This window comes from Bacillus sp. FSL L8-0358, from assembly GCF_038593095.1.
GTDB classification, from domain to species: Bacteria; Bacillota; Bacilli; order Bacillales; family Bacillaceae; genus Bacillus; species Bacillus subtilis.
Window position 1 is genome coordinate 1,491,712 of record NZ_CP151962.1, and the last position, 922,746, is coordinate 2,414,457.

General features: G+C 43.2%; 868 protein-coding genes, 1 tRNA gene, 2 other RNA genes, 27 pseudogenes, 6 riboswitches and 1 other annotated feature (2 of these 905 cut by a window edge). Of the genes and pseudogenes, 459 read left to right on the forward strand and 439 right to left on the reverse strand.

The genetic code is table 11. The annotated features are described in order from the left end of the window. The 10 genes from NYE49_RS07825 to lepB (NYE49_RS07870) all read left to right on the forward strand — a co-directional run. Nucleotides 1–998, forward strand: the 3' portion of a protein-coding gene (locus NYE49_RS07825) for an ABC transporter ATP-binding protein (RefSeq protein ID WP_047182553.1). 760 nt of this gene lie to the left of the window's left edge; 998 of the gene's 1,758 nt are visible here — the last part of the coding sequence; its start codon lies beyond the left edge, outside the window; the stop codon is at nt 996–998. An 11-nt stretch (nt 999–1,009) separates the two neighbouring features. Next, nucleotides 1,010–2,824 carry an ABC transporter ATP-binding protein gene (locus NYE49_RS07830; protein ID WP_174616619.1) on the forward strand — a complete coding sequence of 605 codons (1,815 nt, stop codon included), beginning with the start codon at nt 1,010–1,012 and terminating at the stop codon, nt 2,822–2,824. Nucleotides 2,825–2,933: 109 nt separating this feature from the next. After that, nucleotides 2,934–3,629: a toxin SDP protection protein YknW gene (yknW, locus tag NYE49_RS07835; RefSeq protein ID WP_047182555.1), complete on the forward strand. Its 696-nt coding sequence runs from the start codon at nt 2,934–2,936 to the stop codon at nt 3,627–3,629. A gap of 4 nt (nt 3,630–3,633) precedes the next feature. Further along, nucleotides 3,634–4,767, forward strand: coding sequence for an efflux RND transporter periplasmic adaptor subunit (locus NYE49_RS07840; protein WP_047182556.1), 1,134 nt, complete (start codon nt 3,634–3,636; stop codon nt 4,765–4,767). Continuing rightward, a complete protein-coding gene (gene yknY, locus NYE49_RS07845) occupies nt 4,768–5,460 on the forward strand; it encodes an ABC transporter ATP-binding protein YknY (protein ID WP_003232356.1) in 693 nt (230 codons plus the stop codon). Next, nucleotides 5,457–6,650: a sporulation-delaying-protein transporter subunit SkiZ gene (skiZ, locus tag NYE49_RS07850; RefSeq protein WP_174616618.1), complete on the forward strand. Its 1,194-nt coding sequence runs from the start codon at nt 5,457–5,459 to the stop codon at nt 6,648–6,650. Before yknY ends, skiZ begins: the two co-directional genes overlap by 4 nt. 279 nt (nt 6,651–6,929) lie before the next feature. Next, the gene (locus NYE49_RS07855; RefSeq protein ID WP_014476685.1) at nt 6,930–7,685 is read left to right on the forward strand and encodes a DeoR/GlpR family DNA-binding transcription regulator; all 756 of its coding nucleotides are present in this window, start codon (nt 6,930–6,932) and stop codon (nt 7,683–7,685) included. After that, entirely contained in the window at nt 7,682–8,593 is a 912-nt protein-coding gene (pfkB, locus tag NYE49_RS07860; RefSeq protein WP_032725621.1) for a 1-phosphofructokinase, read from the forward strand. The genes NYE49_RS07855 and pfkB overlap by 4 nt, the downstream gene beginning before the upstream one ends. A gap of 14 nt (nt 8,594–8,607) precedes the next feature. Continuing rightward, complete coding sequence (locus tag NYE49_RS07865) at nt 8,608–10,512, forward strand: PTS fructose transporter subunit IIABC (protein WP_015383554.1); 1,905 nt, start codon at nt 8,608–8,610, stop codon at nt 10,510–10,512. Between the two features lie 144 nt (nt 10,513–10,656). Next, complete coding sequence (gene lepB / locus NYE49_RS07870) at nt 10,657–11,238, forward strand: signal peptidase I (RefSeq protein ID WP_003232348.1); 582 nt, start codon at nt 10,657–10,659, stop codon at nt 11,236–11,238. Between the two features lie 33 nt (nt 11,239–11,271). On the opposite strand, the gene NYE49_RS07875 is transcribed toward lepB (NYE49_RS07870), so the two are convergent. Further along, nucleotides 11,272–11,541, reverse strand: coding sequence for a hypothetical protein (locus NYE49_RS07875; protein ID WP_003232345.1), 270 nt, complete (start codon nt 11,539–11,541; stop codon nt 11,272–11,274). Between the two features lie 180 nt (nt 11,542–11,721). Here NYE49_RS07875 and NYE49_RS07880 point away from each other — a divergent pair, with 180 nt between their 5' ends. Beyond that, on the forward strand, nt 11,722–13,344 hold the full coding sequence (locus tag NYE49_RS07880) for an ATP-binding cassette domain-containing protein (protein WP_003232344.1): 1,623 nt from the start codon (nt 11,722–11,724) through the stop codon (nt 13,342–13,344). 57 nt (nt 13,345–13,401) lie between these two features. Continuing rightward, nucleotides 13,402–14,313 carry a ketopantoate reductase family protein gene (locus NYE49_RS07885; protein WP_047182558.1) on the forward strand — a complete coding sequence of 304 codons (912 nt, stop codon included), beginning with the start codon at nt 13,402–13,404 and terminating at the stop codon, nt 14,311–14,313. 33 nt (nt 14,314–14,346) lie between these two features. On the opposite strand, the gene NYE49_RS07890 is transcribed toward NYE49_RS07885, so the two are convergent. The 3 genes from NYE49_RS07890 to mreBH form a co-directional block, all read right to left on the reverse strand. Continuing rightward, the gene (locus NYE49_RS07890) at nt 14,347–15,579 is read right to left on the reverse strand and encodes an aminopeptidase (RefSeq protein WP_015383558.1); all 1,233 of its coding nucleotides are present in this window, start codon (nt 15,577–15,579) and stop codon (nt 14,347–14,349) included. 109 nt (nt 15,580–15,688) lie between these two features. Next, nucleotides 15,689–15,823 carry a protein YkpC gene (locus tag NYE49_RS07895; protein WP_003238865.1) on the reverse strand — a complete coding sequence of 45 codons (135 nt, stop codon included), beginning with the start codon at nt 15,821–15,823 and terminating at the stop codon, nt 15,689–15,691. A 100-nt stretch (nt 15,824–15,923) separates the two neighbouring features. Then, the gene (gene mreBH, locus NYE49_RS07900; protein ID WP_003245743.1) at nt 15,924–16,931 is read right to left on the reverse strand and encodes a cell shape-determining protein MreBH; all 1,008 of its coding nucleotides are present in this window, start codon (nt 16,929–16,931) and stop codon (nt 15,924–15,926) included. Nucleotides 16,932–17,214: 283 nt separating this feature from the next. On the opposite strand from mreBH, the gene abhA reads away from it, so the two are divergent. The 5 genes from abhA (at nt 17,215) to ade (ending at nt 22,429) form a co-directional block, all read left to right on the forward strand. Beyond that, the gene (gene abhA / locus NYE49_RS07905; protein ID WP_003244728.1) at nt 17,215–17,493 is read left to right on the forward strand and encodes a transcriptional regulator AbhA; all 279 of its coding nucleotides are present in this window, start codon (nt 17,215–17,217) and stop codon (nt 17,491–17,493) included. 189 nt (nt 17,494–17,682) lie between these two features. Then, nucleotides 17,683–18,969 (forward strand): two-component sensor histidine kinase KinC, encoded by a 1,287-nt coding sequence (kinC, locus tag NYE49_RS07910; RefSeq protein WP_024572114.1) that lies wholly within the window; start codon nt 17,683–17,685, stop codon nt 18,967–18,969. Between the two features lie 15 nt (nt 18,970–18,984). Continuing rightward, nucleotides 18,985–19,812 (forward strand): gamma-glutamylcyclotransferase, encoded by an 828-nt coding sequence (locus NYE49_RS07915; protein WP_047182559.1) that lies wholly within the window; start codon nt 18,985–18,987, stop codon nt 19,810–19,812. A gap of 62 nt (nt 19,813–19,874) precedes the next feature. Next, on the forward strand, nt 19,875–20,540 hold the full coding sequence (ktrC, locus tag NYE49_RS07920; protein ID WP_003222311.1) for a Ktr system potassium transporter KtrC: 666 nt from the start codon (nt 19,875–19,877) through the stop codon (nt 20,538–20,540). Nucleotides 20,541–20,695: 155 nt separating this feature from the next. Then, nucleotides 20,696–22,429 carry an adenine deaminase gene (ade, locus tag NYE49_RS07925; RefSeq protein WP_047182560.1) on the forward strand — a complete coding sequence of 578 codons (1,734 nt, stop codon included), beginning with the start codon at nt 20,696–20,698 and terminating at the stop codon, nt 22,427–22,429. A 33-nt stretch (nt 22,430–22,462) separates the two neighbouring features. Here ade and rnjA read toward each other — a convergent pair whose 3' ends face one another. Further along, nucleotides 22,463–24,130, reverse strand: a complete 1,668-nt coding sequence (gene rnjA / locus NYE49_RS07930) for a ribonuclease J1 (RefSeq protein WP_003245660.1) — start codon at nt 24,128–24,130, stop codon at nt 22,463–22,465. 5 nt (nt 24,131–24,135) lie between these two features. Next, a complete protein-coding gene (gene rnpZA / locus NYE49_RS07935) occupies nt 24,136–24,345 on the reverse strand; it encodes an RNA polymerase subunit omega 1 (RefSeq protein WP_003222303.1) in 210 nt (69 codons plus the stop codon). 385 nt (nt 24,346–24,730) lie between these two features. On the opposite strand from rnpZA, the gene NYE49_RS07940 reads away from it, so the two are divergent. Continuing rightward, the gene (locus NYE49_RS07940) at nt 24,731–25,504 is read left to right on the forward strand and encodes a Cof-type HAD-IIB family hydrolase (protein WP_015483182.1); all 774 of its coding nucleotides are present in this window, start codon (nt 24,731–24,733) and stop codon (nt 25,502–25,504) included. A 34-nt stretch (nt 25,505–25,538) separates the two neighbouring features. Here the strand turns inward: NYE49_RS07940 and def (NYE49_RS07945) are convergent, their stop codons facing one another. Together def (NYE49_RS07945) and NYE49_RS07950 are read right to left on the reverse strand one after the other, a co-directional pair. Beyond that, nucleotides 25,539–26,093: a peptide deformylase gene (gene def / locus NYE49_RS07945; RefSeq protein WP_342410987.1), complete on the reverse strand. Its 555-nt coding sequence runs from the start codon at nt 26,091–26,093 to the stop codon at nt 25,539–25,541. A gap of 109 nt (nt 26,094–26,202) precedes the next feature. After that, entirely contained in the window at nt 26,203–26,361 is a 159-nt protein-coding gene (locus NYE49_RS07950; RefSeq protein WP_003232317.1) for a YjcZ family sporulation protein, read from the reverse strand. A 213-nt stretch (nt 26,362–26,574) separates the two neighbouring features. Here NYE49_RS07950 and NYE49_RS07955 point away from each other — a divergent pair, with 213 nt between their 5' ends. The 5 genes from NYE49_RS07955 to lpdA (NYE49_RS07975) all read left to right on the forward strand — a co-directional run bounded on the left by NYE49_RS07955 (nt 26,575) and on the right by lpdA (NYE49_RS07975) (nt 32,626). Continuing rightward, nucleotides 26,575–27,246: a YkyA family protein gene (locus NYE49_RS07955; RefSeq protein ID WP_014476698.1), complete on the forward strand. Its 672-nt coding sequence runs from the start codon at nt 26,575–26,577 to the stop codon at nt 27,244–27,246. A gap of 423 nt (nt 27,247–27,669) precedes the next feature. Then, complete coding sequence (pdhA, locus tag NYE49_RS07960) at nt 27,670–28,785, forward strand: pyruvate dehydrogenase (acetyl-transferring) E1 component subunit alpha (RefSeq protein WP_003222294.1); 1,116 nt, start codon at nt 27,670–27,672, stop codon at nt 28,783–28,785. Nucleotides 28,786–28,788: 3 nt separating this feature from the next. Further along, nucleotides 28,789–29,766: a pyruvate dehydrogenase complex E1 component subunit beta gene (gene pdhB, locus NYE49_RS07965; RefSeq protein WP_014113660.1), complete on the forward strand. Its 978-nt coding sequence runs from the start codon at nt 28,789–28,791 to the stop codon at nt 29,764–29,766. 114 nt (nt 29,767–29,880) lie between these two features. Continuing rightward, nucleotides 29,881–31,209, forward strand: a complete 1,329-nt coding sequence (gene pdhC / locus NYE49_RS07970; RefSeq protein ID WP_003232311.1) for a pyruvate dehydrogenase complex dihydrolipoyllysine-residue acetyltransferase — start codon at nt 29,881–29,883, stop codon at nt 31,207–31,209. 4 nt (nt 31,210–31,213) lie between these two features. Next, complete coding sequence (gene lpdA / locus NYE49_RS07975; protein WP_003232309.1) at nt 31,214–32,626, forward strand: dihydrolipoyl dehydrogenase; 1,413 nt, start codon at nt 31,214–31,216, stop codon at nt 32,624–32,626. Nucleotides 32,627–32,670: 44 nt separating this feature from the next. On the opposite strand, the gene slp is transcribed toward lpdA (NYE49_RS07975), so the two are convergent. Further along, on the reverse strand, nt 32,671–33,045 hold the full coding sequence (slp, locus tag NYE49_RS07980; protein ID WP_003245672.1) for a peptidoglycan-associated lipoprotein Slp: 375 nt from the start codon (nt 33,043–33,045) through the stop codon (nt 32,671–32,673). A 417-nt stretch (nt 33,046–33,462) separates the two neighbouring features. On the opposite strand from slp, the gene NYE49_RS07985 reads away from it, so the two are divergent. Further along, nucleotides 33,463–33,582 carry a GapA-binding peptide SR1P gene (locus NYE49_RS07985; RefSeq protein ID WP_015383564.1) on the forward strand — a complete coding sequence of 40 codons (120 nt, stop codon included), beginning with the start codon at nt 33,463–33,465 and terminating at the stop codon, nt 33,580–33,582. Between the two features lie 60 nt (nt 33,583–33,642). On the opposite strand, the gene speA is transcribed toward NYE49_RS07985, so the two are convergent. Further along, the gene (gene speA, locus NYE49_RS07990) at nt 33,643–35,115 is read right to left on the reverse strand and encodes an arginine decarboxylase (RefSeq protein WP_014479695.1); all 1,473 of its coding nucleotides are present in this window, start codon (nt 35,113–35,115) and stop codon (nt 33,643–33,645) included. A 184-nt stretch (nt 35,116–35,299) separates the two neighbouring features. On the opposite strand from speA, the gene NYE49_RS07995 reads away from it, so the two are divergent. Beyond that, nucleotides 35,300–35,566: a UPF0223 family protein gene (locus NYE49_RS07995; RefSeq protein ID WP_047182561.1), complete on the forward strand. Its 267-nt coding sequence runs from the start codon at nt 35,300–35,302 to the stop codon at nt 35,564–35,566. A gap of 31 nt (nt 35,567–35,597) precedes the next feature. Here the strand turns inward: NYE49_RS07995 and NYE49_RS08000 are convergent, their stop codons facing one another. After that, a complete protein-coding gene (locus NYE49_RS08000) occupies nt 35,598–36,236 on the reverse strand; it encodes a YktB family protein (protein ID WP_174616617.1) in 639 nt (212 codons plus the stop codon). Between the two features lie 239 nt (nt 36,237–36,475). On the opposite strand from NYE49_RS08000, the gene NYE49_RS08005 reads away from it, so the two are divergent. The 3 genes from NYE49_RS08005 (at nt 36,476) to NYE49_RS08015 (ending at nt 38,055) form a co-directional block, all read left to right on the forward strand. Continuing rightward, nucleotides 36,476–36,664, forward strand: coding sequence for a hypothetical protein (locus NYE49_RS08005; protein WP_009967148.1), 189 nt, complete (start codon nt 36,476–36,478; stop codon nt 36,662–36,664). A gap of 139 nt (nt 36,665–36,803) precedes the next feature. After that, nucleotides 36,804–37,601: an inositol-1-monophosphatase gene (gene suhB / locus NYE49_RS08010; protein WP_014476703.1), complete on the forward strand. Its 798-nt coding sequence runs from the start codon at nt 36,804–36,806 to the stop codon at nt 37,599–37,601. A 25-nt stretch (nt 37,602–37,626) separates the two neighbouring features. Further along, nucleotides 37,627–38,055: a GNAT family N-acetyltransferase gene (locus tag NYE49_RS08015; protein WP_080030727.1), complete on the forward strand. Its 429-nt coding sequence runs from the start codon at nt 37,627–37,629 to the stop codon at nt 38,053–38,055. Between the two features lie 77 nt (nt 38,056–38,132). On the opposite strand, the gene NYE49_RS08020 is transcribed toward NYE49_RS08015, so the two are convergent. Together NYE49_RS08020 and nprE are read right to left on the reverse strand one after the other, a co-directional pair. Further along, nucleotides 38,133–39,047 (reverse strand): class I SAM-dependent methyltransferase, encoded by a 915-nt coding sequence (locus NYE49_RS08020; protein ID WP_047182563.1) that lies wholly within the window; start codon nt 39,045–39,047, stop codon nt 38,133–38,135. A 349-nt stretch (nt 39,048–39,396) separates the two neighbouring features. After that, nucleotides 39,397–40,962: a neutral metalloprotease NprE gene (gene nprE / locus NYE49_RS08025; protein ID WP_015383569.1), complete on the reverse strand. Its 1,566-nt coding sequence runs from the start codon at nt 40,960–40,962 to the stop codon at nt 39,397–39,399. Between the two features lie 284 nt (nt 40,963–41,246). Between nprE and NYE49_RS08030 the strand changes: the two genes are divergently transcribed. From NYE49_RS08030 to sigQ, 4 genes are read left to right on the forward strand one after another with little or no spacing between them, the layout of a single operon-like run. After that, nucleotides 41,247–43,187, forward strand: coding sequence for a hypothetical protein (locus tag NYE49_RS08030; protein ID WP_080344192.1), 1,941 nt, complete (start codon nt 41,247–41,249; stop codon nt 43,185–43,187). Next, nucleotides 43,177–43,446: a hypothetical protein gene (locus NYE49_RS08035; RefSeq protein WP_003232287.1), complete on the forward strand. Its 270-nt coding sequence runs from the start codon at nt 43,177–43,179 to the stop codon at nt 43,444–43,446. Before NYE49_RS08030 ends, NYE49_RS08035 begins: the two co-directional genes overlap by 11 nt. Beyond that, on the forward strand, nt 43,446–43,967 hold the full coding sequence (gene ylaC, locus NYE49_RS08040) for an RNA polymerase sigma factor YlaC (RefSeq protein ID WP_015252163.1): 522 nt from the start codon (nt 43,446–43,448) through the stop codon (nt 43,965–43,967). The genes NYE49_RS08035 and ylaC overlap by 1 nt, the downstream gene beginning before the upstream one ends. Then, nucleotides 43,964–44,257 carry an anti-SigP sigma factor SigQ gene (sigQ, locus tag NYE49_RS08045; protein ID WP_047182565.1) on the forward strand — a complete coding sequence of 98 codons (294 nt, stop codon included), beginning with the start codon at nt 43,964–43,966 and terminating at the stop codon, nt 44,255–44,257. Before ylaC ends, sigQ begins: the two co-directional genes overlap by 4 nt. 39 nt (nt 44,258–44,296) lie before the next feature. On the opposite strand, the gene NYE49_RS08050 is transcribed toward sigQ, so the two are convergent. Both NYE49_RS08050 and NYE49_RS08055 read right to left on the reverse strand, forming a co-directional pair. Next, nucleotides 44,297–44,908 carry a hypothetical protein gene (locus NYE49_RS08050; protein ID WP_047182566.1) on the reverse strand — a complete coding sequence of 204 codons (612 nt, stop codon included), beginning with the start codon at nt 44,906–44,908 and terminating at the stop codon, nt 44,297–44,299. 272 nt (nt 44,909–45,180) lie between these two features. After that, entirely contained in the window at nt 45,181–45,369 is a 189-nt protein-coding gene (locus tag NYE49_RS08055) for a YlaF family protein (protein WP_047182567.1), read from the reverse strand. A 112-nt stretch (nt 45,370–45,481) separates the two neighbouring features. Here NYE49_RS08055 and typA point away from each other — a divergent pair, with 112 nt between their 5' ends. Both typA and NYE49_RS08065 read left to right on the forward strand, forming a co-directional pair. Beyond that, nucleotides 45,482–47,320 (forward strand): translational GTPase TypA, encoded by a 1,839-nt coding sequence (typA, locus tag NYE49_RS08060; protein WP_003232278.1) that lies wholly within the window; start codon nt 45,482–45,484, stop codon nt 47,318–47,320. 56 nt (nt 47,321–47,376) lie between these two features. Further along, complete coding sequence (locus tag NYE49_RS08065) at nt 47,377–47,694, forward strand: YlaH-like family protein (protein WP_003232274.1); 318 nt, start codon at nt 47,377–47,379, stop codon at nt 47,692–47,694. A gap of 55 nt (nt 47,695–47,749) precedes the next feature. On the opposite strand, the gene NYE49_RS08070 is transcribed toward NYE49_RS08065, so the two are convergent. Both NYE49_RS08070 and NYE49_RS08075 read right to left on the reverse strand, forming a co-directional pair. Beyond that, nucleotides 47,750–47,959 carry a YlaI family protein gene (locus NYE49_RS08070; RefSeq protein WP_003232271.1) on the reverse strand — a complete coding sequence of 70 codons (210 nt, stop codon included), beginning with the start codon at nt 47,957–47,959 and terminating at the stop codon, nt 47,750–47,752. An 82-nt stretch (nt 47,960–48,041) separates the two neighbouring features. After that, entirely contained in the window at nt 48,042–48,671 is a 630-nt protein-coding gene (locus NYE49_RS08075) for a YhcN/YlaJ family sporulation lipoprotein (RefSeq protein WP_003232269.1), read from the reverse strand. A 154-nt stretch (nt 48,672–48,825) separates the two neighbouring features. Here NYE49_RS08075 and NYE49_RS08080 point away from each other — a divergent pair, with 154 nt between their 5' ends. Then, nucleotides 48,826–50,154 carry a PhoH family protein gene (locus NYE49_RS08080; RefSeq protein ID WP_003245272.1) on the forward strand — a complete coding sequence of 443 codons (1,329 nt, stop codon included), beginning with the start codon at nt 48,826–48,828 and terminating at the stop codon, nt 50,152–50,154. A gap of 2 nt (nt 50,155–50,156) precedes the next feature. Here the strand turns inward: NYE49_RS08080 and NYE49_RS08085 are convergent, their stop codons facing one another. Then, nucleotides 50,157–50,642 carry a hypothetical protein gene (locus tag NYE49_RS08085; protein WP_015383578.1) on the reverse strand — a complete coding sequence of 162 codons (486 nt, stop codon included), beginning with the start codon at nt 50,640–50,642 and terminating at the stop codon, nt 50,157–50,159. A 102-nt stretch (nt 50,643–50,744) separates the two neighbouring features. Here NYE49_RS08085 and glsA point away from each other — a divergent pair, with 102 nt between their 5' ends. The 4 genes from glsA (at nt 50,745) to pyc (ending at nt 56,992) form a co-directional block, all read left to right on the forward strand. After that, complete coding sequence (glsA, locus tag NYE49_RS08090) at nt 50,745–51,674, forward strand: glutaminase A (RefSeq protein ID WP_003245206.1); 930 nt, start codon at nt 50,745–50,747, stop codon at nt 51,672–51,674. A 97-nt stretch (nt 51,675–51,771) separates the two neighbouring features. After that, nucleotides 51,772–52,053: a YlaN family protein gene (locus NYE49_RS08095; RefSeq protein ID WP_003245286.1), complete on the forward strand. Its 282-nt coding sequence runs from the start codon at nt 51,772–51,774 to the stop codon at nt 52,051–52,053. 206 nt (nt 52,054–52,259) lie between these two features. Beyond that, nucleotides 52,260–53,471 carry a cell division protein FtsW gene (gene ftsW, locus NYE49_RS08100; protein WP_047182568.1) on the forward strand — a complete coding sequence of 404 codons (1,212 nt, stop codon included), beginning with the start codon at nt 52,260–52,262 and terminating at the stop codon, nt 53,469–53,471. Nucleotides 53,472–53,545: 74 nt separating this feature from the next. After that, nucleotides 53,546–56,992, forward strand: a complete 3,447-nt coding sequence (pyc, locus tag NYE49_RS08105) for a pyruvate carboxylase (protein WP_047182569.1) — start codon at nt 53,546–53,548, stop codon at nt 56,990–56,992. A gap of 413 nt (nt 56,993–57,405) precedes the next feature. Here the strand turns inward: pyc and ctaA are convergent, their stop codons facing one another. Next, nucleotides 57,406–58,326 carry a heme A synthase CtaA gene (gene ctaA, locus NYE49_RS08110; RefSeq protein WP_015483190.1) on the reverse strand — a complete coding sequence of 307 codons (921 nt, stop codon included), beginning with the start codon at nt 58,324–58,326 and terminating at the stop codon, nt 57,406–57,408. 354 nt (nt 58,327–58,680) lie between these two features. Between ctaA and cyoE the strand changes: the two genes are divergently transcribed. From cyoE to ctaG, 6 genes are all read left to right on the forward strand, one after another. Beyond that, nucleotides 58,681–59,598 (forward strand): heme o synthase, encoded by a 918-nt coding sequence (cyoE, locus tag NYE49_RS08115; protein WP_047182570.1) that lies wholly within the window; start codon nt 58,681–58,683, stop codon nt 59,596–59,598. Nucleotides 59,599–59,837: 239 nt separating this feature from the next. Next, nucleotides 59,838–60,908 (forward strand): cytochrome c oxidase subunit II, encoded by a 1,071-nt coding sequence (coxB, locus tag NYE49_RS08120; RefSeq protein WP_014663859.1) that lies wholly within the window; start codon nt 59,838–59,840, stop codon nt 60,906–60,908. A 32-nt stretch (nt 60,909–60,940) separates the two neighbouring features. Continuing rightward, nucleotides 60,941–62,809: a cytochrome c oxidase subunit I gene (ctaD, locus tag NYE49_RS08125; protein ID WP_342410988.1), complete on the forward strand. Its 1,869-nt coding sequence runs from the start codon at nt 60,941–60,943 to the stop codon at nt 62,807–62,809. Next, nucleotides 62,809–63,432 (forward strand): cytochrome c oxidase subunit III, encoded by a 624-nt coding sequence (ctaE, locus tag NYE49_RS08130; protein WP_003232244.1) that lies wholly within the window; start codon nt 62,809–62,811, stop codon nt 63,430–63,432. The genes ctaD and ctaE overlap by 1 nt, the downstream gene beginning before the upstream one ends. Before the next feature lie 2 nt (nt 63,433–63,434). After that, complete coding sequence (ctaF, locus tag NYE49_RS08135; RefSeq protein WP_003232242.1) at nt 63,435–63,767, forward strand: cytochrome c oxidase subunit IVB; 333 nt, start codon at nt 63,435–63,437, stop codon at nt 63,765–63,767. Nucleotides 63,768–63,794: 27 nt separating this feature from the next. After that, on the forward strand, nt 63,795–64,688 hold the full coding sequence (ctaG, locus tag NYE49_RS08140; protein ID WP_033883825.1) for a cytochrome c oxidase assembly factor CtaG: 894 nt from the start codon (nt 63,795–63,797) through the stop codon (nt 64,686–64,688). A 31-nt stretch (nt 64,689–64,719) separates the two neighbouring features. Here ctaG and NYE49_RS08145 read toward each other — a convergent pair whose 3' ends face one another. After that, on the reverse strand, nt 64,720–65,082 hold the full coding sequence (locus NYE49_RS08145) for a YugN family protein (protein ID WP_003232238.1): 363 nt from the start codon (nt 65,080–65,082) through the stop codon (nt 64,720–64,722). Nucleotides 65,083–65,221: 139 nt separating this feature from the next. On the opposite strand from NYE49_RS08145, the gene NYE49_RS08150 reads away from it, so the two are divergent. The 8 genes from NYE49_RS08150 to coaD all read left to right on the forward strand — a co-directional run bounded on the left by NYE49_RS08150 (nt 65,222) and on the right by coaD (nt 69,936). Further along, nucleotides 65,222–65,668 carry a CBS domain-containing protein gene (locus NYE49_RS08150; protein ID WP_003221362.1) on the forward strand — a complete coding sequence of 149 codons (447 nt, stop codon included), beginning with the start codon at nt 65,222–65,224 and terminating at the stop codon, nt 65,666–65,668. Between the two features lie 83 nt (nt 65,669–65,751). After that, nucleotides 65,752–66,792 carry a CAP domain-containing protein gene (locus NYE49_RS08155; RefSeq protein WP_047182571.1) on the forward strand — a complete coding sequence of 347 codons (1,041 nt, stop codon included), beginning with the start codon at nt 65,752–65,754 and terminating at the stop codon, nt 66,790–66,792. A 231-nt stretch (nt 66,793–67,023) separates the two neighbouring features. After that, nucleotides 67,024–67,422, forward strand: coding sequence for a YlbD family protein (locus NYE49_RS08160; RefSeq protein ID WP_003232233.1), 399 nt, complete (start codon nt 67,024–67,026; stop codon nt 67,420–67,422). A 15-nt stretch (nt 67,423–67,437) separates the two neighbouring features. Beyond that, complete coding sequence (locus NYE49_RS08165) at nt 67,438–67,677, forward strand: YlbE-like family protein (protein WP_003232231.1); 240 nt, start codon at nt 67,438–67,440, stop codon at nt 67,675–67,677. A gap of 115 nt (nt 67,678–67,792) precedes the next feature. Beyond that, nucleotides 67,793–68,242, forward strand: coding sequence for a regulatory iron-sulfur-containing complex subunit RicF (ricF, locus tag NYE49_RS08170; protein WP_003221370.1), 450 nt, complete (start codon nt 67,793–67,795; stop codon nt 68,240–68,242). Between the two features lie 54 nt (nt 68,243–68,296). Then, nucleotides 68,297–68,569, forward strand: a complete 273-nt coding sequence (locus NYE49_RS08175) for a YlbG family protein (RefSeq protein ID WP_009967171.1) — start codon at nt 68,297–68,299, stop codon at nt 68,567–68,569. 322 nt (nt 68,570–68,891) lie between these two features. Beyond that, nucleotides 68,892–69,446: a 16S rRNA (guanine(966)-N(2))-methyltransferase RsmD gene (gene rsmD, locus NYE49_RS08180; RefSeq protein WP_047182572.1), complete on the forward strand. Its 555-nt coding sequence runs from the start codon at nt 68,892–68,894 to the stop codon at nt 69,444–69,446. Nucleotides 69,447–69,450: 4 nt separating this feature from the next. Beyond that, nucleotides 69,451–69,936, forward strand: coding sequence for a pantetheine-phosphate adenylyltransferase (coaD, locus tag NYE49_RS08185; protein WP_003245283.1), 486 nt, complete (start codon nt 69,451–69,453; stop codon nt 69,934–69,936). A 10-nt stretch (nt 69,937–69,946) separates the two neighbouring features. On the opposite strand, the gene spoVV is transcribed toward coaD, so the two are convergent. Next, a complete protein-coding gene (gene spoVV / locus NYE49_RS08190; RefSeq protein WP_014479716.1) occupies nt 69,947–71,173 on the reverse strand; it encodes a dipicolinic acid transporter SpoVV in 1,227 nt (408 codons plus the stop codon). Between the two features lie 180 nt (nt 71,174–71,353). On the opposite strand from spoVV, the gene NYE49_RS08195 reads away from it, so the two are divergent. Further along, entirely contained in the window at nt 71,354–72,136 is a 783-nt protein-coding gene (locus NYE49_RS08195) for a patatin family protein (protein WP_047182573.1), read from the forward strand. Between the two features lies 1 nt (nt 72,137). Further along, the gene (gene ddcP / locus NYE49_RS08200; protein ID WP_014476730.1) at nt 72,138–73,163 is read left to right on the forward strand and encodes a protease DdcP; all 1,026 of its coding nucleotides are present in this window, start codon (nt 72,138–72,140) and stop codon (nt 73,161–73,163) included. A 16-nt stretch (nt 73,164–73,179) separates the two neighbouring features. Here the strand turns inward: ddcP and NYE49_RS08205 are convergent, their stop codons facing one another. Then, nucleotides 73,180–74,427: a nucleotidyltransferase gene (locus tag NYE49_RS08205; RefSeq protein WP_047182574.1), complete on the reverse strand. Its 1,248-nt coding sequence runs from the start codon at nt 74,425–74,427 to the stop codon at nt 73,180–73,182. Next, nucleotides 74,424–74,609 (reverse strand): hypothetical protein, encoded by a 186-nt coding sequence (locus tag NYE49_RS08210; RefSeq protein ID WP_003232215.1) that lies wholly within the window; start codon nt 74,607–74,609, stop codon nt 74,424–74,426. Before NYE49_RS08210 ends, NYE49_RS08205 begins: the two co-directional genes overlap by 4 nt. 27 nt (nt 74,610–74,636) lie before the next feature. Here NYE49_RS08210 and NYE49_RS08215 point away from each other — a divergent pair, with 27 nt between their 5' ends. From NYE49_RS08215 to gerR, 3 genes are all read left to right on the forward strand, one after another. Further along, nucleotides 74,637–75,155 (forward strand): DUF177 domain-containing protein, encoded by a 519-nt coding sequence (locus NYE49_RS08215; protein WP_014479718.1) that lies wholly within the window; start codon nt 74,637–74,639, stop codon nt 75,153–75,155. Nucleotides 75,156–75,176: 21 nt separating this feature from the next. Beyond that, a complete protein-coding gene (gene rpmF, locus NYE49_RS08220) occupies nt 75,177–75,356 on the forward strand; it encodes a 50S ribosomal protein L32 (RefSeq protein ID WP_003154457.1) in 180 nt (59 codons plus the stop codon). 145 nt (nt 75,357–75,501) lie between these two features. Continuing rightward, a complete protein-coding gene (gene gerR, locus NYE49_RS08225; RefSeq protein WP_015383592.1) occupies nt 75,502–76,083 on the forward strand; it encodes a sporulation specific transcriptional regulator GerR in 582 nt (193 codons plus the stop codon). A gap of 56 nt (nt 76,084–76,139) precedes the next feature. Here the strand turns inward: gerR and NYE49_RS08230 are convergent, their stop codons facing one another. Next, on the reverse strand, nt 76,140–76,622 hold the full coding sequence (locus NYE49_RS08230) for an N-acetyltransferase (RefSeq protein ID WP_047182575.1): 483 nt from the start codon (nt 76,620–76,622) through the stop codon (nt 76,140–76,142). Between the two features lie 159 nt (nt 76,623–76,781). Here NYE49_RS08230 and NYE49_RS08235 point away from each other — a divergent pair, with 159 nt between their 5' ends. From NYE49_RS08235 to sirC, 53 genes are all read left to right on the forward strand, one after another. Next, nucleotides 76,782–77,678: a 2-dehydropantoate 2-reductase gene (locus NYE49_RS08235; RefSeq protein ID WP_047182576.1), complete on the forward strand. Its 897-nt coding sequence runs from the start codon at nt 76,782–76,784 to the stop codon at nt 77,676–77,678. Nucleotides 77,679–77,748: 70 nt separating this feature from the next. Further along, nucleotides 77,749–79,368 (forward strand): bacillithiol biosynthesis cysteine-adding enzyme BshC, encoded by a 1,620-nt coding sequence (bshC, locus tag NYE49_RS08240; RefSeq protein WP_047182577.1) that lies wholly within the window; start codon nt 77,749–77,751, stop codon nt 79,366–79,368. A gap of 125 nt (nt 79,369–79,493) precedes the next feature. Then, on the forward strand, nt 79,494–79,925 hold the full coding sequence (gene mraZ / locus NYE49_RS08245) for a division/cell wall cluster transcriptional repressor MraZ (protein ID WP_003221402.1): 432 nt from the start codon (nt 79,494–79,496) through the stop codon (nt 79,923–79,925). A gap of 69 nt (nt 79,926–79,994) precedes the next feature. Then, nucleotides 79,995–80,930 carry a 16S rRNA (cytosine(1402)-N(4))-methyltransferase RsmH gene (gene rsmH / locus NYE49_RS08250; RefSeq protein WP_014479723.1) on the forward strand — a complete coding sequence of 312 codons (936 nt, stop codon included), beginning with the start codon at nt 79,995–79,997 and terminating at the stop codon, nt 80,928–80,930. Nucleotides 80,931–80,969: 39 nt separating this feature from the next. Beyond that, entirely contained in the window at nt 80,970–81,323 is a 354-nt protein-coding gene (ftsL, locus tag NYE49_RS08255; RefSeq protein ID WP_003232200.1) for a cell division protein FtsL, read from the forward strand. Continuing rightward, nucleotides 81,320–83,473, forward strand: a complete 2,154-nt coding sequence (pbpB, locus tag NYE49_RS08260) for a penicillin-binding protein 2B (RefSeq protein ID WP_080344193.1) — start codon at nt 81,320–81,322, stop codon at nt 83,471–83,473. The genes ftsL and pbpB overlap by 4 nt, the downstream gene beginning before the upstream one ends. 116 nt (nt 83,474–83,589) lie before the next feature. Then, nucleotides 83,590–85,530 (forward strand): stage V sporulation protein D, encoded by a 1,941-nt coding sequence (locus NYE49_RS08265; RefSeq protein WP_015483201.1) that lies wholly within the window; start codon nt 83,590–83,592, stop codon nt 85,528–85,530. 175 nt (nt 85,531–85,705) lie between these two features. Further along, entirely contained in the window at nt 85,706–87,190 is a 1,485-nt protein-coding gene (locus tag NYE49_RS08270; RefSeq protein WP_015483202.1) for a UDP-N-acetylmuramoyl-L-alanyl-D-glutamate--2,6-diaminopimelate ligase, read from the forward strand. Nucleotides 87,191–87,301: 111 nt separating this feature from the next. Next, nucleotides 87,302–88,276 (forward strand): phospho-N-acetylmuramoyl-pentapeptide-transferase, encoded by a 975-nt coding sequence (mraY, locus tag NYE49_RS08275; protein WP_003232192.1) that lies wholly within the window; start codon nt 87,302–87,304, stop codon nt 88,274–88,276. After that, complete coding sequence (murD, locus tag NYE49_RS08280; protein ID WP_015383601.1) at nt 88,277–89,632, forward strand: UDP-N-acetylmuramoyl-L-alanine--D-glutamate ligase; 1,356 nt, start codon at nt 88,277–88,279, stop codon at nt 89,630–89,632. It abuts the gene before it with no gap. 60 nt (nt 89,633–89,692) lie between these two features. Next, nucleotides 89,693–90,793 carry a stage V sporulation protein E gene (spoVE, locus tag NYE49_RS08285; protein ID WP_003244810.1) on the forward strand — a complete coding sequence of 367 codons (1,101 nt, stop codon included), beginning with the start codon at nt 89,693–89,695 and terminating at the stop codon, nt 90,791–90,793. 120 nt (nt 90,794–90,913) lie between these two features. Continuing rightward, nucleotides 90,914–92,005 (forward strand): undecaprenyldiphospho-muramoylpentapeptide beta-N-acetylglucosaminyltransferase, encoded by a 1,092-nt coding sequence (murG, locus tag NYE49_RS08290; RefSeq protein WP_047182579.1) that lies wholly within the window; start codon nt 90,914–90,916, stop codon nt 92,003–92,005. Nucleotides 92,006–92,036: 31 nt separating this feature from the next. After that, on the forward strand, nt 92,037–92,948 hold the full coding sequence (gene murB / locus NYE49_RS08295) for a UDP-N-acetylmuramate dehydrogenase (protein ID WP_003232182.1): 912 nt from the start codon (nt 92,037–92,039) through the stop codon (nt 92,946–92,948). Nucleotides 92,949–93,077: 129 nt separating this feature from the next. Further along, nucleotides 93,078–93,869 (forward strand): cell division protein DivIB, encoded by a 792-nt coding sequence (gene divIB, locus NYE49_RS08300; protein WP_003232178.1) that lies wholly within the window; start codon nt 93,078–93,080, stop codon nt 93,867–93,869. Continuing rightward, the gene (locus NYE49_RS08305; protein ID WP_015483203.1) at nt 93,866–94,561 is read left to right on the forward strand and encodes a DUF881 domain-containing protein; all 696 of its coding nucleotides are present in this window, start codon (nt 93,866–93,868) and stop codon (nt 94,559–94,561) included. The genes divIB and NYE49_RS08305 overlap by 4 nt, the downstream gene beginning before the upstream one ends. A gap of 22 nt (nt 94,562–94,583) precedes the next feature. After that, nucleotides 94,584–95,291 (forward strand): DUF881 domain-containing protein, encoded by a 708-nt coding sequence (locus NYE49_RS08310; RefSeq protein WP_009967184.1) that lies wholly within the window; start codon nt 94,584–94,586, stop codon nt 95,289–95,291. 17 nt (nt 95,292–95,308) lie between these two features. Then, complete coding sequence (locus NYE49_RS08315) at nt 95,309–95,674, forward strand: small basic family protein (RefSeq protein WP_003238683.1); 366 nt, start codon at nt 95,309–95,311, stop codon at nt 95,672–95,674. A gap of 173 nt (nt 95,675–95,847) precedes the next feature. Next, the gene (gene ftsA / locus NYE49_RS08320; protein WP_047182581.1) at nt 95,848–97,170 is read left to right on the forward strand and encodes a cell division protein FtsA; all 1,323 of its coding nucleotides are present in this window, start codon (nt 95,848–95,850) and stop codon (nt 97,168–97,170) included. A 35-nt stretch (nt 97,171–97,205) separates the two neighbouring features. After that, nucleotides 97,206–98,354 (forward strand): cell division protein FtsZ, encoded by a 1,149-nt coding sequence (gene ftsZ / locus NYE49_RS08325; protein WP_003232167.1) that lies wholly within the window; start codon nt 97,206–97,208, stop codon nt 98,352–98,354. Nucleotides 98,355–98,656: 302 nt separating this feature from the next. Continuing rightward, a complete protein-coding gene (locus NYE49_RS08330; protein WP_342410990.1) occupies nt 98,657–102,958 on the forward strand; it encodes a bacillopeptidase F in 4,302 nt (1,433 codons plus the stop codon). Nucleotides 102,959–103,152: 194 nt separating this feature from the next. Continuing rightward, nucleotides 103,153–104,082 (forward strand): sigma-E processing peptidase SpoIIGA, encoded by a 930-nt coding sequence (gene spoIIGA, locus NYE49_RS08335; RefSeq protein ID WP_014479729.1) that lies wholly within the window; start codon nt 103,153–103,155, stop codon nt 104,080–104,082. A 62-nt stretch (nt 104,083–104,144) separates the two neighbouring features. Continuing rightward, nucleotides 104,145–104,864 carry an RNA polymerase sporulation sigma factor SigE gene (gene sigE / locus NYE49_RS08340; protein WP_174616616.1) on the forward strand — a complete coding sequence of 240 codons (720 nt, stop codon included), beginning with the start codon at nt 104,145–104,147 and terminating at the stop codon, nt 104,862–104,864. Nucleotides 104,865–105,003: 139 nt separating this feature from the next. After that, nucleotides 105,004–105,786, forward strand: a complete 783-nt coding sequence (gene sigG, locus NYE49_RS08345; RefSeq protein ID WP_009967190.1) for an RNA polymerase sporulation sigma factor SigG — start codon at nt 105,004–105,006, stop codon at nt 105,784–105,786. A gap of 147 nt (nt 105,787–105,933) precedes the next feature. Then, on the forward strand, nt 105,934–106,728 hold the full coding sequence (locus NYE49_RS08350) for an ABC transporter ATP-binding protein (RefSeq protein WP_014479731.1): 795 nt from the start codon (nt 105,934–105,936) through the stop codon (nt 106,726–106,728). Nucleotides 106,729–106,740: 12 nt separating this feature from the next. Next, nucleotides 106,741–106,842: riboswitch (TPP riboswitch) on the forward strand. 87 nt (nt 106,843–106,929) lie between these two features. Then, nucleotides 106,930–108,210: an N-formyl-4-amino-5-aminomethyl-2-methylpyrimidine deformylase gene (ylmB, locus tag NYE49_RS08355; RefSeq protein ID WP_047183559.1), complete on the forward strand. Its 1,281-nt coding sequence runs from the start codon at nt 106,930–106,932 to the stop codon at nt 108,208–108,210. Nucleotides 108,211–108,292: 82 nt separating this feature from the next. Further along, nucleotides 108,293–108,538: a YlmC/YmxH family sporulation protein gene (locus tag NYE49_RS08360; protein ID WP_003232153.1), complete on the forward strand. Its 246-nt coding sequence runs from the start codon at nt 108,293–108,295 to the stop codon at nt 108,536–108,538. A gap of 162 nt (nt 108,539–108,700) precedes the next feature. After that, nucleotides 108,701–109,537 (forward strand): peptidoglycan editing factor PgeF, encoded by an 837-nt coding sequence (gene pgeF, locus NYE49_RS08365; protein WP_015483207.1) that lies wholly within the window; start codon nt 108,701–108,703, stop codon nt 109,535–109,537. A gap of 6 nt (nt 109,538–109,543) precedes the next feature. Continuing rightward, nucleotides 109,544–110,236 (forward strand): YggS family pyridoxal phosphate-dependent enzyme, encoded by a 693-nt coding sequence (locus NYE49_RS08370; RefSeq protein WP_014479734.1) that lies wholly within the window; start codon nt 109,544–109,546, stop codon nt 110,234–110,236. Continuing rightward, nucleotides 110,233–110,688, forward strand: coding sequence for a cell division protein SepF (gene sepF / locus NYE49_RS08375; RefSeq protein ID WP_015483208.1), 456 nt, complete (start codon nt 110,233–110,235; stop codon nt 110,686–110,688). Before NYE49_RS08370 ends, sepF begins: the two co-directional genes overlap by 4 nt. Nucleotides 110,689–110,694: 6 nt before the next feature. Continuing rightward, nucleotides 110,695–110,967 (forward strand): YggT family protein, encoded by a 273-nt coding sequence (locus NYE49_RS08380; protein WP_014479736.1) that lies wholly within the window; start codon nt 110,695–110,697, stop codon nt 110,965–110,967. A 60-nt stretch (nt 110,968–111,027) separates the two neighbouring features. Further along, on the forward strand, nt 111,028–111,801 hold the full coding sequence (locus tag NYE49_RS08385; protein WP_047182583.1) for an RNA-binding protein: 774 nt from the start codon (nt 111,028–111,030) through the stop codon (nt 111,799–111,801). A gap of 93 nt (nt 111,802–111,894) precedes the next feature. Then, the gene (gene divIVA, locus NYE49_RS08390; RefSeq protein ID WP_003221468.1) at nt 111,895–112,389 is read left to right on the forward strand and encodes a septum site-determining protein DivIVA; all 495 of its coding nucleotides are present in this window, start codon (nt 111,895–111,897) and stop codon (nt 112,387–112,389) included. 62 nt (nt 112,390–112,451) lie between these two features. Then, nucleotides 112,452–112,678: a binding site (T-box leader), on the forward strand. Between the two features lie 52 nt (nt 112,679–112,730). Then, nucleotides 112,731–115,496, forward strand: coding sequence for an isoleucine--tRNA ligase (gene ileS, locus NYE49_RS08395; RefSeq protein ID WP_047182584.1), 2,766 nt, complete (start codon nt 112,731–112,733; stop codon nt 115,494–115,496). 143 nt (nt 115,497–115,639) lie between these two features. After that, nucleotides 115,640–116,014 carry a sporulation-related RNA polymerase-binding protein YlyA gene (ylyA, locus tag NYE49_RS08400; RefSeq protein WP_014479740.1) on the forward strand — a complete coding sequence of 125 codons (375 nt, stop codon included), beginning with the start codon at nt 115,640–115,642 and terminating at the stop codon, nt 116,012–116,014. A gap of 102 nt (nt 116,015–116,116) precedes the next feature. Then, entirely contained in the window at nt 116,117–116,581 is a 465-nt protein-coding gene (gene lspA, locus NYE49_RS08405) for a signal peptidase II (RefSeq protein ID WP_003245047.1), read from the forward strand. A 1-nt stretch (nt 116,582) separates the two neighbouring features. Further along, complete coding sequence (locus NYE49_RS08410; protein ID WP_047182585.1) at nt 116,583–117,494, forward strand: RluA family pseudouridine synthase; 912 nt, start codon at nt 116,583–116,585, stop codon at nt 117,492–117,494. A gap of 182 nt (nt 117,495–117,676) precedes the next feature. Continuing rightward, nucleotides 117,677–118,222, forward strand: coding sequence for a bifunctional pyrimidine operon transcriptional regulator/uracil phosphoribosyltransferase (pyrR, locus tag NYE49_RS08415; protein WP_003232127.1), 546 nt, complete (start codon nt 117,677–117,679; stop codon nt 118,220–118,222). A 174-nt stretch (nt 118,223–118,396) separates the two neighbouring features. Then, nucleotides 118,397–119,704 (forward strand): uracil permease PyrP, encoded by a 1,308-nt coding sequence (gene pyrP, locus NYE49_RS08420; RefSeq protein WP_015483210.1) that lies wholly within the window; start codon nt 118,397–118,399, stop codon nt 119,702–119,704. 144 nt (nt 119,705–119,848) lie between these two features. Next, nucleotides 119,849–120,763, forward strand: coding sequence for an aspartate carbamoyltransferase catalytic subunit (locus NYE49_RS08425; RefSeq protein WP_038428929.1), 915 nt, complete (start codon nt 119,849–119,851; stop codon nt 120,761–120,763). After that, nucleotides 120,747–122,033 carry a dihydroorotase gene (locus tag NYE49_RS08430; protein WP_003232117.1) on the forward strand — a complete coding sequence of 429 codons (1,287 nt, stop codon included), beginning with the start codon at nt 120,747–120,749 and terminating at the stop codon, nt 122,031–122,033. The genes NYE49_RS08425 and NYE49_RS08430 overlap by 17 nt, the downstream gene beginning before the upstream one ends. Continuing rightward, nucleotides 122,030–123,124, forward strand: coding sequence for a carbamoyl phosphate synthase small subunit (locus NYE49_RS08435; RefSeq protein ID WP_047182586.1), 1,095 nt, complete (start codon nt 122,030–122,032; stop codon nt 123,122–123,124). The genes NYE49_RS08430 and NYE49_RS08435 overlap by 4 nt, the downstream gene beginning before the upstream one ends. Beyond that, on the forward strand, nt 123,109–126,324 hold the full coding sequence (gene carB, locus NYE49_RS08440; protein WP_015252124.1) for a carbamoyl-phosphate synthase (glutamine-hydrolyzing) large subunit: 3,216 nt from the start codon (nt 123,109–123,111) through the stop codon (nt 126,322–126,324). The genes NYE49_RS08435 and carB overlap by 16 nt, the downstream gene beginning before the upstream one ends. Continuing rightward, nucleotides 126,321–127,091: a dihydroorotate oxidase B electron transfer subunit gene (pyrK, locus tag NYE49_RS08445; RefSeq protein ID WP_017694839.1), complete on the forward strand. Its 771-nt coding sequence runs from the start codon at nt 126,321–126,323 to the stop codon at nt 127,089–127,091. The genes carB and pyrK overlap by 4 nt, the downstream gene beginning before the upstream one ends. Beyond that, complete coding sequence (locus NYE49_RS08450) at nt 127,091–128,026, forward strand: dihydroorotate dehydrogenase (protein WP_047182587.1); 936 nt, start codon at nt 127,091–127,093, stop codon at nt 128,024–128,026. The genes pyrK and NYE49_RS08450 overlap by 1 nt, the downstream gene beginning before the upstream one ends. Continuing rightward, on the forward strand, nt 127,995–128,714 hold the full coding sequence (pyrF, locus tag NYE49_RS08455; RefSeq protein WP_047182588.1) for an orotidine-5'-phosphate decarboxylase: 720 nt from the start codon (nt 127,995–127,997) through the stop codon (nt 128,712–128,714). Before NYE49_RS08450 ends, pyrF begins: the two co-directional genes overlap by 32 nt. Next, complete coding sequence (gene pyrE / locus NYE49_RS08460; protein WP_038828200.1) at nt 128,711–129,343, forward strand: orotate phosphoribosyltransferase; 633 nt, start codon at nt 128,711–128,713, stop codon at nt 129,341–129,343. The genes pyrF and pyrE overlap by 4 nt, the downstream gene beginning before the upstream one ends. 144 nt (nt 129,344–129,487) lie before the next feature. Continuing rightward, nucleotides 129,488–129,593: riboswitch (SAM riboswitch) on the forward strand. A gap of 164 nt (nt 129,594–129,757) precedes the next feature. After that, complete coding sequence (locus NYE49_RS08465; RefSeq protein WP_003221498.1) at nt 129,758–130,459, forward strand: phosphoadenylyl-sulfate reductase; 702 nt, start codon at nt 129,758–129,760, stop codon at nt 130,457–130,459. Between the two features lie 11 nt (nt 130,460–130,470). Then, nucleotides 130,471–131,535, forward strand: coding sequence for a sulfate permease (gene cysP, locus NYE49_RS08470; RefSeq protein ID WP_047182589.1), 1,065 nt, complete (start codon nt 130,471–130,473; stop codon nt 131,533–131,535). Nucleotides 131,536–131,583: 48 nt separating this feature from the next. Continuing rightward, the gene (sat, locus tag NYE49_RS08475; RefSeq protein WP_003245745.1) at nt 131,584–132,732 is read left to right on the forward strand and encodes a sulfate adenylyltransferase; all 1,149 of its coding nucleotides are present in this window, start codon (nt 131,584–131,586) and stop codon (nt 132,730–132,732) included. Between the two features lie 12 nt (nt 132,733–132,744). Further along, nucleotides 132,745–133,338 carry an adenylyl-sulfate kinase gene (gene cysC / locus NYE49_RS08480; RefSeq protein WP_015252120.1) on the forward strand — a complete coding sequence of 198 codons (594 nt, stop codon included), beginning with the start codon at nt 132,745–132,747 and terminating at the stop codon, nt 133,336–133,338. Between the two features lie 98 nt (nt 133,339–133,436). Then, nucleotides 133,437–134,210 carry a uroporphyrinogen-III C-methyltransferase gene (gene cobA / locus NYE49_RS08485; protein WP_047182590.1) on the forward strand — a complete coding sequence of 258 codons (774 nt, stop codon included), beginning with the start codon at nt 133,437–133,439 and terminating at the stop codon, nt 134,208–134,210. A 2-nt stretch (nt 134,211–134,212) separates the two neighbouring features. After that, nucleotides 134,213–134,998, forward strand: a complete 786-nt coding sequence (sirB, locus tag NYE49_RS08490; protein WP_047182591.1) for a sirohydrochlorin chelatase — start codon at nt 134,213–134,215, stop codon at nt 134,996–134,998. Then, nucleotides 134,979–135,467: a precorrin-2 dehydrogenase gene (gene sirC / locus NYE49_RS08495; protein ID WP_021479316.1), complete on the forward strand. Its 489-nt coding sequence runs from the start codon at nt 134,979–134,981 to the stop codon at nt 135,465–135,467. The genes sirB and sirC overlap by 20 nt, the downstream gene beginning before the upstream one ends. 39 nt (nt 135,468–135,506) lie before the next feature. Here the strand turns inward: sirC and rqcH are convergent, their stop codons facing one another. Beyond that, a complete protein-coding gene (gene rqcH / locus NYE49_RS08500) occupies nt 135,507–137,219 on the reverse strand; it encodes a tRNA modification protein RqcH (protein WP_174616635.1) in 1,713 nt (570 codons plus the stop codon). A gap of 120 nt (nt 137,220–137,339) precedes the next feature. On the opposite strand from rqcH, the gene NYE49_RS08505 reads away from it, so the two are divergent. The 17 genes from NYE49_RS08505 to spoVM all read left to right on the forward strand — a co-directional run bounded on the left by NYE49_RS08505 (nt 137,340) and on the right by spoVM (nt 154,902). Next, a complete protein-coding gene (locus NYE49_RS08505) occupies nt 137,340–140,012 on the forward strand; it encodes a calcium-translocating P-type ATPase, SERCA-type (protein ID WP_047182593.1) in 2,673 nt (890 codons plus the stop codon). Between the two features lie 82 nt (nt 140,013–140,094). Continuing rightward, nucleotides 140,095–140,970, forward strand: a complete 876-nt coding sequence (locus NYE49_RS08510; protein ID WP_009967215.1) for a YicC/YloC family endoribonuclease — start codon at nt 140,095–140,097, stop codon at nt 140,968–140,970. A 76-nt stretch (nt 140,971–141,046) separates the two neighbouring features. Beyond that, complete coding sequence (gene remA / locus NYE49_RS08515) at nt 141,047–141,316, forward strand: extracellular matrix/biofilm regulator RemA (protein WP_003154355.1); 270 nt, start codon at nt 141,047–141,049, stop codon at nt 141,314–141,316. A 7-nt stretch (nt 141,317–141,323) separates the two neighbouring features. Further along, nucleotides 141,324–141,938 (forward strand): guanylate kinase, encoded by a 615-nt coding sequence (gene gmk / locus NYE49_RS08520; RefSeq protein ID WP_003232083.1) that lies wholly within the window; start codon nt 141,324–141,326, stop codon nt 141,936–141,938. A 3-nt stretch (nt 141,939–141,941) separates the two neighbouring features. Beyond that, a complete protein-coding gene (gene rpoZ / locus NYE49_RS08525; protein WP_003221520.1) occupies nt 141,942–142,145 on the forward strand; it encodes a DNA-directed RNA polymerase subunit omega in 204 nt (67 codons plus the stop codon). 80 nt (nt 142,146–142,225) lie between these two features. Beyond that, nucleotides 142,226–143,446, forward strand: a complete 1,221-nt coding sequence (gene coaBC, locus NYE49_RS08530; protein ID WP_047182594.1) for a bifunctional phosphopantothenoylcysteine decarboxylase/phosphopantothenate--cysteine ligase CoaBC — start codon at nt 142,226–142,228, stop codon at nt 143,444–143,446. Then, the gene (priA, locus tag NYE49_RS08535) at nt 143,443–145,860 is read left to right on the forward strand and encodes a primosomal protein N' (RefSeq protein ID WP_342410991.1); all 2,418 of its coding nucleotides are present in this window, start codon (nt 143,443–143,445) and stop codon (nt 145,858–145,860) included. Before coaBC ends, priA begins: the two co-directional genes overlap by 4 nt. Before the next feature lie 26 nt (nt 145,861–145,886). Next, nucleotides 145,887–146,369: a peptide deformylase gene (def, locus tag NYE49_RS08540; RefSeq protein ID WP_342410992.1), complete on the forward strand. Its 483-nt coding sequence runs from the start codon at nt 145,887–145,889 to the stop codon at nt 146,367–146,369. A gap of 4 nt (nt 146,370–146,373) precedes the next feature. Beyond that, a complete protein-coding gene (fmt, locus tag NYE49_RS08545) occupies nt 146,374–147,327 on the forward strand; it encodes a methionyl-tRNA formyltransferase (RefSeq protein WP_047182596.1) in 954 nt (317 codons plus the stop codon). Then, nucleotides 147,314–148,657: a 16S rRNA (cytosine(967)-C(5))-methyltransferase RsmB gene (gene rsmB, locus NYE49_RS08550; protein ID WP_047182597.1), complete on the forward strand. Its 1,344-nt coding sequence runs from the start codon at nt 147,314–147,316 to the stop codon at nt 148,655–148,657. Before fmt ends, rsmB begins: the two co-directional genes overlap by 14 nt. Before the next feature lie 3 nt (nt 148,658–148,660). Then, nucleotides 148,661–149,752: a 23S rRNA (adenine(2503)-C(2))-methyltransferase RlmN gene (rlmN, locus tag NYE49_RS08555; RefSeq protein WP_014476780.1), complete on the forward strand. Its 1,092-nt coding sequence runs from the start codon at nt 148,661–148,663 to the stop codon at nt 149,750–149,752. Between the two features lie 6 nt (nt 149,753–149,758). Continuing rightward, the gene (gene prpC / locus NYE49_RS08560) at nt 149,759–150,523 is read left to right on the forward strand and encodes a protein-serine/threonine phosphatase PrpC (RefSeq protein ID WP_047182598.1); all 765 of its coding nucleotides are present in this window, start codon (nt 149,759–149,761) and stop codon (nt 150,521–150,523) included. Further along, nucleotides 150,517–152,463 (forward strand): serine/threonine protein kinase PrkC, encoded by a 1,947-nt coding sequence (gene prkC / locus NYE49_RS08565; RefSeq protein ID WP_047182599.1) that lies wholly within the window; start codon nt 150,517–150,519, stop codon nt 152,461–152,463. The genes prpC and prkC overlap by 7 nt, the downstream gene beginning before the upstream one ends. 14 nt (nt 152,464–152,477) lie before the next feature. Next, complete coding sequence (gene rsgA / locus NYE49_RS08570; protein ID WP_047182600.1) at nt 152,478–153,374, forward strand: ribosome small subunit-dependent GTPase A; 897 nt, start codon at nt 152,478–152,480, stop codon at nt 153,372–153,374. 4 nt (nt 153,375–153,378) lie between these two features. Further along, complete coding sequence (gene rpe / locus NYE49_RS08575; protein WP_015383636.1) at nt 153,379–154,032, forward strand: ribulose-phosphate 3-epimerase; 654 nt, start codon at nt 153,379–153,381, stop codon at nt 154,030–154,032. Between the two features lie 72 nt (nt 154,033–154,104). After that, nucleotides 154,105–154,749 carry a thiamine diphosphokinase gene (locus NYE49_RS08580; RefSeq protein ID WP_047182601.1) on the forward strand — a complete coding sequence of 215 codons (645 nt, stop codon included), beginning with the start codon at nt 154,105–154,107 and terminating at the stop codon, nt 154,747–154,749. Between the two features lie 72 nt (nt 154,750–154,821). Next, on the forward strand, nt 154,822–154,902 hold the full coding sequence (spoVM, locus tag NYE49_RS08585; RefSeq protein ID WP_003221545.1) for a stage V sporulation protein SpoVM: 81 nt from the start codon (nt 154,822–154,824) through the stop codon (nt 154,900–154,902). 72 nt (nt 154,903–154,974) lie between these two features. On the opposite strand, the gene rpmB is transcribed toward spoVM, so the two are convergent. After that, on the reverse strand, nt 154,975–155,163 hold the full coding sequence (gene rpmB, locus NYE49_RS08590; RefSeq protein ID WP_003221548.1) for a 50S ribosomal protein L28: 189 nt from the start codon (nt 155,161–155,163) through the stop codon (nt 154,975–154,977). 276 nt (nt 155,164–155,439) lie between these two features. On the opposite strand from rpmB, the gene NYE49_RS08595 reads away from it, so the two are divergent. The 13 genes from NYE49_RS08595 (at nt 155,440) to ftsY (ending at nt 170,504) form a co-directional block, all read left to right on the forward strand. Continuing rightward, a complete protein-coding gene (locus NYE49_RS08595; RefSeq protein WP_003232054.1) occupies nt 155,440–155,802 on the forward strand; it encodes an Asp23/Gls24 family envelope stress response protein in 363 nt (120 codons plus the stop codon). 15 nt (nt 155,803–155,817) lie between these two features. After that, nucleotides 155,818–157,479: a DAK2 domain-containing protein gene (locus NYE49_RS08600; protein ID WP_042975756.1), complete on the forward strand. Its 1,662-nt coding sequence runs from the start codon at nt 155,818–155,820 to the stop codon at nt 157,477–157,479. Between the two features lie 138 nt (nt 157,480–157,617). After that, a complete protein-coding gene (sdaAB, locus tag NYE49_RS08605; RefSeq protein WP_003232050.1) occupies nt 157,618–158,280 on the forward strand; it encodes an L-serine ammonia-lyase, iron-sulfur-dependent subunit beta in 663 nt (220 codons plus the stop codon). Nucleotides 158,281–158,304: 24 nt separating this feature from the next. After that, the gene (gene sdaAA, locus NYE49_RS08610) at nt 158,305–159,207 is read left to right on the forward strand and encodes an L-serine ammonia-lyase, iron-sulfur-dependent, subunit alpha (protein ID WP_003232049.1); all 903 of its coding nucleotides are present in this window, start codon (nt 158,305–158,307) and stop codon (nt 159,205–159,207) included. Beyond that, entirely contained in the window at nt 159,185–161,233 is a 2,049-nt protein-coding gene (gene recG, locus NYE49_RS08615) for an ATP-dependent DNA helicase RecG (RefSeq protein WP_047182602.1), read from the forward strand. Before sdaAA ends, recG begins: the two co-directional genes overlap by 23 nt. A gap of 108 nt (nt 161,234–161,341) precedes the next feature. Further along, on the forward strand, nt 161,342–161,908 hold the full coding sequence (fapR, locus tag NYE49_RS08620) for a transcription factor FapR (RefSeq protein WP_003232044.1): 567 nt from the start codon (nt 161,342–161,344) through the stop codon (nt 161,906–161,908). Nucleotides 161,909–161,921: 13 nt separating this feature from the next. Beyond that, a complete protein-coding gene (plsX, locus tag NYE49_RS08625) occupies nt 161,922–162,923 on the forward strand; it encodes a phosphate acyltransferase PlsX (protein WP_047182603.1) in 1,002 nt (333 codons plus the stop codon). A gap of 18 nt (nt 162,924–162,941) precedes the next feature. Further along, a complete protein-coding gene (fabD, locus tag NYE49_RS08630) occupies nt 162,942–163,895 on the forward strand; it encodes an ACP S-malonyltransferase (protein ID WP_015383644.1) in 954 nt (317 codons plus the stop codon). Continuing rightward, complete coding sequence (gene fabG / locus NYE49_RS08635) at nt 163,888–164,628, forward strand: 3-oxoacyl-[acyl-carrier-protein] reductase (RefSeq protein WP_015383645.1); 741 nt, start codon at nt 163,888–163,890, stop codon at nt 164,626–164,628. Before fabD (NYE49_RS08630) ends, fabG begins: the two co-directional genes overlap by 8 nt. 83 nt (nt 164,629–164,711) lie before the next feature. Beyond that, nucleotides 164,712–164,945: an acyl carrier protein gene (acpP, locus tag NYE49_RS08640; RefSeq protein ID WP_003154310.1), complete on the forward strand. Its 234-nt coding sequence runs from the start codon at nt 164,712–164,714 to the stop codon at nt 164,943–164,945. A 139-nt stretch (nt 164,946–165,084) separates the two neighbouring features. Beyond that, nucleotides 165,085–165,834: a ribonuclease III gene (rncS, locus tag NYE49_RS08645; protein ID WP_047182604.1), complete on the forward strand. Its 750-nt coding sequence runs from the start codon at nt 165,085–165,087 to the stop codon at nt 165,832–165,834. A 100-nt stretch (nt 165,835–165,934) separates the two neighbouring features. Next, a complete protein-coding gene (gene smc / locus NYE49_RS08650; protein WP_047182605.1) occupies nt 165,935–169,495 on the forward strand; it encodes a chromosome segregation protein SMC in 3,561 nt (1,186 codons plus the stop codon). Between the two features lie 19 nt (nt 169,496–169,514). Next, nucleotides 169,515–170,504, forward strand: coding sequence for a signal recognition particle-docking protein FtsY (gene ftsY, locus NYE49_RS08655; protein WP_047182606.1), 990 nt, complete (start codon nt 169,515–169,517; stop codon nt 170,502–170,504). A gap of 35 nt (nt 170,505–170,539) precedes the next feature. Here ftsY and NYE49_RS08660 read toward each other — a convergent pair. Next, nucleotides 170,540–171,021 (reverse strand): annotated as a pseudogene (locus NYE49_RS08660) (Ig-like domain-containing protein). 177 nt (nt 171,022–171,198) lie between these two features. Here NYE49_RS08660 and NYE49_RS08665 point away from each other — a divergent pair. The 108 genes from NYE49_RS08665 (at nt 171,199) to mutL (ending at nt 279,582) form a co-directional block, all read left to right on the forward strand. Then, complete coding sequence (locus tag NYE49_RS08665) at nt 171,199–171,531, forward strand: putative DNA-binding protein (RefSeq protein ID WP_003238590.1); 333 nt, start codon at nt 171,199–171,201, stop codon at nt 171,529–171,531. A gap of 13 nt (nt 171,532–171,544) precedes the next feature. Then, entirely contained in the window at nt 171,545–172,885 is a 1,341-nt protein-coding gene (gene ffh / locus NYE49_RS08670; RefSeq protein ID WP_014113771.1) for a signal recognition particle protein, read from the forward strand. Between the two features lie 105 nt (nt 172,886–172,990). Further along, the gene (gene rpsP / locus NYE49_RS08675) at nt 172,991–173,263 is read left to right on the forward strand and encodes a 30S ribosomal protein S16 (RefSeq protein ID WP_003220815.1); all 273 of its coding nucleotides are present in this window, start codon (nt 172,991–172,993) and stop codon (nt 173,261–173,263) included. After that, the gene (locus NYE49_RS08680) at nt 173,263–173,508 is read left to right on the forward strand and encodes a KH domain-containing protein (RefSeq protein ID WP_014476792.1); all 246 of its coding nucleotides are present in this window, start codon (nt 173,263–173,265) and stop codon (nt 173,506–173,508) included. Before rpsP ends, NYE49_RS08680 begins: the two co-directional genes overlap by 1 nt. Nucleotides 173,509–173,629: 121 nt before the next feature. Continuing rightward, a complete protein-coding gene (locus NYE49_RS08685) occupies nt 173,630–174,016 on the forward strand; it encodes a YlqD family protein (protein WP_015383649.1) in 387 nt (128 codons plus the stop codon). Between the two features lie 4 nt (nt 174,017–174,020). Beyond that, nucleotides 174,021–174,545 (forward strand): ribosome maturation factor RimM, encoded by a 525-nt coding sequence (rimM, locus tag NYE49_RS08690; RefSeq protein ID WP_003232013.1) that lies wholly within the window; start codon nt 174,021–174,023, stop codon nt 174,543–174,545. Next, the gene (gene trmD / locus NYE49_RS08695; RefSeq protein WP_003232011.1) at nt 174,542–175,273 is read left to right on the forward strand and encodes a tRNA (guanosine(37)-N1)-methyltransferase TrmD; all 732 of its coding nucleotides are present in this window, start codon (nt 174,542–174,544) and stop codon (nt 175,271–175,273) included. The genes rimM and trmD overlap by 4 nt, the downstream gene beginning before the upstream one ends. A 139-nt stretch (nt 175,274–175,412) precedes the next feature. Then, nucleotides 175,413–175,760: a 50S ribosomal protein L19 gene (rplS, locus tag NYE49_RS08700; protein WP_003220825.1), complete on the forward strand. Its 348-nt coding sequence runs from the start codon at nt 175,413–175,415 to the stop codon at nt 175,758–175,760. 142 nt (nt 175,761–175,902) lie between these two features. Next, nucleotides 175,903–176,751: a ribosome biogenesis GTPase YlqF gene (gene ylqF, locus NYE49_RS08705; RefSeq protein WP_021479300.1), complete on the forward strand. Its 849-nt coding sequence runs from the start codon at nt 175,903–175,905 to the stop codon at nt 176,749–176,751. A gap of 70 nt (nt 176,752–176,821) precedes the next feature. Beyond that, nucleotides 176,822–177,589, forward strand: coding sequence for a ribonuclease HII (gene rnhB, locus NYE49_RS08710; protein WP_003245658.1), 768 nt, complete (start codon nt 176,822–176,824; stop codon nt 177,587–177,589). A 31-nt stretch (nt 177,590–177,620) separates the two neighbouring features. Continuing rightward, nucleotides 177,621–179,351, forward strand: coding sequence for a hypothetical protein (locus NYE49_RS08715; RefSeq protein WP_047182607.1), 1,731 nt, complete (start codon nt 177,621–177,623; stop codon nt 179,349–179,351). Next, entirely contained in the window at nt 179,348–179,629 is a 282-nt protein-coding gene (locus NYE49_RS08720; protein WP_047182608.1) for a FlhB-like flagellar biosynthesis protein, read from the forward strand. The genes NYE49_RS08715 and NYE49_RS08720 overlap by 4 nt, the downstream gene beginning before the upstream one ends. A 172-nt stretch (nt 179,630–179,801) precedes the next feature. Next, nucleotides 179,802–180,959: an ADP-forming succinate--CoA ligase subunit beta gene (gene sucC / locus NYE49_RS08725; protein ID WP_014663957.1), complete on the forward strand. Its 1,158-nt coding sequence runs from the start codon at nt 179,802–179,804 to the stop codon at nt 180,957–180,959. Nucleotides 180,960–180,987: 28 nt separating this feature from the next. Beyond that, entirely contained in the window at nt 180,988–181,890 is a 903-nt protein-coding gene (gene sucD / locus NYE49_RS08730; RefSeq protein ID WP_047182609.1) for a succinate--CoA ligase subunit alpha, read from the forward strand. A 60-nt stretch (nt 181,891–181,950) separates the two neighbouring features. Next, complete coding sequence (gene dprA, locus NYE49_RS08735) at nt 181,951–182,844, forward strand: DNA-processing protein DprA (protein ID WP_047182610.1); 894 nt, start codon at nt 181,951–181,953, stop codon at nt 182,842–182,844. 187 nt (nt 182,845–183,031) lie between these two features. Further along, nucleotides 183,032–185,107: a type I DNA topoisomerase gene (gene topA, locus NYE49_RS08740; RefSeq protein WP_003245599.1), complete on the forward strand. Its 2,076-nt coding sequence runs from the start codon at nt 183,032–183,034 to the stop codon at nt 185,105–185,107. A gap of 75 nt (nt 185,108–185,182) precedes the next feature. Continuing rightward, entirely contained in the window at nt 185,183–186,490 is a 1,308-nt protein-coding gene (gene trmFO / locus NYE49_RS08745) for an FADH(2)-oxidizing methylenetetrahydrofolate--tRNA-(uracil(54)-C(5))-methyltransferase TrmFO (RefSeq protein ID WP_003244725.1), read from the forward strand. Between the two features lie 67 nt (nt 186,491–186,557). Further along, nucleotides 186,558–187,472: a tyrosine recombinase XerC gene (gene xerC / locus NYE49_RS08750; RefSeq protein WP_003231988.1), complete on the forward strand. Its 915-nt coding sequence runs from the start codon at nt 186,558–186,560 to the stop codon at nt 187,470–187,472. A 12-nt stretch (nt 187,473–187,484) separates the two neighbouring features. Further along, entirely contained in the window at nt 187,485–188,030 is a 546-nt protein-coding gene (clpQ, locus tag NYE49_RS08755) for an ATP-dependent protease subunit ClpQ (protein WP_003238555.1), read from the forward strand. A gap of 7 nt (nt 188,031–188,037) precedes the next feature. After that, nucleotides 188,038–189,450 carry an HslU--HslV peptidase ATPase subunit gene (gene hslU, locus NYE49_RS08760; protein ID WP_255220399.1) on the forward strand — a complete coding sequence of 471 codons (1,413 nt, stop codon included), beginning with the start codon at nt 188,038–188,040 and terminating at the stop codon, nt 189,448–189,450. A gap of 39 nt (nt 189,451–189,489) precedes the next feature. After that, nucleotides 189,490–190,269, forward strand: coding sequence for a GTP-sensing pleiotropic transcriptional regulator CodY (codY, locus tag NYE49_RS08765; protein ID WP_003220850.1), 780 nt, complete (start codon nt 189,490–189,492; stop codon nt 190,267–190,269). A 379-nt stretch (nt 190,270–190,648) separates the two neighbouring features. Then, on the forward strand, nt 190,649–191,038 hold the full coding sequence (gene flgB, locus NYE49_RS08770) for a flagellar basal body rod protein FlgB (protein WP_003245656.1): 390 nt from the start codon (nt 190,649–190,651) through the stop codon (nt 191,036–191,038). Then, entirely contained in the window at nt 191,038–191,490 is a 453-nt protein-coding gene (gene flgC / locus NYE49_RS08775; RefSeq protein ID WP_014479779.1) for a flagellar basal body rod protein FlgC, read from the forward strand. The genes flgB and flgC overlap by 1 nt, the downstream gene beginning before the upstream one ends. Before the next feature lie 10 nt (nt 191,491–191,500). Beyond that, entirely contained in the window at nt 191,501–191,821 is a 321-nt protein-coding gene (gene fliE / locus NYE49_RS08780; protein ID WP_003238544.1) for a flagellar hook-basal body complex protein FliE, read from the forward strand. Nucleotides 191,822–191,866: 45 nt separating this feature from the next. Beyond that, the gene (fliF, locus tag NYE49_RS08785) at nt 191,867–193,477 is read left to right on the forward strand and encodes a flagellar basal-body MS-ring/collar protein FliF (protein WP_015483223.1); all 1,611 of its coding nucleotides are present in this window, start codon (nt 191,867–191,869) and stop codon (nt 193,475–193,477) included. A gap of 12 nt (nt 193,478–193,489) precedes the next feature. Next, a complete protein-coding gene (gene fliG / locus NYE49_RS08790; RefSeq protein ID WP_003231981.1) occupies nt 193,490–194,506 on the forward strand; it encodes a flagellar motor switch protein FliG in 1,017 nt (338 codons plus the stop codon). Further along, entirely contained in the window at nt 194,499–195,251 is a 753-nt protein-coding gene (gene fliH, locus NYE49_RS08795; RefSeq protein ID WP_024572494.1) for a flagellar assembly protein FliH, read from the forward strand. Before fliG ends, fliH begins: the two co-directional genes overlap by 8 nt. Then, nucleotides 195,248–196,564, forward strand: coding sequence for a flagellar protein export ATPase FliI (gene fliI, locus NYE49_RS08800; RefSeq protein ID WP_047182611.1), 1,317 nt, complete (start codon nt 195,248–195,250; stop codon nt 196,562–196,564). Before fliH ends, fliI begins: the two co-directional genes overlap by 4 nt. 2 nt (nt 196,565–196,566) lie before the next feature. Next, on the forward strand, nt 196,567–197,010 hold the full coding sequence (fliJ, locus tag NYE49_RS08805) for a flagellar export protein FliJ (RefSeq protein ID WP_047182612.1): 444 nt from the start codon (nt 196,567–196,569) through the stop codon (nt 197,008–197,010). Between the two features lie 11 nt (nt 197,011–197,021). After that, nucleotides 197,022–197,636 (forward strand): MotE family protein, encoded by a 615-nt coding sequence (locus tag NYE49_RS08810; protein ID WP_015483226.1) that lies wholly within the window; start codon nt 197,022–197,024, stop codon nt 197,634–197,636. A 12-nt stretch (nt 197,637–197,648) separates the two neighbouring features. Continuing rightward, on the forward strand, nt 197,649–199,112 hold the full coding sequence (locus tag NYE49_RS08815) for a flagellar hook-length control protein FliK (protein ID WP_174616638.1): 1,464 nt from the start codon (nt 197,649–197,651) through the stop codon (nt 199,110–199,112). Then, complete coding sequence (flgD, locus tag NYE49_RS08820; protein ID WP_015383663.1) at nt 199,109–199,531, forward strand: flagellar hook assembly protein FlgD; 423 nt, start codon at nt 199,109–199,111, stop codon at nt 199,529–199,531. Before NYE49_RS08815 ends, flgD begins: the two co-directional genes overlap by 4 nt. A gap of 21 nt (nt 199,532–199,552) precedes the next feature. Next, nucleotides 199,553–200,347, forward strand: coding sequence for a flagellar basal body rod protein FlgG (gene flgG, locus NYE49_RS08825; RefSeq protein WP_015383664.1), 795 nt, complete (start codon nt 199,553–199,555; stop codon nt 200,345–200,347). A gap of 39 nt (nt 200,348–200,386) precedes the next feature. Further along, nucleotides 200,387–200,602: a swarming motility protein SwrD gene (gene swrD / locus NYE49_RS08830; protein WP_015383665.1), complete on the forward strand. Its 216-nt coding sequence runs from the start codon at nt 200,387–200,389 to the stop codon at nt 200,600–200,602. Next, on the forward strand, nt 200,599–201,021 hold the full coding sequence (gene fliL / locus NYE49_RS08835; RefSeq protein WP_003231964.1) for a flagellar basal body-associated protein FliL: 423 nt from the start codon (nt 200,599–200,601) through the stop codon (nt 201,019–201,021). Before swrD ends, fliL begins: the two co-directional genes overlap by 4 nt. Nucleotides 201,022–201,054: 33 nt before the next feature. Continuing rightward, entirely contained in the window at nt 201,055–202,053 is a 999-nt protein-coding gene (fliM, locus tag NYE49_RS08840; RefSeq protein WP_003220879.1) for a flagellar motor switch protein FliM, read from the forward strand. Beyond that, nucleotides 202,043–203,179: a flagellar motor switch phosphatase FliY gene (fliY, locus tag NYE49_RS08845; RefSeq protein WP_014479788.1), complete on the forward strand. Its 1,137-nt coding sequence runs from the start codon at nt 202,043–202,045 to the stop codon at nt 203,177–203,179. Before fliM ends, fliY begins: the two co-directional genes overlap by 11 nt. A gap of 25 nt (nt 203,180–203,204) precedes the next feature. Further along, nucleotides 203,205–203,567 carry a chemotaxis protein CheY gene (gene cheY, locus NYE49_RS08850; protein ID WP_014476812.1) on the forward strand — a complete coding sequence of 121 codons (363 nt, stop codon included), beginning with the start codon at nt 203,205–203,207 and terminating at the stop codon, nt 203,565–203,567. Between the two features lie 14 nt (nt 203,568–203,581). Beyond that, nucleotides 203,582–204,241, forward strand: coding sequence for a flagella biosynthesis regulatory protein FliZ (gene fliZ / locus NYE49_RS08855; RefSeq protein WP_014479789.1), 660 nt, complete (start codon nt 203,582–203,584; stop codon nt 204,239–204,241). Further along, complete coding sequence (gene fliP, locus NYE49_RS08860) at nt 204,234–204,899, forward strand: flagellar type III secretion system pore protein FliP (protein ID WP_003245692.1); 666 nt, start codon at nt 204,234–204,236, stop codon at nt 204,897–204,899. Before fliZ ends, fliP begins: the two co-directional genes overlap by 8 nt. A 14-nt stretch (nt 204,900–204,913) precedes the next feature. Continuing rightward, nucleotides 204,914–205,183 carry a flagellar biosynthesis protein FliQ gene (gene fliQ, locus NYE49_RS08865; protein ID WP_003220888.1) on the forward strand — a complete coding sequence of 90 codons (270 nt, stop codon included), beginning with the start codon at nt 204,914–204,916 and terminating at the stop codon, nt 205,181–205,183. A gap of 7 nt (nt 205,184–205,190) precedes the next feature. Then, the gene (fliR, locus tag NYE49_RS08870; protein ID WP_003245510.1) at nt 205,191–205,970 is read left to right on the forward strand and encodes a flagellar biosynthetic protein FliR; all 780 of its coding nucleotides are present in this window, start codon (nt 205,191–205,193) and stop codon (nt 205,968–205,970) included. Beyond that, on the forward strand, nt 205,970–207,052 hold the full coding sequence (flhB, locus tag NYE49_RS08875; protein ID WP_015483227.1) for a flagellar biosynthesis protein FlhB: 1,083 nt from the start codon (nt 205,970–205,972) through the stop codon (nt 207,050–207,052). The genes fliR and flhB overlap by 1 nt, the downstream gene beginning before the upstream one ends. Before the next feature lie 32 nt (nt 207,053–207,084). Further along, nucleotides 207,085–209,118: a flagellar biosynthesis protein FlhA gene (flhA, locus tag NYE49_RS08880; protein ID WP_003231947.1), complete on the forward strand. Its 2,034-nt coding sequence runs from the start codon at nt 207,085–207,087 to the stop codon at nt 209,116–209,118. Then, nucleotides 209,118–210,218, forward strand: coding sequence for a flagellar biosynthesis protein FlhF (flhF, locus tag NYE49_RS08885; protein WP_003231945.1), 1,101 nt, complete (start codon nt 209,118–209,120; stop codon nt 210,216–210,218). The genes flhA and flhF overlap by 1 nt, the downstream gene beginning before the upstream one ends. After that, on the forward strand, nt 210,209–211,105 hold the full coding sequence (gene flhG / locus NYE49_RS08890) for a flagellum location/number ATPase FlhG (RefSeq protein ID WP_080030667.1): 897 nt from the start codon (nt 210,209–210,211) through the stop codon (nt 211,103–211,105). The genes flhF and flhG overlap by 10 nt, the downstream gene beginning before the upstream one ends. 1 nt (nt 211,106) lies before the next feature. Beyond that, entirely contained in the window at nt 211,107–212,180 is a 1,074-nt protein-coding gene (gene cheB, locus NYE49_RS08895; protein ID WP_047182613.1) for a protein-glutamate O-methylesterase CheB, read from the forward strand. 5 nt (nt 212,181–212,185) lie between these two features. After that, nucleotides 212,186–214,204 (forward strand): chemotaxis protein CheA, encoded by a 2,019-nt coding sequence (gene cheA, locus NYE49_RS08900; RefSeq protein WP_015483230.1) that lies wholly within the window; start codon nt 212,186–212,188, stop codon nt 214,202–214,204. Between the two features lie 21 nt (nt 214,205–214,225). Further along, nucleotides 214,226–214,696 carry a chemotaxis protein CheW gene (gene cheW / locus NYE49_RS08905; protein ID WP_047182614.1) on the forward strand — a complete coding sequence of 157 codons (471 nt, stop codon included), beginning with the start codon at nt 214,226–214,228 and terminating at the stop codon, nt 214,694–214,696. 18 nt (nt 214,697–214,714) lie between these two features. Continuing rightward, a complete protein-coding gene (gene cheC, locus NYE49_RS08910; RefSeq protein ID WP_003231935.1) occupies nt 214,715–215,344 on the forward strand; it encodes a CheY-P phosphatase CheC in 630 nt (209 codons plus the stop codon). Continuing rightward, entirely contained in the window at nt 215,341–215,841 is a 501-nt protein-coding gene (gene cheD / locus NYE49_RS08915) for a chemoreceptor glutamine deamidase CheD (RefSeq protein ID WP_014476818.1), read from the forward strand. Before cheC ends, cheD begins: the two co-directional genes overlap by 4 nt. Before the next feature lie 22 nt (nt 215,842–215,863). After that, nucleotides 215,864–216,628 carry an RNA polymerase sigma-28 factor SigD gene (gene sigD / locus NYE49_RS08920; protein ID WP_003220911.1) on the forward strand — a complete coding sequence of 255 codons (765 nt, stop codon included), beginning with the start codon at nt 215,864–215,866 and terminating at the stop codon, nt 216,626–216,628. Between the two features lie 28 nt (nt 216,629–216,656). Then, nucleotides 216,657–217,160, forward strand: a complete 504-nt coding sequence (gene swrB, locus NYE49_RS08925) for a swarming motility protein SwrB (RefSeq protein WP_014476819.1) — start codon at nt 216,657–216,659, stop codon at nt 217,158–217,160. Nucleotides 217,161–217,303: 143 nt separating this feature from the next. Beyond that, nucleotides 217,304–218,044: a 30S ribosomal protein S2 gene (gene rpsB, locus NYE49_RS08930; protein ID WP_003220918.1), complete on the forward strand. Its 741-nt coding sequence runs from the start codon at nt 217,304–217,306 to the stop codon at nt 218,042–218,044. Nucleotides 218,045–218,145: 101 nt separating this feature from the next. Continuing rightward, nucleotides 218,146–219,027, forward strand: a complete 882-nt coding sequence (gene tsf, locus NYE49_RS08935) for a translation elongation factor Ts (RefSeq protein ID WP_047182615.1) — start codon at nt 218,146–218,148, stop codon at nt 219,025–219,027. Nucleotides 219,028–219,172: 145 nt separating this feature from the next. Further along, nucleotides 219,173–219,895: a UMP kinase gene (pyrH, locus tag NYE49_RS08940; RefSeq protein WP_003220923.1), complete on the forward strand. Its 723-nt coding sequence runs from the start codon at nt 219,173–219,175 to the stop codon at nt 219,893–219,895. 1 nt (nt 219,896) lies between these two features. Further along, on the forward strand, nt 219,897–220,454 hold the full coding sequence (frr, locus tag NYE49_RS08945; protein ID WP_003231927.1) for a ribosome recycling factor: 558 nt from the start codon (nt 219,897–219,899) through the stop codon (nt 220,452–220,454). 130 nt (nt 220,455–220,584) lie between these two features. Then, entirely contained in the window at nt 220,585–221,367 is a 783-nt protein-coding gene (locus tag NYE49_RS08950) for an isoprenyl transferase (protein WP_015383676.1), read from the forward strand. 3 nt (nt 221,368–221,370) lie between these two features. After that, nucleotides 221,371–222,180 carry a phosphatidate cytidylyltransferase gene (gene cdsA / locus NYE49_RS08955; protein ID WP_003231924.1) on the forward strand — a complete coding sequence of 270 codons (810 nt, stop codon included), beginning with the start codon at nt 221,371–221,373 and terminating at the stop codon, nt 222,178–222,180. A gap of 61 nt (nt 222,181–222,241) precedes the next feature. Further along, nucleotides 222,242–223,393, forward strand: coding sequence for a 1-deoxy-D-xylulose-5-phosphate reductoisomerase (gene dxr, locus NYE49_RS08960; protein ID WP_003245155.1), 1,152 nt, complete (start codon nt 222,242–222,244; stop codon nt 223,391–223,393). A gap of 6 nt (nt 223,394–223,399) precedes the next feature. Next, a complete protein-coding gene (rseP, locus tag NYE49_RS08965; RefSeq protein WP_010886508.1) occupies nt 223,400–224,668 on the forward strand; it encodes an RIP metalloprotease RseP in 1,269 nt (422 codons plus the stop codon). A gap of 32 nt (nt 224,669–224,700) precedes the next feature. Continuing rightward, nucleotides 224,701–226,395, forward strand: a complete 1,695-nt coding sequence (proS, locus tag NYE49_RS08970) for a proline--tRNA ligase (RefSeq protein ID WP_003231918.1) — start codon at nt 224,701–224,703, stop codon at nt 226,393–226,395. 108 nt (nt 226,396–226,503) lie between these two features. Beyond that, on the forward strand, nt 226,504–230,817 hold the full coding sequence (locus tag NYE49_RS08975) for a PolC-type DNA polymerase III (protein ID WP_047182616.1): 4,314 nt from the start codon (nt 226,504–226,506) through the stop codon (nt 230,815–230,817). Between the two features lie 329 nt (nt 230,818–231,146). Continuing rightward, nucleotides 231,147–231,617, forward strand: coding sequence for a ribosome maturation factor RimP (gene rimP / locus NYE49_RS08980; RefSeq protein ID WP_003231915.1), 471 nt, complete (start codon nt 231,147–231,149; stop codon nt 231,615–231,617). Nucleotides 231,618–231,651: 34 nt separating this feature from the next. Further along, nucleotides 231,652–232,767: a transcription termination factor NusA gene (nusA, locus tag NYE49_RS08985; RefSeq protein ID WP_003231912.1), complete on the forward strand. Its 1,116-nt coding sequence runs from the start codon at nt 231,652–231,654 to the stop codon at nt 232,765–232,767. A 13-nt stretch (nt 232,768–232,780) separates the two neighbouring features. After that, nucleotides 232,781–233,056 carry a glucose-induced regulator RulR gene (rulR, locus tag NYE49_RS08990; protein ID WP_009967250.1) on the forward strand — a complete coding sequence of 92 codons (276 nt, stop codon included), beginning with the start codon at nt 232,781–232,783 and terminating at the stop codon, nt 233,054–233,056. 1 nt (nt 233,057) lies between these two features. Beyond that, nucleotides 233,058–233,360, forward strand: a complete 303-nt coding sequence (locus NYE49_RS08995; protein ID WP_003220946.1) for a YlxQ family RNA-binding protein — start codon at nt 233,058–233,060, stop codon at nt 233,358–233,360. 19 nt (nt 233,361–233,379) lie between these two features. Continuing rightward, nucleotides 233,380–235,527: a translation initiation factor IF-2 gene (gene infB, locus NYE49_RS09000; protein ID WP_047182617.1), complete on the forward strand. Its 2,148-nt coding sequence runs from the start codon at nt 233,380–233,382 to the stop codon at nt 235,525–235,527. Then, complete coding sequence (locus NYE49_RS09005) at nt 235,524–235,802, forward strand: DUF503 domain-containing protein (protein WP_003231905.1); 279 nt, start codon at nt 235,524–235,526, stop codon at nt 235,800–235,802. Before infB ends, NYE49_RS09005 begins: the two co-directional genes overlap by 4 nt. 16 nt (nt 235,803–235,818) lie before the next feature. Next, nucleotides 235,819–236,172, forward strand: a complete 354-nt coding sequence (gene rbfA, locus NYE49_RS09010; RefSeq protein WP_009967251.1) for a 30S ribosome-binding factor RbfA — start codon at nt 235,819–235,821, stop codon at nt 236,170–236,172. 81 nt (nt 236,173–236,253) lie between these two features. Further along, nucleotides 236,254–237,183: a tRNA pseudouridine(55) synthase TruB gene (gene truB / locus NYE49_RS09015; RefSeq protein WP_047182618.1), complete on the forward strand. Its 930-nt coding sequence runs from the start codon at nt 236,254–236,256 to the stop codon at nt 237,181–237,183. Nucleotides 237,184–237,201: 18 nt separating this feature from the next. Continuing rightward, on the forward strand, nt 237,202–238,152 hold the full coding sequence (gene ribF, locus NYE49_RS09020; protein ID WP_047182619.1) for a bifunctional riboflavin kinase/FAD synthetase: 951 nt from the start codon (nt 237,202–237,204) through the stop codon (nt 238,150–238,152). A 156-nt stretch (nt 238,153–238,308) separates the two neighbouring features. Continuing rightward, nucleotides 238,309–238,578, forward strand: coding sequence for a 30S ribosomal protein S15 (gene rpsO, locus NYE49_RS09025; protein WP_003220957.1), 270 nt, complete (start codon nt 238,309–238,311; stop codon nt 238,576–238,578). Between the two features lie 172 nt (nt 238,579–238,750). After that, complete coding sequence (pnp, locus tag NYE49_RS09030) at nt 238,751–240,868, forward strand: polyribonucleotide nucleotidyltransferase (protein ID WP_047182620.1); 2,118 nt, start codon at nt 238,751–238,753, stop codon at nt 240,866–240,868. Nucleotides 240,869–240,985: 117 nt separating this feature from the next. Continuing rightward, entirely contained in the window at nt 240,986–241,945 is a 960-nt protein-coding gene (locus NYE49_RS09035; RefSeq protein ID WP_015383683.1) for a polysaccharide deacetylase family protein, read from the forward strand. A 39-nt stretch (nt 241,946–241,984) separates the two neighbouring features. Continuing rightward, the gene (locus tag NYE49_RS09040) at nt 241,985–243,214 is read left to right on the forward strand and encodes a pitrilysin family protein (RefSeq protein WP_003245717.1); all 1,230 of its coding nucleotides are present in this window, start codon (nt 241,985–241,987) and stop codon (nt 243,212–243,214) included. Nucleotides 243,215–243,291: 77 nt separating this feature from the next. After that, nucleotides 243,292–243,549: a YlmC/YmxH family sporulation protein gene (locus NYE49_RS09045; protein ID WP_003231890.1), complete on the forward strand. Its 258-nt coding sequence runs from the start codon at nt 243,292–243,294 to the stop codon at nt 243,547–243,549. Between the two features lie 185 nt (nt 243,550–243,734). Continuing rightward, nucleotides 243,735–244,628, forward strand: coding sequence for a dipicolinic acid synthetase subunit A (gene dpaA / locus NYE49_RS09050; RefSeq protein ID WP_003231888.1), 894 nt, complete (start codon nt 243,735–243,737; stop codon nt 244,626–244,628). Between the two features lie 2 nt (nt 244,629–244,630). After that, nucleotides 244,631–245,233, forward strand: a complete 603-nt coding sequence (gene dpaB / locus NYE49_RS09055; protein ID WP_003231884.1) for a dipicolinate synthase subunit B — start codon at nt 244,631–244,633, stop codon at nt 245,231–245,233. 125 nt (nt 245,234–245,358) lie between these two features. After that, nucleotides 245,359–246,399 (forward strand): aspartate-semialdehyde dehydrogenase, encoded by a 1,041-nt coding sequence (asd, locus tag NYE49_RS09060; RefSeq protein WP_003244674.1) that lies wholly within the window; start codon nt 245,359–245,361, stop codon nt 246,397–246,399. A 91-nt stretch (nt 246,400–246,490) separates the two neighbouring features. Next, on the forward strand, nt 246,491–247,705 hold the full coding sequence (dapG, locus tag NYE49_RS09065; protein ID WP_047182621.1) for an aspartate kinase: 1,215 nt from the start codon (nt 246,491–246,493) through the stop codon (nt 247,703–247,705). Between the two features lie 30 nt (nt 247,706–247,735). After that, nucleotides 247,736–248,608, forward strand: coding sequence for a 4-hydroxy-tetrahydrodipicolinate synthase (gene dapA, locus NYE49_RS09070; RefSeq protein WP_014476832.1), 873 nt, complete (start codon nt 247,736–247,738; stop codon nt 248,606–248,608). A 177-nt stretch (nt 248,609–248,785) separates the two neighbouring features. Next, nucleotides 248,786–250,453, forward strand: coding sequence for a ribonuclease J2 (rnjB, locus tag NYE49_RS09075; RefSeq protein ID WP_003231875.1), 1,668 nt, complete (start codon nt 248,786–248,788; stop codon nt 250,451–250,453). A gap of 115 nt (nt 250,454–250,568) precedes the next feature. Then, a complete protein-coding gene (gene tepA / locus NYE49_RS09080) occupies nt 250,569–251,306 on the forward strand; it encodes a translocation-enhancing protein TepA (RefSeq protein WP_003245712.1) in 738 nt (245 codons plus the stop codon). Beyond that, nucleotides 251,303–251,515, forward strand: coding sequence for a TepA modulator TepJ (tepJ, locus tag NYE49_RS09085; protein WP_047182622.1), 213 nt, complete (start codon nt 251,303–251,305; stop codon nt 251,513–251,515). Before tepA ends, tepJ begins: the two co-directional genes overlap by 4 nt. Nucleotides 251,516–251,645: 130 nt before the next feature. Beyond that, complete coding sequence (gene spoIIIE / locus NYE49_RS09090) at nt 251,646–254,009, forward strand: DNA translocase SpoIIIE (protein WP_342410994.1); 2,364 nt, start codon at nt 251,646–251,648, stop codon at nt 254,007–254,009. A 143-nt stretch (nt 254,010–254,152) separates the two neighbouring features. Continuing rightward, the gene (locus tag NYE49_RS09095; protein WP_003245732.1) at nt 254,153–254,878 is read left to right on the forward strand and encodes a GntR family transcriptional regulator; all 726 of its coding nucleotides are present in this window, start codon (nt 254,153–254,155) and stop codon (nt 254,876–254,878) included. Nucleotides 254,879–255,016: 138 nt separating this feature from the next. Beyond that, nucleotides 255,017–256,228, forward strand: coding sequence for a bacillibactin exporter BcbE (bcbE, locus tag NYE49_RS09100; RefSeq protein ID WP_080109055.1), 1,212 nt, complete (start codon nt 255,017–255,019; stop codon nt 256,226–256,228). A gap of 167 nt (nt 256,229–256,395) precedes the next feature. Then, nucleotides 256,396–257,676, forward strand: coding sequence for a pitrilysin family protein (locus NYE49_RS09105; RefSeq protein ID WP_015383689.1), 1,281 nt, complete (start codon nt 256,396–256,398; stop codon nt 257,674–257,676). Next, complete coding sequence (locus NYE49_RS09110; RefSeq protein ID WP_015383690.1) at nt 257,673–258,959, forward strand: pitrilysin family protein; 1,287 nt, start codon at nt 257,673–257,675, stop codon at nt 258,957–258,959. Before NYE49_RS09105 ends, NYE49_RS09110 begins: the two co-directional genes overlap by 4 nt. Nucleotides 258,960–259,013: 54 nt before the next feature. After that, on the forward strand, nt 259,014–259,742 hold the full coding sequence (efpI, locus tag NYE49_RS09115; RefSeq protein ID WP_015483236.1) for an EF-P-5 aminopentanone reductase: 729 nt from the start codon (nt 259,014–259,016) through the stop codon (nt 259,740–259,742). A gap of 80 nt (nt 259,743–259,822) precedes the next feature. Next, entirely contained in the window at nt 259,823–260,080 is a 258-nt protein-coding gene (locus NYE49_RS09120) for a DUF3243 domain-containing protein (protein ID WP_003245199.1), read from the forward strand. Between the two features lie 129 nt (nt 260,081–260,209). Beyond that, complete coding sequence (locus NYE49_RS09125) at nt 260,210–261,001, forward strand: YmfK family protein (protein ID WP_003220998.1); 792 nt, start codon at nt 260,210–260,212, stop codon at nt 260,999–261,001. A gap of 66 nt (nt 261,002–261,067) precedes the next feature. Then, the gene (rodZ, locus tag NYE49_RS09130) at nt 261,068–261,934 is read left to right on the forward strand and encodes a cell shape determination protein RodZ (protein ID WP_010886511.1); all 867 of its coding nucleotides are present in this window, start codon (nt 261,068–261,070) and stop codon (nt 261,932–261,934) included. A gap of 50 nt (nt 261,935–261,984) precedes the next feature. Then, nucleotides 261,985–262,566, forward strand: a complete 582-nt coding sequence (gene pgsA / locus NYE49_RS09135; protein WP_047182624.1) for a CDP-diacylglycerol--glycerol-3-phosphate 3-phosphatidyltransferase — start codon at nt 261,985–261,987, stop codon at nt 262,564–262,566. 17 nt (nt 262,567–262,583) lie between these two features. Continuing rightward, entirely contained in the window at nt 262,584–263,834 is a 1,251-nt protein-coding gene (locus NYE49_RS09140; protein ID WP_003231847.1) for a competence/damage-inducible protein A, read from the forward strand. 172 nt (nt 263,835–264,006) lie between these two features. After that, entirely contained in the window at nt 264,007–265,053 is a 1,047-nt protein-coding gene (gene recA, locus NYE49_RS09145; RefSeq protein WP_003245789.1) for a recombinase RecA, read from the forward strand. A gap of 167 nt (nt 265,054–265,220) precedes the next feature. Continuing rightward, entirely contained in the window at nt 265,221–266,396 is a 1,176-nt protein-coding gene (locus tag NYE49_RS09150; RefSeq protein WP_047182625.1) for a serine hydrolase domain-containing protein, read from the forward strand. Between the two features lie 275 nt (nt 266,397–266,671). Beyond that, entirely contained in the window at nt 266,672–268,234 is a 1,563-nt protein-coding gene (rny, locus tag NYE49_RS09155) for a ribonuclease Y (RefSeq protein WP_003221010.1), read from the forward strand. A 68-nt stretch (nt 268,235–268,302) separates the two neighbouring features. Next, complete coding sequence (gene ymdB, locus NYE49_RS09160; protein WP_003245138.1) at nt 268,303–269,097, forward strand: 2',3'-cyclic-nucleotide 2'-phosphodiesterase; 795 nt, start codon at nt 268,303–268,305, stop codon at nt 269,095–269,097. A gap of 199 nt (nt 269,098–269,296) precedes the next feature. Then, on the forward strand, nt 269,297–269,557 hold the full coding sequence (gene spoVS, locus NYE49_RS09165; protein ID WP_003154135.1) for a stage V sporulation protein SpoVS: 261 nt from the start codon (nt 269,297–269,299) through the stop codon (nt 269,555–269,557). 265 nt (nt 269,558–269,822) lie between these two features. Then, nucleotides 269,823–270,866 (forward strand): L-threonine 3-dehydrogenase, encoded by a 1,044-nt coding sequence (gene tdh / locus NYE49_RS09170; protein WP_015483237.1) that lies wholly within the window; start codon nt 269,823–269,825, stop codon nt 270,864–270,866. A gap of 12 nt (nt 270,867–270,878) precedes the next feature. Then, nucleotides 270,879–272,057: a glycine C-acetyltransferase gene (locus NYE49_RS09175; protein ID WP_047182626.1), complete on the forward strand. Its 1,179-nt coding sequence runs from the start codon at nt 270,879–270,881 to the stop codon at nt 272,055–272,057. Between the two features lie 147 nt (nt 272,058–272,204). Continuing rightward, entirely contained in the window at nt 272,205–273,734 is a 1,530-nt protein-coding gene (gene miaB, locus NYE49_RS09180) for a tRNA (N6-isopentenyl adenosine(37)-C2)-methylthiotransferase MiaB (RefSeq protein WP_015483238.1), read from the forward strand. A gap of 1 nt (nt 273,735) precedes the next feature. Continuing rightward, nucleotides 273,736–274,167: a regulatory iron-sulfur-containing complex subunit RicA gene (ricA, locus tag NYE49_RS09185; protein ID WP_003231834.1), complete on the forward strand. Its 432-nt coding sequence runs from the start codon at nt 273,736–273,738 to the stop codon at nt 274,165–274,167. A gap of 261 nt (nt 274,168–274,428) precedes the next feature. Further along, entirely contained in the window at nt 274,429–274,974 is a 546-nt protein-coding gene (cotE, locus tag NYE49_RS09190) for an outer spore coat protein CotE (protein WP_003231833.1), read from the forward strand. A gap of 132 nt (nt 274,975–275,106) precedes the next feature. Continuing rightward, on the forward strand, nt 275,107–277,683 hold the full coding sequence (gene mutS, locus NYE49_RS09195; protein WP_015483239.1) for a DNA mismatch repair protein MutS: 2,577 nt from the start codon (nt 275,107–275,109) through the stop codon (nt 277,681–277,683). 15 nt (nt 277,684–277,698) lie between these two features. Then, nucleotides 277,699–279,582, forward strand: coding sequence for a DNA mismatch repair endonuclease MutL (mutL, locus tag NYE49_RS09200; protein ID WP_015483240.1), 1,884 nt, complete (start codon nt 277,699–277,701; stop codon nt 279,580–279,582). Between the two features lie 399 nt (nt 279,583–279,981). Here the strand turns inward: mutL and NYE49_RS09205 are convergent, their stop codons facing one another. Beyond that, nucleotides 279,982–280,437: a regulatory YrvL family protein gene (locus NYE49_RS09205; RefSeq protein ID WP_015483241.1), complete on the reverse strand. Its 456-nt coding sequence runs from the start codon at nt 280,435–280,437 to the stop codon at nt 279,982–279,984. A gap of 155 nt (nt 280,438–280,592) precedes the next feature. Continuing rightward, nucleotides 280,593–281,150 (reverse strand): hypothetical protein, encoded by a 558-nt coding sequence (locus NYE49_RS09210; RefSeq protein ID WP_047182628.1) that lies wholly within the window; start codon nt 281,148–281,150, stop codon nt 280,593–280,595. A gap of 120 nt (nt 281,151–281,270) precedes the next feature. Here NYE49_RS09210 and NYE49_RS09215 point away from each other — a divergent pair, with 120 nt between their 5' ends. The 16 genes from NYE49_RS09215 to NYE49_RS09290 all read left to right on the forward strand — a co-directional run bounded on the left by NYE49_RS09215 (nt 281,271) and on the right by NYE49_RS09290 (nt 357,863). Then, nucleotides 281,271–281,888, forward strand: a complete 618-nt coding sequence (locus NYE49_RS09215) for a TetR/AcrR family transcriptional regulator (protein WP_015383700.1) — start codon at nt 281,271–281,273, stop codon at nt 281,886–281,888. A gap of 189 nt (nt 281,889–282,077) precedes the next feature. Further along, nucleotides 282,078–282,755, forward strand: a complete 678-nt coding sequence (locus NYE49_RS09220; RefSeq protein ID WP_003231824.1) for an MBL fold metallo-hydrolase — start codon at nt 282,078–282,080, stop codon at nt 282,753–282,755. A 109-nt stretch (nt 282,756–282,864) separates the two neighbouring features. Continuing rightward, complete coding sequence (locus NYE49_RS09225) at nt 282,865–283,131, forward strand: hypothetical protein (protein WP_120363368.1); 267 nt, start codon at nt 282,865–282,867, stop codon at nt 283,129–283,131. Beyond that, nucleotides 283,128–283,994 (forward strand): ACP S-malonyltransferase, encoded by an 867-nt coding sequence (gene fabD, locus NYE49_RS09230; protein WP_047182629.1) that lies wholly within the window; start codon nt 283,128–283,130, stop codon nt 283,992–283,994. The genes NYE49_RS09225 and fabD (NYE49_RS09230) overlap by 4 nt, the downstream gene beginning before the upstream one ends. Nucleotides 283,995–284,498: 504 nt before the next feature. Next, a complete protein-coding gene (locus tag NYE49_RS09235) occupies nt 284,499–285,473 on the forward strand; it encodes an acyltransferase domain-containing protein (protein ID WP_047182630.1) in 975 nt (324 codons plus the stop codon). Continuing rightward, entirely contained in the window at nt 285,470–287,773 is a 2,304-nt protein-coding gene (gene fabD / locus NYE49_RS09240; protein ID WP_047182631.1) for an ACP S-malonyltransferase, read from the forward strand. The genes NYE49_RS09235 and fabD (NYE49_RS09240) overlap by 4 nt, the downstream gene beginning before the upstream one ends. Nucleotides 287,774–287,834: 61 nt before the next feature. Beyond that, nucleotides 287,835–288,083 carry an acyl carrier protein gene (locus NYE49_RS09245; RefSeq protein WP_003231809.1) on the forward strand — a complete coding sequence of 83 codons (249 nt, stop codon included), beginning with the start codon at nt 287,835–287,837 and terminating at the stop codon, nt 288,081–288,083. Further along, a complete protein-coding gene (gene pksF, locus NYE49_RS09250) occupies nt 288,061–289,308 on the forward strand; it encodes a polyketide biosynthesis malonyl-ACP decarboxylase PksF (RefSeq protein ID WP_015483245.1) in 1,248 nt (415 codons plus the stop codon). Before NYE49_RS09245 ends, pksF begins: the two co-directional genes overlap by 23 nt. Further along, nucleotides 289,309–290,571, forward strand: a complete 1,263-nt coding sequence (gene pksG, locus NYE49_RS09255) for a polyketide biosynthesis 3-hydroxy-3-methylglutaryl-ACP synthase PksG (RefSeq protein ID WP_015383707.1) — start codon at nt 289,309–289,311, stop codon at nt 290,569–290,571. It begins immediately after the preceding gene. Further along, nucleotides 290,559–291,338: an enoyl-CoA hydratase/isomerase gene (locus tag NYE49_RS09260; protein ID WP_015383708.1), complete on the forward strand. Its 780-nt coding sequence runs from the start codon at nt 290,559–290,561 to the stop codon at nt 291,336–291,338. The genes pksG and NYE49_RS09260 overlap by 13 nt, the downstream gene beginning before the upstream one ends. A gap of 39 nt (nt 291,339–291,377) precedes the next feature. Then, nucleotides 291,378–292,127: a polyketide synthase gene (locus tag NYE49_RS09265; RefSeq protein ID WP_015383709.1), complete on the forward strand. Its 750-nt coding sequence runs from the start codon at nt 291,378–291,380 to the stop codon at nt 292,125–292,127. Between the two features lie 44 nt (nt 292,128–292,171). Continuing rightward, on the forward strand, nt 292,172–307,303 hold the full coding sequence (gene pksJ / locus NYE49_RS09270; protein WP_047182632.1) for a polyketide synthase PksJ: 15,132 nt from the start codon (nt 292,172–292,174) through the stop codon (nt 307,301–307,303). Beyond that, nucleotides 307,287–320,897, forward strand: a complete 13,611-nt coding sequence (gene pksL / locus NYE49_RS09275; protein ID WP_174616642.1) for a polyketide synthase PksL — start codon at nt 307,287–307,289, stop codon at nt 320,895–320,897. The genes pksJ and pksL overlap by 17 nt, the downstream gene beginning before the upstream one ends. A gap of 15 nt (nt 320,898–320,912) precedes the next feature. Beyond that, nucleotides 320,913–333,680, forward strand: a complete 12,768-nt coding sequence (gene pksM / locus NYE49_RS09280; RefSeq protein WP_342410995.1) for a polyketide synthase PksM — start codon at nt 320,913–320,915, stop codon at nt 333,678–333,680. Nucleotides 333,681–333,747: 67 nt separating this feature from the next. Beyond that, a complete protein-coding gene (locus NYE49_RS09285; protein WP_342411020.1) occupies nt 333,748–350,217 on the forward strand; it encodes an amino acid adenylation domain-containing protein in 16,470 nt (5,489 codons plus the stop codon). Nucleotides 350,218–350,231: 14 nt separating this feature from the next. Beyond that, on the forward strand, nt 350,232–357,863 hold the full coding sequence (locus NYE49_RS09290; protein ID WP_342410996.1) for a beta-ketoacyl synthase N-terminal-like domain-containing protein: 7,632 nt from the start codon (nt 350,232–350,234) through the stop codon (nt 357,861–357,863). 44 nt (nt 357,864–357,907) lie between these two features. Here the strand turns inward: NYE49_RS09290 and NYE49_RS09295 are convergent, their stop codons facing one another. The 4 genes from NYE49_RS09295 to aprX all read right to left on the reverse strand — a co-directional run bounded on the left by NYE49_RS09295 (nt 357,908) and on the right by aprX (nt 362,055). Continuing rightward, nucleotides 357,908–359,125, reverse strand: coding sequence for a cytochrome P450 (locus tag NYE49_RS09295; RefSeq protein ID WP_342410997.1), 1,218 nt, complete (start codon nt 359,123–359,125; stop codon nt 357,908–357,910). A gap of 230 nt (nt 359,126–359,355) precedes the next feature. After that, nucleotides 359,356–359,712 carry a hypothetical protein gene (locus NYE49_RS09300; RefSeq protein WP_015383717.1) on the reverse strand — a complete coding sequence of 119 codons (357 nt, stop codon included), beginning with the start codon at nt 359,710–359,712 and terminating at the stop codon, nt 359,356–359,358. Between the two features lie 78 nt (nt 359,713–359,790). Further along, nucleotides 359,791–360,615 (reverse strand): hypothetical protein, encoded by an 825-nt coding sequence (locus NYE49_RS09305; RefSeq protein WP_327846391.1) that lies wholly within the window; start codon nt 360,613–360,615, stop codon nt 359,791–359,793. Nucleotides 360,616–360,726: 111 nt separating this feature from the next. Continuing rightward, nucleotides 360,727–362,055 (reverse strand): serine protease AprX, encoded by a 1,329-nt coding sequence (gene aprX / locus NYE49_RS09310; protein ID WP_042975826.1) that lies wholly within the window; start codon nt 362,053–362,055, stop codon nt 360,727–360,729. A 224-nt stretch (nt 362,056–362,279) separates the two neighbouring features. Between aprX and NYE49_RS09315 the strand changes: the two are divergent. The 3 genes and pseudogenes from NYE49_RS09315 to NYE49_RS09325 all read left to right on the forward strand — a co-directional run bounded on the left by NYE49_RS09315 (nt 362,280) and on the right by NYE49_RS09325 (nt 364,020). Further along, nucleotides 362,280–362,511: pseudogene (locus NYE49_RS09315) on the forward strand (hypothetical protein). A 279-nt stretch (nt 362,512–362,790) separates the two neighbouring features. Continuing rightward, complete coding sequence (locus tag NYE49_RS09320; RefSeq protein ID WP_003245758.1) at nt 362,791–363,498, forward strand: poly-gamma-glutamate hydrolase family protein; 708 nt, start codon at nt 362,791–362,793, stop codon at nt 363,496–363,498. Between the two features lie 69 nt (nt 363,499–363,567). Further along, nucleotides 363,568–364,020, forward strand: a complete 453-nt coding sequence (locus NYE49_RS09325) for an OsmC family protein (RefSeq protein WP_342410998.1) — start codon at nt 363,568–363,570, stop codon at nt 364,018–364,020. A gap of 13 nt (nt 364,021–364,033) precedes the next feature. Here NYE49_RS09325 and ebrB read toward each other — a convergent pair whose 3' ends face one another. The 3 genes from ebrB to NYE49_RS09340 form a co-directional block, all read right to left on the reverse strand. Further along, entirely contained in the window at nt 364,034–364,387 is a 354-nt protein-coding gene (ebrB, locus tag NYE49_RS09330) for a multidrug efflux SMR transporter subunit EbrB (protein WP_014476870.1), read from the reverse strand. 13 nt (nt 364,388–364,400) lie between these two features. Further along, nucleotides 364,401–364,718, reverse strand: a complete 318-nt coding sequence (gene ebrA / locus NYE49_RS09335) for a multidrug efflux SMR transporter subunit EbrA (RefSeq protein ID WP_015483253.1) — start codon at nt 364,716–364,718, stop codon at nt 364,401–364,403. A 135-nt stretch (nt 364,719–364,853) separates the two neighbouring features. Further along, on the reverse strand, nt 364,854–365,135 hold the full coding sequence (locus NYE49_RS09340; protein ID WP_014664059.1) for a hypothetical protein: 282 nt from the start codon (nt 365,133–365,135) through the stop codon (nt 364,854–364,856). Nucleotides 365,136–365,223: 88 nt separating this feature from the next. On the opposite strand from NYE49_RS09340, the gene NYE49_RS09345 reads away from it, so the two are divergent. The 9 genes from NYE49_RS09345 to NYE49_RS09385 all read left to right on the forward strand — a co-directional run bounded on the left by NYE49_RS09345 (nt 365,224) and on the right by NYE49_RS09385 (nt 372,094). Further along, nucleotides 365,224–365,637 carry a YmaF family protein gene (locus NYE49_RS09345; RefSeq protein WP_003231769.1) on the forward strand — a complete coding sequence of 138 codons (414 nt, stop codon included), beginning with the start codon at nt 365,224–365,226 and terminating at the stop codon, nt 365,635–365,637. Between the two features lie 99 nt (nt 365,638–365,736). Then, nucleotides 365,737–366,681, forward strand: coding sequence for a tRNA (adenosine(37)-N6)-dimethylallyltransferase MiaA (miaA, locus tag NYE49_RS09350; RefSeq protein WP_342410999.1), 945 nt, complete (start codon nt 365,737–365,739; stop codon nt 366,679–366,681). 39 nt (nt 366,682–366,720) lie between these two features. Beyond that, the gene (hfq, locus tag NYE49_RS09355) at nt 366,721–366,942 is read left to right on the forward strand and encodes an RNA chaperone Hfq (RefSeq protein ID WP_003221097.1); all 222 of its coding nucleotides are present in this window, start codon (nt 366,721–366,723) and stop codon (nt 366,940–366,942) included. A 192-nt stretch (nt 366,943–367,134) separates the two neighbouring features. Next, nucleotides 367,135–367,407, forward strand: a complete 273-nt coding sequence (locus NYE49_RS09360; protein WP_014479841.1) for a YmzC family protein — start codon at nt 367,135–367,137, stop codon at nt 367,405–367,407. Between the two features lie 81 nt (nt 367,408–367,488). After that, complete coding sequence (locus NYE49_RS09365; protein ID WP_003245262.1) at nt 367,489–367,719, forward strand: hypothetical protein; 231 nt, start codon at nt 367,489–367,491, stop codon at nt 367,717–367,719. Between the two features lie 243 nt (nt 367,720–367,962). Further along, nucleotides 367,963–368,355 (forward strand): class Ib ribonucleoside-diphosphate reductase assembly flavoprotein NrdI, encoded by a 393-nt coding sequence (nrdI, locus tag NYE49_RS09370; RefSeq protein WP_003231758.1) that lies wholly within the window; start codon nt 367,963–367,965, stop codon nt 368,353–368,355. Next, nucleotides 368,315–370,417, forward strand: a complete 2,103-nt coding sequence (gene nrdE, locus NYE49_RS09375; protein ID WP_014476877.1) for a class 1b ribonucleoside-diphosphate reductase subunit alpha — start codon at nt 368,315–368,317, stop codon at nt 370,415–370,417. The genes nrdI and nrdE overlap by 41 nt, the downstream gene beginning before the upstream one ends. A 17-nt stretch (nt 370,418–370,434) precedes the next feature. Beyond that, a complete protein-coding gene (nrdF, locus tag NYE49_RS09380; protein ID WP_003231754.1) occupies nt 370,435–371,424 on the forward strand; it encodes a class 1b ribonucleoside-diphosphate reductase subunit beta in 990 nt (329 codons plus the stop codon). Between the two features lie 49 nt (nt 371,425–371,473). After that, the gene (locus NYE49_RS09385) at nt 371,474–372,094 is read left to right on the forward strand and encodes a hypothetical protein (RefSeq protein WP_003245105.1); all 621 of its coding nucleotides are present in this window, start codon (nt 371,474–371,476) and stop codon (nt 372,092–372,094) included. Between the two features lie 63 nt (nt 372,095–372,157). Here the strand turns inward: NYE49_RS09385 and cwlC are convergent, their stop codons facing one another. Further along, nucleotides 372,158–372,925 (reverse strand): sporulation-specific N-acetylmuramoyl-L-alanine amidase, encoded by a 768-nt coding sequence (gene cwlC, locus NYE49_RS09390; protein WP_342411000.1) that lies wholly within the window; start codon nt 372,923–372,925, stop codon nt 372,158–372,160. A 626-nt stretch (nt 372,926–373,551) separates the two neighbouring features. Between cwlC and spoVK the strand changes: the two genes are divergently transcribed. The 6 genes from spoVK to NYE49_RS09420 all read left to right on the forward strand — a co-directional run bounded on the left by spoVK (nt 373,552) and on the right by NYE49_RS09420 (nt 379,956). Beyond that, entirely contained in the window at nt 373,552–374,520 is a 969-nt protein-coding gene (gene spoVK, locus NYE49_RS09395) for a stage V sporulation protein K (protein WP_003231746.1), read from the forward strand. Nucleotides 374,521–374,652: 132 nt separating this feature from the next. After that, on the forward strand, nt 374,653–375,915 hold the full coding sequence (gene hflX / locus NYE49_RS09400; protein WP_342411001.1) for a GTPase HflX: 1,263 nt from the start codon (nt 374,653–374,655) through the stop codon (nt 375,913–375,915). A gap of 17 nt (nt 375,916–375,932) precedes the next feature. Further along, nucleotides 375,933–377,198 (forward strand): aminotransferase class I/II-fold pyridoxal phosphate-dependent enzyme, encoded by a 1,266-nt coding sequence (locus NYE49_RS09405; protein WP_342411002.1) that lies wholly within the window; start codon nt 375,933–375,935, stop codon nt 377,196–377,198. A 109-nt stretch (nt 377,199–377,307) separates the two neighbouring features. Next, complete coding sequence (gene glnR / locus NYE49_RS09410; RefSeq protein ID WP_014476884.1) at nt 377,308–377,715, forward strand: transcriptional repressor GlnR; 408 nt, start codon at nt 377,308–377,310, stop codon at nt 377,713–377,715. Nucleotides 377,716–377,773: 58 nt separating this feature from the next. Further along, a complete protein-coding gene (gene glnA / locus NYE49_RS09415) occupies nt 377,774–379,108 on the forward strand; it encodes a type I glutamate--ammonia ligase (protein ID WP_003231737.1) in 1,335 nt (444 codons plus the stop codon). A gap of 377 nt (nt 379,109–379,485) precedes the next feature. Further along, a complete protein-coding gene (locus NYE49_RS09420; RefSeq protein WP_187954196.1) occupies nt 379,486–379,956 on the forward strand; it encodes a putative metallopeptidase in 471 nt (156 codons plus the stop codon). A 27-nt stretch (nt 379,957–379,983) separates the two neighbouring features. Here NYE49_RS09420 and NYE49_RS09425 read toward each other — a convergent pair whose 3' ends face one another. Continuing rightward, the gene (locus NYE49_RS09425) at nt 379,984–380,724 is read right to left on the reverse strand and encodes a hypothetical protein (protein ID WP_342411004.1); all 741 of its coding nucleotides are present in this window, start codon (nt 380,722–380,724) and stop codon (nt 379,984–379,986) included. A gap of 231 nt (nt 380,725–380,955) precedes the next feature. On the opposite strand from NYE49_RS09425, the gene NYE49_RS09430 reads away from it, so the two are divergent. The 9 genes and pseudogenes from NYE49_RS09430 to NYE49_RS09470 all read left to right on the forward strand — a co-directional run bounded on the left by NYE49_RS09430 (nt 380,956) and on the right by NYE49_RS09470 (nt 387,177). Beyond that, nucleotides 380,956–381,369 carry an ArpU family phage packaging/lysis transcriptional regulator gene (locus NYE49_RS09430; RefSeq protein ID WP_187954195.1) on the forward strand — a complete coding sequence of 138 codons (414 nt, stop codon included), beginning with the start codon at nt 380,956–380,958 and terminating at the stop codon, nt 381,367–381,369. Between the two features lie 473 nt (nt 381,370–381,842). Then, nucleotides 381,843–382,733 carry a hypothetical protein gene (locus NYE49_RS09435; RefSeq protein WP_342411005.1) on the forward strand — a complete coding sequence of 297 codons (891 nt, stop codon included), beginning with the start codon at nt 381,843–381,845 and terminating at the stop codon, nt 382,731–382,733. A gap of 215 nt (nt 382,734–382,948) precedes the next feature. After that, nucleotides 382,949–383,491 carry a hypothetical protein gene (locus NYE49_RS09440; protein ID WP_124059886.1) on the forward strand — a complete coding sequence of 181 codons (543 nt, stop codon included), beginning with the start codon at nt 382,949–382,951 and terminating at the stop codon, nt 383,489–383,491. A gap of 136 nt (nt 383,492–383,627) precedes the next feature. Beyond that, nucleotides 383,628–384,272, forward strand: coding sequence for a hypothetical protein (locus NYE49_RS09445; protein ID WP_124059887.1), 645 nt, complete (start codon nt 383,628–383,630; stop codon nt 384,270–384,272). A 173-nt stretch (nt 384,273–384,445) separates the two neighbouring features. Next, nucleotides 384,446–384,811 (forward strand): HNH endonuclease, encoded by a 366-nt coding sequence (locus tag NYE49_RS09450; protein ID WP_141950046.1) that lies wholly within the window; start codon nt 384,446–384,448, stop codon nt 384,809–384,811. Between the two features lie 227 nt (nt 384,812–385,038). Beyond that, nucleotides 385,039–385,554: a phage terminase small subunit P27 family gene (locus tag NYE49_RS09455; RefSeq protein WP_187954194.1), complete on the forward strand. Its 516-nt coding sequence runs from the start codon at nt 385,039–385,041 to the stop codon at nt 385,552–385,554. Further along, nucleotides 385,551–385,763, forward strand: a pseudogene (locus NYE49_RS09460) (terminase large subunit); the annotation flags it as partial. The gene NYE49_RS09455 and the pseudogene NYE49_RS09460, both read left to right, overlap by 4 nt. Before the next feature lie 10 nt (nt 385,764–385,773). Further along, nucleotides 385,774–385,981 (forward strand): annotated as a pseudogene (locus NYE49_RS09465) (peptidoglycan-binding domain-containing protein); the annotation flags it as partial. Between the two features lie 341 nt (nt 385,982–386,322). Then, nucleotides 386,323–387,177 (forward strand): hypothetical protein, encoded by an 855-nt coding sequence (locus tag NYE49_RS09470; protein ID WP_187954193.1) that lies wholly within the window; start codon nt 386,323–386,325, stop codon nt 387,175–387,177. Nucleotides 387,178–387,220: 43 nt separating this feature from the next. Here NYE49_RS09470 and NYE49_RS09475 read toward each other — a convergent pair. Then, nucleotides 387,221–387,411, reverse strand: a pseudogene (locus NYE49_RS09475) (hypothetical protein). Between the two features lie 926 nt (nt 387,412–388,337). On the opposite strand from NYE49_RS09475, the gene NYE49_RS09480 reads away from it, so the two are divergent. The 4 genes and pseudogenes from NYE49_RS09480 to NYE49_RS09495 all read left to right on the forward strand — a co-directional run bounded on the left by NYE49_RS09480 (nt 388,338) and on the right by NYE49_RS09495 (nt 398,979). Then, nucleotides 388,338–388,631: a hypothetical protein gene (locus tag NYE49_RS09480; RefSeq protein ID WP_160243761.1), complete on the forward strand. Its 294-nt coding sequence runs from the start codon at nt 388,338–388,340 to the stop codon at nt 388,629–388,631. A gap of 226 nt (nt 388,632–388,857) precedes the next feature. After that, nucleotides 388,858–389,346 (forward strand): hypothetical protein, encoded by a 489-nt coding sequence (locus tag NYE49_RS09485; RefSeq protein WP_133953841.1) that lies wholly within the window; start codon nt 388,858–388,860, stop codon nt 389,344–389,346. Nucleotides 389,347–389,370: 24 nt separating this feature from the next. Then, nucleotides 389,371–389,660 (forward strand): annotated as a pseudogene (locus tag NYE49_RS09490) (T7SS effector LXG polymorphic toxin); the annotation flags it as partial. A gap of 721 nt (nt 389,661–390,381) precedes the next feature. Next, nucleotides 390,382–398,979, forward strand: a complete 8,598-nt coding sequence (locus NYE49_RS09495) for an NTTRR-F1 domain (protein ID WP_342411006.1) — start codon at nt 390,382–390,384, stop codon at nt 398,977–398,979. Between the two features lie 45 nt (nt 398,980–399,024). On the opposite strand, the gene NYE49_RS09500 is transcribed toward NYE49_RS09495, so the two are convergent. The 4 genes from NYE49_RS09500 to NYE49_RS09515 are packed head-to-tail and all read right to left on the reverse strand — an operon-like array spanning nt 399,025 to nt 402,863. Continuing rightward, nucleotides 399,025–399,693 (reverse strand): glycosyltransferase family protein, encoded by a 669-nt coding sequence (locus tag NYE49_RS09500; RefSeq protein WP_342411007.1) that lies wholly within the window; start codon nt 399,691–399,693, stop codon nt 399,025–399,027. Beyond that, nucleotides 399,690–400,397, reverse strand: a complete 708-nt coding sequence (locus tag NYE49_RS09505) for a class I SAM-dependent methyltransferase (RefSeq protein ID WP_342411008.1) — start codon at nt 400,395–400,397, stop codon at nt 399,690–399,692. The genes NYE49_RS09500 and NYE49_RS09505 overlap by 4 nt, the downstream gene beginning before the upstream one ends. Then, complete coding sequence (locus NYE49_RS09510) at nt 400,384–401,490, reverse strand: glycosyltransferase (protein WP_342411009.1); 1,107 nt, start codon at nt 401,488–401,490, stop codon at nt 400,384–400,386. The genes NYE49_RS09505 and NYE49_RS09510 overlap by 14 nt, the downstream gene beginning before the upstream one ends. Then, nucleotides 401,487–402,863, reverse strand: a complete 1,377-nt coding sequence (locus tag NYE49_RS09515; protein WP_327846564.1) for a glycosyltransferase — start codon at nt 402,861–402,863, stop codon at nt 401,487–401,489. The genes NYE49_RS09510 and NYE49_RS09515 overlap by 4 nt, the downstream gene beginning before the upstream one ends. Nucleotides 402,864–403,529: 666 nt before the next feature. Between NYE49_RS09515 and NYE49_RS09520 the strand changes: the two genes are divergently transcribed. After that, nucleotides 403,530–403,685 carry a hypothetical protein gene (locus tag NYE49_RS09520; protein WP_327846563.1) on the forward strand — a complete coding sequence of 52 codons (156 nt, stop codon included), beginning with the start codon at nt 403,530–403,532 and terminating at the stop codon, nt 403,683–403,685. A gap of 128 nt (nt 403,686–403,813) precedes the next feature. Here NYE49_RS09520 and NYE49_RS09525 read toward each other — a convergent pair whose 3' ends face one another. Continuing rightward, nucleotides 403,814–403,993 carry an aspartate phosphatase gene (locus tag NYE49_RS09525; RefSeq protein ID WP_160243757.1) on the reverse strand — a complete coding sequence of 60 codons (180 nt, stop codon included), beginning with the start codon at nt 403,991–403,993 and terminating at the stop codon, nt 403,814–403,816. Further along, entirely contained in the window at nt 403,983–405,119 is a 1,137-nt protein-coding gene (locus NYE49_RS09530; protein WP_327846562.1) for a Rap family tetratricopeptide repeat protein, read from the reverse strand. The genes NYE49_RS09525 and NYE49_RS09530 overlap by 11 nt, the downstream gene beginning before the upstream one ends. A gap of 256 nt (nt 405,120–405,375) precedes the next feature. On the opposite strand from NYE49_RS09530, the gene NYE49_RS09535 reads away from it, so the two are divergent. From NYE49_RS09535 to xynB, 8 genes and pseudogenes are all read left to right on the forward strand, one after another. Further along, nucleotides 405,376–405,912: a GNAT family protein gene (locus NYE49_RS09535; RefSeq protein ID WP_335451664.1), complete on the forward strand. Its 537-nt coding sequence runs from the start codon at nt 405,376–405,378 to the stop codon at nt 405,910–405,912. A 78-nt stretch (nt 405,913–405,990) separates the two neighbouring features. Further along, nucleotides 405,991–406,893, forward strand: coding sequence for a CPBP family intramembrane glutamic endopeptidase (locus tag NYE49_RS09540; RefSeq protein WP_342411010.1), 903 nt, complete (start codon nt 405,991–405,993; stop codon nt 406,891–406,893). Between the two features lie 63 nt (nt 406,894–406,956). Continuing rightward, nucleotides 406,957–407,247: pseudogene (locus NYE49_RS09545) on the forward strand (hypothetical protein). A gap of 42 nt (nt 407,248–407,289) precedes the next feature. Next, complete coding sequence (locus NYE49_RS09550; RefSeq protein WP_342411011.1) at nt 407,290–407,565, forward strand: hypothetical protein; 276 nt, start codon at nt 407,290–407,292, stop codon at nt 407,563–407,565. A 24-nt stretch (nt 407,566–407,589) separates the two neighbouring features. Beyond that, a pseudogene (locus NYE49_RS09555) lies at nt 407,590–407,986 on the forward strand (UPF0715 family protein). A gap of 338 nt (nt 407,987–408,324) precedes the next feature. Continuing rightward, on the forward strand, nt 408,325–408,636 hold the full coding sequence (locus NYE49_RS09560; protein WP_342411012.1) for a hypothetical protein: 312 nt from the start codon (nt 408,325–408,327) through the stop codon (nt 408,634–408,636). 565 nt (nt 408,637–409,201) lie between these two features. Next, a complete protein-coding gene (locus NYE49_RS09565) occupies nt 409,202–410,593 on the forward strand; it encodes an MFS transporter (protein WP_342411013.1) in 1,392 nt (463 codons plus the stop codon). Between the two features lie 30 nt (nt 410,594–410,623). After that, nucleotides 410,624–412,225 carry a xylan 1,4-beta-xylosidase gene (xynB, locus tag NYE49_RS09570; protein ID WP_342411014.1) on the forward strand — a complete coding sequence of 534 codons (1,602 nt, stop codon included), beginning with the start codon at nt 410,624–410,626 and terminating at the stop codon, nt 412,223–412,225. A gap of 136 nt (nt 412,226–412,361) precedes the next feature. Here xynB and NYE49_RS09575 read toward each other — a convergent pair whose 3' ends face one another. Next, nucleotides 412,362–413,516: a xylose repressor gene (locus NYE49_RS09575; RefSeq protein WP_153529763.1), complete on the reverse strand. Its 1,155-nt coding sequence runs from the start codon at nt 413,514–413,516 to the stop codon at nt 412,362–412,364. A 247-nt stretch (nt 413,517–413,763) separates the two neighbouring features. On the opposite strand from NYE49_RS09575, the gene xylA reads away from it, so the two are divergent. The 3 genes and pseudogenes from xylA to NYE49_RS09590 form a co-directional block, all read left to right on the forward strand. After that, nucleotides 413,764–415,101, forward strand: a complete 1,338-nt coding sequence (gene xylA, locus NYE49_RS09580) for a xylose isomerase (protein ID WP_342411015.1) — start codon at nt 413,764–413,766, stop codon at nt 415,099–415,101. Between the two features lie 150 nt (nt 415,102–415,251). Next, complete coding sequence (xylB, locus tag NYE49_RS09585) at nt 415,252–416,751, forward strand: xylulokinase (protein WP_342411016.1); 1,500 nt, start codon at nt 415,252–415,254, stop codon at nt 416,749–416,751. 104 nt (nt 416,752–416,855) lie between these two features. Next, nucleotides 416,856–417,021: pseudogene (locus NYE49_RS09590) on the forward strand (glycoside hydrolase family 11 protein); the annotation flags it as partial. Between the two features lie 207 nt (nt 417,022–417,228). Here the strand turns inward: NYE49_RS09590 and yncB are convergent. Further along, nucleotides 417,229–417,864: an endonuclease YncB gene (yncB, locus tag NYE49_RS09595; RefSeq protein WP_342411017.1), complete on the reverse strand. Its 636-nt coding sequence runs from the start codon at nt 417,862–417,864 to the stop codon at nt 417,229–417,231. A 413-nt stretch (nt 417,865–418,277) separates the two neighbouring features. On the opposite strand from yncB, the gene NYE49_RS09600 reads away from it, so the two are divergent. Then, nucleotides 418,278–419,693, forward strand: coding sequence for a sugar porter family MFS transporter (locus tag NYE49_RS09600; protein ID WP_047182659.1), 1,416 nt, complete (start codon nt 418,278–418,280; stop codon nt 419,691–419,693). A 101-nt stretch (nt 419,694–419,794) separates the two neighbouring features. On the opposite strand, the gene alr is transcribed toward NYE49_RS09600, so the two are convergent. Both alr and NYE49_RS09610 read right to left on the reverse strand, forming a co-directional pair. Then, complete coding sequence (alr, locus tag NYE49_RS09605; protein ID WP_047182660.1) at nt 419,795–420,979, reverse strand: alanine racemase; 1,185 nt, start codon at nt 420,977–420,979, stop codon at nt 419,795–419,797. Between the two features lie 411 nt (nt 420,980–421,390). Then, nucleotides 421,391–421,819: a hypothetical protein gene (locus tag NYE49_RS09610; protein WP_047182661.1), complete on the reverse strand. Its 429-nt coding sequence runs from the start codon at nt 421,817–421,819 to the stop codon at nt 421,391–421,393. 438 nt (nt 421,820–422,257) lie between these two features. On the opposite strand from NYE49_RS09610, the gene NYE49_RS09615 reads away from it, so the two are divergent. Then, nucleotides 422,258–422,719, forward strand: a complete 462-nt coding sequence (locus tag NYE49_RS09615) for a DUF2691 family protein (RefSeq protein ID WP_047182662.1) — start codon at nt 422,258–422,260, stop codon at nt 422,717–422,719. Between the two features lie 29 nt (nt 422,720–422,748). Then, a complete protein-coding gene (gene dutA / locus NYE49_RS09620; protein ID WP_003245820.1) occupies nt 422,749–423,183 on the forward strand; it encodes a dUTP diphosphatase DutA in 435 nt (144 codons plus the stop codon). Nucleotides 423,184–423,917: 734 nt separating this feature from the next. Here dutA and NYE49_RS09625 read toward each other — a convergent pair. Next, nucleotides 423,918–424,217: pseudogene (locus NYE49_RS09625) on the reverse strand (hypothetical protein); the annotation flags it as partial. Nucleotides 424,218–424,622: 405 nt separating this feature from the next. On the opposite strand from NYE49_RS09625, the gene NYE49_RS09630 reads away from it, so the two are divergent. From NYE49_RS09630 to NYE49_RS09640, 3 genes are all read left to right on the forward strand, one after another. Then, on the forward strand, nt 424,623–424,787 hold the full coding sequence (locus tag NYE49_RS09630; protein ID WP_144052037.1) for a hypothetical protein: 165 nt from the start codon (nt 424,623–424,625) through the stop codon (nt 424,785–424,787). Nucleotides 424,788–425,061: 274 nt separating this feature from the next. After that, complete coding sequence (locus NYE49_RS09635; RefSeq protein WP_047182664.1) at nt 425,062–425,901, forward strand: thymidylate synthase; 840 nt, start codon at nt 425,062–425,064, stop codon at nt 425,899–425,901. Nucleotides 425,902–426,811: 910 nt separating this feature from the next. Continuing rightward, complete coding sequence (locus tag NYE49_RS09640) at nt 426,812–427,396, forward strand: hypothetical protein (RefSeq protein ID WP_047182666.1); 585 nt, start codon at nt 426,812–426,814, stop codon at nt 427,394–427,396. A gap of 29 nt (nt 427,397–427,425) precedes the next feature. On the opposite strand, the pseudogene NYE49_RS09645 reads toward NYE49_RS09640, so the two are convergent. The 5 genes and pseudogenes from NYE49_RS09645 to tatAC form a co-directional block, all read right to left on the reverse strand. Next, a pseudogene (locus tag NYE49_RS09645) lies at nt 427,426–427,617 on the reverse strand (hypothetical protein); the annotation flags it as partial. Between the two features lie 466 nt (nt 427,618–428,083). Then, nucleotides 428,084–428,806 (reverse strand): YrpD family protein, encoded by a 723-nt coding sequence (locus NYE49_RS09650; protein WP_144413659.1) that lies wholly within the window; start codon nt 428,804–428,806, stop codon nt 428,084–428,086. Nucleotides 428,807–428,966: 160 nt separating this feature from the next. After that, nucleotides 428,967–429,323, reverse strand: coding sequence for a YoqO family protein (locus NYE49_RS09655; RefSeq protein ID WP_047182668.1), 357 nt, complete (start codon nt 429,321–429,323; stop codon nt 428,967–428,969). A 244-nt stretch (nt 429,324–429,567) separates the two neighbouring features. Then, a complete protein-coding gene (locus NYE49_RS09660) occupies nt 429,568–429,792 on the reverse strand; it encodes a hypothetical protein (RefSeq protein ID WP_015483277.1) in 225 nt (74 codons plus the stop codon). A gap of 175 nt (nt 429,793–429,967) precedes the next feature. Beyond that, complete coding sequence (gene tatAC, locus NYE49_RS09665) at nt 429,968–430,156, reverse strand: twin-arginine translocase TatAC (RefSeq protein WP_003231634.1); 189 nt, start codon at nt 430,154–430,156, stop codon at nt 429,968–429,970. 78 nt (nt 430,157–430,234) lie between these two features. Here tatAC and NYE49_RS09670 point away from each other — a divergent pair. Further along, nucleotides 430,235–430,394: pseudogene (locus NYE49_RS09670) on the forward strand (hypothetical protein). Between the two features lie 15 nt (nt 430,395–430,409). Beyond that, a complete protein-coding gene (locus NYE49_RS09675) occupies nt 430,410–430,808 on the forward strand; it encodes a hypothetical protein (RefSeq protein WP_047182670.1) in 399 nt (132 codons plus the stop codon). A gap of 62 nt (nt 430,809–430,870) precedes the next feature. Here the strand turns inward: NYE49_RS09675 and NYE49_RS09680 are convergent, their stop codons facing one another. Next, a complete protein-coding gene (locus tag NYE49_RS09680) occupies nt 430,871–431,305 on the reverse strand; it encodes an SRPBCC domain-containing protein (protein ID WP_047182671.1) in 435 nt (144 codons plus the stop codon). Between the two features lie 149 nt (nt 431,306–431,454). On the opposite strand from NYE49_RS09680, the gene NYE49_RS09685 reads away from it, so the two are divergent. The 10 genes from NYE49_RS09685 to pghL all read left to right on the forward strand — a co-directional run bounded on the left by NYE49_RS09685 (nt 431,455) and on the right by pghL (nt 440,581). After that, nucleotides 431,455–431,577 carry a hypothetical protein gene (locus tag NYE49_RS09685; RefSeq protein WP_284675384.1) on the forward strand — a complete coding sequence of 41 codons (123 nt, stop codon included), beginning with the start codon at nt 431,455–431,457 and terminating at the stop codon, nt 431,575–431,577. Between the two features lie 37 nt (nt 431,578–431,614). Continuing rightward, on the forward strand, nt 431,615–431,803 hold the full coding sequence (locus tag NYE49_RS09690) for a hypothetical protein (protein WP_015383754.1): 189 nt from the start codon (nt 431,615–431,617) through the stop codon (nt 431,801–431,803). Between the two features lie 294 nt (nt 431,804–432,097). Next, entirely contained in the window at nt 432,098–433,660 is a 1,563-nt protein-coding gene (locus NYE49_RS09695; RefSeq protein ID WP_015383755.1) for a spore germination protein, read from the forward strand. 29 nt (nt 433,661–433,689) lie between these two features. After that, nucleotides 433,690–434,781, forward strand: a complete 1,092-nt coding sequence (locus NYE49_RS09700) for a spore germination protein (RefSeq protein WP_047182672.1) — start codon at nt 433,690–433,692, stop codon at nt 434,779–434,781. Further along, nucleotides 434,771–435,985, forward strand: a complete 1,215-nt coding sequence (locus tag NYE49_RS09705) for a Ger(x)C family spore germination protein (RefSeq protein WP_015483281.1) — start codon at nt 434,771–434,773, stop codon at nt 435,983–435,985. The genes NYE49_RS09700 and NYE49_RS09705 overlap by 11 nt, the downstream gene beginning before the upstream one ends. A gap of 146 nt (nt 435,986–436,131) precedes the next feature. Continuing rightward, entirely contained in the window at nt 436,132–436,938 is an 807-nt protein-coding gene (locus tag NYE49_RS09710; RefSeq protein WP_047182673.1) for a hypothetical protein, read from the forward strand. Nucleotides 436,939–436,942: 4 nt separating this feature from the next. After that, nucleotides 436,943–437,560, forward strand: a complete 618-nt coding sequence (locus NYE49_RS09715) for a DUF4166 domain-containing protein (protein WP_047182674.1) — start codon at nt 436,943–436,945, stop codon at nt 437,558–437,560. Further along, on the forward strand, nt 437,557–439,197 hold the full coding sequence (locus NYE49_RS09720; protein ID WP_015383759.1) for a YndJ family protein: 1,641 nt from the start codon (nt 437,557–437,559) through the stop codon (nt 439,195–439,197). Before NYE49_RS09715 ends, NYE49_RS09720 begins: the two co-directional genes overlap by 4 nt. 86 nt (nt 439,198–439,283) lie before the next feature. Further along, complete coding sequence (locus NYE49_RS09725; protein WP_174616646.1) at nt 439,284–439,598, forward strand: hypothetical protein; 315 nt, start codon at nt 439,284–439,286, stop codon at nt 439,596–439,598. 224 nt (nt 439,599–439,822) lie between these two features. After that, nucleotides 439,823–440,581 (forward strand): gamma-polyglutamate hydrolase PghL, encoded by a 759-nt coding sequence (pghL, locus tag NYE49_RS09730; protein WP_047182675.1) that lies wholly within the window; start codon nt 439,823–439,825, stop codon nt 440,579–440,581. A gap of 26 nt (nt 440,582–440,607) precedes the next feature. On the opposite strand, the gene NYE49_RS09735 is transcribed toward pghL, so the two are convergent. After that, complete coding sequence (locus NYE49_RS09735; protein WP_015483284.1) at nt 440,608–441,057, reverse strand: YndM family protein; 450 nt, start codon at nt 441,055–441,057, stop codon at nt 440,608–440,610. Nucleotides 441,058–441,262: 205 nt separating this feature from the next. On the opposite strand from NYE49_RS09735, the gene fosB reads away from it, so the two are divergent. Both fosB and NYE49_RS09745 read left to right on the forward strand, forming a co-directional pair. Continuing rightward, entirely contained in the window at nt 441,263–441,697 is a 435-nt protein-coding gene (gene fosB, locus NYE49_RS09740; protein ID WP_015383763.1) for a metallothiol transferase FosB, read from the forward strand. Continuing rightward, a pseudogene (locus NYE49_RS09745) lies at nt 441,606–441,882 on the forward strand (hypothetical protein). The gene fosB and the pseudogene NYE49_RS09745 overlap by 92 nt, the downstream one beginning before the upstream one ends. A gap of 352 nt (nt 441,883–442,234) precedes the next feature. Here the strand turns inward: NYE49_RS09745 and lexA are convergent. After that, the gene (gene lexA, locus NYE49_RS09750; RefSeq protein WP_003238209.1) at nt 442,235–442,852 is read right to left on the reverse strand and encodes a transcriptional repressor LexA; all 618 of its coding nucleotides are present in this window, start codon (nt 442,850–442,852) and stop codon (nt 442,235–442,237) included. Nucleotides 442,853–443,001: 149 nt separating this feature from the next. Between lexA and yneA the strand changes: the two genes are divergently transcribed. From yneA to NYE49_RS09780, 6 genes are all read left to right on the forward strand, one after another. Then, on the forward strand, nt 443,002–443,319 hold the full coding sequence (yneA, locus tag NYE49_RS09755; protein ID WP_003231598.1) for a cell division suppressor protein YneA: 318 nt from the start codon (nt 443,002–443,004) through the stop codon (nt 443,317–443,319). A gap of 18 nt (nt 443,320–443,337) precedes the next feature. Beyond that, entirely contained in the window at nt 443,338–443,991 is a 654-nt protein-coding gene (locus NYE49_RS09760; protein ID WP_015383764.1) for a recombinase family protein, read from the forward strand. A 63-nt stretch (nt 443,992–444,054) separates the two neighbouring features. Continuing rightward, the gene (locus NYE49_RS09765; protein ID WP_003231595.1) at nt 444,055–444,288 is read left to right on the forward strand and encodes a DUF896 domain-containing protein; all 234 of its coding nucleotides are present in this window, start codon (nt 444,055–444,057) and stop codon (nt 444,286–444,288) included. Between the two features lie 168 nt (nt 444,289–444,456). Next, entirely contained in the window at nt 444,457–446,460 is a 2,004-nt protein-coding gene (gene tkt, locus NYE49_RS09770) for a transketolase (RefSeq protein ID WP_014476936.1), read from the forward strand. A gap of 152 nt (nt 446,461–446,612) precedes the next feature. Beyond that, nucleotides 446,613–447,059: a sporulation inhibitor of replication protein SirA gene (sirA, locus tag NYE49_RS09775; RefSeq protein ID WP_003231591.1), complete on the forward strand. Its 447-nt coding sequence runs from the start codon at nt 446,613–446,615 to the stop codon at nt 447,057–447,059. An 85-nt stretch (nt 447,060–447,144) separates the two neighbouring features. Beyond that, nucleotides 447,145–447,363 carry a YneF family protein gene (locus NYE49_RS09780; RefSeq protein WP_003221221.1) on the forward strand — a complete coding sequence of 73 codons (219 nt, stop codon included), beginning with the start codon at nt 447,145–447,147 and terminating at the stop codon, nt 447,361–447,363. A gap of 73 nt (nt 447,364–447,436) precedes the next feature. Here NYE49_RS09780 and ynzD read toward each other — a convergent pair whose 3' ends face one another. Next, on the reverse strand, nt 447,437–447,610 hold the full coding sequence (gene ynzD, locus NYE49_RS09785) for an aspartyl-phosphate phosphatase YnzD (RefSeq protein WP_010886518.1): 174 nt from the start codon (nt 447,608–447,610) through the stop codon (nt 447,437–447,439). A 219-nt stretch (nt 447,611–447,829) separates the two neighbouring features. On the opposite strand from ynzD, the gene ccdA reads away from it, so the two are divergent. The 3 genes from ccdA to NYE49_RS09800 all read left to right on the forward strand — a co-directional run bounded on the left by ccdA (nt 447,830) and on the right by NYE49_RS09800 (nt 449,558). Next, the gene (gene ccdA / locus NYE49_RS09790; RefSeq protein ID WP_015383767.1) at nt 447,830–448,537 is read left to right on the forward strand and encodes a cytochrome c-type biogenesis protein CcdA; all 708 of its coding nucleotides are present in this window, start codon (nt 447,830–447,832) and stop codon (nt 448,535–448,537) included. Between the two features lie 88 nt (nt 448,538–448,625). Beyond that, nucleotides 448,626–448,988, forward strand: a complete 363-nt coding sequence (locus tag NYE49_RS09795; RefSeq protein WP_003245707.1) for a response regulator — start codon at nt 448,626–448,628, stop codon at nt 448,986–448,988. 78 nt (nt 448,989–449,066) lie between these two features. After that, nucleotides 449,067–449,558, forward strand: coding sequence for a CcdC family protein (locus tag NYE49_RS09800; protein WP_072174017.1), 492 nt, complete (start codon nt 449,067–449,069; stop codon nt 449,556–449,558). 30 nt (nt 449,559–449,588) lie between these two features. On the opposite strand, the gene yneK is transcribed toward NYE49_RS09800, so the two are convergent. The 4 genes from yneK to sspO form a co-directional block, all read right to left on the reverse strand. Next, nucleotides 449,589–450,017: a DynA interaction protein YneK gene (gene yneK / locus NYE49_RS09805; RefSeq protein ID WP_047182676.1), complete on the reverse strand. Its 429-nt coding sequence runs from the start codon at nt 450,015–450,017 to the stop codon at nt 449,589–449,591. 233 nt (nt 450,018–450,250) lie between these two features. Beyond that, a complete protein-coding gene (gene cotM, locus NYE49_RS09810) occupies nt 450,251–450,643 on the reverse strand; it encodes an outer spore coat protein CotM (RefSeq protein ID WP_015251997.1) in 393 nt (130 codons plus the stop codon). Nucleotides 450,644–450,723: 80 nt separating this feature from the next. After that, entirely contained in the window at nt 450,724–450,870 is a 147-nt protein-coding gene (locus NYE49_RS09815; RefSeq protein WP_003221237.1) for a small acid-soluble spore protein P, read from the reverse strand. A gap of 31 nt (nt 450,871–450,901) precedes the next feature. Further along, nucleotides 450,902–451,048, reverse strand: coding sequence for an acid-soluble spore protein SspO (gene sspO, locus NYE49_RS09820; RefSeq protein ID WP_003244839.1), 147 nt, complete (start codon nt 451,046–451,048; stop codon nt 450,902–450,904). Nucleotides 451,049–451,275: 227 nt separating this feature from the next. Here sspO and acnA point away from each other — a divergent pair, with 227 nt between their 5' ends. The 7 genes from acnA (at nt 451,276) to NYE49_RS09855 (ending at nt 456,110) form a co-directional block, all read left to right on the forward strand. After that, nucleotides 451,276–454,005 carry an aconitate hydratase AcnA gene (gene acnA / locus NYE49_RS09825; RefSeq protein WP_015383771.1) on the forward strand — a complete coding sequence of 910 codons (2,730 nt, stop codon included), beginning with the start codon at nt 451,276–451,278 and terminating at the stop codon, nt 454,003–454,005. A 71-nt stretch (nt 454,006–454,076) separates the two neighbouring features. Beyond that, nucleotides 454,077–454,589 (forward strand): redoxin domain-containing protein, encoded by a 513-nt coding sequence (locus tag NYE49_RS09830; RefSeq protein ID WP_029726674.1) that lies wholly within the window; start codon nt 454,077–454,079, stop codon nt 454,587–454,589. Between the two features lie 80 nt (nt 454,590–454,669). Continuing rightward, the gene (locus tag NYE49_RS09835) at nt 454,670–454,795 is read left to right on the forward strand and encodes an FbpB family small basic protein (RefSeq protein ID WP_003244964.1); all 126 of its coding nucleotides are present in this window, start codon (nt 454,670–454,672) and stop codon (nt 454,793–454,795) included. A gap of 64 nt (nt 454,796–454,859) precedes the next feature. Beyond that, on the forward strand, nt 454,860–455,006 hold the full coding sequence (gene sspN, locus NYE49_RS09840) for an acid-soluble spore protein SspN (RefSeq protein WP_003231569.1): 147 nt from the start codon (nt 454,860–454,862) through the stop codon (nt 455,004–455,006). Nucleotides 455,007–455,042: 36 nt separating this feature from the next. Beyond that, complete coding sequence (gene tlp / locus NYE49_RS09845; protein WP_047182677.1) at nt 455,043–455,294, forward strand: small acid-soluble spore protein Tlp; 252 nt, start codon at nt 455,043–455,045, stop codon at nt 455,292–455,294. Nucleotides 455,295–455,378: 84 nt separating this feature from the next. Continuing rightward, a complete protein-coding gene (locus NYE49_RS09850; RefSeq protein WP_017696516.1) occupies nt 455,379–455,795 on the forward strand; it encodes a YbgC/FadM family acyl-CoA thioesterase in 417 nt (138 codons plus the stop codon). Nucleotides 455,796–455,810: 15 nt separating this feature from the next. Next, nucleotides 455,811–456,110, forward strand: coding sequence for a hypothetical protein (locus NYE49_RS09855; protein ID WP_015383773.1), 300 nt, complete (start codon nt 455,811–455,813; stop codon nt 456,108–456,110). A gap of 29 nt (nt 456,111–456,139) precedes the next feature. Here NYE49_RS09855 and NYE49_RS09860 read toward each other — a convergent pair whose 3' ends face one another. Together NYE49_RS09860 and plsY are read right to left on the reverse strand one after the other, a co-directional pair. After that, on the reverse strand, nt 456,140–456,427 hold the full coding sequence (locus tag NYE49_RS09860; protein ID WP_047182678.1) for a HesB/YadR/YfhF family protein: 288 nt from the start codon (nt 456,425–456,427) through the stop codon (nt 456,140–456,142). Between the two features lie 87 nt (nt 456,428–456,514). Then, on the reverse strand, nt 456,515–457,096 hold the full coding sequence (plsY, locus tag NYE49_RS09865) for a glycerol-3-phosphate 1-O-acyltransferase PlsY (RefSeq protein ID WP_003231560.1): 582 nt from the start codon (nt 457,094–457,096) through the stop codon (nt 456,515–456,517). A 169-nt stretch (nt 457,097–457,265) separates the two neighbouring features. Between plsY and NYE49_RS09870 the strand changes: the two genes are divergently transcribed. From NYE49_RS09870 to parC, 3 genes are all read left to right on the forward strand, one after another. Then, nucleotides 457,266–457,673: a CoA-binding protein gene (locus tag NYE49_RS09870; protein ID WP_047182679.1), complete on the forward strand. Its 408-nt coding sequence runs from the start codon at nt 457,266–457,268 to the stop codon at nt 457,671–457,673. A gap of 399 nt (nt 457,674–458,072) precedes the next feature. Then, nucleotides 458,073–460,040 (forward strand): DNA topoisomerase IV subunit B, encoded by a 1,968-nt coding sequence (parE, locus tag NYE49_RS09875; protein ID WP_014479944.1) that lies wholly within the window; start codon nt 458,073–458,075, stop codon nt 460,038–460,040. A gap of 3 nt (nt 460,041–460,043) precedes the next feature. Next, the gene (gene parC / locus NYE49_RS09880; RefSeq protein WP_047182680.1) at nt 460,044–462,464 is read left to right on the forward strand and encodes a DNA topoisomerase IV subunit A; all 2,421 of its coding nucleotides are present in this window, start codon (nt 460,044–460,046) and stop codon (nt 462,462–462,464) included. A gap of 46 nt (nt 462,465–462,510) precedes the next feature. Here parC and NYE49_RS09885 read toward each other — a convergent pair whose 3' ends face one another. Beyond that, nucleotides 462,511–462,636 (reverse strand): hypothetical protein, encoded by a 126-nt coding sequence (locus tag NYE49_RS09885; RefSeq protein WP_003231548.1) that lies wholly within the window; start codon nt 462,634–462,636, stop codon nt 462,511–462,513. A 25-nt stretch (nt 462,637–462,661) separates the two neighbouring features. Next, nucleotides 462,662–463,015, reverse strand: a complete 354-nt coding sequence (locus NYE49_RS09890; RefSeq protein ID WP_003245190.1) for a hypothetical protein — start codon at nt 463,013–463,015, stop codon at nt 462,662–462,664. A 510-nt stretch (nt 463,016–463,525) separates the two neighbouring features. Between NYE49_RS09890 and NYE49_RS09895 the strand changes: the two genes are divergently transcribed. The 3 genes from NYE49_RS09895 to NYE49_RS09905 all read left to right on the forward strand — a co-directional run bounded on the left by NYE49_RS09895 (nt 463,526) and on the right by NYE49_RS09905 (nt 467,055). Then, on the forward strand, nt 463,526–464,923 hold the full coding sequence (locus NYE49_RS09895) for an alanine/glycine:cation symporter family protein (RefSeq protein ID WP_015383775.1): 1,398 nt from the start codon (nt 463,526–463,528) through the stop codon (nt 464,921–464,923). Nucleotides 464,924–465,225: 302 nt separating this feature from the next. Next, entirely contained in the window at nt 465,226–466,725 is a 1,500-nt protein-coding gene (eglS, locus tag NYE49_RS09900; protein ID WP_047182681.1) for an endo-1,4-beta-glucanase EglS, read from the forward strand. A 66-nt stretch (nt 466,726–466,791) separates the two neighbouring features. Next, nucleotides 466,792–467,055: a YnfE family protein gene (locus tag NYE49_RS09905; protein WP_003231535.1), complete on the forward strand. Its 264-nt coding sequence runs from the start codon at nt 466,792–466,794 to the stop codon at nt 467,053–467,055. A gap of 94 nt (nt 467,056–467,149) precedes the next feature. Here NYE49_RS09905 and NYE49_RS09910 read toward each other — a convergent pair. The 4 genes and pseudogenes from NYE49_RS09910 to xynD all read right to left on the reverse strand — a co-directional run. After that, nucleotides 467,150–467,373, reverse strand: a pseudogene (locus NYE49_RS09910) (recombinase family protein); the annotation flags it as partial. Nucleotides 467,374–467,522: 149 nt separating this feature from the next. Further along, a complete protein-coding gene (locus tag NYE49_RS09915) occupies nt 467,523–468,659 on the reverse strand; it encodes a choline esterase (RefSeq protein WP_047182682.1) in 1,137 nt (378 codons plus the stop codon). Nucleotides 468,660–468,918: 259 nt separating this feature from the next. Beyond that, nucleotides 468,919–470,187, reverse strand: coding sequence for a glucuronoarabinoxylan endo-1,4-beta-xylanase XynC (gene xynC, locus NYE49_RS09920; protein WP_029317861.1), 1,269 nt, complete (start codon nt 470,185–470,187; stop codon nt 468,919–468,921). Between the two features lie 119 nt (nt 470,188–470,306). Beyond that, nucleotides 470,307–471,848 carry an alpha-L-arabinofuranosidase gene (gene xynD, locus NYE49_RS09925; RefSeq protein ID WP_047182683.1) on the reverse strand — a complete coding sequence of 514 codons (1,542 nt, stop codon included), beginning with the start codon at nt 471,846–471,848 and terminating at the stop codon, nt 470,307–470,309. Nucleotides 471,849–472,440: 592 nt separating this feature from the next. Between xynD and NYE49_RS09930 the strand changes: the two genes are divergently transcribed. From NYE49_RS09930 to NYE49_RS09940, 3 genes are all read left to right on the forward strand, one after another. Next, nucleotides 472,441–472,887 (forward strand): GtrA family protein, encoded by a 447-nt coding sequence (locus tag NYE49_RS09930; RefSeq protein WP_003231531.1) that lies wholly within the window; start codon nt 472,441–472,443, stop codon nt 472,885–472,887. 6 nt (nt 472,888–472,893) lie between these two features. Continuing rightward, nucleotides 472,894–473,787 (forward strand): UTP--glucose-1-phosphate uridylyltransferase GalU, encoded by an 894-nt coding sequence (gene galU, locus NYE49_RS09935; protein ID WP_038827847.1) that lies wholly within the window; start codon nt 472,894–472,896, stop codon nt 473,785–473,787. 72 nt (nt 473,788–473,859) lie between these two features. After that, nucleotides 473,860–474,456 (forward strand): DedA family protein, encoded by a 597-nt coding sequence (locus tag NYE49_RS09940; protein WP_003231529.1) that lies wholly within the window; start codon nt 473,860–473,862, stop codon nt 474,454–474,456. A gap of 47 nt (nt 474,457–474,503) precedes the next feature. Here the strand turns inward: NYE49_RS09940 and nrnB are convergent, their stop codons facing one another. From nrnB to NYE49_RS10050, 22 genes and pseudogenes are all read right to left on the reverse strand, one after another. Further along, on the reverse strand, nt 474,504–475,703 hold the full coding sequence (gene nrnB, locus NYE49_RS09945) for an oligoribonuclease NrnB (RefSeq protein ID WP_015383782.1): 1,200 nt from the start codon (nt 475,701–475,703) through the stop codon (nt 474,504–474,506). A gap of 169 nt (nt 475,704–475,872) precedes the next feature. Next, nucleotides 475,873–477,408: an acyl-CoA carboxylase subunit beta gene (locus NYE49_RS09950; RefSeq protein WP_080344200.1), complete on the reverse strand. Its 1,536-nt coding sequence runs from the start codon at nt 477,406–477,408 to the stop codon at nt 475,873–475,875. 10 nt (nt 477,409–477,418) lie between these two features. After that, a complete protein-coding gene (locus NYE49_RS09955) occupies nt 477,419–478,201 on the reverse strand; it encodes an enoyl-CoA hydratase (RefSeq protein ID WP_047182685.1) in 783 nt (260 codons plus the stop codon). Nucleotides 478,202–478,221: 20 nt separating this feature from the next. After that, on the reverse strand, nt 478,222–479,121 hold the full coding sequence (gene ldeG / locus NYE49_RS09960) for a hydroxymethylglutaryl-CoA lyase (RefSeq protein WP_015383785.1): 900 nt from the start codon (nt 479,119–479,121) through the stop codon (nt 478,222–478,224). A 14-nt stretch (nt 479,122–479,135) separates the two neighbouring features. Continuing rightward, nucleotides 479,136–479,357: an acetyl-CoA carboxylase biotin carboxyl carrier protein subunit gene (locus NYE49_RS09965; protein ID WP_014476962.1), complete on the reverse strand. Its 222-nt coding sequence runs from the start codon at nt 479,355–479,357 to the stop codon at nt 479,136–479,138. Nucleotides 479,358–479,371: 14 nt separating this feature from the next. Further along, nucleotides 479,372–480,706, reverse strand: a complete 1,335-nt coding sequence (locus NYE49_RS09970) for an acetyl-CoA carboxylase biotin carboxylase subunit (protein WP_015383787.1) — start codon at nt 480,704–480,706, stop codon at nt 479,372–479,374. 9 nt (nt 480,707–480,715) lie between these two features. Then, nucleotides 480,716–482,365: an AMP-binding protein gene (locus NYE49_RS09975; protein ID WP_047182686.1), complete on the reverse strand. Its 1,650-nt coding sequence runs from the start codon at nt 482,363–482,365 to the stop codon at nt 480,716–480,718. Nucleotides 482,366–482,409: 44 nt separating this feature from the next. Then, nucleotides 482,410–483,552 (reverse strand): acyl-CoA dehydrogenase, encoded by a 1,143-nt coding sequence (locus tag NYE49_RS09980; protein ID WP_047182687.1) that lies wholly within the window; start codon nt 483,550–483,552, stop codon nt 482,410–482,412. A gap of 51 nt (nt 483,553–483,603) precedes the next feature. Beyond that, nucleotides 483,604–483,906, reverse strand: coding sequence for a DUF5367 family protein (locus tag NYE49_RS09985; protein WP_047183561.1), 303 nt, complete (start codon nt 483,904–483,906; stop codon nt 483,604–483,606). Beyond that, a pseudogene (locus NYE49_RS09990) lies at nt 483,896–483,967 on the reverse strand (hypothetical protein); the annotation flags it as partial. The pseudogene NYE49_RS09990 and the gene NYE49_RS09985, both read right to left, overlap by 11 nt. Before the next feature lie 44 nt (nt 483,968–484,011). Further along, nucleotides 484,012–484,134 (reverse strand): hypothetical protein, encoded by a 123-nt coding sequence (locus tag NYE49_RS09995; protein WP_284675385.1) that lies wholly within the window; start codon nt 484,132–484,134, stop codon nt 484,012–484,014. A gap of 341 nt (nt 484,135–484,475) precedes the next feature. Then, nucleotides 484,476–484,580, reverse strand: a pseudogene (locus NYE49_RS10000) (alanine acetyltransferase); the annotation flags it as partial. A gap of 107 nt (nt 484,581–484,687) precedes the next feature. Next, nucleotides 484,688–486,220 (reverse strand): glycoside hydrolase family 10 protein, encoded by a 1,533-nt coding sequence (locus tag NYE49_RS10005; protein WP_174616644.1) that lies wholly within the window; start codon nt 486,218–486,220, stop codon nt 484,688–484,690. A 135-nt stretch (nt 486,221–486,355) separates the two neighbouring features. Beyond that, nucleotides 486,356–486,748 carry a DUF1360 domain-containing protein gene (locus tag NYE49_RS10010; RefSeq protein WP_014479963.1) on the reverse strand — a complete coding sequence of 131 codons (393 nt, stop codon included), beginning with the start codon at nt 486,746–486,748 and terminating at the stop codon, nt 486,356–486,358. Between the two features lie 107 nt (nt 486,749–486,855). Continuing rightward, nucleotides 486,856–490,695: a plipastatin non-ribosomal peptide synthetase PpsE gene (gene ppsE, locus NYE49_RS10015; protein WP_080344201.1), complete on the reverse strand. Its 3,840-nt coding sequence runs from the start codon at nt 490,693–490,695 to the stop codon at nt 486,856–486,858. A 7-nt stretch (nt 490,696–490,702) separates the two neighbouring features. Next, nucleotides 490,703–501,514: a plipastatin non-ribosomal peptide synthetase PpsD gene (gene ppsD, locus NYE49_RS10020; protein WP_052771593.1), complete on the reverse strand. Its 10,812-nt coding sequence runs from the start codon at nt 501,512–501,514 to the stop codon at nt 490,703–490,705. A 25-nt stretch (nt 501,515–501,539) separates the two neighbouring features. Continuing rightward, nucleotides 501,540–509,207, reverse strand: a complete 7,668-nt coding sequence (ppsC, locus tag NYE49_RS10025; protein WP_047182691.1) for a plipastatin non-ribosomal peptide synthetase PpsC — start codon at nt 509,205–509,207, stop codon at nt 501,540–501,542. A 17-nt stretch (nt 509,208–509,224) separates the two neighbouring features. After that, nucleotides 509,225–516,907, reverse strand: a complete 7,683-nt coding sequence (gene ppsB / locus NYE49_RS10030) for a plipastatin non-ribosomal peptide synthetase PpsB (RefSeq protein WP_047182692.1) — start codon at nt 516,905–516,907, stop codon at nt 509,225–509,227. Nucleotides 516,908–516,931: 24 nt separating this feature from the next. Next, nucleotides 516,932–524,617 carry a plipastatin non-ribosomal peptide synthetase PpsA gene (ppsA, locus tag NYE49_RS10035; RefSeq protein ID WP_047182693.1) on the reverse strand — a complete coding sequence of 2,562 codons (7,686 nt, stop codon included), beginning with the start codon at nt 524,615–524,617 and terminating at the stop codon, nt 516,932–516,934. A gap of 381 nt (nt 524,618–524,998) precedes the next feature. Continuing rightward, nucleotides 524,999–526,474 carry a D-alanyl-D-alanine carboxypeptidase/D-alanyl-D-alanine-endopeptidase gene (gene dacB / locus NYE49_RS10040; protein ID WP_047182694.1) on the reverse strand — a complete coding sequence of 492 codons (1,476 nt, stop codon included), beginning with the start codon at nt 526,472–526,474 and terminating at the stop codon, nt 524,999–525,001. 33 nt (nt 526,475–526,507) lie between these two features. Beyond that, nucleotides 526,508–527,485: an aldose 1-epimerase gene (gene galM / locus NYE49_RS10045; protein WP_047182695.1), complete on the reverse strand. Its 978-nt coding sequence runs from the start codon at nt 527,483–527,485 to the stop codon at nt 526,508–526,510. 133 nt (nt 527,486–527,618) lie between these two features. Continuing rightward, nucleotides 527,619–529,010 carry an MATE family efflux transporter gene (locus NYE49_RS10050; protein WP_004399508.1) on the reverse strand — a complete coding sequence of 464 codons (1,392 nt, stop codon included), beginning with the start codon at nt 529,008–529,010 and terminating at the stop codon, nt 527,619–527,621. A gap of 285 nt (nt 529,011–529,295) precedes the next feature. Between NYE49_RS10050 and iseA the strand changes: the two genes are divergently transcribed. Beyond that, nucleotides 529,296–529,841: a DL-endopeptidase inhibitor IseA gene (gene iseA / locus NYE49_RS10055; protein WP_014479968.1), complete on the forward strand. Its 546-nt coding sequence runs from the start codon at nt 529,296–529,298 to the stop codon at nt 529,839–529,841. 89 nt (nt 529,842–529,930) lie between these two features. Here iseA and NYE49_RS10060 read toward each other — a convergent pair. The 3 genes from NYE49_RS10060 to NYE49_RS10070 all read right to left on the reverse strand — a co-directional run bounded on the left by NYE49_RS10060 (nt 529,931) and on the right by NYE49_RS10070 (nt 531,149). Further along, a tRNA-Arg gene (locus NYE49_RS10060) sits at nt 529,931–530,003 on the reverse strand. Nucleotides 530,004–530,055: 52 nt separating this feature from the next. Continuing rightward, the gene (locus NYE49_RS10065) at nt 530,056–530,601 is read right to left on the reverse strand and encodes a site-specific integrase (RefSeq protein WP_003231473.1); all 546 of its coding nucleotides are present in this window, start codon (nt 530,599–530,601) and stop codon (nt 530,056–530,058) included. A gap of 317 nt (nt 530,602–530,918) precedes the next feature. After that, nucleotides 530,919–531,149: an excisionase family DNA-binding protein gene (locus NYE49_RS10070; RefSeq protein WP_047182696.1), complete on the reverse strand. Its 231-nt coding sequence runs from the start codon at nt 531,147–531,149 to the stop codon at nt 530,919–530,921. A 184-nt stretch (nt 531,150–531,333) separates the two neighbouring features. Between NYE49_RS10070 and ggt the strand changes: the two genes are divergently transcribed. Beyond that, entirely contained in the window at nt 531,334–533,097 is a 1,764-nt protein-coding gene (gene ggt / locus NYE49_RS10075) for a gamma-glutamyltransferase (RefSeq protein WP_047182697.1), read from the forward strand. Between the two features lie 163 nt (nt 533,098–533,260). Here ggt and yofA read toward each other — a convergent pair whose 3' ends face one another. After that, the gene (gene yofA, locus NYE49_RS10080; RefSeq protein WP_047182698.1) at nt 533,261–534,118 is read right to left on the reverse strand and encodes a LysR family transcriptional regulator YofA; all 858 of its coding nucleotides are present in this window, start codon (nt 534,116–534,118) and stop codon (nt 533,261–533,263) included. A gap of 128 nt (nt 534,119–534,246) precedes the next feature. Between yofA and NYE49_RS10085 the strand changes: the two are divergent. After that, nucleotides 534,247–535,235: pseudogene (locus NYE49_RS10085) on the forward strand (zinc-binding dehydrogenase). A gap of 57 nt (nt 535,236–535,292) precedes the next feature. Here the strand turns inward: NYE49_RS10085 and gltD are convergent. Beyond that, nucleotides 535,293–536,774: a glutamate synthase small subunit gene (gene gltD, locus NYE49_RS10090; protein ID WP_047182700.1), complete on the reverse strand. Its 1,482-nt coding sequence runs from the start codon at nt 536,772–536,774 to the stop codon at nt 535,293–535,295. A 16-nt stretch (nt 536,775–536,790) separates the two neighbouring features. After that, nucleotides 536,791–541,353 carry a glutamate synthase large subunit gene (gene gltB / locus NYE49_RS10095; protein WP_047182701.1) on the reverse strand — a complete coding sequence of 1,521 codons (4,563 nt, stop codon included), beginning with the start codon at nt 541,351–541,353 and terminating at the stop codon, nt 536,791–536,793. A gap of 146 nt (nt 541,354–541,499) precedes the next feature. On the opposite strand from gltB, the gene gltC reads away from it, so the two are divergent. Beyond that, complete coding sequence (gltC, locus tag NYE49_RS10100; RefSeq protein ID WP_004399246.1) at nt 541,500–542,402, forward strand: glutamate biosynthesis transcriptional regulator GltC; 903 nt, start codon at nt 541,500–541,502, stop codon at nt 542,400–542,402. Between the two features lie 50 nt (nt 542,403–542,452). On the opposite strand, the gene proB is transcribed toward gltC, so the two are convergent. The 4 genes from proB to NYE49_RS10120 all read right to left on the reverse strand — a co-directional run bounded on the left by proB (nt 542,453) and on the right by NYE49_RS10120 (nt 545,989). Further along, the gene (gene proB, locus NYE49_RS10105) at nt 542,453–543,568 is read right to left on the reverse strand and encodes a glutamate 5-kinase (protein WP_047182702.1); all 1,116 of its coding nucleotides are present in this window, start codon (nt 543,566–543,568) and stop codon (nt 542,453–542,455) included. Further along, nucleotides 543,565–544,458, reverse strand: a complete 894-nt coding sequence (gene proC / locus NYE49_RS10110; RefSeq protein ID WP_080344271.1) for a pyrroline-5-carboxylate reductase — start codon at nt 544,456–544,458, stop codon at nt 543,565–543,567. Before proC (NYE49_RS10110) ends, proB begins: the two co-directional genes overlap by 4 nt. Nucleotides 544,459–544,605: 147 nt before the next feature. Beyond that, nucleotides 544,606–544,974: a replication termination protein gene (gene rtp / locus NYE49_RS10115; RefSeq protein WP_003220337.1), complete on the reverse strand. Its 369-nt coding sequence runs from the start codon at nt 544,972–544,974 to the stop codon at nt 544,606–544,608. A gap of 298 nt (nt 544,975–545,272) precedes the next feature. Then, nucleotides 545,273–545,989 (reverse strand): 3-ketoacyl-ACP reductase, encoded by a 717-nt coding sequence (locus tag NYE49_RS10120; RefSeq protein ID WP_047182704.1) that lies wholly within the window; start codon nt 545,987–545,989, stop codon nt 545,273–545,275. Between the two features lie 150 nt (nt 545,990–546,139). Between NYE49_RS10120 and NYE49_RS10125 the strand changes: the two genes are divergently transcribed. The 3 genes from NYE49_RS10125 (at nt 546,140) to NYE49_RS10135 (ending at nt 547,862) form a co-directional block, all read left to right on the forward strand. Next, nucleotides 546,140–546,448 (forward strand): DUF948 domain-containing protein, encoded by a 309-nt coding sequence (locus tag NYE49_RS10125; protein WP_015483303.1) that lies wholly within the window; start codon nt 546,140–546,142, stop codon nt 546,446–546,448. A gap of 66 nt (nt 546,449–546,514) precedes the next feature. After that, nucleotides 546,515–547,285, forward strand: a complete 771-nt coding sequence (locus NYE49_RS10130; protein ID WP_047182705.1) for a hypothetical protein — start codon at nt 546,515–546,517, stop codon at nt 547,283–547,285. Nucleotides 547,286–547,328: 43 nt separating this feature from the next. After that, complete coding sequence (locus NYE49_RS10135; RefSeq protein WP_047182706.1) at nt 547,329–547,862, forward strand: GNAT family protein; 534 nt, start codon at nt 547,329–547,331, stop codon at nt 547,860–547,862. A 78-nt stretch (nt 547,863–547,940) separates the two neighbouring features. Here the strand turns inward: NYE49_RS10135 and NYE49_RS10140 are convergent, their stop codons facing one another. From NYE49_RS10140 to NYE49_RS10150, 3 genes are all read right to left on the reverse strand, one after another. Continuing rightward, entirely contained in the window at nt 547,941–549,185 is a 1,245-nt protein-coding gene (locus NYE49_RS10140; RefSeq protein ID WP_047182707.1) for an MFS transporter, read from the reverse strand. Between the two features lie 97 nt (nt 549,186–549,282). Then, nucleotides 549,283–550,746, reverse strand: coding sequence for an FGGY-family carbohydrate kinase (locus NYE49_RS10145; protein WP_174616704.1), 1,464 nt, complete (start codon nt 550,744–550,746; stop codon nt 549,283–549,285). 17 nt (nt 550,747–550,763) lie between these two features. Next, complete coding sequence (locus NYE49_RS10150; RefSeq protein WP_174616705.1) at nt 550,764–551,798, reverse strand: 2-hydroxyacid dehydrogenase; 1,035 nt, start codon at nt 551,796–551,798, stop codon at nt 550,764–550,766. 82 nt (nt 551,799–551,880) lie between these two features. Then, nucleotides 551,881–551,972, reverse strand: a riboswitch (SAM riboswitch). A 148-nt stretch (nt 551,973–552,120) separates the two neighbouring features. On the opposite strand from NYE49_RS10150, the gene NYE49_RS10155 reads away from it, so the two are divergent. After that, nucleotides 552,121–554,163, forward strand: coding sequence for a molybdopterin oxidoreductase family protein (locus tag NYE49_RS10155; protein WP_174616706.1), 2,043 nt, complete (start codon nt 552,121–552,123; stop codon nt 554,161–554,163). A gap of 66 nt (nt 554,164–554,229) precedes the next feature. Next, nucleotides 554,230–554,523 (forward strand): hypothetical protein, encoded by a 294-nt coding sequence (locus tag NYE49_RS10160; RefSeq protein ID WP_047182709.1) that lies wholly within the window; start codon nt 554,230–554,232, stop codon nt 554,521–554,523. 396 nt (nt 554,524–554,919) lie between these two features. On the opposite strand, the gene NYE49_RS10165 is transcribed toward NYE49_RS10160, so the two are convergent. After that, a complete protein-coding gene (locus NYE49_RS10165; protein WP_047182710.1) occupies nt 554,920–555,324 on the reverse strand; it encodes a UPF0715 family protein in 405 nt (134 codons plus the stop codon). Nucleotides 555,325–555,585: 261 nt separating this feature from the next. On the opposite strand from NYE49_RS10165, the gene NYE49_RS10170 reads away from it, so the two are divergent. Then, nucleotides 555,586–555,708: a hypothetical protein gene (locus tag NYE49_RS10170; protein WP_015483307.1), complete on the forward strand. Its 123-nt coding sequence runs from the start codon at nt 555,586–555,588 to the stop codon at nt 555,706–555,708. Between the two features lie 43 nt (nt 555,709–555,751). Continuing rightward, nucleotides 555,752–556,045 carry a YozQ family protein gene (locus NYE49_RS10175; RefSeq protein ID WP_014477001.1) on the forward strand — a complete coding sequence of 98 codons (294 nt, stop codon included), beginning with the start codon at nt 555,752–555,754 and terminating at the stop codon, nt 556,043–556,045. A gap of 112 nt (nt 556,046–556,157) precedes the next feature. Here NYE49_RS10175 and NYE49_RS10180 read toward each other — a convergent pair whose 3' ends face one another. Beyond that, a complete protein-coding gene (locus tag NYE49_RS10180) occupies nt 556,158–557,843 on the reverse strand; it encodes a methyl-accepting chemotaxis protein (protein ID WP_047182711.1) in 1,686 nt (561 codons plus the stop codon). A 330-nt stretch (nt 557,844–558,173) separates the two neighbouring features. Between NYE49_RS10180 and hpaB the strand changes: the two genes are divergently transcribed. Further along, entirely contained in the window at nt 558,174–559,625 is a 1,452-nt protein-coding gene (hpaB, locus tag NYE49_RS10185) for a 4-hydroxyphenylacetate 3-monooxygenase, oxygenase component (RefSeq protein ID WP_174616707.1), read from the forward strand. Between the two features lie 36 nt (nt 559,626–559,661). Here the strand turns inward: hpaB and exlX are convergent, their stop codons facing one another. Both exlX and NYE49_RS10195 read right to left on the reverse strand, forming a co-directional pair. Continuing rightward, on the reverse strand, nt 559,662–560,360 hold the full coding sequence (gene exlX, locus NYE49_RS10190) for an expansin ExlX (protein ID WP_015383820.1): 699 nt from the start codon (nt 560,358–560,360) through the stop codon (nt 559,662–559,664). Between the two features lie 269 nt (nt 560,361–560,629). Beyond that, nucleotides 560,630–561,307, reverse strand: coding sequence for a YoaK family protein (locus NYE49_RS10195; protein ID WP_015483310.1), 678 nt, complete (start codon nt 561,305–561,307; stop codon nt 560,630–560,632). Between the two features lie 172 nt (nt 561,308–561,479). Between NYE49_RS10195 and NYE49_RS10200 the strand changes: the two genes are divergently transcribed. Both NYE49_RS10200 and NYE49_RS10205 read left to right on the forward strand, forming a co-directional pair. Next, nucleotides 561,480–562,517, forward strand: coding sequence for a polysaccharide lyase family 1 protein (locus NYE49_RS10200; protein ID WP_047183563.1), 1,038 nt, complete (start codon nt 561,480–561,482; stop codon nt 562,515–562,517). Between the two features lie 257 nt (nt 562,518–562,774). After that, the gene (locus tag NYE49_RS10205; RefSeq protein ID WP_047182713.1) at nt 562,775–563,458 is read left to right on the forward strand and encodes an SOS response-associated peptidase; all 684 of its coding nucleotides are present in this window, start codon (nt 562,775–562,777) and stop codon (nt 563,456–563,458) included. Between the two features lie 336 nt (nt 563,459–563,794). Here the strand turns inward: NYE49_RS10205 and NYE49_RS10210 are convergent, their stop codons facing one another. From NYE49_RS10210 to NYE49_RS10245, 8 genes and pseudogenes are all read right to left on the reverse strand, one after another. Further along, a complete protein-coding gene (locus NYE49_RS10210; protein ID WP_047182714.1) occupies nt 563,795–564,100 on the reverse strand; it encodes a hypothetical protein in 306 nt (101 codons plus the stop codon). Between the two features lie 226 nt (nt 564,101–564,326). Then, nucleotides 564,327–565,505: an oxalate decarboxylase gene (gene oxdD / locus NYE49_RS10215; protein WP_041518236.1), complete on the reverse strand. Its 1,179-nt coding sequence runs from the start codon at nt 565,503–565,505 to the stop codon at nt 564,327–564,329. Nucleotides 565,506–565,627: 122 nt separating this feature from the next. After that, a complete protein-coding gene (locus NYE49_RS10220; RefSeq protein WP_047183564.1) occupies nt 565,628–566,116 on the reverse strand; it encodes a YdhH/YoaO family protein in 489 nt (162 codons plus the stop codon). A gap of 24 nt (nt 566,117–566,140) precedes the next feature. After that, a complete protein-coding gene (locus NYE49_RS10225) occupies nt 566,141–566,296 on the reverse strand; it encodes a hypothetical protein (protein ID WP_144052040.1) in 156 nt (51 codons plus the stop codon). Nucleotides 566,297–566,335: 39 nt separating this feature from the next. Continuing rightward, a pseudogene (locus tag NYE49_RS10230) lies at nt 566,336–566,491 on the reverse strand (YoaP domain-containing protein); the annotation flags it as partial. Next, nucleotides 566,486–566,718: pseudogene (locus NYE49_RS10235) on the reverse strand (hypothetical protein); the annotation flags it as partial. The pseudogenes NYE49_RS10235 and NYE49_RS10230, both read right to left, overlap by 6 nt. Nucleotides 566,719–566,822: 104 nt before the next feature. After that, nucleotides 566,823–567,320, reverse strand: coding sequence for a hypothetical protein (locus NYE49_RS10240; RefSeq protein ID WP_047182715.1), 498 nt, complete (start codon nt 567,318–567,320; stop codon nt 566,823–566,825). A gap of 101 nt (nt 567,321–567,421) precedes the next feature. Further along, on the reverse strand, nt 567,422–568,333 hold the full coding sequence (locus NYE49_RS10245; RefSeq protein WP_047182716.1) for a VanW family protein: 912 nt from the start codon (nt 568,331–568,333) through the stop codon (nt 567,422–567,424). A 347-nt stretch (nt 568,334–568,680) separates the two neighbouring features. Here NYE49_RS10245 and NYE49_RS10250 point away from each other — a divergent pair, with 347 nt between their 5' ends. The 3 genes and pseudogenes from NYE49_RS10250 to NYE49_RS10260 all read left to right on the forward strand — a co-directional run bounded on the left by NYE49_RS10250 (nt 568,681) and on the right by NYE49_RS10260 (nt 570,326). Continuing rightward, nucleotides 568,681–569,163 carry a DUF2975 domain-containing protein gene (locus tag NYE49_RS10250; protein WP_047182717.1) on the forward strand — a complete coding sequence of 161 codons (483 nt, stop codon included), beginning with the start codon at nt 568,681–568,683 and terminating at the stop codon, nt 569,161–569,163. Nucleotides 569,164–569,172: 9 nt separating this feature from the next. Next, nucleotides 569,173–569,426 (forward strand): annotated as a pseudogene (locus NYE49_RS10255) (helix-turn-helix transcriptional regulator). A gap of 105 nt (nt 569,427–569,531) precedes the next feature. Next, nucleotides 569,532–570,326 (forward strand): DUF817 domain-containing protein, encoded by a 795-nt coding sequence (locus NYE49_RS10260; protein ID WP_015483316.1) that lies wholly within the window; start codon nt 569,532–569,534, stop codon nt 570,324–570,326. 117 nt (nt 570,327–570,443) lie between these two features. On the opposite strand, the gene NYE49_RS10265 is transcribed toward NYE49_RS10260, so the two are convergent. After that, nucleotides 570,444–571,316 carry a LysR family transcriptional regulator gene (locus NYE49_RS10265; RefSeq protein WP_015383831.1) on the reverse strand — a complete coding sequence of 291 codons (873 nt, stop codon included), beginning with the start codon at nt 571,314–571,316 and terminating at the stop codon, nt 570,444–570,446. A 100-nt stretch (nt 571,317–571,416) separates the two neighbouring features. On the opposite strand from NYE49_RS10265, the gene NYE49_RS10270 reads away from it, so the two are divergent. Next, nucleotides 571,417–572,295, forward strand: a complete 879-nt coding sequence (locus tag NYE49_RS10270; RefSeq protein WP_047182718.1) for a DMT family transporter — start codon at nt 571,417–571,419, stop codon at nt 572,293–572,295. Between the two features lie 173 nt (nt 572,296–572,468). On the opposite strand, the gene NYE49_RS10275 is transcribed toward NYE49_RS10270, so the two are convergent. Continuing rightward, nucleotides 572,469–572,900 carry a hypothetical protein gene (locus NYE49_RS10275; RefSeq protein ID WP_042975982.1) on the reverse strand — a complete coding sequence of 144 codons (432 nt, stop codon included), beginning with the start codon at nt 572,898–572,900 and terminating at the stop codon, nt 572,469–572,471. A 383-nt stretch (nt 572,901–573,283) separates the two neighbouring features. Between NYE49_RS10275 and bla the strand changes: the two genes are divergently transcribed. Then, entirely contained in the window at nt 573,284–574,204 is a 921-nt protein-coding gene (bla, locus tag NYE49_RS10280) for a class A beta-lactamase (RefSeq protein ID WP_015383835.1), read from the forward strand. Nucleotides 574,205–574,442: 238 nt separating this feature from the next. Here bla and NYE49_RS10285 read toward each other — a convergent pair. Beyond that, nucleotides 574,443–574,814 (reverse strand): annotated as a pseudogene (locus NYE49_RS10285) (DUF3221 domain-containing protein). Then, nucleotides 574,747–575,109 carry a hypothetical protein gene (locus tag NYE49_RS10290; protein WP_174616708.1) on the reverse strand — a complete coding sequence of 121 codons (363 nt, stop codon included), beginning with the start codon at nt 575,107–575,109 and terminating at the stop codon, nt 574,747–574,749. The pseudogene NYE49_RS10285 and the gene NYE49_RS10290 overlap by 68 nt, the downstream one beginning before the upstream one ends. An 83-nt stretch (nt 575,110–575,192) precedes the next feature. On the opposite strand from NYE49_RS10290, the gene NYE49_RS10295 reads away from it, so the two are divergent. Continuing rightward, nucleotides 575,193–575,456 carry a hypothetical protein gene (locus tag NYE49_RS10295; RefSeq protein ID WP_015483321.1) on the forward strand — a complete coding sequence of 88 codons (264 nt, stop codon included), beginning with the start codon at nt 575,193–575,195 and terminating at the stop codon, nt 575,454–575,456. Nucleotides 575,457–575,832: 376 nt separating this feature from the next. On the opposite strand, the gene ppsA (NYE49_RS10300) is transcribed toward NYE49_RS10295, so the two are convergent. Together ppsA (NYE49_RS10300) and xynA are read right to left on the reverse strand one after the other, a co-directional pair. Next, nucleotides 575,833–578,433, reverse strand: a complete 2,601-nt coding sequence (gene ppsA, locus NYE49_RS10300) for a phosphoenolpyruvate synthase (protein ID WP_047182719.1) — start codon at nt 578,431–578,433, stop codon at nt 575,833–575,835. A gap of 668 nt (nt 578,434–579,101) precedes the next feature. Next, nucleotides 579,102–579,743: an endo-1,4-beta-xylanase XynA gene (xynA, locus tag NYE49_RS10305; protein ID WP_038829967.1), complete on the reverse strand. Its 642-nt coding sequence runs from the start codon at nt 579,741–579,743 to the stop codon at nt 579,102–579,104. Nucleotides 579,744–580,045: 302 nt separating this feature from the next. On the opposite strand from xynA, the pseudogene NYE49_RS10310 reads away from it, so the two are divergent. Beyond that, nucleotides 580,046–580,311: pseudogene (locus NYE49_RS10310) on the forward strand (ATP-dependent DNA ligase); the annotation flags it as partial. A gap of 64 nt (nt 580,312–580,375) precedes the next feature. Here NYE49_RS10310 and NYE49_RS10315 read toward each other — a convergent pair. Beyond that, nucleotides 580,376–580,587: pseudogene (locus tag NYE49_RS10315) on the reverse strand (UV damage repair protein UvrX); the annotation flags it as partial. After that, a pseudogene (locus NYE49_RS10320) lies at nt 580,580–580,866 on the reverse strand (YolD-like family protein). The pseudogenes NYE49_RS10315 and NYE49_RS10320, both read right to left, overlap by 8 nt. A gap of 196 nt (nt 580,867–581,062) precedes the next feature. Between NYE49_RS10320 and NYE49_RS10325 the strand changes: the two are divergent. After that, on the forward strand, nt 581,063–581,398 hold the full coding sequence (locus NYE49_RS10325) for a bacteriophage protein (RefSeq protein ID WP_015383839.1): 336 nt from the start codon (nt 581,063–581,065) through the stop codon (nt 581,396–581,398). A gap of 40 nt (nt 581,399–581,438) precedes the next feature. Here the strand turns inward: NYE49_RS10325 and NYE49_RS10330 are convergent, their stop codons facing one another. Further along, the gene (locus NYE49_RS10330) at nt 581,439–581,798 is read right to left on the reverse strand and encodes a hypothetical protein (RefSeq protein WP_047182720.1); all 360 of its coding nucleotides are present in this window, start codon (nt 581,796–581,798) and stop codon (nt 581,439–581,441) included. Between the two features lie 212 nt (nt 581,799–582,010). Continuing rightward, nucleotides 582,011–582,373: a hypothetical protein gene (locus NYE49_RS10335; RefSeq protein ID WP_047182721.1), complete on the reverse strand. Its 363-nt coding sequence runs from the start codon at nt 582,371–582,373 to the stop codon at nt 582,011–582,013. Nucleotides 582,374–582,673: 300 nt separating this feature from the next. On the opposite strand from NYE49_RS10335, the gene NYE49_RS10340 reads away from it, so the two are divergent. Next, the gene (locus tag NYE49_RS10340; protein WP_261630907.1) at nt 582,674–582,739 is read left to right on the forward strand and encodes a putative holin-like toxin; all 66 of its coding nucleotides are present in this window, start codon (nt 582,674–582,676) and stop codon (nt 582,737–582,739) included. A gap of 282 nt (nt 582,740–583,021) precedes the next feature. Here NYE49_RS10340 and yobK read toward each other — a convergent pair whose 3' ends face one another. The 3 genes from yobK to NYE49_RS10355 form a co-directional block, all read right to left on the reverse strand. Further along, a complete protein-coding gene (yobK, locus tag NYE49_RS10345; RefSeq protein WP_015383841.1) occupies nt 583,022–583,480 on the reverse strand; it encodes a type VII secretion system immunity protein YobK in 459 nt (152 codons plus the stop codon). 9 nt (nt 583,481–583,489) lie between these two features. Further along, nucleotides 583,490–585,292, reverse strand: a complete 1,803-nt coding sequence (gene yobL, locus NYE49_RS10350; protein ID WP_342410140.1) for an LXG family T7SS effector ribonuclease toxin YobL — start codon at nt 585,290–585,292, stop codon at nt 583,490–583,492. Between the two features lie 98 nt (nt 585,293–585,390). Next, nucleotides 585,391–585,948 carry an SMI1/KNR4 family protein gene (locus NYE49_RS10355; protein ID WP_340035143.1) on the reverse strand — a complete coding sequence of 186 codons (558 nt, stop codon included), beginning with the start codon at nt 585,946–585,948 and terminating at the stop codon, nt 585,391–585,393. Between the two features lie 127 nt (nt 585,949–586,075). Here NYE49_RS10355 and NYE49_RS10360 point away from each other — a divergent pair, with 127 nt between their 5' ends. Beyond that, nucleotides 586,076–587,512, forward strand: a complete 1,437-nt coding sequence (locus NYE49_RS10360; RefSeq protein WP_340034306.1) for a flavin monoamine oxidase family protein — start codon at nt 586,076–586,078, stop codon at nt 587,510–587,512. A gap of 249 nt (nt 587,513–587,761) precedes the next feature. Here NYE49_RS10360 and csaA read toward each other — a convergent pair whose 3' ends face one another. The 7 genes from csaA to NYE49_RS10395 form a co-directional block, all read right to left on the reverse strand. Next, nucleotides 587,762–588,094: a chaperone CsaA gene (gene csaA, locus NYE49_RS10365; RefSeq protein ID WP_340034308.1), complete on the reverse strand. Its 333-nt coding sequence runs from the start codon at nt 588,092–588,094 to the stop codon at nt 587,762–587,764. A gap of 64 nt (nt 588,095–588,158) precedes the next feature. Next, on the reverse strand, nt 588,159–588,884 hold the full coding sequence (locus tag NYE49_RS10370) for a helix-turn-helix domain-containing protein (RefSeq protein ID WP_340034310.1): 726 nt from the start codon (nt 588,882–588,884) through the stop codon (nt 588,159–588,161). A gap of 14 nt (nt 588,885–588,898) precedes the next feature. Beyond that, nucleotides 588,899–589,642 (reverse strand): GNAT family N-acetyltransferase, encoded by a 744-nt coding sequence (locus NYE49_RS10375; protein WP_340034311.1) that lies wholly within the window; start codon nt 589,640–589,642, stop codon nt 588,899–588,901. A 77-nt stretch (nt 589,643–589,719) separates the two neighbouring features. After that, on the reverse strand, nt 589,720–590,295 hold the full coding sequence (locus NYE49_RS10380) for a WHG domain-containing protein (RefSeq protein WP_340034312.1): 576 nt from the start codon (nt 590,293–590,295) through the stop codon (nt 589,720–589,722). Between the two features lie 5 nt (nt 590,296–590,300). Further along, the gene (locus NYE49_RS10385; protein ID WP_340034313.1) at nt 590,301–591,002 is read right to left on the reverse strand and encodes an MBL fold metallo-hydrolase; all 702 of its coding nucleotides are present in this window, start codon (nt 591,000–591,002) and stop codon (nt 590,301–590,303) included. Nucleotides 591,003–591,078: 76 nt separating this feature from the next. After that, a complete protein-coding gene (locus NYE49_RS10390) occupies nt 591,079–591,561 on the reverse strand; it encodes a GyrI-like domain-containing protein (protein WP_014480008.1) in 483 nt (160 codons plus the stop codon). Nucleotides 591,562–591,614: 53 nt separating this feature from the next. After that, the gene (locus NYE49_RS10395; RefSeq protein WP_340034314.1) at nt 591,615–592,556 is read right to left on the reverse strand and encodes a YafY family protein; all 942 of its coding nucleotides are present in this window, start codon (nt 592,554–592,556) and stop codon (nt 591,615–591,617) included. Between the two features lie 205 nt (nt 592,557–592,761). Here NYE49_RS10395 and csk22 point away from each other — a divergent pair, with 205 nt between their 5' ends. Beyond that, nucleotides 592,762–593,307 carry a mother cell-specific sporulation protein Csk22 gene (csk22, locus tag NYE49_RS10400; protein WP_326209383.1) on the forward strand — a complete coding sequence of 182 codons (546 nt, stop codon included), beginning with the start codon at nt 592,762–592,764 and terminating at the stop codon, nt 593,305–593,307. Between the two features lie 26 nt (nt 593,308–593,333). Here the strand turns inward: csk22 and czrA are convergent, their stop codons facing one another. After that, nucleotides 593,334–593,657, reverse strand: a complete 324-nt coding sequence (czrA, locus tag NYE49_RS10405; RefSeq protein ID WP_003231284.1) for a Zn(II)-responsive metalloregulatory transcriptional repressor CzrA — start codon at nt 593,655–593,657, stop codon at nt 593,334–593,336. A 192-nt stretch (nt 593,658–593,849) separates the two neighbouring features. On the opposite strand from czrA, the gene NYE49_RS10410 reads away from it, so the two are divergent. Next, a complete protein-coding gene (locus tag NYE49_RS10410; RefSeq protein ID WP_003231283.1) occupies nt 593,850–594,527 on the forward strand; it encodes a lysozyme family protein in 678 nt (225 codons plus the stop codon). 89 nt (nt 594,528–594,616) lie between these two features. Here NYE49_RS10410 and NYE49_RS10415 read toward each other — a convergent pair whose 3' ends face one another. Both NYE49_RS10415 and NYE49_RS10420 read right to left on the reverse strand, forming a co-directional pair. Continuing rightward, nucleotides 594,617–595,153, reverse strand: coding sequence for a DUF420 domain-containing protein (locus tag NYE49_RS10415; RefSeq protein WP_003231280.1), 537 nt, complete (start codon nt 595,151–595,153; stop codon nt 594,617–594,619). 136 nt (nt 595,154–595,289) lie between these two features. Then, nucleotides 595,290–596,072 (reverse strand): VLRF1 family aeRF1-type release factor, encoded by a 783-nt coding sequence (locus NYE49_RS10420; protein WP_342410167.1) that lies wholly within the window; start codon nt 596,070–596,072, stop codon nt 595,290–595,292. A 170-nt stretch (nt 596,073–596,242) separates the two neighbouring features. Here NYE49_RS10420 and NYE49_RS10425 point away from each other — a divergent pair, with 170 nt between their 5' ends. The 5 genes from NYE49_RS10425 (at nt 596,243) to desR (ending at nt 600,851) form a co-directional block, all read left to right on the forward strand. Next, nucleotides 596,243–596,740, forward strand: a complete 498-nt coding sequence (locus tag NYE49_RS10425) for an N-acetyltransferase (RefSeq protein WP_015483332.1) — start codon at nt 596,243–596,245, stop codon at nt 596,738–596,740. Between the two features lie 63 nt (nt 596,741–596,803). Continuing rightward, the gene (locus tag NYE49_RS10430) at nt 596,804–597,781 is read left to right on the forward strand and encodes an LD-carboxypeptidase (RefSeq protein WP_047182731.1); all 978 of its coding nucleotides are present in this window, start codon (nt 596,804–596,806) and stop codon (nt 597,779–597,781) included. 161 nt (nt 597,782–597,942) lie between these two features. Then, the gene (desE, locus tag NYE49_RS10435) at nt 597,943–599,001 is read left to right on the forward strand and encodes a fatty acid desaturase DesE (RefSeq protein WP_015383856.1); all 1,059 of its coding nucleotides are present in this window, start codon (nt 597,943–597,945) and stop codon (nt 598,999–599,001) included. 119 nt (nt 599,002–599,120) lie between these two features. Next, nucleotides 599,121–600,233: a two-component sensor histidine kinase DesK gene (gene desK / locus NYE49_RS10440; RefSeq protein ID WP_047182732.1), complete on the forward strand. Its 1,113-nt coding sequence runs from the start codon at nt 599,121–599,123 to the stop codon at nt 600,231–600,233. A gap of 18 nt (nt 600,234–600,251) precedes the next feature. Continuing rightward, nucleotides 600,252–600,851 (forward strand): two-component system response regulator DesR, encoded by a 600-nt coding sequence (gene desR / locus NYE49_RS10445; RefSeq protein ID WP_004399356.1) that lies wholly within the window; start codon nt 600,252–600,254, stop codon nt 600,849–600,851. Between the two features lie 607 nt (nt 600,852–601,458). Here the strand turns inward: desR and NYE49_RS10450 are convergent. From NYE49_RS10450 to NYE49_RS10475, 6 genes are all read right to left on the reverse strand, one after another. After that, on the reverse strand, nt 601,459–602,322 hold the full coding sequence (locus NYE49_RS10450) for a LysM peptidoglycan-binding domain-containing protein (protein ID WP_340034325.1): 864 nt from the start codon (nt 602,320–602,322) through the stop codon (nt 601,459–601,461). A gap of 247 nt (nt 602,323–602,569) precedes the next feature. Beyond that, nucleotides 602,570–604,345, reverse strand: coding sequence for a DNA helicase RecQ (gene recQ, locus NYE49_RS10455; protein ID WP_342410169.1), 1,776 nt, complete (start codon nt 604,343–604,345; stop codon nt 602,570–602,572). A gap of 142 nt (nt 604,346–604,487) precedes the next feature. Next, a non-coding RNA gene (gene ssrS / locus NYE49_RS10460) (6S RNA) lies at nt 604,488–604,674 on the reverse strand. 236 nt (nt 604,675–604,910) lie between these two features. Next, entirely contained in the window at nt 604,911–605,537 is a 627-nt protein-coding gene (azoJ, locus tag NYE49_RS10465) for an FMN-dependent NADH-azoreductase AzoJ (RefSeq protein WP_003231260.1), read from the reverse strand. Between the two features lie 150 nt (nt 605,538–605,687). Further along, the gene (locus tag NYE49_RS10470; RefSeq protein ID WP_014477068.1) at nt 605,688–606,179 is read right to left on the reverse strand and encodes a TraR/DksA family transcriptional regulator; all 492 of its coding nucleotides are present in this window, start codon (nt 606,177–606,179) and stop codon (nt 605,688–605,690) included. Nucleotides 606,180–606,253: 74 nt separating this feature from the next. Continuing rightward, a complete protein-coding gene (locus tag NYE49_RS10475; protein ID WP_123373202.1) occupies nt 606,254–606,586 on the reverse strand; it encodes a hypothetical protein in 333 nt (110 codons plus the stop codon). Nucleotides 606,587–606,663: 77 nt separating this feature from the next. Between NYE49_RS10475 and NYE49_RS10480 the strand changes: the two genes are divergently transcribed. Continuing rightward, nucleotides 606,664–606,891, forward strand: a complete 228-nt coding sequence (locus tag NYE49_RS10480) for a hypothetical protein (protein ID WP_014480021.1) — start codon at nt 606,664–606,666, stop codon at nt 606,889–606,891. Here NYE49_RS10480 and yocM read toward each other — a convergent pair. Next, on the reverse strand, nt 606,878–607,354 hold the full coding sequence (yocM, locus tag NYE49_RS10485; protein WP_003231255.1) for a salt stress-responsive protein YocM: 477 nt from the start codon (nt 607,352–607,354) through the stop codon (nt 606,878–606,880). The genes NYE49_RS10480 and yocM overlap by 14 nt on opposite strands. Before the next feature lie 66 nt (nt 607,355–607,420). Between yocM and NYE49_RS10490 the strand changes: the two genes are divergently transcribed. After that, complete coding sequence (locus NYE49_RS10490; RefSeq protein WP_004399338.1) at nt 607,421–607,684, forward strand: hypothetical protein; 264 nt, start codon at nt 607,421–607,423, stop codon at nt 607,682–607,684. A gap of 4 nt (nt 607,685–607,688) precedes the next feature. Further along, entirely contained in the window at nt 607,689–607,922 is a 234-nt protein-coding gene (locus tag NYE49_RS10495) for a hypothetical protein (protein WP_003231251.1), read from the forward strand. An 86-nt stretch (nt 607,923–608,008) separates the two neighbouring features. On the opposite strand, the gene NYE49_RS10500 is transcribed toward NYE49_RS10495, so the two are convergent. Further along, nucleotides 608,009–608,353 (reverse strand): PH domain-containing protein, encoded by a 345-nt coding sequence (locus NYE49_RS10500; protein WP_003220141.1) that lies wholly within the window; start codon nt 608,351–608,353, stop codon nt 608,009–608,011. Nucleotides 608,354–608,709: 356 nt separating this feature from the next. Continuing rightward, nucleotides 608,710–608,913, reverse strand: coding sequence for a DUF6501 family protein (locus NYE49_RS10505; protein WP_003231245.1), 204 nt, complete (start codon nt 608,911–608,913; stop codon nt 608,710–608,712). A 229-nt stretch (nt 608,914–609,142) separates the two neighbouring features. Between NYE49_RS10505 and dhaS the strand changes: the two genes are divergently transcribed. From dhaS to NYE49_RS10520, 3 genes are all read left to right on the forward strand, one after another. Further along, complete coding sequence (gene dhaS, locus NYE49_RS10510) at nt 609,143–610,630, forward strand: aldehyde dehydrogenase DhaS (protein ID WP_015714095.1); 1,488 nt, start codon at nt 609,143–609,145, stop codon at nt 610,628–610,630. Between the two features lie 100 nt (nt 610,631–610,730). After that, nucleotides 610,731–612,629 (forward strand): sporulenol synthase, encoded by a 1,899-nt coding sequence (gene sqhC / locus NYE49_RS10515; protein ID WP_342410174.1) that lies wholly within the window; start codon nt 610,731–610,733, stop codon nt 612,627–612,629. After that, nucleotides 612,619–613,464 (forward strand): superoxide dismutase, encoded by an 846-nt coding sequence (locus tag NYE49_RS10520; RefSeq protein WP_015251901.1) that lies wholly within the window; start codon nt 612,619–612,621, stop codon nt 613,462–613,464. The genes sqhC and NYE49_RS10520 overlap by 11 nt, the downstream gene beginning before the upstream one ends. A gap of 32 nt (nt 613,465–613,496) precedes the next feature. Here the strand turns inward: NYE49_RS10520 and NYE49_RS10525 are convergent, their stop codons facing one another. Continuing rightward, a complete protein-coding gene (locus NYE49_RS10525; RefSeq protein WP_014480024.1) occupies nt 613,497–614,834 on the reverse strand; it encodes a sodium-dependent transporter in 1,338 nt (445 codons plus the stop codon). A 218-nt stretch (nt 614,835–615,052) separates the two neighbouring features. On the opposite strand from NYE49_RS10525, the gene NYE49_RS10530 reads away from it, so the two are divergent. Together NYE49_RS10530 and NYE49_RS10535 are read left to right on the forward strand one after the other, a co-directional pair. After that, nucleotides 615,053–615,274: a hypothetical protein gene (locus NYE49_RS10530; RefSeq protein WP_342410175.1), complete on the forward strand. Its 222-nt coding sequence runs from the start codon at nt 615,053–615,055 to the stop codon at nt 615,272–615,274. Then, a pseudogene (locus NYE49_RS10535) lies at nt 615,233–616,017 on the forward strand (bile acid:sodium symporter); the annotation flags it as partial. The gene NYE49_RS10530 and the pseudogene NYE49_RS10535, both read left to right, overlap by 42 nt. Nucleotides 616,018–616,066: 49 nt before the next feature. On the opposite strand, the gene odhB reads toward NYE49_RS10535, so the two are convergent. The 8 genes from odhB to cdaS form a co-directional block, all read right to left on the reverse strand. Further along, the gene (gene odhB / locus NYE49_RS10540; RefSeq protein ID WP_047182738.1) at nt 616,067–617,317 is read right to left on the reverse strand and encodes a 2-oxoglutarate dehydrogenase complex dihydrolipoyllysine-residue succinyltransferase; all 1,251 of its coding nucleotides are present in this window, start codon (nt 617,315–617,317) and stop codon (nt 616,067–616,069) included. 15 nt (nt 617,318–617,332) lie between these two features. Continuing rightward, nucleotides 617,333–620,167, reverse strand: a complete 2,835-nt coding sequence (sucA, locus tag NYE49_RS10545) for a 2-oxoglutarate dehydrogenase E1 component (RefSeq protein WP_047182739.1) — start codon at nt 620,165–620,167, stop codon at nt 617,333–617,335. A gap of 228 nt (nt 620,168–620,395) precedes the next feature. Continuing rightward, a complete protein-coding gene (locus NYE49_RS10550) occupies nt 620,396–622,312 on the reverse strand; it encodes a nitric oxide reductase activation protein NorD (protein WP_047182740.1) in 1,917 nt (638 codons plus the stop codon). Nucleotides 622,313–622,322: 10 nt separating this feature from the next. After that, complete coding sequence (locus NYE49_RS10555; protein WP_080344203.1) at nt 622,323–623,237, reverse strand: MoxR family ATPase; 915 nt, start codon at nt 623,235–623,237, stop codon at nt 622,323–622,325. Between the two features lie 63 nt (nt 623,238–623,300). Further along, nucleotides 623,301–623,891: a superoxide dismutase family protein gene (locus tag NYE49_RS10560; protein WP_015251895.1), complete on the reverse strand. Its 591-nt coding sequence runs from the start codon at nt 623,889–623,891 to the stop codon at nt 623,301–623,303. Between the two features lie 92 nt (nt 623,892–623,983). Further along, nucleotides 623,984–625,228: a D-gamma-glutamyl-meso-diaminopimelic acid endopeptidase CwlS gene (cwlS, locus tag NYE49_RS10565; RefSeq protein WP_004399265.1), complete on the reverse strand. Its 1,245-nt coding sequence runs from the start codon at nt 625,226–625,228 to the stop codon at nt 623,984–623,986. A 380-nt stretch (nt 625,229–625,608) separates the two neighbouring features. After that, nucleotides 625,609–626,826 (reverse strand): macrolide family glycosyltransferase, encoded by a 1,218-nt coding sequence (locus tag NYE49_RS10570; protein ID WP_047182742.1) that lies wholly within the window; start codon nt 626,824–626,826, stop codon nt 625,609–625,611. A 236-nt stretch (nt 626,827–627,062) separates the two neighbouring features. Next, entirely contained in the window at nt 627,063–627,686 is a 624-nt protein-coding gene (gene cdaS, locus NYE49_RS10575) for a cyclic di-AMP synthase CdaS (RefSeq protein WP_080030734.1), read from the reverse strand. A 265-nt stretch (nt 627,687–627,951) separates the two neighbouring features. Here cdaS and NYE49_RS10580 point away from each other — a divergent pair, with 265 nt between their 5' ends. After that, a complete protein-coding gene (locus NYE49_RS10580) occupies nt 627,952–629,310 on the forward strand; it encodes an MATE family efflux transporter (protein ID WP_047182743.1) in 1,359 nt (452 codons plus the stop codon). A gap of 15 nt (nt 629,311–629,325) precedes the next feature. After that, nucleotides 629,326–630,172, forward strand: a pseudogene (rsbRC, locus tag NYE49_RS10585) (RsbT co-antagonist RsbRC). A 25-nt stretch (nt 630,173–630,197) separates the two neighbouring features. Here the strand turns inward: rsbRC and bshB2 are convergent. From bshB2 to rarD, 4 genes are all read right to left on the reverse strand, one after another. Beyond that, entirely contained in the window at nt 630,198–630,863 is a 666-nt protein-coding gene (gene bshB2 / locus NYE49_RS10590) for a bacillithiol biosynthesis deacetylase BshB2 (protein ID WP_003231215.1), read from the reverse strand. A gap of 18 nt (nt 630,864–630,881) precedes the next feature. Then, nucleotides 630,882–631,232, reverse strand: a complete 351-nt coding sequence (locus NYE49_RS10595) for a YojF family protein (protein WP_003231213.1) — start codon at nt 631,230–631,232, stop codon at nt 630,882–630,884. Further along, nucleotides 631,229–631,507, reverse strand: a complete 279-nt coding sequence (locus NYE49_RS10600) for a hypothetical protein (protein WP_047182744.1) — start codon at nt 631,505–631,507, stop codon at nt 631,229–631,231. The genes NYE49_RS10595 and NYE49_RS10600 overlap by 4 nt, the downstream gene beginning before the upstream one ends. Nucleotides 631,508–631,582: 75 nt before the next feature. Then, the gene (gene rarD / locus NYE49_RS10605) at nt 631,583–632,479 is read right to left on the reverse strand and encodes an EamA family transporter RarD (RefSeq protein ID WP_047182745.1); all 897 of its coding nucleotides are present in this window, start codon (nt 632,477–632,479) and stop codon (nt 631,583–631,585) included. Nucleotides 632,480–632,577: 98 nt separating this feature from the next. On the opposite strand from rarD, the gene gerT reads away from it, so the two are divergent. Then, nucleotides 632,578–633,051 carry a spore germination protein GerT gene (gerT, locus tag NYE49_RS10610; protein ID WP_047182746.1) on the forward strand — a complete coding sequence of 158 codons (474 nt, stop codon included), beginning with the start codon at nt 632,578–632,580 and terminating at the stop codon, nt 633,049–633,051. Nucleotides 633,052–633,084: 33 nt separating this feature from the next. Here gerT and NYE49_RS10615 read toward each other — a convergent pair whose 3' ends face one another. After that, complete coding sequence (locus NYE49_RS10615) at nt 633,085–633,321, reverse strand: hypothetical protein (protein WP_047182747.1); 237 nt, start codon at nt 633,319–633,321, stop codon at nt 633,085–633,087. 84 nt (nt 633,322–633,405) lie between these two features. Then, nucleotides 633,406–634,740 carry a gluconate:H+ symporter gene (locus tag NYE49_RS10620; RefSeq protein WP_047182748.1) on the reverse strand — a complete coding sequence of 445 codons (1,335 nt, stop codon included), beginning with the start codon at nt 634,738–634,740 and terminating at the stop codon, nt 633,406–633,408. A 364-nt stretch (nt 634,741–635,104) separates the two neighbouring features. Between NYE49_RS10620 and NYE49_RS10625 the strand changes: the two genes are divergently transcribed. After that, the gene (locus NYE49_RS10625) at nt 635,105–635,494 is read left to right on the forward strand and encodes a tautomerase family protein (protein WP_014477090.1); all 390 of its coding nucleotides are present in this window, start codon (nt 635,105–635,107) and stop codon (nt 635,492–635,494) included. A gap of 394 nt (nt 635,495–635,888) precedes the next feature. Here NYE49_RS10625 and yodB read toward each other — a convergent pair whose 3' ends face one another. Further along, on the reverse strand, nt 635,889–636,227 hold the full coding sequence (gene yodB / locus NYE49_RS10630) for a transcriptional regulator YodB (RefSeq protein ID WP_004399427.1): 339 nt from the start codon (nt 636,225–636,227) through the stop codon (nt 635,889–635,891). Between the two features lie 129 nt (nt 636,228–636,356). On the opposite strand from yodB, the gene NYE49_RS10635 reads away from it, so the two are divergent. After that, complete coding sequence (locus NYE49_RS10635) at nt 636,357–636,965, forward strand: nitroreductase family protein (protein WP_047182749.1); 609 nt, start codon at nt 636,357–636,359, stop codon at nt 636,963–636,965. Between the two features lie 43 nt (nt 636,966–637,008). Here the strand turns inward: NYE49_RS10635 and NYE49_RS10640 are convergent, their stop codons facing one another. Both NYE49_RS10640 and NYE49_RS10645 read right to left on the reverse strand, forming a co-directional pair. Beyond that, nucleotides 637,009–637,611 (reverse strand): alpha/beta hydrolase, encoded by a 603-nt coding sequence (locus tag NYE49_RS10640; protein WP_047182750.1) that lies wholly within the window; start codon nt 637,609–637,611, stop codon nt 637,009–637,011. Nucleotides 637,612–637,626: 15 nt separating this feature from the next. Beyond that, nucleotides 637,627–638,538, reverse strand: a complete 912-nt coding sequence (locus tag NYE49_RS10645) for a ring-cleaving dioxygenase (RefSeq protein WP_047182751.1) — start codon at nt 638,536–638,538, stop codon at nt 637,627–637,629. A 183-nt stretch (nt 638,539–638,721) separates the two neighbouring features. Here NYE49_RS10645 and NYE49_RS10650 point away from each other — a divergent pair, with 183 nt between their 5' ends. Beyond that, a complete protein-coding gene (locus NYE49_RS10650) occupies nt 638,722–638,922 on the forward strand; it encodes a DUF3311 domain-containing protein (protein ID WP_014114107.1) in 201 nt (66 codons plus the stop codon). Further along, nucleotides 638,922–640,412 carry a sodium:solute symporter gene (locus NYE49_RS10655; protein ID WP_047182752.1) on the forward strand — a complete coding sequence of 497 codons (1,491 nt, stop codon included), beginning with the start codon at nt 638,922–638,924 and terminating at the stop codon, nt 640,410–640,412. Before NYE49_RS10650 ends, NYE49_RS10655 begins: the two co-directional genes overlap by 1 nt. Nucleotides 640,413–640,445: 33 nt before the next feature. On the opposite strand, the gene ctpA is transcribed toward NYE49_RS10655, so the two are convergent. Then, nucleotides 640,446–641,846: a carboxy-terminal processing protease CtpA gene (ctpA, locus tag NYE49_RS10660; RefSeq protein WP_047182753.1), complete on the reverse strand. Its 1,401-nt coding sequence runs from the start codon at nt 641,844–641,846 to the stop codon at nt 640,446–640,448. A 152-nt stretch (nt 641,847–641,998) separates the two neighbouring features. Here ctpA and NYE49_RS10665 point away from each other — a divergent pair, with 152 nt between their 5' ends. Next, a complete protein-coding gene (locus tag NYE49_RS10665; RefSeq protein WP_015483344.1) occupies nt 641,999–642,700 on the forward strand; it encodes a class I SAM-dependent methyltransferase in 702 nt (233 codons plus the stop codon). 87 nt (nt 642,701–642,787) lie between these two features. Then, the gene (locus NYE49_RS10670) at nt 642,788–643,039 is read left to right on the forward strand and encodes a hypothetical protein (protein ID WP_014477099.1); all 252 of its coding nucleotides are present in this window, start codon (nt 642,788–642,790) and stop codon (nt 643,037–643,039) included. Between the two features lie 70 nt (nt 643,040–643,109). Here the strand turns inward: NYE49_RS10670 and ldcB are convergent, their stop codons facing one another. Together ldcB and deoD are read right to left on the reverse strand one after the other, a co-directional pair. After that, on the reverse strand, nt 643,110–643,931 hold the full coding sequence (ldcB, locus tag NYE49_RS10675) for an LD-carboxypeptidase LdcB (protein ID WP_046340243.1): 822 nt from the start codon (nt 643,929–643,931) through the stop codon (nt 643,110–643,112). Between the two features lie 82 nt (nt 643,932–644,013). Next, nucleotides 644,014–644,715 carry a purine-nucleoside phosphorylase gene (gene deoD, locus NYE49_RS10680; RefSeq protein WP_047182754.1) on the reverse strand — a complete coding sequence of 234 codons (702 nt, stop codon included), beginning with the start codon at nt 644,713–644,715 and terminating at the stop codon, nt 644,014–644,016. Nucleotides 644,716–644,916: 201 nt separating this feature from the next. Here deoD and NYE49_RS10685 point away from each other — a divergent pair, with 201 nt between their 5' ends. Next, nucleotides 644,917–645,042 (forward strand): hypothetical protein, encoded by a 126-nt coding sequence (locus NYE49_RS10685; protein WP_003231174.1) that lies wholly within the window; start codon nt 644,917–644,919, stop codon nt 645,040–645,042. Nucleotides 645,043–645,081: 39 nt separating this feature from the next. On the opposite strand, the gene yodL is transcribed toward NYE49_RS10685, so the two are convergent. From yodL to NYE49_RS10700, 3 genes are all read right to left on the reverse strand, one after another. Next, complete coding sequence (gene yodL / locus NYE49_RS10690; protein ID WP_004399431.1) at nt 645,082–645,396, reverse strand: shape determination protein YodL; 315 nt, start codon at nt 645,394–645,396, stop codon at nt 645,082–645,084. Nucleotides 645,397–645,456: 60 nt separating this feature from the next. Continuing rightward, nucleotides 645,457–646,068: a phosphatidylglycerophosphatase PgpB gene (pgpB, locus tag NYE49_RS10695; protein ID WP_015483346.1), complete on the reverse strand. Its 612-nt coding sequence runs from the start codon at nt 646,066–646,068 to the stop codon at nt 645,457–645,459. 77 nt (nt 646,069–646,145) lie between these two features. After that, nucleotides 646,146–646,322, reverse strand: a complete 177-nt coding sequence (locus NYE49_RS10700) for a YozD family protein (RefSeq protein WP_003231166.1) — start codon at nt 646,320–646,322, stop codon at nt 646,146–646,148. A gap of 118 nt (nt 646,323–646,440) precedes the next feature. On the opposite strand from NYE49_RS10700, the gene NYE49_RS10705 reads away from it, so the two are divergent. Then, nucleotides 646,441–646,584 carry a hypothetical protein gene (locus NYE49_RS10705; protein WP_003231164.1) on the forward strand — a complete coding sequence of 48 codons (144 nt, stop codon included), beginning with the start codon at nt 646,441–646,443 and terminating at the stop codon, nt 646,582–646,584. Here NYE49_RS10705 and NYE49_RS10710 read toward each other — a convergent pair. The 14 genes from NYE49_RS10710 to cgeC form a co-directional block, all read right to left on the reverse strand. Next, complete coding sequence (locus tag NYE49_RS10710) at nt 646,581–647,261, reverse strand: hypothetical protein (RefSeq protein WP_014480050.1); 681 nt, start codon at nt 647,259–647,261, stop codon at nt 646,581–646,583. The genes NYE49_RS10705 and NYE49_RS10710 overlap by 4 nt on opposite strands. A 150-nt stretch (nt 647,262–647,411) precedes the next feature. Then, entirely contained in the window at nt 647,412–647,636 is a 225-nt protein-coding gene (locus NYE49_RS10715; protein WP_003231160.1) for a YozE family protein, read from the reverse strand. Between the two features lie 86 nt (nt 647,637–647,722). Further along, entirely contained in the window at nt 647,723–648,001 is a 279-nt protein-coding gene (locus tag NYE49_RS10720) for a YokU family protein (protein WP_047182755.1), read from the reverse strand. Further along, nucleotides 647,998–649,413 (reverse strand): lysine 2,3-aminomutase, encoded by a 1,416-nt coding sequence (gene ablA, locus NYE49_RS10725; protein ID WP_004399420.1) that lies wholly within the window; start codon nt 649,411–649,413, stop codon nt 647,998–648,000. Before ablA ends, NYE49_RS10720 begins: the two co-directional genes overlap by 4 nt. A gap of 28 nt (nt 649,414–649,441) precedes the next feature. Beyond that, the gene (gene ablB, locus NYE49_RS10730) at nt 649,442–650,269 is read right to left on the reverse strand and encodes a putative beta-lysine N-acetyltransferase (RefSeq protein ID WP_342410202.1); all 828 of its coding nucleotides are present in this window, start codon (nt 650,267–650,269) and stop codon (nt 649,442–649,444) included. Beyond that, nucleotides 650,247–651,557 (reverse strand): peptidase, encoded by a 1,311-nt coding sequence (locus NYE49_RS10735; protein ID WP_080009818.1) that lies wholly within the window; start codon nt 651,555–651,557, stop codon nt 650,247–650,249. Before NYE49_RS10735 ends, ablB begins: the two co-directional genes overlap by 23 nt. Before the next feature lie 8 nt (nt 651,558–651,565). Further along, nucleotides 651,566–652,219 (reverse strand): 3-oxoacid CoA-transferase subunit B, encoded by a 654-nt coding sequence (locus NYE49_RS10740; protein ID WP_015383895.1) that lies wholly within the window; start codon nt 652,217–652,219, stop codon nt 651,566–651,568. Next, complete coding sequence (locus NYE49_RS10745; protein WP_024572731.1) at nt 652,204–652,893, reverse strand: CoA transferase subunit A; 690 nt, start codon at nt 652,891–652,893, stop codon at nt 652,204–652,206. The genes NYE49_RS10740 and NYE49_RS10745 overlap by 16 nt, the downstream gene beginning before the upstream one ends. 6 nt (nt 652,894–652,899) lie before the next feature. Then, nucleotides 652,900–654,234, reverse strand: a complete 1,335-nt coding sequence (locus NYE49_RS10750; RefSeq protein WP_123373181.1) for an aspartate aminotransferase family protein — start codon at nt 654,232–654,234, stop codon at nt 652,900–652,902. Next, on the reverse strand, nt 654,215–654,370 hold the full coding sequence (locus tag NYE49_RS10755; RefSeq protein ID WP_015714119.1) for a hypothetical protein: 156 nt from the start codon (nt 654,368–654,370) through the stop codon (nt 654,215–654,217). Before NYE49_RS10755 ends, NYE49_RS10750 begins: the two co-directional genes overlap by 20 nt. Then, a complete protein-coding gene (gene yoyG, locus NYE49_RS10760; RefSeq protein WP_003218179.1) occupies nt 654,364–654,477 on the reverse strand; it encodes a YhzE/YjcZ family sporulation protein YoyG in 114 nt (37 codons plus the stop codon). Before yoyG ends, NYE49_RS10755 begins: the two co-directional genes overlap by 7 nt. Nucleotides 654,478–654,556: 79 nt before the next feature. Further along, nucleotides 654,557–655,336, reverse strand: a complete 780-nt coding sequence (gene cgeE / locus NYE49_RS10765; protein ID WP_033884744.1) for a spore maturation N-acetyltransferase CgeE — start codon at nt 655,334–655,336, stop codon at nt 654,557–654,559. 28 nt (nt 655,337–655,364) lie between these two features. Beyond that, nucleotides 655,365–656,645, reverse strand: a complete 1,281-nt coding sequence (cgeD, locus tag NYE49_RS10770) for a spore maturation glycosyltransferase CgeD (RefSeq protein ID WP_342410216.1) — start codon at nt 656,643–656,645, stop codon at nt 655,365–655,367. A gap of 64 nt (nt 656,646–656,709) precedes the next feature. Next, entirely contained in the window at nt 656,710–657,015 is a 306-nt protein-coding gene (gene cgeC, locus NYE49_RS10775) for a spore maturation protein CgeC (protein ID WP_014477111.1), read from the reverse strand. A gap of 204 nt (nt 657,016–657,219) precedes the next feature. On the opposite strand from cgeC, the gene cgeA reads away from it, so the two are divergent. After that, the gene (gene cgeA, locus NYE49_RS10780; RefSeq protein ID WP_017697128.1) at nt 657,220–657,621 is read left to right on the forward strand and encodes a spore crust protein CgeA; all 402 of its coding nucleotides are present in this window, start codon (nt 657,220–657,222) and stop codon (nt 657,619–657,621) included. Nucleotides 657,622–657,627: 6 nt separating this feature from the next. After that, nucleotides 657,628–658,581 (forward strand): spore maturation protein CgeB, encoded by a 954-nt coding sequence (gene cgeB / locus NYE49_RS10785; RefSeq protein ID WP_342410217.1) that lies wholly within the window; start codon nt 657,628–657,630, stop codon nt 658,579–658,581. A 70-nt stretch (nt 658,582–658,651) separates the two neighbouring features. On the opposite strand, the gene NYE49_RS10790 is transcribed toward cgeB, so the two are convergent. Beyond that, nucleotides 658,652–659,800 (reverse strand): phytase, encoded by a 1,149-nt coding sequence (locus NYE49_RS10790; protein ID WP_342410218.1) that lies wholly within the window; start codon nt 659,798–659,800, stop codon nt 658,652–658,654. 368 nt (nt 659,801–660,168) lie between these two features. Between NYE49_RS10790 and NYE49_RS10795 the strand changes: the two genes are divergently transcribed. Beyond that, on the forward strand, nt 660,169–661,194 hold the full coding sequence (locus tag NYE49_RS10795) for a nucleoside-diphosphate sugar epimerase/dehydratase (protein WP_014477115.1): 1,026 nt from the start codon (nt 660,169–660,171) through the stop codon (nt 661,192–661,194). A 43-nt stretch (nt 661,195–661,237) separates the two neighbouring features. On the opposite strand, the gene msrB is transcribed toward NYE49_RS10795, so the two are convergent. Both msrB and msrA read right to left on the reverse strand, forming a co-directional pair. Further along, nucleotides 661,238–661,672: a peptide-methionine (R)-S-oxide reductase MsrB gene (msrB, locus tag NYE49_RS10800; protein WP_014480061.1), complete on the reverse strand. Its 435-nt coding sequence runs from the start codon at nt 661,670–661,672 to the stop codon at nt 661,238–661,240. Then, complete coding sequence (msrA, locus tag NYE49_RS10805) at nt 661,673–662,206, reverse strand: peptide-methionine (S)-S-oxide reductase MsrA (RefSeq protein WP_014477117.1); 534 nt, start codon at nt 662,204–662,206, stop codon at nt 661,673–661,675. Between the two features lie 131 nt (nt 662,207–662,337). Here msrA and NYE49_RS10810 point away from each other — a divergent pair, with 131 nt between their 5' ends. Next, nucleotides 662,338–662,763: a MarR family transcriptional regulator gene (locus tag NYE49_RS10810; RefSeq protein WP_004398634.1), complete on the forward strand. Its 426-nt coding sequence runs from the start codon at nt 662,338–662,340 to the stop codon at nt 662,761–662,763. A 49-nt stretch (nt 662,764–662,812) separates the two neighbouring features. On the opposite strand, the gene NYE49_RS10815 is transcribed toward NYE49_RS10810, so the two are convergent. From NYE49_RS10815 to ilvA, 7 genes are all read right to left on the reverse strand, one after another. Further along, nucleotides 662,813–664,150, reverse strand: a complete 1,338-nt coding sequence (locus NYE49_RS10815) for an MATE family efflux transporter (RefSeq protein ID WP_047182764.1) — start codon at nt 664,148–664,150, stop codon at nt 662,813–662,815. Nucleotides 664,151–664,221: 71 nt separating this feature from the next. Continuing rightward, nucleotides 664,222–664,416 carry a protein YpmT gene (gene ypmT / locus NYE49_RS10820; RefSeq protein WP_003230808.1) on the reverse strand — a complete coding sequence of 65 codons (195 nt, stop codon included), beginning with the start codon at nt 664,414–664,416 and terminating at the stop codon, nt 664,222–664,224. A 12-nt stretch (nt 664,417–664,428) separates the two neighbouring features. Continuing rightward, a complete protein-coding gene (locus tag NYE49_RS10825; protein ID WP_015251867.1) occupies nt 664,429–664,992 on the reverse strand; it encodes a YpmS family protein in 564 nt (187 codons plus the stop codon). Between the two features lie 9 nt (nt 664,993–665,001). Further along, nucleotides 665,002–665,769 carry an SGNH/GDSL hydrolase family protein gene (locus NYE49_RS10830; RefSeq protein WP_015383905.1) on the reverse strand — a complete coding sequence of 256 codons (768 nt, stop codon included), beginning with the start codon at nt 665,767–665,769 and terminating at the stop codon, nt 665,002–665,004. A 77-nt stretch (nt 665,770–665,846) separates the two neighbouring features. After that, complete coding sequence (scuA, locus tag NYE49_RS10835; protein ID WP_047182765.1) at nt 665,847–666,428, reverse strand: cytochrome c oxidase assembly accessory protein ScuA; 582 nt, start codon at nt 666,426–666,428, stop codon at nt 665,847–665,849. Nucleotides 666,429–666,575: 147 nt separating this feature from the next. Beyond that, nucleotides 666,576–666,827 (reverse strand): DUF2535 family protein, encoded by a 252-nt coding sequence (locus NYE49_RS10840; protein WP_047182767.1) that lies wholly within the window; start codon nt 666,825–666,827, stop codon nt 666,576–666,578. Between the two features lie 84 nt (nt 666,828–666,911). Continuing rightward, nucleotides 666,912–668,180, reverse strand: a complete 1,269-nt coding sequence (gene ilvA / locus NYE49_RS10845; protein WP_047182768.1) for a threonine ammonia-lyase IlvA — start codon at nt 668,178–668,180, stop codon at nt 666,912–666,914. A gap of 248 nt (nt 668,181–668,428) precedes the next feature. On the opposite strand from ilvA, the gene NYE49_RS10850 reads away from it, so the two are divergent. Together NYE49_RS10850 and NYE49_RS10855 are read left to right on the forward strand one after the other, a co-directional pair. Then, entirely contained in the window at nt 668,429–669,424 is a 996-nt protein-coding gene (locus tag NYE49_RS10850) for a sigma-54-dependent transcriptional regulator (protein WP_047182769.1), read from the forward strand. 20 nt (nt 669,425–669,444) lie between these two features. Beyond that, nucleotides 669,445–670,086: a hemolysin III family protein gene (locus tag NYE49_RS10855; protein WP_047182770.1), complete on the forward strand. Its 642-nt coding sequence runs from the start codon at nt 669,445–669,447 to the stop codon at nt 670,084–670,086. 39 nt (nt 670,087–670,125) lie between these two features. Here the strand turns inward: NYE49_RS10855 and NYE49_RS10860 are convergent, their stop codons facing one another. The 11 genes from NYE49_RS10860 to NYE49_RS10910 form a co-directional block, all read right to left on the reverse strand. Continuing rightward, nucleotides 670,126–670,746 carry a hypothetical protein gene (locus NYE49_RS10860; RefSeq protein WP_015483352.1) on the reverse strand — a complete coding sequence of 207 codons (621 nt, stop codon included), beginning with the start codon at nt 670,744–670,746 and terminating at the stop codon, nt 670,126–670,128. Continuing rightward, a complete protein-coding gene (gene dfrA / locus NYE49_RS10865; protein WP_015383909.1) occupies nt 670,747–671,253 on the reverse strand; it encodes a dihydrofolate reductase DfrA in 507 nt (168 codons plus the stop codon). Continuing rightward, a complete protein-coding gene (locus NYE49_RS10870; protein WP_047182771.1) occupies nt 671,250–672,044 on the reverse strand; it encodes a thymidylate synthase in 795 nt (264 codons plus the stop codon). Before NYE49_RS10870 ends, dfrA begins: the two co-directional genes overlap by 4 nt. A gap of 83 nt (nt 672,045–672,127) precedes the next feature. Further along, nucleotides 672,128–672,661: a phosphatidylglycerophosphatase A gene (locus NYE49_RS10875; protein WP_003230797.1), complete on the reverse strand. Its 534-nt coding sequence runs from the start codon at nt 672,659–672,661 to the stop codon at nt 672,128–672,130. Between the two features lie 17 nt (nt 672,662–672,678). Continuing rightward, nucleotides 672,679–673,290: a YpjP family protein gene (locus NYE49_RS10880; RefSeq protein WP_009967559.1), complete on the reverse strand. Its 612-nt coding sequence runs from the start codon at nt 673,288–673,290 to the stop codon at nt 672,679–672,681. A 259-nt stretch (nt 673,291–673,549) separates the two neighbouring features. Next, nucleotides 673,550–674,323 carry a class I SAM-dependent methyltransferase gene (locus NYE49_RS10885; protein ID WP_047182772.1) on the reverse strand — a complete coding sequence of 258 codons (774 nt, stop codon included), beginning with the start codon at nt 674,321–674,323 and terminating at the stop codon, nt 673,550–673,552. A gap of 41 nt (nt 674,324–674,364) precedes the next feature. Beyond that, complete coding sequence (gene brxA, locus NYE49_RS10890; protein WP_003230794.1) at nt 674,365–674,799, reverse strand: bacilliredoxin BrxA; 435 nt, start codon at nt 674,797–674,799, stop codon at nt 674,365–674,367. Nucleotides 674,800–674,905: 106 nt separating this feature from the next. Further along, nucleotides 674,906–676,582, reverse strand: coding sequence for a dihydroxy-acid dehydratase (gene ilvD / locus NYE49_RS10895; protein WP_015483355.1), 1,677 nt, complete (start codon nt 676,580–676,582; stop codon nt 674,906–674,908). Between the two features lie 288 nt (nt 676,583–676,870). Beyond that, a complete protein-coding gene (locus NYE49_RS10900) occupies nt 676,871–678,004 on the reverse strand; it encodes a conserved virulence factor C family protein (RefSeq protein ID WP_042976329.1) in 1,134 nt (377 codons plus the stop codon). Nucleotides 678,005–678,063: 59 nt separating this feature from the next. After that, nucleotides 678,064–678,681, reverse strand: coding sequence for an Mn(2+)-dependent (deoxy)ribonucleoside pyrophosphohydrolase (hdhQ, locus tag NYE49_RS10905; RefSeq protein WP_015383915.1), 618 nt, complete (start codon nt 678,679–678,681; stop codon nt 678,064–678,066). Nucleotides 678,682–678,696: 15 nt separating this feature from the next. Further along, a complete protein-coding gene (locus NYE49_RS10910; RefSeq protein ID WP_015383916.1) occupies nt 678,697–679,179 on the reverse strand; it encodes a glutathione peroxidase in 483 nt (160 codons plus the stop codon). A 341-nt stretch (nt 679,180–679,520) separates the two neighbouring features. Here NYE49_RS10910 and metA point away from each other — a divergent pair, with 341 nt between their 5' ends. From metA to cspD, 4 genes are all read left to right on the forward strand, one after another. After that, the gene (metA, locus tag NYE49_RS10915; protein WP_047182773.1) at nt 679,521–680,426 is read left to right on the forward strand and encodes a homoserine O-succinyltransferase; all 906 of its coding nucleotides are present in this window, start codon (nt 679,521–679,523) and stop codon (nt 680,424–680,426) included. 229 nt (nt 680,427–680,655) lie between these two features. Further along, on the forward strand, nt 680,656–681,804 hold the full coding sequence (locus NYE49_RS10920) for a diglucosyl diacylglycerol synthase (protein ID WP_015483359.1): 1,149 nt from the start codon (nt 680,656–680,658) through the stop codon (nt 681,802–681,804). Nucleotides 681,805–681,884: 80 nt separating this feature from the next. Next, nucleotides 681,885–682,031, forward strand: coding sequence for a hypothetical protein (locus NYE49_RS10925; protein ID WP_144052042.1), 147 nt, complete (start codon nt 681,885–681,887; stop codon nt 682,029–682,031). Between the two features lie 15 nt (nt 682,032–682,046). After that, nucleotides 682,047–682,247 (forward strand): cold-shock protein CspD, encoded by a 201-nt coding sequence (gene cspD, locus NYE49_RS10930; RefSeq protein WP_003230776.1) that lies wholly within the window; start codon nt 682,047–682,049, stop codon nt 682,245–682,247. A gap of 51 nt (nt 682,248–682,298) precedes the next feature. Here cspD and degR read toward each other — a convergent pair whose 3' ends face one another. Continuing rightward, entirely contained in the window at nt 682,299–682,481 is a 183-nt protein-coding gene (gene degR / locus NYE49_RS10935; RefSeq protein WP_003230774.1) for a transcriptional regulator DegR, read from the reverse strand. Nucleotides 682,482–682,636: 155 nt separating this feature from the next. On the opposite strand from degR, the gene NYE49_RS10940 reads away from it, so the two are divergent. Next, nucleotides 682,637–682,906, forward strand: coding sequence for a DUF2564 family protein (locus tag NYE49_RS10940; RefSeq protein ID WP_015483360.1), 270 nt, complete (start codon nt 682,637–682,639; stop codon nt 682,904–682,906). Nucleotides 682,907–682,933: 27 nt separating this feature from the next. Here the strand turns inward: NYE49_RS10940 and NYE49_RS10945 are convergent, their stop codons facing one another. Both NYE49_RS10945 and NYE49_RS10950 read right to left on the reverse strand, forming a co-directional pair. Continuing rightward, nucleotides 682,934–683,116 (reverse strand): zinc-finger domain-containing protein, encoded by a 183-nt coding sequence (locus NYE49_RS10945; protein WP_047182774.1) that lies wholly within the window; start codon nt 683,114–683,116, stop codon nt 682,934–682,936. Then, on the reverse strand, nt 683,109–683,789 hold the full coding sequence (locus tag NYE49_RS10950; protein ID WP_047182775.1) for a ribonuclease H family protein: 681 nt from the start codon (nt 683,787–683,789) through the stop codon (nt 683,109–683,111). Before NYE49_RS10950 ends, NYE49_RS10945 begins: the two co-directional genes overlap by 8 nt. Nucleotides 683,790–683,871: 82 nt before the next feature. On the opposite strand from NYE49_RS10950, the gene NYE49_RS10955 reads away from it, so the two are divergent. Genes NYE49_RS10955 through sspL form a run of 3 tightly spaced genes read left to right on the forward strand, consistent with a single transcriptional unit; the run spans nt 683,872 to nt 685,129 of the window. Further along, entirely contained in the window at nt 683,872–684,561 is a 690-nt protein-coding gene (locus NYE49_RS10955) for a queuosine precursor transporter (protein WP_047182776.1), read from the forward strand. Next, complete coding sequence (locus NYE49_RS10960; RefSeq protein WP_047182777.1) at nt 684,561–684,959, forward strand: reverse transcriptase-like protein; 399 nt, start codon at nt 684,561–684,563, stop codon at nt 684,957–684,959. The genes NYE49_RS10955 and NYE49_RS10960 overlap by 1 nt, the downstream gene beginning before the upstream one ends. Nucleotides 684,960–685,000: 41 nt before the next feature. After that, a complete protein-coding gene (sspL, locus tag NYE49_RS10965) occupies nt 685,001–685,129 on the forward strand; it encodes a small, acid-soluble spore protein L (protein WP_003218255.1) in 129 nt (42 codons plus the stop codon). A 7-nt stretch (nt 685,130–685,136) separates the two neighbouring features. Here the strand turns inward: sspL and exnP are convergent, their stop codons facing one another. The 14 genes from exnP to kdgR form a co-directional block, all read right to left on the reverse strand. Then, complete coding sequence (gene exnP, locus NYE49_RS10970) at nt 685,137–686,027, reverse strand: 5'-3' exonuclease ExnP (protein WP_015383924.1); 891 nt, start codon at nt 686,025–686,027, stop codon at nt 685,137–685,139. A 100-nt stretch (nt 686,028–686,127) separates the two neighbouring features. Then, a complete protein-coding gene (locus NYE49_RS10975; protein WP_003230761.1) occupies nt 686,128–686,274 on the reverse strand; it encodes a hypothetical protein in 147 nt (48 codons plus the stop codon). A gap of 74 nt (nt 686,275–686,348) precedes the next feature. Further along, nucleotides 686,349–686,606 (reverse strand): YpbS family protein, encoded by a 258-nt coding sequence (locus NYE49_RS10980; RefSeq protein ID WP_047182778.1) that lies wholly within the window; start codon nt 686,604–686,606, stop codon nt 686,349–686,351. 64 nt (nt 686,607–686,670) lie between these two features. Further along, a complete protein-coding gene (gene dynA / locus NYE49_RS10985; protein WP_342410223.1) occupies nt 686,671–690,252 on the reverse strand; it encodes a dynamin GTPase in 3,582 nt (1,193 codons plus the stop codon). A 175-nt stretch (nt 690,253–690,427) separates the two neighbouring features. Further along, nucleotides 690,428–690,517, reverse strand: coding sequence for a Fur-regulated basic protein FbpC (gene fbpC / locus NYE49_RS10990; protein ID WP_100069434.1), 90 nt, complete (start codon nt 690,515–690,517; stop codon nt 690,428–690,430). Between the two features lie 70 nt (nt 690,518–690,587). Continuing rightward, on the reverse strand, nt 690,588–691,094 hold the full coding sequence (gene bpsB / locus NYE49_RS10995; RefSeq protein WP_004398552.1) for an alkylpyrone methyltransferase: 507 nt from the start codon (nt 691,092–691,094) through the stop codon (nt 690,588–690,590). Between the two features lie 3 nt (nt 691,095–691,097). Beyond that, nucleotides 691,098–692,195 (reverse strand): type III polyketide synthase BpsA, encoded by a 1,098-nt coding sequence (gene bpsA, locus NYE49_RS11000; protein WP_047182780.1) that lies wholly within the window; start codon nt 692,193–692,195, stop codon nt 691,098–691,100. A 71-nt stretch (nt 692,196–692,266) separates the two neighbouring features. Then, the gene (gene pbuX / locus NYE49_RS11005) at nt 692,267–693,583 is read right to left on the reverse strand and encodes a xanthine permease PbuX (protein WP_021481516.1); all 1,317 of its coding nucleotides are present in this window, start codon (nt 693,581–693,583) and stop codon (nt 692,267–692,269) included. Next, nucleotides 693,580–694,164 (reverse strand): xanthine phosphoribosyltransferase, encoded by a 585-nt coding sequence (xpt, locus tag NYE49_RS11010; protein ID WP_032726019.1) that lies wholly within the window; start codon nt 694,162–694,164, stop codon nt 693,580–693,582. The genes pbuX and xpt overlap by 4 nt, the downstream gene beginning before the upstream one ends. Nucleotides 694,165–694,254: 90 nt before the next feature. After that, nucleotides 694,255–694,354: riboswitch (purine riboswitch) on the reverse strand. A gap of 141 nt (nt 694,355–694,495) precedes the next feature. Beyond that, entirely contained in the window at nt 694,496–696,001 is a 1,506-nt protein-coding gene (ypwA, locus tag NYE49_RS11015) for a carboxypeptidase (RefSeq protein ID WP_047182781.1), read from the reverse strand. 111 nt (nt 696,002–696,112) lie between these two features. Further along, entirely contained in the window at nt 696,113–697,105 is a 993-nt protein-coding gene (gene kdgT / locus NYE49_RS11020) for a 2-keto-3-deoxygluconate transporter (protein WP_047182782.1), read from the reverse strand. A gap of 44 nt (nt 697,106–697,149) precedes the next feature. Further along, on the reverse strand, nt 697,150–697,740 hold the full coding sequence (eda, locus tag NYE49_RS11025; protein WP_015383933.1) for a bifunctional 4-hydroxy-2-oxoglutarate aldolase/2-dehydro-3-deoxy-phosphogluconate aldolase: 591 nt from the start codon (nt 697,738–697,740) through the stop codon (nt 697,150–697,152). 1 nt (nt 697,741) lies between these two features. Next, nucleotides 697,742–698,716 carry a 2-dehydro-3-deoxygluconokinase gene (kdgK, locus tag NYE49_RS11030; protein ID WP_047182783.1) on the reverse strand — a complete coding sequence of 325 codons (975 nt, stop codon included), beginning with the start codon at nt 698,714–698,716 and terminating at the stop codon, nt 697,742–697,744. A gap of 37 nt (nt 698,717–698,753) precedes the next feature. Continuing rightward, nucleotides 698,754–699,773 carry a pectin utilization transcriptional regulator KdgR gene (gene kdgR, locus NYE49_RS11035; RefSeq protein WP_047182784.1) on the reverse strand — a complete coding sequence of 340 codons (1,020 nt, stop codon included), beginning with the start codon at nt 699,771–699,773 and terminating at the stop codon, nt 698,754–698,756. A gap of 221 nt (nt 699,774–699,994) precedes the next feature. Here kdgR and kduI point away from each other — a divergent pair, with 221 nt between their 5' ends. Continuing rightward, nucleotides 699,995–700,822 (forward strand): 5-dehydro-4-deoxy-D-glucuronate isomerase, encoded by an 828-nt coding sequence (gene kduI, locus NYE49_RS11040; RefSeq protein WP_047182785.1) that lies wholly within the window; start codon nt 699,995–699,997, stop codon nt 700,820–700,822. A 1-nt stretch (nt 700,823) separates the two neighbouring features. After that, nucleotides 700,824–701,588 (forward strand): 2-dehydro-3-deoxy-D-gluconate 5-dehydrogenase KduD, encoded by a 765-nt coding sequence (gene kduD, locus NYE49_RS11045; protein WP_047182786.1) that lies wholly within the window; start codon nt 700,824–700,826, stop codon nt 701,586–701,588. A 41-nt stretch (nt 701,589–701,629) separates the two neighbouring features. Here kduD and NYE49_RS11050 read toward each other — a convergent pair whose 3' ends face one another. Then, nucleotides 701,630–703,555 carry an ATP-dependent DNA helicase gene (locus NYE49_RS11050; protein WP_014477152.1) on the reverse strand — a complete coding sequence of 642 codons (1,926 nt, stop codon included), beginning with the start codon at nt 703,553–703,555 and terminating at the stop codon, nt 701,630–701,632. Nucleotides 703,556–703,657: 102 nt separating this feature from the next. After that, on the reverse strand, nt 703,658–703,849 hold the full coding sequence (locus tag NYE49_RS11055; RefSeq protein WP_003246090.1) for a hypothetical protein: 192 nt from the start codon (nt 703,847–703,849) through the stop codon (nt 703,658–703,660). A gap of 163 nt (nt 703,850–704,012) precedes the next feature. Here NYE49_RS11055 and NYE49_RS11060 point away from each other — a divergent pair, with 163 nt between their 5' ends. Further along, nucleotides 704,013–704,165: a YpzG family protein gene (locus NYE49_RS11060; protein WP_010327933.1), complete on the forward strand. Its 153-nt coding sequence runs from the start codon at nt 704,013–704,015 to the stop codon at nt 704,163–704,165. A gap of 52 nt (nt 704,166–704,217) precedes the next feature. Here the strand turns inward: NYE49_RS11060 and NYE49_RS11065 are convergent, their stop codons facing one another. The 9 genes from NYE49_RS11065 to NYE49_RS11105 all read right to left on the reverse strand — a co-directional run bounded on the left by NYE49_RS11065 (nt 704,218) and on the right by NYE49_RS11105 (nt 711,583). Further along, nucleotides 704,218–705,375, reverse strand: coding sequence for a class I SAM-dependent RNA methyltransferase (locus NYE49_RS11065; protein ID WP_015483366.1), 1,158 nt, complete (start codon nt 705,373–705,375; stop codon nt 704,218–704,220). A gap of 100 nt (nt 705,376–705,475) precedes the next feature. Next, an RNA gene (gene rnpB, locus NYE49_RS11070) (RNase P RNA component class B) lies at nt 705,476–705,856 on the reverse strand. A 65-nt stretch (nt 705,857–705,921) separates the two neighbouring features. Beyond that, nucleotides 705,922–706,218 (reverse strand): cell division regulator GpsB, encoded by a 297-nt coding sequence (gene gpsB / locus NYE49_RS11075; RefSeq protein WP_003225629.1) that lies wholly within the window; start codon nt 706,216–706,218, stop codon nt 705,922–705,924. A gap of 75 nt (nt 706,219–706,293) precedes the next feature. Further along, complete coding sequence (locus NYE49_RS11080; RefSeq protein WP_342411021.1) at nt 706,294–706,839, reverse strand: DUF1273 domain-containing protein; 546 nt, start codon at nt 706,837–706,839, stop codon at nt 706,294–706,296. 88 nt (nt 706,840–706,927) lie between these two features. After that, the gene (cotD, locus tag NYE49_RS11085) at nt 706,928–707,155 is read right to left on the reverse strand and encodes a spore coat protein CotD (RefSeq protein WP_010886551.1); all 228 of its coding nucleotides are present in this window, start codon (nt 707,153–707,155) and stop codon (nt 706,928–706,930) included. An 83-nt stretch (nt 707,156–707,238) separates the two neighbouring features. After that, entirely contained in the window at nt 707,239–707,367 is a 129-nt protein-coding gene (locus NYE49_RS11090) for a hypothetical protein (protein WP_003230707.1), read from the reverse strand. 100 nt (nt 707,368–707,467) lie between these two features. Beyond that, entirely contained in the window at nt 707,468–708,709 is a 1,242-nt protein-coding gene (gene mrfB / locus NYE49_RS11095) for a metal-dependent exonucleaseMrfB (RefSeq protein ID WP_342410224.1), read from the reverse strand. Between the two features lie 15 nt (nt 708,710–708,724). After that, nucleotides 708,725–710,974 (reverse strand): ATP-dependent helicase MrfA, encoded by a 2,250-nt coding sequence (mrfA, locus tag NYE49_RS11100; protein WP_342410225.1) that lies wholly within the window; start codon nt 710,972–710,974, stop codon nt 708,725–708,727. A 102-nt stretch (nt 710,975–711,076) separates the two neighbouring features. Next, nucleotides 711,077–711,583 (reverse strand): PTS glucose transporter subunit IIA, encoded by a 507-nt coding sequence (locus NYE49_RS11105; RefSeq protein WP_015483368.1) that lies wholly within the window; start codon nt 711,581–711,583, stop codon nt 711,077–711,079. Between the two features lie 137 nt (nt 711,584–711,720). Here NYE49_RS11105 and NYE49_RS11110 point away from each other — a divergent pair, with 137 nt between their 5' ends. Further along, nucleotides 711,721–712,140: an Hsp20/alpha crystallin family protein gene (locus tag NYE49_RS11110; RefSeq protein ID WP_015714150.1), complete on the forward strand. Its 420-nt coding sequence runs from the start codon at nt 711,721–711,723 to the stop codon at nt 712,138–712,140. 20 nt (nt 712,141–712,160) lie between these two features. Here NYE49_RS11110 and NYE49_RS11115 read toward each other — a convergent pair whose 3' ends face one another. Further along, nucleotides 712,161–712,538 carry a YppG family protein gene (locus NYE49_RS11115; RefSeq protein WP_342410226.1) on the reverse strand — a complete coding sequence of 126 codons (378 nt, stop codon included), beginning with the start codon at nt 712,536–712,538 and terminating at the stop codon, nt 712,161–712,163. Between the two features lie 187 nt (nt 712,539–712,725). On the opposite strand from NYE49_RS11115, the gene NYE49_RS11120 reads away from it, so the two are divergent. Then, on the forward strand, nt 712,726–712,914 hold the full coding sequence (locus tag NYE49_RS11120; protein WP_003230690.1) for a YppF family protein: 189 nt from the start codon (nt 712,726–712,728) through the stop codon (nt 712,912–712,914). 38 nt (nt 712,915–712,952) lie between these two features. On the opposite strand, the gene NYE49_RS11125 is transcribed toward NYE49_RS11120, so the two are convergent. Together NYE49_RS11125 and NYE49_RS11130 are read right to left on the reverse strand one after the other, a co-directional pair. Further along, the gene (locus NYE49_RS11125; RefSeq protein WP_021481525.1) at nt 712,953–713,324 is read right to left on the reverse strand and encodes a YppE family protein; all 372 of its coding nucleotides are present in this window, start codon (nt 713,322–713,324) and stop codon (nt 712,953–712,955) included. 45 nt (nt 713,325–713,369) lie between these two features. Next, nucleotides 713,370–713,615 (reverse strand): YppD family protein, encoded by a 246-nt coding sequence (locus tag NYE49_RS11130; protein ID WP_342410227.1) that lies wholly within the window; start codon nt 713,613–713,615, stop codon nt 713,370–713,372. A 198-nt stretch (nt 713,616–713,813) separates the two neighbouring features. Between NYE49_RS11130 and sspM the strand changes: the two genes are divergently transcribed. Then, complete coding sequence (gene sspM / locus NYE49_RS11135) at nt 713,814–713,918, forward strand: acid-soluble spore protein SspM (protein WP_003225606.1); 105 nt, start codon at nt 713,814–713,816, stop codon at nt 713,916–713,918. A 24-nt stretch (nt 713,919–713,942) separates the two neighbouring features. Here the strand turns inward: sspM and NYE49_RS11140 are convergent, their stop codons facing one another. Continuing rightward, a complete protein-coding gene (locus NYE49_RS11140; RefSeq protein ID WP_015383945.1) occupies nt 713,943–714,905 on the reverse strand; it encodes a DUF2515 domain-containing protein in 963 nt (320 codons plus the stop codon). Nucleotides 714,906–714,945: 40 nt separating this feature from the next. Here NYE49_RS11140 and recU point away from each other — a divergent pair, with 40 nt between their 5' ends. Both recU and NYE49_RS11150 read left to right on the forward strand, forming a co-directional pair. Next, entirely contained in the window at nt 714,946–715,566 is a 621-nt protein-coding gene (gene recU, locus NYE49_RS11145; RefSeq protein WP_004399067.1) for a Holliday junction resolvase RecU, read from the forward strand. Nucleotides 715,567–715,587: 21 nt separating this feature from the next. Then, nucleotides 715,588–718,347: a PBP1A family penicillin-binding protein gene (locus tag NYE49_RS11150; protein WP_047182791.1), complete on the forward strand. Its 2,760-nt coding sequence runs from the start codon at nt 715,588–715,590 to the stop codon at nt 718,345–718,347. Between the two features lie 75 nt (nt 718,348–718,422). Here NYE49_RS11150 and NYE49_RS11155 read toward each other — a convergent pair whose 3' ends face one another. The 18 genes from NYE49_RS11155 to NYE49_RS11240 form a co-directional block, all read right to left on the reverse strand. After that, nucleotides 718,423–718,917: a YpoC family protein gene (locus NYE49_RS11155; protein WP_047182792.1), complete on the reverse strand. Its 495-nt coding sequence runs from the start codon at nt 718,915–718,917 to the stop codon at nt 718,423–718,425. Further along, nucleotides 718,914–719,573 carry an endonuclease III gene (gene nth, locus NYE49_RS11160; protein WP_015483371.1) on the reverse strand — a complete coding sequence of 220 codons (660 nt, stop codon included), beginning with the start codon at nt 719,571–719,573 and terminating at the stop codon, nt 718,914–718,916. The genes NYE49_RS11155 and nth overlap by 4 nt, the downstream gene beginning before the upstream one ends. 18 nt (nt 719,574–719,591) lie before the next feature. After that, entirely contained in the window at nt 719,592–720,290 is a 699-nt protein-coding gene (dnaD, locus tag NYE49_RS11165; protein WP_004398499.1) for a DNA replication protein DnaD, read from the reverse strand. A gap of 91 nt (nt 720,291–720,381) precedes the next feature. Next, nucleotides 720,382–721,674, reverse strand: coding sequence for an asparagine--tRNA ligase (asnS, locus tag NYE49_RS11170; RefSeq protein WP_004398777.1), 1,293 nt, complete (start codon nt 721,672–721,674; stop codon nt 720,382–720,384). Nucleotides 721,675–721,817: 143 nt separating this feature from the next. Beyond that, complete coding sequence (gene aspB, locus NYE49_RS11175; protein WP_047182793.1) at nt 721,818–722,999, reverse strand: aspartate transaminase AspB; 1,182 nt, start codon at nt 722,997–722,999, stop codon at nt 721,818–721,820. 22 nt (nt 723,000–723,021) lie between these two features. Then, nucleotides 723,022–723,507, reverse strand: a complete 486-nt coding sequence (tseB, locus tag NYE49_RS11180) for a cell wall elongation/penicillin-binding protein regulator TseB (protein WP_015383951.1) — start codon at nt 723,505–723,507, stop codon at nt 723,022–723,024. Between the two features lie 8 nt (nt 723,508–723,515). Continuing rightward, nucleotides 723,516–723,686, reverse strand: a complete 171-nt coding sequence (locus NYE49_RS11185; RefSeq protein WP_003225588.1) for a YpmA family protein — start codon at nt 723,684–723,686, stop codon at nt 723,516–723,518. 142 nt (nt 723,687–723,828) lie between these two features. Further along, nucleotides 723,829–726,624: an ATP-dependent DNA helicase DinG gene (gene dinG, locus NYE49_RS11190; RefSeq protein ID WP_174616716.1), complete on the reverse strand. Its 2,796-nt coding sequence runs from the start codon at nt 726,622–726,624 to the stop codon at nt 723,829–723,831. 125 nt (nt 726,625–726,749) lie between these two features. Beyond that, nucleotides 726,750–727,133 carry an aspartate 1-decarboxylase gene (gene panD, locus NYE49_RS11195; protein ID WP_003225586.1) on the reverse strand — a complete coding sequence of 128 codons (384 nt, stop codon included), beginning with the start codon at nt 727,131–727,133 and terminating at the stop codon, nt 726,750–726,752. Nucleotide 727,134: 1 nt separating this feature from the next. Then, nucleotides 727,135–727,995 (reverse strand): pantoate--beta-alanine ligase, encoded by an 861-nt coding sequence (gene panC / locus NYE49_RS11200; RefSeq protein ID WP_047182795.1) that lies wholly within the window; start codon nt 727,993–727,995, stop codon nt 727,135–727,137. Nucleotide 727,996: 1 nt separating this feature from the next. Next, nucleotides 727,997–728,830, reverse strand: coding sequence for a 3-methyl-2-oxobutanoate hydroxymethyltransferase (gene panB, locus NYE49_RS11205; RefSeq protein WP_047182796.1), 834 nt, complete (start codon nt 728,828–728,830; stop codon nt 727,997–727,999). Between the two features lie 245 nt (nt 728,831–729,075). Then, entirely contained in the window at nt 729,076–730,053 is a 978-nt protein-coding gene (locus tag NYE49_RS11210) for a bifunctional biotin--[acetyl-CoA-carboxylase] synthetase/biotin operon repressor (RefSeq protein ID WP_046340246.1), read from the reverse strand. Continuing rightward, nucleotides 730,038–731,231: a CCA tRNA nucleotidyltransferase gene (locus NYE49_RS11215; RefSeq protein WP_047182797.1), complete on the reverse strand. Its 1,194-nt coding sequence runs from the start codon at nt 731,229–731,231 to the stop codon at nt 730,038–730,040. Before NYE49_RS11215 ends, NYE49_RS11210 begins: the two co-directional genes overlap by 16 nt. 4 nt (nt 731,232–731,235) lie before the next feature. Then, a complete protein-coding gene (bshA, locus tag NYE49_RS11220; protein ID WP_047182798.1) occupies nt 731,236–732,369 on the reverse strand; it encodes an N-acetyl-alpha-D-glucosaminyl L-malate synthase BshA in 1,134 nt (377 codons plus the stop codon). Further along, nucleotides 732,366–733,076 carry a bacillithiol biosynthesis deacetylase BshB1 gene (gene bshB1 / locus NYE49_RS11225; RefSeq protein ID WP_047182799.1) on the reverse strand — a complete coding sequence of 237 codons (711 nt, stop codon included), beginning with the start codon at nt 733,074–733,076 and terminating at the stop codon, nt 732,366–732,368. The genes bshA and bshB1 overlap by 4 nt, the downstream gene beginning before the upstream one ends. After that, nucleotides 733,069–733,482, reverse strand: coding sequence for a methylglyoxal synthase (gene mgsA, locus NYE49_RS11230; protein WP_014477171.1), 414 nt, complete (start codon nt 733,480–733,482; stop codon nt 733,069–733,071). Before mgsA ends, bshB1 begins: the two co-directional genes overlap by 8 nt. Before the next feature lie 15 nt (nt 733,483–733,497). Next, a complete protein-coding gene (dapB, locus tag NYE49_RS11235) occupies nt 733,498–734,301 on the reverse strand; it encodes a 4-hydroxy-tetrahydrodipicolinate reductase (protein WP_047182800.1) in 804 nt (267 codons plus the stop codon). 11 nt (nt 734,302–734,312) lie between these two features. Then, a complete protein-coding gene (locus tag NYE49_RS11240; protein WP_004398044.1) occupies nt 734,313–734,648 on the reverse strand; it encodes a nucleotide pyrophosphohydrolase in 336 nt (111 codons plus the stop codon). 139 nt (nt 734,649–734,787) lie between these two features. Between NYE49_RS11240 and NYE49_RS11245 the strand changes: the two genes are divergently transcribed. Continuing rightward, complete coding sequence (locus NYE49_RS11245; protein WP_047182801.1) at nt 734,788–735,660, forward strand: YitT family protein; 873 nt, start codon at nt 734,788–734,790, stop codon at nt 735,658–735,660. Nucleotides 735,661–735,701: 41 nt separating this feature from the next. Here the strand turns inward: NYE49_RS11245 and ypjB are convergent, their stop codons facing one another. The 36 genes from ypjB to NYE49_RS11425 all read right to left on the reverse strand — a co-directional run bounded on the left by ypjB (nt 735,702) and on the right by NYE49_RS11425 (nt 767,513). Then, nucleotides 735,702–736,496, reverse strand: coding sequence for a sporulation protein YpjB (gene ypjB, locus NYE49_RS11250; protein ID WP_003230633.1), 795 nt, complete (start codon nt 736,494–736,496; stop codon nt 735,702–735,704). A gap of 68 nt (nt 736,497–736,564) precedes the next feature. Next, a complete protein-coding gene (locus NYE49_RS11255; protein WP_047182802.1) occupies nt 736,565–737,158 on the reverse strand; it encodes a DUF1405 domain-containing protein in 594 nt (197 codons plus the stop codon). A 110-nt stretch (nt 737,159–737,268) separates the two neighbouring features. Beyond that, a complete protein-coding gene (locus NYE49_RS11260; protein WP_047182803.1) occupies nt 737,269–738,036 on the reverse strand; it encodes a menaquinol-cytochrome c reductase cytochrome b/c subunit in 768 nt (255 codons plus the stop codon). A 34-nt stretch (nt 738,037–738,070) separates the two neighbouring features. Beyond that, entirely contained in the window at nt 738,071–738,745 is a 675-nt protein-coding gene (qcrB, locus tag NYE49_RS11265; RefSeq protein ID WP_003225560.1) for a menaquinol-cytochrome c reductase cytochrome b subunit, read from the reverse strand. A gap of 1 nt (nt 738,746) precedes the next feature. Further along, a complete protein-coding gene (locus tag NYE49_RS11270) occupies nt 738,747–739,250 on the reverse strand; it encodes a ubiquinol-cytochrome c reductase iron-sulfur subunit (protein WP_003230627.1) in 504 nt (167 codons plus the stop codon). A 142-nt stretch (nt 739,251–739,392) separates the two neighbouring features. After that, nucleotides 739,393–739,839, reverse strand: a complete 447-nt coding sequence (locus NYE49_RS11275; RefSeq protein WP_015383963.1) for a YpiF family protein — start codon at nt 739,837–739,839, stop codon at nt 739,393–739,395. Nucleotides 739,840–739,893: 54 nt separating this feature from the next. Continuing rightward, complete coding sequence (locus NYE49_RS11280) at nt 739,894–740,433, reverse strand: ReoY family proteolytic degradation factor (RefSeq protein WP_004399171.1); 540 nt, start codon at nt 740,431–740,433, stop codon at nt 739,894–739,896. Nucleotides 740,434–740,504: 71 nt separating this feature from the next. Then, nucleotides 740,505–741,776: a tetratricopeptide repeat protein gene (locus NYE49_RS11285; protein ID WP_047182804.1), complete on the reverse strand. Its 1,272-nt coding sequence runs from the start codon at nt 741,774–741,776 to the stop codon at nt 740,505–740,507. Between the two features lie 334 nt (nt 741,777–742,110). Continuing rightward, complete coding sequence (gene aroA, locus NYE49_RS11290) at nt 742,111–743,397, reverse strand: 3-phosphoshikimate 1-carboxyvinyltransferase (protein ID WP_047183566.1); 1,287 nt, start codon at nt 743,395–743,397, stop codon at nt 742,111–742,113. A gap of 10 nt (nt 743,398–743,407) precedes the next feature. Beyond that, a complete protein-coding gene (locus tag NYE49_RS11295; protein WP_014480118.1) occupies nt 743,408–744,523 on the reverse strand; it encodes a prephenate dehydrogenase in 1,116 nt (371 codons plus the stop codon). 48 nt (nt 744,524–744,571) lie between these two features. Beyond that, on the reverse strand, nt 744,572–745,654 hold the full coding sequence (gene hisC, locus NYE49_RS11300) for a histidinol-phosphate transaminase (RefSeq protein WP_342410230.1): 1,083 nt from the start codon (nt 745,652–745,654) through the stop codon (nt 744,572–744,574). Between the two features lie 10 nt (nt 745,655–745,664). Continuing rightward, nucleotides 745,665–746,468: a tryptophan synthase subunit alpha gene (gene trpA, locus NYE49_RS11305; RefSeq protein ID WP_032726040.1), complete on the reverse strand. Its 804-nt coding sequence runs from the start codon at nt 746,466–746,468 to the stop codon at nt 745,665–745,667. Then, entirely contained in the window at nt 746,461–747,663 is a 1,203-nt protein-coding gene (gene trpB / locus NYE49_RS11310; RefSeq protein ID WP_015383968.1) for a tryptophan synthase subunit beta, read from the reverse strand. The genes trpA and trpB overlap by 8 nt, the downstream gene beginning before the upstream one ends. Then, a complete protein-coding gene (locus tag NYE49_RS11315) occupies nt 747,644–748,291 on the reverse strand; it encodes a phosphoribosylanthranilate isomerase (protein WP_047182806.1) in 648 nt (215 codons plus the stop codon). The genes trpB and NYE49_RS11315 overlap by 20 nt, the downstream gene beginning before the upstream one ends. A 4-nt stretch (nt 748,292–748,295) precedes the next feature. Then, nucleotides 748,296–749,048, reverse strand: a complete 753-nt coding sequence (trpC, locus tag NYE49_RS11320; protein WP_047182807.1) for an indole-3-glycerol phosphate synthase TrpC — start codon at nt 749,046–749,048, stop codon at nt 748,296–748,298. Then, nucleotides 749,041–750,057 (reverse strand): anthranilate phosphoribosyltransferase, encoded by a 1,017-nt coding sequence (gene trpD / locus NYE49_RS11325; protein ID WP_015483379.1) that lies wholly within the window; start codon nt 750,055–750,057, stop codon nt 749,041–749,043. The genes trpC and trpD overlap by 8 nt, the downstream gene beginning before the upstream one ends. Next, a complete protein-coding gene (gene trpE / locus NYE49_RS11330; protein WP_047182808.1) occupies nt 750,029–751,576 on the reverse strand; it encodes an anthranilate synthase component I in 1,548 nt (515 codons plus the stop codon). The genes trpD and trpE overlap by 29 nt, the downstream gene beginning before the upstream one ends. 216 nt (nt 751,577–751,792) lie before the next feature. Beyond that, complete coding sequence (aroH, locus tag NYE49_RS11335) at nt 751,793–752,176, reverse strand: chorismate mutase (RefSeq protein ID WP_004398675.1); 384 nt, start codon at nt 752,174–752,176, stop codon at nt 751,793–751,795. Then, nucleotides 752,173–753,261, reverse strand: coding sequence for a 3-dehydroquinate synthase (aroB, locus tag NYE49_RS11340; RefSeq protein ID WP_047182809.1), 1,089 nt, complete (start codon nt 753,259–753,261; stop codon nt 752,173–752,175). Before aroB ends, aroH begins: the two co-directional genes overlap by 4 nt. Then, the gene (gene aroC, locus NYE49_RS11345) at nt 753,261–754,433 is read right to left on the reverse strand and encodes a chorismate synthase (RefSeq protein WP_015483382.1); all 1,173 of its coding nucleotides are present in this window, start codon (nt 754,431–754,433) and stop codon (nt 753,261–753,263) included. The genes aroB and aroC overlap by 1 nt, the downstream gene beginning before the upstream one ends. Nucleotides 754,434–754,507: 74 nt before the next feature. Then, a complete protein-coding gene (cheR, locus tag NYE49_RS11350; RefSeq protein ID WP_047182810.1) occupies nt 754,508–755,278 on the reverse strand; it encodes a protein-glutamate O-methyltransferase CheR in 771 nt (256 codons plus the stop codon). A 236-nt stretch (nt 755,279–755,514) separates the two neighbouring features. After that, the gene (gene ndk / locus NYE49_RS11355) at nt 755,515–755,964 is read right to left on the reverse strand and encodes a nucleoside-diphosphate kinase (protein WP_010886554.1); all 450 of its coding nucleotides are present in this window, start codon (nt 755,962–755,964) and stop codon (nt 755,515–755,517) included. A 115-nt stretch (nt 755,965–756,079) separates the two neighbouring features. Next, entirely contained in the window at nt 756,080–757,042 is a 963-nt protein-coding gene (hepT, locus tag NYE49_RS11360; protein ID WP_047183567.1) for a heptaprenyl diphosphate synthase component II, read from the reverse strand. Between the two features lie 25 nt (nt 757,043–757,067). Further along, the gene (gene menG, locus NYE49_RS11365; protein ID WP_003230580.1) at nt 757,068–757,769 is read right to left on the reverse strand and encodes a demethylmenaquinone methyltransferase; all 702 of its coding nucleotides are present in this window, start codon (nt 757,767–757,769) and stop codon (nt 757,068–757,070) included. 6 nt (nt 757,770–757,775) lie between these two features. Further along, nucleotides 757,776–758,531, reverse strand: a complete 756-nt coding sequence (gene hepS, locus NYE49_RS11370; RefSeq protein ID WP_015483384.1) for a heptaprenyl diphosphate synthase component 1 — start codon at nt 758,529–758,531, stop codon at nt 757,776–757,778. Nucleotides 758,532–758,694: 163 nt separating this feature from the next. After that, entirely contained in the window at nt 758,695–758,922 is a 228-nt protein-coding gene (gene mtrB, locus NYE49_RS11375) for a trp RNA-binding attenuation protein MtrB (RefSeq protein WP_003230576.1), read from the reverse strand. A 21-nt stretch (nt 758,923–758,943) separates the two neighbouring features. Next, entirely contained in the window at nt 758,944–759,516 is a 573-nt protein-coding gene (gene folE, locus NYE49_RS11380) for a GTP cyclohydrolase I FolE (RefSeq protein ID WP_003225516.1), read from the reverse strand. A gap of 187 nt (nt 759,517–759,703) precedes the next feature. Further along, on the reverse strand, nt 759,704–759,982 hold the full coding sequence (hbs, locus tag NYE49_RS11385) for a non-specific DNA-binding protein Hbs (RefSeq protein WP_003153447.1): 279 nt from the start codon (nt 759,980–759,982) through the stop codon (nt 759,704–759,706). A 373-nt stretch (nt 759,983–760,355) separates the two neighbouring features. Next, nucleotides 760,356–761,834 carry a stage IV sporulation protein A gene (gene spoIVA / locus NYE49_RS11390; protein WP_014480131.1) on the reverse strand — a complete coding sequence of 493 codons (1,479 nt, stop codon included), beginning with the start codon at nt 761,832–761,834 and terminating at the stop codon, nt 760,356–760,358. 180 nt (nt 761,835–762,014) lie between these two features. Further along, nucleotides 762,015–762,749 (reverse strand): hypothetical protein, encoded by a 735-nt coding sequence (locus NYE49_RS11395; protein WP_047182811.1) that lies wholly within the window; start codon nt 762,747–762,749, stop codon nt 762,015–762,017. Nucleotides 762,750–762,770: 21 nt separating this feature from the next. Then, nucleotides 762,771–762,974, reverse strand: coding sequence for a DUF2768 domain-containing protein (locus tag NYE49_RS11400; RefSeq protein ID WP_004399143.1), 204 nt, complete (start codon nt 762,972–762,974; stop codon nt 762,771–762,773). 339 nt (nt 762,975–763,313) lie between these two features. Then, the gene (locus NYE49_RS11405) at nt 763,314–764,351 is read right to left on the reverse strand and encodes an NAD(P)H-dependent glycerol-3-phosphate dehydrogenase (RefSeq protein ID WP_047182812.1); all 1,038 of its coding nucleotides are present in this window, start codon (nt 764,349–764,351) and stop codon (nt 763,314–763,316) included. Between the two features lie 17 nt (nt 764,352–764,368). After that, nucleotides 764,369–765,679, reverse strand: coding sequence for a ribosome-associated GTPase EngA (gene engA, locus NYE49_RS11410; protein ID WP_021481550.1), 1,311 nt, complete (start codon nt 765,677–765,679; stop codon nt 764,369–764,371). A 153-nt stretch (nt 765,680–765,832) separates the two neighbouring features. Beyond that, complete coding sequence (locus tag NYE49_RS11415) at nt 765,833–766,027, reverse strand: hypothetical protein (protein ID WP_003230563.1); 195 nt, start codon at nt 766,025–766,027, stop codon at nt 765,833–765,835. Further along, nucleotides 766,024–766,917, reverse strand: coding sequence for a YIEGIA family protein (locus NYE49_RS11420; RefSeq protein ID WP_003230562.1), 894 nt, complete (start codon nt 766,915–766,917; stop codon nt 766,024–766,026). Before NYE49_RS11420 ends, NYE49_RS11415 begins: the two co-directional genes overlap by 4 nt. Continuing rightward, nucleotides 766,914–767,513: a hypothetical protein gene (locus NYE49_RS11425; RefSeq protein ID WP_015383981.1), complete on the reverse strand. Its 600-nt coding sequence runs from the start codon at nt 767,511–767,513 to the stop codon at nt 766,914–766,916. Before NYE49_RS11425 ends, NYE49_RS11420 begins: the two co-directional genes overlap by 4 nt. Before the next feature lie 77 nt (nt 767,514–767,590). Here NYE49_RS11425 and NYE49_RS11430 point away from each other — a divergent pair, with 77 nt between their 5' ends. Then, nucleotides 767,591–767,722 (forward strand): YpzI family protein, encoded by a 132-nt coding sequence (locus NYE49_RS11430; protein ID WP_003225499.1) that lies wholly within the window; start codon nt 767,591–767,593, stop codon nt 767,720–767,722. A 42-nt stretch (nt 767,723–767,764) separates the two neighbouring features. Here NYE49_RS11430 and fni read toward each other — a convergent pair whose 3' ends face one another. From fni to NYE49_RS11515, 17 genes are all read right to left on the reverse strand, one after another. Further along, nucleotides 767,765–768,814: a type 2 isopentenyl-diphosphate Delta-isomerase gene (fni, locus tag NYE49_RS11435; RefSeq protein WP_015483385.1), complete on the reverse strand. Its 1,050-nt coding sequence runs from the start codon at nt 768,812–768,814 to the stop codon at nt 767,765–767,767. Nucleotides 768,815–768,826: 12 nt separating this feature from the next. Continuing rightward, nucleotides 768,827–769,975, reverse strand: coding sequence for a 30S ribosomal protein S1 (rpsA, locus tag NYE49_RS11440; RefSeq protein ID WP_015383983.1), 1,149 nt, complete (start codon nt 769,973–769,975; stop codon nt 768,827–768,829). A 232-nt stretch (nt 769,976–770,207) separates the two neighbouring features. After that, entirely contained in the window at nt 770,208–770,882 is a 675-nt protein-coding gene (cmk, locus tag NYE49_RS11445; protein ID WP_015383984.1) for a (d)CMP kinase, read from the reverse strand. A 78-nt stretch (nt 770,883–770,960) separates the two neighbouring features. Then, nucleotides 770,961–771,137, reverse strand: a complete 177-nt coding sequence (locus NYE49_RS11450) for a YpfB family protein (protein ID WP_003230553.1) — start codon at nt 771,135–771,137, stop codon at nt 770,961–770,963. Nucleotides 771,138–771,181: 44 nt separating this feature from the next. After that, nucleotides 771,182–771,835, reverse strand: a complete 654-nt coding sequence (gene dgrA / locus NYE49_RS11455) for a cyclic di-GMP receptor DgrA (protein WP_047182813.1) — start codon at nt 771,833–771,835, stop codon at nt 771,182–771,184. 94 nt (nt 771,836–771,929) lie between these two features. Beyond that, nucleotides 771,930–773,282: a germination protein YpeB gene (ypeB, locus tag NYE49_RS11460; RefSeq protein WP_015383986.1), complete on the reverse strand. Its 1,353-nt coding sequence runs from the start codon at nt 773,280–773,282 to the stop codon at nt 771,930–771,932. A gap of 34 nt (nt 773,283–773,316) precedes the next feature. Beyond that, entirely contained in the window at nt 773,317–774,234 is a 918-nt protein-coding gene (gene sleB, locus NYE49_RS11465) for a spore cortex-lytic enzyme (protein WP_015483386.1), read from the reverse strand. Nucleotides 774,235–774,372: 138 nt separating this feature from the next. Next, nucleotides 774,373–775,029 carry a glutamic-type intramembrane protease PrsW gene (gene prsW / locus NYE49_RS11470; protein ID WP_014480144.1) on the reverse strand — a complete coding sequence of 219 codons (657 nt, stop codon included), beginning with the start codon at nt 775,027–775,029 and terminating at the stop codon, nt 774,373–774,375. Nucleotides 775,030–775,148: 119 nt separating this feature from the next. Next, nucleotides 775,149–776,123: a YpdA family putative bacillithiol disulfide reductase gene (locus NYE49_RS11475; RefSeq protein WP_047182814.1), complete on the reverse strand. Its 975-nt coding sequence runs from the start codon at nt 776,121–776,123 to the stop codon at nt 775,149–775,151. A 108-nt stretch (nt 776,124–776,231) separates the two neighbouring features. Beyond that, a complete protein-coding gene (gudB, locus tag NYE49_RS11480) occupies nt 776,232–777,506 on the reverse strand; it encodes an NAD-specific glutamate dehydrogenase (protein ID WP_003230536.1) in 1,275 nt (424 codons plus the stop codon). A gap of 155 nt (nt 777,507–777,661) precedes the next feature. Beyond that, nucleotides 777,662–778,246 carry a genetic competence negative regulator gene (locus NYE49_RS11485; RefSeq protein WP_003230533.1) on the reverse strand — a complete coding sequence of 195 codons (585 nt, stop codon included), beginning with the start codon at nt 778,244–778,246 and terminating at the stop codon, nt 777,662–777,664. Nucleotides 778,247–778,404: 158 nt separating this feature from the next. After that, on the reverse strand, nt 778,405–779,184 hold the full coding sequence (locus tag NYE49_RS11490; RefSeq protein WP_047182815.1) for a metallophosphoesterase: 780 nt from the start codon (nt 779,182–779,184) through the stop codon (nt 778,405–778,407). An 85-nt stretch (nt 779,185–779,269) separates the two neighbouring features. Beyond that, entirely contained in the window at nt 779,270–779,713 is a 444-nt protein-coding gene (locus NYE49_RS11495; RefSeq protein WP_003230531.1) for a YpbF family protein, read from the reverse strand. Nucleotides 779,714–779,775: 62 nt separating this feature from the next. After that, complete coding sequence (locus NYE49_RS11500) at nt 779,776–780,510, reverse strand: LysM peptidoglycan-binding domain-containing protein (RefSeq protein WP_047182816.1); 735 nt, start codon at nt 780,508–780,510, stop codon at nt 779,776–779,778. Further along, entirely contained in the window at nt 780,461–781,063 is a 603-nt protein-coding gene (locus NYE49_RS11505; RefSeq protein WP_047182817.1) for a CPBP family intramembrane glutamic endopeptidase, read from the reverse strand. The genes NYE49_RS11500 and NYE49_RS11505 overlap by 50 nt, the downstream gene beginning before the upstream one ends. 26 nt (nt 781,064–781,089) lie before the next feature. Then, entirely contained in the window at nt 781,090–782,580 is a 1,491-nt protein-coding gene (locus tag NYE49_RS11510) for an ATP-dependent DNA helicase RecQ (protein ID WP_047182818.1), read from the reverse strand. Then, the gene (locus tag NYE49_RS11515) at nt 782,573–783,631 is read right to left on the reverse strand and encodes a helix-turn-helix domain-containing protein (RefSeq protein WP_015483390.1); all 1,059 of its coding nucleotides are present in this window, start codon (nt 783,629–783,631) and stop codon (nt 782,573–782,575) included. The genes NYE49_RS11510 and NYE49_RS11515 overlap by 8 nt, the downstream gene beginning before the upstream one ends. Nucleotides 783,632–783,896: 265 nt before the next feature. Between NYE49_RS11515 and NYE49_RS11520 the strand changes: the two genes are divergently transcribed. Further along, the gene (locus NYE49_RS11520) at nt 783,897–784,145 is read left to right on the forward strand and encodes a ferredoxin (RefSeq protein ID WP_003225461.1); all 249 of its coding nucleotides are present in this window, start codon (nt 783,897–783,899) and stop codon (nt 784,143–784,145) included. A 39-nt stretch (nt 784,146–784,184) separates the two neighbouring features. Here the strand turns inward: NYE49_RS11520 and fmnP are convergent, their stop codons facing one another. Further along, nucleotides 784,185–784,757, reverse strand: coding sequence for a riboflavin transporter FmnP (gene fmnP, locus NYE49_RS11525; protein WP_004399159.1), 573 nt, complete (start codon nt 784,755–784,757; stop codon nt 784,185–784,187). 153 nt (nt 784,758–784,910) lie between these two features. Beyond that, a riboswitch (FMN riboswitch) is annotated at nt 784,911–785,045 on the reverse strand. A gap of 208 nt (nt 785,046–785,253) precedes the next feature. On the opposite strand from fmnP, the gene serA reads away from it, so the two are divergent. Continuing rightward, entirely contained in the window at nt 785,254–786,831 is a 1,578-nt protein-coding gene (gene serA, locus NYE49_RS11530; RefSeq protein ID WP_004398713.1) for a phosphoglycerate dehydrogenase, read from the forward strand. A gap of 42 nt (nt 786,832–786,873) precedes the next feature. On the opposite strand, the gene aroD is transcribed toward serA, so the two are convergent. The 15 genes from aroD to scpA all read right to left on the reverse strand — a co-directional run bounded on the left by aroD (nt 786,874) and on the right by scpA (nt 800,754). Further along, entirely contained in the window at nt 786,874–787,641 is a 768-nt protein-coding gene (aroD, locus tag NYE49_RS11535) for a type I 3-dehydroquinate dehydratase (RefSeq protein ID WP_047182820.1), read from the reverse strand. Between the two features lie 111 nt (nt 787,642–787,752). Beyond that, the gene (rsiX, locus tag NYE49_RS11540; protein WP_047182821.1) at nt 787,753–788,859 is read right to left on the reverse strand and encodes an anti-sigma-X factor RsiX; all 1,107 of its coding nucleotides are present in this window, start codon (nt 788,857–788,859) and stop codon (nt 787,753–787,755) included. Beyond that, a complete protein-coding gene (sigX, locus tag NYE49_RS11545) occupies nt 788,795–789,379 on the reverse strand; it encodes an RNA polymerase sigma factor SigX (protein ID WP_003230521.1) in 585 nt (194 codons plus the stop codon). The genes rsiX and sigX overlap by 65 nt, the downstream gene beginning before the upstream one ends. A gap of 203 nt (nt 789,380–789,582) precedes the next feature. Then, nucleotides 789,583–791,352: a sensor histidine kinase ResE gene (gene resE / locus NYE49_RS11550; RefSeq protein ID WP_021481567.1), complete on the reverse strand. Its 1,770-nt coding sequence runs from the start codon at nt 791,350–791,352 to the stop codon at nt 789,583–789,585. Then, nucleotides 791,349–792,071, reverse strand: a complete 723-nt coding sequence (resD, locus tag NYE49_RS11555; RefSeq protein WP_003246107.1) for a DNA-binding response regulator ResD — start codon at nt 792,069–792,071, stop codon at nt 791,349–791,351. The genes resE and resD overlap by 4 nt, the downstream gene beginning before the upstream one ends. Nucleotides 792,072–792,151: 80 nt before the next feature. Next, on the reverse strand, nt 792,152–793,327 hold the full coding sequence (gene resC / locus NYE49_RS11560) for a cytochrome c biogenesis protein ResC (protein WP_047182822.1): 1,176 nt from the start codon (nt 793,325–793,327) through the stop codon (nt 792,152–792,154). Nucleotides 793,328–793,346: 19 nt separating this feature from the next. Beyond that, nucleotides 793,347–794,975 carry a cytochrome c biogenesis protein ResB gene (gene resB, locus NYE49_RS11565; protein ID WP_047182823.1) on the reverse strand — a complete coding sequence of 543 codons (1,629 nt, stop codon included), beginning with the start codon at nt 794,973–794,975 and terminating at the stop codon, nt 793,347–793,349. Further along, nucleotides 794,972–795,511 carry a thiol-disulfide oxidoreductase ResA gene (resA, locus tag NYE49_RS11570; protein WP_003230513.1) on the reverse strand — a complete coding sequence of 180 codons (540 nt, stop codon included), beginning with the start codon at nt 795,509–795,511 and terminating at the stop codon, nt 794,972–794,974. Before resA ends, resB begins: the two co-directional genes overlap by 4 nt. Before the next feature lie 94 nt (nt 795,512–795,605). Then, on the reverse strand, nt 795,606–796,340 hold the full coding sequence (gene rluB / locus NYE49_RS11575; protein WP_004398815.1) for a 23S rRNA pseudouridine(2605) synthase RluB: 735 nt from the start codon (nt 796,338–796,340) through the stop codon (nt 795,606–795,608). Nucleotides 796,341–796,431: 91 nt separating this feature from the next. Then, nucleotides 796,432–796,968: a spore maturation protein SpmB gene (gene spmB / locus NYE49_RS11580; protein WP_003223896.1), complete on the reverse strand. Its 537-nt coding sequence runs from the start codon at nt 796,966–796,968 to the stop codon at nt 796,432–796,434. A gap of 4 nt (nt 796,969–796,972) precedes the next feature. Continuing rightward, complete coding sequence (gene spmA / locus NYE49_RS11585; RefSeq protein ID WP_004398980.1) at nt 796,973–797,563, reverse strand: spore maturation protein SpmA; 591 nt, start codon at nt 797,561–797,563, stop codon at nt 796,973–796,975. Further along, complete coding sequence (gene dacB, locus NYE49_RS11590) at nt 797,551–798,699, reverse strand: D-alanyl-D-alanine carboxypeptidase DacB (RefSeq protein WP_014480157.1); 1,149 nt, start codon at nt 798,697–798,699, stop codon at nt 797,551–797,553. Before dacB (NYE49_RS11590) ends, spmA begins: the two co-directional genes overlap by 13 nt. A gap of 122 nt (nt 798,700–798,821) precedes the next feature. Beyond that, nucleotides 798,822–799,361, reverse strand: a complete 540-nt coding sequence (locus NYE49_RS11595) for a YpuI family protein (RefSeq protein ID WP_014477219.1) — start codon at nt 799,359–799,361, stop codon at nt 798,822–798,824. A gap of 54 nt (nt 799,362–799,415) precedes the next feature. Next, entirely contained in the window at nt 799,416–800,009 is a 594-nt protein-coding gene (gene scpB / locus NYE49_RS11600; protein ID WP_003223904.1) for an SMC-Scp complex subunit ScpB, read from the reverse strand. Then, entirely contained in the window at nt 799,999–800,754 is a 756-nt protein-coding gene (gene scpA, locus NYE49_RS11605; RefSeq protein ID WP_003246108.1) for a segregation/condensation protein A, read from the reverse strand. Before scpA ends, scpB begins: the two co-directional genes overlap by 11 nt. Nucleotides 800,755–801,034: 280 nt before the next feature. Here scpA and NYE49_RS11610 point away from each other — a divergent pair, with 280 nt between their 5' ends. Next, entirely contained in the window at nt 801,035–801,559 is a 525-nt protein-coding gene (locus tag NYE49_RS11610; RefSeq protein WP_047182824.1) for a DUF309 domain-containing protein, read from the forward strand. A 13-nt stretch (nt 801,560–801,572) separates the two neighbouring features. Here NYE49_RS11610 and ribT read toward each other — a convergent pair whose 3' ends face one another. From ribT to lepB (NYE49_RS11645), 7 genes are all read right to left on the reverse strand, one after another. Continuing rightward, the gene (gene ribT / locus NYE49_RS11615) at nt 801,573–801,947 is read right to left on the reverse strand and encodes a GNAT family N-acetyltransferase RibT (protein WP_003223910.1); all 375 of its coding nucleotides are present in this window, start codon (nt 801,945–801,947) and stop codon (nt 801,573–801,575) included. A 112-nt stretch (nt 801,948–802,059) separates the two neighbouring features. After that, on the reverse strand, nt 802,060–802,524 hold the full coding sequence (ribH, locus tag NYE49_RS11620) for a 6,7-dimethyl-8-ribityllumazine synthase (RefSeq protein ID WP_003223915.1): 465 nt from the start codon (nt 802,522–802,524) through the stop codon (nt 802,060–802,062). 32 nt (nt 802,525–802,556) lie between these two features. Next, nucleotides 802,557–803,753, reverse strand: a complete 1,197-nt coding sequence (locus NYE49_RS11625) for a bifunctional 3,4-dihydroxy-2-butanone-4-phosphate synthase/GTP cyclohydrolase II (RefSeq protein WP_047182825.1) — start codon at nt 803,751–803,753, stop codon at nt 802,557–802,559. A gap of 14 nt (nt 803,754–803,767) precedes the next feature. Next, entirely contained in the window at nt 803,768–804,415 is a 648-nt protein-coding gene (gene ribE / locus NYE49_RS11630; protein WP_015483397.1) for a riboflavin synthase subunit alpha, read from the reverse strand. 10 nt (nt 804,416–804,425) lie between these two features. Next, the gene (gene ribD / locus NYE49_RS11635) at nt 804,426–805,511 is read right to left on the reverse strand and encodes a bifunctional diaminohydroxyphosphoribosylaminopyrimidine deaminase/5-amino-6-(5-phosphoribosylamino)uracil reductase RibD (RefSeq protein WP_047182826.1); all 1,086 of its coding nucleotides are present in this window, start codon (nt 805,509–805,511) and stop codon (nt 804,426–804,428) included. 130 nt (nt 805,512–805,641) lie between these two features. Then, nucleotides 805,642–805,786, reverse strand: a riboswitch (FMN riboswitch). Between the two features lie 120 nt (nt 805,787–805,906). Then, entirely contained in the window at nt 805,907–806,251 is a 345-nt protein-coding gene (locus NYE49_RS11640) for a hypothetical protein (protein WP_003230488.1), read from the reverse strand. A gap of 234 nt (nt 806,252–806,485) precedes the next feature. Further along, nucleotides 806,486–807,040, reverse strand: a complete 555-nt coding sequence (lepB, locus tag NYE49_RS11645) for a signal peptidase I (RefSeq protein WP_003246166.1) — start codon at nt 807,038–807,040, stop codon at nt 806,486–806,488. A gap of 211 nt (nt 807,041–807,251) precedes the next feature. Here lepB (NYE49_RS11645) and NYE49_RS11650 point away from each other — a divergent pair, with 211 nt between their 5' ends. Then, nucleotides 807,252–807,437, forward strand: a complete 186-nt coding sequence (locus tag NYE49_RS11650; protein WP_080344206.1) for a hypothetical protein — start codon at nt 807,252–807,254, stop codon at nt 807,435–807,437. On the opposite strand, the gene NYE49_RS11655 is transcribed toward NYE49_RS11650, so the two are convergent. Then, complete coding sequence (locus NYE49_RS11655) at nt 807,434–807,640, reverse strand: zinc ribbon domain-containing protein (protein WP_003230483.1); 207 nt, start codon at nt 807,638–807,640, stop codon at nt 807,434–807,436. The two genes, NYE49_RS11650 and NYE49_RS11655, sit on opposite strands and share 4 nt — an antisense overlap. Before the next feature lie 193 nt (nt 807,641–807,833). Then, nucleotides 807,834–808,301, reverse strand: a complete 468-nt coding sequence (locus NYE49_RS11660) for a hypothetical protein (RefSeq protein WP_250540411.1) — start codon at nt 808,299–808,301, stop codon at nt 807,834–807,836. Nucleotides 808,302–808,847: 546 nt separating this feature from the next. Here NYE49_RS11660 and NYE49_RS11665 point away from each other — a divergent pair. Together NYE49_RS11665 and NYE49_RS11670 are read left to right on the forward strand one after the other, a co-directional pair. After that, nucleotides 808,848–808,994, forward strand: a complete 147-nt coding sequence (locus NYE49_RS11665) for a DUF1259 domain-containing protein (RefSeq protein ID WP_100506331.1) — start codon at nt 808,848–808,850, stop codon at nt 808,992–808,994. Nucleotides 808,995–809,155: 161 nt separating this feature from the next. After that, nucleotides 809,156–809,368 carry a spore germination protein gene (locus tag NYE49_RS11670; protein WP_003230479.1) on the forward strand — a complete coding sequence of 71 codons (213 nt, stop codon included), beginning with the start codon at nt 809,156–809,158 and terminating at the stop codon, nt 809,366–809,368. Between the two features lie 141 nt (nt 809,369–809,509). Here NYE49_RS11670 and NYE49_RS11675 read toward each other — a convergent pair whose 3' ends face one another. Next, nucleotides 809,510–809,941, reverse strand: a complete 432-nt coding sequence (locus NYE49_RS11675) for a peptidylprolyl isomerase (RefSeq protein WP_003223931.1) — start codon at nt 809,939–809,941, stop codon at nt 809,510–809,512. A 255-nt stretch (nt 809,942–810,196) separates the two neighbouring features. Between NYE49_RS11675 and NYE49_RS11680 the strand changes: the two genes are divergently transcribed. After that, nucleotides 810,197–811,069, forward strand: a complete 873-nt coding sequence (locus tag NYE49_RS11680; protein ID WP_014480169.1) for a DUF1002 domain-containing protein — start codon at nt 810,197–810,199, stop codon at nt 811,067–811,069. A 29-nt stretch (nt 811,070–811,098) separates the two neighbouring features. On the opposite strand, the gene lysA is transcribed toward NYE49_RS11680, so the two are convergent. From lysA to NYE49_RS11775, 19 genes are all read right to left on the reverse strand, one after another. Next, complete coding sequence (gene lysA, locus NYE49_RS11685; protein WP_004398851.1) at nt 811,099–812,418, reverse strand: diaminopimelate decarboxylase; 1,320 nt, start codon at nt 812,416–812,418, stop codon at nt 811,099–811,101. Between the two features lie 105 nt (nt 812,419–812,523). Further along, the gene (gene spoVAF, locus NYE49_RS11690; RefSeq protein WP_047182828.1) at nt 812,524–814,005 is read right to left on the reverse strand and encodes a spore germination protein SpoVAF; all 1,482 of its coding nucleotides are present in this window, start codon (nt 814,003–814,005) and stop codon (nt 812,524–812,526) included. Next, complete coding sequence (spoVAEA, locus tag NYE49_RS11695; protein ID WP_003230469.1) at nt 813,956–814,567, reverse strand: stage V sporulation protein SpoVABEA; 612 nt, start codon at nt 814,565–814,567, stop codon at nt 813,956–813,958. The genes spoVAF and spoVAEA overlap by 50 nt, the downstream gene beginning before the upstream one ends. 7 nt (nt 814,568–814,574) lie before the next feature. After that, a complete protein-coding gene (gene spoVAE / locus NYE49_RS11700; RefSeq protein WP_003230467.1) occupies nt 814,575–814,925 on the reverse strand; it encodes a stage V sporulation protein AE in 351 nt (116 codons plus the stop codon). 1 nt (nt 814,926) lies between these two features. Then, nucleotides 814,927–815,943, reverse strand: coding sequence for a stage V sporulation protein AD (spoVAD, locus tag NYE49_RS11705; protein WP_003230465.1), 1,017 nt, complete (start codon nt 815,941–815,943; stop codon nt 814,927–814,929). Nucleotides 815,944–815,955: 12 nt separating this feature from the next. After that, a complete protein-coding gene (gene spoVAC / locus NYE49_RS11710) occupies nt 815,956–816,408 on the reverse strand; it encodes a stage V sporulation protein AC (protein WP_003223947.1) in 453 nt (150 codons plus the stop codon). Nucleotides 816,409–816,420: 12 nt separating this feature from the next. After that, nucleotides 816,421–816,846 (reverse strand): stage V sporulation protein SpoVAB, encoded by a 426-nt coding sequence (gene spoVAB / locus NYE49_RS11715; RefSeq protein ID WP_003230463.1) that lies wholly within the window; start codon nt 816,844–816,846, stop codon nt 816,421–816,423. After that, entirely contained in the window at nt 816,836–817,456 is a 621-nt protein-coding gene (spoVAA, locus tag NYE49_RS11720) for a stage V sporulation protein SpoVAA (RefSeq protein ID WP_015714205.1), read from the reverse strand. Before spoVAA ends, spoVAB begins: the two co-directional genes overlap by 11 nt. A gap of 126 nt (nt 817,457–817,582) precedes the next feature. Further along, nucleotides 817,583–818,350 (reverse strand): RNA polymerase sporulation sigma factor SigF, encoded by a 768-nt coding sequence (sigF, locus tag NYE49_RS11725; RefSeq protein WP_003230458.1) that lies wholly within the window; start codon nt 818,348–818,350, stop codon nt 817,583–817,585. 11 nt (nt 818,351–818,361) lie between these two features. Further along, nucleotides 818,362–818,802: an anti-sigma F factor gene (gene spoIIAB / locus NYE49_RS11730; protein ID WP_014477237.1), complete on the reverse strand. Its 441-nt coding sequence runs from the start codon at nt 818,800–818,802 to the stop codon at nt 818,362–818,364. Further along, a complete protein-coding gene (spoIIAA, locus tag NYE49_RS11735; protein ID WP_004398633.1) occupies nt 818,799–819,152 on the reverse strand; it encodes an anti-sigma F factor antagonist in 354 nt (117 codons plus the stop codon). The genes spoIIAB and spoIIAA overlap by 4 nt, the downstream gene beginning before the upstream one ends. 95 nt (nt 819,153–819,247) lie before the next feature. Continuing rightward, a complete protein-coding gene (gene dacF, locus NYE49_RS11740; RefSeq protein WP_047182831.1) occupies nt 819,248–820,417 on the reverse strand; it encodes a D-alanyl-D-alanine carboxypeptidase DacF in 1,170 nt (389 codons plus the stop codon). Between the two features lie 154 nt (nt 820,418–820,571). Then, the gene (locus NYE49_RS11745) at nt 820,572–821,387 is read right to left on the reverse strand and encodes a purine nucleoside phosphorylase I, inosine and guanosine-specific (RefSeq protein ID WP_003230447.1); all 816 of its coding nucleotides are present in this window, start codon (nt 821,385–821,387) and stop codon (nt 820,572–820,574) included. A gap of 12 nt (nt 821,388–821,399) precedes the next feature. Then, nucleotides 821,400–822,584, reverse strand: a complete 1,185-nt coding sequence (gene deoB / locus NYE49_RS11750) for a phosphopentomutase (RefSeq protein WP_047182832.1) — start codon at nt 822,582–822,584, stop codon at nt 821,400–821,402. A gap of 161 nt (nt 822,585–822,745) precedes the next feature. Next, on the reverse strand, nt 822,746–823,636 hold the full coding sequence (gene xerD / locus NYE49_RS11755) for a site-specific tyrosine recombinase XerD (protein WP_047182833.1): 891 nt from the start codon (nt 823,634–823,636) through the stop codon (nt 822,746–822,748). A gap of 7 nt (nt 823,637–823,643) precedes the next feature. Beyond that, nucleotides 823,644–823,871: a YqzK family protein gene (locus NYE49_RS11760; RefSeq protein ID WP_003230440.1), complete on the reverse strand. Its 228-nt coding sequence runs from the start codon at nt 823,869–823,871 to the stop codon at nt 823,644–823,646. A 123-nt stretch (nt 823,872–823,994) separates the two neighbouring features. Then, nucleotides 823,995–824,444, reverse strand: coding sequence for a ferric iron uptake transcriptional regulator (gene fur / locus NYE49_RS11765; protein WP_003223972.1), 450 nt, complete (start codon nt 824,442–824,444; stop codon nt 823,995–823,997). Nucleotides 824,445–824,556: 112 nt separating this feature from the next. Continuing rightward, nucleotides 824,557–825,201, reverse strand: coding sequence for a stage II sporulation protein M (spoIIM, locus tag NYE49_RS11770; RefSeq protein WP_004398593.1), 645 nt, complete (start codon nt 825,199–825,201; stop codon nt 824,557–824,559). Nucleotides 825,202–825,301: 100 nt separating this feature from the next. Then, nucleotides 825,302–825,517, reverse strand: coding sequence for a hypothetical protein (locus NYE49_RS11775; RefSeq protein WP_015384016.1), 216 nt, complete (start codon nt 825,515–825,517; stop codon nt 825,302–825,304). A 158-nt stretch (nt 825,518–825,675) separates the two neighbouring features. Between NYE49_RS11775 and NYE49_RS11780 the strand changes: the two are divergent. Beyond that, nucleotides 825,676–826,994, forward strand: a pseudogene (locus NYE49_RS11780) (IS1182 family transposase). Nucleotides 826,995–827,132: 138 nt separating this feature from the next. Here the strand turns inward: NYE49_RS11780 and NYE49_RS11785 are convergent. The 4 genes from NYE49_RS11785 to ansA form a co-directional block, all read right to left on the reverse strand. After that, nucleotides 827,133–828,452 carry a malic enzyme-like NAD(P)-binding protein gene (locus NYE49_RS11785; protein WP_015384017.1) on the reverse strand — a complete coding sequence of 440 codons (1,320 nt, stop codon included), beginning with the start codon at nt 828,450–828,452 and terminating at the stop codon, nt 827,133–827,135. A 17-nt stretch (nt 828,453–828,469) separates the two neighbouring features. Then, nucleotides 828,470–829,876, reverse strand: a complete 1,407-nt coding sequence (mleN, locus tag NYE49_RS11790; RefSeq protein ID WP_014480178.1) for a malate-H+/Na+-lactate antiporter MleN — start codon at nt 829,874–829,876, stop codon at nt 828,470–828,472. A 140-nt stretch (nt 829,877–830,016) separates the two neighbouring features. Next, a complete protein-coding gene (gene aspA / locus NYE49_RS11795; RefSeq protein WP_047182834.1) occupies nt 830,017–831,444 on the reverse strand; it encodes an aspartate ammonia-lyase in 1,428 nt (475 codons plus the stop codon). Between the two features lie 44 nt (nt 831,445–831,488). Next, nucleotides 831,489–832,478, reverse strand: a complete 990-nt coding sequence (ansA, locus tag NYE49_RS11800; RefSeq protein WP_015384018.1) for an asparaginase — start codon at nt 832,476–832,478, stop codon at nt 831,489–831,491. Nucleotides 832,479–832,659: 181 nt separating this feature from the next. On the opposite strand from ansA, the gene ansR reads away from it, so the two are divergent. Continuing rightward, nucleotides 832,660–833,010, forward strand: coding sequence for an HTH-type transcriptional regulator AnsR (gene ansR, locus NYE49_RS11805; protein ID WP_004399024.1), 351 nt, complete (start codon nt 832,660–832,662; stop codon nt 833,008–833,010). Nucleotides 833,011–833,018: 8 nt separating this feature from the next. Here the strand turns inward: ansR and NYE49_RS11810 are convergent, their stop codons facing one another. Together NYE49_RS11810 and nudF are read right to left on the reverse strand one after the other, a co-directional pair. Further along, on the reverse strand, nt 833,019–834,182 hold the full coding sequence (locus NYE49_RS11810) for a TIGR00375 family protein (RefSeq protein WP_047182835.1): 1,164 nt from the start codon (nt 834,180–834,182) through the stop codon (nt 833,019–833,021). Beyond that, on the reverse strand, nt 834,179–834,736 hold the full coding sequence (gene nudF, locus NYE49_RS11815; RefSeq protein ID WP_047182836.1) for an ADP-ribose pyrophosphatase: 558 nt from the start codon (nt 834,734–834,736) through the stop codon (nt 834,179–834,181). The genes NYE49_RS11810 and nudF overlap by 4 nt, the downstream gene beginning before the upstream one ends. Before the next feature lie 74 nt (nt 834,737–834,810). Between nudF and mciZ the strand changes: the two genes are divergently transcribed. Both mciZ and NYE49_RS11825 read left to right on the forward strand, forming a co-directional pair. Next, nucleotides 834,811–834,933: a Z-ring formation inhibitor MciZ gene (mciZ, locus tag NYE49_RS11820; protein ID WP_003230420.1), complete on the forward strand. Its 123-nt coding sequence runs from the start codon at nt 834,811–834,813 to the stop codon at nt 834,931–834,933. A 62-nt stretch (nt 834,934–834,995) separates the two neighbouring features. Further along, a complete protein-coding gene (locus NYE49_RS11825; RefSeq protein WP_047182837.1) occupies nt 834,996–835,916 on the forward strand; it encodes an aldo/keto reductase in 921 nt (306 codons plus the stop codon). A 31-nt stretch (nt 835,917–835,947) separates the two neighbouring features. Here the strand turns inward: NYE49_RS11825 and NYE49_RS11830 are convergent, their stop codons facing one another. After that, entirely contained in the window at nt 835,948–836,172 is a 225-nt protein-coding gene (locus NYE49_RS11830) for a YqkE family protein (protein WP_003230416.1), read from the reverse strand. Nucleotides 836,173–836,331: 159 nt separating this feature from the next. Between NYE49_RS11830 and NYE49_RS11835 the strand changes: the two genes are divergently transcribed. After that, nucleotides 836,332–837,249 carry an alpha/beta hydrolase gene (locus NYE49_RS11835; protein ID WP_047182838.1) on the forward strand — a complete coding sequence of 306 codons (918 nt, stop codon included), beginning with the start codon at nt 836,332–836,334 and terminating at the stop codon, nt 837,247–837,249. Nucleotides 837,250–837,288: 39 nt separating this feature from the next. Here NYE49_RS11835 and NYE49_RS11840 read toward each other — a convergent pair whose 3' ends face one another. From NYE49_RS11840 to NYE49_RS11870, 7 genes are all read right to left on the reverse strand, one after another. After that, entirely contained in the window at nt 837,289–837,528 is a 240-nt protein-coding gene (locus tag NYE49_RS11840; RefSeq protein WP_003230411.1) for a YqkC family protein, read from the reverse strand. Nucleotides 837,529–837,540: 12 nt separating this feature from the next. Beyond that, complete coding sequence (locus NYE49_RS11845; protein ID WP_003226552.1) at nt 837,541–837,864, reverse strand: iron-sulfur cluster biosynthesis family protein; 324 nt, start codon at nt 837,862–837,864, stop codon at nt 837,541–837,543. Next, a complete protein-coding gene (locus NYE49_RS11850) occupies nt 837,861–838,892 on the reverse strand; it encodes a GNAT family N-acetyltransferase (RefSeq protein WP_047182839.1) in 1,032 nt (343 codons plus the stop codon). Before NYE49_RS11850 ends, NYE49_RS11845 begins: the two co-directional genes overlap by 4 nt. Further along, the gene (locus tag NYE49_RS11855; RefSeq protein WP_047182840.1) at nt 838,889–839,230 is read right to left on the reverse strand and encodes an antibiotic biosynthesis monooxygenase; all 342 of its coding nucleotides are present in this window, start codon (nt 839,228–839,230) and stop codon (nt 838,889–838,891) included. The genes NYE49_RS11850 and NYE49_RS11855 overlap by 4 nt, the downstream gene beginning before the upstream one ends. A 9-nt stretch (nt 839,231–839,239) precedes the next feature. Continuing rightward, nucleotides 839,240–839,710, reverse strand: coding sequence for a GNAT family N-acetyltransferase (locus tag NYE49_RS11860; protein WP_015384025.1), 471 nt, complete (start codon nt 839,708–839,710; stop codon nt 839,240–839,242). Between the two features lie 184 nt (nt 839,711–839,894). Further along, complete coding sequence (locus NYE49_RS11865) at nt 839,895–840,233, reverse strand: YolD-like family protein (RefSeq protein ID WP_003230403.1); 339 nt, start codon at nt 840,231–840,233, stop codon at nt 839,895–839,897. Continuing rightward, nucleotides 840,230–841,468: a DNA polymerase IV gene (locus NYE49_RS11870; RefSeq protein ID WP_080030675.1), complete on the reverse strand. Its 1,239-nt coding sequence runs from the start codon at nt 841,466–841,468 to the stop codon at nt 840,230–840,232. The genes NYE49_RS11865 and NYE49_RS11870 overlap by 4 nt, the downstream gene beginning before the upstream one ends. Nucleotides 841,469–841,633: 165 nt before the next feature. Between NYE49_RS11870 and NYE49_RS11875 the strand changes: the two genes are divergently transcribed. The 3 genes from NYE49_RS11875 to NYE49_RS11885 all read left to right on the forward strand — a co-directional run bounded on the left by NYE49_RS11875 (nt 841,634) and on the right by NYE49_RS11885 (nt 843,812). After that, entirely contained in the window at nt 841,634–841,840 is a 207-nt protein-coding gene (locus tag NYE49_RS11875) for a YqzH family protein (protein WP_047182841.1), read from the forward strand. 534 nt (nt 841,841–842,374) lie between these two features. After that, nucleotides 842,375–843,628: an MFS transporter gene (locus tag NYE49_RS11880; protein ID WP_015384029.1), complete on the forward strand. Its 1,254-nt coding sequence runs from the start codon at nt 842,375–842,377 to the stop codon at nt 843,626–843,628. Nucleotides 843,629–843,653: 25 nt separating this feature from the next. Continuing rightward, entirely contained in the window at nt 843,654–843,812 is a 159-nt protein-coding gene (locus tag NYE49_RS11885) for a hypothetical protein (RefSeq protein WP_014477259.1), read from the forward strand. Here NYE49_RS11885 and NYE49_RS11890 read toward each other — a convergent pair. From NYE49_RS11890 to NYE49_RS11910, 5 genes are all read right to left on the reverse strand, one after another. Further along, nucleotides 843,809–844,195 carry a VOC family protein gene (locus tag NYE49_RS11890; protein ID WP_080344208.1) on the reverse strand — a complete coding sequence of 129 codons (387 nt, stop codon included), beginning with the start codon at nt 844,193–844,195 and terminating at the stop codon, nt 843,809–843,811. The two genes, NYE49_RS11885 and NYE49_RS11890, sit on opposite strands and share 4 nt — an antisense overlap. A 4-nt stretch (nt 844,196–844,199) precedes the next feature. Beyond that, nucleotides 844,200–845,159 carry a type I pantothenate kinase gene (coaA, locus tag NYE49_RS11895; RefSeq protein WP_003245966.1) on the reverse strand — a complete coding sequence of 320 codons (960 nt, stop codon included), beginning with the start codon at nt 845,157–845,159 and terminating at the stop codon, nt 844,200–844,202. Between the two features lie 71 nt (nt 845,160–845,230). Next, a complete protein-coding gene (gene dsdA, locus NYE49_RS11900) occupies nt 845,231–846,577 on the reverse strand; it encodes a D-serine ammonia-lyase (protein WP_047182843.1) in 1,347 nt (448 codons plus the stop codon). Between the two features lie 75 nt (nt 846,578–846,652). Further along, nucleotides 846,653–847,432, reverse strand: a complete 780-nt coding sequence (locus NYE49_RS11905; protein ID WP_015483409.1) for an SDR family oxidoreductase — start codon at nt 847,430–847,432, stop codon at nt 846,653–846,655. 5 nt (nt 847,433–847,437) lie between these two features. Beyond that, a complete protein-coding gene (locus tag NYE49_RS11910) occupies nt 847,438–848,397 on the reverse strand; it encodes an MBL fold metallo-hydrolase (RefSeq protein WP_047182844.1) in 960 nt (319 codons plus the stop codon). Between the two features lie 403 nt (nt 848,398–848,800). Between NYE49_RS11910 and proC (NYE49_RS11915) the strand changes: the two genes are divergently transcribed. Beyond that, the gene (gene proC, locus NYE49_RS11915) at nt 848,801–849,637 is read left to right on the forward strand and encodes a pyrroline-5-carboxylate reductase (RefSeq protein ID WP_014477264.1); all 837 of its coding nucleotides are present in this window, start codon (nt 848,801–848,803) and stop codon (nt 849,635–849,637) included. Between the two features lie 39 nt (nt 849,638–849,676). On the opposite strand, the gene NYE49_RS11920 is transcribed toward proC (NYE49_RS11915), so the two are convergent. Continuing rightward, entirely contained in the window at nt 849,677–851,320 is a 1,644-nt protein-coding gene (locus tag NYE49_RS11920; protein ID WP_047182845.1) for a M20/M25/M40 family metallo-hydrolase, read from the reverse strand. Nucleotides 851,321–851,491: 171 nt separating this feature from the next. On the opposite strand from NYE49_RS11920, the gene namA reads away from it, so the two are divergent. Both namA and NYE49_RS11930 read left to right on the forward strand, forming a co-directional pair. Further along, entirely contained in the window at nt 851,492–852,508 is a 1,017-nt protein-coding gene (gene namA / locus NYE49_RS11925) for an NADPH dehydrogenase NamA (RefSeq protein WP_003230377.1), read from the forward strand. A gap of 109 nt (nt 852,509–852,617) precedes the next feature. Further along, nucleotides 852,618–853,379 carry an alpha/beta hydrolase gene (locus NYE49_RS11930; RefSeq protein WP_014477266.1) on the forward strand — a complete coding sequence of 254 codons (762 nt, stop codon included), beginning with the start codon at nt 852,618–852,620 and terminating at the stop codon, nt 853,377–853,379. 43 nt (nt 853,380–853,422) lie between these two features. On the opposite strand, the gene rpmG is transcribed toward NYE49_RS11930, so the two are convergent. Then, nucleotides 853,423–853,572 (reverse strand): 50S ribosomal protein L33, encoded by a 150-nt coding sequence (rpmG, locus tag NYE49_RS11935; protein WP_003226511.1) that lies wholly within the window; start codon nt 853,570–853,572, stop codon nt 853,423–853,425. An 81-nt stretch (nt 853,573–853,653) separates the two neighbouring features. Further along, nucleotides 853,654–854,577: a ribonuclease Z gene (gene rnz / locus NYE49_RS11940; RefSeq protein WP_047182846.1), complete on the reverse strand. Its 924-nt coding sequence runs from the start codon at nt 854,575–854,577 to the stop codon at nt 853,654–853,656. Between the two features lie 226 nt (nt 854,578–854,803). Between rnz and zwf the strand changes: the two genes are divergently transcribed. Further along, the gene (gene zwf / locus NYE49_RS11945; RefSeq protein ID WP_047182847.1) at nt 854,804–856,273 is read left to right on the forward strand and encodes a glucose-6-phosphate dehydrogenase; all 1,470 of its coding nucleotides are present in this window, start codon (nt 854,804–854,806) and stop codon (nt 856,271–856,273) included. 121 nt (nt 856,274–856,394) lie between these two features. Here zwf and gndA read toward each other — a convergent pair whose 3' ends face one another. Next, nucleotides 856,395–857,804 (reverse strand): NADP-dependent phosphogluconate dehydrogenase, encoded by a 1,410-nt coding sequence (gndA, locus tag NYE49_RS11950; RefSeq protein WP_003230365.1) that lies wholly within the window; start codon nt 857,802–857,804, stop codon nt 856,395–856,397. Between the two features lie 109 nt (nt 857,805–857,913). Then, nucleotides 857,914–859,158, reverse strand: coding sequence for a DNA polymerase IV (locus NYE49_RS11955; protein ID WP_015483410.1), 1,245 nt, complete (start codon nt 859,156–859,158; stop codon nt 857,914–857,916). A gap of 72 nt (nt 859,159–859,230) precedes the next feature. Here NYE49_RS11955 and mifM point away from each other — a divergent pair, with 72 nt between their 5' ends. From mifM to NYE49_RS11970, 3 genes are all read left to right on the forward strand, one after another. Continuing rightward, on the forward strand, nt 859,231–859,518 hold the full coding sequence (gene mifM, locus NYE49_RS11960; RefSeq protein WP_080030738.1) for a membrane protein insertion/folding monitor MifM: 288 nt from the start codon (nt 859,231–859,233) through the stop codon (nt 859,516–859,518). 29 nt (nt 859,519–859,547) lie between these two features. Beyond that, nucleotides 859,548–860,375, forward strand: coding sequence for a membrane protein insertase YidC (locus tag NYE49_RS11965; protein WP_015384041.1), 828 nt, complete (start codon nt 859,548–859,550; stop codon nt 860,373–860,375). Nucleotides 860,376–860,557: 182 nt separating this feature from the next. Next, a complete protein-coding gene (locus NYE49_RS11970) occupies nt 860,558–861,289 on the forward strand; it encodes a DUF2071 domain-containing protein (protein ID WP_047182848.1) in 732 nt (243 codons plus the stop codon). Nucleotides 861,290–861,328: 39 nt separating this feature from the next. Here the strand turns inward: NYE49_RS11970 and NYE49_RS11975 are convergent, their stop codons facing one another. Genes NYE49_RS11975 through mce form a run of 3 tightly spaced genes read right to left on the reverse strand, consistent with a single transcriptional unit; the run spans nt 861,329 to nt 864,400 of the window. Next, nucleotides 861,329–862,444 carry a tripeptidase T gene (locus NYE49_RS11975; RefSeq protein ID WP_044445375.1) on the reverse strand — a complete coding sequence of 372 codons (1,116 nt, stop codon included), beginning with the start codon at nt 862,442–862,444 and terminating at the stop codon, nt 861,329–861,331. A 17-nt stretch (nt 862,445–862,461) separates the two neighbouring features. Continuing rightward, nucleotides 862,462–863,985 (reverse strand): acyl-CoA carboxylase subunit beta, encoded by a 1,524-nt coding sequence (locus NYE49_RS11980; protein ID WP_080030739.1) that lies wholly within the window; start codon nt 863,983–863,985, stop codon nt 862,462–862,464. Beyond that, the gene (gene mce, locus NYE49_RS11985; protein ID WP_047182849.1) at nt 863,978–864,400 is read right to left on the reverse strand and encodes a methylmalonyl-CoA epimerase; all 423 of its coding nucleotides are present in this window, start codon (nt 864,398–864,400) and stop codon (nt 863,978–863,980) included. The genes NYE49_RS11980 and mce overlap by 8 nt, the downstream gene beginning before the upstream one ends. An 89-nt stretch (nt 864,401–864,489) precedes the next feature. Between mce and prli42 the strand changes: the two genes are divergently transcribed. Continuing rightward, nucleotides 864,490–864,582 (forward strand): stressosome-associated protein Prli42, encoded by a 93-nt coding sequence (prli42, locus tag NYE49_RS11990; RefSeq protein ID WP_003226489.1) that lies wholly within the window; start codon nt 864,490–864,492, stop codon nt 864,580–864,582. 19 nt (nt 864,583–864,601) lie between these two features. On the opposite strand, the gene NYE49_RS11995 is transcribed toward prli42, so the two are convergent. The 6 genes from NYE49_RS11995 to brxB all read right to left on the reverse strand — a co-directional run bounded on the left by NYE49_RS11995 (nt 864,602) and on the right by brxB (nt 869,151). Then, the gene (locus NYE49_RS11995) at nt 864,602–865,132 is read right to left on the reverse strand and encodes a L,D-transpeptidase (RefSeq protein WP_047182850.1); all 531 of its coding nucleotides are present in this window, start codon (nt 865,130–865,132) and stop codon (nt 864,602–864,604) included. Between the two features lie 51 nt (nt 865,133–865,183). Beyond that, on the reverse strand, nt 865,184–866,152 hold the full coding sequence (locus tag NYE49_RS12000; RefSeq protein WP_047182851.1) for an aromatic acid exporter family protein: 969 nt from the start codon (nt 866,150–866,152) through the stop codon (nt 865,184–865,186). 70 nt (nt 866,153–866,222) lie between these two features. Next, nucleotides 866,223–866,945 (reverse strand): arginine ABC transporter ATP-binding protein ArtR, encoded by a 723-nt coding sequence (artR, locus tag NYE49_RS12005; RefSeq protein ID WP_004398740.1) that lies wholly within the window; start codon nt 866,943–866,945, stop codon nt 866,223–866,225. Continuing rightward, a complete protein-coding gene (gene artQ, locus NYE49_RS12010) occupies nt 866,938–867,597 on the reverse strand; it encodes an arginine ABC transporter permease ArtQ (protein ID WP_003230340.1) in 660 nt (219 codons plus the stop codon). Before artQ ends, artR begins: the two co-directional genes overlap by 8 nt. Before the next feature lie 80 nt (nt 867,598–867,677). Then, nucleotides 867,678–868,445 (reverse strand): arginine ABC transporter substrate-binding protein ArtP, encoded by a 768-nt coding sequence (artP, locus tag NYE49_RS12015; RefSeq protein ID WP_003230337.1) that lies wholly within the window; start codon nt 868,443–868,445, stop codon nt 867,678–867,680. A gap of 268 nt (nt 868,446–868,713) precedes the next feature. Continuing rightward, entirely contained in the window at nt 868,714–869,151 is a 438-nt protein-coding gene (gene brxB, locus NYE49_RS12020; protein ID WP_003226477.1) for a bacilliredoxin BrxB, read from the reverse strand. A 160-nt stretch (nt 869,152–869,311) separates the two neighbouring features. Between brxB and NYE49_RS12025 the strand changes: the two genes are divergently transcribed. The 3 genes from NYE49_RS12025 to bmrR all read left to right on the forward strand — a co-directional run bounded on the left by NYE49_RS12025 (nt 869,312) and on the right by bmrR (nt 872,384). Further along, a complete protein-coding gene (locus NYE49_RS12025; RefSeq protein ID WP_029317938.1) occupies nt 869,312–870,205 on the forward strand; it encodes a diacylglycerol kinase family lipid kinase in 894 nt (297 codons plus the stop codon). Nucleotides 870,206–870,305: 100 nt separating this feature from the next. Then, nucleotides 870,306–871,475 (forward strand): multidrug efflux MFS transporter Bmr, encoded by a 1,170-nt coding sequence (gene bmr / locus NYE49_RS12030; protein ID WP_342410251.1) that lies wholly within the window; start codon nt 870,306–870,308, stop codon nt 871,473–871,475. A 72-nt stretch (nt 871,476–871,547) separates the two neighbouring features. Then, the gene (bmrR, locus tag NYE49_RS12035) at nt 871,548–872,384 is read left to right on the forward strand and encodes a multidrug efflux transcriptional regulator BmrR (RefSeq protein WP_174616718.1); all 837 of its coding nucleotides are present in this window, start codon (nt 871,548–871,550) and stop codon (nt 872,382–872,384) included. Between the two features lie 61 nt (nt 872,385–872,445). Here the strand turns inward: bmrR and bfmBB are convergent, their stop codons facing one another. The 8 genes from bfmBB to NYE49_RS12075 all read right to left on the reverse strand — a co-directional run bounded on the left by bfmBB (nt 872,446) and on the right by NYE49_RS12075 (nt 882,517). Beyond that, complete coding sequence (gene bfmBB / locus NYE49_RS12040) at nt 872,446–873,720, reverse strand: branched-chain alpha-keto dehydrogenase complex dihydrolipoyllysine-residue (2-methylpropanoyl)transferase (protein WP_174616719.1); 1,275 nt, start codon at nt 873,718–873,720, stop codon at nt 872,446–872,448. 22 nt (nt 873,721–873,742) lie between these two features. Then, a complete protein-coding gene (bfmBAB, locus tag NYE49_RS12045; RefSeq protein WP_004398638.1) occupies nt 873,743–874,726 on the reverse strand; it encodes a 3-methyl-2-oxobutanoate dehydrogenase subunit beta in 984 nt (327 codons plus the stop codon). Between the two features lie 13 nt (nt 874,727–874,739). Next, nucleotides 874,740–875,732, reverse strand: coding sequence for a 3-methyl-2-oxobutanoate dehydrogenase subunit alpha (gene bfmBAA / locus NYE49_RS12050; protein ID WP_004398565.1), 993 nt, complete (start codon nt 875,730–875,732; stop codon nt 874,740–874,742). A gap of 21 nt (nt 875,733–875,753) precedes the next feature. Next, nucleotides 875,754–877,178, reverse strand: coding sequence for a dihydrolipoyl dehydrogenase (lpdA, locus tag NYE49_RS12055; RefSeq protein WP_015384052.1), 1,425 nt, complete (start codon nt 877,176–877,178; stop codon nt 875,754–875,756). A gap of 20 nt (nt 877,179–877,198) precedes the next feature. Continuing rightward, complete coding sequence (gene buk, locus NYE49_RS12060) at nt 877,199–878,290, reverse strand: butyrate kinase (RefSeq protein WP_047182852.1); 1,092 nt, start codon at nt 878,288–878,290, stop codon at nt 877,199–877,201. Nucleotides 878,291–878,308: 18 nt separating this feature from the next. Continuing rightward, nucleotides 878,309–879,403, reverse strand: coding sequence for a branched-chain amino acid dehydrogenase (gene bcd, locus NYE49_RS12065; RefSeq protein ID WP_003230309.1), 1,095 nt, complete (start codon nt 879,401–879,403; stop codon nt 878,309–878,311). An 11-nt stretch (nt 879,404–879,414) separates the two neighbouring features. Further along, nucleotides 879,415–880,314, reverse strand: a complete 900-nt coding sequence (gene yqiS / locus NYE49_RS12070) for a phosphate butyryltransferase (protein WP_047182853.1) — start codon at nt 880,312–880,314, stop codon at nt 879,415–879,417. 124 nt (nt 880,315–880,438) lie between these two features. Further along, nucleotides 880,439–882,517: a sigma-54-dependent Fis family transcriptional regulator gene (locus NYE49_RS12075; protein WP_047182854.1), complete on the reverse strand. Its 2,079-nt coding sequence runs from the start codon at nt 882,515–882,517 to the stop codon at nt 880,439–880,441. A 152-nt stretch (nt 882,518–882,669) separates the two neighbouring features. Here NYE49_RS12075 and NYE49_RS12080 point away from each other — a divergent pair, with 152 nt between their 5' ends. After that, the gene (locus NYE49_RS12080) at nt 882,670–882,906 is read left to right on the forward strand and encodes a DUF2627 domain-containing protein (protein ID WP_003230304.1); all 237 of its coding nucleotides are present in this window, start codon (nt 882,670–882,672) and stop codon (nt 882,904–882,906) included. A gap of 41 nt (nt 882,907–882,947) precedes the next feature. Here the strand turns inward: NYE49_RS12080 and prpB are convergent, their stop codons facing one another. From prpB to NYE49_RS12125, 9 genes are all read right to left on the reverse strand, one after another. Next, nucleotides 882,948–883,853, reverse strand: coding sequence for a methylisocitrate lyase (gene prpB, locus NYE49_RS12085; protein WP_015384056.1), 906 nt, complete (start codon nt 883,851–883,853; stop codon nt 882,948–882,950). Between the two features lie 16 nt (nt 883,854–883,869). Next, entirely contained in the window at nt 883,870–885,288 is a 1,419-nt protein-coding gene (locus tag NYE49_RS12090) for a bifunctional 2-methylcitrate dehydratase/aconitate hydratase (RefSeq protein WP_080344209.1), read from the reverse strand. A 14-nt stretch (nt 885,289–885,302) separates the two neighbouring features. Next, nucleotides 885,303–886,421 (reverse strand): citrate synthase, encoded by a 1,119-nt coding sequence (mmgD, locus tag NYE49_RS12095; protein WP_047182856.1) that lies wholly within the window; start codon nt 886,419–886,421, stop codon nt 885,303–885,305. A 33-nt stretch (nt 886,422–886,454) separates the two neighbouring features. Then, entirely contained in the window at nt 886,455–887,594 is a 1,140-nt protein-coding gene (locus NYE49_RS12100; protein WP_047182857.1) for an acyl-CoA dehydrogenase, read from the reverse strand. Between the two features lie 27 nt (nt 887,595–887,621). Beyond that, nucleotides 887,622–888,485 carry a 3-hydroxybutyryl-CoA dehydrogenase gene (locus NYE49_RS12105; RefSeq protein WP_015384060.1) on the reverse strand — a complete coding sequence of 288 codons (864 nt, stop codon included), beginning with the start codon at nt 888,483–888,485 and terminating at the stop codon, nt 887,622–887,624. 24 nt (nt 888,486–888,509) lie between these two features. Beyond that, nucleotides 888,510–889,691 (reverse strand): acetyl-CoA C-acetyltransferase, encoded by a 1,182-nt coding sequence (locus NYE49_RS12110; RefSeq protein WP_047182858.1) that lies wholly within the window; start codon nt 889,689–889,691, stop codon nt 888,510–888,512. Between the two features lie 127 nt (nt 889,692–889,818). Beyond that, complete coding sequence (locus NYE49_RS12115; RefSeq protein ID WP_047182859.1) at nt 889,819–890,550, reverse strand: glycerophosphodiester phosphodiesterase; 732 nt, start codon at nt 890,548–890,550, stop codon at nt 889,819–889,821. Nucleotides 890,551–890,622: 72 nt separating this feature from the next. Further along, entirely contained in the window at nt 890,623–891,243 is a 621-nt protein-coding gene (locus tag NYE49_RS12120; protein WP_080344210.1) for an N-acetylmuramoyl-L-alanine amidase, read from the reverse strand. A gap of 19 nt (nt 891,244–891,262) precedes the next feature. Beyond that, complete coding sequence (locus tag NYE49_RS12125; protein ID WP_014480225.1) at nt 891,263–891,559, reverse strand: hypothetical protein; 297 nt, start codon at nt 891,557–891,559, stop codon at nt 891,263–891,265. Between the two features lie 307 nt (nt 891,560–891,866). Here NYE49_RS12125 and NYE49_RS12130 point away from each other — a divergent pair, with 307 nt between their 5' ends. Then, a complete protein-coding gene (locus NYE49_RS12130; protein ID WP_015384065.1) occupies nt 891,867–892,019 on the forward strand; it encodes a hypothetical protein in 153 nt (50 codons plus the stop codon). A 72-nt stretch (nt 892,020–892,091) separates the two neighbouring features. Continuing rightward, nucleotides 892,092–893,210 (forward strand): NADH-dependent flavin oxidoreductase, encoded by a 1,119-nt coding sequence (locus tag NYE49_RS12135; RefSeq protein ID WP_017696437.1) that lies wholly within the window; start codon nt 892,092–892,094, stop codon nt 893,208–893,210. A gap of 464 nt (nt 893,211–893,674) precedes the next feature. Here the strand turns inward: NYE49_RS12135 and spo0A are convergent, their stop codons facing one another. From spo0A to NYE49_RS12270, 27 genes are all read right to left on the reverse strand, one after another. Next, a complete protein-coding gene (gene spo0A, locus NYE49_RS12140) occupies nt 893,675–894,478 on the reverse strand; it encodes a sporulation transcription factor Spo0A (protein WP_003226427.1) in 804 nt (267 codons plus the stop codon). Between the two features lie 275 nt (nt 894,479–894,753). After that, nucleotides 894,754–896,034, reverse strand: coding sequence for a SpoIVB peptidase (spoIVB, locus tag NYE49_RS12145; protein WP_004398697.1), 1,281 nt, complete (start codon nt 896,032–896,034; stop codon nt 894,754–894,756). A 174-nt stretch (nt 896,035–896,208) separates the two neighbouring features. Beyond that, complete coding sequence (gene recN / locus NYE49_RS12150; protein ID WP_047182861.1) at nt 896,209–897,939, reverse strand: DNA repair protein RecN; 1,731 nt, start codon at nt 897,937–897,939, stop codon at nt 896,209–896,211. 36 nt (nt 897,940–897,975) lie between these two features. After that, nucleotides 897,976–898,425 carry an arginine repressor ArgR gene (argR, locus tag NYE49_RS12155; protein ID WP_015384067.1) on the reverse strand — a complete coding sequence of 150 codons (450 nt, stop codon included), beginning with the start codon at nt 898,423–898,425 and terminating at the stop codon, nt 897,976–897,978. A 97-nt stretch (nt 898,426–898,522) separates the two neighbouring features. Beyond that, nucleotides 898,523–899,368 carry a TlyA family RNA methyltransferase gene (locus tag NYE49_RS12160; RefSeq protein WP_015384068.1) on the reverse strand — a complete coding sequence of 282 codons (846 nt, stop codon included), beginning with the start codon at nt 899,366–899,368 and terminating at the stop codon, nt 898,523–898,525. Next, entirely contained in the window at nt 899,365–901,266 is a 1,902-nt protein-coding gene (gene dxs, locus NYE49_RS12165) for a 1-deoxy-D-xylulose-5-phosphate synthase (RefSeq protein ID WP_003245985.1), read from the reverse strand. Before dxs ends, NYE49_RS12160 begins: the two co-directional genes overlap by 4 nt. Nucleotides 901,267–901,440: 174 nt before the next feature. Further along, the gene (locus NYE49_RS12170) at nt 901,441–902,331 is read right to left on the reverse strand and encodes a polyprenyl synthetase family protein (RefSeq protein ID WP_015483424.1); all 891 of its coding nucleotides are present in this window, start codon (nt 902,329–902,331) and stop codon (nt 901,441–901,443) included. Beyond that, on the reverse strand, nt 902,321–902,575 hold the full coding sequence (locus tag NYE49_RS12175; protein WP_003226409.1) for an exodeoxyribonuclease VII small subunit: 255 nt from the start codon (nt 902,573–902,575) through the stop codon (nt 902,321–902,323). The genes NYE49_RS12170 and NYE49_RS12175 overlap by 11 nt, the downstream gene beginning before the upstream one ends. Continuing rightward, nucleotides 902,572–903,918: an exodeoxyribonuclease VII large subunit gene (gene xseA / locus NYE49_RS12180; RefSeq protein WP_015251733.1), complete on the reverse strand. Its 1,347-nt coding sequence runs from the start codon at nt 903,916–903,918 to the stop codon at nt 902,572–902,574. The genes NYE49_RS12175 and xseA overlap by 4 nt, the downstream gene beginning before the upstream one ends. Before the next feature lie 137 nt (nt 903,919–904,055). After that, a complete protein-coding gene (gene folD, locus NYE49_RS12185; protein ID WP_015384072.1) occupies nt 904,056–904,907 on the reverse strand; it encodes a bifunctional methylenetetrahydrofolate dehydrogenase/methenyltetrahydrofolate cyclohydrolase FolD in 852 nt (283 codons plus the stop codon). Nucleotides 904,908–904,918: 11 nt separating this feature from the next. After that, entirely contained in the window at nt 904,919–905,314 is a 396-nt protein-coding gene (gene nusB / locus NYE49_RS12190) for a transcription antitermination factor NusB (RefSeq protein ID WP_003230256.1), read from the reverse strand. A gap of 263 nt (nt 905,315–905,577) precedes the next feature. After that, nucleotides 905,578–905,985: a fatty acid biosynthesis protein YqhY gene (gene yqhY, locus NYE49_RS12195; protein ID WP_014480235.1), complete on the reverse strand. Its 408-nt coding sequence runs from the start codon at nt 905,983–905,985 to the stop codon at nt 905,578–905,580. 20 nt (nt 905,986–906,005) lie between these two features. Beyond that, the gene (gene accC / locus NYE49_RS12200; protein ID WP_003230253.1) at nt 906,006–907,358 is read right to left on the reverse strand and encodes an acetyl-CoA carboxylase biotin carboxylase subunit; all 1,353 of its coding nucleotides are present in this window, start codon (nt 907,356–907,358) and stop codon (nt 906,006–906,008) included. A gap of 11 nt (nt 907,359–907,369) precedes the next feature. Then, entirely contained in the window at nt 907,370–907,849 is a 480-nt protein-coding gene (accB, locus tag NYE49_RS12205; protein WP_047182862.1) for an acetyl-CoA carboxylase biotin carboxyl carrier protein, read from the reverse strand. A gap of 156 nt (nt 907,850–908,005) precedes the next feature. After that, complete coding sequence (gene spoIIIAH / locus NYE49_RS12210; protein ID WP_003230250.1) at nt 908,006–908,662, reverse strand: stage III sporulation ratchet engulfment protein SpoIIIAH; 657 nt, start codon at nt 908,660–908,662, stop codon at nt 908,006–908,008. Further along, complete coding sequence (gene spoIIIAG, locus NYE49_RS12215; protein ID WP_014477307.1) at nt 908,663–909,352, reverse strand: stage III sporulation protein AG; 690 nt, start codon at nt 909,350–909,352, stop codon at nt 908,663–908,665. It lies immediately after the preceding gene. Next, nucleotides 909,345–909,965, reverse strand: a complete 621-nt coding sequence (gene spoIIIAF / locus NYE49_RS12220; RefSeq protein ID WP_047182863.1) for a stage III sporulation protein AF — start codon at nt 909,963–909,965, stop codon at nt 909,345–909,347. Before spoIIIAF ends, spoIIIAG begins: the two co-directional genes overlap by 8 nt. A 13-nt stretch (nt 909,966–909,978) precedes the next feature. Next, nucleotides 909,979–911,178, reverse strand: coding sequence for a stage III sporulation protein AE (gene spoIIIAE, locus NYE49_RS12225; protein ID WP_047182864.1), 1,200 nt, complete (start codon nt 911,176–911,178; stop codon nt 909,979–909,981). A gap of 18 nt (nt 911,179–911,196) precedes the next feature. Beyond that, nucleotides 911,197–911,598, reverse strand: a complete 402-nt coding sequence (spoIIIAD, locus tag NYE49_RS12230) for a stage III sporulation protein AD (RefSeq protein WP_003230228.1) — start codon at nt 911,596–911,598, stop codon at nt 911,197–911,199. A gap of 6 nt (nt 911,599–911,604) precedes the next feature. Then, entirely contained in the window at nt 911,605–911,811 is a 207-nt protein-coding gene (gene spoIIIAC, locus NYE49_RS12235) for a stage III sporulation protein AC (protein WP_003153142.1), read from the reverse strand. 22 nt (nt 911,812–911,833) lie between these two features. Beyond that, the gene (gene spoIIIAB / locus NYE49_RS12240; RefSeq protein WP_014477309.1) at nt 911,834–912,349 is read right to left on the reverse strand and encodes a stage III sporulation protein SpoIIIAB; all 516 of its coding nucleotides are present in this window, start codon (nt 912,347–912,349) and stop codon (nt 911,834–911,836) included. Next, a complete protein-coding gene (gene spoIIIAA, locus NYE49_RS12245) occupies nt 912,343–913,266 on the reverse strand; it encodes a stage III sporulation protein AA (protein ID WP_003230226.1) in 924 nt (307 codons plus the stop codon). Before spoIIIAA ends, spoIIIAB begins: the two co-directional genes overlap by 7 nt. Before the next feature lie 75 nt (nt 913,267–913,341). After that, on the reverse strand, nt 913,342–913,623 hold the full coding sequence (locus tag NYE49_RS12250) for a YqhV family protein (RefSeq protein WP_004398639.1): 282 nt from the start codon (nt 913,621–913,623) through the stop codon (nt 913,342–913,344). Nucleotides 913,624–913,766: 143 nt separating this feature from the next. Then, the gene (gene efp / locus NYE49_RS12255) at nt 913,767–914,324 is read right to left on the reverse strand and encodes an elongation factor P (protein WP_003226377.1); all 558 of its coding nucleotides are present in this window, start codon (nt 914,322–914,324) and stop codon (nt 913,767–913,769) included. A 24-nt stretch (nt 914,325–914,348) separates the two neighbouring features. Then, nucleotides 914,349–915,410 (reverse strand): aminopeptidase PapA, encoded by a 1,062-nt coding sequence (gene papA, locus NYE49_RS12260; RefSeq protein ID WP_015384074.1) that lies wholly within the window; start codon nt 915,408–915,410, stop codon nt 914,349–914,351. Further along, complete coding sequence (gene aroQ, locus NYE49_RS12265; RefSeq protein WP_047182865.1) at nt 915,407–915,853, reverse strand: type II 3-dehydroquinate dehydratase; 447 nt, start codon at nt 915,851–915,853, stop codon at nt 915,407–915,409. Before aroQ ends, papA begins: the two co-directional genes overlap by 4 nt. Nucleotides 915,854–915,939: 86 nt before the next feature. After that, nucleotides 915,940–916,476 (reverse strand): YqhR family membrane protein, encoded by a 537-nt coding sequence (locus NYE49_RS12270; RefSeq protein WP_080344211.1) that lies wholly within the window; start codon nt 916,474–916,476, stop codon nt 915,940–915,942. A 226-nt stretch (nt 916,477–916,702) separates the two neighbouring features. Between NYE49_RS12270 and NYE49_RS12275 the strand changes: the two genes are divergently transcribed. Both NYE49_RS12275 and NYE49_RS12280 read left to right on the forward strand, forming a co-directional pair. Then, the gene (locus tag NYE49_RS12275) at nt 916,703–917,659 is read left to right on the forward strand and encodes a DUF1385 domain-containing protein (protein ID WP_015384077.1); all 957 of its coding nucleotides are present in this window, start codon (nt 916,703–916,705) and stop codon (nt 917,657–917,659) included. Nucleotides 917,660–917,698: 39 nt separating this feature from the next. Beyond that, nucleotides 917,699–918,094, forward strand: a complete 396-nt coding sequence (locus NYE49_RS12280; protein ID WP_003226367.1) for an SA1362 family protein — start codon at nt 917,699–917,701, stop codon at nt 918,092–918,094. On the opposite strand, the gene NYE49_RS12285 is transcribed toward NYE49_RS12280, so the two are convergent. From NYE49_RS12285 to lipM, 3 genes are all read right to left on the reverse strand, one after another. Beyond that, nucleotides 918,091–918,966: a patatin-like phospholipase family protein gene (locus NYE49_RS12285; protein ID WP_003230220.1), complete on the reverse strand. Its 876-nt coding sequence runs from the start codon at nt 918,964–918,966 to the stop codon at nt 918,091–918,093. The two genes, NYE49_RS12280 and NYE49_RS12285, sit on opposite strands and share 4 nt — an antisense overlap. 125 nt (nt 918,967–919,091) lie before the next feature. After that, nucleotides 919,092–919,520: a transcriptional regulator MntR gene (gene mntR, locus NYE49_RS12290; RefSeq protein ID WP_003236923.1), complete on the reverse strand. Its 429-nt coding sequence runs from the start codon at nt 919,518–919,520 to the stop codon at nt 919,092–919,094. Nucleotides 919,521–919,619: 99 nt separating this feature from the next. Further along, complete coding sequence (gene lipM, locus NYE49_RS12295) at nt 919,620–920,456, reverse strand: octanoyltransferase LipM (RefSeq protein WP_047182867.1); 837 nt, start codon at nt 920,454–920,456, stop codon at nt 919,620–919,622. Nucleotides 920,457–920,646: 190 nt separating this feature from the next. On the opposite strand from lipM, the gene NYE49_RS12300 reads away from it, so the two are divergent. Further along, on the forward strand, nt 920,647–921,027 hold the full coding sequence (locus NYE49_RS12300; protein WP_004398485.1) for a rhodanese-like domain-containing protein: 381 nt from the start codon (nt 920,647–920,649) through the stop codon (nt 921,025–921,027). Nucleotides 921,028–921,061: 34 nt separating this feature from the next. On the opposite strand, the gene gcvPB is transcribed toward NYE49_RS12300, so the two are convergent. Both gcvPB and gcvPA read right to left on the reverse strand, forming a co-directional pair. Next, nucleotides 921,062–922,528: an aminomethyl-transferring glycine dehydrogenase subunit GcvPB gene (gene gcvPB, locus NYE49_RS12305; protein ID WP_047182868.1), complete on the reverse strand. Its 1,467-nt coding sequence runs from the start codon at nt 922,526–922,528 to the stop codon at nt 921,062–921,064. Then, a protein-coding gene (gcvPA, locus tag NYE49_RS12310; RefSeq protein WP_029317920.1) for an aminomethyl-transferring glycine dehydrogenase subunit GcvPA crosses the window boundary here: on the reverse strand, nt 922,521–922,746 show its end. 1,121 nt of this gene lie beyond the right edge of the window; 226 of the gene's 1,347 nt are visible here — the last part of the coding sequence; its start codon lies beyond the right edge, outside the window; it ends in the stop codon at nt 922,521–922,523. Before gcvPA ends, gcvPB begins: the two co-directional genes overlap by 8 nt.

The window sequence follows — 922,746 nt, forward strand, 5'->3', positions numbered from 1 at the left end:
TTGTAGCTCTCCTCTCATACGGCGGTTACTTGGTTATGCAAAAACAGCTCAATCCCGGCGAGCTTGTTGCTTTCTTCAGCCTTGTCAATTATATGATGTGGCCGATTATGAACTTAGGTTTTGTCATCAATATGTTCTCTCAAGCAAAAGCGTCAGGGGAACGCCTGCTCGACATTCTGGAAAAAGAAGAAGACATTACAGATCATCCTCATGCTTTGCATAAACAAAAATTAACCGGAGATGTCCATTTCAAAAATGTTTCTCTTGCATACGGGAAAGAACAAACAAACGCGCTGTGCAATGTAAGCTTTGAGGCAAACAGCGGGAAGGTAATCGGACTGTTGGGCCCGACAGGTTCAGGCAAAAGTTCAGTGACACAGCTTCTCACCAGATTTTACAGTCCTGTTAGCGGAATGATTACCATTGATCACAAACCCATCACAGATTATTCGTTAAAAACCCTTCGCTCCAATATCGGGGTCGTACTTCAAGAATCCTTCCTGTTTTCATCTACGATCAGATCAAATATTTCGTATGGGCGGCCGGATGCCTCAATGGAAGACGTCATCGAAGCGGCAAAAAGGGCACAGGCTCATAACTTTATTATGGAGCTTCCTGATGGGTATGACACCATGCTGGGAGAGAGGGGAATGGGGCTTTCCGGCGGACAGAAACAGCGTATTGCCATTGCGAGAGCCATCTGCTTGAACCCGAGCATTTTAATATTGGATGATGCCACAAGTGCAGTAGATATGCAAACGGAGCACAACATACAGCTTGCCTTAAAAGAAGTCATGAAAAACCGCACAACCTTTATCGTCGCACACCGCATTTCTTCACTGAAACACGCCGATGAAATTCTCGTTTTTAATAAAGGACGCATTCGTGAAAGGGGAACACATCATGAGCTTCTTGAAAAAGGCGGCTACTATAAAAAGATTTACGATTTGCAATACCGTGATGTCAAAATGATTAATGAGCCGCATGAGGTCGGATAGGGAGGGGCCAAATGAAACAAGCGAAAAAACAGGGGATTTTAGAGCGTTTCTATTACTCTTCAGATGAAATCATTGAAAAGCCGTTTAACTGGGCTCAAATGTGGCGGCTGCTGAGCTATGTCAAACCATATCGAAAAACAATTTTGCCGCTTTCTTTTCTCACCGTATTGATTGGCACTGCTGTGAAGCTTTTGATCCCCATTCTGATCGGCGTTTATGTTCTTGATCAAGCGATTACAGGGAGAAACTCGGAGCTGCTGATTCAGCTCATTTTTATTATTAGCGGTTTATATGTCCTCAATTACGCCGCCAATGTGTTAAGAATCAGGTGGATGAATCAGCTTGGCCAGCATGTCATTTACGATTTGCGACAGCATTTATTTACCCATGTGCAGCGCTTATCCCATCGATTTTTTGATCAGCGGTCGGCGGGATCGATCTTAGTCAGGATCATGAATGATATTAACTCTCTTCAGGAGCTCTTTACAAGCGGAGTCATCAATTTGTTGACCGACTTGCTGCTTCTGGCCGGCGTGATTATCATTTTGTTTACGCTGAGTCCTGAGCTGACTATAGCCATCATGGTGACATTGCCGATTATGTTTTTTATTTCAACAAGTCTCAGAAAAAAAATACGCCGATCCTGGCAAACGGTACGGCTAAAGCAATCGAAGCTCAACTCTCATCTAAACGAAAGCATTCAGGGCATCCGGGTCACACAGGCATTTACGCAGGAAGAAGAAAACATGGCGTATTTTGACGGTGTCAATCAGGAGAACTACGAATCATGGCGGGAAGCAACTAGAAAAAATGCCATGTTCCGTCCGCTGGTAGAAATGACGAATGCGATTGGGACGGCTGTCTTGATTTGGTATGGAGCCACACTCATCATGAATGAAACCATTACGATTGGCGTCTTCGTTTCTTTTGCTTTCTATCTGGGGATGTTTTGGGAACCTATTTCGAGACTGGGTCAGGTCTATAATCAGCTGTTAATGGGGATGGCATCATCAGAACGGATTTTTGAGTTTCTGGACGAACAGCCAAATGTCAAGGAGAAGCCGAATGCCATTCATAATGAAAAGATAAATGGGGAGATCAGTTTTGAAGAGGTTGAATTTTCGTATGATGAAAAACGAAAAGCCCTTCACGCCGTTTCTTTCTCTATTCCGGCGGGCTCGACGCTTGCGCTTGTCGGGCATACAGGGAGCGGGAAGACGACGATTGCGAATTTAATCAGCCGTTTTTATGATGCGACCGGAGGCACCATTAAAATAGACGGTATACCGATTAAGGATCTTTCCCTTGCCAGTCTGCGCTCTCAAATCAGCATTGTCCTGCAAGATACATTTATTTTCTCTGGGACCATCATGGAAAATATTCGTTTTGGAAGGCCAAATGCTTCGGATGAAGAGGTGATGAAAGCGTCCCAAGCGGTCGGAGCGGATGAGTTTATTTCCGATTTAGCGGAAGGATACGCAACAGAGGTAGAGGAAAGGGGCAGCGTACTGTCTGCCGGTCAGCGTCAGCTCATTTCATTTGCAAGAGCATTGCTCGCCGATCCGGCTATTATCATCCTTGACGAAGCAACGGCAAGCATTGATACAGAGACAGAAGTAAAAATTCAGCAAGCGTTAAAAACGCTTCTGAAAGGGCGTACAGCAGTGATGATCGCTCACAGATTGTCTACGATCCGCGACGCCGACCGCATCATTGTTCTTGATCACGGCAGGAAAATAGAAGAAGGGAACCATGATCAGCTGATCGCTAAAGGAGGCATTTATGCCGGGCTTGTGAAAGCGCAATACAGCACAGCGATAGAATAATATGAAAAGCCTTCAATATTGAAGACTTTTGGAAATTTATTAGAAAAACATGAAACTTTTTGATATCCTTCCCGTACTATTTGTTAGATATTCTCAAGGAGGTTTTGAAATGGAAACGAATGTAGAAAAAAACAGCGGAACGGCGACTGAAAAGCCTTCACTTTTAGGAGTAATCACAAGTCCGTCCGTTCAATTTGAAAGAATAAGAGAAAGGCCGGCTGTATGGGGACCGCTTTTGATTGTTGCAGCAATTATCATCGTCGGTGCCGTGCTGCAATCACTCGGTACGGATTATAGTGAGCTTTTGAAAAGCCAGGATACGCAAGGGCTATCTGCTGAACAAATGGAAACTGTCGCAACAATAACCAAATTTGGCGGAATGGCAGGCGCTATTATCGGCGGTATCGCAGCATTATTTATTGCCCCTCTTATTTATTGGCTCTGTGTAAAAATATCAGGCGGAGTTACGACATATAAAAAAATGCTTTCTCTCGGTCTGTTTGTCTCTTTAATTAGCAGTCTCGGATTATTGGTTAATGGAATCGTTGCTTTTACGACTGACGTGAATCCTCTTTACAGCACGACGTCACTGGCAGGGATTATCCCATCTGACGGGGCTCTCGCCAGTGTGTTAAATACCTTTGAAATTTTCAGCATCTGGAGTTTTGTATTATTAGCAATCGGACTTCACAAAACGGGAGGCATCTCAAAAAAAGCCGGGTGGATTTCAGCAATCATTCTATTCGGAATTTTAGTTGTATTTTCGCTTTTTTCAGGTTTAATCAATTCTGTGGCGGGTGCATAAGCTCATGAAAAAAGTCTGGATCGGAATTGGAATCGCAGTTATAGTCGCTCTTTTTGTTGGAATCAATATATACCGGTCTGCCGCTCCGACAAGCGGCAGCGCCGGCAAGGAGATACAGACGGGGAGCGTTGAAGAGAATGAAATCTCATCAACGGTTATGGTTCCTGGCACGCTAAAATTTTCAAATGAACAGTATGTCTTTTATGAAGCGGATAAAGGGACATTAGAAGATATTAAAGTAAAGGAAGGCGATAAAGTTAAAAAGGGCACGCTTTTAGTCACCTATACAAATGAGCAGCTGAGCCTGGAAAAAGAACAGAACCAGTTAACGTCTGAATCCAATCGGCTTCAAATTGACCAAATTCAAGAAAAGTTAAAAGCCTTAGATAGCAAAGAAAGAGAACTGGAAAAACAGGTAGGAAAGAAAGAAGCAGAAAAACAAATCGAATCTGAACGGACAGAGCTTCAAATGCAGAAAAAAACAGCGGAGATCGAATTAAAACAAACCGAGCTTCAGCGACAGTCACTTGCCAACCGGGTATCAGATCTTGAAGTGAAAAGCGAAATTGAAGGCACCGTTATTTCTGTCAACCAAGAAGCAGCATCCAAAAAGTCAGATATTCAAGAGCCTGTCATACATATCGGCAACCCAAAAGACCTTGTCGTCTCAGGGAAATTGTCTGAATACGATACATTGAAAGTCAAAAAAGGCCAGAAGGTCACACTCACTTCAGATGTAATACAGGGTAAAACATGGAAAGGCACGGTTTCCGCAGTCGGGCTTGTTCCGGATCAGCAGGAGAGCGCTGCGGCACAAGGAACAGAACAGGCGGTCCAATACCCGCTTCAAGTGAAAATAAAAGGAAATCTTCCAGAAGGAAAGCCAGGCTTTAAATTTATTATGAATATTGAAACAGATAAACGGAAAGTAAATACGCTTCCTTCAAAGGCAGTCAAAAAAGAAGATGACCAATTTTATGTGTATACAGTAAAAGACGGAAAAGCAAAGCGAGTTGATGTCAAAATCGGCGAAGTGACAGATGACCTGACAGAAATTAAAGAGGGGCTTTCCCAAGATGATCAAGTCATTTTGAATCCATCTGATCAGGTGACTGACGGAATGGAAGTGAAATCTTAAATGATTCAGCTTTCTAATGTGCGAAAAAGCTACCAGATCGGAAAGGAAACGTTTGATGTTCTCCATTCTATTGATTTGGACATTCATCAAGGTGAATATGTCTCGATTATGGGGCCGTCAGGATCAGGAAAATCGACGATCATGAATATTATCGGCTGTCTTGATCGGCCGACTTCCGGTACATATCAATTGGACGGCGAAGACATTTCTTCATATAAAGATAAAGAACTGGCGGCAGTCCGTAACCGGTCCATCGGTTTTGTATTTCAGCAATTTCAGCTTCTTCCGCGGCTGAACGCAAAAAAAAATGTCGAGCTGCCGATGATTTACTCCGGGATAGGCAAAAAAGAACGTCAAGAGCGGGCTGAGAGAGCATTGGAAAAGGTCGGGTTAGCCGATCGAATGCTCCACATGCCCAACGAGCTGTCGGGCGGGCAGAAGCAGCGGGTGGCGATTGCGAGGGCGATCGTGAATGAGCCGAAATTGATTTTAGCTGATGAACCGACCGGCGCGCTGGATACGAAAACAAGCGAGGCGATTATGGATCAGTTTACAGCATTAAATGCCGAGGGAACGACAATCGTTCTGGTTACTCACGAGCCTGAAGTAGCAGATTGCACGAATCGGATCGTCATGGTGCGTGACGGAAACATTGTTCCTGCCAGCTCTGGACAAAGGAGTGTGGGAGAATGAGCCTGTTAGAAAACATCAGAATGGCTCTAAGCTCTGTCCTTGCCCATAAAATGCGTTCGATCTTAACGATGCTCGGCATTATCATTGGTGTAGGCTCTGTCATTGTTGTCGTTGCGGTAGGACAGGGCGGCGAGCAAATGCTGAAGCAGTCGATCAGCGGCCCAGGAAATACTGTGGAGCTGTACTATATGCCTAGCGACGAGGAGCTTGCAAGCAACCCGAACGCCGCAGCTGAATCTACGTTTACAGAAAACGATATTAAAGGTTTAAAAGGAATAGAAGGCATTAAACAAGTCGTTGCTTCGACTTCTGAAAGTATGAAAGCGCGTTATCACGAAGAAGAAACCGATGCTACGGTTAACGGAATAAATGATGGATACATGACTGTCAATTCTTTAGAAATCGAAAGCGGCAGAACATTTACCGACAATGACTTTCTCGCGGGGAATAGAGCCGGAATCATCTCTCAAAAGATGGCTGAAGAACTGTTCGATAAAACCTCCCCTTTAGGTGAAGTTGTCTGGATAAACGGACAGCCCGTTGAAATTATCGGCGTGCTGAAAAAAGAAACAGGCTTGCTTTCTTTCGATTTAAGTGAAATGTATGTGCCATTTAATATGATGAAATCCTCTTTTGGCACAAGTGATTTCAGTAACGTATCATTGCAGGTCGAATCAGCAGATGACATAAAATCGGCAGGAAAAGAAGCGGCACAGCTGGTAAATGACAATCATGGCACAGAGGATTCATATCAAGTGATGAACATGGAAGAGATTGCGGCCGGAATTGGCAAGGTAACGGCAATTATGACGACGATTATCGGCTCAATTGCAGGTATTTCCCTTTTGGTCGGCGGAATCGGTGTCATGAATATTATGCTCGTATCAGTCACAGAACGGACACGGGAAATTGGAATCAGAAAATCCCTCGGTGCGACGAGGGGACAGATTCTGACTCAGTTTTTAATTGAGTCAGTCGTATTGACGCTGATTGGCGGTCTGGTCGGGATTGGTATTGGATACGGAGGGGCGGCGCTTGTTTCAGCCATTGCGGGCTGGCCGTCACTCATATCCTGGCAGGTTGTATGCGGGGGCGTGCTGTTCAGTATGCTCATTGGTGTTATTTTCGGCATGCTTCCTGCAAATAAAGCCGCAAAGCTTGATCCCATTGAAGCGCTGCGTTATGAGTAGCCTCATGCAACATGCATGAGGTTTTTTTATGTATAGTGATTTCTACTATGAATATAAAAGACTTTTTTCATTAAAATAAGAAGAAAATGTCATACAATTGTCCTTATTTTTGTCGAATTTACAGTTTACAAACCCTATAGACATACGTTAATATGGAGAAACGTGAAAGATTTTGATAGTTATTGAATGAATTTGAATGATTTTAGTTGCCTAAACCGAAAATAGCGTTTACAATGAAATTGTATTCAAAATGAATACGTTTTCATTAGGAGGTGAAGCATGCTAACTCCTGAACGGCATCAATTGATTATTGATCAAATAGAAAAGCATGATGTGGTAAAGATTCAAGAGCTTATAAATCTGACTAATGCTTCTGAATCAACAATCAGAAGAGATTTATCGACACTTGAAGAACGCGGTTTTTTAAAGCGCGTTCATGGTGGAGCGGCCAAGCTTTCCGATATCAGACTTGAACCCGATATGCTTGAAAAATCATCCAAAAACCTTCACGATAAACTGAAGATTGCTGAAAAAGCAGCTTCTCTTTTAGAAGAAGGGGATTGCATTTACCTTGATGCAGGCACGACGACATTGCACATGATTGATTTTATGGATAAAACCAAAGATATTGTCGTTGTCACAAACGGGGTAATGCATATCGATGCATTAATAAGGAAAGAAATTTCTTTTTATCTGCTTGGAGGATACGTAAAGCACAGAACGGGCGCGATTATTGGAGGCGCTTCATTGATTGCTATGGACCAGTACAGATTTGACAAGAGTTTTCTGGGGACAAACGGTGTCCATACAGAGGCTGGATTCACAACGCCGGACCCTGATGAGGCCCTTTTAAAACAGAAAGCGATCAAACAGGCAAAACACGCTTACGTCTTAGCAGACCCTTCGAAGTTCGGAGAAATTTCATTTTCGGCATTCGCCGGAATAGGCGACGCAACAATCATTACGACTGACGCTGAAGAGCTTACATTCGATAATTACCAAGAAAAAACTGTCGTAAAGGTAGTGAAACCATGATTTACACTGTAACACTTAATCCATCTGTCGATTATATTGTTCACGTTGAAGATTTTACTGTAGGAGGCCTGAACCGTTCTTCGTATGATACCAAGTATCCAGGGGGCAAAGGCATCAACGTATCGAGACTGCTGAAAAGACATCATGTGGCGTCTAAAGCGCTCGGATTCGTCGGCGGATTTACCGGAGAATATATCAAAACATTTTTACGGGAAGAAAACCTGGAAACAGCTTTTTCTGAAGTAAAAGGGGATACCCGTATCAATGTAAAGCTGAAAACTGGTGATGAAACTGAAATTAACGGGCAGGGACCGACAATTTCGGATGAAGATTTCAAAGCCTTTTTAGAACAGTTCCAATCTTTGCAAGAGGGAGATATCGTCGTTCTTGCAGGAAGCATTCCATCTTCACTCCCTCACGATACTTATGAAAAAATCGCAGAGGCCTGCAAACAGCAGAACGCACGAGTTGTTCTGGATATCTCAGGCGAGGCTCTTTTGAAAGCAACAGAAATGAAACCATTTTTGATGAAGCCAAATCATCATGAGCTTGGAGAAATGTTCGGCACGACCATTACATCTGTTGAGGAAGCCGTTCCTTATGGGAAAAAGCTTGTAGAACAAGGCGCTGAACATGTAATCGTATCAATGGCCGGAGACGGAGCGCTTCTGTTTACGAACGAAGCTGTTTATTTTGCTAACGTGCCAAAGGGGAAATTGGTAAACTCAGTCGGAGCAGGGGATTCCGTTGTTGCAGGTTTCCTTGCCGGAATTTCCAAACAGCTGCCGCTTGAAGAAGCATTCCGCTTAGGAGTTACTTCAGGCAGTGCTACCGCGTTCTCTGAAGAACTTGGAACAGAAGAATTTGTCCAGCAGCTTCTTCCTGAAGTTAAGGTCACACGTTTATAGAGGAGGAAACACAAGTGAAAATAACTGAGCTTTTAACGAAGCATACGATAAAGCTTAATATTGAGAGCAAAGAAAAAGAAAATGTTATTGACGAAATGGTCACTGTTCTTGATAAGGCTGGAAAGTTAAATGACCGGCAAGCCTATAAAGAAGCCATTTTAAATCGCGAAAGCCAAAGCTCCACGGGTATCGGTGAAGGAATCGCTATCCCCCATGCGAAAACGGCAAGCGTTATCAACCCGGCGATCGCGTTCGGACGTTCAAAAGACGGCGTCGATTATGAATCATTAGACGGCCAGCCGGCTCACTTAGTGTTCATGATCGCGGCGACTGAAGGCGCAAACAACACTCACCTTGAAGCATTGTCAAGACTTTCAACGCTGTTAATGCGTGAAGAAATCCGTAAGCAGCTCCTTGAAGCTGAGTCTGAAGATGCCATCATCGACATTATTAATCAGCACGATAAAGATGATGACGAAGAGGAAGAAGAAGAAGCGGCACCAGCACCTGCTGGAAAAGGAAAAATTTTAGCGGTTACTGCATGTCCGACAGGTATTGCCCATACATTCATGGCTGCGGATGCCCTTAAAGAAAAAGCGAAAGAGCTTGGTGTGGACATTAAGGTCGAAACAAATGGGTCAAGCGGCATTAAGCACAAGCTCACTGCCCAAGAAATCGAAGATGCACCTGCAATCATTGTCGCAGCGGACAAGCAGGTTGAAATGGAACGTTTTAAAGGCAAGCGCGTACTTCAAGTTCCTGTAACGGCGGGTATCAGACGTCCGCAAGAGCTTATCGAAAAAGCGATGAATCAAGATGCGCCGATTTATCAAGGCAGCGGCGGCGGTTCGGCAGCTTCAAACGATGATGAAGAAGCGAAAGGCAAGTCTGGAAGCGGTATCGGAAACGCGTTTTATAAGCACCTGATGAGCGGTGTCAGCAACATGCTTCCGTTCGTAGTCGGCGGCGGTATTCTCGTTGCGATTTCATTCTTCTGGGGAATTCACTCTGCAGATCCGAATGATCCTAGCTACAACACGTTTGCAGCAGCATTAAACTTTATCGGCGGCGACAATGCATTAAAACTGATTGTTGCAGTTCTGGCCGGTTTCATTGCAATGAGTATTGCAGATCGTCCTGGTTTTGCGCCTGGTATGGTAGGCGGATTTATGGCAACTCAAGCGAATGCTGGATTCTTAGGCGGCTTAATTGCCGGATTCCTTGCCGGTTATGTCGTGATTTTACTGAAAAAAGTATTTACGTTTATCCCTCAGTCACTTGATGGATTAAAACCTGTTTTGATTTACCCGCTGTTCGGTATTTTTATCACTGGCGTATTAATGCAATTTGTCGTCAATACACCTGTAGCGGCATTTATGAATTTCTTAACAAATTGGCTTGAAAGCCTTGGTACTGGAAACCTTGTGTTAATGGGTATTATCTTGGGCGGCATGATGGCGATCGATATGGGCGGCCCGCTTAATAAAGCAGCCTTTACGTTCGGTATCGCCATGATCGATGCAGGCAACTATGCACCTCATGCAGCAATCATGGCCGGCGGTATGGTTCCTCCGCTTGGTATCGCACTTGCAACAACCATTTTCCGAAACAAATTCACTCAGCGTGACCGTGAAGCCGGTATTACATGCTATTTCATGGGAGCTGCTTTCGTAACAGAGGGAGCAATCCCATTTGCTGCGGCTGATCCGCTTCGCGTCATACCAGCTGCTGTAGTCGGTGCAGCTGTTGCCGGCGGATTAACTGAATTCTTCCGTGTAACGCTTCCGGCGCCTCATGGAGGAGTATTCGTAGCTTTCATTACAAACCATCCGATGCTTTACCTTTTAAGTATCGTGATCGGTGCTGTCGTGATGGCAATTATCCTCGGTATCGTCAAAAAACCTGTTACAGAAAAATAAGAAAAAAAGCGTCCTTGGTTCGAAAGGACGCTTTTTCTTATCCGGCCGGCAGGGAGCGCGGTTAAGTTATGTATTTTATTCTTTTTTATGATAAAGTAAAAGAAGAGAAACAACTGACATAGCAATTGTCTAGGAGGAAACACTTTGACCGAGGAAAAAAATACGAATACTGAGAAAACGGCGAAGAAAAAAACCAATACGTACCTGGAATGGGGTAAAGCGATTGTCATCGCTGTTCTGCTGGCTCTCCTGATCCGTCACTTTTTGTTTGAACCGTATTTAGTTGAAGGTTCATCTATGTATCCCACATTACATGACGGAGAAAGGCTGTTTGTGAATAAAACAGTCAACTATATCGGCGAGCTGAAGCGCGGAGATATCGTTATTATCAACGGTGAAACTTCTAAAATCCATTATGTAAAAAGATTGATCGGAAAGCCTGGAGAAACCGTTCAAATGAAGGATGACACGCTTTATATAAACGGTAAAAAAGTAGCCGAGCCTTACTTGTCTAAAAACAAGAAGGAAGCAGAAAAACTTGGTGTCAGTCTGACAGGAGACTTTGGACCGGTTAAGGTTCCGAAAGGCAAATACTTTGTCATGGGAGATAACCGGCTGAATTCTATGGACAGCCGGAACGGGCTGGGACTGATCGCGGAAGATCGAATTGTCGGCACATCGAAGTTTGTCTTTTTCCCGTTTAACGAAATGCGTCAAACAAAATAAAAACGCCTTGCTGGCCTAGGACAGCAGGCGTTTTTATTTTGAAAAAGAAGCGACCAATGCAATGCATAAAACCGTGATGAACACTGAACCGATAATAGCTAGCACACTGAAGAAAAGGTGAACCTGTTTGTTCTCTTTTCCGCGCTTTTCTAAAAGCCGTTTAGAAAAAATGTGCGAAAATATGTAAATAAGGGCTATGCCTATATATAAGCCGATATCTTTGGCGGTAAAGCCTGTTACGGCAAGGTAGAAGCCCGTAAAAAAGATCAATAAGCAATATTCAGTAAGTGTTAAAAGCCTCAACGTGTTCCTCCATGAGAGTGTGTAATTTTCCGAGCGGATGCATTCTCTCTCTTTAATTGTAACACAGCTGGCTGGTTTGGGTGTATAAGTGTTTTCTCTCTGTTTTATCAGGGAATCATTTCTCTTGCCCTGCATTCATGGTATACTTTTATTGATGATAGACATGATGGAGGATAATAAATGATTGCTGTAAATAATGTAAGCTTGCGGTTTGCGGATCGCAAGTTATTTGAAGATGTTAATATTAAATTTACCCCAGGCAACTGCTATGGGTTAATTGGTGCAAACGGTGCCGGTAAATCAACGTTTCTAAAGGTGCTGTCAGGCGAAATCGAGCCTCAGACAGGCGACGTGCATATGAGTCCTGGCGAGCGTCTTGCCGTCTTGAAGCAGAACCATTTTGAGTACGAAGAGTATGAAGTGCTGAAAGTGGTCATTATGGGCCACAAACGCCTGTATGAAGTCATGCAGGAGAAAGACGCTATTTACATGAAGCCTGATTTCTCAGATGAGGATGGGATTCGTGCTGCTGAGCTAGAAGGTGAATTCGCGGAACTGAACGGTTGGGAAGCGGAAAGTGAAGCTGCGATCCTGTTAAAAGGCCTTGGTATCTCAGAAGATCTACACACAAAAAAGATGGCAGACCTCGGCGGTTCGGAGAAGGTAAAAGTTCTCTTGGCACAGGCATTATTCGGCAAGCCGGATGTTCTGCTGCTCGATGAGCCAACGAACCACCTGGACCTTCAGGCAATCCAGTGGCTTGAAGAGTTTCTAATTAACTTTGAAAACACAGTTATTGTCGTGTCCCATGACCGTCACTTCTTAAATAAAGTATGTACGCATATTGCCGACCTTGATTTTAACAAAATTCAAATCTATGTCGGAAACTATGATTTCTGGTACGAGTCAAGCCAGCTGGCGTTAAAGCTTTCTCAAGAAGCGAACAAGAAAAAAGAAGAGCAGATTAAACAGCTTCAAGAGTTTGTCGCTAGATTCAGCGCCAATGCGTCTAAATCTAAGCAGGCTACATCAAGAAAGAAACTTCTCGAAAAAATCACGCTGGATGATATTAAACCGTCTTCCCGCCGCTATCCTTATGTTAACTTCACGCCGGAACGGGAAATCGGAAATGATGTTCTTCGCGTGGAAGGCTTAACAAAAACAATCGATGGCGTAAAGGTGCTTGACAATGTCAGCTTTATTATGAATCGAGAAGATAAAATTGCTTTCACTGGCCGAAACGAACTTGCTGTGACTACGCTGTTTAAAATCATTTCCGGGGAAATGGAAGCTGACAGCGGAACGTTTAAATGGGGTGTTACCACATCTCAAGCGTATTTTCCAAAAGACAACAGCGAATATTTCGAAGGCAGTGATCTGAACCTTGTAGACTGGCTTCGCCAATATTCTCCGCACGACCAAAGTGAGAGCTTTTTACGCGGTTTCTTAGGACGCATGCTGTTCTCTGGAGAGGAAGTCCACAAAAAAGCAAACGTACTCTCCGGGGGAGAAAAGGTCCGCTGTATGCTGTCGAAAGCGATGCTTTCTGGCGCCAATATTTTAATTTTGGATGAGCCGACCAACCATTTAGACCTAGAATCCATTACAGCGCTCAATAACGGCTTAATCAGCTTTAAAGGCGCTATGCTGTTTACTTCCCATGACCATCAGTTTGTGCAGACCATTGCCAACAGAATTATAGAAATTACACCTAACGGCATCGTCGATAAGCAAATGAGCTATGACGAGTTCCTTGAAAATGCTGATGTGCAGAAAAAATTGACTGAACTATACGCGGAATAAAAAAAGCAGAGATTTCTCTGCTTTTTTTGATACCTAAATATGAAAGGAGATCACAACATGAAATTTTTGGTTGTCGGAGCAGGTGGAGTAGGCGGGTATATTGGCGCACGGCTTTCGGAGAAAGGAAATGATGTGACATTTCTTGTGCGCCAAAAAAGAGCTGAGCAGCTGAAAGAAACCGGGCTTGTCATCCATAGTGAAAAAGGGAATGTATCATTTCAGCCCGAACTAATCAGTGCAGGAGAAACAGGGCAATTTGATGTCGTTATCATTGCTTCTAAAGCATACTCGCTTGGTCAAGTGATAGACGATGTCAAACCATTTATCCATCAGGAATCTGTCATGATCCCTTTCTTAAATGGGTACCGCCACTATGAGCAGCTATTTGCGGCATTTTCAAAAGAACAGGTGCTGGGCGGCCTGTGTTTTATAGAAAGTGCTTTAGACAACAAAGGAGAAATTCATCATACGAGCGCATCGCATCGTTTTGTATTTGGAGAATGGAACGGCGAGCGTACGGAGCGAATAAGAGCGCTTGAAGAGGCATTTTCAGGTGTGAAGGCTGAAGTCATCATTAGCGGGCATATCGAGAAGGACATTTGGAAAAAGTATCTCTTTATTGCAGCGCAAGCGGGGATCACAACGTTATTTCAACGACCGCTTGGCCCAATCCTCGCCACAGAAGCCGGACGTCACACGGCCCAAACTCTTATTGGGGAAATTTGCGCTGTTTTACGAAAAGAAGGTGTTCCGGCTGATCCGGATCTTGAGGAAGAGAGCTTTCGTACGATGACCAGCATGTCTTACCATATGAAGTCCTCCATGCTTCGGGATATGGAAAACGGCCAAACGACAGAAGGCGACCACCTGCATGGATTTTTGCTTGAAAAAGCTAAACGTTTATCTCTGGCTGCACCAGTATTAGAAACCGTTTATGCGAATCTGCAAATGTATGAAGCAGTAAAATAAAAAAAGGAGGCGGAAAAGCCTCCTTTTATTTACTTAAAAAGCCCAATTTCCGTTTCTGAAGATAGGCTCTCTTTTCCCGTCTGCCGTAATTCCGTCAATATTCATATCCTTAGAACCGATCATAAAGTCCACGTGTGTAATGCTTTCATTTAGGCCTTCTTTAACAAGCTCTTCACGAGACATCTGCTTTCCACCTTCAATATTAAAGGCATAGGCGCTTCCGATCGCCAAATGATTTGACGCGTTTTCATCAAACAGCGTGTTATAGAAAAGAATGTTTGATTGTGATATAGGCGAATCGTAAGGAACAAGTGCCACTTCACCTAAATAGTGAGAACCTTCATCTGTTTCCACCAGTTCTTTTAAAATATCCTCACCTTTTTCAGCTTTAATGTCGACTATACGGCCATTTTCAAACGTCAGGGTGAAATTTTCAATAATATTTCCGCCGTAGCTTAATGGTTTTGTGCTTGATACCACTCCGTCAACCCCGTCTTTTTGCGGCAGCGTGAACACTTCTTCTGTCGGCATATTGGCCATAAACTCATGGCCGCTTTCATTCACGCTTCCCGCACCTGCCCAAACATGCTTCCTAGGCAGCTTAATTGTTAAATCAGTTCCTTCAGCTTGATAATGTAAGGCAGCGTAATGTCTCTCGTTCAAATGGTCAACTTTTTCATGAAGATTTTGGTCATGATTGATCCACGCCTGAACCGGGTTGTCTTCATTTACGCGCGTCGCTTTAAAAATTTCTTCCCACAGAAGGTGGATCGCTTCCTCCTCTGATTTGCCAGGAAACACCTTGTGAGCCCAGCCTGCTGAAGCCGCACCTACGACAGTCCAGCTGACTTTGTCTGATTGAATATATTGTCTGTATGTATGTAATGCTTTGCCTGCTGCTTTTTGGAATGCCGCAATTCGTTTGGAATCTATACCTTTTAGCAAGTCTGGGTTTGAAGACACAACAGAAATGAAAGCAGCTCCATTTTTGGCAAGCTCTTCTCTGCCTTTTGCTTCCCATTCAGGATATTCTTCAAATGCTTCAAACGGCGCTAGTTCGTATTTTAATTTGGCGACTTCGTCATCCTGCCAATTCACGGTGACGTTTTTTGCGCCCTTTTCATATGCGTGTTTTACAATTAAACGGACAAAATCCCGGACGTCTGTTGAAGCATTTACGACTACATACTGGCCTTTTTGGACATTAACGCCGACTTCTACCGCCAGCTGTGCATATATATTTAATTTCTGTGAAAATGAATCCATGAATCATTCCTCCAAGCTTTTTTCTCATCATATCAAATATGATCCTATAAAGGAAAGAAGGAGCCCAAAGTGAAAAACCCAAAACGACACGTCTTGGGTTTATTCAATATTATGGATGATTCAGTTTTACAGTGCCGCCTGCAGGCGAATGGGGCATATTTGCCAAAGAAATGCTCATGCCTCCAAGAATAATTCCGCTTAAAATGGCTGCGATCGCTACTCTTCTTCCTAAATCTCTTAGCATCTGTTTCCTCCTTAACGTTTCTCCATTTCCCACAATATGAAGGAAGTGAGGAAAAAAGAAGCAAGAAATTTGCCGCGTGTGAGAATTTTGCGGGTAAAGACTATTTAATTGCCTTTTGCAGCTTATCAATCACTTCTAAAGAACGGCCTGTGCCGATTGCTACAGATTCAAGCGGGTTTTGCGCCACGTGTACAGGCACGACAATCTCTTCTGTGAGCCATTCTTTAATTCCATTAAGGAGCGCGCCGCCGCCTGTTAAAATAACGCCGCGATCAACAATATCTCCGCTCAATTCAGGCGGACAGTCCTCAAGTGTCGCTCTGATGGCTTCAAGAATATGCAGGAGGGATTCACGCATTGCATCTTGAATTTCGTTGGATTGAAGCATAATGGTTTTTGGAAGACCTGTCACGAGGTCGCGTCCCCGAATTTCCATTGCCTCTGGTATATGTTCAATCAGAGCATGGCCAATTTCCATTTTTACCTGCTCAGCTGTGCGTTCGCCGATCAGCAAATTGTATTTTTTACGGACGAAAGAAACGATATCCTCATCAAGCTGGTCTCCGCCGATCCTGATAGAATGGCAGGAAACAACGCCGCCGAAGGAAATAATAGCGACCTCTGTCGTCCCTCCGCCGATATCTACTACCACATTGGCAACCGGCTCATCAACCGGTAAATCCGCTCCGATGGCGGCTGCGACTGGCTCTTCGATTAAATGAACGTTTTTCGCGCCGCAATTTTTCACCGCGTCACTGATGGCGCGGCGTTCTACTGCTGTTGAGCCTGATGGTGTGCAAACGACTACGTTCGGTTTTCTGAACGACATGCCGATGCTTTTTGCGGCTTTTTTCATAATGTGCTTTAACAGATCAGTTGTCATATCATAGTCTGCGATCACGCCATCTTTCATCGGTCTGACAGCGACAATTTTTCCCGGTGTTTTACCGATCATGTTTTTCGCGTCAGCTCCGATTGCAAGCACTGCTTTTGTCGTCGTATCCACTGCGACAACAGATGGTTCATTTAGGATAATCCCTTTATTTTTGCTGTAAACAAGTATATTAGCTGTTCCTAAGTCAATCCCGATTTCAGTTGATTGAAACATGTTTTCACCCAATCTCTATCCTAATTTAATATGATTCTACATTTAAAGTTTCTCAGAAATACTGCGATTTTTGGGGGTGTGCGTCGGTAAAGAAATGTTTTTGTAAAAAATCAAGGAACTGTGTAACAGAAGTAATACATTTTTCGGTTTTATGGAAAAAATATCTTGTAATTCTTATAGAAAGCGGGAAACTTTTTCAAAGTTTCATTCGTCTACGATATATTGAGGTACATCCTTAAAACATTACATGAGAAAAGAAACATTTAAAGGAAGAAGGGTTTTTATGAAATCAATAGGTGTTGTGAGAAAAGTAGATGAATTAGGCCGCATTGTCATGCCGATTGAGTTGAGACGGGCATTGGATATTGCCATAAAAGACAGCATTGAGTTTTTTGTTGACGGAGATAAAATTATCTTGAAAAAGTACAAACCTCATGGCGTTTGTTTAATGACTGGAGAAATCACTTCAGAAAATAAAGAATACGGCAACGGTAAAATTACGCTAAGCCCTGAGGGTGCACAGCTGCTTCTCGAAGAAATTCAAGCCGCTTTAAAAGAATAAAATCATGCTAAAAAAGGCGGAGCGATATCATCTCCGCCTTTTTTGCGTGCCAATTTTTGATTACCGCCGCCTAAGATAAGACATCAAGATATTTGGTAATGAATGATTTGGGATACTTTACATATTTTACTCAATTATTTGTCGAAGAATGGTACAATAAGTAGAGAAACACAAGCGGCAGGTGGTCATATGAGAAAATATCAAGCTCGTATCATTTCCATCATTTTGGCAATGATTTTTATAATGTTTTGGGATTATTTATTTTATTATATAGGCAAAAATCCGATTAATTGGCCTGTTGATATTGTGTATACTGCAGTCACGCTGGTAAGTGTCTGGATGCTGGCTTATTATATTGATGAGAAACAGCAGCTGGTTAAGAAAATGAAGGATAACGAATGGAAGTATAAACAGCTTTCTGAAGAAAAAAACCGCATCATGGATAATTTGCAGGAAATCGTATTTCAAACGAATGCAAAAGGCGAAATTACATATTTAAACCAAGCGTGGGCATCAATAACCGGCTTTTCAATCAGTGAATGTATGGGAACAATGTATAACGATTACTTCATAAAAGAAAAGCATGTAGCCGACCACATTAACACCCAAATCCAAAACAAAGCGTCTTCTGGCATGTTTACGGCAAAATACGTGACAAAAAACGGCACGATTTTTTGGGGAGAAGTTCATTATAAACTTTACTATGATCGGGATGACCAATTTACAGGCAGCCTGGGTACAATGTCAGATATCACTGAGCGGAAAGAGGCTGAAGATGAGCTCATTGAGATTAATGAACGGCTGGCGAGGGAATCCCAGAAACTATCAATCACAAGTGAACTTGCCGCAGGTATTGCTCATGAGGTCAGAAACCCTTTAACATCTGTCAGCGGTTTCCTCCAGATTATGAAAACACAATATCCGGACAGAAAAGACTATTTTGACATCATCTTTTCAGAGATTAAAAGAATCGATTTAGTGCTCAGCGAGCTGCTGCTGCTTGCAAAACCGCAGGCAATCACATTTAAAACACACCAGCTTAATGAGATCTTGAAACAAGTCACGACATTGCTTGATACCAATGCAATTCTGTCCAATATCGTCATAGAGAAAAATTTCAAAGAGACAGATGGCTGTATGATTAATGGAGACGAAAATCAGCTGAAGCAGGTCTTTATCAACATCATTAAAAACGGAATTGAGGCAATGCCAAAGGGCGGTGTCGTAACCATTTCAACTGCTAAAACCGCCTCTCATGCAGTGATAAGCGTAAAGGATGAAGGAAACGGCATGCCGCAGGAAAAGCTGAAGCAGATTGGCAAACCTTTTTATTCAACAAAAGAAAAGGGCACTGGACTGGGACTTCCCATTTGTTTGAGAATCCTGAAGGAACATGACGGGGAATTGAAAATCGAAAGTGAAGCTGGAAAAGGCAGCGTCTTTCAAGTGGTTTTGCCTTTAAAATCAGACAGCTGAGAGGAGAAAAATAAAGTGAGCTCGCTTCTGTTTGTATACGGGACATTAAGAAAGCATGAAAAAAACCATCATTTGCTGGCACAATCGGCATGTATCAATGAGCAGGCGAGAACAAAGGGAAGTTTGTTTGCTGCAAAAGAGGGGCCCACAGCTGTTTTAAATGGTGAAGGCTATATATACGGCGAAGTATATGAAGCAGATGAATTGTGTATACATAAGCTCGATCAATTTTTTCAAGGATATCATAAACAAACGGTGTTTGTAGTAACGGATGTCGGGATTAAAAATGCACTTATTTATTTTATGAACAAAGAAGGGTGTGCCGGTTTTACGAAAATAAGCAGCGGCGACTGGAAAGAACATCAGATGATCAGCAAATCGAAAAATCCCATTTATTATTTTGCCTATGGATCATGCATGGATAATGCCCGCTTTCAAAAAGCGGGAGTCGATCACTATTTTCAAGATCCAGTAGGAAGAGCTGTTTTAAAAGGATACACAACCCGCTTCACGCTAAAAAGGGATGACGGTTCAAGAGCGGACATGTTGGAAGACGGAGGAACAACAGAAGGCGTTTTATACCGTATTCCTTATTCTGCTCTCTCCTATCTATATAAAAGGGAGGGCGTCGAATCTCTTACGTATCGGCCGGCATTTGTAGACGTTGAAGCTGGCGGTAGGCACTATAAAGACTGCTTAACCTTTCTCGTCCTCCAAAAAGAAGCGGAAATTGCCCCGCCTCAGCACTATCAGATTGAAATCGAACGCGGAGCGGAGCTGTATTTGTCGCCTGAGTTTACTGAAAAGCTCAAGCGGCATATGAATTCGCTGCCAAAAGGATAACACTGTAACAAAAGAATATGATAAAATTTGATCAATATCATGTCATATAAAGGAGCACCACGATGAAAAAAGAATTTGCGGTAATTGGGCTGGGCCGTTTTGGTGGCAGTATTTGCAAAGCATTAAGCGAAGAAGGCGTCGAGGTTATGGCAATGGATATCGATGAAGATAAAGTTAACGAGTATGCCAAGATTGCATCTCACGCAGTTATCGGTGATTCGACAGACGAATCTGTCCTGAAAAATTTAGGCCTGCGAAATTTTGACCACGTTATTGTAGCAATCGGGGAAAATATTCAAGCGAGTATTTTAACGACACTCATTCTGAAAGAACTTGGCGTCCATACGATTACAGTTAAAGCGCAGAACGATTATCACGAAAAAGTGCTGTCTAAAATTGGCGCGGATCACATCGTCCACCCGGAACGCGATATGGCAAAACGAATTGCGCATAATATCGTGTCCAACAATGTACTTGACTATTTGGAGCTGTCTGAAGAGCATAGTCTTGTTGAAATCGTAGCCAACAGCCGTCTGGCTGGAAATACACTTCTCGATTTAGATATTCGCGCAAAATACGGTATTAACATCGTAGCCATAAAAAGGGGCAAGGAAGTCATCGTATCACCGCTTGCAACCGAAGTCATCCACCAAGAAGATATACTCATTGTTATTGGATCAGTTACAGATATCTCCCGTTTCGAAAAAAGAGTTCTTCATACTAAATAGCAGTCAAATAAGCCGTCCTCAAAGGGCGGTTTTTCGTATTATCAGAATATAACAACTTTAATGAACTGAGCGCCAATTTCTTAAAATTTCATTGACTAAGCACAGGCGTTCCGATAGCATATTGTACCATATAATAAAAAAGAGGAGGGGCCTATTTGAATAAAGAAGCGCTAGTCAATAGGCTGAATGCTTCAGCCAAAAGACAAAAAGCTGATATCGTCATTAAGAACGGAAAAATCATGGACGTATATAATCAAGAATGGATATATGAAGATATTGCGATTACAGATGGAGTTATTGTAGGCCTCGGTGAGTATGAAGGCGAAAATACCATTGATGCAGAGGGACAAATGATTGTTCCGGGTTTTATTGATGGACATGTACATATTGAGTCATCAATGGTTACACCGATTGAGTTCGCTAAAGCAGTGTTGCCTCATGGCGTGACGACGGTTGTTACAGATCCTCATGAGATCGCGAATGTGTCTGGTGAAAAAGGGATTGTGTTTATGCTTAAACAAGCTCGGCATACACCGCTGAATATCCATTTTATGCTTCCTTCCAGTGTGCCTGCCGCAAGTTTTGAGCGATCAGGCGCAATTCTCAAAGCTGCCGATCTCAAGCCTTTTTATGAAGAAGAAGAAGTATTAGGGCTGGCTGAGGTTATGGATTATGTGTCGGTTCATCAGGCTGAAGAAGACATGGTTCAGAAACTGCTCGATGCCCGTGTTGCAGGAAAAAGGATAGACGGTCATTTAGCTGGTTTATCAACAGACCTCATTAACATTTACAGAACCGCATTTGTCTTAAATGACCATGAAGTAACATCGAAGGAAGAAGCCCTTGATCGTATCAGAAGGGGCATGTATGTCATGATGCGTGAAGGATCAGTCGCCAAAAACACGCTCAATGTGCTGCCGGCGGTAAATGAAAAGAACGCACGCCGGTTCTTTTTCTGTACGGATGATAAGCATGTGGATGATTTATTGTCAGAGGGAAGTGTAAACCATCAGGTAAAAATGGCGATTCAAGCCGGACTTAATCCGTTTTTAGCCTATCAGCTAGGAAGCCTCAATGCAGCCGAATGCTATGGATTAGATACAAAGGGAGCGATTGCCCCGGGTTTTGACGCTGATTTGCTCTTTGTATCTGATCTGGAAAATGTCACTGTCACAATGACGATGGTAAAAGGGCAGACTGTTGCTGAAGACAGCAAAGCGGTCTATCAGGATCATGCTTCAACTGCAGCACCAGATCAGGCACTGCTTGATTCTGTTAAGCTTGCTGCTCCTCTTAACAAACAGGATTTTCATATGCCAATCAATTCAGAGCAGCAGATCAATGCCATTCAAATCATACCAAATCAGCTTGAAACACGATTAGTACAAGTTCCGGCTCCTGATGCCCGCGAATTTGAGCCTGACACTGAGTTTGATTTGTTAAAGATTGCAGTTGTCGAGCGGCATAAAGGATTAAAAGAAACCGGACTTGGTGTTGTGAAAGGTTTTGGATTCAAGAGCGGAGCGATTGCCACAACCATTTCACACGACTCCCATAATATTATTGCCGTCGGAACGAATGATGAGGATATCGCGGCGGCAGTTAATAAGCTGCAGGAAATTGGCGGAGGATTAACGATTATAAAAAATGGGGAAGAGCTCCATTCAGTACCGCTACCGATTGCAGGGTTATTATCCGACCAATCTGCAGAGCAAGTGAATCAAAGCTTGCTGACGCTGCATGATAAATTGCCGTTAATCGGTTTCACAGGCGGATTTAATCCATTTTTGACATTGTCGTTTTTAGCGTTGCCTGTCATTCCTGATATTAAAATGACGACTAAGGGATTATTCGATGTAAAATCATTTCAACACATATCACTGCAATAAAAAGAGGCACTCCCTTAGGGAGTGCCTCTTTTTTTAAACCTCCATAATGATCGGCAGGATCATTGGACGGCGCTTTGTTTTTTCGTACAAGAAAGGCGCAAGAGTGTCTGTAATCTCGTTTTTGATTTCAGACCATTGAGTCGTTTTTCGTTCCATTACTTTTTGTAAGTGATTTGAAATGAGCTCTTGAGCGTCGTTGATCAAGTCGCCAGATTCTCTCATGTACACAAATCCTCTGGAAATCAAATCTGGACCAGCTGAAATCTTGAAGTCGTCCATGTCAATGCTGACAACAACGATGACAAGTCCTTCTTCAGAGAGAATTCTGCGATCACGAAGTACGATATTGCCAATATCACCGATACCGCTTCCGTCAATGTACACTGAACCGGACGGGATTTTTCCTGCAACTGAAGCCTCATCGCCTTTAAGCGCTAATACTTCACCATTATCCATGATAAAGCAGTTTTCCTCTGGGATGCCACAATCTGTTGCAAGCTTGACATGCATCTTTTGCATTCTGTACTCACCGTGAATCGGCATGAAGAATTTAGGCTTGATTAAACGAAGCATCAGCTTCTGTTCTTCCTGTCCGCCGTGACCGGATGTATGGATATCGTTAAGAGGGCCGTGAATAACCTCAGCACCCGCACGATACAGCTGGTTGATTGTTCGACTCACGCTGATTGTGTTGCCTGGAATAGGGGATGAAGAAAATACGACTGTATCCCCAGGATTGATTGAAATTTGGCGGTGTGTGCCGTTTGCAATTCTTGATAACGCCGCCATTGGTTCCCCTTGGCTTCCTGTACATAAAATTGTTACTTTATTAGCAGGCATACGATTGATTTCGTTATGCTCAATAAACGTATTTTTAGGACAGTTAATATAACCGAGTGTCTGTCCAATTTCGATAGCCGATTCCATACTGCGTCCAAATACGGCAACTTTTCTTCCATTTTGTACAGCAGCTTCAATTACCTGCTGCAAGCGGTGAATATTCGACGCAAATGTAGCGAAGATAATTCGGCCGTCCACCTTGCGGAAAATGTCATGAATGCTTTCTCCTACACGGCGCTCAGACATGGTAAACTCCGGATTTTCACTGTTTGTGCTGTCTGAAAGAAGGCACAAAACGCCTTCTTTACCGATTTCGGCCATTTTCGTTAAGTTTGCCGGCTCGCCGACTGGAGTAAAGTCGAATTTGAAATCCCCAGTATGTACGATGTTTCCGGGCGGCGTTTTTACAACAATGCCGTAGGAATCCGGAATACTGTGTGTTGTTCTGAAGAATGACACAGCCGTTTTGCGGAACTTTACAATATCATCCTCGCCGATAATGTTCAGTTTCGTCTGTCTCAATAAACCATGCTCTTCAAGTTTATTCCGAAGTAAGCCGATCGCGAGTTTTCCGCCGTATACAGGAATATTCACTTGTCTGAGCAGGTATGGAATACCGCCGATGTGGTCTTCGTGCCCGTGGGTGATAAAAAGCCCTTTAATTTTATCTTCGTTTTTGACTAAATACGTATAATCAGGGATGACGTAGTCAATTCCGAGCAGTTCGTCCTCGGGAAACTTGATCCCCGCATCAATCAGCACAATTTCATCCTGGAATTGCACCGCGTACGTATTTTTACCGATTTCGCCCAAACCTCCGAGGGCGAAAACAGCAGTCTGATCATTTTTTACAAATTTCATACCGCTCATAACTCCAATACTTTAAAATTTTCGCTCTGTTGTTCATATTCTAAGAATGCACCATCAACAGGTGTAATAAACTCAATATTAAATTTCTTTTCTTTCAGCTTTGTTCTGACGTCACGCTCAGATACGCCTTCAATATAAAGTGAATCTGTCTTTTCCCGAACAGGTACTTCGTCAGCCTTCTCTTGATAAAATACCTTATAAATCATTCCAAATCTCTCCTTAAATGCCGTATGTTAGACTCGCTCATTCTATTATATTCGAAAACGGAATATAAGGAAAGCCTTGAGCAAAATAAGGATCTCTCAAAAAGTGAAAGATCCCTTGTCAGGCAATTGCTTTCTTGCGGAGCATTCCGTTCCATTGTCTTCTGAGTTTTTTTCTTAATTTACGCAGCATTAGCCAGTTCCTCCTTTATTAAAATATTTGTCCCAGAGTTCTTTTATAAAAATAGTATACGGAGATTGAGGAAGACTTTTCGTGGTTATTAATGGAATTTAATATGATTTTTGAACGAAATTGTTTGCTGAATGACAATCTTTTTGTATGATGAGGGTGGGAATTGCAGACCAAGACGATAAAGGGGAAGTTGCGATGGATTCTAAATTAATCTTTTTTGATATTGACGGCACAATATATGATCATGATAAGAATATACCGGAAAGTACGAGAAAAACCGTGGCGGAGCTCCAGCGCCAAGGGCATCATGTGTTTATTGCCAGCGGCCGGTCTCCATTTTTGGTTAAGCCGATTTTGGAGGAGCTGGGCATCCACTCATTTATTTCCTACAATGGACAGTTTGTTGTCTTTGAAAATCAAGTGATTTATAAAAATCCGCTGTCTGAAGATGCAATTAGGCGATTATTAAAGCAGGCGGATGAAGGCAAGCATCCTGTTGTGTTTATGGCTGAGGACACGATGAAAGCGACTGTTGCGGATCACCCTCATGTTCTCGAGGGAATCGGCAGCCTTAAAACCGATTACCCAGAGACCGATGACCTTTTTTATGAAGGAAAAGAAATTTTTCAGCTTCTTTTATTTTGTCAGGATGAAGAAGAAAAAGCCTATGCCGCTTTTCCTGAGTTTGATCTAGTTCGCTGGCATGAGCTATCGACTGATGTTCTGCCGCACGGAGGTTCTAAGGCAGAAGGAATCAAAAAAGTGATTGAGCGTCTTCCGTTTGATATCGGCGATACATATGCTTTCGGCGACGGATTAAATGATCTGCAAATGATTGAATATGTAGGGACAGGCGTTGCTATGGGAAATGCTGTTCCCGAACTGAAAGAAATCGCGGACTTTGTAACAAAGCCGGTGGACGAGGATGGAATTACATACGCTGTCAAAGAATTGGGCCTTTTAAAATAAAGAAACGGCTGGCATTGTGCCAGCCGTTTTTCTATTAGCGCTCAATTGCGATTGCATTTTCAGGTTCTTTGAAAGGATTTTCCTTATCAATATGATCATAGAACATAACGCCGTTCAAATGATCGATCTCATGCTGAAACACAATAGCCGGAAATCCTTTTAAACGAATATCAATATTTTCGCCTTCTAGTGTTGTTCCTTTTACTCTGATGCGAGCATAGCGGGGAACATAACCGGGAATGGCTTCATCTACAGAGAGGCAGCCCTCGCCGCTTGTTAAGTAGCTTTTTTCAACTGAATGGCTGACGATCTTAGGATTAAACAGAGCATAGCTGTATAATTTACCGGAAGCATCTTCCGCATGAACGGCGATCATTCGTTTTTTGATATTAATTTGAGGAGCTGCGAGCCCTACGCCAGGGCGCAGCTTGTATTTTTCGGCTAATTCCGGATTTTGGCTGTTTTTAACAAATTCGATCATGTCGGCCAGCTGCTGTTTTTCTGCATCAGTTGGAGGCAGCTCAACAGGTTTGGCAGTCTCTCTGAGGGCTGGATGGCCGTCACGTACGATGTTTTCCATAGTAATCAAGAAACTTCACTCCTAAAGCTTAATATGTAAATTATATCGGATTTCTTCACAAAGGTGCAACGAAACGAATGACCAGCCGTATATGGCTGGTCAATTTCATGCTGTGTGGTTAGCAACAGCCTCCGCCTAAATAAGCAGCTCCGACAATGATTAACAGAATGAATAAAACAACGATTAGCGCAAAGGTGCGGCCGTAGCCATATCCGCAGCCACCATATCCGTAACCACCATAACTGCAGCAGCCTCCGCCGTAACCATATCCATACATATTACATAACCTCCTCTTTTAATTACGCCAGAGCCTTTATAAGTAGGCATAGCGTCTAATATAACCTATGTAAAAACAAAAAAATTGTATGGTCATCTGTCCTGATTTTTCACTTTTTTGATTTAATTTCAGTATTGCATTAATACAGCACGACTATTGCCAAATGTCCCCATGGATTCTATAGTAGAAATTGTCAAGATTGGGGGATTTAACGTGAAAGACGCAATAAAACGGCGGCCTGGAATGAAGATCGGAGCTTTTTGTGCCATGGCACTGATATTAACAGGATGCATGGGACAGGACCCGGTTGATTCACTTCATCATTCATTAGAAAAAGCCGCGGAATCGGAAAAGCCGTTTCAAGAAGAACAAAAAACACTCAAAGAATTAGAGGCCAAAGAAAATCAGCTTTACGATAGTGTTATGAAGCTCAATATGGATGATTATAAAAAAATTGTTGCTTTATCTAATAAGGCGCTTGAAAATGTCAGCAAGCGCGAAGAACACCTAAAGCTTGAAAATGACAGCATGAAAAAATCGGAAACAGAATTTGAGGAAGCAAAAACGTCAGCGGAACATATTAAGGAAAAAGACATAAAAGAAAAGGCCGATGCCGCAGCAAACCATATGGAGAAAAGATATACATCATATGGCACTATGTATAAAGAGTATAAAAAAGCGCTTGAGCTTAATAAAAAACTGTATATGCAGCTGAAAGACAAAGACTTGACAAGAGATGATCTGGATCAGCAGATCGATAAAGTCAATGCTTCTTATGAAAAGATCCTTAAATATAGCGGAGAATTTAATGAACAAACCGAAAAATATAATAAAGCCCGGGAAGATTTATATGATGCTGCAGGCTATCGTGTGAAAAAGAGCTGACTCGATCAGCTCTTTTTTTGAATGAAATGCGATTCGGATTTCGTTCAAAATTTTCATTTCTATTGTAGTACAGTGTAGTGAGGTATACTAGTACAGTTTTGGGTGCGGTTGGCATCTGTTTTTTTGTTGAAAATGTAAAGCGAATACATTTATTGAAAATCAGCGATGAAAACGATTGACGGTTCTTCTTTATTTGGTGTAAACTAATCCATGTTAAGCGGTGTTGTATTAGTTTTTTACAACTTCGAAATAATACAGTTCAAAGCAGAGTGTAACTATCCTACATAAAAGGTTTTGGCAAACTGGGGATCGGCTAAAATATAATACGACTTACTGCTGATACTTTAGGGTACCCTAAGTTTGTATGTATAAAAGGAATGCACGTCTAATGACTGTTTAAAAGAAAGGAAGAGGTGACTTAGTATGGCTGCAAAAACGAAAAAAGCTATCGTTGACAGTAAGAAGCAATTTGATGCCATTAAAAAGCAGTTCGAAACGTTCCAAATTTTAAATGAAAAGGGAGAAGTCGTGAATGAAGCGGCGATGCCTGATTTAACTGATGATCAATTAAAAGAGCTAATGCGCCGCATGGTATTTACGCGTGTGCTTGACCAACGCTCTATCTCATTAAACCGTCAAGGACGTCTCGGATTTTACGCTCCTACTGCGGGTCAAGAAGCTTCTCAGATTGCAACGCATTTCGCGCTTGAAAAAGAAGACTTTGTTCTTCCTGGATACCGTGATGTGCCTCAGTTAATTTGGCACGGCCTTCCATTATATCAAGCGTTTCTTTTCTCTCGCGGACATTTCAGAGGAAACCAAATGCCTGATGATGTGAATGCCCTTTCTCCACAAATCATTATCGGTGCTCAATACATTCAAACTGCCGGTGTTGCGCTAGGTCTTAAAAAACGCGGTAAGAAAGCTGTCGCAATCACTTACACTGGTGACGGCGGAGCTTCTCAAGGGGACTTCTACGAAGGAATTAACTTTGCCGGAGCTTATAAAGCACCTGCAATCTTCGTGGTGCAAAACAACCGTTACGCGATTTCAACTCCTGTTGAAAAACAATCTGCAGCTGAAACAATTGCACAAAAAGCTGTAGCAGCCGGTATTGTCGGCGTACAAGTAGACGGAATGGATCCGCTTGCTGTATACGCAGCAACTGCTGAAGCACGCGAGCGCGCAATCAACGGCGAAGGTCCAACACTAATTGAAACACTTACATTCCGTTATGGCCCGCACACAATGGCTGGTGACGATCCTACTAAATATCGTACAAAAGAAATCGAAAATGAGTGGGAACAAAAAGATCCGCTTGTACGTTTCCGTGCGTTCCTTGAAAACAAAGGCTTATGGTCTGAAGAAGAAGAAGCAAAAGTAATTGAGGATGCGAAAGAAGAAATTAAGCAAGCGATCAAAAAAGCTGATGCTGAACCGAAGCAAAAAGTAACTGATTTAATGAAAATCATGTACGAAAAAATGCCTCACAACCTTGAGGAGCAATTTGAAATTTATACACAGAAGGAGTCGAAGTAAGCCATGGCGCAAATGACAATGATTCAAGCAATCACGGATGCGTTACGCACAGAACTGAAAAATGACGAAAATGTCTTAGTTTTCGGAGAAGACGTTGGTGTAAACGGCGGCGTATTCCGTGCGACAGAAGGATTGCAAAAAGAATTCGGTGAAGACCGTGTGTTTGACACGCCACTTGCTGAATCTGGTATCGGCGGTCTTGCCCTTGGTTTAGGCTTAAACGGCTTCCGTCCGGTAATGGAAATCCAATTCTTCGGATTTGTTTATGAAGTAATGGATTCAGTTTCTGGCCAAATGGCTCGTATGCGCTACCGTTCTGGCGGACGCTGGACTTCACCTGTAACAATTCGTTCTCCTTTCGGCGGCGGTGTTCATACTCCTGAACTTCACGCTGACAGCTTAGAAGGTCTTGTTGCACAACAGCCTGGTATCAAAGTTGTTATTCCATCAACTCCTTACGATGCCAAAGGACTTTTAATTTCTGCGATCAGAGACAATGATCCTGTTGTCTTCTTAGAGCACATGAAGCTTTACCGTTCTTTCCGTCAGGAAGTTCCTGAAGAAGAATACACAATTGAGCTTGGAAAAGCTGACGTGAAACGTGAAGGTACTGATCTTTCAATCATCACTTACGGCGCAATGGTTCATGAATCATTAAAAGCTGCTGAGGAGCTTGAAAAAGACGGCATTTCTGCTGAAGTTGTCGACCTTCGTACAGTAAGCCCACTTGATATCGATACAATTATCGCTTCTGTAGAAAAAACAGGACGCGCGATTGTCGTTCAAGAGGCACAAAAACAAGCCGGTATTGCTGCAAACGTAGTAGCAGAAATTAATGACCGTGCGATCCTGAGCTTGGAAGCACCTGTACTTCGCGTTGCAGCGCCAGATACAGTATTTCCTTTCTCTCAAGCGGAGAGCGTATGGCTTCCAAACCATAAAGACGTTCTTGAAACAGCAAGAAAAGTGCTTGAATTTTAATCAAACTGCATAATCGAGAGGGAAGCTGAACGTTTTCCCTCTATTATATATCTGTTTTCAATGCTTACGATGTAAACTTTAAAATTGCTTAATCAAACTAGGAGGTCGAGAACTGTGGCATTTGAATTTAAACTTCCAGATATCGGGGAAGGTATCCACGAAGGCGAAATCGTAAAATGGTTTGTCAAGCCTAACGACGAGGTAGACGAAGATGATGTACTGGCTGAAGTCCAAAATGATAAAGCAGTAGTAGAAATTCCTTCACCTGTTAAAGGAAAAGTATTAGAATTAAAAGTTGAAGAGGGAACGGTTGCAACTGTTGGACAAACGATTATTACGTTTGATGCACCTGGTTACGAAGATCTTCAATTTAAAGGCAGCGATGAGTCTGACGATGCGAAAACTGAAGCACAAGTTCAGTCAACTGCAGAAGCTGGACAAGACGTTGCGAAAGAAGAGCAAGCTCAAGAGCCTGCAAAAGCTACTGGCGCAGGACAGCAGGATCAAGCTGAAGTTGACCCGAACAAACGCGTGATCGCTATGCCTTCCGTACGTAAATATGCTCGTGAAAAAGGTGTAGACATCCGTAAGGTTACTGGTTCAGGCAACAACGGACGTGTTGTAAAAGAAGATATCGACAGCTTTGTAAACGGAGGAGCGCAAGAAGCTGCGCCGCAAGAAACAGCTGCACCACAAGAAACAGCTGCTAAACCGGCTGCTGCACCAGCTCCAGAGGGCGAATTCCCAGAAACACGCGAAAAAATGAGCGGTATCCGTAAAGCAATTGCAAAAGCGATGGTTAACTCTAAACACACTGCTCCTCACGTAACGTTAATGGACGAAGTGGACGTAACAAACCTTGTTGCACATCGTAAACAGTTCAAACAAGTTGCTGCTGATCAAGGAATCAAGCTGACTTACTTGCCTTACGTTGTAAAAGCTCTTACATCTGCACTGAAAAAATTCCCTGTTTTAAACACGTCAATTGACGATAAAACAGATGAAGTCATCCAAAAACATTACTTCAACATCGGTATCGCTGCTGACACTGAAAAAGGCTTGCTTGTACCGGTTGTGAAAAATGCAGATCGTAAATCTGTCTTTGAAATTTCTGATGAGATCAATGGCCTTGCAACAAAAGCTCGTGAAGGCAAGCTTGCTCCAGCTGAAATGAAAGGCGCATCTTGCACAATTACAAACATCGGTTCTGCCGGCGGACAATGGTTCACTCCGGTTATCAACCATCCAGAAGTTGCGATTCTTGGTATCGGACGCATTGCAGAAAAAGCGATTGTTCGTGATGGCGAAATCGTAGCAGCTCCAGTCTTAGCTCTTTCTCTCAGCTTCGACCACCGTATGATCGACGGAGCAACTGCGCAAAATGCATTAAATCACATCAAGCGTTTACTGAACGATCCACAATTAATTTTAATGGAGGCGTAATGTTATGGTAGTAGGAGATTTCCCTATTGAAACAGATACTCTTGTAATTGGTGCGGGACCTGGCGGCTATGTAGCTGCCATCCGCGCTGCACAGCTTGGACAAAAAGTAACAGTCGTTGAAAAAGCAACTCTTGGAGGCGTTTGTCTGAACGTTGGATGTATCCCTTCAAAAGCGCTGATCAATGCAGGTCACCGTTATGAGAATGCAAAACATTCTGATGACATGGGAATCACTGCTGAGAATGTAACAGTTGATTTCACAAAAGTTCAAGAATGGAAAGCTTCTGTTGTCAACAAGCTTACTGGCGGTGTAGCAGGTCTTCTTAAAGGCAACAAAGTAGATGTTGTAAAAGGTGAAGCTTACTTTGTAGACAGCAATTCAGTTCGTGTTATGGATGAGAACTCTGCTCAAACATACACGTTCAAAAACGCAATCATTGCTACTGGATCTCGTCCTATCGAATTGCCAAACTTCAAATATAGTGAGCGTGTCCTGAATTCAACTGGCGCTTTGGCTCTTAAAGAAATTCCTAAAAAGCTCGTTGTTATCGGCGGCGGATACATCGGAACTGAACTTGGAACTGCGTATGCTAACTTCGGTACTGAACTTGTTATTCTTGAAGGCGGAGATGAAATTCTTCCTGGCTTCGAAAAACAAATGAGTTCTCTCGTTACACGCAGACTGAAGAAAAAAGGCAACGTTGAAATCCATACAAACGCGATGGCTAAAGGCGTTGAAGAAAGACCAGACGGCGTAACAGTTACTTTCGAAGTAAAAGGCGAAGAAAAAACGGTTGATGCTGATTACGTATTGATTACAGTAGGACGCCGTCCAAACACTGATGAGCTTGGTCTTGAGCAAGTCGGTATCGAAATGACGGACCGCGGTATCGTGAAAACTGACAAACAGTGCCGCACAAACGTACCTAACATTTATGCAATCGGTGATATCATCGAAGGACCGCCGCTTGCTCATAAAGCATCTTACGAAGGTAAAATCGCTGCAGAAGCTATCGCTGGAGAGCCTGCAGAAATCGATTACCTTGGTATTCCTGCGGTTGTTTTCTCTGAGCCTGAACTTGCATCAGTTGGTTACACTGAAGCACAGGCGAAAGAAGAAGGTCTTGACATTGTTGCTGCTAAATTCCCATTTGCAGCAAACGGCCGCGCGCTTTCTCTTAACGAAACAGACGGCTTCATGAAGCTGATCACTCGTAAAGAGGACGGTCTTGTGATCGGTGCGCAAATCGCCGGAGCAAGTGCTTCTGATATGATTTCTGAATTAAGCTTAGCGATTGAAGGCGGCATGACTGCTGAAGATATCGCGATGACAATTCACGCTCACCCAACATTGGGCGAAATCACAATGGAAGCTGCTGAAGTGGCAATCGGAAGTCCGATTCACATCGTAAAATAATTTTCATATCAAAAACAGCCCTCGCTCAAAGCGGGGCTGTTTTTTTATTTTGACAGCACATGCTGTAATGGTTTAATGATGTCTTCTTTCTTTTTCACACATCCCTCGATTTTCACCACGACATGGCGCTGATCAACAACCATAAGGGTAGGGACAGTTTCAATCTCATCTTCCCAGCCTTCTTTTTTATCATAGACCTTCATTTTATCTATTTGCTCGGGATAATCTTTTTCTAAATCAAGCAGTGCATCGTAATAAGGCGCTTCCTGGTCTATTTGGTTCTCATCAGAAAAAAACAGGATTTGTGTATGATGAATGTTGTCAATCCGGCTTTTTTTCATCGGATTGATGGTGGAAAGCGTACAGCCCGATAAAGCAAATACTATTATCAGCATGGGGAATACCGCGCGATATCGCATCTATCTTCTCCTCTGTATAAACAGTAGTAAACTAGCTTTAGTTTATCACGAGAGGCGGCTTAATCTGCTTCTTGTTACCTAATTGTTATATAATTGAAACCGTTTTTAAAGTGAGATTACATATTATATCAATCGTTTAAAATAGCACCTGGGGTATATTAAATTTTTTGCTGCATTCTTGGATGAAAGTTCAAGAAAACGTGAAATTACATTATGTGCTGTGGCATATATATCGAGTAAAGCTTCTGTATGAATAAGATAGTGTATGAGGGAAAATGGAAAAGAACGGTCTATATGATGATCTAAAATCAAATGTGTTATACAGTTTGTTGTTGACATTTTAAATGTGACATATTAATATAATAACAACAAAAGAAATTAAGCGTTTTCAAATTTCAAAGAAATGGGGAATAAGAGATGGGTACGATTGTTTGCCAAGATTGCAACGAAGCCATTCATTACTTTGAAGATGAGAAAGTGACAACATTATACGGAACATGCTGCGGACAATGTCAATGTCCTGTTGAAGAAGAGTAAAAAAAGCATGCGGCTTAAAGCCGCATGCTTTTTATTTTTTATTGAATTGCTTTTTATTTTTTATTGAATTGCTTTTTGTTCTTTGATGACTCGGATCATATGTAAAGTCGAGTCCTCAGGTCCTTGAACAGGGAGGCCTGCGTCAAGGTTTTTAAAAATGTAGCTGATGTTTTCTTCTGTAATAATTTCTCCTGGAATGAAGATTGGAATACCAGGCGGATATACCATGACAAATTCAGCAATAATCCGTCCGGATGCTTCTTTTAATGGGATGACTTCCGTATTTGCATAGAAAGCATCACGCGGAGTCATTGCCAATAAAGGTATTTCTGGAAGCAGAACCTCAGTTTGCTGATGTGTTACATCTTGTTCTGACATTTGCTGTGCGATCTCAGTTAAAGCCTCTACAAGCCGGTCTGCATCATTTTGGCTGTCACCAGGAGTGAAAATACACAAAATATTGTACAGATCAGAAAGCTCAACCTCAATATTAAAGGATTCACGAAGCCATTTTTCCACGTCATGTCCTGTCAGGCCAAGACTTTTCACAGAGATAATCAATTTTGTCGGATCATAGCTGTAAGCTGCTTTCGACCCAAGAATCTCAGAACCGACACAATAAATGCCTTCAATCTGGTTGAGGCGATCTCTCGTCTGATTGGCAAGCTTTAGTGTTTCCTCAGCAAGCTGGTGGCCTTCTGTTGCAAGGCGTTTTCTGGCAACATCCAAAGAAGCGAGAAGCAAGTAAGAAGTTGACGTAGTTGTCAGCATGCTCAGGATGGATTGCACTCTGTCTTTTGATACAAGGCCCTCTCTCATATTTAAAATCGAACTTTGCGTGAGTGATCCGCCCAGCTTGTGTACACTTGTCGCTGCTATGTCCGCTCCTGCCTGCATAGCCGATAGCGGCAATTCGTCGTGAAAATGAATGTGAACGCCGTGTGCTTCATCCACAAGCACTGGCACATCAAACGAATGAGCGAGTTCTACGATGCTTTTTAAGTCGGCTGCAACACCGAAATATGTCGGGTTGATGACGAGAAGCCCTTTTGCATCCGGATGTTCGGTAAGCGCCCGTTTAGCAGATTCAAGTGTAATGCCGTGGGAGATGCCCAATTCATTGTCAATTTCAGGATGAATAAAAATTGGAACCGCTCCGGAAAATACAATAGCTGTCATAATTGATTTATGAACATTTCTTGGAATAATAATTTTATCGCCAGGTCCGCAAACAGCCATTACCATTGTCATAATGGCGCCGCTTGTTCCTTGAACAGAAAAAAATGTGTGATCCGCGCCAAATGCTTCAGCAGCCAGATCTTGTGCTTGTTTAATAATGCCTTTTGGCGCGTGCAGATCGTCTAATGGTTCAATATTAATCAAATCTATGCTTAACGCGTTTTCACCGATAAATTGTCTGAATTCTGGGTCCATTCCTGCCCCTTTTTTATGGCCGGGAATGTGGAATTGAACAGGCTGTCTGCTTGCATGCTTTTTCAGTCCTGTGTATAAGGGTGTTTCATGTTGCGACAATTGTTTTCCCACCTTTGTAATCATACCTATGCATAATAGTGTGTATTAAAATCAGTTTCTCAACCGTTTTTTAGACGTAAAACAAATGAATTATATTATGAACTTGAAAGAATGTAAAGAACAATTTATGATCAAATGAAGATGCTTTCTCTTAAGGGAAGTAAATCTATAAGGAGTGAAGAAAATGGAGTATCAATATCCGATGAATGAAGATTGGACAACCGAAGAAGCAGTGGATGTGATTGCATTTTTCCAGCAGGTTGAGCTTGCATATGAAAAAGGGGCGGATCGTGAAGAACTGCTTAAAGCTTACCGCCGTTTCAAGGAAATTGTACCGGGGAAGGCCGAGGAAAAAAAGCTATGCGGCGAGTTTGAGGAACAAAGTACATATTCTCCTTATCGCACGGTCAAACAGGCGAAAGAATCTGATCACGCGAAGATTAAAATGTAGGAAAAAGAGCCGGGGATATCCCGGCTCTTTTTTATGCTTGTGATACTTTTTGGGTGAGACGGTACAGAAAAGCCAGCTGCTTAAAGGCATCGTCGATACGCTGAAGGAATTCCTGGTTATTCATATTCAGCACTTCTTCTTTTTGGAGCTGGATGCCGCATAACAGCTCAGCTTTCTTTACAGTCTGCAAACGCTCAAACAGTGTCTTTAGCTGTTCCTTGTCCATTTCAGACTGTTTATGTACTCCCGGTTTTGTGTGATCTGCAGACCAAACGAAGCTGTCAGGGATATTTATCGTAATGGTTTCTTGGTTCACTTCAAGCAATTTGCCGTATTCTTCTTTGATAGGGGATTCATAAATAATCGCGAACCACACAAAGACGTGGCTTTCCCATAAACCAATTTGGAAATGCGGCAGTTTTTTATAGCCTCTTTTGCTGTTTGCGAACGCCACCCAGCTGTCAGCCGGGGGATTGACGGATCTTCTTGCGTGCTTTGCCACATGCGGAAACATTTCATCTCCGGTTAAAGCTGATAAAGTTGGGGCAAAATGTTCGCCTAGAGCTGTAAGCTTCGGACGGACCGTCTCTTTTAATACTTCCATGCGCGCATCTAAGCCTTCTATTGTAAATGTGTTAAAGTCTTCTTCAGTGAAACGCATTTGTGTCATGATTTTCCTCCTTCATGCTAAGTATACATATTTTATCACAGTTCATACGAGCTTCAAAAAGATTGAGCGCGTTTGAAGTAAGGGGAAATGTGGTAATAAACGAATAGGTAAACACACAATTTTCAGAATCATGTTGCGCGTAAATAGAACAATCATACGATATAAGAAGTAATCATTGTTGAATGGCAAAATGGGATGCTTTTTTACAAACAAATGATCTCTGGAAGGGGCGAAAGACAATGAGGCAAGTTGTAAAAGAGGGATTTAAGGAAGAGAAAAACAATCGTGTTGCTGTCTGGAGACTAGAGGTTGATTATGAATTGGCAACCCTATATGAAGCAATGCAGAAAGAAAATGAAGAGCAGATTGAACAAAGCAAAAACAAACTTGAGCGACTTAGAAAAGAATGGATTCGTCTTAACGGGTAAAAAAGCGATAGTGAAAACGAACCGCATGAATGGTTCGTTTTTACGTGAGAAGGGATATTTTTCATTTTCCTTGCTTTTTCATTGCCGTTATCAGTATCCTATAAAATAAAAGGTCTACATAGAAGAGAGGTACGAACGAATGACAAATTGGACGGAAATTGATGAGATTGCAAAGAAATGGATAAGAGAAGCAGGCGCGAGAATTAAACAATCCATGCATGAAAGCCTAACAATTGAAACGAAATCAAATCCGAATGATTTAGTCACCAATATTGACAAAGAAACCGAAAAGTTTTTCATTGATCGAATTCAAGAAACATTTCCGGGACATCGGATACTCGGTGAAGAGGGGCAAGGAGACAAAATCCACTCACTTGAGGGAGTCGTATGGATTATTGATCCGATTGATGGGACGATGAATTTTGTGCACCAGCAAAGAAATTTTGCGATTTCCATTGGGATTTTTGAAAACGGTGAAGGGAAAATCGGTTTAATTTATGATGTGGTGCATGATGAGCTGTATCACGCATTTAGCGGCAGAGGGGCTTATATGAATGAAACGAAGCTGGCTCCTTTAAAAGAAACCGTCATTGAAGAAGCGATTCTTGCCATTAATGCAACATGGGTAACGGAAAACAGAAGAATTGATCAAAGTGTGTTAGCGCCACTTGTGAAAAGAGTCAGAGGCACACGCTCCTACGGTTCTGCCGCTTTAGAGCTGGCAAATGTCGCGGCAGGAAGAATAGATGCTTACATCACGATGCGGCTTGCGCCATGGGACTACGCAGCCGGCTGTGTGCTGTTAAATGAAGTAGGAGGCATCTATACGACCATTGAAGGAGAGCCGTTTACCTTTTTAGAAAACCACAGTGTGCTAGCCGGAAACCCATCTATACATAAAACGATATTTGAAGAGTATCTTCATGCTGGGAAGTAGGCCATTTGAGCAGGATGATCTCAGCTTGTTAGAAAAGCTCGCGGAGGCTCATCCTGTATGGAAAGAGGAGGAGTTTGGAGATAAAGATGCAGAAGACTATATCATCTCCTATTCCATGTACAACGGGTCATGGCTTGTATGGGAAAAAGACGGTCTGCCTGTTGCCGTCAGCTACCATCTCGAGTGGTCTCCTTCAAACGGTAAGCCGTGGCTCGGAACGGTCCTGATTGACCCGGCTGAAGAAAAAAAGGGACATGCGAAGATGATCATTGAACAGATCAGCAAATTGCTTAGAGCCAAACACAAAGCGATGTTTGCGGGAGTTCCCATTGAGCGCAGTGAATGGATACTGTTTTTAAGCCAATGCGGCTTTGAACAGCTGAAAACGGAAAAAGATGAGAAAGGCAAATCATTTATGATCTTGGTGAAGCCTTTAGCAGAAGATTCCATATGATAACGGTAGCTTATTTGCTGCATACGGGTTCAATAAAAAGCCTCTCAAACATTGAGAGGCTTCTGATGATTTGAAAATTATTTTTTTACCGCATGAATATAATGAATCGTTTCAAACGCTGACAAATTGTCTTTTCGATTACTAAAGAAAAGGTCATTAATGTCGTCTGGTGATAGATGTTCATAGATCAGTAAACCAGATGACTCTAACAGATGTTCAATCTCTTGATAAGTGAAACATGATTTCATCGGTTCTCCGCTGGCGGCAGCCATCTTCACCATATGTTCAACTCGATTCGACGTCCCTTTTGCTGTAAAAAGTGTTTCGTCTGCATAATCAAAAACAATAGAGCTTCCAGGCGGGACATGAGAAAATAAATTGCTGATCAAGCTTGCATTTTCTTCCCGTGTTACATAATAAGACACTCCGAGAAGGCTGAAGAATGTTTTTGTGTTCTTAAATCCTTCATCTAAGAGAGGATCATACGAAAACGTATTGGTGAAATCCATAGGAACAAAATGAAGATGATCCGGAATTGTCAGATTTGCATCCTTCAGCTTATTTTTTTTCAATTGCTGTGTAGCCGGATGGTCAACCTCGAAAACCTGTAAGCTGTTTTCTAATTCTGGATGCCGAAAGCAGAAAGTATCCAGCCCCGCTCCAAGAATGACATACTGTTTTGCTCCCAGCATTAATTCGTTGTGCAAGACTTTTTCACAATAAGAAGCACGTGCTAGGGGCGTGGGAGACAGCTGGATTTGTGCAACCCATTTTAATATTTTTTCAGGATCATTTTGAAGACGTTCGGCGATCTCTTTGTTGAAAAACGATATTCCTTGAATCATATTTTTACTGATGTCGATAAACTCTTTTTCGTTAATGAGATCTTTTGCGATAAAATCATCAAAAATAAGTGGTGTGTCATATCGGCTGTGATATGCACGGGCAAAAGCTGAAATTAGAGACGTTAAGCTGGACTCATTTTTCCTCATGAAATGATCCTCCACAAAAAATAAGATTCCCCTGGCCAGGAGAATCTTATTATACATACAAATATATTAATAGTAAATTTTAGCATAAATAAATTTTTTGTCAATGTTTTTGCTCTTAACTGGACGCGCGATCCTTCACATAGCCACGTGACCTGAAGCAGAATTCGTCTATCAATTATGTGGACTGAATCATTAGCTTTTATAAAATGCGTACTTGCGGCTGCATCCCTCTTTTTGCAAATCAGGAGCGGTTTCTGTCTCATGGCAGCATCTTTTCGTCGTTTCTGCTGAGAGAGAAATCAAGATATGTAACAAAAAAAGCCTGAGAAATCTCAGGCTTTTTCTCATATTACAATCCAACAGCATTCCAGGCTGCTTCAACTTTAGCGGCATCAGTTGAGCCGTAGAGGTCACGGGCAGACTGAATGAGAGCTGCCTTGGCATCTTTGAACGTGGAAGAAGGCGTGAGGTACGTTGTTAACGCACGATAATAGATTTGCTGTGATTTAGATACACCAAGTTTTGTGATGGTGTTGTAAGCGGCTTTGTTTGGAATTCCGCTGTTTGTGTGTACACCGCCATAATCGCCCTCATCTGTGTTTGGAAGGTTTCTGTAATTGGCGTAATTGTCAGGCTGGTTGTATTTTGTAGGGTTGGACAGGCTGCGAAGAGCAGGCTGGCTGACCGTAATGTCTTCACCGATGTCCCAGTCTTCTGTATCGTTAAAATACCCGAATACGTCAGAGAAAGACTCGTTTAATGCACCTGGCTGATTTTCATAAATCAAGTTGGCTGTTTCTTGGGTGACGCCATGTGTCATTTCATGCGCTGTCACATCTAATGAGCCGGAAAGCGGAGAGAAGAATGAACCGTCGCCATCACCGTAAATCATCTGGTCTCCTGTCCATGCAGCGTTATTGTATTGAGTGCCGTAGTGAACGGAAGAAACGATTTTACTGCCTTTGTTATCATAGCTGTTTCGTTTAAAGTTTGAATAAAAATAATCGTACACTTTACCGAGGTTATAGTGTGCGTCAACGGCTGCCCGCTGTGATGAAGATGTAAATGTTTTCGTTGTGCTTGAGACAAGCGTGCCCGGAAGGCGGCTTTGTCTGTTTTGCAAATCATATGTGATGATTTGGGTGCCTGTTGGTTTTGAAAGATCTCTTAGAACATATTTTCCGCCTTCATAAGAGATGTTCAAAGGAACAGTTGCGCCCTTTAGAGTTGTTCCGCTTCCAGTGGCGGCGGCATGTTCTACTTTATTTTGCTGTTTTAAAATGCTGCCTGTTTCGGCGTCAACTAAGACTTCCCAGTTTGCAGGTTCAGGCTCGACATAGCGAATCGTCACGTCGTAAGCAAGACGATAGCTGCCGTCTTTTGTTTCTATCGCTTTTAATTCGGCTTTATTGCTGTTTTTGGCCGCTCCGTTAGAAACAGCGTCTGGTGATTTGCCGATAGCTTTGAAAGCGAGTGCCAGCGCTTTTTCAGAAGAGACTTTTTGGCTGTTATCTGTTTTTGCAGCAGATTGATTGTGTAATTCACCATTGACCGCATAGACATTATCGGATTTATCGACGTGAACGATCACTTGCGAATCTTTAATTGGCACTCCGTTAACGACAGGCGCATATCGAAAGTGCTTGTATCCAAGGGCATCAGTCGTGCTTTCAACAAGCTTCAGCCTTTTGGAAGGGTCACCTTTAAAAATGTTGCTGTTCTTTTTCAAAAACTGCTTGACAGCCTTGTCATTTGGTGCAGAGAGTTCTGATTGCGCAATCGCGTTTTTGGAGAGGAAATTTGTTTGATTCTCTTTAAGCTGATGACTTTCAGCAGCCTGAACACCTGGCAGGCTGATTGATAAACTCATAAACGAAGCAGCGACAGCAACAGACAATTTCTTACCTAAACCCACAATAAATCCCCCTTTTTGAAAATACTGAAAACTTTATATTGTTATATTAAACTAGCATTCTGGAATACTCAACAAAAACTAACATAACTAGACAAAATTGATAGTATTGTCCTGTGTTTGTTTTTGTTGAATAATATCAAGATGAGTCAAGTGTCATGTGATGGTTCACTCAAGAGTTATGTTTTTTACATATCAAGGGGAAGATGAGATATTTTTGTTTCATCTTGAAACTTTTTGAAAAGTCCGCTGTCTAACCGAATGAGGCCTTAATAAGAAGTAAAGGATTGTTGTTCGTGTTGGAGTTATTCAGTCATTATGTATTGCATTTCGAACGTTATTTTATATTAAGCAGACAAAGCACCCTGCTGATTCAATGGTCAATTGTTGTTCTGTCGGGCTTATATCTTTTGGCGCATCATCCTAAAATAAACCGGCAGCGCACAATGTTCATGGCGGGTGTTATATTGCGGATTGTGCTGCTGGCGGGAGTGTCTGTTGAACTTATTCACCAGGTGCAATCAACAAACTTCACCAGTGCTTACTTAAGAGAGGACGGAAAAGAACTGCTGCCGCTGCTGCATTTTTTGTTATACGGATATGTGCTGCTGACGGCTTTTCACTATATGTTGATGCCGCGTGATCATGGCGGAAAGGGTAAGTTTTATACGTTCGACCTTGCTGTTGTCAGTTTGCCAATCGTACAAATGATATTCAGTTTCTTTACGTATTGGAAGGAAAATCCGGATGGAGTCGAGCCAATTGCATTCGTGTTTCTGTTTTTCATTATTACTCTTCCTATTGTGTTGAATGTTGTGTTTTTCAAGCTGTATTGGAGAACAAATAAGATTTTACTAGGCTTATTTTATACGCTGATTATCGGACTGCTTGTCTTGCTGCTTGCGCCATATCCCAATCAAATCTCAAAAGATTATGGTGCAGTAATGCCATATACGATTTATTTGGCAATGGCCGGATTTTTGATGAGTTATCATCTGTTCCAAAAGTCAGGAAAGGTTTATGTACGTGTGAATAAGTGGGTGACGATGGCTGTCATGTTGTTTTTTGTTCTGCTGTTAAATCCGATATATAACATAGGAACGGCTGCTTTCGCTGTATCAAAGCCAGCAAATGTCCATGATTCATTCAATTTTGTCGGGGAGCACATTTCATCAGAAAAAGCGGAACAGATACTAAAGTCATTTTTTCCTACGGATGAAACACTTTATTTGCATGATACAAACATGGATGTGCATTATTTCTACTCATTTGAAAGCAAAGGTTATAAAGCTGAGGTAGATGAAGTATCGCAGCTGATTCGTAATTATGAATACTTACAAAAAGCACATGGAAAAAAGCTAACGAATCAGGAGTACAAGCGAAAGTCCATCGCTTTCCTTGAGCGACACGGACGTGTGTTACATAAGGATCATATCGAAACAAAGGTATCTCAAGAAGACGGCCAAACAGTCGTACGTATTTACCTGAAAAATCAACTTCATAAAAAAGATCATGCTGATGATGGCGCGGTATTTTATTGGGAAAAGGAAACCTTAATGGGTTTTAGTGAAGATCCATCGATTTACCAGCTTGACTCTCTATTGCATGTTCATATAACAGAACAAGACATTCAAGACAAAGTGGAACAAATGTTTACAGCGCTGAACATATTGAAACAGCCTTATCAGATCACTGATATTGAAAGCGACAGCCTGCTCGGAAGCATGGTGAGAGTGGAAACAAAAGGTGGAATTGTTTTGGAATTTGAGGGCGAATCCGGTTGTTTACATAGTCTTTCGCTTCCGATGAAAAAGAATATCTCAATGGCTAACAGCCGACTGCAGCATCAGATATTATCGATCTTCGATGCTCGTGGATCAGAAAAGAAGAAAAAAAGCAGTCAGGGTGACATGGTGATGTATACTGATTCTTCTAAAACATATGAGTTTTTTGAAGATCAAGGTCAGCTAAACGTTTATGTATACAGCGATACACCTGATCAGTCATTCCCCTATACGTATCGTAATGGAACATTGGCTTACGAAAAGGTAGCTTCTCTATATCAGGATGTTATTTACAAAAAGCGTATGCGTCCGATTATCGTTCAAAGAGAGGATGAACGGCATTATGCATGGCTGATCATTATTCAGCCGTTTGGTTCAAATCGCCATGATGCCTATGTAGTGGATGGAGAAACACAAGAGGTGAAAAGTCTTTATGAATCATAAAGAAAAAGAGTCTGTTTTTGTAGACTTATACGACCTGTATAAAGAAGGAGAGCTAGAGGATGAATCAATGGAATGGATGAAACAGCATGAATCCCTATTTCAAAAGAATGCGGAAGACTTAAAGAGTAAAACTTGTTTAAAGAGAAGTCCCGGTGCTGAAGAAGAAAGCCAAATCAGATATATGAAAGTATACCTGTCTTCCATGTATATCTGTTTCATTTTATTGGCCATTTGGATGACGGTGTGGTTTTACTTTTAATGAAGCATAGGGATTCCATTGAGGACTTGTATCGGCAGTATTATCAAGAAATTTTAAATTATTTATTCAGAAGGACTCATCATCTTGAAACAGCCAAGGACTTAGCGCAGGACACGTTTGTGAAAGCTCTTAACGGTCTGGCTTCGTTTAGGGGGCATTCTTCCATCAGAACATGGCTCTACACCATTGCGCATCATACCTTTATCAATTGGTACCGCAGGGATGTCAAATACCAATTTACTGAAATTAGCAAAAATGAGGGGTTAACGCAAACAACTTATGAGCAGCCTGAACAGTATCTGTCACGGACGGTGAAAAGCGAAACACTGCGGCAGGAGCTCCTGAAGTTAAAAGATCAGCATCAATCCGTTTTGATTTTAAGAGAATTCCAAGAGCTTTCTTATGAAGAAATCGCTGAGATATTAGGATGGAGTCTTTCTAAGGTGAAAACCACATTGCACCGGGCTAGATTAGAGCTAAAGAAACACATGACGAAAAGTAGAGAGGAGGAGCGGATATGACCTGCTTTCTAGTAAGAGACCTGCTTCCTCTGTATCTTGAAGGTGATTGTAAAAGAGAAACGGAACACGTTATAGAAGAGCATTTAAAAATGTGCAGCAGCTGCAAAGACATGTATGACACGATGGCTGAGCCATTTGAATTGGAAAGCGAACAGGCTGTTGAGGAGGCTTTTCTGCCGGAAGAAGAACTGCGTTTTAAACAGAGGTACTATGGTTTACTGATCATGAAAGCTGCCTGCTGGTTTGGAGCGGCGGTTGCCATGATGCTGATCATCAAACTGCTGATATAAAAAAAGCGCTTGTCCGATTCCGGCAAGCGCTTTTTCACATTAAGCCTGGGGATGAATCATATCGTAAATAGCGGCAAGCTGTTCTTGTGACAGGGCACTGAAGAGTTTTTCATAAACGTCAGCTTGCAGTGGCGTTGCACCTGCTTGTAGCGCTGCGTCTTTATCATAGCTGTACACATCATCTTGTAGCACAATGGCTGCTTGTAGAATGTGAATCTTAAGAGAAACAGCGGAGAAAAATTGTTCAAGTGCAAGTGCTTCTTTTTCTGTGAAGCCAAGTTCAACTGCTTTTTCTGTATCAAATTTGTAATTTCCATCCTCGAGATACACACATTGTGAAACAATGCCGAAAAATTCTGATGTCGATTCCCAGAGTGTAGCAATTACCTGAGCCTCTTCTTTTGTCATTCCTAACTCGACAGCTTTTTCGCTGTCAAAATAATATACACCGTCTTGTTCGTAAATACATTGATTTAATATATCAATGAATGTATTGAGATCTTCGTTAGTGCTCGCCTGATGCTGGAGTTGAACAGCAGTGTTATCAACCAGTGTTTTTGCGCTGGCTGCATCAGGACCGAACGTTAATAGAGCAGCTGAGGTCATTGCGGCAGTCGTTAACATAGCTTTTTTTACAAATGTTTTCTTCATGTTTCTTCTCTCCCTTTTATGAATTGTGCTACAAATTCCATTATAGGGAGTAGTTTCCGGTGGAGGAATAGGCGCTATGGTATTTTATGCGTATCGTTGCCGAACTACTTTTTGAAGGCTGCACGTGTGATTGTTAGAACGATTGTCTATGTATGAAGGCTGTTTTGCATCTTCCTGACTAAGAAACAGGGGAGATAAGGCTTAAAGAAATGAAAAACACCGCTTTCTTTGCGGTGTTTTTTGATTACAATGTCGCCGGCGGGGCAATGCTTTTAATCAAGCAAGCCTTGTTCGCGCATTTTCTTTTTTAATGTAAATCCGCCGCCCATGACAGCGCAAACAAGTACAATGCTGGTGATAATGCCAATAGCGCTTTTTTCAGCGATAAAGACGCCGATCAGCATAATACTGAAAACCGCTGCAAATGCAAATAATAGTAAAAGCCAATTCATTTTTTTCATATTTTCCATCCCCTTTTACGTCTTATATTAAGTTTACTGAAAAACGTGACGCTTTTAAAGAGGATGTGTGATATAATATGAAAGTTATCTAATTTTTTTAGGAGATGAAAAAGTGAAACTTCGAAATGATCTTCGCAACATCGCGATTATTGCCCACGTTGACCATGGGAAAACGACTTTAGTCGATCAGCTTTTACATCAGGCTGGTACGTTCCGTGCCAACGAACAGGTTGCTGAACGCGCAATGGACTCAAATGATCTTGAACGCGAACGCGGCATTACAATTTTGGCGAAAAATACTGCGATTAACTATAAAGATACACGTATCAATATTTTGGACACCCCTGGACACGCAGACTTTGGGGGAGAAGTAGAACGGATTATGAAAATGGTAGACGGCGTAGTGCTTGTCGTTGACGCATATGAAGGCTGTATGCCTCAAACTCGTTTTGTTCTGAAAAAAGCTCTTGAGCAAAACCTGAACCCTGTTGTTGTTGTAAACAAAATTGACCGTGACTTTGCTCGTCCAGAGGAAGTTATCGATGAAGTTCTGGATCTGTTCATTGAGCTTGATGCTAATGAAGAGCAGCTCGAGTTCCCAGTGGTATATGCTTCCGCGATTAATGGAACAGCGAGTCTTGATCCGAAACAACAGGATGAAAACATGGAAGCTTTATATGAAACCATTATTAAGCATGTTCCGGCACCTGTTGATAATGCAGAGGAGCCGCTTCAATTCCAAGTTGCCCTTCTTGACTACAACGACTATGTAGGCCGTATCGGAATCGGACGCGTATTCCGCGGCACAATGAAAGTCGGACAGCAGGTTTCTCTTATGAAGCTTGACGGAACGGCAAAGTCATTCCGTGTTACAAAGATTTTTGGTTTCCAAGGCTTAAAGCGTGTGGAAATTGAAGAAGCAAAAGCGGGAGACCTCGTTGCGGTTTCCGGGATGGAAGATATCAACGTTGGTGAAACGGTATGTCCTGTAGACCATCAAGATCCGCTTCCAGTGCTTCGAATTGATGAGCCGACACTTCAAATGACATTTGTCGTGAATAACAGTCCGTTTGCAGGCCGTGAAGGCAAATATGTAACGGCCCGCAAAATCGAAGAGCGTCTTCAATCACAGCTTCAGACGGATGTGAGCTTGCGTGTTGAGCCAACAGCTTCTCCTGATGCTTGGGTTGTTTCAGGACGCGGTGAGCTGCACTTGTCAATTTTAATTGAAAATATGCGTCGTGAGGGCTATGAGCTTCAAGTGTCAAAACCTGAAGTTATTATCAAAGAAATCGACGGCGTACGCTGTGAGCCTGTTGAACGTGTGCAAATTGATGTTCCTGAAGAGCATACTGGCTCTGTCATGGAATCAATGGGTGCCCGCAAAGGCGAAATGGTTGATATGATCAACAACGGAAACGGCCAAGTCCGTCTCATCTTTACAGTTCCTTCCCGCGGATTGATCGGTTACTCTACAGAATTCCTATCATTAACACGCGGATTCGGTATTTTGAACCATACGTTTGACAGCTACCAGCCGATGCAGGCAGGCCAAGTCGGCGGACGTCGTCAAGGTGTACTTGTGTCAATGGAAAACGGAAAAGCAACATCATACGGTATTCAAGGAATTGAAGACCGCGGTGTCATCTTCGTTGAGCCGGGGACTGAAGTATACGAAGGAATGATCGTTGGAGAGCATAACCGTGACAATGACCTTGTTGTTAACGTCAGCAAAATGAAACAGCAAACAAACGTCCGTTCTGCGACAAAGGATCAGACAACTACAATTAAAAAAGCGCGCATCATGTCTCTTGAGGAGTCTCTAGAGTACTTAAACGAAGATGAATATTGTGAAGTAACGCCTGAATCCATCCGTTTAAGAAAGAAGATCCTCAATAAGAACGAACGTGAAAAAGCAGCTAAAAAGAAAAAAACAGCAGGATTGTCTTAATCTCGTGCAGAATTTGAAAAGATAGAACCCGTACGTTTACAGGGGAGGGAATCTTTTTGAATGACGTAAGCGAACGTCTGTCGTTCTTCGCCGCTCTATATCAAGTAGACCGGCAGCCTGCGGCAGGCATGTGGCTGCTGTACGGCACGATTTTTGTGTTGGCCGTTATTGTATTTAAGCTTGGATTTGCTAAACGGCTTCCTGTATTAAAATCTGCAGTGGTGTATGTATTTTTGGCGTTGGGCTGCACTGTTTTGACTTTTTTAGGGGTGTTTTTGCCCGTGGCAGAAGGATTGGTCGTCGCTGCGCTGATTTTAATCATTTACAAAATCCGGCTGTATCAGTCGAAAAAAGGACAGTCTGCAAAATCATAAAAGACTCAGCTGAAAGCTGAGTCTTTTTTGTGTTCTGTATGGTTAAGCGGCCGCTTTATTTTTTGACTTTTTCTTTTTTCTGCTGTCCCGGGTGAAAAGTAAATTTTCCCGTTTTCAGCCGTTCCTCTGTTTTTTTGGCAATCCGATCGTGGCATTCCTGGCACATATATGTATGGATCGGGCGGTTTCGAAGCCGTTTCGCGATCAGGGTATCATCATCAATTGTTTCAATTTTATCGCAAATAGAACATTTGACCCTCATCATATCACCTCTTTCACTAACATGTATTATACCACGGATCAGAAGCTGTCCAAAATAAGAAAAAGCTAAAGCGCAAGGCTATAGCTTAGTCATTGTTGTTCTTTTTCATATGATGATCAGATTGATCGTTTTGCTCCTTCTCCATTTCCTGTTGCTGTTTTCTATTTAATTGGTCATTTTGCTGCTTTGTTTGCGGTTCGTCTTCATTGTCAATCACATCGTTAGGCACTTCGGGAAGCACTCGGCCGACAATTGCAGCTAATTCATCCAATATACCTGTTACCGGATGGCCCTCGCTGATTTCTCTGCTCATTTCGCGAAGGCGGCTGACCGTATCGGGATCAGCAATGACTACTGCGTTGGCGCCATATCGATCATTCTTTAGCGCCTGGGCTACAGAATATTTAATGGTTTCCACTTTGCTTCTGTCCAAAGTATCATCGACATCAATCCCAACAACAGCATAACCTCCCAGCACAACGGCTGTTGCATCCTTGACGTCGGGGTTTTTTTCAGCAACGCTGACAAGATGCTTGGCAATATCCGTTCTTGTTCCATTGTCTTTTGTTTCTTGAGTTGTGTCCTTTACGTGAATCGGTTTAGTCTCCTGCTGTCTTGTTGATTCTTTTTCAACATTCTGGCCCTGTTTTCCTTGTTGATAGGCACAAGCGGACAGGATAAGTGTCAGCTGTATGATAATGAAAAGAATTCGCACTTGCGGGTTCCCTCCTTGAAATGCTTTCATTAATTTTATTGTTGAATTAACCTTCTATCTTTATGCACAAAAACATATATTTTAGCAGGCATTCACCTTTTTCATCAAAAGAGAAGCAGGAAGAACTTTGACCCTTATATCAGGAGGCTGAGACTTGAGTAAAATTTATGTGTTAGATACGAATGTGTTATTACAGGATCCTAACGCGATATTTTCTTTTGAAGAAAATGAGGTTGTCATCCCTGCTGTCGTTTTAGAAGAGGTTGATTCAAAAAAACGGTATATGGACGAAGTTGGGAGGAATGCAAGGCACGTATCTAAGCTAATCGATGCGCTAAGACAAAAGGGCAGGCTGCATGAGCATGTCCCGCTTGACACCGGCGGCACACTGAGAATTGAACTGAATCATCGTTCGTTTCACCAGCTGCAAGAGATCTTTATTGAAAAGACGAACGATAATCGCATATTAGCCGTTGCGAAAAACTTGAGCCTCGAGGAAGAAACCAAGGAAAATGGCAGGCCGGTTATCCTCGTCAGTAAGGATGTACTGGTCAGGGTTAAAGCCGACGCAATCGGACTGCTTGCTGAAGATTTCTTGAATGACCGGGTTGTGGACAATGATGAAATGTACAGCGGCTATAAAGATTTATATATCAGCCAGCAGCTGTTCAGCTCTTTTTACGGAAAAAATCAAATTTCAGTAAACGATGTGAAACAGCATGCGTTTTATCCGAATCAGTTTGCTTTAATGAAGGATGAGCTAGGAGGGTCCTCCTCGGCAGTCGGAATTGCAGATAAAACCGGAACGGTATTAAAAAGACTCGTATTTGATGATGAACATATATGGGGAATCAGGCCGAAAAATGTACAGCAGACAATGGCATTAGAGCTTTTGCTGCGGGAAGATATTCCGCTTGTCACCCTGATCGGAAAAGCGGGAACCGGAAAAACGCTCTTAGCTTTGGCGGCAGGGCTATTACAGACAGAAGACTTGGGAATATATAAAAAGCTGGTCGTCGCAAGGCCGATTGTTCCTGTTGGCAAGGACATCGGGTATTTGCCAGGCGAAAAAGAGGAAAAGCTAAAGCCTTGGATGCAGCCGATTTTTGACAACTTAGAGTTTCTGTTTAATGCGAAAAAACCAGGGGAGCTTGATGCTATTTTGGCGGGAATTGGCTCAATTCAGGTAGAGGCGCTGACTTATATCAGAGGGAGAAGCATTCCAGATCAATTTATTATCATTGATGAAGCGCAAAATTTGACCAGGCATGAGGTGAAAACTTTGCTGACGAGAGTCGGTGAGGGCAGTAAAATTGTCTTAATGGGTGACCCTGAACAAATTGATCACCCATATTTAGACAGTCTGAACAATGGTTTAGCCTATGTGGTTGAGCGGTTTAAAGGACAACCCATCTCAGGCAGCGTGAAGCTGTTAAAAGGTGAGAGATCAGGTCTCGCCCAGCTCGCAGCTGATTTGCTGTAACATTAAATAATTTCGATCTCTTTTACGTCGGTAATCGGCTGTTTGTGATGAATCGGGTCTTCAAAGTAAATATGCACGGGGCCGCCTTCTTGAATCGGCTTGCCTGCCTCACTGAAATGGACAATACTGTTCAGAGCGGTTTCCAGAGAAACGGCGGCCTTTCCCGAACTTGTGACAAATACACATTGTGTCGCAGAGCTGTTCGGCTCAGCATTTTTCAGGACAGTCCCAAGTCTCATTGCGAAACTGCCGTTCATCAGTTTTTGCTTCTCATATTGCTTTTCCGTCTTTAATGTAGGCGGGGCGATTCGCCCCTCTCTGATGACGCGTTCCGGATCAAGGTCGGATTCATCCCCGGCTGATTGTAAATATGTGTCTTGACTGTCCCCTTTGCGGTCAAACGAAAATTTGCGATCATCAAAAATCCATACGCTTGGATCAATGGTAATTGGATATGTAACATTGCCTTTTACTTGGATAACGCTCATGATATGACCCCCTTCTCTCAAAATTATAAAAGTTTTCGCATGAATTGTCACTTTGTGTACAAATTATGTGTATTGAAATGCTGAGGGAACGAGGGTGTTTGCATGGTATGCCAGCATAATGATGAGCTTGAAGCCTTAGTGAAAAAGGCGAAAAAAGTAACAGACAAGGGGGAGGTAGCCAGCTATATTCCCGCCTTGGCAAAAGCTGATAAACACGACCTGTCAGTGGCGATTTATTATTCCAATAATGTTTGTCTGTCAGCAGGTGACGTAGAAAAAACATTTACGCTTCAAAGTATATCGAAAGTCCTTTCCCTTGCTTTGGTGTTAATGGAATACGGCAAAGATAAGGTCTTCAGTTATGTTGGACAGGAGCCGACCGGTGATCCGTTTAATTCAATTATCAAGCTTGAAACAGTGAATCCGAGCAAGCCGTTAAACCCTATGATTAATGCCGGGGCATTGGTAGTGACAAGTCTGATAAGAGGAAGAACGGTGAAAGAGAGACTTGATTATTTGCTTTCTTTTATCAGAAGGCTGACAAACAACCAAGAGATTACATACTGCCGGGAAGTGGCTGAATCTGAATACAGCACTTCAATGATTAATCGGGCGATGTGTTATTATATGAAGCAGTACGGCATTTTTGAAGATGATGTAGAAGCAGTAATGGATTTATACACGAAGCAATGCGCGATTGAGATGAATAGCTTGGATTTAGCGAAAATCGGATCTGTATTTGCATTGAACGGCAGACATCCAGAGACTGGGGAGCAAGTCATCTCAAAAGATGTCGCTAGAATTTGCAAAACGTTTATGGTGACGTGCGGAATGTACAATGCAAGCGGGGAATTCGCAATTAAGGTCGGAATTCCTGCGAAAAGCGGCGTATCCGGCGGGATTATGGGCATTTCGCCTTACGATTTCGGGATCGGCATATTCGGCCCCGCATTAGACGAAAAAGGGAACAGCATTGCAGGTGTAAAGCTTTTGGAAATAATGTCTGAGATGTACAGGCTGAGTATTTTTTAATTTATGTCATATGCTTAAATCCTCTTGCATTTTCTGTTGATACCCTTTATGATAAATAGAAGAATTAGGTACTCGCCTGGGGAACGGAGGGATACTTTTGGCTTCAGAGATGATAGTTGACCATCGGCAAAAAGCTTTTGAACTCTTAAAAGTGGACGCTGAGAAGATTTTGAAGCTGATCCGAGTACAAATGGATAACTTAACGATGCCTCAATGTCCTCTATATGAAGAGGTTTTAGATACTCAAATGTTCGGGCTTTCGAGGGAAATCGATTTTGCTGTCCGCCTGGGATTGGTTGATGAAAAAGACGGTAAAGACCTTTTATACACATTGGAGCGCGAATTGTCTGCTTTGCATGACGCGTTTACAGCTAAATAAATGATAAAACTCAAACTAATTAACAGTTTGGGTTTTTTTATAACCGCTATTTTTCTCTCATCTCATAAAAGACGGTCTTTTTTTACACATTCCTTCCGAATCGTATAGAGATTCTTCGTCTCGTTTGATAAATTGTAGTAAAATAAAAAAAGATAAATACATATAAACCATAGATAATGGAAGTTAGAAGCAGGGAAGAGGATGTTATGTTAAAAAAAATGCTAAAATCTTATGATTACTCACTGATATTCGCAATCGTATTATTATGCGGATTCGGTTTAGTGATGGTATACAGCTCAAGCATGATTACAGCTGTCTCTCGATACGGAGTAAGCAGTAACTTTTTCTTCATGCGGCAGCTGTTTGCTTTAATTGCAGGTGGCGCTCTATTTATTCTCATGGCGTTGTTTCCTTATAAAGCACTGGCCCATCAAAAGTTTCAGAAGGGGATACTGCTTGTATCTGTTCTTGCGCTTATCTCACTGTTTGTTTTCGGGCATGTTGCCGGAAACGCGCAGAGCTGGTTTAAAATCGGCGGAATGAGTATTCAGCCGGGGGAGTTTGTGAAACTGGTCGTGATTTTATACCTTGCAGCCGTATATGCAAAAAAACAAAGTTATATCGACCATCTGTTAACGGGAGTAGCCCCTCCGGTAGTCATGACGCTTATAATTTGCGGGTTAATTGCCATGCAGCCAGATTTCGGTACAGCCATGATTATAGGGTTAATTGCGACGTGCATGATCTTGTGCTCCGGCTTCAGCGGAAAGACGCTGGTGAGGCTTGTGATACTGGGCGGAATTGTTTTCATTTTAGTCAGCCCGATTATCTATTTGTATCAGGACAAAATTTTAACTGAAGGCCGTTTGGCGCGTTTTGAGAGTCTTGAAGACCCATTTAAGTATGCAAATTCATCAGGTTTGCAAGTGATCAATTCTTATTATGCGATCAGCTCAGGCGGTATTTTCGGCCTGGGGCTCGGTGAAAGTATCCAAAAATACGGATATCTGCCTGAATCACACACTGACTTTATTATGGCTGTCATTGCTGAAGAGCTCGGCATTTTTGGGGTATTGTTTGTGATTTTCTTATTGGGTTTTGTCGTCATAAAAGGTTTTTATATTGCCAGAAAATGCGAGGACCCGTTTGGAAGTCTTCTGGCGATCGGCATTTCAAGCATGATTGCCATCCAGTCGTTTATTAACCTTGGCGGTGTCAGCGGATTAATTCCGATTACAGGGGTTACGCTGCCATTTATCAGTTACGGGGGCTCTTCTTTGGTGCTGCTGCTGGGGAGTATGGGGATATTAGCGAATATCAGCATGTTTGTGAAATATTCAGAGAATAAGAAAAAGAGAGAGCCCTTGGCGCCGAAGGGAATGAAAAAGAAACAGCTCAAAAAAACTGTTTATCAGTAAAAAACAAGTGTGTACAGGGGAAGGATATTCCGCTATGATAGATTATATTCCATTCGGGTAAGGGGGAGAAAAGTTTGTCTCAGCAATCGATACAAAAAGTATTAGTAGCAAACAGGGGAGAAATTGCAATCCGAATATTCCGGGCGTGTACCGAGTTGAATATTCGTACAGTTGCGGTCTATTCAAAAGAAGATTCCGGTTCCTACCATCGGTACAAAGCGGATGAAGCATACTTGGTCGGTGAAGGGAAAAAACCGATTGATGCTTACCTGGACATTGAAGGTATCATTGATATTGCGAAAAGAAACAAAGTCGATGCGATTCATCCGGGATACGGTTTCTTATCTGAAAATATTCACTTTGCGAGACGATGTGAAGAAGAAGGCATCGTATTCATAGGGCCAAAATCCGAGCATCTCGATATGTTTGGTGACAAGGTAAAAGCGCGTGAGCAGGCAGAAAAAGCGGGAATCCCCGTGATTCCCGGAAGCGACGGTCCTGCCGAAACGCTTGAAGCCGTCGAACAATTTGGACAAGCTAACGGTTATCCGATCATCATTAAAGCCTCGCTTGGCGGCGGCGGCCGCGGTATGCGGATTGTCAGATCTGAAAGTGAAGTTAAAGAAGCATATGAGCGTGCTAAATCAGAGGCGAAAGCAGCTTTTGGCAATGATGAAGTTTATGTAGAAAAATTAATTGAGAATCCGAAACATATTGAGGTTCAGGTCATTGGAGACAAGCAGGGAAATGTCGTCCATCTTTTTGAGAGGGATTGCTCCGTTCAAAGACGCCATCAAAAAGTCATTGAAGTGGCGCCGAGTGTCTCGCTGTCACCTGAATTAAGGGACCAAATTTGTGAGGCGGCAGTTGCGCTTGCCAAAAATGTAAACTATATAAATGCGGGGACGGTCGAATTCCTTGTTGCAAACAACGAGTTCTACTTTATTGAAGTAAACCCTCGCGTACAAGTTGAACACACGATAACAGAAATGATTACTGGTGTCGATATTGTTCAAACTCAGATCCTTGTTGCCCAAGGGCACAGCCTTCACAGCAAAAAAGTAAATATTCCTGAGCAAAAGGACATTTTTACAATCGGCTATGCCATTCAGTCACGGGTTACGACTGAAGATCCGCAAAATGATTTCATGCCTGATACAGGAAAAATTATGGCTTACCGCTCAGGCGGCGGTTTTGGTGTCCGTCTTGATACCGGAAACAGCTTCCAGGGCGCCGTGATCACACCATACTATGATTCACTTCTCGTTAAGCTTTCAACTTGGGCTTTAACGTTTGAACAGGCAGCTGCCAAAATGGTGCGAAACCTTCAGGAGTTTAGAATCAGAGGCATAAAAACGAATATTCCGTTCCTTGAGAACGTTGCAAAACATGAGAAGTTCCTGACAGGGCAATATGATACGTCTTTCATTGATACAACGCCTGAATTATTTAATTTCCCTAAACAAAAAGACCGCGGAACGAAAATGCTCACTTACATCGGCAATGTGACAGTAAACGGCTTCCCCGGAATCGGGAAAAAAGAAAAACCGGCGTTTGACAAACCGTTAAGCGTAAAGGTAGACGTTGATCAGCAGCCTGCCAGAGGAACAAAGCAAATTCTCGATGAAAAAGGTGCAGAAGGGCTTGCAAGTTGGGTTAAGGAGCAGAAATCTGTCCTTTTAACTGATACGACATTCAGGGATGCCCACCAATCGTTATTGGCAACTAGAATCAGATCGCATGATTTGAAAAAAGTCGCAAATCCGACGGCTGCGTTATGGCCTGAACTATTCAGTATGGAAATGTGGGGAGGCGCGACCTTTGATGTAGCCTACCGATTCCTGAAAGAAGATCCGTGGAAGCGTTTGGAAGATCTTCGCAAAGAAGTTCCAAATACCTTATTCCAGATGCTGCTTCGCTCATCAAATGCGGTCGGCTATACGAATTATCCGGACAATGTGATTAAAGAATTTGTGAAGCAATCAGCTCAATCCGGTATTGATGTGTTTCGTATTTTCGACAGCTTAAACTGGGTAAAAGGGATGACGTTAGCCATTGATGCCGTTCGGGATACCGGAAAAGTGGCAGAAGCTGCGATTTGTTATACGGGAGATATCCTTGACAAGAACCGGACGAAGTACGATCTTGCTTATTATACATCGATGGCGAAGGAGCTTGAGGCGGCCGGAGCCCATATTCTCGGGATTAAAGATATGGCAGGGCTGTTAAAACCGCAGGCTGCATATGAACTCGTTTCTGCGTTGAAAGAAACGATCGACATTCCGGTTCACCTTCATACGCATGATACGAGCGGAAACGGTATTTATATGTATGCGAAAGCTGTTGAAGCCGGCGTTGATATCATAGACGTGGCGGTCAGCTCAATGGCGGGATTAACGTCACAGCCTAGCGCGAGCGGATTTTATCATGCGATGGAAGGCAACGACCGCCGTCCGGAAATGAATGTCCAAGGCGTTGAATTGCTGTCCCAATATTGGGAGTCGGTACGTAAATATTATAGTGAATTTGAAAGCGGAATGAAGTCTCCGCATACTGAAATTTATGAGCACGAAATGCCAGGGGGTCAATACAGCAACCTGCAGCAGCAAGCCAAGGGAGTAGGCCTTGGCGACCGCTGGAACGAAGTCAAGGAAATGTACAGACGCGTGAACGATATGTTCGGTGACATCGTCAAGGTAACGCCTTCCTCAAAAGTAGTCGGAGATATGGCACTCTACATGGTGCAAAACAATCTGACTGAAAAAGACGTTTACGAAAGAGGCGAATCTTTAGATTTCCCTGATTCTGTCGTGGAGCTTTTCAAAGGAAATATCGGCCAGCCTCATGGCGGATTCCCAGAAAAACTGCAAAAGCTGATCTTAAAAGGGCAGGAGCCGATTACAGTCAGACCGGGCGAACTGCTTGAGCCGGTGTCATTTGAAGCGATCAAACAGGAATTTAAAGAGCAGCATAACTTGGAAATTTCAGATCAGGATGCTGTGGCGTATGCCCTTTATCCTAAAGTCTTCACTGATTATGTGAAAACGGCAGAAAGCTACGGGGACATTTCGGTATTAGATACACCGACATTCTTCTACGGTATGACATTAGGTGAAGAGATAGAAGTTGAAATTGAGCGCGGCAAAACGCTGATCGTTAAGCTGATTTCAATCGGTGAGCCTCAGCCTGACGCCACTCGCGTCGTTTATTTCGAACTGAACGGGCAGCCGCGTGAAGTAGTCATTAAAGATGAAAGCATTAAGTCTTCCGTTAAGGAAAGGCTGAAAGCAGACCGGACAAATCCAAGCCACATCGCAGCTTCCATGCCTGGAACCGTTATTAAGGTATTGGCTGAAGCAGGTACAAAAGTCAATAAAGGTGATCATTTGATGATTAATGAAGCGATGAAAATGGAAACAACGGTTCAGGCGCCTTTCTCAGGAACAATCAAGCAGGTTCATGTGAAAAATGGCGAGCCGATCCAAACGGGAGATCTGCTTCTCGAAATTGAAAAAGCATAAAAAAAACAAGAGTGTATATCAATGATATACACTCTTGTTTTTTATATAGAAAATGTGGAGTGAAACAGATGGTTAGAAGAGATATAAGGGGACTTCAGAGATTATACAGTACTGTCACAAGCCCAAAATAAAAAGAGGCTTATATACCACCAATTTTTTAGATGCTTTGTAGTAGTCCATGCATATTTCTTTAAGTACTATCTGATTTTCCAATGGCCAAAAGGCTTTAATACTTATGTTCGCGGACTATAGATCCATATGAAATTTCTATAATACGATGAGAAAGGGACAGACTGAAGTGAGCCGCTCACTGATCATCAAGTTCAGCGAAGGCTGGCGATTAAAACGCATAAAGTTCCAAAAAACAAGACATTAAAAAGACCAAAGCCGCCTAAGGCTTTGGTCTTGAGTCCTTATGATTGCCTGGATTCATAACGGAAACGAGCAATCAATAATAAGAAGTAGCATAGAACGCCAAACAGACAGGCAATAAAGAACGAGTGGGCAAGTGCAAAGCCCAGAGCCAGTTCAGAGTATACGATCATAATACCGGACAGTGCCTGTAATGTAATGAAAATAAGACATGAGATCCATCCCCAAAAGATCTGTTTTTGATCTTTATAGGAAGTAATAGCATGAACAGCGGCAACAATAATCCATACAAATAACAGTAAGGCTGCTGCTCTGTGGCCCATTTGCACCCATTCATGGAATTGGGTCGGAAGTCCATTGTTCAGCGGGCTGCACAGCGGCACATCAGGACATGCCAGACTTGATTCAGTGTGTCTTACATATGCGCCTGTATACACAACGATATAGGAATATATCAAAATTCCTATCATGTGAAATTGCATCTTTTTGCCGATTTGAAGCGGCTTAACCAGTGTTCTGACTGATTTATCAGCTTCAAATATGAGCAATGTCAAAATAAGCACTGAAGCAAAAGAAATTAATGAGATGCCGAAGTGAAGCGCCATAATCAGCGCGTTCGAACCGAATACGACAGCCAATGCGCCAAGCAATGCCTGAAGAAATAAAAAGATAATTGACATGATCGCGAGAAACGTTGTTTCACGGAAAATCGGCGTGATTTTTCTCCATGACCAAAACGCAAGGCTTAGCACAAGGATAATAGAGATTCCGCTTGCGAATCGGTGGCTCCATTCAATAATTGAAGCCGGATTCAGTTCAGGGAAAAAACGGCCGTGACACAGCGGCCACTGTCTGCCGCATCCTTGGCCGGAACCTGTTTTTGTAACGAGGGCACCCCCGATTAAAACAATTAGCATGACAAATGTCGTCAGAACACCGAGAGCTTTTAATGCTTTATTCATACAATATTCACCTTCTCAACATACTGCTGCAATTTTATATACGTTCCAAGTGTAAGCGAATATGTGTTTTGTGGCAATTCCCAGAGCCTTTTGTTCACAAAAATATAATAGAATGACGGCTTCTGGAAAATGTACACTTGATTATTCATGCCGGGTCTGATAGAAATAAGGTAAACGCAATGACGATTTGGAGATTGCCTTCATCTTTGGTAAAATTCATAAAAAGTTCACAAATAAATTCCTGTTTGTCGTTTAATATTTAATAGGATGTTTTTTTACAAGATGTTATCTTGTATGATAGAGTTGCAGGTTATTTTATTTTCCTGCGTTAGGTTTGTAAGGGAGGTTTACGTTATGGCTAACTCCAGAATCTTAAATGATACAGCTATAGACGGACAAATTGAAGAAACAACGGCATGGAAAGATTTTCTGTCCCTTATTAAAATAGGGATCGTCAATTCTAACCTCATCACGACTTTCACTGGAATGTGGCTTGCACTGCATATTTCCGGTTTAAGTTTTTTAGGCAATATAAACACCGTTCTTCTTACGTTAATCGGGTCTTCACTGATTATTGCGGGCTCCTGCGCGATCAATAACTGGTATGACCGGGACATTGACCATCTTATGGAGCGTACGAAAGTAAGACCGACGGTTACGGGTAAAATTCAGCCGAGTCAGGCGTTATGGTCTGGAATTTTGCTGGTTGCTTTAGGATTGATCATGCTGCTGATGACAACTGTCATGGCTGCTGTTATCGGTTTTATCGGAGTCTTTACGTATGTTGTATTGTACACAATATGGACGAAACGCCGCTATACGATTAACACAGTAGTAGGAAGCGTTTCCGGTGCAGTGCCGCCGCTTATTGGATGGACGGCAGTGGAAGGGAATATCGGTGTCGTAGCATGGGTGTTATTCATGATTTTATTTATTTGGCAGATTCCTCACTTCTTAGCATTGGCTATTAAGAAAACTGAGGATTACAGAGCTGCAAATATTCCGATGCTTCCTGTCGTATACGGATTTGAAGTGACAAAAAGACAAATTATTGTGTGGGTTGCGTGCCTGATGCCGCTTCCGTTTTTCCTTGGTAGTCTGGGTCTTCCAATTGTCATTCTCGGCTTGCTGTTAAATATCGGCTGGCTGATTCTTGGCTTAATGGGATTCCGCTCCAAGAATATCATGAAGTGGGCAACGCAGATGTTCGTTTACTCGCTTAACTACATGACAATCTATTTCGTTGCCATGGTTGTCTTGACGCTTTTCTAAAAAATAGATATGATGCTTGTTTTATCGCTTCAAAATAAACGATGACAACTAGTAAATGCCGCCTTGACCTCTTGTTTAATCAGGCGGCTTTACTTTTATACATAGATGGCATTTTGAGTAAAAAAACTCATAATTTAAGAGAAGAGGAAATGTAAGTGCTTTATTGGTGATAGGTTGGATGGCGATAGATTTCGATCCGCTTTCCGCCTTTGTATTGACCAGAAAAGGGGTTGGGTGAAATGGTAAAGCATTGGCGTCTTATTTTATTATTAGCCTTAGTGCCGCTTCTATTAAGCGGATGTGGAAAACCTTTTTTATCCACGCTCAAGCCTGCTGGCGAGGTGGCTGATAAACAGTATGACCTGACAGTGCTCAGCACATTGATTATGGTGGTTGTTGTTGCAGTAGTATCTGTTATCTTCTTTTATGTGATTGTGAGATTCAGAAGATCACGGGTCGGTGAGAACACGATACCGAAACAGGTAGAGGGGAATAAATTTTTAGAAATCACATGGACCGTGATCCCGATTTTGCTGCTCATTATTCTTGTGATTCCTGTTGTATTATATACGCTGGAGCTAGCGGACACATCACCAATGGATAAAAAAGGCCGCAAAGCTGAGGATGCTCTTGTAGTCAATGTTAGGGCAAATTTATACTGGTGGGAGTTTGAGTACCCTGATTACGGCATTATCACAAGCCAGGAGCTGATTGTGCCGACAGACCAGCGTGTATATTTTAATTTAAAAGCCTCTGATGTAAAACATTCCTTCTGGATTCCTTCAGTTGGAGGAAAACTTGATACGAATACGGATAATGAAAATAAGTTCTTCCTGACATTTGATTCAAAACGAAGCAAAGAGGCAGGAGATATGTTTTTTGGGAAGTGTGCAGAGCTTTGCGGCCCTTCACATGCGCTGATGGATTTTAAGGTGAAGACAATGTCTGCAAAGGAATTTCAGGGCTGGACAAAAGAAATGAAAAACTATAAATCTACAGCAGAGAGCGATTTGGCTAAGCAGGGTGAAGAACTGTTTAAAGAGAAAAACTGCCTGAGCTGCCATGCGGTAGAGCCGAATGATAAGCGTGCAGAAGCCGCTAGAACGGCACCCAACTTGGCGACCTTCGGTGAAAGGACAAAAGTGGCAGGGGTGAAAGAGGCCAACAAAGAAAATGTGAAGGCTTGGCTGAAGGACCCTGACAGCATAAAGCCGGGGAACAAAATGACAGGCACATATCCAAAGCTCTCAGACAGCGAAACAGATGCGCTTTATGAATACTTAAAAGGCTTAAAAGCGGAAAGCAAGTAGGGAAGAAAGGGAGATATTGGGGGAGGTCACATATGTTGAATGCGCTTACAGAAAAGCGGACGCGCGGATCTATGCTTTGGGATTATTTGACGACGGTGGACCATAAAAAAATCGCGATTCTTTATTTAGTGGCAGGGGGATTCTTCTTTCTTGTCGGGGGAATTGAAGCGATGTTTATCAGAATTCAGCTTGCAAAGCCGGAAAATGCGTTTCTCAGTGCTCAAGCGTACAATGAAGTAATGACTATGCACGGAACGACGATGATCTTTCTGGCTGCGATGCCGCTCTTATTTGCCTTGATGAATGCGGTTGTGCCTTTGCAGATCGGGGCTCGGGACGTTTCGTTTCCATTTTTAAACGCGCTTGGTTTTTGGCTCTTCTTTTTCGGGGGCATTTTCTTAAATCTAAGCTGGTTTTTGGGCGGAGCGCCAGATGCGGGCTGGACGTCATATGCCTCACTTTCGCTTCATTCTAAAGGGCACGGCATAGACTTTTTCGTCCTCGGACTCCAAATATCGGGGCTCGGGACGCTGATAGCCGGGATTAACTTTTTGGCCACGATTATCAACATGAGGGCTCCGGGCATGACGTATATGAGGCTGCCTTTGTTTACATGGACGACATTTGTGGCCTCGGCATTGATTTTGTTCGCGTTTCCGCCGCTTACGGTTGGATTGGCTCTCATGATGCTGGATCGACTGTTCGGAACCAATTTCTTTAACCCGGAGCTTGGCGGAAATACGGTCATTTGGGAACATTTATTTTGGATCTTCGGCCACCCGGAGGTTTATATCCTAATTTTGCCTGCATTCGGTATTTTTTCTGAGGTCATCCCTGTGTTCGCCAGAAAGCGTTTGTTTGGCTATTCTTCAATGGTTTTTGCAATCGTGCTCATCGGCTTTCTGGGCTTTATGGTTTGGGTGCACCACATGTTCACGACTGGTCTCGGCCCGATTGCAAATGCGATTTTTGCGGTTGCAACAATGGCTATCGCGATTCCGACCGGGATTAAGATTTTTAACTGGCTGTTGACGATTTGGGGAGGAAATGTGAAGTATACAACCGCTATGCTGTATGCTGTTTCATTTATCCCATCCTTTGTGCTCGGCGGTGTGACGGGAGTCATGCTGGCAGCAGCAGCTGCTGATTATCAGTTCCATGATACGTATTTTGTGGTTGCGCACTTCCACTACGTCATTATTGGCGGTGTTGTATTCGGCCTTTTAGCCGGTGTTCATTTCTGGTGGCCGAAAATGTTCGGTAAAATTCTGCATGAAACGATGGGGAAAATTTCATTTGTATTGTTTTTTATCGGCTTTCACCTCACGTTTTTCATTCAGCATTTTGTCGGCTTAATGGGGATGCCGCGTCGGGTTTATACGTTTTTGCCAGGACAGGGTCTGGAAACCGGCAACTTGATCAGTACAATCGGGGCGTTTTTTATGGCGGCAGCTGTTATTCTTCTGCTGGTCAATGTCATATGGACATCGGTAAAAGGTGAATATGTAGGTGCTGATCCATGGCATGACGGACGTACGCTGGAATGGACCGTTTCTTCACCGCCGCCGCAGTATAACTTTAAACAGCTTCCTTTTGTCAGAGGACTTGATCCGCTTTGGATCGAGAAGCAGGCAGGGCACAAATCAATGACGCCGGCGGAACCGGTTGATGATATTCATATGCCAAACGGCTCAATCCTGCCGCTCATCATTTCTTTCGGTCTTTTTGTCGCAGCGTTCGGGCTGCTGTACAGAAGTGATTACGCTTGGGGTCTGCCGGTGATCTTTATCGGGCTCGGCATCACATTTATTACGATGCTGCTTCGTTCAGTAATTGATGATCACGGTTATCATATTCATAAAGAGGAACTGCCGAACGATGATAAAGGGGTGAAGGCATAATGCAAGTTCAAGAAAAATTCACCGCAGAAACCTTTCCAGCTTCTCCTGAAAAAGTAACCCTGGAAGGGAAAAATAAATTTTTAGGCTTTTGGCTTTTTCTTGGCGGAGAGACTGTTCTGTTTGCGTCTCTCTTCGCCACGTTTCTTGCGCTTCGGAATTCAAATGCCGGTGATCCGCCTACGACGGAAATGTTCGATGTGACACTTGTATTCATTGCCACAATGCTTCTATTAACGAGCAGTTTAACGAGTGTGTACGCGATGTACCACATGAAGAACTTTTCCTTCGGCAAGATGCAGCTTTGGCTGGGAATTACGATTTTATTGGGGGCGGGCTTTTTAGGACTGGAAATCTATGAGTTCAAGCATTACACCCATGAATTTGGCTTTACCATCACAAGCTCTGCCCTTGGTTCTGCGTTTTACACGCTTGTCGGTACACACGGCGCCCACGTGGCATTTGGGCTTATGTGGATCAGCACGCTTATGATCCGCAATGCCAAGAGAGGGCTGAATCTGTATACGGCGCCTAAGTTTTACGTTGCCAGCCTTTATTGGCACTTTATTGATGTCGTGTGGGTCTTCATCTTTACCGTTGTATATTTAATGGGGATGGTGGGATAAACATGGTCGATAAAAAAAGCAGAGGGCATATCAATAGCGACCTTGAATTTAAGAAAAAAAAGCATGCCCGAGAGATGAAATATCAAGTCCTGTCTTTTGGTTTAATGATCGGTCTTACGATTGTTGCATTTCTGACTGTGGCCACGGACGGTGTCGGCAGCTGGTTTACGATTCCTTTCATTATTTTGCTAGCTGCAATTCAAGTCATCTTTCAGCTGTATTATTTCATGCATATGAATCAGAAAGGGCATGAGGCGCCGGCACTGTTTTTGTATTCAGGGGTGTTTGTCGCGTTTATCACTGTGCTTGCGTTTGTGACAATTATATGGTGGTAATTTGAAACAGCCGCCGGAGGTGAAGAAATGAATCAGTTGGAGATATTCGGGTTTCGCGCGATGTGGAGCCCTTATCTTTTTTGTATCCTGTTAGGCATTACGGCGCTTTATCTCTATTTTTACAGGCGAATGTCTTCAAAGCCAAATCGAATAACTGGTAAAGAGATGGTATGCTTTCTGTCGGCGATGCTGTTTTTATATGCAGCCGAGGGAAGCCCGGTTGATCTGCTCGGACATATTATGTTCAGCGCACATATGGTGCAGATGGCCGTCCTGTATTTGGTTGTCCCGCCGCTGTTAATCGCGGGAATTCCTGCATGGCTCTGGGAAAAAATCATTTTCAGGCCTTCAATCAAACCGGTTTTTTCCTTTTTTACAACGCCTTTAATTGCTTTGCTTTTGTTTAACGGCATTTTTTCTTTATATCATGTACCGCTTATATTTGATACTGTCAAAACGGATCCGTTTTACCATACATTAATCACTTGGCTTATCTTTGTGCTTGCGTTCTTCATGTGGTGGCCGCTTGTTCATAAGGTTGAGCGTCTACGGCAGCTCAGCGGCTTGATGAAGCTGGGTTATATTATGGCGGACGGTATGCTGCTCACACCTGCTTGCGCCTTGATCATGTTCAGCGGTGCACCGTTATACGCCACCTATACAGATCCGGCTTTATGGGCTGAGGCAATGAGGCTTTGTGTGCCAGCGGATATGATGGGGCAGGTCCCATTAACAGGGCCAGAGATGTTGAATACACTGCCTTTGTTAGAGGATCAGCAGCTCGGAGCAGTCATGATGAAAATCATTCAGGAAATTGTGTACGGTACTTTTTTGGCCATTATTTTTTTCCAATGGGTGAAGAAAGAAAGGGAAAAGGACGGGCAGGAGGAGCCGCCGTATATTCAGCAGACGATATCATAAAAGGTACAGCGAAATATGCTGTACCTTTTCGTTACATTTGAACTGTTTTTAACATGTTGGCTATGTCCTGAATCAGTGCCTTGCTTTTTGTCACAACCTGTACGGGAAACTCTTCCGTTTCTCCATATTCTACTCCATGAGGGTAGTAATGCTTTCCTAGGAGAGGGGACATTAATTGAATCACGGCGCGCCCGCTTCCGACATCGCCTTCTGCCGCAATGCCTTGTATCCGCAGGTAAAACGTACCCTCAATCGTCGAAAACTTCTTGTCATAGGTGACTCTCTCGTAATCCCATTGACCCGCTCTGATAAGACCTTTGCTTTCCATTAAGTCGTCTAGCCAGCTGAGCTCAGCCTTAACCCCTTCAAGTCCGCTTTCAGTAAACTTCAACACTGACCCCTCCTTATAAAAATTACCTTTCCTGACAATCATAGTATGAAAGCGTTAAACTTTCAATGAATCTTCTTCTTTTGAAAGTATGCAAAAATTAAATTTTGACGACAATAGCACTAGACTAAAGGAGGTTAAACGGATGACAAAAATAAAAGATCTGATGACAGCCGACTTGCAATATTGCACGGTATTAGATAATGTATATGAAGCTGCTGTAAAGATGAAGGACGCAAATGTAGGAGCGATTCCGGTAGTTGATGAGGACGGGGAAACATTGGTCGGCATCGTAACCGACCGCGATCTCGTATTAAGAGGAATCGCCATCAAAAAACCGAACTCGCAAAAAATCACTGACGCGATGACCGAAAAACCTGTCAGTGTGGAGGAAGATGCTTCAGTCGATGAGGTTCTTCATTTGATGGCATCGCATCAGCTCAGAAGGATACCAGTTACAAAAAATAAAAAACTGACTGGAATTGTCACGCTTGGTGATCTTTCTTTATCTGAGCAAACGAATGAACGTGCCGGCAGCGCCTTATCGGATATTTCCGAGGGTGATAATAGAGAAGAAGGCTTTTTTCATTAACACATAAATCTTTGACATGTTAAATAGGCTGTATTGTAATGGGATGTAAACAAGAGATTGTGAATCGCCACGGGGGTGATAGATTGAAAAATATATTGAGAGCAATGGTTATCCTTTTGATCATCTGCGGAACCTATGTTCTGTTTATTCAATATGGATCTGTTCCTGAAAAGAAATCAAATGACAGCGAGCCTCAGGTGTCGAATGAGGAAGCGCAAAGCGGCAAACGAATACATATGCCGACTTCAGGGTTATTGTCCTTCATGGGCAAGCCCGCCGATGAAGTAACGAAAAAGCTTGGGGAACCTGAACGTATTGACCCTTCGGCTTATGATTACGATTGGTGGGTATACAATCAAGGTAAGGATCAATATATCCAAATCGGGGTATTAAACAATAAAGTGGTCACATTATTCGCGGCGGGTAATGATATTAACGCCAAGCCTTTCAAAATTGGAGAATCAACTGGCGAAGTATTCAAGACCACCCAGGTGGCACCATTTGTGAATGTAGAGTATAAAGGAAATTCCTATCGGTTTGAATTTTCTGAAGAAGATATCAATACAAGACCGACTGTAAAGGTAGGAAAGATGTATGTCCAGCTGTATATGGACAAATTTGAGGGGAAGCTATCCAGCATCAGGGCGTTTGATGCGCAAACCTTTGTAAAGCAAAGACCTTATGAGGTAGTGTACCGCGGGGAATTAATTAAACCGAAAGTCGTTTCAGATGAGAAATGGAAAAAGATCCAAACAACGAGCGAAAAGCAAATCCTTGATTTGACGAATGTCATACGCGTTAAACATGGACTTGCGAAGCTTGAGTGGGATCAGCCAACGGCGGAAGTGGCATTTGGACATAGTGAGGATATGAAGGAAAATAATTATTTCTCCCATGTCTCTAAAAAATACGGCTCGCTGAAAGACCGCTTAGAAGAAGGGCATGTTGACTTTCAGCAAGCGGGAGAAAATATCGCATACAATTATGTGGACGGTCCGGCTGCTGTAGAAGGCTGGCTGAATAGCGAAGGCCATCGAAAAGCGCTTCTGAATTCAGATTATACGCATCTTGGTGTCGGAGTAGACCGGAAATATTACACCCAAAATTTTATTAAGCGATGGTAATGAAAGCCGCGGACGAATGGTTCCCGGCTTTTTCTATTTCCATACAAGCTGGTCTGAATGAATGTGCTGATAGCTTACAGATAAGGCCGTTTCCCATCCCTTCAATCAGGCTTTTTCACCAGTGTATAGGGATATCGCTAAAAATTCATTTGGGAATGAATATAGGCGAACACAATGCCCGACAAAACGATACATTGTAGTAGGTAACGATTTTCGGAGGGGGTGAGGATTGTGGCGAATCAACATGCCAATCATTCAATCAATGACTTTAAACAATTCGTCAAGAAGCATCCCAAGCTGATAAAAGAAGTGCGCAAAGAACAAAGAAGCTGGCAGGACGTATATGAAAATTGGGTCCTCTTCGGGGAGAGCGACCCGATTTGGGATCCTTATCGGGAACCGGAAGAAGCTTCTGAAGCTGTGCCTGAAACACCGCAAAAAAATGATTTTGTCTCGAAAATGGTGACAGCGGTGAAAAAGATGGATGTCAATCAAATGAACGAACAAATCAATAAAATGAGCCAGTCGATCTCATCGTTGCAAAGCCTTCTTAATACATTTTCCGGAAGCGGACAGAAGCATTCTCAGCCAGGCTCTGGACAGCATCCTTTTTCTTTTCGAAAGGATTAAAAAAGGGGAGCTCATATGCGCAAAGAGGTTCAGGAATATATTTTAGCAAACGAAGAACGGAAACGATTCATCAGAGAACAGCCGATATGGTACCGCAGGCTTTCAAGAAAACCGGATGATCTGTCCTCCTTTCAGCTTGAAATGATGAATTTTTATGAAAAAACCATTCCGCATCGGGTGAATCAGTTTACGAACGGGATTCAAATGGCGCAAATGATGATGCAAATGTTTCAAGCGATGCGGACAAAAGATTAAAAGGCCCCGAAAAAGGGTCTTTTTTCATGCGGACATAAGGTTTTGTATACGGCTGCGGTTAAGCATTTTCCAATTGGCTGGTTTCATGGTAAACTAACAACTGGAGGTGCATGTTATGTATGCGACGATGGAATCCGTGCGGCTTCAAAGTGAAGCTCAGCAGCTTGCCGAGATGATTCTGCAGTCGGAGACGGCTGAGAACTACCGCAATTGTTACAAGCGTCTCCAGGAAGATGAAGAGGCAGGTCGGATTATTCGTTCTTTTATCAAAATAAAAGAGCAGTATGAGGATGTACAGCGTTTTGGCAAATATCATCCTGACTATAGAGAAATATCCCGGAAAATGAGGGAGATCAAACGTGAGCTGGACCTGAACGATAAGGTGGCTGACTTCAAGAGAGCTGAAAATGAGCTCCAGTCTATTCTTGATGAGGTCAGCGTTGAGATTGGGACAGCTGTTTCGGAGCATGTGAAAGTTCCGACTGGGAACCCTTATTTTGACGGTTTGTCTTCATGCGGAGGCGGCTGCGGTTCAGGTGGAAGCTGCGGATGTAAAGTGTCCTGACGAGACTGGCCGTCTCGTCTTTTACATATAAGAGAAAACAGGCAGGTGATTGTATTGGAGAATAGGCGCCAGGGCATGGTTGTGTATCTGCACTCCCTAAAGCAGAGCAAAATGCTGAGGAAGTTCGGGAATGTGCACTATGTATCAAAACGATTAAAATATGTCGTACTGTACTGTGATATGGACCAAATTGAAAAAACAATGGACAAGATTGCGTCTTACTCATTTGTGAAAAAAGTGGAGCCTTCTTATAAACCGTTTTTAAAATTGGAATTCGAGTCAAAGCTTGATAAGGCAAAAGAATACGATTATAAAATCGGCATATAGCTATAAAAAAATCCCCGCAGGCATCTGCGGGGTCCTTCTATTCCTTAATATGTTAAGGAGAAGGCAAAGGGAGAGGAGAAACCGGAGGAAGAACTTATGGGGAAACGTAAGTCTTCTCCGCGGTTGGCAACAACATCCTCTAGATGCTGTTGCTTATAGTATGGACAAGGATCATGCCGCCTATACACCTGTTTATCAAGATTAGCGTTCATTGTTTGGAAGAATGCTTTATGTTAAGATAGGATTGATTTTTTTCTATGTACATAGCGGCGTCCGGCCGAATAAAGAAACAAAATAGCTTTTAGAAAAAGTGGTGTGGAACATGAGAGTAATTTCTGGATCAAAAAAAGGCCGTTCACTAAAGGCTGTACCCGGAACATCAACAAGACCGACAACCGACAAAGTGAAGGAATCCATTTTCAATATGATCGGCCCTTATTTTGACGGGGGCAGGGGACTTGACTTATTCGCAGGGAGCGGAGGTCTTGGAATCGAAGCGCTTTCACGCGGGTTTGAGCATTGTATATTCGTTGACCGTGATTTTAAAGCGATTCAAACGGTAAAATCTAATTTGAAAACGCTGGAGCTTACAAAACATGCACAGGTATACCGCAATGATGCGGAACGTGCTTTGCACGCTGCTGCTAAAAGAGAAACCGGCTTTCGCGGAATTTTTCTCGATCCGCCGTATAAGGAACAAAAGCTGAACGCGCTTTTAACGATGATTGACGAATATCAAATGCTGGAAGAAGACGGCTTTATCGTCGCTGAGCATGACAGAGAGGTCGAGCTTCCCGAAACCGTAGGAGATCTTGTGATGACAAGAAAAGAAACCTATGGGTTAACAGGTGTGGCGATTTATAAAAAGAGGGGGTAGTGAGGTGGCGAGTATAGCTGTCTGTCCCGGCAGTTTTGATCCGGTGACCTACGGGCATTTGGACATCATCAAACGCGGGGCGCATATTTTTGAACAAGTGTATGTATGTGTGCTGAATAATTCTTCAAAAAAGCCTTTGTTCAGTGTGGAAGAACGGTGTGAGCTTCTGAGAGAAGTGACAAAAGACATTCCGAACATAACAGTTGAAACATCGCAAGGCCTGTTAATTGATTATGCAAAAAGAAAAAATGCGAAAGCGATTTTAAGAGGCTTGAGAGCTGTATCCGATTTTGAATACGAGATGCAGGGGACATCAGTAAACCGTGTGCTTGATGAATCTATTGAGACGTTTTTTATGATGACAAACAATCAATATTCGTTTCTAAGTTCAAGCATCGTAAAAGAAGTGGCGAGATACAACGGCTCGGTATCAGAGTTTGTACCGCCGGAAGTAGAGCTGGCGCTTCAGCAAAAATTCAGACAAGGATGAGGGTTTTGACTCATCCTTTTTTTGTTCCGTTTGTCAGTCTGTAAGAAAAAATGATAATGTACGTAAACAGCGCGCATAGTGTGACAGCAGGTCCGATCTGCACAAGCAGATTCCAGCCGTTTATGAAGGCAGTTGGCATGTCACTGCTGTTAAGAGATTTAAATACATACTGATACGGATCATGCCATGCCGTGTAAAGAGGTTTCCATAAAAGCATGACGAAGACAGCGGCATAAACGCCCTGCAGCAAACGTGCGATAAAGAATGGTTTAAATCTAATGTCGGTTTCCGATAAAATACCTGCCACCTGAGCTTGTACGGAAAAGCCGCTAAACCCGAGAATAAAGCTGACGATAATGGCTTTTTGCAGAAGAGAAACATCTGTCTCGCTGACAAGCTTGCTGCCTAATGTAATTTCAAACATCCCTGATAAAAGCGGAATGTCCAATTGAGTCGGAAGCTGAAACAAAGTCAGTGCTCCTTTTGTGAAAACAGACAAAACATCAGTCAGCTGGACCACTGACAACAGCCGATTGAAGACAGAAAATAAAATAATAAAGCCGCCTACCATAAGAAGCGTTTGAACAGAAGACGTAACGGCGTCGCCTAAAATTTTACCCAAGGGCCGTTTTTCTGCAAGTCTGGCGGTATGAAGAGCGTGTAAAGCATCTTTGACTGAAGGGAAAGGTATCGTTTTCTTTCTTCTGAGTTGCTGCTCTTCCTTGCGGCCATAGGAACGCATTGTTAAACCGACGGCAAGATTCCCCAAATAGTGTGCAGAAGCTAATAAAATGCCTAGTGACGCGTTTTGAAAGAAACCGACGGCAACAGCGCCGAAAATAAAGAGCGGGTTTGAAGAATTGGTAAACGACGCGAGCCGTTCTGCCTCTACTCTTGAAATCTGATTTTCCTGCCGCAGACGGGCAGTGAGTTTTGCGCCCGCTGGGTTTCCTGATGCCATTCCCATAGCAAGAACGAAGCCGCCGACACCCGGCACGCGAAAGATCGGCCGCATAAAAGGCTCAAGCAAAACACCGACAAACCGCACAATGCCAAAGCCGATTAAGAGTTCGGACAGAATGAAAAATGGCAGCAATGACGGAAACACAACCTCCCACCACATAGACAGCCCGGTTTTAGAGGCTTCGAATGAGGCCTGTGGATGTGAGATGACAGTCGCTGTTAAAAAAAGAAAAAACGAGGCAATCAAAAGTGTATTAATCTTCGACAAGTTCATTCTTACCTCCCCGATGCTAAAAATGCCCAATGACATGTATATCATGATAAAATAATGTATGATGTAAAACGGCCAAGCAGTACCTGTCCTCTTGATTCTTTGTACTAATATACGAGCATAGGGGTTCAGTTTAGACCATAGAATTCGGTATACAGGGAATTCAGGCAGGAGGTTAACGCTTTGGCCAAACCTAAAATCGGGTTAGCGTTAGGATCGGGAGGGGCCAGAGGGCTTGCTCATCTCGGTGTGCTTTCCAGTTTACATAAGCACCAAATTGAAGTGGATATGATTGCAGGAAGCAGCATGGGCGCTTTGGTGGGCAGTTTTTATGCCGCCGGACATGACGTGGCAACGATGAAAAAAGTAGCCAAAGCCTTTAAACGAAGGCTTTATGCTGATTATACGGTGCCGAAGCTCGGTTTTTTAAAAGGTGACCGCGTCAGACAGCTTGTGCATGCTTATACATTCGGAAAACCGATTGAAGAGCTCCAAATCCCGCTGGGCATTGTTGCGTGTGATTTACAGACGGGAGAAAAGGTTGTGTTCCGAAAAGGATCAGTGTCAGATGCAGTGAGGGCCAGCATCAGCATACCGGGTATCTTTATTCCGCAGCGGCTGGACGGACGCCTTCTTGTAGACGGCGCGGTCGTCGATCGAATTCCGGTTTCTGTTGTGAAAGACATGGGCGCTGATATTATCATCGCTTCGGATGTTTCCAGGGTTCGAAAAACTGAAACAGCAGTGCATATTTTTGATGTGATTATGCAAAGTATGGATATACTGCAAAATGAATTAGTGCGGCATCAAACAATTGCCGCAGATATCATGATTCGCCCTTCCCTTGAAACATACAGCTCAAGCTCGTTTGCCAATATTGAAGAAATGATATCGGCAGGCGAAGAGGCGACAAACCGAATGGTCAGCAAGATAAGAAAAGAAATAGAGAATTGGGAGGGCTCATAATTTGCTACGTAAAAAACATTTTAGCTGGATGCTCGTCATCCTCATACTGATCGCCGTTTTATCATTTATAAAACTTCCATACTATATTACAAAACCGGGAGAAGCGACAGAGCTTGCTTCATTGATAAAAGTGGAGGGAGGCTACCCGGAAAAAGGAAGCCTGTCCTTAATGACTGTTAAAGTGGGACCGGCTAATCCGTTTACATATGTGTGGGCAAAGATGCACCCTTATTATGAAATTGTTCCTGATGAGAGCATTAAGGAGGAAGGCGAGTCAGATAAGGAGTATATGAAAAGACAGCTCCAAATGATGAAAAGCTCGCAAGAAAATGCGGTTATAGCCGCCTATCAAAAGGCAGGAAAAAAAGTCAGCTATTCCTTTAACGGCATATACGCAAGCTCTGTTGTAGAAAACATGCCGGCAAAAGGGAAAATAGAAGTCGGTGATAAAATCATCAGCGCAGACGGCAAAAACTATCAGTCTGCTGAAAAGCTGATTGATTATATCAGCAGCAAAAAAGCGGGAGATAAAGTCACGTTAAAGATCGAAAGAGAAGAAAAAGAAAAGCGTGTCACCCTTACGTTAAAACAATTTCCTGATGAGCCGGATCGGGCAGGAATCGGAGTTTCGCTTTATACAGACAGAAACGTGAAGGTAGAGCCTGATATTGATTTTGAAATCGAAAATATTGGCGGCCCGTCAGCAGGGTTAATGATGTCCCTTGAAATCTATAATCAGCTGACAAAACCAGACGAAACAAAAGGCTACGATATTGCGGGAACAGGTACGATTGATGTTGACGGAAAAGTAGGCCCGATCGGCGGCATTGATCAAAAAGTCGTCGCCGCAGACAAAGCCGGAAAAGACATTTTCTTCGCGCCAAATCAAAACGGCGCCAGCAATTCCGATTATAAGAACGCAGTAAAAACAGCAAAAGATATTGATTCAGATATGAAGATTGTTCCTGTTGATACCATGCAGGATGCGATTGATTATTTGAATAAGCTGAAAGCGAAAAGCACCTGATTCTCAGGTGCTTTTTCTATACATTTAAAAAGTGTTGTTCATCTTCGTCATATCGAATCGGTGCATGTCCGTATTCCTGCAGGTCAAACTCAGTTCTCAGCGGCTCTTCTATCGGCAGGCTGTAAATCCTGCTTGCTTTTACGTCCAGATCGAGAGCTGGATGGGAGAAAGAGGACAGTTTGCTGACAAGCGGAACAGACAGTGCTTTTTTCTTTTCGGATAAATAAGCCTGTCCTTTTTTCGTCATGCCGAGAAGCCTGATATACGGCACCTTATCGTCGTCAAGCAGCTTTTGCATATCCTGTTTTTTTGTTCTGGTTAAAATGTGTGTATTCATCCGCTGGAGCCTTGTCCACGTATAGCGTTTTGTTTTCAGCAGCTCCATAAATTCCTGATAGGAGCTGGATTTTCTGATCGAACGAAGAATTCTGTGCTCTAAACCTTCCTCCACCTCGTATACTTGTTGTAATTCCTGTGCTGTTACAGTTGAAAGGCTGTATTTTAAGTAAGAAAAGTAGCTCTCAGGTGTATGCCACAATCCGAAAGATTTGCGGTAAGCTGCTAATTCACTTGCAGATGCAGCAGGGAGAAAACGAAAGCAAGCTTCGAGATTCTGGCCAGTCATCGCTTTTCTAATGCTTGTGGCGCTTGCGATATGGTTTTCGCCTTCAGGGAGATCGGCATCATGATAGTTCGAAGAGATGCGTGCCGTAGTATAAGGTTTCATAGGATATCCCCCGGTTAGAATCGAGGTCACATACTGGCATCCCAAAATGTTATTTGGTTTTGACAAGTCAAGTGCACTTTCAGTATGCAAAATGGAGCTGAAGGCGCTAGCCGCCGCTACTGGGTAACTGGCCCCCTTTTTAAGTTCTTCTTTAATTCGGTCATTTAATATATGTTTATGCTCATCAATAAGCTGTGCTGTTTCTAAAAAAGGCTTGATATCCCCATTTTCACTCCCGAAAAACAGCGCCTCACATTCAAGTTCGTTCAGGATGGAAACACTGCCGCGTGCAAAAATGTCTGCTTTTTGCACGGCATAAAGATAAGGCAGCTCAATGACAAGATCAACTCCGCTTTGCAGCGCCATTTTTGTTCGGGCCCATTTTGATACAACAGCGGGTTCCCCGCGCTGTAAAAAATGCCCGCTCATGACCGCGACAGCTGTGTCACATCCGGTTTGCCGCTTTGCTGTTTGGGCATGATAAAGGTGACCGTTATGAAAGGGATTATATTCAACCACCAATCCGACAGCTTTCATATTTTTTCCGCCTTTCTTGCTATGTTTAAAAACGTATGGTACATTTGCAAATGAAAACTCTTACGCCTTATTTTTGTTTTAAGTGTATGCATAGCATATTCCGCTGTCAACGATACTTCAATGGCAGCATTATGCTGTAAAGAAAAAATATTGACAAAAACAATCTTAAAAGCTATAATCATGTTTGTTGCTTTCCTGAGGTGATACAAATGAAATGGACGATTTATCAGCTGCATCAAATGCCAAAACAAAGTTTTGAGTTTGATGAAACAGTTGAGTTAAATGAGCTGACAAAGCTGAATTCTGACATTCGCCGCATTTCTCCCGTCCGGGTGAAGGGCAGAGCGGATATCAAATCCAAACAGGTTTCGTTTGATTTTACAATTTCAGGCGAAATGATTTTGCCATGCTCAAGAACACTCGTTGATGTCCCGTATCCATTTGAAATTTCAACAAAAGAACTGTTTATATTTCATCACACGGATGATATAGAAGATGATGACGTTCATATTGTTGAGGACGATACTATCGACTTAACTCCGATCGTGAAAGAAGAAATTCTTTTAGAAATCCCTATGCAAATCTTTTGTGAATCTGAACAAGAAAAAGGAGCTGCTCCTCAAGAAGGAAAGGATTGGCAAGTCATTTCGGAAGAAGACAAGAAGAATCAAGTTGATCCGAGACTTGCAGCCCTTGAAAAGCTCTTAAAACAAGATGATGAATCTTAACTCTTTAAGGAGGTGGGAATAATGGCTGTACCTTTTAGAAGAACTTCTAAAATGAAGAAAAGATTGCGCCGTACACATTTCAAACTTAATGTACCTGGTATGACAGAATGTCCGTCATGCGGAGAGATGAAGTTGTCTCACCGTGTATGCAAAGCATGCGGATCATACAACGGCAAAGACATAAATGTAAAAAGTAACTAATAAGAAAAGCGCGGGGTGAAAGCCCTGCGCTTTTTCTTTTTCTCTTCCTGTCAGCTTGCGGAAAATTTGTGAGTGCAAATAGTCTATCTAATCTATTACCGGCATATGTATGAGATAAATAAGCTGACATGGAGGGAGATTGAATTTGACCATTACAAGACAAGATGCTTGGACTCAGGATGAGGATTTGCTGCTGGCAGAAGTGGTGCTTCGTCATATTCGAGAGGGAGGAACACAGCTTTCAGCCTTTGAGGAGGTTGGAAGGGCGCTGACCAGAACCGCGGCAGCCTGTGGTTTCAGGTGGAACTCGTATGTGAGAAAACAATACCAGTCAGGTATAGAGCTTGCAAAAAAGCAAAGGAAAGAACTGAGAAAGCAAATCGGCGTTCATTCGGTCAATATGCCGAATTCCATGAAGCAGACTGCCTCGGCATCGTCAGAAGGAAAACGAGATTTGTCCATTCAGGATGTCATTCAATTTCTCGAACAATTCAAAGAAGCACCGTCTGCACAAGAATTTCAGCTTGAAAGGGAAAAATTGAAGGAGCAAATCCAATCGCTGCAAAAAGAGCTTGAGGATTTGCGGAGTGAAAATCAGACATTGCGGAATCAGCTAGAGATGACAGAAGAGGATTACAAGGCACTGATCGATATCATGGATCGGGCCAGAAAAATGGTTGTTTCGAAGGAAGACGGAAGAATGAAAAAAGCGGCTCAAGAAACGTAAAGAAACGCCTGAAATGAACCGGCCCTATAGTAAGAATAGGCCGGTTGTTTTGATTTCTATGCAGACTCTCCCGGTGTCATTTCATGGTCCATATCAGGATGCCAGATGAGCGGGTTTTCCCCTTTGTCCCGCGCCATATCATACTTAACAGTTTTAAAGTTCATTTTGTTCCAAAATTCCGCTGATTTCATTCTCGGATTTGTCCGGATCGGCATTTTGAATGATTTTGCAAATTCAACCAAGGCTCTCCCGTACCCCCTGCTCTGGTAGCCCGGAAGAACCTCAAGCTTCCACAGCTCCAAATAATCCTGGCGGTTGTCAAAATAGGGATTCGATTTGCCGTTAACTTGATACAGACTCATTCGTGCTACAAGTTTATCGCCAAAATAAATCCCGTAAAAAGGCGAGGTGCTGTCATTTTCAATAATATTATCCTGAAGTTCTTCAAGCATTGAAAGCTCCTGAATGCCGTATTCTTTGAATTTCTTGAATTCTTCCAGCGTTTTATAGTTGATAAGCAGACGTTCTACCTTTGTCAAACAAATCTCCCCCTTTGTTGTTTCTACATATATTGTAAACGCTTTATTAAAAAAATCCAAATATTTAAACTTTAATTTTAAGCACATGGGATCTTTGAGAAGTAATTTCTTCTTACTTCTGCTATGATAATACGTAAATGCTAAATTGGGTGTGACATCATGAAAATTGGAATTATCGGCGGGGGATCCGTCGGTCTTTTATGCGCCTATTATTTGTCACTTTATCACAACGTGACTGTTGTGACGAGGCGGCAAGAACAGGCTGCGGCCATTCAGTCTGAAGGAATCCGGCTTTATAAAGGCGGAGAGGAATTCAGGGCTGATTGCAGTGCGGACACGAGTATCAATTCGGACTTTGACCTGCTTGTCGTGACAGTGAAGCAGCATCAGCTTCAATCTGTTTTTTCGTCGCTTGAACGAATCGGGAAGACGAATATATTATTTTTGCAAAACGGCATGGGGCATATCCACGACCTAAAAGACTGGCACGTTGGCCATTCCATTTATGTTGGAATCGTTGAGCACGGAGCTGTAAGAAAATCGGATACAGCTGTTGATCATACAGGCCTAGGTGCGATAAAATGGAGCGCGTTCGATGATGCTGAACCAGACCGGCTGAACATCATGTTTCAGCATAACCATTCGGATTTTCCGATTTATTATGAGACGGATTGGTACCGTCTGCTGACGGGCAAGCTGATTGTAAATGCGTGTATTAATCCTTTAACTGCGTTATTGCAGGTGAAAAATGGAGAACTGCTGACAACGCCAGCTTATCTGGCTTTTATGAAGCTGGTATTTCAGGAGGCATGCCGCATTTTAAAACTTGAAAATGAAGAAAAGGCTTGGGAGCAGGTTCAGGCCGTTTGTGGACAAACGAAAGAGAATCGTTCATCAATGCTGGTTGACGTCATTGGAGGCCGGCAGACGGAAGCTGACGCCATTATCGGATACTTATTGAAGGAAGCAAGTCTTCAAGGTCTTGATGCAGTCCACCTAGAGTTTTTATATGGCAGCATCAAAGCATTGGAGCGAAATACAAACAAAGTCTTTTGAGCTTTTTCGGTAACATGCTATACTCATTTCGGATCACTAACTATTTATTGGAGAAAGGAAGTTCTAGAAGATGCAGCTAACTGAACTTTCCATCAAAAATCAGAATGTGTTTGTACAGCACTATATAGATGGCAAAGAAGAAATGTCTTCTTTTTTTGATTACAGTATTCATCATAAGGACATGTGGCGCGAAAGACTGGAAGACTTATCTTCCCGGTTTTTCGCAAGAGAGGAATTGGCGGCGTACTTAACCTCTTACCATAATAAATTCGGTTCAAGTGCGATGCAGTCTGCTATTGAGAAGCTGAAGGACCCGTCAAGTGCCGCTGTAGTCGGCGGACAGCAGGCAGGACTTTTAACAGGACCGCTTTACACCATACATAAAATCATTTCAATCATTGTTTTGGCAAAGCAACAAGAAAAGGAACTGCAAGTGCCTGTCATACCAATCTTCTGGGTGGCTGGAGAAGACCACGATTTGGATGAGATTAATTTTGTTCACACATCTGAAGAGAATGGGCCTGTGAAAAAAAAGCTGCCTCAGTCTTATTGGAAGAAATCATCAGCAGCGAGTACATCGCTTGATCAGGAAAAGTGTGCCGCGTGGATAGATGATGTTTTTGCCGCTTTTGAAGAAACAGACCATACGAATACACTTCTCGACAATGTGAAACGATGTTTAAGGGAATCTGTTACGTTTACTGACTTCTTTGAACTGCTGATCGCGGATTTGTTCCAAGAAGAGGGCTTAGTTTTATTAAATTCTGGAGATCCGGGGATTAAAAAGCTGGAAACGGCCATGTTCCAAAAGATTCTTCGAGAAAATGATGAACTCGCCCGCGCTGTATCAGATCAGCAGGCCTTCATGCGTCAAGCAGGCTACAAACCGATTATCGAGTCCGGAAAAGAGCAGGCGAATCTGTTTTATGAATACGAAGAAGAACGTTTTTTAATTGAAAAAGATAACGACCGATTTGTCATCAAAGAGCTTGATCTAGGATGGACGATGGATGAACTTCATACACATATGGAAGAACATCCAGAGCGTTTCAGCAACAATGTTGTAACGAGGCCGTTAATGCAGGAATTTCTCATTCCGACTTTAGCATTTATTGCAGGGCCTGGAGAAATCAATTATTGGGGCGAGCTCAAACAGGCATTTGCGGTGATGGGATTCAAAATGCCTCCTGTCATGCCGCGGCTGAACATTACGATACTTGAACGGCATATTGAGAAAAAACTGGCTGAACGGAATATCTCATTACAAGACGCAATTGAACGCGGAACGGAGAATCAAAGAGAGACATACTTTGAGCGCCAGATTCCGGAAGAGTTTACGGCGGTGATGGATCAGGCGAAAAGCCAAATTGAAGCGATACACAAAACGGTCCGGCAGGAGGCGTTAAAGGTTGATCAAAGCTTGGAACCTTTACTCCTGAAAAATGCCGCTTTTATTCAGGATCAGCTTCAATTCTTAGAGCGCACGGTGACGAAGCGAATTGAAGAAAAAGAAGGCTACGTCTTGAAGGATTATGAAAGAATTCAAAATAGCATTAAGCCGCTGCTTGCGCCGCAAGAACGGATTTGGAATATCATGTATTATTTGAACAGGTATGGTCCAAAATTCTTCACGACATTCAAGAATCTGCCATTTTCTTTTCAAAATCAACATCAAGTTGTCAAACTTTGAAATAAAGTTTTAAAGAACCCTGAATAGTTCAGGGTTTTTTTTTATGGGTAAACAGTGTAAAATGAAGTTGTGGAGCGAAGTGGTGAATAGTGGTGAGTTAAGGAGAGAAAGTGGGGCAAGAGATCATGTTTATGGGTGAATATCAGCATACCATCGATGCGAAAGGCCGCATGATCGTACCCGCTAAATTCAGAGAAGGCCTAGGTGAGCAATTTGTGCTGACTAGAGGACTTGACCAATGTCTCTTCGGCTACCCTATGCACGAATGGAAACAAATTGAAGAAAAACTAAAAGCTCTTCCTCTCACAAAGAAAGATGCCCGCGCGTTTACCCGTTTCTTCTTTTCAGGGGCGACTGAATGCGAACTGGACAAGCAAGGCAGGGTAAATATCGCATCATCTCTATTGAATTACGCCAAACTGGAAAAAGAATGTGTTGTTATCGGGGTTTCTAATCGAATTGAATTGTGGAGTAAAGTAATTTGGGAACAATACACAGAAGAGCAAGAAGATTCATTTGCTGAAATTGCTGAAAACATGATTGGGTTTGATATATAATGATTCTTCGTGTATAACACTCTAAAAACAATTTCAATTCATCCTGATAAAAGGTGGGACCAACACAATATGTTTCAACACAAGACAGTACTTCTTCGTGAAACCGTAGACGGACTCAATATTAAACCAGACGGTACATATGTAGACTGCACACTCGGCGGAGCTGGGCATAGTACATACTTATTGCAGCAGTTATCCGAGAAGGGGCGTTTAATCGCTTTTGACCAAGATGATACGGCATTACAGCATGCTAAAGAAGTGTTGTCCGATTATAAAGGACAGCTCATTCTGATTAAAAGCAATTTCAGGTATTTAAAAGAATGTTTGAATGAACAAGGCATTACAGAAGTAGACGGCATTTTATTTGATTTAGGGGTGTCCTCTCCGCAGCTGGATACACCGGAGCGCGGATTCAGTTACCATCATGACGCACCGTTGGACATGAGGATGGACCAGTCGGCTACGCTTTCGGCGAAAGAAGTCGTTAATGAGTGGCGCTATGAGGATCTCGTCCGTATTTTCTTTAAATACGGAGAAGAGAAGTTCAGTAAACAGATCGCCAGAAAAATTGAGGAGGCAAGAATGAAGTCTCCTATTCAAACTACGGGCCAACTGGTCGATCTAATAAAAGACGCGATTCCCGCTCCAGCGAGAAGGAGCGGCGGACATCCCGCTAAACGCGTGTTTCAGGCAATCAGAATTGCCGTAAACGATGAACTTAGGGTGTTTGAAGAAGCTTTGGAGCAGGCAATTGAGGTTCTGAAGCCAGGGGGCAGGGTATCAGTCATTACCTTCCACTCGCTAGAAGACAGAATTTGCAAAACCACTTTTAAAGAAAAGTCGTCGCTTCCGGAACTTCCTCCGGGGCTTCCTGTTATACCGGAAGAGTTTGAACCGGAGCTGAAGCTCATCACACGAAAACCGATTACGGCATCTCAAGAAGAGCTTGAAGAGAACAACCGGGCTCGTTCTGCCAAGCTTCGGATTGCTGAAAAAAGAAAATAACAAAACGCGAACGCAAAATTAAAAGGAGGTCATCAGCCTATGAGCAATTTAGCTTACCAACCAGAGAAACAGCAGCGGCATGCGATCAGTCCTGAGAAAAAAGTGATTGTCAAGAAAAGGGCTTCCATTACTCTCGGAGAAAAAGTGCTTCTTGTCCTCTTTGCTGCGGCGGTGCTCAGCGTATCGCTTTTGATCGTATCGAAGGCGTATGCGGCATATCAAACCAATATTGAGGTGCAAAAGCTTGAGGAGCAAATTTCATCCGAAAATAAGCAAATTGGTGACCTCGAAAAAAGCGTTGCTGATTTAAGCAAACCGCAGCGCATTATGGACATTGCGAAAAAGAACGGCTTGAATTTAAAAGATAAAAAAGTGAAAAACATACAGGAATGATTCAAATGCCAAAAAAGAATAAATTTATGAATAGAGGAGCAGCGATTCTAAGTATTTGTTTCGCTCTCTTTTTCTTTGTCATCCTGGGGAGAATGGCATATATTCAAATAACCGGAAAAGCGAATGGCGAAGTGCTTGCGACAAAAGCGACAGAGCAGCATGAAAAGAAACGGACCATCGAAGCGAGCCGCGGCTCGATTTTAGACCGAAAAGGAAAAGTCATTGCAGAGGACACAGCGACGTATAAACTGATTGCGATTCTCGATAAAAAAATGACCACTGATGTCAAGCATCCTCAGCATGTTGTAAACAAAGAAAAAACGGCGGAAGCATTGTCTAAAGTGATAAACTTGGACAAGGCCGACATCCTTGATATCTTAAATAAGGAGAATGCAAAACAAGTCGAGTTTGGCTCAGCTGGCCGGGATATTACGTATTCACAAAAGCAAAAAATTGAAAAAATGAAACTCCCGGGCATTTCATTTTTGCGGGATACAAAACGCTACTATCCAAATGGTATTTTCGCATCCAATTTAATCGGCTATGCCGAGGTTGATCAAGACACAAATGAAATTTCCGGCGCGATGGGATTAGAAAAAGTGCTGGATAAGTATTTGAAGGAGCGGGACGGCTATGTGACATATGAAAGTGACAAATCCGGCTGGGAGCTCCCGAACAGCAAAAATAAAATTACAGCGCCAAAAAATGGTGACAATGTATATTTAACCATTGACCAGAAAATTCAAACCTTTTTAGAAGACAGCATGACAAAAGTAGCGCAAAAGTATAATCCGAAAAAAATCATGGCCGCAGTTGTCGATCCGAAAACGGGCAAAGTCCTTGCTATGGGACAGCGCCCAAGCTTTGATCCGAACAAGCGCGATGTGACAAACTACTATAATGATTTGATTTCATATGCGTATGAACCCGGATCAACGATGAAGATCTTTACACTCGCTGCTGCGATGCAGGAAAACGTGTTTAATGCGAACGAACAATATAAGTCAGGGACATTTGAAGTTGGCGGAGCACCTGTTAGGGACCATAATGGAGGCGTTGGCTGGGGTCCGACAACATATCATGACGGCGTCCTTAGGTCGTCGAATGTCGCTTTTGCGAAACTGGCGAAAGAAAAGCTGGGATATGACCGCCTCAATCAATATTTGCACAAATTCAATTTTTACCAGAAAACAGGTATTGATTTACCAGGAGAAGTCTCCAGTAAAATCAACTTTAAATATGAATTTGATAAGGCGTCAACTGCATACGGCCAAGCGTCTGCGGTCACACCAATTCAGCAGCTTCAGGCTGCGACGGCAATTGCGAATGACGGTAAAATGATGAAACCTTATGTGATTGACCATATCGTTGACCCAGATAAAGATAAAACTATTTATCAAAATAAGCCGGAATCAGCCGGAACTCCGATTTCTGCAAGCACTGCGAAAAAGGTGCGGGATATATTGGGAGAAGTCGTTACATCGAAGATCGGAACAGGGCAAGCTTATAAAATCGAAGGTTTTGATGTTGCCGGGAAAACAGGTACTGCGCAAATAGCCGGTAAAGGCGGATATTTAGACGGCACAGATAACTATATCTTTTCGTTTATGGGTATGGCACCAAAAGATGATCCTGAGCTTTTAATTTATGTTGCTGTACAGCAGCCGCAGTTAAAAGCAGGACAGAGCAGTTCAGAACCAGTATCTGAAATCTTCAACCCAACAATGAAAAACAGCCTGCACTACCTGAACATTGAACCAACTGAAAAATCTGACTCAGATAAGGAAGAAACAAAAGCGCAGACAATGCCTGATTTAACAGATCAAACGGTAGCTGCTGCTCAAAAGAAAGCAAAAGAGGAGAATCTCACACCAATTGTCATCGGCAGTGAAGTCGCTGTAAAAGAACAGTATCCCAAAGCGGATGAGGAAGTTCTCACCAATCAAAAGGTCTTCCTGAAAACGGGCGGCAAAATCAAAATGCCTGATATGACAGGCTGGTCGAGAAGAGAGGTTCTTCAGTACGGCGAGCTCGCGGGAATTCATATTGAAGTAAACGGGCAAGGCTACGCTGTCAGCCAAAGTGTTAAGAAAGACAAAGAAATCAAAGACAAAACCGTAATCAAGGTTAAGTTTAAAAATCCTGATTAAAAAGAAAGCTTGCGTTATGCAGGCTTTCTTTTTTTATGCCTTCAGAGGAGCATCGTTCTACCTGTCCAATTTCAGGCATAAAATGAAACAAGCCTAAATAAGGAGTGAACGGTCTCTTGCGCGTCTCGAATGTAACGGTTAGAAAACGTTTATTATTTGTTTTGCTTTTTGGCGTGATCGTGTTTCTGATCATTGATACAAGGCTGGGGTATGTTCAGTTTGTGATGGGCGAAAAACTGACTTCGCTGGCGAAAGATTCCTGGAGCCGGAACTTGCCGTTTGAGCCGGAGAGAGGCGAGATTCTGGATCGGAATGGTGTGAAGCTCGCAACAAATAAAAGTGCGCCGACCGTATTCGTCGTGCCGCGCCAAGTTCAGAATCCGATGAAAACGAGCAAGCAGCTTGCGGCGGTGCTCAACATGTCAGAAGAAAAAGTATATAAACATGTGACTAAAAAAGCGTCAATCGAAAAGATCACTCCTGAAGGGAGAAAAATTTCAAATGAGAAGGCGAAGGAAATCAAAGCGCTTGATTTAAAAGGTGTGTATGTTGCGGAGGACAGTATCCGTCATTACCCGTTCGGCAGCTTTTTATCTCATGTGCTTGGATTTGCAGGAATTGACAACCAAGGACTCCTTGGACTGGAAGCCTATTACGACGATGATTTAAAAGGGGAAAAAGGTTCTGTTAAGTTTTATACAGATGCCAAGGGGAAGAAGATGCCTGATGAAGCGGATGACTATACGCCGCCTAAGGATGGGCTTGATATGAAGCTGACGGTTGATTCAAAGGTCCAGACGATAATGGAAAGAGAGCTTGATAACGCTGAGGCCAAATATCATCCGGACGGCATGATTGCCGTAGCCATGAATCCGAAAAACGGAGAAATCTTGGGGATGTCTAGCAGGCCTGACTTCGACCCTGCTGATTACCAATCTGTTGATCCGTCCGTCTACAATCGAAATCTGCCAGTATGGAGCACGTATGAACCGGGATCTACCTTTAAAATTATTACACTTGCAGCAGCCCTTGAAGAGCAAAAAGTAAATTTGAAACGGGATCAATTTTATGATAAAGGGCATGCGGAAGTGGACGGAGCGAGACTGCGCTGCTGGAAAAGAGGCGGGCACGGGCTGCAGACGTATCTGGAAGTTGTGCAGAACTCCTGCAACCCGGGGTTTGTTGAATTAGGCGAGCGCTTAGGAAAGGAAAAGCTTTTCAAATATATCAAAGACTTTGGTTTTGGACAAAAAACGGGGATTGATCTCCAAGGCGAGGGAACAGGCATCTTATTCCCGCTTGAGAGAGTGGGCCCTGTGGAGCAAGCAACTACGGCTTTCGGACAGGGAGTATCCGTCACACCGATTCAGCAGGTTTCAGCAGTATCCGCCGCTGTAAACGGAGGAACGCTCTACACACCTTATATTGCAAAGGAATGGATCGATCCTGTTACGAAGAAAACGGTCAAAAAACAATCACCAATCGCAAAGAAACAAGTCATTTCTGAGGAAACATCCAAACAAATCCGCTATGCTCTAGAAAGCGTCGTCGCAGAAGGAACAGGCCGCAATGCATTTGTAGAAGGATATCGTGTCGGAGGAAAAACGGGAACTGCACAAAAGGTTAAAGATGGAAAATACCTTGAGAACAACCATATTGTATCATTTATCGGTTTCGCGCCAGCTGATGATCCGAGTCTAGTCGTCTACGTTGCGGTGGATAACCCGAAAGGCACGATTCAGTTTGGCGGAACGGTTGCAGCGCCTATTGTCGGAAATATTATGAGAGACAGTCTGCCGGAACTTGGTGTGAAGCCCCGGAAAAATCAAATCGAGAAAAAATACCAATGGAACGACACAAAAACAATAGAAGTTCCGAATGTTGTAGGGATGTCTGTCTCAGATCTTGAGTCACTATTGGTGAATCTCAATGTGGATGCTTCCGGGAAAGGGAGCAAAATCGTTAAACAATCGCCAGCTGCCGGAACGAAAGTAAAAGAAGGCTCAAAGATACGCGTGTATTTGACTGAAGAAGATGAAAAGGAGGCAGCCGATTGATTCGGGCTGCCTATTCTTTTATTGCAGAAAAAATGCTGATATCTTTCAAGATTAGCTGGATGTATCCTTTTATTTACGCTAAAATATGAACTGTATGCTTAAAATCATTACCACATCATTTGATGTGACTTCAATGATAAAAAGAACGAATTAGAATGTTGAGAGGTTTGATACGATGAAACTTACAAAGCTGCTTACATACTTAACAACCGAACCTTCTGTAAACGACTCACAAGACCCTGAAATAACTTCAATTGAGATGGACTCCAGAGAAGTAAAGAAAGGGAGTCTTTTTGTATGTGTAAAAGGGTATACGGTGGATGGCCACGATTTTGCGCAAAAAGCAGTAGAAAACGGCGCAGCGGCTATTGTGGCAGAAAGAGAGGTCGATGTGAATGTTCCTGTTATTATTGTCCGGCAGTCACTTCGCGCGCTCAGCGTTTTGTCTGATGCGTTTTACGGACAGCCGACGAAGAAGCTTCAGCTGATTGGGATAACAGGGACAAACGGCAAAACATCAACGACCCACATGGTCGATGAGATTCTGAAAAAAGCGGGAAAACGCACAGGCTTGATCGGTACAATGTACATGAAAATCGGAGACGAAACACTTCCTGTTAAAAACACGACTCCGGAAAGCGTCACGCTGCAGAAAACGTTTAAGAAAATGAATGACAAGCACGTTGACACTGCAATCATGGAGGTTTCTTCCCACGCTTTGTCTTTAGGACGCGTCCATGGCTGTGATTATGATATTGCCGTGTTTACGAATTTAACACAGGACCATCTGGACTATCATAAAACGATGGATGAGTACCGGCATGCAAAAAGCTTGCTCTTTTCCCAGCTTGGCGGGGCTTTCAACCATGAACATCCAAAGCGTGCCGTCCTGAATGCTGACGATGAGGCGAGCGCTTATTTTGAAAAGGTAACAGCTGCGCATATCTCTACATACGGAATTAAAAACGATGCTGATGTGATGGCGAAGAACATCAGTATCACTGCACAGGGCACAAGCTTTGATCTCGTGACAAACAAAGGCACGAAGCACATCACGATGTCTCTCGTCGGACAATTTAATGTGTATAACGTGCTGGCCGCTGTTGCGACATGTATTGCAGCAGGCATACCGTTTGAAATCATCACTGAGGCTGTTGAAGAATTGCATGGTGTAAGAGGACGTTTTGAATTGGTCAATCAGCAGCAGGAGTTTCCTGTCATTGTAGACTACGCGCACACACCGGACAGCCTTGAAAATGTGCTGGAGACATGCAGAGATATGACGGAAGGAAAGCTATTTGTCGTTGTCGGTTGCGGAGGAGACAGAGATAAGACGAAGCGCCCGAAAATGGCTAAAATTGCTGTGAAGCTGGCTGACGAGCCGATTTTCACGTCAGATAACCCGAGAAGCGAAGATCCTCGCGCGATTTTAAGAGATATGGAAGCCGGAGTAGAGAACGCATACTATCACAGTATTGCAAACCGCGAGCAGGCGATCTTTTTCGCAATTGCCAATGCCAAAAAAGGCGACGTTGTCCTCATTGCCGGAAAAGGACATGAAACCTATCAGCAGATCGGAAATGAAACTTTCGATTTTGATGATGCTGAAGTAGCGGCGAGAGCCATTGTTGAACTCAATAAGAATAAGACGAATTCATAGGAAAGAGATGTTACTGAATAATGGAGCTTGAAAAGATTTTTCATATGGAAAAAAATCATGAATATGATAACTACGTATGTCGTTTGAAAGAAACAGGAGGAGAAAAGGACAATGCTTGAGCAAGTCATTCTGTTTACAATTTTAATGGGGTTTTTAATTAGTGTTCTGCTCTCTCCGATTCTTATTCCGTTTTTAAGAAGATTAAAATTCGGCCAGAGTATTAGAGAAGAAGGACCGAAATCACATCAGAAAAAATCAGGGACACCGACAATGGGCGGGGTCATGATCATACTTTCTATCATAGTGACAACAATTGTGATGACACAGAAGTTCTCAGAAATAAGCCCCGAAATGGTGCTGCTTCTGTTTGTTACGCTAGGCTACGGTTTGCTTGGCTTTTTAGATGATTACATCAAGGTTGTCATGAAGCGCAATCTTGGGTTGACATCAAAGCAAAAGCTGATCGGACAAATTATTATTGCAGTTGTATTTTACGCTGTGTATCATTACTACAATTTTGCGACGGATATTCGCATTCCTGGAACTGACTTATCATTTGATCTTGGCTGGGCTTACTTTATCCTTGTGCTCTTTATGCTTGTCGGCGGATCAAACGCAGTTAACCTGACTGACGGCCTTGACGGGTTATTATCCGGTACTGCGGCGATTGCCTTTGGCGCCTTTGCCATTCTGGCATGGAATCAGTCTCAATATGACGTAGCGATTTTCTCAGTTGCCGTTGTCGGTGCAGTTCTGGGCTTCCTTGTATTTAATGCTCATCCGGCCAAAGTTTTTATGGGAGATACGGGATCGCTTGCATTGGGAGGAGCCATCGTTACCATTGCCATTTTAACGAAATTAGAGATCCTGCTGGTTATCATCGGCGGTGTATTCGTTATCGAGACATTATCCGTTATTTTGCAGGTCATCAGCTTTAAAACGACAGGTAAACGAATCTTTAAAATGAGTCCGCTTCATCACCATTATGAGCTTGTCGGCTGGTCTGAATGGAGAGTAGTCGTGACGTTTTGGGCTGCGGGACTTTTGCTTGCCGTTTTAGGAATTTACATCGAGGTGTGGTTATAAGTGGAAAATGATCAATTTTTACAGAAACAGCATTTTTTAATCCTTGGGCTTGCGAAAAGCGGATATGCGGCGGCCTCCATTCTTCATGAAAAAGGCATTTATGTTGCAGTCAATGATCAAAAGCCTTTTGAAGAAAATGAACCGGCACAAAAGCTTTCTGAAAAAGGAATCGAAGTTGTTTGCGGAGAGCATCCAGTTTCTCTGTTCGATCAGCATCAAATCACGATTCTGATCAAAAACCCGGGAATTCCTTATGAAAATATTATGGTTCAGGAAGCGGAGAAACGAGGCATTCCGGTTTGGACGGAAATTGAGCTCGCTTACTACCTGACCAGCGCCAAGTTTATCGGGATTACCGGATCGAACGGTAAAACGACCACAACAACGCTAATTTACGAAATGCTCAAAGCTGACTCGCAAAAAGCACTGATTGCCGGAAACATCGGCACAGTCGCAAGTGAGGTTGCCTATCATGCTGATGGAGATGAATGGATCGTTACTGAACTGTCTTCGTTTCAGCTGATGGGAACACACGCTTTCAGACCGGAAATCAGCCTGATTTTAAATGTATTTGACGCCCATCTGGATTATCACCATACGCGCGAAAACTATGAAAAAGCGAAACAGAAAGTGTACCTTCATCAGACTGCTTCAGATAAAGCCATTGTCAACCAGGATGATGAAACCGTCGTGCGTCTTGCTGAAGCCGGAAAAGCCGAAATCGTCCCATTTTCAGTCAGCAAAACGCTTGAACAGGGCGCATATGTAAAAGACAGTATGATTATGTTTAACGGCGAAGCCATTCTTCCTCTGGAAGAGGTTGTGCTGCCCGGTGCTCATAACCTGGAGAACATTTTAGCAGCTATTGCAGTTGTGAAAACGGCAGGAGCATCCAATGAGGCGGTTAAAAAGGTGCTGACAAGCTTTACTGGTGTGAAACACCGCCTCCAATATGTCACAACTGTGAATGGCCGCAAATTTTATAACGACAGTAAAGCAACAAACATTCTGGCGACAAGCAAGGCGCTTTCAGCTTTTGATAAGCCGGTCATTCTGCTTGCGGGCGGACTGGATCGCGGAAATGGTTTTGATGACTTGAAACCTTATATGAAGCATGTCAAAGCAGTGCTTACATTTGGCCAGACGGCGCCAAAACTCGAGAAACTCGGCAATGAACTGGGAATACAACATGTCAAACGTGTCGATAATGTTGAACAAGCAGTATCTGCGGCGTTTGCGATCTCAAATGAAGGAGATGTCATCCTGCTGTCACCCGCGTGTGCGAGCTGGGATCAATTCAAAACATTTGAAGAACGCGGTGACATGTTTATAGATGCCGTGCATATGCTTAAGTAAGGGCTTGTCTTGAAGTAAATCGGCAGCCCTAATGACTTTAAGCTTGGGGTGTCGATTGCTTTGACTACTAAAAAAACATCGCCTGATTTGTTATTGGTCATCATTACGTTATTATTATTAACAATCGGATTAATTATGGTGTACAGTGCGAGTGCGGTATGGGCGGATTATAAATTTGACGACTCATTCTTTTTCGCGAAACGGCAGCTTTTGTTTGCGGGAATCGGTGTCATTGCTATGTTTTTTATCATGAATGTTGATTATTGGACTTGGAGGACATGGTCCAAATTGCTGATGGTTATCTGCTTTTTCCTTCTGGTGCTTGTTTTGATACCGGGCGTCGGAATGGTGCGGAATGGTTCAAGAAGCTGGATCGGAGTCGGAGCATTCAGCATACAGCCTTCAGAGTTTATGAAGCTTGCGATGATTGCATTCCTTGCTAAATTTCTCTCTGAAAAACAAAAAAACATCACATCGTTCAGACGGGGGTTCGTCCCCGCACTTGGCATCGTGTTTTCAGCATTTTTGATTATCATGTGCCAGCCTGACCTCGGAACGGGGACAGTTATGGTCGGAACTTGTATTGTCATGATTTTTGTAGCCGGCGCGCGGATCGCCCATTTCGTCTTTCTCGGGCTGATCGGCCTCAGCGGTTTTGTCGGGCTCGTATTATCGGCCCCATATCGAATTAAGCGGATTACCTCATACTTAAATCCATGGGAAGATCCGCTCGGAAGCGGATTTCAGATCATTCAATCGCTTTATGCAGTGGGGCCCGGCGGGTTGTTCGGAATGGGGCTCGGACAAAGCAGACAGAAGTTCTTTTATCTGCCTGAGCCGCAAACAGACTTTATTTTCGCCATCTTGTCAGAGGAGCTGGGCTTTATCGGGGGAACACTTATTTTGCTCCTCTTCAGCGTCCTGCTGTGGAGAGGAATCAGAATTGCGCTTGGTGCGCCTGATCTGTACGGAAGCTTTGTCGCAGTCGGCATTATTTCAATGATTGCCATTCAAGTCATGATCAATATCGGCGTAGTCACGGGCCTGATTCCTGTAACAGGCATCACGCTCCCGTTTTTGAGCTACGGAGGCTCTTCATTGACTCTAATGCTGATGGCAGTTGGTGTGCTGCTGAATGTAAGCCGCTACTCGAGGTATTAACGAATGTATGTCCAAGCTTCCTGTCTAACATGAAGCTTGGAAACAATTGATGCGATAACCCTGTCCAACAAAACAGGGTTATCGTTATGTTATAGAGAAACTTAGACTGGGGGAAAAGAAATGCGAATTGTAATAAGCGGAGGCGGTACAGGGGGACATATTTATCCTGCGCTTGCTTTTATTAAAGAAGTGCAAAGACGTCATCCTAATGTGGAATTTTTATATATTGGAACAGAAAACGGGCTGGAGAAAAAAATTGTTGAGCGGGAGAATATACCGTTTCGTTCAATTGAAATTACAGGATTTAAAAGAAAATTGTCATTTGAAAATGTCAAGACTGTGATGCGTTTTCTGAAGGGCGTCAAAAAGAGTAAATCGTATTTAGCGGAATTTAAGCCCGATGCCGTAATTGGAACGGGCGGTTATGTATGCGGGCCGGTTGTCTATGCCGCTGCGAAAATGGGAATTCCGACTATTGTCCATGAACAAAACAGCCTGCCGGGCATCACGAATAAGTTTCTTTCAAAATATGTTAATAAAGTAGCGATTTGTTTTGAAGAAGCGAAATCACATTTTCCTAGCGAGAAAGTTGTATTTACGGGAAACCCGAGAGCCTCTGAAGTCGTCTCAATAAAGACGGGACGATCAATGGCTGAATTTGGGCTTTCTGAAGACAAAAAAACGGTCTTAATTTTCGGCGGTAGCCGAGGCGCTGCACCGATTAACCGCGCTGTCATTGACATGCAGGATGCGCTGAAAACAAGAGACTATCAAGTGCTGTATATCACCGGTGAAGTTCACTATGAAAAAGTAATGAATGAGCTGAAAAGCAAGGGTGCCGCTGATAATATGGTCACAAAACCGTTTCTTCATCAAATGCCTGAGTATTTAAAGGCCATTGATGTCATTGTGGCCAGAGCCGGTGCGACAACGATTGCCGAAATTACTGCTCTCGGAATCCCAAGTGTTCTGATCCCGAGTCCATATGTGACAGCGAATCACCAGGAGGTCAATGCGAGATCTCTCGGCCAGCATGATGCGGCGATTGTACTGAAAGAAACAGAGCTCAGCGGGGAGAAGCTGATTGAAGCGCTAGACCGGATTGTACTGAATGAGCAAACGTTAAAGGAAATGAGCGAACGAACAAAGTCACTCGGTGTTCCTGACGCGGCTGCCCGTTTATACAGCGTACTCGAGGAATTAAAAAAATAATAGAAAAGCAAATGGAATGCGGAGGTTTACGATGGAGAAAGTGATACAGGAATTAAAAGAACGCGAAGTCGGCAAGGTTCTTGCAAATGAACCGCTCGCGAATCATACAACGATGAAAATCGGCGGACCTGCGGATGTATTGGTCATTCCAAGCAGTGTAGATGCTGTTAAAGACATCATGGACGTGATTAAAAAATATGATGTGAAGTGGACAGTCATCGGTCGCGGATCAAATCTTCTTGTTTTAGATGAAGGAATTAGAGGCGTAGTAATCAAGCTGGGTGCGGGTCTTGACCACTTGGAGCTTGAAGGGGAGCAAGTAACAGTCGGAGGCGGTTATTCAGTGGTCCGCCTTGCTACATCATTGAGCAAAAAAGGCCTGTCCGGTTTGGAATTTGCTGCCGGCATTCCAGGATCAGTCGGCGGAGCGGTTTATATGAATGCCGGCGCTCACGGTTCTGATATGAGCGAGATCCTCGTCAAAGCCCATATTTTATTTGAAGACGGAACGATTGAGTGGCTGACAAATGAGCAGATGGATTTCAGCTACAGGACATCTGTACTGCAAAAGAAACGCCCGGGCGTTTGCCTTGAAGCTGTTTTGCAGCTGGAGCAGAAGGATAAGGAATCAATCGTTCAGCAAATGCAAAGCAATAAAGACTATAGAAAAAATACACAGCCGTATTCAAGCCCTTGTGCGGGAAGCATATTCAGAAATCCGCTTCCGAATCATGCCGGGAACCTTGTAGAAAAAGCAGGCTTGAAAGGATATCAAATCGGCGGTGCAAAGATATCGGAGATGCACGGAAACTTCATCGTCAATGCGGGGGGAGCATCAGCAAAAGATGTGCTTGATCTCATTGACCATGTGAAAAAGACAATCCGTGAAAAATACGAGATTGATATGCACACAGAGGTTGAAATCATCGGCGGAAATCGCTGATTCAAGTTCTGACTGAAGCTGTTCATATGATATACTGTAAGCAAACGACAAACGGCATCATAGTATGCCGTTTGTTTTGGAATAGACAGACTTTTAACAGCTGTTTCATTTGAATGAGGTGAACAGGCAATGAACCCGGGTCAAGACCGAGAAAAAATCGTTAACATTGAAGAGCGGATCCCTAAAATTAAAGAGCAGAGGAAACAAAAGGCAAACCGCCGTCTCATTTCATTTATTATGCTCTTTTTTATTATGGTGCTGATCATTGTGTACCTGCAAACACCAATCAGTAAAGTATCAACAATCTCTGTTACAGGGAATGAAAATGTATCAAAAAAGGAAATTATCGACCTTTCCGATATTAACAGCGGAGATACTGAGTTTTGGAGTTTGGACAAGCAAAAAACAGAAAAGAAGATTCAGCAAAATAAATTAGTGAAAAAAGCGGAGATCAGCAAATCGCTTCCTAATAAAATCAACATTGCAATCGAAGAATATAAAGCGATTGCTTATTTAGAAAAAGACGATGTGTACTATGAAGTGCTTGAAAACGGCTCAGTTCTGCCAAACGAAGTAACGCCGGATGATGCCGGACCGATTTTAGTGAATTGGACAAACGCGAAGAAGCGGTCTCAAATGGCTAAGCAGCTCGATGCGTTGTCAAATTCGTTAAAACAGTCGATTTCAGAGATTTATTATACGCCTGTAAAAATGGATGAAAACCGTATTAAGTTGTACATGAACGACGGTTATGTTGTCACTGCATCTATTAAAACGTTTGCAGACCGAATGAAGACGTATCCTTCTATCATTTCTCAGCTAAGCAGCAATAAAAAAGGAATCATTCATTTAGAAGTTGCCACCTATTTTGAAGAGTTTGGGAAAAACGATAAAGCTGCTAAAAAGGAAGATGAAAATTGAGGGGCAAATCAGCAGTCCTTCTTTCCTTGATTATGCTTATCGCAGGCTTTTTGATTTCATTTTCTTTTCAAATGACAAAAGAAAACAACAAAAGCGCGGCTGAGACGGAAGAGTGGAAAAAAGAATATGCGCTGAGAGATGAACTTCTGAAACAAGAGAAAGAAAATAAGAAGCTTGAAAAAGAATTATATCAAAAGCAAAACAAAGTCCGCCAGGCGGAAAATAAGCTGAAGAAAGAGAAGTCGGAATACTATAATGTCCTCGAAGATACAGAAAAATACAGGATGTATATTGGGGAAGTCGGTGTGCAGGGAGAAGGCGTTGAGGTGACATTGGAAGATGCGTCATACATCCCGGAAGGGGAGAATGTGAATAGTTACATCGTTCACGAAAGCCATATCTTCCAAGTAGTAAACGAACTGTATATCTCAGGAGCGGCAGCTGTCGCCGTTAATGGACAGCGTTTGACGCATGATTCGTATATCAAATGCAATGGTCCTGTGGTAACAGTAGACGGGGTGCAGCATCCCGCTCCGTTTACGGTATCCGCTATTGGAGATCCAGATGTCCTGCTGCCCTCGTTAAATATCGCAGGAGGCCTAATTGATCAGCTGTCAATGGATCATATTTCTGTGTCGGCAGAAAAAGAGAAAAACGTACAAATGAAACCGATTCTGAAAACGAAGGAATGACTGAAAAAGCGGGTGAAATAGATTGAAAATAAAGCGTTCCTTCATAAGCATCAGTGTGCTTATGGTCATCTTCGGCCTGATGATATCTGTTCAGTTTAATTCGTTAAAGCACCCCAAAGTCCGGGATACAAGAGATATGTGGGATATTAGGGAAGAGCTGACATCAGAGCAGAAGAAGCAGGAAAAGCTGCTGGCTGAAATAAACAAATATGACAAACTGCTGAATAGCTATTCGCAAACGAAAGAAATGACAAAAGAAACCGCGCTAAATAATACCTTGCAATCCTTAAAAAAAACAGCCGGCATGACCGATATAACAGGTAGCGGAATTGTCATTACGATTTCCCCGCTTTTTTCTGAAAGCTTAACAGGAGAGCCGATCGAAAATCCGCCTCCGGATTTGCTGAAAAAGCTGATTAATGAACTCAACTCCTACGGTGCAGAGCATATCTCGATTAACGAGCGAAGAGTTGTGAATCATACAGTCATCAGAGATATAAACGGCACTACAAAAATAGACGGATACGCCCTTGACGATTATCCTTTAACAGTAAAAGTGCTTGCCAAAGATCCGGACATGTTACACAGCAGAGTGAAGGGGTCAGGCCTCGAGGATCTTTTTGCATCTGAAAATTTAGCATTAAAAGCCGGTAAATCTGAAAGCAAACTAACATTAAAAGCATATGACAGACCACTGGACGTACAACAGCTGAAACTGCTTAAAGACTGAAAAGGAGGAGAATTGTCATGTGGCTGCCCGTGTTGGGACTGGTGCTCGGAATAGCGATTGGACTAATGACAAACTTAACGATACCGAGTGAATACTCAAACTATTTATCGCTTGCGGTGCTTGCCGCACTTGATACATTAATCGGCGGAATCAGGGCGCATTTACAAGGTACATATGATGAAATGGTATTTGTTTCCGGTTTCTTTTTTAATATTATATTGGCAATAAGTTTAGCTTTTCTGGGAGTCCATCTTGGTGTAGACTTGTATTTAGCAGGTATATTCGCATTTGGAGTCAGATTATTTCAGAATATAGCCGTTATCAGAAGAAATCTACTAACAAAGTGGACTCTTTCTAAAAAAAATAAAAAAAATGTGATATAAAAGAGGATATACATAGGATATAACGAATATTTTCAATAAACATAAAATGTGAAAAGCACATAAAAATATTCTGTTGTTATTTTTTGTTACACACTTGTAAAGCCACATTCATTGTATTGTTGTTCCGCAAATAATAGAATAGAAATGATCGAAATGTGAGGAGGTGCCATAGAATGAACAACAATGAACTTTACGTCAGTCTTGACATCGGTACGTCCAATACAAAAGTGATCGTCGGAGAAATGACAGATGATTCCCTTAATATTATCGGTGTGGGAAATGTACCGTCTGAAGGGTTGAAAAAAGGCTCAATCGTTGATATAGATGAGACCGTTCATTCTATAAGAAAAGCGTTTGACCAAGCTGAAAGAATGGTAGGTTTTCCGCTTAGAAAAGCTATTGTCGGCGTTAATGGAAATTATATCAATATTCAAGATACAAACGGTGTTGTAGCAGTTTCCAGTGAAAATAAAGAAATTCAGGTTGAAGATGTACGCCGTGTCATGGAGGCGGCACAGGTTGTTTCCGTACCGCATGAACAGCTGATTGTCGACGTCATTCCTAAACAGTTTATCGTAGATGGAAGAGATGAAATCACCGACCCGAAAAAAATGCTGGGTGTGCGTTTAGAAGTAGAGGGCACCTTGATCACCGGTTCAAAAACAATCTTACATAACTTACTCCGCTGCGTTGAAAGAGCTGGTATTGAAATAACTGATATTTGCCTTCAGCCGCTGGCAGCCGGTTCTGCTGCATTATCAAAGGACGAGAAAAACCTTGGTGTGGCTCTCATTGATATAGGGGGAGGGTCAACAACCATTGCCGTATTCCAGAACGGACATCTCATTTCTACCCGTGTCATTCCTCTCGGAGGCGAAAATATCACCAAAGATATCTCCATCGGATTGAGAACGTCAACAGAAGAAGCAGAACGCGTGAAAAAGCAATTTGGACATGCCTACTATGACGAAGCCTCGGAAGATGAAATATTTGAGGTAACCGTTATAGGCACCAATCAAAAACAAACATTTACACAGCAAGAAGCAGCAAATATCATTGAAGCGAGAGTAGAAGAAATTCTTGAAATTGTTTCAGAAGAGCTTCGCAGTATGGGAATTACCGATCTGCCGGGAGGCTTCGTGCTGACAGGAGGACAAGCAGCTATGCCGGGTGTCATGTCTTTGGCACAGGATGTGCTGCAAAACAATGTCAGAGTGGCAAGCCCGAATTATATCGGTGTAAGAGATCCTCAATATATGACGGGAGTGGGCCTGATCCAATTCGCCTGCCGGAATGCAAGAATCCAAGGCAGAAAAATAGGCTTTAAGATGCCTGAAGAAGCGATACAGGAAATCGCAGTCTCATCATCTGAGGAACAAGAGCAGCATCATCACCAAAATGAGGTGCAGCAGCGGCCAAAAGGAAAACAAAAAACACAAGCCGAACATAATAAACAGAGCAAAATGAAAAAACTATTAAGCATGTTTTGGGAATAGATAGATAGTCATTCGGCAGATTAGGAGGATTTAGCATGTTGGAGTTCGAAACAAACATAGACGGCTTAGCATCAATTAAAGTAATCGGAGTAGGAGGCGGCGGTAACAACGCCGTTAACCGAATGATTGAAAATGAAGTGCAAGGAGTAGAGTATATCGCGGTAAACACGGACGCTCAAGCTCTTAACCTGTCAAAAGCAGAAGTGAAAATGCAAATCGGCGCAAAGCTGACTAGAGGATTGGGAGCAGGTGCGAATCCAGAAGTCGGGAAAAAAGCCGCTGAAGAAAGCAAAGAGCAGATTGAAGAAGCACTTAAAGGCGCTGACATGGTATTCGTGACAGCTGGTATGGGCGGCGGAACAGGAACAGGTGCCGCACCGGTTATCGCACAAATCGCGAAAGACTTAGGCGCATTAACAGTCGGCGTTGTGACAAGACCGTTTACCTTCGAAGGACGCAAAAGACAGCTTCAGGCTGCAGGCGGAATCTCGGCAATGAAAGAAGCGGTGGATACACTGATCGTGATCCCGAACGACCGTATCCTTGAAATTGTTGATAAAAACACACCGATGCTTGAAGCATTCCGTGAAGCTGATAACGTACTTCGCCAAGGGGTTCAAGGTATTTCTGACTTGATTGCCACACCTGGTCTTATCAACCTTGACTTTGCTGATGTGAAAACAATCATGTCAAACAAAGGATCTGCTTTGATGGGTATCGGTATTGCTACTGGGGAAAATCGCGCGGCAGAGGCAGCAAAAAAAGCAATTTCCAGCCCGCTTCTTGAAGCGGCCATTGACGGTGCGCAAGGCGTCCTCATGAACATCACTGGAGGAACAAACCTCAGCCTATATGAGGTTCAGGAAGCAGCAGACATTGTCGCTTCGGCGTCTGATCAAGACGTAAACATGATTTTCGGTTCTGTTATTAATGAAAATCTAAAAGATGAGATTGTGGTGACAGTGATTGCAACCGGCTTTATCGAACAAGAGAAGGACGTGACGAAGCCTCAGCGTCCAAGCTTAAATCAAAGCATCAAAACACACAATCAAAGTGTTCCGAAGCGTGAGCCAAAACGTGAGGAGCCTCAGCAGCAGAACACAGTAAGCCGTCATACTTCACAGCCGGCTGATGATACGCTTGACATCCCGACATTCTTAAGAAACCGTAATAAACGCGGCTAATGTAAAGGACAAAATCGTTTTCGATTTTGTCCTTTTTTGTTTTTCTCTTCACACTTTCCTTCTTATAAAGTCTTTTTCCCTATTGCTTCCTTCGCTTAGTAACAAAACAGATAATTAGACCTATTTATTTTTGTGACATTTTTATCATTTTCATATATATGGAAATTGAATGACATGAAACGACAATATCTGTAATTCAGATTGTCTACAGTTAATATACAGCGATGTTCTGACAAACCATTCATTATTAAAAGGAGGGACGACACTTTTTTTAAAAAGCATGTTGAAAAAGGGGGATGAAAATGAAGAAAAAAACGAAAAACAGACTCATCAGCTCTGTTTTAAGTACAGTTGTCATCAGTTCACTGCTGTTTCCGGGAGCAGCCGGGGCAAGCAGTAAAGTCACCTCACCTTCTGTTAAAAAGGAGCTTCAATCTGCGGAATCCATTCAAAACAAGATTTCGAGTTCATTAAAGAAAAGCTTTAAAAAGAAAGAAAAAACGACTTTTCTGATTAAATTTAAAGATCAGGCTAACACAGAAAAAGCGGCAAAAGCGGCTGTTAAAAAAGCGAGATCGAAGAAGCTGTCTGCCGCTAAGACGGAATATCAAAAGCGTTCTGCTGTTGTGTCATCTTTAAAAGTCACAGCCGATGAATCCCAGCAAGATGTCCTAAAATACTTGAACACCCAGAAAGATAAAGGAAATGCAGACCAAATTCATTCTTATTATGTGGTGAACGGGATTGCTGTTCATGCCTCAAAAGAGGTTATGGAAAAAGTGGCGCAGTTTCCCGAAGTGGAAAAGGTGCTTCCTAATGAGAAACGGCAGCTTTTTAAGTCATCCTCCCCATTTAATATGAAAAAAGCACAGAAAGCTATTAAAGCAACTGACGGTGTGGAATGGAATGTAGACCAAATCGATGCCCCAAAAGCTTGGGCACTTGGATATGATGGAACTGGCACGGTTGTTGCGTCCATTGATACAGGTGTGGAATGGAATCATCCGGCATTAAAAGAGAAATATCGCGGATATAATCCGGAAAATCCTAATGAGCCTGAAAATGAAATGAACTGGTATGATGCCGTAGCAGGCGAGGCAAGTCCTTATGATGATTTGGCTCATGGAACCCATGTGACAGGCACGATGGTGGGCTCTGAACCTGATGGAACAAATCAAATCGGTGTAGCGCCTGGCGCAAAATGGATTGCTGTTAAAGCGTTCTCTGAAGATGGCGGCACTGATGCTGACATTTTGGAAGCTGGTGAATGGGTTTTAGCACCAAAGGACGCGGAAGGAAATCCCCACCCGGAAATGGCTCCTGATGTTGTCAATAACTCATGGGGAGGGGGCTCTGGACTTGATGAATGGTACAGAGACATGGTCAATGCCTGGCGTGCGGCCGATATTTTCCCTGAGTTTTCAGCGGGGAATACGGATCTCTTTATTCCCGGCGGGCCTGGTTCTATCGCAAATCCGGCAAACTATCCGGAATCGTTTGCAACTGGAGCGACTGATATCAATAAAAAGCTCGCTGACTTTTCTCTTCAAGGGCCATCTCCATACGATGAAATAAAGCCGGAAATATCTGCACCGGGCGTTAATATTCGTTCATCCGTTCCCGGTCAGACATATGAGGATGGATGGGACGGCACATCAATGGCAGGGCCGCATGTATCCGCTGTTGCTGCACTGCTGAAACAGGCGAATGCCTCACTTTCTGTTGATGAGATGGAGGATATATTAACCAGCACGGCTGAACCGCTCACGGATTCAACATTTCCTGATTCACCGAATAACGGATATGGCCATGGTCTGGTGAATGCTTTTGATGCTGTATCCGCTGTTACAGATGGTTTAGGGAAAGCGGAAGGACAAGTTTCTGTAGAGGGGGATGACCAAGAGCCTCCTGTCTATCAGCATGAGAAAGTAACTGAAGCTTATGAAGGTGGCAGCCTGCCATTGACTTTGACAGCTGAAGACAATGTGAGTGTGACATCTGTAAAGCTGTCCTACAAGTTTGATCAAGGTGAATGGACAGAAATAACGGCTAAACGAATCAGCGGTGATCATCTAAAAGGAACGTATCAGGCAGAGATCCCAGACATAAAAGGAACTAAACTAAGCTATAAGTGGATGATTCACGATTTTGGCGGTCATGTCGTTTCGTCTGACGTATACGATGTAACAGTGAAACCAAGCATCACGGTGGGATATAAGCAGGACTTTGAAACTGCACCCGGCGGCTGGGTTGCGAGCGGAACAAATAATAACTGGGAATGGGGAGTTCCGTCAACTGGCCCAAATACAGCAGCATCCGGAGAAAAAGTATATGGAACGAATTTGACAGGAAATTATGCCAACTCAGCAAACATGAACCTTGTTATGCCTCCTGTTAAAGTACCTGATTCAGGAAGTCTGTTCCTTCAGTTTAAAAGCTGGCACAATTTAGAGGATGATTTTGATTACGGCTACGTTTTTGTTTTGCCTGAGGGTGAAAAGAATTGGGAGCAGGCTGGTGTCTATAATGGAAAGACATCAAGCTGGACGGACGAAGAAATTGATTTATCGGCTTATAAAGGTCAAAACATTCAAGTGATGTTTAACCTTCAATCAGATGAAAGTATTAACAAAGAGGGCTGGTACATTGATGATGTAGTGCTTTCTGACAAATCAGCCGGAAAAACAGTCAAAAAGAATAAGCTAGGCGTCGAAAAGCAGTCTGGAAAGCAAAAGAAAAAGCCAGTAAATCCGAAAAAGGCTAAGCCATCTGCAAACACAGCGGTAAAACATCAGAACAAGGCTATACAGCCTCAAGTTTTGCCGCTCAGGGCACAAGTCAGTGTAGTGGAAACAGGAAAATCAACATATTCAGATCAATCCACAGGGCAGTACACGCTGAAGCACAAAGCGGGAGACTATACGCTTATGGCAGAAGCATATGGTTATCAGTCGAAAACACAAAAAGTATCTTTAAAGACGGATCAGACGACACAAGCTAATTTTACGTTAGAAGAGATGAAGAAGGGCACATTAAAAGGCACGGTCATCAATAAAACGACAGGAGAGCCGGTAAAAGGCGCTTCCGTTTATGTTGTAGAGGATGCTGCGGTGGAACCGGCTATGACAAACGACAAAGGCGAATATACGCTTGAAGCCTATGAAGGCGCTTATACGATTAAAGTCGCTGCACCGGGTTATTACAGTGATGAATTTTCCGTTGAGTTAAAAGGTGATGTGACAAAAGAAACTGCATTGAAGCCTTTCGTCGGTTATCCGGGTGAAATTGCATATGATGACGGAACGGCGGAGAATGCCAATTCCTATTTTGCTGCCGGTAACGGATGGGCGGTCAAAATGACGCTCGCTGACGGCAAGGACAAAGGCATGCTTACAGGAGGGCTGTTCAGATTCTGGGATACAGAGTTCCCTGATCCCGGCGGCACAGAGTTTAAGGTTGAGGTATACGATGCTACAGGAAAAGACGGAGCACCGGGCAAGAAAATTGCAGGGCCATTTAACGCGGAAGCTCTTCGCAATGGCGAGTGGACTAAAGTAGATCTCAGTTCAAAAGGGATTATGGTCGAAAGAGACTTTTATCTCGTGTATATCCAGTCGAAACCTGATCCGTATTCACCTGGACTGGCAATGGATGAAACCGGCAAGAATTCCGGCCGCAACTGGCAGTATATAGGTGGACAATGGGAGCCGGGTGACGAAGCAGACGGCAACTATATGATTCGCGCATTAGTTAATTATGAAGCTGCTGTACCTGAGATTACTTCACCGACAGACAAATCATACACAAATAAGGATAGCGTCACTGTAAAAGGAAAAGCTTCTCCTGGCACAACGGTACACATTTATAATAGAGAGAAAGAAGCAGGAGAAACGAAAGCTGCTGCGGATGGCACGTTCCATGCAGGCATCACACTCAACAAGGGTGAAAATGAGCTGACGGCAACTGCATCAACTGACAACGGAACAACGGATGCCTCCAGCCCGATCACGGTCACGCTTGATCAAGAAAAGCCTGAATTAACACTGGACAATCCAAAGGATGGCGAGAAAACAAATAAAGAAACGCTGACTGTCAAAGGGGCTGTATCCGATGACAATCTGAAAGACGTCAAGGTGAATGGCAAAAAAGCAACAATAACTGATGGTTCATACTCAGCCCGTATTCTTTTGGAGAATGGAAGCAATGAAATCAAGGTGATTGCTACAGACTTAGCAGGCAACAAAACGACGAAAAAGGCTGTCATTGATGTCAACTTTGACAAGCCTATCATTTCCGGCCTAATTCCGGGAGAGGATAAAAACTTAAAAGCCGGTGAATCTGTGAAAATCGCTTTCTCAAGTGCTGAGGATTTAGATGCAGCGTTTATCATTCGTATGCCGCTGACAAATGCAAGAGCGAGTGTGCAAAACGCCACCGAACTCCCGTTAAGAGAAATTTCTCCGGGAAGATATGAAGGCTATTGGACAGCCACTTCTTCTATTAAAGCAAAAGGAGCAAAAGTAGAAGTGATCGTACGAGATGATTATGGAAATGAAACAAGAAAAACTGCGAATGGAAAACTTAATATCAACACAGAAAATTAAGTGGAAAAAAGCTGCCGTCATTGGCAGCTTTTTTATATATCCTCTCATTACAATTCCTCGACAAATTAAGCAGATTTCCCTGAAAAATTGTATTTTCCTCTCAACATTAATTGACAGACTTTCCCACAGAGCTTGCTTTATACTTATGAAGCAAGAAGGGGAACAGCGTGAGGCAAGAAAGAAAGGAGTCAGATGTGAAAATCTATTTAGATGTCATTTGGCTGTTAAACTTTTGTTTTGATGCACTTTTGCTTTTGCTCACGGCATTTATTTTAAAACGGCATGTGAAAAAAAGAAGACTGGTAGGCGGAGCGTTCATCGGTTCCAGTATTGTCCTTTTGATGTTTACTCCTTTTTCGCCGATTGTTGAACATCCGGCTGGGAAGCTAGCTTTTTCAGTTGTGATTGTGGTGGTGACATTTGGCTTTAAAAGATTTCGGTTTTTCTTTCAAAATTTGTTTTCCTTTTATTTTGCCACTTTTTTAATGGGGGGAGGAATTATCGGAGCCCATTCTTTGCTGCAGTCAAATTCTATTGTTCAAAACGGTGTCATGATTACCAATCAAACAGGGTTTGGAGACCCGATCAGCTGGTTGTTTATTGTTGCTGGCTTTCCAGCATTATGGTTTTTTTCTAAAAGAAGAATTGAAGATATTGAAACAAAAAACATTCAATATGAGGAACGAGTCAGCGTGCAGGCAGATTTGGGCAGCCAAACACTTCATGTCAGAGGCCTGATTGATTCCGGTAATCAGCTGTACGATCCTCTTACAAAAACGCCGGTAATGATCATTTACATTGATAAACTGGAGCCGATTTTCGGAACAGCCGAAACGATGATCATTCGAAACACAGACCCATTGGAAGCCATCGAACAGCTCGATGATTCCTTTCGCTTTTTAGATAAAATGAGGTTGATTCCATACAGGGGAGTTGGTCAGCAAAACCAATTTTTATTATGCGTTAAACCGGATCACGTAACGATTATGACAAAAGAAGAAATGATTTCTGCAGATAAATGTTTAATCGGCATCAGCACAACAAAGCTGTCGGCAGATGGAGAGTTTGACGCGATTATTCATCCGAAAATGCTTTCGGGCAAGGCTGTCAAACACGTTTCATAATGTTCGCAAATGTCCGTTACTTATCATACTCAAACGGCGTGACATTTAGAAGGGAGAGGAAGATGAAAAAACTGAAATTACGGTTGATGCACCTCTGGTATAAGCTGCTGATGAAACTTGGGCTGAAAAGTGATGAAGTCTATTACATAGGCGGGAGTGAAGCCTTGCCGCCTCCATTATCTAAAGATGAGGAGCAGGTTTTGTTAATGAAGCTCCCAAACGGCGATCAGGCGGCGCGCGCCATTCTAATTGAACGCAATTTGCGTCTGGTCGTATATATCGCCCGTAAATTTGAAAATACGGGAATTAATATAGAGGATTTAATCAGCATCGGTACCATCGGTCTAATCAAAGCTGTGAATACATTCAATCCAGAAAAGAAAATCAAGCTTGCTACCTATGCCTCCCGGTGTATAGAAAATGAAATCCTGATGTATTTAAGAAGAAATAACAAAATCCGTTCAGAGGTTTCCTTTGATGAACCGCTTAATATTGATTGGGACGGCAATGAGCTTTTGCTTTCTGATGTGCTCGGCACTGACGATGACATCATCACTAAAGACATAGAAGCTAACGTCGATAAAAAGCTTTTGAAAAAAGCGCTTGAACAGCTTAATGAGAGAGAAAAGCAAATCATGGAGCTGCGGTTTGGGCTTGTCGGTGAAGAAGAAAAAACCCAAAAGGATGTAGCGGATATGATGGGGATTTCTCAGTCTTATATTTCGCGGCTTGAGAAAAGAATTATAAAAAGGTTGAGAAAAGAGTTCAACAAAATGGTGTAAAAAATTTTATGGTTAGAACCCCTTGATTTTACAGGGATTTCCTGATTTCGACAGTTTTTCGGTCTGAGTGCAGTGCATATTTTTCCCACCCAAGGAGATACTTAACGTTGTACAGCAGCTCCTGTAGGGAGGGAAAAAAGTGTCGAGAAATAAAGTCGAAATCTGCGGGGTGGATACCTCCAAATTACCAGTACTCAAGAATGAAGAGATGAGAAAGCTGTTTAGGCAGCTGCAGGATGAAGGCGATGATTCAGCAAGAGAAAAGCTTGTAAACGGGAACTTGCGTCTTGTCTTAAGTGTCATTCAACGATTTAATAACAGAGGGGAGTATGTTGATGACTTATTTCAAGTCGGCTGCATCGGACTAATGAAATCCATTGATAATTTTGACCTAAGCCACAATGTTAAGTTTTCAACATACGCTGTACCTATGATTATCGGAGAGATCCGCAGGTATTTACGCGATAATAACCCGATCCGTGTATCAAGATCACTCCGGGACATCGCTTACAAGGCGCTTCAGGTAAGAGAGCGGTTAATCAGTGAGACAAGCAAGGAGCCGACTGCAGAAGACATCGCAAAAGTTCTTGAAGTACCGCATGAGGAAATTGTATTTGCGCTTGATGCCATCCAGGATCCGGTTTCTCTATTTGAACCGATCTATAACGACGGAGGAGACCCGATCTATGTGATGGACCAAATCAGTGATGAGCGCAATACAGATTCACAATGGATTGAAGAGCTGGCTTTAAAAGAGGGCATGAGAAGGCTGAACGATAGGGAAAAAATGATTTTGAGAAAGCGGTTCTTCCAAGGGAAAACCCAAATGGAAGTCGCCGAGGAAATCGGAATTTCTCAAGCGCAGGTGTCCAGACTTGAAAAAGCGGCTATCAAACAAATGAATAAAAATATTCATCAATAATGAAAAGCCTTTAAAACCATGTTGTTTTAAAGGCTTTTCTATTGATTACGGATGGTTTACGTTTTGGAAAAAGTAAGGTATCCTAGTTCGTACAGAGTTTTATGAAAATTAAAACAATTATAAAAGGCAATAAAGAGGAGGACCACGATGATTTTGCAGCTTGACAATGTCTCACTAAAACGGAATGGGAAATGGATACTGAGAGATATTCATTGGAAGGTGGAGGAAAAGGAAAATTGGGTGCTTTACGGCCTAAATGGCGCCGGGAAGACAGCGCTGTTAAATATGCTTTGCTCATATTATTTTCCAACATCAGGCGAGATGCAGGTGCTTGGTCATGAATTTGGCAAAACAGAGCTTGGGGAAAAGCTCAGACGTAAAATTGGCCTCGTCTCAGCAGCTCTTCAGCAAAAATTGTATCCGGCAGATTCAGCCTTTGAAATTGCTTTGAGCGGAGCTTACGCTTCGATTGGGTTATATGAAACGCCAAGTAAGGAAACCAGGGAAAAAGCGATTGGTTTGTTAGAGGACTTGGGAGCAATTGAATATGCCGATCGCCGCTATGAAACCCTTTCTCAAGGGGAAAAACAAAGAGCGTTGATTGCTAGAGCACTAATGGCCGATCCGGAGTTGCTGATACTGGATGAACCAGTCACAGGGCTGGATTTTATTGCCCGGGAAAAGTTGTTAGATACGATTACATACATTGCAAACAAAGAAAATGCACCATCTATCCTTTATGTGACTCATCATGCTGAAGAAATTTTGCCTGTCTTTGATAAAGCCCTTTTATTAAAACAGGGAGAGGTCTTTGGATCCGGAGAAATAAAGGAAATGCTTACTGATCAAGTACTTTCCGCTTTTTTTGATACGCCAATCCATGTATTATGGAATCAGGATCGGCCGTTTTTAACAAGAGCTGAGCCGATAACGAATGCCTGACAAACATATATAGATTCATCCTAGGGGTGCTTTGCGAAGCTGAGAGAGACTTTGTCTCAACCCTTTTGACCTGATCTGGATCATGCCAGCGGAGGGAAGCGGTGAAAAGCGGAGTACATCGGACTCCGTTTGTTTTTATTAAGCCGTTTCATCACATTTGAAACGGCTTTTTTGATTTTAAAGAATAGGAGCGGATTTACATTGGATCAACAAATAGACTCTTTGCAAAAAAAAGTGGAAGAACAAAAGGAGGAGCTTATTCAGCTTGCTAAAACACTGATTTCTTATCAAACACCCGCACCGCCTGCAAGAAATACAGAGGGCATTCAGTCATGGATTGCGGGTTTTTTAAATGAATTGGGATTCTCGATCGACAAATGGGATGTGTACCCTGGAGATCCCAATGTTGTAGGGAAGCTAAAGGGAACAGATTCAGCAGATTATTATAGCCTGATTATCAATGGTCATGTAGATGTGGCAGAGGTAAAAGAGGATGAAGAATGGGAGCACAATCCGTTTCATCCAATTGAAAAAAACGGTCTCTTAATCGGGCGAGGCGCTTCCGATATGAAGGGCGGAATGGCTTGTGTGCTGTTTGCTGTCAAATTAATTCGTGAAGCCGGCATTGAGCTTCCCGGTGATCTGATTCTGCAATCGGTTATTGGGGAGGAAGTTGGAGAAGCCGGCACACTTGAATGCTGCAAGAGGGGCTACCACGCTGATTTTGCAATTGTCGCGGATACGAGCGATATGCATATTCAAGGCCAAGGTGGTGTCATTACAGGCTGGATCGAAATCAAAAGCAGTCAAACATTTCATGATGGAACGAGACGGAATATGATTCACGCAGGCGGAGGAACATTCGGAGCAAGCGCAATTGAAAAAATGGCAAAAATCATTGCGGGGCTCGGTGAACTTGAGCGCCACTGGTCCATTATGAAAAGTTATCCCGGTTTTAAACCAGGCACAAATACGATTAACCCGGCAGTTATAGAAGGCGGCAGACATGCGGCTTTTATAGCGGACGAATGCCGGCTGTGGATCACAGTCCATTTTTATCCGAATGAAACCCATGACCAAGTGGCAGCGGAAATAGAAGATTACGTCAATCGGCTGAGTGACAGTGATATTTGGCTTAGGGAAAACCGCCCTGTATTCAAGTGGGGAGGCTCATCCATGATAGAAGACAGAGGAGAAATTTTTCCGGCATTGGAAGTTGACCCTGGCCACCCAGGCGTCTTAGCGTTAACTGCCTCTCATGAGAAAGTGAAACGGGAGTGTCCAATTATTGACGTTTCTCAATCAGTTACAGATGGCGGGTGGCTGTATGATGCCGGTATTCCATGCGTAATATACGGTCCTGGAGATCTGCACAATGCACACTCCGTGAACGAGAAGGTATCGATTGAGCAGCTAGTAGAGTATACAAAAATTATACTCGATTTTATCATCAGCTGGTGCAGCCGGAAAAAAGAACAATGACATGAAAATTTCTTCTTGCTGACAAGGTTCAGCCTGCCCGTTCATATACTTGAACTAAAGGACGGAAAAAGGACGTGATGGAATGATCAGCATTTCAGAATTTCAGGTAAAGGATGTCGTCAATGTCTCAAACGGAAAAAAGCTGGGGAGTATTGGTGATATTGATATCAATGTGACCACTGGAAAAATTCAGGCGATCATACTCGGAGGAAATGGGAAAGTTCTCGGATTTTTTGGAAAAGAAGAGGAATTGGTCATTCCATGGCGAAATATAGTAAAAATCGGGGAAGATGTAATCTTAGTCCGATTAAGTGAACCACATGCATAAACCTGCTTGTCTGCCGCAGATTGGCAAATGCCGGAAGTCTCGATTCTTCCGGCACATTTCACTTAGAAATATGCAAATCGGCGCTCAACGAATGCAGTAAGATGTGGTAAAATAAGTGGGAAATTCCGCTTTTTTAAATGTTTGTCGAAAGGTTGGATCATCATGAATACATATCACCCATTCAGTCTTACCACACCCTCGACACTCATGATACAAGACTGGGCTCAAACGAATCAAAACAACAAAGAGGTCATTGCCGGATTTACGACAAAAAACGGCGGTGTCAGCCAAAAGCCTTTTGAATCGTTAAATACAGGATTGCACGTTCATGACAAAGATGCAGATGTAGTTAAAAATCGTGAATATATTGCCGATATGTTTAATACTGATTTGCAGTCTTGGGTATTCGCTGATCAGACACATGATAATCGCGTTCAGAAAGTGACGCAGAGGGATAGGGGAAAAGGCGCCCGTGAGTATCACACGGCTCTAAAAGCAACGGACGGGCTCTATACAAATGAAAAAAATGTATTTTTAGCATTATGCTTTGCTGATTGTGTGCCTCTTTTCTTTTATGATCCGGTTAAGTCGCTTGTCGGAGTCGCCCATGCCGGGTGGAAAGGCACCGTCAAACAGATTGGCAGAGAAATGGTGAAGCAATGGACTGAGAAGGAAGGTTCAAATCCCTCAGATATTTACGCTGTTATTGGCCCGTCTATCAGCGGTGCATGCTATACGGTAGACGACCGCGTCATGGATGCTGTCCGCGCATTGCCGGTTTCAGCAGACCTTGCCGTTAATCAGACGGCAAAGGCACAATATCAGCTTGATCTGAAAGAGCTGAACCGTCTTATACTGATGGACAGCGGTTTGGCAAGTGAACAAATTTCTGTCAGCGGTTTATGCACGGAAAGCGAGCCGTCTCTTTTCTATTCTCACCGCCGCGATCAGGGGAAAACTGGACGGATGATGTCCTTTATCGGAATGAAGGAGGCATAAAAGATCTTGCGTGTTGTTGATAATTTACGACATATAAACGAACGAATAAACGAAGCATGTAACAGATCGGGCCGCAGCTCCGATGAAGTTACGGTTATTGCAGTCACAAAATATGTATCGCCTGAAAGAGCACAGGAGGCAGTAGATGCTGGCATCACCTGCCTCGGAGAGAATCGGGATGCGGAACTGCTCCGCAAACAGGAATTGATGAAAGGGAATCCGGAATGGCATTTTATCGGCAGTTTGCAATCAAGAAAAGCAAAATCTGTCGTCAATGCGGTTTCCTATATCCATTCCCTAGACCGGCTCTCATTAGCGAAAGAAATTGAAAAACGGGCTGAAGGTACTGTACGATGCTTTGTGCAGGTCAATACCTCTCTTGAGCCTTCTAAACACGGCATGAAAAAAGAAGAAGTCATTCCATTCATACAGGAGCTTTCCGGTTTCGAACATATCCTTGTTGCCGGGCTGATGACAATGGCTCCGCTGACTGATGATCAAGATCAGATCAGAAGCTGTTTCAGGTCGCTGAGAGAACTCCGTGACCAGGTTCAGAAGCTGAACCAGCCGAACGCTCCGTGTACTGAACTGTCGATGGGCATGTCAAATGATTTTGAAATTGCAATTGAAGAAGGAGCTACTTATATTAGAATCGGCTCATCGTTAGTCGGAAATGAAACAGGGGGTGTACAGCAATGAGTATGAAAAATAAACTGAAAAACTTTTTCTCAATGGAAGATGAAGAATACGAATATGAATATATTGAGACAGAGCGGGAATCACATGAGGAGCATGAGCAAAAAGAAAAGCCGCCTTACAACGGGAATAAACCAGCGGGCAAACAGAATGTAGTGAGCTTGCAAAGTGTTCAGAAATCCTCTAAAGTGGTGTTGAGTGAGCCGCGCGTTTATGCGGAGGCGCAGGAAATAGCCGACCATTTGAAGAACCGGCGGGCAGTTGTCGTCAATCTTCAGCGGATACAGCATGACCAGGCGAAGCGGATTGTTGACTTTTTAAGCGGAACCGTTTATGCCATTGGCGGCGATATTCAAAGAATCGGCTCAGATATTTTCCTCTGCACGCCTGACAACGTAGATGTATCAGGCACAATTTCTGAGCTCATATCTGAAGACGAACATCAGAGGTGGTAAAGCGAGATGATCCTTTATCAAGTTTTTTCGGTTTTAAACTTATTAATCACAATATACTCATTTGCCCTGATCATATATATTTTTATGTCATGGGTGCCGAGTACGAGGGAAACAGCAGTTGGGCGTTTTTTGGCTTCGATTTGTGAACCATATCTCGAACCATTCAGAAAAATCATTCCTCCGATTGCAATGCTGGATATTTCACCAATCGTAGCAATACTTGTGCTTCGGTTTGCGACAACCGGCTTGTGGGGGCTTTATCGCATGATTGCGTTTTAATGTGACAGTTTGATAGGGGCTTGGCAGCAGCCAAGCCTCTTTACATAGAAGGGAAAGACGATGAGCGATATATATCAGCACTTCAGAAAAGACGAGCGGGCCTTTATTGATCAGGCGCTCGAATGGAAAAGAATTGTCCAGGAGCAGTACCGGATGAAGCTGACCGACTTTTTAGATCCCCGAGAGCAGGTCATCCTCTCTGCTGTTACGGGACAGGCTGACGTCGGGCTTGCTTTTTCCGGCGGCTATGACAGAGCGGAGCGGAAACGGGCGATTCTGTATCCAGAGTACATTACTCCGGAAGAATCGGATTTTGAATTGCAGGCGTTTAACGTCCGTTATGCTGACAAGTTTGTCTCAGTAGATCATCGTTCTCTGCTTGGTGCATTAATGGGCATAGGATTAAAGCGGCAAAAATTCGGTGACATCGTGTTTTCTGAGACAGCAGTGCAATTGATTGTCTCAGCCGATACCGCTGATTTTGTGGCTGCACAGCTGACCCAAGCAGGCAAAGCGGCGGTCAGCCTAGAGAAAATCGACTTGTCAGACCTTAACATTCCAGCAATTGATGTCGAAATAAGAGATGACACGGTTTCTTCTTTAAGGCTTGACGCCGTCTGCGCCTCTATGAGCAGGCAATCCCGCCAGAAATCACAGACGCTTGTGAAAAACGGCCTCGTGAAAGTGAACTGGAAGGTGGTTGAAGATCCTTCATACATAGTCGCGGAAGGGGACATGCTGTCTATCAGAGGTTTTGGCCGGTGCAGCTTAACAAAAATCGAAGGGAAAACCAAAAAAGACAAATGGAGAGTTACGTTTGAACGACAAAAATAGTCGGTTTTTCAGTTTTTTTCTCCATCTGTGCGAAATTTGTTTTATAATGTGAACTAGATAACCGTACTGAAATGTAAAAATGGAGGTGGCATCATGCCATTAACGCCAAATGATATTCACAACAAGACGTTTACAAAAAGTTTTCGCGGATATGATGAAGATGAAGTAAATGAATTCCTAGCCCAAGTCAGAAAAGATTACGAAATTGTTCTCCGCAAGAAAACTGAGCTTGAAGCGAAAGTCAATGAGCTTGATGAAAGAATCGGACACTTTGCCAATATTGAGGAAACATTGAATAAATCCATTTTAGTTGCTCAAGAAGCGGCTGAAGACGTAAAACGCAATTCTCAAAAAGAGGCAAAGCTGATCGTTCGGGAAGCGGAGAAAAACGCTGATCGCATTATCAACGAATCGTTATCAAAATCAAGAAAAATTGCAATGGAAATTGAAGAGCTGAAAAAACAGTCTAAAGTGTTCAGAACACGTTTCCAAATGCTGATTGAAGCTCAGCTTGATCTTCTGAAAAATGACGATTGGGATCATCTCCTTGAGTATGAAGTCGACGCTGTATTTGAGGAAAAGGAATAAATTCTCTGATTATCTTGACATTTTCTTAGCTTGTCGAATATAATACGTTCATAAATTCAGATGAAAAAACGGTTGAAAGGGACAGTCATGTTTCCTTCAGGCCTTCATAGCGACCCGGAGATGGTGAGAGTCCGGGATGGCCGGAATCATGTAGATCAGCCCTTTAGTTTCCTTGCTGAACTCACAGTAGGTTAGGACGTTCATCACGTTACGATGCTCAAGAGGAAAAAGTGTATGCTTGCTTTTTCTAAAAGGGTGGTACCGCGAGATAAGCTTTCTCGTCCCTTATGGGATGAGAGGGCTTTTTTTATTTTCTGAAAAAATGCAGTGGAGGAATGAAAATGGATTTTAAAGACACGCTCTTAATGCCGAAAACAGATTTCCCGATGCGTGGAAATTTGCCAAACCGCGAGCCTGACATTCAAAAAAAATGGGAGGAAGAGGATATCTACCGTCTTGTTCAGGAACGGACGAAAGACCGCCCGAAATTTGTTTTACACGACGGACCTCCGTATGCAAACGGCGACATCCATATGGGCCATGCACTTAACAAGATTTTGAAAGACTTCATTGTCCGCTATAAATCAATGAGCGGCTACAACGCACCGTATGTGCCGGGCTGGGATACACACGGATTGCCAATTGAAACAGCTCTGACAAAAAACAAAAAGGTCAACCGCAAAGAAATGTCAGTAGCGGAATTCCGCAAACTATGCGAAGAGTACGCTTGGAAGCAAATCGAGGGACAGCGTGAGCAATTCAAACGTCTTGGTGTCCGCGGTGACTGGGAAAACCCATATGTGACATTAAAACCGGAATACGAAGCGCAGCAAATCCGCGTATTTGGTGAAATGGCAAAACGAGGCTATATTTACAAAGGCCTTAAACCGGTTAACTGGTCACCTTCAAGTGAGTCTGCTCTGGCTGAAGCCGAGATCGAATATCAAGATAAACGTTCAGCATCTATTTACGTCGCTTTTGGTGTAAAAGACGGAAAAGGCGTTCTTGAAAACGGCGAGCGCATCATCATTTGGACAACAACGCCTTGGACAATTCCGGCGAACCTCGGAATCTCAGTGCATCCTGATCTTGAGTACAGCGTGATTGCAGTAGCTGAAGACCGCTTTGTCGTAGCAAGTGCCTTAGTCGAAAATGTTGCATCGGCATGCGGATTTGATCAGTATGAAGTGACAAGAACGGTCAAAGGGAAAGACCTTGAGAACATTATCGCTGAACACCCGCTATATGGCAGAGACTCTCTCATTATGCTTGGTGAACATGTAACAACTGATGCCGGAACAGGCTGCGTTCATACAGCGCCAGGACATGGGGAAGATGACTTTATCATCGGCCAAAAATACGGTTTAGATGTGCTTTGCCCGGTCGATGAAAAAGGTGTAATGACAAGCGAAGCTCCTGGCTTTGAAGGCATGTTCTATGATGATGCAAACAAAGCGATCACACAGCAGCTTGATGAAAAAGGCGCACTTGTGAAGCTTGAATTCATTACTCACTCTTATCCGCATGATTGGAGAACAAAAAAACCAACCATTTTCAGAGCGACAGCGCAATGGTTTGCGTCTATTAAAGATTTCAGATCAGACCTGCTGGATGCCATTAAAGAAACCAAATGGGTACCTGAATGGGGCGAGCAGCGTTTGCACAACATGGTTCGGGACCGCGGCGACTGGTGTATTTCCAGACAGCGTGCGTGGGGTGTGCCGATTCCGGTATTTTACGCTGAAAACGGAGAACCGATTATTACAGATGAAACCATTGAACATGTTTCTGAATTGTTCAGACAGCACGGATCAAACATTTGGTTTGAAAAAGAAGCAAAGGATCTTCTTCCGGAAGGCTTTACGCATCCTGGCAGCCCGAACGGCACATTTACAAAAGAACAGGATATCATGGATGTTTGGTTTGATTCAGGCTCTTCACATCAAGCAGTGCTTGAAGAACGTGATGACCTCGTTCGCCCGGCTGATTTATACTTAGAGGGATCTGACCAATATCGCGGCTGGTTTAACTCTTCTCTTTCTACAGCAGTAGCCGTAACAGGGAAAGCGCCGTATAAAGGTGTGCTCAGCCATGGGTTCGCACTGGATGGAGAAGGACGCAAGATGAGTAAATCAATCGGTAACGTTGTTGTTCCGGCTAAAGTCATGAAACAGCTTGGTGCCGACATCTTAAGATTATGGGTATCTTCAGTGGATTATCAGGCGGACGTTCGCGTGTCTGACGCCATTCTAAAGCAGGTTGCGGAAGTATATCGTAAAATCCGCAACACGTTCCGTTTCCTTCACGGCAACCTTTTCGATTTTGATCCAAAAACAAATGCGGTGGCTGTCGAAGATCTTCGTGAAGTGGATCAGTATATGCTGATTAAGCTGAACAAGCTGATTGATAAGGTGAAAAAAGCGTATGATGAGTACGAATTTGCGGTTGTGTATCACAGCATTCATAATTTCTGCACAATCGAATTGAGCTCATTCTACCTTGATTTTGCAAAAGATATTGTCTACATCGAGCATGCGGATCATCCGGATAGACGCAGCATGCAGACAGTATTCTACGAAACGCTTCTTGCATTAGTGAAGCTTTCTGCGCCTATCCTTCCACATACGGCAGACGAATTGTGGTCTCATTTAACATTTGTTGAAGAGCAGAGCGTTCAGCTGACCGATATGCCAGAAACAATCGCGGTTCCAAACAGTGAAGCGACTGAAGAAAAATTTGACCGCTTTATGGCTCTTCGTGATGACGTGTTAAAAGCATTAGAAACTGCGCGAAATGAAAAAATTATCGGTAAATCTTTGGAAGCAAACCTGAAATTGTATCCAAACAAAGAAAACAAGGAGCTCTTAGCTTCCATAAAAGAAAACCTTTCTCAGCTGTTTATTGTGTCTGAACTGACAATCAGCGAAGAAAATGATGCGCCGAACGATGCGCAAAGCTTTGCGACGGGTAAAATCGCTGTCGAGAAAGCGGAAGGCGAAATGTGTGAGAGATCACGTGTGATTTCAAAAGATGTAGGTGCAAATCCGAAATATCCTACACTTTCATTACGCAACGCTGAAATCGTTGAAAAATACTATCAAAAATAATGAAAAGGGCCCGGCGTAAAAGCCGGGCTTTTTTTGTGCCAAGAGTGACATCCTTTAGAACGGCAGGAAAAATCTTATGGGCTTTAGATCATCATTCATAGGCAACAATAAAGGTACTACGTTAAGAGCAGGAGTTGTGAAGAATGAATGATCAACTGACCGCAATTTATACGGAACTTCTTCTGATGAAAGAAGAATTACAGTCGAGATTATTTGAGTATTCTTGCTTTCAGGTTTCTACAAGCCCGCAAGCAGCAATCAATCATAAACAAAAAGCAACTCTGATCTATCATATTAAAGAAGAGCTTCAAGACGTTCTCCTTGCATTGTCCAAAATCGAAAACGGCACATTCGGATACTGTGAAGAAACCGGGGCTCCCATTCCTCTTGCAAAGCTGGCAGTGCTGCCGACTGCCCGAACAGCAAACGATTTTCTTTATTCTGTCCAATTTGAAAAAAAAACGCTTCCGATATGGAAATCAACGGATATCGAATATGGTCAGGCACTGTATGAATAACAGTGTCTGGCCGGTTAATATGCCTGATATTTCTTTACTCCAGTGCTTTTTATTGATAAAATGCATAATGGATTAAAGTAACCGTAAACTGGAGGAACGTTTGTGCTGTATTATATGATTGCACTACTTATTATTGCAGCCGATCAATTGACAAAATGGCTAGTTGTTAAGAACATGGAACTTGGCCAAAGCATTCCGATCATTGATCAGGTATTCTATATCACCTCCCATCGCAATACGGGTGCTGCATGGGGGATATTAGCGGGTCAAATGTGGTTTTTCTACCTCATAACAACCGCTGTTATTATTGGTATTGTTTATTACATACAGCGTTATACAAAGGGACAAAGGCTTCTTGGCGTTGCCCTCGGACTTATGCTTGGCGGTGCCATCGGCAACTTTATCGATCGGGCTGTCAGACAGGAAGTTGTGGATTTTATCCATGTTATTATTGTCAATTACAATTACCCGATATTTAACATCGCGGACTCTTCATTATGTGTCGGCGTAATGCTTTTATTTATACAAATGCTGTTGGACAGCGGGAAAAAGAAAAAGGAGCAATAGCATGAATCAAATTGATATAACCGCTTCAGAAGAACAAAAAAGTGAGCGGATTGATAAATTTTTGGCATCGACTGAGAATGATTGGTCAAGAACCCAGGTTCAGCAATGGGTAAAAGACGGACAGGTTGTCGTGAACGGAAGCGCGGTGAAAGCGAATTATAAAATTCAGCCGGGTGATCAGGTGACCGTCACTGTACCCGAACCGGAAGCGCTCGACGTCCTGGCAGAGCCTATGGATCTGGATATTTATTATGAGGACCAGGATGTGCTGGTCGTCAACAAACCTCGCGGAATGGTTGTTCACCCAGCACCCGGGCATCTTACGGGCACACTTGTAAACGGCCTTATGGCTCATTGCACAGACCTTTCCGGAATAAATGGCGTGATGCGTCCGGGTATTGTTCACAGAATCGATAAGGACACGTCCGGTTTATTAATGGTGGCGAAAAATGATATGGCGCACGAGTCACTTGTAAACCAATTGGTCAACAAAACGGTCACGCGGAAATATACGGCAGTTGTCCACGGGCTTATTTCTCACGATGATGGCACAATTGACGCGCCGATCGGACGAGATAAGAAAGACCGTCAAAGCATGACTGTGACACGTGATGGCAAAAACGCTGTCACTCATTTTCATGTACTAGAGCGTTTTGAGGATTTTACGTTAGTGGAATGCCAGCTTGAAACAGGGAGAACCCATCAAATTCGTGTTCATATGAAATATATCGGATTCCCATTAGCAGGCGATCCGAAATACGGCCCAAGAAAAACAATCGACTTTAATGGCCAAGCGCTTCACGCGGGAGTTTTAGGTTTTGACCATCCACGAACAGGAGAATATGTCGAATTTGAAGCGCCGCTTCCTGAGGATATGGCAGAATTAATCGAAAACCTCAGAAAAAACGGTTGACAGAGGGTTTCTTTTCTGAAATAATAAACGAAGCTGAATAGATTCTTTAAAACAGTCCAGAGAGGCTGAGAAGGATAACGGATTGACGGGATGCGTGTATAGGCGCGCACCTTGTCCTAAAACCCCTCTATGCTCTGGTAGGAGGGGTTTTTTCTTCTATATGAACTGTGAGGTGTCACACATTGAATCAAAAAGCTGTCATTCTCGACGAACAGGCAATCAGACGGGCGCTGACCAGGATTGCTCACGAAATGATCGAACGCAATAAAGGAATGAATAACTGCATCCTTGTCGGCATTAAGACAAGAGGGATTTACCTGGCAAAACGCCTTGCGGAACGCATTGAACAGATTGAGGGAAATCCTGTTACAGTCGGTGAAATTGATATTACTCTTTACAGAGACGATCTTTCTAAAAAAACGAGCAACGATGAACCGCTTGTAAAAGGTGCAGATATTCCGGTAGATATCACAGATCAAAAAGTCATTCTCGTTGATGATGTTCTGTATACCGGAAGAACAGTCAGAGCAGGAATGGATGCGCTTGTTGATGTAGGCAGACCTTCCTCCATTCAGCTTGCAGTGCTTGTGGACAGAGGACACCGGGAGCTGCCGATCCGAGCGGATTATATCGGGAAAAACATCCCGACATCAAAGTCAGAAAAGGTTATGGTTCAGCTTGATGAGGTAGACCAAAACGATCTCGTCGCCATTTATGAAAACGAATAATAGATCACCTTTTTAAGGGCAATCCAGAGAGGTTGCAAAGAGGTGCACAACAAAGGCCCAAAAAAGCATTCGGCAGGTCTTTGTATGCCTCTTTGCGTAAAAAAGCAAAGAGGTTTTTTTATACAGTCATTGAGTCATCCTAAAATGAAAGTCAACAATCAGGGGGAAATCATCATGAGTAAGAAAAAAGTAAATTTAGGGGTCAGGGATGTCCCGACACCTTTCTCTTGGGTTTCATTCAGCCTTCAGCATTTGTTTGCCATGTTTGGCTCAACCATTTTGGTTCCGAAGCTCGTCGGAATGAGTCCTGCTGTGGCGTTGGTGACAAGCGGCATCGGAACACTGGCGTACCTTCTTATTACGAAAGGGCAAATTCCGGCGTATCTCGGTTCATCCTTCGCCTTTATTTCTCCGATCATTCTGGTAAAAGCGACCGGCGGGCCGGGAGCGGCAATGGTTGGAGCGTTTCTTGCAGGGCTGGTGTACGGGCTGATTGCCTTATTGATCAGGCAGCTTGGAACAGGATGGCTGATGAAGATTCTCCCGCCTGTAGTCGTAGGGCCTGTTATTATCGTCATCGGGCTGGGACTGGCAAGCACTGCGGTAAACATGGCGATGTATGCTGATCCGAACGCGAGTGAGTTGGTCTACAGCTTAAAGCACTTTAGTGTCGCAGGAGTTACGCTGGCAATCACGATTATTTGTGCGATTTTCTTACGAGGATTTTTAAGCCTGATTCCGGTTCTGATCGGAATCATCGGCGGATACCTGTTTGCCCTTACTCAAGGGATTGTCAACTTCCAGCCGGTGCTTGACGCGAAATGGTTTGCAGTTCCTGAATTTATCATACCGTTCAAAGATTATTCACCGTCAGTTACACTCGGCATCGCAGCCGCAATGGTTCCTGTCGCATTTGTCACAATGTCAGAGCATATCGGCCACCAAATGGTGCTGAGCAAGGTTGTCGGACAAGATTTCATTAAAAAGCCAGGTCTTCATCGCTCTATTATGGGTGACAGTGTGGCGACAATCCTCGCTTCCCTGATCGGCGGTCCGCCGACAACGACTTACGGAGAAAACATTGGCGTGCTGGCCATCACAAGAGTATTCAGCGTCTTTGTCATCGGAGGAGCGGCAGTGATTGCTTGTTGCTTCGGCTTTATCGGCAAAATTTCAGCGCTGATCAGTTCAGTGCCGTCAGCGGTCATGGGAGGCGTCTCCTTCCTGCTGTTCGGAATCATTGCTTCAAGCGGCCTGCGAATGCTGATTGACAACAAAATTGATTATGAAAACAACAGAAACCTCATTATTACATCAGTTATCCTTGTCATCGGTGTAGGAGGCGCTTTTATCCAAGTGTCTCAAGGCGGATTCCAAGTGTCAGGAATGGCGCTTGCCGCAATTGTCGGTGTCATCTTAAACCTGATTCTTCCGCAGGCGAAGGAAGAGCAGGCAGACACATCTGAACAACATCATATCTAAAACCTTTTAATGAAAGTCCAGAGAGGCTTGGAAGGGTTATGAAGAGAAGGAAGCTTCAATGCTGCCCTCTATTTAACCATACCCCGAGTCTACCTTAGACCGGGGTTTTTTTCAGCCTTAAGTTGAAAAGAGAGGGGAAAGAACATGAAGCATTTAACGACGATGAGTGAACTCAGCACTGAGGAAATCAAAGATTTGCTTCAAACAGCACAAGACCTTAAAAGCGGAAAAACAGACAATCAGCTTACAGGAAAGTTTGCAGCAAACCTGTTTTTCGAACCGAGCACGAGAACGCGGTTCAGCTTTGAGGTCGCAGAAAAAAAGCTGGGCATGAATGTGCTCAACCTTGATGGAACAAGCACAAGCGTGCAAAAAGGCGAAACCTTATATGACACGATCCGGACGCTCGAATCAATCGGTGTGGACGTCTGCGTCATCAGGCACAGTGAGGATGAGTATTATGAAGAGCTTGTCAGCCAGGTGAACATTCCGATTCTGAATGCGGGAGACGGGTGCGGCCAGCATCCAACACAATCACTGCTTGATTTAATGACGATTTATGAAGAGTTCAATACGTTCAAAGGGCTTACCGTCTCCATTCACGGCGACATCAAGCATAGCAGAGTGGCAAGGTCAAATGCGGAAGTGTTGACAAGATTGGGTGCCCGGGTCCTATTTTCCGGCCCTTCGGAATGGCAGGATGAAGAAAATACATTCGGCACGTATGTCTCAATGGATGAAGCAGTTGAGTCTTCCGATGTTGTCATGCTGCTGCGCATTCAAAATGAACGACATCAGTCCGCTGTCAGCCAGGAAGGCTATTTAAACAAATACGGCTTGACCGTAGAACGGGCTGAGCGTATGAAGCGGCATGCGATCATCATGCATCCTGCTCCGGTAAACAGAGGAGTGGAGATTGATGACAGCTTAGTAGAAAGCGAAAAATCAAGAATCTTCAAGCAAATGCAAAATGGCGTATTTATCAGAATGGCAGTGATACAGCGTGCCTTACAAACCAATGTGAAAAGAGGAGAAGCAGCGTATGTCATATCTCATTAAAAACGGCTGGATACTAAACGAAAATGGTGAAAAAACAGAAGCGGATATCCGAGTGACTGGAGAAACCATCACCGCAATCGGCAAGCTTGATGCAACGGATAATGAAACGGTAATTGATGCAAAAGGTTTGCTCGTTTCACCTGGGTTTGTTGATCTCCACGTGCATTTCAGAGAGCCGGGCGGAGAGAAAAAAGAAACTATTGAAACCGGGGCAAAAGCGGCGGCACGCGGCGGCTATACTACAGTAGCAGCAATGCCGAATACGCGGCCGGTTCCTGATACAAAGGAGCAGATGGAATGGGTGCAAAACAGAATTAAAGAAACATCATGCGTCAGAGTTCTTCCATATGCATCCATTACGATCAGACAAATCGGCGATGAAATGACAAACTTTGAAGCATTAAAAGAAGCCGGGGCATTTGCTTTTACAGATGACGGCGTTGGTATACAGACAGCAGGTATGATGTATGAAGCGATGAAACGGGCAGCCGCAATTGACAAAGCGATTGTTGCACATTGCGAGGACAACTCCTTAATTTACGGAGGAAGCGTACATGAGGGGACATTCTCCAAAGCGAACGGGCTAAACGGCATTCCTTCTGTGTGTGAATCGGTTCATATTGCCCGCGATGTGCTGCTGGCTGAGGCGGCAAACTGCCATTATCATGTATGCCATATCAGCACGAAAGAATCTGTCAGAGTTGTACGCGATGCGAAAAAAGCGGGAATCAGAGTGACAGCAGAAGTGTCGCCGCATCATTTGCTGCTTTGTGATGAGGACATCCCGGGGCTGGACACAAACTATAAAATGAATCCTCCGCTCCGCAGCGCAGAAGACAGAGCTGCTTTAATTGAAGGTCTTTTAGACGGAACAATTGATTTTATCGCAACAGACCATGCACCGCATACGGAAGAAGAGAAAAACACAGAAATGAAACTGGCGCCATTCGGAATTGTCGGCTTAGAAACAGCATTCCCGCTTCTTTACACACACTTTGTCAAAAATGGCAGCTGGTCGCTGAAGCAGCTGATTGACTACATGACAATCAAGCCATGCGAAGCGTTCGGTCTCCCATATGGAACATTACAAACGGGGCAAGCTGCGGACATTACGTTAATCGATTTAGAAAAAGAAGCAGTTATAGACAAAGAGACATTTTTATCAAAAGGAAAAAATACACCATTCAACGGCATCAGCTGCACCGGCTGGCCGGTCGCTACAATTGCGGCAGGGAAGCTTGCTTATGAAGAGGGGAGACTTGTCAAATGAAGAGACGATTAGTACTGGAAAACGGAGCGGTATTCGAGGGAGAAGCCTTCGGAAGCTTAGAACACAAAATGGGAGAAGTCGTTTTTAATACTGGGATGACAGGCTATCAGGAAATTTTATCTGATCCTTCTTACTGCGGACAGATCGTAACATTAACATACCCGCTTATCGGAAATTACGGCATTAACCGTGATGATTTTGAATCCATTACCCCTTTTGTCAAAGGGCTGATCATCAAAGAATTATGTGAGCTGCCTTCCAACTGGCGTTCAGCATACACCTTAGACGAGTATTTAAAAATGAAAAATATTCCCGGACTCCAGGGGATTGATACAAGGAAGCTGACAAGAATGATCCGCACGGCAGGCGCGCTAAAAGGAACATTCGCTTCATCTGATGAAGATATCGAAGCAGTGCTGAAAAGACTGAACGAAACGGAATTGCCAAGAAATCAAGTATCCCAAGTATCAGCAAAAACAGCATATCCGAGCCCGGGAAGAGGCAAACGCATCGTCTTGGTTGACTTCGGCATGAAACACGGGATTCTAAGAGAGCTGAACAAACGGAAATGTGACGTCATCGTTGTGCCTTACAACATTACAGCGGAAGAGGTGCTTCAGCTGAAACCGGACGGTATCATGCTTTCTAACGGACCTGGAGACCCAAAGGATGTGCCTGAAGCGATTGAAATGATTAAAGGTGTTCTTGGAAAAGTGCCATTATTCGGAATATGTCTTGGCCACCAATTATTCGCGCTGGCGTGCGGGGCGAATACCGAAAAAATGAAATTCGGCCACAGGGGCTCAAACCACCCGGTAAAAGAGCTGGCTACAGGAAAAGTTGCCTTAACATCTCAAAACCATGGATATACAGTTTCGTCTATCAGTAAAACAGAACTGGAAGTGACGCATATCGCAATTAACGACGATACGATTGAAGGGCTGAAGCATAAAACATTGCCGGCATTTACGGTTCAATATCATCCCGAAGCCTCACCTGGTCCTGAGGATGCCAACCACCTATTTGACAGATTCATCGAAATGATCGAAACAACAGAGAAAGAAGGGGAAGCGGTATGCCAAAACGCGTAGACATTAACAAAATTTTAGTAATCGGATCTGGACCGATCATCATCGGCCAAGCAGCAGAATTCGACTATGCGGGAACACAAGCCTGTCTTGCTTTGAAAGAAGAAGGTTATGAAGTCATCCTTGTCAACTCAAACCCTGCCACGATCATGACAGATACAGAAATGGCTGACCGGGTTTATATCGAACCGCTCACACCTGAATTCCTGACAAGAATCATCAGAAAAGAGCGACCAGATGCCATTCTTCCTACACTCGGAGGCCAAACCGGTTTGAATCTTGCGGTTGAGCTTTCTGAAAGAGGTGTTCTGGCAGAATGCGGCGTCGAAGTGCTTGGCACAAAACTGTCTGCAATTCAGCAAGCTGAAGACCGTGACTTGTTCAGAACATTAATGAATGAACTGAATGAACCGGTGCCTGAAAGTGAGATTATCCACTCCCTTGAAGAAGCAGAAAAATTCGTCAGTCAAATTGGATTCCCTGTCATTGTCCGCCCGGCATATACATTAGGCGGAACAGGCGGAGGCATCTGCTCGAATGAGACAGAGTTAAAAGAAATCGTTGAGAACGGCTTGAAATTAAGCCCGGTACACCAATGTCTGCTTGAAAAAAGCATCGCCGGCTATAAAGAAATCGAGTATGAAGTCATGAGAGACAGCCAGGATCACGCCATTGTCGTTTGTAACATGGAAAACATTGATCCGGTTGGAATCCATACTGGAGACAGTATTGTTGTCGCGCCGAGCCAAACGCTCAGCGATCGCGAATATCAGCTCTTGCGGAATGTATCGTTAAAACTGATTCGCGCGCTTGGAATCGAAGGCGGATGTAACGTGCAGCTCGCTTTAGACCCAGACAGCTTCCAATATTACATTATTGAAGTAAATCCGCGTGTCAGCCGTTCATCTGCCCTTGCATCAAAAGCAACGGGATACCCGATTGCAAAGCTCGCTGCTAAAATTGCAGTCGGCCTTTCATTAGATGAAATGATGAACCCGGTGACAGGAAAAACATACGCAGCATTTGAACCTGCTCTTGACTATGTCGTATCCAAAATTCCGCGCTGGCCGTTTGATAAGTTTGAATCAGCAAACAGAAAGCTTGGCACGCAAATGAAAGCGACAGGTGAGGTCATGGCAATCGGCCGCACGCTTGAAGAGTCATTGCTGAAGGCAGTGCGATCACTGGAAGCGGATGTGTATCATCTTGAATTGAAGGACGCCGCTGACATTTCAGATGAGCTTCTTGAAAAGCGAATTAAAAAGGCCGGTGATGAACGCTTATTCTACTTAGCTGAAGCGTACAGAAGAGGCTACACGGTAGAAGACCTCCATGAATTTTCCGCTATCGATGTTTTCTTCTTGCATAAGCTGTTCGGAATCGTACAGTTTGAAAAAGAATTGAAGGCGAATGCGGGCGATACAGATGTGCTGAGACGGGCAAAAGAACTCGGCTTCTCTGATCAGTACATTAGCCGCGAGTGGAAAATGAAAGAATCCGAGCTTTACAGCTTGAGAAAACAAGCGGGGATTGCACCGGTATTCAAAATGGTAGATACATGTGCGGCGGAATTCGAGTCAGAAACGCCATACTTCTATAGCACATACGAAGAAGAAAATGAATCTGTCGTTACGGATAAGAAAAGTGTGATGGTGCTTGGTTCGGGTCCGATTCGAATCGGTCAGGGTGTCGAGTTCGACTATGCGACGGTTCACTCTGTATGGGCAATTAAACAAGCAGGCTATGAAGCCATTATTGTCAATAACAACCCGGAAACCGTTTCAACAGACTTCAGCATCTCAGACAAGCTGTATTTTGAACCGCTTACGATTGAAGATGTTATGCACATCATTGACCTCGAACAGCCAATGGGCGTTGTCGTACAATTTGGCGGACAAACTGCGATTAACCTTGCTGACGAGCTTTCTGCACGCGGAGTGAAAATCCTTGGAACTTCATTAGAAGATTTAGACCGTGCAGAAGACCGGGATAAATTTGAACAAGCGCTTGGAGAACTTGGTGTTCCGCAGCCGCTTGGCAAAACAGCGACATCAGTTGATCAGGCGGTAAGCATCGCAAGTGATATCGGTTACCCGGTATTGGTACGCCCTTCCTATGTACTTGGCGGCCGGGCGATGGAGATTGTGTATCATGAAGAAGAGCTGCTTCATTACATGAAAAACGCAGTTAAAATCAATCCACAGCACCCTGTATTAATTGATAGATACTTGACTGGAAAAGAAATTGAAGTCGATGCAGTATCGGATGGTGAAACAGTCGTCATTCCGGGAATTATGGAGCACATTGAACGTGCGGGCGTTCACTCCGGAGACTCAATCGCTGTTTATCCGCCTCAGTCTCTCACAGAGGACATTAAGAAAAAAATTGAACAATACACGATCGCATTGGCTAAAGGGCTGAATATTGTCGGTTTGCTCAATATTCAATTCGTCTTGTCGCAAGGCGAGGTGTACGTGCTAGAAGTGAATCCGAGATCAAGCAGAACCGTACCGTTTTTAAGCAAAATTACGGGTATCCCAATGGCAAATCTCGCAACTAAAATCATTCTTGGTCAAAAGCTGGCTGCGTTTGGCTATACAGAGGGCCTTCAGCCTGAACAGCAAGGTGTATTTGTAAAAGCGCCGGTCTTCTCCTTTGCCAAGCTGAGAAGAGTGGACATTACGTTAGGGCCTGAAATGAAATCAACAGGTGAAGTCATGGGGAAAGATTCGACACTTGAAAAGGCGCTCTACAAAGCCTTGATTGCTTCAGGTATTCAAATCCCGAACTACGGTTCCGTGCTTTTAACAGTAGCTGATAAGGACAAAGAAGAAGGGCTTGCCATTGCTAAGCGGTTCCACGCGATCGGCTACAACATTTTAGCGACGGAAGGAACGGCAGGCTACTTGAAAGAAGCTTCCATTCCAGCGAAGGTCGTCGGAAAAATCGGTCAGGATGGCCCGAACCTGCTTGACGTCATCAGAAACGGAGAAGCGCAGTTTGTCATCAATACGCTGACAAAAGGAAAGCAGCCGGCAAGAGACGGTTTTAGAATCAGACGTGAATCAGTAGAAAATGGTGTTGCCTGCCTAACATCTTTAGATACGGCAGAGGCGATATTGCGAGTGCTGGAAAGCATGACATTCCGTGCTGATCAAATGCCGGCAGTCAACACAAATCAGGAGGCGGCAGTCACTATATGAAAAAAGCGTATTTGACAGTATGTTCTAACCAGCAAATTGCAGACCGGGTGTATCAAATGGTTCTGAAAGGGGAGCTTGTCCAAGGGTTTACAACCCCTGGACAGTTCCTTCATCTTAAAGTGAGCGAAGCGGTTACGCCTCTTTTGAGAAGACCAATCAGCATCGCAGACGTCAACTTTGAAAAAAATGAAGTCACCATCATTTATCGGGTAGATGGGGAAGGGACAAGACTCTTGTCACTGAAGCAGCAGGGAGAACTTGTGGATGTCCTCGGGCCTTTGGGAAATGGCTTTCCTGTTAATGAAGTTCAACCCGGAAAGACGGCTTTGCTGGTAGGGGGCGGAGTAGGTGTGCCGCCTCTCCAAGAGCTGTCGAAACGCTTGAATGAAAAAGGGGTAAATGTCATCCACGTTTTAGGATTCCAATCGGCAAAGGATGTTTTTTACGAGGAAGAATGCCGGCAGTACGGAGACACGTATGTGGCAACAGCTGACGGAAGCTACGGGGAAACCGGATTTGTCACAGATGTGATTAAACGGAAAAATCTAGAGTTTGATATCCTCCTCAGCTGCGGGCCGACACCGATGCTCAAGGCGTTAAAACAGGAATATGCCCATAAAGAAGTATATCTGTCCATGGAGGAACGAATGGGCTGCGGAATCGGCGCATGCTTCGCGTGTGTGTGCCATACAAACGAAAGTGAGACATCCTATGTAAAAGTATGTCTCGACGGGCCTGTATTTAAAGCTCAGGAGGTGGCGCTGTAATGCTAGAGGTGAAATTGCCGGGACTTGATTTGAAAAACCCAATCATTCCTGCATCAGGCTGCTTCGGTTTTGGAAAAGAATTTTCACGTTTTTATGATTTGTCTTGTCTTGGAGCCATCATGATTAAGGCTACGACAAAGGAGCCGCGCTTTGGGAATCCGACGCCGCGGGTAGCTGAGACTGGTGCTGGAATGCTCAATGCGATCGGTCTCCAAAATCCGGGGCTGGATAGCGTGTTGCATAATGAGCTGCCGTGGCTTGAGCAGTTTGATACGCCGATCATTGCCAATGTCGCAGGTTCTCAAGTCGAGGATTATGTTGAAGTCGCAGAGCATATCAGCAAAGCGCCTAATGTTCATACTCTTGAATTAAATATTTCCTGCCCGAATGTGAAAACAGGCGGAATCGCTTTTGGCACGAATCCTGAGATGGCTGCCGATTTGACAAAAGCGGTGAAAGAGGTTTCGGATGTACCCGTTTATGTGAAGCTTTCCCCGAACGTGGCTAATATCACAGAAATTGCATTAGCGATCGAGGAAGCGGGAGCGGACGGTCTTACGATGATCAACACACTAATCGGCATGAGACTCGATTTAAAAACTGGCAAACCGATATTAGCGAATAAAACAGGGGGACTTTCAGGCCCTGCTGTGAAGCCGGTTGCCATTCGCATGGTGTATGAAGTCAGCCAGGCGGTCAACATCCCGATTATCGGAATGGGAGGCGTGCAGACGGCTGAAGATGCCCTGGAATTTCTTCTCGCGGGAGCAAGCGCAGTCGCTGTCGGAACAGCAAACTTCGTGAATCCTTTTGCATGTCCAGAGATTATTGAACAGCTCCCATCTGTTTTGCGCCAATACGGCTATCAATCAATTGAAGAATGCATCGGAAGGAGCTGGAATCATGAAAAACAACCTGCCCATCATCGCACTTGATTTTGCATCAGCTGAAGAAACACTTGCGTTCTTAGCGCCTTTTCAGCAAGAACCGTTATTTGTAAAGGTTGGAATGGAGCTTTTTTATCAAGAAGGGCCATCGATCGTGAAACAACTAAAAGAAAGAAACTGCGAGCTGTTTTTAGATCTAAAGCTTCATGACATCCCGACTACTGTAAACAAAGCGATGAAGCGCCTTGCCAGTCTCGGAGTAGATCTCGTCAATGTTCATGCGGCCGGGGGCAAAAAAATGATGCAGGCAGCTCTCGAAGGCTTAGAAGAAGGTACGCCTGCTGGAAAAAAACGTCCGTCACTTATCGCGGTAACCCAGTTGACAAGCACATCTGAACAAATCATGAAAGATGAACTGCTGATCGAAAAATCTCTGATTGATACGGTTGTGCACTACAGCAAACAGGCGGAAGAAAGCGGACTGGATGGAGTGGTCTGCTCTGTTCATGAAGCAAAAGCCATTTACCAAGCGGTGTCGCCTTCATTTCTGACTGTCACTCCGGGGATCAGAATGGCAGAGGACGCTGCGAATGACCAAGTCCGCGTAGCGACGCCTGCCATTGCAAGAGAGAAAGGTTCATCAGCGATTGTAGTAGGACGCTCGATTACAAAAGCGGAAGACCCGGTAAAAGCCTATAAGGCTGTCAGACTTGAATGGGAGGGAATCAAATCTTGAAACAAATCATCGCAAAACATCTTTTAGACATCCAAGCTGTATTTTTACGCCCGAACGAGCCGTTCACATGGGCAAGCGGCATTTTATCACCAATCTACTGTGACAACCGCCTTACGCTATCTTTCCCAGAGGTCAGAAATGATGTCGCCTCAGGCATCAGCAAGCTTGTCAAAGAGCATTTTCCCGAAGCTGAAATGATTGCGGGAACAGCAACCGCGGGTATTCCTCATGCTGCTTTAGCGGCTGACCGTTTGAATTTTCCGATGTGTTATGTGAGGAGCAAGCCGAAGGCGCACGGAAAAGGCAATCAGATTGAGGGAGCTGTGCAAGAAGGGCAAAAAACAGTCGTCATTGAAGACTTAATCTCCACAGGAGGCAGCGTGCTTGAAGCTTGTGCAGCTTTACAAGCGGCCGGCTGTGAAGTGCTTGGTGTCGTCTCAATCTTTACGTACGGACTTCCTAAAGCGGAGGAAGCCTTCGCAAAGGCAGAACTGCCATACTACTCATTAACTGATTATGATACGCTCACAGAGGTCGCGCTTGAAAACGGAAATATTCATTCAGATGATCTAAAAAAGCTGCAAACATGGAAACGAAATCCCGAGTCAAAAGATTGGTTTAAAAAATAAAAAATAAATTCAAATGATGTAAAGAGGCTTCAAAGCCTTGCTGTACTTGAAAACAGGCTGTGAGGCCTGTTTTTTTATTAATCCTATAAAAAAAGTCGGGTTGACTTATGTTAGAATTGTGCTAAAATTTACTACAAATCTAAAAACTTATCAAGAGCGGCTGAGGGACTGGACCTATGAAGCCCGGCAACCTGCATAGTTTGTAAGGTGCTACTTCCAGCAAAATGAATTCCATTTTGAAAGATAAGGGCTGCATGCTGTTCCTGTCTTTCTTTCCGCCGGATTGAAAGTTTTTTATTTTAAGAGGAAAAAAGGCTGTCTGTGATATCAGCAGCCGCGAATCACATTACAATTGGGAAAAGACAACCGGCAGAAAGCTACTGTTTGTTTGTCTCCGAAAGGAGGAAAGAAGAAATGTTAACGTATGATAATTGGGAAGAACCAACGATTACATTTCCGGAAGACGATCCTTATAAAGGAGCGCTGTCAGTTTTAAAATGGGCATACGGCCATTACGGCAATCAACTTGTTTATGCCTGCAGTTTCGGAATTGAGGGAATCGTTCTGATTGACTTAATTTATAAAGTGAAAAAAGACGCAGAGATTGTGTTTCTTGATACAGGACTTCATTTTAAAGAAACCTATGAAACAATTGAACGAGTGAAAGAGCGTTATCCGGGTCTTAATATCATCCTGAAAAAACCAGACCTCACCCTTGAGGAACAAGCCGAAGAACATGGTGACAAACTGTGGGAAAGAGAGCCGAATCAGTGCTGCTATCTTAGAAAGGTCGTTCCTTTAAGAGAGGCGCTTTCAGGACATCCAGCCTGGCTTTCCGGCCTGCGCCGTGATCAAGGGCCAAGCCGTGCCAATACGAATTTCTTAAACAAAGATGAAAAATTCAAGTCAGTAAAAGTTTGCCCGCTTATCCATTGGACTTGGAAAGACATTTGGAGATACACATCCCGGAATGAACTGGACTACAATCCGCTTCATGACCAAGGATATCCAAGTATTGGCTGTGCGCCTTGCACTGCTCCCGCTTTTACAGCAGAGGATTTGCGCTCAGGCAGATGGAATGGTATGGCGAAAACAGAATGCGGACTGCATGAATAAGGAGCTGCAAAATGGAATTAGCCGCTATTTTATTTAGCTTGTTTTTCGCGATGAATATTGGTGCAAGCGGCGCTGCAGCTTCGATGGGGGTTGCTTACGGCTCCGGAGCCATCAAAAAGAAAACCTACGCTTTGATCCTATGCGCAGTCGGTGTCTTTGCCGGGGCGGTCATTGGCGGAGGCGAGGTTGTAAAAACAATCAGCTCCGGCATTATTCCTGAGCAGACGATTACACTGACGATTGTTTGCATCATTATTGGAGCTGCTGCCCTGTCGCTCTTTACTGCTAATCTGCTCGGCATTCCTTTGTCGACAAGTGAAGTAACAGTCGGGGCGGTTGTCGGCGTGGGAGTGGCTTATAAAGTATTGTTTGTGAACAATCTTCTGATCATTGTGTCATTTTGGGTTTTTGTCCCGCTGTTCGCTTTCGGCTTCACCTATTTCGTATCTAAGCTGTTTCGTTATTTTAAGATTGAAGTAAAATCTTCTAAAAAACAAAAAATCCTCGGCATTGTTTTGTTAGTTGCCGGATTTTTCGAAGCATTCTCTGCCGGCATGAATAACGTGGCGAATGCTGTTGGCCCGTTAGTAGCTGCCGGTGTGCTTGATGTCGGAAAAGGAACCTTGTATGGAGGAGCTTTTGTTGCTCTTGGCGCACTGTTATTAGGCCGGCGTGTGCTAGAAACAAACGGGAAGAAAATTACGAGATTCTCCAAAGGGGAAGGCATTCTCTTATCCGGTACAGGAGCAGGACTTGTGATCATCAGTTCTGTATTTGGGATGCCGGTGCCCTTGGCGCAAGTCACGTCATCGTCTATTATCGGAATAGGCATGGCAAAAAACGGTCCGAACGTGTTCCATAAACAAGTTGTTCAAACGATGCTGAAGGTATGGATCGCATCGCCGTTTTTATCTTTATCGATTTCTTATCTGCTTGTATCCTTGTTTTTAAAAGCAGATTATTATTCGATCTTTATCATGGTAAGTGTGCTTTTAGCGGCGGGCGGTGCCGTCAGCCTGACAAAGGCCATTCGTAAAGAGAGACGCTCAGTCCACGAACAAGGCGGGGGAATCTGATCATTAATCTGAGTAATTTTATAAGTTAACTAGGAGGAGATGGATATTATGAGCTTAGCACCACACGGAGGAACATTAGTAAACAGGGTAGATGAATCATATGATGTGAGCGGCATTCAAAAAGAAATTGAACTTGATTTAATTTCTTTCGCGGATTTGGAATTGATCGGTATCGGTGCATACAGCCCGATTGAAGGTTTCTTTAATGAAAAAGATTACGTATCTGTAGTCGAAAACATGCGTCTTTCTTCCGGCGTTGTCTGGTCTCTTCCGATCACGCTTCCGGTCGATGCGCAAAAAGCAGCGGAACTGTCACTTGGTGAAACGGTAAAGTTAACGTATGAAGGAGAAACATACGGCGTTATCCAAATCGAAGACCTGTACGTGCCTGACAAACAAAAAGAAGCTGTCAATGTGTACAAAACAGATGAACAGGAGCATCCTGGTGTTAAAAAGCTGTTCAGCCGCGGCAATACATATGTCGGCGGACCGATTACGTTGATTAAAAAAGCTTCAAAACAGTTCCCTGAATTTACATTTGAACCGTCAGAAACGAGACGCCAGTTTGCGGAAAAAGGCTGGGAAACCATTGTCGGTTTCCAAACAAGAAACCCTGTTCACAGAGCGCATGAATACATTCAAAAAACGGCTCTTGAAACAGTAGACGGCTTGTTCTTGAATCCGTTAGTAGGCGAAACAAAATCTGATGACATTCCAGCTGATGTACGGATGGAAAGCTACCAAGTGCTTCTTGATCATTATTACCCGAAAGATCGCGTTTTCCTTGGTGTCTTTTTAGCGGCGATGCGTTATGCAGGCCCGAGAGAAGCAATTTTCCACGCGCTTGTCAGAAAGAACTACGGCTGCACACATTTCATCGTCGGCCGTGATCATGCAGGTGTAGGTGACTATTACGGAACATACGAAGCACAGGAGCTGTTTGACACATTTAAACCTGAAGAACTCGGGATTACGCCGCTGAAATTCGAGCACAGCTTCTTCTGTAAAAAATGCGGAAATATGGGAACAGCGAAAACATGCCCTCATGGCAGAGAGCATCACGTCATTTTATCAGGCACTAAGGTAAGAGGCATGCTGAGAGACGGTGTGCTGCCGCCTGCTGAATTCAGTCGAAAAGAAGTCGTAGAAGTGTTAATCAAAGGGATGAAGAAAAAAGAAGAAGTAGGCGTATCTTAAGGAGGACTGGCAGTGACAAATCGCGATATTGTATGGCATGAAGCCTCTATCACAAAAGAAGAGTACCAGCAAAAAAACAAGCATAAAAGCTCCATTCTCTGGCTGACAGGGTTAAGCGGCTCAGGCAAATCAACGATTGCCAACGCCGCTGCGAGAGAATTGTTTGAGCAAGGCTATCAAGTGATTGTGCTTGACGGGGATAATATCCGTCACGGCTTAAATAAGGATCTTGGTTTTTCTGATGAAGACCGAAAAGAAAACATCCGCCGAATCGGAGAGGTGGCGAAGCTTTTTGTTCAGCAGGGAACCATTGTGATTACTGCTTTTATCTCTCCTTTCCGCGAGGACAGACAACAGGTTCGCGAGCTTGTGGAAGCGGGCGAATTTAATGAAGTCTACATTAAATGCGACCTTGATATTTGTGAACAAAGAGATCCGAAAGGGCTTTACAAAAAAGCAAGAAACGGCGAGATTCCGTTCTTTACAGGAATTGATTCTCCTTATGAAGAACCGGAAGCTCCAGAGCTCGTTCTTGATTCAGGACAGCATGACCGTGAAGCGTGTAAAAATCAGCTGATCGAGTTTGTTAAACAAAAATTGAGCTGAATATGATCTGCTGCGTTCTTCTCAGGTGCCGGAATGCAAGCGAGAACATCATCACAGCGAATGCTCTGGAAGAACTCGAATAGATCGGGGGAAATACGATGGGGAAAGTATATATTGTAGGAGCGGGTCCCGGTGACCCTGATCTGCTGACAATTAAAGCGCTGAAAGCTATTGAAAAAGCTGATGTCATCTTATATGACAGATTAGTAAATAAAGAGATTTTACAATATGCCAAAGAGCAAGCAGACCTGATCTACTGCGGGAAGCTTCCGGATTTTCATACGTTGAAGCAGGAAACCATCAATCGATTTCTTGTGAAGTATGCGCAAAAAGGGAAAATGGTTGTCAGACTGAAAGGCGGAGACCCTTTTGTGTTCGGCAGAGGAGGGGAAGAAGCGGAATGCCTCTCTGAAAATGGAATTCCGTTTGAAATCATCCCCGGCATTACGTCTGGAATCGCGGCAGCCGCTTATGCCGGGATTCCTGTTACTCATCGGGAGGCGGGCTCTAACGTCGCTTTTGTAACGGGTCATTATAAAAAAGAAGAAGATTTTGAGGAAAAGTGGAAAGCGCTGGCTACAGGAATTGATACACTTGTCATCTATATGGGTATCAAAAACGTGCAGCAGATTGAAAGAAAACTCCTTGAAAACGGCCGGGACGGTTCTACGCCGGCAGCCTTTATTCATTGGGGAACAACGGACAAGCAAAAATCTGTTTTTTGTACAGTTGACACCCTTTCAGAAACGGTGATAAAAGAAAACATTACAAATCCGAGTTTAATTGTCATTGGAAATGTTGTAAATTATCACTATAAGCTGGAATGGTTTGAATCTGAACTGAAAAAACAAGATTTAAGCGAGGCGTTGTAAAAATGAAACAAGCAATTTTATATGTCGGCCACGGCAGTCGGGTCAAAAAAGCGCAGCAAGAAGCCGCAGCCTTTTTGGAAGGATGCAAGGCCCACATCTCTGTGCCAGTACAAGAAATCAGCTTTTTAGAGCTTCAGGAGCCGACAATTGAGACAGGGTTTGAAGCATGTGTGAAGCAAGGCGCCACTCATATCGCAGTGGTGCCTCTGCTTCTTTTAACAGCTGCGCATGCAAAACATGATATTCCGGAAGAAATTGCCCGTGCTGCATCCCGATATCCGTCAGTCCGCATTTCATACGGAAAGCCGATCGGGATTGACGAAGAAGTAGTCAAGGCTGTATATCACAGAATGAAAGACATAGGTGTTCCATATGAAAATGCCAGAGTGGTACTCATCGGAAGGGGAAGTTCAGATCCAGATGTCAAAAGAGACGTAACCGGTATTGCTAATCTTCTTCAGGAAATGATTCCAGTCAAGGAAGTCATTCCGTGCTTTTTGACAGCATGCGGCCCGAATTACAAAGAGGTTTTTTCAGAACTTAAAAAAGATGACGGCATAACAACCTTTATCGTTCCATATTTGCTTTTTACGGGTATGCTGATGAATGAAATCGAACGAGAGGTTCAGAAATTAAAAGCTCATAATCCGAACGTCTACCTCTCTTCCTATATCGGTTTTCATCCTCATGTGAAAAACGCATTTTTGAACCGTGTAAGAGAAACTGCGGCAAATTCTGAGGGACAATTTGATTTTGATGGAGGTTCATATGCTTCCGCTGCACATTAGCCTGGAAAAGAAGAAGGTTGTCATTGCGGGGGGCGGCAGCATCGCTCTCAGAAGGCTGAAAACGGTGATTTCTGAGGGAGCTGATATAACGCTCGTCAGTCCGGATGTTGAACCGGAAATCAAGCAAATGGCAGAAGAGCGACGTATCAAATGGGAAAAACGGACAATTGAAAAAGAAGATTATCTCAATGCTTTCTTAATTATTGCTGCGACGGATAATGCGGCAGTGAACAAAGAAATTGCCCAATCCGCTTCGCCTTTTCAGCTTGTTAATTGTGTCAGTGACGCTGAGCTTGGCAATGTATATATGCCGAAAATCGTAAAAAGAGGGCATGTAACGGTGTCCGTTTCTACTAGCGGAGCCAGTCCAAAGCACACAAAAGAGCTTGCTGAAAACGTGGATAAGCTGATTGACGGCGATTTCGTTGCTGAAGTGAACAGGCTTTATCAGGTGAGAAGAAAGAAATAAGCCAGAGCATACAAATGCTCTGGCTTTTCTTTATGCGGCTCAGCTTTTTTTCAGCTTGATGACCGTATCAGCATCAGGCGTGACAAAGACGGTATGCTGGCTGTCATAGGTGACGAAGCCGGGCTTCGCGCCGTTTGGTTTTTTGACATGCCTGATTTTTGTATAATCTACAGGCACTGAACTTGAATCTTTAGCTTTTGAAAAATAAGCTGCAATTGTCGCGGCTTCCAAGATTGTTTGCTCATCCGGTTCGCTGCTTCTGATCACAACGTGGGAGCCGGGAATGTCCTTCGTGTGAAGCCAGATATCGTCTCTGGCCGCCGCTCTGGTCGTTAAATATTCATTTTGACGATTGTTCTTACCCACTAAAATTGTCAGGCCTGAGGTGGATTCATATGTTTCTAACACCGGATTGTGCGGTTTTTGCTTTTTCTGGCCTTTTTGCTGCTTAGGGCGCAAATATTTGCCCTCAACAAGCTCTTCCCTGATTTCGCTGATATCCCGGGGAGAAGCGGACGAAAGCTGCTGAATCAGCTGATCGAAATATTCGATCTCTTCCTGTGCCAGCCTGATTTGCTCCTCGACAACCGCGACCGAGTTTTTCGCTTTCTGATACTTCGTGAAATAGGCCTGTGCGTTTTCAGAAGGCGTTTTGTTTGGGTTTAAAGGAATCGTGATTGTCGGGCTTTCTTCATCATAATAATTGATGACCTCAGCCTGTTTATCACCTTTTTTCAACATATATAAATTAGCGGTTAAAAGCTCCCCGTAAAGCTGAAATTCCTTCGCGTTTTCCGAATACTCCAGGGTTTTCTCTAATTTTTTGATTTTGTTGGCATTCTTCTTCCGTTCGTTCACAACAAAACGCTCAAGATCCTGAGCCTGCTGTTTGACCCGGTCTCGTTCAGCTTTTCCGAAATAAAAACGGTCGAGCAGTTCGCTTAATGAATCAAAACGGCGCGCTTCGCCCTTTAGATGAGTCAGCTCCAGCAGATAAAAATATTCCTTTCCGTTTACAGTCGTAATGTTGGGAATGAAACGGTGCTCTTTCACTTCGGCAAACAGTGCCAGCAACGCTTTTGGCAGTGTGACTTTGTTGGCAAGGCCTGCTCTGTGAACCGCTTCTTTGGCGAAAAGCGGAGACACGCCTGAAAAGTGGTCGACAATTTGTTTATCAAGCCTTCCTTCTTGAAAGCTGAGGTGACGCAAAATATCATCTTCTGACGCCTCAAGAGGCGATATTTTGTCCTGAGCAGGCGGAAGCTTATAATCTTGGCCGGGCAGTACTGTACGGTAGCTGTTCATTGACGGTGATAAATGCTTAAGTCCGTCGATAATCACATTTTCTGCTGCGTCAGTCAAAATGATATTGCTGTGACGGCCCATAATTTCTACATAAAGCTTTCGTACGGTTTCATCGCCAATTTCGTTTCGGCTTTTGATATGAAAAATCATAATGCGGTCTAAGCCCGCTTGTTCAATTTTCTCAATGAATCCGCCTTCGATATGCTTTCTCAGCAACATGCAAAACATTGGCGGTTCGCTTGGATTTTCATAAGCTTGTGCCGTGATATGCACCCGTGAATAGCTCGGATGTGCCGATAATAATAGTTTTTGGTTTTTTCCCTTGGCACGGATGTGGAAAATCACATCGTGCTTATATGGCTGATGGACTTTTGTAATTCGTCCGCCCATTATTTTCTCGTTAAGTTCGTGTGTCATTCCGTATGTAAACATGCCATCAAACGACATATGCAAACACCCTCTCATTCTTCCTGCATTCGATAATTATAGCATGAAATGGGACGAGTCAGAATAAGCATGCTTATAGAGTGATATCTCTATAAGAGAGCAGGGGAGTGGACGAGCGGAATGAAGTTTCATGAAATGGGACAAACAGATTTACTAGAGGCAACCAATACGTCCATGAAACAAGGATTAACAGAAAAAGAGGTAAAAAAACGCCTTGACAAGCATGGACCAAACGAGCTGCAAGAAGGGAAAAAAACTTCAGCGCTTCTCTTGTTTTTCGCGCAGTTCAAAGATTTTATGGTGCTTGTGCTTCTGGCGGCAACGTTAATCTCAGGATTTCTTGGTGAATATGTAGATGCGGTTGCGATTATTGCGATTGTGTTTGTGAATGGCATACTCGGTTTCTTTCAAGAAAGGCGTGCTGAGCAATCTCTTCAGGCTTTAAAAGAGCTTTCAACACCGCATGTCATGGCACTCAGAGAAGGAAGCTGGACAAAGATTCCTTCTAAGGAACTGGTGCCGGGTGATATTGTGAAATTTACGAGCGGGGACAGAATTGGCGCAGACGTTCGAATTGTTGAAGCAAGAAGCCTTGAAATAGAAGAATCAGCGCTGACCGGGGAATCAATCCCGGTTGTGAAGCATGCTGATAAATTGAAAAAACCGGATGTTTCACTTGGCGATATTACCAATATGGCATTTATGGGTACGATTGTGACCCGCGGCAGCGGTGTCGGGATTGTCGTCGGGACAGGAATGAATACGGCTATGGGGAAAATTGCCGACATGCTTGAATCGGCAGGGACATTGTCAACCCCGCTGCAAAGAAGACTGGAGCAGCTCGGGAAGATTTTGATTGTTGTTGCATTGCTTCTGACCGTACTTGTCGTTGCTGTCGGTGTTATTCAGGGGCATGATCTGTACAGTATGTTTTTAGCAGGTGTCTCATTAGCGGTAGCAGCTATTCCGGAGGGACTGCCGGCGATTGTGACAGTGGCGCTTTCGCTTGGTGTACAGCGGATGATTAAACAAAAATCCATTGTTAGAAAGCTTCCTGCTGTTGAAACGCTTGGGTGTGCGTCTATCATTTGTTCAGATAAAACAGGGACAATGACCCAAAACAAAATGACGGTGACACATGTCTGGTCCGGAGGGAAAACATGGAGAGTGGCAGGGGCCGGCTATGAACCGAAAGGAAGCTTCACACTGAACGAAAAAGAGATCAGTGTCAATGAACATAAGCCGCTTCAGCAGATGCTTCTGTTCGGAGCGCTTTGTAACAACTCCAATATTGAGAAAAGAGACGGCGAATATGTGCTTGACGGAGATCCGACAGAGGGAGCGCTGCTCACCGCGGCAAGAAAAGGCGGTTTTTCAAAGGAGTTTGTTGAATCAAACTACCGGGTGATCGAAGAATTTCCGTTTGATTCTGCACGGAAAATGATGACTGTCATCGTAGAGGATCAAGACAGAAAGCGCTATATCATTACAAAAGGTGCACCGGATGTACTGATGCAGCGATCTTCCCGTATTTATTATGACGGCTCAGCGGCTCTTTTTTCAAATGAAAGAAAAGCAGAAACAGAGGCGGTATTAAGACATTTGGCATCACAGGCGCTCAGAACGATAGCGGTCGCCTACAGGCCGATAAAAGCAGGCGAAACACCGTCAATGGAGCAGGCGGAAAAAGATCTGACCATGCTTGGCCTTTCAGGTATCATTGATCCCCCGCGGCCGGAAGTCAGACAGGCGATAAAAGAATGCCGTGAAGCAGGAATTAAGACCGTTATGATAACAGGTGATCATGTAGAAACCGCTAAAGCGATAGCGAAAGACTTGCGCCTCCTTCCGAAAAGCGGCAAAATCATGGACGGCAAGATGCTGAATGAACTTTCTCAAGAAGAGCTTTCTCATGTGGTGGAGGATGTGTATGTATTTGCCCGCGTTTCCCCTGAACATAAACTAAAAATCGTAAAAGCCTATCAGGAGAACGGGCATATTGTGGCGATGACGGGAGACGGCGTCAATGATGCTCCTGCCATTAAACAAGCTGATATCGGCGTCTCTATGGGCATTACCGGGACAGATGTGGCCAAAGAAGCATCATCTCTTGTTCTCGTAGATGATAATTTTGCGACGATTAAATCAGCGATAAAAGAAGGCAGGAACATCTACGAAAATATCAGGAAGTTTATCAGATACCTGTTGGCGTCTAACGTCGGAGAAATCCTTGTCATGCTGTTTGCGATGCTGCTCGCCCTTCCTTTACCGCTCGTTCCGATTCAGATTTTGTGGGTCAACTTGGTGACGGACGGGTTGCCGGCAATGGCGCTCGGCATGGATCAGCCGGAAGGAGACGTCATGAAGCGCAAGCCCCGTCATCCGAAAGAAGGGGTATTTGCCCGCAAGCTAGGATGGAAGGTCGTTTCCAGAGGATTTTTAATCGGAGTTGCCACTATTTTAGCGTTTATCATTGTGTACCACCGCAATCCGGAAAACTTGGCTTATGCCCAGACGATCGCGTTTGCCACATTGGTGCTCGCTCAGCTTATTCACGTGTTTGACTGCCGCAGCGAAACTTCTGTTTTCTCTAGAAATCCGTTTCAAAACCTGTATTTAATCGGCGCGGTATTGTCATCTATTTTGCTGATGCTTGTAGTAATCTACTATCCGCCGCTTCAGCCGATTTTCCATACTGTAGCCATCACGCCGGGGGACTGGATGCTCGTCATCGGTATGTCCGCCATCCCTACTTTTTTGCTGGCGGGGTCACTTTTAACAAGAAAAAAATAAATTCATATGATATAATCTTAGGGGTAATAGCGTGTCTATTGCCCTTTTATTATGAGAACAGGGAAGAATTGGGTGTTTTAAAATGATACGAAGTATGACAGGCTTCGGCAGTGCAAGCAAAACACAAGACGATCTCTCTGTAAGCGTTGAACTTAAATCTGTGAACTACAGATTTAAAGAAGTGAACGCTCGTTTGCCAAGGCCTTTGCTATATTTTGAAGATAAGCTGAAACAGACCATTCTGCAGCATATTCAGCGCGGAAGAATTGAGCTTTTCGTATCCGTTGACAGCGATATGCTTGTTGAGAAAAGGCTTGAAATTGATTGGCCGCTGCTCGATGAGTTTGTCGCAGCCGCGAGAGATATGAAGAAGCGGTATCAATTGTCTGCAGAGCCCGATGTAATGGATTTCTTTAAGCTTGATCATGTCGTCCAGGTTCATGAAGAACAGACGCAAAATGACAAGCTGGAGGCGTTGATCATCGATGCTGCAGAAGAAGCGGTAAAAGGTCTCTGTGAAATGCGTGAAAAAGAGGGGCTGCTCTTAGCGAAAGACTGCCTGATGCATATTGATCAGCTTGAAGAGCTGGTGAGAGAAACTGAATTGCTGGCTGCAGATGTCGTATCTCGTTATCGGGAACGGCTGTACGCCAGAATCAAAGAATGGACTGAAGACGTATTAGACGAGAGCCGGCTTGTAACAGAATGCGCTATTTTTGCAGACCGCTCTGATATCACTGAAGAGATTACAAGGCTGAAGAGCCACTTCGCCCAGTTTCGTGATATATTAGCTAGTGGCGGAGCTGTCGGGCGCAAACTCGACTTTCTTGTTCAGGAGCTCAATCGGGAAGCAAATACGATCGGCTCAAAAGCAAATGATCATCAGATCACAAAGCTTGTCGTTGAAATGAAAAGTTCTATTGAAAAAATAAAAGAACAAGTGCAAAATATAGAATAGTGACTGTGCGTATTGTTTACAGACGGTCTTACTAGGCTAAACTAGAGACGTCTATCTTACAGGGGGAACGTAGAAGATGACGATTAAACTGATTAATATCGGATTTGGCAATATCATCTCCGCCAATCGGATGATTTCGATTGTCAGCCCGGAGTCTGCGCCAATCAAACGGATGATTCAGGATGCAAGAGACCGCGGAATGCTAATTGACGCTACATACGGACGAAGAACCCGTGCAGTTGTCGTCATGGATAGTGATCACATTATCTTATCTGCCGTCCAGCCTGAGACAGTTGCACACAGACTTTCTGTTAAAGAAGAAATTATGGATGAAGGGCAGGGGTAATTGCCGCATGAAAGAAAGAGGGTTATTAATCGTTCTCTCAGGTCCCTCAGGAGTTGGTAAAGGAACGGTTCGACAAGCGATCTTTTCGCAGGAAGACACAAAATTTGAATATTCGATTTCAGTAACCACAAGAAGTCCAAGAGAGGGCGAAGTGAACGGAGTCGATTATTTTTTCAAAACAAGAGACGAATTCGAACAAATGATTGCGGACAACAAGCTGCTTGAATGGGCAGAGTATGTCGGCAATTATTACGGCACGCCCGTCGATTATGTTGAACAGACGCTTCAAGATGGAAAAGACGTCTTTTTAGAAATTGAAGTTCAAGGGGCTCTTCAAGTGAGAAATGCTTTCCCGGAAGGCCTGTTTATTTTCCTTGCGCCTCCAAGCCTTTCTGAACTGAAAAACAGAATCGTGACACGAGGCACAGAAACAGACGCTCTGATTGAAAATCGAATGAAAGCCGCAAAAGCTGAGATCGAAATGATGGATGCTTATGACTATGTCGTTGAAAACGATAATGTCGAAACGGCTTGCGATAAAATCAAAGCAATCGTTCTTGCTGAACATTTGAAGCGTGAACGCGTTGCACCAAGATATAAGAAAATGCTGGAGGTTGAATAATCAATGTTAGATCCGTCAATTGATTCTTTAATGAATAAATTAGATTCAAAATATACGCTGGTGACTGTTTCTGCGAGACGCGCACGTGAAATGCAAATCAAAAAAGACCAAATGATTGAACATACGATTTCACACAAATATGTAGGCAAAGCTTTAGAAGAAATTGATGCAGGCCTGCTTTCGTTTGAAAAGGAAGACCGCGAATAGTAGCACAAGTAGCAACCTATATCATGTAGGTTGTTATTTTTTTCCGTGCGGTTTTGTAAAGTGCAGAGGGGGAGAATTCATTGCTAAACAATCGAAATGTGTTACTTTGCGTGAGCGGAGGCATCGCAGTTTATAAAGCCTGTGCGTTAACGAGCAAGCTGGTTCAGGCAGGAGCAAATGTCAAAGTGATTATGACTGAATCCGCTTGCCGATTCGTTTCACCGCTGACATTTCAGGCATTGAGCCGCCACGAAGTCTATACAGATACATTTAAAGAACAAAATCCAAGCGTTATTTCTCATATTGATGCCGCAGACTGGGCCGACTTGATTATCGTAGCGCCGGCTACGGCTAATGTGATTGGAAAACTGGCAAACGGCATCGCTGATGATATGCTGACGACAACATTGTTGGCAGCAACGGCTCCCGTTTGGATCGCGCCGGCAATGAACGTTCATATGTATGACCACCCGGCAGTCAAACGAAACATTTCTGTTCTTTATCAGGACGGTTATCGTTTTATTGAGCCAAGTGAGGGCTATTTAGCATGCGGTTACGTAGGAAAAGGCAGATTGGAAGAGCCGGAAAACATCGTAAAGCTGGCCGAAAAACATTTTGCTGAAGAAACATCCGCTCCTTTAGAAGGCAAGCATGTGGTCATTACAGCCGGCCCAACGCGGGAAGCGGTTGATCCTGTCCGGTTTTTTACCAATAAATCGACGGGCAAAATGGGCTACGCATTAGCGGAGGTTGCTGTTCAGCTCGGCGCACGGGTAACCTTAATTTCTGGGCCTGTTTCACTTGATCAGCCTAAAGGCCTTGCTGAGTTTATCCCTGTTCAATCGGCTGCGGATATGCGCGAAGCTGTGCTCTCTGTGTATGACGCAAGCGATATAGTCATTAAAACAGCTGCGGTAGCCGATTTTACGCCGAAAACAGTATTTGACCATAAAATGAAAAAACAAGACGGCGGCATGACCTTAGAACTGAAAAGAACAGTCGATATTTTGAAAGAATTGGGCGAGAAAAAGAAAGAGCAGATGTTGGTCGGATTTGCTGCTGAAACACAAGACATTGAACACTATGCACGTAAAAAGCTCGCCGCTAAAAACCTTGATTTGATTGTGGCAAATGATGTGAAGGCAAATGGGGCCGGTTTTGGTGCTGATACGAATATCGTGACAATCTTTTTCAAAGACGGGCATAAACGCGAACTTCCGATCATGTCTAAGCTCGATGTTTCTTTTGAAATCCTTCAGGAGATCGCAGCCCTCTCAAAACAAACCGGAGAGCGCTCATGAATTTTGCCGAAGTCATCGTTGATGTCAGCACCAAAAATATAGACAGGCCTTTTGATTATAAAATCCCAGACCATCTGAAGGGCATGATCAAAACGGGGATGCGGGTCATTGTTCCGTTTGGCCCCCGTAAGATTCAAGGGTTTGTGACAGCAGTCAAAGAAGCATCTGACCTATCGGGAAAATCTGTCAAGGAAGTAGAGGATTTATTAGATCTTACACCTGTTCTGACAGAGGAGCTTATGGATCTGTCATCATGGCTGTCAGACAAAACGCTGTCTTTTAAAATAACGGCGCTTCAAGCAATGCTGCCTGCCGCCTTAAAGGCGAAATATGAAAAAGAATTAAAAATTGCACACGGCGCCGATCTTCCGCCGCAAGTGGAACGGCTGTTTTCTGAAACAAAGACGCTGCTGTATTCAGATATACCCGATCATGATACGCTGAAACTGATTCAAAGGCATGTTCAAAAAGGGGCCATTGACGTGACGTATAAAGTCGCGCAAAAAACCAATAAAAAAATGGTCAGGCATATTCAGGCAAATGCGAGTAAAGAAGAGCTTGCTAAGCAGGCTGAGGGATTGTCCCGACAAGCAGCAAAACAGCAGGCGATTCTTCACTTTCTCATCTCTGAGCCGGAAGGTGTGAAAATTCCTGCGGCGGAATTGTGCAATAGAACGGACACGAGCTCTGCAACCATCAAAACCCTTATCCAAAAAGGGCTTTTGAAGGAAAGCTATGAAGAGGTTTACAGAGATCCCTATCAGGACAAAATGTTCAAAAAAACAGAGCCCCTGCCGCTGACAGACGAACAGAGGGCTGCCTTCGAGCCTATACGCGAGACATTGGACAGCGATGAGCATAAAGTGTTCCTCCTTCACGGCGTGACAGGAAGCGGAAAAACGGAAATTTATCTGCAATCAATTGAAAAAGTACTGGCGAAAGGAAAAGAAGCCATCGTCCTCGTACCGGAAATATCGCTGACGCCGCAAATGGTCAACCGCTTCAAGGGCCGCTTCGGCTCCCAGGTGGCAGTCATGCACAGCGGTTTATCCACAGGAGAAAAATATGACGAGTGGCGTAAAATCCACCGGAAGGAAGTACGGCTTGTCGTCGGTGCCAGGTCCGCGATTTTTGCTCCGTTTGAAAATCTCGGAATGATAATCATCGATGAAGAGCACGAGTCTTCCTATAAACAGGAAGAAATGCCGCGCTATCATGCGAAAGAGGTGGCAATCAAGCGGGCTGAGCATCACAGCTGCCCGGTTGTACTGGGGAGTGCTACGCCGACATTAGAGTCGTATGCAAGAGCGCAAAAGGGCGTATACGAGCTTCTTTCACTGAAGCACCGTGTTAACCATCGGGTGATGCCTGAGGTTTCGCTTGTCGATATGAGAGAGGAGCTTAGAAACGGCAATCGCTCGATGTTTTCAGTTGAATTGATGGAAAAGCTTGAAGAAACGATTGCCAAGGGTGAGCAGGCGGTGCTGTTTTTAAATAAGAGGGGCTATTCTTCCTTTGTGATGTGCAGGGATTGCGGCTATGTCCCGCAATGCCCGCACTGCGACATTTCCATGACGTATCATCGTTACGGCCAAAGGCTGAAATGCCATTATTGCGGACATGAAGAGCCTGTTCCGCACACTTGTCCTGAATGCGCAAGCGAGCATATCCGCTTTTTCGGAACGGGAACACAGCGAGTGGAGGAAGAGCTGACAAAAGTGCTGCCAAGTGCGAGAGTGATTCGGATGGATGTTGACACGACATCACGGAAAGGCGCCCATGAAAAATTACTGTCAGCTTTCGGAGAAGGAAAAGCGGATATTCTTCTCGGAACGCAAATGATCGCGAAAGGGCTTGATTTTCCGAATGTCACGCTTGTCGGAGTGTTAAGTGCTGATACAACACTTCATATTCCTGATTTCAGATCGGCTGAAAAAACATTTCAGCTGTTAACGCAAGTCAGCGGCCGGGCAGGCAGGCATGAAAAGCCCGGCCATGTCATCATTCAAACGTATACACCGTCTCATTACAGTATCCAGCTGACGAAAACACACGATTATGAAACGTTCTATCAGCATGAAATGGCGCACAGGAGAGAGCAATCCTATCCGCCATACTACTATTTGGCTCTTGTGACTGTTTCTCATGAGGAAGTGGCGAAAGCAGCGGTTACAGCTGAAAAGATTGCTCATTTTTTGAAAGCAAACTGCGGAACTGACACGAAAATTCTCGGACCAAGCGCGTCGCCGATAGCCAGGATCAAAGATAGATATCGCTATCAATGCGTGATAAAATACAAACAGGAAACCCAGTTATCCGCTTTATTGAAGAAGATACTGGAACATTATAAACGCGAAATTGAACAAAAACATGTAATGATTTCAATTGATATGAATCCTTATATGATGATGTAAGATCTCACGTCTTGGAGGGTAACAAATTGGCAGTAAAAAAGGTCGTCACACATCCTGCGGAGGTTTTGGAAACACCTGCGGAAACCGTGACTGTTTTTGATAAAAAGCTAAAAAAACTGCTTGATGATATGTACGACACCATGCTTGAAATGGATGGTGTCGGACTGGCAGCGCCGCAAATCGGCATTTTAAAAAGAGCGGCCGTTGTAGACATCGGGGATGACAGAGGGAGAATTGATCTCGTTAATCCTGAAATTTTAGAAAAAAGCGGCGAGCAAACCGGAATTGAAGGATGCTTGAGCTTTCCTGGCGTCTATGGTGATGTCACACGTGCCGATTATGTCAAAGTGCGTGCGTTTAACCGTCAGGGAAAACGGTTCATTCTGGAAGCGCGAGGCTTTTTAGCAAGAGCCGTGCAGCATGAAATGGACCACTTAGACGGTGTGCTGTTTACATCTAAAATAAGTAAATACTATACAGAAGATGAACTAGCGGATATGGAAGGATGATTTGATGACGAGAATCGTATTTATGGGAACGCCGGATTTTTCAGTTCCTGTTTTAAGAACCCTGATTGAGGACGGATATGAAGTAGTGGGGGTCGTCACACAGCCGGACCGTCCGAAGGGCAGAAAAAAAGTACTGACACCTCCTCCGGTCAAGGAAGAGGCATTGCGCCACGGCATCCCGGTTCTTCAGCCGGAAAAAGTTAGATTGACAGAAGAAATTGAGAAAGTGCTGGCATTAAAGCCTGACCTGATTGTAACGGCGGCATTCGGACAAATTTTGCCTAAAGAGCTTCTCGACAGTCCAAAATACGGCTGCATTAACGTTCACGCATCCCTTTTGCCGGAACTGCGCGGCGGTGCTCCGATCCATTATTCCATTCTGCAGGGAAAGAAGAAAACCGGGGTTACCATTATGTATATGGTAGAAAAATTGGATGCCGGAGACATGATCTCAAAAGTGGAAGTGGATATTGAAGAAACCGACAATGTCGGAACACTGCACGATAAATTAAGCGTTGCTGGCGCGAAGCTATTGTCTGAAACGGTTCCAAACGTCATTGCCGGCAGCATTTCACCTGAAAAGCAGGATGAAGAGAAAGCGACGTACGCGCCTAATATCAAAAGAGAGCAAGAGCTGCTCGACTGGTCCAGAACGGGCGAAGAGCTTTACAACCAGGTCCGCGGCTTAAATCCTTGGCCTGTTGCCTATACGACGCTTAATGGACAAAACTTGAAAGTGTGGGAATCGAAAAAAACACCCGCACCAACAACAGCTGAGCCAGGCACAGTCGTTGCGGTTGAAAAGGAAGGGATTATCGTTGCCACAGGTAACGAGACGGCCCTGTTATTAACCGAACTCCAGCCGGCAGGCAAAAAACGAATGAAAGGCGAAGACTTTGTGCGAGGCGCTCATGTTGAAGCCGGTGATGTGTTAGGAGTAAACAATGAAAAAAACTAGTGTTCGTGACATCGCCCTTGAGGCGCTGATCAAATTAGAACAAAACCAGGCATACAGCAACCTGCTGCTGAAATCGGTCATTAAATCAAATGAACTGAGTGATCAGGACAGAGGGCTTTTGACTGAACTTGTCTATGGTACATTACAAAATAAGATCGCGCTTGATTATATGCTTAAACCGTTTATCAATAAGCCTCAAAAGGTAAAGCCGTGGGTGATTCAGCTTCTTCGCCTATCCTTATATCAAATGGAGTATTTAGAGAAGATTCCAGACAGGGCAGCCATCCATGAAGCGGTTGAGATTGCTAAAATCCGCGGACACAAAGGCATTGCTTCATTTGTCAACGGCGTGCTCCGTTCTATTCAGCGCGAAGGTGTTCCATCCTTTGACGCGATCGAAGATCCTGTACGCCGGCTGGCGACAGAAACAAGCCATCCGGAATGGCTTGTGAAAGAGTGGGCGGATGCGTATGGATTTGAAGCTGCGGAAAAGATTTGCCGCATCCATCTCATTCCGCCGAAGCAGACGCTGCGTGTCAATCAAATGAAAGCAGACAGAGCTGAGCTGCTTGATCAAATGGCTGCTGAGGGAATCGAAGTTGAAAAAGGCGACCTCGCTGAAGATGCTGTGAAGCTCTTAAAGGGAACAATTGCCGGAACTCATTTCTTCCAAAACGGCGAAGTTTCCATCCAGGATGAGAGCTCCATGCTCGTCGCCCGCGCCCTTGATCCTAAGTCAGATGAAACAGTGCTTGACGCGTGTGCGGCGCCTGGCGGAAAGTCGGCTCATATCGCAGAATTAATGAAGAACAAGGGGAGCGTTACGTCGCTTGATCTTCACAAACATAAAGTGAAGCTGATCAAAGAAGCGGCAGACCGGCTTGGCCTGACAATCATTCATGCGGATACAATGGATGCTAGAAAAGCGGGGGAAACGTTTGAAAACGAACAGTTTGACCGAATATTGGTCGATGCCCCGTGCTCAGGTTTCGGTGTTATCAGAAGAAAGCCGGACATGAAATACACGAAAAAGCCTGACGACAGCGCCCGTCTAGCTGAAATCCAGCTGTCGATCTTGAGGGAAATCGCACCATTAGTAAAAAAAGGTGGCACTCTTGTCTACAGTACGTGTACAATGGACCGGACAGAAAATGATGAAGTAATACATGCGTTTATACAAGAACATCCTGATTTTGAACCCGATTTGTCTCTTGAAAAGCGGCTGCCTGAAAAGGTGAGACCCTTTGTTCGGGATGGAAGGCTTCAAATCCTTCCTCATTATTTCGGAACAGATGGTTTCTTTATTTGCAGCATGAGAAAGAAGGGATAAGCAATGGCAGAACTTAATAAAACAAAAGTAAGAAAAGAATTGCGGACAGAGCGTCCGTCTATTTATTCTTTTGAATTAGATGAAATTAAACAATGGCTGACAGACAACGGAGAGAAACCGTTCCGTGCGGCTCAGATCTTTGAATGGCTATATGAAAAACGCGTATCTTCTTTTGAAGAAATGACAAACCTCTCAAAGGATCTGCGTGAGAAATTAAACACTCACTTTGTGTTAACAACGCTGAAAACGGCTGTTAAACAAACCTCTCAAGACGGTACGATGAAGTTTTTGTTTGAGCTTCATGACGGTTATACCATCGAAACCGTTTTAATGAGACACGAGTATGGCAATTCTGTATGTGTAACGACACAAGTCGGCTGCCGTATTGGCTGCACATTTTGCGCGTCAACGCTTGGAGGCTTAAAACGAAACCTTGAAGCGGGAGAAATTGTCGCTCAAGTAGTCAAAGTGCAAAAAGCTCTTGATGAAACGGATGAACGCGTCAGCTCTGTCGTGATCATGGGAATCGGCGAACCTTTTGATAACTTTAACGAAATGCTCGCTTTCTTGAAAATCATTAACCATGACAAGGGCCTGAATATCGGTGCTCGCCATATTACGGTCTCTACGAGTGGAATCATCCCGAAAATTTACGAATTTGCTGATCAGCAAATGCAGATTAACTTTGCAATTTCTCTGCACGCGCCGAACACAGAAATCAGAAGCCGTTTGATGCCGATTAACAGAGCATATAAACTGCCTGATCTAATGGAAGCCGTTAAATATTATATTAATAAAACAGGACGCCGTATCAGCTTTGAATACGGGCTGTTCGGAGGCGTAAACGACCAGGTGGAACACGCCGAAGAGCTTGCCGACTTGCTGGAAGGAGTCAAATGCCACGTGAACTTGATTCCGGTAAACTACGTGCCTGAACGGGACTATGTGCGCACACCGCGTGATCAGATTTTTGCTTTTGAAAAAACGCTGAAATCCCGCGGAGTAAATGTCACAATCCGAAGAGAGCAAGGACATGACATTGACGCAGCCTGCGGTCAGCTTCGCGCGAAGGAGCGTCAAGACGAGACGAGGTGATGAGGGTTGTTAACAGCCTTAAAAACAGATACAGGAAAAATCCGCCAGCATAATGAAGATGATGCGGGGATATTCAAGGGGAAAGATGAATTTGTATTAGCGGTTGTCGCTGATGGCATGGGCGGCCATCTTGCTGGAGATGTTGCGAGCAAGATGGCTGTGAAAGCCATGGGGGAGAAATGGAATGAAGCAGAGACGATTCCAACTGCGCCCTCGGAATGTGAAAAATGGCTCATTGAACAGATTCTTTCGGTAAACAGCAAAATATACGATCACGCTCAAGCCCACGAAGAATGCCAAGGCATGGGTACGACGATTGTATGTGCGCTTTTTACGGGAAAAACGGTTTCTATTGCCCATATCGGAGACAGCAGATGCTATTTGCTTCAGGACGATGATTTCGTTCAAGTGACAGAAGACCATTCGCTTGTAAATGAACTGGTTCGCACTGGAGAGATTTCCAGAGAAGACGCTGAACATCATCCGCGAAAAAATGTGTTGACGAAGGCGCTTGGAACAGACCAGTCAGTCAGCATTGACACCCGTTCCTTTGATATAGAACCCGGAGACAAACTGCTTCTATGTTCTGACGGACTGACGAATAAAGTGGAAGGCACTGAGTTAAAAGACATCCTGCAAAGCGATTCAGCTCCTCAGGAAAAAGTAAACCTGCTTGTGGACAAAGCCAACCAGAATGGCGGGGAAGACAACATTACAGCAGTTTTGCTTGAGCTTGCTTTACATGTTGAAGAGGGTGAAGATCAGTGCTAATCGGCAAGCGGATCAGCGGGCGTTACCAAATTCTCCGCGTTATAGGCGGCGGGGGAATGGCCAACGTGTATTTAGCTGAGGATATCATTCTAGACCGTGAAGTCGCAATTAAAATCCTGCGGTTTGACTATGCAAATGACAATGAATTTATCAGACGTTTCCGCAGAGAAGCCCAATCCGCATCAAGCCTCGATCACCCGAATATTGTCAGCATTTACGATTTGGGCGAGGAAGATGATATTTATTATATTGTCATGGAATACGTTGAAGGCATGACGCTTAAAGAATACATAACAGCAAATGGGCCGCTTCACCCTAAAGAAGCGCTGAACATCATGGAGCAAATTGTCTCAGCCATCGCTCATGCCCATCAAAACCAGATTGTTCACAGAGACATCAAGCCGCATAACATTTTGATTGATCATATGGGAAATATCAAAGTAACGGATTTTGGAATTGCGACGGCACTAAGTTCGACCACAATCACCCATACCAATTCAGTTCTGGGCTCGGTCCATTACTTATCACCTGAACAGGCCCGGGGCGGCTTAGCCACAAAAAAATCGGATATTTATGCGCTTGGAATCGTTCTATTTGAGCTTTTAACCGGCCGTATTCCGTTTGATGGAGAGTCAGCAGTCAGCATCGCCTTGAAGCATCTTCAAGCGGAAACTCCTTCGACAAAAAGGTGGAATCCATCAGTCCCCCAAAGCGTTGAAAACATCATACTCAAGGCAACTGCCAAAGATCCTTTTCATCGCTATGAAACGGCTGAAGACATGGACGCAGACATAAAAACAGCTTTTGATGCCGACAGACTCAATGAAAAGAGATTTACGATTCAAGAAGATGAAGAAATGACAAAAGCGATACCTATCATTAAAGATGAAGAACTCGCTAAAGCTGCTGGCGAAAAAGAAGCTGAAGTGACAAACGCACAAGAAAACAAAACAAAGAAGAACGGCAAAAGAAAAAAGTGGCCGTGGGTTTTGCTCACGATATGCCTCGTTTTTATCACAGCTGGAATTCTTGCGGTCACTGTTTTTCCATCGCTTTTCATGCCTAAGGATGTCAAAATACCTGATGTCTCCGGAATGGAATACGAAAAAGCCGCAGGGCTCTTGGAAAAAGAAGGTTTACAGGTTGATTCCGAGGTGTTGGAAATCTCAGATGAAAAAATTGAAGAGGGCCTGATGGTAAAAACGGACCCTAAAGCGGATACCACAGTCAAAGAAGGCGCCACGGTCACCCTTTATAAGAGCACCGGAAAAGCAAAAACGGAGATCGGTGATGTGACAGGCCAAACGGTCGACCAGGCAAAAAAAGCGTTGAAGGACCAAGGGTTTAAACATGTAACGGTAAATGAAGTGAATGACGAGAAAAATGCGGGCACTGTCATTGACCAAAACCCTTCAGCAGGGACTGAGCTTGTCCCGAGTGAAGATCAAGTCAAACTTACAGTCAGTATCGGACCCGAAGACATTACGCTTAGAGACTTGAAAACCTACAGTAAAGAAGCAGCGTCTGGATATCTGGAAGACAACGGATTGAAGCTTGTAGAAAAAGAAGCATACTCAGATGATGTTCCAGAAGGACAGGTTGTCAAACAAAAACCAGCAGCAGGTACGGCAGTAAAGCCGGGAAACGAAGTTGAAGTGACATTCTCTCTCGGACCAGAGAAAAAACCTGCGAAAACAGTGAAAGAAAAGGTCAAGATCCCCTACGAACCAGAAAATGAAGGGGACGAGCTTCAAGTGCAAATCGCGGTTGACGATGCGGATCACAGCATCTCTGACACTTACGAAGAATTTAAGATAAAAGAGCCGACTGAACGAACGATCGAACTAAAGATTGAACCCGGCCAAAAAGGGTACTATCAAGTAATGGTAAACAATAAAGTTGTCAGCTACAAAACCATTGAGTATCCGAAAGATGAATAACAAGGAGGGAAAATATGCCTGAGGGCAAAATTATTAAGGCGCTAAGCGGCTTTTACTATGTACTGGATGAATCAGAGGATTCAGATAAAGTAATACAATGCAGAGGAAGAGGCATTTTCAGAAAAAACAAAATTACCCCTCTTGTCGGTGATTACGTTGTGTATCAAGCTGAAAATGACAAAGAAGGATATCTAATGGAAATTAAAGAAAGAACCAACGAGCTTATCAGGCCGCCAATTTGCAACGTTGATCAAGCGGTCCTGGTTTTCTCAGCGGTTCAGCCTTCTTTCAACACGGCATTGCTCGACCGCTTCCTGGTTCTCGTTGAGGCCAACGATATTCAGCCGATTATATGCATTACTAAAATGGATCTGATTGAAGATCAAGATACAGAAGAAACGATACAAGCCTATGCAGAAGACTATCGGAATATTGGTTATGACGTATACCTTACCTCCTCTAAGGACCAAGACAGTTTAGCGGACATCATCCCACATTTTCAGGATAAAACAACGGTATTTGCCGGTCAGTCCGGTGTTGGAAAATCCTCGCTTCTCAACGCGATCAGTCCGGAGCTCGGATTGAGAACAAACGAGATTTCCGAGCATTTGGGCCGCGGGAAACACACAACCCGCCACGTGGAGCTGATTCACACGTCCGGAGGCTTGGTTGCAGATACACCGGGATTCAGCTCGCTTGAATTTACAGACATTGAGGAAGAAGAGCTGGGCTATACCTTCCCTGATATCAGAGAAAAAAGCTCTTCATGCAAATTTAGAGGCTGTTTACATCTGAAAGAGCCGAAGTGTGCGGTGAAACAAGCTGTTGAAGACGGGGAATTAAAGCAGTATCGCTATGACCATTATGTTGAATTTATGACGGAGATAAAAGACAGAAAGCCGAGGTATTAGCATAATGATAAAGGTTGCACCATCTATTCTTTCCGCTGATTTTGCCGCTTTAGGCAATGAGATTAAAGATGTAGAAAAAGGCGGAGCCGATTGTATTCATATTGATGTTATGGACGGCCATTTTGTCCCGAATATCACAATCGGTCCGCTGATTGTAGAAGCAGTCCGGCCGGTAACGGATCTGCCGCTCGATGTCCATTTAATGATAGAAGAGCCGGATCGTTATATCCCGGCTTTTGCGAAAGCAGGCGCAGATATCCTGTCTGTGCATGCTGAGGCATGTCCGCACCTGCACCGTACCATCCAGCTCATTAAAGAGCAAGGAGTGAAGGCCGGAGTAGTTCTAAACCCGCATACCCCTGTACAAGTCATCGAGCATGTTTTCGACGATCTCGATCTTGTTCTTTTAATGACGGTGAACCCGGGCTTCGGCGGGCAGAAATTTATTCATTCAGTCCTTCCTAAAATAAAAGAGGTTAAGCGAATGGCGGATGAAAAAGGAAAAAAAGATCTGTTAATTGAAGTAGACGGCGGCGTCAACAAAGAAACCGCTCCGCTCGTCATTGAAGCGGGCGCAAATTTACTCGTTGCCGGTTCAGCTGTTTATGGCCAGTCTGACCGCAAAAAAGCAATTTCTGAAATCAAAGGAAGTAAATAAGCAGCTTTAGAAAAGAGCTGGGCATACAATAGCCTAAGCTCTTTTTCCTGTATGCAGAGAAAGGAATCAGAGATGAAAAAAATTAATATCGTTGCGGGAGGCCCGAAAAATCTCATTCCCGATCTAACCGGCTATACGGATGAACACACGCTTTGGATCGGTGTTGACAAAGGCACCGTCACTCTCTTAGATGCCGGGATCATTCCTGTTGAAGCCTTCGGAGATTTTGACAGCATAACAGAGCAAGAACGCCGGCGAATAGAAAAAGCCGCTCCCGCCCTTCATGTGTATCAAGCAGAAAAAGATCAAACAGATTTAGACCTCGCCCTTGATTGGGCGCTGGAAAAGCAGCCGGATATTATTCAGATTTTCGGCATTACAGGCGGCAGAGCTGATCATTTTTTAGGAAACATTCAGCTTCTGTATAGAGGTGTAAAAACGAACATAAAAATTAGGCTGATAGACAAACAAAATCATATTCAAATGTTCCCTCCTGGTGAATATGATATTGAGAAGGATGAAAATAAGCGATATATCTCCTTCATACCGTTTTCCGAAGACATACATGAGCTGACCCTGACCGGTTTTAAATATCCTCTAAATAATTGTCATATTACGCTCGGTTCAACACTATGTATTAGTAACGAACTCATTCATTCACGAGGTACTTTTTCGTTTGCAAAAGGCATATTAATAATGATAAGAAGCACGGATTAAGCATGTGCTTTCATTCAATTGCTGAAAACAATGAACAAGGCGGTTACGGGACGTTATAGGAGGGGACAAAAAATGAAATTTTACACCATTAAATTGCCGAAGTTTTTAGGAGGAATTGTCCGGGCGATGCTGGGCTCATTTAGAAAAGATTAATGCCCAGGGGTTCAAAGCCCTCTTTCACCACATAAAAACGCCTGCCACATATCGGGGCAGGCGTTCATTTTGTTATACACGCTCAACTTTACCGGATTTCAAAGCTCGAGCAGATACATATACTTTTTTAGGTTTTCCGTTCACAAGGATACGAACCTTTTGAAGATTCGCGCCCCAAGTGCGCTTAGAAGCGTTCATTGCGTGAGAACGGTTATTCCCAGCTGTTGTTTTTTTACCTGTGATAACGCATTTACGTGCCATTTGTTTCCCTCCTCACTTGCACAAAACATCTACTTTTTAACATTCATATAATCTTAGATGCTTTCGATATGGATACTTTAAATAATTTACCACAGCTAAAAAACGTTTGCAACTATTGTTTCATCATCTTTCAAGAAAATTCACTTGACATCTTGCGGAAACAGCAGCGCTATAGTATATGTAGAGGTACGGCCAGCGATTATTGCCTGGTCTTTTCATAATGGAAACCATATAGTAGAATAGCTGTAACTCTATGCATTCGAAGGAGGAACTAGTGTGTCCATTGAATTAAGAACGAAGTACGGACAGATTGATATATCTAATGAAGTCATCGCGATGGTTGCAGGAGGCGCGGCGGTTGACTGTTACGGCATTGTCGGCATGGCCTCTAAAAACCAGATTAAAGACGGACTGACTGAAATCCTTCGGAAAGAGAATTTCAGCAGGGGTGTCCAAGTTCGCCAAGAAGGAGAACAGATACATATCGACATGTATATCATTGTCAGCTACGGCACGAAAATTTCTGAAGTGGCACATAATGTCCAAACAAAAGTAAAGTACACAGTAAATCAAACCATCGGACTGGCAGTGGATTCTGTCAATATTTATGTCCAAGGCGTACGAGTGACAAACCCGTAGTTAGGAGGAGTAGGATTGTCTATCAGAACATTAAACGGCAGAACCTTTGCCGAGATGATTCTTGCGGGAGCGCAGAATCTGTCTCAAAACGCCAGTGCAGTTGATGCACTGAACGTGTTTCCGGTGCCGGACGGTGATACGGGAACAAATATGAACCTGTCGATGACTTCCGGAGCAAGAGAAGTTGAACAAATGGATACGGATGATATCGGGAAGGTGGGCTCCGCGTTATCTAAAGGGCTGCTCATGGGAGCACGCGGAAATTCAGGAGTTATCCTATCCCAATTGTTCCGCGGATTTAGCAAAAGCATTGAAACGAAAAAAGAAATTAATGCACTTGAGTTTGCCGCTGCGCTGCAAGCAGGTGTAGACATGGCGTATAAAGCTGTCATGAAACCTGTAGAGGGCACCATTTTAACAGTTGCAAAAGACGCTGCAAAAAAAGCAATGATCTTAGCAGAAAAAGAAACCGATATCACTGCGCTGATGACTGCAGTGACAGAAGAAGCAGAGGCGTCTTTAAACCGCACCCCTGAATTGCTACCTGTCCTAAAGGAAGTAGGAGTTGTCGATAGCGGGGGCAAAGGCCTGCTCTGTGTGTATGAAGGTTTCCTTGCTTCATTAAAAGGTGAAACTGTACCTCAGAAAGCAGTTCTTCCGTCACTTGACGACATGGTCAGCGCAGAGCATCACAAGAGCGCGCAAAGCATGATGAATACCGAAGATATTGAATTTGGATTCTGTACCGAAGTGATGGTTAGGCTTGATCAGACAAAAAGAGAATTCGACGAAGGCACGTTCAGGCAAGACCTCAGCCAGTTCGGAGATTCTCTGCTTGTGATTGCGGATGAATCGCTGGCGAAGGTTCATATTCATGCTGAAGAGCCGGGAAACGTGTTAAACTACGCCCAGCATTACGGTGAATTGATCAAAATAAAAATAGAAAATATGAGAGAACAGCATACCTCTATCATCAGTCAAGAAAGCAAACCTGCAGACAACGAAACACCGCCGGCAAAACAGCCGTATGGCATTGTGACTGTGGCGATGGGAGAAGGAATTTCAGACCTGTTCAAAAGCATTGGCGCTTCTGTTGTGATCGAAGGCGGCCAGACCATGAACCCAAGCACTGAGGATATTGTTGATGCCGTGAAGTCTGTAAATGCAGATACGGTATTTATCCTGCCTAACAACTCCAACATTATCATGGCTGCTAACCAAGCGGCGAGTGTAGTGGATGAACAGGTTTTTGTCATTCCTGCTAAAACGGTTCCGCAAGGGATGTCAGCCCTGCTGGCTTTTAACCCGGATCAAGAAGCTGAAGCGAACGAGGCCAATATGCTAAGTGCCATTCAGCAAGTAAAAAGCGGACAGGTGACATTCTCAGTCAGAGATACTCATATTGACGGTAAAGATATTAAAAAAGGCGACTTTATGGGCATTCTGAATGGAACGATTATCGGCACTTCTGAAAATCAGCTGTCAGCCGCGAAAATGCTGCTGTCAGAAATGATCGGAGAAGATGATGAAATCGTGACCATTCTATATGGTGAGGATGCGTCTCAGGAAGAAGCTGAGCAGCTTGAAGCGTTTCTCAGTGAAAAGTACGAGGAGATTGAGGTTGAGATCCACAATGGGAAACAGCCTCTGTATTCGTATATAGTTTCTGCAGAATAGAAGGGCAATTTGCCCTTCTATTCTTATGTCTGCTTTTAAGTGCGGCAGCGCTGTAACGCGCCCGCTTGCCATTTTATATCTGATCAATTAGTCTAGAAGCAAAGCGCTAATAAGCTCTGGTTCATAAGGAGGAATAGCATGAAATACAGAAGCGTTTTTGATATTATCGGCCCGGTTATGATCGGTCCGTCCAGCTCTCATACAGCGGGAGCTGCTAGAATCGGGAGAGTGGCCAGAAGTTTATTTGGCAGAGAGCCTGAGCGCATCATTGTATCTTTTTACGGCTCGTTTGCGGAAACGTATAAGGGCCACGGCACAGATGTCGCGATTATCGGCGGATTGCTTGATTTTGATACATTCGATGAACGGATTAAAACCGCTATACAAATTGCAGAAGCTAAAGGAATTGATATAGAGTTTCGGGTAGAAGACGCAGTCCCGGTCCATCCGAACACAGCAAAAATCACCATTTCTGATGAAAAGGGTGAGCTGGAACTGACGGGTATTTCGATTGGCGGAGGAAAGATTGAAATCACAGAATTGAATGGTTTTGAGCTCCGGCTGTCAGGAAATCATCCGGCCATATTAGTTGTTCATAATGACAAATTTGGCACAATTGCCGGTGTTGCCAATGTTCTGGCGAAATTTTCAATCAACGTAGGACATATGGAAGTAGCCCGGAAAGATATCGGCCAGCTTGCGCTGATGACAATAGAGGTCGATCAAAATATTGACGACCATATTCTCGACGAGCTGTCGAAGCTGCCGAATATTATTCAAGTGACAAAGATTGCTGACTAGCGAAAGGGTCAGGAGGAGCCAGTTATGTTTCGTAATGTAAAAGAATTAATTGAGATTACTAAAGAAAAACAAATATTGATCTCTGATGTGATGATAGCTCAAGAGATGGAAGTAACAGAAAAAACAAAAGAGGACATTTTTCAGCAGATGGATCATAACCTGTCTGTTATGGAAGCGGCGGTTCAGAAAGGACTCGAGGGAGTTACGAGCCAAACGGGCTTAACAGGCGGAGATGCCGTTAAATTGCAGGCCTATATTCGATCTGGAAAAAGCCTGTCTGGCCCGCTGATTTTAGATGCTGTATCGAAAGCCGTTGCAACAAATGAAGTAAATGCAGCAATGGGAACCATCTGTGCGACACCGACTGCAGGTTCTGCCGGTGTGGTGCCCGGTACGTTATTTGCTGTAAAAGAAAAGCTGAATCCAACAAGAGAACAAATGATCCGCTTTTTGTTTACAGCCGGGGCTTTCGGATTTGTCGTGGCTAATAACGCAAGTATTTCCGGCGCCGCCGGAGGATGTCAGGCAGAGGTTGGATCAGCTTCAGGCATGGCGGCTGCGGCCATTGTTGAAATGGCAGGAGGAACACCCGAACAAAGCGCGGAGGCCATGGCCATTACATTAAAAAATATGCTAGGCCTCGTGTGCGACCCTGTTGCAGGGCTTGTTGAGGTGCCTTGCGTGAAACGGAATGCGATGGGCGCGTCAAATGCGATGATTGCCGCTGATATGGCATTGGCGGGCATTACAAGTCGTATTCCATGTGATGAGGTTATCGATGCCATGTATAAAATAGGCCAAACGATGCCAACTGCACTTAGAGAAACAGGCCAGGGCGGTTTAGCGGCAACACCGACAGGAAGAGAATTAGAGAAAAAAATTTTCGGAGGAGCGCTAGGTTCACGTGAAACAACATCAGCAAACTAGTATAGCTAACATTAAGGGTATTGGGCCGGAAACAGAAAAAACGTTACACGAACTCGGTATTTATGACATTTCTGATCTTCTGAATTATTTCCCTTATCGCTATGATGACTACGAGCTGAGGGATTTAGAAGAAGTAAAGCATGATGAAAGAGTCACAGTCGAAGGGAAGGTTCATTCAGAGCCTTCTCTTACCTATTACGGAAAAAAACGAAACAGGCTGACATTCAGGCTTCTGGTCGGCCACTATTTAATCACAGCCGTATGTTTTAACCGGCCTTATTTGAAGAAGCAGCTTTCGCTCGGCTCTGTGGTGACGGTTTCAGGTAAATGGGACAAGCACCGCCAAACCATCTCTGTTCAGGAGTTGAAAAACGGGCCGCATCAAGAAGACAAAAGCATTGAACCAGTGTATTCTGTGAAAGAAAATGTTACCGTCAAAATGATGAGGCGCTTTATTCAGCAGGCGCTGACTCAATATGCAGACTCACTTCCTGATCCTCTTCCGGAAAAGCTAAGAAAAAGCTATAAACTGCCTGACTATTATCAGGCGTTAAAAGCAATGCACCAGCCTGAAACAAGGGAAGCATTAAAGCTTGCCAGACGGCGGTTTGTTTATGAAGAATTTTTGTTGTTTCAGTTGAAAATGCAGGCGTTCCGAAAGGCGGAAAGAGAGCAGACACAAGGGATACGGCAGCGTTTTTCAAACGAAGAACTCATGAGATTTATCAAAAGCCTCCCGTTTCCCCTCACAAACGCCCAGTCACGCGTTCTTCGCGAAATAACAGCAGACATGTCTTCTCCATACAGAATGAACCGTCTTCTTCAAGGGGACGTTGGATCAGGAAAAACGGCAGTCGCCGCCATTGCACTGTATGCCGCGATCCTATCCGGATACCAAGGAGCGCTCATGGTGCCGACAGAAATTCTGGCCGAGCAGCATGCTGATTCGCTCGTTTCGCTATTTGAAAAATGGGACGTCAACGTTGCTCTTTTGACAAGCTCTGTTAAAGGGAAGCGGCGAAAAGAACTGCTTGAGCGTCTTGCGGCGGGTGAGATTGATATTCTTGTAGGAACTCACGCTTTAATCCAAGACGAGGTGGAGTTTAAGGCGCTGAGTCTCGTTATTACTGATGAACAGCACAGATTTGGAGTTGAGCAGCGCAAAAAGCTTCGGAACAAAGGGCAGGATCCCGATGTTCTCTTTATGACAGCCACTCCAATCCCAAGAACATTAGCGATCACAGTGTTCGGTGAAATGGATGTATCTGTCATTGATGAGATGCCGGCTGGACGAAAGCGAATTGAAACCTATTGGGTAAAACATGACATGCTGGATCGTATTTTGGCATTTGTCGAAAAAGAATTAAAGCAAGGCAGGCAGGCTTATATCATCTGTCCGCTGATTGAAGAATCAGACAAGCTTGATGTGCAAAACGCCATTGACGTGTACAATATGCTTTCTGATATTTTTCGGGGAAAATGGAATGTCGGCCTTATGCATGGGAAGCTACATTCCGATGAAAAAGACCAGGTCATGAGAGAATTCACCGCAAATCACTGTCAAATTCTCGTATCAACTACTGTTGTTGAGGTTGGCGTGAATGTTCCGAATGCAACGATTATGGTGATTTATGACGCCGACCGTTTCGGACTATCACAGCTTCACCAGCTGCGCGGCCGTGTTGGACGGGGTGAGCATCAATCTTTCTGTATTCTGATGGCTGATCCAAAATCAGAAACAGGGAAAGAACGGATGAGGATCATGTCGGAGACCAATGACGGTTTCGAGCTGTCTGAAAAGGATCTGGAACTGAGAGGTCCCGGTGATTTCTTCGGAAAAAAACAAAGCGGAATGCCGGAATTTAAAGTGGCGGACATGGTTCATGATTACAGAGCGCTTGAAACGGCAAGGCAGGATGCTGCGAATCTTGTGGCTTCTGACGCGTTCTGGAAGGAGCCGGAATACGCTGTGTTAAGAGATGAATTGCTGAAGAGCGGAGTAATGGACGGGGAAAAATTAAGCTGAGTATCAGAAGTTTTTGGTGTTCAGCCAGAAACAATCGTTGCATTCCAATCTATGAAATTATATACTACTATTAGTACCTAGTCTTAATTGTCCGGATGGTGTTTAGATATGAGAAGAAATAAGAGAGAACGCCAGGAATTACTTCAGCAGACGATTCAAGCAACCCCCTTTATTACAGATGAAGAATTAGCGGGTAAATTCGGGGTGAGCATCCAGACGATACGTTTGGACCGCTTAGAGCTTTCCATACCTGAACTGAGAGAAAGAATTAAGAACGTGGCAGAGAAAACACTTGAGGACGAAGTGAAGTCCCTGTCACTTGATGAAGTTATCGGAGAAATTATTGACCTTGAGCTGGATGATCAGGCGATATCCATTTTAGAAATAAAACAGGAGCACGTGTTCAGCCGGAATCAGATTGCGAGAGGACACCATTTATTTGCACAGGCGAATTCTTTGGCCGTTGCAGTCATTGATGACGAGCTGGCGCTGACTGCAAGTGCAGACATCCGCTTTACAAGACAGGTAAAGCAGGGAGAACGTGTCGTAGCAAAAGCGAAAGTGACGGCTGTCGAAAAAGAAAAAGGAAGAACGGTTGTCGAAGTGAACAGCTACGTTGGCGAAGAAATTGTTTTTTCTGGACGCTTTGACATGTATCGTTCAAAACATTCATAAAGGTGGAGCATGCATGAGAATAGCTGTAGATGCAATGGGAGGAGACCACGCTCCCAAAGCTGTTATTGACGGAGTTATAAAAGGTATAGAGGCATTTGATGATCTCCATATCACACTTGTCGGTGACAAAACAACGATAGAATCACATTTAACAACTACATCAGATCGCATCACGGTGCTGCACGCAGATGAAGTGATTGAGCCTACGGATGAACCGGTCCGTGCCGTGCGAAGAAAAAAGAACTCATCTATGGTTCTTATGGCGCAGGAGGTTGTGGAAAACAGAGCTGACGCCTGCATTTCAGCAGGAAATACCGGTGCATTAATGACAGCCGGTCTCTTTATTGTCGGAAGAATTAAAGGAATTGACCGTCCGGCGCTTGCCCCGACACTTCCGACTGTTTCGGGAGATGGATTTCTTCTCCTTGATGTCGGCGCCAATGTCGATGCCAAACCGGAGCACCTCGTTCAATATGCCATCATGGGTTCTGTTTATTCTCAGCAAGTGCGCGGTGTCACTTCACCGAGAGTCGGACTTTTAAATGTCGGAACAGAAGATAAAAAAGGAAACGAACTGACGAAGCAGACGTTTCAAATTTTAAAAGAAACAGCAAACATCAATTTTATTGGAAACGTGGAAGCGCGAGACCTTTTAGATGATGTGGCGGATGTTGTAGTAACAGACGGCTTTACCGGGAATGTTACACTCAAAACGCTGGAAGGCTCTGCGTTGTCTATTTTTAAAATGATGAGAGACGTAATGACGTCTACTTTGACATCAAAGCTTGCAGCAGCTGTGCTGAAGCCAAAATTGAAAGAAATGAAAATGAAAATGGAGTATTCGAATTATGGCGGAGCAAGTCTTTTTGGCTTAAAAGCCCCTGTGATCAAGGCGCACGGCTCTTCAGATTCAAATGCTGTATTCCATGCGATTCGGCAAGCAAGAGAGATGGTCAGCCAAAATGTGGCTGCGCTCATTCAGGAAGAAGTGAAAGAAGAAAAAACAGATGAGTAGTCTGGAGGTTTTTACATCATGAGTAAGATTGCATTTTTATTCCCGGGTCAGGGATCACAATTTATCGGCATGGGGAAAGAGCTTTATGAGCAGGTGCCTGCTGCAAAGCGTCTGTTTGATGAAGCCGATGAAACGTTGGAAACAAAACTCAGCTCGCTTATTTTTGAGGGTGCTGCTGAAGAATTAACACTTACATACAATGCGCAGCCTGCTTTGCTTACGACAAGCATCGCTGTTCTTGAGAAATTTAAAGAATCTGGCATTACACCTGATTTCACAGCAGGACACAGCCTTGGTGAATATTCTGCACTGGTTGCGGCTGGCGCTCTGTCTTTCAAAGATGCTGTTTATACCGTCAGAAAGCGCGGAGAGTTTATGAATGAAGCGGTGCCGGCTGGCGAAGGAGCAATGGCTGCGATTCTCGGCATGGATGCTGAAGCATTAAAGCAAGTAACCGATAAAGTCACAGAGGAAGGCAACCTTGTACAGCTTGCGAATCTCAACTGTCCTGGCCAAATCGTCATTTCCGGAACAGCTAAAGGGGTTGAGCTTGCATCTGAACTGGCAAAAGAGAACGGAGCAAAACGCGCAATTCCGCTTGAAGTAAGCGGTCCGTTCCATTCTGAACTGATGAAACCGGCTGCTGAAAAGCTGAAAGAGGTATTGGACGCCTGTGACATAAAAGACGCTGACGTTCCGGTCATCTCAAATGTTTCTGCTGACGTGATGACTGAAAAAGCAGATATCAAAGAAAAACTTATTGAGCAGCTTTATTCTCCGGTTCGTTTTGAGGAAAGCATTAACAAGCTGATCGCAGAGGGTGTTACGACTTTTATCGAAATCGGTCCCGGAAAAGTGCTTTCAGGCCTTGTGAAAAAAGTAAATAGACGGTTAAAAACAATTGCTGTATCAGATCCGGAAACGATCGAGCTGGCAATTCAAACGCTTAAGGAGGAGAATGATAATGCTTAATGATAAAACGGCTATTGTCACTGGCGCATCCCGCGGAATCGGCCGCTCAATCGCCCTTGATCTGGCAAAAAGCGGAGCAAATGTTGTCGTGAATTACTCCGGCAATGAAGCGAAAGCAAATGAAGTGGTAGATGAAATCAAATCTATGGGCAGAAACGCAATTGCTGTCAAAGCGGATGTATCAAATCCCGAAGATGTACAAAACATGATAAAAGAAACGCTATCAGTTTTTTCTACGATTGACATTCTGGTTAATAATGCCGGGATTACAAGAGACAATCTCATCATGAGAATGAAAGAAGACGAATGGGATGACGTTATTAACATTAACCTGAAGGGTGTTTTCAACTGCACAAAAGCTGTTACAAGACAAATGATGAAACAGCGTTCAGGCCGCATTATTAACGTATCGTCTATCGTCGGCGTCAGCGGAAACCCTGGACAAGCCAACTATGTGGCTGCAAAAGCCGGCGTCATCGGTTTAACCAAGTCTTCTGCTAAAGAGCTCGCCAGCCGAAATATTACGGTAAACGCAATAGCGCCAGGATTTATCTCAACTGATATGACAGATAAACTTGCAAAAGACGTTCAAGACGAAATGCTGAAACAAATTCCGCTCGCGCGCTTTGGTGATCCTAGCGATGTCAGCAGTGTTGTCACATTCCTAGCTTCAGAGGGAGCTCGTTATATGACAGGCCAAACGCTTCATATTGACGGCGGAATGGTGATGTAAGTTTTTTCTCGAAAATTTCATCATAGTTTCTCTAGTTTTTTAAAAACGAATCCACTATAATACTTGAGGGGAGGTGAATTGCTATGGCAGACACATTAGAGCGTGTAACGAAAATCATCGTAGATCGCCTTGGCGTTGATGAAGCAGACGTCAAACTTGAAGCTTCTTTCAAGGAAGACTTAGGTGCTGATTCCCTAGATGTAGTTGAGCTTGTTATGGAACTTGAAGACGAGTTTGATATGGAGATTTCTGACGAAGATGCTGAAAAGATTGCAACAGTCGGCGACGCTGTGAACTACATACAAAACCAGCAATAAGCTGATGCTAAAAGTCCCGCCGAAACGCGGGGCTTTAGCCCTTTATTCGTGCAGTTATTACAGCATGCCGCTTTTACGCGCGCTGTATCCGGTTTAGTCAGAGAAGCGCGGTGAACCTGATGTGCCTATGGAGGTTACTATGTCAAAACACTCACATTATAAAGATAAAAAAAGGTTCTATAAAAAAGTAGAACAATTTAAAGAGTTTCAAGAACGGATTTCGGTTCACTTTCAAAATGAAAAGCTTTTGTATCAAGCATTTACACATTCATCTTATGTGAATGAGCATCGGAAAAAGCCGTATGAAGATAATGAAAGGCTTGAATTTTTAGGTGACGCTGTTTTGGAACTGACGATCTCCAGATTCTTATTTGCCAAATACCCGGCTATGAGTGAAGGAGATTTGACGAAATTGAGAGCCGCAATTGTTTGCGAACCGTCTCTCGTTTCATTGGCTCACGAGCTGTCATTCGGCGATCTTGTCCTGTTGGGTAAAGGCGAGGAAATGACAGGCGGAAGAAAGCGTCCTGCTCTATTGGCGGATGTTTTTGAGGCATTTATCGGAGCCTTGTATCTTGACCAGGGATTAGAGCCGGTCGAAAGTTTCTTAAAAGTTTATGTGTTCCCTAAAATTAACGATGGTGCTTTTTCTCATGTGATGGATTTCAAAAGCCAGCTGCAGGAATACGTGCAGCGGGACGGCAAAGGCTCTCTGGAGTATAAAATCTCCAACGAAAAAGGACCTGCGCACAACCGTGAATTTGAAGCCATCGTATCTCTAAAAGGTGAACCACTCGGAGTCGGAAACGGCCGTTCAAAGAAAGAAGCCGAACAGCACGCTGCTCAGGAAGCTTTAGCTAAATTGCAAAAACACCATACGAAACAATAAAATCCCCCTTATGACTCAGGGGGATTTCAGTATGTATGCCGTCTTATTTCACCAATGTTTATGATAGAATTGAAATACTTATTACATAAGGAGGATCGCTATGTTCCTCAAACGTTTAGACGTTATAGGATTTAAATCATTTGCAGAACGGATTTCCGTAGACTTCGTTAAAGGCGTGACAGCGGTTGTCGGGCCGAACGGAAGCGGAAAAAGCAACATCACGGATGCCATTCGCTGGGTTCTCGGCGAACAATCGGCACGCTCTCTTCGCGGCGGAAAAATGGAGGACATTATTTTTGCCGGGAGTGATTCAAGAAAGCGATTAAATCTAGCTGAAGTTACGCTTACTCTTGATAATGATGATCATTTCTTGCCAATTGACTTCCACGAGGTGAGTGTCACAAGACGTGTGTACAGATCAGGTGAGAGTGAGTTTCTGATTAACAATCAGCCATGTCGGTTAAAAGATATTATTGATTTATTTATGGACTCTGGCCTTGGTAAAGAAGCATTTTCTATTATCAGCCAAGGGAAAGTGGAAGAGATCCTGAGCAGCAAAGCGGAGGATCGCCGCAGTATCTTTGAAGAAGCGGCCGGGGTGCTTAAATATAAAACGAGAAAGAAAAAAGCAGAAAATAAACTGTTTGAGACACAGGATAATCTAAATCGGGTAGAAGATATATTACATGAGCTTGAAGGACAGGTTGAACCTCTTAAAATTCAAGCTTCAATAGCGAAAGACTACCTTGAGAAAAAGAAAGAGCTGGAGCATGTTGAAATTGCGCTGACTGCCTATGATATCGAAGAGCTGCATGGTAAATGGTCGACTCTTAAAGAGAAAGTGCAGATGGCAAAAGAAGAAGAGCTTGCTGAATCGTCTGCTATTTCTGCGAAAGAAGCAAAGATTGAGGATACAAGGGACAAAATACAAGCGCTTGATGAGTCAGTAGATGAGCTCCAGCAAGTTTTACTGGTAACTAGTGAAGAGCTGGAAAAGCTTGAAGGCCGTAAAGAAGTCCTGAAAGAACGAAAGAAAAACGCTGTACAAAACCAAGAACAGCTTGAAGAAGCTATCGTTCAGTTCCAGCAAAAAGAAACGGCTCTGAAAGAAGAGCTATCGAAGCAGGAAGCTGTCTTCGAAACGCTTCAGGCTGAGGTGAAGCAGTTAAGGGCGCAAGTAAAAGAAAAACAGCAGGCTCTCAGTCTTCACAATGAAAATGTCGAAGAGAAAATCGAGCAGCTGAAAAGTGATTATTTTGAGCTGTTAAACAGCCAGGCTTCGATACGCAACGAACTCCAGCTTCTTGATGACCAGATGTCTCAATCCGCTGTCACATTGCAAAGACTTGCGGACAACAATGAAAAGCACCTGCAGGAACGGCGTGATATTTCTGCGCGTAAAGCCGCATGTGAAACGGAATTTGCTCGAATTGAGCAGGAGATTCACAGTCAAGTCGGTGCATATCGTGATATGCAGACAAAATATGAGCAGAAAAAGCGCCAATACGAAAAAAATGAATCCGCTCTGTATCAGGCATACCAATACGTTCAGCAAGCGAGATCAAAAAAGGACATGCTTGAGACGATGCAGGGAGATTTCTCCGGCTTTTATCAAGGTGTTAAAGAAGTGCTGAAAGCGAAAAAGCGCCTTGGTGGAATTCGCGGAGCGGTTCTTGAGCTGATTTCTACAGAACAGAAGTATGAAACGGCCATTGAAATAGCGCTCGGCGCTTCTGCTCAGCATGTCGTGACCGACGATGAACAATCTGCCCGAAAAGCGATTCAATATTTAAAGCAGAATTCCTTCGGCCGGGCGACGTTTCTGCCTCTTTCTGTTATTAGAGACCGCCAGCTTCAAAGCCGTGACGTGGAAACAGCCGCCCGGCATTCATCATTTCTCGGGGTTGCCAGTGAACTTGTCACATTTGATTCTGCGTATCGAAGCGTCATCCAGAATCTTCTTGGAACCGTTCTGATCACAGAGGACTTAAAGGGTGCAAACGAGCTTGCGAAGCTTCTCGGGCACCGGTACCGCATCGTAACCCTTGAGGGAGATGTTGTGAACCCCGGTGGTTCAATGACGGGCGGCGCGGTTAAAAAGAAAAATAACTCCCTCCTTGGAAGAAGCCGGGAGCTAGAAGATGTGACGAAACGGCTCGCTGAAATGGAAGAGAAAACAGCACTGCTTGAACAAGAGGTCAAAACCCTTAAGCAATCCATTCAGGATATGGAGAAAAAACTGGCTGACTTAAGAGAAACCGGGGAAGGCTTAAGGTTAAAGCAGCAGGATGTGAAAGGCCAGCTGTACGAACTTCAAGTTGCCGAGAAAAATATCAATACCCATTTAGAGCTCTATGACCAAGAAAAATCTGCTCTGTCAGAAAGCGATGAAGAGAAAAAAGCGCGCAAACGCAAGCTTGAAGAAGAGCTCTCTGCCGTTTCTGAAAAGATGAAACAGCTTGAAGAGGACATAGACAAACTGACAAAACAAAAACAAACGCAATCCTCAACGAAAGAGTCTCTCTCCAACGAGCTGACTGAGCTGAAGATCGCTGCGGCCAAAAAAGAGCAGGCATGCAAGGGGGAAGAGGACAACCTTGCCAGATTAAAGAAAGAGCTCACTGAAACAGAGATTGCGTTAAAAGAAGCAAAAGAAGACTTAAGCTTCTTAACGTCAGAGATGTCATCTAGCACCAGCGGCGAAGAAAAGCTGGAAGAAGCAGCAAAACATAAATTGAATGACAAAACGAAAACGATCGAACTGATTGCATTAAGGCGCGATCAGCGCATCAAGCTTCAGCATGGGCTTGATACGTATGAGCGTGAGCTGAAAGAAATGAAACGCCTGTATAAACAAAAAACAACGCTCTTAAAAGACGAAGAAGTCAAACTCGGACGGATGGAAGTCGAGCTTGATAATTTACTCCAATACTTACGGGAGGAATACAGCTTGTCCTTTGAGGGGGCAAAAGAGAAATATCAGCTTGAAACTGATCCAGAGGAAGCCAGAAAGCGCGTGAAGCTGATTAAACTCGCAATTGAAGAGCTGGGTACCGTGAACCTCGGAAGCATAGATGAGTTTGAGAGGGTCAACGAACGGTACAAGTTTCTGTCGGAACAAAAAGAAGATTTAACAGAAGCGAAAAATACCTTGTTCCAAGTGATTGAAGAAATGGATGAAGAAATGACGAAGCGCTTTAACGACACATTCGTCCAAATCCGCTCACACTTTGATCAAGTTTTCCGCTCCTTATTCGGCGGAGGGCGAGCTGAACTGAGGCTCACCGATCCTAACGATCTGCTTCATTCAGGAGTCGAGATTATCGCTCAGCCGCCGGGGAAAAAGCTGCAAAACTTAAACCTCCTGTCAGGCGGAGAGCGTGCGCTTACTGCTATAGCGCTCTTATTCTCAATCCTAAAGGTTCGTCCAGTGCCGTTTTGCGTCCTTGACGAAGTAGAGGCTGCGCTCGACGAAGCGAATGTGTTCCGGTTTGCGCAGTATTTAAAAAAATACAGCAGTGATACCCAGTTTATTGTGATTACCCACAGAAAAGGAACGATGGAGGAAGCGGATGTGCTTTATGGCGTAACCATGCAGGAATCCGGTGTTTCCAAGGTAATCTCCGTTAAGCTGGAAGAAACAAAAGAATTCGTTCAGTAACGAGGAAAGAGGTTAAAAGATGAGCTTTTTAAAAAAATTAAAAGAGAAAATCACAAAACAGACAGATTCCGTATCTGAAAAGTTTAAGGATGGCCTTGAAAAAACAAGAAACTCCTTTCAAAACAAAGTGAATGATCTTGTATCCCGTTACCGTAAAGTGGATGAGGATTTCTTTGAAGAGCTTGAAGAGGTTCTTATCAGCGCGGATGTCGGTTTTACAACCGTTATGGAATTAATAGATGAGCTGAAAAAAGAAGTCAAACGCAGAAATATTCAAGATCCAAAGGAAGTCCAGTCAGTGATTTCTGAGAAACTGGTCGAGATTTATAACAGCGGAGATGAGCAAATTTCAGAACTGAACATCCAAGATGGGCGTTTAAACGTAATCCTTCTGGTAGGTGTAAACGGCGTCGGGAAAACAACAACGATCGGAAAGCTTGCTCATAAAATGAAACAAGAAGGAAAATCTGTCGTACTTGCCGCCGGAGACACTTTTAGAGCGGGAGCCATTGAACAGCTGGAAGTATGGGGAGAGCGTACAGGAGTGCCTGTCATTAAGCAGACGGCAGGAAGCGATCCGGCGGCTGTCATCTACGATGCTGTTCATGCTGCGAAAGCAAGAAATGCCGATATATTAATTTGTGATACGGCAGGTCGTCTCCAAAACAAAGTAAATCTCATGAAAGAGCTTGAAAAAGTAAAACGTGTTATCGAAAGAGAAGTTCCTGAAGCTCCGCATGAGGTGCTGCTTGCCCTTGATGCCACGACCGGCCAAAATGCAATGGCTCAGGCAAAAGAGTTCTCTAAAGCAACAAATGTTACCGGCATTGCTTTAACGAAGCTTGACGGTACGGCAAAGGGCGGTATCGTCCTTGCGATTCGCAACGAGCTTCACATCCCGGTTAAACTAGTCGGTTTAGGAGAAAAAGTTGATGATCTTCAGGAATTTGATCCAGAATCCTATGTGTACGGACTCTTTTCAGATTTAGTGGAAAAAGCCGACGATTAAGAAAAAGGCCCCTACATCTTGGGGCCTTTTCTTTTTTATCTTCTTACTTGATAGGCGAAATGATAAAGGCTGTTATCAGTGGATACCAGTCTTGATTCACCTGAAAAAACTCTGAATGGGATGATGTCATAGTAATGAACAGAAACAGATGTGTAATACGTGTAATACCCAGCAGCTGGCCCCAAATACATTGGAACCTCAAATGTTCCGTTTGCATCAGTTGTTCCTGAAGCAGTTTGTGTTGTGTTTCCGACCTTCGTGTCCGCTTCAAATCTTACGGGCGCGTTTGGCACTGGCTGTCCGTTTTGGTCGAGTAATTTGCCGCTTACTGTAATATTGTACTTGACTCGCCAATATTGACCTTGTAATTGATTTTACCGTATACCCCTCCATCTGTGCTGATATTTGTGATTGAGGCCTTATAAGGTGCCTCAGCAGCGTCTGCTTGCTGTGCCGGGAAACCTATTGTAAACAGGGCTGCCAGACATAACATAAACAATAAACCGATTTTTTTCATGAAAATCCTCCTTAAAATAGGGTTCATATACAATATCAGAATAAATTGGATGATATTTAGCGTATTTTGGAAAAAGTTAATCGCCGCTTTGACAAGATAAAAACTTGACAGTGTCAATAAAACCGTGTAAACTAAGTTATCGTAAAGGGATTTGACTTAACAAAGGGGAGAGCTCAAATGTCACTCGAAAAGACAACGAGAATGAATTATCTGTTTGATTTTTATCAGTCGTTGTTGACGTCAAAACAGAAGAGCTATATGTCGCTTTATTATTTGGACGATTTCTCCCTAGGCGAAATAGCCGAAGAATATGAGGTTTCAAGACAAGCTGTTTATGATAACATCAAACGAACAGAAGCGATGCTTGAACAATATGAAGAAAAGCTGCTCCTTTTGAAAAAGTTTCAGGAGCGTAAAGAGATGTTTAATAAGCTGAAGGAGCTTGCTTCCGGTTCAAAAGAAGAGGAAGAAATTACAGCTCTGATTGAAGCGCTTGAGAAATTAGATTAGGAGGCGGCAAACTATGGCATTTGAAGGATTAGCCGACCGACTGCAGCAGACGATTTCTAAAATCCGCGGAAAAGGGAAAGTCAGCGAACAAGATGTAAAAGATATGATGCGTGAGGTTCGTCTTGCGCTGCTTGAGGCTGACGTTAACTTTAAAGTAGTCAAAGATTTTGTCAAAAAAGTAAGTGAACGCGCTGTAGGCCAAGACGTCATGAAAAGTCTGACGCCCGGCCAGCAGGTCATTAAAGTTGTTAAAGAGGAACTGACTGAGCTGATGGGCGGCGAAGAGAGCAAAATCGCCGTCGCAAAAAGGCCGCCGACTGTTATTATGATGGTCGGTCTCCAAGGTGCCGGTAAAACGACAACAAGCGGTAAGCTTGCGAATCTGCTGCGCAAAAAGCATAATCGCAAACCGATGCTGGTTGCTGCCGATATTTACCGCCCAGCCGCAATTAAGCAGCTGGAAACACTCGGCAAACAGCTTGATATGCCTGTTTTCTCTCTTGGCGATCAGGTCAGTCCTGTAGAAATAGCTAAACAGGCTATTGAGAAAGCCAAGGAAGAACATTATGACTATGTCATTTTGGATACGGCAGGCCGCTTGCATATCGACCATGAACTGATGGATGAACTGACCAACGTCAAAGAAATCGCGAATCCGGAAGAAATTTTCCTGGTTGTCGATTCAATGACCGGTCAGGACGCTGTGAATGTTGCCAAAAGCTTTAATGAACAGCTCGGTTTAACCGGTGTTGTGTTAACTAAGCTGGATGGAGACACACGCGGCGGGGCTGCGCTTTCTATTCGCGCTGTCACAAACACGCCAATTAAGTTCGCAGGTTTGGGCGAAAAGCTTGATGCGTTAGAGCCGTTCCATCCTGAACGCATGGCATCAAGGATTCTCGGCATGGGCGACGTGCTGACATTGATTGAAAAAGCACAGGCCAGCGTTGATGAAGACAAAGCCAAAGAGCTGGAACAAAAAATGAGAACGATGAGCTTCACATTGGACGATTTTCTGGAGCAGCTCGGGCAAGTCAGAAACATGGGGCCGCTTGATGAGCTTCTGCAAATGATGCCGGGTGCAGGTAAAATGAAAGGCCTGAAAAACATCCAAGTTGATGAAAAACAGCTGAATCATGTGGAAGCAATCATCAAATCAATGACTGTTCTTGAAAAAGAACAGCCGGATATTATCAATGCCAGCCGGCGGAAGCGGATTGCAAAAGGAAGCGGGACATCCGTACAGGAAGTCAACCGTCTGCTTAAGCAGTTTGATGAAATGAAAAAAATGATGAAGCAGATGACAAACATGTCAAAAGGCAAGAAAAAAGGGTTTAAGCTACCTTTTATGTAATCGGTTATACATGATAAAACCGTTGTTAAGAAAAAACACTTTACAAACACTTTTATCATTGTTAATATACTATCTTGTTGAAATATTTTCGGAGGTGCTAGTAAAATGGCAGTAAAAATTCGTTTAAAACGTATGGGAGCAAAAAAATCTCCTTTCTATCGTATTGTTGTAGCAGATTCTCGTTCACCACGTGACGGCCGTTTCATCGAAACAGTCGGAACTTACAACCCGGTTGCAAAACCAGCGGAAGTAAAAATTGACGAAGAGCTTGCTCTTAAATGGCTTCAAACTGGAGCGAAACCATCTGATACAGTTCGCAACTTGTTCTCTAGTCAAGGAATCATGGAAAAATTCCACAACGCTAAACAAGGCAAGTAATGACTGATCAACACTTGGAAGATTTGATTGTCCACATTGTGACGCCGCTTGTTGATCATCCAGATGACATTCGCGTCATAAGAGAAGAAACCGATCAAAAGATTGCGCTGCGCTTATCTGTCCATAAGTCAGATACCGGTAAAGTTATCGGAAAGCAAGGCCGGACTGCAAAAGCGATTCGAACAGCTGTATTTGCAGCTGGCGCACAGTCTTCTAAGAAAGTTCAATTTGAAATATTTGACTAAAAGGGAGAGGGCCGGCACCTCCCCTTTTTTTACACGCAAAAAAAGGGTAAACTGATAGAAGCTTAGGCAAACTAGAAAAGCCTGGGCGAGTAAAAGTTTTAAAAGCGGGGAGCTTGGTGCGATGCAAATTATTCACCGTGTAGCCGTTATGCAAGTCTTAACCGAGCGCAGTAAAGAAAAGCTTTTAGCTTCTTTTGCCGAGAAGAAACAAATGCTTGAACGAGAATGCAGCCAGCTCTATTTTCAGCTTAGAAAACATGAGAAAGAACAGCAAAACCCTGATATGATTGAACAATTTAAAAAGGCAATAGGAAAGCGAAAAGATGATATAAAAATCATTGATTTTCAAATTGCTCAAGTACATACATTGCCGCTTGGCAGTGAGTTGAAAGAAAAGGAAGTCGATGCGCTGCTGACGATTGAAGCCGGGGATGACTGGCATGAGAAAACAGCAGCGAACACCATCGTCATAAAAGACGGAAAAGTAATTGAAATTCGCCAGAGGTGATCATATGACAAAGCGATGGTTTAATGTAGGCAAAATCGTAAATACCCACGGAATCAAAGGCGAAGTGCGGGTGATTTCAAAAACAGATTTTGCCGAAGAACGATACAAGCCGGGAAACACGCTGTATTTGTTTATGGACGGCCGTAACGAACCAGTGGAGGTAACGGTAAACACACATAGACTGCATAAGCAATTTCATCTCCTGCAGTTTAAAGAAAGACAAAACCTAAATGAAGTAGAAGAGCTGAAAAACGCAATCATTAAAGTTCCTGAAGAAGAATTAGGAGAGCTGAATGAGGGTGAATTTTATTTCCACGAAATTATTGGGTGTGAAGTATTTACTGAAGAAGGCGAACTCATCGGAAAGGTCAAAGAAATTTTGACGCCTGGAGCCAATGATGTTTGGGTCATCGGAAGAAAAGGAAAAAAAGACGCACTCATTCCTTACATTGAATCAGTGGTCAAACATATCGATGTCAGGGAAAAGAAAATTGAGATTGAACTCATGGAAGGGTTAATAGACGAATGAAAATCGACTTTTTGACGCTGTTTCCCGAAATGTTTGAAGGCGTGCTCGGCTCATCAATTCTTCAAAAAGCCCAGGAAAAAGATGCGGTGCAGTTTCAAGTCGTAAATTTCCGAGAGTACTCTGATAACAAGCACAATACTGTTGATGATTATCCTTATGGCGGCGGGGCAGGCATGGTTCTCAAGCCTCAGCCTGTTTTTGACGCGGTCGAGGACCTGACATCAAAGGCAGCCGCTGCTCCGCGTATTATCCTCGTATGCCCGCAAGGTGAGCGCTTTACTCAAAAAAAAGCCGAACAATTAGCAAAGGAAGAACATTTGCTGTTCATTTGCGGCCACTATGAAGGCTATGATGAACGCATTCGCGAGCACTTGGTAACGGATGAAATATCAATTGGCGACTTTGTTCTGACGGGCGGTGAGCTCCCTGCAATGATGATCGCAGACAGTGTAGTCAGACTGCTTCCGGGTGTACTGGGTAAAGAGGCTTCCCATATTGAGGATTCCTTCAGCACCGGACTTTTAGAGCACCCGCATTATACAAGACCGGCAGATTACAAAGGTTTAAAAGTGCCTGAAACACTCTTGTCAGGAAACCATGCAAAAATTGAAGAATGGCGAAATAAAGAATCGATCAGAAGGACCTACCTAAGACGTCCGGATCTGTTGAAAGACTACCCGCTTACAGAGCAGCAAAGAAAGTGGATTTCTGAATGGGAAAAAGAATAGATTTTATTGCATAGGCTATGAAATTGTGATAAGATACTACTTGTGGCTTAAGCGGGCTTATCCGCTGCAAGCTTGAAAACGATGTTCCGCTGTGCCGGTTTTTGTGGCCAAGAGCATCTGTTGGAAGGAGTTGAAAACGATGCAAAAACTAATTGAAGATATCACAAAAGAACAGCTTCGTACTGATCTTCCTGCGTTCCGTCCTGGTGACACTTTACGTGTACACGTTAAAGTTGTTGAGGGTAACCGTGAGCGTATCCAGATCTTTGAAGGTGTTGTGATTAAGCGTCGTGGTGGTGGAATCAGCGAAACGTTCACAGTTCGTAAGATTTCTTACGGTGTTGGCGTTGAACGTACTTTCCCAGTACACACACCAAAAATCGCGAAAATCGAAGTTGTACGTTACGGTAAAGTACGCCGTGCTAAACTTTACTACCTGCGTGAACTTCGCGGAAAAGCGGCTCGTATTAAAGAGATCAGACGATAATGATAACGAACGAAAAGAGCTTGTTACCTGTAACAAGCTCTTTTTTTATACAGAATTTGAAAATGCCGGACAGGCATCGTAAAATACATAAAGGACAACAATGAATCATGCATACTGAAGATAAAGGCGGTGTTCGTGTCACATGACAATTCAATGGTTCCCGGGCCATATGGCAAAAGCAAGAAGGGAAGTAACCGAAAAATTAAAATTAATCGATATCGTATATGAATTGGTAGATGCCAGAATTCCAATGTCATCAAGAAACCCAATGATTGAAGATATTCTAAAAAACAAGCCGCGAATTATGCTGTTAAACAAGGCTGACAAAGCAGATGCGGCAGTTACACAGCAGTGGAAAGAGCACTTTGAGAAGCAGGGGATCCGCTCTCTGTCTATTAATTCTGTAAATGGACAAGGGTTAAATCAAATTGTGCCTGCATCAAAAGAGATCCTCCAAGAAAAATTTGACCGGATGCGTGCGAAAGGTGTGAAGCCGAGAGCGATTCGCGCTTTGATTATCGGCATTCCAAACGTCGGAAAATCAACGCTCATCAACCGGCTTGCAAAGAAAAACATAGCAAAAACGGGAGACAGACCTGGTATTACGACTTCTCAACAGTGGGTCAAAGTTGGGAAAGAATTAGAGCTATTAGATACACCGGGAATTTTGTGGCCTAAATTTGAGGATGAGCTTGTCGGTTTGAGACTGGCAGTCACCGGGGCTATTAAAGACTCGATTATCAATTTGCAGGACGTGGCCGTGTTTGGTCTTCGTTTTCTCGAAGAACATTACCCAGAACGGCTTAAAGAGCGTTATGGCCTTGAGGAGATCCCAGAGGACATTGCCGAGCTGTTTGATGCAATAGGTGAAAAGCGGGGCTGTCTCATGAGCGGTGGGCTCATTAACTACGATAAGACGACTGAAGTCATCATTCGCGATATTCGCACTGAAAAGTTCGGCAGGCTGTCATTTGAACAGCCGACGATGTAAAGGCGCGCAGAAATGCGGGTCTTTATTTTTTCTTGGCTGAACCGATACATACAGTAAGGGAGAAGAGAAAGTGAATACATTAACCGTAAAGGACATTAAAGACCGTTTGCAGGAAGTGAAGGATGCACAAGACCCATTTATTGCCCAATGCGAAAACGACCCGAGAAAAAGCGTTCAAACGCTTGTAGAGCAATGGCTTAAAAAGCAAGCGAAAGAAAAAGCGCTGAAAGAACAATGGGTGAATATGACTTCCTATGAAAGGCTGGCAAGAAACAAAGGATTTCGCTTGATTGCAGGTGTTGACGAGGTCGGCCGGGGGCCATTGGCAGGACCAGTTGTCGCCAGCGCAGTCATCCTTCCAGAGGAATGTGAAATACTTGGGCTGACAGACTCCAAAAAGCTTTCAGAGAAAAAACGCGAGGAATATTACGAGCTTATTATGAAGGAAGCACTGGCGGTCGGGATAGGAATTGTAGAAGCTACTGTGATTGATGAGATCAATATATATGAAGCTTCAAAAATGGCAATGGTGAAAGCGATACAGGATTTGTCGGATACACCTGATTATTTGCTTGTTGACGCAATGACACTTCCGCTCGACACGGCTCAGGCGTCAATTATAAAAGGAGATGCCAAAAGCGTGTCTATTGCGGCAGGTGCGTGTATCGCAAAAGTGACGAGGGACCGAATGATGAGCGCTTATGCCGAAACGTATCCCATGTACGGCTTTGAAAAAAATAAAGGCTATGGGACAAAAGAACATTTGGAAGCTCTTGCTGCATACGGCCCAACTGAATTGCACCGCAAAACTTTCGCTCCTGTTCAATCTTTCAGATAAATCACCATGGACAAGGAGGCACCTTTTTAAAATGAACATACGAAATGATGTGCAAAAGGCGCTGCAGCACCTTTTCGGGCGTACAGCCGTCCCGCAGGAAACATCAAAAGTAAACGAAGCGCTAAACGGGGAGAAGCGTCTCCTCTTAGGAAAAGTGCTTCGTTTACTAGGAGATCAGCATGCCCTGATCCAAGTCGGCAATCAAACTGTTCAGGGAAAACTTGAAACCCAGCTTCGTCCTCAGGCATACTATTGGTTTTCCTACGAAAAAAAAACGGCAGAACAAACAGGCCGTCTTCAGGTCGTTCAAAGCTTTGATCAAAATCCTAAAACCATTCAGGATGCAGCTGGCAAACTTTTAAATGCCATGTCAGTGAAGACGTCAAACGCAGCTCTCATGATGACAGGAGCGATGCTGAAAAGCAAAACACCCGTAACAGAAAATGATATCAAAACAGCTGTCCGCTGGATGGACACGCTGCCTTCGCAAGACACAAAAAAAGCAGTTGAAACGGTTCTCTTCGCTTTAAAGCGTGATCTTCCCATTCACTCCGAGATTTTGAATGGTGTTCATGCTGTGAAATCGCCTGTTCCGTTGCATCAACACGTATCCCAGCTGCTTCGGGCAATCGACCAAAACCCTCAGCAGAGCCAAATGATATCAAAGCTAAAGGAAGCAGTTACGGTGCTTTTAAATAGTGAAATCGATGTCCATGCAGAACGGCTGATTGATAAGCTTATTTCTTTAACCGACAATACGAAAGCACCTTCTCCGGCGAATACAGCTGGAAGCAGGGAGCTTAGCACACCAGCTGGCTCCCCCGGAAAAGCCAGCCTGCCGATTGCAAATCACACAGCAGAACAGAGAAGCATACAAGAAGAGCCTGTTAAAACAGCAGCAGACATTCCAATTAAAGAAGCCCGCCAGCTGCTGGTGAAGCTGACGGAATCTGCTGAAAAAAACAGTCTCCAAATTGTGAAAGAGGCAGCAAATTGGATTAAAGCGGCTGCTTCATCGGGTGATAGTAAGTCACTTGCAGCTTCAGCTGTTTTACAGGCGGCACAAGTCACAGACCAGGAAGCCGAAGTCTTTTTAAAGGCTGTTCAGCAGACAGCACCCCATTTGGCGGATAAGGCAGATGTTCTTTCTTTCTTATCCAAAGTGAAAACGGCAATCGGCGCAAGGGACGAGGTTGCGTTCATTAAAGCGTTTGAACAAGGAAGCGCAGTCACATCTGGCGAAATGCAATCCATCAAGCTGGCTCTTTCTGCTTTAAGAGCATCGCATGAGGTAGCCGAACCAGTCAAACAAGAAGCCGATCAGCTTTTTCATAAATTAAATGGCCAGCTTTTCATACAGCAGGACCATCCGTCATACAGCCAAATTGTAATGTCATTTCCGATGTTTTCGAAGTCAGGGGTTCAGGACATGACTGTTCTGTTTAAAGGAAAGAAGGAAGCAGATGGAAAGCTTGATCCTTCCCATTGCCGCCTTTTGTTTTTGCTGCAGCTTGATACACTAAAAGAAACCGTCGTTGATTGCTTGGTACAGCAAAAAGTCATGACGATTACAATAGAGACTGATTTCGAGCTGCAGGCTGCGATCGATCCGATGGTGCCCGCGCTTAAACAGGGGCTAAAGGAAATGGGGTACAGCCTTTCAGGGGTAAACGCTAAAAAAAGGGTTCACACCGAAGAAAAGGCTTCAATCGATCAATATATAACAAGTATCAGTGATCAGGAAGTGGATGTGAAAATATGAAAGAGCAGACACCGATCAGAAAAGCTGTTGCTCTCCATTATGACGAACAAAAAGACAAGGCGCCGAGAGTGATTGCCACAGGGAAGGGCCATGTAGCTGACAACATTATCAAAGAAGCGAAAAAAGTCGGGGTCCCGATTCAAGAAGATCGGACCCTTGTCGAATTAATGCGCCATTTGACGGTAGATGATCAAATTCCTGAAGCTCTTTATGAAACGGTAGCCGAGATTTTTTCATTCATTTACAAATTGGACGAAAGCGTAAAAAACAAAAAATAGCTAAAATATTCCCCACCCTCCTTTGAAATTTATGTTTTTAATAAAGTAAAAGTTTGAATGTTTAGAAGGATTAAAAGATTTTGCATCGAACTGTAGACAATTCTTCCAGTATTATTATAGAATGAAAGCGCAGTCTATTTTAGTTTTGTTACATAAGTTAGGAGGATGGGAAATGAATATCCATGAGTACCAGGGAAAAGAAGTCCTCAGAAAATATGGGGTATCTGTTCCTGAAGGTAAAGTGGCTTTTACAGCAGAAGAAGCAGTTGAGAGTGCAAAGAGCTTATCCAGCTCGGTTTATGTCGTAAAGGCTCAAATTCATGCTGGCGGTCGAGGCAAAGCTGGTGGGGTAAAAATAGCAAAATCATTAGATGAAGTAAAAGCGTATGCCGAAGAACTATTAGGGAAGACCCTAGTTACACATCAGACGGGTCCGGACGGACAAGTAATAAAACGCTTACTTATTGAAGAAGGCTGCGATATTAAAAAAGAATATTACGTGGGTCTTGTGCTTGACCGCGCCACTTCAAGAATCGTTTTGATGGCTTCTGAAGAAGGCGGAACGGAAATTGAAGAGGTTGCGGAGAAAACACCGGAAAAAATCAAAAAAGCTGTCATTGATCCGGCTGTTGGCCTTCAAGGCTATCAAGCCAGAGAAATTGCATTCGCTATTAATATTCCAAAAGAGCTCGTGGGAAAAGCTGCTAAATTTATGCTTGGACTATATAAAGCGTTTGTTGAGAAAGACTGCTCAATCGCCGAAATCAATCCGCTTGTTGTGACCGGCGACGGAAATGTGATGGCGCTTGATGCAAAATTGAATTTTGACAGCAATGCGTTGTACCGACAAAAGGACATTATGGAATACAGAGATTTGGATGAAGAAGATCCGAAAGAAATTGAAGCGTCCAAATATGATCTAAGCTACATTTCCCTTGATGGAAATATCGGCTGTATGGTAAACGGCGCGGGACTTGCAATGTCCACGATGGATATTATCAAGCATTATGGAGGAGAACCGGCCAACTTCCTTGATGTGGGCGGCGGTGCAACCGCGGAAAAAGTCACGGAAGCATTTAAAATCATTCTTTCTGATCAAAACGTTAAAGGGATTTTTGTCAACATTTTCGGCGGCATTATGAAATGTGATGTCATCGCAGAAGGGGTTGTTGAAGCGACTAGACAAGTTGGTTTGACATTGCCGCTTGTCGTCCGTCTTGAAGGCACAAACGTGGATCTAGGGAAGAAAATCCTTAGTGAATCAGGATTAAACATTACATCTGCGGAATCAATGGCTGACGGCGCGCAGAAAATCGTATCCTTAGTTTAAGAAAGAATGAAAGGCAGGGGACCAAATAATGAGTGTTTTCATTAATAAAGATACAAGAGTTATTGTGCAAGGGATTACAGGTTCTACCGCTTTATTTCATACGAAGCAGATGCTCGAATACGGCACAAATATCGTTGGCGGTGTAACACCTGGAAAAGGCGGAACAGAAGTGGAAGGTGTTCCTGTATTTAATACAGTGGCTGAATCAGTTCAAACGACCGGCGCTAACGCGTCTGTTATATATGTGCCCGCACCGTTTGCAGCTGATGCGATTATGGAAGCGGTAGATGCGGAGCTTGATCTCGTGATTTGTATCACAGAACATATCCCGGTTTTGGATATGGTGAAGGTCAAACGCTTCATGGAAGGCAAGAAAACGAGACTGATAGGGCCGAACTGTCCTGGTGTCATTACGCCTGAAGAATGTAAAATCGGCATTATGCCCGGATACATCCATAAAAAGGGTCATGTAGGCGTTGTATCACGTTCAGGAACATTAACATACGAAGCGGTGCACCAGCTCTCAGAAGCGGGTGTAGGGCAATCTACAGCTGTTGGAATCGGCGGCGACCCTGTAAATGGAACAAACTTTATTGACGTTTTAAAAGCGTTTAACGAAGATCCTGACACACACGCAGTCATCATGATTGGCGAAATCGGCGGTACTGCCGAAGAGGAAGCGGCAGAGTGGGTAAAAGCCAACATGACAAAACCGGTAGTCGGTTTTATCGGCGGTAAAACAGCACCTCCTGGGAAGCGCATGGGGCATGCAGGCGCCATTATTTCCGGTGGAAAAGGGACAGCTGATGAAAAAATCAAAACCCTTAATGCATGCGGAATCGAAGTTGCAGAGACACCTTCTGTCATGGGTGAAACCTTAATTAAGGTGCTGAAAGAGAAGAACTTGTTCGAAACTTGTAAAACGCATTAATAAAAAAGGGACAGCCGTCAAGGCTGTTCCTGCTTTTTCTAACAAAAGGAGGTCAATCTATTGGATCAGGCCGCTGCCTGCTTAACGATTTGCAGAATCAATCAATTATTATCCCCATCCCTTCTATTAAAATGGTGGAAAGCCGATCCGTCTATGTCGCTGACATCACCCGTGTTACAAACGGTTACTCGTGATCAAATAAAAGCAGCTGCATTAAAAAACGAAATAGAACAACTTTATCCAAAGCTCCAGCGTGTACTTACTGCTTATCGTGAGCAAGGCATTAACACCATCCCTATTTCTTCAAAGCAATATCCTTTCTGGCTTAAAAGCATTTATGATCCCCCCGCCGTACTGTTTGCAAAAGGTGATATGACTCTTCTTTCGAAAGGGAGAAAAATTGGAATTGTAGGGACAAGAAATCCAACAGCTTATGGGAAACAAGTTGTCAATCATCTTACAAAAGAGATCTGTCGTAAAGGTTGGGTGATTGTCAGCGGACTGGCGTCTGGGATAGACGGAATGTCCCATGCTGCAAGTATTAAGGCGAAGGGGCGGACAATTGGCGTCATTGCAGGCGGATTTCAACACATTTATCCCCGAGAAAACCTTCAGTTAGCAGATCACATGGCTAAACACCATATCCTGCTGTCAGAGCACCCACCTGAAACTAAACCCCAAAAATGGCATTTCCCTATGAGAAACCGTATTATCAGCGGAATAAGTGAAGGCGTTATTGTCGTTCAGGGCAAAGAAAAAAGCGGTTCGCTGATTACTGCCTATCAAGCATTGGAACAAGGGAGAGAGGTATTTGCCGTACCCGGTTCATTATTTGACCCTTACGCCGGAGGGCCTATAAAACTGATCCAGCAGGGGGCTAAAGCCATATGGTCAGCAGAGGATATTTTCGAGGAACTTCCTGAGAGAAACGTTCAATATACGGAACCCTTTTGAATTATCGTTTGACAAACGGTATTGTAATATTTAATAATAGTGAGGATTTAAAGTTGCATATTGTTTTCTATTTAATTAATGACGTTCATGATAAAGAATGAAATGTTGAAAGCCAAATAAAGACAGCTGCAAAAATAAAATTGAAATATCTTGAAAAGAGAGAGAACACCTCTTGAGGGGGATGAAAATGTCTGATTATCTAGTCATCGTGGAATCGCCCGCTAAGGCGAAAACGATTGAACGTTACTTAGGTAAAAAATATAAAGTAAAAGCATCAATGGGACATGTCCGGGATCTTCCAAAAAGTCAAATGGGAGTTGACATAGAACAGAATTTTGAACCGAAATATATTACCATTCGAGGTAAAGGCCCGGTATTAAAAGAGCTGAAAACGGCTGCGAAAAAAGCCAAAAAAGTGTATCTCGCAGCCGACCCCGACAGAGAAGGGGAAGCGATTGCATGGCATTTGGCACACAGTCTTGATTTAGATCTCAACTCAGACTGCCGTGTGGTGTTTAACGAAATTACAAAAGACGCTATTAAGGAATCGTTTAAGCATCCCCGCATGATCAATATGGATTTAGTGGATGCACAGCAAGCGAGACGTATTTTAGACAGACTTGTCGGATATAAAATCAGTCCAATCTTATGGAAAAAAGTCAAAAAAGGGCTTAGCGCAGGACGCGTGCAATCCGTTGCCCTCCGTTTGATTATTGACCGTGAAAAAGAGATTAACGACTTTAAGCCTGAGGAATATTGGACAATTGACGGTACGTTCTTAAAAGGTCAAGAAACCTTTGAAGCGAGCTTTTTCGGGAAAAACGGCAAAAAACTTCCTTTAAATAGTGAAGCCGATGTAAAAGAGATTCTTTCTCAGCTCAAAGGGAATCAATATACAGTTGAAAAAGTAACCAAAAAGGAACGCAAACGTAATCCTGCTTTGCCTTTTACCACTTCTACCCTGCAGCAGGAAGCGGCTCGCAAGCTCAATTTCAGAGCGAAGAAAACGATGATGATTGCACAGCAATTATATGAAGGAATTGATTTAGGAAGAGAAGGAACGGTTGGTCTGATCACGTATATGAGAACGGATTCAACCCGTATTTCAAATACGGCTGTTGATGAAGCAGCTGCATTTATTGATCAGACTTATGGAAAAGAGTTCCTAGGCGGAAAACGGAAGCCTGCGAAAAAGAATGAAAATGCCCAGGATGCCCACGAAGCAATTCGGCCGACATCAGTTCTTAGAAAACCAAGTGAATTAAAAGCAGTCCTCGGCAGAGACCAAATGAGACTGTATAAATTAATTTGGGAGCGTTTTGTTGCCAGCCAAATGGCACCGGCTGTTCTCGATACAATGAGTGTCGACCTGACAAACAACGGTTTGACATTTCGTGCAAATGGAAGTAAAGTCAAGTTTTCCGGGTTTATGAAGGTGTATGTTGAAGGAAAAGACGATCAAATGGAAGAAAAAGACCGGATGCTGCCTGACTTACAAGAAGGCGACACGGTATTATCAAAAGATATAGAACCTGAGCAGCATTTTACCCAGCCGCCTCCGCGATATACTGAGGCCCGGCTCGTTAAAACCCTTGAAGAACGCGGTATCGGCCGTCCATCCACATATGCTCCGACACTTGATACTATTCAGCGGCGCGGCTACGTGGCATTGGATAATAAACGTTTCGTTCCGACCGAATTAGGTCAGATCGTTCTTGACTTGATCATGGAGTTTTTCCCTGAGATCATTAACGTTGAGTTTACAGCTAAAATGGAGAGAGATCTTGATCATGTTGAAGAAGGAAATACCGAATGGGTCAAGATTATCGATAATTTCTACACCGATTTTGAAAAACGGGTCAAAAAAGCCGAATCGGAAATGAAGGAAGTTGAGATTGAACCAGAGTATGCTGGAGAGGATTGTGAATTGTGCAGTTCTCCAATGGTATATAAAATGGGACGGTACGGTAAATTCTTAGCTTGCTCCAACTTCCCTGACTGCCGGAACACAAAACCGATTGTGAAACAAATCGGTGTGAAGTGCCCGAGCTGCGGAGAAGGAAACATTGTTGAGCGAAAATCGAAAAAGAAACGGGTGTTTTACGGCTGTGACCGTTATCCGGACTGTGAATTCGTATCATGGGACAAACCAATTGAACGAAAATGCCCTAAATGCGGAAAAATGCTCGTCGAGAAAAAACTCAAAAAAGGCATACAAGTCCAATGCGTGGAATGCGATTATAAGGAAGAACCACAGAAGTAGCGGTGAGCAGGGTCTTGCTCACCTTCTTTGTGTGTTAAAAGAAGGCCTTGAATAATAAACTAGGAGATGTGAAAGATGAACCAACAAACAGTGAATGTAATCGGAGCCGGACTCGCAGGAAGTGAAGCGGCATGGCAGCTTGCCAAACGGGGGATTCAAGTCAAATTGTATGAAATGCGGCCAGTTAAACAAACGCCTGCGCACCATACAGATAAATTTGCAGAGCTTGTCTGCAGCAATTCTCTTCGCTCTAATACACTTGCTAACGCTGTCGGTGTATTAAAGGAGGAAATGCGTGCGCTTGATTCAGCCATTATCGCTGCGGCTGACGAATGTTCGGTGCCTGCCGGGGGCGCTCTTGCAGTAGACCGTCATGAATTTGCCGCAAGTGTGACAAATCGGGTGAAAAATCATCCAAACGTAACCGTTATTAATGAAGAAGTGACTGAAATTCCTGAAGGCCCTACTATCATCGCAACGGGTCCGTTAACATCTGAATCGCTGTCCGCCCAGCTGAAGGAGCTGACTGGAGAGGACTATTTATATTTTTATGACGCAGCGGCGCCAATTGTAGAAAAAGACAGCCTTGATATGGATAAAGTGTACCTGAAATCCCGTTATGATAAAGGTGAAGCAGCATATTTGAACTGCCCGATGACAGAAGAAGAGTTTGACCGTTTTCATGAAGCATTAACATCAGCAGAAACAGTGCCGTTAAAAGAATTTGAAAAAGAGATTTTCTTTGAAGGCTGCATGCCGATTGAAGTCATGGCAAAACGGGGTAAGAAAACAATGCTTTTCGGTCCGATGAAACCGGTTGGTCTAGAGCATCCTGTTACAGGAAAACGCCCTTATGCCGTCGTTCAGCTCAGACAGGATGATGCTGCGGGAACACTTTATAATATTGTAGGATTCCAGACTCATTTAAAATGGGGAGACCAAAAGGAAGTTCTCAAGTTGATTCCAGGACTTGAAAATGTAGAAATCGTCAGATATGGCGTGATGCACAGAAACACATTTATTAACTCTCCAAGCCTGTTAAAGCCGACTTATCAATTTAAAAACCGCAGTGACCTGTTCTTTGCAGGCCAAATGACGGGAGTAGAAGGATATGTGGAATCAGCTGCCTCAGGACTTGTAGCAGGCATTAATGCGGCGAAGCTTGTATTGGGAGAAGAGCTTGTTATTTTCCCTCAGGAAACAGCAATTGGCAGTATGGCACATTATATTACAACAACAAACCAGAAGAACTTCCAGCCGATGAATGCAAACTTTGGGCTTTTAAAAGAATTGCCAGTTAAAATTAAAAATAAAAAAGAACGAAATGAACAATACGCGAACCGTGCGATTGAAACAATTCAAACAATTTCGAAAACAATATAGGTATTGATTGCAACCTGAGCGCGATTTGTGATACCATTTAAAAGCCCTTCCTAGGGAGGTTTTAGGCATGGAGAATGTTAAGAATTTCGTAAAGTTATTCGTTGAATATTTACAAATTGAAAAAAATTATTCACAATATACTATTGTGAATTATGTGGATTCAATTGAAGAATTCGAGACTTTCCTGCGCGTTCAAGGTATAAATGGATTTGAAGAAGCTGCATATCAAGATACTAGGATTTTTTTGACAGAAGCCTATGAAAAAGGTTTATCGAGAAGAACAATAAGCAAAAAGATATCTGCATTAAGAAGCTTTTATAAGTTTCTGATGCGGGAAAAGCTTATTGAAGAAAATCCGTTTCAGCTTGTTCATCTGCCAAAACAGGAGAAACGGATACCGAAGTTTCTATATCAAAAAGAGCTTGAGGAGCTGTTTGAAGTTTCAGATATAAGCCAGCCGGCCGGAATGAGGGATCAAGCGCTGTTAGAGCTGCTCTATGCCACCGGAATGAGGGTCAGTGAATGCTGTTCCATAACTATTAACGACGTTGATTTATTTATGGACACTGTGCTTGTTCACGGTAAAGGCAAGAAGCAGCGCTATATCCCCTTTGGGTCTTATGCCCGCGAAGCGTTGAAGGTATACATGAATAGCGGAAGACAGTGCTTGCTGATGAAGGCAAAAGAACCTCATGATCTATTATTCGTAAATCAAAGAGGCGGACCGCTTACAGCCCGTGGCATCAGACATATTTTAAGCGGGCTTGTTCAAAAAGCGTCAAGCACTTTACATATCCATCCGCATATGCTTCGACATACGTTCGCCACGCATCTGTTAAATGAAGGAGCGGATTTGAGAAGCGTTCAAGAACTGCTCGGGCATTCCAATCTGTCTTCTACACAGATATACACGCATGTTTCGAAGGAAATGTTGAGAAACACATATATGTCTCACCATCCAAGAGCATTTAAGAAAAATTAAAGGAGGCCCTTTATGTCATCTTTTCATGCGACCACAATATTTGCCGTACAGCATAAAGGACGAAGCGCTATGTCCGGAGACGGCCAAGTAACATTTGGTCAGGCTGTTGTCATGAAACACACGGCACGGAAAGTGAGAAAACTGTTTAACGGCAAAGTTCTTGCTGGCTTTGCGGGATCTGTTGCAGACGCTTTCACTTTATTCGAAAAGTTTGAAGCTAAGCTTGAAGAATATAACGGCAACTTAAAACGTGCGGCTGTTGAGCTTGCGAAGGAATGGCGCAGCGATAAAGTGCTAAGAAAGCTCGAAGCCATGCTGATTGTTATGAATCAGGATACTTTGCTTCTCGTATCGGGAACAGGCGAGGTGATCGAACCAGATGACGGCATTCTCGCGATTGGATCAGGAGGCAATTACGCTTTGGCAGCGGGAAGAGCATTGAAAAAGCATGCCGGTGAAAGCATGTCCGCAAGTGAGATTGCCAGAGCCGCGTTAGAAACAGCAGGCGAAATTTGTGTTTACACGAACGATCAAATCATACTGGAAGAGCTTGAATAGAAAGGACTTGAGGCGCATGGAAAAAAAACCGTTAACTCCTAGACAGATTGTAGATCGGTTAGACCAATATATTGTCGGTCAGCAAAATGCGAAAAAAGCTGTCGCCGTGGCATTAAGAAACCGCTATAGAAGAAGTCTTCTGGATGAAAAGCTAAAGGACGAGGTCGTTCCGAAAAACATTTTAATGATGGGTCCTACCGGCGTCGGGAAAACTGAAATTGCCAGACGAATTGCCAAGCTTTCAGGTGCGCCATTTATCAAAATTGAAGCTACTAAATTTACCGAAGTCGGCTATGTAGGCAGAGATGTTGAATCAATGGTCAGAGATCTTGTGGAGACTTCTGTTCGGCTTATCAAAGAAGAGAAAATGAATGAAGTAAAGGAACAGGCAGAAGAAAATGCAAACAAACGCATTGTTCGTCTGTTAGTTCCTGGGAAGAAAAAACAATCTGGCGTTAAAAATCCGTTTGAAATGTTTTTTGGAGGCAGCCAGCCGAATGGTGAAGATGAGGCGGAGAGCCAGGAAGAAGCAAACATCGAAGAAAAAAGAAAACGAATGGCGCATCAGCTGGCTTTAGGAGAGCTCGAAGACTACTATGTAACAGTAGAAGTCGAAGAACAGCAGCCTTCTATGTTTGACATGCTGCAGGGCTCGGGTATGGAGCAGATGGGTATGAACATGCAGGATGCGCTGAGCGGATTAATGCCAAAGAAAAAGAAACGGCGCAAAATGACAGTCAGAGAAGCCAGAAAAGTCCTGACGAATGAAGAAGCAAGCAAACTCATCGATATGGATGAAGTCAGCCAGGAAGCTGTTCAGAGAGCAGAAGAGAGCGGGATTATCTTTATCGATGAGATTGATAAAATCGCAAAGAACGGCGGTGCATCTTCTTCTGCCGATGTTTCAAGAGAAGGCGTTCAGCGGGATATCCTGCCGATTGTTGAGGGCTCAACCGTTGTCACAAAATATGGTTCTGTAAAAACAGACCATGTATTATTTATTGCAGCAGGAGCGTTTCATATGGCCAAACCGTCTGATTTGATTCCTGAGCTGCAGGGGCGTTTCCCGATTCGTGTAGAACTGAACAAACTCACGGTAGACGACTTCGTGAGAATTTTGGTTGAGCCGGATAATGCGCTGCTGAAACAATATCAGGCATTATTGCAGACAGAAGGTATATCTCTTGAATTTTCTGACGAAGCTATTCATAAGATTGCTGAAGTTGCTTATCATGTGAACCAGGACACAGATAATATCGGTGCGAGACGCCTTCATACAATACTTGAACGCCTATTAGAAGATTTGTCGTTTGAAGCTCCAGATGTAACGATGGAGAAAATAACGATTACACCACAGTATGTCGAAGAAAAGCTCGGAACGATAGCCAAAAACAAAGATTTAAGTCAATTTATATTGTGAAAAATTTAATATGAGGAATGTTTAGGAGGATTATTTATCATGGCTTTATTACAAAAAACAAGAATTATTAACTCCATGCTGCAAGCTGCGGCAGGGAAACCGGTAAACTTCAAGGAAATGGCGGAGACGCTGCGGGATGTCATTGATTCCAATATTTTCGTTGTAAGCCGCAGAGGGAAACTCCTTGGGTATTCTATTAACCAGCAAATTGAAAATGATCGTATGAAAAAAATGCTTGAGGATCGTCAATTCCCTGAAGAATATACGAAAAATCTGTTTAATGTCCCTGAAACATCTTCTAACTTGGATATTAATAGTGAATATACTGCTTTTCCTGTTGAGAACAGAGACCTGTTCCAAGCTGGTTTAACAACAATTGTGCCGATCATCGGAGGCGGGGAAAGATTAGGAACACTTATTCTTTCACGTTTACAAGATCAATTCAATGACGATGACTTAATTCTAGCTGAATACGGCGCAACAGTTGTCGGAATGGAAATCCTAAGAGAAAAAGCAGAAGAAATTGAAGAGGAAGCAAGAAGCAAAGCTGTCGTACAAATGGCTATCAGCTCGCTTTCTTACAGTGAGCTTGAAGCAATTGAGCACATTTTTGAGGAACTTGACGGAAATGAAGGTCTTCTTGTTGCAAGTAAAATCGCTGACCGTGTCGGCATTACCCGTTCTGTTATTGTGAACGCACTCAGAAAGCTGGAGAGCGCCGGTGTTATCGAGTCTAGATCATTAGGAATGAAAGGTACTTATATCAAGGTGCTAAACAACAAATTCCTAATTGAATTAGAAAATCTAAAATCTCATTAATCACAAAAAGAACCCTTTTTGAGGGTTCTTTTTTTATTTCAAATAAAGGAAATCAATAAGCTTTATTTCCTGGGTTGAAAGTCTTTCTATGTAATAATTTTAATAAATTTTGCATTTTTCTTCAAAAAGTTTCAAAAATGCCGAAAAGAAAGGAGAAAAAACAGAAATTCTGCTATTTTCAGGCTTATATCAAGGCGAGAAATGTAGTTCTAACAATCTAGGACTTTATACCTAGTTACAAAATAGATAATTGTGAGGACATTTTTTTACACGAACTTCATAGACTTTATGCCTGTTATTTCTTACAATAAGCATATAGTTTTACAATTCTCGACAAGGATATTGAGGGTGAAAAAAACTGAAATGGAGGTAAGTGGATTTGAGCTTATTTTCTGGAACGATACAAAATCTTGAAAATGCCTTGAGCAGAGCGGATATTAAGCAAAAAGTCATAACTAATAATATCGCCAATATAGATACACCGAACTATAAGGCGAAAAAAGTCTCTTTCCAAAATTTATTAGATCAAGAATCCTCGCGTCTTGAAGCGATAAAAACAGACTATCGTCATGTTGATTTTTCTGATACTGATTCGAATTATTCAATTGTTGCGAGCGGAGATACATCGTATCAGCAAAACGGAAACAATGTTGATGTTGACAAAGAGATGACAGAATTGGCGCAAAATCAAATCAACTATCAAGCTTTGGTTGAAAGAATGAACGGTAAATTTAATTCGCTGAAGACCGTATTAACAGGAGGAAAATAATGACAGCTTTTCATAGCTTAAATGTTTCAGCATCGGCTTTAACAGCTCAGCGAGTCAGAATGGACGTTGTATCATCTAACTTAGCAAATATGGATACGACAAGAGCTAAGCAGGTGAATGGAGAGTGGGTGCCTTACAGAAGAAAAATGGTCTCCCTTCAGTCAAAAGGTGAATCGTTCTCTTCCATTCTCAATTCTCAAATGAGCGGAAGCGGGAATGCTGGAAACGGTGTGAAGGTTTCAAAAATTACAGAGGATGATTCGGATTTTAATCTTGTCTATGATCCGACAGACCCTGATGCAAACGCTGATGGATATGTACAAAAGCCTAATGTTGATCCATTAAAGGAAATGGTTGATCTTGTCAGCAGCACCAGATCATATGAGGCGAATGTCACGGCGATGAATGCCACAAAGGGAATGCTGATGAAGGCGTTAGAAATCGGAAAGTAGGTGAATGAATGTGATTAATGCAATTTCTCCTTTTCAGGTTCAAAATACTCAAAACACTCAAAATGCAACAAATCAAGTAAACAATAGCCAAAAAACAGATTCTTCAAATCAAACAAGCTTTTCGGAGCTTTTAAAAAACTCTATTAGTTCGTTAAATGAGTCCCAAGTAGCTTCTGACAACATGACTAATGCCTTGGCTGCAGGAAAAGATGTAAATCTTGATGAGGTCATGATCGCTGCTCAAAAAGCTAGCATCTCTCTAACTGCAGCAACAGAGTTCCGCAATAAAGCTGTGGAAGCTTATCAGGAGATTATGAGAATGCAAATGTAGGGGGTCTGACGATTTAGAGAAAGAGTGGAATGACCGGGGGTTAACATGAATCGTACTCTAATGCAAATGAAAAACAAAACGAGTGAGTTTTGGAAAAATAGATCTAAATTACAAAAGATTTTAATGGTTAGTGCTTTAGCGGCAATTATTATTATTGGAATTATTATTAGTGTTTTTGCTTCAAATTCTAAAATGGCGCCGCTGTACAAAGATTTGTCTGCCGAAGAAGCAGGACAAATCAAAGAAGAATTGGATGCAAAAAAAGTGCCAAACGAACTTTCGAATGGCGGTACAGTGATTAGTGTTCCGGAGGATCAGGTTGATTCTTTGAAAGTGCAGATGGCTGCAGAAGGACTTCCTAAAACGGGATCAATTGATTATTCATTTTTTGGACAGAATGCCGGCTTTGGTTTGACAGACAATGAGTTTGATATGGTGAAAGTAAAAGCTACACAGACAGAACTGTCAAACTTGATCAATGAAATGGACGGTATTAAAAGCTCAAAAGTAATGATTAATCTCCCGAAAGACGCGGTGTTTGTCGGTGAAGAGCAATCTGCAGCATCTGCATCAATCGTTTTGCAGATCCAACCGGGTTATACACTTGATCAAAGCCAGATCAACGGATTATATCATCTGGTATCTAAAAGCGTGCCGAACCTAAAAGAAGATAACATCGTCATCATGGATCAAAATTCTACATACTACGACAAATCAGACAGCGATGCAGGGTCCTACGCGGATAGTTATTCTTCTCAGCAAGGAATTAAGTCTCAAGTTGAAAAAGACATTCAAAAACATGTACAGTCACTTCTTGGTACGATGATGGGCCAAGATAAAGTCGTTGTCTCCGTTACAGCAGACATTGATTTCACAAAAGAAAATCGGACAGAAGACATTGTCGAACCTGTGGATAAAGAAAACATGGAAGGCATTGCAGTCAGCGCTGAAAAGGTATCTGAAACATATCAGGGCGACGGTGCAGCCAACGGCGGAACTGCCGGAACCGGTGAGGAAGATGTAACAAATTATAAGGCTGACGGTGAAAATACCGATAGCGGGAACTACGAAAAAAACAGCAACAAAATCAATTACGAGGTTAACCGAATTCATAAAGAAATCGCCGAAAGTCCTTATAAGGTCAGAGATTTAGGGATTCAAGTAATGGTAGAGCCGCCTGATGCCAAAAACACTGCGTCGCTATCAACTGAAAGACAGGATGATATACAAAAAATCCTTTCAACTGTAGTCAGAACATCTTTGGATAAAGATGAAACGCAAAACCAGAATTTATCTGATGCTGATATCAATAATAAGATTGTTGTCTCCGTTCAGCCATTCGACGGAAAAGTCAATTTGGATACAAATACGGAAAATTCCTCAGGTATCCCGCTGTGGGCATATATTGTAGGCGGTGTTTTAATCGCAGCGATCATTGTTCTGATCATTATGCTTATCAGAAAGAAACGGGCGCAAGAGGATGAATTTGAGGAATATGAGTATGAGGTTCCTCAAGAACCAATCAATTTGCCTGATATCAACGAAGAGGAAAATGAAACAGCGGAATCAGTCAGACGAAAACAGCTTGAAAAGATGGCGAAAGACAAGCCGGAAGATTTTGCAAAACTGCTGAGAAGCTGGCTGGCCGAGGATTAGGAGGAATTAGAAATGGCGAGACGTGATCAAGATAAGCTTACAGGAAAACAAAAAGCAGCCATTCTCATGATTTCCTTGGGGTTAGATGTGTCAGCTTCTGTCTATAAGCACTTAACCGATGAAGAAATTGAAAGGCTTACTCTGGAAATATCAGGTGTTCGAAGCGTCGATCATCAAAAAAAGGATGAAATCATAGAAGAATTTCATAATATAGCCATTGCGCAAGATTATATTTCTCAAGGCGGTTTAAGCTATGCAAGACAAGTTCTGGAAAAGGCGCTTGGAGAGGATAAGGCGGAGAACATTCTAAACAGGCTGACTTCTTCTTTGCAGGTTAAACCATTTGATTTTGCCAGAAAAGCGGAGCCTGAACAAATTTTGAATTTTATCCAGCAAGAGCATCCGCAGACGATGGCGTTAATCTTGTCTTATTTAGATCCTGTGCAGGCCGGGCAAATTTTATCCGAGCTGAATCCTGAAGTACAGGCTGAGGTTGCGAGAAGAATCGCGGTCATGGATAGAACGTCTCCAGAAATAATTAATGAGGTAGAACGGATTCTGGAACAAAAATTATCTTCTGCATTTACTCAGGATTATACACAAACAGGCGGAATTGAAGCTGTTGTGGAAGTGTTAAACGGGGTAGACAGAGGGACAGAGAAGACGATCTTGGATTCATTGGAAATTCAGGATCCCGATCTTGCTGAAGAGATTAAAAAGCGGATGTTTGTCTTCGAAGATATTGTCACACTTGATAACCGTGCCATTCAGAGAGTCATTCGCGATGTTGAGAACGACGATTTGCTCCTTTCATTAAAGGTTGCAAGCGAGGAAGTCAAAGAAATTGTATTCAACAATATGTCACAGCGTATGGTTGAAACCTTCAAAGAAGAAATGGAATTTATGGGCCCTGTACGCTTGAAAGATGTGGAAGAAGCTCAATCGAGAATTGTAAGCATCGTCAGAAAGCTTGAAGAAGCCGGTGAAATTGTGATAGCAAGAGGCGGAGGGGATGATATTATTGTCTAATATCATTAAACAAGAATCATCTATTTCTCCACAAAAGGAAAAAAGAAAACTTTCTATACAAGAGGTGCGTATTGATCATTCTCACCTTTTGCAGGCTGAAGAGAACCCGGAGGCGCTTATGGCTCGAGTGAAAGAGGAAGCTGACCGGATTTCTGAGCAGGCAAACAGTCATATAGAAAATATTCGCCGTCAAATTGAACAGGAGAAAAACGATTGGGCGGCTGAAAAACAGAAGCTTATTGAAGAAGCAAAAACCGAGGGCTTTGAACAAGGAGTAGCCTTGGGCAAAGCTGAGGCAATGAAACAGTATGCCGAACTGATCGGCCAAGCGAACAGTATAACTGAAATGTCCAGAAAAGCTGTTGAGGACAAGCTTGAAGACGCAAATGAAGAAATCGTTGAGCTTGCCGTTGCCCTAGCAAAAAAAGTTTGGCAGCAAAAGTCTGATGATAAAGAGGCTTTCCTCCTGCTTGTACAACAGGTTATAAACGAAGTGAAGGAATATGACGATATATCAATTTATGTTGATCCATATTACTATGAGACAATCTTTCAGCAAAAAGATGAAATTCAGCAGCTTCTTTATAAAGAATGCCGGCTTGGCATATATGCTGATGAAAAAGCTCAAAAAGGAACCTGTTATATTGAAACTCCTTTTGGCAGGGTAGATGCGAGTGTTGACACACAATTGATGCAATTGAAAGATAAACTTCTGACAGCGCTGGAAGCGGGTGCAGCTGAATGAAGACACAGAGTCTGATAGATTGTATAGAAATGACAGACTCGTATAAACGGTACGGAAAAGTCAAGCGGGTAATCGGCCTGATGATTGAATCAAAAGGACCTGCAAGCTCAATTGGCGACGTGTGCCTGATTTATGCAAAAGGACAATCTGGGAAAGTCATTAAAGCTGAGGTAGTCGGCTTCCAGGAAGAAAATATTTTGCTTATGCCTTATTTAGAGGCTGCGAGCATTGCACCTGGCAGCATTGTAGAAGCTACTGGGGAATCACTTCGAGTTAAAGTTGGAGCCGGACTGATCGGACAAGTCATCGATGCTTTTGGAGAACCGCTTGACGGAAAACTTCTGCCGAAAGGGCTTTCGCCTGTATCAACGGAGCAATCACCGCCCAACCCGATGAAACGGCCGCCTATCCGTGAAAAGATGGGTGTTGGAGTCAGATCAATTGACAGCTTGCTGACAGTCGGTAAAGGCCAGCGGATTGGAATTTTTGCAGGAAGCGGTGTCGGAAAAAGCACATTAATGGGGATGATCGCCAAGCAGACAGAGGCTGACTTAAACGTCATTGCACTTGTCGGAGAACGCGGACGAGAGGTTCGGGAGTTTATTGAAAAAGATCTGGGGAAAGAGGGGCTGAAACGATCGATTGTAGTCGTTGCCACCTCAGACCAGCCAGCATTAATGAGATTGAAAGCGGCATATACAGCGACTGCAATTGCCGAGTATTTCCGAGATAAAGGCCAAAATGTCATGTTTATGATGGATTCTGTTACAAGGGTGGCAATGGCGCAGCGAGAGATTGGACTGGCTGCAGGAGAGCCTCCTACGACAAAAGGTTATACACCTTCAGTGTTCGCTATTTTACCTCGTTTACTAGAACGAACAGGTGCAAACGAGCATGGAACCATTACGGCATTTTATACAGTGTTGGTAGACGGGGATGACATGAATGAGCCGATTGCCGATACTGTACGCGGAATTTTAGACGGACATATTGTGTTGGACAGGGCGCTTGCCAATAAAGGCCAGTTTCCTGCAGTTAACGTACTAAAAAGCATCAGCAGGGTGATGTCAAACATTTCAACAAAACAGCATCTGGATGCGGCAAATAAATTCCGTGAACTTTTATCAACATATCAAAATTCGGAAGATCTCATTAATATCGGAGCTTATAAAAGAGGATCCTCAAGAGAAATTGATGAAGCGATACAATTTTATCCGCAGCTTATTCAATTTTTAAAGCAGGGAACAGACGAACCGGCTTTATTGGAAGAAAGCATTGCTGCATTAACTAGTTTGACAGGAAATGAGGAATAAACGTGGCTTACCAATTTAGATTCCAAAAGCTGCTGGAACTAAAAGAAAATGAAAAAGACCAATCCTTATCCGAGTATCAGCAATCAGTTTCTGAATTTGAAAACGTTGCTGAAAAATTATATGAGAATATGAGCAAAAAAGAATTGCTAGAACAAAATAAGGAAAAGAAATTAAAAAGCGGCATGAGTGTACAAGAAATGAGGCACTACCAACAATTTGTCTCAAATCTTGATAATACGATCTATCACTATCAAAAGCTTGTCATTATGAAAAGAAATCAAATGAATCAAAAACAAGAAATTTTGACAGAGAAAAACATTGAAGTGAAAAAGTTTGAAAAAATGCGTGAAAAACAGTTTAAAATGTTTGCTCTTGAAGATAAAGCTGCAGAAATTAAAGAAATGGACGATATTTCGATTAAGCAGTTTATGATTCAAGGCCATTAGGAGCGAATGTAATGTCCGGCAAAAAGAAAGAATCAGGTAAGTTCCGTTCGGTTTTGCTTATCATTATCCTCCCGCTGATGTTTCTATTAATCGCAGGGGGGATTGTTCTTTGGGCTGCTGGTATCGATGTCTTAAAGCCGATACAGGATGCTGCGGCAAAAACGCCGGTTCTTAAAGAATTGGTCCCTGAAACCGAAAATAAAAAAGGCGCAGCATCAAGTAAGGATAGCAGTAATACGGCAGCTCTGGAAAAGACCATTAAGGATCAAAAAAGTGAAATCAGTATATTGAATAAAGATTTAGAAACAAGTAAATCAGAAATCGATAGGCTCAATCAAAAGATCCGTTCACTTGAAAAGACGGCTGAGGATCAAAAAAAGTCATCAGAAGATCATACTGAAGGATCAGCAGACTCGAAAGCTTCTTCAAAAAATGACAAAGTGATCAGTGTGTACAAAAGCATGGACAGCGGAAAGGCTGCTAAAATTATTGCCCAATTAAAGGAGCAAGAAGCACTGAAAATATTGAATGGCCTAAGCAAAAAGCAGCTTGCTGACATATTGGCGAAAATGACTCCTGAGCAAGCAGCAACCTATACAGAAAAAATTGCTGCCAGCCAAGAATAGGGGGAATGAAAGGTGAAGCTGCTTGAATTAGCCGGACCTTTGCTGCAAACCACAACGGGTTCTGCCGCTAAAAACATGAAAAGTAGCCAGGGAGTTTTTCAAAACTGGCTTATGTCTGAGGCTGGATTGAAGGAACTCTCAGAACAAGGAAAGGGAACTCCTAATTCCGAAGATCAGCTTTTAGCAGATGCGCTTAAAAAGATCGGTGAATGGCTAAATGCAAGTCCTGAAGACCAAGACAAACAAAATGCGGATCTTTTGCAAACATTAAGCAAACTGACAGAGAAGCAATTGGATGAGAATGCTCTGCAAATGTTGCAAAATCTTTTGCAAGCAGTTGAATCAAAAATGTCAGGCGGGACGGATCATTTGCTCACAGAAACGGAGAAAATCATTTCAGAAGCTAAAACGGCTCTGAGTGCCAATGATTCTGCTTCTGACATTAATGGAGCACTGAAGTCTGATACAGAGCAATCAAATCAGGAAAATGAAGTATCCGAGGCTGCTAAAGAGCTTATCTATATCCAGATGTTCATTAGCCAGCTCGTAGAAGGGAATAAGCTGACTGATCGCGGGAATGGCAATGAAGCTCATGCTATTTACCAAAATGGAGATCAATTCCTTTCTGCATTAGAAAAGAAGGGTGTATCTCAACAACTCATTCAGGATCTTAAACAGCAAATATTCACTAAAGCTGAGTCAAGTTCAAAACTTTACTCGATGACAGCGTCAGAGCTGAAAAGTTTTCAAAGCTTAATGGATCAAATGTCTATGCTTCCTCAAAAAGGGACCAAAGAATGGAGTTTAGCTGAAAGCCAGCTGAAAGCCTTCTTGTTATCGAAATCATCCGAATCATCACAAGACTTTGGGAAGCGTGTTCTCACACCGCTCTCGCAGAGTTCATCCAGCAAAAATGCATCGGATGTTTCTGGAAGTATTCAGCCTGTAGATAGTAAATCAGGACTCCAAATGCTGTTTTCGGGGTATCGGAGCATAGGAGGAGTTCAAACACTTGATCTGCAGCAGATGTCATCTGATATACCAAATGCCGAAACAAAAACGGTGGCTGATCAAGTGATTAATGCGTGGAAGCAGATGAAATATACGCCTTTCGGCAGATCGACGGGAAGTTTCACTATTCGGCTGAACCCTGAACATTTAGGATTTGTCACAATCAAGCTGACAAATGAAAATGGAATGTTTCAGAGTAAAATCATTGCATCTAGTCAATCAGCAAAAGAATTGCTTGAACAGCATCTTCCTCAGCTGAAGCAATCATTGCCGAATATGGCCGTCCAAATTGACCGTTTTACTCTTCCAGTCCAAAGCGGGGATCAGCCGGTATACGGCCAGCTTGCTGATGAACAGAAACAGCAGCAAGAGGGGCAGAGACAGCAAAGGCAGAAAAAGCAATCAAATGATTTTGGCGATCTGCTCGATGAAGTGTCGATGGTTGAAATGGAGGAAGAAGAATGACTTCTATAAGTTCAGAATATAAACTGCCTGAAAAAACGAATACTGTGTCGACGAACAACAGCAGCTTGGGGAAAGATGAGTTTTTAAAAATATTAATGACTCAAGTCCAAAACCAAGATCCGCTCAATCCGGTTGACGATAAAGAATTTATCAGCCAGATGGCAACTTTTTCAAGTTTGGAGCAAATGATGAATCTGAATACGACAATGACTCAATTTGTCGAAAAACAAGATCCGTTTACAACGTATGTTGATTGGATGGGAAAAGAAGTATCTTGGACTGATGGTAAAAGTGCAACAGATAAAACAGGCACAGTAAGCTCTGTTAAACATTTTAAAGGAAATTATTATCTCGTTCTTGATGATGGGACCGAGATCAGTCCTGCGAATGTCATGTCTGTGGGACAATCATCTAAATAAAAACATCTGGGGGAATATATTATGTTACGTTCACTTTATTCTGGAATCAGCGGTATGAAAAACTTTCAAACAAAGCTTGACGTAATCGGTAACAACATTGCCAACGTGAATACAGTAGGATTCAAAAAAAGCCGTGTGACCTTTAAAGATATGGTAAGCCAAACGATTGCCGGCGGTTCTGCGGCTGGTGCAACTATCGGCGGTACGAACTCTAAGCAGATCGGTTTAGGTTCATCTTCTGGCACAATTGATACAATTCATTCAACAAGCGCGACACAAAGCACAGGGCGAACACTTGATTTAGCGATTGACGGCGATGGTTACTTTAGAATTGATACAGGCGACGGAACAGCTTATACAAGAGCAGGAAACTTCTATTTAGATAATACCGGAACACTGGTTACCGGTGATGGCTATCATGTGTTAAATATGACTGGTGGAACAATTAAAATCCCTCTTGATGCACAAAGCTTCAGCATTGGTTCTGATGGAAAGGTCTCAATTGTTGATGCTGACGGGAAAACACAAGACGGGGGACAAATCGGGATTGTTACTTTTGCCAACAGTGACGGTTTGGATAAAATCGGAAGCAACTTATACCGTGAGTCTTTAAACTCTGGGACTGCCAGTGCAGCCAACCAGCCTGGTGATGGCGGTACAGGTTCCCTTAAATCAGGTTTTCTCGAAATGTCTAACGTTGATTTAACTGACGAATTTACTGAAATGATTGTTGCCCAGCGCGGATTCCAATCAAACTCGAAAATTATTACAACATCTGATGAAATCCTTCAAGAACTGGTTAACCTTAAACGTTAAGGAGGGAGGGGAGGCGAGTAATCGCTTCTCCGCTGTTTTATGATTAAAGTAACCCGTTTGAATGGGCAGCCCTTTACACTGAATGCGCTGTTTATTGAACAGATTGAATGCTTTCCGGATACTACAATCACTCTGTCAAATGGTAAGAAGTTTGTAGTAAAAGAAGATGAAGAAGCTGTTCTGGAAAAGATCGCATCTTTCTACCGAAAAATACAAATATTTGCAATGGATCAAGGAATAGAGGAACCGGAATGAAGAAAAAGTTAATGATCATCTTACTAATTATTCTTATCGTAATTGGTGCTCTCGGGGCGGCGGCTTATTTTGTTTTAGGCGGAAAGTCCGAAAAAAGTGAAGCGAAAAAAAGTATTGATGAAATCGTTGCGTCTTCTGTTGATGTAGAAGAGATCACAACAAATTTAAAGTCTGATAACATTATCCGTCTTGCTATTAAACTTGAAACTGATTCTGATAAATCAAAAGAAGAACTTGAGAAACGTGATTTCCAAGTGAAAGACGCTGTTATATCACTGCTGGCTGATACGAATGCTGATCAGATTGAGGGAGACAAGGGAAAAGAAACCTTTAAGAAGGAACTAAAAGATAAAATAAATAGCTACCTCCAAGAAGGAAAAGTAGAAAAAGTGTATATTACCTCCTTTAATCTGCAATAAAGCATAATTTGACAGAATACGGAGGTGAGGAAAATGTCAGGAGAAGTTCTCTCCCAAAATGAAATAGATGCACTGCTTTCTGCAATATCAACTGGTGAAATGGACGCTGAAGAGCTGAAAAAAGAAGAAAAAGAGAAGAAAGTCAAGGTTTATGATTTCAAACGTGCGCTGCGGTTTTCTAAGGATCAGATCCGCAGTTTAACGAGAATTCATGACAATTTTGCAAGACTTCTTACCACTCATTTTTCTGCTCAGCTCAGAACCTATATTCACATATCTGTCAGTTCTGTTGATCAGGTTCCGTATGAGGAATTTATCAGATCGATTCCAAACATGACGATTCTAAATCTATTTGATGTTCATCCGATGGAAGGCAGAATTATGATGGAGGTCAACCCCACGATAGCTTATACGATGATGGATCGAGTCATGGGCGGGATTGGAATCAGTCATAACAAGGTTGACAGTTTGACAGAAATTGAAACAAAAATCATTTCTAATTTATTTGAAAATGCACTGGGTAATTATAAAGAAGCTTGGCAGTCAATTGCTGATATTGAACCGGAAATGACTGAGTTTGAAGTGAATCCGCAATTTGTTCAGATGGTATCTCCTAATGAAACAGTCGTGGTGATCTCGCTCAATACTCAAATTGGTGAAATCAGCGGTGTCATTAATCTCTGTATCCCGCATATCGTACTCGAGCCGCTCATACCGAAGCTTTCAGTCCACTATTGGATGCAATCAGACCGAAATGAGCCAAAGCCTGAGGAAACAAAGTCGCTTGAAAAACGTATCATGACAGCACAAATACCTGTCGTGGCCGAGCTCGGCACATCTGAACTGACGATAGAAGAGTTTTTAAGTTTAGAAGTCGGAGACTGCATAACTTTGGACAAATCAGTCACGGATCCTCTTACTGTATTGGTCGGAGATAAGCCGAAATTTTTAGGACAAGCCGGCCGGGTGAATCGAAAACAGGCAGTGCAAATTTTAGATCACGACATAAGAGGTGAACAAGATGGAGAATAATAGATTATCTCAAGATGAGATTGACGCGCTTCTTAACGGTACTGGCAGCACGCTTGATGAGCCAGAGGTTCCGGAAGTAGATGACTTATCGGAAATGGAGCGTGATGCGATCGGTGAAATCGGTAATATTTCATTCGGCAGTTCTGCGACAGCACTGTCAACGCTTTTAAATCAAAAGGTCGATATTACGACTCCAAGCGTAACGGTCATTCCAAGAAGTAAAATCAGCGATGCGTTTCCTGAACCGTATGTAGCGATTGAAGTGAATTATACGGAGGGCTTCAGCGGAAGCAACCTGTTAGTCGTGGAACAAAGTGACGCGGCGATCATTGCTGACTTAATGATCGGGGGAGACGGAAAAGGTGCGGACCCTTCACTGGGTGAAATCCATCTAAGTGCGGTTCAAGAAGCAATGAACCAAATGATGGGATCGGCTGCCACATCAATGTCTACTGTATTCAGTAAAAAAATTGATATTTCACCTCCTCGGGTTGAATTGTTGGATGTTACTGAAGAAAAGGGTACAGACCGTATTCCTGATGATGAAATGCTGGTGAAAGTTTCTTTCAACTTAAAGGTGGGAGAATTAATAGACTCCAGCATTATGCAGCTTTACCCATTGACATTTGCGAAAGATTTAATTTCAAGCCTTATGAACTCAGAAAGTGCAGAGGAAGAAGAAACGGTGCAGCCTGAAGTTACATACGAACAGCCGAAAGAGCCTGTGACGCCAGAGCCGCGTATTGAACCGAAGCAACAGCAGCAGCCGCCAAAAAGGCAGGGAACAGCAAAAAAAGCAGCGCCAGTTCAGGTTTCACCGGTGGAATTTTCCGCGTTTGATCCAAACGAAGCTGTACAAGCCCCTATTCATAATCTGGATATGCTTTTGGATATCCCGCTTTCGATTACTGTTGAGCTTGGCAGAACGAAGAGAAGCGTAAAAGAGATTTTAGAGCTTTCTGCCGGAAGTATTATCGAGCTTGATAAATTAGCCGGTGAGCCTGTAGATATTTTAGTTAATCAGCGTATCGTTGCCAAAGGCGAGGTCGTTGTCATTGAAGAAAACTTCGGAGTAAGAGTCACTGACATTTTAAGCCAGGCAGAGCGCATTAATAATTTAAAATAACGAAACACAAGGAGAGAGATAGATTATGGCACATAGAATTTTAATTGTAGATGACGCAGCATTTATGCGAATGATGATTAAAGATATTTTAGTTAAAAATGGTTTTGAAGTTGTGGCGGAAGCTGAAAATGGAGCACAAGCGGTAGAGAAATATAAAGAGCATTCACCTGACCTTGTTACTATGGATATCACGATGCCAGAAATGGATGGTATTACAGCATTAAAAGAAATTAAACAAATTGATGCGCAGGCAAGAATCATCATGTGTTCTGCTATGGGACAGCAATCAATGGTTATTGATGCCATTCAGGCCGGCGCTAAGGATTTCATTGTGAAACCTTTCCAAGCTGACCGTGTGCTTGAAGCAATCAACAAAACATTAAGTTAAAGGGTGTACGACTGTTGAAAAAGAGTCAATATTTTATTGTTTTTATTTGTTTTTTCGTTTTATTCAGTGTACATCCGATTGCTGCTGCCGCGGCAGACTCTGATAATTCAACTGTAAACGAATGGTTTCAAAAGAAAGATGAAAAAACTGCAGATCAATCAGAGCAAAAGAAAGAAAAAACAACAAAAACTGCTGATGAGACGGAGGGAGCGGCTGCTCCTTCTGTCTCAGCTTTTGATTTTGTAAAGATGATTTTCGCTTTACTGTTTGTTATCGCGCTGATTTACGGGCTGGTTAAGCTCATGAACAAAAGAAATCGGCTCCTAAAGCCTTTTCAATATGTTGAAAATATTGGCGGCACATCGGTCGGCCAGAACAGATCCATACAATTGATCAAGGTCGGGAAAAGTGTGCTCGTCGTCGGTGTAGGAGAGACGATCCAGCTGCTGAAAGAAATTGAGGATGAAAAAGAGATTGAAGTCATTCTCAGTCAGCATGAAGAGGCAATGTCAAGCAAAATAGAGTGGCAAAAGTTTGTGAAGCCGCTTAAGAGTTCTGAACATCAGCCGCAGCAAAAACTGCCTTCATTTTCAAAAGCATTAAAAGAGCAACTTGAAGAGTTAAAACAAAACCGTTCTGAAGGAAAGAAGAAAGGCCCACGTCATCATGAATGAGTTTATAAATATTTTCAGTTCAAGCGATCCGGAAAACGTAAGTTCAACTGTTAAATTACTATTATTGTTAACTGTATTTTCAGTGGCGCCTGGAATATTGATTCTTATGACTTGTTTTACTCGCATCGTCATTGTTCTGTCATTTGTCAGAACTTCACTTGCGACGCAATCTATGCCCCCAAACCAGGTTCTTATCGGGCTTGCGCTGTTTTTAACATTTTTTATTATGGCTCCTACTTTTTCAGAAATTAATAAAGAAGCGCTGACCCCATTAATGGACAACAAAATCAGCTTGGATGAAGCGTATACGAAAGCTGAGGAACCGATTAAAGAATTTATGAGTAAACACACAAGGCAGAAGGATCTGGCGCTGTTTATGAATTACGCGAAAATGGATAAACCTGAATCATTAAAGGATATTCCGTTAACAACAATGGTTCCGGCTTTTGCCATATCGGAGCTTAAAACAGCATTTCAAATAGGTTTTATGATTTTTATCCCTTTTTTAATTATAGATATGGTAGTGGCGAGCGTCTTGATGTCAATGGGAATGATGATGCTGCCTCCAGTTATGATTTCTCTGCCCTTTAAAATATTACTTTTTGTTTTGGTAGACGGCTGGTATTTAATTGTGAAATCTTTGCTTCAGAGCTTTTAGGGTAGGTGCTAAACGTGAGTTCAGAATTTGTAATTTCTATGGCGGAAAAAGCCGTATACGTAACGCTGATGATCAGCGGGCCATTATTGGCTATTGCTTTACTGGTCGGTTTAATTGTCAGCATATTTCAGGCGACAACTCAAATCCAGGAACAGACTTTGGCGTTTATTCCGAAAATCGTGGCGGTTCTCCTGGCTCTCATTTTTTTTGGTCCGTGGATGCTGTCGACGATTCTTTCATTTACAACAGAGCTGTTTTCTAATTTAAATCGTTTTGCAGGGTAATGTAGAGATGAATTCAATTATTGACTTATTTCCTGCTTTTTTATTGGTTTTTATTAGAATCTCTGCTTTTTTTGTAACAATTCCGCTATTTGGACATCGAAATGTGCCAGCTGTTCATCGCATAGGATTTGCTTTTTTTCTTGCGGTCATTTGTTTCAGCACCATTGATAAACCGCCCTCTTTGGAGATAGATGAGCACTATATGCTCTTGGCGTTTAAAGAAGCTTTGGTCGGCCTATGTCTGGGTTTAATTGCTTATATGATGATTGCCGCAGTGCAGATTGCCGGCTCGTTTATTGATTTTCAAATGGGGTTTTCGATAGCAAACGTTATTGATCCGCAAACCGGTGCACAAAGTCCGTTGATTGGCCAGTTTATCTATACGATGGCACTTTTGTTTATGCTGAGTGTCAATGCCCACCATTTGCTGCTGGACGGTATTTACTACAGCTTTCAGTATATTTCAGTTGATCAGGCATTTCCGAATTTCGGCGATGAAAAGTTTGCCTATTTTATCGCGAAAAGCTTTAATGCAATGTTTATTATCGCTTTTCAAATGTCAGCGCCGGTTGTGGCCAGCTTGTTTCTAGTTGATTTAGCATTAGGTATCGTGGCTCGAACTGTTCCGCAGTTAAATGTATTTGTGGTCGGTCTGCCTTTAAAGATAGCTGTCAGTTTCATCATGCTCATTGTATGTATGTCCGTTATCTTCGTCGTTGTCCGGAATGTTTTCAGTTTAACGATTGAAACGATGCGGAATCTTTTAGCATTGGTCGGTGTTTCTTAATGAAACTTAGAGTTGACCTGCAGTTTTTTGCGGGAGAGAAGACAGAAAAAGCCACTCCGAAAAAACGGAAGGATACGCGAAAAAAAGGGCAAGTAGCCAAAAGCTCGGATGTCAATACCGCCATTTCTTTACTGGTAATATTCCTTTCGCTTATTGCAATTGGTCCGTATATGAGAGACAGGCTGCTGTCATTCATAGAAACATTTTATACCGAATCGCTCACAATGAAGCTCTCAGAATCAAATGTGCATACATTGTTTGTCAGCTTATTAAAGGATATGGGCATGATACTCGCACCGATCTTGCTTGTTGCTCTTGTTGCAGGAGTCGTAAGCAACTATATGCAGGTTGGGTTCTTATTTTCTGCTGAAGTGATACAGCCTAAGCTTGAAAAACTGGATCCGATCAAAGGCTTTAAACGAATATACAGTATGAGGGCGATTGTAGAGCTGATTAAATCAATTTTGAAAATCGTAGTCGTCGGTTTTGCGGCTTTTGCTGTGCTTTGGCTGCATTATGGAGAAATTCTCCGGCTTCCTCTCCTGACACCCGAAGAGGCACTTTCTTTCGTTTCAAAACTCACTTTGTGGATGGGACTAAGCGGTGCAGGTGCATTGTTGATTCTTGCTGGTCTCGACTATTTATATCAGAGATTTGACTATGAGAAAAATATCAAAATGTCAAAACAAGATATAAAAGATGAGTACAAAAAATCTGAAGGAGACCCGATTATCAAGTCTAAAATTAAACAAAGACAGCGGGAAATGGCGATGAGGCGGATGATGCAGGAAGTTCCAAAAGCAGATGTCATTATCACAAACCCGACTCACTATGCGATTGCTCTGAAATATGATGAAGAAAAAATGGACGCTCCTTATATTGTTGCAAAAGGCGTCGATCACCTTGCGTTAAAAATCAGGAAAATTGCTAAAGAGCATGATGTCATGATGGTAGAAAACAGACCGCTTGCCCGTGCGTTATATGATCAGGTAGAAATTGACCAGGCAGTGCCGGAAGAATTTTTTAAAGTTTTAGCAGAAATTCTGGCTTACGTATATAAAACAAAACAAAAAGTATATTGAATTTTTCGATTTAAAAGGAGAGAAAAAACAGCATGTCAACAAGAGATTTATCCGTTTTAATAAGTGTTGTCCTCATTGTGGCGATGCTGGTGATTCCATTTCCTCCATGGCTGTTAAGTATTTTGATCATTATTAATATTTCTCTTGCGTTGATCGTGCTTCTCACCACAATGAATATGCAGGAAGCGCTTCAGTTTTCGATTTTTCCGTCACTGTTGCTGCTTTTGACCCTATTTCGTTTGGGCTTGAACGTCTCAACTACCCGTTCAATTCTTTCACACGGTGAAGGAGGGAAAGTCGTCGAGACTTTCGGAAATTTCGTTGTCGGCGGAAATGTATTAGTTGGACTCGTTGTATTTATCATCCTTATTATTATTCAGTTTATCGTCATTACAAAAGGTGCTGAACGTGTTTCCGAGGTTGCAGCAAGGTTTACGCTGGACGCAATGCCAGGGAAGCAGATGAGTATTGATGCTGATTTAAACGCAGGGATGATTACCGAACAGGAAGCGAAGCATCGCCGCGAAAAAGTGGCAAGAGAAGCAGACTTTTATGGAGCAATGGACGGTGCCAGTAAATTTGTAAAAGGTGACGCCATTGCCGGAATCATCATTGTGATGATCAATATTATTTTCGGAATCGTGATCGGAATGCTTCAGCAGGGCATGTCCATTCAAGAAGCTGCTTCACACTTTACGATGCTGACTGTAGGGGATGGAATTGTTTCGCAAATCCCGGCACTGTTAATTTCTACGGCTACGGGTATTGTGGTCACAAGAGCTGCCTCTGAAGGAAACTTAGGGCATGACATTACAGGCCAGCTGTTTGCGTATCCAAAGCTTTTATACGTCGCAGCAGCTACGATCATGCTTTTAGGTATCTTCACTCCGATCGGCATCCTTCTGACGGGGCCGCTTGCGGGATTGCTTGCTTTTGGCGCATATACACTATCTAAATCAGGTAAGGAAAAAGAAGAAGTGGATGAGATTCTTGAGGAAGAGGCTGAGGTGGACGAGCTTAAAAGCCCTGAAAGTGTTGTTCAGCTTCTGCATATAGATCCGATAGAATTTGAGTTTGGATATGGCCTGATACCGCTTGCTGATGCCAATCAAGGCGGTGATTTATTAGACCGAATTGTTATGATACGCCGTCAGTTGGCTTTGGAACTCGGGCTTGTCATTCCTGTCGTGCGAATCAGAGATAATATAGCGTTGCAGCCTAATGAATACCGATTGAAAATTAAAGGAAACGAAGTAGCAAAAGGCGAGCTGTTGCTTGATCATTATTTAGCGATGTCGCCTACTCCTGAGGACGATCTCATTGAAGGGATTGAAACAGTGGAGCCTTCATTCGGACTGCCGGCTAAATGGATTAGCGAAGCGGTAAAGGATGAAGCCGACATGCTTGGTTATACAGTAGTTGATCCTGCATCAGTCGTTTCAACGCATATTACGGAGAAAATTAAGCAGCATGCCCACGAATTGATCGGAAGGCAGGAGACAAAACAGCTGATCGATCACTTGAAAGAATCGTATCCAGTCCTGGTTGAAGAGGTTACGCCGAATCCATTGTCTGTCGGTGATATTCAGAAAGTGCTTGCTAAGCTTTTAAAAGAGAAAGTTTCAATTCGAAACTTAGTAACGATTTTTGAAACACTTGCTGATTATGGGAAATTAACAACAGATTCTGATCTTTTGACAGAGTATACAAGACAAGCGCTTGCTAAACAAATTACAGCCCAGTTTGCCAAAGAAAATGAAGTGTTGAAGGTTGTTACTTGTTCGGGCCGTGTAGAAAAAGCAATAGCAGACGGTGTGCAGCAGACGGAACACGGGAACTATTTATCACTTGAACCAGATATTTCAGAAAGTATAGTGCGCTCTGTCGCTAAAGAAGCTGAACAGCTCTCATTACGTCAGGAAACCGCGATCCTTCTTTGCTCGCCGCCTGTCAGAATGTATGTGAAGCAGCTTCTGGAACGATACTTCCCTGATCTTCCGGTACTCTCTTATAACGAACTTGAGGCGAATGTTGAGGTACAAAGCATTGGAGTGGTGGATATTTAATGAAAATAAAAAAATTTACTGCTGCTTCAATGCAAGAAGCGGCACTTCTCATCAGAAAAGAGTTAGGTAATGAAGCGGTCATATTAAATTCAAAAAAAATTAAAAAGCGAAAATGGTTTGGCCTCGTCAACAAGCCTGCTGTTGAAGTAATCGCCGTATTGGATCAGGACTTTCTTGAGAAAAAAACGCCTCAGAAGGCAGCTGAACCGAAACAAACATTAAAAACTCCGGTCAGCAGTCCGAAAATAGAGGAGAGAACATATCCCCCTCAAATTCCGGCGCAACAGGAGCTAGGTGATTTTTCAGCATATCAATCTGTACTTCCTGAGCCGCTGCGAAAAGCAGAAAAGCTTTTGCAAGAAACAGGGATCAAAGAGTCTACGAAAACGAACACTCTGAAAAAATTGCTTCGCTTCTCTGTTGAAGCAGGCGGCTTGACTGAAGAAAATGTTGTCGGCAAACTTCAGGAAATACTATGCGATATGCTGCCCTCAGCAGACAAGTGGCAGGAGCCAATTCATTCAAAATATATCGTTCTCTTTGGTTCAACTGGGGCTGGTAAAACAACTACACTGGCTAAACTCGCAGCCATATCTATGCTTGAAAAACATAAAAAAATCGCTTTTATTACAACAGATACGTATCGTATTGCAGCTGTTGAACAGTTGAAAACATACGCTGAACTGCTGCAGGCTCCTCTGGAAGTTTGCTATACAAAAGAAGAATTTCAGCAGGCGAAGGAGTTATTTTCTGAGTATGATCATGTGTTTGTTGATACAGCCGGAAGAAACTTCAAGGACCCGCAATACATTGATGAACTGAAAGAAACGATTCCTTTTGAGAGCAGCATTCAGTCATTTCTTGTTTTATCCGCGACTGCAAAATATGAAGATATGAAGCATATTGTCAAACGGTTTTCATCCGTCCCTGTCAATCAGTATATTTTTACGAAAATAGATGAAACGACTTCCTTAGGTTCTGTATTTAATATACTGGCAGAATCAAAAATAGGTGTCGGGTTTATGACAAACGGACAGAATGTGCCTGAGGATATACAAACTGTATCTCCACTTGGTTTTGTGAGGATGCTGTGCAGATGAACAGATATGACCAAGCAGCAACTTTACGGGCGAAAATGGAAAAACGTGAGCGCGTTCTGCCAATGGTTTATTCACAAAAAGCGAAGACACTTGCTGTCATCAGCGGCAAGGGCGGTGTCGGAAAATCCAATATTACCTTAAATATGGCACTTGCGCTGCAGGATAAAGGTAAGAAGGTGCTGCTCATCGACCTTGATATCGGGATGGGGAACATTGATATATTAATAGGAAATTCATCGTCTGCCACGATAATTGATGTTTTAACCGATCGTAAGCCTTTGCTCCAGTCATTATCCATTGGCCCAAAGGGTTTGCGGTATATATCTGGGGGAACCGGTCTGGATGTGATGTTTCAGCTCGATCAGAGAAAATGGACGTTTTTTGCCAATGAACTTTCTCATGCATTAAGCCAGTTCGATTATGTGCTGTTTGATATGGGAGCGGGCTTATCAAAAGATCAACTGCCTTTTATTTTATCAGCAGAAGATATTTTGATTATAACAACTCCCGAGCCGACGGCCATTATGGACGCATACAGCGCTGTCAAGCACTTGGTTTTGACAGAAAATAAGCTTTCAATGAAGGTGGCTGTCAATCGGTGCCGTGACCAAAAGGAAGGGCTTGACGCTTTTGCCCGCCTCTCCCGTACAATTCATATGTTTTTGGATGTTCAGGTTCAGTTTGCCGGTTCCGTTTCTGACGATGTGATCGTGAGCAAAGCGGTTGTCGAACAGGTTCCTTTTTTCATAAAAAGCCCTCAGGCAAAAGCCAGCCGGTCAGTCCGTATTTTAGCGGACGCCTTGTTTGAAAGAGAAGAAACGAGACACAAAGAAGACAAACAGACATTTATTGAGAAATTATCTTCTTTTTTAATGAGGAGGGCTTAATTTGATTCGTGTGCTTGTAGTTGATGATTCAGCTTTTATGAGAAAAATGATAAGTGATTTTCTGACCGAGGAAAAGCAGATAGAAGTAATCGGAACTGCGAGAAACGGAGAAGAAGCGCTTAAGAAGATTGAATTATTAAAACCGGATGTTATTACTCTTGATGTTGAAATGCCGGTCATGAATGGGACAGATACGCTCCGCAAAATTATTGAGATTTATAACTTGCCGGTCATTATGGTGTCGAGCCAGACCGAGAAAGGTAAAGAATGCACAATTAATTGTTTGGAGATCGGTGCCTTTGACTTTATCACAAAGCCATCAGGCTCAATATCTCTGGATCTATACAAAATTAAAGAACAATTAGTTGAGCGTGTCGTCGCGGCAGGACTTTCCGGCAAGCGGAAACGTCCTGTTTCCCAGACAGTTCGGCCCGAACCTATTGTGCGTGCTGTCGTTAAGCCTGAATTAAGCATACCGAAACCTGGCACGGGCAGACAAATTGTGTGTATCGGCACATCAACAGGCGGTCCACGGGCGTTACAAAAGGTGATACCGAAGCTCCCTAAGGATTTGAACGCACCAGTGGTTGTCGTACAGCACATGCCTGAAGGGTTTACTGCTTCTTTGGCTGATCGGCTGAATCATTTATCTGACATTCAGGTAAAAGAAGCAAAAGATGGTGAAGCAGCTCTTAACGGCTGTGTTTACATAGCACCGGGCGGAAAAAACATATCCGTTATTAAAAACAGCGAAGGACTCCAGATTGTGCTTGATAACCATGACACACCAAGCCGTCATAAACCATCTGCTGATTATTTATTCCGTTCTGTCGGGAAACTGACAGATTATGAAAAAGTAGCGGTTATCATGACCGGAATGGGCAGTGACGGCACTGCTGGGCTAAAGGACATGCTAACAGCCGGCAATGTGAAAGCCATTGCGGAGTCTGAAGAATCTTGTGTCGTATACGGGATGCCAAAAGCTGCTGTTAAAGCGGGTCTCATTCATGAGATTAAACATGTGGAAGATATCGCAGCATCCATCACAAGCTGTGTGAAAAAAGAGAGGGTGTGATTCAAATGGATATGAATCAGTATTTAGATGTCTTTATTGATGAGAGTAAAGAACATTTACAAACATGTAATGAAAAGCTTCTCCTTTTAGAGAAAGACCCGACTGATCTTCAGCTCGTACATGATATATTCAGGGCTGCCCATACATTAAAAGGAATGAGCGCAACGATGGGCTACACGGATTTAGCACATCTAACCCATCTGCTTGAAAACGTGCTGGATGCAATCCGAAACGGAGACATGGCAGTCACCTCAGACTGGCTGGATATTTTGTTTGAAGCTCTGGATCACCTAGAAGCAATGGTTCAGTCTATTATTGATGGCGGGGATGGTAAAAGAGATATCTCAGAAGTGAGTGCCAAGCTTGATGTGAATGGTGCGCACGCTGAATCCGCCGCCTCCGCAGAACCTGCAGAAGCACAGAGTTCAGCATCTGATTGGGAATATGATGAATTTGAACGCACAGTTATACAAGAAGCGGAGGAGCAAGGCTTCAAACGATATGAAATCAAGATTTCTCTGAACGAAAACTGTATGTTAAAAGCAGTTCGTGTCTATATGGTGTTTGAAAAACTAAATGAAGTCGGAGAAGTAGCCAAAACAATTCCAAGTGCTGAAGTGCTTGAAACAGAAGATTTTGGAACTGATTTTCAAGTTTGTTTCTTAACACATCAATCAGCGGAAGACATTGAACAATTAATCAATGGCGTGTCGGAAATTGAGCATGTTGAAGTCATTCAAGGGGCTCCTTTAACATCAGCTGAAAAGCCTGAAGAATCTAAGCAAGAAGATTCACCAGCAGCAGCTGTACCTGCGAAGCAGGAGAAACAAAAACAGCCTGCTAAAAACGATGAACAGGCGAAGCATTCAGCCGGCGGATCTAAAACAATTCGTGTCAACATTGACAGGCTTGATTCTTTAATGAACTTATTTGAAGAGCTTGTCATTGACCGTGGGCGTCTCGAGCAGATTGCGAAAGAGCTTGAGCACAATGAACTGACTGAAACGGTTGAACGAATGACGAGAATTTCCGGAGATTTGCAATCGATTATTCTGAATATGAGGATGGTCCCGGTTGAAACTGTTTTTAACAGATTCCCGAGAATGATTCGCCAGCTTCAGAAAGAGCTGAATAAAAAAATTGAACTCTCGATCATCGGTGCGGAAACTGAACTGGATCGTACAGTAATTGATGAAATCGGAGATCCACTCGTTCACTTGATCAGAAACAGTATTGACCATGGTATCGAGGCGCCGGAAACACGTTTGCAAAAGGGAAAACCGGAATCAGGAAAAGTTGTGCTTAAAGCTTATCACAGCGGCAACCATGTCTTTATCGAAGTAGAGGATGACGGCGCAGGCCTTAATCGCAAAAAAATTCTGGAAAAAGCGCTTGAGCGCGGGGTCATAACGGAAAAAGAAGCTGAAACCTTAGAAGACAACCAAATTTACGAATTGATTTTTGCCCCGGGGTTCTCAACTGCTGACCAAATTTCTGATATTTCCGGCCGCGGTGTAGGACTTGACGTTGTAAAAAACAAACTGGAGTCTCTTGGCGGTTCAGTCAGTGTGAAATCAGCCGAGGGTCAAGGCTCTCTATTCAGCATCCAGCTGCCGCTTACCTTGTCTATTATTTCAGTTCTGCTGATTAAGTTGGAAGAAGAGACATTTGCCATTCCGATTTCTTCAATCATTGAGACAGCAGTTATTGACAGAAAAGACATTTTGCAAACGCATGACCGTGAAGTGATTGACTTTAGAGGGCATATTGTCCCTGTCGTTTATTTAAAAGAAGAGTTTAAAATAGAAGATACAAGAAAAGATGCGGAACAGCTCCATATCATTGTCGTGAAAAAAGGCGACAAACCTACTGCATTTGTGGTGGACTCCTTTATTGGCCAGCAGGAAGTTGTGCTGAAATCACTCGGAGATTATTTAACAAACGTCTTTGCAATTTCCGGAGCTACTATTTTAGGAGACGGAGAAGTAGCGCTCATTATTGATTGTAATGCACTGATTATTTAACCATTCGAGGAGGTGTCTCACATGACTGCAGAAATTAAAACAGGCGAAAAAATGATAGTCTTTATGGTAAATGGCAAAGAATATGCCATTTCCGTCACTCAGGTGAAATCAATTGAAAAATGGCAAAAGCCAACGAGGGTACCTGGCGTCGAACCATATATTTGCGGGGTAATCAATTTACGCGGGGTGGTGACTCCGGTTATTGATTTAAGAAAACGCCTGAATTTGCCAGAGTATGAAATTACCCATGAAACACGAATTATCATTATTGCTTATCGTGATATTGAAGTCGGCTGGATTGTGGATGAAGCGAATGATGTGATTACCGTACACGAAAGTGAAATAGAATCTGCTCCAGAAGGCGTTCAGAAAGATACGGATGTGTCGATCGAACAGATTGTGAAACAAGAGAACAGACTCTTAAATATTATTGATGCGAACGCGGTTTTGGATAAAGAATCATCTCAGTCCGCTGTGCCCGATCAAGCTTAATCTTAAAGGGGTTATGACATGAGTATTTTTAATGGAATCAAAGAAGAGCAGATGGACATTTTGCGGGAAGTCGGCAATATAGGCGCCGGCCACTCCGCCTCTGCAATGGCCCAGCTGTTAAATAGAAAGATAGATATGGAAGTCCCATTTGCAAAGCTGCTGTCTTTTGATGAGCTTGTTGATTTTTTCGGCGGCGCCGATGTCCCGGTTGCCAGCATCTTTTTAAGAATGGAAGGCGATTTAACGGGTTCAATGTTCTTTATAATGCCTTTTTTTCAGGCGGAGCAGTTTATCAGAGAGCTGATTGGAAACCCCGATTTTGACATAGAGGACTTAGGTGAAGACCACATGAGCTCATCCGCTTTGCATGAACTGGGCAATATTTTAGCGGGATCATATTTAACAGCTTTGGCGGATTTGACGAAACTCCAGCTCTATCCAAGTGTTCCTGAAGTCTCATTGGATATGTTCGGAGCTGTGATCAGCGAAGGGCTGATGGAGCTCAGTCAGGTTGGAGAACACGCCATTGTTGTCGACACGTCAATTTTTGACCAAAGCCATCAGCAGGAGCTGAAAGCGCATATGTTTATGCTGCCGGACTATGATTCATTTGAAAAGCTCTTTGTCGCCTTAGGTGCATCATTATGAGTACAACTGAGGCTGTTGTTATAAAGGTTGGGATTGCTGACGTGAAGATCGCCCGCTTCCCGGATACCATCCGGACCTCTGGTTTGGGCTCATGTGTGGGGCTGGTGCTTTATGATAAAGAAAAGCAAACGGCGGGTCTTGTTCATGTCATGCTTCCGGATTCGACGTTATCGAAAACTGCCGAGCTCAACCGGGCTAAGTACGCTGACACCGCCGTAAAGACCACGATTGATATGCTAATAGAAGCGGGATGCCGGAAATTTGCATTAAAAGCAAAGCTGGCCGGCGGATCAGAGATGTTTAAATTTAAATCGACAAATGATTTGATGAAGATCGGACCGAGAAATGTATTAGCGATAAAAGAACAGCTGTCTTTATTTAATATTCCTATTATTAGTGAAGATACGGGCGGCTCAAGCGGCCGGACGATAGAATTTGAACCGAAGTCCTGCATGCTGCATATTCGAACTGTTAAACAAGGTGAAAAAACGATTTAATTAAGGTATTAGGGGGATAACAATGCAATCCTTGAATTATGAAGATCAGGTGCTTTGGACGCGCTGGAAAGAGTGGAAAGATCCTAAAGCCGGTGACGACTTAATGCGCCGTTACATGCCGCTTGTCACATATCATGTAGGCAGAATTTCTGTCGGGCTGCCGAAATCAGTGCATAAAGACGATCTTATGAGCCTTGGTATGCTTGGTTTATATGATGCCCTTGAAAAATTTGACCCCAGCCGGGACTTAAAATTTGATACCTACGCCTCGTTTAGAATTCGCGGCGCAATCATAGACGGGCTTCGTAAAGAAGATTGGCTGCCCAGAACCTCACGCGAAAAAACAAAGAAGGTTGAAGCGGCAATTGAAAAGCTTGAACAGCGGTATCTTCGGAATGTATCGCCCGCGGAAATTGCAGAGGAACTCGGAATGACGGTACAGGATGTCGTGTCAACAATGAATGAAGGTTTTTTTGCAAATCTGCTGTCAATTGATGAAAAGCTCCATGATCAAGATGACGGGGAAAACATTCAAGTCATGATCAGAGATGACAAAAATGTTCCGCCTGAAGAAAAGATTATGAAGGATGAACTGATTGCACAGCTTGCGGAAAAAATTCACGAACTCTCTGAAAAAGAACAGCTGGTTGTCAGTTTGTTCTACAAAGAGGAGTTGACACTGACAGAAATCGGACAAGTATTAAATCTTTCTACGTCCCGCATATCTCAGATCCATTCAAAGGCATTATTTAAATTAAAGAATCTGCTGGAAAAAGTGATACAATAATGAATTTCATGGTTAGCGAGTGAAAAACATGTCAACACTATTATGGCTTTTAAGCTTTACGCTCCACGGCGTTCTTCTGTACGCTGTCATTATCCTGTATACGAGGCTCGCTGCAGTGAAAGAAACAGAAAAACAGCAAAAACAGATACTTGAAGAGACGGAAAACACCTTGGCGGCATTTCTGCTTGAATTAAAAGAAGAAAATGAGAAACTGATAGAAAATAAAGCTTCATCTGCAAGTCAATCAGATGAAGAATCCCAAAAGCCAGGCCTTCAGCCCTCTGAAACATATCAAGAGCGGGATCCAGTCCAAGAGGCAGAGAATCTACCTGAACATATTGAAGGTCTGATTACAGAGGTTGACCGTCGGGAAGAGATCGTAAACAGTGAGGTCCAATCATTTGAAGACCAGGTCATAGAATTATATGAACAGGGATATTCGGCAAGTCAAATTGCCCAGAAAATGAAGAGCGGAAAGACAGAAATCGAGCTATTTTTAAAATTTCGCTCCAAAGGTGTAAAGGATTCTTGATTGTCGGATAAAGCTGTGTTATATTATGTCTTGGTGTTAAATACACACGCTTAACGATTTATGCAGAGGGTGCTGCAGGCGGCAGTTCTGCACAAAAATGACCTAAGCGGAGGAAAAAAACCATTATATTAGGAGGAAATAACATGTCAGTCATTTCTATGAAGCAATTGCTTGAAGCTGGTGTTCACTTCGGTCACCAAACACGCCGTTGGAACCCAAAAATGAAGCGTTACATTTTCACGGAGCGTAACGGAATCTACATCATTGACCTTCAAAAAACAGTCAAAAAAGTAGAGGAAGCTTACAACTTCACTAAAAATCTTGCTGCTGAAGGCGGAAAAATCCTTTTCGTCGGAACAAAAAAACAAGCTCAAGATTCTGTTAAAGAAGAAGCTCAACGCTCTGGCATGTACTATGTCAACCAACGCTGGTTGGGCGGTACATTAACAAACTTTGAAACAATCCAAAAACGTATTAAACGTCTTAAAGACATTGAAAAAATGCAAGAAAACGGTACGTTTGATGTACTTCCTAAAAAAGAAGTCGTTCAATTGAAAAAAGAATTAGAGCGTCTTGAAAAATTCCTAGGCGGAATTAAAGATATGAAGGATCTTCCTGATGCATTATTCATCATCGATCCTCGCAAAGAGCGCATCGCTGTTGCGGAAGCTCGCAAATTAAACATCCCTATCATCGGTATCGTAGATACTAACTGTGATCCAGATGAAATCGATGTTGTTATCCCAGCGAACGATGACGCTATCCGCGCTGTTAAACTTCTAACTTCTAAAATGGCAGATGCAATCTTAGAAGCGAAGCAAGGCGAAGAAGAAGCGGAAGTTGCTGAAGAAACTGCACCAGAAACAGAAACAACAACTGCGTAACCTATTCAAAAGGTGATAAGAGGGACTGCCTTTTATCACCTTTTTTCAAGAAAAATGTGTAATATACATACTCTTGTTTAAACATATAAGGAGGAATACAAATGGCAATTACTGCACAGCAAGTAAAAGAACTGCGTGAAAAAACTGGCGCGGGCATGATGGATTGTAAAAAAGCGTTAACTGAAACTGACGGAGATATGGACAAAGCAATTGACCTTTTAAGAGAAAAAGGGATTGCAAAAGCAGCGAAAAAAGCTGACCGTATCGCAGCAGAAGGTTCTACTCTTATTAAAACTGACGGCAACAAAGGCGTTATCCTAGAAGTAAACTCTGAAACTGATTTCGTTGCGAAAAACGAAGGCTTCAAAGAGCTTCTTAACACTTTAGCTGACCACCTTCTTGCAAACACGCCAGCAGATGTTGAAGAAGCAATGGGTCAAAAAATGGAAAATGGCTCAACTGTTGAAGAGTACATCACAAGCGCAGTTGCTAAAATCGGTGAGAAAATCACTCTTCGCCGCTTTACAGTTCTTACAAAAGACGACAGCTCTGCATTCGGTGCGTACCTTCACATGGGCGGCCGCATCGGTGTATTAACTGTTCTCAACGGTACAAGTGATGAAGAAACTGCGAAAGATATCGCAATGCACGTTGCTGCAGTTAACCCTCGTTACATTTCTCGTGATCAAGTATCTGAAGAAGAAACAAATCATGAGCGTCAAATCTTAACTCAGCAAGCCCTCCAAGAAGGCAAACCTGAAAACATCGTAGCGAAAATGGTTGAAGGCCGTCTGAACAAATTCTTCGAAGAAATTTGTCTATTAGACCAAGCGTTCGTTAAAAACCCAGATGAAAAAGTGAAACAAGTTATTGCAGCGAAAAACGCTACTGTTCAAACTTTTGTCCGCTATGAAGTTGGAGAAGGCATCGAAAAACGTCAAGAAAACTTTGCTGAAGAAGTAATGAACCAAGTGAAAAAATAATGGTGAAAAGATTTCGCGGCTAAGTCGCGTCTTTTCAGGCAGTATAGGGGACACATTTTGTGTTCCCTATTTTTAAAACTATATTTACAAACCTTTTTTTCTCTTGCATAATAGAAAACGGCAATGTTTACACTTGGAGGTTATCATGGAAAAACCAAAATACAAACGTATCGTATTAAAGCTTAGCGGGGAAGCATTGGCAGGAGAACAGGGAAATGGAATTAACCCGACTGTCATTCAATCCATTGCAAAGCAAGTGAAGGAAATCGCTGAGCTTGAAGTCGAAGTGGCTGTTGTAGTAGGCGGCGGCAACTTATGGCGCGGAAAAACAGGAAGTGACCTGGGCATGGACCGCGCGACTGCTGACTATATGGGAATGCTGGCGACAGTAATGAATTCGCTTGCTCTTCAAGACAGCTTGGAAACACTCGGAATCCAGTCCAGAGTGCAAACATCCATTGAAATGAGACAAGTTGCTGAACCGTACATAAGAAGAAAAGCGATACGCCACTTAGAGAAAAAACGTGTCGTTATTTTCGCTGCGGGCACAGGAAACCCATATTTCTCAACTGATACGACAGCTGCACTGCGGGCTGCTGAAATTGAGGCAGACGTTATTTTAATGGCTAAAAATAACGTTGACGGTGTGTATAATGCTGATCCTAGAAAAGATGAATCAGCTGTTAAGTATGAATCACTTTCTTATCTTGACGTTCTTAAAGACGGCCTGGAAGTCATGGATTCAACAGCTTCCTCTTTATGCATGGACAATGACATTCCGCTTATCGTCTTTTCTATTATGGAAGAAGGAAATATCAAACGTGCCGTTATCGGTGAATCAATCGGAACGATCGTGAGGGGGAAATAACGTGTCAAAAGAAGTATTAACTCAAACAAAAGAAAAAATGGAAAAAGCAATTGCTGCTTATCAGCGCGAATTGGCTACTGTACGCGCAGGCCGTGCAAATCCATCATTATTAGATAAAGTAACGGTTGAATATTACGGAGCGCAGACACCTTTAAATCAGTTGTCTTCTATTAACGTGCCTGAAGCTCGTATGCTCGTTATTACGCCATACGACAAAACAGCAATCGGCGATATCGAAAAAGCGATTTTAAAAGCTGATTTAGGTCTTACACCAACAAGTGACGGCAATATGATTCGAATTGCAATTCCGGCACTAACAGAAGAGAGACGGAAAGAATTAGTGAAAGTTGTAAAAAAATATGCTGAAGAAGCAAAAGTAGCTGTTCGTAACGTTCGCCGTGATGCTAACGATGATCTCAAAAAACTTGAGAAAAACGGAGACATTACTGAGGATGAACTGCGTGCTTCCACTGAAGACGTTCAAAAACTGACAGATGAATATGTGTCAAAAATTGACAGTGTCACAAAAGACAAAGAAAAAGAAATCATGGAAGTTTAATGAAAAACTATGTACAATAGATAATAGTGAAAAGACCCTCTCATGTTTACAGGGGGTTTTTTTGTTAATACTGTTGATTACATTGATTATCAGCAGGGAATGTAACCTTTTTGGGTGACGGAGGAATCTCATGCTCAACATACTCAAAAATTGGAAGAATCAGCAAACTGCGGCTTCCAACTTAGAACGTTATACAAAAGAAGACATACTTAAGGGAGAAATTCCCGAACACATCGCCATTATCATGGATGGAAATGGCCGTTGGGCTAAAAAACGCTCTCTTCCCAGAATTGCAGGCCACCATGAAGGGATGAAGGTGGTAAAAAGGACCACGAAGCTCGCAAACGAATTAGGTGTCAAAGTACTGACATTGTATGCATTTTCAACAGAAAACTGGAAAAGACCGAAAATGGAAGTCGATTTTTTAATGAAGCTTCCGGAAGAATTTTTGAATACGTATCTTCCAGAGCTTGTTGAGGAAAATGTACAGGTTCGGATCATTGGGGATGAAACGGCTTTGCCGGCGCACACATTACGTGCAATTGAAAAAGCTGTACAGGACACGGCGCAAAACGACGGAATGATCCTTAATTTTGCTCTTAACTATGGAGGCCGTACTGAAATTGTCAGTGCTGCAAAATCACTCGCGGAAAAAGTGAAGGAAGGCTCTTTGAATATTGAAGACATTGATGAATCGCTTTTTTCTACTTATTTGATGACTGAATCTTTGCAGGATCCTGAACTTTTAATTCGAACGAGCGGCGAGATAAGGCTGAGTAATTTTATGCTATGGCAGGTTGCCTACAGTGAATTTGTCTTTACTGACGTCTTGTGGCCTGACTTTAAAGAAGATCACTTCTTGCAGGCGTTAGGAGAGTATCAGCAGAGAGGCCGGAGGTTTGGCGGAATTTAGAGGATGGTGGACATGAAACAAAGAATTTTGACAGGTGTTCTGGCAGCAATTGTATTTTTATTTTTGGTTATTGTCGGGAAATTGCCGTTCACCATATTAATTTATGCTATGGGCAGTGTGGCGCTTTTTGAACTTTTACGGATGAAAAAGCTGAAGCTGGTTTCACTGCCGGGTTTGATCGGCCTTTTATTATTGTGGATGTTCTTATTGCCAAGCCAGTATTCGTTTTTTGAAGCGGACGGAATTTCCAAAATGGAAATCGCTTTATTTGCGGTACTGCTATTGCTGACTTACACAGTGTTGGTCAAGAACACCTTTACTTTTGATGAAGTCGGGTTTATTACGCTTGCAGCAATTTACATCGGAATGTGTTTTCATTATTTTATCGAAATCAGAAATCTTGACCAATACGGATTAACATACATTTTTTATGCGTGTGTTGTCATTTGGTCCACCGATTCCGGTGCCTATTTTGTCGGTAAATCGCTTGGGAAGCGGAAACTGTGGCCTGAAATCAGTCCGAATAAAACAGTCGAAGGGTTTGCAGGCGGAATTGTCATCGCACTTGTATTGGCGACGATTTTTCAGCTTGTTGCACAACTTCCGATCCCGTATATCTATCTGCTGTTGATCACGCTGTTTTTGTCTGTTTTTGGACAACTGGGAGATTTAGTGGAATCCGCGTTGAAAAGACATTACGATGTAAAGGATTCTGGGAATATTCTTCCCGGGCATGGCGGTATATTAGACCGTTTTGACAGTTTCTTGTTTGTCATGCCTTTCTTGTACTTTCTGCTTGCCCTTTTTTCATAAAAAAGTCTAATATGAATATGAGACTGATCACGCAGCAATAAGAATAGGAGTAGTGGCAACTTTGAAAAATATTTGTCTTTTAGGAGCAACAGGATCAATCGGCGAACAGACTCTTGATGTACTGCGTGCACATCAAGATCAATTTCAGCTGGTATCTATGTCGTTTGGCAGAAATATTGATAAGGCCGTTCCAATGATTGAGGTCTTTCAGCCGAAGTTTGTCTCTGTCGGTGATCTGGATACATATCATAAATTAAAACAAATGTCTTTTTCTTTTGAATGCCAAATTGGGCTGGGAGAAGAAGGACTGATAGAAGCAGCAGTGATGGAGGAGGTTGACATTGTTGTCAACGCTTTGCTTGGAAGCGTCGGTCTTATCCCGACGTTAAAGGCAATTGAACAGAAAAAAACAATTGCGCTTGCAAATAAGGAAACTCTTGTCACTGCAGGGCATATAGTAAAAGAACATGCTAAGAAATATGATGTTCCGCTGCTGCCTGTTGACAGTGAGCATTCAGCCATTTTTCAAGCTCTTCAAGGCGAACAGGCTAAAAACATTGAACGCCTCATCATTACGGCATCCGGCGGAAGTTTTCGGGACAAGACGCGGGAGGAGCTCGAATCAGTAACAGTTGAAGATGCATTAAAACATCCAAACTGGTCAATGGGTGCAAAAATTACAATTGATTCGGCTACAATGATGAATAAGGGATTAGAGGTGATCGAGGCACACTGGCTTTTCGATATACCTTATGAACAAATTGATGTGGTTTTACATAAGGAGAGCATCATCCATTCAATGGTTGAGTTCCATGATAAAAGTGTGATCGCACAGCTCGGAACTCCGGATATGAGAGTCCCCATTCAATATGCGCTCACTTATCCTGACCGATTGCCATTACCAGATGCGAAAAGGCTTGAATTATGGGAAATCGGCAGCCTTCATTTTGAGAAAGCTGATTTTGACAGGTTCCGATGCTTACAATTTGCTTTTGAATCAGGTAAAATAGGAGGAACAATGCCGACAGTGCTAAATGCGGCAAATGAAGTAGCTGTCGCTGCCTTTTTAGCTGGCAAGATACCGTTTTTGGCTATTGAAGACTGTATCGAAAAGGCACTAACCCGCCATCAATTACTGAAAAAACCGAGCCTGGCGGACATTCAAGAAGTGGACAAAGATACCCGGGGATACGTCAATTCAATACTCACATAAGGTGGTATGTTCGTGAATACAGTTATAGCGTTTATCATTATTTTCGGAACGCTCGTTTTCTTCCATGAACTGGGCCATTTATTGCTAGCCCAAAGAGCGGGAATTCTCTGCCGTGAATTTGCGATCGGCTTCGGTCCAAAGATTTTTTCTTTCAAAAAAAATGAAACAGTTTATACGATCAGGCTGCTTCCGGTCGGCGGATTTGTTCGTATGGCCGGCGAAGATCCGGAAATGATTGAGGTGAAACCCGGATACACGGTCGGGCTTCTGTTTAATAAAGAAGATCAAGTTGAGAAAGTCATCATCAATCAAAAGGAAAAATATCCGGATGCTTTAGTCATTGAAGTGGAAACAGCTGATCTAGAGCATGACATGAAGATCACCGGTTATGAACAGGGGAAAGAGGACGAACTTTCCAGCTTTACTGTCAGCGAAACATCCTTTTTTATTGTAGACGGAGAAGAAGTGCAGATTGCGCCGTATAATCGCCAATTTGGTTCCAAACCTGTGTGGCAGCGGATTAAAGCAATTGCTGCAGGGCCGATTATGAACTTTATTTTAGCTTACGTCATTTTAGTGATGCTTGGGCTGATTCAAGGCGTACCGTCAAATGAACCTATGCTCGGGCAGCTGACAGACAATGGACGGGCGGCTGAAGCAGGGCTAAAAGAAGGGGATTATATCCAAAGCATTAACGGAGAGAAAATGAGGTCTTGGACTGACATTGTCTCCGCTGTAAAAGAAAACCCGGAGAAAGAAATGGACGTTGCAGTAAAAAGAGATAACAAAACGCTTCATATTTCAGTGACTCCGGAAGCTGTTAAAGATGAGAACAAAAAAACAATCGGACGTTTCGGTTCCTATGCGCCGACTGAAAAAGGCGTACTCTCAGCGGTTGCTTACGGCGCGACATCAACAGTTGATGTCACCAAAGCGATTTTAACCAATCTGAGCAAATTAGTAACAGGCCAATTTAAACTCGATATGCTGTCAGGTCCTGTCGGCATATATGATATGACAGACCAAGTGGCGAAAACAGGGATCGTGAACTTATTTCAGTTTGCGGCGTTTTTAAGCATTAACCTTGGGATTGTCAACCTGCTTCCGATTCCGGCACTTGACGGAGGAAGACTGTTGTTTCTATTTATTGAAGCGATTCGGGGCAAACCGATTAACAGGGAAAAAGAAGCATTTGTTGTGTTTATCGGAGTAGCTTTTCTAATGCTTCTTATGCTGGTTGTCACATGGAACGATATCCAGCGGCTGTTTTTGTAAACGAAAAGTAAATCAATCAGAGGTGCGAAGAAATGAGACAAAGCTTGACGCTTATTCCTACGCTCCGTGAAGTTCCAGCTGATGCCGAAGCAAAAAGTCATCAGCTTCTTCTGAGAGCAGGATTTATCAGACAGAATACGAGCGGGGTATACAGCTATATGCCTCTTGCGTATAAGGTGATTCAAAACATTCAGCAGATTGTTCGAGAGGAAATGGAGAAAATTGATGCCGTAGAAATGCTTATGCCCGCATTGCAGCAGGCAGAGACATGGCAGGAATCAGGCAGATGGTATACGTATGGTCCCGAACTGATGAGACTAAAAGACCGTCATGGCCGTGAATTTGCTTTAGGGGCAACGCATGAAGAGGTTATCACTTCGCTTGTTCGCGATGAGGTTAAATCTTATAAGCGTCTCCCTCTGACTCTTTATCAAATTCAGTCTAAGTTCAGAGATGAAAAACGTCCTCGCTTCGGTTTGTTAAGAGGCCGCGAATTTATTATGAAGGATGCGTACTCTTTCCATGCATCTGCAGAGAGCCTGGATGAAACGTATCAAAAAATGTACGAGGCCTATTCTAATATTTTTGCCCGCTGCGGCATTAATGTAAGACCTGTTATCGCTGATTCAGGCGCAATGGGAGGAAAGGATACGCACGAATTTATGGCACTTTCTGCGATCGGAGAGGATACGATTGCGTATTCTGATGAATCACAGTACGCGGCTAATATCGAGATGGCTGAAGTTCTTCACCAGGAAGTTCCTTCAGATGAAGAGCCTAAAGCTCTAGAGAAGGTTCATACGCCTAACGTGAAAACAATCGAAGAACTGACTGCGTTCTTGCAGGTTTCGGCTGAAGCGTGCATTAAGTCAGTATTGTTTAAAGCTGATGACCGTTTTGTCTTAGTGCTTGTAAGAGGGGATCATGAAGTTAACGATATTAAAGTGAAAAACTTGCTTCATGCAGAAGTTGTAGAGCTTGCCACACATGAAGAGGTCATTCAGCAGCTCGGAACAGAGCCAGGCTTTGTAGGCCCTGTCGGTATTCATCAGGATGTGGAAGTATATGCCGATCAAGCTGTGAAAGCAATGGTTAATGCTGTTGCCGGGGCAAATGAAGGAGATCATCATTATAAAAATGTCAATGTGAACCGTGACGCGCAAATTAAAGAATTTGCTGATCTTCGTTTTATTAAAGAAGGTGATCCTTCACCAGACGGCAAGGGAACGATCCGTTTTGCGGAGGGAATCGAAGTCGGACAAGTCTTTAAGCTCGGAACACGCTATTCAGAAGCGATGAATGCGACATATTTAGATGAAAACGGACGCGCGCAGCCAATGCTGATGGGCTGTTACGGAATCGGTGTGTCAAGAACGCTTTCTGCTATTGCTGAACAGCATCACGACGAAAAAGGATTAATATGGCCAAAAAGCGTTGCGCCGTACGATCTTCATATTCTTGCATTGAACATGAAAAACGATGGGCAAAGAGAGCTTGCTGAAAAGCTGTATGCCGATTTAAAAGCGGAAGGCTATGAAGTGCTCTATGACGACCGTGCTGAGCGTGCCGGCGTAAAATTCGCTGATTCAGATCTAATCGGCCTTCCAATCCGCATCACTGTCGGAAAACGGGCTGACGAAGGAATTGTCGAAGTGAAAATTCGTCAAACAGGTGAGTCAACTGAGATTTCAGTAGACGAATTATCTGCGTTTATCAGCAAGCAGTAATCACCATAACGATTTATCAAAAAACATGTTAAAATAGAAATAATAGAAGGTACCTCATTGCCTGAGGTACCTTCACTTATGATGTTTTTAGGGAGGGATACTGTCTTAATGGAACAGTTATCAGTAAACAGAAGGCAGTTTCAAATTCTTCTGCAGCAGATTAATATGACAGATGATACCTTCATGACCTACTTTGAACATGGCGAGATTAAAAAGCTGACAATTCACAAAGTTTCTAAGTCTTGGCATTTTCATTTTCAATTTAAATCTTTGCTGCCTTTTCAAATATATGACACATTAACAACGAGGCTGACGCAATCGTTTGCCCACATAGCAAAAGTGACATCTTCAATTGAAGTTCAGGATGCCGAGGTCAGTGAAAGTATTGTTCAAGACTACTGGTCACGCTGCATTGAAGAACTGCAGGGCATTTCGCCGCCGATTATCAGTCTTTTAAACCAGCAAAAACCGAAGCTGAAGGGCAATAAACTGATTGTCAAAACCAAAACGGATACAGAAGCGGCTGCGCTAAAGAATAAATACAGTTCCATGATACAAGCAGGCTACCGTCAATTTGGCTTTCCGGATCTTCAGCTTGATGCTGAAATATTTGTATCCGAGCAGGAAGTTCAAAAGTTTCGGGAGCAAAAGCTTGCAGAAGACCAAGAGCGGGCTATGCAGGCCTTGATTGAAATGGAGAAGAAAGATAAAGAAAGTGATGAAGACCAAGCACCATCTGGTCCTCTTGTTATCGGTTATCAAATTAAAGATAACGAAGAAATCCGGACACTTGACAGCATCATGGACGAAGAACGAAGAATTACGGTCCAAGGTTATGTGTTTGATGTGGAGACGCGCGAGCTGAAGAGCGGGCGCACGCTGTGTATCTTCAAAATTACAGACTATACAAATAGTATTTTGATCAAAATGTTTGCACGTGAAAAAGAAGATGCGGCACTGATGAAGTCGCTGAAAAAAGGAATGTGGGTAAAAGCACGCGGAAGCATTCAAAATGATACATTTGTCAGAGACCTTGTCATGATCGCAAATGACGTAAACGAAATAAAAGCAAAAATCCGTGAAGATTCAGCACCTGAAGGAGAAAAAAGAGTGGAATTGCATCTTCATTCCCCAATGAGCCAAATGGATGCTGTTACGGGTATCGGAAAGCTTGTCGAACAGGCGAAAAAATGGGGACATGAGGCCATCGCTTTGACTGACCATGCTGTCGTTCAATCCTTCCCTGATGCGTATTCTGCGGCCAAAAAGCATGGAATTAAAATGATTTACGGGATGGAAGCGAATCTCGTGGATGATGGCGTGCCAATTGCTTATAATGCCGCACATCGTCTGCTCGAAGAAGAAACATATGTTGTTTTTGACGTTGAGACGACAGGATTGTCTGCTGTATACGATACCATTATTGAGCTGGCTGCAGTAAAAGTAAAAGGCGGAGAAATTATTGATAAATTTGAGGCGTTTGCGAACCCGCATCGTCCGCTTTCCGCCACAATCATAGAGCTGACAGGCATCACTGATGATATGCTACAAGACGCTCCGGATGTCGTAGATGTAATAAGAGATTTCAGAGAATGGATTGGCGATGATATCCTTGTCGCTCATAATGCAAGTTTTGATATGGGATTCTTAAATGTAGCCTATAAAAAGCTTCTTGAAGTCGATAAAGCTAAAAACCCAGTCATTGATACGCTTGAACTTGGACGTTTTCTCTATCCGGAATTTAAAAATCACCGGTTGAACACACTTTGTAAAAAGTTTGATATCGAACTCACACAGCATCACCGTGCGATCTATGATACTGAGGCAACCGCTTATTTGCTTCTGAAAATGCTGAAAGACGCAGCTGAAAAAGGAATTCAGTACCATGATGAGTTGAATGAAAATATGGGTCAGTCCAATGCTTATCAAAGATCAAGACCGTATCATGCAACATTACTTGCCGTGAACAGCACCGGACTTAAAAATTTATTTAAGCTTGTGTCACTTTCTCATATTCATTATTTTTACAGAGTGCCGCGTATTCCGAGATCTCAGCTTGAGAAATACAGGGAAGGGCTTCTGATCGGTTCTGCCTGTGACAGGGGAGAGGTTTTTGAGGGAATGATGCAAAAATCGCCTGAAGAGGTGGAAGATATCGCGTCATTCTATGATTACCTTGAGGTTCAGCCGCCTGAAGTGTATCGTCACTTGCTGGAGCTCGAACTGGTCCGTGATGAAAAAGCGCTGAAAGAAATTATTGCGAATATCACGAAGCTGGGGGAAAAGCTTAATAAACCGGTTGTTGCTACGGGAAATGTTCATTACTTGAATGATGAGGATAAAATCTACAGAAAGATTTTAATATCCTCACAAGGCGGGGCAAATCCGCTGAACAGGCATGAACTGCCGAAAGTGCATTTCAGAACGACAGACGAAATGCTTGAAGCTTTTTCTTTCTTAGGTGAAGAAAAAGCGAAGGAGATCGTAGTCACCAATACCCAAAAGGTTGCTTCTTTAGTTGATGACATCAAGCCGATTAAAGATGATTTATATACGCCGAAAATCGAAGGCGCCGATGAAGAGATCAGAGAAATGAGCTATCAGCGTGCAAGAAGCATTTACGGGGAAGAGTTGCCTGAAATTGTCGAAGCGCGGATTGAAAAAGAGTTAAAGAGTATTATTGGCCACGGATTTGCTGTTATTTACTTGATCTCTCACAAACTTGTAAAACGTTCACTAGATGACGGGTATCTCGTTGGTTCCCGTGGTTCCGTAGGATCTTCATTAGTTGCGACACTTACTGAGATTACTGAGGTAAACCCGCTGCCGCCGCACTATGTTTGTCCTGAGTGCCAGCATTCTGAGTTCTTTAATGACGGTTCTGTCGGTTCCGGTTTTGACCTGCCTGACAAGACATGCCCTCATTGCGGAACGCCTTTGAAAAAAGACGGCCATGATATTCCATTTGAAACGTTCTTAGGATTTAAAGGGGACAAAGTACCTGATATCGATTTGAACTTCTCAGGGGAATATCAGCCGCAAGCACACAATTACACAAAAGTATTGTTCGGAGAAGACAATGTATATCGTGCGGGAACAATAGGCACGGTGGCAGAAAAAACAGCCTACGGTTATGTAAAAGGCTATGCCGGAGACAACAATCTTCATATGCGCGGTGCCGAAATAGATCGGCTCGTGCAGGGATGCACGGGTGTAAAACGTACAACTGGACAGCACCCTGGCGGTATTATCGTAGTTCCGGATTATATGGATATTTATGATTTTTCACCGATCCAGTTCCCGGCAGATGCCACAGGTTCAGAGTGGAAAACGACTCATTTTGATTTCCACTCCATCCATGACAACCTGTTAAAACTTGATATTCTCGGACACGATGACCCGACTGTTATTCGGATGCTTCAAGACTTAAGTGGAATAGATCCGAAAACAATTCCGACGGATGATCCTGAAGTGATGAAGATCTTCCAGGGAACCGAATCACTCGGTGTGACTGAAGAACAGATTGGCTGTAAAACGGGCACTCTTGGAATTCCTGAATTCGGAACCCGATTTGTCCGGCAGATGCTTGAAGATACAAAGCCGACCACTTTTTCTGAGCTCGTTCAGATTTCAGGCTTGTCTCACGGAACTGATGTATGGCTTGGCAATGCACAGGAGCTCATCCACAATAATATTTGTGAGCTGAGTGAGGTTATCGGCTGCCGTGATGACATTATGGTTTATTTAATCTATCAAGGCCTTGAGCCGTCCCTTGCCTTTAAAATCATGGAATTCGTGCGTAAAGGAAAAGGATTAACGCCTGAATGGGAAGAAGAAATGAAAAATAACAATGTCCCAGACTGGTATATTGATTCTTGTAAAAAGATTAAATACATGTTCCCGAAAGCCCACGCCGCGGCATATGTCTTAATGGCAGTCCGCATTGCTTACTTTAAAGTGCATCATGCTCTTTTGTATTATGCGGCTTATTTTACCGTTCGTGCAGATGACTTTGATATTGATACAATGATCAAGGGCTCTACAGCAATCAGAGCGGTAATGGAGGATATAAACGCTAAAGGACTTGACGCTTCACCGAAGGAAAAGAACCTTCTGACTGTTTTAGAATTAGCGCTTGAGATGTGTGAGAGAGGCTATTCATTCCAAAAAGTCGATTTATATCGCTCCAGCGCCACAGAGTTTATTATTGACGGCAACAGTCTTATTCCGCCGTTTAACTCTATTCCAGGGTTAGGGACGAACGCTGCTTTGAACATTGTAAAAGCTCGTGAAGAAGGCGAATTCCTCTCAAAAGAAGATTTGCAAAAGAGAGGGAAAGTATCAAAAACGATTTTAGAGTACTTAGATCGCCATGGCTGTCTGGAGTCACTGCCTGATCAAAACCAATTGTCACTGTTCTAATATGGAAAGCAGAATTTCTCAGAAATTCTGCTTCTATGCATACATAAGCGCAAAAAGTGCCATCGTAATATTAGAGTTTCTGTCACTTGCTTAGGTATGAAGGTAAGCGTATATCCATTTGCAATAAAAATATGGTTATGGTATAGTTTTATTGGAAATGCTAACGATTACCGAGGCAAAGAGTGGGGAAACCCGCTCTTTTGTATTGAACAGGAGAATTTTGTCTCGACATGTTCATCGTTTACTTTTTAGCCCCTGCTCTTTTGAAGCAGGGTTTTTATGCAGAGTGACGAGACGAATATGAGATCGACAGCACAAGGAGGAAGAACATGAGCAAAAAAGTGACTGACACCGTTCAAGAAATGGCTCAGCCAATCGTAGACAGCCTTCAGCTGGAACTCGTTGACATTGAATTTGTCAAAGAGGGCCAAAGCTGGTTCCTTCGCGTGTTTATTGATTCCGATGACGGTGTGGATATTGAGGAATGTGCCAAAGTAAGCGAAGCTTTAAGCGAAAAGCTTGATGAGGCAGACCCAATCAGCCAAAATTACTTTCTTGAAGTCTCATCTCCAGGAGCTGAGCGTCCGCTAAAGAAAAAAGCCGATTTCGAAAAATCACTAGGAAAAAACGTATACATTAAGACGTATGAGCCTATTGACGGCGTAAAAGTGTTTGAAGGTGAACTGGCTGAATTTGATGGACAAACAGTGACAGTTGAGATCACGATCAAAACAAGAAAGAAACGGATCAATATTCCGTATGAAAAGATAGCTAATGCAAGATTAGCTGTTACATTCTAATGAATACAAATGTTTTAAGGGGGGAGACCGTTAAATGAGCAGTGAATTATTAGATGCTCTCACGATTCTTGAAAAAGAAAAAGGCATCAGTAAAGAAATTATCATCGAAGCAATCGAAGCTGCGTTAATTTCTGCTTATAAGCGGAATTTTAATCAAGCGCAAAATGTACGGGTGGATCTAAACCGTGAAACTGGCTCCATCCGTGTATTTGCAAGAAAAGATGTCGTTGACGAAGTATACGACCAGAGATTAGAGATCTCAATTGAAGAGGCACAGGGCATCCATCCGGAATATATGGTCGGCGATGTCGTCGAAATCGAAGTTACACCTAAGGATTTCGGGCGCATAGCTGCTCAAACAGCGAAGCAGGTCGTCACACAGCGTGTGCGCGAAGCTGAGCGCGGTGTGATTTATTCTGAATTCATCGACCGTGAAGAAGACATCATGACAGGGATCGTCCAGCGTCTGGACAATAAATTTATCTACGTGTCTTTAGGCAAAATAGAAGCCTTGCTGCCGGTTAATGAGCAAATGCCGAATGAAAGCTACAAGCCCCATGACCGCATTAAGGTATATATCACAAAAGTAGAAAAAACAACGAAGGGCCCGCAGATTTATGTGTCAAGAACACATCCAGGCCTGTTAAAGCGTTTGTTTGAAATTGAAGTGCCTGAAATTTATGATGGAACTGTCGAGCTAAAATCTGTTGCCAGAGAAGCCGGCGACCGTTCAAAAATTTCTGTTCGCACAGATGATCCTGACGTGGATCCTGTCGGTTCATGCGTAGGGCCTAAAGGCCAGCGTGTGCAAGCAATCGTCAATGAATTAAAAGGTGAAAAAATTGACATTGTCAACTGGTCCAGTGATCCTGTAGAATTTGTCGCGAATGCGCTCAGCCCTTCCAAAGTGCTTGATGTCATTGTTAATGAAGAAGAAAAAGCGACAACTGTTATTGTTCCTGATTACCAGCTGTCTCTGGCAATTGGCAAAAGAGGACAAAACGCACGCTTAGCTGCTAAACTGACAGGCTGGAAGATTGATATTAAGAGCGAAACGGACGCAAGAGAACTTGGAATCTATCCGAGAGAACTTGAAGAAGATGATGAGCCGCTCTTTACGGAGCCTGAAACTGCTGAATCGGATGAATAAGAGGTGACTTTAGGTGAATAAACACAAAAAGATCCCATTACGCAAATGTGTAGTGACTGGTGAAATGAAGCCTAAAAAGGAACTGATCCGAGTTGTACGGTCGAAAGAAGGCGAAATCTCAGTAGACCCGACCGGAAAAAAGAATGGGCGGGGTGCTTATTTAACGCTGGATAAAGAGTGCATCTTAGCAGCAAAAAAGAAAAACACTTTGCAAAATCAATTTCAATCACAAATCGATGACCAGATTTTCGATGAATTGCTGGAACTGGCGGAAAAGGTGAAAAAATAAAATGTCTGGAATGGAATGGTTTCCCTTGCTGGGTCTGGCCAATCGAGCTCGTAAGGTCGTGTCAGGCGAAGACTTGGTAATAAAAGAAATCAGGAATGCGCGTGCAAAGCTTGTCCTGCTTACAGAGGATGCATCATCTAACACAGCAAAAAAAGTAACTGACAAGTGCAATTATTATAAAGTCCCTTATAAAAAAGTCGAGAGTCGCGCGGTTCTTGGACGCTCTATCGGTAAAGAAGCCCGTGTCGTTGTCGCCGTCACTGACCAAGGTTTTGCGAATAAGCTGATCAGCTTGCTCGATTAATATTTTTGGGGGTGAACGAATGGCTAAAATGAGAGTATACGAATATGCAAAAGCGTTAAATGTTTCAAGTAAGGAAATTTTGACCGCACTGAAGAACATGGATTTAGAAGTGAATAATCACATGGCCATGCTTGAAGAAAAGGCCATTAAAAAGCTTGATGCCAAATATAAAAAAGGCGGCGCAGCTGCTAAATCTCAAAAGCCAGCAGAAACGAACAAAAACAAACAGCCACAAGGGGTTAATCAGCAATCAGCTGGAAATCAACCAAATAAAATTCGAGACGGAAAGAAGAATGACGTGCAGAATAATCAATTTAACAAAAACAAGAAGAATAACAACAACAAAAAAAATAAACGCAACAACAACAATAAAAACCAACATCAGCAAAAGCCTGTAAAGCCGAAAAAAGAGCTTCCTGAGAAAATTACATTCTCTGGCACTTTAACAGTTGGCGCACTTGCTGAAGAGCTTGGCAAAGAGCCTTCAGAAATCATTAAAAAGCTGATGCTTCTTGGCGTAATGGCAACCATTAACCAAGAGCTTGATAAAGACACAATCGAACTCATTGCATCAGAATATGGTGTTGAAACAGAAGAGGTCATTGTGCTTGAAGAAACAGAGCTGGAAAAATACGAAGAGCCTGATAATGAAGAGGATCTTGAAATTCGTCCTCCTGTCGTGACAATCATGGGTCACGTTGACCATGGGAAAACAACGCTTCTTGACAGCATCCGTAAAACAAAGGTTGTTGAAGGAGAAGCAGGCGGAATCACTCAGCATATCGGCGCTTATCAAATTGAAGAGAACGGCAAGAAAATCACGTTCTTGGATACACCGGGCCACGCCGCATTTACAACAATGCGTGCACGCGGTGCAGAAGTAACTGATATTACGATTCTTGTCGTAGCTGCCGATGACGGTGTCATGCCGCAAACAGTTGAAGCGATTAACCATGCAAAAGCAGCAGAGGTTCCAATCATCGTAGCTGTGAATAAAATAGATAAAGAATCCGCAAACCCTGACCGTGTGATGCAAGAACTGACGGAATACGGACTTGTCCCTGAAGCTTGGGGCGGAGAAACCATTTTTGTGCCGCTTTCTGCTTTAACTGGAAAAGGCATTGATGAGCTCGTTGAAATGATTTTGCTTGTCAGTGAGGTAGAGGAACTGAAAGCGAATCCGAACCGTCAGGCAAAAGGAACGGTTATTGAAGCTGAACTCGATAAAGGCAGAGGGTCAGTTGCGACGTTGCTCGTACAGACTGGAACACTGCATGTCGGTGATCCGATCGTAGTCGGCAACACATTTGGCCGTGTCCGTGCAATGGTCAACGACATTGGCCGCCGTGTGAAAACTGCCGGCCCGTCAACTCCGGTTGAAATTACCGGTTTGAATGATGTCCCTCAAGCGGGAGACCAATTCCTTGTCTTTAAGGATGAAAAAACAGCTCGTTCTGTCGGTGAAGCCCGTGCTTCGAAACAGCTTGAAGAGCAGCGCAGCGATAAAGCGAAGCTCAGTCTTGATGATTTATTCGAGCAAATTAAGCAAGGTGATGTAAAAGACATCAACCTCATCGTAAAAGCTGACGTTCAAGGATCTGCTGAAGCTTTAACGGCTGCGCTTCAAAAAATTGAAGTAGAAGGCGTTAAAGTGAAAATCATCCATACAGGCGTTGGTGCGATTACTGAATCTGACATTATCTTGGCATCTGCTTCCAATGCAATTGTTATTGGGTTTAATGTGAGACCGGACGGAAATGCTAAGAGTACGGCTGAAGCTGAAAATGTAGATATTCGACTTCACCGTATCATTTACAAAGTAATCGACGAGATTGAAGCTGCCATGAAAGGTATGCTTGATCCTGAATATGAAGAAAAAGTAATTGGTCAAGTAGAAGTACGCCAAACATTCAAAGTATCTAAAATCGGTACAATTGCCGGCGGATATGTTACTGAAGGAACCATTACGCGCGACAGCGGCCTCCGTTTAATTCGTGACGGCGTCGTCATCTTTGAAGGCGAAGTAGATGTTCTGAAACGCTTTAAAGACGATGTGAAAGAAGTTTCACAAGGCTATGAATGTGGTATTACAATTAAGAAATACAATGACATTCGTGAAGGTGACATCCTAGAAGCGTTTGTCATGCAAGAAATTGAAAGAACGTGATCGGATTTGCGGAGTGTGAATGCATCATTTATGATGCAGGATCGCTAAAAGAAAAGCGTGCCGTTCTGAAGCGGGTTTTAACCAGGGTTCAAAACAAGTTCAATGTTTCGATTTCGGAGATTGGCTATCAGGACACCTGGCAAAGAACCAGCTTCGGAATCGCCGCTGTTTCTTCCTCTCGCGTTCAAACAGAAAAAGAACTGCAGCGCGTCCTAGCGTTTATCGATTCTTTTCCTGAAATTGAACGGACGATCACTAGGACAGAGTGGTTTTAACTTAGAGGTGATTGAATTGAGTATGAGAGCAAACCGTGTCGGCGAGCAAATGAAAAAAGAACTCGGTGATATTATCAGCCGCAAGCTGAAAGACCCGAGAATTGGTTTTCTGACAGTAACGGATGTACGTGTATCAGGTGATTTGCAAATTGCAAAGGTGTATATCTCGGTTCTCGGTGACGAGAAAAAACGGGAAGAAGCGCTGAAAGGGCTGGCAAAAGCGAAAGGATTTATCCGATCCGAAATCGGCAGCCGCATCAGACTTCGAAAAACGCCTGAAATTGAATTTGAGTTCGATGAATCAATCGATTACGGAAATCGGATCGAAACACTGATTCACGAATTACATTCAGAGAAACCATCTGAATAAAAAATGAGAGGATAGGCGTATATCGTCTGTCCTCTTTCTTCGTTTAAAAGAAAAAAGCTCAAAAGAAGGAGTGAAAGGCAAATGGTTAACGGAGTTCTCCTTTTACATAAACCTGTTGGCATGACATCGCACGACTGTGTCATGAAGATCCGAAAGCTGTTAAAAACAAAAAAAGTAGGACATACAGGAACGCTCGATCCGGAAGTGTCAGGCGTGCTTCCGATTTGTGTAGGAAGAGCGACAAAAATAGTCGAATACTTAACAGAAAAATCTAAAACGTATGATGCAGAAATAACGCTTGGCTTTTCAACCACAACAGAGGATCAAACCGGAGAAACGGTGGAAACAAAGCCTGTCAATCACGACATTGATAAAGCGGATGTAGAAAAGGTTTTAAACAGTTTAAAGGGGAAACAAGAACAAATTCCGCCCATGTATTCCGCTGTAAAAGTAAACGGCAAAAAATTATACGAATACGCAAGAGCAGGGATTGAAGTAGAACGTCCGAAACGTATGATAACCATTGAAGACATTGCCCTGACGACAGAGATTAAACATCATGGAGAAACTGCAAGCTTCCGGTTTACAGTGACTTGCTCCAAAGGGACCTATGTAAGGACGCTGGCGGTCATGATCGGAGAAAAGCTCGGATATCCGGCTCATATGTCTCATTTAATCCGTACGGCATCCGGAGATTTTTCTCTCGACGAATGCTTTACTTTTGATGAGCTCGAAGCACAGGCCCAATCCGGAACCGTGGAAGAGCATACAGTTCCTATTGAACGTGCGCTCAATCATTTGCCGAAATGGATCATAAGTGATACATTAGCTAAGAAAGTAGAAAATGGGGCTTTGCTTGAGACGCCCGAGCAGTTTTCTGAATTGACAAGTGAAGACCGTATTGCCGTCTTTACTGAATCCGGAACCTGCTTGGCGATCTATTTCCCTCATCCTGCAAAAAAAGGGCTGCTAAAGCCGGCAAAAGTATTGATGCAAAAAAGCGAACAATAGAAAAAAGGTGACCGTTCTGTGAAGACGATACATATGACACATCCTCATCATTTAATAAAAGAGGAGCAGGCAAAATCAGTGATGGCGTTAGGTTATTTTGACGGCGTTCATCTCGGGCATCAAAAGGTAATCGGCACAGCGAAGCAAATAGCCGAAGAAAAAGGCCTGACATTAGCTGTGATGACCTTTCATCCCCATCCTTCTCACGTGTTGGGCAGAGATAAGGAACCAAAGGATCTGATTACACCTCTTGAAGACAAAATAAACCAAATTGAACAATTAGGCACAGAAGTTCTGTATGTCGTTAAATTTAATGAAGTGTTTGCTTCTCTTTCTCCTAAGCAGTTTATAGACCAGTATATTATCGGCCTTAATGTGCAGCATGCAGTGGCAGGCTTTGACTTTACGTACGGCAAATACGGCAAGGGAACAATGGAGACCATGCCGGATGATTTAGACGGAAAAGCTGGGTGCACAATGGTAGAAAAATTGACGGAGCAAGATAAAAAAATCAGTTCTTCGTATATCCGTACCGCGCTTCAAAACGGAGATGTTGAATTGGCGAATGTCTTGCTTGGACAGCCTTATTTTATTAAAGGAATTGTCATTCATGGTGATAAAAGAGGACGGACCATCGGGTTTCCGACAGCAAATGTCGGTTTAAATAACAGCTATATCGTTCCGCCCACAGGTGTATATGCCGTAAAAGCGGAAGTGAACGGCGAAGTTTACAATGGCGTTTGCAATATCGGCTATAAGCCGACGTTTTATGAAAAGCGCCCTGAGCAGCCTTCCATCGAGGTCAATCTGTTTGATTTCGATCAGGAGGTATATGGAGCCGCTATAAAAATCGAATGGTATAAACGGATTCGGAGCGAGCGGAAATTCAATGGCATCAAAGAATTAACTGAGCAAATTGAGAAAGATAAGCAGGAAGCCATCCGTTATTTCAGCAATTTGCGGAAATAACTTGCAACGCACACAAATTTTATTCTAAAATATTTGCATATAGGCGCGATTTTTAGTATGATAGTTTTCGTAGTCTTAAAACCATTGCTTGGCAATCCGAAGTCACCGACGGTTGCTAGGTAACTGGGGCTAAATATGATTTGGAGGTGAAACAGGATGGCAATTACTCAAGAGCGTAAAAACCAACTCATCAATGAGTTCAAAACACACGAATCTGATACTGGATCTCCAGAAGTTCAGATCGCTATCCTAACTGACTCAATTAACAACTTGAACGAGCATTTACGTACTCACAAGAAAGACCACCACTCACGTCGCGGTCTTCTTAAAATGGTAGGTAAGCGTCGTAATCTTCTTACGTATCTGCGTAATAAAGACGTAACTCGTTACCGTGAGTTAATTAACAAACTAGGCTTACGTCGATAATCGTAAAAAGCGGGAGGATTCCCGCTTTTTTATCGTATTAAAGCGAAATTTCTTATAACAAATCATTGAAATCCTTTTACATACTACTTTGACATTGATATGTTCAATTCATTTCGTTCATAATAGGAGTAATTGATTATTTCACACAACGAAGAGAGGAGTTCGTAATTGTATGGGACAAGAAAAACATGTCTTTACCATAGATTGGGCCGGAAGAACGCTAACTGTTGAAACCGGCCAGCTTGCCAAACAGGCAAATGGTGCTGTGATGATCCGCTACGGTGATACAGCAGTACTTAGTACAGCAACCGCTTCAAAAGAACCTAAACCGCTTGATTTCTTCCCTCTTACTGTAAACTATGAAGAAAGATTATATGCGGTAGGGAAAATTCCGGGCGGATTTATTAAAAGAGAAGGACGTCCAAGTGAAAAAGCGGTTCTTGCCAGCCGTTTAATTGATCGTCCGATCCGTCCTTTGTTTGCCGATGGATTCCGTAATGAAGTTCAAGTCATCAGCATTGTCATGAGTGTTGACCAAAACTGCTCTTCAGAAATGGCTGCCATGTTCGGTTCATCTCTTGCACTTTCTGTATCGGATATTCCGTTTGAAGGACCGATTGCAGGGGTTACTGTCGGACGCATTGATGATCAATTTATCATTAACCCGACAGTCGATCAGCTTGAAAAAAGCGACATCAATCTTGTCGTTGCCGGCACGAAAGATGCGATTAACATGGTAGAAGCGGGAGCGGACGAAGTTCCTGAGGAAATCATGCTTGAAGCCATTATGTTTGGCCATGAAGAGATTAAACGCCTGATTGCATTCCAAGAAGAAATTGTTGCAGCAGTCGGCAAAGAGAAATCTGAAATTAAGCTCTTTGAAATTGATGAAGAGCTTAATGAAAAAGTAAAAGCTTTGGCAGAAGAGGATCTGCTGAAAGCCATCCAAGTTCATGAAAAGCATGCCCGTGAAGATGCCATTAACGAAGTGAAGAACGCAGTTGTGGCAAAATTCGAGGATGAAGAACATGATGAAGACACAATCAAGCAAGTGAAGCAGATTTTATCCAAGCTGGTGAAAAATGAAGTTCGCCGCTTGATTACTGAAGAGAAAGTAAGACCGGACGGCCGCAGTGTCGATCAAATCCGCCCGCTCTCTTCAGAGGTTGGCCTCTTGCCAAGAACGCACGGTTCAGGCCTATTTACAAGGGGACAAACTCAGGCCCTCAGCGTATGTACGCTAGGTGCTCTGGGAGATGTGCAAATCCTTGACGGCTTAGGTGTCGAAGAGTCGAAACGTTTTATGCATCATTACAACTTCCCGCAATTCAGCGTTGGGGAAACAGGACCGATGCGAGGACCGGGACGTCGTGAAATCGGACACGGAGCACTGGGTGAGCGTGCGCTTGAGCCAGTTATTCCGTCTGAAAAAGACTTCCCTTATACTGTCCGTCTTGTTTCAGAAGTGCTTGAATCAAACGGTTCTACATCTCAAGCAAGCATTTGCGCAAGCACACTTGCAATGATGGATGCCGGTGTACCGATTAAAGCGCCAGTTGCTGGTATTGCGATGGGTCTTGTCAAATCAGGCGAACATTACACTGTCTTGACTGACATCCAAGGCATGGAAGACGCGCTCGGGGATATGGACTTTAAAGTAGCGGGAACTGAAAAAGGCGTAACGGCCCTGCAAATGGACATTAAAATTGAAGGCCTTTCCAGAGAGATTCTTGAAGAAGCGCTTCAGCAGGCGAAAAAGGGCAGAATGGAAATCCTCAACAGCATGCTTGCAACATTAAGCGAATCAAGAAAAGAGCTTTCTCGATATGCGCCTAAGATCTTAACAATGACCATTAATCCTGATAAAATCCGCGATGTCATCGGACCAAGCGGAAAACAAATCAATAAGATCATCGAAGAAACCGGTGTTAAAATTGATATTGAGCAGGACGGCACAATCTTTATTTCCTCTACAGATGAAAGCGGCAACCAAAAAGCGAAAAAAATCATCGAAGACCTTGTTAGAGAGGTTGAAGTCGGCCAACTTTACCTAGGTAAAGTGAAACGGATTGAAAAATTCGGGGCTTTCGTTGAAATTTTCAGCGGAAAAGACGGTTTGGTGCACATTTCAGAGCTTGCGCTTGAACGCGTAGGGAAAGTTGAAGATGTTGTAAAAATCGGAGACGAGATTCTTGTCAAAGTCACTGAAATTGATAAACAAGGACGAGTGAATTTATCCCGCAAAGCGGTGCTCCGTGAAGAGAAAGAAAAAGAAGAACAACAATCTTAAATGAAAACATAAAAGGAGCCTGGGAGACCCGGCTTCTTTATTTTGAAGCTTTTCAAAAGCAGGCGGGTTCTACCTTGTCCTTCTCCTTCATAATGTGAGGTGAGGGGGGGACAGAACATGTACAAAAAATTTGTACCGTTTGCCGTTTTTTTATTTCTTTTTTTTGTCTCATTTGAGATGATGGAAAATCCGCATGCACTTGATTATATAGGGGCAATGAAAAAAGATACGGTGACTGTCACGGCGTCAAAAGATCCGTTATATGAAGAATTGCTTCAAAAAGCGCCGGAGTATGAAGTTAAGCCCCAGAATGCAAGAATTGATAAAGTGTGGAAAAGCATTCCAGGCTATAATGGATTAAAGGTCAATATTGAACAATCATATAAAAAAATGAAACAGCATGGTGAGTTTCGGGAAAAAGATTTGGTGTACAGTCAAGTAAAACCAAGTGTTCATCTTGAGTCACTTCAGCCTGAGCCTATTTATAAAGGAAATCCTGACAAACCGATGGTGGCTTTTTTAATCAATGTGGCATGGGGAAATGAGTATTTGGAAAAAATGCTTCCTATTCTGCAAAAGCACCAGGTTAAAGCTACGTTCTTTTTAGAAGGCAATTGGGTGAGAAACAATGTACAGCTCGCTAAGAAGATTGCAAAAGACGGACATGAAATCGGAAATCATTCATACAATCATCCGGATATGAGCAAACTGACTACAGGAAGAATTTCCGAGCAGCTCGACAAGACTAATGAACAAATAGAACAAACGATCGGTGTTAAGCCAAAGTGGTTCGCTCCGCCGAGCGGAAGTTTCAGAAAAGCGGTTATCGACATTGCAGCTGAGAAACAGATGGGAACAGTCATGTGGACAGTTGATACAATCGATTGGCAAAAGCCGGCTCCGTCTGTACTTCAGACGAGAGTGTTAAGCAAGATACATAATGGTGCCATGATTTTAATGCATCCGACTGACCCTACGGCGGAAAGTCTTGAAGCGCTGATTACACAGATAAAAGACAAAGGATATGCGCTTGGAACAGTCACTGAACTAATGGATGAAACAAGACTATTGAAGTAACAGATGAAGGCAGCTTGTCTTTGAATAGGAGGAACAAATTTGATTAAACGATATACGTGTCAAAATGGTGTAAGAATTGTGCTGGAAAATAATCCGACAGTCCGTTCTGTTGCGATCGGCGTATGGATCGGCACAGGTTCGAGACATGAAACGCCGGAGATAAACGGAATTTCTCACTTTTTAGAGCACATGTTCTTTAAAGGGACGAGCACAAAATCTGCACGCGAGATAGCAGAATCTTTTGATCGTATTGGCGGACAGGTCAATGCGTTTACTTCAAAGGAATATACCTGCTACTATGCAAAGGTGCTTGACGAGCATGCGAATTACGCGCTGGACGTATTAGCAGATATGTTCTTTCATTCAACGTTTGATGAAAACGAGCTGAAAAAAGAGAAAAATGTAGTATATGAAGAAATTAAAATGTACGAAGATGCGCCGGACGACATTGTACATGATTTATTGAGCAAAGCCACTTACGGCAATCATTCTTTAGGCTACCCAATTCTAGGCACGGAAGAAACGCTTGCTTCCTTTAACGGTGACTCTCTCAGACAATACATGCATGATTATTATACGCCGGACCGAGTGGTGATTTCGGTAGCGGGCAATATATCTGACAGTTTTATCAAAGATGTAGAAAAATGGTTCGGGTCATACGAGGCGAAAGGCAAAGCGACAGGCCTTGAGAAGCCTGAGTTCCACACGGAAAAACTGACGAGAAAAAAAGAAACAGAGCAGGCTCATTTGTGCCTTGGATTTAAAGGCTTAGAGGTTGGCCATGAACGTATTTATGATTTAATCGTCCTCAACAATGTGCTCGGAGGCAGCATGAGCAGCCGGCTGTTCCAAGATGTGCGTGAAGATAAAGGACTTGCTTATTCTGTTTACAGCTATCACAGCTCATATGAGGACAGCGGAATGCTCACTATTTACGGCGGAACGGGTGCAAATCAGCTTCAGCAGCTGTCGGAAACAATTCAAGAAACCCTTGCCACATTAAAACGTGACGGCATTACCTCGAAAGAACTGGAAAACAGCAAAGAGCAAATGAAGGGAAGCTTAATGCTGAGCTTAGAAAGCACAAACAGCAAAATGAGCCGAAACGGAAAAAATGAACTGCTGCTCGGCAAACATAAAACATTAGATGAAATCATCAATGAATTAAACGCCGTGAACTTAGAGCGTGTTAACGGCCTTGCCAGACAATTGTTTACCGAAGACTATGCATTAGCACTTATCAGCCCTTCCGGCAATATGCCGTCTTAAAAAGGAAAGCCTGCCCCATAATGGAGCAGGCATTTTTTAATCCCTTTCATCATACATAGTACAAGGGGGTGACAGACATGCGGCTCAGTGAATTATCAGGAAAGGAAATTGTAGACATCAAAAGAGCTGAACGGCTCGGAGTGCTCGGCCAGACCGATTTGGAAATCAATGAACAGGATGGACAGATTACAGCACTCCTCATTCCCACAGTTAAGTGGTTTGGTTTGAGAAAGCAAGGTCATGACATTCGTGTCCCATGGCACCATATTCAAAAGATCGGTTCAGATATGATTATATTAGATGTACCTGAGGAAATGCCTCCTCGACAAGAGTAAATAGCCCAATTGACTGTGTAGCGGGCTCTAAAGAAAACATCTGAAACATCGGCTGCCTGAGCCGATGTTTTTTTATATGGAAAAAGCGCATCTTTTATATTCACCGGTATTTCCTTTTAATCATAAGATGAAGGGGAGCTTAACAACTAGAGATCCAGTATATACAAAGAAGGTGAACGTTTAGAATGTTAACCGGATTGAAAATTGCAGTTATCGGCGGTGACGCAAGACAGCTCGAAATTATAAGAAAGCTCACTGAACAGCAGGCTGACATCTATCTTGTCGGTTTTGACCAATTGGATCACGGTTTTACCGGGGCAGTAAAATGCAATATTGATGAAATTCCTTTTCAGCAAATAGACAGCATCATTCTTCCAGTATCCGCGACAACAGGAGAAGGTGTCGTATCGACTGTATTTTCGAATGAAGAAGTTGTGTTAAAACAGGACCATCTCGACAGAACGCCTGCACATTGTGTCATTTTCTCAGGAATTTCTAACGCCTATTTAGAAAACATTGCAGCTCAGGCAAAAAGAAAACTTGTTAAACTGTTTGAGCGGGATGACATTGCGATATACAACTCTATTCCGACAGTAGAAGGAACGATCATGCTGGCTATTCAGCACACGGATTATACGATACACGGATCACAGGTGGCCGTTCTCGGTCTGGGGCGCACCGGGATGACGATTGCCCGTACATTTGCCGCGCTCGGGGCGAATGTAAAAGTGGGGGCAAGAAGTTCAGCGCATCTGGCACGTATCACTGAAATGGGGCTCGTTCCTTTTCATACCGATGAGCTGAAAGAGCATGTAAAAGATATAGATATTTGCATTAATACCATACCGAGTATGATTTTAAATCAAACGGTACTTTCTAGCATGACACCAAAAACCTTAATATTGGATCTGGCCTCACGTCCCGGGGGAACGGATTTTAAATATGCCGAGAAACAAGGGATTAAAGCACTTCTTGCTCCCGGGCTTCCAGGGATTGTCGCTCCTAAAACAGCTGGGCAAATCCTTGCAAACGTCTTGAGCAAGCTTTTGGCTGAAATACAAGCTGAGGAGGGGAAATAAGGATGTCGTCATTAAAAGGAAAAAGAATCGGGTTTGGGCTGACCGGGTCACATTGCACATATGAAGCGGTTTTCCCGCAAATTGAGGCGTTGGTCAACGAAGGAGCTGAAGTCCGTCCGGTTGTCACATTTAATGTAAAATCCACAAATACCCGATTTGGAGAGGGAGCAGAATGGGTTAAAAAAATTGAAGACCTGACTGGATATGAGGCCATTGATTCGATTGTAAAGGCAGAACCTCTTGGGCCGAAGCTGCCCCTTGACTGCATGGTCATTGCGCCTTTAACAGGCAATTCAATGAGCAAGCTGGCAAATGCCATGACGGACAGCCCGGTGCTGATGGCGGCAAAAGCGACAATCCGAAACAATCGGCCTGTCGTTCTGGGTATCTCGACAAATGATGCTCTTGGTTTAAACGGAACAAATTTAATGAGGCTCATGTCAACAAAAAATATCTTTTTTATTCCATTCGGGCAAGATGATCCATTTAAAAAACCGAATTCAATGGTAGCCAAAATGGATCTGCTTCCGCAAACGATTGAAAAGGCACTCATGCACCAGCAGCTTCAGCCGATTCTAGTTGAGAATTATCAGGGAAATGACTAAATTTACAGAAAATCTTTCCCAAACTAAAAAATTCGGTCATCACCCGCATATTCTATGGTAAAATAAAACGTAAAATCATAGTCAAATCAATTCAATGAAGCTGATTGGCGGAAGGAGTTTTACAGATGGGAAGAGGTTTACACGTAGCTGTTGTCGGAGCGACAGGGGCTGTGGGACAACAAATGCTTAAAACACTTGAAGACAGAAACTTTGAAATGGACACACTTACATTGCTATCTTCAAAACGCTCTGCGGGGACAAAAGTCACGTTTAAAGGCCAAGAGCTGACTGTTCAGGAAGCTTCTCCTGAGAGCTTTGAAGGGGTAAATATTGCTTTGTTCAGCGCCGGCGGAAGCGTATCACAAGCATTGGCACCAGAAGCTGTAAAACGCGGCGCTATTGTTATAGATAATACGAGCGCGTTCCGCATGGATGAAAATACACCGCTTGTTGTGCCAGAAGTGAATGAGGCAGACTTGCATGAACACAACGGCATTATTGCCAATCCAAACTGCTCTACAATCCAAATGGTTGCGGCACTTGAACCGATCCGCAAAGCATATGGCTTAAACAAGGTCATCGTATCAACTTACCAGGCAGTATCAGGAGCGGGTAATGAAGCTGTAAAAGAGCTTTACAGCCAAACACAGGCGATTTTAAATAAAGAAGAAATAGAGCCTGAGATCATGCCGGTAAAAGGTGACAAAAAACACTATCAAATCGCCTTCAACGCGATTCCGCAAATCGATAAATTCCAAGATAACGGCTATACGTTTGAGGAAATGAAAATGATAAATGAAACGAAAAAAATCATGCACATGCCTGACCTTCAAGTAGCGGCTACATGTGTGAGACTGCCAATCCAAACTGGGCACTCAGAGTCCGTCTACATCGAAATAGACCGTGATGACGCTACAGTTGAAGATATTAAAAATCTATTGAAAGAAGCTCCGGGCGTGACACTTCAGGATGATCCAAGCCAACAGCTTTATCCGATGCCTGCTGATGCTGTCGGCAAAAACGATGTGTTTGTAGGCCGCATCCGCAAAGACTTGGACAGAGCAAACGGTTTTCATTTATGGGTTGTTTCTGATAACCTATTAAAAGGCGCGGCATGGAACTCTGTTCAAATTGCAGAAAGCCTGAAAAAACTAAACCTCGTATAAAAGAGAGAATTTTCTAAAGACGAATAGAAGAGAGTAAGGCGCTATCAGCCTGCTCTCTTCTGTTACGTCCGAATAATTTGGAGTGAAAACAGTGAAGATAATTGTTCAAAAGTTCGGCGGAACATCAGTAAAAGATGATAAAGGCCGCAAACTGGCTTTAGGGCATATTAAAGAAGCAATCAGTGAAGGATATAAGGTTGTCGTTGTCGTTTCAGCGATGGGCCGAAAAGGAGACCCGTATGCAACAGATTCTTTGCTCGGGCTGCTTTACGGCGATCAGTCAGCGATTTCTCCTAGGGAACAGGATTTGCTTTTATCTTGCGGAGAGACTATTTCCTCTGTCGTCTTTACAAGCATGTTGCTTGATAACGGTGTGAAAGCAGCTGCGCTGACAGGGGCTCAGGCTGGCTTTTTAACGAATGATCAGCATACCAATGCGAAAATCATTGAAATGAAACCGGAGCGTTTATTCAGTGTGCTCGCCAATCATGATGCGGTAGTCGTCGCAGGCTTCCAGGGCGCAACTGAAAAGGGTGATACAACTACAATCGGCAGAGGGGGCAGCGATACGTCTGCAGCCGCACTCGGAGCAGCTGTTGATGCGGAATACATCGATATTTTCACCGATGTAGAAGGTGTGATGACTGCTGACCCAAGAGTGGTGGAAAATGCAAAACCGCTTCCTGTTGTGACGTATACGGAAATCTGCAACCTGGCGTATCAGGGGGCCAAGGTCATTCATCCGCGTGCGGTGGAAATCGCAATGCAGGCCAAGGTTCCGATCCGCGTCCGTTCGACTTATTCGAATGATAAAGGTACATTGGTGACATCACATCACTCTTCCAAGGTCGGCAGTGATGTTTTTGAAAGGCTGATTACGGGAATCGCACATGTCAAAGATGTCACGCAGTTCAAAGTGCCTGCGAAAATCGGCCAGTATAATGTTCAGACTGAAGTGTTCAAGGCTATGGCAAACGCTGGAATCAGTGTCGATTTCTTTAACATTACACCTAGTGAAATCGTCTATACGGTAGCCGGAAATAAAACAGAAACAGCTCAGCGTATTTTAATGGATATGGGCTATGATCCAATGGTGACGAGAAACTGCGCGAAGGTATCGGCGGTCGGCGCGGGCATTATGGGTGTTCCCGGTGTTACGTCCAAAATTGTATCGGCTCTTTCAGAAAAAGAAATTCCGATCCTTCAGTCGGCTGACAGCCATACGACGATATGGGTGCTCGTCCATGAAACGGATATGGTTCCTGCTGTAAACGCTTTGCATGAAGTGTTTGAACTTTCGAAGTAAATGTGATTGAATCATGATGAGGTGAATAAAATGAATTTCGGAAATGTGTCTACAGCGATGATTACACCCTTTGACAATAAAGGGAACGTAGACTTTCAAAAACTGTCTACACTGATTGATTACTTGTTGAAAAACGGAACGGATTCTTTAGTAGTAGCGGGAACAACTGGAGAATCTCCGACCCTTTCAACTGAAGAAAAAATTGCGCTTTTTGAATATACGGTAAAAGAAGTAAACGGACGGGTGCCCGTTATCGCTGGTACTGGAAGCAACAACACGAAAGATTCCATTAAGCTGACAAAAAAAGCTGAGGAAGCGGGCGTGGACGCTGTTATGCTTGTTACCCCGTATTACAATAAACCTTCTCAAGAAGGAATGTACCAGCATTTTAAAGCAATTGCGGCAGAGACATCTCTTCCGGTTATGCTCTATAATGTTCCTGGCCGTACGGTTGCTTCTCTTGCTCCTGAAACGACGATCCGTTTGGCGGCGGACATTCCGAATGTGGTTGCGATTAAAGAAGCGAGCGGAGACCTAGAAGCGATTACAAAAATTATTGCTGAAACACCGGAAGACTTCTATGTCTATTCAGGGGATGATGCTCTGACGCTTCCTATTCTTTCAGTTGGAGGAAGAGGAGTTGTATCAGTGGCAAGCCATATTGCAGGCTCTGATATGCAGCAAATGATTAAAAATTATACGAATGGGCAAACAGCTAATGCGGCACTGATCCATCAGAAACTGCTGCCGATTATGAAGGAACTGTTTAAAGCGCCTAATCCTGCTCCAGTCAAAACAGCGCTTCAGCTGAGAGGTCTTGATGTCGGTTCTGTGCGTCTGCCTCTAGTCCCGTTAACTGAGGATGAACGTCTGAGCTTAAGCAGCACGATCAGCGAACTGTAAGAAAATTTCATACAGTGAAACAAACGCGGTCATTCTCACATTCAGCTGAGTTTGACCGTTTCTTTTACATATTGGTTTTCCCTAAACCTTCTGCTTTATCTTGTTTTCTAAATTTACTTTCAGTTATAATAGGAACAAGTGATGATGGACGGGTATGAGACTAGGAGGATATAGATTTTGAAAAAGAAAAATACAGAAAACGTTAGAATTATCGCCCTTGGCGGTGTCGGAGAGATTGGGAAGAACCTTTATGTCATTGAAATTGACTCAGACATATTTGTCGTTGATGCCGGCCTTATGCATCCAGAAAACGAAATGCTCGGTATTGATGTAGTGATTCCTGACATATCATATTTGATTGAACGGGCTGACCGCGTCAAGGCAATCTTTTTAACGCACGGGCACGATGAAAATATCGGCGGCGTTTTTTACTTATTAAACAAGCTGTCCGTTCCAGTGTACGGAACAAAACTGACGCTTGCACTGTTAAGAGAGAAATTAAAACAATACGGACATAACCGAAAAACTGATTTAAGAGAAATTCACTCAAAATCTGTCATTACATTTGAATCAACAAAAGTATCGTTCTTTAGAACGATTCACAGCATTCCTGATTCTGTAGGTGTGAGCTTTAAAACATCACTTGGATCTATTGTATGCACGGGAGACTTCAAATTTGACCAAACACCTGCACTTAATCAGACGTGCGACATTGGCGAGATCGCCAAGATTGGCAATAGCGGCGTGCTCGCTCTGCTTTCTGACAGTGCAAATGCGGAACGGCCGGGTTACACCCCTTCGGAAGCGGCAGTCAGCGGAGAAATTTCGGATGCGCTGTATAATTCACAGAACCGGGTGATTATTGCTGTTTTCGCATCCAATATTAACCGGATTCAGCAAGTCATTCATGCAGCGGCTCAAAATGGCAGAAAGATTGCCGTAGCCGGAAAAAATCTTCAATCTGTCCTGCAGCTGGCGAGAAAGTTAGGATACATTGAAGCAGATGATGAATTGTTTATTTCTGTACAGGATGTCAAAAAATATCCGAAGCGCGAAGTGGCCATTATTACAGCCGGAAGCCAAGGTGAACCATTAGCTGCTTTGACAAGAATGGCAAACAAAGCTCACAAACAGCTGAACATTGAAGAAGGGGATACGGTGGTCATTGCGTCAACTCCGATTCCCGGGCAGGAACTCATTTACTCTAAAACAGTAGATCTTCTTGCGAGAGCCGGTGCACAAGTCATCTTTGCCCAAAAGCGTGTTCATGTATCAGGACACGGCTCACAAGAAGAGTTAAAGCTGATGATCAACCTGCTTAAACCAAAATATTTGATTCCTGTAAACGGCGAATACAGAATGCAAAAAGCTCATTCAAAAATCGCTGAAGAAACCGGCATGAAGCGCAGTGACATCTTCTTAATTGAAAAAGGAGACGTCGTTGAATTCCGCGGCCAAAACGTAAAAATTGGGGATAAAGTTCCTTACGGCAATATTTTAATTGATGGTTTAGGTGTCGGTGATATCGGCAATATCGTATTGAGAGACCGCCGCTTGCTTTCACAGGACGGAATTTTAATCGTTGTCATTACACTTGATAAACAAAAGAAACATCTTGTATCAGGACCAGAAATTATCACTCGCGGCTTTGTTTATGTAAGAGAGTCTGAAGGTCTTATCGTACAGGCTACTGAGCTTGTCCGGTCCATCGTGACAGAAGCGACTGAAACATCAAATGTCGAATGGTCAACGCTGAAGCAGGCAATGCGGGATGCTTTGAACCAATTCCTTTATGAAAAAACGAAACGTAAACCGATGATCATCCCAATTATTATGGAAGTATAATGACTGACTAAAGACCGGAGCTGCTCCGGTCTTTATTTTTTGTCCTTCAAGCCGGGATTGAATGAAGTATCTTTGTTCATAATACAAAGAGAAACTCGGAAAGGATGAAAGCGAGATGGATCATCGTATGGAAAACACAGAAGAAGAGCGTCCTGAAAAAAATGATGCGAAGGACAGCATTATGAATAAAATACAGCAGCTTGGTGAAACGACGCTTCCGCAGCTGCCCCAAGATACAAATATTCATTGTCTGACCATTATCGGACAAATTGAAGGCCATGTTCAGCTTCCTCCGCAAAACAAAACAACAAAATATGAACATGTCATCCCGCAGATTGTGGCAATTGAACAAAATCCCAAAATTGAAGGCTTGCTGATCATATTAAATACTGTCGGAGGAGATGTTGAAGCTGGTCTTGCCATAGCGGAAATGCTTGCATCTTTATCGAAACCGACCGTTTCTATCGTGCTTGGCGGGGGGCATTCCATCGGCGTTCCGATTGCTGTATCCTGTGATTACAGCTATATCGCCGAAACAGCAACGATGACGATTCATCCAGTTAGGCTCACCGGGCTGGTCATCGGGGTGCCGCAAACGTTTGAATACCTGGATAAGATGCAAGAAAGAGTTGTTAAATTTGTGACAAGCCATTCCAATATAACCGAAGAGAAGTTTAAAGAGCTAATGTTTTCAAAAGGAAACTTAACACGCGATATCGGAACAAATGTAGTCGGTAAGGATGCAGTTAAATATGGATTGATCGATCACGCAGGCGGTGTCGGACAGGCAATCAATAAACTGAATGAGCTCATCGATGAAGCAAGGAAAGAAGAAGGACGGATGATTCAATGATTCTTTATACCGTGATGCCGCAGGAAATTGTGTTTGCAGAACAGAACCAAGAGAAAAGCGCACATGAGCAAATTGAATATAAAGGTGTACCGCTTCTAGTCGAAATGAAAGGGAATGAAGCGGAAGTCATTCAAATCATGAGCACCAATCCAATGCATTTTCTGCATCCGGACATTTCACCGGGACAAAAGCTGAAATTAAACGTATAAGAATCCAACCCTTTTTTAAGGGCAAAATATGCTATAATAGGGGAATCCTACAGAAAAAACGCAGCCTGTAAACGGCTGCTTTCTTCATTATGTATGAACTTACATTTTTTAACGCAGTAAGGTGATGAGTGTGGCAAAGAAAAAACGAAAATCAAGAAAAAAACAGGCGAAACAGCTCAATATAAAATTCGAGCTCAACGGATTGCTGTGTATAGCCATTTCAATTATCGCAATCTTGCAGCTGGGGGTAGTCGGGCAAACGTTTATCTATTTGTTCCGCTTTTTTGCTGGAGAGTGGTTTATTTTATGCTTGTTAGGTTTATTGGTGTTAGGAGTCTCACTGTTTTGGAAGAAAAAAACCCCAAGCCTTTTAACGAGACGAAAGGCCGGGTTGTACTGTATCATCGCAAGCATATTGCTGCTTTCTCACGTGCAGCTATTTAAAAATTTGACGCACAAAGGGTCTATTGAGTCTGCAAGCGTGGTGCGCAATACGTGGGAATTGTTTTTAATGGACATGAATGGCAGCTCTGCTTCACCTGATTTAGGCGGAGGGATGATCGGTGCGCTGCTGTTTGCGGCTTCACACTTTTTGTTTGCGTCGACTGGTTCTCAGATCATGGCGATTGTCATGATTTTGATCGGAATGATTTTAGTAACAGGACGCTCGCTGCAAGAAACGCTGAAAAAGTGGATGAGCCCGATTGGACGTTTTATAAAAGAACAATGGTTAGCATTTATTGATGATATGAAATCCTTCAAATCAAATATGCAGTCATCGAAAAAAACGAAAGCGCCGAGCAAAAAACAAAAACCGGCCCGCAAAAAACAGCAAATGGAACCGGAGCCTCCTGATGAAGAGGGGGATTATGAAACAGTATCGTCTCTTATTCATTCAGAGCCGATTATCTCAAGCTTTTCTGATCGTAATGAAGAGGATGAGTCTCCAGTTATAGAAAAGCGCCCCGAACCTGTGTCGAAGCCGCTTCAGGACATCCAACCGGAGACAGGTGATCAGGAAACTGTTTCTGCTCCTCCTATGACCTTTACAGAGCTCGAAAATAAGGATTACGAGATGCCGTCACTGGATTTGCTGGCAGATCCGAAGCATACCGGCCAGCAGGCTGATAAAAAGAATATTTATGAAAATGCCAGAAAGCTTGAACGCACATTCCAAAGCTTTGGCGTAAAGGCGAAAGTCACACAGGTTCATCTCGGACCGGCCGTAACAAAATATGAAGTATATCCTGATGTCGGAGTGAAGGTTAGCAAAATTGTCAATTTAAGCGATGATTTAGCGCTTGCGCTTGCTGCGAAGGATATCAGGATCGAAGCGCCTATACCAGGCAAATCAGCAATCGGAATTGAAGTTCCAAACGCAGAAGTGGCAATGGTTTCGCTGAAGGAAGTGCTGGAGTCTAAATTGAATGACAGACCGGATGCGAAGCTGTTAATTGGACTCGGCCGCAATATTTCAGGTGAAGCTGTATTGGCTGAGTTAAACAAGATGCCCCACCTTTTGGTCGCAGGCGCAACCGGTAGCGGGAAAAGTGTCTGTGTCAACGGCATTATTACAAGTATTTTAATGCGCGCGAAACCGCATGAAGTGAAAATGATGATGATCGATCCTAAAATGGTAGAGCTAAATGTCTACAACGGGATTCCGCATTTGCTTGCTCCGGTTGTAACCGATCCGAAAAAAGCGTCGCAGGCTTTGAAAAAGGTTGTCAATGAAATGGAGCGACGGTACGAATTATTTTCTCATACGGGTACACGAAATATTGAAGGATACAATGATTATATAAAACGCGCCAACAATGAAGAAGGAGCGAAACAGCCAGAGCTGCCCTATATTGTTGTCATTGTGGACGAGCTTGCCGATCTCATGATGGTCGCTTCATCTGATGTGGAAGATTCGATTACGAGATTGTCCCAAATGGCGCGGGCTGCTGGCATCCATCTTATTATTGCGACACAGCGGCCATCGGTGGATGTTATCACAGGGGTGATCAAAGCGAACATTCCGTCACGAATCGCGTTCAGCGTATCTTCACAGACGGATTCAAGGACCATTCTTGACATGGGTGGCGCTGAGAAGCTTCTTGGCCGCGGCGATATGCTGTTTTTACCTGTAGGGGCTAATAAACCTGTCCGTGTGCAGGGAGCATTTTTGTCAGATGACGAAGTGGAGAAGGTCGTCGACCATGTGATTACGCAGCAGAAAGCGCAATATCAAGAAGAAATGATTCCTGAGGAGACAACGGAAACTCATTCCGAGGTTACTGATGAACTTTATGATGAAGCTGTTGAATTAATCGTCGGCATGCAGACGGCATCTGTTTCAATGCTGCAAAGAAGATTCAGAATCGGCTATACGAGAGCGGCGCGCCTGATTGACGCAATGGAAGAACGCGGTGTTGTCGGACCGTATGAAGGCAGCAAACCTAGGGAAGTATTATTATCAAAAGAGAAATATGATGAGCTCTCTTCTTAATGAAGGGAGTTCCGCTTTCTATAGTTGGCAATAATAACATTATGTAAACTGATCACCTTTCTATTTATTTTTTCGACAAAACATGATATAGTTGTCCCAATTGTTCAATAATTTTTATCGAAAGTGGTTTACGGAGGGGAAACATGTCTACAAAAGCTGATAATCGGCACTTGTATTTGAAAGTAATTGAACGAATTAAAGAGGATATAAAAAATGGGATCTACACTGAGAAGGAAAAGCTGCCTTCTGAATTTGAGCTTTCCAAAAAGCTTGGTGTCAGCAGAGCGACGCTAAGAGAAGCCTTGCGGATACTGGAAGAAGAGCATGTGATTATCAGAAGGCATGGTGTAGGCACTTTTGTCCATTCTAAGCCGTTATTTCTTTCGGGCATTGAACAGCTGAACAGTGTAACCAAGATGATAGAACAGGCGAATATGACCCCTGGCACGATTTTTCTATCATCACAAGTGCTTATGCCGTCTGAAGATGATACAAAGAGATTTCATTTGGCAGAAGGGCAAGAACTTTTTTACCTTGAACGAGTCAGGACAGCTGACGGACAGCCGATTGTGTATTGTATAGACAAAATTCCGATGAATATTTTGCCGAATTCTTTTTCTCATCAGCAAGAATCTATGTTTGACCTGCTTGAGAAAAATTCAGGCTCCGTAATCAGCTATGCAGTAACTGATATAGAACCGATCGGCTATCACGATACCATTTCTCCAGTACTTGAATGCGATCCGGAAACAGCTCTTTTGCTGTTAAAACAAACCCATTACGATCAGCACGATAAACCGGTGCTTTATTCTTTAAATTATTTTAGAGCGGATAAATTCAGATTTCATGTTTTGCGTAAACGATTCTAAAAACGGACGCCTGTATGTGTCTGTTTTTTTATTTGCACTGATTCATGTTTCTTTGTACATACTTTCATTCCGGTTAACGCAATATATAAGGGATGACAAGAAAGTGAATGGGTGAAAATGTTGAGAGAGAAAAATGGAATGAAAAATATTATTGCATTGTCTTCCGTCCCGCTTGTGATGACACTCGGGAACTCCATGCTGATTCCTGTTCTTCCGATGATGGAGAAAAAGTTGTCGGTGACTTCATTTCAAGTATCTTTAATCATTACTGTATATTCAGTAGTAGCAATTATTTGCATTCCGATTGCCGGATATTTGTCGGATCGTTTCGGAAGAAAAAAAATATTGCTTCCATGCCTCCTCATTGCAGGATTGGGGGGAGCGGTAGCTGCTTTTGCCTCGACCTATATGAAAAATCCTTATGCTATGATCTTGGCGGGGCGGGTTCTTCAAGGCATCGGTTCTGCAGGTGCAGCTCCTATCGTTATGCCGTTTATCGGCGATTTGTTTCAAGGAGACGATGAAAAGGTCAGCGCCGGCCTTGGCGATATTGAAACCGCTAACACGTCAGGGAAGGTACTGAGTCCCATACTTGGAGCCTTACTGGCTTCTTGGTATTGGTTTGTACCGTTTTGGTTTATTCCGTTTTTCTGTTTGATCAGCTTTTTACTCGTATTGTTTTTGGTGGCTAAGCCTGAAGAAGATGAAGATGCGCCTGCTGTTTCTGAGTTTATTAAGAGTGTGAAGAAAATCTTTAAACAGGATGGTCGCTGGCTTTATACGGTCTTCATTATCGGGTGTGTCATTATGTTTTTGTTATTTGGCGTATTATTTTATTTATCAGATACGCTGGAGAACAAGTATGCCATTGACGGAGTAGCTAAAGGCGGATTACTGGCAATCCCACTTTTGTTTTTGTCAACCAGTTCTTTTATAGCTGGCAAAAAGATCGGTAAAGATAAAGGCCGGATGAAATTTTGCGTTGTTACAGGGATGATTCTGTTAACCCTTTCGTTTATTGCCTTGTGGTGGAACCACAGTTTTTATTTTTTATTTGTCTTTTTAAGCTTTGGCGGGATTGGGATTGGAATGGCTCTTCCTGCTTTAGATGCATTGATAACCGAAGGGATTGAAAGTGAACAATGCGGAACCATTTCCTCCTTCTACAATAGCATGCGCTTTATAGGAGTAGCTCTCGGTCCACCTGTTTTTGCTGCATTAATGTCTAATGCAAACTGGATTATTTTCATACTCTCGGCGTTTTGCAGCATCGTTTCTTTATTTTTAGTGCTCTTTACTGTAGATGCTAAAAAAAGTGAAGAAGAAGAAAAAAACTTAGGGACGGTCTAGCCAGCCGTCTTTTTTTGCGCTTCCTTGCAGTACCTATACAGCATGCGGAGGTTATTGTTTCCTTATAAATCCTACAGTTGCTATAATTACATGAAAGAGTGTTTCTGCGGATGCTGAAAATTGGTCATAATACATACTAATTAAGAAATGAACGAAGGAGGTTCCATATGTCATATGTTAATGAACTCAAATCAAAGCACGGCGGTTTAACCGCACACATTGTAGAAACAGAAAAATTCAAAACCGTCTCGCTTATTTTTAAGATGCTTGCGCCGCTGACAAAGGATCAAGTCACCAAAAGAGCGCTGCTCCCGCATGTGCTTCTTCGCGGAACGAAAAGCCATCCGAAAACCGCAGAATTGCGTTCATACTTGGATGAGCTGTACGGCACGTCAGTATCGGCTGACCTTACGAAAAAAGGAGAGCGGCACGTCATTACGTTCAGGCTTGAAATCCCGAATGAAAAATATTTAAAAGACCAAACGCCGCTACTTGAGAAAGGGCTCCAGCTTCTCGCAGAAATCGTCTTTTCACCTGCTTTGGAGGGAGACGCTTTTCAGTCACAATATGTGGCTCAAGAAAAACGGACGCTTAAGCAAAGAATCCAAGCCGTCTATGATGATAAAATGCGCTATTCGAATTTAAGGCTGATACAGGAAATGTGCAAAAATGAGCCTTACGCGCTTCATGTCAATGGTGAAATCGACGATGTCGATGACATTACGGCAGAGCAATTATACGAAACATACCAAAGCGCTATCCAAAAAGACCAGCTTGATCTATATGTTGTTGGTGATGTGGACAGTAACCAGGTACATTCGGCAATTGATAAGTATTTCAAAACAGAAGAGCGCACTCTTGGCACGATTGAAAACAATCACGCTGATGAAAAAGTGCAGCCAAAAGAAGTAATTGATGAAGAGGATGTTAAGCAAGGAAAGCTGAATATCGGCTACCGCACCAGCATCACTTATACAGATCAGGATTATCCTGCTTTACAAGTGTTTAACGGATTGTTCGGCGGATTCTCTCATTCTAAACTTTTCATTAATGTTCGGGAAAAAGCCAGTCTTGCTTACTACGCGGCTTCGCGTATAGAAAGTTTTAAAGGCTTGTTAATGGTGATGTCAGGCATTGAAGTGAAAAATTTTGAACAGGCTGTTTCGATTATTGCTGAGCAATTCCAAGCAATGAAAAACGGCGATTTCAGTGAGCAGGATATAGCACAGACAAAGGCCGTCATTCGAAATCAAGTGCTGGAAACGATTGATACAGCATACGGTTTATCTGAATTTTTATATCAGCAGGCCGCTGCTCAAGTCGAGATTCCTATCGAAGACTTTCTTGCCAATATTGAGAATGTCACAAAAGAGGATATCATTAAAGCCGGCGAAAAGATTCAGCTTGATACGACTTATTTCTTAAAAGGGACGGAGGGTGCATCTTGATCAAACCAATCGAATATGAACAGCTTCAGGAGACGCTGTATCATGAAAAAATGTCCAACGGCCTTGATGTTTACGTTTTGCCAAAAAAAGGCTTTAACAAGACATATGCGGTCTTTACAACAAAGTACGGCTCGATAGATAACCGGTTTGTCCCTTTAGGTAAAAACGAGATGGTTCACGTGCCGGACGGGATTGCTCACTTTCTTGAGCACAAGCTGTTTGAGAAAGCGGACGGAGACGTTTTTCAAGATTTCAGCAAACAGGGGGCTTCTGCCAATGCGTTTACGTCATTTACAAGAACAGCTTACCTTTTCTCAAGCACATCAAATGTTGAACGCAATTTAGAGACGCTTATCGATTTCGTACAGGACCCATATTTTACTGAAAAAACGGTTGAAAAGGAAAAAGGGATTATTGGGCAGGAGATTAATATGTACGACGATAACCCTGATTGGAGGCTTTACTTCGGGGTCATTGAAAACATGTACAAAGAGCATCCTGTCAGAATTGACATAGCGGGAACAGTGGAAAGCATTTCACATATTACAAAAGACCTTCTTTATGAATGCTATGAAACGTTTTATCACCCGAGTAACATGCTCCTTTTCATTGTCGGACCTGTAGATCCTGAAGCGATTATTTCTCAGGTAAGAGAAAACCAGGGGAAAAAGCCGTATACTGATCAGCCGGAGATCAAACGGGAAGAAGTGAAAGAGCAAGAAGCGGTTTTCAGAAAAGAAAAAGAGATCAAAATGAACGTGCAGGGACCGAAATGCCTTGTCGGGCTGAAATCCAAAAAGCCGTTTAAATTAGGCAAAGAGCTCTTAAAGCATGAACTTTCAATGAACTTATTGCTTGAAGCGCTTTTCGGCAAAAGCTCTGCCCAGTATGAATCACTTTATGAAAAAGGATATATTGACGAAACGTTCAGCTTTGATTTTACTGCTGAATATGGGTTTGGTTTTGCGGCGATCGGCGGAGATACGCCTGAGCCGGATCAATTGGCTGAAGACATTTCAAGCATGCTTTTGCGCGCCGGTGAACTGATTACTGCTGAAAAGATTGAACTTGCCAGAAAGAAAAAGATCGGTACATTCTTAAAAGCGCTGAATTCCCCTGAATACATCGCCAATCAATTTACCCGTTATGCGTTCTTGGATATGAGCCTGTTTGACGTTGTAACGGTACTCGAGCAGATTACCCTCGAGGATGTCCAGAACGTAATACAAGAGGAAATCGCTGCAGACAGACTGACTGTCTGCAAGGTTGTTCCTAAATCATAAACAAAACATCCCTCCAGTGTGAGGGGTGTTTTTCTGCGGAAAGAAGGAAAGAGGATGAACAAAACAGCACTAATCACCGGAGCGAGCGGCGGCATTGGCAAAAGCATCAGCGAAACCCTTGCTGCTAAGGGATACAATCTGTTGCTGCATTACAATACAAATCAATACGCGGCAGCGGAGCTTGCTGAAAAACTAAGTCAGATGTTTGGCGTAAATGCGGAGATATTACAAGCTGATCTGTCCGCGCAAGATGGAGCAGATAAGCTGACAAGTTCAATTGTTCAGCCGATTGATGCGATTGTTTTAAACAGCGGACGAAGCCATTTTGGGCTGATTACGGATGTAGATAACGCAACGGTCCAGGAAATGGTTCAGCTTCATGTAGCGAGTCCGTATATGCTGACGAGAAACCTTCTGCCAGGCATGATTCGGAATAAATCGGGAGCGATTGTGGCTGTCAGCTCGATTTGGGGAGAGACTGGGGCATCCTGTGAAGTGCTGTACAGCATGGCAAAAGGAGCTCAGCATTCGTTTGTAAAAGGATTGGCTAAGGAGCTGGCGCCAAGCGGAATCAGGGTAAACGCCGTAGCGCCGGGCGCAGTTGATACAAATATGATGAATCAATTTACCCCGGCTGAAAAAGAAGAGATCGCTGATGAGATTCCGATCGGCCGGCTGGCCCGGCCGCAAGAAATTGCGGATGCAACAGCTTTTCTCCTGTCTGAAAAAGCGTCATATATCACCGGCCAAATTCTGTCGGTGAATGGCGGCTGGCACTGCTGATCCGAAAATATTCGGTGTATAGTTTCTTTTGCGAAGGATACAATAATCTTGTAACTTCACATGAAATGGAGGAAACAAGCATGTCAGTATTAGAAAACTGGGATAGCTGGAAAAACTTCCTTGGCGACCGTCTGAACTATGCGCAAGATAAAGGTATGAGCCAGGATACGATTACAGATCTTGCGACAGAAATCGGCAGCTACTTGGCTAATGAAGTGGAATCTAAGAACGAGCAGGAAAAAGTGCTGGCAGATCTTTGGAGTGTAGCATCAAAAGATGAACAGCACGCCATTGCCAATATGATGGTTAAGCTTGTTGAAAATAACAGCACTCACTAGGAAGAGAGGGGATTTTTCCTCTCTTTTTTATGTTTTCCTCATCACAGCAACATTCTTCTTTCTAATTAGAGAAAAATGCTTTATGATAAAGGAAGGTAAAATTTTGCCACAATGAAGGGGGTATATCATTTGGCAAAGCTCGAATGGTATTTTGAATATGAAATTCAAGTGAACCGCCCCGGACTGCTCGGGGATATTTCATCTCTTCTTGGGATGCTTTCTATCAACATCGTAACGATAAACGGCGTCGATCTTTCCAGAAGGGGAATGCTCCTCAGGTGCCGCCATATAGATCAAATTAAACGATTAGAATCAATCTTAAAAACGATGGAAACAATTAAAGTAACGAAGCTTAGAGAACCGAGGCTTCGCGACCGTCTTGCCGTACGCCACGGCCGTTATATTCAACGGGATGCCGATGACAAGAAAACGTTCCGCTTTGAACGGGACGAGCTTGGCTTATTAGTCGATTTTATGGCCGAATTGTTCAAAAAAGAAGGCCATAAATTAATCGGAATCAGAGGTATGCCGCGTGTCGGGAAAACGGAATCGATTGTAGCCTCTAGTGTGTGTGCAAGCAAAAGGTGGCTGTTTGTGTCATCAACCTTGCTGAAGCAGACGATAAGAAGCCAGCTGATTGCCGATGAATACAGCACTGAAAATGTTTTTATCGTTGACGGAATTGTGTCAACACGAAGAGGATCGGAACGCCATCTCCAGCTGGTCCGAGAAATCATGCGGCTTCCGGCAACAAAAGTGGTGGAGCATCCGGACATATTCGTTCAAAATACAGAGTATACACTAGATGACTTTGATTATATTATTGAACTGAGAAATGACCCTGATGAGGTTATTACATATGAACATGCCGAGGAACCCCAAATGTTTGATCAATCCGGGTTTTCAAGCTTTGATTTTTAAAATTGGAAGGTGTTTGTTGTGACTGAACTAGGAATCCGGCTCAAAGAAGCCAGAGAGGAAAAAGCAATGTCATTGGATGATCTCCAAGCGGCAACAAAGATTCAAAAAAGGTATTTAACCGCCTTGGAGGAAGGGAACTATGACATTATTCCGGGGAAGTTTTATGTTCGGGCATTCATCAAGCAATATGCAGAAGCCGTTGGGCTTGATGCGGATCAGCTGTTTGAGGAGCATAAAAAAGATATCCCTAATACGTATCATGACGATGTGTCTGAAAAGATCTCCGGCATGAATCTTCAAAAGGAAATGCCAAAGCCAGCATCTAAGGCGCTGGAGCTGCTGCCAACGATACTTGTTATTCTCGGCGTGATTGTCGTGATTGCCATTGTGTACGCGATCATTCAATTTGCCAATCACAAAAACAGTGATGATCATAATGCGGCATCAGAAAAAGCAATTACGCAAAGTGAGAGCAAGTACGAAATCCCTAAAGATTCAACGCTGAAAGAGAATCAAAATAACAGCTCTGAAAAAGAGACAGACACTAAAAAAGAAACGAAAGAAAACGAAGATAAGAAAAAAGAAAATGACAGTGAGAAGCTGGAGATTAAAGCTGCTGGCACTGAAGGATCGTTAACGACTTATGAAGTGTCCGGCGCTGATAAAATCGAGCTGGAACTGAAGGCATCAGACAGCTCCTGGATTCGAGTGCGTGATGAAAACAGCAGCTCTTTAAAAGAAGGAACGCTGAAAAAAGACGAAACCTATAAAAAAGACATAACTGATCAGAAACAAGTTGATATCCGCACCGGATATGCACCTAATCTGAAAATAAAAATCAACGGTAAGGTTCTTTCATATGAACTTGATCCGAAAAAAGTGATGGCACAAACCATAAAGATTGTAAATAAAAAGGAAGAAAAGTCATCTTAAATTATCAGATGACTTTTCTTCACGTCCGAGTATGAAATTGGAGGGGCTTTATGTTTAACTTACCAAATAAAATCACACTAGCTAGAATCGCATTAATCCCAATCTTCATGATTATCATGCTGGCGCCGTTTGACTGGGGCAGGCTCGAAGTTGGAGACGAATCAATCCCGGTCGCACATTTGGCGGGGGCTATTCTATTTATTATTGCATCTACAACAGACTGGGTGGACGGGTATTATGCCCGAAAACTGAATCTCGTAACAAACTTCGGGAAATTTCTTGATCCGCTTGCGGACAAACTGCTCGTATCCGCAGCGTTAATTATCCTTGTTCAATTTGATCTCGCTCCAGCTTGGATGGTCATTCTGATTATCAGCAGGGAGTTTGCCGTGACAGGTTTAAGGCTTGTCTTAGCCGGAACAGGAGAAGTCGTAGCTGCTAACATGCTTGGTAAAATCAAAACCTGGGCACAGATTATTGCGGTATCCGCATTGCTTCTTCATAATCTTCCATTTGAACTTGTGTCATTCCCGTTTGCTGACTTGGCGCTGTGGGTAGCCGTCTTCTTTACTGTCGTCTCAGGCTGGGAATACTTCTCTAAAAACTGGGAAGCGTTAAAAACATCTAACTAAGAAAGAAGGACTTCGTCATGGAATTTCCAAAAAAAGCAGAAATAATTGCAGTCGGTTCAGAGCTGCTGCTTGGCCAAATCGCCAATACAAATGCTCAATTTATCAGCAAACAGCTCGCTGAAATCGGGGTCAACGTATTTTATCATACAGCGGTCGGAGATAACCCGGAGCGGCTGAAGCAGGTCATCCGCATTGCTGAAGAACGCTCTGACTTCATTATTTTTTCAGGAGGTCTTGGACCCACAAAAGATGATCTGACGAAAGAAACGATTGCAAATACGCTGGGACGTCCGCTTGTGTTAAATGATGAGGCATTCCAATCCATTGAGGACTATTTCAAACGAACAAAACGCACGATGTCACCTAATAACCGAAAACAGGCGCTTGTGATCGAAGGCTCTGACGTGCTGGCGAATCACTTTGGAATGGCCCCGGGAATGCTCACAGAGCATGAATCGCGCTATTATATGCTTCTTCCTGGACCGCCGAGCGAATTGCGTCCAATGTTTGAAAACGAGGCAAAACCTCTTCTGCTGAAAAAGATGGGTTCAAATGAAAAAATTGTGTCAACCGTTCTTCGCTTTTTCGGTATCGGTGAATCTCAGCTTGAAGCCGATTTGGAAGATATTATTGATGCGCAAACCAATCCGACAATTGCGCCTTTGGCGGCTGATGGAGAGGTGACGCTGCGTTTGACAGCCAAACACGCCGATGAAAAGGAAACAGAGCGTCTGTTAAAAGAAACAGAGGCCGTTATCTTAGAGCGTGTCGGTGAATTTTTCTATGGTTACGATGATACTTCTCTTGTAAAAGAGCTATCTATAGCGTGTAAGGAAAAAGGCATTACAATTTCTGCGGCAGAAAGCTTTACCGGAGGGCTGTTTTCTGAATGGCTGACGGATCATAGCGGTGCCTCAAAATTATTTGCCGGGGGCGTTGTTTGCTATACAAACGACGTGAAGCAGAATGTGCTTGGTGTCAAGAAGGAAACATTAGATCGTTTTGGGGCGGTCAGCAAGGAGTGCGCATCCGAACTGGCTAAGGGTGTTCAAAAACTCACTGGCAGCGATATCGGCATTAGCTTTACTGGTGTAGCAGGACCTGATGCTCAAGAAGGGCATGAGCCTGGGCATGTGTTTATCGGCATTTCCGCAAATGGTAAAGAAGAGGTTCACGAGTTTCACTTTGCGGGCTCCAGAACGGGGATCAGAAAACGCGGCGCTAAATACGGCTGCCATTTAATCTTAAAGCTTTTAGAGCAAAAATAATATTTTCAGCACATTATCCTCCTAAGAAAACATGATTTCTCTGATACATTATGATATTTTGATAGGAATCACGCCAAGAAAAAATCCGAATATGCGTTCGCTTTTTTCTTGGCAAATCCCTTCAAACAGGGTATAGTATATGTAGTGGTAACATAAAGGAGGAAAAAATAGAATGAGTGATCGTCAGGCAGCCTTAGATATGGCTCTTAAACAAATAGAAAAACAGTTCGGCAAAGGTTCCATTATGAAACTGGGAGAAAAGACAGATACAAGAATTTCTACTGTCCCAAGCGGCTCCCTCGCTCTCGATACAGCACTGGGAATTGGCGGATATCCTCGCGGACGGATTATTGAAGTATACGGTCCTGAAAGCTCAGGTAAAACAACTGTGGCGCTTCATGCGATTGCTGAAGTTCAGCAGCAGGGCGGACAAGCCGCGTTTATCGATGCGGAGCATGCGTTAGATCCGGTATACGCGCAAAAGCTCGGTGTTAACATTGAAGAGCTTTTACTGTCTCAGCCTGACACAGGCGAGCAGGCGCTTGAAATTGCGGAAGCATTGGTTCGAAGCGGGGCAGTTGACATTGTCGTTGTCGACTCTGTAGCCGCTCTCGTTCCGAAAGCGGAAATTGAAGGCGACATGGGAGATTCTCATGTCGGTTTACAAGCACGCTTAATGTCTCAAGCGCTTCGTAAGCTTTCAGGGGCCATTAACAAATCGAAGACAATCGCGATTTTCATTAACCAAATTCGTGAAAAAGTCGGTGTTATGTTCGGGAATCCGGAAACAACTCCTGGCGGCCGTGCGTTGAAATTCTACTCTTCCGTGCGTCTTGAAGTGCGCCGTGCTGAACAGCTGAAACAAGGCAACGACGTAATGGGGAACAAAACGAAAATCAAAGTCGTGAAAAACAAGGTGGCTCCGCCGTTCCGTACAGCCGAGGTTGACATTATGTACGGAGAAGGCATTTCAAAAGAAGGCGAAATCATTGACCTAGGAACTGAACTTGATATCGTGCAAAAAAGCGGTTCATGGTACTCTTATGAAGAAGAGCGTCTTGGCCAAGGCCGTGAAAATGCAAAACAATTCCTGAAAGAAAATAAAGATATCATGCTGATGATCCAGGAGCAAATTCGCGAACATTACGGCTTGGATAATAACGGAGTAGTGCAGCAGCAAGCTGAAGAGACACAAGAAGAACTCGAATTTGAAGAATAAAAATAAAATAAGTTTCAAATGATACAAAAGGCTGAGTGAAAAACTCAGCTTTTTTGTATTTTGCAAAAAAATGATAAAAATATTGCTTTTTTTGACAACTTTTTTAGGGCTTTATTCGTCTAACAAAACGTGTGCAAAATGGAATTTATTTTGGGAGGAAAAAATGAATGACAAGCCCAACCCGCAGAAGAACTGCGAAACGCAGACGGAGAAAACTAAATAAAAGAGGAAAACTGTTGCTTGGTCTTTTAGCAGTGATGGTTTGCATTACGATTTGGAATGCTATTCATCGAAATAGTGAAGAAAACGAGCCATCTCAAGAAATTGCAGCGGTTTCAAATACCGATCAGAAAAAAGAGATCAAAAAGAAAACTGCCAAAAAATCAGAGGAACAAATCAAAACAGTGGATCGAAATCAAAAAATCAGCAATTATTTAGAAGAGATCGGTTTCAGCGGAACAGCCATGATTGTCAGAAATGGAGAAATCGTAACAAATAAAGGTTTTGGCTATGCTGACCGTAAACACTACATTCAAAATAATCCATTGACATCTTTTTATGTCGGTTCATCACAAAAAGCGCTGATTGCAACTGCTATTTTGCAGCTTGAGGAAAAGGGGAAACTTCAGACAAGTGATCCGGTAAGTACGTATTTACCTCATTTTCCCAACGGACAAACGATTACTTTGAAGAATCTGCTTACACATACATCGGGGATAAACGGACATATTGAAGGAAACGGCGCCATTACTCCGGACGATTTAATAAAAGACATAGAACTGCAGGGAATCAAACGTCAGCCGGGCGTATGGGACTACAAGGATTCCAACTATTCTGTTCTTGCTTATATTATTGCTGAAGTAAGCGGTGAGCCCTATGAACAGTACATAAAGAATCATATTTTTAAACCTGCGGGAATGACGCATGCAGGCTTTTACAAAACATATAAAAAAGAACCTTATCCTGCCGTCGGGTATAAGATGGAGGGCAGCAAAACAGTTACACCGTATATACCTGATCTATCCCAGCTGTATGGAGCGGGGGATATTTATATGAGCGCTATAGATATGTACAAATTTGACCAAGCGCTGATAGACGGAAAACTGTATTCGCAAAAAAGCTATGAAAAGATGTTTACGCCAGGGAGCAGCTCCACATACGGCATGGGATTTTATGTTGCTCCCGGCAGCTATTCAAACCATGGTGTTATGCCGGGCTTCAATATCTTGAACAGCTTTAGCAAATCTGGGCAAACCATTGTTATTTTGTTCTCAAACATTCAAAATAATGCTAAATTGGGCCAAGTGAACAATAAAATATACCAGCTTCTAAATCAAGAATGATTGGCGATCTTCTTTTGGATGAATTGCATTCGGCACGTGAAAAGAAGACTGGCCTGCAAACGTTAAGATGGCAAGCTTGACAAGTATTTCCGACACATTTACAATGAAGTTGTAACATTTGTTTTTTTAACATGATTGTTAAACCATTTAAACTTGACAAGGGCGATGAACACACTCATTCCCTGTGAAGGTTCTGTATGTTGAGAAAACTAGACAATGTACATGCCGACACTTTTTAAGCAACAACCAAGTTCATAGCAAGAGGAGGTGAAAGTATGACCCCAATTATGATGGTTCTCATCTCCATTTTGCTGATTCTACTCGGTTTAGTTGTTGGCTACTTTGTTCGTAAAACCATTGCCGAAGCGAAAATTGCGGGCGCACGCGGTGCAGCCGAGCAAATTCTTGAAGATGCGAAGCGTGATGCTGAAGCACTGAAAAAAGAAGCTCTGCTTGAAGCAAAGGATGAAATCCACAAACTTCGAATAGATGCTGAACAGGAAGTTCGTGAAAGACGAAATGAGCTTCAAAAACAAGAAAACCGTTTACTCCAAAAGGAGGAAAACCTTGATCGCAAACATGAGGGAATTGATAAACGGGAAGCGATGTTGGAGAAGAAAGATCATTCTCTGAATGAACGACAACAACATATTGAAGAGATGGAAAGCAAAGTGGATGAGATGATTCGTATGCAGCAGTCTGAGTTGGAACGAATTTCGAGTCTGACTCGTGATGAAGCGAAACAAATCATTCTTGAGCGGGTTGAAAACGAGCTTTCACATGACATCGCCATCATGACAAAAGAAACTGAAAACCGTGCGAAAGAAGAGGCGGATAAGAAAGCGAAAAACATTCTTTCACTCGCCTTACAGCGCTGCGCAGCGGACCACGTTGCCGAAACAACGGTATCAGTTGTCAATCTTCCAAATGATGAGATGAAAGGACGTATCATCGGACGGGAAGGGCGTAACATTCGTACGCTTGAAACGCTGACAGGAATTGACCTGATTATTGATGATACGCCTGAAGCTGTCATTCTTTCCGGATTTGATCCGATCAGACGTGAGACAGCCAGAATTGCTCTTGATAAACTCGTTCAGGATGGCCGTATTCATCCGGCACGGATTGAAGAAATGGTTGAAAAATCTCGCCGCGAGGTCGATGACTATATTCGTGAGATGGGTGAGCAAACGACATTTGAGGTTGGTGTTCACGGCCTCCACCCAGATCTCATCAAGATCCTCGGCCGCTTAAAGTTCCGTACAAGCTACGGTCAAAATGTGCTTAAGCATTCCATGGAAGTCGCATTCTTGGCCGGTCTAATGGCATCGGAGCTTGGTGAAGACGCAAAGCTTGCTAAACGTGCGGGTCTTCTTCACGACATCGGGAAAGCAATTGACCATGAAGTAGAAGGAAGCCACGTTGAAATCGGGGTAGAGCTTGCGACCAAATATAAAGAGCACCCAGTCGTGATTAACAGTATTGCATCACACCACGGGGATGAGGAGCCGACTTCCATTATCGCTGTGCTGGTAGCTGCAGCAGATGCGCTTTCCGCTGCAAGACCTGGCGCAAGAAGTGAGACGCTCGAGAATTATATTCGAAGACTTGAAAAACTCGAAGAAATTTCTGAGTCCTACGAAGGTGTTGAAAAATCATTTGCCATTCAGGCTGGACGCGAAGTGCGTATTATGGTGAAGCCGGATTCAATTAATGATCTTGAGGCTCATCGACTGGCGCGAGATATCCGCAAGCGAATTGAGGACGAGCTCGATTATCCAGGTCATATTAAGGTGACAGTAATCAGAGAGACTCGAGCTGTAGAGTATGCAAAATAAAGTGATGCGCTAAGCATCACTTTATTTTTTTGACGGCAAGGAATTTTCAAGAAGAAAGGATTTACAAAATGAGAATTTTATTTATCGGAGATGTTGTCGGTTCACCGGGCCGTGACATGGTCAAAGAATATGTACCAAAGCTAAAAACAAAATATAAGCCTCACTTTACCATTATTAATGGTGAAAACGCCGCACATGGAAAAGGCCTGACGGAAAAAATTTATCACAGCTTAATCCAGTCCGGCGCAGATGCAATCACAATGGGGAACCACACATGGGACAAAAAAGAAATATTTGATTTTATAGATGACGTTCCGAACTTGGTTCGCCCGGCAAACTTTCCTGAAGGAACACCGGGGAAAGGGATCACATATGTGAAAGCAAACGGCAAAGAACTAGCAGTCATTAATTTGCAGGGACGTACGTTTTTGCCGCCGCTTGATGACCCGTTTTTAAAAGCGGATGAATTGATCGCAGAGGCTGCGAAAAGAACACCGTACATTTTTATCGACTTTCATGCCGAAGCGACAAGTGAAAAGCTCGCACTTGGCTGGTACACGGATGGGAGGGCGTCGGCTGTAGTAGGAACTCATACACACGTGCAAACAGCGGATAACCGCATTTTGCCGAAGGGAACGGCATATATTACTGATGTGGGAATGACTGGCCCGTATGACGGTATACTGGGGATGGACAGAGAGACGATTATTAAGCGATTCAAAACGAACCTTCCAGTCCGGTTTACTGTCGCTGAAGGAAAAACAACGCTCAGCGGAGTTGTGATTGACATTGACGATCAAACGAAAAAAGCCGTGAAAATTGAGCGTATTTTAATCAACGATGATCACATGTTCTTTGAATAGTTGAACATATGGTTATTTTATAAAAATATTAAAAAGAAAAGCAGGAATATAGCAACTCCTTAGTGAATATAGTAAAAATGGAAGGTAGCCCGCTATTTTTGAAAAGCATTGTGGGGATGGCTTTTTGGATAGCAACATCTAATAATGATTGTTCTAATGAACACTCACTTATCCATTGTAAAACTAAGGGGGAGCAGAAATGGAAATCTTAAAAGTTTCAGCAAAATCGAGTCCAAATTCAGTGGCAGGTGCGCTTGCAGGCGTGTTGAGAGAGCGAGGAGCCGCCGAGATTCAAGCGATCGGAGCGGGTGCATTAAACCAGGCTGTAAAAGCTGTGGCGATTGCCAGGGGATTTGTGGCGCCAAGCGGCGTTGATTTGATTTGTATTCCGGCTTTTACAGATATTCAAATCGATGGGGAAGAAAGAACAGCGATTAAATTAATCGTGGAGCCTCGCTAAAAACAAATAAAGCATTCTCAACCTGTTTGCGTAATGCAAACAGGTTGTTTTTCATTTATTGTGATATTTTCTCCCGATAGTATTTTTAGCACATAAATGAGCGAATATACAAAATCAGAAATGAGATAAAACGTTTCAAAAAAAAATTCCGCCCTTTTTTCAAGACAGATACTTTTGTCCTTCTGGAAAAGACAGTACTGTTTACGCTTATTCTATATCATGGTACAATCCGAATATAACAAGAATTTTTCAAGGAGGATTGTACATGCAGAGTGGAAAGATGAAAGCTCTAATGAAAAAGGACGGGGCGTTCGGTGCTGTGCTGACTGAAGTTCCCATTCCTGAGATTGATAAACATGAAGTCCTCATAAAAGTGAAAGCCGCTTCCATATGCGGCACGGATGTCCACATTTATAATTGGGATCAATGGGCACGTCAGAGAATTAAAACACCCTATGTTTTCGGCCATGAGTTCAGCGGCATCGTAGAGGGTGTGGGAGAGAATGTCAGCAGTGTAAAAGTGGGAGAGTATGTGTCTGCGGAAACACACATTGTCTGTGGTGAATGTGTCCCTTGCGTAACAGGAAAATCTCATGTGTGTACCAATACTGCTATAATCGGAGTGGACACGGCAGGCTGTTTTGCGGAGTATGTAAAAGTTCCAGCTGATAACATTTGGAGAAATCCCGCTGATATGGACCCGTCGATTGCTTCCATTCAAGAGCCTTTAGGAAATGCAGTTCATACCGTACTCGAGAGCCAGCCTGCAGGAGGAACGACTGCAGTCATTGGATGCGGACCGATTGGTCTTATGGCTGTTGCGGTTGCAAAAGCAGCAGGAGCTTCTCAGGTGATAGCGATTGATAAGAATGAATACAGGCTGAGGCTTGCAAAACAAATGGGAGCGACTTGTACTGTTTCTATTGAAAAAGAAGACCCGCTCAAAATTGTAAGCGCTTTAACAGGTGGGGAAGGAGCAGATCTTGTTTGTGAGATGTCGGGTCATCCCTCAGCGATTGCCCAAGGTCTTGCGATGGCTGCGAATGGCGGAAGATTTCATATTCTCAGCTTGCCGGAACATCCGGTGACAATTGATTTGACGAATAAAGTGGTATTTAAAGGGCTTACCATCCAAGGAATAACAGGAAGAAAAATGTTTTCAACATGGCGCCAGGTGTCTCAGTTGATCAGTTCAAACGTGATCGATCTTGCACCTGTTATTACCCATCAGTTTCCGTTAGAGGAGTTTGAAAAAGGTTTCGAACTGATGAGAAGCGGCCAGTGCGGAAAAGTAATTTTAATTCCATAAAGGGGGATAAACATGACGAAGGAATTTGAGTTTTTAAAAGCAGAGCTTGATAGAATGAAAGAAAACCATACTTGGCAAGACATAAAACAGCTTGAATCTATGCAGGGCCCATCTGTCACAGTGAATCACCAAAAAGTCATTCAGCTATCTTCTAATAATTACCTCGGTTTCACTTCACATCCTAGACTCATCAACGCCGCACAGGAGGCCGTTCAGCAGTATGGAGCCGGCACCGGATCAGTGAGAACGATTGCCGGTACATTTACAATACATCAAGAGCTTGAGAAAAAGCTGGCAGCCTTTAAAAAAACGGAGGCGGCACTTGTATTCCAATCAGGCTTCACAACAAACCAAGGCGTACTTTCAAGTATTCTTTCAAAAGAGGATATTGTCATCTCAGATGAATTGAACCATGCTTCTATTATTGACGGAATTCGACTGACAAAGGCGGATAAAAAGGTGTATCAGCACGTCAATATGAGTGATTTAGAGCGGGTGCTGAGAAAGTCAATGAATTATAGGATGCGTCTGATTGTGACAGACGGCGTATTTTCCATGGATGGCAACATAGCCCCTCTGCCTGATATTGTAGAGCTCGCTGAGAAATATGACGCATTTGTGATGGTGGATGACGCCCATGCATCCGGAGTACTTGGCGAAAACGGCAGGGGAACGGTGAATCACTTCGGTCTTGACGGCAGAGTTCATATTCAGGTCGGAACATTAAGCAAGGCAATCGGAGTGCTCGGCGGCTACGCTGCAGGTTCAAAGGTGCTGATCGATTATTTACGGCATAAAGGCCGTCCATTTTTATTCAGCACATCTCATCCGCCGGCTGTCACTGCAGCTTGTATGGAAGCGATTGATGTCTTGCTTGAAGAGCCGGAGCATATGGAGCGCTTGTGGGAGAATACTGCCTATTTTAAAGCAATGCTTGTGAAAATGGGTTTGACTCTCACAGAGAGTCAAACGCCGATTCTTCCTATTTTAATAGGTGATGAAGGTGTGGCAAAGCAATTTTCAGATCAGCTCCTTTCTCACGGTGTTTTTGCCCAAAGTATCGTTTTCCCGACTGTAGCAAAGGGAAAAGCCAGAATTCGCACGATTATAACAGCAGAGCACACCAAAGATGAACTGGATCAGGCGCTTGATGTCATCGAAAAGACGGCAAAGGAGCTCCAGCTATTGTAACAAGAGGAAGAGTTTACTCTTCCTCTTTTGATTCCTTATTGATTATTATTCTCAATGAGTGTACAATGATAGGTTGCCGGTTGTGCAGAGCTTCAATAACCTTTATACTGAAGGGTGGAAGTTTGGTTTGAAAGGAGAAAATATGACATGAATGAAAAACAAAAATTAGAGAGCGGACAAGTTAATCCATCGGACAAAAAATCCGAGAAGGATTACAGCAAGTACTTTGAAGCTGTTTACATTCCGCCTTCTTTAAAAGACGCGAAAAAACGAGGCAAGGAAGCCGTTACTTATCATAATGACTTTAAAATTTCTGAACAATTTAAAGGATTGGGAGACGGAAGAAAGTTCTATATCCGTACGTACGGCTGCCAAATGAATGAACACGATACAGAGGTTATGGCAGGGATCTTTATGGCGCTCGGTTACGAAGCGACAAACTCTGTTGACGACGCCAATGTCATTTTGTTAAATACATGTGCAATCCGTGAAAATGCTGAAAACAAGGTGTTTGGTGAGCTCGGGCACTTAAAAGCACTGAAAAAAAACAATCCCGATCTGATTTTAGGCGTGTGCGGCTGTATGTCCCAAGAGGAATCAGTCGTGAACCGTATTTTGAAAAAACATCCGTTTGTCGATATGATTTTCGGAACGCATAACATTCATCGCCTGCCGGAGCTTTTGTCAGAAGCATACCTTTCAAAAGAAATGGTTGTAGAAGTTTGGTCTAAGGAAGGGGACGTTATTGAAAACCTTCCGAAAGTCCGAAATGGAAAAATTAAGGGCTGGGTCAATATCATGTACGGCTGTGACAAATTCTGTACGTATTGCATTGTGCCTTACACACGCGGAAAAGAAAGAAGCCGCCGCCCTGAGGATATCATTCAGGAAGTGAGAAGGCTCGCAAGTGAAGGCTATAAGGAAATTACACTGTTAGGCCAAAACGTAAACGCGTATGGAAAAGACTTTGAAGATATGACGTACGGACTTGGTGATTTGATGGATGAACTGAGAAAAATCGATATCCCGAGAATCCGTTTTACAACGAGTCATCCGCGCGACTTTGACGACCGCCTCATTGAAGTGCTGGCAAAAGGCGGAAATCTGCTTGATCATATTCATCTTCCGGTTCAATCAGGAAGCTCAGAAGTTCTGAAGTTGATGGCCCGCAAATATGACAGAGAGCGTTACATGGAGCTGGTGCGAAAAATTAAGGCAGCGATGCCAAACGCTTCTTTGACGACGGACATTATTGTCGGATTTCCGAACGAAACGGACGAGCAGTTTGAAGAAACGCTTTCTCTATATCGTGAGGTGGAGTTTGACAGCGCTTATACGTTCATTTACTCTCCGCGTGAGGGCACTCCGGCTGCTAAGATGAAAGATAATGTACCGATGCGTGTGAAAAAAGAACGCCTGCAGCGTCTGAACGCACTGGTGAATGAAATTTCTGCTAAAAAAATGAAGGAATACGAAGGCAAGGTTGTCGAAGTATTAGTTGAAGGTGAAAGCAAAAATAACCCTGATATTCTTGCCGGCTATACTGAAAAAAGCAAGCTTGTCAATTTTAAAGGGCCGAAGGAAGCCATCGGCAAAATCGTCCGCGTGAAAATCCAGCAAGCGAAAACATGGTCGCTTGACGGAGAAATGGTAGGAGAAGCAATCGAGGTGAAATAAGATGACGCTCTACTCAAAAAAAGACATTGTGCAGCAGGCACGAAACCTTGCAAAAATGATTTCTGAAACAGAAGAGGTTGATTTTTTCAAACGGGCTGAAGCGCAAATCAATGAGAATGACAAAGTGTCCACAATCGTTAATCAGATTAAAGCCCTGCAAAAGCAGGCTGTCAATCTGAAGCATTATGAAAAGCATGAAGCGCTCAAACAAGTAGAAGCAAAAATTGACGCGCTGCAAGAAGAGCTTGAAGAGATTCCTGTTATCCAGGAATTCAGAGACTCGCAGATGGAAGTAAATGACCTACTGCAGCTCGTTGCACACACCATTTCCAACCAAGTCACAAATGAAATCATCACATCAACCGGAGGCGACCTGCTGAAAGGGGAAACCGGTTCAAAGGTGAAGCATTCAAATAACAGCTGTTCTCTCTAAACACGGTGCCTTTACAGGCCCGTGTTTTTTTATCATTTGTGCGGTTATAAATGAACTAAATAATCTATGTACCAAATGTTCAATTGGTTTTTCTGTGCGCAGCCGCGTGTAAACTTTATCGCACTTATAAGTAAAGTTTCTAGGCACACCTGCATACAATGGAACAGAAACTTTGTATTTTTATATTTTATTTATAAAAATGCACACTAGACAAATGCCCAGCATAAGATAACACGAAGAAGAACAAGGAGGCATGCCGGAATGTCTGAATACAGGGAAATTATTACGAAGGCAGTAGTAGCGAAAGGCCGAAAATTCACCCAATGCACCAACACCATCTCGCCTGAGAAAAAACCGAGCAGCATTTTGGGTGGTTGGATTATTAACCACAAGTATGACGCTGAAAAAATTGGAAAAACGGTAGAAATTGAAGGGTATTATGATATAAACGTATGGTACTCTTACGCGGACAACACAAAGACAGAGGTTGTCACAGAACGGGTAAAATACGTAGATGTCATTAAACTCAGATACAGAGACAATAATTACTTAGATGATGAGCATGAAGTAATTGCCAAAGTGCTTCAGCAGCCAAACTGCCTTGAAGTGACCATTTCGCCGAATGGAAATAAAATCGTTGTGCAGGCAGAAAGAGAATTTTTGGCGGAAGTGGTAGGGGAAACAAAGGTAGTTGTTGAGGTCAATCCTGACTGGGAAGAGGACGACGAGGAAGATTGGGAAGATGAGCTTGATGAAGAGCTTGAAGACATCAACCCGGAGTTTTTAGTGGGAGATCCTGAAGAATAAAAAAGGGACTAGGGGAGACAGTACCCCCAAGTCTCTTTTTTATATTGATATATCATTCTTTTATCACTTTTTGTTTATGTTATAATGAAGGTTGGAAAATAGAAACGTTGATACATAGTGAGGGATTAAACAATGGCCGGTTATACGCCTATGATACAGCAATATTTAAAAATAAAGGCAGAGCACCAGGATGCCTTTTTATTTTTTCGCCTGGGTGATTTTTATGAAATGTTTTTTGAGGACGCCAAAAAAGCGTCACAAGAGCTGGAAATTACGTTAACGAGCAGAGATGGCGGTGCGGCTGAAAAAATACCGATGTGCGGTGTGCCGTATCATTCTGCTTCCGCGTATATCGAACAGCTTATTAAAAAAGGGTACAAAGTGGCAATCTGTGAACAAACGGAAGATCCGAAAGCCGCAAAGGGCGTTGTGAAAAGAGAAGTGGTTCAGCTGATTACGCCTGGAACTGTTATGGACGGCAAAGGCATCCATGAATCGGAAAATAACTTTATCGCATCTGTTTCAGCTTGCTCGAACGGATACGGACTTGCGCTGTCTGATTTAACAACGGGAGAAAATTTGGCTGTTCTGATTGAACGGCTTGAAGACGTCATATCAGAAATTTATTCAGTCGGCGCACGGGAAATCGTGGTTTCAGGAAGCTTGGATGCCGATACAGTGGCACAGCTGAGAGAGCGGTGCGGTGCAACGATTTCAATTGAAGACGGAGAAACAGACGAACACGTAACGATCATTGAGCACTTAAATAATGAAGATATAACAAAAACATTTATGCGCTTATATACGTATTTGAAAAGAACCCAAAAGCGCAGCCTTGATCATCTTCAGCCCGTGCAGGTGTATGAGCTTGAGGAAGCGATGAAAATTGACTTATACTCAAAGCGTAATCTGGAGCTGACCGAAACGATCCGTTCAAAAAATAAAAAAGGCTCCCTTTTGTGGCTGCTGGATGAAACAAAAACGGCAATGGGAGGCCGGCTGCTTAAACAGTGGATTGACCGGCCGCTTATCAGAGTCAATCAAATCGAAGAGCGCCAAGAAATGGTGGAAACATTGATGTCCCATTTCTTTGAACGGGAAGATCTGCGTGAACGTTTAAAAGAAGTATATGACTTAGAACGCCTTGCCGGCCGCGTTGCATTCGGAAATGTCAATGCCCGGGATTTGATTCAGCTGAAGGAATCGTTAAAGCAAGTTCCTGGCATCAAACAGCTGGTTGCTTCACTGGCTCATGACAAGGCCAAAGAACGTGCAGAGCGCATTGACCCTTGCGGGGACGTACTTGAACTGCTGGAAGAAGCGCTGTACGAAAACCCTCCTTTATCGGTAAAAGAAGGGAACCTGATTAAAGATGGTTATAATCAAAAGCTTGATGAATATCGTGATGCAAGCAGAAACGGAAAAGACTGGATTGCCCGCCTGGAACAGCAGGAGCGGGAATACACAGGCATTCGTTCTTTAAAGGTCGGCTTTAATAAAGTTTTCGGTTATTACATTGAAGTGACAAAAGCAAATTTGCACTTGCTTGAGGAAGGGCGTTATGAGCGGAAGCAGACGTTAACCAATGCAGAGCGCTACATTACACCTGAATTAAAAGAAAAAGAAGCGCTCATTTTAGAGGCGGAAAATAACATCTGTGAGCTGGAGTACGAGCTGTTTACCGAGCTGCGCGAGAAAGTGAAGCAGTATATTCCGCGGCTTCAGCAGCTTGCAAAACAGATGAGCGAGCTGGACGCACTGCAATGCTTTGCGACAATCAGTGAAAATCGTCACTACACGAAACCGGAGTTCTCTAAAGATGAAGTCGAAGTGATTGAAGGCAGACACCCGGTTGTTGAAAAAGTCATGGACAGCCAGGAATATGTCCCGAACAACTGTATGATGGGCGATAACAGACAAATGCTTCTCATTACAGGTCCAAACATGTCAGGGAAAAGCACGTATATGAGACAAATCGCGCTCATTTCCATTATGGCGCAAATCGGCTGCTTTGTACCCGCGAAAAAAGCGGTGCTTCCGATTTTTGATCAAATTTTTACACGAATCGGCGCTGCAGATGATTTGATTTCCGGACAAAGTACATTTATGGTAGAAATGCTTGAAGCGAAAAATGCGATTGTCAACGCGACGAAAAACAGCCTCATTCTGTTTGATGAAATCGGGCGGGGAACGTCCACTTATGACGGCATGGCGCTGGCACAGGCGATTATTGAATATGTTCACGATCATATCGGCGCCAAGACGCTGTTCAGCACACACTATCACGAGCTGACCGTTCTTGAGGACAAGCTGCCCCAGCTGAAAAACGTTCATGTTCGCGCTGAAGAATATAACGGAACGGTTGTCTTTCTTCATCAAATTAAAGAAGGTGCCGCTGATAAAAGCTATGGTATCCATGTAGCTCAGCTTGCCGAACTGCCGGGAGATCTGATTGCACGCGCTCAAGATATTTTAAAAGAGCTTGAGCATTCAGGAAACAAACCGGAAGTGCCGATGCAGAAGCCTCAGGTGAAAGAAGAGCCGGCACAGCTGTCCTTTTTTGACGAAGCGGAAAAGCCGGCTGAAACACCAAAGCTTTCAAAAAAAGAAAAGCAAGTGATCGATGCTTTCAAATCACTTAATATACTGGATATGACACCGCTTGAAGCGATGAATGAAATGTACAAGCTGCAAAAGAAATTACATTAAAACGGGGTGATGAATGTGGCAAAAGTCATCCAGCTGTCAGATGAGCTTTCAAATAAAATAGCGGCGGGCGAGGTTGTGGAACGGCCCGCCTCAGTCGTCAAAGAATTGGTGGAAAATGCGATCGACGCTGACAGCACAGTCATTGAAATCGATATTGAGGAAGCAGGACTTGCATCCATTCGGGTTTTGGATAACGGCGAAGGAATGGAGAATGAAGATTGCAAGCGTGCTTTCCGCCGCCACGCAACGAGTAAAATAAAAGATGAAAATGATTTATTCAGGGTGAGAACGCTCGGTTTCAGGGGAGAAGCCCTGCCGAGTATCGCGTCAGTCTCTCATCTGGAGATTACAACAAGCACTGGTGAAGGAGCTGGGACGAAGCTCGTCCTCCAAGGAGGAAACATCATTTCCGAATCGCGTTCCTCAAGCAGGAAGGGAACTGAAATTGTCGTTTCCAACCTGTTTTTTAACACACCGGCCCGTTTGAAATATATGAAAACCGTTCATACAGAGCTTGGAAACATTACAGATGTGGTGAACCGTATTGCTCTGGCGCATCCAGAGGTATCGATCCGCCTGCGCCATCATGGGAAAAACCTGCTTCAAACGAACGGAAACGGAGATGTGCGCCATGTACTGGCAGCGATTTACGGCACGGCTGTCGCCAAAAAAATGCTCCCGCTGCATGTGAGCTCCTTGGATTTTGAAGTAAAGGGATATATCGCCCTCCCAGAGATTACACGGGCGTCGAGAAACTATATGTCGTCTGTGGTCAATGGCCGTTACATTAAAAATTTCCCGCTCGTCAAAGCGGTTCATGAAGGCTATCATACGCTTCTGCCGATCGGACGCCATCCGATTACTTTTATAGAAATTACGATGGACCCGATTTTAGTCGATGTCAACGTGCATCCATCGAAGCTTGAGGTCCGGCTCAGCAAGGAAACAGAGCTTCATGACTTAATACGTGACGGAATTAAAGATGTGTTTAAACAGCAGCAGCTGATTCCGAGTGCCCAGCTCCCGAAAAAATCGGCACCTGTAATCAAAAATGAGCAGCAGTTCATAACCTTTGATGAAAAGCCTGCGGAAAAAAAAGTTCCGGAAAAATCGACTGCGTCATCTTATTCACCAATGAAGCTCAGTTCAGTCGTAAAAGAGCCGCTTGATGCGGAGGAAGAATTGCCTCCTCTCCAATTTGATGCTCCTCCTATCGTTGATCAGGAACAAACCCTTGAGGTGTCCGATGTTTCAGCAGAAGAGCCTGAAACATTTGAGCAGGAATGCCATGAGGAACAGCAGCAGCCAGCGTCTGAGCGGGTTCCGATTATGTACCCGATCGGCCAGATGCACGGGACTTATATATTGGCACAAAACGAAAACGGCCTGTATATTATCGACCAGCACGCCGCCCAAGAACGTATTAAATATGAGTACTTCCGTGAAAAGGTGGGGGAGGTTGAGCCTGAGGTGCAGGATATGATTGTACCGCTGACGTTCCACTACTCCACAAATGAGGCTTTGATTATTGAACAGCACAAACAAGAGCTCGAAAGCGTGGGTGTCTTTTTAGAGTCATTCGGCTCTAACAGTTACATCGTCCGCTGCCACCCGGCCTGGTTTCCAAAGGGAGAAGAAGCAGAGCTCATAGAAGAAATCATTCAGCAGGTGCTCGACTCCAAAAATATAGATATTAAAAAACTCCGCGAGGAAGCGGCGATTATGATGAGCTGCAAAGGCTCCATCAAAGCAAATCGCCACCTCAGAAACGACGAAATCAAAGCGCTTCTGGACGACCTCCGAAGCACATCAGACCCATTTACATGCCCGCACGGCCGCCCGATCATCATACACCATTCCACTTATGAGATGGAAAAGATGTTCAAACGCGTGATGTAGCGGGGGTGGTAAGCATTGATCCATTCTCTGAATGGATCAATGCTTTTTTTGTACTCCTTCGAGTGTCAGATTATAAGAAACGGTTGTAAACGTGTGAGCAGTGTTAACGCATTATACTTCATGGTTCCTCCGTATAACAAAATTTCCATTTACAGTCAATTGGGATTAATGTATATTTTGAGTGAGGAGGTGGAAACATATGGCATGTGGTCCGAAGATCATTATCTTTTTGGATGAACTTGATGATCCGAATGTAAGAATCATTTTAGAATGCAGAATTTAAATTACAACATTGTGTTTTGCTCCCTGTTCGTGTGAACAGGGAGTTTTTTTCGTTTATATAACTGGTGATGTCCAAATATAAGGTGTTATGAATTCTCCATATCTGCCATCGGCATTTTAAGCTGCTTCTCCATTAGGCTGGTCATCAAAAGCAAGTTCAGTGAAAGCCATCACTGCTGATATCACAACAAGCAAGATATCTGGAATATAAATAGACTGCATAAAGTAATCTGCAAAACAGATCGTTATAAGATTGCTGATAAAATACAGTATAAAAGCAAAAAGTGCAGTCTTTTTCAATGAAAGTGATTTTGCCAAAATGATAGAGATAATCTTTGTGAGTGGGTCTATAATTAAACCTGCAGCAAAGCAGGCTAAAATAAATAAAGCTAATGTTTGATTGGAAGCGTATGTGATGCCCAGTATAGAGAATAAGCCTTTCATTCCGAAGAAAAAGCCGCCGAAAATGACTGCAAGCGCAATGGCCGCGATAAAAGTGATAGATACAATTCCGATTAATTTTGATCTCAGGTTAAAATCTTTAGAGTGCTCGTTCTGTTCTTTTTGGTTCAAGTATGACACTCCCTTCACCTGCTTACTCATACAAACAGTTACCCTTGAATCAGCCCAAAATATCTATAAGTCTGTTTTCTAACGAAAATAGTATAGCATATTTTAACAAAACCAAAAAAGGCTCCTTCCACTGGGGAAGGGCCTTTTTCATCATGTTAACTCCTGAGATTCGCCGAAGCTTTCTCTTTTTTTGGCCAAATAAAATAGCTGGCAGTAATGAGAAAGTCAATGCCTATAATGACAGTCCACAGTTTAAGAATGCCGCTCAATGCCTCGGTTCGGGCAGAGTCATTGATAAAATAGATCATCCCTACCAATAGTCCCGCACCAATTAAGTAGGCCAGCACATGTCTTATCCAGCCTTTCGCACCGTGCTTGGCATGATCCATTCCAAAACGTTTCAGCGGTTTTTCGCCTTTTTTTGTCACATAATATTGAAATTTTTCATCTGCCCATTGAATCATTTGTTTTCCATAAGCGATCGATATACCGATGTAAACAGCTGCAATCCCATGGGCTGCGGTCGCTGAGGCTCCGCGGTAAAGGTCCACACCAGTTGCCGCTAACAAGATCAAATCGATAACTGGAGTTAAGGCAAGGAATAGAAGTCCTAATGTATGTCGTTTGAATACGTAACGTACAGCAAGCCCCAAAACAATGACAACCCAAAACGCAATTTCACAGAAAACAATCATCCATGCGATACCGTTCAATCCATTCCCCTCTTTTCAATACAGTTGTATTATTTAAATAATATGTTACCATCTTTGTTTTTGTAACACAACTGTATTATAAAAATTGCCCTCTCATTTTTTTCTTGTTACAATAAAGCTATGCCAAAACAAATTGACCATGAGAAAAGAAGAAAACAAATTGCAGAAGCAACGTGGCGCGTCATTTTAGAACGAGGAATGGAGGGAGCATCAGCCAGAAACATTGCAAAGGAAGCAGGATTGTCATTAGGTGCGCTGCGCCATTATTTCTCTACACAGGATGAATTGCTTGCTTTTGCAATGAAACTTGTCCAAGAAAAGGTGACGGACCGAATTAAGGACATTGCAGTGAGGGATTTGCTCCCTAAGGAAAAAGTGTTGCAAATTTTGCTTGAAATGGTCCCAACGAATGAAGAAACGATTAGAGAGATGGAGGTTTGGTTTGCTTTTACTGCTTACGCCAGACATAAAAAGGATATGTTTGATGCGAATCATGACGGGATTTTCAGCGGCATGCGGAATCTGATCGCCTATTTAGATGAATCCGATTTACTGAAGCAGAATGCTGATAAAGACATTGAAGCTGAGAGACTTTACGCGCTTGTTGACGGCTTGGCTTTACATGCCATGCTTGACCCTGTGCGAGTGAATAAAGACCGAATTAAGCGGGTCATTATGCAGCATGTAGAGTCAATTTGCGTGGAAGATACACGTGAGACACAAAAACGACATCCTTAAGGCACTAGTGCGAAAAGCGATTCTTGTTGGGCATGCGTCCAAAAGAGTCGCTTTTTTATATTCAAAGAACAAGGATCTCTGAAAAAAATGGAAAACAATCATGCTGTTTGGTAAAGTGGAATGAAAGACGGACTGAGGGATGAACACTGGTCCATCGTTTAAGAACTTTACATGATAGGGATGGTATAAATGAATCTTACTTACAAGGTGCATCCAATTAAAACAAGGTATCAGGGCTGGACGAATTATTGCTATATCATTGAAGATATTGTAAGCAGATCTGCAATTGTTGTTGATCCCTCATGGGAATTGAGTAAGATAACCACTACACTTTCTGAACTCGAAGCGGAATTAAAGGCAGTCGCATTGACACACTCTCATTATGATCATGTAAATCTGGTAGACCCGCTGACGAAGATGTTTAACGCTCAAGTTTATATGTCGAAAAAAGAAATTGATTATTATCAATTCCGATGCAGAAATTTAATTAGCCTAGATGATCATCAGACGATCAGCATAGGAAACACAAGAGCACAATGCCTTCTCACACCGGGGCATACAGCCGGCGGAATGTGTTATTTGTTTTCTGAGAGTATTTTTACCGGAGATACGGTGTTTACAGAAGGATGCGGCATATGTGAGGATGATGGCAGCTCTGCGGAAGAGATGTTTGATAGCATTCAAAGAATAAAGTCGGAGGTTTCACCCCATGTACGGGTGTATCCTGGTCACTCATTTGGCAAATCGCCCGGCCATTCGATAAAGGATCTTTATCAGCATAATATTTACTTTCAAATTGATAAGAAAGAATATTTTGTGAAATTTCGCACTCGTAAAAACCAAAAAGGTATTTTTGATTTTAAATAATCCTTCTGAATCTATTATCCTATTTTTCTTCGAATATCTAAATGATTTTTATTTTCGAAAATGATTACATAGAAGGTGTTATTTATTTTGAAAACTCATTTGAAAGAAAATGAAGCGCATTATCATGATATGGCGCCCTATACGTAATCCGGGTCTTTTTTCTTATGTTCTGTTATATCTCCTGATCCTTTATTCCTCAATGGAAAAAAGCAGAAAAACAATCGAGCAAACTGTAGGAAAAATTAACTTGACGGATAATATTTACAGAGGTTACCATCAACATGAACATGCTACTATTTATCCGGTCATCACTATTATTAAATCATACAGAAGTGAAACACATCTACTAATCGGAAGGGTGGCTTTGAGAGAATGATCACATATGTTTTTCCAGGTCAGGGTTCACAAAAACAGGGAATGGGCAGCGGCCTATTCGATGAATTTAAAGAACTGACGGATCAGGCAGATGAGATCTTAGGATATTCAATCAAACGTCTTTGCCTAGAAAATCCTTATTCCAATTTAAACAAAACGCAATTTACTCAGCCGGCGTTATACGTGGTAAACGCACTAAGCTATCTGAAAAAAATCAAGGATGAAGGAGTTAAACCTGACTTTGTCGCCGGGCACAGCTTGGGTGAATACAATGCATTATTTGCAGCTGAAGCCTTTGATTTTGAGACAGGTTTACAGCTTGTCAGAAAAAGAGGCGAACTGATGAGTCTGATAAGCAACGGCGGTATGGCAGCTGTTATGGGACTAAATGAAGAGCAGGTTGCAAAGGCTCTGAAAGAATATCATTTACATGATGTTGATATCGCTAATGTGAATGCCCCATATCAAATTGTAATTTCAGGAAAAAAAGATGAGATTGAAAAAGCCGCATCTCTTTTTGAAGCGATGACTGAAGTTACAATGGTACTCCCCTTAAACGTAAGCGGCGCGTTTCATTCCAGATACATGAATAAGGCAAAAGAAGAATTTGAGGAGTTCCTTCATGCCTTTTATTTTTCGCCTCCGTCTATCCCGGTTATTTCTAATGTGTATGCCAAACCGTATACATACGAATTCATGAAACAGACGCTGGCTGATCAAATTAATCATTCAGTGAAATGGACTGACAGCATAAGATACTTAATGAAAAAAGGCCATATGGAGTTTGAGGAGGTAGGGCCTGGAAATGTTTTAACTGGGTTAATTCATCGCATAAAGAAAGATGCGGAAGCAATGCCACGCTAAAGCATTTGCTCCTATGGCCATGTATCTCATCAATCAGGTCTAAACACAGATTTCCTTTCATTTAAGGTATAAAGTTTTAAAGATTCAATCGTTCGATTGACACTGTTTCTAATTGAATAACTTTATATACTGTTACATAAAGAGGCTGATAAATTAAGTTAGACATTTGAACTATGTCAGCCGGTCTGTCAAACCATCGCTCCCACATCTAGATGGTCCATTTTTTAACCGCACCCACCAATCATAGAGTCGATGTTCTTTGCTGATCCTGTTATCATGTTACATCAATTTTGAGATATCAACATACATCTACGATCACGTCATAAATGAACCGCATCCAGAGCACCAATAGCAATCCTTCCAAGTTGAATCTCCTTTACTTTTTTCATATAAGACTTTTCCATTTATTAATTTCATTTCAATCGCTGCTATGTGCCTTTACAACATACATGGAAATGAGAAATCCAATAGCCGTTATAAATATAAAAAAAGAAGGTTATACACATGAATGAACCGCTTGTTTTTATGTTTTCCGGGCAAGGTTCCCAATACTATCACATGGGGAAAGAACTATTTAAGGAAAATACCGTGTTTCGCCAATCAATGCATGAAATGGATGCCATTGCAGCACGGCGAATCGGCACATCCATTGTTGAAGAAATCTACCATCCAGGTAAACGTGTGTCAGATCCGTTTGACAGTATTCTTTTTTCCCACCCCGCCATTTTTATGATTGAGTATTCCTTATATAAGGTTTTGGAAGACAGGGGAATTTATCCTGATTACGTATTGGGATCAAGTCTGGGAGAATTCGCAGCAGCGGCAGTTTCTGGTGTGTCAGACGCAGAGGATATACTGGATTGCATACTTGAACAGGCTATTATCATCCAGAATTCCTGCGATAAAGGAAAAATGCTGGCCATTCTGGACAAACCGCAATTGCTGAATGATCATCCGCAACTGTTTGGAAATAGTGAACTCATTTCTATCAATTATGATTCGCACTTCGTCATTTCTGGTGAAGAAGATCATATAAGGAAGATTATGGAGGATTTAAAGGAGAAGCAGATTCTTTGCCAGCTGCTTCCTGTGTCCTATGCCTTTCATTCTTCGCTTATTGATCCGGCAGAGAGTGCCTATGCAGAATTTTTAAGATCAAAATCTTTTAAAAAACCGTCAATACCGATTGTATCGAGCTTAACGGGAAGCTGCCTTCACGTAATGGACGAGAATTTCTTTTGGAATGCGGTCAGAAAGCCAATGATGTTTCGTGAAGCGATTCGATATTTGGAAAGCCAGCATACATGCAAGTTTATCGATTTAGGGCCATCCGGCACCTTAGCTGCTTTTGTGAAACAGCTGATTCCGGGTGATTCAGCTGACCGTTGCTGCTCAATCATAACACCATTTCATCAGGAGCTGAAAAATCTGAATACGGTTGAGTATTTCCGTACACCAGAAAGGAAGTTTACAAGATGATTACATATGTCTTTCCAGGGCAAGGCTCCCAGCAAAAGGGGATGGGACAAGGCCTATTTGAACAATATCAGCATTTGACTGATCAAGCAGATCAAATATTGGGCTATTCAATAGAGAAGCTATGTACTGAAAAATCCTATTTGGATGTAAATCATACTGAATACACGCAGCCGGCTTTGTACGTTGTTAATGCACTCAGTTACTTGAAGAGAGTGGAGGAGACCGGCAGAAAACCTGATTTTGCGGCAGGACATAGCTTAGGAGAATACAATGCGCTGATGGCAGCCGGTGCATTTGATTTTGAAACCGGATTAAGGCTCGTCAAAAAAAGAGGAGAATTGATGGGACGAATTACAGGGGGCGGAATGGCTGCTGTGATCGGCCTGAGTAAGGAACAAGTTACAGCCGTTTTAGAAGAGCACTGTCTTCATGACATTGATGTGGCAAATGAAAATACGCCCCGGCAAATTGTGATTTCTGGCCCGAAAAAAGAGATTGAAAAAGCTCGGGCTATTTTTGAAAACACTAAGGATGTAATGCTGTTTCATCCATTAAATGTGAGCGGAGCTTTTCATTCCAGATATATGAATGAAGCCAAACAGGTATTTAAGCAATATATTGACTCATTCCAGTTTGCACCTTTGGCGATCCCGGTTATCTCCAATGTCTACGCAGAGCCATACCATCAAGACAGATTAAAAGATACATTATCTGAACAAATGGACAACACAGTGAAATGGACGGACAGCATTCGTTTCCTGATGGGAAGAGGAGAAATGGAGTTTGAAGAGATTGGGCCTGGAGCTGTTTTAACCGGTCTCATTCATCGGATTAAAAATGAAGCTGAACCATTGACATATATACCGAAAAAGAACCCCGCGATCAGTGCGCATCTAAAGGAGCAACGCAATGTTCAAGCTGGGATTACGGCAGAATCTTTAGGAAGTGCTGAATTTAAACAAGATTATCATCTTACATATGCTTATCTTGCAGGCGGAATGTACCGCGGCATTGCTTCGGAAGAAATGGTAGTAAAGCTGTCAAGAGCGGGAATGATGGGGTTCTTTGGCACAGGAGGTCTGAGCCTGAAAGAGGTTGAAGATGCGATCCATGCTATACAAGGTGAATTAGGGAAAGGACAAGCCTACGGCATCAATCTGGTCCACAATATGAAACATACTGAATCAGAAGAAAAAATGATCGATCTTTTATTGAGGAATCAAGTGAGCATTGTGGAAGCTTCAGCATTTTTAAGTGTCACTCCCGCATTAGTAAGGTACCGCGCAAAAGGAGTGAAACGAAATCAAAATGGTGACGTTATATGCTCAAATCGTCTCATAGCAAAAATATCACGGCCGGAAGTTGCAGAATCATTTCTGAGTCCTGCGCCTGAGAATATGCTGCAAAAGCTTTTAGGAGAAAATAAAATCACTATGAACGAAGCTGAGTTGTTGCGGTGCATTCCGATGGCCGACGATATTTGTGTAGAAGCTGATTCAGGCGGTCATACAGATGGCGGTGTAGCATACAGCCTGATGCCGGCGATGACATCTTTAAGAGATGAAATGATGAAAAAATATCAATACCGGAAAAAAATAAGAGTTGGTGCAGCTGGAGGAATTGGAACACCTGAGGCAGCGATGGCGGCTTTTATGCTAGGAGCTGATTTTATTCTAACAGGCTCAATCAATCAATGTACGGTTGAGGCGGCAACAAGTGATAAAGTAAAGGATTTGCTTCAGCAGATGAATGTACAAGATACAGCCTATGCGCCTGCAGGTGATATGTTTGAATCGGGCAGTAAAGTGCAGGTGCTAAAGAAAGGCGTGTTCTTTCCCGCACGGGCAAACAAGTTATATGAACTGTATCAGCGGTATGGGTCTATACGTGAGCTGGATGCAAAGATGCTGGCCCAGCTTGAGGAGAAATACTTTAAACGCAGTATAGAAGACATATATAAAGATATTGCATTGCATTATCCCGCTGCAGACATTGAGAAGGCTGAACAAAATCCGAAGCATAAAATGGCTTTGATTTTTCGATGGTATTTCAGATACAGCTCAAAATTGGCAATCAGCGGAAGCGAACATTCGAAGGTCGATTATCAAATTCACTGCGGTCCCGCGCTGGGAGCCTTTAATCAATGGGTCAAAGGATCGCAATTAGAAAATTGGCGAAACCGCCATGTGGATGAAATCGGGAAAAAATTAATGACAGAAACGGCAGTATTGCTTCATGAACGGATGCAATCGATGTATCAGCCGTCGCATGAAACAGACAACATAAAAATAAAAGTTTGAATATTATGAAAATATACCTATAAAAATCATTAAAATAATCCCTTGAAGGAGAGAGCGCATTATGGATAAGCAGAGAATCTTTGAAGTACTAATCACCAATATTTGCGAGGTGCTTCCTGAATTAGACGGACACAGATTTGAGCCTGAAGATCAGTTAGTTGAGTTAGGAGCTGACTCTGTAGACAGAGCTGAAATTATCACGATGGTGCTAGAGGATTTATCGTTAAAAATCCCTCGCATTGAGCTATCCGGGGTGAAAAACATCGGTGAATTAGCTGAGGTGCTTTATGACAAAGTGCAATCTGCCTGAGGTGGTGGTGACCGGTGTAGGCGTCACGGCCTCTATCGGTCAAGGGAAAGAGGACTTTGCTTCCTCGCTCTTGTCCGGCAGACATGCCTTTGATGTCATGAAGCGTTCAGGCAGACAAAAAGACAGCCGGTTTATCGGAGCCGAAATTGCGTCATTGTCTTATCCTGACCGACTCTCTAAAAAAATGTTGCGAAAAGCATCATTTTCCAGCCGCGCTGCATTGGTAACTCTCACAGAGGCTTGGGAGGAGGCTGAATTGGACGATTCAGATTCCTCACGTATCGGACTGGTTGTTGGCGGGTCAAATTTTCAGCAGAGAGAAAACTTTGAAGTTTATGAAAGGTATCAAGACCGCTCCGGTTTTATTTCTCCGGCGTATGGCCTGTCTTTCATGGACAGCGATCTTTGCGGGATATGTACAGATCAGTTTGGCATCACGGGATTAGCATATACGGTGGGAGGAGCCTCGGCCAGCGGCCAGTTAGCAGTCATTCATGCAATTCAGCAAGTCCTGTCAGGCGAAGTTGATACTTGCATAGCACTTGGTGCTTTAATGGATCTTTCTTATATGGAATGCGAGGCGCTAAGGGCTTTAGGCGCTATGGGGACGGACAAATATGCTGATGAACCTGAAAAAGCGTGCCGTCCCTTCGATCAAAACAGAGACGGGTTTATCTATGGAGAATCGTGCGGTGCATTGGTAATAGAACGAAAGGAGACGGCTTTACGAAGAGGTCTCAAACCTTATGCAGCATTGTCTGGCTGGTCAATCAAACTGGACGGAAACCGGAATCCTGATCCTTCATTAGAAGGAGAGATTCATGTCATCCAGAAGGCACTGGAGCGTGCCAGGCTTTTACCAGAAGATATTGATTATATTAACCCTCATGGAACAGGCTCTTTTATTGGAGATGAAATAGAATTAAAGGCGCTCCGTGCATGCCGGCTTTCCCATGCTTATATCAATGCAACAAAATCGATAACCGGACACGGGCTTAGTGCGGCGGGCATCGTAGAGATTATTTCTGTTTTGCTGCAAATGAAAAAATCTGCCCTGCATCCGAGCCGGAATTTGGATCATCCAATCGATGATTCTTTTCATTGGGTAAATGAGAAATCGATTTCATACCGCATCAAAAATGCGCTGAGCTTAAGCATGGGGTTTGGCGGAATGAACACCGCGGTTTGTATACAAAACATTGAGAAATGTGGAGGCGAATCATAAATGGTTTCAGCCGGAATAGAAGCGATGAATGTCTTTGGCGGAACGGCATACCTTGATGTCATGGAGCTGGCCAAATACAGACACTTGGATACTGCGAGATTTGAAAACTTATTAATGAAAGAAAAAGCGGTAGCACTGCCTTATGAAGATCCCGTGACCTTCGGAGTCAATGCAGCTAAGCCGATTATTGATGCTTTATCTGAAGCAGAGAAGGACCGGATTGAATTGCTGATCACTTGCTCTGAATCCGGGATCGACTTTGGGAAATCGTTAAGTACATATATCCATGAATATTTAGGTCTCAACCGCAACTGCCGTTTGTTTGAGGTTAAACAGGCGTGTTATTCAGGGACAGCGGGATTTCAGATGGCGGTGAATTTTATATTATCCCAGACCTCTCCGGGTGCCAAAGCACTGGTTATCGCCAGTGATATTTCACGTTTTTTAATCGCTGAGGGCGGAGACGCTTTAAGCGAAGATTGGTCTTATGCGGAACCGAGCGCCGGAGCGGGAGCGGTGGCCGTTTTAGTTGGCGAAAATCCCGAGGTGTTTCAAATAGATCCCGGAGCAAATGGTTATTACGGCTATGAAGTGATGGACACGTGCCGCCCCATTCCCGACAGTGAAGCGGGAGATTCTGATCTGTCTTTAATGTCATATTTGGATTGCTGCGAACAGACTTTTCTGGAATATCAAAAGCGTGTACCGGGTGCCAATTATCAGGACACGTTTCAATATCTTGCTTATCATACGCCCTTTGGCGGGATGGTGAAAGGTGCGCACCGGACAATGATGCGTAAGGTGGCGAAGGTGAAAACATCTGGGATTGAGCCGGATTTTTTAACTCGTGTAAAACCAGGTTTAAACTACTGTCAACGGGTTGGAAATATTATGGGGGCAGCCTTGTTTCTGGCATTGGCCAGCACGATAGACCAAGGGAGATTTGATACGCCTAAACGAATTGGCTGTTTTTCCTACGGATCCGGCTGCTGTTCTGAATTTTACAGCGGAATTACAACTCCGCAAGGCCAGGAGCGTCAGCGAACATTTGGTATTGAGAAGCATTTGGACCGCCGCTATCAGCTCTCCATGGAAGAGTATGAGCTGCTGTTTAAGGGGAGCGGGATGGTGCGGTTTGGGACGCGCAATGTAAAGCTGGACTTTGAGATGATACCGGGCATCATGCAGTCCACTCAAGAGAAACCGCGCTTGTTTTTAGAAGAAATTTCTGAGTTTCATCGGAAGTACAGGTGGATCTCGTGACCTATCAAACGATAAAGGTCCGCTTTCAAGCGTCGGTTTGCTATATTACCTTTCACCGTCCTGAAGCGAATAATACGATTAATGACACGCTGATAGAAGAATGCTTGCAAGTGTTAAACCAATGTGAAACATCAACGGTGACGGTTGTCGTTTTAGAGGGGCTTCCCGAGGTGTTTTGTTTCGGAGCTGATTTTCAAGAAATCTATCAGGAAATGAAAAGGGGCAGAAAACAGGCAAGCTCCCAAGAGCTTCTCTATGATTTGTGGCTGAAATTGCAGACCGGTCCTTACGTCACGATATCTCATGTCAGGGGAAAAGTGAATGCAGGCGGTCTTGGATTCGTATCTGCCACAGATATTGCCATTGCTGATCAGACGGCGTCATTCAGTCTCTCTGAGCTGCTATTCGGCCTGTACCCTGCTTGTGTTTTACCGTTTCTGATCCGCCGTATCGGCTGGCAGAAAGCGCATTATATGACGCTTATGACAAAGCCGATTTCCGTTCAGGAAGCCAGTGAATGGGGGTTAATAGATGCTTTTGATGCTGAAAGTGACGTGCTGCTGAGAAAGCATTTATTGCGTTTGCGGAGGCTGAATAAAAAAGGAATCGCACATTATAAACAGTTTATGAGCTCACTTGATCATCAAGTCAGTCGTGCGAAAGCCACCGCTTTAACTGCAAATCAAAACATGTTTTCTGATCCTCAAAACCAAATGGGAATCATCAGGTATGTTGAAACAGGGCAATTCCCATGGGAGGATCAGTAACCGTTTAAAAATGACAATCAGAACCGTTAGGAGGACATCATGACGCATTCTGTTGTAGAGCTTATCGAAATTGAATCCGCCATTATTCAGGTAAAGATGCAAGATCGCACTCATAAAAACGCGTTTTCACAAGAACTTACAGACGGTTTAATTCAAGCGTTTGAATACATACGGCAGAACCCCAAATACAAAGCGGTTATTTTGACAGGATATGATAATTATTTTGCTTCAGGAGGAACGCAAGAAGGACTGCTTCGAATTCAGCAGGGATTGACCAAGTTCACTGATGACAATCTTTATTCTCTGGCGCTGGATTGTGAGATTCCAGTTATTGCGGCAATGCAGGGCCATGGAATTGGAGGCGGCTTTGTCATGGGGCTCTTTGCTGACATAGTCATTCTGAGCAGAGAAAGCGTGTATACGGCTAATTTTATGAAATACGGATTTACGCCTGGAATGGGCGCTACCTTTATCGTTCCTAAAAAACTGGGTTTCAGCCTGTCCCAGGAAATATTATTGAATGCGGGCAGCTACCGCGGAGCTGATCTTGAAAAAAGAGGGGTTCCTTTTAAGGTGCTGCCCCGTGCAGAAGTGTTAGATTATGCAGTGGAGCTGGCGCAAGAACTGGCGGAAAAGCCGAGAAACTCACTGGTCACACTGAAAGATCATTTGGTTGCCCCGCTTCGCGATCAGCTGCCGCGCGTCATTGAACAGGAATTGATGATGCATGAGAAAACATTTCATCATGAAGAAGTCAAAAGTAGAATCAAAGGTTTATATGGTAATTAACTGAAAATATATATAAATTTTGCAGGTGAAATGGAGGCAGCGTGATGAGAAATAATGATAATATCCGCATATTAGCTAATCCTTCTGTCAGTCATGGGGAGCCTTTACATATATCTGAAAAGCAGCCGGCAACAATACCTGAAGTTTTATACAGAACGGCGGCGGAGCTTGGGGATACAAAGGGAATCATTTATTTGCAGCCGGATGGGACTGAAGTTTACCAATCATACAGACGATTATGGGATGATGGACTGCGCATTGCGAAGGGGCTTCGCCAATCAGGCCTGAAAGCAAAACAAAACGTGATTTTGCAGCTTGGTGACAATTCACAGCTTCTCCCTGCGTTCTGGGGGTGTGTGTTAACAGGGATTGTTCCGGCTCCATTAGCCGTTCCGCCAACGTATGCTGAATCGAGCAGCGGCACCCAAAAGCTGAAAGACGCATGGACGCTTCTTGACAAGCCAGCGGTGATTACGGACCGGGGGATGCACCAGGAAATGCTCGATTGGGCAAAAGAACAAGGGCTTGAAGGGTTCAGGGCAATTGCTGTAGAGGATCTGCTCAGCGCTGAAGCGGACACAGATTGGCATCAATCCAGTCCCGAAGACTTAGCGCTTTTATTGCTGACTTCAGGCAGTACGGGAACGCCCAAAGCAGTTATGCTTAATCATCGTAACATTATGAGCATGGTGAAAGGGATTATTCAAATGCAAGGCTTCACCAGAGAGGATATTACGTTTAACTGGATGCCGTTTGACCATGTCGGAGGGATCGGAATGCTGCATTTGCGGGATGTTTATCTTGGCTGTCAGGAAATTAACGTCTCAAGCGAAACAATCTTAATGGAGCCGTTGAAATGGCTGGATTGGATTGATCATTACCGAGCTTCTGTTACGTGGGCGCCGAATTTTGCGTTTGGTCTGGTCACTGATTTTGCAGAAGAAATAAAAGATAGGAAATGGGATCTGTCTTCAATGCGATACATGCTCAATGGCGGTGAAGCAATGGTAGCCAAGGTAGGGCGCAGAATACTTGAGCTTTTAGAACCACATGGACTGCCTGCTGACGCCATCCGACCTGCATGGGGAATGTCCGAAACTTCATCGGGCGTTATTTTTTCTCATGAATTTACCCGGGCTGGAACAAGTGATGATGATCATTTTGTTGAAATAGGCTCTCCAATCCCCGGCTTCTCTATGAGAATTGTGAATGACCATAATGAATTGGTTGAAGAGGGCGAGATCGGCCGTTTTCAAGTCTCGGGTCTTTCTGTTACTAGCGGTTATTACCAGCGGCCTGATTTGAATGAGAGTGTGTTTACAGAAGACGGCTGGTTTGAAACCGGGGATCTTGGCTTTTTGCGAAACGGGCGCTTAACCATAACAGGCCGTACGAAAGATGCAATTATCATTAACGGCATTAATTATTACAGTCATGCAATTGAGTCTGCAGTTGAAGAATTATCTGAAATTGAAACTTCTTATACTGCTGCCTGCGCTGTCCGTCTGGGCCAGAATTCAACAGATCAGCTGGCTATCTTCTTTGTTACTTCTGCAAAATTAAATGATGAGCAGATGTCTCAGCTTCTTAGAAACATACAATCCCATGTCTCACAGGTGATCGGAGTCACCCCGGAATATTTGCTGCCTGTACAAAAAGAAGAGATTCCAAAAACGGCTATCGGAAAGATCCAGCGCACCCAGCTAAAAACTTCATTTGAAAATGGAGAGTTCGACCACTTGCTACATAAACCCAATCGGATGAACGATGCGGTCCAGGATGAGGATATACAGCAAGCAGACCAGGTGAAAAGAGTAAGGGAAGAAATACAGAAGCATCTGCTCACCTGTTTGACTGAGGAGCTGCACGTTTCCCGCGATTGGGTGGAGCCAAATGCAAATATCCAAAGTCTTGGTGTGAATTCTATCAAGATGATGAAGCTCATTCGATCGATCGAGAAAAACTACCATATCAAACTAACAGCCAGAGAGATACATCAATATCCTACAATTGAATGCTTAGCCAGCTATCTATCAGAACATGAAGACCTCAGCAGCTCGTCTGCTGACAAAAAGGGCACGGACACATATAAAACCGGACCGGAAAGGAGTCAGGCAACTTTTCAGCCTCTTTCTGAGGTTCAAAAAGGATTATGGACATTGCAAAAAATGTCACCTGAAAAAAGTGCATATCACGTACCTCTCTGTTTTAAATTTTCTTCAGGGCTCCACCTTGAAACATTACAGCAGGCTTTCGGCCTTGTATTGAATCAGCACCCAATCTTAAAGCACGTCATCCAAGAGAAAGACGGAGTGCCATTTCTTAAAAATGAGTCAGCGCTTTCAATTGAAATCAAGACAGAAAACATCTCAAGTATGAAAGAGTCTGATATTCCTGCTTTTCTTAGAAAGAAAGTAAAGGAACCGTATGTAAAGGAAAACAGCCCGTTAGTGCGTGTCATGAGCTTTTCCAGATCTGAACAAGAGCATTTTTTATTAGTTGTCATTCACCATTTGATTTTTGACGGAGTTTCGTCTGTCACATTTATACGCAGTCTGTTTGATACCTATCAGCTTCTTTTAAAAGGACAGCAGCCGGAAATAGCTGTTTCTCCTGCCATTTATCATGATTTTGCGGGATGGGAGAAAAACATGCTTGCGGGTAAAGATGGCATGAAGCATCGCACATATTGGCAGAAACAGCTATCGGGAACTTTGCCGAATCTTCAGCTGCCTAAGGTCAGCGCAAGTTCAGTCGATTCTGAGTTTAGAGAGGATACATACACCAGGCGGCTGTCCAGCGGCTTCATGAATCAGGTCAGAACGTTTGCGAAAGAGCATTCTGTAAATGTCACGACGGTATTCTTAAGCTGCTATATGATGCTGCTTGGCCGTTACACCGGCCAAAAGGAACAGATCGTCGGCATGCCGGCCATGGTGAGGCCGGAAGAAAGATTTGATGATGCCATTGGACATTTTCTCAATATGCTCCCGATTCGGAGTGAGCTGAACCCGGCAGACACTTTTTCTAGCTTTATTTCAAAATTGCAATTAACGATATTGGATGGGCTTGATCATGCAGCATATCCTTTTCCAAAAATGGTGAGGGATCTGAATATTCCTCGCAGTCAAGCAGGTTCACCGGTATTTCAAACCGCTTTTTTCTATCAGAATTTTCTTCAATCCGGAAGCTATCAAAGCTTGCTGAACCGCTATGCTGACTTCTTTTCTGTCGATTTCGTTGAGTGTATTCACCAAGAGGGCGAATACGAATTAGTATTTGAACTGTGGGAAACAGAAGAAAAAATGGAGCTGAACATCAAGTACAATACTGGGCTGTTTGATGCGGCTTCTATATCCGCCATGTTCGACCATTTTGTTTATGTAACAGAGCAGGCGATGTTGAATCCTTCTCAGCCTTTAAAAGAGTATTCTTTATTACCTGAGGCAGAGAAGCAGATGATTCTCAAAACATGGAACGCCACAGGAAAAACGTATCCATATATAACTTTTCATGAGTTGTTTGAGCAGCAGGCGAAAAAGACGCCTGATAGAGCGGCTGTCAGCTATGAAGGTCAAACATTGACGTATCGGGAGCTGGATGAAAAAAGCACACAACTGGCCATTTATTTGCAGGCGCATGGAGTGGGTCCTGACCGTCTGGCGGGGATCTATGTGGATCGATCGCTGGACATGCTAGTGGGTTTATTAGCGATCCTCAAGGCTGGGGGAGCGTATGTGCCGCTAGACCCGTCCTATCCGGCTGAACGATTGGAATACATGCTTGAGGACAGTGAAGTTTTCATTACACTGACGACATCGGAATTAGTAAATACGTTGAGTTGGAACGGTGTCACAACAGCTCTTTTAGATCAAGATTGGGATGATATTGCTCAAACAGCCTCTGATCGAAAAGTGCTTACACGCACTGTCACGCCGGAAAACTTGGCGTATGTCATTTATACATCCGGCAGCACAGGAAAGCCAAAAGGTGTCATGATACCGCATAAAGCTTTGACAAACTTTCTCGTTTCGATGGGGGAAACACCAGGTCTTACGGCAGAGGATAAAATGCTTGCTGTCACAACCTACTGTTTTGATATCGCAGCTCTGGAATTATTTTTGCCTTTAATAAAGGGCGCACACTGCTATATTTGTCAAACGGAGCATACAAAAGACGTTGAAAAACTGAAACGGGACATCCGCACGATCAAACCGACAGTGATGCAGGCAACCCCTGCTACGTGGAAGATGCTCTTTTATTCAGGCTGGGAAAATGAAGAGAGCGTGAAAATTTTATGCGGAGGCGAAGCATTGCCTGAGACATTAAAACAATATTTTCTGCATACGGGCAGCGAAGCCTGGAATATGTTCGGGCCAACCGAAACAACTATCTGGTCAGCGGTTCAGCGCATTAACGATGAATGCTCTCATGCCACGATAGGAAGGCCAATCGCCAATACACAAATCTATATTACGGATTCTCAGCTCGCGCCAGTGCCGGCAGGTGTCCCGGGTGAGCTGTGCATTGCAGGAGACGGTGTGGCGAAGGGCTACTACAAAAAGGAAGAATTAACGGATTCGAGATTCATTGACAACCCTTTTGAGCCTGGGTCTAAGCTTTATAGAACGGGAGACATGGCCCGCTGGCTTCCGGGAGGGCGAATTGAATATATAGGCCGCATCGATAATCAAGTAAAAATCCGCGGATTCCGTATTGAACTTGGTGATATTGAAAGCAGGCTTAGTGAGCATCCCGGCATTCTGGAATGCGTTGTGGTCGCAGATATGGATAACCTAGCTGCCTATTATACAGCTAAACATGCAAATGCTTCTCTCACAGCGAGAGAGCTGCGTCATTTTGTGAAAAATACTTTGCCTGCCTATATGGTGCCTTCTTATTTTATTCAGCTTGATCATATGCCGTTAACTCCGAACGGAAAGATAGATAGAAACAGCCTTAAGAATATCAATTTATCAGGGGAGCAGCTAAAGCAAAGGCAGACCTCTCCTAAGAACATTCAGGATACTGTTTTTACCATTTGGCAGGAAGTGCTGAAAACGAGTGACATTGAATGGGATGACGGATTTTTCGATGTGGGCGGGGATTCGCTTCTCGCGGTCACTGTGGCTGATCGCATCAAACATGAACTATCCTGTGAGTTTTCCGTCACAGACCTGTTTGAGTATTCAACGATTAAAAATATCAGCCAGTACATCACTGAACAGCGAATGGGCGATGCAAGTGACCATGTGCCGACAGAACCGCCAGCTCATATAGAAGATCAGTCTACCGAGATGAGTGATCTCCCAGACTATTATGACGATAGTGTGGCGATTATTGGCATATCGTGTGAATTTCCAGGGGCAAAAAATCATGATGAATTTTGGGAGAACCTCAGAGACGGCAAGGAAAGCATTGCGTTTTTCAATAAAGAAGAGCTTCAGCGCTTTGGCATTTCAAAGGAGATAGCGGAGAATGCCAACTATGTCCCGGCTAAAGCTTCAATTGAGGGGAAAGACAGATTTGATCCAAGCTTCTTTCAAATCTCTCCTAAAGACGCTGAATTTATGGACCCTCAGCTTCGGATGCTGCTGACTCATTCATGGAAAGCAATAGAAGATGCCGGTTATGCTGCGAGACAGATTCCGCAAACCAGTGTTTTTATGTCGGCAAGCAATAATTCTTATCGCGCGCTGCTGCCGTCAGATACAACAGAGAGCCTAGAGACGCCGGACGGTTATGTTTCGTGGGTGCTTGCACAGAGCGGGACGATTCCGACAATGATTTCTCATAAGCTCGGGCTGAGAGGGCCAAGCTATTTCGTCCATGCCAACTGCTCATCATCTCTGATTGGATTGCATTCTGCCTATAAGAGCCTGCTGTCGGGTGAATCTGATTATGCTTTAGTTGGCGGTGCAACGCTGCATACCGAGTCAAATATCGGATATGTGCATCAGCCGGGGCTGAACTTTTCGAGTGATGGACATATTAAAGCTTTTGACGCTTCAGCTGACGGAATGATAGGCGGTGAGGGCGTTGCTGTTGTATTGCTGAAAAAAGCAGCTGATGCAGTAAAGGACGGGGATCATATCTATGCCTTGCTGAGAGGCATTGGTGTAAATAACGACGGCGCTGACAAAGTCGGCTTTTATGCTCCAAGCGTTAAAGGCCAGGCTGACGTGGTCCAACAGGTCATGAATCAAACGAAGATACAGCCTGAATCCATCTGCTATGTAGAAGCACACGGAACCGGAACGAAGCTGGGGGACCCGATCGAGCTGGCGGCTTTAACAAACGTTTACAGGCAATATACAAATAAAACGCAATTTTGCGGCATTGGGTCGGTGAAAACCAATATCGGACATTTAGATACAGCCGCCGGTCTTGCGGGCTGCATTAAGGTCGTGATGAGTCTTTATCATCAAGAGCTTGCACCGAGTATCAATTATAAGGAGCCGAATCCAAATACAGACTTAGCCAGCTCTCCTTTTTACGTCGTCGATCAAAAGAAAACGTTAAGCCGTGAGATCAAAACGCACAGGGCTGCACTTAGCTCGTTCGGGCTTGGCGGGACAAATACCCATGCCATTTTTGAACAATTCAAAAGGGATTCAGATAAGGGAAAGATAGACGGAACCTGCATCGTCCCAATCTCGGCGAAAAATAAAGAGAGGCTGCAAGAGTATGCAGAAGACATTCTGGCCTATTTAGAAAGAAGAGGGCTTGAGAACAGCCAGCTGCCTGATTTTGCGTATACCCTTCAGGTGGGGCGCGAAGCGATGGAGCATCGCGTTGTCTTTATTGCCGATCATGTAAATGAGTTAAAACAGAGGCTCACAGATTTTATCAATGGAAATACAGCGATTGAAGGCTGTTTTCAAGGAAGTAAGCACAATGCCAGAGAGGTTTCATGGCTGACGGAGGATGAGGACAGCGCTGAACTCATACGTAAGTGGATGGCCAAAGGAAAAGTAAACAAGCTTGCAGAAATGTGGAGCAAGGGAGCGCATATAGATTGGATGCAGCTTTACAAGGGTGAGCGCCCAAACAGAATGAGTCTGCCGACTTATCCATTTGCAAAGGAACGATACTGGCCGTCGCAGGATGACCGCAAACCGGTGGCGCAGATATCCGGAAATCAGACAGGGATCGGCTCTATTCATCCATTGCTTCATCAGAATACATCTGATTTTTCTGAACAGAAATTCAGTTCGGTTTTCACTGGTGACGAATTTTTCCTGAGAGACCATGTGGTAAGAGGAAAGCCTGTGCTTCCTGGTGTTGCGTACCTTGAAATGGCGTACGCGGCTATAAACCAGGCGGCAGGAAGTGAAATTGGCCAAGATGTCAGAATCAGATTGAATCATACAGTCTGGGTTCAGCCTGTTGTGGTTGACAGACATTCAGCTCAAGTGGATATCAGTCTCTTTCCTGAAGAAGATGGAAAAATCACCTTTGACATTTACAGTACACAGGAAGACGGGGACGACCCTGTTATTCATAGTCAAGGCAGTGCGGAGATGGCATCTGCCGCCGAAACGCCAGTCGCAGATCTCACTGAAATGTCACGCCGCTGCGGCAAAGGAAAGATGTCGCCTGATCAATTTTACGAAGAAGGCAGAAGCAGAGGAATGTTCCATGGTCCGGCCTTTCAAGGAATTAAGAATGTGAATATAGGAAACAGAGAGGTTTTGGCGCAGCTGCAACTTCCAGAAATCGTTTCTGGAACGAATGAACAGTTTGTGCTGCACCCAAGTATCATGGACTCCGCCTTGCAGACAGCAACAATATGCATCATGCAGGAATTGACGGATCAAAAGCTGATTTTGCCATTTGCGCTTGAGGAGCTTGAAGTGATCAAAGGGTGTTCTTCTTCTATGTGGGCTTATGCTCGCTTAAGTGACAGCGATCACTCCGGAGGGGTTGTTCAGAAAGCGGATATTGATGTCATTGACGAGAGTGGAAGCGTATGTGTCAGGATCAAAGGATTCTCAACGAGAGTATTAGAAGGGGAGGTTCATACTTCAAAGCCTTCATCACGGCACGAACGCTTAATGCTTGAACCGGTGTGGGAAAAACAGAATGAAGAACGAGAGGACGAAGATTCTTCGTACACGGAGCATATCATTGTTCTCTTCGAAACTGAACGAAGTGTTACAGACAGCATTGCCTCCCACATGAAAGATGCCCGTGTGATTACTCTGAACGAAGCTGTAGGACATATTGCTGAACGTTATCAATGTTACACGCAGAACATTTTTGAACTCCTGCAAAGCAAGGTCCGTGAGCTTTCTGCAGGCCGTATCATCATTCAAGCGATTGTTCCGCTGGAAAAAGAGAAGCAATTGTTTGTCGGCGTTTCCGGTCTGCTTAAAACAGCAGAAATAGAGTTCAGCAAACTGACTGCTCAGGTCATTGAAATTGAAAAACCTGAAGAGATGATAGACCTTCACCTCAAGCTGAAAGACGACAGCCGGAGACCATTTGACAAACAGATTCGATATGAGGCTGGACACCGTTTTGTGAAAGGCTGGAGGGAAATGGTGCTTCCTTCAGCTGATACGCTTCACATGCCGTGGAGAGACGAGGGTGTTTATCTAATCACAGGCGGAGCAGGAAGCTTAGGCCTTCTGTTTGCAAAGGAAATTGCCAATCGAACTGGCCGGTCTACTATTGTGCTGACGGGACGATCTGTTTTAAGTGAGGATAAGGAAAACGAGCTGGAGGCTCTTCGAAGCATCGGAGCGGAGGTTGTCTATCGAGAGGCTGATGTAAGTGATCAGCATGCGGTTCGTCATCTTTTTGAGGAAATCAAAGAAAGATATGGCACTCTCAATGGAATTATTCACGGTGCAGGCAGCATTAAAGATCACTTCATCATTCATAAAACGAATGAAGAGTTTCAAGAAGTGTTGCAGCCAAAAGTGAGCGGGTTGTTACATGTAGACGAATGCAGCAAGGATTTCCCATTGGACTTTTTCATTTTCTTCTCATCTGTTTCGGGATGTTTAGGAAACGCTGGACAAGCCGATTATGCGGCAGCCAATTCGTTTATGGATGCATTTGCTGAATACCGCCGTTCTCTTGCGGCATCAAAAAAGAGATTCGGCTCCACCATTTCCTTCAATTGGCCGTTATGGGAAGAAGGCGGTATGCAAGTCGGCGCTGAAGATGAAAAGAGAATGCTGAAAACGACGGGAATGGTCCCGATGCCGACAGATAGTGGCTTGAAAGCATTTTATCAAGGGATAGCATCTGATAAGCCGCAAGTTTTTGTGATGGAAGGACAGCTTCAGAAAATGAAACAAAAACTGCTTTCCGCAGGATCGAAAGCCAAGCGGAACGATCAGAGAAAGGCGGATCAGGATCAAGGACAAACTAGAAAATTGGAAGCAGCCTTAATCCAAATGGTTGGCGCAATTTTGAAAGTAAACACTGACGATATCGATGTCAACACAGAGCTGAGTGAGTACGGATTCGACTCAGTTACATTCACTGTCTTTACAAACAAGATCAACGAAGAATTTCAGTTGGAGCTAACGCCGACCATTTTCTTTGAATATGGCAGCGTCCAAAGCCTAGCTGAATATGTAGTTGCTGCGTATCAGGGCGAATGGAATCAAGATGCTACTGCTAAAGGCATAGATGAAAGAACAAACTTAGTGCACAGTTTAAGCAGCCTGGAGGCATCATTAAGCAACATGGTCAGTGCAATTTTAAAAGTAAATAGTGAAGATATTGATGTCAATACAGAGCTGAGTGAATACGGATTTGATTCCGTTACATTTACGGTCTTTACAAACAAGATCAACGAAGAATTTCAGTTGGAGCTAACGCCGACCATTTTCTTTGAATATGGAAGCATCCAAAGCCTGGCTGAATATTTGACCGCTGAACATGAGGACACCCTGGTTCAGGAGCGTGAAAAACCAGAGCGGCAGGAAGAGTTACAGACAATATCCCATGAAGCGCCGAAAATCACATCACGTAGAAAGCGCCGCTTTACTCAGCCTGTTATTGCAAAAGCAGAAAGAAACAAAAAGCAGGCTGACGATTTTGAGCCGGTTGCAATTGTCGGCATCAGCGGCCGATTCCCTGGCGCAATGGATATAGACGAATTTTGGAAAAACCTAGAAGAAGGAAAAGACAGCATCACAGAAGTTCCAAAAGATCGATGGGATTGGCGGGAGCATTATGGAAACCCAGACACTGACGTCAATAAAACCGACATCAAATGGGGCGGGTTTATTGATGGTGTCGCAGAGTTTGATCCGTTGTTTTTTGGTATTTCGCCGCGAGAAGCTGATTATGTAGACCCTCAGCAGCGCTTGTTAATGACATACGTGTGGAAGGCACTGGAAGATGCGGGTTGCTCGCCGCAACGCCTTTCGGGTACAGGGACCGGTATATTTATCGGTACGGGAAACACCGGTTATAAAGATCTATTCCATAGAGCGAATCTTCCAATTGAAGGCCATGCTGCTACAGGTCATATGATTCCTTCGGTAGGCCCGAATAGAATGAGTTATTTTTTAAATATTCATGGTCCGAGCGAACCAGTAGAGACGGCTTGTTCCAGTTCTCTTGTAGCCATTCACCGTGCTGTGACTGCGATGCAAAACGGTGATTGTGAGATGGCGATCGCTGGAGGCGTGAATACGATCTTAACCGAGGAGGCGCATATTAGCTACAGCAAGGCTGGTATGCTCAGCAAAGACGGCAGGTGTAAAACCTTCTCCGCCGATGCGAATGGCTATGTCAGAGGCGAAGGGGTCGGAATGGTCATGTTGAAAAAGCTGGAAGATGCCGAGCGTGACGGAAATCATATTTACGGCGTTATTCGGGGGACAGCGGAAAATCACGGCGGAAGAGCCAATACCCTGACATCGCCTAATCCGAAAGCACAAGCTGATTTGTTGGTGCGTGCATATCGCCAAGCAGGCATAGATCCAAGCACTGTCACATATATCGAAGCACATGGAACAGGGACGGAATTGGGCGATCCGATTGAAATAAATGGGCTGAAAGCCGCGTTTAAGGAACTATCCAATATAAGAGGCGAGAGCCAGCCGGATGTTCCGGATCACCGTTGCGGCATCGGCTCAGTTAAAAGCAATATCGGTCATTTAGAGCTAGCAGCAGGTATTTCCGGTTTGATCAAAGTGCTTTTGCAAATGAAGCATAAAACATTAGTGAAAAGCCTGCATTGCGAGACGCTTAATCCTTATCTTCAGCTGACTGACAGTCCGTTTTACATCGTTCAGGAAAAACAGGAATGGAAGTCTGTCACAGATCGTGACGGAAACGAGCTTCCGCGCCGTGCCGGAATCAGTTCGTTTGGAATTGGCGGAGTAAACGCGCATATTGTGGTTGAAGAATATATGCCAAAAGCCAATTCAGAACACACGGCTACAGAACAGCCAAACGTGATTGTGCTGTCGGCTAAAAATAAAAGCAGGCTGATAGATCGTGCTTCGCAATTGCTTGAGGCGATTCGCAATAAAAAATATACAGATCAGGAGTTGCACCGCATCGCTTACACCCTGCAGGTCGGGCGCGAAGAAATGGATGAGCGTCTGGCGTGTGTTGCGGGGACGATGCAGGAACTTGAAGAGAAACTGCAGGCGTTTGTTGACGGTAAGGAAGAAACAGACGAATTTTTCCGGGGACAGTCTCATCGAAATAAAGAGACCCAGACTATTTTTACAGCAGATGAAGATATGGCGTTGGCACTTGATGCTTGGATCAGAAAAAGAAAATACGCCAAACTTGCTGATTTATGGGTCAAAGGGGTCTCAATCCAGTGGAACACATTATACGGAGAGACCAAACCGCGCCTGATCAGCCTCCCTTCATATCCGTTTGCGAAGGATCACTATTGGGTGCCGGCAAAGGAACATTCAGAAAGAGACAAAAAAGAACTGGTTAATGCGATTGAAGATCGCGCCGCATGCTTTTTGACGAAACAATGGAGTTTGAGTCCAATTGGCTCAGCAGTGCCGGGGACAAGAACTGTTGCCATCCTGAGCAATCAAGAGACAGCAGATTTAGCAGCAGAAGTGTCTTCGTATTTTCCGAATCATCTCTTATTAGATGTGAGCCGGATAGAAAATGATCAGTCAGACATTGATTGGAAAGAGTTTGACGGCCTAGTGGATGTCATCGGATGCGGTAAGGATGATGAGGGCCGGCTGGATTGGATTGAATGGGTGCAAAGACTGGTTGAATTCGGGCATAAAGAGGGGCTCAGGCTGCTTTGTGTGACGAAGGGGCTCGAATCGTTTCAAAACACATCTGTCCGGATGGCTGGCGCCTCACGGGCTGGGTTGTATCGAATGCTCCAATGCGAGTACAGCCATCTTATATCAAGGCATATGGATGCTGAAGAAGTTACTGATCATCGCCGTCTCGCGAAGTTGATCGCTGATGAGTTTTATTCCGATTCTCATGATGCCGAGGTTTGCTACAGAGATGGTTTACGGTATCAAGCTTTTCTAAAAGCTCATCCGGAAACAGGTAAGGCCACGGAACAGAGCGCGGTCTTCCCGAATGATCATGTACTTCTCATTACAGGCGGCACACGCGGCATCGGACTATTATGCGCCCGTCATTTTGCAGATTGCTATGGAGTGAAAAATATGGTGCTGACCGGACGAGAACAGCTTCCTCCGCGAGAGGAGTGGGCTCGTTTTGACACCTCGAACACATCAGTTGCCCAGAAAATCCAGGCAGTGCGGGAGCTGGAAGCGAAGGGTGTACAGGTGGAGATGCTGTCGCTGACGTTATCTGATGATGCTCAGGTTGAGCAAACGCTGCAACATATCAAGCGAACATTAGGACCGATTGGCGGTGTCATTCATTGTGCAGGTCTGACGGATATGGATACGCTGGCATTTATCCGAAAAACTTCAGATGATATCCAGCGGGTGATGGAACCTAAGGTGTCAGGTCTTACAACGTTATATCGCCATGTGTGTAACGAGCCTTTACAGTTTTTTGTCTTATTTTCTTCTGTTTCAGCCATTATTCCGGAGCTTTCGGCGGGACAAGCTGACTATGCGATGGCCAATAGCTATATGGATTATTTTGCAGAAGCACATCAGAAACATGCGCCGATCATCAGTGTTCAGTGGCCGAACTGGAAAGAAACCGGTATGGGTGAAGTGACAAACCAAGCGTATCGGGAAAGCGGCTTGTTGAGCATTACGAATTCAGAAGGCTTACGTTTTCTAGATCAAATTGTATCGAAAATGTTTGGACCGGTTGTTCTCCCTGCAATGGCGAATCAAACAAACTGGGAGCCGGAACTGCTGATGAAGAGGAGGAAACCGCGTGAGGGCGGTTTGCAGGAAGCTGCTTTACAGAGCCCGCCAGCCAGAGACATTGAAGAGGCCGATGAAGTTTCCAAATGTGATGGATTATTATCTGAAACACAGTCCTGGCTTGTTGATCTGTTTACCGAAGAGCTGAGAATAGATCGTGAAGACTTCGAGATTGACGGGGTGTTTCAGGATTATGGCGTGGATTCGATCATTTTGGCACAGGTGCTCCAGCGTATAAACCGCAAATTAGAGGCAGCGCTCGATCCATCGATTCTATATGAATACCCGACAATTCAAAGGTTCGCAGATTGGCTGATCGGTTCTTATTCCGAAAGGCTGTCCGCTTTATTCGGAGGCAGGATATCGGATGCATCAGCACCTTTGGAGAACAAAATAGAGGCGGAGGCATCTGTTCCTGCGAAGGATCGAGCTCTTACACCTCAGATTCAGGCGCCAGCGATTTTGTCACCGGACTCTCATGCAGAAGGTATTGCCGTTGTCGGACTCTCTTGCCGATTCCCTGGGGCAGAGACATTGGAGTCATATTGGTTGTTACTATCCGAGGGGCGTTCGTCAATCGGCCCGATTCCGGCAGAGCGTTGGGGCTGTAAGACGCCATATTATGCCGGCGTGATTGATGGCGTCAGCTATTTTGATCCTGATTTCTTTTTGCTTCACGAAGAAGACGTAAGGGCGATGGATCCGCAAGCACTGCTCGTATTGGAAGAGTGTCTGAAACTCTTGTATCACGCCGGTTATACGCCTGAGGAAATAAAGGGCAAGTCTGTCGGTGTTTATATTGGAGGCAGAAGCCAGCACAAACCTGATGAAGAGAGCCTTGATCATGCCAAGAATCCGATCGTGACAGTCGGCCAAAATTATTTAGCGGCTAATCTTTCACAATTTTTTGATGTCCGCGGCCCGAGTGTTGTAGTTGACACTGCATGCTCGTCAGCTTTGGTCGGCATGAATATGGCCATTCAGGCGCTGCGTGGCGGAGATATTCAATCCGCCATAGTCGGCGGTGTCAGCTTGCTGAGCTCAGATGCCTCTCACAGGCTGTTTGACCGGCGCGGCATTTTAAGCAAGCATTCATCCTTCCATGTGTTTGATGAGCGTGCTGACGGAGTTGTGTTAGGTGAAGGCGTCGGAATGGTCATGCTAAAAACCGTAAAACAGGCACTGGAAGACGGAGATACCATATATGCTGTCGTGAAAGCGGCCTCGGTCAATAACGACGGAAGAACGGCGGGGCCTGCAACACCTAATCTTGAGGCGCAAAAGGAAGTCATGAAAGATGCGCTTTTCAAAAGCGGAAAAAAACCAGAGGACATCAGCTACCTTGAGGCAAACGGGTCAGGTTCAATCGTAACCGATCTCCTTGAGCTAAAAGCGATCCAATCAGTGTACCGTTCTGGGCACTCATCGCCTCTTTCTCTTGGCTCAATCAAGCCGAACATCGGGCATCCGCTATGTGCTGAAGGGATCGCCAGCTTCATTAAGGTTGTGCTGATGCTGAAAGAGCGCCGCTTTGTCCCATTTTTATCAGGTGAAAAAGAGATGGCGCATTTCAATCAACAGAAAGCGAACATCACGTTCAGCCGAGCCCTGGAAAAATGGACAGATTCGCAGCCTACTGCGGCTATTAACTGCTTTGCCGATGGGGGGACGAATGCCCATGTCATCGTAGAGGCGTGGGAAAAAGATGAAAAACACGCCATCAAGCGCAGTCCAATATCGCCTCCTCAATTAAAGAAACGAACGCTTTTGCCAGGCGAGCCAAAGCTGGAAGCGGAGACTTCAAAAATGACTGCGGCAAACATATGGGATACTTATGAGGTGGAGGTCTAACGTGAAAAAGATAACGAAACAACTCACATTATCGTTAAAAAATCCGTTTATTTATCACCATGTGGTTTACGGACAAAATGTCCTGCCGGGATTGGCTTATATCGATATAATCTACCAGATATTCAGAGAACACGGTTTCTCCTGCTCAGAGCTTCAGCTGCGGAATTTATCCATCTATCAGCCATTGACGGCGGAACAGGATGCAGTAATTGTTTTGAATATCCAATGCGCGGAGAAAAAAGAAGGACAGTGGCAAATCACAGCCAAGGGAATTGAAAAACGTGATGGGAAAGAAGCTTCAGAAGAAAAGCTCTATATGAAGGCTGACATGCACGCAGACTCCCCAGCCATATTTGAAGAAACACTGGATCTCAGTCAAATCAAAGCATCTGCACAGAACGTTGTTCAGCTTGATGATGTATATGAACAATGCAGACGTCAGGAATTGGTGCACAGCGAATATATGAAAGCAAGTGGCTGCATCTATGAAGAGGAAGACGGCGTCCTTCTTGAGCTTTCTCTCGGTTCGGAAGCCATGCTTCACGCAGAAGGCTTTATGTTTCACCCGACTCTCATAGACGGGAGCGGGGTGGGTGCCAATCATTTGCTCACATCTTTGCTTAAAGGAGAACAGAGGCTGTATTTGCCTCTGTTCTATGAATCCTTTTCCGCTTCTGCACTTTTGCAGTCGGATTGCATGACGAGAATTAAGCGCTCCTCCGTCCGGCGGGAAAAAGAGCTGATTTATGTAACACTTGAATTTTTTAATGCGTTGGGAGAAAAAGTGGCTGAGTTGAAAAACTTTACAAGCAAATTGGTGCGAGAAGCGGAGCTGATTAGCGGAAAACATCAAGATGCACAGGAGACACAGATGACAAGAGCGGACACTGCTGAGCGTGAGAAACCTGCTGACATGGTATCTTCTCCCGTTAATTCCTACAGCGGGGCTGAACAGTTCGTAAGCCAATTAATCGCAGAGAAAATCAATAAGCCGGTAGAACAAGTTGAAAAACAGGTCGGTTATTACCAAATGGGACTGAATTCATCGGGCTTGCTTGAGGTGGTAGAAACGATCAGTGATAAGATCGGTGAGAGCCTTTCGCCGACTCTTCTGTTTGAGCATACCGCCATAGCGGAGCTGTCAGCGTTTCTTGCCGAGGAATATGCTGAGCATTTTAGTGCCGCTGGTTCCCTTGGCCTTGGCCAGAATGAAAGAGAACGCGTTTCCGACACAATAAACGATCGTAAGACTGTTGAAGCTTCTCATGCTGTACCTATTGAGGCAGCAGGCGACATTGCGATTATCGGCTTGGCGGGCAGGTATCCGAAGGCAGCCAATATTCATGAATTTTGGAACAATCTGAAAGAGGGGAAGGACTGCGTTAGCGAGATTCCTGAGTCGCGCTGGGATTGGCAGCGACTTGAAGGAATCACATCTCCTTCGGGTAAGGACATTTCCAAATGGGGAGGATTTATTGATGATCCCGACTGCTTCGATCCCCAATTTTTCAGAATCACGCCAAGAGAAGCGGAGACAATGGACCCACAAGAGCGGCTGTTTTTAGAAACATGCTGGGAAACGATTGAGGATGCGGGCTATACGCCAAAGACGTTGGCCAAGCCTAAAGGACGAAATAAAAGGCAGCATGTAGGAGTTTTTGCCGGCGTCATGCACAAGGATTATACATTAGTCGGAGCTGAAGAAGCATCAGCAGAAAATGTGTTTCCTCTCTCGCTTAACTATGCGCAAATCGCCAACCGTGTTTCTTACTTTTGTAATTTCCATGGTCCGAGTATGGCTGTCGATACGGTATGTTCATCCTCTTTGACCGCAGTGCACTTGGCGTTGGAAAGCATACGTCACGGTGAGTGCGATGTTGCGTTAGCAGGCGGCGTGAACCTGTCTTTGCACCCGAATAAATATATGACATACGGGGTCTGGGATATGTTTTCCACTGACGGACACTGCCGTACGTTTGGAAAGGATGGAGACGGTTATGTGCCTGCCGAGGGTATAGGCGCGGTTTTATTAAAGCCTTTGCGCCAGGCAGAGGAAGACGGAGATCGCATTTATGCAGTTATTAAAGGAAGTGCTGTGAATCATGTGGGCACTGTAAGCGGCATTTCAGTGCCGAGCCCTGTTTCTCAAGCTGATCTGATTGAGACATGCTTGGAGAAAACGGGAATCGACCCGCGAACGATCAGTTATGTGGAAGCCCATGGAACCGGCACGTCCTTAGGAGATCCGATCGAAATACAGGGATTAGTGAAAGCGTTCCGCCAATATACGCAGGATCGGCAGTTCTGTTCAATCGGTTCTGTAAAGTCGAACATTGGGCACGCCGAATCCGCCGCGGGGATCAGCGGTTTAAGCAAGGTTGCCCTTCAGCTTCACCATCAAAAACTTGTGCCTTCTTTGCATTCGGAAGAACTGAATCCGTACGTTGATTTTGAAAAGTCTCCATTTTATGTACAGCATGAAACAGAAACGTGGAAGCAGCCTGTTATCAAGGAGAATGGGGAAGAGGTCCCTTATCCGCGGCGGGCGGGTATCAGTTCCTTCGGAGCAACTGGTTCAAACGCACATATTATCCTTGAGGAATATATTCCTCAAGCAGCGGAGCAGGACGTTTCTTTGTCCTCAGATTCTGACATATCCGCAGTTATTCCGCTTTCTGCCCGTAATCAAGAACGTCTCCGTGTATATGCAAAACGTCTCTTGGATTTTCTTCATAATGGGATTCAGATTAGAGATTTGGCGTATACATTGCAGGTAGGCCGTGAACCGATGGAAGAACGGGTTTCTTTCTTAGCATACGGAATTCAAGAATTGAGTGACCAATTGAAGGCTTTTATAGAAGGACGAAAAGCCATTCAGCATTGCTGGAAGGGCCGCGTGTCAAGAGGAAGCGAACCATCGCGTCCCGCCGAATCGGTACATAAATTGCTGGAGCAAAGAAAACTCGATCAAATTGCGGAGCAGTGGGCGAACGGATCTGGTGTTGACTGGAAGCTGCTTTACGAGGGAAACAAACCAAAGCGGATCAGCCTGCCGACTTACCCATTTGAGAGGGTGCGTTATTGGGTGCCGAAAGCGGAGAAAAAGACTGATCGTTCAAAACAGGAGCGGCACATCCTGCATCCTCTTCTGCATCAAAATGTGTCCGACATATCAGGTGTCCGCTTCCGTTCAGTGTTTACAGGACGTGAATTTTTCTTGAAGGATCATGTCATAAAGGGCGAACACGTTTTACCTGGCGCAGCTTTATTGGAGATGGTTCGGGCAGCTGTGGAAAGGGCAGCTGCGGATCAGTTCCCGACAGGATTCCGACTCCGGAATATCGTCTGGGTCCGGCCGTTCGCCGTCACGGAACAGCAGAAAGATATAGATGTACGTCTATATCCTGAGGAGAATGGTGAGATTACATTTGAAATCTGCCGGGACCCTGAAAGCGCAGAGGAGTCGCCGATTATATATGGGCAAGGGAGTGCAGTGCTTTGTGAGGCTGGTGAAAATCCTGTTATCAACATTGAAGAACTGAAGGCAAGCTATAATGGCCGGACGCTGTCACCTTTTGATTGCTACGAGGCTTATACAGAAATGGGTATTCATTATGGTGACAGCCACAGAGCGATCGACAGCCTATATGCCGGCGAAAACGGAGTTCTAGTGAAATTGACGATGCCTCCTGTAATCTCTGATACAGAAGACCATTATATTCTGCATCCGAGCATGATAGATTCGGCATTTCAGGCATCTATCGGTTTGAGGCTGGGAGGAGCTACGAGTTTAGAAGACAGAAAGGCAATGCTGCCTTTTGCCATACAGGATGTCCAAATCTTCAAAGGCTGCGAGGCATCTATGTGGGCGCGGATCACATATAGCGAGGGCAGTACAGCTGGGGATCGTATGCAGAAGCTTGATATCGATTTATGCAATGAAGAGGGGCAGGTTTGCGTGCGATTGACGGGCTATTCTGCAAGAGTGTTAGAAACAGATCAAGAAGATCCTTCTGAAGCGACTGACACGCTATTGTTCGAACATATTTGGGAAGAACGTGCTGCAGAGAGGCAAGAGCTCATAGAGTACGACACGCATAAAGTCGTTGTCTGTGATGTTGGAGAACAAATGGAAAGACTCCAAAATCATCTTGACTGTACAGTTCTGCAGCATGATACAGAGACAATTGATGAACGGTTTGAAGGTTATGCCATACAGTTATTTGAAGAAATCAAACAGCTAATGTACTCAAAAACAGGGGGACATACATTCATTCAAGTGGCGGTGCCTGCGTTGGACGAGCCTCAGCTATTAAGCGGCTTAACTGGATTGCTCAAAACGGCTCAACTGGAAAATCCAAAACTGACAGGACAGTTGATCGAAATAGAAACCGGGATGTCAGCTGGTGACCTATTCGAAATATTGGAGGAAAACAGACGCTATCCGCGTGACACGCATATCCGCCACTGGCAAGGGAAGCGATTTGTAAGCAAGTGGAAAGAAGTGTCTGGTGAGCACCTAAGTGCTGACATGCCATGGAAGGATAAAGGCGTGTATCTGATCACAGGCGGTGCAGGCGGTCTTGGATTCATCTTTGCAACTGAAATTGCAAACCAAACGAATGACGCGGTTGTGATCCTGACAGGACGCTCTCCGCTTGATGAAAGGAAGAAGAAGAAGCTTCAAGCCTTACAGAAACTTGGCATCCAAGCGATTTACAGACAAGCTGATCTGGCTGACAAACAAACGGTTGATGCCTTATTAAAAGAAACCCAAAACGTTTACGGAGACTTAGATGGCATCATTCACAGCGCCGGTTTAATAAAAGATAATTTCATTATGAAGAAAAACAAAGAAGAGGTTCAAACCGTTCTTGCTCCAAAGGTAGCAGGACTGATTCACCTTGACGAAGCAACGAAAGATATTCCGCTCGATTTCTTTATCCTTTTTTCCTCAGGTGCCGGAGCAGTAGGAAGCGCGGGACAGGCTGATTACGCAATGGCCAATGCATTTATGAATGCATTCAGCGAATATCGAAATGGCCAAGCAGAGCTGCACAAGCGTTACGGAAAAACTCTTTCAGTGTGCTGGCCGCTGTGGAAAGACGGGGGCATGCAAATTGATGCGGAAACTGCAAGGATGCTGAAAAGAGAAACAGGCATGGTGGCCATGGAAACAGATCGTGGGATTCAGGCGCTATATCATGGCTGGACGTCAGGAAAGCCGCAAGTGTTAGTTGCTTCCGGTGTTACTGATCGGATTCGTGCATTTTTACATGAAACGGGACATGGCAAAGGCCAATCTCACAATATCAAAAAAAGCAGTCTCAATCAGGAGGCAGAAAAAGCAGACATGATCGGGGAAATTGATGAAGAGATACTAAGAGAAAAAGCGGAGAACTATTTTAAACAGGTGCTTTCTTCGGTGATTAAGCTGCCAGCCGGCCAGATTGATGCTGAAGCTCCTCTCGAGGATTACGGGATCGATTCTATCATGATCATGCATGTAACGGGTCAATTAGAAAAAGTATTCGGTTCTTTGTCCAAGACGTTGTTCTTTGAATATCAGGATATTCGCTCATTAACACGGTATTTTATTGATTCCCGCAGAGAAAAACTGCTGGACATCTTGGGAATTGAAACAGGTAAACCTTCTGTTGAAAGAAAATCAGAACCTGAAAAACAAGAAATCCCAGTTACCCCAAGAAAGTCTGGATTTCTTCCTTTGCAAGATAAAGAGCAGAAGCAGTTAAGAGAGAAGGAAACGGAAGAAATCGCGATCATCGGTATCTCAGGTCGCTATCCGCAGGCAGACAACATTGATGAATTGTGGGAAAACCTGAGAGACGGTCGAGACTGTATTACGGAAATTCCTGAAGCCCGCTGGGATCATAGTCTCTATTATGACGAAGATAAAGACAAGCCTGGAAAAACCTACAGCAAGTGGGGAGGCTTCTTGAAGGATGTAGACAAGTTTGACCCGCAGTTTTTCCATATATCGCCGCGTGAGGCAAAATTAATGGACCCGCAAGAGCGTTTATTTTTGCAGTGCGTGTATGAAACGATGGAAGACGCAGGCTATACAAGAGAGCACCTCGGCCGTAAGCGTGATGCTGAGCTTGGCGGAAGCGTCGGTGTTTACGTCGGTGTCATGTACGAAGAATATCAGCTGTACGGGGCACAAGAGCAGGTGCGGGGAAGGTCTCTGGCTTTAACGGGAAATCCATCATCCATCGCGAACCGGGTATCTTATTATTTTGATTTTCACGGACCGAGTATTGCATTAGACACCATGTGTTCTTCTTCTTTAACGGCTATCCACTTGGCCTGCCAAAGCCTGCAGCGCGGAGAGTGTGAGGCGGCATTCGCGGGCGGCGTGAATGTGTCAATCCATCCAAATAAATATTTGATGCTCGGGCAGAACAAATTTATGTCCAGCAAAGGCCGGTGTGAAAGCTTCGGACAGGGCGGAGACGGCTATGTGCCGGGGGAAGGCGTTGGAGCAGTGCTTCTGAAGCCATTGTCTAAAGCAGTTGAAGATGGTGATCACATTTATGGAATCATTAAAGGGACAGCCATCAACCACGGGGGAAAAACAAACGGGTACTCAGTTCCCAATCCGAATGCCCAAGCAGATGTCATCAAAAAGGCGTTTGTGGAAGCGAAGGTTGATCCGCGGACAGTCAGTTACATCGAAGCCCACGGCACGGGAACCTCTCTCGGTGATCCTATTGAAATCACAGGGCTGTCCAAAGTGTTTACGCAAGAAACCGATGACAAACAATTTTGTGCAATAGGGTCAGCCAAATCAAATATCGGGCACTGTGAGAGTGCGGCAGGTATCGCAGGAGTAACGAAGGTATTGCTCCAAATGAAATACAGGCAGCTTGCGCCTTCCCTGCATTCAAACGTGCTGAACCCGAATATTGATTTCCTTAACTCGCCGTTTAAAGTACAGCAAGAGCTAGAAGAGTGGAAGAGGCCGATCATCAGTGTCAATGGCAAAGACATCGAATTACCGAGAATCGCAGGAGTCTCTTCATTTGGTGCCGGGGGTGTGAACGCCCATATTTTAATAGAAGAGTATGCTCCGGAACCTGTGGAGGAACGTTTACCAGGGAGGAAACAGCCGGCTGTCATTGTGCTCTCAGCAAAAAATGAGGAAAGACTTCAGAAACGCGCGGAGCGATTGCTGCATGCCATTCGTGAACAAACATATGTTGAAGCAGATTTACACCGAATTGCCTATACGCTTCAAGTCGGACGGGAAGCGATGAACGAACGGCTGGCGTTCGTTGCGGAATCGATGCGGGAGCTTGAAGAAAAGCTGAATGAATGTATCTCTGGAACAGAAAATCGTGAATATGTCTATCGCGGACAAGTAAAGCGCAACAAGGAAGCCATTGCTGCTTTTGCTGCTGATGAGGATATGTCAAAAACAATTGAGGCATGGCTGCAAAAAGGAAAATATGCGAAGGTTTTAGACCTGTGGGTAAGAGGTTTGCGAATCGACTGGAGCACGCTATATCAGGATCAAAAACCGCGGCGCATCAGTTTACCTGCCTATCCTTTCGCAAGAGATCGCTATTGGATAGACGTACATGCAAAGGCTGAGGAAAAAAGAACGGAGGAGCCATTCGCTCCAGTACAGCCCGTCATTCCAAAGCCGTCTGTAGCCAGAGAAGCCAGCGGCAAGCCTGCCAATATTACGTTACAGCCTTTAATGACCAATCAGGATCGTTTGGAGCGGACAGCACCTCTGGTTCCATCAGATACAGAAACAGAGACGATCACGGCGGAAGCCTTGTGCGATGAACTGACAGCGGGCTTAGCGGAAGTGCTGTACATGGACCAAAACGAGATTGATCCAGACGAAGCATTCATAGATATCGGTATGGACTCGATTACCGGGCTCGAATGGATAAAAGCAATAAATAAACAGTATGGCACATCACTAAATGTCACAAAGGTATATGATTATCCGACAACACGTGATTTCGCTGTTTACTTAGCACATGAGTTAAGCACACAAGCTGGGGAGAAAAAACAAACGGAGACGTACACGCCGATAAGACAAAGAACAGCGGTACCTGCTGCTAAACCGGCTAATATATCTCTGCAGCCGTTAGAACATCATCAGCCAGTGCAAGAGGAGGCTGAAGAAACGATTCAATATGCAGCGGCAGAAATATCTGCATCAAGACAATATACTGTAGCAATTGAAACGCTGCATGAAAAATTGAGGGAAAGCATAGCAGACGTGTTATACATGGAGCCATACGAGGTGGATATTGACGAAGCGTTCATAGATATCGGAATGGACTCGATTACCGGACTCGAATGGATAAAAGCGGTGAACAAGCAATACGGAACGTCTTTTACGGTAACCAGAGTATATGATTATCCAACGATACGTGATTTTGCCGAAATGCTAAAGTCCGAGCTTGGAACTCATCATGATAGAAAGATAGAGCATACTGACTCTTTCGAAGCAGCCCAGCAAAAGCCAGCAGAGCGACCGCTACAGTCTGTTCAACATCCTATAAAGAAAGAACATGAGAAGGAACAAGTCTCTGTTCGTCAAGACCGCCCGGAGGATGCGATAGCGATTGTCGGGATGTCGGGAAGATACTCGGGCGCTCGTAATGTAAGAGAGTACTGGGATAACCTGGTTCATGGGAGAAATGCCATTCGGGACATTCCAACATCACGGTGGGATGTAGACAAATACTATGATCCTGTCCTCAACAAAAAAGGGAAAGTCTACTGCAAATCAATGGGGATGCTTGATGATATTGAACATTTTGATCCGTTGTTTTTTAATATTCCGCCGTCAGAAGCTGAACTGATGGACCCGCAGCATCGAATCTTTTTGCAGGAAGGCTATAAAGCCTTTGAGGACGCTGGGTACAACGCTCGAACTTTAAATGAGAAAAAATGCGGTGTATATCTCGGCATTATGAGCAGTGAATACGGGGTCATGCTGAATCGGCAGGCAAGAGCAAATGCCACGGGGAACAGCTTTGCGATCGCTGCGGCGCGTATTCCGTATTTTCTTAATTTAAAAGGGCCTGCGATTCCTATTGACACCGCTTGTTCATCTTCATTGGTCGGCACACATTTAGCGCGGCAGGCACTTATAAACAAAGAAATTGATATGGCGCTGGTCGGCGGGGTCAGCTTATACCTGACGCCGGAATCTTACATGAGTATGTGTGAGGCCGGCATGCTTTCACCTGATGGACAATGTAAAGCATTTGACAATAGCGCGAATGGTTTTGTGCCCGGCGAGGGTGCGGGTGCGCTGGTTCTAAAAAGGCTGAAAGATGCAGAAGCGGACCGTGACCATATTTATGGCATTATCATTGGCTCGGGTATTAATCAGGACGGGAAAACAAACGGAATCACGGCACCGAGTGCGAAAAGCCAAATGGATCTGGAAAGAGACATATATGAAACATACGGCATACATCCTGAGAGTATCAGTTATGTCGAGATGCACGGCACAGGAACAAAACAAGGCGATCCAATTGAATTAGAAGCTCTGTCCACCGTATTTCAAGAAAAAACAGACAAAAAGCAGTTTTGCGCAATCGGTTCCGTCAAAAGCAATATTGGCCATACATCCGCGGCGGCAGGAGTAGCCGGGGTTCAAAAAGTGTTATTGTGCATGAATCATAAAACACTTGTGCCGACATTGAACTTCACGACACCGAATGAGCATTTTGAATTTGAGCATTCTCCTTTATACGTAAATACGGAGCTTAAGCCTTGGGAAACGGCTGATGGAAAACCGCGGAGAGCATGTGTGAGCTCCTTCGGATATAGCGGAACGAATGCTCATATTGTGATAGAGGAATATCAGCCTGACAAGAGGAACGATCCATTAACAAAGCATCACCGCTCAGCATTATTTGTACTTTCAGCGAAAAAAGAGAAGCAATTGAAGGCCTATGCGGAAGCAATGAAAGATTTCGTAACTTCCAATGAATATATCGATCTGGAGGATATGGCATACACACTTCAGACGGGCCGGGAAGCAATGGATTATCGCATGGCGTTTTTGGCGGATTCGAGAGAAATGCTGATCAAAACTTTAGATGATTATTTGGCTGAAATGCCGAACAGCAGCATATTTGCTGCTCACGTGAAAACGAAAAAGAGCGAAATCAAGCTGTTTGAAACGGATCAAGATGCCAAAGCGTTGCTGCAAACATGGATAGAGAAAAAAAGGCTGGAGAAAGTAGCGGAACTATGGGTGAAAGGGCTGCAGATAGATTGGAACAAGCTTTATCGGGAATACACGCCTCGTCGAATCAGCCTGCCTGCTTATCCGTTCGCGGAAGAGTATTACTGGCTGCCAACTCAAGAAGGTGAACCCAAAACCATTGCTACAGCTCTGCCTCATTCCGAACTGATGCCAAAGCGCTGCTTTCTGCGTAAACAGTGGCAGCCTTGTCCGATTGAACCGGCAGAAATGACGAATCAAACCGTCGCCATTTTGGCAAATAAGGAGACAATGGCATTAGCGGAAGAGCTTTCAACGTATTTCTCGACATACCGTATATTTGACAGTCAAGAGCTGGATCGGGTATCTGCTGCTGACTATGAACACGTTGCTGGAGTAATCGATCTGATCGGGTGCGGAACGAGCCATGAGCATTCTATGGGCTGGATAAACTGGCTCCAAAAGCTGATCGAGCAAGGACGTACAAGCAAGCATCATTTGACGATCTTGGGTGTAACAAAGGGGCTGGAGGCCTACGCAAATGAGGGTGTTCTTTTGTCTGGTGCTTCACGGGCCGGTTTATACCGCATGCTTCAAAGTGAGTACAGCCATCTTACTTCAAGACATGCAGATATGGAGTTCGAAGCCTCTTTTGAGGAGCTGGCCAGACTGATTGCAGTTGAATATTATGCCAAGAGCACAGAATCAGAAGTCTGTTATCGAAACGGACAGCGATATCGCGCATATTTGGCAGAGCAGCCAGCAGAAGCCGCTCTTAGTCATAAGCAAGTATCGTTTTCAACAGACAAAGTCCTGCTTATTACAGGCGGGACAAGAGGTCTCGGCTTGCTGTGTGCGCGGCATTTTGTGAAAACATACGGCGTTAAGCGGCTGGTCCTTATCGGCCGTGAAGAGCTTCCGTCGCGTGACCAGTGGAATTTGGTAAAAATCGCCTCGCTTGCCGAGAAAATAAAAGCCGTTCAAGAGCTAGAAGACATGGGTGCGCAAGTTCAGGTGCTGTCTCTGGATCTCACAGACAGGGTTGCTGTCGAACAGAGCCTGAAGACAATACACGAAACAATGGGGGCGATTGGCGGAGTCATCCATTGTGCCGGGCTGGTGAACAAACAAAACCCGGCTTTTATCAGAAAATCACTAGAAGAGATCGGACAGGTGCTTGAACCGAAAGTCGAAGGTCTGCAAACGTTGTTTGACCTGCTTCAGGATGAACCATTGGCGTTTTTCACCTTGTTTTCATCAGTATCAGCGGCCATCCCTGCACTAGCAGCAGGACAAGCTGATTACGCGATGGCAAATGCTTTTATGGATTATTTTGCGGAGGCTCATCAAGATAAATGTCCCATTGTAAGCATTCAGTGGCCTAACTGGAAGGAGACCGGTTTAGGCGAGGTTCGAAGCAAAGCTTTAGAACAAACTGGATTGATCAGTTTGACAAACGACGAGGGATTACAGCTGCTTGACCAGATTCTATCAGACAGACAGTATGCTGTCGTGCTGCCGGCAGTACCAGATACAAACGTTTGGAAGCCGGATAAGCTAATGCAGTCGTCACTGCCTGTCGAAGCTCTCTCGCATCCTGAGACGAAAGAGAAAACCGGCACTCGCAACCTGTTCCCTGAAACAGTCGACTGGCTGGTAACTCTTTTTTCAGATGAACTGAAAATAGCTGCAAAAGACTTTGAAACGGATGAACCTTTCCAAGAATACGGAATCGACTCGATTATATTGGCCCAGCTGGTACAGCAGATGAACCAACAATTAAATGGAGATATTGATCCGTCAATTTTGTTTGAATACCCGACAATAGAATCCTTTGCACACTGGCTCATTTCGAAATATGACATATCAGCTGTTTTACAGCCATCTGTTCCTGAGAAACAGACACCTCTCAAGCCGCAATCAGCAATGAAACAGAAGCCGGTGCCAGAACAGCGGCCGCAACAGATAAGCCATGAAAAACCGGCACTTCTTGCTGAGGACATCGCTATCATCGGTCTTAGTTGCAGGTTCCCAGGAGCGGAAACCCTAGAGGAATACTGGGAACTAATACGTGATGGACGGTCTGCGATTGCGCCTGTTCCGCCTGAACGATTCGGGAACTCCAGCTCAAATTACGCGGGCCTCATTGATGAAATGAACCGGTTTGATCATGATTTCTTCATGATGTCCGAAAACGATGTCAGAGCGATGGACCCTCAAGCTTTGGCTGTATTAGAGGAAAGCTTGAAGCTGTGGTATCACGCCGGTTATACAGAGAAAGAAGTGAAAGGCATGAGGGCTGGCGTTTATATAGGTGGCCGCAGCCAGCACAAGCCTGATCCGGCCAGTCTTTCAAAAGCAAGAAATCCGATAGTCGCTGGCGGACAAAACTATTTAGCAGCTAACGTCTCACAATTTTTTGACTTGAAGGGACCGAGTATTGTCCTCGATACCGCTTGTTCTTCTGCGCTGGTGGGGCTGAATATGGCCATTCAGGCTCTGCGAAGCGGAGATATTGAGGCAGCGGTTGTAGGCGGCGTCAGTTTGCTTGATGCTGATGCGCATCGAATGTTTCATGAGCGCGGACTTTTATGTGACAAACCTTCATTCCATATTTTTGATAAGCGGGCAGACGGTGTCATTTTAGGAGAAGGCGTGGGCATGGTTCTCGTCAAAACCGTCAGCCAAGCGCTTGAAGACGGAGATTCCATATATGCAGTCATTAAAGCTGCTGCGATTAATAATGATGGAAGAACGGCTGGCCCATCATCTCCGAATCTCGAGGCACAAAAGGACGTCATGCTGTCAGCGCTTGAAAAAAGCGGCAAAAAGACTGAAGAGATCAGCTATCTCGAAGCAAACGGCTCGGGATCGGCAGTAACAGATTTACTTGAATTAAAGGCAATCCAGTCCATTTACCGTTCTGAATCAAAGGCTCCGTTAGGGCTGGGATCGGTGAAACCTAACATCGGCCATCCATTATGTGCAGAGGGGATTGCGAGCCTGATTAAAGTAGCTCTAATGCTGAAGCATAGACAATTGGTTCCGTTCCTGTCAGGTAATGAAAATATGCCGTATTTTGATATAGAAAAAACAGATTTGTATTTCAGCAGATCGCAAGCCGAGTGGAAGGAGACAACGCCGGCTGCGGCAATTAATTGTTTTGCAGATGGCGGAACGAACGCCCATCTCATTATAGAAGCCTGGAATGAATCGGTTGCTCGTCCAATTAGAAGAAAACCTCTGCCTTTGCCGGAATTAAATAGGCAACCCGTTTTAATCAAACCATCAGCTCAAAACGTGCAGGAAAAAGTGCATTCAGACTCAGGGGCTTCTAAAGATATGTTTTGGAAAACTTTCAAATAAGAGAGGAGTGGGAAAATGATAACTGAACAACTGCACATTTCATTAAATAATCCAATCATGTCCAACCACAAGGTATATGGACAAGCGTTATTACCCGGCCTTGCTTATATAGATTTAATCTACCAAGTATTCCAGGAACATGGTTATGCATACCAAGAGCTTGAATTAAAAAACCTGACCATTTTTTACCCTTTGATCGCAGATGAGTCATATGACATTGCCCTGACCATTCACGTGTCTGAAAGAAAGGAAGGGACATGGTCCATCATCATCGACGGACAAAAACAGCATGGAGAATCACTATCTGACAAGAGACAATATGTGACTGCTGACATGCATCGTAAAGAGCAAACTTCTTTTGCCGAATCAATAGACCCTAATCAGTGGAAAAAAACAGCTGATAGGATTCTGAATTTAGATGAAATCTATGAACAATGCCGCTCTCAAGAGTTAGTGCATACCGGCATGATGAAGGCGGAAGGACAGATTTATGAAACCAAAGAGGGTGCTTTAATTGATTTAGCAGTTGGACAGGACGCCCTGCGCCATTCTGAAGCTTTTCTGTTTCATCCGACGCTTATTGACGGCAGCGGCATAGGGTCAAGCTGCCTGCTCTCAGATCAAACGATGTATCTGCCATTGTGTTATGAATCGTTTTCTGCTTCAGAACGATTGCAAAAAGGATGTACAGCACGGATCCTCTCCTCATCTGTGCGCCAAAAGAAAGAACTCACTTATATGACGATTGAATATTTTAATTCAGCAGGACAAAAAGTGGCCGAGCTGAAACAATTTGCAGGCAAGTCTGTACGGAATGGGTCAGCCTTTCATTCCGCAAAAGAAATTCAAGAAGAAAGAGCTGCTGTCTCTCAGAACATCAGTCGGGACTATCCCGCATTTGAAATGTATTTGCGTCAGTTGCTTGCTAAGCAGCTTGAAAGGCCGGCAGAACAAATGGATATCCACGCTGGGTACTATGAGCTAGGCTTGGATTCTCCGTCATTGCTTACCGTGGTTCAGGAAATTGGAGATAAGGTTGGAGCGGATCTTGCTCCGACACTGCTGTTTGAATTTACAACAATTGCAGAACTAGCTGCTCATCTTGCTGATCACTATTCAATTGGAGAGGTGGACGATGCTGTCCGCCAATCTCCTTCACCAATTGATGGTGTTACCTCTTCACCAGAGATCGGGGAGGACATAGCCATTATAGGAATGGCAGGCCGTTATCCTAAGGCAAAAAACATACAGGAATTCTGGGAAAATCTTAAGGCAGGTACCGACTGCATCACGGAGATCCCAAACTCACGCTGGGAATGGAAAGAAAACAATGGACTGGATTCACCTTCGGGCAAGCCATTGTCAAAATGGGGCGGGTTTATCGAGGATGCTGATTGTTTTGATCCTCAATTTTTCAGAATCTCTCCGCGTGAAGCGGAAATGATGGACCCTCAGGAACGGTTATTTTTAGAGACGTGCTGGGAAGCTATTGAAGATGCGGGTTATACACCAGAGACAATTGCTGCACCGCAGGGAGAAAATAAAAGACAGCATGTCGGTGTGTTTGCCGGCGTTATGCATAAGGACTATTCCCTTATAGGAGCTGAAGCTCTATCAGAACACAATCCATTTCCTTTATCGCTGAATTATGCGCAAATCGCCAACAGGGTCTCTTACTATTGTAATTTCCACGGCCCAAGCATGGCGGTGGACACGGTCTGCTCTTCCTCATTAACTGCGGTTCATCTGGCAATAGAGAGCATCCGGAATGGAGAATGCGAGGCCGCGCTTGCCGGAGGCGTCAATTTGTCACTGCATCCGGCTAAATATATCAGCTATGGCAGTGTAGGGATGCACTCAAGTGACGGCTATTGCCATACTTTCGGTAAAGGCGGGGATGGCTACGTATCTGGAGAAGGTGTCGGCACAGTATTGCTAAAACCGATGCGAAAAGCTGAACAGGACGGTGACCGAATCTATGCTGTCATCAAAGGCAGTGCGATAAATCATGTAGGGAAAGTAAGCGGAATTACAGTACCGAGCCCGGTTGCTCAAGCTGATGTTATCGAAGCGTGTCTAGAAAAAACAGGAATTGATCCGCGCACCATCAGCTATGTTGAAGCCCATGGCACTGGCACCTCATTGGGAGATCCGATTGAAATACAGGGGTTAGTAAAAGCTTTCAGCCGCAATACGCAGGACAAGCAATTCTGTTCAATCGGTTCTGTTAAATCGAATATTGGCCATGCTGAAGCTGCAGCCGGCATTAGCGGCTTAACGAAGACTGTCCTGCAGCTGCATCATAAAACCTTGGTGCCGTCATTACATTCAGAAGAGCTGAATCCTTATTTGAAGCTTGATCAAACCCCATTTTTTGTCCAGCATGAAACAAAGGAATGGGAGCTGCCATCTTTTACAGAAAACGGGGTGGACGTCACATATCCCCGCCGCGCCGGTTTAAGTTCGTTTGGCGCTTCAGGATCAAATGCGCATCTTATTTTGGAAGAATATATTCCGGCAGAGAGCCATTCAGAGACGATTTTAACGAAAAATGAAGAAATAGTGATACCTTTGTCTGCGAGAAACAAAGATCGTCTGCAGGCTTACGCTCTTAAACTTCTTGATTTTCTTAGCGAGGACGTCAATCTTTTAGCGTTAGCTTATACCATGCAGGCAGGACGGGTTGAAATGGAGGAGCGTGCGGCCTTCATCGTAAAAGACATAAAAGATTTAACGTCTAAACTTCGGGCGTTTGCCAATGGCGAAGAAGAGATCGAGGGCTGCTGGACGGGACAAGCCAAGGAGAATCAGGAGGCGGCTGGGCCAACTTCGGTAAATGCGCTGAATAACAATTTGATAAGAGACAGTGAAATGATGGAAATGGCGAAAGCATGGGTTCAAGGAAAGCGGGTCACCTGGGACGGCCTATACGGCGATCGCAAGCCGCTTAAAATCAGTGTTCCGACCTATCCGTTTGCAAGGGAGCGCTACTGGATCCCGGTTCCTGAAATGAAAACCAGCACTGTGAATCATATCTTACATCCGCTGGTGCACCGCAATACATCAGACTTTACTGAGCAGCGCTTTAGCTCTGTATTTACAGGCACGGAATTTTTCCTTTCTGATCATGTTGTACAGGGACAGAAGATTTTGCCGGGCGTTGCCTATTTAGAAATGGCAAGAGAAGCAGCGGAAAAAGCTGCAGGCGATCTGGACGGCGAACAAAGAGTGGTGTCGCTTAAAGACATTGTGTGGGTGCGTCCTATCACGATAGAAAGTGAACCAAAAGAAATACATATTGGCCTTTTTCCTGAGGATAACGGGGACATTTCCTTTGACATTTATAGCAGCTCTGAACATAAAGAAGAAGCCCTGATGATACACTGCCAAGGTCGCGCTGTCATTTCAGATGAAACGGACACTTCCATTTTAAACCTTTCATCAATACAGACAGAATGCAGTTTGGACACAGTGACGTCAGAACAATGCTATGCAGCGTTTCGAAAGATTGGGCTTGACTATGGAGAGGGCTATCAAGGGATTGAAAAAGTCTATGTCGGCAAAGATCAATTGCTTGCAAAAATCTCGTTACCCGCTTTTCTAAAAAACGACAGGCAGCATTTTGCGCTCCACCCGAGTTTGATGGATTCCGCGTTCCATGCCACAGTCGGTTTTATCGTTAGCTCAGTCAATGCCGCTGGACAAGCTCAGACGCTGTCTCTTCCATTTGCGTTGCAGGAGGTTGATATTTTCAGCCCATGTCCAGAGAAGATATGGTCTTATATTCGATACAGTTCAGACAGTAAAGCGGAGGACAAAGTCAGAAAGTATGATATTGATTTATGTGATGAGAACGGACACGTTTGTGTGCGAATGAAGGGTGCCTCGATGCGGGCACTTGATGGAGAGCAGCATTCAATGCCGCAACTTTTAACTGATTCTCAGATGACCGGGCATACGATGATGATCCCTGTCTGGGAACCAGTCTCTTCAGATACGAAGGATAATGCTTCGTTTGCTGGTACACGAGTTGTTTTATGCGGTGCTGCTGAAGCTGATCGCGCATTAATAAAGCATCATTATCCGCAAGTTTCCTTTATCGATATCCGGCCTGCAGATGACATTGAGGGAATAGCGGACAAACTGCAAGCGTACGGAAGCATTGACCATGTATTGTGGATTGCCCCGTCACACCGGGGAAGTATAGGTAGTGATGGACAAGGAGAAGCTGTTCTTCACCTATTTAAGCTTGTGAAAGCATGCCTGCAATTAGGCTATGGCGAGAAACAACTTGAATGGTCTCTTGTGACCGTCCAAGCGCAGCCGGTTATGCAACATGAGGCAGTACAACCCGCCCATGCAAGCATTCATGGGCTTGCCGGCACAATGGCAAAGGAATATCCACACTGGAAAATCCGTCTTCTCGATCTTGAAAAAGGCTGTACATGGCCGGTAAATCACATGTTTGCGCTCCCAGCTGACCGCCTTGGCCATGCTTGGGCCTATCGTAATCAGCAATGGCATCAGCAGCAATTGATCCCATATCGGCACTCACTGTCAGGCGACACGCTATATCGGAAAGGCGGAGTCTATGTGGTCATCGGAGGAGCCGGGTATATCGGAGAGGCATGGAGTGAGTACATGATCCGCCGCTACCAGGCGCAAATCGTTTGGATTGGGCGAAGTCAACTTAATGCTGCCATCCAGTCAAAAATAGACCGACTTTCGGCGCTTGGCCCTGAGCCTTTCTACATTGCAGCCGATGCAGCCGATAAGCATTCATTGCAGCAGGCTTATGATCAAGTGAAAAAACGCCATCCTCATATTCACGGGATTGTTCACTCTGCGATGGTTTTATTTGAGCAAAGCCTGGAAAAAATGAAGCCGGAAGAATTCACCGCTGGACTGGCGGCGAAGATCGATGTCAGTATTCGGATGGCCCAAGTGTTCCGCCAGGAGAATGTAGATTTTGTTTTATTCTTCTCTTCGCTTGTAGCCCATATCAAAAATGTGAAGCAAAGCCATTATGCCTCTGGCTGTACATTTGCAGATGCTTTTGCTCACCAGCTTTCTCAGAGCTGGGCATGCCCTGTAAAAGTCATGAACTGGGGATATTGGGGGAATAGTGAAGCGGCTGAGGATGAACATTATGTACAGCTCATGAATCAAATCGGCTTAGGTTTAATTGAGCCTGCGGAGGCTATGAAGGCGCTGGAAGCCCTGCTTTCTGGGCCAGTCAGCCAAACAGCTTTCATTCATACGACAAAGCCTGTAGCAGTCGAAGGCGTGAATCAGAATGAATTCATCACTCTTTATCCAGAGCAACCTTCAGCAGATGCAGAGAGCCTGATGGAGCGTCTGCCGACTACGGGACGATTTCAAAGAGTGACACATGAAGAGCTTGATGATCTTCTTTACAGGCTGTTGTTAGGACAGCTGCAAACGGCCGGGCTGTTTGATGGTTATACATTATCGGTTGAACGTCTTCAACAATATAAGACTCGTGAATTTTATGGAAAATGGATTCGGCAAAGCAGCGAATTTCTCTTGCAGCATGGCTATATTAAGAAAGTTGGAGATTCATTGGTGAGGAAGGACCAAGCAGAGGATATCGAGCTGCTTTGGCAAGAATGGAATGCGAAAAAAGAAAAGTGGCTTAAAGACAGCGAGACAAAGGCGATGGTTGTCTTAGCAGAGGCCATGCTGAAAGCATTACCGGATATTTTGACAGGGAAAGTCCCTGCAACAGATATCATGTTCCCGCATTCCTCGATGGAACTGGTGGAAGGCATTTATAAGCATAACCAAGTGGCAGACTATTTTAATAAAGTGCTTGCCGATACATTATTAGCTTATCTGGATGAACGTCTGAAGCACGACCCTGAGGCATCGATTCGCATTATGGAAATAGGCGCAGGCACAGGCGGCACGAGTGCCGGAATCTTTGAAAAACTGAAACCATATCAAAAGCACATCAATGAATATTGCTATACAGATCTGTCTAAAGCATTTTTGCTGCATGCAGAAAAGGAATATGGGGCGGAAAATCCGTACCTGACATATCAGCTTTTTGATGTGGAAAAACCGATTGACCAGCAGGAATTTGAAGCGGGAGGCTATGATGTCGTCATTGCCGCTAATGTCCTTCACGCAACAAAAAATATCCGTCAAACACTGCGGCATACAAAAGCAGTAATGAAAAACAACGGAATGCTGCTGCTGAATGAAATGGCGGGAAACAGCCTGTTCCCTCACATCACCTTTGGTCTTTTGGAAGGCTGGTGGCTGTATGAAGATCCTGCAGTGCGGATTCCCGGCTGTCCAGGCTTACATCCTGACAGCTGGAAAGCGGCACTTGAAAGCGAAGGCTTTGAATCTGTCTTTTTCCCGGCCGAGGCGGCACATGATCTGAGTCACCAAATCGTCGCAGCCTCAAGCAACGGGCTGGTTCGACGTATGATGAAAAATGTGATCTTGCCGGAGAAGGTTGTTTCACAAGCGTCTAATCAGGAGCCAGCCTACATTCATACCATAGATTCAGAGGAAGCTGGACAATCAAAACATGCTCTCCTAAGAGAAAAAAGCACAGAATATATGAAAAAACTAATCGGGGAAACGTTGAAAATTCCTGCAGGAAAGATTGAGTCATCTGAACCGCTTGAGAAGTACGGTATTGATTCTATCGTTGTTGTCCAGCTGACGAATACATTGCGTAAAGAATTTGACCATGTAAGCAGCACTTTATTTTTCGAGTACCAGACCATTGACGCATTAGTGGAGCATTTCATCAAAACAAAAACAGAAGCGCTGATGAAATTAACAGGTCTTGACCGTCAAGTTCAACAACAGACACCGGCCGAAAGCAGAACCCAATCTTCACAGAAACCTGATCAGGCCGCTAAAAGAACACGGCGCTATCGCAAGCTTGGCTTCAGCGGGGAGAAAGAAACACCGACAAACACTCTTGCAAGCCGTGACGTTGCCATTATCGGCATTTCTGGACGCTATCCTCAGGCGGAAACAGCAGAAGACTTTTGGAACAACCTAAAAGAAGGAAGAAATTGTATTGAGGAAATTCCGAAAGATCGCTGGGATTGGAAAGCTTATTACGATAAAGAAAAAGGAAAAGAAGGATCAATTTATACGAAATGGGGCGGATTTATCAAGGATATGGACAAGTTTGACCCATTATTCTTTCAGATTTCTCCCCTTGAGGCAGAAAGAATGGACCCTCAGGAGCGATTATTTCTGCAAACCGCTTATGCAAGTATTGAAGACGCGGGATACACGCCTGACTCGCTCTGTTCAAGCAGAAAAATCGGCGTCTTTGCCGGAGTCATGAACAAAAATTATCCGACCGGCTACGGCTATTGGTCTATCGCCAACAGAATATCCTATTTACTGAATTTCCAAGGCCCGAGTCTTGCAGTCGATACAGCCTGCTCATCCTCCCTGACAGCGATTCATTTAGCGCTGGAAAGCATCTATAGCGGATCGAGTGATTGTGCCATTGCCGGCGGTGTCAATTTAGTTGTCGACCCGGTTCACTATCAGAATTTATCTGTCATGAATATGCTCTCTGCTAGTGATACATGTAAATCATTCGGCGATGATGCAGATGGATTTGTCGACGGTGAAGGCGTAGGCGCCATTGTGTTAAAGCCGCTGCAGCAAGCAATAGCGGACGGTGACCATATTTACGGTGTGATAAAGGCAAGTGCCATTAATAGCGGAGGAAAAACAAATGGATACACGGTTCCAAATCCTCATGCGCAGGCACAGGTAATTAAAGAAGCAATGGAGCGCGCCGACATTCCTGCCCGAACCATCAGTTATTTAGAGGCGCATGGAACAGGCACTGCATTAGGAGATCCGATTGAGATAGCGGGGTTAACAAAAGCATTTGAGAAAGATACGCAGGAGAAACAGTTTTGTGCGATCGGCTCCAGCAAATCAAATATCGGTCATTGTGAAAGTGCAGCCGGAATTGCAGGGCTGACAAAAATACTTTTTCAGTTTAAATATGGCCAAATTGCACCATCATTGCATGCTCAGCGGTTGAATCCGAACATCGAGTTCAGCCATACGCCATTTGTCGTTCAGCAGCAACTTGGTGAATGGAAACGCCCGGTGATTGGCGGGCAAGAGGTGCCTAGGCGCGCTGGCTTGAGCAGTTTTGGCGCCGGAGGGTCCAATACCCATATCATCCTGGAAGAATATATTCCAAGAACGGGGACGCAAACGCCGAAAGACCATCCTCCAGCGCTGATTGTGCTGTCGGCCAAAAACATGGAACGCTTGCAAGAAAAAGCGAAACAGCTGCTTACAGCCATCAAACAAAAAAGGTACCGCGAAACAGACCTGATCAGGATTGCCTATACCTTGCAAACAGGCCGTGAAGCAATGGAGGAACGGCTGGCCTTTATAGCGGAATCACTAGAGGATCTTGAGAGAAAGCTGAACGATTTTATCGAAAACAAAGCAGACAGCCTGTATCTGGATCGCATCGATGATAACAAAAAAGCGTTAGCAGTCTTATCAGCGGATGAGGATACGGAAAAAATCATAGAAGCATGGATGAGCAAAGGGAAATACACGAAACTGCTGGATCTTTGGGTGAAAGGCTTGTCTTTCGACTGGGGCATGCTGTACGGCACCCAAACGCCTGTCCGGATCAGTCTTCCGGCATATCCATTTGCAAAAGAACGTTACTGGGCACCAGGCGCGGCAAAGGCTCCGGCGTCTATAGAACAGGATCATGATCAGCAAACAGAAGAACCTTTCAAGGTTATGACTTTTCAAGAAGTGTGGAAAGAAGAGCCGGCGACTCTCACATCGAAACGTATCAAAACGCTCATCTGTTTTCTGACTGAAAGAGAAAAGCAAAACGCATTTGCTTCAGCCTTGAAAAACGTTGATCAAGACACCAAGGTCATTTTTATATCACAGGGCGAAGTGTACAGCAAACAGTCTGAATATAGCTACCAGATTGTGCGGCAAGAACCCGTTACTTTTGAAAAGGCCTTCCAGAGCATTAAAGAAGAACTTGGAGAGCCAGATGCAATCCTCTATATGTGGCCTATGGAAGACAAGCGCTGTATAAAGGACCATTCCTGTATTGTTTACCTATTACAAGGTATGTCCGCAGCAAAGTTTCATCCTTCACGGCTGCTGCTGGCAGGATGTTTTGAAGACGGTCTTGACCGAAGCTATCTGGAATCATGGATTGGCTTCGAACGTTCACTCGGGCTTGTCCTCCCGCACACAAAAGTGACTGGAATCTTTCAGCCGGCGGAACAAAGATCGATGGATGATTGGACACGTAAAATATGGGCAGAATTACAGGCTTCAGCTGAACAAACGGTTTTGTATCAGAATCTGAAACGATATGTAAATCACATTGAACAGACAACGATACAGCCGGACGACAGCAAATTGAAGTCTGGCGGTACTTACCTGATTACAGGCGGTGTAGGAGGGCTTGGTTATTTATTTGCCAAGCATTTGGCCAAAAACTATGCCGCAAACTTGATTTTGACAGGGCGGTCGCCTTTTAATGATGAGAAGCAAAAGCAAATAAAAGAATTAAAGGATCTAGGCGGCGAAGCGATGTATGCAGAAGCAGATGTGTCTGATCCTATCGCAATGGGAGACTGCGTAAAAAGAGGGAAAGACCGATTCGGTGCCATCAACGGTGTCATTCATGCAGCCGGAATTGAAAGCGACTCTGCTATTTTTGACAAAAAGATCGAAAGCTTCCAGCGCATCATTGAACCGAAAATCAACGGTACGATAGCGCTTGATGAATGGCTTAAAAATGAAGTCCTTGATTTTATGTGTTATTTTTCTTCTTCTTCTGCAGTTTTGGGGGATTTTGGATGTTGTGATTATGCGATTGGCAACAGGTTTCAGATGGCTTACGCACAATACAGAAATGAGCTGCATAACGGTAAAACGTTTGTCATCAACTGGCCTGTATGGAAGGATGGCGGAATGAAGATCGGTGATGAGGAAACAACGGATATGTACCTAAAATCAAGCGGCCAACGCTTCCTAGAAGCCGAGGAAGGCATCCGTATGTTTGAGCACATCCTAGCTCAGCAGGATGCTCAGCATCTCGTCATAGCCGGTCAGCCCAGCCGTGTCAGCCGATTTTTAGGAATGGCTGAACCAGCTATTCCAGAACCGGCCACTCAAGCCCCTCTAGCACAAGAAAACAAGGATGAGGTAAAAACGTTAAGCGTTGAAAAGCGTTTAGAACACGACTTGAAAGAGCATATTCACACATTGCTTAAGATTTCAAAGGACAAGCTGAATTTGAACAAAAATTGGGCCGACTTCGGATTTGATTCAATCTACTTGGCTAAATTCTCGAATGTGTTATCAAAGCATTTCAACATTGAAGTGACACCGGCTTTATTTTTCGGCTATTCGACTTTACAAGAATTGATCGGCTTTTTCTTAACCGATCATAAAGAGCTGATTGAAGCATTTTACCGGGATGATGCATCAGAGGCGCAAAAGCCCCCTGAAGCTCCAGAACCGGAAACCAGTAAACAAAGCATTCGGCAGGTTCACGATGAGCCTATTGCCATTATCGGCATGAGCGGCAGGTTCCCTCAAGCTGATTCGGTCCATGAGCTGTGGGATAATCTGAAAAACGGTAAATCGTGTATCTCTGACATTCCGGGCGAACGCCGGGACTGGGGGAGAGCTAACAGAGATCCAGAAAAAGCAGTGCCAAGGTGGGGTGCATTTTTGAATGACATAGACCGGTTTGATCCGCTGTTTTTTCAAATATCGCCTAAAGAAGCCGAAAGCATGGATCCGCGCCAGCGCATTTTTCTAGAGGAAGCATGGCACACGTTTGAAGACGCCGGCTATATGGGAGATCGGATAAAAGGAAAATCCTGCGGTGTTTATGTAGGTGTGGAAGAAGGGGAATATGCGCACCTAACCGGAAATTCGGATTACATTAACGGAACACAAAACGCCACATTGTCTGCGAGAATCGCATACGCATTGGATTTAAAAGGGCCTAATATGGCTTTGACAGCAGCATGTTCATCTGGACTGGTGGCGATTCACCAGGCATGTTCAGCTCTGCGTCAGGGGGATTGTGAAATGGCTTTAGCCGGCGGCGTCAGCTTGAATATTTCTCACATGTCTTTTGAGGCGCTGACAAGGGCCGAAATGCTGTCTCCGAACGGACAATGCAAAGTGTTTGACCAAGATGCCAATGGCCTTGTGCCAGGTGAAGCGGTGGCTGCTGTTCTCTTGAAACCATTATCAAAGGCAATTGAAGATAAAGATCATATTTATGGCTGCATCAAGGCCAGCGGCGTGAATTACGATGGCAAAACCAACGGCATTACTGCGCCAAATCCTTTTAGCCAGGCAGAATTGATCGAAAACATTTATGAAAAAAATGAAATCAATCCGCTCGATATTCAATATGTGATGGCGCACAGTACCGGCTCGAATCTTGGTGATCCGCTTGAGGTCCAGGCCTTAACGAGCGTGTTCAGCAAATATACGAAGCAGAAGCAATTCTGTATGATCAGCTCAATTAAACCTTTAATCGGACACACATTTGCAGCGTCAGGAACTGTTGCTTTAATCAGTATGCTGATGGCTATGAAAAACCAGATCATTCCGGCCACTCATCACTGTGAATCGGAAAACCCGTATATTCCGTTTAAAGAAAGCCCATTTGTGCTTTGCAAAGAAAACCGTTCGTGGATCAGGAAAAATCAGAAGCCGAGGATGGGAACGATCAGCACGACTGGAATCAGCGGCACCAATGCACATGCAGTCATTGAAGAATACATTCCGGAAGATCAGCCGCCCACACAGCGGCATCAAGGATCACCGCAGGTCATCGTGCTTTCAGCCCAAAATGACGATCGGCTTCAGGATGCTGCCTGCCGCATGATTGCGTATCTGGAGCAGAATCATAACCTTTCTTTACCTGATGTGGCATATACGCTTCAGGTTGGAAGAAAAGCCATGGAAGCAAGGCTCGCGATCGTTGCAAACAATCAGGAGCAATTGGTGCGAAAATTGAAGGAATATGTGGAAGCAATGAAGAATGGTGGGATATCGGGCCAACAGAGATCCCTTTATACAGGATATACAGAAGGGATATTAGAAGAACAAGATACAGCAGCTCTGCAAGCTCTCGCAAAAGAAAGAAATTTGGAAAACATCGCGGAATGCTGGGTGAAAGGATATCAGATTCCTTGGGAACTCCTTCATGATGGCGATCACGTTCGGATGGTTTCTTTACCTGGTTATCCATTTGCAAGGGAGCGGTATTGGGTTTCGTCAGGCACTCAGCAATCAGAGGCCGTTAAACAGCATTCACAAGATATGAAAACAGAGATTGACGAGCCGAATGGCAAAACCCATATTCAAAAGATCATTGTTCAATTTTTAGCACGAGAATTGGGCATATCTGAGGATCGAATCAATTTCAAAAGAAACTTTTTGGATTATGGGATGGATTCAATTCTTGGCCGAAAATTGATGCGGCATATCGAAAAAACCACGCAGCTGAAGATGGCCGGCCGGGAAATCCTTGAATGTCAGACAGTCCAAGCTCTATCTGACCATTTGGCCTTAAAAGCGGAAAAACAAAATCATAGCGCAGCAGCACATCAAATAAAGGGCACGTATACAGACGAGCAAATCATCGGATTGATGCAAGAGGTGGCGCTAGGGAAATTGGATTTTAAGAGTGTGCAAAACATCATAGAAGGGAGTAAATCGTATGAATCATAAAGAAATTCTCGATGCCTTCAGATCAGGAGAATTAACCATTTCTGAGGTGGAAGAACATCTTACAGGCATGAAGCGGCAGTTGAAAAGCCCGCTTTCAGAAGGGCAAAAAGGGCTGTGGATGCTTCAAAAAATGTCTCCTGGGATGAGTGCATATAACATTCCTTTATGCTTTCGCTTCAGCAAACCAATACATGCAGAGACGTTCAAGAAAGCCCTTCTGTTTGTACAGAGACAATATCCGGTCTTAGCCAGTGTGATTCAAGAAGAGAATGGCATTCCATTTCAATCGGTTCAGTTATCAAAGGATCTTTATTTTGTGGAAGAGGATATATCAGCAATGAAATCAGCAGATATTTTGCCTTTTCTAAAAGAAAAAGCAAAAGAACCTTTCCAGTTGGAAGCTGGTCTGTTATGGCGCACACATCTTTTTCAACGGTTAGAAGAAGAATGCATTGTTCTTATAACAATTCACCATATCATATTTGATGGTGTGTCGATGCTGACATTGATATCGGCGCTATTCGAAGCGTATCAACAATTGCTGAATGGGATTGAGCCCTTGCAGCAGCCATTAACAGCTGATTATTACGATTTTGTCGATTGGGAAAAACGGATGCTGACTGGCAGAGAAGGGGAAGAGCATCTCGCTTACTGGAAAGAACAGTTGTCTGGGAGTCTGCCAGTTCTTGATTTGCCTGCTGACCGTCCGCGGTCTTCAGCACGAAAATTCAAGGGGCAAGCTTATAAAAGCTTGCTCCCCCATCACCTGAGAAATCAAATTAAATCGTTTGCCCGCACCAATCATGTGAATGAATCGGTTGTGTTTCTCTCCATTTACAAAGTACTGCTGCACCATTATACAAAACAAAAGGATATCATTGTCGGCGTTCCGACAATGGGTCGGCAAGAAGACAGATTTGAAACCCTAATCGGTTATTTTATCAATATGATGGCTGTTCGGAGCAAGAATATCGGAGCTCAGCCATTAACAGCATTTATTCGGGAGCTGCAGCTGACAATGGCTGACGGTCTGGATCATGCGGCGTTTCCGTTCCCTGCATTGGTAAGAGAGCTGAATGTAGACCGCTCGGCCACGGATTCTCCGGTTTTTCAAACAGCCTTTCTGTACCAAAACTTTTTTCAGGCAACAGGCTTGCAAAAAGTGCTCGAACCGTATCAAACGCTTGGCATCGAATATATTGAAGACATTCGGCAAGAGGGTGAATTTGAGCTGGCACTCGAAATATATGAGCAACAAAATGAAACAGTGCTTCATCTTCTGTACAACCCTGATTTGTATGAACTGTCCTCCATTGAAAGCATGATGGAGAACTATATGAAGCTCGCGCAGCACATGATGGAGGACCCGTCTTTGCCGCTTGAAGCTTACTCTTTGCAATTAAATCAAGAACAAACTAGTTTGCTGGAACAATGGAATGCGACAGGGACAAACATCGCAAATGACAAGTGTATACATGAGGTGTTTGAGGAAAAAGCGAAACAAACCCCCAATGCGGTTGCTGTGATGTTTGAAGACAGATCACTTACATATAAAGAAGTAGATGAAAAAAGCACATCTGTGGCAGTCTACCTTCAACATCAGGGTGTTGGACCTGAACAGCCCGTTGGCATTTGTGCAGAGCGTTCGTTTGATATGATCATCGGAATTTTAGGAATACTGAAAGCTGGCGGAGCGTATATGCCGTTAGATCCAAGTTTTCCGCAAGAACGATTAGAGTACATGCTCAAAGACAGTCAGGCATCCATTGTCCTCACCCAACCTAACGTTCATGAGAGGATCAGCGGATTAACTGGCAGCCATGTAAAAGCGATCAATATCGAGTTAGCTTGCCGAAACGGTTATACAGACCAGCAAAGCAGCGGTTTAAAGCGGGAAGTAAAACCGGAACACCTCGCTTATATTATTTATACATCGGGAAGCACCGGAGAGCCTAAAGGGGTTATGGTAGAGCATCGGAGCATTATGAATACCCTGAATTTTCTTGAATCTCACTATCCTGTAACGGCTGAGGATGCATATTTATTGAAGACGAACTATGTGTTTGATGTATCGATCTCAGAATTATTCGGATGGTTTATTGGAGACGGCCGTCTAGTGATTCTTCCGCCTAATGGGGAGAAATCACCGCAGCTTTGCATGGATTATATTGAAACATATAAAGTGACTCACATTAATTTTGTGCCGGCCATGCTGCATGTTTTTTTAGAAATGGCGAAAGACAACAAGCGATTCACAGAGGACGGACCGCTGAAGTATATGATGGTTGCAGGTGAAGCCTTCCCTAAAGAATTAGTGAAAAAGGCGGTATCACTCTTTACAAACTGCCGTGTTGAAAATATATACGGACCGACGGAAGCCTCCATTTACGCTGCGTATTTCGGATGCGGAAAAGGAGATATCGCAAGTCACCATACACCGATTGGAAAGCCTGTCTCCAACACGAAAATTTATATTGTGGACCAGCATTTGAAGCCTGTCCCGATCGGAAAGCCTGGTGAGCTTTGCATCGCTGGAGCCGGTTTGGCAAGAGGCTACTTTAAAAAGCCGGAGCTTACGGCTGAAAAATTTATTGATAATCCCTTTGAACCAGGGACGAAGCTATATAAATCGGGTGATTCAGCAAGGTGGCTTCCTGACGGCAACATAGAATACTTGGGACGGATTGACAGCCAAGTCAAAATACGCGGTTTTCGCGTCGAGCTGGGCGCAATAGAAACAAAGCTGAGTGAATTTCCGGGCATTTTAGATCAGGCGGTAGTGGTGAAGCAGCTGGAGGGCCATCAACAGCTCGCTGCTTATTATACAGAGGAAAGCGGACATGCCTCTGCCAATCCAAAAGATTTGCGCCATCATCTAAAATCGAGTCTGCCGGAATATATGATACCTTCACACTTTATCCGCTTAGATGAGCTTCCATTATCGCCCAGCGGAAAAGTGAACCGTAGAGAATTAGAAAAACGTGAGATCGTGTTCAACAGAAGGAAACCAAATCACTTGCAATTAACGGAAATAGAGGATCAGGTGCTGCGCATTTGGGAGGAAACGCTCAAGGTCAGCGGATTTGGGCCGGAAGACGGATTTTTCGATGCGGGCGGCGATTCGCTTCTGGCTGTAGCTGTGGCTGAACGAATCAAAAAAGAATTCGATTGTGAGTTTCATGTTACTGAGCTGTTTGAGTATTCCACGATCCGTGCAATCAGTGAATACATTTTGGAGATGAAAAACTCAGATCTAGCCGGGACACAAAATGAAGATCATCAGGATGTCAAAAAAGATAGAAAACACCTAGAACAGACGATTCCTCCTTATTTTGACGACAGTGTTGCGATTGTGGGGATATCTTGCCAGTTCCCGGGTGCGAAAAATCATCATGACTTCTGGAACCACATCAAAGAAGGGAAAGAAAGCATACGATTCTTTTCTGAAGAAGAGCTTCGCGCAAATGGAGTTCCCGAAGAATTGATACAGCATCCTGACTATGTGCCGGTGCAATCTGTGATCGAAGGGAAAGACTTATTCGATCCCGGTTTCTTTCAAATCTCGCCAAAAGATGCTGAGTATATGGACCCTCAGCTCCGCCTCTTATTGCTGCACTCGTGGAAAGCGATTGAAGATGCAGGATATGTAGCTAAGGAGATTCCGGCAACAAGTGTATATATGTCTGCAAGCAGCAATTCATATAGAACGTTATTGCCGAAGGAGACAACAGAAGGACATGAATCACCGGATGGCTATGTCTCATGGGTTTTAGCCCAAAGCGGAACCATTCCCACAATGATCTCACATAAGCTCGGATTAAAAGGGCCAAGCTATTTTGTTCATTCTAACTGTTCTTCATCACTAGTCGGTTTATATCAAGCATACAAAAGCCTGACATCGGGCGAATCACAATATGCGCTTGTCGGAGGCGCAACATTGCACGCACAATCAGCGATCGGCTACGTGCACCAAAACGGGTTGAATTTTTCAAGCGACGGGCATGTAAAGGCGTTCGATGCTTCGGCGGACGGAATGGCCGGAGGTGAAGGCGTAGCAGTCATCCTGCTGAAAAAAGCTGTGGATGCCGTAAAAGACGGAGACCATATTTATGCCATTATGCGCGGAATAGGCATCAATAATGATGGGGCAGAGAAGGCAGGCTTCTATGCGCCTAGTGTAAAAGGCCAAACAGAAGTGATACAGCATGTATTGGATACAACCAAGATCCATCCTGAAACGGTCAGTTATATTGAAGCACACGGTACGGGAACAAAATTAGGCGATCCTATTGAGATGTCTGCGCTAAATAAAGTGTACAAGCAATACACCGACAAAACACAATTTTGCGGAATTGGTTCAGTGAAAACGAATATCGGCCATTTGGATACAGCTGCGGGGTTAGCCGGATGCATTAAAGTTGCGATGAGTTTATACCATAATGAACTTGCACCGACCATCAATTGTACGGAGCCGAATCCGGATATAAAGTTTGAAAGCTCTCCTTTTTATGTTGTCCGTGAACGAAAATCGTTAGAGAAACACGCAGGTGTCCATCGGGCGGCTCTGAGCTCATTCGGCCTTGGCGGAACTAACGCCCATGCAATATTTGAGCAATATGAAAACATTTCTGATGCAGGTACCGAAAACGAAGGCAATCAGCCTTACATCATTCCTATATCAGCTAAAAATAGTGAACGGCTCCAAGTATACGCGAAGGAAATGCTGTCCTATATCAGTCAAGACGAGCAAAGGCATTTCTCTTTAAGAGATATTGCATATACCTTCCAAGTTGGCCGTGAAGCAATGGATAACAGGATCGTTTTTATAGTGAACGATCTGGAAGAATGGAAACATCAGCTGGAAGCTTTTGTGACTGGAAAGCCGCTCACAGAAGGCTGTATTCAAGGAGAAAAAACGAGAATGACATCCGCTGAACAGCTGCTTGGAAATGCTGAAGCAGATGATATGGCTTCATCGCGGATATCAAAAGAAGAATTGAGAAAGCTTGCCGAGATGTGGGCAAATGGCTTTCACGTTGAATGGCGCAGGCTCTATCCAAATACAAAGCCACGCCGCATCAGCTTGCCGACATACCCTTTTGCCGAAGAACGATACTGGCCTGAAAGCAGCACCGGCGCTATCACAACAATTGAACCATCTCGTTTGCATCCTTTGGTGCACCGTAATACATCGGTTCTGTCAGAGCAGCGTTTCAGCTCCATTTTCACAGGACAAGAGTATTTTATTGCCGAGCATATCATTAAAGGCATGGCGATTTTGCCGGCGGCGGTCACGCTTGAAATGGCAAGAGCCGCTATAGAACAAGGAATTGGCGGATTGGAAGATCATGAAACTGGAATCAGGCTGAAAAATGTCGTGTGGGTTCGCCCGGTTGTAGCAGGAAGTGAGCCGGTTCAGGTAAATATCGGACTTTACGATGAAGATGGCGGACACATTGCTTATCGGATGTATGGTGATCCGGAATCCGCTGATGCAGAACCAGTTGTATATAACCAAGGTAAAGCGGAATTGATTCAGTTAAAGCAAGAAAAAGCACTGGATCTTTCTAAGATCAAGAAACAATGTGATCAAAGCAAAATGGATGCTGCCTCGTTTTATGAAGGGATGATCGGCGCCGATTACGGTCCAGGTTACAAGAGTGTAGAGGCCGTATATAAAGGCGACGGCCAGCTGCTTGCAAAATTATCACTGCCGGAATCTGTTGCACATACGTTGGGCGATTATGTTCTTCATCCAAGTGTAATGGACGGGGCGTTACAGGCGGCTGAATATTTGCAAAATGTCGTCAGAGCGGAACTTTCAGACACTGAAGACTTTAAGGCAGCACTGCCATTTGCCCTGGAGGAACTTGAGGTCTTTGGTCAGTGCGTTTCTGACATGTGGGTTTATGTTCAATTCAACTCGAAAAACAAACCAGGAGATTTGATACAGAAAGTCGATATTCACCTATGTGATGAGCATGGCATGATCTGCGTGCGGCTGAAAGGATTTTCGACGAGAGTGATGGAGGCAGATATACAAACCGAACCATCAAAAATCAACGCTGAAACTTTATTGCTTCAGCCCGTTTGGCAAGAACAAAAGGCTGCTGACAGCTTAGCTGCAAAAAAATATGCAGAGCATCTCGTATTCCTATGTGAATATGGTCATGAGACGAGAAAACAAATTGAAGCAGCTATCGAGGATGTCCATGTATACAGCCTGGAAGCAAGGCCTTCTTCAGTAGATGGGCGTTTCCATTCTTATACAGAACAAGTGTTTAAAAAGGTACAAGAGATCCTTCGCACGAAACCGATAGGCGACATTCTCATTCAGATCGTAACCTCTGCAGAGGGAGAACAGCAATTGTTTTCAGGGTTGACAGGCCTGCTGAAAACAGCTTGTCAGGAAAATGCCAAACTAACCGGCCAAATGATTGAAGTCAGCAGTGAAGAAAGTGGAGAAAGCATCGCTGGCAAACTGTTAGAAAATCAAATGAGCAGCGATTCATATGTCAAATATCAAAACGGGACACGGTATATTGCTGATTGGCGTGAAATCAAACAGGCAAAAGGAGACGCCAGCAAACCGTGGAAAGACAATGGCGTTTATCTCATTACAGGAGGTGCCGGCGGACTAGGTCATATTTTTGCAAAGGAAATTGCGGAACAAACGAAAAATGCGACAGTCATTCTGGCGGGCCGCTCACCTCTTAGCGAAAGCAAAAGCACAAAGCTGAAAGAGCTTCATAGCAAGGGGGCTGACATCACCTACCGGCAAACAGATGTTACCAATAAAATTGAAGTCTATCAGCTCATTGACGACATTCAAAAAAGATATGGCCGTCTGAACGGTATTCTTCATAGTGCCGGAATCATCAAGGACAGCTACATGGTTAATAAACAGGCAAAAGATCTGCACGATGTACTGGCGCCTAAAGTAAAAGGGCTTGTTTATCTAGACGAAGCGAGTAAGGATTTGCCTTTAGACTTCTTTATTCTCTTTTCATCTCTTTCAGGAAGTTTAGGGAGCATTGGTCAGTCTGACTATGCGGCAGCCAATGTATTTATGGATATGTATGCAGGCTATCGAAATAGGCTTGCCGACCTCAGCCAGCGGCATGGGAAGACGCTTTCTGTAAACTGGCCTTTATGGAGAGATGGAGGCATGCAGGTCGATCAAGAAACTGAGAAAAGGTTTGTGCAACTGGCCGGTATTGTTCCTATGAGGGCGGAAAAAGGAATTCAGGCATTATATCAAGTACTTCATTCAGAGGCAAACCAAGTAATGGTGATCGAAGGCGATGTGCAGAAAATAAAACAAAACATGCTGGCCAAAAACGCCTCAGCACCTATGGAAAAGAAGGAAGCAGAACACATGACTGAACAAATAAATAGCATTGATACAGACAGTTTGCTGGATAAAGTAAAGGCGATGTTAAAGCGAGAGATCGCCAAGCTGTTAAAGGTCAAGCTTGAAACGATTGATGATCATGCCGAGATGACGGTGTATGGTTTTGATTCTATCTCCATGACTGAATTCACCAACCATATCAATCGCGCCTATCAGTTAGAGCTGACGCCAACCGTATTTTTTGACCACCCGACGATTCATGCGTTTGGCAAGCATTTGTCAGAAGAATATCAATCGGTATTTGCGAAGACATTTGCTGTGCGCGCTGTATCGGCTCAGATTCAGCCTGCTGCGAAACAGGAACAAGCCGTGCGTGCCAAAGCTAAAAGACGCAGAAAGCAGCAAGTCATGCTGCCAAACGCCATACAGAGTGATGCTGGGCCTGAGCCAATTGCCATTGTGGGCATAAGCGGGATTTTCCCTATGGCGAAAGACGTTGAGGCGTACTGGAACATCTTAAAAGAGGGCAAAGACTGCATGATGGAAATCCCGAAAGATCGCTGGGATTGGCGTGAATATGAAGGTGATCCGGCGAAGGAAGTCAATAAAACGAACGTGAAATGGGGCGGTTTTATTGACGGTATTGCAGATTTTGATCCATTATTCTTTGGCATTTCCCCGCGTGAAGCTGAACAAATGGAACCTCAGCAGCGCTTACTGCTGACTTACGCCTGGAAAGCGATCGAAGATGCAGGATATTCGGCGAAAAGGTTGTCAGGCACAAAGACCGGTGTCTTCATCGGAACGGGAAATACAGGATACAGCTCTCTTCTATCTAAAGCGAACTCGGCAATAGAAGGATCAGCGGCAGCCAATACGAGCCCATCGGTCGGTCCGAACCGGGTCAGTTATTTCCTTAATCTGCACGGGCCGAGCGAACCGATTGATACAGCGTGCTCAAGTTCACTAGTGGCGATCCACCATGCCATCTCTTCAATTGAGGAAGGCACTTGTGACATGGCATTAGCCGGCGGTGTAAATACGATTATCCTTCCTGAGGTGTATATCAGCTTTGATAAGGCGGGAGCACTGAGCAAAGAAGGAAAATGCAAGACATTTTCAAATCAAGCCGATGGTTTTGCACATGGGGAAGGTGCCGGCATACTGTTCCTGAAAAAATTAAAAGCGGCTGAAGAAGCGGGAGACCATATTTACGGAGTCATAAAAGGCAGTGCAATCAATCACGGCGGCCGTGCAGCCTCTTTAACGACTCCCAATCCGAAGGCGCAGGCAGATGTTATTCAGTCGGCATATCAAAAAGCGGGAATCGATCCGAAAACCGTGACCTACATTGAAGCCCACGGAACCGGGACGGAGCTTGGAGACCCGGTTGAAATTAACGGTTTGAAATCAGCTTTTAAAGCATTGGGTGTAAATGAAGGAGACACATCAGCCAATCCTTACTGCGGATTAGGGTCTGTAAAGACAAACATCGGCCACTTATCGCTGGCAGCCGGTGCAGCAGGAGTTATTAAAATATTATTGCAGCTTAAGCATAAAACCTTAGTGAAAAGTCTGCATTGCGAAAACGTGAATCCATACATTCAACTGAAAAACAGTCCGTTCTATATCGTACGGGAAACGGAAGAATGGAAAGCGCTGAAAAATGAACGGGGAGAAGAGCTTCCTCGCCGGGCAGGTGTCAGTTCATTTGGAATCGGCGGGGTAAACGCCCACGTGATTATCGAGGAATATATTCCGGAAGCATCCGATGAGAATATACCATCCATCACGCCGGAACATCCGGGTATCTTCGTTCTATCGGCTAAAAATGAAGCGCGGCTAAAAGAACATGCACAGCAGCTGGCAGATGCGCTTGATAAGCAAACATATAGTGACGTAAATCTCGCCCGAATCGCTTATACACTGCAAGCCGGACGGGATGCGATGGAAGAACGTCTCGGGATTATTTCCGGTTCCATTGAGGATGTACAGCAAAAGTTAAAAGACTTTGCAGCAGGCAAAAGCGGTGTGGAGGATGTATTTAAAGGCAGGATTGATAAAGGCACACTCCAAATGCTGACAGAGGACGAAGAGATTCAAGAAGCCGTCGAGAAATGGATGGAACGGAGAAAGTATGCAAAATTGCTTGAATTATGGGTAAAGGGGCTTGATGTAGACTGGACGAAATTGTATGGCGAGAATCTGCCAAAGCGCATCAGCTTGCCGACGTATCCTTTCGCAAAAGACCGTTATTGGATCTCTGATCATATTGAAAAAAGCGGCAGTATTGATGCAAATCAAGCAGCCTCCCGCCTTGGCGGAAACGTGCTGCATCCATTAATGCATCAAAACACATCGAATCTCTCGGAACAAAGGTTTAGCTCTATTTATACGGGAGAAGAGTTTTTCCTTGCTGATCATGTTGTGAAAGGCCAACGGATTTTGCCTGGGGTGGCTCATCTTGAATTGGCGCGGGTAGCTGTTGAGCAGGCCGCAGAGGTGCAAGGTGTACCGTGCACCATAAAGCTAAAGAATGCAGTTTGGGTGCGGCCTATTGTTGTAGAGGATCAGCCGCAGCAAGTACACATTAGGCTTTTACCGGGAGAAAATGGTGAGATCTCTTATGAAATCTATGGTCATTCAGACGTTACTAGCGAACAGTCAATTGTCTACAGTCAAGGCAGCGCGGTATTGAATCCTGCTGAAAATCTGCCGACGGTTGATTTGCAATCTCTGCGGGAGCAGTGTCAGGAAAGTCATTTCAGCGTAAACGAAGTATACGACACCTATCGAATGATTGGATTTGAATATGGTCCTGCTTATCGCGGAGTGAAAAAAATCTATACAGCTGAACAATTTGTTTTGGCAAAATTGTCATTGCATCCGTCAGCTGCAGATACGCTCAGCCAATACAAAATGCACCCTGGGCTGATGGATTCTGCTTTGCAGGCGTCAAGCATTTTGACAGGCGCCGGGGATAACCAGCTGACACTGCCTTTTGCTATCCAGGAGCTTGAAATCTTCGGAGCATGCTCGTCAGAAATGTGGGTATACGCAAGATACAGCCAAGGCAGCAAGGCAACTGATAAGGTGCAAAAACGCGATATTGATATTTTAGATGAGAGCGGCAACGTTTTCGTACGGATGAAAGGATTATCTTTCAGAGCAGCGGAAGGCGGCTCTGGATCGGCGGAATCTGATCAAACGCTGGCAACCCTGATGTTTGAAGAAAAATGGGTGCCTAAGGATTTTAAAATAGAAAGTCCTGAGCCTCATTACGAACGACACATTGTCATGCTTTGCGACATGAATGACCTCTCAAAAGATCGCATTGAATCAAGAATGACAGGAGCGGAATGCATCGTTTTGGAGTCATTCCGCGAAGGACTTGCAGAGAGGTTCCAAGATTATGCCGAACAAGCGCTTGAGACGGTCCAGGGTCTTCTCAAAAGCAGACCTCAGGGCAATGTTCTGATCCAGCTGCTTACCTCTTCACAAAGAAAGCAGTACTCATTCTCAGGGATATCGGCGCTCCTTAAAACCGCCGGCCTGGAGAATAAAAAACTAATCGGCCAGACGATTGAAATCGATTCACATGAAAATATTGAAAGTGTAATAGAAAAACTGAAAGAGAATAAAAGGCACACAGAAGATCAGCACATCAAATATGAAAAAGGCAAACGGTACATCAATGATCTGGATGAAATGCAAATAGATGATCGGGAAATAAGCCTGCCGTGGAGAGATAAAGGCGTATACCTCATCACGGGCGGCGCGGGAGGACTTGGGTTTATTTTTGCAAAAGAGATTGCTCGTCAATCTGAACAGCCTGTTCTCATTCTGACAGGCAGATCTGAGTTGAATGCGGAGCAGCAGGCGGAGCTTAACGAGCTTCAGCAATTAGGGGCTCGCGCAGAATACAGGCAGGTAGACGTAACACAAACGGAAGCAGCCTTAGAGCTTATCACAAGCATTACGTCTGATTACGGAGACTTGAATGGCGTCATTCACAGCGCAGGGCTGATTAAAGATAACTATCTTATGAGCAAAACCAATCAAGAGCTGACACAAGTTTTAGCTCCTAAGGTGAAAGGGCTTGTGAATGTGGATGAGGCAACCGAGCATCTTGCGTTAGATTTCTTTATCCTCTTTTCTTCAATATCAAGTGTTGCCGGCAGCGCGGGACAGGCGGATTACGCAATGGCTAACGCATTTATGGACAGGTATGCTGCTTATCGAAATGCGCTTGTAACCGCTATGTACAGGCACGGGCAAACGTTGTCGATCAATTGGCCGCTCTGGAAAGAAGGCGGCATGCGCGCGAATAAAGAAATTGAAAACATGACGTTGAAAAACACAGGTGTGACTTCAATGCGGACCGAGACCGGCATTCAAGCGCTGTATAAAGGTTTGGCATTTGGCAAAGACCAAGTCATCGTCATGGAAGGAATCAAAGACATGATGAGGGAAAAGCTGACTCAAAAGACGTCTTCTGATGATGTACCAATGAAAACAGTACAAGTACCGGTGACATCTGAAGCGAGAATGGATCAAGGGAATATGTTTGACCACATTCAAGAAGTTTTAAAGCAAACAATCTCTCAATTGCTCAAAATCAAACCTGAAGAGATTGACCCGGACATGGAGTTTAATCAATATGGATTTGATTCGATTACGTTAACTGAATTCGCAAATACACTGAATGAGAAGTACAAGCTGGATCTTACGCCTACGATCTTCTTTGAGCACGCAACTGTTTATGCATTTGCAGGGTATCTGTCAGAAGAATATCCAAATGCTTTTACAGCTCAAACGCCTGCCAAAGCTGGGGTGCTGATGCAGCCTGTCGAACAGAATATAAAAAATATGACGTTTTCGACTGAAAACCGCTTTGTAAAACCTTCGGTAACACCAATGCAAAAGGAAGCTGATCACAAGCCTGAGCCTATTGCGATTGTGGGGATGAGCGGCGTTTTCCCAAAGGCAAAAGACGTTGAGGAATATTGGAAGAACCTGTCATCGGGCACAGATTGTATTACAGAGGTTCCAAAAGACCGCTGGGATTGGCAGGAGTATTACGGAGACCCTTTGAAAGAAGCGAATAAAACAAACGTCAAATGGGGCGGTTTTATTGATGAAGTAGCTGACTTTGATCCATTGTTCTTCGGCATATCTCCGCTGGAGGCTGAGCAGATGGAGCCTCAGCAGCGCCTGTTAATGACCTATGCGTGGAAGGCGGTAGAAGAAGCGGGACACTCAGCGAGAAGCCTGGCAGGAACCAAAACGGGCATCTTCATCGGGACAGGAAACACAGGGTACAGTTCACTTCTGTCAAATGTAGACATCGAAGGCTCAGCGGCTGCGAATATGAGTCCTTCTGCAGGACCGAATAGAGTCAGTTATTTCCTGAACATTCATGGGCCGAGTGAACCGATCGACACTGCGTGCTCAAGCTCTTTGGTCGCCATTCATCATGCGGTTTGCGCCATTGAAAATGGAAACTGTGAAATGGCGATTGCGGGAGGGGTCAACACGGTCGTAACTCCGCAAGGCCATATCGCCTATGATAAGGCCGGGGCGCTGAGCAAAGAAGGAAGATGCAAAACATTTTCTGACAAAGCCGATGGATTCGCAGTCAGTGAAGGTGCCGGCATTCTCTTTCTGAAAAAGCTGACAGCGGCTGAACGAGACGGTGATCATATTTACGGTGTCATTAAAGGAAGTGCGGTAAACCACGGTGGCCGCGCAAATTCTCTAACGACTCCTAATCCGAAAGCTCAGGCGGATGTCGTAAAAACAGCATATGAAAAAGCGGGAATTGATCCAAGAACCGTAACTTATATTGAAGCGCATGGGACTGGAACCGAGCTGGGCGATCCAGTAGAAATCAACGGCTTAAAAGCGGCATTTAAAGAGCTGTATGAAAAAACGGGGGACCCGGCTGTTCATGGCAGCCATTGCGGACTTGGATCAGCGAAAACAAACATCGGTCACTTATCGCTGGCGGCCGGTGTGGCGGGTGTCATTAAAGTGTTATTGCAGCTCAAGCATAAAACGCTTGTCAAAAGTCTGTACAGTGAAACTGTTAATCCATATATCAGACTGGATGACAGCCCGTTTTATATTGTGCAGGAATCGAGAGAGTGGCAGGCGCTTCGGGATGAAGCCGGCCGAGAGCTGCCGCGCCGCGCAGGCATCAGTTCGTTCGGGATAGGCGGCGTCAATGCCCACGTGGTCATTGAGGAATATATTCCGAAAGAAACAACCCATCCTGCAACAGCACCAGCTGTGACAGCGCAGCACCCGGGCATCTTTATTTTGTCGGCAAAGGATGAAGATCGTCTGAAAGACCAAGCCCGGCAATTAGCAGACTTTATCAGCAAGCGATCTATCACTGCTTGTGACCTCACTGATATTGCTTATACACTCCAAGAGGGGCGTGATGCAATGGAGGAGAGATTAGGGATCATCGCTGTCTCGACTGGGGACTTGCTGGAAAAACTGAACCTCTTTATAGAAGGGGGCACCAATGCGAAGTACATGTACAGAGGCAGAGCAGAAAAAGGTATCGCACAAACATTGAGATCAGATGACGAAGTACAGAAAACGCTCAACAATAGCTGGGAGCCTCACATATATGAAAGACTGCTTGATTTATGGGTAAAAGGCATGGAGATAGGCTGGAGTAAACTGTATGACGGCAAACAGCCGAAACGCATCAGCCTCCCTACCTATCCATTTGCGAAAGAACGCTACTGGATAACGGATACGAAAGAGGAGGCAGCCGCCCATCAAACAGCTTTAAAAACAGTCGAATCAGCAGCTTTGCATCCATTGATACATGTCAACACATCTGATTTGTCAGAGCAGCGTTTCAGCTCGGCCTTTACAGGTGCTGAGTTCTTTTTCGCCGATCATAAGGTGAAGGGGAAACCGGTTATGCCGGGCGTGGCATATCTTGAGATGGTTCATGCTGCCGTTACAAGAGCAGTGAGAAGAACCGAAGATCAACAATCTGTTATTCACATCAAAAATGTTGTGTGGGTGCAGCCGATTGTGGCGGACGGCCAGCCTGTGCAAGTGGATATCAGTCTAAATCCCCAGCAGGACGGCGAGATTGCTTTTAACGTCTATACAGAGGCTGCACACAATGATCGAAAGATACATTGTCAAGGCAGTGCTTCAATCCGCGGGGCAGGAGACATTCCAGTCCAGGATATCAGCGCGCTTCAAGACCAATGCAGTTTAAGCACACTCTCACACGACCAGTGTTATGAATTGTTTAAGGCGATCGGCATTGACTACGGACCTGGTTTTCAAGGGATAGATCGGCTTTACATCGGCCGCAATCAAGCCTTGGCAGAGCTTTCTCTGCCTGCTGGTGTAACTCAGACACTGAATGAATTCGTTCTTCATCCAAGTATGGCCGATTCTGCTTTACAAGCGTCGATCGGGCTAAAGCTGAATTCCGGTGACGAGCAGCTTTCTCTGCCTTTTGCGCTGCAAGAGCTAGAAATATTCAGCCCGTGTACAAATAAAATGTGGGTGTCTGTGACATCTCGTCCTAATGAGGACAAAATACAGAGACTGGATATTGATTTGTGTGATGAACAAGGCCGAGTGTGTGTAAGAATCAAGGGGATTACCTCAAGGCTGCTGGAAGAAGGCATACAACCGCCAGACGGGCCGACATCACTAGGAAACTCCAAAGCAACTCTTAACGGACCGCTTCTTATGGCGCCTATATGGGATCGAGTGCAGCTGAAGAAGAGGATCATTTCGCCTGCTGATGAGCGTGTTGTCATCCTCGGAGGGGATGACAACAGCAGAAAAGCTGTTCAAAGGGAGTTCCCGTTTGCCAAGGAGCTGTACATTGAGCCGAACGCATCAATTCATAGAATTGCAGGCCAGCTTGAAGCACTCGGATCGTTTGACCACATCGTGTGGATGTCTCCTTCTCGTGTGACAGAGTGCGAAGTCGGCGATGAAATGATTGAAGCCCAAGATCAAGGCGTCATTCAAATGTATAGGCTCATTAAGGCAATGCTTTCTTTAGGCTATGGACAGAAGGAGATAAGCTGGACGGTCGTGACAGTGAACACACAATATGTTGATCAGCATGATATTGTCGACCCGGTCGATGCCGGGGTGCACGGCCTGATCGGTTCAATGTCAAAAGAATATCCAAATTGGCAGACAAAGCTGATCGATGTTAAAAAATACGAAGACCTGCCGTTATCTCAACTCCTTTTCTTGCCTGCCGATCAAGAAGGGAATACGTGGGCCTATCGAAACAAGATTTGGCATAAGCTTCGTCTAATTCCAGTACACAACAATCAACCGGTGCACACGAAGTATAAGCACGGAGGTGTTTATGTTGTCATAGGCGGAGCTGGCGGTATTGGTGAGGCGTGGAGTGAATATATGATCAGAACATATCAGGCGCAGATCGTTTGGATTGGCAGAAGGAAAAAGGATGCAGCCATTCAAAGCAAGCTGGACAGACTTGCACGTCTAGGGCCAGCCCCGTATTACATTCAAGCTGATGCGGCTAACCGAGAGGAATTAGAACGAGCGTATGAAACAATGAAACAAACGCATCGAGAAATCAACGGCATCATCCATTCTGCGATTGTCTTACAAGACCGAAGCCTGATGAATATGAGTGAGGAATGTTTCAGAAACGTTCTTGCTGCAAAGGTTGATGTAAGCGTGCGAATGGCCCAAGTTTTCCGGCATGAACCACTGGATTTTGTTTTGTTTTTCTCTTCCGTACAATCGTTTGCAAGAGCTTCCGGACAAAGCAATTACGCTGCGGGCTGCAGTTTTAAGGATGCTTTTGCACAGCGGCTGTCTCACGTATGGCCTTGTACAGTGGCCGTGATGAATTGGAGTTATTGGGGAAGCATTGGTGTTGTTTCATCACCGGATTACCAGAAGAGAATGGCTCAGGCAGGCATAGGCTCAATTGAAGCCCCTGAAGCAATGGAAGCTTTGGAATTGCTGCTCGGGGGACCGCTGAAGCAGCTAGTAATGATGAAAATGGCAAACGAAACGAATGATGAAGCGGAACAGACAGAAGAAACGATTGAAGTGTACCCGGAAACTCACGGCTCCGCCATTCAAAAGCTGCGAAGCTATCACCCGGGTGACAGCACAAAGATTCAACAACTGTTATAGGAGGGGAAGCGCCAATGCTGAACACAGAAGACATTCTCTGTAAAATGCTTTTCGCACAATTACAGTCCATAGGGTTTTTCACAGAAAGTAAATCCCAGCCGGTATTGGAGAATTTCTATGGCAGATGGTTTGAAGAAAGCCAATCGATTTTAGAACGGCATCAATTTCTCAAGCTAACGGAGAACGGATATGTTCCAACACGCTCAATAGGCACCATGAGCGAGCTGTGGAAAGAATGGAATGAACAAAAATCTGACCTGCTTCAAGATCATAATATGAAAGCCATGGTGACATTGGTGGAGACAGCACTTAAAGCCTTGCCGGAGATTCTGACCGGCAAGGCGTCAGCCACCGATATCCTGTTTCCGAATTCATCTATGGATTTAGTAGAAGGGATCTATAAAAACAATCAAGTCGCAGACTATTTTAATGATGTTCTTGCAGATACGTTAACAGCCTATCTGCAAGAACGTCTGAAGCAAGAGCCTGAGGCGAAGATTCGAATATTAGAAATCGGAGCCGGGACCGGTGGGACAAGCGCGGCTGTTTTTCAAAAATTGAAAGCATGGCAGACACATATAAAAGAATATTGTTATACAGATCTGTCTAAAGCTTTTTTAATGCATGCAGAAAATAAGTATGGTCCTGACAATCCATATTTGACATATAAACGATTTAATGTCGAGGAGCCGGCGTCTGAACAGCATATTGATGCGGGAGGCTACGACGCGGTCATCGCGGCAAATGTGCTTCATGCCACAAAAAATATCCGGCAGACATTGCGAAATGCAAAAGCAGTTTTGAAAAAAAACGGGCTGCTCCTTTTAAATGAAATAAGTGATCATAATATATATTCGCATTTGACGTTCGGCCTTTTAGAGGGCTGGTGGCTGTATGAGGATCCTGATCTCCGCATACCGGGCTGTCCGGGCCTGTATCCGGATACTTGGAAAACGGTGCTTGAGAGTGAAGGATTTCGCTATGTTTCCTTTATGGCTGAACAATCGCATCAGCTCGGCCAGCAGATCATTGCCGCTGAAAGTAACGGAGTCGTCCGTCAAAAGAAGAGAACGGAGGCAGAAGAAGATCCAAGCCATATACAAATGAATGCTGAAATCGATCATTCACAGGGAAGCGATTCTCTCATCGAACAAACGGCACAATTTGTGAAGCATACGCTGGCAAAATCAATCAAACTATCACCAGAACGTATTCACGAAGATACGACATTTGAGAAGTATGGAATTGATTCGATTTTGCAGGTGAATTTCATTCGTGAATTAGAAAAAGTGACGGGAGAGCTTCCAAAAACCATTTTATTTGAACATAACAACACAAAAGAACTCGTCGAATATTTAGTAAAGGGGCATGAAAATAAGCTCCGGACAGCATTGTTAAAGGAAAAAACGAAGCCTGCAAAAAATGAAGCTCCACTTCAAACAGAGCGTACAGATCCTAATAAGCCATTTACTTTTCATACACGCCGCTTTGTTACAGAGCAGGAAGTCACGGAAACTCAGCTAGCAAATACCGAACCACCAAAAAAAGAAAAGACAAGTAATTTGCAAGGAATACATTTTAATGATTCTAGTACAGAAGATATCGCAATAATCGGGGTAAGCGGGCGCTATCCGATGTCTAACAGTTTAGAAGAGCTTTGGGGGCATTTAATCGCCGGAGACAATTGTATTACAGAGGCACCGGAATCCAGATGGCGCACATCTTTATTGAAAACATTATCAAAAGATGCAAAAAAGCCGGCAAATAAGAAACGCTATGGCGGATTTTTACAAGATATAGAGGCATTTGACCATCAGCTTTTTGAGGTGGAGCAAAACCGGGTGATGGAAATGACACCTGAACTCCGTTTATGTTTAGAAACCGTCTGGGAAACGTTTGAGGACGGCGGCTATACGCGAACCCGGCTGGATAAATTGCGGGATGATGACGGAGTAGGTGTTTTTATAGGGAATATGTATAACCAGTATTTTTGGAATATCCCATCTTTAGAGCAGGCAGTCCTCAGCTCAAATGGGGGAGACTGGCACATTGCAAATCGCGTTTCCCACTTTTTTAACCTGACCGGACCGAGTATCGCTGTCAGCTCAGCATGCTCTAGTTCATTAAACGCCATACATCTTGCGTGTGAAAGCCTGAAATTGAAAAACTGCTCAATGGCGATTGCTGGAGGCGTCAATTTAACACTCGATCTCTCTAAATATGATTCTTTGGAGCGTGCCAATCTGCTGGGAAGCGGCAATCAAAGCAAAAGTTTTGGCACAGGAAACGGGCTTATTCCCGGGGAAGGCGTCGGAGCTGTCCTGTTAAAACCGCTTTCGAAGGCGATGGAAGATCAGGATCATATTTACGCTGTGATCAAAAGCAGTTTTGCCAACCATAGCGGCGGAAGACAGATGTATACAGCTCCGGACCCGAAGCAGCAAGCAAAGTTAATTGTCAAGTCGATTCAGCAGTCGGGCATTGATCCAGAGACTATCGGCTATATTGAATCGGCGGCAAATGGTTCGGCGCTGGGCGATCCTATTGAAGTAATTGCCTTAACAAACGCGTTTCAACAATATACAAACAAGAAACAGTTTTGTGCAATAGGCTCTGTCAAATCCAATCTGGGGCATTTAGAGGCGGCTTCCGGTATTTCTCAGCTGACAAAAGTGCTGCTGCAGATGAAGAAAGGGACGCTGGTGCCGACAATTAACGCGCTGCCTGTCAATCCAAATATTAAGCTGGAGCACACGGCTTTCTATCTTCAGGAACAAACAAAGCCATGGCATCGCTTGAATGATCCTGAAACTGGAAAACAATTGCCTCGCAGAAGCATGATCAATTCCTTCGGAGCGGGGGGAGCCTATGCCAATCTTATTATAGAAGAATATATGGAGACGGCCCCTGAGAAAGAACATATCGCTCTCCGCCAGCAGGAATTCACTGCCGTTTTTTCAGCCAAAACAAAATGGAGCCTGCTTAGCTATCTAGAAAATATGCAATTGTTTTTAGAGAAGGAAGCTTCTCTGGATATTGAACCCGTTGTACAGGCTTTACACAGGAGAAACCATAATTTAGAGCATAGGGCTGCATTTACAGTGACATCGACTCAAGAGCTGATCGAAAAACTAAAGGTGTTCCGAACATCAAGAGAAAGCTCACTCCAGCAAGGCATCTATACATCATTCGATTTACAGCCATGTGCGGAATCAGCATCTAGGGATAGAGAAATAAACGCAGCAGAGCAATGGGCACAAGGGGCATCGATTGCTTTTAAAGAAGCTGATATAGGGAACCGAACAGGCTGGGTTCATCTGCCTCACTATGCATTTGACCATAATACACCATTTCATTTCGATGTATCGTCTATCAATGAGAAATCGTCAGATGTTGAAGACAATATCAATCAGCCGGTCATTCAAGATCAATTCACTTATGATGAGCCTTACGTTCAAGGACACGTCTTCAACAATGAACGGGTGCTTGTCGGTGCCACATATGGCAGTCTGGCCATTGAAGCATTTTTTAACCTGTTCCCTGAGGAAAACAGCGGCCGTATCAGCAAATTAAGTTATACCAGTCCAATTGTCATCAAACAAGGCGAGACCATTGAACTTCAGGCAAAGCCGCTGCAAAAAGATCAAGTCATAGAACTGCAAATCATGTATCGCGAGCCGTCCTCTGGTTTGTGGAAGCCTGCCGCAATCGGACAATGCAGAATCGGTTCTTTTGAGCCCAAAAAAGTCAATATCGAGAACGTTAAGCATTCATTAACTAAGCTTCATCACATCGATCAGATGTATAAAACCGGAAACGGTCCTGAATGGGGAGAGTTATTTAAGACAATTACTCATCTCTACAGAGATCACAAGTCTATACTGGCAAAAATTCGCCTGCCCCAAAGCGGGCTGGCAAACGGGCACCATTACACTGTAAGCCCATTGATGACAAACAGCGCGTACTTGGCTACCCTCAGTTTCTTAGAGCAGTTTGACATGACAGGCGGCTTCCTGCCGTTTGGAATCAATGATATCCAGTTTACAAAGCAAACGATAAAAGGGGATTGCTGGCTTTTGATTACATTGGTTAAGAATACAGGTGACATGCTGCTGTTTGATGTAGATGTGATCAATGAGTCGTCAGAAACAGTGCTGCACTACTCGGGCTACTCGCTTAAACAGCTTCGTATTTCGAATCAAAGAGGAAATCAAAATAAGGCCATCAAAGCCAGCAATCTGAAAGATCGTATCAGAAGCTATGTAACAGATAAACTGGCAGTATACATGGCCGATCCGTCAAAATTGTCAATTGCAAAAGCGCATATCATGGATTTTGGAATTGATTCTTCTCAATTGGTTGCACTGACAAGGGAGATGGAAGCAGAGACAAAGATCGAATTAAATCCGACTCTGTTTTTTGAATATCCGACTATTCAAGAGTTAATCGACTTTTTTGCGGACAAACATGAAGCATCTTTTGCTCAGCTGTTTGGTGAAGCTCATCAGCAGGAAGAACGCCCAGCTCAAATCGAAAACCAAATGAAACAGATTCCGGCATACGAGACGAACACGGATAAAACAATCGAACACGCGGCAGACGGCATAGCCATTATCGGCATGTCGGGACAGTTTCCGAAAGCAAACAGCGTAACGGAATTTTGGGATAACCTTATCCAAGGAAAGAACTGTGTCTCTGAAGTGCCGAAAGAACGCTGGGACTGGCGCAAATATGCCGCAGCCGATAAGGAAGGGCAATCAAGCCTTCAATGGGGCGGTTTTATAGAAGGAATAGGTGAGTTTGATCCCCTGTTTTTTGGCATATCGCCTAAAGAAGCGGCGAATATGGACCCACAGGAGTTTCTGCTCTTGATACATGCATGGAAGGCGATGGAAGATGCAGGCTTAACAGGGCAGGTTGTATCCAGCCGCCCGACAGGAGTATTTGTCGCAGCCGGCAATACGGATACAGCTGTGGTTCCTTCCCTAATTCCAAACCGTATATCCTATGCACTTGATGTAAAAGGGCCAAGTGAATATTATGAAGCTGCCTGTTCCTCAGCTCTAGTGGCTTTGCACAGAGCTATACAATCCATTCGAAACGGCGAATGTGAGCAAGCCATTGTCGGGGCTGTGAATTTGCTGCTTTCACCAAAAGGCTTTATTGGCTTTGACTCAATGGGCTATTTGAGTGAGAAAGGACAGGCCAAATCCTTTCAATCAGATGCAAATGGCTTTGTCAGAAGTGAAGGAGCAGGAGTTCTCATCATTAAACCATTGCAAAAAGCCATTGAAGATTCTGATCATATTTATTCGGTTATTAAAGGTTCAGGTGTATCGCATGGCGGCAGGGGAATGTCACTTCACGCGCCAAATCCGGCCGGCATGAAGGATGCAATGCTGAAGGCTTATCAAGGAGCGCAGATTGATCCCAAAACGGTGACCTATATAGAAGCGCATGGGATCGCCTCTCCATTGGCAGACGCGATAGAAATAGAGGCGTTAAAGTCAGGCTGCAGTCAGCTCGAATGGGAACTTCCACAGGAAGTACGGGAGGAAGCGCCATGTTATATCAGCAGCTTAAAGCCGAGCATCGGACACGGTGAACTCGTCTCAGGCATGGCTGCTCTTATGAAGGTCAGCATGGCGATGAAGCATCAAACAATACCAGGCATATCCGGATTTTCGTCTTTGAATGACCAGGTGTCATTAAAGGGCACCCGTTTCCGAGTGACTGCCGAGAATCAGCAATGGAGGGATTTAAGTGACGATGCGGGCAAAAAAATTCCGCGCAGAGCGAGTATCAACAGCTATAGCTTTGGAGGCGTAAATGCGCACGTCATTTTAGAAGAATATATTCCTTTACCAAAACCACCGGTTAGTATGAGTGAGAATGGTGCCCACATTGTAGTTCTTTCTGCAAAGAATCAAGACAGGCTAAAAGCAATTGTTCAACAGCAGCTTGACTATGTGAATAAACAACAAGAACTGTCATTACAAGATTATGCTTATACACTCCAAACCGGCCGAGAGGAAATGGAAGACCGCCTGGCGCTCGTCGTCCGCAGTAAAGAAGAACTGGTAATCGGCTTGCAAGCCTGCTTAGCAGAAAAAGGCGATAAGCCGAAGAGTTCTGTACCTGTCTTTAGCGGAAATGCAGAAAATGGCTCGTCAGATCTCGAAGCCTTGCTGGATGGTCCATTAAGAGAAATGGTGATCGAGACTTTGTTGTCTGAAAACAACCTTGAAAAGATCGCGTTTTGCTGGACAAAAGGGGTGCAAATCCCGTGGGAGAAGCTTTATCAAGGAAAAGGTGCCCGCAGAATACCGTTGCCAACCTATCCATTTGAAAAGAGAAGCTGCTGGAACGGTTTTCAAGCAGTAGAGAATACGCCTTCTGTTTCACAGGATGAGCGTATCAACAACAGCAGCGATCATCACATATTAGCAAATGTACTAGGGATGGCTCCGGATGAACTGCAGCCTCATAAGCCATTGCAGCAGTATGGATTTGATTCAATTTCTTGCATACAGTTATTACAGCAATTGCAATCAAAGGTGGACCCTCTCATTGCCTTGACGGAGCTTCAAGCATGCCATACTGTTCAGGACATGATGGACTTGATCGCAAAGAAACAGGAGGATACATCCTTACAAAATGATCAAGCTCGCACGTTTCCGGAATTGATACCGTTAAATGACGGCAAGCGGGGGCGCCCTGTCTTTTGGTTCCATGGCGGAGTAGGAGGAGTTGAAATCTATCAGCAATTTGCACAAAAGAGCCAGCGCCCTTTTTACGGCATTCAAGCCAGAGGATTCATGACTGATTCTGCTCCTTTGCACGGAATTGAACAAATGGCTTCCTATTATATAGAGATCATTCGATCCATACAGCCTGAAGGTCCTTATGATGTAGGCGGATATTCCTTAGGCGGGATGATTGCATATGAAGTCACTCGAAAGCTGCAAAGCCAAGGCCTTGCTGTCAAAAGCATGGTGATGATTGACTCCCCATATCGTTCTGAGACAAAAGAGAATGAGGCATCTATGAAAACGTCAATGCTGCAAACAATTAATACGATGCTGGCATCGATTGCGAAATGGGAAAAGCTTACGGATGTTCTCATCAGCCGTGAAGAGGTGGACATAAGCTTAGAGGATGAAGAATTCCTGTCTGAGTTGATTGACTTGGCAAAAGAACGAGGGCTAAACAAACCAGATAAGCAAATACGTGCGCAGGCTCAGCAAATGATGAAAACACAGCGCGCCTATGATTTGGAGTCGTACACTGTTAAGCCTCTCCCTGATCCTGAGACGGTAAAATGTTATTATTTCCGCAACAAAAGCAGGTCTTTCTTTGGTGATTTAGACACTTATTTCACTTTATCAAATGAAAAAGAACCGTTTGATCAAGCTGCCTATTGGGAGGAATGGGAGCGGCAAATTCCCCATTTCCACCTGGTGGATGTCGATTCAAGCAACCACTTCATGATATTAACCGAACCGAAAGCGTCAACAGCCATGTTAGAATTTTGCGAAAAGCTCTATTCAAACAGGGGAGTAGTGAATGCGAATTTCCTTAAGGCTTTCCGGAAGAAGCATGAAGCGAGGGAAGAAAAAGAAACAGATGAATTGGTGAAGCGCTGAGAAAACACAAACGCCCCCTCTTTTAAAAGGGGGCGTTTTGAATGTTATTTTGAAAGTGAAACAGGGAGACTTTCTAATCCTCTTAAAAAGACATTTTTTCTCCATTGAATGTCATTAGGTGCAACCGCAAGTTCAATATCAGGAAATCTCTTCAGAAGTGCATTAAATGCAATGTGGCCTTCCAGCCTGGCAAGAGGCGCTCCTAAGCAGAAATGAATGCCAAAACCGAAAGAAATATGTCTGTTAGGCGACCGATTTATATTTAATATTTCGGGGTTCTCGAAAAAATTCGGGTCGCGATTGGCAGATCCGATCCCTATAAAAATCATGTCTCCTCTTTTGATCGAATGCCCCTTATATGTAAAGTCTTCGATGGCCCACCGATTTGCCATCATAACGACAGGTGAGGTGTATCGCAGCAATTCTTCAACCGCTGTAGCGATCATTTCAGGATGCTGCTTGAGCTTCTCACATTCCTTCTTGTGCTGCAGCAATGCGAGTGTGCCTGAGCCGAGTAAGTTAACAGTTGTCTCAAGGCCGGCTACAACGAGCAAGAACAGCATCGAATAAAGCTCTTTTTCGCTTAGCTTGCTGCCGTTTTCCTCAGCATGCACAAGTTTGCTGATTAAATCGTCTTTTGGCTTTATTCTTCTGTCATGGATCAGCTTGGCGATATAATCTTTAAATTCACGAAGGGCCTGATTTGTCAGCTCTCTATTACCTTCAGAGGTATCAACCATCGAATTGGTCCAGATTTGAAACTGTGACCGATCTTCTTTTGGGATTCCCATCAATTCAGATATAACAATAAAAGGCAAAGGGGAAGCGAAGGATTTCATAATATCCGCTTTATTTTCTTTTTCCATTTCATCTAAAAGCTGTTCAGCAATTTGTTCAATGCTGCCGCGCAGATTTTCAATGGTTCGGGGAGTAAATGCTTGATGAACAAGTGATCTCAGGCGGGTATGGTCAGGTGTGTCTTTTGCCAGCATATGATCGGATACAAAATCGATATCTTCACTAACGTTGAGCATTTTGATTTGTTCTTGGTCCATCACATTTTTTACGTCTCTTGTAATTCGATTGTCTTTTAAAAAGGCCATACAATCATCGTATCGGGTAATTAACCAGGCCGGATATGTGGCTCCGAACCGTTTTAATTCAAATCGGTGAATGGGCTCTTCCTCTCTAAATCGTCCTAAAACTGAAAAAGGATTGTGATGAAACTCTTTACCATGCGGATGAAACATCAATTTTTCCATTTGCATTCTCCTCGCCTAATAGGGTAAATAGATGGATCAAATTGCTGAACTAGTTTACAAAAAACAGAATGATTTGAAATATAATCCTGTCTCTAAAACTATATATCTATTTTAGGCGTCATTCAATAGGGTGAAGAACGAAAAAAGTGAAAAAACGGCTCGATATAAAGCAGCGCCTTTGAACGAAAGCTCAAAGGCGCTACGCTGTATTATTTTGATGAAAGTGATTGTCAGCTGTGCTGGATATCAATTGTATATACTGCACGATCTGTTATGACCTTCAATCCTTCGTTTTCTTGGTGAATATGTATTTCACCTAATAAAGGAATCTCATAGGCATTTTGCGGAAGCGGTACGTTTCCGTCCTCAGTGAATGTTGTTCCTTCGCCTTCTAAAACAAGCTCTTCTTTCGCAACATAATCATCAGGATGATTCGTACTGCGTATAGCCACTTTTTGAAGGTGGAGAACAATCTGATCCAAGTCTGATATCTCTTCATCATGGGTCAATTCACCTTTTCTAATATCAAGCGTCTGGCCGACTTTTGATTCCAGCCATTGAGAAAGCTGTGTATTCGTGTGTGCCATCAATATTCCTCCTTTTGATCTACACGATACTATTCCCAATTGCTGCATCTTTTACACGGAAAAGAGCCGCCTCACTCTTTATGTATGAAACAATTCGCTGTTGAGAGCCTTGATATAGCGTACGGCAGAACGCTGGACCGCTTCGCCGGCATTTTCTTTGACAACTTTAGAAAAAGCATTGTAAAGCCGGTTGAATTGAAGCGGTTTTACTTTGGCTGCTATTTCTTCAACTTTGGAGGCGGGAAGGGGAATGAGGTTTGGGTAGCTGTACATAAAGCTGACCCAGTTTCGGTCCGCCGCAACCGTAATTATATCTCCGGTCAATAGACAGCCTTTCCCTTCATTGCCCTTGCTCCAATGCAGAACAGCACCGCCTTTAAAATGTCCGCCCAGTCGGTAAAGGTCCAGTCCCGGCTTCATATTGAGCGTTTCCCCTGACCAGAAGTGAATGTGATTGCTTGGCCTTGTCACCCATTCTTTATCATCCTCGTGGATATAGATCGGGGCCTGAAATGCTTCAGCCCACTCAACCTGAGTAGAGTAATAATGCGGATGAGACAAGGCGATGGCTTGAATACCGCCTAATTCGTTGATTTGGTCAATTGTCTTTTGGTCAAGATATGTCATACAATCCCACAGCACATTGAAGCCCTTATGCTGGATAAGATGGGCTGTTTGTCCGATCGCAAACTCTGGTTCAGTTTTGATGCTGTAAAGATGCTCTTCTTCCTTTTTAAGGATGTTTTGAAGGTTTCCTTTCTCAAGCATGTCTTCAAGGGTTGTCCAACTTTGTCCATCGGGATGAATATACTGTCTTTCATCCTCGCAAATCAGACACGAGTTGGGCGGATCTACAGTCTGTGCATGTTGCACACCGCATGTATTGCAGATATAATATGGCACTTTCTTCACTTCCTTCATCTATTTTCCATTATTTTACCTTATTATTATGAATATTCAAATGAAAAAACCGGCAGTTCTGCTGAGAGAGAATTGCCGGCTTTTTGGTGCTTTTTATTGGCCGGGAACGGAATTTTCTGCGTTGACAGCGCCCGCTCCGTAGATATTCGGATCTTCATCTTTCCATTTGTCCGTGCCGTTTTTCAAAAGCTCTTTTACTTCATCAGGGGTAAGATCCGGGTTTTGCTGAAGAATTAAAGCTGCGATTCCTGCGCAAATTGGTGTTGCCATCGAGGTTCCTGACATTGTAAAGTACTGAGACCCTACACGGCTTGACTTTTGGAGCTTATCAATATAAGAATTCGGAGAGCGAAGGGAAATAATATTAACACCCGGCGCTAAAATATCGGGCTTTTCTTTCCCGTATACTGTCGGGCCGCGGCTTGAGAAGGAAGCGACAGTATCATCATCGCTGCTTGCAGTATTGTTATCGTCAAGCGCACCTACTGTAATCACCTTTTCGCTCACGCCCGGGCTTGCAATGGTCTGCGAATCAGGGCCTGAGTTTCCGGCAGCGACACAGACGACAATCCCTGCGTTCCACGCTTCTTCAACCGCTCTGACTAACGGATCTTCCTGTTCATGATCATATCTAAGGGCATCGCCCCCAAGCGACATACTAATAATATCAATCGGTTCATCGGGGTTGTCCTCATTGTATTGAATACACCACTCAACACCCTCTATAATATCTGCTAACGTTCCTGAACCCTGCTTGTTTAATACCTTTACACCGATGAGATTGGCTTCCGGTGCAGGTCCGCGGTATTGACCGGAAGAGGATGCACCGCTGCTTGCGACATCACCTGCACAGTGTGTGCCATGACCATTATCATCGTACGGCTCTGTTTTTTGATTGACCATGTCCGCGAATCCGATAATTCTGCCTTCTAGATCAGGATGCGGGTAGATTCCTGTATCGACAACAGCGACAGTAACACCTTTTCCTGTCAGGGTTTGCCCGTTTCTGACGACTTCCTTCGCATGGCTTGCTTCGGTTGCCGTGTCTAAAAGCGCTTTGACTTCGCGGTTTAAATACACTTTACGGATATTGCTGCATTCAGAGAGAAGGGAATGTAATGCTGAAGGAGTAACCTCCGCGCTGCAGCAGTTGATTTTGTTGAAGCGGCTTTTTAGCTTGCTGCGTTTTTCTTTTTGCAGCACCTCTCCAGCCATTTGAAAGCCGGTCTCGTGACAGCCTTCCTCAAATTCGATAATGACTGACATTTTTTTTCTGTTTTGCAATTTGGTTTCGAAAAATTTATGCAAGAAGCAAGGAGTCCATTTGAAGGGCTTGTAAAGCTGCAATACGGTTTCCCGTAACGGCCAATCTAGCTTGTGAGCATTTGCTCTCACCATTTGTACCATAGAGTACCCAAACATGTATTTTCCTCCTATTATAAGGTTCTCTGTATACTCTATGAACAGATGATAGGTTTTGTAAGTTTGTTTGTCCTCTGTAAGAGACAGACAAGAGTTTGTTTTTCTGAATCTTTCGCATTAGATACGATAGATTCAGAAGTTGAGGAAATCATTGGGGATTGATAAGGAACGTTTGTTCGTATTATAATGTGATCATATCAAACTGGGAAAGGGAGAGCGACCGTATGAATTTCTACTTGCACCGATCATTGGAAAGCCAAATGCCAATCAGCATTATATATGAAGAAAGACGGAACGATTAGTAAAAGAACGATTATTGTAAGACAGAAAAGCAAAACGAAAATCAAAGCATTTTGTTTTTCGAAACAACAGATCAGAACATTTTTATTGGACTCTATCCTCTCCTGTGACTTTGTGAGAACAAATAAGCAAAATCTCTATTCTGCAGGCCGGTAACAGCTGTCCGTCTCAGCAATCGGGCAGCCTGTTACTAAAACCCTCCTTAAACCTATATACATTTATTTGCCAAGTGAGGTTGTTCCTACCTTTTTTGTCTTTCCTCTCAACCTTTTTTCACTCTTATTTGAAATGAACCGCTAATAACCGTGACAATCAATTGATTTTTTGAAACCGGGAACTTTTTCACTGATGATATTGTGTATACAATGGTAAGATAAAACCTATTGGCTAAACCTCATATAATGAACCGCGCCATTCTTATGAAAGGAGTTAAACATGAGAAGATTTTTACTAAATGTCATATTAGTCTTAGCCATTGTCTTGTTCTTGAGATATGTTCATTACTCATTGGAACCTGAACCATCAAATCAGCCAGATACATATTCAAATTTTAGCAGCTTGGCAGAGAATGAGAGCCCAGCCGATTACGATATTTCATATAATGAGAAAAAAGGAAGCAAAGTCTTAATTATGTCTCCGCATGGCGGAAGAATTGAAGGCGGAGTAAGTGAGCTTGTGCGTTATTTCAATAATGAATACTCTACATACCTGTTTGAAGGGTTGAAGTCCCACGATAACCAAACGCTGCACATTACAAGCACCAATTTTGATGAGCCATTGGCAAAAAAGAAAATCAAGGAGCATCAATATGTGGTGGCTTTTCACGGATATAAAGGGGAGAACAAGAATACCCTTGTAGGGGGAACAGACCGAAAGCGGGCGAAAATGATTGTGAGAGCCCTTGAGCGGAGAGGGTTTTCCGCTGAGTTAGCGTCGTCTAAAAGCGGTCTTGCTGGATTGAATGCCGAAAACATTAATAACCAAGGGGAAACGGGGCTAAGTATCCAGCTGGAAATCAGCCGTGAGCAGAGAGAAGCATTTTTTGATGATTTTTATTATAAAAATAGAAAATACACAAAGAATAGTGAATTTTATGCTTATGTCAGTGCGATCAAAGGTGTCCTGGAAAAAGAGTATTCGTAACAAGCAGATCAGCAGACAAAATAAGAGAAAATCAGTAGACTGAAATAGGATAAAAAAGGAGGCAAAACAATGGCAGATCATCATTTTTATTTAAAAGCGAATTGGCCGGGTAACCGCAATGATGTCGGTACGATTGAAAGCGGAAACCTGATCACATCGATTTCCATTCCTAAAGAAATGGATGGCCCGGGAGAAGGGACCAACCCAGATGAAATGCTTCTCGGGGCGGCAGCGACCTGTTACATTATTACACTTGCGGCGATGATGGAGAGAAGCGGGCTGAAAAAAGAAGACTTACAGATGGAGTCAGAAGGCATTGTCGACGTCACAAAAGGAGTCTTTACATACAAAAAGATCATTCACCGTCCCTCTGTCGTGCTTAAACATGATGCTTCACAAGATGACGTCGCATTGGCTCACAAGCTTTGTAAAAAAGCGGAGGCGTCATGCATGATTTCGCGTGCAATTCAAGGAAATGTCGAGCTGCAGCTTGAAGCCTCTGTGAAACTGGGTGGAGAATAAAGAAAACAGACGGTCACTCACAGACCGTCTGTTTTTTATCTTCAGCGTGGGCTTTCGATTGATTTAGCACGACCACGCCTGCAATGACAAGCGTGAGACCGAATACACCTTTTAAACTGATGGTTTCGCCAAAAAGCAAAAACCCGACAATTGCTGTAAGCGCGGTACCAACGCCCGACCATGTTGCATACGCGCTTGATAAGTCAATTGTTTTTAAAGAAAAGCTTAGAAACGTAAAAGCAGAAAGAAATCCGACTATGACTCCGGCAATGGGCCAGGCTTGTGTAAATCCTTCTGAAAGCTTCAGCATCGTGCTCCCAAACACTTCAGATACAATGGCGAGAGCCAAATAAAGCAATCCTCTCATCTTCATCACTCCTTTACTGCCAATTAAGTAACACGACCCCTGATAGTAATAAAAGAATCCCGATAAGCCCTTTGGCATTCAGATCTTCCTTGAACCATTTTACTCCGATCACTGTCGTCAGCACCGTGCCCGCCCCGCTCCAAGTCGCATAGGAGAGGCTCAGGGGAATATGGTTTAAAGTCAGGGACAGCATATAAAAGGCGAGGGAATAGCCAATAACGACCAAAGCACTTGGCTTCCACTTTTTGAAGCCATCAGATACTTTCAGCATGGCTGCTCCTATCGATTCCGAACATATGGCAATCGTGAGGAATATATATCCTATCAACATCATGAATTCTCCTCACTATATTTTTAGATTAGAAAAAAACTTCAGCTAGAAAAATATTAGTGTATGCCTATGTATGAGTCAAGAGATTCATTTTCACACACTTAAAAAGACCCCTTTTTAAGGGGTCTTTTGCGTTTAATAATAATAAGGGAACGGGGCATACGGATAATAGGGGTATCCGCCATACAAATAGGGATTAAATAAAGCGCTTCCTATAAGCCCGCCTGCAAGGCCGCCGATAAACGGTCCTCCAAAAAATCCGAATGGCCGGCCAAAACCAAATCCATAACCAAATCCGGGTCTTCCAAACCCGTAACCGAACCCGAACGGTCTTCCAAACCCAAATGGTCTCCCGAATCCGAACGGTCTTCCAAATATTCTTGTATCTTCAGGGCTGAAATTTTCTAACTCGTTCATGTTTTCTTTCCTCCTGTAATAAAGTGTAGATGATGCAGTGTATTCAGCCTGCCCGGATTTGATTGGGCGAATCGAGGAAAAGGAGGATGTGAACACATTGGGCCTGTATCAGTCTGACTGGTCAAAAGCACCGCCCCACGCACATGCTTATCATGTCAAAACAACGAGAGAACAGGGCCATTATCATCTCATTGAAGGGTTTACTCAGCCGGCAAACGGATCAAATACCGATCAGCATACACATTACTATACAGGGATCACTTCATTTGAAAACGGCCATTTTCATCGGTATTACGGAATCTCAGGGCCGGCGATTCCCTTAGCAGATGGCACACATTATCATGAAATCGAAGAAACGACGTATCTGGCCTATAACGAGCCGATTGAGATCCAGTACGGAGGGGTTGTGTACGATCCAGGAGATGACAGAAGAAAAACGCATCGTCATACCCTGAAAGGAAAGACAAGGGAAATTGTCGGCAATGAGCCGCTCGGCTGGTAGAAGGATGTTTACCGATGCAAAAAAAGGGCAAAATGGATAGGTGGTTGTCCATGTTGAATGCTATAATGGGGGGAGATTTATAAAAGAGAGTGATACATATTGAATAATACGAAGCAACCCGTTGTCATTTTAGTCGGACCGACGGCAGTGGGGAAAACCAATTTAAGTATTCAGCTAGCCAAATCCTTAAACGCGGAAATTATCAGCGGAGATTCAATGCAGATTTATAAAGGGATGGATATTGGAACAGCTAAAATTACCGAACAGGAGATGGAGGGAGTGCCCCACCATCTGATTGACATTTTAGATCCCCAAGACTCTTTCTCTACTGCCGATTATCAAAGCTTAGTAAGAAATAAAATCAGCGAGATTGCAAATAGAGGAAAGCTTCCGATGATTGTCGGCGGTACAGGGCTTTATATACAATCTGTGCTTTACGATTATACATTTACGGAAGAGGCAAATGATCCCGTGTTTCGAGAGAGCATGCAAATGGCTGCTGAGCGGGAAGGCGCTGACTTTCTTCATGCCAAACTTGCTGCAGCAGATCCCGAGGCAGCAGCTGCGATTCATCCGAATAATACAAGAAGAGTCATTCGCGCACTGGAAATTTTACATACGTCCGGAAAAACGATGTCCCAGCATTTGAAGGAACAAAAACGAGAACTTCTGTACAATGCGATGTTAATCGGCCTGACAATGGATAGAGACACACTTTACGAAAGAATTAATCAGCGGGTCGATATGATGATGGAGTCAGGTCTTCTTCCGGAAGTGAAGCGCTTATACGACAAGAACGTGAGAGACTGTCAATCAATACAGGCGATAGGCTATAAAGAGCTGTATGCATATTTTGACGGTTTTGTGACACTTTCCGATGCTGTCGAACAGCTAAAGCAGAACTCGAGGCGGTATGCGAAACGCCAGCTGACGTGGTTTCGCAACAAAATGCAGGTCACATGGTTCGATATGACACCGCCTGTTGATATGGAGCTGAAAAAAAAGGAAATTTTCACACATATAGCAGGAAAACTCGAACTTTAATCGAAACTGTATGATATAGAGAATCAAGGAGGACGAAACATGAAACCGATTAATATTCAGGATCAGTTTTTGAATCAAATCCGGAAAGAAAATACGTATGTCACTGTTTTTTTGCTGAACGGCTTTCAGTTGCGGGGCCAGGTGAAAGGCTTTGATAACTTTACCGTATTGTTGGAATCGGAAGGTAAGCAGCAGCTTATATATAAACATGCGATCTCAACGTTTGCGCCGCAAAAAAACGTCCAGCTTGAACTCGAATAGATCAAAAAATGCCATGTCAAGACATGAAGAAAGGCTGCCGGGGTTCCCGGCGGCCATTTTTAACATGAATCCACTTTTGCTCCAAGCTTTGTGTAAGCTGACCATGCTAAGGCACGGTCTTTTTTTATGAGAACAACATACGGAAGTGAAAATGGTATATTATGTATAAAATGAATTTGGGAGTGATCGACCTTGTTTGAAAGTGAAGCAGAACTGAGACGAATCAGGATTGCACTTGTATGGATAGCTGTTTTTTTACTGTTCGGGGCGTGCGGGAATCAAGATACCATTATTGAAACAGACAGCGGCAATTCAGACTATGAAACGCCTCAGCCCACCTCGTTTCCGCTTGAACATAACCATTTTGGCGTTATGGAGGACGGCTATATCAAAATTTATGAGTATAATGAGTCCCGCAATGAGGTAAAGCTGAAGAAAGAATACGCGGATGATGAACTTGAATAAAATTCACAAGCATTCGAATTTACAAAGCGGATGCCAGCCGCTAAACTAAATACAGACACAGATCAAACAGAGGGTGAAAACATGAAGCATAAAGTGATCGTGAATCATTGGGAAGAAATTTGCGAAGATGATTCTTGCTATGAATACGGAACAAGTATCATTGTGAACGGAAAAGAATTAATCAGAGAAGCGTCAATTATCACTGCTTTGAAGGCGGTTTTAGAAGAGATCGGCGCGGATGTTGAAATAGAAGAAACAGTAGAGAGCGAAAAATGCTGTGATAGCTTAAGAAAAAAAAATCTAGACTACTAAGCAGTTTTTTTTCATGTTATGATATACATCGGCTAAAAAACGACACCCCGAGTAGGACGAGAGATGATTCTCGTTCTGCTCTCTTTTTTGGGCCCTAATGAGTCTGCCCATTTGCCTGATTTGATCAAAATATGAATTTTTCATAAAAACGAATCTATATATTGTGTTTTTGCTAGAGGGTAGTATACTATATATAGTGTTAGTGATGAGAGATTCATATTTTTTGATAGGTCGTGATAAAACGTGGTACAAATCATATTTGATTCGAAAACAGGGAATGTTCAGCGGTTTGTGAATAAAACAGGCTTTCAGCAGATACGCAAGGTGGACGAAATGGACCACGTGGACACTCCGTTTGTTTTGGTCACCTACACGACAAACTTCGGTCAGGTACCGGCATCAACACAATCATTTCTCGAAAAATACGCCCATCTCTTATTAGGAGTCGCTGCGAGCGGCAACAAAGTATGGGGCGATAACTTTGCAAAAAGCGCCGATACCATTTCAAGACAATATCAGGTGCCGATCTTGCACAAATTTGAACTCAGCGGCACATCTAAAGACGTTGAATTGTTTACTCAGGAGGTAGAAAGAGTTGTCACAAAATCAAGTGCCAAAATGGATCCAGTTAAATAACGAAATCATGATCCAAAAAGATGGAAAATTCCAGTTTGATAAGGATAAAGAGGCTGTACATAGCTATTTTGTAGACTATATCAATCAAAACACAGTGTACTTTCACGATTTAAAAGAGAAGCTGGATTATTTGATTGAAAACCAATACTACGAAGAGGAGTTCTTAAGCCTTTATTCTTTTGAAGACATTAAAGAAGTGTTTAAGACAGCTTACGCAAAGAAGTTTCGTTTTCCTTCCTTCATGAGTGCGTTTAAATTTTATAATGACTATGCTTTGAAAACGAATGACAAGAAAAGAATCCTCGAGCGTTATGAGGACCGGATCTCAATTGTTGCGCTGTTCTTCGCAAACGGCGACACTGAGAAAGCAAAGGAATATGTGCACCTGATGATCAATCAGGAATATCAGCCGAGCACACCGACATTTTTGAATGCCGGCAGAAAACGCCGCGGTGAACTTGTGAGCTGCTTCTTGCTGGAAGTTAATGATTCTTTAAATGACATTTCAAGAGCGATCGATATCTCCATGCAGCTTTCTAAACTGGGCGGAGGGGTTTCTCTTAACCTGTCCAAGCTTCGCGCGAAAGGTGAAGCCATTAAAGATGTTGAGAATGCGACAAAAGGCGTTGTAGGCGTCATGAAGCTTCTTGATAACGCGTTCCGTTATGCTGACCAAATGGGACAAAGACAAGGGTCCGGCGCGGCGTATTTAAACATTTTCCACCGCGATATCAATGATTTTCTTGATACGAAAAAGATTTCTGCGGATGAAGATGTGCGTGTCAAAACGCTTTCGATCGGTGTTGTCATTCCGGATAAGTTCGTTGAGCTTGCACGCGAGGACAAAGCGGCTTATGTATTCTACCCGCACACGATTTATAAAGAGTACGGCCAGCACATGGATGAGATGGACATGAACGAAATGTACGACAAGTTTGTCGACAACCCTCGGGTGAAAAAGGAAAAAATCAACCCGCGGAAACTGCTTGAAAAATTGGCGATGCTTCGTTCTGAATCAGGCTATCCATACATCATGTTCCAAGATAACGTGAATAAAGTGCATGCGAATAACCATATTTCGAAGGTCAAATTTTCTAACCTTTGCTCTGAAGTGCTGCAGGCATCTCAAGTTTCTTCATACACAGACTATGATGAAGAAGATGAAATCGGTCTGGATATTTCCTGCAACCTGGGCTCGCTTAACATTCTCAATGTCATGGAGCATAAATCAATCGAAAAGACAGTCAAGCTTGCGACAGACTCTTTAACACACGTGTCTGAAACAACTGACATCCGTAATGCGCCTGCTGTAAGACGGGCAAACAAAGCGATGAAATCAATCGGCCTCGGTGCTATGAACCTTCACGGCTACCTTGCGCAAAACGGCATTGCGTATGAAAGTCCGGAAGCGCGTGACTTTGCAAACACGTTCTTTATGATGGTGAACTTCTACTCCATCCAGCGTTCTGCGGAAATCGCAAAAGAGAAGGGCGAAACGTTTGATCAATATGAAGGCTCAACCTATGCGACAGGTGAATACTTTGACAAATACGTTTCTACTGATTTCTCACCGAAATATGAAAAAATCGCTAATCTGTTTGAAGGTATGCATATCCCGACGACAGAGGACTGGAAAAAGCTAAAAGCATTTGTGGCTGAACACGGTATGTATCACAGCTACAGATTATGCATTGCGCCAACAGGCTCTATCTCATACGTCCAATCAAGTACGGCGTCTGTTATGCCGATTATGGAACGCATTGAAGAACGAACATACGGCAACTCAAAAACGTACTACCCAATGCCTGGGCTTGCATCTAATAACTGGTTCTTCTATAAAGAAGCCTACGATATGGACATGTTCAAGGTTGTGGATATGATCGCCACTATCCAGCAGCACATTGATCAGGGAATCAGCTTTACATTGTTCTTAAAAGACACAATGACGACCCGTGATTTAAACCGAATCGATCTGTATGCACATCATAGAGGAATTAAAACCATTTACTATGCAAGAACGAAAGATACTGGGCAAGACAGCTGCCTTTCTTGTGTTGTTTGATTAAAGGAGAGTTTATAGTGACAAAAATTTATGACGCAGCAAACTGGTCAAAGCATGAAGACGATTTTACCCAAATGTTCTATAACCAAAACGTGAAACAGTTCTGGCTTCCGGAAGAGATTGCTTTAAACGGCGATCTCCTCACATGGAAGTACCTCGGAAAAAATGAGCAGGACACTTATATGAAGGTACTGGCCGGACTTACGCTTCTTGATACAGAGCAGGGGAATACGGGGATGCCGATCGTGGCTGAACACGTAGATGGCCACCAGCGGAAAGCGGTGCTGAACTTTATGGCAATGATGGAGAACGCTGTCCATGCGAAGTCGTACTCTAATATTTTCATGACCCTTGCACCGACTGAAACGATCAATGAAGTATTTGAATGGGTTAAACAAAATAAATATTTGCAGAAAAAAGCGCAAATGATTGTCGGGCTTTACAAAGCCATTCAAAAAGATGATGAAATTTCACTGTTCAAAGCGATGGTTGCTTCCGTCTATCTGGAAAGCTTCCTTTTCTACAGCGGTTTCTATTATCCGTTATATTTCTACGGACAAGGAAAACTGATGCAAAGCGGTGAGATCATTAACCTGATCCTTCGTGACGAAGCGATTCACGGCGTGTATGTCGGTCTCCTTGCTCAGGAAATTTATAATAAACAGACAGAAGAGAAAAAAGCAGAGCTTCGTGAATTTGCGATCGACCTCCTGAATCAGTTATATGAAAATGAGCTTGAGTATACAGAGGACTTGTACGATCAAGTCGGTCTCTCACATGATGTAAAGAAATTCATCCGCTATAATGCGAATAAAGCGCTGATGAACCTTGGATTTGATCCATACTTCGAAGAGGAAGACATTAATCCGATCGTTTTAAACGGATTAAACACAAAAACAAAATCGCATGACTTCTTCTCTATGAAGGGGAATGGTTATAAAAAAGCGACAGTTGAGCCGCTCAAAGATGATGACTTTTATTTTGAAGATGAAAAAGAGCAGATATAATATCTGCTCTTTTCGGCTTGAAGGTTCAAATGAGGAGGACGCAGTACCCATGGGAAAAATGGACGAAATGATTTTAGTTGCCCCGCGCGATGATGTGTTTAAGAAAGAAAGCTTAACCTTCCAGGGCGTGTACAGTGAAGATAGCAGAGTAGCCGAAATCATGGCTCAGATTGAAGCAGCCTATCGTGAAATGAGAAGAGGGGACGCAGAAGAAGATCCGCGTTTCAAGCAGCCGATACCTTATGTCGTCATTAAGCGTGAAGATGAAGTTTTTCTTTACGAGCGGCTGGCTGGCGGCGGTGAATCACGACTGCACAACAAGCTTTCTCTCGGCTTTGGCGGTCATATGAACGCCATCGAAGGGGCAGCTTCATTTGCTGAAGTCTTAAAGCTGAACACAGACCGTGAGCTTGAGGAAGAACTGCAAATAAATGAAGAAGATAAACAGGCGATTGTCACACTGGGATTGATCAATGATGATGAAAACAGTGTTGGCAAAGTGCATATCGGTATTCTTTCTGCGCTTCAATTAAAGCCTGGCGCACAAGTGGAAGTGAAGGAGAAAGAACAAATTGCGGGTAAATGGATGAAAGTTTCTGAATTAAAACAGGATGACATCTACAACCGTCTGGAAACATGGTCACAGTTTGTTGTTGATATTCTTGAATAAAAAAACCCGGTTTCTCGCGATGAGGAGCCGGGTTTTTTTATGAGACGCTCGTCCCCGTCTCGGCTATGATTCTAGGATCACAATAGCGTCAAAGCCGGCATTTTTCGCTCTGGCAGCGAGGGTGTCTGCATTGTCTTTGGATGAAAATGCGCCAATCTGCACTTTGTATAATCCGTCCTTTAAAAGGACAATCGAGTCAAAACCTTTGGCTTCGGCTTTACTTGCGAGCGAGTCGGCATTCGTTTTGACTTTAAATGCGCCGATTTGAACCTTATATAACCCTGAGCTGGACGTTTTTTTTAGGTTGAAGGCTTGCTCCAGCCCGTTTGCATGTCCTCTCGCTAAGCTTTGAATAAAACTGCTCGTTTTCAGCTTATTTGAATCGGCAACGGTATCAATGAAACCGTTCTCGGTCAAGAGGGCAGGCATTGCCGACTCCCTTAGGACGTGGAAGTTCGCTGTTTTTTTGCCGCGATCGGCAAAGTCGACAGCTTGTATCACTTCAGAGTGAATTGTCGATTGATAAGTCGTCGTCGGGGCTCCTACACCTGGATAAATATAGCTTTCAAAACCTGTGCCTCCCCCGGAATTAACGTGAATGGACAAAAAGAAATCTGCTCCCCAGTTATTTGCGGCATTTGTCCTGTCGTTTAAGCTGACATATTGGTCGCTTGTCCGGCTCAGCAGCAAAGAAATGCCTTCATATTCATTAGTTAATATCGTACGTAAGGCTAAAGCGATTTGCAGGGTTAACGTTTTTTCCTGAAGGCCATTACCTGTTGCGCCTGGATCAGACCCGCCATGGCCAGGATCAATAAAAATTTTAACCATTTTTCATCACCTCATTACAGGATATGAAAAAACACGGCTTCTGCTTGTACGATTATCATTCAACTGAAATATGAGGAAATAACCCTTTCACATCCGGAAATTATTTCTCGGGAAAGCGCACAATTCAACATGAAGCGACAACAGATACGGTCCGACATGAAATCTGTGCATGCGCCATATGTTTGTATGTACTATGGGTTCGGTTAACCTGCACTGATTCCTGCTGGTTCATATTAAATCAAGCATTTGAAACGTAAATTGATGAGAAAAGCTCCTTTCATTAAAGACACCACTTTATAAATCGAAAAAAAGAAAAACATTTCAGGTATCTTAGGGCGGGTAATACGCTTTGTACAAAAAACAGCCCGTTGCATGAAAAAAGGATTGGCGAATGGAGAAAATAATGAGAAAGAAGCTCACTATAATACTCTGACAAAATGATTAAAAACAAAATCTCATGGTTTGTCCACCCCATGTCCGTGAATACAATAAGAAATAAAGTATTTCTCGGGAAAGCGCAGGATTCCTTATTGTTCCCGAAAAAAGCAATTGTTTCGACACATGATAGGCGTTTGTCACAATCGGCATCCGCTTGAATATCATATAGAGAGAACAGAGAGGTGAAGATGTTGGAGCGCGCTGTGACTTATAAAAACAACGGACAGATCAACATTATTCTGAACGGGCAAAAGCAGGTGCTGACGAATGCTGAGGCAGAGGCGGAATATCAGGCTGCATTGCAAAAAAACGAAGCAAAGCACGGCATTTTGAAGGAAATCGAAAAAGAGATGAGCGCATTAGTTGGGATGGAGGAAATGAAACGCAACATCAAGGAAATATACGCCTGGATTTTTGTGAACCAAAAACGCGCGGAGCAAGGCTTGAAGGTTGGAAAGCAAGCGCTGCACATGATGTTTAAAGGAAATCCGGGAACGGGAAAAACGACGGTTGCACGGCTCATCGGCAAGCTGTTCTTTGAAATGAATGTCCTGTCAAAAGGCCACTTAATAGAAGCGGAGCGGGCTGACCTGGTCGGGGAGTATATCGGACACACCGCCCAAAAGACGAGAGATTTAATCAAAAAGTCATTAGGTGGCATTTTGTTTATAGACGAAGCCTACTCGCTGGCAAGAGGCGGCGAAAAGGACTTTGGGAAAGAAGCGATCGACACACTTGTAAAGCATATGGAAGACAAACAGCATGAGTTTATTTTGATACTCGCCGGATATTCACGGGAAATGGATCATTTTCTCTCGTTAAATCCCGGACTCCAATCAAGATTTCCCATCTCCATTGATTTTCCGGATTATTCTGTGACCCAGCTCATGGAGATTGCGAAACGAATGATCGATGAAAGGGAATACCAGCTCAGTCAAGAAGCTGAATGGAAATTGAAAGATTACTTAATGACAGTGAAAAGCACGACAAGTCCCATTAAATTCAGCAATGGACGTTTTGTCAGAAATGTGATCGAAAAATCGATCAGAGCACAAGCCATGAGGCTTTTAATGGGAGACCAATACTTAAAAAGCGACTTGATGACCATCAAAAGCCAAGATCTTTCCATTAAAGAAGAAGCATCTGGATCTGCATAGACCTCTCAGTTTTTGAGAGGTCTGTTTTTTGCTCGTATTTCCGCTTTTCAAAGCAATCGATTTGTGGTATACACATGCAGGGTTTGGTATGATAATACTACTGCCCAATATGCAAAAGAAAGGAACATCCATTTGAACGAACAAGAAACGATTCAGGAGAAAGCCATTTTAGTCGGATGTCAGCTGCCGCATATCACGGATGAGCATTTTGAAAATTCTATGGAAGAGCTAGCATCTCTGACGAAAACAGCAGACGGAAAAGTACTGACCAGCGTCACACAAAAACGGAACAGGGCTGACGCCGCTACATATATAGGAAAAGGGAAGGTAGAAGAGCTGAAGGCACTGGTGGAAGAGCTTGAAGCTGATCTCCTCATCTTTAATGATGAACTGTCGCCAAGTCAGCTGAAGTCATTGGCAACAGCAATTGAAGTGAAGATGATTGACCGCACGCAATTGATATTAGATATTTTTGCAAAGCGGGCGAGAACGAGAGAAGGCAAACTTCAAATTGAGCTGGCTCAGCTGCAATATGCACTGCCGCGTCTGACGGGACAAGGGATCAATCTCTCCCGGCAAGGCGGAGGAATTGGGGCAAGAGGTCCCGGGGAAACGAAACTGGAAACCGACCGCCGCCATATCAGAAATCGCATTCATGAAATCAACACACAGCTTTCCACTGTCATTCGCCATAGAAGCCGATACCGTGAAAGAAGAAAGAAAAACGGTGTGCTTCAAATTGCGCTTGTCGGCTATACAAACGCAGGGAAATCAACATGGTTCAACCGCCTGACGAGTGCTGACAGCTATGAAGAAGACCTCCTGTTTGCCACGCTCGACCCGATGACCAGAAAAATGGTCCTGCCAAGCGGCTACAGTGTTCTTCTTTCAGATACAGTAGGATTTATTCAGGATCTTCCGACGACATTGATTGCTGCATTCCGCTCAACGCTTGAGGAAGTAAAAGAAGCGGATTTGATCCTGCATTTAATTGATTCTTCAAATGAGGATTATGTGGGACATGAAAAAACAGTGCTTGGGCTTCTTGAGGAGCTTGAAGCAGATGATATCCCGATGCTGACGGCTTACAATAAACGTGATCAAAAACTGCCTGATTTTATACCGTCCGCCGGAAGGGATCACATTATGGTCAGTGCGAAATTTGAGGACGACGCTGCAGCCTTTAAAGAAGCGATTCAGCGCTATTTGCGCCAAGAACTGTTAACGTCTTTTGAAGCACATGTGCCGGCAAGTGAAGGGAAGCTCCTTTCCAGAATCAAATCGGAAACGATGGTAGACCGCTTCTATTTTAATGAAGAAAATGAACAGTATGACATATCCGGCTATGTCCATGAAGAGCAAAGTATCATCGGTGAATTAAAGAAGTATATGTAGGAAGGAAATATAAAGACATGTTTGACACATTAACACACGGAGAATTATTGAAGAAAACGGCAATGGAAGTGGAAGCGGACATTGCAGGCATTCATAAACAAATAGAAGAAATCAGCGAGCGAAATGAGTGGAGAGTGCTTCAAAGCTATAGAAAACACAAAGTAAGCGACACTCATTTCACGCCGTCTACTGGATATGGCTATGATGATATCGGAAGAGACACGCTTGAAAGCATATATGCGGATGTGTTTGGCGGAGAAGCGGGGCTTGTAAGGCCGCAAATCATTTCAGGCACACATGCCATTTCGATTGCTTTGTTCGGTGTCCTCAGACCGGGGGACGAGCTCCTTTATATCACGGGCAAGCCGTATGATACGCTAGAGGAAATTGTGGGCGTCAGGGGTGGAGAAAACGCTGGATCGTTAAAGGATTTTCAAATCGGCTATAATGCGGTTGATCTGACGAAAGACGGAAAGATAGACTATGATGCAGTCGCCGATGCGATCAATCCGAAGACCAAAGTAATCGGCATTCAGCGCTCAAAAGGATATGCGAATCGCCCTTCTTTCTTAATTAGTGAAATAAAAGAAATGATCCGTTTTGTAAAAGAAATCAATGAAAACCTGATCGTCTTTGTGGACAACTGTTACGGAGAATTTGTGGAAGAGCTTGAGCCTTGCCATGTCGGAGCCGATCTGATGGCGGGTTCTCTCATTAAAAATCCGGGCGGCGGCCTTGCGAAAACAGGCGGCTACCTCGTCGGAAAAGCGAAATGGATTGAAGCTTGCTCATACCGTATGACGTCACCTGGCATCGGCAGAGAAGCAGGGGCATCTCTTTACTCGCTTCAAGAAATGTACCAAGGCTTCTTTTTGGCGCCTCACGTTGTGTCTCAAAGCTTAAAGGGAGCGGTATTTACAGCGAGATTCCTTGAAAAACTCGGCTTCACTTCAAACCCGAAATGGGATGCGAAAAGAACGGATTTAATACAATCCGTTGAGTTTTCAGACAGAGAAAAGATGATTGCTTTTTGCCAGGCTATTCAATATGCATCGCCAATCAATGCTCATGTGACGCCTTATCCAGCCTACATGCCAGGATACGAGGATGATGTCATTATGGCAGCAGGCACGTTTATTCAAGGAGCAAGCATCGAATTATCAGCTGATGGCCCTATCCGCCCGCCGTATGTAGCGTATGTTCAGGGAGGATTAACCTATTCGCATGTGAAGAATGCCATATGCAGTGCAGTGGATTCATTGATGGAAAAGCAATTAATTTAAATTTTTTAAAAATTTCTCTGTATTTGATGTTAAGAATCCTTACATCGTATTGACACAAAATATAACATCACCTATAATGAAACTAAGTTAAGAAAAGGAGGAAATTGAGATGAGTGATAATATTCGCCGCTCAATGCCTTTATTTCCAATAGGAATTGTCATGCAGTTAACTGAGTTATCAGCAAGACAAATTCGATATTATGAGGAAAATGGACTGATATTTCCAGCCAGAAGTGAAGGGAATAGACGATTATTTTCATTTCATGATGTAGATAAACTGTTAGAAATCAAGCACCTGATAGAACAAGGTGTAAACATGGCAGGAATTAAACAGATTCTGGCGAAAGCCGAAGCCGAGCCAGAACAAAAACAAAGCGAGAAGACGAAAAAACCAATGAAACATGATCTGTCCGATGACGAACTGAGACAGCTCCTGAAAAACGAGCTCATGCAAGCCGGCCGTTTTCAAAGAGGGAATACATTCCGTCAAGGCGACATGTCCCGCTTCTTTCATTAATCCGTTAGCAACTGTTTTGCTATATACATTTACCTTTTAAGAGGAGGAATTTTACCAAATGGCAAAGTACACTAGAGAAGATATCGAAAAATTAGTAAAAGAAGAAAACGTGAAGTATATCCGTCTTCAATTTACTGACATTCTTGGAACAATCAAGAATGTTGAGATTCCTGTAAGCCAGCTTGGAAAAGCGCTTGATAATAAAGTCATGTTTGACGGTTCTTCTATTGAGGGATTCGTTCGTATTGAAGAGTCAGACATGTACCTGTATCCAGATCTAAATACATTTGTTATCTTCCCATGGACAGCTGAAAAAGGTAAAGTAGCACGTTTCATCTGTGATATTTACAATCCGGATGGCACACCTTTTGAAGGTGACCCGCGAAACAACTTAAAACGGATTCTGAAAGAAATGGAAGACCTCGGATTCAGTGATTTTAACCTTGGACCTGAGCCAGAATTCTTCTTATTCAAATTGGACGAAAAAGGCGAGCCAACGCTTGAACTAAACGACAAAGGCGGATATTTCGACTTAGCTCCAACGGATTTAGGAGAAAACTGCCGCCGCGATATCGTACTTGAGCTTGAAGAGATGGGCTTTGAAATCGAAGCGTCTCACCACGAAGTAGCACCTGGTCAGCACGAAATCGACTTTAAATATGCTGGAGCAGTCCGCTCTTGTGATGACATCCAAACATTTAAACTAGTTGTCAAAACAATTGCCCGCAAACACGGCCTGCATGCGACATTTATGCCAAAACCATTGTTCGGTGTGAACGGTTCAGGTATGCACTGCAATCTATCACTCTTCAAAAATGGTGTTAACGCATTCTTTGACGAAAACGCAGACCTTCAGTTAAGTGAAACAGCGAAACACTTTATTGCAGGTATCGTGAAGCACGCAACAAGCTTTACAGCAGTAACAAACCCGACAGTAAACTCTTACAAACGTCTTGTTCCTGGCTATGAAGCACCTTGTTATGTAGCATGGAGCGCGCAAAACAGAAGCCCGCTTATCCGTATCCCGGCTTCTCGCGGCATCAGCACACGTGTTGAAGTACGCAGCGTAGACCCAGCTGCAAACCCATACCTTGCACTTAGCGTATTGCTTGCTGCAGGATTAGACGGAATCAAAAACAAACTGGAAGCGCCGGCTCCAATCGACCGCAACATCTATGTGATGAGCAAAGAAGAGCGCATGGAAAACGGAATCGTTGACCTTCCAGCAACACTTGCGGAAGCGCTAGAAGAATTCAAATCAAACGAAGTCATGGTCAAAGCGCTGGGCGAGCACCTATTCGAACACTTCATCGAAGCAAAAGAAATCGAATGGGATATGTTCCGCACACAAGTTCATCCTTGGGAGCGCGAACAGTATATGTCTCAGTATTAATCTCTCAATCCCTTGGCACTAGTGGTGTCAGGGGATTTTTTGATTGGTTAACAATTTTGATAACTTAATATAAATCATAGAGCGCCCACAAAACACCCACAAAAAAACAATAAAAAATTACTCCATAATTGTGGAGATATAATCTTCGTACTTATTCATTGAATCCCTATCAATCTTTTTGCTGATATGTGAGTAAATATCTGACGTAACTTGAATACTTTTATGACCCAGCAGTTCTTCTACATATTTCATTGAAGCACCTGACTCAAGGAGCAAAACAGCATGTGTGTCAACGAAGGGCATGAATCTAGACCAGCTTTATCTAGTATTCGTACAAAAGCATTATAGATCTCTAGAATCGTGAGAAGTACGGCAGCTTGCTAAAAGCGCATCGTCCACATTTAAAAAACGCTAAACAGCAAATAGGTTTTTATCTCCGTGAGGGTAACAGCAAATGGGCAGGAAAGGCGAAAAAATGCACAGCGTTTGAACGACATATGACGGATTACATGCTATTCGTGTTTATCAATAAGGCTGCATGGAAGACGATGCCGGAGGAACAGCGCGCAGCCCTGGTAGATCATGAGCTTTGCCATTTTACTCGAGAAGAATGGGAAGAGCCAGACCCGAAAGACCAAAGTAAATGGGTGACTGTATACGGCGCTGCCACTGATCCAGACAGCTGGGGAATTCGCGAACATGACGTTGAGGAGTTTTCGGAAATCATTGAGCGTCACGGTCTTTGGGAAAAAGGGATTGAATCATTTGCTGCTGCCGTACGGGAGGCTGACTATCAAATGAATATTGATGATGTAAGCAGAGAGCAGCGGTTTCAGAGGGTGAAATGAAAAAAAAGTAAGGAGGTCATTTCTTCCTTACTTTACTGGTGGTAAAAATTTAGTTATATGTTCAATGAATTGAGCTGCGGAATTTCCAACGCCTAATAGTTGAGATAATTCACTAATAAATTTAAAGAAACCTTTAACTTCAGGAGAGTTTGATTCAGGTATGAAAGAATCCGCATTTAAGCATACTGATCCAATTGTTTGTTCAAGGATATCTTCAATACCTTTTGGTCCGGTAATTGCATATTGTGTTAAAGCTTCTCTAATTAAATTTAATTTGTTTATTGCAATAAGTTTGATCTTATCAGGGAGAGTAGAAATACTAAAACTATGCGTTAACTCTTCAATTTCTGAAATGAGGGAATTGATTTCTTCAGAGTCAAGTTCATTTGCCGAAAACTCATTAAGTAGAGATAGAGTTTTACCAATATAATAGAATGCTGTAAGCGTCTCGGCTTTTATATATTTATAAAACTCGCTCATTGTTCCATCTTTTAAATTAACATGATAAACCCCTAATTCAATTTGGTTTAAAAATTCCATATTTTTTTCATCGTTCAAACTTGGATGAGATTCAATAATTGATCTGATTGTTCTCAACGATTCAAAAAGTAATGAAAGTGAAGATAATAATGAAGATGTATCATTTTCATCTACTTCAAATACATTTGCCCAAGTTTCTTTGTAAGAGGCTAAAGAGGAACCACCAGCTTCTTTATATGCTTGTTCAACCAGATTGTGCACACGCAAAATAACATTATCAGTATTCATTTTCAAATCCTCCTTTAATAACCATATTTTATAATACAGAAATTTAACGAGTTGGGGAAGAGTGTTGTGCAGAAAATGATGGATTCAGAAAGAAACTTATGGAAGATAAAACTTAAAAAAACGATGGAACAGAACTAATATGGAGGTAATCATGATATATCTAATTATAGGAATCGTCATTCTTATTGCTCCATTCATCTGGATGGAGATTGCAGAAAGCCGAATACAAAAATGGGAACAAGAAAAATAGAGGAAAGGAGGACGGGTGTGACAGAACAACTTTCATTCCTTCATCCTGTGGATTTGAAGGCAGTCCGTAAAATCGTGATCAAAGAACTCAAAGATTATCGTGCTTTGAAAGTACAGCTTGAGAATAAAAAGGAATCGGTTGACGCTGGCATCAGCCCGTTTCCTTCTATCAGAGATTCTTTCATATTAAATGAATTGAAGGTCAAACAGATGGAAAGGGCGTTAGAAAACAGCCTGGACGATGAAGAACGGATGATCATTGAGAAAAAATACTTAACAGCCAGCCAAATAAAAGACATTCATATCTATATGGAACTCGGCATGAAGAAGGACACCTATTATGAAATAAAACAGCGTGCCATTTTACGTATTACCACAGCACTCGGAATTATCTGAGTGCTTTTTTTATCGACAAATTCCCGATAAAACAGGGGACATTTTAGGGGACAAAAAGGGGGACTATTTATGTTTGAAATCCCGATAAACTTAACCTATCAACGAAATACGATAAATAAAACTTATCGAAATACACGGGAGATGCGTCTTTCCCTTATCAAGACCGAATTCGGATACGGAACAAAGGTGTTGAGGAATGGAGCCAAAACGAGAGGAACATTCTGAGCCTGGATAGCAGCTAGTCTGAGGCGTCCGTATCGGGAGAATAGTATTATCGTGTTTCATTGTGCGATCTTGCTATACTTGGCTTCCTCTCGGAGTATTGTGAGATGCAAATAATAGTTATAGAAAATTGCATATTTTTTGAAAAAAGAGTATTATTTCTCTAGGAGCATAAACCTTTAGTCTTGGAAACCAATAAAAGAAAGTAGGATATTAAAACATGTTTGTTGGGATTAAGAAGAATAAAGATAATGAAAGAACAATTAAATTTTCTAGAGAATCTTGTTATTGAAAAGAAACCAGAAAGAATTATTTTATTTAGTACAAAGTCGGAAAGTTCTTCTAGGTTAATGGAAGATTTTCTAACGGCGCTAAACGCTAATAAACTTAAAACTAAAATTATTAAGTTCGAAGATATAATTAATGATTCATACTATTACATAGACACTCAGAAACATGATTTGGTTGCAATAGACGGCTTCTTAAACAAAATTGATTTAACAGCAGATCAGGAAAAGGCTCTTGACTTGTTTCTCGCCACACATGAAGGGGAACGAATATTTTTTAATTGTCCATTAACACCTAAAGAAATTTTTTCTTTAAAGGGACAGTTAATAAGCGAATCGAGCTTTTCGAGAACTATTTTCGGTAGCCGTCAATTATTTTTAAATGAAATTGATAGAGAAGAATTTCTTAAGATGCTATATCATTTTAGAGAAATAAGTCCAGATTATCGAATTAAACAATCAATAGATTTCTTAGAGAATAAAATAACACCTTACCAAGAATTAGAATTTATATCGAAAGAAAAAATACAGGAGTTATTATCACAGGGCAATGACAGCTATAATACATGTCTAATCCTAACAAAAGAACCACAATTAAAATTGATTCCTTTTGAAAACCTTAAGCAATTTGATATAGCTGTTAGGTTGGAGTCATTTGCAGCTGGTAATGGTTATGTTGGGAAAAAACCTTCAAATGCTAGTGTTAATGAGTATTTTAGAACACTTTTAGAAGGCTATTATACTTTTCTTAAAACAGGTAAAGAACAGTACTTAGATTATTTAGTGTATAGTTCTTTTACAGACTTAGATCTTATTTTAGAAATAAAGAAAGAAATGAAGAAAATTAATTCATAATTAAAAGAAGCACCTATTATTTATGGGTGCTTTTTTATATTCTCTGTAAACTGCTTCCGGTAAATCTCAGGATAGACTATTGGCGGTTAACTGCTTGAGTGCGGTGGCAGTTTAGAAAGAATAAATATGTGACTTAAAGAAAATCGTTCGACAAATTCTGCAAAAAGTTCCTTTGTCACTCTCCTTAGCCGATAATTTTGGTGGGAGGTGATTCGATGATGCTGTTTATGAGAAAACATGCTTATCCACTAACAGTTATTGCTTTAATTTTATGCATAGTGGCGTCATTGATTATTTTTAATACAAGATTAGCACCATTCTCTAACATTCTTTCAGCAATGATTGGAGCATTGCTTGGTAGTATGGGTCCGTATTTTATCGGGCTGCAAAATCAAAAGAATGAATACAAAGGTGCAAAAAGAAGGATTTCTAGATTATTGAAATATACGCATGATGTTTTTAGTAAGGAGAATTTAGAAGAATATTCAAGGTCATCAATAGAATATGTTGCCTTTGGCAAAATAATTTACGATGACCAGTGGACAAGCTATCTGTCTTTTCTAGATAAAGTTGATTTATCACATAATGAAATTCAATTAATTGTAATATGGTTTGATCGTATCTATATATTGGAGAAGAAAAATGAAATAAGTGATGTGATTTATTATAAGGTTTTAGAAGACTTGCACGAAATCTGCGATGATATAGACGCAATAATTAAAAAATTGAACAGCCATATTGAAAGTAGCACTTCGTAACTCGAGGTGCTTTTTTATATTCTCTGTAAACTGTTTCTGGTAAATCGTTCGACAAATTTTGCAAAATGTTTTGTTATTCTTTAATTTCATAGATAATAAGAAAAGATGTTTTTGTGGAACGAAAGGAGATAGTACGTTGTTAGTATCTTTTCTAGATGGAATAAAAAACTTTGGCTTGGTTATACTCTCACTTTGTACGGTGTTATATGCAAGAAAAACGTATCTTGCTACTAATACACCCAGAATTATAGTGAAAAGCACAAAATATTCTTCAACAAGAGATAAAGGGGATTCCTTAGTTTTTCACATTAAGAATTTTGGAAAAGGTATAGCTGTAAAAACTTATCTGATTCTAGAATATAAGGATGGTTCTGAAGTAACTAATTATTTATCGAAACCTGAAGTAACAATTGAAACTGATGAAGAAAGAGAAATTCGATTTAATTTTACTGAAGGTGGAATTTTAGACTTTAAGAACTTAACAGGATTTATTTTCTCACAGGATTTTTCTGGTGGATTTTATTATGTTAAATTGGATTTAAGCCAAAGTTTTAGTAATCAACATCTTAAAGAATTCGATAAATCTGTGCGTCCTATAAATCGTTTTGCTAATCCCTTGAAATTTAGAAAAATGAAAACTTCAATGAAACGTGCAATAGAACAAAGAAATACCTATGTAGATGTGGTGGAAAGAGCACAAGAGAAATTACATTCAGCTGTAAATGATGAACAATTCTTAAAACAATTAGAACAGTTCGAAAAGGATAGCAAAACTATTTAAATAGTTAGTAGTTAAAAGCACCTACAGGTGCTTTTTTATATTGTAAGAAGGTTTATTTGCCTTAAGACACGTGTCAAATTATTGTGACACAAATATTTTGCACTTAAGCAAATAAATGAATATAAAACCATTCAAAGAGCTCAACTCTTTGTTAAAATAAAGGATGAATTTTCATGCCTCCAAGGTCATTAAGAATATGCGCCGCCCCTGGGTGCCCTAGCCTCACCCGTAGCCGATACTGTGACGCACACAAGACACAGCAACAAGAAGAAACCAAACATTACAACAAACATTCAAGAAACAAAACAATAACAAGTTTTTATAAATCAACAGATTGGAAACGAACAAGACAACTTGCTTTGATACGAGACAATTATCTCTGTCAGCATTGTTTGAAAGATCATTGCTTCACACCGGCTGACATGGTGCATCATATTGTGGAAGTAAAAGAAGATTGGGCGAAAAGATTAGACTTGGACAACCTTGTAAGCCTGTGTAATGCCTGTCACAACAAGGTTCATGGCGGTAAGGGCAAGTGACCCTCCCCCCTATCCAAATCTCTGGAAAGGCAACGTTTAGAGAACGGCGCCCCCTCTTCTGCAAACAAACACCGCTTTTCAAAGTTCCGGAAAAACAAAATACCCTCCCGGCGAAATTGCCGAGAGGGCTTGGTACGACTGGTTTTGTTGTTAATTCCATCGTATCACGATTGGTGAAAAAAACAAGCAAAAAATGCGATTTTTTTGATGTGAAATGAGGTGAGAACATGCCGAGGCCTGCAAAATCCGCGACGCTTCAATTGATACAGGGCAACCCAAATAAAAAGAATACGGAAGAGCTGGCCGCCCGGGCTGAGCACGAGAAGAAAATGAAAATGCGATCCGATAATATAAAACCGCCAACGTGGTTGGATAAGGTCGGGAAAAAAGAATTCAAACGGGTTGCTGCTCTATTAACAGAAGTTGAAATCATCACGGAAGCGGACATCAGCATGTTGGCTGCCTATTGTAATGCCTATTCGCAGTATGTATCAATTTCTAAAATTATTGAAGAAGACGGGATCATGGTCCATACGGAAGGAAAAGACGAAGACGGCAGCCCAATAAAGCTTGTTGGTGAAGAGCATCCTTTATTAAAGCGACAAAAGAATTATTTTGATCAAATGAAATCAGCAGCGAATGACTTTGGCCTTACACCGTCTGCTCGGGCAAAAATTGCTATCACTCGTACCCAGGAGGAGTGGGAAAAGACGGCTGCCGAAAAGGAGTTTAAAAACATATGAAGACAATCAAACAGTTTCTCATTGATTACTCGCGCGATGTGATATCGGGTGAGATTGTGGCGTGTGAAAAACACATTTGGGCCTGCGAGCGTTTTTTAAATGATGTGAGTCGGGAAGGCACAAGGGAGTTTCCTTATGTGTTTGATGATGAAAAAGCCCGCCGGTTCCTATACTGGATGGCTCAGTTTAAACATACGAAAGGGCCTTTGCTGGGAGCTCAAAGGGGATGACGTAAGGCAGATTCAAAAAGCGCTGGCTGCGCTTTATTTCTACCTGGATAAAAGGGGCGAAGAATAACGGTATTGATGGCGTGTATGTCCCGAAAACAGCAAATGCAGTCAAACGTTTCCAGCCAGTAAACAGTCTGACTGCTGACGGCATTTATGGTCCGAAAACGAAAGCAAAACTTGAAGCACTACTAAAATAATATAATAATCCTCCCTTGCTAATTGTGACATTACGTATCAAAAATAGCCCTTTAGTAGCTGACTTTTTTTGTTACAATGATGGAAATAGTAAGGGGGGATAATATGGCTTTACTTCGCTTTATAAGTTTGTACGGAATAGCCATCATTATATTGGCGGTCATAGCAAATTTTGCTCCATTTTTGGCGATGCCGTTATACTATATTGCCGTAGCTGCATTAGTCTTTCTGATTGTTTATCTGATATATCATTATACCCGAAAAAACAGTGGGAGGAAAAAGTAAAATTGTAAAGAAATGTATATAAGAGGGCGAGGTGACTGATAAATAGGAGGAGATTATCGTGAAAAAGATATTGCTTTTTTGCCTGACTTTCTCTTTGGTATTTAGTATCTTCGGTGAAGCAGCGAGCGCAGCACCTAAACAAAAGTCACAGCAAGATATTACTGACATTAGAAATTACGTTGAAAAAACAGTTCCTTTGTTGAAGTCTAGCCTAGAAAATCTACCCAAAAACTCTTCTTTGGAAAAAATCGAAAAAGTAATTACGAATCACTACAAAAACAATCCAGCACCTAAAGCATTTAGCAATCCAGACATATCGCTTTATGATGTTTTCCCAGAAATGAAATCAGAACTAGAAAAATTCAACGGTAAAGCTTTCAATATGAACAGCTTTATGGCTGAACAAGAAAAAAGCAAATCCTATGGGGATGTGCTTACTTTTGAAACACAAAACAGTACGGTTAAGGTTTATCTAGGTGATCTGGGGGATATCCAGATACTTGAGCAAAAAACTTTAACTGACTCTCCAGACTCTGATGCAAGCGTCCAAGGCACTACAAAAACAGAAAGGACCACTGGTATTGCTTATGGACTTGGTGGACCGAAGCTCTTCACACTTTGGGCCGAAGGAAGATTTAAATATGACGGCAAAAAAGTTTGGGCTACTTATAAAGATGGCGACTATCAGCGCCACCCGATGGGGACAGCTTTGGCAATCTCTCCTAGGGTATTAGGACAAGACCGGGACGCCAGCCATGGAGGATATGCCTATAGAGAGGTTTATTCACGTATATATGTTGAATCCATTGTAGGTTTTAAATGGGCCGGCATCGTTTTAAACTCAGCTCTTGTTGAGGCGTTTATAGGGTCTACTGCAAAAGGAAGTGTTTACGGAGGCGTTAAGAAAGTGTAAAGGTAATAACCTCGCCCGAAAAGCCCGTCTCATAAGGCGGGCTTTAAATAATCCATAATTTCTTTTCTTTATCCCAAGAAAGAGCACCTTTACGAATTAAGCTTTTTGTTGTCTCACTTATTTCCTGTTCACTTTTCCCGGTCTTTCTTTTTAATTCTGGCAAAGTCGGGTTCTTTCCATATAAACGCATGTTAACGATATGATCCGATATAACTTACGTTCAAAATCATTCATGTTACAAGCCTACTTAATAATTTTTCTCATTAATTTGTTAGTGGCTTTACCAGCAGCACGGCGAGCAATTCTTTTCCCGAGCGTTCCTTTTATTACGGCTTGTACATTACCCAAGATGCGTGCTAAAGTATATAAAAATCCGCGGCTTTGTAAAGACTCAAAATGGTTACTCCCTTATCAAGTTCATACATTAATTATAACAGAAGAGAAAAGCCCATATTGCCAACGGTTTGCCCACACTTTTTTATAAACCATTGCAAACCAGTTCAAATAGACATATAATGATGCCTTGCAAAAAGCCTGACGTAACAGGATTTAGTTATAAATGGGTTGTATTCTAAATCCTAGAGGAACAATTGATCTGATGGTCACTAAAGTTAAGATATATTCTAAGTTTATGACCAAAATCAAGACCAAAATTTGACCGAAAAATATAACTAATCATACATACTGTATTACAATTTTATACGAATGAACTTACTGAAACGCGTGATAAATAAGGGTTTTCATTGTTATACATTATGTATATTATCTAAAGAATCATGTTCCGCACGCAAGTACATCCTTTAGAACGCGAACAGTATATGTCTCAGTATTAATCTTTCAATCCCTTGGCACTATTGGTGTCAAGGGATTTTTTATGTTAATAGGTAATAAATTATGGAGCGGCACTGCTAAAAAGCAGGGTCACTTTTATCTATGTCACTAATAAGTCTATGTACTAAATTTTCAATTAGAAAAATAATTCTATACTTAAGGAAAGCAATACGCATAAATAATTCGACAAATTCTGTGATGATTTCATTGTTCAATACTTCTACCAGCAATAATAAGATGAGTGAAGCAGATGTTTATCATTGACATCATAACCTAATAAATCCATAATTGCGTTGAAATCTAAATCAATTTTCAAAAAGGAGATTTCTATGAAAAAATTGACTATCTTCTCCGGGGGATTAGGAGCGGTTTTTTCTGTACTGGCTCAACTATTTGCGGTTTTGGATGACTCTTACACTTTGGGGAATTTATGGTTTTTAGGTGCTTTGGCGGGAATTATAACCATGCTTGCTTCAATCCAGACAAATAATAAACCAATCTTCAGCATTTTATTAATTTCTAGTTCAGTAATAGGTCTACTTGGAACTGGTCTTGTATACATCATACCAACACTGTTCAATATAATACTAATTTATAAATTTTCAAAAGTAAGCCAATGGTAAAAAAGGTTCTTTTTTTATTTAGCATCCCTTTGACAAGGTCGGTAATGAATCGCAGAATGTTGCAACTGGTCCACACAGCTGGGACTTCCGTGGGCATGATTATCGAACGCCATGTTTCTAGGATACCGGAATTGAAACATTTGCTGAGGCATTCCGTGAAGCTGATCACTAAATGACCATTTTCATAGAGGCACGTCTAAAGAAGCTATCATAGGAGGACAACACTGTGTGGAAAGCTTTAAGTCAATTACTCAAGAAACAGAAAAATCAAAGCCCAAGCGATGAAGATTATATACAGATTCCAGAAAAGGATTTTAATCTAGAATTAAAACAAATGATATTTGAGTTGGAGAGCCAGGGGGAAGTAGTATCGAAAAAGCTGCAGAATAAGTATATAGATGTTTTTGAAGCACAGGGTAAACCAAACCTTAGCATCAAAATTTGTAGAGACATAGATGGAGATGTGCTAAATGATTTTACAGCTGAGAGATGTTTTGAAAAAGAATACCGTTCACAAATAGCAATTAATTACTATCAACCTGCAATAGTCTGTGATGAAGAATTAGACTGTTTGACAATGGATTTGTGGTATTACTACGGTGGATATAAAGGGACGGGTTATGGAACATTATTCGATTTAAATAATAATGACTTAGAAAAAGAAATTGAAGAGACGCTAATATTTTTGCTCAATGACAAACAATTCGAGAAATAAAAAAGAAGGCCGCAAAGAGCTTTCAATCAACTGATGAAGCTAAGAAAAGCGTTTAAGAATTAGCTGACTTGGGTGACAGCGAGTTTTCCGGGAAGGGTGCAGACAACATTAAAGCATTTTATCATGATCATGCCGGCATTACAGATCAATGTATCGATCGGATTGACATGGAAATTGCTTTCTTAAGCATCATTTCTGCAAAACTTGTAGATGAAAAGATGTAAGATACTTACATAGAAGAGTCATTTTTAAAACATGAGCTGGCTAACGATTACACAAAAAAATCAAAATTCATATGTCTGAACAAAAGAAAACGATGAAAGAGTTGAATAAATATCTTAAGAAGATAAAAAAGTGAATTGGTCAAAGGAATTGAAATATTTAAAAGGGCTATTGGGCTCCAAAACGCTTGCAAAAGATTTAAAAATCCAAATGAATGTTTAAGTATTTGTTTTCAGGTTTAGTGATAACTATGTCTATACTTAAAATTATATCCATTTGATAATCCAGAGAGAAAACCTTAATGTCCCGTTTAATAGGGGAAAGAACTATGATATCTCCTAGTCACCAATATATAAGAAATGGGACAAGCAAAGATTTGTTAGGCGCAACTTTAATTAAATAAATAAAATAGCAATCTTGTGATAATAGTAGCTAAGCTGTTGGTACCCTTGCCAGCAGCTTTTATAAAACGTTTTTTTGACTTTGAGTTGCTCTTTCTTAGTCTGATAAAACTTCTTCATTAGCGTCCGCTTCTCAATCTAGGATATGTGAAATCCTCAATCGCATTGCAAATTCCCGAAAAGCTTTTTCTGTCTTTAAATCAAGTCCAAACTTCATTCTCTCGGCCGTCTAAGAAGCTAATTTACTGCTTCTTCTTTTCAGGTTCCATGTACCGGTCTTTACAGTGTCTGGGAGAAAAAGTGATTTGGGGCATTCATCTTTTTTTATTTCAGCTAGCGAAGTGAAAGACCGATGGCATTTTTCCTGCATATAATAGCTGGAACTATTCAAAAAGGCAGGGAATGAAGTTGAGTGAATGATGTGATTGTAAATGGAGGTTTTGAAACAGGCAATCTGACGGGCTGGGCTTCTGCAAATACGTCCGTTATTAATACTTTTGCCCATTCTGGAAGATATTCCGCACAGTTTTTCAGTAACCAGCCGTATGCTTTTTTAGGGCAGATCGTGCCTGTCGTTTCTGGACAATCTCTGATATTCATCGTTTCGCTTGGGAGAATTGGAAACAATTCAAGTCCCAAAGTAACTATACAAATTTTATTTGTTAACAGTGAAGGCGAAGAGATTGAAGGCGGACAGGAAATTATCATTGCTTCCGGAAATTTGCCAAATGTCTCATTTAATACATGGAATGAAATATATAGAACAATTGAAACCCCCGCTGAAGCAGTAAACGCAGTAGTGGTAATAAGTAAAACTACTTTTGGGTCTGTTCTAATTGATGGTGTTTCTTTAATAGAGTCTGCTGGGGGAATTGGACCGACTGGACCAACAGGTGCAACGGGATCAACCGGAGTAACAGGACCAACAGGAGAAACTGGACCAACAGGAGAAACTGGAGCAACTGGAGCAACAGGTGCGACCGGAGTAACAGGAGAAACCGGAGCAACTGGAGCAACTGGAGCAACAGGTGCGACCGGAGTAACAGGAGAAACCGGAGCAACTGGAGCAACAGGTGCGACCGGAGTAACAGGAGAAACCGGAGCAACAGGAGCAACTGGAGCCACCGGAGTAACGGGAGTAACCGGTCCAACAGGACCAACAGGATTGACAGGAGCAACAGGTCCAACGGGAGCAACTGGTGCAACAGGAGAAACTGGCGCAACAGGTCCAACGGGAGACACAGGAGCGACTGGACCAACGGGAGCGACAGGATCCACTGGTGTAACTGGTCCAACAGGATTGACTGGAGCAACAGGACCAACAGGAGAAACCGGAGCAACAGGAGCCACGGGAGCGACTGGACCAACGGGAGTGCCTGGACCAACCGGAGCAACAGGACCAACAGGAGAAACCGGAGCAACTGGAGAAACCGGAGAAACCGGAGCAACAGGACCAACAGGAGAAACCGGAGCAACAGGTCCAACGGGAGTAACCGGATCAACCGGAGCAACTGGAGCAACAGGTGCGACCGGAGTAACAGGAGAAACCGGAGCAACAGGAGCAACTGGAGCAACAGGTGCGACCGGAGTAACAGGAGAAACCGGAGCAACTGGAGCAACTGGAGCAACAGGTGCGACCGGAGTAACAGGAGAAACCGGAGCAACTGGAGCAACAGGTGCGACCGGAGTAACAGGAGAAACCGGAGCAACAGGAGCAACTGGAGCCACCGGAGTAACGGGAGTAACCGGTCCAACAGGACCAACAGGATTGACAGGAGCAACAGGTCCAACGGGAGCAACTGGTGCAACAGGAGAAACTGGCGCAACAGGTCCAACGGGAGACACAGGAGCGACTGGACCAACGGGAGCGACAGGATCCACTGGTGTAACTGGTCCAACAGGATTGACTGGAGCAACAGGACCAACAGGAGAAACCGGAGCAACAGGAGCCACGGGAGCGACTGGACCAACGGGAGTGCCTGGACCAACCGGAGCAACAGGACCAACAGGAGAAACCGGAGCAACTGGAGAAACCGGAGAAACCGGAGCAACAGGACCAACAGGAGAAACCGGAGCAACAGGTCCAACGGGAGTAACCGGATCAACCGGAGCAACTGGAGCAACAGGTGCGACCGGAGTAACAGGAGAAACCGGAGCAACAGGAGCAACTGGAGCAACAGGTGCGACCGGAGTAACAGGAGAAACCGGAGCAACTGGAGCAACTGGAGCAACAGGTGCGACCGGAGTAACAGGAGAAACCGGAGCAACTGGAGCAACAGGTGCGACCGGAGTAACAGGAGAAACCGGAGCAACAGGAGCAACTGGAGCCACCGGAGTAACGGGAGTAACCGGTCCAACAGGACCAACAGGATTGACAGGAGCAACAGGTCCAACGGGAGCAACTGGTGCAACAGGAGAAACTGGCGCAACAGGTCCAACGGGAGACACAGGAGCGACTGGACCAACGGGAGCGACAGGATCCACTGGTGTAACTGGTCCAACAGGATTGACTGGAGCAACAGGACCAACAGGAGAAACCGGAGCAACAGGAGCCACGGGAGCGACTGGACCAACGGGAGTGCCTGGACCAACCGGAGCAACAGGACCAACAGGAGAAACCGGAGCAACAGGTCCAACGGGAGTAACGGGAGTAACCGGTCCAACAGGATCCACCGGAGTAACAGGAGCGACTGGAGTAACAGGAGCAACTGGACCAACGGGAGTAACAGGAGAAACCGGAGCCACCGGACCAACAGGTGCAACAGGATCCACTGGTGTAACTGGTCCAACAGGACCAACAGGAGAAACCGGAGCAACTGGAGAAACCGGAGAAACCGGAGCAACAGGACCAACAGGAGAAACCGGAGCAACAGGTCCAACGGGAGTAACCGGATCAACCGGAGCAACTGGAGCAACAGGTGCGACCGGAGTAACAGGAGAAACCGGAGAAACAGGAGCAACAGGAGCCACCGGAGTAACGGGAGTAACCGGTGCGACTGGAGTAACCGGTCCAACAGGACCAACAGGATTGACAGGAGCAACAGGTCCAACGGGAGCAACTGGTGCAACAGGAGAAACTGGCGCAACAGGTCCAACGGGAGACACAGGAGCGACTGGACCAACGGGAGCGACAGGATCCACTGGTGTAACTGGTCCAACAGGATTGACTGGAGCAACAGGACCAACAGGAGAAACCGGAGCAACAGGAGCCACCGGAGCAACGGGAGTAACCGGTGCGACTGGAGTAACCGGCCCAACAGGGGTAACAGGTGCCACTGGTGCAACCGGGTTAACAGGAGCAACAGGCCCGACAGGATCAACAGGAGTAACCGGAGCAACAGGAGCAACAGGAGCCACCGGAGTAACGGGAGTAACCGGTGCGACTGGAGTAACCGGTCCAACAGGACCAACAGGATTGACAGGAGCAACAGGTCCAACGGGAGCAACTGGTGCAACAGGAGAAACTGGCGCAACAGGTCCAACGGGAGACACAGGAGCGACTGGACCAACGGGAGCGACAGGATCCACTGGTGTAACTGGTCCAACAGGATTGACTGGAGCAACAGGACCAACAGGAGAAACCGGATCAACAGGAGCCACCGGAGCAACGGGAGAAACCGGTGCGACTGGAGTAACCGGCCCAACAGGGGTAACAGGTGCCACTGGTGCAACCGGGTTAACAGGAGCAACAGGCCCGACAGGATCAACAGGAGTAACCGGAGTAACCGGATCAACCGGATCAACCGGATCAACCGGATCAACCGGAGCAACAGGTGCAACAGGAGCAACAGGAGCCACGGGAGTAACCGGATCAACGGGAGTAACTGGAGCGACAGGAGCCACCGGTGCAACAGGATCCACTGGTGTAACTGGTCCAACAGGACCAACAGGATTGACTGGAGCAACAGGACCAACAGGTCCAACGGGAGTAACGGGAGTAACCGGTCCAACAGGAGCCACCGGAGAAACCGGAGCGACTGGAGTAACAGGATCAACCGGATCAACAGGAGCCACGGGAGCAACAGGAGCAACGGGAGTAACAGGAGCCACGGGAGTAACCGGATCAACGGGAGTAACAGGATCAACAGGCCCAACGGGAGAAACAGGTGCAACTGGAGCGACAGGAGCAACAGGATCAACAGGAGTAACAGGAGCCACGGGAGCGACTGGACCAACGGGAGTGCCTGGATCAACAGGTGCAACTGGAGCGACAGGAGCAACAGGATTGACTGGAGCAACAGGACCAACAGGAGAAACTGGAGCAACGGGAGCAACAGGAGTGACTGGCGCAACAGGAGTAACCGGAGCTACTGGAGCAACAGGATCAACTGGAGCAACCGGAGCCACCGGACCAACAGGTGCAACAGGATCCACTGGTGTAACTGGTCCAACAGGACCAACAGGATTGACTGGAGCAACAGGACCAACAGGAGAAACAGGTCCAACGGGAGTAACCGGTCCAACAGGAGCCACCGGAGAAACCGGAGAAACCGGAGCGACTGGAGTAACAGGATCAACCGGATCAACAGGAGCCACGGGAGCAACAGGAGCAACGGGAGTAACAGGAGCCACGGGAGTAACCGGATCAACGGGAGTAACAGGATCAACAGGCCCAACGGGAGAAACAGGTGCAACTGGAGCGACAGGAGCAACAGGAGAAACCGGATCAACGGGAGTAACGGGAGCGACCGGAGCAACAGGAGAAACCGGAGCGACAGGAGCGACCGGAGTAACAGGATCAACAGGAGTAACAGGAGCCACGGGAGCAACTGGACCAACCGGAGCAACAGGACCAACAGGTGCAACAGGACCAACAGGATCAACAGGAGTAACAGGAGCCACGGGAGTAACCGGATCAACGGGAGTAACTGGAGCAACAGGTGCGACCGGAGTAACAGGAGAAACCGGAGCAACTGGATCCACCGGAGCAACAGGAGCGACTGGAGCAACAGGACCAACAGGAGAAACCGGAGCAACAGGAGAAACCGGAGCAACAGGAGCCACCGGAGCAACGGGAGTAACCGGTGCGACTGGAGTAACCGGCCCAACAGGGGTAACAGGTGCCACTGGTGCAACCGGGTTAACAGGAGCAACAGGCCCGACAGGATCAACAGGAGTAACCGGAGTAACCGGATCAACCGGAGCAACCGGAGTAACCGGTCCAACAGGATCAACAGGAGTAACAGGAGCCACGGGAGTAACCGGATCAACGGGAGTAACTGGAGCGACAGGAGCAACAGGAGAAACCGGAGCGACCGGAGTAACAGGATCAACAGGATCAACAGGAGTAACAGGAGCCACGGGAGCGACTGGACCAACGGGAGTGCCTGGACCAACCGGAGCAACAGGTCCAACGGGAGTAACGGGAGTAACCGGTCCAACAGGATCCACCGGAGTAACAGGAGCGACTGGAGTAACAGGAGCAACTGGACCAACGGGAGTAACAGGAGAAACCGGAGCCACCGGACCAACAGGTGCAACAGGATCCACTGGTGTAACTGGTCCAACAGGACCAACAGGAGAAACCGGAGCAACTGGAGAAACCGGAGAAACCGGAGCAACAGGACCAACAGGAGAAACCGGAGCAACAGGTCCAACGGGAGTAACCGGATCAACCGGAGCAACTGGAGCAACAGGTGCGACCGGAGTAACAGGAGAAACCGGAGTAACGGGAGTAACCGGTGCGACTGGAGTAACCGGTCCAACAGGACCAACAGGATTGACAGGAGCAACAGGTCCAACGGGAGCAACTGGTGCAACAGGAGAAACTGGCGCAACAGGTCCAACGGGAGACACAGGAGCGACTGGACCAACGGGAGCGACAGGATCCACTGGTGTAACTGGTCCAACAGGATTGACTGGAGCAACAGGACCAACAGGAGAAACCGGAGCAACAGGAGCCACGGGAGCGACTGGACCAACGGGAGTGCCTGGACCAACCGGAGCAACAGGACCAACAGGAGAAACCGGAGCAACTGGAGAAACCGGAGAAACCGGAGCAACAGGACCAACAGGAGAAACCGGAGCAACAGGTCCAACGGGAGTAACCGGATCAACCGGAGCAACTGGAGCAACAGGTGCGACCGGAGTAACAGGAGAAACCGGAGTAACGGGAGTAACCGGTGCGACTGGAGTAACCGGTCCAACAGGACCAACAGGATTGACAGGAGCAACAGGTCCAACGGGAGCAACTGGTGCAACAGGAGAAACTGGCGCAACAGGTCCAACGGGAGACACAGGAGCGACTGGACCAACGGGAGCGACAGGATCCACTGGTGTAACTGGTCCAACAGGACCAACAGGATTGACTGGAGCAACCGGAGCCACCGGACCAACAGGTGCAACAGGATCCACTGGTGTAACTGGTCCAACAGGACCAACAGGATTGACTGGAGCAACAGGACCAACAGGAGAAACAGGTCCAACGGGAGTAACCGGTCCAACAGGAGCCACCGGAGAAACCGGAGAAACCGGAGCGACTGGAGTAACAGGATCAACCGGATCAACAGGAGCCACGGGAGCAACAGGAGCAACGGGAGCAACAGGAGCAACGGGAGTAACAGGAGCCACGGGAGTAACCGGATCAACGGGAGTAACAGGATCAACAGGCCCAACGGGAGAAACAGGTGCAACTGGAGCGACAGGAGCAACAGGAGAAACCGGATCAACGGGAGTAACGGGAGCGACCGGAGCAACAGGAGAAACCGGAGCGACAGGAGCGACCGGAGTAACAGGATCAACAGGAGTAACAGGAGCCACGGGAGCAACTGGACCAACCGGAGCAACAGGACCAACAGGTGCAACAGGACCAACAGGATCAACAGGAGTAACAGGAGCCACGGGAGTAACCGGATCAACGGGAGTAACTGGAGCAACAGGTGCGACCGGAGTAACAGGAGAAACCGGAGCAACTGGAGCCACCGGAGTAACGGGAGTAACCGGTGCGACTGGAGTAACCGGTCCAACAGGACCAACAGGATTGACAGGAGCAACAGGTCCAACGGGAGCAACTGGTGCAACAGGAGAAACTGGCGCAACAGGTCCAACGGGAGACACAGGAGCGACTGGACCAACGGGAGACACAGGAGCGACTGGACCAACGGGAGACACAGGAGCGACTGGACCAACGGGAGCGACAGGATCCACTGGTGTAACTGGTCCAACAGGATTGACTGGAGCAACAGGACCAACAGGAGAAACCGGATCAACAGGAGCCACCGGAGCAACGGGAGAAACCGGTGCGACTGGAGTAACCGGCCCAACAGGGGTAACAGGTGCCACTGGTGCAACCGGGTTAACAGGAGCAACAGGCCCGACAGGATCAACCGGAGTAACCGGAGTAACCGGATCAACCGGATCAACCGGAGTAACCGGTCCAACAGGATCAACAGGAGTAACAGGAGCCACGGGAGTAACCGGATCAACGGGAGTAACTGGAGCAACAGGTGCGACCGGAGTAACAGGAGAAACCGGAGCAACAGGAGCAACAGGAGCCACCGGAGTAACGGGAGTAACCGGTGCGACTGGAGTAACCGGTCCAACAGGACCAACAGGATTGACAGGAGCAACAGGTCCAACGGGAGCAACTGGTGCAACAGGAGAAACTGGCGCAACAGGTCCAACGGGAGACACAGGAGCGACTGGACCAACGGGAGCGACAGGATCCACTGGTGTAACTGGTCCAACAGGATTGACTGGAGCAACAGGACCAACAGGAGTAACCGGTCCAACAGGAGCCACCGGAGAAACCGGAGAAACCGGAGCGACTGGAGTAACAGGATCAACCGGATCAACAGGAGCCACGGGAGCAACAGGAGCAACGGGAGTAACGGGAGCGACCGGAGCAACAGGAGAAACCGGAGCGACAGGAGCGACCGGAGTAACAGGATCAACAGGAGTAACAGGAGCCACGGGAGCGACTGGACCAACGGGAGTGCCTGGATCAACAGGAGCAACAGGACCAACAGGAGCAACAGGACCAACAGGATCAACAGGAGTAACAGGAGCCACGGGAGTAACCGGATCAACGGGAGTAACTGGAGCAACAGGTGCGACCGGAGTAACAGGAGAAACCGGAGCAACTGGAGCAACTGGAGCCACCGGAGTAACGGGAGTAACCGGTGCGACTGGAGTAACCGGTCCAACAGGACCAACAGGATTGACAGGAGCAACAGGTCCAACGGGAGCAACTGGTGCAACAGGAGAAACTGGCGCAACAGGTCCAACGGGAGACACAGGAGCGACTGGACCAACGGGAGCGACAGGATCCACTGGTGTAACTGGTCCAACAGGATTGACTGGAGCAACAGGACCAACAGGAGAAACCGGATCAACAGGAGCCACCGGAGCAACGGGAGTAACCGGTGCGACTGGAGTAACCGGCCCAACAGGGGTAACAGGTGCCACTGGTGCAACCGGGTTAACAGGAGCAACAGGCCCAACAGGAGAAACCGGAGCAACAGGAGCCACGGGAGCGACTGGACCAACGGGAGTGCCTGGACCAACCGGAGTAACCGGATCAACCGGAGCAACTGGAGCAACAGGTGCGACCGGAGTAACCGGAGCAACTGGACCAACCGGAGCAACAGGAGCAACGGGATCAACAGGTCCAACCTCACAAGTTTTCTTTGACCAAACGGCAACACAGCTGCAATTATATCCTCCATTGAATTCAGAAGTAACAATACTCACATTTACAGTTCCTATAACAAGTGGTCAAAGAGTAAAGATTGACTTATCAGCAGATGTTATTGCGAACACCACAGCGAATTATACGATTAGTGGTTCTACCAGACTAAGGAGAAATGGAACATTGCTAACAGAAGTTCCTTTCTTTAGATCGGGAACAGGCGCAGGGGCACAAAGCTTTGTAATTTCCACGACTTACGTTGATACTGCAACTAGTACGGGTAACAACGCATATACTGTTAGTGTCATTATTACAGCACAGTCAAATGTAACAACAGTTTACGCAGATACTCGGGCAGCAAATGGTGTGAGGTATGTATAAACACAAAACGCATAAGGACTTAGGTCCTTATGCGTTTTCTAACTGTTAGGATAAATATTCATCAATAAACCTTCCAAGATAATAAGAATACTTGTCAGAATCAAACTCATTGCCGCATGCATGTAAGACCCAAGGCTCTTTCTGATGAGGGATGCCCACTATATATCCTTTTTTTCTGAACTCAAAACATTGAGAAGTATCATATAAATGCCATCCGTCAAAAATATCTTTTCGCCATGGAACATCGTACTGAGTCGCAAGTAATAAACCGTCTAATGCTTGAACTGCTTTCACAGTTTCATCAATTTCATCAAACAATAAATAGTTGTACGTGCTGCGGTATTCAATGACTTTTCCGGCTTTTTTAGAAGCCTCCCACCAAATCCCGCTTTGCGGCACTTCTTCACCTCCTATGACGCCTATCATGCCAAGCTGATCATTGTGCTGAAAGACATGGAGAATATCATAAATAAAGGAACGATTGATGATAAATGTGTCCTGATGTAAATACACTTTATATTTTGAGTCAGAGTCCTCCATTGCCGCCTGGTAGCCGGACGCCATACTGTCTGCGTCTCGGATATTGATTAATTTTACCTTCATATGCGGCGGTACAGAAAGAGACTGAATATGTCTTAGACAGAGATCATAAAGGGTATCGTCATTCACACATGTAATGAAGCTAATTGAATTTGCGTTTGTATGCTGATTCATCTTTTCTCTGCCTTTATGACATATTGATAGGCTCTGGCCTCCTCCTCAAGATCTGCATGGTGAATTCCCATGCATGATCTGACATAAGCAAGTTTGCTGATCATTTTTTCATAATAATGAGTCGTAAAAACAATAGGCTCGATTTGGCTGATCTTGTAGCCTGTTTCATGAAACATCTTTTTCATTTCCTCCAAGGTGAAAAAACGGAAGTGTGTTTTATCGAGCAGCCCTGCCTGTATATACGTCCATTTGCCGGACAGCAGACTTTCGAAAATCGAGATATGTCCGATATTCGGGATGCTTGCCAAGATACTCCCTGTTTCTTTTACGTAAGGCTTGATGTTACCTAAAACTGCCCACGGGTCTATTAAGTGCTCCAGAACATCACCGAAGATAATGTGATCAAATGTGTTTTTTTGAAAAGGCAGCTTCAGTGTTTCAATGTCTCCCGTTATTACTTCGTCAATATAATGTGTTGCTTTATCGGCAGCTGGTGGATAAGACTCGATCCCGTAATAGGAGCAATTCGTTTTTTCCTTCACAGCTGCGCCAAACAAGCCTTCAGCACATCCGACTTCAAGAATGGTTTTCGCATGCGGTTCTATCAGATCAAATAGCTGCCAGTTGATGCCTTTGTAATACTCTTTATCTTTTAGCTGATACTCTTTCATAGACTCAGCTAGTGACCTTTTATTGCTTTCCATGCTGTTCACCTCCGGAGCTAGCTTGCTGGTGAAGGATATCTTCAAAATATTTTTTGTTAGCTAGCATTCTTGAATCATGGGGACGGTATTGTAATGCCGATTCATTATGCTGATAGGCAAGCTGATGCTGGCCGAGTTTATCGTAGCAGACGGCTAATTGCAGGTGGGGAAGCCAGGTCGCGCAGGCGCGGTTTTGAAAAGCCAGGTTCTCTGCTCCTTTGTTTTCTATTGCTTTTTCATACCAATAGACCGCACTCTGAAAATCGTTTTTTTCTAAAAAAGAGTATCCCAGCCTGCAGCAGGTTTCTGCTCTAGGCGGTCCATAGACGAGCGTGTGGAGCACCCAGCTTAATTCTTTTTCCTTCAGCCCCAGTGAATGGTAGCAGTCTGCTAATTTATTGCACGCTCTGATATTATCCTCGACCCATCCCTGCTTCGTTTGTAAAAAACGTAAATAGTACTCAATCGCTTGCTCCATTTTTCCGTGATCACACAACTCGTTCGCATAGTAAAATAAATCTCTTGGAGAAAAATCCTTTCCTGACGAGGCCATTTTTTCATAAATTCGGAGGTTGCGATCTGCGTCATGACTAAGTGGCAGGTGAGAAACCGCTGCATCACTGTGGTGAAGTTTCCCATATACTTCTAGGTATTCATGAACCGCGCCGATCCATTTAAAGCTCTTTTCTCGTTTTACGAGCCGGTATCTCCTTAAGCTGGATGTGACGTTATTTTCTTCATCAAAAGCCAAATGGTATTTCATTGAGACCGCGTCTATATCCGGATCAAGCGTTCTTTTTATATCCAATAACAGCTCTTGATCTTTCTTGGTAAACACGTCGTCGGCGTCAAGCCATAAGATATATTCGGATGTCGCCTGCTGAAACGAAAAATTTCGGGCTGCCGCAAAATCGTCAATCCATTTAAAATCAAAGATTCGGTCTGTATAGCGAGCAGCAATGTCTTTCGTCTTGTCAACTGACCCGGTATCCACAATGTTGATCTCATCAGCTATCTCCTGCACAGAATCTAAGCATCGGCCAATAACAGCCTCTTCATTTTTTACAATCATGCATAAACTGATTGAAATCACATCGCCACCTCCGTTTTATTCTGTTTTTTCTTTATGGCATGGACAAACATGTAATCAATATGGGCATGTTTTGACAAGTGATCCAAAGACAAACCAAATTGCCCGGCAAGGAATTGAAGTTCTTGTAAAAAGAGCTGTATGTTTGATTCAGTATCGGAGGAATGGGAGGTGATGGATTTTATGTCATAAAGATATTCAGGAAATAGGGTATTTACGTTGCGAGGTGTGATGAAATGTGTGTACGTCGATGCACCACATAATAAAGAGAAAAATGTATCTGCATAGGCAGTATTTGGTATGCTGCAAATCAGCGAGCCAGAAGGCTTTAGATAAACGGCAAGAGTCTCAATTGTATGTCTGGGATTTTTTGAGCAGTTTAAAAGGTCACCGATCAAAATGACATCGAAAAAGGACTCAGGGTAAGGGAGGTCGCATGTTTCCACATCTGCCGAAATGACTTGTTCGTAATAGGGGCTTGCAATGGTCTGTAATAACTCATCCTTTTCAATCCCATACAATAAACAGGATTGCCGGTTCAAAAGCTCTGTCCCCGCAGCTCCCGTGCCGCAACCGATATGTAAGATAGAGTCGGCTTCCGCTGGCACAAGTGCTGTCAGCTGGGGCTGGGAGTCAAAGAATGTTGTTACATCCACCTTCCATTTATCGATGAAGCGTTGCCGGTTTTCTTCATATAATTGACTGATGCTTAAATCTGGATTGCCTGTAAACGTGGCATGACCGTGATGGTGGACAAACGAATCAAGAGCGATTTTTAGCTGATACCCCGCTTGCAGTACGCGAAGGCTTAAATCATCATCCTCAAATGAACCGCCTACAAAACGTTCATCAAAACCGCCGACTTGATCCAACACCTTCTTTTTGACAAGCAGGCAAAATCCGACCAGTCTCAATACAGCTTTTGACCTGCCTCGCTGCTGCAAACAGTAAAGACGAGAAAAATCTTCAATTTCTTCAACGTTTGTGTAGTTAACGGGAACTTGCTGCGGACCGCTGACATAATTGCTTACAGGCCCGACCATGCCGATTTTATCATCCTGATAAAGCAGCTTGATCATTGGTTCCAGCCATTGATTTGTTACAACAGTATCATTGTTTAAAAAAAGAATATTGTCTCCTGAGGCAACTTCAAGGCCCTGATTACAGGCTTTTGCGAAGCCTTCGTTCGTTTTATTAAAAATCGCCTTAATTGAAGTTATCTGTTTGAGGTAGTCACGTGTACCGTCATGAGAGCCGTTATCTATAACAATTACTTCTATACATTCATTATTCGTATGCTTCCATATGCTCTCCAAGCATTGTTTTGTTAAAGCTAATTGATTATAAGTCAGAACAATAATACTCGTTTTCACCATAACCTCCGCCCTTCGCCATATCATTCGGATACTATATGTATATCGTAATGTTCAGACGGAATGATTCTTTCCTGTAAAAAGGAGAATGCTGCTTAAACGTAAAAATGTGAATGGTTTTTTAAAGAAAAAGTCGATGAATTTGTTTTATATTTAGTTTTCCCTTAATTCTGTATTTAGGGATCAACAAGGTTGGGGAATTCAGGGAAATAGGGATGATAAGTTGCCTTAACCAGTTTGTATGAAAGTCATATTTAATTCTTTCTGTATTAAATGGTGAATTAGGAGTTATATATTTAAAGGAGAATACCGATGAGGGCATTATTTTATTTAATACGTTTATAGCAGGGGAGAAGGACGGAATATCGGTCAGATAGAAATTTTTATATAGGTTTCGTGACTTTAACTAACAATCATTATATTGTTCTTCGGCAAAGGGAACTTAAATCAAACTTTCAAAGTGGAGGTAGAACCAAAGGGGTCAATTATGATTTATCGAATTTTTTTGTAACTGAAACTAGTTGAGTACTACTTTAGAAAGAATCATCGTGTACATATAAACAATGAGACAACAAGGCAATGTTTAGTTTATTCAAAATAAGTCTTAATAATTTAATGAAATGGACATCAATGATGTTTCCAGAACATTTAACGTAGTTTAAATAAGATTTGATTGACGTATCAGAAATTGAAAAACCGTCCTTAGGTGAGCAACATATTGAAGAGATGGATCTTCTAGTCTATGAGGCACTTGAATTTAACAAAGAATTGCTATCGAGACTATTTGAGATGCGTCGTAAATCCACAAATAAAATCTGTTTTTGAGAAATGTTTAATTCTTAAAATGGTTAATCAATTTAAGTGCTTCATTTAAGTCTCTTATAAGCCGGTAAAGCTTACTGGAGGACACAAATCATAAAAATCCCCCCTCAATGAGGGGGAATAATACATATTTAAGAAGTGTGACCTCTACTTGCAACTTCAAATGAGCCTTTCTCAATAAAATACCCAATACTGGCAGTATGTCCTCTGCGTGCTTCTTGGACATCTTTTTGAGTGTTAGTTAAATAAATACTTACAAATCCAATTAAAACAATGGCTAAAATAAAGAAAGATGCATGCTTAAGTTTCATAAAGACAATCCCCTCTCTGAATTTGTTTACGGGCATAAAGCACTTTCTCATAATAAGTAACAGCCACTTTATGGTCTTCTTTTTCATTGTAATACTTCGCTGCATCTGATGCTAAATCCTCCATGTCTGAAAGCATTGATTTTACTTCTAAATAATTTAAAATCGAATTTAATTTTTCTTTGTCGTTATCTACATATAAGGCCTGAATGAATTCAAACATTTTTGCTATAATCTCATCATTTAAATTTTTGGACAAAGACAGACCGTGTGCACACCAAGAAATTCCCTCGGAGTGGTTTTTCATTTTAAATGTGGTTTTTGTCAACATAAGTAAGATGTCTAATAAACGATTTGAGTGCTCATATCCCTTATCCTGGTATACTCTAATGCCCTCCTTAAAGTACTCAGATGCCTTTTCATAAGCTTCCTCAGCAAATGAACATAAACCAAGATTGTACAGAGATGATCCGATTAATCGTGACATATTGATTTCTCTAGATTTGTCTAGGGCATCTTTAAAATGAGGGATCGCTTTTTCAGGGAAGTCCATATCCAAATAGTTCAGACCGATGACAAATGAGCATTGAATAACTCTTACAGTGTAGTTTTCATGTGCTTTATAACTATCGATTGCTTGAACAATGTGATGCATCGACATATGTGTTTGCTTCATATGATAATAAATTTCTGCAATTTTGTAGTGGAATTCTGCTCGTTCAATTTCATCTGCAACAAGTGATAATTTTCTCTCGGCTTGCTTATAGAAGCTTATGGCATTAAGATATTCGTATTGTTCAAATTCATACATTCCCCGGAAAAAATTAAAATAATATTCAAGAATCCCTTTCAAATCAGTTTGGTTACTTTCGATCTTTTCTAATAAGTCTGAAATTTTAGGACGTTCCTCGTTCATTGTTTTGGGTTCAAGGTAATCCAACATCAATTGATGGCGAAAACACATGAGAGAATAGTACAGCAATAAATCTTGATCTTCCTTCATATGCCTTATTTCTTCCTCGACGTCAGCTTTCAATATTTCTGAATCTGGGACACTAAACAATCTTATATATTTATACCACTCATTTATTTTTACTCCGACTTTAGAAGAAGAGATCATTTGCTCCAACACAAGCCCTCCTATATTAAATATGTAATATTTTATCATATTTAAATGAATAAGGAAGATTAATGTTATCTTAAAAAACAAAAAAGCCTCCTGTTAAATTAAGATTGAGAATCATATTCCATTGCTTGTTCACAGTCAGAAATCCTTGAGTTGTTCTAGCAAGAGGCAATATTGTTGAATAAGGATAGTTTTAAAGAGGTTATTGTTGTCTTCCTATTGAAATAAAGATTAAGTATATTAGAGGGGAGTTACTTTAATGCATATCACAACAAAAAGGTTATCGATACGTGAATTTGAATTCAAAGATTGGCAAGCTGTATATGAGTATACATCTGATAGTAATGTAATGAAGTATATACCTGAAGGGGTTTTTACTGAAGAAGATGCAAAGGCATTTGTAAATAAAAACAAAGGTGATAACGCTGAAAAATTTCCTGTCATACTAATAGATGAAGACTTTCTTATAGGCCATATTGTTTTTTATAAGTATTTTGGTGAACATACATATGAAATTGGGTGGGTGTTTAATCCCAATTATCAAAATAAAGGGTATGCTTCTGAGGCAGCCCAAGCTATCTTGGAATATGGATTTAAAGAAATGAACTTACATAGGATTATAGCTACGTGTCAACCTGAGAATATTCCTTCATACCGAGTTATGGAGAAGATCGGAATGAGAAGAGAAGGATTTTTTAAAAAATGTATTCCGAAAGGCAATGAATGGTGGGATGAATATTATTACGCTATTTTAGAGGAAGAGTGGAATTGTAAGAGGGGTAATGCAGGAATTTGAAACCATAACAGCTATAGAACGTATAGTGATAGCAGGGCTTATAGTGCTTAATATGAATGATGTGAGAGGGGTATCCAAATGCAAATTCATCTCACCAAAAGCGGAAAACAAGACAATCATCATAAATGGTTAGGGACTGTCTTGCTCAGTTGGGGAACATTCGTATTTGCTTTGTTTTTTGCTACTTTAGTCGGTTCAATAGCTAGCCAAGCAGGAGCTTCCAAGCTTTTGAAGCAAGGCATCCAAGCAGGTTTAGTCACATTAATAACTGTCCCGTTGCTCTACATTCTTCTTAAACAGATGTCTAGTAGACCCTTTTATTCTATAGGACTGTCTGGGTGGCGGCAAGCCATTCCGAAAGCCATAATAGGAGCAATATATGTGATTGTATTATCCGGGTCTGGTTTCGCTATCGCCCATTTATTAGGCTGGATCAAAGTTACGCAATTCCACTTCTCTGTCCATTTAGTGACAGCATTGCTCTTAAATATGATTATCGCTTTCTTTTATGAAGCTTTTCCAGAGGAATTAACTTTTCGCGGGACGGTGTACTATGCTCTAAATAAGCGTTGGAACTGTTTTATGGCCTTACTCCTACAACCAATCCTGTTTGTGCTTGCACCAATAATTGTAAGTGTTTTGCAATATATAGCTGGAATTGAATCACCTGCTATCACATTAGATTACATCGTTTTATTGTTGACTTTTGGATGCATCCTTCAACTCCTGCGTATTGTAACAGGAAGCTTATGGACGTCTATCGCTTTTCATCTGGCCTTTCTCGAAAATTCTCGGTTCTTCGTCCTGCAGGGGAAGGAGCGCTTTATTACCTATGAAGAAATTGTTCCGGGAACAGGTGCGCTGTTTGTGATCTTTTTTATGTTGCTTACTGTCGGTACTCTACTATTAATACCTGTTGCAATAACTCGCCGAAATACTATTCCATGGCGGAAGAATGAAAAATGCGACCAAGATGTTTAATTTCTAAGTAGAACAGTAGTTTTAAAGTGATTTTAAGGAGGATCTAGACAATGTTGAAGAAGCATTCATGATGAAAGATTAGTAGATTTTGATTCTCAAGGTGGAAACCTTATTAGTGTTTATTTAGTTACTCACTTTGAGTTATCTGATCAATCGTATTCTTTTGGGTATGAAGCATAACTGTTCGTATGCAATGGATATTCTCTAAGCGTTAAAGAGGATTTTGATTTCGATTTCCCATTTAATATACTTGCAATAAAAAGCTACGTACAAGAATTAATAAAAATGTTAGGGATTGATATAACTCTGCCTGAAATGAAAGAAAGAGATTTTGACAAACTTTCTCAAGACTAAATAAAACTACAATTTTAAGGAGAACGGAGACTTGCTTTCAATATGAATATTAGAAAAGCTGCAGCTATTTTTTCAATCACGATTCCAATTATCTCAGCTATCTTAATTATTAATTTTTTTACGGGAGTTATGTCAATTCCGTGGCAAGGAATGCCGGTGTTTTTTCCATTATTACTTTCTCCTATAGGAATCATTTTAGCGTTCGTTTCAATAAAGACAAATAAACGGTGTGCTGTATATGGGATTGTCTTAAATGCAATTATGTTTCCATTTCCTTTTTTCTGGTTTATAGGAGGGACTTTGTTATTTGGAGTTTAAAATTTAAAGAATAGCGGAGGTACCATTTTGTGGTTATATAAACCGTTAGGCAGTTACGCTTATACATTGGTATTTTCAAGCTTATCATATGGTCTAATCTTTGGCTTGTATATGTTTGTTTATTCAGGTTTTATGGCGATCGCATTAATCACAATAGGAATCATAGCATTCTACTCATTTATCACTTACTTATTATTTGCTATTCCTTTGCAAAAATTACTAAGAAGAAGGCCCAGAAAATTCAGTTTGATCAATTTGTTAATTTATGCTGCAGTAGCCTTTTTAGCTGTGTTTTTTTTTCTGGTTTGTTGATTATCCGTCAAATGCTCTTACCGTATTCAGAAGCTTTGGGTATTATATTATGAGCATTATTGCTGCGTTAATTTATTGGTTCTGGGACTCAATATTTCTGCGAATTTAAATTTGATTTAAATAATGTGTTTACACCGTTCACAATAAGTAAAGGCTGCTGAAACAAACAGAGTAAATATTCAGATTGTTTAATTAATCCGAGAACATAAGAAGTGTTATTTTTAATTGGGGGAATTGACTTGAATATTGTAATGTTATAGTTATTTTTGGCGGCCTCTATGCAGGTTACAAAAGGAATAGGAAGAACTTTTAAAAATGATGAAAAGTTAAATACATAAATTTCTTTGTATATGACTGTTTGATACCAAAAGCAAAAAGAGCATTAAACTAAATGCTCTTTTTCATTCCACAACATCGGCATTCACGCATCAAAAGGAGGGGAATACCATGAAAAAATTAGTTTTATTATCCAGCTTTTTCGGAATTGTGATATCAATTATTGGACAATTATTTGGAGTCCTAACAGATTTCTTGATTTCAGGTATTGCACGGCTTATAGGGGTTTTAGCCGGTATCCTAGTATTACTTAACCTGAAGTCAAGAAACACAGAAATGCAGGCATTTATAGTGAGTTTAAGTACTGCTCTGGGAATAATGGGTGCAGGAATTTTATATTTTCCAGCAGCGATTGTCAATGTCTTAATTGGGTTTAAGCTAAACAAAAAGTTAAAAGAAGAAAACACTAAGGAGCAGATCTGAATAGACTGCTTTTGGTTGGAGAACTTGGGGAATGAAGTATACTATGAATTTAAAATTCTATACACTTATTACAACAAATGGAACCGATTTTTTTAGTAATACAAAAGGCTTTTTAGATGAAAGAATTCTTTTAAAGTGGAGATTGTAAAAATGATCTTCAGGGTTTTTAGAGTTTTGCTTACCTGTTTAAACTTTCTGAAAAAGATGTTGAAAAAGTTGAAAGGATTTTATAATATTAAATCAAGTTAGTTTGTTCGATCAACAAACTAATAAGATGAACTTTCATTGTCCACAAGATAAGGTCTTACTGAATATGGATGGAAGGGGGATAAGAGGATCGATTTAATGGAGCTAAACAATATAAGAAACGAAAGAATGAGGCTTTTATCCTTTTCCAGATATATAAGGTATGACGAAAAAAGATGAATTTTCTGCTTGCTGATCACCATATTTTTTTTGCACTGTTTTGAAAGCGCTTTTATAAACGTTTACTGACCGTACATTCGAGAAATTGTTATACCGTTTCACACTGTTCCATATTAAAGGATCGAAAAGGGGAGAAATCATGCTCAGTGAAAATGTAAAGAAGATTAGCATGGTTGAAAAAGTTGGATATGCGTCTGGAGATTTTGCTTGTAATTTAATTTATGCAACAGTGTCTACGTATCTTTTGTTCTTCTATACAGATGTATTTGGTTTATCGGCAGCAGCAGCCGGTACTATGTTTTTAGTGGTTAGAATAATCGACGCTCTCGCTGATCCTTTTATCGGAACAATAGTTGACAGAACGAACAGCAGATTTGGACGCTTTAGACCGTATCTTTTATTCGGAGCTTTTCCATTTGTCATACTGGCAATACTCTGTTTTACAACACCAGACTTTTCGGATATGGGGAAATTAATATATGCCTATATAACCTATGTTGGCTTGTCGCTTACATACACAACGATAAACGTTCCATATGGCGCGTTAACTTCTGCAATGACTAGAAATAATCAAGAAGTTGTTAGTATAACTTCTGTTCGCATGTTATTTGCGAATCTTGGGGGACTTGTCGTTGCATTTTTTGTTCCCTTACTGGCTGCTTATTTAAGCGATACTTCCGGCAACGAGTCTCTTGGCTGGCAATTAACCATGGGTATTTTGGGAATGATAGGCGGGTGCCTTTTAATCTTTTGTTTTAAAAGCACAAATGAGCGGGTCACTCTTCAAAAATCCGAAGAAAAAATTAAATTTACGGATATATTTGAGCAGTTTCGTGTTAATCGTCCACTTGTTGTATTAAGTATTTTCTTTATTATTATTTTTGGAGTGAATTCCATCAGTAATTCGGTTGGCATTTATTACGTAACGTATAACTTAGAAAGAGAGGATTTGGTGAAGTGGTACGGTTTGATAGGAAGTTTGCCCGCTTTGGTCATTTTACCGTTTATTCCAAGGCTTCATCAATTTTTGGGGAAAAAGAAATTACTAAACTATGCATTATTACTGAATATTATCGGCCTCTTAGCTTTACTGTTTGTTCCGCCAAGTAATGTTTACCTCATACTTGGCTGTCGATTAATCGCTGCTGCTGGAAGTCTCACTGCCGGGGGATATATGTGGGCGCTTATTCCTGAAACAATAGAATATGGAGAGTACAGGACTGGGAAAAGAATGGGTGGGCTCATTTACGCTATAATCGGATTTTTCTTTAAGTTTGGTATGGCCTTAGGAGGAGTTGTTCCGGGTCTGGTTCTTGATAAGTTTGGATATGTGGCAAATCAGGCACAAACCCCAGCGGCATTAACAGGGATTTTAATTACAACAACCATTATACCCGTGTTCTTGCTGGTTCTAGCTTTAATTGATATTAATTTCTATAACTTAGATGAGAAAAAATATAAAAACATGATTCGAGAATTAGAGAATAGAGACAAAGTTTATTTGGATCATATTGATGATTTCAAGGCTTAAAAAAGAAAATAAACTGAGGAGGAATTCCATATGAAAATTATCAATCCCGTACTTAAAGGATTCAATCCCGATCCAAGTATTTGTAGGGCAGGAGAGGATTATTATATCGCGGTATCTACATTTGAGTGGTTCCCGGGAGTCCAGATACACCACTCAAAAGATTTAGTAAATTGGCACTTAGTTGCACATCCATTACAGAGAGTTTCACAATTAGACATGAAAGGAAATCCAAATTCAGGTGGGGTTTGGGCACCATGTTTAAGCTATAGTGATGGGAAGTTTTGGCTGATCTATACGGATGTTAAGGTAGTCGATGGCGCATGGAAAGATTGTCACAATTATTTAGTTACTTGTGAAACGATTAATGGTGATTGGAGTGAGCCGATTACATTAAATAGCTCGGGGTTTGATGCTTCTTTGTTCCATGATACGGATGGAAAAAAGTATTTATTAAATATGTTATGGGATCACCGTATTGATCGGCACTCATTTGGAGGAATTGTTATACAGGAATATTCTGATAAAGAGCAAAAATTAATCGGTAAACCAAAAGTTATATTTGAAGGAACTGATAGAAAACTGACAGAAGCTCCGCACCTTTATCATATCGGGAACTATTATTATTTATTAACTGCAGAAGGAGGAACACGGTACGAACATGCTGCTACAATTGCCCGTTCTGCAAATATTGAGGGGCCATATGAAGTTCATCCCGATAATCCAATCTTAACGTCATGGCATGACCCAGGAAATCCATTGCAAAAATGTGGTCATGCATCCATTGTTCAAACACATACAGATGAGTGGTATTTAGCTCATTTAACGGGACGTCCTATTCATCCTGACGATGATTCAATTTTTCAGCAGAGAGGATACTGTCCTTTGGGCAGAGAAACAGCTATTCAAAAACTTTACTGGAAAGATGAATGGCCCTATGTAGTAGGTGGAAAAGAAGGAAGCTTGGAGGTAGATGCACCTTCTATACCCGAAACAATATTTGAAGCAACGTACCCGGAAGTTGATGAATTTGAGGATTTAACATTAAATATAAATTTTCAAACTTTAAGGATTCCATTCACGAATGAATTAGGTTCATTGACTCAAGCGCCAAATCATTTACGATTATTTGGTCATGAATCATTGACCTCGACATTTACTCAGGCATTTGTAGCCAGACGCTGGCAAAGTCTCCATTTTGAAGCCGAAACTGCTGTTGAGTTTTATCCGGAAAATTTTCAACAAGCCGCTGGATTGGTGAATTACTACAATACAGAGAACTGGACGGCTCTTCAAGTCACGCATGATGAAGAACTTGGCCGCATTCTTGAATTAACAATATGTGACAACTTTTCTTTTTCACAGCCATTAAATAATAAAATTGTTATTCCTCGTGAAGTAAAGTATGTATATTTAAAAGTAAATATTGAAAAGGACAAATATTATTATTTCTATTCTTTTAACAAAGAAGATTGGCACAAAATTGACATTGCACTGGAATCGAAAAAATTATCAGATGATTACATCCGTGGGGGAGGATTCTTCACAGGGGCCTTTGTAGGGATGCAATGCCAAGATACCAGTGGTAATCATATTCCGGCCGACTTTAGATATTTTCGTTATAAAGAAAAATAATTTGAACATGAAAAAGGAGATTTCTATTTTAGAACTCCTTTTTCATATGAGAAGGTGCCTATATCAATATTGCTTCAGAAATACTCCTAGAATAAAAAAGCTCATCTTTAAAGATGAGCTGTACATTCCATTAAAATTACATTGTAACCATGTCCAGAAAATGATCAATCACAATGGAGGACATTCCTAATGCCGGTGCATTCTGTCCTAAGGAAGATGGCAATAATTCATAGCTATTGCCTAATTGGGAATAAACCCTTGACGATACTTCACTTCTCATTGAATTTAAAACCATAGGATGCGATTCAATTATGCTATTTCTTAAAATTACGGCTTGTGGGTTGAAAGTATTTAGAATATTGGTAAGGCCTATTCCTAAATAGAATCCAAAATTTTGTAATGCATTTAAGGTTCCGATATCATTCAGATGGGCGAGGTTTATGATATCTTGATAGGACAGTTTTTTCTCTTTGGTCTGAAGAGATTTTAATAAAGCCTTCTCTGAAGCATACAATTCCCAGCATCCTCGGTTTCCGCAACTGCATTTAGGACCATTAAAGTCTATTGTCATATGTCCCATTTCTCCAGAGAAGCCGCTTACTCCTCTATATAAATGATTGTTGATAATAACACCGATCCCTATCCCTGTGCTGATACTTACGTAAATAATGTTATCGTGATTTTTTGCAGCTCCAAATACTTTCTCTCCATATGCGCCAGCATTTGCCTCATTTTCAATAAAAACAGGCACATTGTACTTCTCTTGTATCGAAGATTTTAAGTCAATATCTCTCCAATTGGAGTTCGGAGTGAAAACAATTTTTTGATCTTTATCAATGAGTCCAGGCACGCAAATACCTATACCAATAAGCCCGTACGGAGATTGGGGCATATGCGTAATAAAGTGATGAATCATATCAATCAAAATGTCTTTCGTTATTTCTGGAGAATTGGATTCCAAATGACGGTATTGATCAAGAACGATCGTTCCTTCAAGGTCTGTTAAAATGCCATTGATATAATCCACACCAACATCTATTCCTACGGAGTATCCTGCCTTTTTATTAAAAACAAGCATGACAGGTCTTCTTCCGCCACTTGATTGTCCTTGACCTATTTCAAATACCAGATTTTCTTTCATTAACGTGTTTACCTGTGATGAAACAGTTGATTTATTTAATCCAGTCATTTCAGATAATTTTGCTCTTGAAATAGGTGAATTTTTAAGGATTTCTTTTAATAATAACTTTTGATTTACTTTTTTGACAAAGGTTTGATCAGCGATATCCACTTCATCCACTCCATTTGTTTAATCTTTAAATTAAGTATGAACATAGTACATAGCGAATCTTCCCTTTATTATATCTAATGTGTTCATAAAAAACTAAAAAAATATTGAAAATACTGATGAGGTTATATAAGATGAAAATAAGTTAGTTTGTTTAAACAACAAACTAATAGGTAACTTACAAGATGAAATAAAATGCATTTGTATTTGAATGATCATGTTTTGAATTTATTTTTAAGGGGGAAATTACATGGCTCAATCTCATTCCAGTTCAATCAACTATTTTGGAAGCGCAAACAAAGTGGTTTACGAAGGGAAAGATTCGACTAATCCTTTAGCATTTAAATATTATAATCCTCAAGAAGTAATCGGCGGAAAAACGATGAAAGAACATTTGCGATTTTCTATTGCCTATTGGCATACATTTACCGCTGATGGAACAGACGTTTTTGGAGCAGCTACGATGCAAAGACCATGGGATCACTATAAAGGTATGGATCTAGCGAAGGTGAGAGTAGAAGCAGCATTTGAGATGTTTGAAAAACTAGATGCACCATTTTTTGCTTTTCATGACCGGGATATTGCACCAGAAGGAAGTACGCTAAAAGAGACTAACCAAAATTTAGATATGATCGTGGGCATGATTAAAGATTACATGAGAAATAGCAACGTTAAGCTATTATGGAATACTGCAAACATGTTTACGAATCCCCGTTTCGTCCATGGTGCCGCGACTTCTTGCAATGCAGATGTGTTTGCGTATGCTGCAGCACAAGTGAAAAAAGGGTTAGAAACAGCAAAAGAGCTTGGCGCTGAGAACTATGTATTTTGGGGCGGCCGTGAAGGATATGAAACATTGTTAAATACCGATTTAAAATTTGAGCTTGATAATTTGGCTAGATTTATGCATATGGCAGTGGATTATGCGAAGGAAATCGGGTACACAGGGCAGTTTTTGATTGAGCCAAAACCAAAAGAGCCGACCACCCATCAATACGATACAGATGCAGCAACAACCATTGCCTTTTTGAAGCAATATGGCTTAGACAATCATTTTAAATTAAATCTTGAAGCCAATCATGCCACATTAGCTGGGCATACATTCGAACATGAATTGCGCATGGCAAGAGTACATGGTCTGCTTGGCTCTGTTGACGCAAACCAGGGTCATCCTCTTTTAGGCTGGGACACGGATGAATTTCCGACGGATTTATATTCTACGACATTAGCAATGTACGAAATCCTGCAAAATGGCGGCCTAGGAAGCGGCGGATTAAACTTTGACGCGAAGGTCAGAAGATCTTCTTTTGAGCCTGATGATCTAATATATGCCCATATTGCAGGGATGGATGCATTTGCAAGAGGATTGAAAGTTGCCCACAAATTAATCGAAGATCGTGTGTTTGAAGATGTGATTCAACATCGTTACCGCAGCTTTACTGAAGGGATTGGTCTTGAAATTATAGAAGGAAGAGCTAATTTCCACACACTTGAGCAATATGCGCTAAATCATAAATCAATTAAAAACGAATCTGGAAGACAGGAGCAATTAAAAGCGATATTGAACCAATTCATTTTAGAAGTATAACAGGATAAGCTCCAGATCCTGCTATCAATACCAAGTCACTGAATTACCCGTCATGATTCCTTTCCTATTGCTTGTTGTTATGACGGGTAACTTCTATAATTAGGATTTATTTAGAGTGAATGGTTTTTTAAAAGGGCAAGGAGTGAAAAAATGAAGTATGTCATTGGAATAGATCTTGGAACGAGTGCTGTTAAAACCATTTTAGTTAATCAAAACGGCAAGGTTTGTGCAGAAACGTCCAAAAGGTACCCGCTCATCCAAGAGAAGGCGGGATATAGTGAGCAAAATCCTGAGGACTGGGTGCAGCAAACAATTGAAGCATTGGCTGAATTGGTTTCTATATCCAATGTTCAAGCCAAGGATATTGACGGGATAAGCTATTCGGGACAAATGCATGGATTAGTACTGCTTGACCAAGATCGTCAGGTGTTACGTAATGCAATTCTTTGGAATGATACCAGAACAACGCCTCAATGTATAAGGATGACCGAGAAATTTGGCGATCATCTTCTTGACATCACAAAAAACCGTGTTTTAGAAGGGTTTACATTACCTAAAATGTTATGGGTAAAGGAACATGAACCTGAACTTTTTAAAAAAACTGCTGTTTTTTTGCTTCCGAAAGACTACGTGCGATTCCGTATGACCGGTGCCATTCACACCGAATACTCCGATGCAGCAGGAACTTTACTTTTACATATTACTCGCAAGGAGTGGAGCAATGATATTTGCAATCAAATTGGTATTTCTGCAGATATTTGTCCTCCGCTTGTTGAATCTCATGATTGTGTAGGGTCGCTGCTTCCGCACGTTGCCGCCAAGACCGGGCTATTAGAAAAAACAAAAGTGTACGCTGGGGGAGCAGATAATGCTTGCGGCGCTATTGGAGCAGGTATCCTTTCTTCCGGAAAAACATTATGCAGTATTGGGACGTCAGGGGTCATCCTTTCCTACGAAGAAGAAAAAGAAAGAGACTTTAAAGGCAAAGTCCACTTTTTTAATCATGGAAAAAAGGATTCTTTTTATAAGATGGGCGTCACGCTCGCTGCAGGATACAGCTTGGACTGGTTTAAAAGAACGTTTGCACCAAACGAATCGTTTGAGCAATTATTGCAGGGGGTGGAAGCTATTCCGATAGGAGCTAATGGACTGCTATACACTCCTTATTTGGTTGGTGAAAGAACGCCGCATGCTGATTCTTCTATTCGGGGAAGCTTGATCGGAATGGATGGAGCCCACAATAGAAAGCACTTTTTGAGGGCAATAATGGAAGGTATCACATTCTCTTTACATGAATCAATTGAGCTATTCCGCGAAGCGGGAAAATCAGTTCATACTGTTGTTTCTATTGGTGGGGGAGCTAAAAATGATACGTGGCTGCAAATGCAAGCTGATATTTTCAATACGAGGGTAATTAAGTTAGAAAATGAACAAGGGCCAGCTATGGGGGCTGCAATGCTGGCTGCCTTTGGAAGCGGATGGTTTGAATCCCTTGAAGAATGTGCAGAGCAGTTCATTCGTGAGGCTGCTGCATTTTATCCAAAGGCGCAAAATGTTCAAAAATATAAAACACTATTTGATTTGTATAAGAACATTTACACTCACACAAAGGATCTCAATACAGCTTTGAAGAGCTTTCGAAAAAACTAATGATGTTATTGTCTGGAGATCAACCGAAGAACAATTAATGATCAATCATCATTAAAGGCCTTTGATGACATGGCTGCCTTCTTTTGAAAAGATGGTGAGAATAAGGTATCGCAACCTTTAAACAGTATTGGAGTGTCCAGCAGACAAAACGAACGAGCGGAACCGTATTTTGTCAGCGAACACTTCAAGAAGTGGGAAAGCTTAGGAATGCCAATGGGTAAGATGTATGAAACCGCGCTAACGACGGTAGAGGGATCTCTTGATTTATGATGAAATAGGAAGGATGTTTACAACCCCCTCACATTGACGTGAAGGGGTGTTTTTTATTGTTACTATACAGCGGAAATTTTACAGGCATATTTGCATGATTTTAGCTTGATAAGCAGAATGGAAACTAGACACGCCATCATCTCTTTCTCATTCTTTGGAAACTGCATTCTGCTAGGTTTGCTGCTTTTTTTAACAGACAGTGTTTTTCTATTTCACACAGCCATTAAATCTTCTGTTCGTCACATAACCACTCTTACTCCAAATTGACAGTTTTTCTGATTTTGCTTCTTGCTCATCTAGTCTGAATTGGTCTATGTATTTTGTGTTAGGCTCATATACATATGCTACTCTGGCCAATCCCTCTTTCAATAATGTCTCTTGAACAGATTTGCCGTCAACATAAACGAATGCTAACAGTCTTCCATACTTATCTCTGCGATCGCCTTTATCAAATTCCAGCTGTAGCTTACCGCTGTTGACCAATTCTTTATTTCGTTTCGACGCATCCTCACCGTATGGCTGAACACAAGAATTCGGTTTCTTCGTCTCAGGTGTATCAACGAGCAAGTAGCGAACTGTGTCTTTCTTTCCGTTGTAAATAACCTTAATCGTATCTCCATCTATTGCTCTATCTAATGTAACATTGACCAATTTCTTCTGCTTTTTTGAATGAGGCGTGCCGGCCTTTTGTTCTGTCTGATTATATTCATTAGATTGAGTATCTTGAGAGACTTGCTCCGTCCCATTAGAATCTGAATGGTTTTTGACTGCGTGATTTGATCCGCAAGCTGTCAAAGTAATACTTAAAACGATTGCGATCATACTGATCAAAATCTTCTTCATATTGATTCCCTCTTTATCATTTTCTCTTTTCGCGATTAAACATCATCATTATAACGATAGTGGACATTTTTTGTGAATGGGAAACTTCAAGGGAACTTATAACACTCAAATTGCCAATAGTTAACATCCTAATAAGATGATCAAAACATAACCATCACATAGCGGAAATAAATAATTCTGAAAATAATATTGATTGAAAATGCTTTTGGAATTATGATAATATGAGAAATGACAATAATGTGACAAAAATATTACTACAACATAACAACTAATAGCTTAGGTTTATTCTACTGTCTAAAAATGTAAACGGTTACAAATCCAGAGGCGAAAATCTAAGATAGAGATGACTTTAGTTTTGACTCAATATCCACACTGAAAGAGCTTATTAAGTATTCTTAATAAAGGCAGGGGAAATGGATATGAATGAACATCGAAATCGAAGGTTGAAATTAATAATGATTTCAGCAACTTTTGGAGGGCTTCTCTTTGGATATGACACCGGAGTTATAAATGGAGCTTTACCTTTTATGGCAAGGCCAGATCAGCTTGATTTAACACCGGTTACAGAAGGGCTTGTTACGAGTATTCTTTTATTAGGTGCCGCATTTGGAGCGTTGTTATGCGGAAGATTGGCTGATCGATATGGCCGACGTAAAATGATCCTTAATCTTTCCTTTTTATTTTTCCTGGCATCACTGGGAACAGCGTTAGCACCTAGTGTTTTCATCATGGCGGCCTTTCGTTTTTTACTGGGGCTGGCTGTTGGAGGAGCCTCGGCGATGGTGCCGGCCTTTTTAGCAGAAATGGCACCGCATGAAAAGAGAGGGCGTATGGTAACCCAAAATGAACTAATGATTGTTGGCGGGCAATTTTTAGCATATGTTTTTAATGCGATCCTCGGTGTAACAATGGCAAATACGGGACATGTTTGGAGATACATGCTAGTCATTTGTGCTGTTCCGGCTATCATGTTATTTGCCAGTATGCTTAAGGTCCCAGAAAGCCCCCGATGGCTAATCTCCAAAGGCAAAAAAAGTGAGGCGCTGCGTGTTCTTAAACAAATTCGAGAAGATAAACGTGCAGAAGCTGAATGTAGAGAAATTCAAGAAGCGGTAGAAAAAGATACAACACTAGAAAAGGCATCACTCAAGGACTTTTCTACACCATGGCTGCGCCGTCTTTTATGGATTGGAATCGGTGTTGCCATCGTGAATCAAATTACAGGTGTGAACTCGATTATGTATTATGGCACACAAATCCTTAAAGAATCTGGTTTTGGTACAAAAGCGGCTTTAATCGCTAATATTGGAAATGGGCTGATATCAGTTATTGCAGTTATATTTGGGATTTGGCTGGTCGGAAAAGTGAGACGGCGTCCAATATTATTGATTGGTTTGGCGGGGACGACTACAGCGCTCCTATTGATTGCGATTTTCTCAATTGTGCTTGATAGATCTATGGCACTTCCTTATGTAGTGCTTTCTTTGACCGTTTTATTTCTTGCCTTTATGCAAGGGTGTGTAGGACCTGTGACTTGGCTTGTCATAGCGGAAATATTCCCTCAAAGGTTAAGAGGACTTGGTTCTGGGATAAGTGTTTTTTTCCTTTGGATATTAAACTTTGTGATCGGTTTTGCTTTCCCGATCTTGCTTAGCTCTGTAGGTTTGTCTTTTACATTCTTTATATTTGTGGCTTTAGGTGTATTGGCAATCGGTTTTGTATACAAATTCATGCCGGAAACAAAAGGGCGTACACTTGAAGAATTAGAAGAGCATTTTCGTTCTCGACACGATCTTAATACTCCTGAACAATCAGTTATTGAGGTATAAATATGTTGAAAATCTCTCTTCTTATAGGAGGGATTTTTTTAGTTTCAGAAAAAACAAAATCCCTCAGGTAGAGGGATCTTGATTCAGCATTTTAAGATGTTCTACACGTATAATATTGGAGTTGATACTTTAAAAATCTCGCCATCTCTTATATAAAAACGAGGGATGCGGCGGCTTAATGTAGACACGACTTCATAGTTAATCGTATTGAGCATTTCAGCCACTTCATCAACGGAAATCTCGGCTCCTTTTTGCTTACCGTAAATCACGACTTCTTCTCCTTGTTTACCTTCACCGTTTTCTCCTAAACTGACCATGATCATATCCATTGTTACTCTTCCCGCCACTGGCACTCGTTTTCCGCGATGAAGAACAAACCCGCGATTGGAAAGGGCACGAGAATAGCCGTCAGCATAGCCAATCGGGAGTGTAGCAATGACTTCATTAGGTTCTGCGACGTATGTAGCACCATAGCTAACGGTTCGGGGTTCTGTCCGCATGGTTTTCACATAAGCGATGCGTGCCTTTAAACTTAACGCAGGTTCAAGCTTAACGAGATTTAGTTGTTTAATATAGGCTGAAGGATATAAACCATATAAGCCGATACCTAAACGGATCATATCAGCGCTAAATTCCGGAAATGCGATAGCTGCAGCCGTGTTGCACATATGCACGGTGGGCAGCTCAATCCCCCGTTTTTTTAAAAAGCTGAGAAAACTGATGAATTTTTCGTGCTGCAGCTTTGTGAGTGTTGTGTCCGGTTCATCAGCTGTCGAAAAATGTGTGAAAATCCCTGTCCATCTGAGGAATTTACTTGCCTTTAAGGCTTTCACTACTTCTAAAAGTTCTTCCTTTGTGCGTACACCTAATCGTCCCATGCCGGTATCCACGTTAATATGAATGGCCAGCCGGTTAGCACTCGCTTCTTTTTCCAATATCTTGTTTGCTTCTTTCATCCAATCAACCTGAAATGCTGATAATGTTATATTCCAAGCTGCTGACTTCTTTACACAACTAAGGGATGTAAAACCAAGCACAAGGATAGGTGCTGTAATCCCAGCTTTTCGTAAAACGATTCCTTCTTCCACACTGGCAACAGCGAGCTCACTCGCCCCGTGTTCCAGTGCATGGCGTGCCACTTCTATAGACCCGTGACCATAACCGTTCGCTTTTACGACAGCCATTATTTTGCTCTTATGTGGAATATGACGGCGGATCGCTCGCAAATTCTTTTTAACGGCATCAAGATTGACTTCGATCCAAACTTCTCGGCAAAGCTTTATCATCAACGCTTCCTTCCTTCTTATGGATTATAAATACCACCTATTGCCGCAAGAGCAAATGTTAATTGTTGGATGATTCGATCTTATTTTATTCAACTTTATTTGAATTCATTCAACAGCAAATCCATGTGATACGAGAAGGTGCTTATCAATGTTCGAATAGCAAGTACGGGATACATGAGGCTTGTAAGTGGGGTGTTAATGGGTACGGCGACCGAGGATTACAAAAATGATTATTTGTTTTAGGACATTTTTTTCTAAGGGTAGATGATAACGAGAAATCTAATCAGGAAAAACTTATCGTTCATCAATACAAAGGATACAGGTTAGAATCTGTTGTTTGATGTTTGCAGTATAAAGCACAGAAAAAAGCAAGGAAGTAACAACAATCTTCCTTGCTCCATTGGATTCCTATTAGAGAGCACGTACTTTTGCAAAAGCTTTTATCTTAGCTCCATCATCATTTTGACAGCGAATATAATATGTTCCGGTTTTATAGTGTGATACGTCAAGAGTTAGAGTTACACTTTTGCCAGGTTTAACTGTATAGCCGGAAGCGATTGTTCCACCACCTGGTTTTACAATTTTGAATTCAAATGGATTGCTTCCTGTATTCTCAACAAAAACTCTGATTTCGCCATCTTCACTTCCATAATAATCAAAATAAAATTTTCCGTCACCTCTAAACGTTTCTTCCTCTTCTAGTATAATATCGGATTGTGCTTTTGCAAACGCAGAGACTTTTTTAGGTGTGTGGTCAATTGATGCAGCTGAAGCATAAGTAGAGCTTAATCCTGTAATTGAACTAACTAAAATCGTACCTACCACAATTTTCTTAAACACTTTTCTTCATCTCCTATATAAGAAATAAATTACAAAATTATACATTCGATAAAGAGTTGGAAAGACCTTTGGGAAATCCTATAATTCACAAGAAATACAAAAAGTGTATGTTGATTTCTCGTGAATATTTATGACGGAGTAAACATGTCATAACATGAGGATGATTAAAGCGTAATCAAGTACGGTCTACAGAGATGAGACAAGCAGGACACTTCATATGAAGGCACTGGCTGGGCTAACTTTTCTCGACAAAGACAAGAGAACAAGAGGGCGTCTTTTGTTATGAACATTGAATGAGAAGGGCTGAGGAAATTCTGTAAAAGATAATCGGTTGAAAAGGCAGTCGATTCCTTGTTCCATAAACCTAACGTCAGAGTATATAATTAAACTCGTATTCACAAAAATCGTTTAGAAAATCGTTTAAAGTAAGGGGTATACATGAACAGGGGAGTTAGTTTTCAAATACCGAATGAATATGGAAATTTTCTATGGAGAATACTGCAGCCGGTAGAAATAGCTAATTATAGGTGGCAAACGAGTGGGGAATCTTATTTTGTTGTAGAAGGAGAACTCGTTGATGAGGAGCTTTTTCATGACTACACAGTTGTTGAAGGGGCAGTTTTTGAGCAACAATTAAAACTGAATCAGTACTATACCATTTTCGTTGAACTGAAAGCATTTCCATATGGAAAAATGGTTAATCAAGTCAATACATATGAAGAGTTTGCTGACAGTGATTGCGAACTTGTCCTTTTGATAGCAGATAATAGCTACGTTTCGATTTACTGTAAAAACAAAAAATTCATTGAAAAACTTTACTTCAATGCTTTACAGAATGATTTTGAAGACGTTCAATTTATAACTGATGAAAATGACACAAGAACAAGCCTTACTGTATGATAGTCAATAAAAATTAAAGGAGCTAGTACATGACAATGCAAATTAAAATCAAGTATCTAGATGAAACACAAACAAGAATCAGCAAAATTGAGCAGGGAGACTGGATTGATCTTCGGGCAGCTGAAGATGTAACAATCAAAAAAGATGAATTTAAGCTTGTCCCATTAGGTGTTGCAATGGAGCTGCCTGAAGGTTACGAAGCACATGTCGTCCCTCGTTCAAGTACATATAAGAACTTTGGCGTTATTCAAACAAATTCAATGGGTGTTATCGATGAGTCATATAAGGGTGACAACGATTTCTGGTTCTTTCCTGCTTATGCATTGCGTGATACTGAAATTAAGAAGGGTGATCGTATTTGTCAGTTTAGAATCATGAAGAAAATGCCGGCGGTTGAATTGGTTGAAGTCGAGCATTTGGGAAACGAAGATAGAGGAGGACTTGGTTCAACAGGTACTAAGTAAACAAAATAAATCCTTGGCTGTCTTCATGCTGTGTGATTGATTAATGGAGGTTTCAGCCAAGGTACATATAAATATTATGTATAAAATGAATATTTTAATACGAAGCATTTAATTAAAAACAAATTTTAAAAAGGGAAGTTTTGAAAAAGTGAAATAGTAATAACTAAAGTCGATAAAGAACCTAAAGATGTCAAAGAAACAATTTTTCTGGTGTTTTGCTTTTTTGAAGGTTTACTTAGCTCGTGGATAACTGCCCCCCATAAAAGCATGGATGCTAAAATTATAATACTTATATACATATAGATGCTCCTTTTATTATATTTACAGTTTTTACATTTTTATCGATTTTACCACATTTAGGATTGAGATGTCGATGAAACAAGCATCTCTATAAAGAAATACTTTTATCTAAATTTTTATAAGTAGGGGAAGGCAACTAAAAACTAGTAATGTCACTAATAATAAGCCAAGTTAAATGACGTGTGTTCATTAATAATTGAATTTACAGCAGCCATGAGCACAAAAAAATCTGAGTATCGTCGATAAATATCATAAAAAAGCCCCCGGTATGTCGCCGGGGAATAAATAGACGTTTAAGAGATTTAGTGATGTTTTTTATATGATTCGACAAAATCATAATAATGATCATCGTCATCATGATACTTTTTTTCGTAATGATAATCGTGATCATCGTAATATTTTTTATCATGGTCATAATACTTTTTGTCGTAATCATAATGTTTTTTATCATGGTCATAATACTTTTTGTCGTAATCATAATGTTTTTTATCATGGTCATAATACTTTTTGTCGTAATCATAATGTTTTTTATCATGGTCATAATACTTTTTGTCGTAATCATAATGTTTTTTATCATGGTCATAATACTTTTTGTCGTAATCATAATGTTTTTTATCATGATCATAATACTTTTTGTCGCAATCATAATGCTTCTTATCATTGTCGTAATACTTTTTGTAATATGTTTTTTTCCAAGTGTAATACTCTTCTTTATATTTTTTATAATAACCCAATTAAATTCCTCCTTTATTTTATTCGAATTTAATTTATGAAGTTTAAATGATATGGTATGGTCAAATGAAATAAGAATAGTAAAAAGAGGCTGTTTAAAACACTTTCTGAAAAACAAAACGGATAGCTGTTTATGAAAATAAGAGCGAGAGAGAGCACTCAATCACTGTAAAATAATAGTAAAGTGTATAGAGAAGATTAATATACGTAAAAAGGGACTTTCTCATTGAAGAATATTTGAACGTTATGGTTAAGATTCAAGAGATCTATGATGTGATTTTTAACACTGCTTTCGGAAGGATTTAAAGTTAGACATCAAAAACAAGCAGCAAAACCGGTTAGAAACAGATCATATAAGGAATGAACCGCTGCCAAATATCATAAAAAAGTTGTTAATGATCAAATGAATGAAATTAGAGAGAATTTATTTTAAAGAAAGCCCAATTGCACATGGACAACTGACAATTGATATTGAGGTAAAATACAATGCATTAAATCAGAAAAAGCTATTGGAGGATTTAATGTGTTTAGACAATTTCCAATTTGGTATACACAAACACCTAACTATTTAAATTTTTATGTGCCGCAATATCAAACCATTTCTTATAATCCTCAACAATGTTATCAACGGTGTATGTACCAAACTGGCGGTAACTATGAGCTATGTGACAGACTATGTTATGGGGAAATACAGGTGTAAAAGAGGGGGGATTAACTCCTCTTTAAACACACAGTGAGTGGAATAAGATCCTCACTTTATCTGCGAGTGCTTAGTATTTGCGATAATATTGCATTCGTAATAAATTATGCTTAGCAACTGAAAATGAAAGAAGGATATGAATAGTTATGACGCAATTCGATAAACAATACAATTCAATTATAAAGGATATTATCAATAATGGAATCTCAGACGAAGAGTTTGATGTGAGAACCAAGTGGGACTCAGATGGAACACCGGCACATACTCTAAGTGTAATCAGTAAGCAAATGAGATTCGACAACTCAGAGGTTCCGATTTTAACGACAAAAAAGGTTGCCTGGAAAACAGCCATTAAAGAGTTGCTCTGGATTTGGCAGCTGAAATCTAATGATGTTAATGATTTAAACAAGATGGGCGTACATATTTGGGATCAGTGGAAACAAGAAGACGGCACCATCGGACATGCATATGGATTTCAGCTGGGGAAGAAAAACAGAAGTCTAAATGGAGAAAAAGTGGATCAGGTTGATTATCTTCTTCATCAATTGAAGAACAACCCGTCTTCACGCAGACACATTACAATGCTGTGGAATCCTGATGATTTAGACGCAATGGCCTTAACGCCATGTGTATACGAAACTCAATGGTATGTTAAGCAAGGTAAGCTCCACCTTGAGGTAAGAGCACGGAGCAATGACATGGCGTTGGGGAATCCATTCAATGTATTCCAGTACAATGTGTTGCAGCGCATGATTGCTCAAGTGACTGGTTATGAGCTTGGTGATTATATCTTTAACATTGGGGATTGCCATGTGTATACACGTCATATAGACAATTTGAAAATTCAAATGGAAAGAGAACAGTTTGAAGCACCTGAACTATGGATCAATCCTGAAGTCAAAGATTTTTATGACTTTACCATTGATGATTTCAAGTTAATCAACTATAAACATGGGGACAAGCTTTTATTTGAGGTAGCGGTTTAATGCTGCCTTTTTATTGTGCAGTGAATTAATGGTAGGGGCGGAAGGGGATAATATGTTATTTTTCAGAATATAAGCTGGCATTAGGCTAAATATGAAGAAATTTCTTCTTCATATTTCTATAAACAAATAGTAAACAAAATTGGAGCCCAACGCGAAACAAAAGGATTGTTAGAAGCGTTGGGTTCTCTTAGTACAAGTGAACAACGGATGCGTGGTCTGAAAAATTAAACGAACGATATGAAAAGGCCATTGGTTTTATAAGGTGTTAATTCCTCCTATTAATATCATAAGGCTCAAGAAAATTGTAATGAAAAGAAAAGCCCATACTATAGCTGTAAAAGGATTGTTGAGCCCCATCCTTTCCTTCCAATTTATATTAGTGGATCGATTGGTTTTGTATTTTGCTAACTGGATACATAAGATCACATTAAAAAAAACTGAAATAACAAGAGCTATAACTAAATAAAGGTTCATTTTCATCAACCTTTCTAGATTATTTTTAAAACACTTGAATAGCTTAATTGTAAACCTAATATTAACATATACATATTTCACCTTAAAAGACCAACATCGTGCAATGAATTCAATTACTTTGTGCAGTTCTAGGTTATTTGTTTTTGTTATGAAACTTTTTGGTCCCTGACTAAAATTCAACTTAAAAATGAAAAGATTGAAATTATCCATAACTATAATTAAAGGAAAAGTTTCATATTTTTTAGCACGGGATTGTGTTTCTGCGATGGATTGCCTTAAGATTTGCCAGGGATGAACAAGCACTATGTTAAATAATACTATACCAATGAATTTCTATTAAAAAATTCATAATATTTTAAAATAACCATTTAAATATATTTCTAGAAATTGTATACTTATATGGTACTAAATGAATACATAGAAAGGACTGTTGTCGATGAAAAAAGTTTTTTGTAAGTTAGCCATTAGTTCTATAGCTCTATTTACCCTGTCTCTTCCTAATGGCAATGTATTAGCTGCTGAAAAAGGGGAAGAAAAACCTGTCTCAATTAAAGGCGTTGAGTCACAAGTGCATACTGTATTTGCAAACGAGACAACTGGAGTAACAAGCAACTTAGGAGGAGGGGAGTTTACTGCGCAATTTGTGAATGATTTTCGTAATGTTAAGATGAATGTAAAAACATATAAAAGCTGGTCTAGCTTTAAAAGAGTTTCTGATAATATAGCAACGGGGAGTAAAGGTGGATCTATTACTGCAAACAAAACAGTTACTTTTACAACAACTGTCAGCGGATCTATAAGTGGTTTAGGAATATCGACTGCAGGCTCTGTAGCAAGCTCTAAAGGATACACTCTAAATGTTGGAGCGAATAAAAGAGTCTATATGGCATATAGAGTTAGGTATAATGTAGAAGAAGGATACAACTGTCGTAAGGATATAGTTACTGGTAAATGTGTATCAAAGAAAAAATATGTAGTTAAAAAACCTATGTATGGAGAATATGCACTGAAAAACTATTAATTTTATATAAAAAAGATTAGCTATAAAAGCTAATCTTTTTTATTAAGAAGAAAATATCCTAATTTTGAAACTAGATACAAAGTGAAAGCAATCATTAATGTTCTCGATATAACAATACCATGAATAGCCAAATCATATCCAGCAGGTATCAAAGCTTTTGTATTAAACATAAAATACATTGATACCAGAAGAGCAATAATAACTAAAATAATTCCAAAAAGACCTATTTTTCCGTATTTCATACAAATTCCACCCTATATTAAAATATGATAAATAACCAAAGGAGCTGAAGATTTCGATAATTCACTTTACAATCATCAAGCAATGACCAACATCGAACCTCTGTTAGTGTAATTGTCAACCTAAGCTTCAAGGTAGTTATTTTTGTAATTAAAAAAATAATTGAAAGCCCCATAAATAAGGGGCTTTTAATTTATGTAGTTCTATAGTAATTGAATTAATCATACCAAAGTTATTTCAAAATTTCAACTTTTGCTTATGATTAATTTTATCATCGAAACAAAAATGTCTTAATTCTAACGCTGTTTAAATAAAGTTACACATAAAAAGGGAAGTACTACTGTTCGTAAATCTATATAGGGAGTGGATTCCGACACGGTTTTTTATGGGGATGGAAAATTGATTATAAAACCGCCAGACAATGCTGGCGGCTTTTTGCTGCTTCGTTTATTTATTAACAGAGATCGTAACGTTATTTCCTGCAACTGAAACCTTTGCGAAATCCTGTGTATCTACCACAGGAGTGACGGCTTTATTGTCGATTGTGATGTTGTTAAAAGATGTCGAAAAGGTTGCTTTGATCGCATCACGCTGGCTTTCATACGAAACAGCCGCGGTAGCAAGGGTTTTCCATTTTGAAATCGTGCCGATGTTGGTTCCTTGAATTTCTGTGATAATCCGTCCGGTATAGCCGTCATTGTTCGTTCCCCAAAGGGTCATGCGCGTATTGCCGCTTAAATTTTTATAGATTGTCATTTGGACTGTGCTTCCAGGGCGGAAGCCTTTATTGTATGTGAATTTGTCTTTTCCTTCGATGTACGTTTCTTCATTTTTGGACCCAACCTTCATGAGGGGCTTCCAGACGTTGTATTGTTTGCTGTACTGAAGCCCGATATCGGCTTCAGTTCCGCTTGATGCCCTAAAGCCTGAATAAATATAGGTAGTAGAGACCGAGTCGTTATTTTTGACAGTTTCAGGAAGCGTGATTTTAGCTGTAAAAACGGCGCCCGTACTGTTCAGGTAGGCACGGCCGCCGATTCCGTTAGGCAGCTGGGATGCTGCTTTTGCGACTTGAGCGTCTGCCGCTGGTAAGCCTGGTATACCTGATGAAAGGGTTCCGAAAAGAACTGCTGTTCCTACTGCACCTGCAATCAATACTTTTTTCATCAAAATTCCCCCTTTTGATAGTGGTTTCGCCATTTATTATACCTTATTTTGGAACTGGATTGATGTATATAAATCGACAAAATATTTCATTTTGAGTGAAGTAAGGGACGAACCGCTTCGCCAATCTTAAAGCTATATACCTTTATTAGAGGAAAGAACGAGATCACAATCGTTTTAACCGATTTGAAATTTTCCTCAAAATAAAAGTACAAATGCTTAAAGAAACGATCATTAAAAGAATGCCCGCTATCGTTTCCCAGCCTGTAAAAAAGAGGTGACGTTTCATCAATGTCTGTCCTTGTAAAATGACAAAAGCACAGATTCCGACTAAGAAAAGAAAACAAATACTTAGGATTGCTAACGCTTTACGTGAGTATGTTTTCATTTCATCTTTAAAATACAGCAATACGAAAACAAAGCAGATAACATTGGCTATTGTTCTTATCACCTCAAAGCTTTTCATGACAACTGATATAAATAGACAAAGTAAAATGAGATAAAATACGATGTTTCTATACAAAAAACCTCTCCTTTTATGTATGATCCTCAAAGAGTTTATAAAAGTTTCTTTGTAACTGCAATAAACTGAATGCGCTCACTTACGAACTAACTAAACTATGTACTAAATATTCATTATTCTTTTTTAGATTCAGTCACCAAGGTTTTCATAGAAAGGGAAGCTTCAGAAATATACATATAGTGCACAAACAAAAAAAGACCCGGCAATAGCCGGGGGAAAGTAAAAACGAGGAGATGTTAATCGTTTAGTAGTGTTTTTTATGCTTTTTATACTCTACAACATAATCATAGTCTTTTTTATCGTGATCATAATATTTTTTATCATAGTCATCATATTTTTTGTCGTAATCACAGTCATAATATTTTTTATCATGGTGGTCATAGTATTTTTTATCATATTCGTAATACTTCTTATAATACGTTTTTTTGACCGTATAATACTCTTCTTTGTATTTTTTGTAATAACCCATATATACTCCTCCTTTATTTTTACTACGCTTTATTATACGGCGAGTAGATTTTGCGGCTTGGACAGTTAAAATCATAGAAGGAAAAAAGGGCTGTCCAAATGATAAAAAAAAGACAGATGACACAAAAACAAATCAAAATAAAGAGCCGATTTTTCATCGGCCCAAACGATTTATCCTACATTTGTTTGTCTTCTTTGTTTTCTGAGTCATTTTTTCTGATATCCTGAGTCAGTCCGCTTGTTGCTTGTTTAAATTCTGATAAGGCTTTTCCTGCTGCACGGCCAAGCGCCGGCAGTTTATCAGGCCCAAATACTAAAAAACCCACAAACAAAATAACGAGTATTTTTGTGAAGCTTAATTCCATATCCTTTTCCCCCTGATTGAAGTACAACCTTTTAAACAAATTATAAGAGATAGCAGTACAAATGGGAATGCATTTATTTTGAACATTTTAAAACCAGCACAAAGGCAGATTCATAAAACGGCTGCTGCTGAATATAATGTCCAATGCCACCTGCCTAAGAAGCAGGGAGGCAGGCTGGATCAATTATGTAGCTCTGCCGGAAATGATACAAACGTATCTGCGGCTATCATTGAAATAGAGGAGTGGTGTAGCTATGAGATTCACTAAGGTAGTTGGATTTTTGTCTGTTTTAGGGTTTGCTGCGGTTTTTCCATTAACGGCACAAGCAGAAAAAGCCGGAACTGCGGGGGCTGGAGAGTGGGATAAGTTGGGGACTTACACATATACTTACCCAAGTCCGACGGTATACTCAACCGGAGGAGATTTTAGAGTGTGCCTTTCAGGAAGCACTCCTTTTTCTGTCTCACTGCACTTATATGAGGATGATCCCGGTGACAATCCTGATGATTATGTAGGGGCAAACTATTTTTCACCCGGAGAATGCCACACATTTGACAGTATTGGAAAATTTGTAGATGGGAGCAATAACAAGGCCGAGTTCTTTGTTACCGATTACTCTGGTAAATCTAAAACTGTTACGTTTTATGATTGATGGACTCAAATTGTGAAGTATAACCCTTGGAAAAAAACAAAAAAGAGAGATACCTCTCTTTTTTATTCTTCGACAGCCTTACGAAGCCGTTCATTTACAATGCCAGTCCAGCCGCCATCCATCTTGCCGCGAACGACGGAGCTTTTCTCGTTTGCTTTGCCGATCACTTCAATCGGCTCTTTCCAGCCGCTGTGAATAAGGGTAAACCCTGTCTTTTCCCCCAAGTCTTCTAATTGAAAGGTAACGACCCATCCTTCTGTATCCCATTCAAAAGAAAGTTCAGTTGGAGCTTGAACAGCCAAAACTTTACAAGGGGACGGCCCAAACGGTGATTGTAAGTGAAATTCTTGTCCTTCTTTGAGCTGAAAGTCATTGGGCATAAACCACTTGGCAATGCCTTCTGAAGTAGAGACTGTCTCCCAGACTTTCTGAATGGGAGCCTCCAGGGTAATGCTTTTTGTAATATCCGGTAATGCATTTTCGTTGTTTTGAGCCATTGCTTTTACCTCTTGACATATGATGTTTTTTTCAATTCAATCATATAATAACTAATAAGATCATGTCCACAGCGTGCATTATTTATGCTAGAGCTGCTGTTGAACAGCGTGTCAGTCGCCAGTCTGATCTGTGAATGGGAGAATTCTGCATGCGCGAGAAAGAGAGAGATGTGTATGTTGTCATTTCTTTCATGCTTGTTTGCTCAGCCGCAACTGTTATGTTTGAACTGGAATTCCTGCTCAGCCAATTTATTTTGCGATTTTTGTTTTAATAGTAAATGAGCCATTTTCTAAAACAGGAGGTTTTTTATGCTTGGAAAAATCAAAGCAGCCATTGATAACAGTCCAGGGAAGCCGGCCAGAATTATAGTTAGTGAAAAAGCGTTTCAGCAATTAGAGGAAGAAATGCGCTTTGTTTACGTTTCCAAACCGAAAACGATAATGGGGATTCCTGTGGAAGTTTCAGATCAGGAAGAAAGCTTCAAGCTGGAATTTTAGTTTATCCCAGACTGCTAAAAGGCTCATTTTGTGTTAATTATGCAAAATGGTCAGGTTGATTTCTTTAAAAGCATGATGAAATGTTCATCATGCTTTTTTTATTGAGAAAAAAGACGAACATAAAAAATAGGTATACGGGAAAAATAATCCTATTAGAGAGAGGGGAACTGACAGATGGATAACATGATATCAACACTTACTGACTGGAATGTGTGGTTTCAAGCGTTAGTTGTATTTCTCGTTCCATATGTAATCTATAAAGTGTTTACTTGGATTCATGTATAAGAAGGTGCAATGATGAGGTGGCGGAGCAATCAGTACAAAACACAGAAGCAGCATAAATCAGATTATTCAACAGCTGAAAAGCAGGATCAGGATGTGTTAACTGGTAACATCGGATACGATTTAGAACATGTAAAAAGAAAAATAGGACATAACGGGGACGTTCACTTCCGTGAGCTTGAAATCACTCATTTACATGTGAAAGCGGCATTGATCTTTGTTGAAGGACTGTCTGATCAGGATTTGATTAATAAAGGACTATCAGTGTTAGCCATGAATCAACCTAATCAGGTAAGCGATGAAATTTCTCAATCCGGCAAAGGTATTTTAACTTCGAAACAGATAAAAAATCAAATCGTATCAATCGGTGATGTCATAGAATCAGAGAAAATCAGTGATATCGTGTTGAATGTTTTCATGGGTTCGACAGCGCTTCTCATCGATGGAATACCGCAGGCCTTTCTTCTGGGAACTGTAAAAAAACAAAATCGAAGTATCGAGGAGCCGCTTTCAGAAGCGCTTGTCAGAGGGCCGCGCACAGGCTTTACAGAAGAGTTGAGTACGAATACAGCTCTTTTGAGACAGCAAGGAAAAAATGATCAATTAACATTGCAGAGATTTGAAGTAGGAACACGATTAAAAAAGGATTTAATCATCGCTTATATGAATGACATTGCAGATCCAAAAGTAGTCGAGGAAGTAAGAAAAAGAGTGAGAGGGATTGAGATCGATCATTTGCCGGAGTCAGGCTACGTTGAACAGTTAATTGAGGATAATTACTTGAGCCCGTTCCCGCAAGTACAGAGTACAGAACGTCCTGATCGCGTCATAAGCGGACTAATGGAAGGAAGAGTAGCCATTCTGCTTGACGGCACTCCGTTTGCTTTGATTGTTCCAGTCACTTTCAGCATGATGCTTCAATCGCCTGAAGATTATTATGAACGGTGGTTCCCGAGCTCGCTCATCAGATTGCTGAGGTTCATAGCAGCAATGATAACGTTATTCGCACCCGCTTTATATATATCATTTATTTCTTTTCATCCGGGGTTAATTCCGACCAAGCTGGCGATTTCAATTTCCGGGACGCGCCAAGGTGTTCCGTTCCCATCCCTCATTGAAGCCTTATTTATGGAAGTCGCGATCGAAATTTTAAGAGAAGCGGGGCTTCGTCTGCCAAAACCAATTGGACCCGCAATTGGCATAGTTGGCGGATTAATCATCGGGGAAGCAGCTGTGCAGGCGGGGATTGTCAGTCCAATCATGGTCATTGTTGTTGCGCTCACAGCAATTTCTTCATTTGCCATCCCGCATTATAGCACAGGTATAGCACTTCGGATGCTTCGGTTTGGCGCGATGTTTTGTGCGGCGGTGTTTGGATTGTTTGGAGTCATTATGTATTATCTGCTGCTAAGCAGCCATGTCGTAAAGCTAAAGAGCTTTGGTGTGCCATACGCAAGTCCGGCAGTGCCCTATCACTTAAAAGATTGGAAAGACTTTGTTATCAGAATGCCTCTTTTAGTCATGAAGCGCCGGCCTAAAATGATGAATACAGATAATACAAAACGGGTGAAGTGATGAACTCGACAGGATGGTGATAAAGTCTCATGTTCAGCCCAACCAGTAAAATCACAACCGCTCAGGCAACGATTATCATCATTAATTATATGCTTGCTGCCGGAGTTCTTACGCTCCCTCGGACAGTAACAGAACAAACACAATCTCCTGATGGATGGATTTCAGTTTTATTAGGCGGGGTCCTAGCGGTAATAGCCGGGATGATTATCGTTAAATTAAGCCAGCAGTATCCTAAGGAGACCTTTTATGAATACTCCCGACATATTGTAGGAAAATGGCTCGGGCATCTGATCAGTATTGTTTTTATTACTTATTTTCTGGCACTCGGTGCGTTTGAAGTCAGAGTCATGTCCGAAATCGTGGATTTTTTTCTCCTCGAAGGGACACCGTCTTGGGCCATCATTATGACAGTTCTTTGGATTGGGCTTTATTCAATTACACAAGGCCTAGATCCGATTGCACGGCTTTTTGAAATGATTTTTCCGATTACGGTCATCATCTTTTTAACGATAGCCCTCATGAGTTTAGGCATATTTGAGATCAACAATTTGCGCCCTGTATTAGGTGATGGAATCATGCCGGTTCTTAGAGGTGTAAAGACAACGAACCTTTCATTTACATGTTCAGAAATTATGCTCATTTTAGTAGCATTTATGAAAAAGCCGAAAAATGCGGTGAAAGCGGTTGTGATCGGGACAGGCGTTGTGACCAGTTTTTATATGATTACGCTAATTATGGTCATCGGTGCACTATCAGTTGAGGGAGTTGTGACGAGAACATGGCCGGGGCTTGACCTGATGAGAAGTTTTGAAATACCTGGTTTAATATTTGAACGGTTTGAATCATTCCTGCTTGTGATTTGGATTATGCAGCTTTTTGCTACGTTTATTATCACTTTTTATGCAGCTTCCCTGGGAGTCTCACAAGTTTTTAAAAAGAAACCCCTTTCATGTATGTTTGGGCTGCTTCCTGTTATTTATATCCTCTCTTGCATGCCGAAAAATGAAAATGACGTCTTTATATTGGGCGATACGGTCAGTCATATCGCTTTGTATATATTTGGCGCTTTGCCGATTTTGCTGTTAGTCATTTCGAAATGGAGGAAAAGAGGTGAAAAGTAAACTAAAACGTCAATTGCCTGCTATGGTCATGGTATGTCTGCTGATGATTTGCGTAACAGGATGCTGGAGCAGCCGGGAAATAGAAGATCTGGGTCTCACATTCGCTATCGCAATTGATAAAGGAAAAGAAACGAACACTGAAAAAGAGTTAAAAGAAGAGGGCGGGAGCTATCCGAAAAAAGACAACATTACGCTGACCTATCAATTTGTTAATGAAAAAGCGGCAGGCGCGGGCACTGGCGGGGGAGGCGGTAGCGGACAAGGAGCGCAAAAAGCGTATATTAATATAAGTGAAACAGGGGATTCATTACAGCAGATCGGAAGTGAGGTTGCATTAAGACGGGACCGAGAAGTGTTTAGCCCGCATTTAAAAGTTGTTGTCATGAGTGAAGATGTGCTGCACACATTTCCTATCGACGAAATGCTGGATCAATTTTTTCGTGATAATGAAATCAGGCTGAGCTGTCTTGTTTTATCTGCTAAAGGGGAAGCAAGAGAAGCTCTCCAGCTGAAAGAGAACGGAGAAATTCCGGCATTTCGGCTGATTGGACTAGGTGAAAATGAACATAAGGTTTCCAGAATTCTTCCCCCTGTGACACTCGCGAAACTAATTGGAAAACTGCATTCTGGCAGCAGTTTTTTACTGCAAAATGTGGTCGCGGCGAATGGAGCGATCAAGTATTCCGGAGCAGCTGTAATCAACGGAAAGTCGAAAAAAATGATCGGCACCTTAAATGAATATGAAATTGAGGGGATTACATGGATTAGAGGGGGAGGAAAAGGCGGAGTTGTCAAAAGTCATGATAAAAAGAGCCAACAGACGTTAGCGTACGATATCAATAAAATCAAAAGCAAAATTCATCCAGTCGTAAAAGGGACGGATATTTCATTCCATGTCGATATTGAATCAGAAGGCGATTTGGTTGAAAACTGGAACACAAAAGAGGCATTGGACACCCAGTTTATAGATCGTCTCGAAACGACTATTGAAAACGAGGTAAAGAAAATAGTTGGTCATGTATTAAAAAAAATTCAGCATGATTATAAAGCAGATGTTGCGGGTTTTGATGAATCTTTAAGACTTACATATCCTCACTTATGGAAAAGGGTAAAAAATAACTGGGATGACACCTTCAGTAAAGCCGACATCACATACAGTGTGAACGTCACAATTACTCATTACGGCACGGTTAAAACTCAGTAATGAATCCCAAGGAAGAGAAGGAAACCTCTCTTCTCTTTTTTATGCATTTTTTAGGATAAAGATACTTTTTTTGGAGAGATATACACTTTTCAAATCGACCAATATGCTAATATAGGAATTGCTTGAAATAGAAGGGAGGAGGGGCTGTGAGGCAGAATCCGATTTATGTAGAAATCGAAATGAAATCTGATCTGGATACACTCTGGGAATATACACAAAACCCATCACTGCATAAGGAATGGGATCTCCGGTTTTCAAATATCACGTATTTGAATAGACAGCCATGCGAAAAACAGAAGTTTCTTTACGAAACAAGGGTAGGCTTTGGATTAAAGGTGTCAGGTACTGGAGAAACCGTCGGTGTTTTCAACAAATGTTCATCTGAAAGGTCTTCTTCACTGGCTTTTGGCTCTGATCATCCATTATCTCTGATTCGGCATGGAAGCGGCTACTGGAAGTATATACAGAGAGAAAATGGGAAAATGACGTTTTTAACACAGTACCAATACAAAACAGCCTACGGACTGCCGGGAAGATGGATCGATCGTTTATTATTTCGACCGCTGCTTGGCTGGGCGACTGCCTGGAGCTTTGATGCATTAAGGCTTTGGGTTGAGCAACATAAACATCCGAAGCGCTTCATTCGATCCGCTATCATCTATGTGTTCATGTGTCTGTTTTTCAGCCTGTTTTGGTTCTATCAAGGCTTTGCAGGTGTTGAAACAAGCATATTGGCAGGAACAGCGGAGATAGGCTTAGCTATTTTGTGGCTAATTCCTTTAAAAAGAAAATGGATCATTCATGGTGTCCAGACTTGTATTTTTGCTGGGTTCGCTTGTCTAGGTTCCGAGATATTCATATGGGTTCTGTTGAGTGTGTTTTCTGCGGCAAGCGGCGCTCTTAGCCTGCAGCTTCCCAGTGCCAGGCGCACAAAACGAAAGAGAAAGAAGTGACATTGTGAGTTCGATTTATGAAAAATCAACTATTAACTATCATTTGCTGCATCCCAAGCTGCAGAAACGGTACCAATTAGATGGGTCTCATACATTCAGCGGGACGGGAACGATGTCAGAAATAAGCGGAGGCTCTTTTCTGGTTAGAATGCTGTTAAAGCTTGGTGTTTTTTTCAGATGCTTCTTTTCAGAAAGAGGCAAAGACATCCCATTTACAATACAAAATAGAACTTGTCTTTTGAAATCGCAACATACAGGGATAGAATGGTATCGTACATTTTTCTTTAAAGGCAAAAAACGTTTCTTTGACGCGATAATGATATATGACGAGAAAGAAAATAGAATACTTGATTTCTTCGGCAAACCTCATCTGCTGCTGTCTGTTTTGACGTTCGAGGCATCTCATGACGGCTCTCTTACGATCACATCGGGAAAGCAATGGCTATTGATATGCGGAAAAAGTATCCCGCTGCCGAAATGGCTGACAGGTACATCCGTAGTTTGCGAAACGTTTGATGAAAGAAAGAATTGTTTCACCATTGAAGTGCATGTGCAAAATACAATTCTGGGCACTCTTTTCTTTTATAAAGGAACGTTTCAAGAGGAAGAGAGAGAATCATGAAACGAAATGGCATAGTCAGTGCGCTTTGTTTTATTGGATTTCTTGCAGCGGAAGCACCGGATATTTCAGTGGCAGAGGCACTCGTTTTGTTATCCATTCTATTTTTCGTGCCGGGAATTTTTCCTTTTGTTTTTCGTCAATCTCCGGTTCGTGCTGCTCAGTTTATGGAATATGGGCTAATCCAGTGCTATCCTGTAGCCGCATTCTTTGCGGTGCTGGCTCTAGTGACGGAGGTTGGGGGTTTCGCGCTAATCTGGTGGACGTACACAATTTTTATTGCATTGTATGCGATCCTCCGCCTTTGGGAAACAAAGATACATAGAATCGAAGAGACATCAGTTTTGTTCGGTCTTATTTATTTGGCGGGAGGAGGATTTTGGTTTTTTGCTTATGCTGCCCATTTGCAGATCATGCAATTTGGCCCTCTCATCATTTTGCTGACTGCTGTCCACTTTCACTATTCTGCTTTTCTGATCCCGATCTTCAATGGTTTACTCGGCAGAACCATTAGAAAGCATCGGATGTTGTACAGTTGGATAACATGGGTGATTTTGCTTTCGCCCCTTCTTATCGCGCTGGGCATCACATATTCAAAAACACTTGATGTCATTGCGGTTAGCATTTATATGGCGGCGATTTATCTTCATGCATTTTTGGTGTTCACGGCAGCTTTTCGCACCAAGACGGGGACATTTCTTATTCGGCTTTCTTCCGCTGTTTTAATGATAACGATTGCTTTCTCGATGATTTATTCATTTGGTGTATTTCGGCAAGAAGTTACATTGACCATCAATCAGATGATTTGGATTCACGGTTTTGTCAACGCGTTTGGTGTTATATTGCCCGCTCTTATAGGGTGGAGAATAGAGGATCCGAAGCCTTTTGATGCAGACCGTGTAAAGACATTCAGCCGTATCTACGGAAAAAGAAAGATTGGAGAAGAATTTTTAGCTAATATTCAAGCTGAAAATAACGCTCGGTACAGCGGACTTGTGGATGATATGGGCAGCCTGCGTTCAAAAGATTTTTCACCTGAAAAACTGTCGCCGCTCATTCTTTCGTTTTATGAACAAACCATCGAATACAATATTAAAGCAAAAGTAACATGGAGCACGTGGTTTCGGCCGCTTGCAATTATTTACGAATGGTTCAGCAGAAGAATCGGCCAAATACATCTTTCGACGAACCCTGACTGGTATAGGATGTACAGCAAGATAAAAGGTGTTCATTCGAAAAAAGACGGAAGGGAAAGAGTTCGTGCCTGGATTAGAACAAATGAAAAAAACGAAACCATTTTTACCGCTCTTTATTCAGTGTATCGCTCAAATGGAGAGGGGTATATGAATATTTCTTTACCGCTTCCATTCAGCAGCATGACAGGTATTTTAAAACCATATCATCATCAGGAGAAGCTGGTTTTAACAAGCAGGCGGAGAAAAAGCAGAGCGGGGGATGAGGGGATTTATCTGCAAACAAGAGCGGGAACTTGTCCGCTTCCTTTATCTGAAACCTTTCTGATAGAAGCTGCACATGACAACAAATTAACCGCTGTTCATCATATGTGGCTGTTCGGAATAAAATTTCTAACTGTTCATTACAGCATTACACATATTAACCAGCCTATTGAAAGAACCTAATACAAAGAAGAAGCTTCGTCTGCCAGTTGTAATAGATGAACTGTTTTAAAATTCTGCGCCGCATCAAGACAGGAAAGGAAGGGTTTATGGTGTTTTATATCAGTTTATTTCTGATTCTTTGGCTGGCTGCTGGGTTTGCAGTGGGAATGAAACAAGTGTATGTCGATCAGCTGTTTGATAAAACTGTGATCGAAAGGCTGGAAAAAGAAGCGAATGATCATGGACACGCTGACCGGATGATCAAACAGCGCGTCCTTTATATTGCAGCAGTGACATTAAGCGGGTTTATTTCTGTTTATTATGAAATGAAAACAATCCCGCAAAGGCGAAACATAAGAAAAATTGAAAAAAACATCATGAAATTAAATCAAGCAAAAAAACGAAAAATGAAGAGAAAATAAAAAATGCGCAGGCCAAAGGGCAGGTGCATTTTTGTTTTGTATGGAAATGGGGGAGGTGGTGCCAGCTTACTTTTCATAAATTCAAAAATGAGAAGAACAGCGCCCGGGCTAATGGTATATAATATTGTGAATTTAACAAAAATTTAACAAGGAGGACGAGAGAATTCGTGCTAAAGCCTCAAAGAGACCTACATCCTGTTGATTTGGACTTAGAGGCGGAGTAGATGAAACCGGCCAAAGTATCCCTGCTCCGCCGTTTGCTCCATACCTTGAAGCATGTTGATTGTAACATAGCCAAACGTTTTCCATCAACTATTAAAATTGTAAAATTATTGTTAATTTTTATGGTATTTACTCCGATTTCTTCAATTTATGCTGAAGATGTATATCAGAATTTTGAGGAATTAAAAAACAATGAAGATCCTTCTGATTACGACGTTGTTACGAAAGAAACCGGAAGCCCTGTTCTTGTTTTAGCTATTCACGGAGGAGGTATTGAAGGCGGGACAAGTGAAGTAGCGAGAGAGCTCAGCAAAGAGTACTCGATGTATTTATTTGAAGGCTTAAAATCGGCAGGAAACTCAGTCCTGCACATTACGAGTACACACTTTGATGAACCTCGGGCCCTTAAAATGACGGGAAACCATGAATATGTCATTTCATTACACGGGTACGCAGAAGAAGATCAGCAGATCGAAGTCGGCGGTACAGATCGCGTAAGAGCGGCAGATTTAGTTGAGAAATTGCAGCATGCCGGTTTTCCTGCTGTATTGCTCAATACGGACCATCCGCATGCGGGCGTTAGTCCGAATAACATTGCAAATAAATCAAAAACAGGTTTAAGTATCCAGATAGAAATGAGCACTGGCTTTCGAAAGTCTTTGTTCGGCATCTTTTCTTTAAAAAGCAGAGCTGTTACTCAAAATGAGAGGTTTTATGAGTTTACAGAAGTGATGTTCCGTTTTCTCAAAAATAGCTACTGAAAAATAGGAGGCGATAAGACAGCCTCCTATTCCTTATGTTTCTCATTCGTTTCGGGAAACAACTCGTCTGCGGCTTCCGTTTGATACTGCAACGTGTTATCTCTCGCTGACAGTTCATTTCGGAAATTTTCATCAAGCACATTTTTCAGTAAATACCGATGAAAAAAGTATTCAAAAACAGTAAGACAGGCAGCGGAAAGGAGAGCCGCTCCAAATGGTGAGAAATCGTTTCTTGTTTGGGTTAAAACAAATACCCAAAGAATAACGAATGAAAGGCCAAAGTCAGCCAATGAAGCTGTAATATTGTTTGTTCTGGGTAAGACGAGCATGTCACCAGAAAGATAAGAAACAAAACCTAAGAAAAGTGCAATAAACATCACACTTAAAAAGGATGCGTGATAGACTCTGTCCAAAATCACATATAAAAGGGCGAGAGTGAAAGCAATCTTTGAAGCAAGCGCAATGATATGTTTCATTTGACCACCTAAATTGTTATTTTTTGAAGAAAATTCTTGGGCGTAAACAAGTGATAAATAATGCAATTCAAAACCATTCATAATGTCATGTTACTATTTTAAACAGTCCGTTTTTGTTTACACTGGTATTTTTTTCAGCTGTATGAAACTTTCTTATGAAAAAGTCGTATATGTGGATGATCAGCTTTCAAGGGGGGAATGATTTGTGGAGATAAAAGGAATCAATCACTTGCTATTTTCAGTTTCGCATTTGGATACATCGATTGATTTTTATCAAAAAGTGTTTGGTGCAAAGCTATTGGTAAAGGGAAGAACAACTGCATATTTTGATATGAACGGCATCTGGCTAGCTCTTAATGAAGAACCAGACATCCCGAGAAATGACATTAAGCTTTCTTATACCCATATTGCTTTTACAATTGAAGATCATGAATTTGAGGAGGTGTCAGCTAAATTAAAAAGACAACATGTCAATATTCTGCCTGGCAGAGAACGAGATGAACGCGATCGAAAATCAATTTATTTTACCGACCCTGACGGCCACAAATTTGAATTTCATACCGGAACCCTTCAAGACAGGCTTCGATATTACAAACAAGAAAAAACGCATATGCACTTTTATGATGAAACGGCCTTTTGATATCACAACCATATTTCATATAAGGTTAAATTTAAAGAAGGGTGTTGGTGGAGACTTTATGTTTGGGGAAGGTTTCTACCCGATTTGTTCAACGATGCCATATATTTTGAACTGCACAAGTGATTGGGTGAAGGCGAAATTGAAATACATATTACATTTTATATGAAGAAAGCGAGCTGTTTTAACAGAAACATGAACTAATTAAACTGTGCACTAAATTTTCAGTATATTTCAATTGCCTCGCCCCTTAATAAATATGAAACCGCATCCTTCCACGACCTAAAAAATGAAACGTTTTTAAGAAGATAGCGTCTAATATTCTAAACGTTCATATTTTGATAAAAGTTTCCTGAAGGAAAGAAAATTTCTTGACTTCAACAATCTTTTGGTGGATAATTATGGTGTAAACATGATGTTCTTTTTCCTCCTATTCAGGCTCGCACCCAAAAGTCAGGGCGAGCCTGCTTTTTTTGAACAACAAACCCCCTCTCCGTAAAGGAAGAGGGGGTTATTTCATGCATCTGATAGATCAATAGATTAATGGACGGTTCTGAACACGCCAATCACTTTCCCTAGAATGCTGACATTCTGCAAAATGATAGGTTCCATCGTTGGGTTCTCAGGCTGCAAGCGAATGTGGGTATCCTCTTTATAGAATCGTTTTACAGTTGCTTCATCATCTTCTGTCATCGCAACTACAATTTCCCCATTGTTCGCTGTGTTTTGCTGTTTAACGATGACATAGTCCTTATCGAGAATACCGGCATCTATCATACTGTCTCCCATAATCTCCAGCATAAATACATGCTCGTCTGGAGGAACCATGCGGTCAGGGAGCGGAAAATATTCTTCAATATTTTCTACTGCTGTAATAGGAGATCCCGCCGTGACTTTCCCGATGACCGGTACATTAACGACCTGGCTTTGCGGAATGTCTACTTCTTCATCAAGAATTTCTATTGCTCTTGGTTTTGTCGGATCCCGTCTGATCAGTCCTTTTGTTTCCAAGCGGGCCAAATGGCCGTGGACAGTAGAGCTGGACGCAAGCCCGACAGCCTCTCCGATCTCTCTAACGGAAGGCGGATATCCTTTTGATTTAACCTCTGCTTTAATAAAACGGAGGATATCAAGTTGCCTTTTTGATAGCTTCGTCATTTTTCGCACCTCAAAACGTCGATTTTAAGAAGATTATAGCATGATTTTCCTTACAGTACAAACATAGGTTCGAAAAAACAATTGACAGAAACGTTTGTTCGTATATACTGAAATTATAAAAATGCGAACAAACATTCCTGTTGGAGGTTATGATCATGAGTAAAGAATCTATTATTTTTGTCGGTCTGTTCACAGTGATTTTGAGCGCGGTTATCCTTATGCTGTCATATACAAGCAGCGGCCAGGAGCTTAATCAGTATGTTAAAATAGAAGTCCAGCAAGGCGACACACTTTGGTCAATTGCTGATCAGGTAGCAGATACAAAAAAGATAAACAAAAATGATTTTATTGAATGGGTAGCTGATAAAAATCAACTACAGACATCTGATATCCAGCCGGGTGATGAGTTAGTGATCCCATTGAAAAAGAAGCATCAGGATGCATATGAATTGGCAACTGTAAGATAGAGAGGAAAGAGAGATAAAATGAAAGCACTCATTTATGCCCGTGTAAGCACAAATAAAGAACAGCAGGAAACGTCATTAAAGCGGCAGGAAGAGGAGCTTACGGCCATTGCAGCGGAGAACGGCATGGAAGTGGTCAAAGTGATTTCAGAAAAAGCCAGCGGATATGAAATGGATCGGGATGGTGTGTTTGAGCTGCTTGATGAGATTAAGAACGCTGGAATTGATGTCATTTTGGTTCAAGACGAGACAAGGCTCGGGCGGGGAAACGCAAAAATCGCACTGCTTCATTGTATTTACAGAGAAGGTGTGAAAGTCTATACAACGGCTCACAGAGGTGAACTGGAGTTATCGGAGGCTGACTCAATGGTCTTGGAAATCGTCAGCATTGTGGAAGAGTATCAGCGAAAGATTCACAACATGAAAATCAGACGGGGAATGAAGCGTGCAGTAAAAAACGGTTTTAAACCGCAAAAAAACTTAAAAAACCAACATGAGAACAGTGGAAAAGAAAAAATAGAGGTGCCAATCTCTGAGATCGTCCGCCTAAGAGCGAATAAACTGACGTTTGCTGAAATCGCGGCTACCCTAAGAGGGTTTGGCTATGATGTCTCTAAAGCAACCGTTCACCGGCGTTTTCAGGAATACATAGAGAATGAAGAGACAGCAGAGTGAATCAGTTGTAAAACTTTTTTTGATCTAGTACTATATAGACAAAATGCAATAAAGGAGTTTAACATGATTTCAAACGCGAAAATTGCCAGAATTAATGAGCTTGCTGCCAAAGCTAAAGCTGGCGTTATTACAGAAGAAGAAAAAGCCGAACAGCAAAAGCTCCGTCAAGAGTACTTGAAAGGTTTTCGTTCTTCTATGAAGAACACGTTAAAAAGTGTGAAAATCATTGACCCAGAAGGCAATGATGTAACACCGGAAAAGCTAAAAAGAGAACAAAGAAATAACAAACTTCACTAATATAAGAGGGATACGGCAATATCGTATTCCTCTTTTGCATATACTATAATCAAAACTCTTATGTGACAAAATTCAACAAGTTTCTCTCAAATTTAAGCTGAAACAGTTGAGAAAAAGTCGTCAGACATTTATGATGTAAGGGTACAACACATAAGGAAGGGGATTTTTATGGATACAATTGAAAAGAAATCAGTTGCTACCATTCGCACACTGTCAATAGACGCTATTGAAAAAGCAAATTCTGGACATCCAGGGATGCCGATGGGAGCCGCTCCAATGGCATACACGCTGTGGACAAAATTTATGAACGTAAGTCCGGCAAACCCTGGCTGGTTTAACCGTGACCGTTTTGTTTTATCTGCTGGACACGGGTCAGCACTATTATACAGCATGCTTCATTTAAGCGGGTTTGATCTTAGTATTGAAGATCTTAAGGGATTCCGCCAGTGGGGCAGCAAAACACCTGGACACCCGGAATTCGGACATACTGCCGGTGTTGATGCTACAACAGGTCCGCTTGGCCAAGGAATTGCCATGGCAGTCGGTATGGCAATCGCTGAACGCCATTTAGCGGAAACATACAACCGCGATTCATTTAACGTAGTCGATCATTATACATACAGTATTTGCGGTGATGGTGATTTAATGGAAGGTATTTCTTCTGAAGCCGCTTCACTCGCAGGCCATCTTCAGCTTGGCCGTCTGATCGTACTATACGATTCTAATGACATCTCTCTTGATGGAGACCTCGACCGTTCATTCTCTGAAAACGTGAAACAGCGTTTTGAAGCAATGAATTGGGAAGTTCTTTATGTTGAGGATGGAAACAATATTGAAGAATTAACAGCGGCTATCGAAAAAGCACGCCAAAATGAAAAGAAACCTACATTAATTGAAGTGAAAACGACAATCGGATTCGGTTCACCTAACCGTGCCGGTACATCCGGTGTTCACGGTGCGCCGCTTGGTAAAGAGGAAAGCAAATTAACAAAAGAAGCTTATGCGTGGACATATGAAGAAGACTTCTACGTTCCGTCAGAAGTTTATGAGCATTTCGCTGCAGCTGTTAAAGAATCAGGTGAGAAAAAAGAACAAGAATGGAATGCTCAATTCGCTAAATATAAAGAAGTTTATCCTGAACTTGCTGAACAGCTTGAACTGGCAATCAAAGGAGAGCTTCCGAAGGACTGGGATCAAGAGGTTCCTGTGTATGAAAAAGGAAGTAGCCTGGCATCCCGTGCATCTTCCGGTGAAGTTCTCAACGGACTTGCGAAAAAAATTCCTTTCTTTGTCGGAGGTTCTGCTGACCTAGCGGGATCGAACAAAACGACTATTAAAAATGCCGGTGATTTTACAGCGGTTGATTACTCAGGCAAAAACTTCTGGTTTGGTGTACGTGAATTTGCGATGGGTGCAGCCTTAAACGGTATGGCGCTTCATGGCGGTCTTCGTGTATTCGGCGGAACTTTCTTTGTCTTCTCTGATTACCTGCGTCCTGCGATTCGCCTTGCAGCGTTAATGGGCCTTCCTGTGACATATGTCTTCACACATGACAGTATTGCGGTAGGTGAAGACGGTCCGACGCACGAGCCTGTTGAACAGCTTGCTTCACTCCGTGCAATGCCTAACCTTTCTTTGATCCGTCCAGCAGACGGCAATGAGACAGCAGCAGCATGGAAGCTTGCAGTGCAAAGCACTGACCACCCAACAGCGCTAGTGCTTACACGTCAAAACCTTCCTACCATCGATCAAACAGCTGAAGAAGCATTGGCAGGAGTAGAAAAAGGTGCATATGTCGTTTCTAAATCTAAAAACGAAACACCTGACGCTCTTCTCATCGCCTCCGGATCAGAGGTAGGTCTTGCAATTGAAGCGCAGGCTGAATTGGCAAAAGAAAATATCGATGTTTCTGTTGTCAGCATGCCTTCAATGGACCGTTTTGAGAAACAATCTGATGAATACAAAAACGAAGTCCTTCCTGCAGATGTAAAAAAACGTCTTGCAATTGAAATGGGCTCATCATTTGGATGGGGCAAATACACAGGGCTTGAAGGTGACGTTCTCGGCATAGACCGATTCGGTGCATCTGCTCCAGGTGAAACCATCATTAACGAATACGGCTTCTCAGTTCCAAACGTAGTGAATCGAGTTAAGGCATTAATCAATAAGTAAGCTTTTGAAAGAGGATGAGTCAAATCATCCTCTTTTTCTTGTTTATCCGACAAAAATAGTATTGGCTGTTTAACAGTAATAGACAATTCTTTCTTTTCTTCTTTTGTATAATAGAGAGCAAATGAAATGCTGCTGGAAAAGGGGATGAAAAGATGGAACGTCACTACTATACGTACCTGATCAAAGAGGAATTTGCCAATCACTATTTCGGCCGGGAATCGGTTATGTTTGAGCTGTTTCAAGACTATCATTGGACAAGCCTTGAAAAGCAGCAGTATGAAATGACAGAGAAACAGATTCAATATATTACACAACCAATCCCGATTTTACATATGCATCAGCGGTTAAAAATGAATTTAAACAAGACGGATTACAGGCAGCTGGATTATATTTATAGAATAGCTTTGCCGAAAGCAAAAGGCCACGCGACGTTTATGATGAAAGAGCACATGATAGAAATTGTAGCTTCGGGAGATTACGAGGCAGAAACGATATTCTTTGAAGTGTTAAGAAAAGTAAGCCCTTGCTTTTTAGCAATGGATTTCAATTCGAAGCGTTACGGATGGCTAAATCCGGTGAAAGAAAGAAATTTTGTCTAAAACCGAAGAAAAAGAGATGTAAATGTTGTATAATAGCTTTTGGTTTAGTACACTTTAAACTAGACAACATGAAGGAGGAAATAAAATGACTTTATGGGTTGGCATCCTAGTGGGCGTTGTTGCATTGCTCATAGGTGTTGCACTCGGGTTTTTTATTGCTCGTAAATATATGATGAGCTACCTGAAAAAGAATCCGCCTATTAATGAACAAATGTTACGCATGATGATGATGCAAATGGGAATGAAACCTTCTCAAAAGAAAATCAATCAAATGATGAAAGCCATGAATAATCAAACGAAATAATACGTAAAGATTATGATATAGAGAAACATGGTTATAAAATAAAAAACCCTTATACGGGTTTTTTATTTTGCAATCATTCATCACCCGCTACTGCTCGAAGGCGCTGCTTTTGATATTGTATGAGAAGATGGTCAAGCTCCTGACTGAGCTCTATCGTAATATGAGATGTCATTCCGTTCGCCATGACAATTTGCAGCAGCTCTGCTCTTTTTTTTTCAATTTCTTTTAATAGATGCTCTCTAATCACAGGGATGTATCCTTTCATACATTAGATCTTCAAAGTGAATGTTTATATTATATCCATATTTATACTAATTTTCAAATGAGAAGGAGTATAATGTCTCAATGTCAAATTAAATTATATAAGTTTTTTCTGAAAATAGAAATCCTTCAAGTGAAAGTGTTAAAAAAATGAAATGATTTTGTCATAACTTGAAGGAATGTCAAATCATGAAGGGATGATGACATGGGAGACGTGAATTATTTTTTGACATTCGGAGCGGGGTTTTTATCCTTTATTTCGCCTTGCTGCCTGCCGCTTTACCCAGCTTTTTTGTCATATATTACAGGGGTCAGCATGGACGATGTAAAAACAGAAAAGCTGCTGCTGCAGAAAAGAAGCCTGTTTCATACTTTGTGTTTTTTGCTTGGCTTTTCAGTCATTTTTATTGCTTTAGGCTATGGAACATCTTTTATTGGCAGCCTGTTTAGGGATTATCACGATGCGATTCGGCAAATTGGCGCGTTGCTTATTATTTTGTTCGGTTTCATTACACTAGGTGTGTTCCGGCCTGAGGCTATGATGAAAGAACGGAGAATCCATTTTAAGCATAAACCAAGCGGGTTTTTAGGGTCGGTCTTAATCGGAATGGCATTTGCAGCTGGATGGACACCATGTACCGGTCCGATATTAGGTGCTGTTATCACACTTGCAGGCACCAATCCGGGCTCAGCGGTGCCATACATGATGTTATATGTACTCGGTTTTGCGGTACCGTTTCTTTTATTGTCTTTTTTTATCACAAAGCTGAAGTGGATAAGGAAGAACCAGCTTTTCATTATGAAAGCTGGCGGCGTTTTGATGATTGTGATTGGTGTGCTGTTATTCTTTAATTGGATGAGCCTGATCATTATTTTGCTGTCAGATCTTTTTGGAGGCTTTACTGGTTTTTGACGGTAAATTACTTTCGTACTACTACTAATCCTTTTGTTTTTGGTACAATAAGACTATTATCTGTGGAAATCGATTGTTGGAGGGGAATATGACAAGAGTTTTAGTTGTAGACGACGCCAAGTTCATGAGAGTAAAAATCAGAGAGATCTTGGAAGAGGCAAATTACATAATCGCAGGCGAAGCGGCGGACGGTGAACAAGCAGCGGACCTGTATAAAAAACTGCGCCCGGACCTTGTAACAATGGATATTACAATGCCGGTGAAAAACGGCATTAAAGCGCTTCGTGATATCTTAACCTTTGATCCTAAAGCGAAGGTCATCATGTGCACTGCCATGCGCCAGCAAAGAATTGTAACGGAAGCAATTGAGCTGGGGGCAAAGGATTTTATTGTTAAGCCGTTTGAGGAAACAAAAGTGCTGGAAGCTGTAAGCCGCGTTATGGGACATTAAAGTCATTTCTTTTCAAAATGGTTTTTTTTATTGTTTTGGAGTATAGTATATAGTATCAACACTCCGAGAAACAAAGGAATGATAAGTATGATGATTATAGTTTCATCGATTATTGCTGTGTTAATGGCTGTAGCTGTGATGGTGGTCAGAATAAAGTCCTCTGACAAGCCCGTTTCACCAAAAAAAATCATTCTTCCGCCGATTTTTATGAGTACGGGAGCGTTAATGTTTTTATTTCCGGTATTTTGGGTAACTGGTGCAGAGTTTTTGGAAGCATTCACTTTAGGTGTGATTTTCTCTATTTTTCTAATCAAAACTTCTAAGTTCGAAATTAAAAATAATGAAATTTACATGAAACGCTCTAAAGCATTTGTTTTTATATTAGTCGGTCTTTTGGTGATCAGAATCGTGATGAAATCGATCTTGAGCACATCAATTGATTATGGTGCACTGAGCGGAATGTTTTGGATTCTGGCTTTCGGTATGATTGTGCCTTGGAGAATCGCCATGTATTTATCATATCGAAAACTTCATAACGAGCTGCAGTCAGCTAATATTCAAATGAATTAAAAAACCTTTCCTCTTGTCAGGAAAGGTTTTTTATTTGAGAAGGGTCTGATAAGGTTCCAAATCGATTTTTTTGTCCCGCAGATGCCTTTTTAAGAAGGTATGGTCTCTTTTAGGAGTTGCGAGAATATAGCCTTTGATCATAAGTTGCTGATCAATCTTTGCTACCTTTTCTTTTAATGCAAGCTCACCGATTTTGCCTGCGATTTTGGCTTTTGCTGCATCTCTGAACAGTTCTGGCACCGGCGCAGTCAATTCATCTAGAAACTGTTTGTTTTCATCGTTCCATAAATGTCTGCTGTTTTCAATATAGTAATCCTGCCAATCAAGCTCTGATCTGCCGTCCTCTTTTGGTAAACGTTTTAAAAACTTTCGAAACATGAAAAAACCGCCGATTGATAATAAGACTACCATCATGATCACCCAAAACAGAATAAACAACAAAAACCATCCTTCCAGCATCAATCATTCCCCCTTATTCTAACCATATTGTATACGAAGAGAGATTAGAAGAACACAGTAAAAAAAGAATAGAAAAAAGTGATAGACGTCTAGTCAAAAGAGATAGTAGATCATATTCTATTGTATAGTGAATCTGCTATTTGGCCATGGGAGAGTCACTAGAGGGTATTTGACGATAAATGGACGGAAAAAAAGTCACTTTCATAATAGGGGATGAAAGTGACTTTTTATGTTTAGCTGAGAGGAAATTGAAGAGAAAAAGAAGAGCCATCTTCTGTTTCTTTATTGACGGCGACTGTGAGTATTTGATTTTCGCATTCGGCTTGAATGGTTTTGTCATTAAAATAAAAAGGAAGCATCATTTGTTTTTCAAAAGTCTGTCCTGACGATTTGACAGTTAAGATGAACTCGCATCCAGAAAGGGTAACTGTTACTTGTGTAGGCTGTAAAAAAGTCAGATCCGCTTCTATAATATACTGCTGACTTGTTTCATATAAATCAATAGGCAATGTTTCGTCGTACCAGGCGAAGGGGTCTTCAAAAAATTGCCGAAGCCATTCATCCATACTATCGAAATCATTCGCATCGTTGCGTTTTGAATGGTTCATGGAAGCATTCCTCCACATATCAACCTTGCTTAACATCATATGCGGTGGATTATAAATGGGTGAACGCATAAAAAAACAGACACTAAGGTCTGCTTTTCTTACATATCATGGCTTGAGTTGTGCTTTTGTCTTGTATGGTTTCGGTTCTTTACTTTTTTGCTTCCGCTTAGAGGCTCGGGTTGTCCGGGATTGTGTCCTTTAGGGGCGTTTTTATGCATATCTTTACTTGTATTCTTATTGGTCATAAATTGAGAACCTCCTTAAAAGAGTTCGGTGTTATTGATTGGTTTTTCTTTTTTTGTTATTTTGGCGTTCTGCTTCAGTCAGTACAAGCTGGTCGTTTTCAATATAGCCGGCGCCTTTGCCTTGGCTTTTTGCGTCATTCATTCCGTTAATGACGTGATTCGCTTTTCTTTTGACCATCATTATCACCTCAATCATAATATGGCTCCTTTTACTGTGTTATATGAGAGAGCGTAAACAGTAAAAATTACCGGTACATTTTTCTCATAAGTCGAACTTATTGTATTTAATAAAAACATTGATATTTACTTATGTATGATTTTGTTTTAATATGAAATTGTGAGAAAATTGTGATGGAATGTAATGTTCATCTGAGAATGATCTGATCTGAAGGGGGATTTTGGAGAATGGCAAACGAGCAAAAAACTGCAGCAAAAGACGTTTTCCAAGCGAGAAAAACGTTTACTACAAATGGGAAAACATATCATTACTACTCTTTAAAAGCGTTAGAAGATTCAGGTATAGGAAAGGTTTCGAAGCTTCCTTATTCCATCAAAGTTCTTTTAGAATCAGTATTGCGTCAAGTTGACGGCTTCGTTATCAAAAAAGAACACGTGGAAAATTTGGCAAAATGGGGAACTGCCGAATTAAAGGATATCGACGTTCCGTTCAAACCGTCTCGTGTTATTTTACAAGACTTCACAGGGGTTCCGGCAGTAGTAGATCTGGCTTCACTGCGTAAAGCAATGGCAGCTGTCGGCGGAGATCCTGATAAAATCAACCCTGAAATTCCTGTTGATCTCGTTATCGACCACTCTGTACAGGTAGATAAAGCGGGTACAGAAGATGCATTAGCAGTAAATATGGACTTGGAATTCGAAAGAAATGCAGAGCGCTACAAATTTTTAAGCTGGGCAAAGAAAGCGTTTAACAATTATCAGGCAGTGCCGCCTGCAACAGGTATTGTGCACCAGGTCAACCTTGAGTTCTTGGCAAGTGTTGTCCATGCCATTGAAGAAGACGGCGAGCTTGTAACGTATCCTGATACGCTTGTCGGAACAGACTCACACACAACAATGATTAACGGTATCGGTGTTCTCGGCTGGGGTGTCGGTGGAATTGAAGCTGAAGCAGGAATGCTTGGACAGCCTTCTTACTTCCCAGTTCCAGAGGTAATCGGCGCGAAACTTGTCGGCAAGCTTCCAAACGGAACAACAGCTACTGACTTGGCGTTAAAAGTAACACAAGTGCTGCGCGAAAAAGGCGTTGTCGGTAAATTTGTTGAATTCTTCGGGCCAGGAGTTGCTGAACTGCCGCTCGCAGACCGCGCAACAATTGCGAACATGGCTCCGGAATATGGTGCTACATGCGGATTCTTCCCAGTAGATGAAGAAGCGCTCAACTACATGCGCCTGACAGGCCGTGATCCTGAACATATTGATGTTGTCGAAGCGTACTGCAGAAGCAATGGCTTGTTCTACACTCCTGATGCGGAAGACCCTCAATTTACTGATGTGGTTGAAATTGATCTGTCTCAAATTGAAGCGAACTTATCAGGTCCAAAGCGTCCACAGGATTTAATTCCGCTTTCTGCTATGCAGGAAACGTTTAAAAAGCACTTAGTCAGCCCTGCGGGTAACCAAGGGTTCGGTTTAAACGCTGAGGAAGAAAATAAAGAAATTAAGTTTAAACTCCTTAACGGCGAAGAAACAGTTATGAAAACGGGTGCGATTGCCATTGCTGCTATTACAAGCTGTACGAATACATCTAACCCATATGTTCTGATCGGCGCCGGACTAGTAGCGAAAAAAGCGGTTGAGTTAGGGCTTAAGGTGCCTAATTACGTGAAAACGTCACTTGCACCGGGTTCTAAAGTCGTTACAGGATATCTTGTGAATTCAGGCCTTCTTCCATACATGAAAGAGCTTGGCTTTAACCTCGTTGGGTACGGCTGTACAACATGTATCGGGAACTCAGGTCCGCTTTCACCGGAAATCGAAGAAGCGGTTGCGAAAAATGATCTTCTGATTACGTCTGTCCTTTCCGGAAACCGTAACTTTGAAGGACGTATTCACCCGCTTGTTAAAGGCAACTATCTTGCTTCACCACCGCTTGTTGTGGCATATGCGCTGGCTGGAACGGTAAACATTAACTTGAAAACCGATCCAATCGGTGTGGGTAAAGATGGTCAAAACGTATACTTTAACGATATTTGGCCGTCAACAGACGAAATCAATTCACTTGTTAAGCAAACTGTTACGCCTGAGCTCTTCCGTAAAGAGTATGAAACGGTATTTGATGACAACGAGCGCTGGAACGAGATTGAAACAACAGATGAAGCGTTATATAAATGGGATAATGAGTCAACTTACATCCAAAACCCGCCATTCTTTGAAGAGATGTCTGTTGAACCAGGCAAGGTTGAACCATTAAAAGGTTTGCGTGTTGTCGGTAAATTCGGCGATTCAGTCACAACTGACCATATTTCTCCTGCGGGGGCAATCGGAAAAGATACGCCTGCCGGAAAGTACTTGCAAGAAAAAGGTGTTTCTCCTCGTGACTTTAACTCCTACGGTTCCCGCCGCGGAAACCATGAAGTCATGATGAGAGGAACATTTGCAAACATTCGCATCAAAAACCAAATTGCACCGGGTACAGAGGGCGGATTTACGACGTACTGGCCGACTGGTGAAGTAACATCCATCTATGATGCGTGCATGAAATACAAAGAAGATAAAACTGGTCTTGTCGTATTAGCAGGAAAAGACTATGGTATGGGATCTTCACGTGACTGGGCTGCAAAAGGAACAAACCTTCTCGGCATCAGAACGGTCATTGCAGAGAGCTTTGAAAGAATTCACAGAAGCAACCTTGTATTCATGGGTGTGCTGCCGCTTCAGTTTAAACAAGGTGAAAATGCGGATACACTCGGCTTAACGGGTAAAGAAGTCATCGAGGTAGATGTTGATGAAACAGTTCGTCCTCGTGACCTTGTGACGGTAAGAGCAATCAATGAAGACGGCAATGTAACAACTTTTGAAGCAGTCGTCCGCTTTGATAGTGAAGTTGAAATTGATTACTACCGCCATGGCGGCATCCTTCAAATGGTGCTTCGTGAAAAAATGAAGCAGTCCTGATGAATCAATAGGAAGAGAAGGCATTTCGCTTTCTCTTCTTTTTATGACACAATGTGCTGCGGAGGTGGCATATGCTGAAAAAATGGCTCGCAGGGATTCTGCTTATCATGCTTGCCGGTTATACGGGATGGAATTTATATCAAACATACAGCAAAAAAGAAGTCGGAATTCAAGAGGGGAAACAAGCACCTGATTTTTCTTTGAAAACGCTGTCAGGAGAGAAAAGCTCTTTACAGGATGCAAAAGGCAAAAAAGTGCTGCTCAATTTTTGGGCAACTTGGTGTAAGCCGTGCCGTCAGGAAATGCCGGCGATGGAAAAGCTGCAAAAAGAGTACGCCGACAAACTTGCGGTTGTTGCGGTAAATTTCACTTCAGCTGAGAAAAGTGAGAAACAGGTCCGAGCGTTTGCTGATACGTATGATTTAACATTCCCCATTCTGATTGATAAAAAAGGGATCAATGCTGACTATAACGTGATGTCATATCCAACGACATATATCTTAGATGAAAAAGGTGTTATCCAAGACATACACGTTGGCACCATGACAAAAAAAGAAATGGAACGAAAACTGGATCTTGATTAGATTCAGTTTTTTTTATGCTCAGATATGCTTACAAGTTTTCAGAATTGGAAAAAATAAAAGAATATGCGGAGGTGAGAAGCGTGAAGAAGATGAGAAAACGTTCTTTTCATGAGCTCGTCATGGAAAACAAAAAAGAGCTGATGACCAATACAGAGTATTTAAATCAGCTTGAGGAAAAGCTTGAACAGCGATTTAAGCAAAAATAACCTTTAATTTGTATTCATGTTTACCCCTCCTTTTGAGAAACCTATCTGTTGAGGAGGGATAAACATGGGAAACAACAAGAAAAACGGTCAGCCTCAATATGCTCCAAGCCACTTGGGTACAAAGCCTGTAAAATATAAAGCCAATAAAGGGGAAAAAATGCATGATACTTCAGGTCAGCGGCCGATCATCATGCAGACAAAAGGCGAGTAGCGAAAAATCGAGTTTATTTCTAGGAGGTACATCCGAATGACAAAGAACCAAAATCAATATCAGCAGCCTAATCCTGATGATCGTTCTGACAATGTGGAAAAATTGCAGGATATGGTTCAAAATACAATTGAAAATATAGAAGAAGCAGAAGCATCAATGGAGTTTGCTTCAGGAGAAGATAAACAGCGTATCAAAGAAAAAAATACAAGGCGCGAACAGAGCATTGAAGCGTTTCGTAATGAAATACAGGACGAATCTGCAGCGAGACAAAACGGATACCGTTCTTAAAAAACCAGGGAAACCTGGTTTTTTTCTTTCTGATTTGATTATGGTAAAATGGGGCTAAATTGACGTTAAGGGAGCAGAGTAATCTTGCATGTATCAAAAAAAGAAATAGAAGTGCGTTATGCAGAAACAGATCAAATGGGAATTGTCTATCACGCAAATTATCTTGTGTGGATGGAGGTCGGCAGAACGGCCTTGATTAAGGACTTAGGCTTTTTATATAGTGATATGGAAAAAAGAGGCGTTCTGTCCCCAGTCGTTGATATCAACATTTCCTATAAAAAGCCGCTTCATTACGGAGAAACCGCGGTTGTACATACATGGATAGAGGAATATAACGGCTTTAAAACCGTCTATGGTTATCACATTTATAATCCGGCCGGTGAGCTTTCCATCAAAGCCACCTCATCTCATATTTGTGTGGATAAAGAAAGCTTTAAGCCAATTCAATTCCGCAAAGCTTTTCCTGATTGGCACACAGCATATGAAAAGGCCAAAAAATAGGGAAGTGAACGGGATATGGCGTTTGGTGTGAAACGGGAGGAACTTAACCGGTGGAAACAAGCAGTGAAAAGAGGAGAAATCGCATTTTTAACACATTACTGGCTGGATGACCGATTTCCAGAAGCAAGGACTGTGACAAAAGCCGGCTGTGCAGACATTGATAAGCTGGTTCAGTGGGGAGCGGCGTACGGGTTAAAAAAAGAATGGCTCCATAAGAAAAGTGAATTTCCTCACTTTGATCTATTGGGTGAGACCCAAAAATATATTTTGGAACAAGAAAACCTAACCGATCATCTTATACGATTTCATTTGTAAAAAAGAACGCACATGATGTGCGTTCTTTTTTATTGGTATTCAAAAACCGGTTCATTAGCGTCTTTTGAATAGCTGACGAGAAGGTCGTGGTTATCAAAGTACCATAAATCACTTTCTTCAATAAAGAAGGTAATGCCGTCAGCTTCTGCAGTAACTCCAGCCTCTTGTGGGGCATCTTTCGCTACACCGAGAGAAAAACCCTTTTGAACGTTGCTGCAGCCTCCATAGCGGACGAAAAAGCGAACCTGGTCTCCGCTTTCCAAATCGAGTTCTTCTTTATACCAGTTCAATGCGTCTTCGTTAATTGTCATATTCATAACAGAACACCCCTTTGTTCTTCATTTGAATTTTCTCTATTATAAACGTATTAGGCTATTCTGTGTCAAAAGAGAAGTTTTTTAAGCTTATAGCCATTTTACTTTAGGTTCTGTTTTATTGATAATTCGTTTAATGTTCGCCCGGTGTCTGTATATCACAAAAATAGTCAGCAGGGTAACGACAATCAATAAATACGTATCATGGACAAAGAAACTATATATAACAGTATAGATCCCTGTTAACATCGATGAGAGAGAAACAAATTTAGTCAAGTATAAAAAGATGAAGAATACCGCAACCATCGTGATAAATAACAGGGGTGCGTAAAATAGCAAAACGCCTCCTGATGTCGCCACGGCTTTACCGCCTTTAAATTTGGCGAAGATGGGAAACACGTGGCCTAAAACCGCAAAGACTCCTGCAAGAAGCGGGTGAATATCAACATGCATGAGAAAAGGCAATGCAGTTGCCAGTGTCCCTTTCAAAATATCTCCGGCTATGACGACCGAACCAGCTTTTACACCCAATGTACGGAATGCATTGGTAGCGCCTAAGTTGCCGCTTCCGTGCTCCCGAATATCAATTCCCTTGGCAAGCTTGCCCACAATTAAGCCAGATGGAATGCTGCCTATCAAGTAGGCCAAAATAATCAATAAAGCAATTAACATCTACATTTCTCCTTTTTCAAATTCCCTTCTTTTTATTTTAACATGAGATGTCATGATCTGATGATAAGTTTTTTTGTAAAGTTTGCTTACAAATCCAATCAAACATGCATCATATTTTGATTTCTCCTGTTTTGATCGTGTAAAATAAGTGGAAAAGGAGTGACACACGATGCAAAACCCTTCTAAAGCGGAAATTAAAGAGATTCTTCAAAGAAGCAAACGTATAGCGGTAGTAGGGCTTTCAGACCGTCCGGATAGAACGTCACATATGGTTTCAAAAGCGATGCAGGACGCGGGTTATGAAATTATCCCTGTGAACCCGACAATTGATGAGGCGCTAGGTGTCAAAGCCGTTTCATCTTTAAAAGAGATTGACGGTCCGATTGACATCGTAAATGTATTCCGGCGCTCAGAACAGCTTCCTGGAGTGGCGGAAGAGTTTTTAGAGACAGGTGCGCCAGTCTTTTGGGCACAGCAAGGGCTAGTTAATGAGGAAGCATACCAGATGCTAAAAGAAAAAGGCAGAACGGTTATCATGGATCTGTGCATAAAAGTGGCACACGCTGTAACAAAATAGGTGCAGAACTGCAAAAATCCTTGTAAATTCAAGGATTTTTGCTTTTTAATTTTAAGATATTGTTTGCGTATTACGGTGAAACAGATACAATAAAGCTTGAACAGCTTTTTTTGAATACCTTGTCCAGCTGGGTTTCGGCCGTTCGATTTGCGAAGGTCTGCTGCTTTATATATAATAAACAAACATACGTTCTCATGGTGTGAAAACAGCACTAGCCGATGTTTTGAGAAGAACTGATTCGTTAGCTCTATGTTGCGATTGCAAACATATTGGTTATAATGAGGAGTCCAAGGCAGTACTGGCTCGAGGCGAGGTTTATAAAAAATATCTTATATACAAATGATGTGTAACACTGAAAAAGAGAAAGACAATGTTAGTTTTTGAAAGGGGTTTGTACGTTTGGCTAGAAAACAGCAATTTGATTACAACGAAGATGCCATACAGGTGCTCGAAGGCCTTGAGGCTGTCAGGAAAAGGCCGGGTATGTATATTGGCTCTACTGACGCGCGGGGTTTGCACCACTTGGTTTATGAAATTGTAGATAACTCTGTCGACGAGGTGCTTGCCGGCCATGGAGATCACATAATCGTCAAAATACATAAAGACAATAGTATTTCTGTACAGGATAGAGGTCGCGGCATGCCGACCGGAATGCATAAGCTCGGCAAACCAACCCCTGAAGTGATTTTAACGGTGCTTCATGCCGGAGGAAAATTCGGCCAAGGCGGCTATAAGACAAGCGGCGGGCTCCACGGAGTTGGTGCATCAGTCGTGAATGCTTTATCTGAATGGCTGACGGTTACCATTGAGCGGGACGGTTTTGTCTATCAGCAGCGATTTGAAAATGGAGGAAAACCGGTTACATCTCTCGAAAAGATCGGCAAAACAAAAAAGACGGGAACTCTTACACACTTTAAGCCAGATCCAACGATGTTCAGCACAACCACTTATAATTTTGAAACGCTCTCTGAGCGCTTAAGAGAGTCTGCGTTTTTGTTAAAAGGACTGAAAATTGAGCTGATTGATGAACGCAATGACCAGCATGAGGTCTTTTATTATGAAAACGGTATAGAAGCGTTTGTTGCTTACTTAAATGAAGAAAAAGACGTCTTGTCTGAAGTGGTCTCGTTTGAGGGTGAGCATCATTCTATAGAAGTGGACTTTGCGTTCCAGTTTAACGATGGTTATTCTGAAAATATTTTGTCGTTTGTCAACAATGTCAGAACAAAAGACGGCGGGACGCATGAGTCAGGTGCAAAAACTGCGATGACGCGTGCTTTTAATGAATATGCGCGAAAAGTGGCTTTGCTGAAAGAAAAGGATAAGAACCTTGAAGGCACCGATATAAGGGAAGGGCTTTCAGCCATTATTTCTGTCCGCATTCCTGAGGAGCTTCTTCAATTTGAGGGACAAACAAAAGGAAAGCTCGGTACCAGTGAAGCAAGATCAGCGGTTGATGCGATTGTTTCAGAGCAGCTTGCTTACTTTTTAGAGGAAAATCGGGACACCGCAACGCTTCTTGTCAAAAAAGCAATCAAGGCGAGCCAGGCGCGCGAAGCGGCACGCAAAGCCCGTGAAGAAGCAAGAAGCGGCAAAAAACGAAAAAAATCAGAAGCGACTTTAAGCGGAAAGCTGACGCCTGCGGGTTCAAGAAACCCGGCAAAAAATGAATTGTATCTCGTTGAGGGAGATTCAGCAGGCGGGTCAGCCAAGCAGGGAAGAGACCGCAGATTCCAAGCGGTTCTGCCTTTACGCGGTAAAGTCATTAATACAGAAAAAGCTAAGCTTGCTGATATCTTTAAAAATGAAGAGATCAATACGATCATTCATGCGATCGGCGGGGGAGTCGGAGCAGATTTCTCAATCGATGACATCAACTACGACAAAATCATCATTATGACCGATGCCGATACTGACGGCGCCCATATTCAAGTGCTGCTTCTTACCTTTTTCTATCGCTATATGAAACCGCTCATTGAGCATGGCAAGGTGTTCATTGCATTGCCACCTTTATATAAGGTCAGTAAAGGAAGCGGGAAGAAGGAAATCATTGAATATGCATGGTCTGATGAAGAGATGGGTGATGTCCTGAAAAAAGTCGGCAAAGGCTATACCATTCAACGATATAAGGGTCTTGGAGAGATGAACGCAGACCAGCTGTGGGAAACGACGATGAATCCGGAGTCCCGCACACTTGTTAGGGTCAAAATTGACGATGCGGCACGTGTAGAGAGACGTGTGACGACGTTAATGGGAGACAAAGTAGAGCCGCGCAGAAAGTGGATTGAGAAAAACGTCGCTTTCGGCTTAGATGAAGAAAGCAATATTTTAGAAAATGAAAACTTATCGGTCGCTGAGGAGGTTTAATGATTGTCACAGCCAGAATTATTTCATGATTTACCATTAGAAGAGGTGATCGGCGACCGTTTTGGACGCTACAGTAAATATATTATTCAAGACAGGGCGCTGCCCGATGCGAGAGACGGATTAAAGCCGGTACAGCGCAGAATTCTGTATGCGATGCATACAGATGGAAACACGTTTGATAAAAACTTCAGAAAAGCGGCCAAAACGGTCGGTAACGTCATCGGTAACTATCATCCGCACGGTGACAGCTCGGTTTATGAAGCAATGGTGCGGATGAGCCAGGATTGGAAAGTTCGTAATGTGTTAATCGAAATGCATGGAAACAATGGAAGTATCGACGGAGATCCCCCGGCAGCCATGCGTTATACAGAGGCACGATTATCTCCGATTGCATCTGAGCTTCTTCGGGATATTGACAAAAACACGGTTGAATTTGTGCCGAACTTTGATGACACAAGCAAGGAGCCTGTCGTACTCCCGGCGATGTTTCCTAACCTATTGGTCAACGGATCTACCGGGATTTCAGCAGGATACGCGACCGACATTCCCCCTCATCATCTGGGAGAAGTCATTGATGCTGTCATTAAGCGTATTCAAATGCCATCTTGCTCTGTTGATGAACTCATGGAAGTCATTAAAGGGCCTGATTTTCCGACAGGCGGTATTATTCAGGGCGTTGACGGGATAAGAAAAGCTTACGAAACCGGAAAAGGAAAAATCATTATCCGTGGAAAGGCTGAAATTGAAACAATTAGAGGCGGACGAGAACAAATTGTCATTACTGAAATTCCATTTGAAGTAAATAAAGCAAACCTTGTAAAAAAAATGGACGAGTTCCGTATTGATAAAAAGGTTGAAGGCATCTCAGAGGTTCGTGATGAAACGGATCGAACAGGGCTGAGAGTGGTCATTGAACTGAAAAAAGAAGCTGATGCCAAAGGCATTTTGAATTTCTTATACAAAAACACTGATTTGCAGATCACATATAACTTCAATATGGTGGCTATCCATAACCGCCGTCCGATGCTGATGAGCCTGCCGTCTATTTTGGATGCATATATCGGACACCAAAAGGAAGTTGTCACAAACCGGTCCGTTTACGAGCTTCAAAAAGCAAAAGACAGACATCATATCGTAGAAGGGCTCATGAAAGCTTTGTCTATTTTGGATGAAGTGATTGCAACAATCCGTTCTTCTAGCGATAAACGTGACGCTAAAAACAATTTGATCGCCAAATATGAATTTACAGAGCCTCAGGCTGAAGCCATCGTGTCATTGCAGCTATATCGTTTAACCAATACAGATATCACAGCGCTTAAGGAAGAGGCAGAAGAGCTCGGTAAAAAAATTGAAGAGCTCGAATCTATTCTGAGCAATGATAAAAAACTGCTAAAAGTGATTACAAACAGCTTAAAAGCACTGAAAAAGAAATATGCAGATACAAGACGCTCCGTGATTGAAGAAAAAATTGAAGAAATTAAAATCAATCTCGAAGTCATGGTTGCATCTGAGGATGTATATGTAACCGTTACGAAGGATGGTTACCTAAAACGGACGAGCCAGCGCTCATTTGCCGCTTCCAACGGTCAGGACTTCGGAATGAAAGATACGGACAGGATGCTGCATCAGTTTGAAATGAATACGACGGACGTGCTGCTGCTCTTTACGAACAAAGGAAGCTACATCTATTGTCCTGTTCACCAGCTGCCTGATATCAGATGGAAGGACATGGGTCAGCATTTTTCAAATCTGATCACTATTGACCGTGATGAAACGATTGTAAAGGCCATACCGATAAAAGAATTTGATCCGTCGGCATATCTTCTATTCTTTACGAAAAACGGCATGGTGAAAAAGACAGAGCTCACCCATTATAAAGCACAGCGTTATTCTAAGGCGCTTGTAGCCTTAAATCTGAAGGGTGAAGATGAACTGATTGATGTACATGTAACAAATGGGGAAAGCCAGATCTTTATCGCCACTCACTTAGGGTACGGCCTATGGTTTGGAGAAGACGAAGTGAATGTAGTTGGCGCGCGTGCGGCAGGTGTCAAAGGGATTAACTTAAAAGAGGATGACTTTGTTGTCTCCGGTGAGATTCTTCAGCAATCTGATTCAATTGTCTTGTTCACACAGCGGGGAGCGGTAAAACGCATGAGTCTTTCTGAGTTCGAGAAGACATCCCGCGCAAAACGCGGTGTCGTAATGCTAAGGGAACTGAAAAAGAATCCTCACCGAGTTGTAGCACTATTCGCTTGCGGTCTTGAACAGCGGCTAATGGCAGAAACAGAAAAAGGCGACAGAAGAGAACTGCAGGCAAAAGAGTTGCGGACAAACGACAGATACAGCAATGGCTCTTTCTTTTTTGATGAAGAGGAATCAGGTAAGGTTACAGCTGTTTGGCGCCTTCATACAGAACAATAATAAAAAACCCGCTCATACTATATGAGCGGGTTTCGTTTGTTTTTTATCAGCTTTCATGGTTGGTGAATAGATCTGTTACAGCATGAATGACTTCAATCCCCTGCCATACAAATAAATTCAGCGCTGTGAAAGAAAATAAGCCTAAAATCACCATTCTTAAGATAAACAACATGTTAAACAGCCTCCTCATATTTTCGTTACATAATCGGGTGATGTTGAACATGAAGTTTGCCGAAATAAGACGATTGATAAAATTTGGCCAGTATAAAGCTTTTTTTCCGCTGACGTCTGCGGGAGTATCCCGTACTTTTGCTTTCAGCGGTCAGCAGCAGAACAGCCATTGCCCATAAAGCGGTCAGCGTAAATGCCCCTGTGATGGATTTCTTCTCATCATCAGCATTTTGGCCGGCTTTCATTTCATGCATTTCCTGCTGGTCGGCTACGGCTTTATAATGATGGCCGATATCAAAGGCGTGGGGAATTGAGAACAAATGAAAACTGGCAATCGCCAAGAATAAGATGGATGCTTTCAATATCGTTACTTTTTTCAAATGATCTCCCCCTCCTTTAATATTACTGAATATTTTTATAATAATACCCCAATCCATCCTAAAAGTAAACCTGATTTATTAAATTTAAAAATAAATTTAACCTTGTTAAGTATATATCTTTTTGCTTATTTTTGAAAGAGAAAACTTCTTTTATTAGCGTATGTATACCCGGTTTATGGTGTGAATAAAAACATATTTTAAATGATATGTTTGTTGTTTAGGGTTTATTACTTTATTTATGTGCTAAATCAAAGAGAAAGGCAAGAGAATGGGAAGAAATGATTACATTGTTAATAGGGTACTCTTTTTTAAAAGCCAGCTTGCAAGGAATGTTTTTATTCGTAGGAAAATAATAGAGAAGGGGTCGACAGAGTAACATCTGGCTATGACAATATTCTTCTCGAAAAAACTTCCTAATTCGTCATATTGTGATATAATAAAACTCGTTATGTTAAAAAATCTAACATCAAAATCGAATTCGTGTTGAATTGATGAAAACGGGAGGTAAATATGGAGTCTTTTTTCAATAGTTTAATTAATATTCCAAGTGATTTCATCTGGAATTACCTATTTTATATTTTAATAGGGCTTGGATTATTTTTTACCATACGTTTTGGTTTTATCCAATTCCGTTATTTTATTGAAATGTTCAGAATAGTAGGGGAGAAGCCGGAAGGAAATAAAGGTGTTTCATCTATGCAGGCATTCTTTATTTCGGCCGCATCCCGAGTCGGCACAGGGAATTTGACTGGTGTAGCCTTAGCAATTGCGACAGGCGGACCAGGCGCTGTATTTTGGATGTGGGTAGTGGCTGCAGTAGGCATGGCTTCAAGCTTTGTCGAAAGTACATTAGCGCAGCTTTATAAGGTAAGAGACGGGGAGGATTTCCGCGGAGGGCCGGCCTACTATATTCAAAAGGGTCTTGGTGCCAGATGGCTTGGTATCGTTTTTGCAATCTTAATTACCGTCTCATTCGGCTTGATTTTTAACGCTGTTCAAACAAATACAATTGCTGGAGCATTGGATGGCGCATTCCATGTGAATAAAATAGTTGTAGCCATAGTTCTGGCGGTTTTAACTGCGTTTATCATTTTCGGCGGTTTAAAACGTGTTGTCGCTGTTTCACAGCTAATTGTGCCGGTTATGGCAGGCATTTATATCCTTATCGCTTTATTTGTTGTCATCACGAATATTACAGCTTTCCCTGGCGTTATCGCTACAATTGTTAAAAATGCTTTAGGTTTTGAACAAGTCGTCGGCGGCGGAATAGGCGGCATCATCGTTATCGGTGCGCAGCGCGGGCTTTTTTCAAACGAAGCAGGAATGGGGAGCGCACCAAACGCGGCTGCGACGGCTCATGTATCCCATCCGGCAAAGCAAGGCTTTATTCAAACATTAGGTGTATTTTTCGATACATTTATCATATGTACGTCCACAGCATTTATTATTTTGCTGTACAGTGTAACTCCAAAAGGCGACGGCATCCAAGTAACACAGGCTGCTCTTAACCATCACATTGGAGGCTGGGCGCCGACTTTCATCGCAGTCGCAATGTTCTTGTTTGCATTCAGTTCAGTTGTCGGCAACTATTATTATGGCGAGACAAACATTGAATTTATTAAAACAAGCAAAACATGGCTGAACATTTACCGTATCGCTGTAATTGCTATGGTTGTGTATGGATCTTTATCAGGCTTCCAAATCGTTTGGGATATGGCGGACCTCTTTATGGGTATCATGGCGCTGATCAACTTAATTGTGATTACGCTGCTGTCAAACGTTGCTTACAAAGTGTATAAAGATTACGCGAAACAGCGTAAGCAAGGACTTGATCCTGTGTTTAAAGCGAAAAACATCCCAGGGCTGAAAAACGCTGAAACATGGGAAGATGAGAAACAAGAAGCATAATATAAATATAAAACAAAGCTGCATTCAATAGTTGAATGCAGCTTTTTCATTATTGGAAATAAATTTAATTTTTCGACTCGAATGAAAAATGACGTGTAAAGTCCCTATTCAGTCCAGTTTTCTTTGTTCTATATGTGTCATGTGTGTCTTATTCAATGGAAATAGAGCAAATTGACAGGCTTTTAAACCTCCCAAAAACAAGAAATTAGGTTGATAGACAATCATGAGAAAGATTTTTACAATGAGTTCGTGCTCATAAGAAGTGAAGAGCCAAAATGATGCGAAGGAGGAAAAGATCAGATATGAAACGGTCAATCTCTATTTTTATTACGTGTTTATTGATTACGTTATTGACAATGGGCGGCATGATGGCTTCGCCGGCATCAGCAGCAGGGACAAAAACGCCAGTAGCCAAGAATGGCCAGCTTAGCATAAAAGGTACACAGCTCGTTAACCGAGACGGTAAAGCGGTACAGCTGAAGGGGATCAGTTCACACGGATTGCAATGGTATGGAGAATATGTCAATAAAGACAGCTTAAAATGGCTGAGGGACGATTGGGGTATCACCGTTTTCCGTGCAGCGATGTATACGGCAGATGGCGGTTATATTGACAACCCGTCCGTGAAAAATAAAGTAAAAGAAGCGGTTGAAGCGGCAAAAGAGCTTGGGATATACGTCATCATTGACTGGCATATTTTAAATGACGGTAATCCAAACCAAAATAAAGAGAAGGCAAAAGAATTCTTCAAGGAAATGTCAAGTCTTTACGGAAACACGCCAAACGTCATTTATGAAATTGCAAACGAACCAAACGGTGATGTGAACTGGAAGCGTGATATTAAACCGTATGCGGAAGAAGTGATTTCCGTTATCCGCAAAAATGATCCAGACAACATCATCATTGTCGGAACCGGTACATGGAGCCAGGATGTGAATGATGCTGCCGATGACCAGCTAAAAGATGCAAACGTTATGTACGCACTTCATTTTTATGCCGGCACACATGGCCAATTTTTACGGGATAAAGCAAACTATGCACTCAGCAAAGGAGCACCTATTTTTGTGACAGAATGGGGAACAAGCGACGCGTCTGGAAATGGCGGTGTATTCCTTGATCAATCGAGGGAATGGCTGAAATATCTCGACAGCAAGACCATCAGCTGGGTGAACTGGAATCTTTCTGATAAGCAGGAATCATCCTCAGCTTTAAAGCCGGGGGCATCTAAAACAGGCGGCTGGCGGTTGTCAGATTTATCTGCTTCAGGAACATTCGTTAGAGAAAACATTCTCGGCACCAAAGATTCTACGAGGGACATTCCTGAAACGCCAGCAAAAGATAAACCCACACAGGAAAACGGTATTTCTGTACAATACAGAGCAGGGGATGGGAGTATGAACAGCAACCAAATCCGTCCGCAGCTTCAAATAAAAAATAACGGTAATACCACGGTTGATTTAAAAGATGTCACTGCCCGTTACTGGTATAAAGCGAAAAACAAAGGCCAAAACGTTGACTGTGACTACGCGCAGATTGGATGCGGCAATGTGACATACAAGTTTGTGACGTTGCATAGACCAAAGCAAGGTGCAGATACCTATCTGGAACTTGGATTTAAAAACGGAACGTTGGCACCGGGAGCAAGCACAGGGAATATTCAGCTTCGTCTTCACAATGATGACTGGAGCAATTATGCACAAAGCGGCGATTATTCCTTTTTCAAATCAAATACGTTTAAAACAACGAAAAAAATCACATTATATGATCAAGGAAAACTGATTTGGGGAACAGAACCAAATTAGTTAAGCTTTTTTTGGCGGACATCAGTAACGATGTCCGTTTTTATCATCTAATAGGAGGTTTGCGTTGTGGATGAAATACTGAAACAGTATATGGTGCTGTACAAAAAAATGAGTAATATGATAAATGGTCCGGACTATCCAGGTAAGGAAAAAGACATCCAGCATCAAAAAGATCAGATCGAAGTTTACGAAAAACAGCTGCAGCAAGGATTTTCTACAGATTATGACTATGATGTGTTTGCTGACTCGGTTATCAAATGCGCATATGGCGATATGACGCTGGAAGATTTAGAAGCCGTTTATTATGGATTGACAACACCATTTTTTTGATTTGTCATTCAGCAGTAAAAATTTCAAAATTTCAATTTCTGTCTCACTAACTTAAGTATACTTTTATATTGAGACAGAAATTTATTTATTTCATTTACTTCCTAGAATATATATTATGTAAACTAAAAAGCGGATTCTTTTGATAGTTATTAACTCTTGGCCTTCCACCTATTCTTCCTCTAGCTCTAGCTGATTTAAGCCCAGACAATGTTCGTTCACGAATGGCCCGTTCAAACTCGGCAGAACCGATAACATACCAAACATTGCTTTACCAGCTGCCGTACTTGTATCTAAAATATCTTGTATACTAATAAATTCGCCACAAATAGACAAGAGCTTGTATCACTTAGATACAAGCTCTTTTTGTACTAAAGCCCTCCTTAATTGAATTAACCGCGTGTTCTTATGTGACGTTGGATTCAACGGCTAACTCTTTGATATGCGTTTATCACAGCCTCTCGGTTATGTCACTTGTTGCTGGTCTTCTTGATCAAGTCCACGCCATCGTATGCAAGACTTTCCACACTTGCAGCCTTCTGCAGTAAGTAATGATCAAAAAAGCTTTTCGTATAGTCTGTAACAAGATTTCGCATTTCCATAGCATCACGTTCGCCTCTGAGTTCCTCCTTAACATTGGTAAACACGATGTCACAGTAATCTAAATGCGCAGCACGATCAACAGAGAAATAATAGGTTTCCATGCTATTGTTAGCGCCAATTATCGCATTCATATTATAGTTAGGTTCACAAAACAGTAGCAAGAAGGGTTTCTTAAGGTTGCTGGCGAGAAGACCGAACGCACCGCTATCCAAGCCAATCCCGCAGGCGAACCGTTCGTCGTCCCGGCAAACTATCGCCGTCGTAGGCCCTCCATAAGAATGTCCGACTATGCCCATGCCGATGTCAAGCAACAATCTGCCCTTAAAGATGGAATTCAGCTCTCCAGAGTCCAGTTTGTAAAGATAATCGGCTACATACCTTACATCTTCTGCCTGTAATTCGCTATACTCTGTTAACTTGGCAAGTATCGGCAGTGTAAGCACGTTTTGACACATCTCAATGGCCGTTTCATCATCAGGACGCAGCTCCATCCTACCAGCCAACTCCACCATCTCCGGATCTTCAGAAAACGCCATAATGGCATCCGAAAAATCCTTTGATACATTAAACAGGCGCCCATCTTTACGCTTATACATCGTGCTATTCTGATGGCCGATGCTTACCACTACATATCCCATGCTTGCCAAGTCTGTACAGATCACAGTACCCCATTCTGGAGAACCTCCTCCGCCGCAAACATAGAATAATACCGGATAGCGCTTTTCCTTCCCGGAGAGAGCAAGGTCGTCGTAACACTGGGTCTTGATATCGATAGAGTAAGCATCCTTCAACGCTGTGAGAAGCGGCTGCTCATTCAACATCTCGTAGACTTCAGGAAACATGTACGTTGATATAGTCTTACCTTCGCTACTGTCGGACGGATAGTACACAAACGCCGTCAGTTCTCTTTTTGAGTGATCTGATGCCGTATACTCAAAGTCCATCTGGGTTCGACCGACAGTATAGCAGCCAATTGGTTCTGGAAATGCGTCATAAGTTTTCATTTTCTTGTTCCCCCTTAATTAATAAAAGTGGCGAATGTGAAGTATATACATTGCGCTATGAGCGCTAAAAATTTCAAAAAATTTATAATCTTCAAGCAGAAAATGACGAAAAAAAGCGATTTTCTGATCGGAAAATCGCTTTTTTCAGACTTCGACTTTTTTATTTCCGTGCAGGTTTATTTGATGCACCCTTGGCGGTTATGACTACGGCGTTTAGATCCGTATCCGCTCCAATGCGGTACCGCTTGCCTTGGTGTCCTTAACGATTTACAACAAATGTTGTCACGCTTTGAGCTGGAAGATGGGCCCAAAAATGATTTCCCGATACAGTGAGATTCGTTCCAGGTTGTAGATTGCTGCTGCTGCTCGTGATCCATCTAGATACGTTTGAAGCAGATCCATTCTGCAAAACAAAGTTTTGGTTGACTCCTGTGTTGCTTTTATTGATGGCAACAATAACGACCTTGTTGTCACCTTTATAGGCTGACACGTAAACGTTCGCATTAGGGTTTTTCGTTGCATCAATCCTTACATAGCCGGGACGCACAAACTTTGAGAAATGAGCCATATTGTAGCCGCGTTTGCTGATCGTACCATCTTCTTTCATAGGTCCATATGATCTTCGGATGTACCACCATACATAAGCTTGAAAGTCCCCCTCTACCATCGCATTGTGAATATGTTGTGAAACATCCAATGCCTCGGGCCATCGATCCGCCGAGTTGTTATCACTGTTCGGATAGTATACTTCCGTCATCCAAAGATCCTTCCCCGCTCCTTTTTGTTTGAAAAGAGGATAAGGGAATTGGCTGACCTGAGTGCCGTACAGGTGGGTTCCGAGAATATCCATATTGGCAAGAGCCTGCGGATCGTTCAAAATCGGGTCCGACAAGTTCTTCAAGTATTGAAATGACTCAGGCGCAATGACGCGGGCATTGATCGAGCCGGCGTTTTCTCTCATAAAGCGAAGTATTTCTTGCGGCGTCCACCACGTCCACTCGTGAGCGTAATCAGGCTCGTTTTGTACCGAAATCGCGTAAAGATTCACACCATTATTCTTCATGAAGGTAACAAAATCGTTAAGATGCTGTGCGTATGCTGCGTACTTGTTGTATTTCAGCCGTTTAGCCGATGTGTCACCATTACGATTAAAGGTCTCAACCATATCACTTGGAGGATTCCAAGGAGAAGCAAAAACGATTGCTCCATGTTTGACCGCACTCTTTGCAGTCTCCACCTCTTTATACCAATTATTTCGATTTTCATCTACATGAATTCTTAAGATTGAAAATCCTAACTGGTTCTGTCCATTGCCAAAAGCAGTTTCTCTTTGAGCTGCTGTAAGATCCCCAGCCCAAGCCGGATGATTCATCCCTCCAAAACCGCGAATCACTTGTTTCTCTGCAGATACATTAACTGTTACATCACTTGCTGCCAAAACTTCAGTAGCGCCTGGCCCTAACATGACTGACAGCATAGTGAAACATACTAATAGTACACAAATTGTTTTTTTTATGCGTGGAATCATTTATTTCTCTCCTTCGTCATGTGTCTTTTACGGTATTAAAAAATCTGCATGGCATATCCATAATGGCGGGCTGTTCCGGACTTCACCCGCCTCGTTTTTAAGCGGTCCCATTACGAGTACTATCTTTGCGTAAACTGCCAGTAATCAAAATTAAACAAGTTTCCTGTACCTGTTCCGGTAAATACAAAGAATACTTTGTGCACGCCGGTTGCCCCGCTTATCGCAGTTTCTATTTCTCTCCACGTTTGCGCTCCACCTGTGGAAGGTACATTTAGGGTTCCTACAAGTTGACCGTCTGCACTGTCGAGGCGCACTTCTATTTTCCCGCCTATAGTGGATGCTACATTTGCTTTAAACGTTCTGGCGCCGCCCGCCCCGAAGTCTGCATTTCCTACAGCAATCCAGTCTCCATTTTGAATGCTTGTTACATGCTGATTATTTACTGGCCCGCCGGGTGCTGTCGATTTCTCTGTCAAAATGCGTCCATTCCAGGCAAACGTTTCAGCTTCTACCCGGTTATAAGGATTCAAATTGGAAAGCTGTGTTACACCTGCATAATTTGCTGCTACCTCTTGGATGGATCCATCTGGGTTATGCACCAGCTTATTAATATGGGGAGAACGGTATCCTTTGCCGGCCCCGAACAGAGCGGAACTGACAGTTTGCGCATGGTACACCACATACCACTCGTTTTTAAAATTGAAAACAGCATGATGGTTGTTTCCGCCGCCTCCGAAAAATGCACCCGGATTTTTCAGGAAATGCCCTCTATATGTAAAGGGACCCATGGGATTTGAACTGGTCATGTAGCCGATCTCACCCGGGGGTTTATCGGCCGGGTGCATGCCGCCGAAATTGAAGCAATAGGAGTAATAATATGTTCCGTTATACTTGTGCAATCCCGAATCTTCAAACATGAAAGGCGCATCAATTGTAGATGCACTTCCCTCAACACTCGTCATATCAGGCCCTAATTTTATGACCCTTGCCGTTTTAGGATTGGCCCATTGTGCCTGCGTTGGATTTGAACCGCCAGGAACGCCTCCCCCGGCATACAGGTAACCGGTGCCGTCATCATCTACAAATACTGCCGGATCAAAAAGCCATACAACACCAGACATTCCTGGCGTACTTGGCGTTACGAGCGGTTTTCCGATTGGGTCGGTCCATGGACCAATCGGGCTGTCTGCGGTGAGAACCCCGATACCTCCGCCGCTGTTTGCGAAATAAAGGAAGAATTTATCCTTGCCATTAATTTTTTTAACTGCGATTGACGGTGCCCATGACGCACCTGCCCATTTTGCAATTCCACGGCCTCCATTAGCTCCATTGGCACCTGCTACCGGAATGGCTCCGTGGTCTGTCCAGTTCACCATATCCGCTGAAGATATGACGAATACTCTATTCAAATTGGCAAATGAATTATCTTTAATTGTTCCGTTGCTATTATATTCATAGTCATCACTTGACATATAGATGTAGACTCTTCCGTTATAGGTCAGCGCAACCGGATCCGCTCCCAAATGATGGTCGATAAGCGGGTTTGAATTCCCTATATGTTTTGCAATTGTAGTACCTGTGGCAGCATACGCAGAATTCCCAGATAAGCAGCTCAATAATAAAACTAGAATCCATAAACATACGCTACACTTTTTCCTCATCACTTCACATCCTCCTTTTTCCTTAAAATGGGGGATTTTCTTTTGGAATTTGATGACAACAGGTCATGAAGATCGCACGCATAAGGTAGCCGGAAGCTGTTTAGCAATGTTCCCAGTTCTTGTTCTGAAAGCTCATCTTCATGTGTCTCCATTCTTCGAGGAGATCGCACCACTCCTTCAAAATTGTTCGAAAAAATTTCCCCATTCCTAGTGACCATTGTCCAGAAAATAAAAAGACAGGATTGTTCATGGCCTCCCACTAATCACATTGAACGGAGATTACATCATTATCCAAGATATCCCTTTATCTAACATCCTACATCATTAAAAAAATTGTGTATAGAAACTTTTGGAGGAGTTAGTTTTTCGATTCTACAAAGGAACTGGATACATTTATTCATTGATAAGATGGGGCTAACACTCCGTTTATATTTGTATGTTTTCAGACACAAAAAAACAGCCGTTCAATGCGGCTGTTTTTTTTCAAGACTATAAGAACTATTGAGCGGTATACCCGCTTTTTCATGTTTTGTTCATATTTTATTAAATGTTTATTCAACACTGTCCGCTATAGTAATCCATATCAACAAATATGACTGCCACTCGCATCTTTTATGAAGGGAGGTTCGTTACGCTGAAAGAAAAAATAAAGACATTAGGCCGTTTTTGCACCGTAGGCGTCGGCAATACGCTGATAGATTTTGGTGTCTTCTTTCTTCTTACCGCTTGTCATGTCTCTTATCTGCCGGCGCAGATCTGCTCCTATACTGCAGGTATCGTCAACAGCTATGTGTGGAACCGGAATTGGACGTTTTGTGTGAAACGTAAGGCTGACGGGAAAGAGATCGTGCGTTTTCTCATGATTAATATTGCCGCGTCGGGGATCACCTTTTTGCTGCTTTATTTGTTTCAAAATTGCGGCTGCTCGCTTTTGGTGAGTAAGCTCGCCGCCACTATCGGCGGAATGATGATGAATTTTATCGGAAACCGAATCTGGGTATTTGGAGATTCACTGAAAAACATACAGGATCAGGAGTGAGGATGAATGAGAAAAAAAGTGAGAAAAGCGGTTATTCCCGCAGCGGGTTTAGGAACGAGATTTCTGCCGGCGACAAAGGCGCAGCCTAAAGAAATGCTCCCAATCGTCGACAAACCAGCAATCCAATATATTGTAGAAGAGGCCGCAGAGTCAGGAATTGAAGATATACTGATTATTACAGGGAGAAACAAACGCTCGATTGAAGATCATTTTGATCGGTCGGCCGAATTGGAATTCAATCTCCGGGAAAAAGGCAAGACGGAGACACTTAAGGAAATGCAGCAGATTGCCGATTTGGCCAACATTCATTACATCCGCCAGAAAGAACCGCTCGGATTAGGCCATGCGGTGCTGTGTGCGGAGCATTTTATCGGAGATGAGCCTTTTGCTGTTCTCTTAGGTGATGATATTATGGTGTCTGAAACACCGGCTCTTCGGCAATTAATGGATGTATATGACGTTTATGGCACAGAGGTTGTCGGTGTACAGTCAGTTCTCCCTGAGGATGTCAGCAAATATGGTATTATAAATACATCAGGGTCTCAAGGGCATGTATATGAAGTGAACGATTTAGTGGAAAAGCCTTCTCCTGAAGAAGCACCTTCGGAAATCGCAGTAATGGGACGTTATGTGCTGAATTCTTCGATCTTCTCCGTTTTGAAGACAATTGGCAGAGGCGCGGGCAACGAAATTCAGCTGACAGATGCGCTTCGTGAGGTTTGCCGTAAGGAGCCGATCCATGCCCGGCTGCTGGAAGGAAATCGATATGACATTGGCGATAAGCTAGGCTGTTTTAAAGCGAGCACCGAAATCGGCTTAATGCGTCCCGAAATGAGATCTCAGCTTTTGGCCTATTTAGAAGATGTGATCAAACAGGAAACGAAAGAAATGCTGCGGTAAAAAAATTGTAACCATCTTGCTCGTCAATCAGTCATATAATAGTGAAAAAGATTAGGACAGGTTGTGAAGAATGTGGGCAGTTTGATAAGCGAAATTTTAACATGGCTGACGAACATGGGATATGCGGGTATTGCGATTGGGTTAATGATTGAAATCATTCCGAGTGAGATTGTATTAGCTTATGGCGGCTATATGGTATCGGAGGGCACGATTGGATTTATTGGCGCAATTATTGCGGGTGTTATCGGGGGCACCATTGCCCAGATCTTTATTTACTGGATCGGCCGCTATGGCGGCAGGCCATTTCTGGACAAATACGGGAAGTATTTATTGATTAAAAAGCATCATATCGACATGTCGGAAAACTGGTTTCAGAAATACGGCGCCGGAGTTGTCTTCTCGGCTCGTTTTATACCGGTTGTCAGACATGCCATATCCATTCCGGCAGGTATTGCCAGAATGCCTTTTCTCAAATTTGTGGTACTGACTGTGCTTGCTATCATTCCATGGTCTATTCTGTTTGTTTATTTAGGCATACAGCTAGGAAGCCAGTGGGATGATGTTGAGAATATAGCGGGCACTTATACAACACCGATTATGATATTGGCTGTTGTCGTGATAGCCCTTTATTTTGTGATTAAGAAACGTACAGCCATATTTAAACGATAGCTAGCGGATATGCATAGGGTGACTGACGCTCCCCTATGCATATTTTTTTACTTGCGATGTTGATTTGCCAGCTTCAGATTCTCCGCTAAAAATGCGACAAACACTTCATCCCGCACGAGCGATGCGGCATAATTTCTCTTAATAAACCATTCTGCCTCTTCAAACGCTGCGAATGTTTCGTCTTGGGTTTCTCCGTTAATTTGAATATTCCATTCGTTGTCTAAAGGGAAAAGAAAAAATCTCATTTGTGCGCGATTTTCATATAATGATCCATTCGCAGATCCCTTTAGATTATAGATGTTACGGAAGGCATCCGGCCGTACAGGATCAATGCGGAAAGCTTCAGCTACAAACAACTCGTATACTTCATCGGTTATTGAACAGCCGGACGCTTTTGCATGCCCTCCTCCGCCATATCGGCCGGCGATTTCTGACACATCGATGTAATCATGAATGGTGCGGAGACTGACTCGTTTTGACCCCATGCTCAAAATCGCAATGTAATCGAGGTGCGGGTTATCTTTCCCTAGCCTGTTCCCCAGCTCTGAATGGTACGATTCAGCGTGAACGATGCCTACACAGTGTTCGTGAACAAAGGTTTGTACCATTTCCCTTTTCTTTCTGCGAAGGTAGCGCTCGATTTTTTCGTCTTCTAAATCAAGCAGTTTTTCTTCAAAATCATCGAAGAAAAATTCGTCATGCGTGGAAAGGCGCTGGATCATTTTTGCTTCAAATTCATCGATTGACAGCAAAAAGAAAAGATCATTAAGCCGCTTCGCCTGTTTTTGATCGTACCGCTCCCACTCCCATGTATCGTATTGGCGGACGAGCTCTGTGAATTGATCTAAGGCATTTGTCGGTTTCATGAAGCCATTTTCAACGAGATAGCCATATAACAGCGATGTCGCGGATGTGAGCCTTCCATCATCGTATTCCACCTGGACAAATCCCCATTCATGCTCATTCAAATGAAGGGCTGTTTTATGATGGTCTATGAGCTTCACTTTGCCCCCTGTATGAACGTACTCATTCAATCTCTCTTCGTTTTCTTCATTGACGGCGAGATCGGTGATGAATAACGTGTCCTGTCTGTTGCTCTCCTTCGCTTTTTCTAAAAAGTACTGCACCTGTGCGTTTAAGCCGTTGACAGAGTTATACCGGACCTCTACGTCTTTTCCGAATGCCAATTTTGCTACGATTCCGCACCCTACTCCGTCCAAGTCGTTATGTGAATATAAATGATACATAATGTAGGCCCCTTTTTATGATAAACTGACAATTGCCGCTAGAGGTGCGGCAGCCTTTATTTACTATTCTAAAAAACCAAGCGTTTTATGCAAAGGTAATTAGTTGACATAATGTTGTTATTGTAAATATATAAAGGAGCGCTATTTTTGCGCTCCTAAGTTCTTGCTTTTACACCGGATAAACCGGATGTTTTCGATTGGTAAATGTCATTTCTTTTGTCATGTATGCCTTGAGCCGTTTGGCCAGCTCATCACGCAGCGAATTGGCTGGGATAACAGCATCAATGATCATTTCTGAAGCCAGACGGTAGATATTGATGTCCTCTTTGTATTCCTCCCGTTTGCTGCTGATAAATGCGGCTCTCTCTTCTTCTGGCAGCTCGGCGATTTTTTTAGCGTAGACAGCGTTTACAGCTGCCTCAGGGCCCATGACGGCGATTTGGGCGGTTGGGAGCGCTAGACAGCAATCCGGTTCAAATGCCGGCCCTGCCATTGCATACAACCCCGCCCCGTAAGCTTTTCGGACAATGACAGAGAGTTTTGGAACAGTTGCCTCCGACATCGCAGAAATCATTTTCGCTCCGTGTCTGATAATCCCAGCCTGTTCTACTTTTGTGCCAATCATAAAACCGGGGATATCGGCTAAGAACAGCAATGGGATATGAAAAGCGTCACATAAGGTAATAAACTTAGCCGCTTTGTCTGCTGAATCGTGGAATAAGACGCCTCCTTTTACCTTCGGCTGGTTTGCAACAATGCCGACAGGCTGTCCGTGGATTCGTGCGAGGCCCGTCAATAATTCCGGTGCAAATAAGGCTTTAATCTCAAAAAATGAGTCTTCATCTATGACCCGCTCAATCAGCTCATGCATATCAAAAGGTGCGTTTTGATTTTGCGGAATGACGTCGGCAAGCGGAGTGTCGAAGTGTTTTGGCGGGCGTTTCTCATGAATGGGCGCTTTTTCTTGAAAATTTGCCGGAAAGTAAGACAAATAAGCCCGCGCCAGCTGTATGGCTTCTTCTTCAGTTTCTGCAAGAATATCTCCGCAGCCGGAGATTGAGCAATGCATACGGGCGCCACCCATTTCTTCGAGAGACACTTTTTCGCCAATGACCATTTCCGCCATCCTTGGCGAGCCTAAATACATGGAGGCGTTACCGTCTACCATAACGACGATATCACAGAAGGCCGGAATATAAGCGCCACCTGCTGCAGATGGTCCGAAAAGCAGACAGATTTGCGGAATGCGTCCTGATAATTTGACTTGATTGTAAAAAATTCTTCCTGCACCGCGTCTCCCTGGAAAGACATTGATTTGGTCGGTAATTCGGGCGCCTGCCGAATCGACTAAATAAATGAGCGGACAGTTTAATTTTTCGGCGGTTTCTTGAATTCTGATGATTTTTTCAACTGTTTTTGCTCCCCATGACCCCGCTTTCACTGTTGAATCATTCGCCATGACGCAAACGGTTTGGCCGCCGATTTTGCCGATAGCGGTTACAACTCCATCAGCGGGAAGCCCGTCTGACATACATTCCGCAAAAAAAGCGTCTTCTAGCTCAATGTCATCGTCAAAGAGAAGGGAAAGCCGCTCTCTGACAAAGAGCTTGCCTTTTTCCCGATTGCTTTGATGATACTTTTCCGCTCCGCCTTTTCGAATCCGTTCAGCCCGTTCTGTTCGTTCCTTTTCATAATCCATGAGCATTGCCTCCCTTTTATATTCCCTTGTATACGGCCCGTCTTTTTTCTTGAAAGGCCTGAAGCCCTTCTCTCCTGTCTTTTGTCGGGATGGTTTGTTCATACGCTTTGTGTTCAATCGCAAGGCCTGTAGCGAGATCTGTCTCCAATCCTTTATTGATTGCAAATTTAGCCTGACGGACAGCGACCGGCCCGTTGGCAGAAATGGCTGCGGCCAGTTCCTCTGCTTTTGGCATAAGGTCACAAGGAGCCGTGACATGCTCTACAAGGCCGATTTCTTTTGCTTCGTGTGCGGTCACGCGTCTGCCTGTATAAATTAATTCTTTTGCTTTTCCTCTGCCAATCAGCCGGGGCAGCCTTTGGGTCCCTCCAGCGCCAGGGATAATAGCTAACCCTGTTTCCGGAAGTCCCAGCACAGCTGATTCAGCTGCGATTCGAAGGTCGCATGCCAATGCCAATTCTAGTCCGCCGCCTAATGCGCTTCCATTTATCGCAGCTATGACCGGCTGCGGCAAGGCATCAAGTAAAGCCGCCGTTCTCTGAATGAGAGATACACTTTCCAGAACCTGATCTTCTTTCAGTTTTATCCGTTCCTTCAGGTCTGCCCCTGCACAAAACGCTTTTTCACCGGTGCCTGTGAGGATGACGCAGCGGATGTTTGAGTTGAATTCAATTTCCTGGATAATCATTTGCAGGTTTCTAAGCATTTCCGCTGAAAGAGCATTTGCTGCCTGAGGCCTGTTTAAGGTGATCAACGCAATATGTTCATTTTTAACAGTAAAAAGAATAGAGTCTCCCATTGTATGCGTCCTCCCTTTTATCAAGATGATTTAAACACCTGTAAATTTCTGCTCGGCAGCGGTTTGCCCATTTTTTCTTCAATCCATTTGGCCGCAGATAGCAGTTTTTCGAGCTTTACATTTGTTTTGATATCCATCTGTTCAAGCATGTACACGATATCCTCAGTTGCGGCGTTTCCTGATGAACCTGGCGCATATGGGCATCCCCCAAGCCCGCCTGCCGAGCCGTCGAACACCGTGATGCCCATTTGGAGTGCTGTGACCATGTTGGCCAGAGCTGTTCCTCTCGTATCATGAAAATGCAGGGCAATTTGATTAGCCGGGAATCGTGCCAAAAGAGCTTCAAGTACAGTTTCCACTTGGGCGGGATTAGCCGCTCCAATCGTATCTCCAAGCGACAGTTCAGAAATTCCAAATTCAAATAGAGCTTCTGAAAGGCGAATGACTTGTTCAATGGGGACATCTTTTTCGTACGGACAGCCGAAAACAGTCGAGAGGTAGGCTCTTGTTGTGAGGTTTGCTTTTTGTGCGTCGTTGTTTACCTGTTTGAGTATATGAAGGGATTCAGAAGTGGATTTATTGATGTTTTTTCTGTTGTGCGTCTCGCTGGCGGACATAAAAACGCAAGCCTCGTTAATGCCTCCTTCAAGCGCATTCTCCAGTCCTCTTTGATTCGGGACAAGTGCCGCGTACGTTACCCCTTTTTCACGGTTGATGCCTTTTGCTACGTCGATAGCATCTCGAAGCGCCGGAATCCATTTCGGGTGAACGAAGGATGTGATTTCAATATACGACAGCCCTGTCCGGGAAAGCTGGTTGATCCAGGTTATTTTATCCTCTGTTGCGATCCATACGGGCTCGTTTTGTAAGCCGTCACGCGGGCCGACTTCTTTGATTGTCACTTTTTTAGGATATGACATGGTCTTCCTCCAAATTATTGAGTGGAATCGCTCAGTTCGAGCAGTACGTCTCCTTCATTTACAAAGTCGCCTTCATTTTTTTTGACTTCTTTTACGATTCCGCTTCTATCTGCAACGATCGGGATTTCCATTTTCATCGATTCCAAAATGGCTACCTCCTGGCCCTTTTCGATTTGGTCGCCGGCTTTGACGTGGACTTTCCACAGGTTTCCTGCCATTTGTATGCTAACCGTCATGACAACTGCCTCCTTTATAGGTGTTGTTTCAAAAAGTCAGTCGTGACATCCCCTTCTTTAAATGCCTTTGTTGCCGCAGCCTGTATGAGAAGCGGAAGATTTGTTTTGATTCCCTCTACACGATAGTCGCGAAGCGCTGTCTCTAGTTTTTCAATTGCTTCTGTTCTGGTTTGGCCTTTGACAATCATCTTAGCGATCATCGGGTCATAAAAAGGGGTAACGGTGCTGTCTTTTGCTACCGCACATTCGTGTCTGACTCCTTTTTGGTCAGGAAGTGAAAACGCAGTGATCGTACCTGGTGACGGAAAGAAGGTCTTGGGATCTTCCGCGTATATTCGAACCTCTATCGCATGCCCGTTCCGTTGGATGTCTTTTTGGGAGAATGTGAGTGTATGGCCCGCAGCAATCCGCAGCTGCTGCTCCACTAAGTCCAGGCCTGTTATTTCTTCAGTCACGGGGTGTTCAACTTGCAGTCTCGTATTCATTTCGAGGAAATAAAAATTTTGCTTCTGGTCAACTATAAATTCGATGGTGCCTGCGTTCGTATAGCCGATTGCCTTCGCTGCTTTTACCGCTGTTTGCCCGATCTTCATTCTTAGTTCATCGTCTACAAATGGAGACGGTGCTTCTTCAATGACTTTTTGGTGGCGCCTCTGAACAGAGCAATCACGTTCAAACAGATGTACTGTATGGCCGTGTTGATCGGCCAAAAGCTGAACCTCGATGTGACGCGCATGTTCAATAACTTTTTCTATATACATCGACCCGTCACCGAAAAAATCTGCTGCGCGCTTTTTGTTTCCCTCGTACGCTTTTTTTAATGCTTCTTCATTTTCAACACGCTGCATTCCGATGCCGCCTCCGCCCGCTGAAGCTTTCAGCATGACAGGATAGCCGATTTGACTTGCGGTGCGGCAGGCTGCCTCTATATCTCCGAGGGATTCAGAAACGCCCGGCACCACAGGGACACCTGCAGCCTCCATTGCTTTTCGCGCTTCAATTTTGCTGCCCATCTTTGCGATGATATCAGGGGAAGGTCCGATAAACACGATGTTTTCTTGCTTGCAGCGTTCAGCGAATCGGCTGTTTTCTGATAACAATCCATATCCAGGGTGGATCGCGTCGGCATTTGCTTTTTTCGCCGTGTTTATGATTCTCTCTATATTTAAATAACTTTCACTGACTCTCGATTCCCCGATCAAATAAGCCTCTGTAGCGGCTTTTGTATGGGGCGCGTCCTTGTCTGCTTCTGAATAAACCGCGACCGTTTTAATGCCGAGACGGCTGCATGTTCGGATAATTCTCATTGCAATTTCTCCGCGGTTGGCGATCAGTACTTTTGTAAACATGATTTCACCTCATTGACTTGATGATAGGTTGAACATTTCAATCGTTTTTTCTCGCAGTTTATATTTTTGAATTTTGCCTGAGGCCGTCATCGGATAGTCATCCGTAAAAATAACATAACGCGGAATTTTGTGGCGGGCGATTTTCCCTTTGCAATAGGCTTTAAGCTCATCAGGTGAAACGCTTTTACCGTCTTTCAGTTTAATCCAGGCTGCAGCTTCCTCCCCGAATTTGGCGTCAGGCACACCAACGACCTGTACATCTAAAACAGCGGGATGCCGGTATAAAAATTCTTCAATTTCCCGCGGATAAATGTTCTCGCCGCCTCTGATGAGCATATCTTTTAATCTTCCAGTGATGCGGCAGTACCCGTCTTCATCCATGACAGCAAGATCTCCGGTAAACAGCCATCCGTCATGATTGATTGCTTTTCTGGTCGCTTCTTTGTCTTTATAATAGCCTTTCATGACGTGATAGCCGCGGGTGCACAGTTCTCCCTGCGCGCCTCTTTGAACTTCTTGACATGTCCCGGGTTCTACAATTTTCACTTCAGTATGTGGCAGGGCGCGGCCGGTTGTTTCGACTCTTCTTATGAAGGAATCATTTGCTCTCGTTTGTGTAATGACTGGCGAGGCTTCGGTTTGTCCATAGGCGATCGTAATGTCTTTCATGCCCACCCTTTCAATCACAGCTTTCATCACTTCACTTGGACAAGGAGAGCCGGCCATGATTCCTGTTCGGAGCGTCGATAGATCATATGCATCAAAATCCGGATGATGCAGCTCGGCGATAAACATGGTAGGCACACCATGGAGGGCTGTGCATTTCTCTTTTTCTACCGTTTTAAGGACGGTAACAGGATCAAATTCTTGCACGGGTATCATGGCTGCCCCGACGGATACACATGCCAAAACCCCAAGCACGCATCCAAAGCAGTGAAAAAACGGAACCGGGATGCACATGCGGTCTTGAGAAGTTAAAACCATACATTCAGCGATATTGGCAGCGTTATTGATGACATTAAAATGGGTCAGCATCACGCCTTTTGGAAACCCTGTCGTTCCTGATGTGTATTGCATATTAATCACATCGTCTTTATCCAGGCTGTTCATTCTCTCTTCAAGCTCAGCATCTGTCACTGTTTTCGCCAATATCTCTGTATCGTCCCAATGATACATGCCAGGCAACCGTTTATTGCCAATATAGATCAGCGTTTTTAAAAAGGGATAGCGTTCTGATTTCAGTTGGCCAGGCTTTGCTTCTTGCAGTTCTGGAATTAAACTGCTCACGATGTCTGGATAAGAAGTGCCCCTGTATGAATCCATGATAATAAGCGCGGAGGCATCCGATTGCTTTAACAAGTAGTCCAGCTCGTGTGCTTGATAATTGGTATTGACGGTCACGAGCACGGCTCCGATCTTCGCAGTTGCGAACTGGACGGCAAGCCATTCAGGGATATTAGAAGCCCATATGGCGACGTGGTCTCCTTTTCCAATCCCCATTCGCATGAGCCCTTTAGCGGTTTGACGGCACAGACTGTCAAATTCGGCGTACGTATAGCGGATATTTCGGTCTGGATACACAACAGCGTCTCGATCGGGATACGTATCAGCTGTTTGTTCCAGCAGCCTGCCGATTGTGGAATGGATGAGTTCAGCCATTCATTGCTCCTCCTTTCTTAATGATCGGAAAGCGTTTACATTTTTTATTTTAAAAGCTGTCTGGCGATCACGAGACGCTGAATTTCAGATGTGCCTTCACCGATTTCCATTAATTTTGCGTCCCGCAGCATCCGTTCCACTCCATACTCTTTCATATAACCTGAACCTCCATGGATTTGAATGGCTTGATTGCAAGCTCTTGTCGCCATTTCAGATGCGAATAGCTTGGCGTACGCCGCTTCTTTGGTGAACGGGCGGTTATGGTCTTTCAGCCAGGCGGCTTTTAACACCATTTGCCGTGCCAGATCAATTTCCATCGCCATGTCAGCAAGCTTAAATTGAATCGCTTGAAAGGAAGAAATCGGCTGTCCAAACTGCTTTCGTTCTTTCGCATATGCCAATGATGCGTCAAGGGCCGCTTGGGCAATGCCGACTGCAAGAGCAGCGATGGAGATTCGCCCTCCGTCCAGCGTATATAGAAACTGTTTAAACCCTTTTGTTGGATCGCCAAGTAAGTTGGCCGCAGGCACTCTTACATCCTCAAGCAAAATTTCCGCTGTATTCGAACCGCGGACGCCCATTTTATCGTACGGGCTCGTAATCGTAAGTCCTGGTGTGTCAGTTGGCACGATTAATGCGGAGATGATGTTTTTTCCGTCTTTGTTTTTGCCTGTTACGGCGGTTACAATAACTGTGCGTGCGTAGCTTGCATTAGTGATCCAGCACTTTTCGCCGTTGATTACATACTCGTCACCATTTGAAATCGCTTTTGTTTGAGTGCCTCCTGCATCTGAGCCGGCATTTGGTTCCGTCAGGCCGAATGAACCGAGTGCTGTGCCTGAAGCCAGCGGCGTCAAATGCATCCGTTTTTGTTCTTCTGTTCCGAAGTAGTAAAGAGGGCTTGCGCCTAGCGAGACCGCTGCAGCATAGCTTAATCCAGTACTGCCGCAGGCTTTGCCGACTTCTTCAACCGCTAAGGCGTATGAAATCGTATCACCGCCAGATCCGCCGTATTCTTCTGGAAATGGAATACCCATCAGACCGAGTTCACCCATTTTTTTAAATGTTTGGATCGGGAACTCGCCTGTTTGATCTACATGTTCAGCGTGAGGAGCAATTTCTTTTTTCGCAAAATCTTTTACCATTTCACGCACCATTTGTTGTTCTTTTGTCAGCTCAAAATTCACATCGTTTCCTCCTTCACATCTTTGTAACATCCTATTAGGCGAGTTCTATAATCATTCCCTGACAAGAAAAGTCTGAAAATTAAAACTGAATCCGTAGGCGCATACCATCCATATCGCAAACGCAATAACTTGGCCCTTTGATAAAGCCGGGAGGATGAGGGGATGATTCCAAAGGGAAATCGTATCCATCAATAAACCGACCGCTGATCCCCATATACCTAGCATGATCACCGCGAACTGTGATTGATCGAGTTTTTGATAGAGAAAGAACACAAGGCATAAAACAAGAGCGGTGCCCGCTCCCAAGAGAAGAAAGTTCGGCAAAAAGGCTTCTTCAGCCGGATCAGTCAACACAGCATCTCCGAACAGCCCAAAAAATAATGTGGCAACTAACCAGACTAGAAATGAAAACGTAAGGACAAGTCTTAATTGAGTAAACATGTTCGATCTCCTTTCGTGTTACATCATGTTTTCAGTCAGCTTCACCAGCAACCATTCAAGCTCCTGATAAACATCTTCCGTTGAAAAATCATCAGAGACGAGAGACTGGATGGCAAGCCCGTCAATTAAAGCATTTAGCATGATCCCCCATGTTGTTAAGGAAATACCGCCAATTGGAGATGTTGCCCCACAATTGAGTGAGTTCTTCTGTCAGATATTGATTTTCGGATTGTAACAGATGACTTAGCTGCTCTTTGATCCGTTCATTTTGAAATCCTGTAACGGTCAGCTTCTAAATTAGTTAGTTCAATAATTAACTCTTGCAATTACAATAATATGGAATGGTCAAGAATGCCGTAGATTCCTAAATCGACAACGCCTTTGCCAGACCAATATTGCCCGATGGCGCCAATCATTTTATGTACTATCTTTATGTTATGTTTTGGGATGATCCCGCAGTAATCGAATACTTTGCGATTATCATATATCGAAAACACGTCCTGTACGTGTTTCTCTTCGATTTTATTTAGTACTAGTTTCTCAGATTCCAATAATGGAAAATGTCCAAACACCGCCTCCATATTCATGTGAATCTCACCTTTGTTTTTTTAAAAATTCAGCGGTTCACCATCGTTTCCTGTCTCCAAAATCTCTTTTAAAAAAAGACGACTTAGAAAGCCGTCCTTCTCATTTCTTATTTTGTTGTTCGTTTGGAAGCCTTGCTTTCGTTATGAAGCCGGTCTGCTGAAGTGACATAATACGTATATTTCTTGTTAGGATCTGCCGTGTTATCTAAGAAGGTTTGCTGCTCATGTGTTTTTCTTTGTGTTGCCAGCAATGTTTTCTGCTTTTTCCCTTCGGCTCTGTATATCGCATAATAGGCTGTTTCTTTCGTTTTTTGATTTGATGGGTGATCTTTAATCTGCAGAAGATTGCCGTTTTTGTCTTCGGTGACTTTCGTAAGCTTCGGTTTTTTTGGGGCGGTATTGTCAAGCCAAGGCATTTGCGGAACCAGTGCCGGCTTGCTGTAAAGATCGGCGATAAGCCTGTCTTTGATGCCAAGCGGATTTTTGTTGAGGTCCTTGAGGCTGAAATGCATGCTTCCTTTCACCAGTTCAAGCTGGCGGTTCAAAGTGATTTGCCGCACATATTCCTCAGGGTCGGACCAAGGCGGATCAAAATTGTTATTGATTTTATATGCTGCCTGGCCAATATATAAGTGAACAGGTCTATTTTTGACTTCATTGCTCCACCAATCAGCCAGCACGTCGTAAGCCGCTGCGTTAAAGCCGATACTCCAATAAATTTGCGGAGCAATATAATCGATGTCGCCTTCTTGGATCCAATGTCTTGTGTCTGCATATAGATCGTCATAATTTCTGACGCCTGCTTTTGTATTCGATCCGGTCGGGTCATCTGCGGCGTTTCTCCATACTCCAAAGGGACTGATGCCGAATTTGACATACGGTTTTGCAGCTTTAATTGTTTGGTTGATTTGTTTGACAAGCTGGTTCACATTGTCCCGCCGCCAGTCATCGATATTAGAAAAAGCGTCTTTTCCGTATTGTTCATACTGTGCTTGATCAGGAAATTCCTGTCCTGCTATTTTATAAGGGTAAAAATAATCATCCATATGAACAGCATCGATATCATAATGTTTTACGACTTCTTCAATGCCTTTGACGATAAAATCTCTCGCTTCTGGAATGCCTGGATGATAATACAGCTGGTTTCCGTAGGCGGCAACCCAATCTGGATGTTTTCTTGCCGGGTGACTCTCAGACAATTTATTAAGATCTGTATGATTCATTGTAATACGGTAAGGGTTAAACCACGCGTGAAATTCCAAATTTCGTTTATGGGTTTCTTCAATCATAAATGCAAGAGGATCATAGCCCGGGTCTTTCCCTTGGACACCGGTTAAGTATTCCGACCAAGGCCCGTAAGCTGACGGATAAAAGGCATCAGCCGTCGGTTTAATCTGAACGATAACGGCATTCATTCCCATTATTTGCACATCGTCCAGCAGTTTGCTATACTCCTGTTTTTGCTCTTTCACAGATAACCCTTTTTTGGACGGCCAATCAATATTTAATACGGAAGCAATCCATACGGCTCTCAGCTCCCTGTCAGACTGCGCATTGGCCATAAACGGAACGGAAATGACAAACGTTCCGATGATCAAGCTGACAAGGAAACGGACAATCGACTTTTGGCAAACCTTCATTCTGTTTCTTCTCCCCCATTACATCACTTTCACTATTCGCTATTACGGTATTCCCGGGCTATAAAAGGGTGATTAACAGAATGTCTATCTCACTAAATAAACGAAAAAAGTCCTAAAGCATGTTGTGAACCGCTTTTAGGACTTTTTATCATTAATCATGGTTTGCAGACTTTTTAACACGTCAATAAGTTTTACGCCGACACCGACAGCCGTTTCAAGGATCGCTTGTGCTCCGGCAATAGCTAAAATAAAGATCAGCGGTATTGCAATACGAGGCAAAAAAAGATAGCCAAGTCCGATCAAGATGGCACACCAAACACCGGCACACCAGTAGCAATTGAGCATGTATCCAAAGTTAGAAGCCGGCACGCTTTTTTCATCTACATGCCCGTTTTGATCAACAATCCTTTTCTTTTTCATAAAAGGTTTTCGGATAAATTCTGTGATTTTGTCGAATACAATCAAATGTGTCAGCCTGTAACTGGCTAGAATCAGCATGATAAACGTAAGAAAAGATAGATGATCCATGACAAGCCTCCAAGAAAAAGGATGATGTTATCATTCCCTAGTGTCATCGATCCATTCTTTGATACAAAAAGAAGCGGACAGAGAATGCCTCTGTCCGCGAATCTGTTCTATTGTTTGTGCGGGATTGCTTTATTTGAAGTGATCTTTTCTAAAATGTCAAGGATGATGTCAGCATTCTTTTCAGCATATGTTCCTTCCAGCATGTCTTTATGAGCGCCAAAACCCGTGTACTCGCTGTAGTTTCCACAGGCGCCTTCCCATTTCGTTAAGCCTGTATTCTCGCTGGTTTCGATTTGAATTCCAGCTTCGATGAAATGAATGCTTGCTTTGATGTGCCCTTCATTCAGCAATTGTGCCCAATATTCTTGATAGTTTCTTTTTTTCTTCATCACCTTTTCTCTGACTGCTTCAGGCAGATATGCTGCAGATTCGTCATTCCCGGTATCAATAGGCAAAGGCTGTTCTTTTAGATAAGCGTCCACAATAATGAAGTCGCTGACTTCCAATCCTTTGCGCTCCATAGCCTGTGCCACTTCAAAAGCCAGGTTTCCGCCTGCAGAGTAGCCTAATAAAACGTATGGGCCCTCAGGCTGTATGTCCGTCATGCAATTAACATATTGTTCAATGCGGGTGTCTTGTTCAATAAAGTGAAACCCGTATACGGCTGCCTTCTCATTCAGCAATAAAGCAAGGTCTTTAAAATAAATGCCAAATCCTGATATCGGCGGGAAGCAGAAAAGATTTTGCGCGCCGTGCTGGTTCAGTTTGATCACATGCTGTTCATCTGCCACTGTCAGCTGTTTAGAATAAAGTTTTTCGGCAAGCTGAGCGATTGTCGGATGTTCGAACAAGAAATCAATCGGTATGTCAATGTTCTGCTGATGTTTTAGTGTATGTATGACTTGCAGTGCTTTTAGTGAATGTCCGCCAATAGCAAAGAAGTCATCATCAATACTGATTGTGTTAACACCGAGGACTTGCTTCCAAATGTTCGCCAATTCTTCTTCAACCAAGTTTCTTGGCAATATGATGTTCTGTCGTTTGGCAGGCTTATTTTCTGGAATAGGCAGCGCGCTGCGGTCTATTTTTCCGTTTCCGGTAAGCGGCATCCGCTCCACACGCACCCAGTGCTGCGGGATCATATAGTCTGGAAGCACACGCGCCAAATCGGCGCGAAAATCCGTATCTGTTTTTTTGTGATCACCGACGTAATGAGTGTACAGCTGCGCCTCTCCATCTTTTTCTCTCAATGTCACTGCTGCTTCCTGCACGCCTTCCATTTCTAACAGGCGCGCTTCTATTTCGGCAGGCTCAATTCGTTTTCCGCGGATTTTCATTTGCCTGTCAATTCTGCTGATGTATTCTAAGTTTCCATCAGGCAGCCAGCGCGCCAAATCACCGGTACGGTATATTCTTTCTCCAGACAAGAAAGGATGAGGAGAAAAAACAGCATTTGTCAGGTCATCTCTGTTCAAATAGCCTTTAGCGACCCCATCACCGCCAACACAAAGCTCGCCGGGAACGCCTATTGGCAAAAGACGTCCTTTTGTATCTAAGATGTAAGCGGTGCTATTGCTGATTGGTTTTCCAATCGGAATCGGCCCCGCATAGTCTCTCTTCATTTCAAAAAAGGTTGAAAAAGTCGTGTTTTCCGTAGGCCCGTAAATATTATGAAGCGCGAGATCTGGACAGGCGTGTCTGACGGCATTCATCAGGGCAGGAGAGAGTGCTTCTCCTCCGACATATAACGTATGGAGTCCGCGAAACATGTCAGCTCGTACCTGTGCCAGCTGATTAAAAAGAGCTGTAGTTAAAAATAGCACTGTGATGTCATTTTCAAGCAAATACGCTCCAAACCGATCAGGTGTCAGCATTGTCGATTTATCAATGATATGAAGGCTTGCGCCATTTAAAAGTGACCCGAACATTTCAAAGGTGACGGCGTCAAAGCTGATAGATCCAGTAAGAATAAACCGGTCATCACCGGACGCAGACGTGTAATTGCTGTTTCTGACAAGGGACACGACATTGCGATTCGTGATCATGACCCCTTTCGGCCGGCCTGTTGATCCTGAGGTATACATGATGTATGCAAGATCGTCCGGGCTGGAGGTGATATTGATTGGGATATCGTTCTCTTCTGTCAATGCCTGCGCATCTGAAATGATACATGTCCCTGAGAACACAGCATTTTGCTCCAGCCCCTTTTGAACAATCAACATTTTTGCTTGCGTTTCCTCAAGCATAAAGCTGACTCGTTCAGGAGGAAGCTCCGCATCAAGCGGGAGGTATGCTCCCCCTGCTTTTAAAACGGCAAGCACACTGATCATGAATTCGGGAGAATGTGCAGCCAATATTCCGGCTGTCTCGTTTTGCCGAAATCCCTTTTGAATTAACTCTCTGGCGAGCGAATTAGAGCGTTTATCAAGCTCTTTATACGAAATAGACATATTGCCATACACAAGTGCGGTATGGTCTGGCGTCTTTTCTGCTTGTTCGCGAAATAAATCGATAATTGTATGATTCTTTGGATACTCCGTTTTTGTATTGTTGAACTGTGTGACAATCTGCTCTTTTTCTGTTGCATCAAGAAAAGAAAAATCAGCAATTGGCATATGAGGGTGCTGTGCCGCTGTGCTAAGCGCTTGCGTAAATTGCCTCTTCATACAGCTGATCCAGGCAGCATCGTAAACGAACGCATTATAGCTGAACTTGACGACAAGCTCTTCGCCGGGAGCAACGATAAGATTAAAGTTATATCCTGATTGCTCGGATACTTGAACTTGATCGATTTGCAGCGGTGAATCGGTTTGATCAGCGGAATCGGCGATTTTCTGCTGTAACGGATAGTTTTCAAAGACGATAATGTGATCAATCAGTTCCTGTTTTAATGCGGTGTTTGCCTGAATATCAAATAAAGGCTGGCAGGTAAACGGCTCAGCTTCCAGCATTTCTTTCTGGCATCGTATGAGCAGTTCTTGAAACGTTTCGTCTTGATGTGTTTTAATTCGAATCGGTATGGTATTGATAAACAACCCTATCATTTGCTCCACGCCCGGGATTTCTGACGGTCTTCCTGATACAACTGCGCCAAACACAACGTCGTCTGTGCGGTTATATTGCTGCAGCATCACACCCCAGACCGTTTGAATTAGGGTAGCGAGCGTGACGCCATGTTGTTTGGCAGTCTCTTTCAGCTTGTCTGTCAGTGGTTTATTTAATGAAAATATCAAATCTTCACGGTGATAACCTTCTTTTGTTTCTTTATCAGACACCCGAGGCAGAGGTGATGGGGTGCTGTAGTTTTTTAAATAGGTATCCCAGTAGGCCGCTGCTTTTTCTTTGTCTCGGTTTGTCAGCCAGGAAATATAGGTGCTGTACGGACGGACAGGGTCTAATGAAAGCGGTTTTCCTGCATGAATCGATTGATAAATTTGCATAAATTCCTGCATAACAATACCTAGGCACCATCCGTCCATTAAAATATGATGGTGACTCCAGATACAGACATGTTCATCTTTAGCTGTTTTGAATAGAGAAATCCGCATCAGCATGTCTTTTTGCAGATCAAAGCCTTTTTGCTTGTCCTTCTCTTTAAAGCGTTCAATATACTCATTCTGGTCGTTTGTTGGCAGATGAGAAATGTCTTCGCTGTACAAATGGAATTCACGTTCTGTCATCACGACTTGCCGAGGTCCCGACAAATGCGGGACGTGCGGCAAAAACACGGTTCTGAAAATATCATGGCGGTCGATAATGGCTTGAATGCTGCGCTGGAACCAGTCATAGCTGAGGATTCCTTTAATGGTGAAGAGCGACTGCTCAACATACGCCCCCTCCTCTTTACGGAGGAAGGAATGAAACAGCATCCCCTCCTGCATGTGACTCAGAGGATAAATGTTCTTGATTTTTTTAATGTTATCCATAGTGTCTGCACCTTTCTTCACGGATTCATTAGTGAAAACTGAGCATATCAGCGATCTCTTGCAGCGCGTCCTCGGTCAGTTCTTGATCATCATAATCGCTGATCGTCTTTTCTGTTTCGCTTTTGTTCTGGCAGTGTTCGATCAGCTGTAATAAAAATTGACGGCATGTTTCGCTAAGCTGTTCGATGGTTTTGCGCTGAAAGCGGGCATTGTCATAAGTCATATTGACAGTCAATTTTCCTTCTGCAGCGATTGCGCTGATATCCAGCGACTGTTCACGGTTCCATGTTGTGCTGATATCACCTCCGGAACCCAGCGGAGAGAATGAGAAGGCGTCCTCCTCAGGTACTTCAGCTGTGCGGCCGCTTTCAAATTGACCAAGATAATTGAAGCTGATTTCTGGTGCCCCTATGAAATCGATGTCTTTTTTGCCAGGCGGAGTCAAATATTTAATGACACCGTAGCCGAATCCTTTGTCAGGTACACGTCTCAGTGTATCTTTTGTTGTTTTTAGCACATGAACCATGTATTCTTCCGAGTCTGGCAAGTCTGCGTTCAGTTTAATCAATAACGGATAAATGGCGGTAAACCATCCAACCGTCCGGCTCACATCTATTCCTTCTAATACATCCTCTCGCCCGTGGCCCTCTAATGATAGTTTGAAGGCGGATTGATTGGTCCAATGGCGCAGCGCAAGAATGACAGAAGCGAGCAGCATGTCCTGCGTATCAGTGTTATATGCGCTGTTGGCGTCTTTTAAGAGTGCTGCTGTCTCTATATCGTTTAAGGTAAACGAAATTGTGGACCGTTGTCCCTCGTGTGCTCTAGTTCCATCGATTTGATCAAAAGGCAATGCCTCTGTTTGATACTCTTCGGCTTCGCGCCAATACTTGAGCTGCTTCATTAGCTGCTGGCTTTCAGCGTAGTCAGAGAGCTTTTTCGCGTACGCTTTAAACGAGCTTGTTTTAGGCGGCAGTTTGATATCCTCCCCGCCAGCAGCTTGGCGATACCCTAAAGCCAAATCTTCAAGCAGAACCCGCCATGAGATGCCGTCAACGACGAGGTGATGAGCAGATAAAAATAAGAAATCACCGTCAATTGTGTGGAAAAGACCGGCTTGCAGCAGCGGACCATTCTTCAAATCCATTTTCTGCTGAATATCAAGTACATGGCGTTTGATAATAGGCTCATACGCTCTATTTCCATCAGTGCCGTCCGGAGCTGATAAATCAATCATCTGAAGGCCGTACAACGCGTCGTCCGAATGACTGAGCGGCCGATTATATTGATCCCACTTTCCTTGTTCATTCTGTGTAAACACCATTCGCAGCGCATCATGATGACACGTTATTGCTTTTAACGTTTTTCGCAGTGCGTCTTCTTGTACAGAGGTGCTTCGATGCAGCATTACGGACTGATTAAAATGGTGTTTTTCTTTTATATCTTGAGAAAGAAACCATTTTTGAACAGGCGACCATTGTACGTCTCCCTCAACCGCAGCTTGGCTGGAACTTGTATCTGAATCACGGATATAAGCTGCCAATTCTTGAATGGTCGGATGGCTAAACAAATCTTTCACTGCCATTTGCTTGCCTATCCGGTGAAGCCGCGCAGATACCTGTAACGCTTTGATCGAATCTCCGCCAAGTTCAAAGAACGAATCAGCTGTTCCGATCTTTTCTGCCCCCAGTACTTCTTTCCATATATCTGCCAGTATTTGTTCCATTTTGCTGGCTGGCGGGAGGAATGGACGTTCACCTTCGTGGTTGTATACAGGTTTTGGAAGTGCTCCGCGATCCAGCTTGCCATTTGGTGACAATGGAAGTGAGTCCAGTTTTTCAATAAACGCAGGGTGCATAAACACCGGCAGCTTGTTTTGTAATTCTGAGCGTACAGCACTTGTGCTCAACTCTGGTTTTGTCACCACATAAGCACTTAATTCGGTTTGTCCTGACGCTGTTACATGAGCAACTACTGCGGCGTCTTTTACACCATTTATACACCGGATGACCGATTCAATTTCTTTCGTTTCTACACGGTATCCTCTGATTTTGACTTGATCATCGATTCTTCCGAGATATTCGAGTGTTCCGTCGGCCATCCATCTGGCGGCGTCTCCTGTTCGGTACATTCGTGTTTCGGGTTTAAATGGATTCTGCGTGAATGCTCTCTCTGTCAGTTCTGGAAGATTGACGTACCCTCTTGCAAGCCCTGTTCCTGCTATACAAAGCTCTCCCGCAACACCGATTGGCTGAAGCTGATGATTGCTATTTAAAATCAGCACTTGAGTCCCGTCAATCGGCTGGCCGATGCTTACGTATGCCTGCTTTTCCATATGTCTCATGACGGTAGTCGCCACGCTGTTTTCTGTCGGTCCATATTCGTTGGCGAGTTCGGTATGCGGACATATAGCTAAGCTGCGGTCGATCAATTCGCGGTCAGCCGCTTCTCCCGCCAGTGTGACGACTCTAAGTGTCTTTACATCTTCCGGCTGCACTACGTCCAAAAGCGCTCGATATAAAACAGGCACAATAATCATATGTGTAATCCGTTGACGAGACAGCTGAGCCTTAATGGCCAGAATATCCTTCGCTTCCTCTTCATGAAGCAAAACAGCTTTTGCACCTGACAAAAGCGGTGTAAACATACTAGTTAAAAAGCCGTCAAATGAGAAAGAAAAGAGCTGCAGGATGGTATCTGTCTCGTTGAATGCATAAGCGTTTTGCCGCCACTGAAGAGTGTTGGCAATACCTTTATGCTCGACCATTACCCCTTTTGGACGGCCCGTCGTTCCAGAGGTATAAATGATATAAGCCAAATGATGGGCAGACGACATTTGCGGCAGCGGCGATTTGTCGTCTGCCTCTACGCTTTCTATCGTCAAGATCTCTCCTTCAAAGTCAGCAAGTACTCCCCGATCCGCTTCATTTATTGTCATCAGCAGTTTCGTTCCGCTGTCGCTGAGGATATAGCGTTTCCGTTCTGTCGGGTATTCAGGATCAATGGGAACGTAACAGCCTCCGGCTTTCCACACACCAAGTATGGATGCTATCATACTGAACGAACGATGCATCATGATGCCTACTGGTGTGTCCGGCTTAACACCCCGGCTGCGCAATGCACGTGCGATTCCATTGGACCACTCGTCCAACTCTTGATACGTCAGTGTTTTGTCTCCGCTGACAAGTGCAGAAGCTTTTGGTGTTCGTGCGGCTTGCTGCTCAAACAATTGACTGATTGTTTGAACTCCGTATTGATTCGCTTGCCCGGTGTTAAACTCATTAAGCAGCTGGTGCCGCTCTTCTTGGGTCAGGATGTCGATATGGTTGAGTGTCACCTCCGGGTTTTTACCGATGATGCTAAGTACATTTGTTAAATGCGATGCCCAGCGTTCAATGGTGGTTTTCTCGAACAATGCGGTTGAATATTCAAAAAGGAAATGAATGTTTCCGTCGCCCTCAGATGCCTGTAGTGTCAAATCGAATTTAGAAACGAGATGAGAAACTTGTGCCGGCTTCATTTGCAAATCATGAAGATGCAATGGCTCGTAATCATTATTTTGAACAACTAACATCGCATCAAACACTGGGTTCCGGCTCATATCCCGTGTCAATTCAAGCTTATCGACAAGCTCTTCGAACGGGTAATCCTGATGCTCAAAGGCTTTCAATGCTGTCTCACGCACTTCCTGCAAATACTGTACGAATGGCTTCCCGCCCTCCGGGCGCGTTCGAAGCCCCAGCGTGTTCACAAACATGCCGAGTATCGGCTCAAGATCCTTGTGCGGCCGGCCGGCAATTGGCGAGCCAACGATGATATCTTCCTGTCCGCTTAAGCGTGACAAGAACGCGGTGTAAGCCGCAAGGAGCACCATGTACAGTGTGCTTCCGTTTTCTCGTGCCAGCTTGTGAAGGCCTGATGCAACCTCTTGATCCAGCGTAAATGAGACCTTGTCACCCGCGAAGCTTCGCACCGGCGGGCGGGCATGATCAGCCGGAAGATCCAGCACAGGCAGCTCGCCCTCGAGCTGCTTCAGCCAGTACGCCTCTTGCGTTTTGTACGCGTCTCCTGTTTTGAATCCTTCTTGCCATACGGCATAATCTTTATATTGAATGCGCAGTGCCGGAAGCTTCCGATTATTGTACAGCTCGCCGAATTCCCGAATCAGAATGTTGACGGAAACACCGTCTGAAATGATGTGATGCATATCAACCAGCAACAGGTGCCGCTCATCTGATACCTTTACGATTTGGGCACGGAACAGCGGCGCTTGACTGAGATCAAACGGTTTGATAAATGCGGCTGCGGCCTCCTCTTCGGTTCGTGCGCCGAGAACTGTAGTCTGTAACGTAAACGGCACCTCGTCATGGATGCGCTGCACCGGATCGCCTCCTGCGTCCTGTTCGAAGGAGGTCCGAAGCGACTCGTGGCGCTTGATCAGCTCTTTGAAAGCTCTGTCCATCCTTTCAGGATCCAGCTTCCCTTCGAGCTCTAATACAGCCGGCATATTGTAGCCTGTCCCACCGTCCTCCAGCTGCTGAAGGACATAAATCCGCTTTTGGGCAGAGGAAACCGGATAGGTTTCCTGCTTTTCAGCAGGCTTAATCGCTTCATATGGACTGTCCGTTCCTTCACGGATAACGGTAGCCAGTCCTTCTACTGTCGGATGGGTAAACACATCTTTTAGCGGCACCTGTACATCGAATTCTTTGGCGATCCGTGAGACAAGCGCCGTTGCTTTTAAAGAATGTCCCCCGCGGTCAAAAAAGTTGTCGTGAATCCCGACAGGGCCATTTTTCAGCACGTCCTCCCATAGCTGAGAAAGCTTCATCTCAGTCACGTTTCTCGGCGCCGTGTAGGTCTCCGCATCTGCCGCTCCGTCAGGAGCTGGCAGGGCGTTTCGGTCGAGCTTTCCGCTTGGTGTAACCGGCCACTGTTCCATTTCTATCATATAGGCTGGGACCATGTAGCCCGGCAACAGTCTCTCAAGCTGCGCTCGGACTTCGTTTCTTCCGAGCCCTTCTACATAAGCGCATAATTCCGGCTCCCCGCTGTCTGTCCGTACGGTAACGGCCGCCTCTCTTACACCTTCTATACTTCTTAGTGCCGCTTCAATTTCTCCCGGCTCAATCCGGTAGCCGCGGATTTTCACCTGATCATCCGTGCGGCCGAGGAATTCAACATTCCCGTCAGGGAGCCAGCGCGCCACGTCTCCTGTTTTGTACATGCGTTCCCCCGGATAAAACGGGTCTTCAAGAAAACGCTCCTCCGTTAATGCCGGCCGATTCAAATAACCTCTGGCAACACCCGCTCCGGCAATGTACAGTTCGCCGATACATCCAGCAGGCAGCATCTGCTGATTCTGATTCAGGATATATAATCTGACATGATGAACAGGTTTTCCAATTGGAATCCGTTCAAGTTTTTCATGCGGCGGACAATCAAAGAATGCAACTTCAACGGTTGCTTCCGTTGGCCCATAGGAATTGGTTATTGAAACATTTGGAAGCAACTCGTAAAATCGGGAGACAAGATGGGTCCCCAGCTGTTCTCCCCCAGAAAACACTCGCTTGAGTCTGTTTGTCTTAATCGGTACAGAGCGATATTTTATATGTTCTAAAAATGCATGGAGCATTGAAGGCACAAAATGCATAGCTGTGATCTTTTGTTCTTCTATGGCCTTCACGATCACTTCAGGTTCTTTTTCGCCTCCCTGAGGAAGCAGATAAACAGAAGCTCCGGCATAAGGCCACCAAAACAGCTCCCATATTGAAGCATCGAATGAATAGGATGTTTTGTGCATAATCATATCTGAATGCTTTAGCTGATAGCGGGACTGTAGGGAATTCAAAAAATTCACCGCTGATCGATGTTCAATTTCAACACCCTTAGGCATCCCGGTAGAGCCGGATGTATAGATGACATAGGCTAAAGATTGCGGAAGAACGTTCACATTCGGATTGGACAAACGATGTGCCAGTCCGCTATTTGTCTGATTGAGATAGACAATCTCTCCTGTAAATGCCGGAATATGAAGGCTGGCAGACTGAAGGAGGAGAATGTTTGTACCGCTGTCCTCCAGCAGAAAGCTGATTCGTTCTTCCGGATAATCCGGGTCGATGGGCAGATAAGCGCCGCCAGCTTTAAGAATGCCATAAATGCCAAGCAGCATTTCAGGTGAACGCTTTCCTATAATGGCAACAGTCGTTTCGGGTTTTACCCCCCGTCCAATTAGCTCCCAGGAGATACGGTTAGCCTGTTCGTTCAATTCTTTATAGGTCATCACTCCATCTTCGAAAATAACGGCCGCCTGATCAGGCGTTTTTGCTGCCTGCTGTTCGAGTGCATAGTGGAGAGTTTGATTCATTGAATAGCCCGTCTCCTCAAACGGATGGCATGATTCAATGAAATCTCTCTCTTCTTCTTTTGTTAAGATTGGAATATCATCCAATTCTGTTTCAGGGCTGGCAGCTGTATGTTCCACAAGCGTGGTGAAAAGGCTGGCCCACCTTTGGATGGTTTCTTTCTGAAACAAAGCTGTACTGTATTCAAACTGACAGAAAAGCTCGGAATCATGCTCTGTAACGTATAGGGAAATATCAAATTTTGATATTGGGTGCTCAAAGTCGTTCCACTGAAGCTGTACATCATTCATTTTTAGCTTTTGCTGTTCCATATTCTGAAGGACTAGCGTTGTGTCAAACAAAGGATTCCGGCTCATTTCCCGCTGCACACCGAGTTTGTCCACAAGCTCTTCAAACGGGTAATCCTGATGCTCATACGCTTCGAGTGCCGTCTGTCTGACTTCTTTCAGAAATTCCTCAAATGTCTTATTACCCGCCGGGCGTGTGCGGAGAGCCAATGTATTGACGAACATCCCAAGAACAGCTTCAAGGTCGGCATGGGGCCGTCCGGCGATAGGTGAACCAATCACGATATCATCTTGACCGCTTAACCGAGACAAAAAGGCTGAATACAAAGCGAGAAGCGTCATATAAAGCGTGCTTCTGTTTTTATGGGCGAGCCGCTTTATGCGGGCCGTGATCTCTTTGTCCAATTGAAAGGTTACTTTTCCGCCTATGAATTGCCGTTCTGCCGGACGTCGTTTATCTGTTGGAAGCTCTAGTATAGGAAGGTCCCCGCTAAACTGCTGCTGCCAGTAAGTCTCCTGCTTTTGGTACGAGTCTCCCTTTTTAAATTTCTGCTGCCATACGGCGTAATCTTTATATTGGATCCGCAATGGCTTAAGCTGCCGGTTTGCATAAAGATCGGTAAATTCTCGGATTAGGAGCTGAACGGATACGCCATCTGAAATGATATGGTGCATATCCACCAGCAATACATGCTTCTCGTTTGACACTTCTATAAGGCCTGCTCTAAATAATGGCGCCTGGCTAAGATCAAAGGGACGGACAAATCCCTCGATAGTGGTCTCTTTACTTAACGTAAACGGCACTTCGGTGTGGATACGCTGAACCGGCTCGTCATCAGCTCCGGATACAAAGGAAGTTCGAAGCGGCTCATGCCGATTGATCAGTTCTTTACATACAGCAGACAGTTTGGCGACATCCAGTGCACCTTCCAGTTCTAAGACCGCAGGCATGTTATAGGCGACACCCTCATCAAGCTGTTGAAGCACATAGATTCGTTTTTGGGCCGAAGATACAGGATATGTATCCCTTTTTTCTGCTGGTTCAATTGCTGCATACGGATTTTGTTCTGCCTCTCGAATGATTGAAGCTAATCCTTCAACAGTCGGATGGGCAAAGATGTCCTTAAGCGAAACTTGCACATGGAATTCCTTTGCGATCCGTGACATAAGCACTGTTGCTTTTAACGAGTGGCCGCCATTGTCAAAAAAGTTGTCTTGGATGCCTATATGTCCATTCTTTAGCACATCTTCAAATAGTTGCGAAAGCTTTGCCTCTAACAGATTTCGAGGGGCAGTATATGGGTTTCCGCTGATTGAAGCATCTGGCCCCGGAAGTGCTGCGCGATCTACTTTTCCGTTTGGGGTAAGAGGTATGCTGTCAACCCATATCCATTTCGCCGGAATCATGTATTCTGGGAGCTCACTAGCCATATAACTGCGTAAATCTATTGCATTCAGCTTTTGTACACTGCAATAGTAAGCGCATAATTCATGTTCACCGTTTTGATCTTGCCAGATGAGAATGGCAGCCTCACTAATGTCCGGATGATTCATTAACGTGACTTCGATTTCTTGCGGCTCGATTCGATAACCTCTGATTTTCACTTGATTGTCTGCCCGTCCGATATATTCGATGTTGCCGTCTTCAAGCCGTTTGGCCAAATCACCTGTACGGTACATGATCACACCAGGCCTGAATGGGTCGGATGAAAATTTGTCGCTTGTCAGTTTATCGTGATTGACATATCCTCTGGCAACACTTGCGCCGGAAATATAGAGTTCGCCTGGTACGCCGCATGGCTGAAGCTGTTTTTGATGATTCAAAATATATAGATCAGTACAGCCTATCGGTTTACCGATTGGCGGAAGCTCAGGAATAGGGTCTCCAGGATGAATGGTATACGTAGATACCACATGAGTTTCTGAAGGTCCGTAATGATTGTGCAGGTGTATGCCGCGTTCACGCAATACATCTTGGAAAAGGTCTGAAATCATTAATTGTTCCCCGGCTGCGATCAGGTGTTTGACGCCATCAGGAAACGAGTTCGCTAGTTCACGCTCGCTGAAAATCATTTTGATAAAAGCAGTTGGGAGAAACACAATATTCGTCTGATGCTTGTTTATAAATGCAAACAGCTGAGGCACATCTCTTTTTATGGCTTCTGGCACGATGTGGAGTGTGCCGCCTTTCAGAAGCGCAGAAAATATTTCTTGATAGCAGACGTCAAAGGCAGGTGTCGCAAATTGCAGAACATCTGCTTCAAAGTCAATTCCAGAGTGAGTATATTCGAACTTCAGCAAGTTAGCCATGTTTCGATGCTCAAATTGAACACCCTTTGGTTTACCTGTTGTGCCTGATGTATAAATCATATACAGCAGATCGTCAGCATTGTTGACTGACTTTATGTTACTACCGTCTACTTTGCTTTCGATATCTTCTGGATGAGTGATAATGTAATTGTCTTCTAACGATGAGGAAAGATGCGCTTGTGAAACAACATGCGAACAGCCGCAATCATGCAGAATATAACGGATTCTGTCAGCCGGGTAATGCGGATCAACCGGAACAATGGCGCCGCCTGCCTTTAAGATTCCAAGAACGCCGGTGATAAACGCCGCAGAGCGATCCATCATAATCGCAACGGGTTCCTGTCTCACAACGCCTTTCATTCGTAAATGCCGTGCCAATCTGTTAGCCGATTTATTCAGTTCTTTGTATGTTAACGAGCAGAATTGATCCTTTACAGCATGAGCATCTGGTGTCTTTTCCACCTGTTTTTCAAACATGGCATGGATGGTTTCGTAAACTGGTGTTCGATCTGTGATTTCTCCAATCAGCTGCCGCTTTTCAGTATCTGTCGTGATATCGATTTCTTCAGGTGGAAGATTCGGATTATTTAAGATTTGTGATACAGCATTCAGAAGATGCTCTTTGACAGAAAGCACAAAAGACCGATCGTGCTGCTCCGCATCATAGTTCATTTTGATATGAATTTCTTCCCCTGGCGCCACCATAAGATAAAAGCTGTAGTTGGTTTCATCTGCGACAGTGAAATTATGAATCTGAAAAAGATCAGAAGCATGTTCCTGTTTGTTCAGCATTTGAATCTCTTGCTGCACCGGATAGTTTTCAAATACGAGAATATGATCAATCAGCCCTTGCTTAACAGCTGAGCGGGATTGAATCTCATATAAAGGGTGGTAGCTGTACGCTTCAGCAGCAAGACGGTCTTTTTGCATATCTTTTAGAAGTTGAAGAAATGGCGTTTTTGCTCCCTGCACCCGAACCGGCATCGTATTAATGAAAAGACCTACCATATGTTCAATGCCTTCGATTTCCGCAGGCCTTCCTGAAATGACAGAACCGAATACGGCGTCATCGTTATTATTATATTTTTGTAGCAGAATGCCCCAAATGGTATGAAAAATCGTACTGAGTGTCACTTCTTCTCTTGCAGCAAGCTCTGAAAGTCTGCTGCTTTCTTCCTTAGAGAATGAAAATGTAACGTGTTCCTGCCTGCTTTTTCCCTTTGTTTTTTTCTGCTTCGGGAGCACGGTTTGCTGTTCGTGGCCGGAAAGATAATGCTCCCAATAAGAAACCGCCTGCTCTTTGTCTTGCTCCATCAGCCATTTGATATACTTTCCGTATGGCTGGACCGGCTCCAATGTTATTGGGGATGCATTTACATAAGATGCGTAAATATGCAGAAACTCCTTTAGCACAATGCTGAGGCACCAACCGTCCATCATGATATGATGAAAGGTCCAAATGCAAGAGTACTGGCTCTCTCCTGTTTGAATCAGAGCGATGCGCATGAGCACATCCTTTTGCAAATGAAACCCCCGGTCCCGGTCCTTTTCTTTCCATTGCTCGATAAACTGTGATTGCTCCGCCTCGTTTAAATGAGTAATGTCTTCTTCCAGTACGATGACATTTCGTTCTCTCAGAACAACCTGCTGGGGGGAGGAAACATTTTGGCTGATAAAAATCGTTCTGAAAATATCATGTCTTTCTACAAGAGCGTTGATGCTGTTTTGAAAAAACTGCGGGTTGACTTTCCCTTCTATTGTAAAAGAAGCTTGCTCAACATACGCCTGTGAATCTTTTTGCAGGAGGGAATGGAAAAGCATCCCTTCCTGCATGTAAGACAGCGGATAAATATCCTGAATTGAATTCGCTTTTGTCATGTTCATGTCTCCCTGTCACGATTTTCTACAATTCTTCCACCAAGCTGGATATGCTGTCCAGATCCTCTGCCGTTAATGATTGACTGCTGAAATCGCTCAGTGTCTTTTCAGCTTTCTGTTGACCGGCGCAGTGTTTCATAATGTCCAGCAAAAAGTGTTCAATCCTGTTAATAAGCTGCTCCATTGTGTTTCTATGAAAGCGGGCTGGCGGATAACTAAGATTGAAATGGAGCTTTTTGTCTGCTGCCATTGCGCTCATCTCGATGATTTGCTCACGCTTCCATGTATGAGTGATATCCTTTCCGCTCCCAAGGCTTGATGGGCGGAAGGTGTCCTGTCTTTCGATGTCGTTGAACTGGCCCAAATAGTTAAAGCTGATTTCAGGTGTTTTTGAAAACGTAATGCTTTTATTTTCAGGGTGTGTAAGGTATTTCAGCATACCGTAACCTACCCCTTTGTTTGGTATCCGGCCCAGTGTATCTTTAACGGTTTTTACTGAGGTTCCGAGCTCATCCCTATGATGTTCAAAGCTTATGAGGGCCGGGTACATGGATGTAAACCAGCCGACCGTCCTGCTGATATCTATCTCTGGCAGAATGTGTTCTCTCCCGTGTCCTTCCATAGCGATACGGAGCTTGCTTCCTCCTGTCCATTCACAAATCGCCAAGGATGCTGCGGTTAACAGAATATCTTGTGTATCTGTGCCATAGGCGTGATTGACGTTTTGCAGCAAGACGGCGGTGTCTGCTTCAGTCAGTGAAAAGCTTAATGAGTCCCTTTTGCTGAAGTCGATGTTCACATGATGCGGTATTTCATAGGGCAGTTCTGCGGCTTGCTGTTCTTCTACACTTCGCCAATACGCCTCTTCTCGAATCAGCTTACTGCTTTGGGCATATTCCTGTATGCGTCTTGCGTATTCCTGGTAGGAATCCGTTTTAGGCGGAAGCTGGATCGTCTGGCCTGCAGCAGCTTGTTGATATCCGGCTGACAAATCCTCCAGCAAAATCCGCCATGAGACACCATCAACGACAAGGTGATGGATCGCAAGGAACAAGTAATCTCCGGTCAGTGTTTTAAACAAAGCGGCGTGCAACAATGGTCCTTCCTGCAAATTGATGCTTTGCTGAAGATCTGCAACTTCTTGTTTGATTTGCGTCTCCCAGCCGCTTTCTGACTGTGAAAGATCAGAGGTTCTTAAGCTGTATAGCTGTGACTCATGAATGCCTTGGTTGATTTGAATCCATCGCCTGTCATCGTTGCGATAAACCATCCGAAGCGCATCATGATGCTCCGCCAGTTTTTTCAAGGCTGGTCTAAGGGCGTTTTCAGACAAACGTCCAGAATGGAATAGCATGACAGACTGATTGAAATGGTGTCTTTCTTCAATATCTTGTGAAAAAAACCATTGCTGAACAGGCGTCCAAGGAACGTCTCCCTGAACGGGTCCTTGCTCTATGATTCTCTCTGACTTACGGATAAATGGTGATAAGTCCTTTATCTTTGGATGACGGAATAAATCACTTACCTGCAAGCTTAGCCCATAGCGCCCAAGGCGTGCAGAAACTTGAAGCGCTTTGATTGAATCTCCGCCCAATTCAAAAAATGAATCCTCTATTCCGATCCTCTGGATGCCGAGAACCTCCTGCCAGATCAACACAAGTTGGTCTTCAAGGTCATTTCGAGGTGGAGCGTACGTTTGTTTAGATGTGAAATTTGGTTCAGGAAGTTGTTTTCGGTTCAATTTGCCGTTTGATGTGAGCGGAAGAGTCTCCATTTCAATAATGTACGCCGGGATCATATAGTTTGGCAGCGAACGCGCGAGAAGTGAACGCACTTGTTCAGCATTCGTGCCTGCTTTTACGCTGATATAGCCAAACAGCTCTTTGCTCCCGGTCTGGGCTGTACGTGCTAACACTGCGGCTTCTTTGACCCCGTCTATTTGACGAAGTGCTGATTCGATTTCACCCAGCTCCACCCGATAGCCTCTGACTTTTACTTGATCATCAATACGGCCAATGTATTCAATTGTGCCATCAGGAAGCCAGCGCGCCAGATCACCTGTGCGATACAGTCGATCGCCAGGTGCAAATGGATGTGGGACAAATTTCTCTTTCGTTAAATCAGGACGGCCCAAATATCCTCTGGCGACGCCATCTCCGCCGACACAAAGTTCACCGACAGCTCCGACCGGCTGCAGCACTCCCCATTGATTTAAGATATAAGCGGTGGAATTACCAACCGGCCGCCCGATCGGAATGGAAAGTTCATATGTTTTTTGAATGTGAAGGCATGTCGAAAAAGTTGTATTTTCGGTAGGGCCATATCCATTCCATATAGATACTTCAGGGCAGACATTTCTGATTCGATTGACGTGGCTCGGCGACAAAGCTTCTCCGCCTATAATCAAATGTTTCAGCTGTGAAAATGTTTGTTCATTTTGCTCTGTCAAATGATTGAATAGAGAAGATGTCAGCCAAATCGTTGTGATTCCTTGATGTTCTATGTACCTCTTAAGCTGATGGGAATCGAGAAATGTTTGTTGATCGGACAGATGCAAAGCGGCACCATTTAGCAGCGGTCCGAAAATTTCAAATGACCCAACGTCGAAACCGATTGATGATGTCATCAGAAGGCGGTCTTCAGGTGTAAATGTAATATAATTGCTGTTTTTAACAAGACGAATTACACTTCGCTGCTCAATCATGACGCCCTTTGGTTTACCGGTTGATCCAGAGGTATAAATGATATATGCAAGTGAATGTGACCCTGCTGAAGAATCAACGTTCTTCGTTTCTCCTTGCTTTTGAATATCTTCGATTATGATTTGTTCACATTCAATGTCTAATAGTTGTTTTTCTGTTTTTTCAGATTGAAGGAGTAATGCCGCCCCGCTGTCTGACAGCATATAAGCTATTCGTTCAACAGGCAGATCAGAAGCAATAGGCAGATAGGCTCCCCCGGCTTTCAGAATGCCCAGCATTCCTGCAATGAGTTCTGGTGTTCTGCCTGTCAACAAGGCTACAACACTATCAGGCCCTACGCCCTTAATCTGTAGAACTGAGGCAATTTGATTTGCCCAGCTGTTCAGGTCCTCGTAAGTGAATACTTGGGTGTCGCTGACAATAGCTACAGCATTAGGTGTTTGTTCAGCCTGCATTTCAAAGAGTCTGCTGATGGTTTCATTTCTTGGATAATCTATTTTTGTACGATTGAGCTCGTGGATAAGGTAATGGGTCTCATCCTCATTCAGGATATTTATTGTTCCGAGAGCGGCTTTGTTGTCTTTGATGATGGAGAGTAACATATTGATGAAGTATTGAAGCCACTTTTCTATCGTTTTTTTCTTATATAAGTCAGTACTAAACTCCATTTGGAACGTCAGCAAACCGCGGGGCTGTTCCTGGGCATATAGGGTTAAATCAAATTTGGACGTTTGATGCCCATTGTTTGCTGCAGGTTTGAGACAAAGTTCATCCAGCTCCAACGATTCCTGATCCATGTTTTGAAGAACAAACATTACGTCAAACAGCGGATTCCGGCTCATATCCCGTGTCAATTCAAGCTTATCGACAAGTTCTTCGAACGGGTAATCCTGGTGCTCAAAGGCTTCCAATGCTGTCTCACGCACTTCCTGCAAATACTGTACAAACGGCTTCCCGCCCTCCGGGCGCGTCCGAAGCCCTAGCGTGTTCACAAACATGCCGAGTATCGGCTCAAGATCCTTGTGCGGCCGGCCGGCAATTGGCGAGCCAACGATGATATCTTCCTGTCCGCTTAAGCGTGACAAGAACGCGGTGTAAGCCGCAAGGAGCACCATGTACAGTGTGCTTCCGTTTTCTCGTGCCAGCTTGTGAAGGCCTGATGCAACCTCTTGATCCAGCGTAAATGAGACCTTGTCACCCGCGAAGCTTCGCACCGGCGGGCGGGCATGATCAGCCGGAAGATCCAGCACAGGCAGCTCGCCCTCGAGCTGCTTCAGCCAGTACGCCTCTTGCGTTTTGTACGCGTCTCCTGTTTTGAATCCTTCTTGCCATACGGCATAATCTTTATATTGAATGCGCAGCGCCGGAAGCTTCCGATTATTGTACAGCTCGCCGAATTCCCGAATCAGAATGTTGACGGAAACACCGTCTGAAATGATGTGATGCATATCAACCAGCAACAGGTGCCGCTCATCTGATACCTTTACGATTTGGGCACGGAACAGCGGCGCTTGACTGAGATCAAACGGTTTGATAAATGCGGCTGCGGCCTCCTCTTCGGTTCGTGCGCCGAGAACTGTAGTCTGTAACGTAAACGGCACCTCGTCATGGATGCGCTGCACCGGATCGCCTCCTGCGTCCTGTTCGAAGGCGGTTCGAAGCGACTCGTGGCGCTTGATCAGCTCTTTGAAAGCTCTGTCCATCCTTTCAGGGTTGAGCTTCCCTTCGAGCTCTAACACAGCCGGCATATTGTAGCCTGTCCCTCCGTCCTCCAGCTGCTGAAGGACATAAATCCGCTTTTGGGCAGAGGAAACCGGATAGGTTTCCTGTTTTTCAGCGGGCTTAATCGCTTCATATGGACTGTCCGTTCCTTCACGGATAACGGTAGCCAGTCCTTCTACTGTCGGATGGGCAAACACATCTTTTAGCGGCACCTGTACATCGAATTCTTTGGCGATCCGTGAGACAAGCGCCGTTGCTTTTAAGGAATGTCCCCCGCGGTCAAAAAAGTTGTCGTGAATCCCGACAGGGCCATTTTTCAGCACGTCCTCCCACAGCTGAGAAAGCTTCATCTCAGTCACGTTTCTCGGCGCCGTGTAGGTCTCCGCATCTGCCGCTCCGTCAGGAGCTGGCAGGGCGTTTCGGTCGAGCTTTCCGCTTGGTGTAACCGGCCACTGTTCCATTTCTATCATATAGGCTGGGACCATGTAGCCCGGCAACAGTCTTTCAAGCTGTGCCCGCACTTCGTTTCTTTCGAGCCCTTCTACATAAGCGCATAATTCCGGCTCGCCGCTGTCTGTCCGTACGGTAACGGCCGCCTCTCTTACACCTTCTATGCTTCTTAATGCCGCTTCAATTTCTCCCGGCTCAATCCGGTAGCCGCGGATTTTCACCTGATCATCCGTGCGCCCGAGGAATTCAATATTCCCGTCAGGGAGCCAGCGCGCCACATCCCCGGTTTTGTACATGCGTTCCCCCGGGTAAAACGGGTCTTCAAGAAAACGCTCCTCCGTTAATGCCGGCCGATTCAAATAACCTCTGGCAACACCCGCTCCGGCAATGTACATTTCGCCGGCGACATCAGAAGGCTGTACGGCTAAATGCGGATCTAAAACATACAAACGCGCACCGGGTACGGGCTTCCCAATCGGAATCCGCAAACGATCTCTGTCCTGTTCTGGATCCAATACGTAAAATGCCGCGTCTACCGTTGCTTCTGTCGGCCCGTAACCATGGATTAATGATACCTGCGGCAATACAGAAGCAAAACGGGCTGCCGTACGCGGCGCAAGCGGTTCACCTCCGGCGAATACACGTTTCAGGCTTGTGCTGTCACGCAGCCTTTCGATTTCCGCTTGATCCAGAAAGCTGTTCAGCATAGCCGGAATAAAATGAACCGTTGTAATACGTTCCTGATGAGTGGCTTTTACGATCAATGCGGGGTCTTTTTCCCAGCCAGGTGGAAGCAGATACGCCGAAGCGCCGGAAAGTGTCCACCAAAACAGCTGCCACACAGACGCATCAAAGGAAAAAGAGGTTTTCACCATGACAATGTCATCTTCCGAAAGCGGAAACTGGTGCTGCATGCCGGTCAGAAAGGAAACAGCCTGGCGGTGCTCAACGGCCACTCCTTTCGGCTGCCCGGTAGAGCCTGATGTATAGATGACATAGGCGAGAGATCCGTCGCTAACAGAAGCAGACACATGACGTTTTACTTCTTCACGATTAAGAGATGTCATGTCCACTTCAAGCGTCTCTCCAGAAAAGTTCGGTGCGGAGCATCCCGGCTGCGTCAGCAAGAGTGATGCCCCGCTGTCTTTCAGCATGTAGCTCAGCCGCTCCTTTGGATACGCAGGATCAAGCGGCAAATAGGCCCCTCCTGCCTTCAAGACAGCAAGGACAGCGATCAGCATGTCAGGTGAGCGTTCAGACAGGATCCCGACGATACTTTCGTTTGTGACGCCGCGTGCTGTAAGGTGCGCAGCCAGCCGGCTGGCGTACATGTCAAGCTCAGCGTATGTCAGCGAACCGCCGGAAAAGCGGATAGCCGGCCGCTCCGGTGTGACTGCCGCCTGTCGTTCAAACAGCCCATGCAAGGTTGGGGCTTCAGGTGAAACAGATACTGTCCTGTTATTTTGAGAAACGATTTTCCGTGTTTTGTCCTCATCTAGCAATGTCATCTTTGACACAGGAAGAGATGGATCAGAGATGACGTCAGAGATCATGTGCTGTAAATAATCTTTTATTTCAGACATCATATTTGGTTGATAAGCGCCTGTATGAAAATGAATCCGAACGTACAAAGTACGCCCTGGGATCACTTTGACACTGCATCTATAATTAGTTACCTCTTCCATCTCAAAATCTTTCACGGAGAAATCAAATGATCCAGCTTGATTCAGCTCTTCAATCTCTTGTTGAGTAGGTGTATTTTCAAATACGATAATATGATCGATCAGCTCTTGTTTAAGAGCGCTCTGCGCCTGAATATCATATAAGGGAAAGTAACTATAAGCTTCTGCCTCAGTCATGTCTTTTTGCATTCTGCTGACTAGGTCAGAAAAAGACAGAAAATCACTTTGGACTCGAATAGGAATGGTATTGATAAAAAGTCCGACCATATTTTCCACATCTTTTAGCTCAGAAGGTCTGCCTGATATAACTGATCCGAATACAGCATCGTCGCGGCGATTGAACTTTTGGAGCATGATTCCCCATAAAGCTTGGAAAACAGTGTTAAGTGTCGCACCACATGCTGCAGCGATTTTCTGTAATTCGGAGGTTTCTTTTTCAGGAATGGTAAATGTGATCTGCTGTAATGTCCCGTCCGACATTTGATCTGTTCTTTTTGGCAGAGGCGAAGCTTTTTCGAAATGCTGAAGCCTTTTTTTCCAATACTCAGCTGCTTCTTCACGCTCTTGCTGCATCAGCCATTTAATATACGTCCCGTACGGCTGTACAGGAGGCAAATCAGGAAACTGCCCTTTTCCAAGCGCTTGATAAATATGGAGAAAGTCTTTAATGACGATGCCTAAACACCAGCCATCCATTAAAATATGATGGTGGCTCCAGATACAGACATAATGATCAGGCGCCCATTTTAAAATAGATATTCTCATCAGTACATCCGTTTGGAGATCGAAGCCCCTGGATTTATCCTGCTCTTTGAATGCCTCGGTACAATGTTCTTTATCCCTTTCATTGAGATGGGAAATATCTTCAACATGAACAGGGCAATGACGTTGCTTGAGCACGACTTGACGAGGTTTGGCTACATTTTTATAGATGAATGCTGTTCGAAAGATATCGTACCTGTCAAAAACAGCATCCATGCTTTTCTGGAAACGCTCCAAGTCAAGCTGTCCATTGATCGTAAAAGAAGCCTGTTCAAAATAAGCTCTCGACTGTTCATCATACAATGAGTGAAAAAGCATCCCTTCCTGCATAAATGACAAAGGGTATATATCCTGTATTTCAGGTTGCTGCGGCATCAGTGAATCTCCTCTCCCTATAGTTTGTTGACGGCTCCCATAATCTCACTCAATTCATCAAGCGTTAAGTCTTCATCAGTGAAATCAGATGCGCTCCACTCTCGGTTTTCTTTGCCGGTACAATGGTCAATGATGTTTTCCAGAGTCTGTTTAAAATGCCTGGCAAATGTTTGAATGGTTTCTTCCTCAAATTGATGCCTGTTATAGATGATGTGCATGTTCAGGCACCCAGAAGAAACGGCGCCGCTGATATCCAGTGCATAAGGACGCTCCCAGTTCGGGCTGATCTCATTTCCTGGCTTGATGTCAGACACCTCAAAGCCATTTGATTGAATATCCTGATCAAACTGGCCTAAATAATTAAAGCTGATTTCTGGGCTGTTTTTCTCAGAGCCCCATCTTTTGCTGATATATTTCAGCACGCCGTAGCCCGCGCCTTTATGCGGTATACGGTGCAGCATATCTTTTGTCTGTTTAATAAGGTGGCCCAGCCGCTCTTCTTTGTCCTTATGATCGGAATCTCTCATATCAAGCCACACAGGATAAATGGAGGTGAACCAGCCAACAGTTCTGCTAATATCGATGTCCTCAAAATATGATTCCCTTCCATGGCCCTCCATGCTGATTTTAAATTGGTTATTTCCCGTCCATTTCTGCAAAGCAAGACCTAAAGCTGTCAGAAGGATATCATTCATCTCCGTGCTGTAAGCTTTATGTGCAGCCGTTAATAGTAATTCTGTGTGATGGCGAGATAGCTCAAAATCAATCACTTCTGTATCTTTGAATGTGTTAGATGCAGCGTCATTATCTTTTGGAATAGGCTGGATGTGACGGTTCTCGCACTCATCCCAGTACGCTGCTTCGCGTTGCACCTGGCGGCTTTTAGAGTAGTCAGCTATTCTTTGTGAATACGTTAAATATGAATCTGTTTTTTGCGGCATTTTAATAGATTCTCCTGAGACTGCCTGTTTGTAAGCACCTGAAAAATCCTCGAACAAAATTCGCCAGGAAACCGCATCAACAACTAAGTGATGAATCGTCAGAAATAAATGGTCACCATTCTCGGTTCTAAACAATCCAGCGTGAAGCAAGGGGCCGGTTTCCAAACGAATATGTTCTTGCATCCGGCTGGCTGCTTCCTCAATCGTGTACCGTGCTTCTGTTAGGCTATCCTTTACATCAAACAGTTCAAGTGCATATAGCTCCTCATCTGAAAGATCTATCCCTCTGTTTATCTGCACCTGCCTGCCATCTTCATGCCGGCATACGATTCTCAGTGCATCATGATGAGTCACAAGGCTTTTTAGTACTTTTCTAAGCGCAGCCTCATCAAATCGTTCAGCCCGGTAGATCATAACGGACTGGTTAAAATGATGGCTTTCCAGAGATTGCGAGAAAAACCACTGCTGGATAGGTGTCCAAGTAATCTCGCCTTCGACCGGGCCTTGGTCAATGGCGCGTACGTCTTTTCGAACCCGGGCGGACAGTTCACCAAGAGTCTGATATTCAAACATCTCACGTACTGTCGTTGCAAATCCGCGCTGCTTCAGTCTGGCACAAACCTGCAGCGCTTTAATAGAGTCTCCGCCAAGCTCAAAGAAATTGGCGCCTACACCCAACTCATCCACATTAAGAAGCTCCTCCCAAATTTCAGCCATCACCGTTTCAATCTCATTTCTAGGACTGATATCATCAGCTGTATAAGCGCGTTTTTCAGGTTCTGGCAGGGCTTTCTGATCGAGCTTTCCATTAACAGTCACCGGGATGCTGTCAATTTGTATCATACGGGCAGGCAGCATAAAGTCAGGCAAGGCGTTTTTTAGGTAAGCCCGGATGTCTGATATATTCGCAGTCTGTTGATCTCTTATCACCATATAAGCATATATAGCTGTTTGCCCTTGCTCGTCTGCTCTGGTAATGACAGCCGCCTCTTTAATCATTGGATACTGAAGAAGTGCCGCTTGGATTTCGCCTAACTCAATTCGGTGCCCTCTGACTTTCACCTGCTCATCAATGCGGCCTAAGTATTCCAGCTCGCCATTTGACAGGCGCTTAGCAAGATCTCCTGTTCGGTATAATATGTCTCCCGGAAGATAAGGATTGGATACAAAACGGTCAGCGGTCAGCTCATCTCTGTTGAGATATCCCCGTGCCACACCTTCGCCGCCTATATACAGCTCCCCTGGAACTCCGGTCGGCTGCAGGTTCATATGGGCATCCATCACATGAGCCTGCAGAGTAGAAAGAGGCCGGCCGATATTGCTTTTATTTTTTGCAATGTCGGCAGCGGACAATTTTTTGAATGTTACATGGACCGTTGTTTCTGTAATACCGTACATATTAATCAAATCAGTATGAGGATATTTTTCATTCCAGCTTTGAAGCAATCCGGGCTGTAAGGCTTCGCCGCCAAAAATCACGTAGCGGATGTTTAAATGATCTGTATGATTTTGGTCTTCAAGCATCAAGCCGTAAAAAGCAGTCGGGGTCTGATTGAGTACAGTGACGCGCTCTTTTTTTAACAATAAACGGAATGCATGGGGGTCACGGGCTGTTTCTTTAGAGACCACGATTAATGTACCTCCGTTCAATAGTGCACCGAACATCTCCCATACAGAGAAATCAAAGCAATAAGAATGAAATAACGTCCAGACGTCTTCATGGTTAAATTCAAAAGGCAGGTTTTGATGTTTTAAAAGACTGATCACATTGCGGTGCTCGACAATGACGCCCTTTGGCTGGCCAGTCGTTCCAGATGTGTATATCACGTATGCGGGCTGATCCGTTACTATTTCTTGAATGTTTACATTAGCCGGAATTGAGTCGTTTTCACATTCATCGATATACAAAATATGTCCGGTGTAGTCTGCAGGTTTGTTTTGACCGCGCTCTGTCAGCAGCCGTTTTGCTCCGCTGTCATTGAGCATAAAGCTAATACGCTCCTGAGGATATTCAGGATCAATCGGCAAATAGGCCCCTCCAGCTTTTAAAATCGATAAAATGCCAATGATCATATCAGGTGACCGATCGAGCATCAGACCGACGATATCCCCAGTGCTGACTCCTTGTTTGATCAGCATAGCAGCTGCCCGCTCGGCTTTTTCATTCAGGTCTCGATACGTAAGCTGAGAATGGCCGCACACCACTGCGATATGCTCCGGATGCTGAGCGGCTTGCTTTTCAAATAAGCTTACTATGTTTTCATTTCTGGGATAAGCTGCATACTGCCCCATTTTTTCAAGGAGCAACCTACGCTCTGCAGCAGGAAGCAATTGCATGTCCGAAATTCTCATCTCGGTATCCGCCGTTACCTCTTTGACCAATTCAATAAAACAGGATGCCCACCGCGTAATGGTTTCTTCTTCAAAAAGAGCAGTGCTGTATTCAAAACGGCAGCGTATTCCACTCGGATGCTCCTCAGCGTGTAACGTTAAATCGAATTTAGAAATATCATGTTTAAGAGTGACAGACGAAATCGACAGACCAGGCACTTCGAACCGGAAATCTTCACTGCTTTGAAGCACAAGCATCGCATCGAACAGCGGGTTGCGATTTACCTCTCGATTTGTATCGAGCTTATCTGCCAGCTCCTCAAAAGGATAATCCTGATGCTCGTAAGCGGTCAGAGCCAGGTGGCGAATGTCCTGCAAATAGGAGCTGAACGTTTTGTGGCCCTCGGGCTTGCTGCGCATCGCCAATGTATTGACGAACATCCCGATGACGCGCTCCAGATCAGCGTGCGGTCTTCCGGCAGCAGGCGAACCGACAACAATATCCTCTTGCCCGCTTAGCTTAGATAACAAAATAGAATAGACAGCCAGAAGAATCATATACAATGTTGTTCCCGTTTCAGCCATTAAACGGTGCAGCTCATCAGCCATGTCTTTATCAATGCTGACTTCAATTGTTCCACCGCTGAAATCAGGGAGACGCGGCCTTGTTTTATCAAGCGGTAATTCTAGTGTAGGAAGACTCCCGCCAAGCTGACCGAGCCAGTAGGCCTCCTGTTTTTTGTATAGCTCTTTCGGGTACTTCTCTTGCTGCCAAACAGCAAAATCCTTATAATGCAGGTTTAAAGCTGGCAGCTCCTTTCCGCAATATAAGTCAGTAAATTCTTGGACAAGAGTGCTCATCGAGACACCGTCGGCAATAATATGGTGCATATCGAGCAGCAAAAAGCCGCGGTGATTGCCCATTGTAATGACACATGCTCTAAAAAGCGGACCGGATGATAGATCAAACGGTTTGATAAAGGTCTCGATTGCAGACTCAAGCATTTGTTCTGATTCCATTTCAAGCTCTTTTAGATCAAAAGCTATCTCTGGATAAATGATCTGCACAGGCTCGTCTCTGTCAAGCGCAAAAACAGTCCGTAATGCTTCATGCCGATTCACAAGTTCTGTGAGAACGCTTCTCAACCGCTGGCGATTCAGATTTCCGCGTAATTCAAGTACAGCTGGCATGTTGTAGCCTGTGCTGTCATCTGCCAGCTGATGAAGAGCATATAATCGTTTTTGCGAGAAAGACAGCGGATAGACATCTCTTTGATCCGCAGGTTCAATCTGTGTAAAAGCGTGTTCTTTTAAGCTCATCAATTTGCTCGCCATGCTTTCAACCGTCGGATATGAAAACACCTCACTGAGCGGCAGCTCGACATTAAGCTTTTTATGTATTCTTGATACCAGTGCGGCCGCTTTTAAGGACTGTCCGCCTAACTGAAAGAAATCATCACGAATGCCGATGTGCTGTTTATTCAGCACATCTTCCCAAATATGTGCGAGATCAGCTTCGATTAAGGTTCGGGGCGCCATATATGTGACACTCGTATTGTTTTCTGGTTCAGGAAGCGCAAACCTGTCAAGCTTGCCGCTGGATGTTAATGGCATCCGGCTGATGTTGATAATACTTGCTGGGATCATATAGGACGGCAATGTCCCGGCAAGATGCTGATACAAATCTGGGAGGCTGTTTCCCTTTTCTGGAACGATATAAGCAACAAGCTCCTTTTCCTCAGCAGAAACATCACGGGCCAGTACCGCGGCTTCCTTTACCCCCGGTGCTTGTCGAAGAACTGTTTCAATCTCTCTCAGTTCAATACGGTAACCCCTAATTTTTACTTGATCATCAAAACGTCCAATATATTCAATCGTTCCATCAGGCAAAAAGCGGCCTGTATCACCTGTTCGGTATAAACGCTCCCCTTCAAGGAATGGATGATCAGAGAATGCTTTCTGTGTCAGCTCTGGCTGTTTGTAGTATCCTCTCGCAAGACCCGCGCCGGAAATACACAGTTCACCCGCCGCGCCGATCGGCTGCATTTGATTTCCGTGCAAAACAAATACTTTTGTGTTTCTGATCGGGTGTCCAATCGTGATCCTCTCTTTTTCATTCAGATGCCGCAATATTGTTGTTGCCACACTGTTTTCTGTGGGCCCGTATTCATTTGCCAGTTCTGCAGAAGGACAAATCATTTGACTCAACTCAAGCAGGTCAGGCGTGACCGCTTCACCCGCAAATGTCACAATACGAAGACTTTTTGCATCGTCAGCAGTCATCACTTCCAATAACACCCGGTACAAGGAAGGAACAATGATCATGTGGCTGACCTTATAACGAGCTATTTTTCGCTTAAGGGCCAGCACATCCTTCGCTTCGTCATCTGTTGTCAGCAGTACGCACGCACCAGATAAAAGCGGGGTAAATAAGCTCGTTACACAACCGTCAAACACGTACGAAAACAAATGGAGGGATATATCCTGTTCGGTCATGCCATACTCTTCTCGTCTCCATTGCAATGTATTTGCAATACCGTGATGATCAACTAAAACCCCTTTAGGGCGCCCCGTCGTTCCCGACGTATAGATCAAGTAGGCTAGGTCACCTGGCGGCATATTTGGAGCTTCTGTTTGGTAACTTTCTGTATGTTCTATCGTTATCGTATTTCCTTCATAGGACGGAGGGATCAAGGAAATAAGGTCTTCTTCTATCAGCAATTGAGCCGCTTGACTATCCTTCAGCAGGAAAGAAAGACGTTCTGCTGGAAAATGTGGATCAAGCGGCATATAAGCGCCGCCTGCTTTCCAAATCCCAAGCAGAGCTGCAGGCATTTCCATTGACCGGCCCATCATCACAGCCACGATATCTCCATATCCAACGCCTTTTTCTATCAGGGCGTGCGCAATCTGATTGGCTCTTACATATAATTGGCGATAGGTCCAGCATTCGTCTCCCATTTTCAATGCAGCAGCTTCAGGTGTTTTGTGAGCTTGTTCCTCGAACAATTGGGGTATCGTTTTGTTCACATAAGGACGCTCAGTTTCGTTAAACAATTGGATAATCTGTTGCTCCTCCGGCGGCACGATATTGATGTCACTGACGGCAACATCAGGATTTGTCAAAATGCAATCTAGTGCTTGCTTTAGATGCCCCTGAATCCTCAGCATCTCCTCCCGCTCGTAAACGTCTGCGTTGTAGCTGAATTTGATATAAAATGATTCTCCCGGAACGATAACGATATTAAAGTCGTAATTGGTTTGTTCCGACATTGAAATGTCACTCAGCTTCAGAGCGCCTTCGTCATTTTCACTCTCCACGCTTAATGCCTGATGAAGCTGTACAGGGTAATTTTCAAAAACAAAAATATGATCGATCAACCCTTGCTTCAATGGACTATGGTTTTGAATCTCATAAAGCGGATAATACCCATGCTGTTCAGATGATAAAATATCCTCCTGCACGGCTTTGACCAGCGAAGAAAACGTTATGCCTTCCGCAGATCGGATTCGCACTGGAACAGTATTGATAAACAAGCCGACCATTGATTCAATCCCGTCAATCGCTGACGGGCGTCCCGAAATGACGGAGCCAAAAACGGCATCATCTGCAGCATTATATCGATGGAGCAGCACGCCCCAAATACTCATAAACAGCGTGTTTAATGTCACTCCCCAGTTTTGGGCAGCCTCTGTCAGTTTCTCAACCATATCCGGCGCTAATGAAAAGCTGACCTGGTCGGCTTTATAATCCCCGTCTGCCATGCGGCGCTTTATCCGGGGAATAGAAGCAGTATTGCCGTACTCCTTCAAATATTCGCTCCAGTAGGCAGCAGTCTCTTCTTGATCTTGTTCTCCGAGCCATTCAATATAACGGCTGTACGGCACCGTGCTGCCAAGCTGTACAGGTGAGTTATTTTTGAGCGAATCATACATGCTGAAAAACTCTTTAAGAATAATGCCGAGACACCAGCCATCCATGATGATATGGTGATGTGTCCAGACACATGTATATTGGCTGTCTCCTCTATCAAAAAGAGCAAGACGCATTAAAGGATCTTTTTGCAAATCAAATCCTTTTTCCCGATCCTTAGTCATAAAAGCATCAATCAGCGTCTGCTGTTCTTGATCAGCCTTGCGAGAAATATCTTCTCTATATACTGTCAATTCCCGGTTTGATAAGACTACCTGCTGCGGACCTGTAAGATCTGGTACTTCTTTAATGAAAATCGTTCTGAAAATATCATATCTAGAAACAAGAAGGTTTAAGCTCTTTTGAAACGAGTCGACGCATAGATTCCCTGTGATCGTAAACGAGGTCTGTTCGATATATGCTTTCGAGCTGAAATCCATTAGTGAATGAAACAGCATTCCTTCCTGCATGTGCGATAACGGATAAATATCTTGAATTTGTGCCGATTGTGCCATCAATTCCACACACCTTTTCAAAAGTTAAAGATCTTTCACGAGATCTTCGATGCTAGATAATGCAGACAACGTTAATTCCTTATTGCTGAAATCGCTCAGTGTTTTTTCGCGTGCTTTTTTCTGCGAACAATGCTCAATCGTCTCGATAAGATGCCTGTGAAAACGATCCATAAAGCACTCAATTGAGTGTTTGCTGAACACTTGGGTGTATACCGCTTTTACTTGAAGCCGTCCGTCCGTAATGAGAGCATTGATGTCCAGCTCATACTCTCGTTCTCTCTCACCCGCTATTTCGTAACGGGGCTTGTAATATGATAATTGAAACGTTTCAGCTTCCTTCTCTTTGCTAAATTGACCGAGATAATTAAAGCTGACCTCAGGCTCTTTATGCCGCAGTTCTCCTATGTGTGTTAACAATCCGTATCCAGTTCCTTTATTCGGTACTCTTCTCAGCATATCTTTTGTCGTCTTAATTCGGTATGCGAGCTGATCCTCGAAAGGCTCGGGAATACCCATGTCTAGCAGAATAGGATAAATGGAAGTAAACCATCCAACTGTCCTTGAAATATCAATGTTTGGCACATGCCCTTCTCTACCGTGTCCCTCAGTGCTGATCACGATTTGGTCATGCCCAGCCCATTCAGAAAGCGCCATTCCTAAAGCCGTAAGCAAAAGTTCGTTGGCATCAGTGCCATAGGCTTGCTGGGTTTCAAACAGCAATTTTTCAGTCCAGTCCCCAGATAGTACAAACGCTGCTGCGTCGCTGTTCATTTGGAGTCTGTCCGGCACATTTTCTATGTCCTTAGGAAGAAAAGCAGTGTGAGCGTCTAAAATCGTTTGCCAATACGTTTTCTCTGAAAGCAATTGCTTACTTTCAGCTATTTGGGTAAGACCATTGGCGTAGGCCAAATAAGAATCCGTTTTTGGCGGTAATTGGATTTCTTGCTTTTCTAAAGCCTGCTGATATGCTGCAGCTAAATCCTCAAGCAGAATTCTCCAAGAAACGCCATCTATCACAAGATGATGAAGTGCAATCAGCAAATGATCCCCTTCTGCCGTTTTAAACAAACCTGCTTGCAGCAAAGGCCCTTTTTCTACATTCATTTTGCTTTGAATGACGGTTTCCTCAGCGGCAAGTTTTTCATCAAGGTGAGCCCCTTCTAGCGATGCTTTTATCCAATCTGAAATATAAAGGCCAAACAGTTCATGATCCTTGTGATTGATTCCGCGATTAAACTGAATGACATGGCCGTTTTGGTCACGTTGGAAAATCATGCGAATGGCATCATGATGCTCGGTTATTTTACGCAGCGCTAGATGAAGCGCGTTAGCATTGAATCCTTTTTCACTGAAAAGCATGACGGACTGGTTGTAATGATAGTGAAAAGCATGTACCTGTCCGAAAAATCTTCGCTGAATCGGGGTGAGTTCAGCTTCACCTTCCACAGGTCCCTGGTCCGCTTGAGATGCCAATGGTGTGATATGTCCGCATAGTTCCTGAATCGTTGAATAACGGAATAAGTCGCGTATTGTCATGCTCCAGCCTTCAGCTGCCAGACGTGCTGCCACTTGTAATGCTTTAATTGAGTCTCCGCCAAGCTCAAAAAAGGAATCGTGAATGCCGACTCGTGACATGCTCAGTACATCTTCCCATATATACGCCATCGTTTTTTGTATGTCGTTAACTGGTGCGGTATATGGACGCGATAACACATTATTTGGAGCCGGCAAGGCATTTCTGTCCAGCTTTCCGTTTAGGGTCAGCGGCATGTTTTCTAAAGGAATCAGATGTGCAGGAATCATATACGCTGGCAGCTCCTTTGTTAAAGCAGCACGGAGAGCATTCGTATTGACGTCTGAAGGCACAATATATGCTGCCAAACCAGCCTGTCCATTTTTATCATGCTGAACGGCAACAGCAGCTTCTCTGACAAGCCCCGTTTGAAGCAGAACACTTTCAATTTCTTCTGTTTCAATTCTGTATCCATTTATCTTTACTTGATAATCCATTCGGCCAAGAAGCCGGATCGTTCCGTTTGGAAGCCAGCATGCTCGATCACCGGTTCTGTACAGCCTTTCTCCAGAGACAAATGGATTTTCTGTAAATTTCATTTGCGTTAAGTCAGGTTTATGATGATAGCCTTTCGCAACACCTGCCCCGCCGATGCACAGCTCGCCGGCAACACCGATCGGCTGAATTTGATCAGTCTGGCTGAGTACGTACATGTGTACATTCGGCAGCGGGCTGCCGATTGGTACGTTATCTCCCGTACACTCTCCACCCATACTGGTTTCATAAAAGCTCGAATCAATGGTTGCCTCTGTGACACCATAGCTATTAATAATGCGCATGCTTTGGCCAAAGCGATCTGTCAATGTTTTGAAATCTTGAGCTTTCACCATGTCGGAACCAAGAATCAGTATGTCTAAGTCAGGAAGCTTGAACTGGTTACGGTATACATACTCCATCACCGGGATAATGAGAGCTGGTGTCGACTCCATCACCGTGATTCTCTGAGAGTTCATGATTTTATATATTTCAGCAGGTTCCAGCCGTGTTTCATCTGGGCAAACGATTAGAGTCCCGCCGTTGGACAATGTTCTCGCCAAATCTCCTGAGAAGACATCGAATGAAAAGCTCGCGATTTGAAGCAGTCTGACAGGCTTCCGATCCAGCTCATATATTTGACGCCAAGCAAGAGCAGCATGAGTAAAGTTCCGATAGGTGACAATGACGCCTTTAGGCGCACCCGTCGTTCCTGACGTATAAATGATATATACCGGCTCTTCAGGAGCAGGAGATAAGTTAAGGTTGCAGCTATTTTCTTCATAAGAGCTTTCATCGTCAAGGCAGATGGGAGACATCTCAGATTCAGGCAAGTTTGAAATCAAATGCTTCAACTCCTGCTGTAAAAGAAGAATATCTGCCCCGCTATCACGAAGAATGTATTCAATACGAGCTTTTGGATAATGTGAATCGATCGGGATATACACTCCGCCAGCTTTCATCACTGCCAGCACTCCAACAATTGCATCGATGGACCGCTTGGCTAAAACAGCCACAGTTGGCTTCGGTCCTTTTCTGTTTTGCAATGTTCGTGCCAGACGATTGGCTCTTTCATTTAGAAGTCGATAGCTAATCTCTGTTTCGTTATCAATAACAGCTATATGTTCTGGAATTTCTTCAGCTTTCGCTTCAAATATGCGATGAAAAGGAACATCTTTTTGAGCAAATTCAACTTGAGTTTTGTTAAATTCAAAGACTATTTTTTGTTTTTCTTTATCACTAAGTATGTTTATTTGTGCAAGGCTTGTTTCAGGGGTTGAAAGTGCCGCATGCAGAAATTCGATAAAATGATCAGCCCAGCGTTCAATTGTAGCTTTCAGGAATACTTCTGTACTAAATTCCATTTCGCAGCAAATAGATCCACTTATTTCCGTAGCTATTAATGTGATATCAAATAAAGAAATGTGATGTGCGAAATTGGCAGGCCTGACTTTTATTTCTCTCAGATCTATGTCCTGTTTTTCTACATTTTGAAGGATAAACATCGCATCAAACACTGGGTTCCGGCTCATATCTCGTGTCAATTCAAGCTTATCGACAAGTTCTTCGAACGGGTAATCCTGATGCTCAAAGGCTTCCAATGCTGTCTCACGTACTTCCTGCAAATACTGTACAAACAGCTTCCCGCCCTCCGGGCGCGTCCGAAGCGCCAGCGTGTTCACAAACATGCCGAGTATCGGCTCAAGATCCTTGTGCGGACGGCCGGCGATTGGCGAGCCGACGATGATATCTTCCTGTCCGCTTAAGCGTGACAAGAACGCGGTGTACGCCGCAAGGAGCACCATGTACAGTGTGCTTCCGTTTTCTCGTGCCAGCTTGTGAAGGCCTGATGCAACCTCTTGATCCAGCGTAAATGAGACCTTGTCACCCGCGAAGCTTCGCACCGGCGGGCGGGCATGATCAGCGGGAAGATCCAGCACAGGCAGCTCGCCCTCGAGCTGCTTCAGCCAGTACGCCTCCTGCGTTTTGTACGCGTCTCCTGTTTTGAATCCTTCTTGCCATGCGGCATAATCTTTATATTGAATACGCAGCGCCGGAAGATTCCGGTTGTTGTACAGCTCGCCGAATTCCCGAATCAGAATGTTGACGGAAACACCGTCTGAAATGATGTGATGCATATCAACCAGTAACAGGTGCCGCTCATCTGATACCTTTACGATTTGGGCACGGAACAGCGGCGCTTGGCTGAGATCAAACGGTTTGATAAATGCGGCTGCGGCCTCCTCTTCGGTTCGTGCGCCGAGAACTGTAGTCTGTAACGTAAACGGCACCTCGTCATGGATGCGCTGCACCGGATCGCCTCCTGCGTCCTGTTCGAAGGCGGTCCGAAGCGACTCGTGGCGCTTGATCAGCTCTTTGAAAGCTCTGTCCATCCTTTCAGGGTTGAGCTTCCCTTCGAGCTCTAACACAGCCGGCATATTGTAGCCTGTCCCTCCGTCCTCCAGCTGCTGAAGGACATAAATCCGCTTTTGGGCAGAGGAAACCGGATAGGTTTCCTGTTTTTCAGCGGGCTTAATCGCTTCATATGGACTGTCCGTTCCTTCACGGATAACGGTAGCCAGTCCTTCTACTGTCGGATGGGCAAACACATCTTTTAGCGGCAACTGTACATCGAATTCTTTGGCGATCCGTGAGACAAGCGCCGTTGCTTTTAAGGAATGTCCCCCGCGGTCAAAAAAGTTGTCGTGAATCCCGACAGGGCCATTTTTCAGCACATCCTCCCACAGCTGAGAAAGCTTCATCTCAGTCACGTTTCTCGGCGCCGTGTAGGTCTCCGCATCTGCCGCTCCGCCAGGAGCTGGCAGGGCGTTTCGGTCAAGCTTTCCGCTTGGTGTAACCGGCCACTGTTCCATCTCTATCATATAGGCTGGGACCATGTAGCCCGGCAACAGTCTCTCAAGCTGCGCACGGACTTCGTTTCTTCCGAGCCCTTCTATATAAGCGCATAATTCCGGCTCGCCGCTGTCTGTCCGTACGGTAACGGCTGCCTCCCTTACGCCTTCTATGCTTCTTAGTGCCGCTTCAATTTCTCCGGGCTCAATCCGGTAGCCGCGGATTTTCACCTGATCATCCGTGCGCCCGAGGAATTCAACATTCCCATCAGGGAGCCAGCGCGCCACGTCTCCTGTTTTGTACATGCGTTCCCCCGGGTAAAACGGGTCTTCTAGAAAACGCTCCTCCGTTAATGCCGGCCGATTCAAATAACCTCTGGCAACACCCGCTCCAGCAATATACAGTTCGCCGGCGACACCAGAAGGCTGTACGGCTAAATGCGGATCTAAAACATACAAACGCGCACCAGGTACGGGCTTCCCAATCGGAATCCGCAAACGATCCCTGTCCCGTTCTGGATCCAATACGTAAAATGCCGCGTCTACCGTTGCTTCTGTCGGTCCGTAACCATGGATTAATGATACCTGCGGCAATACAGAAGCAAAACGGGCTGCCGTACGCGGCGCAAGCGGTTCACCTCCGGCGAATACACGCTTTAGGTTTGTCCCGTCACCGAGCGCTAACATTTCCGCTTGATCGAGAAAGCTGTTCAGCATAGCCGGAATAAAATGAGCCGTTGTCACTTTTTCCTGATGAATGGCTTGTATGATCAATGCGGGGTCTTTTTCCCAGCCGGGCGGAAGCAGATACGCCGAAGCACCGGAAAGAGCCCACCAAAACAGCTGCCACACAGACGCATCAAAGGAAAAAGAGGTTTTCACCATGACAATGTCATCTTCCGAAAGCGGAAATTGGTGCTGCATGCCGGTCAGAAAGGAAACAGCCTGGCGGTGCTCAACGGCCACTCCTTTCGGCTGCCCGGTAGAGCCCGATGTATAGATGACATAGGCGAGAGATCCGTCGCTAACAGAAGCAGACACATGACGTTTTACTTCTTCACGATCAAGAGATGTCATGTCAACTTCAAGCGTCTCTCCAGAAAAGCTCGGTGCGGAGCATCCCGGCTGCGTCAGCAAGAGCGATGCCCCGCTGTCTTTCAGCATGTAGCTCAGCCGCTCCTTTGGATACGCAGGATCAAGCGGCAAATACGCCCCTCCGGCCTTCAAGACAGCAAGGACAGCGATCAGCATGTCAGGTGAGCGTTCAGACAGGACACCGACGATACTTTCGTTTGTGACGCCGCGTGCCGCAAGGTGCGCAGCCAGCCGGCTGGCGTACATGTCAAGCTCAGCGTATGTCAGCGAACCGCCTGAAAAGCGAATGGCCAGCCGCTCCGGTGTGAAAGCTGCCTGTCGCTCAAACAGCCCATGCAGGGTGAAAGCTTTAGGCGAAACAACTTCCGTCTTGTTAAACTCACACAACAATTTTTGCTTTTCTCTTGTATTCGTCATATCTAATTCTCTTATAAAGCTGTGCGGATGTTGAAGGGCGTTTTCCAGTATGGTAAGCAGATGAGATTGTATTCGTTTAATATCCTCAAGAGAAAACAAGGTATTTTGATAGTCGAAATTTAATTGAATGGTTCCATTGTCTATCCGTTCTTGTATTTGAACTGAAAGCTCGTTCGCGGTGTATCCGCTGAAATAAAGCGCTGTTTCATAGTCAAAATCATCTGCATTATGCCACTGAAGTGGCTGATACTGCATAGATATACCGATAAGGTTGTGTAAATCCTTCTGTTCATTTCTTAATTCATTTACAAGCAAATTATAAGGAAACCGTTGATGACGCATAACGGAAAGCTGTTCCCTGCCTATTGTGCGGGCAAAGGAAAGAAAATCTGTGTCAGGATCAACCGTTATTCTGATTGGAAGAGAACTAACAAACATGCCGAGCATTTCTTTTTCAGCCTTTGACCCTCTGTTGCCATAGTAGGTGCCAATGGCAAGATCTTTTTTAGAAGTGATTCGGCTGATGCATATGTAAAATGAAGCCATAAATAAGGAAATGATATTGATCTTGTGTTCTTCGCAGAAAATTCGAATCGTTTGCTCTAGATCAGGTGAAAGAATGATGGTGTCTCTGGATGCAGATGTGCTCTGTTTTTGTAAGGACGTTTGGTCGGCTAACGAGTGGTATTCCAACGGGTGCTCAAAGGTTTGCGTCCAAAATAAACGGTCCTTTGCAAACCGCGGAGATTGTAGATATTGACTCTCTTTTTCGATGTAGCTCAAGTAAGAAGGTTCCGGCTGATCAGGTAAAGGATCTTTCTTTTTCATTTTTTGATAAAGATCTATAATTTGATTTCCCATCACGTTTAAAGAGATTCCATCCATTATGATATGATGGAATTTCGCAAATAGCCAAACTTCATGAGAGTCAATTCTAAGGAGGTAAAATTGATAAAGAGGCGAGTTGAACAGTTTAAATGGAATGCTCGCTTGATCCTGAATCCATTGCTCTATTTCTATCATTTCAACATTTGAAAAATCAATTATTCTAAGTGGATAATATTTATATTCAGTAAGGTGCAATCGCGGCTCAAGCTCTTCTCCTTCTAACAGCTGAAATCTAATGGCGTCGTTGCGGGAGATGGAATGATTCAGCGCTCCCTCCAGAGTATCAAGCTCAATATTGCCTTTGAATTTCACACAGGCTGTGAGATTGCAAATGCTGGTATTTGGCTCCAGCAGTTCGGTAAACCACACTCTCCTTTGGGCATGGGTTAAAGAATAAGTATGTTCGCTCAACGGATTCCCTCCAGTTCTCATAATAAGAGGATAAGAAAAAGTAGAAAAAAGCAGAAAAATGACAATAAAAGAAATTATATGACTATATAATCCATATATGCACTATATTAACGGATATTTTTTAAAGTACAATAAAAAACATTAAATTTTTATAACATTTTTTTGAATATAGTATTATTTCTTTATTTTTCGTTTCTTTTTTTATCAAATTTCCGGATATAAAGTGATAAAAGTATTGTTTTGCATAAGGTCTTATACACTACTTTTTAATCGAACTAATTTGCTTTTGTGCATCATTCTTCTAATTGTTGGAAGGTTCGACAAAGCGTTATTACAGACATAAAAAAACCTGTTTTCTCTTGGAAAACAGGTCTGCCGCTATTATTGATTTGCCAAAATGACAGCGATTTGATCCTCAATATCTTTTCCATCCTCTTCATCAATCAATCCATTTAGAAGAATAGAGAAAACAAGTTTTTTTCCGCTCTTTGTTTCCGCGTACCCAGATAGAGAGCTTACCGTACTGAGCGATCCGGTTTTTGCTCTTACTTTTCCTTGTGCAGGAGTGTCTTTCATGCGGTTTCTCAGCGTTCCGCCCACCATTCTGTCAGGATTGCCCGCAACAGGTAAAGAATTTAGATAAGCCGAGAACCAACTCTGATCCTGAATGTCATATAACAGCTGTGAAAGTTGATCTGAGGATACAGCATCAATATGTGAGATTCCTGATCCGTCCCTTAAGACGAGTGATTTAGAATCAACACCAAATTCCGGAAGCGTACTGTTTAACACTTCGAGTCCCTTTTCCCAGCTCCCTTCTCCTTTTTTCACTTTCCCCATCTCTTTTACGAGCACTTCGGCATGTCCGTTATTACTTAATTTCATGAACGGCACAAAAAGTTTCGATAAAGGCATTGAGCGATGAGAGAGCAGCACATCTGAAGAACTAGGTCCTTCACCCGTCTTGATGTCCCCTTTCACAGTAATTCCTTGTTTTTTTAGTGACTGCTTAAATAAATCTAAGGCATATCCGGCAGGCTCCCAGACAGAAATCCACTCCTTTGTCTTGTTTGCGTCAACCGGTACGCTCCCTTCAATTGTAATCGTGTTTGTTCCATGCTCTCTTTCGATTGTGAGGTCTTTCTCTGAACCGGCAGCAGTCGTTTTAGCATCGTTCTTTATCGTTATATAATCGGTTTTCGGAGAGACAGACACGGCAGGCTTTTCCCCTTCTTTTTGATTTGGGGTGACCTCAACAATCACAGTGCCTGCATCATAGTCTTCGTTTGGAGACGCTGTTAGAGCGGAGATTGGCGCGCCATAATATGTGTATTCATCGCTCCAAGGCATATCAGGTGATAATCGCATGTCATCATACCACGTATCATCACCGATCAGATTGCCTTTAATTACTTTTACGCCGGAATGTTTCAATTTCTCAGCCATTTTGTCAAAATCAGATGGTAAAAGTGTCGGATCACCTTTCCCTTTCAAATAAAGGTTACCATTCAGCTTTTTCCCTTTCAGTGTGCCATCCGTCCGGACCTCGGTTGTAAAAGAATAGTTCTCGCCAAGGACAGAAAGTGCCGCGGCCGCTGTCAAGAGCTTTAGAGAAGAGGCAGGTCTCATTCGGGTGTCTCCTGAATGTTCATATAGAACAGCACCTGTTTCCGCAGAGCGAACGGTGATGCCGGCCATTGCGCCTTCGAGGGCAGGATGATCAGCTAAAATCTTATCGATCTGCTCGGAAAGTGCATCTTGTTTTTCAGCGGCAAGCGCATCCTGATGCATATAAGGCACCGAAGCAACGACGAAAAGCAGTAAAACAGCAACATAAAGCTTTATGCTTTTTTTCATTAATTTCCCCGCCTCTCTGCGCTTCATCATTGGCTATTGATGATTCAGTTCAATGGTGATACTGCTTTTAGCTGTCGTTTCTTCTCCCGGCTCCAGCACTTGTAAACCAGTGAGTGACGAAGGTAAATCAAGATTCACTGCGTTTGTCACCCATGTGTAAGGTTCAGGGCATAAATACCCTTGTTTTCCGTCCGCATTGTATACAACCCAATGTTTAAACTGTTCATCTGCCTTATAAATAATGCTGATATGTGCATGCTGATGATAAATGACTGCCTGGTTTTCTCCGCCCCTCTTCTGATAAGAAGATAAAAAGACATCATCCAGCTGCTTGTGGCGCAAATCCATTCCTTCATGCAAAGCTTCTTTATTCGGTACATCCATCAGTTTCCCGGTCGGCAGCAGGCGTTCATCCAACTCCCATTGCTGATCTGCTGTCAGGGAGAATAACGAGCTTTCTGCCGGAAACACAAATGTAGTATGATAACCAATTCCCCAAGGAAACGCTTCCTTTCCTTTGTTCATGACCGTCGCATGTTTAAACAGAGTATTCCCTTTTACCGTGTATGTCATCCGAACGACGGCATGGTGAGGAAATTGCTTATACACATGGGGGAGCTCAGAAAGATCAATTTCTGTTTCAACAATCACTTCTTCATCAGTTTTCTTCGCGGTCACTACGTTCCACTTTTCATGGTAAAGAAACCCATGAAGATGGTTGTGTTTATCCTTCTCGTTGATATCAAAATGATACGTTCTGCCCCGGAAACTGAATGTACCGTCACTTATGCGGTTAGGCGGGAACAGGATTGGAATGCCATACAATGTTGGTGTGTCGTGAAAACTTTCTGCTGTTTCCGGTTCACGCAAAAGCTGGACTTTTGTTGTTTTGTCCACGAGAGAAATGACGTTGCTCCCCCACTCAGGGACAACAATCATTTCTAGATGTTCGTTGCCCGCTTTGATGGCCGGCGTTCCCAAATACGTGATTTTCTCAATAAAGTTTGCCATGTTTACTCAACCTCTCCTTGATTCATTGCTAGTATAAGAATTCAATGTACTGTACCATATTTCCTCCATTTTATATTTTCCCCTATCAAATAAAAAAACACCGTTCAAACTTATGAACGGTGTGATTCGGAGACTATTGGATGAGACGTGTGATTTGTTTCTTTTTCCAGACGAATTGATAATACCCATAAATCAACAGCAAGCTGACGGCAAACGCAGCTGGATAACCAACCCAGACGCCGAGTATTTCAAGCTTTGTATAGTGAGAAAGGACGAAAGCGACAGGCACCTCTACTCCCCAGATTGCAAAAATACTGATGACGGTCGGCCATAAAACCGTTCCGCTTGCCCGCATCGTTGCAGAAATAATTTGGGCATTTCCAAACAGCAAATAGCTCCACAATGTAATCATCAAAAGACGGTGCGCAATGTAAAGCGTCTCTTGCTCGGTTAAAAATAACGATAAAATCTGATGTGAAAAAACATAGATCAGAATAATCAGTACGCCGCCAATGATATAATTCAGCCAAATCCCCACGCGAATGACCTGCTTTAAGCGGTCAAACTCGTTTGCCCCGATCGATTGCGCAGCGAAAATAGAAACCGCAATACCAAGGCTAACGGCCGGCATCTGTACATAGCTGGCCACCTGGTTGACCACTCCGTATGCAGCTGTTGCATTAGAGCCGTAATGATTGACGAATGAAATAACCGCTATCTCTGATAATGAGACAAGAATCATATTGATGCTTGCTGGGACCCCAAGACGCAGCAGGAGAACCAGCAGTTCCTTATCCATTTTCAAATAACGACGCACTGTTTTATCAAATTGCAGCGGGTGTTTTCGTTTTCGTAAATACACCATTAACACGAGAAAAGTCGCAATCGTGGAAATGACAGTTGCATATGCCGAGCCGTATATGCCCAGTTTCGGAAAACCAAACATGCCAAGGATTAAAACAGGCAAAAGCGCGATGTTGATGACCGTGCTCACAATCAGCGTATAAAACGGTGTCTTGGAATCTCCTGTTCCGCGCAAAAAGGTAGTATATGCAAAATATAAAAACATAAACGGCATAGCATAAAATAAAATACGTGCATAGTTAGCGCTGACATGAATGACATTTTCAGGTGTTCCCATTAAACGAAGGATATCCAGGGTGAAAATACTGCCGATAACGGCTAACACAACGCCTAATAAAAATGTAAACGTGAGCGTCGTCCCGACAACAGCCTTTAGCCGTTCCTCATTTTTCGCTCCGTAAGCTTGTCCGATCAGAATCGAACTTCCTGAACCGATCCCAATCGTAAATGAGATTAAAAGAAAAAATAACGGGAAAAAGGATGATACAGCTGCCACTGCATCAACACCAAGCCATCTGCCTACAGCCATCATCCCGACTAGCTGACCGACTGATTGCAGCACATTGCTCAGCAGAAGCGGCACCAAAAAGAGTGACATCGACCGCCAAACTGATGGTTTGCTTTTCTTTTGAGTTACAAGAGGTTCTTGTGATGTTTCCATATTAAAGGACTCCTTTATTTGAAATCGTTTTTAAACATGCCCTCATTTTTTGACAAAAACAGGATATGTAACATGTTATTATTCATCATTGCACATATGAAACCCTTCCCGATTCTTCTAATTTTACACATCTTTTTAGCTTATGAAGAATAAACTAGCAAGTAATGGCGTATTTTTTGTGAGTAAAAGAATAAAAAATAATTTATGCAAAAGTATTGTAATCTACCCGTAATCATTGTAACATTTGTAATATAAGAGAAAGAGATTTTGAAGGAGAGAGCGATAATGAAAAAATGTCTTCTATTTCTAACAACCATTGCACTTATTCTGTCATTAAGCACAAATGCATTTGCGAAAAATACATCAGGCGATTTATCACAAAAACAAGCATTACAGTTGGCATTATCCGCTAGAGAACATTTTTGGAACACCATGAGCGGCCACAATCCGAAGGTGAAAAAAGCAGTTTGCCCATCAGGCACATTCGAGTATCAAAATCTTCAATATGTATACATGTGCAGTGATCTAGGCACTAAAGCAAAAGCGGTGAATTACTTAACTCCTATTTTTACAAAAACAGCAATCGAAAAAGGCTTTAAAGATTATCATTTCACTGTTTCAAAAGGAAAACTTGCTGTTCCAATCGGTGACGGAGACAATCTTTTGAATTGGAAAAAATCAACTGCTAAACTGGTCTCTAAAAAAGGCGGCACAATCACATACGAATTTACCGTCCCTACTTTAGACGGATCCCCTTCTGCAAAACGGAAAGTGACATTCGTGAAAGAAAATAAAAAATGGAAAGTCAATCAATTTGACGCAGTTATATAAGAAAAACGCCCGGTATAAGCGGGCGTTTTTATTTGGTTTGCATAAAGAAAGACAACAGGCAAAAAGTGCCTGTTGTCTTTTGAATATAACGCTCTAGGAGAGATTCGAACTCCCGACCTGCAGTTTAGGAAACTGCTGCACTATCCGCTGTGCTACTAGAGCTTTTGGTATTTATATAGTAGCTCTGATGATCAATATTTTCAAGCGATTTGTATTAAAGCCCTCCAAAAACCTTATATGCGGCTCTTGTCGTATCTTCATCAATACCGATATACCGCATTGTAATTGATGGTGATGAATGATTCAGTATTCTCTGCAGCTCGGCGATGTCTTTCGTTCGCTGATAAAAATGATAGCCAAACGTTTTCCGGAGTGTATGCGTCCCTATCTCCTCAAGTCCGCACGCCGCAGCAGCCTCTCTTAAAATTCTGTAGGCCTGAATGCGGGAAATCGGCTTCCTGGTCCGCACTGATTTAAAAAGATATTCGTTTTCCTTCATGTCTTTCGTATACTCGTATATTTCCTGTTTCAGCGATTCTAAAATAAGAATCTTTCTTTTCTTTTTCGTTTTGCTTTCAGTCGCCCATAAATGATCTTTATTTTGAACGTCCTTCACTTGCAGCGGCAGAATATCAGAAATGCGGAGCGCGCTGTTGATGCCGAAAATAAACAGAAAATAATCCCGCTTATTTTTGTTAAGCAAATACTGTTTGACTTCTTGGATTTTCTCTAGACTGCGAATCGGCTGTACAATATGCATCAAAAAACTCCTTAAAAACCGTTATGTAACGTTTTGAGGTCTATGTTACTATTATAGCTGAAAAACGTTGAATGTCAAAGTGCGGCGGCGTTTATGTAACATAATATACATAGTGTTACATAAGCTTTTAAAAAAGCTTCTTAAAACCTTCACCCTATAAAATAAGCTTTAAAGCCTCTTATAAAGCTTTTAACCTCTTGGATACTTATCCCCCTACTAATCATCAAAAATCCTCTTAAAACGAAATCTGACGCTCCCAATTTTCTGGAGCTTCCACAAAAAAACATACAAAAAAAGACACAATTTCAAATTGTGTCCTAATCCTCATCCTTTACATCAATATCTTCCGGGATTGGTTCATTTAATATTTCCTGCACCAGTGCTTTGTAATTCTCCAGCTGTTCGAGATGCGTGTTGAACTGCTCCTTATAAATCAAAAATTGCTCCCCGTCATGAACGGCTCTGATTTTCCCTTCGAGCACCAAGCTTTTAATATAATCCTCTGAAAGATTTGTATATTCTGCTGTTTCTTCAATCGTTAAATACATATAGCAGTCCCTTCTTAATCCGTATGCTGATTCTAATATAGCACATGGCTCATATCAATATAATCAATTTTGCACAGAAAAACGGCTTTATGTACTATATAATATACCATTTGTCACTTGTGAAAACGCTGTAATTTTTTTACGCTAAGATTGTAACAATACAGCTTCATATAGGAGGGAGAACATGAAAAGAACGTGGAACGTCTGTTTAACAGCTCTGCTTAGTGTTCTGTTAGTCGCTGGAAGTGTCCCTTTTCACGCGGAAGCTAAAAAACCGCCCAAAAGCTACGATGAGTACAAACAAGTAGATGTTGGAAAAGACGGCATGGTTGCGACCGCACATCCTCTTGCTTCTGAAATCGGTGCTGATGTGCTGAAAAAAGGAGGAAATGCTATTGACGCAGCGGTTGCCATTCAATTTGCACTCAATGTAACAGAGCCGATGATGTCAGGCATTGGCGGCGGCGGTTTTATGATGGTGTATGACGGAAAAACGAAGGATACAACGATAATCGACAGCCGTGAGCGTGCTCCAGCAGGCGCAACCCCTGACATGTTTTTGGATGAAAACGGCAAAGCAATTCCCTTCTCTGAACGTGTGACAAAAGGTACTGCCGTTGGTGTTCCAGGCACGCTGAAAGGGTTGGAAGAAGCCTTGGATAAATGGGGAACCCGTTCAATGAAGCAATTAATTACCCCTTCTATTAAACTCGCTGACAAAGGCTTTCCGATTGATTCAGTGTTGGCAGATGCCATTTCTGATTATCAGGAAAAACTTTCACGGACTGCCGCAAAAGATGTATTTTTGCCAAATGGCGAACCGCTTAAAGAAGGAGATACCCTTATTCAAAAGGATTTGGCTAAAACATTTAAGCTTATTCGCTCCAAAGGCACTGACGCTTTTTATAAAGGAAAATTCGCCAAGGCGCTTTCTGACACTGTCCAGGATTTCGGCGGATCAATGACAGAAAAAGATTTAGAAAATTACGACATTACAATTGATGAACCGATTTGGGGAGACTATCAAGGCTATCAAATTGCTACTACTCCTCCTCCAAGCTCCGGCGGTATTTTCTTATTGCAAATGCTGAAAATCCTTGATGATTTTAACCTTTCACAATACGATGTCCGCTCATGGGAAAAATATCAGCTGCTTGCTGAAACGATGCATTTGTCATATGCCGACCGTGCGTCTTACGCAGGTGATCCCGAATTTGTAAATGTTCCTCTCAAAGGCCTGCTTCACCCCGATTATATTAAAGAACGCCAGCAATTAATCAACCTAGATCAAGTGAATAAAAAACCGAAAGCCGGTGACCCTTGGAAATACCAAGAAGGATCAGCAAACTATAAACAAGTTGAACAGCCGAAAGACAAAGTAGAAGGCCAAACAACCCACTTTACAGTTGCTGACCGTTGGGGAAATGTTGTTTCCTATACAACAACAATCGAACAGCTGTTCGGAACGGGTATTATGGTCCCTGATTACGGAGTCATCCTAAACAATGAATTAACGGATTTTGATGCGATACCAGGCGGAGCTAACGAAGTACAGCCAAACAAACGGCCTTTAAGCAGCATGACCCCGACGATTTTATTTAAGGATGACAAGCCTGTCCTCACTGTTGGATCTCCTGGCGGGGCCACGATTATTTCATCCGTTTTGCAAACCATTCTCTACCACATTGAATATGGTATGGAATTAAAAGCAGCTGTTGAAGAGCCGAGAATTTACACAAACAGCATGAGCTCTTACCGTTACGAGGACGGAGTTCCTAAAGATGTCCTCAGCAAGCTAAACGGCATGGGCCACAAATTCGGCACAAGTCCGGTGGAAATCGGAAACGTACAAAGCATATCGATCGACCATGAAAACGGCACCTTTAAAGGCGTAGCTGATTCAAGCAGAAACGGAGCGGCGATCGGCATTAATTTAAAACGCAAATAAAAAGAAAAAACTGTACTCGCTTCAAATGAGTACAGTTTTTTATGCAGATCTTTAATAACAACGGGCATTGCTGATGCTCTGTATCCCTGATTGCAATCCAAAATGACAGAATGATGACTGCTTCTTTGACAAACGTCTTTATTCTGCTAATGCCCGTCTATCTTCATCTTTTCATTTCGTTTATCTCATCAAGAAATGTCTGAAACGCACTCGTAATAAAAAAGTCTTTCCTGTATATAAAGACGATCTCTAAGTCTTGATATGCTGGTGGCAGTTGATGAATCCACACATTTGTACGATGCTCGGAGCAGTCAACAGCGGACTTTGGGAGCAGCGCCGTACCCATCCCGGCGGAAACACCTTTTATAATTGCCTCCAATGTGCCAAACTCTATGATTTTTTGATTGTGTATGCCTGCTTCCTCTAGTAATCTTTTGACCCTGTCACGATGAGAACAGCCAGCCCCAAAAAGGAGCATCGGCTGCTGAAGCATGTCTTCTGCCGTCCCTTCTCGTGATGAAATCAAAACTAATTCATCATGGGAAACATGGAGTTGTCTAACTGCAGCGTGTTCAACCGGCCCATATACAAAAGCGCCATCAACTTTATGATCAAGAACCTGTTGAATCAAATGATGCGTATCAGCTGTGTTCACTGATAAATCCACTTCAGGAAAACGCCTGAGGAAGGATGCTGCATGCTCAGGCAGATGCGTTACCGCCGTCGTTTCCAGTGATCCGATCCGCAAAGGCCCTTTTGGTTGCCTGCTCATTCGGGTCGATTTTTCAGCTTTGTCTAACAGCGATAATACTTGATCTGCATATTGTAAAAGATTTTCTCCTGCAGCAGTCAGCTTCATCCCCCGATTCGTTCGATGAAAAAGCCTGATATTCAAATCTTCCTCAAGCTTATGCACTCTGGCTGTCACATTCGACTGAACATAATTCAGCATTTGGGCTGCTTTCGTTATGCTTCCTTCGCGGGCAACAGCCTGAAAAATCTTTAAATCTCCGCTTTCCACGCGCTCTCACCTGCTTGCTATGATGAAAAGTGATATTAGCTATCATATTTGTTCATTTTACTCGAAGAAAACCGCTATGTAAAATATGTAAAGATATGAAAATACAATTCAATGAGGAGGCAGACAGCATGAAAGCTGTAATTCACAACGGAAAAGCCGGTCTTCTGGGGTTATCAGTTCAGGACGTTCCATCAACAAAGCCTGGATACGGAGAGGTAAAGGTTAGATTAAAATCTGCGGGTCTGAATCATCGTGACTTGTTTCTTATGAAAAACAAATCTGAACAAGATCCTCACGTGATCCTCGGTTCTGACGGCGCGGGTATCATTGAAGAGATTGGTGAAGGCGTGAAAAATGCTACTGTTCAGACAGAAGTAGTCATTTTCCCGACATTGAACTGGGATTTGACAGAGAATGTTCCACCTGTACCTGAGATTCTGGGAGGTCCTTCAGACGGAACACTTGCTGAATATGTGATCATTCCTTCACAAAATGCAATCAAAAAACCTGCTTATTTATCTTGGGAAGAAGCGGGCGTTTTACCTTTATCCGCTTTAACTGCATATCGGGCCTTGTTTACAAAGGGGCAATTAAAAAAAGGCGAGCAACTATTGATACCCGGCATCGGAAGCGGGGTTGCAACCTACGCTTTATTGATGGCTAAAGCGATTGGGGCAACAGTAAGCGTGACCTCCCGCAGTGAGGAGAAAAGAAAAAGGGCGCTGCAATTAGGTGCTGATTACGCATTTGACAGCTACAGCAATTGGGATGAGCAGTTGCAGGGAAAAAAGATAGATGTTGTTCTTGACAGCATAGGACCGCCCTCTTTTCGGAATACTTCCGCCATGTAAAATCAAATGGCCGCATTGTCAGCTTTGGGGCAAGCTCAGGGGATAATCTCAGTTTTCCGGTGCGTTCTCTATTCTTTCCTCAGGTCAATGTTTTGGGAACCTCGATGGGAAGCGGTGAGGAATTTCAAGCTATGCTCGCTTTCATTGACAAACATAAGCTTCGGCCTGTAATTGACCGGATATATCCTTTAGAAAAAGCATGTGAAGCATATAAAAGAATGCAGGAAGGCAGACAGTTTGGAAACATCGGGATCGTAATGGAATAAAAAAAGAAACCGGCCTGGCAGCCAGACCGGTTTCTCTTATATGATAATCCCCTTTATTTACGGAAGAACTGAACTCCCCATCAAATATCGATCCACTTCACGCGCCACTTCACGGCCTTCATTAATCGCCCATACGATTAAGCTTTGGCCTCTTCTTGCATCCCCTGCGGCGAATACACCATCGATATTTGTTTGATAATCCCCATATGCTGCACTGATTTTGTTATTTACTGAATCAACACCGAACTGTTTCAACAGCGGCTGTTCTGTGCCTTCAAAGCCGATAGCGATAAAGACAAGCTGAGCAGGCCATACTTTTTCCGTTCCAGGCAGCTCGCGGAACTCGTATTTTCCATGCTCATTTTTCACTTTTTCCATTTGGATGGTATGAAGTTCTTTCAGCTTTCCGTTTTTATCCGCGACCATTTTTGTCGTTTGAATGGAGTATTCTCTCGGATCTCTTCCGAATTTTGCTTCTGCTTCCTCGTATGCATATTCAAGCGTAAAGACGTGTGGCTGTTCAGGCCACATATTGTCATTCGCGCGGGCTGGCGGAAGTTTCGGGTGTTTGCCGAATTGGTGCACGCTTTTGGCTTTTTGACGCAGAGCAGTAGCCACACAGTCAGCTCCTGTATCTCCGCCTCCGATTACGATGACATCCTTCCCTTTGGCATCAATGAATTGCTTGTCTTTAAAATTAGAATCTAAATAGCTTTTTGTTGCAAGTGTCAGGTAGTCCATCGCGTAATGGACTCCTTTTGAGTCGCGGCCTTCAATTAAGAGGTCCCGCTGTTTTTGAGCGCCTGTGCATAGGATCACAGCATCAAATTGCTCCTTTAGCTCATCAGCTGTAATGTCAACACCGATTTCTGTGTTCGTGACAAAATCAATTCCTTCTTGCGTCAGCAATTTAATTCGGCGTTCTACAATGCCCTTTTCAAGCTTCATGTTTGGAATGCCGTATGTTAAAAGACCGCCCGCTCTGTCTGAGCGCTCAAAAACAGTGACAGAATGCCCTGCTTGATTTAGCTGGTCAGCACTCGCCAGTCCGGCTGGGCCCGACCCGACGATAGCCACTTTTTTGCCTGTTCGTTTTTTTGGAATTCTAGGTTGAATCCAGCCGTTCTCAAATCCTTTATCGATAATGGTCCGCTCGATGTTTTTAATTGATACGGCCGGGTCTGAAATCGCTAAAGTGCATGATCCTTCACAAGGAGCGGGGCATACCCGCCCTGTGAATTCAGGAAAGTTGTTTGTTTTCAACAGACGTTCCAATGCTTCCTTCCATCTGCCCCGGTAGACAAGATCATTCCATTCAGGAATTAAGTTGTAAATCGGACAGCCGGATGTAAATCCGTTAATGTCAGCACCGATCTGGCAAAACGGTGTACCGCAATCCATGCACCGCGCCCCTTGCCGTTTCGATGCTTCTTCTGAAAAAGGAGCAGAATATTCTTTCCAATCCTTTAAGCGAGTGAGAGGGTCCCGCTCCGCAGGTTTTTCTCGTTTGATCTCCATAAATCCAGTTGGTTTCCCCATGTTCCTCTCCCCTTCCTTACTGTACTACCGCTTGTTTTTGTCCCGATGCTGCTGTATTCTGCTTTGGCTTCGTATTGGCCTCAAAAGCGAACATGATGGCTTCTTCATCTGATAAACCTGCAGCTTTTTGCTCTTGGATGCTTGCGAGCATTTGTTTATAGTTTTTCGGAATGACTTTGACGAATTTTTTCACACTGTCTTCCCATTGATCAAGCAGATCTTCTGCTTTTTGGCTGTTTGTATACGCAGTATGTCTTTCAAGCATTGCTTTGATTTGCTGGATTTCTTTCTCATCCTCTAATGATTCAAATAAAATCATCTCAAGGTTGCATTTGCGTTTAAACGCTTTGACATCTTCGGCCAGTACATAAGCGATTCCGCCGGACATACCTGCCGCAAAGTTTTTGCCTACATCACCGAGAACGACAACGCTGCCGCCAGTCATGTATTCACAGCCGTGGTCGCCAATACCTTCTACAACTACGTTCACACCGCTGTTTCGAACGGCAAAGCGTTCACCAGCACGTCCGTTAATATATGCTTCTCCGCTTGTCGCACCGTAAAAAGCCACGTTGCCGATAATGACATTGTCATCCGAAGCAGAGTTGAATCCTTCTGGTGACTTGACGATGATTTTTCCGCCAGAAAGCCCTTTTCCGACGTAATCATTTGAGTCTCCGTCCAAATAAAGCGTCATCCCTTTAGGAACGAAAGCTCCAAAGCTTTGGCCGGCTGATCCGGTAAAGTGCAGCTTGATTGTATCTTCAGGAAGCCCTTCTTCTCCGTAGTACTTTGAGATTTCACTGCCGGTTATCGTTCCGGCTACACGGTTTGTATTGTTGATTTCGATAGAAACTTCCGCTTCTTTTCCAGACTCGATGGCTTCTTGTACGGCCGGGAGAATCGCTGTAATATCAAGTGATTGATCAATTTTATGATTTTGCGGCGATTGGAACGTCCGTACACCTTCAGGCTGATAAAGAAGGGTAGACAAATCAAGCTGGCTTGCTTTCCAATGTCCCTTTGCCCGTTCACTTACATGAAGTGCGTCCGTGCGGCCGATCATTTCATCAAATGTCTTGAATCCTAACGCAGCCATGTACTCACGAACTTCTTCAGCAATGAACATCATATAATTCACAATATGATCAGGATCACCCATGAATTTTTTGCGAAGCTCTGGATTTTGTGTCGCTACTCCGACAGGGCATGTATCCAAATGGCAGGCACGCATCATGACACAGCCGAGTACAACTAACGGAGCCGTTGCGAAACCAAATTCTTCGGCGCCGAGCAAGGCAGCCATCACAACGTCGCGGCCCGTCATGAGCTTTCCGTCTGTTTCTAATACAACACGGTCACGAAGTCCGTTCAGCATTAGTGTTTGATGTGCTTCTGCAAGGCCAAGCTCCCACGGAAGCCCTGTATGTTTAATACTGGTTTTCGGAGAAGCGCCTGTACCTCCGTCATAGCCGCTGATCACAATGACATCTGCAGTCGCTTTGGCAACACCTGCAGCGATTGTTCCTACACCTGCTTTTGACACCAGCTTTACGCTGATTCTTGCGCCACGGTTGGCATTTTTCAAATCGTGGATCAGCTGGGCTAAATCCTCAATCGAATAAATATCGTGATGCGGAGGCGGCGAGATTAATCCGACTCCTGGCGTTGACCCGCGGACATCGGCAACCCATGGATATACCTTGTTGCCAGGAAGCTGCCCGCCTTCACCCGGCTTAGCACCTTGAGCCATTTTAATCTGCAGCTCGTCAGCATTGACGAGGTAATGGCTTTTGACACCAAACCGTCCGGATGCAATTTGTTTGATCGCACTTCTTCTATCATCGCCGTTCTCATCTGGAACAAAGCGTTTGGGATCTTCTCCGCCTTCACCGCTGTTGCTTTTTCCTCCAAGACGGTTCATTGCGATTGCTAAAGCTTCGTGCGCTTCCTTACTCAAGGACCCGAATGACATCGCACCCGTTTTAAAACGTTTGACAATCGATTCAGCGGATTCAACCTCCTCCAACTTCAAAGGCTTGCGGTTTCCGTCAAATGCGAACAAGTTCCGCAAAAATCCGATGCGTTCTTCATCAGCCGCTTTTGTATACTGTTTAAACAGATTGTAATCATTTCTGCGGCACGCCCATTGCAAAGTATGAATCGTTTTCGGATTAAACGCATGATGCTCTCCGCCATTTCTCCATTGGAAGTCACTTCCCGGTTCAAGCGTTTTGCTGTAATCATCCTGATACGCTTCCCGGTGGCGGCGCTGTGCCTCTTCTGCAATTGTTTGTAAATCGATGCCGCCTAGCTGTGATGCAGTACCTGTGAAATAGCGGTCGATCACATCGCGGCTGATTCCTACAGCCTCAAAGATTTGGGCGCCTCTGTAGCTTTGCACAGTTGAAATTCCCATCTTGGACATCACTTTTACGACGCCCTCAGTAATGCTTTTTCCATATTTGCTAACCGCTTCTTCATAGCTGATATCCAAACGGCCTTCATCAATTTCCTGCTTGTAGGTCGCATAAGCGAGATAAGGGTTAATCGCATCTGCGCCATAACCGATTAACGCTGCAAAGTGATGCACTTCACGTGCTTCTCCCGATTCCACAATAATGCTGACCTTCGTACGCAGCCCTTTGCGGATTAAGTGCTGGTGCAGCGCGCTTACTGCCAGAAGCGGCGGAATTGGTGTCAGTCGTTCATTCATCTTTTTGTCTGATAAAATTAACAAACTTACGCCTTGGCTGATGGCTTTCTCTGCCTGTGTGAACATGTCCTTTAATCCGCGTTCAAGATCCTCTGAAAACAGCACATCAATTTTTTGGCTTTTTAAATCAGGATGAACAATCGTTTTCAATGCGTAAAACTGTTCATTGGATAAAACAGGTGTATACAGTTTAATCCGGCGAACATTTCGTTCACTTGGATGAAGAAGATCGCCTTCCGCACCGAGCCAAGTCATTGTTGAAGTGACAAGCTGCTCACGAATCGCGTCGATTGGCGGGTTTGTTACTTGTGCAAACAGCTGTTTAAAGTAGTTAAACAGTGATTGCGCTCGGTCAGAAAGTACAGCAAGCGGCGCGTCATTCCCCATTGAACCAAGGGGATCTTTGCCTTCTTTAATAACAGGAATTAGATATTTTTGGATATCCTCATATGTGTATCCGAATGCCTTCTGGCGAGTAAGAAGATCACTAAATTGTTCTTCCTCTCTTGACTCCGGATCAGGATTTACTTGTACAAGCTCTTCTTCAAGCCATTTTTGGTACGGATACTCAGTTGCAATTTGTGTTTTGACTTCTTCATCGGAGATAATACGGCCTTCTTCCAGGTCGATTAAAAGCATTTTCCCAGGCTCAAGGCGGTTTTTATATAAAACGTTCTCCTGTTCAACTTCAATAACGCCTACTTCAGATGAGAAAATAATATAATCATCTTTTGTGACATAATAACGGGCCGGACGGAGACCATTCCGGTCAAGGATCGCCCCGATTTGTTTACCGTCAGTAAATGAAATAGCTGTCGGTCCGTCCCAAGGCTCCATCAGGGAGCTATGGTACTCGTAGAACGCCCTTTTTTCCTTGGACATATGCGTATTTTCCGTCCAAGGCTCTGGAATGAGCATCATTGCCGTATGTGCCGGTTTGCGTCCAGCCATCACAAAAAACTCAAATGCGTTATCCAAAATGGAAGAGTCACTGCCATCAGCATTGAGAATCGGCAAAATCTTGTTTAAGTCCTCACCGAAGCTTTCAGAAACAAATTGCTGCTCACGTGCTCTCATCCAGTTGATATTTCCGCGAAGGGTGTTAATTTCACCATTGTGAACCAAATAGCGGTTAGGATGCGCTCTTTCCCATGTAGGGAATGTGTTGGTACTGAAGCGTGAATGAACGAGCGCAAAAGCAGAAACGAATGCTTCGTCTTGCAGATCAGAATAAAATGCATCAACCTGTTCAGGTGTTAAAAGGCCTTTGTAAACAATGGTCTGGCTTGAAAGACTGGCAAAATAAAAATCAAGACCTTCCGTTACTCCCCAATTTTCAGCCTGTTTACGAATGACATACAATTTTCGTTCAAAAGATAAATTGTCCTTTAGATCAGAACTTGCGCCGATAAATACCTGGCGGACAAACGGACAGCTTTTTTGCGCCACTGTTCCGATTTTTCCGACATTTACAGGTACAGTTCTCCATCCAAGAACGACTTGGCCTTCTTGTTCAATCAGTGCATTGATTTGCTTTTCAATTTTTTTTCTTTCATCTTCTTTCTGTGAGAAAAAGACCATTCCTACCCCGTAACGTTCTTTTTCTGGCAGATTGATGTCTTTGCACTCTTTTCTAAAGAAAGCATCAGGGATTTGAACCAGTAAGCCGGCTCCGTCTCCTGTATCCGGATCACTGCCTTGCCCTCCTCTATGGTCTAGCTGGCAAAGCATCTTAAGTCCTTGTTTGACAATGTCGTGAGTCTGCTTGCCCTTTAAGTGTGCATATAGGCCGATTCCGCATGCATCATGTTCAAATTCAGGACGGTAGAGACCTTGAGCTTTTGGCATTTGATTGTACGTCATAATTCCTCTCCCCCGATCAATTTCCGATAATACCGGTCATAAAATCTAACAACTCTATAATCATTGTAGGTTTTCAAAACGATATAAACAATATATAATTTAGATCAAAAGAATCTCAAAATGAGATAGATGGATGTGAGACAAACATGGAGCTGCGCCAACTGCGTTATTTTATGGAGGTGGCTGAAAGAGAACACGTTTCAGAAGCCGCTGATCATTTGCATGTGGCCCAATCAGCAATCAGCAGACAAATTGCCAATCTTGAAGAAGAATTAAATGTGACCTTATTTGAGCGTGAAGGGAGAAATATCAAACTCACGCCAATCGGAAAAGAATTTTTGATTCATGTAAAAACGGCGATGAAAGCCATTGATTATGCGAAAGAACAAATTGATGAGTATCTTGACCCGCATCGCGGAACGGTAAAGATCGGCTTTCCTACAAGCCTCGCCAGCCAGCTTTTGCCGACTGTCATTTCAGCGTTTAAAGAAGAATATCCGCACGTCGAATTTTTGTTGCGCCAAGGCTCCTATAAGTTTCTGATTGAAGCTGTCAGAAACCGCGATATTGATCTGGCCTTATTAGGGCCGGTGCCGACGAATTTCTCTGACATAACGGGAAAAATATTATTTACTGAAAAAATTTACGCGCTTGTTCCATTAAATCATCCGCTTGCTAAACAAAAAACGGTTCATTTAATCGATTTGCGCAACGACCAATTTGTATTGTTCCCTGAAGGATTTGTACTTAGAGAGATGGCAATTGATACTTGCAAACAAGCAGGCTTTGCTCCTCTCGTTTCCACGGAGGGTGAGGATTTGGATGCTATCAAAGGGTTAGTGTCCGCAGGAATGGGCGTTACCCTTCTGCCTGAAAGTACTTTTGCTGAAACAACACCTCGTTTTACTGTGAAAATTCCAATTGAGTTCCCTCAGGTAAAACGGACTGTTGGAATCATTAAACCGAAAAATAGAGAGCTTGCGCCTTCTGCGAATGATTTTTATGAGTTTGTCATTCAATTTTTCTCTAAGCTGGAGCAGTATCAATAAAAAAATGAACCCGAGCTTCTATATAGAAGCTTCGGGTTTTTTTCTGCAAATTAATTTACAGGTAAAGAAAAATCCACATGGCAAACAAATGCTTCTTGATCAATTAGAGCTCTGTTTGTCAGTTCCTTCTTCTTTTCCGGTTCTTGAAGCTGTACAGAAGAGTAATTGACGATTCCAAGGCCGATTTCCGTCCCTTTTGAATCCATCAGCCGAACAACTGAACCGCTTTTGAATTTCCCTTTAATCTTCTGTACACCGTCCAGGTATAAACTCGATTGGCCGTTTGTTATTTTTCGTGAACAATCATCTGATAAAAACATTTCACCTTCCGGACCGGAATTAAAAGCGATCCATTTCTCCTTTTGATTCAACGGAAGCGTTCCTTCTGCTTCAAAATAGGTGCCTTCCGCCTGTTCATGAACGGCGTGGTATAAAATATCGCCAGCATCTGCCTGACCTAGGAAACCTTTAATGCCAGACGCCATTACGATTTTAAACGCATCAAGCTTAGAGCGCATGCCGCCGGTGCCAACGATGCTTCCAGTGTCACCTGCGCATGCTTCGATGTCAGGTGTTATTTCACTCACCCGCTGTATCCTTTTCGCTTCTGGATTTGTGCGCGGATTGCCATCATATAATCCGTCGATATCTGATAAAATCACAAGCATATCTGCATCAATCAATCCTGCGACTTTTGCAGCGAGTGTATCATTGTCGCCAAACTTGAGCCGATTGACGGTAACTGTGTCATTTTCGTTTATGATCGGGATGATGCCGCGCTCGAGCAGTACATTCATTGTATTCCTGACATTGTTATATCGATATTCATCAGAAAAATCGCTTCTTGTAATTAAAATTTGGGATGCGACATAGCCGTGTGCCAAAAACAGCTTTGAATAAGCCTCCATCAGCAATCCCTGGCCGACTGAAGCTGATGCTTGTTTTTCTGGAAGCTTCTCGGGCCTTTGGATAAATCCGAGCTTCCGATATCCCGCCGCCACTGCGCCTGAGGAAACCAAAATCACTTCATAACCGGCGTCTTTGAGTTTGACGACCTGGTCGACCAACGCTTCTAATTTTCGAATGCTGATTTCTCCATGGAGGCTTGTTAATGAACTGCTTCCAATCTTCACAACGACTCTTTTCATGCTTGTATCAGGCGTCACTTTATCACTCCTGATAGCGGCGCTGCAGTTTTTTCGATATCTTCGCTGATTTCCTTTGAACGCTTAGCCGCATGCTTTATTGCTTGAGAAATCGCTTCTCCGCCGCCGCTCTTTTTCAAGGCTTGCAGCCCCGCTGCTGTCGTTCCGTTCGTTGACGTGATATTATCTCTTAAGATCTCAGGATGTTCTCCTGTTTCCATGAGCATTTTTGCGGCACCTAAAAGTGTCTGTGCGCCGATGCTTCGAGATAACTGTTTATCGAGGCCCGCTTCCTCGCCTGTCTTTTCAATGAATTCCATTAAATAATAAAAATACGCGGGGCCGCTGCCTGCAATTCCGGTAAATATATCCATTTGATTTTCTTGGATTGTATAGACTTCGCCCATGCATCCGAGCAATGCTTCGGCCAGCTTCTTCAGGTCTTCCGACACATATTTGCCAAGGGCAAGAGCTGTTGCAGAAGCGCCAATCATACTGGAAGTGTTGGGCATCACTCTGACAACCGGCTGTTCATTAAGCAATGATTGTTCAATAAAAGAGGTGGTTATGCCGGCAAGGACCGACAATATTAATTGATGGGGTTGAATACGTGATTTTAGTGATGACAGAGCGTTTTCGGCGTCTTTTGGCTTCATTGCCAAAATGAGCACATCCATGTCTTCAATACATAGTTGGTTCGGCAAGGCGCCTTTGATTCCATATTGAAGTTCAAGTTCAGTTAATCGCTCTGTATTGCTGCGGTTTGTAACGCAGATGTTTTGTTTCGGGATTTTGTTGGCACGAACGATACCTGATATCATTCCTTCCGCCATAGATCCTGCTCCTATAAAGGCTACTTTCTTTTGATCAAAGATCGGTAACATCTCCTTTGTTCGCTTTTTTGTTCGCATTTTCACACGTTTAAAATGTTACCACGTGAGGAAATGATGTCAAGTTTGAAGGCCATTATTGATTTGTATTGTTTCTTTTCGACAAATATGTATAATGAAAAGCAGAAAACACCCGGTTCACACTGCTGCGCCGGGTGTTTGTTTCTATTAAAAATTATCTGAGAGAGCTTTTTCAATCAGTTTTTTACAGCGATCCAGCTCTACCTTCAGCTGTTTTTTATATAGCTTGGCAGCTTCGTAATCTTTAAATTGATAGAGGACGACTTCCTGGAGCTTAGCCCCTTCTTTTTTTACTTTAATTTGTTTTAGTATCCCGTCATCAAGAAGCTCATGCAAAGACCGGTATACTTCTGTATGATTTGGTTTAAAACCAATCTCTTTAAATTCAGACCGAAGTACTTCAAGCAGCTTTAACCCATAGAGTCTCTCTTGCTCTGTCATCGTTATCATATAAAGCTTCAAAAATGCGCGCTGTTTCACTAAAAAGCCTGTTGAACTCCTTTTTTCTTCTTTCATCATATGCACTCCTTCTTCTGTCACTGACAACACTATGTACTAAATATTCAATTTTCTTTTAATGTTTTCCTTCTTTATATTAAAGACTGATAGTCCAATCATTCTATGTTTACTGATTATAGGTGTAGCGGAAAAAATAAATTCCAACTGAACATTTGGTACATAGTTTTCTTAGTTCTATTATAGCCTGCATTCACTGCTATCTTCAATTTAAACGATTGTCAGGTTTACATATCGCATTTTACCGGTACGGATTTCATTCAACTAAAAAAACCTGTCGAAAGACAGGTTTTCATTTTTAAGGATTTGTTGACCATAATCCCGCTGTTTTGATGAAAATACGAGGATCTAATTTCAATTGTGCCACCATGTACTCAGCAAGATCCTCAGGCTGCATCACTTTTTCAGGATTACCGTCTGTTAAGTTCAATTCGATAGACATATCACTAGCAACAGTGCTCGGCGTTAACGCGCTAACTCTGATATTATGTTTTCTCACTTCTTGCATAAGAGACTCTGTTAACCCGAGAACGGCAAATTTAGAAGCGCTGTAAGCACTTGTTACAGCAGCTCCTCTTTGACCCGCTGTAGACGAAATATTAATGATGTCTCCGGCTTTGCGTTCGATCATTTCCGGAAGCACCGCGCGAGTCACATGGTACACACCCATTAGGTTGACTTGAATAATATCTTCCCACTCATCGGCTGACAGATCTAAGAAACCGCCAAATTTGCTGATGCCGGCATTATTAATGAGAATATCGATATCACCAAGCTGTTCCTTCACTTGAGCTACAGCTTGGTTAACCTGATCGGCATCTTTTACATCTGCAGCAGCAAATGCAGCTTTTACACCAAGCGCTTTAACTTCTTCAGCCACTTTTTCTACATTAGCGGAAGTCCGGCCAATTAACCCGATATTCACGCCTTCTTTGGCAAGCGCCAAAGCAGTAGCGCGGCCAATTCCTCTGCCTCCGCCTGTGATTAGTGCAGTTTTATGTTGTAAATTTTGCAATTGAAGCACCCTTTCTTTGTTTACATATGTACGATATCACATTATAAGTACAATACATCCAATACGCAAATCAAACGAACTGTGTAAATATCATTTCTTCTGATTAAAAAAACGGATACAGGGTAATGACATAAGAAAAGGAGTGAACATATGATTATAGTTTATATCAGTCTTGCAGTATTAGCAGTTTCTATTATCTTCTTAGGAGTTACCGTGATTCAAAACAAGAAAAAAATGGACCCTGCACTAAAGGAGCTTTCCTCTGTTACGCAGGCTATGCAAAAACAAATCGAAGGATTAAAAACAGAAACAGAGCTGCTGACGCAAAAACAAAAGAAGATGCAGCAGGATGTCCAAATGAAAAAATCCGCGTTTCAGCAGACCGCAGCTGAAGTAAAAGAAGTTCCTAAAGCTGTTAAAGAGGTGTGGCAGGCTGGCCATTTAAATAGCAGGTCATGATGAATGATATCCCGTTGTTTCGATCAGAATGGACAATGGGATATCATTTTTTGAGGAGGCTTTCGCATGATTGTAAACCACAGTTGCTTAAAGGAGTTCGCAGAAAAACTACATTCTCTTCCCTCTTCACTTACAAAGTCGGATTTACTTATTTCTCCATTCCATCTCCATCAAGAAAATGAACTTGACATCTACTATTCACCTCATAATGAATATATCAATCGGACTGCTACGATTGTGATTGCCGGGATCACGCCGGGTTTTTCCCAGATGAAAACAGCGTACGAAACAGCAGTCGAAAGTCTGCGGCAAGGCCGCACTCTTGAGCAAATGGCGGTAGATACAAAAATAGCAGCGGGTTTCTCCGGGTCGATGAGACATAACCTTATCACCATGCTGGATTTATGCGGGCTGCCGCAAGCTTTTGGCATTCAAAGCGCCGCAAAGCTTTTTGGAGAATTACGACATATGCTCCATACAACTTCCGTTATTAAATATCCTGTCTTTATCCAGCAAAAAAACTATACCGGATACAAACCGGCTATCACTCATTCTCCTATTCTAAGCACTTATGCTTTTGGGCACTTCCCTGCGGAGCTTAACCATGTGACGGGACCAGCTCTTCTCATTCCGTTAGGAAAAGCGGCCGAAACAGTGTGTGAAACATTGATCAGACAGCACAGCCTCCAGAATTTGATTTGCCTTAACGGCTTTCCCCATCCATCAGGCGCGAACGTCCATCGTTTGAAACAATTCAGCAAAAACAAAGAGCAACTAGAAACACAAATTCGTTCCTTTGCTGCATTGGTTGATTTCGCTATAGAAAAGAGGAAATAAAAGGGATATGATAAACAAAAACACAAACGTGGGGAGTGGTTGAATGTTTCCTATATTAGAAACGGATCGGCTTATACTTAGGCAAATCACAGATCAGGACGCGGAAGCCATTTTTGCTTGTTTCTCAAACGATGAGGTGACACGCTATTATGGGCTTGAAAACATGGAATCTATAGAACAGGCTATTTCAATGATTCAAACGTTTGCGGCCCTCTATCAAGAAAAACGCGGTATACGGTGGGGAATTGAAAGACGGGACACTAAAGAACTGATCGGAACAATTGGCTTTCACGCTCTGGCCCAAAAGCATAGGCGCGCGGAAATCGGTTATGAAATCATCCCCGAGCATTGGCGAAACGGATTTGCATCAGAAGTCATTTCAAAGGTCGTATCTTACGGATTTTCTGCCCTTGGACTGACGCGTATTGGCGCAGTTGTATTTACCGCTAATGAAGCATCAAATCGTCTGCTTCTAAAAATGGGTTTTCAAAAAGAAGGCGTTTTAAGACAGTACATGTATCAAAATGGGACTCCATATGATACAAATGTGTACTCTATTGTGAAACCAAGAGAATGACGGCATTCTCTTGGTCTGTGCGCACATCCCTTTTCCTTTGAAAAGATAAAAAACGCCCTCAAACAGGGCGCTTTCTACTTAAGATGCATATTGAGGAGATGTTTCCTCCTTAACTGCTTTTTCCTCAGGTATATGAATACATTTTGTCAAGACCGCACTTGCAAGGTAAAGGGCCGCAAAGATCCAGACCACGCCTTGCGCGCCGACGAGACCGATGAACAGCCAAGCGAGTGCGGGGCCGACAAACGCTGATAAACCTGCAGCCAAATTCAATACAGACATGGCTGCCCCTTTATCTTTTCCTGCCACCGTCGGCACAATTGCACCAATAGGCACATAGCCTGCCAGCAAACCGCCCCAAATAAAGCCGATTACGCTGACAACCGCTAAGCTTCCGCCGGAGAAAACAGGTGCGTAGTATAATAAGAGGGTGAAAATGCCGCAGCCGACTCCGCCGAACCAAATAACAGTATTTTTCCAGCCGAATTTATCGCCGACAATACCAAAGATAAGGTTAAACACAATGTTCCCCAGGAAAATCGTTCCCCAAATTTGCAGCCACACATTGGTTGAAATTCCATGCTGGGCCATGTGCATCGGCAAAAAGACTGGAAAACCGTATGTACCAATGCTGTTGATGATTCTGATGATTCCGCCTGTAAGCACGCGCGGATTTGTAAATAGAATCGTAACCCCTTTTAAAAGCTCCTCGGCTGTTTCTGATCTTTTTCTTTTCTTCTTTTCAAAACGGTCTTTATTGATAAACAATGCAAAAAATGCACCGAGACATACCCAGAAAATAGAGCTCCAAAGCGTATTCAAATAACCGAACGCTTTGATCGCGTAGCTTGAGTACCAAGCGCCGAACACAAACATGCCGAGGCAATATGCAATCCAAAACCAGCCGACAGCAGTGCTCAGTTTGCTTTGCGGTGTTCTGTAAATGACCCATGTCAAGAAAGAATAAGCAAAAAGCGGGTAACCTAACCCTTTTACGAAGTAAGTCACATACATCACTGGCAGGTTCAGCTGTTCAAATCCAAATACGATAAAAGCAGCTGTACCGATCACATAAAACAACAGCCCCATAAACATCGTTCGTTTTGCGCCAAATGCTTCGAGACATACACCCGAAAACCAGGAAGCTATGGCAAGCGCAATTCCATATATACTAAAAATGGAAGCGGACTGCTGAATGGTGAGCCCGTTTTCGATCAAAAAAGGACTGAGCCAGCCTTGTTCAAGGCCATCTCCCATCATAAACAAAACAACCCCTAAAAATCCCCAGGCAAGCCGCTTCGGTATTCCTATTTTATCCAACATATCTGTCTCCTCCTTAGATGCTCATATCAATCAATTACCGTATTACCTTATTAAAGTTGAAAATTAAATGATTCCTCAAAACAGCAGAAATGCCGCCTTAAATTAATACTTTGCTTTCTGAACCTGAAAAAAAGCGCTGTGTTCGCTTCCATTTCTCATATAAAGCCAATTCTGTCTGACAGTCCTTCGGTTCGATCACCCGGACATTTGCTGACATCTCCTCCGTTAATTGAAAGGTTTCATTGCAAATGACTGCAGCTCCAACAACAGATGCCTGATGATATCCCTCTTGGACATAGACCTTTTTTTGAAGAAGGTCCGCGATATATTGAGTGAGCGCTTTGCTTTGGAATCCCCCTCCGCACACCCAAACATAGTCACGTTCAAACGGAGTAACCTCTGTTAAAATGTCAAAGTTCCATTTGATTGAAAATGCGATCTCTTCTAGCGCTGCACGTACAAAATGTGCCCTCTTTAAATGTGCTGACAGCGGGGCATCAAAAAGAAAAGCGCCTCTCGTTAACGCATTCTTTTCAGCCGATAAATAAGAGCCGAGAACCGCTACACATGCATGGTCTTCTTTTGCAAGTGCAGAAATCTCCTCCTCCATTACTTCGTACGTTTCATTCGGATAAAAAATCTGTTTTAATTTTTGATAATTCAAGCCGGTAATTCCCGGATTCGTTTCCACAAGCCAATGCCCTTGATCTGTGTGACAGTTCAGCCAGGTTTTATGTTTTGTGTCGCTATGATTCGCAGTAATTTTGGTTATTGGCGTTGTTGTCCCTGATACAATGACAATGTCCTCAAGTCCAGCTCCGGTGCTTTTGACAGCCAGCTGTGTATCCCCGCCCCCTGCTATAACCTTAGCATTTATTGAAAGGCCTAATTCGGATGCATATTCATTTGCTATCGTTCCAATTGCTGTCCCCGCTCTAACAAGAGGCGGAAGGATAGATGGAGAAAAGCCAAATATATCGCACATCTCTTCTGACCAAGTGTTTTGCTTCACATCAAACAACAGGGTTTCTGTTGCCTGTGATGGTTCATATGTTAATATTCCGCTCAGTTGGTACGTCACCCAATCACTGATGCTTGTAAAGCTTGCAGTCTTTTCCCATAAAGAGGGCTGGCGCTGTTTTAATCCATAAAGCTTGAGCGCAGAAAAAAGTGCGGTTGGCAGGCGGCCTGTGCGGCTGTATATCTCTTCCCGATCGGGAATGCTCGCCTCCCACTCTCGACCGCGATTATCGATGTTCGGCAACCCGAGAAAAGGATTGCCGTTTTGATCGATCAGAACAATTCCCTGTCTTTGGCTCGTCGATGTCAAACCAATGATGTCAATATCATGCGAACGGGATAGCGCACGTTTTGCCAAATTCATCACCTGCTTCCACAGCACCTGAGGAGAAAAATAACGGCTGTCCGGGTAAAGCGTCTCTGTGGAATACACAATGTCCTCCCGTTCAACTGTTAGAACACTGCCAGTTACACTCACGACCGCTACCCTCGCATTGCCTGTGCCAATATCAAAAACGAGATAGCCTTTTTGTTTTTTCATTCTCTTAGCCTCCTTTCTTATCCCCCTGTTTTCAGTTCGTCCTTGTTATACACTGTCGGAATATTAAGAGTTTTCTCACCCTTCCACTTTTTGAGGGCTTTATTCAGTATCGTCACGTGATGATCCTCCACTTCAAATGTTGCTCCAGCGAGATGCGGTGTTGCCAGAACATTAGGCAATGAAATCAATTCATAATCTGATTCCTCTGGAGGTTCATGATAAAAAACGTCTAATATCGCACCTCTGATTTTATGTTCTTTTAATACAGATAAAAGATCTTCACGGTTTACAACAACTGCTCTTGAAGTATTGACGAAAATCGCACTCTGTTTCATCAGATCAAAATACTTCCGATCAATAAGTCCAAGTGTTTCCTCAGTACGAGGCAGATGGACAGAAACGATATCACTGTCTGAATACACCGTTTTAAGAGATACTTTTTCATACAGCGGATGATCGTCTTGAATGTATGGATCGTAATACTTTATTTTACAGTCAAACGCAGTCAGCAGTTTTGCAATCCTTTGACCAACCGCCCCGAACCCAATCATGCCAACCGTTTTTCCTGATAATTCATTTCCTTTAAATTTGACATAAGCCTGTAGGTAATCACTGTCCCACTTTCCATCCTTCAGCCATTGATTCGAGACGCTGGTATGGCGGAGAAAGGTAATCACATTTCCAATAAACATTTCAGCAACGGCTTGTGCATTCCGCCCTGGTGTATAAAAAACAGGTATGCCTCTTTTTGAGGCAGCTGCCACATCCACATTGGAGGGCATTCCCCTGCAAACACCGACAAATGAAAGTTCGGGAACAGAAGCAAATACGCTGTCTGTTACCTGATCAAGCTCAGTAATCAAGCCTGTCGCATTTGTTGCTTTTAGCAGCTGAATGAGTTCATCTTCCCGATATGCCCGGCCTTGTTCCTTCCAAGATTGATAAGCAACTGAGCCAAACAAGTTTTCTAGCTCTTTTCGTCCTTCTTCGTTGTACGGTGCTGTAACCAAAACCGTCATGGTGCAAAACATCCTTTTCATCGTATTTTTCATAAAAAAATCTCTTTCCGAAGATGGAAAGAGATTCATATATAGGCGCGCTCTGTTACAGGCAGACGCCGGTATAAACCTTGCTTTCCTATCTTTCAAGCTGTCGCTTGCTGGAATTGGCACAATAATGTTGCCGAGGTTTCATAGGGCCAGTCCCTCCACCTCTCTGGATAGAAAATGTTGAGTATGTAATTTTCAGAATAAAGAATACGTTTATCATAAAGAAGTCTCATATTGATGTCAATCTCTTTTTTTCAGAATTGACGTTATCATCGGAAATGTTATAATTCTTACAAAATATCTAACTAGAGAGAGGAACTGGGCCATGAAATCTTTTGCCACACAACAAAACGGCATTTTCAAATCCGTTTGCTCGCTGGACTGCCCGGATCAGTGCGGATTGTTAATACATAAAAAAGACGGGAAAATCGTAAAAGTGCAAGGAGACCCTGATCATCCTGTCACAGCTGGAAACATATGCAACAAAGTCCGGAATATGACGGAGCGCATCTATGATGAAAAGCGGCTGACTACACCGCTCAAACGAACAGGTGCGAAAGGCCAAGCGATATTTGAACCGATTTCCTGGGAAGAGGCAATCGATACGATCACCTCCCGCTGGAAACAGCTGATTGATGAAGAGGGAGCTGAAAGCATACTTCCTTACAGCTTTTACGGAAACATGGGGAAATTGACAGCTGAAGGAATGGACCGCCGCTTTTTTTACCGCATGGGGTCAAGCCAGCTTGAACGGACGATTTGCAGCAAAGCGGGATCTGAAGGCTATAAATATACAATGGGCATAAGCGCGGGAATCGATCCTGAGGAAACTATTCATACAAAACTATTTATTTTTTGGGGAATCAATGCGGTCAGCACAAACATGCACCAAATTACGATCGCCCAAAAAGCGCGAAAACAAGGTGCCAAAATTGTCGTGATCGATGTGCATAAAAATCAAACAGGACGTCTCGCAGATTGGTTTATTCCAATAAAGCCGGGAACAGACAGTGCACTTGCTCTTGGCATCATGCACATTTTATTTAAAGAAAACCTTCATGATGAAGCATTTCTTTCCGAGTACACGGTTGGCTATGAAGAGCTCCGTGAACACGTGAAACAATATGATCCTGAAAAGGTATCGACGATCACCGGTGTCAGTACCGAAGATATTTACCGACTGGCAAAAATGTACGGGGAAACCTCCCCTTCTTTTATCAGAATCGGAAACGGACCCCAGCATCACGATAACGGCGGGATGATTGTAAGGACGATTGCCTGTCTTCCGGCGATCACCGGCCAATGGCTGCACACAGGGGGCGGCGCAATTAAGCATAACAGCGGAATTTTAGAATATAACACAAATGCCTTGCAGCGGCCCGACTTATTGCAAGGGCGCACACCGAGGTCGTTTAATATGAATCAGCTTGGCAAGGTGCTTTTGGAAACAGACCCGCCGATTCGCTCTCTTTTTATTTACGGAACAAACCCGGCCGTCGTTGCGCCGGAAGCAAACAAGGTCAGACAGGGCTTGCTGCGGGAAGACTTGTTTACTGTGGTTCATGATTTGTTTTTAACGGAAACGGCTGCATATGCGGACATTGTACTGCCTGCAACATCCGCTTTTGAAAATACTGATTTTTACACCTCCTACTGGCACCATTACATTCAGCTTCAGCAGCCGGTGATCAAGAGATATGGGGAAAGCAAGTCTAACACTGAGGTGTTCCGATTACTGGCTGAAGCCATGGGATTCACAGACCAGGAGCTTAAAGATTCAGATGAAGAATTAATCCGCCAGGCGCTTGACCATCCAGATAATCCGCATTTGGCAGAGATTGATTACGATGCACTTGCTAAGCATTCATTTATGAAAGCGAAACGCGAAAAGCCACTGTTTCCGGGCGAACTTCCAACGCCAAGCGGAAAAATAGAATTATATTCAGAAAAAATGAAACAAGACGGCTTCCCGGCTTTACCGACATATACACCTCTTGTAACCGATAATGAACATCCGTTTATGTATGTTCCGGGGCCAAACCATAATTTCTTAAACTCAACATTTTCCAATAATGAAAAACACATCAAACTTGAAAAGACGCCAAAGCTCTTTATCAACACAAAAGATGCTGAAGAACACGGAATCGTTGATGGGGCACCTGTACGAATTTGGAACAGCCGGGGAGAATGCCAGCTGACCGCTGCAGTTGGAGAACAAGTACTGCCAGGTGTCGTTGTCAGCCAAGGATTATGGGCGGATGAACAAGGAAAAAAACAGCTTGTAAACGCGCTAACCCCAGACCGATTGTCCGATATGGGCGGCGGCGCCACCTTTTTTTCAGGCCGTGTACAGATTGAAAAGGTTTGAAAAATAATGAAACCCGGAGTATGCCAAGCCCGTATAACATAACATCGACATAATGGAGGCATACACATGGACGTTTTTTTAGGAATTGGTATTGCTTTGGCTGGATATTTTATCGGTGAAGGCTTAAAGCAGATGAACCATACAAAAGGTAGTGAACAAAATGATATCTTGCTTATAAAAGAACGGGATATTTACTTTTACATCGAACTTTTTTTAGGAATAACAACGTCTGAAGCAAAACAGTTAGCTGGAGACATGGCAGACCTGCCTTACATCGAAATAAACGGAAAAAAATATGTACAGAAACATATGTTAAAAGATTGGACATTCACATTAGTTGAAAAACATCAGGGTGAATAAAACAAATCTGAGGAGAGCGAGATTCATTGTCACGCTCTCCTCTGTTTAGCTGTATGGATTGACCGCCACCAAAACTTTGTTCTATAAGCGCTGATAAAACGATAAACCACCATCTATGTTCTTTCCTCAAACGGCTCGAGATGCCCGTTCCACAACAATAGTTTTTATATTCCGATGATGTGATGATCTTGATGAACGTATGTATCGTAAAACACTTAGAAAACCTATTCGGTTCGAATGTGTGCTCTCATTATGTCCCCATACTGCGCCTTTATCCGCGGAGGATTTTTTTAAAAAAATATGAAACCTAAAGCTTTTAGATTCACGCAGCAATGTTAGTGCAATACCCTGAATTTTTATTGAACCTCCATATTTCTCCGATTGGTAAAATTCAGCCTATATACCGGAAGCTGTACGTTTATAAAGGATCAGAGAATCCCATAACCAGTAAATCACTGCAGCCGCAATACTTAACATATAATAAAAGTACGATTGCAATGTCCATGCTATTGATGCAGGTTCATTGATAACAAAAAACAGGAAAGCTGCGATAAAAGAAACCACACTGTAAATCAATAGGTACATGACATTGAATGTTCTCGCTTTTTTCTGCAACTTCATTTGAAGCGGAACAGCAAAAAGGCCATACACCACAAAACCGTATAACAAAGCAATTGCTGCCGTAAACAATGCAATTATCATATCGCCATACATAACGAAAGAATAAAACCCTAAAAACAAACCAAATGTAAGGCTGGATAGCCCTAATGTCATTAAATAATATGATGCGCTTTTTTTCATTTTCCCCCCCCTTGTTTGATTTATTCACAGTGCTGTTAGTATAAATTCACAACCTTTGTATTTCTTTTATCGAGATGTCTTCCCCAACAATGCGATGATAAAAAGTTTCAAAAATACGACTTTTTATTAAATAATACGACTGGCATGAAAATGCCTCTCCTGATTGGCCAAAGCGCGAATGAAAAAAGTGCATGAATACCTGATCAACAGACAAAATAAGAAGAGTTGATATTCAACACTTTTCGTAAAGGAGTGAAACCAATGAGTAAAAAGGGAATTCAAAATTCAAGTATTGAACAAATGAGAAATGACCATGAGACTGAAACCGCTTTTAAAGCAGATAATCCTAAAAAACATGGTTCTGAGCCTAAAAGAACGAAATAAGTTCTTACCCGCACTAAAATATCAATAATCTGGAGGAAGAAAAGTGACTCAAAAAAATGGAGCCGACAGACCTGATGATTATAAAAGATTTTCTTCATTAGACAAGGAATATGATTTTCAGCAATCTATAAGCAGCAATACTGAGACAGAAAGTGTAAACACTGAAACACAAACTCATAACAAAGAAAACAAAAATGACACAACAGATGTTGCCGGGAAATACTTTGAGCCCTCAGATTATAAAGGAAGCACGCAATTAGAAAAAGGATTGGCTGAAACTCATGAACAGGTCAGCGATGACTATTTTGAAGGGACGATCGATCAAAATTTGGACTAGCCATACAAACGGAGCTAACTTAAAAGGTCAGTTAGCTCTGTTTGTAGAAACACCACAGTAAAAGTAGCAAACCCCCACCGAATAAGATGGGGGTTGCACGTAAGTAGCCTGTTTAATATTTAAAACGATTAATGACGGTTTGAAGTTCTTCTGCCAACTGAGATAGAGATTCTGCGGCATAGGAGATTTCCCCCATTGAATGAAGCTGTTCCTGTGATGAATTTGCAACCGCTTCTGTATTTGCAGACGTTTCTTTTGTTCCAACGGCCAATGTATGAACTGTGTGCTGAATCACTTCAACGCCTGATGTAAGCTGTTGAGTTGCCGCTGCGACTTCTTGTATTTGAGAAGTGACCTGTTCCACAAGGTTCAGTATTTCATTGAAATTTCCTGTTGCCTCTTGAGAAAGAACAATGCCTGAGCTCACATTTTCTTGAACAACCTTAATATTGTTTACCGTTTCTATCGATTCATTTTGGATGGTCGCTACCACCGATTGGATGTGGTTTGCAGATTTATTTGTTTCATCCGCCAACTTCCGAACTTCTTCTGCCACCACAGCAAATCCTTTTCCTTGCTCTCCGGCTCTGGCCGCCTCGATCGCTGCATTTAGTGCCAACAAATTTGTCTGCTCTGAAATCGTCGTGATAAGCGAAGAGATATCGCTGATTTCTGCTGTGCTCGCTACCAATGTTTGCAATCCATTGCCGGCTGAATCTACAGACTTATCAATGAATTTCATCTGATCTAACATCTTGTTGACGGACTTAGAGCCTATTTCAGCCTTGTCTCTCATCGAAGAAGAAAGATCCGCTATGTTCCCTGTATTTGAAGCGACTGATGATATACTGTCTAATAATTCAGTAATGGATTCCGCACTCTTTTCTGTCATTGAGCTTTGCTTCACATTGCTTTCGGCAGCCATCTGCATGGCTCTTGAAATATGTTCAGATGTTGATTTCGATTCTTCTGCGCTTGCCGATAATTCTTCGGAGGAAGCGGCAACTTGTTCAGATGAGCTGCTGATCTGCTTCACAATTTGAGTTAATGAATGAGTAAAAGAATTAAACGATTGGGCAAGCTGGCCAAATTCATCTTTATTTTTCACAATGACTTTTTTGGTTAAATCAGCGTCGCCGTGTGCAATTTCCTCCAGCTGCTTATTTATACTTCTTAGGGGCACCATTATGGACTTTAACAGCATTATGCTTAAAACAACGCCTAATATAACTGATATCCCGGTGACAATGATGATGAGCCATTGACTCATTTTCCCATTGCCTCGTATTTCATCTTTTAGATCCTCCACCTCTTGATCCAGGCGATCAGACAGCTTATTGACAGCCGGGTCTACGCCTTCTTTTCTTAGTGTTCTTTCTTCTCCAAAATGGATGGTTTCTGCTTTTTTCGGATTTGAAGAGTAGGCTGTTACTACTTGCTGATTCAAAGCTCTATACTGAGTAAAACTTGTCTTAATGTCTTCGATATTTGATTGATATCTCTCTTCATCAATCAAGTCATTAACCCGGTCAAGACTCTTTAAGACATCGTCTGCTTTTTCCTTCATACCCTCGTCGTATTTTTTGTCTCCGGTAATCAAGAAGCCTCTTTCATCATTTGATAACCCGGTCAATTCATATTGGATGTGTTTTATCTCTTTTTGGAATTCCATTTTGTCTTTAAGTTCTTCATTCTTTTTCACAGTAGAAGAAATCATAAATACTGAGGAGCCTCCAATTCCAATAATTGAAACAACTAATATTGATATAATCCCCAGCAATTTTGTTTTCACTTTCATGTGTCGTTTTCCCTTTCCGCACAATGTAATGGCTGAAATAAAATATGTTCAAGCGCGTTTGAATCCAATTCGCTTACGCTCATGTCCATAATATCGACACGTGTTATCAAGTTTTATAGTGCTATTTTCATATGAATAAGCAAATTCTTTACGGCTCTGAATCTTCAGAAAGGCTTCAAGAAAAATTGGCTGTTTTTTGTCGTATAAGTCACTCTTCTCATTTTCTATTAGGCATACAAAAAAGGCTTTTCCCACCTCAAATTGGCTGAACCGGCTGTTTTCTCGAAAATATAATACAATACGCAGCATAATATGAAGGAGCGAACTTTAATGGGGATCATCAATGGTAAAGAATTCATTGACCGATTGAATAAACTAGAAAACGAAATATGGTATGATGGCGAAAAAATAAAGGGTAACATTTCTGAGCATCCTGCATTTAAAGGAATAATCAAAACAAAAAGCTCACTTTATGAATTGCAAACAAAGGATGAGTTAATACATGAAATGACTTATTGCCTTCCTGGAGATGATGATCGAATCGGCATTTCCTATCTCCAGCCTAAAACCAAAAATGATTTAAAAAAAAGAAGGAACATGATTGAACATTGGGCTAGACATACTCACGGAATGATGGGGAGAAGTCCGGATTACATGAATACGGTTATGATGAGCTTTGCTTCGTCAGCGGAGCTTCTCAAAGATAAAGAGAATTGCTTTCCTGAACATATACTAGATATGTATGAACAAGCTGCTAAGCATGACCTTTCCTTTACCCATACATTCATTACTCCGCAAGTGAACCGGTCACAGTCCTATTTTGGGCTAAGTGAAAAACCGATATCTGCTAAAGTCATTGATAGAACCGAAAAAGGTTTAATGATTCATGGCGCACGACTGCTTGCAACACAAGGCGGGCTGACCGATGAAATCTTGGTTTTTTCAGCGCCTAAATTTTTCTTTGAAACAGATGAAGCTTATGCTTTTTCAATCCCTTCTAATACAAAAGGCGTAAAATTCATCACAAGAGAATCATTTGTATTAAGCGACTCTTCCTTTAATCATCCTTTAAGCTCAAGGTATGAAGAAATGGATTCAATTGTGGTTTTTGATCATGTGTTAGTGCCGTGGAATCGTGTGTTTTTTTACGATAATGTGGAAGCAGCTAAAGATTTTATGACAAAAAGCTCTTTTCATGCCTTTACCTTTCACCAGGTTGTCATTAGGCAAATGATAAAAATTGAATTTCTATTAGGTGTTGCACAGCTTCTTGTCGACACCATTAATGTTTCCGAATATCAGCACATCCAAGAAAAGCTCTCAGAAATCATTGTGGGATTGGAAACAATCAAAGCGCTCATTGACAAATCGGAAAATGATGCTCAGTTAGATGAATTCGGCTATATGCGCCCCTGTTTAATTCCTCTTCAAGTCATCAGTACGATCATTCCTAAGCTATATCCTCGATTTACTGAAATCATACAATTAATTGGAGCTAGCGGAATGGTGACACTGCCTACCGAAAATGCATTTGACTCAGAGATACGGGAAGATCTTGACCAATATCTTCAAGCAACCAATACAAATGCTGAAGAACGTGTGAAAATTTTCCGTTTGGCATGGGATTTAACAATGAGTTCATTCGGAACTAGACAAACTCACTACGAAAGATATTTTTTCGGAGATCCTATTCGGATTTCAAACAGGCTGTATACCAGTTATCCAAAGCAGGAGCAGTTGAACATGATTAAAACATTTTTACATGCAGATACAGAACAATGAAAAAACAGCGGGAAAAGATCCGCTGTTTCGTATTTTTTATTCAGGAAACTGAACATGGCCCGGTACTGTATAGGCTTTGGACGTTCCGCTTTCAGGCAGCTTTGGAATGGTGTCTTTCACAACTTTTCCGCGGATGTCAGTCATTTTGACTTTGAGAGAGCCTGTCCCTAAATTTGTACTCACAAAATGGTTATAGTCCATTTTCTCCATGTTGATCCACTTACCATCCTTTTCATATTCCATTTTCATCACAGGATACTTGTGATTTCTGACTTGGATTGCTGCCCACCACCTGCTGCTGCCTTCTTTGATCCGGTACGTGAAATTGCCGGTGATTGGGGCTTTGACAACACGCCATTTAATATTGATTTTTCCGTCTTTCATATTGCCGATTTTACGGAAGGCATTAGGTGACAGATCAAGAGCTCCCCGAGCGCCTTCGGGATAAAGATCAGTAACATATACGGTTGTTTTCCCTTTTGGCCCTTCAACTTCCAAATAAGAGCCGGCAAGTGCCGCTTTTACTCCACCGTAATTGAGATCCGCCGGATTTATTGCAGTAATCTCCATATCGGAAGGAATGGGATCCAGCAGGAAAGCTCCTCCTGAATAACCTGACCCTGTATACGTTGCATAACCTTCATGCAGGTCGTCATATGCTGCCGAAGCTTGCGGGGAAAAACAGAAGATCGTCAACAAAACCATACCAACAAATGCACTCATGATCTTTTTCATATTGGTCCTCCTCAAACCAGACTTCAAATGAGAATCATTATCATTATAAGACTCAATCCATCTGGTTTGAAAGAGGAAATAGATTCATAGATGATTTTAAGGCAAATTCACTATCATTCATATATCAAATGTAGCGTACTTATGAAAAAGGCAATACAAATGAACGAATGTGCACTTCAGCCGAATGTCTTATTTTTCCCTCTCAAAATTCGCATAACAATAACGAAATGAGACAGGCTGTTGGCCTGATAACAGCTATACAGGATAAGCTATTTTTCCCCGCTCAGTTTCCACTTAGCTGTCATCATAATGCCAAATATCAGCACAATCGGAACCCAAATAATGAAGTGATAAAAATCAGGCTCAGCCAGAGCAACAATAATAGCCCCCACACAATATAAAATAATAGCCAGTGCTCTTAACACAGTATCTCTTAAGAAAGTCTTCTTCTGCTTCTTAAAAAACAAACGGCCGGATATATCCTCTAAAAGAGAAGCCAAAGTGCCGGTCAACACAGTTGAAGAAATACCTGCGATCCCCAGTTTTTTTGCTGCTGTAGTTTGAATCCCCATAGAAATGCTCATGAGTATAATTAGAATGTGCACAGGAACAAATGCCCGGTAAAAGGAAAGACAAGCAAAGACAAACAAAATGAATGCTTCAAGTGCGAGGGCTTTTGTCACAGCAGAAGGCCAAAGGGTATTTTCCGCCTTCCCTACCATCAATGTGGCAATGATCACGCCGCATATAAATCCGATTAGCGCAGTCAAGGAATTAAAAACAGTGACCTGAATGGATTTGCCGATAGCTAACCCCAATAATACAATGTTTCCAGTCATATTAGCTGTGAACACATGTCCCAGGCTTAAATACCCGATTACATCCACGATTCCAGCTGTTAAACATAAAAGTGATAGCAAGGTGTTTCGATAAGCTGCTGCAGTCAACGGTGTATCAATCCTTTCTTTTATTTTAATTGTTAGTATGTCTTTTGGCGCAATCTGTATTTTTTAAGTAACCCAACATTAATTAGGAAGATAGAACCTATCATTCCTTTCCATTAACTGTAATAATAATCCCCGCAAGGAAATTATTAAAATTGAAAGGAAGCATATTATGATGAAACGACTTTGTTTATGGTTCACCGTCTTTAGTTTGTTTTTGGTTCTCTTGCCTGGAAAAGCATTAGGTGCAGTCGATTTTCCGAATACCTCAACAAATGGCCTTTTAGGTTTTGCCGGAAATGCCAAAAATGAAAAAGGCATTTCTAAAACGGGCACAACGGGTGGAAAAAACGGGCAGATTGTTTACATTCAAAGCGTAAATGATTTAAAAACCCATCTAGGAGGATCCACTCCGAAAATTTTAGTGCTTCAAAATGATCTTTCCGCATCTGCGAAAACAACAGTTACCATTGGCTCAAATAAAACACTCGTGGGCTCTTACGCGAAAAAAACGCTGAAAAATATTTATTTAACAACTTCATCAGCTTCTGGAAATGTCATTTTTCAAAATTTAACGTTTGAACACAGTCCGCAAATTAACGGAAATAATGATATCCAGCTTTATTTAGATTCCGGTATGAACTATTGGATTGATCACGTCACATTCTCAGGACATAGCTATAGTGCAAGCGGAAGTGATTTGGACAAACTCCTGTATATCGGAAAATCTGCAGATTATATCACGATCAGCAACTCAAAATTTGCGAATCATAAATACGGTTTGATTTTAGGATACCCGGATGATTCTCAGCATCAATATGACGGCTACCCTCACATGACAATCGCCAATAATTATTTTGAGAACTTGTATGTTAGAGGCCCAGGTCTGATGAGATACGGTTACTTTCATGTTAAAAACAATTACAGCAACAATTTTAACCAGGCGATTACAATTGCTACAAAAGCAAAAATATATTCCGAATATAATTACTTTGGGAAAGGCAGTGAAAAAGGCGGCATCCTTGACGACAAGGGCACTGGTTATTTCAAAGACATAGGCAGCTATCCATCACTCAACAAGCAAACCTCTCCGCTGACTTCTTGGAATCCCGGGTCAAACTATAGCTATCGTGTCCAATCGCCGGAATATACAAAGGAATTTGTCACGAAATATGCCGGATCACAAAGTACAACTCTGGTATTTGGCTACTGATATAAAAGAGGCCCTGCGTTAAAAACGCTGTGCCTCTTTTTATACTTATAGGCTATTTTTAAGCGATCCTTGTAACTCCATCAAGATCCAACATCGGTCCAACCAAAAAGCATATGTTTTTTTCCACAATAACTTCTTAAATGGCTTTCTTATTATACCAGTTTATCGCAAGTAAAAAGAAATCATTGTTCTGAACCTGTATTAAATGAACTTTCGTCCCACACACTATTCAAAAACCCCTAAAAAGGATGATGGATATGTGCGGCAGGTTTACTTTGTTCTCTGCATTTGATGATATTATTGACCAGTTTGACATCGATCAATTTTTTCCTAAAGATGAATACCAGCCAAGCTATAATGCCGCACCATCACAAAACATCCTTGCGATCATCAATGATGGATCAAATAATCGCTTAGGCAAGCTTAGATGGGGACTTATTCCACCTTGGGCAAAAGATGAAAAGATCGGTTATAAAATGATCAATGCTCGAGCCGAAACAATTACCGAGAAACCTGCCTTTCGAAGACCGCTTGTCAGCAAACGCTGCATCATACCAGCAGACAGTTTTTATGAATGGAAACGGCTTGATTCCAAAACCAAAATCCCAATGCGGATCAAATTGAAATCATCTGCTCTTTTTGCGTTTGCTGGCTTATATGAAAAGTGGAGCACACATCAAGGAGATCCTCTTTATACCTGCACCATCATAACAACTGAGCCTAATGAGTTCATGAAAGATATACACGACCGAATGCCGGTTATATTGGCCCATGATCATGAAAAGGAGTGGCTTAACCCCAAAAATACAAACCCTGATTATCTGCAAAGTTTGCTGCTGCCTTATGATGCTGATGACATGGAAGCATACCAGGTTTCATCATTAGTAAATTCACCTAAAAATAATTCAGCTGAGCTTCTTGATGCAGAAAATCATATGTAGTGATTGAAATTCTCTAGCAAGAACTTGTCAACTAGCTTTGTTCCTTAGGTGCCAATCCTTCTAGTAATTATGAATATTTAGTACATAGATCAATTAGTTATTTTTAGTATCAGTTTGAAATAATTTTATTATGTAAACTTAAATAAGCAATGTTATCCCTTTCATATAAAATAGTTTACATTTTTATAAAATCGCTTTACTTTTCTATTTTGTCAGCAAAAAAACTGAACCACATTAAACTTATGAAACCTGCCGCACCTGTGATTGCAAATATGATTTAAGCCCATAGAGGTAAATCCATACACTTTCCCTCCTAAGAATTAAATGAAATTTCTTTCATCTTACATGAAGGTCTTCTTTCTTTTGTTTATCCAGTGTAATACTTAATAATATGTTGATGAATGCAGCTGGAAAATATATCAATCCCACTCCCAGAATGCCTAGTATCGTACTTAAACTTACTATGTAATTCTTTGTCATCGTTTGACTGTCAATCAATATTAGAAGTGAAATCAATCCAGCTAAAACACCTATAAACCAAGCATCGCCAACAGAATAAGAATCATCCAGCATCCCTAACCATCGCCCTAATATAGAGCTCCCAATAGCAGTCAAACTGGATAAAAATATGAGTGCTTTCAATCTTGTCCTCCTTTAAAGCCAATCAAACTGGTAGAAATCGGCCATTGAATTTCCATTAGCGGGTGGTTATCATTTCCACATTAACATTTTAAAGCTCATTACAATACGATTCAAGCAGAAAAACCCTACATAACGTATATATAGGGATTTGATAAAATACAGGCCAAAATTCAGCTCTATTTACTTTAAAAAGATATGAAGGGCAGCTGTGTGATCTGTTACGTCTTTACGTACCGGGATATTTCACAACAGGCACTTTCTTCTTACGCAGAGAATCAAGCATGACTGATCCAGCATTCAAGTTGCTTTGCACTAATTCTTTAGGCGTCAATGCCATCCACTGATTGAGTGACACATCTGCATAGCGGTTACTTTTGAACATTTCTAAAAACCATAATGTTTCTGTACCAGTATTTTGTATATAGTGGCCGGCATTAGAAGGCACGTATCCAACGTCGCCTGCTCTATAATCAAATGTGCGGGCAGTCCCATTTCCGATAAATACCGTCATTCGTCCCTGTCCTGTTAGATAATATTGCCACTCATCGCTATTGGGATGCCAATGAAGCTCTCTCATCGCGCCAGGCTCAATCTGAACAAGTGCAGCGGCTATCGTTTTTGAAATTGGGAAGTTAGAAGAATCCACAATTCGTACACTCCCCCCTGGCATTTGAATTGGGGGTTGATTTAACAACTCGTGTTTAAAGGTCATGGGGACTTTTCCATATGGTGACTGAATGTCTTCACTGGCGACTGATCCCGGCACATTCCCTTGGTAGATATAGACTTGCTCAGACGGAAGAGAGTTGAAAGCATTCACTGGGACACCAAAATTTGCAGACAGAACGTCTTTTGGTGTGTGTGCAAGCCAATCTGAAATGGTTAACGTTGAAAACTCAGAAAAGTTTCCATCATCGAATACGAGCAGAAACTCGCAGTGTTCCAATCCCTGTATGGAATGCGGAATTCCTGCTGGGAAGTACCAAAGGTCGCCGGGACCAACATCAGCAATGAAATTTCGTCCGTCTTGGTCAACAGCGGTGATACGTGCCCGTCCCAAAAGCATATAAGCCCACTCCGCTTGCTTATGCCAATGAAGCTCGCGGACGCCTCCCGCAGTTAAGCTCATGTTTACACCTGCAATCGCAGTCGAAATCGGAAGCTGTCTTACGGTGATTTCTCTTGACCAGCCGCCATGATCTAATTTCATAGGAGCGTCTGAGAATGAAAATCTCAAGTTAGGAATCATACCCTCATCTGTAACAGGCGGAACAAGTATATTCGGATTTTGAATATCCCGCATTATATTTCGCGGGCCTGCATCAATAGCTCCAGCTCCATCACTTCGAATAGGCTGCGGCACGTTTCTGTCTTCATGGTTGATTGGTTGTTGTTCCAACAGCATGCACCTCGTTTTAAAAATGAACATGATTTTATTTCAGCCTATGCAGAATCTTAGATTGCTGTGCCTAGGAATCCGCAAATAAAAAAGTGACCACCAATGTGATCACAAATACAGCGAATAAGCTATTTTTTATACCATGGCTTCTTATGTAATTTGATTTCTTCTGTCTGTTTTTTCTGGCCTGTCTTCCACTCCACTTTCACTAATACATCATGTCCTATCACTTCATCTTCAGGCATATAATCAAAGGTGGCGATATGGTCCTCCATGCATCCCCCACCCGGCATTTCATCACCTGTGTACTCTGATAAGTCGTACTCATCTACATTATCATCTTGATACTTTTCGCCATCTACATACAGAGTAATTCTTTCAACAACAGTCCTCTTTTCTTCCTTCTTACTCCCCTGCCAATACAGATTTAGAAAATAATTAGGTCCAATTGAAGTTTTGTCTGATTTTTCAAGGTTAGACATCCACAGTCCGCTTTTCCCGCTGCCCTCATATTTCACTTTGTTTCCTGACACCATTACAAATAATGTGATGATGCAGATGATCAAGAATCCAGCAATGATCAATAGCCATTTCTTAATGTTGTTCTTTTTTCTCATGTTTTTCCCCACTTTCCTAACTCTTTAGTAGGAAAATATGATCAAAATGTTACCGAAAAGAAAATAAAAAAGGGCTAATGATCTAACAGATGGCTGTCTAAACTTTTGACTTAAATTAAAGTGCTCTCTAAAGACAAGATTAAAACGTATAACAGCTCTTAAATGCATTTTTTGTTTCATTGAGTCAAGAACCTTAAAATGGCTTTTTATTATTAAAAATCAAGCTAGTGTATTAAGTAACTTTTCAAATTTATTTATACTCATGATCTCGTGAGTCACAAATCTCCCATCAAAAAAAACGCTAAAAGTTGTCCAAATAGCTGGTGACTTTTGTACCTCTTCTTTCGATGATAACTGAATTGACTGAAATTGAACTCTGAAAATTTCGAAATTAGAGTTTTTTAATAATGAACGGGCTGCACTTGTTTAGGTGTTACTGTCATTATCAGTAAAATGTTAAGTTGAAATGCGCAGTCAGTCACAAAGTCTCTATTCGTATTCAATAAAGACTTTGTGATCATCGACAAACATTTCACTCCCATCGGATAATGTATCCAAAAGGCCTCCTCTGGTTCTTCTCTATAGTCATAAATCACAGTCACTTTGACATTTGACTCAGCTATGATTGGTTTTCCAACAATTATTTTCGTTTTTTCCTCAGGCAAAGTAAGAGATCGAATCATCAAAGCCATTCCATCTTTACTGTCTAATAACCGCCATCTTCAGTGAATTTAAAGGTCTGTTTTAAATTGCGACCTTCTTGCCCCTTCTGTGTCCAAATTATAACAACCTCTAATTCAGAGGCCTTATCTGCCAGCATAAAATGATTGAACTTCAGCGGTGAGCCATCATTTAAACTTTCAGCTAACATTTTAGAATCTTCTTTTGGTTTGTCACAATTTTCATCGAGGCATCCAAAAAGTGAAAATCTTGTGATTGAATCAGGATCATTTCTATACAATTGCACATCCACTGTAGCTGCATTTTCCCCTATATTTTTGACTTCCAAGGAATATACTTGATATTCTCCTTTTTGAGGTCTCGCAAATTCCTTTACATTTTTTGCTTCACTTACTTTTACTGACCACTGGTCTGTTTTTTGTGTAATAGGCAACACCGTAAAAGTCAGAGCATGCGCTTTTGATTGGCAAAACGAAAATCCAACTGCTGTAAAAACAATTACAGAAAATAATACCCTTTTCACTTCATTTATCCCTCCTTCCTTTTCGCTGGCCGCTCCTTAAAGAATTGATTTTGAGCAATCTACAAGCTCTCTTAACCAAAACCTTACCTAAGGTTTTGTCTTTACTGCTCAGCATTTATTTCTTTCGGTATCCGAGATGGAGCTTTGGGGATTTTTCTCAATTTGCTGTTAATCACATCAGAAGAGTATAGTGTAATAATCATCCTTCCCCCATACCTTTTTGCCCGAATTAAGATTGGTTGGTTATATTGGTTTTGGAAGCGAAAGTCAGGGCCTCCCCAGCTTACCGTCGCATCCCGTCCGGGCGGTACATATGGTACACTTCTAGTATGAGAATAGCGCTGAACGATCTGCAGTCCTGCACGATCGACTGCATTAAATAGAGTTGAGGACACCTGACAAATTCCTCCTCCTACACCTTCAGACAACTCCCCTTTTACAATAATGGGTGCACTTTTATATCCTTTGTTCCGAGTTCTCATTCCCACAACTTGGTTAAACGAAAACGTCTCATTAGGGAAAACAACGTGATTGTCGATTGCTTTTGCAGAAAGAGAAATATTGTGTGAACGGCTTTTATTGCTTGAGTTAAAATACGTCACGTACTGACCAAGCTGCTGCGTACTGATGTGAGCTAGCAGCTCGCTGTCAACTTTCGGATAAATGTTCATTTCCGGCACTTCTATCTTGGAGGGACCTTGGCCATAAAAATACGCATAAAACTTTTCCATAAACGCCTGTTGATACAGTTTGTAGCCAACCCTGCCCGGGACGATGCTTCCATGATCGTTAAGGACAGCATTTATCGGCTCCCGGTACACTTTCTGATTAAGCTGTTTGATGAATTTACTGTATTTTTCATAGTCAACCATTGGAGTGCCGGGAAGAGGCATTGTAAATTCTTCACGGTTAACAGTGGCAATCGTCCGTCCTTGCTGTGTGACCGTTAAACTGTCCTGCGGCTCACTCGGCTGAGCCAATAAAAAAAGACCAGTGATCAAAATTTGTATCATAAGTCGGTTTACCTCCCGATTTTAGTATGAACAGCCGCTTATCCTTTGATGTATTTCTTCCCATCGTTTGTTTGAATCTTTACATATTGATAAAAGCCTTCATAAAAGAGCTATAGCTTAATGTTCACACCGATCCCTGAGCTCACTGAGGCACACGGTTCATTCAGTCGGCAAAGTTTAAAATAGTTGAGCATCTCCCAGTGATGAGGGATGCTTTTTTGTCTTGTCAAAAATGAAAGGGGTCCCCTATAACAACAACAAATCAACCCATTTCAATATTTTTTTATTGAGAAACGATAAATTTTTTGTTACATTCAATTAGACAACAAATAAATGAGGTGCTTGTTATGAATCGAATGTCGACAATTTTTTTAAAGATAGCTTTGGTTCTTATTGGAATTCCAATTCTTGCTTTATGCATTTTTTTAGTGCCTAAGATGGCCAACTATTCAGCAGAATTATTTCCAAATATCGCTTATATAAAATATCTCGTTTTCATCTATTTGTATGTAACGGCGATACCTTTTTACTTTGCTCTTTATCAAGCGTTCAAACTTTTAAGCTATATTGACAAAAACAAAGCTTTCTCGGGTTTGTCTGTAAGAGCTTTGAAGAATATAAAATACTGCGCAGTCACTATCAGTATCTTTTACGCAGCAGGCATGCCTGTCTTTTATCTGATGGCCGAGATAGACGACGCCCCCGGTATCATTGTGATCGGATTGGTTATTATTTTTGCTTCAATGGTGATTGCGGTCTTTGCTGCTGTTCTTCAAAAACTGTTAAAAGAAGCGATAGATATAAAATCAGAAAATGACTTAACGGTCTGAGGTGATGACATGGCGATTATTATCAACATTGATGTGATGCTTGCTAAGAGGAAAATGAGCGTAACAGAGCTTTCAGAGAGAGTTGGCATCACCATGGCTAATCTTTCGATATTGAAAAACGGAAAAGCAAAGGCTATTCGATTATCAACTTTAGAAGCGATTTGCAAGGCTTTAGAATGTCAGCCCGGGGATATATTGGAATACCGAAGTGATGAAGACACACAGGATTCGTAAAAAAATATGTAGGATCAACATTAAAATAAAGTGATTGGCGGTGAGCTTATGGACATAAACTTATATCCATCTAGCTGCTATACTAAGCGTCCCTTTCATACACGAAGAACACAACTATGGAGGAGGCATACATCATGAGAGCCATAAAACAATTCGTTCATTTTGGCTGGGAACAAGCCCTTTCATGTTTGTTTCCTGCCGTTATTTTTGCCTCTTTGGCTATTACGCAAATCATCCCACTGCCCTTCTTGCCGCGGTATGACTGGCTGCTCATTATCTGCGTTCTCATGCAATTGTGGATGGTGCGTTCCGGTCTTGAAACACGGGATGAATTAAAAGTGATCACATTATTCCACCTTATTGGGCTTGCTCTGGAACTTTTTAAAGTCCATATGGGCTCCTGGTCTTATCCAGAAGAAGGATACTCCAAAATATTTGGAGTACCTTTGTATAGCGGCTTTATGTACGCAAGTGTAGCCAGTTATTTGTGCCAGGCATGGAGAAGGCTTAAGGTTGAACTGATTAAGTGGCCGCCTTTTTTTGCAGTTGTTCCGCTTGCCGCAGCGATTTATTTGAATTTTTTCACCCACCATTTTTCTATAGACATTCGATGGTGGTTATCTGGGCTTGTCATCATTGTCTTTTGGCAAACATGGGTTACATACGAGGTGAATGGAGCTCGTTACCGTATGCCGCTCGCACTTTCTTTTGTACTTATCGGATTTTTTATATGGATAGCGGAAAATATCGCTACGTTTTTTGGAGCTTGGAAATATCCAAACCAAATCGATACATGGAGTCTCGTACACCTTGGAAAGGTAAGTTCATGGCTCTTGCTAGTGATTGTTAGCTTTCTTATAGTAGCATCATTAAAACAAGTTAAGGAGCAGAGTCCCACAAAGGCTGAGATGGGTGAATCTTTTTCTTAGCGTACAAGGTCCCAAATAGAGTGAAAAGCAACGTTCAAATGGTTGCTTTTTTCTTTTATGTAACTCTGCCGGTGAGTATTCATCTTCTTCAAATTTCATCGCAACACGATAACTGATTCAGATTACAACTGCTTTCAACACTTTGACAAACTCATGCGCCGCCGGCGTTATCTCTTCAAATGAATGTGCGATGACGCCAATATCGCGTGTGACTCTAGGAAAGATGTCCTTTTTAATCAATTGATGCGGGACGGATGAAAGTGTAAAGTTTGAAATGATGCCGATACCCAAGTTATTTTTGACCATATTAATCAAGGTTTCGGCATTTTGCACAGTTAAGTTTTCCTTTAATTCGATGTTGTATTGCGAAAATGCGTTTGACATCGCGATTTCATGACCGCCTTTACAAAAAATGAGGTCATCTTGATATGTTTCAAGGTCGACATGCTTTTCAAGTTTTAATTCGTCACGCTGCGGCGGGATGACGGCCACCATATAGTCGTTACACAATAGCTGATTTTCAAACGGTTCAAATGGAGATGCTGCGATCCCGATATCAACCGTCCGATCTTCAACCCATCCTTTTATTTGGTCAGAGGTTCCTTCGATCAATTCTATGCGGATCAGCGGGTAGTTTGATCTGAATGCCGCAATCGCCTGTGGCATGATATTTGTTGAAACTGCAGGAAATGAACCAATTTTCACCTTCCCGTTTAACAGCTTGTTTTCCCGGTTGGCTACTTGATATATTTTGCTTTCAATTCCCTTCATTTGCCTCGCCAGCAGCAATATTTCTTTTCCGATGTCAGTCAGCATTAAACCATGATGTTTATCCCTGATCAATAATTTGAGCTGCAGTGAGTTCTCCAGGTTTTTTATCGCTTTGCTTACCGCCGGCTGAGAGATGAACAATTCTTTTGCCGCTTCTGTAATATTTAATTTCTCCCCGACTTTTACAAATATGTGAAGATGGTTCATGTTCATAACCATTTGGTTATACCCCCAATAATAAAAATGTATTTCAGTTATACATAAATGTAACATATGATAGAAACCAGCACGATATTTAAACAAGAAAGGCGGCTTCATTATGGTAAAAGTTATGCTGGGAATCATATCTGTCACACTTATTTGGGGTTATACTTGGGTTGCGATGAAAGTAGGAATTCATGACATCCCCCCGCTTTTATTTTCGGGTTTGCGCCTGTTCATCGGAGCAGTTCCTTTATTTCTCATTCTCTTCATCCAAAGAAAAAAGCTTTCAATTAAAAAAGAACATCTCAAAAGCTATATCATCATGAGCCTGTTGATGGGGCTGGGCTACATGGGGATCTTGACGTATGGAATGCAGTTTGTCGATTCAGGGAAAACCTCTGTTTTGGTATATACAATGCCTATATTTGTTACGGTGATCAGCCATTTTACATTAAACGAGAAAATGAATGTGTATAAAACGATGGGACTGGTCTGCGGCCTCTTCGGACTGTTATTTATATTTGGAAAGGAAATGCTCAATATCGATCAAGGCGCTTTATTGGGGGAGCTGTGCGTCCTTGCGGCAGCGCTTAGCTGGGGAATCGCGAATGTGTTCAGCAAGCTACAATTCAAGCATATCGATATTATTCACATGAATGCCTGGCACCTTATGATGGGAGCCGTCATGTTATTGGTGTTTTCCTTTATATTTGAGCCGGTCCCTTCAGCCGAGTGGACATATCAAGCGGTGTGGTCATTGCTGTTTAATGGCTTGCTTTCCACCGGCTTTACCTTTGTCGTATGGTTTTGGGTGCTCAATCAAATCGAAGCGTCAAAAGCATCCATGGCATTAATGTTTGTTCCCGTATTAGCCCTATTCTTTGGATGGCTGCAATTGCACGAACAGATCACCATCAACATTATCCTCGGCGCACTGCTGATATGCTGCGGGATTTTTATGAATACATTTACATTTTCACGACAGAAAGTGTGAATGATATACATTTCCCCTGTCATTTGGGCTTCATGTGACAGGAGACGACTATTATGAGAAAGTCTTCTAGAATCCTGACGACAGCCTATTAAACAATGAAAAAAGCTAGTGTCTGCATGTGAGACATTAGCTTGGCTGGCGTTTAGGCCGGTGAGAATCTAGATTCTTTTTTATTACCATTCTGGCTGATCAAACTGAAAACCGTATAGACCTTTTACTTTAACATCTCCGCAATCTGGATCTTTTGTCAAAATCAAATAATGAGTCTTATAAGGCATCGTCTCAACTCGATCAGTTGCACTCAAATCAAAATGATCCCCTGAGAAGTTTTTTTCACTAACGGTTATTTCATATCCTGACAAAGTCATTCGCATGATTCTTGTGTTAATTGTACATCCTTCAGTATCGAAAATGGTGAATCTGTACCCAAAGTGAGATGTCCAATGGTTTGAATTTAGGTCATCAGACTTCATAAACCATTTTTCATTTTCTGTCATTGTAAAACTCACTTTCTCCTCATCTTTCACGATAACAGCCGAAGCTTCCCCTACATGGATAGTGAAAGCCAAAAGAAATGTAAAAGCTAACATCAACATCTTTTTCAAAAGAGTTCCTCCCGATATCTTTTACTTCAATATATTGGAAGGGTCTGGTCTGATCAAGACAGTCTTCTCCAAATGAATCTTTAGCACCATGAAATGAGCCATAAAGAGAACATTTTTCATCCGAATCTATTTCCTTTTTAAGAGCCAGTGAAGCTTTTATATTAATTTGATATATCATCAAAAGTCTATACGCCCTGTGGGTCGTAACAGCCCTTGTTCTCCCAACTTATTAAAAATATAAGATAAATTGATTCTATGTTTACTAGCGCAAAGGGGTTTGTTACACTAACTGTCATGGGAAACATTTCATTGGAAATATCTCAATTTCATTCCTGCGATGTGAATTAGAAGGTAATACAAAATCATTTGAATGAGGAGGCCTGATGAAGTTGAAAAATAAAGCGTCAATAAAATTCGGAATATGTGTTGGGCTTTTATGTTTAAGCATTACTGGTTTCACACCTTTTTTCAACTCAACACATGCCGAAGCAAAATCCATAGAAGACACAAACATGGCAAGCTGTATAACGAATAAAAAATTTGTTCAACTTGAGAAAAAATTTGATGCCAGGCTTGGTGTTTATGCAATTGATACAGGTTCAAACAAGACAATCGCCTATCGGCCGAATGAACGATTTGCTTACGCATCAACCTATAAAGTTCTAGCCGCAGCTGCTGTCCTGAAGAAAAACTCAATTGAAAAACTTAATGAAGTCATCCACTACAGCAAGGACGATCTTGTTACATATTCTCCAATCACAGAGAAACACCTAGATACAGGCATGAGCCTAAAAGAAATCTCGGAAGCGGCTATCCGTTACAGCGATAATACCGCTGGGAACATCTTGTTGCAACAGCTTGGCGGCCCTAAAGGTTTTGAAAAGTCACTGAAACAGATTGGGGATCATGTAACGAAAGCTAAACGATTTGAGACGGATCTAAACTCTGCGATTCCTGGTGATATTCGTGACACAAGCACCGCAAAAGCACTGGCAACCGATCTTAAAGCTTTCACTTTAGATAACACTCTCACGACTGACAAACGCACGATCTTAACCGATTGGATGCGAGGCAATGCTACTGGTGACGAACTGATTCGGGCAGGCGCTCCAATAGGATGGGAAGTCGGCGATAAATCCGGAGCCGGAAGTTACGGGACACGAAACGACATTGCTATCGTTTGGCCGCCTAACAGAGCTCCTATTGTTTTGGCAATTCTGTCAAACCGCTTTACGAAAAATGCTAATTATGATAATGCTCTTATCGCTGAGGCTGCAAAAGTCGTCCTTAACGATCTCAAATAAAAAATTTGAAGCACAATATTGCGAATTCCTTTATCCTTTTGCCATAAAGGAAAAAAGACATTACTTTTGTAAACCTCGCCGTTCATTTTTAATGAACGGTTTTTTCATATTCTCACTAATACCTCTCTTTCTTTAAGTATCTTAAAACACAATCGTTAACATGAATGGCAAGTTTTCATTTATGAAACCAAGTAAAGTTTGAAACAGACCATCAGAGGTTATCTATACGAGAATTCAATTATTTTTTTTGTAATAATTTATATTGTTGTATCGTTGCACTTGGTGGATTTGACTCTTTTCGTGTATGGAATCACACTTTTATTTTTTCACCTCTTTTGAGATCTTCAGTGTTATCAATCTCACTTAATCCTACAATTATTATGTTATTTTTAAACTTGTTCATAAGTTGTCCTTCAGAAAGATTGTAATCTTCTTTTACTGGAGCTTTTGTATCGGTAATGAGAATTGCCCTTTCATTGTCTTTAAGCACGACATAGCCTACTAGGCTCTGCATCTTTGTTTCTTCTCCGTGTTGTTCATTTTTATTGCAGCCTGCAAGGAAAATAATGAGTATAATGAGCACTATCAAGCTTACTCCGATTTTCGGCATCTTTCTCCCTCCTCTTTAAACTCTTTTTGATCTTTAAAATAAACAACAGGATATCACCCAACCCATCTACTTCTTTTTGCAATTCATAACAGCATACTCCATTCTCCAATTCCTCAACCTTCTTCTTATTCTTTCTCAAATATTTGCATGTGGTAGCCCTCGATATTATCCCCTTACTCATTTTTGCGCTTTCAAATATATTATTGAAGGCCGCTTCTTTCTGGATTCCAGCATAAATATACTTATCCTTACTGTCGTTTACTATTGCAACTTCCATTAAAATCAAAATTTTCACATTTTATGATCCATTATTCACTTCCAAAACAACTTCCAACCGCTACATAATATATGTATTAATTGTAAAGGGAGTTGGTATAATTGAACATGAGGAAAATCTTATTGAGTTCTGCTTTATCCTTTGGCATGCTCATATCCGCGGTTCCCGCATTGGCTGCTGGCACTTCGTCTGAGGTTGCAGTAAAAAGTGATGAGTATGATTATGACACTATATACCGCATTAGTCCTCTGCCAATGGACTTCCAGCCAACAATAGAATACAACGGTTATACTTATACGCTTACACGTCATTATTTTGATTACTCAATCGGGTTTTACACGGCTATTTATACAAAAGTTGTTTAAATTTATAAAGGAGCTTTTTAGCTCCTTTTTCTCTTGTTTTAAACAAGGTATTTCTTTCTATGTGGTCCCCTATCAAATACAATATCAATATTCTCCAGTTCTCTTTGACACGAACAAAATCTAAAGTTTGGTTTTAAATGCTAGTAATAAAAAATTCACTTTAAAGAAGCGCCGCCCGCAAAATGCGGCTTTTGCACACTACTCCAATTTTATATAGAAAAGCCAGACCTCCTCCAAGAGGTTCCAGCTTTTCTTAATATGCTATCGATCTTCGTTAGTTCAACGGGAACTTAATCATTCGGTACAAATGCAGCCTCCCAGCTTCTAGTTAGGGCTGATGGCGGAATATCTGATGGCTCTCTACACACATCAGACATTATAAGACTTCAATGTAGCCTTCTGTACCATGAACGCGAATTCGTTGCCCATCTTTTATCAGCTTGGCAGCATTTTCAACGCCAACAACTGCAGGTAAGCCATATTCACGGGCTATAACAGCTCCATGTGTCATCAGTCCCCCAACTTCGGTGACTAGGCCTTTTATGGATACAAACAATGGTGTCCAGCTTGGATCAGTAAAGGAGGTAACTAATATATCTCCATCTTCTAAATCAGCATCTTCCATGTTTAAAATGACACGCGCTCGCCCCTCTATAACTCCGGAGGAAACAGGTAGACCTACAATCGCTCCGGCTGGGAGATTTTCTCGTTTATACTCACCTGTAACGATTTCACCATCAGACGTGATAACACGTGGTGGAGATAGTTTTTCATATAATGTGTACTCGTCTTTTCGTGTGCTGATGATTTGATAATCCAGTTTATGTGTGCGTACGACTTCGTGAAGTTCTTCAAAAGTGAGATAGTATATATCTTCTTTTTCTTGAATAACACCCGCTTCTACGAGTCGTTCGGCTTCTTTCAGTAAAGCCTGCTTATAAACGAAGTATCGATTAACCATGCCGTATTTTGGATATTCCCTAAACCCGCTGAAATTCCGGATGATATCTATCATTCGTTTTGTTTCTCTGGCTTTTTGTTCACCATCCGGTAATTGCTTCAATCGATCTAATAACTCTTGTTCTTTCTTCAAAGCTTCCTGTCGCCCTTGCTCAAATTTCCGATGGCTGGCATTAGGCCCACTGTTATTGATATTATTAAGAATCATTGGGATAAGTGTAGTTGGTTTTTCGCTCCATCGAGTTCTTGTAATATCAATTTCTCCGGTACATCGCATTCCGTATTTGCTGAGATAATCATAGATCGCGTCTCGGGTTTTGCTTCCGCCATCAAATTTAGCCAGTTCATCCAAAAAGTTATCATCTTTTACATGTTGTAAGTAATCAATTACCTCTGGATAAGGACGAATCACATCTGCGACGTCTAATAGCGCAAGACCCATTTCTGAAGTAATATTATGAGGTACAGATTGAGAAAGCGTATCTGCTGCGTTTTTTTCACCTAACCACTCGTTCATTTTTTCGTTAATCCATAATGAAGCATTCATAGCAGTTCGAATCACAACAGAACTTTCTGGGTTAAATAAAATCTTCTTTAATTCCTGGATATCTTCCAGAATAAAACGAAATAAATCTGATCCTGATTTCATTTGGATGTTTTGTTTTAACTCTTCTATCGATGTTTGACTGCTCTTTATCAAATCTGACACGATTGTCGGATCGTTTTCAACTTGAGCCGGCATATCTGCATTGCCTTTGCTTGGATTTGGTGCTGTTTTATCATTTGGTATCGACTTTATGAAATCTCGTCGCTTTATTATGGTCATAAGTGCGTCTTTTAAGAGCTGATCGTGCTGCCCCATGCCTTTTAAGAAAACTTCTCTGCTGTCAGGGGATGCCAGATGATGTGTGACATCAACAAATAACCTTCCACCGGCTTTACGCATGGGTGCAGCAGTCGTCAACAGAAAAAAAGACAATCCCAGTGGTTTTATGGGATCCGTCATCATTTGTTGATGACCAACAGAAATATAGACGTGATTTTCTTGGTCACTCGCTTCAGGGATGGGGAATAAAGTTGTGATTGGACGACTCTGTACAATATAAAAAGTATCGCGGGCCAAACACCATTCGATATCTTGCGGCTGGCCGAAATGAGCTTCGATCTGTCTTCCAATGCGTGCCAGCTGTAAAATTTGTTCATCAGTCAGTGTTTGAGCCTTTTGCTGATCAGAATCGATCTGCTGTGTTTCTGTTCCGCCTTCTTTTCGTCCGTAGATAGCCAATTTTTTAGTTGCTATTCTCTTATCGATGATTTGCCCATCCTGTACTTTATAACAATCGGCAGATACCAAGCCAGAAACCAGTGCTTCACCAAGTCCAAAACCGGCATCGATGGATAACACCTTTCGGTTGGAGGTAATCGGATCAGCGGTAAATAAAATTCCCGAAGCCTGAGGGAAAACCATCCTTTGAACGATAACGGATAAATAGACTTGGCTGTGGCCAAATCCATTTTGCAGACGGTAAATAACCGCGCGATCCGTAAATAGGGACGCCCAGCATTTACTGATATGCTGCAAGATTGCATCGACGCCGATAATATTTAAATAGGTGTCTTGTTGACCGGCAAAAGAAGCATGTGGTAAATCTTCAGCAGTCGCACTAGAACGCACGGCATAGGCATGTTCCTCGCCAAACTGGGAGAGATAGTGAGCAACTGCTTTCACAACATCGGAAGGAATGTCTACTTCCATAATGATTTGCCGAATCTTCCTGCTGATGTTACCAATTTGATCTCGGTCCTCAACTTTTAGCATGGTCAATTGATCCAACAACACTTGTAACGTTTCGTTTTGTTCGATGGCTTTTTGATATCCTACTGTTGTGACACAAAATCCTTCTGGTACTTGTATACCTTGAATTTTTGATAATTCCCCTAAATGTAACCCTTTTCCTCCAACGAGCGAAAGCTGTGTTTTTTCAATTTCATGTAAACCGAGAACCAAAGAACTCATTCTACATCTCCCCTTCAAAAAAAATATTGACAAGAGCTTCCCAGCAGGATATAATAAAATTATAAGATGGATATCTATAACTTTTTAACTAGAAAGCGCACGTAGTGTGATTATATCACCGTGTCTGTTTTTGTGCAATATAAAAAGAACCTGGGCAATTTCACCAGGTTCTTTTCTTAATTTCCGTAACTAGTCACATTAAAAAACTTGGTTCGAGCTGATTCAATCCTCTAAGGAAATCCTAAAGTTGGGTTCTTTTTGAACTTACTTGCTTTGTTCGTAGAGTCCCCATTCATAAATTGGACTTTTTGTTCTTAACAGTCCCACCTTTAACTAGTATAAAGTTATGAGGATCTGGTTAACTACCAGATATTTTTATTTTGAATATGGCTTATGTTTGATAAAGAAGGGTTATGTAAAGGTATCTGTTGTGAGCAAGCGCTGACTACAAAAAATTGATAGCATTCTCATTTAAATACCGTTCTATTAACCTATAGGGAAAGTTATAAAACCAGATGGAGAATACCCTACCTCCAGCAATTCCAAGGCCGTTCACCTATTAGAAAACAACCTTTAACCATTACTAACGATTTTAATAATCATTGATTATAAAACTTCTCAAGGAACGATCAGCAGCCCGTTAGCTACCCCTGATTAATGATGATCTGTTACCACACTGTTACGTTAGAACTTCCACTACTTTGATATCCTTCTGTCGCCATGACTTGGTAAGCCCAATTACTGCCCAGATTCATTCCATGGCTCTTCCATGCGTTAACATGATTGCTGAAAGTGATTGTAGCGTTGCTTCCGGTTGGTCTCTTCGTTTGGCGAACACTCCAGTACTGCGTAAAAGTAGTGCGATCGCCATCAATGGAAGGTGCGTTATAACGTGTAGTTGTATATATGTCATATGTACCCCCATCACTTTTTACAGTACCTTTATACGTTCCAGTAGGTCTATAAGTACCCCATGAATCCACTACATAATATTCTATGAGCGGTGATCTCGTCCAACCATATAAAGTTAAATATCCATTTCCATTCGGTGCCCAAACTCCGGCATTATAGTTTATCGTCCTAAATGGCGAACCTGTAGTCCAACCTTTACCAACAACGAAATTTCCGGTATTAGACCAATTAACACTGTAATTCCCGCCAGACCCATTGACAGCGTTTACTATACCGCCCCCATCAGTCCAATTTTGCCAGTAGTCTGTGCTAGCTGCAGAGGCGGTTGCCGAAAACAAGCTAATACTCATTAAAGCTGCCGATAATCCAACTAAGATATTCTTTTTAAACTTAAACATATGTTACCTCCTATAATATTTTTTTCCGACTTTGAGGTAGCACTCGTATACATTTAAAACATTTTTAATTACTAACGCCAAAGCTTTTGATCGTCCCCTTCAGTATAATACCACGAATTCATGAGCAAATATTAAAAGTATTTGTAATTTAATTACAAATACCTAGAAACACATTATAAGTGGTCTTCTTCCACCATATCCTGATCCTTTTTTCGCAGGATCACAATTCTTGTTTCTAAATCTGATGGAGCAATATCTGTAATCAATTACCATTCGGTCCATTTCGTACAAAGGAGATATGCATTAGAGATTGTGAAATCATTGTAGCTGACCCAGGTGGTGCTCTTGACTTTGAAGCTGTAATGCAACGTTTCATGTCCAAAAAATCAGTCCATAAGGTAGTTTACTGTGTCTTTGATGTAATTTGATGGGCATTCCAATCGCTAATAAGCCCCTCAGTGAACGCAAAAACATGCTTTTAGATCTCAACCTTGACCATAATAATGTATTTGTTATTGAAGGCCTGCAAGGAAACGAATTAGCTTACTTTAATCTGGCCAAAGAAAAGAAATCAGCTTATGATATTACAGTGGACAATGGTTTTTTGTGAACTGTAAATGGCACTCTTGACCTTCAGGCATCTCAAAAAGTCTCGAGCCTGTTTTTGATTCCAAAATCTTTTTTAAATGCAGGAGACGCAGCTAACACTACACTTCCCTGTCTCTCCGTATTTTCTCCAACAGCAAGATACTATGTTAAAGGAATAAGCCCCATTGCAACAGCCGATACAGAAGCATAAAACACAAAGTATATTCTTAAGTGGAAATTGTGAGTAATCAATCATTGTATGTAACTCCTATGATGTTATTCATGTTGATATATACTGTGTTGTTATGTTGATCTTTAACGTGAAGCTTGTGTTGTTCAAAATTAATGTAATGAACTCTACCGGCGGCATTTTCAAACAAATCCATAGTTTAAAAGTTTGAATTTCAAAAAAATTCAAGTGCTTCAGAAACGAAAACGCCCATCTCTTCAATTTGTTGATCATCTCAATTTTTGATCCATCAATCAAATCTTGTTTAAGCTGTATTAAATGTTCTGGAGCATCATTGATATCCATTGATTGTTCCTCGATCCCTAAACATATTGACTCACTCCTTTATTGATCTAATACTAATAGAACGATCGTTCCCGTTTTAACGCAAATCAGAACAAAGGTTCGATGTATGTTAGATATAAAATATAAAGGTCAATAATGATATACGTAGTATTAATAAAGGAGAGATTCTTATCGACAAGGGAGAGTGAGATGGTGAATGAAGAAGAGGTTAATTGGATTTTTGATTTTAGTTCCTGTTTTGATTATATCGGGTATTACTTTAATCGAATCAAACAAAAAAGCACCTGAAGAAGTTTTAGAAAGTGCTTGGGATGAATTTGGTTTATTTAGTTTTCAAATTGGAATAACAGATCCGGCAATTACAATTGGCATGGATCAAACCAAAAGTGAAGCAAAGCTCCGTGAATATTTAGAACATAATCTGTCAAGAGAAGCAAAGGAAAAATATAAGATCTATATATTTAAAGATGATATTGAAAAGTTGAACAAAGAACATCGAGAGTATCTGAAAGCAAATAACTCTAATAAATAAAATGCCCAGCACTTTTACTAAGCTGGGCTCTATTTCAAATTCAAATTGAATTTTTGTAAGCATTAACTGCTTCGTTTCGCAACAGCATATTATCTTTGTTAACCATGCCTAAGTTGTAAGCTTTTTTGATAATATCTAATACCTGAGAATCTAACGCCGAAAGATTACCGGCTGGATTAAATCTTGATTTCCAATAATCTAAAGAATTATTTAGGTCAAGTGAGCTTTTTTTGTTCTCGGGTTTAACTACTTCATTTTTCTCAAGTTTTTCACAGAATTCACTAAAACCAATGGATTTACTGGGAGCTGAGTTATTTCCCCCGTATCCTTCTGTAGCCAAGCTGCAAAATGCTAAGAATTTCGGATCATAAATAAGATCACTTGAGTTTACATTTACCATCGATAAGCACGATCCTTTCAGAGCTTTTTATAATTGTAGCACCTTTTCCATTTTTACACATGTTAAATATCGACAATCATTCAAATGATTTAATAAGGCTCTGATAAATTTTAATGTTGATAATTACGCAAAAATAAAAGGAAACCATAGTAAATAGGGTTTCCTTCAATCTTGTTTATGTAACGCGCCCAATTCTGGAACAGTTAACTGTCTTATATAAGACGGCTCTCTAAAGATTCGATTGCCAGCTTTAGTGCAGTTAAGCGACGCTCATTTAATGTTTTTTGAGAACTGCCTTCTTTTGCTTTTGCTATTTGTTTTTCAATAGATGGAATGATATCTTGTAGAACTTCTTTATGAGTCAATATGATTTCTTGCTCATAGCAAAAATCTTCACCATTCCAAGTACCTTTTAGGCTTTCTAAACCAATTTTTACAGCGTTCAGTCTCTTTTTGACAAGAGATGTGTTTGAACCTTTTTCTGTCGTGCTTTTATGAGCATTTGAAAGTTTACTAAAAGTTGATTCCAAGGATTTAATGGACAAATCTTGAATTTCTTGGCTAACAATCTTCATATACAATCCTCACTTTTCATTTTGAAAACAACAAATCAACACTTTTTAACAATCCTACTCAATAGCTGAATTAGGACTACGCCTTGAATTTTGCGAGTCGCAAACTACCATATGTGTCTGTCATTTCAAATGTAAATGATGTTAATAGAAATTCTATTAAATGCTGTTGTCAATATATTGTTTGAATTTATAACGTCAAGGGAATTTAGTATAGTATTTCCTGTACATTAAGTTTGCTCACTCAAGGGAGTCTTGCTCATCCCCTATGAAAGAGGGTGAGGCTATGTCAACATCCAGGCAATAATGCTAATGCTTGTATTCGGGTCATTTATAATTGCCCTGTTGACATATATAAATAAAAAATAGACCTCCCTTGAGCCTAAGAACCTGAAGGGATAGGTCTACCAAGAAATCACATCGAGCAAGCCCTTTACTGGGTAGCTTTTGTACAGAGACGGGGTGTTGATAGCACCCTAGTCTTTTTATTTTATGTATTTTTTATACCTTAAAAAGCATAATCCTCATCCTAATTATAACCATATAGAAATGTTATTTGAATACAATTGCTTTATGGATAAAACCATTATTTTATTTGGATTGAGGATGTGCAACTCAAGTGTATCTATTGAGCAATTGCAATATTTTTACTTAATCGTCCCAGTCTTCCTCCTCTTCCCAATCATCTCTCGCTTCCTGAATCTTATTATAAAAAAATTCAATAAAGCTTTCTGCAACAGTATCTTGATAACCAATTACCCTATCCCATTCAACTACTGGGCATTCTCCGTCTTTCATTTTATTCGTATCTAGGCAGTAAGCAAAGTAATCAACATCTTCAATAACCACAAGTCCATCAGTAAGGCCATAGTGTTCTTTATATTCATTAGTTCTATTTACAACTGATGCATGATCAAAGTTGTAGCCTAAAACTAAAACACCGAATAAACCACCAGCACCGTATTTTTCTAAAAACCATTTATAACTGTTGGGGAGATCGCATTGGAGGTTTTCTTCAATGCGACCAATGTTTTCATGACTTGCGCCTTCTGTAAATATAGCATTTTGTTTATTTTCATTAATAAAGTTCTCAACCTTCGAATAAATCATATAGACACCTCAATTCTCATTTTCAAATTGTTTCGCTCTCCACTTCCAATATCTCTTTCTAAAGCTCTCGTATTGTGCTTTTAAAACCTTATCATTTCTAAAACTTTCACCATCAGACTTAAGCTGATGAATGATATCACTATATTTTGTATGTAAGCTGTTCGGGATTTCAAGCATTGGGCCAGGTTCTTCTTGAATCAAGTGATGTAAATTAATCTGTGTACCGTCTTTTGCATAAGGGGCATTCCCGTTTTTCATAAGCTGAAGATTTGTAACACCGAATTCTGTTTTTTGATTAATATCAATATCTTTCATAGTATACACTCTACGGCTTACATCTTTAACTTTCCCCTTCGCCTTTACCTTCCCCTCTATTTCATATGCTTCATACTTTTCTTTATTTAGCCAAGGGGGGCTTATCTTTTGGCCAGTAAACGGTTTTCTTGTTCCATCCGGTATTTTCTTCGTATTAGTCAAAAGTTCATTCTTAAGGCTTTGGCTATCAACCACATTGTATGGCACATTATCGGCTAGAGCAAAGTCGTACTTAGGATTATAAGGCAGCAAATCTGGAATTTTGACGTCCTTAATTTTCTTTCCTGCCTGACTTGCTTTGTTTATTACTTTGCCCGCTGCATCTGCCTTGTTAATGGCTCCTGCACCTTTTGTTCCAAAAACAGCTACAGCCACTGAACCAACAGCGTAGGTTACCCACCTTGATCTAGAATAGGCATCCCCATTCACCATATCTTTTTGATATGACTCTTCTATTGCTGCTGAAATAGCGTCATAGGTTTTCACTGGATGAATAACTGCATTCCCCAGTGCTGAGAGTGTTTCTCCCGGATCGGTGATGAAATCCCATATGCCAGTTACAGTGTCTTTTCCTACATCATATAAGCCTACTCCTACACCTTTTACGATATCCCAGGTGATTTCTCCTGCTCCTTCTAGCTGCTTCGCTTGTTCAATTTGCACTGCAAGTTGCACTTGAGCTGGCTCCAGATTCTCGTACCCTACTTTTTTAGCAATCTCTAAATATTCATCAGGGTCAGATACACCATCATTAAGTTTTTTCTTTAATTCTTTAATTTCACGTTCTTTAGCTTCTTCTTGCTTCACACTTAAGTAAGCTTCAGAATGTTTCTCAATATCGCCTTTTTTCTTATGTATGTCACTTTCTCTATACGCTTTGGCGTTATAGTGAATCGGAGTGGCGTTTTTTCCTTTGCCTGTTGATTCCTGCAGCTTTTTAAAATCTTGCTGAATGAATTGTTCGTTAGGCTCTGTTTCAGCATATTCTGTTTTCAAATTCTCATCAAGCTTGTTTAGCTTATCAATTGTTTTTTCACGTTTGTCATCTGCAGAAGAAAGTTTGTCTTTGAAGTATTCTGTTGAGAATATTTCAAGGGGAAGAATATCATTGATGTCGTTTAAGATGTCTTTCATCGCTTTCTTTTGTTCAGACATAATGGATTTTGATTTTGTATAAGCATTCGCCAGCTCATGTTCTAGGAAGGATTCTTCGATGTAAGCATCAGACATCTTCGCATCTTCAAGTTTTGCAGAAATGCTGCTTAAGAAAGCAATTTTCATGTCAATTAAATCAATCCATTGGTCTGTTACGCCGACATGATCATGATAAAACGCTTTAATGTTGTCAGCACCCTTGCCTGAAAACTCACTGTCATCTAGGTTAGCTACGTTTTGAAAAGCTTTTCTTAGCTTCACCATTTGCGACCTTAGTTCCTTATACTCTTTGGTTCTTTTATCGGTCTCAGAGAGTAATGAATCAGCCTCAAATACCTTCATATTATTCTCCTTCCTAGACTACTCTATGTAAATTTCACCACAGTAATCTATTTGAATAACAGAAAAAGACAGCCAAAATGACTGTCTTATACATCACACTATCTTGTTCTATAATAATTTTCTGCGGTATAGTAGCGCCAATCCCAAAAAGGTTCCCCATTGGCCAATATATACCGGTCTAAAAATATTTCAAAGTTTAAATTTAATGGATTATATTCTAAACCACTTTCAAATATATAGAGATAGTTGGGATCACCTTGGTTCACTTTATCTTTATCGATCATTAAATGGCATTCTTCCAATAAGTAGCCAATTGGAATACCATTGATATCTTCAAACAAATCCTCATATTTTAACTCCTCTTCAATCTCTTCAAGGCTAAATAGCTGAAGTCCTCCACCTATATTCTCCCCATCAGAAAGAATCTCAAAAATTTTCGCACCGTTATGCAGTGTCATGAACTTCTGATAATCCTCTGGAAGGGTAATCTGATGTTTAGCTTCAAAACTTTGAATGTCGTTAAGGGTTGCTTTGTCCTGTGAAAATGTAACAAGGAACTCCATGATATCCCCTTCAGAACAAAACAATTGAATGGCTCCTTTTTCATCTAAAAGACTTTTCAAGCCATTTACCGTCTTATGAACAAAGTTAGTCACATACATCACCCCTTTATTTCCTTTTAACAATAACCTTTCAAATTCCAAAAGATGTGAACAGATCGTGATAGGTGCTCTTTTCAGTGAATATAATGCAATAAATTCTAAAAAGAGGTGCCTCCAAAAAGTGAATTCTCTAATGAATGATGACATGGTAAAGATCATTAGAAATGGCCTTAGCGCATCGCAGCATCCAAAGCACATTCTTATTATAGGAGCTGGATTGTCCGGGCTTGTATCAGCATCTTTGCTGAAAAATGCCGGTCACAGAGTAACGATTCTCGAAGCGAGCGGCAGAGCGGGCGGCCGTGTCTGCACTTTAAGATCTCCCTTTAGTGATGATTTGTATTTCAACGCTGGCCCGATGCGCATACCGAATAACCATTCGTTAACCTTAGAATATATAAAAAAATTCAAATTGCCAACAAATGTATTTCTCAACAGAACCCCTATGGACATCATTTATGCAAATGGAATCAAAACACGTCTCCAAGTTTTTGAACGAGCTCCTGGAATATTGAGATATCCAGTTGCACCAAATGAACAAGGGAAAACGTCTGAAGAGCTGATGCTTTCTTTACTGCAGCCTATTCTAAATTTTATCAATCAAAATCCAGCGAGAAATTGGCGGATCGTCGAAGAACAATACAAAAATCATTCGTTAAGCTCTTTTTTAAACACGTATTTTTCATATGGCGCGATCGATATGATTGGTGTACTTTTGGATATGGAAGCGTATATGGGGATGTCCCTTGTTGAAGTATTGCGGGAATCTATCTTTTTTTCATCGCCCGCTCACTTCTATGAGATAACTGGCGGCATGGATCTGCTGCCTCACGCGTTTCTTCCTCAATTAAAAACAAACATTCTATACCATCAAAAAATGATGAAAATGTCTCAGGGGGAAAATAGTGTTACGATCCATTGTCAGCATCAACAAACGGCAGAATTCACATCATTCACAGCTGATCTCACTATTGTAACCATTCCTTTTTCAACATTGCGATTTGTAAAAATCGAACCATACCATTCATTCTCGTACTATAAACGAAGGGCAATCCGTGAGCTAAACTATATCAGTGCAACAAAAATCGGCATAGAGTTTAAAAGCCGATTTTGGGAAAAAGCCAGGCAGCGCGGCGGCAAATCTATTACTGATCTACCGATTCGTTTTTCGTATTATCCAAGCAGAAATATTGGAGCAAATGGACATGCCGTCATTCTGGCCAGTTATACTTGGGCTGATGAGGCACTGATATGGGACAGTCTTTCAGAAGGAGAGCGAATCCAGTATACTTTACTGAATTTATCTGAAATCTATGGTGATATTGTGTGGTCTGAATTTGTGTCTGGCACTTCTTTTAGCTGGAGCCAGTACCCGTATTCTGCGGGAGGTTTTACAGCTTTCGAACCAGGACAAGAATTAGAGCTGTATCCCTATATTCCTGTCCCTGAGGGCAGAGTTCATTTCGCCGGAGAACACGCCTCACTCACTCATGCGTGGATGCAAGGCGCGATTGAATCTGGAATACGTGTTGCTTATGAGGTCAATCGCTTACCTTAGATCATGCTCACCTTCTGTACTAAAAGATTATTACATTTCATATAATAAGATCTTGATTAGACGGACAAATTCAATCACAAAAACAAAGTAATCCTTGCAATCCTTCGCCCTCCATGCTATATTCATATAGCGATGAGCTGAATTGTGTAAGCCGATGTACATGCCTTTACGGCACACACGAATGTGGCGTGTGGTGCATCGCCTCAATACGCAAAAGACGTTTGCCTTAGGCAAACGTCTTTTTTTGCGTTATCCGATTTTTGTGCCGTTTGGGACAGGCTGATCCGGCTGCAAAAGGACGACGTCGCCCTGGCCGGGTATACCGCCGAGGACCAAGACTTCCGATTTAAATCCGGCGATCCGGCGGGGCGGAAAGTTCACGACTGCTATGACTTGCTTGTTGATGAGATCTTCTGGCTTGTAATGCTTCGTGATTTGTGCGCTCGATTGTTTTATGCCGATTTCAGTCCCAAAATCTATCACAAGCTTGATTGCCGGTACTCTTGCTTCAGGAAATTCTTCAGCTTTTACAATTGTTCCCGTTCTGATATCTAATTTCTCAAAGTCTTCAATAACTGCCATATCAATAACTCCTTTTTCTCCTATTGTAAAGGAGATATTCAAGATTCGTTTAACCAAAGAGCCATCATTTTTTATCTGAATATAAGGTGTTTCGATACAGGCGAGGCGGCATTCCTGTGCTTTTCGTGAACCATCTTGTAAAAGAAGAAAGGTTTTGAAAGCCCAGCGCCTCGCTCACGACGGTAAGGGTTTCATTTCTCTCCATCAGCATTCGTTTTGCTTCCTCAAGGCGAAGGTCAGCAATATAGTTCTGCGGGGACTTCCCTGTCTGTTTTTTAAACCAGCTTGAATAGTAAGCTGGGTGATAATGCTCGATTTCTGCCAGCTTCTTAATCGTCAGCCGCTCAAATAAATGGCTGTGAATGTATGCAATTGAGGCATAGCTATGGGATTGAAGCTTTTCTTTTATGTATTGTACTAGCATATGAAGCGAGTTGGCTGTTCCGGCCTTTGCTTCCTCTGTCAGCAAGTACCTGATCGAAGACCAGAAAGGATCGAGTGCAGCTTCAATTCCCGATCCTGCACGATACTCATCAATTTTCATTGCATGAAGCGGAACATCCAGTACAAGACATTCATTTCTTCCGATAGAACGGAAGCGATGCTCACACTGCGGCGGAATATATATAAAATGGTCCGGATTTAATTTCACCTGGCGCCCCTCAGTCTCAAGATCTATACTCCCTTCAAGCGGAAAAAGAAATTGGCTGTACGCGTGCTTATGTGAATGATAAAGGCGTGTGTATGTCCGTTTTTCGCAAATCATCTCTTGAAGCGAATCCATCAGCAACCCCCTTCCTTTGGTCAGCTTTTAATCCGGTAATGGTGTTCCGATATAGGCGAAAATCCGATTTTTTCATATAAAGAAACTGCCGCCAGATTGTCTTTCATCACTTGTAAAAACATGCGTTCCGCTCCGTTGTTTTTTGCCCATTCAGTCAACACCCTGATCACTTGGGTTCCTGCCCCTTTTCCTCTGTGCTCCTCAGCTGCAACGATATTACTAAGTCCGCCATAACCATCAATGACAGAAACCGTGCCAAGCGCTGTCAGGCTTTCTTTGTCATACATCTTGAAAAAAGTTTTACACGGCGGCATGCGTTCGAAAATGTGTTTGTAACCTTTGTGACGCTCGGGTGAAAACCCTTCTAATTGAATAAATTCATCTATCCAAACAGATGATGGCTCTTGTTCCCACTTGTATGTAAATCGGCTGTTGTCATTTGTTCGGCTCATAATTGACCGGCACAACGCTGTCATCTGGAAGCACTCGTCTACCTTTTCATAACGGCTGTCTGCCAAAGCGTCATCAAGCCCTTTCGGTGATGCGTTGCTAATATGAAAACAAACAGGTAAGCCTAAACTTTGATAAAAAAGTTCGGCCTCTAGCTGAAAATTCCCTTCAGGCATATCCGCAGACGTCCATACGCTATTTGCCCTTTTGGTTACGCCAAAATTCGCTCTGAGAAGCCATTGCCCTATGCTTTTTTGAAAATAAGCCGGCCATGAAGCTGCCGCTAATCGTTCAATCTTGTGAATGTCATCCATTGCATAATGCCTCTCCCCTATGTATACTCCCTTGATATTATACAATATTCAGAAATATAAGACATCCATTTATTTGTTTACATAATATTTTTATTGTTTATTAATAATCCTGACAAAAATGTCCGAATTGAAAATGACAGGCTTTCTAAAATGCCCTCCTCACGTTCAAATGCTTCTTTTGCGATTAAAGCAGTAAAGCCATGCAGCAGGCTTCTGAGCCCCCTTGTCGCATGAATGGCAGTCTTTTCACTTGCATAGCCGTTTTCAATGAGCAGCTTCGTCACAAGACAGACAATTTGGTCAGAGACGATTTCCATCCGTTTGTCCTGAACCTTAAGCAGAGCCGCTTCATAATATCCGGGATTTTCAATTGCAAAATCAACATATGCATGTGCTAAAGAAAGCATCGCGGAATCTCCCTTTCGTTCGGTTACGGAGTCCGCCATTTGATCAAAAAGCTTTGTCAGTCCTCTAACAGCAAGTTCTGCTCTGATCGCTTGCAGCCCGTTGATATGGTTATACAATGACGGGGGGCGCACATTCATTTTTTTAGAAAGTGCCGCAAGTGAGACACCATTTACCCCTTCCTGATCGGCAATCTCCGCTGCAGCGTCTACAATCATTTTTTGGGTCAAACCTATTCTCGGTGACATGCTCATCATCCTTTCTTTGCTTTTTGGATCGCCTGTCTCATCCGCTCTGAAGGTGATCGCAGGAATTTTCCATGTCCGACAGCGAGACAGGAAGGCGCCTTATCTGCGAGCAATTGTGCACTTTTGATGGCCTCCTCCTTATTCCATGTGGCGAAAGCGGGAAAAGGAAACGTCCATTTTATCTGGCCTGATACAGCGATTCCTCCGTGCAACTGAAACGCATCTCCTGCTATTAAAGTGCCGTTTCTTGTATCAAGAAATGACATGCTGCCCGGTGTATGGCCCGGTGTTGGAATGGCAAGCAGGGAACCAATTGTTTCACCGCCCGTCAGCAGTTGGTGAGGCTTTGTTTGTATGTGTTTCGGAATACCTCCTTTTATAGGCGTCTGCGGCTCATCTTGCCGCAAGGATGTGTCACCTTGGAGCAAGAATGAATCCCGTTCCGAGATCATGACCTTTGCATGCGGAAATGTTTGTGCCAATGTATCCAGTGATCCGACATGGTCCCCATGTGCATGAGTCAGTAAAATATGCCGAAGCGGTTTTCCAAGCTGATTCACAGCTTGAATAATCCCTTTATAGCTGCCTGGCAGTGCGGCATCAATAAGGGTGACTTCGTTTTCTTCCTCTACTAAATAGCAATTAACCGGAAACAATGCTGGAAAAAAAGTCAGCTGCCAAACCGTTTGGTACTGAGTCATTCTCAATTTTTTATTCCTCCTAACAAAAACTAATGGCGTTAGTTTTATTATTAACTAACACCATTAGTTTTTCAAGAGTTTATTATTTTTTTATCGCTACATAAATGTTAACTTGTGCTCGCTGTGGCACTGCGGCACTTTGATCATACATCTCAAAGTCACCTGTAAACGTGCGCAGATGCCGCTTATCCCAAGTCCAAATTTCCTTCCACGTTTCAAGCACAATCTCTTCAATAGGGCCGATTCTGGAAGTGAAAACGGCGTAAGCGGAAGCCGGCAAATCAATGTTTTCATATGGTCCCGGAAGAATGTCGTCGTATTCCTGAAACGTTCCGACTGAAAACGTATAAAACCCATTCGTCTCTTGTTCATAATTCGAATATAAGGCAATAATGCTCTTGTCTTTTTCAGCCTGTGATAAAAGAGCGCTCATATCCTGCTTCCAGAATTGATCCCACAGTGCCGGAATCCTCCTTTCTTCCGTCATTTCCAGTGCGTTGCTTGTCCGTTGTGACAGTCCGGCAAATCGTTTCCGGTCTAAGTGTGTTATATGTGAAAAGCCCATACGATCTCCTCCTTTTTTTAAGATTATAGACAAAGAAACCTGACAGCAGTGTGTCAGGTTTCATATATTCTTTGCATGTGATGAATGGTTTCTTTTACTTTATCCCGTATATGAAGAGGCTGCAGAACCTCAATATCCTTTCCGAACTGGAGCAAAAAACCGATCAGCCATTGATCTTCTGGAAGTGAAATCACCGCCTGGCAGGTTTTATCTTCCTCACAACAGTGAAGGACATCATATCCGAACCATTCACCTATGCGCTGACGTGCTGCCGGCTGAACAAGAATAACCAATTCAGTTAAACGGTCCTTTTGGTACCAACTCTTATCCCATGGCAAAGTGTCCAGCTGAATGTCTTTTCTGATAAAGGTCTGATGTAAGATGGCCAGATCTTTCATCCGGTTTAGTTTAAAAAAACGAAAATCATTTCTCACCAAGCAATAAGCGTATAAATACCAGTGCCCCGCCTTGCAAACCAATGTATAAGGTTCAGTTTCACGAAGAAGAGTTTCCCCGCTTGCGCTTGTATATGTAAAAGATATCGTTGACAACCGATCGATGGCGGCGCTGATTTTCTCACGAAGCGTCTTTTGATCCTCGGTATGGCCCCATGCCGTCATGTCAATAAACCATTTTTCTGTTTGGTGCTTAAATGCTTGAGCAGATTGCTCAGGTATAAGGTGTTTGATTTTTTGATAGGCTGTGCTGTGAGAAACGGGTTCATACATAGATGAAACGCTCTGCAAAGCGGAAGCAATTGCAAACAATTCCTCCTCCTTCAGCCACTCTCTTTCAAGCCGGTACGTTTCCATGATGCCAATTCCGCCCCCGGAACCCTGTGAGGTCACAATCGGAATACCAGCCCTATTGATCGTCTCAATATCACGGTAAATTGTTCTGACAGATACTTCAAACAGCTCAGCAAGCTCTGCAGCCTGCACTTGTTTTTTGCTGATCAATAACACAACCATCGCTAACAAACGTTCCAGTTTCATTCTGCGCACCTTTTCTTCTTGTATTTTCCAACAAAACAATCATAACATTTTGATAAAGCTTGGGCATATCTATTATGCGGCGGAATACACCTTGCATATGCTATGAAAACAGGGGTTTCCCCTTCTTTTTTGTGTTCAGTATTTATTTCAGCTACTATTTCCAACCGGATAAGCATACACTTCTCAACGGAGGGGATTTCACATCATGCATCTTACACTTCAGAGCGTTTATCCTGCCATGATCATCATCTTTTTTCTGTATAAAAAAATTAAAAGGTCCATCGGATACCAGCCGCTGAAGCCCTGCTGGCTGTTCACCCGTATCATTCTTTTCTCGCTGTTTGCTTTTGGACTTTCAATCTTCAGCGCCATTCACCCTTTTTTATATGGATATCTCATTTTGGGCATTCTTGGCGGATGGCTCCTTGTCTTTTTCGCTAAGAAAAACATCTCTTTTGAAAAACGCAGAGGAAAGATCTATTTTCGGACTCATATTTGGGTAGAAATGATTCTCTTAACCTTATTCCTGTCAAGATTTCTATATCGAGTGACAGAGCTTTATCTTACCTCACCTGATCTAAACAGCCTTGGATCTTACAGTCAGTCAATCGGAACGGACCCTCTGACAATAGGCGTCTTTTTTCTGATAGCCGTTTATTATATCGGTTTTTCTTCTTTTGTCATCAAGCTCAGCAGAAACGAACTCGAACAGCACGGACACAATAAAGAAAAAGACATCCTTGCCCGCTAGCAGCGAGTTAAGCAAGGATGTCTTTTTCAATCATGCTGTGTATGATGGATCATTTGCTGAAGAACATCTAAAACATGTTCATCCTCCGGAGAGTAATAAATCGATGTTCCTTCTCTGCGCGATTTGACAAGCCGGAGATTTTTTAAAAATCTAAGTTGGTGGGACACGGTGGATTGCAGTAAATTCAGCTTTTCTGCAATTCCGTTTACTGCATGCTCACCCTGGGACAATAAATGGAGAATTCTGATTCGGGTAGGATCAGAAAGCGCTTTGAATGTTTGCGCGACTAGAAACAGCGTCTCCTCGTCAAGATCAGCAGCCGATTGTTCCGTTTCTCTAAATTCAGTCATATGTATCACCTTTCTTTATTCATAGTTTTATCTTATAACAAATGCGCTTGAGTGCAAAACAGCCTGCTTGTGTTCCATTTCAATCTCATAGTTTAAATTTATGTTTCAAATCAGGTTTTTACTTGGTCTGATTTGTCGTTCTATGTCATAATAAAAAGGTCATACTGCTCCAAACATTGAGGGTGAAACACAGTGAAGAAAAAGAGAAAAGGCTGTTTCGCTGCTGCGGGTTTTATGATGATTTTTGTCTTTGTCATCGCCTCTTTTTTATTGGTCCTGCTTTTTTTCAACCGGGATTTAATCAAAAAACTTCCGATCGATACGAAAACGATTGTTTTGGAACGTTTAACCGATTACAAACCCTTGGTGGAAGAAGAGCTTGAAAGCCAAGGACTCTCTAATTATACATCACTCATATTAGGCATGATGTATCAGGAGTCAAAAGGAAAAGGCAATGATCCCATGCAGTCCTCTGAATCTCTGGGGTTAAAACGCAATGAGATAACAGACCCTCAACTCAGTGTTAAACAAGGCATCAAGCAATTTACCCTCATGTACAAGACCGGTAAGGAAAAAGGCGTGGATTTGGATACCATTATTCAAAGCTACAACATGGGGGCAGGTTACATTGATTTTGTAGCTGAACATGGAGGAACGCATACTGAGGAATTGGCAAAACAATACTCCGAGCAGCAAGTCAAAAAAAATCCTGATCTGTATACTTGCGGGGGAAATGCGAAAAATTTCCGCTATCCGTATTGCTACGGTGATTATACGTATGCAGAAAAAGTAAAAGAAAAAACAAAAACTGTTGAAGAATCTTTGCAGGTTGCAACACTTGAAACCATGGAATCCAAGGCTCATGAATAAGAGTCTATCAATTTACTGACAAAAGCCCAAAAATGAATTTGGGCTTTTGTCATGTTTACATGTAAAAAAAGCCATACTGAGTATGGCTTTTAATAATACGGTGAAATCATCAAATATACAATAACGCCTGTAAGGCTTACATACAGCCATAGAGGCATTGTCCATCTCGCAATTTTTTTGTGGCGCTCTACCTGCATGCTGAAGCCTCTGATCAGCGTAAACAGCGCAAGCGGCACAATAATTGCAGAAAGGCAGATATGTGTAATTAAAATAAAGAAATAAATCGGGCGCATAATACCTTCTCCGCCATAGAGCGTGTTTTCCGCAATCGAGTGGTACGTCACATAGCAAATCAAAAATAGTAATGTTGTTGTGAATGCGGCCAAAATAAAGCGTTTGTGAGCTTTGATATTTTTCTGTTTAATCATAATCAGCGCGGCCAATAAGAAGATAAACGTAAAGCTGTTGAATATCGCATTCAGCATTGGCAAAATGTGAATATTCGCATGGCTGAACTGATCTAATTTAGGCATAAAAAACAGCACTGCGATTAAACCGTTAATCAGAACTGTCAGCGTAAGGACAATCCCCGTGTAATTTTTCGGTTTATTTTCTGTTTGGTTCATTTGGTGACCTCTCCTAATTTGTACTGGCTATCCAAATCGTATGCAAATTCAAAGAAGATGTCAACGGTTTCGATTGCTTCGTCAGAAATTAGACACACTTCAAAGGCCGGAGGCTATTAGCCCCGGCCTGTTAGGTTTACGCCTCTTTTATCAAATGTTCAATGACCTTATGTTCATTTTCATTCAGCAGGTTCTTTTGAATTTTCGAATGAATGGGTTTATTCATATGCTGATCCAAGATATCGGCCGTTTCTTTATCCCCGGCAATAACCATTCGTTCCCATCTTTTCGCGGCAGCTTTTTGATCAAGGCTGGCAGCCAGCCGCTTATACAGTCTCGATTGGTTCTCTGTTACATGTTCCCTCATCCGGTTCTCTTCAAATGGTGGCGCTTTGTCTACAGCGGAATGGCTATTCTTCCAAGACTCATTGATCATATCATACTCATAACGCTCCACCGCCTCAATTTTTCCTAAAACAGTTTCAATAATTTTCACTTCATGCTGCTGAGTTAAAATAAACGCCGTACTTGGGTATGCCTGGCGCAAACCCTTCAGCTGATCCAGGACAGCTGTTTCTTCCCAGTAAAATCTTGTATCTACAGGGACTTGAAGCTTAATAGGTTCCCATATGCCGCTGTCGGAAACAAAAAACACGAGACTGCGGGGCATGTCTTTTCCCATTGCATTCAAGTATTGATTCATTTTAGCCCTGATTCCATCCAGACACTTTTCCTCCTCTGGATCACTAGCTGCCAAATACTCTTTTAATCGGCTGAATCCTGACTTTAGGGCAATCTTCCATTCTCCCCCCTGCTGCTCTGGATCTCTCATGTCTGTATTGATATACAGAGAGAGAATTTTATCCGGCGGTTCCAATTGGACATACTGTAATTTGTTAATCAATGAATCAATCGCCATTCCGATTCCTCCTTTTTCACAGGTTAGTTTTCTTTTTCCTCTCTTAAAAACGATCAAACCTGACTTTCCGCTAATTTCTAGTAATAATGGAATTGTTGTTTACAATACGCCTCTCTTCTAATACAATTGGTAACTGTGTTTCTAAGCTGATTTTTGAAAGGAGTTTGATCTTGTTTACTATTAAAGAAAAAAATCGTCAAGAGCTTGAGGAAGAACTAAATGATTTAGAATTTCAAATTTATCGCATGCAGGAGAATATGAAGGATTTATCTAAAGATGCCAAAGTGCTTGGTATTGATCAATCGAAACATGATGAGTGGATGATTGTTTCCTCGATTGATGATGGCCAAACATGCAAAATTATGCTAACTGATTGTAAAACGGCTTACCGAGGAAAAGGCTGTTTTTCACTTGTAGCGTCTTACAAGGACGATGCCATTCATATAGGGGATATAACAGGCCCTCCGAATCACGGGTTTGGCTCCATTTGCATGAAATATTTAAAAGATATTGCAAGAGACCACAATATACCGAAAGTCACCGGAGACATCGCCAAACGGGATTGGAATCATGTAGACCGGCTGATTCACTTTTATGAAAAACATCAATTCAAAGTATGTATCGATCATGATACCCAATCCGGCAGCATTAAGTGGGTTGATTTGTAAAAAAGTCTGGAAGAAAGAGCCCAGATATGCTGTAATGGTATAAAACCATTGATGGAGGGTTTTATGTACGCCTCAAAACTGAAAAAGGGAGACGAAATCCGGATCGTGTCTCCCGCGACCAGCATGTCTATATTATCAAATGAAGCAAAAATCCAAGCAAAAACGGCGTTAGAACGCTTAGGTTATCGGGTAACCATCGCTGAACACGCAAATGAATGTAACGAATTTGATTCATCCTCTATCGAGTCAAGAGTCCATGATCTGCACGATGCCTTTTTTGATCCAGGCGTCAAAGCGATTTTAACGACACTCGGAGGGTTTAATTCAAATCAGCTGCTGCGTTATCTTGATTACGAGAAAATCAAACGGCATCCAAAAATTCTGTGCGGCTATTCCGATATAACCGCTCTTTGCAACGCAATTTATCGAAAAACGGGTCTTGTTACGTATTCAGGCCCCTTCTTTTCAACATTTGCAATGAAAAAAGGACTCGATTATACAGAGGAGTATTTTCTTTCTTGCTGCGCTTCAGACGATCCGTTTGAAATTCACCCCTCAAGTGAGTGGAGCGATGATCGCTGGTTTTTGGATCAAGAAAACAGGCGTTTTTATCCTAATAACGGCCCTGTTGTAATCCAAGAAGGTTATGCGGAAGGCACTTTAATTGGCGGAAACTTATGCACGCTTAATTTGCTGCAGGGAACGGAGTATTTTCCTGAAACAGAACATACTATTTTATTGATTGAAGATGATTATATGTCAGACATCCATATGTTTGACCGCGATCTGCAATCACTCATCCACCTCCCCGCTTTTTCACATGTAAAGGCGATTTTGATCGGCAGATTTCAGAATGCATCAAACGTATCAATGGATCTTGTAAAAGCCATGATCGAAACAAAAAAAGAATTATCCGGCATCCCGATCATCGCAAATATAAATGCCGGACATACCTCGCCAATTGCCACGTTCCCTATAGGAGGAACATGCAGGATTGAAGCTATTTCGGGCACATCACGAATATGGATTGATAAACATTAATCAGCTTGTAAATTTTTTTACAAGCTTTTTTAGCGCAATCGGTTATGCACGCCGCACGAGACATGACAAATGTCATATAGGAGGCATGATGTGTGCTACTACAAAAGACTTCTCTCATTAGCGTATACTGAACCGAGACACACAATGAGAGGATACTTACTATGACTGAACAAACCATTGCACATAAACAAAAACAGCTGACAAAGCAAGTCGCTGCATTTGCTCAGCCTGAAACAAAAAACAGCCTGATTCAGCTTTTAAACACGTTTATCCCATTCTTCGGCCTATGGTTTCTTGCTTATCTCAGCCTCGATGTCTCCTATCTTCTTACGTTAGCATTAACGGTGATTGCCGCAGGTTTTCTGACAAGAATTTTTATCATCTTCCATGACTGCTGCCATCAATCTTTTTTCAAACAAAAACGCTATAACCATATTCTCGGTTTTCTGACAGGTGTCCTGACTTTATTCCCGTATCTTCAATGGCAGCACAGCCATTCGATTCATCATGCGACTAGCAGCAATCTGGATAAACGCGGAACAGGAGACATCTGGATGTTAACAGTAAACGAATATAAAGCTGCATCCAGACGAACAAAGCTTGCATACAGAATTTATAGAAACCCGTTTATCATGTTTATTCTCGGACCGATTTATGTTTTTCTGATCACGAACCGTTTTAACAAAAAAGGCGCAAGACGCAAGGAACGTGTAAACACATACCTTACGAATCTGGCAATTGTCGCGTTGGCTGCCGCTTGCTGTCTGATCTTTGGCTGGCAATCGTTTTTACTGGTGCAAGGCCCGATATTTCTGATTTCAGGTTCAATCGGTGTTTGGCTGTTTTATGTGCAGCATACCTTTGAAGATTCTTATTTTGAAGCGGATGAAAACTGGAGCTACGTTCAGGCTGCTGTTGAAGGCAGTTCATTTTATAAACTCCCGAAACTGCTTCAATGGCTAACAGGCAATATTGGTTACCACCACGTTCATCATTTGAGTCCAAAGGTGCCTAACTATAAGCTTGAAGTTGCTCATGAACATCACGAACCTTTAAAAAACGTACCGACAATCACCTTAAAAACAAGCCTGCAATCACTCGCGTTCCGTCTTTGGGATGAAGATAACAAACAGTTTGTGTCATTTCGGGCTATAAAACATATACCTGTAAGCCTTCCGCCTGATTCACCAGAAAAACAGAAGCTGCGGAAGAACGCCTGATGTTAAAGGAGGTCTTCTAATATACTAGAAGGCTTCCTTTTTATTGTTGGAGGGTGCATTCTGGCTTTCACAATGATAAAGTTACAAGTAAGATGAAAAGCTGAAAATGAGGTAAGATCATGATTAAAAATCATTTTACATTTCAAAAACTAAACGGGATTACGCCCTATATATGGACGATATTTTTCATCCTCCCCTTCTACTTTATATGGAAATCATCATCTACATTTGTTATTATTGTCGGCATCATTTTGACGCTTTTATTTTTTTCGGTATATCGATTTGCTTTTGTCTCAAAAGGCTGGACCATTTATTTGTGGGGATTTTTATTAATTGGCATTTCAACCGCCTCCATTACCCTGTTCAGTTATATTTATTTTGCTTTTTTTATCGCGTATTTTATTGGAAACATTAAGGAACGCGTCCCTTTTCATATTTTATATTATGTCCATTTAATAAGCGCAGCCGTCGCAGCCAATTTCAGTCTCGTATTAAAAAAGGAATTCTTTCTGACACAAATTCCTTTTGTCGTCATTACCCTCATCAGCGCAATTTTATTGCCCTTTAGTATAAGAAGCCGCAAGGAGCGCGAACGGCTTGAAGAAAAGCTCGAGGATGCAAATGAACGGATTGCAGAACTAGTAAAATTAGAAGAACGTCAGCGAATTGCCCGCGATCTCCATGACACGCTTGGGCAAAAGCTTTCTCTTATCGGGTTAAAAAGCGACTTAGCAAGAAAATTGATATACAAAGATCCCGAACAAGCAGCTCGTGAACTGAAAAGTGTTCAGCAAACAGCGCGAACTTCTTTAAATGAAGTAAGAAAAATCGTTTCCTCTATGAAGGGCATCCGGCTCAAGGATGAATTGATCAACATCAAACAAATTCTCGAAGCAGCTGACATTATGTTTATCTATGAAGAAGAGAAATGGCCCGAAAATATCTCATTGCTGAATGAAAACATTTTGAGCATGTGCTTAAAGGAAGCTGTCACAAATGTCGTCAAACACAGCCAGGCTAAAACTTGCCGAGTTGACATTCAGCAGCTCTGGAAGGAAGTTGTGATAACAGTGTCTGACGATGGAACATTCAAAGGAGGAGAAAATTCCTTTTCAAAAGGACATGGCTTACTCGGGATGAGAGAACGGCTTGAGTTTGCAAACGGAAGCCTTCACATCGATGCCGAAAACGGAACCAAGCTTACCATGGCAATTCCTAATAATTCAAAATAAACATAAAGGATGGCTTATATGATTAGTATATTTATTGCAGAAGATCAGCAAATGCTGCTGGGCGCTTTAGGATCACTTCTAAATCTCGAAGACGATATGGAAGTCGTAGGCAAAGGTACAACCGGCCAAGATGCTGTTGATTTTGTCAAAAAACGCCAGCCTGATGTATGTATTATGGACATTGAAATGCCCGGAAAAACAGGGCTTGAAGCTGCTGAGGAGCTAAAAGATACAGGCTGCAAAATTATCATCTTAACCACCTTCGCCAGACCCGGTTACTTTCAGAGAGCTATTAAAGCTGGCGTTAAAGGCTATTTGTTAAAAGACAGTCCGAGTGAAGAGCTGGCCAACGCCATCCGTAGCGTCATGAACGGAAAACGCATCTATGCACCTGAGCTGATGGAGGACTTATACAGCGAAGCTAACCCTCTTACAGATAGAGAAAAAGAAGTGCTTGAACTTGTGGCTGACGGTAAAAACACAAAAGAAATCGCTCAGGAACTCAGCATCAAAAGCGGGACGGTGCGGAATTATATCTCAATGATTCTAGAAAAGCTTGAAGTGAAAAATCGAATTGAAGCCATTACCCGGTCAAAGGAAAAAGGCTGGTTTAAATAAAAAAGGATCTTGGCATCTGCCAGGATCCTTTTTTTAACCTGAAATTCCCGTTTGAGAACCTCGCCGCAACCAGAAGAATTAAACTGATCCATATCCTCGCTCCTATGCCCGCTGAACGATTGCTTGGTTAACAGCCCAATAAAAGACTGGATTGAATGATATCCCTGTTAAAATGGTCGGCCATTGCACATCAGCAGAATTTCAGATATTGATTGTATTGTATTTTCAGCATGACAAAGTTGTGCCACTTCGCTCCCGAAGCTGCCATGCCCTACTGCAAGAGCCTAATAACACAATTAAAAACCGTCTGAAATCAATCCGAATCCGTCAATGGCATCTGCTACATCCAACTGCTTATTATCTGCCAAAAAAGATACAACACCAGCTCGTTTCGCTGATCAAAGATAGTAACAACCAGCTATAAATGTCATGATGCCGAATGTCTCTGTAATACGGAATCAATCTTTTAACCCGAGAGCCCCTGAATCGCACATAAAGAGAAAAACGGGACCACTTTCTTTTATCAGCATATGATATAAACAGCTCTAAGCAGAACAAAAAAAGACACAAGCCAAAAGCTCATGTCTTTTTATCACAATCTATATTATTAGTTTAAGACTTTAACTCTTACAGTTTTGACGCCCCAATTAGAAGCATCACTTTTACTTGGTACAAATACGTCGATTTTATTTCCTTTAATAGCGCCGCCAGTGTCTGCTGCTGTTGCTTCCCCGTAGCCTTCAACATAGACTTTAGAACCTAGCGGAATTACATTAGGATCAACCGCAATAACTTTCGCGTTCGGGTTCTTATTTAAGTCAATGCCTGTAGCTGTAACGCCGGAAATGCCGCCGTCGTTAGCAGTGTAAGCAGTAGCAGTAACTGTTAGTTCTTTTGAAGCTTCTTGATTATTTGTATTTGATTGAACAGCCTTCTCCTCTGTGTTAACAGAAGTTTCTGCCTCAGCCTTTGTTTCTTGTTTAGGTTGCTGTTGTACAGCTTCTTGTTTAGGTTGCTCTTTTTGCACAGCCTCTTGTTTTGGCGCAGCTTGAGGTGCGTTTGTTTGCGCATTCTCAGTAGCTGTGTTTGCTGCTGTTGCCTGACCTTTTACTGAAAGAGTTGATCCAGCATAGATCATGTCAGAGCTTAAGTTATTCCAAACTTTCAGGTTGTTGACTGTCGTGCCGAATTTTTGAGCAATCTTAGAAAGCGTATCTCCCGCTTTAATTGTATATTGCCCAGTCGTGGTTGTTTCTTCTGAAGAAATGGTCAGTTTTTCTCCTGCAATGATTTTATCAGAAGTTAACTTGTTCCATTCTTTTAAGTCCTTTAGGTTCACTCCATTTTTCTGAGAGATTCCCCAGAGCGTATCACCCTTTTGCACCGTAATTTCTTTTGCAGAAGCGTGAGCTCCGAATGCAGTTGTTGAAAGTGCAGCAACTGCCACAAAGGACATAATCGTCTTCTTCATAAGTAAATCCTCCCTTGTTAGCTTTTTATTGGCGGCTAACAGGTGATATCGTAACACACGTAAATGTCAAATCAATAACAAAAAGATATGATTTAGATTACAGTTCCTTTACATGAAGGATTTCTCTCTGATGGAAAGACTTGCTGAACCCTTGATATAATAGGCTTCGCAGGTCTTTTTATTTTGAGGCAAAACAGAGAAAATAAAATGTGTTTTTTATAGAAAAAAAGATTGTTTTTCTGTTTTTTTAGTCTGTCATCCTTGCATAAGCTTGTATTTCTTGTAAAAAAAGCCGGCCGTATTTTGCTCTTTTTTGTTCTCCGACTCCTTTTATAGACAAAAGTTCATCATCATTTACGGGCTGTTTTCCTGACATTTCTTTTAACGTTTGGTCAGAGAAAACAACAAATGGCGGAACACCCTGCTCAGCCGCAATTTCTTTCCGAACCATGCGCAATCGTTCAAATAGCTCGTCATTTTCAGTAATCGCTGCCGCTTTTAACGCTTCTTTTCTCGCTACTGATAATTCTCCTTTCAGCACATTCCTTCCTTTACTGCTGACAAAAAGAGTCGGAAATGTTCCGTCTGACATCCTGATGAAGTCGTCAGAAATAAGAAATTCGATAAAATCACTGATTTCGCCAACGGATTGGTGTTTTAATATCCCGTATGTTGAAAGGTCGGAAAAGCCGTTTTCAAGAACTTTTTTATTTTTGGAGCCGGCAAGCACCTGGGCAACCATCGTCTTGCCAAACCGTTCTTTCATGCGAATGATACAAGATAAGACCATTTGCGCCTCCCGCGTCACGTCATGGGCCGCTCTTGTATCGGTACAGTTTCCGCACTGTCCGCACGCATCAGGCTCCTTTTCTCCGAAATACATAAGGATAAAACGCTGCAGACAATCTTCCGTATGACAGTAGTCGACCATTTGTCTCAGCTTTTTTAAATCCTGCTTTTGTTTCTCTTCATGTTCTGATTGCTCAATTAAGAAGCGCTGCACCATAATATCCTGCGGTGAAAACAGGAGAACACATTCACTGGCAAGACCGTCCCGTCCAGCTCGTCCTGCCTCTTGATAATAGCTTTCCATATCTTTCGGAATTTGTGCATGCAGAACAAATCTAATATTTGATTTATCAATACCCATTCCAAAAGCAGAGGTTGCCACCATCACTTGAAGCTCATCATTAAGAAACCTTTCCTGCTGCTCTTTTCTCTCATCATCAGCCAAACCTCCATGATACCGGCCTGCCCTGACCTGATTTCGTTTCAATCTCTCATATATCCGATCAGCTTCTTTTCTGGTCGCTGTATAGACAATTCCTGCTTCATGCCTGTTGTTTTGCACATATTCGTCTATAAACCGATCTTTATTTTCTCCTTTTACTACTTTAAAGGTTAAATTCTCTCGGGAAAATCCGGTATATACCGTGTTCTCTTTTTGAATATGCAGCTGTTTGCAAATATCATCATGAACCTCGGGTGTGGCTGTTGCTGTTAACGCCATGATGACAGGCTTGTCGTGTAATTCACGGAACAAGATTTCAATATTCCTGTAGCTTGGCCTGAAATCATGGCCCCATTGAGAAATACAGTGCGCCTCGTCTATTGCGACCAAAGGAACATCTATGCCCTGCAAAATCCGGATAAACTCTGTGGACGTTAGTCGCTCTGGTGTAATGTAAAAAAGCTTATAAGCCCCTTCTTTGAGTCCGTTCAGCCTCTCATATATTTTCTGATTGGATTGTGTGCTGTTAATGTAGGCGGCGTTAATCCCCGCTTCTTCTAACGCATCAACTTGATCCTTCATCAAGGAAATCAACGGTGATATGACGATCGTCGTCCCTTCAAACATTAATGCCGGAATTTGATAGCAAATCGATTTGCCGCCTCCCGTCGGCATAATGCAGGCCGTATTTTGCCTCGCTTCCGTCACCAAGCAGATCGCTTCATCTTGGCCGCTCCGAAACTTCTCATAACCAAAATAATGAGCCAGAAGGGATTGGGCTCTATGTAACATAACGTGTAAACCTCGCTTTTCCTTGAATTTCTCCCATCATATCATAAAAAAGCGGCCTTCATTTCCTTTCACACAAAAATGGAATATTCACTATACCAAACCTTTTTAGATAAAATAAAAAGCCATTTCCGAAAAGGAAATGGCTTTCGCTACGTCTTGCCGTATGCAAGTAAGAAAGTTTTAAACCACCACTCCTCAAAGTGGGTGTTTGCAGAAACGTTCCTGTCGTCCTCTGCAATGGAGGCATGACATTCCGGCTTCAATATAAAACTCCCTATTACAGCTTAAAGGTTAAAACTTAATTAACAATACGCACAAAGTAGCTTCTTTAATATAGTACACCATCAGGCGCTTTTAATCAAGAGGCCAAAACAATTGTTTAGAAAAACTTTTTCCAGTGAATAAAACTGTTTTTTCTCCAAAATACGTGACAATTCGACAAACAAAAAATATATTACAATAAAAAAAACAGTCTTTTTCGCTAAAAGCGAATGATTATTTTCTTCTATATTAATGTGTATATACAAAAAGACTCCTATTTGTAACGATAGGAGTCTTGGCTTTATTAGAATTTTGCAGCAAGATCTTTTGCTTCTTGTAAACCTTTTTCAACGATTTCTTGCGCTTGATCAGGTGCTGCGTTATGTCCTTCGATGACAACTGTGTGCAAGTCTTGAACACCCCAGAAACCAAGAACTGTTTTCATGAAGTTTAATGACATTTCAAGTGCAGCCATTGGTCCTTCTGAGTAGACACCGCCGCGAGCGTTAAGAAGCGCAACTTTTTTGCCGCCCATTAAACCGACTGGTCCTTCTTGTGTGTATTTGAATGTAACGCCTGCGCGAGACAGATAATCAACATAAGTATGAAGCACTGCTGGCACTGTGAAGTTCCAAAGCGGGAATGCGAAAACAACTTTGTCAGCTTTTACAAACTGGTTCAGATATTTGTCAGCAATTGCTGCTTGTTTTTTCTCATCTTCTGTCATTTCCATTCCTTGACCTGCTTTAAATGTTCCGTTAATCATATCTCTTCCAAGGTAAGGAAGGTTTTCTTTATGAAGATCTAATTCAACCACTTCATCATTAGGGTTGTTTTCTTTATAAGCAGCTAAGAAAGCTTCGTAAAGTTTAGTTGAAACGCCTTCTTCAGCTGTACGGTCGCTTGATTTTACAAATAAAACTGTAGACATTTGTATTCCTCCCGGTAAACTTTTTATATTTACTTACAAATAGTATGTTACTTTCTTTTTTACGCAAAGTCAATCACTTTATTTTGAATATGAGATTTTTTTTCAAAAAAAAGCAAGTACATCTAATATCGGTGTACTTGCTTGCCATTTTTACTTCGAATCTTGTTCACGATCCAATATTTCATACGTCTGCGAGCTTTTTTGATCAATTGTTTCTTTGTTGGATAAGTCTTTTACTTGTTCATGAAACTCTCTTTCATAAGAAGGAGCATCTGTCTCCAGATCATCCTCCACATCAGCTTGGGCCTCAACTGTCATTCTTGCATAAGGAACAGCTTCAAGTCTTTCGTAAGGAATCTCTTGGCCGGTTTTTTCACACACGCCGTAAGTTCCGTCTTTCATCTTTTGTAATGCACGGTTGACCTCCTCTAACAGCTCCCGGTCAATCTCTCTCACTGTTTGGTCTGTCATCCGGTCTGTGACGAGCGTCCCGTGGTCTGCCATATGGTTGTCAACCCCGTTGGAAAGCTCCCCCACTTCTTCCGTCATTGATTCTGTTTCCTTTTTCTCGCCAGACAATTCTTTTTGCATATCGAGCAATTTATGATAGAGATGCTGTGTTTGTTCTTTTGTCAGTGCCATGTATATCCTCTCCTTTCTATCCTGTTTCCCGTTTTGCCTTCTGTCAAACATGGGAACATCGATGGAAAGATGAGCTACTGCCTTTTTGAACGGATCGTGACCGCTGGCGTCGATGGTGCTTCGGGTTTTCGTTGGCACTTTTTGTTCTTCTCTTCTGGCGGTATATAATAGGTTGCGCCTATATTTAATCTGCCGCTCAGTTCATCAATGGTCAGCTCGCCGAATTCAAGATGATAGTCAATTTTTTCGACATTCAGCGTTTCAATATGTATATAGGTTTCTTCAGACTCCTGTTTGCTGCTTTGTTTTTGTTTCTCAATCACTGAGAGTCTTTCTTCACATTCACGCAGTTTGTCAAGTTCTGGTTTCAAGCAATGCCTGATCAGCGACCGGAACATTTTTTTCATGACATCACGACCCTTTGCATACTCCTCTTTCGTCTACATATATAATGAGGTATATCCCATAGAAAGGAGAGGTTTTCATGCTTCCGACTAACATCAATATTTCTCATCTCAAGACTAACTCGATAGGCACCGGCTCATCCCTTACCTTTGGTTCTGCGGAGTTAAGGAACAGGCGCTCTGCTATCAAAAGAAATAACGGTTTTGGGGAACAAAATGCAGATGTTATTGTTATGGTCATTCCGATTGAATCAATTGATGACCGTGATGGGGCAGATGCACTCAGTATGAAAATCAATCATCAATAACAATGGTTTTCGCTTGACCTTCGTCTTTTTGAATAGTGATGTATAGGATTCCGTCTTTAAAAATGGCATTCATCTTTCCATGAAGATGATCGGAAAGCGGAATTTTCTTTTCAAAACTTCCGTATTTCCCTTCTTTTTGGCGAAAGTCCTGTTCATTAAAATAGGAAAAGCGCTGCCCCTTCACCACTAAATAATCTCCGTACGATAATATGTGAACGTCTTGTTTACGGTAGCCTGGAAGATAAATTAAAAACTGCACTTCCGCAACGGTATCTACAATATCCATGCTCGGAAATGAAGCATCTCCTTTCCCTCGCTGATCTTGCTGCGCAAACGGAAACGGAGATTGGCCATTTGTCATAAAAGGGGTTTTTTGGTCTTCATCAAATACCTGTTTCCAAAAGTCACCGCCGTACATCTGCTGTGCGAATTCCATCCACTGCTTCATCTTTTCGAAATCCATTTGAAGCCCCCTGTCTTAACATACTTTATAACCGCCAGCATACAACTATAGAAAGGAGGTTTGCCTGTGGTTCAACCAACTCCGTATATCAATATTAATATTTTCATGCTGAAAATTAATTCCTTTGAAAATGCTTCAGCGGTTAACGTAGGACAAAATTTATTGGCAGAATGGCAAAATTCTGATAAAAAAAATCAAGGCTACGGACAGAATTTTGGAGATGCGAGCGGATTTATGGGCACGAGAAGCCATGTGGATGACAGAGACCAAATTGATTCTCCGGCCTCTTTTGAAAGTGAAGCGGTTAACTCCTCAATCAAAAGGAAGTGATGAGATGTTCTTTTCTCCCTCCGTCGTGAATGTCGGCGGATTTAAAATCAATACGATGGACCGTGGTTCCTCTTTAACACTCGGTCCGTATCAGCAGGTCGATTACTTTTTATCAGCTAAAATAAATCAAGGGTTTGGAGAAGAAAATGGCGACTTTACTCCTCTTGTCGTACCGATTTCAAATGTATTAGATGCAGATCTCGTTGATTCGAACTCAGCGAAAAACAGTGTGGTGTAATAAGAACAGGGCGCACATGCCCTGTTCTTGTTTTTATATATAAAAAAAAGCCTAACCATTTTTTGAACGGCTGGCTCATCAAATATTCAGCTGCACAAATGCTTTGTCAGCACCGCCTGAACCTCGCTTAAATCGGTGTCTTTCGCAAATTCTAATTCGAACGTTTTGCTTCTTGTCATCAATAAAAGCCCAGTGTCCGGATCAAACATTCCCGCTTCTTGGATGGCAAAGCTTTCAATTGTTTTATATGGAAGAAATACACGAACCTTCTTTTTAGAAAACATTTTATTGTCAAAGAAAATGATCCGCTTATTTGTAAAGCAAATTTGGTCCACTCGGAGCTTATAAATCGATTCTATTCTTTCCCCTTCAACGAGCAAAGCCTCAAGCTTCTTTGCGTCCGTTGATCTGCTAACAGAAAAAATACCCAATGAAGAACCCCTCTTTCTGCATTTATCTATTTGTTTTATCATTCACTACATAAAAATAAGTCCTTTATCCCTATATAAGAATACGACATAGAAGACATTTAAACCATTACGAACAGATTACATTTTTCAAATTTTTGATTTGTTTTTTGGCTTTTAAGCTGTTGTCATCAAGTAATACGCACATATAGAGAAAAAAGTTTCAATATTCAGCAATGTTTTTATAAAAAAGTGGTTTTTAATGATTTTTTTAATTTTGTTTTATATTTCCTGTTTTAACCACAAAAAAACCGCAGCTGAGCTGCGGTTTTATGTATCGACTGTTTTTAACAAAATCTGTCTGATGCTTCAAGGAAGCATTACATCTCTTCGAAGTATTCTTTATAATAGCCGCCGACTTTATTCGTATTGTCGACCACAAAGAGAAACTCCTCTGTTTCATTTTTTACTTCATATTCTTTTCCCGGCGTTAAAACGCGGTTTACGATATATTTTTTTGCGTTTGTCTGCACACACTTTACTTTTTTAATTGTTTCTTTTTCAAGCCAATTTTTATGAATCATGATGAAATCTCCTTTTCTTATCTATAAGCTTATTGTAGCTTTTTTCTTTTGTAAATTGCAATATCGGTTATTCATTGATTTTGCCTTGATTTCTATTATAGAATGTTTGTATACGCTTACGTTTGAAGCAACTATCACAGCTTATTTCTGCTATTCAATCCAGGAATCAATGTGCTATCACCAAGAATCTCAGAACAGACCATAAAAAATGACTGGAGGTTTGTTACGGATGAGTTCTTTAACGATGCAAGTGACGAAAAGGCTGGAGACATTTTTACAGGGAACAAAGAAGCTTTATATTGACGGAAAGTTTGTTCCGAGTGCCTCAGGGGCAACCTTTGACACTCCAAACCCGGCGACCGGCGAAACCTTGATGACGCTGTATGAAGCCCAGGCTGCGGATGTGGACAAAGCGGTTAAAGCTGCCCGGAAAGCCTTTGACCAAGGTGAATGGAGAACAATGTCTCCAGCTTCAAGAAGCAGACTGATGTATAAGCTGGCAGACTTAATGGAAGAGCATAAAACTGAGCTTGCTCAGCTTGAAACACTTGATAATGGGAAACCCATCAATGAAACGACTAATGGAGATATTCCGCTGGCTATTGAGCATATGCGCTATTACGCCGGCTGGTGTACAAAAATAACAGGACAGACGATTCCGGTTTCCGGCGCTTATTTTAATTATACGCGTCATGAGCCTGTCGGTGTCGTCGGCCAGATCATTCCATGGAATTTCCCGCTCCTGATGGCGATGTGGAAAATGGGCGCGGCACTTGCAACAGGCTGTACAATCGTCCTCAAACCGGCTGAACAAACACCGCTTTCAGCTCTTTATTTGGCAGAATTAATTGACCAAGCCGGTTTCCCTGCCGGTGTAATCAACATCATCCCAGGATTCGGTGAAGATGCGGGAGAAGCGCTGACGAACCACGAAGCGGTTGATAAAATTGCCTTTACCGGTTCCACTGAAATCGGAAAGAAAATCATGTCCACCGCAGCGAAAAGCATTAAGCGTGTTACATTGGAGCTGGGCGGAAAATCGCCTAATATTCTTCTGCCGGATGCGAATTTGAAAAAAGCCATCCCGGGCGCTTTAAACGGTGTGATGTTTAACCAGGGCCAAGTCTGCTGTGCGGGCTCACGTGTCTTCATTCATAAAGACCAATATGATGAAGTTGTTGATGAAATGGCATCCTATGCTGAGTCACTCCGCCAAGGAGCGGGACTTCATAAAGATACTCAAATCGGGCCTCTCGTAAGCAAGGAACAGCATGAGCGCGTTCTTTCCTATATTCAAAAAGGAAAAGATGAAGGAGCAAAAGCAGTGACCGGCGGAAGCTGTCCTTTTGAAGCAGGATATTTTGTCGCACCGACTGTGTTTGCGAATGTTGAAGACGAAATGACCATCGCAAAAGAAGAAATTTTCGGACCCGTGCTGACTGCAATTCCGTACGAAACAGTCGATGAAGTTATTGAACGGGCAAACCATTCAGAATATGGGCTTGCAGCCGGACTATGGACAGAGAACGTCAAGCAGGCACACTATATCGCGGACCGACTTCAAGCCGGAACCGTTTGGGTGAACTGCTATAATGTGTTTGACGCGGCGTCTCCATTTGGCGGTTATAAACAGTCAGGACTCGGACGAGAAATGGGATCATATGCCTTGGATAATTACACAGAAGTCAAAAGTGTATGGATAAACCTTGAAGACTAACATGTATGTTTAAAAAACTGCTGCCTGCCAGCAGTTTTTTTCTTTCTGTAATGGCAGTAAAAGACGCTGAATATATATGCTTCTGAAGGAGTTGAGCGTGATGGGCACACTTCAGGAGAAAGTGAGGCGTTTTCAAAAGAAAACCATTACGGAGTTAAGAGACAGGCAGAATACTGATGGTTCATGGACATTTTGCTTTGAAGGACCAATCATGACAAATTCCTTTTTTATTTTGCTCCTTACCTCACTAGATGAAGGCGAAAATGAAAAAGAACTGATATCATCCCTTGCAGCCGGCATTCATGCAAAACAGCAGCCAGACGGCACATTTATCAACTATCCCGATGAAACGCGCGGAAATCTAACGGCTACCGTCCAAGGATATGTCGGGATGCTGGCTTCAGGATGTTTTCACAGATCTGAGCCGCACATGAAGAAAGCTGAACAATTTATCATCTCACATGGCGGTTTGAGACATGTTCATTTTATGACAAAATGGATGCTTGCCGCGAACGGGCTTTATCCTTGGCCTGCTTTGTATTTACCATTATCACTCATGGCGCTCCCCCCAACATTGCCGATTCATTTCTATCAGTTCAGCTCATATGCCCGTATTCATTTTGCTCCTATGGCTGTAACACTCAATCAGCGATTTGTCCTTATTAACCGCAATATTTCATCTCTTCACCATCTCGATCCGCACATGACAAAAAATCCTTTCACTTGGCTTCGGTCTGATGCTTTCGAAGAAAGAGATCTCACGTCTATTTTGTCACATTGGAAACGCGTTTTTCATGCACCATTTGCTTTTCAGCAGCTGGGCCTACAGACAGCTAAAACGTATATGCTGGACCGGATTGAAAAAGATGGAACATTATACAGCTATGCGAGCGCAACCATATATATGGTTTACAGCCTTCTGTCACTTGGTGTGTCACGCTATTCTCCTGTTATCAGGAGGGCGATTACCGGCATTAAATCACTGGTGACTAAATGCAACGGGATTCCTTATCTGGAAAACTCTACTTCAACTGTTTGGGATACAGCTCTAATCAGCTATGCCCTTCAAAAAAATGGTGTGACCGAAAAGGATGGCTCTGTTACAAAAGCAGCCGACTTTTTGCTAGAACGCCAGCATACCAAAACAGCAGATTGGTCTGTCAAAAATCCAAATTCAGTTCCTGGCGGCTGGGGGTTTTCAAACATTAATACAAATAACCCTGACTGTGACGACACTGCAGCCGTTTTAAAGGCGATTCCCCGCAATCATTCTCCTGCAGCATGGGAGCGAGGGGTATCTTGGCTTTTATCGATGCAAAACAATGACGGCGGATTTTCTGCTTTCGAAAAAAACGTGAACCATCCACTGATCCGCCTTCTGCCGCTTGAATCCGCCGAGGACGCTGCAGTTGACCCTTCAACCGCCGACCTCACCGGACGTGTACTGCACTTTTTAGGCGAGAAAGTTGGCTTCACAGAAAAACATCAACATATTCAACGCGCAGTGAAGTGGCTTTTCGAACATCAGGAACAAAATGGGTCTTGGTACGGCAGATGGGGTGTTTGCTACATTTACGGCACTTGGGCTGCTCTTACTGGTATGCATGCATGCGGGGTTGACCGAAAGCATCCCGGTATACAAAAGGCTCTGCGTTGGCTCAAATCTATACAAAATGATGACGGAAGCTGGGGAGAATCCTGCAAAAGCGCCGAAATCAAAACATATGTACCGCTTCATAGAGGAACCATTGTACAAACGGCCTGGGCTTTAGACGCTTTGCTCACATATGAAAATTCCGAACACCCGTCAGTTGTGAAAGGCATGCAATACCTTACCGACAGCAGTTCGCATAGCTCCGATAGCCTCGCGTATCCAGCAGGGATCGGATTGCCGAAGCAATTTTATATTCGCTATCACAGTTATCCATATGTATTTTCTTTGCTGGCTGTCGGAAAGTATTTAGATTCTATTGAAAAGGAGACAGCAAATGAAACGTGAATCTTATCAAACGGAGATGTTCAATTGGTGTGAAGCCCTGAAAGATCAGATTCAAAAGCGAGGACAGCTTGACCAGTTTGAAGATCAAATCGACAAGATGATTGAGGCTCTGGAAGATGACCAAACAACAGAAGAAGATTGGTATAAACAGGCCGCTGCCCTTTATCGGGATATTACAGAATCAGATGATACAAGTGAAAGACGCGCTTATGTTCCTATAGGGAAACACGTGCTGCCAAAACTTCCTTACAAATACTCCGCCTTAGAACCTTATATTTCACGCGATATTATGGTCCTTCATCATACAAAACATCATCAAAGCTATGTCGATGGCCTGAACAAAGCAGAATCAGAGCTTAAAAAAGCGAGAGCAACAAAGAATTATGACTTAATCACTCATTGGGAAAGAGAGCTTGCGTTCCATGGAGCAGGCCATTATTTGCATAGTATTTTTTGGTTTTCTATGCATCCAAACGGAAAACGGCGTCCTACAGGGGCATTGTTCCAAATGATAGACCTTTCATTTGGAAGCTATTCCGCTTTTAAAGAACATTTTACCCAAGCCGCTAAAAAAGTGGAAGGCGTCGGCTGGGCCATTCTGGTCTGGGCACCTCGATCAGGACGGCTGGAGATTTTAACGGCAGAAAAACACCAGCTCTTCAGCCAATGGGATGTAATCCCCCTTTTACCGCTTGACGTATGGGAGCATGCCTACTATTTGCAATACAAAAATGACCGGGCCAGCTATGTCGATCACTGGTGGAATGTCGTGGATTGGCGCGAGGCAGAAAAACGTTTTGAGCAGGCAAAAGAAGTCGTTTGGAAGCTCTATTAAAAAAAGCCCCCTTTCCCCGGGGGCTTCGTGTTTTAAAAAATCCCTACCACATGCAAAAACACGATGATGATGGCAACAGGAGATAGATATCGAATGAGCAGCAGCCAAACCGCAAACCACTTTCGTTTGAGATTGGAACCGCTTTTCAGCTCGTCAAACAAATCCTGTTTCGGTATTTTTAGCGGAACAAAAATCGAAATCAGTAACGCACCTAACGGCATTAAAATATTGCTCACAAGATAGTCAGCCGCATCAAAAATAGACAGATGAAATATAGAGACGTCACTTAAGACACCGTATGATAATGCAGACGGCACACCGACAATAAAAATAGCAATTCCGCCTAACCAAGCGAATCGTTTTCTCTTATTGACATCGCCTTTCGACAGTACTGCGACCAAAATTTCCAGCATTGAAAAAGCAGATGTCAATGCAGCAAATAAAAATAGAAGTAAAAATGCTAATAAAAAGATAATTCCGAACGGCATTTGATTAAACACAGTCGGCAGCACGTTAAATAACAGAACCGGGCCTTGGTCTGGTTTGAGGCCGAATGAAAAGACAGCTGGAAAAATCGCAATTCCGGCCATTACAGCAACAAGCATGTTCATAACAGTTACAGATACAGCGGACTGTACCAGATTTTCCTGTTTCTCTAAATAAGCGCTATACGTTACCATGACAGATACACCGACACTTAATAAGAAAAAGGATTGTCCCATTGCATATAAAATGGTATTGGCATCAATTGCAGTTAAATCAGGCATCAGGAAAAATTTGATTCCTTCCATCGCGCCATCAAGTGTAACCGAACGCACCATTAAAATGATGAATAATAGAAAAAGCGCCGGCATTAATACTTGGCTTGCTTTTTCAATTCCGCTGCTTACCCCTTTTGCAACAACTAAAATTGTTACCACCATAAAGAGCAGCTGGCCTCCTACAGCCAAATAAGGATTTGAAATGGTACTTGCAAATATCGTATCAAAACCAGATGTTTGCGATAAACCGCCAGTGAAGCCTTTTATAATATAAATTAAAATCCATCCGCCGACGACACTGTAGAAAGATAGAAGAATAAAGCACGTCACCATGCCTAAATAACCGATCCAATGCCACTTCGTTCCTGGAGCAAGTGTTTTATAGGACTGAACGGCATCTTTCTGTGTTCTTCTGCCTATGATGAATTCACCTAACAATAAAGGCAGTCCGATTAAAACCGTAAATAAAATAAAAATAAGTAAAAATGCGCCTCCTCCGCTGGTTCCGGCAACATATGGGAATTTCCATATCGCACCAAGCCCGATAGCTGATCCTGCCGCGGCTAAAATAAAGCCGAGCTTCGAAGACCATTGATTTGCTTCCTTCACCGTATCACTCCTATTTGATCTAACCATTATAAAGGTTCATTGTAAGAATATCTTCCTATATAGTCAAGAACATTTTGATTAGTTTACATCATATATCTATAGACATCTGCCAAAAACTAATATTGAATTATTCAGAAAATTATTTATAATAAGAGAATGTTATGAAATTTGTAAGAATTTCTGCTGAAGTTCTTGATAAGTGTGTTAGGAGTGTTTTTATGGACATCATTAGAAAAATAAGTCATTTTGCAGGACAAACCTTTGGCATATGGGTCATTGTTTTTGCAGTGCTGGGATTTTCTTTCCCATCTTTATTTACGTGGATCAGTTCTTATATTACGATTTTTCTCGGCATTATCATGTTTGGGATGGGCCTTACACTGCAAGCCGATGATTTCAAAGAGCTAGTCAGAAAGCCTTGGCAGTTATTATTGGAGTAATAGCTCAGTATACGATCATGCCGCTCGTTGCTTTCGGCCTCGCATTTGGGCTTCATCTTCCAGCTGAAATCGCAGTTGGTGTTATTCTTGTCGGCTGCTGTCCCGGGGGAACTGCATCTAATGTTATGACATTCTTAGCAAAAGGAAATACTGCCCTTTCTGTTGCGGTTACGACAATTTCTACCTTATTGGCACCTGTTGTAACACCGTTGTTGATTATGCTGTTTGCCAAAGAATGGCTTCCTGTCTCACCGGGGTCTTTGTTTATCTCAATCTTACAGGCGGTTTTATTTCCGATCATTGCAGGTTTGATTGTCAAAATGTTTTTCAGAAAACAAGTGGCAAAAGCCGTACATGCCCTTCCGCTTGTTTCTGTCATTGGCATCGTTGCGATTGTCTCAGCTGTCGTCAGCGGCAATCAGGAAAATCTGCTTCAATCGGGGTTGCTCATTTTTTCAGTTGTTATCCTGCATAACGGTATCGGTTATTTACTTGGGTTTCTTTGTGCAAAGCTTTTAAAAATGGATTACCCGTCTCAAAAAGCGATTGCAATCGAAGTCGGCATGCAAAACTCCGGGCTTGGGGCTGCACTTGCCACGGCTCATTTCTCACCGCTATCTGCCGTACCAAGCGCAATATTCAGTGTGTGGCATAACCTTTCAGGTTCTATGCTTGCAACATATTGGTCAAAAAAAGTGAAAAAGAAACAAGCTGGATCCAAAAGCAGCAATCTATCACTTTAAATATGCATCAAAAAAGGTACATCACTTTATCGTGATGTACCCTTTTTTATTATCCTTCTAATAAAAGCTGTTCAGGATCTTCCAGTAAATTTTTGATTGTCACGAGGAAACCAACCGCTTCTTTACCGTCTACAATTCGGTGATCATAAGATAAAGCGATATACATCATCGGACGGTTTTCGAAACGCTCTTCATCAATGGCTACAGGGCGCAGCTGAATCTTATGCATGCCCAGTATACCGACTTGCGGGCTGTTTAAAATTGGAGTTGACATCAATGAACCGAAAGTCCCTCCGTTTGTAATCGTGAAGGAGCCTCCCTGAAGCTCGCTAAGGGTTAATTTATTGTTTCTTGCTTTTTTCGCAAGCTCGCCGATCTCTTTTTCGATTCCTGCAAATGTCAGGCGATCCGCATCCCGCACAACCGGAACGACAAGACCTTCATCAGCAGCAACAGCGATTCCGATATCGTAGAATTTTTTAACGATCAACTCATCGCCTTGAATTTCTGCATTCAACAGCGGATATTTTTTCAATGCAGCCACGACCGCTTTCGTGAAGAAAGACATAAAGCCGAGCTTCACTTCATTTTGCTCAAAGAATTGATCTTTGCGGCGTTTTCTGAGATTCATGACAGCCGTCATGTCCACTTCATTAAATGTGGTCAGCATCGCTGATGTTTGCTGTACCTCTACAAGGCGTTTTGCAATCGTTTGTCTGCGGCGTGACATTTTTTGCACTTCAACAGGTTTGTCAAAGCTTTGCTGTGCTTTTTGAGCCTGAGGCTGCTGCTTTTGCTGAGGAGCCGGTTTTGATGCCGGTTTTTCGTACGCTTCGACATCCTGCTTGCGCACTCTTCCAAGCGGATCTCCAGTTGGAACTTGAGACAGGTCAATTCCTTTTTCTCTCGCCAGCTTACGGGCCGACGGAGAAGCAATCGTTCTTGATTTTGCTTCAGATTGTGCTTCCTCGCTCACCTCTTGTGCAGCTGGTTCAGGTTTCTCTTCTTTTATGCTTTCCTTGCTTTCTGCTTTCTCTGTAGGAGCAGGGGCAGAACTTTCACCCGCGCCTTCTGAAATCGTACCGATAATTTCTCCGACCTGGACGGTATCACCCGAATCTTTCAATACCTCTTGAAGTACACCCGATTCTTCTGCTGTCAATTCAACATTCACTTTATCCGTTTCTAGTTCAAGCAGATATTCACCCTGTTCTACATAGTCACCAGGCTGCTTTAACCATTGGGCTATTGTTCCTTCTGAGATTGATTCTGCTAATTCAGGTACCTTAATTTCCGCCATTTTTTCATTTCCCCCTTAGTTTTTGCGAGTCAAGCTATCAGATACAATACGTTCCTGTTCTTTTTTATGAACTGTCGGATCTCCCTCTGCAGGGCTGGATCGTCTTCTTCGTCCAATATATTGAACGCTTACTCCCTCTGGTGCAATCTCTGTCAAATACGGGCTGATATAACCCCAAGCCCCCATGTTCTGCGGCTCTTCCTGCACCCAAACGATTTCTTTCAGGTTCGGAAGTTTTGCAAATAACTCTTTGACTCCTTTTGCCGGGAATGGATACAGCTGTTCAATTCTCGCAATGTGAAGCCACTCTTTACCGTCTTCTAACTTATTAAAATGATCACTGATGTCTATAGACACTTTACCGCTGGATAATACAAGTCTGGTTACTTTTTCATAGTCATGAGAAAGTCCCGACTGTTCATAAACAGGCTGGAAGCGGCTTTCGCTGAGCTCCTGCACTTCCGACACCGTATTTGGGTTGCGAAGAAGGCTCTTCGGCGTCATAATGACGAGCGGTCTGATTTCTTCACGAAGCAGCATTTTAGCCTGTCTTCTTAAAATATGGAAATACTGTGCCGCGCTTGTCAGGTTGGCAACCGTCCAGTTGTTTTCCGCTGCAAGCTGCAAGAATCGCTCGATTCTTCCGCTTGAGTGCTCAGGCCCCTGTCCCTCGTAACCGTGCGGAAGCAGCATGACTAATCCAGATTTTTGGCCCCATTTCGCGCGTCCGGCAGAAATAAATTGGTCAAAATACACTTGAGCAGCGTTGGCAAAATCTCCGTACTGTGCTTCCCACAAAACAAGCGTTTCCGGTGAATGCACGTTATAGCCGTATTCAAAACCGAGAACCGATCCTTCAGACAGCGGGCTGTTATGAACAGCAAATGATGTGCTGCAGTCAGATAAGTGATGAAGCGGCACAAATTCTTTGCCCGTCTCACTGTCATGAAGCACAAGGTTTCTTTGGGCGAACGTTCCGCGCTCGGAATCCTGTCCTGTTAAACGAATCGGTGTTCCGTCTTTCAAAATTGAAGCAAACGCGAGTGATTCTGCCAAAGACCATTCCACTTTTCTATCATCATCGAACGCCTTGGCGCGTCTTTCTAAAATGCGCTTTAGCTTGCCGAAAACATTAAATGACTTCGGCCAGTTGATCAATTCGCCATTCAGCTTGCGGAGCACATCAAAATCAATCGAAGTGTCCACATCTGGGAAACCGTTTGATACAGGCTCTGGAAGTTCAATTTCACAGGCAGTGTGTTCCTTTTTAGACGGAACTTTCTGATATGCATCCTCAATGCGCTTCGTTACCGATTTTTCGATGTTTTGAACAACTTCCTCGGTAAGCACGCCTTCTTTTACCAGCTTTTCAGCGAAAATTTGTTTGACGGTCGGATGCTTTCTGACAGCATCATACAGCATTGGCTGAGTGGTTGACGGTTCATCCATTTCGTTGTGTCCATAGCGTCTGTACCCGATCAAATCAATCAGAAAATCTTTGTTGAATGTTTTTCGGTATTCGACCGCAAACTTAACAGCTGAAAGACAAGCTTCAGGATCGTCCGCATTCACGTGAACAATCGGAATTTCATAACCCTTGGCCAGGTCACTGGCATATTTTGTCGATCTGGATTCAGCGCTTTCTGTTGTGAATCCGATCATGTTATTGGCGATAATATGAATCGCACCGCCTACTTGATACCCTTTTAAAGAGCTTAAATTCAATGTTTCAGCTACAATTCCTTCCCCAGGGAATGCAGCGTCTCCATGGATTAAAATGGCCAGCGATTTTGTTTCATCTTGGACCGGGTATCCGCTTTGTGTTCGCGTTTCCTGTGCCGCTCTTGTGCTGCCTTCAACAATCGGATTGATAAATTCCAAGTGGCTCGGGTTGTTCGCTAACGTAATGCGCGCTGATTTTGTTTCAGCGTCTTGAAGCTCCCGATTCGCCCCCAAATGGTATTTGACATCCCCTGTCCATCCGTAGCTGATTCCAATTGATCCCTCAGACGGAACAAGATCTTTATTCGGCGCATGCTGGAATTCAGAGAAGATGATTTCATACGGTTTGCCGAGCACATGTGCCAAGACATTCAGGCGTCCCCTGTGCGCCATCCCGATGTTGACACTTGTCGTGCCTGATTTGACAGATTGTGCAATAATGTCATCAAGAACTGGAACAAGAGCGTCCAGACCCTCAATGGAAAAGCGCTTCTGCCCGACGAATGTGCGGTGTAAAAACTGCTCAAAGCCCTCTACTTCAGTCAGTCTTTCCAGCACAGCTGACAGCTTTTCAGCTGAGTTCTTCTGGAACAGCTCGCCAGATTCAATCTTTCTTGTCAGCCACTCGCGCTCTTTGAAGTCATGCACATGGTCAAATTCAAAAGAGATGGTTCTTTTATACGTATTTCGTAAATACTGAATGGCTTCTAAACCGTTCGTAATGTTTTTAGGAGCGTCTTTGCAGATGACTGACGCAGGTATTGCTTTTATTTCCTCTTCTGTTAGCCCGTAATCGGATAATGGAAAAAGTTCGCTCTTTTTCTCATCCTTTCTGAGCGGATTGACGGAAGCGTTCAAATGGCCATAGGTTCGGATATCTTCTGCAAGTCTGACTGCGGATGCGATCTTTTGAATCAGATCGGCTGTAACACGTCCCTTTTCTTTTGTTCCCGAGGCCTCTTTTATATCGCTTGGCGGAGCACCGAGCTCGTCGAACATTTCCTTCAAATCCGGGTCAATGCTGTTCGGATCCTGGGTATACTGATCGTAAAGCTCCAGCGCATAGCCGAGGTTCGGACCGTAAAAATCTTCCCAATTCATTCGTTGTTTCATACTATTTTGAAACATTTGAATATTACCCCCAACTTAAATAATCAAGTGATTGATTCACTATCTTGAAATAACTTTCGAACGCTGTGTCCAAAATTATGTAATAAAAACGCTTCCAACGATATTTTACCACTGTTTGCAATTTGATTCTACCTTGATTGTTCACAAAATAGTAAAAAACCTTTATAAAAAACAAAAAATTTAATCATTCGAAAAAACAAACGCCAAAAAGCATAGGATTAAGGGCTATCCTATGCTTTTATGAAGCAGTTTTTTCAGCAGCGGATACAAAACATCCGGTAGCTGATCAACATCCGGGACAAATATACTGAATTTTCCGTACATATCCTGGATCGTCTTCATTTGCGATTCTTCTATTTCTGAGTTGGAGAGAAAAACATTTATCACTTCTATTCCTCTTTTTCGGGCTTCGATAACCGCCTCACTTGTATCGACGATCCCATTTTGTTCGTAGCCAAATGCGGCCGGCTCTCCATCTGAGAAAACAATTAAAAACTTTTGCGCCTCGCTGCGATGCAGCATTTTTTTCGTCATCTGCCTAATTGCGTACCCGTCACGGTTATCTTCTTCTGGCTCAAGCTGCATAATGGCCGGTCCAGACTCTTGTCTTAATGATGATTGGAAGGGAATAACCGTATTGAAATAGTTTGGCTGGCTTGTTTCGGTTGCATCATTTGTGTCCTCCCAGAAACCGACAATCTGATGCGGAACCGCTACCGATTTCAACGCTTCGTGAAACAGCACGATCCCTCGTTTTGTTTCGTCCATTTTGTCGAACATGCTGGCTGAACAATCGACCAGCAATGTAAAAACTGCGTCGATTTCTGAAGAGGGTTCTTGCTTTTTGTAGAACAGGCGCGGATTTCGCTCAGTGAAGTAACGAAGAAGCTTATTATTCAGTCTCCCGGCATGAAGATCTGTTCTCGGCAATGTTTTTTTATGCTCCAGCGTTTTTTGAATCATTTGTTTCAAACGCTTTTGATACGATTCAATCGTTTTTGCCTGCTGGCTATAAGAAAGCTCTTCTTCACTGGTTGCCGGCTGCGGTTCTTTATAAATTGGAAATGCATATTTATTTTCTTTGCCGTCAGCCATACCCGCTCCGTTCGGCTGGTCTTTTTGGGACTCCAGCGCTTCCAGCTTGGAATAGTCTTTCCGTTTCGTTTGTCTGGCTGATCCTTGAACAGAGCCAAGGGCCTGATCTCCATCGTCACCTTCCCTTGAAGCATCTTTTCCTAAATCTGATTTTGCGCCGTGTTCAATATCAAATTGAAGGAAGCTTTTAGACGGTGCTTCTGTTTCCCGGTGCCATGTCGGCATTTCTTCTTCATGGATATCCTCATCACCGTCTGATTGTTTTGGAAGCGTGATGTCATCACTCAGCTTCGGCGCTTTTTTCTCTTCTTCAAATAACGGCTGTTCTGCAGCTTTTGCGTAGTCAAGCTCAGGCAAAAAGAAGTAGGTGTTCAACATGTCTTTATCGAGCACCTCTTCAAGCCCATCCATGAGGTCCTCAACAATTTTCAGAACCTGCCGTGTCGAATCTGCTTCATACACACGCAAGAGCTGCTGCTCAATAAACGGGCGCATCAGATCGATATCTTCACGCATGGACGGAAGGGTCTCAAGCGGCGATTCCGCTGTGAGCTTGACATAGATCGCGCAAAAGAGCGCATCGGTAAAAATGCTTCGTTCCAAATTTAAGGTCAGCTGAGTTGAGAAATGTTTTCTGTACATGTCTTTTCGCTTCGCAAATACTTGTTTCGTACCCGGGCGCTCACGTTTGATGCATTCTTCGATTCTAATGTCTTCAAGCAGCATAAAGAGCTGCTTGGCAAAACTTTTAAACGTAAGATGGCGATGGATATCATTCAAAAAGTTCGAATACTCATGCAGCGAGCTATATCTTGTTCCGACTGAACGCAGGTAGACGTCGCTTTTCAGACCCGCTTCCATGTCCTCAGCTGCCCTGTCTTTCCAAAAGTGGCTCATATAGATTTTCTTTTCAAATGGATTGTAATAGGACTGAACGCCATACTCCACTTCTACCGCTTCACTCTTGGTGAGTGTTTTGGCCAAATCAGTCAGCATCATAAATAAAAATGAATCAATCGTGCTGTCGTTAAATTTGATAAATTTCATCGCAGCCCCCTCATTCAAACAGAGTTTCTGCAATATTTCGGACGGCCGCTTTTTCCCGATCATCATCAAGCTTTTCTACAATTCCCCGCTCAATGGCACGACGCGGCGGAATATAAGCAGCTAAATCACATGTATCGATTAAAGCTCTGATGGATGCCGCTTCTTCAGACACCTGTCCGTTATTGGTCTGAACGATCAAGTCAGAGGAAAGCGTGATAAATCTGTCAATCAATTTCTCGTCTTTCAAGGCTGACTGAGACATGAGCACTTGTTTCAGCAGCTCGCCTTTAATATAAGGCACATCAATGATGACAAAACGGTTTTTCAACGCTTCATTCAGAGGAACAGTTCCGACATAGCCTTCATTGATGGCTGCAATGACTCCGAAACCGCTTTTAGCCCGTATGACCTCGCCTGTAAACGGATTTGTCATCATTTTTCTGTAATCTAATACACCGTTTAAAATAGGCAGTGTTTCCGGCTTCGCCATATTGATTTCATCTATATAAAGAAAATGGCCTTCCTTCATTGCCTTTGTAACAGGTCCTGAAACAAACTCGATTGTCGCCTGGCCAGATTGATTTTCAATCGTTTTATAACCGACCAATGCCTCAGCGTCCAAGTCGACTGAACAGTTGACGCTGTGCATCGGTTTATGAAAATAGCTGGACAATGTTTCTGCCAGCTTTGTTTTTCCTGAACCTGTAGGCCCTTTCAGCAGGACATTTTTCCCCATGGCTAATGCAATAATGGCGTCAAATAAAATGGCTTCATCCTCCGCCTCATAGCCTGATGTTCCTATAAGCGATTGAAACTCTGGGGAAATAGGCTGCTCTTTATATGATAAAAGCTTTTGTTGTATATCTTCCGGCAATGTTAAGTGCTGTAGTTGAGTTGTCATAGACAGATTCCCTTTCCTATTCATATTCCATTAACGAGTATACTAAAAAAGCCCCTGTATGCTCAATACAAAAGGGCTTGGATGATATTACTGCTTCTCGTTATTTCCCAAAAGGGCTCCGCAGACAATACGCGCACCGGAATTGCCGCTTGGGTTTGTCAGATAATCGTCGGCTTGTTCATGAATAATAAATGCACTTCCGTCCTCATCGAGAATATTTAGTTTACTTCCTTTTTTCAGTGAAGTGTCAGGCGCATTCATAATGACATCTACCTTTCCATCAGCACCGACTTCAAGGTTCGGCAGATCTCCGGCATGATGCCCCATCGGATTGTTGAAGCCGTGTTCTTTGTTCAGTGGATTAAAGGGACCGCCCGCTGATTCAAAATCCGGCCTGACACAAGAACCTTTCTCATAAATATGAAAACCGAGAGAAGCACCTGGACGAAGGCTGTTTGCGGAAATATGAATATCGAGGCCTTCATCATCTGATTCTTTGATCTCTATAAAACCGACTGCTTTCCCTTCACGATTGACCAGTTGGACATGATGACCAAACGCTGACGTTTCAACCACTTTTTTTTCCGGCACCCGGTTAGGAGGGTCTGGAGGTTTTTTTTGTCCGCATCCGGCAACTCCCAGTGCCGTCAGCATCATCAACAGCAAGAGACGGTACATACTGTCTCCCCCTTGTTTTTTCTAACAGTGTGGTCAATCATTGTCTGGTATAAACAAAAAAGCCTATAAAAGGCTTTTTGTCATACTCATTTTTAAAAATAACTTCTTGCGCCCAAGTACCGCTGTTTCCAATACGAATTGCTGAGATTGGAAATGTCGACGCCCGATGAGCTTGCATGAATAAAATCACCGCCGCCTAGATAAATCCCCATGTGAGACGGGCCGGATTTATATGTGGTAAAGAAGACAAAGTCTCCTACTGACGGCTGGCTGACTTTCTGCATGACATTCCAATATCCTGCCGTACTCAATCTTGATATAGATGATACATTATTAATGAGGTAATAAATGAAGCCGCTGCAATCAAAACCGGCAGGCGTGTTTCCGCCCCATCGGTAAGGCACTCCGACATATTTTTTCGCTTCCGTTATCATTCTGTCAATCTTCGAACCTATTTGAATGTTTGACCCTGAGTTATCTTTTGGCTTTGTTGGCTTTGTCGGATTTGAAGGATTAGATTTTGATGCTCCCGAAATAGTCAGAACCTGCCCGATTTGCAGCACATCCGATGATAAATTGTTTTTATCACGGATGCTTTGGACAGTGACTCCGAGCCGATTTGCAATTTTCCACAGCGAATCGCCTGCTTTTACCTTGTACGTCGTTGTTTTTGAGGGATTGGAGTTTGACGGCTTTTTGGAACCGCTGTTTCCGTTCTTAGGTGAACTGCTTCCTTTTATTTTGAGCACTTGTTTAGGATAAAGTGTATCTGATGTTAAGCCATTTAAGGTTTTTAATTCAGCTACAGTCATATTTAAGCTGTTTGCGATTTTCCACAGTGAGTCACCAAGCTTAACCGTATATGTACTTTTTGAAGAACCTGAAGAATTGGAACCGCTGTTTTTCTTTGATCCATTTGATCCGCTTGAACTGCTTGTCCCTTTGATCTTAAGCTTTTGCCCCGGACGAATCAGGTCACTGCTCAGGCTGTTTAAGCTTTTAAGCTCAGAAACACTCATTTTATGATTTTTAGCAATCATCCATAGGGAATCACCATATGCAACTGTGTATGTTGATGTTTTGCTTGAGTTAGATGGGGATGTCGTGCTTTTTTTGCTGCTTTCAGGAACCTTAAGGCTTTGTCCGACATAAAGCACTGTTGATTTCAATTTGTTTTCGGATTTCAGAGCTGATATTGTCGTATCATACTGGCGGGAAAGTTTCCAAAGAGAGTCACCGCTTTTTACTTTTATCGTTTTTGCTTCCGCGGGTGCTGCGGCCATCGACGACCCAACAACTGCAGAAACAGCCAAGCCGGCTACAATCTTCTTTTTCATTCATTCAACCTCCTAAACTGTTTTTTTTGCAAAAACAGCTAGTATTTTGTTTCCAAAAATGGCACACAACTGTTTTATCGTCAATTTTTCAGCAAGTTAAACCCTTTTCAGACATTTGGCAGCATTTTCAGCATCATTCGACCTTTAAACCTTCAAATAAACATCTAACATTTTACATAAGCACGATATGTTTTTCGAAAGTCTAAGGAACTATTTAAGCGAGGGTAAAAATGATGGTTTTCTATTGATGAACGAAGCAGTTTCTCCTCCTTTCTTGTCTATTTTTCTAATCAATTCTCTATCGGCGTGTCAAATCCCTTCCTCTGCATTCTTATGAAATGGCAAAAAGCCTGCTCTTTCGATAAGAACAGGCTTTTACACTATGCATTTGCTGATTGAGTTTTTTGTTTTACAGCTTCAAGAATGCTATCGGCCGCTTTTTTAGAGCCGCCTGCCGCTTTCAGTGATTGTCCAATTTCTTTTGCCTTTTCAGCATACGAACGATTATTCATTACTTCTTGTATCGTCTCTTTCAGAAGGCTTTCAGATAATTCTTCTTTTTTTAACACTTTTCCTGCACCGACTTTTTCCACCTGATCTGCGACAACAAATTGGTCGCCTCCCATCGGAATGACAACGAGCGGGGTTTCAAAATACAAACCTTCACTTGTACTGTTCATTCCGCCGTGGGTCACAAATAAGCTGGCTCTTTTCAATATCTCAAGCTGAGGGACATACGGGCGTACAATGAAATTCTCCGGAATGTCGTTTAACTCACTTGTTTTAATATGCTTGCCGATGGAGAGCACAACTTTACCGTCAAAGTCCTTACACACTTCAAGGCATTGATTAAAAAACTGCTTTTGATTATTAAAAATGGTTCCCATTGAAATAAACAGCACGTTTTCATTGTCAATCTGATCAAATGGGAAATCATTGTTTCCGGCTCTTTCTGTAATGGAAGGACCGACAAATACATATCGCTCGCCAAATTGCTCAGCCAGTGGCTGAAATCCCCTTGATGTAAAGACGATTGTCAAGTCACCATCAGCTAAAAAAACATCAAATGGCTTCTTGATCTCTGCTTGAAAATCAGCATTTAACGTTTCTGCAAGCTGCTGGTATGATTCATAATGAGGCGAATCTTCAAGTGATCCTTTCATGTACGCTCCCATCATTTTCTTCGCAAATTCCTCATTCATCGCAAAGGTTGTACACAATGAAAATCTTGGCAGCTTCAGCATGTTGGCAATGACTTTACCCGCGAGAAGATGGTGATCATATATGACGTAATCATACGATTCATGTTTGACTTCCTCATAAATATGAGTCGCGATATCCTTACAGGCTTTCAAAAAAGCGCAGAGCATTTCTGTGAAATCTCTTTCTTCATCGCCGGTTGCGTTTTTCCCGAAGTAATCTCCCCTGAAATCATGATACTCACGAAACTCTATATCAAGGGCAGTGATTTTTTCTTTATATTCCTTCACTGCGTAGTACGTAATGTTTTCTCCCCGGGATTTCAGCTCCTTCATCACACCGATAGAGGGATTAATATGCCCTTCACCGGGGAAACCGATCATTAATACATTAGCCATGCGGCAGCCACCCTTCCTTTGAAAATTTATGTAATATTCTATACGGTACTATAAATACATAAACAGGTAAAGTATTTCACTTAATTAATATTCATCACACATAACTTTTCTACCAGTTTATATTTCCTGTCTTCAAGACAAAAAGCATTCAGCTTGAAGCGAATGCTTTAATAAAGATACGAATTCAGTCATTTTGTCTCATGATAGGATTCTTAATCAGGCCCTTTTTATTATTTTTACGTTCTTGGTGAAATTAACGGATATAATACACCGTCTTTGGCAAACGACATCTTCCCTGTTTCCTCTGAAACCACGAGCACCAGTGCATCCGTATATCCCGACATACCAAGGGCCGCCCGGTGCCGGGTTCCCAGATGGATATCCACTTCCTTCGTCGTCAAAGGGAGCACATTGGCTGCTGAAACGAGTTTGTTTTCCCTCACTAACAAAGCGCCGTCATGAAGAGGGTTTCCGGGAAAAAAGATGCTTTCAATTAATGAAGAGCTGATCTCGGCGTGTAGGGAGGTGCCTTTTTGAATAAAATGTTCAACCGGGTCTGCTCTTTCAATCACAATTAAAGCTCCATGCTTATGTTCCGATAAGGCTTTAATCGCCTTGGCCAGCTCAATAAATGCCGGCGTAAATTCCTCAATGTATGATTGCAAATAAAAGGAGGATGCAATCCCCTGCATGTCCTGAAAAACGTGCCCCAAATCATCTAATTCACAAAGAAGGCACTGGTCTTTTTCGTGAAGCGTTTTCAAGATTAGAGATGCATCACCTAATATTTGCTCTAAGTACACCTGTATTTTCCCCTTGAACGCATTTTCTGATATCTGCTCATAGCGCATAGCCTTCATCTCCTGTTCAAATTTCCAACTTTTCACGAATGCTTATCTTATTGATGCACATTCTATTGGTAAAGGAGGGATGTAAAGAATGGAAATCGAAAGAATCATTCAGTATATTTGCACCTTTTTAGGCGTGATTTCGCTTTCTTTTATTTATGCCCAAATGTTTAGAAAAACGAAACCGACAAAAAAAGAATAGGCCCGGCGTTCATTGCTTTTTATACATAAAATGTTATAATTTCTCTCGTTATGAAAAAGAAACGGAGATCAATGTATGAAAGAAACTCAAAACGCCCGGGAAAAAATCAAACAGCTCTTGCACATTTTAATACCGATATTCATTACCCAAGCGGGGCTTTCTCTAATGACTTTTCTAGATACGGTGATGTCAGGGAAAGTCAGCCCCGCTGATTTAGCGGGTGTCGCGATTGGCTCAAGCCTTTGGACCCCTGTTTACACAGGACTGGCAGGTATATTAATGGCGGTCACCCCGATTGTCGCTCAGTTATTAGGCGCCGAGAAAAAACAGAAGATCCCCTTTACTGTTTTACAGGCTGTATACGTGGCCGCGCTACTTAGCATCGCCGTTTTAGTGATTGGATATGCTGCAGTTGACCTTATTCTTGGCCGATTGAACCTTGATATTCACGTGCATCAGATTGCTAAACACTTTTTAGGCTTTTTATCACTGGGAATTTTCCCTTTATTTGTTTACACCGTGTTGAGATCATTCATCGACTCATTAGGAAAAACGAAAGTCACCATGATGATTACACTCAGTTCTCTTCCGATCAATTTTGTATTGAATTATGTATTTATCTTCGGGAAGTTCGGAATGCCGGCACTTGGGGGTGTCGGCGCGGGGCTGGCATCCGCGTTAACTTATTGGTGTATCTGCATCATCAGTTTTTTCATTATTCATAAAAACGCACCGTTTTCTGAATACGGGATTTTCCTTACCATGTATAAGTTCTCTTGGAAAGCATGCAAAAATTTGCTCAAAATCGGGCTGCCTATTGGGTTCGCCGTGTTTTTTGAAACGAGCATTTTCGCAGCTGTCACGCTTCTCATGAGCCATTTTCATACAGTGACCATCGCGTCCCACCAGGCAGCCATGAATTTTGCGTCTCTTTTATATATGCTGCCGCTCAGCGTATCCATGGCTTTAACAATTGTTGTCGGGTTTGAAGCTGGTGCAGCCCGTTTTAAGGATGCACGCTCATATAGCTTAATCGGCATCATGATGGCGATCGGCTTTTCTTTGTTCACTGCCGCCTGTATCCTTTTATTCAGAGAGCAAATTGCGGGCATGTACACCTCTGACCCCGATGTGCTCCGGCTGACACAGCACTTTTTAATTTATGCGCTATTTTTTCAGCTTTCCGATGCTGTTGCCGCACCGATCCAGGGAGCACTCAGAGGGTACAAAGATGTGAACTATACGCTTGCGGCCGCTTTTGTCTCTTACTGGGTCATTGGCCTTCCGGTCGGTTATATGGTCGGTACGTTTACAAGCCTCGGTGCATTCGGCTATTGGATTGGATTAATAGCGGGACTCGCCGCCGGAGCAGTTGGGCTGTTTTTCAGGCTGGCAAAACTGCAAAAACGTTATTCGCAAAAACAACACATTTAAAAGAGGTGATCAATCATGGCAAAAAACAAAAAATTATTCGAGTATCTTTCCCAGCATGCGGAAACCATCAGTTCAACATGGTATGAAACAATCGAGGAGACTGATCCCAATTCCATTTATGCCTCAACAGACCCTGTTGTCATTCACAATTTAAAGAGCCAGAATCTTGCCTTTAACTATAAAATAAACCGTATTTTTATAGATGATGAGGACGTATACTTGCCTATACTGAAAGAATGGGCCTTTGAAGTCACACAGGATCAAGAGCATTTAAAAACTCCTATCCACTATATTATTCGGGAGTTTGTCAGAGTGAGAGATTTATATGTTTCCTGTGAAAGAATTTGTCCATCTCAATCAGGATACTGTGAAAAGCGAAGAAGCCGAAGACCTGTATCACGCCCTTATAAAAGCGTTTGATCTTGTGATTCATATTTTTATAGAAGAAATGTACAAAAACACAAGCCTTCAGCTTCAGGCCCAAAAAGATATGATTACTGAATTGAGCGCTCCGGTCATCGTGCTGTTTCACAGCGTCGGACTGCTGCCTTTAATCGGAGATATTGATACAGTCCGCGCCAAGCTGATTATGGAAAACACACTGCATCAATGTGCGAAAAAAAAGGTGACACAACTGTATATTGATTTGTCAGGAGTAGCTGTGATTGATACGATGGTTGCCCATCAGCTGTTCAGTCTGATTGAGGCGCTTCGTTTAATCGGTGTTTCTTCAACTTTGTCTGGAATCCGTCCGGAAATCGCGCAAACAGCGGTTCAGCTAGGTTTGTCTTTCGAAGGTATTTCCTTGAGATCCACTCTCGCTTCAGCAATTGCATCGGACTTAAAATTAAAAAAGGTATAAGGCTTAAGGCCTTACACCTTTTTGATTAATCATTCCATTGATACGTCCAATATATTTCTTCTTCAAACCATGTTGCCATAACAGGTTCATTATTTTTCAATTTCTCTTCAAGCTCTCTGAGCATGCCTTCTGTTTGTGTGCGGTGAGCTCTTAACGCATTCATTTTAATATCAGCTACTTCTTTGATATCAAGTACGACATCAGCTTCGCCGAGAACCTCTTCTCTGTTGCGGGTAATGGCCATGCAGATTGTACGCGGACGGTCTTCTTTCTTTTTGCGATATAATGCACGGATAACCGCTTCCCCGCATGCATCATGGTCAGGGTGCACACCGTGTCCGGGATAAAATGTGACAATTAAACTTGGTTTTACATCATCTATGATCTCTTCCATGATATCAGCTAAATACTCATCGTCTTCAAATTCGAGCGTTTTGTCACGGAGTCCAAGCATACGAAGGTCATTGATATCCATTTCTTTGCAAGCGTTGATGAGCTCTTGTTTTCTTAGCAGCGGCAACGTTTCACGATTCGCGAAAAATGGATCGCCCATATTTCTGCCCATTTCACCTAAAGTGGCGCAGGCATACGTAACGGGAATGTCTTTTTTTCTGTTTAAGGCAATTAGACCTGCCACTCCATATGATTCATCATCAGGGTGAGGCAGGATTACTAGTACATGTTCTTTCATTATTATTCACCCTTTTCTTTAAACTGTGAACGGTTTTTCGCTGATTTGCAGAGAAATAGCCAGTTTACCGCCCGGCAGATGTCCCGCCATTAATAAACGGTTTTCTTCATCTACCGTGTATTCAGTCAAGCCTTCAGCATAAATCCAGCCTTCTTCTGTTTTCAAGCCAACGCGGTAAGGCCCGTTACCTTTGATTTTTGCCTGATGATAAGTGACTTTTGCATTGCGGATATACGCAACAACTGTCATGTTCTTTTCATTTAAATGCGCTGAATAAGAACCTGTGGTGGTTTCTAAATGGATATATACAGGGCGGTCCGCATATCGTTCTAAAGATGCTTGCACATCTTCTTTTATGATCGCTTTCATGATTGCTCCCCTCTTTCTTCTTTTAAATACTCTGCACGTTCTGTATGTAATTTGACCAGCTGATATTTCACAGCCGGTTCGAGCTGTGAATTCACAATGCGCTGAATCGCGGCAAAATATTTTTCCAGCATCGGTTTTCGGAGTCTTGGATGTGTTCGTCTATCCAAGAGCTCAAGATCAATCGCCTCTGCTACCGCTTCTGCGTCATCATGTGCGAGAGATCGGTTATTCCAAAGTGAAGCATAGGCTTTCACTATCTCTTTATCATTGTCCATCGTCTTGCTCCTTTATGTCTTACATACATGAAATGATTATACATAATATATGCATCAGCTGAAAAGCCAAAGGCCTCAATGGCTTTTTGACGCCCGTTTCCACTTCACTTGTGAAAACGTAAACAAGAGCAGCGCAGCCCATATACAGCTGAATGTAAAAGCCTTCGAGCTTGAAAATGGCTCATGGTAAACAAACAGCCCGATCAGCAGGGTAATGGTCGGCGCAATATATTGTAAGATACCGACTTGATACAGCGGCAGCCGTTTCGCTCCTTCCGCAAACAATAAGAGCGGCAAAGCCGTAAACACACCGGCCAAAAAGAGAAGCAGCCACGTCCCTCCGCTTTCTGCACCCGCTGGCTGAACATGTCCGCTGAACAGCAAATACCCCAATGCAATGGGCATAATCATGAATGTTTCCAGCGTTAAGCCGATGGCGCTCGGCATGCTTGTTCTTTTTTTGCTTAACCCGTATAGCCCAAAACTGAATGCCAGCAGAAGCGCAACATAAGGAATGGAGCCGTATTGGAACGCCGAGATGATGACACCGGCTGCCGCAATCGAAACGGCCACTAATTGCAGGCGATTCAGTTTTTCCTTTAAAAATAAAATCCCAAGGAGCACTGATACAAGCGGATTAATGTAATAGCCAAGACTAGCCTCAAGCAAAAAGCCATGGTTGACAGCCCATATGTATACAAACCAGTTGATCGAAATCAGGATAGAGGCAAGAAATAAAGAGAGGATCCCTCCGTTCTTTTTCAGAGAGCGCAGCTCCTGCCATCCTATTTTCCATTGCCGCAAGAAAAAAAGTACGATACACATAAAAACAAAAGACCATATAATACGATGAGCCAAAATATCAAGAGCCGGCAGCTGTTCGAGAAGCTTCCAATAGAGCGGAAACAGGCCCCACATGATAAAGGAAACGGCTGTGTAAATAACGCCTTTTTTTGTTTCTGAATATTGCATTTATATCCCTGCCTTTCTTTAGAGCATCTTATATTATATCACGTGAAAGATCTGGCGGGCATATACTATTTTGTCCGTGAAGAAAGGATGTGAAGACAATGTTTGAGTGGAACAAGTACTTTCCTTTCCACAATCAATTTTCTAAAGAAGCATTAAAAAAAGCTGATCCGAAAGAAGTTGAAACGTATGTCAATCGTGTGATGGAAAGTGTGTTCGGCAGTGATTATGCGGCTCAATTTCCTTTCCGCGATCCTCTCCCTCAAAAAGAACAGCCCGCCAAACCTGATGCAAAACCTGATGTCAAACCTGATATAGATATATTCGAAACAGCAGAACATGTGTTTGTAAAGGTGCCAATCAGCGAAGAATGGCTGGAACAAGTGAGAATCAAACACACATCTCACGAATTATGGTTGGAAAACTTCCCAAGAGCAGATCATCCGAAAAAAGTAAACCTTCCTTGTTTAGTCAAACGCAAAGGAACAAAAGCCGTCTATAAGGATGGCCTTCTGGAAGTCATGTTTCAAAAGCAGCAAGACTACAATATGTCCGAGGTAGAAATCATCCGATAAAAAACGGCCTGCAATCGATGCAGGCCGTTTTTATTAATAGAAGCCGGGATATCCCCCGTATGGCACGCCGGCACCAAAACCGTACGGTCCGCCTCCGTATCCGAAAGGGCCAGGAGGATAGGCATAGGGACGAGAATAGTTAAACAGCGCACTCCCGAGAAAACCGCCTAATAAACCGCCGACTAGAGGAGCGCCAAACAAAAAAGGACTACGCGCCGGATATCCGGCTGGACCTGGGATTCCGCGATAATACGAATGATGAGGGTACATGATTTTTTCCTCCTTTATGTCTGCCTATACGTAAAGTATTCAGCAAGGAAGAAAAACGATTGGGCTACGGACTGTCTATGATTGTTACGTCACAAGCCCTGCCAATAACACACAGCCGAGCCCTGTAACCGAAAGAACTGTTGTAAGCAGCGTCCAGGTTTGAAATGTTTCTTTCATGCTCAAGCCGAAAAATTCCTTTACCATCCAAAATCCTGCATCATTTACATGACACGCAATGACACTGCCGGCTCCTGTTGCAAGCACCATTAACGCGGGGTTTACACTGCCAGCCTCCATAAGCGGAGCTGCCATTCCCGCTGTGGTAAGTGCAGCCACGGTAGCAGAGCCTAGACACAGACGCAGAACCGCGGCGATGGTCCATGCAACGAATAGCGGCGACATGTTTGTTTGACGGAAAAAATCAGCGACATAATCGCCGACCCCGCCGTCAATCAGCACCTGTTTAAACGCTCCTCCCCCTCCTATGATGAGCAGCATCATCGCAATTTTCGAAATTGATTCTGAAATAGATCTGCTAATTTCCTGCATAGATATTTTACGGGCATATCCCATCGTATAGAGTGCAAGCAACAGCGAAATGAGCATTGCCGTTCCCGGAGTGCCGATAAATTCTATAATGTCTTTTCCTTTTGAATGTTCACTCAATAATAAAGAAAAAACTGTTGCCATTGCCATAAAGATAACCGGGAATAAAGACGTGACAGCACTGATCGCAAAGCCCGGTGTTTCATCCAGCTGAAATTCTTTCCTCGGTCCTAACCCCGATAAGTTTCCATGCTTTTGATACGCACCAGGAAACCGTTTCATCGCAAATTTATTAAATAAAGGCCCGGCAATCACAGTTGTCGGAACAGCGATGATGATTCCAAAAAGCAGCACCTGGCCAATATGGGCACCGTATGCAACTGAGATAGCAGTTGGAGCAGGATGCGGGGGCAAAAATCCGTGAGTAACATTTAAGGCGGCGGCCATCGGGATTCCCAGATACAGAAAAGGCATTTTTAATTCTTTAGCAATCGCGTAAACAATCGGTATCAACAGAACAAGACCCACTTCAAAAAACAGCGCAATACCGATGATAAAAGAGGCAACCACAACCGCCGCCTGTATTCGTTCCTTCCCGAATTTGTCAATCAGCGTAATGGCAATCCGGTAGCCGCCCCCAGCATCTGAGACAAGCCTCCCGAGCATCGCGCCAAGTCCAAACACTAAAGCTAAATGCCCCAGCTGCCCGCCAATTCCAGTCTCAATTGAAAGAACAATTTTATTGATATCCATTCCAAGTCCGATGGCTACTAAAAATGAAACGACAATCAGTGAGACAAAGGTATTTAATTTTACTTTAATAATGAGAAATAACAGAATCAGCACTCCGACAGCTACAATTAAAATCGGCATGGTACCCCTCCAAAAGTGTTTTATATGATTCTCGCGACAATGTTTTGGCGCTTTTCATGCCTAGATGAACAGAAAACGCTTTCATTAATAACTAAAAACGTCTTGGTTATATGATTGTTATCTTTTGATCAACTAATATGTTCATACTAATCTCCTAATCAATGACTGTCAATCGTTTTTATGAGCTTGTCTCGATTATCTACCGCCTAACCCAATGATGTATTAGTTATATGTTGATTAACTTTTGGTTATATGTTATGTTTTTTAAGGTTGACTGCCAATCATTATATTTATCCATTGTCAGGAAGCAAATGAGACAATATGAGAACAGACGGATAACAACTTCACAAGAGGAGGAGTACACATGCCATTATTGCGTTTTGATGTAATTGAGGGCCGTGATGAAAAATCGCTGCAATTGTTATTAGATACTGCTCACCAAGCGATGGTTGAAGCGTTTGGTGTTCCGGAAAGAGACCGTTATCAAATTGTCCATCAGCATCCCGCAAACGAGCTTATAATCCAAGATACGGGATTAGGGTTTCAGAGAACCAAGGACCTGGTCATCATTAGCATGACAAGCAAAGCAAGAACCGAAAGCCAAAAGGAAAAATTGTATGCTCTGCTTGCTGAAAGGCTAGAAGAAAAATGCGGAATTTCCCCTGAAGACCTCATGGTATCTATTACTGAGAATGGTGACGCAGACTGGAGTTTCGGTCTCGGTGAGGCGCAATTTTTGAATGGAAAACTATAAGATTTCGTCTCCCCATAAAAAAGAAGAGAGAGCTCCAAAGAAGCTCTCTCTTCTTTTCATAAATGCGGAAGTCATCAGTATAGAAGCATCCAGCAATACGAAAAACCTGGATCTCCTTTTAGATCCGGTTTAAATGCCAATTGGAAGATGAATGGGTTTTGGCGTAAAATAAGATTTTCATAACAAGATAAATCATTATCCTCATTTACAACAGGCTGGATGCTATAACTTATTGATCATTTCCTATTTTATATATCCCCTTCATATGCACATGACACTTTTGCCAATCCGGAAATGTCAGTCTGTCAAATATAAAAAGTCATGTAAACGGGTGTGAACCGTACTTACATGACTCACCATGGAAACAAGAGCGCTTTTTCAGACGCCGCTTTCCTTATTTCTCTTCTTCACACACTGTGTCACCAGGCTCGCAAAATTGATCGGCCCATGCCTGCATCTCTTGAAATACAGCTTGAAGCGCTGTTCCTTTTTCAGTTAGCGTGTAGATGACTTTGACCGGCGTTTCAGGGAGAACCTGCCGTTCGACAATCTCGTTTTGTTCAAGCTCCTTCAAGCGCTCTGCCAACATTTTTTGGCTGATCATCGGTATTGTTTCCGTTATCTCTTTAAACCGTTTCGGCCCATCCATTAGCACATGGATGATCAGACCGTTCCATCGTTTTCCCAGCAATGAAAATGCGGATTCCATTTTAGGGCACATCGTATTTCCCACAAGTCTTCATCCCTTCATCTATTGATTGACATGTATTCAATGATCCATTACAATAATCTTTCAAGTTACATTTAGTAAGCTTCTAACTTTTCTATTATCATACCACGTTTATCCGAAGGAGGAAACACTATGACGAATACTCTGGATGTTTTAAAAGCACGTGCATCTGTAAAGGAATATGATACAAAGGCCCCGATCTCTAAGGAGGAGCTGACTGAGCTATTAGACCTTGCCGCTAAAGCGCCTTCCGCTTGGAACCTTCAGCATTGGCATTTTACAGTATTCCACAGCGATGAATCAAAGGCGGAGCTTCTTCCTGTAGCGTATAATCAAAAACAAATCGTTGAGTCTTCTGCTGTTGTTGCCATTTTAGGCGATTTAAAGGCAAATGAAAACGGTGAAGAAGTTTATGCTGAATTAGCAAGCCAAGGCTATATTACGGATGAAATCAAACAAACATTGCTCGGCCAAATCAACGGTGCTTACCAAAGCGAGCAATTCGCACGTGATTCCGCTTTCTTAAATGCTTCTTTAGCTGCTATGCAGCTTATGATTGCCGCAAAAGCAAAAGGTTATGACACTTGCGCAATCGGCGGATTTAACAAAGAGCAGTTCCAAAAGCAATTTGATATCAGTGAGCGCTATGTTCCGGTTATGCTAATTTCAATCGGCAAAGCAGTGAAGCCTGCGCATCAAAGCAACCGTCTGCCGCTTTCAAAAGTATCAACTTGGCTGTAAGGATATGAAAAACCTTAGTCCGAAATCCGGACTAAGGTTTTTTTTATACAATCGCCTCTTTGTACCATTCACGAGCCTGTTCAGCTTCATGCTGAGTCAGCTGATGGCCCCCGTCCTGCCAGAAAACGGAGGCTAATGCCCCGCTGTCACGTAAATAGCGGTAAAGCTCTTCTGATTCTTCCTTCGTGCAAAGAGGATCGTATTTCCCGGCACCGATAAAAACAGGGAGCCCCGCCATATCAGGCAGCTCGATACCCCGAATCGGAACCATTGGATGATGCAGAATAGCCCCTTTTAACACATCTTTATAATGAAAAAGCAGGCTTGCCGCAATGTTTGCGCCGTTTGAATAACCGACTGCAATCACTCGGTCGCGATTAAACTGATGCGTTTCTGCAGCCTCGTCGATAAAATCTTTCAATTCTCTTGTCCGCACCACAAGATCCTTTTCATCAAAAACTCCTTCACTCAGACGTTTGAAAAATCGCGGCATTCCATTTTCAAGCACCGATCCTCTGACACCAAGCAAATGAGCATCAGGGTCTATAACCCGTCCCAATGAAAGCAGATCGTGTTCATTACCGCCCGTGCCATGCAACAGCAAAAGTACGTTGTCAGATGTTCCTTTTTCATAAATATGCTTCATTATAAATTCCCCCTTTTAAAGTTCAGGTAAAATGTCTGTAATTTGTTGTCTATGTTTCTCCAGCCATTCAGGCAGTTTTAAGGAAGTCCCTAGCTCAGCAAACGTTTCATCTGTCATAAAGCCCGGTTCATCTGTGGCAATTTCAAATAAGATACCGCCTTTCTCCCTGAAATAAACTGATGTAAAGTATACCCTGTCGAGAATTTCTGACGAAGGAAGATGGTTTTCAGCAATAATCGGCAGCCATTTCGCCTGTTCCTTTTTCTTTGTCCGAAACGCTACATGGTGTACCGTACCATATCCTCCGACTCCTCTTTTTTCAGGGTGTAAATGGACATCAATGACACCGCCGACGGCCGCTGAGATTGCCAGTCTGACAATCTGGTCTTCTTCGGCCACTTTGGTATATCCAAAGCTTTCCGTTAACAATTGTATGGTCGCCTGCGGGTCGTAGGAATATAGCAGCACACCTTTCATTCCCGTAATTGCTTCATTTGTTGTGATCCCGTCAGGCGTCCACTCGCTTTTGCCGCTTTTCGCATCCTCCATGATCGCCAGCGGAAGGTCTTCTGTATCATCAAAAATAAGACCTTTTTCACCAAACAACGTTTTTTCCTCTAGGCTCAGCCCGCTTTTCTCAAGACGCTCCTTCCAAAAAGACAGGGAGCCTGAGGGAACTGAAAAGTACACCCGGCCCGCTTGGCCTTTTCCTACCGTTCCCTGTCCGCTTCCTTGGAACGGAAAAAAGGTCATTATTGTACCGGGATCTCCGTTTTGATTCCCAAAGTAAAAATGATACGTTCCGGGATCATCAAAGTTTACTGTTTTTTTAACAAGCCTGAGTCCAAGCGCTTCTGTATAAAATCGCAAGTTTTCTTGCGGATCTCTGGCGAATGCTGTGACATGGTGCAATCCTTCTGTTTTCATTTTCTCACTCCTATTTATCTCGATTTCAAGATATTTATTATTTTAAACCTTTATTCAAAAGGATGCAAACCATGTGTTTTGATTAAATAATTGAAAAAATCATTTTTTTCTAATAATTATCTTGTGATCTTTTCTTACAACTGCTATTATAGTGAGCATTATCATGTTTCAGGAGGAAAGTAAATGGTTAAAAAAGCACTTATTGTTATTCTCATTCTTTTGCCATTCGTTCAGCTTGCGCTTTTGCCGCTTGTGAATCGAATAGAACCGATTATATTCGGCCTGCCGTTTTTCCACTTTTGGCTGCTGTTGTGGATTATTATTACGCCGTTATGCTCATTTGGCATTTATCAGATGCAAAAAAAAGATGGAGGACTTGAATAATGCAAGGGAATCTGACCGCACTTCTCATTACTGCTATTATTGTTTTAACCGTTGTCTGTATCGGCTTTCTCGCCGGAAGAGACAAATCCTCGCGCACTTCTGTGGAAGAATGGTCTGTCGGCGGCAGACGCTTCGGCGGTCTTCTCGTCTGGTTTTTAGTAGGCGCTGACCTTTATACGGCCTATACTTTCTTAGGGTTGACCAGTACTGCTTTTACAGGCGGAAGTGTTGCATTTTTCGCCATTCCTTATTCTGTGTTGGCCTACTTTATCGCCTACTTCTTCTTGCCAAAACTTTGGAAGGTTGCGAAAATTCATAAATTAACAACACTCGCGGATTATGCCCGGGAACGTTTTAACAGTAAGCTTTTGGCAAGCCTCGTTGCCATCGTCGGGGTACTCATGCTTATTCCGTACATATGCCTTCAGCTGAGCGGCATTCAAGACACGCTTCAGGTTGCCGGCACCGGATATATTAATGTAAAATTCGTTGTGATCATTTCATTTATTCTTGTTGCTCTTTACACATTCTTCAGCGGGATTAAAGGGCCTACATATACAGCCATCATTAAGGACATTTTAGTATGGGTCATTATGCTGTTTATGGTGGTGTCCCTCCCTCTCATTCATTTTAACGGCTGGACACCGATGATTGACACGTTAGTGAAGGAAGCGCCTCAAATGCTGACGATACCGGCAGAAGGGCCAAAAGGCATTCCTTGGTTTATCACAGCATCTATTGTTTCCGCTCTGGCACTATTTATGTGGGCACATGCCGCTACAGGTGTTTTCACGGCGAAAAGCGCTGATGCAGTAAGAAAAAACAGCATGTTTTTGCCGCTTTATAATATCGTGTTAATTTTGGTTATTTTTCTTGGCTTTATCGCCTTTCTTGTCCTGCCGGAAGATACAAATCCAAGGCTGGCGCTGCTGCATTTGATTCAAACATCTTACGGCGGCGTGGCACAAGGTTTTGCATATGCCACTATCGCTCTTGCTTCATTAATACCTTGTTCCATTATGGCAATCGGCGCATCGAATTTATTCGCCAACAACCTATACCGGGATTTGATTCATCCGAATGTGTCGCAAAGCAAGCTGACCCTCGTCACACGTTCAATGGTCTTTGTTGTCATCGGTCTTGCGCTGCTGTTTGGAATGCTGTTCCCGACTGCCTTAGTGACACTCCAGCTATTAGGTGTATCCGGTATGGTGCAAATCTTCCCGGCGATCGCTGTCAGCCTGTTCTGGAAAAACCAAACGAAAGAAGCGACAGTTATCGGATTATTAGTCGGCCTAGCGGTTACGTTTATTGTGTATACCACTCAATCCGCACATGGCATTTATGAAGGATTCTGGGGATTGGCCGCCAACATGATCGCTGTGGTGATCCTGAATCCGCTGTTCGTTAAAAACGCGGGATCCAATCCTGTCATTGAAGGTTTATTTGGCAAAAAACAAGACGCTAATCCAAATCAAAAGGGTGCATAAAAAAACCATACGCGGCAGCCGCGTATGGTTTTTTTACATTTCTTTTTTCAGTGTTTCAATTGCCTTTTCCATTTGCGTATCATTATCAGACAGCTTCTTTTGAAGTTCTATCATTAATTTCGTTGTTGTATCGCCAGTCAGTATGCCTGTTTCTTTCAGCTTCTCTTTTTTCTGGAACTGTTTGACGACAGATACAAAGTCCTGGTCATACGTACTGTTAATCTTTACCTTGTAACCAAGTGCTTTGAGCATTTTCTGAGCCACTTTGACGTTTGTGCCTGTATCACCTGATTTGTACGTTTTATCTGCGTCCAAATACGGCAGCTTCGCGTAATCAGGCAGCTCTGCTTTCACTTGAGGCTTGATGCCTTTTTTGTGAATCCATTCGCCGTCAGCAGTCAGCCATTTGGCAACTGTCAGTTTGACGGTAGAGCCATCATCATATTCTTTTGCCGTTTGTACTGTACCTTTGCCGAATGTCGTCTCGCCGATTAACGGTACGTTTGACGATTCATGAAGGGCAGCGGCCATAATTTCGGCTGCGCTTGCTGTACCGTCATTTACTAAAACGACGGTCGGCTTGGTCACTTTCCGTTCTTTTTCGGCCTTCATGACTTCTTTTGAACCGTTTTTGTATTCAACCTGCATGATGTTTTTCCCTTTATCAATGAACAGGTTGCTCATCGTAATCGCCTGTTCCATTAAGCCGCCCGGGTTGCCTCTCAAGTCTAAAATATAGCCTTTGGCGCCTTTTTTCTCTAAACTGTCAATCGCATCTGTCAGCTCTTTAGCTGTTGTTTCAGAGAAAGAAGTGATTTGAATTTCTCCGATGTTGTTGTCTTTCATCTCTGAATAGACAGTCTCTACAGGAATGGTATCGCGCTTAATGGAAAGATCGATATTCCCCACTCCCGCTCTGTTCAGTTCAAGCTTCACCTTTGTGCCCTTTTTGCCTCGGATTAAAGCGACGGCTTCATTTACATTCATGCCTTTTACGCTTTTTCCATTCACCTTAATGATTTGGTCCCTCGGTTTGATACCGGCTTTTTCAGCAGGTGAACCTTTAATTGGGGATACAATAAGGATTTCTCCGTCTTTCTCCTCTACTTGGGCTCCGATTCCTTCAAAAGATGCTGAAATCGTCTCGTCGAATGATTTCGCTTGCTCTTGATCCATATATGTAGAATACGGATCATCCAGTGATTGAATCATTCCTTTAATTGCTCCGTCTACTAATTTGTCATCATCTGTTTTTTGGTAATAATCACTTTTGATTTGCTCATACGCTTTATTTAATTTGTCGAACTTGCTGTCTCCTGTGCTTGCTGATTTTTGGCCCAGGATACTGGAATTGCCCGTAATAAATAAAGTAAGCGCCGAAGCGACAACTGCAGTGATCAGCACAATAAAAAACAGTTTTAATTGCCGTTTCAATTAAACACCACCTTTTTCTTCTTACATTATTATCATGGACGAATTCTTATTCGTCAACTCGGAGCAGAAATGAAAGAGAAACGCCCTTCTTTTGCTTTTCATAAACCTATGTCTTTATACGACATATGATAAGGAAAAAGGAGGATTCGATATTGAGCCGATATTTAGAAATGCTGTCCTTATTCGGTGTCGCAGGGGCGCACCCAGGCGGGCTGGCTTTTTCAAAAGCGGTCTTGCAAAAGGCTGCGCCCTCCCCGGATCAGCCGATTCTTGATGCCGGATGCGGAACAGGGCAAACGGCGGCTTATTTAGGACATTTGCTGTATCCTGTAACAGTCGTTGATAAAGATCCTATTATGCTTGAGAAAGCGAAAAAAAGATTTGCGAATGAAGGGCTTGCCATCCCTGCATATCAGGCGGAGCTGGAACATCTCCCGTTTTCTTCTGAGTCCTTTTCCTGCGTCCTGTCAGAATCGGTCCTCAGTTTTTCACGACTGACATCCTCTCTTCAAGAAATTTCAAGAGTTTTAAAACCCGTCGGGATGCTGATTGGTATCGAAGCTGCTTTAAAAAAACCGATGCCCCCTGCAGAAAAGAAGCAAATGATGGATTTTTACGGATTTACTTGCTTACATGAAGAAAGCGAATGGCATAAACTCCTAAGATCCTATGGCTTTCAAAAAACAGAAGCGATGACACTTCTTCCGGAAGACATGGAATTTGAACCAACCACAGAAATGGATTTATCGCAAACGATTGATCCCATCTATTACGATACGCTTCAAACACATTATCAGCTCATGCAGTTATATAGTGAGTACATGGGTCATTGTATTTTTATCGCGTACAAGTAAAACGGCGTATCGCCCCCTGTTTTCGTCCAACCTTTTTTTCCTATCTATCATATGCTGATAGAAAGTCAGGATAGGAGGGGAACAATATTGGAGAGATATTATCATCTTTGCAAAAACCATCAAGGTAAAGTCGTCAGAATTACAGAGAGAGGCGGGAGAGTTCACGTCGGCAGAATTACCCGTGTAACAAGAGACAGAGTTTTTATAGCTCCGACCGGCGGAGGGCCAAGAGGTTTCGGTTACGGATATTGGGGCGGTTATTGGGGATACGGAGCAGCTTACGGTATTTCCCTCGGTTTAATTACAGGGGTCGCTCTTGCTGGTTTATTCTTCTGGTAAGCATAGAACAAATGCTAGATTCACCAGACACAATAAAGCCCGCTTATCTAGTATAAGCGGGCTTTTCATTTTAAATTTTCTTCACTTTTTCAAAGTACTCTTCAAGCGTTAAATCATTATCTTGGATGACCTTTGCGGCTTTTTTGCCTACATAGCGCAGATGCCATGGCTCATATTCATATTTCGTGATATCTTCTTTATTTTTCGGATAGCGAATGATAAAGCCATATTTATAAGCATTGTCCTGCACCCATTTCCCGTCTGCCGTGCTTCCGAACGCTTCATTTAGCTCAAAGCCATTGCTCCGGCTCGAAATGTCCATCGCAAGGCCTGTTTGATGCTCGCTTTCACCCGGGTAAGCGACCGCTTCCTTTGCCTTCTTTTCCCCTTTTAGGCTTACTTCATTGTCAAAAATGACTTTCTGTCTGTCATACGAACGGTACCCTGAGACAGCTGCCAGTTCATAGCCTTCCTTTTTGGCAGCATCGAACATTGTTTTTAATGCGTCGGCCGCTTCTTTTCTGATGTAACGTTTTTGAATCTTTTCTTCAAAAGAAAACTCTACATCAGGTATGACAAGATCGCTAGGTTCATAGTTTCCGGGCAGTGCATATTGTTTATTGACAAGCGCGAGTACATTTTCTGGATTTTGAATGGTTTCCAGACCATCGACTTTTTTAATATCATTGAAATACTGGCTTTCCAATGAAAACTCACTGTTTTGAGTGTTTGATTTTTTGCTGTCAGCTGTTTTTTGTTCTGTTTGCTTTGTTTCTGCTGTGGTTTTCGTATCCTTTTGAGCATCTCCGTTCGACATGCTGCAGCCGGCTCCGACTATTGCCGTTACACTCAGAGCGGCAGCCAGTGAGAACCATTTACCGGACTTTTTCATATTACATTACCTTCCTTTTATCAATCGTTTCCGCATTCATAAAGAAGAGGCTGCCGGCACCCAGCACGCCTCTTGATATATTTTATTGTGATACGGAATGTAAAGCCACTTCTATCATATCATGAAATGTCGTTTGACGCTCTTCCGCTGTCGTTTCTTCTCCTGTTAATACGTGATCACTCACGGTGAGAATTGACAGGGCTTTTCTTCCGTGCTTCGCTGCTAATGTATACAATGCAGTTGTTTCCATTTCAACGCCAAGCACACCGTATTTTGCAAGTTTTTCAATTTGCGAATCGTCGTTGTAGAACTGGTCAGCTGTAAATACGCTTCCTACAGTCACCGGCACACCTTTATCTTTTGAGGCATCATAGGCATTTTTTAAAAGCTCGAAATCTGCGCAAGGCGCAAAATCAATGCTTCCAAAAGCGACTCTGTTCATTTGTGAATCAGTTGAAGAGGTCATCGCCAAAATGACGTCTCGCACTTTGACATCTTTACGAATAGCGCCGCAAGAACCGACTCTTATTAGATTTTGCACATCGTAGCTTTGAATTAATTCATTCACATAAATTGAAATAGACGGAACGCCCATTCCCGTGCCTTGTACTGAGATTTTTTTACCTTTATATGTACCCGTAAATCCATACATGCCTCTGACTTCATTGTAGCATTCTACATTTTCAAGATACGTTTCTGCAATAAATTTTGCTCTGAGAGGATCTCCCGGCAAAAGCACTGTATCCGCAATTTGTCCTTTTTCAGCACCTATATGTACACTCATCTCATATCCTCCTGTAAATCTAAATTATCATCCAGCCCGTCCATTTTACAACGAATGTCATGATGAAACAAACTTCAGCATTGATTATAAAGGAATATGTCGAAAAAAGAAATGTTCGAGGATCTGTTAGGCACTTCCTCAGAAAAACGGATAATCGGGGTGTTAATTTGAAAACCTAACCGCAGGAAGGAGGGGTGGGACATGGGTAAAAAACATCGCAACCGGATCACCGGCCAAAAAAAGAACAATCATATACCTGAAAAAGATATCATTGCAGCTGAAGAAGCACACGGGAAAGAATATTCTGCTGCCAAACGCAAGCCTTAAAACTGCAGAAAACTGCGGGTTTCCGCAGTTTTCTTTTCATTATGTCGTTTGTACAATCAGACGATTGATTTTCCTCCAGCCGGCGGGAAGCAGTTGATAATATGTTTTCCCTTTTCTGCCTTCATCAATCAAGATCACGTCCCCTGTGGCCATGAATCTTGCATCATAATCACTCGGAACAGTGTCGAATACATTAAACAAAGAGAATGCTCTTTTCAGCACGTCTTGATGATCGCTCCCGTTCAGTTCAGTTCGATAGACGGCTCTGTAGCCCTTTTTTTCGCCAAACCGGGGTGTCTGAAATATTGTCACGTCATAGGAACAAGACTTCTTTTTAAACACGGATAACATCATCAAGATCCCCTCCCTTTTATTTCTTTAACATATTGGCGTTTTTGCTGTGTTTTCCTCTCTCTATTTTTGTCGAAACCGCTTAATCTTTTCGTCAAAACCTTTTACTAGGAAAAACAGAAGCAAGCCGAGGCTAAAGCCTCCTAACACATCTGTCACAAAATGAACCCCCAGATACACTCTGCTTATGCCGACTAAAACAGTAATTACACCGGCTATGATATATACCATTTTTTTATGCTTGGACAAAAACGGGAGATGTTTCACTAAAAAGTAAGCAATAACAGGATAGACACAAGCAGCATTCATGGAATGGCCGCTCGGAAAACTGAAGGATGATTCATGAACCAGCGGTGCAAAATCAGGCCTCACTCTTTCGATCCATTCTTTTAAGACTTTGTTTAACAGCCGATCTGTGCCGAATACTAAGAGCATCAACAGGCCGTCCCATGTTTTTCTGTAGAAAAACAGGCCTGCTCCAATGATGACAATTAGAGGGAGCAGAAAAGAAGAAGCACCAAGATGCGTGATCCCCGTCATGACTTCATTAAGCCATGGCTGACGGATCAAAACAGCTGCCCTGCTTATTGCTTCATCTGCAGATTGAACAGCATTTGTATGAATGGCCGCAGCTAGAATGAGAAAGAAAAGAAACAAACTAACGGGCTTGTACAATTTTAACCACCTCAATTTTTTCAAAAGTCATAGAACATGAATAATAAAACCGGAGCTGACCGCTCCGGTTTTAAGCCTCACTCATCTTCATCCAGCTCTTCATCTATCATACATTTTTCTATCAAATAATCAAAGGTAATATCAGCGATTTCAAACAGCTCATCCTCACTCGGTATGTAGCCCCGTCTTGCAAGCTCTCTGTAAAAAAATTCAGCGATTTCTTCCGTATCAATCACAAGATCTATTTCTTTCATCTCCGTACCGCCTCCTTTTTTATGTTTTATGAAAAAACAGGCTGAATTATACCCGGTGTTCTAAACAATTCTTTCAGTCATATATTGAATAAAAAACGAGCCATGGGAGGCTGACGCTATGATTGCTAAAATGATGGAAGCACTGGACGGAGAAAGATTTGATATCATAATGGAAAAAACGCTCAAAGGAATGACGCGTGTGATGATTTGGGGCTGTCTGCCATATTTTTTATATGTCTTGATCCGTATGTTCACAAACTAACTGAAATGCTCTTTTAAACTTTCCAAAACAAACATCATCATGTCTTTATATTCTTCATCATGAAACATTTCGTACAGAATTTTGTAGTCATTATAAATATCCAGAAGCTCATCAACAATTGACACAGCAAGGATGTGAAGGGTATCTTGATCTTCATCATCGCCTTCAAACTGAAGAAGAGCAGACGATGCGATATCTTCGCCGATCTCATGGCCAGTTTCTCCTACATAATGGACAAACAACAGCTGATGCACAAACTGGTCCATTTCATATTTTCTAAGCACCAGCGTGAGATCCTCTTCCTCCGTTTCAAGCCACTCTCCATCCTTTAAACGGGTCAGCTCATAAATGATATCTTCCCAGCCATCTTCTAAATATCTCCAAATTTCTGTTCTATGGCCGATAATGCGAAAGAGTTCTTTTCCATAATCTTTTACATAAACAACGTCCCCAATAAGGAATTCATACTCAATATCAAGCTTCTCCATGTCGACAATGACACCCTCATAATCTTTATAAAGCTGAATGGATGATTCAAAGTATAAAACTTCGTTATGATTGACTTCATAAAGATAGTGTTTATCAATTTGGTGTACTTTTGTGATGGTGCCGACTGTTCCATACATAATGACGACTACGATATCCCCTACTTGGAATTTCGGTTTATTTTGCTTCATGGTGTCTCCCCCTCGCCGCAACATTTCTCATACGCTATCGTATGCCGGGTGAAGCCAATTCGCATGGGCATGAAAACCAAAGGAAATATCCAATTATGGTATGGGTATGGACATAAAAAAATCCGCAGTGATCTGCGGATGAAACAGCTATTATCTGCCGTGCACTTCAGACTCGTATTGATCCCAAGCTTCATCAAACGTCGCCATCGTGTGAAGGTAATCAGCATTCAGCTCCAAATATGAACTGATTTCATGATAATCGGTTGATGTTTTTGGAAAGCTGTGATCCTCATACGCCTGATTGGCAAATTCACTGATGCTGTCCTTCGGCTTAGGGTGTCTGTATTTCAATAAATAGTGATAAAAGGATTTCATGGGTTTCCCCTCCTGGTGTCTGTCTTTTGTTGTTCTATTATACAGTTCAAGTGTAAAATTACAACAAAAGAATACTGAAACATGACTCAGGAGAAGTCAAAATAGTTGCGTTTCAAAATTCTTTCTGTCTCCATGAGCTGCTGATATGTCAGGCTTTCAGGCAGTTTTTTTGTTTGAATTAAAAGCAGCTGATCCTCAATCTCCTTAACCATGTTTTCCTCTTGATAAGTCATACCGCAGGAAGAACATACCATGGCAGGGGTGTCTGTCAGTTCAATAGCCCTCGTTCCATCAGGGAGCTCCCAGTACACCGTGTTCCTGCCGGGCACCGCTTCAAGCTCGCCGCACCATTCGCATGTTTTCATGAAGAATCCCCTCCGCATTCAGTCTCTTTCTGTTTTTTCTGCTGCGCCAAAAATTTCTTTTCTTTAAGCTGATCTCTTTTCTCACGCCGATCTTTTAATGTTTCATGCTCCGGATTTGCGATGTATGCCTCTCTCCTTTTGATTCTGTCTACATTTTCAGGTGTAAACGAAACTTCTTTGTCAGCAAAAATGGCACTCAGCCCGATCGGCTCCTTTTTGTCAGCGGTTTCAGGGAAAACAGACTCAAAATAGGCGTCTGCCTGATTGGGGATATAATTCTCTGGTTCCGGATATGACGTAATCACACCTTCAAAATTTCTTAAGATCACTTTGTCAGGACTTTGTGACAGTACATAGTTTGGCTGCAGGGCGATTTTACCGCCGCCGCCTGGTGCGTCAACGACAAAGGTAGGAACCGCATAGCCTGAGGTATGACCTCTCAGCCCTTCAATGATCTCCAAACCTTTGGAAACAGGAGCTCTGAAATGCCCGATTCCCTCTGACAGATCACATTGGTAAATATAATAAGGACGGACTCTGATTTTTACCAAGTCATGCATGAGCTTTTTCATAATTGGAACCGAATCATTAATACCTGCTAATACGACAGCCTGATTTCCGACCGGCACTCCCGCGTTCACCAGCTTTTCACATGCCTCAACGGATTCTTCTGTCATTTCGATGCTTGTGTTAAAATGGGTATTCAGCCAGACCGGGTGATATTTTTTCAATATCTCGCACAGATGATCGGTAATGCGCTGCGGAAAGACAACGGGCGCTCTTGTTCCGATTCTGATGACTTCCAGATGCGGAATGCTGCGCAGCTCTTTTAAAATATATTCTAAAATTTGGTCGTTGATGAGCAGCCCATCACCGCCTGAAATTAAACAATCGCGGATTTCGGGTGTTTCCCGGATATAAGCAATTGCAGCATCAAGCTGTTTTTTTGGGACGCCCATTCCGATTTGTCCGGAAAAGCGCCTTCTTGTGCAGTAGCGGCAGTACATGGAACATTGATTCGTGACAAGAAACAGCACACGGTCGGGATAGCGGTGTGTCAGACCGGGTACCGGTGAATCTTCATCCTCATGAAGCGGGTCTTCCAGATCGTATTTTGTTTTGTGCATTTCTTCTGAAAGCGGCACAGACTGCATGCGTACCGGGCATCTCGGATTGTCGGGGTCCATTAAAGAAGCATAGTAAGGTGTAATATTTAAGGGGATCGTTTTGGTAGAAATTCTGACGCCTTCCTCTTCATCCTCGGTCAGATTGATGACTTTCTTTAAATCATCTAACGTTCTTACAGTGTGTGTCAGCTGCCAAAGCCAATCGTTCCATTTCTCTTCCGGAACGTCCTTCCATAACTCGATCTCCTTCCAATGCCGTTTCGGTTTATACCATTTGTTTTTCAAACGAACTCCTCCTCGCGCATATTTTGACTTACAGTTGCTTGCACCAAATATTCATGTTTTCAAGGCCTTCGGCTATAAAGCAATTATTGATCAGCCTTCCGCCATACTGATAACCTGAATGGTACAACACAGCATTCATCCCAAAAGACGAAGCACGGGCGAGAGAAAATACATGAAAGATATCCTTTCCAGCCATTTCTTTTTCTAACGCCTCGATTAAAAAGCTTGTTAACGAATGGCCGCGATATTCCGGCAGCACAGCGCAATCGGTTATTTCTGCATGCCCAAGCTCTGGATTGATTTCTGCGCTTGCTGCGCTGATCAGGCGGCCATGATCAAGCATAATATAATACACCGTATTTGCATTCATCGTCTTTTCAATATAAGCGGGGTCAAATACCGGGGTTGGGTACGTGCGGAATACTTTTTTATACAGCATCGATAGCTGGTACATGTCGTTTGTTTCTGCTTTTCTCATCGTAAAAACGGGTGTACTGTCGTTGCGAAGACGGGGCGCTGTGCGATATATGGCTTCGATGATCTCCTGTTCCTTTGTATAAGAATCTGTTTGTCTCCGGCTTTCTGAAAGGTAACGTACCATGACACAAGCCGAATAGCCGAGATAATAGCCCTTTAGATACCCCTCCGGCGCAAATAATTGTTTGGCAAGGATTGGCTCATCATGCTGCTTCGCATAGACAATGATTTTTTCTGCATTCTCTTCTTTTGCCGCTGCCACGATATCCGGCAGGGCCTTCTCAATGGCTCCGTCATAACGGACCACTCTGATTCGTTTATTAAAGCCGTCATGGTCCAAAACTGCTGTGACACCGCTACTCTTTATTGACTTGAGCATCCGCATCCTCCCCATCTGTATGAAGCCCGCACCAATCCATGACAAAAAGTGCAATAATTTTAGCAGATTCTATCATGGCTTCAACCTCAATGTATTCATTGGCCTGATGAGCCGTTTTTGTTTCCCCCGGCCCGAAAACGATTACTGGTGTATCTCCTGCATGGTACAAAAGCCCTCCATCCGTTCCCCACGGGGAAGCCTCAATAATCGGCTCTGTCTGTTTCATTTTTTGATAGGCTGATTGCAGCACAGAAATTAAAGGGTGATCATCAGGTAAATCATTCGGCAGCCATTGAGCGCCAAACCATTCGACTTGTACGGGATGGCGTTTAAACCATTCGTCATAGTATTCTAAATCCTTCAGCCAGTTTTCCAATTCAAGTTTTACAGCTTCTGGTTTCTCATGGGGAGCAATTCCGCATCTCCCTTCTATGACGACACGGTCTGCAACTGAAGATGGCCAGGCACCGCCTGAGATGGTGCCGATATTCACCGGTACCGGTATTGGGATATTGTCATACAGCGGATCTGAAATTCTCGCATTGCGGACTTTCTCCAGCTCTTGTATCGCTGTGATAACGTGCATGCTTTTTTCAATCGCGCTTACCCCTTCATAGCGTGTGCCCCCATGTGCGGATAATCCCTTCACAGTGATCCGAAACCACATCGAACCCTGCTGCTTAATAAATAGTTTCATATTCGTCGGTTCAGGAATCAGTGCCCCGTCAGCACGATAGCCTCTCATGATGGCGGACAGTGTACCGGCGCCGCCGCACTCTTCATCTACAACACTCTGAAACAATACATCTCCCTTCAGTTTGACATCGCAGGCGTGCAGGGCTTCTAAAGCAAAAAGAAGGGCTGTATTGCCTCCCTTCATATCCGTTGAGCCGCGGCCGTATATTTTACCGTTTTCTTCGACAGCTTGATACGGTTCATACTTCCAATCCTTTACGCTTCCTTCAGGCACAACATCGATATGGCCGTTCAAAATCAGGGACCTGCCTCCGCCGGCTCCCGTTTTTTTAGCCACGATATTCGGGCTCTCATGAAAATCGGATCGGTTAGATTTAAAGTAGGGATGCTGTTTTAATTGCTTTATGCTTGGCTCCCATACATCAATGTCCATATGAAATTGCCGCAGCTTTTCAAGCACAACAGCTTGGGCGTTAAACTCTGACCCCAATGTGCTTTTTTCTCCAATCAGCCTTTTGAGAAGACGTATGGCTTTGGCCGAATGCTGATCAAGCCACCCGATTACTTTTCTTTCAATGTCTTGCATCCTCATTCCCCCTCTTAAGAAAAAGGCATATCTATTTTGATTTCAGCTTCTGTCAGCCTCGTCACCTCATCGATTGTCGAGCCATTCATCAGCTCTTTTAAAATGAAGTGATGGCTATCGACCTCAAGAACCGCTTTTTCGGTAATAATCAAATCTACACAGCCTGCAGCAGTTAATGGCAGCGTGCATCTTTCTGTTAATTTAGGTCTTCCCTTTTGATCTGTATGACTCATGACAACAACCACTTTTTTCGCTTTTTGGGCAAGCTCCATCGCCCCGCCCATACCAGGCACCTTTTTTCCCGGAACAAGCCAATTTGCCAAATCTCCTGATTGGCTCACCTGCAGGGCTCCTAAAATCGTAATGTCAATTTTGCCTTTTCTGATCATCGCAAAAGACATGGTTGTATCAAAATAAGAAGCCCCTTTTACAGCGCGGACAGGATAGCCCGCGGCGTTGCATAAATGCGCATCCTCTTCTCCCTTTTCAGGACTTTCTCCAATGCCAAGGACACCGTTTTCCGCTTGAAACATGACCTGCATGTCAGGCGGCAAAAAGTTCGGTACCAAGGATGGGATACCGATACCGAGATTCACAATCATGCCCTGCTTAATTTCAGTAGCAGCCCGTTTTGCAATCTGTTCTCTTTCTGCTACTCCCAAGCCCATTTCCACTTCACTCCCTCGCTTCGTACAACTCCCTCAACAAAAACCCCCGGTGTGACAATCATTTCTTCAGAAATCTCACCTATCGGAACGATACGCTCAGCTTCGGCAAAGGTTCTCCTGGCGGCCATTGCCATAAGCGGATTCATATTGCGCGCGGTTTTGTCATACGTTAGATTGCCGAATTCATCTGCAATGTAAGCATTGATAAAAGCAAAATCAGCCGTCAGCGCCTCTTCAATCAAGTATCGTTTTCCCGCCACTGTTACGATGTCCTTTTTTTCGCAAACCATTGGATTATCAATGCCCACATCGGTTAAAATACCGCCAAGTCCCGCTCCGCCAGCGCGAATCCGTTCCGCAAGCGTTCCCTGAGGTGAAAATTGAACCTCTAACGTCCCCTCTGTCATCTGTTTTCCGGCTACAGGATTGGAACCGATATGCGAGGCGATCAGGGTTTTGACCCGTTGATTAACAATAAGCGGGCCGATCCCTATATCCGGGAAACCGGCGTCATTGCAAATCACAGTTAAATCCGTTACACCGCTGTCCAATATCGCTTCAATCAATGAAGGAGGCGACCCGACTCCCCCAAAACCGCCAAACATCAGAACCGATCCATCCCGAACATCTGCAATTGCTGTGTCAATGCTGATTGCTTTTTGAAATGGCGCCATTTAATGTCAATCCCTTTTTAAGTTTTTTTCGACCGCTGCAACTGTTTCTGAAAAAATAGAGATAAGCTCTTCCATTTCACCGTCTGAAATGGTAAAAGGAGGAGCAATAATGACAGCATCTCCTTCTCCACTGTCTATTCCAGCTTTGGAAGGATAAACAATCAGCCCGCGTTTTTTCGCCTCGCTGACAATAAGCTGGGTTACCGCCTGCTCTGGCGGGAAGACTTTCTTCGTTTTTTGGTCTGCTACAAATTCAACGCCTAATAGCAGTCCTTTTCCGCGCACATCACCTATAATGCCGCTTTGAGATGCCGCCTCATCAAGCTTTTTCTTCAGCACAGCGCCCTTTTTTTCTGATTGTTTGATCAAGCCGTGCTTTAACACATATCGCAAAACTTCAAGAGCAGCTTTGGCTGAATAGGGGTGTGCACTATATGTGTGACCGCTCATAATCACACCTGACCCTTTTTTTATCGTTTCAATAATAGAATCAGATACGACGGCAGCGGCAATAGGCGCATACCCGGCACCGAGTCCCTTCCCCAGTACAGCAATATCAGGTACGGTGTCCCAATGCTCTGTCGCGAGCATCCTTCCTGTTCTCCCAAGCCCCGTCATCACTTCATCTGCAATAAAAAGCACATCGTGTGTGCGGCATACCTCACTTAATCTCTCATAATATCCCGGGGGCGGAGTAATCGCTGCTCCTGCAGCACCAATAATAGGCTCAGCCACAAAGCCGGCGATGAATTGGCTTCCGATTCTTTTGATCATAGTGTCCAGTTCATCAGTTGCAGTCTGAACAAAGTCTTCTTCTGTCTCGTGATTCAGCCGATAAATATGTGGAACTGAGATAGCTGGATACCGCTCAATGAGATGGGTGAACCGGTATCTCCTTTCATAAAAACCAGACAATGAAAGCGCTCCCAAAGTTATTCCGTGGTAACTGCTCCATCGAGACAAAAAGATGGATTTTTGTGTTTGCTTTTTTTCCTGCCAATACTGAATGGCGATTTTCATAGCTGTTTCTATCGCTTCTGATCCGCTGTTAACAAAAAAAGACCAATTCACATCTCCGGGCAGCTCCTGTGCCAAGAGCGCGGCTAATTGCTCGGCGGGCTCACTCGTAAACTGTGAGCGGTAAGCAAAAGACACCTGATCAAGCTGTTCTTTCAGCTTCTCAGTCACATCACGAACTCCGTGGCCGATATTACATGTCACCGCACCTGACGAGCCGTCGAGATATTTTTTTCCGGTCTGATCATAAACATATGAACCCTTCGCATAACTGACAACCGGATAGGCCGAGCTAAGCTCTGGCTTAATCAAATAACTGCTCATGCTCCCACCTCAAAACCCCTTTTACCATATTGTATGAGTGTCCAAATGGCGGCATGACGTTCCCCGCAAAAACTTTTTCACATAAAAAGAGCCTTCCTAATAGGGAAGGCTCTTTTGGAATTTCAGCATCTAGCAAATAAAAGCGGCTCCAACAATAATTAATAAAATGAACAAGACAACAATTAACACAAATGTATTTGTCCCGCAGCCAAATCCGTAACCGTACCCAGAGTATCCATACATGCTGTTTTCATCCTTTCTTATCACGATATACGGCATTTTATGCGGGCCAAGTCCCAAATGGTTTGTGCAAACGCCTATTTCATGTAAGGAAATAATGAAATACAGTATGTACCCGCTCATATTTTTTAAACGTCAGCTTTTCGTAAAACTGAGTTGCACCGTCAGTGCTTGCAGCCACTAAGTAGGCTGCTTCCATTCCTAGTGATTTGGCAATGGACAGCATTTCTTTCACTAAGATACTGCCGTAGCCCTTCCTTTGAAACTGATCTAAAATTGCCACTTCTTCGATTTTAGCCGTTTTCTCTTGATGATCGATAAACAGCTCGCCGCACCCAATGGGAACTTTCTGTGCCTGGTCGCTGTAACAAACAACAAGAATGATTATACCTGCTTCATAGAAAGGATATTTTCTTTTTAATTTTTGTTCAGCGATTGCTTCTCCAATATAAATGGAATCGTAAATTTTCATAATAGAAGATCCGTCGAAAAGACTTTTTGCCGTCCCCCATGCGGTTAAAGGATGTCCCATCTGCCCCTTCCAGTCACTAAGCTTCATGTCATATAGTAGCTCATCCTCGACGACAAAACCGCTTTTTACAAGCGACTGCTTCAAACCGAGCGGAAAAACATGCTGCGGCGACGCTTTTAAATGGAGATAATTCGCATCAAGCAGCTTTGGTACAGAGGGTAAAAAGTTAAGTAACCGCTCCAATGGAAACGTATCATGGAGCTGAACAAAGTTATGAGAAAAAATTTGCGGAAGCTGAGGATCTCTGTATACGCTGTAATGATCAAACGATGCCGATTCAGACGTTAACAATATATATTGATGTTCCGTTTTTGAATAATGTCCTGTCATGAACGTCTCCTTTTTATGACCTATACCTTTACTCTGTTGCAATATTCAATTTCTTTATAATCTCATCGTACACCGGATAAAACGGCTTTCCAATTGGAAATTGCTGAATATTTCGGAAAGAAGCGGAGATTGGCTTCTGATGTAAAAAAAACTTCCTTGCTACTTGTTCACTAATCGGGTGAAAGACGCCGTTTAGAAACAAAAACGGCTCGCGTTCGATGAAAAACAGACGTCGGCCAGGCGGATTTTTGATCAATTCAGATCGTTTCCACGTAATCGGCGGCCCTTCCGGAAGCGTCTCCATCTCTTCTTTTCCAATTGTCACTATGTCTTTTCTTTGAAATTGATAAAATTGAAACGCATACTGGTCCACAATTCGCCTTTTTTTTCCGGCTTCGATATAAAATATTGCAGGATGGTCAGCTTCCTTTACTAATATATAATTCGGAATGTTTAAAATTTTTCCAGTCCTATATTGGAATAAATATGGGTCTGGAACAGCGACAGTCCGATTTAGATACAAAAAACCCCACTTTTCTCCAACAGGATGCCTTACACCCTGATCAAAAAAACACACATTTTGATCTGAACCTTTTACAAAAGAGCCGTCAATCAAATCGGCGGGCAGAAACCGATATGCATTTTGAAATGAATCGGGGGTTTTATAGGTTGTGTCTAATACTTCATTTATCGGCAGAAATGGGGTAAAGTTGTTGAGTCTCGCCCAAAAAATTGCGTCGCCATGATTCCAATGCTTCATATCATCATCCCAATATCCTCCAAATTTATGGTGGATGAGATTAAGTAACGAACGGCGATGCATAACTGAGCAGTGATCAACTTGAAAAGCGGCCTGATCAAGCACTGCATTGGCATTTCTGTAGAAATGTGAGATTTCCTCTCCCCTTTCGTTTACATGTACAACTTTTTGTTTTGAATAGACCGCCTGCGCTTCAGGCTTATGTGAAAACTCTTGCACCATACGGCTCAGCCGCTCAGGATGATAAACAGTGTCGTCAGTAAGATAGGAAATGTAATCGCCGTCTGCAAATGGGAGCGCACTGTTAATTAATGTGGCATAACGAGCTGTTTTTAATCGATCTGCAGAATGCACGAAACTGTTATGATATTGAATGCGCCGGTCATGGAGATACTTGTGAATCACCGCAGTTGTTTCTGCATTCGAATGATCATCCATGATAAAAAGCTCCCAAAGATCATGCGTTTGCTGTATCACGCTTTCGATCGCTTTTTGCAAATAATCGGGTTTGTTGTAACTTGTTAAAATAATAGACACTTTCTCTCCCATCTATACCGCCTCCCGCCGTCAAACATAAAAACGGCTCCGCAGCAAGCAGAGCCTCTGTCATCTTTTAAAAAGCACCCCAGCTTACAACACTTGAGAGTGAAACATGAGATCTCGTGTTATTTAACGGGTTTTGGAAAATAACCAAATCAGTCAGAACTTCTTTTACGATGACATTTTGAAGTGTATCTCCGTTAATCAAATTGACTTTTGAAACCGGTACGCCCAGCTCTTTTGCAAAAACAAGCTGGCGTCTGAGGTCAGATGGATTTCCTTCAGAAGACGATTGACGTATCAGCAGAATCAGCAAAAGCAAAATAAAATGCAGTTCATCTTGGTTTTCTTCTCGATCCACTTGTTTCTCTAAATCCAAATCATCCCTCTCCCTTATCCTTATCTCTGTTTCACAATATGTGCGACTTCGATTTATGGTATAGGCTATGTCCACTCCATTAAAAAATCAGCATTTTCCTTAAATAGATGAAAAATAGATCAGGTACGGCGTTCGACTCATACCAAATAACAGCCGGAAGAATATGATTAACGTGAGTTCACTATCGAATAGGAGGTGTGTGTAATGAGCTCTGAAAATGCACAGTTAAAAAAGGATTTAATTAAAGCCGTTTTAAGCCCTTTATTTCCAACTGCAACAGAAGGAGGAGAAAACATGGATAGTAATCTTAAAGACTTGCTTGAAGCTGCCATCGATCAAAGAGTAGATGAAAGTGAGACGGTTACGGCAGAATCTCTTTTAGACCCTTCCCTTCCGGCAAGATGGATTTTTGCCAGAGTTACGCCAGGCACGACAATCAGCATTGTAACCGATTCGGGAGACATGATCGGGCCGGTTGTCTTCGTTGCTTTCGATCAGGTTCACGGGATCGTATTTGTAACACAGGAAAGCTCCGTCACTCCAGCAGGCCAAGCTACAACATTAATTGATGTAGACAAAGTAGAAAGCGTTACGTTCTTTTCATAACATCCGATGAAAGTGTTGTATATCCAGTCGGGATACGGAGGAATATATTGTTATTTTGATCGCTGGGCTGAAGAATGTTTTCGGAACACTCATACAGAGTATATGTCTGCAGATACACTTGAAGCAGAATCTTTGGTGAAGATCGAAACGTTTCAGCCGGACTTCGCACTCTTGATGGTTGGAGACCGCGTTCCTCACGACTGGCTGACCTGGTTAAAGGGTAAGGGTATCCCCGTATATGTTTGGCTGACCGAAGACCCATTTTATATGGATATCAGCCTACAGGTAATCAAGCTCGCTGACGCCATATTAACGATTGAACAAAATGCCGTTCTCTATTATCAAGAGCTCGGCTACCAGCACGTCTATTATGTTCCGATACCAGTTAATCATCGGCTGTTTAAAAAAATGGGCACCGAACAATCCTATCATTCAAATCTGTTAATCATCGGCTACCCTTACCCTAATCGGGTTCAGCTTATGAAAGAAGCGGTCCATCTGCCATTCACGGTTCGGGTAATCGGCAAGGAATGGAGAAAATATCTGCCTAAAAAAGTGCTCAAACAGCCGCATATTGATGTCGTCAGCGCATGGGTTCCACCCGAACAGGCCGTTCATTATTATAATGGGGCAGACATCGTAATTAATGCGCATCGTCCCTATCATTTTGCTTTCAACCAAAATACTATGCGCATCAAAAATGCCTGTTTTAATAACCGAACGTTTGATATTGCTGCATGCGAAGCATTTCAATTAACAGATTTACCCGCGGCGTATCCTTTTTCATCCTTTATTTCTTATCACGGCATGAACGACTTTAAGGAAAAAGCCGCTTTCTATATCAACCATCCTGAAGAACGGCAAAAAGCTGCAGCAGCCAATTATAAAGAAACCGTACCCGCATTTACGTTTGATGAGCTTCCTGCAAAACTAAAAGCAATTCATCTGGCACTTTCTTGAAAAATCGTTCATTGCGATGAACGATTTTTTTATTCATAGAAAAAAGCAGCTGCACAAGCTGCTTTCTTTTCTAGCCGTCAGAACGGTCTTTCAGCTTCCTCGGGTTTACCTGTTTATGAAGATCAGGTTTTCCGCCGAGATGCTGTGCAATCTGTTCCCACGACACAATTTTGAAATTTTGATTGACGGCTTGTCCGTTATCGATATTTTCGCCATCCTGCGCCACAAAAATCCCGTACGGATATTTTGGGCCAAGTCCGAAACCGAGAACATCAATACCATCCGTGTCACTAGTACCGTCTATCTTCTCGCCATCTGTAATCTCAAAGTTGGCTACATAGCGATTTTTCCCCTGCCGTTCATACATTGCATAGCTGTTATTTCCTTGACTTGAAGCCATGAGATATCCTTTGCCATTTGGTGCATAATAGACTGTCAGTCCTTCAATATCAGCTGTCAAATGATCTCCTGTCGCACGGTCAACAACCTGCCCCTTTGACCCTCCGCCGGGCTCAGCGTTAAATTTCCAGATGGCCTCATCTTCCTCTGCTATGTATAGGTTCCCATACTCATCATCCGCAACAAGGCCTTCGGTCTGAGAATTCAACTTAAATTCACGCACCTTTTTCCCTGTTACATAACCCTTTCCACCATCAACAATTTCATACTGCTCAAATTCCCCTTGTTTGCCTGTCACTAATGCGTAAAATGCTCCTGTTTTCTGGCTGTGATACAGGCCGAATCCATAAACCTCAGAAATATTGGTGGAAATAGGATGTTTTGGATCTGTAATGCTTTTCAATTTTCCTTTATCCCCGTCTATTGCATATACTTCAATTGTGTTTTTTCCTTCGGACCGGTTGGATGCGGCAGCAATATCAATTTTTTCGCCGTTCAATGGAAAATCATAGCGCAGATCGACATTATTGAGCTTGCCAAACTCATAAGAATGAAGCTGTTTTCCGTCTAAATCATACACGACGAGCCCTGACTTCTTATTTGTCGTAATCAACTTGCTTTTTTCCGGGTGTTTTTCATGAACCCAAATGGCCGGGTCATCTGCTGCGTCATCGCCAGATGCGACCGGATCTGTCTCCGTGTGTGCAGTCACTTTGAAATAATGTTCCTCATTCACATAATGAGCCGACACCGAGGTTGCTGTCAGGCTAAGCAATAAACCCGCGGCAGTGCTTAGCAGCATTGTTTTTGAAACCTTCATTTGGTACCCTCCTCTTTTATCACCATCACTACTATTGTAAAATATATACAGGTGGTTACCGTGAGGAAAATGAACCTTTTTTTATAGGGTTTCTGACTCAAACAACTTTTCCCCAAAGTGGTACGTGAGATGGACTTTGTCAGGTTTGCTTTTGCGGAGCGAAATAAAAATATGTTGAATATTTAGTACATTGTTTATTTAGTTTTGTTGTTCCCTAGTTACGTCCGTTTTTCCATTTTCTATTAAAAAAGAACACTTTGTGACATGATCATTCCCCTAAATTTTGTTTTATTGGTTGCTTTCATTAATTCGATTACAAAGTTGAACATATGATGCATGGTAGAGAAACGAGAGTTGGAGGATAAGCCATGCCTAAACAGCAAACAGCAGAACTAAAACCATTTTTCCATAACAAAACAGTTTTAGTCACTGGCGGAACGGGTTCAATCGGGAGTCAAATTGTCAAACGCCTTTTGCTGCTTACACCTAAACAGGTGATTGTATTCAGCAAAGACGACAGTAAACAGTATGTCATGAGCCAAAAGTATGCGGAGGATAAGCGGCTATTATTTGTACTCGGAGATGTACGCGATCACAGAAGGGTGAATCAGGTGATGAAAGGCGTCGATATCGTCTTTCACGCGGCTGCGCTGAAACAGGTTCCGACATGTGAGGACCATCCATTTGAAGCGATCCAGACCAATCTCATCGGCGGACAAAATGTGGTGGAAGCTGCCCTTTCACACCGAGTGCAGCATGTCATTAATATCAGTACAGATAAAGCTGTATCTCCTGTGAACACAATGGGTGCCACCAAGCTGTTATCTGAAAAGCTGTTTCATCAAGCAAACCGCCACGTCCAAAACAAAGGAACCTTGTTTTGTTCGGTCCGCTTTGGAAATGTTCTCGGTTCCAGAGGTTCGGTCATCCCCATATTATTTGAACAGATGATGGAGGGTGAACCTCTGACCATCACAGACAAAAACATGACCAGATTTTTCATGTCAATAGACGATGCAGCTACATTGACATTGCAATCGGCTGCTATTACAAAAGGCGGAGAAACTTTTATTTTCAAAATGGAATCACTGAAACTTGAAGAACTGATTCATGGGTTTGAAGAATATGCATCGCAGCACGGGCTCCCGCGGCCGGCTGCAGTAGAAGTGGGCAAGCGTCCAGGTGAAAAGCTTCACGAAGAATTAACATCTCCACATGAAATTGAATCACTGTATGAATGGGGCAACCTTTATGCGATCCTTCCAGAGCCGGAAAAACATCCTGACTTTCGCAAAGTCAATCTGCCTGGGTATCAATCAGATCAAGCCCCGCTCATTACGAAAGAAAGAATTGCTCAGATTATTGAAGAATTGCATCAAGAGAAAAAGGCATAAAAACAAGCCTGTCTATCCATTAGGCAGGCCTGTTTTTAACACTTTATTTATTAAAGAGATGCAGATAGCTTTCGTATCCTTCTTCTTTTAGCTTATGCTTCGGAACAAACCGCAGCGCTGCTGAATTTATGCAGTAACGAAGTCCGTTTGGCCCCGGTCCGTCATTAAATACGTGGCCAAGATGAGAATCAGCAGTTCGGCTTCTTACTTCTGTGCGAATCATGCCGTGGCTCGTGTCCAGTTTTTCTTCCACTTCTTCTTCTTCAATCGGCTTTGTAAAGCTTGGCCAGCCGCAGTGGGAATCAAATTTATCTTTGGATGTAAACAATGGCTTGCCTGACACAATGTCTACATACAACCCTTCTTCCTTATGATCCCAATATTCATTTTGAAACGGCGGCTCCGTGCCGTTATTTTGCGTTACTTCATATTGCATACGATTTAATGATTTTATTTTTTCTTCTTTATTGTACGCCATTTATTTAGCCCCCCAATGCTCGCTGATAAATCCCGCTCGTCCGGAACCTGTCCGGTAGCGCTGATAATGTGCTGGATTCTTTTTATAAAAATGCTGATGGTAGCCTTCCGCTTCATAGAAAGGTTCAGCTTTTAAAATGTCCGTTACAATCGGATCTTTAAAGATGCCGCTTTCCGCCAGACGTTGCTTGGAAGCTTCCGCAAGCTCCTTTTGTTTATCATTATGATAAAAAATGGCTGCGCGATAGGAGCTGCCGCGATCAGCAAACTGCCCCCCGGCATCTGTCGGATCGATTTGCTGCCAAAATAATTCAAGCAGTTTTTCATAAGGGAATACATCAGGATTAAACGTGATTTGAACGGCTTCACGATGTCCCGTCGTTTCACTGCACACCTCTTCATACGTAGGGTTTTCAGTATGGCCGCCTGTATACCCGGACACCACTTTTTCAATTCCCGGCTGTTCGTCAAAAGGTTTAACCATACACCAAAAACAGCCTCCTGCAAATGTGGCGATTTCTTTTTTTTCAGACATACTGGTGCCTCCTTTGTTAATACGTGGTATTATTATATTATAGCATGTAAAAATAGAATGAAAATGATTCTGCTTTTCAATAAAATCTATAGGTTTTAAGCAATATGCTTATGTAATGGAGGTTCACAAATTTGAAAGTAAGAACACAGATGATGTACGATATGGAAACTTTACTCCGTAAAGTCTTTAAACAAATACGCAATGAAATCAATGAAATTTTAGATAAAGAGCTGTCGCGGAATGAATTCACCATTCTTCGGATCCTCAGTGAACAAGGGCCTAAAAAAGTCACTGAATTTGCGCCTATTTTAGAGGTATCGGCAAGCCACATTACGGCTGTGACCGATGCGCTGGTAGAAAAGGAATGGATTACGAGAATCAGATCGAAGGAAGACAGACGCATCATCCGCATTCATATCACTGAAGCGGGCGAAAAAGTCCTTCAGCACTTTAACGAGAAAAAAACGGAATATTTCTTTAAACGCTTTGACTGCTACACTGATGCTGAACTTGCCACGTTAATCGAGCTCTTCAGCAAACTTGATAAAAAACGGTAAAAAAAAGCACATACCGATATATAGGTATGTGCTTTTCGCAGTGCTTCACTTATTTTTCAGTAAACAGCTTCATTGCTTTCCAGCGGCCATATTTATAATACAAAAATGCCGCGCAGCTGCTAAATAAAAAACTCATTCCGATTCCAAGCCCGATTCCTTTTTGTCCAAGCCAAGCTGAAAATAGAGCTGTGAAAGGATATCTCAACACCCAAAACGAGATCAAATTTAATACCAGAACCTGCAGCATCGCTCCCGCTGCCCTGACGATTCCGTTCAGCACAAAATTAATCCCAATAAAAGGGTAGAAAAATGCGATCCACTTCAAATATTGTTCACCAAATACGACCGCATCAGGCTCACTGATAAATAACCTAATGAGATATTTACCAAATACCCAAATCATAACCGCAATCACCAGCATGCAGGAAATAACAGCCATCACACCCAGCCTTGCAATTGTTCCCACTCTTTTTTCGTTTCCGATTCCAATATTTTGCCCTGCCATACTGTTGACGGCCGTACCGGCAGCCATTGCTGGAAGCGTGATGATGCTATCAAGCCGCTGCACCGCGCCAAAGCCTGATACCACGTGATCCCCGTATGAGTTGACAACACTCATAATCGCCATCATACCGCCTGTAATCACCATCATCTGCAGACCTGCCGGAATCCCGAGTTTCAAAATCAGCGCGGACTCTTCCCACTTGGGCATTCTCGGAATCGAGAATGGCACAAGCTTGTGTTTGATGACATAAAACAACCCATACAGAAACGCAATGCCCTGTGACAAAATCGTTGAATAAGCTGCTCCCGCTATTCCCATGCGGAACACAGAAATAAAGAGCGGCGCAAGCACTGTATTCAGTACAACAGCAAACGCAATAAACCGGAGAGGTGTCTTGCTGTCGCCCAGCGCACGAAGCACAGTACTGATAAAGTTATAACCAAACAAAAATAAAATGCCGATAAATTGAATCTGTAAATACGCCTCAGCAAGCGGTATCATTGACTCCGGCGTTTTTAGAAGACGCAGCAAAAGCTCTGAGAGAAAAAAACCGGCCGCGCCGAATCCAATGCTTAGGCCTGTTAATAAAACAACAAAAGCGTTAATATACGACGCCATTCCTTTTACATCATCTTTTCCTTTTTGCTGAGATAAAATTGTTAACGTCGCATTGTTAAGGCCCAAAATAAAAGACAGCACGGTCAAAACAATCGTGCTTGATACCGCGGCTGCCCCAAGGGCCTTTGCCCCCAGTAAATTGCCAATCCACAAGCTGTCTATAAATTGAAAGGAAACCTGCAATGCGTTTCCGAGCATAATAGGCATTGAAAACAGTACAAGCTGTTTCAGCACGTTCCCCTGTGTAAAATCGTATGCTTTCATCTTTTCTCCTTGTGTTCTCAAATTTTCTTCGGACCGCACGAAAAAAGAGACGTTGTTTCATGTCTCTTTTTTCATGACTTATCGGTTTTTTTTCGGTCTCGCATACCGAATGTAAACACCATCACACTTAGGAACAAGGCACAATAGGAAACATTCAAATACATTTGATCCATGTCTTCAGCGGCCAGATGATGATAAGCAAGCCAGCCGAAGTACAGGGAAAATGTAAAGGATAATAAACTGAAATACTGGTAAATCCGTTTCATTTTCAGTCACCTCTATTGTTTAGGATGGTAATAGGAAAACTCAATTTCATCTTTTTCTAAATTTATCTTATCCGCTTTGACATACATTCCATTCGTTAAAGGCATTTCTGACAAACGCACTTCAATGCTTTTATCTCCGGGGTGAACATGGACAAATGACGGCAATTCATAAAAGCTGTCCATATAATTTAACACAAAGCTAATTGGTATACTCAATTTCCCTAACGAAAATTTCGTGACATTCAGCTCTACATCACCGTTTTTTTTCACGGTCGGCTCAAAAGCGATAAACGCATCAATAGACGTGGAAAATGCCTTGATTTTCCCTGCGACATGAACATCATCATCAATCTCTACTTTATAATCAAGCTTGTTTGATGCTTTGTCGTTTAAATATGAGTTAACAAACGCAGCTAATGATTCTTTTGTGCTGGTCACTTGAAATCCATACTCGCTCTCAGATGAATCCTTCACCTGAGCCTGTTCCCCCGGGAGCAAAACAAGTGCCACAAACCCGGCGGCGAGGATAAAATTGATTGCAAGCAATATAAAAAACAGTCGCTTCCACTTATTCATGCTGTCACCCTACTCTTTCGGTAATCCTTCTTTTTTAATGGCTTGATAGACGCGCTTTGCGATAAGAGAATAACCCGTACCATTAGGATGAAAATCATCTTCCTCAGAAATTCGGCTGCTGTCACTTTTTTGATTGAACAAATCTTCGATATGAATGATTTTTGCATGTTTATCTTTTTTCAGCTCTTTTTCAGCAATATGGTTCCAATCCGTGACGACACCATTTATTTCATTTAGTTCTGATAATGTAAACGTAAACGGATTGTACATGCTGACATAAATCAGCTCAGCGTGATCATTCAGCTCGCGAATTTCAGAAATGATTTTTTCAAAGCGCTTTTCGTACGGTTTTTCCGCTTCCTGAAACGGTTCAACGGTTAATTGCAGAAAGTTTTGGCGAAGGATTTTCATCAAATCATTACCGCCAATTGTAAAAAAGACATAATCTGCGTCCTTTATGCCTTTTTGAACCTTTTTATCTTTTAGTTTTTCTAATAAATCATCCGAACGGTTCCCTTTTACAGCATAATTTTTCACGTCGACCGTTTTGACTTGTTTATCTGACCGGATAGAATCCGCCACCTTGCCGACATATCCCTTTTCGTCGGGATCTCCGACTCCTTCTGTCAGCGAATCTCCGACAGCCGCTATGACAATGTGTTCTTTTGTTTTCGTTTCATGGGCTTTTTGTTTTCCCTCAGATGATGTACGTATGCTCGTACACGCAGTAAGAAGCAAAATCAAACTGGCCATGATTGAAAAAATGCGCAGCTTCAATCTTGTTGCTCCTTCCCATTCTACTAGTGGAAAGTGTATCATGTTTTAGAAGATTTGCAAATGCCTAGTCTTCTAGCTTACTTGAGTGTACTGGCTGACTTCACATCGGAAATGATATCATCGTACGGTGTATTCTCTACTCCATTGTAATCTTTCAGCACCTTACCGTCCGGACCTACCAAATAAAAAGAAGATTGATGAATCACTTGGTCCTCTCCCTCCGGCTTCTTTACGATCGCTTTAAAGCTCTTAAGTGCAAACTCCTCAATCTCACTCTGGCTGTATCCCGTGAGAAAATCCCAGTTATCAAAAGATAATGGATAATTTGCAGCAAATTTCTTCAGCTGTTTCGGCTTATCGTTTTCTGGGTCAACACTAAATGATATGATGCGGACATCTATATTTTCGGCTTTCAGTTTTTTTTGCAGATCAGTCATATGAGCGGTCATTGGCGGACATATAGTTTCACAATTGGTAAAAATAAAATCCGCCAGCCATACTTCTCCTTTTAAACTCTCTAAAGAAACGTTCTTGCCGTCTTGGTTTTGAAATGTAAAAGGCTCCACCTGGTAATTAAGCGGATTTTTAATCTGCTGTCCTCCGCATGCACACAAAAACAGAAAAATCAGCCCAGCCGTTAACCCCTTGATAACCTTCATGACATCCATCCTTTCCAGCCAGCATAAAAACGCTTTCTAAAACCGACCTTACTGTCCCATGTTTGTATTCGATACTGAGCAAAAAAAATCCTGCATGCCTCCCCATTAACGATTACAAAGGAGGGCATGCAGGTAAAAAACGGCATGTTACGCGTTGTGCTTTAACACCTCTTGATGAAATACAGCCTTATAATCTGCCCACTTCATCCGGCGCTTCATATAATGTCGGAAAGAATACACTTTTGCCCTGCTGTTTGATGAAAACACTTCTTTTAAGTAGAATTGCAAATGGTGATGTAACATAAAGAAATAGTGCTCATCTTCCTTTAATACAGGTATTTCTGTCACTTTCACCTGAATCCCGTCACCGCGTTTGAACTCTAGGCTTTTGAGTAACAAGCTATCAATCCTCTTTTTTGTTTTTCTTCTATTATATATGATGCCAGCCGGTCTGTCTGTCATTTTGCGCGGTTGTGTAAAAAATTAGATCAGCAAATGGAACAAGTCCTCATCCTTGTTCACCTCTACATAATGAAACGGTTTTTTGTTCATCCGTTCAATCAGCGGCCCATAGTCGGCTTTGTTCTGCAGCTCAATGCCGACAAGAGCAGGTCCGTTGCTTTTATTATTTTTCTTCGTATATTCAAACCTTGTAATGTCATCATTCGGCCCGAGGACTTCGTCAAGAAATTCGCGGAGCGCCCCCGCTCTTTGCGGAAAGTTGACGATAAAATAATGCTGAAGACCTTCAAAAATCAAGGAACGCTCCTTCATTTCCTGCATTCTTCCGATATCGTTATTGCCCCCGCTTACCACACACACCACATTTTTTCCTTTAATTTCATTCTTGTACAAATCAAGCGCTGCGACAGAAAGAGCTCCAGCCGGTTCAGCAACAATCGCACATTCGTTATATAATTCAAGAATGGATGTACATACTTTTCCTTCAGGCACAAGGAGAATGTCATCAACGACAGATTCCAGCGTCCGGAAGGTTTCCTCGCCAATTTTTTTAACAGCCGCCCCATCTACAAACTTATCAATTTTATCAAGTGTGACGACATGCCCAGCTTTATTTGATTCAAAATAGGATGCCGCTCCCACCGGCTCAACAGCAATTATCTTTGTATCAGGAGACACGTTTTTCAAATATGTACCTACCCCAGAGAGAAGGCCGCCGCCTCCGACACTTGCAAAAAGAAAATGCGGTTCTGTATCAATGTCGTTTAAAATCTCGACCGCGAGCGTTCCCTGTCCGGCCATCACATCCGGATCATCGAACGGATGGATAAACGTCCGAGATTCCGCCTCACAGCATTCAACAGCGCTTTTATACGCATCGTCAAACGTATCGCCTGTCAAAATAATATCAATAAATCCTTTTCCGAATAGTTCAACTTGAGATACTTTTTGTCTCGGTGTAGTAGACGGCATAAAAATTTTCCCGTGAATGCCAAGATGTTTACACGAAAATGCCACACCTTGAGCGTGGTTTCCGGCACTTGCACACACAACCCCGTTCTCTGTCTGCTCGCTGGAAAGCTGTTTCATTTTATGATAAGCCCCTCTGAGCTTAAAAGATCTGACAACTTGCAAGTCTTCACGTTTTAAATAAATATTGCATTCATATCTCTCAGAAAGTCTGTCATTCCTCTGCAAAGGTGTGTGAATGACAACGTCCTTTACGTTTTGGTGAGCCTTCAAAATGTCTTTCACTTGGATGAGAGAGTTTTCTTTAAGCAACGGTTTCATGTACAGATTCCTTTCTTGTTTTAAATCCCTATTTAATATGCCATTATAACACGAATATTCAAAAAATAAGACAATTATTTTTATTTAATAATTAAAAAAATACAGACTATGCCCACCACATCTTGTGGTAACTTCTGTTCAACCATTATCCTGCAGAGCCAAGAAAAAAGATGATCGTAAAATAAAGGGTGTTTTCAACCAAAAGGCATGATATAATGAAACCAATTAGAACCAAAAGGAGCCAATTGATGAATAGTGCACCAAAACTCAATACATTTCAACATCTAATCGGAGAACATCAAACTTTCCTGGAAGCGAAGCGAATCGCCAAGCAGTTCTCGTTATCAGAGCTTCCTGTCTTAATAACAGGAAAAATCGGAACAGGCAAAAATCACTTCGCACATGCCATACACTTGGAATCTTCGAGAAGCAATGAACCGTTTATAATCGTCAATTGCAGCACCCATTCGGAAGAAACCCTTATTCATGAGCTTTTTGGCCCTAACAGAAACACAGGTGTTTTTCAAAAAGCGGTACGAGGAACCCTTTTTCTTGATGATATATGGTGCATGCCTGCTTCTGTACAAGCTCAGCTGTTAAAAGCGCTTGATTCAGACACGGAGAAACCGCGAATGATCTGTGCTTCTGCAGACCGATCCGTGGAACATACCTTCAGGCAAGACTTATTCTACAGACTGAACATTTTAACGCTCACACTGCCCGAATTATCGGAACGAAAAAGCGATATTCCGCTTTTGACACAGCATTTTCTCTCAAATTCCGATCAGCAAATGTTAATCGATCCCTCCGTTTTTCAGGTGCTTGAGAAGCATACATTTGAAGGCAATGTCAGGGAATTAAAAAACGCTGCAGATTATATGGCGGCAGTATCAAGCGGAGGAACGATTCAGCCATATGACCTGCCGCCATATATTAGAGGCGCGATAGACGGAAAAACGTCGAAGAAAAAAGCGAAGCTGCTGACTTTAATGGAAAAAGCTGAGTTTTTATTTATTTTGGAAACAATAAAAGTATTGAACGAAAAAGGAGAACCTGCCAGCAGACGGATCATTTCTGAACACAGCAAAAATACCCAAACCTCGTTAACTCCTCAGCAGGTCAGAAGCCGTCTCGACTATTTGGAGAAAAAAGATTATGTCACCAAAAGCCGCGGACGCGCAGGCACAAAAATTACCTTTGAGGGCTTGAGCTTTATAGAGACGTTAAAAAATCAAATGATCTAGCGATCGAAAGGAGAATGTACTTGTTTACAATCAAAGAAGAGATCGCCAATGCGATTACACACGGCATCGGTGTCCTCTTATCCATCCCAGCATTAGTGTTTCTAATCATATTTGCGGCTAATTACGGGTCTGCATGGGACATTGTCAGCTTTACAATATTCGGTGTCTCTATGCTGCTGTTATATTTGAGCTCCACCCTGCTTCACAGCATCACACATAAAAAAACGAAGGACATTTTGGAGATTATTGATCATAGCGCGATTTACGTACTCATCGCCGGAACCTACACGCCTTTTTTGCTTGGGCCGCTGAAAGGCACACTCGGCTATACCCTGTTGGTTATCGTATGGTCACTTGCCCTAGGCGGAATCGTTTTTAAAATTTTCTTCGTGAAACGGTTTATCCTATTGTCAACCTTCGTGTATTTAGTCATGGGGTGGCTGATGATTATTGCAGTTAAACCTTTATATGCTTCACTGAGCGGAGCAGGATTCAGCCTCCTTTTTCTCGGCGGCATTTTATACTCTGTCGGAACCATCTTTTACATTTGGAAAAAGATCCCCTTCCATCATGCCATTTGGCACAGCTTTGTATTGGGCGGAAGCGCTGCTATGTTTTTCTGCGTGCTCTTCTATTGTGTAAAGGTGCCGTTCCTTTCGTAACAGTAACAGAAAAGCGCAGTCTTCACGACTGCGCTTTTTTTATGCACGTAATTGTTTTTCATTGGCAGGTATATAAGCTTTTGAAAAGGACAATTCAATGTCTGCCGGTTTTAAGCGTTTAAAAAACGAGCCCTTTTGCATGTTATCTGTTCCTTTCGTTTCCACCATCACCAACGGAAGATGATAGCGGGCCGCAAGCTCTACAGGATCAATAGAACCATCTAGTGAAAGAATCAGGCTTTGTCCCTTTTCCAGCTGTTTTTTCACATCTTCATATACCTTTTCTGAATCACCGTCTGAAATCACATCCATCCGATCCAGCCATTGCCCGATAAAAGGCAAGCGGAACACTTTTGGGTTGGCGATAAAGCCGGCCGGTTCCTCAATATATCCAGCAATTAAGGCCAGTTCAGCCAAACGCAAACGGGGATGCACATACAAAACAGGACCGTGTGGTATTGGCTCTGGCTGATGGATCGTCACAACTGAACCGGAGATGCCGATACAGCCTTCCAAAAACGCCTTTGGCTGTTCGTACACAAGAGTCATCTGTTTTTTGTATGACAGACGGGGATCGAGCATTGTTTGATTAAATAATTGTTTCATATTTTTTAACAGCATATACACAATATAAACCACTAGAAGGCTGTAGCGAACCAATTAAAATCCTCCCGCTTTAGAAGAATTCTTTTTTTCATACATTAGAAATTCGTAATCATACGGGTTTTTTTCGTCTTTGATCCCCTGCTCAGAAGAAACCAGCTTCCAATTGGATTCATCAAATTCAGGGAAGTGACGGTCACCCTCAAACTCGTGATGAATTTTCGTCATATACAGTCTGTCCGCATAAGGGAACAGGTCCGTATAGAGCTGAGCTCCTCCGATCACAAAGCATTCTTCAGGGCCTGAACAAATGTCCAGTACATCCTTTAATGAACTGACAACCGTGCATCCCGGAAATTCTGAAGCCGGCGCTGAGGTAACGACAATATTTTTCCGATTTGGAAGCGGACGTCCGATCGATTCAAATGTTTTCCGGCCCATAATGATTGAATGGCCCGATGTTACTTTCTTAAAGTATGCAAGATCATTGGGCAAATGCCACGGCAAATCATTGTCTTTGCCGATAAGCCTGTTGGCATCCATCGCAAAAATGAATGAAATCATACGCTGACCGCCCCTTTTATATGAGGATGCGGATCATAATCCTTGATGATAAAGTCCTCAAATGCAAAGTTAAAAATAGAATCAACCTTTCTGGCGAAACGAAGCTTCGGAAGCGGTCTAACATCTCTTTCCAGCTGCAAATTGACTTGTTCAATATGATTTTGATAGATATGAACATCACCAAATGTATGGATGAACTCGCCCGGTTCAAGCCCAGTCACATGAGCAATCATCTTGGTTAGCAGGGCATAAGATGCAATATTAAACGGCACACCTAAGAAAACATCGGCAGAGCGCTGATAAAGCTGACAGGACAGCTTGCCGTCAGACACATAGAATTGGAACAGGCAATGGCACGGCGGCAACGCCATTTTATCAATTTCACCAACATTCCAGGCGCTGACGATTAAGCGTCTGGAGTTCGGATTTGTCTTAATATCTTCAATAAGACGGGAAATTTGATCAATGGTTTCTCCATCAGCTCCCCGCCAAGAACGCCATTGGGAGCCATATACAGGTCCAAGTTCACCGTTTTCATCAGCCCACTCATTCCAGATCCGCACTCCGTTTTCCTGCAGATAGCGTACATTCGTATCTCCTTTTAAGAACCACAGCAGTTCATGCGCAATTGATTTAAAGTGGAGTTTTTTAGTGGTGAGCATCGGAAAGCCTTCCCATAAATTATATCTCATTTGATATCCGAAAGTGCTGATTGTTCCGGTCCCTGTCCGGTCTCCCTTTTTCTCACCATGCTCTAAAACATGTCTGCATAAATCCTTATACTGTTTCATTTTTTTCATCCTTTAAAAGTAGTCTTCTAGTAGTGTAACACAATAAAAAATCATTTCTGAACCCAGAAATGATTTTTTTATAGTCAGCTGACGACAGGCTTTTCATCCTGTTCTTTTTCTTCATCTTGCAGATCCTGATGCGTATGTGCAATTCTGCTCGCCGCTGCTGCAGCAAGAGCTGCCACAATATCATCCAAAAAGGTATGAATACCGTCTGGACTTTCATCAAGTTCCTTAATAATTCCAATCTTCTCTTTATCCAAATAACCGAAATTGGTCAAACCGATCGACCCGTACACATTAACGATTGAAAGCGGGATAATTTCATCTATGCCGTAAAGCGGTTCATCCGTTTCAACAAGGTGCTGCAGGGGCTCGGGGAGAAGCTTCTGTTCTGCAAGCTGATCGAGTGCAAGGCCTGTCAAAACAGCATGAATAATTTCACGTTTGTTCAGGACTTTTTCTACATTCTCCATGCAAACACTGAGCGGCAGATTTGGATTGTATTTTTCCTGAAGTTTTTGAACAATCCGCGCAATATCTTCTATCATAACGCCCCGTTTGTTCAGCATATCCTTTGTTATATCGACCATTTCATTCATTGTGTACTTTTTCATGTCTAATGGCATCTCCTTTAGGCACTCATCCAGTTGGGAGGCGTGTTGCGGTCCCAGTAAATGCTCCCAAGCTCATGATGTGATTGAAATCCATCTTCTGCTGTATGATAATGAAAATTAAACCAGTAGCCGTCATGAGGCGGGTGGTCTCTTCGCACATGGAATCTGAGAAGATCTTCTCCAGTTGTCCGATTGTAAACGTTGAAAATTTTTTCCGTTTTGCCCGCTGAAGGCATGCTTGAGATCACAACATCTTGGTACGCCTCATCATCTTGCAATGTCGCTAAATAATCACTAATCACATTTTCGATTTTTGGCAGGATCTCTTTCCGATAGTCATCCTCAATGACCGGAGCGATTCTGCTGCCGAATTTTAAAAAGGACTGATCCTCAGCGCTGTCAAGGAGCTGTTCCTTGTACGATTGAAAAAGCAGTTCAGGATCTCGCCTGTCATCCGACTCATCATCGTACAGGTCATGCTCATCATAAAAAGCGGTGTAATCATTCTGCTCAAGACTGCTCGGCTGTCCGGAAGGCTTGTCCGCCATAAGGGCAGCCGGAGGAGATACGAGCCCGAACGTTACAATGGTAAATAAAACCACAAGGGTCTTTCTCATCCACAATTTCATGACTGCTTATTCCTCTCTATTTTATTGTCATGTTTCTCTTATTTTAGCACATCCAAAACATGCAAGTCATGTACTATATGAAACTGAAATGCAAATTAGGAGATTCGTTGCTATGCACTTTGTGTAAAAACGCTTACAATATTCCATGAAAGGAGGCTTTCCGCATGATTGACGCTCTGTTTGCCACAGTTTCACTCTTAACATTGTTATACTTTGTCGTCATGGAGGTCACCGATTAACAGAAAGCCCGTGATATGAATCACGGGCTTGTTTGAATGACGCCATAATGGAACAGTGCTGTCTTTCTTTTCATGACGTTAAAACCAAACTGTTCAAACCGCGGGCTTTTCCAGTGGTCTTTTAGCACAACGCTTTTTCTGGCGACTCGTACCGCTTCATTGATACATCCTTCGTGCAAAACGGAACCCTCTGCCAAATCACGTAAAGGCGCGATGCCGTCAGAGGTCTCTACAGGTTCATGAAACATTGGATCGAAATAAACCACATCAACAGAGTTGTCAGGAAGCTGCTTGATGTATTCTAAGCAATCACCATTCTTCACCTGGATTCTTCTCATCGCAGCTTGAAGCTCTTCTATACCCGTTTCCCATGAATGCAGCCCCATCCTCACTAAAACAGACACAAGATGGTTTTTTTCAATCCCAACAACAGAACCCGTTTCGCCTACCGCCATACTTGCGATAATGGCATCTGACCCCAGCCCGAGTGTGCAATCTAAAAACGTATCTCCTTCAGATAAGCCGGCAGCCCGAAGCATAGGCTCTTGCTCGCCCCGTAAAAAGCGTTTGGCTCTGAACATCGCTGTATTCGGATGAAAAAAGAATTTGGCACCTTGTTTCGTATACAGCTCAAACCGCTCTTTGCCGACCACAAGCAAATCACGTTCAGCTGACTTCAGCAGGTGTTCAACCGTTTGTTTATTCCGGCCGCAGTATGGCATATTTAGCTCTTTAGAAAGCTGCTTTGCGGTTTTTATGGTGTGTTCAGACGGTCTATAGCTTGTTGTTATCATCTTCTGTACTCCCAAAAAGAAAATGCCCGGAAAACGGGCATTTAGCAGTGCGCATCGAAGGCAGCAGTCAGGTTTTTCATAATTTCTTCCATATCGTGTCCTTCAATTTCATGACGCGGAATAAAATGTACGACTTCTTTGCCTTTCAAAAGAGCCATTGATGGTGAAGAAGGCTCCTGGCCAGTAAAATACTCACGCATTTTCGCAGTAGCTTCTTTATCTTGGCCCGCAAAAACAGTCACCGTATTGTCAGGTGTTTTGTCATTCTGGAGGACTGCCTGCGTAGCCGCAGGACGCGCAAGGCCTGCCGCGCAGCCGCATACAGAGTTAACGACTACAAGAGTTGTGCCCTCTGCCTTTTCCATAAAGTTTTCTACTTCTTCCGCTGTTGTTAACTCTTCAAAACCTGCTCCAGTCAGCTCGCGGCGCATCGGTACGACAAGCTGGCGCATGTATTCTTCATAAGCCATTGACATAAAAAAAGCCCCCTCTAGTATCCTTCATCTGAAGTAAAGGATACTATAGAGAGGGCCGGATTTCAAATGTTCACGCCTTAAAATAAAAGAAAGTGTCCCCAGCTATCTAGATTTTCATAATACCGCCGGTGTTGGCACTTGTCACAAGTTTAGAATAACGTGCCAGGTAGCCGGTTTTCACTTTCGGTTCAAAACCTTTCCAGTTCGCTCTTCGTTTTTCCCACTCTTCTTCTGGCACTTGTACATCCAAGATACGTTTTTCAATATCAACGATAATATGGTCTCCGTTTTCCACAAAGGCAAGCGGCCCGCCCTCAGCTGCCTCAGGTGATACGTGGCCGATTGAGAGGCCACGGGAGGCTCCGGAAAAACGTCCATCCGTAATCAATGCCACTTTTGGTCCGAGTCCCATTCCAACGATTTGGGATGTTGGCGCCAGCATTTCCGGCATGCCAGGTCCGCCTTTTGGCCCTTCGTATCTGATGATGACAACGTCGCCTTCTTTTACTTTTCGGTTGATAATGCCGTCAAGCGCCTCGTCCTGAGAATCGAATACGACAGCCGGCCCTTCGTGTCTTGTAATCCCATTCTGTACGCCGCCTGTTTTAATGATAGCGCCGTCCGGAGCTAGATTACCGAATAAAACAGCAAGGCCACCCTTTTCAGTGAATGGTTGATCCAGCGGATGAATGACGTCATAATCCTTTACTTCATGTCCGGCAATGGTTTCTCCAAGAGTTTTCCCTGTAACAGTCAGCGCATCTAAATGAAGCGCTCCTTCTTTCTTGGAAAGCTCATTCAGAGCCGCTGACACGCCGCCCGCTTCATGAAGATCTTCAATAAACACATCCGATGCAGGCGCCAGCTTGGCCAAGTGCGGCACGCGCTCAGCGACTTCGTTAATGCGTTCTAAAGAGTATTCAACGCCGGCTTCGTTTGCAAGGGCAAGCGTATGAAGAACGGTATTTGTAGAACCTCCGAGCGCCATATCGAGTGCAAACGCGTTATCAATCGCTTTTACTGTAACGATATCACGCGGTTTAATATCTTTGCGAATCGTTTCCATTAATTGCGCAGCCGATTTTCTCACAAACTCTTTGCGTTCCGGAGATGTCGCCAGAATGGTTCCATTACCCGGCAAGGCAAGACCAAGTGCTTCTGACAGACAGTTCATTGAGTTCGCCGTAAACATGCCTGAGCAAGACCCGCACGTTGGGCATCCGAACTGCTCTAGTTCTTGAAGCTCGTTTTCGTTGATTTTCCCTGCTTGGTAGGCGCCTACCCCTTCGAATACTGAGGAAAGGGAGATTTTTCGCCCGTCACTTGTTCTTCCTGCCGCCATCGGTCCGCCGCTGACAAAAATCGTCGGAATGTTGATGCGCATTGCCGCCATAAGCATTCCCGGTGTGATTTTGTCGCAGTTCGGAATACAGACCATTCCGTCAAACCAGTGTGCGGATACAACCGTTTCCACAGAGTCTGCGATAATTTCACGGCTTGGCAGCGAATATCTCATACCGATATGCCCCATTGCGATGCCATCATCTACCCCAATGGTATTAAATTCAAACGGCACGCCCCCTGCTTCTCTGATTGCTTCTTTTACGATTTTCCCAAACTCCTGCAAGTGAACATGACCGGGAACGATATCAATGTATGAATTACACACCGCAATAAACGGCTTGCCGAAATCCTCTTCTTTTACCCCTGCTGCACGAAGCAAACTGCGGTGCGGAGCTCTATCGATTCCTTGTGTGATCATATTACTGCGTAATTCTGCCATGGTGATCCTCCTAAATTCTTTCAATTGTTTGATTGGATTTTATTTTGACAATTTTCAGTTTATTTATGGGCTGTTTTTGCAAATAAGATAAATACAGGCCGCCCTCACCTTGTTTTGTTCTTTCATGTTTTTATATTTATATAGCTTTCTTTCGATTTGAACCCTCCAACTATTAATATTGTTACTTACTATAAATAGTTTTCGGATATTTTTCAACAATATTCGAAATAATTTTTATAAAAAGTGAATTCACATAAAAAAGGTGCATGATCTGCACCTTTTTTATCTTTATTCGCCTTTTTTTCTGCTTTCCGTCATTTGTTTCCAAACAGAACCTTTTGCTTCTTCTCCATGCTCAATACGTTCAAGCGCCATTTTGACTTGAAGGCTGACCTCAAATTCGGGGTCATCTTCGGCAGCGCGCAAAGCTTCAATTGCACTTTCATCGCCGACTTCGTACAGGAACATGGCCGCACGCCAGCGAACAAGCTTGCTGGAGTCGCTTAACGACTTGATCATAGCAGGAATGGCTTGAGGATCGCCGATATCAGACAGGCAGTCTCCGGCCGTTCTTCTGACTGATACAGCTTTGTCCTCAAGTGCTTTATACAATAGAGGAAGAACATCAGGTGTTTCAATCATTCCTAAGTACACAACTGCCTGTCTTCTGATGGACACCTTTGGATCATCCAATGCCTTCTGTAAAACCGGGATATCCTCTTCTTTCGGATCCATCTGTTCCAAGTGTGCATAACGCTTTTTCCAGTCCTCATCATCCAGCATGTCAAGCGTTACTTTATACGCTTTGCGCTGTACAGCTTGTTTTGCTTCGCCCTTTCCTTGAGCGGCTGCTTCAGTCAGTCGTTTCAGCCGTTCATCACTGTATGCCGCCTGAAGCTCTTCTGTCACGTCATGGCCGATTTCATCAAAGTCACCGAATCTGACACCTTGTTCTTTCCAAGCCCGCTCAAACACAACATTGGAAGCTTCAGATCTAAGTTTTAAGATCGCCTGCTGAAAGCGTTCAGGTAAGCCGAAGCGTTCTTCCCGCTCTCCATCGGTTAATTTAACTTGCATAGGAATGCCGCTGAACATCTGCACAAAAACTTTTACCTCTCCAAAAGATTCTTGATCAGAACGATTTTCTTCTGCGCTTTCAGCACTTTCCATCCCAAATGCAGTGCGGACTTGCGGTAAAATGTCTTTCCAGTCGTATCTTGCATTCCGTTCAACAGCAAGAAAATCTGCGACGTGATATACCCCTTTAACTCCATCTATTTTAAGGATTTCCGCTATAACAGGCGGTGCGCCTTCTGCTTGCTCAGGTTTATAGTTATTGCTTTTACCCGCCGGAAGCTCTTCCGTTAAGATGACTTTCATTGTATTCGGGCTTGGTGTAGGTTCAATTGATTTTATCTTCATGATCGTCCTCCTATAGCATATCTGTGACTTATTCTATCATAGTCGCTCCAAGCCTTCTATTACGACGTTTTGGCATCAATCCCGGGTATTTCTTTTTCTAATTGGCGGACAAACTGAAGCATAAAATTGTGTCTTTCTTCTGCCAGTTCCCGTGCAGTGTCTGTATTCATCATATCTTTCAGCCGCAGCAGCTTATGAAAAAAATGAGCGTAGGCGCTTCGATCATCTCCATAAAGGCCATGCCCGTTTGCGCCCGCAAACATGAAAGCTCTCGCAATGCCGACAGCACCAATCGCATCAAGTCTGTCAGCATCCTGTACGGCTTTTCCCTCAATTGAGAGCGGCTCGTTCGCCAGCTTTTCCCTGTCTCGAAAGGACATCCTTGTTATAATATGAATCACTCTGTCTGCATTCTCTTTTCCTACTCCGAAAAAAACGAGCTGATCATATACTTCGCTCACAGAAAGCCTGACCGTGTCAGGCAGCTTCACATCAATTAAATCATGAACCAAAGCCGCCGTTTCAACAATGAACAAATCCGCTTTTTCCTTTTCTCCAATATACGCTGCAAGATCTGCTACTCTTGATACATGATGCCAGTCATGTCCAGAGCTTTCCTTAGTCAGGATAGATTGAACCCATGCCCTGATTTGCTCTTCCTGCTTCAATTCCTTCATAAAAGCACCCTCTTTTTATTGCTCTAATAGCTTCACGATATCGTCTTCCAGCTCTTTCGGATTTGTATTTGGTGAATAACGGCCAACGATTTCTCCATTTCTATCCACTATAAATTTCGTGAAATTCCACTTGATCGCCTTAGTTCCCAGCATCCCTTTCGCATGTTCTGTCAAATACACAAACAGCGGGTGGGCGTTTTTCCCGTTTACATCCACTTTTGAAAACATAGGAAATGTAACACCGTAATTTGTTTCACAAAATTCCTGTATGTCAGCCTCTTCACCAGGCTCTTGGTTCATGAATTGATTGCAGGGGAACCCTAAGATCTCCAGCCCCTCCTGCTGATATGTATCATATAATTCCTGCAGCTGCTTCAATTGGGGAGTAAAACCGCACTTACTTGCTGTATTCACGATCATCAGTACCTTTCCCGCGAAAGGCTGAAGTGTCATGTCTTTCCCTGTGATTGTACGTACCTTCATATGATAAATAGACATGTAAGTCCCTCCTATTCCCTGGTGCTGATTATTTTACCTTTTTTAAATCGCAATTCAAAATGTAAACATCAATTAAGAACTCATAAGAAACTTAACGATATGAGCGTCCGTTCATTATCAATTCATATGGCTCATTTTTTATCTTATCATTCTATAAAACATTACAATTCCCTCTGACATCTTTGAAAATCATTTTACTGTGAAACCAAAAGGCATGTCAGTGCGTTTTATTTAAAGAGTTTTCTGTTGTTTCCCCCTCAACACGTATAGATAGATTGAAAATTGGCGTGAAAATTCCTATAATGAAGAAAATTAAACGGGGAAATAATGGAGGTGGCACGTTGCCTATTAATATACCTACACACCTGCCGGCAAAACAGGTGCTTGAAAGTGAACATATATTTGTAATGGATGAAAGCAGAGCATTTCATCAGGATATCCGGCCGCAAAAAATTATTATATTAAATTTGATGCCGAAAAAAATCCAAACAGAGACTCAGCTTCTCAGATTGCTTGGAAATTCGCCTTTACAGGTTCATTTCACATTTTTAATCCCAAGCACACACACGCCGAAAAATACTGCGAGAGAACACCTTGACGAATTTTACACGACTTTTTCCAATATCCGTCACAAGAGGTTTGACGGCATGATTATCACCGGTGCGCCGATCGAGCATTTGGCGTTTGAAGAGGTTTCATATTGGGAAGAGCTCAAGGAAATTATGGAGTGGAGCAAAACAAATGTCACTTCAACCTTGCATATTTGCTGGGGTGCTCAAGCAGGTTTGTATTACCATTACGGTGTGGAAAAAATTCAAATGCCGAAAAAAATCTTCGGTGTGTTCGAACATACCGTTCTTTCAAAACACGAAAGATTGGTAAGAGGTTTTGACGAGCTATACTACGTGCCGCATTCCCGGCATACAGATATAAATATGGAACAGCTTCAAGCAGTGCCCGAGTTAAACATTCTTACCGCATCAAAGGAAGCCGGGGTTTGCTTAGTTGTGTCTAAAGACGAAAAACAAGTCTTTTTGACAGGGCACCCTGAATATGATACAAATACGCTCCTTCAAGAGTATGAAAGAGATTTGGAACGAAACCTTTCTACTGTCGAGGCACCTAAACATTATTTTGCAAAAGGCAGCAACGAGCCAGTGAATCGCTGGAAAGCGCATGCCACATTATTGTTTATGAATTGGCTGAATTATTACGTTTACCAAGAAACTCCTTATGAATGGGACTAATTTTTCTTTTTTAGTGATACGCTGAGCAAAAAATATGATAAAATACATCTGATTCAGTCTGCGTATAACAAAAATTTAAAATACTGGAATCCAAATCATTTAAAATTAGCTTAACTTTTTCACTGCATTAATAATTCGATTATGTATTTGTGTTATGTTTATGTATAGACAATAACTCCTTACGATGCATGAAGCTTGCTTGTTGTTGATTACATTGAGGTGAATTTACTTGAATACCAATAAAAGAGTATTAATTTTGACTGCAAATTACGGAAATGGACATGTGCAGGTAGCCAAAACACTTTATGAACAATGTGTACGGCTCGGCTTTCAGCATGTAACAGTTTCTAATTTGTACCAAGAGTCAAATCCGATTGTTTCAGAGGTAACTCAATACCTTTATTTAAAAAGCTTCTCAATCGGGAAACAGTTTTATCGTTTGTTTTATTACGGAGTTGACAAAATCTATAATAAACGCAAATTCAATATTTACTTTAAAATGGGTAATAAAAGATTGGGCGAACTTGTCGATGAACATCAGCCCGATATTATTATTAATACATTTCCGATGATCGTCGTGCCTGAATACAGACGCCGAACCGGAAGAGTCATTCCTACCTTCAACGTTATGACTGATTTTTGTCTTCATAAAATTTGGGTTCACGAAAACGTGGATAAATATTATGTGGCGACAGATTACGTGAAGGAAAAACTGCTGGAGATCGGCACTCATCCAAGCAACGTAAAAATCACAGGAATTCCAATCAGGCCGCAATTTGAAGAATCCATGCCGGTTGGCCCGATATATAAAAAGTACAATCTTTCACCAAACAAAAAAGTGCTTCTGATCATGGCAGGTGCTCACGGTGTATTAAAGAACGTAAAAGAGCTGTGCGAAAACCTTGTCAAAGATGACCAAGTGCAAGTGGTTGTCGTGTGCGGGAAAAATACGGCTTTAAAAGAATCTTTGAGTGCGCTTGAGGCGGAAAATGGTGACAAATTAAAAGTTCTGGGCTATGTGGAGCGCATTGATGAGCTATTCCGGATCACAGATTGCATGATTACCAAGCCTGGCGGCATTACTTTGACAGAAGCCACAGCCATCGGTGTGCCTGTCATTCTGTACAAACCCGTGCCTGGCCAGGAAAAAGAAAATGCAAACTTCTTTGAAGACCGCGGAGCTGCCATCGTCGTGAACCGCCATGAAGAGATTCTCGAGTCAGTCACTTCCCTTCTTGCAGATGAAGATACCTTGCATCGCATGAAGAAAAACATTAAGGACCTTCATTTAGCAAACTCCTCTGAAGTGATTTTAGAGGATATCCTGAAGGAATCAGAAATGATGACTGCCAAACAAAAAGCCAAAGCACTATCTTAATGGCGTACTAGAGAGCATACGAAAATCGTGTGCTCTTTTTATTTATATTCAGCCATTAATAAAAGCGGTTACATTTTTTTATGAAACTTGCCCTTCTTTTGAAAAATAAGCCGTTTCACAACTTGACGGGTGCTCCCAGATGGTGTATAGTTGAACCATCATTTAACAATGAATCAACGTTAAATGGTGACAAAATTTTTTTTAGCACACGGGTGCTACAGTACTAGGAGGAATTAAGCAATATGCAAAACGGTAAAGTAAAATGGTTCAACAACGAAAAAGGATTCGGCTTCATTGAAGTTGAAGGCGGAGACGATGTATTTGTTCACTTCACAGCTATCGAAGGAGATGGATACAAATCATTAGAAGAAGGACAAGAAGTTTCTTTTGAAATTGTCGAAGGTAATCGTGGACCTCAAGCTTCTAATGTTGTAAAACTCTAAACTCAATACATGATGATGAGATGACAAATAGAGGAGAGGCATTCGCCTCTCCTATTTGATTTTCATCTGGATTTCAATCGCCAAAATGTTTTGTTTGCACCTCTGTTCAATCTCTTCAACATACTTTTCCATTGACGGTTTTCCTTTTTTCGCGATATCCGCCAGTTCTTCTAAATCACTGTATATTTCTATAAATGTTTTGTGAAGGATCAACTTCAAGTCTTTATCATCCATAGCTGCGTACCCCTTCTCTATCAAGATACCTCAAATAGTAAAACAGTCCTATTTATTCTGGTTCAATAGTTATATCGGCTTATTTTTATTTTCTTTTCTATTTTGGTACATAAATTTCAAAAAAACTCTGCAAAATAATGGCGGAGGTGTTTTTGGTGACTTCAGAATTTCATAATGAGGATCAGACTGGCTTTACGGATAAGCGGCAGCTGGAACTAGCGGTGGAAACAGCGCAGAAAACAACAGGAGCTGCGACGAGAGGCCAAAGCAAAACATTAGTCGACTCTGCATACCAAGTCATTGAGGATGCTAGAGAACTGTCACAATCTGAAGAGCTGGCAGCTCTCGATGATCCTGAATTTGTAAAGCAGCAACAGCAGCTGCTAGATGACAGCGAGCATCAGCTCGATGAATTCAAAGAATAAAAACCGCAGCTTCTGCGGTTTTTATTTTTAGTGATTGGTTAAGACATCTCCGTATTGTTTCAGCTTTTCACCAACCGTACATTTATTGATACAAAATGAATGCGCATAAGTTTTGCCAAATTCTTTGCGAAACTGCTTCTTAATAAAACAGTCCTTGCAATATTCATCGTGCAGTTCTGTCAGTTCTTTAAAGATCATTTTCTTATTCAATTTCGTCATCTCCGTTACGGTCTAATTTCGTGTGGCTTTCTACGAATTGATGGGATAGAATTTTTTTAGCGAGGCCGTCAGCTTCCTGATTGTCTTTTCGTTGTATCGTTTCGTAGGTTGGAGTAAGCTTCAGCGATTCAAGGAGTGCTTCTATTTTGTCGAGCCATTCATTATGAGATGGATCATAACAAGGCCAGCTGCCGTCAAGCTGATTCAGCACAACAAGCGAGTCCCCTTTGATTGTAATTGAATTTCTGCTTGCCCCAAGCTCTCTTACTTCTCTTATTGCTTCATAAAGCGCTGCGTATTCAGCTTCATTATTGGTTTTCAGCCGGAAGCTTTTATTTTTTCTCAAGCGATGCCGGGTTCCTCCCAATGAATAATAGATGACGATCCCGAGACCGGCCAATTCGCTCTCCTTATCGAAACTGCCGTCAAAATAAACAGTAATGTCATCAGGCTCTTGAGCAAGCTCCTCTGTCAGCTTTTCCAATTCCTTCAGCGTCCAGCTGCCGCCTTTCTCGTCTTCGAACTCTAGCTCCTTCATGTATGGAAAACGGCCAAGTTCTCTGGCGAGCATACGTGCCTGCTGTGCTGTCAGCCAGTCTTCGCTAAAAAATGAGACGGATCCCGTTCCTTTTGCTTCTATTTTCAAATGCGGTCTGAGCTTCATTACAATCACCTTACCATTCATTAGTTGCCGGGCTTATGCTATAATCAAACCAATCTTACCCCGGAAAGGAAGCTTTTTCATCTTGTTTAATAATTCGTTTTGGATCTTTTTTGCGATCATTCATTTTATCATTGTTCTTTTATTTTATAAAGGATTTGGCAAAATGGGACTGTTTGTTTGGATCGGTTTTGCGACAGTCTGCGCCAACCTCCAAGTCGTCAAAACAGTCGAACTGTTTGGCTTAACAGCGACACTCGGGAATGTGATGTATGGCACAATCTTTTTTGCGACAGATGTGCTGAATGAAAAATACGGACCAGCTGAAGCCAGAAAAGCGGTATGGCTCGGATTCTCAACGCTCCTGACGCTGACATTTGTCATGCAGGGCGTGCTGCTTTTCGAACCGGCTTCCAGCGACATATCACAACCAGCGCTGGAAACGATCTTCGGATTCCTTCCGCGAGTTGCGTTAGGAAGTCTGCTTGCCTTTATCTTCAGCCAAACGCTGGATGTTTATGTATATTCGGCAATTAGAAGGATATTTCCTTCTGATCGGCTTTTATGGCTCAGAAACGGCGGCAGTACAGCAGTCAGCCAGCTGTTTGATACATTCATATTCACTGCAGTCGCCTTTCTCGGCATTTATCCGGCAGGCGTGTGGCTTCATATTTTTATTTCTACATATTTGATTAAGTTTGCGGTATCTTTGATTTCATTGCCTTATGCATATGCAGCCAAAAAAATGATACCTAAAGATGAAAGGAGTTCATAATGCCTACAGAAATATACATAGACGGAGCAAGCGCTGGTAATCCCGGGCCTTCCGGTATTGGCATTTTTATCAAACATGAGGGAATAGCAGAATCCTTCTCTATTCCAATCGGAGTGCATACAAATCAGGAAGCGGAATTTCTTGCATTAATTGAAGGGATGAAGCTATGTGCAACGCGCGGGTATCAATCGGTTTCCTTTCGAACCGATTCAGATATTGTGGAACGCGCCACTGAGCTTGAAATGGTTAAAAATAAAACGTTTCAACCGTTCGTAGAAGAAATTATCCGATTAAAAGCGGCATTTCCTCTTTTTTTCATCAAATGGATACCGGGCAAGCAAAACCAAAAAGCCGATCTTCTGGCAAAAGAAGCGATTCGGCTGAATGAAAAGAATTAAATCTTGATCATTGGTTCATCCTAATGGCGAGGTGAACTAACATGAAAAAGAAAGATAAAGGCCGGCTGACCGGCGGTGTTACTCCGCAAGGCGACCTGGAAGGCAATACACATAATGACCCTAAAACAGAGCTTGAGGAAAGAGCAAAAAAAAGCAATACAAAACGCTAGAGAAGATCTAAACGATCTCTCTAGCGTTCAGCTTTTCAAGCATACGCTCAATTCCTTTGATTTGGTGGCGGCGAAGCATGTCAGCCGCCTGCTCCATTTGCAAATTAAATAAAGCGTCTTTCAGTGTGCAGGCCAGCGGCACTGAGCAATGAATTTCCGCAAGCTTCCTCGACATCTCCAAATCGCTTAAACCTTGCTGAATTTTTCCCTGCTGTCCTTTTGGAAGAAGAGCAAGATTTTCCAATAAACGGTCAATCGTTTCGTATTCACGAATCAGTTTGTAGGCTGTTTTTTCTCCAATCCCTTTGACTCCGGGATAGTTATCACTGGAATCTCCCATAAGCGCTTTAATATCAATCAAAGCCTTCGGCATTACGCCTGTTTCTTCATAAAAAATCTCTTTTGTATAGACTTTATAATTTCCGATTCCTTTTTGAAGCAAAGCAACGCTTACTTTATCCGTTAACAGCTGAAGTAAATCTCTGTCCCCTGTTACGACCGTAATGTCCGCTTCATTCGCAAATAAATCGGCAAGAGTACCGATACAGTCATCCGCTTCATAGCCGGCAAAGCCAATATTCATGATTCCAAGCTCTGCGGCTGCTTCCTTTGCCAAATCAAACTGCGGAATCAGCTCCACAGGCGGCGCGCTGCGGTTGGCCTTATAATCTTGGAACAAGTCATTTCGGTACGTTTTGCTCCCCATGTCCCAGCAGCAGACGACGTGTGTCGGCTGGAATGTTTCCACAGCTGTAATCAAATGCTTTAAAAAGCCGTTGACGCCGTTCGTCGGCACCCCGCTGTCATTTATCATAAAGTTGCGATGTACGGCCGTGGCAAAAAAGGCCCGGAATAAAAGAGCCATGCCGTCAACCAGCAATAGTTTATTATTATTCATCAAATAACTCCCTTTTCTTTCATTCCTTCTATTTTATCATAAAGCAGCCCAAAAATAAAAAACAGTATCTCTTTAATGAGAGATACTGTTTGGATATTTATCAATCGTTGTGTCTTTTGTTGCTGGCGATCAGTTTTTCAGCTTCGCGTCCTGCGTAAGAGTCAAAATGGGTTTGAAATCCGTTTTTCTTTTTGGCATTGTTATTCGCCTGTGCATTTCTGTTTCCGAGCTTTGTTCTGCCCAACATGAATCCCCCCTTACGTCGGATGCATATAGTATATGCTTCCGGCAGGAGGTTCACTCGCGACAGGATCATCCAGCTTACATGCGGCTTACGTATTCTCTGACCATTTCTTTTGATACAAGCCGTCTTGCCGGGACGATGCCTTTTTTAGCGAGCTGATTCATTTGCTCGGTAATTTCATTAATTGCATCTGTAGTATAAGGCTCATCGTTTTTGCATTTAGCAACAGCTTCTTCAATCGCCAATTCACGCAAATTTTCAAGACGCATAAATGCTTTGATATGCTCGTGCTGTTTTGATGAATGTGCTGAAATTGCTTTATGTACCTCTGACATTAATCGTTCATCTCGCTTTTTTCTATTTAGTCTATCATGACTTGAAATACAAGCCAACTGAATTTTACATTTTTATTGTATTGTCTGAATTTTTCCAGGAGATGCACGCCTGGTACGCCATTTCAATCTCTTTCGCATGTTCCCCTTCCGCATATCCTCTTAAATATGTCTCTTTTTGATCCGTTATTTGCGCGATTGCTTTTTCACCCATATCTTCCTGTAAGCGTCTGAGGTGAGCAGTGTAATGAGAGATCAGGCTTTCTTCTTCATTTTTTATCCATGCCTCTGTGATTTTCGTAAGTTTCATCCGTACAGCTTCGATAAAGGCCGATTTTCCTTTCTGCTCAAAAAACTGCTTCGGTGATTTGACCTCTTTTAGTTCCTGCTCAAAAGCACGTTCTTCTATTTCTGGTTCAACTTCCTTCAACTGTATGCCGTTCGAATGCTGATCACCCGCATAAACGGAAAAATAACCGTCCTCGTTTAATGTTTTTTGAAATTGATCCAGCCATTCTTCATTGATATGCCTTTCGATGAAACCGCTCATGCGAACATCAAGCGTTTTGATTTCCTGAATATATTCAAATTGATATTCATGTAAGGCTGTTGTCATCGCCTTACTGACGTTCTTTTTCCAATCCCCGTTTTGCAGCCCGGGATGAAATGCCGATTTTAATAAATCATTTGCAAAATATGATAATCGCTGTGTAATGTGATATAGCTGCTCTCTTGTATCTTTTTTTACTTTTTCAATGATGGTTTCTGAGTTCCGCCGTTTCTCGATATCGGCCGCTGTCCGCTCAAATGACAGCATAAGGCGCTGTTTCTGCGCTTCCTTCTCTTCTCGGGACTGATGCTGGGATTGGTGAAGCTGAAAAACAGTTTCGCATAGTTTGTCTGCCTCCGAACTGAGCTGCGCTGCTGACGCTTTTTTTACATCCACTTCGATAAACCGGTCTAAGTGTTTTCTTACTTTCGAGAACTTATTGTAAAATGACTCCGGTTTTCCCATCAGTTCCTCCTTACTTGATACGGTAAAGAGCTGCGGCTCATAAACCCCTTCTTTTACAAGCTCTGCGCTGACATAATCGGTCACTGTTTCGAGCTCTGTTTTATCTTTTGCAAGGTCTGAAGCATTAATAATAAAAAACATTTTGTCCATGCTAAGCGATTCTTTCACAAGTCCAAGCTTTCGCAAAAATGAACGGTCTCCTTTTGAAAAAGAGTGCTGATAGTAAGTCATATAAAAAAATGCATCAGCATCTTTGATATATTGGAATGCCAGTTCTGTATGCCGTTTATTCATGCTGCTCGCGCCGGGTGTATCAACGATCGTAATCCCTTTTTCAGTAAGCGGACATTTATAGTAGACCGTTACCTCTTTCACAGCACAGGCCGTTGTTTCCTCTGCTACATACGGCTTTAATTCAGAGAGCGGAATCGTTAATTTCTTCTGTTCCTGTATATACTGCTGATACTTCTCGTATGCAAGCAGAAAATTGCTGATCAATTTCACGTGTTCTTCCTGCAGCCTGTTTTTTTTGACTGCCTTTTCCCACTTCTCTGTGAAGGAACGGCCTGCCGGTTCCTTCGGTATTCCGGTGAGCTGTAAAATTTCAGCCGTTATGTCATCCTCTGTCTTAAACACTACATCCGCTGTTTTGTTTAAATTTCCATTAATTGGCTTTGTGATCTTGTTAATTGTCGCTGTGGTTGGAGTTGGTGAGGATGGCAGCACTCTTTCGCCGACAAGCGCATTGGCAAATGATGATTTCCCCGAGCTGAAGCCTCCAAAAAGAGCGAGTGTAAATTTCCGTTCCTCAAGCCTTTTCACCCTTTCACGAAACGCTGAAGTTTGCTTTAACAACATGCTGCATTCGCCTAAAAGGTCAGACAAAGTGTAAAAGCGTTTGATTTGGTCTTGAAGCGGCATTTCTTGTTCCATTTTGATTTCTGATTTCGGCATCGGCTGCGCCGTCAGCTGGCTTCGGCCTTGTTTCTGCTCTGGAGCCGCCACTCTTGTTTTCTTCGATTTAAACCATTCTGTGTCTATATGCATTGGGCATGCGGACTCTTCTTCCCAAATGGCCCAAAGGCGATCGGTTTTCTCTCGGGCATGATTCTCTAAACGAGCTTGTTCTTGAAGAAAGGCAAGTTTTTCTGATTCTTGGACGAGCCGGTCGTTAATCGTTTGCATGTCTTTGGAAACACGCTCTTTCACCATAGCGGAGAGCACCTTTATGATGTCTGCGGCTTCTCTTTTCGCCTCTTTCCGGATGAGCTCTGCCAAGTCTTTTGTATATTGCAATACATATTCAGAAGAAAAGGCTGCACCATGCTTGACCGCGCGTTCAATGATGCTTATATCAAGCGGTGTGCGATAGGCCTGAATCAGCTTTTCACTTTCAGCGGTATAGACATCAAATGCCTTGGCGAGTTTATGAAGCGTGTCTATTATATGCCAATCCGCTTCGGCCTCTGTTCGTTTTGCCACATCAGAGAAAAAAGCATTCCGCCTTTTATCTCTTTCCTGTGCAGTTTTCGCTTTAGAAAAGAAAAAGCCGGTTTTAAAGGAAGGCTCTTGTGATTCTAAAAATGCAGCCGCCAATTCACGCATTTCAAAAGGCGTCAGGTTGGCGTTTTTTAAAATACGATTGATTTCTTCCTGCATCCTCTTCTCTGCCTCAGTCGTTTGTTTTTCGGCCTCATCCAATTGATCACGCAGCGATTGGACCAGTCCAGTTTGGATATTAAGCTGTTCAGCGAAACTCGGAGCGCCTGTTTCGTCTTTCTTCAGCATTTCCGTATGTTCCTTTAGCAGATTACGGACTTTTTGTTCGGTTAAAGCCTGCATATTGCTTTTTGATTGCTGTTCTATTCTTCTTAACTCTTCTCTCAGGGCCCCCATCTGATTGAACGGGTGGTCCGGTTCTGTTACTGACGTAAAATAGAGCGCTTCCTTTGAAATCCCTTCATTGCAAAGCATCTCCTCTACCTGCGCTTTATAGTCTCCAAATTTCGTCTCCGTCTCATCATGGCGGTCAATTTGATTGACGATAAAATACACATTCGGAATGCTTTCTTTTATTGATCTGAGAAACTTTACATTTTCCTCAGAGTGCACGTGATTATAGTGAACGACGTAAAACAGCGCATCCGCTTGGTGAAGAATAGAAGCAGCCGATAGAAAATGCGCATCATCTGTTGAATCTATCCCTGGAGTATCAATATACGCAACCCCGGAATCGATCTCAGTATATCTGTCAAAAATTTCGACGCTTTCAATCTGTTCCCCGTCTTTACAATATTGCTGCACCTTGTCTTTCTGGTAAGCCCCTTCCAGCTCAGCACACGCTCCGTCTGTTGTATGAAGCCGAACTCGCTTTTCCCCGTTTCTGATCACAACAAGGTTAGCGCTTGTCGGAATCGGGCTTGTCGGCAAAATATTCTCCATTAACAGGCAGTTCAGCAGTGACGATTTCCCCGCTGAATAATGCCCGGTAAACGCGATATAAACCTCTTCATCAGCCGCTTTTTTCATGACCGCAGCCAGTTTAGCAGCCCTTTGTTCATCTTGATTCTCAATAAATTGCTTATAAAGTTCCCCAGTTTTATGCAAAAGCTCTTTTCTGTTTTGATCTGTCATAAGTCTGAACCCCTTTGTGCCGTTTCAATTGTGAACCTTTTTCGAAAGATCTGAATTCATTCCCTTTTCATTTTACACAAGAATAAACCAAATTTCTTTAGGAGAATAGAAAAAAGCCGCCATTACGGCAGCTTCTATAAAAGAAAATCTGCAACTTTTACAAGTTCCAGATTCATCAAACAGATTTATTAGAGATTCCTTTTAATACAAAACCAATTAATACACTATATGTACAAACCGCTCCAAGCAAAAACAGCATTGTCATTTGCTTCACCATCCTGATTGAGAATCTTTTTCAAATCCATTTTAACATGGTTGAGAATGATTTTCAATCGCTATTTTACGCTGTATTCCTGTAATGCTTTGTCTTCTGCGCGAATTCTGACGCTTAACAACACGGCATTGAAAATGGAAAACAGACACATGGTGACGTATGCTTGATAAAGCAGCGGAATCAGCAAAATTTCGAGTATAACAACGGCATAGTTTGGATGTTTCATCCATTTATATGGACCTTTTTTTACAAGCTCTACACCTGGAACAACAAGGATTTTCGTATTCCAATATGCCCCTAAGGAACAAAGCGCCCAATACCGTACGATCTGTACGCTTAAAATCACTGCAGCGATACCGAGCCACCAGCTGGACGGCTGTTTATTCATCAGCAGCACTTCGGCAATTAAGGAAAGGAAAAAAAGGATATGCATCGTAATGATATACGGATAGTGGCTCTCGCCAAATTCAATTGCTCCTTGCTTCTTTACCTTTTGTTCGTTTTGCCTGGCCACTGCCATTTCTGCTGCTCTTTGAACAATGAGAATGGCGATCAACAACCAAAACATGAGTCAGGCCCCCTTTTCCCAGCTGAATAATAGCAACTCTGATGAGAAACCCGGCCCTAATGCGCCAATCATTCCTCGTTCAGCTTCCTTTTTATGTCCGTTCTGCAGATGGTCTTTTATCACATACAAGATTGTGGCTGAAGACATATTTCCGTGCTTTTGCAAAATGGTTTGCGCAGATGAAAGCTTTTCTGACGACAGCCCGAGACTTTTGATGTATGCATCGATCACTTTTTTTCCGCCTGGATGAGCCAAAAAAACACTGATATCATGGAATGACAGCTTATGTTTGTCCAAAAAAATCTGTACATTTGTTTTGAGCCATTTTTCCACCAAGGTCGGAATGTCTCGTGAGAAAATGACTTTGAATCCTTGATCGGTAAAGTCCCAGCCCATGACATCTTCTGATTGTTTCATCAAAACAGATTGGGCGTCCATTATCTTCGGCGCAAGCTTCAGCTTTGACATCCTGCGGTCCGCCTTCTCTCCGCATAATAAAGCTGCGGCAATGCCGTCACCAAAAAGCGAGGTGCCGATCAGATTGCTTTTTGTTTTATCTTCCGGCTGGAATGTCAGGCTGCACAGCTCGGCAGCAATGACAAGCACAAAAGCCTCAGGATACGCTTTGCAATATTCGGCTGCACGCGCAAGTCCGCTGGCTCCTCCTGCACAGCCAAGCCCCCAAATCGGAATCCGCTTCGTATATGGAGAAAACGGAAGTTCATTCATAAGCCGCGCCTCGATACTCGGTGTGGAAAGACCTGTACTGGAGACGAAAAAAACAGCTTCCACTTTCTCATAAGGAATGGCTTCTTGAAAAAATTCCGGATGAGAAAGGCACTCACGAACAGCCTCTCTGCTATGTTTAAGTGTTTCTTCTATGTATATTTGATTTTTTTCTTCAAAGCTGTGCCCCTCTTTATACCATTCAATCGGCTTAACAAACTGTCTCGAATGGATTTGCCCGTTTTTGAAGGAGGATAACAGCCGGTCAATATCCTTAAAAGAATGCTGAAACATATAGCGGGCGAACTCGGCCGCTTTCTCTTGGTTTACATTATACGCAGGAAGACTTGTTCCAATGGATAAAATAAACGCCATGCGATCACCTCTTTGCATACATTGTGCCGCAACAATCTTTTTTATATGCAAAAAACTCCGCCGCGGCGGAGTTAGACTGCTGTTTTTTGTTCAGCGAGGTCAGCTTCTTGTTCTGTTTTTTTGGCTTTAGAAAAAACGTTATATACAATATTTAAGACGACTGCAGTAAAGCTGCCCGCCACAATGCCATTCGTTGTAAGCAGCGTTAAGGCACTCGGAAGCTGTTTGAAAATATCCGGCACAACGGTCACACCGAGCCCCAATCCCACTGAGCAGGCAACAATCAGCAGATTTTCCTGTTTCGCAAAATCAATGCGGCTGAGCATTTTAATTCCGTAAGCGATCACCATTCCAAACATCGCCACCATTGCACCGCCCAAAACAGCGGATGGAATAATGGTCGTGAAAGCAGCGATTTTTGGAAACAGCCCAAATGCCATTAGGATCACACCTGTGACCACAATGACGGCATTTTTTTTGATCCCTGTGAGCTGAACAAGCCCGACATTTTGAGAGAATGCCGTGTAAGGAAAAGCGTTAAAAATACCTCCCAGAAGCACAGCCAGTCCTTCAGCTCGATAGCCTTTAGACAAATCTTTCTCTGTCAAACGGCGGTTTGTCAGGTCACCTAAAGCAAAGTAAACACCAGTTGACTCCACAAGGCTGACAATTGCAACGATGGACATCGTAATGATAGGCGCTGCATGAAAAGACGGCGCGCCGAAGTAAAATGGCTGAATCATTTGAACAACTGCCGCGTCCGAAACATTATCAAATTGAACTTTCCCCATGAAATAAGCGATGAAGGTGCCAATCAAAATACCGATCAAAATCGAGACGGACTTGATAAAGCCTTTTGTAAAACGGTACAGAAGCACAATGATACTCAACACGGTAAAAGCAAGAACAAGGTTGGAGAGATCTCCGAAATCTGCACTTCCTTCTCCGCCGGCCATGTTATTCATGGCAACCGGCATCAGTGTAATACCGATAATCGTAACAACAGAGCCTGTCACGACCGGCGGAAAAAACGATACGAGCTTTCCAAAGAAAAATGAAATAAGAATGACAAGAATGCCTGAAGCGATAATGCTGCCGTAAACTGTTGAAACCCCATATTCAGATCCAATCGCAATCATTGGCGATACAGCTGTAAAGGTACATCCAAGCACTACCGGAAGCCCGATCCCAAAAAATCGGTTGCTCCACACTTGCAGAAGTGTAGCCACACCGCACATAAAAATATCAATTGATACTAAGTAAGTCAGCTGCTCGACGGTCAGTCCCATTGCTTTTCCGACAATCAGAGGAACGACAATGGCGCCGGCATACATGGCGAGAACATGCTGAATCCCTAAAGACAGCGTTTTGCCGAATCCATTTCTCATGAATGAACCTCCTGTACGAAGGACACTTTTCCTTCTTCTAAAGACTGAATTCTTGCCAAAGATTCCACTCGGTAGCCCAGTTTTACAAGTTCTTCTCTTCCCGGCTGAAATGACTTTTCAATAACAATGCCAATTCCCGCGATAGAAGCTCCCGCTTGCTTCACAATCGACACAAGCCCGTGCGCTGCCTGTCCATTTGCCAAAAAATCATCGATAATCAGCACATGATCCTGTTCCGACAGGTGGGTCCCAGACACTGCGATTTGGCTTTCTGTTTGCTTCGTAAAGGAATAAACAGACGCTGTCAGCAAGTTGTCGGTGAGTGTTAACGATTTATGCTTTCTCGCGAAGACAACTGGCACACCCAGCTTCAAGCCCGTCATTACAGCGGGGGCGATACCTGATGATTCGATTGTCACAATTTTGGTAATACCGTCTTTTGCAAACCTGGACGCAAATTCGTCACCAACTCTCTGCATAAGCAGCGGATCAATTTGGTGATTCAAAAAAGAATCCACTTTCAATACCTGATCAGATAATACGACGCCTTCTTCCTCTATTTTCCGTTTCAGTGCTTCCATCCTGTCTTACCTCCGTTATGAGAATAAAAAAAGCATTGCCCGCTCAAATAAAGAGCAAGCAATGCTGATATTACAAAAAACCGTACACGTGCGGTTCCATTGCTCACCCATAGTCGGACATTTACGGTGCCCGGTAGAAACTTGCGTGCCATATCCACGCGATTATATGAGTGTTCCTATTATATTGTAATAAATTATATCAAGATTCTAATCTCTTGCATAGGCTGAAAATAAAAATTCCCGAACTTTATTTTTGTTTTTTTAGATATCATTCGTATTTCAAGGGTATACGATATAAAAGAGCCTGACGACCGCGCCGCCAGGCTTTTGATTATGACAGATAGAGATTTGAATATTTGTTTGATAAATAATCAATTAAATAGCGAACATTCAGCTCTTCTCCTGTTGCATCTTTAATAATGTCTAACGGCTTTTTCCGTTTTCCGTGAATGTGCACCTTTTCCGTCAGCCATTGCTTTATCGGATGGAACTCTCCTCTTTCCAAGAGAGCGTCAAATTCAGGGAGATCCTCAAGCATTTTTTGTTTCAGCTGAGCCGCATACATGTAGCCGAGCGCATAGGATGGGAAGTAGCCGAAATCTCCCCCTGCCCAATGGACGTCCTGTAAAATCCCCTCTGCGTCGGTCTGCGGTGTAATCCCTAAATAATCTTGGTATTTTTGATTCCAAAGCGACGGCAGATCTTCCACAGACACTTCATTGCTGAAAATCGCTTTTTCAATTTCATAACGGATGATGATATGAAGAGGATACGTCAATTCATCCGCTTCAACCCTGATAAATGAAGGTTTTGATTCATTGATTGCCCGGACAAAATCATCCAGGGAGATGTCCTTGAACTGTTCAGGTGATGCTTCTTGAATCTTCTGATAGTACGGTGTCCAAAAATGCTTGTTGCGGCCGATAAAATTCTCGTAAAATAATGATTGCGATTCATGGATTCCCATTGATGCGCCGTCTGACAAATTCGTGCCACTGAGTGCTTCATCAATATTTTGCTCGTATATCGCGTGCCCGCACTCATGAATGGTGCCAAAGATCGCCGTCCGGAAATCTTTTTCATCATATCTCGTCGTGACCCGAACGTCTCCTCGGTTCAGCGTAGTTGCAAACGGATGAACGGTTTCATCAAGTCTTCCGCCATCAAAATCGTAGCCAAGCTCCTGTAAAAAATACAGACTGAGCTCTTTTTGCTTTTCTTTCGGGAACGCTTTTGTAATAAAGCTTGTATCTGGTTTATTTCCGGAAGCTGTCACCTGTTTAACAAGAGGGATAATCGCTTCCTTCAGCTCAGTAAACAGCTGATCAAGCACCTTTACCGTGACGCCGGGCTCAAACAAATCAAGCAATGCATCATAAGGATGCTCTTGATATCCCCAATACGTAATAAAACGTTTATTGAATTCAATCAGCTGTTCTAAATAAGGAGAAAACAAGCTGAAATCAGATTTTCCTTTCGCTTCCTCCCACGCTGTTTCTGCCTTTGAACACAGAATCACGTATTCTTTGTATTCAGCCTCAGGGATTTTCTTATTCTCTTCATACTCTTTTTTCGCCAGTTCCACTGCTTTTTTCGTATCTTCCGACAAGTCATCAAATCGTTCATACAGGACATCGATAAGCTCCTTCATTCGATCTGATGTTTGGATATTGAATATATCTGTTGAAAGCTGGCCGATACTTTCGGCACGATCCTCTGAGCCGTTTTTCGGCGCGCCTGTTCTGGAGTCCCAGTGCATTAACGCAACTGCTTCGCTGTAATGTGAGATTCTTTTTAAAAGATCAAAAAATTCTTTTTCATATGTATGTATCTCCATATCCATTCCCTCCCTATTCTAGCCGTTCCATTACAGGCTAATGGAAGGGGGTATGAAAGTCAAATTGTTTGTATAAAAGGCTGCCGGTATGTTTGGCGGCAGCCTTTTTATTCAGTTGATCGTCATTTGATTTTTTGACGGAGGTGTTCTCCGCTTTTTCTTCTTGATTTTTTTATCTACCCACACTGTTGCCAGCGGGGTTAAGAGCGAGGTGACAATAACACTTGTCGCGATGATTGCAGTTGCCGATTCAGCAACTGGCGCAAATAATGCATTCGCTTCAGCTAATGCGTATGGCACAGCTACAGCCGCCCCCGCCGTAGAAGAAGCGGCCACTCCCGCGACACCATCTCCCCGCGCAATAAAACGATCAAGCAAAAACAAAGAACTGCCCGATAAAATGACGACAGAAACTCCGATAAAAATGCCGAGCAGCCCTGATTGGATCAGCATTCCAAAATTCAAGGTATTGCCGAGCGAAAAGGCGAAAAATGGAATGATCGCCGGCACAACCTTGCTGAATAAGTCTCTGAGATCGTGATCCAGATTTCCAAGTATACATCCAAGTAAAAACGGGATGACTGTCGCTGCCAGCGTTTCCCATGGGAATGCGGCAAGTCCCGTCACACCAAACGTCACCATGGTCATAAAAGGACCAGATTCTGTACTGATAAAGGCGAAAGCGCCCGCATCCTCTTTTCTTCCCATGTGATTCATGAGCGCCAAATACAGTCCGCCGTTCGTTTCATTCATTACCGCGACAATTGCTAAAACAGAAAGGCCTGCAAAAAAGCCGGATTGTATGCCTTCGTCAGGTATAAATTGCGCTGCGATCACGCCGAGCAGCGCCGCAAATCCGACCTTTCCCAATAATAACGTGATTCCTTTTCTTGCGATATAGCCTGAAGAACGAAAATCAATCGTTGCTCCTACGCAAAAGATAAAAACACCCAGTATCGGCAGCGTTCCGGTAATCAAAGCACCCGTAAACCCTCCAAAGAACTCCGCTGTTCCAGGGGCAAACGTGTTGAGCGCCGCTCCAAGAAATAGCGGAATAATCATCATTCCGCCAGGTACCCGTTCAATTGTCGCCTTGATTTTCATATTGTGGATTCTCCCATCCTCCGGTTATGAAAAAACAATTCCACTTACACTTGGAAAACAGCCTGCAAATCCTCTTTTGAACAGCTGCCCAGCTGGCTGCCGACTCCGACGGCGCCAGCTCCGGCTCTAAGCCAATCCGGCACTTCAGACGGATGTATCCCGCCTGTCGGAATAAAGGTCACCTGCGGGAAAGGACCCGCTAAATTTTTCATGAACGGGATGCCAAACACACCGCTTGGGAACAGCTTTAATGTCGTAAAACCGAATGTCAGCGCTTCCATAATTTCGCTCGGAGTCAAGACGCCGGGGATATAATGTGTCTTTACAAAAGATAGATGTTCAGCAAGATCAGCTGAAAAACCCGGACTGACAATAAACTGCGCGCCAGCCTCAGCAGCTTCCCCAGCTTGCTGCGCGGTGATGACCGTGCCCGCGCCAATTAAAATATCTTCCCTATTACGGAAGGATTCGATGATATCTGATGCCCCGGGGGTCGTATACGTCACTTCAACTGCACGAATCCCTTTATCTAATAAACTCTCAATCTGCTGACAGGCCTCCTGCTTATCCTTTGAACGAATGACTGCAATCAGCTTTGCTTCTTTCAGACGGTTTTCAACGACTTTGGACTCCATATTAATAATCCCCTTTCTTTTGGTGAACCGTTCTTTGAGCAGATAAAAAAGAAGCTAATTTCTCCCTGGTCGGCAAACCGTCCATATCCCCCGGTGCTTGCACTTGTAAAGCTCCAATCGCATTTCCCCTTTTCACCGCATCCTTGTACGACAAACCGTCTAGGATACCGCTGATTACACCGACTGCAAATCCGTCTCCGGCGCCGACCGTATCAACCACCCGGTCGACCCGGCAGCCTTCTAGAAATCCTTCACTTGTCCCCGTTTTAAAGTAAGCGCCTTCTTTTCCGAGTTTAATAGCAACAAAGCTGGCACCTTTTTTCAAATAATAGTCGGCAATGCCTTCAGGTGTTTTTTCTCCGGTCAATAGCTCTCCCTCTGCGATACCCGGGAAAAACCAGTCTGCAAGCCCAGCCAGATCATTAATTGTGTGTACCATTGTTGCTTGATCAGGCCAAAGCGAAGGTCTTACATTAGGGTCAAATGAAATGGTCTTCCCTGCGTTTCTCATGTCGTTCATGACATGATACGTGAAGTCTTTCATCTCGGCTGACAAGGCAGGCGGAATACCTGTCACATGCAAATGGCCTGCGCATTGAAAATAATCTCTCGGATATTCAGCTGAAGTTAATGTGCTTGCAGCTGAGTTTTTCCTATAGTAGGTAACTTGCGGGTCGCCTTCTTTCACTTTTGACTTCAGCAGCAGCCCGGTGGGATTTTCGTCCTGCGAGCGGATCACGCGGGACACATCCACTCCCTCTTTTTTAAGTTCCTGTACAATAAACGTTCCGAGCTGATCATTACCGACCTTGCTCATCCATCCCATTCGGAATCCGAGTCTAGCAAGGCCGCAGGCGACATTGCTTTCTGCTCCGGCAAGCCCTTTAGAAAAAGTGGATACTTCATGAAGGCCTCCATACTCATTTGCGTAAAACATGGCCATTGATTCCCCGAATGTCACCGCATCAAGCTTCATCTCTTCCCAACCTCCTCTTAGTTGAGGGCACCTAGGATTAAAGTGACTTTCTCATGATGACTTTTGCCTCTAATTCAATGGTTTGAGGCGCTCCTTTGTCACCTTCAATCCTTTTTAATACACGTTCCATCGCCGTCCTGCCCATATCATGTGACGGCTGGGCGATCGTTGTAATGCCTGGACCGATCAGTTTGTACCACTCCGTATCATCGAATCCTGCAATCCCTATATCTTGAGGGATGCGCAGGCCAAGCTCTTCCATACAGCTGATGATTTTCAGCATAATCAAGCCATTCAAAGCCAGAATCGCTTTTTTTTGCTCCGGCATTTCCTTGTGAAAAGAACGAAGCGCCGCCTTAAGCTGCTCCTTGTCCTTTACGTCAATTTCATGCAATCTAACAAGCCCGTTCACATTTTGAACCAAAGCCATTTCCTGATACACAGCTGCTCTTTCTGCACGAGGGCTGATAGAGGAAATCGGTTCGGTAAACAGCGCGACATCAGTATACCCTTTGCTGTACACCTTCTGAAGAATCTCTTTTGTGATCCATCTGTTGTCAGTCGTTACGGTATCCAGTTTCAGATCCGGCAGTTTCCGGTCAATTAAGATTGTTGGAATTTGCTGTTCAGCAAAAGCGCGGAGTACATCCTTGTTTTCCCCTGTTGCGTTTAAAATCAAGCCCTCAACCGAATGGGCTTCTAGCTTTAAGAGCATTTCCCGCTCTTTTTCAGGACTGTTATCTGTATTGCACACCATAATGCTGTATCCATATTGATCACAAACCTCTTCGACTCCCCTGAAAGCAGCGACTGAAAAAGGATTTGTAATGTCAGCCACAACAAATCCGATTAACTTGCTTTTTTTTATTTTCAAACCTTGTGCCATTTTACTCGGCCGATAATTCAATTCTGCGATTGCCTTTTTAATGTTTTTCACTTTTTCAGGAGAAATCGCGTCAATTTTTCCGTTAATATAGCGGGAAACTGTCGATTTCGAAACTCCTGCACATTCAGCTACATCTTTGATGGTTGTATGGCCTGTTGTTTTCTTTTTCATTCAAGTGCTCCTGTATCTCTTATATTTGAAACCGATTTCAAAACCGTTACAACAAAAGGATACCATAATTTTAGAATTTGGAAAGAGTTTTTTTAATAATGTGTCAATTCATTATTTTTCCGTTGACTCTTTTCACTATTTATCCTAAAATTTTCTTTGAAACCGTTACCAAAATATTTTCATTCAAGTGATGCTGAAATCCTAACCAAGGGGGAAATATAATGGAAAATCGTTATTCTGTACATCCTGAACAAGTAAAACGCTTTACAACAGAGGAGCTTCGCAGTCATTTCTTAATGGATCCTTTATTTACAGAAAACAAACTTACGATGTATTACTCACATGAAGACCGGGTTGTCATCGGCGGAGCGGCTCCAGGGCAAAGTGAACTGAAGCTTGATGCAGGTGATTTTCTAAAAACAGACTTCTTTTTGGAACGGCGTGAAATCGGGATTATTAATGTCGGCGAGCCTGGTGCCGTTAGAGTCGGCGATGATGAATATGTGCTTCAAACAAAGGATTTTCTCTATATCGGAATGGGTAATCAGGATGTATCATTTTCAAGCCTGAACGGTGAAAAAGCGAAGTTTTACTTCGTCTCCGCTTGCGCCCACAAAAGCTATCCGACACAAAAAGCCGCCCTAGCTGAACTGACGCCGGACCGCCTTGGTGATGATGCAGCGTCTAATGTCAGAAGTCTGTACAAAGTCATTCATCAGGATGGCATTAAAAGCTGTCAGCTGATGATGGGAATAACGATGTTAGATCAAAACAACAACTGGAATACCATGCCAGCACACGTTCATGACCGTCGGATGGAGGCTTATCTTTATCTGGATCTTGAAAAGGACTCAAAGGTATTTCATTTCATGGGCCAGCCGGACGAAACACGCCATCTTGTTGTTGGAAATGAGCAGGCTGTCCTTTCTCCCGCTTGGTCTATTCATTCTGGCGCAGGAACATCAAACTATAGCTTTGTGTGGGCGATGGCTGGAGAAAATTACACATTTACGGACATGGATCTCATTCCGATGGATGGGCTGAAATAAGATGGGTTATCTACATGACGCCTTTTCATTAGAAGGAAAAACAGCGCTGGTGACAGGCCCAGGAACAGGGATCGGTCAAGGAATTGCCAAAGCCCTAGCCGGAGCTGGCGCTGATATTATCGGCACATCACATAAAAGCAGCCTGTCTGAAACACAGCAGCTTGTGGAACAGGAAGGCCGGACATTTACATCTTTTACATTGGACATGAGCAAGCCGGAAGCGATAAAGGATTCTGCAGCTGAGCTGTTTGAAAACAGGCAGATCGACATCCTTGTCAATAATGCCGGCATTATTCATCGGGAAAAAGCGGAAGATTTTTCAGAAGAGAACTGGCAGCACGTACTGAATGTCAATCTAAACAGCTTGTTTATTCTGACACAGCTTGCTGGCAGGCACATGCTGAAAAGAGGTCATGGAAAGATTATTAATATTGCCTCTCTCCTGTCTTTTCAAGGCGGGATCCTCGTTCCGGCTTACACCGCGAGCAAACATGCTGTTGCCGGTTTGACAAAATCATTTGCAAATGAGTGGGCAGCGTCTGGTATTCAGGTCAACGCAATCGCCCCAGGCTATATTTCTACTGCGAATACAAAGCCTATTCGGGATGATGAAAAGCGAAATGAGGACATTTTAAAGAGAATTCCTGCCGGTCGCTGGGGCCAAGCGGATGATATCGGGGGGACTGCAGTCTTTTTGGCATCACGTGCTTCAGATTATGTAAATGGACATATTTTAGCAGTTGATGGCGGCTGGCTATCCCGCTGACAAATAAAAAAAGCTGACGAACGATCGTCAGCTTTTTTCCATTACATCATGTGCGGTTCAACAGGCAAGACCTTTTTGACCTCATCAATGATGCGTTCATTTTCTCCGCCAGCGTAAATGTGAATCGAGCCGCTGTCTTGATTCGAGCGAATCAGGCGCCCGATGCCCTGCCGTACACGTAACAACATATATGGCAGATCAACTTCTTCGAACGGATCTTTTTTCGCTCCGTTGCGCTTCGCTGTAAATACAGGATCGTGTGGCGGGAACGGCAATGACCAAATGGTAACATTCTTCAATGCGTCACCGGGAATGTCGAGTCCTTCCCATAAGTGAACTGAACAAAGTACTGTTTCCTCTTCCTCTTGGAATTTCTCTACTAAGCTGCTGATTTCCTCATCACCTTCGAAGAAAATTGGATACGGCAGCTCCCATGCCGCCGACAGCTCTTTAAACTCGTTTAATTCTTCAAAAGAAGGGAAAAGCACCAGCGTTCTTCCTTTGTAACGTTTGATTGTTTCAATCGTTTCAGCCGTTTTTTGTTCAGCGGCCATATCTGTTTTTGCGTATAGATTAATACTCATTTGCTCGTCATAATCATAAGGGGAATCAACAGTTAATGACAAATAATCATGAATCCCAAGACTGTCGGCAATATAATCAAACGAACCGCCTTCTGACAGCGTAGCAGAAGAAAAGATATAAGGAATTTTCTTAGAAAACACTTTTTCGCCAAGTACTTCTGCTACCGTTCTCGGCATCACGACAAAGGTCGATTCTGCTTCCTTTTTCTCCAGCCAGCTGATTGCATCCTTTTGATATAGAGATAATGAATACGCCATTTGTTCAACATATTCTTCCACTACTGACAGCTCGTATTGATCAATCGTATACATTTCAGACTCAAATACAAGTGCCTCACCGATTTTATCAAGTAAACGGCAAAGCTCGTCCGCCGCCTTTTTGACACGCTGGTCATTTTTTATTTCTAAACGGTGTGAACCGGCTACTTCCTTTGATTCTTCAGAAAGAACATAGAAAAATTCGTCGTTTGCAAGAAGCGCATCTTCAATCAATTCTGCAAACTCTTCTCTGATGTCATTTTGCAGTAAACGTTCTAAAAACAATTCAAGAGTAGACTGCTTCACTCTATAGGTTAGCGCTTTTTGCGCAGCAAACTCTAACAAGTGCCCCTCATCAAATACAACTGCACTATGATCAGGCAAGAGCGGCAGCTGGCCCTCTCGTTTGCGTGATTCTTCCGTCCACACATGCTCCATATAAAAATCATGGGAACAAATGATTAAGTCTGTTGACTTGCGGTAGTAATCTCTGGAAAGTGTCAGACCGCATCTGTGTCTCATATCACAAGTCAGACAGTCCTGAAACGAGTCGTAGCTTACGTCAGACCACTCTTCATTCGATAGATTTGCGTACTGCTTACGGTCGCCATACGGATAAAAGCGCTGCATCGCCTGTGACTCGTGGACAAATGACGGTAACGACTCATAAAGATCCAGCCATTTATCATCATCAGAACGCTGCATTGTTTTTTCAAGCTTCTTCAAGCATAAATATTGCTCATGTGATTTTGACAGCCTTGTATCAATTTTCAGATCAAGATGCTCAGCCAGCTTAGAGATATCGCCCTCTTTTTTCACCAGCTGTTCAATTAATGTTTCATCTGCACAAGCGATGATGGCGGGTTTGCCGACATACCTTGCATAGCTGATTGCAAAAAGAAGATAAACCAGCGTTTTCCCCGTTCCCACTCCAGCTTCGGCGAACATGACTTTTTTCTCTTTAAACGCCCGCTCCAGCTGAAAAGCCATAAATACTTGCTCGTCCCGAAGATCAAACCCTTTTTCGGGAAGGATATCGTAAAACACGTCACCAATCCAATTGTTCAATTCTTCATAAAAATTCTTTGTTTTCGTTAAAGAAAAAGGCAAACGTGATGTTGTCACCTAGTTCCAACCCCCAACTATTCGACATTCAGACCACCAATAATATCATTTTCCGCTGATGAATACAATAAAAAAACTTGGCAATGCCAAGTTTTTTGCAGTTTACTTACGATTGATCACATGCGACGATAAAAAAGGATGGTCTGTTGAATAAATATGTTCTACCGCTTTTTCTAAATCAGTTTGCGCATGCGAAATCACAGACGGAGACGAATCAGTCCCGAGCTCCTTCAGCTCGTTTGCTGTTGCGTCAAGCGCCCTTTGAATAAGATTAAAATGTTCGCTGTTCAGCATGAGATCACCTCTGATGGAAATAATCATCATTGTATGCGAACTTTTCATTTTATATACATGCTTTACCGCATGTTATCACCGAAACATGCACAAACTACACTTGATATTCCGTCTCCGGATTATCCGTCTTATCAACAATATTCTATCAGGGAGTGATGTTGACATGAGTTATAGAAACCGATTAGATCAGCATTCTGAACTGTTTCATCACAATTGGACGCGGCCTAAACGTTCTAAGTCTCAAGTAAACGGTCACACTGAAATGTCCCAAACCAACATTATATTGAGAAGCAACGCGAAAGCTCACCGTTGGTAACGATAGAATAGGGCTGAAAGATGAAAGAAGACGCATGCAGAGCGTCTTCTTTTTATGCGTTTTCTGTTTTCTTGCGCTGCGGTCTTACTTTTGACCAATATTGATAATAATCCGTTTTAATAAACCCGTTAAAGAGTTTTCGTTTCTTCGTTGCTTTTCTGCCATATGCTTCCTCAAAGTTTTCATTTGATGTCAGCATATACACAGACCAAGTATCAAGCGGCTCGAACGCCTTCCCCATTTCTTTGTACATCTGCTCAACAGCTTTTTTCTCGCCGAGACGCTCTCCATATGGCGGGTTGCCGACAATTACGCCAAATTCCAGATTTGTGGTAAAGTCTTTGACCTGCATCTGCTTGAACTGGATTAAATCTCCCAGTCCTGCTTCCTCTGCATTTTCTTTTGCGATTTCAACCATGCGGTGGTCTATGTCGCTTGCGAAAATTGTAAGCGGCTGGTCATAATTTGCCTTTTCTTCGACTTCAAGCCGCGCTTTGTTCCACAGATCTTTACCGATCCATTCCCAATCCTCTGATACAAAATCGCGATTGAATCCCGGGGCGATGTTTTGGCCGATTAGCGCCGCTTCTATCGCGATTGTTCCGGAGCCGCAGAAAGGATCAACAAACGGGCGGTCCGGCGTCCAATTGGTTAATTGCACCAAAGCGGCAGCAAGTGTTTCTTTAATCGGCGCACCGCCCTGATCGACACGGTATCCTCGTTTGTGAAGGCCTGTCCCTGATGAGTCCAGTGTAATCAGAGCCTGATCTTTCAATAAAGAAATTTCGACTTTATACTCGGCACCTGTTTCTTCAATCCAATCATTGGCTTTGCCGGACTGCAGCTTGAGCTTTTCGACAATTGCTTTTTTGACGATCCGCTGACAGTCGGGAACGCTTGCAAGTGTTGATTTTACCGATTTTCCGATGACAGGGAATTTCCCGTTTTCAGGTATAAATGAGCGCCAGTTAATCGCTTTCGTTTTTTCAAACAGTTCATCAAATGTTTTCGCTTTAAAAGAAGCAACCTGAACCTTTATGCGGTCGGCTGTTCTAAGCCAAAGGTTCGCACGGCAGATGGCAAGTGCATCACCTTCAAAAATAACTTTCCCGTTATCAACCTTGCATTCGTATCCTAAATCTCGTACTTCCTTTGCGACAACAGCTTCAATGCCCATTGGCGCCGTTGCAATTAGTGTATACTTCTTCATCGTATCACCCTGTCTTTTAAAACTTTTCTCTTTTCAAGATAAAAGCTCTCCTTATACGGGAGAGCTTGTTTTCATCATTTTAAATGTAAGTGGTCTAACGTTCTGTAAGCCATGTTTTGTTCCGTCGTACTGCAAACGGCTCATCACCTCGTACTCAGGCGGCAATCATCTATCTACAGAAAGCATTCTGTCCTTCTCTCCGTTGAATTCCGTTAAGAAGGTTCCCCTACCAAAATTTGGGTTTCTCGCTCGAGGGGTTTACCGCGTTCCACTCTCACCATTTCTAGTGAGACTTCGTCACTGTGGCACTTTCAAGGATACTCAGCCATATCCGAAGACGTAGGCTTTTTTCCTGCCGTCAGCCTCTAAAGACTGCCCTAGCTTATGACTTCGCTAGGCACGAACACTACGGGCATCTCAGCACCGTGCGAGCATGGACTTTCCTCTACAGATTCAAGATCTGCAGCGATTACCCGAACGTTAAGAACATGAATTATTATATAACAACTGATTACAATTTACAAGCGCCATTTTTTTCAAGCGTGATCAATCATAAAGCTTGCTGCCAAAAACGTGTTTTTCTAAGTTAGACAGCCGTTTTAAAATATCAAAGTTTGTTGTGTTAGATTGCACAGGCTGTTTTTTGCTGGCTTCTTCAAGCTGTTTTTTCAGCTGCAGATTTTCCTGCTGCAGTTCTTCAATTTCTTGATGGAAGGTTTCATAATCCTTAATAATCATATCTAAAAATTTGTCAACGTCTTCTTGCTTGTAGCCTCTAACGCCTGTTTTAAATTCTTTTTCCAAAATTTCTTTCGCAGAAAGCTTTACTTTATCAGCAAGCATCTTTTTCACCTCGTATCGTGAATCATCACATATATTTTTTCAGAAATCTGTACGGTTGTCAAATTTCTCTTATTGCTATGAGTAGCTGTCTTCCTCTACTGTCACTCTCAAGTCATCCATTGTAATAAAGTAGATGGGATAGCCATCCTGTTCGTGTCTTTTTTCCGCTGTCCCAAGCATATACTTAGGGGAGCCTTCCTTTTCCGGGTCATATAAAAGCAGAAGCCCGTCGGACTTATCAATGAAGAACTGATTTTTTTGTTTGAATTGAAGCGGGCTTTCATAAGGACGGTGAGTCAGGCTTGCTTCATAGTCTGCCTGAGCCAGAACTGCTTCATACTGTTCCTTATTCGGTTCTTTCCAGTTCTTTTCCTGCTCGTAAAATGGTGTGATGACAGCTACCTTTAAGTCAGGGTATTCTTCCTGCAAATCATATGCAGCTTCTGCCGCCCACAGCTCCGCTCCAAGCTGGCCCGAAATTAAAATCCATTCTAATCCTTCATCCAAAAAAGCAATCAGCCGGTTCTTAATGGCTTTTTTTATGTAATACAGCGCCTTGTCATCCTGCTTAAATATCCCGAGTTCAAACGATTTATAGCCCGTTATTGCCAATACTTTCATCATTTCACCTGCTTTAAAAAATGGGGCTCCCGTGGGCCCCATTTGTTGTGCTGCATTGTTTACACCATCAAGCTGCACGTTTTCCATACTAGTAGTCGCAGCAAGGTTTTCCTGCTTGAAAATGCTGATGCGTAGCCGGGTCAACATTTGAGAAAGTGTGTGGAAAGTAGTGAACGTGCTGAAAATGCTGGTGGTTTACGTTTGTTGTATGCTGTGGGTGAATGTGCGGCACGATAGTCTTCGAAAACGTATGGTGTTCACAGCAATGAGTAGGATGGACAATTGGCGCCATCATATGCGGTCTGCAGTGATGCATGATAAAATCCCCTTTCCATAAACTTTATTACAATACTAAGCTATGAAAAATAAGGGGTACATGTTCTGATGCAAAGACCTATTTTAAAAGTGTGCAATTAAGCTGTCTTTAAAGTTTGAAAACACAAAAGCAATCAAAAATACCACAACAAAGAACAAGTAAAAAACACCCTTATACATACCAACTCTCCCTTTAAAAATAACTAACGTCATTTTACAGGATTCGCCGCTATTCTACAACAAAATCAATGTGAATTCAGCAAAAAAAATTCATGGCGAAACAAGTCGTCTTTTGCGCTTTCCCGGGGAATATTTAAGAGGAATATTTCCTCTTCAGCCGGGCAATTCTCACATGCAGTTTTTCAGTTTCTTTCTCTGATAAGCATGCCGCATCGCTAAGCAATTGCTCTGCTATTTGCAATGCTTTTCCGAATTCTTTTTTCTTATGCTCAAAATATTTCGCGAGTTCTATTACAGCAGCGTATCTGCACTTCTGGTTTTGCGAGCGGGACAGCTTTTCCCAAAGCGGCACTGCTTCTTCCAAGCGGTTTTGTTTTTTGTACAGGAGCGATAAATCCAGCCGTGCACTGTCCTGGTCCTCAAACGATTTGTCTATAAGCCTTTCCAACTGCTTGATCGCTTGGTCCGTTTCTTTATGAGCCATAAACCATTTCGCCATAGCATAGGCTTCACTGTGTTCTTTTGGCGCATGTGATTCTGAAAGGATTTTTTTAGACATATGGATGTACAATGAAATGAGTGATAACACATCCATTTCATTATGATGCAGGACACCTTTTAAAAGATCCGGCTCTTGTGCCTTGATAAAATGAAAGTAAAGCATTGGCGCCAAGTAGCCCGGTGTGTCTTCTAGTCTGCGGATGCCGAGCTCCTCTTTTTCAACCGTGCCAAGAGATACGCGGTCCATTTTGTGTTTCCACAGGCGTCTAGCTCCATGCAAAAGATCAAAGTGGCCAAACTCCGGAAGCTTCGGAAGTCTGTCACGGATCAAGGTGTGCCTTGTTTTCACCTGCGGCCAATCAAAGGCTTTGCCGTTGTAGGTCACAAGTGATGTAATGTCAACCTCGCTTAAAAAGCTTTGGTACAAGGCGACTTCGTTCCCCGGTTTGGGCAAAAGATGCTGTTTGACTGTCACTCGGTCTTCATATACTCTCGCATGCCCAAGCAAAAAAATGGTATTCCCAGCTCCACCCCCAAGACCGGTTGTTTCTGTATCAAAGAAAAAGAGGTTGTTTTTGTTATACCCTTTTGCTGACAACGTATGCGACAGACCGCTTTGATTCCACAGTGTGATCACTTCCTCAAGCTCAGAAAAGCTGTATAACCCATGGCGGTGAGAAAGCGGATATTCCACTTCTCTGATAAGGCAGTATTCATCTTCGAAGATGAAAGGCTTCATGCCAAAAGCCTCCCACTCTTCTAAAAACGGGATGTCATCAAAGTGGTTTTCTTGTTTGCCTGCTTCTATTTTTTGTTCTCCTTCATCGAGCACCATGTGCTTTTTCATCCGCTGGAGTTTCCCTTTTAATGACATATCCGGCCCCCCTCCTTACGACATTTGATCCAACAGCTGCAAAATTCTTTCCTTTGCTTTTATCCCTTCTATTTCCGTACCTATACAAGACGGACAGCCGTCATGACAAGGACAATGTGTAATCAGTTGTTTCGCAGCTTCATTAATGTCTGAAAAACGTTTAAAGACTTCCTCCGCCAAACCGATACCGCCCGGATAATGATCATATAAAAATATGGTTGGCAATCCGGTATGGGCTGCTTTGATTTGAGAAACAACATGAACATCATTTCGATCACACATGATATACACAGGGACAATATGCTGCAGCACATTCGAGATGCCAAGAAGCAGCTGTTCCAGTGTCTTTTCCCCGATGTCTTCATCCGCTGTTTTGATTTCGAGCCAAGCTGCACTTGTATGCAGTTCTTCTTCCGGCAAATGAATAGGTCCAGACCCAATATTTTCAAAAGTGGTCATTTTTATTTTTTTAAAAATGGTCGGCAGGGCATTGACAGTGACGTCTCCGTAGTGCAATGACGTACGGCTTTTTTCTTTCGTTTTATCGATTTCTAATACCTTCAGCTGAACTGCCAGGTTTGCATCCGTATAATATTCGACATCGACTTTTCTGACATACGCCTTTTTATGGTCCCAATCGAGCTTCTCAACTTGATACTGAACGCCTTCATGCAAATAAATTGCTTCATCATGTAAAAGCGTCATCGCACTAAAACGGTCCATTTCACCGATAATCCTTACATTTGCAATATCCGACTGATCAACTATAACGACATTTTCCTGGGAGGCGGAACGCAAACTGATGTTTGAAGCAGGGAACGACTCACTTGCCCAATGGTACCGTTCGCCGTTGCGGTGAAGAACAGCCTCTTCCTCAAGATACTCAAGAATATCACTGACTTCTATGGGTCCAAATTCTTCATCAGCTCTAAAAGGAAGCTCATAAGCCGCACACTTTAAGTGGTCTACTAAAATAATCAAATTCTCCGGATTGATTCTTGCAGATTCCGGCGAACGATTAAAGAAATATTCAGGATGCCGCACAATATATTGGTCAATCGGTGTTGAATTGGCTACCATGATAATCAAAGATTCACCGTGTCTTCTGCCGGCTCGTCCCGCCTGCTGCCAAGCACTTGCAACACTTCCGGGATACCCCGTCATTACACACACTTGCAGCTGGCCGATATCAACACCAAGCTCTAAGGCATTCGTACTTACCACTCCTAAAATGTCGCCTTCTCTCAGGCCTTTTTCGATTTCTCTTCGCTCTTTCGGAAGATAGCCTCCCCGATAGCCTCTGATTGATTTTGTTCCAATCTCTTTTTTCACAAGCTCCTGAATATGGCTTAAAATAATTTCCACCCGAACTCTGCTTCTGGCAAAAACAATGGTCTGCACTTTGTTTTTAAGGAACTCTTTCGCCAGTTCATTCACTTCTGCGGTTGCGCTCCTTCTAATATTCAGCGGTTTGTTCACAATTGGCGGATTGTAAAACACAAAATGCTTGCGTCCGCTCGGTGCGCCGTTGTCATCAACCAGCCGCATCGGTTTGCCTGTCAGCTGCTCTCCCAATTCCTTTGGGTTGGCAATTGTTGCGGAAGTACAAATAAAAACCGGATCACTTCCATAAAACCGGCAGATCCGCTTTAGCCGCCGGATCACATTTGCTACATGGCTGCCGAACACACCTCGATACGTATGAAGCTCATCGATGACGATATACTTAAGGTTTTCAAACAAACTGACCCATTTCGTATGATGCGGTAGAATGGCAGAATGCAGCATATCGGGGTTTGTAATGACAATATGACCTGCTTTTCTCACCTTTTGTCTGATTGCCGGAGACGTATCCCCGTCATATGTAAAGCTTTTAATATCAATGCCCATTTCATCAATAATTTCATTTAACTCGCTCTTTTGGTCTTGTGCCAGCGCTTTAGTCGGAAATAAATATAACGCCCGGTTTGTTTCATCTTGGGCGATGGACTGCAGGACTGGGAGGTTGTAGCATAACGTTTTTCCTGATGCTGTTGGCGTTACGGTAACGATGCTCTCTCCTTTTTGCACATATTGAAAAGCGGAATATTGGTGAGTATATAGTTCATCAATGCCCCTTTTCGAAAGGGCCGCTTTGATTCTCTCGTCTATACTTTCGGGCATAGGCCTTGTTTTTGCTTCCCGAGGCTCAATTTCATGCCAATTCACAACGTTTTCATTTCCTTTTAAATCAGAAATGAGTTCAGTCAGTGATTTCTTTTTCATTCTTTACACCTCTTTGTCAAGTACAGTTTACCGAATATTTGTTTGCATGGCTAGGTGCAAATTTTATACAGTTGAATAAAAAAAGCAAGGCATACGCCCTGCTTATTTCGCTTTTATTGTAAGGAGCTTTGATTCGCCTTTACGAGCAGCCTTTTCGCCTGCCGGTACAATTGATCCTACAGCCTCACCATTCATTATAACGATTGGGATGACTGTGCTGCTCGCTTTTTCTTTTATTAATTCCAAATCACATGTAATCAGCGGGTCACCGACCTTCACTTTATCCCCTTCTTTAATGTGGGCAGTAAATCCTTCTCCGTTCATATTGACTGTCTCCAGCCCGACATGAATTAACAGCTCAATTCCCGAGCGAGTCCGAATGCCAACGGCGTGTTTGGTGTGGAAAATCTGAATGACTTCACCTTCAGCGGGAGAAACGATTTCACCGCTAGAAGGTTCTACCGCTATTCCTTCTCCCATCATTTTCTGTGAAAAAACAGGGTCCGGCACATCTGACAGGTCCATTACTGTACCGTCTGCCGGAGAATAAATAACCTCTTCTGTCACCTTTTCCTGAGTTTTGCCCATTCCGAATAATTTTTTCAGCAATGTATTTTCTCCCTTCTCATTCACTTCAACCGTTATCCCTTCATTCACCACTATTTAACCACACTTTCAATTTTGCTTCAATTTATAACAACATCTGGCATAGACGCATAATCTGGTTAAAAAAGGCGGTGGCGAAATTGGAATTCTATGATGACAAAAAGAACGAACTGCAAAAGAAAGAAGAAATCATAACGGAGGCAATCGACACTCTTTTTCAATCCTCAGCGTTCGGCAACCTTATAAACGGATTTCAGAACCTGATCAACTCGAGTTTAAAGGATGTGCAGACGACCATACATGTCAGAGAAAAAGATACTGGGCTGTATATCGATATTACCATACCGGCGACGTTTCGAGATGGCGAGATCGTCGTTGATGTTAAATCGAGGTATCTCCATGTAACACTCCAAGAAAAACAGAAACACCAAAATGAGGCTACCTTTACAAGCATGACAAGAACAGTTCAGCTGCCTTATGAAGTTCGCCAAGAAGATATGGAAACGTCTTGGAACGAGCAGACAATGACACTTTTCTTTCCAAAAAATAAGCATGAATGAACGATTCATTCATGCTTCTATCATTTAAAAAAGCTGGTAAATCCCTTTATTAAAGATCCGACCTGATTCATTGCACTCATTACTTGACCTGTCGTATCCATCATTTTATTAAAATCAAATTGCCCATTGGCTTTTTTGAACTGCGACATAATGCTTTGAAATTGCGAAGGCTGCTGTTGATTAGGCCTTGGGATAGGATAAGGGTTAGAAAATACAGGCGGCTGCATAGGCATAGGCTGGATCGGAGCATAGGGCTGATAATAATCCTGCTGTCCATAATGCTGCTGAGGCAGTTGTTGCTCTAAATAACCGGGTGCAGCCTGCTGATAATATCCTTGCATTTGCTGAGGATAATAATAGCCCATTTGCCCAGGATAGCTTCGAGAGCTCCTGTTCATTGCGATTCCCCCCTAAACACAACATATTTCTCTTCTATATATGTATGAATGACTTCTATTGTTTGTGTCACAAGTGATGATTAGCATTTGTCAAATTGTGTCGAAAGTTTAAATTTTTTAAAAACAGAAAAAAGTCGAATCATTATGGTACCATATTTTCAATACAGATGAGAGGGGATGCACCATAATGAACGTATCATACTTAAGCAAACGTTTTGCAGAAATGAAGAAATATGAAACAGACTGTATGAATAAACTGATGGACTTTGCCAAGTTCCTCTATATTCAAGGACATCTCAGCATAACTGAGTTTCGTAACAGTATGAAGGTTCTCGAAGCAAATGGAGCAGAAAGCCCGGCATATGAGATGAATTAACGTCCGGCCCCCTATAAAAACGAAAAGAAGACAGCCTTTTACCGGCTGTCTTCTCTTGCAATTTCATCCTTTACTGCGTGCAATGTATAAAGGACTGACTCAGTGATGTCCTTGAATCGTTTTTTATGAATATGATGAACATATGATTGAAGGACCAATTCCAGGAAATTATCTTTTACGGTCTCAATTTGCTCTTTATGCACATATTTTGGCCGGCGGACTTTTATCAATTCAAGAGCACCCTCTGCCCAGCGGGCCGCCAGTTCATCATTCTCTTCAACTGCAGGCTTTATCGTCTCAAAAAAATCATAAGAATGATTACTGTTTTTTCCTTCCTGATACCGATCAGCGCCTTTTTCAGCAACTTCAATCATTTGCTCGGTCATTTCCAGCAATGTTTGTGATAGCAATACCTTTCACCTCAATGCCTATCGTACCAAATTTCACTCACAAATTCAGCCGATGCGGTATACCTTCTCAAACGCATACCTGTGTTCAGGCGATTGATACAGCTCATTTATACAAATATGAAGATCTATGATTTCTTCTTCAAGCATACTTAGGCGATCGTTTTCCGTTTCCTGCATCTCAGCCTCTAATGCATTTACAGAATGATTCAGGCTTTGCTCAGCTCGCGTTAATTCATCTTCTATATCAGAAAGCATACGGAGAATATCTGTCTTGCATACATAACCGGACATTCGTGTACCTCCCTTTCCTTGTCTCTCCCGGTTAACATTCTTTGCTCTCAAGGCTCTTTCCTTCCTCATGACAAAACTAGAAGCAAATCGCCAAACAAACAGGTATTCCACGAAAAGCTGAAGTTTTCGACAAAAACACCCGCAAAAATTGTATGATCCTCCTCCTTAATGCAAACGATACTTGTGAGGAGGTGCCGTATGAAAACAAGACCGAAAAAAGCCGGCCAGCAAAAAAAGACTGAATCAAAGGCAATCGATTCTTTAGATAAAAAATTAGGCGGCCCGAACCGCCCTTCTACGTAAGAAGCAAGGAATTTCCTTGCTTCTTTATTTTTTCAGCCACTGCTCCACCGCGAAAAGCGCATGAAGCTGGCGCTTTTTATGTAAATACCAGTCTGTCAATTCAATCTGCTTCGGCAATTCCTCGCGCCTAAAGAACGTTTTCTTTATCTTTCCATGAAACCAATCTGTTTTCGTTCCGTCTAATGAGTGGATTAACTCAGGGTAGCATGTCCTTAGCATAGGAGATGTTCTTTTTGTAATCCCGATCATCTTTTCCATATCAAAACGTGAACCTGAGTGCGGCACTGTGTGCAAAAAGTGATAAAAAGAGGAGAACAATTCTGGCTTGAACAGCAATTGAGACAGCTGCTTTCCCAGCCTTATCCTTTCCTCCGCCTTTGAAAAGCGTTTCACTGAAATGCCGTAAAGAAACCCATTTGAGGAAGGAAAAATAACGGTGTTAAAATGAAACCAGTCACTTAAATAAAAAGGAATCGTGTCAAAAACATTCTTTTTAAACGAAGGATTTTGTATAATAGGTGTTTGGATAGTGTTTTGTTCATTTATAATGAGGGCATACATTAGCCGCTCCGTATTTCGCTCATGCCAAAAACGGGTCCATTCTTCCGACATAAATTGTGAGACGCCAAACACATGCAGAAGATGAAACAGCGGTTTCCCGACTCTTTTTGACCAGTGGTATAAAAGAAGCTGCGGATAGGCATCCGAAAAAATAAGCCAGTTCGCTCTTTCATAGGCTAAAAAGAACCATTCTTGCTGTCTCTCACGGAGTCCAAGCTGAAACAGACTGCCTTTTAAGTCAGTCATTGACCAGCCGGCATTACGAGAAACGAAAGAAGCCAAAAGCGACCATTTGATTTCCGGATGACGGTCGTAAAATGCTTTATAAGCATTTGTTCTTGAAATGTTATCCGCGTTTTTTATTTTTGTCTGCCGCTCAATCCGGCTCAGAAGCTTTCTGATGGTCTGTTGTTCTTGCACGTTCATTCACTTCCGTCATGATTAGTTTAATAAGGAGGATGAGAAAGTGATTCGGTATCCTAACGGAAAAACATTTCAGCCGAAACATTCGGTTTCATCCCAAAACAGTCAGAAAAGGGCCCCGTCTTACAGTAATCGCGGAATGACCCTCGAAGATGACTTAAACGAAACGAATAAGTATTATCTGACAAACCAAATTGCCGTTATACACAAAAAGCCGACACCTGTTCAAATTGTAAATGTCCATTATCCAAAAAGAAGTGCCGCAGTGATTAAAGAAGCTTACTTTAAACAATCATCGACAACAGACTACAATGGGATTTACAAAGGGCGGTATATTGATTTTGAGGCGAAAGAAACGAAAAACAAGACCTCTTTCCCCCTGCAGAATTTTCATGACCATCAAATCGAGCATATGAAGCAGGTAAAGGCTCAAGACGGTATTTGTTTTGTTATTATATCCGCTTTCGACCAGGTTTATTTTTTGGAAGCCGATAAGCTGTTTTATTTCTGGGACAGAAAAGAAAAAAACGGCAGAAAATCAATTCGAAAAGATGAGTTGGAAGAAACAGCTTATCCGATTTCTCTTGGATACGCACCCAGAATTGATTATATTAGTATTATTGAACAGCTTTATTTTTCGCCATCATCTGGTGCGAAAGGTTGATTAACGAAAGGTTGAGATGTTATGTCAGATCAATTTAACAGCCGTGAAGCTCGACGAAAAGCGAACAGCAAGTCGAGTCCTTCACCGAAAAAAGGCAAGAAACGAAAAAAGGGCGGATTGTTTAAAAAGACCCTTTTCACTTTACTCATTCTGTTTGTTTTAGGCGTAGTCGGCGGTGCTGTTACATTTGCCGTCATGGTTTCTGATGCGCCGTCCCTTGATGAAAGCAAATTGAAGACGCCTTATTCATCAACGATTTATGATAAAAATGGAAAAGAGATCGCCGAAGTCGGCGCCGAAAAACGTACCTACGTCTCGATAGATGAAATTCCCGATGTTGTAAAAGAAGCCTTTATCGCGACAGAAGACGCTCGTTTTTATGAGCACCACGGGATTGACCCTGTCCGTATCGGCGGTGCTTTAGTTGCCAACTTTAAAGACGGCTTCGGGGCTGAAGGCGGAAGTACGATCACCCAGCAGGTCGTCAAAAACTCCCTTCTTTCACATCAGAAGACGTTGAAACGGAAGGTGCAGGAAGTATGGCTTTCGATTCAGCTGGAGCGCAATTACTCTAAAGATGAAATTTTAGAAATGTATTTAAACCGGATTTATTTTTCTCCTAGAGCATACGGTATCGGAAAAGCGGCGGAAGAATTTTTCGGCGTTACAGATTTAAGCAAATTGACTGTCGAACAGGCTGCGACGCTTGCAGGAATGCCGCAAAGCCCGACAGCGTACAATCCCGTTAAAAACCCGGATAAAGCGGAAAAACGACGGAACATCGTACTCAGTCTGATGAAAAAACAAGGATTTATTTCTGATTCTCAATATAACAAAGCGAAAAAAGTGGCAGTGAAAGACGAAGGCGTCGTGTCACAGAAGGAATATGAAAAAGCAAGTACAAACAAATACAGCGCATTTGTTGAAGAGGTTATGAAGGAAATTGATGAAAAATCTGATGTCGATCCATCTGCTGACGGATTAAAGATCTATACGACATTAGATACAAAAGCACAAGATAAACTAGATGAATTAATGGACGGAGACACCGTCGGATTTACTGAAGGCATGCAGGGCGGCGTTACCCTTCTCGATACGAAAACCGGAGAAGTGCGGGCGATTGGCTCCGGAAGAGATTCTACGGTTGGTGGCTATAATTACGCGACCCAAGCCCAGCGACAGCCTGGGTCTACCATTAAACCTATTCTCGACTACGGTCCAGTGATTGAAAATAAAAAATGGTCAACTTACGAGCAAATTGATGACTCAGCTTACACGTATTCAGATGGAACACCTATTCGAGACTTTGACCGTTCCTATAAAGGGGTCATGTCTATGCGTGAAGCCCTCGCCCAATCACGTAACATTCCGGCTCTAAAAGCATTCCAAGCAGTCGGAAAAGATGCAGCAGTTGATTTTGCTAATGGACTGGGGCTCGGATTAAATAAAGAAAAAGTGTATGAATCATATTCTATCGGAGGATTCGGAGAAGGTAATCCCGGTGTCTCTACTCTAACTATGGCTGGAGCATACAGTGCATTCGGAAATAACGGAACATATAACGAACCGCATTTTGTAAAGTCTATTGAATTTAACGATGGCACAAAGCTTGATTTAACACCAAAATCAAAGTCAGCAATGAGCGATTATACTGCGTTTATGATTACAGATATGCTGAAAACAGCTGTTAAAACAGGTACTGGACAGCTTGCACAAGTTCCGGGAGTGGAAGTTGCAGGTAAAACAGGTACAACAAACTTTGATGAAGCGGATATGCAAAAATACAATATCGCACAAGGCGGGGTACCAGATTCTTGGTTTGTAGGATATACACCTCAATATACCGCTGCTGTTTGGACAGGTGTAGATTCTCAAAATAAGATAGGAAAAAAATCTTTAAATAAAACAGAGCAACAGATTGCAAAGCGCATCTTCGCCCAGCTCATCGCCGATGTCGATGACGGAAGTGGATCATTTGAGAAACCTGACAGCGTAGTGGAAGCCTCTGTAGAAAAAGGCTCAAATCCTGCAAAACTGGCAGGGCCAAATACGCCAAGCGATAAGAAGCTCACAGAGTACTTTGTTAAAGGCACAGCTCCTTCTACTGTTTCTAAAACATATGAGAAAGAAGAAAAAGAGGAAACAGCTAAATTGTCTGGTTTAAACGTGAAATACGATAAAGACAATCAATCTTTAACGTTAAGCTGGAATTATGACGGAGATGCGACCTTTGCTGTAAAGCAATCTGTTGACGGCGGCAGCTACTCGGAAATTCAAAACAGCTCTGCAAAAGAGGCAGTCATTTCGGGTGTGCAGCCAGGATCTGTATACAAATTCGAAGTAACAGCCGTCAGTGATGATGGCAAAAGTACAGCTTCCACATCCTATGAGGTGCCAAAAGCTGAAGACGATGAAGATAAAAAAGACCAGCAACAAACGGATGATGAAAAACAAGATGATGAGAAGACTCAGGATGATACACAAACTGATGATTCTCAAAAAGATGACGGTCAGACGGATCAAGATCAGACAGATGATTCAACAAACGATCAAGATAAAAAACAAGACAATACGAACACCAATCCGTCCGACAACAATAACCAAGACCAATCAAACAATAGTAATAACAATAACAGTAATAACAGCAACAATCAGGATACGTCGGATGGTGATTCGAACTCAGATACAAATGACTCAACAGGTACTGACACGAATAAAAATAAAACAGACACATCTAATAAAACACAAACAAACTCATCATCAATTGAAAAAACAAATTAACCAAAAAAGCCGTCACCTTTGGGGTGATGGCTTTTTTGGTACACAATAAAAAACCTCCCGTTTTAACAGGAGGTTTTATCGATTCATCGCATGATACTTATAAAAATGCTTTTTCATTTCGGTAATCAGCTCATCAAGCTGAATAAAGCAATGGTATTGGGTCGGCTTAAGAAGAATAAATTCCACTCGTTCAGCCCAATTAATCGGCTTTGCGGGATATGATTTCTCCCTCAGTTCTTGCCAATCGAGCGATTGCACCGGCTCACCTGCTGTCCAATGTAACGAAGCCAGCAAACACACAATGCCCTTTAACATTTCGTTTTGGTCACATCTCGATTTTCGTGTTTGAAAGACTGGGAGAAGTGATGCTTTGATGTCATCCCACACTTCAAATAAAAGCGGAACGTATTTCCCGCTGTCCTCCCATGGCAAATCGCCTTGTAATTCCGTGCAGAAATCAAAATACACGGGATTGGTCTGCAAGGTTTTCTTCATATCCGAGGAACTCTTCTGGCCAAGACTGCGCAAGTATTGCTCATAGGAAGCCAACACTTCTTTTGCTTGCGTCATCGTTTCACCAGTCCTTTTTTATCCCTCTTCTGCCCTTCTCTGCACAAAGAAAGCAGCGGGCACTCCGCACAGCGCGGAGATTGGGCTTTACAGTGATATCTGCCGAAGAAAATAAGCCGGTGATGCGTAACGGACCAGTCTTCTTTGGGAACCTTGCGCATCAGCGTCTTTTCAACTTCCAGCACCGAGTCCTTCCACCGGCAAATGCCCAATCGTTTGGTGACTCTCTCCACATGGGTATCTACGGCAATGGCCGGCACGCCAAACGCAACGGATACCACTACGTTTGCGGTCTTTCTCCCGACCCCTGGCAGTTTGACAAGCTCATCGCGGTCTCTCGGTACTTCTCCGCCGTAATCTTCAATAATCATTTTACTCAGCTTTTGAATATTTTTCGCTTTATTACGATATAAACCGATTGATTTAATATCCTGCTGAAGCTCTTCCAGCGGAACAGCCAAATAGTCTTCCGGCCGTTTGTATTTTTGGAATAATGTTTTGGTCACTCTGTTTACAAGTGCATCTGTACATTGCGCAGATAAAGCAACAGCCACCACTAATTCAAAAGGATTGGAATGAACCAGTTCACACTCCGCATGAGGAAACATGTCACCTATCTTGTCTAAACAGAATTCAATTTGTTTTAGATTTAACACGATTGTCACCTTTTCACTTTATTGTTCAAGCCAATTGTAAAAAGGAACCTGCCTTTTATACTCTTTTTGCGGTTCATTCTGCTTTGCTTGTACACGCCGGAATTTTTGGCTGTGTATTTTTGCCTGCTCCACAGTTTTAAGCCCGTTTTTCTTCCATTCAAACAAAATGCGGTCAATGTAGCGGAAACTGAGTTTTCCTGATAGTACAGCCTCTTTTAACGCGTGTTTGATCAGTTGTGCATCATGCTGATCTTGGTCCTGCCAGATCGCCAGCGTTTCACACTCCAAAGGCGATAACGGCCTTGCGAACTCTTCCTCAAAAATGGTATAAAGGCTTTTTTGTTCCCCTTCTGCTTTTCTTTCCTGTGTTTGATTCTGTGCAAGCTGAATATACTCGTACAGCTTCCCCCATAAAGGCTGAAGAGAATATTTCTCAAATTTGATGCCGTTTTGATCCTCGCATTCTTCAATAAACAGAAAGCCTTTTTGAATAAACATCCGCAATCTGTTTGTGCATTCTTCAACAGAAATTGACATACCTTCCTGCAGTTGATTCGGTGTAGGAAAATATGATCCTTTTTCTAAATGCATTTTAATTTTTAACAGCAGAATAAGTTCTGTTTCATTAAGCCCAAGCTGTTTATAATGCGTGAGCAGAAGATTGGGAATGGTTGATGTTCCCTGCTCCTGCATATCAATAAATTGCTGTTTTTTCATCGTCACACCTCTTACTGTAAAGGATTGTATTGCCCCTTTACTGTAAAAAGTCTCCCTTACAGGAGACTCTTTTTTGTTTCATTTGAATGTATTACGGATACAGACGGTTTAACAGTCTTGGGAACGGAATCGTTTCACGAACGTGAGGTGCTCCGCTGATCCAAGCTACTGTCCGCTCTAATCCAAGGCCGAAGCCGGAATGAGGAACTGATCCATATTTTCTAAGTTCAGCATACCATTTATATGCGTCAGAATCCAGTCCATGTTCTTTAAGACGCGATTCCAAAAGTTCCATATCGTGAATCCGTTCAGACCCGCCGATGATTTCTCCATAGCCTTCCGGCGCAATCAAGTCAGCGCAAAGCACAACGTCCTCACGGTCAGAAGCCGGCTGCATATAGAACGGTTTTAAGGACGTCGGATAGCGAGTGATGAATACCGGTTTGTCATAGTGTTCAGCAATCGCTGTTTCATGAGGCGCTCCGAAATCATCTCCCCACTCGATATCGTCAAAGCCTTTTTCTTTCAGAAATTCAATCGCTTCATCATACGTGATTCTTGGGAACGGGGCTTTGATTTGCTCAAGTTTTGACGTGTCTCTTCCCAATGTGTTTAATTCAATTTTACAATTTTTAAGAACTGATTGCACGATGAAAGAAACGTAATTTTCCTGTACTTGAAGGTTTTCTTCAAATTCTACAAACGCCATTTCAGGTTCGATCATCCAGAATTCGATTAAGTGACGCTTTGTTTTAGACTTTTCCGCTCTGAATGTCGGTCCGAAAGAGAATACTTTTCCTAAAGCCATTGCCGCAGCTTCCATGTAGAGCTGGCCGCTTTGAGACAGATATGCATCTTCATCAAAGTACTTTGTCGCAAAGAGTTCTGTTGTTCCTTCAGGTGCGCTTCCAGTCAGAATCGGCGGATCCACTTTTACGAAGCCTTCGTTATTAAAGAATTCGTAAGTCGCGCGAATGATTTCATTACGGATTTTCATGATCGCATGCTGGCGCTTTGAACGCAGCCATAAATGTCTGTGATCCATCAAAAATTCCGTTCCGTGTTCTTTTGGTGTAATTGGATAATCGGTCGCTTCGTGAATGACTTCAATATCTGTCACAGCAAGTTCATATCCAAGCGGAGAACGCTCGTCCTCTTTGACAATCCCTTTTATATAGAGCGACGTTTCCTGCGTCACTGATTTAGCTGTTTGGAAAATGCTTTCTTCCACTTCCGCTTTTACTACGACACCCTGAATAAAACCGGTACCGTCCCGAAGCTGTAAAAACGCAATTTTCCCGCTTGAACGCTTATTAGCGACCCAAGCTCCGATCGTTACTTCCTCACCTACGTGCTTGTACACTTGGTTGATTGTTGTTTTCAACATATTTCCCTCCAAAACAAGAAAGACATTCGGAAGCTCAATGCCCCGCGAACTCTTTTATCATCACTTTATTATACCCGCTCTTAACTAACCGGGTCAATGCAGATAAAAAGCGGCTTTTCTGTCAGCCGCTTTTTGATCTGTTAGCTATGTTTTTCTACAAAACGCTTGATTCTTTCAATGGCTTTTTCAAGAAGATCTAACGATGTTGCATAAGAAAGACGGACATTTTCAGGAGAGCCAAATCCGGATCCTGGAACAATCGCAACTTTTTCCTCCTCGAGAAGCGCTTTAACAAATTCATCTACATCTTTGAAACCGCAAGATTGAGCTGCCTCTTTTGCATTCGGGAACAAGTAAAAAGCACCTTCCGGCTTCACACAGCTGAACCCTGGGATTTCTATGAGCTTTGCATAGATCGTATTTAATCTATGTTCAAATGCTTCTCTCATTTCTTCCAATGGCTCAGAAGGCCCGTTATAAGCCGCAATCGCTCCGTATTGTGCGATTGATGTCGGGTTTGACGTGCTGTGGCTTGCAAGGTTCGTCATCGCTTTAATAATGTCTTCAGAGCCTGCCGCATAACCGATTCTCCAGCCTGTCATGCTGTGGGACTTCGATACGCCGTTTATAATGACCGTTTGTTCTTTCAGTCTGTCTGACAGCTGTGCAATGGAAACATGTTTCTTTCCGCCGTATGTAAGTTTTTCATAAATTTCATCTGACACAATCAAGATATCATGTTCAAGGCACACTTCACCGAGTGCAGATAGTTCTTCTTTCGTATACATGACACCAGTCGGGTTGCTTGGAGAGTTAATAACGATTGCTTTTGTTTTTTCCGTAATTGCATTTTTCAGCTGCTCAGGCGAAATTTTGAAGTGATTTTCCTCAAGCCCTTCTACATAAACAGGCTTTCCGCCAGCGAGTTTCACCTGCTCCGGGTAGCTTACCCAGTAAGGCGTTGGAATAATAACTTCATCTTCTTCATCCAAAATCACTTGGAAAAGGGTATACAGAGCATGTTTGGCACCAGTGCAGACAATAATTTGAGACGGTTTGTATTCAATATTCTGGTCGCGTTTAAATTTCTCTGCAATGCTGTTTTTCAGTTCAGCCAAACCACCGGAAGGCGTGTATTTCGTATGGCCCTCGTTCATCGAACGCACAGCGGCATCAATAATATGCTGCGGTGTATTGAAGTCAGGTTCGCCTGCTCCTAAGCCGATGACATCATGGCCTGCGGCTTTCAGTTCTTTCGCTTTCGCTGTGATTGCCAGTGTGGTTGATGGTGTTAATGCGGATACTCTTTTTGCCAGTTTCAACTTGAACTCCCCCTAATTCGTCTTAAGGCGTGATATTTTTGAGAATCTTTCCAGTTGTAAAGTCCACATAACTTAAACTGTATTGCCCTTCTTTGTCTAAGTACGTCACTTCCCAAAGCAGGACGTTTCCTTCTCTTGCCAGATGAACCTCTTTTTGCTTTGAAACCAGCCCTTCATCCTTTATGATTTTCGCCGCTTTGTCTTCAGAGATTCCCTCTTTCGCTTCTTTTGAGAGAATTTTTGCTTTTTTATCAGCAGGAACCCAGACATATATTGCAGTGCCTTTTTTATCCGTTCCCTTTACAACATAATATTTTTCTTTTCCGACAAATGTTTCGACTTGATCAACATTGGCGAGATCGGTTTCTTTTTTAGCTTCAGCAGCTGCTGCTTCATGCCCCTCTTCCTTTTGTGCCATGGCTGATTTATAAATGCTTGCCGAGACAAGAAGTACTGCTAAAAAAATAATACCAAAAATGACGGTAAATATTAATGCTTTTTTTCTCATCTTCTCACCTACGTACGATAAATGGTAAAAACGGCTTGGTTTTTGTTTTCTTCATCCAGCGCAAGGCCGAACATCAGATTGTCTCTTTTCAGTGTACGATTCAATGTGTCCACAATTTTATACAGATCATCAGAATGCTCTACATTAATTGTTGAAAGAATTTCGATTTTACTTTCCATTTTTTCATCCTCCAGTTTGAACAAATATTGTTAGTCATACTCCATTTCAGGACACGCCATACTAGTATCACAGAGCGGGAAATCCGCTTTTAAATAAAACACCATCCTACTCCCACACCGCAAAAGCCGCTTTAAGCGGCTTTTATTCTTTTTCCCCTGCAACATAAGCTTCAAGCTCGCTGTCAGTCATTTCGGATACTGAGGTTGTCGGCAAGGCATCAAGAAACAGCCGGCCGTAACCAGCGGTTTTAATCCGTCTGTCCAATATCATAATCGTTCCTTTGTCTCCCGCAGAACGCAGCAAGCGTCCGATTCCTTGCCTGAAGGTCAGCACAGCTTCCGGTAATGACACTGTTTGAAACGGATTCTTTCCTTTTTTGCGGGCAAGCTCACATTTTGCAGCATGAAGCGGGTGATCAGGGGACCGGAATGGGAGCCTCACGATCATTACTGTTGTCAGCTCATCACCAGGGAAATCAACGCCTTCCCAAAAATGATTTGTTCCGAGCAGGATCGCCTGATTGGATGTTTTAAAAGTCTTCATCAGTTTGCCGGGACTTCCGCCTGTAATCCCTTGTGCCAAGAGCTGAATGCCGGAAGCACTCATGTTATGCTTAAGCTCCTGGTGAACCTTTTTCAGCATATCATGGGATGTAAACAGCACAAGGATTTTAGGCTGTTTTTCCTTTGCCATCAGTTCGATATAACGGGCTGTATCCTGTATAAATTCAGGTTGCCCTGTATCCTGAATTGATTTCATTTCCTTTGGAATCATCACCTGCATACGCTCATCATAAGAAAAGGGTGACTCAATTCTCATTGTCCGCGGGAAAAAGTCACTCAGTCCCAGTCGTTCAATCATAAATTGAAAAGAACCTTCGACTGTAAGGGTTGCAGATGTCAGCACCACACTATTTTTGCGCGCGAAAAACTGATCAGCCAGAAGTTCACCAGGTTCAAGAGGCTGTGCGTAAATGGCCACTGCATTTTTCGCACCCTTTGCATCTATTTCAATCCAAACCGCTTCATCGTCATCAGACCCAAAGAAGAGCTTCTGCAACGTCTGACAGTAATGCTGCAAGCCTTTCATGCTTCTTTGGTATTCATCGGCTAAAAAGACGGTTTTGCTCTTCATACCCTTCAAATGTTTTTCCATCAGGGATGACTGCGCCTCAAAAAGCTGCTGCAAATGTGTCAGCATGGAACAAAGCCTCTCCGCACCATCCGTTAAGATCGACCAGCTTTTATCCTGGCTTTCTTTGTTCACCTTAAACACTAGACGGTTCAAGTCTTCTTTAGGTTTTCTTCGTTTGACAAAAGAATGTACAGAGCTGAAGAAAGCATCACTTTCTGCTTGAACGTGCTGAAGCCACTCTTCCAATTCGAAAAATGAATCAACCGGCAGGCTGTTTCGCTGGAATAGCTGTCTCATCTTTTTTAGAAGTCCCTGCTCCTTCAGAGTGCCGATTCTGCTCAATTTCGTATGCAATTCTATGTACGTGGCTCTTTTCCCTAAATGTTCGCTTGCCGCACGTTCAAAATGGTGTGCTTCATCAATAATAAATGTGCCGCTTTCGGGAAGCCTTTTTTTCTGACTGCCTTCATCGGTCAGCAAAAGGGAGTGATTAGTGATCACCAAATCGGAGCGCATAGCAATCTGTTTGGCCCGCTCGTAAAAACCGATCACATGCTCACTGCGACTTCTTTTATAGGAGTCATCGTCATAAGCCAATCTGTCCCACAGCAATTTTCCGCCTGAAGGCAAATTCAGTTCCGCTACATCTCCTGTATCTGTCTCTGTCAGCCAAACGAGAAGCTGTGCCTTCGTCAGTACGGCATCATAATTATCATCTTCTTCATGAAGCACCTGCTCAAATTTATACAGGCATAAATAATGCGATTGCCCTTTTAAAATCGCCGCTGTTACCGGAAATGGAAACAGATCTTGGACAATCGGCAAATCCTTTGTGAGAATCTGCTGCTGTAAAAGCGTCGAATACGTGCTGATTATGACCGGCTTTTTTGATTTCTTGGCAAAAAGCGCAGCCGGAATAAGATAACCAATCGTTTTTCCGATGCCCGGAGGAGCTTCAATCAGCGCATGCTCACGATTGGCAAACGCATCAGCCACCTCTCTCATCATCATCATTTGGCCGTCTCTTTTTTCATACCCAGGCATTAACTCTGACAGCGCTTTTTCATTTCCCGCTTCCCAGCTTTCGATCTCAAATGAGAAGTTCTCGTCCTCATTTATACGAACATCGATAGCTTCAGGTTCTCTGACAGAAAACGAAGAAAAGCGCGTATAGCCCGGTATCTCGGTATGTCTGTTTTCATTAATGAACATATCCAACAAATGCGTCAGATCACTGATGAAATGCTGCGAAAGCCTTCTTAACTGCTTTAATGTCGGATAAGGAAGCTGCCGCAGCTTTTCAAGGATTTCCAAAAAAATAAGCCCTGTCACTTCAGCATCGCTGTCAGCCCGGTGCGGCTGATCATGCCGCAGCTGAAGCTCCTCGCTTAATTCCGTCAGCTTATACCCTTCAAATCCCGGAAAAACAATGCGTGAGAGCTCGACAGTATCAAGCACTTCACAATCTGGGAGCTGAAAGCCCGCCTTATGTAGCTCATACTTGACAAATCCAAGGTCAAAATGGATATTGTGGGCGACAAAATAAGCGCCGTCAAGCAATTGGAATACTTCTTCAGCAACTGCTTCAAATGGCTGTTCATTCTCTACCATTTGATTAGAGATTCCAGTAAGCTGCTCAATAAAAACAGGGATTGATTTATTTGGATTAATGTATTTTGAAAACCGCTCAGTAATTTGTCCATTTTCGATTACAACCGCTGCGATTTGTATGATTTTATCGCCTTTCTTCGGCGAATTCCCTGTTGTCTCTACATCTATAACAACGAACCGTTGCTTATTCATTAAAATGGACACCTCAATTCTTGCATACGACAAAAGTGTAACACGTTTTGTACGGAAATGGAGCGGCAAAACCGTTTTACTCTCAAAATCTTAAAAGAAAACCCCCGATAAAGGGGGCTTTTCTTCTACAAAATTGTACGGGCTGGTTCGTTCCCCAGCATTTGTTCAATTTTGTTTTGATCATTCAGAACAGCCACTTTCGGCTCGTGGCTTGCCGCTTCTTGATCAGACATCATTTTGTAGGAAATAATAATGACCTTATCTCCTTCCTGCACAAGGCGTGCGGCTGCACCGTTTAAGCATATGACGCCGCTTCCCCGTTTACCAGGAATAATATACGTTTCAAGACGTGCTCCATTATTATTATTCACAATTTGTACTTTTTCATTAGGAAGCATTCCCACAGCATCAATGAGATCTTCATCAATTGTAATGCTTCCCACATAGTTTAGGTTTGCTTCCGTAACAGTTGCCCTGTGAAGTTTGCCGCTCATCATTGTTCGATACATATTATATTCTCTCCATTTCTCGAATATCAATAATGATATTATCTATTAAACGCGCTTTTGAAAAAGCAACTGCAACAGCGAGAATCATCTTTCCAGCAATTTCATTCACAGGCTCGAGTTCCGGATAGGAATAAAGCTCTACATAGTCTATGGTTCCGCTTGTCGTTTCAATGATTTCTTTTGCAGCTTGTATCACCGCTTCAGGATCTCTTTCACCGGCTTGGATAAGTTCTGCACTTGTTTGAAGGGCCCGATACAGCTTAGGCGCTTCTTTTCTTTCCTCAGCAGTTAAGTATACATTGCGAGAGCTTTTGGCTAAGCCGTCTTCCTCTCTGACCGTATCAACAGCAACCAATTCAATATCCATGAAAAAGTCGTTGATTAAGCCATCAACAACAGCTACCTGCTGCGCATCCTTTAAACCGAAATAGGCACGAGTCGGCTTGACTAGATTGAAGAGCTTCGTCAGTACGATCGCGACCCCGTCAAAATGTCCTTCTCTTGAGCGCCCGCATAACACGTCTGTGCGTCTTTCTACATGAATCGTGACATTCTTTTCACCGGGATACATATCATGAGCATCTGGCGTAAAAAGAATATCGACTCCGGCGTTTTCTGCAAGAGCTGCATCCCGCTCAATATCGCGCGGATATGCTTCAAAATCTTCATTAGGGCCGAATTGTGCAGGATTCACAAAAATACTCATAATAACGGCGTCGTTTTCTTGTCTTGCTTTGTCTGCTAAGGTTAAATGCCCCTCATGCAGAAACCCCATCGTCGGAACAAATCCGATTGACTTGCCCTCTGAATGGTATTGTTTTATGGCTTCTTTCAGCTGTGAAATATCAGTAATCTGTCTCATCTTATTTTCCCCCGTACAAGCCGTCAAGCACTGTCTGGTTCATTTGAAAGGAATGCTTTTGTTCAGGGAAAGCACGATGTCTTACATCCTGAACATATCCGCTGATTGCTGTTTCGATGGTTTCATCAATGCGCGTATATTGCTTTACAAATTTAGGTGTTCTCTCAACACCGTGGCCAATAATATCATGATAAACGAGAACTTGTCCGTCTGCTTTCACACCAGCCCCGATTCCAATGACCGGTATGCTTAGCGTCTCGGCAATTTTGGCTGTGAGTTCTGCCGGCACACATTCCAGCACAAGCATCATAGCTCCTGCTTCTTCGCATTTTATACTGTCTTCTATTAATTTTTTGGCGCTTTGTTCGTCTTTGCCCTGTACTTTATAGCCGCCCAGTACGCCGACTGACTGCGGTGTCAAACCTAAGTGACTGACTACTGGAATGCCTCCAAGCGTCAATGCGCGAATGGATTCAAACACGCCTTCTCCGCCCTCAAGCTTCAGTGCGTCAGCTCCGCTTTCCTGAACGATAGCCGCTGCATTTTTCAGCGTTTCTTCCTTGGACAGGTGATAAGACATAAACGGCATATCTGTCACAATAAAGGTATTCGGCGCACCCCTTTTAACGGCTTTTGTATGATGGATCATGTCCGCAACTGTCACACCGACAGTTGAATCAAGGCCGAGGACGACCATTCCAAGTGAATCACCGACTAAAATCATGTCAACTCCCGCTTGTTCAGCAAGTTTAGCTGCCGGATAATCATAAGCGGTCAGCATGACAATCGGTTCTTCAGACTCCTTCATTTTTAGAAAATCCAGTTTTGTTTTCATGTTTTCTCCTCCTCATGTTTAGAGGAGATGATCTGCCGTTTTCTTCTGCAAGCCAAAAAACCTTCCGTTACAACGAGAAGGATTCTTCACTTTCTAAAGTTCGGCGAGTTTCATCCCTCTGTCCCAGTCCTTTTTTGGATCAAGGCAGACTGCTGCAATGTCTATCTATTTTAATAATAGGTGCAGTTCGCAGGCGATACTGCCCAATGGAAGTATACCAAAATCAACGGGCTTGTACCAACACATTAGCCCAATTCGATATCGGCAGAATAGATTTTTTTAATGCCTTCGTTCGTTTCTAAAAGCAGAACGCCTTCATCATTTATACCTAACGCCTTACCGTAAAAGGTTCCGTTTAACGTTCTGGCTCTCATATTAGTGCCAATACCGAGCGCATAGCTTTCCCATAAAAGCTTAATCGGCGTAAATCCGTGCGTCATATAATCCCGGTACCGTTTCTCAAAGCATAGTAAAATATGCTGGATGACGCCGGCCCGATCAATTTTTTCCCCAGCAGCTTGGCTGAGGCTTGTCGCGATGTCCTTCAATTCATCTGGAAAATCATTAGGCTGCTGGTTAACGTTAATGCCGATCCCAATGATCACTGAACGTACGCGGTCTTCTTCAGCCTGCATTTCCGTTAGGATGCCAACTGTTTTTTTTCCGTTAATCAAAATATCATTTGGCCATTTAATATCCGTTTGGATGCCTGCTGCCTCTTCTATTCCCTGCACAACAGCTACTGCAGCAAGCAGAGTCAGCTGCGGTGTTTTTTGGAGCGGAATGTCAGGCCGCAAAATCAGGCTCATCCAAACGCCGTTTCCTTCTTGAGAATGCCATACCCTAGACATTCGGCCCCTTCCGGCTGTTTGTTTGTCAGCCACCACGAGGGTGCCTTCCGGTGCGTTATTATTCGCGAGCTCATGAGCCGTTTTTTGCGTGCTTGAAAGAACGTCATGATAAATAAGATGCTGGCCCATCACTTCCGTTTTTAATCCAAAACGAATTTCGCTTTCACTGAGTTTTCCGGGCTTTTTGATGAGCCGATATCCTTTTCTTCTAACGGCTTCTACTTCATAACCCTCTTTCCGAAGCTCTTCAATATGCTTCCACACAGCAGTTCTTGAACAGCCGAGAGCATCACTGATTTTTTGGCCGGAAATAAATTCATTGCCGGCCTGAGAAAATAATTCAATAAGGTCTTTTCTTAATGTTGACCGCATGTCTTCAGCCACTCCTCTATGTGTTTCTTTTGATTGGAGAGCTTCCCTGTCACAACAGCCTGCTCGATCCGCTGTAATTCTTCCGACACCCATTTTCCGGCCGGCCGGTTTCGAAGCACAAGCAAGTCCTTACCCGTGATATCAAGATCCTTAAGGCTTTTGATCGGCAGGTTTTGATAAGCGTACTGAATGTCCTTCAGTTTCTTTTCATCCAGTTTTTCGTTTTGCCGAAGCTGCGATATTTTGGCCGCTGAGAGCAGTGCTTTTTCCCCAGCTCTGTACATTGTCATTGCGTCAAGGCTCTGGCCAAACGTATCGGCAATGTGAATGGCTTCCTTGATCACTTTTCCCGGGAGCTTCCAGGCTTTCAGGAAAAGGGGCGCGTCTTTCAAAACTATGCCAAGGTTAATTAAAAGAGCAGCCCAAAGCTCCTCACGGGATGTTAAAGAGAAGAATGGAAACTCACTCGTTGAAATCAGGTTTTCTCGTTTATGATAAAAACCAGGAAGCTCTTCATACAATCTCGTTTGAATGAGTGTTTGAAGCGCCTGGCGAGAAGCTCTTCCCTGCAGCAATTTCTCGAACTCTATCGTTTTTCGTTCGACTGAAACATGGGAGAGGAGTGATTTTTCTTTCGCAATGGCTTCTTCTGTTTCCGGTGAAAGCGTAAAGCCAAGCTGGCTCATAAAGCGTACGGCTCTCAGCATACGAAGCGCATCCTCTTGAAATCTATCCTCAGGCTTTCCAACGGTTCGAATCACTTTCTGATCAATATCTTTCTTGCCGCCAAAATAATCAAGCACCTTCCCGTCCGCTGTCATGGCCATCGCATTGATCGTTAAATCTCTGCGTTTTAGATCCTCTTCTAATGATGAGATAAATTGCACTTCTGACGGTCTTCTGAAATCAACATAATCAGATTCAGTCCGGAATGTCGTGACTTCATAGGTTTCATCCTCCCAGAGCACAATAATGGTCCCGTGCTCTTTGCCTACATCAACAGTCCGCTGAAACAGCCGTTCTACTTGATCAGGTGCCGCATCTGTCGCGATATCGACATCTCCGATCGTTCGTTTCATATAGCTGTCACGAACTGCGCCCCCGACAAAATAAGCCTGATGGCCCGCTTCGATTAAGATGCGGAGCACGGGAAGTGCTTTGATAAAAACTTTTTCCATGTGATCACTCCGGTTCTGCTAAATCGGCATAAATCTGTTCATACTGGCTGACAATTTTTTGGGAAGAAAATTCATTTTCAAGCATCTCTATTGCCGCCTTTGTAAAACGATTGCTTAGCTGTTCATCTTCTAAAATGCTCATCGCGCGGGCTGTTGCGTCCGCAACATCACCGACATCCACCAAAAATCCGCTCACATTGTTTTTAATAACCTCAGGGATACCGCCAATATTTGTTCCGATACAAGGCACTCCGCAAGCCATCGCTTCAAGCAGGACAAGGCCAAAGCTTTCTTTTTCAGATAGCAGCAGCTTCAAATCGCTAATAGAATAAAGCTCTTCAACACGGTCTTGATTTCCAAGCATTAAGACTTGGTCTTCCAAGCCATATTTTCTGATAAGCTCGCAGGCTGTCGATTTCTCCGGACCGTCTCCGACTAAAAGCAGCTTCGCTTTCGTTTTGCCAGCGATATTGCGGAACACACGGATGACATCCTGCACGCGTTTAACCTTTCTGAAGTTGGACACATGGATGACGACTTTTTCATCTGGTAAAATTCCATGTTTCTCTTTAATCGCCGCTGTGTTTTTCTTCAGATACACGCGCTCGTCTATAAAGTTATAAATCGTTTCAATTTTTTTCTCCGGTTTAATTAAATCGTACGTTTCAGCCGCAAGCGCTGAGGAGACGGCAGTCACCCTGTCTGATGACTCAATAGCAAAACGGATCAGATCTTTTAGAGACGGATCATAACCTAACACTGTGATATCCGTGCCATGCAAAGTTGTAACAATGCCGATATTGCGTTTCAGCATTTGTTTTGCAAGATAGGCGCAAACGGCATGCGGGAGAGCATAGTGAGCATGGATAATGTCTAAATTCTCCCGTTCCGCCACCTCTGCGATTTTGCTTGCCAATGTCAAATCATACGGAGGATACTTAAAAACAGCATATTGATTAACCTCAACTTCATGAAAATGAATATTGGGATGATATGTATTCAGTCTAAACGGAATGCTTGATGTGATGAAATGGATTTCATGTCCCTTTTCAGCAAGCTGCTTCCCCAGTTCTGTCGCAATGATACCTGAGCCTCCAACGCTCGGATAGCATGTGATTCCTATTTTTAGTTTTCTCATTGTTCGCCCCCAAGCACATCATGATCAAGCATCAGCATCCGTTTGGAAAAGAATCCTTCGGCATACTCCACGCCCGCTTCTTTACCGTAAAGCTTTTCTCTCGCTTCAACGATCTCAATATACCCATTCGTCAGAGGAGTAGAAACGGAATCCTTTGACGGGATAAACTGGCTTTTGTAGGCGTTGAGGCTTTGTTTCTTTGCCTCTATTGTATCCGAGATATCAATGACAAAATCCGGCTGATGAAAACCATTTATCATATAATAGTAAACCTTGCTGACTTTATGCGCCGGAAGGCTTTTTTCGTCTTTATATTTATGGATTCCGGCGGAAAAGATCGCTTCTTCCACCAGTGCAGCCGCATTGCCGTGATCCGGATGGCGATCCTTTTTATACGGCATAAAAACCGCTTTTGGGCGGCAGGTTCTGATGACAGTGACAATCGACCGAATTGCCTGATCACTCATTATTAGGCCGCGGTCTGGAAGCGTTAGCTGAATTCTTTTATCTGCGCCTAATATGCGGGCTGCTTCAGCTGCTTCTTCTTTACGCAAACTGACCGTACCGTTAGAAGAGAGTTCCGCTTCTGTCAAATCGCATATCATTACTTTTTTTTCCTGTTTGACAAACCTCGCTATTGTGCCGCCCATTCCGATCTCGACATCATCACTGTGGGCGCCAAAAGCAAGAACGTCAGCATTATACATTCGGCTCTTCTCCCCGAAGAAGGTCACGGAATTCGAAAACACCTTCATCAAGTGTACGGACGAGAATTTCCGCAGTACCCATATTTGTGGCGAGCGGAATGGAATATACATCACATAACCGGATTAATGCCGAGACATCCGGTTCATGCGGCTGCGCGGTCAGCGGGTCGCGCAAAAAAATGACAAGATCGAGTGCATTGGCAGCGATCAGTGCTCCGATTTGCTGGTCTCCCCCTAAAGGGCCGGATTGAAAACGTTCAATTTGAAGACCTGTCGCCTCTTGAATTTTCAACCCTGTGGTTCCGGTTGCGTATAGATCATGATTCTTTAAAATATCCCGATAGGCAGTCGTAAATTGAACCATATCCTGTTTTTTCTTGTCATGCGCGATCAAAGCAATTTTCATTGTTTATCCCCCCGTCTAATCAATGATATTTTCTAAACCGTACACAAGCTGATCAATCTTCATGACTTGTTCGACTGACAGTTTAACGCCTGACATGAAAGAAGCACGGTTATAAGAATCATGGCGTATCTGGAGCGTTTGGCCATCCATGCCGAACATGACCTCCTGATGCGCGATCAGTCCCGGAAGACGGACGCTGTGCAAGCGAATGCCGTTTTGCTCCGCTCCTCTTGCTCCTGGGAGAATTTCTTTTTCATCCGGATGTCCTTGCTGCTTTTCTTTACGGACTTCTGAAATCATTTCCGCTGTTTTAAGCGCAGTTCCGCTTGGTGCGTCAAGCTTCTGGTCATGATGAAGCTCAATAATCTCAACATCCTCAAAATAGTTGGCCGCCATTTTTGAAAATTTCATCATTAGTATCGCACCGAGCGCAAAATTTGGCGCGATGATGGCTCCGATCCCTTTTTCTTCTGTTAAAGACGTGAGCTCTTTTAAATCAGCTTCTGAGAAGCCGGTTGTTCCGACAACTGGACGGACTCCGTGCTCTAATGCAATTTTTGTATGTACTTTTCCGATTTCGGGCGTTGTTAAATCAATCAAGACATCCGGTTGTGTTTCTGTAAAGCAGGTATGGATATCTGTATAAATGAAAGCATCTGACTCAACAGGCATCACATCAGATAATTTTTGCTGATCGTATGTATGGTCTATGGCCCCGACAAGGTCAAAATGAGGTGTTCGTTCTGCCAATTTAACAGCTTCCTGCCCCATTCTTCCACGCGGTCCCGCAATGACTACTTTAATTGTTTCGTTTGACATCTCGATCTCCTCTACTTTCCTTCTTCTTTTCTGGTCCAGCGATCTTTATCTCTTGTATTAAATTTATGCATGACTCTGTCGTGGGCTTCCTCTAAAGAGATATCAAGAGAGTTGGCTAAACAAACCAATACAAATAGCACATCGCCCATTTCCTCTTCCATGCTTTTATCATCTTCAGTCGCTTTTTTTGGTTTTTCTCCATAACGGTGATTCACTTCTCTGGCAAGCTCGCCCAGTTCTTCAGTCAGCCTCGCCATCATGGCCAGCGGGCTAAAATATCCTTCTTTAAATTGGCCGATGTAACGGTCTACTTCAGCCTGTATGTCTTTCATTGTTTTATCACTCACTGAACGAAACCTCCTATCATCCTCTTACATGTTAGCTAATTCAGATACGTTTGACAAATGTTTAAGCACGTTTGCTGTTTTCTTTTTCATCCACTATAATATAAACGCTATCTAATGGAAGGAAAAGGGGTTTTGTGTGATGCTTGGAGAAATTAGATTAAAAAACATATTTTTTATTTTAATCGGAGCGGCAATTTTTTCATTTGGCTTGGTTCATTTCAATATGCAGAACAATCTGGCTGAGGGCGGTTTTACAGGTATTACACTTTTGCTTTATGCCCTTTTCCACATCAGCCCCTCTATCTCGAACCTGGTGTTGAACATTCCGATTTTTTTTATTGGCTGGCGTTTGCTCGGCAGGACAATGTTTGTTTATACCCTTGTCGGCACTGTAGCCTTGTCTTTGTTCCTCAGCATCTTTCAGCGATATGAAATCCATATGCCCCTTCAGCACGACTTAGCGCTCGCCGCTTTGTTTGCCGGCGTATTCATCGGAGCCGGACTAGGTATTATTTTTAAGTTCGGCGGTACGACAGGCGGTGTTGATATCATCGCACGTTTAGTGAATAAGTATTTTGGGATCCCGATGGGCAGAACGATGTTTGCTTTCGATGCCTGCGTCATCATTTTGTCTTTGCTTACTTATCTCTCCTATAAAGAAGCGATGTATACGCTGGTAGCTGTATTTGTAGCGGCAAGATTAATCGATTTTATTCAGGAAGGCGGATACGCTGCTAAAGGCGCTACGATCATCTCTTCGAAAAACGACCAGATTCAGAAAAAGATTCTTGAAGAAATGGAACGGGGCGTCACCATTTTGAAAGGACAAGGTTCCTACACAAAAGAGGATATAGATGTACTTTATTGTGTGGTGCCGAAAAACGAATTGGTGATGCTGAAAAGCGTGATTAACTCCATTGATCCCCATGCCTTTGTAGCGGTAAGCGATGTTCACGATGTGCTCGGAGAAGGATTTACGCTTGATGAAAATAAAAATCCGCTTCCGCGCTGACATGTAATAGAAAAAAGGCGGCTGACCGCCGCCCCTCATCCTTATTTAGGGTAGTCCCTTTTTTTCAGCTTGTTTTTTTCCGCCTTGTACTTTCTGTAACCGACATAGGTGAGAGCAGTAATGATGATACTGCCGGTTGTAATGATCACCCAGAGTAAAGACGGATCGGCATCATCCTCCTCCACCCTGTCAAACACATTTTTCAGGTCATGCTGAAGAAGGGAAAGCCGTTCAAGCTTCGTGCTCTCTGTCATTTGCTGAAATTCCTCTTGCTCAATAACATCTATATGTTTTCCGACTGTTTCAAGCTGATCCTCTGATACATCGATTGTAAGACTGGGGTAAATCAAGTCATATAAACTGATAAATTCATTCCATTTTTCATGAAAGCTTGTGCTTCCATTCTTTTGGACATCTCGCTTCAGTTCAGTAAAAGCTTCCATAATCGGTTTTTCCAGTGAGCCCCAAAGCGGGTCAGACCGATTGTCAACCGCATCCATCAGCATTCTGAACTGCGCGGCTGCTCTGAGTTTTTGTGTGTCTGATGTATCAGCTTGCTTTAAACTCCGAACCATATCATTATAGCCCAATGTGATTTGACGGATTTGGGCTCCCGTTAGCATGGGGTCTTGCTGTTTTTTCTCAGCGGATTTTAATGTTTTTTCAAAATACTCCAAGACTTGTAGCGCCTCTTCATATTTCGCCTGTCGGGTCATTTGAAAGACTGTATCGGATAAATCATTCAATTCCTCGAGGCTTCCCCGCTCTGCAGCCTTGGCATTTCCATTATAAAAAATAAGTGCAATCAACAAACAGATCGTCAGCTTTCGTTTCATGCAGGTCCCTCCCACTCTCTCTCCTTACAGAATATGAAGAAAGGGACAAGGATAGACCAACATTGTCTTTACATCAGCTCAAGCTTCGTTTGCTTTTTCGAGACCACAAGAAAGTAAGCGAGCGCGATTGAAAAGATGCTTAGCCAAAATGTTCCGTATCCTATTTCAGTCATATAATCAGAAAGCATAGAATACCGCGGCATCATATTAAACAAGTAGTCAATGACATCGTTATGCAGTGTCCAAACTGCAGCAATTGCAAGATGCCAAAATGAAAAACGAAAATACGGACTGTATAATACGCCTTGAACTGCCATTGCAAAATGCGAAGCAATTAGCATGTAGCCCTCCCATGGCAAGTCACCAGTTACTGCAAGCACAAGAAAATTCATAGCTACCGCCCATAGGCCATACTTTACGAGGGTAACTAGCGCAAGCGCCTCAAAGAGCGGAGCATTCCGTTTCATGAGAAAGGCAAGCAGCACAAACAGAAAGAAAAACGTTGCTGTCGGACTGTCCGGAACAAAAATCAGGAAACGGGCCGGTGTCTCCAGAAGCTGCGGCAAGTACCAATAGTAGCCGTAAACCGTTCCCAGAAAATTAATGGCTAAGACAAGAATAAGCATCGGCCGCTGCCCTAATACATATTGAAACCATTTCACATCGAATCAACTCTCAGTCTGTAAAAATAATATGTCCATATAAAAAAGCTGACGCCGGGTCAGCTTTTGATAATAAAAGTATATCCTTCCATTTGACAATTCACAATACGTTATTTTGCGGTTGTTTCAGAAATAAATTTTGCAAGTTCTTCGAGCTGCTTATCATTTCCTTTGAACACACCCGCCGGCATTTTGCCTTTCCCTTCTACAGCGATTTTTTTGATTTCTTCCGGTTTCAGCCCGCTGTCAACCAATGAAGGCCCAGCCGCTCCTCCCTGAAGGTTATCCCCATGGCAAGAAATACAGCCCTGTTCCTTAAAGACCTTATATCCTTCTGCATTGGTGTCAATGTCGGCTTCTTTTGTGATTTTCCCCTGTTCTTCTGCCTTGGCCCAGTCATGAGTAGCAACTGACTGCCACGTCAAAAATACAGCAGCGGAAATGGCCAGAAGCATCATACCGACAGCGATCGGACGCTTCCACGGCCTTCTTTCTGTCCCTCTGTCTAGGAATGGAGCCAAAAGCAGGGCCCCAAAAGCGAGACCTGGCATAATCATGGCGCCGACCACTGTAAAGCTTCCGGCGGCGTATTCATACTTCAACAGCTGGTATAAGAAAAGAAAATACCAATCCGGCAGCGGAATATAACCAGTATCAGTCGGGTCCGCCATTCGCTCCAAAGGCGGCTGATGCACAATCGTCAAAACGAGAAAACCGATGAGAAAGACAGCTCCAACCATCCATTCCTTTAACAAGAAATTTGGCCAGAAAGCCTCTGTTTTACCGGGATACTCCGAATAATCCTTCGGTATATTCGGCTTTTTTTCAGCCGGTATCCTTGAGTCGCCTACAAATTTCATCCCTTTGCCCCGGTGCATGTCATCCCCTCCCTTTTATTCGCAGATCAAGAGTTTAAAGCGGTCCTGAAATCCCCTGCTTCCGGATCATAATAAAATGTGCAGCCATCAGCCCGAACAATGCGGCAGGAAGAAAAAATACATGGATCGCAAAAAACCTAGTCAGCGTTTGGGCGCCTACAATATCCGGATGCCCTGCAAGGAGCGTTTTAACTTGCGTTCCGATCAAAGGCGTGGCTTCGGCGATCTGCAGCCCGACTTTTGTTGCAAACAGAGCCTTCATATCCCAAGGAAGCAAGTAGCCTGTAAAGCCAAGACCGAGCATAACAAAAAAGATCAGCACACCGACAATCCAGTTCAGCTCGCGCGGTTTTTTATACGCGCCTTGGAAAAAGACCCTCAGCGTATGTAAAAACATCATCACAATGACCAGGCTCGCACCCCAGTGGTGCATCCCCCTGACAATCTGGCCGAATGCCACTTCATTTTGCAAATAATATACCGATTCCCAGGCATTTTTGATATCAGGCACATAATACATCGTTAAAAACATTCCAGATAATACTTGGATAACGGTTACAAAAAACGTCAGTCCCCCAAAGCAATACACAAACGCAGAGAAATGATGGGCGGGATTCACATGTTCCGGTACTTCGTGATCGGCAATATCCCTCCACATCGGTGTAATATCAAGCCGCTCGTCTACCCAGTCATAGATTTTGTTCAGCATGTCACCCTTCCCCCTTAGGCTTTGCTTTTCCAAGATACAGGAAGCCGTCTTTTACTTCTTGCTCATAATGATCAAGAGGCGCAAGCGGCGGCGTGCCAGGGACATTGGTGCCGTCCTTTTCATAGAGTCCGTAATGGCATGGACAAAAGAATTTATTCGGGTTTTTAGGATCACTATTCCAGTTCACCGTACACCCTAAATGTTTACAAATTGGCGAAAGTGCTACAATTTCATCCCCGTTTTTGAAGACCCAGGCTGATCTTGACTCTTCTGACTCATACCAGGCATCGACTTGATTAATTTTAAAATCAAAGCGCTGCGGCTCTTTTGTCAACTCATCAACGCTGACAACCTGAACCATATCCTGCTTCCCCGTCGATTTTAATACCGGGTCGAGTGCGAAGCGAACCATAGGCATGAGCATACTAGCCGCCATAAAACCTCCTACGCCTGTGAGCGTGTAATTCAAAAATTGACGTCTGGATATATCATGTTTTCCGCCCATCTCTTCTCCCCCCTCTAGGTCACCCCTGCAAACTGACTAAAATAGAAAATATTGCAATAACTCTAGACACCCTCATAATATATGAATCTCTCAGCAAGGTCAATATAGCCAAAATATTGTTTATAAGGAAATGTAAGTGTTTTTATGGAGTGCTCCATAACTGTAACAAAACGTTCAAAATTTCAGCAGTGCGTTCATCTAATATTTTTCTTTTTAAAGAGTCATTTAAATGCTCTAATGGAACAGACGGTGTAACAATCATTTTGCCTAACGCATCCTCAGCTCTCCAACTTTCGTCAGATGTGAGCAGGACAACATGCGGAAATTCCGTTATCAGCTCTTCCCGCAAATCCTTAAGCCCTTGAACGGTTATTTCATTTCTATCAACATATGTATAAGGAGGAAGTAAATATACCCGTCCCTTTAACTGCCTTTCAAGTTCTTCTGAGAGAAGCTGCGTAAACTCGCCTTTCTCCGCCGCCATTTTAAAATGGTTATTAACCCTTATGCTAATTAATGGAATGACAGCGGTATCAATGTAATCCTTAGCTTGTAAATAGTCCTTGGCATCAGTGATTCTCCACCTCATCGTTCTCCCCCTTTACGGCAACAAGCCTTGCAATTCACTGCAAGGCTGGTCATATTATGTGAGCTGATTTAATTGGCGCGATAATTGTTCAAATGCCTCTTTATCATGACGATCTAACGCGTCGTCAATGTCTTTTAATAATTTTTCTCTTTGGAATGTGGAAATAGCGTGCTCTAAAATCTGTTCCGCCAATCCCTGATCTTTTTTATTCTCAAAAAGGTTTTTCGGAATATGCGGGTTGGACTCCAGCACCGCCGCATATTCAGGTGAGCTGTAAGCCGAACGGAAATTAAGCTGGATAAACAAATCCTGCTGTTTATTTAATCTAATATCATGAAAAGATTTTTCCGCGTCGGTAGTCATGACATTCTCTTTATAGAACCGGAACGGAACTTCTTCAACACAATGTGTTGACATTATAATGCCTCTCGGGCAAAATTCAGCCTGCTCCACAAAATGAACCTTCTCCATGAGAGAATCATGGCTCATTAAGTAGTTCAAGATCCAAACGCACTCTCGGCGCTTTAACTGATAATGGTTTAAAAACCAACGGATAAAATCTTTTTTCTCATTGACAGAAACAGGGGTCTGCATGTAATTCCCTCCTCTATCGTTCGTATAATCTATATACTTATATGTTCCACATGAATGGTTAATATTCCTGCTTATCTAGAAAATTCATCCTCGATTCGCAAAATCGTTTCTTCCAGCTCTTCATTGGCTCCGTCCATTTCAAGAACCTTTTTCAAAAGCGGCAGCGCTTCTTTTTGAAGGCCTTCTTCTAATAGGAAGCTTGCGTATTCATATAAGAAATCTCTATCCTCCCGGTAATGAAGATAGGCAGCCTCAAAGGATTGTTTTGCTTCCTCGTATTGCTCTAATTCAGTATATGCGCTTGCAAGATACCAATTGTATTTCGGATCTTCTTCACCGTAGCTTCGAACCTCTTGAATAAGATCAATGATCTGATCATAATCCTCTTCTTTGTGATACACGGCAAGAAGTGTATGAAGCGCCTCGACAAAGCCCGGATCAAGCGCAAGCGCCTCCTGAAGCAGCTTTTTCCCCTCTTCTGACTTCCCGATTTTTAAGGCCATTTTGGCGGCATAAAGGAAAAGTTCTTTGTTATATTCATCATATCTGATCCCCTCTTTTGCCGTTTTTAATGCCTCTTCATACATTCCTTCAGCTTCATAGCTTTTCGAGAGCGGCATATAAAGTGAAGTATAAGATGGATCAAGCTCCTTTAAATCAGACAGCTGCTTAATAGCTGTTTTCACAAGCCCCGCCTGTAAGGCTGTAAAACCATAGCCGAAAATCGTATTAGGATCAGGATTCTCATCGACAGCTTTCTCGTAACATGGAATGGCATCCTCAAATTCACCTGAGGCGCTTAACGATTCTGCCAGTCTTTGATGGACATTAACGCCTCCGATCTCACTCTGCTCCTCAGCCGTTGTTTTAAAATATTGAACCGCTTTTGCATAGGCTCCCTGTGTAAAGTAAAGTTCTCCCAGTGCAAAATCAATAACCGGTTCATTGTCCAGAATGGACTTTGCCTGTAAAAGCTTTTGTTCACTGACTTCGAATAACCCCTGCATCTGATAAAGATCCGCCATAAGCAGCAAACTTTCCGGATATGATGGATCTGTTTCCGGAATAGTCTCCAGCACAGCGAGGGCTTTTTCTTCTTCGTCAATATCTATTAAAAGTTCAGCGTAGAAATTCGTCAGTTCTGTTTCATTTGGATATAAATCATGTAGATCACTAATCAGTGAAATTGCTTTTTCTACATCGCCCCACTCGTAATAAAGCTGGGCTGCAATGGCTTTATCTTCATCATGCAGCTGTTTTTCAGCCTTCGAGAGCGTGTTGAGGCCTTTTTCTGTTTCACCTGCTTCAACTAATTTTATGGCTTCTTGAATCAATGTATTCAAATCGGACCGGTCCTTTCTTTTCCTATACAACATCAACCATACAAAAAAGCTTTATTTGTTCGGGTTAATCTTATCATAATTCAGACGAATGCCCCCGGCAAATAAGATGCTTCTGTACGGAAGGGAATTATTGAGTCTTATTAGTTTACCAAAAGATCTTGAGATAGAAAATGAAAAAAGGAAGATCGCCCTCTGTACAGTAAAGCAGCTCTTTGACCTGCCGGCTTGTAAGTAAAGCACATCCCCCCTTTTCGTTTTTCTATCCCCTCTATAAGACAAGCTATGTTTTTTCGCCTCGAATTATGATCTGCATAAAAAATCCTGAAGTAAAACTTCAGGATTTTTTCGAAAGCTTATTTAAATGCTCGAAGAAGGTTGGATAAGAAACGTGAATGGCATCCGTATGCTCGATTTCAATCGGCTCCTCCGTTATACAAGCAGCAATACCAAGCATCATTCCGATTCGATGATCTCCGTGGCTGGACACTGCAGCGCCGCCTTTCAACGTTTGTTTGCCATAAACCTTCATTCCATCTGCTGTCGGATCAATTTCAGCACCCAGCTTGCGAATCTCAGAAACAACAGTATCAATACGGTTTGTTTCTTTCACTTTTAGCTCTGCCGCGTCCTTGATAACGGTGGTTCCTTCCGCCTGAGTCGCAAGAAGCGCGATGATAGGGATCTCATCAATTAAACGCGGAATGATATCTCCTCCGATTTCAACTGCTTTTAGAGATGATGTTTCTATAATCAAATCTCCATAAGGCTCTGCACCGCTATCAGCAGATGGTTTGATTTCAAGTTTTGCCCCCATGTTTTGAAGGACGTCAATAATACCTGTCCGAGTCGGATTTAAACCTACGTTTTTCAATACAATTCTGCTGTTTGGAACCATCGCGCCAGCAGCAAGAAAAAATGCGGCTGAAGAAATGTCTCCAGGAACAAAAATATCTGCAGCTGTCAGTTTCTGGCCACCAGCAATGGAAACACTCGTTTGATCTTCAGAAAGCTTAACGCCAAAAGCAGAAAGCATCCGCTCAGTGTGGTCCCGAGATTTATGGGGCTCTGTGACAGTTGTTGTGCCCTCAGCCTGTAATCCGGCCAGCAAAACAGCAGATTTAATTTGCGCGCTTGCAACAGGTGATACATAATCAATTCCTTTTAATGAGGCGCCGCTCACTGACAGCGGTGTAAACTCTCCACCGGCTCTGCCGTCGATTTTAGCCCCCATTTTTTTCAAAGGCTCAGTCACACGCTTCATTGGGCGCTTCGCAATGCTCTCATCTCCGGTTACCGCGCTGTAAAAAGGACGGCCCGCCAATATTCCGAGCATCAGGCGAATCGTTGTACCTGAATTTCCGACATCTAAAAGGCTTTCTGGCTCTTTCAGGGCATCGATTCCTTTTCCGTAAATCACGACATCGCTGCCGCTTTGCTCAATGTGAACACCCATTTTTCTAAAGCAATCAATCGTGCTCAGACAATCTGCTCCCGGCAGAAAGTTTTTAACTGTTGTTGTGCCTGCCGCTAGCGCGCCAAACATAACAGAGCGGTGAGAAATGGATTTATCACCGGGAATATGTATTTCTCCATGTAAGGCCTGCACCTTTTCTCGTTTCATTTTTTCCACCTCAATCAGCATAAAAAGTTTCATATTCCGCCCGGGCTTCAATGCATTGTTCTGCCCTTTTGCGGTCGTCATCAGACTGAAAACTGATCCTTAAAATCCCGTTAATATCTTCTCGTGTTTCGATAATGCGGATATTCGTGATACTGATGCGCTCCGCAGCTAAGATCGCTGTTATCTCGGATATTACACCCGGATGATCGGGTACATCCACGTATAAATCATAAAATGCAGGTATCGCTCCCTTCTGCCGAAGCGGCAGCCCGTCGCGATAATCCTTGGCGGTTTTAAAATAACGAAATAGATTTTCCGCATCTTCTTGTTCTACATATGTACGGATCTTGTCAATTTCACGAATCCACTCATCAAAACGGTCTAAGATTTTATCTTTATTATGTAATAAAATATCCCGCCACATTGCCGGGCTGCTTGATGCAATCCTTGTAATATCTCTGAACCCGCCGGCAGCAAAACGCTTAACAAGCGGATACAGGTTTTCCGAGTGATGGGTTTGGTGAACAAGACTAGCTGCTACAATATGCGGAAAATGACTGATTACACTTGTAACGCCATCATGCTCCTCTGGCGACATTTCCACAAAATGGGCATTCGTCCCCTTCAGCAGGTTTTTTAACTGTTCCACAGCTTGTTTGTCCGTTTTCTGGCCTGGGGTTAAAATATAAAATGCATTTTCAAACAGGAACTCCTTCGCAGCGGCCACTCCTGATTTATGTGAACCCGCCATCGGATGTCCTCCGACAAATTGATAGCGGCTAGGCAGCACTTGATCAGCGTAATCAACCACTTTTTGCTTTGTGCTTCCTACATCCGTAATCAAAAGCTCATGTTCAATTCCTGAATGAGCCAGCTCTTCAAGCATAACCAGTGTTTGTTCGACAGGTGTCGCAATGATTACTGTAGCTGCCTCTTTCGCACCGCTAATAAACGAATCAGCACGATCGTCTATCACACCTAATTTTAATGCCGCTACCGCCTGTTCATCAGAGATGTCGATTCCGATAATCCGTTTGCCGGGATGATTTTTTTTGATGGCTAGGGCAATCGAACCGCCTATCAATCCGAGACCGGCGAGCAATATTGTATCTTTCATTTGATTCATACGTCATCACCTGGTTTATAGACTAAAGAGGTGATATTTGATCACCTCTTATAAAATTTCAGCTAAAATGGCAAGTATTTCTTCATTTTGCTCTTTTGTTCCGATCGTAATCCGGAGTGATGTCGGGAAACCTAATGCATTTCCTGACCGGACGATATAGCCTTTTTCCAGCAGAGCCTGAAACAGTTCATCAGCAGGACGTTTAAAGTCAATTAACACAAAATTTGTCTGTGAAGGGTAGCACTTTAAACCATGAGTTTTCGCAAAATCATAATACTGCTGAAGGCCTGCATTATTTTGCTCGACACAGGAAGCAATAAACGCTTGATCATCAAGTGCGGCAATCGCCGCAGCCTGGCCCAGACGGCTCGTATTAAACGGCTCTCTCGCCGGCTCAATCTGGCGAATCAGGTTCTCGTCAGCAATTCCGTATCCGACTCTGAGCGCTGCCAGACCGTATGCCTTTGAAAATGTGCGCAAAATCATCAAATTGGAATACTTGCTTAAGAGCGGCACGGTTTCTGGGTAATCCTCTGCTGTTACATATTCATAATATGCTTCGTCAAGAACAACAAGGACACGTGAAGGAACGCGCTCCAGAAATGCGAGTAATTCTCCTTCAGATGTATAAGTGCCAGTCGGATTATTCGGGCTGCATATCCAAACGACTTGTGTCTGTTCGTCGATGGCTTCTAACATGGCGTCTAAATCATGTGAGGCGTCGGGACGAAGTGCAATTTCACGTACTTCAGCACCTTCAATAACCGCATTATGTTTATATTGCGGAAAAGTCGGGGCAGCAGTGATCGTATTGGTTTTATTGTTTAGAAATGCCCGGCAGATGATCTGAATGATTTCATCAGAACCGTTGCCGAAAATAAGTGATGTTTCGCTGACATTGAGGTGCTTACTGAGCCTTGTCCGCAAAGCGGCGCTATACCCGTCCGGGTAAAGGGCTAGCTGTTGAATCTCATGATGAAGCGCCTCTTTTGCAGCCTCTGAACAGCCGTAAGGATTCTCGTTTGAAGCAAGCTTCACAACTTTATCCAAGCCATATTCTGAGTTCACTGCTTCAATCGGCTTTCCAGGCTGATAAGGCTTCAGCTGTTTTAAATGTTCTTTGATACGCAAATCAGTCACCTCATTTTAAACTGTACAAGCCGCCAAACGCCATTGCGTAATCCTCAAACTCCTGCAGCGCCTGATTTCTCGTTTCAGCGCTGATGAGCCGGTCCTTTAATTCTTCTATTTTTCTGACGAGCGCACTTCCCACTACGACACCGTCACTAATTTCATTCATCTTTATGACCTGTTCACGGTTTGATATACCGAACCCTACAGCAACCGGAACAGTGCTGAGATTCTTCACTGTCCGAATGAACGGGTACACGGATGAATTGAACTCATTGCGGACACCGGTCACACCCAGAGAAGATACACAGTAGACGAAGCCCTCGGCTTGTTCAATAATGGTTTTCAAACGGCTTTCGCTTGTCGGCGCAACCAAAGAAATATACGTCACCTCATGGCTTTTACATTCCTCTTGAAGGCTGGCGCTTTCTTCTAGTGGCAGATCCGGAACAAGCAGACCGTCAATATGATTTTCCCGCAGTAAAGCGAAAAAGTATTCTTTGTTCAATTGTAACACAGGATTATAATACGTAAAGAGGATAATCGGAATATTCACTCCGTTTTTTTTCATTTCTCCGCCTAATTCGATAGCCTTTACGATATTCATTCCTTGATCAAGTGCCCGCTTTGAAGCCCGCTGGATCACCGGACCGTCTGCAAGCGGGTCAGAGTATGCAACACCAAGCTCCAATGCAGTGGCGCCTGCTTTTTGGAGTGACTTCGCCAGTTCAATCGAAACCTCAGGAACTGGATCGCCCGCCGTAATAAACGGGATAAACAATTTTTCTGATGGTTGAAGATCCAATTTAAACATGGGCTTTCACCTCTTCTTCCAATACCTTCATTAATGTGTTGACATCCTTGTCTCCCCGTCCTGATAAACAGACGAGAATGAGTTGACCGCGATCCATTCCTTTGGCGAGTTTGAATGCTTTCGCTAACGCATGGGCAGATTCGATTGCCGGCAAAATCCCCTCTTTTTCTGACAAAAGCTTTAATGCATCCACCGCTTCTTCATCAGTGATACTGTCATAAGTGACACGGCCGCTCTTATGCAAGTATGCGTGCTCCGGACCGATTCCAGGATAGTCGAGACCGGCTGAAATAGAGTAGGGCTCAATAATTTGCCCGAACTCATCCTGAATGAGATAAGTCAATGAACCGTGAATAACCCCTACGGTTCCTTTCGAAATAGTGGCGGCATGAAGAGGCGTATCAATTCCTTTTCCTGCTGCTTCAGCGCCGATCAGTTCAACATCTTCATTTAAAAATGCCTGAAACATACCCATCGCATTGCTTCCTCCGCCTACACATGCCACTACTTTATCAGGCAGAGTGCCTTCAATACGTTTCAACTGATCCTTCGCTTCCTCTCCGATCATTTTTTGAAATTCACGGACCACTTGCGGATAAGGATGCGGGCCGACAACTGATCCAATCATATAAAAGTGATCCTCACAATGCTGAACCCAATACCGGATCGCCTCATTTGTGGCATCCTTCAATGTTCCGTTTCCGCTTGTTACAGGCACTACCTCCGCTCCAAGAAGCTTCATGCGGAAAACGTTCAGAGACTGGCGGGCAACATCCTCTTCACCCATAAACACAGTACAGGAAAAGCCGAATTTGGCTGCAACTGTTGCAGCGGCAACGCCATGCTGGCCGGCACCGGTTTCAGCAATGATTTTCGTTTTGCCCATTTTTTTAGCAAGCAGCGCTTGACCTAGCGCATTATTGATTTTATGAGAACCTGTATGGTTTAAATCTTCTCGTTTCAAATAGATTTTCGCGCCGCCTAAGTATTCAGTGACTCGATCAGCGTATGTTAATGCAGTCGGCCGTCCGGAATAGTCCTTTAACAGCTTATAATACTCTTCACGAAAAGCGGGATCATCCTTGATTTGTTTAAATGCTGTTTCTATTTCATCTAACGGCTGCATGAGTGTTTCCGGAACAAACTTTCCGCCAAAATCACCGTATCTGCCTATTTCATTCGGATATGGATACATATCGGTTCATCCTTTCTTCTAAAAGCCTCATCAGATTCTGATCTTTTTGTCCGTTTTTTTCAATTCCGCTGGCAAGGTCAATTCCTTCTGGCTGCCATTTCAATAGGCCTGTGATGCTATCCGGATTCACGCCGCCAGCGATAAAGCAGCGTTTACCAATAGCCGCCTGCTGATATTCCGGCACACATTCCCAAGAAAATGCAACACCAGTTCCGCCTCTAGACCCTTTTACAGATGAATCAATCACAAAGCCGTCAACATTATCTTTAAAGCGGGCTATTTCTTGAGTTGTGTTATCCTGATGGTGAAGCGCCTTCCATATTTCACAGCCTGTCAGCTTGCGAAGCGCATCAGCATCCGCCGGTTTTTCATCACCGTGAAGCTGAATGACGTCGAGCTTCAAGCTCTTGGCAATACGTGACATCGTCTCTATTGATTCATTAACAAAAACACCTGCAACCTGTTTTTCGACACGAACTTGGTTCAGCCATTTTTTCACATCTTGCGGAGATACTTTTCGTTTGCTTTCAGCAAAAATAAAGCCTAGGTAATCAGCCTGTGATTCCGCCGCAAGCTGCAAATCCTTTAGTGACCGAATACCGCAATATTTTAATGCCGGTTTCTTCACAACCTCACTCCCCAAACAAAGCATGGATTGCTTTACGCTGAGAAGTTTGTCTCATCAATGATTCACCGATAAGTACAGCTCTTGCCCCATGTTCATTGACAAATGTTAAATGTTCTAAAGAACCGATTCCGCTTTCGCTGACAAGCAAGGATTCTTTCGGAACGAGAGATGCGATTTGTTCTGTCTGCTTTACAGATGTTTCAAACGTTTTTAGGTTTCTATTATTTACGCCGAGAATGTCGGGTGTGAACACTTTCAATATTTGTTCTAGCGTTGATGCATTATGAACCTCCACTAACACGTCCATCCCCTTTTCACCTGCTTCAAGATATAATTCATGAAGGTGTAAGGGATCAAGCACCTCGCCGATTAACAATATGGCATCCGCTCCGACTCTTCTTGATTCCTCTACTTGAAGAGAATCAATAATAAAATCTTTTCTAAGTACAGGGATCGAAACAGCACGCTTTACGTCTGATAAATAGCTGTTTTCCCCTTGAAAAAACGGGGTGTCTGTTAAAACAGAAATCGCATCTGCCTTCGCATCCTCATAGTCTTTTGCAATCTGCACAGGCACAAAATCCTCTTTAATAAGCCCCTTTGACGGCGATGCTTTCTTCACTTCGGCAATCAACCCGATAAACCGATTCGGGCTTGCCAGCGCCTCCTTAAATGAACGTTTCTCGAAAGGCTGCTCTACCGGCAGAACCAGTGTTTTCACTTCTTCTTTCTTTTGTTTGATGATTTTTTCAAGCATAGATCTCTTCCTCTTTCTGCTTTAGTCGTTCAAGCTGCGCGGCAGCGCCTCCGCTTGTAATCGTCTCTAACGCCAGCTCCGTTCCTTCCTTCAGTGAGGCGGTAATTCCCGCCGTGTAAATCGCAGCACCCGCATTAAAGGCCGTAATAGATAAAGCGGAACTGCTGCTTTTATTTTCAAAAATATTCTGAATGAGATAGGCGCTCTCTTTCGGTGACTGCACCTGTAAATCTTCAAGTCTGCCATTTGTGAAACCGAAATCTTCGGGTGAAACGGTATATTCCCGGCGCTCTCCGTCCTTTAATTCAATCACGTCGGTCGGTGCTGTAATTGAAAGCTCATCTAAACCGTCACGGCTTGATACAAACATGACGTGCTTCGGCTGAAACGTCTCCAGTGCGCTTGCCATCAGTCCAGCTTTTTCAACAGAATAGACCCCAATCACCTGACGCTTCGCCTGTAAAGGATTGCTGAGCGGTCCAAGCAGATTAAATACCGTTCTGAAACCTAGCTCTTTTCTAGTACCTGCTACATGTTTCATAGACGAATAGTAAAGCGGCGCAAAAAGAAATCCCATATTGTTTGTTTCAATGCTGCTTTTGACCTTTTCGGGAGTGGTTTGAATAGAAACCTCTAGCTCCTCTAAAACATCAGCGCTTCCGCTTTTAGAAGAGACAGAGCGATTGCCATGCTTAGCGATTTTCGCGCCAGCTGCCGAGGCAACAATTGCCGAGGCCGTTGAGATATTAAAAGTGGAAATACCGTCTCCCCCTGTTCCGCATGTATCAACAATATCAGGAAGTCCATCGACTGTAAGAGCGTGTGCCCGCATTGCCTTCACAAAACCTGTAAGCTCTTCTGGCGTCTCTCCCCGATGAGCAAGAATAGACAATATACCACCCATTTCAGAAGGAGTCATTTCCGCTGCCATCATCATATTCATCAGCGTTTCAGCCTCACCGGCAGTAAGGGTTTTTCCGTCAACGCACAATTGTAGAAATCTGTTCATCAGCTTTATCCTCCTTGCTATGAAACATGTCTTCTGCAATATGAATCGTTTTCAGCAGCGCACCGGCTTTATTACAGCTTTCTTCGTATTCGGCTTCCGGAACAGAATCAGCAACAATGCCAGCACCTGCCTGTATCGATGCAACACCGTTCTTTACACTCATCGTGCGAATCGTTATACAAGAGTCGATATTCCCGTCAAACCCAATGTAGGCAATACACCCTCCATATGTCTCTCTCGGTGTTGGCTCGAGCTCTTGCAAAAGCTGCATGGCACGGATTTTGGGTGCGCCTGTTAAGGTCCCCGCCGGGAAAGCAGAAATCAGTGCATCGACAGGATGAACCCCTTTTTTCAATCGGCCTGTAACCACCGAGATAATGTGCATGACATGTGAAAAGGAAACAATTTTTGTGAACTCCGGCACAGAAACAGAACCATACTCTGCTACTCTGCCGATATCGTTTCGGGCAAGATCAACGAGCATGTAATGCTCCGCTTTTTCTTTTTCATCCTTCATGAGCTCAACCTTCAGTCTCTCATCTTCAGCTTTGTCTGCACCGCGTTTTCTCGTACCGGCAATCGGGTGGATTTCTAAGTGCCCGTCTTGAACGTGTATTAACCGTTCCGGAGAGCTGCCGACTATTTCTCTGTCTTGCAGTTTCATATAATACATATACGGAGAAGGATTGATGATCCTAAGCACTCGGTATAACTCAAAAGCATCTGCTTTTATCGGAACCTCAAATTTTTGTGACAAAACGCCCTGAAAGATATCGCCTGCTTTTATATAGCTTTTGATTTTTTCTACATCAGCCATAAAAGCCGATTTTTCATAATTAGAAGATACCGTCTCAAAGCTGGGCGTCTTGTATGAATCAGCAGAGAGAAACAGCTCTTTTATGTTTTTTTGGTCCATCATTTTTTCAATGAGATTTTGAAGCTCTAGATGATTTTGATGGAAAACATCCATTTTTTCGTTTTCTGTTTCCTCTCCAGTGAGCCTTGCATATTGGATAAAGTGGACGTTTTTGGTTTCATGATCATACGCAATTAATGTCCGGCAAACAAACAGCATACACTTTTCCATGTCTGTTTCTTTTGTATGCGAAGGAACAGAAGGCTCAATCAGCGGGATCATATCATAGCTTAAGTACCCGACAGCTCCGCCGACAAAAGGAATGCCAAGCTGAGGTGTTTTGATTTTGTATGTGGTATTCATCCAGTTCAGCACTTCTTTTAGTTCATTTCCTGTGTAAAGAGATTTGCTGTCCTGATCAGCGGCCGAAAAACGGCCCTGCTCTTCTTTAATTGTGAGAAATGGATGCAGGCCGATAAACGAATATCTGGACCAAGTGGATGTATCGTCCTTGCTTTCAAGAAGATACGTAATCTCCCTGTCAAGCTTCTCTATCATTTGAATGGGTGTCAGTGTATCGACTGTGAAGGTCTCCACAATCGGTATCGTGTGGTGGGACAAGCTGTCCTCTAAAAATGCGGAAATGTTTGATTGGAAATTCATTGCTCTCACTCCTTATGGCAAGGAGAATGAGAAGATGGCATGAGAGGATAAAATACTATATAACAAATAAACCCAAAAGAAAGACTTCTTTTGGGTAGAATAAACATACATGTCTCAGCTCAACTAAACTCATTCTCTGCTACCCTATTCTCTAACTCAACTCATTCTAATCGCTTTATACACACTCTTGTGTATTTCTAAGCTATTCTTATCGTATTACAATTCAGTATTTTTTGTCAATGATAAATCGGGCCTCAATACGACGGCTTTTTCTAAATATACATGTCTGATCTGATCCTGAGGGACATCTGTCTGGACCGTCATCATGACTCTTATGCACTTTTTCAGACCGCCTGTTACGTCCATTTCCTGCATACATGTTACCGGTACATACTGCCATCCTGAAAGCTCGCGAACAGCTTTTGCCGGGAAAACAGCGTGCAAGTCAGGTGTAGCCGAAAGAAGCATTTGAACAACATCTTCCGGTTTTGTATGATTTTCTTCTATGATTTTCTCTAACAGCTGTTTTGTTTTTTGTAAAATTTCTTCTTCAGTATCCCGTTCAACTGTAGTTGCTCCGCGAATTCCGCGAATCATCATGATGTCTCCTCCAATCGCCATTTGTTCAGCCAGCACTCAAGTTCATTTCTGGAAAAGGTATGATCAGCAACTTTCCCTAATTCGTTGAGCACAATAAACTGAATCTTCCCGCCACGGGTTTTCTTATCATTCATCATACGGTCCAAGAGAACCGAAGTTTCCGTCTCTTTTCTGATTTGACTTGGATAACCCAGGCTTTTTAGCCAGCTGACCAAACGTTTTCTGTCCATTTCACAGCCTACAGTCTTTTCGCTTATATATAAAGCAAACTGCATTCCGAGGGCTACGGCATCACCGTGAGTGATCTGCCCGTATCCATATTCCGCCTCAACGGCATGACCGAGCGTATGCCCGAAGTTTAAGTAAGCTCTTATCCCCTCTTCTTTTTCATCCTGCTGAACGACAGACGCTTTAATTGAAATGCCTTTAAAAATCATGTCTTTCAGCTGATCATTGGTGATATCACGCAGTGAGTGGATATTCAGCAGCTCCTCCAGAAACGCTCTGTCATAGATAAAAGCGTGTTTGATCACTTCTGCCATTCCGGACCGAAGCTCTTTTTCAGGCAGAGAACGCAGGAAATCTGTATCATAGAGCACGGCTTTCGGCTGATAAAACGCACCGATTAGATTTTTTCCAAGCGGATGGTTCACGGCTACTTTTCCTCCGACTGCGCTGTCATGCGCCAAGAGCGTCGTAGGCATTTGAATGAAATCAATGCCCCGCATAAAAGTGGCAGCCACAAAACCGGCAAGATCCCCTACAACACCGCCACCGAATGCGATGATGCATGAGGAGCGATCCATATGAAATCGAATCGCTTCACTCTGCAGCTTCGTGTACATATCCATTGATTTCGCCTGCTCTCCGCTCGGCACCGTCACTTTTTTCACAGGCCATTTTTCTTCGAGCAGGTGAAGCATTTCATCACCGTACAGGCGATCCACTTCTTCATCGGTAACAAGCATAATGCGTGTTAATGGCCTGTCTAGCGAGGTTAATAGTTCGCAAGCCTTTTTTCTGATACCTTGTCCGATAAAAACAGGATATGACGAGGAAGCAGTTTGAACATGCAGTGTCTTCATTAAAATTCCCTCGACAGTTTTCTCATATTCTCCACATTTTCTTTAATGCGGTCAATTTGATCTAATCCGAATTGTTCAACGACTGCGTTCGCAATTTCCCAAGCGACAGCCGCTTCAGCGACTACACTTGCCGCAGGAACAGCACAGCTGTCTGAACGTTCAATGCTGGCGGAAAACGGTTCTTTCGTTTCAATATCGACACTTTTCAGCGGTTTATACAAAGTCGGAATCGGCTTCATGACTCCGCGGACAACGATTGGCATCCCTGTCGTCATGCCGCCTTCCAGTCCGCCAAGTCTGTTAGTAGCACGGGTGTATCCTTTTTCCTCGTCCCAAATGATCTCGTCATGGACTTCGCTTCCATTTCGCCCTGCCGCCTCAAATCCGATGCCGAATTCCACACCTTTAAATGCGTTAATTGACAGAACAGCGGCAGCAAGCTTGCTATCCAGCTTGCGGTCATAATGGACATAGCTGCCCACGCCTACCGGCATTCCCTCGACAATGACTTCTACTATTCCGCCGATGGAATCTCCGTTTGCCTTTGCTTCATCAATGGCAGCCATCATTTTTTTGCCTGCCTCTTCATCGTAGCATCTGACAGGAGACTCTTCCGTTACGCGCTGCAGGTCTTCAATTGACGTATATTCTGTTTTTTCAGCTTTAACAGCGCCAATTTGCAACACGTGGCCTGCCACCTTAATGCCAAGCTCAGAAAGAATCTTTTTAGCTACAGCCCCTGCCGCCACTCTGACAGTTGTTTCCCTTGCTGAAGAACGCTCAAGCACATTTCTCATATCACGATGATTATATTTAATTGCACCGTTTAAGTCAGCGTGCCCGGGTCTCGGTCTGGAAATCTGGCGCTTCATTTCCTTTTCTTCATCTTCTGTAATCGGAGCGGCGCCCATGATTTTTGTCCAATGCTTCCAATCGTTATTTTCAACTACGAGAGCAATTGGTGAACCGAGTGTACGTGCATGGCGCACCCCGCTCATAATTTTGGCCTGGTCTTTTTCGATCTGCATGCGGCGGCCGCGGCCGTGTCCTTTTTGGCGTCTGGCAAGCTCAAAATTGATATCTTCCTCCGTTATGTAAAGCCCGGCAGGTACACCCTCAATAATGGTTGTCAGTTGGGGGCCGTGTGATTCTCCGGCTGTTAAATATCTCATGACTTCTTCTCCCTTCATCGCATTAACGCTTTTAAGTAAGACTACTATAACATATTTTTCAGCAAAAAGTCAGTCTATCTTTTTTGATAAAAGAATGTATCGGCTGGGACTAGGCCAAATTTCTCGGGGTTGAAGATTTGCTCGGTGCTGCCGACAAAAAGAACTCCATTCTTCTTCAAGCTATGTGCCATTTTTAAATACAGCTCTTCCTTCGCGCTTTCTGTAAAATAAATAAATACATTGCGGCACACGATTAAATTAAAGTCTTGTTCATAACGATCCGCCAGCAAATTGTGCTTTTTGAATGTAATATTCTTTTTGATTTCCGGTTTCACTTCATAACTTCTATTTGCGTTTTGCGTAAAATAACGATCTTTCACAGAGAGCGGCACTTCCTGTAAAGACCGCTCCTGATAAACGCCTTTTTTCGCTTTTTCCAATGCTTTTTCATCAATATCCGTCGCCAAAATCTGATAGCCCGGAAGACCTTTTTGCTGGTCCAAAAGCATGGCAAGCGTGTATGGCTCCTCCCCCGTTGAGCAGGCGGCACTCCAAATCTTTAAAGGCCTAGAGGTTTTGATTAACGGCAGAATTGCAGTCTCAAGAACTTCCCATCTTTTATAATTACGATAAAATTCTGAAACATTGATCGTCATTCTGTCCAACGTTTCATTTAAGAGAGCTTGATCCTTTTCCAATGCCGCCGCAAAGTCCTTAAAGCTTTGGAACCCCTTTTTCTCATAAAGTGACGTTAGCCTTCTCTTCATTTGTGCTTCTTTATATAGTGTTAAATCGACTCCGGTTAATTGTTTCCATTTCGTTGTAAATACGCTGTATGTATCCATCTCTACTCTCCCAGTCTCGCTGTCTTTTTGTCCTAGTATAGCTTGTTTTATCAGGAAATTGTATTGTTTCAATAAAAAAATCAGCTTTTCAGCTGATTTTAGATCGTTGGGAAAGGCAGAGGTCTGATGCACACTGCCATTCAACCCTTTATTCACTTTAATGTAAACCTTTACAAAACAGATCAAAAACCGGCGGCATTATATGATGCCGGCTCTGTTACTTATTTTCACAATGATTAATAGATCCAGCCTGCCATAAGCTGCTGATATGATACTAATTCTTCATTCTTAAAGAAAATGTTAATCTCGCGTTCTGCACTTTCGAGAGAATCAGAGCCGTGGATGATGTTTTTTCCGACAAACATGCCATAATCCCCACGAATCGTACCAGGTAAAGCTTCTTTAGGGTTTGTTTTCCCGATCAGCTGTCTCGTCACTTCAATGACATTTTCGCCTTCCCACACCATTGCGAATACAGGTCCTGAAGTAATAAACTCAACGAGCTCTCCGAAGAAAGGCTTTCCTTGATGTTCGGCGTAGTGTTTCTCAGCCATTTGTTCAGTCACTCTCATTAACTTGGCGCCAGCTAATTGTAAGCCCTTACGTTCGAATCTAGATAAAATGTCCCCAATGAGCTGACGTTGGACACCGTCTGGTTTCACCATGATAAAAGTCTTTTCCATCATATTCTCCACCCCATCATTATGTATGTATAGGCTTTCACACTGCACACCGAAATCGTAACATCTTTCTGATAATTAATCAATCCGGGGCGGAGAAATTTCTTAATATCTACAAAAATTAAAATTTTCTTTTACCGATATATTTTGCGATGGCTGCAAGAGACGAGCGTGCGCGCCCTCGAGGAAGCGTGTTTAATTTCTGAAAAGCTTTCTCCAGATACATTTCGCTTACTGCCATAGATGCTTCAATTGCATCTGTTTTTTTGATTTCTTCAATGATTGGTTCAAGCTGTTCCTGCGTTGTCTCACTGTTAATCAATTTAAGCTGGTTTTTTAATGCAGGTTTTTTCAGGGCATACAGCACTGGCAATGTGACGTTTCCTTGAAGCAAATCTCCTCCAACGGGTTTACCCAGCTCTTCTTCAGTTGAAGTAAAATCAAGAATATCATCAATAATCTGATAAGACATGCCGACGTAATACCCAAACCAGTACAATGCCTTATGAATCTTCTCATCAGCTCCAGACGCAATGGCACCAAGCTGGCAGCTGACCGCGATCAAGAGAGCCGTTTTTCTTTTGATACGCCGGAGATACGTTCTGAGATTTTGTTCCATGTTGTATTTGTCTTTGATCTGCTCAATTTCCCCTAGACAAACTTCAACGATCGTCTGTGACAAAATCCTATGGGCTTTCGGTTCGTTAATTCTCGTCATCATTTCAAGAGATCCCGCAAGCATATAATCGCCTGTGTACATCGCAATACGATTGTCCCACTTTGCTTTGATTGTCGGTTTTCCTCGGCGAAGCTCCGCATCATCAATGACATCATCATGAACCAAAGATGCCATGTGAATCATTTCCAGAGTGACGGCGACATATTTAATCTTATTAATATCGTAATCGCCAAACATGCCGGAAAGCAGTACGAAAACAGGCCGAATACGTTTCCCTCCGGCCTGCAGCAAGTGAAGACCTGCCTCGCTTAAAAGCGGGTAATCGGAACGTACGGTTTGTTCAAGTTCTCTCTCGATTACATCAATATCGTCATTTAAAAAAGAGTAGGCCATTTTAAATTTCATATCATTCACCCAAACATCTGTGTTTTCATTTCCATCCGATATGCGTGGCAGCGACTCCGCCAGTAAACGAATGATATTTAACATTTTTCAGGCCCGCCTCTTCAAACAGGCCTGCCAGTTCCTTCATTCCAGGGAAGTCTCTGGCTGATTCTTGAAGCCAAGAATATTCTTTATAGCTCTTCGCAAACAGTTTCCCGAAAAACGGCATAATGTACTTAAAGTACATAAAGTAAGCCTGTCTGAATCCGAACATTTCCGGCTGGGACGTTTCCAGACATACCACCTGCCCGCCCGGCTTCACTACACGTCTCATCTCTTTCAGTACAGTCAAGTAATCAGGGACATTGCGGAGTCCGAAGCCAATGGTGACATAATCAAATGTATCATCATCAAAAGGAAGCTCCATCGCATTTCCGTGCAGCAGTTCAATTTGGCTGAATCCGCCGTCTTTTACTTTCTGCTCGCCGACACTCAGCATATTTTCACTGAAATCCAAGCCCTTGATCTCGCCGCTTTTGCCGGCCGCTTTTGCAAGAGCGATCGTCCAGTCAGCCGTTCCGCAGCAGACATCAAGTGCTTTTGCGCCTTCTTTTACATTCATGATGCGCATCGTTTTGTCGCGCCATTTTTTATGCTGCTGAAAACTGATGACAGAGTTCATTTGGTCATAGTTTTTATATATTTTTTCAAATACTCCGTGTACGCGCTGTTCTTTTGAGTCCTGCATAATGGTTTACCCTTCTTCCACTTTCTGATGATAGGTTTGATCTTGGCTGATTGTCTTCAGACGGTTTATTAAAATGTTCTGAATAGGTGAATTTAGAGGCAGAAGTGACTCAATGCTGTTTTTCGCTTTTTTAAAACAATCTTCTAATATCTCTTCTTTTGTTTTTCCCAGCTGTATAAAACTGCCGATCACATCCAGAAATGCATCATTTCCGTTCATAAGCCGCTTAAATACAAAAAAATCACTCGACAGCTTTTTCCAGCGCGGGAGGTTGAAGTGTTCCGCCACACGATGGAATAAAGCTGATTCAACGATGCCGACACTTTCGAAAAAATCGTTTTCGTCCTTGAAAGAACGGTCATATAGACGAATTTTATGTTCGTTGATTTCTTTAATGGCTGTAGCAAGCGTCCGAATCATGTAGATATCCTTCATTTCAGATAGTAAAGAGTAGTACAGCCCGCTGAAATAATCGCCCGCGAGAACAGTCAATTGGCGGTTTTTGTTTTCGTCTCGTTTTATGACTCTAGCTGTCGTCACTTCATCATGGGTATCAAGGGCGCTTTGTACAAGCATCGCTGTTACAATATAATTTTCTCTGTCGTTGTTTTTTATGGCAGCTTCTTCAAATAAAGCATGAAAAAGAAGAAGCTTATCCTCATCAATTTTCGGCGCAGAAATATGCTTCGCTAAATAAGGATGAGACAGCTTTTGTTTTAATTTCGTGTTCAGATTGGCTAAAGTTCCGTAGATGTCTTGCAAAAATATCACCCTTGTCCCCAAATTCACATTTATTTCTTAATCTATGTATGAGTTTTATCTTTTCATTCGCTTACGCAGGTATCATTATAGCATAAAAAAAAGAAATTGGCTGTATCCTCCCGCTGTTTGCGAGCATTTGCTTTTAACAGCGGGGACAGCCAGCTTATTTTTTTTCGCTTTTCATTTCTCCGTACGCGGTTTGAATCAGTGCCTCTCCTCTGACTTTAATGGCAGAAGTATGCTCTGTAAACTGAGCGATGATCACTTCTCCCTTGTCGAGTTTTTCGGAATGGTGAAACTTTGTGTCTGTTCCTCTTGTCAGGCCTATCACATTCACTCCGTCCTCAACGGCTTTAATGACGACAAAATCACTTGAATGCTTTTGGTTCATTTATAGCACCCTCTATCTTTATTAGTCCTGGCGTTTAATATGTTCCAATACTTCTGCACGGGCAGCGGCATCATCTTTAAAAACGCCTCTGACTGCTGAAGTCACAGTTTTCGCACCCGGTTTTCTTACACCGCGCATCGTCATGCACATGTGTTCCGCTTCAACCACTACCATTACGCCATGCGGATCAAGCGTTTCTACGATGCTTTCTGCAATTGTAGAAGTGATGCGTTCCTGAAGCTGCGGGCGCTTTGCAACGGCTTCAACGGCACGTGCCAGTTTGCTGAGTCCTGTGACCTTTCCGCCTCGCGGGATATATGCAACATGTGCTTTTCCATAAAAGGGAACAAGGTGATGCTCACACATAGAATGAAACGCGATATCTTTTACAAGAACAAGCTCCTCATGGTTTTCACCGAAGATAGTCTGGAAATGTTCTTTTGGATCTTCATTCAAGCCGGAGAATACTTCGGCATACATCTTTGCGACTCTTTTCGGAGTATCAAGAAGCCCTTCTCTATTCGGGTCTTCTCCGATCGCTTCTAAAATTTGACGAACAGCTTGTTCGATTTGCTCTTTATTAACTTCTTTCATGTTCTATGTCCTCCACCAATGAATACATTTAATTTCGATTCTAGCACATATGCCCCGCTAAAAGCAAAGTGAATGCCCTGTCAGGAAGCCCATGCTCTTGAAATATGAAAAGCCCCTTAGAAAGGGGCTTTTCTGTGAAGAAATAAAGTGTATGTAAGCTAGATGCATACACGATCTATATTCACAATTATTTTCCGGCAACTGCGTCTTTAAGCGCTTTACCTGGTTTGAAAGCAGGTACTTTGCTTGCTGGAATTTCGATTTCTTCACCTGTTTGAGGGTTGCGTCCTTTACGTGCAGAACGTTCACGCACCTCGAAGTTACCAAAACCGATCAGTTGGATTTTATCACCGTTTTTAAGTGCATCTAAGATCGTATCAAAAACAGAGTCAACTGCTTTTGTAGCGTCTTTTTTAGACAATTCGCTTGCTTCTGCAACCGCATTGATAAGTTCTGTTTTGTTCATGCCTTTCACCTCCTCCCAAAAGGATACATTCAGTTCGTTTATTATCATTTCTTCACAGTTCAGTCTGATTCTAAACCTGTCTCAGAAAAAAATGAGAGCAAGTAAGAGAAAGACAATTAAACGGCTTTTTAAGAAAAACTGCACTCTGAGGAATGTTTGTCCAACAAAGTGAAGAATTTCTGTATGTAGAGTAACACATATAAAAAGCCATATCAAGCATTTTAAAGCGTCAATCCCTTGCTCGTCAAGGATTTAAGGTGATTTACCGAACAAATATTCCTTTTTTTCCTTTTTTCATCCTATTCCTTGATCCTTTTCCATTATTAAGAGCAAAGAAAAAAGACCTCCTATTCTATAAAGAGGTCTACCGGTATTACAGGATGATGGCGATTAAGCCGCCAGAGCCTTCGTTTATGATTCTTTCTAATGTTTCTTTTAATTTATACCGTGCGTTTTCAGGCATTAATGACAGCTTTGCCTGAATCCCTTCTCTCACAATTGAGCTCAACGACCTTCCGAAAATATCGGAATTCCAGATGGAGAGCGGATCATCCTCAAAGTCCTGCATTAAATAGCGTACAAGCTCTTCACTTTGTTTTTCCGTTCCGATAATCGGGGCGAATTCGCTTTCGACATCGACTTTGATCATATGGATCGACGGAGCGACAGCTTTCAGCCTTACACCGAATCGCGAGCCCTGCCTTATAATTTCCGGCTCATCGAGACTCATATCGGCTAAAGCAGGAGCTGCAATGCCGTATCCCGTCTGTTTGACCATTTTTAAGGCATCAGACACTTGATCATATTCTGTTTTCGCATGGGCAAAGTCTTGCATGAGCTCAAGCAGATGGTCTCTTCCTCTGATTTCGACGCCCACAACTTCTTTTAGGATTTGATCATATAGATGATCCGGCGCGTACAAATCAATTTCTGCCACCCCTTGGCCCAGCTCAATTCCGGCTAATCCGGCACTTTCAATGAATTCAAACTCGCTGAATTGGCCGACAACCCTGTCTACGTCCCGGAGCCGTTTAATATCCTTAACCGTTTCCTTCACGGACTCCTGATAGCTTTCACGCAGCCAATGGTTTTCTTTCAGCACCATTACCCAGCTTGGGAGATTGACATTCACTTCAAGCACCGGAAACTCGTAGAGGGCCTCTCTGAGCACATTCAGCACATCTGATTCCCGCATGCTCTCTACACTCATTGCCAATACCGGGATATCATATTTTTCGCTTAAATCCTGGCGCATGGCTTCCGTTTCCGGGTGATACGGCCTGACTGAGTTGATGACCATAATAAAAGGTTTGCCAACCTCTTTCAGCTCTTCAATGACTCTTTCTTCAGCCTCTATATAGTCACTTCTGGCGATATCTCCAATGGTGCCGTCTGTCGTAATGACAACTCCGATGGTCGAGTGTTCTTGAATGACTTTTCGAGTGCCGATTTCAGCAGCCTCATGAAATGGGATCGGTTCTTCGTACCAAGGCGTATTGATCATCCGCGGCCCGTTTTCATCTTCATATCCTTTAGCGCCGGGCACTGTGTAACCTACACAATCTACTAATCTTATATTCACATCGAGTCCGTCTGACACATGAACAGACATCGCCTGATTCGGAACAAATTTAGGCTCTGTAGTCATAATGGTTTTGCCGGCTGCGCTCTGCGGCAGTTCATCCTGCGCTCGGGCCCGGTCTGCTTCGTTACTGATATTCGGGAGCACCACAAGCTCCATAAATTTTTTAATGAACGTGGATTTTCCTGTACGGACAGCACCTACGACTCCTAAGTATATATCGCCTCCTGTTCGTTCAGCGATATCCTTGAAAATATCGACCTTTTCCAAGTGATCCCCTCCCGGACTTCCTATCCTTTTCAATTTTATTAAGCTCTTTCAATCAAACACAGGACACTATATGTGTATGACGTTGTCCTATTTGAATATGACATCTTTAGAAAATTTCTCATCCTCAATCTATTAATATAAAAAAACCTTTCTCCCTATTTGTATGCAAGGGAGAAAGGTTCATTCCTTTTTCATATCATTTTCTAAAAAAACAGGTTCCTGTTTGTCATTTACCGTATATGTTACAGAAAACGCGGGGACAAAGGGGGTTTCCTGCCAAATCATATCCTGGATTTCAGTCCCGGGTTTAAACGTTTTCTTGCTTTTTTTGAGGCAAGAAGCCAGCTCAGTCCGGTAATCGGCATATATTTCTCCGTCTCCGTCAATCATAAGCGGCAAGGAATTCCCTGAGATTGGGCTTGTCACTGTAAGAGAGCTTCCATCCCCAAGCTTCTTCTCATCGAGTGTAAATAAATCATGAGATAGCACATCCTTGTAAGGCGGATATTGATGCTCCTGACGATACATTTGGATGCGCAATTTCACATCGCGAATTTTTTCTGCCATCTTTAAATCAATTAATTTAACAGTCGGATCGTTCTCTACGTCAACAAGCACGTATTGATAGTCTCCCCCGCTTTCAAATGCCGTACTTGGAGGTTCAGCTATGTATCTTGGCGCTAACCGGTTAAAGTCTATCGGATATTTTTGATATAGCGGTGTCGACATATCTTTGGTTTGAATGGGAAGCAGCCCTCCATTTGCCTTTTGAAATTCATCAACAGCAGATTGAACCTGCTTTAGCTGGTCTTGATAAGGAATGGCATGCACACTGCTTTTCCGTTCATTTGGATATAAACATCCGGATAAAAACACGACTGCCGCAAAAATGATTGCGCACTTCAGTTTACCCATACAGCACTTCCTTTTACAGCTTTATTCATTGACAGGGCCGCTAAAAACCACGACAAACACAATAATTCCAGATATGAGCATACACATGTATGCGAATGATGAAATCGCAATCTTCAAAAAACGGTTTTGGCACTTAAAGCGGCTTAAATAGATGGAAGCTACAGCCAGAAACATCAGACCCATGGACCCTAGAGCAAACCACATTTTCATCAATGCCAGATTCAATGACGTGCGCCTCCCCGATATGTATGATGTAAGCGTTATATTATATTTTAATATACAGCGCCGGAAAAGATCAACCAGATTTTCCATCCTTTGATAGAACAAAAAAAACTGAAGCAAAGAGGGGGACCTTCGCTTCAGTCAAATTGACTATATTCACCTGCACGTTTAAGAAACACTCTCTTGGACTTCGATGCTATAGTATGCGACATGGCATACAGATGCATCCTCTATTGCCTAAATCGGCAAAATGTTTCAGGAGATCCCAAGACATTGGGTGTTCTTCTGTTTTTCGGGCTTTCGTTCAATTAAGATATGCGTTTCACCATACGATTGACACTTTTACTTCACTTGATTTTCAAACGTATTTACCAAATCCTCCATCTCGTGGGTTTTCCCTCTCGCCATTAAAGATTCAACAGCGGTTTCCACTTTTTGTCCGTTGAATAGGACCTGATGGAGAGCTTCTGTAATCGGCATTTTAACATCATATTTCTTCGAAAGCTGGTAAGCCGCTTTCGTCGTGCGGACGCCTTCAACTACCATTCCCATCTCTTCAAGAACATCTTCAAGCTTGTACCCTTTTCCGAGCAAATTGCCCGCACGCCAGTTTCTGGAATGAACACTTGTGCACGTCACAATCAGATCGCCTACTCCTGTCAATCCAGAGAACGTCAAGGGATTTCCGCCCATTTTCGTTCCGAGTCTCGCGATTTCGGCAAGTCCGCGTGTAATCAAAGCAGCTTTGGCATTGTCGCCGTACCCTAAACCATCTGTAATTCCTGCAGCAAGGGCAATAATATTCTTTAAAGCCCCTCCGATTTCAACTCCGATAATGTCAGGATTTGTGTACACCCGAAAATTGTGATTAATAAATAGATCCTGCACCTCTTCTGCTGCCCTCATGCTCTTTGAAGATGCAGTAACAGTTGTGGGGTGCCGCAGCCCTACTTCTTCCGCATGACTCGGACCGGAAAGGACAACGATATCTTTTCTGACATCACTCGGGAGCTCAATTTCCATAATTTCAGAAATGCGCAGAAGTGAATCCGGCTCGATACCCTTGCTGACATGAACAAAGACTGTTTTTTTCGTTATAAAAGGGACAGCCTGTCTCAGCACTTCCCGAATTGCTTTTGTTGGAACAGCAACGATAATGAAATCCGCGTCTGAAACAGCTGTCTTCATATCCGTTGTTGCCTCAATAGATTCTGGAAGCTTGACGTTCGGCAAATAATCTTTATTTTCATGCTGATCATTGATTTGATGGATCAGATCTGCACGGTGCCCCCACATGGTTACATCGTGATGATTATCAGCTAACACTAAAGCCAGTGCTGTTCCCCAGCTCCCTGCTCCGAGCATTGTGACTTTTTTCATATTTGCTTCACACCTTTTTATTTTCTAGCTCTTGCAAATATTTTGATTGGTGTCCCCTCAAAACCGAACGCGTCTCTGATTCGGTTTTCTAAAAACCGTTCGTATGAAAAATGCATCAATTCCGGATCGTTTACAAACACAACGAAGCTTGGCGGCTTTACCGACACTTGAGTCGCATAGTAAATCTTCAAACGAGAACCGTTATGAGTCGGTGTCGGATTCATTGCCACAGCGTCCATGATGACATCATTTAAGACGTTTGTTTGAACTCGAAGTGAATGATTTTCACTTGCTTTGATAATCGCAGGCATCAGCGTATGGATCCGTTTTTTCGTTAAGGCAGACATAAATAGGATTGGCGCATAATCCAGAAATTGAAAATGATCGCGAATATTTTCTTCAAATTCTTTCATCGTGCTCTCATCTTTGTCAACAGCATCCCATTTGTTTACGACGATGACGACGGCCTTGCCCGCTTCGTGTGCATAACCGGCGATACGCTTGTCCTGTTCAATAATGCCTTCTTCGCCATCCAGCACAACCGCCACGACTTCTGAGCGGTCAATCGCTTTCAGCGCCCGCAGTACACTATACTTCTCAGTCGTTTCATAGACTTTCCCTTTTTTTCGCATACCTGCAGTATCGACAATGACAAACTCCTGCTGGTTGTAAGTAAATGACGTATCAACAGCATCTCTTGTCGTTCCAGCCACGTTGCTGACAATAACGCGTTCTTCGCCGAGCATTGCGTTCACAAGTGAAGACTTTCCGACATTCGGACGTCCGATCAGACAGAATTGAACAACTTCCTCATTGTATTTCGTTTCTGGAATGTTTTTAAAATGCTCTGCAACGGCATCCAGTAAATCACCCAGTCCGAGTCCGTGTGTTCCCGAAATTGGATACGGCTCGCCAAAGCCTAGCGAATAAAAATCATACATATTCGCTCTCATTTCTGTGTTATCCAGTTTATTAACCGCTAAAACAACAGGCTTTTTTGTGCGGTATAAAATTTTCGCCACTTCTTCATCAGCAGCTGTCACGCCTTCACGGCCGTTCACCATAAAAATAATCACGTCCGCTTCATCCATGGCGATTTCAGCCTGCTGGCGAATCTGCGCTAAGAACGGCTCATCACCGATATCAATACCGCCCGTATCAATCAAATTAAAATCATAATTCAGCCATTCAGCCGAGCTGTATATCCGATCCCTTGTCACGCCAGGGGTATCTTCTACTATTGAAATTCTTTCTCCCGCAATCCGGTTAAAGATTGTGGATTTTCCTACATTTGGTCTCCCGACAATGGCTACGACAGGTTTACCCATAGTACCCTTCCTTTCAATCCAGCCGCTTTCATTTTTACATAAATTTTCAACCGGTTATTAAAATCATTTCATTCACTTTTATGAAAAGAAACCCTTCAGAGGAAGGGCTTAACTCATTTATTATATCAGTTTTTACTGGGATCACAACTATTCTTAAAAATGTTTCACGATCAAATACACGTCATCTCCGATTCTGTGAGCTATTCCATCAAGGATCGCCTCAAGATTTTTAGCGAAAAGCTCCATCTCCTTTTGGTCATTGCAAAAAAAGACAGGTGCTCCCCCTGCAACCCGGTTTCGATTTGTCGTGATTACAGACAAAATCACTTTCGTAAGAGATTCACTCATCCTATCACCTTATCCTGATTTTTGATAAATTCAGTCGGCATTCTAATCGCATTTTCCAGGGTTGGAACATTGCTAATAATTTGAACAGCCGTTTCGGGATGGTGAATTTGCGGGAGAACAAATACTGCCACTCTTCCATCATTTAAATCCCGTTTTGCAATTGGTGTCAAAGATGGCTCTCCTGAATCCCGATAAACCCCGAGCACATTGGAAACATCAAATAAAATGGCCTGACGCTGCCCTAAATTTGCTATCGTCGCTGCTGAATTAAAGTTTTTTGGCGTTAAAATAAAGCCCATGCCATGCTTTAAAATCAGTTCCTGTTTCTCTGGAAGCCCGATATTCATCATATAAATATTATCAACAAACAGTCCCGGACCGTCAAAGCGCGGCTTTATGTACTCGATGTCTACAATATCCTTCAACACACTGCCCGACATAAATTTCATGGCCAGTAAAAAACAAACGACAGCCGCTATGACAGCAGCCCAGATGGATAAAAACACATACGCAGAGGTTGTCAAAAGCGCTGTAAAGATCACAATATAATTTCTGCTTTCAAACGCAATGGCAATCCCCTCAATATATGTGCTTCCTCTTGAGACAAGCTCATACGAATCCATTTGCGTCAATGTGTTCCGCTCCATGTTTCGGACATCTCTAAATTGCGTCGCTGCCAATGTTAAAAATGTGATGGCCGTAAATTCCTCCTGCAAAAGCGCCGGCATAATAATTGCACCTAAACCAGCCGCTATCAACCCCAGTGCGATGTGAATCACTTTCCCATGAACATAGGTCGGATACTGGCGGTAATCCGTTTTCAGCATATAAAGCCTTGTCGCAATTCCGGCAATGACCCCAGCAATAATCGGATAGATGTAATCACTCATGACATTTTGGTAGCTCCTTTGTTTGATCTTTTGCTTTTCTGACCAATCTGGCTTGCGAGGTGTTCGTATTTAGATATGCCAAACAGCAATATCATCCCCGCAGAACACGCATTCAGCCATTGAAAGCCGCCGACAGCCATAGCCCCGGCCAACTTCTGGATCACAAATGAATACACCAGTTCGCCTTGGCACATCCCTAGGACAAATAAGACAAGCTGCTTCTCAAAATTCCTTTCAACAGAAGCTGTTAAAAGCACTATTAATATAACAGCAGCCCACTCAGGTTTTATGATGAACCAAACAGGGTCATATAATGCAAAAAGATAAACAAACGCATACGCGGCAACAAGCGTCAGATAGACCATGATGTAACGAAAACGATACATTCCCAAATACGCGGCATAGACACATCCGCAAACGAAAAACATCATATATGCAGCATTCAGGGAAAAATATAAAACGATGTCATGTATGCTTAGAATAATATTAGTTAAAATAAAGACAGAGACGGCAATTCGTCTTTTCGTCTTTTCAAAAATAAATGTTGTCAAAACCCAAAGAAACCACATTGACCAATAGTAATAAAATTGTTCCATTTTACTTCCTCCATATTCCCAGTATGGAGTTCAAGCGCATTTTTTAAACAATCGATCTCACATTAAGGAGTATGATCATGGGAAAAGACAGGCAAGAGAAAAAACTCAAAGCTTCAGGCAGAGTCGAATCAGACCGCGACCAGTCCATTCACTATGACGGAGCGACAAGCCTTGAACAAAACGGAAGATTCAAAAAGCGAAAATCATAATACAAAAAGCCCAAACCACATATGGTTTTGGGCTTTTATCATTTATCGCACACTATAGCTTGATGTATTGACCCCTCTCTCTGTGAGCCAATGATGGGTTTCACCTTTGATCACAAGGGGCGCCTTTTGTAAATCGGCAATCGTTCTGGCACCCAGCACGGTCATAATCATCTTTAATTCCTCAAGGATCAGCTGAATCTCCTCAAGCAGTCCTTCCTCACCGCTGTCAGTCAGCGCTTTTAAAAAATGCCCTGCCATTCCGGTGCAAGAGGCCCCAAGCGCAATTGCCTTTGCCACGTCAAGTGCATCTTGCAGACCGCCAGAGGCGATCATGGTGCTTGCAGGAAACTCAGAGCGGATTTCCGCCAAACTTGCAGCTGTCGAAATGCCCCACGAGTTAAAAAAGGAGATTTGCCGCTGTCTTCGGAGATTTTCGATTTTCGAGAAATTTGTTCCCCCGTAACCGCCAATGTCAACAGCTGCAGCACCAGCTTCATACAGCTTTCCTGCTGATTCTTTGCTCATACCGAATCCGACTTCTTTCACAATGACTGGTACACTGACCCGGCTGCAAATTTGTTCAATACGTTCCAGTGCGCCGCTAAAGCTTCTGTCTCCTTCAGGCATCACAATTTCCTGAATCACATTGAGGTGGATCTGCAGTGCGTTTGCTCCAATCATCTCAACGGCTTCCTTTGCCTGAGCAGCCGTTGCCTCGCTTCCCAGGTTGGCAAAAATCAGCCCGTTTGGGTTTTCCTTTCGAACAATTTCATAGGAAAGACGCTCTGATGGATCTTTTAATGCTGACATTTGCGATCCCACAGCAAGGGGAATTCCAGCCTGAGAAGCCGCTCGCGCAAGCGATTTATTAATCTCATATGTAAGTTTTCCGCCGCCGCCAGTCATTGCATTGATAAAAATCGGCGAACTGCTTGAAAGTTCGCCGATTTTTGTGGAAATATCTACTTGTTCTAATGCAAGATCGGGCAGACTGACGTGAACAAACGTAATATCATCAAGACCTGTTTCCCGCTTCTGGCCGGTGGACAAGGCATGATTGATGTGTTGTCTTTTTCGTTCTGCTCGAGTCACGTTTATCACCAATTATTTTAGTTTATTCAGCTTATCTCCGATCAGATCTCCAAGCTGGAAGCCAGTGCTTGTTTCTTCCTTCGCTTGATATTGACGGTAATCTTCCTGATCAGCTTTAGGCGTTTCTTCAAGTTCACGCATGCTTAATGAAATGCGCTCCTCATTTTCATTCACATCAAGAACCTTCACTTTTACAGTCTGTCCTTCTTCAAGGACTTCATGCGGCGTGCCGATGTGTTTATTGGAAATTTGAGAAATATGAACGAGACCTTCAACACCTGGAAGGATTTCAACAAAGGCACCGAAGCTTACAAGACGCTGTACAGTTCCTTCAAGCACATCGCCAGGCTTCACTTTTTCGCCGATTTGGCTCCAAGGTCCAGGCAGTGTATCTTTGATTGATAAAGAAATACGTTCATTGTCACGGTCAACCGATAACACTTTCACTTTTACTTCTTGTCCCTCTTCAACAACGTCAGACGGCTTCTCTACATGAGAGTGGGAAAGCTGTGAAATGTGTACAAGTCCGTCGATGCCGCCGATATCAACAAACGCGCCAAAGTCAGTCAGGCGCTGTACTTTGCCATCAAGTACACTTCCAACTTCAAGAGACTGAAGAAATTCTTGTTTTTTATTCGCTTGTTCACTTTCAACAACAGCACGGTGTGAAAGGATCACGCGGTTTTTATCACGGTCAAGCTCTACAACGAGCAGTGACAGTGTTTTTCCTTTATAGTCAGTGAAGTCTTCAACGAAATGTGCTTCAACAAGCGATGCCGGAATAAAACCGCGAACGCCGATATCAACGACAAGGCCGCCTTTCACGACATCTTTCACTTCAGCTTCAAACACTTCTTTTGTTTCAAATTTTTTCTCAAGGTCTTCCCAAGCGCGGTCTGCATCAACAGCACGTTTAGATAAAATCAAAGCATCGTCTTCCACTTTTGTTACTTTCAGGTCAAGCTCGTCGTCTACTTTAACAACATCCGATGCTTTCTCTACATGAAGACTTGATAATTCACTGATTGGAATAATACCGGATTGTTTGACATTGATAATTTCTACATCTACATGTTTGTCTTCTACCTTTGTCACAATCCCTTTAACTACATCTCCAACCTCTGGCACTTGAACATCAATTTGATTCATTTCCTCTGTCATTTGAATAACCTCCTTGGTCCAAACCTACACAGCTTAATTAAAACGGTTTGAAAGCTGAACATATAACATGCCCGCTTTTAGCCGAATATGTATTAAAGAATCATCCAAAAAAGTTTTTTGAATGATCAATAAAAAGTTTTATTAGTATTAACTTCTAATAAAAGGACAGGTTTGTCAAGCAATAACATTCTATCTTCGTTGAAAAATTCAAAAAAAGTGGCATTTGACATCCTCAGCGGGACTTTTGCTCCACAGCCTCGAGGATTTTATCAGCTACCTCTTGAATGGAAAGCGATGTCGTGTCGATTTCAAGAGCATCTTCTGCTTTACGCAGCGGAGATACTTCACGCTCTGAATCAAGCTTGTCTCTTCTTGCAATTTCCTCAATTAATGTTTCGTAGTTGACATCAAAGCCTTTTTTCACATTTTCTTCATAACGGCGTTTCGCTCTCTCTTCAACAGATGCCAAAAGAAAGATCTTTACTTCTGCATTTGGCAGCACATGCGTCCCGATGTCACGACCATCCATGACGACGCCGCCTTTTTCCCCAAGCTGCTGCTGGCGTTTCACCATTTCTTCTCTGACACTTCTATGCTTGGCCGCAATTGAAACTTGGTTGCTGACTTCATCTGTTCTGATCGCCTCAGTTACATCGGTGCCGTTTACAAGCACTTTTTGTCCATCTTTTGTTGTAATCAGCTCAATGTCTGTCCGCTTTAGCAGCTCAGCCAGTTTTTCTTCATTTGTAAGCTCAACGTTTTCCTGTAAAGCCGCGTACGTTATCGCCCGATACATTGCTCCTGTATCAATATATATGTACGATTTTTTCTCAGCCACAATTTTGGCAACGGTGCTTTTCCCCGCAGCTGCCGGGCCGTCAATTGCAATCGATAATTTCTTTTCCATAATTCCTCTCCTTGCTCTTTTCTCCTCTATGGATTGTATCACGAACTTTATGAAAAAGGGTGAAAAATTGATGAATAATTAATGTTTGAAGGTTTCAATCCTATTGTTTTCCTCCATTTTATCCACCCCTTCATATTGAATCACTTTTGATACGTATGGTTCAATATGCTGATAGTGAAAGAGAAATTGGACACCAAGTAAAATGATGGCCTGAATGAACAATAATTTGATCAGCAGCCGTTCAAATGTTTTCATTGGAGCACCTCCATTACAAATAGTATGGAAGTGTTTGCCGATGTTTATTCCATTCGGGCCTTTCTTCTCTTATTTAACTGGCGCCGGATGCAGTATTGAAGCAAAGCCTGCTGGTCACCTGCTGCAATTTCTGAATACTCTAAAGTCATTTTGCGTTTTCCTGACTTGGGGTCATCAAAGATTCGTCTGACAACTGCTTCTGTTTCTATTTGACGTGTGTGCTCCTCTTCAGGAAGACGGATGATCAGGCGCAATGATTCCCCCGATTGAAAAGAAAGGCCATGAGCTAAAACCACGGCGATGCCGCCTGCACTGATGTTATAGGATAGTGTGCGGAACTCTTCTTCATTTCCCGGCTGAATTTGCACATCTAATACCGCATCAGTTCTTACATATTGGCGGCGCTGGATTCTTTTCATTTTTTCACGGGGAGGCACTTCAAGACAGATCATTTGAAGTTTGTCCTTCACTTTACCTTTTATACGGCTTGTAAAGCGATAAGGAACTTCGTCTTTTCCCACAAACTCTACCGTTACTTCCATATCGTTATGTAAAATCACAGTTCGCCCTGTAACTACATCAACAGGATACGCGATCAAAAGTTCATTGTTTTCGATGCTGACCGCCTTGCTTTTTGCCTTTTTCAATTCATTTTCTTCTATATATTCTAAAAGTACATTTTCTCCAATCTCTATCATTGACTTCACTCTTTCGCATTCAATATACTCACGTTTTTATTAAAGCACGTAATGAAAAAAAGGAAAAGACATTTAGTCCTTTCCTCCTGTTTTTTTATAGGTCTTTATATATAGGTTCTGCATTTTTTAGTTTTTCAACCTTTTCTTCCGATCCGTCTTTGGCATTGATATACATTCTGAATGTGTCATTTTCAATTGTTCCAAGCATTTCGTAGCATAACACTTCTTGACCTAGTTCATTTGTAATCAAAGCGAGCCTTGTTTCTCTCACTTGTACATTTTTATTTAATTTAGACTTTGCCTCTGCTTCAGTAATTGCAGGCTTAGGTATGGTTCTTTTTCTGTGAGATGTGAGGAAGTCTCTTGCTGAAAAGCCGACAACCTCACCGTCATCCAAGGCCACTTTTATACGAATTGCCTCCGGGTACATCCGGACTTTATTTTCAACAGGAACATATGAAAATACACCGATTTTATCATATTGGGCGCTTTCATCAATTTCCAAATCATCTGTTTCAAATCCGTTTTTCTTCAAAAATGCAAGCGCTCGGTTCGATCCGTCATTTAAACTGATTTTCTGATCTTTCACTTCTCTGTTTTGGATCAAATATACCGGATGCCCGCCCTTCTTCGTAATATCCATATAAATCACTGCTTTATGGTCTGGATCTTTCATGCTGATGCTATATACATCGCGATTTGTTTTTTTTCCGCTCTTTACCACTTTAATTGAATAATTGTCATCTGGGGCAAAGCGCTCAGCAATTTGTTTTGCTTCCTGTTCGGAAATTTGTTTTCCCTTCAGATGGCTGAAGCCTTTCTCTTCTTTTTTCGTGCTGGTGAAACTCGGGCCAAGATCAGTGCCAGTGGAGAATGCACCAACATTTTTTTCGACTGTTTTAAAGCTGTTGATAATCGTATTATCACTTTGTTTTTCGTCAGAAGCCAGGGCCATTTCTACGTCCATCCAACGAAGGTTTTTGCTCATGACAAGGTGCTGAACATGACGCAATTCATTTTGTATATCTTCGGACTGCTGATATAGCTTATTTAGTGATGTATACTCGTTTTTATCAAGCGGCTTTTGGTCCAAATCTCTGACTGACGTTTTATAGCTGAAATCGCCGATCTTTGATAATAGCTCTTCAGTTTTATTAAACGGCATTAATGTAAGCGGCAGCTGACTGACGCTGTTATGAGCTTCTGATGTAATCCTCCACACATCGATCAATGCAGGCGACAGTGATTTTTGGCTGTTCATGGCAAGTGTTGTTCCGATTTTATCATGAAGCTGATCCACCTGATAGGTAAGCTCATGAAACGCCCGCTGATAGTTATTTTCAGCATGAAGAAGAACTGCGTCTTTTTCCTGGTGTTCTTTGTATCCCCAGTAGCCTGTACCGACTATTGCAATACCAAGCACGGCGATTAAAATTCCTCTGATCATTTATCACACCTCTTTTTATGCTTTCTCATATCTGCTACTCACAGAAAATGTGTTTACCGATTCTTTTAATCTGCGGACGCCCCCAAATCCACGGACTTGTAGCCGTATCCGGATTAAAGTAGTAAAGTGCTTCCTCTGATGGGTCCCAGCCATTGATGGCATCCAGCACTGCTTCTCGTGCCGTTTCATTCGGCTGCATGTAAATTTGTCCGTCGGCTACTGCTGTGAAGGCAAGCGGCTCAAAAATAACCCCCGCTACTGAATTTGGAAATAACGGGCTGTTCAAACGGTTTAAAATGACTGCTGCAATAGCAACCTGCCCCTCGTACGGCTCGCCCCGGGCTTCGCCATAAACCGCTTGAGCAAGCAGCCTGATATCGTTGTTGGAAAATCCACCAGGCATGTTCGCTGCTACCGCATCCTGTTTTCTTGCTTTTGCTGGTGTATTGTTTTGCTGTTTATTCGCATTCGCTTTAGGCTGCTGCGTTGTTTTTTCAGCAGGCTGTTTCTGCCGTGCTTCTGCTTGTTGTCTTGCCTTTTGTGTTGCTGCTTTTGACGGTTTCGTCTGATACTTCAGCGGAATTTTTCCGTAATGCGTGAATGTATTCCCTTTATTGAGCTGTTCCATGACATATTCACGATAGTATTTTGATTTACATATTAAGGTTTGCTTTGTTTTAGCTCCTACAAGGCCGTCAACCTCTTTTAACCCGAATTGATCCTGAAAATTTCGAACTGCCCAGTACGTCCCCCATCCATAAACCCCGTCAATTTTTCCGTTATAATATCCGTTGTATTGAAGACGCGCCTGAAGTTCGACCACATCATCCCCTGTTGCCCCTCTTTGAATGACCTGATTCGAAAAGGCAGAGATCGTTTCAGTATTAATAAACGTCGTTATTGTAAAGGAAAAAAGGATGATACATGCCATAATCGATCCTTTGGACTTCATCTTTTCAAGCCTCCTACTGCAAATTTTTAAGTGTAATCGTATTTTCTGTAACGAGGTTATTTTTATACACTCTTTCCTTGTTATCCCTCAGAACATAAAAACTGCACACAAAAAAGCCGCACGGTTGCTGTGCGGCTTCTATACTTGCATCATATTAACGGAACGGGCTTTTTTCGCTTTACGCAAACCAAACCACCATAAAAATACCATAAATGGAAGCATATAATAAATCCAATTGCTAAGCGCTGTTAGGATAAAATCATATGATCCATGCAAAAGGGATGGGACAACTAAAGAAAGAGTAAGCCACTTTACACGCGCCTTATCAGCGGAAAAACGGGCTTTTCCAAGGTAAAATCCCATTATAACGCCAATCAAGGCATGGCATGAAACAGGCAGCAGCGCCCTGACAAACGCATGCTCCACGCCGTGGCCAATTAAGTAAAGAATATTTTCGAGGGTTGCAAAACCGAGTGATACACTTGTACCGTACACAATCCCGTCATAATGCTCATCAAAGTGGGCGTGCGGGTAAACACTGATCATCAGTATAAACCATTTTAATGATTCCTCCAAAAACCCCGAAGATAAAAAAGAAACGAAAAAACTTCCGCCTCCTACATTCTCTTTTTCAAGTACATACTGGATAAACATTATGGGAAATACAAGAACAACCCCGAGAAAAAACGACCGAAGCACCATATGTACAGGTTCATTATCATACTGATCTTTTAAATAAAAATAACTTAATAACGCGATGCCGGGGGCAATTCCTGCAGAGATGATTGCAAACATCAGGCAACCTCTTTCCTTTATATTCCTACGTCTATCCTACCATGTTGTTTAAAATTTTACATCTGTCTGCACTTAAAAAAACAAAAAGAGCATACGAATGCATCATATGCTCCTTATCTTTAATGGTTTTCTCTTTTGGCGATTTCCGCTGCGATATGCCCCCCGTGAAACCTGCCGTTTTCAATAAATATTTCATTGGCATTATTTCCCGCAGCAATAACCCCGGCAATAAAGACACCTTCAACGTTCGTTTCCATCGTTTCTTCGTTGAAAAATGGACGCCCTGTTTCTTTATCAATTTCAACACCAATTTTTTCAAGAAATTGATGATCGGGATGATAGCCTGTCATGGCAAATACAAAATCATTTTTAATGGTAATGAGTTCTTTCTCTCCGGAGCGAAACACAACTTCATCCTCGGTGATTTTTTCGACACAAGCGCCAAATTCCATACGGATTGTACCGTTTCTGACGAGGGCTTCAAATTCCGGCAGAATCCACGGCTTAATGCTTGGAGAATACTCATTGCCCCTATATAAAACTGTCACACGCGCCCCAGATTTCACGAGTTCAAGGGCGGCGTCCACGCTTGAATTTTTCCCGCCGATGACAACAACATCTTTATCAAAATACGGGTGGCCTTCTTTAAAATAATGAAATACTTTCGGCAAATTCTCACCGGGTACATTCATATAGTTTGGATGATCATAATAGCCTGTAGCGATGATACAATATGGCGTCTTGTAGGTCTCTTTTGACGTCTCAATAACGAATGTATCATTTTCCGTTTTCGTCACTTTATGCACCATTTCAAATGCGTTAACACGTATGTTTTTCCGTTTGACGACTTCCCGGTAATACGATAAAGCCTGAATTCTGACAGGCTTCCTGTTTTCCGTAATAAATGCCACATCTCCGATTTCGAGCTTTTCACTTGAGCTGAAAAAGGTTTGATGCGTCGGATAATTGTAAATACTGTTAACGACATTGCCTTTTTCGATGACGAGGGCATCAATGCCAATTTGTTTTAGGTGAATGGCAGCAGATAGTCCGCAAGGCCCTCCGCCTATAATAATTGCTTTTTCTTGAATCATTTCTGTCAACTCCTGCGATTGGCATTTCACTTCATATTTTCTATTTCCGAATAAAAAAATCTCCTATTTTATCATAGGAGATTTTTTATTTTTATGCAAATCATCAACTTATATCCAGCCTCTAAAACGCGAAGCTTCAGCCATTTTGCGAACGCCGACCATATATGCAGCGAGCCTCATGTCAATTCTTCGGTTGTTAGCCATTTCATAAATATTGTTAAATGATTTGACCATCATTTTTTCTAATTTTTCTTCTACCTCTTCTTCACTCCAGTAGAAGCCTTGGTTATTCTGAACCCATTCAAAATAAGAAACTGTTACGCCACCGGCACTTGCCAGCACGTCTGGTACAAGCAGAATGTCCCGGTCTGAAAGAATTTTTGTTCCTTCAAGCGTTGTTGGTCCGTTCGCTGCTTCAACGACAATCTTAGCCCGGATATTATGGGCATTTTCTTCTGTAATTTGATTTTCAATCGCAGCAGGAACGAGAATATCACAATCCAGCTCCAGCAGCTCTTGGTTGGTAATGGTATCGTTGAAAAGCTTTGTTACGGTACCGAAGCTGTCGCGTCGGTCGAGTAAATAATCGATATCAAGGCCTTCCGGATCATAAAGTCCGCCATACGCATCTGAGATGCCGACAACTTTTGCCCCCGCATCATGCATAAATTTTGCCAAATAGCTTCCCGCGTTTCCGAAGCCTTGGACAACGACACGCGCACCTTTAATATCGATGCCTCTCTTCTTAGCCGCTTCTTTAATACAGATGGTAACACCTTTTGCTGTCGCAGATTCTCTCCCGTGAGATCCGCCAAGCACAAGCGGTTTGCCTGTAATAAATCCAGGCGAATTAAATTCATCAATTCTTGAATACTCATCCATCATCCAAGCCATGATTTGTGAGTTTGTAAATACATCCGGTGCCGGCACGTCTTTTGTCGGGCCGACAATTTGGCTGATCGCTCTGACATACCCTCTGCTCAGACGCTCCAGCTCTCTAAACGACATATCCCTTGGATCACAAACAATTCCGCCTTTACCACCGCCATATGGAAGATCAATTATGCCGCATTTTAAACTCATCCAAATTGAAAGCGCCTTCACCTCTTTTTCTGTTACGTTCGGGTGAAAACGTATCCCGCCTTTCGTTGGACCGACAGAGTCATTGTGCTGCGCACGATATCCTGTGAAAATCTTTACTGAACCGTCGTCCATACGAACAGGTATTTTTACCGTTAATAATCTCATCGGCTCTTTTAACAATTCGTATACCTCTTCGGGATATCCCAATTTTTCCAGAGCCTTATGTATTACGGTTTGGGTTGATTTTAATACATCAAGTTTGTCCTCTTCTGTATGACCGGTGTTTCGATCGGCTGCCATTTGAGTTAACCTCCTAGAATCTTCTGTTTCTCACATGCTCCCTTTCAGAGAATAGTATACACCTTCATATGATCTGTGCATAGAATAAACGTTATGTTTTTCCATGTTTTTTAACGAAAAAAAACTGCTGAAATCAGCAGTTTTCCGTTGCATTCTTATGAAAAATGAGTTTGTATCGTCTCTACGGCATTACCGTCCATAATGAGCTTACCATACTCTTGCAGGCGATAAATCGTTAAAGTTGTTGGATTGCCGTATTCGGCCAGAACCGCCACAACCCCTTCAGCCGTATGTGACCCTAGATCTTCAAGGCTTAAAAAGTACTGCCCGTCATAGTGGTAGACAGTTCCCCCTGTGATACCGATTCGCTGTAAGCTTTCTGAAAGCTGAATGATATCTTCAAAGGAATGGAATTGATATATGATGTCCGCGCTTTCATCAAGCTTGACTTGCATTTCGATGTAATCATCATCATACTCATCGTCTTCTGAATCGGCGTCTTGGTTCTTTGTTACAATCACGACCATCCCTTGTGCTTGGAGAGAATACACTTCCACTGCAATCGGTCCATTCGCTTCAAAGCCGAGCTCTGTATTTGCTTCATTCATCATATCTTTAAATAACTGGTGGACTTTAAATGAGTCCTTCCAGAGGTCTTCTTTTGTCAATCCCCGGTCTGTCAAATCATCGAGGGTTAAAAAGATTTTGATCTTATTATAATTCAGACGCTCAAGCCGCATAACGTTCCCTCCTGCCTCTACTTGCACACAAATCATATAACACATTATATGAGATGATGAGTCATAGGTTCTTAATTGTTATCAGTTTACACTGAGTTCACTAGTAAGACAAGCACAATGCAGTTTTTATTGCCATATGGATTTTTGCTTTTTAGAAGTTATTCTGGCCCGCAAAGAGTCACAATGTGTGTTTCAGGCTCAGCACCTAAACGAAGAGGCACTTTTGTCGTGCCGTAGCCGTTGCTGATCAGATATGCCGCGTTTTTAACAATACCTGTTTTCCCCAGTTCATAAGGGCCAAATTTTCCAAACCTGATCTGGCCTCCATGGGTATGTCCGCTGAATATCACATCAATACCGTCATCTTCATTGATTTGTTCATGAATCTCCGGATTATGGCAAACCAGAATATTCAGCTGGTTTTCATCAAGTTCTTTGATGGCTTCCTCATAATGATCCATCTCCATCCTGATATCATCCACCCCTGCAATCGCAATCGTATGTCCATTGTATGAAAACGGGACTGACTCATTTCTCAGAGTGATGACGCCGTGCGCTTTAAATATGGAATACAGCTTATGCTGCCTGACTTCATAATCATTATTCCCCCACACAAACACGATAGGGACCCCGAAATGTACGAGCCTTTTGATGTTTTCCTCGATTCTCGCACTGGGCACCCCGCCCTCAGCTAAATCACCGCCGATTATAACCAAGTGGGGGGCATGGCTTCGCGCTTTTTCTAAAAGGTCTTGATCGATGAGACGTTTGTGAATGTCTGAAATAAAAAAGATTGTCAGAGGCGGCTTGCCCTTCATCTTTGATAAAGGAAACGTATGTGTCTTCAAATGATTGCCTTTTGCTGTTGCATACATTTTTGCCGTCATTGCCGCTGCCGCAACAGTTAGAACACCGGCAATTTTCACTGATAGCTTCATAAAAACTCTCCATTCTTTTTAGAACTTATCAATAAGACGGACAATAAAAAAAAGACGTTTCTATCGTTTGAGAAAACGCCCCATTTTATTTACTTTCAAAATATAGATTAATGTCATATTTGTGCTTCATCATGTGAAAAACAGACTCTCTCGCCTTCCATTTATCAGGCTGCGGCCAGAGATCAGTGCTTTTCTGAATAATTTCACATCTCAGTTTATGGAAATCAGTCTCGGATTTTTCTTCCTTTTTCTTGAAATAATATGAAGTGCAGTAGGCAAAAGCGGTTGCCAGCATCCAAAATAAATAAAAGGTATGGCTAAGTATTTCTTGAAGTATAAGCTGAGGCTCCGGGCTTTTGATCATGATCATAACACATAATAAGCCTAGGCAGATAAGTGAAGCCCATCGCCATCTGCGGCATTGCGCTGCATAATTTTCGAATTTTTGTTTTCGTTTTACCAGCGCTTGGAGCATCTGTTTGGTCGGCGCGTCTGTAAACTGATCCAGCTGATTCCATAAGGATTCCATACGCTTCACACCTTGTCCATTTTCATTGCTACAATATATGAACGTAAAATAAAAATAATACCCTATTCATCCATTAAGGGGATGTCCAAAACTTGTCCGGTGTAAACATCATTTCCATTCAGATGATTATACGCTCGAATTTTTTCTTCTCCTGTCCGGCTTTTATAATACTTCATGGAAATGCGGTATAGCGTTTCTTTCTTTTGGACGGTGTGCTTGACAACGCGATTCGGCACATTTTGAACTGGCTCAGCCGGCTGCTGTTGCTGTTCTTGCTGTTGTATTGTTGATTGGGAAGAGGAAGCAGCCGCGGCGGTTGCTTCCTCCTTATTTGCCGAGTCTTTTTCCGCTACAGCAGTCTGTTTCTTATCAGCAGCTGTTTTTGCCGGCTCTTTTGGCTTGGAATCTTCTGGCTCTTTTTTTGACTCCTTCTGCAGTGCGGTTTCTTTAGTGTCTGCGGTATCGTTTTTATCCTCTGATTTCGGGACAACCTCATATTTGCTTTGGCTGCTGTCAATAAAAACATCTTCATAATCGTCATGATTATCCGGGTGGCTCTTTAGATAAAATAAGGTGACTAAAACGATAACCGGCACAAATACAAATATTACTGCGAGTACTGTGAATAATGGCGTTTTTGTTTTGCCTTGCTTTTTTTTCTGTTCTCTTTGATTTTTTACAGATTGTCTTGTCGGAAGGCTTTCTCCATCATCGACATAATCGTCCGCCAATGCGGCGTTTTGATCTTCATAAAGATTCTGGGCCTTTCTTCTCTCTACTCTCGACATGTTCGTCATGTTTATCCCTCCTCACATGTTCAAAACGAATCTGACAGGCAAACACGGCATCAATGATAAAATGCGCCGTCATCGGAACAAATAAATTGCCGGTCCATTCATACATCAGACCGAGCAAAAAGCTGATTGCTGCCACCATAATAAATAACAGCCATTTTGACAAATACCGAAAGTGCAGAGCGGCAAAGATAAGGCTGGCCGCCCATAAACCGATATGAGTCTGCAGCACTCCTCTGAATAACATTTCTTCCGCGAAAGCAATCAGAAGCGTTAAAAATATAATATGAGGGATTGACCTCTTACTGAATATTTTTTTATTGATTCCGCCGTCATCATATAAATGAGACGGCAACCATTTCATTACTGCCATATCGGCTAAAATAACAATAACAGCTATAGAAACACCATACCAGATGATTCGCATATCGCGAATGTCCCAGAGCTTTAATACGTCCCGTACATCCTCAAAAAAGAACAGTCCTGCTGCAGCAGCGGCAAAGATGATGAGTAGCTGCGTCAAATATAACTGCTTCAGCATATCACGGTCAGACATATGCTGAATATAATCTTTTTGCTGTTTCAGTTCAGCTCACCTACAGTCTGCAAGCTGAATATCCGGTGCAATTCCGAACTCCAGCTGTCTAATGGCGCCATTTTACTCCGTTCCCCTTTTTGTTCATACAAGGATAAATCAAAACCGCAATGTGAACAGCACGAGAGGTTTCCGTCATCAGGCTCGTATGATTCATCAAAGTAGGTTAACAGTGCCTGCCTTAAACAGCCGTCACGCTGAAGTAAAAATGATACACGGTGCATTTTTTCCAGCTTCAGCTCCATGCGATATGAAATTTCTTTCTTCATCAATTCAACTGATGTTTTTCCCTGCATAAAGAGATGAATCATCATACGGGCCTGTGTCTCTCCGACGCCATACTGAAGTAATACGTCACGAAGCCTTCTCTCATCCCGCTCCTCCGTCTTCTCTAGCACACGGATCACGTCGGCGATTTCTTCAGCTGTGACACTCTCCATCTGGATAATCTGTTCCTGCAATTCAAAATCCCCTGGCGCCCGTAGCAAAATGCTGACACTAGGCTTTCCATCGCGGCCCGCTCTGCCGATTTCCTGCATAAAAGCTTCTGCCGTCTGCGGGAGGTGAAAATGAATCACATATCTGATATCGGGTTTATCGACACCCATTCCAAACGCATTCGTACAACATATCACATCAAGCTGGTTATGAATAAACTGCTGCTGAATTAAAATCCTGTCCCCTGACTCCAAACCGCCATGGTAAAAGTCGGCTCTGCTGCTCGTTTTGCTTTTAATTTCACCCGCTAATTCCTCAGCCCATTTCCGTGTCGGACAATAAACAATTCCCGGACCTTGCAGGTTTTCAACCAGCTGAATGACCCTATCTATTTTTTCGGCAGTATCCGCCGCATTTTCAACCCTCAGTGCGATGTTTGGGCGGTTGACTGAGTTGAGATGGCGTACAGCATGCTGCAGCTCCAGCAGGTTCATGACATCTTGCAGCGTTTCCTTTGTAGCCGTGGCGGTCAATGCCAGAACGGGCGGGTGTCCAAGTTTTTTTCTCAGCTGTCCGAGCTTTGAATAATCAGGCCTGAAGTCGTGTCCCCATTCAGAAATACAATGCGCTTCGTCAATAACAAATAGGCTGATCGGGACGCTTTTCAATTTTTCCAATACATATGGAGACTGTAAAGCTTCAGGAGACAAGTACAAAAATTTATATCGATGAATATGTTCTAAAACAAATTGTCTTTCCTGCCTGTTTAGCATGCTGTTCAAAGCTGCAGCACGCTTTTCCCCCCGGGCTTTCAGCTGCTGCACCTGATCCTCCATTAAAGAAAGCAGCGGAGAAACGATTAATACCATGCCGTCAAGCATATAACCAGGCAGCTGGTAGCAAAGCGATTTCCCTCCCCCAGTCGGGAGCATTGCAATGGTATCCTTCCCGCTGAGTATGCTTTCAATAATGTCCTGCTGCCCTTTTTTAAAGGAAGTAAAACCAAAAAACTGATATAACGTTTGCTGTAATTTAGTCATATTGCTGCACCTGCTTTGTCAATGCCAGTCTGATTTGAAAGTAGCTGAACCGCTGTTCCAGCCCGTCGCGAATTTGTTTGATTTTATTCGTCCGCATCCGTTTGGCAAACTCTGCGATTCGGAGCTGGTCTTCTGCTGATACATAATCATTAATCATAAACGTAGGCTCATGGAGAGAAATCTCGACAATGTGGTCTTCAATCGTCGCTGTTTTCAGCTTTCTGATTTCAGCAATTCGCTGTATCGGAAACCCTTGTTTGACCATCTGCCATGTTTTCCTCGTCGACTCTGTCAGGGCATTATCTAAATGCACATCAGAAAGGAGATCCTTTAACAAAGCATCTTCACACTCCGGAAGAGAATGAATAAAATAATGTACCGAAGCCCAAAACATGATATAGACATACCATTCATCTTCTTTCAGCGTATCAGCAAGCTGCCTGCTCGTATAACCGATCCGATGGTGCGAGGTTAAGGAGTAGACAAAAATTTGAGCTGCTTTGTTTTCAATCTTTTTTAAATGCGCCTCAAGCATGGCAAAAAGGCTTTTTGCCATCTCTATATGATCCGTATGCCGGGACAGGTATTTCTTTACCCAGTGAAGTGTCTTATGATCCTTAGTGACAGGGATATACTGCCTGCTCCCTTGCTGTTTATGGGATAGGACCTGCACAAGCAGCGAAAGCCTTTTCCAAAGCACACCGGCAGCCTGCTGATAATGAGCGCCGTGACAATGAACGGGCCAAGGCCGCTCGCTAAGGGCATGCCTTAAAACTGCTGCGCCGCTGGCTGTCACTTTGTATGTATCAGTTTCAGACATTGGCGAGAGATATGAATGCTTTTCAAGCTTGTCAAGCGACTCAGAAACATCGCTTCTCGAACATTGCGCCGCCATTCCAAAGTATTTTGCAGTCTGAAATAAGCCGGCATCTTGAATGGTTTGTGACGATCTCTTGCCTTTGAATAGGTGAAAAACAGCGCTTCCCGACCGTTCCCCGTTTATTTTGCAAAGGCAATCGAGAACCATAATATCGAAGTAATTTAATGACAACCTATCCACCTACATTCTTCCTTACAAAAATCGTTGATTTGCTCTTTTTATTTTAACAGATTTCAAACAGAAATCGACGTTTAAAGTCATCATTAAGGGGGATGTTATGTAGATAACCCCTTATGTGATAAGCATTCTCAATCATTTTTCTGTTGAAATGTGGCAGCAACATCATTACAATAAGTAAGAGGAATAGGTGTTAAATTGATTAAATATAAAGATTGATCCATTTGTTCCACCAAGAACAATCTGGGAGGTTTTATTCATGGCAAAGTACACAATCGTAGACAAAGATACATGTATTGCATGCGGCGCTTGCGGAGCTGCTGCACCAGACATTTACGATTACGATGATGAAGGCATCGCGTTCGTAACGCTTGATGAAAACAAAGGTGTTGTCGAAGTTCCTGAGGTACTGGAAGAAGATATGATTGACGCATTTGAAGGATGCCCTACTGATTCCATCAAAGTGGCGGATGAGCCATTTGAAGGCGACCCGCTTAAATTTGAATAGAAGTAACTAAAAAAAGCTCCCGAACGGGAGCTTTTTTATTTAATGGATATGTGCACTTCGCTGCTGCTCAATCCATGGCTTAAGCTTGATAAAAATTAGTGAGAATACAACCGTAATTACAATACCTTTTATCATGTTAAACGGCAGGATACCTGCGACGACTGCTGTTTTTAGCGCGCTGTCGGATAATGCCGGTGAATGTAAAAACCACGTGTATGCCGGAAGTATCAGAACATAATTTAAAATACTCATTAAAATGGTCATCGCTGCAGTTCCCAAAAGCAGGCTAACAGCCAAGCCCTTTGCTGAGTTGAGTTTTTTAAATAAGAAAGCAGTCGGCAATATAAAGAGTGTTCCTGCAATAAAATTCGCAACTTGCCCTACAGGAACTCCGGCCATGCTTCCCTGAATGATATACTGAAGAACATTTTTTATCGCTTCTACGGCAATACCCGCCAAAGGTCCGTAAATCAGAATGGCAATAATAGCGGGAACGTCGCTAAAATCGATTTTCAAATAATCCGGAAGACCCGGAAACGGGAAATTTAACAGCATCAAAACAAATGCAATGCTGCTCAGCATGCTGACCACAACTAATTTTTTTACTTTCACTTCATTCTCTCCTTTTCGATCACATCTTACTCGAAAACGGAAAGGTTCTTTTCCAGCCAATAAAAAAACCGCTTCATATATAAAAGCGGGGTTTCGAAAATTAGGCTAGGCAAAGAAACGTTTGAAAAATTCAATTTCAAAACGCTTATGAACCTCCATCTTCTCCCATCCAGACTGTACTGTCGGCTCCGGAATCTCACCGAATCCTGCTGTAAAGACAGCTCGCGGGCTTAGAGCCATTGGCTCATCACCGCCGGTAGGGAATTTCACCCTGCCCCGAAGATTGATCATATGAAATTTAATTACATTATAAACGATAACTGGTTGGCTGTATAGAGAATTGCTTCAAATTATATATATTACCTGCAAGCTGTCAGATCATTGATTTATTAGGCTTTACTTTTATCCTTTACTGCGTCAATACACGTTGACACTCTTTTGAGAATATGTTAAATTATCAGATATTTAGTTTGTCAATTTAGGAGGAAATCTAACGATGTTTCGAGTATTGGTCTCAGACAAAATGAGCAACGACGGTTTACAGCCACTTATTGAATCAGACTTTATTGAAATCGTTCAAAAAAACGTAGCAGATGCAGAAGATGAATTACATACTTTTGATGCTCTTTTGGTGCGAAGTGCGACAAAAGTAACAGAAGACCTTTTCAACAAAATGACTTCTTTAAAAATTGTAGGAAGGGCCGGTGTCGGTGTCGATAATATCGATATTGATGAGGCTACGAAACACGGGGTAATCGTGATCAATGCTCCGAACGGCAACACCATTTCGACAGCTGAGCATACATTTGCAATGATCTCTTCTTTAATGAGACACATTCCGCAGGCTAATATCTCAGTGAAATCCAGAGAGTGGAACCGCACAGCTTACGTCGGTTCAGAGCTTTATGGAAAAACGCTTGGTATTGTAGGATTAGGCCGAATCGGAAGTGAAATTGCACAGCGTGCGAGAGCATTCGGTATGACTGTGCACGTTTTTGATCCGTTCTTAACGGAAGAAAGAGCGAAAAAAATCGGCGTAAACAGCCGTACATTTGAAGAAGTGCTTGAAAGTGCGGATATCATTACCGTTCACACGCCTTTAACAAAAGAAACAAAAGGCTTATTGAATAAAGAAACGATTGCAAAAACGAAAAAAGGCGTTCGCTTAATTAACTGTGCGCGAGGCGGAATTATCGATGAAGCAGCACTTCTCGAAGCTTTGGAAAACGGGCATGTTGCGGGAGCAGCGCTTGACGTTTTCGAAGTTGAACCGCCAGTTGACAACAAACTTGTTGATCACCCATTAGTCATTGCCACTCCTCACTTGGGAGCATCAACGAAAGAAGCACAGCTCAATGTCGCCGCCCAAGTGTCAGAAGAAGTTCTGCAGTTCGCAAAAGGCCTGCCTGTCATGTCAGCTATCAACCTGCCTGCCATGACAAAAGATGAATTTGCTAAAATTAAGCCTTACCATCAAATTGCAGGAAAAATTGGCAGCCTTGTATCACAGTGCATGAAAGAACCAGTACAGGATGTTGCCATTCAATATGAAGGCACAATTGCTAAACTTGAAACATCGTTCATTACAAAAGCCCTTCTGTCAGGCTTTTTAAAACCGCGCGTTGACTCTACTGTTAACGAGGTCAATGCCGGGGGTGTCGCAAAAGAACGCGGCATCAGCTTCAGTGAAAAAATTTCCTCTTCTGAATCTGGATACGATAACTGCATCAGCGTAAAAGTGACAGGAGACCGCAGCACCTTTACTGTAACGGCTACGTATATTCCTCATTTCGGAGAACGAATTGTCGAGATCAATGGATTTAATATTGATTTTTATCCGACAGGTCACTTGGTGTATATCCAGCATCAAGATACAACAGGTGTCATCGGCCGAGTAGGACGTATTCTCGGAGATAATGATATTAACATTGCAACCATGCAGGTTGGCCGTAAGGAAAAAGGCGGAGAAGCCATCATGATGCTTTCCTTTGACAGACATCTGGAAGATAAAATTGTGAAAGAACTAACAAATGTCCCTGATATTGTGTCTGTGAAGCTCATTGATCTGCCATAATCAAAAAAACTCAAGCTATATAGCTTGAGTTTTTTTATTGTTCTATCCCCGTGTGTTTTTATGCAAAATATCTAAGACACTCCTTAGCTCAGAAACAGGTATTTGACCTGGTGCGGACGCCTCTTCTCCAGCTCCAAAAGTACAAGCCGATCCAAAAACCTCACCGCTCAGCCTGCTGATGAGCCCTGTTGCAGCCATTGACATTGTAATAATGGGGCGGTCTGCATATTTTGTTTTCATTGTATACGTCGCATCAAGCAGTGTTAGGAGATCTCCAGTATCATTCGGCATGACAGCCATTTTTGGAATATGCGCGCCTAAGTCCTGCATTTTTCGAAGTCTGGAAAGTATCTCATCTTTTACAGGCGTTTTTTCAAAGTCGTGATTTGACATCACCACATAGACGTTGTTTTCTTCCGCCATCGATACTAACGCTTTTACATTTGCATCACCTGAAAATAATTCGATGTCTATCAGATCGATGTCTTTTGTTTGGATTGCCGATTCCAGCAAAGCAAGATAGGAGCTTTCGTCCATCTCCATGCTCCCGCCCTCTTTGTGGGTTCTGAATGTAAATAGAAATAGCTTGTCTTCTAAAGAATTACGAAGCTTAGAAATGAGCTTTGTGACCGCTTCTCTGTCATTCGCTTTTTCAAATACGTCGACTCTCCATTCAACAATGTCCGGATTCAGTAATTTTACTGCCTCTGCTTCATTCAGAATTTGTTTTTCCGTCTTTCCCATCAGCGGAACGATGATTTTCGGCATTCCTTCCCCGATGGAAACTCCTTTAATTGTTAACACGTTCACTCATCTCAAATCCTTTCAATCGTTACCTTGTTTTATTATACACGTACAACTTTTTTTTGAAAATTTCTATTATATGAATAGCAACTAAAAAAGAGCCTCAAAGGGCTCATTTTAGTTTAAGAAAATCGGATTTGGAGCAGCCGGTACCGGAATTGCATCTGATACGTCATATTTGCCGATTTTTTTCGTTCTGGTTTCCGTAAAGGTCACTTCTGTGAAGCCAAACTCTTTTGCGGTTAAAAGTAGTCCCTCAATCATTAAAATACCGGCAATAGAATCATCAACTTCTGAGTCCTTTGAAAAGCGGATATATAAGTGTTTCTGTTTCTTCGTTACAGATTGGACAGCACCCGCTTGAATAAGAGGTGTCGTATCTTCTTGGCTGCTCGATTCCATTTCCTTAATCGCTTCTTTTACTGTATCAAAAGAATTATTTGACGGAACGAGAAAGTCTTGTCCTTGTTTATTTTGGTACAAGTAGTAGGATCGTTTTGACTGTTTGGGAATCGAAATTTCCGTAAAAGTGCCATATGAGCCAATCCGAACCCCAGTCTCATTTTGATCCGATAAAAATTTGACTTTTTCATAAGGACTCCATTTTAAGGATTCTTTAAGCAATTTTTTTAACAGTGTATCATCTTTTACAGAAAATGCCGTAGCTGGCTGATGGACTCGTATACTTAATTCCTTCTGCTTTGGTTTTTCTTTTATTTCTACTTCATCTATGAAGGATGGAATTGTAATGGCATGATCCAAGATATCCAATTCACCACTTACAGTCAGCATGTCCTGGATCGTTTGGTATGCATTTGTTTTTTGAATGCTGACGGGTATGATTGCGGATGTATCGGCATCAGCAACTGCTACAGTGATGTAATTGTCTTGTTCCTTTTCAGGTACAACAAACGATGTATGATCCAGGGATGATGCAGCTTTTGGGCTGTCTTCTGTCTCAGTTTTTGTTACTGCGTTCTCTTGGGACGCTTCTTTTTGTTGAGGCTGTGCCTGATCAAAGAAATGAGGAGAAATAATGAAGGCGATATAAACCGCAATTGCAGCGGCACACGCGGGGCCAATCCACCTGACAGCGGGCTTATTTTTACGCTTTGCCATCGTCAGCCGCTTGTAAATATCCTGAGGCGAACGATGGTCTTTAACTGCCGGAAGTTGACTTAACAACTCCTTTATCTGTTCTTCGTTCCATTCTGACTTCATCATCCATTAGCTCCTCCCTCAAAAGCTCCATATGTTTCCGAAGTACTTTGAGCCCTCTGTGTTGAGTCGTTTTTACTTTGCTTTCCGAGAAGCGCAGAGCCTTGGCTGTTTCCTGTATTGAATATCCCTGAATAAACCGCAAGATAATCACAGCTCTTTGATCGATTGTACATTGATCAAGCGCAGCATAAATTTCCCGGACATTTTCATGTTGAACCGCAAGTTCGTCCGGTAGCAATTGCTGATCCCTGACATCCTGTGTATCCCAGTCAAATGTACCGAGTATACGCTGTCTGATTGTTTGCTGTTTACGGAACCAGTCTATCGCAACATGGCGTGCGATAGACAAAAGCCATGTTTTTTCACTGCTTCTTCCTTCAAACGTATGATAAGAATTTAATACCCGGATATAAACCTCTTGAAGAAGGTCTTCTGTCTGGTTTTTATCCTTTACCATATAAAATAAAAATTGGTACAAATCTTGATGATATGTATCATATAATAATTGAAAGGTTTCTTCCATTTGAAACCCCTCCGTTCACTTTTTTGTCGTATGAATAGCTTGAAAAGTTACATTACAACTATATTACGAGTAACTGGAATTTGGAAGGGAATTTATATTAACATATCCTTAAATTTTATTAATGTTGGCTATTAAAAAAACACCCGCTCAGTCAGCGGGTGTTTCTTATGGAACAAGATTCTTCGGCAAATTCAGACTCGATTTTACCGTTTTGTCGGAATATAAAAAGTAAATGTTGTTCCTTTATCTATTCGGCTGTGCACAGTAATTGATCCGTTGTGGGCTTCCACGATATTTTTAACGATAGCCAGCCCTAACCCGGTTCCTGCTCTGCCCCTTGTCCGCGCTTTATCTGCCTTATAAAACCGCTCAAAGATAAATGGCAGATCTTCTTCCGGTATGCCGGACCCGGAGTCTTTGATATCAATTTTCAATCCATCCTTCACAGAATGGACTGAAATGGAGACACTGCCACCGGATGAAGTATGCCGCAACGCGTTATCGATCAAATTGGTAAATACCTGCTCCATCTTGTCTTCATCAAACATAAATTCCTCTTCTGTGAGAGAAATGTCATGATGTAAAGCTATATTTTTTTCTTTCGCAACACCGGAAAACTTCCGAATGATCTTTTCTAAAAACTCATTCACATTGATTTTTTCATAATGTAAGCCTGTATGGCCTGATTCCATTCGGGCTAAATCAAGCAAATCATTAACTAAACGGCCCATTCGGAGCGATTCGTCATAAATGATTTGGGCAATTTCTTTCCGGTCTTCTTCAGAGCTTGCAATGTCATCGACAATTGCTTCACTGTATCCCTGAAGCATGGAGATCGGTGTTCTCAGCTCATGACTGACATTTGCGATAAAGTCCTCCCGCAGCTTATCAAGGCGGCGTTCTTCTGTCATGTCACGCAGTACGGCAACCGCTCCTCTGACGTGCGATTCCGCATAAAGCGGCGACATCAAAAGCACCCATGATCTGCCTTGAAGCGTCATCTCAATCATTTGTTCTTTTTCAGTGCTGACAGCGTTTTGAAACAGCTCTTTTGCTTCAGGCGGAAGGTTGTCGCCTTCTTTGATATTCATGTTCTGTTCATAATACCAAGCCTGAAGAAAACGTTCAGCCGGCGGGTTGGTCACAAGAATCGTACCGTCAATATTAATGGTAATAACCCCGTCAGCCATACTGCTCAAAATGTTAGAAAGCTGCTCTTTTTCTTGATTAAGCGCATTGATATGAAAGTTAAGCTGCCGGCCCATTTGATTAAAAGCGGTCGCCAGTTCACCGATTTCATCCTGAGTTAAAATCGGGATTTTTGTATCGAACTTGCCCTTCGCCAAATCCTGCGCGCCTTCTCTCATTTTTCGGAGAGGGTACGTGACCCTGCTTGATAAAAAGAATGCGAAAAATGTGGTCAGCACAATCGCAATTCCAGCGGCAAGAAAAATATAGCGGGTCGTATGTTTTGTTGTATCTTTAACGGCAAGCAAAGACTGGGATAAAAAGACCATGCCTTTCTTTCCGTCTTTTTCATACGGGACACCTACAATCAGGCGTTCATTATCCGTGTCTGTATCGCTCAGTCCCGTCCGTTTGCTTACTTTTTTATGGTCTTTGAGAGCTTTATTTAAGTCTTTGTCATGCTGTATTTGCTCAACCGTAATAGACGACAGGCGATTTTTATCATTCGGAGAATACCAGTGGTTCTTCTCATCCTGGATGATGGCAATGCTTGTTAAGTTATCAGCGAGCTCCCAAGTGATTGACCTTGCCAGTGCCTGGTCCTCGTGATTTTCTAGGATGACAGCAACTTTATTCGCAAGCTGTGTTAAATCATTCTCGGCTTCTTCCACATGGTAGTTTTCAATAAACTCCAGCAAAAGAACCGTTAAAATGAACAATACGATCAAGACGAGTGAAAGGATCGTAAACCACAGCTTGCCTACTACGCTTTTCCAAAATTTCATTCAGCGCCGACCTCGAATTTATAACCTACACCCCATACGGTGACAATTTTTTTCGCAGCTTCCGGAGATACCTTGTTCAGCTTCTCTCTCAAGCGTTTGACGTGAGTGTCCACTGTCCGTAAATCACCAAAAAACTCATATTGCCACACTTCTTTCAGAAGCTTTTCCCGATCATACACCTTGTCAGGCGTTTTCGCTAAGAAATATAGAAGCTCATACTCTTTTGGCGTCAGGCTCACTTCTGTTCCATCAGCTGTTACGCGGTGAGCATCATGGTCTATGGACAGATGTGAAAACACGAGCACATTTTTCGTCGGTGTATTGGCATTGAAATAAGAGGTTTGGGATGCTCTTCTCAAAAGGGCCTTTACACGCAGCACGACTTCTCTCGGGCTGAACGGCTTAACAATATAATCATCTGTTCCCGCTTCAAACCCCTGCACCCGGTTTGCTTCTTCTCCTTTTGCGGTCAGCATGATAATGGGTGTCGCTTTTTTTTCGCGAATTTGCCGGCACACTTCAATTCCATCAGTCCCCGGCATCATCAGATCAAGCAAAATTAAGTCATAATTGGCTTCTAGCCCTTTGGCAATGGCTTCATCACCATTTTCAGCTTCATCTATAGCATAATTTTCACGTTCAAGATACATTCTTAAAAGGCGGCGAATTCTGGCTTCGTCATCAACTACTAATATTTTTGTTTCGTTCGTTTGGTCCATGTTTTCCCCCTGCTTTCCTTCTGTTACTTTCATTTTATCAAATCGTGAGAAAGTTTGAGAACTGTGTCGCTTTCAAAGGACTATGCATAAGAATGAAGTCCGGCAAGCACAAGATTTACGAATATTAAATTAAACATAATAATAGCAAAACCGATTACGGCCAGCCATGCTGACTTCTCACCGTGCCAGCCTCTTGACAGTCTTAAATGCAAGTAAGCGGCATAGAACAAAAATGTGATCAGCGCCCATACTTCCTTAGGGTCCCAGCCCCAAAATCTGGTCCACGCGAGCTGAGCCCAAATCATTGCAAAGATCAGCGCGCCGAGTGTAAAGATCGGAAATCCGATTGATACGGCCCTGTACCCAACCTCATCCACCAGATCAAGATTGACGTTTTTCACCAGCGGATGTAATAGAGCGCTGATTCTTTTTCTGATGATCAGACGGAGAGCCCCATACAACACAAGACCTGCTCCAAATGACCAAATGACAGTGTTCACTTTTCTGCCTGAGAAAAGCGCGGGAAGATCAACAAGCGGTTCCATTCTTCCTTCGGTCAAAAGCTCTCCCTGATGTGGACCGACAAGCGCGGGCATTTCGTACACCATCACGCTTTTTTCTTTACTTTTGTCCACCCAGTTAAACTCCGCTTCATAGCCTGCAAGACGAAATGCTGATGTGATTGCAATAAAGGCGACGGTTGTGACCAGGATAAACATAATCGCTTCAAGCCAGAAGGTCTTTTTGCTTGGCTTTGTCTGGTCTACATGCTTCAAAAGAAAGATGACACCAGCGACAAAGCTGATGGCAAGTATAGCTTGCCCAAGCGCGGCCGTTGTTACATGAATATACAGCCAGTTGCTTTGGAGCGAAGGAATTAAAGGCGAGATATCTGTCGGAAACATGCTGGCGTAGGCAATCAGCAATAAAGCAATTGACAGCGTAAACAGGCCTAATGAAGGCAATCTATAGAGAAAATAAAGAATGATAAACGCCAAAACAAGCATCATACCAAAAGCGGTGGTGAATTCAAACATATTGCTGACCGGCGCATGGCCGCTGGCAGCCCACCTTGTGATGAAATATCCAAGGTGGCAGAAAAAACCGACAATAGAAAGGGTGATTCCAATGGTGGCCCATCTGTTTGGCCTGCCCTTTTTATCTTTATTCCCGCGTATGGCCCCGCCGAAAATCGGGACAGCGATTAAATACACAAGAAAGGCCGCATAAAGAAAATTTCCGCTCAGCTCTGCCATGACATCACTCCCTTTTCGCCTATTTCTGTGTTTTGATTAATTCTTTTTGGTCCGCCGGTTCAGTCAGTCCGGAATCAGCCAATATAAATGCTAAATCCTTCTTCAGGCCAAACCAGTTTTTATTGGTATGCCCCGCTACCATAACTGCGCCGTCCTGTGAGTGCAGCCAAATTCTTCGATGCTGCCAGTACATACCTTGAATGACACCGATCATAAAAATGGCTCCGCCGACAGCAAGCACCCAGAGTGTCAGATCCTTTCTGACTGTAAGTCCAGTAATGTTTTTCGTTTCGACATGGTCAAATTTCAGCTTGTATTTATTATTGCCTGATCCTTCGATGGTTTCTTGGATGGCGACAAAGCTCTTTTCGCCTTTCGGTTTGTCCGGCGTTATGATATTAAAGACAAAAGCCGGATTGTTAGGGATCTTTGTTTTTGTGCTCGGCTCTCCGTCCTGATTAAAATAGAAGTCTGGCAGGTAGCTGGCGATTTCCACCTTGTAACCGTTGCCAAGATCATAGACCGAATCTGGATCCAGAAGGTTGATCTTCAGGCTCCCAAAGGATTTTTTTGTTTTTTTATCAATCAGCTGGAACACCATTTGGTCAAGCTGATTCTCTTTGTAATCCACTTGGTAAACGGAAAAAGAATCAAAACGCAGCGGCTGATTGACACGGATGTCTTCTTCTGTTACTTTTTTCAGCTTCGGCTTCTCGCCATAAACAATTTTTCCTTCTCTCTTGTAGAGTACGGCATCGGTTTGAAAGTTCTTTGCCACTCTACCGTCCCCGACTCTGTCAATGGCATCTGCAAATACCTTTTTTTCCGTTTTGCTGTTATAGGTCTCTACGCTGAATTGATTGTTTTTCAAATAATATTTTCCGTCTGTACCCGGAATTGCTGCGGTTTCGCCTTCTCTGACCCAAAGCGTCTCATCAACGTACATGCCTGGCACAAATCTCAGCATCGCACCAACCAGAAAGATGATCAATCCAATGTGGTTGACATACGGGCCCCAGCGGGAAAAGCGTCCTTTTTCAGCAAGAATGCTGCCCTCTTTTTCTCTGATTCTATAATGTTTTTTCTTTAATAGAGCAACTATCTTTTCTTTCGATTCCCCGTTCAGTACAGTAACCGTTTCACTGAACAAGCGCTGCCTTCTTAAAAAAGCCGGGCTCCTTCTGACGCCTTGGTTTTTTAACGCTCTGTACAACGGAATGACCCGATCAAGGCTGCAAATCACGAGTGAAATGCCGATCGAGGCAATGAGCAGCAAATACCACCAAGAACCATATAAATGATGAAACCCGAGCAAATAATAAAGCTGGCCGAACGTGCCGTACTGCTCCTTGTAATAAGTATCAGCCTGTGCGCCCGGAGGCAGATAGGCTTCCTGGGGAAAAATGGTGCCGAACGCTGATGCGGCAAGGGTTATGACGATAAGCCATATTCCCACCTTAACCGAGGAAAAGAAATTCCAAATTTTGTCGATGATCGTTTTGTTATAGGTTTGCGAACGTCTTGCGCTTCCGTCATATCTCATATCAGCGAGCGGAGGTTGAGTTTCCTGAAGAGCTCTTCCGCACGATTCGCATAAAACGGTTCCGACCGGGTTTATATGTCCGCATTCACATTTGACTTGCTTCATCCCGAAGTCTCTCCGGGTTTTATGAGATTCATATAATCGTGTATCATGCTTTCTGTCATAGTGCCGGTCACCACCTTGACAACTTTTCCTTCGGGATTGATCAAAAAGGTTGTCGGAAGCGGAGATACGTCATAGGCATCAAGCACTTGGCGATCTGTATCCAGAACAACCGGGAAATTGACTCCGTAGGATTTCATAAAATTATGTACTGCTATCTTTGACTCCCCAACATTTACAGCGACAATTTCAACACCTTGGCTTTTAAAATGCTTATATTGGTTTGCCATATAAGGAAATTCTTTTTTGCACGGTTCACACCATGTACCCCAGAAATTCAAAAAAACACCTTTCCCTTTTAAGTCACTGAGCTCGATACGTTTCCCATTCGTATCCTCAAGGACAAAATTCGGTGCGTCGGACCCTTCGGATATACTCTCTTTGCCGGCAAATACAGCGTTGTAAATGGTATAGCCGAGTGCGCAGATTAAAACGAGAAGGATGCCGGTCCGAATGAATAAACGCCTTTTTTTCTTCATTGTCCACTGCCCCCTTCCCCCTATTGCAGATCCATTCAATTATATCATTGCACGTTCATTTCACATTTCTTACTTTTTGAAGGTTATGTGAAATTTAGAAAGCGTTTTTACCGTGATCCGCCAGTGCTCTGAGCCTTTTTACTTCGTGAGGCGTAAGCTCTCTGGCATCGCCCGTGTGCAGGCCTCGCAGGTTTAAAAACGCGTATTCCTCACGCTTCAGCTTGATTACCTCATGTCCGATCGCTTCAAACATGCGGCGCACCTGTCTGTTGCGTCCCTCATGGATCGTCAGCTGAATAATGCTTGTCTGCTTTTTCTTATCCAAAGACAGCAGCTTCGCTTTAGCAGGCGCTGTTTTGCCTTCTTCCAGCCTAATTCCGCGCTCCAGCTTTCTGAGCAGCTCTTTAGGCGGGATTCCTTTCACCTTCGCCACGTATGTTTTGTCTATTTCATACTTAGGGTGCATCAGCTTATTGGCGAATTCGCCATCATTGGTTAAAAGCAAAAGACCGCTCGTATCATAGTCCAGACGCCCAATCGGATATATGCGCTGCGGAATATTTTTAAAAAAGTCCGTCACCACTTTGCGTCCTTTATCATCTTGCGCTGCGGAAATAACGCCTCTTGGTTTATATAAGAGAAAGTAAACCGGCTCTTCGCGTTCAACCTTTAACCCGTTTACCTCAATCTGATCAGAACCGGTGACTTTAACACCTAGCTCTGTTACTACTTTGCCATTCACCTTTACTTTTCCTTCTTTAATCAGCTCTTCTGCCTTTCTGCGCGACGCAACTCCGGCATGAGCAATCACTTTTTGCAGTCTTTCCATGTCTTTCACCTCAAGTATTATCTTACTTTTTTCAACCTTAACAAACAAGCTTTTTCAAATTCCTATGCCAAATCTAAAAAAAACGCCGTTTTCAGGCGCTCCCAAATAATAACGTAACGATGATGATAGATGCAACTACGCCGATTAAATCTGCAAGAAGTCCCACCTTTAATGCATCACCCATTTTTTTAATGCCGACTGCTCCGAAATACACAGTCAGTACGTAAAGCGTTGTATCTGTAGATCCCTGCATGACGGAAGCCAGCCTGCCGATAAAGGAATCGGGCCCGTATACTGCAATTAAATCGGTCGTCATTCCGAGTGCGGCCGTACCGGAGATCGGGCGGATCAGAGCAAGCGGCACTACTTCAGCAGGGATGCCGATAGCGGAGAAAACCGGTTTTAAAAGATCCATTATAAAATCAAGCGCGCCTGATGATCTGAAAACAGTTATAGCGACAAGCATTCCGACTAAATAAGGGATAATGGAAAAGGCGATTTCTATCCCCTCTTTTCCGCCTTCGACAAACGATTCATATGTCGGAACCTTTTTGATCGTTCCATAAAGAAGAATTCCGGCAATAATGATTGGAATCATGGCTAAAGACAGCCAGTTGATGATTTCCATCCGCTCACCTTCCCTTCTTTTTGCGGCGGTAATAAAAATACCGATCAATGATAATGGCACCGATTCCAGAAATAAGCGTTGCCAAAATGCTTGGCCCGACGATATCTGTCGGCGTTTTGGAGGAATAAGCCATTCGGACAGCGATCACCGTTGTCGGGATGAGTGTGATGCAGGACGTATTAACAGCTAAAAAAGTAATCATCGACCGGCTTGCTTCCGATCGGTTTCCGTTCAGCTTTTTCATTTGTTCCATTGCTTTAATGCCAAGCGGAGTTGCTGCATTTCCGAGGCCGAAGAAATTCGCCATAAGATTAGATAAAATATAGCCCATCGCCGGGTGATCCGGCGGTATATCAGGAAACAGTTTAGATATAAAAGGCCTGCACATCCGGCTGAAAATATCCAAAAGCCCTGACTGCTCGGCGATTTTCATTAAGCCAAGCCAGAAAACAAGCACGCTCATCAATCCAAATGAGATCGTAATCGCTTCTTTCGCACCCTTAAACACGGCTTCATTTACATCTTGCAGAGTTCCGTTGCACATCGCAAAAACGAGTCCGATCACGGTTAAACTGACCCAAATTATATTGACCATTTTGCTCCGCCTGCCGCATTCAGAAAGATTGATTTAAACGTTTCAAAAAATTGTTTCTTCGGTTTTTGATGCCGCTCATTTTCATAATAGATCGGCACTTTTGCGATGGTTGCATCGTTGAACATGATCTCCATGTGCCCTACGATGTCAGGGATTTTCGAGGCATCTTTTTCCCATGCTTTTTTCGGCTTGAGCAGTGTGGTATTAATTTTCACATCTTCTTTTTCCTCTTCGGTCAGCAAATAGGTGATATCACGTTTGATAAAAGCCTTCGATTCATAAAATGTGCCTTTCAGCTTTGGAATATCCCCTTTTTTTGCAATTAAATAGGTTTGATAATGCTCAAACACATAGTTAAACATCTTCATATGGTCATCCCAATCATTAGGGTCATTAATGGTGACGGCTATCAGGTCAATGCCGTCCTTTGAAGCCGTAGAGACCAGTGTCCGTTTTGCAAGTTTTGTATAGCCTGTTTTTCCTCCTGTGCTGTACGGATAAAGCATGGTCAGCAGTTTATTTTTGTTTTTCCATACGCTTTCCATTGTTTCCGCTTTGTATATTTTTGTGCCTGAAATCTTTTGATAGTCTTTCAGCTTCATAGCATATTTTGTTAAAATGGCCATGTCATAGGCTGTTGAATAATGATTTTCATGGTCGTCCAATCCGTGCGGGTTTTGAAAACGGGTGTTTTTCATACCAAGCTGCTCGGCTTTTTGATTCATCATATAAACAAACCCATCGAGGCTCCCACCGACATGCTCAGCAATCGCGACAGCGGCATCGTTTCCTGATCTTAGCATCAGGCCATACACAAGATCTTTTAGCTTCACTTTTTGACCTTCTGTTAAATAAATGGCGGAGCCTTCTGTTCTGACAGCATTTGCCGAAACCGTCACCGTTTGATCCATTTTGCCGGATTCGATGGCGAGGACGGCGGTCATAATTTTTGTGATGCTCGCGATCCGCCTTTTTTGATGCTCATCCTTGGCATATAACACTCTGCCTGACGCACCGTCAATAATGATCGCGCTCTTTGCACTGACATCTATAGCAGCATGTGCTGTATTCACATTTACAGTTGCAATAAGAAAAGAAATCATGATCACGAATACTGCTTTTTTGAAAATGCGCATGTTTGCTCACGTCCTTGTGGTGGTTTGTACAAGTTTATGCGCACGTCCATCAGTTATGAATAACAATTATATTTCTGGAAGCAAACATAAAAAAACTCTCCCTGAAAAAGGGAGAGTAAACGTTATCTGATTGGCGCCATGCTTGATCCGGACGCTTCGTAATGAGCCAGCTCTTCCCTCATTTTCAGAAAGGCAGCGCTCAACGGCAATAATAATTGCTCAAGCGACGCAGGAACAGCATGATAAAACTCAATTGCGCTGACCCCTGTATAAGACGCCCGGCTATTTTCACACCACGTGTCTTTTTTCGGCATAAAGAACTCTTCAATGCATTGGTGATACACATTATAAAGTGTTTTTTCCGCTCTGGCTTCCTGAAAAGGCTCCTGCATCAGGAGACGGCGGCACGCTTCTGCGCCTCCTTCACAAAATACTGCCATTCTTCTCAGAGTGCTCAGCACATCACAGCAGTATCCTTTTTCAATAGGCAATTCAGCCTGTAAGGACTCAAGCGTCGTTTGATTTAGGTAATCGTTCACGGTATTGACAACCATTGATAAGAATTCGCCTGTTTTTTGAGTCTGCGCTCGCACAATCGAATGTCCCATTTCGTTTGGTATCTTCCCCTCATGTCTTTGTCTCTCACATTTTGCTTCTTTCATGATAGCTTCTTCCTTATATCTTATGATGATGAAAAAGCGCGATTCATTAAACTTCTATTTTATATCTTCGAAGGTTTGGTTAAAGTTTTCAAAAAATAAATCTGCTTCTTCTTGAAGAACGTCTTCTTCCGCATTTTCAGGCAGCGGCGGAAGCTCGTCCAGCGTTTTCAGACCGAATTGTTCAAGAAAAGTCGGCGTAGTACCGTATAAAATGGCCCGCCCCGGACCATCGGCACGCCCTACTTCACACAATAGCGCCTTCGCGACAAGACTGTGTAAAATCCGCTCTGATTTTACTCCTCTGATTTCTTCAATTTCTGCTCTCGTAATTGGCTGTTTGTATGAAACAATGGCCAGTACTTCTAAAGATGCTTGAGAAAGGCCCTTTGACGGCACTTCAATCAGTTTTTTCAAGTAAGGCGCAAAGTCTTTTTTGGTAGAGAGCATGTACGTATCTGCATACTCAATAAGTTCAATCCCTCGTGTATCTCCGCGGTATTCGTCCGCCACATCCGCCATGATCGTGTTCAGTTCAGGCTCTTCGATTTCAAGCACTGTTAACAGCTGCTTTTTTGTAAGCCCTTCATCGCCTGCCGCATAAAGAAGGGCTTCCACAATAGCTTTCCAATTCACGATATCAAGCCCCATGAATGGATTCACTCCCCGTAATGTAAATATCTGAAAAATTGTGCTCCTGTTCAATGAGGACCAGCTGATTTTTCATCAGCTCGAGAACAGCTAGAAAGGTCACTACTAAATGTTCTTTTTGCTCATATGGAAACAGATCCATAAAGTTGATTCTCGTTCCTCTAGATTTCAAGCTGTGCACGATTTCGTTCATTCTGGCTTCGATTGGTATGTCCTGTCTTGTAATTGTTGTTTCCATCGGCCTGTTAATTTTTTTGCGTTTCAGCACTTTTTGAAAAGCTCCGATCATATCATAGACCGTGACAGAGAGCTTTTGCTCAGACTGTTTTACTTCTTTTGCATATTCACTCAAATCACTCGGCGGTTTCGTGAACGATTTTTGTCTTTCTTCTTCCCGTTCTTTTAAATCCTTCGCCGCATCTTTATATTTTCGATACTCAATCAGCTTTTCAATCAGTTCCTCCCGCGGATCTTCTTCTTCAAGTAATTCATCTTCAAAAAGCTCCTCCTCTTGCTTCGGGAGCAGCATTCTGCTTTTAATGCTGAGCAGCGTGGCAGCCATAACCAAATACTCGCTGGCAATATCGAGCTCAAGCACACGCATCGTATGTACATATAATAAATATTGTTCAGTGATCTTCGCCACAGGTATATCATATATGTCAATTTCAAGACGATTGATTAAATGAAGCAGCAGGTCCAATGGGCCCTCAAACGTATCAATTTTCACTTGATATTCTTCCATCTTCTCACCATTTTCAAGTATCACTCTCATTGCCGGAAAAACTGGCTACCCTATAGTATAAGCCACCAAAAAGCTCTCGTCCAATACTATTTCATTTCCTGTTTTGAACAAGTTGGTACAGAATATTCAAAACACGAGAGGTGTTTGCTCGGAGCGCAGAAGCGGGAGAAAAAGCCTTAGCTTCTGGTTTTCCTTTCTAAGAAGCAATAGAGGCCGAGCGTTCTTTTTTCCTTTTATCCCTTCTATGGTACACTAAAAGCACATTAAAGGAGGAAACACCTTGTATCCGAAAGCTTATATAGATTATCTCGTTGAGTTTCACGCGACACGGGATTATTTTGAATGCCATGAAATATTAGAAGAATTTTGGAAGGAAGATCCGCCAAAGAAACGAAAACGCTATTGGGTGGGCTTTATTCAGCTTGCAGTTGCTTTATATCATCACAGAAGACAGAATACAGCTGGGGCAAAAAGACTGATGGCGAACAGCATCCGGATTCTTCAAGCAGAACACCGGGCAGTCGAAGACTTAGGGCTCGATCATGGCCGTTTGCTCGAACTTATGCAATCGGTTTACGAACAAATCGAAACGGGCTCTGCCTATAAAAGCATTATGCTGCCAATCAAAGATGAAAAACTGGAGGAAGCATGCAGGATCGAATGCAGGAAAAAAAAGTATACATGGGGGCAGCCCAGTGCACTCAGCAACATATTTCTTATCGACAAACACCGTTTACGGGATCGGACTGACGTCATCCGTGAACGTGAAAAAGAAATAGAACGCAGAAAAAAAAGCAGAGACTGATCACAGCCTCTGCTTAATTATTGTATGAAATGTCTTGATCCTGCTGACCTTGACAACGTTCGAAAAAGCTCTGCGTTAATTCATTTGGAACCAGTACTTGCGTTTTGAATAAATGCTTTAAAGCATCCATCATCTGTTTTCCGATTCCTTGATGGCGATGAGAAGGATTCACACTGATATGCCGGATCTCAACCTCAGAATCCTTTTTTTCGACTCCGATTGCTCCGACGATATCCTCGTCCTCTTTCCAAAGAAAGAGCTGGCGGTCTGTATCCGTTTCGTAGTCCTTAATTGTCTGCTGAAGCTGCTTAAGGTCTTTTTCATTCGGCATAAACGAAAGAAGCCCCATCGCAATCTTTTCAAACGATTTTTTATAACGAATTAACATAAAAACCCCTCTATATCCAAAATGTCCAGTCTGCTATTAACGGATACGAATAGGTGATCCGTTTTCTCACATTATATCATTTTCGCCATATTTTTAAACTGTTTTCAGCAAATTATTCAAATGAGCGGTTTAAATTTGCCATTTCAATGGCAGAAACAGCACAATCTACACCTTTGTTGCCCGCTTTTGTGCCGGCACGCTCGATAGCCTGTTCGATGTTTTCAGTTGTTACAATTCCAAAGATGACAGGTACACCAGTAGTATTTGCTGCTTGCGCGATGCCTTTTGCAGCTTCATTGCAGACATAATCGTAATGTGTCGTCGCGCCTCTGATGACAGTGCCCAATGTGATAATAGCATCATATTTTTTTGTTTCCGCCATTTTTTTCGCAGCAAACGGTATTTCAAATGCGCCTGGAACCCAAGCCACATCAATATCATTTGTGTCTACGCCATGTCTGAGCAGCGCATCTTCTGCTCCGCTCAGCAGCTTGCTCGTAATAAAATCATTAAATCTTCCTACTACGATTCCGATTTTAAGACCTGTACCAACTAAATTTCCTTGTATGATATTCATATGATTCCCATCCTTTTTTGTGATATTTGTGATTAGAAATGAAGTAAATGACCTAGCTTGTTCATTTTGGTTTGCAAGTATTTTTTATTGTGTTCTTTCGCCTCCATTTGAAGCGGCACTCTTTCTGAAATACTGAGTCCGTAGCCTTCAAGGCCTGCGATTTTTCGCGGATTATTCGTCAAAAGCTTCATATTCCGGACACCGAGGTCGCGTAAAATTTGTGCTCCGATGCCATAGTTGCGAAGATCCGGCAAGAATCCAAGCGCCTCATTGGCTTCTACGGTGTCATAACCTTGTTCCTGAAGCTTATAAGCTTTTAATTTATTGATTAAACCGATGCCTCGTCCTTCTTGGCGCAAGTAAAGGAGAACTCCACGGCCTTCTGCGGCAATTTGGTTCAGCGCGGCGTGCAGCTGCGGTCCGCAGTCACAGCGATGAGACCCAAACACGTCACCTGTGAGACATTCTGAATGCACCCGGACCAATACCGGTTCTTCTCCGAACGGCACCTCTCCCATCACAAATGCGACATGCTCTTTTCCATCTACCTCATTTGTGTATCCATAAACCTTAAATGTCCCAAAATCAGTAGGCAGCGTAATGTCAACTTCACGCTCGACAAGTGTTGTCAGATTGTAACGGTATTGAATCAAATCCTTAATGGTGATCATTTTTAATTGATGCTTTTTCGCAATTTCAATGAGCTCAGGCACTCTCGCCATCGTTCCGTCTTCATTCATAATTTCACAAATGACGCCGGCTCCTTGGGATCCGCAGGCTTCAGCAAGATCAACAGCAGCTTCTGTATGGCCCGCTCTTTTCAGGACACCTCCTTTTTTCGCAATCAGCGGAAAAATGTGCCCCGGACGCTGAAAATCAGATGGCACGGATTTGCTGTCCAGTAATGCTTGAACGGTAAAAGATCTTTCTTGAGCGCTGATACCTGTTTTCGTTTCACGATGGTCTATGCTTACGGTAAATGCAGTGTGGTGAGAATCTGTATTATGCTCAACCATAGGGTGAAGATCAAGCCTGTCTGCGATTTCCTCACTGAGCGGCGTGCAGATCAGTCCTCTCCCATGTGTCGCCATAAAGTTAATGACTTCCGGCGTTGCATGCTCGGCAAGAGCCACAAAGTCTCCTTCATTTTCTCTGTCTTCATCATCTACAACGATGATGACTTCGCCTTTTTTTAAAGCGTCCAGTGCTTCTGCTATCGGATGAAACATGCAAATCTTCCTCTCTAAAAGCCGTTTTCGCTTAAGAAGGCTTTTGTTATGGTTTGTTGGGTCTTATTTTCATTGGCTTTATGCAAAAATCGATACATATATTTTCCGATCATATCGCATTCGATATTCACTTTAGAGCCGATCGTTTTTTCGGAAAAAATTGTTTCGCTGATGGTGTGCGGGATTAAAGAAATCGTCACAGTATCATCTGTCAGGCCGAATATGGTTAAGCTCACGCCATCCACAGTAATTGATCCCTTTAAAACCAATGTTTTTGTTAATGACGGGTCCATTTTTAAATCATAGTAAACTGCGTTGCTTTTCTCTTCAATTCGTGTGATTTCCGCAGTTCCGTCGACATGGCCTGAGACGAAATGACCTCCGAAACGGCCGTTTGCCGCCATCGCTCTTTCCAGATTTACTTTGCTTCCTTTTGTTAAATCATTCAGAGACGTAGCTTTGACTGTTTCAGGCATAACATCCACTGTGAATTGATTTTTTGTAAAATCAGTGACAGTTAGACAAATGCCGTTCACTGCAATGCTGTCGCCAAGATGAACATCCTCTAAAATCTTTGAGCATTTAATTGTTAAGGCCATTGAATGCCCTGCTTTTTTCATGGATTCGATTGTGCCTGTTTCTTCGATAATTCCTGTAAACATGGTCACCATCCTATTCCTTTGTCGGTTTTGCCGTCAGTTTGATATCACGGCCGATTTGGGTTATATCAGTGAATTGTAATAAGGGGACATCTTTCATTGATTGAAAACCTTCACCGGAGATTAAGCTGGGAGCATGCGTTCCTCCGATTAGTTTAGGGGCAAAATAGAAGATGATTTCTTGAAAACAGCCTTCTTTGACAAAGCTTCCGTGAACAGCTGAACCGCCTTCCACATACACCGACATGATGCTTTCTTCCGCTAGGATCTTCAAAACATCGGGAATTTGAATGCGCTCGGTTTCAAGTGTAAATATGTTCACTCCGAAAGCTGAAAGCCGTTTTTTCTTTTCCTCGTCTGCGCGTGCCGTCGTAAAAATCCATGTCGGCGCTATTTGATCGCAAATCACTTTAGCGTCCTCAGGAATCGAGAGTACGGTATCAAGTATGACCCGAACCGGCTGTTTTGTTACATTCGGCAGTCTGCAGGTTAAGCTCGGATTGTCGGCTTTCACTGTGCCAACTCCGACTAAAATGCATTGGTGTGTTTTCCTGTATTGCTGAGCATCCTGTCTTGCAGCCTCTGACGTGATCCATTTGCTGTCACCCGTGCTGGTAGCTATCTTGCCGTCAAGGCTGGCAGCCGCTTTTAGCGTGACGTACGGAAGGCCGGTCCTCATAAAGTGCAGAAATTTTTCATTCAGCCTCTCCGCCTGGTCTGCCAGGATGCCTTCCCTTACCTCAATGCCGGCTTCTTTCATCATGCTGATCCCTCTTCCAGCCACAAGCGGATTAGGATCTCTCATCGCCACGAACACTCTTTTGATGCCAGAGTTGATAATCAATTCTGCACATGGCGGTGTTTTTCCGTAATGGCTGCACGGTTCGAGTGTAACGTAAATGTCGGCACCCTCTGCATGTGCTCCAGCCATATGGATGGCATGAACTTCTGCATGAGCTTCACCATATTTTAAATGGGCGCCCATTCCGACAATTTGTCCGTCCTTTACGACAACAGCACCGACGAGCGGATTGGATTCGGTCTGTCCTTCGCCCTGCTTCGCAAGATCTAATGCCAGCTTCATATAATACTCTTCCATTTGGTTCCCTCCCTTCTTTTGTTATTTACCGTCAAAAAAAGCCCCGAATTCATAAAAAATTCGGGGCTTTAGGTATTTTACGCAATAGGAAATAACACTATGCATTTTTGAACCATTTGCATAGCGGTTCATCATCCTTCTCCCATCCAGACTTTCACTGTCGGCTTCAGCTTAAACTGAATCCACCGCGTGCTTATGCACACGGGTCACGGGCTCTAAAGCAAATGTGCTTTACTACCGCCGGTCGGGATTTCCACCCTGCCCCGAAGGATACAATCTTTATTCATTTGTCCTTATTGGCTATTATAGCGATCCTTTTTAAAGTACGCAATGAAATAAACTTACAATTTGAGAAAAACAAAACATCACCCTTCGATCTGAAAGGTGATGTTTTGTTAATCATTCACTTTTGCAACCTTGATTAATCCGTCGATCCGCTTTGATTTGCTGAAGTATGCCTTAATCTTGTCACCTTCTTTTATATCAGATAAATCCTGATTTAATTTTTTTCCGTTGAAGATGATTTTCGTTCCGTTTTCTGCTACTCCATGATACTCTGAGCCGTCAATTTTCGTCACTTTATATTCCTGGATGGTGTATTCCTCTTCTTCCGAGGACAAGGTTTGTCCAATTGCTGTCGGAACATCCTTCAGCTCAACATCATTTATGTACATATAACCGCCTGCAAGTAAAAGCAAAAGCACTAACAGAATGGTAATCTTGGTTTTTATTCTTCCCATTTCTAAACCTCCAGCCAATATGAATCTATTCATTCATATGAGTTATTCCTTTTTTTCATGAATAAAAAACCGTAAATTCTCGTAAATTATTAATATAACGATGCATAACGGGAATATGTTTCACATTTCTGCAAAAATTTCTTTTCTATAGATATACGAATTTATGTTCTGTTTTTAGGGGATGACCGTAAAAAAGATATAAAAAAAGCAGCCCCAATGGGAAACTGCTTGATCCTAATTTGTTTTGCGCATTTCGTTAAACGGGTAGAAAACAAACTTTGACGTACCCGCAATTTGTTTTTTCGTGAAGAGGCCAAGTCCGTTACGGCTGTCCATGGAATTCCGACGATTGTCACCCATCACAAAATACTTGTTATCAGGCACTTTAACCGGGCCGAAATCATCGGTCAAATGGTCAAAACCGTCCTGTTTCGCTCTCTTTTTATTAGCCGCCAAATAAGGTTCGTCCACCTTTTTCCCGTTGATATAGAGCTGGTCATTTTTCATCTCAACCGTATCGCCGGGAAGGCCGATAATACGTTTGACATAGTGAACATCATCTCCGTTTAACACGACGATGTCTCCTCTATCAAACTCGCCGATGTATTTGACTGTCATATTAACAAAGACCCTTTCACGGTTGTGAAGTGTAGGATACATAGAGTCACCATCAACGACATACGGTGCAAAAATAAAGTTGCGGATGAGCAAAGCAAGAACGACAGCAATCACAATTGCTTTTGCCCATTCTAATATTGATTTTTTCTTCGAAACATTTTCTGATTTCAACTGATTTCCTCCAATAAACAACGGTCTTCAATTTATGTTATCACGAATCGAAAAAAAATCCCATTAGGACCATTGAAGTGATTTTACAAACTGTTAATCTTCATCTTCTACCCACATCATGCCTATTTTTTTCTTGTCGATCATAACTAGGCCTGAAAATTCAGAAGAAAGAGAGTTCTCATATGCTAAATCTTTAGGTCGTATATAAGGCATGAGGTTACGAACAGTTTGTTCATTTATCTCCCAGTCCATGATATCCATGGCACTTGACAAAACAATTCACATCAAGAAGGTTACTGGAATGTTTGCGGCAACCTATTTCACAGGTGATAATCGCACCCCGTTTTTTGCTTTCATAATATGTTTAAAATCATTCAAGCTCGAAAACATGGATTAGCCTCCAAAAAATAAATCCAATATATTCCCGGCAGTTGAAGACTCTTTATTATAAAACTCTGAATATCCGCAGTTCTTACAGTAAACCACTAGAAATCGGTTATGCTGCACGTCAAACAGCTTTGATAATCCCGTGCCGGTTGTAGCTATTTCTTTTTGTCCGGCTTCAGTACTGCCGCATTTTATACAGCCTTTGTTGTCCATATCGCGATCTCCTTTTCATTACATCACGTTTGTTTGATTTATTTTACTACAAAATACCAATCCCAATGAACCATACTACTTTAAAGTTTGCTTAATTTTGATCACCCGTTCTTTACATTCTAATTGGGTTCGTTTCTCAGCTTGGTAAATCTTCTGGAGAAACGGAAAAGCTCCATGACCAAAACATTTAAACTCAGCTAAACACCGCCGAAGGCGTAACCCGCAGCAACATCACTCGGATACTGCTCATTAACGTACACACGCCCCAGCCCGATGAGGAATAAAACGATAATAAACAAAAAAACGCAACAGTTTGCAGACGCACCTTATGAGAATGACGAACAAAAAGATAAGCACAAAAACCAAAAATGACAAATGCCGTTAACGTCTGTTCGCTCGGGAATGGATATAATACATGACTTTCCAAAGGAGCGTGAACAGGATGAAGGGAATGAAAGAGCCGTCTGATTCCCTCTTCATAAAGCTCTCCACCAATGACTAGGAAAAATAAGAAAGAGAGTTCGATTTTCCGGTCTTGCCCTTTGAATACTGTCCAAAGAAGAGTTAGAACAATAACGGCTAACAGAACACCTCTCGACGCAAAAGCTTTCTGAATTGCAGCTGGGCCCAGTCTATACCCGATCCAATACGACATGCTCACTCCCGCACAGCTCCCCAATCCGGCCGCTAACATGCTTAGTTTCTTGAAACACGAGAACACCGGCATAGCCCATCAGAAACTCTCTAGATTCTGGTAAAGCTAGAAGCTCTAACATTAAGACAATAAAAAGACGGCATATCCATGCTGTTCAAATAACCCCGTCAAAACTTGCACGTGTTTCTCCTTAAACTTTTTTGTTCTTTTATCATTCCCAATCCACTTTTTGTATAATCAGCACAATTTTATCTTCAGTCGTCCGACAACATTGTCTATGGCGGGATCTTCTCTTCCTATACTCGTCACTCATACATTCTTTTTTGACATAGGAGGAGCAACAGCATGAAATGGGAGGAAATAAAAGATACGCAGGGAGTTTGCCAAAATTTTGGGCAGTTCGTTCTGCCACCGAGTCAGGTGTTTGTTTGCCTACCTCATTCCTTGGCCATTCCCCATTTTTCCCGTTTGAGGTTCGCAATGATAAAGTATTTGACTTAGTTTCGTACATGAAGAGGTAAATTCTTTGCTCACCGAACTAGGATACAGCGCATGACGATTACTGCATTGCATAACCACTGGTTATTTAGTGAGCCGTGTGCAATGTATATGCACTTTGAGTCAGCACAGTATGATCCTATTACATTCGCCAGAAAAGCAGCTGCCGCATTCAGAGTAGTTAAAAGAATAGACAGATAGCTAGTCTTCCGGAAGCTTTAAAGGAGGCGCTTTTTTCGAGCATTTTTATAAATCAATGAAAACAGGCATCTCCTAAATATTTTTGCCATTAAGTTTACGCTAATCAACTCTAGCACTAATACATATAAAAAATAGAATGATATGAAAGGAGACTTGATAGTATGATTGATTATCCTATTAATATAAACAACGTTTCCGGGAACAGTGTAATTAACGTAGGCGGCGCTTTTATGATCAGGCCTTTAACTTTGTCCAAATCTGTGTTTGGCTCCGGAGGTTTAAACACAGGAATTGTCTTTGAAAATAACTTTGTAAGCAAGGCTAAAATGATTAATCATCAATTTACTGATCAAAACGTCACCAAAACTTTTTAATGTATTTATTTAGGGATTGAGAAATCTCCTTCCTTAAAAACCCGGTTTACCAACCGCCATCAGCATTCGGCGGTTTTTTATTGAACATTTTTGGCCAATAAAAAAAGCTTCCTCTTTAAGAGGAAGCCTTTTGCCTGCCGATTAGCCTTCTACGCGAACTTCTTTCATGACATCGCCGTTAGACATGTTTTTCGCGAATTCTAATCCGCTTGTTACTTTACCGAATACAGTGTGAACACCGTTCAAATGAGGCTGTGGCTCATGAACGATGAAAAATTGGCTGCCGCCAGTGTCTTTTCCGGCATGTGCCATAGAAAGTGCGCCCGCCTCATGTGTATGCGGGTTTCCTTCTGTTTCACATTTGATTGTGTATCCCGGACCGCCAGTACCAGTTCCGTGCGGGCATCCGCCTTGGCTGACGAAGCCAGGGATCACTCGGTGGAATGTAAGCCCGTCATAAAAGCCTTCGTTCGCAAGCTTTTCAAAGTTTGCAACAGTTCCAGGTGCAGCTTCAGGATAAAGTTCAAATTCAATTTTGTTCCCGTCTTCTAATAAAAAGTAACCTGTTTTCAATTGTATGCCTACTTTCTTTATTTTAATTTTCAAAGGAGATTATGTATGATAGGTTATAGCCTGTCTCTCCTTGTCGCGGCTATTATACCACACCTTTCGGGGGAAAATGAATCTCCCGGCTTTACTAAAAAATAAAAATGAAACCTGAATCTCTTTATCTCCGTCTAACCTAACGGAACTGTATTTTTCATGATTCAGGTCCTCACAAAGCAGCACTACCCAGCTGCTTGTGAAATTGAAGGAGGTCAAACTGCTTTGAAGAAAATTTGGATTGGAATGCTGGCAGCGGCCGTTTTGCTGCTGACGGTTCCGAAGGTCAGTCTCGCGGATGCCGCAGTTGGAGATGTCATTGTAACACTTGGTGCTGATTTGTCAGAATCCGACAAACAAAAAGTGCTTGATGAAATGAATGTCCCTGATAATGCCACAACGGTAACCGTGACCAATAAGGAAGAACATGAATATTTAGGAAAATATATATCGAACGCACAAATCGGATCGAGAGCGATTTCTTCATCCTCAATCACCATTGCCAAAAAAGGCTCCGGATTGAATGTTGAGACCCATAATATCAGCGGCATCACGGATGAAATGTACCTGAATGCACTGATGACAGCCGGTGTTAAAGATGCGAAGGTGTATGTTACAGCACCGTTTGAAGTATCTGGGACTGCGGCTTTAACTGGATTGATTAAGGCGTATGAAGTTTCTTCTGACGAAGCGATCTCGGAGGATGTTAAGCAGGTCGCCAACCAAGAGCTTGTCACGACATCAGAGCTTGGAGACAAAATTGGTAACGAAAATGCGGCAGCCCTGATTGCAAAAATCAAAGAAGAGTTTGCTAAAAACGGGGTGCCTGATAATAAAGCTGACATCGAAAAACAAGTGGATGACGCAGCTTCTGATTTAAACGTCACACTTACTGACAGCCAAAAGAATCAGCTTGTCTCCCTATTCAATAAGATGAAAAACGCTGACATTGACTGGGGACAGGTCAGTGACCAGCTAGATAAAGCGAAAGATAAGATTACGAAATTCATAGAATCAGATGAAGGCAAAAACTTCATCCAGAAAGTCATTGATTTCTTCGTATCTATCTGGAATGCGATTGTATCTATATTCAAATAGGAAAAGCGCCGAAAAATCGGCGCTTTCTTTTATTGCTTTACACCCGTTTTAAATGGCAGATCAAGTTTTACAATATCTTCGTATGTTTCTCGCTTCACGACTAAATGAGCCTCACCGTTTTCGACAAATACAACGGCGGGTCTCGGAATACGGTTATAATTGTTGGCCATGCTGTATCCATAAGCGCCTGTACAAAAAACGGCAAGAAGATCGCCTTCTTTTACTTCCGGCAGGTCAATATCCCAAATCAGCATATCTCCGCTTTCACAGCACTTTCCGGCAATTGATACCGTTTTGTCATGCGCTTCTCCGATCCTGTTGGCTGCCGCAGCTTCATATTTAGCTTGGTAAAGCGCAGGTCGAATATTGTCGTTCATGCCTCCGTCTACAGCCACATATTGGCGGACACCCGGCACTTCTTTTTGAGAGCCAACCGTATAAAGAGTTGTGCCTGCGTCTCCCACGAGAGAACGGCCCGGTTCGATCCAAATTTCCGGGATGTCAAAACCGTAACGGGAAGCATTTTCTTTCACAGCTTCGATAATTTTTTCAACGTATTCAGTGGCATGAAGCGGTTCATCATCTTCCGTATAACGAATGCCGAAACCTCCTCCAAGATTCAACACCTTGGATACAAATGAATATGAATCTCTCCACTCGTCTAGTTTTTTGAAGATTTTTTCCGCCGCTAACACAAAACCGGCCGTATCAAAAATTTGCGAGCCGATATGGCAATGGACACCCAGCAGCTGAATGTGTTCCGATTGTAATACTTGTTCAATGGCCCGTTCAGTTTGTCCGTTATGAAGATCGAAACCAAACTTTGAATCTTCCTGGCCCGTTGTAATGTAGTCATGCGTATGCGCTTCTACTCCGGGCGTGATCCGAAGAAGAACATCGATGGAGTGACCCGTTTCTTTACATAGGTCTTCAAGAAGCGCAATTTCATAGAAATTATCCACCACAATGCAGCCGATGCGGTGCTCAAGCGCCATGCGCAGTTCTTCCCTGCTCTTATTGTTCCCATGAAAGTGGATGCGTTCCGCCGGAAAGCCTGCCGCAACAGCCGTATATAGCTCTCCTCCGGATACGACATCTAAAGAAAGTCCCTCTTCCTCAGCGAGCTGAATCATTGCGACTGATGAGAATGCTTTGCTCGCATATGCCACCTGTGCTTTTAGCCCTGCAGAAATAAACGCCTGCTTAAAGCTTTTAGCACGCTCACGTATTAAAGCCACATCATATACGTAAAGAGGTGTACCATATTTCTCCGCTAAATAGAGAGCATCCACACCTCCGATTTCTAAATGACCATGTTGATTTTGTCTGCTTGTGCCGTGTAAGAACAATGTCATTCCCTCTTTCTCCGCTTATGGATGAAAGGACAGTTTTATGGACTGTCCCTTCATAATTAAGACATACATTATCATACTCTTCAGTCAGTTTCAATGCGATTATGAGTTGGTAGGCTGTCTTAAGCGATTTTTGGGGTGAACGATACTGGGTCTTACTTTTGCGCCAGGTTTCGCTGTGCGGACAAGAACCTGCCACAGCGCCTTTCCGTTAAAAGGAATCAATGGCCATAAGTACGGTGTCTGAAGGGATTTGATGCTTGCCATGGAAATAATTAGCACTGTAAACCCGATGACGAGCCCTTTTATATGAAATAAGGCAACGAGTATCATGAGGACAAGACGGCTCATTTTGTTTGCCAAGCTTAATTCATAACTAGGCGTCGTAAAGGTTCCAATCGCCGCAAGTGAGACGTACAGAATCACCTCAGGAGAAAAAAGGCCGACTTCAATCGCAATCTGCCCGATCAGAACAGCGGCAATTAAACCCATTGCTGTCGATAAAGCCGTCGGGGTGTGAATGGCAGCCATTCTGAGAAACTCGATTCCTAAGTCAGCTAAAAATATCTGCAGGATGATCGGGATATGCGTATCTTTATTTAAACCAATAAATTTCATGTTGTCCGGGAGCAGATCAGGCTGAAGCACAAAGAGAAACCAGATCGGAAGAAATAAAGTAGAAGCAAGAATACCGAAAAATCTTACCCATCTTAAAAAGGTCCCGACTGAAGGCGCCTGCCTATATTCTTCAGCATGCTGCACATGGTGAAATAAAGTCGTCGGGGTAATGATCACACTCGGCGATGTGTCCACTATAATGATAACATGGCCTTCTAGAACATGATTTGCGGCCACATCCGGTCTTTCTGTATAGCGCACGAGCGGAAAAGGATTATAGCTTTGATTAACAATGAATTCCTCGACAGTTTTGTCTGCCATTGTTAATCCATCGACATCAATGGATGCAATTTCTTTTTCTACGATCTCAACCAGATCCGGATCAGCTATATCTTCTATATAACAAATGCTTAAATCCGTCTTTGACCGCTCGCCAACTTTAGTCATCTTGACTCGAAGGCGCTCGTCTCTGATCCGCCTTCTGAGAAGGGCCGTATTGACGACGATATTTTCAACAAATCCGTCTCTGGCTCCTCTGACTACCTTTTCCGTATCAGGTTCTTCCGGGTTTCTGCCCGGATAGCTTCTGACGTCAATTATAAATGCGAAGCCTGCACCTTCAACAATGACAGCGACGAGCCCGGACAGCACTTGGTCGGTGGTTTCATCCAAGGTTTTTACTTTTTCGACCTGGGCGTTAAGCAGCCTGTTTTCGACGATGTCGACCAGCTCATCAGGGTCTTCTTTCCGATTGTTAATGGCAACAAGCTCTCTCATTAAATGAATAATATAGGCTGTATCGCATAATCCATTTAGATAGTAAAGCTGGATCTCTTTATCTAAAATCGTGAGTTTGCGAACACCTACATCATAGCTCGTCCCCATCCCAACACGGTTTTTGAAATACTCTTCATTTTTAGCTGGATTCCGATAAACCCGAATTTTCTCTTCCTTGTGGTCCGGCATGATACCCGCTCCTTTCTAAAATAAACTCGACCGCTTTCATGGTGATTGGCGACCCTTTTGAGATATCGTCTTTTCTGCCCATTTTGCCGATATCCCCGATACCGACAATAAGCGGGAGATCAAGTTTATCAAGGCAATAGACTGTATCTCCACTCATTCTGTGGTCATCAAATTCTCTTTCCCCGACTTTATCGACGCCGTATTCAGTTATTTCTCCATTGCGGTCAATGCTTACATCGACCCTGGTCCATTCAGCCTGATGTGTTTTTGACGCGACCGCAATCACACCGAGCACTTCAATAGACGGATGGGTTGCGACATAGGTTAGAGCGGCTTCTCCCGGACCCTCTCCTTGAAGGCCGGAGTCGTCAAACATGACAAATACAGGATCATACGGTGCTGAGGCGATCAGCTTGACAAGCTCGGCGCCGCTGCGGGTGGAAGGATTCCCTTTTGATTGTGAAATGCATCGACCTCCCACTTTGCTTGCGGCGTATTCAATTGTTTTAGCGGCATAAACATCCCCGTCTGTTACCAGTATGACCTTGCGTTTTGTCGTCATGTCGGCATTATCCTTTCGGTTTGAAAATAACAGCTACGATAAAGGCGAAAAGAATAGCGGCTGAGATACCGGCCGAGGTCAGCTCAAAAATCCCCATGCCGATTCCGATAAATCCGTGTATATGCGCCTGATGCATGGCGCCGTGCAGAAGACTGTGACCAAAGCTGACGATCGGAACGGTGGCGCCTCCTCCGGCAAATTCAATAAATTTATCGTAAATGCCGAAACCATCTAATATTGCACCGATTACAACAAATGATGTCATGACATGAGCTGGCGTCAATTTAAAAATATCCAAGAGCAGCTGGCCGACGATACAAATGGCCCCGCCGCAGACAAAAGCCAAAAGGTAGTCCATGTTAAGATGCACCTCCTGCACGCTCAAATACAACCCCGTGGGCGATAGTCGGGATGGTTTCTTTTTGCTGGATCATCGTCGGGCTTAATAGTGCCCCGGTCGCCACGACAAATACACGGTTTAATTTTCCTTCTCTCAGCTGCTTAAAAATATGAGAGTAGGTGACAACCGCTGAACAAGCACAGCCGCTCCCTCCGGCAAAGACCTGCTGATCCGGAGTGTAAATCAGAAGCCCGCAATCATCATGCTTTGTGCCGACTGGATATCCATCTTCTTTTAAAATGTCTTTTACGATTGGAGAACCGACGCCTGACAGGTCACCTGTCAGGATTAGATCATAGTCATCCGCTGTCCGGTTGAGATCTTTAAAGTGCTGCTTAATCGTATCAGCTGCAGCCGGAGCCATAGCCGATCCCATATCAAAAGGGTCTGTAATTCCTAAATCAGAAACCTTTCCGACAGTCGCACTTGTGATTTGGATATCACCCGGTGTCTGACTGATGACAACTGCACCGCTTCCGGTTACAGTGGAGGTAGCAGTGTCCGGTTTTTGGCCTCCGTATTCTGTCGGATAGCGAAACTGTCTTTCCGCAGTTGCATTGTGACTGCTAGTGGCAGCGAGTGCCCTTTTGGCAAACCCGCCATCAACTAAGGCTGATGCGACAGCCACTGTTTCCATTGATGTTGAACAGGCGCCAAACATACAAAGAAATGGGATTTTCAAGTGTCTTGCCACATAGTTAGCCGTCACGTTTTGGTTCAGCAAGTCGCCTGCCAGCAATAGGTCAATATCATCTTTTGTCAGATTGTTTTTTTGAAGTGCAACATTAACAGCGTCTTCCATCAGCTGCCGTTCCGCCATTTCCCAGCTTTTTTGATTACAATGCATTTCGTCATAGGTTTTATCAAATAAAGAGCCGAGCGGTCCGTCTTTTTCCTTTGGTCCTGCTGCCGTTCCCGCTGAGTTGACAAATATGGGATGTTCAAATACCCAGGTTTGCTTTCCTGTTAATTTCATTTTCTTCTCCTCCTATGACATCAGTTTCTCAAAAGCAAACCGAATCATTCCAACGATGTATGCAGCTACAACTCCGAAAACAATAACATTTCCTGCCAGTTTAAACATATTTGTCGCTACTCCAAGCACTAATCCTTCGCTTTTATATTCAAGAGCCGCGCTTGCCATACTGTTGGCAAAACCTGTGACAGGTACGGCTGAACCTGCGCCTGCGAATTGTCCGATTCTGTCATAGATGCCAAACCCTGTAAGCAGGGCAGAAATTAATATCAGCGTTGCAGCTGTTGGATTCCCCGCAGTTTTTTCATTGAAATCAAAAAAATGGATATAAAAATTTTGCAGACCTTGCCCGATTGCACAAATCAGTCCGCCCACTAAAAAGGCTTTTACACAGTTCCAGACGTAAGGCGGCTTAGGCTGATATGTTTTCACTTTTGATTTGTAATTTTCTTTTATGTTTGTCATCTTGAAACCTCCTTATGAATGGTCAATAAAGTACAGCCAGTGAAATAAAGATCCCGCGATTTTCCCAATCACGATGGCCATTAATAAAATAATTATTTTACTTCTGAGCCCGATTCGTTTCGCCAAAATCGGCAGGACATTTAAAACTTCTGTAAGAGCAGCCGCTAGCATCCCGACGAACAAACCTGCCAGAAGCCCGACCGGCACAGCTATCCATTTTGTTAGATAAAGATGATTCATGTGAAGCGTCTCCCATCCCCCGCAAACCGCGCCAAGAATGACAGCCGCTTCATAAGCCTGAACAAATCTCATTGTTTTGGTGAGCTGCATCAGCCGCGGAATGATTCCCATTACGGTTAAAAAAGCAACGAAACCCGCCCCCACCGTTATGCCTCCGCCGAGCCCTACAAAAATAATGAACAATACACTAACGATCATGCAGATCCTTTATGGTTTCTTGATTCTCATGCATGGCCACATATTGATCGAGATCAAGCTGATAGTTAAACATCTCAACCTCCAGCGGGCTGGGCTCTTCATTTAGGCGCTTTTTAAATATGTGGTTAAAAAACACGATCATCCCCAGTCCCAAACCGATGCTGTATGGGATTTGAAGCAAATATGGATAGTCATTCCTCTCTCCGGTTATGATTTCATATAGTGCGATATGAACATCTCTCATGCTTACATCCTCATGAAAGTTCATGATGGCAAGACACGATCCAATAAACAGAAGCAGCCAGACACCGATAAATAGAACCGTTGATAAATTTCGCTTTCGATACTGAATTTCAACAATGGTTTCTGCTCCGCCTACGGTTTGAACATCAAGTGTCGGATCTTGTAAATGAATGGCTCTGAGGACTTGTATGATATCCAGAATTACGATATTTTTATCTTTTTCGCTCACCTGATAAAGCGGCATAGCCGAAAGTTTCTTTTTCAGCTGAAGCTGCCCTTCTATTTGCGCGGCATCTCCAACGGTAATAATATCCCCTGGATGTGCCAGCACCCGGTGGCGAAGCCGGATAAATATTCGTCGTTCCATCATTGATCACCATCTTTCGGTGGTTATATATGTAGTATGTGGTTCGATTTTGTTCTCATTCATCCGCTCGAAAAGACCATAAATTACCACGCTTTTGCACACAAAAAAGCTAGCCTGCACTGCAGACTAGCCATCCGTATGATCCATTTGAACCTTGATCTGTTTTAATATTTTCTTTTCAAGCCTGGAAACCTGAACCTGAGAGATCCCGAGCCGCTCAGCCACCTCGGACTGTGTCTGGTCTTTATAATATCTGAGATAGACGATTAGTTTTTCCCTTTCCTCCAAATCGCTGATTGCTTCTTTCAGCGCAATTTTGTCAAACCATTTTTCTTCTGAGTTGTCAGCGATTTGATCAAGCAGGGTAATCGGATCTCCGTCATTTTCATAAACGGTTTCGTGAATCGAAGATGGAGCCCTTACCGCCTCTTGGGCCAGTACAACATCCTCAGCTTCAATCTCCAAATGGTCAGCGATCTCCTGCACCGTCGGCACTCTGCCCAGTGTTTTCGAAAGCTCATCCTTCGCCCGCCGGATTTTGTTTCCGAGCTCTTTTAATGACCTTGATACTTTTACGGTTCCGTCATCACGGATAAACCGCTGGATTTCTCCGATAATCATCGGCACTGCATACGTTGAAAAACGCACATCATAGGTTAAATCAAATTTGTCAACAGATTTTAACAGCCCGATGCAGCCGATCTGGAAGAGATCGTCAGGCTCATATCCTCTGTTTAAAAACCGCTGTACGACAGACCAAACAAGACGCATGTTTTTTTCTATGAGGAGGTCTCTTGCCTGCTGGTCGCCATTTTGGCTTTGTTTGATTAATTCCTTTACTTCATGATCCTTCAGCTGAGCGTTTTTGCCGTTTTTCTTAACCTCCACATCCATAACAAATCTCCTTAATTACAAAGCGCTTTGCTTTTTGATAAGTGCTTTGTTAAGCGAATCGTTGTTCCCATTTCAGGCGATGAATCGATACTGACATCATCCATGAAATTTTCCATAATGGTAAAGCCCATTCCAGAGCGCTCAAGCTCAGGCTTAGTCGTAAATAGAGGCTGACGGGCTTCTTCAAGATCTGTAATGCCTAAGCCTTCATCACGAATAGTCATATATACGACATGATCTTCCAGCGTCACTGAAATGTAAACTTTCCCTTCACAGTTCTCTTCATATCCATGGATAATCGCATTTGTGACAGCCTCTGACACGACTGTTTTGATTTCAGTCAGTTCATCCATTGTCGGGTCCAGCTGAGCTATAAATGAAGCAACTGTCACACGGGCGAACGATTCATTCTGACTGAGGGCAGAAAACTCAATGTGCATTTCATTTTTCATGATGCCACCCCCAGTGTCAGGAGCGCCTGCTGTTCAGATTGTTCAAATCGGATAATTTTAAACAGACCCGACATATCAAACAATCGCTTCACCGCAGGAGAGATAGCGCAAACGACCATTTCCCCGCCAATTTGCTTAATTTGCTTGTATCTTCCTAAAATAACGCCAAGCCCCGAGCTGTCCATAAAGGAAAGGTCCTCCAAGTTCAGCACGATATGGCGAATATCATCCTTCTCCAATGATTGAGTCACTTTTTGCTTCAGGGTTTCAGCCGTATGGTGATCGAGTTCGCCTGTTAATCGAATACAAAGCACAGATTCTTTGACATTCATGTCAATTCCAAGGCTCATGCTCATTCCTCCTTGATATGATCGGATAATGAGTGTTTCGATTTCGACGGAATGAATTCCTTCACCGTGACAAAACTAGTGGTCATTCGGCATAATTACTTAAATTTTGTCCAGTCTCCCATCGTCCGCTTCAAGAATGTGATAAACCCGGCTTTCTTCATATCTTCTTTTGCAGCAACAGGACTTTCAGCGAGTACTTCTCCATCCTTTTTCAGAACAAGAGTGCCAAGCTCTTGGCCTTTTTGAATCGGAGCACTAATATTGTCCTTCATCTTGATTTCTTTTTTCACATCGTTCATATCCTCGCCTTTTTTCGTCAATATTGAAATCGGCTCAGATGTAGTGAGTTCGATAAATTTTTGTTTCCCTTTTTTGACCTTTACTTTTGCTACTGTTTCATTTCGTTTATATAAAGGATGCGTTTCATACTGGCTAAAGGCGAAGTCAAGCATTTTTGTCACTTGCGCGTTTCTTTCTTTAGGCGTGCTCGCTCCGAATACAACCGCTATGGCCCGCATGTTTCCTTTTTTAGCCGAAGCAGTCAGACAATATTTCGCTTCGCCTGTATAGCCTGTTTTTACGCCGTCTACACCAGGATAAAATTTGATAAGGCGATTTGTATTCACAAGCCAAAACTTTTTATCTGTATTTTCACGCAGATAATCTTCATACGTGCCGGTAAACTTCGTAATTGATTCGTATTTCAATAATTCCTTAGCCATGATTGCCATGTCATAAGCAGAGCTGTAGTGTCTTTCCTCGGTCAGTCCTGTTGGGTTTTTAAAGGATGTATTTTTCAATCCCAGCTCTTTTGCTTTTTTGTTCATTTTCTTCACAAATTCTTCTTCAGAGCCGGAAATAAATTCAGCCATGGCGACGGAAGCGTCATTTCCCGAAGCGATTGCGATGCCTTTCAGCATTTCTTTGACAGTCATTTCTTCGCCGGGCTCAAGGAATATCTGTGAGCCGCCCATTGACGCCGCATGCTCGCTTGTACGGACCTTATCACTCATTTTGATTTTGCCTTTATCTAAAGCTTCCATAATCAAAAGCATCGTCATAATTTTCGTCATGCTTGCAGGCGCCAGTCTCTCATTGCTGTTCTTGTTGTAAAGCACTTTTCCCGTGTCACGTTCTATCAGCACCGCAGACTTCGCTTCATGAGCAAGCTCCGATGTACGTTTTCCGTCTTGTTTTGCAAATGCAGACGGTGCAAATGTAAGCAGCATTATACCAATCAACAAAGTGGATAAAAGACGTTTCATCTCAAAAGCCCTCCATTTCATAATCCTTTTTATTTTTTCCAAGCGGGATGGTTTTATACGCCACTGATGGAAAATGTTTCGAATTTTGGGCATAAAAAAAGACAGCTGTGTGATATCAGACACAGCTGTCTTTTGGTCCTGCATTGATTCATATTTATTCGTACTGAGCGACGATCGCTTTAACAAGCTTTAAGAATCCAGCTTTTACTTTTTCGGTCACTTCCATAACTTCATCGTGACTTAAAGGCTGATCCAGAATTCCGGCTGCCGCGTTAGAGATGCAGGAAATGCCAAGAACCCGCATTCCCGCATGATTCGCCACAATGACTTCCGGAACAGTAGACATGCCGACAGCATCAGAGCCCATCGTTCTTAAGAAACGGACTTCTGCCGGTGTTTCGTAAGAAGGTCCTGTCACAGCAGTGTACACGCCTTTTTGAATTGGGATATTAAGGTCTTTCGCAATCTTTTCAGCCAGGCTGGATAGATCTTTGTCATAGGCTGAAGACATATCTGGAAATCTGGCGCCGAAATCAGCTTCGTTTGGCCCGATTAACGGGTTTGTTCCCATAAAGTTGATATGATCGGTAATAATCATTAAGTCTCCCGCACGGAATTCAGTGTTGACACCGCCTGCGGCATTTGTCACGATCAACGCTTCCACACCGAGCGCTTTCATCACGCGTACAGGGAATGTGACTTTCTCCATTGAATAGCCTTCATAAAAATGAAAGCGGCCCTGCATTGCAATGACGGAAACTCCTTCAAGAGTGCCAAGCACAAGCTGTCCGGCATGCCCTTCAACAGTAGATACCGGGAATTCAGGTATGTCTTCATATTTCAGCTTGACCGGATTTTCGATTTCGTCCGCCAAAATGCCAAGACCTGAGCCTAAAATAAGGCCGATCTTCGGAGATTCCGGCAGGTTTTGTTTAATAAAAGCGGCTGCGCGTTCAATTCTGTCCTTCAAGAAACAGTCCCCCTATTGTAATAAAGATAAAAAGCTTTTCCCGTATTTCGGTTTATTCGTTTGGAAATTATCAGCGATCGTTGCGCCGATATCAGCAAATGTATCAGCAAGCGGCAGCATTTGCGCTTTCTTATGTTTTTTGCTGTAGGCGAGAATCGGCACATACTCGCGTGTATGGTCAGTCCCATGATGAATCGGATCATTGCCGTGGTCGGCTGTAATAATTAACAGATCGTCTTCTCTCATTTTTTCAAACACTTCCGGAAGCCGTGCATCAAATTCTTCAAGCGCGCGTCCGTAGCCTTCAGGGTCACGGCGGTGTCCGAATAACGCGTCAAAATCAACAAGGTTCGCAAAGCTGAGACCCGTAAAGTCTTCTCCCAGCGTATCGATCACCTTGTCCATTCCGTCCATATTAGAAACCGTTCTGCGTGAAGAAGTAATGCCTTCTCCGTCGTAAATATCAGAGATTTTACCGATTGAAATCACATCTAAGCCGCTGTCTTTCAATTCATTCATGACAGTACGGTCAAACGGCTTCAGCGCATAATCATGGCGGTTTGGCGTCCGTTTGAATTGACCCGGCTCTCCGACGAACGGCCGTGCAATAATGCGGCCAACCATATATTTCGGATCAAGCGTCAGCTCTCTCGCCGTTTCGCAAATGCGATACAGCTCCTCAAGCGGCACAACCTCTTCGTGAGCGGCAATTTGCAGAACAGAGTCAGCAGACGTGTAAACAATTAAAGCCCCTGACTCCATGTGCTCCTGACCAAGCTCATCCAAAATCGCTGTGCCGGAAGCCGGCTTGTTTCCAATAATTTTGCGGCCAGATCTCTTTTCCAGCTCTTGAAGCAATTCATCAGGAAAGCCTTCCGGGAACACTTTAAACGGTTTATCAATGTATAAACCCATAATCTCCCAATGGCCAGTCATCGTATCTTTGCCGTTTGACGCTTCTTGCATTTTTCCATAATAGGCAAGCGGATGTTCTGTTTTTTCTACACCTTTGATATCTTCGATAAGACCAAGGCCGAGCTTTGCCATATTCGGCATATGTAATCCGTTCATATGCTCGGCAATATGACCGAGCGTATGAGCGCCTTCGTCATTAAAGTCAGCGGCATCCGGCGCTTCGCCGATTCCGACTGAGTCCATCACAATTAAAAACACACGATTATATTTGTATGCAGGCATCTTGAAAGCCTCCTTTTTTTCTATACGTCTATTGTATCGCTAAGAGGTCTGACAACTCAAGTATAAACCGTTTTCATTCCCGTTGACAATGTATTTGAAAATAATGAGAAACTTCAATATTTTCTGTCGATCTAAACAAAAAAGCCGCAGCCACCCTGCGGCTATGCTCGCGGATGAAACTGCTTGTACACATCCTTCAGCCTTGTTTTCGTCACATGCGTATAAATTTGCGTCGTGGATATATCCGCATGACCGAGCATTTCCTGCACCGCTCTTAAATCTGCCCCGTTCTCAAGCAGATGCGTCGCAAAGGAATGCCTGAGCGTATGCGGAGTCAGCTCTTTCTTAATGCCGGCTTCCAACGCGATTTTTTTCAGGTTCTTCCAAAATCCCTGGCGGCTGATCTGTTTGCCGTGATGATTTAAAAAGAGGGCGTCAGATACATTGTTCTTTAACAGTTTTCCCCTGGCTTTTGTCATATATTCCTCAATGGCGGAAGCGGCGGCTTCACCAATTGGCACAATCCGTTCTTTTCTTCCTTTGCCAAAGCATCGGATAAACCCCATAGATAAATGAACATCTGCCGTTTTCAACTCAATCATTTCACTGACTCGTATGCCTGTCGCATAAAGCAGCTCCAGCATTGCTTTATCCCGATAGCCGAATGGGCTCGTCAGCTTAGGCGTGTCCAATAATCGCTCGACTTCATTGAGTGCGAGCACCTTTGGAAGCGCCCGTTCCGTCTTTTGTGTTTCGATATGAACGGAAGGGTCCTTATCCGTTGCTTTTTCCCTGAGCAGAAATTGATGAAAAGAGCGAATGGATGCCAAATGCCGCGCCGATGTCTTGCCGGATTTCCCCGAGTCCTTCAAATGCTTTAAGTATTGGATAATATGTATGCGGGTAACGTGATTCCAATCCGTAACATGAAGGGTTTCTGTTAAGTAGAGAGAATAGCTTTTCAAGTCACGTTCATAGGATACGATCGTATTTTGAGAGAGCCCTCTCTCTACCATAACGTAGTGGATGAAATCCTTTATTTGATCTTTCACTCTTGATCTACTCCCCGTTTTGGTAAAAAAAGATCAACCGGTCGAACCATCCGCCTTTTTCATCCTGATCCATTTCAACAACTTTTACAGCGGAGCCTTCCGGTTTATCATACCGATGATAGTTTTCATACTCTTGATTCACCCATATCATAGCATAATAGAACAAAGCGGTAAAACCGGTAAACAGGATGAAAACTTTCAATGCATCGACAGCTGTTTTCAGGAATCTTCCCATGTCCTAATCGATCCTTTCCTATGGTTCCAGTTATATAAACCATATGCCAAATCAGAAAGGTTTTATACATAGAAACAGCAAAAAACCCTTTCCCCATGAGAAAAGGTTCGCGCTCGGCACCGACTATTCAGTTTCTTTTCCGTTACAGCGGTGGCAAATGCCGTGAAACGTCAATCTATGATCTTTAATCTTAAATTTCCAATCACGTTCAATGATTTCTTCCACGTCTTCAAGCAAATCTTCTTCAATTTCATCAACGGCTCCGCACTCCATGCACACCAAGTGGTGATGAAAGTGAGCTGCGCCCTCTTTCCGAAGGTCGTAACGGGACACACCGTCTCCAAAGTTAATTTTATCTACGACTTTTAATTCAGTTAATAATTCAAGCGTACGGTATACTGTAGCGAGACCGATCTCAGGAGATTTCTCTTTTACGAGGAGGTATACATCTTCTGCGCTTAAATGGTCTTCTTCGTTTTCAAGCAGCACTCTTACTGTCGCTTCACGCTGTGGCGTAAGTTTATAGCTGGATGAGTGCAGTTGTTTCTTAATTCGATCAATACGGTTTTCCATGTCTTTCCCTCCTACGCCGCATTCCATGACTCATTATAACAAAATACGCGCAGAGTTCCAACTATAATTATTATAAACTGATAAATAAAACGGTTTTCTTTTAATAATGATTTTAAAAAAGTCTAGATGTAAGCTTTTCCATTAAAACAGGAGATAAGTATGCTTCAAAGAGAGATGAGATCAGCGCTAAAAACAGAATGACCAGCAGCACAAAGGCATACCGCCCGAACCATTGAATTGGCGCGTCATGCAGGCTTCGTTTCACGAACAGCTGTCTGATTAACTTTAAAGAAAACGCAATTGCACATGTGCCCATAATGAGATAAGCCGGAATCAGCAGCACATTTTGCGGCAAAACGGAGACAAATGATAGGAAAAACCCGCTTACTCCCATCTGATTGACTAAAAACCCGACAGTAAAGCCGACGACGATCCCTTTCAGAAAGATCATAATGAAAATAATCGGCATCCCAATGACGGAAATTCCCAGTATCCACATCAGGCCTAAATACTTTGCATTATGAAAGATACTTTGCCCAAACATATCAGCTGAACTTGCCTGTTTTCCATCCGAAAGCTGTCCAAAAAATTGACTTAAGTAGTAGTATAAATCTTCTTTCTGGCTGATGGTCATACTGTTGACAATAATCGCGCCAAAGATGACACCCATGAAAAATAGCACTGACACAAATATATAAAGAGAGAGATGATCTTTGACATGCCTGAGAAACATGTCCTTATAAGAGATTTTTCGCATACCGTTTCCTCCCGCCCGCTCTAGTGATTTGATTTAATAGATTGTATGAAAGAAACAGAAAAACATGCCCTTTTTCAAAAAGAAACGATAGAGACGAATGCTAGGCGGCTTTTTGGGGCACAAAAAAATCCTTATCATCAACTGCTGTATGATCATAAGGATTCTTATGCTTCCGTTTATTCAAAATCTCTTTTTTGCTTTTTGTCATTCTTTCATGTGTGCTAAAAGATGGTGTGCTGCCTCTTGATAATAAGACGTCACGTCCGCCGTTTCTCAATCGATGCTCCCGCTTCTTTTTCGCTTGGCTTTTTGCCATGTGATCACTCCCTTTTTTATTTTCATAGTAATGATAACAAAATTGAGCAATGATAAGAAAAAAACAGCACCTGCTATGACAGGTGCTGTTTTTTCTTAAAATATCCATTCTTCTGTAATAAAATAAAAGAAAGACTTCAAAAGGACGGTGTCTTTCCCATGTTCCACACAAGAAATTCTTCTCAAAACGCAGCCGAATTTGTTCTTCTCGACCAACTTGTCGAAGAGGATCATCTGCTTCGAAAAATCGATAAATACATAGACTTCTCTTTTATCATTGAAAAGGTTAAGCCTTACTACAGTGAAAACAAAGGCCGCCCCTCACTTGATCCGCTGATTTTATTCAAAATGATGTTTATCGGATACCTCTATGGTATCCGTTCAGAAAGACAGCTCGAAAAAGAAATTTACTACAATATGGCGTACAGATGGTTTCTCGGATTGAACATAAACGATCCAGTTCCGCACCACTCCACCATCAGCTGGAACAGACGCACACGTTTTAAAGATACAACCATCTTCCAAGATATTTTTGATGAGATCGTTCTTCAGGCCATCAATCATGACATGGTGGGCGGACGTGTCCTATTCACCGATTCCACTCACCTTAAAGCCAATGCCAACAAGCATAAATACACAAGAAAAACGATTGAACAGGATACACAAAACTATATCAAAGATTTAAATGAAGCCATCCAAGAAGATCGAGAGGAACACGGAAAAAAGCCACTAATAGTCAAAGAGGAGGTGAAAGCTGAAAAAGAGATCCGCCACAGTACAACTGATCCCGAAAGTGGATATCTGTATCGCGAAAACAAACCAGAAGGTTTTTTCTATTTAGATCACCGCACAACTGATATGAAATACAACATTATCACCGATGCCCACGTCACACCGGGAAATGTCCATGATTCTGTGCCTTATCTTGACCGATTAGATCACCAAATCGCACGATTTGGTTTTCAAGTAGAAGCTGTCGCCCTTGATTCCGGATATTTAACAGCTTCTATCTGTAAAGGATTATCTGACCGTCATATTTTTGGCGTCATTGCCCACAGACGATATCACCCTACTAGAGGCTTGTTTCCAAAATGGAAATTTCATTACGACATTGAAAAAGACAGGTACATTTGCCCGAACCAGCAAACACTCACATACTCAACAACTGACCGAAAAGGATACAGGTCATATAAATCACATCCTGAAACATGTTCCTCATGCCCTTTTCTTGAAAACTGCACAAAATCAAAAAAACATCAGAAAGTCATCACCCGGCATGTATGGGAAGACCAAAAAGAAAAGATCAGGCAAAATCGCTTGTCTGTTTCAGGAAAAAACCTCTACAAAAAAAGAAAAGAAAAAATAGAGCGAAGCTTTGCAGGATGAGGGGAAAACGGAATGTGAGCGAACAAGTTCTCCTCACAGCCGCATGCCAGAACATGAAGAAGATTGCCACATACCTAGCCAAGCAAAGCTAGGTATGTGGGAGCTCTTTTTCTGTTATTGAAATCAGCTGAATACCTAAAGAAACAGCACACAACAAAAAAGCTTGTAGAAAAAACATCGTTTTCTCTACAAGCTGAGCACCTGCTACGACAGGTGCTGTTTAGCTACATTTATTTCACTGCTGTAAGAGCTGCATGCTCGACAGCTGCTGCTACCGCATGATGGACTTTTGAATCAAGCGGCTGAGGGACCACATCACCTTGTTTTGTGCAAGCTGCGATAGCCTCTGCTGCTGCTACAAGCATATCATGATTAATTTCCCTGCTTTTTGCATTAAGCGCTCCTCTAAAAATTCCCGGAAAACCGAGTACATTATTGACAGAACGCCCGTCAGCTGCATATGCGGCGCCAGCCTGCAGTGCGGCCTCCGGCTCAATTTCCGGCTTCGGATTCGATAAAGCCAAAATCACTTGACCAGAACGTACAAATGCCGGTTTTATTAAACCCGGAACGCCCGTTGTAGCAATGACAATATCACATGTTTTCATGAGCTCCTCAATACTGGAAACTGCCTGTCCGCCGTATTGTTCGAGACGGTTCATTGCTGACTCTGATTTGTCTGTTCCGTATACAGCATTCACACCATAAGCCATGAACATCCGGCAGATGGCCACGCCTGCTGCGCCAAGGCCGATTTGCCCCACTTTCGCTTCCTTCAGGTCAACCCCCGCACTCCTGCATGCCGAGATGGCAGCTGCCAGCGTCACTACAGCTGTACCATGCTGGTCATCGTGCATAACAGGAATGTTCAGCTCCTCTTTTAGGCGATCCTCGATTTCAAAACAATGCGGCGAACCGATATCCTCAAGAAGGATGCCGCTAAAGCCCGGAGAAATATGTTTTACTGTTTTGATGATTTCTTCAGGATCACTCGTATCAAGCAGTATCGGAATGCCGCTAATACCCGCCAGCTGATCAAACAAAGCAGCCTTTCCTTCCATGACAGGCATGCCAGCCACAGAGCCGATATTTCCAAGGCCTAAAATTGCGGTTCCATCTGTTACAATTGCAACAGAATTGCTGATCGTTGTATAAATAGAAGCTTTTTCAGGTTCTTTTTCGATCAGTCGGCACACGTCTGCAACACCTGGTGTATAGACACGTCCCAACTCTGCCAGTGAACGGATCGGCATTTTGCTTTTCATTTGAATTTTTCCGCCTTCATGTGCGGACAGGACTTCATCAGATACGGTGTGAAGCCTGATCCCTTCTCCGAGTGCCTGTACAGCCGCGATCACTTCCTGAAGCTGTTCTTCATTCTCCACTTGAACGGTAATATTCCGCATTGTGTAATTGGGTCCGACTTTTACCGTCTCCACTTCACCAATATCTCCGCCCAGAAGGCCGATTGCCGTAGCCACCCTTCCAAGATTTCCGGGAACCGAAGGCGTTTCGATCATCAGTGTCCGAATCATGTGTTTCGCTATCATTCAGTGATCCTCCCCTATTAGCCTAGTTTTTCGGCTTTAACTGTATTGTTTTTCGTATACCATATAAATTTTCCTGTATAACCATAGATAATTGCAAGACCTATTGCTACAAAACTGAGCCACATAAACGGCAGATAAGAGAAGGTAGAAACACCTAAAATACCAGCCATGTAAATCCCATTATCAGACCAAGGAACCATCCCCGAAGTCAATGTTCCCCCGACCTCTGAGTTACGTGATAACACTCTTCTGTCCAGATGTAAGCGATCATAGCTGTCTTCCATAATTTTCGGAGTCAAAATAAGGGATACATACATCGCACAGCCGAAGATGTTTGCTAAAAACGCTACGATCAGCGTAGATAATGTGACATTGCCGGCTGAAGTTAATTTCTTTTCAAACGTTGAAACAATGACTTTTAACACGCCGAGTTTCTCAAGCAGACCGCCAAAACCAAGGCCAAAGATAATGACGACAAGAGAATCAAGCATACCGACAATTCCACCGCGGTTTAACAAGCCGTTCAAAAATTCAACATCAGTTTTAATAGAGAAGCCGTTGTACGCAGTTGCAATCGCATGGGCAATATCCATTCCTTGGAAAACAACAGCCCAGATTGCACCGAGTAAAGCGCCAATTACGATAACCGGCATAGATGGCTTTTTCATCGCCAATAAGACTATGACGACAACTGCCGGGATCAGCATCCAAATATGAATGTCAAACGTGTTTTGCAAAGATGATTTTAAGAATTCAACTTTATCAAGATCGATATTTTTCCCGCCGTACATAAATCCAACAACTGTAAAGAGTATAGCTGTAATGACATAAGCAGGTATTGATAAATAAAGCATTGCTCTCACGTGAGCCAATACATCGACTTTTGATAGTGAAGAAGCTAGAACTGTACTGTCAGACAGCGGAGACAGCTTGTCCCCGAAATAAGCACCTGAAAGAATAGCTCCCGCTACAAGAGGAAGCGGAATGCCTAAACCCTCTCCAATTGCGATCATGGCAATGCCGGCAGTTCCGACTGTTCCCCATGACGTTCCTGTTGCCACAGACATAATGGAACAAATAATTAACGTTGCCAGTAAAAAGATACTTGGGTGAATAAATTCCAGTCCGTAATAAATCAAAGTCGGCACAACGCCTCCGGCAATCCATGTTCCGATGAGCGCACCAACTGAAACGAGAATCAGTACGGCTTCAAGGCCATTTGATATCCCATGTACAATCGCATTTTGCAAATCTTTATAAGAATAACCGAGTCTTATACCTAAAAGCATTGCAATAAACCATGAAACAAAAAGCGCCAGCTGTATCGGCAAGTCGAGAAAGACTGTAAACGATAGAACAAGTGCTAAAAATACTCCTAGTACAATAATAATTTCAAATAGTGTTGGCAATCTTACATCCTTCAAAAGAAGTCCCCCTTCATGTAAAAGCTAAAACGCTTTCAATATATAGTGCAACACGTATACTATACTTCCTCATCCCTATGTTGTAAACAGCTTATTCATCCGACTATTCGGAGATGAATAAGCTGCATTTCGCACAAATTTTATTTTTCTAATAGTTCTTTCCCTGCGATACCTGGTTTGGTCATCTCATATGGGTTTAAAATAATATCCAATTCTTCTTCAGTCAGCACATCATGCTGCAGACAAAGATCCCGGACAGATTGCCCTGTCATAATTGCTTCCCGGGCAATTCTGGCTGCCGCTTCATACCCAAGATGCGGATTGACTGCAGTGATCACTCCAGCGCTTTTTTCTACATATTGCTTCAACCGCTTTTCGTTAGCTTCGATGCCTTTTAAGCAATGATCAGTGAACGAACGGAAGCCGTTGTTCATGATGCTGATGGATTGAAGCAAATTAAAGACAAGCACGGGCTCCATGACGTTCAACTCAAGCTGGCCGGCTTCTGAAGCAAGGCAGATTGTATTGTCGTTTCCGATAACCTGGAACGCAATTTGGTTGATCAGCTCCGCCATAACCGGATTGACTTTCCCCGGCATAATAGATGAACCCGGCTGACGTGCAGGCAGAGAAATTTCCGCAAGTCCGGCGCGCGGTCCCGACGCCATTAAGCGCAGGTCGTTTGCGATCTTCGACATGTTCATCATGCAGACTTTTAATGAAGCTGATACCTCTGTATAGGCATCTGTATTTTGTGTCGCATCAACAAGATGATCAGCGCCGACAAGAGGAAGCCCGCTAATATCAGCAAGGTGCTTTACTACCTGTTTGATATATTCAGGATCAGCGTTCAGCCCTGTACCAACAGCAGTTGCGCCCATGTTGACTTCATACAGGTGCTGGCGCGATTGCTTGATTCGTTTGATATCACGCTCGAGAACACGGCTGTAAGCTTCGAATTCCTGGCCAAGACGGATCGGAACCGCATCTTGAAGGTGTGTCCGGCCCATTTTAATAACAGAGTCAAACTCCTGTGCTTTTTGCTTAAACACACTATACATATCTTCCATTGTTTTCAGCAGTTTTTCTAAGAGCTTCAATGTTGAAATATGAATAGCAGTCGGGAACACGTCGTTCGTAGACTGTGACATGTTCACATGTGTGTTTGGACTTAAATGGATATAATCTCCCTTTTTATGTCCCATGATTTCAAGCGCCCGGTTTCCGATAACCTCATTCGCGTTCATGTTCATAGAAGTTCCGGCACCGCCCTGAATCGGATCGACGATAAACTGATCGTGCCACTTGCCTTCCAGAATCTCGTCAGCGGCTTGTACGATAGCTTGGCCAATTCCTTCATACAGCCGTTTCACGTCCATGTTGGCAAGAGCCGCGGCTTTTTTTACAATCGCCAGTGCGTTAATCATTTCCTCATGGATTTTGTATCCTGTGATCGGGAAATTTTCAGAAGCACGGAGCGTCTGAATTCCGTAATAAACATCTGCTTCAATTTGTTTTTCCCCAAGGAAGTCTTTTTCCACGCGATATTCTTTTTGGCCGTTTAACATAATCTTTAACCTTCTTTCTCTTTGCTGGTTATCGTTTTTACATTTTACAGGACAACGTCATCAGCTATCGGCGTTTCCATAATTCTCTTGACGACAGGAAGATCCGAAGACTGACCTAGCGCCCACATCAATTTTGGCACAATTGCTTCTGTGTTCATATTTCTTGATCGGATAATTAAGTCTTGGTTGACTCTGCGGCCAACTTCGTAAATGCTCATGTCTTCGCCTTCTTCAAGACATTGAGTCGTAATGACGACGACAATGCCGCTTTCGATCAGCTCATTCACTTTTGACAAAATGTCCCTGCCTTCAAACGGCACCCCTCCGCTGCCATAACTCTCAATGACAATCCCTTTATACAAGCTTTTAAGGGCATCAAACATTTCGGGCTTTAAGCCTGGATGCAGCTTCAGCAGACATACATCTGTGCATAGTGAAGTGTCAACTGTGAAGGTGTCGTTCTCAGGTTCCGTTACTTGTTTGTTGTATTCGATCCCGTCTTCATTGATAAAAGCGATATATGGGTAATTGATGCTTTCAAATGCGTCGTAGCTTTTCGTTCTTAATTTGATCGCACGCGTTCCCTGAATGACTCTGCCGTCAAATACAACATAAACGCCGCCCACGCCTTCACAGGCAAATCGAATGGCATCTGTAATATTTTTTTTAGCATCGGTTTTTTGGAACGTGATCGGAATCTGCGAGCCGGTGATGACAATCGGCTTTTTGGCATGCTGCAGCATATACGATAGTGCGGCAGATGTATAGGCCATTGTATCTGTACCGTGAGTAATAACAAACCCGTCATAGGCATCATAATTTTCCTTAACGGCTTCCGCTATTTCCACCCAGTATTCAGGCTGCATATTGGTGCTGTCTATATTCATAAGCGACTGAGTTTCCATTGTGTAATCGTTATCAAGTTTTGATACGTAACTTAATAATTCATCAGCCTTGACTCCGGGAGCCAGCCCATTTTCCCCTTCAACTGAAGCAATCGTTCCCCCAGTTGTCAACATCAATAATTTTTTCATACCATGCACCTCTTCACTGTATCTAAAGATGGGTTGCGAGAAGGTATTCGCTTTTCGCATACTTTTAATGCAATTATAGACACGGAAAATAAAATACGCAAGACATTATTATTCAATTCGCGTACACTTCCTAATACCTATATGATATAATCAGCTCAAGGTGAAAAAGGAGCGGAAGTTCATGAATCTAGATCGTTTAACTGAATTGAGAAAAAAGAAAAATTGGTCGCTTCAATATACAGCTGACCTTCTCGGTATCGCAAAAAGCACATATGCCGGCTACGAGTCAGGCTACCGACGGCCTTCACTTGAAGCGCTTGCCATGCTGGCTGACCTCTTTGACACAACCTGCGATGAACTTTTAGGCCGCGAGAAACAAAAGCAGACTGCTCCTCAGGCCATAGAATTGGCCACGTGGAGCAGCCTTGACTTTACCATTTCTGTTGATGGCCAGCCGCTGAGTGAAGATGAAATCATCCAGCTGATTACCTTTATACGCACAAAAAGAAAAGTACAGGAGGAACTGAGTTAATCTTTGGCTCACGGTTTAATTTTACCGTAGGTTCCTCCTCCTCCGGCTTTCAATTCCAGTTTTCCGGATCTCGCTTTTACGATAAGCGCCGCGGTTTTCGGCGGGACAACGCGAGCCAAATCTTCTTCTGCAGCCTCGTGAAGAACAGCCATTTCTGTTCCGAAGGCTTTTTTTAGTTTGTCCAGCGTTTTCGGGCCTACACCCGGAACAAATTGCAGCGGGATCTGATGTACATATCGCGGACGCGGGACGCGAACTTCAAGCTGATCACTCAATTCACGCAATCTTTCGCTGACTCCCTTGGTAAATCTGGCATTTCCGCAATTCGCGCACGCTGTTTCCCCGCTTATAGCAGGCTCTCCGCACGCTTCGCAAGCCGTCTGATAATATTTCCCCAATAACGGGTCCAAGCCGTAATTTGCGATAATTTCCCTGTCATCTTGTCCCTTTAATGCAAGAGCAAATTCAGTAAAATCAGCTGACTGCACATATAGTTCATTATATTCTCTGCCGATTTTCCCCAACGAATGCGCATCAGAATTTGTTAAAAAAGGATACGGATTCAATTCAGAAACGTGTGATGCCATGTCTGTATCACAGCTTAATCCAAGCTCCACCGCGTCTATCATAGATGGATCAAAAACCTCAGTTAAGCTTGATTTAACCCCTTTTCCATATAAGCTTTTATGCGGCGTAAAGATATGGGCGGGGATAAACAGGCCGCCCATTCCCTGCACTTTTTTTTGCAGGTTTAAGCCCGTTTCATAAATCCGCTGCGAGCTTAAATGAATATTTTTCAACCGGGCTGACAGCCAGTTTGAAAACTGTTTCATATCAGCCAGCGTCGGCATAAATACGAGCACATGGATCGGTCCGCTGCAGGCTTCATCATAAATCTCCAGCTCGCTCCCCAATAAAAGAGTCGTGCTGCGATAACGGATTCCTCCCCCGTCAAGCTCGCGATATTTTCCAGATGCAATGCCTTCCTCAAGCTCTAGAATGACTTCCGGAGAATGACAGTCGATAATGCCGAGGAGTTCAATTCCTTTATGTTCACTGGCTTCAACCAAAATTCTGTCCAGCGTTAATGTTTTGGCGCCTGTTATTTTGACAGCCCTTCCTGTAAAGGTCCGGCCGATATGAATGTGCAAATCCGCGTAAATCTTTTTCATTTTTGTGCTTGGAGCGCTTCTTTCAGCTGAAGATACTGAATCGCGTAGGCTGTTTTAGCATCGTATACTTCACGCGATTCAACCAGCTTTAGCGCATCTTCAAGCGTCACCTCCATCACTTCAACAAACTCGTCCTCATCAAGCTCCCGTTTCTCTTCAAGCACAGAAAGCTCCTCAGCAAGAAAAACGTGAACGATTTCATCTGCAAATCCGGGTGATGTATAAAACGCAGTTATTTTTGTCAGTTTTTTTGCTGTATAACCGGTTTCCTCTTCAAGTTCCCGAAGTGCCGTATACTCCGGCTCCTCACCTTTTTCAAGCTTACCGGCCGGAATTTCAACGATCGTCCGCTCAAGCGGCTTACGGAATTGTTTGACCATGATGATTTTCCCTTCATCTGTAACGGCTAGTACCGCTACAGCTCCAGGGTGTTTCACAATTTCACGTTTACTGGCTCTGCCGTTTGGCAGCTCTACATCCTCGACATAAAGATCAATGACTTTACCTGAAAAGATCTGTTCTTTGGCAATTGTTTTTTCTTCTAATGATTTCATTTCTTCATCTCCCGTTCTGTCTCTATATGATGCCCCATACATTTTATCATACTAGAGCAAAAGGGGGCTTCTTCGTGAAAGTGCACCGCATGCCAAAAGGTGTTGTCTTAGTCGGAAAAGCATGGGAAATTCGGGCGAAGTTAAAAGAGTATGGACGCACATTTCAATATGTGAAAGATTGGATCTCAAAGCCATAAAAGTTGAAACTTTAGCTCCTTTATATTACGGTCAATACAAAGCCTAAAAAAGGAGTGTGCACATGAGAAAGCGCAAATTGGGTACATCTGATTTAGACATTAGCGAAGTCGGACTCGGCTGTATGTCTCTTGGAACTGAAAAAAACAAAGCATTGTCCATTCTGGATGAAGCGATCGAGCTTGGCATCAACTATTTGGACACAGCGGATTTGTATGACCGAGGACGCAACGAAGAAATTGTCGGTGATGCGATCCAAAACAGACGCCAGGATATTATTCTGGCAACAAAAGCGGGAAACCGTTGGGATGACGGAAGCGAGGGCTGGTATTGGGATCCTTCAAAAGCTTACATAAAAGAGGCGGTAAAAAAGAGCCTTACACGGCTGAAAACAGATTATATCGACCTTTATCAGCTTCACGGCGGCACGATAGAGGACAACATTGATGAAACGATCGAAGCGTTTGAGGAATTAAAACAAGAAGGTGTCATCCGCTACTACGGCATTTCTTCCATCCGCCCGAATGTGATGAAAGAATATGTAAAAAAATCAAACATCGTCAGCATTATGATGCAATTCAGCCTGTTTGACAGACGCCCTGAGGAATGGCTCCCGCTTTTAGAAGAACATCAAATCAGCATAGTCGCCAGAGGTCCTGTTGCCAAAGGGCTCTTAACTGAAAAACCGCTTGATCAAGCTTCAGACAGCATGAAACAAAACGGGTACTTGTCCTATTCATTCGAGGAACTGACAAATGCCCGCAAGGCAATGGAGGAAGTGGCTCCCGATCTTTCCATGACAGAAAAGTCGCTGCAGTATCTGCTAGCACAGCCGGCTGTCGCCTCAGTGATTACAGGCGCCAGTAAGATTGAGCAGTTACGGGAAAATATTCAGGCAGCAAATGCACGGCGTTTAACCGAAGAGGAAATCAAAGCGCTCCAATCTCATACGAAACAAGACATTTACAAAGCTCATCGCTCATAGCAGAAAAACCAGCACCTGGACGGGTGCTGGTTTATTTATATTGATGCCAATCCATTTGGCTTTCATTTAGGAGTTCTTCAAAGCTCTTATTTTTTTCGATCTCTTTTTTCTTTCTGATCTGTTCTGCTTTTTCTCTTTCCTGCCTCTTTTCATCCTCTTCCTTCAATTGGCTCTTCATCTCCATAAGCTTTGCTTTGATATCGGATTGAAGGCCGTCTTTTAGCTGGTGCTTATCAGCGGATTTTTGTTTTTTCATGCAGACTTCCCCCATGTTTTGTTTTGAAGCCAGTTTATCACGGAGCATATACACTGAACAAGCAGACTCTCTTCTGATCACTTTCTCAGCGGAGCAGTGTTTAGGTATAATGATTTTAAACACGAATTACCTATATTTAGTTGAAAGGTGCTGTGACTTTTGAAGAAAATCCTTTTGGGCATTGGCGCTCTCGTAACAGCTGTCATCGCAATCGGAATTGTTTTTTCAAATATGATTCTATTCATCAAGAAAAAAACGGATGAAGACATTATCAAAAGAGAGACAGACGACGGACATGATGTGTTTGAATCATTTGAACAAATGGAGAAAACCGCTTTTGTGATACCCTCCGCTTACGGGTATGACATAAAAGGATACCATGTCGCACCGCATGACACACCTAACACTATCATCATCTGCCACGGGGTAACCATGAATGTGCTGAATTCTCTTAAGTATATGCATTTATTTCTTGATCTCGGCTGGAATGTGCTCATTTATGACCACCGCCGGCATGGCCAAAGCGGCGGAAAGACGACCAGCTACGGGTTTTACGAAAAGGATGATCTCAATAAGGTTGTCAGCTGGCTCAAAAACAAAACAAATCATCGCGGATTGATCGGAATTCACGGTGAGTCGATGGGAGCTGTGACCGCCCTGCTTTACGCTGGTGCACACTGCAGCGATGGCGCTGATTTTTATATTGCCGATTGTCCGTTCGCATGTTTTGATGAACAGCTTGCCTACCGGCTGAGAGCGGAATACAGGCTCCCGTCTTGGCCCCTGCTCCCTATCGCCGACTTCTTTTTGAAGCTGAGGGGCGGCTATCGCGCACGCGAAGTATCTCCGCTTGCTGTCATTGATAAAATCGAAAAGCCGGTCCTCTTTATTCACAGTAAGGATGATGACTACATTCCTGTTTCTTCAACCGAGCGGCTTTATGAAAAGAAACGCGGGCAGAAAGCGCTGTACATTGCCGAGAACGGTGAACACGCCATGTCATATACCAAAAATCGGGATACGTACCGAAAAACGGTACAGGAGTTTTTAGACAACATGAATGATTCAACAGAATAAAAAAGCGAAAGGCCTCTTCGGCTCTTTCGCTTTTTTATGTTACAGAACGTCGGTAATGCCATCCATATTTTCTCTGATCCATTCAATCGCAAGATCTATCGTTGTAAACTCCTGCGTCTCAAAGGTCATTTCATCCTGCAATAGCCAGACATCTTTCTTGATGGACTCTGCTCCTCCAATTGACCAGTGAAGCAAGGTATAGGGATGGTTTTGATTCAGGAAGGATACCCACGTTTTATTTTGTGCTGTGTTCTTCATTGCCTTCAGCTTTTGTTCCACGTTTCGCGTCTCCTACTTTACTAATATGCTCATTCTGGGGCTGAGCATTTCAGCCGGGCTTTTCAGCGCCAATGTTTTGGCTTTTTCATTGTAATCGATCGTCATTTGATCGTCAAAAAACACTTTTTGCGACGATTGGATATACAGCGGAATGCCGTTCGTTTCCAGCTGCTCGCACTGTCCCGTTAATTCTTCTGCCAGCCAGATTGTCGGGACACCGCTTACCGCGCAGCCGCATCCTTCTGCATCGTAACGAAGCTGGGCTTTTTTCCCCGGGTTGGCATCAAACGCCTGCTGCAGTGCCTGTTTTGCTGCATCTGTCACATGTATGTTCATAAGGTGAAACCCCCGTTTTCATCATTTTCGCTATTGTAGCATACAACACTGCCATTCGCATTGTTTCTGCCTTTTTTCCACCGCTTCGCATTTTCTTCTGCAGTCTTGATCCACTCATCTTTCCCTTGTATGTACTGATTGATGCTGTCAGGATGCTGGGCCGCCAGCCGTTTTTTGAGAACGGCGTATTCCTTCGCTATGTTTGGATGAGCTCTGAGATAATCTCTGAATAACAGATGCCTTTCAATAGCAGGGTTTCCCTGTTCGTACATATGGACATGATGAGTGCGTTTATTTCCGCCCTTTTGGAAATAACGCCTGCCCGCTATGCCGTTCTCACCTTTTGGTATATAGCCGTTAGCCTTCATTTGTTCATCAAATTGGCTCACGGCTTCAATGCTTCTGACTTCAATTAACATATCAATGATTGGCTTCGCTGCCATGTTCGGTATTGATGTGCTTCCGATGTGATGAACAGCGATAATCTCCGGCCCGAACACCAGCTTCAGCCGTTCTTTTTCTTCATCGAAACATTCTGCCCATTTTTCGTTGTAGAGAATGACCTCAACTTTTCTTTTCGGATACAAATGAAAGACCGACAGCAATAGACCCTGCGCTGCTTTGACGGTTTCTGCCTTTTGGAATCCGGCCTGTGTATAGAGTGACACGGCCGGGATATTGTTCTCGGCTGTGACTACTTCGATTTTCTCAGCGTCTTCATTATGATCAATGACAAATTGCAGAAGTGCTCGTCCAATTCCTTTTCTGAAACCGTCAGGATGCACAACAAGCCTGCAAATGGTGAGATGATGCATGTTTTTCTCATATGAAATGACACCGATCAGCTTGCCGTTTTCCCGATATCCCGCAAACCGTTCATGAGATGCTTGAATATCCTTCACCTTCTCTTGTAAAGCGGGAATACCGTCAAAACCGATAATCTCTGTTTCCTTTATGTAGGCGGGGATCTGTACGGCTAAAATCTCATGCGCTATAGCGTCTTCCTTATGCTGGAGAAATTCAATCATTCGTGTTCCTCCTGAAACAGCCGCTGTCTGTCGACTTTTGTGACGCGGACTGCATACGACTTGTACCAAACGCTTTTTCCTTTTTCTTTTGCCGCTTGATGTTCAATGTGATGCCTCCAATGGTTAATTGCGTCCATACTGTCCCAATAGGAAACTGTGATGCCTCTTCCATCCGCTTCACGTACGCTTTCCACGCCTAAAAATCCAGGCTGATCCGCCGCAAGCGATACCATCCGCTCCGCTGTTTCTCCATATCCTGTGTCATTTTCGCTTTTGACAGAAGAAAAAATGACTGCATAGTAAGGAGGCTCAGGTGTTTTTGATAAAAAATCCATCATATTTCCCCCTCATATGTTTTTGACAAACAGTACCCTGTCTTGGCCTGGGCCATCATAGTTTGCAAACACTGAGATGCCATTTACCGTCTTGGTGCCCTTTTCAATATCAAACCCCAATTTTGTGTGATATGCGATTGATACCTTATTCACAGGTGAAGTGACGCACTTTACCCGGGTGCAGCCTCTTTGTTTTACTGTTTCGATAAATACATCATACAATTGTTTCCCAATTTGCATTTTTCTGAAATCTGGATGCACACCGGAAAAATGAATGTACGCCGTTTCAGAATCCGATTGCGATTGAAATCCGATTAAAAATCCCGTCATGCTGTTATGTTCGGATGTAATAAAGCTTGTGTCCTGAAAATGCTCAAAAAATAGTCTCGGCAATTTTTCTTTCAGCTGTCTGCCGCCCCACCATTCATTCAGTACAGACGTTACCATTTCATAATCTGAAGACGTGATTGTTCGAATATCCATTACGATTTGATCTCCCTCCGTCTGGCAAAACGAATGTCAGCTCTTTTTCTCACAATATAAAAATTATATTTTGCCTGGCTGGAATTGTAAATGCCTTCTTTCCTTTATCATACGTTTCCAGACTGCCGAGGGAACAATGTTTCATCATTTTAGCCTATTTCTCCCCCAAGCAGGAGGAGAGACTTTACAGCACAATATCAAGCACTTGATCAAGTCTCAGCTTATAAAGCTGATCCTCGTCTCCTTTTATCCATACTGCTTTTTCAAACTCTTCATACCGGCAGATCTTCCCGGTGCAGCGGACAATCTCACCGTCCTGAAAGCAGCTGACAGTGATATCCTGAGCGAACTCCATCGCGGCGCAAAGCGTTTGATTCATCTCTTCCAGCTTATCGGGGTCAAGGATCGGCTTTTGCAGCTTCTGTTTAAGTCGCTTTCTCTCCAGCAGGCTTTGCTTATGTTCCGGCAGAAACATCCTGCTCCCTTCCCACAGCAGGTTGCCCCTTTTTAAATGATCGTTCATTTATAATGCCCCCCTATTTTAGCCGCACGTTCAAATGCCTGGCCTGCCGCTGTCAGTGACGCCGCCCTGATGATTGCTGTGTCGCCGAATCGATTTTTAATGCCGTCCATCACATAGCCTAGGCTCATTTTCTTTGCATAATCCTGAAATAAATTGAGCTGCCATATGTCATCAGATGAGAGCTGAGACAGATTGACACCGAGACGGCGGACAGGTTTCCCGTCCCAAAATGTAAGAAACAGCCGGCGTACAGCCTCATATACATCCTGCGTAGAATTAGTCGGCTCTGCCAGCTTCACTTGCCGGTTGAAGCCCGTCGGCCAATCAAAATCAGCACCCCGGCAGCTCACTGACACCGTCTGCCCCATGACCCCGGCGTTTCGGCTTCGCCTGCACACTTCTTCACTCAGCTCAAGCAATACGACCTTGATTTCTTTGTCAAAGTGTTCGTAGTCTCTCGGGAGAGTCATTCCATGGCCTATCGCCTTTTGCCCGTCCAGAGACGAAGTTGACACAGGGGAATAGTCGATTCCGTTTGCCGTCATCCACAGCACGTGGCCGTTAATGCCCCATTTCTTTTTTAAAAGATCGAGCGGAAAAGCCGCGAGCCCGCCGATCGTGCTGATGCCCATTCGATTTAAATGATGCTTCATGCGGCTCCCGACGCCAAACATGCTGCCCACCGGGAGCGGCCACATTTCGGTTTTCATATTTTCTTTCGTTAAGGTAAAAATACCGTTCGTATTCTTTTTTGCAAAATTGTCACACGCAATTTTGGCCAGCGCTTTGTTAGGGCCGATTCCGACCCGTGCATAAACGCCGATCTCCCGCATGATTCTGCCCTGAATGCTTTTCGCGATCTCCATCGGCGTCCCAAACAGCTTCTGGCTGCCTGTAATGTCCATGAACTGTTCATCGATAGAATAAGGCTCCACAAGGTCTGTATACTCCTCTAGAATGGCCGTAATTTGCAGTGATACATCAATATACCGTTGCATACGCGGCCGGAGCACAACAGCCTCAGGACACTTTTCCTGCGCCTCCCACAGCCGTGAAGCATTCACCACACCCTTTTGTTTCGCCAGCGGGCAGGCAGCCAATACGACTCCGCCCCTTTTTTCAGGGTCACCCGAAACAATGACGGGCCTATTTTTCAAATGTGGATTTTCCGCTTTCTCTACAGATGCATAAAACGATTGCATGTCAACGAGAAAAATCACTTTTTCTTTCATCATACACACCTCTAAAAAGAACTTATGTTCGTTTTTCATTATATGCGAAAGTATGTTCGTTTTATACTGGTAAATGATTCTTGTCTGACAGAAAATATGATCCAAGGGTTTGAGAGAAGAAAAACATTTAGTAGAATAAAAGCGAAGCATAAGGATAGGAGAGTCATGATGGAGAAATTTATCGAAAAAATGCTGGGACAGGCATTGCGTCAATACGGCAGAAACGTTGCTATAGATCCGTTAAGCCCGTATGAAAAACAAAGCCTGAAAGCGGCTCTACAAGAGAGACGGAATGAAGAACCGGATGAGGATTTGCATGCGCATATAGAAGATATCATTTATGACTATGTCACAAACCAAGGCCTGTTCTCTTAAACGCATGACTGTCAGTTCGTTCAGCCGCTGATGCGGCTTCCCTTTGAAAACACCGCCCGAAACAAATAAACAGTTTCAGGCTTACAGAAAAAAGCAGGATTTTCTCACGCTCCATAGATTCATATGGCCTGGCATAAAATTTCCCTCAATGTTCGCGTAAAACGGAATAAGCTGTCCATGATCACGCGTATACACTTTTTCTAAGAGATGTGCTCTCTTGTTCTGTCATGCGGTCCATCGGTTTTCAGCTTACATCTTGATCTCATAGCCGGTTTCACTGCCGATATGATCTACGTCCTGGCGGCTTAAACTAACACACTCTCACTGACCAATCGCTTTGCTTTTCATCGGACATCCCGTCATTTCCTTCTTCAATTTCAAGATGTAAACTCCGTCAGCCACACGCATCCTCAACGCATAGTATATTGCCATCCATACAATCAGGCATACTACATGTCAAAAACGAAATATTTTGAATGATCTATTGGAGAAGGAAATTTTTTCATATATGATAGACAGGAGAGAATATAATTCATGAAGAAATGGAAAGATATCCACCCGATCAGCTGGACAATTATAATCGGAACCATTTTCGGCAGAATGGCAACATCGATGAGCATTCCTTTTTTAGCGATTTATTTGACAGCCGTCCAAGGCGCATCAGCTTCCTATGCAGGGCTGGTCATTGCCGCGAGCTCATCAGTCGGCATCCTCGCAAGCTTTTACGGCGGATATATCTCAGATAAATTCGGCAGAAAAAACATGATGCTTGTATCGATTTTCGGATGGATGCTGGTATTTGCAGGCTTTGCGGCGGCATCTCATCTCTGGGTGTTTTTTGTAGTTAACGCATTAAACGGTCTTTGCAAATCACTGTTTGAGCCCGCTTCAAAGGCCTTGCTGTCTGATATGACAGAAGAAAAAACGAGACTGCTAGTTTTTAATTTACGCTATGCAGCTATTAATATCGGCGTTGTCTTCGGACCTGTGCTTGGCCTATATTTCGGCTCATCGCAATCGACTACGCCCTTTTTGGTGCCTGCAGTCATTTACGGACTATACGGAATTGTGCTTGCCCTCCAATTTAAAAAACATCCATCCTTATCAGCACCAGCCCAGTCCCGAAATATGAGCGTGCGGGAAGCGTTTATGGTCACGCAAAAGGATTATCTTTTTACCATTGCTTTGGTCGGCATTACGCTATGCACCTTCGGCTACTCACAATTCAGTTCCACATTCCCTCAGTATATGGCACAGAACCCCTTGATCAGCAATGGAACGAAGCTGTATGGGCTGATGCTGACATTAAACGCAATCGTTGTGTTGGCGACGCAATTTCCCATTGTCCATTTTGCAAAACGGTTTTCGCCGCTTTGTTCTCTGATGCTCGGTAATGTGATGGTTAGTATCAGCATGGCCATTTTCACCGTATCGCACGGTGTTCCATCAATTGTGATGATTGTCATCACATTTACAATCGGCGAAGTTCTTTTATTCTCTATGATGGATTTGTATGTAGACCAGATTGCAAAACCAGGATTAAAAGGCACTTATTTCGGGGCAATCGGTTTTTCACAGCTCGGAAACGTCATCGGCCCTTGGATCGGGGGGATCTGTATAGACCTGTTTGGCGCTGACAGGCCGATTTTTATTTTTTCTGTCCTGAGCGGCATTACCCTGCTCGGCCTGCCATTTTTAGCGTTCGCCTATCGGCAAATGAAAATGGAGACCACAAAACACCGTTCCCGTCTGGAAAAGCCGCTTTACATAAAAAACGGAAGAGAATGAATCTCTCCCGCATGAGGTGAAGAACATGAATATAGGTGATGTGATGTTTCAGCTGTTTGTATTTATTATATTTGCCGCTGTCATCTTTGCGGCTGTTACAGGCTTCAAGTATGCGAAAAACCGAAAAGCGCAGCTGGATCGCATTGAGAAAAAGCTGAACAGCCTGTCCGAAGATCACGATTAACAGCTTGGGGCAACGAGCTCTACCTTAATCCGGTCCGGATCCTCACAAAAGACTGCATAATGCCCGTCTCCTCCGGCAAAAGGATGCCTGTCTCGGTACAACACACGATAACCTTTTGCCGTCAATTTTTCAGTCATCTGATCGACTTGAAGCTTGGATTCAGCATGAAATGCGAGATGGTTCAGACCGACTCGGCATCTATGGTATTCCGGCTCTAGAAATGGCTCTTTCGCCTGCACAATCACTAGGTAAAAACGCTCTTTCTTCCAGCTGATGCCTGAGCTCCATTTTTGGTACTCTTTATAGCCAAGTTCTTTTAAGAACCAGCCCCAAAACCGCCTAGACGCCTCCAAATCAGAGACATACAGTTCGATATGATGCAAAATTTCATACCCTCCTTACCAGCACTTCCTCGACCTTATGCCCGTCTCCCTTACGCAAAATGAGATCTGACCTGAATTTAGTCGGCAAAATATTTTCATATAAATTCGGCCGGTTGACACTCTCCCAAATCGAGGCTGCCATCTCGTCAGCCTCCTGATCGGACAAGTCTTTAAATTTATGAAAATATGAATCAGGATTTTGAAAAGCAGTTTCCCGAAGCAGGCGAAAACGCTCTAAATACCAAGTGAAAATCCGGCTTTCCTCCGCATCCACATAAATCGAAAAATCAAAGAAATCGGAAACAAAAATACGCGGGTTTTCCCGGTCATCCTCCAAGGTGGGCGACTGAAGGACATTAATACCTTCAATAATCACAATATCCGCCTGTTCTACAACCTCGAACACACCTTCCTCGCGGTCATAGGTTAGATGGGAATACACCGGGGCCTTTACGCTGTCCTTTCCTGATTTTAAGTCATTCAAAAATTCGAGCAGCGCCTTTACATCATAGCTTTCAGGAAACCCTTTTCTAGACATCATATTTTTCTTTTTCAGCTCGGCAGTAGGAAATAAAAAACCATCTGTCGTGATAAGGCTCACTTTTGGACGGTCAGGCAAACGCGAAAGCAGCTTCTGCAAGATCCGCGCCGTCGTGCTTTTTCCGACTGCGACACTGCCGGCAATGCCGATAATAAACGGAATTTTAGCTGAATGTGGGTGCTTCAGAAAAACATTGACATGCTTATTGCGTTCAGCCGCAGACTTGACATGCAAATGAAGCAAGCGAACAAGCGGAATATAGATCGTTTCCACTTCTTCAACAGATAGATAATCATTCAATCCTTCAACAGCTTTTGCCTCTTCTTCGGATACAGCAATCGACAAATGCCCCCCAAAACCAGACCAAGACTCCCGATTGTGCTGTGTATATAAAGTATGTAAGTTAAGTTCTTTATTTTTCACTGTTTACACCTGACTCTCTGTAGGTTAAAACCCTTACAAAGATTGTAACGGAAAACCTTTTCACTGTCTGCTTATTTTTCATTTCGTTTTTTTAGCAAATCAGCACCGATTCGGTTATACGCAGCCATTTCTTCTTTTGGAACCATGCTTCCTCCCGTTCCCCAGACGACATGTACGGCATGTTCCATCTTATATTTCTGACCATAGCGCCTTCCCTCTTCTGTCGAAAAAAGCTGAACCGGCCCGAACATGCCGGCAAGAGCAGAGGGCTCTAAATATTTATTTTCAGATACAGCCAGCATATGAAGCAAAGTATAAAGCGTATTGTCCTCTACCGTATAACAGCCGCTCAGAAGCGGTTCAATCAGCTTGCCGACAAATCCTGACGGCCTCCCTACGGCAAGTCCGTCAGCAGCCGTCTGATTATCCAGGCCGATATCCTGGACGGAGATCTTCTCGTGAAGTCCTGAATAAAGCCCTAACAGCATACAAGGTGAATGAGTTGGTTCTGCGAAAAACACATGAACATCATCTCCGTATAAAAGCTTCAGCCCAAATGCTACACCGCCCGGTCCTCCGCCGACGCCGCACGGCAGATACACAAACAAAGGCGTCTCAAGACTTGGCTTTATATTCATACAGTCAAGCTGTGTTTTTAATCGGCTTGCAGCAACAGCATATCCTAAGAACAGCTGACGAGAATGTTCATCATCAATAAAATAACAGAATGGATCTTGTTCCGCCTGCCGTCTCCCTTCGTTCACCGCTTCGCTGTAATCTGTTTCGTACTCCATAACAGTGACTCCCTTTTGGCGGAGGAGATCCTTTTTCCACTGCTTAGCATCGGCGGACATATGCACTGTCACGCGAAACCCGAGTGCCGCGCCGATGATGCCGATGCTTAAACCTAGATTTCCTGTCGAACCGACAGCAATCGAATAGCGGGAGAAAAACCCGGTAAACCGCTCTTCCTGTAAGATGCGGTAATCATCGGTTTCCCGAAGCATTCCTTCTTGAAGCGCGAGATTTTCAGCATGCTTTAACACTTCATAAATCCCGCCCCTCGCTTTAATCGATCCTGAAATCGGAAGCTCATGGTCGCACTTTAAAAGCCATCTTCCCGGAAATGGCTGCTGATATGCCGCTTCCAGCTTTTCCTTCATATGCCGAACCTCAAAAAGCGGAGACTCGATGATTCCTTTAGCGCCTTTCGTCTCAGGAAACACCTCGGCAATGTAAGGTGCAAACCGCCGCATTCTTTTTTCCGCTTCCGCTATCTCGGTTGCCCACTCATCTGCACGGGGTAATGGCCCCTCTTTCTTGCCTGAATTTGCCCAGAATACAGGCTCTGCATCAATCAGTTTCTGAATAAACGGATCTTTAAGCAGAGCATGAAGGACTTCTGAATGAACTGACATTCAACAATCTCTCCCTTCCACTATCAAAAACTGCCTCGTGAGAAACAAGCCACTCCACCACAGGCAGTTCCATCATTATTTTTTCATGAGCGCGCGTCCTGCCAGCTTTTCTACAAGAGCTGGAAACAGCTGATACAGCTTAGTGCCGGCATTCATTAAACGCGGAAGATTGATCTCCCGCTTTTTCGTAAAAATTGCAGCTGTAATTTGAGCTGCCACGTCATCAGGATCAAGCATCCAGCGGCCGACATTTTTGGCGTAGTCCCCGCCTTTATCAGCAATGGAAAAAAAGTCCGTCTGAATCGGTCCCGGGTTGACTGTCGTCACATAAATGCCGGTTCCCGAAAGCTCCATCCGCAAAGCGTTTGAGTAACCTAACACGGCATGTTTGGTCGCGGAATACAGGCTAGACTTCGGTGTTGCGATTTTCCCCGCTTGAGAGGCGATATTGATGATATGGCCCTTTTTTTGCTCAAGCATTTGCGGAAGCACCGCTTTTGTACAGGCGATCAGGCCGAAGACATTCACATCAAACATCGCTTTCATGTCATCCAATGTAGAGTCTAAAACCGTTTCAAATATACCGAAGCCCGCATTGTTAATCAGTACATCCACCGAGCCGATCTGATCGCGGACCCGGGCGATATCCTCTAGGCGGCCGACATCCAGAGGAAAAATCTCACACTGTCCGCTCCATTCCTCGGTTATTTTCCTTTTGATTTCTATCAAACGATCCTCGCGTCTAGCCGACAGCAGGACATGGGCTCCTTCAGCCGCGCATAAGTATGCGATTCTTTCACCAAGCCCTCCTGAAGCGCCGGTTATCCAAATCCTTTTTCCCGCTATATGTTTCACCCATTTCACCTCTTCATTGTTTTAAAGTATGCGGTATTTCCTTCCCAATATGACGTGATGGCTTCTTCAGCCTCCAACACATCAAGGTGACCTGCCGTTTCTGACATCGTTAAAAACAATTCCTTTTCATATACAGCAGGAAAAAGCTGCTGACAGACCTGAAAAGCGGTCATCGGCTTTTCATCCAGCATGCGACGCACATCCTCCGTCCTGTTCCTCTGCTTGTCAAAACGCTTCTCAATCAGCGCTTGTACACTGGTGATAGGCTCGCCGTGACCAGGAAATACGATTGTTGGATCAAGTTGAGACAGCCTTCGCAATGACCGCTGATAATCCACTAAAGGCTTTGACCTGACGTCTCCCATTTTCGGCGCTTCCAAAATCGGATTAGACGAGCTGTTGGCCAGCAGTAGATCGCCGCCAAGCATCCTTCCGCTTTTTTCATGGAACAGAACGATATGCGATTCAGCATGTCCAGGCATCTCCAACACAGACCAGCCCTCAAGCCCATCTATGCCCATACCTTCTCTGATTGATTTTGTCAGAGATCTCGTACAGGAAAATGCGTACGCTGATCGAATCAGCTTTTCCGCCTTCCCCGTATCAAATGGAACGCCTAATTCAGGCAGCAGCTTTTGAAAAAAACGTTTTTGCCAATCCATAAAGGCTTGATTTCGGCTGATATAAGGTTCGTTGAATGCATGCCCAATCACTTCGATTTCATCTGAAAAGACATCAAGCAAGCCTGCATGATCAGCATGATGGTGAGTCAGTACAACCTGCTCGATATCTGACATTTTCACATTTACAGCGGCAAGCTGCTCTTGTAAGACTCTGGCAGCCTCTTTTGTATTCGGCCCGGCATCGATAAGTGTCAGTGCATCACCTTTTACGAGGTAAACGATAACATCGCCAACAGCAAACGGCGTCGGGACGCGGATCGCAATTACATCTTCAGTTGTCATCCTTTCGCTCCTTGTCTTCATTCATTATTCATATTTTAGCTTTTTCTCGGTCTTGTGTCATTATTGCAGAATGAGAACAAACCTTTTTGAAAAAGCTATTGACATTAGCTTATCCGCCATTGCATAATGAACAACAAACTAAAACGAGAACCATTGGAACGCTATGACGAGGAATAGTATACAAGGCAATGGCCTAAGAGAGCGATACCCCCGGCTGAAAGGTGTTGCGGCCCGCTTGTTTGTAGAACCTGCCCTCAAGTCGCGGTTAGGAAAACCTAAACGTTTCCCGCGTTACGGGATTTGAGCTGAGCACAATTTGTGCTAATGAGGGTGGTACCGCGAACCTTTTCGTCCTTTACGTGATGAAAAGGTTTTTTGTTGTTCTGATAGAAGGAGGATATCAATGAAAAAGATAGGATTTGTCGGCGCCGGGTCAATGGCAGAAGCAATGATCAACGGCATTTTGCAAAGCGGCATCACAAAACCAGAACATATCTATATTACAAATCGCTCAAATGACGAGCGCCTGATTGAATTAAAGGAAACGTACGGCGTGCGTCCATGCAGAGATAAAAATGAGTTTTTCACTCACACCGATATCATTATCCTCGCTTTCAAACCGAAAGACGCGGCGGAAAGCATCGACAGCATCCGGCCGTATATCAAGGACCAGCTTGTAATTTCAGTACTTGCAGGCCTTACCATTGAAACCATTCAGCATTATTTTGGCAGAAAGCTCGCGGTCATTCGCGTCATGCCTAATACATCAGCGGCAATCAGAAAATCAGCAACCGGATTTTCCGTAAGCACGGAAGCAAGCAAGAATGATATTATTGCCGCAAAAGCTCTATTGGAAACAATCGGTGATGCAACACTGGTTGAGGAGCGGCATCTTGACGCTGTCACTGCAATCGCAGGCAGCGGCCCGGCCTACGTGTATCGTTATATTGAGGCGATGGAAAAAGCGGCACAAAAAGTAGGATTAGATAAAGAAACGGCAAAAGCACTCATTTTGCAGACAATGGCAGGGGCAACAGATATGCTCCTTCAAAGCGGCAAACAGCCGGAAAAGCTGCGTAAAGAAATCACCAGTCCTGGGGGCACTACAGAGGCAGGTCTTCGCGCTTTACAGGACTCCCGCTTTGAAGAAGCAATTATTCACTGTATTGAAGAAACAGCTAAACGGAGCGCAGAAATCAAAGAACAGTTTGCCGGTGCCGCCTTAGAGAGACATTCTTAGATGTAAGACAGAAACAGAAGGCACAGTGCCTTCTGTTTTTTATTTTTCCCGCAACAGCTGGCCGGCAGATTCTGATTGCTTTAATAGCGCGGAGATCGTAAATGAAAGCAAATCGGGAAGCACTTCAAAGGAATAAGGCATATACAATCTTTCCGTCCATTTATGCGGGTCTTTACCAGCCGGACCGACATTTAAAACCGGGACATATAAAGCCTGATTTTTACCGCTTGGCAATGAATATCCTCTGTTAAAGAGCGGCATATTGCTTGTGTATGCATCAACCTCCTGCTTTTCCAGCTGAAGATAACTCAAGTCCGAAAGTCCGGGGAAGTACTGAACCTCCCGTAATGCAATGCCGTATCGCTCAGCCGCATAATGCTTTAACTGATCTGCTGTATTTCTGATCAATTGATCATCCTTTGAAGAAACAGCTGGATAAAGCGGCGGACTATAAAACAGAACGATGAGCGGCGCATCCTCCTTACAAAGCGAAGCAAGCTCAGAAACAATTTTCGTCGAAAAATCCCTGTCTCCAAGCTCCCCCCTGTTAGCAAAGGCATAATTTAGAGCCCGCTCTGTTTCCGAGATCCCCGCACGCTTTTTTGCACGCGAGACCAGCTCATCAAATGTCAAAACAGTGACGTCCCGCTCAATCGGCTGAAATGGCGCAAATTGTTGAAAATCCTGTGTTTTCTTCCGAACGTTCGACATGATTTTCTCCGCCGCCTGTTCTGCTGTTTTAAGCAGCATCTGATGCAGCTCACTAGCTGAGCGTTTCATTGACAGCACATTAAATAATGTGACAGCTGTATGCGGTGTCTGGACTGAATATGCCTCTTTCAAGTCCTTTTGCATTAAGTTTACCGGCGGCGGAGTGACCTCGCCATCAACCTTTTCGCAATAATCAGCATTCAGTTCAAGCAAACGGTTAATCTCAGATACCATTAAATTTGCGTTTAGGCCTGAAAACGGCTCTCCAACATGTGTCTCAATCCCCTTGCAGAAAAAACCCGCAAGCACCTTGCCAATGCTTCCTGTATAAAAATATTGCTGCTGATCGCCGGGAAATTTTTCAAACATCGGTTCGGCATTCAGGCAAGCGGTTAATGTGATATCATGCTTTTTCTCCATTTCCTTCAATGCAGGAATCGCTTCAATCATGCCTCTAGAATTCACTTCCTCGTCCGGAACCGTTATCAACAGCAGATTGCCCTCAAAATGTCCGTTCATTGCCCTCTCCAGCATCGACAGTTGAACACAAAGCCCCGCTTTCATATCCATCGTCCCTCTTCCGAACAGCCAGTCTCCGCTTTCGGCATCTCTTCTCACACGTTCCGGGAGCAGCTCTTTTTTCTCTAAAAAGGAGCTCAAAAGCTCAGCAGGCTTGCAAGCCATATGTTTAAATTCGCCGTAATCTTCTATGTCAACGACATCAAAATGACTCAGCAGAAGCACTGTCTTTTTGACATTCTTCTTTTTGACTAGAGCCGTAAGAAAAGATCTGCCATCGTCCATCGGATGAAGTGTTACATCATCAGGGTGCTTTTGAAAATAGGGCTTGTCCTTCAAAATAAAATAAAGATACTCTGCAAGTGCTGCCTCGCCCTTTGAACCGGTGATGCTTTCGTATTGCACAAGAGAAGTTAAAAGTGCCAGCAATTCGTCCTTCGTCTGCCAATTCATTGATTCCGCCCCTCCTATGAATAAAAATGCTTCTATACTGAAAAATAAACTGATTTCTCGTCTATTATACAGAAATGTTTGACAAAAGCGGTTCTTTTGAGCAGTTTATATGACGGGAAAGAAATGACTTGATATAATCAATCTCTAAAAACCTTACGGGAGGCGAAAGAAATGGCCAGAAAATTATTTACACCTATTACAATTAAAGATATGACGTTAAAAAACCGCATTGTCATGTCGCCAATGTGCATGTATTCTTCTCATGAAAAGGACGGAAAATTAACACCGTTCCACATGGCACATTACATATCGCGCGCAATCGGCCAGGTCGGACTGATTATTGTAGAGGCGTCAGCGGTTAACCCTCAAGGACGAATCACTGACCAAGACTTAGGCATTTGGAGCGACGAGCATATTGAAGGCTTTGCAAAACTGACTGAGCAGGTCAAAGAACAAGGTTCAAAAATCGGCATTCAGCTTGCCCATGCCGGACGTAAAGCTGAGCTTGAAGGAGATATCTTCGCTCCATCGGCGATTGCGTTTGACGAACAATCAGCAACACCTGTAGAAATGTCAGCAGAAAAAGTAAAAGAAACAGTTCAGGAGTTCAAGCAAGCGGCTGCCCGCGCAAAAGAAGCCGGCTTTGATGTGATTGAAATTCATGCGGCGCACGGATATTTAATTCATGAATTTTTGTCTCCGCTTTCCAACCATCGCACAGATGAATACGGCGGCTCACCTGAAAACCGCTATCGTTTCTTGAGAGAGATCATTGATGAAGTCAAACAAGTATGGGACGGTCCTTTATTTGTCCGTGTATCTGCTTCTGACTACACTGATAAAGGCTTAGACATTGCCGATCACATCGGTTTTGCAAAATGGATGAAGGAGCAGGGTGTTGACTTAATTGACTGCAGCTCAGGCGCCCTTGTTCACGCAGACATTAACGTATTCCCTGGCTATCAAGTCAGCTTCGCTGAGAAAATCCGTGAACAGGCGGACATGGCTACTGGTGCCGTCGGCATGATTACAGACGGTTCAATGGCTGAAGAAATTCTGCAAAACGGACGTGCCGACCTCATCTTTATCGGCAGAGAGCTTTTGCGGGATCCATTCTTTGCAAGAACTGCTGCGAAACAGCTCAATACAGAGATTCCGGCCCCTGTTCAATACGAAAGAGGCTGGTAATGCCCATAAGAGATATCCTGTTGAGGATATCTCTTTTTTTATTTTTAGAGAAACGATCGGCTAAGGTTCTCCGTCTCCCTAGTAGAACCAATTAGAGGAGATGACTCCAATGAAATCAGCTTGGATGGAAAAGACATATACAATTGACGGATGTGCGTTTCATACACAGCACCGGAAAGGATCAAGCGGTGTAACGATTGTCTTTGAGGCCGGCTATGGTACTTCTTCTGAGACGTGGAAACCATTAATGGCGGACATTGATGATGAATTTGGCATTTTCACATATGATCGGGCAGGCATAGGAAAAAGCGGGCAAAGCAGAGCTAAACGAACAGCTGATCAACAAGTGAAAGAATTGGAGAGTTTGCTTAAAGCAGCTGATGTAAAACCTCCTTATTTGGCTGTTTCACACTCATACGGAGCTGTCATCACCGGTTTATGGGCCTGCAAAAACAAGTATGATATTATCGGCATGGTCCTTCTTGACCCAGCTTTAGGCGATTGCGCCAGCTTTACCTTTATACCCGAAGAAATGCACAAATCACATACGAGAAAGATGATGCTTGAGGGCACACATGCAGAGTTTTCAAAAAGTCTGCAGGAGCTCAAAAAGCGGCAAGTCCACTTAGGAAACATGCCTCTTCTTGTGTTGTCATCAGGTGAACGGACTGAGAAATTCGCTGCTGAACAGGAGTGGCAAAACTTGCACAGCAGCATATTGTCTCTATCTAACCAAAGCGGCTGGATTCAAGCTAAAAACAGCTCCCACAACATCCATCATGATGAACCTCATATCGTTCACTTGGCTATTTATGACGTATGGTGCGCAGCGTGCCAGCAGGCCGCTCCTCTTTACCAGGCAGTCAATTAACGTAAAAAAAGACCGGGCCGTAAGGGATTCCCGGTCTTTTATATTATTTTGTTTCACGGTGAAGGGTATATTTCTTTAAACGCGGCGAATATTTTTTCAGCTCCAAACGGTCTGGATTGGTGCGTTTATTTTTTGTTGTGATGTAATTTCGGTCTCCCGTTTCAGTGCAGGCTAAAGTAACATTTACTCTCATAATTAACATCTCCTCATAAAGCGTAATGATTACGTTTTATTATACAACGTCATCACAAATTGTCAAATAAGAGCTCCGCCTTCAGCCTCGCGGGACGTTTACCTCTAAGAAATCATATGCCGCCACGCTATTGGGGAAAACGTCAACCGCTTCTTTTTGAAGCTCCAAAGAAGCATCTCCCTGATATCTTGCGCTGATATGGGTTAAAATGAGCTGCTTCGCCCTTGCTTCTTTCGCTGTTACAGCCGCTTGTTCCGTTGTACTGTGATAATAATCATAAGCAAGTTTACGGTCTTCCTTAGCAAAGGTTGCTTCATGAACAAGCACATCACAATCCCTCGCAAGCTCTTTTAGTTTGTCACTTACTCTCGTATCACCGGAGAACACAACAGATCTTCCCTTTTTGGGAGGCTCCAGAAAATCATTCCCATTGATGATTCGTCCGTCTTCAAGCGTTACCGTTTCGCCTTTTTTGATTTTCTGATATACAGGTCCGGGCGGGATGTTCATTTCTTTTAATACATCAGCCTTCAAGGAACCCGGTACGTCTTTTTCCTGCACACGGTACCCGAAAGCTTCTACTCCATGAATAACAGCTACCGCTGTGACAATAAACTGGTCGTCCTCAAACACGATTCCTTCTTCAATTTCTTGTATCGCAAGCGGATATGTCAAATGGGTTCTCGTGACGGCAAGGCTTGTTTCAATAAACGCCTTGATCCCTTTAGGTCCGTACACTGTCAGCTCGTCCTCTCCACCTTGAAAGGAACGGCTCCCCAGAAGCCCCGGAAGTCCGTATACATGATCGCCGTGCATGTGTGTAATAAAGATTTTCTCTATTTTACGAGGTTTAATCGTTGTATGTAAAATTTGATGCTGTGTGGCTTCCCCGCAGTCAAAAAGCCATACCGAACGCCTTTCTTCAAGCAATTTTAATGCCACCGACGTTACATTTCTCGCCTTGGCGGGAATGCCGGCTCCTGTCCCTAAAAAAAGTAATTCCACGTTTCCTTCCTCCTACTAGAACCAGATACCTACAAGAATACAGGATCAAGCGCAAAATGTGAATCTTGCCTCTGAAAAGAACAATCCTTTCGTGCTAGAAACATTTTTTCAGCATTCTGCTTAAAAAAGGGCTTAAATGTTTGCTTTCGTTGAATTTTAGATTTAAAATGAAGGAAATATACGGGGTGTACTAAAATAAAGCTTCGAATAAAGTGAGGTACTTTTAGTGAAAACAAACCAACAACCAAAAGCAGTAATTGTCATATTCGGTGCAACTGGAGATTTAGCAAAACGAAAATTGTATCCGTCTATTCACCGTTTATATCAAAACGGACAAATCGGAGAAGAGTTTGCAGTGGTAGGAGTTGGAAGAAGACCTTGGTCTAATGAGGATCTTCGCCAAACTGTTAAAACATCCATTTCCTCAGCTGCAGATAAGCATATAGATGATTTCACGTCTCATTTTTACTATCACCCGTTTGACGTGACAAACCCTGGCTCTTATCAAGAGCTTAACGTATTGCTTAACCAGCTGGAAGATACATATCAAATTCCTAACAACAGAATGTTCTACTTGGCAATGGCTCCTGAATTCTTCGGAACGATTGCAAAAACATTAAAATCAGAGGGTGTAACAGCTACAACCGGCTGGTCCCGACTTGTCATCGAAAAGCCGTTCGGCCATGATCTGCCAAGCGCACAGGCATTGAATAAAGAAATCCGCGAAGCATTTACGGAAGATCAAATTTACAGAATCGACCATTATCTAGGCAAACAAATGGTTCAGAACATTGAAGTGATTCGATTTGCCAATGCGATTTTCGAACCGCTTTGGACAAACCGCTACATTTCAAACATTCAAATCACATCTAGCGAATCACTAGGCGTTGAAGACCGCGCAAGATATTACGAAAAATCAGGCGCCCTTCGCGACATGGTGCAAAACCATATTATGCAGATGGTTGCCCTTCTTGCAATGGAGCCGCCGATCAAATTGAACACAGAAGAAATCCGCAGCGAAAAAGTGAAGGTGCTAAGAGCACTGCGTCCTATTGCAAAAGATGAAGTGGATGAATACTTTGTGCGCGGACAATATCAAGCCGGTGAAATTGACGGTGTGCCTGTTCCTTCTTATACAGAAGAAGATAATGTCGCTCCTGACTCCAATACAGAAACCTTTGTTGCCGGCAAGCTCTTGATTGACAACTTCAGATGGGCTGGTGTTCCATTCTATATCCGTACCGGAAAACGAATGAAAGAAAAGTCCACAAAAATTGTCGTTCAATTTAAGGACATTCCGATGAACCTGTACTACGGCAATGAAAACAACATGAATCCGAACTTGCTTGTCATTCATATTCAGCCTGACGAAGGCATTACGCTTTACTTAAATGCTAAAAAGCTTGGCGGAGCAGCACACGCGCAGCCAATCAAACTCGATTATTGCAGCAATTGCAATGACGAGTTGAACACCCCTGAAGCATATGAAAAACTTATTCACGACTGTCTTCTTGGCGATGCAACAAACTTTGCACACTGGGATGAAGTTGCCCTTTCTTGGAGCTTTGTCGACTCCATTTCTGAAACATGGGCAGCAAACAAAACCTTATCTCCTAACTACGAATCAGGCTCAATGGGACCAAAAGAATCAGATGATCTTTTGGCGAAAGACGGCTTGCACTGGTGGAATATATAAGTAAGAAAAAAGCCGAAAATGCTCACAAGCATTTTCGGCTTTTTTCAGCTATCACAGAGGTATAGCACTCTCTTTAATAACAAAACCCCCAAAGCTCTAAAGCTTCGGGGGTTTCTATTGATTACTTCATCCATTCAGTATGGAAGATGCCTTCTTTGTCAGTACGCTCATAAGTATGAGCGCCAAAGTAGTCGCGCTGTGCTTGGATTAAGTTTGCAGGCAGTACGGCTGTGCGGTAGCTGTCATAGTAGGCTAATGCGCTTGAGAATGATGGCACCGGCACACCTTGGGCAACTGCAAGTGAAATCACTTGGCGAAGCGCTCCTTGGTAGCTTTCTACAATATTCTTGAAATAGCTGTCAAGAAGCAGGTTGTCAAGCTCAGGCTCGCGATCGTAAGCTTCTTTGATCTTCTGAAGGAATGCCGCGCGAATGATGCAGCCACCGCGGAAGATCATAGCGATTTCACCATATTTCAGGTCCCAGTTGTATTCTTCAGAAGCAGCTTTCATTTGGGCAAATCCTTGCGCGTATGAGCAGATTTTACTCATAAACAACGCTTTTCTGACCGCTTCAATCAGCTCTTCTTTATTTTCTGTAACAGGCTTCACTTCCGGTCCTGAAAGAAGTCCGCTTGCTTTCACACGCTCTTCCTTCATAGCTGAGATAAAGCGTGCGAATACAGATTCAGTAATAATCGGAAGCGGAACGCCTAAGTCAAGTGCGCTTTGGCTTGTCCATTTTCCTGTTCCTTTTTGCCCTGCTTTATCAAGAATCACATCAACAAGCGGTTTGCCTGTCTCTTCGTCTTTTTTTGTGAAGATGTCAGCCGTAATCTCAATCAGGTAGCTGTCAAGCTCGCCTTTATTCCATTCAGCGAAAACTTCATGAAGCTCATCAGCAGAAAGGCCCAGCACCTGTTTCAGAATGAAATATGATTCAGAGATCAGCTGCATATCTCCATATTCAATTCCGTTGTGCACCATTTTTACGTAATGGCCGGCGCCGTCCGGACCGATATATGTCGTACAAGGTTCACCGTCAACTTTTGCAGAAATGGCTTCAAGAATCGGTTTTACAAGCTCATGTGCTTCTTTTTGTCCGCCAGGCATGATAGAAGGTCCTTTAAGCGCTCCTTCTTCTCCGCCGGAAACGCCTGTTCCGATAAAATGAATGCCGCTTTCAGCGAGTTCTTTGTTACGGCGCTGTGTATCTTTATAGTATGTATTACCGCCGTCAATTAAAATATCATCCTTCTCTAGATGAGGAAGAAGAGATTGAATTGTCGCATCTGTTGCAGTTCCCGCTTTAACCATTAATAAGATTTTGCGCGGTGTTTCCAAGGATTGGACAAATTCTTCAATGCTGTATGTGCCAACAACATTTTTTCCTTTTGCCTCCTGTAAAAACTCCTCAGTTTTACTGCTTGATCTGTTGTAAACAGAAACAGAAAATCCCCGGCTTTCGATATTTAAAGCCAGATTTTTACCCATGACCGCAAGTCCGATAACGCCGATTTGTTGTTTTGACATATTCTAACGTCCCTTCTGCAAACGTTTAATCATTTTAAAATTTAAATTAAAATAAAATGATATTTATAATAAAGAAATTACCATACATTCACCCTTTTTTTCAAGCGATTCAGCTTTTCTTTTCATCTTGAAAAAAATCTTTATTAAAGCTTGTTCCCTTTGTTTTGCTCTCCTCTTTTTTTAACGTTGCCCCTTTTCTGATCAGTTTGGTACCGTACTTTTTATTCAGCTTTTCCATCATCTGCTGAATGGGCTCATCCTTCGCATCTTCATTAAAGCTGAACAAATCGAGCTGTTTATAGGCCTGCTCTTTTTCTACTAAATCCGTTCCGGTAATGCCAAGCAGCCTGACAGGATTTTTATTCCAATGTTTAAAAAAGAGGTGCTCCGCTTCTTTCAAAATGTCATTTTTTTGATCAATCGGGTTTCTCAGCGTGGTGCTTCTTGTGATGGTTTTCCAATCCGCATATCTAATCATAATAAAAAGCTTCAAAGCCATGACTTCCTTGCGCTGTAAACGGTCACTCACAGAAGCCGCAAGCTTTCTAAAGATGCCTAACAGCTCTTCTTCATCACTGGAATCATGGGAAAGTGTCGATGAGTTGCCGACGCTTTTAAATTCGTAAATGCGCTCCGGGTCAACCGGCGCATGGTGAATGCCATTTGCTTTATTTTTAAGGCGCGGACCGTTGATGCCAAGCAGGCGCTTCAGCGAGTGTTCATCAGCTGCAGCTAGCTCTCCGATTGTATGGATGCCGAGTCCCTTCAGTTTTTCCGCTGTCTTTTTGCCGACTCCGTGCATCTCTCCAACAGGAAGCGGCCACAGGATATCAGGCACTTGCCTCTTTCTTAAAATCGTAATTCCAAGCGGTTTTTTCATATCAGACGCCATCTTAGCGAGAAATTTATTCGGCGCAATCCCTATGCTTGATGGGAGCAGCAGCTCTTTTTGCAGCCTGCTTTGGATTTCTTTTGCCGTCTCCAGCGCCCGGCTGCTGTATGGTGTATCGGTCATGTCCATATAGCCTTCGTCGATGGAGACAGGCTCCACCAGGTCAGTATATTCACGAAGAATGGTAAACATCGCTCTTGAAGAGCTTCTATATCGGTCAAAATTCGGCGGAAGAACGATAAGTTCAGGGCAATGGCGCTTCGCTTGCCAAACCGGCATCGTTGTTTTGACGCCGCGCGCTCTTGCTTCGTAGCTGCATGTCACCACGATGCCCTTTCGCTCCTTTACGTTTCCGGCAACTGCAACCGGCTTCCCTCGGAGGGCCGGGTCATATGCCATTTCCACCGATGCGTAAAAACTATTCATATCAATATGGAAAATAATTCGGCCCTTTCCCAGCATAAATAAATCTCCTTTTCGTTCATTAGACAACGGCTTGTACATATAGTAAAATGAAGGTATTGAATGGATGTGATGACAATGTTTGTGGAATCGATAAATGACGTTTTATTCTTAGTCGATTTTTTCACAATTATTCTTCCGACTCTGACGGCAATCGGGATTGCATTCCTCTTACGAGAGTGCCGTGCCGGCGAGCAATGGAAATCAAAACGAACAGATGAACATCAGACGGTCTTTCACATTAACCGAACAGACTTTCTTATTATTATATATCATCGCATTACAACTTGGATACGTAAAGTCTTCCGCATGAATTCGCCTGTGAACGATGATGAAGACGCCAGTTCTCTTCTTTTATAAACCGCATTTATAAAAAGGAGGAGAACAAATTGTTAAAAACATATCAAAAACTTTTGGCTATGGGTATCTTTTTGATCGTATTATGCTCGGGCAATGCTGCATTTGCCGCGACTAATCAGGTGGGAGGCCTCAGCAACGTCGGTTTTTTCCACGACTATTTAATCGAACCGTTTTCCGCTCTGCTTAAGGGTGTTGCCGGGCTGTTTCACGGTGAATACGGACTCTCTATTATTCTCGTAACCATTATTGTGCGTATGGTTGTGCTGCCTTTGTTTGTTAATCAGTTCAAAAAACAGCGCGTGTTCCAAGAGAAAATGGCCGTTATTAAACCTCAGGTTGACAGCATTCAGGCCAAATTGAAAAAAACGAAGGACCCTGAAAAACAAAAAGAGCTGCAAATGGAAATGATGAAGCTGTATCAAGAGAACAACATCAATCCGCTTGCTATGGGATGCCTCCCAATGCTGATTCAGTTTCCGATTATGATTGGGCTTTATTACGCGATTCGCTCTACACCTGAAATTGCGTCACACTCGTTTTTATGGTTCAGTTTAGGACAATCTGACATTCTCGTGTCTCTTAGTGCGGGAGCAATGTACTTTATCCAGGCCTATGTCGCTCAAAAACTGAGCGCGAAATATTCCGCTGTCCCGCAAAACCCTGCGGCACAGCAATCCGCAAAGTTGATGGTGTTCATCTTCCCTGTGATGATGACGATTTTCTCGCTTAATGTTCCGGCAGCCCTTCCGCTGTACTGGTTTACAAGCGGACTGTTTTTGACAGTGCAAAACATCGTCCTTCAGATGACGCATCATAAAAGTAAAAAAACAGCCGCTCTTACTGAGCCGGTGAAATAATGAAGCAACCCCGCGCGACAAGCCGGGGTTGTTTTTTTGTTACTTGCAAAGCATACCGCGCCAAACAGTCTTGTTTATCATGGCTGAAGCAGAAAGGGCCATCCTAAAAAACAGCCGTATCGTTTAAAAAGAAGGAAATCGGGAATACCTTTACTCACCTCCAACCGAAAGGAGCATATACGTTGACGGAACACTTTCAGCAAAAAAACATTTCTGTACCTGAAGGAATCTGGATCATGAGACAAACCTGGAATGATGTCTTATTTGCTCACTGGCCTGTTGATGTTTCTATCCTTCGCGCTTTGGTACCGTCCGCTTTAGAATTAGATACATATAACGGGCAAGCTTGGATCAGCATGCTTCCCTTTATGCTCACGAACCTGAGGGCGCGTTTTCTTCCTGCCATTCCCGGTGCGCGTGCATTTCCTGAGCTTAACCTCCGCACCTATGTCACGTATAAAGGCAAGCCCGGCATTTATTTTTTTAGCTTAGATGCCGATCATCGGCTGGCGGTCCTTGGCGCTCGCACATTCTTTCATTTACCTTATTTTTACGCGGATATGAAAGCTGAAAAAAACGGTGACGGCATTGACTATGTCAGCAAGCGGAGAGACGACGGAGAAGCAGCATTCCGCGCCGCATACCGGCCCCTTTCAGCTCCTTTTACAGCGGAAGAGGATTCGCTCGATTATTGGCTGACAGAACGATACAGGCTCTACACCACTTATCGCAATAAACTCTATTACGAAGACATCCATCATCATCCTTGGCTGCTGCAACATGCCGAGGCCGAGTTTTCCGTCAATACGGTGGCTGATGCTCACGGCATTACATTGCCAGAGTCAGACCCCTTGCTTCATTACGCTAAAAAACAGGATGTGTTATTTTGGCCGCTTAGGAAATGGAGTAGTTAAAAAAACCCGATGCGGGAAATCGCACTCGGGTTTTCTTTTTTATTTTGCCGCCTCTTCAATAATGGCAACAACCATTTCTGCCGTTTTAACGAGCTCTTCGATCGGCATTTTTTCATTTTTTGTATGGATTTGCTCATAACCGACAGCAAGATTGACCGTCGGAATGCCATGACCAGCGATTACGTTCGCGTCGCTTCCGCCGCCGCTCGTTTGCAGCTCGCTTGGACGTCCGATTTTAGCAGCCGCTTTTTTCGCGATTTCAACAACTTGGTCGCCGTCTTGATATTTAAAGCCCGGATACATAACCTCAATTTCGACTTCTGCGCGTCCGCCCATATCAGCAGCTGCCTCTTCAAAAGCAGCTTTCATTTTTTGAACCTGAGCTTCCATTTTCTCAGGAACTAAAGAGCGCGCTTCAGCAAGAATATGAACTTCGTCGCACACAATGTTTGTCTGTGTGCCGCCTTCAAACCGGCCGATATTAGCTGTTGTTTCTTCATCGATACGTCCCAATGGCATTTTTGAGATGGCTTTGCTAGCGATTGTAATCGCTGAAATACCTTTTTCAGGTTCAACCCCGGCGTGAGCGGTTTTCCCGAAAATTGCCGCTCTTACCTTCGCCTGTGTCGGCGCGGCCACAATGATATTTCCGACTTTTCCGTCTGAATCAAGAGCATAGCCGTAGGATGCAGTGATCATAGAACGGTCAAGAGCCTTCGCTCCGATCAGACCCGATTCTTCCCCTACTGTGATGATGAATTCAATCGTGCCGTGTTCAATGTTTTCTTCTTTCAGCACCTTAATCGCCTCAAACATTGCAGCCAATCCCGCTTTATCATCAGCGCCTAAAATCGTCGTGCCGTCAGTTTTGACGTAACCGTTCTCTACAACTGGTTTTACGCCGTTTCCGGGTACAACTGTGTCCATATGAGATGTAAAATAGATCGTATCTGTTTGTTTTGTCCCTTTTAGCGTGCAAATCAGATTACCGGCTCCGTGGCCCGTGATATCCATTGTATCGTCTTCTTTAACGTCCACACCTAAATCAGAAAATTTTTGTTTCAGCACTTTGCAGATTTCAGCTTCGTGCTTTGTTTCTGAATCAATTTGGACAAGCTCTAAAAATTCTTCCAGCAGGCGTTTTTCATTCACCATTTGTAAGTCCCTCCATATTAAAGCGGTATGTTACCGTGCTTTTTTTTCGGTCTCTCTTCTGTCTTATGTGCAAGCATATGAAAAGCTTGTATCAGTCTTCCCCTTGATTCTTCCGGCAAAATGATGTCATCGACCATTCCACAAGCGGCCGCTTTGTATGGGCCGGCGTTTTGCTTTTTGTATTCAGCTGTTTTTTCGCGTTTCGTCTTTTGCGGGTCAGCTGAAGCTTTGATTTCCTTTTCATACAAAATCGATGCCGCACCTTCTGGACCCATCACTGCGATTTCAGCATTCGGCCATGCAAACACAAGGTCCGCTCCGATCGCTTTGCTGTTCATGGCCACATAGGCGCCGCCGTACGCTTTTCTAATGATGAGTGTGACTTTTGGGACAGTCGCTTCAGCATAAGCAAACAATAATTTTGCTCCATGCCTGATGATTCCATTGTGCTCTTGCTGAATACCCGGCAGAAACCCTGGGACATCTTCGACAGTCAATAGCGGGATATCAAATGCGTCACAAAAACGGATGAACCTTGCTGCTTTATCAGCAGCGTCAATCGTCAGGCTTCCCGCCAGATGCTTCGGCTGGCTCGCCACGATGCCGATTGCTTTTTCACCCAGCCTTGCAAACCCAATGACAATGTTCTTCGCAAAAAATGGCTGAATCTCAAAAAAAGACTGCGGGTCGGCCAGCTCCCTAATCACCTTCCGAACATCATAAGGCTTTGTCGTATCAGCAGGGACAAGATGGTTTAATAACGGTCTGGACGCCTCTTTCTCTAGCTTCGGCTCTGTTGTCCGGCCATTCAGCGGCAAATAAGACAGCAGTTTTCTCACCCCTGTCAGAACCTCCTTCTCCGTATGCCCGGAAAAGTGGGCGTTTCCGCTGACGGCATTATGTATCCCCGCTCCGCCTAAGCTCTCCGCATCAACCTGTTCCCCTGTCACTTTTTCAATCACCTTCGGGCCGGTAATAAACATCCGGCCGGTCTGTTCAGCCATAAATATAAAATCTGTGAGTGCCGGAGAATATACAGCGCCTCCAGCGCACGGCCCTAAAATAACCGATATTTGCGGAATGACTCCGGAATATAAGACGTTTCGGTAAAATATGTGACCGTATCCATCTAATGATACCACACCCTCTTGAATTCTCGCACCACCTGAGTCATTCAGCCCGATAATCGGCGCCTTATTTTTTGCTGCCAGATCCATCAAAGCGCAGATTTTCCTGGCATGGGTTTCGCCAAGCGCCCCTCCGAACACTGTGAAGTCTTGTGCAAATACATAAACTGAGCGGCCGTCAATTGTGCCGTACCCTGTCACGACCCCATCCCCTAACATGCGCTGTTCTCTTGTTAGCACTTGACTTTCCATGAAGGGATGTAATTCGATAAAGCTGTCCTGATCTAGAAGAAATATGATCCTTTCCCGAGCAGTGAGCTTGCCCTTTTGCCGCTGCTGAGCCAGCTTTTCCTGTCCTCCGCCTTCTTCTGCCTGCTTGCGTTTCGTGTATAAATGATCCATGTGCTCATTCATGTTCATTGTGTTGGTCTCCTTTCGGTTCACAAAGCTCTACAAGAACACCGTTTGTTTCCCGAGGGGAAATAAACGCGATCTTTTTCCCATTTGCCCCCTGTCTTGGATACCTGTCAATCAATCGAACATGCCGGTCAGACAATGCTTGAAGCTGTTCAGATAGGCCGTTGCACAAAAACGCAATATGATGCAGTCCCTGCCCTTTCTTCTCCAAAAATAAACGGACGGGGCTGTCAGCTGTCAACGGCTCTATCAGCTCAAGTTTGACGCTACCAGCTTGAAAAAAAGCAACATTCACCTTTTGCTCTTTAACCGTTTCTTGATGAAGAAATGCAAGCCCCAATACATTTTCATAAAAGCTTCTAGCATCTTTTATCGAAAAAACGGCTATCCCGATATGGTCAAGCCTGTTCATTTGCATCCCTGCTTTCGCTAATAGATATCGCTTGTCCACCCATTCAAAACACGCTAAAATATAGACAGATTGTTTAAGGAGTGAAAATCATGTCTCAAAAACTGATGAAAAGCGTTTTGATCGTGATTTTGGGAGTTTTTATTCTTTCAACTGTACTCTCAGGAATCGTCATGTTTCTATAACGATAAAAAAGCAGGCGCCTTATTCAATGGGAATATCCTGCTTTTTTATCAGAGCTTTATGCTCGATGGCAATCTCCTCAAAAGAGCGGTTATCGTCCGTAATCAGCACTCTCGTTCCTACTGGTATCGTTTGAAACAAATGAACGACCTCATCGTTATGCATACGTATACAGCCGTTAGACACAAATTTTCCTACTGATTCCTCTCGGTTTGTCCCATGAATTCCATAAATCCGCCCGTCCGTTCCTTTCGCGTCAAATCCGATCCATCTGGCCCCAAGCGGGTTGTCAGGAGATCCCCCTTCAATATTTTTCTTTCTGTAGTAAGGATTTTCAGCTTTTACCGTTACCGAAAACTCTCCTTCAGGCGTCAAATCATCTGTTTTTCCAGTCGCCACACTGTACACGCCTTCTACTTTGTTGTCGAGGATAACAGCAAGTTCATTTGTTTGCTTGTTGACAATAACATATGGATCACCCGGCAGCGGATTTTCGCCGAGCGGCCAAATCGGTGAAATCATCATAAAAATCGAACATAAGAAAAAACGCATAAGCTCCTCCTTTTTCATTAGGTTGACCAATGAAGGAAGAGCTCATGCGAATCATCCGAGTGATTTTTGCGCTTTTATTCCTTTAAAATAACTTTTAATCACTAAATATTGTTCCATTTCGCCGAGAAGATGGAAGAGAGCGGCCCTCGCTTCAAATTCCTCTCTAGTCGCCGGAAGCGGCATCTCCTCAAATTCTTTTCTCATGTCAGCAAGTCTTTTCAGAAATTTGTACGCTGTATTCCCAGGGTGTATCGCCTCCCGCAAATCATGAATAAATTCAGCGATCATTTTTCCCTGATCTACCGTAATGGAGATCGATGTCACTTTAGGGAGAAGGCGTTCGATAATTTCAAATTGCTTTTCTCTCATTTTAAAATAATGATAATGCAGATTTTCATAACGCAAAATGTGGTTTTGCACATCTCGATATGCCAGGTTTTTAGCCTCCGTAATGAGCTGGTGCGTTTCCGGAATTTCTTTTCCTGACCAATCTTGCTCACCAGTTAACAAATACCGTTCGATTTCTGCAAAAATGACAGCAAAGTTATCCTCTATCTTTTTACGGTAGGCAATCAGTTTCCGGTCAAGACTAGGCATATACAAGTTCATCAATAGAGCGACGCCGATGCCAACCGTAATCAGCTGAACTTCATTCCAGATGAAAGCAAGCGTAATGCCGCCGGACATGTATAAATGAAGGATAATAACGGAACTGGTGACGATACCCTCGTTAATTTTTAACAAAACCGTTATCGGAATGAATATCAAAAGAAGCGCTCCGATAACAAACGGGTGGTAGCCAATAATCTCGAAAAAGAGATAAGAAAAAACAATTGCCAGACAGCATGCCGCAAAGCGGGCCCATGAGGCCTGAAGCGACCGTTTTTGTGTGATTTGTATGCACAAAATGGTGATGATTCCTGCTGATGCGAAGTTTTGCAAATGCAATAACTGGCTTATATAAATAGCCAAAGCTGTTCCAAGCGCGGTCTTTATTGTGCGGTAACCAATTTTAAACATGTCGGACTCCATTTCTATTTGTTTCTTCAATAAAAAAGAAGAGGCGGCCAGCCTTCTTCTTTTTTATATTCTATAATATTTTCTCTAAAAAGTCCTGCGCTCTTTTGGATTTTGGCGACATAAAAAATTCCTTCGGATTGCCGTCTTCGACAATCATTCCTTGGTCCATAAACAGCACACGGTCTGCCACTTCTTTTGCGAAGCCCATTTCATGTGTGACAATCACCATGGTCATGCCGGTTTCGACCAGCTCTTTCATCACCTGTAGCACTTCTTTGACCATCTCCGGGTCAAGGGCGGAGGTCGGCTCGTCAAACAGCATGATGTCCGGATTCATCGCAAGAGCCCTGGCAATCGCGACACGCTGTTTTTGTCCGCCAGACAAACGGTTTGGATAGTCATTTCGCTTTTCAAACAAACCGACTTTGCGGAGCAGGTCCTCAGCTTTCTCCTGTGCAGCCTGTTTTGATTCTTTTTTTACATTGACAGGCGCGTACATGATGTTTTCGAGAACCGTTTTGTGCGGAAAGAGATGAAAATGCTGAAAAACCATCCCGATGTTTTCCCGGACCTTTAATGTGTTGGTTTTCGGCTTCGTAATCTCTGTGTCTTTTATTGTAATGGTTCCGCCGTTAGGCTTTTCCAACAGGTTTAAACAGCGTAGGAACGTTGATTTGCCTGAGCCTGAAGGACCGATCACGGCAACAACCTCACCCTCAGCGATTGTTGTTGAAATGTTTTTTAATACTTCGTGTTTCCCAAATGATTTTGACAGCTTTTCAACCTTAATCATTGGATTTCAGCTTCCTTTCTACAGCCTTGCCGATAAACGTTAAAATCAGGACAAGCACATAATAAATCAATCCCGCGATAATGAGCGGCTCAAGGTAATTGTAAGTGGCGGCGCCAGCTTGATATGCGCGTCTCATGACATCACCAAGCCCGATGACGGTGACGATCGCCGATTCTTTTGTTAACGTAATTAATTCATTCACAATTGCAGGTGATATATTTTTGAAGGCCTGCGGCAGCAGCAGATCCTTCATCATTTTTCCATACGGGACACCGAGTGCAACAGCAGCTTCTTTTTGCCCTTTATCAATGGCATTGATTCCGGCTCTGATAATTTCCGATACATAAGCGGCGGAATTCAAAGACAATGCGACAACCGCAGCCCAAAACTGGTCAATTTGAAATCCGAGCAGCTGAGGAAGGCCAAAATAGACAATCATAAGCTGCAGCACTAAAGGCGTGCCTCGGAACACTGATGTATAAAAATCAGCGATCCAGATAAACGGGCGGAATGTGCTGATCTTGCATAAGCTTAGCACAATACCGAGTATAAGTCCGATAATAGCAGATACAACAACAATTTTTAATGTAATTGCCAAGCCTTCTAATATAAAAGGAATTTGGGGGATCGTTGCTGAAAAATCCAAATTCATAGCCTTTGTCTCCTTTTCTTACAGGAAAAAAGATTTCCTATTCAATAAAAAGGCTCAACGAAAAAGTTGAGCCGCTTTTTTTACTTCTCGCCAGTGAACCATTTTTTCTTCAATTTCTCAAGCTCTCCGTTATCTTCCATTTCCTTGAGCGCTTTATTGAATTTGTCTGTCAGTTCACTGTCCTTTCTGAAAGCAATTGCTGAACCGGCTTCTTCCGCTTTCGCATCAGGAATCACAAAGCCTTGCAGGTCATCATTTGATTTGAAATACCCTTCTGCAACAATGTCTTCAATAATCGCGGCATCGAAGCGGTCAGATTTGATTTCCTGCACCAAATCAGAAATTCTGTTGCGGTCTTCTGTTTTAAAACCATATTCCGGAGAAAGCTCTTTCCCCTTCTCTTCTTGAATAGAGCCAAGCTGAACGCCAACTGTTTTTCCTTTCAGGTCTTTCAAAGATTGAATGCCGCTGTCTTTTTTGCTGACAATCATATGGTTCGCTGTATAATACACATCTGAAAAATCAACTTGTTTTTTACGCTCAGGCGTTGGTGTCATTCCTGACAAAACGAGATCCACCTGTTTTGATTTAAGCGCTGTAATTAAGCTGTTGAAGTCCATATCCTGCACTTCAATTTCATAGCCTGCCTTTTTTGCCAGAGCTTTTGCCAACTCTACATCAAAACCGACAATATTATCGCCTTCTTTATATTCAAACGGTTTGTAATCCGCCGAAGTACCCATAATTAATTTTTTCTTGCCGCCTTCTGAACCTGAATTGCTTGAGCCGCAAGCAGATAATGCAAAGGTAATGCAGGCAGCTACAAGTAATAAGAGCCATTTTTTCATGATCCATTTCCCCCGTATTCATTACTTTTGGTGTATTTGAATATTTATTCGTTAATTTGTATTTTAAACAGTTTCTTATTTTTATGCAATACTATTTTTAAAAATTATCTTCAAGCTTATCTTTCCAGTGATCTCTTTTTGATATTACTAGATAAAAATAAAATCACTGTACAATCCGATTGAATAATCCTTTAATATTTATTCATATACCCTAGGAAATTTATGCACAAAAAAACCCGGGCTGCTTTGAGCATCCGGGTTGTTCGTCTTATACTTCTTCACAATATTCTTCAAAGGCTTCCTGCAGCTTTGCCACTACGGCCATCGGCTCATGGCCTTCAATTTCATGACGCTCTACCATTTTCATGATCTTTCCGTCTTTCAAAATCGCAAAGGACGGAGAAGATGGCGGATAACCTTCAAAATAGTCACGCGCACGCGCTGTCGCTTCTTTATCCTGTCCGGCAAAAACGGTGACGAGCTGATCAGGTCTTTTATCATAGTGAACGGAATGGTAGGCTGCCGGTCTTGCAATTCCTCCGGCGCATCCGCAAACAGAGTTTACCATGACAAGCGTCGTTCCTTTTTTCGTGAGTGCCTCATCCACCTCTTCAGCTGTTTTCAGCTCGGTGTATCCAGCAGCTGTAATTTCCTGTCTCGCTTGGCGGACAATATCATTCATAAATAAATTAAAGTCCATATTCAATGAAGACCTCTCCTTTTTCATCATCTGTTCTTATGATAGCAAGGAAATGTCCATATCGGCAAATGACTTTGCTTCGCCGTGCACTTTTTTTGCTCTTCGTTTACTGCTTACAGAAAAAGGGGATTATATAACTAGAAGTAAAATAAAGGAGCAGTTGTATATGAGCCACCGGAAAGCGTTACTGATTCATAACGGAAATGCCGGCAACAAAAATATAGAAAAAGCACTTGGTGCTGTGGTGCCGGTTTTATCTCACCATTTAGATGAGGTGATTATTAAGCAGACAAAGAAAAAGGATGATGCGTATCATTTTTGCCAATCCATTGATGATTCTGTCGACACCGTCTTCATTCTCGGCGGCGACGGCACGATCCATCAATGCATAAATGCTATCAGCGCTCTAGAAAGAAAACCCGCTGTCGGAATTTTGCCAGGCGGCACGTGCAACGACTTTTCAAGAGTGCTTGGCATCCCTCAAAATCTTGCAAAGGCTGCGGAAGCACTGATGGCAGGAAAAAAAACCAGCGTAGACGTATGTCAGATGAATGACCGTTATTTTTTGAATTTCTGGGGGATCGGCTTAATTGCAGAAACGTCGAATCAAATCAACGAAACGGAAAAAGCATTATTGGGAAAAATCAGCTATTTTACAAGTGCCTTGCGAACCGTCTCATCCGCTGCATCGTTTCCGATGACATTAAAAATTGATGGAGAAGAAATTAAAGAAGAAGCCGTTATGCTGCTTGTGATGAATGGCCAATACATTGGAACGAATCGAATTCCTCTGCCCGATGCCAGTATTGAAGACGGCTTACTTGATGTTCTCATATGCCGCAATACCAACCTCACCGCGCTGCGGGAGCTGATGAGCATGGAACAGGGTTCAATTGATCGTTTTACCGGAGAGTTGTCCTATGTCCAGGCTTCCCGTATCGAGATTGAAACAGACACTGCCAAAAAGGCGGATATGGATGGAGAAGTTTATACACATACACCCGCAGTCATTCAGGTTCTGCCGCAGCATATCGACATGCTTGTTCCCGCAAATGAATAACTGTCATAAGGCTTTAGAAAGATTTTGCAAATCCGTTGACTCTCCCCTAGGAGGAGGTCTTACAGTATAAGGGATACACACTTGAAAAAGGGGAAGTCATATGGAGAAGAAAAATATTACCTTAACGATATTATTAACCAATTTATTTATTGCTTTTTTGGGGATCGGGCTTGTGATTCCAGTAACGCCGACCATTATGAATGAATTGCATTTATCGGGGACCGCGGTCGGCTATATGGTTGCCTGCTTCGCTATTACACAGCTCATTGTCTCACCAATAGCGGGACGATGGGTTGATCGCTTCGGGCGCAAGATCATGATCGTAATCGGCCTGTTGTTCTTTAGTGTGTCGGAGTTTTTGTTCGGCATTGGAAAAACAGTTGAGATGTTATTTATCTCCCGTATGCTGGGCGGTATCAGCGCAGCCTTCATTATGCCCGGGGTCACGGCTTTTATTGCAGATATCACGACCATTAAAACACGGCCAAAAGCGCTCGGTTATATGTCAGCCGCTATTTCAACAGGATTTATTATCGGCCCCGGCATCGGGGGATTTTTAGCAGAAGTCCATTCCCGGCTGCCTTTTTTCTTTGCGGCAGCTTTTGCACTGTTAGCAGCCATTTTATCAATCCTCACGCTGCGTGAGCCGGAACGAAACCCTGAAAATCAGGAAATAAAAGGACAGAAGACAGGCTTTAAACGAATTTTTGCCCCCATGTATTTCATAGCTTTTCTCATTATCTTAATTTCGTCTTTTGGTTTAGCATCATTTGAATCTTTATTTGCATTATTCGTAGATCATAAATTCGGATTTACGGCCAGCGACATTGCCATTATGATTACAGGAGGAGCGATTGTTGGCGCCATTACGCAAGTCGTCTTATTCGACCGCTTCACAAGATGGTTTGGCGAAATCCATTTAATTCGGTACAGCGTAATTCTCTCGACGAGTCTGGTATTCTTGCTGACAACAGTACATTCATATGTTGCGATTCTGTTGGTGACAGTCACCGTATTTGTCGGATTTGATCTCATGCGGCCTGCGGTAACGACTTACCTGTCAAAGATTGCGGGAAATGAGCAGGGGTTTGCCGGCGGTATGAATTCAATGTTTACAAGTATCGGCAATGTATTCGGGCCAATTATCGGCGGAATGCTGTTCGATATTGATGTAAACTATCCCTTCTACTTTGCAACGGTCACCTTGGCTATAGGGATTGCACTGACCATTGCTTGGAAAGCGCCTGCACATCTTAAAGCCAGCACGTGATAAGAAGCGCATTCTTTGTGTACTGCAAAGAATGCGCTTCTTCTTTATACTGATGATAGAAGGAGTGATGGCATGAAGGAATCGTATTACTCAATTGGGGAAGTTTCAAAACTGGCAAACGTGTCGATTAAAGCGCTCCGTTATTACGATAAAATTGATTTATTTAAACCCGCCTACGTCTACCCGGATACCAGCTACCGCTATTATACAGATTCTCAGCTCATTCATCTGGATTTGATCAAATCATTGAAATATATCGGCACACCTTTAGAGGAAATGAAAAAAGCACAGGACTTAGAGATGGAAGAACTGTTTGCTTTTTATACCGAGCAGGAGAGGCAAATCAGGGAGAAATTAGACTTTTTATCAGCACTGGAGCAAACCATTTCATTGGTGAAAAAGCGGATGAAACGGCAGATGGAATATCCCGCGCTCGGTGAGGTGTTTGTTTTAGATGAAGAAGAAACACGGATTATTCGGACAGAGGCAGAAGGAATCGGGCCTGAAAACGTGCTCAACGCCTCCTACAGCAAATTAAAAAAATTTATCGAGTCAGCAGATGGATTTACGAACAATAGCTACGGCGCTACTTTCTCTTTTCAGCCCTACACCAGCATTGATGAAATGACTTACCGTCATATTTTCACGCCTGTATTGACGAATAAACAGATTTCATCAATTACGCCGGATATGGAAATCACAACGATCCCTAAAGGGAGGTATGCGTGTATCGCGTATAATTTTTCGCCTGAACATTATTTTCTCAACTTACAGAAGCTTATCAAATATATCGCGGACCGCCAATTAACAGTAGTCAGTGATGTATACGAGTTAATCATACCGATTCATTACTCCCCGAAAAAACAAGAAGAATATCGGGTCGAAATGAAAATACGAATCGCTGAATAATACAGCATAGAAAAAGAGCATTTTCTGAAACAAAAATTCAAAAAATGCTCTTTTTTCCTATTTAGTAAACAGATGTCTTCTCGTCAATCGATTCTAAAATTTGTTTCACACGTCCCAGGAATCGTCCGCACACGAGACCGTCAAGCACTCTGTGATCTAAGGACAGACACAGATTAACCATGTCTCTGACAGCAATCATGCCATTCTCCATGACAACCGGGCGTTTGACGATGGATTCTACTTGAAGAATCGCAGCCTGAGGGTAGTTGATAATGCCCATCGACTGAACAGAGCCGAACGAACCTGTGTTGTTGACGGTAAACGTGCCTCCCTGCATGTCATCTGCAGTGAGTTTTCCGTCTCTTACTTTTTTAGCTAGGCCGGTAATGTCTTTCGCAATGCCTTTAATTGTTTTTTCATCAGCGTTTTTAATCACCGGAACAAATAAAGAATCCTCTGTGGCAACTGCAATTGAAATATTGATATCCTTTTTCTGAATAATTTTGTCCCCCGCCCACATGCTATTCATTTGCGGGAATTCTTTTAACGCCTGAGCGACCGCTTTTACAAAAAAGGCGAAGAACGTTAAATTAAAGCCTTCTGTCTTCTTAAAGGAATCTTTTATACTGTTGCGATATGCAACCATATTTGTGACGTCGACTTCCATCATCGTCCAAGCATGCGGAATTTCTGTTTTGCTTCGCTTCATATTGGAAGCAATTGCTTTTCTTACACCTGTGACAGGGATTTCTTTATCACCGGCTGCAGACGCAGGATATGACGTCTCTTCTTTTGGCTCAGGTTTTGATGCAGACTTCGGTGCAGGAGCTGCTGTTTTCGGCTCCTCAGGATTCTGTTCTTGCACGCCGCCTGTTTCAATTAAGCGCTGAATGTCTTTTCGTGTGATGCGCCCGCCGGCACCTGTTCCTGTTACTTGTTCAAGATCAATGCCATGCTCTCCGGCCAAACGGAGTACAGCTGGCGAGTAGCGCTTTTTATTGGGCTGATCAGCTGCTTCGGCACTTTTTGCAGCAGGCGTCTCAGCGGCTTTTGAAGCAGCTGGCTGTTCTTGTTTTTGTTCAGCCGGATTCGCGCCTTCTGTTTCAATTTTGCAAATCACTTCTCCGACTTGCAGGATTTGGCCTTCTTCTCCCACAAGCTCTGTTATCGTACCAGTAAAAGAAGACGGAACCTCTGCATTTACCTTATCTGTCATGACTTCCGCGATTGGATCGTATTTGTTCACTTTATCACCGGGGGCGACAAGCCATTTGCTGATCGTCCCCTCTGTTACGCTTTCTCCAAGCTGCGGCATCGTCATTTGTTCAATTGCCATGATTGTATCCTCCCTTACGTCTTTAAAACTCCGCTAATTCTCTCATCGCCGCTTCCACTTTATCAGGGTTGACCATAAAGTATTTTTCCATTGTCGGCGCATAAGGCATAGCCGGAATATCAGGACCTGCAAGCCGTTTGATCGGCGCGTCTAAGTCGAACAGACAATGCTCGGATATAATTGCGGCTACTTCGCTCATGATGCTGCCTTCTTTTGTATCTTCTGTAACCAAAAGAACCTTTCCAGTTTTGGACGCAGCTTCGATGATGGCTTCTTTATCAAGCGGGTAAACTGTTCTTAAATCCACCACATGCGCTGAAATGCCATCTTTTTCGAGACGTTCTGCAGCTTGTAAGGCGAAGTGGACACACAGGCCGTATGTGATCACTGTGATGTCGTCGCCTTCCCGTTTTACGTCAGCCTTGCCGATTGGCAGGACATAATCATCAGCCGGAACCTCTCCCTTTATCAGACGGTACGCCCGCTTGTGCTCAAAAAACAGCACTGGGTCTTCGTCACGAACTGCGGCTTTTAATAGACCCTTGGCGTCATATGGTGTTGATGGCATGACAATTTTCAGTCCGGGCTGGTTGGCGAAAATTGCTTCGACTGATTGAGAATGATACAGGGCTCCGTGCACGCCTCCGCCGTATGGCGCTCTGACGACAATCGGACAGCTCCAGTCATTGTTGCTGCGGTAGCGGATTTTAGCCGCCTCAGAAATAATTTGGTTGACTGCCGGCATAATGAAATCAGCAAACTGCATTTCAGCAATCGGTCTCATTCCGTACATTGCCGCTCCGATACCGACTCCTGCGATCGCAGATTCAGCAAGCGGCGTATCCATAACGCGCTCTTCCCCAAATTGTTCATAGAGTCCGGCTGTTGCTTTAAACACACCGCCTTTTCTTCCTACATCTTCCCCAAGGACGAAAACGCGAGAATCTCGTTCCATTTCTTCTTTCATCGCCAAATTGATTGCATCAATATATGACATTACTGACATTTGTTCTTCCTCCCTACTTCGCATACACATAATCAAGCGCTGACTCAGGAGCTGCATAAGGGGCGTTCTCCGCTTCATCCGTCGCTTCATTTACGATTGCCATAATTTCATCCAGCATGGTTTGTTCTATCTCATCGGACAGCAGGCCTGTTTCCTTTAAGTAAGCTTGATAAGTAAGCAGGGGATCACTTTTTTTCGCTTCCTCTACTTCTTCACGGCCTCTATAGCTGCTGTCATCGTCATCACTGGAATGTGGTGTAAGGCGGTAAGAAATCGTTTCAATTAATGTCGGGCCTTCTCCTCTGCGCGCCCTTTCGCGTGCTTCTTTAACCGCTTGATAAACTTCCAGCGGATCATTTCCATTCACAGTTACGCCAGGCATCCCATAGCCTATGGCACGGTCGGAAATGTTCTCACATGCGACTTGCTTATCGTAAGGCACTGAGATTGCGTATTTGTTGTTTTCACACATGAAAATAACCGGCAGCTTATGGACAGCGGCAAAGTTCGCCCCTTCATGGAAATCGCCTTGGTTTGAAGACCCTTCCCCGAATGTAACAAAGGCTGCGATATCCTTTTTCTCCATACGTCCCGCAAGCGCAATACCGACTGCGTGCGGCACTTGCGTTGTAACCGGAGATGATCCCGTCACAATGCGGTTTTTCTTTTGTCCGAAATGCCCCGGCATCTGGCGGCCTCCTGAGTTCGGATCTGCTGCTTTTGCAAACCCGGACATCATTAAGTCCTTTGCTGTCATGCCAAACGCGAGCACGACACCCATGTCTCTGTAGTACGGCAATACATAATCCATTTCACGGTCAAGTGCGAAAGCCGCCCCTACCTGTGCTGCTTCCTGCCCTTGACAAGAGATTACAAATGGAATTTTGCCAGAACGGTTTAACAGCCACATTCTTTCATCGATTTTTCTTGCTAACAGCATGGTTCTATACATATCAACGGCTTCCTGATCAGTCAGCCCTAGTGCTTGATGTCGGTTTGTACTCATTCAAGCCCCTCCTTTATGCTTTTAAAAATGAATGGCTTTGCCATCTGCGGCAAGCGCTGCTTCTCCAATTGCTTCAGAAAGCGTTGGATGCGGGTGAATCGTTTGCCCGACCTCCCACGGCGTTGCGTCCAGCACTTTGGCAAGACCCGCTTCAGAAATCATGTCGGTGACATGCGGGCCGATCATATGAACGCCGAGAATATCATCTGTATCTCGGTCCGCCACGATTTTGACAAAACCGTCGCTTTCACCGTATACAAGCGCTTTTCCAATCGCCATAAATGGGAACTTGCCGATTTTGACATTATGCCCGTTCGCCTTTGCTTCGTCTTCGGTTAAGCCGACACTGGCAGCTTCAGGGCTTGAGTAAATGCACTTCGGCACAAGCGTCGGATCAAGCGGATGCGGATTGAGACCTGCAAAATGCTCAACAGCAATAATTCCCTCATGTGAAGCAACGTGAGCTAACTGCAGGCCACCGATTACGTCTCCGATTGCATAAATATGAGATTCCTTCGTTTGGCAGCTTTCATTGACTGAAATCATGCCATTTTCAGTAACAATATCGGTGTTCTCTAGGCCGATGCCTTCGATATTTGCCTGTCTGCCGATGGAAACAAGCATTTTCTCAGCAGAGTAGGTAACGGTTTCTCCGTCTTTTTCCGCTTGTATGCTGATATCGTCTGATGTTTTTGTCATTGTGTCAGGCAGCACTTTTGCCCCTGTTATGAACTGGATGCCTTTTTTCTTAAGAAGACTTTCCATTTCTTTTGAAATCTCTAGATCTTCAGTCGGCAATATGCGATCCGCGTATTCAATAACCGTTACCTTCACACCAAAATCATGAAGCATAGACGCCCATTCGATACCGATAACACCTCCGCCGACGATGATGATTGATTGTGGCAGCTCCTCCATTTGGAGCGCCTCATCTGAAGTCAGTACAGACTTACCGTCCGCTTCAAGACCCGGAAGCATTCTCGGTCTTGATCCTGTTGCAATGATCACTTGTTTCGGGATCAGCATGTCATTTTCTTCGCCATTTCCCCGCTCAACAGAAATTGTTCCCGGCAGCGGAGAGAAGATTGACGGTCCAAGGATACGTCCATATCCGGTGTATACGTCAATTTTTCCTTTTTTCATTAAATGATTTACACCCGCTGCAAGCTTATCAACAACGGCTTGCTTACGCTGCTGCACTTTTTCAAAGTTGAGGGACACGCCAGCCGTTTCCACCCCGAATTGATCGGCTTCACGAGCTGTCCGGTATACCTCTGCGCTTCTAAGCAGCGCTTTACTCGGGATACAGCCTTTATGCAGACATGTTCCCCCGAGTTTTTCCTTTTCCACAACGGCTGTTTTTAAGCCGAGCTGAGCGGCTCTGATGGCCGCAACATAACCGCCGGTACCGCCGCCCAGAATGACTACGTCATACTCAGTTGCCATGGTGACTCACTCCTGTCTGTCTATTCAATACGATATTGTTTGGATTGCTCTTCGCCCTGCAATACTCTGAGCGCCCCTTGGGCAAGAGACTGCAGTTCATTTTCACCCGGATAGACTAAAACGTCTGAAATCCAATCTATGTATGATCTGATAGCAGAAACAAAGCTTTTGCCGTACGCAAGGCCTCCCGTCAGCACAATCGCTTCAACTTCGCCTTTTAACGCCGCGCTGGCTGCCCCGATTTCCTTTGCTACCTGATATGCCATGGCATCATAAATGAAGCGGGCTTTTTCATCGCCCCCTTGAATCATCTGTTCCACTTTTACTGCATCATTTGTACCGAGATAGCCTAAAAGTCCGCCGGTGCCAACAAGCTTTTTCATGATTTCTTCTTTTGTATATTCCCCTGAAAAACATAGATCAACAAGATCTCCCGCAGGCACTGTTCCTGCTCGTTCAGGACTGAATGGTCCCTCGCCGTGTAGGCCGTTATTGACATCTACCACTCGCCCGCGGTCATGGACGCCAATTGTAATACCTCCGCCCATATGGGTAATAATCATTTTCATGTTCTCATATCGTTTGCCAAGGGAGGCTGCCGCTTTACGAGCGACAGCTTTTTGGTTTAACGCATGGAAAATGCTTTTCCGTTCAATTTCAGGCATGCCTGAAACTTTCGCAAGCACTGACATTTCGTCTACGACAACAGGGTCGACGATATACGAAGGGATATTCAGGCCGTCAGCGATTTCCCTCGCGATAATGCCGCCGAGATTAGAAGCATGCTGACCGGCGTAACCGCTTTTCAAGTCCTCAATCATTTCATCATTCACTACGTAGGTCCCGCCTTCAATTGGCCGAAGAAGGCCGCCTCTTGCGCAGACTGCATCAAACTTTGAGATATTGATTCCCTGTTCATGAAGCGTTTCGAGAATATGGTTTTTACGAAATTCATACTGATCAATAATTCGGTCAAATCGCTGCAGCTCTTCTATGTTGTGTCTCAATGTTTTTTCAAAAATGCTTCTTTCGTTATGAAAAACACCGATTTTCGTTGAAGTTGAGCCTGGATTAATTGTGAGAATGCGTTTTTCGTCAAGTAGCACTTTCATAACCTCCAGATCAATTTCTTAACGTCTGCTTAATACACTGTGGCCGTTTTGCAAAAACTGGCTTCTTGAGCGGCGCATGCGTTCAATCCGTTCCTCTGCTAAGCGGTCAGCCGCTAAATATGCAGGAATGCCGTCACGCTGAGAAATTTCAAGTACACGCTCGATATTGCCGTAAATGCCTTCGACTTTTTTCAATGCACGTTCTGCATTATAGCCGTAAAGCTCATCTGCCACGTTGATAACACCGCCCGCGTTAATCACGTAATCCGGTGCATAAACGATGCCCATTTCGTGAATTTGATCACCATGGCGGGTTTCTTTTAATTGGTTGTTAGCCGCACCTGCGATCACTTTCGCCTTCAGCTGTTTAATGGTGTCATCGTTAATAGTCGCACCAAGGGCACACGGCGCATAAATATCGCAGTCTTGTGAATAAATGTCATCAGGATCTACAGCACGGGCGCCAAAATCTTCAACTGCACGCTGTACAGATTGTTTGTTGATATCCGTAACGATTAAGTTTGCTCCTTCTTCATGCAGGTGGCGGCAAAGGTTATAGGCTACGTTCCCAACACCCTGTACAGCAATGGTTTTTCCTTCAAGAGAGTCGGTTCCGAAAGCAGCTTTAGCTGCTGCCTTCATTCCTCTATACACCCCGTACGCTGTGACTGGAGAAGGATTTCCAGAAGAGCCGAAAGCAGGAGAAATCCCTGTAACGTAGTCTGTCTCATCATGAATGATATCCATATCCTCGACCGTTGTGCCCACATCTTCAGCCGTGATGTATCTGCCGTTCAGCCCTTGAATATAGCGGCCAAACGCGCGGAACATTTCCTCATTTTTGTCTTTGCGCGGATCGCCGATAATGACTGTTTTTCCGCCGCCAAGGTTTAAGCCTGCCGCCGCATTCTTATAGGTCATGCCTCTAGCCAATCTGAGCGCATCTTCAATTGCCGCTTCTTCATTTTCATATGTCCACATTCTCGTTCCGCCAAGCGCCGGACCAAGCGTTGTATCATGAATCGCGATAATCGCTTTTAATCCAGATTGTTCATCCTGGCAGAATACCAATTGTTCGTAATCGTATTTCTCCATATATTTAAAAAGTTCCATGTTCGTTCCTCCTAATGTGTGTATTCTTCAGATGCGCATATTGCCAGCGCAATGGAATACAGTTTATTTTCAGCAGAGTCCGCTCTGCTTGTTAAGGCAATCGGTGCTTTTGCTCCTGTAATGACAGCCGCCACGCTGGCCTTGGCAAAATAAATCAGTGATTTATATAAAATATTGCCGGCCTCAATTGTTGGGACGAGAAGGATATCTGCGTTGCCCGCTACGTCTCCCGAAATGTTTTTCTGGGCCGCGGCAATTTGTGAAACTGCGTTATCCAAAGCAAGCGGTCCATCAACAATGCAGCCTTTGATCTGGCCCCTTTTGTACATTTGAGCTAGAGCAGCTGCATTCACGGTCGCTTCCATTTTTGGGTTCACCGTTTCAACCGCTGCCAGAGCAGCTGCTTTTGGCATATTGTTCCCTACTGCATGGGCCACATGAACTGCATTTTGCAAAATCTGCCGAAGCTCTTCCAGCGAAGGGGCAATATTCATTGCCGAATCTGTTACAAACATCAATCTGTCAAAATCCGGTATATCAAACACAGCCACGTGGGAAAGGACACTTGATGACCGAAGCCCCTCCTGTCTGTTCAATACCGCTTTAAGCAAAACAGAAGTCGGCACATTCCCTTTCATTAAAACGTCCGCTGTTTTATGATGTACAGCACGAACCGCTAATTTCGCCGACTCCTCAGGTGTATCGGCATGGACGATTTCCACTTGATGCCCTTGCATGGATGATGTCAGCTCGTTCAGTTTTTTGCTGTCGCCCGTTAACAAGAAACGGGCGGATAGGTGCTCGGCAGCCAGCTTTACAGCCCGGATCACTTCCTCATCCTCAGCATGAGCAACCGCAATAGTCTTGTTTTTGTGTATCGACGCTTTGCCGATTAAATCTTTCAGCTTCATCTGCTACCACCTTTCTTGTTTCGACTCCGCCTTTTATTATGCAAGTTCCGTGCCAGCTCTTAAGGGTGCTGTCATACCAGATATATTGAAACATTCGTGCAGATGTTTGCGTTTATTCTGCAAATTATTGCATGCCTTCATTTGCAAGGCCATATTTATCCATTTTGTAATATAAGTTCCGAATGCTAACACCGAGAGCTTTTGCTGTTTTTGTCCGGTTAAAATGATGCTTTTCAAGCGTTTGCTGGATCAAATGCGCTTCAAATTTTTCTACTGCGACAGACAGCTTTTCCCCTTCAATATCCGGAAAATCAAAACCTGTCCCCTGATCTGTGTCATTTTCTTTTTGCTCAAGTTCAAATATAGGCAAATGATCTTTTTCAATCCATTCCATATGCGGATTGAGAAAAATCATGGCTCGTCCAAGGACATTTTCAAGCTCGCGGACATTCCCAGGCCAATGGTAAGCAGATAAGGCGCGCAAGGCTTGCTGCGAGAGCCCTTTTACATTCCTGCCGTAATCCCGGTTGATCTTTTGGATAAGTCTGACGCTTAGTGCTTCAATGTCCTCCAACCGCTGACGCAAAGGCGGAATGGAGATGGGATAGCGGTTGATCCGGTAATACAGGTCTTCGCGAAACTTTCCATCCGCCATCGCCTTTTCAATATTTACATTTGTTGCCGCGATCACTCTGACGTTGACAGGGATCGCTTTCGTGCCGCCCACTCTGACGATTTCCTTTTCTTGAAGGACGCGTAGTAATTTGGCCTGCATATTTTGTGTCAGCTCACCGATTTCATCTAAGAAAATACTGCCGTTATTTGCTTCTTCAAATAAACCCTTTTTACCGCCGCGCTTCGCTCCTGAAAACGCACCATCCTCATAGCCGAACAATTCTGATTCGAGCAGGTTTTCAGAAAGGGCTGCACAATTCACGCGAATAAATTTATTGTATTTCCGGTCACTTTCGTTATGGATGGCATGGGCGAACAGTTCTTTTCCTGTTCCTGATTCCCCGCGCAGCAAGATGGTTGCCGGTGTTTTCGCACCGAGCTTCGCCTGCTCAAGCGCAACCAGCATTTGCTCGCTTTTGCCGATAATGTCGTCAAACGTGTATTTCGCTTCAAGCGTGCGAATAATTTGTCTGGCGCGGTTAAGCTCCGCTGTCAGCATTTTAATTTCGGAAACATCGTGAATCACGCCGACGCTGCCTTTCAAAATCCCGTCCACAATCACCGGTGCTACATTAACGATGACCTCTTTTTCATTCGGGCCGACCTTCATTCTGACACCGCGGACAGGACGTCTTGTTTCAAGCACCTTTAAATGCATGCTTTCACCTTCGGAAATATCAGTGTTTGCAGGCTTGCCGATGACTTCTTTTTCAGAAAGCCCCGTCATTTTCGTATACGCTTTATTGATTAGCAGGCCGATGCCGTTTTCATCAACGACAGAAATCGCCTCATCGGAGGATTGAATAATCGCCTCCAGCATCGTACGGACCTGCTTTAAGTTGGTCACTTCCTCTGCCAGCTCGACCGCATCAGTGATATCTTTAAACACACAAAGAGCCCCGAGCAGACGTCCGCCTTCATCAATAATCGGCAGTCTTGTGGTCACAATTTGCAAATGATCGCCTAACAGCTGCTTCTGGTTGTATTCAGGCACTCTTGTTTTTAAAATCCGCGGCATCTTAGTGCTCGGAATCACTTCTTTTATTGGGCGCCCAATGACTTCCTCACGTTTTTTTTCGACCATTTTTTCGGCCATATGGTTAAAGAGAATGATTTCTTCATTGATATCAATAAAAATCATTCCATCATGGGTGGAGTTAAAAATTCTGTCATATTTATAGGTTTGCTCTTTTAGCATTTGAATCAGGTGCTGCTTTTCTTCCATCAGCTGAAAAACGATGTATGCCATTTTTCCCGGCATGACAATGGTATCTTCATGCTTTCTTTGAAGGAGCTCGTCAAACACGGCTTGATCGCCGGTGGTATGAATGACGATATCCGGTTTTTGTTGTATGTAAGGTTTCCAATCAGATGATACGGCAATCCCATACTGTTCTGCTTCTTTCAATCCCGGCGCCTCGGGGTCTTTGTCAACTACGGCAATGATATCTATGATGGCTGTTTTAATCAGAATATGTAATAACGCCGTTCCCCTTTTGCCGGCACCTACTATCAGTACCTTTTGCATCCCGATACCCCTTTGTATGAAAAAATTTGCACACCTATTTATTCCGTTGCAATAATTTGCACAACCCTATGTTACCACGTTTTCTTCTCTTGACAAAATATTTTTTCCGCTGGACAATAAAGGAAATGAAAAGATAAAGGGGTTTTCTGAAGATGAGCCGACTTCTTGCGCTTTTAATATTAGTCATCCCCGGGGCTATTTCTGCTTTAGGCATTAAACTGATGAGAGATACACTTTTCGGCCATACAATCAAGCCATTTTCAGCTCTTTGGCTCCAAGGGTTGTCAGGATTCATCTTTTTTGCGATCGGCCTCTATGTGCTGGCCGGGTTCATTTTATACAGAGACAGAAAACGCAATCAAGTCAGCCCGCGATTCAGAAAACGATAGCTGAAAAAAAGCCGGAGAATGCTCCGGCTTTTTTTGTTGCATTATTCGTCAGGCAAAACGGTCTTGGCAATCGTTTTGTCTAACGCTTCATAATCATAATAAGAAATCGTATCGTACAGTTCTTTTCGTGTCTGCATATCTTGAAGTCCTTCTTTTTGTGACCCGTGCTCCTTCATCAAACCAAACATCCGCTCACAAGCTTTTGCCGCCGCCCGAAGCGAGGTGACAGGATATATCACCATGTGAAACCCCATATCTTCGAATTCATCGGCACGATAATACGGCGTTTTCCCAAATTCAGTCATATTCGCAAGGAGCGGAACGGGGATACGCTCAGCAAACTGGCGGAATTCATTCTCCGCCTGTAGCGCTTCCGGGAAAATTGCGTCCGCTCCCGCCTCAATGTAAGCCTCTGAACGTTTTATTGCGGCATCAAGCCCTTCCTGCGCCCTGGCATCAGTACGAGCAACAACAATAAGGGAGGGTGCCGTTTGTTTAATGGCTTTTATTTTTTGCGCCATTTCCTTTATCGGAACTAGCTGTTTGCCATTTAAATGTCCGCATTTTTTTGGGAGCTGCTGGTCTTCTATTTGAACGGCTGCTACCCTGGCTTCAAGCATCTCCCGGGCTGTTCGGGCGGCATTTAAGACACCGCCAAATCCCGTATCGATATCCACAAGCAGAGGCAGATCAGCTGCACGCACAAGATCTTTGGCCCGTTCAGCTATCTCTGCCGATGTGATGATCCCTAAATCAGGCAGCCCCCTGCTGGCTGTATAGGCAGCACCGGACAAATAAATAGCAGAAAAACCGGCTTCTTTCGCAAGCAAAGCGGCCATCCCGTCATGGGCGCCGGGAATTTGAAGAATGTCCGGTGCTGACATCAGCTTGCGGAAACGCCCGGCAAGCTCCTCTTGTGACGATTGCTTATTGACGATCCACGACATGAAACAAATCCCCCTTTTACATGCAGAACATGTCTACGAATTCATTTACGCGCATCGTTTGTAATGTCTCATAGCTGGTACAGCGCTCATAAATGTGTTTGTGCTGTTTATCAGGAAAATGGGTTTTGAGATTGTCAGAAAACTTTTCCAGCAGTTTCGGCACTGCTTCCTCTCTTCGAAAACGATGGCCGAGGGGAAACTCACATTCCACCATTTCCGTGCTCGTTCCGTCTTTAAAATGAACCTGAACGGCATTTGAGATGGAACGTTTATCAGGTTTCAAATAATCCTCGGTATATGTTTTATTTTCAGTCACTTCCATTTTATCACGAAGATTATCTATTCTCGGATCATTCGCTGTTTCAGCTTCATAATGCTGTGCGGTGATATCACCAAAAAGCAAACCGATTGCTGTAATGTATTGGAGGCAGTGATCACGGTCTGCCGGATTGTGGAGCGGGCCTTTTTTATCAATGATTCGGATAGCGGATTCATGCGTTCTGATGACAACTCGGTCAATCTCGTCAATCCGGTTCTTTACCTGCGGGTGAAGAATGACGGCGCACTCCGCCGCTGTCTGGGCGTGAAATTCCGCAGGATAAGACACTTTAAATAACACATTTTCCATGACATAAGCGTCGAGCGGTCGGGCAAGCTTGATCTCTTTCTTATTGAATAAAACGTCTTGGAACCCCCAACCCTGTGCACTCAGGGCTGTCGGATAACCCATTTCCCCTTTTAACGACATCAGCGCCAAATGAACACCTCTGCTCGTTGCATCTCCTGCCGCCCATGATTTACGCGAGCCTGTATTCGGTGAATGGCGGTATGTCCTCAATGCTGCATTGTCAATCCATGCATTCGAAAGCGCATTTTTGATTTCTTCTCTACCGCCGCCCAAAAGCTTTGCCGCAACAGCGGTTGTCGCAACTTTGACAAACAGCACATGGTCAAGGCCAACTCGATTTAAGCTGTTTTCTAACGCCAGCACACCTTGAATCTCGTGCGCTTTGATCATCATCTCAAGTACGTCGCGTACCGTTAACGGCTCTTTTCCTTCAGACAGCCTCACTCTTGATACATAATCAGCAGCGGCAAGGATCCCTCCCAAGTTATCGGATGGATGCCCCCACTCCGCCGCCAGCCACGTATCGTTGTAATCGAGCCAGCGAATCATGCAGCCGATATTAAACGCTGCCCTCACAGGATCGAGAACATATGACGTTCCCGGTACTTTGCTTCCATTCGGCACAGTCGTTCCTGGAACAATCGGGCCAAGCAGCTTTGTGCATTCCGGATACCGTAGCGCCAAGATCCCGCAGCCCAGGGTATCCAGTAATACATGCCCCGCTGTTGTATACGCTTCGGCACTTGTAATCTCTTTTTCAAGCACATAGTCTGTGATTTCTTCGATAACACGATCCGTTTTCGGCATTCTACCAGCTCCTTTCATGATTTTGTTTGATATCGCGGGCCCATGTAACTGACACGGGGGCGGAAGAGCCGATTATTGGCATGCTGTTCGATCACATGAGCGCATAAACCGGACGTTCTCGCGCTGAAAAAGACCGGCGTATATAAAGGAATCGGTATGCCGAGCATCCAATACACCGGGGCAGCATAGTAATCCAAATTCGGGTAAAGCCCTTTTTCCTTCTCCATCAGCCGCTCACCCGCTTCACACATCTCATATAAACGATGGTCACCGGCTTTATCGCATAATTGCTGCAGCGCCTCTTTCATCATGAGTGCTCTCGGGTCCATTTTTTTCATATACACCCGGTGGCCGAAGCCCATGATTTTTTCTTTTCTTTTCAGTTTTGTTTGCAGAAGCTGCTCAAAATCAGATGTCGTTTTTGCCTCCAAAAGCAAATACATTACAGCTTCGTTTGCTCCTCCGTGAAGATTCCCTTTCAGGGAAGCGACAGCCCCAGTCAAAGCCCCATAAAGATCTGAATGTGTAGATGCAATGACCCTGGCCGCAAAGGTTGAATTCGGCATCTCATGCTCACTGTACAGGACGAGCGACCGGTCAAAAATCTGTTCTTCCAATGAAGACGGCAGTTTCCCTGTCATCATGTATAGAAAATTCGCACTGTAGGATAGGGTTTGAAGCGGAAGAATCGGCTCTTTCTTATTAATGATCCTGTAGCTGGCAGCAGTGAGGGCAGGCATTTTCCCAAGAAGCTGATAGGCGCGTTCTTTGTTTGCGGAAGGAGACCGATCATCAATTTGCCGATCATAGCCAGCAAGTGCCGACAGGCCGGTACGCAGACTATCCATTGGATGAGTGTCCTCAGGGAGCAGCTCAAGCAGACGGAGATGATCAGCAGGCAGGCTTGAGGCACTGTTTATTTTATGTTCCAGCGTCTCCATTTCACTTTCTTCTGGCAGCCTGCCCTCCAGCAATAAATGGACAAGCTCCAGATAGCTTTTTGTTTCAGAAAGTTCTATTAAATCATAGCCTCGTATCAAAATCTGGCTGGACTGGGTGTCAAGATAAGAAATATGAGTTTCTGCCGCAATCACACCGTCCAACCCAGGAGAATAATGCTGTTTCTCCTCCATATCCTCAACCTCCGTTTTTGCGTTTTTTGTCTATCAGGTTCCGCCAAGCAAATACTTGGAAATAATCAGTCTTTGAATCTCGTTCGTCCCTTCATAGATTTGCGTCACCTTTGCATCGCGAAGCAGGCGCTCAACCGGATAATCCTTCATATAGCCATATCCCCCATAAATTTGAACGGCGTCTAACGCCGCCTTCACGGCTGCATCGGAAGCAAATTGTTTAGCCATAGACGCTTCTTTTCCACAATTTAGGCCACGGTTATGAAGGTCTGCAGCGTGGTAGACAAGATGTCTTGCCGCCTCAGCCCTAGTCGCCATATCAGCCAGCTTAAATGAAATGGCTTGATTGGCTGCGATCGGTCTTCCAAATTGCACTCGCTGCTTCGCATAATTAACGGCATGCTCAAGAGCCGCCTCTGCAATTCCGAGCGCCTGTGCCGCAATGCCGATCCGGCCGACATTTAAATTCGCCATAGCAATGTGAAAGCCATCCCCCTCTTTGCCAAGCAAATTGGCTTCAGGCACTTCTGCATTATCAAAAATCAGTTCCGTAGTATTGGAGCCATAAAGCCCCAGCTTTCTTTCTTTTTTTCCAACGGTAAAACCGGGTGTGTTTTTTTCAACAATAAAAGCCGAAATCCCGTGCCTGCCTTGATCTGGAGCTGTTAAAGCAAATGTGATATAGATATCAGCTGCTCCGCCATTCGTTATGAATATTTTCGATCCGTTTAATAGATATTTGCCGTTCTTTTTGATTGCTGTTGTGCGAAGGCTCCCGGCATCCGACCCCGAGTGAGGCTCCGTTAGTGCAAATGCGCCCAAATGGTCTCCTGACGCGAGCTTTGGTATATATTTCATCTTCTGTTCTTCGTTTCCGAAATACAGAATCGGATTTGTGCCGACTGAGGTATGAACGGAGAGAATCACGCCGACAGCCGCGCTGATTCTAGAAATCTCATGAATCGCCAAAATATAAGAAACAACGTCCGCCCCGGCACCGCCGTATTGTTCCGGCACCGGTATTCCCATCAGGCCGTATTCGCCCATTTTTTTGATCAGCTGAAAGGGAAATTCGTCCGTTTTCTCCATGATTTCCGCAGCAGGAGCAATTTCTTTTCGTGCAAAATCACGCACCATCTTTCGCATCATGACTTGCTCTTGGGTTACATGCAACTCGGCCACCCCCGGATGGAATAGACTTCAGGAAGTCCTCTCCTCATAGTCATAAAAACCGCGTCCGCTCTTTTTGCCAAGCCAGCCTGCTTTGACATACTTGCGGAGCAGCGGGCAAGGACGGTATTTGGAATCGCCAAGGCCTGAGTGAAGGACTTCCATAATTGATAAACACGTATCCAGTCCGATAAAATCCGCTAATGCAAGCGGCCCCATCGGATGATTCATGCCCAGCTTCATCACTTCGTCTATCGCCTCCGGCTTCGCCACTCCCTCATACACGCAATAGATGGCTTCATTAATCATTGGAAGAAGCACACGGTTGGAAACAAACCCAGGAAAATCATTGACTTCTACCGCTGTTTTCCCCATCTTTTCCGCTAATGCCATAACATCTAAGGCCGTTTCTTCTGATGTAGCCAAGCCGCGAATCACTTCAACCAGCTTCATTACAGGGACGGGATTCATAAAATGCATGCCAATAACCCGTTGAGGCCGGTTTGTTACAGCAGCGATTTCTGTAATAGGCAAGGAAGATGTATTGCTGGCCAAAATCGTATGAGGCGGGCACATGCGATCAAGTGTTTTAAACATCTCAGTTTTTGCCGCCATGTTTTCTGCGATAGCCTCAATCACAATGTCCGCATGCTCTGCCTCCTCAAGCGTTTGAGAAATCGAAATGCGGCTGATTACGCTCTTCACTTCCGTCTCGGTCCTTTTTCCTTTCTCAGCATCACGGGCCAGCTGTTTCTTCAGCCGTTTCAATCCTGCCTCCGCAGCCTCTTTATTCACATCGTACATCCGTACATAAAAGCCCGCGTCGGCAGCTGTTTGAGCAATTCCGCTTCCCATCTGACCTGCGCCAGCTACCATGATTTGTTTGATTTCCATTCAAATCCCCTTTTTCATCATGTTTTAATGAACCTGCACTAAGACGGCGTCTCCCTGTGCTGCCCCGCTGCAAATAGCGGCAACGCCGAGCCCCCCTCCCCGGCGCTTTAATTCATAAACAAGCGTCATGAGAATTCTTGCCCCGCTCGCGCCGATCGGGTGGCCGAGCGCGATCGCACCGCCATTTACATTTACTTTTTCAAGATCGAAACCTACGATTTTTTCACATGTCAAAACAACTGAAGCAAAAGCTTCATTTACTTCAAACAAGTCAATATCTTGGACAGTTAAATCGTTCTTTTTCAGGAGCTTGTTAATGGCAAATCCCGGCGCTGCCGCCAGCTCGTGCGCTGGCATTCCCGTAGTTGAAAAACCAAGAATTGTAGCCAGAGGCCGTTTGCCAAGCTCAGCAGCTTTTTCCTCAGACATCAGCACGAACGCGCCGGCTCCGTCATTGACCCCAGGAGCATTGCCGGCTGTGATAGAACCGTCACTTGCATAAATCGGAGCAAGTTTCGCGAGCTGATCCAGACTTGTGTCACGGCGAATCGCTTCATCTTTATCAACAACGTTTGGTTTTCCTTTTCGACCGATCCAGTTGACGGGAACAATTTCATCCTGAAACTTCCCTTCATCGGCTGCCTTAGCTGCCCTTGCATGACTTCTCAACGCCCATTCGTCCTGCTCTCTTCGTGAGATTGCATATTCCTTGGCAGCTGTATTTCCGTGAACAGCCATGTGCACCTCGTCAAATGCGCACGTTAATCCGTCATACACCATTAAGTCCCTAAGCTCGCCGTCCCCCATCCTTGCTCCCCAGCGCCCGGCGGGAACGGCATACGGAATATTGCTCATGCTTTCCATCCCCCCCGCAACAAGTATGTCCGCATCCTGCGCCCGAATCATTTGATCACATAAAGTGACAGCGCGAAGGCCGGAAGCACAGACTTTATTCAGTGTTTCTGACGGCACACTCCAAGGCATTCCCGCCAGACGGGCAGCTTGACGGGAAGGTATCTGCCCTGAGCCGGCCTGGACAACCATGCCCATGACGTTTCCTTCTACATCATCTCCAGAGACTCCAGCCCGTTGCAGCGCCTCCTTCATCACAATGCCCCCAAGCTCAGCAGCTTTCACCTCTTTCAATACTCCGCCGAATTTGCCAAATGGAGTTCTTGCAGCACTTACAATGACTGTTTTCCTCATGGTTTCACCTCATTCAGAAGATAGACAGCGCTTACAATTTCTAGTTGTCTTCTATGAATGTATGCTTTGAAACGGGCATGAATGAATGAAAAAAGAAGGCTGCGTCAAACAGCCTCCTTCTAAACAACTATTCATTTTTCAGCAATGCCGCAGCCTTTTCTGGAAAGTCGGTAAACATGCCGTCTGCTCCCGCTTCAATGAGACGCTTCATATCTTCCGGACGATTGACTGTATACGGCCTTACCTTAATCGAACTGTTCCTCATTTTCTTCAGCACTTCATCTGTGGCCCCTGGGCTGTTTAGCTTCGGGTGATAGCCGGAAGCCGGAATAGATATGATATATTGATCTGCCTGATAAAGCACATCTGAAGTTAATACTGCCCGTTCGATATGCGGTGCAAGCCGGGCGCATAGCGCCAAGCTGTCATGATTAAAGGTGGATAGGATGACTCTCTCCTCTACATTGAATCGCTTCACTGCCTCCAGCACTTTTTCTTCCATTCCCTCATAGCGGATCACGCTGTTTTTTAATTCAATGTTGATGAGAAAATCCTTTTTTACCGCCCACGAGAGCACATCTTCTAGCAGCGGCACTTTTATATCGCTGTACGCTTGATCGTGACCAGCGGCCGCATTCGCAGTCTTTACCTCATCATAGGTTGTATCCTTCACGAATCCTTTAAGTGATGTCGTGCGGTTAAGTCTTTCATCATGAATCACAACAATGCGTCCGTCTTTCGTCAGCTGTACATCAAGCTCTATCCCATCTGCTCCGGCTTCAATTCCTTTTTCAAATGCAAGCATTGTATTTTCGGGAAATTGACCTGATGCCCCCCGGTGGGCAAAAATCTTTGTCATCGTTTCACCTCAAACCCTAAAGTTTTCTCCATTATACTTATTTTGTCGGCTCCACTCTAGGATTAAGGCAATCTACTGATCATAATAAGAATCAATGCCGTTGACAATCGCATCGGCGGCCTTTTGCTGGTATTCTTCACTTCCCAGCTTGTCCGCATCAGAGCTGTTAGTGATAAACCCAAGCTCCGCCAACACGCTTGGCATTTGTGAATATGTAATGACGTAAAAGTCTGATTCTTTCACGCCCCTGTCTCTCGTTTGTAAGGAAGAAACGAGCTCTGACTGAATATCGGATGCCAGACGCCGGCTGTTCTCCCCTTCATAATCAGATTGAAAATACGTTTCTGTTCCTGAAGCTGAAGCAACCCCAGAATTCACATGAATGCTGACAAAAAGGTCAGCCTGATTGGCACTTGCCTTAGCCACTCTTTCCTCCAAGGTCAGAAAATGATCGTCAGACCGGGATGCAACAGGATTGGCTCCCTCCTCTTTTAGTTTGTCTGTCACATGCTCTGAGACAGCCAAATTAATATCCTTTTCAAAGAGCCCGTTTCCGACCGCTCCACTATCTTCACTGCCGTGTCCGGCATCAATATACACCGTTTTCCCTTCTATCGGCTCTGCTGCCTGTGCACAAGGCGCGAGCGTCAAAGCCAATCTGCACAGCGCCAAGCTCCTCCATAACATTCTCAACTTACTCCCTCCGGTCTTTTTATGACGAGTTCTTTCGCAGCTGAATATCTTCCAGCTGTAAAGTTCCATTATCCTTCTTTGTATATTTCACCAGGACATGTGTCTGATCTGGCAGTGATTCACATTCATCACGTTTATCCTTCGGAACTTGTATCATGGTTTCTTCTCCATTAAGAGAAACCGCAATCGTATGAGGATCAGCCGAGCCAATGTATTTTCCCTCTTCGGTAAACCTTGGCACTGAGTCATCCGCACTTGCAACACTGCACCCCGAAAGAAAGAGCGCAGTAAACAGCAAAAGAACCGTTTGTTTCACATGACCACCTCTTCCTGATGTTTGGCTTTTATCTTTGACCAGAATGGCGAATTTGTAAAGACAACGCGAATGCAGGCGAGCAAGTTCCATGATTTTCAAAAGGGCTATACGACCCGATCATTTCCTGTTGTTAGAAAGATAACGAGCAGATTTGTCTATGAGGATGGCTCTAATTGAGGCGCCAATTAGAAAAAATTAGCGGAAAGAAGCAACTTTTTATTCATTTTAAAAAATTTGAGAATAGGGTGAGCAAATCGTTTGACGGGTGGGTCAGCCAAGCGTAACCTTTTAAAGGATATTTACTTTATTGAAAGAAGTTAAAGCCATGAAAAAATTCGTTCTGCTGCTGGCGGCAGCTGTCATCACATGCTCCATCGGCCACCAAATCAGCGGCGGCTACAAAGGTCCCGAAAAAGAGCGGCGAAAACATCACTCTGCATTCAAGATATTCAGTCGGTAAAGCAGATCAATTGCATTAATTTTTACATATAGGCTAGAATATGTGCGAATCCAAACGAAAGAAGATGATCAAATGAATCCTAAGTATAAGCCACTGTTTGAACCATTTACGTTTAAAAGCGGCGTTACAATCGACAACCGGATCGCGGTAGCACCGATGACTCATTACGCTTCTAATGAAGACGGTACAATATCTGAAGCGGAGCTCGACTACATCATCCCCCGTTCAAAAGAGATGGGAATGGTGATTACAGCCTGCGCAAATGTTACACCGGACGGAAAAGCATTCCCCGGGCAGCCGGCCATCCATGACGATTCCAACATTCCAGGTTTAAAAAAGTTAGCACAAGCCATTCAGGCACAAGGCGCTAAAGCCGTTGTACAAATTCATCACGGCGGTATTGAGTGCCCGTCTGAGCTCGTTCCTCAACAGGATGTTGTGGGGCCAAGTGACGTGTTTGATAACGGCAAACAAATTGCTCGCGCATTAAAAGAAGAAGAAGTGGAAAACATTGTGAAGGCGTTTGGAGAAGCGACAAGACGCGCCATTGAAGCCGGCTTTGACGGTGTCGAAATTCACGGGGCAAACGGCTACTTGATTCAGCAGTTTTATTCTCCGAAAACCAATCAGCGCACGGATCGCTGGGGAGGAAGCGATGAAAAACGATTAGCCTTCCCGCTCGCTATTGTCGATGAAGTGAAAAAAGCCGCTTCAGAACATGCGAAGGGTGCGTTCCTAGTCGGATACCGTCTGTCTCCGGAAGAACCTGAGACACCGGGATTGACAATGACTGAGACTTATACGCTTGTTGATGCTTTAGGGGATAAAGAATTGGATTATCTTCATATCTCACTGATGGACGTGAACTCAAAAGCGCGCCGCGGTGCAGATCCGACTCGCACACGCATGGACTTATTGAATGAACGTGTCGGAAACAAAGTGCCGCTGATCGCCGTCGGTTCCATCCATTCCGCTGATGACGCGCTTGCCGTCATCGAAAACGGTATTCCGCTAGTCGCTATGGGACGCGAAATTCTAGTTGACCCTGACTGGACGGTAAAAGTAAAAGAAGGCCGTGAAAAGCAAATCGAAACAGTGATCAAAGGCACAGATAAAGAAAAATATCATTTGCCTGAACCGCTATGGCAAGCAATTGTGAACACGCCAGGCTGGGTGCCTTATAAAGATTAATATGCAAAGACTGCCGTACCGATTCGGCAGTCTTTTTTCCCTTTATATAAATAGTTTGTGTACACATCTAAACAGCAAAAGAAAGAGCTCCCCACCTACTTCGAAAAGAAAATCTAGGAAAAACCCCTCACGCTTTCTTGCTTTTTTCTTTTTCATTCGTACGTCTCCTTTTTACATTAATACGCCTTACTTACGATTTTGCAGGAGAAAGGTTTCATTTTATAACGGACACATCTGAGTCGATCATGCTTCGTGATCCTATAAGATGTATGAATGAACCAAAAGTGCAGGTAATACCGCCATTAGCTTTCCTTACTTTTCAAACCTATCCTTTACTATATGCGGATACTTACTATTCTTCTCCCATACTAACAAATGTCCCCAAAACAAAACGCCTCCTATTTATCAGCGCAAACTAATAAATAAAAGACGTTTGATTTAATGACCACTTAATAAGCTCATGTTTAAGAAGCCTTATGTTCTAATCTCAGCTTATCCGCAACCATTGCAATGAATTCACTGTTGGTAGGTTTAGCTTTTGTCATGCTGACTGTATAACCGAACAACGAGGAAATGGAATCAATGTTTCCTCTGCTCCATGCCACTTCAATTGCATGGCGGATCGCTCTTTCTACACGGCTTGCGGTTGTGTTAAATTTTTTGGCGATGTCCGGATAGAGGACTTTTGTAATGCTGCCGAGCAATTCGATGTCATTGTATACCATTGAGATTGCTTCGCGCAGATAGAGATAGCCTTTAATATGGGCTGGGACGCCGATTTCATGGATAATGCTTGTGATGCTCGCGTCGAGATTTTTCTTCTTTGGTTCAGGCTGGCTGCTGCGTATAATACTGCTTTGCGATGATGGCGCACGATGCGTCACACTGCTGGCATTTCCGCTGACCTGGCGGATATGGCCGACAAGGTTTTCCATATCAAACGGTTTGAGAATAAAGTAGGACGCGCCTAAATCGACGGCCTTTTTCGTGACATCTTCCTGTCCAAAGGCTGTCAGCATAATGACATTCGGCTGTTTTTTCAGATCTGATTCCCTCAGCCTCTCTAAAACCGCAAGTCCGTCTAAATGCGGCATAATAATATCTAATACGAGCACATCGGGATCTTTTTCTTTAAACAACGACAGGCATTCCTGTCCGTTATAAGCAACGCCAATCACTTCCATGTCTTCCTGTCCTTCTATATATTCACTTAACAGGCTTACCAGCTCTCGATTATCATCAGCAACACAAACTTTAATTTTCTCCACGTTTCTTCCTCCCCAAATGTAGTTAACAGGATTCACCCTTGCTACATGTTTACATTCGACAAAACCGCTATATACCCTTTAAAAAAATCATAATCACCAATATTAGTGGCATATCTTTGTTATTCTATGTTTTTCTCTGTTTTTCGACTAAAAATGAAATTTGACAAACAAGGAAACGTGAATTTGTCGAAAAATCTTCTTTTGTATATTTTACCTTATGTATTCTGAGAAGTGAAGAGGGATCAAAATAAAAAAACTGCCGGAAACTCCGGCAGTCAGCTTGCTTTTTCTTTTCCGTAAATATCGATTCCTGCTTCTGACAGCATCCATTCAATATGAACACCGTAGCCGCTTGTCGGGTCATTTACAAACACATGGGTGACAGCGCCGATCACTTTTCCATTTTGAATGATCGGGCTTCCGCTCATCCCCTGTACGATGCCTCCTGTTTCTTTCAACAGCCTTGGATCGGTAATTTTCAACACCATTCCTTTTGTCGCAGGGAATTTTTGCGGCGTTGTACTGACGATTTCAATATCGAATTTTTCTACTTTGTCATCATCAATAACGGTTAAAATTTCAGCCGGTCCTTTTTTGACTTCGGTAGAAAACGCAACCGGCAGTGCTTGATCTGATATGTTGTTTTGAATCGGCTGATGCAGCGTGCCGAAAATTCCAAATGGGCTGTTTCTGTTAATATCCCCGATCGTTTTGCGTTCTGAGGAAAATCGCGCCAGTTTTTCTCCCGGATTACCGCCTGTCCCTTTTTCAATTGATGTTACAGTGGATTTAACGATTTCTCCATTCTCCACAACAATTGGTTTCTTTGTGTCCATATCGGAAATCACGTGGCCAAGTGCTCCGTATTTTTTTGTTTTCGGTTCATAAAAGGTCATAGTGCCGATGCCGGCAGCAGAATCTCTGATATATAACCCGATTCTGTATTTACCTTCTCCTTCATCCTTTTCTGGGATCAGCTTCGTTTTGATTTTCTGTTTATCACGTTTGATCAGTAAGTCTAAAGATTCACCAGTTTTCCCAGCCTTTTGAATAAATGGGGCTACATCATTCATTTTTTCAATTTTCTGTCCATTCATCTCAATAATGATGTCGCCCGCTTCAATTCCGGCCGTTTCTCCCGGAGATTTTTTGCCTTCACTTGTATTAATTTGATGAAATCCGACGACAAGAACACCGACGGAATGAAGTTTTACGCCGATTGATTGTCCGCCAGGTATAACTTTTAAATCAGGAAGAACGTGCACTTTTGTTTTTTTAATTGGAAATCCGGCAAGATCGTATACTAATTCTGACTCACCAGATTTTTTGCCCGTCACCTTGATTTCATGCGGATCTTTCTTTACTGTAAACGCTTCTGAGGATTCTGATGTCTGAGCGTTTACCGATAAACTCGTTTCAATCGCTTGTGTTTGGGTTTCAAATACTCTCATTTGCGTTGGAATCAGTAAATATTCTTTTAGCGGTTTGCATAAACCTACACTTAATAACGAAACAAGGAGAATTAAACCTACTGCTTTTCTGATGTTATCGGGCATTCACTACTTCACTCTCCTCGCTCCTATCCCACACCTTCTTTATGACTTGCTGCTACATCATTTAATTTTGCCTTCTGACGGCTTATTTATAACTGTCATATGAAGAAAAACATTGGATATACTGATGAACGAATGGATGTGCACGAAAAAAATAAGCTGCGCTTCTCACGCAGCTTACCCAGTTGTTTTGACTTGATCCGCTTGTTTTAAAAGTTCTTTCGCATGGCGTTTCGTTAAATCGGTTACTTCGACACCTGCAATCATGCGCCCGATTTCCGCTACCTTTTCCTGCTTAGAGAGCGGCTTGACACGTGTCGTCGTTCTGCCGTCTTTTAACTCCTTCGCAATATAAAGATGCGTATCGGCCATGGCAGCCACCTGAGGGAGGTGTGTAATACAAAGCACTTGTGATCCTATTGACACCTTATGGATCTTCTCAGCGATTGCCTGTGCGACCCTCCCGCTTACACCGGTATCAACCTCATCAAAAATGATCGATGTCACATCCTGTTGTGAGGAAAAAATGCTTTTTATGGCAAGCATCACCCGTGACAGCTCTCCACCTGAAGCAACTTTCGAAAGAGATTTCAGCGGCTCGCCTGTATTGGTTGAAATTAAAAATTTCACCAGGTCAATCCCTTGTTCAGTCAGCTGAACGGGCTGGCCGTTTACAAGCGGCGCCTCTTCATTGCGTGACGCTGTTCTGACCTTAAATTCCGTATCAAAAGTTGATTTTTCCATGTACAGGCTTTTTAATTCCCGATGAATCTCATCAGCCAGCTTTTTCGCCCATGTTTTTCGGATTTGTGACACATTTGCCGCTTCCACTGCGACATCTTTGCCGACGGAGTCAAGCTCCTTTTTCAAGCTTTGAAGGTGGCTGTCCCTATTTTCAATTTGGTCAATCTCTTCTTCAATTTTAGAAGCATATTCCAAAATGTCTTCAACAGTGGCACCGTATTTTCGTTTCAGCTGTTTGATTTCATTAAGTCGCGTCTCAATATAGTTCAGGCGTTCCGGATCAAATTCAAGCTCATCCAGCATATTTCTCATCTGAAATGTAGCATCCTCAAGCAAATAGTAGGAGTTCGAAACACTTTCAGACATTTTTTTCAGCGGTTCGTTAATATCAGATATATCTTCTAGCTGCGCTGATGCCATTCCGACCCAGTCCAATCCGCCCTGCTCACTGCGAAGCGCGTTATATGCATTTTGCAGCGACTCATATATCTTCTCAAAGTTTGAAATTTGCTGGCGCTCTTCTTGGAGCTGTTCATCTTCGTTAAGCTCAAGCTTTGCCGATTCGATTTCTTCGAGCTGAAATTGAATAAGATCAAGGCGATGGGCCATTTCCTGTTCGCTTTCAGAAAGCTGCTTAAGCTTTTTGAGCAGCTTCATATACCGCTGGTACCCTTCCTGATACGTTTTGAGCGCGCTTTCCACTTCGGTCCCGGCAAACTTGTCCAAAAGCTGGAGATGATTTTCGTCTTCCATTAACAGCTGGTTATCGTGCTGCCCGTGAATATCTAATAAAAGCCTGCCGATCTCTCTTAGCGAAGCAATCGTGACAAGCTTGCCATTGACACGGCAAACGCTTTTCCCGCTCGTGCTGATATCCCTTCTCATGACGATCATTTCGTCTGAAACGTCGATACCCTGCTCAGCGCATACGCCTAAAACAGGATGGCCGCTCTCCAACAGAAACAGCCCTTCAAGTTCGGCTTTTGCTTCCCCATATCTAACAAATTCAGATGATCCGCGGCCTCCGACTAAAAGAGAAATGGCATCTATGATAATGGATTTGCCGGCTCCGGTTTCTCCTGTTAAAACCGTAAGCCCACGTTCAAAAGAAACCGTCAGTTCCTCAATAATGGCAAAGTTTTTAATCGATAGTTCAGCTAACAAACAGCATTACACCTCTTATCTTTGTTAGATTTTCTGTTACAGCAGTTCAAGGAGCCTGTTTTTTACACCGTCTGTATCTCCAGGAGTCCGGCAAATAATTAAAATCGTGTCATCTCCGCAAATGGTTCCCATAATTTCATCCCAGTCCAAATTGTCCATCAGCGCCCCGATTGCCTGAGCATTGCCCGGCATCGTTTTCAGCACGATCATATGGCTTGCTGAGTCTATTTTCACAAATGCGTCCATCAATGCCCGCTTTAGCTTAGACAGCGGATTGAAACGCTGGTCCGCCGGAAGACTGTATTTGTAAGAACCATTATTTGTAGGCACTTTTACAAGGTGAAGTTCTTTAATATCCCGTGATACCGTGGCCTGCGTTACTTTGTATCCATCCTGCTTTAGCATGTCGACCAATTCATCCTGCGTTTCGATTTCATTGCTTGTAATGATCTCTCTGATTTTAATATGCCTCTGGCCTTTGTTCATGTAAGCACCTCTATTTCCAAGCTTATCTGTTCTTTTATGTTATATGATTCTCTGCACATTGTACATGAATGCAGAAAAAAGGAATAATAGCGCCCTATTATTCCGGTACATCTGCCTTTTTTTCTTTTAACGTCTTATGTGCTTCTTCTACAACGCGCATGATCTCTTCTTCCGGCAGCTCCTGGCCTTCCTGTCCCTCTCCCGGCCAATGCAAATGAAGGAGAAACTCAATATTTCCGTCTCCTCCCGTGATTGGAGAAAATGACAAGCCTTTACAGATATAGCCTTCAGCGGCAGAAAAACTGATCATTCGCTTGAGCACATCAGCATGCACTTTAGGATCTCTGACAATCCCTTTTTTGCCGACGGATTCCCGTCCCGCTTCAAACTGAGGCTTAACTAGAGCCATGCAGTCGCTGCCCGGTACGAGTAAAGTCCTTAGGACAGGCAGGATGAGCCGCAGTGAAATAAAGGACACATCAATTGTGGCAAACTCCGGCATGCCCTTTGTAAAGTCTGCCGGTGTTGCATAACGAAAGTTCGTCCGTTCCATCACGACGACCCGTTCATCCTGTCTAAGCTTCCACGCAAGCTGATTATAGCCTACATCCACAGCGTATGACTGTTTAGCTCCATTTTGCAAAGCGCAGTCCGTAAAACCGCCGGTGGAGGAGCCAATATCAATCATAATTTTATCTTTGACAGAGACGGGAAATTCCTTCAGCGCTTTTTCGAGCTTTAAGCCGCCCCTGCTCACATACTTCAGCGGGTTTCCTTTGACTGTTAGTGGAAGGTCGCGATCAATTTTTTCTCCAGGCTTGTCCAAGCGGTTTTCGTTTGAATAGACGATCCCCGCCATAATGGCTCTTTTGGCTTTTTCACGCGTTTCCGCCAGCCCTCTTTCCACTAATAATACATCTAATCGTTCTTTTTTTGACGTCATGATCCAATTCCTTTGTGTGTCTTTGGCGGCATCAGTAATCTAATACGATTTGCCACCTGCTGTTTTGTCAGTCCAATTTCCTCAAGAAGCGCTGTTACGCTTCCGTGTTCAATAAACCGATCAGGTATACCCATTCTGTCAATCGGAGTATGATATTCACCTTGATCATGAGCGAATTCTAAAATCGAGCTTCCGAAACCGCCTTCTAAGACCGCTTCTTCAATTGTTAAAATTGGCAAGCCTTCTTTTAGGATACTCTTCATCATCTTTTCATCAATCGGCTTAATAAAACGCGCATTCACAACGCGCACGGAAAGGCCTTCTTTCTGCAGCTCTTCGGCTGCTTCAATCGCCATTTCTATTGTTGTGCCGAATGTTAAGATGACAGCATCGTTCCCTGGACGCAGCACCTCCCACGTACCGATCGGAATCGTTTTCAACTGTTCATCCATTTTTACGCCGAGTCCGTTTCCGCGCGGAAAACGCATCGCTATCGGGCCTTCGTCATAGCTAAGTGCTGTATGAACCATGTGCTGGCCTTCATTTTCGTCTTTCGGCATCATTAAGACCATGTTTGGAATGTGGCGCATAAACGCAATATCAAACACGCCTTGATGTGTCTCTCCATCAGCGCCGACGAGTCCTGCACGGTCAATTCCAATAAACACATTGGCGTTTTGGCGGCAGATGTCATGAACAACTTGGTCATATGCCCTTTGCAGGAAGGTTGAGTAAATCGCCAAAAACGGCTTCATACCCTGCATTGCCATAGCTGCCGCCATCGTTGCGGCATGCTGTTCTGCGATTCCTACGTCGAACATCCGGTCAGGGAATTCCTTTGCGAAACCTTCAAGCTTTGAACCGACAGGCATAGCCGGCGTAATGGCTACAATGCGTCCGTCCTCGCGCGCCATTCGCTGCACAGTTCCGCTGACAAGGCCGCTCCACGAAGGAGCTGCGGCTTTCGGCTTTACAAAGTCGCCGGTATTAATTTTATATGGTCCGGTACCATGCCATGTTCCAATCGTATCGGTCTCAGCCGGTTTGTACCCCTTCCCTTTTTTCGTGATGACGTGCAGAAGAACAGGGCCTTTCGTTTTTTTGGCGTATTGAAGATTCTCAATCAGCTCATGATAAGAATGTCCGTCCACTGGGCCCAAATACGTAAAACCGAGCTCCTCGAAAAACATTCCGGAGACGAGCATGTATTTCAGGCTGTCTTTGACCCGTTCCGCCGTGGCGGCAAGCTTGCCCCCAACTGCCGGAATCTTTTTAAATAAGTATTCAAGCTCATCTTTGACCCACTGGTATTTCCCCGCAGTACGGAGCCGTCCGAGCATAGAGTGAATGGCACCGACATTTGGCGCAATACTCATTTCATTATCATTAAGGATGACAATCATGTCTTTTTTCTCGTCGCCGATGTGGTTAAGGGCTTCGAGCGCCATACCGCCGGTCAGCGCGCCGTCACCAATGATCGGAATAATATATTCATCCGTTCCTTTAATATCACGGGCAGCTGCCATTCCCATCGCGCCTGACAGAGAAGTCGAGCTGTGCCCGGTTTCCCAAACATCGTGCTCGCTTTCACTCCGCTTTGGAAATCCGCAAAGCCCTTTGTACTGGCGAAGCGTCGCAAATTCTTTTCCGCGTCCTGTCAGCAGCTTATGGACATACGACTGATGGCCTACATCCCATAAAAATTTGTCTTTCGGGCTGTTAAATTCCTTATGCAGGGCAACAGTAAGCTCTACGACACCTAAGTTTGGGCCGATGTGGCCGCCGGAAGCGGATAAACTTGTAATTAAAAACTGACGGATTTCATCACTTAATTTCTCTAATTCATCAATGGACATGTTTTTTAAAAACGACGGGTCCTGTATTGATAAAAGATCCAAAGCGGATCAACTCACTTTCAGCATGAATTTCTGCAATGATACATGTCTTTTGCATGCCGAGCTGACAATAATCTCAGACATAAAAAAAGACAAACGCGCTTTTCCTTTTCATTTTTCATATAAACTGCTTACATTTTACCATATCTCGTGCAGCCGCTTCAAATTAGGATCGTTTTAGTGATCTCTTGCCGCAATTAAATCACAAAGCTCATATAAAAGGTCTTTTTGAAGAGAGAGTCCGCCGATCAATCGCTTCGCCTCTTTTATATGAACATCCAATTTATGTTTGGCCCCTTCCAATGAAAGAAGCGACGGGTATGTCGATTTGTCATTTGTGGTATCCGAGCCGACACGTTTGCCGATTTTCTCTTCACTGCCTTCTAAATCTAAAATATCGTCTCTGATTTGAAATCCGATTCCAATGTGGCTGCTGAAGGTACGCAGTGTTTCAATGTCTTCCTCAGGCGCATCAGCCAAAATAGCACCGGCGATTACACAAAAGCCAAGAAGCTTGGCAGTTTTCCGTTCATGAATGGATTCGAGCTCTTCAAGCGTGACTTGTCGGTTTTCCGCTTCCATATCAGCTACTTGCCCCCCGACCATGCCTTCGGTGCCTGCCGCTGAAATCAGTTCATTCACAAGCCGCAGGCGCTTTTCTGCTGACACCTCGTCTGACACGTGGGAGGTAATCAGCTTAAAGCTTTCTGTGAGCAGCCCGTCACCCGCTAATACTGCCGTCGCTTCACCAAACACTTTATGGTTTGTCGGCTTCCCGCGGCGCAAATCGTCATCATCCATGCATGGAAGATCATCGTGAATTAACGAATACGTGTGAATCATTTCGACAGCACAGCCGACCGGAATGCCGTCTTTTTCGCTTTTTCCATATGCGTTTAAAACAGCCAGTACAATCAGAGGCCGCAACCGCTTTCCGCCGGCCTCTAGAGAATACAGCATAGATTTCTTTAATGAGTCCGGCATATCCAGCTTTTCTGTATAGACAGAAAGCTGATTTTCAATTGTTTTTTTCCGGTCCGCCAGAAAGCTCGTTAATTTATTTGTCACCTTCGTCTTCCTCCTGAACACTGAAAGGTGCCAGTTCGCCGTCTTCTTTTAAAATGAAATCCATTTGCTTTTCGACTTTTTGCAGCTTTTCATGGCACATTTTTGACAGAGCCATGCCTTCTTGGAAATAGTTAATGGCTTGCTCTAGAGGCACATCTCCCTCTTCAAGCTTTGATACGATGCTCTCAAGCCCTTTCATCGCCTCTTCAAATGTCATGTTTTCATTTTTTTTCACGTCTGTCATTTTTCTTCCCCTCTCTTTTCTAATACTTCACAGGTCAGCACGCCATCCTTCAGCTTGACTTCAAGCCGGTCCTGCTCTTCTATCTGACTGACACTTTTAATGAGTTTATCTTCTTTATAAGCCAAGCTGTATCCTCTTTCCATCACTTGAAGAGGACTTAGTGCATTCAGCTTGCCAAGAACGGTTTGAAATTGGGAATGCAGCTGCTTCATTTGGATATTCATATTTTTTCTCAGCTGATTTGTTTGTTCCTGGTATCGTGTTCTCGCTTGTTTCAGCTGTTCATGAGGATGCAGTGCCTCTAATCTGTACGTTTCACGCTCCAGCTGTCTGCTTTTCCGATCTAAAAGAGCGGTCAGCTGTGCTTGAAACTGCTGGTACGCGAGGTCAAACTGCTGCTCTTTTTGCGCATACAAACGCTTTGGAAAACGAAAGGCATAGGACGATTGCAGCGTTTGAATCCGTTCTTTTTTCTGGCCGAGATGCTGCTGCATTGCTCTTGTCATTCTGACTTCCGCTGTTTTTGTCCGTTCGATTAAATCAGTGGTATGAGGCACAGCAATCTCAGCTGCTCCTGTCGGCGTCGCGGCTCTGATATCGGCGACAAAATCACTGATCGTAAAATCCGTCTCATGTCCGACTGCCGATATAATCGGAATATTGGAAGCAAAGATGGCGCGTGCTACAATTTCTTCATTGAACGCCCACAGTTCTTCTATCGAACCGCCGCCTCTCCCGACAATTAGTACGTCGCAAATCTCTTTTTCATTTGCCTCTTCAATGCGCGTAACGATGGATCTGCTCGCATTTTCACCTTGTACGAGCGCTGGAAGAACAATGACTTTTACAAGGGGATATCTTCTTTTTAGAGTTGTAATAACGTCTCTGACAGCGGCACCCGTTGGAGATGTCACAACCCCGATTGTGGCTGGAAATGCGGGGATTTGTTTTTTGTAGCGGTCGTCAAATAAACCTTCTCCGGCAAGCTTCTTTTTTAATTCTTCGTACGCTAAATAAAGCGCTCCAACCCCGTCAGGCTGCATTTCTTTGGCATATAATTGATAGTTTCCGCTCGGTTCATATACGGAAATTCCGCCTCTTACCAGCACTTTCATTCCGTTTTCAGGTTTAAAAGGCAGACGCTCGCTTTGTCTCGCGAACATCACCGACTGCATTCTTGCGTTTTCGTCTTTTAAAGTGAAATAAATATGCCCTCGTGTGTGTATCTTTACATTCGACAATTCGCCTTTAATCCAAATATTTTCAAGGTGAGGATCTACATCGAATTTTCGTTTTATATACTTTGTCAGCGCTGAGACGGTCACATACGCTGCTTCACCCATGTCTAAAAACTCCTCTCCTAAGCATTCCTGCACCATAACTAAAGAAAACCCGCCCTGGCTTTAGGAGCCTGAAGAAGCGGGTATCGTGCTCATATTCAAGGCGGGTAAACATTTCGCCTGTGAATATCTCCAATTATCTATGATAACGTACGTTTCGCAGATTTAACAGTATTATGCGCAAGCATCGTGATGGTCATCGGACCTACTCCGCCCGGAACCGGCGTGATGAAGGACGCTTTTTCCTTCGCCCCTTCAAATTCAACGTCTCCGCAAAGCTTTCCGTTTTCCAGACGGTTAACGCCAACGTCAATGACAACAGCGCCCTCTTTGATCTGGTCTGCACTGATGAAGTTGGCTCTGCCGACTGCCACCACCAGGATGTCCGCTTTTTTCGTATGTTCAGTAATATTTTCTGTTCTTGAATGACAGTAAGTAACCGTCGCGTTTTCATTTAATAAAAGCTGGCCGACAGGTTTGCCGACAATGTTGCTTCGGCCGACTACAACAACCTCTTTACCGGAAAGGTCAATATTGGTTTTCTTCAAAAGCTCAACAATTCCATGAGGCGTGCAAGGAAGAAACGTATCTTCGCCAAGCAGCATTTTCCCTACGTTTAACGGATGAAAACCGTCTACATCTTTATCAGGAGAGATACGTTCGATCACCGCTTTTTCAGAAATATGGTCTGGGAGCGGAAGCTGAACGAGAATGCCATGAAACTCAGGGTCTTGGTTATATTGATCAATAACGGAAAGCAGTTCAGCTTCTGTGAGGCTGCTGTCAAATTGATCGAGCTTGAAATTCATTCCCATTGTTTCTGCCGCTTTTTTCTTTCCTCGCACGTAAGAGTGAGAAGCAGGGTCATCTCCAATCAATATAACCGCCAGTCCGGGAGTGACGCCTTGCTTTTTAAGCTCTTCTACCTCTTTTGCCAATTGTTCGCGTTTTTCTCTAGCCGTTTCTTTTCCGTCGATGATTGTTGCAGTCATTTTCTTTCCTCCTATGATTGTTCAATATCAGATTTAATGTTAGAAAGAACCCCGTTTACAAACTTTGTCGCTTTGTCATCACCAAACCGTTTTGCCAGCTCAATCGCTTCGTTCATGGAGACATTCACCGGAATGTCTTCGGCATATGCCATTTCATATGCTGCCAAGCGCAAAATCGCACGGTCAACATTGGCAATCCGATCGAGCTTCCAATTCACCAGATGCTTGGAGATCATTTCATCCAGCTGGTCTTGGTGTTCCAATACCCCGTGTACAAGCTGTTCAAAGAAAGGATCTGTTTTTTCTTCATCCAGTGCGTGTTCTATGGCTTCATTCACTGCAATATCGCTGACATCAATTTGAAATAGTGCCTGCAAAGCTTTTTCTCTTGCTGTTCTTCTTTTCATTTTCTTTCTCCTTTGATCCTCTTTATCCGCTTGTCGTTAAGCCACAAAGAGATCATAACATATTTTTTTCGTATCCGCATATTGAAATCAAGGTTTTTTTACCCTATTACCGAATATTTTCACACACCTTAATATGATCATTCGGATTTCACGATCATGAAGAAACTCGGCTATTTAAGCCGGCTTTCTTCATGCTTTGAAATAAAGGGTAACGTGTAAAAAAACCAAAGGGCCGCCCTCCCCTTGGTTTCGTGTTAAGCCATTTACATTTCTTCGTCGATTTGGACTTCTTGGGCTTTTGTGTCAAATTGAATGCCGACGATGTGAATATTGATCTCGTTAATCGAAAGAGACGTCATATTTAATAAGGTTTGACGAATGTTTTCCTGAACGGATGCTGCAACTTTCGGAATCGAAACGCCAAATGTAACGACACAGTATACATCGATCGTAATTCCGTCTTCCGCCAGGTCGACTTTGACACCTTTGCCATGATTCACTTTGCCAAAGCGCTCAACGACGCCTGTCGCAAAGTTTCCGCGCATTTCGGCAACCCCATCAACTTCTGATGCTGCAATGCCGGCAATGACCTCAATGACCTCCGGTGCAATCTCAACCTTACCCAAATGCGTATCTTCGTGATCCATTTTAAGCAAGCTGTTGTCTTTCATTCAATTCACCTCCGTAAAAATTATGAGCCCATTACATCATATGTTTCTAAAAATTTCGTATTAAACTCTCCGCTCACAAATGTTTCGTGTTCAAGCAGTTTTAAATGGAAAGGGATTGTTGTCTCAATGCCTTCGATGACGAATTCGCTCAATGCGCGCTTCATGCGGGCAATCGCTTCATCCCTCGTTTTCCCGTATGTGATGACCTTTGCAATCATGCTGTCATAGTACGGTGGGATGGAATAGCCAGGGTACGCAGCTGAATCAACACGGACACCAAGACCGCCAGGAGGCAGGTACATTTTAATTTCACCAGGTGACGGCATGAAATTTTTACTTGGGTTTTCTGCGTTGATTCGGCATTCGATGGCCCAGCCTTCAAATTCAACATCTTCTTGCTTGAGGCTCAGTTCCATTCCTGATGCCACTTTGATTTGTTCCTTGATCAGGTCAGTTCCCGTCACCATTTCTGTGACTGGGTGCTCTACCTGAATTCTCGTGTTCATTTCCATGAAGTAATAGCGCTGTTCATTGTAGTCATAGATAAATTCAACTGTTCCAGCACCTGTATAGCCAACCGCTTTTGCAGCCTTTACCGCTGCATCTCCCATTTGCTCCCTGATTTCTGAATCAAGGGCAGGAGATGGTGATTCTTCCAAAAGCTTTTGCAGGCGTCTTTGGATCGAGCAGTCGCGTTCGCCCAAATGGATCGTATTTCCGTAGTTATCAGCAAGCACTTGGATCTCAACATGGCGAAAATCTTCTATGTATTTTTCGATGTATACACCTGGATTCCCAAATGCAGTTGCCGCTTCCTGCTGTGTAATCTTAATGCCATTAATCAGTTCCTCTTCAGTGCGGGCAACCCTAATTCCTTTTCCGCCTCCGCCTGCGGTGGCTTTTATAATTACAGGATACCCAATTTCATTAGCAAGCGAAACCGCTTCTTCCACATTTTCTATAATTCCCTGTGAACCCGGTACGATTGGCACGCCGGCCTGTTTCATCGTTTCCCGCGCAACGTCTTTTGTTCCCATTTTTGAAATGGCGTCAGCGCTCGGACCGACAAACGTGACATTAACTTCTTCACATAATTCAGCGAAATCAGCATTTTCAGCTAAAAATCCGTATCCCGGATGAATGGCGTCCGTGCCAGTCAGCTTTGCAACACTCACAATATTTGTAACGTTTAAATAGCTGTCTTTTGATGCTTTCGGTCCGATACAAAAAGCTTCATCGGCCATTTGAACATGAAGGGCATCTTTATCAGCTTCTGAATAAACAGCGACAGTCTCAATTCCGAGCTCTCTGCAGGCTCTGATGATTCTGACAGCAATTTCTCCTCTGTTGGCGATCAATAGCTTTTTAATCATGTTAAGTCTCCTTACTCCGCTTTTACAAGAAATAGAGGTTGTCCGTATTCGACCAGCTGGCCGTTTTCTACTAATACTTCAACGATTTCGCCTTTCACTTCTGCTTCGATTTCGTTGAAAAGCTTCATCGCTTCTACAATGCAGACAACTGTGTTTTCATTTACTTTTGAACCGGCTGTTACATACGGGCCAGCTTCCGGTGATGAAGAAGCATAAAATGTTCCTACCATTGGTGAAGTGATTTTATGCAGATTCTCATCTTGTTTTGGTGTTTCTTGGGCAGGTGCCGCTGCTTGCTGCGCTTGCGGCTGAACTGCCTGCGGAGCCTGTGCTTGTACAGGTGCTGCCGGTGCCTGCTGCATGACTTGAACCGTGCCTGCTTCGTGTTTTTTCAGTTTTAAGGATACACCTTCATTTTCATATACGAATTCGTCAATTGTAGACTCGTCAATTGCTTTAATCAGCTCGTGGATTTCTTTGATATTTAACATTCAATCGCACTCCTATGTATGAAATTTCTTTTTTTATAGGTTACTACTAAAAGTACATACTATGTTCATCTTACAGGAGCGGACTTTTGAATTCAACTCTAATATGACAGCAACGCAAAAAGCCCGCTTGTTTAGCGGGCTTCTTTTTCCTCTTTCTTACTTGGATGGTTCAAATGTGACAGCGACATCTTTCATTGTTTTGATTTCTTTTGCGACAAGGTCTATAATGGCTGTCGCCTTCGATTTGGAGTGTTTGTCTGATTTGACTGTAATATTGATTTTATCTCCTTCAGCATTAACGAGCGCATCCTCGTAACCTTGTGTTTTAATCAGCGTTTCCAGCTGTTTTTCTGTTCCTTCCACTTCACTGAGAGCCGTCATTTTATCGTATGCTTCGCTTTTCTCCTTGGCTGTTGCATCATCGCTTGACACAATGGCATTCAGCTCTTCTCTTTCTTTGCTTCTGGCATCTTCTAAATCAAGACGGTACGTTGTAAACAGATCATCATCGGCTGTTTCCGTAACAACAGTTCCTTTTTCACTGGCTTCAGCGGATGTTTCCTTGTCTGCTGATGAATCTTTCGTTCCCTTTGTTCCATCTTCTTTTCCTTTTTCAGTTTCTGTACCGCTTTTTTCCTTCGTGTCTTGCTTGGCAGGCGCTTTTTCAGTTGCGACCTCTCCGCTGTCAGACGCGCTTTTTTCACTTTGCATCTGCACGGCGTTTTTGCTTTCCGGCGACATGATATAGTAGACGCTTAACACCACGACAAGACTGAGCATTGTTAATAGCCAAACGGTTTGTTTTTTAAGCATTTATGAATCCTCCTTTATTTTTTTAGGGGCAACCGCAACCCGGTGGCTTGGAACATCCAGGACCCGTGTCACCGCTTCGATAATGGTTTGTTTTATTTGAACGTTGTCCACTCCTTGAGCAACAACGAGTACACCGCGTATATCAGGTTTTTTCGTTTGGACGACGACAGGTGTTTCTTTATCGCCGTTTTTGATCATGACGATTTCTTCCTCCGATGTTTGGTCTGTAACGCTTCTTGTTCCGCCTTCTTTGTCAGTTTCTTCAGTGGTTGTATTTTTGTTTGATTTGTTTTTTTCGTATACTTTCAGCGACGTTGCATCTACGTTCACGACAACCGAGACATCGTCCACACCAATGATTGTTTCAAGAATTTCTTTCAGCTGATTTTCGTATTCTTTTTCATAGTCATCGATCGAGTCTTTAGGTTTATCAGATTTTGAGGCTTTAAACACTTCAGCTGTTTTCTCTTTGCTGTCTGCGGAATGTTGCGATGATACGGCCGTTATCGTTTTGGCGTTTTCTGTTTTCTCAGGTGAAGAAAACAGCTGGCTGACAAGCATAAAGGAAACTCCGAGAACAAAAACGAATAGAAAGTAATGATATTTGGTCAGCTTCGGCTTTTCGCCGTCCTTCGTTTGTCCCGGAAGAAACTGCTTTTTCAATACATTCCATAATCCGTTTTTATTCATTGCCGACATTCTCCCCGCCTTCCATATGAACCGTAATTTTCTCACTTCCGATTTCCCAAATGTCCGCGAGCTGCGTTTGTATCTGTTTGGCTTCTTTTTGTTCGGCTGCTTCTTTCGTTACGTATGCATGATCTGTATCAATGTGGACCGGCGCGACCGTTTGGACCGTTTTTTCAGAAGACGGGGCCATATACACGCTGATTGTTTTAATATCCTCTTCTGAATCTACCTTTTCTCCTGCCGTGAGTTTGATGCGGCCTACTTTATATTCATCATGACTGAATCTCTCCTCCGCTTTCTTTTTTAGTTGGACAGCCATTTCTTCTAGAATATATGCGCGCTGGGAAGCTTGTATTTCTATTTTTTTTGAATTGATTTGATTTTTTATGTCGGCAGACTCTGACTGCCCGTTTTTTGTGAGATATTCAAAGATGATTTCGGGGTCTGTCTTGAAAAGTTTAAAAATCGGCGTAAGCATGACGACAATCAAGAGCAGGCTGACTACCATTTTTGCGTACTTTTGCATGCTGGAGCTCGGCAGCAGCATATCAATCACAATTGCAAATAGGATAAACAACACGATGGTGGTAAGCCATTCCGTTAAAAAATTCATTCGCCTGCCTCCTTCATTTCATCATCATCGTGAGGTTTCCGGCTGTGATTATGACAGTAAGGCTTAAAAAAAACATGAGAGACACAATGGCGAGAGCTGCAAAAATATAAATGACGCTTTTGCTGATGACGTCGAGGCAGGTGATGACGGGCCCGCCTCCAAGCGGCTGAAGAATCGCGGCTGCCAGCTTATAAATAAAAGCGAGGGAAAGCACTTTGATTGCCGGAAATGCCGCGATACAGATCAAAATAGCGACACCGAGAATCCCTACCGTATTTTTCAGCAGTAAAGAGGCGCTGATTACTGTATCTGTTGCGTCTGTAAACATTCGGCCAAGCACAGGAATAAAATTTCCGGTTATAAATTTAGCCGTCCTGAGCGTAATGCCGTCTGTCACTGCAGCTGAGGCTCCCTGAACAGAGATGACACCGAGAAAGATGGTGAGAAAAACAGCCAGTGCCCCGATGGCGATATTTCTGAGCAGGTTGGCCAGCTGCGTTACTTTGTATTGTTCAGTCATTGTGCTGACAATGCTCAGAATCGCTGATAAAAAAATCAGCGGCATGACGATATTCTGAATCAAGAGACCGCTCGTGTTCATCAGGAAGAGGATAACAGGATGAAAGAAGGCAGCAGATACAGCTCCGCCTGAGGAAGCCAAAAGCGCCAAGAGGAGCGGAATGAGCGCCAGGATAAAGCTGGTCATCGTCTGAATCGCCTCAGTTGCATAGTTAATTGCCACATGAAAGCTATTAAGCGCAAGGATAATCAGCACCATGTACACAATTGAGTAAGCGACCTTACTGACGGTGCTTTGCTGAAAAGCATTTTGCAGAAGCTGCAGAATGACGCAAAAAATCGTGAGCAAAATCAATGTGCCCAGCAGCTTTCCGTTGGCAAGCACTTCATGAAACAAATAAGAAAAGAGAGCTTTCAGCCATTCTTGCGGTGAGAATGATTTATCGCCATTGATAAACTCCATTAAGCTGCCTTTTTGGCTTTCCGGCAGCAGTCCGCCGTATTCTGTCATAATGTCATTCCAAAATTCCCCGATCTTATCTGTTTCAAGCGAGGCTGCTGTCCTTTCCGCTAATTGCTCGGCTGTTTCAGCATGGTCTTCCGTTTGTTCTGCATTACCAGCTGCTTGTACAATTTCTGCACGGCCTGCTATGATCAGCACGGCCAAAAGCAAAACCCATCGAAAGCGCTTCAATCTACCGCCTCCTTTCGGTTATGACATAGAAGGTATAAGTCCGAGAATCGTTTCGATAATGACGGTTAAAATAGGCACAGCCATAACGAGTATTAAAATTTTCCCCGCCAATTCTATTTTCGAGGCGATGGCTCCTTGACCGGCATCTTTTGTGAGCTGTGCCCCGAATTCAGCAATATAGGCGATTCCGATGATCTTTAAAATGGTTTCAACATAGACCATGTTGACATTTGCATTAATCGCAATTTTTTCTATCATTCGAATAATGTCGTAGATTTGGTCTACCAAATAAAGAAAAATGGCACATCCGGCAAAAACGACGATTAAAAACGCAAAAGTCGGCTTTTGTTCTTTTACAATTAAAGAAAGGAAGGTGGCGATCAGCCCTAAACCTACAATTTGAACAATGTCAATCTGCAAGCCCCCCTATCCTTGGAATAAAAACACAGCTTTTATCTTTTTAAATAGGTCATCTACAATCGTGGCGACCATAAATAAAATATAGATAAAACCTAACAGCGTCACCCACTGAGCGTATTCTTTCTTGCCCATCTGATCCAATATCGTGTGTAAAAAAGCGACCACGATTCCCACTCCGGCGATTTGAAATATGACATTCACGTCTACTCCCATTTTATTTTTGCTCCCCTCACGTTTACATCAATAGAAGAATGAGTAACAAGCCCGCTAAAAAGCCCAAACTTTTTATCATCTTTTCATTTTTCGCTTGCGCCTGCTCAGCATCCGCTTCCGAGGCTTCCAAATGTGTCAGCGCCAGCTTGATGTGCTTTTGCTGAGAGATTCGATCATGAATCCCGAGCGTCTCGCCAAACTGCTTCAGCACTTCGTATTCGCTTTTTTTCAAAGACAGGGTGTCCCATACCTTCTTTAAGCTTTGCTCCCACGCCGTTTTCGCGGAATCACTTCCCTTGTCCAGCTGATCACTGAATGCGGAAAAAAGAGCTGAAACAGGCTGTGCGAGCTGTTTGGCAATCTGCTGTGAAGCAGTATGAAGCGGTGTATGGCCGTACATGATTTCAGCCTCGAGGGATTGAAGCGCCGCACGCAGCTGGCGGATTTGCCGCGGCCGTTCTGTATAAATCTTCGCCATCTCAAAACCTGTCCATGTTGTCGCTACCACAATGAATACAGCGCCCAGCAGCTTCAGCATGTTTTCACGCCCGTCGTCCTAGACAGCACATTTCCGTCTTTGTCATAAATTTGGCTCACTGTGCCCGGCCCTTTTGCTCTTGATAATTCCAAATAGCGGTCAAAGGCTCTTTCTTCCCACAAACGCTTCAATGAAGGCCGCTTCATCAGGTCGGATATGCTCCAGCCATGCGCCGATACGATTACTGAAACACCAGCATGCAGTGCCTCCAGAAGTGCATCTGTATCTTCCATACGCCCGATTTCATCGACAATCATCACCTCAGGGCTCATGGATCGAATCATCATCATCAGCCCTTCAGCTTTTGGACAGGCGTCTAACACGTCAATTCTCTGACCAAATTGATGCTGCGGAATGCCGCGAAGACATCCGGCAATTTCTGACCGTTCATCGACGATTCCTGTCTTTACGGGCAGCATGTTTTTTTTGCCGGTGCTTGAGAGCCTCGCAAGGTCCCGGAGAAGTGTTGTTTTGCCTGTTTGGGGCGGTCCGATAATCAGCGTATTCAGCCAGCTGTTTTGATATAAGTATGGAAGCAGCGGCTCCGCAATACCCAGCTTTTGCCGGGCAATTCGTATATTAAAAGATGCGATGTCACGGAGGCCTTTCACACCTCCGTTTTCCGTAATGACTCTGCCCGCCAGTCCGACTCTGTGGCCGCCTCTGATCGTGACATACCCTTTCTTCAGCTCTTCTTCTAGTGTATACATACTATAGTTGCTGAGCCGGCTCAGGATCAGATGAGCATCCTCGGCCGTGCCCGCATAGGACAAATAAACAGGTTGTCCTCTTCGAATCAATTCAACAGGACGGTTGATCCGAATTCTGACTTCTTCGATTTCCAGCCATTGTTGTTCCGGTATTTCAGAAAGGGCGTTTTTCATGGATTCAGGGAGAACCTCAGCGATTTCATTCAACAGAGCCTCCTCCTTTCTACCGATTGGCTTCTTTAAAATGTATGATGTGAGGCAGACTTTATGACAAGCCTCTCTTTATTTATGAACACCCGCCAAAATCAAAACAACACCCGTAAAAATCAGAATCAGCTTTGCATACGAAAGCTGCCCTGCAATTTGGTAGATTCCGACAGTCATCGTAATGATAAAAATCAACGGACCGACAATAGCGAGAATGCTGTTAACCACAACCGCCTTCCGGACATCGTTGGTCACAAGCATGACAATTGCTGCCGTCAGCTCAATCATAGAGGATAAAACTCGTAATCCCGCCATTGTTAAAACAGTAGAATTGATATTTCCAAGTAAAAATTTCATAGCACTCTCCCAACCTCCCATTTTTTTATATGATATGCTCTAGCTTGCTGAAGTAGTCTTGTCATTTTCGTATAAAAGAAAGATTCTGTTTTTGGGCACAAAAAAAGCCTGCTCCCATTTGGGAACAGACTTCTTTTTTCTTTCTATGCTCTTGAAACGTAAGAACCGTCTGATGTATTGACAACAAGTGTGTCGCCTTCATTCACAAAGAACGGCACGTTTACAACAAGCCCGGTTTCAGTTTTCGCAGGTTTTGTACCGCCTGACGCTGTATCACCTTTAATACCAGGTTCAGTTTCAACAACTTTCAGCTCAACTGTGTTTGGAAGTTCGATACCAAGTGTTTCATCCTGGTACATCATGATATGCACAGACATGTTTTCTAGCAGGTATTTTAATTCTTCTTCGATTTGAGTTGCGCTCAGTTCAAGCTGCTCATAGGAAGAAGTATCCATAAATACGTGCTGATCTCCGTTTGCATATAGATATTGCATTGTTTTGGTTTCGATTTGCGCTTTCGCTACTTTTTCACCAGCGCGGAATGTTTTTTCCTGAATCGCGCCAGTGCGAAGGTTGCGGAGTTTAGAGCGGACAAATGCCGCACCTTTTCCAGGTTTTACGTGCTGGAAGTCAACGACGCGCCAAATGCCGCCATCTACTTCAATTGTTAATCCTGTACGGAAATCGTTAACTGAAATCATGTTTAATGTCCTCCTATATTCCAATCACAAAATAATAAGTTCTTTTGGGGAATGGGTGATTGTCCGGTTGCCGTTTTCTGTAATCACGATGTCATCTTCAATGCGGACACCGCCTGTTTCTGGTATGTAAATGCCCGGCTCCACTGTGACCACCATACCCGGTTCAAGGATAGCTGAAGATCTGACGGATAATCCCGGCGATTCATGAACTTCCATGCCGAGCCCGTGCCCGGTTGAATGGCCGAAATAGTCACCGTAGCCTTTTGCAGCAATATGATCCCTTGTGAGGGCGTCAGCCTCTTTTCCTGTCATTCCCGGCTTAATATGTGCGACGCCGAGCGCCTGAGCATCAAATACAACCTGATAGATCTCCTTCAATTGATCACTGGGCTGACCTACAGCGACCGTCCGGGTAATATCAGAACAATATCCTTTATAATAAGCGCCAAAATCAAGCGTAACAAGGTCTCCGCTTTCAATCAGTTTGTCACTGGCCACACCGTGCGGAAGGCTTGAACGAAGGCCTGAGGCGACAATCATATCAAAAGAAGAGCTGTCTGCTCCCTGGCTTCTCATATAAAACTCCAGCTCATTGGCAACAGCGATTTCAGAAATGCCGGGTTTCATAAACGTCAAGATATGTCTGAAGGCATCATCTGCAATCTTCGCAGCTTCCTCTAATATCTTAATCTCTTCACTAGACTTAATCAAGCGCAACTTTTCCACGGATTCAGCCACAGGCACTAATTCGGCATCACTGATAACGGCGCTGTATGAAGCGTAAGTGCCATATGTCAAGCTGTTCTGTTCAAAGCCGAGACGCTTGATGCCAAACGATTCAACAGTGTCGGCAGTGGTCTGAATCAGGCTGCCGCCATGTTCAATGATCTCAAAACCCTTTACCTGAACCTTCGCCTGCTCAGTATAACGAAAATCCGTAATAAACGCTGCTTTGTCACCCGATATAACAGCCAAACCCGCTGAACCTGTAAACCCTGTCATATAGCGTACATTCGTGCTGCTTGTAATCAGCATGCCGTCAATTCCCAGCTGTCCAAACAGGTTTCTTAATTTCTCTAGCTTCATCTTGATTCTCCCCCTTGCTGGCTTAATAAGTAGCGAACAGCAAGCTTGTAGCCTTCAGCTCCAAGACCGACAATCTGCCCTTTCGCAACAGGAGCGATAACCGACTGATGCCTGAATTCTTCCCTGGCGTATAAGTTTGATAAATGCACCTCTACCACAGGAAGACTGATACTTGAAACAGCATCCCTGATCGCATAGCTGTAATGACTCAGGGCGCCAGGGTTCAGAACAATCCCGCTGTATTGCTCCTCAGCCTCATGTATCGCATCTATCAAATCACCTTCGTGATTAGACTGGAAGAAAGTGAGCTGGATATGTAAGGCTTCAGCAAACTGAAAAAGATCTGTTTCAATATCGGTCAGTGTCTGGCGGCCGAATACTTCAGGCTCACCCTTCCCCAGCCGGTTAACATTCGGTCCGTTCAAAATTAAAAAATGAGGCACATAATCTCTCCTTTTCGCGAGGGTTTCTCATGTAAAAAATGTTCACTTCTCGTGAACATTTTATCATACTGGAAAAGGATTATACACTATTCTCTATGCATTCCCAGCGCACGTGCAAGCTTTTCCGAATTCAGCTCATTGTATTCAAATGAAATGGAATACCCGACAAACAGCCCGTAAAGCAAATAAATGCAAATGGTCGTAATAATTGTATCTGATGTCAGTTCGGTCACCGTGCGCACATCTGGAAAAATCGGATTAAAAACAAAAAACACGAGCAGCCAAAGCACCAAGCCGTATAAAATACCCGGCCACATTGTTTTTAAACGTTTCAATAGAAGAAAATAAAGAAACGCTGCGCCAATTGAAATTACTCCAATAAAAATGATGCTGATTACCGTTCCCAGCCCATGTTTTTTCCACTCTCCGAGCACAAACGGCTGCAATATCATATTCGGGCTGATTTCGGAAAAATGGAACAAATATGCGATATAAGCAACGAAACTCCAAAGTACGCCTCCGCAAAAACCTGTTGCCGCCACCCTGCCGGCCATTGAAACAGGCGGCTTTTGCTTCTCATTCAATTCTTCATTTTGTTCTGTATCTTTTTCGCTTGTCATCATGGCACCTCCAGTTAAAGTGTGCCCAAAAAATGAAATGTCAATAAAAAAGCTCACACTTTTTGACAGCTGCGAGTAAAATTTGAAAATAACGGGTATAATGCATGTAGAAAAAGCAAGGCTATGGCAATTTTTTCAGCCTGTCAATCTAGAGGTTTAGCGCTGTTTCCTGTACAATAGAGTGAAAGGAAATGGTTAGCAATCCTAAAGAAATAGGCAGGTTGATAATATGTCAAAACATAAAGTTCCGCCCGCTTACGGCGGGCAGGCTGTTGTGGAAGGCGTTATGTTTGGCGGAAAGCATCATTACGTTACAGCCATCAGAAGAACGGATGGAAGCATTGACTTTTTTAAGCTTCCACGCAAACACAACCCGAAACTGAACATCGTGAAAAAGATACCGTTTTTACGGGGGATCGCGGCCATTATCGAAGCGAGTGCAAACGGCACAAAGCATTTGAATTTTTCAAGCGAACGTTACGGACTCGATCCATCTGAAGACGAGACACTTGAGCAGGAAGAAAAAAAATCCTCCGGGCTGTCTATGTATCTCAGCCTCGCAGTTATAGGCGTCCTATCATTTTTGTTCAGTAAATTCGTATTTACATTGGTTCCAGTTTTCTTAGCGGAACTGACAAGGCCGATTTTTTCCTCGGACACAGCGCAAATCGCGGTTGAAAGCCTGTTTAAGTTGATTTTGCTGCTCGGTTACATCTATTTTTTGTCCATGACACCGCTTATTAAAAGAGTGTTTCAATATCATGGAGCCGAACATAAAGTCATAAACTGTTATGAACAGAATTTGCCAATTACTGTGGAGAATGTCCAAAACCAATCTCGGCTTCATTACCGCTGCGGATCAAGCTTTATTTTATTTACGATTATTGTCGGCATGTTTGTTTATTTACTCGTTCCGACAGATCCGCTTTGGCTGCGTGTTATAGATCGTGTCGCACTGATACCGGTCGTGCTTGGTATATCCTTTGAAGTTCTGCAGCTGACAAACAAAGTGCGTGACATTCCCGGTCTGAAATTACTTGGATACCCGGGTCTTTGGCTTCAGCTGTTAACCACAAAGGAACCTAAGGATGAACAGGTTGAAGTTGCCATCGAAAGCTTTAACGAACTTCTCAGACTCGAAGCATTGTCTGAGCAAAATCAGAAGCCTTCTCACAACGTCATCTAAAATCCGTTGCCCTGCTATTACTTTCGGAGGTGGACAGTTATGAATCATCGTGTACAACCTATTATTGCTGTATTAATTGCGCTGGGAGCGTTCGGTTTCCTCTATGTGCTGGTAACCAATCCCGGAGAAATGGCAAAAATGGCGGTAACCGTCATCGTGGCAGGTATCATTATTTATTTTATTGTGAAATATGTAATGAATCGAAATGCGGGCAGCGAAGGAGCAGCCTTCAAAAAAGCGGCGAAACAATCGCGGCGCCGGATGAAAGAACAAAAAGCAAAACACCGCGCCGGACATAAGGGACGTGTCAGCCACCTGCGAAGCGTTCCGAGCGCCAGCAAGCCTAAGCCGATGATTCTCAAGAAAAAAAGCCAGACTCAGCTGACTGTTATAGAAGGGAAAAAAAATAAAAAGAAAAACAGAGCGCTTTTTTAATAGGTCCACTGCTTTAAAAACAGCTCTGTCCGTCTTTTACCTAGCTCAATCAGGGCTAGTTTTTTTTGTTGTGTTAAATGAAAATCAGTGGCCATTACGTCATCGACAGGGAGAAAAATAATATTTTGTTCATAGCGTGACGCAATGTGCCTTGCGTCATGAGCATCCTTCATCGTTTCAAACAGGGCGCCGAACAATTCAAAAGCGTTGCGGATATTTTTTTTCGGACGCTCTCTTTCACGCGGCGCAAGCGTGACACCGATCACAGGGCGCTTTCTTTCCTTTGAAAACAGCCAGATTGGAAAATTGCTTAACACGCCTCCGTCGACAACCGTGGCGGTGCCTGTGTCCGTTTTTAATTTTATCGGTTCAAAGAAATACGGAATGCTACAGCTCATTCTGACCGCTCTGGCAACCGGGAACATATCTGGATTTAACCCGTAACGGGCCAAATCGTCCGGCAAAACAATCATGGTGCCGTTTGTCAAATCAGAAGCAATAAGGCGCAGAGACCCTTTCTGCAAATCGCCGAAAACCCTTATGCCTTTCGCTCTTAACAGATCAGCAATCCATTTTTCTATCGTATCGCCTTTGTATAAGCCAAGACGCCAGTAGATGGACACCCACTGGAGCATTTTTAAGGGGAGAAATGAGTACCTCTGGTCCAGCAATTTCTCTCCATCCACTTCTTCAATTAAAGCGTGGATTTCCTTACTGGTGTAACCTGACGCAATGAAAGCGGCAATAATGGCGCCGGCGCTTGTACCCGCAACTCTTTTAAAGCGGAAGCCTTTTTCCTCAAGCACTTCATAAGCGCCTGCGAGCGCAATGCCTTTTACTCCTCCGCCGGAAAACACACCGTCAATATACATCTCATTCCCTCCCCCTCCATCCGATCGTTTATTACCATTTTAAGAAAACACGCGAAGAAATAGACCAACGAATGACGGGTGGCGTCAGCGTATCAAAAAAGACGGCCTCCTTCGAGACCGCCTTTTTACTGATTATGATGTTCTGTTTTCTTTTGGATTGATTTCAGATCTTTTTTACGGGCATCATCTTCTTCAAAATATTGAACAAGATCCCCGATGCGATCAATACTGTTCCAGCTTAAATGATGTTCGATTCCTTCGACATCGTTATATATTTTCTCTTCATCAACACCAATGATTCTTAAAAACTGCTCAAGCAATTCATGTCTGTATACCAGCCGTTTGCCTATTTTTTTCCCTTTAGACGTTAACACGAGACCGCGATATTTTTCATAAATTAAATATTCGTCTTTATCTAGTTTTTGAACCATTTTTGTTACAGAGGAGGGATGGACTGCCAATGCTTCCGCGATATCGGAAACTCGTGCATATCCTTTTTCTTCAATCAGCATATAAATCTGTTCAATATAATCTTCCATACTTGGTGTTGTCATCGAAACCCTCCCAAAAAGCACCTTAACTTTATAAACCATTACAAGTTTACACTAATGAACTTGAAAAAACAAGGATGCTCCGCGGGTCAAAAGCCCTGTTTACCGCTTATAATTCCATTCATCTGAAGCGTACTTTGTTTCAGCCAAGTGATGAACAAAATCAAGCTCTTCCTGAGAAAGTTCATATGGCTCCAAATGAATGTTAAGACCTGTTTCAAATCCTTCTTTAAAGGCTTGACGAGCCTCATCCATCGTCACCCGCTTTTCAGTGAGTTCATTAATGGCAACCGCTTTATTTTTGAAATTGCGCTGCATCCGCTCTCTTACTCTTTCACTTGGATATAAGAACAGATCGAACAGCTTGTCCTCATCTAAATCAAGAAGAATGGAGCCATGCTGAAGAATCACGCCTTTTTGTCTCGTTTGCGCGCTTCCCGCCACCTTGCGCCCCTCAACCACTAGCTCATACCACGAAGGCGCGTCAAAACAAACAGATGACCGCGGATTTTTTAAGCTTTCTTTTTCTTTTTCAGTTCTCGGGATGGCAAAGTAAGCGTCCAGACCGAGATTTCTAAAGCCTTGAAGTATGCCTTCTGAAATAACCCGGTAAGCCTCAGTAACAGTCGCCGGCATCTCGGGGTGCTCTTCCGAAACAATTACGCTGTATGTCAGTTCCTGATCGTGCAGCACACCTCTCCCGCCGGTCGGGCGTCTGACGAATCCGAGATTATATTTATGTACTGCTTCAAAATTGATTTCCTTTTTAATATTTTGAAAATACCCTACAGAAAGTGTCGCCGGATTCCAGCCGTAAAAACGGATAACCGGGGGGATTTTCTTTTCGCTGTGCCAATATAAAAGCGCTTCATCAAGCGCCATATTGAATGCAGGACTTGCATTGCCTGAGTCTATAAACCGCCAAGTTTCTTTTTGCATTTTAAGACCTTCCTTACCGTTTTAATAGAATCAGTTTATCAAACTGTCGGGAAAATGAAAAATATTTTAGTTCCATTATAGATGACAATCACGCTGTGCTTTACTATAATAGTATTTGTCGAAAACGGCTCTATAACCTTGTTTTATGAAGCAGGGTTTTGATTTTATATGCTAAAGGAGTAGAATCACATTGTCTAATATGATCGTTTTGATTATTTTTGCTGCGTTTATCATCTATATGATTGCTTCATATGTCTATCAGCAGCGAATTATGAAAACACTTACCGAAGAAGAATTCCGCGCGGGTTACCGCAAAGCGCAGCTTATTGACGTTCGTGAACCAAATGAGTTTGAGGGCGGACATATTTTAGGCGCCCGCAACATCCCGCTTTCCCAGCTGAAACAGAGAAAAAATGAGATCCGTACGGACAAGCCTGTTTACCTGTACTGCCAAAACAGTGTCCGCAGCGGACGCGCGGCACAAACCCTGCGCAAAAACGGCTGCACTGAGATTTACAACCTAAAAGGCGGCTTTAAAAAATGGGGCGGAAAGATTAAAGCGAAGAAATAAAGCAAACAGCTGTCTGGTAGACAGCTGTTTTTATTTATCTTTCTACCGCCTCGTATCTGAGCACCGGGTGTCTCGCCGCTTTTGTTTCATCCATTCTTTTTACAATCGTTGTATGCGGGGCCTCCTGAACAAGCTCCGGATTCTCCTCCGCTTCTTTTGCGATTTGAATCATAGCATCAATAAACGCATCCAGTGTTTCCTTTGATTCTGTCTCTGTCGGCTCGATCATGATGCATTCTTCAACATTAAGCGGGAAATAAATCGTCGGCGGATGATAGCCGAAATCAAGGAGCCGTTTTGCAATATCAAGCGTACGCACTCCCAGCTTTTTCTGCCGCTTCCCTGATAATACAAATTCATGCTTGCAATGGCGGTCAAACGGAAGATCGTAATAAGGCGCGAGCTTTCTCATCATATAATTGGCGTTTAACACTGCGTTCTCAGTAACAGCCTTTAATCCGTCAGGCCCCATGGAGCGAATATACGTATACGCTCTCACATTAATGCCAAAGTTGCCGTAATACGGCTTCACACGGCCGATCGCATGAGGGCGGTCATAATCAAACGTAAAGCGCCCTTCTTTTTTGACTATAACTGGCTTTGGCAAATAAGGAATCAGATCTTGTTTTACGCCGACAGGGCCTGAGCCGGGGCCTCCGCCGCCATGAGGGCCTGTGAATGTTTTATGCAGGTTGAGGTGCACCACGTCAAATCCCATATCACCAGGTCTCGCTTTGCTTAAAACGGCATTTAAATTAGCGCCGTCATAATACAGTTTCCCCCCCGCTTGGTGTACAATTTCCGCCATCTCTGTAATCTGCTCCTCAAACAAGCCGAGCGTGTTTGGATTCGTCAGCATAAGAGCTGCAGTTTCTTCATTCACTGCTCTTTTTAAATCCTCTAAATCAACAAGCCCATTTTCATTCGATTTCACCGTAACGGTTTCAAAGCCTGCTACTGTCGCTGATGCAGGATTCGTCCCATGCGCGGAATCAGGGACAATGACCTTCGTCCGCTTGAAATCCCCGCGAGCTTCATGATAGGCACGGATCATCATCAGCCCCGTCCATTCGCCGTGCGCTCCGGCAGCAGGCTGAAGCGTAACCTCATCCATTCCCGTTATTTCTTCAAGGTGCTTGCTTAAATCATATAAAAGTTCTAATGCGCCTTGCACCGTGTCTTCATCCTGAAGGGGATGAATCGCAGCAAAACCAGGTATACGCGCAATTTTTTCATTGATTTTCGGATTGTATTTCATCGTGCAAGAACCGAGAGGATAAAAGCCGGAATCCACCCCGTGATTGCGTTTGGACAGCGCTGTATAATGGCGCATGATGTCCAGCTCTGAAACCTCCGGCAGCGCTGCGTCTTCGTCACGAATATAGGTGTCTGACAAGAGGTGCCCCAATTCGATTTCCGGTACATCGAGCTCCGGTAGACTATAGCCGATTCGGCCTTCTCTTGAAAGTTCAAAAATAAGTGCCTGGTCCTGATTACTCATGGCGATCCCCCAATTCCTGAATGAGTGCGTCAATTTCTTCTTTTGTTCTCAGCTCCGTTACAGCAATCAGCATATGGCAGTCCAGCTCCGGATACGTCAGCCCAAGATCATATCCGCCAATCATGCCTTTTGCCAGCAAACGCTTGTTCACAGCTCTCACCGGCTCATCCAGTTTGATGACAAATTCATTAAACATCGGCCCGTCAAACATAACGGTA

Excerpts from the sequence above, each read along its gene's own strand:
- NYE49_RS07830 (WP_174616619.1), top strand. The coding sequence starts at position 1,010 with ATGAAACAAGCGAAAAAACAGGGGATTTTAGAGCGTTTCTATTACTCT.
- yknW (WP_047182555.1), top strand. The coding sequence starts at position 2,934 with ATGGAAACGAATGTAGAAAAAAACAGCGGAACGGCGACTGAAAAGCCT.
- NYE49_RS07840 (WP_047182556.1), top strand. The coding sequence starts at position 3,634 with ATGAAAAAAGTCTGGATCGGAATTGGAATCGCAGTTATAGTCGCTCTT.
- yknY (WP_003232356.1), top strand. The coding sequence starts at position 4,768 with ATGATTCAGCTTTCTAATGTGCGAAAAAGCTACCAGATCGGAAAGGAA.
- skiZ (WP_174616618.1), top strand. The coding sequence starts at position 5,457 with ATGAGCCTGTTAGAAAACATCAGAATGGCTCTAAGCTCTGTCCTTGCC.
- NYE49_RS07855 (WP_014476685.1), top strand. The coding sequence starts at position 6,930 with ATGCTAACTCCTGAACGGCATCAATTGATTATTGATCAAATAGAAAAG.
- pfkB (WP_032725621.1), top strand. The coding sequence starts at position 7,682 with ATGATTTACACTGTAACACTTAATCCATCTGTCGATTATATTGTTCAC.
- NYE49_RS07880 (WP_003232344.1), top strand. The coding sequence starts at position 11,722 with ATGATTGCTGTAAATAATGTAAGCTTGCGGTTTGCGGATCGCAAGTTA.
- NYE49_RS07885 (WP_047182558.1), top strand. The coding sequence starts at position 13,402 with ATGAAATTTTTGGTTGTCGGAGCAGGTGGAGTAGGCGGGTATATTGGC.
- NYE49_RS07890 (WP_015383558.1), bottom strand. The coding sequence starts at position 15,579 with ATGGATTCATTTTCACAGAAATTAAATATATATGCACAGCTGGCGGTA.
- NYE49_RS07895 (WP_003238865.1), bottom strand. The coding sequence starts at position 15,823 with ATGCTAAGAGATTTAGGAAGAAGAGTAGCGATCGCAGCCATTTTAAGC.
- mreBH (WP_003245743.1), bottom strand. The coding sequence starts at position 16,931 with ATGTTTCAATCAACTGAAATCGGGATTGACTTAGGAACAGCTAATATA.
- abhA (WP_003244728.1), top strand. The coding sequence starts at position 17,215 with ATGAAATCAATAGGTGTTGTGAGAAAAGTAGATGAATTAGGCCGCATT.
- kinC (WP_024572114.1), top strand. The coding sequence starts at position 17,683 with ATGAGAAAATATCAAGCTCGTATCATTTCCATCATTTTGGCAATGATT.
- ktrC (WP_003222311.1), top strand. The coding sequence starts at position 19,875 with ATGAAAAAAGAATTTGCGGTAATTGGGCTGGGCCGTTTTGGTGGCAGT.
- rnjA (WP_003245660.1), bottom strand. The coding sequence starts at position 24,130 with ATGAAATTTGTAAAAAATGATCAGACTGCTGTTTTCGCCCTCGGAGGT.
- rnpZA (WP_003222303.1), bottom strand. The coding sequence starts at position 24,345 with ATGATTTATAAGGTATTTTATCAAGAGAAGGCTGACGAAGTACCTGTT.
- NYE49_RS07940 (WP_015483182.1), top strand. The coding sequence starts at position 24,731 with ATGGATTCTAAATTAATCTTTTTTGATATTGACGGCACAATATATGAT.
- NYE49_RS07950 (WP_003232317.1), bottom strand. The coding sequence starts at position 26,361 with ATGTATGGATATGGTTACGGCGGAGGCTGCTGCAGTTATGGTGGTTAC.
- pdhA (WP_003222294.1), top strand. The coding sequence starts at position 27,670 with ATGGCTGCAAAAACGAAAAAAGCTATCGTTGACAGTAAGAAGCAATTT.
- pdhB (WP_014113660.1), top strand. The coding sequence starts at position 28,789 with ATGGCGCAAATGACAATGATTCAAGCAATCACGGATGCGTTACGCACA.
- lpdA (WP_003232309.1), top strand. The coding sequence starts at position 31,214 with ATGGTAGTAGGAGATTTCCCTATTGAAACAGATACTCTTGTAATTGGT.
- slp (WP_003245672.1), bottom strand. The coding sequence starts at position 33,045 with ATGCGATATCGCGCGGTATTCCCCATGCTGATAATAGTATTTGCTTTA.
- NYE49_RS07985 (WP_015383564.1), top strand. The coding sequence starts at position 33,463 with ATGGGTACGATTGTTTGCCAAGATTGCAACGAAGCCATTCATTACTTT.
- NYE49_RS07995 (WP_047182561.1), top strand. The coding sequence starts at position 35,300 with ATGGAGTATCAATATCCGATGAATGAAGATTGGACAACCGAAGAAGCA.
- NYE49_RS08000 (WP_174616617.1), bottom strand. The coding sequence starts at position 36,236 with ATGACACAAATGCGTTTCACTGAAGAAGACTTTAACACATTTACAATA.
- NYE49_RS08005 (WP_009967148.1), top strand. The coding sequence starts at position 36,476 with ATGAGGCAAGTTGTAAAAGAGGGATTTAAGGAAGAGAAAAACAATCGT.
- suhB (WP_014476703.1), top strand. The coding sequence starts at position 36,804 with ATGACAAATTGGACGGAAATTGATGAGATTGCAAAGAAATGGATAAGA.
- NYE49_RS08020 (WP_047182563.1), bottom strand. The coding sequence starts at position 39,047 with ATGAGGAAAAATGAGTCCAGCTTAACGTCTCTAATTTCAGCTTTTGCC.
- NYE49_RS08035 (WP_003232287.1), top strand. The coding sequence starts at position 43,177 with ATGAATCATAAAGAAAAAGAGTCTGTTTTTGTAGACTTATACGACCTG.
- ylaC (WP_015252163.1), top strand. The coding sequence starts at position 43,446 with ATGAAGCATAGGGATTCCATTGAGGACTTGTATCGGCAGTATTATCAA.
- sigQ (WP_047182565.1), top strand. The coding sequence starts at position 43,964 with ATGACCTGCTTTCTAGTAAGAGACCTGCTTCCTCTGTATCTTGAAGGT.
- NYE49_RS08050 (WP_047182566.1), bottom strand. The coding sequence starts at position 44,908 with ATGAAGAAAACATTTGTAAAAAAAGCTATGTTAACGACTGCCGCAATG.
- NYE49_RS08055 (WP_047182567.1), bottom strand. The coding sequence starts at position 45,369 with ATGAAAAAAATGAATTGGCTTTTACTATTATTTGCATTTGCAGCGGTT.
- NYE49_RS08070 (WP_003232271.1), bottom strand. The coding sequence starts at position 47,959 with ATGATGAGGGTCAAATGTTCTATTTGCGATAAAATTGAAACAATTGAT.
- NYE49_RS08085 (WP_015383578.1), bottom strand. The coding sequence starts at position 50,642 with ATGAGCGTTATCCAAGTAAAAGGCAATGTTACATATCCAATTACCATT.
- glsA (WP_003245206.1), top strand. The coding sequence starts at position 50,745 with ATGGTATGCCAGCATAATGATGAGCTTGAAGCCTTAGTGAAAAAGGCG.
- ftsW (WP_047182568.1), top strand. The coding sequence starts at position 52,260 with ATGTTAAAAAAAATGCTAAAATCTTATGATTACTCACTGATATTCGCA.
- ctaA (WP_015483190.1), bottom strand. The coding sequence starts at position 58,326 with ATGAATAAAGCATTAAAAGCTCTCGGTGTTCTGACGACATTTGTCATG.
- cyoE (WP_047182570.1), top strand. The coding sequence starts at position 58,681 with ATGGCTAACTCCAGAATCTTAAATGATACAGCTATAGACGGACAAATT.
- coxB (WP_014663859.1), top strand. The coding sequence starts at position 59,838 with ATGGTAAAGCATTGGCGTCTTATTTTATTATTAGCCTTAGTGCCGCTT.
- ctaD (WP_342410988.1), top strand. The coding sequence starts at position 60,941 with ATGTTGAATGCGCTTACAGAAAAGCGGACGCGCGGATCTATGCTTTGG.
- ctaE (WP_003232244.1), top strand. The coding sequence starts at position 62,809 with ATGCAAGTTCAAGAAAAATTCACCGCAGAAACCTTTCCAGCTTCTCCT.
- ctaF (WP_003232242.1), top strand. The coding sequence starts at position 63,435 with ATGGTCGATAAAAAAAGCAGAGGGCATATCAATAGCGACCTTGAATTT.
- ctaG (WP_033883825.1), top strand. The coding sequence starts at position 63,795 with ATGAATCAGTTGGAGATATTCGGGTTTCGCGCGATGTGGAGCCCTTAT.
- NYE49_RS08150 (WP_003221362.1), top strand. The coding sequence starts at position 65,222 with ATGACAAAAATAAAAGATCTGATGACAGCCGACTTGCAATATTGCACG.
- NYE49_RS08165 (WP_003232231.1), top strand. The coding sequence starts at position 67,438 with ATGCGCAAAGAGGTTCAGGAATATATTTTAGCAAACGAAGAACGGAAA.
- ricF (WP_003221370.1), top strand. The coding sequence starts at position 67,793 with ATGTATGCGACGATGGAATCCGTGCGGCTTCAAAGTGAAGCTCAGCAG.
- rsmD (WP_047182572.1), top strand. The coding sequence starts at position 68,892 with ATGAGAGTAATTTCTGGATCAAAAAAAGGCCGTTCACTAAAGGCTGTA.
- spoVV (WP_014479716.1), bottom strand. The coding sequence starts at position 71,173 with ATGAACTTGTCGAAGATTAATACACTTTTGATTGCCTCGTTTTTTCTT.
- NYE49_RS08205 (WP_047182574.1), bottom strand. The coding sequence starts at position 74,427 with ATGAAAGCTGTCGGATTGGTGGTTGAATATAATCCCTTTCATAACGGT.
- NYE49_RS08210 (WP_003232215.1), bottom strand. The coding sequence starts at position 74,609 with ATGATTATAGCTTTTAAGATTGTTTTTGTCAATATTTTTTCTTTACAG.
- NYE49_RS08215 (WP_014479718.1), top strand. The coding sequence starts at position 74,637 with ATGAAATGGACGATTTATCAGCTGCATCAAATGCCAAAACAAAGTTTT.
- rpmF (WP_003154457.1), top strand. The coding sequence starts at position 75,177 with ATGGCTGTACCTTTTAGAAGAACTTCTAAAATGAAGAAAAGATTGCGC.
- NYE49_RS08235 (WP_047182576.1), top strand. The coding sequence starts at position 76,782 with ATGAAAATTGGAATTATCGGCGGGGGATCCGTCGGTCTTTTATGCGCC.
- bshC (WP_047182577.1), top strand. The coding sequence starts at position 77,749 with ATGCAGCTAACTGAACTTTCCATCAAAAATCAGAATGTGTTTGTACAG.
- mraZ (WP_003221402.1), top strand. The coding sequence starts at position 79,494 with ATGTTTATGGGTGAATATCAGCATACCATCGATGCGAAAGGCCGCATG.
- rsmH (WP_014479723.1), top strand. The coding sequence starts at position 79,995 with ATGTTTCAACACAAGACAGTACTTCTTCGTGAAACCGTAGACGGACTC.
- ftsL (WP_003232200.1), top strand. The coding sequence starts at position 80,970 with ATGAGCAATTTAGCTTACCAACCAGAGAAACAGCAGCGGCATGCGATC.
- pbpB (WP_080344193.1), top strand. The coding sequence starts at position 81,320 with ATGATTCAAATGCCAAAAAAGAATAAATTTATGAATAGAGGAGCAGCG.
- NYE49_RS08270 (WP_015483202.1), top strand. The coding sequence starts at position 85,706 with ATGAAACTTACAAAGCTGCTTACATACTTAACAACCGAACCTTCTGTA.
- mraY (WP_003232192.1), top strand. The coding sequence starts at position 87,302 with ATGCTTGAGCAAGTCATTCTGTTTACAATTTTAATGGGGTTTTTAATT.
- murG (WP_047182579.1), top strand. The coding sequence starts at position 90,914 with ATGCGAATTGTAATAAGCGGAGGCGGTACAGGGGGACATATTTATCCT.
- murB (WP_003232182.1), top strand. The coding sequence starts at position 92,037 with ATGGAGAAAGTGATACAGGAATTAAAAGAACGCGAAGTCGGCAAGGTT.
- divIB (WP_003232178.1), top strand. The coding sequence starts at position 93,078 with ATGAACCCGGGTCAAGACCGAGAAAAAATCGTTAACATTGAAGAGCGG.
- NYE49_RS08315 (WP_003238683.1), top strand. The coding sequence starts at position 95,309 with ATGTGGCTGCCCGTGTTGGGACTGGTGCTCGGAATAGCGATTGGACTA.
- ftsA (WP_047182581.1), top strand. The coding sequence starts at position 95,848 with ATGAACAACAATGAACTTTACGTCAGTCTTGACATCGGTACGTCCAAT.
- ftsZ (WP_003232167.1), top strand. The coding sequence starts at position 97,206 with ATGTTGGAGTTCGAAACAAACATAGACGGCTTAGCATCAATTAAAGTA.
- NYE49_RS08330 (WP_342410990.1), top strand. The coding sequence starts at position 98,657 with ATGAAGAAAAAAACGAAAAACAGACTCATCAGCTCTGTTTTAAGTACA.
- sigE (WP_174616616.1), top strand. The coding sequence starts at position 104,145 with ATGAAAAAACTGAAATTACGGTTGATGCACCTCTGGTATAAGCTGCTG.
- NYE49_RS08350 (WP_014479731.1), top strand. The coding sequence starts at position 105,934 with ATGATTTTGCAGCTTGACAATGTCTCACTAAAACGGAATGGGAAATGG.
- NYE49_RS08360 (WP_003232153.1), top strand. The coding sequence starts at position 108,293 with ATGATCAGCATTTCAGAATTTCAGGTAAAGGATGTCGTCAATGTCTCA.
- pgeF (WP_015483207.1), top strand. The coding sequence starts at position 108,701 with ATGAATACATATCACCCATTCAGTCTTACCACACCCTCGACACTCATG.
- sepF (WP_015483208.1), top strand. The coding sequence starts at position 110,233 with ATGAGTATGAAAAATAAACTGAAAAACTTTTTCTCAATGGAAGATGAA.
- NYE49_RS08380 (WP_014479736.1), top strand. The coding sequence starts at position 110,695 with ATGATCCTTTATCAAGTTTTTTCGGTTTTAAACTTATTAATCACAATA.
- NYE49_RS08385 (WP_047182583.1), top strand. The coding sequence starts at position 111,028 with ATGAGCGATATATATCAGCACTTCAGAAAAGACGAGCGGGCCTTTATT.
- divIVA (WP_003221468.1), top strand. The coding sequence starts at position 111,895 with ATGCCATTAACGCCAAATGATATTCACAACAAGACGTTTACAAAAAGT.
- ileS (WP_047182584.1), top strand. The coding sequence starts at position 112,731 with ATGGATTTTAAAGACACGCTCTTAATGCCGAAAACAGATTTCCCGATG.
- ylyA (WP_014479740.1), top strand. The coding sequence starts at position 115,640 with ATGAATGATCAACTGACCGCAATTTATACGGAACTTCTTCTGATGAAA.
- NYE49_RS08410 (WP_047182585.1), top strand. The coding sequence starts at position 116,583 with ATGAATCAAATTGATATAACCGCTTCAGAAGAACAAAAAAGTGAGCGG.
- pyrP (WP_015483210.1), top strand. The coding sequence starts at position 118,397 with ATGAGTAAGAAAAAAGTAAATTTAGGGGTCAGGGATGTCCCGACACCT.
- NYE49_RS08425 (WP_038428929.1), top strand. The coding sequence starts at position 119,849 with ATGAAGCATTTAACGACGATGAGTGAACTCAGCACTGAGGAAATCAAA.
- NYE49_RS08430 (WP_003232117.1), top strand. The coding sequence starts at position 120,747 with ATGTCATATCTCATTAAAAACGGCTGGATACTAAACGAAAATGGTGAA.
- NYE49_RS08435 (WP_047182586.1), top strand. The coding sequence starts at position 122,030 with ATGAAGAGACGATTAGTACTGGAAAACGGAGCGGTATTCGAGGGAGAA.
- carB (WP_015252124.1), top strand. The coding sequence starts at position 123,109 with ATGCCAAAACGCGTAGACATTAACAAAATTTTAGTAATCGGATCTGGA.
- pyrK (WP_017694839.1), top strand. The coding sequence starts at position 126,321 with ATGAAAAAAGCGTATTTGACAGTATGTTCTAACCAGCAAATTGCAGAC.
- NYE49_RS08450 (WP_047182587.1), top strand. The coding sequence starts at position 127,091 with ATGCTAGAGGTGAAATTGCCGGGACTTGATTTGAAAAACCCAATCATT.
- pyrF (WP_047182588.1), top strand. The coding sequence starts at position 127,995 with ATGAAAAACAACCTGCCCATCATCGCACTTGATTTTGCATCAGCTGAA.
- NYE49_RS08465 (WP_003221498.1), top strand. The coding sequence starts at position 129,758 with ATGTTAACGTATGATAATTGGGAAGAACCAACGATTACATTTCCGGAA.
- cysP (WP_047182589.1), top strand. The coding sequence starts at position 130,471 with ATGGAATTAGCCGCTATTTTATTTAGCTTGTTTTTCGCGATGAATATT.
- sat (WP_003245745.1), top strand. The coding sequence starts at position 131,584 with ATGAGCTTAGCACCACACGGAGGAACATTAGTAAACAGGGTAGATGAA.
- cobA (WP_047182590.1), top strand. The coding sequence starts at position 133,437 with ATGGGGAAAGTATATATTGTAGGAGCGGGTCCCGGTGACCCTGATCTG.
- sirB (WP_047182591.1), top strand. The coding sequence starts at position 134,213 with ATGAAACAAGCAATTTTATATGTCGGCCACGGCAGTCGGGTCAAAAAA.
- sirC (WP_021479316.1), top strand. The coding sequence starts at position 134,979 with ATGCTTCCGCTGCACATTAGCCTGGAAAAGAAGAAGGTTGTCATTGCG.
- rqcH (WP_174616635.1), bottom strand. The coding sequence starts at position 137,219 with ATGTCGTTTGATGGCATGTTTACATACGGAATGACACACGAACTTAAC.
- NYE49_RS08505 (WP_047182593.1), top strand. The coding sequence starts at position 137,340 with ATGAAGTTTCATGAAATGGGACAAACAGATTTACTAGAGGCAACCAAT.
- NYE49_RS08510 (WP_009967215.1), top strand. The coding sequence starts at position 140,095 with ATGATACGAAGTATGACAGGCTTCGGCAGTGCAAGCAAAACACAAGAC.
- remA (WP_003154355.1), top strand. The coding sequence starts at position 141,047 with ATGACGATTAAACTGATTAATATCGGATTTGGCAATATCATCTCCGCC.
- gmk (WP_003232083.1), top strand. The coding sequence starts at position 141,324 with ATGAAAGAAAGAGGGTTATTAATCGTTCTCTCAGGTCCCTCAGGAGTT.
- rpoZ (WP_003221520.1), top strand. The coding sequence starts at position 141,942 with ATGTTAGATCCGTCAATTGATTCTTTAATGAATAAATTAGATTCAAAA.
- priA (WP_342410991.1), top strand. The coding sequence starts at position 143,443 with ATGAATTTTGCCGAAGTCATCGTTGATGTCAGCACCAAAAATATAGAC.
- fmt (WP_047182596.1), top strand. The coding sequence starts at position 146,374 with ATGACGAGAATCGTATTTATGGGAACGCCGGATTTTTCAGTTCCTGTT.
- rsmB (WP_047182597.1), top strand. The coding sequence starts at position 147,314 with ATGAAAAAAACTAGTGTTCGTGACATCGCCCTTGAGGCGCTGATCAAA.
- rlmN (WP_014476780.1), top strand. The coding sequence starts at position 148,661 with ATGGCAGAACTTAATAAAACAAAAGTAAGAAAAGAATTGCGGACAGAG.
- rsgA (WP_047182600.1), top strand. The coding sequence starts at position 152,478 with ATGCCTGAGGGCAAAATTATTAAGGCGCTAAGCGGCTTTTACTATGTA.
- rpe (WP_015383636.1), top strand. The coding sequence starts at position 153,379 with ATGATAAAGGTTGCACCATCTATTCTTTCCGCTGATTTTGCCGCTTTA.
- NYE49_RS08580 (WP_047182601.1), top strand. The coding sequence starts at position 154,105 with ATGAAAAAAATTAATATCGTTGCGGGAGGCCCGAAAAATCTCATTCCC.
- spoVM (WP_003221545.1), top strand. The coding sequence starts at position 154,822 with ATGAAATTTTACACCATTAAATTGCCGAAGTTTTTAGGAGGAATTGTC.
- rpmB (WP_003221548.1), bottom strand. The coding sequence starts at position 155,163 with ATGGCACGTAAATGCGTTATCACAGGTAAAAAAACAACAGCTGGGAAT.
- sdaAB (WP_003232050.1), top strand. The coding sequence starts at position 157,618 with ATGAAATACAGAAGCGTTTTTGATATTATCGGCCCGGTTATGATCGGT.
- sdaAA (WP_003232049.1), top strand. The coding sequence starts at position 158,305 with ATGTTTCGTAATGTAAAAGAATTAATTGAGATTACTAAAGAAAAACAA.
- fapR (WP_003232044.1), top strand. The coding sequence starts at position 161,342 with ATGAGAAGAAATAAGAGAGAACGCCAGGAATTACTTCAGCAGACGATT.
- plsX (WP_047182603.1), top strand. The coding sequence starts at position 161,922 with ATGAGAATAGCTGTAGATGCAATGGGAGGAGACCACGCTCCCAAAGCT.
- fabD (WP_015383644.1), top strand. The coding sequence starts at position 162,942 with ATGAGTAAGATTGCATTTTTATTCCCGGGTCAGGGATCACAATTTATC.
- fabG (WP_015383645.1), top strand. The coding sequence starts at position 163,888 with ATGCTTAATGATAAAACGGCTATTGTCACTGGCGCATCCCGCGGAATC.
- acpP (WP_003154310.1), top strand. The coding sequence starts at position 164,712 with ATGGCAGACACATTAGAGCGTGTAACGAAAATCATCGTAGATCGCCTT.
- rncS (WP_047182604.1), top strand. The coding sequence starts at position 165,085 with ATGTCAAAACACTCACATTATAAAGATAAAAAAAGGTTCTATAAAAAA.
- smc (WP_047182605.1), top strand. The coding sequence starts at position 165,935 with ATGTTCCTCAAACGTTTAGACGTTATAGGATTTAAATCATTTGCAGAA.
- ftsY (WP_047182606.1), top strand. The coding sequence starts at position 169,515 with ATGAGCTTTTTAAAAAAATTAAAAGAGAAAATCACAAAACAGACAGAT.
- NYE49_RS08665 (WP_003238590.1), top strand. The coding sequence starts at position 171,199 with ATGTCACTCGAAAAGACAACGAGAATGAATTATCTGTTTGATTTTTAT.
- ffh (WP_014113771.1), top strand. The coding sequence starts at position 171,545 with ATGGCATTTGAAGGATTAGCCGACCGACTGCAGCAGACGATTTCTAAA.
- rpsP (WP_003220815.1), top strand. The coding sequence starts at position 172,991 with ATGGCAGTAAAAATTCGTTTAAAACGTATGGGAGCAAAAAAATCTCCT.
- NYE49_RS08680 (WP_014476792.1), top strand. The coding sequence starts at position 173,263 with ATGACTGATCAACACTTGGAAGATTTGATTGTCCACATTGTGACGCCG.
- NYE49_RS08685 (WP_015383649.1), top strand. The coding sequence starts at position 173,630 with ATGCAAATTATTCACCGTGTAGCCGTTATGCAAGTCTTAACCGAGCGC.
- rimM (WP_003232013.1), top strand. The coding sequence starts at position 174,021 with ATGACAAAGCGATGGTTTAATGTAGGCAAAATCGTAAATACCCACGGA.
- trmD (WP_003232011.1), top strand. The coding sequence starts at position 174,542 with ATGAAAATCGACTTTTTGACGCTGTTTCCCGAAATGTTTGAAGGCGTG.
- rplS (WP_003220825.1), top strand. The coding sequence starts at position 175,413 with ATGCAAAAACTAATTGAAGATATCACAAAAGAACAGCTTCGTACTGAT.
- ylqF (WP_021479300.1), top strand. The coding sequence starts at position 175,903 with ATGACAATTCAATGGTTCCCGGGCCATATGGCAAAAGCAAGAAGGGAA.
- NYE49_RS08715 (WP_047182607.1), top strand. The coding sequence starts at position 177,621 with ATGAACATACGAAATGATGTGCAAAAGGCGCTGCAGCACCTTTTCGGG.
- NYE49_RS08720 (WP_047182608.1), top strand. The coding sequence starts at position 179,348 with ATGAAAGAGCAGACACCGATCAGAAAAGCTGTTGCTCTCCATTATGAC.
- sucC (WP_014663957.1), top strand. The coding sequence starts at position 179,802 with ATGAATATCCATGAGTACCAGGGAAAAGAAGTCCTCAGAAAATATGGG.
- sucD (WP_047182609.1), top strand. The coding sequence starts at position 180,988 with ATGAGTGTTTTCATTAATAAAGATACAAGAGTTATTGTGCAAGGGATT.
- topA (WP_003245599.1), top strand. The coding sequence starts at position 183,032 with ATGTCTGATTATCTAGTCATCGTGGAATCGCCCGCTAAGGCGAAAACG.
- trmFO (WP_003244725.1), top strand. The coding sequence starts at position 185,183 with ATGAACCAACAAACAGTGAATGTAATCGGAGCCGGACTCGCAGGAAGT.
- xerC (WP_003231988.1), top strand. The coding sequence starts at position 186,558 with ATGGAGAATGTTAAGAATTTCGTAAAGTTATTCGTTGAATATTTACAA.
- clpQ (WP_003238555.1), top strand. The coding sequence starts at position 187,485 with ATGTCATCTTTTCATGCGACCACAATATTTGCCGTACAGCATAAAGGA.
- codY (WP_003220850.1), top strand. The coding sequence starts at position 189,490 with ATGGCTTTATTACAAAAAACAAGAATTATTAACTCCATGCTGCAAGCT.
- flgC (WP_014479779.1), top strand. The coding sequence starts at position 191,038 with ATGACAGCTTTTCATAGCTTAAATGTTTCAGCATCGGCTTTAACAGCT.
- fliF (WP_015483223.1), top strand. The coding sequence starts at position 191,867 with ATGAATCGTACTCTAATGCAAATGAAAAACAAAACGAGTGAGTTTTGG.
- fliG (WP_003231981.1), top strand. The coding sequence starts at position 193,490 with ATGGCGAGACGTGATCAAGATAAGCTTACAGGAAAACAAAAAGCAGCC.
- fliI (WP_047182611.1), top strand. The coding sequence starts at position 195,248 with ATGAAGACACAGAGTCTGATAGATTGTATAGAAATGACAGACTCGTAT.
- NYE49_RS08810 (WP_015483226.1), top strand. The coding sequence starts at position 197,022 with ATGTCCGGCAAAAAGAAAGAATCAGGTAAGTTCCGTTCGGTTTTGCTT.
- flgD (WP_015383663.1), top strand. The coding sequence starts at position 199,109 with ATGACTTCTATAAGTTCAGAATATAAACTGCCTGAAAAAACGAATACT.
- flgG (WP_015383664.1), top strand. The coding sequence starts at position 199,553 with ATGTTACGTTCACTTTATTCTGGAATCAGCGGTATGAAAAACTTTCAA.
- swrD (WP_015383665.1), top strand. The coding sequence starts at position 200,387 with ATGATTAAAGTAACCCGTTTGAATGGGCAGCCCTTTACACTGAATGCG.
- fliL (WP_003231964.1), top strand. The coding sequence starts at position 200,599 with ATGAAGAAAAAGTTAATGATCATCTTACTAATTATTCTTATCGTAATT.
- fliM (WP_003220879.1), top strand. The coding sequence starts at position 201,055 with ATGTCAGGAGAAGTTCTCTCCCAAAATGAAATAGATGCACTGCTTTCT.
- fliY (WP_014479788.1), top strand. The coding sequence starts at position 202,043 with ATGGAGAATAATAGATTATCTCAAGATGAGATTGACGCGCTTCTTAAC.
- cheY (WP_014476812.1), top strand. The coding sequence starts at position 203,205 with ATGGCACATAGAATTTTAATTGTAGATGACGCAGCATTTATGCGAATG.
- fliP (WP_003245692.1), top strand. The coding sequence starts at position 204,234 with ATGAATGAGTTTATAAATATTTTCAGTTCAAGCGATCCGGAAAACGTA.
- fliR (WP_003245510.1), top strand. The coding sequence starts at position 205,191 with ATGAATTCAATTATTGACTTATTTCCTGCTTTTTTATTGGTTTTTATT.
- flhB (WP_015483227.1), top strand. The coding sequence starts at position 205,970 with ATGAAACTTAGAGTTGACCTGCAGTTTTTTGCGGGAGAGAAGACAGAA.
- flhA (WP_003231947.1), top strand. The coding sequence starts at position 207,085 with ATGTCAACAAGAGATTTATCCGTTTTAATAAGTGTTGTCCTCATTGTG.
- flhF (WP_003231945.1), top strand. The coding sequence starts at position 209,118 with ATGAAAATAAAAAAATTTACTGCTGCTTCAATGCAAGAAGCGGCACTT.
- cheA (WP_015483230.1), top strand. The coding sequence starts at position 212,186 with ATGGATATGAATCAGTATTTAGATGTCTTTATTGATGAGAGTAAAGAA.
- cheW (WP_047182614.1), top strand. The coding sequence starts at position 214,226 with ATGACTGCAGAAATTAAAACAGGCGAAAAAATGATAGTCTTTATGGTA.
- cheC (WP_003231935.1), top strand. The coding sequence starts at position 214,715 with ATGAGTATTTTTAATGGAATCAAAGAAGAGCAGATGGACATTTTGCGG.
- cheD (WP_014476818.1), top strand. The coding sequence starts at position 215,341 with ATGAGTACAACTGAGGCTGTTGTTATAAAGGTTGGGATTGCTGACGTG.
- sigD (WP_003220911.1), top strand. The coding sequence starts at position 215,864 with ATGCAATCCTTGAATTATGAAGATCAGGTGCTTTGGACGCGCTGGAAA.
- swrB (WP_014476819.1), top strand. The coding sequence starts at position 216,657 with ATGTCAACACTATTATGGCTTTTAAGCTTTACGCTCCACGGCGTTCTT.
- rpsB (WP_003220918.1), top strand. The coding sequence starts at position 217,304 with ATGTCAGTCATTTCTATGAAGCAATTGCTTGAAGCTGGTGTTCACTTC.
- tsf (WP_047182615.1), top strand. The coding sequence starts at position 218,146 with ATGGCAATTACTGCACAGCAAGTAAAAGAACTGCGTGAAAAAACTGGC.
- pyrH (WP_003220923.1), top strand. The coding sequence starts at position 219,173 with ATGGAAAAACCAAAATACAAACGTATCGTATTAAAGCTTAGCGGGGAA.
- NYE49_RS08950 (WP_015383676.1), top strand. The coding sequence starts at position 220,585 with ATGCTCAACATACTCAAAAATTGGAAGAATCAGCAAACTGCGGCTTCC.
- cdsA (WP_003231924.1), top strand. The coding sequence starts at position 221,371 with ATGGTGGACATGAAACAAAGAATTTTGACAGGTGTTCTGGCAGCAATT.
- rseP (WP_010886508.1), top strand. The coding sequence starts at position 223,400 with ATGTTCGTGAATACAGTTATAGCGTTTATCATTATTTTCGGAACGCTC.
- proS (WP_003231918.1), top strand. The coding sequence starts at position 224,701 with ATGAGACAAAGCTTGACGCTTATTCCTACGCTCCGTGAAGTTCCAGCT.
- NYE49_RS08975 (WP_047182616.1), top strand. The coding sequence starts at position 226,504 with ATGGAACAGTTATCAGTAAACAGAAGGCAGTTTCAAATTCTTCTGCAG.
- rimP (WP_003231915.1), top strand. The coding sequence starts at position 231,147 with ATGAGCAAAAAAGTGACTGACACCGTTCAAGAAATGGCTCAGCCAATC.
- nusA (WP_003231912.1), top strand. The coding sequence starts at position 231,652 with ATGAGCAGTGAATTATTAGATGCTCTCACGATTCTTGAAAAAGAAAAA.
- NYE49_RS08995 (WP_003220946.1), top strand. The coding sequence starts at position 233,058 with ATGTCTGGAATGGAATGGTTTCCCTTGCTGGGTCTGGCCAATCGAGCT.
- infB (WP_047182617.1), top strand. The coding sequence starts at position 233,380 with ATGGCTAAAATGAGAGTATACGAATATGCAAAAGCGTTAAATGTTTCA.
- truB (WP_047182618.1), top strand. The coding sequence starts at position 236,254 with ATGGTTAACGGAGTTCTCCTTTTACATAAACCTGTTGGCATGACATCG.
- rpsO (WP_003220957.1), top strand. The coding sequence starts at position 238,309 with ATGGCAATTACTCAAGAGCGTAAAAACCAACTCATCAATGAGTTCAAA.
- pnp (WP_047182620.1), top strand. The coding sequence starts at position 238,751 with ATGGGACAAGAAAAACATGTCTTTACCATAGATTGGGCCGGAAGAACG.
- NYE49_RS09035 (WP_015383683.1), top strand. The coding sequence starts at position 240,986 with ATGTACAAAAAATTTGTACCGTTTGCCGTTTTTTTATTTCTTTTTTTT.
- NYE49_RS09045 (WP_003231890.1), top strand. The coding sequence starts at position 243,292 with ATGCGGCTCAGTGAATTATCAGGAAAGGAAATTGTAGACATCAAAAGA.
- dpaA (WP_003231888.1), top strand. The coding sequence starts at position 243,735 with ATGTTAACCGGATTGAAAATTGCAGTTATCGGCGGTGACGCAAGACAG.
- dpaB (WP_003231884.1), top strand. The coding sequence starts at position 244,631 with ATGTCGTCATTAAAAGGAAAAAGAATCGGGTTTGGGCTGACCGGGTCA.
- asd (WP_003244674.1), top strand. The coding sequence starts at position 245,359 with ATGGGAAGAGGTTTACACGTAGCTGTTGTCGGAGCGACAGGGGCTGTG.
- dapA (WP_014476832.1), top strand. The coding sequence starts at position 247,736 with ATGAATTTCGGAAATGTGTCTACAGCGATGATTACACCCTTTGACAAT.
- tepA (WP_003245712.1), top strand. The coding sequence starts at position 250,569 with ATGGATCATCGTATGGAAAACACAGAAGAAGAGCGTCCTGAAAAAAAT.
- tepJ (WP_047182622.1), top strand. The coding sequence starts at position 251,303 with ATGATTCTTTATACCGTGATGCCGCAGGAAATTGTGTTTGCAGAACAG.
- NYE49_RS09095 (WP_003245732.1), top strand. The coding sequence starts at position 254,153 with ATGTCTACAAAAGCTGATAATCGGCACTTGTATTTGAAAGTAATTGAA.
- bcbE (WP_080109055.1), top strand. The coding sequence starts at position 255,017 with ATGAAAAATATTATTGCATTGTCTTCCGTCCCGCTTGTGATGACACTC.
- NYE49_RS09105 (WP_015383689.1), top strand. The coding sequence starts at position 256,396 with ATGTCATATGTTAATGAACTCAAATCAAAGCACGGCGGTTTAACCGCA.
- efpI (WP_015483236.1), top strand. The coding sequence starts at position 259,014 with ATGAACAAAACAGCACTAATCACCGGAGCGAGCGGCGGCATTGGCAAA.
- NYE49_RS09120 (WP_003245199.1), top strand. The coding sequence starts at position 259,823 with ATGTCAGTATTAGAAAACTGGGATAGCTGGAAAAACTTCCTTGGCGAC.
- rodZ (WP_010886511.1), top strand. The coding sequence starts at position 261,068 with ATGTCATTGGATGATCTCCAAGCGGCAACAAAGATTCAAAAAAGGTAT.
- pgsA (WP_047182624.1), top strand. The coding sequence starts at position 261,985 with ATGTTTAACTTACCAAATAAAATCACACTAGCTAGAATCGCATTAATC.
- NYE49_RS09140 (WP_003231847.1), top strand. The coding sequence starts at position 262,584 with ATGGAATTTCCAAAAAAAGCAGAAATAATTGCAGTCGGTTCAGAGCTG.
- recA (WP_003245789.1), top strand. The coding sequence starts at position 264,007 with ATGAGTGATCGTCAGGCAGCCTTAGATATGGCTCTTAAACAAATAGAA.
- NYE49_RS09150 (WP_047182625.1), top strand. The coding sequence starts at position 265,221 with ATGACAAGCCCAACCCGCAGAAGAACTGCGAAACGCAGACGGAGAAAA.
- rny (WP_003221010.1), top strand. The coding sequence starts at position 266,672 with ATGACCCCAATTATGATGGTTCTCATCTCCATTTTGCTGATTCTACTC.
- ymdB (WP_003245138.1), top strand. The coding sequence starts at position 268,303 with ATGAGAATTTTATTTATCGGAGATGTTGTCGGTTCACCGGGCCGTGAC.
- spoVS (WP_003154135.1), top strand. The coding sequence starts at position 269,297 with ATGGAAATCTTAAAAGTTTCAGCAAAATCGAGTCCAAATTCAGTGGCA.
- tdh (WP_015483237.1), top strand. The coding sequence starts at position 269,823 with ATGCAGAGTGGAAAGATGAAAGCTCTAATGAAAAAGGACGGGGCGTTC.
- NYE49_RS09175 (WP_047182626.1), top strand. The coding sequence starts at position 270,879 with ATGACGAAGGAATTTGAGTTTTTAAAAGCAGAGCTTGATAGAATGAAA.
- miaB (WP_015483238.1), top strand. The coding sequence starts at position 272,205 with ATGAATGAAAAACAAAAATTAGAGAGCGGACAAGTTAATCCATCGGAC.
- ricA (WP_003231834.1), top strand. The coding sequence starts at position 273,736 with ATGACGCTCTACTCAAAAAAAGACATTGTGCAGCAGGCACGAAACCTT.
- cotE (WP_003231833.1), top strand. The coding sequence starts at position 274,429 with ATGTCTGAATACAGGGAAATTATTACGAAGGCAGTAGTAGCGAAAGGC.
- mutS (WP_015483239.1), top strand. The coding sequence starts at position 275,107 with ATGGCCGGTTATACGCCTATGATACAGCAATATTTAAAAATAAAGGCA.
- NYE49_RS09215 (WP_015383700.1), top strand. The coding sequence starts at position 281,271 with ATGCCAAAACAAATTGACCATGAGAAAAGAAGAAAACAAATTGCAGAA.
- NYE49_RS09220 (WP_003231824.1), top strand. The coding sequence starts at position 282,078 with ATGAATCTTACTTACAAGGTGCATCCAATTAAAACAAGGTATCAGGGC.
- NYE49_RS09225 (WP_120363368.1), top strand. The coding sequence starts at position 282,865 with ATGAAGCGCATTATCATGATATGGCGCCCTATACGTAATCCGGGTCTT.
- fabD (WP_047182629.1), top strand. The coding sequence starts at position 283,128 with ATGATCACATATGTTTTTCCAGGTCAGGGTTCACAAAAACAGGGAATG.
- NYE49_RS09235 (WP_047182630.1), top strand. The coding sequence starts at position 284,499 with ATGAATGAACCGCTTGTTTTTATGTTTTCCGGGCAAGGTTCCCAATAC.
- fabD (WP_047182631.1), top strand. The coding sequence starts at position 285,470 with ATGATTACATATGTCTTTCCAGGGCAAGGCTCCCAGCAAAAGGGGATG.
- NYE49_RS09245 (WP_003231809.1), top strand. The coding sequence starts at position 287,835 with ATGGATAAGCAGAGAATCTTTGAAGTACTAATCACCAATATTTGCGAG.
- pksF (WP_015483245.1), top strand. The coding sequence starts at position 288,061 with ATGACAAAGTGCAATCTGCCTGAGGTGGTGGTGACCGGTGTAGGCGTC.
- pksG (WP_015383707.1), top strand. The coding sequence starts at position 289,309 with ATGGTTTCAGCCGGAATAGAAGCGATGAATGTCTTTGGCGGAACGGCA.
- NYE49_RS09265 (WP_015383709.1), top strand. The coding sequence starts at position 291,378 with ATGACGCATTCTGTTGTAGAGCTTATCGAAATTGAATCCGCCATTATT.
- pksJ (WP_047182632.1), top strand. The coding sequence starts at position 292,172 with ATGAGAAATAATGATAATATCCGCATATTAGCTAATCCTTCTGTCAGT.
- pksL (WP_174616642.1), top strand. The coding sequence starts at position 307,287 with ATGAGGTGGAGGTCTAACGTGAAAAAGATAACGAAACAACTCACATTA.
- pksM (WP_342410995.1), top strand. The coding sequence starts at position 320,913 with ATGATAACTGAACAACTGCACATTTCATTAAATAATCCAATCATGTCC.
- NYE49_RS09285 (WP_342411020.1), top strand. The coding sequence starts at position 333,748 with ATGAAGCGGCAGTTGAAAAGCCCGCTTTCAGAAGGGCAAAAAGGGCTG.
- NYE49_RS09290 (WP_342410996.1), top strand. The coding sequence starts at position 350,232 with ATGCTGAACACAGAAGACATTCTCTGTAAAATGCTTTTCGCACAATTA.
- NYE49_RS09295 (WP_342410997.1), bottom strand. The coding sequence starts at position 359,125 with ATGGAAAAATTGATGTTTCATCCGCATGGTAAAGAGTTTCATCACAAT.
- NYE49_RS09300 (WP_015383717.1), bottom strand. The coding sequence starts at position 359,712 with ATGGCACACACGAATACACAGCTTTCTCAATGGCTGGAATCAAAAGTC.
- aprX (WP_042975826.1), bottom strand. The coding sequence starts at position 362,055 with ATGTTTGGGTACTCTATGGTACAAATGGTGAGAGCAAATGCTCACAAG.
- NYE49_RS09320 (WP_003245758.1), top strand. The coding sequence starts at position 362,791 with ATGAGAAGATTTTTACTAAATGTCATATTAGTCTTAGCCATTGTCTTG.
- NYE49_RS09325 (WP_342410998.1), top strand. The coding sequence starts at position 363,568 with ATGGCAGATCATCATTTTTATTTAAAAGCGAATTGGCCGGGTAACCGC.
- ebrB (WP_014476870.1), bottom strand. The coding sequence starts at position 364,387 with ATGAGAGGATTGCTTTATTTGGCTCTCGCCATTGTATCTGAAGTGTTT.
- ebrA (WP_015483253.1), bottom strand. The coding sequence starts at position 364,718 with ATGTTGATAGGATATATATTCCTCACGATTGCCATATGTTCGGAATCG.
- NYE49_RS09340 (WP_014664059.1), bottom strand. The coding sequence starts at position 365,135 with ATGAACGAGTTAGAAAATTTCAGCCCTGAAGATACAAGAATATTTGGA.
- hfq (WP_003221097.1), top strand. The coding sequence starts at position 366,721 with ATGAAACCGATTAATATTCAGGATCAGTTTTTGAATCAAATCCGGAAA.
- NYE49_RS09365 (WP_003245262.1), top strand. The coding sequence starts at position 367,489 with ATGAAGCATAAAGTGATCGTGAATCATTGGGAAGAAATTTGCGAAGAT.
- NYE49_RS09385 (WP_003245105.1), top strand. The coding sequence starts at position 371,474 with ATGGGAAAAATGGACGAAATGATTTTAGTTGCCCCGCGCGATGATGTG.
- cwlC (WP_342411000.1), bottom strand. The coding sequence starts at position 372,925 with ATGGTTAAAATTTTTATTGATCCTGGCCATGGCGGGTCTGATCCAGGC.
- spoVK (WP_003231746.1), top strand. The coding sequence starts at position 373,552 with ATGTTGGAGCGCGCTGTGACTTATAAAAACAACGGACAGATCAACATT.
- NYE49_RS09405 (WP_342411002.1), top strand. The coding sequence starts at position 375,933 with ATGTTTGACACATTAACACACGGAGAATTATTGAAGAAAACGGCAATG.
- glnR (WP_014476884.1), top strand. The coding sequence starts at position 377,308 with ATGAGTGATAATATTCGCCGCTCAATGCCTTTATTTCCAATAGGAATT.
- glnA (WP_003231737.1), top strand. The coding sequence starts at position 377,774 with ATGGCAAAGTACACTAGAGAAGATATCGAAAAATTAGTAAAAGAAGAA.
- NYE49_RS09425 (WP_342411004.1), bottom strand. The coding sequence starts at position 380,724 with ATGAATACTGATAATGTTATTTTGCGTGTGCACAATCTGGTTGAACAA.
- NYE49_RS09430 (WP_187954195.1), top strand. The coding sequence starts at position 380,956 with ATGGGAACAAGAAAAATAGAGGAAAGGAGGACGGGTGTGACAGAACAA.
- NYE49_RS09435 (WP_342411005.1), top strand. The coding sequence starts at position 381,843 with ATGAAAGAACAATTAAATTTTCTAGAGAATCTTGTTATTGAAAAGAAA.
- NYE49_RS09440 (WP_124059886.1), top strand. The coding sequence starts at position 382,949 with ATGATGCTGTTTATGAGAAAACATGCTTATCCACTAACAGTTATTGCT.
- NYE49_RS09450 (WP_141950046.1), top strand. The coding sequence starts at position 384,446 with ATGCCTCCAAGGTCATTAAGAATATGCGCCGCCCCTGGGTGCCCTAGC.
- NYE49_RS09455 (WP_187954194.1), top strand. The coding sequence starts at position 385,039 with ATGCCGAGGCCTGCAAAATCCGCGACGCTTCAATTGATACAGGGCAAC.
- NYE49_RS09480 (WP_160243761.1), top strand. The coding sequence starts at position 388,338 with ATGAAAAAATTGACTATCTTCTCCGGGGGATTAGGAGCGGTTTTTTCT.
- NYE49_RS09500 (WP_342411007.1), bottom strand. The coding sequence starts at position 399,693 with ATGAATCAGCATACAAACGCAAATTCAATTAGCTTCATTACATGTGTG.
- NYE49_RS09505 (WP_342411008.1), bottom strand. The coding sequence starts at position 400,397 with ATGGAAAGCAATAAAAGGTCACTAGCTGAGTCTATGAAAGAGTATCAG.
- NYE49_RS09515 (WP_327846564.1), bottom strand. The coding sequence starts at position 402,863 with ATGGTGAAAACGAGTATTATTGTTCTGACTTATAATCAATTAGCTTTA.
- NYE49_RS09525 (WP_160243757.1), bottom strand. The coding sequence starts at position 403,993 with ATGAAACTTAAGCATGCATCTTTCTTTATTTTAGCCATTGTTTTAATT.
- NYE49_RS09535 (WP_335451664.1), top strand. The coding sequence starts at position 405,376 with ATGCATATCACAACAAAAAGGTTATCGATACGTGAATTTGAATTCAAA.
- NYE49_RS09540 (WP_342411010.1), top strand. The coding sequence starts at position 405,991 with ATGCAAATTCATCTCACCAAAAGCGGAAAACAAGACAATCATCATAAA.
- NYE49_RS09550 (WP_342411011.1), top strand. The coding sequence starts at position 407,290 with ATGAATATTAGAAAAGCTGCAGCTATTTTTTCAATCACGATTCCAATT.
- NYE49_RS09560 (WP_342411012.1), top strand. The coding sequence starts at position 408,325 with ATGAAAAAATTAGTTTTATTATCCAGCTTTTTCGGAATTGTGATATCA.
- NYE49_RS09565 (WP_342411013.1), top strand. The coding sequence starts at position 409,202 with ATGCTCAGTGAAAATGTAAAGAAGATTAGCATGGTTGAAAAAGTTGGA.
- xynB (WP_342411014.1), top strand. The coding sequence starts at position 410,624 with ATGAAAATTATCAATCCCGTACTTAAAGGATTCAATCCCGATCCAAGT.
- xylA (WP_342411015.1), top strand. The coding sequence starts at position 413,764 with ATGGCTCAATCTCATTCCAGTTCAATCAACTATTTTGGAAGCGCAAAC.
- xylB (WP_342411016.1), top strand. The coding sequence starts at position 415,252 with ATGAAGTATGTCATTGGAATAGATCTTGGAACGAGTGCTGTTAAAACC.
- yncB (WP_342411017.1), bottom strand. The coding sequence starts at position 417,864 with ATGAAGAAGATTTTGATCAGTATGATCGCAATCGTTTTAAGTATTACT.
- NYE49_RS09600 (WP_047182659.1), top strand. The coding sequence starts at position 418,278 with ATGGATATGAATGAACATCGAAATCGAAGGTTGAAATTAATAATGATT.
- alr (WP_047182660.1), bottom strand. The coding sequence starts at position 420,979 with ATGATAAAGCTTTGCCGAGAAGTTTGGATCGAAGTCAATCTTGATGCC.
- NYE49_RS09615 (WP_047182662.1), top strand. The coding sequence starts at position 422,258 with ATGAACAGGGGAGTTAGTTTTCAAATACCGAATGAATATGGAAATTTT.
- dutA (WP_003245820.1), top strand. The coding sequence starts at position 422,749 with ATGACAATGCAAATTAAAATCAAGTATCTAGATGAAACACAAACAAGA.
- NYE49_RS09630 (WP_144052037.1), top strand. The coding sequence starts at position 424,623 with ATGAAATTAGAGAGAATTTATTTTAAAGAAAGCCCAATTGCACATGGA.
- NYE49_RS09635 (WP_047182664.1), top strand. The coding sequence starts at position 425,062 with ATGACGCAATTCGATAAACAATACAATTCAATTATAAAGGATATTATC.
- NYE49_RS09640 (WP_047182666.1), top strand. The coding sequence starts at position 426,812 with ATGAAAAAAGTTTTTTGTAAGTTAGCCATTAGTTCTATAGCTCTATTT.
- NYE49_RS09660 (WP_015483277.1), bottom strand. The coding sequence starts at position 429,792 with ATGGGTTATTACAAAAAATACAAAGAAGAGTATTATACGGTCAAAAAA.
- tatAC (WP_003231634.1), bottom strand. The coding sequence starts at position 430,156 with ATGGAATTAAGCTTCACAAAAATACTCGTTATTTTGTTTGTGGGTTTT.
- NYE49_RS09675 (WP_047182670.1), top strand. The coding sequence starts at position 430,410 with ATGAGATTCACTAAGGTAGTTGGATTTTTGTCTGTTTTAGGGTTTGCT.
- NYE49_RS09680 (WP_047182671.1), bottom strand. The coding sequence starts at position 431,305 with ATGGCTCAAAACAACGAAAATGCATTACCGGATATTACAAAAAGCATT.
- NYE49_RS09685 (WP_284675384.1), top strand. The coding sequence starts at position 431,455 with ATGCGCGAGAAAGAGAGAGATGTGTATGTTGTCATTTCTTTCATGCTT.
- NYE49_RS09690 (WP_015383754.1), top strand. The coding sequence starts at position 431,615 with ATGCTTGGAAAAATCAAAGCAGCCATTGATAACAGTCCAGGGAAGCCG.
- NYE49_RS09695 (WP_015383755.1), top strand. The coding sequence starts at position 432,098 with ATGATGAGGTGGCGGAGCAATCAGTACAAAACACAGAAGCAGCATAAA.
- NYE49_RS09700 (WP_047182672.1), top strand. The coding sequence starts at position 433,690 with ATGTTCAGCCCAACCAGTAAAATCACAACCGCTCAGGCAACGATTATC.
- NYE49_RS09720 (WP_015383759.1), top strand. The coding sequence starts at position 437,557 with ATGAAACGAAATGGCATAGTCAGTGCGCTTTGTTTTATTGGATTTCTT.
- NYE49_RS09725 (WP_174616646.1), top strand. The coding sequence starts at position 439,284 with ATGGTGTTTTATATCAGTTTATTTCTGATTCTTTGGCTGGCTGCTGGG.
- pghL (WP_047182675.1), top strand. The coding sequence starts at position 439,823 with ATGAAACCGGCCAAAGTATCCCTGCTCCGCCGTTTGCTCCATACCTTG.
- NYE49_RS09735 (WP_015483284.1), bottom strand. The coding sequence starts at position 441,057 with ATGAAACATATCATTGCGCTTGCTTCAAAGATTGCTTTCACTCTCGCC.
- lexA (WP_003238209.1), bottom strand. The coding sequence starts at position 442,852 with ATGACGAAGCTATCAAAAAGGCAACTTGATATCCTCCGTTTTATTAAA.
- yneA (WP_003231598.1), top strand. The coding sequence starts at position 443,002 with ATGATCATGAGTAAAGAATCTATTATTTTTGTCGGTCTGTTCACAGTG.
- NYE49_RS09760 (WP_015383764.1), top strand. The coding sequence starts at position 443,338 with ATGAAAGCACTCATTTATGCCCGTGTAAGCACAAATAAAGAACAGCAG.
- NYE49_RS09765 (WP_003231595.1), top strand. The coding sequence starts at position 444,055 with ATGATTTCAAACGCGAAAATTGCCAGAATTAATGAGCTTGCTGCCAAA.
- tkt (WP_014476936.1), top strand. The coding sequence starts at position 444,457 with ATGGATACAATTGAAAAGAAATCAGTTGCTACCATTCGCACACTGTCA.
- sirA (WP_003231591.1), top strand. The coding sequence starts at position 446,613 with ATGGAACGTCACTACTATACGTACCTGATCAAAGAGGAATTTGCCAAT.
- NYE49_RS09780 (WP_003221221.1), top strand. The coding sequence starts at position 447,145 with ATGACTTTATGGGTTGGCATCCTAGTGGGCGTTGTTGCATTGCTCATA.
- ccdA (WP_015383767.1), top strand. The coding sequence starts at position 447,830 with ATGGGAGACGTGAATTATTTTTTGACATTCGGAGCGGGGTTTTTATCC.
- NYE49_RS09795 (WP_003245707.1), top strand. The coding sequence starts at position 448,626 with ATGACAAGAGTTTTAGTTGTAGACGACGCCAAGTTCATGAGAGTAAAA.
- NYE49_RS09800 (WP_072174017.1), top strand. The coding sequence starts at position 449,067 with ATGATAAGTATGATGATTATAGTTTCATCGATTATTGCTGTGTTAATG.
- yneK (WP_047182676.1), bottom strand. The coding sequence starts at position 450,017 with ATGCTGGAAGGATGGTTTTTGTTGTTTATTCTGTTTTGGGTGATCATG.
- cotM (WP_015251997.1), bottom strand. The coding sequence starts at position 450,643 with ATGTGGAGGAATGCTTCCATGAACCATTCAAAACGCAACGATGCGAAT.
- NYE49_RS09815 (WP_003221237.1), bottom strand. The coding sequence starts at position 450,870 with ATGACCAATAAGAATACAAGTAAAGATATGCATAAAAACGCCCCTAAA.
- sspO (WP_003244839.1), bottom strand. The coding sequence starts at position 451,048 with ATGGTCAAAAGAAAAGCGAATCACGTCATTAACGGAATGAATGACGCA.
- acnA (WP_015383771.1), top strand. The coding sequence starts at position 451,276 with ATGGCAAACGAGCAAAAAACTGCAGCAAAAGACGTTTTCCAAGCGAGA.
- NYE49_RS09830 (WP_029726674.1), top strand. The coding sequence starts at position 454,077 with ATGCTGAAAAAATGGCTCGCAGGGATTCTGCTTATCATGCTTGCCGGT.
- sspN (WP_003231569.1), top strand. The coding sequence starts at position 454,860 with ATGGGAAACAACAAGAAAAACGGTCAGCCTCAATATGCTCCAAGCCAC.
- tlp (WP_047182677.1), top strand. The coding sequence starts at position 455,043 with ATGACAAAGAACCAAAATCAATATCAGCAGCCTAATCCTGATGATCGT.
- NYE49_RS09855 (WP_015383773.1), top strand. The coding sequence starts at position 455,811 with ATGGCGTTTGGTGTGAAACGGGAGGAACTTAACCGGTGGAAACAAGCA.
- NYE49_RS09860 (WP_047182678.1), bottom strand. The coding sequence starts at position 456,427 with ATGAATATGACAATTAACGAAGACGCATTGAACTGGTATAAAGAAGAA.
- plsY (WP_003231560.1), bottom strand. The coding sequence starts at position 457,096 with ATGTTAATTGCTTTATTGATTATTTTGGCCTACTTGATAGGCAGCATT.
- NYE49_RS09870 (WP_047182679.1), top strand. The coding sequence starts at position 457,266 with ATGCAAAACCCTTCTAAAGCGGAAATTAAAGAGATTCTTCAAAGAAGC.
- NYE49_RS09885 (WP_003231548.1), bottom strand. The coding sequence starts at position 462,636 with ATGTTGTTTATCTTAAGAATGGTGATTTTAGGCTTATTTTCTTTCACA.
- NYE49_RS09895 (WP_015383775.1), top strand. The coding sequence starts at position 463,526 with ATGGAGTCTTTTTTCAATAGTTTAATTAATATTCCAAGTGATTTCATC.
- eglS (WP_047182681.1), top strand. The coding sequence starts at position 465,226 with ATGAAACGGTCAATCTCTATTTTTATTACGTGTTTATTGATTACGTTA.
- NYE49_RS09915 (WP_047182682.1), bottom strand. The coding sequence starts at position 468,659 with ATGAAAACTTATGACGCATTTCCAGAACCAATTGGCTGCTATACTGTC.
- xynC (WP_029317861.1), bottom strand. The coding sequence starts at position 470,187 with ATGATTCCACGCATAAAAAAAACAATTTGTGTACTATTAGTATGTTTC.
- xynD (WP_047182683.1), bottom strand. The coding sequence starts at position 471,848 with ATGAGGAAAAAGTGTAGCGTATGTTTATGGATTCTAGTTTTATTATTG.
- NYE49_RS09930 (WP_003231531.1), top strand. The coding sequence starts at position 472,441 with ATGACTGCCACTCGCATCTTTTATGAAGGGAGGTTCGTTACGCTGAAA.
- galU (WP_038827847.1), top strand. The coding sequence starts at position 472,894 with ATGAGAAAAAAAGTGAGAAAAGCGGTTATTCCCGCAGCGGGTTTAGGA.
- nrnB (WP_015383782.1), bottom strand. The coding sequence starts at position 475,703 with ATGTATCATTTATATTCACATAACGACTTGGACGGAGTAGGGTGCGGA.
- NYE49_RS09950 (WP_080344200.1), bottom strand. The coding sequence starts at position 477,408 with ATGCTCATGGATTATGAAAAGGAACGAACAGAACGGGCTGAACGGATT.
- NYE49_RS09955 (WP_047182685.1), bottom strand. The coding sequence starts at position 478,201 with ATGGGAGACTCTATTCTTTTTACTGTTAAAAATGAACATATTGCGTTG.
- ldeG (WP_015383785.1), bottom strand. The coding sequence starts at position 479,121 with ATGTCATATCCTAAAAAAGTGACAATCAAAGAAGTCGGCCCGCGTGAC.
- NYE49_RS09965 (WP_014476962.1), bottom strand. The coding sequence starts at position 479,357 with ATGACGGTTAGCATACAAATGGCAGGAAACCTGTGGAAAGTCCACGTC.
- NYE49_RS09970 (WP_015383787.1), bottom strand. The coding sequence starts at position 480,706 with ATGTTTACAAAAGTACTGATCGCCAACCGCGGAGAAATTGCAATGAGA.
- NYE49_RS09975 (WP_047182686.1), bottom strand. The coding sequence starts at position 482,365 with ATGGCTGAACTCATCCATTCCACAATCGGCAGGCTGCTGGAACAAACA.
- NYE49_RS09995 (WP_284675385.1), bottom strand. The coding sequence starts at position 484,134 with ATGCTAAATGCTTTAATTGACGGGCTTGCCATCCAGTCTCTCGTCTCT.
- NYE49_RS10005 (WP_174616644.1), bottom strand. The coding sequence starts at position 486,220 with ATGAAGGTTTGCCAAAAGTCGATTGTCCGTTTCCTTGTCAGCTTGATC.
- NYE49_RS10010 (WP_014479963.1), bottom strand. The coding sequence starts at position 486,748 with ATGGATCATCTATCTTTTCTTACGTTTATCATGCTGATTCTAGCCAGT.
- ppsD (WP_052771593.1), bottom strand. The coding sequence starts at position 501,514 with ATGACAAAAGCGAATTCAATTCAGGATATTTATCCGCTGTCTTACATG.
- ppsC (WP_047182691.1), bottom strand. The coding sequence starts at position 509,207 with ATGCCGCAGCAACCTGAAATACAGGATATATACCCTTTGTCATTTATG.
- ppsB (WP_047182692.1), bottom strand. The coding sequence starts at position 516,907 with ATGGCACAATCGGCACAAATTCAAGATATTTATCCGTTATCGCACATG.
- dacB (WP_047182694.1), bottom strand. The coding sequence starts at position 526,474 with ATGAAAAAAAGCATAAAGCTTTATGTTGCTGTTTTACTGCTTTTCGTC.
- galM (WP_047182695.1), bottom strand. The coding sequence starts at position 527,485 with ATGGCAAACTTTATTGAGAAAATCACGTATTTGGGAACGCCGGCCATC.
- NYE49_RS10050 (WP_004399508.1), bottom strand. The coding sequence starts at position 529,010 with ATGGAAACATCACAAGAACCTCTTGTAACTCAAAAGAAAAGCAAACCA.
- iseA (WP_014479968.1), top strand. The coding sequence starts at position 529,296 with ATGAAAAAATGTCTTCTATTTCTAACAACCATTGCACTTATTCTGTCA.
- NYE49_RS10065 (WP_003231473.1), bottom strand. The coding sequence starts at position 530,601 with ATGCATATTGTACAGCCGATTCGCAGTCTAGAGAAAATCCAAGAAGTC.
- NYE49_RS10070 (WP_047182696.1), bottom strand. The coding sequence starts at position 531,149 with ATGTATTTAACGATTGAAGAAACAGCAGAATATACAAATCTTTCAGAG.
- ggt (WP_047182697.1), top strand. The coding sequence starts at position 531,334 with ATGAAAAGAACGTGGAACGTCTGTTTAACAGCTCTGCTTAGTGTTCTG.
- gltD (WP_047182700.1), bottom strand. The coding sequence starts at position 536,774 with ATGGGGAAACCAACTGGATTTATGGAGATCAAACGAGAAAAACCTGCG.
- gltB (WP_047182701.1), bottom strand. The coding sequence starts at position 541,353 with ATGACGTACAATCAAATGCCAAAAGCTCAAGGTCTCTACCGTCCTGAA.
- gltC (WP_004399246.1), top strand. The coding sequence starts at position 541,500 with ATGGAGCTGCGCCAACTGCGTTATTTTATGGAGGTGGCTGAAAGAGAA.
- proC (WP_080344271.1), bottom strand. The coding sequence starts at position 544,458 with ATGCGAACAAAAAAGCGAACAAAGGAGATGTTACCGATCTTTGATCAA.
- rtp (WP_003220337.1), bottom strand. The coding sequence starts at position 544,974 with ATGAAAGAAGAAAAAAGGAGTTCAACAGGCTTTTTAGTGAAACAGCGC.
- NYE49_RS10125 (WP_015483303.1), top strand. The coding sequence starts at position 546,140 with ATGATTATAGTTTATATCAGTCTTGCAGTATTAGCAGTTTCTATTATC.
- NYE49_RS10130 (WP_047182705.1), top strand. The coding sequence starts at position 546,515 with ATGATTGTAAACCACAGTTGCTTAAAGGAGTTCGCAGAAAAACTACAT.
- NYE49_RS10135 (WP_047182706.1), top strand. The coding sequence starts at position 547,329 with ATGTTTCCTATATTAGAAACGGATCGGCTTATACTTAGGCAAATCACA.
- NYE49_RS10140 (WP_047182707.1), bottom strand. The coding sequence starts at position 549,185 with ATGTTGGATAAAATAGGAATACCGAAGCGGCTTGCCTGGGGATTTTTA.
- NYE49_RS10145 (WP_174616704.1), bottom strand. The coding sequence starts at position 550,746 with ATGAAAAAACAAAAAGGCTATCTCGTTTTTGATATTGGCACAGGCAAT.
- NYE49_RS10150 (WP_174616705.1), bottom strand. The coding sequence starts at position 551,798 with ATGAAAAATACGATGAAAAGGATGTTTTGCACCATGACGGTTTTGGTT.
- NYE49_RS10155 (WP_174616706.1), top strand. The coding sequence starts at position 552,121 with ATGAAATCTTTTGCCACACAACAAAACGGCATTTTCAAATCCGTTTGC.
- NYE49_RS10160 (WP_047182709.1), top strand. The coding sequence starts at position 554,230 with ATGGACGTTTTTTTAGGAATTGGTATTGCTTTGGCTGGATATTTTATC.
- NYE49_RS10165 (WP_047182710.1), bottom strand. The coding sequence starts at position 555,324 with ATGAAAAAAAGCGCATCATATTATTTAATGACATTAGGGCTATCCAGC.
- NYE49_RS10170 (WP_015483307.1), top strand. The coding sequence starts at position 555,586 with ATGAGTAAAAAGGGAATTCAAAATTCAAGTATTGAACAAATGAGAAAT.
- NYE49_RS10180 (WP_047182711.1), bottom strand. The coding sequence starts at position 557,843 with ATGAAAGTGAAAACAAAATTGCTGGGGATTATATCAATATTAGTTGTT.
- hpaB (WP_174616707.1), top strand. The coding sequence starts at position 558,174 with ATGGGGATCATCAATGGTAAAGAATTCATTGACCGATTGAATAAACTA.
- exlX (WP_015383820.1), bottom strand. The coding sequence starts at position 560,360 with ATGAAAAAGATCATGAGTGCATTTGTTGGTATGGTTTTGTTGACGATC.
- NYE49_RS10200 (WP_047183563.1), top strand. The coding sequence starts at position 561,480 with ATGAAACGACTTTGTTTATGGTTCACCGTCTTTAGTTTGTTTTTGGTT.
- NYE49_RS10205 (WP_047182713.1), top strand. The coding sequence starts at position 562,775 with ATGTGCGGCAGGTTTACTTTGTTCTCTGCATTTGATGATATTATTGAC.
- oxdD (WP_041518236.1), bottom strand. The coding sequence starts at position 565,505 with ATGCTGTTGGAACAACAACCAATCAACCATGAAGACAGAAACGTGCCG.
- NYE49_RS10220 (WP_047183564.1), bottom strand. The coding sequence starts at position 566,116 with ATGAGAAAAAAGAACAACATTAAGAAATGGCTATTGATCATTGCTGGA.
- NYE49_RS10225 (WP_144052040.1), bottom strand. The coding sequence starts at position 566,296 with ATGAAACAAAAAATGCATTTAAGAGCTGTTATACGTTTTAATCTTGTC.
- NYE49_RS10245 (WP_047182716.1), bottom strand. The coding sequence starts at position 568,333 with ATGATACAAATTTTGATCACTGGTCTTTTTTTATTGGCTCAGCCGAGT.
- NYE49_RS10250 (WP_047182717.1), top strand. The coding sequence starts at position 568,681 with ATGAATCGAATGTCGACAATTTTTTTAAAGATAGCTTTGGTTCTTATT.
- NYE49_RS10260 (WP_015483316.1), top strand. The coding sequence starts at position 569,532 with ATGAGAGCCATAAAACAATTCGTTCATTTTGGCTGGGAACAAGCCCTT.
- NYE49_RS10265 (WP_015383831.1), bottom strand. The coding sequence starts at position 571,316 with ATGGTTATGAACATGAACCATCTTCACATATTTGTAAAAGTCGGGGAG.
- NYE49_RS10270 (WP_047182718.1), top strand. The coding sequence starts at position 571,417 with ATGGTAAAAGTTATGCTGGGAATCATATCTGTCACACTTATTTGGGGT.
- bla (WP_015383835.1), top strand. The coding sequence starts at position 573,284 with ATGAAGTTGAAAAATAAAGCGTCAATAAAATTCGGAATATGTGTTGGG.
- ppsA (WP_047182719.1), bottom strand. The coding sequence starts at position 578,433 with ATGAGTTCTTTGGTTCTCGGTTTACATGAAATTGAAAAAACACAGCTT.
- xynA (WP_038829967.1), bottom strand. The coding sequence starts at position 579,743 with ATGTTTAAGTTTAAAAAGAATATCTTAGTTGGATTATCGGCAGCTTTA.
- NYE49_RS10325 (WP_015383839.1), top strand. The coding sequence starts at position 581,063 with ATGAAGAAGAGGTTAATTGGATTTTTGATTTTAGTTCCTGTTTTGATT.
- NYE49_RS10330 (WP_047182720.1), bottom strand. The coding sequence starts at position 581,798 with ATGGTAAATGTAAACTCAAGTGATCTTATTTATGATCCGAAATTCTTA.
- NYE49_RS10335 (WP_047182721.1), bottom strand. The coding sequence starts at position 582,373 with ATGAAGATTGTTAGCCAAGAAATTCAAGATTTGTCCATTAAATCCTTG.
- yobK (WP_015383841.1), bottom strand. The coding sequence starts at position 583,480 with ATGATTTATTCGAAGGTTGAGAACTTTATTAATGAAAATAAACAAAAT.
- yobL (WP_342410140.1), bottom strand. The coding sequence starts at position 585,292 with ATGAAGGTATTTGAGGCTGATTCATTACTCTCTGAGACCGATAAAAGA.
- csaA (WP_340034308.1), bottom strand. The coding sequence starts at position 588,094 with ATGGCAGTTATTGAAGACTTTGAGAAATTAGATATCAGAACGGGAACA.
- NYE49_RS10375 (WP_340034311.1), bottom strand. The coding sequence starts at position 589,642 with ATGGATGACATTCACAAGATTGAACGATTAGCGGCAGCTTCATGGCCG.
- NYE49_RS10380 (WP_340034312.1), bottom strand. The coding sequence starts at position 590,295 with ATGTCACCGAGAATAGGTTTGACCCAAAAAATGATTGTAGACGCTGCA.
- NYE49_RS10390 (WP_014480008.1), bottom strand. The coding sequence starts at position 591,561 with ATGGGCTTTTCACATATAACACACTTAGACCGGAAACGATTTGCCGGA.
- NYE49_RS10395 (WP_340034314.1), bottom strand. The coding sequence starts at position 592,556 with ATGAAACTGGAACGTTTGTTAGCGATGGTTGTGTTATTGATCAGCAAA.
- csk22 (WP_326209383.1), top strand. The coding sequence starts at position 592,762 with ATGCATCTTACACTTCAGAGCGTTTATCCTGCCATGATCATCATCTTT.
- czrA (WP_003231284.1), bottom strand. The coding sequence starts at position 593,657 with ATGACTGAATTTAGAGAAACGGAACAATCGGCTGCTGATCTTGACGAG.
- NYE49_RS10415 (WP_003231280.1), bottom strand. The coding sequence starts at position 595,153 with ATGAACCAAACAGAAAATAAACCGAAAAATTACACGGGGATTGTCCTT.
- NYE49_RS10420 (WP_342410167.1), bottom strand. The coding sequence starts at position 596,072 with ATGGCGATTGATTCATTGATTAACAAATTACAGTATGTCCAATTGGAA.
- NYE49_RS10430 (WP_047182731.1), top strand. The coding sequence starts at position 596,804 with ATGTACGCCTCAAAACTGAAAAAGGGAGACGAAATCCGGATCGTGTCT.
- desE (WP_015383856.1), top strand. The coding sequence starts at position 597,943 with ATGACTGAACAAACCATTGCACATAAACAAAAACAGCTGACAAAGCAA.
- desK (WP_047182732.1), top strand. The coding sequence starts at position 599,121 with ATGATTAAAAATCATTTTACATTTCAAAAACTAAACGGGATTACGCCC.
- desR (WP_004399356.1), top strand. The coding sequence starts at position 600,252 with ATGATTAGTATATTTATTGCAGAAGATCAGCAAATGCTGCTGGGCGCT.
- NYE49_RS10450 (WP_340034325.1), bottom strand. The coding sequence starts at position 602,322 with ATGAAGAAGACGATTATGTCCTTTGTGGCAGTTGCTGCACTTTCAACA.
- recQ (WP_342410169.1), bottom strand. The coding sequence starts at position 604,345 with ATGTTACATAGAGCCCAATCCCTTCTGGCTCATTATTTTGGTTATGAG.
- azoJ (WP_003231260.1), bottom strand. The coding sequence starts at position 605,537 with ATGTCTACAGTTTTATTTGTAAAATCAAGCGACCGTACAGCTGAAGAA.
- NYE49_RS10470 (WP_014477068.1), bottom strand. The coding sequence starts at position 606,179 with ATGGCACTGACAAAAGAACAAACACAGCATCTCTATCATAAATTGCTC.
- NYE49_RS10475 (WP_123373202.1), bottom strand. The coding sequence starts at position 606,586 with ATGAAAAAAATGTTCCGGTCGCTGATCAGGCATTGCTTGAAACCAGAA.
- NYE49_RS10480 (WP_014480021.1), top strand. The coding sequence starts at position 606,664 with ATGCTTCCGACTAACATCAATATTTCTCATCTCAAGACTAACTCGATA.
- yocM (WP_003231255.1), bottom strand. The coding sequence starts at position 607,354 with ATGGATTTCGAAAAGATGAAGCAGTGGATGGAATTCGCACAGCAGATG.
- NYE49_RS10495 (WP_003231251.1), top strand. The coding sequence starts at position 607,689 with ATGTTCTTTTCTCCCTCCGTCGTGAATGTCGGCGGATTTAAAATCAAT.
- NYE49_RS10505 (WP_003231245.1), bottom strand. The coding sequence starts at position 608,913 with ATGATTCATAAAAATTGGCTTGAAAAAGAAACAATTAAAAAAGTAAAG.
- dhaS (WP_015714095.1), top strand. The coding sequence starts at position 609,143 with ATGAGTTCTTTAACGATGCAAGTGACGAAAAGGCTGGAGACATTTTTA.
- sqhC (WP_342410174.1), top strand. The coding sequence starts at position 610,731 with ATGGGCACACTTCAGGAGAAAGTGAGGCGTTTTCAAAAGAAAACCATT.
- NYE49_RS10520 (WP_015251901.1), top strand. The coding sequence starts at position 612,619 with ATGAAACGTGAATCTTATCAAACGGAGATGTTCAATTGGTGTGAAGCC.
- NYE49_RS10530 (WP_342410175.1), top strand. The coding sequence starts at position 615,053 with ATGGACATCATTAGAAAAATAAGTCATTTTGCAGGACAAACCTTTGGC.
- odhB (WP_047182738.1), bottom strand. The coding sequence starts at position 617,317 with ATGGCGGAAATTAAGGTACCTGAATTAGCAGAATCAATCTCAGAAGGA.
- sucA (WP_047182739.1), bottom strand. The coding sequence starts at position 620,167 with ATGTTTCAAAATAGTATGAAACAACGAATGAATTGGGAAGATTTTTAC.
- NYE49_RS10550 (WP_047182740.1), bottom strand. The coding sequence starts at position 622,312 with ATGAAATTTATCAAATTTAACGACAGCACGATTGATTCATTTTTATTT.
- NYE49_RS10555 (WP_080344203.1), bottom strand. The coding sequence starts at position 623,237 with ATGAATAGGAAAGGGAATCTGTCTATGACAACTCAACTACAGCACTTA.
- NYE49_RS10560 (WP_015251895.1), bottom strand. The coding sequence starts at position 623,891 with ATGTACCGTCTCTTGCTGTTGATGATGCTGACGGCACTGGGAGTTGCC.
- cwlS (WP_004399265.1), bottom strand. The coding sequence starts at position 625,228 with ATGAAAAAGAAGATTGTAGCCGGCTTGGCTGTTTCTGCAGTTGTTGGG.
- NYE49_RS10570 (WP_047182742.1), bottom strand. The coding sequence starts at position 626,826 with ATGGCTAATGTATTAATGATCGGTTTCCCCGGTGAAGGGCATATTAAT.
- cdaS (WP_080030734.1), bottom strand. The coding sequence starts at position 627,686 with ATGAAGGCTATGCGCTATGAGCAGATATCAGAAAATGCGTTCAAGGGG.
- NYE49_RS10580 (WP_047182743.1), top strand. The coding sequence starts at position 627,952 with ATGAAAGAAACTCAAAACGCCCGGGAAAAAATCAAACAGCTCTTGCAC.
- bshB2 (WP_003231215.1), bottom strand. The coding sequence starts at position 630,863 with ATGAAAGAACATGTACTAGTAATCCTGCCTCACCCTGATGATGAATCA.
- NYE49_RS10595 (WP_003231213.1), bottom strand. The coding sequence starts at position 631,232 with ATGAAAGCGATCATAAAAGAAGATGTGCAAGCATCTTTAGAACGATAT.
- NYE49_RS10600 (WP_047182744.1), bottom strand. The coding sequence starts at position 631,507 with ATGGACAATGATAAAGAGATAGTGAAAGCCTATGCTTCACTTTGGAAT.
- rarD (WP_047182745.1), bottom strand. The coding sequence starts at position 632,479 with ATGCAATATTCAGAAACAAAAAAAGGCGTTATTTACACAGCCGTTTCC.
- gerT (WP_047182746.1), top strand. The coding sequence starts at position 632,578 with ATGTTTGAGTGGAACAAGTACTTTCCTTTCCACAATCAATTTTCTAAA.
- NYE49_RS10615 (WP_047182747.1), bottom strand. The coding sequence starts at position 633,321 with ATGTACCCTCATCATTCGTATTATCGCGGAATCCCAGGTCCAGCCGGA.
- NYE49_RS10620 (WP_047182748.1), bottom strand. The coding sequence starts at position 634,740 with ATGCCGATTTTAATTGTAGCTGTCGGAGTGCTGATTCTGTTATTTCTC.
- NYE49_RS10625 (WP_014477090.1), top strand. The coding sequence starts at position 635,105 with ATGCCATTATTGCGTTTTGATGTAATTGAGGGCCGTGATGAAAAATCG.
- NYE49_RS10635 (WP_047182749.1), top strand. The coding sequence starts at position 636,357 with ATGACGAATACTCTGGATGTTTTAAAAGCACGTGCATCTGTAAAGGAA.
- NYE49_RS10640 (WP_047182750.1), bottom strand. The coding sequence starts at position 637,611 with ATGAAGCATATTTATGAAAAAGGAACATCTGACAACGTACTTTTGCTG.
- NYE49_RS10645 (WP_047182751.1), bottom strand. The coding sequence starts at position 638,538 with ATGAAAACAGAAGGATTGCACCATGTCACAGCATTCGCCAGAGATCCG.
- NYE49_RS10650 (WP_014114107.1), top strand. The coding sequence starts at position 638,722 with ATGGTTAAAAAAGCACTTATTGTTATTCTCATTCTTTTGCCATTCGTT.
- NYE49_RS10655 (WP_047182752.1), top strand. The coding sequence starts at position 638,922 with ATGCAAGGGAATCTGACCGCACTTCTCATTACTGCTATTATTGTTTTA.
- ldcB (WP_046340243.1), bottom strand. The coding sequence starts at position 643,931 with ATGAAAAAGTCCGGTAAATGGTTCTCACTGGCTGCCGCTCTGAGTGTA.
- deoD (WP_047182754.1), bottom strand. The coding sequence starts at position 644,715 with ATGAGTGTACATATAGGTGCTGAAAAAGGACAAATTGCGGATACAGTG.
- NYE49_RS10685 (WP_003231174.1), top strand. The coding sequence starts at position 644,917 with ATGGGTAAAAAACATCGCAACCGGATCACCGGCCAAAAAAAGAACAAT.
- yodL (WP_004399431.1), bottom strand. The coding sequence starts at position 645,396 with ATGATGTTATCCGTGTTTAAAAAGAAGTCTTGTTCCTATGACGTGACA.
- NYE49_RS10700 (WP_003231166.1), bottom strand. The coding sequence starts at position 646,322 with ATGAAAGAAATAGATCTTGTGATTGATACGGAAGAAATCGCTGAATTT.
- NYE49_RS10705 (WP_003231164.1), top strand. The coding sequence starts at position 646,441 with ATGATTGCTAAAATGATGGAAGCACTGGACGGAGAAAGATTTGATATC.
- NYE49_RS10710 (WP_014480050.1), bottom strand. The coding sequence starts at position 647,261 with ATGAAGCAAAATAAACCGAAATTCCAAGTAGGGGATATCGTAGTCGTC.
- NYE49_RS10715 (WP_003231160.1), bottom strand. The coding sequence starts at position 647,636 with ATGAAATCCTTTTATCACTATTTATTGAAATACAGACACCCTAAGCCG.
- NYE49_RS10720 (WP_047182755.1), bottom strand. The coding sequence starts at position 648,001 with ATGAAAACATGCGAATGGTGCGGCGAGCTTGAAGCGGTGCCCGGCAGG.
- ablB (WP_342410202.1), bottom strand. The coding sequence starts at position 650,269 with ATGCTCAAGTCAATAAAGAGTAGCGGTGTCACAGCAGTTTTGGACCAT.
- NYE49_RS10735 (WP_080009818.1), bottom strand. The coding sequence starts at position 651,557 with ATGAGGATGCAAGACATTGAAAGAAAAGTAATCGGGTGGCTTGATCAG.
- NYE49_RS10740 (WP_015383895.1), bottom strand. The coding sequence starts at position 652,219 with ATGGGCTTGGGAGTAGCAGAAAGAGAACAGATTGCAAAACGGGCTGCT.
- NYE49_RS10745 (WP_024572731.1), bottom strand. The coding sequence starts at position 652,893 with ATGGCGCCATTTCAAAAAGCAATCAGCATTGACACAGCAATTGCAGAT.
- NYE49_RS10750 (WP_123373181.1), bottom strand. The coding sequence starts at position 654,234 with ATGAGCAGTTATTTGATTAAGCCAGAGCTTAGCTCGGCCTATCCGGTT.
- yoyG (WP_003218179.1), bottom strand. The coding sequence starts at position 654,477 with ATGTATGGATACTCTGGGTACGGTTACGGATTTGGCTGCGGGACAAAT.
- cgeE (WP_033884744.1), bottom strand. The coding sequence starts at position 655,336 with ATGACAGGACATTATTCAAAAACGGAACATCAATATATATTGTTAACG.
- cgeD (WP_342410216.1), bottom strand. The coding sequence starts at position 656,645 with ATGGGAGAGAAAGTGTCTATTATTTTAACAAGTTACAACAAACCCGAT.
- cgeA (WP_017697128.1), top strand. The coding sequence starts at position 657,220 with ATGAGCTCTGAAAATGCACAGTTAAAAAAGGATTTAATTAAAGCCGTT.
- cgeB (WP_342410217.1), top strand. The coding sequence starts at position 657,628 with ATGAAAGTGTTGTATATCCAGTCGGGATACGGAGGAATATATTGTTAT.
- NYE49_RS10790 (WP_342410218.1), bottom strand. The coding sequence starts at position 659,800 with ATGAAGGTTTCAAAAACAATGCTGCTAAGCACTGCCGCGGGTTTATTG.
- NYE49_RS10795 (WP_014477115.1), top strand. The coding sequence starts at position 660,169 with ATGCCTAAACAGCAAACAGCAGAACTAAAACCATTTTTCCATAACAAA.
- msrB (WP_014480061.1), bottom strand. The coding sequence starts at position 661,672 with ATGGCGTACAATAAAGAAGAAAAAATAAAATCATTAAATCGTATGCAA.
- msrA (WP_014477117.1), bottom strand. The coding sequence starts at position 662,206 with ATGTCTGAAAAAAAAGAAATCGCCACATTTGCAGGAGGCTGTTTTTGG.
- NYE49_RS10815 (WP_047182764.1), bottom strand. The coding sequence starts at position 664,150 with ATGAAAGCATACGATTTTACACAGGGGAACGTGCTGAAACAGCTTGTA.
- ypmT (WP_003230808.1), bottom strand. The coding sequence starts at position 664,416 with ATGAAACGGATTTACCAGTATTTCAGTTTATTATCCTTTACATTTTCC.
- NYE49_RS10825 (WP_015251867.1), bottom strand. The coding sequence starts at position 664,992 with ATGAATAAGTGGAAGCGACTGTTTTTTATATTGCTTGCAATCAATTTT.
- scuA (WP_047182765.1), bottom strand. The coding sequence starts at position 666,428 with ATGAAGGTTATCAAGGGGTTAACGGCTGGGCTGATTTTTCTGTTTTTG.
- ilvA (WP_047182768.1), bottom strand. The coding sequence starts at position 668,180 with ATGAAACCGTTGCTTAAAGAAAACTCTCTCATCCAAGTGAAAGACATT.
- NYE49_RS10850 (WP_047182769.1), top strand. The coding sequence starts at position 668,429 with ATGAATAGTGCACCAAAACTCAATACATTTCAACATCTAATCGGAGAA.
- dfrA (WP_015383909.1), bottom strand. The coding sequence starts at position 671,253 with ATGATTTCATTCATTTTTGCGATGGATGCCAACAGGCTTATCGGCAAA.
- NYE49_RS10870 (WP_047182771.1), bottom strand. The coding sequence starts at position 672,044 with ATGAAACAGTATAAGGATTTATGCAGACATGTTTTAGAGCATGGTGAG.
- NYE49_RS10875 (WP_003230797.1), bottom strand. The coding sequence starts at position 672,661 with ATGAAAAAGTACACAATGAATGAAATGGTCGATATAACAAAGGATATG.
- NYE49_RS10880 (WP_009967559.1), bottom strand. The coding sequence starts at position 673,290 with ATGAAATTGTGGATGAGAAAGACCCTTGTGGTTTTATTTACCATTGTA.
- NYE49_RS10885 (WP_047182772.1), bottom strand. The coding sequence starts at position 674,323 with ATGATAACAACAAGCTATAGACCGTCTGAACACACCATAAAAACCGCA.
- brxA (WP_003230794.1), bottom strand. The coding sequence starts at position 674,799 with ATGTCAATGGCTTATGAAGAATACATGCGCCAGCTTGTCGTACCGATG.
- ilvD (WP_015483355.1), bottom strand. The coding sequence starts at position 676,582 with ATGGCAGAATTACGCAGTAATATGATCACACAAGGAATCGATAGAGCT.
- NYE49_RS10900 (WP_042976329.1), bottom strand. The coding sequence starts at position 678,004 with ATGAAGATAAAATCAATTGAACCTACACCAAGCCCGAATACAATGAAA.
- hdhQ (WP_015383915.1), bottom strand. The coding sequence starts at position 678,681 with ATGAAGGAATTGAAGCAGGAAGAGCAAATCAGGGCATGGGTTCAATCT.
- NYE49_RS10910 (WP_015383916.1), bottom strand. The coding sequence starts at position 679,179 with ATGTCTATTTATCATATGAAGGTACGTACAATCACAGGGAAAGACATG.
- NYE49_RS10925 (WP_144052042.1), top strand. The coding sequence starts at position 681,885 with ATGAAACTTGCCCTTCTTTTGAAAAATAAGCCGTTTCACAACTTGACG.
- cspD (WP_003230776.1), top strand. The coding sequence starts at position 682,047 with ATGCAAAACGGTAAAGTAAAATGGTTCAACAACGAAAAAGGATTCGGC.
- degR (WP_003230774.1), bottom strand. The coding sequence starts at position 682,481 with ATGGATGATAAAGACTTGAAGTTGATCCTTCACAAAACATTTATAGAA.
- NYE49_RS10950 (WP_047182775.1), bottom strand. The coding sequence starts at position 683,789 with ATGAAGCTCAGACCGCATTTGAAAATAGAAGCAAAAGGAACGGGATCC.
- NYE49_RS10960 (WP_047182777.1), top strand. The coding sequence starts at position 684,561 with ATGCCTACAGAAATATACATAGACGGAGCAAGCGCTGGTAATCCCGGG.
- sspL (WP_003218255.1), top strand. The coding sequence starts at position 685,001 with ATGAAAAAGAAAGATAAAGGCCGGCTGACCGGCGGTGTTACTCCGCAA.
- exnP (WP_015383924.1), bottom strand. The coding sequence starts at position 686,027 with ATGAATAATAATAAACTATTGCTGGTTGACGGCATGGCTCTTTTATTC.
- NYE49_RS10975 (WP_003230761.1), bottom strand. The coding sequence starts at position 686,274 with ATGTTGGGCAGAACAAAGCTCGGAAACAGAAATGCACAGGCGAATAAC.
- NYE49_RS10980 (WP_047182778.1), bottom strand. The coding sequence starts at position 686,606 with ATGTCAGAGGTACATAAAGCAATTTCAGCACATTCATCAAAACAGCAC.
- dynA (WP_342410223.1), bottom strand. The coding sequence starts at position 690,252 with ATGACAGATCAAAACAGAAAAGAGCTTTTGCATAAAACTGGGGAACTT.
- fbpC (WP_100069434.1), bottom strand. The coding sequence starts at position 690,517 with ATGACAATGCTGTTTTTGCTTGGAGCGGTTTGTACATATAGTGTATTA.
- bpsB (WP_004398552.1), bottom strand. The coding sequence starts at position 691,094 with ATGTTTTGGTTGTTGATCGCCATTCTCATTGTTCAAAGAGCAGCAGAA.
- bpsA (WP_047182780.1), bottom strand. The coding sequence starts at position 692,195 with ATGGCGTTTATTTTATCCATTGGAACAAGTCTTCCTGCGTATAATGTA.
- pbuX (WP_021481516.1), bottom strand. The coding sequence starts at position 693,583 with ATGAGAAATGGATTCGGCAAAACGCTGTCTTTAGGGATTCAGCATGTT.
- xpt (WP_032726019.1), bottom strand. The coding sequence starts at position 694,164 with ATGGAAGCACTGAAACGGAAAATAGAGGAAGAAGGCGTCGTATTATCT.
- ypwA (WP_047182781.1), bottom strand. The coding sequence starts at position 696,001 with ATGGAGATACATACATATGAAAAAGAATTTTTTGATCTTTTAAAAAGA.
- kdgT (WP_047182782.1), bottom strand. The coding sequence starts at position 697,105 with ATGAAAATCAAGGCGACAATTGAACGGGTACCTGGCGGAATGATGATT.
- eda (WP_015383933.1), bottom strand. The coding sequence starts at position 697,740 with ATGGAGTCCAAAGTCGTTGAAAACCGTCTGAAAGAAGCAAAGCTGATT.
- kdgK (WP_047182783.1), bottom strand. The coding sequence starts at position 698,716 with ATGAAGCTTGATGCGGTGACATTCGGGGAATCAATGGCCATGTTTTAC.
- kdgR (WP_047182784.1), bottom strand. The coding sequence starts at position 699,773 with ATGAAAAAGAAAACAACAGGCCATACAACCATCAAAGATGTAGCTGAA.
- kduI (WP_047182785.1), top strand. The coding sequence starts at position 699,995 with ATGGAAAATCGTTATTCTGTACATCCTGAACAAGTAAAACGCTTTACA.
- kduD (WP_047182786.1), top strand. The coding sequence starts at position 700,824 with ATGGGTTATCTACATGACGCCTTTTCATTAGAAGGAAAAACAGCGCTG.
- NYE49_RS11055 (WP_003246090.1), bottom strand. The coding sequence starts at position 703,849 with ATGCTGAACAGCGAACATTTTAATCTTATTCAAAGGGCGCTTGACGCA.
- NYE49_RS11060 (WP_010327933.1), top strand. The coding sequence starts at position 704,013 with ATGAGTTATAGAAACCGATTAGATCAGCATTCTGAACTGTTTCATCAC.
- NYE49_RS11065 (WP_015483366.1), bottom strand. The coding sequence starts at position 705,375 with ATGAAGAAGTATACACTAATTGCAACGGCGCCAATGGGCATTGAAGCT.
- gpsB (WP_003225629.1), bottom strand. The coding sequence starts at position 706,218 with ATGCTTGCTGATAAAGTAAAGCTTTCTGCGAAAGAAATTTTGGAAAAA.
- NYE49_RS11080 (WP_342411021.1), bottom strand. The coding sequence starts at position 706,839 with ATGAAAGTATTGGCAATAACGGGCTATAAATCGTTTGAACTCGGGATA.
- cotD (WP_010886551.1), bottom strand. The coding sequence starts at position 707,155 with ATGCATCACTGCAGACCGCATATGATGGCGCCAATTGTCCATCCTACT.
- NYE49_RS11090 (WP_003230707.1), bottom strand. The coding sequence starts at position 707,367 with ATGACGTTAGTTATTTTTAAAGGGAGAGTTGGTATGTATAAGGGTGTT.
- mrfB (WP_342410224.1), bottom strand. The coding sequence starts at position 708,709 with ATGTCATTAAAAGGGAAACTCCAGCGGATGAAAAAGCACATGGTGCTC.
- mrfA (WP_342410225.1), bottom strand. The coding sequence starts at position 710,974 with ATGAAAAAGAAATCACTGACTGAACTCATTTCTGATTTAAAAGGAAAT.
- NYE49_RS11115 (WP_342410226.1), bottom strand. The coding sequence starts at position 712,538 with ATGAACAGGAGCTCTCGAAGCTATCCTGGGCAAATGGGCTATTATTAT.
- NYE49_RS11120 (WP_003230690.1), top strand. The coding sequence starts at position 712,726 with ATGAACGTATCATACTTAAGCAAACGTTTTGCAGAAATGAAGAAATAT.
- NYE49_RS11130 (WP_342410227.1), bottom strand. The coding sequence starts at position 713,615 with ATGTCCGGTTATGTATGCAAGACAGATATTCTCCGTATGCTTTCTGAT.
- sspM (WP_003225606.1), top strand. The coding sequence starts at position 713,814 with ATGAAAACAAGACCGAAAAAAGCCGGCCAGCAAAAAAAGACTGAATCA.
- NYE49_RS11140 (WP_015383945.1), bottom strand. The coding sequence starts at position 714,905 with ATGAACGTGCAAGAACAACAGACCATCAGAAAGCTTCTGAGCCGGATT.
- NYE49_RS11150 (WP_047182791.1), top strand. The coding sequence starts at position 715,588 with ATGTCAGATCAATTTAACAGCCGTGAAGCTCGACGAAAAGCGAACAGC.
- NYE49_RS11155 (WP_047182792.1), bottom strand. The coding sequence starts at position 718,917 with ATGACGCAAGCAAAAGAAGTGTTGGCTTCCTATGAGCAATACTTGCGC.
- dnaD (WP_004398499.1), bottom strand. The coding sequence starts at position 720,290 with ATGAAAAAACAGCAATTTATTGATATGCAGGAGCAGGGAACATCAACC.
- tseB (WP_015383951.1), bottom strand. The coding sequence starts at position 723,507 with ATGAGAAAAAAAGCATTAATATTTACCGTCATTTTTGGTATTATTTTT.
- NYE49_RS11185 (WP_003225588.1), bottom strand. The coding sequence starts at position 723,686 with ATGGAAAGTAAAATCGAAATTCTTTCAACAATTAATGTAGAGCATTCT.
- dinG (WP_174616716.1), bottom strand. The coding sequence starts at position 726,624 with ATGAATAAGCAACGGTTCGTTGTTATAGATGTAGAGACAACAGGGAAT.
- panD (WP_003225586.1), bottom strand. The coding sequence starts at position 727,133 with ATGTATCGAACAATGATGAGCGGCAAACTTCACAGGGCAACTGTTACG.
- panC (WP_047182795.1), bottom strand. The coding sequence starts at position 727,995 with ATGAGACAGATTACTGATATTTCACAGCTGAAAGAAGCCATAAAACAA.
- panB (WP_047182796.1), bottom strand. The coding sequence starts at position 728,830 with ATGAAAACAAAACTGGATTTTCTAAAAATGAAGGAGTCTGAAGAACCG.
- NYE49_RS11210 (WP_046340246.1), bottom strand. The coding sequence starts at position 730,053 with ATGCGGTCAACATTAAGAAAAGACCTTATTGAATTATTTTCTCAGGCC.
- NYE49_RS11215 (WP_047182797.1), bottom strand. The coding sequence starts at position 731,231 with ATGGAAAAAGTTTTTATCAAAGCACTTCCCGTGCTCCGCATCTTAATC.
- bshA (WP_047182798.1), bottom strand. The coding sequence starts at position 732,369 with ATGAGAAAACTAAAAATAGGAATCACATGCTATCCGAGCGTTGGAGGC.
- bshB1 (WP_047182799.1), bottom strand. The coding sequence starts at position 733,076 with ATGTATAATGCTGACGTTCTTGCTTTTGGCGCCCACAGTGATGATGTC.
- mgsA (WP_014477171.1), bottom strand. The coding sequence starts at position 733,482 with ATGAAAATTGCTTTGATCGCGCATGACAAGAAAAAACAGGATATGGTT.
- dapB (WP_047182800.1), bottom strand. The coding sequence starts at position 734,301 with ATGTCAAACGAAACAATTAAAGTAGTCATTGCGGGACCGCGTGGAAGA.
- NYE49_RS11245 (WP_047182801.1), top strand. The coding sequence starts at position 734,788 with ATGCTTGGAGAAATTAGATTAAAAAACATATTTTTTATTTTAATCGGA.
- ypjB (WP_003230633.1), bottom strand. The coding sequence starts at position 736,496 with ATGAAACGAAAGCTGACGATCTGTTTGTTGATTGCACTTATTTTTTAT.
- NYE49_RS11260 (WP_047182803.1), bottom strand. The coding sequence starts at position 738,036 with ATGCACCGGGGCAAAGGGATGAAATTTGTAGGCGACTCAAGGATACCG.
- qcrB (WP_003225560.1), bottom strand. The coding sequence starts at position 738,745 with ATGCTGAACAAAATCTATGACTGGGTAGACGAGCGGCTTGATATTACA.
- NYE49_RS11270 (WP_003230627.1), bottom strand. The coding sequence starts at position 739,250 with ATGGGCGGAAAACATGATATATCCAGACGTCAATTTTTGAATTACACG.
- NYE49_RS11275 (WP_015383963.1), bottom strand. The coding sequence starts at position 739,839 with ATGAGGTGGAGAATCACTGATGCCAAGGACTATTTACAAGCTAAGGAT.
- NYE49_RS11280 (WP_004399171.1), bottom strand. The coding sequence starts at position 740,433 with ATGCAGACCCCTGTTTCTGTCAATGAGAAAAAAGATTTTATCCGTTGG.
- aroA (WP_047183566.1), bottom strand. The coding sequence starts at position 743,397 with ATGAAACGAGAAAAGGTGCAGGCCTTACATGGAGAAATACATATTCCC.
- NYE49_RS11295 (WP_014480118.1), bottom strand. The coding sequence starts at position 744,523 with ATGAATCAAATGAAAGATACAATATTGCTCGCCGGTCTCGGATTGATA.
- trpA (WP_032726040.1), bottom strand. The coding sequence starts at position 746,468 with ATGTTTAAATTGGATCTTCAACCATCAGAAAAATTGTTTATCCCGTTT.
- trpB (WP_015383968.1), bottom strand. The coding sequence starts at position 747,663 with ATGTATCCATATCCGAATGAAATAGGCAGATACGGTGATTTTGGCGGA.
- trpC (WP_047182807.1), bottom strand. The coding sequence starts at position 749,048 with ATGCTTGAAAAAATCATCAAACAAAAGAAAGAAGAAGTGAAAACACTG.
- trpD (WP_015483379.1), bottom strand. The coding sequence starts at position 750,057 with ATGAACAGATTTCTACAATTGTGCGTTGACGGAAAAACCCTTACTGCC.
- trpE (WP_047182808.1), bottom strand. The coding sequence starts at position 751,576 with ATGAATTTCCAATCAAACATTTCCGCATTTTTAGAGGACAGCTTGTCC.
- aroH (WP_004398675.1), bottom strand. The coding sequence starts at position 752,176 with ATGATGATTCGCGGAATTCGCGGAGCAACTACAGTTGAACGGGATACT.
- aroB (WP_047182809.1), bottom strand. The coding sequence starts at position 753,261 with ATGAAGACACTGCATGTTCAAACTGCTTCCTCGTCATATCCTGTTTTT.
- aroC (WP_015483382.1), bottom strand. The coding sequence starts at position 754,433 with ATGAGATATTTAACAGCCGGAGAATCACACGGCCCCCAACTGACAACC.
- cheR (WP_047182810.1), bottom strand. The coding sequence starts at position 755,278 with ATGGATACATACAGCGTATTTACAACGAAATGGAAACAATTAACCGGA.
- ndk (WP_010886554.1), bottom strand. The coding sequence starts at position 755,964 with ATGATGGAAAAGACTTTTATCATGGTGAAACCAGACGGTGTCCAACGT.
- hepT (WP_047183567.1), bottom strand. The coding sequence starts at position 757,042 with ATGAAATTTAAAATGGCCTACTCTTTTTTAAATGACGATATTGATGTA.
- menG (WP_003230580.1), bottom strand. The coding sequence starts at position 757,769 with ATGCAGGACTCAAAAGAACAGCGCGTACACGGAGTATTTGAAAAAATA.
- mtrB (WP_003230576.1), bottom strand. The coding sequence starts at position 758,922 with ATGAACCAAAAGCATTCAAGTGATTTTGTCGTCATTAAAGCCGTTGAG.
- folE (WP_003225516.1), bottom strand. The coding sequence starts at position 759,516 with ATGAAAGAAGTTAATAAAGAGCAAATCGAACAAGCTGTTCGTCAAATT.
- hbs (WP_003153447.1), bottom strand. The coding sequence starts at position 759,982 with ATGAACAAAACAGAACTTATCAATGCGGTTGCAGAAGCAAGCGAATTG.
- NYE49_RS11395 (WP_047182811.1), bottom strand. The coding sequence starts at position 762,749 with ATGGGTAAACTGAAGTGCGCAATCATTTTTGCGGCAGTCGTGTTTTTA.
- NYE49_RS11405 (WP_047182812.1), bottom strand. The coding sequence starts at position 764,351 with ATGAAAAAAGTCACAATGCTCGGAGCAGGGAGCTGGGGAACAGCACTG.
- engA (WP_021481550.1), bottom strand. The coding sequence starts at position 765,679 with ATGGGTAAACCTGTCGTAGCCATTGTCGGGAGACCAAATGTAGGAAAA.
- NYE49_RS11415 (WP_003230563.1), bottom strand. The coding sequence starts at position 766,027 with ATGAGTGAATCTCTTACGAAAGTGATTTTGTCTGTAATCACGACAAAT.
- NYE49_RS11420 (WP_003230562.1), bottom strand. The coding sequence starts at position 766,917 with ATGAGTGATTACATCTATCCGATTATTGCTGGGGTCATTGCCGGAATT.
- NYE49_RS11425 (WP_015383981.1), bottom strand. The coding sequence starts at position 767,513 with ATGGAACAATTTTATTACTATTGGTCAATGTGGTTTCTTTGGGTTTTG.
- NYE49_RS11430 (WP_003225499.1), top strand. The coding sequence starts at position 767,591 with ATGGGAAAAGACAGGCAAGAGAAAAAACTCAAAGCTTCAGGCAGAGTC.
- rpsA (WP_015383983.1), bottom strand. The coding sequence starts at position 769,975 with ATGACAGAGGAAATGAATCAAATTGATGTTCAAGTGCCAGAGGTTGGA.
- cmk (WP_015383984.1), bottom strand. The coding sequence starts at position 770,882 with ATGGAAAAGAAATTATCGATTGCAATTGACGGCCCGGCAGCTGCGGGG.
- NYE49_RS11450 (WP_003230553.1), bottom strand. The coding sequence starts at position 771,137 with ATGAAAACATTTGAACGGCTGCTGATCAAATTATTGTTCATTCAGGCC.
- dgrA (WP_047182813.1), bottom strand. The coding sequence starts at position 771,835 with ATGATAGAGATTGGAGAAAATGTACTTTTAGAATATATAGAAGAAAAT.
- ypeB (WP_015383986.1), bottom strand. The coding sequence starts at position 773,282 with ATGATCAGAGGAATTTTAATCGCCGTGCTTGGTATTGCAATAGTCGGT.
- sleB (WP_015483386.1), bottom strand. The coding sequence starts at position 774,234 with ATGAAGTCCAAAGGATCGATTATGGCATGTATCATCCTTTTTTCCTTT.
- prsW (WP_014480144.1), bottom strand. The coding sequence starts at position 775,029 with ATGTTTGCAATCATCTCTGCAGGAATTGCCCCCGGCATCGCGTTATTA.
- NYE49_RS11475 (WP_047182814.1), bottom strand. The coding sequence starts at position 776,123 with ATGATTCAAGAAAAAGCAATTATTATAGGCGGAGGGCCTTGCGGACTA.
- gudB (WP_003230536.1), bottom strand. The coding sequence starts at position 777,506 with ATGGCAGCCGATCGAAACACCGGTCATACAGAAGAGGACAAACTTGAT.
- NYE49_RS11485 (WP_003230533.1), bottom strand. The coding sequence starts at position 778,246 with ATGCGGCTTGAGCGTCTGAATTATAATAAGATCAAAATCTTTTTAACC.
- NYE49_RS11490 (WP_047182815.1), bottom strand. The coding sequence starts at position 779,184 with ATGAAGCTATCAGTGAAAATTGCCGGTGTTCTAACTGTTGCGGCAGCG.
- NYE49_RS11495 (WP_003230531.1), bottom strand. The coding sequence starts at position 779,713 with ATGGAATCCTTATGGAATCAGCTGGATCAGTTTACAGACGCGCCGACC.
- NYE49_RS11500 (WP_047182816.1), bottom strand. The coding sequence starts at position 780,510 with ATGACGAACATGTCGAGAGTAGAGAGAAGAAAGGCCCAGAATCTTTAT.
- NYE49_RS11505 (WP_047182817.1), bottom strand. The coding sequence starts at position 781,063 with ATGTCTGACCGTGATATGCTGAAGCAGTTATATTTGACGCAGCTACTC.
- NYE49_RS11510 (WP_047182818.1), bottom strand. The coding sequence starts at position 782,580 with ATGACTAAATTACAGCAAACGTTATATCAGTTTTTTGGTTTTACTTCC.
- NYE49_RS11520 (WP_003225461.1), top strand. The coding sequence starts at position 783,897 with ATGGCAAAGTACACAATCGTAGACAAAGATACATGTATTGCATGCGGC.
- serA (WP_004398713.1), top strand. The coding sequence starts at position 785,254 with ATGTTTCGAGTATTGGTCTCAGACAAAATGAGCAACGACGGTTTACAG.
- rsiX (WP_047182821.1), bottom strand. The coding sequence starts at position 788,859 with ATGATGAAGTCAGAATGGAACGAAGAACAGATAAAGGAGTTGTTAAGT.
- sigX (WP_003230521.1), bottom strand. The coding sequence starts at position 789,379 with ATGGAAGAAACCTTTCAATTATTATATGATACATATCATCAAGATTTG.
- resE (WP_021481567.1), bottom strand. The coding sequence starts at position 791,352 with ATGAAATTTTGGAAAAGCGTAGTAGGCAAGCTGTGGTTTACGATCCTT.
- resD (WP_003246107.1), bottom strand. The coding sequence starts at position 792,071 with ATGGACCAAACGAACGAAACAAAAATATTAGTAGTTGATGACGAAGCC.
- resC (WP_047182822.1), bottom strand. The coding sequence starts at position 793,327 with ATGGCAGAGCTGAGCGGAAATTTTCTTTATGCGGCCTTTCTTGTGTAT.
- resB (WP_047182823.1), bottom strand. The coding sequence starts at position 794,975 with ATGAAGCAAGTCAAATGTGAATGCGGACATATAAACCCGGTCGGAACC.
- resA (WP_003230513.1), bottom strand. The coding sequence starts at position 795,511 with ATGAAGAAAAAAAGGCGTTTATTCATTCGGACCGGCATCCTTCTCGTT.
- rluB (WP_004398815.1), bottom strand. The coding sequence starts at position 796,340 with ATGGAAAGACTGCAAAAAGTGATTGCTCATGCCGGAGTTGCGTCGCGC.
- spmB (WP_003223896.1), bottom strand. The coding sequence starts at position 796,968 with ATGGAAATCATCAACTGGCTGTCTTTAGCCATGATTCCAATCATTATT.
- spmA (WP_004398980.1), bottom strand. The coding sequence starts at position 797,563 with ATGGTCAATATAATTTGGGTCAGTTTAACCGTGATCGGACTCGTTTTT.
- dacB (WP_014480157.1), bottom strand. The coding sequence starts at position 798,699 with ATGCGCATTTTCAAAAAAGCAGTATTCGTGATCATGATTTCTTTTCTT.
- NYE49_RS11595 (WP_014477219.1), bottom strand. The coding sequence starts at position 799,361 with ATGAAAGAAGCAAAATGTGAGAGACAAAGACATGAGGGGAAGATACCA.
- scpB (WP_003223904.1), bottom strand. The coding sequence starts at position 800,009 with ATGGGGCTTGATATCGTGAATTGGAAAGCTATTGTGGAAGCCCTTCTT.
- scpA (WP_003246108.1), bottom strand. The coding sequence starts at position 800,754 with ATGGAAGAATATCAAGTGAAAATTGATACGTTTGAGGGCCCATTGGAC.
- ribT (WP_003223910.1), bottom strand. The coding sequence starts at position 801,947 with ATGTTAATTCGTTATAAAAAATCGTTTGAAAAGATTGCGATGGGGCTT.
- ribH (WP_003223915.1), bottom strand. The coding sequence starts at position 802,524 with ATGAATATCATACAAGGAAATTTAGTTGGTACAGGTCTTAAAATCGGA.
- NYE49_RS11625 (WP_047182825.1), bottom strand. The coding sequence starts at position 803,753 with ATGTTTCATCCGATAGCAGAAGCACTGGACGCTTTAAAAAAAGGCGAA.
- ribE (WP_015483397.1), bottom strand. The coding sequence starts at position 804,415 with ATGTTTACAGGAATTATCGAAGAAACAGGCACAATCGAATCCATGAAA.
- ribD (WP_047182826.1), bottom strand. The coding sequence starts at position 805,511 with ATGGAAGAGTATTATATGAAGCTGGCATTAGATCTTGCGAAGCAGGGC.
- NYE49_RS11640 (WP_003230488.1), bottom strand. The coding sequence starts at position 806,251 with ATGGGAAGAATAAAAACCAAGATTACCATTCTGTTAGTGCTTTTGCTT.
- NYE49_RS11650 (WP_080344206.1), top strand. The coding sequence starts at position 807,252 with ATGAGGTTACGAACAGTTTGTTCATTTATCTCCCAGTCCATGATATCC.
- NYE49_RS11655 (WP_003230483.1), bottom strand. The coding sequence starts at position 807,640 with ATGGACAACAAAGGCTGTATAAAATGCGGCAGTACTGAAGCCGGACAA.
- NYE49_RS11665 (WP_100506331.1), top strand. The coding sequence starts at position 808,848 with ATGACGATTACTGCATTGCATAACCACTGGTTATTTAGTGAGCCGTGT.
- NYE49_RS11670 (WP_003230479.1), top strand. The coding sequence starts at position 809,156 with ATGATTGATTATCCTATTAATATAAACAACGTTTCCGGGAACAGTGTA.
- spoVAF (WP_047182828.1), bottom strand. The coding sequence starts at position 814,005 with ATGCCGGACCACAAGGAAGAGAAAATTCGGGTTTATCGGAATCCAGCT.
- spoVAEA (WP_003230469.1), bottom strand. The coding sequence starts at position 814,567 with ATGACGACAAAACGCAAGGTCATACTGGTAACAGACGGGGATGTTTAT.
- spoVAE (WP_003230467.1), bottom strand. The coding sequence starts at position 814,925 with ATGGACTACCTTTTGGCTTTTGTCTGCGGCGGGGCCATTTGTATCGTC.
- spoVAD (WP_003230465.1), bottom strand. The coding sequence starts at position 815,943 with ATGAAATTAACAGGAAAGCAAACCTGGGTATTTGAACATCCCATATTT.
- spoVAC (WP_003223947.1), bottom strand. The coding sequence starts at position 816,408 with ATGACAAACATAAAAGAAAATTACAAATCAAAAGTGAAAACATATCAG.
- spoVAB (WP_003230463.1), bottom strand. The coding sequence starts at position 816,846 with ATGATCGTTAGTGTATTGTTCATTATTTTTGTAGGGCTCGGCGGAGGC.
- spoVAA (WP_015714205.1), bottom strand. The coding sequence starts at position 817,456 with ATGGAACGACGAATATTTATCCGGCTTCGCCACCGGGTGCTGGCACAT.
- sigF (WP_003230458.1), bottom strand. The coding sequence starts at position 818,350 with ATGGATGTGGAGGTTAAGAAAAACGGCAAAAACGCTCAGCTGAAGGAT.
- spoIIAB (WP_014477237.1), bottom strand. The coding sequence starts at position 818,802 with ATGAAAAATGAAATGCACATTGAGTTTTCTGCCCTCAGTCAGAATGAA.
- spoIIAA (WP_004398633.1), bottom strand. The coding sequence starts at position 819,152 with ATGAGCCTTGGAATTGACATGAATGTCAAAGAATCTGTGCTTTGTATT.
- dacF (WP_047182831.1), bottom strand. The coding sequence starts at position 820,417 with ATGAAACGTCTTTTATCCACTTTGTTGATTGGTATAATGCTGCTTACA.
- deoB (WP_047182832.1), bottom strand. The coding sequence starts at position 822,584 with ATGCCTGCATACAAATATAATCGTGTGTTTTTAATTGTGATGGACTCA.
- NYE49_RS11760 (WP_003230440.1), bottom strand. The coding sequence starts at position 823,871 with ATGGGAAGATTCCTGAAAACAGCTGTCGATGCATTGAAAGTTTTCATC.
- fur (WP_003223972.1), bottom strand. The coding sequence starts at position 824,444 with ATGGAAAACCGTATTGATCGAATTAAGAAACAACTGCACTCATCCAGC.
- spoIIM (WP_004398593.1), bottom strand. The coding sequence starts at position 825,201 with ATGCGAAAAATCTCTTATAAGGACATGTTTCTCAGGCATGTCAAAGAT.
- NYE49_RS11775 (WP_015384016.1), bottom strand. The coding sequence starts at position 825,517 with ATGGCAAAAAGCCAAGCGAAAAAGAAGCGGGAGCATCGATTGAGAAAC.
- NYE49_RS11785 (WP_015384017.1), bottom strand. The coding sequence starts at position 828,452 with ATGATAGCGAAACACATGATTCGGACACTGATGATCGAAACGCCTTCG.
- aspA (WP_047182834.1), bottom strand. The coding sequence starts at position 831,444 with ATGTTAAACGGCCAAAAAGAATATCGCGTGGAAAAAGACTTCCTTGGG.
- ansA (WP_015384018.1), bottom strand. The coding sequence starts at position 832,478 with ATGAAAAAATTATTGATGTTGACAACTGGGGGAACGATTGCTTCAGTT.
- ansR (WP_004399024.1), top strand. The coding sequence starts at position 832,660 with ATGAATCTAGATCGTTTAACTGAATTGAGAAAAAAGAAAAATTGGTCG.
- NYE49_RS11810 (WP_047182835.1), bottom strand. The coding sequence starts at position 834,182 with ATGAAAAAGATTTACGCGGATTTGCACATTCATATCGGCCGGACCTTT.
- nudF (WP_047182836.1), bottom strand. The coding sequence starts at position 834,736 with ATGAAATCATTAGAAGAAAAAACAATTGCCAAAGAACAGATCTTTTCA.
- NYE49_RS11825 (WP_047182837.1), top strand. The coding sequence starts at position 834,996 with ATGAGAAAGCGCAAATTGGGTACATCTGATTTAGACATTAGCGAAGTC.
- NYE49_RS11830 (WP_003230416.1), bottom strand. The coding sequence starts at position 836,172 with ATGAAAAAACAAAAATCCGCTGATAAGCACCAGCTAAAAGACGGCCTT.
- NYE49_RS11845 (WP_003226552.1), bottom strand. The coding sequence starts at position 837,864 with ATGAACATACATGTGACAGATGCAGCAAAACAGGCACTGCAGCAGGCG.
- NYE49_RS11850 (WP_047182839.1), bottom strand. The coding sequence starts at position 838,892 with ATGATTGAATTTCTCCAGCATAAGGAAGACGCTATAGCGCATGAGATT.
- NYE49_RS11855 (WP_047182840.1), bottom strand. The coding sequence starts at position 839,230 with ATGATGGATTTTTTATCAAAAACACCTGAGCCTCCTTACTATGCAGTC.
- NYE49_RS11860 (WP_015384025.1), bottom strand. The coding sequence starts at position 839,710 with ATGGATATTCGAACAATCACGTCTTCAGATTATGAAATGGTAACGTCT.
- NYE49_RS11865 (WP_003230403.1), bottom strand. The coding sequence starts at position 840,233 with ATGAACGATCATTTAAAAAGGGGCAACCTGCTGTGGGAAGGGAGCAGG.
- NYE49_RS11870 (WP_080030675.1), bottom strand. The coding sequence starts at position 841,468 with ATGATGAAAGAAAAAGTGATTTTTCTCGTTGACATGCAATCGTTTTAT.
- NYE49_RS11875 (WP_047182841.1), top strand. The coding sequence starts at position 841,634 with ATGGAGAAATTTATCGAAAAAATGCTGGGACAGGCATTGCGTCAATAC.
- NYE49_RS11880 (WP_015384029.1), top strand. The coding sequence starts at position 842,375 with ATGAAGAAATGGAAAGATATCCACCCGATCAGCTGGACAATTATAATC.
- NYE49_RS11885 (WP_014477259.1), top strand. The coding sequence starts at position 843,654 with ATGAATATAGGTGATGTGATGTTTCAGCTGTTTGTATTTATTATATTT.
- dsdA (WP_047182843.1), bottom strand. The coding sequence starts at position 846,577 with ATGTCAGTTCATTCAGAAGTCCTTCATGCTCTGCTTAAAGATCCGTTT.
- NYE49_RS11910 (WP_047182844.1), bottom strand. The coding sequence starts at position 848,397 with ATGACAACTGAAGATGTAATTGCGATCCGCGTCCCGACGCCGTTTGCT.
- proC (WP_014477264.1), top strand. The coding sequence starts at position 848,801 with ATGAAAAAGATAGGATTTGTCGGCGCCGGGTCAATGGCAGAAGCAATG.
- NYE49_RS11920 (WP_047182845.1), bottom strand. The coding sequence starts at position 851,320 with ATGAATTGGCAGACGAAGGACGAATTGCTGGCACTTTTAACTTCTCTT.
- namA (WP_003230377.1), top strand. The coding sequence starts at position 851,492 with ATGGCCAGAAAATTATTTACACCTATTACAATTAAAGATATGACGTTA.
- NYE49_RS11930 (WP_014477266.1), top strand. The coding sequence starts at position 852,618 with ATGAAATCAGCTTGGATGGAAAAGACATATACAATTGACGGATGTGCG.
- rpmG (WP_003226511.1), bottom strand. The coding sequence starts at position 853,572 with ATGAGAGTAAATGTTACTTTAGCCTGCACTGAAACGGGAGACCGAAAT.
- gndA (WP_003230365.1), bottom strand. The coding sequence starts at position 857,804 with ATGTCAAAACAACAAATCGGCGTTATCGGACTTGCGGTCATGGGTAAA.
- NYE49_RS11955 (WP_015483410.1), bottom strand. The coding sequence starts at position 859,158 with ATGCTGGGAAAGGGCCGAATTATTTTCCATATTGATATGAATAGTTTT.
- mifM (WP_080030738.1), top strand. The coding sequence starts at position 859,231 with ATGACAATGTTTGTGGAATCGATAAATGACGTTTTATTCTTAGTCGAT.
- NYE49_RS11975 (WP_044445375.1), bottom strand. The coding sequence starts at position 862,444 with ATGGTGAATGAAAAACGCCTGCTGGAAGAATTTTTAGAGCTTGTCCAA.
- NYE49_RS11980 (WP_080030739.1), bottom strand. The coding sequence starts at position 863,985 with ATGAATGAGCACATGGATCATTTATACACGAAACGCAAGCAGGCAGAA.
- mce (WP_047182849.1), bottom strand. The coding sequence starts at position 864,400 with ATGAACAGGCTTGACCATATCGGGATAGCCGTTTTTTCGATAAAAGAT.
- prli42 (WP_003226489.1), top strand. The coding sequence starts at position 864,490 with ATGTCTCAAAAACTGATGAAAAGCGTTTTGATCGTGATTTTGGGAGTT.
- NYE49_RS11995 (WP_047182850.1), bottom strand. The coding sequence starts at position 865,132 with ATGCGTTTTTTCTTATGTTCGATTTTTATGATGATTTCACCGATTTGG.
- NYE49_RS12000 (WP_047182851.1), bottom strand. The coding sequence starts at position 866,152 with ATGTTTAAAATTGGTTACCGCACAATAAAGACCGCGCTTGGAACAGCT.
- artR (WP_004398740.1), bottom strand. The coding sequence starts at position 866,945 with ATGATTAAGGTTGAAAAGCTGTCAAAATCATTTGGGAAACACGAAGTA.
- artQ (WP_003230340.1), bottom strand. The coding sequence starts at position 867,597 with ATGAATTTGGATTTTTCAGCAACGATCCCCCAAATTCCTTTTATATTA.
- artP (WP_003230337.1), bottom strand. The coding sequence starts at position 868,445 with ATGAAAAAATGGCTCTTATTACTTGTAGCTGCCTGCATTACCTTTGCA.
- NYE49_RS12025 (WP_029317938.1), top strand. The coding sequence starts at position 869,312 with ATGAGCCACCGGAAAGCGTTACTGATTCATAACGGAAATGCCGGCAAC.
- bmr (WP_342410251.1), top strand. The coding sequence starts at position 870,306 with ATGGAGAAGAAAAATATTACCTTAACGATATTATTAACCAATTTATTT.
- bmrR (WP_174616718.1), top strand. The coding sequence starts at position 871,548 with ATGAAGGAATCGTATTACTCAATTGGGGAAGTTTCAAAACTGGCAAAC.
- bfmBB (WP_174616719.1), bottom strand. The coding sequence starts at position 873,720 with ATGGCAATTGAACAAATGACGATGCCGCAGCTTGGAGAAAGCGTAACA.
- bfmBAB (WP_004398638.1), bottom strand. The coding sequence starts at position 874,726 with ATGTCAGTAATGTCATATATTGATGCAATCAATTTGGCGATGAAAGAA.
- bfmBAA (WP_004398565.1), bottom strand. The coding sequence starts at position 875,732 with ATGAGTACAAACCGACATCAAGCACTAGGGCTGACTGATCAGGAAGCC.
- lpdA (WP_015384052.1), bottom strand. The coding sequence starts at position 877,178 with ATGGCAACTGAGTATGACGTAGTCATTCTGGGCGGCGGTACCGGCGGT.
- buk (WP_047182852.1), bottom strand. The coding sequence starts at position 878,290 with ATGAAAGTGCTACTTGACGAAAAACGCATTCTCACAATTAATCCAGGC.
- bcd (WP_003230309.1), bottom strand. The coding sequence starts at position 879,403 with ATGGAACTTTTTAAATATATGGAGAAATACGATTACGAACAATTGGTA.
- yqiS (WP_047182853.1), bottom strand. The coding sequence starts at position 880,314 with ATGAAGCTGAAAGATTTAATCGGCAAAGCGTCGATACACAAAAACAAG.
- NYE49_RS12075 (WP_047182854.1), bottom strand. The coding sequence starts at position 882,517 with ATGCAAAAGGTACTGATAGTAGGTGCCGGCAAAAGGGGAACGGCGTTA.
- NYE49_RS12080 (WP_003230304.1), top strand. The coding sequence starts at position 882,670 with ATGAGCCGACTTCTTGCGCTTTTAATATTAGTCATCCCCGGGGCTATT.
- prpB (WP_015384056.1), bottom strand. The coding sequence starts at position 883,853 with ATGTCGTGGATCGTCAATAAGCAATCGTCACAAGAGGAGCTTGCCGGG.
- NYE49_RS12090 (WP_080344209.1), bottom strand. The coding sequence starts at position 885,288 with ATGCCGAAAACGGATCGTGTTATCGAAGAAATCACAGACTATGTGCTT.
- mmgD (WP_047182856.1), bottom strand. The coding sequence starts at position 886,421 with ATGGAGGAGAAACAGCATTATTCTCCTGGGTTGGACGGTGTGATTGCG.
- NYE49_RS12105 (WP_015384060.1), bottom strand. The coding sequence starts at position 888,485 with ATGGAAATCAAACAAATCATGGTAGCTGGCGCAGGTCAGATGGGAAGC.
- NYE49_RS12110 (WP_047182858.1), bottom strand. The coding sequence starts at position 889,691 with ATGAGGAAAACAGTCATTGTAAGTGCTGCAAGAACTCCATTTGGCAAA.
- NYE49_RS12115 (WP_047182859.1), bottom strand. The coding sequence starts at position 890,550 with ATGACAAAGATTTTTGCCCACCGGGGGGCATCAGGTCAATTTCCCGAA.
- NYE49_RS12135 (WP_017696437.1), top strand. The coding sequence starts at position 892,092 with ATGAATCCTAAGTATAAGCCACTGTTTGAACCATTTACGTTTAAAAGC.
- spoIVB (WP_004398697.1), bottom strand. The coding sequence starts at position 896,034 with ATGCCCGATAACATCAGAAAAGCAGTAGGTTTAATTCTCCTTGTTTCG.
- argR (WP_015384067.1), bottom strand. The coding sequence starts at position 898,425 with ATGAACAAAGGCCAGAGGCATATTAAAATCAGAGAGATCATTACAAGC.
- NYE49_RS12160 (WP_015384068.1), bottom strand. The coding sequence starts at position 899,368 with ATGACGTCAAAAAAAGAACGATTAGATGTATTATTAGTGGAAAGAGGG.
- NYE49_RS12175 (WP_003226409.1), bottom strand. The coding sequence starts at position 902,575 with ATGACAGACGTGAAAAAAAATGAAAACATGACATTTGAAGAGGCGATG.
- xseA (WP_015251733.1), bottom strand. The coding sequence starts at position 903,918 with ATGGGTGAAGCAGCGTATGTGACCGTCTCAGCGCTGACAAAGTATATA.
- folD (WP_015384072.1), bottom strand. The coding sequence starts at position 904,907 with ATGACTGCAACAATCATCGACGGAAAAGAAACGGCTAGAGAAAAACGC.
- nusB (WP_003230256.1), bottom strand. The coding sequence starts at position 905,314 with ATGAAAAGAAGAACAGCAAGAGAAAAAGCTTTGCAGGCACTATTTCAA.
- yqhY (WP_014480235.1), bottom strand. The coding sequence starts at position 905,985 with ATGAAAGACAACAGCTTGCTTAAAATGGATCACGAAGATACGCATTTG.
- accC (WP_003230253.1), bottom strand. The coding sequence starts at position 907,358 with ATGATTAAAAAGCTATTGATCGCCAACAGAGGAGAAATTGCTGTCAGA.
- accB (WP_047182862.1), bottom strand. The coding sequence starts at position 907,849 with ATGTTAAATATCAAAGAAATCCACGAGCTGATTAAAGCAATTGACGAG.
- spoIIIAH (WP_003230250.1), bottom strand. The coding sequence starts at position 908,662 with ATGCTTAAAAAACAAACCGTTTGGCTATTAACAATGCTCAGTCTTGTC.
- spoIIIAG (WP_014477307.1), bottom strand. The coding sequence starts at position 909,352 with ATGAATAAAAACGGATTATGGAATGTATTGAAAAAGCAGTTTCTTCCG.
- spoIIIAF (WP_047182863.1), bottom strand. The coding sequence starts at position 909,965 with ATGAATTTTTTAACGGAATGGCTTACCACCATCGTGTTGTTTATCCTA.
- spoIIIAC (WP_003153142.1), bottom strand. The coding sequence starts at position 911,811 with ATGGGAGTAGACGTGAATGTCATATTTCAAATCGCCGGAGTGGGAATC.
- spoIIIAB (WP_014477309.1), bottom strand. The coding sequence starts at position 912,349 with ATGCTGAAGCTGCTGGGCGCTGTATTCATTGTGGTAGCGACAACATGG.
- NYE49_RS12250 (WP_004398639.1), bottom strand. The coding sequence starts at position 913,623 with ATGAAATTTTTACTTGGAAATATCAATTCTACTGTTTTAACAATGGCG.
- efp (WP_003226377.1), bottom strand. The coding sequence starts at position 914,324 with ATGATTTCAGTTAACGATTTCCGTACAGGATTAACAATTGAAGTAGAT.
- papA (WP_015384074.1), bottom strand. The coding sequence starts at position 915,410 with ATGAAGCTAGAGAAATTAAGAAACCTGTTTGGACAGCTGGGAATTGAC.
- NYE49_RS12270 (WP_080344211.1), bottom strand. The coding sequence starts at position 916,476 with ATGATGACAAGCGAAAAAGATACAGAACAAAATGAAGAATTGAATGAG.
- NYE49_RS12275 (WP_015384077.1), top strand. The coding sequence starts at position 916,703 with ATGTCAAAACATAAAGTTCCGCCCGCTTACGGCGGGCAGGCTGTTGTG.
- NYE49_RS12280 (WP_003226367.1), top strand. The coding sequence starts at position 917,699 with ATGAATCATCGTGTACAACCTATTATTGCTGTATTAATTGCGCTGGGA.
- NYE49_RS12285 (WP_003230220.1), bottom strand. The coding sequence starts at position 918,966 with ATGTATATTGACGGTGTGTTTTCCGGCGGAGGAGTAAAAGGCATTGCG.
- mntR (WP_003236923.1), bottom strand. The coding sequence starts at position 919,520 with ATGACAACACCAAGTATGGAAGATTATATTGAACAGATTTATATGCTG.
- lipM (WP_047182867.1), bottom strand. The coding sequence starts at position 920,456 with ATGCAAAAAGAAACTTGGCGGTTTATAGACTCAGGCAATGCAAGTCCT.
- gcvPB (WP_047182868.1), bottom strand. The coding sequence starts at position 922,528 with ATGAGTAATCAGGACCAGGCACTTATTTTTGAACTTTCAAGAGAAGGC.